Origin of the sequence: Rhodococcus sp. WMMA185 (assembly GCF_001767395.1) — a bacterium.
Classification (GTDB): domain Bacteria; phylum Actinomycetota; class Actinomycetes; order Mycobacteriales; family Mycobacteriaceae; genus Rhodococcus_F.
The window spans coordinates 2,165,515-3,088,260 of sequence record NZ_CP017014.1 but is presented as its reverse complement, the minus strand read 5'-3'; the positions used below and the strand labels follow the sequence as shown (position 1 = coordinate 3,088,260).

Below are 922,746 nucleotides of genomic sequence, written 5' to 3'. Positions count from 1 at the left end.
TCACCCGCCACTTGCGTGGACGGCGCGCGGATGCCCAGGTCTCACTCACTCAGTTGTCGGCCCTGGCCACCCTCTCGCGTGAGGGGGCAATGACTCCGGGCAGTCTCGCCGCCAAGGAAAAGGTCCAGCCACCCTCGATGACCCGTGTCATCGCCTCGCTGGTCGAGCTGGGTCTGGTCGAGCGTGCACCGCACCCTACAGACGGGCGACAGATAATCGTCACTCTCACGGACTCGGGACGCGCGCTGATCATCGACGAGACCCATGCCCGCGAAGTATGGATGAACGAGCAGTTGTCCGGGCTCGACGAGGCGGAGTTGAAGGTTCTTCGTGACGCGGTCGGCATCATCACATCCATCGTCGCCGATTCGGAGTAAACCCCGCGCATACGGCACGATGGACCGGTGGTTCACGTCATCGACACGCCGGATCCGGCCGACAGCAGGCTGGACGACTTTCGCGATCTCAACTCGTCGGATCGTCGCCCAGACCTTCCCTCGGGGAAGGGCTTGGTAATCGCGGAGGGCGTGCTGGTCGTACAGCGAATGCTGGCGTCTCGGTTCGACCCCATCGCTCTGCTGGGTGTCGATCGGCGGCTCGAGGAACTCGCGGTCGACCTCGAAGGTGTGGATGTGCCGTTCTACCGGGCTACAGCCGAGGTCATGGCCGAGGTCGTCGGGTTTCATCTCAACCGGGGTGTGCTTGCGGTGGCTCGTCGTCCCGAGCCCCTGGAGTTGGCCGATGTGCTCGGCAGTTCCAAGACGGTCGCGGTGCTCGAAGGAGTCAACGATCACGAGAACCTGGGTTCGATGTTTCGCAACGCCGCGGGCCTCGGTGTCGATGCGGTGGTGTTCGGCAAGGGGTGTGCCGATCCGCTGTACCGGCGAGCCGTACGGGTCTCGATGGGACACGTGCTGCGAATTCCGTTCGCCCATACGGTGAAGTGGCCGCACGACCTGGAGACGCTAAGGGAGCGAGGTTTCCAGTTGATCTCGTTGACCCCGAACCCCGCGGCGGTGACGTTGGCGGAGGCGATGGTGGGCGAGAAGGTGGCGTTGCTGCTGGGCGCGGAAGGCCCCGGCCTCACCGAGCACGCCATGCGGGCCACGGACATTCGCGCACGCATTCCGATGGCACCAGGAACGGATTCCCTCAATGTCGCGACCGCGGCGGCCATGGCGTTCTATGAGCGCGTCCGAACAGGTGGGTGAGGATGGGGCACCCGCACGCCCAGTATCAGGCGCATTCGACCGATCAGCCGGCGAGAACTCCGTGGTTCACCGGACTCGTGGTCGCGGGGTTCTCGGCAGCACTGGTGTTCGTGGCGGTCGTCGCCTTCGGTTCCCAACTCGCCCGCATCAACGTGGTGCTTGCTGTTGTTCTCGAAGTCGTTGCAGTGGTGGGGTTCGCGCCGTCGGCGTGGCGACTGCGACGAGTCCCGATCTGGCGCTGGCTTGTGTACGGCGCGGCAGCGGGGGTTCTCGGCGGGTGGTTCGTGATGCTCGTCGGCGCCGCATAGCGCGGGCGGACTCGATCAGAAGCCGAAGTACCGCCGCAGCGGCGCGCGTTTGCGGGTGTCATGCGCCGGTGAGGACCCATTGGTAGTAGCGCCCACGGTTTCGGTCTCGGGACTTACGCCCGGATGGTGAACCACGAACCCGAGCACTGTGATGCTATCCGGATCGACCAGGGTGTCTTCGGATGAGCCGGCGTATGTAAATCCCAGCCACGCCTGGTTGGCTCCCTCGGCGAAGTGCTGGGGGTGGAATGGCAGCGATTGCGGGTCCGGAAGAACCTCTGGGGGGTGCTGCATCGGAAAGTCGCCCGCCCAGAAGGGCTTCTCCCACACCAGAGGGACACCGAGATCTTCGTGGATGTGGACCGGTGTCGCGCTGAACGACCTCGTCAGGATTCCCTCATCCCACATTGCGAACGAGCCCCACGAGATATCGGGCTTGGAAGCCACGTAGTAGGTCTTCGCGGATCCGGTAGGGCGGATGTGCGTCTCGGGCAGGGTGGACGGCCTCGGAACCGCGAGATCGATTCCGCACACCACCGAGATGCCCGGAAAGCACCCGATGTGGACGGTTCCGGTCGCGCCGAGAGTAGCGGCCTCAGACAGTGGAACCGAGCCGGTCGGGGTGGATTCCATGGTGGGGAAGAGGCGGGCGGTGAGTTGCGCTGCAGCCTCTGGATCAGGCTGGGTACGGGTGCCCAGAACGGCGGCCGGCTCGGGAACGTCGGTGTACCAGATCGTCGATACCTTCGGCCACACGATCATCCCCCTCTTCCGGTATCTGCCTGAAAGAGTACGAACCTCCGCTAGCTCACTGTTGCTAGTTCACTTTCCTGGGCGATCAGCGTCCGCTGCTGCGCACACCAAGGAGGACATCGTCCCAGGAGGGAAGAGCGGGCTTGCCGCGCCTGTCCTTGTTGTTCGTCTGGTGCGGTGCGATCTTGGGGGCCTCGACTTCTTCCGAAGATTCGGAATCGTCCTCGGCTTCTTCGGCTTCCTCGGCCTCGATGATCTCTTCCCGCTCGATCGACGGCACCGGCACCTCGGCGGGGAACTCGGCGAGCTCGAGTTGTTCCGACTCATCTGAAGCCACGGGTGCCAAACCACGCAGGGGGCGACCGAAGTCAGGGTCGATCAGGTCGAACGCGGTGTCGTCGAGCGCGATGATGGTGCCGCCGTGTGCGTCCGGCTGATAGCGCCAGTGAGCGGCGTTGGTGGTGCGCCCGGCCTGCCACTGCAATTGGGCGACCCAGTGATTGTCCTCGTCACGCCACGCGTCCCACGTCGCTTCCTCGACGTTGTGGCCGCGTGCGCGAAATGCTTGCGTCACGATCTCGGAGAGAGTGGATACGGCGGGTCCGTTCTCACGCACCGGGTGGCCGCCCTGGGCCATCTCGGCTGCACGGGAACGTTCGAGCAGAACCGGATAGGCGAAGCGTTCCACCTTCGACAGGGGGACACCAGCCTCTTCGGCTACCTGTTCGACGGAGGCGCCGGCACGGATGCGGGCCTGAATTTCACGAGGTCTGAGCTGACTGTCCATTTGAATCTCAATCTGGCCGAGTCGAGCGATGTCCCCGCTGGATGCGGCGCGGAGTTTGTCATCGGCTGGAAGCCGGAATCTTTCGCCGGTACTGGCATCAGCGCACACGACGTGCGAACCATCGGGCTCGAGACCGATCACTCGAAGCTCTCGCACGTTGACCTCCTCATCGCGCCGGCTCGCGATTATTGTGCCGGCGCCAACTGTAATTCATTCGTGACCGCTTGTGCAGCAAGACACGCGCGACTATATCGCGACCCGAGGTCAGGCGGTCGCCGCGCTTCGTCGTTTCGCGACCGGACACGACGGATCACCCGAATGCCGTCAGTCCCCCACACCGGGAGTGCGGGGGACTGACGAGGACTTACTCTCGGCTCAGCCGAGGTGGATTCAATTTCGGCACAGCCGAGTTGGATTCACGTTCGGCTCAGCCGAGTTGCGAGACGACCCAGTCGATGCTCTTCGTCAGTTGTGAGACGTCCTCGGGATCGATGGCCGGGAACATACCCACGCGTAGTTGGTTGCGGCCGAGCTTGCGGTACGGCTCGGTGTCGACGATGCCGTTCGCGCGGAGGATCTTCGCAACCTGGGCCGCGTCGATCTTCTCGTCGAAGTCGATGGTGCCGACCACCTGGGACCGATGTGCCGGGTCCGCGACGAACGGTGTGGCGTACTCGCTCGCTTCGGCCCATTGGTAGAGCCGCGAAGACGAGTCCTCGGTGCGTGAGGTGGCCCAGTCGAGGCCGCCCTTGGCGTTCAGCCAGTCGATCTGGTTGGCGAGCAGCAGCAGAGTCGCGACCGCCGGTGTGTTGTACGTCTGATCCTTCGAGCTGTTGTCCACGGCGATGGGCAGCGACAGGAAGTCAGGAGTCCAGCGACCCGATCCCTTGATCTCCTCGACACGCTCTAGGGCCTTAGGGCTCATCAGAGCGATCCACAGGCCGCCGTCGGCAGCGAAGCACTTCTGAGGTGCGAAGTAGTACACGTCGGCGTCGGCGATGTTCACCGGCAGTCCACCGGCGCCTGAAGTGGCATCGATGGCGACAAGCGCGTTCTCCGAGCCGGCCGGACGCGAGACGGGAATCGCGACGCCGGTGGAGGTTTCGTTGTGCGCCCAGCCAATTAGATCCACAGAGGGGTCCGACACCGGCTCGGGTGCGCTGCCCGGGTCTGCGGATACGACGATCGGGTCCCCGATGAACGGGTTCTTCTTGGCAACCGAAGCGAACTTGGAGCTGAACTCACCGTTGGTGAGATGCAGCGACTTCTCACGGATCAGGCCGAAGGCGGCCGCATCCCAGAACGCGGTGGTGCCACCATTTCCGAGTACCACTTCGTAGCCGTCGGGGAGGGAGAACAGATCGGCGAGTCCGGACCGTACGCTGGCGACCACGTCCTTGACGGGCTTCTGGCGGTGGCTGGTGCCGAACACCGAGGAGCCGACCTCGACCAGGGACTGAAGCTGTTCGGGGCGAACCTTGGAGGGGCCGCAGCCGAATCGTCCGTCTGCGGGCAGGAGGTCTGCGGGGATGATCGGTGTGGGGGTCATAGCTTCTCTCTATTGCTCGAGATTCGAAGATGCGGTCAGCTGGGGTGGGTGATCTGGTCCCAGCCTTCGACGGACTCTGCAGAGCGAGGTCCGGGTCCGGTGTAGATGGCGGCGGGGCGGACCAGTTTCCCGAGACGCTTCTGTTCAAGGATGTGGGCGCACCAACCGGCAGTGCGGCCACAGGTGAACATCGCGGGCATCATGTGCGCGGGTACCTCGGCGAAGTCGAGGATGACCGCAGCCCAGAACTCGACATTCGTCTCGATTGCGCGGTCGGGACGACGCTCGCGCAGTTCGGCGAGGGCTGCCTGCTCGAGCGCGGCGGCCGCCTCGAAGCGGGGCGCGTTCAGGCGTTTGGCCGTGGCCCGCAGCACCCGGGCGCGGGGATCTTCGGCCCGGTACACGCGGTGACCGAAGCCCATCAGCTTCTCTTTGCGGTCGAGGATGCCTTTGACCACTGCGCGTGCATCGCCGGATTTTTCGGTTTCCTCGATCATGGGTAGCACGCGGGCGGGGGCGCCGCCGTGCAGTGGGCCCGACATCGCACCGATCGCACCCGACAGTGACGCGGCGACGTCGGCGCCGGTTGAGGCGATGACGCGGGCGGTGAAGGTGGAGGCATTCATTCCGTGCTCGGCGGCCGAGACCCAGTAGGCGTCGATGGCTTCGACGTGGGCGGGGTCGGGTTCGCCCTTCCAGCGGACCATGAACCGCTCGGTGACGGTTGCGGACTGATCGATTCGCGCCTGCGGGACAGCGGGCTGGTGGATGCCGCGCGCGGACTGGGCGACATAGGACAGAGCCATCACCGAGGCGCGGGCGAGGTTCTCGCGGGCGGTGACGTCGTCGATGTCGAGCAGCGGTTCGTAACCCCAGATGGGGGCCAGCATCGCGAGCGCGGCCTGGACGTCGACACGTACGTCGCCGGTGTGCACCGGCAAGGGGAACGGTTCGGCCGGCGGCAGGCCGGCACCGAAACGTCCGTCGACGAGCAGAGCCCAGACGTTGCCGAAGGTGACGCGCTTTGCGACGAGCTCTTCGATGTCGACCCCGCGGTAACGCAGCGCCCCGCCGTCCTTGTCAGGCTCGGCAATGTCGCTGGTGAACGCGATCACGCCCTCCAGTCCGCTGACGAAATCATCCGGTATTGCCGCGCTGGTTGCCATAGCTCGTGGACTCTCCTCGTTCGAGTGCCCCCGTCAGAGCGGCACTGTCTCGGTGTTCGACTCATTGCGCCGGGCGCACCTGCGGGTTCGGCAGGCACTTCTCCTCCGGACAATCGACCTTTCCACCCAGGCATCGCGCTGTCGCGGCTGCAATCCGAGGCAGGTCCGGTCACCAAAACTCTAGCCGGTGTCACCGAAGAGTTGATCAGTGCATTCCCGGGAGTAGCGTTCCTCTCTGTGTCTTCAGATGCTCAGCCGCCGAAACCGGTGGACAAGGACCTAGCCGCCATGCGCATTGCCTACGGGTATCAGGGCCTCGGTGGACGGTACGACGAGTCTGATCTCGACGTCGACGAGTTGAGTGACGGCTGGCTGCCGCTGATGCGCCACTGGATGGAGACGGCCGTCGAGGCCGGGATACCCGAACCCAACGCGATGACGCTCGGGACCGTCGACGCGCAGGGGCATCCGTGTACTCGCACGGTCCTCTGCAAGGGACTGAGCGCCGATGGTGTGCTGTTCTTCACCAACTACGCATCGGACAAGGCCCGTCAGCTAGCGGCCGTGCCCTACGCATCTGCGACGTTCCCGTGGGTACCGATCGCGCGGCAGATCACCGTCCGTGGTCCCGTCGAGCGAGTCAGCGCCGAGGTCACGGACGAATACTGGCACAGCAGGCCCCGCGGATCCCGCTTGGGCGCGTGGGCCTCCGAACAGTCGCAGCCGATCGGCTCGCGGGCCGAACTGGACAAGGCACTACGCGATGTGGCCGAGCGGTTCGGTGTCGATGTCGACATCCCCGTGCGGCCGAACTGGGGTGGCATCCTGATCAAACCTGAGGTCGTCGAGTTCTGGCAGGGTCGTGCCAACCGGATGCACAATCGCATCCGGACCTCGCGGGCCGATGATGACGGTTGGATCGTCGAGCGCCTGCAACCGTGAACCGGATACTGGCGGACACGACTCCTCTCCAAAACCGTGATTACCGTCGGTTGTGGCTGACCGGAATCGTCACCGTCATCGGTGGGCAACTCAGTATCGTCGCCGTGCCGCAGCAGGTGTACGAAATCACCCGCAGTTCGGCGTACGTGGGTCTGACGGGCGTGTTCGCGCTGGCGCCGCTGCTCGTGTTCGGGTTGTGGGGCGGCGCATTGGCCGATGTCATGGACCGCCGCACACTGCTGACGTTGACGACGGTCGGGCTCGGTCTCACCTCGGTGCTGTTCTGGATTCAGGCCGCGCTGGGTATGAACAATGTCTGGTTGGTCTTCGGATTGCTTGCGGTGCAACAAGCTTTCTTCGCCGTGAACCAGCCCACGCGCAGCGCCATCATCCCGCGACTGATCCCGGTGAAGCAGTTGGCCGCAGCCAACTCGCTGAACATGACGGTGGTGCAATTCGGTGCCATCGCCGGGCCGCTGCTGGCCGGGGTGATGATCCCGACGGTCGGGTTGCCGACGCTGTATCTGGTCGATTCCATTGCCCTGCTCGCCACACTGTGGGCGGTGCTGCGCCTTCCCCCGATTCCGCCGACGGGCCACTCGCGGCGAGCTGGGCTTCGCGAGGTGTTCGACGGCTTCGCCTACCTCGCGACGCAGAAGGTGCTGCTCGCTTCGTTCGTCGTCGACATCATCGCGATGGTGTTCGGTATGCCGCGAGCGTTGTTTCCACAGATCGCGAACGATACGTTCGGCGACCCGGCCACCGGTGGCTTCGCGCTCGGCCTACTGTTCGCAGCAATGTCCGCCGGTGCCGTGGTCGGTGGAGTGTTCTCCGGGTGGTTGCCCAGAGTCCATCGTCAAGGTCGTGCCGTGGTTGTGTGCATCGTCTTGTGGGGTCTGGCAATGGTCGGGTTCGGAGTGGTCGTGGGGGTCGCGGCCCCGGGAGACAGTCCGATCCTGTTGTGGGCGGCTCTGGCGTTTCTCGCGTTCGGAGGTGCTGTCGACATGATTTCTGCCGCGTTCCGGAGCGCGATGCTGCAAGCGGTCGCCACGGACGAGATGCGTGGACGGCTACAGGGTGTCTTCATCGTCGTGGTCGCGGGTGGGCCCCGAATCGGCGACGTGTTGCACGGCGCTGCGGCGGCAGCGGTCGGAACGAGTGTCGCCGCCGCGGGTGGTGGCGTGCTCGTCGTGATCGGGGTGGTGATTGCGGCGGCCGCATTCCCCGCACTGATGCGCTACCGGGTCAGCCGTTAGGTTCCTGTGCGCCATCACATATTTCGTGCACACTGAACTGCATGGGAATAGCGAAGTTGCCGAGGCCGGACAGTCCTGCCGCGGCGGCCTTCGAGATCCGGGGAGGCGGCTATCGGGCAGACATCGCAGTAAAGGGGGCCGGGCTCCGGCAACTCGAACTCGACTGCCCCGAGGGGCCGATGGCACTCAGCGAGACGTGGGAGATCGGGACGCGCCCACCGCTGTCGGCCGGGTTGATACTGGCGCCGTGGCCCAACCGGATCCGAAATGGCCGTTTCACTTTCGACGGGATCGAACATCAGCTAGAGATCACCGAACCTGGGTTCGACAATGCGATCCACGGATTTGTCCGGTTCACGGATTGGAGCGTCGTGAACCACGCCGACGACCGGATCGAATTGGCGATCGACGTCCGCCTCCACAAGGGGTGGCCGTACCCGGTCAGGCTGACCGTCGACTATGCCCTTGATTACGACGGACTTACTGTGACGCATACCGCGACCAACACCGGCGCCATCCCGGCTCCGTTCGGGATGGGGTTTCACTCATTCGTCCGGGTGGGCGACTTCCCCCTCGACGAATGCACTCTCCGGTTGTCCGCCGGCACCCGGGTGCCGCTCGATGAACGCATGCTCCCGAACGGAGGATCGCAACCCGTGGCAGGTACCTACTACGACTTCACGAGTCCGCGCAAGCTCAAGAGCGTGGCCCTCGATACCCCGTTCAGCGCGCTCGACGTCGATGTGGACGGCAGGTCTCGGCACGAATTGCGCGCACCCGACGGCTCCGGAACCGTTCTGTGGGCAGCCCGTGAATTCGGTTGGCTGCAGGCGTTCGTTGCCGACCCCGACGCGGGTAGGCCGTACCCCGGCCGAGGGCGAGCGCTGGCGCTCGAACCCATGACGTGTCCGCCCGATGCCTTCAATTCCGGTATCGATCTACTCGTGCTCGACCCGGGGCAGAAGTGGACCGGGCGCTGGGGCATGGCCGCAATGGGTCGTTGAGCGGTGGCGTTCGGGCTGTGGGTGCCCACCTGGTGGGACGAGAAGTGGCCGGTTGCGGCGGGGCCGACGGGTTCCTCGGGGCTCTTCTTCGGTGCTGGCGGGGTCGAGGAAATGTCGGCTCGTCAGGGCCCGCCACGTGGAGGCCCGATGTGCGTCCTGTGCCCGCCGGCCGGTATCGGTGCAGGTGACAAGCCCCGCGCAGTCTCTTGCAGCAGGCCGCGTTCGTGTGCGTTCTCGTGTCACGCGAGCAATTCGGACGCCGTTCGAACACCCGCTGGGCGCATTCTTCGTGGTCGTCGCGCGTCGGGCGAACGAGCCCGCTCGCACGCTCCGGGCAGACCCTCCCTCGGCGCGCGGGCCGTGGAGCGACTAGTTTCTACCTGAATGAAGTTGTTACTCATTGGTTTGAGCTTGAGAGGGATGCTTCGTGCCTGACAATGACACAAAGCCCACGCTTACCTACCCGGGTGGTGAGCACACGATGTCCATTGCCAGGGCAACCGAGGGCAATGACGGAATCGAACTGGGCAAACTGCTTGCTGGTACCGGGTACACCACCCTGGACCCGGGCTTCGTCAATACGGCCTCAACCAGCTCGGCGATCACCTATATCGACGGTGAGCACGGAATTCTCCGTTATCGCGGCTACCCCATCGAGCAGCTGGCCGAGAAGTCGACATTCATCGAGGTCAGCTACTTGCTGATCTACGGTGAGCTGCCGACCGCGACGGAACTCGAGACGTTCACCAACCGGATTCGGCGACACACGCTGCTGCACGAGGATCTCAAGAGATTCTTCGACGGGTTCCCACGGAACGCGCACCCGATGCCGGTTCTGTCCAGTGCGGTAAACGCTTTGTCCGCGTACTACCAGGATTCCCTCGACCCGTCCGACCCGGACCAGGTCGAGCTGTCGACGACCCGCCTTCTGGCCAAGCTGCCGACGATTGCGGCGTACGCGTACAAGAAGTCTGTCGGTCAGCCGTTCCTGTACCCGGACAACTCCCTGAATCTGGTGGAGAACTTCCTGCGGATGACCTTCGGGTTCCCCGCGGAGCCTTACGAGATCGATCCCGAGATCGCCAAGGCTTTGGACATGCTGCTGATTCTGCACGCCGACCACGAGCAGAACTGCTCGACGTCGACGGTGCGGCTGGTCGGCTCCTCCGACGCCAACCTCTTCACGTCCATTTCCGGCGGCATCAACGCACTCTGGGGCCCGCTGCACGGTGGCGCCAACCAGGCTGTTCTCGAGATGCTCGACGAGATCAAGGCCAGTGACAGCACCGCCGCCGACTTCGTCCGCAAGGTCAAGAACAAGGAAGACGGCGTGAAGCTCATGGGCTTCGGGCATCGCGTCTACCGCAACTACGACCCTCGCGCGGCGATCGTCAAGAAGACTGCACACACGATCCTCGACAAACTCGGTGGCGACGACGAACTCCTCGACATCGCAATGGCCCTCGAAGAGGCGGCGCTTACCGACGACTACTTCGTCGAGCGCAAGCTGTACCCGAATGTCGACTTCTACACCGGTCTGATCTACCGCGCGATGGGCTTCCCGACCCGCATGTTCACTGTTCTGTTCGCGATCGGCCGCCTGCCGGGATGGATTGCGCACTGGCGTGAAATGCATGAAGATCCAGCTACGAAGATTGGTCGCCCGCGCCAGATCTACACCGGCTACACCGAGCGCGAATACAAGGACGCTGCAAGTCGCTGATCGCGAGCCAACGTGCCGAACATCATCGCCCTGACCAAGGAGCACACATGAGCAAGCCCGAGATCGATTTTCAAGAGGGGCCCCCACCGACCGACCTGACCATCAAAGACCTGGTGGTTGGTGAAGGTGCGGAGGCTGTTCCGGGGGGCACTGTCGAAGTCCACTACGTCGGCGTCGATTTCGAGTCCGGTGAGGAGTTCGACTCTTCCTGGAACCGCGGAGAGTCGATCCAGTTCCCACTTCGCGGGCTCATCAAGGGATGGCAGGACGGAATTCCCGGTATGAAGGTGGGCGGACGTCGCCAGCTCACCATCCCGCCGGAACTGGCCTACGGTCCCGCCGGCGCCGGCCATCAACTGTCCGGCAAGACCCTGGTGTTCGTGATCGACCTTCTGGACGCGAGGGCATAGAACTTTCTGCAAGGAACTTTCTGCAAGAAGACCCTGCCTCACCTCTCTGGTGAGGCAGGGTCTTCTTCGTTTCGTATCGTCAGCGCCGGACCGGTGTGAAGTTCGACGACCAGTCGAGCGCCGCCGAGCGGGCTGGTCTCCAAGAAAGCACTGCCGTTGTGTAGGGCAGCCTGCTGGGCGACGAGCGCCAAGCCCAGCCCGGACCCGCTTGTGGTGGCGTTGGAGCCTCGGTGGAACCGTTCGAAGACAGCTACCCGTTCGGGTTCGGGTACACCCGAGCCGTTGTCGTCGACGATGAGTGTGGCCCCCCTGCTCGAGCCGCGCACCGTGATCTTCACCGTGCTGGCGCCGCCGTGCCGGACGGCGTTCTTGATGGCGTTGTCCAGAATCAGGCGAAGGCCGCCGGGCATTCCGCGCACCGTGATCGGGGGTGCGTCCACCGTCACCTGTAGCCCGGGGTGGTGTCGCATGGCGTCTTCGGCCGCGAGGTCGCCGATGTCGACCAGGTCGCAGTTCGCGAAGTCCTGGTCGGTGGACAGTTCGCCGCGGGCCAGCCGCTCGAGATCCGACAGTGTCGATTCCACCCGGTCTTGCGCGCGCGCCACGTCTCGGAGGATCTCGTCCCGCTGCGAGGGCGTCAACTCGTGAGTGGTGAGGACCTCGAGGTCGGTACGCATGGCGGTGAGCGGCGTTCGAAGCTCATGTGCGGACACGGCCGCGAAGTCGCGCGCAACCGACAAAGCGGCGGTAGTCGCTTGCTGCGCGTCGGCGACGTCCCTCAGCATCGATTCGGCGGCCGCGGCGAGCTCATCCGCCTCCCGGACACCGGACGAGGCAGGTGTCAGTTCGGGTTCGCGGCGCACGATGCGGCCCGTCAGGTCCTCGAGCGGACGCACCGCACGCCCGCCGAACAACCATCCGAGACTGCTCGCCGCGGCGATCGCCAGAACGCCGACGAGGGCGACTTGGCGTTGCTGTTCGGAGGTGATGTCTTGGGCCTCCGAGTACGGAACGGCCAACGAAATGCGGGTGTCGAGGATCGGCACGGTCGCGGTGAACGCCCGGTACTTCGTGCCGTTCACCTCGACCGTCTGCCATCCGGGGTCGAGTTCGGGTAGCTGTGTGGGAGTGCTGACGAGCACGGTGTCGCCGCTGCCTGAACGGATGGTGATGGCGAACGCGCCGTAGTCACCTATCGCGCCGAGGAATAGTCCGGCGGTGGCCGCATTGGGGACCAGTACATCCGACGCCGATTCCAGCCGCCGGTCGAGTTGCGAGAGGTTGTTGCGGTTGATCGCCAGCGACACCAGGACCCCCAGCGCCACCACGATGATCGTTGCTCCGAGTGCAGTGGCGGCCGCCACGCGGGTGCGTAGCGAGAAGGAGCGCTTCACGACGGTTCCCGCAGCACGAACCCTACGCCCCGGACCGTGTGGAGGATGCGCGGCTGATCGCCGACTTCGAACTTGCGTCGGAGGTAGCCGACGAAGACGTCCACCACGTTGGTGTCGGCAACGAAGTCGTAGCCCCATACCAGTTCCAGGAGGCGCTCACGGCTCAGGACGATGCCGACGTTGCGGGCGAGGACTTCGAGTAGCTCGAACTCCCTCTTGGTCAGTGTGATTTCCTCGCCTGCCATGAAGACCCTGCGTGCAGACAGGTGGATTTCGAGTGCGCCGATGCGGATCGGTGGAGGTGCAGGTGAGTCGCTGGGCGCCGCTGTGGTTCCGGGCCGGCGCAGCATCGCGCGGATTCTCGCGACCAACTCGGCGAGAACGAAAGGCTTGACCAGATAGTCGTCGGCCCCCGACTCGAGACCTGAGATGCGGTCGTCGACGGTGTCGCGTGCACTGAGCACGCAGATGGGGATGTCATTGTTCATCGCGCGCAACGCCGTCACGACGCCCGTACCGTCGATGACCGGCATGTTCATGTCCAGCACCATCGCGTGGGGTCGCTGTTCGTTGACTACTCGCAGGGCGTCCGCTCCGTCGACCGCCGTGAGAACGGTGAATCCGGACAAGCGAAGGCCGCGTTCGAGGGATGTCCGCACATCCTCGTCGTCGTCGACCACGAGGACGGTGGCTGAGTCGCTGATGGTCACCCTTGCATTGTGCCGTGGGAACGACCATCGGGTGCGCGGATGGCCACCCTACGAAGCGCAACCAACCTGGGATGTTCGGTCCCGTCCGTATACTTGCCCGGGATGTATTCTTCGCTGCAAGCCTTCGAACTGACCGAAACAAGCCGTGACTGGCTCATTCACAGGCCGATGCAGATCGCGATCTATGTGTTGTTGGCGTTCGTTCTCCGCTTCATACTGCATCGGTTCATCGACCGCATGACACGCAAGCGGGCTCCGTCGGACACCCCCGCCTTGCTGAAACCACTACGTGATCGCGCGCCACGCGGGGTCAAAGAAGGCATCGTCAACGAACGCCGTGCCCAGCGCGCGACGACGATCGGCTCGGTTCTCAAATCCACCGTCTCGATTGTGATGCTCGTCTGGGCGATATTGCAGATCCTCGAGATCCTCGGGGTCAACGTCACCCCGTTCATCGCCTCCGCGGGGGTTGTCGGCGTTGCACTGGGATTCGGTGCTCAGAATCTCGTTCGGGACTTCCTTTCCGGCATCTTCATGCTCCTCGAGGATCAATACGGCGTCGGGGACGTGGTCGATCTCGGTGAGGCGACCGGCACGGTGGAATCGGTCGGTCTACGCGTGACCACGATTCGCGATATCAACGGGACGTTGTGGTACTGCCGCAACGGCGAGATCTTGCGCGTGGGCAACATGAGCCAGGGGCACGCGGTTGCGGTGGTCGATCTGCCGATCTCGCACTCGGCGAACGTGCACCGTGCCTGCGAAGTGGCACTGGCCGCCGTCCTCGAGGCCGCCGAAGATGCCGCGATCGCGGACGACATTCTCGATCCGCCCGAACTGCTGGGCGTGAACTCCGTGACAGCTGCATCGGTCACATTGCGCATCACCGCACGGGTGAAGCCCGGCCGTCAGTGGGCGGTGCAGCGTGCACTCACCCGGGCAGCGCTCACGGCGTTCGAGAACGAGGGAATAGAGGCCCCGTTCCTGTCGATGCTGCCCTCGACACGACCGGACATCTGATACCGCCCGATTCCTGGTACTTCACTCGGTAACGTCAGGCGAGTGGACACGGCCCTCGTCTGGTTCCGGCGCGACTTGCGCCTCAGGGATCTGCCCGTGCTGAACGCAGTAGCGGAGGCGGGCGCCCGTGCGCTCGGCCTGTTCGTCCTCGATGAGAGGCTGCTGAGGCCCGCGGGTGAGGCGCGCATGCGTTGCCTGTTCCGCAGCCTCAGCGAACTGAACGAACGACTCGAGGGCAGATTGCTTTTGGTGGAGGGTGATCCCGTCGATGTCGTGCCCGCGGTCGCGCGGGAGGTGTCGGCATTCGAGACTCATGTGAGCGCCGATTTCGGCCCCTACGGACGTGAGCGTGATGCGGCCGTAGCGGAGCGTATCCCGCTGGTTGCCACTGGCTCCCCGTACGCAGTGGCACCGGGAACGGTCGGCAAGACGAACGGGCAACCGTATCGGGTGTTCACCCCGTACTTCAGGAAGTGGCTGGGGCACGGGTGGCAGATGCCGGCCCGGACCGGGCCCGAGACCGTCGAATGGCTGAACCCGGACGAGGTGCCGGTCCGGCGGGCGACGATCCCCGTACCCGGACCCGGCGGGTGCACCGCAGGCGAGGTGTCGGCACTGAAGCGGTGGGCGGAGTTCCGCGAAGACGGTCTCGCCGATTACGCGAAGATGCGGGATCGGCCCGACCTCGATGCGACGAGCAGGATGTCGGTCTTTCTCCGATTCGGCAACATTCATCCGCGGACGATGCTTCACGACCTGGCGAGCAGCCGGGATAGGGGCGCCGAAATGTACCGGCGACAGCTGGCGTGGCGAGATTTCTACGCCGACATCCTGTTCCAACGCCCGGACAGCGCCCGCGGCAACTACGACCGCCGCTTCGATCACATCCGCTACGACAGCGGGCCTGACGCAGAGCAGGCATTCAGCGCCTGGTGCGAGGGCCGCACGGGGTTCCCGATCGTCGATGCGGGAATGCGGCAACTGAATGCGGAAGGGTGGATGCACAACAGGGTGCGGATGATCGTTGCGTCGTTCTTCGTGAAAGATCTGCATTTGCCGTGGTGGCGCGGTGCAGGTTATTTCATGAAACACCTCGCTGATGCGGACCTGGCCAACAACCAGCACGGATGGCAGTGGACCGCGGGGTCGGGTACTGATGCGTCGCCGTACTTCAGGATCTTCAACCCGACGACTCAGGGGGAGAAGTTCGACCCGGACGGTGAGTACGTGCGTCGGTGGGTACCCGAGTTGCGTGGCGTTCACGGAAAGGCTGTCCACGCCTTGCCGGACGGTCGGCCTGAGGGCTATCCACCGCCGATCGTCGACCATGCCCACGAACGGCAGGAGGCTCTCGCTCGCTATGCCGAAATCAAGGGCCTGTGAGGCGAGTTCGATGGGACGATGCGGCGGCGGACCACACAGGTCAGCTGCGCAGTTGCTTCTCCAAGATCTCGAGCACCGTGGTGTCCTCGATGGTGGACGGCACCGTGTATACGTCCCGGTCGACGATCTGGCGCACAGTCTTGCGCAGTATCTTGCCCGACCGCGTCTTCGGTAACGCCGGCACGACAGTCACGTCACGGAACGCAGCGACGGCTCCGATCTGATCGCGCACCATCGCGACCAGTTCACTGCGCAGAGTGTCGGGATCAACGTCGGCGCCTGCCTTGAGCACCACATAGCCGCTGGGCCGCTGCCCCTTGAGCTCGTCCCGGATTCCGACCACCGCGGACTCGGCAACGGCTGGGTGCCCGGCCACGACGGCCTCGATGCTTCCCGCCGAGAGTCGGTGTCCGGCAACGTTGATGACGTCGTCGCTCCGGCCGAGCACGAAGACGTACCCGTCCTCGTCGATATACCCCGAATCGCCGGTGAGGTAGTAGCCGTCGAACGCCGCTAGGTAGGCCCGCGTGTATCGGTCCGGGTCGCGCCACAGCCCGGTGAGCGCTCCGGGTGGCAGGGGGAGCGCGATCACGATTTGTCCCTCGGTGCCAGCGGGTAGGGGATTGCCGTTGTCGCCCAGCACTTCGACCCGGTAGCCGGGTACCGGAACGGTGGGGGAGCCGGGCTTGATCGGCATCGGTTGCAGGCCGAGCAGGTTCGCACAGATCGCCCAGCCGGTTTCGGTCTGCCACCAATGATCGACCACGGGCCGGTCCAAAATCTTCGTCGTCCAGGCGTACGTGTCGGGGTCGAGGCGCTCACCGGCGACGAACAACGCCTTCAAAGAGGAGATGTCGTACTTTGCAACCTCTCGCGCGTCCGGATCTGCCTTGCGGACGGCCCTGATCGCCGTCGGCGCGGTGAACAACGCCGACACGCCGTGATCGGAGATGACCCGCCAGAACGCGCCAGCGTCCGGGGTTCCGACCGGTTTGCCTTCGTAGAGTACGGAGGTGGCGCCGGCCAGGAGAGGGCCGTAAACGATGTAGGAGTGGCCGACCACCCAACCCACGTCGGAGGCGGTCCACCACACGTCGCCGGGGCCGATGTCGTAGATGTTTTTCATCGACCACGTCAGCGCGACCGCATGCCCGCCGTTGTCGCGAATGACGCCTTTCGGCTTCCCCGTGGTGCCGGATGTGTAGAGGATGTACAGCGGATCCGTCGCGGCTACCGGAACAGGCTGCGCGGGTGAAGCGTCCGCGATCAACGTATCCCAGTCGAACCATGTGGCCGCACTACCCCGATAGTCGGCCGCCGAGCCGGGGATCTGCTCCCTAGCCTTGACGATGACCGTGTGTGGAGGGGTCGCTGACAACTCCAGCGCCTTCTCCACCATCGGTAGGTACTCGACGATGCGCCCCGGTTCGAGTCCGCCCGATGCGGTTACCAGCACTACCGGGCCTGCGTCGTCGATACGCGTCGCGAGTTCCTTTGCAGCGAACCCGCCGAACACGACCGAATGCACCGCACCGATACGCGCGCACGCGAGCATGGCGATGGCCGCCTCCGGGATCATCGGCATATAGATGATCACTCGATCGCCGGTGGCCACACCCCGCTCGGTGAGGACTCCCGCGAACCGGGACACTTCATCGAGCAACTGTGCGTACGAGTATGTGCGGGAGGCGTCCGGGGCCATTGCAGAGTCGTAGATCAGCGCCGCGCGGTCACCGTGTCCGTCTCGTACGTGCCGGTCGAGGGCATTGAAGCAGGTGTTCAGGGTCGCGCCGGGGAACCATCGGTACGTCGGGGCGGCGGAGGCGTCCAGGGCGCGCGTCGGTGGCTTCTCCCACTCCACGGCCTCGGCCGCACCGAGCCAGAACTTCTCGGGTTGCTCGATGCTCTCGCGGTAAACCTCCGCGTAGCTGCGGCCCGAGTGCCGGGTCGTGGAGTTCATCGATGTCCTCTCGCCGCACGGTTTGTGATGTGGGACACCCTATGTGATGACGGAGGTGATGTGCCGTGAGGAACTCGGTGTCGTGAGGAAATCGGAGATTGTCGGGTGGGAGCTCAGATGCCGCATTCTCGCGGCGGGGCTACCCTGTGGCCAGGTGGTTAGCAAAAGTAAAGAATGGTCAATGATCGTCAGGGGTGGGGCTCGAGCTTGCCGCCTCGGAAATGATCATGCGCTGAGGAGCGCCGGCGGCAGTTGGAGGAGTTTATGTGTGGAATCGCCGGATGGGTGTCGTTCGAACGCGACCTTCGCATCGAGCAGGCCACACTGGACGACATGACCGAGACGATGAGCTGCCGAGGGCCGGACGACCGCGGTACATGGGTCGTAGAGCATGCGGCGCTCGGCCATCGTAGGCTCGCCGTCATCGACCTGCCGGGCGGTCGCCAGCCGATGAGTGTGGAGACCCCGGATGGTGCGGTTGCGATGGTCTACTCCGGTGAGACCTACAACTTCGGTGAGCTGCGGGAGGAACTGTACGGGCGCGGGCACCGGTTCCTCACTGACTCCGACACCGAGGTCGTTCTCCACGGCTACCTCGAGTGGGGGGAGGCGGTCGCGGATCGCCTCAACGGCATGTACGCGTTTGCCATCTGGGATTCCCGCGTCGACACGCTGGTCATGATTCGCGACCGGATGGGTATCAAGCCGTTCTACTACTACGAGACTCCCGACGGGGTGTTGTTCGGTTCGGAACCGAAGGCGATCCTTGCTAACCCGATCGCTTTGCCGACGGTCACGATGGACGGTGTCCGGGAGATGTTCGCGTTCGTGAAGTCGCCCGGTCATGCGGTGTGGGACGGCATGAACGAGGTGGTTCCGGGCACCATGGTCACGGTCTCTCGGGCCGGGCTGCGCACCCGCCAATACTGGTCTTTGCAAACGCTTCCGCACACGGACGACCGGGAGACCTCGGTCGCGCACGTCCGCGAACTCCTCGACGACATCGTGCGCCGGCAATTGGTTGCCGATGTGCCACGCTGTACTTTGCTGTCCGGCGGCCTCGATTCCTCGTCGATGACCGCGATAGCGGCCGAGCAACTCGCGGAGGTGGGCGAGACCGTACGGTCGTTCTCCGTTGATTTCGTCGGTCAGACAGAGCATTTCATCCCTGACGCATTGCGGGATGCCCCCGACACTCCGTTCGTGCACGATGTTGCCAAGCGCTCCCGAACCGACCACCGGGACATCGTGCTCGACTCCGAGCTTGTGGCGGACCCCGCGGCACGAAGGCAGATGCTCATCGCACGCGACATTCCAGAGGGGGTAGGGGACATCGACACGTCGCTGTACCTGCTGTTCAAGGAGATCCGCAAGCATTCCACGGTGGCGCTGTCCGGTGAGTCGGCCGATGAGGTCTTCGGCGGATACAAATGGTTCTTCGATCCGAAGGTGCGGGAGGCGAACACCTTTCCATGGCTCGTGCGATACGACGATCATTTCGGCGACGATCGTGACATCCTCACCCCGGAGCTCATGGCGGAGCTGAACATGGATGAGTACGTGCAGGATTCGTACGATTCCGCCGTGGCCTGCATCGACAGGCTCGACGGCGAGTCCGACTTCGAATGGCGTATGCGCAAGATCTGCAATCTGCATCTGACGCGCTTCGTGCGAATCCTGCTCGATCGCAAGGACCGCGCGAGTATGGCCGTCGGCCTCGAGGTTCGGGTGCCGTACTGCGATCATCGACTCGTCGAGTACGTATACAACACTCCGTGGTCGCTGAAAACCTTCGACGGCAAGGAAAAGTCACTGCTGCGGGCAGCGGCCCACGATGTGCTGCCGCAGTCGGTGATCGATCGGGTGAAGTCGCCGTACCCCTCTACCCAGGACCCCAAGTATGCGGTCGTACTGCAGCAGCAGTGCAAGGAGCTGCTCAGCGACCGCTCACACCCGGTGTTCGGACTGATCAGCCCGGATTGGCTGTCCCGGGCCGTGTCCGTCGATACACCGCAGGTCACTCCGATGTCGCGGCGCGGGCTCGAGCGCACCCTCGACGTCGCGGCGTGGATGGGTATTTACAAGCCGACACTCAAGCTGTCTTGATCTCCTCCCGAGTGACAGCCGGCGGCCATTTCTCTGTGTGCAGAACTTGCCAGAAAGGGCTATCTTGGAGATAGGTGGTTAGCCAAAGTAAAGAATAATAAATGCCGACCATGCAGCGGTCTGGCGTTCGCCACCTCGCACATGACCACGCGCTGAGAAGAGCGCTGGCGGCAGTTGGAGGAACGTATGTGTGGAATCACCGGATGGGTCTCGTTCGAACGTGATCTGCGCGTCGAGCAGCCCACCGTGGAATCCATGACCGAGACGATGAGCTGCCGCGGACCGGACGACCGCGGTACGTGGGTGGTAGAGCATGCAGCTCTCGGTCATCGAAGACTCGCCATCATCGACCTGCCGGGCGGCCGCCAGCCGATGAGTGTGGACACTCCCGATGGTGCGGTCGCGATGGTCTACTCCGGTGAGACGTACAACTTCGGTGAGCTGCGCGAGGAACTGAGCGGGCGCGGGCACCGGTTCGTCACGCAATCCGACACCGAAGTCGTCCTCCACGGCTACCTCGAGTGGGGAGAAGCCGTCGCGGAACGCCTGAACGGCATGTACGCGTTCGCGATTTGGGATTCCCGGGTCGACAGGCTGGTCATGATCCGCGACCGGATGGGTATCAAGCCGTTCTACTACTACGAGACGCCCGACGGCGTGCTGTTCGGTTCGGAGCCGAAGGCGATCCTTGCCAACCCTCTCGTCGAGCCGACGGTCACGATGGACGGTATTCGCGAGATATTCGCGTTCATCAAGTCACCGGGCCATGCGGTGTGGGACGGCATGAACGAGGTACATCCGGGAACCGTGGTCACGGTCTCGCGGGCCGGGCTGCGCACCCACCGATACTGGTCTCTGCAGACAAGGCCGCACACCGACGACCAGGAGACGTCGGTCGCGCACGTCCGCGAACTTCTCGACGACATCGTGCGCCGGCAACTGGTCGCCGATGTGCCCCGCTGCACCCTGCTGTCCGGAGGCCTCGACTCCTCCGCGATGACCGCGATAGCGGCAGAGCAACTGGCCGAGGTGGGCGAGACGGTACGGTCGTTCGCCGTTGATTTCGTCGGTCAGACCGAGCATTTCATCCCTGATGAACTGCGGGGCACCCCGGACACTCCATACGTCCACGATGTTGCCGAGCGTTCACGGACCAATCATCGTGACATCGTGCTCGACTCCGAGCATCTGGCGGATCCCGCCGTACGACGGCACATGATCAGGGCACGCGACATCCCAGTGGGAATGGGGGATATGGACACCTCGTTGTATCTGTTGTTCAAGGAGATCCGCAAGCATTCCACGGTGGCGCTGTCCGGTGAGTCGGCGGACGAGGTCTTCGGTGGCTACAAGCACTTTTTCGATCCGATGGTGCAGCAGGCGAACACCTTTCCGTGGCTCGTGCGGTTCGCGGAGCACTTCGGCGACGACCGTGGCATCTTCACCCCGGAGGTCATGGCGGGGCTGAACCTGAATGAGTACGTGAAGGAGTCGTATGACTCCTCCGTGGCCTGCATCGACAGGCTCGATGGCGAGTCCGATTTCGAGTGGCGAATGCGCAAGGTGTGCTACTTCCACTTGACGCGCTTCGTGCGGCTACTGCTCGATCGTAAGGACCGCGCGAGCATGGCCGTCGGCCTCGAGGTTCGGGTGCCGTTCTGCGATCATCGACTCGTCGAATATGTGTACAACGCGCCGTGGTCGCTGAAGACCTTCGATGGCAGGGAGAAGTCGCTACTGCGGGGCGCGGCCAAGGATGTGCTGCCGCAGTCGGTGGTAGACCGGGTGAAGTCGCCGTACCCGTCCACCCAGGATCCGCAATACGCTGTCGTATTGGAACAGCAGTGCAAGGAGTTGCTCAGCGACCGCTCGCACCCGGTGTTCGGCTTGGTCAGCCCGGATTGGCTGTCTCAGGCCGTGTCTGTCGACACCCCGCAGATCACGCAGATGTCGCGGCGCGGGCTCGAGCGCACCCTCGATCTCGCGGCGTGGATGGACATCTACAAGCCCACCCTAAAGTTGTCTTGATTGTTTTCAGCCTGTCGAGAGCGCAACGTGTCAGGGCAACACCTCTGGTTCGGGGGTAGTCCCGGGCACGTTGCTGCGCTCGACGAATAGGGCCTTCTCTACGACTCGAACATCCCACGGCGTTGTCGCCGACCGAGGCGGTGTCGCCGGTGGCGTGTCCGCCGTCGGCGGTATTGCGCTTCCACGTGCACGCCGAGCCTTCCACGCCAGGGTTGAAGTAGATGCCGGGTTTGACCTCGCTGGGGCCATCGCCTACGTCGAAACTGCCATCGGCGGGAATAGTCGGCTTGCCTAAGCTCCCCAACGATCCCGATAGCGCCGTCGAGCCGGAAGACTCGGTGGAGGGCACACCGAGGAGAACGCTACAACCAAATTCGAGGAACACCAGAAGGACACGCGGCCTCCGTGGTCGCCTACCGAGTCGAGCCCAGATTCCGATAGCGGGCGTGTCGTGCCGCAGTTCGCTCCTTCTCGGGAGCCTTTGCCAGGGCACGGATTTCCCGGGAGATGGTCTCGCCGACCCGTTTGGAGAAGTCGACGGGTTCGTCTGCGGCATCGGGATACTCGGGAATGACCGCGTCGATGACGCCGTCGCGCAACAGGTCGAGCGAGCGGATGCCCTGGTAGGCAGCCATTTCCGGTGCGTGGGTGGTGTCGCGGTGAACAATGGCGCTGGCGCCCTCCGGTGGGAGAGGGGCCAACCAGCCGTTCTGGGCTGCGAGGACCCGGTCGGCGGGGAGGAAGGCGAGCGCTCCGCCACCTGTTCCCTGGCCGAGCAGCACCGAGACGGTCGGAGTCTTCAACGTCACCAGATCGGAGATGCAGCGCGCGATCTCGGGAGCCAGTCCACGCTCCTCCGCCTCCTGCGACAATGCCGCGCCGAGGGTGTCGATCACCAATACCAGTGGAATCTGCAGTTCCCCGGCCAATCGCATACCCCGTCTGGCCTGGCGCAGTGCGGCGGGGCCCATCGTGTTCCGCGCAGACTGTCCGGCGCGGTCCTGGCCCAGCAGCACACACGGTGTGCCGCGGAACCTGACCAGTGACAGCAGGACGGTTCCCTCGGTCTCGCCCTGCCCGGTACCGCTGAGCGGCACCTGATCGGTCGTGGCATGGCGGAGCAGGTGGCGGATTCCCGGACGGTCGGCGCGCCGTGACAGCAGCACCGATTGCCATGCAGGGATATCCGGGATGTCGGGTAGGGGTAGCGCCTCGCGAGTGCTCGACTCATCCGGGGGGTCGACCAGGACTCGTAGCGTCCGGTGAACGAACGACCGGAGCCGTTGTGCTGGTACCACCCCGTCGATGACGCCGTTGCGGTACAGGTTCTCAGATGTCTGCACGCCCTCCGGGAATTTCTCGTCGTACAGAGCCTCGTAGACACGGGGACCGAGGAACCCGATCAGGGCGCCGGGCTCGGCCACGGTGATGTGCCCGAGTGACCCCCATGATGCGAATACTCCACCGGTGGTCGGATTTCGCAGATATACGAGATACGGCAGATGCGCTGCCTTGTGCGTGGCGACCGCGGCTGCGATCTTCACCATCTGCACGAAGGCGATGGTGCCCTCCTGCATGCGGGTTCCGCCCGAGGTGGGTGAGGCGAGCAGGGGGAGACCTTCGCGAGTGGCGCGTTCGATGGCGGAGACGATGCGCTCGGCCGAGGCGACTCCAATAGATCCGCCCAGGAAGGCGAACTCGCATGCGATGACCGCGACCGGGCGGCCTCCGATTGCACCGGCTCCGGTGATCACCGATTCGTCGACGCCTGCCTTTTCGGCAGCCGTCGTCAGGTCGTCGCGGTACTTCTCGTTCGGCCGTGTGTGGACGGGGGCGGTGTCCCATGAGATGAAGCTGCCGGCATCGAGTACCAACTCGAGGAGGCCACGGGCGGGCATCTTGTCGGCCATGTCTTACGAGGATAGTGATGAGAGAAAGGGCAGGTCTTCGAGAATTGGACAGACCCCTCGCCTACGGTTGATCCGAAACTGTTCGGACGCCCGGGCTCACACGAGACCGGCATGGAAGAAACGGGTGCTCGATGTCTGCTTCGGAGATTCGCTTGGATCGGGTGATCGCTGCACCGGTCGGCTCGGTCTGGAAGGTTCTCACCGATCTCGACAACGCAGAGGCGGTGCTGAGCGGCGTGAAGAAGATCGAAAGGCTGGACGGGACGGGGTACGAGGTGGGCACCCGTTGGCGGGAGACCCGGGTGATGTTCGGCAAGTCCGCGACCGAAGACATGTGGGTTGCGGAGGTCGACCCGGAGAAGCGCACCGTCGTGAAGGCGACGTCCGACGAAGCGGACTACTCGACGGTCTTCACTCTCGAGCCTACTGGGGACGGCACGACATTGACGATGCGGTTCTCGGCGATCGCCGCGGACCCGGGCGCTCTTGCCAAGGTCATGATGAAGGTGCTGGGGCCTCTCGCAATGAGAGCCACCACCAAGGCGATCCGGCGCGATCTGGACGACATCGCTGCAGCAGCAGTGAAACTGGCCGGCTGACGCCCGTCGCCGATCACGTTGCCGACTCGGACAACATGATCGGCGACGCACGGAGTTCTATCGACCTAGCGCTTCCTTCCACGAGACGACCTTGCCGATCCTCAGGATCGAGCGTTGGTAGATCTTCGCGGCGAGAACGCTGAGTCCGGCAGTGACCACCAACATGAGCGCGATGGTCGCGACCACCTGCGTCGGCGACGCTACTCCCGATGCGATGCGGAGCGGCATCAGGATCGCGGAGAACGGCGGAATCCAACTGAGCACGTTGCTCAGCGTGCCGTCCGGGTTGCTGACAGACGAAAAGGCGCTGAAGAACATGATGACAATGAGAACCACCAATGGCGACGCGGTGGAGTTGACGTCCTCTTGTCGCGACACCATCGAACCTGCGGCGGCATAGAGGACTGCGAAGAAAGCGAAGCCGAGGACGAACCAGCCGAGAGTGCTGGCCAACACACCGAATGCCGTCCCGGTCAAGGTGAGGACACCCGTTGCCAGTCCGGCAGAGACGCCGGCCACTCCGTACGCTGCCAACTGGACCAGGCCCACGGCTCCGATGCCGATCACCTTGCCCCACAACAGTTGCAACGGGCGCAGCGTCGAGAGCAGTAGTTCGACGACGCGACTGGACTTCTCTTCGACTACACCCATCGCCACGTACATGCCGAACATCATGATCTGCATGTACAGCAGGACGACGACGGCGACCGACAAGGCAACGCGCTGACCCTGTTCGGGATCGGGCGGATCGAGCGCGTCGACGGTCACGCTCGCCTTGCCGGTTGCCTCGGCCAGTTGCGCGGGGTCCACACCCTGCGCGGAGAGAGCAGCGATCTCTGCCTGTTGCGCCACAGCCACGTCGATGACTGTGCGGAGACCTGAGTTGATATCGGATTCGGTTACAGCAGTGTAGGATCCGTCAGTTCCAGGAATCAGGGCGATATCGAGATTGCCAGCTTCTACCCGGTCACGCGCAGCGTGTTCGTCCGGGGTCTCTGTTACGTCGACCGGGGTACCGACGGCGTCACCCGTGGCAACAAGGGTTGAGGCGATTGACTGGTCGCCGACCAGTCCGATCGTGGCGGGTTGGTCGTCACTGCCCGAAAAGATGGAATGAACCAGGATGCCACCGACGATCGCGAGCAGGATGATCACGTTGCTGATCACGAAGCTCTTCTTCGACACCTGGGTGAGGAACTCGCGCCGGGCCACGAGGCCGATCGCGCGAGCAGGATGCAGTGGGGCGCTCATGCTGCGACCACCTCTCGGAACAGATCGGTCAGGGAAGGCCGGTGCAACGAGAACTCGTGTACCGGACCGGTTTTCAGTGCGGTATGGAGGATCAACTGGTCATCGACGCCGGGCGCGAGTGACAGTAGCGTTCTGCCGTCGAGATGACTGATCGTGTTCACACCCTCGATGTGGTGGGCCCATCCGACCGGTGCCTCTGGGGCGTGTACTTCGAGTCGTGCCGGCCCGCCCTCGCGCAGTTCGTCGACGGTGCCGATCGCCCGCATCCGGCCATGGCTGATGATGCCCACGCGGTGGCACAGGCGCTCGACAAGCTCGAGCTGATGACTCGAGAAGATCACCGGCACTCCGGTATTCGCCTTCTCCACCAGAACATCGCTCATGACATCGACTGCCACGGGGTCGAGTCCGGAGAACGGCTCGTCGAGAACCAGGACCGAAGGATCGTGTACGAGGGCGGCGGCCAGTTGGACGCGTTGCTGGTTGCCGAGGGATAACGCGTCGACGGTATCGTCCACTCGATCTGCAATGCCCAGCCGAGTTGTCCACCGCGTGACGGCTTCGCGGGCCGCGGAGCGGGGTATGCCATGTAGCTGCGCAAGATACGCAAGTTGACTGCCTACCTTCATCTTCGGGTAGAGCCCACGTTCCTCGGGCATGTAGCCGATGGTGCGTCGCACGTCCAGGTCCACAGCCTTGCCACCGAGGCGGACCTCGCCGGAATCTGCGGAGAGTACTCCGAGGGCGATCCGCATGGTGGTCGTCTTGCCGGCGCCGTTGCTGCCGACAAACCCGAAGATCTCGCCGGGCCGTACTTCGAAGGAGAGGTCGTCGAGTGCGACGGTCTCGCCGTAGCGTTTGGATATGCCGTCGATCGCGAGTGTGTGAGGCATTGAGTCCTTCCTGGTGCAAGCGGGCAAGAGATTTTATGAAGGTAGATCGTCGGGCTCGGGGTCTGGCTGCGTCCAGCCGAGAATCATTGCGGGCAGGCAACCTCCGATGATCACCGCAGTGAGCACGAGTAAGCCGGCGGCGTAGGCCACGTTGTACTGGTCGCCATCTTTGATCCCGAGGACCAGATACAACGCGGGAATCGATGTCAGAACCTGGGTGACCGTGAGTCCGATCGAGCGGGCACTGTTGCGCTGCTGTATTTCCCACTCGTCGAGAGCGTCGCGTGGTGCGTCACCTAGCCGCCCCGACACGATCTGAAGCGTCGTCCACAGTGGGATGAACAGGAGGCACCCTGCCAGCCACAACAGTCCTCCGCCCGTGATGTCGAAGTGGCACACCATGCCCGCCGCGGTCATGAGCAGAAGCGTCGCCACCAGAGCCGTGACCACGATTCGTCTTCGGGTTCGCGTCCGCCAACCTGGCAGCCAGGTGCGGTAGTGCCTCTCGTTCCTGAGGAACTGGCGCGTCCTGAAATCCTGGTACCGCTCGATCAGGTTGGTATCAGCCATGGGAACTCTCCCCCTCTTCGTCGTCGGCCGCGCGCCTCTTGTCGCGATATAACTCGGTGGACAGAGGCCCGAACTCCGTGCGGGAGAAGATCGCCTCGACCGGAAGCTCGAAAACCGCCGAGATGCGGAGCGCCAGGTCGAGGCTGGGGTAGTGGTCCCCGCGCTCGAGTGCACCGACGGTCTGTGGATTCACTTCGATGAGTGCAGCTAGCTGAGATCGGCTCATTCCTCGCTCGGCGCGCAGGACGCCGATGCGGTTGTAGATAGGGAGAGAATCCCCCCGCCGTACTGGACTCATGCAACAAAGTATTAGGAAAACACAACGAGTTGTCAAGGTTTTCTTTACCGGTGGGTTGATCTCATCGTGGAGGGAGCCTCCGGGTGCTGGTGTCGGCGATCCACGTGGCTGAAGCCGGAGAAGTCGGTCGCGGTAAATTTGGTGGCGAGTGCACTCGATTCGCGCCCGACGGCAGGAAAGGCCAGGATTAATCACGTGACGTACACCATCGCAGAGCCTTGCGTCGATGTCCTGGACAAGGCCTGCATCGAGGAATGTCCCGTCGACTGCATCTACGAGGGCGGCCGGATGCTCTATATTCACCCCGACGAATGCGTCGATTGCGGTGCCTGCGAGCCGGTCTGCCCCGTGGAGGCCATCTATTACGAGGACGATGTCCCGGATCAGTGGGTCGAGTACACGAAGGCGAACGCCGACTTCTTCGAAGAGCTCGGGTCGCCGGGGGGCGCGTCGAAGGTCGGTAAGACCGATTACGACGTCCCGCTCGTCCGGGCGCTTCCGCCCATGGCCGACAGCGACTAGCCGGCCCCGAGAGGTCGGCCGCCGGGTGCGCCGGAGGTCAGTTCTTGACGAGCCGGAACCATCGAGGGTCGACCTTCTCGATTGCCCGGGGTAGGCCGACGATGTCGGCGTCGACGTCGGTCACAAGTTTCCATTTCTCGAACGCCCGTTCCACATCGGAGCGGGAGACACCCCTCGGCAGCGGACCGCGGTAGCCGGGGCCGAATGCGAACATCAGCAGCGCGGCGTGGGGTTCGCTCACAGCTGTGACATTTTCGACGTATGCGACCCGGTCTTGGTCGCTCAGGCCGTGGTAGCACCCGACGTCGAGGATCAGGTGATAGCCACGTCCGACGGCATGCTCGAGGTCGGTGGCATCTGCATGTACGAATTGAACCTCGACACCCGCTTTCCGGGCCCTGGACCGCGCTTTGTCGAGGGCTAGTTTGACATTGTCGATCCCGGTCACCTGCCAGCCGCGCTTGGCCATCGCGATGGCCTGGTAGCCGGTGCCGCATCCGATATCCAGAACCTTCCCCGGTGGTACGTCGAGTGGATCGAGCAGTGCTTGGATCTGATTCTCGAAGATGGGTCCTGCCGTCACCCAAGGCGTGATCTTGAACCGATAGGCCAGTTTGTAGCCAAGGCCCATTTCGTCCCCCTTCCGCACGCGTGTCCTCACCCCTGCACCGATGCGGTCGGAGTACCCGGATTTATCGAAATGACACGCAAACGTCCACATTCTGAGACGGCGGAAAGTGTCTGCGACGCTCCTAGATCAACCGAAAGTCCTCGAAGTCGAAGCCCGGGACCACGACGCAACTGACAAGGGTCGGTTCGTCGCCTTCAGATCTTGCGCTTTGCCAATGTCGCGGCGGGACCAGGAGTTGGGGTTGCTCGCCGGCTGCCACGTCGGATCCGAGGATCTGGGCGGTGGGGGAGGCGGGTTTCGGTCCGTCGCCGCCGAGTTCGAGCACCAGCGGGCTGCCACGGTGGTACAGCCAGATCTCGGCACTGCGCACCGTGTGCCACACCGATCGCTGACCGGGCATCAGGAGGAACAGGATCGCGGTTCCGGCCGACCGCGGTCCCGGATAGTCGGGCAGGTTGGCTTCAGGGACGGTGATGTCGCTGCGCCACGTCTCTCGGTACCACCCGCCTTCCGGGTGCGGGGTGAGGTCGAGCGGTCGTGCCCAATCAGGTAGCTCCGCCATCCTTCACATTCTGCCGGGCGCTGGGGGCCCAGCGACCGAGAAATCGAGCGACCAGTCGGCAATTCTCGCGTGGCTACTGTGGAGAAATGCAGCGGTTGCGGCGCGTCCTTGTTTTCCTTGTCATGTTCACCGTGATGTGGGCGCCCACCGTCGGAGCAGATCCCACGCGGGTAGGCCTGAGCCCGGGTGCAGTGGTGGCGTCGTCGGAGCTGCCGGCGGATTTGTGGCTCCCCGGCACCGGTTCCGCGTACAGGATGACCTACCTTACGACCGATCGGGGTGGTATCACTCCGTCCACGGGGATGTTGTTCGTGCCGCCGGGGCTGCCACCGCCGGGTGGCTGGCCGGTGATCGCCTGGGCTCATGGAACGGTCGGGGACTCCGACGCCGACGCCCCTTCGGTGACGGGTGTCGACAAAGCGTCCAGCGACTACGTGAGCGGCTTGCTGCAGAGCGGATACGCGGTCGCGGCGACCGACTACGTCGGCATGGGTACGCCCGGTGTGCCGCCCTATCTCGACGGCAAGGTCGCCGGACGCAGCGTTATCGATTCGGTGCGGGCAGCCCGGGAGATCGACGCCGATTTGTCCCCGACGTGGATGGCGGTCGGTCTTTCGCAGGGCGGGCAGGCTGCGGTGTTCGCAGCGCACGCCGCCACGACGTACGCGCCGGAACTCGACTACCGCGGGGCGGTTGCGAACGGGGTGCCGTCGAACATCGAAGTGGTATCCGCCTGGGCCGGTCCGTCGTTTCCGCCGCAAGGACTCGAAGGTCTGACCTTGTTCATGTCGTACGTGATCGCCGGGCTCCGTGACGCTTACCCGGAGTTGGACGTCGACAGCTACCTCACACCGCTCGGGAAGCAGCTCGTCGACGCGGGCCCAGAAGTTCCTCTCGAGCAGTTTCATACCATGACGCAGAACGTGTCGGTGGCGCAGATGTTGTCACGGTCGATCGACACACCGGAGTTGCAGTCTGCGTTGCGCGAATATCTGGAAGTGCCGGTATCCGGGTACGACCGTCCGTTGATGATCGCCCAAGGGCTTACCGATACCGTCGTCCCGATACCGCTTACCGAACTATTGGTCTTCGAGATGCGCGTGGCCGGAACAGATCTCGACTACCGAGTGTATCCAGGTGGGCATGTGGACAGCATGTACCAGGGAGAATCGGACCAGGCCGCGTTCATTGCCCGGCTGATCCACGAGACCGCGCCGACTGGCTAGAGAGCACCGAGAGGCGCAACGAGGCCCAGATGGCGGGTGAGCTCGCGGGCCGCCGCCTGGCCTGCCCTGTTTGCACCGATCGTCGACGATGACGGGCCGTATCCCACAAGGTGGATGCGGGGATCCGACTCGACTCGAGTGGCAAGGCGCCCCGTCATGGTGATCCCTCCGCCTGGACCTCGTAGCCGGAGCGGGGCAAGGTGGTCGAGCGAACTGCGAAAGCCCGTGCACCACAAAATTACATCGGCTATCTGTTCGCGCCCGTCAGCCCAACGGACACCGTCTGCCGTTATCTCGCTGAACATCGGCTGTCGTTCGAGTGCGCCACGTGCGCGGGCGGCGCGGATCGCCGGTGTGACAGGCAGGCCAGTTACGGATACCACCGAGCCCGGCGGCAGACCGCGCCGAACGCGGTCCTCGACGAGTGCCACCGCGGCACGCCCCGTCTCGATGGTAAAAGGCTCGTCCCGGAACTCGGGTTCGCGGCGCGTGACCCAGGTGGTGGTGGTGATGCGGGATATCTCGTCCAACAGCTGGACCGCGGAGATTCCACCGCCGACGACCAGAACGTGCTGTCCCGCGAAATCCTGGGCCGAAGAGTAGTCCTTGGTGTGTAGTTGGCGGCCGGTGAACGACCCCGCGCCGGGATAGTGGGGAATGAATGGGCGCTCCCAGGTACCAGTTGCGTTGATGAGACCGCGCGTGGTGATGGTGCCCTTGTCTGTCTCGATCCGCAATCGTTGATCGCGTTCGCAGACCACCGAAGTGTGGACAGGGCGGTGTACCGGCAGTTCGAACTGCTCCTCGTACATCGCGAAGTACTCCGGAACGGCGCTCGATGCAGTCACCTCATCGACCGGACCGTTCGTATCGATGCCGACGGCCTCGGCGAAGCCGAGTCCCGGAAGATCGTGCAGTGCGTTGACCGTAGTGAGCGTCAGCGATGGCCAGCGGTACTGCCAGGCACCGCCCGGGCCGGCCGCATGGTCGACGACGACGAATCCGGACTCCGGTTCCACGCCGAATTTACGTAGGTAGTACGCCGCGGAAAGTCCTGCCTGCCCGGCACCGATTACGGCCACATCGACGTCAGTGTTCATGGTTCTCGTCATCTCCACTCTCACAACAATCGACGAGTCCTCAGTGTTCCGGCGCTCGCGTGGACTCGGCGTGTGGTTGGCTATCGATTGTCGAGCGTGGGCGTGGAGAATGTCCGGTAAGCAGTAATCGAGGCGGAAGTGAGTGGGCATGATCGGGACGAGTCGTGAGGGTGACGTGTTCACCATCGAATTGCAACGCCCCGAACGTCGTAATGCGTTGAACACCGAGATCTGTGAACTCGTTCGCGAGGAGACTGAGAAGTCCATCACCGACGGTGCGAGGGCAATTGTTATCACTGGCCAGGGCAGCTCCTTCTGCGCCGGCGCCGACCTGTCAGGCGATGCGTACGCGGACGGGTTCACCGACACCTTGTTCGAGATGCTGCACACCATCGATTCGGTGCCGGTTCCCGTCGTAGCGGCGATCAACGGCCCGGCAATCGGGGCGGGCACGGTGCTCGCCCTTGCTGCAGACCTGCGTGTGGTAGCCCCGGAAGCGCGTTTCGCCATCCCTGCCGCCAAGCTCGGGATTTCCGTCGACCGTTGGACTGTGCACCGTCTGGCCGCGCTGATCGGTGGGGGACCGGCCCGCACGATCCTGCTGGGTGCGGAGGAGATCGGCGCAGATGAGGCGCTACTGCGCGGCCTCGCCAACAAACTCGGGGACCTCGAGGTCGCACAGCAGTGGGCTCATTCGATCTCGCAACTCGCACCGCTATCGCTTCAACACCTCAAGATGGTGCTCAACGATGACGACACCCAGAGCCCGCCACCACCTGAGCAACTCGCCGCATTGCATGCGGCGTGGAAGAGCTATGACGCACAGGAGGCACGCAAGGCGCGCGCGGAAAATCGGCCACCGGTCTTCCGAGGCCGTTAGCGGCCGACAGGTCCACTCTCCACACGCCTGGTTACAGTGTCGGGGTGAACGTGAAGAGCGCTGTGACGACTGTTCTGGGCTCCGCCGCCTTCGGGTGGCTGGCGCGCGCTGCATGGGGGCTGCCCGCTCAGGTCGGTGCCTCGCGCGCGAAGGTGCGTCCGTACGCCGCGGTGTCACCGCGCTACCGGGACGGACAGTTCCACAACACCGAACCGGGTAGCGTATTCGTGCCCGAACCCGAGAGCGGAATCGTCAAGGCGCTGATCACTCGTGGCAAAGCCGGACGCCCGCGTAGGCCGATTCCGCTCGCCACACCTCTCGCACCGGTCGAGGCCGCTGAAGTGGCGGCCACCTGGTACGGCCATTCGAGCGTGCTCGTCGAGGTCGATGGGTACCGAATACTGACTGACCCGGTGTGGAGTCGGCGGGTGTCACCGTCCGCGATCCTCGGTCCGTCCCGCATGCATCCGGTTCCCGTGCCCCTGTCAAAGCTGCCGGTGTTGGACGCGATCGTCATCTCCCATGACCATTACGACCACCTCGACATGGCAACCGTTCAGCAACTCGCGGCCGCCCAGACGGCCCCGTTCGTGGTTCCTGTCGGCCTCGGCGCGCACCTGCGAACGTGGCGGGTGCCGGAGGAGCGGATCATCGAACTCGACTGGGACGAGTCCACTGCGGTCGGAGATTTGACGCTTACGTGCACGGAGGCACGCCATTTCTCCGGGCGGGGGCTTGTCCGCAATACCACCCAGTGGGCGTCTTGGGTGCTTGCCGGACCGAGTCGGAAGGTCTTCTTCGGTGGCGACAGCGGATACACGACGCGCTTCGCGGATATGGGTCGTCGGTACGGACCTTTCGACCTCACGCTCCTGCCGGTCGGCGCCTACGACCCCCGGTGGCCCGACATTCACATGAACCCGGAAGAGGCGGTGCAGACGCACGCCGATCTGGGTAACGGCGACGCCGAAGGGGGGCTGCTGATGCCCGTGCACTGGGCGACGTTCAACCTCGCGTTCCATGGGTGGTCGGAGCCGATCGTCCGACTGCTTGCGGCCGCGGAGGCGAAGGGCACGCCGGTCACGGTGCCGATGCCCGGCCAGCGGGTGGACGCGCTGAAACCGCCGGAGCCGACATCATGGTGGAACTCACTCGGGTGAGACGGCGTGCATCCGGCTTAGTGGTCGGTTCTTTGCGTAGCCTTTGACCATGGCCTTCGATGAAACCCGTGCCGACGTCGGCACGCTCTTCGAGCTCGACGGTTTGACGGCCGATCAGGTAGCCGAGAGGGTGGCGGCTGGGCAGACCAACGATGTGCCCGACCGGGCGACCCGGTCGGTGCGCGACATCGTGTATGCCAATGTGTTCACCCGGATCAACGCGATCCTGGGTGTTCTCCTCGTCATCGTGCTGGCGACCGGTTCGATCATCGACGGCATGTTCGGCCTGCTGATCATCGCCAACAGCGGTATCGGCATCATCCAGGAGGTGCGTGCCAAGCGGACCCTCGACAGGCTCGCGATCGTCAGTAGGGCCAGGCCGGCGGTGCGCCGGGAAGGTGTCACCTTGTCGATGGAGCCCCAGGAGGTGGTGCTCGACGACATCATCGAAGTCGGTGCTGGTGATCAGATCGTGGTGGACGGCGTAGTGGTCGAGGCGATGTCACTCGACATCGACGAATCTCTGCTGACCGGCGAAGCCGATCCTGTGCGCAAGAGCAGAGGCGACCAGGTCTTGTCGGGCAGTTTCGTCGCGTCCGGCAGCGGTTGGTACCAGGCCACCAAAGTCGGTCGAGATGCGTACGCCGCGAAACTCACGGACGAAGCCAGCAAGTTCACTCTCGTGCATTCGGAACTGCGCAGCGGCATCAACAAGATCCTGAAGTTCATCACCTATCTGATGGTCCCGGCGGGCCTGCTCATCATCTACAACCAGTTGTTCTCGAGCGGCCAGTCGTTGGCGCCGGCGTTGAACGGCATGGTGGCCGCGTTGGTGCCCATGGTCCCCGAAGGACTAGTGCTGATGACGTCGATCGCATTCGCCGTGGGGGTCGTCCGGCTCGGTCGACGGCAGTGCCTGGTGCAAGAGTTGCCCGCCATCGAGGGCCTCGCGCGGGTCGATGTCGTGTGCGCGGACAAGACCGGAACGCTCACCGAGACCGGCATGCGGCTATCCGAGTTGCGCTGTGCCGAGGTCGGGGATGCCGAATCGTCTCGCGCGGCCCTCGCCGCGATGGCTGGATCCGACCCCCGCCCGAATGCCAGTGTCCTGGCGATCAAGGAGGCGTTTCCGGACGACCCCGGATGGGGTGCGGCCACAGCGGAGGCGCCCTTCTCGTCGGCCAAGAAGTGGAGCGGACAGTCATACGGTGCTCGCGGCAACTGGGTTCTCGGCGCGCCCGACGTACTGCTCGACCCGGGTAGCGACATGGCGAGGCAGGCAGAGGATCTGGGCGCCTCTGGGCTAAGGGTCTTGCTGCTCGGAAGTTGCGACGTGTCTGTCGACGACCCCGGTGCTCCGGGAACGATCACTCCCCGTGCGCTGGTGATCCTCGAACAGCGGGTACGTCCGGAAGCTCACGACACGCTCGAGTACTTCTCGAGCCAGAACGTGAAGGTGAAGGTCATCTCGGGCGACAACGCTGTGTCGGTCGGCGCGGTGGCCGAGTCACTCGGGCTACCGGGCGGTGACCGTCCCGTCGACGCCCGCGGGCTACCCGACGACCGCGACGCACTCGCGCAGACTCTCGAGGGATCCACGACCTTCGGTCGGGTAAGTCCCGACCAGAAGCGGGAGATGGTGGGAGCTTTGCAGTCTCGAGGCCACACCGTCGCGATGACTGGGGACGGCGTCAACGATGTTCTGGCGCTCAAGGATGCCGATATCGGTGTGTCGATGGGCTCGGGCAGCCCCGCGACCCGTGCCGTGGCTCAGATCGTGTTGCTGGACAACAAGTTCTCTACCTTGCCTTACGTCGTGGGAGAGGGCCGCCGGGTGATCGGCAATATCGAGCGCGTCTCGAATCTCTTCCTCACCAAGACGGTGTACTCCGTGCTGCTCGCGTTCCTCATCGGAATCTCCGGTGTGATGTCGCAGATCATGCATATTGATGCGCTGCCGTACCCGTTCCTGCCCCGCCATGTCACGATGGCTGCCTGGTTCACCATCGGTATCCCCGCGTTCATTCTCTCGTTGGCCCCGAACCACGAACGTGCGAGAAGCGGTTTCGTGCCGCGTGTGATGAGACTGGCCATTCCGTCGGGCGTCATCATCGGCGTGACGACGTTCGTTTCGTATCTCCTCGCCTACGCGGGGCCGGGACAGACGGACACTCAGAAGGTCCAGGCGGGAACCTCCGCATTGATCACGCTCATCATGATTGCGCTGTGGGTTCTCGCCGTGGTAGCGCGGCCCTACACCTGGTGGAAACTGGTGCTCATCTTCGGCTCCGCCGGCGCGTATCTGACCCTCTTCGCGTTGCCCGGCACCCGCGAGTTCTTCGAACTCGATCCCACTAATGTTGGTGCCACGACGATGGCGATCGTGTGCGGACTCGTCGGGGTGGTGCTCGTCGAAATCGGATGGTGGGTGACGGGGAGGATACACGGCGAGCGCCGCAGGTTGTTCGCCTCCTCCGCAGATCTGCCTGGCGTGCACTGAGCCCCGTAAGGCGGTCCGAATTCTCGATAGTGCAGCACTCGGACTCGAGACGTGGCGGTATGGGGTTCGGCGAGTCGTGAGCCGAAATCGGGATCTCGGTTGTTAGCCTTTCCTGGGCTGGTGAGGGGTTCCGGTCGCCGGCCGTCGTCACTGCAAGGTTGATCCGCTTTGTTCCTCCGAGGCAGGAGAGAAATGTGAATCACCACAGTAGTTTCCGCGGTTTCTCGACGACTCGGAGGCGTATCCGGCGTCCGGTGTTCGGGCTGGCGGCCATCGCTCTGATGGTGTTCGGTGTCGCAGGCATGGGTACGGGGACCGCAGCGGCGGATACCGTCATCGCGACCGTTCCGGTCGAGAACGACCCCGTCGGGGTGGCGATCACTCCGGATGGATCGCATGCCTACGTCACCAATAGAAATGATGGTTCGGTGTCGGTGATCGAGACGGCTGGCAACACCGTCGTGGGATCACCCATCACCGTCGGGAACGGCCCGCGCGAGGTGGCGATCACCCCGGACGGGGATCATGCCTACGTCACCAACACATTTGATGACTCGGTGTCGGTGATCGAGACGGCGAGCAACACCGTCGTGGGCATACCCATCCCGGTCGGGGACGGCCCGTCCGGGGTGGCGATCACCCCGGATGGGGCTCATGTCTACGTCACCAACACGTTTGGCGATTCGGTGTCGGTGATCGAGACGGCGAGCAACACCGTCGTGGCCGGACCCATCCTGGTGGGGGACGACCCGTCGGGGGTGGCGATCACCCCGGACGGATCCCACGTGTACATCGCTAATTCTCAGGGTGATTCGGTGTCGGTGATGGAGACGGCCGGCAACACCGTCGTGGCCGGACCCATCCTGGTCGGGGACGAACCATCGGCGGTGGCGATCACCCCGGACGGGGCTCATGTCTACGTCACCAACACGTTTGGCGATTCGGTATCGGTGATCGAGACGGCCGGCAACACTGTGGTCCAGAACGTCACTGTCGGTATCTCGCCCCAAGGGGTCGCGGTGACCCCGGACGGTTCCCGCGCCTACGTCACCGACGGCGATAGCGGCGGTTCAGTGTCGGTGATCGAGACCGCTGGCAACACCGTTATCGAGACCGTCCCGGTCGGGGCAGGCCCATTCGGGGTGGCGATCACTCCGGATGGGAACCGCGCCTACGTCGTCAACGGTGACGACGACACGGTGTCGGTGATCGCCATCGAAAGGTGCCTCGGATCGCTGTGTATCGACTTCGGCTCGCTCACCGGTAGCGGCTCGGGGGCGGGGAGCTCGTTCAGCTGACACGTGAACCGTAGTGGCGGGCGGCGCCGTCACCTCGATCGCGGGGTGGCGGTGTCCCTCGCCTCGATTACGGGAACTGGTGATTGTTCGGTCGGTGACCTGGATTCGCAGGGCAGCCGCTCGAGGTCATGAGTATTCCGGCGAGCCTGGTTCGACATCGGGATTCGCGTTGTTAGCCTTTCCTGGGCTGGTATTGGGCTTCGGCCGCCGGCCATCGTTGCTGCAGGGTTGATCTGATTGTTCTTCCGGGGCAGGAGGAAAGTGCATCAACACGGTAGTTTCCGCGGGAATAGCCCGATTCGGGGGCGCCTGGCGCTCGGGTTGGCAGCCTTTTGTGTGATGGTGCTCGGTATGGCCGGAGCGGGACCTGCTGCTGCGGATACCGTCCTCGTTACCATTCCGGCTGGGGACGGCCCGGACGGTGTGGCGGTCACTCCGGACGGGTCTCACGTCTACGTCACCAACACCAATTCCTCTTCGGTGTCGGTAATCGACACCGGTAGTAACACCGTGGTTGGCACCGTTACGGTGGGAGATTTCCCGCGGGGGATTGCGGTCACCCCGAGTGGATCCCGGGTCTACGTCGCCAACGTTGATGACCATTCGGTGTCGGTGATCGAGACCGGTAGCAACACCGTGGTTGGCACCGTTGCGGTCGGGAATAGTCCGTCGGGGGTTGCGGTCGCCCCGGACGGGTCGCGCGCCTACGTCACAAACACGGGTGCTTCTTCGGTGTCGGTGGTCGACACCAGTAGCAATACTGTGGTTGGCACCGTTGCGGTGGGGGACTTCCCGATCGGGGTTGCGGTTGATCCGAGCGGATCCCGGGTCTATGTCACCAATACCGGTGACGCTTCGGTATCGGTTATCGAGACCGCCGCGAACAATGTGGTCGCAACAATTTCGGTTGGGGACAACCCGTTCGGGGTTGCGGTCGCCCCGGACGGGTCTCGGGTCTATGTCGCCAACAGCACTGGCGATACGGTGTCGGTGATCGAGACAGCCGACAATACGGTGGTCGACACCGTCGCGGCCGGGACCGGCCCGTCCGGGGTGGCGGTGGCGGTCACCCCGCTCGGGTCCCGTGTCTATGTCAGCAATGCCGGCGACGCTTCGCTATCGGTGATAGAGACCGCCGACAACACTGGCATCGAGACCGCTCCTGTTGGCGGCACCCCGATCGGAGTGGCGATCACCCCGGACGGGTCCCGCGTCTACGTCGCCAACCATGCAGGCGACACAGTGTCTGTGATCGCCGTGGGGAAGTGCTTCGGATCGTTGTGCATCGACGCCGGATGGTTGACCGGCAACGGTTCGGGCACCGGCAGGATGTTCAGCTGAGATGGACATGGACTCTGTTGTGTCGCTGCAGAGTTGGTTCGGTTCGTTCCCCTGGGACTGGAGAAGAATGTGAATCACGATTGTAGGTCTCACGGTTACCTCAGGAACTGGGGGCGCTTCCGGCGCCTGGCGCTCGGATGGGCAGCCACCGCCGTGATGGTACTCGGTGTGGTCGGGGTGGGAACGGATGTCGCCGCCGCGGACACCGTTATCGCTACCGTTCCGGTAGGGGACGCACCGCTCGGGATGGCGATGTCCCCGTTCGGGTCCCGTGTTTATACCGCCGATCGGTCCGGGGATTCGGTGTCGGTGATCGAGACAGTCGGAAACACCGTGGTCGATACCGTTACGGTAGGGAATGGACCATGGGGTGTGGCGGTCGCCCCAAACGGATTACTTCTATACGTCACCAGCACCGATGGCGCTATGGTGTCGGTGATCGAGACCGCCGGAAACACCGTGGTCGACACTATCGCGGTCGGGGACATACCTCGCGGGGTGGCGGTGTCGCCCGACGGATCCCGCGTTTACGTCGCGCATCTTTTCAGCGCCACGATGTCTGTGATCGATACCGCCACGAACGACGTGATCGACATCGTTTCGGTCGGCAACGGTGCTTCCGGGGTTGCATTGTCGCCCAACGGATCCCATGTGTATGTTACGAACGCTATAGCGGACACGGTATCGGTAGTCGAGACCGCCACGAACGCTGTCATCGCTACCGTGACGGTTGGCGAAAATCCGGATGGGGTGGCGGTGACTCCGGACGGTTCCCGCGTCTACGTCGCCAACATCGAGGGTGATTCGCTGTCGGTGATCGAGACGGTCGGCAACACTGTGGTCGAGACCATTGCGGCCGGGGAAGGGCCGTTCGGCGTCACGGTGACCCCGGACGGTTCCCGTGTCTACGTCACCAGCAGTGATAGTGACTCGGTGTCTGTGATCGAGACCACGGGGAACTCCGTGGTCGAGACCGTTGCGGTGGGGGACTTCCCGGCCGGGGTGACAGTGAGCCCGCTCGGGTTCCGCGTTTACGTCGCCAATGCCTTCGACGACACGGTGTCGGTGATCGCCGTCGATCAGTGCGCCGGGTCATTGTGCATCGATTTCGGTTCGTTGACTGGCAGCGGTTCGGGTGCAGGCAGCGCGTTCAGCTGACACGCGCCTCCTCTTATCTTGTGGCGGTGAGTACTTCGGCGAGTCCTGGGACGAAATCGGGATCTAGATTGTTACGCTTTGTCCGGCTGGTACAGGGATCCGGCCGTTTGTTGTGCCACTGCAAGGTTGATCCGTTTGTTCTTCTGACGCAGGAGAGAAATGTGAATCACCAGAGGAGTTTCGGCGGCTACTCGACGATTCGTGGGCGTGCCCGGCGTCTGGCGCTCGGCTCGGCAACCATTTTCGCAATCGTGCTCGGTACTTTCGGATTGGGGCCGGTGACAGCGACAGCGGATACCGTCATCGACACCATTCCGGTGGGGGAATTCCCGAACGGGGTGGCGGTGAGCCCGAACGGGTTGCGTGCCTATGTCGCCAACGGTGCCGATGACACGGTATCGGTGATCGCCACCGTCACGAACACTTTGGTCGACACCGTGACGGTGGGGGCCGCCCCCCGCGGGGTGGCCGTGTCCCCGGATGGGTCCCTCGCCTACGTCACCAACCGTGACGACGGCACGGTGTCTGTGATCGATACCGCTGGCAACACCGCCGTCTCCACCATCAATGTCGGGAACGGCCCCTTCGGGGTGGCGGTGGCCCCGGATGGGTCCCACGTCTACGTCGCCAACACCGGTGACAATTCTGTGTCGGTGATTCAGACCGTCGACAACACCGTGGTCACCACCGTCGGGGTCGGGATCTTCCCGATCGGGGTGGCGGTGGCCCCGGATGGGTCCCACGTCTATGTCACCAATCTCACTGGCGATTCTGTGTCGGTGATCCAGACCGTCGATAACACCGTGGTCACCACTGTTGGGGTAGGGAACGGCCCAATCGGGGTGGCAGTCACCCCGGACGGATCCCGGGTCTACGTCGGCAACAACAATGACGGAACGGTGGCGGTGATCGAAACTGTCGGGAACAACCTGGTCGGTACCGTCCCTGTTGGGGGCGACCCGGCCGGGGTGGTGGTCACCCCGAACGGGTCCCGCGTCTACGTTGCCAACAATGGCGCCGACACGGTGCAGGCTATCGAGAGCGCCGGGAACACCGTGGTCGACACCATTCCGGTCGGGAGCGGCCCGAGTTTTCTGGCGGTCACGCCGTTTGGGTCCCGCCTCTACGTCACCAACAGTGAGGATGACACGGTGTCGGTGATCGCGATCGACAGATGTCTCGGGTCGTTGTGTATCGACTTCGGGTCGTTGACCGGTAGCGGTTCGGGGGTGGGCAGCACCTTCAGCTGATAACCGCCTGCCGGGGACAAGTGGATGTCGTGACGTTGGTAGCCAAAGATGCAGCGAAAGTGTCTATCTCGTGTGGCCTGATGGGTTCCTTGGGTGGTCGATGGAATCAGCGTCGGGATCGGGAACGGTCTGTTAGCCTCCGGTGGGTTGATTGGTGTTCATACCCGACCGTCAACTCTCCCAGAGTGAATCTCGATCCGGGTTGTTCCTCGTAAGACTGGAGACGCATGTGAATGGACTCAGTAGTTTTCGTGGGTACCCCACGGTGAGTGGGCGCCCGGCGCGTTTGTTCTCCGGGTTGACAGTCACTGCCGCGCTGGCGCTTGGTATGACGGGTGTGGGGACGGCGACAGCGAATGCGGATTCCGTGATGGACTCCGTCCGTCTCGGAGCCGACCCTGTTGGGGTGGCGGTCAGCCCGGACGGAACCCGGGCGTACGTCGCCACCGTCGACAACGATTCGGTGTCGGTGATCGACACCGCCACGAATGATCTCATCGGCACCATCCCGGTCGGTGCCGGGCCGCTGGATGTGGCCGTGAGTGCGGACGGAAAATGGATGTACGTCACCACGCGCGACAATTCGATGTCGGTGATCGAGACCGCCACGAACGCCGTGGCCGATCCCGTGGCGGTCGGTGTGGGGGCGTACGGATTGGCGGTCGCCCCCGACGGAACCAAGGTGTACGTCGCCAACGTCGACGAAGACTCGGTGTCGGTGATCGACACCGCCACCCGCGAAGCAGTCGATATCGGCGGGGTCGGTGACGGGCCGATCGATGTGGCGGTCAGCCCGGACGGTTCCGAAGTCTATGTCGCCAACACGGTCGATGATTCGGTGTCTGTGATCGACACCGCCACGAACGCCGTGCTCACCACCGTCTCGGTCGGCGCCGAACCGCGGGGGATTGCGGTCACTCCGGACGGGTCCCACGTCTACGTCACCAACAGCAGTGGCGGTTCGGTGTCGGTGATCGACACCGCCACGAACGAAGCAGTCGCTATCGACGCGGTCGGGGACAACCTGATCGGGGTGGCTGTCACTCCGGACGGATCCCGGGTCTACGTCACCGCCTTCAATGATGATTCGGTCCGGGTGATCGATACAGCCACTAACACCGTCATCGAGACCTTGATGGTCGGGGACGGTCCGGAAGCTGTGGCGGTCTCTGAGGACGGATCCCGGGCCTACGTCACCAACAACAACGACGCTACGTTGTCGGTGGTCGCCATCGACAGCGGCAAGTGCACCGGATCGCTGTGCTTCGGCTCGTAAGCGGGTAGGAGCGCCGGAAGCGCAGGCAGCCGACACTTGCTCTGGTCCTAACCAGATGACGCCGCCACCCGATGGATCGGGTTGCGGCGTCGTTGATTTCGAAGACCCGTTTGGGTCCCGCGTCTACGTCACCAACAGCGACGCCCAGATGGCTCGTCTAGGGTCGTTGGCGGAACATGACCGAATATATTTGGAGCTCACCGTATGTCGTAACGTTGGTAGCCAAAGATGCGGCGACAGTGTCTGTCTCGTGTGGCCTGATGGGTTCCTTGGTTGGTCGATGGAATCGGCGTCGGTATTGGGAATGGCCTGTTAGCCTCCTGTGGGTTGATTGGTGTTCATATCCGACCGCCAACTCTCCCAGGTGAATCTCGATCCGGGTTGTTCCTCGTAAGACTGGAGACGCATGTGAATGGACACAGTAGTTTTGGTGGCCGTATCGAGACCGAGGGGAGCGCCCAGCGCCTGTTCCTCGGACTTGCAGCCACTGCCCTGCTGGTACTCGGTGTGACCGGAACGGGGGCGGCGACAGCGGCCGCGGATACCGTCACGAAAACGATTCCTCTCGGCGCTGACCCAGTCAGGGTGGCGGTGAGCGCGGACGGATCCGAGGTGTACGTCACCACCAGCGACGACAATGCGGTTTCTGTGATCGACGCCGCCACGTACTCAGTCTCCGGTACCGTTCCGGTCGCTGACGGGGCGGCTGGGGTAGCGGTGAGTGAGGACGGAACCCGGGCGTATGTGACTACCCGCAACGATTCGGTGGCGGTGATAGATACGGACACGAACGGTGTGACCGATACCGTCGAGGTCGGTACCCGGCCGTACGGGGTGGCGGTCACCCCTGATGGGGAACAGGTGTACGTCGCCAATATCGACGATGATTCCGTTTCGGTGATTCGCACTTCCGACAACACCGTCACCAATATCGACATTGTCGACGGCGGACCGATCGATGTGGCGGTCAACCCAGAGGGAACCCGGGTCTACGTCGTCAACGAACATGATGATTCCGTCTCGGTGATCGACACAGCCACCAACGCCGTCATGCATACCGTGCGGGTTGGGGACAGCCCCAAGGGAGTGGTGGTTACCCCGGACGGATCCCGGGCTTACGTCACCAACTTTGACGACGATACGGTGTCGGTGATCAACACGTCCGACAACACTGTGACCGAGATCGGCGAGGTCGGAGACGGCCCGCTCGAGGTGGCGATTACCCCGGACGGAACCCGGGTCTATGTCACCGCCTTCAACGACGATGCGGTGTCGGTGATCGACACAGTCACCAATACCGTCGCCGAATTCCTCGAGGAAGTCGGGGACGGTCCGGAGGGGGTGGCGATAGACCCGGACGGATCTCGGGCCTACGTCGCCAACAACAATGACGCTACCGTGTCGGTGATCGACATCGACCACGGCAAGTGCACCGGATCGCTGTGCTTCGGCTCTTGAGCAGCTAGGAGCATCGGAAGCGCACACAACTGAAAGCGGTTCTGCGCACCCGCGCGGCCACTGATTACGTGACGCCGTTACCCGATGGATCGGGTGGCGGCGTCGTTGATTTCGAATCGATTCGCGAAATGCGGGAGTGTCGGTGAGTCTCGAGTCGAGATCGAAATTCGGCTGCTAGCCTCCGATGAGCTGAGTTCGACTGCGGCCGCCAGTTCCTCCCACAGTTGGTTCGATCCGGTGCTTTCACCAAAGCAGGAGGCGAATATGAATCGGCACAGTAGTTTTCGCGAGTGCTCGACGAGAAGGCGGCGCGTTGTGCGTCTGTTCTTCGGGTTGGCGTCCACCGTCGCGGTGGTGATTGGTATGACCGAGATGGGTGCGGCGACTGCGGAAGCGGACACGGTTGTCGATAGCATGCGCGTCGGATTCGGCCCGAACGGGGTGGCCGTCACGCCGGACGGGGCCCGAATCTACGTCACCAATCTTCATGGCGACTCGGTGTCGGTGATCGAAACAGCGTCCAACAGTGTGTCCGCCACCGTCAGGGTGGGGAGCAGTCCGGAGAAGGTGGCGGTCACTCCAGACGGATCCCATGCCTACGTCGCCAACAGCGCCGATAATTCGGTGGCTGTGATCGAGACTGCCGGCAACACGGTGGCCGCTACCGTCCCGGTCGGGAGCATGCCGTTCGGGGTGGCGGTCACCCCGGACGGGTCTCATGTCTACGTCACCAATGCTATGGACGGGTCGGTGTCTGTGATCGAGACCGCCGGCAACACGGTGGCCGCTACCGTCCCGGTCGGGAGTCTGCCGTTCGGGGTTGCGGCCACCGCGGACGGGAGCCGTGTCTACGTCGCCAACCGGGCCGGTGATTCGGTGTCGGTGATCGAAACAGCCTCCAACAGTGTGTCCGCCACCCTCACGGTCGGGGACGGCCCGAACGGGGTGGCGGTGACCCCGGACGGATCCCGTGCCTACGTCGCCAACGCTAGTGACGATTCGGTGTCGGTGATCGACACAGCGACCAACACTGTGGTCGGTACCGTGACCGTGGGTGTCGGTCCGGAGGGGGTGGCGGTGACCCCGGACGGGGCCCATGTCTACGTCACCAACTTCAGCGACGGTTCGCTGTCTGTGATCGAGACCGCCAGCGACACCGTGGTCGATACCGTCACAGTCGGGGGTTTCCCAATCGGCGTGGCGATCGCTCCGGACGGGTCTCGGGCCGATGTTACGGACATCAATTCGGATTCGGTGTCCGTGATCGCCATCGACAGATGCTCCGGATCACTGTGCTTCGACTTCGGTTCATGAAGAGGGAAGCGAACACCTCGCCGGGATGACGCGCTAGTCGAGGCGGATCTTGCTCGGGTGACCTGATGCAGGCGGCGCGGCACAATCGGAACGGTGAACGGCGTTCTGTTGCTTCTGGTGATCATCGCGGCCATCGCGGTGACCAGTCTCGCCAAGCGTCGCGATCTGCAGGCACCACTCGTGCTCGTGACGATCGGGTCGGCCGCATCGTTCATTCCGGCGCTGCCGCGGCTCGAATTGAATCCCGACGTCATCCTGGGCGTGGTCTTACCGCCCCTGCTGTATTCCGCAGCACTGAAATTCTCGGTCCCGACGTTTCGGCGCCACCTCGCCCCCATCCTTCGCCTGGGTGTACTCACCGTCCTGGTGACCGCCGTGTCGGTGGCCTTCTTCTCGAACTGGCTGGTACCGGAGTTCACGCTCGGGGCGGCGCTCGTTCTCGGTGCCGTCGTCGCTCCGACAGATGCAGTCAGTGCCGTCGCCGTGGGACGAAGGCTCGGACTACCCAACCGTGTTCTCGCGATTCTCACGGGCGAGGGTCTGGTCAACGACGCCACCGCGCTGACCTTGTTCGCCGTGGCCGTGTCCGCCGTCGTCGGCACGACGATCCCGGTTGGATCCGTGGCCTTCTTCTTTTACGAGGTTGTCGGCGGAGTCTTGATCGGTCTGGTGCTTGCAACGATCGTCAGATGGGTGCGGCGTCGCATGTACGACTCCCCGCTGGAAACGGTGATGGGGCTGATGCTTCCCTTCGCGGCCTATCTTGCGGCGGAGGAAGTGCACGCGTCCGGTGTGCTGGCCGTGGTGACTGCCGGGTTCTTGATGGGACACAAGGCTACCGACGCGTCCGTGGCCACCAGGATCCAGGAGAGGTCCCTGTGGGAGAGCGTCGACCTGTTACTCGAGATGTTCGTGTTCGCATACATGGGGCTGCAACTGAGGTTCGTGATCGAGGACGTTCGTGACGTGGGATTGCCGGTTACCCACATCTTTCTCTATGGGTTCGCCGTGCTCGGGGTCGTAATGGGGGTTCGGCCGGTGTGGGTCCTGCTGCATTGGGTCCGAGGTCGACACGGTCTGTTGATCAGGAGATCGGGCAGGTCGCCGGAACTCGGGTGGCGCGAGAGCCTCGTCGTGTCGTGGGCTGGGATGCGCGGGGTGGTCACGCTGGCCGCCGCATCCGGTGTTCCCGTCGCGATCGCGAGCGGGGAGCCATTTCCCGGCCGGGAGGTGATCCAGGCTGTCGCGTTTGTGGTGGCGGTGGGTACGTTGCTGATCCAGGGCGCCACGATGCCTTTCCTCATTCGGGCCCTCGACCTGGCGGATCCTCTCGAACGACAACGCGAAGCGAATCAGGTGAGGCTGGCGCGACGGATCACGCGAGATGCCGGAGAAAGGGCGCTGGCGAAACTCGAGGAGCACCCGCCGGAGGGAATCGAACGCGATGATGCTGTCTACATCCTGGGCCGGGTGCGCAGGTCGATGTCTGCGCGACTTCAGGCAGAGAAGGCCGGGGACGCTGCCGAGCGTCGGCGAGTGGGTGCCATGTTCGACCACTACCGCCGCGCCGTCTTGCGCGCCCAGCGTGAGGCGTTGATCGCAGCGCGCGACGCCGGTGGGCTGGACGACGAAGTGATGCGTACCGTGTTGGAAGGTCTTGACCTGGAAGAGGCGGCAGCCGAGGAGCGGGTGCAGAGACATCGAGGGTGAGGTTTGAGATGAGGGTGCGTTCTGTGCGGACGGCCGTGGCTGCCCTCGCGGGGACCGTCGCTTTGGCGGCGTGCGGAACGAATGCGGCAACCATCAGTCCGTCGGTCGGGGAGCAGCCGGCTGCTACCTCGACCATTTCGGCTGCCCCCACCGGCGACCAGCGAGGCGCTGTCACCAGTGAGCACCCGGTGCAAGATATAGACGCCGCGATCACCGCACTCGGCGCGACGGCTACCCGCGTCGTCTACCGCTCCACCTCCGGTGTCGACGGAAGCGGGTCCGAAGTGGTCGGCACCGTATTCACTCCCTCCGGGGCCGCCCCGGAGGGAGGATGGCCGGTCGTCACAGTTGGGCACGGCACAACCGGTGTCACCGACGAGTGCGCACCCTCCTCGTCGCCAACGCTGCTGGGCACTACGAGCGTTGTGGTGCCGTTGCTTCAACGCGGCTACGTGGTGACGGTCAGCGACTACCAGGGCCTCGGCACCAGCGGACCACATCCCTATCTCGAGCCGAACACCGCGGCGTACGACTTGATCGACGCGGTCCGGGCAGCGCGCAACGTCGTTCCGGAGGCCTCGACGCGATGGGCTGCGCTGGGGATCTCACAGGGTGGTCAGGCCTCCTGGTCTGCGGCCGAACACGCGGACGAGTACGGAGACGGCCTCCAATTCGTGGGGTCGGCAAATCTCTCGCCCGCGGCGGATCTGTCGGAGATGGTGTCGAACGGCACCGCCGATCAGCTCTCGCTGTCTCAGAAAATGTTCCTGCCCTACCTGCTCGAGGGGCTCGGAGTCCTGCACCCCGACCTGAACCCGGACGACTACATGCGCGGCGCGCTGGCAGACAACCCTGACGTGACTCTGTCCTGCCTTTCGGCGAAGCTCGCTGAGAAGTGGTCGATCGCAACCCAACTCACCCCCGCTGACACGGGTCCGCGGACGGAGGCTGACGCGGAGCGGATGAAGGGGTGGCTTGAAGACATTGCGCTCCCGAAGCAGGGTGCGGCGGGTCCGATGCTCGTTGTGGTCGGTGGCCGTGACGATCTCGTTCGCCCGCAATGGACTTCTCAGGCCGTGAGCAAGGCGTGTGCGCTCGGCGATGTCATCGAATTCGAATCGAACCCGGACGAGGGGCACGCAGACAGGCGTGCTGTGCCCGGAGCAGTGCAGTGGATCGCCGACCGATTCGCCGGGGTACCGGCCCCGGACAACTGCGGGCAGGGGCCGACTCCGTGAGTGAAGACGATTCGACCGCCGACGGATGACCAGTTCCGTCGTTGCCATCGTCGTGGTGGCCGCCCTGATTCCCGTCGCCCTGCTCATGGCGGTGTGGCTACGCACCCGGCGTGAGTTGACTACGCCTACCGAGCGGGCCGTTCATGCGGCACTGCATACTGCGTCGTTGGCGGCCCGACCTTTGCGGCGTGGTCTCGACGAGACGTCTGCACAGGAGGCGGCGCCGCACCTGCGCTCATTGACCGGCGCGCAGGCTCTCGCGGTCTTCGATGCCGTCGGCAATCTGCTGGCGTGGAACGGCCCACACGAGGCGATGACGGAGCAACTGCGTGATGCGGCCACCCGTGCGGTCGACGGCCAGCGGCGCGTGCTCGTCGCCCGTGGTGGCCTCGTCCACGCAGCCGAAGATCACGCGGTGCGGGCACTGATCGCCCAACCGTTGATGACCGAGGCCACCGGTGTAGTCGGCGTGCTGGGTATGGTCACCACCGAGGACCCGGGGCCAGGCATGCTCGGCGCCATTACCGAAGTGGCCGGGTATGCGCGCAGCCAGATCGAACTGGCCGAACTCGACGACTCCCGCGCCCGACTCGACCGCGCGGAGGTCCGCGCATTACGGGCGCAGATCAGCCCGCACTTCATCTACAACGCGTTGAACACGGTCGCGTCGTTCGTGCGAACCGATCCGGCCCGCGCCCGGGAACTGATCCTCGAGTTCGCCGAGTTCACCCGCTATTCGTTTCGTTCGGCCGGCGAGTACACCGTGCTCGCCGATGAACTGCGCAACATCGACCGGTACCTGACCCTCGAACGGGCGAGGTTCGGCGAAACGCTCGGGGTGAAACTGCAGGTGGCGCCGGAGGTGCTCAACGTGGTGCTGCCGTTTCTGGCCTTGCAACCGCTGGTAGAGAATGCAGTCCGGCACGGCGTCTCCAGCAAGCCGGACGGGGGAACGGTGAGCATTGTCGCAGACGATGAGGGTGCCGACTGCGTCATCAGCGTCGAGGATGACGGCGTCGGGATGGACCCTGAACTGCTGCGATCGGGTTCACTGGAATCGATCGTGGAGCCGTCTGGTGTGAAGGAGGTGGCACATGTGGGTCTTGCCAACGTCGATGACCGATTGCGTGCCGCGTTCGGCAACGACTACGGACTCGTCGTGGAGACTGCGCCGGGTGCTGGGACCAAGGTCAGCATGCGGATCCCGAAGTTCAAGAGAGGGATTACTCCGTAAACAGGACTGGTTTGTGCGACCATTGCTCCGCTGTGAACCATCTAGACAACCCTCCCGCAAAACTGACCGGTACGAATGACTCGCTCACCGTGCTGGCGGTCGACGATGAGAAACCCGCTCTCGATGAGTTGGCATTCCTGTTGAACGCCCAGGACGCGGTCGGCGAGATCCGTCTCGCGAGCGAAGCGACTGCTGCACTGCGTGTTTTGCAGGACCGTGATATCGACGCGGTGTTCCTCGACATCAACATGCCAGGTCTCGACGGTCTCGAACTGGCCGGGATCCTGTCGAACTATTCGTCACCACCCCCGGTCGTGTTCGTCACTGCCCATGATGACCGTGCGGTTGATGCATTCGAGCTCGGTGCAATCGACTACGTGCTCAAACCCCTGCGCGAAGAGCGGATCGCCGAGTCGGTCCGTCGCATCGTCGAGAGTGTGAACCGCGAAGGTCGCGGCCGCAGTGGCGTCCAGGACGTTGGTGCGGTGTCGGACGAGGTCATCCCCGTCGAGCTCGGTGGTTCCACCACACTTGTGCACCGGTCGTCCGTCGAGTGGGTGGAGGCGGACGGTGATTACACACGACTACACACCGCAGACGGTTCACACCTCGTGCGCATCCCGATCTCTGCGTTGGAAAAGCGTTGGGCGGAAGCCGGATTCCTCCGTGTCCATCGTTCCCACCTGGTGTCGATGCCACTGGTCACCGGCACCCGGACGGTCGGCAATGGGCTCGTCGTGTGCCTGCGTGCGCGAGGTGACCGCCCGCCAGTGGAACTCCCCGTCAGTCGTCGACACACCCGGATGCTCAAAGACACACTGGTCCGAGCCTCCAAGCGGTCGTGGACGGCGCGATGAGTGCGCCCGCGCGCACACCGAGGCGGGAACGGGTCGTGCTGGCGCAGCGCCGCGGTGCCCGGATCCTCCGAACCAGGGTCGAGGTGGAGGAGCAGACCGAGGTCGGGGACGCGATGATCCGCGGCCTCGTGCGCACCCAACTGGGGTTGGCGATTCGGCTTGCGTTGCTTACGGTTTGCCTGTTGTGTTCCGTGCCGCTGGTGGTTTTCCTCTTTCCGGCGTTGTCGGACGTGTCGGTCTTGGGGGTCCGGCTGCCGTGGGTGGTGCTCGGGGTGCTCGTGTATCCGGTGCTGCTGACAACCGGATGGATCTATGTAAGGCAGGCCGAGCGCAACGAGCATCAGTTCGCCGATCTGGTGGACGACTGATAGTCCCGTGAGTGCGCATCAATCCGTGCCGTCGCTGACCCTGGCTGCTGTGGGCGCAGCTGCCGTGGCGACTGTTGCCATCGGCATCTACGGAGTGCGGTTGGCGCGTACAACGTCGGATTTTCTTGTCGCCTCACGCAGCGTCGGTCCTCGGTGGAACGCCGCCGCGATCTCCGGTGAATATCTCTCGGCTGCGTCTTTCCTCGGTGTGGCCGGCCTGATCGCCAAGTACGGCGCCGACGCCCTCTGGTATCCGATCGGATTCACCGCCGGTTACCTCGGGCTGCTGTTGTTCGTCGCGGCACCGCTGAGGCGGTCCGGCGCGTACACGGTCCCCGATTTCGCCGAATTCAGACTCGAATCCACCCGATTACGCACTCTCTCGATGCTCGTCGTCGCGACGGTGTGTGTGCTGTACCTCGTCCCGCAACTGCAGGGAGCGGGATTGACACTGAATATCCTCCTGGGTGTCCCGAGCTGGGTCGGGGCGGCACTCGTCGGACTCATCGTGATCGCGAACGTCGTGGGCGGAGGGATGCGGTCCATCACGTTTGTTCAGGCGTTCCAGTACTGGCTCAAGCTCACCGCAATCGCGATCCCCGCCCTGACGCTGTCGGTGTACTTCTTCGCCGATCGCCCCGACATGACCTCCGCTGCACCACCCATCGTGAGCGAGAAGACGACCGTCGATATCACCACCGACGTCGTGGTTCAGGTAACTGAGCCCGTGACCGTCGGTGGGTCGGGGACGATCGACGGAGCCGAGGTCGCCGGTGAGATCCGGCTAGAACCGGGTGAGCATCATCTCGGCAAGGGCACATCGATGATCCTGGAACAGGGTGCACCGGTTCCCGTGGTTGCGGGTGCTCCAGCCGACAACTCGGACTGGATTGCTCCAGGGTGGGGATTCGGGGGGCACCACCCCATGTATCAGGTGTACTCGCTGATTCTGGCCACCTTCTTCGGCACGCTCGGTTTACCGCACGTGCTCGTCCGGTTCTATACGAACCCCGATGGGCGGGCCGCGCGACTGACGTCGCTGGTCGTCATCGGCCTACTCGGAGTGTTCTATCTTTTTCCGACGCTCCTCGGGGCGCTGGCGCGGTTGTATGTTCCGCAGCTGCTCATCACCGGAACGTCCGACGCGGCTGTTCTGCTGCTGCCCGGTTCCGTTTTCTCCGGCTGGGGTGGACAACTTCTCGCAGCGCTCGTCGCGTCCGGGGCCATCGCGGCGTTCCTGTCAACGTCCTCTGGTCTGCTCGTGAGCATCGCCGGAGTTCTCAGCACGGACATTCTGCCCGGGCGGATTCGGGACTTCCGGATCGCCGCCGCCCTGGCTGGGTTGGTGCCGCTAGGGCTGTCGATGGCGGTGACGTCGCTGGACCTGTCGCGGACGGTCGGCCTGGTGTTCGCCATCGCAGCATCGACCCTCTGCCCGCTGCTGGTGCTCGGTATCTGGTGGCGCGGGCTGACCGCGGTCGGTGCGGCGACAGGCATGGTCGCGGGTGGCCTCGTTGCCGGGTCCGCGGCTGCCGTCTCGGTACTCGTCGGCTTCACCGATGACTTGTGGAACGGCTGGCTCGCGGCGATCGTCGCTTACCCAGCAGCGGTCAGCGTTCCCCTGGCCTTCCTCGTCATGGTGCTGGTCAGCAAAGTGACGAAGAATCAGGTCCCCGCCGATCTCGGTCGCATCTTCACCCGGATGCACGCTCCCGAGCGACTCGGTGTGGGTGCCGACAGGGAGCGTCGGCTCGGCGCCTCGTAGGTCGGGGGCGGGTCTCGGCACGCACGAACCGGGCACCGGAACGAGCGCCGTTCGTCGCTGTGGGGCGACCGCTCGGCGCACAGTCCGTCAGCTCACCGTGCGACGGGCGCAATCGTGGCACCTGTGTGATGCACCCCTCATTAGGGTCAGCGCGAAGTTCACCTCACATGCGATCAAGGAGCCAGTAGTGACTACAGCCGACCTCAGGGAGGGCCTGACGCAGCAGCGGATCGCCCCTGATGCGCAAGCGTTCGTAGACATGCAGTCGAGTCCGGAGTTCCAGCAGTTGCGACACCGTCTGCGCAGCTTTGTCTTTCCCATGACGGCGTTCTTCCTCGCGTGGTACGCGTGCTACGTCCTGCTGGCGACGTACGCGCATGACTTCATGGCCATCAAGGTAATCGGTAACGTCAACATCGGGATCGTCCTGGGCTTGGGCCAGTTCGTGACCACGTTCGCGATCACCGCCTTATACGTCAAGTTCGCCAACCGTGAACTCGACCCTCGCGCGCGTGCGATTCGTGAAGAACTGGAAGGACCCGTCAAGTGACGACCACACTCGCGGCCGGTACCGACGTCGGAAACCCGCTTCTCAATATTGCTATTTTTGCCGCGTTCGTGGTGGTCACGATGGCTATCGTGATCCGTGCGAGTCGGACTACCAAGAAGGCGTCCGACTTCTACACCGGCGGCGGCCAATTCTCCGGTCCGCAAAACGGTTTCGCCATCGCCGGCGACTACCTGTCGGCGGCGTCGTTCCTCGGTATCGCGGGTGCGATCGCGGTGTACGGCTACGACGGCTTCCTTTACTCCATCGGCTTCCTCGTCGCCTGGCTGGTGGCCCTGATGCTGGTTGCGGAACTGTTGCGCAACACAGGCCGGTTCACTATGGCGGACGTGCTCAGCTTCCGCCTGAAGCAGCGGCCCGTGCGAATGGCGGCCGCGCTGTCCACACTGGTCGTGTCGCTGTTCTACCTCCTGGCTCAGATGGCGGGCGCCGGCGGGCTCGTCGCCCTGCTGCTGGACGTCGACAGCAAGGTCGGCCAGTCCGTCGTCGTCGCCGTCGTCGGCGTGCTGATGATCGTCTATGTGCTCGTCGGCGGCATGAAGGGCACGACCTACGTCCAGATGGTCAAAGCGGTCCTGCTGGTGGCAGGCGCCGGCATCATGTTCTTCCTCGTCCTGCTCGCGGTGCGCGGCAACTTCTCCCAGTTGCTGGCCGACGCTCAGGCGACCGTTTCCGGCAGCGCGAACGAGGCCATCGCAGGCCGCGACGTGCTCGCTCCCGGCGCCAAGTACGGCATCAGTGCGATGAGCAAGCTCGACTTCATCTCGCTCGGCATCGCGCTCGTTCTCGGTACCGCAGGCCTTCCACACGTGCTGATGCGCTTCTACACCGTTCCCACCGCCAAGGAAGCCCGGCGCTCGGTCACCTGGGCGATCGGACTGATCGGCGCGTTCTATCTGTTCACCCTCGTCCTCGGGTTCGGCGCTGCCAAGATGGTCGGCCCCGACGCGATTCTCGGCGCACCGGGCGGCGAAAATTCGGCCGCGCCTCTGCTTGCGTTCGAGCTCGGCGGCACACTCTTCCTCGCGATCATCTCCGCGGTCGCGTTCGCCACCATCCTTGCGGTGGTCGCGGGTCTGGCGATCACCGCATCTGCGTCGTTCGCCCACGACATCTACGCGAGCGTGATCAAGCACGGAAAAGCTTCGGAAGAAGCACAAGTGAGAGTTTCCCGGATCACCGTGGTGGTGATCGGGCTTGCGTCGATCGTCCTCGGCATCCTTGCGATGGGGCAGAACGTCGCCTTCCTTGTCGCGCTCGCCTTCGCCGTTGCGGCGTCGGCGAACCTGCCGACACTGCTCTACTCGCTGTTCTGGAAGAGGTTCAACACCACCGGTGCGCTCTTCAGCATTTATGGCGGTCTGATCACCTGCCTCGTGCTGATCGTGTTCTCCCCAGCGGTATCCGGCAAGGCGTCGTCGATGTTCCCGAATGCGGACTTCGATTTCTTCCCGCTCGCGAACCCCGGAATCGTTTCGATACCTCTGGCATTCGTCCTCGGCATCGTGGGCACGTACATCGGCCGGCGCAAGACGGAAGATCCTGCCAAGCAGGCCGAGATGGAGGTTCGCTCGCTGACCGGCGTCGGTGTGGAGAAAGCTGTTTCGCACTGACACCCGAAGGGCGTGGTAAAGCAGGTTCGGGGGGGACCTGCTTTTCCACTGCTCTAGGCTGCCCGAATGGCGAAACTCACGGTCAAGACCGACGTCCCCCTCAGCCCGCAAGACACCTGGGACCGAGCGTCCAGTCTGCAGCAATTCGACAGGTGGTTGATGGTTCACGAAGCCTGGCGCGGCGAACTCCCCGATACCCTGACGGTGGGCACCGTCGTCAGTTCGGTCGTGACCGTCAAGGGCCTGCGCAACCGGGTGAAGTGGACGATCAAGGAGTACGACGCTCCCAGCCGCATCGTCCTGAAGGGCGATGGCAAGGGAGGCGTGAAGCTCGGACTCGCCGTTGAGGTCAAGGCGAAGAACAGCCTGTCCGAGATGGCGTTCACGATCGAGTTGGGCGGCGCACCCCTGTTCGGGCCCATCGGCTCGAGTGTCGCGAGGGCATTGAAAGGCGATATCGAGAAGTCGCTTCGGACGTTCGCCGAACTGTACGAGTAAGCGATCGACTCGGCAGGTGGCGATCCACCAAAACGAGCACGTCGCGGCGCACAATATGTCGCACAATATGTATGTATTGGCGGCGGGAGGTGTGCATGACGGCGGGGACCCGACAGATCACGATCGGCGGACATCGACTGTCGCTGACCAACCTCGGCAAGGTTCTCTACCCGGACTCGGGAACGACGAAGGGTGAGGTGGTCGACTATTACACCCGGATCGCACCCGCCATGCTCCCCCATATCGCCGACCGTGCCGCCACGCGCAAGCGGTGGCCCAACGGGGTGGACAGCGAGTCGTTCTTCGAGAAGAACCTGGCGTCCTCGGTGCCCGCGTGGCTCGAGCGGCGGTCCCTCGAGCACTCCGATCGCACTGTGCAGTACCCCCTGCTGAATTCGGTCGCTGCCCTTGCCTGGGCAGGGCAGCAGGCCGCCCTCGAACTGCACGTGCCGCAATGGCGCTTCGAGGGGCAGCGACGTGGGTCGGCCACCCGTATCGTGTTCGACCTGGATCCCGGTCCGGGAGCGGGGCTGCCCGAGTGCGCGGAGGTGGCTCGGGCGGTGCGGGATCTCGTCGCGAACCTTGGCTGGACCACATTTCCAGTTACCAGCGGTAGCAAGGGTATTCATCTATACGTACCGCTCGACCGCAAGCTCGAAGGTGCGGGTCCGTCGACTGTAGCGAAGCAGGTGGCGACGGGCCTCGAGGCACTGCGTCCCGAACTCGTCACCGCAAGCATGGCGAAGGCGGTGCGCGCCGGCAAGGTATTCGTCGACTGGAGCCAGAACAACCCGTCGAAGACCACGATCGCGCCCTATTCACTGCGGGGCCGCTCCCAGCCGTGGGTCGCGGCGCCGAGGACCTGGGATGAACTCGACGACCCCGATCTACGGCAGTTGCGGTTCGAGGAGGTCCTCGAACGATGGGAGTCGGACGGCGACCTGCTTGCCGGTCTCGACCCGCCGTGGGAGGGTGCGGCCACCCTCGCCGAGTATCGACGCAAGCGCGACCCTGGGCGCACACCCGAGCCGATGCCGTCCGTGGTGAGGCCCGGAGATAACAGCAGATTCGTCATCCAGGAACACCACGCTCGGCGTCTTCATTACGATCTCCGCCTCGAACGCGACGGTGTCCTCGTGTCCTGGGCGGTGCCCAAGAACGTGCCGACTACGCCGTCGGAGAACCGACTGGCCGTGCGCACCGAAGACCATCCGCTCGAGTACCTCACGTTCGCGGGAACCATCCCGAAGGGTGAGTACGGCGGCGGCGTGATGACCATCTGGGACTCGGGGACGTACGACGCAGAGAAATGGCGGGACGACGAGGTGATCGTCCGGTTGCGCGGTGAAAAGGCAAGGGGCCGTTTCGCGCTGATCCACACCAAGGGTGACCAGTGGCTGATGCACTTGATGAAGAACCAGGAAGCCTCCGGACCCGGATCGTCGGACCTGCCGCGTGGGCTCTCACCCATGCTCGCCACTCCCGGGACCCTCGACGGACTGGAATCCGACGCGTGGGCGTTCGAAGGAAAATGGGATGGGGTCAGAGTGATCGCCGAGGTCAGTGGTGGTCGTCTGCGGTTGATGAGCCGGACGGGCAACGACAAAACCGGTGACTACCCGCGATTGGGTTGGCTGGCAGAGGCTCTCGGTGATCACGAGGTGGTCCTCGATGGCGAGGTGGTCGCGTTCGACGATCGAGGGGTATCCGACTTCGGTCTGTTGCAGCAGGGAGGCGAGCCGCACTTTCTGGCATTCGACGTGCTGTACCTCGACGGGGTGTCGTTGCTGCGTAAGAAGTACACCGACCGGCGCCGGGTCCTCGAAGCGTTGGCGGCCAAGGTGGATGACCTGGTGGTTCCCCCGCAACTGCACGGTCCTGCGCAGGAGGCGCTGGATTTCAGTCGAGGCAAGGGGTGGGAAGGCGTCGTCGCCAAGCGCCGCGACTCGGTGTATCTGCCGGGCAAGCGCGGGTCGAGTTGGATCAAGGTGAAGAACTGGCGCACACAGGAAGTCGTGATCGGAGGGTGGCGCCGGGGTCGGGGCGCGCGGTCGGAGGGGATCGGGTCGTTGTTGCTCGGCATCCCCGACAGCGGTGGACTTCGCTACGTCGGTCGGGTGGGAACCGGATTCACCCAGCGCGACCTACGGGAACTCGCGTCGATGCTGCACCCGCTCGAAACTGCGACCAGTCCGTTCATCGACACCCTGCCCACCGCCGACCGCAGGGATGCGGTGTGGGTGACGCCCACACTGGTAGGGGAGGTGCGGTTCATGGAATGGACCGAATCCGGGCGGCTACGACACCCGAGTTGGCGCGGCCTCAGGGACGACAAGGCGCCCGAGGACGTGAAGGTAGAGGTGGATCGAGTCTGACCGGGCTAGTTGTACTGTTAGCGTCGGTCTTCGAGTGAGAGCACGGCCACCAGGAACTCGGAATCGTCGGTGAACGGGCGCAGATCCCACGTCGAGAGCAGCACATCCACAGCGAGGCCGCCGGCAGTGGCGTCGTCGAGAAACTGCGGGAACTCGTATTCCCTGCCGGCGCCGAATCCCACGACCACGCGGCCGGTGGGGGCGAGATGGCGGGCGAACCCGGACAGCACCGCTTCGCGGGTGGACGGGGCGAGGAAGGTCATAACGTTGCCTGCACACACGATGACGTCGAAGTCGGCTGCTACCCCACGGGCAGGCAGGTCCAACTCGGCCAGATCGCCCACGAGCCATGTCGGGCCGGGATAATCTTCCTCCGCTGCCGCGATCAGCACCGGATCGAGATCGACGCCGACCACGACATGACCGGCTTTGTGCAGGTAACCTCCCAGGCGTCCCGGCCCGCACCCTGCGTCGAGAACCCGTCCGCCGCGGCCGAGCATCGCGTCGATGAGACGCGCTTCGCCGACGATGTCCTTGCCTTCGGCCGCCATGGCGCGGAACCGTTCCACGTACCACGTGGAATGGGCTGGGTTGGCGGCAGTGATCTCCTCCCACTGGCTGAAGACGCGCTCACCGGGGGTACGTCCACTCATCGTCCGGTTCCTCCTCGATTCGGCCGACCTAACGAGCGTACGTACACGGTAGCCCGACGACCTCGGGGCGCCGACAGGACGGCCCGGCAAGCCCGAGGTCCGATCGTGATTGATGGCGATGGTCGGTGGAGCTACTGCCGTGTAATCGCTTGCGGTGGGCTGTGATACCTTGATTAGCCACTAACAATGGCCCTCAAATGGATTGGAACTCTTCATGATCCGTCGTCGTATCCCTCTGACCGCTGTAGCTCTCGCCGTCGGCGCCCTGGCGTTGTCCGGCTGCACAGTCGTCAGCAACGAGCCCGACCAGGCTGCGGTGGACTACAACGGCGGACCGTTCCAGGCCATCCAGTTCGACTCCTGCGTCCAGCCCTCCGAACGCGCTTTCAAGGCGATCACGGACAACTACTATCAGTACCCGGCAGGTCAGCGAACCTTCGTCTTCGACAATGCCACCAACGGAGACGGGAATCCCATCGGGGACAACCTCGCATACACCGCGCCGTCCAAGGATCAGATCCAGCTCACTGTCTCCGGGCAGATGCGGTTCCAACTCAACACCGAAGACTGCAGCGTCTTCCAGGAGTTCCACGAGAAGATCGGTCGCAAGTACGACAACGGTGAAGACTGGAGCACTCTCCTGAGCGTCTACCTTTCCCAGCCGCTCAATCGCGCGATCACCGACGCCACCCAGCAATTCGGATGGGCAGACCTGTACAGCAACATCGATGGGGCACAGGGCAAATGGGAGTCCAAACTGAAGGAGCTGCTCCCCACGTACATCGAGCAGGCCACCGGGAACGCTGCCTACTTCCCTGCTGACAAGATCGGCATCACGCTCCAAAAGCCCGCGGTCTCCCCGGAGATGCAGAAGTCGATCGAGGGCGTCGCCCAGGCGATCCAGGACAACCGCAGCCAACAGGAACGTAATACACAGGTCCTCAGCGAGGCACAGGGTCTCGAACCGCTCAAGGCGTTGTTCAACAATGACCAGAACGCATTGGTTGCCTACCTCGCTATCAAGGCGGGCAAGCTCAACGGTGTCCTCCCGATCCCCGCGGGCAGCCCGGTCATCGTCCAGCCGAACTGAGTTGCTTGTAGGCCTTTTGGGGCGTTCGCTAAAAGTCTCGAGCTTCCAATGCCGTTCTTTCCGAATAGCGTCCGAACTGAAACCCACGGTCTCGGATCGGCCGCTAGAGGGTTGAACGGGGTGCTAGCCTCACGCGGTGATGACCGGGAGTGAGCTGCTGGATCGGTTGGTCGACAGGTACACAACCCATTTGGATGAGGATGCTCGTCGGCGGCTGGAGTATCACATTGAGCAGGATGCTGTCGTCCAGCTGACCGCTTTCATCGGTACCGGCTTGAAGCGGGACGACCTCACGGATGAAGAGGTTGATTGTGCACTCGAGCTGGCCCGACAGAATCGGCTCCTGAAGGACAGCCCTTACTAGGCAGAAGAGCTGGCGAAGGTGAAGGCTCGCCGAGGGACTGCCTAGCCGCCCGCACCGGCTGACACGTCCGCAATAGTCTTGTCTCCCTGGGGGAGGGGCTCGAGATTCGTTGCAAGATTCGCAGTGCCGACGTCGCGAGAACGATGGCCAATGCCGCCGGGCGATCTTGGGCGAACGCCCGGTATGTATGTTCATTGGGTGTGGCTACCTCCCGTGGCCACTCCGTGCCCGGGGGGTGCGGATTTTTCCGAAGGGGCACAACACTATGACTACCATTGATCGACAGCGTTCACACATCGGATTGCCACGGGCGTCAACGGCACTCAGAGGCACCCTTCTCACCGTAGCCACACTGCTTACTACTGCTGTCGGCCCGGTGGACGCTGACGTCGTCACCGCCAACATCCCGGTTCACAATTGGCCGTACCAGGTGGTGATCACCCCAGACGGAGCCCGCGCCTACGTCTCGAGCCGCAACTCGGTACAGGTGATCGACACCGCTACCAACGTGGTAACCGAAACCTTCCTGGACGGCGAAAGTCCGGAAGGCATAGCGATCACTCCGGACGGTGGCCGCGCCTACATCGCCACCGATGAGGACCACGTGCGAGTGATCGATACCGGCACCAACACGGTCATCGAAACCATCGCAGTCGGCGACTGGCCGCTCGGGGTGGCGCTCACCCCGAGCGGAGACTTCGCCTATGTGACCAATTTCAATGACGACACGGTGTCGGTGATCGACACAGACACCAACACCGTGGTCGAAACTGTCGATGTCGGCGACCGTCCGAGAGTGGTGGCGGTGAACCCGAACGGGGATTCGGCCTACGTCGCCAACATGGGGGGGCAAGTGTCGGTGATCGACACCGCCACCAATGAAGTCACCACCAATGTCCCGGTTGGCGACGAGCCGCTCGGGGTGGCAGTCACCCCGAACGGGGACTACGCCTACGTCACTAATACGGGGCAAGTGTCGGTGATCGACACCGCCACCAATGAGGTCACCGCCACCATCGGCGACGTGCGCTATTCGCGCGAGGTGACGTTCACTCCGGACGGTGCTCGCGCCTACATCACCACCGATCAACACCGAGTGCGGGTGATCGATACCCGCACCAACACGGTCGCCGGCTCCATCCCTCTCGAGAACTCCCCTGGTCATGCGGCGATCACCCCGGATGGCACCCACGCCTACATCACCAACCAGAGCAGCAGAGGACCGGTGTCGGTCGTCGCAATCGAAGCCGAGGTGGAGACACCACCCGCCCTGACGGGTACACCGCCCGTCGGCTTCGCTAACGAGCCTTACCATTACGCGTTCACGGTGACTGGAAACCCGGCACCGATTGTGCATGTGACCGATGGTGTCCTGCCCTACGGCGTCACGTTGAGTGAGCAGGGTGTCTTGTCAGGCACGCCACCGATTCCCGCGACCTACAACTTCACTCTGACCGCATTCCAATTCGACGGCTCCGGAGACCCCGCGGTCCTCGAGGTTTCCGTCGAGATCAAAGACAAGCCCTCCGTCCCGTGGGGAAGCTTCACCGGCAGCTGACGAAATCCCGTTCACGATGGGGGCTGAGTCCAAGGCCAGGTGCCAAAATGCTGCGGTGCGCGGCTATGAGTCCTGTTCTGCAGCACAACAATGCCCCACCCGCCGCTGTGCGGGTTGACACGGTCGTCGCAACACTCTGAATCCAGCAGGTTGCGGCGACCGTGCCGATCTCGAGGGATTGTGTTCGGTTCGGATATCGGTTGCGACGAGCGCACCGACTCCCTTTTCGACACTCCCGCCGGTGGTGGCGCTGACCAGTGATGACTCGTCAATCAGTGCGACGATCACGGACCCGTTCCGTCTATGTGCTCGGAGTCAGCCGGAACTGTGCGCTGGACGGTGGAGACGATCGGCAGCGGTTTCCATCCGAGACTAATCGGATCGTCGTAGACGTGTTCTAGGGGAAAACCATTGGACTCAGGTCACCGGAGCCAGGGCGATAGCCGGACTGAAGCTATCTCCGAAGGGTCGAGGTAGGGTCGGTAAACCGTTGCTGTACCAGGTGGACTACTCGTGATCGCCTTCAGTCCCCGAAAAAGCGAGGAGAGTCTGCAGATTTCCATCCAACGACTCGACCAGCTCATTGATGGCAGCTGTGACCGCGCGCGTCTGGTCTCTGAGATCCCGCATATGCTCAGCCGAGACCTCGTCTCCAACGGCGTTTGCCAGTAATGCGCCGATCTCGTCATCGACACTCAACGCACGCCGTGCGGCCTCATAATGTTCCAGTTCCGAATCCAGCGCGATCAAGCTATCGAGGTATTCATTGAGGACGGCGACACGCTCGGTGAGTCGAGTCCAAACGAGATCCAGTTGCTTACGGGTGACAGCAAACGCACGCTGAGCAGTTCTGGCCGCAGCTGATTTTCCGGCAGGTTCGCTTCCCAATCGGTCGGTTGCAATTCGCAGTGCCAAACAGTGCTGGACAATCTGTTCGCGCTCTTCGACCAGATTCAACTGCACCCGATGGGTGTCGAGGTACTCGGTGCCCCATGCGCGTGTCTCCGGAATAGCATTGCTGATTCCTATTGCCACGGCGAGCAGTCGGTCGATTCGAGCTGTACCGAACGCCTGGGATGCGATTCGGGTGACCTCACTCGACGAGATGACATTGCCACGGCCCGAAGACTCGAACGAGGAAAGCTGTACTACGACCGTCGCTTTCGAGAGGTCCATCCTCTCCTTCCTCGACAGCTCACGGTTGCGACGAAACCCGAGGACGAGGATAGCGACCAGAGTAATTCCGGCAACAACGCTACCTACGGTGGGGTTGAAACGTAGTGCCACGAAAGCGAATGCGATCCCAGCAATAATCATCGCACCGGGGAGCAGGTAACCGGAATCGGGTTCCGATGAAAAGGGACCGAAATCGGGTTCCGATGTATGTTTAGGCGCAAGTGGGAGCACCCTTACCCCCCTGTCCCGCAGCTTCTCGATACGAGGCTTGATGTTGGAGGGCAGGCGATTGTTGTCGAGATACCGGAGACGATTGGTTCTGTCGATTTCCCACTCGATGCGATTCACGTACCAAGTATTAATCACCAATGACCTTGTCTTTGATCTTTTCGGGGGCACCCTGTCAGTTGAGGTCGAGCCCGCAGACGGCACGGGAACCCCGATGGCAGCACGTCGGGCAGCTTTGGAGGCCTGAACTTCTTTGGAGGCCTGAACTTCGGCTCCTGATCCAAAGAGACGACGAAAGCCCGCCCGCCGACGGGGCTTTCGGTCTGCGCAGGACGCAGATGGTTTGGAACTCAAACAGACACGCCGCCCATGAGCGCTGTGCTGCGGGATCGGAATCGCCGGTCCCGCCCCGACCGACACCCGCACCGCTCCGGAGGCTCACGAGGGCACGAAAAAGCGCCCCCGACCGAGGTGGTCGGAGGCGCTCTGGCCGGCCTGGGTGGTCGTGGTGACCAGGCGGGTGGGTGACCGCTGATTGGTAGGTCAGGAACGAACCAGCGTGAGAATGAAGACTCGCCGGATGTCGATCTCGGCCACTCTCAAACCCCGCCTGTCAATAGGCACCTGCGTAGTTGTACCCGCCGTAGCTGCTGTAGTTCTCGTCCCGGGCCTGAAGGTATTCCGCGTGCTCCCGCCCCCCGAGGCTGCCGAACAGTGGCGCTGTCGCCGGGTAGACACTGTAGATCGCGGCGTACACGTAGGCCGAACTCTCGTTGGTAATCCATGCGGAGACGTAGTGGCCGTACTCGTCGTAGCCGAGGTACACGTCCACGGTCCCGCAGTAGAGCGAATCGTCGACCTTGTTGGGGAGGACTGCGTTACGGATCTGCTTCGTGCCGTAGCTATCCTCGTACTCCAAATTGTTGCCGTACTGGTTCGCGCTGCAAAACACATACTTCACATTTGATGCGGAGATAGAGACCGCTTGGGCGGGTGGAGCCGAGAGCGTGGCAGCGCCGAGAGCGCCCGCGACCAGTGCCGCTGCTGCTGCGGCGGTGGTGGCAAGTTTCTTCCTGTAATCCCCCGGTTTATCGATGTGCCTGTTGGTGCCTGCAGGCATCTGTTGGTGGTGTTGATGCTGGTGTTGCGAGATGCGAATCTACAGCACGAGGTTTTTGATGGGTTAGATGTGGTGCAGCGACAGGCGCACGCCCAGACTCACCGGTGAGGGCAGTCGGGGCACGCCGGAGACGCACGCGGCGTAAATCCGACCGATCTGCTTGGGGTGTTTCGCTTTTCAGGTGTCGAGCAGCTTGGTAGTTCAGGTGCGTAGATACGCGAGTGCGATGATGAAGACGACGATCTCGATCACTCCCCAAATTATTGCGGCACTGGCAGGCCCTTCGCCGGACTCGTGGGGTCGCCGTTCGATCTCGCGGGCTCTCATGAGGCCGAAGACGACCGCCACTGGGGCGAGTCCGACCAACGCGGCGAACAGGCCGATCATCGCAGCGGTGTTTGTTCGCACCGGAAACTGCTGCTGTTTGCCGACTTGGCGATGGTCGTACCCTCGCTTCTCAGTGGCCCCGGATCCGCGGAGCGATCGGCTACGAATGGGTGTCGCTGCACACTCGAGGATGCGGTCGGAAAACGCATTTTGTGAATACGCGATGGATAGATCGTCGGATCGTCTCCGAGAGTGGAATTGCAGCTCGTTTGCCAGCTGTTATGTGCCCTCGGCAGGATTCGAACCTGCGACCTACCCTTTAGGAGAGGGTTGCTCTATCCCCTGAGCTACGAAGGCGCGATGCGCGCACCGAAGCGCACACCGAGGTGAGTGTAGCGGGAATGGTGGTTGCTCGCGATGGGCAGGGCACTTGTACGAGAAGTTCCGGCACTGGGAGTCACGACATGTCCGACATCGATCTGACCGAAGTTGCTGCACGGCACAACGGTTCGCGCACATTGCAAGGCTATCTCGTAAGACCGCCGGGGGAGGGGCCGTGGCCGGGGGTAGTGATGGTGCACGAGGCGTTCGGGCTGGAGGACGTGATGCGGAGGCAAGCCGACCGGCTCGCTTCCGCGGGCTTCCTGACACTGGCGCCGGACCTGTTCAGTGCGGGCGGTGCGAGGCGCTGCCTCGTCTCGACGATGCGGGCGATGCTGTCGGGGAAGGGCCGGGCCTATGGAGACATCGAGGCCGCGCGGCAGTGGCTGTCGGCGTCAGCGGAGTGCACAGGGAAGATCGGCGTCATCGGGTTCTGCATGGGTGGCGGCTTCGCTCTGATGGTGGCCGATTCGGGGTTCGACGCGGCGGCACCCAACTATGGGACTTTGCCCCGCGACCTCGATGCGGCGATGGGGGGCGCTTGCCCGGTGGTCGCCAGCTATGGCGGAAAGGACTTCAGCTTGAAGAAGGCGGCAGCCAAGTTGGATGTCGCTCTGACGAAGGCAGGCGTGGTGCATGACGTGCGCGAATACCCGACCGCTGGGCACGGGTTCTTGAATGACGAGGTAGCCGGACCAAAGGTGATTCGACCTTTGTTGAAGGTCGCGGGGATGGTGCCCGACCCGGATGCCGCCACCGACGCCTGGGCGAGGATCGACGCGTTCTTCCGGGAGCATCTGGGCTGATATTTCTGCGTGGCTTTTTGAGTCCTGTTGGGCGCTCCATGCGCTGTGCTGGTGATCAGAACCGACGAAACTCCCTGCTCGAAGTGTGGCCGCGAGCGTTATCGGCCCGACGAGAGTACCTTTGCGGACGCCAATTTCGGCGGCAGCACACTACGGCAGGTGGTTCATGGCTGATCAGGACTATTCGACGGGCTCGATCGGACTGAAATTGGGGGGTGACACCCGGACGGGTCCAGCGGGTCAGCCGCACCTGTCTCGGCAGCTGTCGAACCGGCACATCCAGTTGATCGCGATCGGTGGAGCAATCGGCACGGGTCTCTTCATGGGGTCCGGTAAGACGATCTCGTTGGCCGGCCCGTCGGTGATTTTCGTTTACATGATCATCGGTTTCGCCCTCTTCTTCGTAATGCGGGCTATGGGCGAATTACTGCTCTCCAACCTGCATTACAAGTCGTTCACCGATTTCGCGGCCGACCTGCTCGGCCCCTGGGCGGGCTTCTTCGTCGGCTGGACCTACTGGTTCTGCTGGATCGTCACGGGGGTCGCCGAAATCATCGCGATCTCCGGGTATACCCGGTTCTGGTGGCCCGATCTCCAGTTGTGGATCCCCGCGCTGGTGGCCATCGGTTTGTTGCTGCTACTGAATCTGCCGGCTGCGCGGGCATTCGGTGAAGCCGAGTTCTGGTTCGCTCTCATCAAGATCATCGCCATCGTGTGCCTGATCGTCGTCGGTCTGGTGATGGTGTTTACTCACTTCACCTCACCAAACGGAGCGCAGGCTGGATTCGATCACCTGTGGAGTGACGGCGGCATGTTCCCGATGGGGGCGATGGGTTTTGTCGCAGGATTCCAGATTGCGGTTTTCGCCTTCGTCGGTATCGAGCTGGTCGGTACCACGGCTGCCGAGGCGAAGGATCCGGAAAAGAACCTCCCCAGGGCGATCAACTCCATCCCGATTCGCATCCTGCTGTTCTATGTGGTTTCCCTGATCGTGATCATGTCGGTGATCCCGTGGCGTCAGGTGGTGCCGGACCAGAGTCCATTTACGGCGATGTTTGCGCTCGCAGGCCTGGCCAGTGCCGCCGGGGTGGTCCAATTCGTGGTACTGACGTCCGCGACGTCCTCGGCGAATGCAGGAGTCTATTCGACCTCACGCATGGGCTACGGCCTCGCGCAGGAGGGTGATGCACCGGCCCTGCTCGGCAAGCTGAGCTCTCGAAAGGTGCCCGCCAACGCACTGATCCTCACGTCCGTGTTCCTGCTTGCCTCCGTAGTGCTCCTGTTCTCGGGCGAATCGGTGATTGCGGCATTCACCACGGTGACGACGATCGCGTCGGTCCTGTTCATCTTCGTGTGGACGATGATCTTGGCCAGCTATCTGGTCTACCGGAAGCGTCGTCCAGAGTTGCACGAGGCATCGAAGTTCAAGATGCCGTGCGGTGTTGTGATGTGTTGGGCCGTCCTCGGCTTCTTCGTGTTCATCATCTGGGCATTGACCCGTGAGGCGGACACGCTGCATGCACTCTTGGTCACACCGATCTGGTTCGTTGTTCTCGGCGTCGCCTGGACTGTGATTCGCCGACGCACTTCACATCGTGCCCGCTATGCCGCATTCCGGGCCGAACTGGACGAGCGTCGAATGTAGTTCGTTGTACCGGTTGGTATTCGGGGCGCTTTGCCGGTACCAGTCCTGGCGAAATTCCCTGCTAGAGGGGCACCTACGAGCATTCTCGGTTCCAGGCGCGTATGTTCGCGGACGGCGCGGGGGTGATCGGACACGATAGAGGGTGCTCCATGGCTGATCAGAATTCTTCGACGCGCTCGGTAGAACTAGGATCGGGCGGTGCCCCGAAGCCAGGATCGGGGGAAGAACCACACCTGTCACGAGAATTGTCCAACAGGCACATTCAGCTGATAGCACTGGGCGGAGCATTCGGCCCGGGTCTGTTTCTCGGGGCGAGCAGAGCTATCTCGTTGGCAGGTCCGTCGGTGATCTTCGTCTACATGAGCATCGGCTTCATGCTCTTCTTCGTGATGCGGGCGATGGGCGAGCTTCTGTTGTCCAACTTGAAGTACAACTCGTTCACCGACTTCGCGGCCGACCTGCTCGGGCCCTGGGCCGGGTTCTTCACCGGTTGGACCTACTGGCTCTGCTGGACGGTCGCAGCTATCGCCAACATCGTCGCTATCGCCGGATTTGTCTTGTATTGGTGGCCCGACCTCGACTTGTGGATTCCCGCACTGGTGGCCGTCGTCGTACTGTTGCTGATGAACCTGCCCACCGCCAAGGCATTCGGTGAGGCGGAGTTCTGGTTCGTGCTCATCAAGGTCGTCGCAGTGGTCTGTCTGATCGTCGTGGGACTGATTCTGGTGATCACGCACTTCATTTCGCCGACCGGTGTGGAGGCGAGTTTCGGCAACTTGTGGAACGACGGCGGCATGTTCCCGAGGGGGGCGATGGGCTTCGTCCTGGGATTCCAGATTGCGGTGTTCGCGTTCGGAGGCGTCGAACTCGTTGGCACGACCGCAGCCGAGACGAAGGACCCGGAGAAGAACCTTCCCAAAGCGGTCAATTCCGTCCCGCCGATTCTTGTGCTGTTCTACGTGCTATCCCTGAGCGTGATCATGGCGGTAATCCCGTGGAGCCACGTCGAATCCGGCGAAACCCCATTCACGTCGGTGTTCGCGCTTGCAGGTCTGGGTATCGCGGCCGGGGTGATCCACTTCGTGGTGCTGACATCGGCTGCGTCTTCGGCGAACTCGGGGATTTACTCGACATCCCGAATGCTCTACGGCCTCGCGCAGGAGGGGGACGCACCGGGACGGCTCGGCAAGCTCAACTCGCGGAGGGTGCCGGCCAATGCGCTGGCGTTCTCGGCCTTCTTCCTGCTCACCTCTGTCGTGCTGCTGTTCTCTGCCGATTCGGTGATCGAGGTGTTCACCACCGTGACGTCGATTGTCGCCGTGCTGTTCATCTTCGTGTGGTCGATGATCCTGGCCAGCTATCTGGTCTACCGGAAGCGCCGTCCGGAACTCCATGAGGCCTCGAAGTTCAAGATGCCCGGTGGTGTGGTGATGTGCTGGGCCGTCTTCGCGTTCTTCGCGTTCATCGTGTGGGCACTCACGCAGGACGACGACACCCTCGTGGCGCTGCTGATCACCCCGTTCTGGTTTGCCGGTCTCGGTATCGCCTGGGTGGTGATTCGCCGACGTCCGGCGCACGTGGCGCGGTACACCGCGTTCAAGGAAGAGCTCCGTAAGTAGTGAATGTCACTTTTCGGTCACGGTAGGCATACCGATATCATTTTGTTATATTCGATCGCGACCGAGGAGTTCACCCAGATGGAGTGAGCTTGTAGCACCACCGACGAGGATTTACTGTGGGTTCCCATCACCGGACGGACGGGTCTTCCGTTCGCATAGAAATCGATCCGGATGCGGCCCGTGGTCGTCATCGCAATCAGCAAGCCGGAACAGGCGTAGGCGTCAAAGCCGCAACCGTTGCGGCCGCCACCGGGGCTATCGCGGTCGGGGGAGCCCAATTGGGTGCGGCAAGCGCCGCCGCTGCCCCGGTCGAATCACGCCAGACAGGTGGACTGAGCCTGCCGGGTCTGCCCTTCGAGATCCCTGCCAATCTACTTCCCCCCGGGTTCGAGCTACCCCCTGAGCTCGCGGATGTTGCCCAGAACTTGGGTGTCCAGCACTTCGGGGCCCCGGATCCCGTTGCTCCGGCCCCTGTTGCCCCAGCCCCTGTCGCCCCGGATCCCGTTGTCCCGAGCCTCGGCGCCCAGGCACAGCAGTGGTTCACCTCGATCAACCCGATCAAGCCTCGTACGGTTCAGCCGGTATCGGGCACGCTGACCTCCAAGTTCGGTCCACGCTGGGGGGCGCACCACGGAGGGATCGACATTGCCGCCCCAATCGGCGCACCAGTTCTCGCGGCGGCCGACGGTCAGGTGATCGACGCCGGCCCCATATCCGGCTTCGGACTATGGGTGCGACTGTTGCACGACGACGGAACCACGACGGTGTACGGCCACATCAATGACTATTCGGTGAACGTCGGCCAACGGGTCGTCGCCGGACAGCAGATCGCGACCGTCGGGAACCGCGGCCAGTCCACCGGGCCGCACCTGCACTTCGAGGTGCACGATGCGAACGGGGTCAAGATCGATCCGGGGCGCTGGTTGACTGATCGTGGTGTGTCGGTCACGTGGGACGGTGCGGCCAGGAGCGCGTAGCGCCTGTTCCCGCTCGAGATCCGCGTCAATCGTGGAAGACGAGCATGCCGGTGGTCGAGACCGGCGAAACCCGATCGTGAGGTGAGCTAGCGATCCCGGCTTGTGGGGACTACGTTGGCGACGGCAACGGGGGTCTCGAAACAACCGCAGGTCATCGATGTCTGAACACGTGAGCCCGATCGGATCGGAACCGGGCGGTGGCACCGAGACAGGGACGGCTGGCGAACCACACCTGTCTCGGCAACTGGCCAACCGGCACATCCAACTGATCGCGATAGGCGGAGCGATCGGGACCGGTCTCTTTCTAGGTTCGGGCCGAACCATTTCGCTGGCAGGGCCGTCGGTGATCTTCGTCTACATGATCATCGGGTTCATGCTCTTCTTCGTGATGCGGGCGATGGGCGAATTGCTGCTCTCCAACCTGCATTACAAGTCGTTCACCGACTTCGCGGCCGATCTGCTCGGACCATGGGCCGGATTCTTCACCGGATGGACCTACTGGCTCTGCTGGGTCGTGACGGGCACCGCCGACATCATCGCGATCGCCGCATACGTTCAGTACTGGTGGCCCGACCTTCAATCCTGGGTTCCCGCGCTGACTACCACCGTGGCACTGCTGCTGCTGAACCTGCCGACAGTGCGGGCATTCGGTGAGATCGAGTTCTGGTTTGCCCTCATCAAAATCGTCGCCATCGTGAGCCTGATCGTCGTCGGCATGGTGTTGGTGTTCAGTGGCTTCACGTCCCCGGACGGCGCACAGGCGGGCTTTTCCAACCTGTGGAACGACGGCGGACTGTTCCCGACCGGGCTGATGGGCTTCGTCGCCGGATTTCAGATTGCCGTGTTCGCCTTCGTCGGTATCGAACTCGTCGGCACTACGGCGGCCGAGGCGAAGGATCCGGAGAAGAATCTACCCAGGGCGATCAACTCCATCCCGATCCGCATTCTGCTGTTCTACGTGCTCTCCCTGATCGTGATCGTCTCGGTTACGCCGTGGCGGCAGATCGTGCCCGGCGAGAGCCCGTTCACGACAATGTTCGCCCTGGCGGGATTGGGTATCGCGGCCGGGATGATCCAGTTCGTGGTGTTGACGTCGGCCGCGTCCTCGGCGAACTCGGGGATCTATTCGACATCTCGCATGATTTACGGACTCGCGCAGGAGGGTGATGCGCCGGCCCGGCTCGGCAAGCTCAACTCCCGCATGGTGCCTGCCAACGCCTTGCTGTTCTCGTGTGCGTTCCTACTCATCTCCCTCGTATTACTGGCTTCGGGCGAATCGGTCATCGAGGCTTTCACGACGGTGACGACGATTTCGTCGGTGCTGTTCATGTTCGTGTGGGCGATTATCCTGGCCAGCTACCTGCGCTACCGGAAGCGTCTTCCCGAACTGCACGCGGTATCGAAGTTCAAGATGCCCGGTGGTGTGGTGATGTGCTGGGTCGTCCTCGGGTTCTTCGCGTTCATCATCTGGGCACTTACCAGGGAGTCCGACACTTTGGAGGCGCTGGCCGTAACCCCGGCCTGGTTCATCGGACTCGGTATCGCCTGGGCGGTGATCCGCCAACGTCCGACGCATATTGCCCGCTACGCCGCGTTCAAGGCAGAACTCTACGAGCGCGAAAAGTAGCCTATTCTGACTCGAGATCTACATCGTCGCGGAAGACGAGCGGACCACCGTCGAGAGCGATCGCCCAGCGGTGAAGTAGGCCCCAACCGCGACCGTACGCGGTGGTACTGATGTCATCGAATCCTTCGAACTCTTGGGCGATTGTGCCGGCCTCGAGCGGCCACTTACTTTGGGCGAGATCGGGATCGACCGAATGCCGCGTCTTGACGCGGTCTCCCACGGAGAACTTCGATTTCGTCATGGAGTCGGTGCGAAGTGCCATCGCGGTTCCTTCCGTCCCCCGTGTTTCCTCGAGGATATCTCGCCTTCCCCGTTTCGGCCGCGCGAGCGGATATGCTCGCGTTCGAGTACCGATTGTGCGCAGGGGGCGACATGGGTCGTGAAGTGAAGTCTCGGACCTTCACTCGGGCGGATCGTCGCCTGTTTCGGAGGAAGGTACTCATGTGTGCCGAAGCGCTCGAGAGAATGCTCCACGACAGCGCTTTTGCTGATGACGTCCACCCTCCGCAACCCATGCTCGGGATGGAGATCGAGTTCAACCTCGTCCGCGCGGACATGTTGCCCGCGATGGCGAATTACGAAGTTCTCCAGTCGATCGACGACGATGCCGTGTTCCAGACGGAACTGGGTCAGTTCAACGTCGAAATGAACGTCGAGCCGGGGCCGCTGCACGGGGACAACGTATTCGATCTCGAGCGCAAACTGCGCGCGTCACTTCGGGTGGCAGACGCGAGGATCCACCAGCATGATGCGGAATTGGTCATGATCGGCATGCTTCCAACGCTTCAACTGCAGCACCTCGGCCGTGAGTGGATCACGTCCAACCCGCGCTACGAACTGCTCAACGAGCAGATCTTCGCGGCGCGCGGCGAAGACATCGAACTCGATCTCGAAGGTGTCGCGCTCGAGGGCCGCCGAACCGAACAGCTGCGCGCCGACAGCAATTCCGTAGTGCCCGAGGCCGCGTGCACGTCACTTCAACTGCATCTGAGGGTCGCACCGGAGGAATTCGCCGCGCATTGGAACGCCGCTCAATGCATGGCTGGAGCCCAGGTGGCCTTGGCGGCGAACTCTCCGTTCCTCGCGGGCACGGCTCTCTGGCACGAATCGAGGATCCCGATCTTCGAGCAGGCCACCGATACGCGTCCTCCCGAGCTCAAGAATCAGGGTGTCAGGCCCAGAGTATGGTTCGGTGAGCGGTGGATCGACTCGGTCTCGGACCTGTTTGCGGAGAATTCACGTTACTTCCCGGCACTGTTGCCGGAGGTCACCGACGTCGACCCGTTCGAGGAGCTCGAAGCGGGCCGGGTTCCCGATCTCAGCGAACTGCAGATGCACAACGGCACGATTTACCGGTGGAATCGACCTGTGTACGACTGCGCGGACGGCAGGCCGCATCTTCGTATCGAGAACCGCGTGCTGCCTGCGGGTCCGACAATTCTCGATATCATGGCCAATGCGGCGTTCTACTACGGGACCCTGCGTGGACTCGTCGACGCAGACCAAAAAGTATGGTTGCGGATGCCGTTTAGCGCCGCTGAGGAGAACCTGCATGTCGGCGCCCGGCTCGGTATGGACGCCGAACTGTATTGGCCCGATGTCGGCTCGGTCGGTGCCGCCGACTTGGTTCTGCGCCGACTGCTGCCGATCGCGGATGAGGGGCTGACCTCTTTCGGGCTCTCCCCGAAGGCCAGGGCACACTACCTCGGCATTATCGAGGGCCGGTGTGTCACGCGACAGACCGGCGCCTCGTGGCAGCGCGCACAGGTGCTGCGCTACGAGGACGCCGGTCTGAGCAGACCAGAAGCTCTGGTCGCCATGCTCGAGCGGTACGTCGAGAACATGCGCGAGGGGAATCCGGTCCATACCTGGCCGGTGTGAAGCTCAGGCAGAGGTGGGAGCGAAGCTGTCAGGCCCGAACACTTCGTAGTGGATGTTCTCGGCGGGAACGTCCTTTTCGAGCAGGGCCTCGCGCATTCCGAGCATGAACGGCAGCGGACCGCACAGGTACGCCCTGGTTCCGTCGGCGATCGTGATCTTGCTGAGGTCGGCGCGCCCCTCTCGGAGGCTGCTGCCCGGCTGGATGGCACCGAGGTCCTCGTACCAGCGGTGCATCACCGCGAACGGCAGTCGTTCGACGAGTTCGGCCAGTTCCGCGCGATGTGCGTGGCTGCTGGCGGAACGGTCGGCGTGGAGCACCGAAATCTGGCGACTGTCCTCGGTTTCGGCGAGGTGACTGAGCATTCCCATCATGGGTGTGCATCCGATACCAGCCGAGACGAGGAGCAGCGGCGCGTCGTCCTCCTGGAGGATGAGATCGCCGAAAGGTGTCGTCACCTCGAGTATGTCTCCCTCGAACACGTTGTGGTACAGGAAGTTCGAGACTTCTCCAGCCTGCTTCACGGTGATCCGCCAGTCGTCGCTCGAAGGGGCCGAGGACAGGCTGTACTGGCGGATCTGGCGTGCTCCGTCGGGTAGGTGAACTCCGACGGAGAGGTACTGCCCAGGCGCGAACGAGGGAAGTGGTGTGCCGTCCAGCGAAGTGAACACGAACGAGACGGTGTCGGCGGACTCGTTTCGGCGTTCGCGAACCCGCACCCTTCGCCAGACGTCACCGGCCGCGACACCGGCGGCCTCGTAGAGGCCGGCTTCCATCGAGATCAGAGTCTCCGCCATCAGCCAGTACACCTCGTCCCAGGCCGCGGCGACCTCCGGAGTGACGGCGTCACCGAGGACTTCGACGATGGCCTCGAACAAGTGCTTGTGCACGATCGCGTACTGCTCTGGCTTGATTCCCAGTGAGGCATGCTTGTGCGCGATCCTGGACAGGATGAGATCGACCCGCGCCTGATCGGGCTCGAGCTGTAGAGAGGCGAATGCCGCGATGGCTCCGGCCAGCGCTTTCTGCTGTTCGCCCTGAGCCTGGTTGCCGCGGTTGAATAGGTCGCGCTCGAGTTCGGGGTGGGCGGCGAACATCTTGCGGTAGAACAGCGTCGTGATGTCCGTGATCGCGGCCCCGACCACGGGCAGGGTTGCGCGGATGACTTCCGTCGAGGCGGGCGAGAGCATGTCATTCTCCGATCGTTCGAGACATCTGTCGGTTCTTGTCTGCTACCCGCGGGAGCGCGAGTAGCACGGTTCTTGTAGGGGCGTGCGTGAGCTCTTCGATGGTGGTCGAGTCCAGAGATTCGAAGAAGGCGTCCTGAGCACGTCGGAGAGCCGAACGCAGCAGGCAACCCGAGCGCAGGGGACAAGGATGAGCGCCGTCGCAGTCCACGACCTCCGCCTCGCCCTCGAGTCGGCGCACGAGCCAGCCGACCGAGGCGGTGCGGCCGAGTTCGGTGATCGTCAAGCCGCCGCCACGACCCCGTCGGGCATCGACGATGCCGAGTTCACCGAGCCTGGTGATCACCTTGGCGGTGTGGGTATACGACACCCCCAATTCCTCGGCGATCGCCCGGCTCCCGGGTCGTTCGCCGTCCTCGGCTACTGCGAGCCGCATGACCAGTCGCAGTCCGAGGTCGGTGAACTGGGTGAGTTGCATGACCGAAAGGTACCTTAATTGTCATTTCAGGTACCAATTTTGTGACGGACGTCGCTTGGGTCCAGTTTCTTCGGAAAGTTGTTTGTAGCAGTGGTATTCGAAGTCTGCGTGCGATTGATGACTCATCTTCGTCACAAGCGAGCACGTCGGCTACGGGCCGAGGGCCCGAGCGGCTCGGGACTTTGGTCCTTCCTCGAGAGCCGAAGGGCGGCGGATGCCGACCGGAGATACTGTGGACACATGAGCGCAGAGGATCGCAACAGCGTCGTCGTCGGTGTCGACGGATCGGACAGCTCGAAGTCCGCAGTGCGGATGGCAGCCCGAATGGCGGGTGTACGTGGATTGAAACTGAAGATCATCCACGCGCTCGATTTCGCTCCCTACGGGTTCGGCAGTCCCTATGTGGATTCGGCCGGCTCGTATGAGTGGGTCGAGGCGACCGGTAAGGAGATCCTTGCCGAGGCGCACGAGCTCGCATTCGATGTCGATCCCCTCATCGACATCGACACCGAGTTCTCCGTCGGCAGCGGCAGTGAGTGGCTCGTCGACCTGTCCGCGGACGCCCGGGCGGTCGTCGTCGGAGCGTCGGGGTCGGGCGCTGCGTCGACCGCACTACTCGGTAACACGGCGATCAACGTCACCACCCACGCGCGGTGCCCCGTGCTCGTAGTACGAGGTGAAGCCCATCAGGACGGTCCCATCGTCGTCGGTGTGGACGGCAGTCCCACGAGCGAGCGTGCGATCTCGGTGGCTTTCGAGGAGGCATCGCTGCGGAACGCTCCATTGGTGGCGGTCCACGCCTGGAGCGACCTCGGATCGACCGTGTTCGAGGACCCCCGCGCTGTCGCGATGGTGCCGGAGGGGCTCGAGGAAGGCGAGCATGTGCTGCTCGCCGAGAGTCTCGCCGGGTGGCAGGAGCGTTACCCGGATGTGCAGGTCACCCGCAAGGTGTATATCGACAGTCCGCGGGAACGCCTGCTCGAGTGGTCCAAGTCGGCACAACTGGTCGTGGTCGGGAGCAGGGGCCGCGGCGGTTTCAAAGGGCTGCTACTCGGGTCCACGAGCAACAGCCTCGTCGGCGCTGCCCACTGCCCCGTCATGGTTGTCCGGCCTGCAGGCCACTGACCTACACGCCACCGACCTATGTGGCCGCAGTAGTGTCTGAGGTCACCAGCAACAGGTTGCAGGGCAACACGAGGATTGGGGAACGACGTGCGTATAGGCATGAGCTTGAACTACAGCGGCGGCTTCGCCGAGACGGTCGAAGAAGTCGCAGACCTGGAGAAAGCCGGGCTCGACATCGTGTTCGTGCCCGAGGCCTATTCGTTCGACGCAGTCAGTCAGCTGGGCTTCCTCGCTGCCAAGACTTCGAGGCTCGAGCTAGCGTCAGGCATCTTTCAGATCTACACCCGCACGCCGAGCCTGACGGCAATGACCGCGGCCGGCCTCGACTTCGTGTCGGACGGGCGCTTCGTTATGGGTCTGGGCGCATCCGGACCGCAGGTGATCGAGGGTTTCCACGGCGTCAAGTACGACGCGCCGCTCGCGCGCACGCGTGAGGTCGTCGACATCTGCCGTCAGGTGTGGCGCCGCGAGAAGGTCGAGCACCAGGGCAAGTACTACCAGGTTCCGCTTCCGGCGGAGAAGGGCACCGGGCTCGGTAAGCCGCTGAAGATCATCAATCACCCTGTGCGTTCGAGCATCCCGATCGTCATTGCCTCGCTCGGGCCGAAGAACGTGGAGCTCACAGCCGAGATCGCAGAGGGTTGGGAGCCCATCTTCTACCATCCAGAAAAGGCCGCGAGCGTGTGGGGCGAGCCCCTGGCGAAGGGGAAGGCGAAGCGCGATCCCAGCCTCGGCGACCTTCAGGTGTTTGCCTCGCCCGCCCTCGCCATCGGCGACGACGTCGATCACATGCTCGACTGGGTGCGGCCGACCCTTGCGTTGTACATCGGCGGCATGGGTGCCAGGGGTAAGAACTTCTACAACGATCTCGCGGTCCGGTACGGCTACGAAAAGGAAGCCGCAACCATCCAGGATCTGTACTTGTCGGGCAAGAAGAACGAGGCTGCTGCGGCGGTACCCGACGAGATGGTGCGGGCCGTGTCGCTGATCGGCCCGGAAAGCTATGTGGCCGAGCGTGTAGCCGCTTTCGCCGAGTCCGGGGTCACCACGCTCACCGTCGCGCCCCTTGCAGCAGACAGGGCGGGTCGTGTCGAACTGATCGAGAAACTCCGTACGATCTGCTCGTAGCACAGATTCGTTCACACAATGTGCAGCCGGAACCAGGGAAGGTGACCATGACCGGAATCAAGCCGATCGTAGTAGGTGCGGACGGATCCGAGTCGTCCTCCGCCGCTGTGGCGTGGGCCGCTCGGGCGGCGGCAGCGCTGTCCCTCCCGCTGCACATTGTCACCGTTGTGCATATGCCCGCGTTCTACTACAGCGAGCCTTATCTGGCCGAGAGTTTCAAGACGGAACTCGAGGACACGGCCAAGGCGCGGTTGGGAAGTGCGCGCTTACACGCCAAGCAGACGGTGGACGCGCCTCTCGACATCACCACTGAACGGCACGAGGGAAAGGTGAGCCAGACGCTCATCGACCTCTCGGCCTCTGCGCACATGGTGGTGCTCGGGTCCCGCGGCCACGGTGAACTGACCGGTCTGCTGGTCGGTTCCGTCACCTCCGCGGTCGCCGCGCACGCGCAGTGTCCGCTGGTGGTGGTCCGGGGCCGTACTCTGGACGGTCTGCCGCCGACCGAGGGGCCGATCGTGGTCGGCGTCGACGGATCGGAGCACAGCGAGCACGCTTTGGAGATGGCGTTCGAACAGTCCTCTGCTCGATCGGCGAGCCTCATCGCGGTCAATGTGTGGAGCGATGTGAGCGTTCAGCCCTCCCTCGGAGCGGTCCCCGACGATCCGTTGTGGAGCGGAATCCAGACCGGTGAGGAAGTCGTGCTCTCCGAGCGTCTCGCCGGATTCCAGGAGCGCTATCCCGACGTCAGGGTCGAACGTGTCGTTGCGCGCGACCGGCCGGTGCGGGTGCTCAGTGAGTTCGCGGAGAAGGCTCAGCTGATAGTCGTGGGCAGTCGAGGCAGGGGAGGTTTCAGGGGAATGCTGTTGGGTTCCACCAGTAATGCACTCCTCCACACCGCAGACTGCCCCGTGATGATTGTTCGGCCACAGTAGTCACTCGAGGGCGTTGGCGAAGGAGAGGGGCTGTCACCGTGTCCGGTGACAGCCCCTCTCCCTGACCGGTCAGCTCGGACAGTGCTCGGTTCACAGCGCCGATGCCCGTTCGCCGCGTTGTGCTTCGCGGGCGAGCGCGCGATCTCGAGACTCTTCGAATCGAGTGGCCTTGCCGTCCAATGTCTGCAGGAATTCGGCCAGTTGTTCGCGGTACCGTTCTCCATCTGATCTGAAATCGTTGCGCTCGAACACTTTCCACTTGCGGAGCACGGGCAGAACTACGTCATCGAGGTGCTGGCGAAGATCGTAGATGCCGCCCTTGGCAATCAGGACCGCGTTTCGGCGGAAGTTCTGCATTTCGGCGCCCGGCATCTGAAAGTCGGTGAGCACCTTGTGGATGGCCGCGATGGTCTGATCCGGAGCGATGTCCAGGGCCGCGCCGACGATATTCCGGTAGAACATCATGTGCAGATTCTCGTCGGCCGCTACCCGTGCGAGCATCCTGTCTGCGATCGGGTCGACGCAGGCCTTCCCGGTGTTTCGGTGGGAAACCCTGGTGGCCAGCTCCTGGAACGTCACATAGGACACGGAACTGAGCATCGATCCGCCGGGCGGACCGAAGCCCCGCGTCATGTGATCCATTCGGGCGTTCTCGAGAGCCACTGGATCAACTCCCCGCGTCACCACCAGGTAGTCCCGCATCACGATCGAATGCTTGTTCTCTTCGGCGGTCCAGCGACCCACCCATGTTCCCCACGCGCCGTCGAGGGAGAAATGCTGCGCGATCTCGCGGTGATACGACGGTAGGTTGTCCTCGGTCAGCAGATTCGTGATCATCGCCGCCTTGGCTGTCTCGCTGAGTTTGGACTGCTCCGGATCCCAGTCCACCCCGCCGAGCGCCGCGAAGTTACTGCCGTCGTCCCATGGCACATAGTCGTGAGGATGCCAATCCTTGGTCATCGTGAGGTGTCGGTTGACGTTCTCCTCGGCGGCGCCTTCGAGCTCGTGCAGAAGTTCGCGGTCGGTAAGTTCGCGATTTCCCATGACACTTCCGTTTCTGTTCTGTCAGTATCCGATTCGCAGGATCAATTGCGGATGGCTCGTCAGATTCAGTCGGTGAGCCAGCCTCTGCGCCGAATCGTCGATGCGCAGAGGGTGCGAGAGGACGGAGGCGCTGAGCCGGGCATCGACCGCGGTCAGCCACGCCCGCTCCATGGCGATACCGGTGACTAGCAGGTCGATAGGCTCTTGCGTCTCAGAGGTGAACACGAGGACGGTCTCGCTCTCGATGGCCGCGGCGAGTCTCACCGAGTCGGAGACCTCGCAGGTGAGTACCGAGTCGGAGACCTCGCGGGCGAGCACCGTGTGAAAGGCGTCGACCGATGCGCGACCGCCCCGAGGAAGCCAGTGCGTAGTCCACGGGACGATGTCACGTCGGTGCGGTTCGTGGCGAATGCGGTGTTCCGAGTAGAGCAGGACGTCGGCCAGTGCGGATGCCTGATCTGGGGCGAGTAGTGTCGCGGTCACCCCTCCGATACGCGCAGCAGCGACAACATCGCCGATTGTCGCTGCGGGGACTGGAATTTCAGCAAACGCCTCTCGATGACTCCGTCGACGTGCCAGCGCGGAGAACAGTCGCAGGTCGGTGCTCGATGCCGACGCGGAACCGACCGTGCGGATGGTCGCGACAAGGTCGGGATGACGGGGGTCGGGCAGCAGGGTCGTCTCGATCTTTCTGCCGAGAGCGTGCATCGCGAGTTCTACGTTCGCGATACTGGCACCGCATGCGATCAGGCGATCGGCCCGCGGTGCACTCGTGAGTCGCTGTGCATTCGTAGAAGGCGGGCGCTCGTGGATCTCGGCGCGGCTGCCGTCGAGTCGCAAGTCCCATGGCCAGGAGCCGCGGATGGAGGGCGCGGAGACGATGGCACGGGAGATCACCTCGATGTCACCGAGCGACCAGTTGTCCATCGCGACCTCCAACTCTGGCGTGCAGGTGGTTCTCCGCACCCACAGCCTTCCTCGATCGGTCGCGGTCGCGCTTGGGTCGAAGGTCCCGAATGAACCCGAGAGAGGTCCTTGCCGGGTGGGTACAGTGCGAAGAGGTGGTTCGGTTCGAGGACAAGATGATGGAGGATGCGGATGACCACGCGGGTGTTCCTGGTCGACGACCATGAGATCGTGCGACGGGGGCTGGTCGATCTGCTCGGTAGCGTCCCGGATCTCGAGGTGGTAGGGGAGGCCGCGTCCGTCGGTGAAGCGATGGTGCGGATACCTGGCAGCGGTGCCGACGTCGCTGTGCTCGACGTCCGGTTGCCCGATGGCAGCGGCGTCGAATTGTGCCGCAACCTCCTGGCCGATTTGCCGCAAATGCGGTGCCTGATGCTCACGTCGTACTCGGACGACGAGGCGTTGTTCGATGCCATCATGGCGGGCGCTTCCGGGTTCGTCCTCAAGCAGATCCTCGGGACCGACCTCGTCTCGGCCGTTCGGACGGTTGGGGAAGGTGGGTCTCTGCTCGACAGCCGAGCAACGTCCGCGCTGATGAATCGGCTCAGGTCCGAGCGCCGCGACGACCCGCTCGAGGAGCTGTCGGAGCAGGAACGCGCCGTCTTCGAGTTGATCGGTGAAGGAATGACCAATCGGGAGATCGCCGAGAGGCTCTTCCTCGCGGAGAAAACGGTCAAGAACTACGTGTCACGTTTGTTGTCCAAACTGGGGATGCAAAGGCGCACTCAGGCGGCAGTGCTGGCCACCGAACTCCGCAGCCAACGTTGAATTCGCGCCTGGCGGCTAGCCCACTTCTGGCTTCACGGCAAAGGTACGCGCCACGTAACGACCGTTCCGGACCCTCTAGTGTCGATGGTGCAGGTGCCGCCACAGTGTTCGGCACGCCGCTCGAGGTTGACCAGGCCGCTCCGCGAAGCGGTGTCGGCGATTCCGATACCGTCGTCGGCCACAGTGATCGTGAGGTCGTCCCCGGCGACGACCGATACGTCGATCGTGCTTGCGCGAGCGTGCCGCAGAACGTTGCTCAAGGCTTCCCGTAGGACCGCCTCCGCGTGTTGGTGAATGTGGGCGGGCACGAGAGTGTCTATCGCCCCGGAGAACTGCACGTTGGGGGCGAGTGGTGAGTGGGCGGTGAGATCACCGATTACGTCGAGGAGGCGGCGGCGCAAACTTGTTTCGGACGCGGCACCAGAGGCATGTAAGTCGAAGATGGTGGTGCGGATCTCGCGCACCGTGCGGTCGAGCTGTTCGACTGCGTTGGCGACGACGGACTGTACGCCATCGGGAACATCGCCGATAGCCTGTGTGGACCGCAGGCTCATGCCCGTGGCGAAGAGCCGCTGAATGACGTTGTCGTGCAAATCCCGAGCGATCCGATCGCGGTCGGCGAGCACCGAGAGTAGACGTTGCTTGCTCTGGTGGGCGGCGAATTCCACCGCGATGGCGGCCAGATCGGCGACGGACTCGAGTCTGGTGATTTCGTCGGGATCCCACGGGGCGTTGCCGCGGGCGGTGACGACCAGGACTCCGCCGACACCCGATGCTGTCGACAGTGGCAGTGCCGCCGCGCGGCCCGCCTTCGGAGAGAACGGTGCGAAACCCTCGAGACCCGTCAGCAGAGCGGGTGTGCGGGAGCGCTGCACGTCGGCGATCGGTTCTTCCTGTGTGGCCGTTCGGAAGGCGTCATCGAGCGGACGTGCGGCTGCGTCGCAGTCGTCGGCTGCGGAGACCACGGCTCCTTCGCCGAGAGTGACGACGATGAACACCTCTTCTCCACTCGACAGCTCGCGTACTTGGCCGGCGAGCGTGCGTAGCGTGTCGTCGAGCGATCCGCCCACCAGTAACCGCGACGTGATCGATGCTACGGCCGAAAGCCACCGCTCCCGCGTCCGGGATTCCTCGAAGAGCCTGGCATTCTCGATTGCCACTCCGGCAGACGTCGCGAGCGCACGAAGAATCACTTCGTCTTCGTCGGTGAATTCAGGTCCGCTCAGTTTCTCGGTGAGATAGATACTGCCGAAGACTTTCCCCCGCATCATGATCGGCACTCCCAGGAAGCTCTTCATCGGCGGATGATTGGGGGGGAATCCGATCGAAGCCGGATGTTCGGCAAGATCGGCGATCCGGACCGGACGAGGGTCGTCGATCAGGAGTCCGAGCAGTCCGCGGCCCTCAGGGAGATGACCCATCAGCGCGCGCTCTTTCGCCGTGATGCCCTCATACACGAATTCGGATAGGCCGCCGCCGCGGGCGCGGACACCGAGGGCACCGTATCGTGCATCCAACAGGGAGGTGGCCGACTTGACGATGCGCTGCAGGGTCGAGTCGAGTTCGAGCCCCGACCCAACTACCAGAACCGCCTCGAACAGCCGCTGAAGACTCCTACGGGTGGGAACTACGTCTGCGGGTTCTTCCCGGTGCGCGCCGGCGCTTGCCACGCGCTCACCGTCCGATCCCATGTCAAAAGCATAGGTCCGGTGGCCGACGTTGCTGTGGCGTGTGGGTCACATGGCGACGGTGAGCAGGAATGCGACGTCGTCGAGCGCCTCGACGCTGTGGCGCTGTGCGGGGATGACCAGGAGGTCTCCAGTCGAGCCTTTCCACTGGTTTTCGCCGGATACGAGGTTGAGCTTTCCGCTGAGAACGTAGAGCGTCGCTTCGCCCGGGCTCTCGTGTTCGGCCATCTTCTGACCCGCGGTCAGCGCGATGACGGTTTGTCGGAGACTGCGTTGGTGTCCGCCGTAGACGGTCTGCGAACTTCGGCCGCTGGAAGTCCCGCCCGCCAATTTCAGTTGCTGACGGGCAAGAGCAGTCAGTGACTTCTTATCCATGACGTGATTATGAACCACTGCGCGCACCGTCGCCCGTTGAACGGCTCCCGATGCACGGAAGGCGTCGGGATCTCCGGTACAGGGAATGCTTCGTCGCCGTACTAGTTCTGTCCGCTCGGGGGCCGTACCCGCGCGTAGAAGACTCGGCGGAACCTCGTGCCGTTCTTGGCTGAGGTGAGCCATTCGCCGGTATCTCGAGCCTGCCAAGTGTCGTCGATCGTCGGCGCCCACGAATCCCCATCGGTCGTGATACCGATTTCGGTGACCGCGAGGTCGGTAGCGAACGGCATCGCCGCCGAATAGATCTGAGCGCCACCGATGACACAGACGTTTTCGTCGGTGAGTGCGAGCGCGGATTCGATACCGTCGGCGACGTCCGCGCCTTCCGCTTCCCAGCCGGGCTGCCGAGTGATCACGATGTTGCGGCGTCCGGGTAGCGGCCGGAATCTGGGCGGCAGCGAGTCCCACGTCTTACGGCCCATGATCACCGGGTGGCCGTAGGTGACTTCCTTGAAGAACGCCATGTCCTCGGGGACGTGCCAGGGGATGCCGTTGTCACGACCGATGACGCCTCCCTTGGCTTGCGCCCAGATCAAGGTGACCCGACGGGCCGCCACTAGATCGCCACCGGTGCCTTGATGGCGGGATGATGCCGGTAGTCGACGACCTCCACGTCGTCGAAGGTGTAGTCGAAGATGGAATCGCGCTTGTTCAGTTTCAGCGTCGGGTACGGCAGCGGCTCACGGCTCAGTTGCTCGGTGACCTGATCCACGTGGTTGTCGTAGATGTGGCAGTCGCCGCCCGTCCAGATGAAATCCCCCGGTTCGAGTCCGGTCTGCTGCGCCACCATGTGGGTGAGGAGTGCGTAGCTTGCGATGTTGAACGGGACGCCGAGGAACATGTCGGCGCTGCGCTGGTACAGCTGGCAGGACAGTTTGCCGTCCGCTACGTAGAACTGGAAGAACGCGTGGCACGGCGCCAGCGCCATCTGTGGGATGTCGCCCACGTTCCAGGCCGAGACGATGAGTCTGCGCGAGTCGGGATCGGATTTCACAGTCTCGATGATCTGAGTGATCTGGTCGATGTGATCGCCTGACGGGGTAGGCCAGCTGCGCCACTGGACGCCGTATACGGGGCCGAGCTCACCGTCCGCGTCTGCCCACTCGTCCCAGATCGTGACGCCGTTGTCCTGGAGCCAGCGCACATTGGAGTCGCCGCGCAAGAACCACAGCAGTTCGTAAACGATCGACTTCAGGTGCACCTTCTTCGTGGTGATCAGCGGAAAACCCTCCGCGAGATCCCAGCGCATCTGATGGCCGAAGAGGCTCTTCGTGCCGGTGCCGGTGCGGTCGGCCTTAGGGGTGCCGGTGGTCATGACAAGTCGGAGGAGATCTTCATACGGGGTCGGCACAGTCACCGCGCCAGTTTAGGCGCCTTCGTCCGAACGTACGTCGTTGTGGTAGCGGAAGGGATCTAAATCGTCGCCAGCGATAGCCTTCGCCCATGCGAGAACTCTTCGTGATCGGAATCGGTGCCGGCGACCCCGACCAGGTGACTGTGCAGGCGATCAAGGCGATGAACAAGGTCGACGTGTTCTTCGTCGTCGGCAAGGGCGACGAGAAGCAGGATCTGGTGGATTTGCGCACCACCATCCTCACCGAGCACGTGAAGCGCCCGCACAGGGTGGTTGCAATCGCCGATCCCCCACGAGACCGGACCCCGTCCGACTACCAGGGTGTGGTGGACGACTGGCATGAGCGTCGGGCGATGCTGTTCGAGGCGGAATTCGCAGCCGAGCCCGGAGTCGGTGCGATTCTCGTGTGGGGCGATCCGTCTCTCTACGACAGCACCTTGCGGATCGTCGACCGGGTGCTAGAGCGCGGCAAGGTGGCTTTCGAGTACTCGGTGATCCCCGGTGTCACCAGCGTGCAGTCGCTCGCGGCTGCGCATCGGATCGTCCTGAACCGGATCGGTGAGCCCGTACACATCACCACTGGCAGACGACTGGCCGAGGGCCTGCCCGACGGTGTCGACAACGCGGTGGTCATGCTCGATGCCCATTGCACGTTCACCCGGGTTCCTGGCGACAACGTACAGATCTGGTGGGGGGCATATCTCGGTACGCCCGACGAGGTAATCGTCGCCGGAAATCTGCGCGATGTCGAAGACGAGATCCGGCGGGTCCGAGCCGAACTACGTGAACGCAAGGGCTGGATTATGGACACGTATCTGATCCGTCGGTAAGCGATGGGGTAAATACTCGCCGAAGCGCATCCTGTCACCGGGTCTGTCGTTAGCGTTGAGACATGCCCGAGTTGCCTGAGGTGGAGGCTTTGGCCGATTTCCTGCGTGAACATGCGGCGGGAGCGGTAGTCGGTCGCGTGGATGTGGCGGCACTGAGCGTGCTGAAGACGTTCGATCCGCCGATCACGGCGTTACAGGGTCGCGATGTGACCGCAGTCGCGCGGTTCGGCAAGCATCTTGCACTCGACTGCGGCGGGTTGTGGCTGGTCACCCATCTCTCGCGTGGTGGGTGGCTACGTTGGATCGACAGCCCTTCAGACGCGCACCCGAAACCGGGCAAGGGACCGCTGGCGTTGCGCGTGCATCTGTTCACCCCGGAAGGTGGGGCGCCGGCATTCGATCTCACCGAGGCGGGCACGAAGAAGCGGCTTGCCGTGTGGGTAGTGCGCGACCCGCATGATGTGGAGGGGATCGCCCGACTCGGCCCCGACGCCCTGGCCATCAGCGAGCCCGAATTCGCGGCCCTACTCGGGTCAACGTCGGCGCGAATAAAGAATGCGCTCGTCGACCAGAGCCTGCTTGCGGGCGTGGGCAACGCCTATTCCGACGAAATACTGCACACCGCAAAGGTTTCCCCCTTCGCTACGAGTCGATCGATCGCCGAGGAGCAGGTGCGCATCCTGTACGACGCGATGCGGACTGTGCTCACCGGTGCGGTCGAGCGATCGGTCGGCCAGGATGCGGCGCGACTGAAGGGGGAGAAACGATCCGGGATGCGGGTCCATGCCCGGACGGGTCTGCCGTGTCCGGTATGCGGCGATGTAGTCCGTGAAGTGGCGTTCGCGGAGAAGTCTTTTCAGTATTGCGCCACTTGCCAGACCGGTGGCAAGGTGCTTGCCGATCGCCGGATGTCGAGGTTGCTGAAGTAGGCCGTCCAACCGGCTGCCGCCGTCAACGTTGGACGTCTTCGCTCCGCAGTGGAAGTTCCAGGTCGGCACGTGTGGGCAGCCCTTCGCAGTCGCCGGGAACGGTGACTGCCAGGGCTCCGACATGGATGGCGGTGCGCACGCGCTGTTCGGGTGAAGCGCCTCTGAGATGCTCTGCGAGGTAGCCGGCGACGAAGGCGTCGCCGGCACCGACGGTGTCCAATGCCTCGACCGTCATGGCAGGCATCTGGTGAGCTTCGCCGTCGATCAGCGCGGTGCATCCACGGGATCCGGACTTGATGATCGCCTCTGTGGGGCCGAGTGCGGTAAGTGACTGTGCGAGATGAGCATCGGTGTCGGCGGAAGGGGCGTCGGCGCCGAGGACGAGGTGGGCCTCCTCCGGTCCGGCGAAGACGATGTCACCTCGTTCGACGAGGCGACGGAGCGCAGGCGCTGCCTCGTCGGGACTCCAGAGTTTGCTGCGGTAGTTGATATCGATGGAAACGAGAAGCCCTGCAGCATGAGCGATCTCGACTGCGGAGGTCACCGTGTCGGCGGCCGATTGACTCAGAGCCGGGGTGATCCCGGTGACGTGCAGGATCCGAGACTGCGCGATGGCGTGACGTGGGATGTCGTTGGGATGCAGAGCACTGGCGGCGCTGTGGTGGCGGTGATAGTCGACATGGGCTACATGGCCGAAGCGGTGATGCTTGATCATCAGCCCGGTTGGACGTGGATCTCGGGTGACTGTCGCGGTTATCTGTTCTGCCACGAGCCGACGTTCAATCATGTCGCCGGTTGCGTCGTGTCCTACACGACCGAACCAGGTCACGGATCCGCCGAGTCGTGCGACACCGATTGCGACATTGGATTCGGCGCCGCCGATGCCGTAGCGGAACTGTCTCGACAACTCGAGCGGTCCGATGTCCTGCGCGGTGAGAAGGCCCATTGTTTCCCCAAACGTGATCATTCTTTGGCCTGTAAGCATTTCGTGATCATTGTTCAGTGGAGTGGGAGTTGAGGGTTGTGTCATGTCGGCCGTCCTCGAGCTGATTTCACCGGTTCCACAGATATCGTAGGGAATTCGATCGGGCCGGGTCGAGACTCGGCGGCTGCGATAGCTCTGTGGGCGTTTCTGAGTCATGAATCTGGCATCAAATTGCCTGGTGAACCCATGTTGCCGAATTTTTGCTATTTCTAATTCAGCTGTGAGACAGCAGTATTCGCTTTGGTGCGTGGTGGAACGCATCGCCGATAGTAGCGGAGGACTGGCAAACCTGGAATCATTGAGACACGAGGACATTTCAGACATCTCCCTCGGAAGGGAGGAAAGACCCATGAAAAGGAGAGCGACTTTAATTCTGGGTCCCTGCACCGCCGTTGCGCTGAGTTTGAGCGGCTACGGAGTTGCGAACGCGTCCGAGTCCTCTGCGGTGAGTTACGAGCGCCCCGCAAGCACGAGTGTGATCGGACACCCGGTCAGCTCGATCGGGAGCGGAAGTCTGGGTGACCGCCTCGGGGGCCTCAATGACCGCCGCACAGACTTCAGTGACCGGCGCACAGACTTCAGCGACCGGCGCGCAGACTTGAGCGACCGACGCGGAAGTCTAGGTGACCGGCGCGGTGACTTCAGTGACCGGCGCGGAGATTTCGGTGACCGCCCCGGGGGCATTACTGGGCCCGGAAGCATCAGTGACAGGCGCGATCTGGAGCGAGCCGAAGAGGGAGCATTTGCCCTCGACACAACCGGCCCGAACTGGTACCAGCGGACATGTGAACGTGCTGTGTGGCCGTCGGCATGGCAGATCGGGTGGTGCGACGGATGGTGGACCTTCTAGCGACAGGGCTCAGTAGCGTCCTGTAACTATCGAGCTCCGGCGTCGGCTTCACAGCGATACCATCGTCGGGCGTTCCCGCCCATGACGGCTGTGAAGCCGGCGCCCACGGCGTCGGCGATGATGTCGATGTCGCTGTCCTGGAACACTCTTCGGGCACGGCTGCCCGGCAGGTCGGTGCCGAACATGAGGGCGTCGGGATTGACGGCGTGGATCTGGCGAAGTACGCCGCCGACGTTCTCGATGGTGGCTCGCCCGAATCCGGTGGCTTTCACGCGGGCGCCCCGGTCGACGAGATCGAGCAGGTACGGCAGGCCTCGGGTGGACATACCGAGGTGGTCGATACACACGGCGGGCAGCTTGGCGAATACCGGCTCGAGTGAAAGCAGCAGCGTGGCGTCCACGTAGAATTCCGCGTGCCAGCCGGCAAGGTCGTAGGCTCGCAGAGCCTGTTGGGTGAGAAGTTTCAGATCGGTCGCGGTACGGCGGAGGTTGAATCGGATAGCCCTGACTCCCGCGCGGTCCAGTTCGAGAATGGTCTCGTCACTGACATCGGGCTCGAGTTGTGCGACACCAACCCAGCCGGGGCCCAGTTCTTCCAGCGCGGCCAACAGATAGGCGTAGTCCGTCCCCTGGTAAGAGGCCGTGACCACGGCACCACCATCGACTCCGAGGCCTTCCATGCGCGCGCGGTAGTCGGCGATCGTGAAGTGCTCGGGCAGATACCCGTGATTCTCGAATACTGGGAACCTGGGATCGATGATGTGAACGTGGGCGTCAAACACGGCTCATATCCTGCCTTGTACTAAAGAGCTGGCGACGGCTGTCGGGCGACTACATGTGGGTCCCGGCACCGCGAAGCCGTGAGAGGACCCGTTCACAGTATCGTGCCCCGGCCCGCTCGCCCAGACCGAAATGGCGAAGGGAACCTCCCGCTTGCAGGAAGGTTCCCTTCGTACCGATTCAAACTTTCTCAGGCCTGGCCGGGTTGGCTCGCCCGGAGCATGTCTTCACGCTCGACGACCTTGATACGCTCGCGGCCTTCCGGCTCGCCCAGGCTGCGCTCGTGCGCGTCGAGGCGGTACCAGCCCTGCCAGGTGGTATACGGAACCTGCTTGCCTTCGAGGAACTCGATGATCGCGTCTTCCCTGGGGTCGGCGGGCTCAGCGAACTGTGGCCGGTCCTCGAGTAGGTTCGCAACGGTCTCGTTGGCGTCGCCCTTGGTGTGGCCGATCAAACCGACAGGCCCGCGCTTGATCCACCCGGTGACGTAGGTGGCGGGCATGAATCGGGCACTTCCGGTGGCAGTGTCGTCGATGATGACGCGTCCTGCCTCGTTGGGGACGGTGCCTGCCTGTTCGTCGAACGGAAGCTTGGCGATGTTCTGCGACAGGTAGCCCACCGCGCGGTAGACGGCTTGAACGTCCCAATCGTTGAATTTTCCGGTGCCCTTGACGTTGCCGGTGCCATCGAGTTGGGTGCGTTCGGTGCGCAGTCCAACGACTTTGCCGTCCTGGCCGAGCACCTCGGCGGGCGATTCGAAGAAGTGCAGGAACAGCTTGTGCGGGCGATTGCCGACGTCGCGGATGGCCCAGTCCTGCAGGGTGTTGGCGACCATGTCGACCTGCTTGGAATTGCGACGGGCCTGTTCCGAACCTTCGTCGTAGTCGATGTCCTCGGGGTCGACAATGACCTCGATGGTCGGGGAGTGGTCGAGTTCACGTAGTTCGAGAGGGGTGAACTTGGCCTGGGCCGGACCGCGGCGGCCGAAGACATGGACTTCCACGGCCTTGTTGGCCTTGAGGCCCTCGTAGACATTGGCGGGAATGTCCGTCGGGAGGAGTTCGTCACCGGTCTTGGCGAGAACTCGGGCGACATCGAGGGCAACGTTGCCGACACCGAGGACGGCGACCTTCTCGGCGTCGAGGGGCCAGTCGCGCGGGACGTCGGGGTGGCCGTCGTACCAGGAAACGAAGTCGGCGGCGCCGTAGCTTCCGTCGAGATCGATGCCCGGGATGTTGAGGGCGCGGTCGGCGTTGGCGCCGGTGGAGAAGATGACCGCGTCGTAGAACCTGTGCAGGTCGTCGAGGGTGATGTCGCTGCCGTAATCGATGTTGCCGAGAAGGCGCACGCTCGGCTTGTCGAGCACCTTGTGCAGTGCGGTGACGATGCCCTTGATGCGCGGATGGTCGGGGGCGACGCCATACCGGATCAAGCCGAAGGGTGCGGGCATCCGCTCGAAGAGGTCGATGCTGATCCCGCCGTCAGACGCGGTATCGGATTTCATGAGTGCGTCGGCTGCATAGATACCGGCGGGGCCGGCACCGACTATCGCTACGCGCAGCGGGCGGGCCTGGGTCGGCGCAGAATCCGGACGAGTCTGATCAGTCATCTGGAGCGAACTACCTTCTGATGGGCGGACAACGAAACCTCAGACTAAATTAAGCCCAGCCTAATCGGGTGGCCGAGGGTGTTGCAGACGAGGGGCGTACCGATTGTCGCGGCAGTCGCGTGCCGTGGGTAGCCGCCTCGATTTTGTGGGGTCACAAATTCGATTTGTAGTGGCTGCTCGCTACTCTCGAGTCACCTCAACATTCGAAGGGAAGTCATGTCTGATTCGGGCGAATCGCCGCGCAGCGAGGGGGACGGGGGCGACCCAGTGGACCCCCGCCGTGTGACGGCGACTCCTTTCATCGCCGCCGTCGCCATCACCGTCGCCATCCTGCTCATCATCGTGGTGTCCGGCTGGCTCTCGCCGGCCGAGGAGAACATCACGGAGGCAGATCGCATCAACCGGGTGGTTGCGGACTTCATCGCGGCGCACAACCAGAACGACACCGAAGTGCAGGAATCGCTCGTCTGTCCGTCCTGGTCCGACGACCGCTCGGCACTGAGGGGGCTGGAAGGCGAGATCACGCTGCAACAGGTGGAGTCGTCCGAGGTCAACGGCAATCGGGCACAGGCCGTGGTCCGGATCAGCGCCGCGGATTCCGGTGAGGAGTCGACCGCTACCTGGCGCTTGACGCGAGATGGGGACAACTGGCTGGTGTGCGATTGAGCCGATTCGAAAAAGGCAGGAGCAGCGAAGTTGTGTAAAGCTGGCTTGGTGAGTTACGCAGGCGACATCGCTCCGAGACAAGCATGGGAACTACTTCGAGACAATCCCCGGGCCGTGCTCGTCGATGTGCGGACGGACGCCGAGTGGAAGTACGTCGGAGTTCCCGACATCTCGTCCCTAGGCCGCCAGACGGTGCTGGTCGAATGGGTGACCTATCCATCGGGTGCGCGTAACGACAACTTCGTGGACCAGCTGAAAGAGGCGGGGATCTCGGGTGGCGACGACGCCCCCGTGATCTTTCTCTGTCGCTCGGGCCAGAGGTCCATCGGTGCGGCGGAAGCCGCGACAGCGGCGGGCATCAGTCCGTCGTACAACGTGCTCGACGGTTTCGAAGGCGCGCTCGATGCCGAAGGTCATCGTGGAGCGGTAGGTTGGCGGGCGCTGGGCCTGCCTTGGAGGCAATGGTGAGTTCAATTCCTTCGGGTGGCGCGTTTGAGAAGGCGCTGCCGAGTGACATCGGTCGGGGCACGATCAGCGTGCGTGGTGGAACCCTACGATCAGGTTTCGAAGAGACGTCCGAGGCGATCTTCCTCAACTCCGGCTTCGTTTTCGAGAGTGCGAGTGCGGCCGAGGCGTCGTTCACCGGTGACATCGATCATTTCGTCTACTCCCGGTACGGCAACCCCACCGTGAAGATGTTCGAGGAGAGGCTGCGCCTCGTCGAAGGCGCTGAGGCCTGCTTCGCCACGGCGAGCGGCATGTCGGCGGTGTTTACCGCGCTCGGTGCCCTACTGAAGGCCGGTGACCGTCTGGTCGCCGCGCGTAGTCTGTTCGGCTCATGCTTCGTGGTGTGCAACGAGATCCTTCCCCGCTGGGGCGTTGAGACGGTGTTCGTCGACGGTGAAGACATCGACCAGTGGGAGCAGGCGCTGTCGGTGCCGACCACTGCCGTGTTCTTCGAGACGCCGTCGAACCCGATGCAGACCCTCGTCGATGTTGCGCGGGTCGTCGAAATGGCACACGCCGCGGGTGCAAAGGTGGTGCTGGACAACGTCTTCGCGACGCCGATATTGCAGCACAGTCTGGAATTGGGTGCCGACGTCGTCGTCTATTCCGGTACCAAGCACATCGACGGTCAGGGCCGAGCCCTCGGTGGGGCGATCCTGGGATCGAAGGAATACATCGAGGGCCCGGTGCAGGAACTCATGCGCCACACCGGTCCGGCACTGAGCCCGTTCAATGCCTGGGTTCACCTCAAGGGCCTCGAGACGCTGCCGATCCGGGTCCGTCACGCCGCCGCCTCCGCGCTCGAGATCGCACGGTTCCTGGAAGGTCATTCCGCTGTCGAATGGGTCAAGTACCCATACCTCGAGTCGCACCCACAACACGAACTCGCGAAGAAGCAGATGAGTGCCGGCGGCACCGTGGTGACGTTCGCGTTGAACGCATCAGAAAACGAAGCGAAGAAGCGGGCGTTCGAACTCCTCGACGCGCTTCGGTTGGTCAACATCTCCAACAATCTCGGCGACGCGAAGTCGCTGATCACCCACCCGGCCACCACCACCCACCGGGCGATGGGGCCGGAAGGGCGTGCGGCCGTGGGTATCACAGACGGAGTAGTCCGGGTGTCCGTGGGCCTCGAGGACACCGCAGACCTGCTGTCAGATTTGGGGCAAGCGCTCGGCTAGAGATCGAGGCTCGTGGCCGGCGCGACGGAGTCGAGCCGCTTGGCGGTGGCCTGGTCCCGTGTGGCGTAGTGCTGCGCGCACTCACCGATCGTGTTGGACAGCTTCGAGATGTTGCGCTGCAGCAGCTCCCGGCGTTTGTCCAGGTATGCGGTGAACTCACCGAACGCGGCGGCGCAGGCATGCGTCCACGCTGCGCTGGAGTCGGAGACGGCCCTGTCCGTGGCGGCAAGCCATGTCGAAGCGTCATCGAACAGTGAGTCCAACTGCGCGGCGGCCGTCCGCAGCGCGACGGTGTCGACGTCGGTGAAGTGGTTCACTTGCGCCCCCTCGTGTTCGTACTGGGGCGCACGCGCCCTGTGTGCATCGTCGGTTACGCTACGCGGACGTCTAGGAATCCTGGGGGAGGATTGTGGATCTCGACGACATTGCGCAGTGGGACACCGTGGCCCTGGAACAATTGGAGCAGTCGCTCACGTCGCGGTTGCGGGCGATCGCGGATGTGCGCAGACGTCTGGACGACGTCGGACGTTTGCCGCAGTGGCGCGGCGAGGCAGCGGAGGCGGCACGCACGCAGTTCCAGGTGATAGCCGATGACCTGACCCACGAGTCCGCTGCGATCGGCGCGGTGAAGCAGGTGGCAGGAGAGACCCTCGATGCGGTCGTACACCTGAAGAAGGAACTCGGCCGAATCAGAGAATCGGCCGCAGCAAGCGGGATGGCCGTCGCGCGCAACGGGGATGTCGCCGACTTGCCCGGTCAGCCGGAGGACGCCGGGGCAGATGCCGGACGTGAGCGCCTTCGTGCCGAACTTCGAGCCGCTTCGAGAGCGTTGATCCGGCAGGCCGAAGATATCGATGCCGACGCCGCCGATGTCATGAAGAGGGCGGCGAGCGGCGACATCGGAGCACCCGATTCGGCCGACGGCAACGCTGCGGCCGCCTTCGGTGAGCGGCAAGGGCATCTGTCGGCGCCCGCGCCTCCACCCGGCGGCTCCCCACTCGACAACCGCGAGTACTGGGACGCGATGCCGCAGCAGCAGAGACGCGAGGTCATCGAGCAACATCCGGAGTGGGTCGGCAACCGTGACGGCATCCCGGCGGGGGTGCGGCACGAGGCCAACGTGGGCCGGTTCGATGACGAGCGAACGAGGTTGGAGACCGAGAGGGATCAGCTCCGCGCAGACCTGGACGACAACATGTTCGGCGGCCTGTTCACCGCAGACGATGCCGAGCTGTGGTACGTCGAGCAGAAGCTGGAGGATCTCGACGATCTCGAGAAGCTCGTCAGCGAGTACCCGGATGGAAAGTTGATGTTGTTCGATCTGCAATCCGGAGAACGTGGAATGGCCGCATTCGCTTTGGGTGATCCCGATACCGCCGACCACGTGTCTGTCACCACGCCGGGTGTCAACACCACGATCTCCTCCCTCGAGGGCATGACCGAAGAGGGAAAGGCGCTGAAGGCGGAAGCCGAGAGGCAGCTCGACAACGCCGGCCGGGGGAACGAGACCGTGGCGACGATCGCCTGGTTGGGATATCAGCCGCCGACTTCTTCCGGGCCGGGCAACTACGATGTGCCGTTCATCGATCAGGATCTGGGCCGCGGGTGGCTGATCGACTCCTGGCAATCGGACCGGGCCGTCGCAGGTGCGCCGAAGCTCGCCTCGTTCTACGAGGGGATCGACGTGGCTTCGCACAAAGCCGATCCGCACATCACCGCCCTCGGGCATTCCTACGGGTCGTACACACAGGCCTTGGCTCTGCAAGATCCGGGACCGGGACAGCCGGTGGACCATGCGGTGTTCTATGGATCGCCAGGAATAAATGCGAACGACGAACCCGATCTGGGGTTGGTGCAGGGGCACGGGTTCGTCATGCGTGCACACGACGACCCCATCTCGGTGGTCGACGGATTCGGCAGGCTGGGTCCGGACCCGGTCCAGACAGGCCTCGAGCAACTCTCGGTACGAGAAGCGACGACACCGGACGGTGTGCTTCGGGAGGATGCCAACGGGCACAGTGAGTATCCGCGGCCCAGTGGCAACGGTGAGCTCAGGACGTCCGGGTACAACATGGCTGTCATCGTCGCGGGTCTGCCGGAACTGGCGGTGCGGTGACGGTGCGGAATCGGCGGGTACGGAAGGTGGTCGGCGCGGTCTCCGCGGCGGTCCTGGTGAGCGGATGTGGTGGTGTGATGGAAAATCCGTACAACTTCAGTGACGAGGAGATCGCGGAGGCGGCGGAGAAAATTCAGGCGTGGCCGTCGCTCGAGGATACCGAGCGCTTGGTCACCGACGTCGTGGTGAAGATCGGCGAAGTCACCACGGAGATCGCCCCCGCCGTGCAATTTCGATGGCACCGCGAGCGAACCTCTGGGGGCGGTTGTCCGGGCCCCTTCGCGTACACGGACGGGTTGTCGATCACCACGCAGTCACTGCTCTCGGACGTACCGATCGGTGACGCAGACTGGCAGGCCGTCCTCGACGCGGCTCGAGAGATCGCGACTGAGGCGGGAATTGATCAGATCGAGGTGCTGGTCGATCAGCCCGGACGCCACGATGTGACGTTCTTCAGTGCCGACGGAAACCGAATCACCTTCGGCACCTTCAAGGCTGCGTCGATCAGGGCGATTACCGGCTGCCGGCGCCTGTGAGGCGCCTGTGGCGCCCGTAGCGGCCAGGGAGCGTCGCGAGTAGCGCCCCTCGCTCAGGCTCGAGGAGAGGGGCAATACTCGCTGCGCGAGAGGTTATTTCACGAGCTCGAGGAGCCTGACACGAAGGCGATACCGACGCTCGGCCCACCGCCGGGAAGCTGGATGGCTGGACTCTTGTTGAAGTTGTATGGCGTAGTGTCCAAAGACGCCATGGGAAGGGTGACATTGTCTTGACGAACCTCGTGCGGGTTTACCCCAATTCCGCGAGCGCCGGGGGCATCGACAACGTAGAAGGTATCGAGTAGGGACTCTCCCGTCGCTAGGAATTTCGCCGTGGGCGAACCCACCGCGTTGGAGTCGTATACGCGCCGGTACTCGATGAAATTCTTGAATCCGATCTTCCCTCCCTGGTAAAAGGTCTTGATTTGAGCCGCTTCGTAGATCGGGATTCCCGCCCTGTGGGCTGCGAGCAGCGTATGGCCGCTCATCCCCTGCGGGGCGGCGAGGTCGCCCACGGAGGCGCTGGCCGCGAACGCGGTGATGGGCGCCAATGGATCTGAACTCGGTGCGGCGGACACCGGAGATGCTGCTCCGACGATGACAGCAGACGACAGTGCGACCGCAGCAGCGAGCTGCCTGGACCTACTTACTTTCATTCCGTTCGTTCCCCTCTCTCGGTTGAACGATTGCACCTACATTCCTGGACACGCACATCAACTGCCGAAGAGATCTCCGATTCCGGGTGCCGGCGCATCTGCCGGAAGCATCAGAACACGCTCGTTCGGTCCATCGTTGACGTAGACCTTTCCCTCGCTCACAGCAATACCACCACCGAAATCGAAGTTGCGGAACGGTACTACCGTCGCGGGCGATGTGCCGTCGCCGATCTTGCGAACGCCCACGTCCGTCGGCGGTGGGGCGCTCAATGAGCCGAACCCGGAGGGGAGGCGGACGCTCTCGCTGATGTAGACGTCTCCGTTCTCGGCAGCGAGGTTCATGATCTTGTCGTCGGGCCGGAACGGCAGCACGGTGGGTTCCGACGCTCCCGCCGCCAACTCGAGCACTTCGAGAGAGTGGAAGTCGGTGATGTAGACGTCTCCGTTGTCGACCGCGATCGCGCGCGGGCATGTGGAATCGAACGACAGCAACTCGGTCTGTTCCGATTCGCCGGCCGCCAACTGGACCACTCGCATGTTGTAAGAGTCGGCGACGTAGACATTGCCGTTCTCGACGGCAACTCCCATAGGCTGCTTCAGGTCGTTGAAGGGCAGTGCCGTCGGGGCCGCTTCGCCCGCTGCGAGCTCGAGGATTTCGCTGGTACCGGTATCAGCGACGTAGACGTTGCCGTTCTCGACCGCGACCGCGCGCGGATCCACGAGCCCGGTGAACGGCAAGGTGATCGGGCGGTCCTCTCCGACGCCGAGTTTCAGCACGTTCTTGCTACCGCCGTCGATGACGTAGACGTCTCCCTGATCGACGGCGATGCCGCGCTGCCAGCGGACGCCAGGAAACGGAAGTGCCGTCTGACCAGCAAGAGGGACACCCAGGTCACGCAGCGTCTCGATCGCTGCAGCACTCAGGTCAGACATCGGGTCGGCGGAAGCGGGGGCAACCCCCGTGATCCCTACCCCTACCGCGATCGCCGTCGCCGCAGCCAGTCTCGCGGTGTACCTTCTGCCGTCGAACATTGTTCCCCCGCCCCTGATGTGAATGCCGAAGAGCCGCACTCGAGTGTCGAAGCTCGGCGGACTCGCCGCGCCGAGGACGCTCACGGTCATCATGTCGAGCGCGACATGGATTTCGTTACATCGACGGGTTCAGCTGCTCCCGCGGCCGAAGGGATCCGCGGTGCGTCCCACGAGATCGGCAACCGAATTCACTACCGCCGTGGGACGGTAGGGGAACAACTCCACCGATTCGGGCGTCGAGATCCCTGTCAACACGAGGATGGTCTGCAACCCGGCTTCGAGTCCGCAGACGATGTCGGTGTCCATTCGGTCGCCGATCATCAGTGTGTTCTCCGAGTGTGCGCCGATGGCGCGCAACGCCGAGCGCATCATCAGCGCGTTGGGCTTGCCGACGTAGTACGGGTCGCGGCCGGTGGCCCTACTAATCAGTGCCGCAACGGATCCGGTAGCGGGAAGCGAACCGTAACGGGACGGACCGGTGGGGTCCGGGTTGGTGGCGATGAAGCGGGCACCCCTCTCCACCAAGCGAATCGCAGTGGTGATGGCCTCGAACGAATAGGTGCGGGTTTCTCCGAGGACGACGTAGTCCGGGTCGTTCTCGGTGAGGACGTAGCCGATGTCGTGCAGCGCAGTGGTGAGTCCGGACTCGCCGACGACATACGCGCTGCCGCCCGGTCGCTGATTTGCCAGAAACGTTGCGGTGGCCAAGGCGGAGGTCCAGATCGATTCTTCGGGGATGTCGAGGCCGGTACGGAGCAGGCGGGCGCGCAGGTCGCGTGGGGTCCTGATCGAATTGTTCGTCAGGACGATGAAAGGGGTGCCGGATTCCTGGAGTTCTGCAAGCAACGCGTCGGCGCCGGGAATCAGGTGCTCTTCGTGGACGAGCACGCCGTCCATGTCCATCAGGTAGGTCCAGCGAGGGTTCTCTCCGTCTGTGCTCACTCGTCCAGTATGGAGGAGTATGCAGATCAGAAGCGACTACCCGAGAAGTCGCCAGAGGCCGACGAGGCCGACGACGACGATGGCTCCTCGAAGGGCCTTGGGTGACAGTCGTCGACCGTAGCGGGCGCCGAGCACACCACCGAATAGTGAGCCGGCCGCGATGAGGCCTGCCGCGGCCCAGTTGATCCGGTCGAAGGCCACCAGCGTGTAGGCGGCCGCGGCCACCATGTTGACGATCAGTGCGAGTAGGTTCTTCGCAGCGTTCATCCGCTGAAGGCTTTCGGGCAAGATCGCGCCCATGACACCGATGAGCAAGATTCCCTGTGCTGCCGTGAAATAGCCGCCGTAGACGCCCACCGCGAACGTGCCGACTGTCAGCAGGATCAGGCGCGGGGCGCTCAGACCGGCCTCGTGACTGCCGCGTTGCTTGGCCCATGCCTGGATCTTCGGCTGTAGCACCACCAGGATCAAGGCGAGGGTGAGTAACACCGGGACGACGAGCTCGAACACGGTTTCGGGTAGATGCAGTAGAAGCCACGAGCCGAGAATCGCGCCGCACAGCGACGCCAGAATCTGCCACCGCAGGCGCCTGCCCTGGCCCACCAGCTCTCGTCGGTACCCCCAGGTGCCCGATACCCCACCGGCCACCAAACCGATCGCGTTCGACATCGTTGCGGTCACGGGAGGGAGGCCGAACGCCACCAGGGTCGGGAAAGTGATGAGGGTGCCGCTGCCGACGACCGCATTGATCGCGCCCGCACCCACGCCGGCAACGAGGATTACAAGCGCTTCGAAGGGTGGCACCGAGGCGACGCTACCGGGGCGTGGAGGATCACCGGCAGCGCGGGTGTGAACCGACCATGATTGAAAATTCGCCCGATGGGGCATTCTGGCCGAATGGACACAGCAGAATCACCTGTGCCCGAGTCTTCTGATGGGCTGATCGAGCAGTTGCGGCAGTATCTGAGTTCGATCACCTCCACAGAACTCGGCCCCGACGACGATTACTTCACACTCGGATTGGTCAGCTCGTTGCGGGCCCTGGAGATCGTCACCTACATCGAGGGAACCCACGGCGTCGTGGTCGACGTGGAAGACCTCGATCTCGACAATTTCCGTACTGCGGCGCGGGTCGCCGGGTTCATCCGCAGAAAGCGGAGCGAGAAGTCTCCCGTGTCGGACGGGGAGGCGAAGTGACCGGTGTCGACTCACTGCTTGCCTCCGCGGAGAGGGACGCTGCCACCTGGGACGAAGCGGGGCTGCCGGTCGATGTCATCGCCGACGCGGCGGAGGCCGGGATCCTGGGCCTGGACCGGTCGAAAGACTACGGCGGCTTCGGCCTGACCGCCGCCGAAGTCGGTTCGATCGCGGAGAGGTGCGGAGCGCTCTGTACGTCCCTGCGATCGCTGCTCACAGTTCAAGGATTGGTAAACGCCGCCGTCGACCGGTGGGGCACGGCGGAGCAACGGGCCAGTTGGCTGCCCGCTCTCACGAGCGGTGAACTGATCGCCGGGTTTGCGGCCACCGAGACGGGTGCAGGGAGCGATCTCGCATCGGTGAGTACCAGATTCGAGGCGCACGGTTCGGATCATCGGATCTCTGGTCGGAAATTGTGGGTTACATTCGGTGAGGTGGCGGATGTGTTACTGGTGCTCGGACGGTCGTCGGCGGGGCCGACGACCGCTCTCGTCGAGACCAAGTCGCCCGGAGTCCGCGCCGAGCCGATCCACGGACAACTCGGTATGCGAGGCGCCCGGCTCGCGCATATCGAGCTGGACGAGGTCGTCGTCCCTCAGGATCACCTGATTGCCCCGCCGGGTTTCGGGTTGTCGCACGTCGTCGGCACCGCCCTGGACCACGGTCGGTACACCATCGCGTGGGGTTGCGTCGGGATGTCGCGAGCATGCCTTGCCGACGCCGTCGCGCACGCCTCCACCCGGGTGCAAGGCAACACCGTGCTGTCCGAGCACGATGGAGTACGAGCGATCCTCGGGCGCAGTTGGGTCGATGCGACCGGAGCTCGCGCCTTGTGTGATCGTGCCGCCGAACAGCGCGACGCTCGCGAGCCCACCGCCATCTTCGCGACCGTGGCCGCGAAGTTTGCCGCGTCCGAGGTCGCGGCCTCGGTAAGCCAGCGAGCAGTCCAGGTGCTCGGCGCTGCGGGATGCGCGTCGGACAGCCGCGTCGGCCGCTTCTTCCGTGATGCCAAAGTCATGCAGATCATCGAGGGTGCGACGGAAGTCGCGGAACTGCAGATCGGTGACTACGTCTTGGGCGGTGGAGCCCGATGAGTACTGCCGGACCGGTCACGATCGAATCCGCTGCGCTCTGGTTTCCCGACGACGAAGTGAAGGTGTCGGGCTTGCCGGAACTGGCCGATCTGCCGATCGCGCAGCGTGAGCACGCGCTGTCGCTGGGTATCGACACGGTGCGGACCGGCGAAGGTTACTCCGAGGTGGACCTGGCGCATGCCGCTGCCGTCGAGGCGCTCCGGAAGTCGAGTGTCGATGCAACTCAGGTCGACGCTCTGCTGCTCGTTCAGGGACGGGTTCCGCAGTACCTGCTTGCCTCCGAGGCGACCCGACTGCAACGGAAGCTCGGCGCGAGTCGCGCGTTCACGACCACGGTGGGTGATCTCGGGTGCGTCTCGATCTCGGCGGCTTTCGCTCTTGCCGCTGCGTTGCTCCGAGGTGACCCGCAATGCCACAACGTACTCGTCGTCGCTGCGGCGAAGAGCCCGACCCGATCGCGGTACCGGACACCGATGACGTTGCTGGGCGACGGTGCGGCTGCCGTAGTAGTGACGACGTCGGGAACCGGTTTGTACGAGATTCTCGACCAGATGGTACTCAGTGACGGGCGGTACTCGGATCTCTTCCGCATCGACTACCAGGATGTCCGTGCAGCGGATTGGGTAGAGGAGTGCGCCGACGAGCCCACATATTCGTTTCGTCTCGCTGTCGAGAGCCGCAAGCGGTTCACCGAAATCAACGCGGAAATTCTCACTCGGAACGGACTGGAACGAGATGCAGTCGGTGTCTTTTTGATGCAGAACCTGTCTGTCGGTGCGTTCGCCTTCTGGGGGGAGGCGCTCGACGTCACGATCGATCCCATCTGCCGAGAAAACCTGGCCAGGTTCGGTCACCTCGGATCCGTCGATATCGCGCTGAACCTCGAACGTGCGGCGAGCGCCCAGGCGCCGGGAGAGCACACCCTGATCATGAACAGCAGTCCGGTTGCGGCGTGGAGTACCGCACTTCTGCGCAGACTGACCGACGCGCATCTTGGTGGGAAGTGATTACGGTGCAGCAGCCGGTGAAGTGCATGGTCTGGGATCTCGACGACACCGTCTGGGACGGTGTGGTGCTCGAACAGGATGCGGCGGTGCCCACACCGGAGGCCCTCCTGGCTCTGGAGGTTCTCGACCAGCGCGGAATTCTGCATGCGGTGGCGAGTCGAGGGGAGTACGAGCCCGCCGCCGCCCATTTGCGAACTCATGGAATCGAGGAAATGTTCAGCGCTGTGGAGGTCGGTTGGGGGCCGAAATCGGTCTCCGTGCGCCGGATCGCAGAGCGACTGAATCTCGGCCTCGATGCTATCGCCTTCGTCGACAACGACCCCTTCGAGCGTGCCGAGGTGTCCCGGGCACTGCCCCAGGTGCGGTGCTATTCGGCCGAGAAAATTGCCACCTTCCCGGACCTTCCGGAGTTGACGCCGTCTCTGATCACCGAAGAGTCGAGGCAGCGGAGGGCCCTGTATCGCGCGGAACGGACCCGACAGGAGGGTGAACAGGAGTTCGTGGGCTCGAGTTCGGAATTCCTGGCGTCGCTGGAGCTGGTCATGACCGTCCGCAGAGCGAACGAGGACGACTTGGCGCGCGCCCACGAACTGACCGTGCGCTCGAATCAGCTCAACACGACGGGACGGACATTCGACATCGACGAGCTGCGAAGGCTGTGTGCCTCGGACGAGTACGAGGTGCTCGTTGCTTCGCTCGCCGACCGGTTCGGCGGCTACGGCACCATCGGACTGGCGGTGTCGGAGCTGACCGATCGGGACTCGGTGCTCCAACTGCTGTTGATGTCTTGCCGTGTGATGTCTCGCGGGGTCGGGACGGCCCTCATCCAGCACGTGGTCGACCGGGCGCATGCACAGGGGAGGCGGGCCCTCGCGGAGTTCGTGCCGACCGAGGTGAACCGAGTCATGCTGGTGACGTTGCGATTCTCAGGATTCGAGGTGATCGATTCGAACCCCGCTCGGATGGTGTTGATGCGCAGCGACGTTCGACGCGGGGCCCTGCCGAACGCAGGTCACGTCGAGGTTCGCTCGGAAGATGAGATGCCCTCGAAAGATGCACTGCCGTGACGGACGTGGTCATGTGTCGTGAAGTGATGCAGCAAATTCTTCTTCAGTGCAGTCGGATCCCCGACCGGATTGCGATCGCGGTGGGAGATCGGTCGTTGACGTACCGCGAACTCGATTCGGAGAGCGCGGCGCTCGCTCGACTGCTGAGCAGTGGGGGAGTCCGGCCTGGGCAGGTGGTATTGGTCCACCAACGACAGTCTGTCCGCACGCTGGTTGCGATGATCGCCGCGCTGAGGCTGGGCGCTGCGTGGTGCGTGATCGAACCGGGACATCCGGTGCGGCAACTGCGAACGTTGATCGGCGATGTCGATTGCGGTGCAATCATCTTCAGGTCGTCGGATGCAGCGACGTCGGCGGCGTCGGTCCGTGAACTGGCCGAGTGCGCGCGTGGGCTTCCGACGTTGCTCGATCTCGACTCCGATCACCCGGCGGCGGCAGAGGGGACCGAGACTCTCGACGAGGCGGTACATGCCGCGATGCCCGCCTACGTGATCACCACGTCCGGGTCGACGGGTGTCCCGAAGGCCATCGTGGCCAGCAGGGCAAATCTCTCTGCGATGGTTGCCGGCCGCAGTTACGGCTACGACGAGAGCCTCGTTGCGTTCTCCGCGTTCCGGTTCACCTGGGACGGGTCTCTGCTGATGACGCTGTGGACGCTCTGTGAGGGTGGCACGAGTGTGCTCCCGGACGCCGACGAGCTGATGAATGCAGCCGCCGTGGCCGAACTCGCACGAAAGTGGCGGACCACTCATCTGGTTGCTACCCCGTCGTTCTACCGGTTGCTGTTGCCGCATCTCGCATCACTGAGCGCGAATCTACAGCTGGTGACGCTCGCGGGCGAAGCTCTTCCGGGAACTCTGGTCGAGCAGCACCGCGCCGTGCTGCCCGGGATCGCGCTGCGCAACGAGTACGGCCCGACCGAGACCACCGTCAGCTGCCTCGCCTATTCGGTGCGCGAGGTGCCCGCATCGATCGCGCCTATCGGCCGACCACTCGGGTCGACTACGGCGTACATTCTGGGCGCGGACCTGGAACCGGTGCCGAAAGGGACGGTAGGTGATCTGTACGTCGGTGGTCCGCAGATTGCCGAAGGCTACGCATCCCGCGCGGCTGCCACAGCGCCCCGATTCGTCGCCGATCCGTTTACGAGACAATCGGGTACGCGGATGTACCACACAGGTGACCGCGCACGTGTGGACAGCCGCGGCGACATCGAGTTCTGCGGACGGATCGACGGCCAGGTCAAGGTGAGGGGGGCAAGGGTCGAGCGGCATGCGGTGGAGGCTGCCCTCGAAAGTCATCCGGCAATTCACCAGGCCGCGGTACTTGCCAGTCCCAACACGCATGGCGAGACCGTCCTGACCGCCTTCTGGGTGCCTGCTACGACGGCGACATTGCTGCCCACCACAGGAGATTTGATCGCTCATTGTTCCGAGCGACTCGTCGCCCAGGCCATGCCGGACCGCTTCGTCGCTCTGGGTGCCCTTCCTCTTGCACCGAGTAGCAAGGTCGACGAGGCCGCTCTGCGCGCACTGCTGGCGAGAGGAGGTGGTCAACGTTGACAGTGTTCAGGTTTGAAGGCAATCTCGGGTTCCGATTGAATGACGGGACCGACGAGCCTATGGTCTCGCCGCACAATGTTGCTGCTCCTGAAGATGAAGGGGGCTTTGTCGTGGATGCGGTTGCAATGGATCGATACGCCTCGCGGGGTTCTGCTGACGAACACGCTTGTGCCACGGGCCTTTCTGAGGCTTGGTTTCCGTTGTCTGCGGCGCAGTACGACATCTGGCTGGCTCAACAACTGTCTCCGGACGTGCCCCTGTGTGTCGCACACTATGTGGAGTTGCAGGGTGACCTGGATGTCGACCTTCTGCGTCGAGCCACGGTAGAGACGGCCGACGAATTCGGGTCGCCCTTTCTTCGGTTGATCGAGAGGGACGGGCACCCGTTTCAGATCGTTGACCCGTCCACTGACCGTTCGATGGGCTTGGTGGATTTCCGCGGCGAAGTCGATCCCGTCAATGCCGCTCAGCGGTGGATGCTTGCCGACTGCAAGACACAGCTGGACCTGACCCGCGACAGGCTGGTCGAGTCCTCGATTCTCCGAGTAGGCGACCAACACTACCTGTGGTACAGCAGGATTCATCATATCGCGCTCGACGGCTTCGGTGCGATGACAATGCTGAACCGTATCGCGGCCCGATACTCCGCAATCGCGTCCGACCGGGAACTTCCGCCGAACCAAGCCGCAGATCCTCAGCTTCTGTACGAAGCCGATCAGCAGTACCGAGAGTCGAGTCGGTTCGCTGCCGACCGGAAGTTCTGGGCCGACCGGGTCGCTGGACTCGGCCCCGGATCAAGCCTTGCCCGAAGGTTCGCGCCTGCGGTTGCCGCCAGTACCGATGCCGCCGCGCCGCTTTCGGATTCGGTAGCGCGAGCAGTCGCCGAAGATCACCACGTCGCTTCGGCGAAGATTGTTGCCGCCTTCGCTTGCTATCTGTCGAGGATGACTGGACGTCCGGATGTGCTCGTGCAGATCCCGGTATCGGGCCGCACGACTGCCGTCGCACGACGGTCGGGCGGCATGATGGCGGGCGCCGTGCCGCTTCCAGTGCGGCTCCGAACCGCAGACACGGTCGGTGAATTGGTCGAACGGGTGCGCCTGAGCCTGATGGGTGTGTTGCGGCACCAGCGCTTCGGCCTAGGCGACATCCGCAGGGACGCAGGTCCGGCCAAAGCTGATGGGCTGGCGGGACCGATGGTCAACGTGATGCTCTTCCGTCAGGAGCTCGCTCTCGGCCGGCTCACAGGCCAGTATCACATCATCACCTCCGGGCCGGTCGAGGATCTGCTTGTCGACGTGTACCAGAGCGGCACCCCGACCCAAACTTTCGTGCACTTTCTGGCCAACCCGAACCGCTACGAAGCCGACGAGGTTCGCGAACATCACCGCCTGTTCGTGGAGCTGCTCGACGAGTTTGTCACGGCCGACCCGGACGTCACGCTCTCGACCATCCACGAGCACACGGCCCGACTCGCCTTCTGGACCCGTGTTCTTGCTGATGCCCCCCCACTCTTGGAACTGCCGGCCGACCGCCCTCGGCCGGCTCGCTCATCCCACATCGGCGCCACGGTGGACGTCGAACTTGGTGCATACAGCCATTCCCGACTGGCCGCGATTGCCGAAGAACATCGGACGGATGTTCATACCGTGACACATGCGGTTGTGGCGTTGATGCTGTCCCGGTCGGCCCGCACCGACGATGTTGTCATCGGTGCCGCAGTACATCGTGATGCAGGTACCGCAGTAGATTTCGAGGCGAACACCACCGTGGATGCCGATGTGGTGGTGCTACGGACGCGAGTCGATACCGGCCGCCGGTTCAGCGAACTCGTCGACGGGGTGCGCGATGCGGACGCAGACGCTTTCGCCCACCGGGGCGTGAAGTTCGAGCGGATCGTCGATGCACTCGACCCCCCTCGGTCGGCTTCGCACGCACCGCTGTTCCAAGTACTCCTCGAGTTTCACTGGCAAGGTGAGGATTTCGGTTCTCTCGATACTCCACCTATCAATGACCTCGATCTACGAGTCACGGTATTCGAAGGAATCGAGAACGGTGCCCCGGCCGGACTGACGGCCCGGTTCACGTATGCCACGGACCTGTTCGATGCCGTGACGGTCGAGGGGTTGGCCCGCCGCTTCGTGCGGATTGCTGAGGCCGTCGCCGTGGACCCGTCGGTCGTGGTCGGAGACATCGACTTGCTCGAGCCGTCCGAGTGGTCTTTGCGACGTGCATCTTCCGGATCGACAGCCACCGTTGACACGACGTTGCCCGAACTGTTCTCTGCGCAGGTCGCGCAGCGCCCCGACGCCGTCGCCGTGGTGTTCGGTGACGAGCGCCTGACCTATCGAGAACTTGAGCGCTGTTCGGACCGGCTCGCCCGGCATCTCGTCTCGATGGGCGTGGGTGCCGAGTCGATGGTGGCGGTTGCCCTGCCCCGGTCGTCGGAGCTGATCGTCGTGCTCGTCTCCGTCACTGTCGCGGGGGCGGCCTATCTGCCGGTCGACGTGGATCACCTGGGTGACCGAGCTGCACTCATATTGGATGACGCGCAGCCGGCATGCGTCGTAGCCACACGGGAGACCGCAGCGATGCTGCCACCGTCTGACGTTCCGGTCGTGTTGGTCGATTCTGTGCTCGCCGATTCTGCGCCTGTCGAGTTGGAAGACCTCGATCTCGATCGCATCCCAATCGATCCGGACTCTCTCGCGTATGTCATCTACACCTCGGGCTCGACTGGACGGCCGAAGGGTGTTGCGGTCTCGCACCGGAATGTGGTCGCTTTGTTCGACAGCGTCGGGCAATTGTTCGACTTCGACGGTGACGATGTGTGGACCATGTTCCACTCACCGGCCTTCGACTTCTCGGTCTGGGAGCTGTGGGGCGCCCTGCTCCACGGTGGAAGTCTTGTTGTGGTCGATTTCGATACCAGCAGGTCACCGGCGGCGTTTCTCGAACTGTTGCACCGGGAACGGGTGACGGTGCTGAGTCAGACTCCGGCGGCGTTCTCCCAACTGACCGACGTGGCCGTCGCGGAAGATTCCTCCGAGCCGCTCCTGCTGAGGTACGTCGTGCTCGGCGGTGATGCGCTCGATCTCGCGCAGCTCGAGCGTTGGTATGCGCACTACGACGAGGATTCACCGGTACTGGTGAACATGTACGGCATCACCGAAACGACGGTGCATGTCAGCCATCTCCGACTCGACCGTTCCCTCGCCGCCCGTGCGTGGACGTCCGTGATAGGGCAGTCGATTCCTGGATTTACTGCGTCCGTACGGGATTCGCGACTGAACCCGGTTCCGGTGGGCGTTGCGGGTGAACTGTACATAGCAGGAACGCAATTGACACGTGGCTATCGCGGGACCCCTGGGCTGACCGCATCCCGTTTCGTCGCGGACGAGTCGGGGGCGCGGATGTATCGCACCGGCGACGTGGTGCGGTGGCGCCGCGACGGTCGTCTCGAATATCTCGGCCGGGACGACATGCAGGTCGAGATCCGCGGATTCCGTGTCGAATTGGGCGAAGTCGAGGCGGTACTGGGGCGGTGTGTCGGGGTCGAGCAGGCTGTCGTGACGATGCGCCCGGATCCGGTGACTGGCCCAACGCTCGCCGCCTATGTGGTGCCCGGGCCGGGCGCGTTCATCGACGCGGGGACGGTTCTCGATGTGGTGAGAGGTGCACTGCCTTCGTACATGGTTCCGGCATCGGTGACGGTTCTCGAGCGCCTGCCGCTCACAGTCAACGGAAAACTGGACCGGGCGACACTCCCAGCGCCGGTCAAGGAGTCCCGTGCGGATTTCGCAGCCCCGACTACGCCCACCGAGGAGGCGCTCGCGGAGATCTTCGCGTCGCTGCTCGATGTGTCGACGGTAGGCATTGACGACGACTTCTTTGCGCTCGGAGGGAACTCGCTGATCGCGGCGAAGATGGTGGCCCGAGTCCATGCGGTGCTCGGCGTGAGCATCGGTGTGCGCCAAGTCTTCGATACCAAGACGGTGCGCTCGCTGGCACTCCTCGTGGACCGTGCGGATTCGGAGAGCCGGCCGCCGTTGGTGGCCACCGATCGCTGCGGTCCGGTACCGGTCTCTGCGGCACAGGCGCGGATGTGGTTCCTCGATCAGTACGACGCGACGTCGCCCGCCTACAACATCGCGGCGGCTTACCGGTTGCGCGGCCGACTTGACGTCGCGGCGCTGCGAGCGGCACTGATTGACGTCGCGGACCGGCAAGAGGTGCTGCGGACGGTGTTCCCGCTGCAGGGAGACACACCGGTGCAGTCGGTTCTGGCAGCGGCGGACGCCGTCCCCGAACTCCGCGCGATGGTGGTACAGGGGGAGAGCGACCTTCGGGACGGACTCGAAGCGGCGCTGGCGACCGGCTTCGAGGTGACCAAGCAGGTTCCGCTGCGGGTACATCTGTTCGAGATCGGCCCGCTCGAGCACGTACTGGTCTTGGTGCTGCACCATATCGCGGCGGACGCGCTGTCGCTGGCTCCACTCGCGAGAGACGTAACGGATGCATATGGGGCCCGGGCCGATGGTCGCGCACCGGAATGGGATCGTCTGCCCCTGCAATACGCCGACTACACCGTCTGGCAGCGAGCGCTTCTCGGATCGGAGGATGATCCCGGCTCGCTGATCTCGCGGCAACTACAGTTCTGGCGTTCCACGCTCGCCGATGCGCCGCTCGAGACGGCCCTGCCCACCGATCGCGATCGTCCCCAGCATCGCGAACTCGTCGGTGCACGGTTCCGTTTCGATGTAGACGAAGGGCTGCACCGAAGACTGGCATCGATTGCACGAGCGCATGATGCGACGGTCTTCATGGCGGCGCACGCCGTGCTCGCGATCCTGATGTCTCGTATTACTGGCACCGACGACGTGGTGATCGGATCCCCCGTAGCCGGGCGGGCTGAGGCCGTGCTCGACGATGTAGTCGGGATGTTCGTCAACACCCTTACCCTACGCACGCCGGTCCGGGGTTCCGACTCGTTCGCGACCCTGCTCGCCGATGTCAGGGACAGAGATCTCGATGCGTTCGCGCACTCGGAGGTGCCGTTCGAGCGGGTGGTCGAGGCCCTGGATCTGCCACGCACCACCGCGCGCGCGCCCCTCTTTCAGGTGCTCTTCGAGTTCCAGGACGTGCGGCGGCCCGTTCCGGCCCTGTCGAAGTTACAGGTGGAGGAAATCGATCTCGGCATCACCGTCTCGACCTTCGATCTGCAACTGACGCTGGCCGAACAGTACTACGAGGACGGTTCCCCAGCCGGGATGAACGCGGGATTCACCTACGCCGTGGACATCTTCGATGCGTCGACCGTTCAGAGGCTCGCAGAGCGGTTCGTTCGGCTACTCGACGCCGTGCTGACCGACCCTGATGGGCCACTGGGGCGACTCGATCTACTTGCGCCCGATGAGCGAGAGGCGCTGGTTCCGGTGTGTGGTCCGCCACCCGAGGCGGCCGCGCTGCTGCCGGAGATACTCTCTGCTGCCGTCGCCCTCGACCCGTACGCTGTCGCACTGTCGTACGGCAATGCGGTGGTGTCGTATCGGGAACTCGACAACTGGTCGAATCGGGTGGCCTGGGTCTTGATCCGTCGCGGCGTCGGACCGGAAGACCAGGTGGCGATCGGACTCACCCGATCGGTGGAACTGGTTGCGTCGGTGTGGGCTGTAGCGAAGTCGGGTGCGTCCTTCGTGCCTGTGGATCCGAGCCTGCCGTCTGCGAGGATTGCCGACATCCTCGCGGATTCCGGGGCCGTTGTGGGGCTGACGATTTCCGAACAGCGGCAGCGGATGCCGGACGGGGTGGAGTGGCTGCTACTCGACGATCCTGGTCCGTCACGATATGGGGAGTCTCGGCCGATCACCGACGCTGACCGGGTGGTGCCGCTGCGTCCGAACCACCCCGCCTATCTCATGTACACCTCGGGGTCGACCGGCACGCCCAAGGGCGTGGTGATTCCCCAAGCCGGACTGCAGAATTTCACGACCGAGCAGTGCCTCCGGTACGGAACGACCAGTTCGTCGCGGGTGCTCAATCTCGCGTCTCCGGGATTCGACGCGACGATGCTGGAATATCTCATGGCGTTCGGCGCCGGTGCGCGCCTGGTGATCGCGCCGCCGGAGGTCTACGGTGGCGAAGCCCTGGCGGAACTGCTTGCAACGGAACGGGTCACGCACGTATTCACCACCCCGGCTGCCTTGGCGACGATCGATCCGCGCGGCCTGGATCTCCTTCGCAGCCTCGTGGTCGGTGGAGAACGCTGTCCTCAGGAGTTGCTGGATCGCTGGGCATCCGGACGCGCCCTTCTCGTTGGATACGGACCGGCAGAGACCACCGTGATGTCGAACATCGGCGATCCCGTGGCCGTCGGAGATCCGGTGCGGATCGGCCACCCGATCCGGGGTGTGCGTGAACTCGTGCTCGATGACTGGTTGCGCCCTGTTCCGGTCGGGGTGGTCGGTGAACTGTATGTGCTGGGGGAGGGACTCGCGCGCGGATACCACGGACGGGCGGGATTGACGGCAGCGGCATTCGTGGCGAACCCGTTCGGAACTCCGGGTTCGCGCATGTACCGGACGGGCGATCTGATGAAGTGGACACCGGACGGAAAGCTGGAGTATTCGGGCCGCAACGATTTCCAGGTGAAACTGCGGGGACAGCGGGTCGAGCCCGGAGAGATCGAGGCGGTACTTGGCCGTTGCCCGGGTATCGCGCAGTCGGTGGTCGTGGTGCGTCGCACGCCTGCCGCAGAGCCCATCCTCGTCGGATATGTGACCGCGGAGGAGGGTGTGGAACTGGACATCTCCGAAGCGATGCGGTCCGCCAAGTCCGTTCTCGCGCCGTTCATGGTGCCGGCGTCGGTGACGATTCTGGACCGATTACCGCTCGGAGCCAACGGAAAGGTCGACAGGCAGGCGCTGCCCGAACCCGAGTTCACACCCGAGATCTTCTGTGCGCCCAGCACGCCGTCGGAATCCGTGATTGCCGACGTGTTCGCCGAGGTTCTCGGCACCGACGTGGTGGGTATCGATGACGATTTCTTCGCATCCGGTGGTAATTCCCTGACAGCAACGCAAGTGGTGTCTCGGATCAACGCCGCACTCGGGACGGGGTTCGGTGTTCGGGAAGTGTTCGAGACCCCGACCGTCCGGGCGCTCGCTTCCCGGGCAACCGAGGCGACCGCTGACGGTGCGACGAGACCTGTGATGGTGGTGGCTCCACGTCCAGAGAGGGTGCCGCTCTCATGGGCGCAGCACCGGATGTGGCTGATCAATCAGATCGACCCCACCTCGCCCGCCTACAACGTCGCGACGATCATCCGACTGTCGGGTGAACTGGATCTCGCCGCAATGACCTCCGCCTTCGAAGACGTGCTGGAACGGCATGAAGCACTGCGCACCTGGTATCCGCACGGGCTTACGGGACCCACCCAGGTGATCGTCGACGCCGACCAGGTCGCCGGACTCGAGGCGACGACGGCCGAGAACACACACACCGAGGACGATCTGCGTGAGCAGATTTCGGACCTGGTGTCCACGGCGTTCGACGTCTCGGCCTCCGTCCCTCTTCGGGCTCGCTTGTTCGAACTCCGTTCAATCGAAGGCGGGGAGCGTGAGCATGTTCTGGCCGTGGTGTTGCACCACATCGCCGCCGATGGATTCTCGATGGCCCCGCTCGCTAGGGACATGATGTCCGCCTACACAGCCAGATCCGAGGGGCATGCGCCGACCTGGGAATCGCTGCCGGTCCAGTACGCCGATTACACATTGTGGCAGCGCGAAGTCCTCGGTTCGGAGGACAACCCGGAGTCGTTGCTCTCACGGCAGCTGAACTACTGGCGATCCGTCCTTGCGGACGCGCCGGCGGTGACAGGGTTGCCCAAGGATCGGGAGCGCCCGCCCCGACGATCGGCTGCCGCGGCCAGGGTGACCTTTTCGATCGACGCGGACCTGCACCGGAAGGTGGTGGCACTCGCTCGGACACACCGGTGCACGGTGTTCATGGTGGCGCACGCGGCGCTCGCAGTCCTGTTGTCTCGGTCGGGCGGATCCGATGACGTGGTGATCGGCTCACCGGTGGCGGGGCGCGGTGAGGCGGTGCTCGACGACGTGGTGGGGATGTTCGTCAACACTCTCGCGCTGCGCACCGAAGTGAAGGGGACCTTCACCGATCTGCTCGCGCGTGTCCGCGAGACCGATCTTGCTGCTTTCGCTCACTCGGACGTGCCGTTCGAAGCGGTGGTGGAGGCGCTGAACCCCACTCGATCCCAGGCATTTTCACCGCTGTTTCAGGTGCTGCTCGAATTCCGGAACACGGAGCGTCCAACCCTCGTTCTTCCGCGCCTGCAGGTCGAGGTACTCGAACCGAAAGTTGCAACGTCGCTCTTCGATCTGCATTTGGCGCTCGAGGAACATTACGACGGGTCCGCGACACCGGGTGGCACAACGGCGGGGGGCATGACGGCGGGATTCACCTACTCCACCGATCTCTTCGACGCCGAGACGGTCTCGGTTCTCGCCGATCGATTCGTCAAGATCCTCGGCGCGGTCACCACCGATCCGGAAGCGGCGGTCGCCGACATAGACCTTCTCGTCCCCACCGAGCGAACGCTGCTCGAGGAATGGGGTACAGGCGCAGGGGCCAGGGTCCTCGACTCCCGGCTACGTCCCGCCCCCATAGGTGTGGCCGGCACGGTGTACAGGGCCGACACCCGGCCAGCCGCTGCCGAGGAGGCTCGGGCTCAGGAGGCTGGGGCCGAAGAGACTGGGACGGCGAGGGATACAGCTATTACGTTCGTGGCGAATCCGTTCGGGGTGTCGGGGTCGCGGATGGTTCGTACGCAGGGACTCGCGCGGTGGATTCGTTCCGGACAACTGATCGACGTCGACACCGGCTCGGCTGAGGTGTCGACTTCCGGCTCGCAGGAGGTGTCGATCGCCGATGTCTTGGCGAGTCACCCGGCTGTTCGTGAGGCAGTAGTCCTCACGGCCGATACCGGAATAGTCGCGTTCTGGGTTCCGGTGGTCGCGGCTGCAGTGTTGCCGACAGCGGAGGACCTGCAAGAGTTCAGCGCCGAACGACTCGATTCCGAGTCGGTACCCGCGCGGTTCGTGGGAGTCGGCGCGATCCCGAGAACGGACGAGGGGAAGGTGGACGAGGCTGCTCTGCGGGCACTGATCCCGGATACCGGAGTGGCAGCCGAAGGGGCGAGGACGCAATGGACGCCGTTGCAGCGGGAGGTTGCCGGGCACTGGGCCGTGGTGCTCGGGCACGCTGACTTCGGCCGCTACGACGGCTTTTTCGACGTGGGCGGCAACTCGCATCGCGTCGTGGAGTTGCAGCGGCGTCTCGATGAGCAATGGCCCGGGATCTTGCGGGTGGGCCAGCTGTTCGACCTCGTCACCGTCGCGACACAGGCTGCAGCGATCTCGGACTCCACCCCGACAGACTCCACTTGGACAACGGAAAAGAGCACACCCGCCACCTACGAATTCTGACCCCCCTTGGAGGCATCTTGATTGGGAGGCAATCTTGACGACGCGACTTCGCGCACTGAACGACGACGACATCGCAGTGGTTGGTATGGCCGTGCGCTACCCCGAGGCCTCGAACCTGGAGGAGTTCCGCACCAACCTTTCCGCAGGCCGGGACTCGGTGCGGCCCCTCTCGCGAACCCGGGCGAAGGCGACCGGGCTCGGTCAGCCATCGGACTACCGGCCCATGGGGTTCGTCGAGGACATCGCCACATTCGACTACTCCTTCTTCACCCTGTCCAAAAGAGAAGCGTCGTTGATCGACCCGCAGCAGCGACTGGCATTGGTCCTCGCGCACCAGGCAGTCGAGGATGCCGGATACTCGACCGCGGATTTTGCCGACAGTTCGACAGCTGTGGTGTTCAGCGGTCCGGCCTCGACTTACCCCGCGATCTGGGCGGAACCGGGTGTGCTGAGCACACTGGGCAACGTCCCGTTCGCTGTGCCGGCGCGGATCGCGTATCACCTCGGGCTCACCGGGCCCTGCTACGCCGTCGACTCGGGCTGCAACGGGTCACTCATCGCCGTGCATCACGCCTGCCGGGAGTTGCGTTCCGGCGACGCCGACTTCGCCCTCGCGGGCGGTATCAGCTTGCGTGTGAACGGAGTCCGCGCGGATATGGGACCCGGCTCCGAGGAACTGATGTCACCTGGCGGGCGTTGTCGGGCGTTCGATGCGAACGCGGACGGTACTGCAGTGGGCGAGGGTGGAGCGGCTCTTCTCCTCACCACGATGGCACGCGCCCGGGCCGATCGAGTTCCCGTGCACGCCGTGATCCGCGGAACAGCAACGGTGTCGAGTGGCCACTCGACGGCCACGATCAGTTCACCGAGTGCCCGGGCGCAGGTGGCGGTCATTTCCCGGGCCTGGCGGAATGCGGGGCTCGAGCCAAGCAATGCCGGATATCTCGAAGCTCATGGGTCGGGCACGCCGCTGGGAGATGCTGTCGAACTCGAGGCGATCGCGACAGCGTTCGAGAGTAGGTCGGGCGTGCTCCCCATCGGTTCGGTGAAGACCAATATCGGTCATCTGGACCACGCTGCCGGGGTGACCGGTCTGGTCAAGGCCATCGTCGGAGTCGAGCACGGTGAGCTGTATCCGTCGTTGCACTTCGAGCAGGCCACCGGCGGGGTCGATCTCGCGGGCAGTGGTATCGAGGTGGTCACGCAGGCGCGGACGTGGTGCGACGAGAGCGGTCCACGACGAGCGGGAGTGAGCTCGTTCAGCCTCGGCGGCATCAACGCGCACTGTGTGGTCGAGCAACCGCCACGCCCCGACCCGGTGTCTCGAACCCAACACCTCGACGTGGCACGACTGGTCGGGGTGTCGGCAAAGAGCCCTGGCGCGCTGGCTACTCTGTGTGCCGACCTGTCGACGGCTGTACGCGGTCTGGACCTCGACGATGTCGTGTTCACCCTCAACCGTGGTCGCCCGCACTATGAACATCGGGTGGCGGTCCGGGCACGCAATAGCATCGAACTTTCGGATTCTCTCCGTACGCGAGCCAAAGAACTCGAAGGGCGCGAAGAGCTTTCGGATGCCGGAGTTCGGCACACCCCGTCTGTGGCGTTGCTGCTGTCGCCGGACCCGATGCCATCGCGGCTACGCGGTCGAGCGTTGCCACCCGAACTTCCAGCCTCCGGTGATGAGGTGGACCTCCTTGCAGGTCAGGTCGCGGCCCATCGGGAACTGCTCGCCGCGGGCGTCGGGGTGACTGCCGTCCTCAGCGCAGGGGTTTCCCGCTACGCCGCGCGCTATCTGCTGGGCACGCTCTCGGACGTGACCGCCGCCGATATAGCCAACGCGGCGGCGAACCCCACCATCGACGCAGACCGACTCGTGGCCGTCGCGCAGAACATGCTTGCCGAGGGTCCTGTCGTCTTCGTCGAACCGAGCCCAACCGGGCGTCTGGGCCGATTGCTCGCCGATGCTCTCGATGACCGAACGGATGCGGAGGTCGTTTACGCAGCAGATGGCACCGAGCCAGTTACTGCGATTCTTGCTCGGTTGTACGAGTGCGGAGTCGATCTGGACTGGGCATGCGTGGATCGGGGCGACGACTCCGCCCGGAGGGTGCGCCTGCCCGGGCACCCCATGCGTGACTCGAGGTGCTGGTTCGATCTCCCGGACGCTCCCGATTGGAATCACCCCCCGGAATCCCGTTCGCCAGTTCGTTCGCCGGAATCGAATCCGGTTCCCGTGTCCACTGCACCCGAGGACAGCCTCGATTGGTTACAGGCGACCCTGCGCGAGTTGCTACACAGCGAGACCGACATCGGCGGTGAGGACGACTACTTCGATCTTGGCGGAAACTCATTGATCGCCATGCAACTGGTCGACAAGGTGGCGGAGCGTTTCGGGTTCCGGCCCAAGCTCATCGACCTCTACGAGCGACCCAAGGTCGCCGACTTCGCCGAACTCCTCGGCGACGGCATGTCTCGATCCGGCGGACTGCCCCCGATCACACCGCGAAATCAACCGGTGATGTCCTACGGGCAGACACGCATGTGGTTCCACCACCAGCTCGACGCCACGACGACGATCTACAACCTGCCGATGGTGACCGACTTGCACGGGCCGATCGACGCGGCCGCCGTGCGCGGCACGTGGGAGGATCTCGCGGATCGGCACCGGGTGCTGCTGTCCAACTACGTTGAGGTCGACGGAGAACCGGAACTGCGGATCAGGGAGTCCCTCGGTGACTTCTTCCGGACTGCCGACGTGTCGGGTGAATCGGACCCCGTTGCCGCGGCGCGCGTGCTCGTGCACGAGGCCGCGATCGTGCCGTTCGATCTCGCCACCGACCCACTGATTCGGGCGCTGTTGATCAAGCTCGGCCCGGACGAACACGTACTACAGGTCACTTCACACCACTCTGTCAACGACGGTGGGTCGCCGCGGATCTTCGAAGGGGAGATTCCCGCCTTGTACGGGGCGCGGGTATCCGGTCGGCCGGCAGATCTGGCCCCGTTGCCTCTCCAGTACTGGGACTATGCGCTCTGGCAGCGGGAACTGCTCGCGGGTACGTCGCTCGATGCGGAACTCGAGTACTGGCGAACGGTCTTGCAGGACGTTCCGGTGTTGCGGTTGCCCACCGACTTCCCACGCCCGGAACGAAAGAACTTCACCGGTGCGTTCCACACCTTCAAGGTCTCCCAGGAGTTGACGGAGAGCTTGCGGGCGGTGGCGCGACGCGAGTCGGTGTCGCTGTTCGTGGTCCTGCTCTCGGCCTTCTACCTTCTCATGGCGAGCCGGAGTCGCCAGCGTGATCTAGTTGTCGGGACCCCGACGACGGGGCGGAATCGCCCCGAACTCGAGAGCTTGATCGGATACTTCAACAGCACTGTGGCGCTGCGTGCCGATCTGTCCGGCGATCCGACCATCACCGAACTGTTGGCTCGTGTGCGGAGTGTGGTGCTCGGCGCCCTCGAGCACCAGGAGATCCCCTTCGACCGTGTCGTCACGGCACTGACCGGCGACCGCGACATGAGCCGGACGCCGCTGTTCGACGTGTGCCATGTTCATCAGCAACTACCTGCTCGGCAGTCGCAACACGGACTCACCGAAACGCTGTTCGACCAGGAGAGTCCCGGAGCCATCGCATTCGGTGGCGTGCCATCCGGTACGGCCAAGTTCGATCTCACACTCATCACTACGGAGCGGGCAGGCGAGGAGGGCATGGCTTCCGGGCTCGAGTTCAGCACGGAACTGTTCACAGAGCAGACCGCAGCGGCGCTCTGCGCGCAGTATCTCGGGATCCTCGAGGCACTCGCGAGCGCTTCTCACGCACAGCCGATTTCTATGTTCCTCGAGGAGCCGTCCGAGGTATCGACACTCCGCCCGCTGTCGGTGTCACCGCCGTTGGTTCCGGCGGACCGCCCCCGAAAAACGTCGAATGGTTCGAAACCGCCCAGCTATGTGCCCGGGTGGGTGAGTCGGCCCTTCGATGGCGATCCGGAAGAGTCCGAACTGCTCGCCGCTTGGCTCACGCTGCTCGCCTGGTATACCGCCGAGGACGAGATCACCGTCGCCGCTGCAGCGGCCCCGGGCGCCCGGTCGCGGCTGGTGAGCGTCGACATGTCCGACGAACCCACCTTCCACGAGTTGGTGTCGGCCGTGCGTCGGCAATTGTCCTCGGACGAAACCGTGAGTGCGGCGGCGGAGCTCTTCCCGGTGCGCTGTGACGGAGAGCGCAGCGTCAGCGAACCGCCGGGCACCACCGTCGAACTCGGTCTCTCGCGGACCCGGGGGCAAGGATCGGCACCCGCACCGGGACCGACACTCGAACTCGAGTACGCCACAGACCTCTTCGACGAAGGCACGGTCGAAGCGATGCTCGACGATCTCTGTCGATTAGTGACGGAGCTGGCGGTTCACCCGGACCTCCCCGCCCAGGAAGTAGCGATGGAATACGTTCAGCAAGACGAGGCCGATCACTCCTCGAAGGCAGCTCAATTAACGCCTCACTCGTCGGAGACGGTGCAATGAACGTGGGTGTGGTCGGGGCAGGAACGATGGGCGCGGGGGTGACCGAATGTCTCGCGAGGGCCGGCCACGAGGTCGTCGTCGTAGAGCCTGATCCTCAGATGGTCGAACTGGCCCGGTCGCGGACGAGGGACTCGCTGCGCCTGGCGATACTTCTCGGCCGACGTGATGGCACCGAACCTCGAGATGTGGCGGCGCGGGTGAACTGGACGGGGCAGATGTCCGATCTGTCCGAGGCCGATGTAGTCATCGAGTGCGTTCCCGAGCGAATCGATCTCAAGGAGAGGGTGTTCGCCGAACTCGGTCGAGTATGTCCACCCGACACCCTCTTGGCCTCCTGCACGTCGGGCATTCCCGTGGACAAGCTCGCGGAGAACACCTCACGGCCTGAGAATGTCGTCGGCCTGCACTTCATGAACCCCGCACCGCTCAAGGACACGGTCGAGGTGGTTCGGGGCCCGCGCACGTCTGCGCAGTCGCTCGACCGTGCGCTCGCGCTCGTCGAATCGCTGAACAAGACCGGCATCGTCGTCGGTGACAGACCTGGCTTCGTGCTCAATCGCGTTCTCATGCTGTGTATCGGTGAGGCGGCGACCGCAGTGGACGCTGGTCTCGCCGACGCCGAAACCGTCGATGCCCTGTTCGAGGGTTGCCTCGGCCACCCAATGGGACCGCTGCGCACCGCAGATCTGATCGGCCTCGACAACGTCCGCGACACGATGACCGCGCTGCGCGAGTTGACCGGAGACGATCACTACCGCCCGCCTTCGGCGCTCGTCGCTCTGGTCGAGGCCGGTCATTGCGGGCGTAAGACCGGGCGAGGGTTCCATGACTACGGGTGAGTTCCTACCGCTCACCTACGACCAACGAACGGTGCTCGGCACTGGGCAGGGTGATACCTCCTTCGGGCAGTACCTCGAACTCGACGGTCCGCTCGATGAGGACGCCTTCTGCCGCGCACTGCGGCAGGCACTGACTGAGTACCCCGGCCTGCAAGACACTTTCGTGCTCGAGGGTTCGGATCCGGGCAGGATCACCGGCGTCGCACCTGTGACCGGCCCCGACATCGTCGACCTGACCGAATCGAGCGATCACGCGGCGGAACCGGGCATCACACTCGGTTGCCGGGTGGCGTCACTGATCGCGGACTTGGTAAGCCGGCCGTTCGACGCTTTCGCCGGACCGATGTATTCGCACGTCCTGTTCCGGCTTCCGAACGCCCGATACGGTTGGTTCCAGCGCTACCACCGACTCGTCGGTGACGAGCCCGGCATGAATGCAGTGGTGGGGCGAACCGCCGAGATCTACGGGGCCGAGCGGGCGAATCGAACTGCGGATCCAGTGGAACCCTCGCCGTTCGTCGCGCCCGGAGTCCAGCTCGCGGCTGATGCGCGCTACCGCGAGAGTGACGCGTGGAGCGCCGACCGTCACTACTGGGCACAGTTGCTCGAACAGGCGCCTCGAGCGGAGGCATCGCCGGCCTCGGGTCCCGACCGGGAAAGCGCACGCCGAGTAGAGATTCCGGTCCGAAGTGCGTTAGCCCGACTGGTCCGCCGCAGCGGTGGTGGGCCTGCCGCTGTGCTGTTGGCCGCGCTTGCGGTGTATTGGCACCGCCGCACCGGCGTCGATGACGTGGTGCTCGGACACCGGTCGCAAGGAGGAATCGAGCCCGTCAGGTTTGCCCTCGCACCGAGCCAGTCCTTCGAAGCATTGACGCGGCAGGTGGGCCTGCAACTGCGGCGATCCCGTCGGCATCGTTTCGTCGCTCCTGCGGATGCGCCTGCGTCAGAGCCGGTTCCGTGGTCGGTGGTGGGAGCAGTGCGGGAACCACTCGGTGTCGACCGGATCGGTGACTGCGGCATCACCGTGATGGATCGATGGAAATCACCGACGGACGTCGAGTTTTTCGCCGTCGAAGTCGGGGAGGGTTGCTGGGTTGTAGACGCAGACCGCCCAGGCGAATCAGAGCAGCTTGCCCGTGTTCTCGCCGCTGGGATCGAGGATCCGGGTGTGGTGTTGGGTGGGTTGGATGTTGGTGGTGGTGTGGGGTTGGTGTGTGGGGGTGTGGGTGTTGTGGGGCGCTCGTTGGGGGAGGTGTTGGTGGCTGGTGCTCGGGTGGATCCGTTGGCGGTGGCGGTGTCGTGTGCGGGTGTTCAGTTGTCGTATGGGGAGTTGGATGGGTGGTCGTCTCGGTGGGCGCGGGTGTTGATTGCTCGTGGGGTGGGGCCGGGTTCGGTGGTGGCGTTGGGGTTGCCGAGGTCGGTGGAGTTGGTGGTGGGGGTGTGGGCGGTGGCGAAGTCGGGGGCGGCGTTCGTGCCGGTGGATCCGGGGTTGCCGGCGGCGCGGGTTGAGTGGTTGGTGGCTGATTCGGGTGCGGTGGTGGGGTTGTCGTTGTCGGGTGGCCGGCTCGGGGGTGGGGTGGAGTGGTTGGAGGTTGATGGGCCGGGTTTCGGGGAGGGTGTGTCGGCTGGGCCGGTGTCGGATTCGGATCGGGTTGCGCCGGTGCGGGTCTGTGATGCGGCGTATGTGATGTATACGTCGGGGTCGACGGGGACGCCGAAGGGTGTGGTGGTCACGCATGAGGGTGTGGCGAGTTTGGCTGCGGAGGAGCGTGATCGGTTTTCGGTGTCGTCGTCGTCGCGGGTGTCGCATGTGTCGTCGCCGAGTTTTGATGCGTCGGTGTACGAGTGGTTGATGGCGTTTTCGGTGGGGGCGCGGTTGGTGGTGGTGCCCTCGTCGGTGGTGGGGGGTGCGCAGTTGTCGGCGGTGCTCGAGGGGGAGGGGGTGACGCATTGTTTTCTGACGCCGTCGGTGTTGGCGACGCTCGAGCCTGGGGGGTTGGGGTGTGTGCGGGTGTTGGTGGTGGCCGGTGAGGTGTGTGCGCCGGAGTTGGTGGCTGTGTGGGCGCCGGGTCGGGAGTTGTTCGATGCGTATGGGCCGACGGAGGTGACGGTGCAGGCGACGGTGTCCGATCCGTTGGTGGCGGGGGGTGCGGTGTCGGTGGGGGGTCCGGGTCGGGGTGTGTCGGTGGTGGTGTTGGACGGGTGGTTGCGTCCGGTGCCGGTGGGTGTGGTGGGGGAGTTGTATGTGGGGGGTGGGGGTTTGGCGCGGGGGTATCGGAATCGTCCGGGTTTGACGGCGGCGAGTTTTGTGGCGAATCCGTTTGCGGTGTCGGGTTCGCGGTTGTATCGGACGGGGGATTTGGTGCGGTGGTCGTCGGAGGGGGTGTTGGAGTTTTGGGGGCGTGGTGATTTTCAGGTGAAGGTGCGGGGGCAGCGGGTGGAGCTCGGGGAGGTGGAGTCGGTTCTGGCTCGGTGTGTGGGGGTGTCGCGGGCGGTGGTGGTGGCGTGGGGGTCGCGGTTGGTGGGGTATGTGGTGCCGGATCGGGGTGTGGTGGTGGATCCGGAGGTGGTGGTGGGGTTTGCGGGGTCGGTGTTGCCGGGGTATTTGGTGCCGTCGGTGGTGGTGGTGTTGGAGGAGTTGCCGGTGACGGTGAGTGGGAAGGTCGATCGTGGTGCCTTACCCCCACCCGAAACCACCACAGAGGCCTACGTGGAGCCGCGGACACTGGCAGAGGGAGCGCTGGCGTCGGTCTTTTCCGAAGTACTCGGTGTGGAGAAGGTCGGGTTGCACGACTCGTTCTTTGCGTTGGGCGGCGACAGCATCCTGTCGATCCGGGTGGTGTCGAGGGCCAAGGCGCGTGGCCTGTTGTTGACCCCGCAACAGGTGTTCGAACACAGGACGGTGGCCGCGTTGGCAGCGGCAGCGGAGACGGCGGACGGTGACGCCGAGGTTCGCCTGGGCGAATTCGAGGGTGGCGGAGTCGGGACGTTCCCGCTGACCCCCGTGGTTCGGTATCTGATCGAGCGGGGAGGACACTTCGAACGGTTCAGCCAGAGCATCCTCGTCGAACTGCCGAGTGGAATCGAATTCGACGCACTCGCTGCGACCGCCACCGCGGTGATCGCCCACCACGACATGCTGCGGTCGCGACTGCTTCGCGCCACCGACGGACGGTGGCAGATGGAGACCCGTCCGGCAACCGACCGCGATGCCGAGTCGATGATCCGCCGGGTGGTGTTCGATGCGGACGCCGATGCCGATGCGCTTTCGGCGCTCGTGACGGCCGAGCACCAGGCGGCCGTCGAGCGGTTGCGCCCGTTCGACGGCGTCGTTGTTCAGTTCGTTTGGCTCGACCCGGTACCGAGTGCACGGGACTCGGCACCGACGGGTCGCTTGATCGTGGTGGCTCATCATCTTGCAGTGGACGGCGTGTCCTGGCGGATTCTGCTGCCCGACTTCGCCGCCGCCTGGTCGCAGATCTCGGCAGGGCAGGCCGCGGACCTCCCGGAAACGGGGACGTCGATGCGTAGGTGGGCGTACGCCCTGGAAGAAGAAGCATGTCGTAGTGAGCGGACGGTCGAGCTGGCGCGCTGGCAGAGCATCATCTCGGCGCCCGACCCGCTGATCACCGACCGCCCTCTGGATCCCGGCGTGGACGTGGCGACCGTATTACAGGATGTGAGCGTCGAGACGACCTCCGGCGACACGTCGGTGCTGCTGACCACGGCCGCACAGATGTATCACGGGGGCGCCCTCGATGTGCTTCTGACTGCGCTGGCCGTGGCCTCGTCGGCTTGGCGCGCGGAGCGTGGAATTCGGGAGACGTCCATGCTGATCCGACTCGAAGGTCACGGACGTGAGCAGCAGATCGTGCCGGGCGCCGACCTGTCCCGCACGGTTGGCTGGTTCACGACGGTCTTCCCGGTCCGTGTCGATCTCGATGGCATCGATCTCGGCGACGCCCTTGCCGGCGGCTCTCACATGGGTAAGGCAATCAAACTGGTGAAAGAGCAACTCCGCGCGGTGCCCGGCATGGGCATCGGATACGGACTGCTCCGCTACCTCAATCCCGACGCCGCGAAGGTATTGCCCGGAACCGAACCGGGACAGATCAGTTTCAACTATCTCGGCCAGGTTCCGGACGGTAGCAATCACGATGCCCAAATCGGGTGGAACCCGGCAGAGGGGTTCGGCGACCTCTCGTACGAACCGGATCCGGACATGCCGGCATCCGCCGCCATCGAGGTCAACGCGATCGTGGTGGGAGGACGACTCCGGGTGAGTTTCGGATACCCGAGCACCCTGCTATGCAGACAGGAGGTCCAGCGTCTCGCCGATTGTTGGTGTGAAGCAGTGTCCTCCTTGGTGTTCCACGCCCGCAGTCCACATGCCGGTGGGCTCACTCCCTCAGACGTTCCTCTCGTTGCGGTGACCCAGAGCGACCTCGACGGGTGGGAGGAGCAGTTCGGGACGCTGACCGATGTGTGGCCACCCACTCCCCTGCAAGCGGGGTTGCTCTTTCACGCACTGATGGCGAAGCCGTCGATCGACGCATACACGGTGCAGGTGGAACTGCACCTGAAGGGCGCCGTCGATCCGGTCCGGATGCGCATGGCAGCACAAGCATTACTGGATCGGCACGCGAACCTCAGGGTGGCGTTCGTCCCAGCGGCCGACGGGACGTTCGTGCAGGCGGTACCTGCGGCAGTCGAGCTACCGTTCCGTGTGCTCGACCTGACAGGTGTGCCAGAGAACGAGCGCCCTGCCGAACTCGACCGGATTCGTCTCACCGACCGGGCCGAGGCATTCGACACATCGAGGGCGCCGTTGATGCGGTTTCTTCTCGTACTCACCGGCCCCGACGAAGCCCGTCTGGTGTGGACCAACCATCACACCTTGCTGGATGGATGGTCGATGCCGCTGGCAATCCGGGATCTACTCGCTCTCTATGTGATTGGGGAGGGGGATGCTCCTTCGCTGCCGAAGCCTCGGCCCTACCGGGACTTCCTTGCCTTGCTCGATCGCTCGGACCCGACACCCTCGCGTGCGGCCTGGTCGGCTGCGCTTGCCGGAGCCGACGGTCCGACACTGCTCCTGCCGCAGGCTCGGGGGCAACATCTCTCGTCCCTGCCCTTGCAGGTGGACTTCACGCTGCCCGAGACCCTGACCGCGGACCTCGCAACGCTTGCGCGAAACCGGAACGTCACCATGAACACCATGACCCAGGTCGCCTGGGGGATTGTGTTGAGTGCGGCGACCTCTCGAACGGACGTGACTTTCGGTGGCACGGTGTCCGGCCGTTCGCCGCAGTTGGCAGGCGTGGAGTCGATGATCGGGTTGTTCGTCAACACGGTTCCCGTGAGAGTCACGCTGAATCCACGGGAGACACTGGGGCAGTTGCTCGATCGGACACAAGCGGAGCAAGCCGCTCTGCTCGACCACCACCACCTCGGTCTGGCCGACATCCTGCGGGTGGCTGGACAGGACATCGAATTCGATACGGCGACGGTGTTCGAGTCGTACCCGATCGACCGGGAAGGACTCACGGAGGATACCGATTTCGCCGGTTTCCGCGTGGTCGACGTCAGTGGTGCCGACGCTACCCACTACCCGCTGAGCGTGGCGTTCTCGGTGGGTACCCGCCTGCGGATGACCTTCCATTACCTACCCGACCTCGTCGATCGGGCCACTGTGGAAACGATGGCAGGACGCATCACCAGCGTTTTCGAGGCGATGGCAGCCGATCCGGGTGTGGTGTTGGGTGGGTTGGATGTTGGTGGTGGTGTGGGGTTGGTGTGTGGGGGTGTGGGTGTTGTGGGGCGCTCGTTGGGGGAGGTGTTGGTGGCTGGTGCTCGGGTGGATCCGTTGGCGGTGGCGGTGTCGTGTGCGGGTGTTCGGTTGTCGTATGGGGAGTTGGATGGGTGGTCGTCTCGGTGGGCGCGGGTGTTGATTGCTCGTGGGGTGGGGCCGGGTTCGGTGGTGGCGTTGGGGTTGCCGAGGTCGGTGGAGTTGGTGGTGGGGGTGTGGGCGGTGGCGAAGTCGGGGGCGGCGTTCGTGCCGGTGGATCCGGGGTTGCCGGCGGCGCGGGTTGAGTGGTTGGTGGCTGATTCGGGTGCGGTGGTGGGGTTGTCGTTGTCGGGTGGCCGGCTCGGGGGTGGGGTGGAGTGGTTGGAGGTTGATGGGCCGGGTTTCGGGGAGGGTGTGTCGGCTGGGCCGGTGTCGGATTCGGATCGGGTTGCGCCGGTGCGGGTCTGTGATGCGGCGTATGTGATGTATACGTCGGGGTCGACGGGGACGCCGAAGGGTGTGGTGGTTACGCATGAGGGTGTGGCGAGTTTGGCTGCGCAGCAGCGTGATCGGTTTTCGGTGTCGTCGTCGTCGCGGGTGTCGCATGTGGCGTCGCCGAGTTTTGATGCGTCGGTGTACGAGTGGTTGATGGCGTTTTCGGTGGGGGCGCGGTTGGTGGTGGTGCCGTCGTCGGTGGTGGGGGGTGCGCAGTTGTCGGCGGTGCTCGAGGGGGAGGGGGTGACGCATTGTGTTGTGACGCCGTCGGTGTTGGCGACGCTCGAGCCTGGGGGGTTGGGGTGTGTGCGGGTGTTGGTGGTGGCCGGTGAGGTGTGTGCGCCGGAGTTGGTGGCCTCGTGGGCGCCGGGTCGGGAGTTGTTCGATGCGTATGGGCCGACGGAGGTGACGGTGCAGGCGACGGTGTCTGAGCCGTTGGTGGCGGGGGGTGTGGTGTCGGTGGGGGGTCCGGGTCGGGGTGTGTCGGTGGTGGTGTTGGACGGGTGGTTGCGTCCGGTGCCGGTGGGTGTGGTGGGGGAGTTGTATGTGGGGGGTGGGGGTTTGGCGCGGGGGTATCGGAATCGTCCGGGTTTGACGGCGGCGAGTTTTGTGGCGAATCCGTTTGCGGTGTCGGGTGCGCGGTTGTATCGGACGGGGGATTTGGTGCGGTGGTCGTCGGAGGGGGTGTTGGAGTTTTGGGGGCGTGGTGATTTTCAGGTGAAGGTGCGGGGGCAGCGGGTGGAGCTCGGGGAGGTGGAGTCGGTTCTGGCTCGGTGTGTGGGGGTGTCGCGGGCGGTGGTGGTGGTGTGGGGGTCGCGGTTGGTGGGGTATGTGGTGCCGGATTGGGGTGTGGTGGTGGATCCGGAGGTGGTGGTGGGGTTTGCGGGGTCGGTGTTGCCGGGGTATTTGGTGCCGTCGGTGGTGGTGGTGTTGGAGGAGTTGCCGGTGACGGTGAGTGGGAAGGTTGATCGTGGTGCCTTGCCCCCACCCGAAACCACCACGGCTCGGTTCCGGCCGCCGGCGAACCCGACCGAGGCGGTCGTGGCCGAGGTGTTCGGCGACGTTCTCGGCCTCGATCGTGTCGGTAGCGACGACGATTTCTTCCGACTGGGCGGAGACTCACTGTCCGCCACGCGGGTGGTTGCACGGGTCGATGCCGCCCTGGACGTCGAGGTCGGCGTGCATTCTTTGTTCGAGGCCTCGACCGTGGCGGCGTTCGCGGAACGCGCCGTCGACGCGGAGGCGCGTAAAGACCGCCCGGTATTGGAGGCAGCGGTACGTCCCGAGCGAATTCCTTTGTCTCTCGCACAGACTCGCATGTGGTTCCTCAACCAGTTCGATACCTCTTCGCCAGTCCACAACATCGTGATGGCGTTCCGGATTACCGGAGCCCTCGAGATCGGCGCGCTGAGGATGGCGGTGTCGGATGTAGTGGGGCGTCACGAGTCACTGCGGACCCGTTTCCCCATGGCCGGCGGCGAACCGATGCAGCTCATCCTGTCGGCTTCGGAGTCGTCGCCGGACATACCAGTCAGCAGGGTATCCGGGGAGACGGATCTGCAACGGATGCTCGCGGAGGCTGCGTCAATGGGATTCGACGTCACAGAGCAGGTTCCGTTGCGGGCAGCCGTGTTCGAGATATCCGACGACTCACGAGCACTACTGATAGTCGTACACCACATCCTCGCCGACGGTGTATCGATGATCCCGCTCGCGCGTGATGTGATGCTGGCGTACATCGCGCGGAAGTCGGGGGATGCGCCTCAGTGGCGACCGCTGACGGTCCAGTACGCCGATTTCGCGATCTGGCAACGACAAGTCCTCGGCTCCGAAGGTGATCCGCAGTCGCTGATGTCGCGACAGTTGGAGTACTGGCGCGACGCGTTGGCGGGACTGCCGGCGGCCCTGGATTTGCCATCCGATCGGCCGCGCACGATGAAACGGTCGCCCGACGGCAACCGCGTCGGCTTCGAAATCGACTCCAGCCTGCATCGCCGAGTCACGGAACTGGCCTCCGCACACCGCTGCACGGTGTTCATGGTTGCGCACGCCGCCCTCGCAGCGTTTCTGGCCAAGATTTCCGGCGTCGAGGATATCGCCATCGGAACTCCGGTCGCCGGGCGAGGTGAGGCTGCGCTGGACGACGTTGTCGGGATGTTCGTCAATACGGTGGTTCTGCGCACCCTAGTCTGCGATGCAAGCCCGTTCAGCGAACTTCTCGAGCAGGTGCGGGGCGTCGACCTGGGCGCCTACACACACTCGGAGGTCCCGTTCGAGAAGGTCGTCGAAGTGCTCGACCCGCCGCGGTCGACGGCGCATTCGCCGCTGTTCCAAGTGCTGCTCGAGTTCCAGAACACGCAGCGACCCGATCTCTCGTTGCCGGGAGTCGAGGTGCACGGCATCGACCTCGGTACGAGGATCGCGAGGTTCGACCTCCAGTTGACATTGTCCGAGGAGTTCGGCGATGACGGGGAACCGGAGCGCATCACGGGCGGCTTCACCTATCCCACAGACCTTTTCGACGAAGAGACCGTCGACGCGATGGCACAGCAGTTTGTCCGTCTGCTCGAAGCCGCGGTCACTGATCCGTCGACACGAGTGGGCGACCTCGAGATTCTCGGTAACAGGGAACGTGACGAACTCGTGCCGATGCGGGGCCGTCCCCCGGTGCCTGGGCGGCCGCTTCCGGATGTGCTTTCCGCGAGCGCATTCGCGGTGGAGGCGACTGCCCTGTCCGGGAACGGCGTCACCATGTCGTACCGGGAACTCGATGAAAGGTCGAACCGGGTGGCCAGGGCTCTGATTGACCGGGGCGCGGGCCCCGATACGTTCGTTGCGATCGGGGTGCCGAGGTCCACCGAATGGGTGCTGTCGGTGTGGGCGGTCGCCAAGTCGGGAGCGGCGTTCGTGCCGGTTGATCCCGAGCTGCCGCCCGCTCGCATCCGCGGAATGCTCGAGGATTCGGGCGCGGTGCTGGGGCTGACGGTCTCGGAGCAGCGAAACAAGCTGCCTCCCGTGGTGCAATGGCTACTCCTGGACGATCCCGACGTGGGCAAAGCGCATTCGAGCGGACGGGTGACCGACGCCGAACGCGTGCGCCCACTGCACGTCGAGCACGCCGCATTCCTGCTCTACACCTCTGGGTCGACGGGAACGCCGAAGGGTGTCGTGGTCACACACGCAGGCCTCGGGAACTTCGTCGCTGAGCAGCGGGAGCGCTTTGCGGTCGAGCCCGGCGACCGGGTGTCGCATCTGGCGTCGCCGAGTTTCGATGCTTCCGTGTTCGAACTGCTGCTGGCGTTCGGTGCCGGCGCGACGCTGGTGATCGTGCCGCCCGACATTCTCGGCGGGACCGACCTGGCTCAGTTCCTCAGGACTGAACAGGTCACACATGCCTTCTTCACCCCCACGATTCTCGATTCGATGGGGACCGAAGGCATCGCCTCCCTGCGGGTTCTGACAGTGGCCGGCGAACGGTTGCCACTCGAGGTGGCATCGCGATGGGCACCGGGGCATTCGGTCTTCAACGGCTATGGCCCCACCGAGGTGACGGTCCAGACGACGGTTGGCAGGATGTTCGTGCCGCAGGAGCCGGTGCATATCGGTGAGCCGAGCTGCGGCATCGAGGTGGTCGTGTTGAATACCTGGTTGAAGCCCGTCCCGGTCGGTGCGGTCGGTGAACTGTACGCGGCGGGGCCGGGGTTGGCGCGCGGCTACCACCGTCGCAGGTCCGCGACGGCGGCCGCATTCGTCGCAAATCCATTCGGCAACCCGGGTTCTCGGCTGTACCGAACCGGAGATCTCGTACGATGGACCGCCGTAGGTCGGCTGGAGTATGTGGGACGCAATGACTTCCAGGTGAAGATTCGGGGGCAGAGAGTCGAACTCGGTGAGATCGAGTCGGTGCTCGCGAGCTATGACGGTGTACGTGCCGCTGCTGCCGCAGTACACAGCGGAGCCGGGGATCGGCTGGTGGGATATGTCACGCTCGAAGCAGGCATGAGCATCGACCCCGCCGAGGTGATCCGCTACGCCGGATCTCACCTGACGCCCTATATGGTGCCTTCGCAGCTGGTGGTGCTTGACAATTTGCCGGTCGGACGCACCGGAAAGCTGGACCGGCGCGCGCTTCCCGTTCCGGAGGTTGTGCGACGAGAGTTCCGGCCCCCGACCAACGCCGTCGAGGAAGCGGTGGTGGACGTCTTCGCCGAGATACTCGGCGTCGCCCGCGTCGGTGTCGACGACGGCTTCTTCGAGCTGGGCGGGAACTCACTGGTGGCGGCCCGGGTGGCGGCCGAGCTGCGAAACCGACTCGGTACGGATGTCCTGCTGCAGTGGATATTCCGCCATCCCACCCCGGAGGGTCTGGCCCGCCGCATCGTCGATCTTTCGGCGACCGAGGGAGAGCCGGCCGACGACATGCTGGCCGTGGTGGTTCCGTTCCGAGCGGTCGGTGCGCGCCCCGCGCTGTTCTGCGTGCATCCAGCGGGCGGGCTCGCGCTGGGGTACGCCGGACTGGTCAAGTACCTTGCGCCCGACCGTCCGGCGTATGGGCTTCAGCTCCCGGTCCTCAGTGGTGGAACGAGATTCGACTCGATCGCGGAATTGGCCCGCCGATACGCAGCCGAGATACGGGCCGTGCAGCCTCGGGGACCGTATCACCTGCTGGGATGGTCCCTCGGAGGATGGATCGCGCAGGCCGTCGCTGTCGAACTGCGCGAGTCGGGTGCCGAAGTCGGCACGCTCGCCATGATGGACTGCTATCTTGCCGAGGAGGAGGACGAAATCGGTGACCTCGAGGTCGACGCCTTGAAGTGGCTTCGCGGGTTGGGTGTTGAGGGACTGGGCGCCGAGTCCGAAGATAGCGCCGATGCCGATTCGTCGTACCGAGAGCAGTTGGTCGAGACGCTCGGTCGATCGTTCGGCCGTGACTCGGCATTCGCCTCGATGCTCCTCGAGCGTGTCAACGCAGGGCTGGCGGACTCGAAGCAGATCTCCGTCGGATACGAGCCCCAGGTCTTCGACGGCGACTTGTTGTTCTTCAGGGCCGCCCGGTTCGCTGATGGTGAGGAGGGCCCGAAGCCGTCGCCGAGCGTATGGCAGCCGGTGATCGCCGGCACCGTCGTCGAGCACGAGGTGCCATGCGATCACCTGCACATGACCACACCGGAGGCGCTCGCGGTCATCGGGCCGATTCTGGAGAGATCGCTGGCCTCACGCCCCAATCGCGCGAGAGATGAGGGGCCAGGACTGCCGTAGCTCGGTCTCGAACAACCCCCACGAGTGTGTGCCGTAGGGGAGGAAGCTGAAGGTGGCGGGAATCCCCTGCGCCTCGAGTTCCTTCTGGAACGCGACCGCACAAGCATTGGTCACCATTTCGAGTACGCCGCCACCGATCGTCTGAGGCAGCGCCAGTGCGGGGTGGTGATCGTCGATTTCGCTGGGCACACCGTTACCGCTGGAAATGAACAACTCTGTGCCGCGTAGACGTTCGGCGTTGCGCATCGGGTCGTGTTGGACCCATCGAGGGTCTGACGAACCTCCCCACATATTGGCGGCATTGCCTCCGCCACGCAGCTCGACCATGGACCGAACCATCGCCTGCCCGAGCGTGCCGCTCGTGATAGGGCAACCGCTGTACGAGCCGACCGCACGGTAGAAGCCCGGAGTCTGCATGGCGAGATCGAGCACCGCGCTGCCCGCCATCGATACCCCGCCGATCGCGTTCACTCCGGTGGTGTCGAAGCGGCTGTCGATTGCTGCGGGAAGTTCACTGGTCAAATATGTTTGCCACTTGTTGCGGCCGAGAACAGGGTCGTCCGCGATCCAGTCCGTATACATGCTGTACTGCCCGCCGATAGGCATGACCACGTTGACATGCTTGTCGGCGAAGAACTCCCGAACGCCGGTGTTGTTGAACCAGGAGATGCCGTCTGCCCCGCCCCCGATGCCGCTGAGGAGGTAGAAAGTGGGGGCCGGACCACCCGAAGCGGGGGAAATGACATCGTTGGGAATCCACCGGCCCATCGACGGTGAATACACGTCTACCCGCGTGGTGATCGACTCCGCGGACGCGGATGGCGGACCGAGACCGGCCCATGCCGGCAGCATGAGGAGCGCAGCCGCCAAAACGCGCCGAAGATTTGCCGAGTGCAGAACTTTGAACGGTAGCATGTCGCCCCCTGTCTGTGGCCTGCCCTTCCAATTTAGAACGGTGCGGTACCCGCTTGGTGCAGATCGAAGGAACCGGTGCAAAGATGACTTGGTGACCGACAGAGACCGGCCCGACGAGCGATTCACTCTCGCAAGTGAGCGAACGTTCCTCGCTTGGATGCGGAGCTCGTTGGCCCTGCTCGCCGGGGGTATCGCGATCGAACAGCTGGTTCCCGATTTCAGTACCGCATTGGTGCGGACCACACTCGGACTGGTCTTGATAGGGCTCGCCGCGGCCGCGTCACTTGTGGGAATGCGGCGGTGGCTCCAGGTGGAGAAGGCGCTTCGAGAGAATGCGCCCATGCCGCCACCGCGCGAACTGTGGCTGTTCGCGGCGACACTGACAGGAGTAGCAATCGGAGCGGCGGTCGCCATCTTGGTATCCGCCTTCTAACCTGCATTAGGGGTTTGCGTCTCGCGAACCAAACGTGACGGATTAAGGAGTGCACTGTGGCCCACGAACTCAAACTCGGTTACAAGGCGTCTGCGGAGCAGTTCGGTCCACGTGAGTTGGTGGAGCTGGGTGTCCTCGCGGAATCACACGGGATGGATTCGGCAACGGTATCGGATCATTTCCAGCCCTGGCGGCACGAGGGTGGGCACGCGCCGTTCTCGATCGCGTGGATGACGGCCGTGGGGGAGCGCACCAGCCGTATGCAGTTGGGAACGTCGGTGATGACACCGACGTTCCGCTACAACCCGGCGGTGGTAGCGCAGGCGTTCGCGACGATGGGGTGCCTGTATCCGGGCCGGGTCATGCTCGGTGTCGGAACCGGCGAGGCGCTCAACGAGATCGCGACAGGCTTCTCAGGGCAGTGGCCGGAGTTCAAGGAACGGTTCGCCCGGTTGCGGGAATCGGTGCGGTTGATGCGTGAACTGTGGCTGGGAGACCGCGTCGACTTCGAAGGCGAGTACTTCTCGACCAAGGGAGCATCGATCTACGACGTGCCCGAGGGCGGGATCCCGGTATACATCGCGGCAGGCGGTCCGGTGGTAGCCCGGTACGCGGGAAGAAGCGGCGACGGGTTCATCTGCACATCCGGCAAGGGGATGGACCTGTACACGGAGAAGTTGATGCCTGCAGTAGCCGAGGGTGCGGCGAAGGTCGAGCGCGATGCAGCCGAGATCGACAAGATGATCGAGATCAAGATCTCGTACGACACCGATCCGGACCTGGCCTTGGAGAACACCCGGTTCTGGGCGCCGTTGTCGTTGACCGCCGAGCAGAAGCACTCGATCGATGATCCGATCGAGATGGAGAAGGCTGCCGATGCGTTGCCGATCGAGCAGGTGGCGAAGCGCTGGATCGTGGCATCGGATCCCGATGAAGCGGTTGCGCAGATCCAGCCGTACCTCGATGCCGGACTCAACCACCTTGTCTTCCACGCGCCGGGTCACGACCAGAAGCGGTTCTTGGAGTTGTTCGAGCGCGACCTCGCGCCCAGGCTGCGGGGGTAGGGCGGAACTCTTTGTGCCGAAGAGGATTTCGGTCAGCGCGCGGGCTTCCATTCGAGCCGGTCGTCGAACACGACCGGTATCCACTCGTCGAACTCGACTCCAGTCTCGAGGCTGCCGGCGAGGTCGGCGAGCATCGCGCTGATCGACACGCATCGGGGGCCGCGATCGTCGGCGTCGACCTTCTCGAACTCCGTGACACATCCGTGGAGAGGTCCGGGACGGGTGTCGACGACCATGGGTAACCGTCGGTACAGGCGAACGGGACGAACGCGGGGTTGGAGGCGGTACCCGCGGCAGCACGACCTGGGATGGCCAATCGTGTTCATGCACAGGCAATGCCGATCACTGGGCCGGGTATAGTACCGCCTGAAGTCGAATGTCGGGATTCGGCGGACTGTACGGGACGGGGCGAGAACGTGTCGAGTTCGTGCATGACGCCAGAGGGGGAGACCGTGATGTCAGAGCAGGACCCCTCGATGTCGGGTTTGCCGGTATCCGTCCCATGGAGACAGGCGCAGACGGAGCAGGCGGCGAGAATGAGCCGGATCGAGCAGGAGCTGGATCGGGGCTGGGGGAGCACGTTCCGTGATTCGTTCCAGGCGGATCACAATCGACGGAACCTGGTCAACGGTGTCCTGCACGCCATCTCCGTGTACCGGCCGCTCCGTCCGGTCCCGCACGCCTTGTCTTCCGCGCAATGGATGCGGAAGCACGCAGTCTGGATCATCCTGAGCTCCGTATTCACCGCCTGCGTGTTCTCGTCGGGGCCGGTAGCCGGATCCGGTTTGGCCCTACTCTTTGGATCGCTTTTCGGGGGAATGTTCTGGATATCACGCCAGACGTGGCGGCAGCGTTTGGAGGCGCTGCAGCATAACGAGAAGGCTCGGCCGACGCTGAATTTGGATGTGATACAGAGTCGATCTCCTTCGTCCGGCACCGCGCAGATCCGGTTCGCCGCCAACGAGCTGGATCTGATCTTGCACCAGCACGAGATCGTCATCCAGATCCAGGCCAGTAAGTCGTGGCACAGCGGGTACCTCGACGTTCACCGTGTGCGCTTGAACCTGACCCAAGAGACCTGTCAGGTCATCGCCGAGGTGCTGAAGCTGCATGTGCTGAAGCAGAAGGTCGGCCCGGAACCGGCCAGGTCGGCGCCGACGTGGAGTGCTTACCAGCAGCACCAGCAGGTTTTCGCCCTCTCGGAGACGGCGTTGAGGAAGCGGGTCGCCGCCCTGAAGCTGTACCTCGAGGACCTGCACCGGTTCGACGGTTACCTGGAGCAGCTCGACCAGATCAGCAGGTACCTCGAGCTTGACACCGAGATGTCCGCGTTGTTTGTTGGCGCGGAGTTCTCGTCGATGGCGGCGGACCATACGCTGAACCTGTCGGACGATCTCAGGGCGGCGCAGTCCGCAGTGGAGGAGATCGTGTCATCGTTGGCTCGGACCCACCACTTCCTGGTGGCAGCTGAGCCGGCCCCGAAACCTATCGCTCGGAATGTGTCACCCGGTTCGCACGTCAGGCAGCCGTGAGCGCAAAGACCCGCATCTAGCGATGGGTTCGATATACGGTGTTGCCGAGGAGCGGGCGGTACCCCATGGCATTTCGACACCTTCCGGATCGGCGTGCTCACGGAATCGTCGTACCTCCATGACCGCATGGGGAACCTGCTGCCCACGAGAGAACTTGAAGCGCACCTCGATACCGTGCTCGATGTCGGCCGGGTCATCCACCGCGAAGTAAGGCAAGTATTCGCCACCGACCCACAGATCACACACCTACGCGAGGAGGAATCGAAACACAGTTGAACCGATCTATGGAGATGTCGGTACCTGGCCTTACCGAACTCGAACACACACTGGTACGACGTTGGGCAACTGTGAACGGTGAACTTGAACAGCGAATCGATATAGACCCGGTGGAGCAGCCAGGCGAGTTCTCGTATCGAGATCGCTGGGCAGACCCGTACACGGAGCGGTACGGCGCGCAAGACGAGGGCGACCACACCGTCGAAGTGTTCACGTTGGGGGCACTGACACTGCGATGAGCACCTGGACGGTATACGACCGTGATATCGACTCGGAGCGCTGGCTCAATCACACCGACGGCGAGGGCTGGGTTGCCGACGATGAAACAACCTTCATCCTCAAAGATCCCGACTTCGGGTTTCCGATCACACCGACCGGCCCGTGGCAACAAGGGGTTCCCGACGAGCTCGCGCTGTACCGTGCTGCGCTCTATCTGATCCCCAGCCCGGAATTTGCCGGCGACCGACCGCAATCTCCCGCCGCACGCAGGTCCTCGACCCCGGGCGTCGTTTACTAAGCGTCACGCAGGCACAACGAAAGTCCGGTCTTGTCGGCGACATGGGAACATGCTTGCCCGCCTTCGACCCACTCCAATCGGGGTGGGCGGCTGAACACCACGGTTTACGGGCACTAGCGGACCGCGGGCCAAGCTTCCCCGAACTACGTTCCATACCTGGCATAGTTCACCAGCGCCACAACTTTCGGAAAATCAAAGCCCGCCAATCCAACTGCCCGGCGAGCTTTCTCACACCCTGCACCTACCTGTACCGGATGAGCCGGTGCGGGTTGTTGTCGTGCCCAAGGCCAGGAGTCAGGGCCAACCCAGGAGAAAACCCACCACCTCGAAAACATGGGCCGATACCACCTCGGCCGCCGCGTCCGCCCCACCCACCCCACCCACCACACCCCGGCGGGGGTGACCTCGAACACGCATGCTCCTGAACCCGAAGCGTCGGTGTGGGACACGGTCACACCAGCAGCGTCGCAAGGCGCGGACGGTAGCCGTGAAACAGGTATCTCTGCACCCCTGCCGTGTCGGTGGCGGAGAGTGTCAGAGATTCGTAGACGCTGTTACAGAACCAGATCGCAATTCTCAACCGGCAGTCGCGTCCCGCGGACTGCGGCGAGCCACTCACCGGGTGACGTCCGCGTATTCGCCTTGCGTTGCGGGATCGACGGCGATCTCGAAGGCGTCTACATCGGCACCCCAGCTCGGACGAGTTCGGCTATCGGGCAGCGGCACCTGCCCCCCGGGGGTACGGAGACCATCTCTGGCGAAGCGATTGACTCCATAGCTCGACGACTCTGCCAGCCCACTTGTCACTCTGCCGTGAGCGCGAAGACCCGAATCTCACGGTCTGTTCGATGTTCGTAGACGCCGTACACCCGCAGGTATCGCTCGAAGGCCTGGTAGATGCGGGTACGCTCGGGTTCTTCGAGGAGAGTTGCGGTGACCGGGATCATCGTGCCTCCGATGGCGACGATGGCGTGCGGATCGGCGAGGAGATTGCTGGTCCACGCGGGGTGCTGTTCCTGCCCGAAGTTGCTGCCTACCACGAAGATCTGCTCGCCTTCGCGGTGATACAACAGGGGCGTCGTCCGGGGCGCTCCGGACTTTCGCCCCGTGGTCGTGAGCAACACAACGGGAGCGGCGACGGGGCCGAGGATCGTGAAACGGCCGCCCGTGCGTTCGAGCAGGAATCGGTCCAGTGGGGTGAGTGTCTTGATCACCCACGAGCCGGGGCGGGTGGAGGCGAATGCAGTGAGGGGTTCGCGGAGGATGCTGCTCTCGCTGCCCCAGCGGACATCGGGGAATGGTGAGTCGGCCATGACTCATCACACCGCCGGTCCCGGATAGTGTCAATCATTCCCGCATGTGCCGCCGGATACGCTGTGCTTATGGCTGCGATATCGTCACCAGTGAATCCGCCCGCACGTGCTCAGCCCAGGAGTGTCTACATCGCCTCGCCCGAGGGGGATACCGGCAAGTCCACGATCGCTCTGGGCGTTCTGCACATGCTGTGCGCATCGGCGGCCAGGGTAGGGGTCTTCCGGCCCATCGCTCGATCGACGGAAGAGCCCGACTACATCCTCGAAGTGCTGCTCGAACACACGACGGCGGATATCGACTACGAACAGTCCCTCGGCGTCACCTACGAGCACGTCCATGCAGACCCCGCGGGTGCGCTCAGGGAGATTGTCGCCCGGTACCACGAGGTGGCGGAGCAGTGCGACGCAGTCGTCGTGATCGGGAGCGACTACACCGATGTAGCCAGCCCGAGCGAGCTCGGCTTCAACGCCAGAATTGCCGTCAACCTCGGCGCACCGGTGCTGCTGGCGGTACGGGGTGCGCGGCGCACCCCTGAGGAGGTGGCTCAGCTCGCGAAGCTCTGCATCGGCGAACTGGCCGCACACCACGCGCACCTGCTGGCCGTGGTCGCCAATCGCTGCGATCCCGACGAGCTCGACGCCGTCACCGCGGCGCTGTCCTCCACCGGCGTACCGGCGTGGAGCCTGCCCGAGATTCCACTGCTGGTCGCGCCGACGATGGCGGAACTCCTCGGCGCACTCGGCGGCACCCTGTTCAGCGGTGATCCCGAATTGCTTCACCGGGAGGCGCTCGGAACGATGGTTGGCGGCATGACTGCCGAACATATTCTCGAGCGGCTGACCGAGGGGGTGGTGGTCATAGCACCCGCCGACCGCTCCGACGTTCTCCTGGCAATGGTCAATGCGCATGAGGCCGAAGGGTTTCCGTCGCTTTCCGGCATCATCATGAATGGTGGTCTGACCCCCCACCCTGCCATCACCGATCTCTTGGCCGGTCTCGATCCGCGGTTGCCGATCCTCACCACTGAGTTGGACACCTTCGAGGCCGCCAGCATTGCGGCACAGACTCGCGGCCGGATGGCGATCGGCTCACAGCGCAAGGTCGACACCGCGCTCAGCGTCATGGAACGACAGGTGGACGCGCCGACGCTACTCGAGCGACTGAAACTTCCTATCCCGTCGGTCGTGACTCCGCAGATGTTCGAATACCAACTGATCGCCAGGGCGCGCGCGGAGCGCAAGCACATCGTCCTTCCGGAGGGCGATGACGACCGCATTCTCCGAGCAGCGGGCAGACTGCTGCAACGGCAGGTGGCGCGGTTGACGCTCCTCGGCGACGAGGTCTATGTGCGACGCCGCGCAGCGGAACTCGGCGTCGAACTCGGTGATACGCAGGTTGTCGACCCCCGGACATCGGAACACATCGGACCGTTCGCCGCGGAATACGCGCGGCTGCGTGCCCACAAGGGTATGACCGTCGAACGGGCCCGAGAGGTGATGGCCGACATCTCGTACTTCGGAACCATGATGGTGCACTTGGGAATTGCGGATGGCATGGTGTCGGGAGCGGCGCACACGACCGCACACACCATACGGCCGTCGTTCGAAATCATCAAGACTGTGCCCGGTGTATCCACCGTATCGAGCGTGTTCCTGATGTGCCTGTCCGACAGGGTTCTCGTCTACGGTGACTGCGCGGTCGTGCCCGACCCCACCGCCGAGCAACTGGCCGACATCGCGATCTCCTCGGCGCAGACATCGGCGCAGTTCGATATCGAACCCCGAATCGCGATGCTGTCGTATTCTACCGGCGATTCGGGTGCCGGCGCGGACGTCGACAAGGTGCGCTCGGCTACCGAGTTGGTCCGAAAGCGGCGCCCAGATCTTCTGGTGGAGGGCCCTATTCAGTATGACGCAGCCATCGAGCAGAGCGTCGCGGACAAGAAGATGCCGGGCTCGCAGGTGGCAGGGAAAGCGACAGTCTTCGTCTTCCCCGACCTCAATACCGGCAACAGCACCTATAAGGCGGTGCAGCGAAGCGCGGGCGCTGTCGCGGTGGGCCCGGTGTTGCAGGGACTCGGCAAACCGGTCAACGATCTATCACGTGGGGCACTGGTCGAAGATATCGTCAACACTGTGGCCATCACCGCGATCCAGGCGCAGGGAGCGGACAAGTGAACGAAGCCACCGCAGGTTCGGTACTGGTCCTCAATTCGGGATCGTCGTCCATCAAGTTCCAGTTGATCCATCCCGAGAGCGGTGAATCGTCGGCAACCGGTCTCATCGAGCGAATCGGCGAACCGCACGGCCGCATCGTGTACCACCATGGCGGTGGCGTAGAGGAACGGTATGTCGCTATTCCCGACCACCGCGCAGGTCTTACGATGGCTGCGAACATCATCGCCGAGACCGGACTTGATCTGCGTAAGGCGGGGATCATCGCGGTCGGGCACAGGCTCGTCCATGGCGGCGATGTCTTCTACAAACCCACGATCATCGACGATGCCGTGGTGCAGTCTATTTCAAACCTCTCGTCCCTCGCTCCACTCCACAACCCTGCCAATGTGATCGGTATCGAGGTGGCGAGGGCAGCGTTGCCGGACATTCCTCACGTGGGTGTATTCGACACGGCGTTCTTTCACACTCTCCCCGCTGAAGCAGCCACCTACGCCATTGATCGGAAGGTAGCGAAGGAAAACGGAATTCGGCGGTACGGCTTCCACGGCACTTCGCATCAATACGTGTCGGCACGGGCGGCCGAGTTCCTCGGCAAGGATCTGAACGACCTGAACCAGATCGTGCTCCATCTGGGCAACGGCGCGTCGGCATCAGCGATCCGCGGTGGCCGGGCGATCGATACCAGCATGGGGCTCACACCGCTCGAAGGGCTGGTCATGGGGACGAGGTGTGGCGATATCGATCCCGGAGTCGTTCTGCATCTACACCAGAGCGCGGGGCTGAGCATCGAACAGATCGACGACCTCCTGAACCGGAACTCCGGGGTGAAGGGTTTGGCTGGGGTCAACGACTTTCGGACACTCTTGACGCTCGTCGGCGAGGGAGACGAGTCTGCGAAGTTGGCGTATGACGTGTACATTCACCGCTTGCGCAAGTATGTCGGTGCGTACCTCGTCGAACTCGGCGGCGTCGATGTGATTACGTTCACCGCAGGGGTTGGCGAGAACAACCCGGACGTAAGACGCGACAGCCTCGCTGGGCTGGGGCGACTGGGGATTGTCGTGGATGACGAACGTAATAGTTCTACTTCGACTGTGGCAAGGCGTATTTCGTCAGACAGCTCCGCTGTGCAGGTGCTGGTCGTGCCTACGGACGAGGAACTGGCAATCGCCCGGGCCGCAGCTGAGTTGGTCGGGGGATACGCAACTGCGCAGGATTGACGGCAAGTCGACGGTCGGAGTGTTGGTCGATTCGCTCGTACCGGCAACGTATCTCGGGTGTTGCGTCTGATCACTTCTTGGGTTCGGTGGCTCGGGAAGAGCTGAACCAGCGGTAGATGTCATCCGGTGTCGGTTGCGGGGCATAGTTGAAAATGAAACGCGCCGAGGGTAGTTCGGCATGAATGAGGTTGATCAACGACTCGAACAGCAATGTGTTCCTCGCTACCATCCGTATACCCGCTCCGATCAGCACGGCATCGTAGCGAGTGGTGGTGACGGCGTCACGGATCACGTCGATGGCCGTCTCACCGAAGTCGATGAGGATGTTGTCGACCTCGAATCCAGCCGCCCGCAGAGCGGCGACATTGTCGTCGTTGGCCTTGCGCAGTGAGTCTCGGGTCACGCCTTCGAACCGCGCGAAATCCGTTGAGGTGAAATCGATCAGGTCTGGGTCGAGGCCGGTTTGCAGCACCTTGACGGTCATGGCGGACCTCCGGGGATCGCACAATGAGTCAACATCTGTTGACTATGCTCGCACAGCGCCGGGCGATATGTCAACGTCTGTTGACTATGCGGTCGGCGCCCGTAGAAACGGCTGCGAGGCGGCGGCGTGCTCGATGTTGGGGTCTGTTTCTCCCCGGTCGTCTTGCCCCTCGGGTTTGTTTTTGGACAAACACGGCCGAAGGTATACAAAAATCCTGGCTTATGGGGCCTGACCTGGCAGTTCACAACCGAAGACGGTTGTGATGATCCCGTAATCCGGTAGCTCTTTACCGCAAGTTGGGCGCGGTGCACAGTATGTACACGAAGTGATTTTGACCACATCAGCACCATGGGTCACAGGGGAAACACTCATTGCTTGCACAGGGCGCGCATGTCAGCCACACGTGCGGCCGCGGAAACAGGGGATGGAACGATGAACACTTCATTGACCTTCAAAGTGCCCACCACGAAGAACCAACTCGTGACGCAGGGGAACCAGATCGGGCGCGCCATCGAGAAGGGCCAGTGGTCGCGGGCGGCGATGGTCTACGCATGGTGTGCCCCTGGCCGCAATCAGCACGCGTCGACTCGCCTGTCCGATAACGGACATCCGCAGCGCCTCACCTTCTCGGAATTTGCAGCTCTGCGCATCTTCGGGCTTCGCAAGCGCCAAACCGTGTCGCAGTATTGGCATGCATGGGAGGCGGCGCGTGTGGACGGAGTGGTGAGCGGTGGAATCGTGGCCGGTGAGGAAGTATCGCTGCCCGACGAGGACGAGGCGGACTGGCAGAAGTACTACGACAGCGGCGTAAAGCCCACCAACAAGCCGAACTCGGATCATGCTGCAGAGGAGAGCAATACGAGTACGCGGCCGATGGAGAAGCCAGACGAAACCACGCGACGGGTATCTGCCAATCCGTTTCACGCTGCGCTCGGCGAGGTGTACCGGACCACGAAGGGCATCGAGAAACTCACCGGTGCGGTGACTGACGTCAGGTTGTACGAAATCGATGCTGCGCGGCTCGCGGGCCAGATTCAGAATCTGATCGATGCGCTCAGGCTGCTACGAACGGGTGTCGTGTCCGCTCGACAGGAATCGAGCACCTCGGAACGGACCGGCGAGGGTGCAATGTTGCGAAGGACTGCGCAAACCAGAGAAAAGAAACGCGAACCCGCGAGTCAGCAGGATCCATTCTTCAGCGGAAAGACGAGTTGATCGGATATATGCGCCAGTACGTTCGGTAGATACTGCAGCATTCGACGGCCCGCGTGTGTCAGGTGGCGCAGCGGGAAACATACCAGCCGGGTCTCCGTGTGAATCGGGGATCGCCGGCGCTCGAATAGGCGACCTCCTGGTGGCTATGGGCGCAGCGCGGCATCACAGTACCGGCTGACGATTGGGCTCAACTCGAGCCGGCCGCCCTGGAACTCGCTGACGCTCGCGGCTGCGCGCACACGGGAGCTATTCGGCCCGGGGCCGAGAACAGAGGGGGAGCCCAATGAGATCCAACTGTAGTCAGCGATCTTTCGACCATGTTCACAGGTGATGTCCTGGAGATCGGTCCTGCGGTTACGGGACCCGTGAGGTGTCGTACCGGATGTGCAGCTTGCCGATCTGGTCTTTCCGGGATTGGAAGAAAGTGTTTGCGAGCGCGGCGGAGTCGGTCACGCAAGGATCGATGGGAATTTGTCAGAACTCGAGGGAGGCGGAGCGATGATTGAAGTGGATCAGACCGGTATCTCACCGAATCACAGCAGCCGGCACGGTGCGCGGATCCGGTTGTTCGTCCTGCACACTCAGGAGGGCGGGGGCGACGCCTACAGCCTGGCAAGGTACCTGCAACGGCGGAGCAGTCGGGTGTCGTACCACTATTCGTGTGACAACTTCACGAACGTCGACGTCGTAGATACGGACCGAGCTTCGTGGTCGGTGCTCGACGCAAATCCGTACTCGGTGAATTTCTGTTTCGCGGGTTCATTCGCGAGAATGGGCCGCGACGAATGGCTCACGAAATTCGGCAACGCCATTCAGGAGGCGGCACGGATCTTCGTGCAGGACGGCCGCAAATACGGGTTCGACAACCTGTACACCATCGATTGGGATCAAATCTCCCGAGGTATGTCCGGCGCAACCGACCACTACGGGATCACTATGGGTTTGCGGATCGGAACCCATACCGACGTTGGTCCACACTTTCCGTGGGATGTGTTCTCTGCGTGGATAGCGCACTATCGAGACAATGCGGATCCTGTGAACGTGCCAGTTCCCAATGCCATCGCTGAGAAGAGGGCCGTTTCCGAATGGCTGGGCGACAAGATTACCGAGGCGATCGAGCTGTCCACACCAGATGGCCGTGGGCGCTACGTCGAGTATGAGCACGGCTACATTTATTGGACACCGGAATACGGTGCACACCCGATCCCGTTGGAACTGTTCGATACGTACGCCAAATTGGGATGGGAAACAGGCCCCCTCGGATACCCGGTGGGCGACCACACCGTGCTGGCCGAAGGACTGGTTCAGTCATTCGAGCGGGGAACGCTGTATCGGAAGGCCGGCAACCCAGGCTTCTACGTCACAGGTCTGATCGGCGAACGGTGGCGACGTACGGGATTCGAGGACGGGCCATTGGGCTGGCCCACGTCAAACGAAATCTCCGTCGATTCAGGTGCGTATCAGCAGTTCGAGAACGGGCGTATCTACTGGGCGCCGGAGGAAACGATTGCCGTTCTGTCGGTTGACGGTGACGATGTCCCCTCGAGTGAACGAGTGCAGAAGTACATTCCGTCAGCTCGAGAACGAAGACTGACACCCGTTGATGGAATGCGCGGCGGAATAAGCTATTTCGGTGGTCCCGACGATCGGAGCACCCGAGGTAGGAAGATGGGAATCTCCGGCGAGCCGGCCGATGACCCGACCGATCCGTGGTACTGCGCCATGCGGTTCAACTACTGCCAGGTTGAGCCCCATCCTGCGAACAAGCTGTGGGTGAAACCGGTTGCCGGTACCTCGGACCTCGCACTGAAAGCGTACTTGCCAGATCGACGTCTTCTGGTGGCCAATCCCGCCAATGGACGCGCCGTGGTCGTTCGCCCGGCGGACTGGGGCCCGGGCGCGTGGGCTGTGCCCACGGGCCCGAAGTACCGCGTGGTTGATGTGTCGCATCAAGCGATGAGATCTCTTGGTGCGGTGACGGATACCTACGTGGAAGTTGAGTGGGTCGATCCGGCAACACCGCTGGGTCCGAGAGAAGGGAACTAGGAAGATGAACATCCTCAAGAATTTCCTCGGGAACATCATTGCGAAGGAACCGGTGCGAGTTGCCGTGGTGGCGTTGCTGGGCATTCTGCTGGGCGGTCGGGTGGCCGCTGGAAAGCTCGATGCGGACATGTCCGAAGCGCTGCTCACGATCGCTACCATGCTGCTGGGTGTCGGAGCAGGTGAGCTGACGCGGGCGCGGGTCACGCCGGCCTCGTGAGCCAAGGCGGCTGGAGGGACCCAAATGAACTGGGAAGTGATTCTGTCAGCTGTGCTGCTGTTGGCCACAGGTAGTGCCGGGAGCGTCGCAGTGAAAGCGCTGGTGACCCGCAAGCGGACGCGGATCGATGGTGTCGCCGTGTTGTCAGAGACGGCGATAAGGCAGGTGGAACAGGTCTACAAGCGCGTGGACGAACTCGAGCAGGATGTGATCAGTGTACGAAAATCGCAACGTGCTCACGAGATTTGGGATAGGGGGGTGCTTTCGGAATTGGAACGCCAGGGAATCGAAGTGGAACCACCACCAGAATTGTTCTGGATCTGAGCGCACAGGCCCCTTTCTGCTCGGTCTACTGGCCGGGTTGCATGGGGCCTGTGTTCGGTTTCGGGTGGGAGATCAGAGCAAACTCTTCGGCCGAATAGCGTTGGCAGTGTCTACCAACGTGTATCGATGAGCGCGCTCGGTGGCGTTTCGAGCCAATGCTCTCAGGCCGGCCTCTGTGCCTGCACGCAATCCTCGCTCGGTGAACTTCACACCGAGGATCGGTTTGTCTTCCGCAGTAGAGGTATGGCCCGAACGGACCCAGTCGAGCGCGGTTCCCAGTACGAGGGTCCGCATCTGGAGTCCGCGGCTCACCTCGGGTGCAAGCGACTCGATTCGGGCGGCAGCCTCTCTGATCGAGGCCTCCTCGAGTTCGTCGATCGGCTTGCCGGACAGCAGCATGAGAGCACTCGTCATCAGGGACATGTTGAAACGCCGGGACATGGGGGGAACCTGGTCGAGGGCTGCAAGAGCACCCGCAGAATCTCCTCGCTCGGTGAGTTGCCGTGCCAACCCGAACGCGGCACTGACAATACTGTGGTCGGTGCGACATATGGCCTGGTAGTACTTCTGCGCGAGCGTCCGCCACCTTGATTGGGCGGAAATTTCTTCCTCTTGCAGGATCAGTTCGGCAGTGGCGGCGAGGGCGAGTTTAGGTGCAAATTCGCCAGGGAACGCCTGCAATACGGACTCGAAGTGGCCGAATGCTGCCTCGAACGCGCCATCAGCGAGGTGCGTGAGCCCGGCGTACCAGTCGACGCGCCAGTTGCTGCCGATATCTTCCTCCAAGGTGTGGAGAAGGTCGATTGCGACCGCGGTGTCGTCGAGGTCGAGGTTCGCCTTGATCTCGGCAAGAGTGAGCTCGCGGGAGAAGGCTTCGTTCATCTCGCCGCCGGCCCCTCTCTCCCGCGCGCTCTGAATGGAATCCAGCGTCAACTGCGGCTCGCTGTGCACGGTGGTGGCGAGAAGTTGAGCATTCGGATCCGTCGGGTCGATCAGTGGCACCGGCAGCGCGTGGGCCACGGACTTGCGGTCCATATTGCTGTCTCGTGCGATACCGTCCACATACACGTCGGTCTGTTCGACTGCCTCGTTGGTGCCGAAAGCTGTTCTCACTCTGCTGAACATACGGGAAATCCCAGGATGTTCCTCTCCGGTCTGCTGGGCAAGCGTCTCTCGTAACACACCCGTGAGCTGGTCTGCCATTTCGTCGGCCGACGCGAAACGCTGAGTCCAATCGGGGTTGGTGGCGCGCAACAGCAGGAGGTGGAAGGACTCGTACTCGGCGAGGAGCGGCGCTTGTTCGGGAGATGGGATCCCGTCGGCATACCGGCCCTTGTCGGAAGGCATATCGAGGGTCAGCACCGCGAGTGCACGCCCGACCGTGTAGATATCGGATGCAATCGTCGGACCGGTCTTCAGAATCTCCGGGGCTTGATACCCGGGAGTGCCGTAGATGTGGCCGTAGGCTTCGAGGCTGGAGACCGCACCGAGGTCGATCAACTTAATCGAATCCTCGGTAACCATAACGTTGTCCGGCTTGAGGTCGTTGAAGGCAAGGCCGATCGAATGCAGGTACTGCAGCGCGGGAAGGATCTCGAGCACGTACGCGATGGCCTGTTCGATCGGGATGCGGTCTGGGCGGGAATGTGTCGACAGGACGTCACGTAGTGAATGCCCACTGACGTACTCCATGACGATGTAGCCGATCGGTGTGCCGTCCAGTCCAGGATGCTCCACGAAGTTGAATATCTTCACGATGCTCGGATTGCCCACTTCGGCGAGGAACTGGCGTTCGGCCACTGCAACCGCCCGGGCCTCGGTGTCGCCAGAGTGCAGCAGACCCTTGAGGACCACCCACCTGTCGCTCACGTTGCGATCGATCGCGAGGTAGATCCACCCGAGACCGCCGTGTGCGATACAGCCCTGCACCTCGTATTGCCCACCCACCAGATCACCTGGGCGCAATAGTGGCCTGAAGTCGAAAGTAGTTCCACACGAGGCGCACTGGCCGAATTCTGATCCTTCAGAGATGTCGCTCTTGCGGCCGACGGGACGATTACATTTCCAGCAGAAGCGTTTAGTGTCGGGAACCTTGGGATCGGTCATCACTGCCGAGGCCGGATCGAGTGTCGTCACCACCGGGATTTCGACAAGACCCCCGCCGAGACGCAGACGCTGGCCCGAACGGGTACGCGCCGAGCGCACCGATCGGCCGGTTCCCGCTCTCCCGGACGGCAGGGTCGTCTCTGCGGCCTGCGTGGCGGGCGCTTCGTCGGAGTCCGCGACCGTGGCCTGGGTGGCAGGCCCCTCGTCGAATTCCGGGACCGCGGCTCGGGTGGCAGGCCCCTCTTCGGATTCCGGGTCTCCCGAATGCTGTGGCACTTCTCTCCCCTCAGTCTCGATACGTGGCGGGTGGAGGCGTGGTCGGCTCCAGCATCGGTAGCCACTGGGTGTGGATCTTGGCCCAGGTCCCGTCACGGCGAATGCGCTCGAGCGTGCCGTTGACGAAACGTACGAGGTCCTTGTTCTCTTGAGCAATGCCGATCCCGTACGGCTCCAGGCCCATGCTGTCGCCGACAATGTCGAGGTACGGGTCCTGAGCTGTGAGACCGGCCAGGATCGCGTCATCGGTACTGATCGCGTCGACCTGTCGCTGCTGCAGCACCACGAGGCAATCCGACCACATCGGGACCGACAGGATGTTCGCGCCGGGGACGAGCTGCTGCAATCGCTTCATCGAGGTCGTGCCGGGTACGACGCAGACACGTTTTCCGTCCAGGTCGCCGACGCTGTGGATCGGCGAACCCCTCACGGTGAGAATTCGCTGGTGGGCGTGCAGGTACTCGCTGGAGAACTCGATCTGCTCCCGTCGTTCGCACGTGATGGTCATCGTGTTCACCACGACGTCGACCATCGAGTTCTCGAGAGCCTGTTCGCGGTCTTCGGCCATGACGATGCGGAGTTCGATGCGGCCCGGATCGCCGAACAGATCTCGCGAGATCTCACGAGCGATGTCGACGTCGAAGCCCTCGATTTCGCCGGTGGTGGGATCGAGAAAACTCATGAGGTTGCGACCGGTATCGAGTCCGACGATCAGACGTCCCCTCGCACGGATCGCGTCGACGGTAGGTGTGTTGGCTGCAGTGGAGTCGGCAAAGGGCCGCAGGCTGGCGGTGGGGTCTCCACACTCCTTCTCGGGGGGCTGTGGTGGCGGCTCGGATCTTCCGGGGATCTCGGTGGCGCCGGCGGGGAGCGGTTTTTGGACGTAGGTGGGGTTCGATCCGTTGTAGTCCGGACTCACCTCCGCACACCCGGCGATGAGCAGGGTGAGCGCAGTCAGTGCGACCGCGATCCGCGGCCGTTTCACTGGTATTCCCTCAACCGGGGCCACAACCCGATGATAATTCCTCCGGAGCCGACCAGCGTCAGGACGAGCGAGACGGGACCGAGCGCGGTCAGTACGTCTGCCGCGGATGCGACGTTCGACCGCAGATGGTTGCGGGCTGTCTCGATTCCGTTGTCGAGAGCCTCGTTGATCTCGGTGAACGCGGCCGCGGAATCGTCTGGTCCGGGGCCGATCGCAACCATCGCCGCCGAGTCGAAATCGCCGATGCCGAGGATGGCGTTCATTCGCTCGTGCGCGGACAACCAGCGGGTCCACGCCTCCTGCGCATCCGCCACCTCATCTTGGCCGACCCGCATACTGCCGTCGCCCGGGTAGTTGGACAGTAGATCGCCGAACTGCCTCGACTTCTCGTCGAAGATCTCGTCGTAGTCGCCGCCGGAATCACGGCGGGCCAGCTTGAGCATCTCCTGTGTGCGTGCCTGTTGGGCCAAAATGCGCCCTGACGTCAACTCGTGCAGTGGCCGGGCGCCCTCGTTCAGGGCACGTCTGGTGTCGAGGGAGGAGGTCACCCCGGCCACGAGCATCCATACCAGGAGGATCGCCGTACACGCTGACGCAAGGATCAAACCGGGGTTGAACCTGCGCCTGCTCATTCTGGCGATCACGATATTGGCGAATACCAGCGCCACGAGGGCCAAAGTGACCAGGGTCAGTGCAAGCCAGGGTGGTCGCGAGTAGTTCCGCTGAATATCCGCGATGCGGGTTTCCTGTTGGGCGAGCAACTGTCTGGCCATCGGCAGAATTCGGTTCTGCATCACCGTCGAAGCTTCGCTGAGATATGAGGCCCCGACCGGGTTCCCGGCTCGATTGTTGGCCCGCGCGGTTGCAATGATGCCGGAATAGACGCTGAGATCGGTGGAGATCGAGGACAGTAGCATTCTGCTGTTGTCGTCGCGCAGGCCAGGCCCGCCGGTCGATGCGAACACGAGGTCGGAGGAGGCTGTAGCCATAGCCTCCTCGTACCTGTCCTGGAGTTCGGGAGGTTCGAGGCCTCCGGAGATGAACGCCGTCGTCGCCGCGGCGTCCGCCACCGATAGGGAGGTGTACAGGCTCCGCGTCGAGTAAGCGAGAGGTTCTGTCTCGGCCAACATGGTTTCGAGGGTGGCCTCGCTGGAGTTGACAACAGATGTGGCCACGAAACCCGCGGTCAGGGTGAGGGCCAAGAGGACGATGCCGAGAACGGTGAGCCTGCCGGGAGTGGAGGCGAGGAATGCGCGTAGTTCCTTGCGCGGCGTCACCACGGGTTTGACGTCATCCTCAGCGGCGCCGGACGATGCGTAGCTTCCTTGTGGTTCGATCGACGGAGCCCTGCGCAGAACCACGTCGATCACCTCCCGAGAGTGTTTCTCTGCTTGTGGCGAGCATATAAGGGAAACCTGTCGTCCGGCGCTATCCGGACCGGACCGGCCCGTCGTTCGATTGCCTGCGGGTTGTGCCGGGACGAACCGATAGTGTGAGGGAACCGAAGGTGCTCATCGGGTCGGACAGGGGTAGTCGATGCGTGGTGATGGTGACGGTTGGATAACCGGACCGGACGGCAGTCGTCATTGGGGCAAGTTCGGTGCTGCCGGTTTGTTGTTGCGTGCGCCCCTCGTAGACCAAACACCCGCCGTGTTGCTGCAACACCGCGCATTGTGGAGTCACCAGGGCGGAACGTGGGCGTTGCCGGGCGGAGCCAGGGACAGTCACGAGACCACCGCCCACGCCGCGGTGCGCGAGGCGCATGAGGAAGCAGGTATCGAGATCGCGGAGATCCGTGTCCGCGCCGAGATTCTTACGACCAAGGCGGCGAGCGGTTGGAGTTATACCACGGTGATTGCCGACACCGAGCGTCCGATCCCCACAGTCGCGAACCGGGAGAGCGTGGAGTTGCGGTGGGTTCGAGAGGCCGACGTCACGGGTCTGCCGCTGCATCCCGGCTTCGAAGCGGGTTGGCCGCGGCTTCGGACCACCGAAGTGCTGTTGTTGCTGGACCAGAAGGTTCTGCCGGCGGAGCACGCACATCTGACTCGATTGTCGACGACGTTGCCACGCACGGTTCACCTGCCCAACGACACGTGCGGGTGGCTGCGGAGCGTCGAGATACTCGATGCGCCGACGTTGACAGGCCGTTTCGCCAGCTCCACCGGACATGGCACCACTGTGGGCGTGGTGACCGCTGTCGTGACCACCGATCCCGCGGTGATAGATCGGTTACCGTCGACGGTCGTGACTCTTCCACCGTCCATGGTGCTGGACTGGCTGTAGCTACCCGTTCTGTCGCAATAGCCCTGAGAGCGTGCGCGCGGCCGCCTGCGGGTCGGCGGCATCGGTGATGGCCCGCACGACGACGATGCGAGTGGCGCCCGCCGCGAGGACCTGCGGAACCCGGGATTCGTCGATGCCCCCGATCGCGAACCAGGGACGATTCGGCTGCGAATCGGCCGTCGAGCGAACCAATTCGATGCCGGCAGCACTACGCCCGGGCTTGGTGGGCGTGGCCCACACCGGTCCCGTGCAGAAGTAGTCGACGCCTTCTTCGATGGCCGCGAGGCTCGCCTGCGCACGGTTGTGGGTGGAGCGGCCGATGAGGGTGTCGGAACCAACCACCGTCCGCGCTTGTGGGACAGGAAGATCAGTCTGGCCGAGGTGGAGTACGTCTGCCCCAGCGGTCAGCGCGATGTCGGCGCGGTCGTTGACGGCAAGCAGTGCGCCGTGGCGCCTCGCGGCAGCCGCCAGAACCGACAGCGCGTTCAGTTCGTCGCGGGCCTCCAAGGGACCGAACTTCTTCTCCCCGGCAGACCCTTTGTCGCGGAGTTGGATGATGTCGACGCCACCGGACAGCGCGGCATCGGCAAACTGCGCCAGGTCGCCCTTTTCGCGTCGAGCGTCGGTGCACAGGTACAAGCGCGCCGTTTCGAGGCGATGGCGGCGGGCTGCGTAGTTGGCGTGAGGCATGGTGGTCACGGCATGACGGTAGCCTCTACGCTGATAGTGCAGCACGGGAGTCCCGAGGAACGTGGGGCTGAGAGGGGGTCACGCCGAACCCGGCCGTCATACCTGACCCGGATCACGCCGGCGCAGGAAGTGGAGGTGGGATTTCGTGTCGAGATCGGTGTCCGTCGTCGGTGGCGGCGTGATTGGTCTGTCGATCGCATGGCGGGCAGCCAGGAGTGGCTGGTCCGTTCGTCTCTATGATCCGTCGATCGGATCTGGCGCATCCTGGGCGGCAGGCGGAATGATCTCCCCCCTGTCCGAAGGTTGGCCGGGGGAGGAGCGTGCTCTCGAAGTCGGGAGCGCTTCGCTCGATCGGTGGCCCGAATTCGGCAAGGAGCTCGAGGTCGGTGCCGGTGTCGAGCTGTTCACGTCGGATAGTTCGCTCACCGTCGCGCTGGACGGCGCCGATGCGCAGGACTTGCGGACGATCGCCGAGTGGGTGGTTGCACAAGGCCGGGATCTGCAGATCCTCAGCCGCACCGAGGTTCGTGAACTGGAGCCGATGCTTGCCCGTGGCGTTCGGCTGGGACTATTGGCCGTCCACGAGATGGCTGTCGACAACCGGCTTCTGCTGCATGCGTTGCGGCAATGTTCGGTGGCCGCGGGAGTGGAGTACATCCCGCGCGCCGTGCAGAGCCTCGAGGAGCTCGACGCCGACCAGATCGTCGTCGCTGCCGGCACCGCCTCACCGTCGCTGTGGCCCGGACTCCCGGTACGCCCGGTGAAAGGCGAGATTCTGCGGCTACGCTCGCGACCTGGAGTGACGCCGGCGCCCGGGCGCACCATTCGCGGTAGTGTGCACGGCCGTCCCGTGTATCTGGTGCCCCGCGCCGACGGCATCGTGGTGGGTGCCACCCAATACGAGTCGGGCAACGACACCCAGGTGACACTCGCAGGCGTGCGCGACCTGATCGCGGATGCCGAAGCGTTGATGCCGGCGGTTGGTGAGTACGAACTGCATGAGGTTTCTGCAGGTCTACGCCCGATGACCCCGGACAATTTGCCTCTGATCGGCCGGGTGTCCGATCGTGTCGTGGTGGCAACCGGGCACGGCCGAGGTGGAATTCTCCTGGCGCCAATCACCGCTGATGCGACGATGGCACTGCTGGAGGGTTCGGCAGTCGTGGAGGCCGAGGCCGCCGACGTAAGGCGTTTCGAGAAAGCGTCTATGCCGGACATTTCGAGGAAGTCGTGAGATAGAGGTAGGGATGGGTGAGCAAATAGTGGTGCCGATCGGGATCAGCGTCAACGGTGAAGACCGTGAGTTGATGGAACCGTTGACCATCGCCGAGTTGCTGGGAACGTTGAACATGCCAACCAAGGGCATCGCAGTGGCGGTCAACGGCGAAGTGTTTCCACGTGCCCGATGGGATGAGACGGTGATTCGGGGTTGGGAGATCGAGATCGTCACGGCGGTACAGGGTGGTTGACGCGGCACTCACTGCGCCGGGTGGGCTCGAGATCGCGGACCGCAAATTCGATTCACGATTGATCATGGGCACCGGTGGCGCCGCGAACCTGACAGTTCTCGAGGAGGCTCTCGTCGCGTCAGGCACCGAGTTGACCACGGTCGCGATTCGCCGCGTGGACGTATCCGGTGGCACCGGCGTGCTGGATCTTCTGCGCCGCCTCGGCATCGCACCGCTTCCCAACACCGCGGGCTGCCGGGGGGCGGCTGAGGCTGTGCTTACGGCGCAGCTCGCTCGGGAAGCTCTCGAGACCGACTGGGTGAAGCTCGAAGTCATCGCCGACGAGCGCACCCTGATGCCAGACTCCATCGAGTTGGTCAGTGCTGCAGAACAATTAGTTGACGACGGCTTCGTTGTCCTGCCCTACACCACCGATGATCCGGTGCTGGCCCGTAGGCTCGAGGAGGTTGGGTGTGCGGCCGTGATGCCGCTGGGTTCCCCGATCGGCACCGGGTTGGGTATCGCGAACCCGCACAACATCGAGATGATCGTCGAGCGCGCAGGTGTGCCGGTGATCCTCGATGCCGGCATCGGAACGGCCAGCGACGCCACTCTTGCCATGGAACTCGGCTGCGACGCCGTTCTGTTGGCTACGGCGGTGACCCGGGCGAAGGATCCGGTACTCATGGCATCGGCGATGCGTGGGGCGGTGGCTGCCGGATACCAGGCGCGTCACGCCGGGCGAATTCCCAAACGGTTCTGGGCACAAGCGTCGTCCTAGGGGCCGCGCCGGGGTCGGATCGGGGTGCGACCGGTACCTGGGGACGAATCAAATGTAGACCGGGGGGCGATTCGCGCCGCCCGGCGGTTCCGGCATGCTTTCACCATGATTGAAGTGAAGGGACTGACGAAGACCTTCGGTGAGACGAAGGCAGTAGACAATCTGTCGTTCACGGTGAAGCCGGGAATGGTCACCGGTTTCCTGGGCCCGAACGGTGCAGGAAAATCGACGACGATGCGCATGATCCTCGGCCTGGATCGGCCAACTGCGGGAACCGCCTTGATCGACGGCAAACCGTACGGCGAACTGGTCCAGCCGCTGAGGACGGTAGGGGCACTGCTCGACGCGAAATGGGTGCACCCCAACCGCTCTGCTCGCGCCCACCTACAGTGGATGGCCGCATCCAACTCTCTGCCCAAGAGCAGGGTCGACGAGGTGCTGCACCTCGTCGGCCTCAGCGAGGTGGCCCGGAAGAAGGCGGGCGGATTCTCCCTCGGCATGTCCCAGCGCCTCGGCTTGGCCGCCACACTGCTCGGCGACCCCAAGGTGCTGCTGTTCGACGAACCGGTCAATGGTCTCGACCCGGAGGGTATCCATTGGGTCCGCAACTTCATGCAGCGCCTCGCGGCTGAGGGGCGCACCGTTCTGGTCTCGAGTCACCTTCTCTCCGAAATGGCCTTGACCGCAGAACATCTGGTGGTGATCGGGCGAGGACGTCTGATCGCCGACACCACGGTGTCGGAGTTCGTCAGCAAGTCCTCGGAAGCAACCGTCCGGGTGCGAAGTCCGCAGCTGGATGCGTTGCGCAGCGCCCTGACCTCCAAGGGGCTTACCGTCCGCGAGGATGGATCAGGCGGAGAGCAGGCTCTCCTGGTCGTGAATTCGTCCACCGAGGTGGTCGGAGCTGTTGCCGGCGCGGAGGGCATTGTCCTGCACGAGTTGGCATCTCAGCGTGGATCGCTCGAGGAGGCATTCATGAAGCTGACCGGCGACGATGTGCAGTACCACGCCGAGAGCGTTGACGAATCCACGAAAGGTGCTCACTAATGGCTGTTCTCAATGCCGAACGAATCAAGATCACCTCGACGCGTTCGCCGTGGTGGTGCACGGCAATCATCGTCGTGCTGGGTCTTGGCCTCGCGGCACTCATGGGGTGGGTCTCGAGGTCCGGCTTCGATTCCGTCAACAACCAGATCGCTGCGGGTGAGGAACCGGTCTTCGAACCCGTCCTCCTGCAATTGCCCGATGCCGTCATCGGGGTTTCCGGGTTCGGTGTGTCCGTCCTCATGATTCTGGCAGCCCTAACGGTGACCAGCGAATACCGGTTCGGGGTCATCCGCACCACATTCCAGGCCATGCCGAACAGGGCATCTGTGCTCATCGCGAAGGCCGGTCTGATCGGAGTGTTCGGTGCCGTGCTGACTTTCGTTCTGACCTTTGGCGCCTACGCCACCGCCAAGGCGACCGCGGGGGCGGAGGCGGGAGCTGGCCTCTCACTGTCGGATGGTGCCGCGTTGCGGACGATCTACGGGGTGCCGATCTACGCGTTCCTGTGTGTCGTGCTTGCGGTCGGCGTCGGCGCGCTGCTGCGCCAGTCGGCCGGCGCAATAGCGCTGCTACTGCTGTGGCCGTTGCTGATCGAGAGCCTGTTCTTTCTGTTCGGCTCTTTCGGGGAGAAGGTCATGCCCTTCCTGCCGTTCTTCAACGCCAACAACTTCTTGGGATCATCGCAGGGTATCGACTTCCATTGGGGTCCCTGGGGCAGCCTCGCCTACTTCGCGGTCGTGGTGCTGGTGATCTTCGGCGCCAGTCTGGTGGTCGTGAACAAGCGCGACGCCTGAAACGCCTGATAGCCGGGGCGAAGCTTGCGCGCCCCGGCTATCGAGCGAATTCTCGGCTAGGCTTCCGACCATGCGGCAAACGGCAGTTTTGGCGGTTGGGGTGGCCGCTGCACTTGTCCTGGCAGGGTGTACTACGGAGACGCAATCCGGTGCACCTCCGCTCGACACGGAGACGCAATCCGGTGCGCCTCCGCTCGACGCAAGCGCTCTTGCCGCCTCGGTCACCCAGGACGGTGTGATGAGGCATTTAGAGGAACTGCAGAGGATCGCCGACGAAAACGACGGCAACCGAGCCTCGGGAACCTCCGGCTACGCCGCCAGCGTCGACTACGTGGCGGGAATTCTCGAAGACAGCGGCTTCGATGTACAGACCCCGGAGTTCGAGTTCCAGAAGTTCCACGTGAATGCCGCGGACTTGACGTCGGACGGCCTCGACTTCGAGGTGCATGCGCTGAACTATTCGCCGTCGACCGGACCAGAAGGGGTCGTCGGCCGCTTGGTTTCTGCGACGAAGGACGAGAGTCCCGGATGTGAGGCCACGGACTATGACGGCCTCGACCTCACCGGGGCAGTCGTTCTGGTGGACCGTGGTGTATGTACATTCGCGGACAAGCAGCAGGTTGCTGCCGATCGAGGCGCCGCTGCTGTAATTGTCGTCAACAATGAGGAAGGCCCCCTCGACGACGCAACTCTCGGTGATCCGGGGGCGGGAAGGATCCCGACCGGTGGAGTGAGCACGGCGGACGGCGCCGCGTTGGAGCAGGCTGGGGGTGACGTGACGCTGACACTGGACACCGCCACCGAGTCGGGCACGGAGCGTAACGTCATCGCCCAGACCAAGACCGGGGCGACCGACGACGTCGTGATGGTCGGCGCCCACCTCGACAGCGTCCCGGACAGTCCCGGCATGAACGACAACGGAAGCGGCGTGTCCGCGATCCTCGAGACGGCCGTCCAGTTGGGTGGCTCACCCGAAATCACGAATGCCGTGCGATTCGCGTTTTGGGGTGCCGAGGAGCAGGGTTTGATCGGCTCGAAGGCCTATGTGAACGGTCTCAGCGACGCTGAACGCAACGACATCGCGCTGTACATGAACTTCGACATGCTCGGTTCGGAGAACGCAGCATTCCTGGCCTACGACGGTGACGACTCCGACCGGCTCGGGGGTGGTCCCGGCCCCGAGGGCTCCGCGGGCATCGAGCGGACGTTCATCCAATTCCTCGAGGGCGGGGGCACCGCCGTCGAGGGCGCCGCATTCGACGGCAGATCCGACTACGCCCCCTTCTTCGACCGCGGGATTCCGACAGGTGGCGTGTTCAGCGGCGCCGAGCAGCTGAAAACCGACGCGCAGGTCCAGAAGTGGGGCGGGAGACCGCACGCGCCGTTCGACCCGAACTACCACGGCCCGAGCGACACGATCGACAACGTCGACCCGCTCGTTCTGGCAAAGAATGCTACCGCCGTCGCCTATGCGGTCGGGGTGTATGCAGATTCGCTCGCCGGACCGAACGGTGTGCCTACCGGAGAGGATCGGGTGAACGCGCGTGCCGGCCGGTGATGCCAGGCCTTTACGGGCTCGACGTGTGTAATTCCGGCGTATCAGGCACCATCGCGAATCGGTAGGGTTCCTAGTCGTGAAACTATTGCCCCTGAGCCCAAACGGCCAGACCCCAGTTCGTGTCCTCACCATCGCCGGAACCGATTCGGGTGGTGGTGCCGGGATACAAGCGGACTCGCGGACGATGGCGTTGTGCGGCGTCCACGCATGCGTCGCGGTCGCGGCGGTGACGGTGCAAAACTCGGTGGGCGTCAGTGGATTTCATGAGATTCCCCCGGAAACGGTGGCAGCACAGGTGCGTTGCGTGGTCGACGACATCGGGGTCGGCGCCGCGAAGACGGGTATGCTGGCTTCGACGGCGATCATCGAAGCCGTCGCGGGCGTATGTGCTGAGGTCGGAATCGGCCATGATCAACCGGTTCCGCTCGTGGTCGACCCCGTGTGCGCGTCGATGCACGGAGATCCGCTCTTGCACGCAGAGGCGCTCGATGCGGTGCGAAACACGCTCATTCCGATCGCTACGGTAGTGACACCGAACCTTGACGAGGTCCGCCTCATCACAGGCATAGACGTCGTAGACGACGCCACCGCACGCCAGGCGGCCGAGGCCCTCCATGGACTCGGAGCGCAGTGGTCGATCGTGAAGGGTGGTCATCTTCGTACCTCCTCGTCGAGCACCGACCTACTGTTCGACGGCGACAGCTTCGTCGAGTTCACAAGTCCGCGATTCGACACCGGCAACGATCACGGCGCCGGTGACAGCTTCGCCGCGGCGATCGCAAGCGCCCTGGCTCACGGGTGGTCGGTTCCCGACGCGGTGGCGTTCGGCAAGGAATGGGTCACCAAATGTCTGGAAGCGTCCTACGGTCTGGGCGCCGGGCATGGTCCCGTGTCCCCGCTGTGGCGGCTCAGCCACTCTTGACGCTGTGGCGGCTCGGCCACTCTTGACGCTGTGGCGGATCGGCCACTTTTGACGCTGTGGCGGATCGGCCACTTTTGACGCTGTGGCGGATCGGCCACTTTTGACGCTGCGGCGGCTATGGATCGCCAGCAGGTGTAGCCGTTCAACATAACCGTCCGCCATCTCTGTGACAGTTCATTCGAGAGAAAGTGAGACAGGGCCGAGGGGCATCGGTATAAAGGGTGGGTCGCGTCACAGATTGGTAACGGGCGCATACCCTAGGAGGACGAAATGCTGACGGATCAGCAGGTCATAGACATTGTCGACAATTCCGATCAAAATCGCTTCGAACTGCGTCTGAGTGGTGATCTGGTCGGGATCCTCGGATACTTCGACCTCTCGAAGGCGCCCGCCGGGACAGGCTTTGGGGTGCCACCAACGAGGCCGGCGATCGTGCGGAAGCATCGACCCGTCGTCTCGTTCATGCACACGGTGATCGTGGAGGACTTCGGTCACCGTGGACTCGCGGGCGTCATGGTGGGGGGCGCGCTCGATCTGGCCCGTCGGTACGGCTGGCAGGTGCAGCCCGTGTGCAAGTACGTGCAGAGGTTCGTCTCAACTCACCCCGAGTACCGGGATCTCATCGCGCCGGTCGCGCGCTGACGATCCGGCCGTATCCGGACACCTTTTGGAAATGAAAAATGAAACCCGAAATTGCACTAGCGAGAACGTCGTCTTACTGCTTTCATAGTGGCATGAATCACAGTTCGAACAGTTCCGAGTCGAGCGGGAGCGTGAGTATCAGCGATGCTCGCGTGCTCGACAACCCTGCACATGAACGATTCGATCTGTGGCTCGGGGACGAACTGGTGGGCATCCTCGGCTATCGAGACGAGGGTGAGATCCCCGGATTCAACACCGAATCCGGCGAGGTGATTGCTTTCATGCACACCGTCGTCAAAGAGGAATTCAGCGGTCGTGGGCTTGCTGCAGTTCTTGTGCGTGAGGCCTTGGACTCGGCCCTTGCTCGTGGCTGGAAAGTGCGTCCGATTTGCACGTATGTGCAGCGATACCTGGCACGGAACTCGGAGAGGCTGGACGTGCTCGTGCCCGACTAGTGTTCCATCGTCGAGCGTGCCGCTACCGCAAGCTGTCTATGCGATGAAGCGGCACGTCCTCAATCGCAGAGGTCCACGATGACCGGCGCGTGATCGCTGGCGCCCTTGCCCTTGCGTTCGTCCCGATCGATCTCGGCTTTGTCGACGCGGTTGGCCAGCGCCGGTGAGCCGAGGACGAAGTCGATCCGCATGCCCTGCTTCTTGGGGAATCGCAACTGCGTGTAGTCCCAGTAGGTGTAGACCCCAGGTCCGGGGGTGTGTGGCCGGACAACGTCCGCGAACCCGGATTCGACGAAAGCCCAGAACGCCTCACGTTCGGGTACGGATGTATGGGTCCTGTCTTCGAACAGAGCTGGATCCCACACATCCTCGTCGGTGGGGGCTACATTCCAGTCGCCCATCAGCGCGATCTGTGCATCCGGATTTTCCTGCAGCCACCCGACCGCATCGGTATGCAGCTTGGCCAGCCAGTCGAGCTTGTAGGTGTAGTGCGGGTCGGTAAGCTCGCGGCCGTTCGGCACGTAGAGGCTCCACACCCGGACGCCGTTGCAGGTTGCACCTATCGCTCGCGCCTCCTGGACTGGTGCTACCTCAGGATCCTTGTGGAACCCGGGCTGATCTTCGAAGCCGATCTGCACGTCCTCGAGCCCGACGCGCGACGCGATCGCAACACCATTCCACTGGCTCAGGCCGACGTGGCTTATTTCGTAGCCCGCTTCCCGGAAGCGCTCGTATGGAAACTGATCGTCCTTGCACTTGGTTTCCTGTATCGCCAGCACGTCGGTGTCGGTCCGCTGTAGCCAGTCCAGAATCCGGTCGGTACGAGCACGGACAGAGTTCACGTTCCAGGTTGCGATACGCACGGGAGCAAGACTAGCGCTAAGCTCCGACACCCCGCTTGCCGCCGGGATCGGTGGCGTAGCGGTAGTGATGGTGCGTGCGGAAGCCGATTCCTCGATACATCGCCTGGGCGGCCTCGTTCTCGGCGGCGACTTGCAGATACGCCTGGGTGGCGCCGTGCTCGTGCCCCCATTTGACCATGTCACCGCAGATCCGGGTGCCGATTCCCTGCCGACGGTGAGTCTCGGCCACCTCGACCGCGGTGAGGCCGACGCGGAGACGACCGTCGGGTACAGATGTCACGCAGCCGCGCGTAACCGCAAGCAGCGTCGAATCGTCTGCGCTGATCCGGCCGAAGCCGAGGGTGCCACCCTGGACCGAGTTCAGAACGTCGATCGCGGAATCGGGCAGTGCAGACCCGCGGTAGCGGTACAGGGCGAGCCAGTCGGGATCGGGTTGGTCGGTCACGACGGCCGATCGCGGACCCTCCGGTAGTGCCAGATCCTCGATATCGGCCGCCATCACGACCACTTCTCTGCTGACCTCCCAGTCGCGCGGGACGTCTCCCATACGATCCGGGATCAGTAGCCGCAGCGGGAGGCCGCGCTCGTCGTACCAGGCGCGAAGGCGTGCAAGTGTGCTTCGGGCCGAGGTGTCGTTCAAACTCCCGACAGTGCCGCGGTCGCCGAGAGGGCTCGCCGAGTTGGCGCGTCCGGTGAAGCCGTGGCCGTATCGGGCGAGCCACCCGTCGATCCACGCCTGCTCGACGCCCGGCCAACCGTCGACGGATGCGATTTCGAGGGAACGGATCTCGCTCGTCCGTATCGGACGCGGAGGAATCGTCCTGAGTGCAAGCACGCGCTCAGGTTCCACCTCGACAAGGGTGTCGTGCGCAGCGCGGACGATCACCAACGGCTCGACACTTTCCAAAGTGCCGATGACATCGGTCATCCGATGGCTGTGTCCGGGTGGCAACGCATATCGCATCACCACCCGGCTACCGAGCGGATGTTCAGCCCGCATGGCCGAACGGGTCTTCGACCGTTCCAGGGGTCCAACTGTGACCGGGTACGCCCCATCCTTCGCGCTTGATGGTCTTCTTCGCCGCACGCGCGTTGCGGCCGATCAACATGTCGAGATACAGGAGCCCATCGAGATGGCCCACCTCATGCTGAAGCATGCGGGCGAAGAGACCGTAACCCTCAATCTCGACGGGAGCTCCGTCGGCGTCCGTGCCCGTGACCTTCGCCCAGTCGGCTCGACCGGTGGGGAATTGCTCGCCCGGCACGGAGAGGCAGCCCTCGAGGTCGTCTTCCGGGTCCGGCATGGTCTCCGGGCGCTCCGAGGTTTCTAGAACGGGGTTGACGACGCAGCCCCGGCGCCCGCTGGTTCGGCCGTCCTCTCGCTCGTCAGGGCAGTCGTAGACGAATATTCGCAGCGGCAGGCCGACCTGATTGGCTGCGAGACCGACACCGTTTGCGGCGTCCATCGTGTCGTACATGTCGGTGATGATCTCGGCGAGTTCCGCAGGTGACAGGGATACCTCTTGGGTGGGTTCGTGCAGCACCGGGTCGCCCACGATCCGGATGGGGAGAATGGCCATGTTTGCCAAGGATAGCGCGGCGCGCCCGGGCCGTTGGCACTGCCTGTGGCCCTCGTCGTGGTTGAATAGTCACTGAAATACAGCGGTGTGATTCGTTTCTCGGTCGGCCACGGGATCGAGGAGTCGGGGGAGCGTGGTTTCGCTGAGGTCGGGCGAGAGCTAGTCGAGGAGTGAGATGGACGCTGCAACAGCGCGAAATCGGAATCAATCTGAGCGCACCGACGAGAACAACCTGACAAGGGCCGAGGACATCGGTGACGACGGTCTCACCCGTCGGGAACGCGACATCCTTTCCTTCGAGCGTCAATGGTGGAAGTACGCCGGCGCCAAGGAAGACGCGATCAAGGAACTTTTCGATATGTCCGCGACGCGCTACTACCAAGTCCTCAACGCACTGGTAGACCGCCCGGAGTCGCTCGCAGCAGATCCGATGCTCGTGAAGCGGCTACGCAGACTTCGAGCGAGCAGGCAAAAAGCCCGCGCCGCGCGCCGCCTCGGATTCGATGTCACGTAACTTCGATGCCACCTAGCACTCCATCGCTAAGGTCGACATCGTGAGCACTCCGAGACCCGAATCCTCCGGCCCGCCTCTGCGTGCCCTTGCAATGGTGCTGATAGCCCTTGCCATTCTGTTCGCAGGTATCGGGTTCGCGTCCCTGGCAGGCTCGAACTCCGAGGAAACCGCCGCGACACCGACTGAGGCCAGTACGACCGCGCCCGCGGGAGCAGTGGGCGCGGCGCAGGCTTCCGAGACGGCTCCCCCTGCCGCGACCACACCCGAGTCGGCGGATGTGAGGTCGGTCTCGGTTTCGGTATTCAACAACAGCAGTGTCAATGGTCTCGCCGGCGAGACTGCCGCAAGGTTGACGGACTTGGGTTGGACGGTTTCGGAAACGGGCAACTACAGCGACAGTGCCGTCTCCGAAACCACTGTCTATTACGGAACTTCCGCCGCGGAGCAGGAGGCAGCGACGGAGATCGCTTCTCAGCTCGATGTATCCGCCGAGCCGCGGTTCCCGGGTATCGACGATCTGCCCGAGGGCGTGATCGTCATCGTCACCGCTGCGTCGTAGACCGGACGCAGGTGCGCCGAGCGCTGCCGTTATGATCAGTCGCAGTTCTTTGCCACCTCAAAGGAGCGGTTTGATGGCCTCGAGTTCTTCCCGGCGGATGTCCTGGCGCAAAGTCACCCCAGTTGTGGCCATTGCTGCATTCGGGCTAGCCGCATGCAGCAATAGTGAGGAGCCGAGCGACATTCCTGGCACCACCCCTCCGGTCTGGACGGGTGCGGCGGACCCTGGTGCCGTGGGCGCTCCCGGCGATGCCCCCAGCGATTCGCACGGGTCCGGTGGGGCTGGTGTTGCCACCGCGACGCTGAGGGATGCCGACGGTGCCGAGGTGGGTTCTGTCACGTTCCGGCAGGACGGCGACCACGTAACGGTTACGACGTCGGTCGAGGATCAGACGCCCGGATTCCACGGCTTCCACGTCCATTCGATCGGAGCGTGCGAGCCGAACTCGGTCGCGCCCACCGGCGGCGAACCCGGCGACTTCCTGTCCGCAGGCGGACACTTCCAGGTGGACGGTCGCTCTGGTCACCCCGCAAGCGGCGACCTCACTTCGATACAGGTGCTGGCTGACGGTACGGCCGAATTGGTCACCACCACAGATTCCTTCACGGTCGAGGATCTCGAGAACGGCGACACCGGTACCGCAATCATGATCCACGCGGGTCCCGACAACTTCGGCAACATCCCCGCTCGTTACGCACCTGCTCCGGATCAGGTCACCCTGGACACCGGGGATGCGGGCGCTCGCGTAGCCTGCGGTGTCATCCACGTGAGCTGAGACCGTGTGATGTCCCGGTAGATTCCGGGGCGGATGTGTGCTGCCATGCGCCCTGGCCTGTGGTTGGATCGGTATCGTGGTAGTTCCCTTTCCCGGATCCCCTCGGCCGACACTCGGTGTCGAGTGGGAGATCGCGCTGGTCGACAGAGTTACGCGAGATCTCTCCAACACGGCGGCGGAAGTGTTCGCCGCCGTGGAGGATCTGGCGGGGCCGGGGAATCCGCGTATCACGAAGGAACTTCTGCGCAACACCGTCGAACTCGTCACCGGAATCCACTCCACCGTCGGTGAGGCGATGGACGACCTGGGTGAGTCGCTCGACCTGCTGCGTCGTGCGGCGAATCCTCTCGGGGTCGATCTCATTTGCGCGGGCACACACCCATTCGCCCGCTGGTCTTCCCAGTTGGTCACGCGCACACCGGATTACGACGAGCTGATCGAGCGTACCCAGTGGTGGGGCCGTCAGATGCTGATCTGGGGTGTGCACGTGCATGTCGGTGTATCTTCGCCGCTGAAGGTGTTCCCGATCCTCAATGCCCTGTTGCAGCAGTATCCGCACTTGCTGGCGTTGTCCGCGTCTTCACCGATGTGGGGAGGAGTCGACACCGGATATGCGAGCAACCGTGCGCTCATGTTCCAGCAACTACCGACGGCGGGGCTTCCGTACCAGTTCGCGAATTGGGCGCAGTACGAGGGTTTCATCAGCGACCAGATGAAGACTGGTGTGATCACCAAGATCGGTGGGATGCACTGGGACATAAGGCCTGCGCCGCAGTGGGGGACAATCGAGGTCCGTGTCTTCGACGGGATCCCTACGCGCGCGGAGCTCAGTTCCCTTGTCGCCCTCGTGCACTGTCTGATCGTCGATTTGGACCGGCGTTTCGAGGCGGGCGAGAGGCTGCCGAACCTGCAGCCGTGGCACGTCAAGGAAAACAAATGGCGAGCCGCACGGTACGGGCTCGATGCCGAGATCATTCTCGACGAGGACAGCAACGAGCGTCTCGTCACCGACGATCTGAACGACTTGCTCGAGAAGCTGGCACCGACCGCAGCGCGACTGGGCTGCGCAGACGAATTGGCTAGTGTCGCTGAGATTCCGCGCCGGGGAGCCTCCTATCAACGGCAACGGCGTGTCGCCGCAGAGACTGGAGGCGATTTGGTCGCTGTGGTCGACGCACTGGTGAAGGAGCTTGGGGGGTGATGCCCTTCGAACGGGTCGATTACACCCTCCCGCCGCTTCACGGGTTGTCGACACCCGGCGGGTGTGCCGTCCCCGCCTGCCCCTCTTGCTCTCGATATGCCACCCGGCCGACCCGGTGTGCGATCACCGGAGCCGTCAAAAGGATGAAGATGCAGGCCAGGATCAACATCCAGATGTCGACATTTCCCCGGAGTTCGATGACGGTTCCCACAAGGATCATGATGAGACCCACCACTTGAGGTTTGGTGGCGGCGTGCATGCGTCGCAAAGTGTCCGGGAATCGAACGATGGCGATCGCTGCTGTCAGTGAGAACAGGGAACCGCACAGCATCAGCGCGGCACCAATGACGTTCAATGCGGTGCTCACTTGTCACGCACCCGGAAGCGTGGCACCGAAATCGAACCGATGAAGCCCATCAGAGACAGTGCGACGATGGCAGGCACGATCGTGGAATCTCCCGTATAAGCAGCCCAGACGGCGAGCCCACCCATGAAGAGTGCGATCAACGTGTCGAGCGCGACGAGCCGATCCAGTGAGTTGGGGCCGTCCAGGAGACGATAGGTCGTCAGTAGTGCGGCGACGACCAGGATCGTCCCGGAAATGATCGCGACGACTGTCATGAATTGTTCTCCTGCGAGTGGTAGTCGTACTCCAGGTCAGTATTTCGCCAGGCGCTCGGCTTCCAGTCAGAGTCCCGCTCGAAGGCCGCGATGAACAACCGTTCCAGATGCGCGACTGTGCGATAGAACTGTCGGACTGCCTTCTCGGAGCCCATGTCGAGGACGTGAACGTAGACGACCCTCTTCTCCTGGTCGATCTCGAGGACCATGGTGCCTGGAATGTGGTTGAGGAGATCGATACACAGAGTCAGCACCAGATCCGACTTGATGCCCAGCTGGTAGCGCCGAACGCCGGTGGCAGGCAGCGGTCCGGGTCGAAGTGCCAACCAGGCGACCTGGAGGCTTGATTGGATCGCGTAGTACGCGAACATCACCATCAGTTGCAGCAGGGGAAGGATGTGCACCCTGCCCTCCACCGGCACTTGCGGCAGGGGCATGAGCACGGTGATGAGGACGCCCACTGCGAGTCCGCCGATGATGTTGGCGAAGCTCACGTTGCCCCACAGCAGGATCCACACCGCGGTGAGCCACAACAGTGAGACGAGGCGGAGAATTCTCTCGCGTTTCATCGGGGTGCCTCCTGCGCTTCGCCGACGTGACCGCCGAGGACTGCGTCGATGTAGATCGAGCGGTCCTGCAGATCGCTCGCCGCGCGATCGCTGATATGGATGATCTGCCCGGCGAAGACCGTCATCGCTACCCCCACCGCGACGAGCGCGATAGTGGGTATCAACATCATTGCAGGCATACGGCCGACGTCGGGGCGATCGTCGTAGGCGATGACTACGTCGGACTCGTCGAGCAATGCGGACGGCCCGACATCGGCGAGATCACCTTCCGGGGCATCTGCCCGGGCCCGCCAGAACGCCTTGGCCCACACGCGCGCGACGGCGTAGAGAGTCAGCAGGCTGGTTACGGTGCCGCCGGCAACGAGAATCCATGCCAGAGTGCTCCCGTCCTCGGCGCCAGCCTGCAGCAGCGCGACCTTGCCGATGAATCCCGAGAACGGCGGAATACCACCGAGGTTGAGCGCAGGCACAAGGAAGACGATGGCGAGGACCGGGCTGGCGGCAGCGAGTCCACCGAGGCGGCGCAGCGACGAAGATCCGCCTTGTCGTTCGATCAGACCAACCACGAGGAACAGTGTGGTCTGCACGAGGATGTGGTGGGCCACGTAGTAGATGGCGCCCGAGAGACCCTCCTGAGTGGACAGCGCAACGCCGAACACCATGTAGCCGATGTGACTGACCAGTGTGAAGGACAGCAGACGTTTGATGTCGGTCTGCGCTATGGCTCCGAGAATGCCGACGAGCATCGTCAGAAGGCCGCACACCATCAGCAGGTTGTCGAGATCGCCCTGGGGGAACAGTAGCGAATGAGTACGAATGATCGCGTAGACGCCGACCTTGGTCAGCAGGCCGGCGAACACGGCGGTGACAGGAGCAGGGGCAGTGGGATAGGAGTCGGGTAGCCACGCCGACAACGGAAAGACGGCGGCTTTGATGCCGAACGCCACGAGTAGCACGCCGAAGATCGCCGCGCGTGTCCCGGATGGGATGCCGTCGAGACGGGTAGCCATGTCGGCGAGGTTGAGTGTTCCGGTCGCCGCGTAGGCGAAGGCGATTCCCGCCAGGAAGATCAGCGACGACAGCATCGACACCATCACGTACGAGACACCCGCACGGACCCGGTCGGCGCTCGCCCCGAGTGTCAGCAGCACGAAACTTGCGGCGAGCAGCACCTCGAATCCGACGAAGAGGTTGAACAGGTCGCCGGCGAGGAACGCGTTGGAGATGCCTGCCGTCAGCGCCAGATAGGTGGGTTGGAAGATGGAGACAGGTTGGTCGTCGCTGCCGTCGCGGATGCCCTGACCGACTGCGTACGCCATGACGGCGAGCAGCACGATCGACGAGACGACCAGCATCAGCGCAGACAGCCGGTCGACTACCAACGTGATCCCGATCGGGGATTCCCAGCCGCCTACCTGGATTGCCGTGGTCCCGTCACGGTCGGCGAGATAAAGGAGCAGCCCGGACACGACGAGCACGGAGATCAGCGCGACGAGTGTGATGACCCGCTGGGCACGGGGGCGACGACCGAGAACCATCGTGGCAGCCGCGCCGAGCATCGGGATGAGGACAGGCAGTGGCGCGAGGGTTCCGATGATGTTCGGGGATATAGTCACGGCTTCTCCCCGATCTCGGCTGTGTCGGTATCTTTTCCGTCTTCCTCGCCTTCGAAGTCGCCCTCGTGAAGACCCTCATACGATTCGAGGTCCTCGAGGTTCTTCAGTTTGTCCAGCGGGATGGGATGTCCGTCCTGGTCGAATGCGTCGCCACCGAAGCTGGGCTCGCCGGTGATCGGGTCGTCAGAGCGGTCGCGGTCCGGAGCCTCGGCACGTGAACGCCGTCTCAGGACCCGGGTGTCTTCTTGGTCGTTTTCGAGAGCGTCCTGGGTGGTGATCGTGAACGAGCGGTAGGCGAGCGCGAGGACGAATCCGGCGATACCCATCGTGATGACGATCGCCGTCAGGATCACTGCCTGGGCGAGGGGATCGGCTATCGACTCGTGAATCGAATCGCGGCCGACGATCGGCGGGTTGCCGTCTGGACCGGCCGACGTCAGGATCAGCAGATTGATCCCGTTGCCGAACAGGAGCAGGCCCAGGAGCATCCGGGTGATACTGCGCTCGATGAGCAGATAGGTGCCGGCCGACAGCAGTGCGCCGACGATGATCAGGAATCCGATGTCGGCGCTCATCGCTGATTCACCTCGATCTTCGCGTCGAGGCGGGCCCCGAGGCTACGGAGGATGTCGAGCACGAGACCGACGACGATGAGATACACACCTAGGTCGAAGAACAGCGACGTGACCATCTTCACGTGACCGATCAATGGCAGCGTCACCTCGAAGACCGCGGAGGACAGCGCCGGGGCGCCGAAGAACAGCGACACTACCGCGGTGCCCGCGGCCAGGGTGAGGCCCAAGCCGAGGAGCTTCCCCGCATCGACCGGCACCGTCTCGCCGAGTTCGTATCGTCCACCTGCGAGGTAGCGCAGCACCAATGCAAGTCCGGCCGTCAGTCCGCCGGCGAAACCGCCACCAGGAGCGTTGTGGCCGGCAAAGAAGAAGTACAACGACATCACCATGATGGCCGGGAAGATCAGGCGGGTCGTCACCTCGACGACCAGTGATCGATGCTTCGGGTCGATCAGGTCCCCGGCGAGCAGCCACGTGGTCTCCGACTGCGAAGGCGGCGAAACTACTTCGGCGCCTGTCGCGTCGGACACCCGCGGCGCACTGCCGAAGCGGCGGTTGCGGAACACCAGGCTCGCGACTCCGGTGGCGGCGACGAGCAGCACCGATATTTCGCCGAGTGTGTCCCACGCGCGAATGTCGACAAGCAGGACGTTGACGACGTTCTTGCCTTCGCCGAGATAGTAGGCGGCATCGGGGAGCCTCTCGTAGATCGGCGTGGTGTTACGGGCGTTGACGGCGTACGCGCCGATGGTCGTGATGGTGGCACCCACCGCCACGGCAAGTAGCGCCCGCGGAAGCTTGAACCCGATCGATTTCCGCTCATCCACTTCGGCCGGCATCTTCCGGAAGACGAGCACGAAGATGACGAGAGTCACCGTCTCGACCAGGAACATGGTGAGTGCGAGGTCGGGTGCCCCATGAAGTGCGAAGAGGACACCGAGGCCGTAGCCGGTGAGCCCGACCAGGATCGCGCTGGCGAGACGGTTGCGCATGACTGTGGTGGCAATCGCGGCCGCTACCATCATCAGGCCGATCGCGAACTGGATCGACGAATCCCACAGCCGGACGTCGGCACCGGTTCTGGTGCCGATGATCAGCAGTACCAACGGCACCACTGCGAGGGTCACGAGAATGGTCGATTGCGTGAGGGGAAGCGAACCGCGCTGTGTGGCACCGGTCAACCGCATCGACAGGGAGTCCATGCCGCGCAAGGTTGCGTCGTAGATCCGATCGGCGTTGCCGACGGGCAGAAAATCGAAATGTAGTCGGCGGGCCCAGCCCTGTGCGGCGAACAGGGCGAAGCCGGCGACGATCACCAGCAGTGTGAGTAGCAAAACGGTGTTGAATCCGTGCCACAGTGCCAGGTGGTACTCGGTGGCGCCCGCTGCGGGCAGCGCGCTCGAGTAGGGCGTCAGCAGCGTCTCCAGTTGCGGGGCCATTAGTCCGGCGGCCAGACCCAGAACGGAGAGAATCGCGGGAGCAGCGAGGAAACCGGGGCTGACGGCACCCATACTCCGCACCGCGGCGCTCGGGTAGTGGTGCGCTTTGCGGCCGAATGCTCCCCACACGAAACGTGCGCTGTAGGCGACCGTGAGAATCGATCCGAGTACAACCACAGCGACCGTGGCAAGTCGTGCCGGGTCCGCGAGGACGGACGTGCCCAGCAGGGCGTCGTAGGCTGCTTCCTTGCCGACGAATCCGAGCAGTGGCGGCAGACCTGCCATGCTCGCCGCGGCCAGCGCGGCGAAGGCCGCCAGCGTCGGCGCTCGTCGACCGAGGTGCGCGAGCTTGCGGATGTCGCGGGTGCCTGCCGTGTGGTCGATGATCCCGACCACCATGAACAGGGACGCCTTGAACAGCGCGTGAGCCACGATCATCGTCATCCCGGCCAGCGCGGCGTTCCGCGTACCCAGGCCGACGAGAACCATCATGAAACCGAGTTGGCTGACGGTTCCGAAAGCCAGGAGCAGCTTCAGGTCGTACGATCTCGTCGCTCTCCACCCGCCGAGCACCATGGTCAGCACGCCGAGAGTGATGATCGTGGCCCGCCACGGTGCCGCATCCGCGAATCCGGGGGCCAACCTGGCCACCAGGTAGATGCCCGCCTTCACCATGGCCGCGGCATGTAGATAGCCACTGACCGGCGTCGGGGCGGCCATCGCCCCGGGGAGCCAGAAGTGCAGGGGAACGATCGCGGACTTCGATAGTGCGCCGACCAGGATCAGAACGATCGCTACCCCGGGCAGCCATCCACGCGGTGCGACCTCGATCACCTCTGACAGGTTGTAGGTGCCCGCAACCTGGCCGAGGATGATGATGCCGACGAGCATGGACAGCCCGCCTGCTGTGGTGACCAGGAGAGCCTGCCCCGCGGCGCGACGGCTCGATGCACGTTCGGCGTAATGACCGACCAGCAGGAACGACAGAACCGTCGTCAGTTCCCAGAAGGTGAACAGCAGCAGCATGTTGTTGCTGGCGACGAGGCCGAACATAGCCCCGGCGAATGCCACCATCTCGGCGGCGAAGATGCCCAACCTCGGCTCGTCATCGGTGAAGTAGCGGGCGCAGTAGATCAGGATGAGTGTGCCGACGCCCAGCACCAAGACGGACATGATCGCGGCGAGCGGATCGAACCAGAAGTCGATGTTCATCGACAAGCCGGGAACCCACTCGATGGAGAGTGTCTGCTCAGTCCCCCAGTGCGAGAACACCCACCCGAGCGAGACCAGTGGAACGAGGGAAAGAAGGTAGAAAGCGTTACGGCCGAACCTGCGCACTACGAGCGGAGACAGAACCGCGGCTATGGCATGGGCGAGCAGAACAGCGAGCAAAGGCACTCCGTCGGGGTCAGCGGGGTGTCGGCACGAACATTGTGTGTTGTGTAGGGCGGGCTGTAAGTGGGGCTTACTGACATCGTACTGGTTCGGTTAGCGGGGCCAATGATCGCTGGAACCGGCGCGGTGTGATGGAGAACCCCGCGCAGACTGCCCTATCGTGTGCGCGTGCCCGCAGAAATCCGAACAGCCGCGCTCGCCCACGTCCGCGACAGGAGGCTCCTCCAGACCAGGTCTGTCGGCAAGTCCGCGTTCTATATGGCGGGAGGCAAGATCGACCCTGGCGAGAACGCCGAACAGGCGCTGCATCGAGAGATCCGGGAGGAACTCGACGTCGCAATTGTGGATGGCACCCTCGAACCGCTGGGCGTCTTCGAAGCTCCGGCTTACGGTCATCCCGCGGGTACCGATCTGCACATGACGTGCTTCCTCGCTGAACTGACCGCGGAGCCTCGGCCGACGAGCGAGATTGCCGAACTGCGGTACTTCACCGTCGACGAGTACGCCGCAATGTCTGAGGTGGCACCGGGTTCGATGCTGGTGTTCCGGAGGCTGCAGTCTCTCGGACTGCTCGACTAATCCCGCTGCTGCGTCTCGCCCCATGCTCGGTGCTGCTCACGTACCCAGTAGATGCAGAAGCCGACCACGAGCAGCATCGCCACACCCGCGAGGTGATCGGACGCCGCCGCAGAGGCGGGCGATGACGGCAACCGTTCGTCGAAGCCCGTGGTTATCATCCTCTGTCCCAGCGAATCGTATTCACCCGAGTAGACGACTCTGCTGCGTGGAATGTTGGTCGCCGACACGAATACCAAAGACGCGAACGGCAGCACGAAGCCGAGTGCGGCCACGGGCGCTGATACCGGCAGGGCCGCGGCGAGCGCGAAGCCGATACCCACATTCAGCAGAACCAATTCGAGGAGGAGCGAAACGCTGTCCTCACCGAAGGCTGGCCAAATGGCCGATACCAAAGGGACAAGGGCGCTGAGGCTCAGTCCCCACTCAGGTTTGCGACGGTGCGGCGGGACCCGGACCGCGACACCGATTCCCGCCACGAGTGCGAGAACGCCGACCGCCAGCAGGGCGGGCGCAGAGGTTGTGACCGGTTGTACCCGGAGGTCGTCGAGGACGGGCACGGCGGCGGCGGTCGCGCCGGTCGCCGTCAGAAGGAAGCGGCCATCGACCTGGGTGAATCTGTGCGCGATCACAGCTGTGGATGCCAGAAGCACCGCGATGGACAACGCGACGATCATCCACACGGTCATGGGCTCGCCGAACTCCTGATCGTCGATCCACGCACCGAGCACTCGGTTGAGGACTGCAAGTACCAACGCGCCGACGAGGGCCGTCAACAAGACGGTGCCCTCGGGTGTTTGCACACGGAATCGCGGCTGAGCCAGGGCGGCCGCCATGAGCGTGAGGAGGAGAACTCCGAGCAGCAGCCAGAGTGGAGGTTCACCGATCGTGGAGGTGCTCTCGGTCGCCGGCTCGAGGTAGTCGGCCCCCGCACGCGGCAGTCTCTGCACACTTGCGAGGACGAAGGCGATCGCCACCCCGAGGGTCAGCGCCAGCTGCGGCCACCAGCGCCCCCACACCGCGGCGACCGCGCAGCCAATGAGGATCCCGGCCGCCGAGGTCTTGGCGAAGTGCAGGACGATCAGGGCATCGATGCCGCTCACTTGGGGCACCGCCCAGCGTGCACCGATCAGGACGAGCGCGCAGAGGGCCGCCACCAGCCATGATGCCCGCCGGGAGCCGGATCGCTGCAATCCGGCCACGGTGACGACGGCCAAGACCAGCGCCGCCACGACGCCCGTTGGCTGGCTGCTGAGCCATCGGTCGATCTCGCGATCCGACGCGTTGATGATCCACGCTCGGTTGCGGGGATTGGTGAGGACGAACCCGGCCAGGCCTCCGGACGCGACAGCCGCTGCAGCCGATACGGGTGCGCGGAAGTCCATTTTTCCACCGTACTCGAGCGAGTGGCCTTTTCCACCGTACTCAGCTGATCAGCGTGACTCCGCGTACTCCCTCAGGTGTGCCATCTGCTCGGGATCGAGCGAGGGCCGTACTTTCTTGCGGGCTTCCGCCACGTCGGCGGCGGTGACGTCGGGAGCTTCGATGTCGCGGCGCATCGCAGCGAGGGCCGCTTCGCGCAGGAGCGCCGAACAGTCGGCGGCCGAGTAGCGGTCGAGGTCGTCGGCGAGTGCGTCGAGATCGACATCGTCCGCAAGGGGAACGGACTTACCGGAGGTGCGCAGGATCGCGCGGCGGGCGTCGCTGTCCGGTGGAGGCACGAACACCAGCCGTTCGATTCTCCCGGGCCGCAACAGTGCCGGGTCGATGAGGTCGGGCCTATTGGTGGCGGCGAGGACCACCACGTCGCGAAGCGGTTCGACGCCATCGAGTTCGGTCAGTAGCGCGGCCACCACTCGATCGGACACGCCGGAGTCGGAACTCTGGCCACGCCGCGGGGCAAGGGCGTCCAGTTCGTCGAGGAAGATCAGTGACGGCGCCGAGTCGCGCGCACGCTGGAATAGTTCTCGGACGGCCTTCTCGGACGCACCCACCCACTTGTCCATGAGTTCGGCGCCCTTGACGGCATGCACACTCAGGTGTCCCGAACTTGCAAGTGCCCTGACGAGATACGTCTTTCCGCAGCCGGGCGGCCCGTAGAGCAGCACTCCCCGCGGGGGATCCACACCCAGTCGCGCGAACGAATCAGGGTGCTGCAGCGGCCACAAGACCGCCTCGGTCAGCGCCCGTTTCGTCTCTGCCATGTCTCCGACGTCTTCGAGTGTGACACTGCCGATCGCGAGTTCCTCGCTGCCCGTTCGCGATAGTGGGCGTATTACGTCGAGGGCGCCGAGAAGGTCCTCCTGTGCCAGTACCGGGTCGGCGGGACTCTTGACGGCACGCGATGCGGCGCGCAGGGCTGCTTCCCGGCACAGCGCAGCGAGGTCTGCGACGACGAACCCTGGTGTGCGGGCAGCGATCGCGTCGAGAGCGAGTTCGTCGGTTGGGACTTTTCGCAGAAGTAGTTCCAGCAGGGCCTTCCGGGTTGCGGCGCTGGGCAGAGTGAGAGCAAGCTCGCGATCGCACAGGTCTTGTCCGCGCAGTCTGGCGTCTATCGATTCGGGGTGCGCCGTTGTCGCAACGAACGCGACCCCCACGGTTTCGACCGCGCGGCGGAGTTGATCGACGATCAGTGCTGACGCGGGCTCGGGGGTGGCGGGCAGGAGGGCGTCGATGTCGGTGATCAACAGGACTCCGCCGGAACGGATCGACTCGGCGGCAGCCGTGACCCGCTGTAGCCGTGAATCAGCCTCGAGCGCGCCGACACTCGGTCCGTCGAGCTCCACGACGCGGTGCGAGGCGAGTGTCGCACGGGCGAGAGTCGCCTTGCCGACTCCCGCCGGTCCGGTCACCAGTACGCCCAAATGAGGTGAAGCACCGAGCTTCCGAAGTAGTTCGGGTTCGTCGAGCGCGAGCCCCAGCCACTCGGTGAGCTTCGCGGCTTGGGTTTGGGCGCCGATCAAATCATCGACCGGAACCGGCGGCACCTCGGCAGCCATGCGCGCCTGCACGGAGGTGGCGGGCTGTGCAGTAGCGGCAGATGTCATGGTGCGCAGACCCTCGCCCCAGCTGACCGCGGTGTTGGGTTGCACGCTCACCGGACCACCGGTCGGATCGACCCCGGTCACAGTGAGCAACTCCGACGTCCACGCGACACCGAACGTTCGCGAGAGTGCCTGCGTGGCAGGCAGGGTGCTGGTTCCAGGACCGAGGTCGCGTGGGAGCAGGGATACGGTGTCGCCCACGGTGAGGACCTTGCCGAGGAGTGCATGGCGCAGGGTGATGTCGGAAACGGAGTTCACAGCCAGATTCGAACCGCTGACCGTCACGGTCTTTCCGCCGTACACCGTCACCGGTGTCACTACGACGGTGGCGTTCTCCGACAGTCCTGCGTTGGACAGCGTCACGTCATCGAGGAGCGCGGTCCCGGTAGGGGTTCCGGCCGGTGCATGGCCGGCAACCGCGGCGGTCCGGCGGGCACCGACCAGCGAAATGGCATCCCACTCACGGATACCGAGGGCGGCCAAGGCTTCCGGGTGCAGCCGCACGACGCCGCGTCGCGCATCGGCGGCCGAAGTGTTCAGTCGGACAGTGAGCGCGAGTTCCGGTGAGGTCACCCGTAGAGCCTACGTGGCTATCTGGCGCGGGGCCGCCGCAACCCGAGACGTGCGGGCGACCGCCGCCCGCGCCCGGCGGGCTGACGGCGAATGGCGCGTCTCTCGGCCGGCTTGATGTCCCACGTCTCCGGTCGGGCGGCGACCCAACGCTTTGAACGAACTGCGAAGGGGATGTGCGCCAGGTACACCGCGATGAGGGCGATCAGCAGGATATAGGGGTACGTCACCAGGGCCGCCGCCGCGAGCGCGACGAGAACGAGTAGACCGGCGGCCATGCGTGGGGGCACGGATACGGTCTTCAAGGCCAATGTCGGGATCCTGCTGACGATCAGGGCCGCGGTGAGCACAGTCCATGCCACGACAACGGGGTACGACGACCACCAGCCCTCACCCCACTGGGCTGTCGCTGCCAACGGGGTCAGCGCGACCAGCGCACCGGCCGGAGCCGGGACACCGGTGAAGTACTCGTTCTCGTAGCCCGGGATGTCGTCTTCGTCGAGCAGCGTGTTGAACCGCGCAAGTCGCAGCACGATGCTGACCGCGTAGATCAGCGCCAGGATCCAGCCGAAGCTCTGACCGTCCAGCAGAGTTACGTAGAGGATGAGAGCGGGGGCGACACCGAATGAGATGGAATCGGCCAGCGAATCGAGTTCGGCACCCATCTTGCTCGTCGCGTCCAGGAGCCGCGCGATCCTCCCGTCGAGGGAGTCGAGAACCGCTGCTGCGCCGATCATCGCGAGCGCTCTGCCGAGGTCGCCATCGAGTGCGAACTTGACGCCGGACAGCCCGGCGCACAGGGCGAGGATCGTGACCACGCTCGGCAGCAGCCGAACTGCCTGCTGAGGCCGCCGTCGTCGTCGTTGTCTCGTGGTGGCGATCACGGCAGTTGAGCGATGACTGTCTCGGCCCCGATCGTCCGCTGTCCACGCTCGGCGAGCAGAGTGGTGCCTGCGGGGAAGTAGGTGTCGACGCGGGAGCCGAAACGGATCAGACCGTACGTGTCGCCGATCGGGAGTGTGTCGCCGATTTTGGCGTCGCACACGATCCTGCGAGCGAGCAATCCGGCGATCTGAACAACTGCGATGTCGTGGCCCTCGGGAGTATGCAGCAGCATGCTGTTGCGCTCATTGACTTCGCTGGCGTCGGCGAGGTCGGCCGAGAGGAACTGTCCGGGTCGGTGTACGACCTTCCGCACCACGCCGCCTACGGGGCTGCGCTGGACATGCACGTCCAGCACCGACAGGAAGATGCTGATCCGGGGGAGTGGTTCGGTACCCATGTCCAGCTCACTCGGCGGAACGGCCGAGTCGACGAGTGCGACCTCACCGTCGGCGGGTGCGACCACCACGCCGGTGCGGTTGGGCGGCACTCGATGTGGGTGCCGGAAGAAGGCGGCGCACGCCGCGGCAGAAGCGATCGCCCCGCGACGGACCCAGGTGCGCTTGCGGCCGAGAACGGCCACTCCCAGGGGGCCGAGAACGAAGGGCAGCCCAGCCGGATGGAGAGGTGGAATTGTTCCCCGGACGAGGTCGGCGATGTGCCGTACCCCCGTGGTTTGTGGGGTTCCAGGGTGTGTCGGCTTGCGTGCCACGGGCTCCTCTAACTATGTCGGACTTCACGTGCTACCTGCGCTTTGCCGGTAGCCCTCATAGATTACGTGAGCGCTACCGGCCGCAAGGCGTCCAGTAGAGAGTACGCACCCGGGTGAACTGATCTGCGAACGGACGGTCGCCGGAGGGGTTTGCTCGACCCTGCGACCGCAGCCGCGTTACTTCCTCTCAGCCTCCGCCTTGATGCGGGCGAGCGTCGTGTTCATGCCGTTGATGCGGTCGACGTCGGAGTCGTCATTGTCGTCACTGTCGCCGAAGAGGGTCTTGACGCCGCCGAAGAGGGTCTTGACCAACCGCGACAGCGTGGATGCCTCGGTCGGTATCTCGCGGCGCTCGACGACCGTGGTTCCTCCGGCGTTGGGTTCGAGTTCGTACGACCAGACGGCACCGTGCTCGAGGATGCGGAACGCAATCTCCTTGTACGGTTCGAACTTGACGACCTTGGACCTCGTCGGCCAGACGATGAAGCCCTTGCGGTTGATGTTGAAGGTTGTCGTGCCTTCTCGAACGATGCCACCGAGGACATGCATCTGGCGGCACTCTGGGCTCCACTCGCCCATCCTCTTCAGGTCGGACACCACTGCCCACACTTCTCGAGGGGTCGCGGCAATGTCGATTTTGGCTTCGAGGGGGTTGGCCATCAGTTGTCTCCACGCGGCTAATAGTGATACGGATGGTTACGCTTACTTCTGCACCATCGTAGGTGCCTGATGAAGCCCCGCGAAGGGCCCGCATTACGCGGGCCGCCGACGCCGCGTTACTTTCTCTCCGCTTCCGACTTGATGCGGGCGAGTGTGGTGTTCATGCCATTGACGAGGTCGACCTCGAAGTCCTCATTGCCGCCGAATACGGTCTTGACCAGGAACTGCGACACCCTTGACACATCGGTGGGTATCTCGCGACGCTCGATGACGGCCGTTCCGCCGGCATTGGGTTCGAGTTCGTAGGACCAGACGGTGCGATTTTCGAGGATGCGGAACGCGATCGCCTTGTTGGGCTCGAACTTGACGACCTTCGAGGTCGTCGGCCAGACGATAAAGCCCTTGCGGTTGATGTTGAGCGTTCTCGTCCCTTCTTGAACGATGCCGCCCAGGACGCGCATGCGCCGGCACTGTGGGCTCCACTCGCCCATCCTCTTCAGGTCGGACACCACTGCCCACACTTCTCGAGGGGTCGCGGCAATGTCGATTTTGGCTTCGAGGGGGTTGGCCATGAGCTGTCTCCAGTCAGATAAAGGTGGTACGGGCAGTAACGATTACTTCAGCGCAATCGTAGGTGCTGCGGACAGCTGCATGTGCGGTGGGTCACTCCATCGCGCTGGCGCGTCGAGCGATCCGAACTTCTTCCGCTCGTCTCGTCGGAATCGGATGTAACAGGCGGGAACTGTTGACGATGAACCTTTTGTGGACGAAAGTTTGCAATTGTAAGAGAATCGTTGCCCAGTTGGTTTGGGAAGTGATCTGAAGTGAAAGTACATCCGATACTGCGGCGGAATCGAAGGTCTGTCCCTCTACTCCAGTCGGCTCGCATGCGAGGACGACCGTCCTCATGGCCGAGTGAGAAACTCGAACGCCTCCTGACGCCCCGCGAGATCGAGGAAGTCCTCCGCCGCAAACTTTAGATCGGCTTGCTCAGGCCGTCCCGCAACCGGCGCGTTAGGGGGACGGCCTGAACAGGTCGTTACCGCAGCGGGTCGAAATGTCGCACGACGCTGGGCACCGGTCCTCCAGTCACGGATTGGGCGGTGATGCGCCCGGTGAGCGGGCCCAGCGCAACGCCCCACATTCCGTGACCGCCGGCCACGTGGACGCGGGGTGAGCGGGTTGCACCGATGAGTGGGAGTCCGTCGGTGGTGCAAGGCCGGGAACCGACCCACTCCTCCCTACGGGCTTCCCAGTCGATGCCGGTGAGCACCGACTTTCCGGTGTCGACCATGGCTTGAATGCGGCGAGGGTCGAGAGGTGCTTCGGGACTGCGGAACTCCATCATTCCGGCCACGCGGAAACGGTCGTGCAGTGGAGTGCACGCCAACCGCTGGATCGGGAAGTAGACGGGGTTCTTCGGCATCTGACGGGGCTGGACGCTGAAACTGTAGCCGCGGCCGGCCTGAACCAGCGCTCGAACTCCGAACGGTCGGGTGAGGGCGTTCAGCCTTGCACCGCTGGATACGACAACGGCATCGGCGGTCACGAAATCGGCGGTGCGCGACATCAGGCGGACACCCCCGTGTTCGCTGTCGTCGATCGCCGAGACGTCGAAGCCGGGCACTATCTCGCCGCCGCGGGACCGCACGGCGTCCGCGAGGGAGTGCACGAAACGCGGTGGATCGACGAAGCGCTGGTTGCGCAGTCGCAGACCCGACACGACATTGTCGCCGAGGCTTGGTTCGAAGGATCGGATTTCGTCTCCGTCGAGACGGTCGTACTCGACCTCCCCGCCTGCAGCTTCGAGGTGCGCGAACTCGTTGACCAATATTTCCCGGTCGCTGTGCGATGTGAACGCGGCCAGGAACGGGTCGGCCAAATGGGTCTGCTCCCACACGCCGCCGTCTGCGAGCTCGTCATAGGCGCCCAGTGACATTCGGTTCACCTCGGCGTACACCCTCATCGCGGACTCCCAGCGAGAGGTGGTGCAGTGCCTGGCGAAGCCGACCAGGAAACGGATGAGGTGGGCGTCGGCGGTGAGGGGGACGTACACGGGTGAGGACGGCTTCAGCATCGCCCGAAGCCCATACCTCAGGACCGCTGGTTCGGGAAGTGGCAGCGTCAGCGCGGGCGCCAGCCATCCCGCGTTTCCCCAGGAAGAGTCGCCTGCGACACCCTTTCGGTCGACGACCGTGACGCGAACGCCACGCTCTTGAAGGAACCACGCCGTCGACAACCCGACGATCCCCGCTCCGACGATCGCGACGTGGTTCGGGTGTCTGTCTGTGCTCATGTCTCCATGATCGGTCGAGGGAGACGCTGGGGGATTGGCCGTTCGGCCAGTGCCGAACAGGGGCCCCTGTGCAATCGGACAGGGGTTGCAACTGTTCCCAAGAATGTGGAACTCCCTGTTGTTCTGTGGAGAAATCTCCGTTGGCAGCGTTTCCCCACGAAGTGTCGGCGACTGCCCGCATAGTCGAAAACATGTTCGAATTGGGTGCGTCGGGTGGGGCCAAAATTCGGTGGCGGGCAGTGGGGGTTGTCGGGTGAGTACGTTGCTGCAGGCGTACCGGTTCGCCCTCGACCCCACACCCGACCAAGAGTCGGCGCTGCGGTCGCATTGTGGGGCGCAGAGGTTTGCCTACAACTGGGGGTTGGCCGTCGTGAAAGCCAACCTGGATCAGCGGGCCGCCGAACGCTCCTACGGGATCGGCGGCGATGATCTCACTCCGGCGGTGGACTGGTCCGCGTACTCCCTCCGCAAGCACTGGAACCAGGACAAGCACCTGGTGGCCCCGTGGTGGGCGGAGAACTCGAAGGAGACCTACTCCTCCGGGCTGGCGAACCTCGCTACCGCATTGTCGAACTGGTCGAAGTCCCGGTCCGGGAAGCGTAAGGGTCGCCGGGTCGGCTTCCCCCGGTTCAAGGGCAAGAGGTCGGCGTTATCGTGCCGGTTCAGCACCGGGGCGTTCGGGCTGACCGACTCCGACCGCAGACATGTGAGGCTGCCGCGGATCGGGATCGTCCGGACGCACGAGTCCACACGGAAACTGGCCCGCCGCATCGACGCCGGCACGGCCCGGATCCGGTCCGCGACCGTGTCATTCCGGCGGGGCCGGTGGTTCGTCTCGTTCTCCGTCGAGGTCCGGCGGGCCGAACCCGAAACGCGGACAGTAGCTTCACCGTCGGTGGTCGGGGTCGACCTTGGGGTGAAGACCTTGGCAGTCCTGTCGACCGGAGAAATGATCGAGAACCCGAAGCACCTCGAACACGCCCAGAAAAAACTGCGCCGCCTCAACCGGCAGGCCGCACGCCGGGTGGGTCGGGACAAGCGCACCAACCAACAACCGTCGAACCGGTGGCTTGCCACCCAGGCGCGGGTCGCCCGGTTGCACTCCTACGTGGCCGATGCCCGCCGGGACGGGTTGCACAAACTCTCCACCCGCCTGGTCCGCACCCACGATGTGGTCGTGCTGGAGGATTTGAATGTGGCCGGGATGTTGCGGAACCGGTCGCTGGCCCGGCATATCGCGGGGGGTCGGGATGGGTGAGGTGCGCCGCCAGAGCGTGTACAAGGCGGAGTGGCAGGGCACCGCCGTGCATATCGCGGACCGGTGGTATCCGAGTTCGAAGACGTGTTCTGCTTGCGGGGAAGTGAAAGCCAAGCTGTCCCTCAAGAAACGAGTATTCAAGTGTGAATGCGGTTTACGTCTGGACCGTGACCTGAACGCCGCCCGCAACCTCGCGGCCCTGGTTCAGGCGTCCTCCCCGAGTTGCGGGGCGACGGTAAACGAGCCCGATGGAACCCCGCGGAAGGCCCGTACCGTGCGGGCGGCGGGGATCGCCACGGGAAGACTCACACCCCGTGTGAGTCAAGGCCGGGACCGTGAGGTTTCGGATCAGGGAACAGATTTACCCTGAACGGTCAGTGCTCGCGTAGTTCGACCAGTTTCAGGTGCAACATCAGAATGAGCCTGGTGTCCGCATCGTTCAGGTCGACCCCGCACGAGTCGACGGCACGCCGTAGCCGGTTTCGCAAAGTGTTGGGGTGCACGTGCAGCGTGGCGGCCGCTGCGGCGACATCGCCGCCGTGGGACAGGAAGGCGCGGGCCGTGGCTACAAGGTCTGTACCGTGCTGCTCGTCGTGACCGGCGAGCGCGGCGAGCGGAGTGTGAGCGTCCAGCCCGTCGAATATGTTCGCTGCCCGCAACGCCAGCACAGAGGCGAGGTTCTCACCCATCGTGCCGACGACGCCACCTACCCGTGCGTGTTGCAGCGCGGCGAGTACCTTGTCCGCGTCCTCTTTCGACAGGTGCGCCGCACTGGCTGTGTTCACCTCGCGTCCGACTGCAACGACGAGTGAGGACCCGCTGCGAGCACGCCCGAGGAAGTCCTCGGCGAGGCGTCGGACATCCATCTCGGATGCTGCAATCACGAGATAGATGACGTCGTCGAACTGGGCGGCGACCGAATCGACCGCTAGCGCTCCGAGGTGCAGGGTGAGGGAGGGGAGGGTTCCGGTCGGCAACGATCGTCCTATAGAGACGGTGCTGGCGGCGGCGACCGTCAGCCGTCCCTCGAGGCCGAGGGCATCGGCAGCTCGGGAAGCGGGTTCCCCGCCGTTGATGAGCGCCCGGACCCGATCGACCTGCAATCGGCGCGTCACGTCGCCTCGATTGCGCTCCGCTGCGATGCGTTCGGCGACGAAAGGGACAGCGGACCGAAGGATTGATTCCTGCATGGCGGTGGGTGCGGAGTCCATCGCTGCCCAAATGGACCCGATCGGCCGGTCGCCGTCGCGCACGGCGATCGCCGCGCGTGGAAGAAGCTCGGGCAGGTGCAGGTCGACATAGAGGACACCGGTATCGCGGTACAACCGCTCGAACACCCCCGCCTCGGTGAGCAGCTGCCTCCACCGGCCCGGGACCTGGCGTTTGAGGATGGTGTCGATGCGGGCATCGTCCACCGAATGCTCGCCAGTCGAATAGGCGAGCACCGTCGAGTTCTCGTCTTCGATGGTGACCGGCGCGCCGATGAGTTCGGCCAGTGACTCCGCCACTGCGAACAGGTCCTCACCGCGCAGGTCCATAACGAGGAGCCTAACTCCCGAAAAGGGCGTGGAGCGGCCACTCTGGTTTGCCGAATTACCTTGGCGACCGCATCCGGTTCGGGGCATTGTTGTAGACATGGTGGCGGTGCGGAACAGATCCGCGGCGATGGCCGCGTGGCGCGTTGTGGATCCGGGCCCCGTCTCGGGTCACCCATTGGAATTTGTCAGTGAGTCGATTCCCGTGCCCGGGGAAGGCGAATTGCTGGTCAGAGTGTTGGCGTGCGGCGTGTGCCGAACCGACCTCCATGTCGCGGAGGGGGATCTCCCGGTGCATCGGCCGCGGGTGATACCAGGCCATGAGGTGGTTGGTGAGATTGTCGCACTGGGTGATTCGGTGTCCGGTGATTTCTCCGTTGGGGATCGAGTAGGTATCGCTTGGTTGCGATTCACCTGCGGACGCTGCGCGGCCTGCCGGCGCGGTGCCGAGAATCTGTGCAGGCAATCGCGGTACACAGGATGGGATGCCGACGGCGGATACGCGGAGTTCGCGACCGTACCCGCCGACTACGCGCTCCGTCTTCCGGACGGATATACCGATAGCGAACTTGCGCCACTGCTGTGCGCGGGGATCATCGGCTACCGCGCCCTCGAGCGAGCAGCGGTGCCAGACGGCGGCGCACTCGGGATCTACGGATTTGGCGGCAGCGCCCACCTCACTGCTCAGGTCGCACTGGCCAGAGGCGCACGCGTGCACGTGATGACGCGGGGCGTGCAGGCACGTGCGCTGGCAGAGAAACTGGGAGCGGCCTCCGTGCAGGCTGTGCGCGACGAGCCACCCGAAGCACTCGATGCGGCGATTCTGTTCGCGCCGGTCGGAGATCTGGTGCCCACCGCAATGGAGGCGCTCGCAGACGGTGGCACTCTGGCGATTGCGGGCATCCACCTCAGCGACATACCCCCGCTCGAATACCAGAAGCATCTGTTCAGAGAACGACAGATTCGGAGCGTCACCGCAAATACACGTGTGGATGCCGTCGAATTCTTGCGCTTCGCGGCGGAACATCGGCTGAGCATCGACGTCCACCCGTATCCACTCGACAGGGCCCATAGTGCTTTGCGTGATCTGTCCGATGGAAAGTTCAGCGGTGCAGCAGTTCTCGAGATGTAGAGGTAGGACTGGACGCCGCCGCCGTCCGACTGGACGTACCACTCCGTCTTGCCAACACCCGGTCGGTCGCCGATAGGCTCGACACATGGCTGGGGTCGCGGGTGTCCTGCTCGATATCGATGGAGTGCTGGTTACTTCTTGGCACCCGATCGACGGCGCTGCTGCGGCGGTGCGAGAGGTGCGTGAACGCGGACTTGCGTGCGCCTACCTCACCAATACGACTTCGCGGACGTGCGACGCGATTGCGGATTCGCTTCGGGCGGCAGGCATCGAGGCCGATGCCGGAGAGATCGTGACTGCTGCCCGGCTCACCGCGGAGTACGTACTGGCTACCTATCCGGGGCGCAGGGCCTGGCTTCTCAACAGCGGCGACGTCGCGGACGACTTGCCCGGTATCGAGTTGGACGAACAGGACCCAGAGGTGGTGATCCTCGGTGGGGCAGGTCCTGAATTCACCCACCGTGCGCTCAGTCGCGTGGTGGAGTTGATGCTCGACGGCATCCCGGTCGTCGCGATGCACCGCGGGACCACTTGGACCACCCGTGACGGGTTGCTTATCGATACCGGCATCTATCTCCCCGGGATGGAAGAGGTCGTGGGAACGAATGTCGTTTCGGTGGGCAAGCCGTCGCTCGCGGCGTTTCTCACCGCCACCGAATTGATGGGCACCGAACCTGATAAGACGATGATGGTCGGAGACGATCTCACGGGCGACGTGCTGGCGGCACAACGGGTAGGACTCACTGGTGCGCTGGTCCGGACGGGCAAGTTCCGACAGTCGATTCTGGATCTGTCCGCCCAGCAACCGGACCATGTGATCGACTCCGTTGCGCAACTCCCGAGTCTCCTCGACGAACTTCGCTGAGTATGGGGTGAGACGGGTCGCACTCGAACGGGTAATGTCGCGGGGATTCCACCAATTCGACATTCCCAGAAGGAGCTTTCATGCCCGTTGTCTCCACGCCCGTCGCCTCGGCAACTGGTGCACGCTTCTCCTCTTTGTTCGGCCGACGGCTTGCGCGTGCGGGAGCAGTGTTCGCGGCGGGCATGGGCATCGCGGCGGGTATGTCGGTGGCCGGAGGAGGCATCGCGTCGGCCGGCCCAGTCATGTGTGTCTCACCGCCATCGGACAATGACATCCAGGTGTCGGAGACGGCTAGCTGCGGAGCAAAGGCGACCGATGCCGGGTACGCCCGCGCCTCGGCGATCGAGAGTGGTACGGCAGTGAGCGTCGCCAATGGGGAGGGTTCTATGACCACCACCTACGCCAACGGCTTTGGAACCTCGCTCGGCACCTCGACGAGTTCGGGGCAGGCGTACGCGATCTCGCTCGGTGGCGGCATCGCTCGGGCCTCAGCGTCCGACGGTGCTACCACGGTTGCGATCGCAGGCTGGGGTTCTGGTGCGACAGTCGACTCCACTGGCGTCGACTGCGTGGGCGCGCTGTCGTTCGCGTTCAACCTCGATACCGGGCAGTTCTGCGCGATGCGCTGATCGCCTGCCCTGGCACTTCCGTCCCGACCTTGCACTCGTTTCGCGCGAGTGCTAAAAATGCAGTTGGCACTCGCGACACGTGAGTGCCAGGTCGGGATGGTGAGGCCGGGAACCACAGACACCCCTGGTCGTCCGTCGCGGGCACTGACCCCGGCCGCGCGCGTAAAAGAGGCGACCCGTCAGGCGGTCGTCTATGTGTGTCACCCCGAATCCGGAGGATCACTTCGCAATGGCCAAGATCATCGCGTTCGACGAAGAGGCTCGCCGCGGCCTCGAGCGAGGACTCAACTCCCTCGCCGACGCAGTCAAGGTGACGTTGGGACCCAAGGGTCGCAACGTCGTGCTCGAGAAGAAGTGGGGCGCCCCCACGATCACCAACGATGGTGTGTCCATCGCCAAGGAGATCGAGCTCGAGGACCCCTACGAGAAGATCGGTGCCGAGCTGGTCAAGGAGGTCGCCAAGAAGACTGACGACGTCGCCGGCGACGGAACCACCACCGCGACCGTTCTCGCCCAGGCTCTCGTTCGCGAGGGTCTGCGCAACGTTGCCGCAGGCGCCAACCCGCTCGGTCTCAAGCGCGGCATCGAGAGGGCTGTCGAGGCCGTCACCGCCACGCTGCTCGACACCGCCAAGGAGATCGACACCAAGGAGCAGATCGCTGCTACCGCCGGTATCTCCGCAGGCGACCCGTCCATCGGTGAGCTCATCGCCGAGGCCATGGACAAGGTCGGCAAGGAAGGCGTCATCACGGTCGAGGAGTCCAACACCTTCGGTCTGCAGCTCGAGCTCACCGAGGGTATGCGCTTCGACAAGGGCTACATCTCGGCGTACTTCGCCACCGACGCAGAGCGTCAGGAGGCCGTCCTCGAGGACGCGTACATCCTTCTCGTGAGCTCCAAGATCTCGACGGTCAAGGATCTGCTGCCGCTGCTCGAGAAGGTCATCCAGTCCGGCAAGCCGCTGCTGATCATCGCCGAGGACGTCGAGGGCGAGGCGCTCTCCACCCTCGTGGTCAACAAGATTCGCGGCACCTTCAAGTCGGTTGCCGTCAAGGCGCCCGGCTTCGGTGACCGCCGCAAGGCTCAGCTCGCCGACATCGCCATCCTCACCGGTGGCGAGGTCATCAGCGAAGAGGTCGGCCTCTCCCTCGAGACCGCTGGACTCGAGCTGCTCGGCCAGGCTCGCAAGGTCGTCGTCACCAAGGACGAGACCACCATCGTCGAGGGCGCGGGCGATTCCGACGCCATCGCCGGTCGCGTCAGCCAGATTCGTGCCGAGATCGAGAACAGCGACTCGGACTACGACCGCGAGAAGCTGCAGGAGCGGCTGGCCAAGCTGGCCGGTGGCGTTGCAGTCATCAAGGCAGGCGCTGCCACCGAGGTCGAGCTCAAGGAGCGCAAGCACCGCATCGAAGATGCCGTGCGTAACGCCAAGGCTGCCGTCGAAGAGGGCATCGTCGCCGGTGGTGGCGTGGCTCTGCTGCAGTCTGCTCCTGCTCTGGACGACCTGAAGCTCGAAGGTGACGAGGCCACGGGTGCGAACATCGTTCGCGTCGCCCTCGAAGCACCGCTGAAGCAGATCGCGGTCAACGCGGGCCTCGAGCCCGGTGTCGTGGCGGAGAAGGTTCGCAACCTGCCTGCGGCTCACGGTCTCAACGCCTCGACCAACGAGTACGGCGACCTGCTCGAAGCCGGCATCAACGACCCGGTCAAGGTCACCCGCTCCGCGCTGCAGAACGCCGCGTCCATCGCGGCTCTGTTCCTGACCACCGAGGCCGTCGTCGCCGACAAGCCGGAGAAGGCCGCGGCACCGGTCGCCGACCCGACCGGCGGTATGGGCGGTATGGACTTCTAAGAAAGGCGATTACGCCTCCTGTGAACAGCTAGAGAGCCCACAGACTCGACCGCCATACACAGGCACGAAGTTCACGAAGGACCCGGGACACTTCACAGTGTCCCGGGTCTTTCTTTGTGTGAGGACCTCGAGCTCTGGGGCAATCTGACCAGTCATTCACACAATTTCTTCGTTCTGGTCTTATGTCGTGAGAAACGACGATATAAAGGGTCGGCAACCTTCCCGATCAACCTCCTCGTTGGTTGCTGTGCAGGCACGACAGAACAGGGAAACGAATTGCGTTACGAGCAAGCGCGCCGTTTCGAGCGCAGGGCAGTGTTGGTGCCGGCCTCACCCGCCGAAGTAAACGGGTCAGTGAGTGGCGTGAACCGTAGACCAGGGTGAGCCGACGGAGCCAGCCGATCGGGTGAGCTACTGAAGACAGCGAGCCCTGTTACTCGCGTCGCCTGTCATATGGTTCGGCTACCGGGCCGCCACGAGGCACTGCGTTTCCCAATCCTTCCCTACTGCAATGGATCCGCGTGGCTATGCATTCTTGCAGGCTTGGTACGCCCCTTTGGGTAGTGGCAGTTCACCCGTGCAATATCCGACGGAAAATGTTGCAGCAAAATAGTTTCCAATTTTCCTACGAACATCGCTGATCGGTGATTGAATGTGATTGACGGTAACGGAGAAACTGAATTCCGTTGCTGCACATCGACTACGAGGAGGATTCATGGGAAGCACGACCCTCACGGAGCTCATTGAGTTCGTCTTCGATCAGCTCATTGCCTTGGTGGACCAATTCAGCTGATCGAACCAAACCCCCGGCGTTGTCGGGATGCTTGTCTGACCAACTGACGCATCAGCGTCCAGAAGATGGAGGAAACAATGGGAAGCTTGAGCGGCGGCATCACCGCTATTTCGGCCCTCCTGCAGGCGGTCTTCGGACTGGGCGGCCCACTTATCGCAGGGTCGATGGAGGATCCAGCAGGACAAGATTGAATCGGCCGGCCGGGTTGACAACACGTCCGCCTCGCTGGTGACCATCCTTCACGTGATGTAGGTCGGAAACCGCTGTGGAACGGTAATTTTCGACCGATATACGCACTCGCGGAAGATGTAGACGTACGCAATGGATACGTGAAATCCGTTGCTGAAGAACAATCAACAGGAGGACAAATGGGAAGCACATCCGACGACATCGAGTTCCTCTTCGGCAGCCTCGAAGAATTCACGATCTTCTTCAGCTGATCGAATTGCCTTCCGGCGCTGCCGGGATGCATGTATGACCAACTGACGCATCTGCGTCCAACACAGCGGAGGGAATTATGGGAAGCACGGATGATGACGGCACAGACTCGGGCAGCATGGACGCCAACATGATGAAAATCGTGCTCCAGCTGATGAAGGGAATCTTCACAAGTTCCCTGTGAGAATGGCGCACAGGTAGACAGTGAATCCGACTGTGGCCGTGGATGTTATCCACGGCCACAGTTGTCTTTGCAATCAAACGGTTTCGGTCGTTCAGAGATGCTTCACGTCTTGGTGCCGTCCGGCTGGCATCAGCATCCACGCTGCCAGGTAGACGAGTGCGGCCGTGCCGCCAGTGACCAGTACTGCGACGACGGTGAGCAACCGGACGAGGTTGGCGTCCAAACCGAAGTGCTCAGCGACGCCGCCGCAGACTCCCGCGAACATCTTCTGGTCTACAGAGCGAGTGAATTGGCGGGGGATGTTGCTGTCGAATGTCATGCATGCAGTCTGGTCTGCGTGACCGGTTCGCGCATCGGGAGATACCCCGATCTTGACCCTGGTCTTCGTCCGGGGATTTCGGTGTCTCGAGGCAACAACATGCTTTTGGAGCTTGTTGACTCGACCTTGTCATCGTTTGAATCTGGGGTCGGCATGCGGGACTATGGACCCCAGATCGACGCTTCGGAGAAGTGCTCCGGAGAGATTCGAGTTGCGCCCAGATGGAAGGTGAAGGATGGTCAACCGCACAGTAGCGGGTAGGTACGGGGTCCGCTTGGCAATCGCGGCCGCTGTGGTGGCAACGCTGCCCGGGTTCGGCGTCCCCGCGTTGGCGTCGGCAGCTCCGGCCGACAACGCCGCGGTCGCCAATGGTGGTACGTATCTGGTAAGCGAGAAGAACGTCAAGGGCCGTACCTCGACCATGACGGTGCATTCGGCATCGATGGACCGGGACATTCCCCTTCAGGTGATCAGGCCGGCGGATACCAGTGAGCCGAGGCCGACGCTGTACCTGCTCAACGGGGCGGGCGGTGGCGAGGATAACGCCTCCTGGCAGCGAAACACCGACCTTGTCGGCTTCTTCGCCGACAAGAACGTCAATGTCGTCTCGCCTTTGAAGGGTGCATTCAGCTACTACACGGACTGGGAGAAGCCGGATCCGGAGTTGGGTGTCAACAAATGGACGACCTTCTTGACTGAGGAACTTCCCCCGGTCATCGACGAGGCTCTCGGAACCAACGGGGTCAACGCGATTGCCGGCATCTCGATGGCGGGTTCGTCGGTGTTGAGCCTGGCCGAAGCCGCACCCCACCTCTACACCGGCGTCGGGGCGTACAGCGGCTGCGCGATGACCAGCAGTGACCCGGGCCGCACATACGTGAACATGGTGGTGGGCATCGGTGGCGGCGACCCCGAGAACATGTGGGGCCCGGAGGGCGGCCCGGGGTGGGTGGCCAACGACCCGTATGTGAATGCGGAGAAGCTGCGCGGACTCGACATCTACGTCAGCAACGGGACGGGTCTGCCCGGTCCCGGTGATCGCCTCGACGGACCGGGGATCAACGGCAATATCGGGACGTTGGCCAACCAGATCATCGTCGGCGGTGCCATCGAGGCCGCCACCAACCAGTGCACGCATGCACTGGCGAGGAAGCTGCACGATCTAGGGATCCCGGCGACGTTCGACTTCCGGCCCACCGGCACGCACTCGTGGTCGTACTGGGAGGAAGACCTCCACAAGTCGTGGCCGATGCTTGCCGCGTCGATGGGTATCTAGCCGCCCGAGCCTCTCGAGAGAATTGACCCCTGCGGATCGCTGATCCGCAGGGGTCGATTTGTCTGGTGCGGAAGGAGGTTGATTCCCCATCGTTGGGATGTTTCCGGGAGTGGCGACTTGAAGGCTGCCCGAAGCAACGACTCGAGTATGTTCTGTCACTCTTCGGCCACGAGGCCGGGAGGGGAAGTGCGCTGATCACATATCTACAGGTGGCAGGGTAATTGAATGGGCATTCCAGGGGCAGCGAGGCGATCAAGCACTCATTCGTTGTCAACAATTGCCAAAACGTCTTGGGCGATTCGCATTCGGTTCGGTGGAAGGTCGGGTACAAAGAGGATGGCGCCAAGGAGGGCGCTGATCAGAAACCCACGAGAGTCAGGAGTGCACAATGGAGGGATCTGCGGATATCGGTGGTGCCTTTATCGAACTCATCCTGATCCAGCTCACCACAGGATCGGGCGATATTGTTGACCCGAGATAGCCGGGTCATTTCCTGAAACTGGGGTCCCATTGCTCCGTGGCGGAGAAGTTGGGCGGGCTCGATAGCTACGTCAGCAATGGGACAGGTCTGCCCGGTCCTGGTGATGTGGCATCTAGCCGCCCGAGCCTGCAGAGAGTCGACCCCCGCGGAGCGTTGATCCGCAGGGGTCGACTCATTTAGTGGGGAATGGTATGACGCCGCACTGGTGCGCTGTTTCCGGGAGCGATGACATAAAGACGCTCGAATCAAGGACTCGAGTATGTTTTGTCACTCTTTGATTACGACTCTTGAGCGCCGAAGTGCCTGGATTGTATATCCGCAGGTAAGAGGCCTGTTAGCTAGGGCCGCCAGGGGTAACGGGGCAATCAAGCGCTCCGGTACTGTCATAACTTGCCGAAATTTTTCTGCGAAACGCGTTCCCTTCGGCGGAAGGTCGGGTACAAAGAGAACGGCGTCATCGAGGGCGCTGATCGGTAACCAGCGAAAGTCAGGAGCCAGATATGTCGGAAGAGTTTGGTGGGTCTGCAGAACTCGGTGCCATGGTCTTCGAGCTGATCCTGGTCTCTCTCAGTTTCGGGTCGGGTGACTTTGTCCAGGAGTAGGTCGACCAACCGTTGAAATACGTACACGGTAGGTACTTACTGAAACTGAGGTCCAAGAGCACTATTGCGGACCTCAGTTTCAGAATTGGAAGCGGGTAGTAGGCGGAGCCGATTCGGCGAGCGAAGGATCGCCAACCGAGCGTGGGTCGATTCGAGGTGAAGCCGGGTTTCGCGGCAAGTCAAAGAGCAGCCAGTCAATCGCGTGGCTCAGGCCTGGATAACAATTCGGAGTGTTTTCGATCCTCTTTGTCCTTCACGGCAAGTCGACCGCAGAGAATCGCGGCGGATCGGGTACAAAGAGTAAGGCGTCACAAATGGCGCTGGTCGAAATCCCCACGACAATCAGGAGTGACAATGGATAATTTGTCTTCCGGTTCCGGCGAATTTGCCGCCGGGGTCTGGGCCTTCTTGGTCGCCGCCTTCGGATCGTCAATAGAGATCGGTGGCAGCGACTAGCCTTCCCGAACTTCACCGAAACAGGGGTCCACGTGCAACACTGTGGACCCCAGTTCGGCGCTCTGGGCACGTGTTGCGCCAATACGAAGAAGGTGAAGGATGGTCAACCGCACAGTCGCGGGTAGGTACGGGGTCCGACTAGCGGTTGCGACCGCACTGGCAGCGGCACTGCCCGGTATCGGGGTTCAGGCATCCGCATTTGCGGATCCGACCCACGATGGTGGCTCCTACCTGGTAGGAACCGAGAGGATCGACGACCGGCAGTCGACCATGACCGTGCACTCGGCATCGATGGATCGCGACATACCGTTGCGGGTGATCACGCCGGCGGATACAAGTGAGCCGAGGCCGACGCTGTACCTGCTCAACGGTGTGGGCGGCGGCGAGGACGACGCTTCGTGGCAAGCCAACACCGATACCGTCGAGTTCTTCGCTGACAAGAACGTCAACGTCGTGACGCCCATGGAAGGCGCGTACAGCTACTACACAGATTGGGTGCAGCCCGATCCGGTGTTGGGGACGAACAAGTGGACAACGTTCCTGACTCAGGAACTTCCCCCGATCGTGGACTCCGCTCTGGGAGCGAACGGAGTCAATTCAATTGCCGGTATCTCGATGGCGGGTACGTCGGTGCTGAGTCTGGCGCAGTCGGCGCCTGACCTCTACGAGAGCGTCGGGGCCTACAGTGGCTGCGCGATGACCAGTACCCTTCCCGGCCAAGCATTCGTACGAACGGTGGTTGAGTCCCGTGGTGGCGGCAACGCCACGAACATGTGGGGCCCCTACGACGACCCGGGCTGGGCGGCCAACGACCCGTATGTGAATGCGGAGAAGTTGCGTGGGCTCGACATCTACGTCAGCAACGGAACAGGCTTACCCGGCGAAAGCGATCGTCTCGACGGACCTGGGATCGACGGCGACGTAGCCGCCCTTGCCGGCCAACTCGTTCTCGGTGGTGTCATCGAGGCCGCGACCAACTACTGCACTCAGGCGCTGGCAGGCAAGTTGTACGAACTGGGAATCCCTGCGACGTTCGACTTCCGTCCGACTGGCACGCACTCGTGGTCGTACTGGGAGGAAGACCTCCACAAGTCGTGGCCGATGCTGGCCGCGTCGATGGGTCTGTAGCCGCCCTGCATTCTCGAAAGTCGTTGGGACAGGTACGTAGAGATGCCTGTCTCAACGCATCAAACTCCCGAGTACGAGATGACTTTCCCCAAATGTTCGCGATTCTGGTTCTCGAGCGCGATCGGTCGGGTAGAAAAGGGCAAGCGTCAGGAAGTCGCTACACATCAACGGATGTCAGGAGTGTGGGAATGGGAAGTGACGAGTTCGATTTTGGGTCTTTGGCGGGCTGGTTCGAACTGACCTTGATCACTATTGATGCCGGATCTGGTCAGAAGCCGTTGGACTGAGGGCAGAGGCCGTTGGACTATTCCCGTATCACTGCGAAACTGGGGCCCACGTGTGACATCGTGGGCCCCAGTTTCGGCGTTCTGGGGTGTTTCGAGTTGCAATAGGGGGAGAGATGGTCAACCGCACAGTGGCGGGTAGGCACGGGGTCCGGCTTGTTCTTGCGGCAGCTCTGACGGTGGCGATTTCGGGTTTTGTTGGCCCGGAGATGGTTTCGGCAGCCCCGACCGGTGACACTGCGGTCACCGATGGTGGCTCGTATCTGGTGGACACAAGGAAAGTCAAGGGCCGTGAGTCGAGAATGCGTGTGTACTCGGCGTCGATGGATCGGACTATCCCGTTGCAGGTGATCACGCCGGTCGATACGAGTGTGCCGGCACCGACGCTGTATCTGCTCAATGGCGCGGGCGGCGGCGAGGATTCGGCGTCGTGGCAGGCCAACACGGATGTGGCCGGATTCTTCGCTGACAAGCACGTCAATGTGGTTTCACCGCTGAGGGGCAAGTTCAGCTACTACACGGACTGGGTGCAGCCCGATCCGGTGTTGGGGGCGAACAAGTGGACCACCTTCCTGACGGAGGAGCTTCCGCCGATCATCGACGAGGCTCTCGGAACCAACGGGGTCAACGCGATTGCGGGTATCTCGATGGCGGGCACATCGGTGTTGAGCCTGGCGCAGTCGGCGCCTGACCTCTACGAAGGCGTCGGGGCTTACAGTGGCTGCGCGATGACCAGTACCAATCCGGGCAAGACCTATGTGCGCGCGGTTGTCGAGGCCGCCGGGGGCGGTGACACCGAGAACATGTGGGGCCCGGTGGACGGCCCGCTGTGGGCGGCCAACGACCCGTACGTGAACGCGGAGAAGCTGCGCGGGCTCGACATCTACGTCAGCAGTGGGTCGGGTCTGCCTGGTCCTGGTGATCGTCTGGACACACCGGGGGTCGACGGCAACGCCTTGGGGTTGGCCGGCCAGATCATCGTCGGCGGTGTCATCGAGGCGGCGACGAACCAGTGCACCCATGCGCTGGCGAGGAGGTTGCACGAGCTGGGTATTCCGGCGACCTTCGATTTCCGTCCCACGGGCACGCATTCGTGGTGGTACTGGCAGGAGGATCTCAAGAAGTCATGGCCGACGCTTGCGAGGTCGATGGGCTTGTAACCACCGACTTTCAAGATTTTTATTCTCTTCTACGGACCAATCGTGTACAAAGAGATCGCTATCAAGCGCGTGGGCCGAATCCCACATGACTATCGGGAGATCAAATGTCGTCGGACTACATCGAACTCTTCTCAGCCGTGATCAAGTTGCTCCCCGGGTTGCTCAGCTGATTCCGGTCTTGTCTTGGTGGGACGAGTGACCTGAGCTTCGCGAATCTGGGGTCCACATGTGACACCGTGAGTCCCAGATTGTGGGTCCCAGATCCGTTCTGTGGGTCGTTGTGGTCGGCGTCGATGGGATGCTGGTCACTACTCTCTCGATTTTCTCCCCTCTCCTCGACTGCTCGTGTACAAAAGGAGCGCTATCAAGCGCGTGGGTCCGAACCCACATGACAATCGGGGAGATGGAAACAGTATGTCGTCGTCAGAATTCGGGCAGCTCATGGAACTCATCGCAGCCGTGATCGATCGGTTCACCGCGTCTTAGGACCAAGAGCCTTCGCTGAATCTGGGGTTAACATGCGACACTGTGCACCCCAGATTCGGCGTTTCGGGGTGGTGTACGAGTTGCATATGGAAGGTGAAGGATGGTCAACCGCACAGTAGCGGGTAAGTACGGAGTCCGACTGGCGGTTGCAGCCGCTCTGGCGGCATTGCTGCCCGGGTTCGGCGTACCAGCGTTGGCTTCGGCAGAAACGACCGGCGACGCTGCGATCGCCGAGGGTGACTCGTATCTGGTGAGCATGACGCCCGCAACGCCTAAGAAGGGTAAGACGAATCTCGAGGACCGCGAATGGAAGATGCGCGTGTACTCGGCGTCGATGGATCGGGTCATCCCGCTGCAGGTGATCACCCCGGCGGATACGAGCGAGCCGAGGCCGACGCTGTATCTGCTCAACGGGGCGGGCGGCGGCGAGGATAACGCTTCTTGGCAGGTCAACACCGATATGGTCGGCTTCTTCGCCGACAAGAACGTCAATGTCGTCTCGCCCATGCAGGGTGCGTTCAGCTATTACACGGACTGGGAGAAGCCCGATCCGGAGTTGGGTGTCAACAAGTGGACGACGTTCCTGACGAAGGAACTGCCCCCCGTCGTCGATAAGGAACTCGGAACCAACGGGGTCAACTCGATTGCCGGCATCTCGATGGCAGGTTCGTCGGTATTGAGTCTGGCGCAGTCGGCACCTGACCTTTACACCGGCGTCGGGGCTTACAGTGGCTGCGCGACGACCAGTAATGGACCGGGCCGCACCTACGTCAAGCTTGTGGTCGAGAGCCGTGGCGGCGGCGACACCGAGAACATGTGGGGCCCGGAGGGCGGCCCGGGGTGGCTGGCCAACGACCCTTACGTGAATGCGGAGAAGCTGCGCGGACTCGACATCTACGTCAGCAGCGGTACGGGTCTGCCCGGCCCCGGTGATCGTCTCGACGCTCCGGCAATCGACGGCGACACAGCCGTCCTGGCCAACCAGATCATCCTCGGCGGTGCCATCGAGGCCGCGACCAACCAGTGCACGCACGCGCTGGCAAGGAAGCTGCACGACCTGGGGATTCCTGCGACGTTCGACTTCCGTCCCACCGGCACGCACTCGTGGTCTTACTGGGACGAGGATCTCAAGAAGTCGTGGCCAATGCTCGCCGCGTCGATGGGCATCTAGCCACTTCGTCGGCGTGGGCATTCAGCGCTCGAGCCTCTGAAGAGGATCGACCCCCGTGGATCAGTGATCCACGGGGGTCGATCCGTCTAATCTGACGAGGTGGAGACAGTACCGATCCAGATGCCCGACGGAACCACCACCCCGGTTCGTCTGTTTCCCGGCACCGACGCGGCCCCGGTGGTTGTAGTCTTCCCAGGCCTGGGAGTTCCGGCCGGGTACTACGAGCCTTTCGCGGAGGAACTTGTGTCCCACGGGTTCAACGCGGCGATCGGAGAACTGCGTGGCCAGGGTGACAGTCGCCCGCGGCCGAATAGTGCGAGTACGTTCGGCTACCACGATCTGGTATCCATCGATTTCCCGGCGACCTTCGAAGTCGTGCGGGAACGATTTCCGGCCGCAACGCCCTTTCTACTCGGGCACAGCATGGGCGGTCAGCTGGGCGTGATGTACGCGGCACGGATCCGGGGACGTCTAGGCGGGCTCGTTCTCGTGGCATCGGGATCGCCCTACTATCGCGGGTTTCCCGGGTTGCATTCCCCAGGGGTCCTGATGGGCTGCGCAGCGATGTCGGTGACGGCCAGTGTTGCGGGGTTCTGGCCAGGCGACAAGCTCGACATCGGCAGTTTCGGTCGGCAGTCGAAGGTCTTGATCTCCGACTGGTCTCGGTTCGCACGCACCGGCAGGATCGAACCCTATGGCGCAGACATCGACTACGAGGAACGGATCGGGAAGCTGACAGTGCCCGTGCTCTCGGTAACGATCGAGGGCGACGATCTCGCGCCGAGGTCCTCGGTGAAGAACCTCGTCGCCAAACTCTCGAGTGCCGACGTCGCGCTTTGGCACGAGCCCGAACCGTTGGGGCACAACGGATGGATCCGGAACCCCACGGGCATCGTGGACCGCATCGTCGCCTGGCTACACGACTGCACCTAGAAGCGATCGGAATGTCTAGCGGGTGAGTTGTTTCCAGAGAAAGCCGAAGGTGACGGCTGCCTTGAATGCCGCCTGCGCGTTGTCCGCCGCGCCCCCGTGTCCGCCTTCGATGTTCTCGTAGTACCAAACCTCGTGACCCTGCTCCTCGAGCAGTGCGGTCATCTTGCGGGCGTGGCCGGGGTGGACGCGGTCGTCTCGGGTTGAGGTGGTGATGAGAATCGGTGGGTAGTCGGCTTCTTTGGTCGAGTTCTGATACGGCGAGTACTCGCTGATGAACTTCCAGTCCTCGGGGTCGTCCGGATCGCCGTATTCGGCCATCCACGACGCTCCGGCCAACAGCAAGTGGTACCGCTTCATGTCGAGAAGCGGCACTTGGCAGACGACCGCGCCGAACAGTTCGGGGTAGCGGGTGAGCATGACACCCATCAGCAGGCCTCCGTTGCTGCCTCCCTGGATTCCGAGTTGCTTCACGGTGGTGATTCCACGTGTGACGAGGTCGCGCGCGACCGCGGCGAAGTCCTCGAAAGCCTTGTGACGCCCCTCCCGTATGGCCTGGGTGTGCCACGATGGGCCGTACTCACCGCCGCCGCGAATGTTGGCAACGACGTATGCGCCACCGCGTTCGAGCCACGCAGATCCGACCACACCGCTGTACCCGGGCACCATGGAGTTTTCGAAGCCGCCGTACCCGTACAGAATCGTGGGATACGGCCCAGCGGCGTCGTCGCGGCGCACGACGAAGTACGGGATCTCGGTTCCGTCTTCCGACACCGCGAAAAACTGCGATACCAACATCCCGTCCGCGTCAAAGAACGACGGCGCTTGCTTCACCGGTTCGAGTGGCCCGCCTACTGTTCCGTAGAGCAGCGTCGCGGGAGTTGTGAAGCCGCTGGAGTTGATGAAGAAGTTGTCGCCGTTGCGATGGTCGGTACTGATGATCGAGCTTGCCGTCAGATCTGGTATCCCGTCGAGGGGCTTTTCCTCCCAACCGGTGTCGTTCGGGGTGAGTACCGACAACTTGGTCTGCACATCCGACAGTTGCACTAGGAGAAGATGATTCTGAGTCCATCTTCCTTCCTCGAGTGCGGTGTTCCCGTCCGGAGTGAACAGCGGGGTGATCTCCCGGGAACCGGCGAGGAAGCCTGGGTAGTTCGCGACCAGCAGCGAACCGGCGGGATGGATGGTGCCGTCCACCTCCCAGTCTGTGCGGGGGCGAATGGTCAGCCAGTTGCGGTAGACGGACGCCGCAGCGTCGGTGGGGGTCTCGATCCGTTGCAATGAGCCATCGGAGAGCAGCTGATACCGTTCCGAATTGTAGAAGTCCAGCGAACGAGATATGAAGTGCCGCGTGTACCCAGGGGTGTCGTCATAGGACGCGCTGACGGACACGTCGGTGGGCTCACCTTCGAATACGGTGATCGCTTCTGCGAGCGGCGTTCCGCGCCGCCAGCGCTTGGCGATTCTCGGATACCCGGAGTTGGTCATCGAGCCTTCACCGAAATCAGTTCCGACGTAGACGGTGTCCTCGTCGATCCAACTGATCGTCGTTTTAGCCTCCGGTAGGTTGAATGCGTAGTCGCCGGCCACGAATTCGCGGCTCTCCAAGTCGAACTCACGCACCACCGAGGCGTCTGCGCCGCCACGGGAGAACGAGAGCAGTGCGCGCGATCGTGCCGGGCGCAGCACAGTTGCACCGGCCCAAACCCAGTTTTCGCCCTCGCGCTCGGCGAGCTCGTCGACGTCGAGCAGCACATCCCATTCGGGACTCTCGGTGCGATACTGTTCGAGCAGCGTGCGCCGCCAGATTCCGCGTTTATGCCTGCCGTCCCGCCAGAAGTTATAAAGGTATTCGCCGCGGATTACGACGTAGGGAATGCGATCGTCGGTGTCGAGGATGTCTCGGATCCGGCTCTCGAGCGCGGAGAACTCTGCGTCCTCGGTGTACTCGTCAAGGGTCCGGGCGTTGTGCTCTCGCGCCCAGTTGAGCGACTGTTCCGCAGTGACGTCTTCGAGCCAGAGATATGGATCTGTCATGGAGCCATTCTTGCAGGGATGACAGAGCACGGCCCCTGACGTTTCAGCGTGGAGGCATGACCCCTTGCGAGGGCGGCTTCGCCGGGGCATCGGCAGTCGTATTGGCTACTCGCGGGTAACGCGACCGAGGTGAGACGGCGATTCGGAACGGGACTACCCTGAACTACCGTGACCTCACACTATGACGTCGTTGTCCTCGGAGCCGGTCCCGGTGGGTACGTCGCTGCTATCCGCGCGGCACAGCTGGGCTTGAGCACCGCCATCATCGAGGAGAAGTACTGGGGAGGTGTGTGCCTGAACGTCGGCTGCATTCCCTCCAAGGCACTCCTTCGAAATGCCGAACTAGCGCATCTGTTCGCCAAAGAAGCCAAGACGTTCGGCATCTCGGGGGAGGCGTCCTTCGATTTCGGCGCAGCCTACGATCGCAGCCGCAAGGTCGCGGATGGGCGCGTCAAAGGCGTTCACTTCTTGATGAAGAAGAACAAGATCACCGAGTACGACGGCAAGGGGTCGTTCACCGACGCCAACACCATCTCGGTCGAGCTGTCCAAGGGCGGGACCGAGACGGTCACGTTCAGCAACGCGATCATCGCTACCGGCTCGACCACGAAGCTCCTCCCGGGAACGTCCCTGAGCGAGAACGTGGTCACCTACGAGGAGCAGATTCTCACCCGTGAGTTGCCGGAGTCGATTCTCATCGTCGGTGCCGGCGCAATCGGCATGGAGTTCGGTTACGTCCTGAAGAACTACGGCGTGGACGTCACGATCGTCGAGTTCCTCGACCGTGCGCTTCCCAACGAGGACGCGGACGTCTCCAAGGAGATCGCGAAACAGTACAAGAAGCTCGGCGTGACCATCAAGACGGGTGCCGCCGTCCAGAGGATCGATGACGATGGCTCCAAGGTCACCGTTTCGATCAAGGACAACAAGTCCGGCGAACTCGAGACCGTTGTAGTCGACAAGGTGCTGCAGTCGGTCGGGTTCGCCCCCCGCGTCCAGGGATACGGTCTCGAGAAGACCGGCGTGGAGATCACGGACCAAGGCGCGATCGGCATCACGAACACGATGCAGACATCGGTGCCGCACATCTACGCGATCGGTGACGTGACGATGAAGCTGCAACTCGCTCATGTGGCCGAAGCGCAGGCAGTCGTGGCGGCGGAGACGATCGCCGGCGCCGAGACACTGCCCATCGACGACTACCGGATGATGCCGCGGGCTACGTTCTGTCAGCCGCAGGTCGCCAGTTTCGGTCTCACCGAGCAGCAGGCTCGGGACGAGGGTTACGACGTGAAGGTCGCGTCGTTCCCGTTCACCGCCAACGGCAAGGCGCACGGCCTCGGCGACCCGACCGGCTTCGTCAAGCTGATCGCCGACAAGAGGTACGGTGAGCTTCTCGGCGGGCACCTCATCGGTCCCGACGTCTCGGAGCTTCTGCCCGAACTGACGCTTGCTCAGAAGTGGGACCTCACGGTCAACGAACTAGCTCGCAACGTGCATACGCACCCGACACTCAGTGAAGCCCTGCAGGAGGCCATCCACGGTCTCGCCGGGCACATGATCAACTTCTAGGAGTGGGCAGTGCCTTGCCGGTCTCCCGGCAAGGCACTCCCCACATCCGACCGAAGAGATCAGCGCCCGTCGGTGAAATCGCGCTCGATGCGCAGTGTTCCGATGGTTGTGGCCAGAGCATCGTACTGCGTCACGAGGACGCAGAACTCGATCATCTGGCGGTCGTCGAAGTACGTGGTCAGCGTCGACCAGGTTGAATCGTCGAGGTTCTTGGCGGTAACGAGTTGGTCGACACCGGTGAGGATGGCGCGGGTGCGCGCATCCCACCCCACGGCCTCGGGGCCCTCGAGTACCTGTTCGAGGAGAGTTTCGGTGACGCCGGCGCGTCGCCCGATACGCACGTGATGATCCATCTCGTACTGGCATTCCCGCAGGTGGGCTACTCGAAGAATGATCATTTCAGTCTCGCGGCGTGGGATACGTCCGCCCGGCATCAGCTTGCTCGAGTAGCGCAACCAGGCGCGGAAGAGACCCCTGGTGCGGCCCATCGTGCTGAACAGGTGAGCGTCCGGGGCACGGACGCCGAGTGAAATGACTCGCCACAGCACCCAGTTGACCGGGCCGAGTTCCTTCAGCCGCCCCGGCGGAATTCGTGCGGTCATGCGGCGCCCTCGCTTTCTGTCCGCCCCCTCGCGTGAGCGGTGGCATGGGAACGTTGTCCGATCGTTCGGGTCATCCCTGTGGCCCGAAGTGCGAGCATACGGACCGAACCAGTGCCGGGCACCCGAGACGGTACGTTGACTCGATTCCTCCGTCCGGCGATGCCCCGCTCGAGCGCATCGACAGCGACCGTGATGGAGGAAGCTGTCCGCGACAGCGCGCTGCGGGGCGTCGAGCAGGCGGCGACGCCGTCGAACTCGATCAGCGTTCGGTCCATGTCGATCTCACCGAGCCGGGCGATGCCCACTTTGGCGCCCAGGGGTTTCAACTCCTCCCGCAGAATCTCGCCGAGTTCCTGCGTGCCGCCTCTCCTGGCGCTGTGCACGCCGCGCGACGGACTGAATGCGGTCGACGTCGCCACGACCAGCGCGTACCCGTTGCGGTGTCCGATGTGACTTCCCGCCGCCCGAAGCGTGTTGTACGTGCCCATCATGTTGATTTCGACTGCTTGCCGCATCACTTCGGGATCACCGTCGACGATGCTGAGCGGGGGCATGACCCCTGCATTCGCGACTACAGCATCTAGTCCCCCGAGTTGGTCGGCGAGATGGTTGAACGCCTCCTCGACAGCGTGCTGATCGCGGATGTCGCAGTATCGCCACGGCGCCCGACCGCAAGCAGTGGCTGTCTGCTCGAGGAGTTCAGGTTCGAGGCCGAGCAACCCGACGAGTGCCCCCCGTTCGTGTAGGCGTTTGGCAAGTCCGGCGCCGATGCCCCTGGCCGCGCCTGTGATCAGGACGCGGCGGCCGACCAGGCTTTCTTCGAGGGTTCGTGACATGAAACTAGTTCCCAACCTGTGCTACTGAGCGGTAGCAAGACGCTAGCACCTGCTCGACTCAGGGGAGGGGAGAATGGCTGAAGAACCCAGTGGTAGGTCGGGTTCCATGTCAGCGGATCGGGTATGGGGAGACCGAACTCTGGTGCTTGCTGATGGCGAGTTGCATGCCGAGCGTCGGAAAGTGCTCAGGAAGTACCTACGCTTTGCGTGTCCTCGAGGTAGGCCACCCAACCACCGAATTCGGTGATGTCGATGGCGTCGTCGACCGCGTCGTGGGTGCAGCTGAACCCGACTACAGTGCGGCCGTCGGACAGCTCGACGCCCGTGAGGGCCATCGGTGCGGGCAGCGAGTGCAGGAACGTCCCCAATCCGGCCGCCGACACCCGAAATACCTCACCCACGATCGGCGCGCCCGCACCCGAGCCTCGTCGCACCAGCCCCGGCTTCGGCGGGGTGGTTGCGAGTGCGGTGAGCCGGTACGCGTCGGTGGTTGTGACGGTGTCCAGGTAGCGCGCGCCGATGTCCTCTAGCTGAAAATGCAGCGGTTGTCCGCGCAGGTGTGCGCCGAACACGGCCAGGTCGACGCCATCGTCGACCAGCGCCGGTGTGGGTACCCCCGCCATGCGAGCGGCGAGATCGACCGCTACCTGGTCGGCGAACCCGGGCACCACGAACATCACGCCGAACGGTTCGCCTACTGCCGTAGGAATTCCCGGGACGGCGACGGCGGCGAGATCGAGCAGGTTACAGAAGTTGGTGTAGGTGCCCATTCTCCTGTTGATACCGATCGGATCCGACTGCACCGCAGCGATGGTCGGGTGTTCTGTGGTCGTCGGCAGCAGGAGGGCGTCGTATCCCTCGAACAGTGTTCTCGCGATTCCCTTCGTGTGGACGAGGGTGTCGAGGTCGGCCGCGAACTCGTGGGCGGCCGGTCCACGTGCGGCGCCCACAATCGCCGCCACCACCGGATCGGCGCCCGCAGGCGCGGTGTCGAGGAAGCGACCCACCGCGGCGTAACGCTCGGCGACGACGGCTCCGTCGTAGAGCAGACGCGCGGCGTGGAGCAGGGGCGAGATGTCGACGGCCGAGGTAGTGAACCCATTGTCCGCGAGTGAGGCAACCGTCTCTGCGAATGCGGCACGGTACGCCGGCGTCAGTGATGACAGGTCCTCCTCCCGCGGGATCGCTATCCGAGCCTTTGCGGGGGCGGCGTGCCGGATGTCGGCCGGCCAGGCGCGGCTGCGCGGATCCGAGGGCGTCGGTCCCGACATGATGCGAGCCGCCGTGACGGCGGATTCGAGGTCGGTCGCGAACACGGTGACGCAGTCGTAGTCGGCGCAGGCGGGGACCACACCGTCGGTGGGGATCACGCCCAGTGTCGCCTTGATTCCGACGAGGCCGTTGAACGCGGCGGGTACCCGGCCGGAACCGGCGGTGTCGGTACCTATCCCGATATCAGCGATGCCCAGGGCCACCGCCACGGCGGAGCCGGAACTCGAACCACCTGACACCTTTTCCGGATCCCACGAGCATCGCACGGCCCCATAGGGGCTGCGGGTTCCCACCAGACCTGTCGCGAACTGGTCGAGGTTGGTCTTACCGAGGACGACGGCGCCCTCGTCCAGCAGGCGCGCGATCGCGGTCGCCGTGGTCTCGGGCCGGCGCGTGAATTCGGGGCACGCCGCGGTGGTGGGAAGACCGGCGACGTCGATGTTGTCCTTGACAGCGACCAGTTTTCCCGCGAGTGGCAGGTTCTCTCCGGCCGCCAGTCGGGCCTCTACGTAGGCCGCGTCGGCATGCACATCGTCCTCGGCGCGCAGGGTGATCCAGATTTCTGGTCGGTCCATCTCGGAGATGAGGCGGAACGCCTCCTCGACGCGGGCTGTGGGAGGCAGGGCTGTGTGCTGTGCGGCGTCGCTCATCAGTCTTCTCCAATGACGAAAAGGGGTGTGCCCGGTTCGACGACTGATCCCGGTGTCACGAGTACCTTCAGTATCGTTCCGGACGCGGTCGCGGGTACCGGCAGCTCGAGTTTCATGGCTTCGAGCACGACGCCGTCGTCCCCGGCCTCGATCTCTTGCCCGGGCTGGACAGCGACGCGCCAGACAGTCCCGATCATCGAAGCCTCGACCACGACAGCACCGTCGGGCAGTTCCTCGAGCGCCTCCGGCTCAGGTGCGGCCGGCGTGTCCACCCGATCGAACTCACCGGACTGCCGCCACGCCGTCTTCTCGATTTCGAACGCCGCCGACTGCCGTTCATCGAACTCGGCGATAGAGTCGGCGTTGTCGCGCAGGAACTTCAGATGCTCAGCCAGTGCGAACGTGCCTTCGGAGATTTCGGCGTCGAACCGGCCGGCTCTGGCCTGGGCGCGGTACTCGTCGAGCTGTTCCGGAGTCACGGGCTCCCATGAGATGCGGTCGAAGAAACGGAACAGCCAGGGCTTGTCCTGCTCGAACGGTCGGTGCTGTCGGTACCCGGACCAGATCGGCACGGTCCGACCGATCAGCTGGTAGCCGCCCGGCGACTCCATCCCATACACGCACAGGTACTTGCCGCCGATACCAACCGCATCCGACGGCGTCCAGGTTCGGGCAGGGTTGTACTTGGTGGTGACCAGGCGGTGCCGGGGGTCGAGGGGAACGGCCAGCGGCGCACCGAGGTAGACGTCACCGAGCCCGAGGACGAGGTACTCGGCGTCGAATACCGTGTCCCGCACCTGGTCGACGTTGTCCAGTCCATTGATGCGCCGAATGAATTCGATGTTCGACGGCAGCCACGGCGCGTCCTGTCGCACCCCGCTACGGTAGCGGTCGATCGCCTCCACGATGGACGGGTCGTCGAAGGACATTGGCAGGCGTACGGTCCGGCTGGGCACCACCAGGTCGTGGGTGGCGGGCAGGAGTTCCTCGATCTCGCGAAGGATATCGACGAGCTTCCGTTGCGGCAGCAAGTCGGCGTCGAAGTGTATGTGCAGCGACCGCACACCCGGGGTGACGTCGATGATGCCGGGCACGGCGCGGGAGGTGAGTTCGGTGGACAGGGCGTGCACACGCATACGGAGGCCGAGATCGAGCTCCATAGCGCCGTACTCGACGAGTACGTTGTCGTCGCCGCCGCGAAGATACCGGACGGACGGGCGATCCAGGGACGCATCGCCGTCACCGAGGATCCCTCCGTCACGCACAGGCGCGAATGTGGAGACCGGCGGGACGTCCTGTGCCCGTATGGAGTCCGAGCCTCGCAGCAGGTCGGCGCCGGTATCGGACACTGCGACGAAGCGGACCTGGTCGCCGGGGCGGATCTGACCGAGCTTCCAACGGTGTGCTTTCACGACGGTGATCGGGCAGGCGAAACCACCGAGGCTGGGCCCGTCGGGCCCGAGGAGGATCGGGGTGTCGCCCGAGACGTTCAGCGCACCGACGCTGTACGGGTTGTCGTGCAGATTGGAAGGATGGAGTCCGGCTTCGCCGCCGTCCGTCCGCGACCACTCGGGCTTCGGTCCGGCGAGACGAAGGCCGGTGCGGTTCGCGTGAGTTTGCACTGTCCACGTCGTGTCGTAGAACTGCGCCATATCGGCATCTGTGAAGTATGCGGGCGCCGGTTGTGGTCCCTCCGCGACCGCGAGATGCCACACGTGGGTGAGTTCGGGCCGGCTGTCGACGGGGACAGGTTGCGGTGCCGGGGATTCGGCAAAATCGTCGTCGAACAGGTCGAGCACGTCACCGACGAGCACAGCCTTGCCGGTTATTCCCCCGAAACCGCCGAGCGTGAACGTCGCGGCGCTTCCACGGTAGAGCGGGGCGTCGATGCCGCCGCGGACCGCGACGTAGGTGCGCAGGCCGGTGTCGGCGGGGCGGTCGATGTCGAGGACGCCGCCGGCGGGCACCCTGATCGGTTCCCACAAGTGAACCGGTTCGCCATTCAAGGTGACGGGGGCGTCGGCGCCCGTCACGCAGACCACCGTCTCGTCGGAGAACGCGAGACGTGGCCCCTGCAAGGTACATTCGAGTCCAGGAGCCCCGGCCGGGTTCCCGACTGCAGTGTTGGCCAGCTGGAACGACAGGTCGTCCATCGGGCCGGACGGTGGAATCCCTACCTCCCACAATCCGATTCGACCCGGATAGTCCTGCACTGTCGTGAGGGTCCCGGCGCGCAAGACGTCGATTCGGGGCCCGGTGGCTCGTAGATTTGCGAGCGAGCCGGTCGTGTGGGCGGCGTCGAGAACCGTATCGGCGGTGCAGATCCGACGTAGCTGCGGCAAATTCGTCTGGATCCCGTAGAGGTGCGTGTCGGCGAGTGCGTCCGAGAGTGCCGCATACGCTTCCTTGCGCCGGTGGCCGCGCGTGATCACCTTCGCAATCATCGGGTCGTAGTGGGAGCTCACCTCGGTGCCCGTCTCGACCCAGGTCTCGACACGGGTGCGGGCCGGGAACTCGACACTGGTCAGGCGGCCCGCGCTGGGCCGATAATCATGGCCCGGATCCTCCGCGTAGATGCGTGCCTCCACTGCGGATCCGATGATCTCGGGGCCTGTGTCGGGCAGGGCGTCGAGCATCGCGGAGTCGCCGCGGGCCAGACGGAGCATCCACTCGACGAGGTCGACGCCGGTGACTTCCTCGGTCACCGGGTGTTCCACCTGCAGTCGGGTATTCATCTCGAGGAAGGACGCCGTATTGCGGTCGATGTCGTAGACGAACTCGACTGTTCCGGCGGAGCGGTAGTGAACCGACGACGCAAGCGCGCGGGACGAGGTGAGCAACTGGTCGATCAAGGCGTCCGGCAGCCCGGGCGCGGGGGCCTCCTCGACCACTTTCTGATTGCGCCGCTGTAGCGAACAGTCGCGGGTACCAAGACTCAGGGTACGACCGCACCCGTCGCCGAATACCTGGATCTCGATGTGCCGCGCGTTCTCGACGAAACGCTCGAGGAACACTCCCGACGAGGAGAAATTCGCCTCGGCAAGGCGCTGGACGCGATCGTAGGCATCGCGCAGCTCGCCTTCGTCGAAGCACGCCTGCAAGCCGATTCCGCCGCCGCCGCCGACAGCCTTGAGCATCACCGGATAGCCGATATCGGACGCGCACGACAGCGCGTCGCCGAGCGATTCGAGCAGGCCGCTGCCCGCAACCAGTGGCACCCCAACCGCGCGAGCGGCTTCGCGTGCGGAGTGCTTGTTCCCGAAGGTGCGCAACTGCTCTGGAGTGGGTCCGACGAAGGCGATCCCCGCGGCCTCCGCGGCGGCGGCGAAAGAGTCGTTCTCGGACAGGAAGCCGTATCCGGGATGGATCGCTCCGGCGCCGGTCGCGAGCGCCGCCTCGATGACGGCGTCGGCCCGCAGGTACGACTCGTGTGCGGGTGCGGGCCCGAGGCGTACTGCGGTGTCGGCCATTTCCACATGGGCGGTTGCGGAATCGGCGTCGGAGTACACAGCGACGGTCTTGAGTCCGAGAAGTCGGGCGGAACGAATTATGCGACAAGCAATTTCGCCTCGATTGGCGATGAGCAACGTGTCGAAGGAATACTCAGCCGGCGGATTCATCCTTGTGGACATGCTTGTATACGCTAGGGAAGAGGGTGTTTCGTTGAGGTTGCCTGCGGTAACGCGATTGTAAGTAAGATCTCTCATGGCAAGGTTCCACTCCTGAGTCCGACAATGATGAATTCCCCTGAAAATCTTTCTCGCTAAGTCTTTCTCGCAAAGGCCGATGACGCCGTATCTGCTCGAAACCGTGGCTTCGGGCGCGACGCTCAGTCGCGCACCGACCACGCCATCCGAGCCATGGACAGCGCCTTCTCGGCTCGCTCGATCACCACGTCGCGGGATTCGCTGATGTGGGCCAGCAGTGTGTCGTAGGCGGTGTCGAGTTCGCCGTCGAGCACGAGTTCCGCCACCGAGATGTGCTCGTCGATGGTGGCACTCATGCGGTCCGGGGTGAGATAGTCGAACATCCGGACTGGACGGACCTTTGCGTTGACGTTGACGAGCGCATCTACGAGTGCGTGATTGCCTGCTGAGTTCAGCAGGACCAGGTGGAACTGTTCGTCGAGGGCCACGAAACCCGCGTCCGGTTCGGGGCTCTGCTTCTCGAGCGCATACCATCGTTCGAGTTCCGGTCCGAGGACGTCCGGGTCGTGCCGGAGCGAGGCGTCGATCCGCATTCTCTCGATACCCCTTAGCTCGAGGGTGATCCGCAGTTCATACAGTCCGGCGAGCTCGTCGATCCGTGGCCGGTATGGGTGGATGCCCCCGGCGTCGCGCTGGACCAGTCCGTCGGCGAGTAGCCTCGCCAACGCCTCGCGGACCGGCGTGCGCGACACCCCATAGGTTTCGGCAAGACGCTCCTCGCCGAGTCGTTGCCCAGGCTGAATCCGACCGCTCATCAGGTCGGTTCGCAGCTCGAGGTAGACGCGGTCGCTGAGAGGACCGTCTCGGCGAGCCATCAGATTGCCATCGCCGCGCGTACGTCGGACACCGCAGTACGCACGTCGGAGCCGGCCGCGGCCCCGCCTGCACCGGTCGACGTAACCCGTCCGGATTCGAGAACGTAATAGCGCTCCGCTGATTCGAGAGCGAACCCGATGTGCTGTTCGACCAGCAGCACGCCGAGACCGCCTCGTCTGGTCAGTTCGGCAATGGTGCGTTCGATCTCCGCGACCACCGAGGGCTGGATGCCCTCGGTGGGCTCGTCGAGGATCAGCATTTTCGGCTCGGTGATCAGTGCCCGCGCGATGGCGAGTTGTTGCCGCTGGCCCCCCGAGAGGAGTCCGGCACGTCGATCGAGCAGGCCGCGCAGGGCGGGGAACAGATCGAGAGACTCATCGATCAACTCCTTGCCGCGCTTGCGCCCGTCTGCCACGACCTGCAGATTCTCGGCCGTGGTCAACTGTCCGAACGACTGCTGCCCTTGCGGGACGTACGCCAGGCCGCGGGAGACTCGGGCGCTCGGCCGCAAGGCGGTGACGTCTTCCCCGTCGAACATCACCCGTCCGGAAGTCACCTTGATCAGTCCGACCGCTGAACGCAGGAGAGTGGTCTTGCCGGCGCCGTTGTGCCCCATCACAGCGGCCACCCCGTCCGACGGAACACTCATCGACACCGAGTGGATCACCTCGGTGCGACCGTAACCGGCGCAGACGTTTTCAAACTCGAGCATTGCTGCCCTCCTCACCTCTCACCGGCTCCTCGATGCCGGTCTGCGGTTCTACATCGGCAACCGCCGCGGTTCCCAGGTACACCTCCTGCACGCGCGGGTCAGCCTGCACCTGCTCTACGCTGCCCTCACTGAGCACCTTTCCGGCGTGCAGCACCGTCACCGACGTGGCGAATGCTCGCATGAAGTCCATGTCGTGTTCGACCACGACGACCGTGCGTTCACCGCCGATGCGGCGCAATAGATCTCCCGTCTCCATCCGCTCTTCGTGGCTCATTCCTGCTACCGGTTCGTCGAGCAGGAGCACGGAGCATTTCTGCACCAGCAGCATCCCGATCTCGAGCCACTGCTTCTGCCCGTGAGCCAGGATGCCCGCCGGGCTGTCGCGGAGCTTGCCCAGCCCGGTGACCTCGAGCGCCTCCTCGATCGCGGGGAGCACGGTCTTGCGCCTGCGCAGCAGTGTGAGAGCCGAGCGTCCCGCGCCCGCGGCGATGTCGAGGTTCTGGAGAACGCTCAACTCCTCGAAGACACTGGCGGTCTGGAATGTTCTGCCCACCCCTAACCGGGCGATCTTGTGCACCTTCTTGCCGACGAGTTCGACGCCGGATTTGGTGACCGAACCGGTCGCGGGCACCAAACCGGTGATTGCATCGACGAGTGTGGTCTTACCTGCCCCGTTGGGGCCGATGAGGAATCGCAGGTCGCCCTGGAACAGGGTGAGGTCGACGCCGTCGACGGCCTTGAATCCGTCGAAGCTTACCTGCAGGTCACGGATCTCGAGGTATTCGCTCGACATCCCGGCGTTGCCACCGGCGGCGGGAGTCTTGGACGTGGTGGGTGTCGTCACCTGGTCATCTCCATTTCCGTCGCCACGGTCTCGACTTCGGGTGCGGCGGGTTTCGGTTTATCGGGCGAGACCTTCTTCTTTCGCCTCAGGAGCGTGAACACCCCGGCCGCGCCGGCGGGGAAGAACCCGACTACCACAATGAACAGCAGGCCCTGCGCGTAGGTCCAGCCGGACGGGAAAGACTCCGAGAACGCGCTCTGCGCCCATGCCACGCCGATGGCCCCGAGCACCGGTCCGAGCAGTGTGGCCCGACCACCGATGGCAACGCCGATGAGGAATGCGATCGAGGGGACGATCCCGACGTCGGCGGGCGAGATGATGCCGACGATCGGCACGAACAGCGCCCCGGCGATGCCGGCGAAGAACGCCGCCGTCACGTACGCGACGAGCTTGATGTCGGCCGGGTCGTACCCGAGGAACCGTACTCGCTCCTCCTGGTCGCGGACCGCGACGAGTAGCTCGCCGTAGCGGCTGTTCATCAGTTGCCGGGTGAGTGCGACGACCGCCAGCAACACGCCCGCGGCGATGAAGAACAGCATCTGCTTGTTGGCCGGGTCGTTCAGATTGAACCCGAAGAACGTGCGAAAGCGGTTGAGTCCGTTGCTACCCCCGGTGCTCTGTTGTCCCACGAGCAGGATTGCGAACGCGGCGGCCAGGGCCTGGCTGAGGATCGCGAAGTAGGCGCCCTTGACGCGACGCTTGAACACGCCGATACCGAGGACGAACGCCACCAGAGCCGGGATGAGTAGAACCCCGAGGATGGTCACGCCGGGTGACGCGAATGGAACCCAGTAGCTGGGTAGCTCGCGGATGCCTGCAATCTGCATGAAGTCGGGCACGGTGTCGCCGCGGAGCTCTGCGTCCGCAATCTTCAGGTGCATAGCCATGATGTAGGCGCCGACGCCGAAGAACACGCCTTGGCCCAGGGTGAGCATGCCGCCTCGCCCCCATGCCAGACCGATGCCTGCCGCAACGATCGCGAAGCACAGGAACTTTCCCAGCAGGCTCAGCCGAAAGTCGCTGAGGACTGCGGGCGCGACGCCGAACAAGAGCACCGCCGCTAATGCGAACCCGGCCCACGCCCGGTAGCGGCTACTTGTCAGGATGCTCATACAAGGCTCCTCGTCTTGACCGCGAACAGGCCCTGTGGTCGAACCTGCAGGAACACCACGATTGCCACGAATACGATGACCTTGGCTATCGACGCCGTGGTCGAGTACTCGACGAACGAGCTGAGGAGGCCGAGCGCGAACGCGGCGATCACCGCGCCCTTCATTTGCCCGAGTCCACCCACCACCACGACGAGGAACGCGTCAACCAGATAGCTCTGCCCGATCGTCGGACTCGTCGAACCGATCAGCGTCAGCGCGACGCCGGCCACCCCTGCGAGGCCGGACCCGATGAAGAAGGTCGTGACATCGGTGCGGCGACTGGATATTCCGCTGGTCTCGGCGAGATCGCGGTTCTGTACGACCGCCCGGATACGCCTGCCCATCGGCGACTTGCGGATCGCGAGTGACAGCGCGAGGACGCAGACGACGGCGAGGACGAGAATGAACAGGCGGGTCTTCGGGACGACGGCGCCGAGGATCTCCACCCCGCCCGCCAGCCACTCCGGCGCGACGACGTTGACCGCCGGCGCGCCGAAGATGTCCCGCGCCAGTTGCTGCAGGATCAGTCCCACCCCGAACGTCACCAGCAAGGTGTCGAGCGGGCGGTGGTACATGCGCTGCACCAGAGTGACCTCCAGCAGCGCTCCCATCGCCCCGCCGACGAGGAAACCGACGATCAAGGAGAGGAAGAGAGAACCCGTGGCTCCCGAAATCACCTGCTGCACAACGTACGCTGTGTAGGATCCGGCCATGATGAATTCGCCGTGGGCCATGTTCACGACCCCCATCTGACCGAAGGTCAGCGACAGCCCCAGCGCTGCGAGCAACAGGATCGATCCGATACTCACCCCGGTGAACAGCTGTCCGATCACTACATCCATCGATGCACGTCCTCTCTTCCCTCCTCCGCGTCGACTTCGAGTCAGTTACCGAGCGACTCGGCCCAGGAGTAGGACTCCAGGTACGGGTCCGGCTCGATCGGGCTTCCCGAATCCCACACCGTGTAGATCAGCCCGTCACCGCGGATCTCGCCGATACGTGCAGTCTTGGTGATGTGGTGGTTGGAGCCGTCGATGGTGACCGTGCCCTCCGGACCGTCGAAAGTGACCCCGTCGGCCGCGTTCTGGATGTCTTCGGTCGCGAAGGAGTTCGCCTTCTCGACCGTGTTCTTCCAGAGGTAGACCGATACGTAGGCCGCTTCCATAGGATCGGAGGTCGGCTTGTCCGCCCCGTACCGGGCCTTATACGCCTCGACGAACTTCTTGTTCGCGGGGGTGTCGATGGTCTGGTAGTAGTCCCAGGCGGTCAGTTGGCCCTCGATGTTCTGCACACCGATGCCTCCGACCTCTTCCTCGGCGATCGACACCGATACCACGGGCATGTCGGCGGGTTTCAGCCCGACGTTCGTGTATTCGCGGAAGAACGCGACGTTGGAATCACCGTTGAGCGTGTTGAACACGGCGTCTGCGTCCGCCGAGCGCACCTTGTTGACGATGGTGGAGAAGTCCGTGGAGCCGAGCGGGGTGTAGTCCTCGCCTTTGATCTCGATTCCGTTGGCCGCCGAGTACGCCCTGATGATGCGATTAGCGGTCTGCGGGAACACGTAGTCGCTGCCCACGAGATAGAGGGACTCGACGCCGTTTTCCTTCAGGTAGTCCAGGGCGGGCACGATCTGCTGGTTGGTGGTGGCACCGGTATAGAAGATGTTCTTCGAGTCTTCGAGTCCCTCGTACTGTACGGGGTAGTAGAGCAGCGAGTTGTTGTCCTCGAACACCGGCAGCATCGCCTTGCGACTCGAGGACGTCCATCCGCCGAACACCGCTGCGACGCAGTCACTGCTGATGAGCTTTTCGGCCTTCTCGGCGAAGACAGTGGGCTCAGAAGCGCCGTCTTCGGCCACGATCTCGATCTTCTTGCCGAGTACACCGCCCGAATTGTTGATTTCGTCGACCGCCATCGCGATCGAATCACGCACTGTCACCTCACTGATCGCCATCGTGCCGGACAGCGAGTTGAGCGAGCCGACCTTGATGGTGTCGCCCGAGGTGTCCACACAGGATGCTGCGGTGGAAGCACTGGCCGTGTCGGACGCCTTGCTGCCGCAGCCGGACAGTAGGAGACCTACGGCGGCGAGCGCAGTCGGTGCTGCGAGAGCGGTTTTGGAGAGGGTTCGCATGTACGGGCCTTTCCGTCGGAGAACAGGGGACCTCGCAACCTGGGAACGCGTATGCGTCCCGCGTATACAGAGGCGTATTCGTGGGGCGAACAGTATGCGGCTGATATTGCGTCGGAATGACTTTCGATGACGTGTTCGTGTCGTGAATTGCGGACTCGTGAACAAGTCCTCACATAGCTATTCGGCGCAGGTGCGGTGTTGTTGGTTCGGACGCGAAATACTCACCCGTGCAGGCGATTATGTGGAGTGTGCCGAACAGGTCTGCGGCTATCGAATAATGTAGGGCGACACCGAACTTTGGTGCTCGCTGATGGCGAGTTGCTTGCCGAGCGGGGGAAACGCGCGCTGAGGGCAGTTCAGACGTTCACAAACGCGGCAACCCGCACCGATGGGAGTTCCTGGGTTCGAATCGTCCAGGTCGAGACCATCGCCGTATACAAGGCGATGAGCGTGTCGGATCTCGCAGCCGAGTCCGATCGCGAATATCTTGGCAGGCTGACCGTAGCGCGCGGCACGCCGTTCGACGGTCCGGGCGACCCAGAGGTACCGCCGTCCGTCGGGCATCTGCGCAATCTGGGTCATGATCTTGCCCGGGTACGAGAACGTCTCGTACACGTTCCAGAGTGGGCAGGTTCCCCCACTGGTGGAGAAGTGGAAACCGGTCGCCGACTGCCGTTTCGACATGTTGCCGGCCCGGTCGACGCGGACGAACATGAACGGCACGCCGCGCAGCTTCGGGCGTTGCAGCGTGGAGAGGCGGTGGCAGATGGTCTCGTAGCTCACCGAGTAGAACGCTGACAACCGTTCGATGTCATATCGGAAATCCTCGGCGACATCGTGGAACTGACCATACGGAAGCACGGTTGCAGCGGCGAAGTAGTTTGCAAGGCCGAGTCGCGCTAGCGCGAGTGACTCGTCGCTGGTGAATCCTCCCTCCGCTACCAACTTGTCCAGCAAATCGCCGTATTCGAGGTACGCCAACTCGGTGGCGAACTTGAACATCTGCTGTCCACTCGACAGATGTGGGGAGATTTCCAGCACTCGAGCCTGTGGGTCGTATCGGTGCAAGACATTCTCACCGAGGTCGATGCGCTTGACGATCTGCACGTCGTGCATCGTCTGCAGCCTACGAGCGATCTCACCGCCGACGTCGCCTCGGTGGAAACGCATTCGCGTGGTCAATTCCTCTGCCGCGGTGTCGAGTTCGTGCAGGTAGTTCTGGTGCTGATAGAAATAGTCGCGAACCTCTTCGTGTGGCATCGTGATCGAACCGCTGCCGCTGCCGTCGCTGTAGCGATCTTCGGTGGCCTGCGCCAATTGCGCGGTGGTATTACGGAACCTGCGGTGCATGTTGACCATGGCCTTCGCCAGACCCGGATGCGATGCCACCATTTCGGCGATTTCCTGCGCGTCGGCGTCGATGCCCATTTCCTGATCGAGGGCGACCTCGCGCATCTCCGCGATCAGGCGGGTGTCGTCCTGCGACGAGAAGAACGTGGTGTCGACACCGAATACCTCGGTGATCCGCAGCAGTACCGGCACCGTCAGCGGCCGGACGTCATGCTCGATCTGGTTGAGATAACTCGCGGAGATCTCGAGCTTCTTCGCTAGCGCCGCCTGGCTCAGACCCCGCTCGGTGCGGAGTTGGCGCAATCGGACGCCGACGAAGGTCTTCGACATAGGGCAAGGGTACCGGCGCAGGTCAGGTCGTGTGAATGGAACGTTTGCAAGATTCGCCGATGGTTGTCTGGGGAGTGTTGCAGATGGGGATCATCAGTGGGGAGGAGAGCTGCTCTTCTCTGGGCCGGCGATCCAACTCACGTCGTAGCGGGGCAACTCGGGGCCGCCGCCAATGCCGCGAGCATCGGCGTCCAGCACCGCGAAATGACCCCGGACGCCGAGAGCGTCGCAGCCTGTTTCCCAGTTCGCGCACCAGATTCCCAGCGCCACAGGCGCATAGAACCGCGATGCGGTGGTGGTATAGAAGTCTAAGCGCACTACTTTCTCTTCGCCGCTTGTCAGTTCTGTCACCGCCGCGCATCGGGTGGTTTGTGCGTTGTAGGACGACGGCGACCACTGACACACCTCATAGCAACGACCGAACGACGAGAAGGGTGTGGTGTCGATTGCCAGCGGTACCTCACAGCGCGGATCAGAGAAGAACAGTGACTTCAGAGGAAGTCGGCGATGAGATATCCGTTCCATCACGCGGACGAACAAAGGCTTGAAGCGTGATCGGTATCCCACCGCGCAGACACAGACCACATGATCCTCTGCCGGATCGAATCGGTTGCCCAGGTGTTCGACGATGCTGCTCTGGTCGGCACCCGGGCCGATCCAGCAGGTGCTCACTCCCATGCGAGTGGCCTGCAAGACCACCTTCTGCAGACTGCGGCCGACATCGACAAGCACCAGGCGGTCGTAGCTGTATGGGGCGATCGCGACGAGGAACTCGTGCGCACCCACTCCTGGCCAGATGGTCAGTGGAGCTGCGACATATTCGAGTCGAATCGGACCGGTGCCGATGAGGCGGTCGCGCTGGACGAATTCGTCGACGGCTCGCATCAGCTCGGCTCGGTCAGCCGCAGTGAGATCACGGCTCTGAAAGGAGTGGCAGGAGCGTCTCGAGCGGATCAGATCGAAGGTGTCGAGGTCATCTGCACGCTGGGGCAGCGGCTCGGTGGGGCGTACTCCCCATTTCAGGGTGATGACATCGAAAATCGCGGCAGCGAGTAGTAGCAGGCCGATCATCAAAGGCACCCAGAACAACAGCGGCTGCCAGATTCCGATCAGCCATCCGATAGCCGCGGCGACGAGGAACACGATCGCGAAGGCCCCGGTGATGAGGTATTGAAGCCAGCCCGTGAACTGCAGCCGTATCTTCAACCGCCACAATCTCGAACGCCGCGATCTCGCGGTCGGGTAACTGTCGTGATCGCGAGGCAGCTGTTCCGGCTTGGTCATCGCCGACCTCCCGCCTGGAAATCGATGTAATGCAAGCATACACTTGCATTAGTTGGATGTCTGGTTCCCATCTGACCCGGGTGCGAGGTTCGGAGGCACATGCCCAGGTATATCGACGTTGATGGACTGTTCGACACGACAGTTGCGGTTTTTGCCGAACGGGGATATCGAGCAACTACAACGCAGGAGATCGCCAGCCGAGCCGGCGTCAACGAGGCGACGCTGTTTCGCCGCTACGGCGACAAGGCCACCCTGATCAGCACAGCTCTGACACACGCTCTGGCCAATGCGCCGTTCGCCCACCCGACCACGACCGGTGATGTCACCGAAGATCTTGTCGCACTGGTGAACGCCTATGTCGAGACCAACCGCATGTACGGAGGTGCCGTCGAGACGCTGCTGGTCGACATGCAACGCCACCCGGAGCTTCGTACCGTCATAGCCGCGTTCATGCCGCAACTACTCAACGCGGTGCACGTGATCGCAACACACCAGGATCGAGGACAACTCACACCCGGTGACCCGGTACAGAAGCTGGTGATCCTCCTTGCGCCGCTGATGGTGTTCGGCATGCTGGCACGCAGCGGAGCCGAAATGCCTGTCGCCGAGTTCGACCCGAACGCGCTTGTCGCGACTTTCCTCGACGGCCATCGCGCACGCTGACCCAGCGACAGTTGACCCGAAGGTACGGCCGAATTCCGTCGCGGGCCATCTACTGAAAGACATAGCCTTGGATTGGTATCGCCACCGAAAAGTGGGGTGAAGGATGTCCAACCGACCCGTCAAACCGGTTTTCGAAGAGCTCTATCGCGAGGAGCGGTCACTCGATGCACTGCCGCCGTCGACGCCCTGGGACATCGGAGGTCCACAGCCGGTGGTCCAGGAGTTGGTGGCCTACGGTGCTCTGCGCGGCGAGGTGCTCGACCCGGGGACCGGCCCAGGCCACCATGCGATCTACTACGCGTCGAGAGGCTACTCGACGACGGGGATCGACGCGTCGCCCGCAGCTATCGAACGGGCCAAGCGTAACGCTCAAACCGCTGGGGTCGCAGTGGACTTCCAGGTCGGCGACGTTACCAAGCTGGACGGGTATGAGAATCGATTCGACACCGTCGTCGACGCCGCGTGCTATCACACGTTCCTGGACGACGAGGACACCCAGAAACTGTATGCGCAGACCTTGCATCGAGCCACCAAGCCGGGGGCGCGGCTGTTCATGTTCGAATTCGGACGCCACAACGTCAACGGCGTGCAGTTGCTGGGTCTGCCTCCCGAAAATTTCGCGCGCGTGCTTTCGGCGTCGGGCTGGCGCATCGACTATGTCGGGAACACCACCTACCGAGCCCGTTTCGATCCCGAGGTTCTTGCCAAAATGTCCGAGGCCGGCGAGCCGAAAATTGCGGCGCTGCTTGCGCCCATGCAGGATCAGCTTCAGGTCATAGCGCCGCTGCTGGAAAATCACCTCGTGCACTTGCCGTTTTGGGCCGTGCACGCCACCCGCATCGACTAGTTTCCTCTTCCCGCGAAGCAGTTCGACAGGCCGGGTTGATGCGGTCCTGTCTACCCCGAAGCAATGCCGCGCGTTGGTAGGCACGATGCACCACCATCATTGGGGTTCTCCAGTGTGTCGAGAGTTACACGGGCCTCGTATTCGGCCGTGATTGCACTCACAACAAGTGTGGCAGCTGGAGTGGCCTCGAGCCGTTGTGGCGAATAGGACGCCTTCCGAAGAGGGTGGCTCGTTGTCCGGAGTGGGCAGCGTGGTTCGGGTCCATCACCTGCATTTTCTTGCCGGCTACAAGTACCCATCGGTCCTCGATCGAGTCGGCTTGCCCCGGATCCGGATTAACAAGATTTGCAATCTGGTGTGAAAAGCTAGCCAACGTTGGCATTAGCTACAGGTAGACGGCACTTTTCGGCTGTGTCATTCTCTTTAAGTACATACGAAGGGCCTGGCAAGGATGTGAAGCAGTACATCCGTACCGGACGAAATGATCGAAGAGATGGAGTCGTGATGTCGACCACCGGCACCCCGAAGACCGCAGCTGAAATCCAGCAGGATTGGGACACCAACCCGCGTTGGAAGGGAATTACCCGCAACTACACGGCCGACCAGGTCGTCAAGCTCCAGGGCTCTGTCGTCGAAGAGGCCACCCTCGCCCGCCGCGGCTCCGAGATCCTCTGGGATCTCGTCAACAACGAGGACTACATCAACTCCCTCGGTGCCCTCACCGGCAACCAGGCCGTTCAGCAGGTCCGCGCGGGCCTCAAGGCGATCTACCTGTCCGGTTGGCAGGTCGCCGGCGACGCGAACCTGTCCGGCCACACCTACCCGGACCAGAGCCTCTACCCGGCCAACTCGGTGCCGCAGGTGGTTCGCCGCATCAACAACGCGCTGCTGCGCGCGGACGAGATCGCCAAGGTCGAGGGTGACACCTCCGTCGACAACTGGCTCGCCCCGATCGTCGCCGACGGTGAGGCGGGCTTCGGTGGCGCGCTCAACGTCTACGAGCTGCAGAAGGCCATGATCGCCGCCGGTGTCGCCGGTTCGCACTGGGAGGACCAGCTCGCGTCGGAGAAGAAGTGCGGCCACCTCGGTGGCAAGGTGCTCATCCCCACGCAGCAGCACATCCGTACGCTGACCTCGGCCCGCCTGGCCGCTGACGTCGCGGACGTTCCGACGGTCGTCATCGCGCGTACCGACGCCGAGGCCGCGACCCTCATCACCTCCGACGTGGACGAGCGCGACCGCGAGTTCCTCGACGGCACCCGCACCGCCGAGGGCTTCTTCGGTGTCAAGAACGGCATCGAGCCCTGCATCGCTCGTGCCAAGGCCTACGCGCCGTACTCCGACCTCATCTGGATGGAGACCGGTGTGCCGGACCTCGAGGTCGCCAAGCAGTTCGCCGAGGCCGTCCGCAGCGAGTTCCCCGACCAGCTGCTGGCCTACAACTGCTCGCCGTCCTTCAACTGGAAGGCGCACCTGGACGACTCGACCATCGCGAAGTTCCAGAAGGAGCTCGGCGCGATGGGCTTCAAGTTCCAGTTCATCACCCTGGCCGGTTTCCACTCGCTCAACTACGGCATGTTCGACTTGGCCCACGGCTACGCCCGCGAGGGTATGACCGCCTTCGTCGACCTGCAGGAGCGCGAGTTCAAGGCTGCCGAGGAGCGTGGCTTCACCGCCATCAAGCACCAGCGTGAGGTCGGCGCCGGCTACTTCGACAGCATCGCCACTACCGTTGACCCGAACACCTCGACGGCAGCTCTCAAGGGCTCGACCGAAGAGGGCCAGTTCCACTGAGGTTTGTCCTCGAAGCACCGACCGATTCAGGTTCCACCTGATCAGTCCGATCCCGGGGAGGGACCCTTCGCAGGGTGCCTCCCCGGGTAACGACTCCACTTGATGAAAAGGAGCTGACGTGACCAGCGAAAAGATTCAGCGCGTTGGCGTTATCGGCGCCGGGATCATGGGTGCCGGAATCGCAGAGGTGTGTGCGAGAGCGCATGTCGACGTTCTGGTGTTCGAGCAGACTCGCGAACTTGCTGCGGCGGGGCGTTCGCGCATCCTGCGATCGCTCGATCGTGGTGTGAGCAGCGGCAAGATCACAGAGCGGGAGCGTGAACAGGCTGCATGGCGGCTGCGGTTCACGTCCGACCTCGGCGACTTCGCGGATCGGCAGTTCGTAGTGGAGGCCGTCATCGAGGACGAGAAGGTGAAGAGTGAGATCTTCACCGAGCTCGATCAGGTGGTAACGGATCCGAATGCCGTGTTGGCATCGAACACGTCATCGATCCCGATCATGAAGCTGGGCATCGCCACCAACTCCCCGGAGCGGGTCATCGGCATGCACTTCTTCAACCCCGTACCGGTGCTTCCGCTCGTCGAGTTGGTGACCACCCTCAAGACGAGTAAGTCGGTGTCGGAGCGAGCCGAAGCGTTCGCGAGCGATGTACTGGGCAAGCAGGTGGTTCGCTCGGCCGATCGCTCCGGGTTCGTCGTCAACGCTCTTCTTGTGCCGTACCTACTTTCAGCCATTCGCATGGTGGAGTCCGGTTTCGCCACGAAGGAAGATATCGACAAGGCCACGGTTCTCGGTCTAGCGCATCCGATGGGTCCGCTGGCACTGACCGATCTGGTGGGCCTCGATACCGTCAAGTCCATCGCCGACTCGATGTACGAGGAGTTCAAGGAGCCGCTGTACTCGGCGCCGCCGCTCCTGCTGCGCATGGTGGAGGCCGGTCTCGTCGGCAAGAAGGCCGGCGCAGGCTTCTACGAGTACGGCGAGAACGGCCGTTCCGGTAAGAAGGCAAGCTAGTAGGCGACTGCATCTGCTGTGCGCCTTTCACGACCATCGGCGGTTGTGTGAGGCGCACAGGTGCATGGAGCCCCAGCACTGTCCGCCACCAGGGCTGAGCCCAGAAAGGTCGACCGCATGTCCAGCACCGCAGCATACGGATCCAGCGTCCTGGGGTATCCCCGCATCGGGCCACGCCGTGAACTCAAGCGCGCCCTCGAGTCTTACTGGCACGGAACGAGTACCCAGGAAGAACTCGTCGCCGTGGGCAGGGAACTGCAGGAGGAGACGTGGAGCGAACTCGCGGCAACTGGTCTGACACAGGTTCCGGGTAACACGTTTTCCTACTACGACCACGTGCTCGACAACGCTCTTCTTTTCGGAGCCGTGCCCGCGCGGTTCGCCCCGCTCGAAACCGAACTCGATCCGCTGGACTTTTACTTCACGCTGGCGCGTGGCCGGCCGGACTTCCCACCGCTCGAGTTGGTGCGGTTCTTCGGCACCAACTATCACTACCGCCAGCCGGAACTCGATGAGAACACTGAGTTCTCGTTGCGCGCCGACACCCTGATGGACGAGTTCGAGCGGGCCAAGGCGCGCGGGATCGAGCTGCGCCCAGTCGTGTTGGGCCCCGTGTCCCTGCTCTTGCTGTCGAAGATCGGCCCCACGTCGAAAGCCGATGGTTTCTCCACGCTCGACCTGCTGGACAAGCTCCTACCGGAATACGAGCGGCTGTTCGAGCTACTCGCCAAGGCCGGTGCCACGTGTGTCCAGTTGGATGAGCCGTCGTTCACCGAGGATCGCCTCCCCGAGGAACTCGCTGCTCTGGCCCGCGCCTACGAGCGGCTCTCCCACGCGCCGCTGCGCCCGCGCATTCTGGTCACGGGCCCGTACGGACAACTCGGTGAGGCCCTGTCCATCCTCGCTGCGACCAAGGTCGAGGCGTTGGGTCTGGACCTCGTCAGCCACCGGATGAGTGCCGACGATCTCGCGAAGATCCCCGGAATCAAGCGCAAGCGCATCTATGCCGGAGTCGTAGACGGCCGCAACGTGTGGCGCGTCGACAGATTCAACACTCTGACGTACCTGAACACGTTGAAGGACATCGTGCCGGATCTCGTGGTCTCGACATCGACGTCGCTGCTGCACGTGCCGTACGACGTACTCTCCGAGTACGACATTCCAGGTGATGTCGCAGACCGGTTGGCATTCGCGAAGCAGAAGGTCGGCGAGGTGGTCTCGCTGGCCAAGGCGCTGACGGAGGGGCCGTCGGACAAGTGGCGTAAGCGGCCGACCTCTGTGCATTTCAAGCTCAAGCATGCCGTGCGCGCGCGGGCGAATGCGATCAAGCCCGCAGATCGTGTCCGGGTTCCCTACGAGGAGCGGCGAGTCATCCAGCAGGAGCGACTGAAGCTGCCGCTGGTTCCTGCCACCACGCTCGGCTCTTTCCCGCAGACGGACGCGATTCGGCAGGCCAGGTACGAGCTCGGCATGGGGCGTCTGGAATGGGAGGAGTACTACAAGAGGATTCAGGCCGAAATCGAAAGCACGATCCGGCTACAGGAGGACATCGGCCTCGATGTCCTCGTGCACGGTGAGCACGAACGCAACGACATGGTGCAGTACTTCGCAGAGCTACTCGAGGGGTATGCCTTCACTCACAACGGCTGGGTGCAGGCTTACGGCTCGCGGTGTACTCGCCCACCGATCCTCTACGGGGACGTGTCGCGGCCGAAGCCGATGACCGTGGAGTGGATTGCCTATGCGCAATCACTGACGGACAAGCCGGTGAAGGGCATGCTTACGGGTCCGGTGACGATGATCGCGCGTTCGTTTGTTCGCCAGGACCAGCCACTGTACGAGACGGCCGACCAGCTGGCACTGGTGATTCGCGACGAGATCGCTGACCTGGAGGCTGCGGGTATCGCGATTATTCAGGTCGACGAACCGGCGATTCGCGAGCTGCTGCCGCCTCGGCAACACGGCCGCGAGGCGTATCTCGAGTGGGCGGTCGATGCGTTCCGGCTGGCGACGGGTGGAGCCAAGCCCGAGACCCAGATTCACACGCATCTGACATACACGAGCCGCGCGTCGGTGGTCGACGCCATCGAACGTCTGGATGCGGACGTGACAGCGATCGTCGCGACCCGTTCGATCGGCTGGGTACTGGACGCGATCAAGGAACGAGTGCTCACCCACGGTGTGGGACCCGGTGTGTACGAGAGCCGCTCGGCGCGGATTCCCGATATCGACGAACTCGACGAGTTGCTTACCGAGGCCAGTAAGTCGGTGTCGCTCGAGCGGCTCTGGGCCAACCCCGACGGCGGTCTGAAGACGCGTCACTACTGGCAGCTCGAGCCTTCCTTGCGAAACCTGGTGGCGGCCGCGAGACGTCTGCGACGGCGTGCCGCAAAAGAAAGTGTGCAGCCCCAACCAGAAAGGACCTAGGGCCGCAAGGGCGGAAAACGTGTGCGCGGCCGGATAAACGGGTACGCATTGAGGCATGGTTTCCGTAGCCGCATACGCAGTCACGTCCAGCACGAGCCCGTTCGAGAAGACCACTATCGAACGTCGGGAACTCGGGCCCCTCGATGTTCTCATCGAGATCAAGTTCGTCGGCATCTGCCACTCGGACATTCACACCGCCCGCGACGAATGGATGGGCACTCACTATCCATTCGTTCCCGGACATGAGATCTCGGGCGTTGTCGTCGCGGTCGGCCCCGACGTGACTCGACATCGGGTGGGCGACCGTGTCGGTGTGGGGGTCTACGTCGATTCCTGCGGTGAATGCGACGCGTGCCGGGACGGTGAGGAGCCGTTCTGTTTCAACGGTGCAACCGGAACCTACAACTCGAAGGGCCGGGACGGCGAGTGGACGCTCGGCGGTTATTCCACGCATATCGTCGTGACCGAGAGGTTCGTCCTGTCCATACCGGACGGCCTGGAACTCGATGCCGCGGCGCCTTTGCTCTGTGCCGGGATCACGCTGTACTCGCCTCTTGCTCATTGGGGCGTCGGCCCGGGGAAGAAGGTGGCCGTCGCCGGAATGGGCGGTCTCGGTCACATCGGTGTGAAGATCGCGCACGCGATGGGGGCGGAGGTCACGGTGCTCAGCCGGTCGCTCGGCAAGAAGGTGGACGGGTTGAGGTTCGGCGCCGAGCACTACTACGCGACCTCCGACCCGGCGACGTTCGAGCAGTTGCGCGGAAGGTTCGACCTGATCGCCAACACCGTCTCGGCAAACCTCGACATCGACGCGTACATGTCGATGCTCGGCATTGACGGCACTCTGGTGGAACTGGGGCTGCCGGAGAAGCCGATCGAGGTGGCCGCGTTCAGTCTTGCACGGAACCGCCGAAGCCTTGCAGGTTCGTTGGTCGGCGGAATCGCGCAGACTCAGCAGATGCTGAACTTCTGCGCTGAGCACTCAATTGCTGCCGAGATCGAGGTAGTTTCGGCGAGCGGGATCGACGAAGCCTACCGTCGGGTTATTGCAGGTGACGTGAGGTACCGATTCGTGATCGACGCCTCGACGATGTGAGTCATTCGTCACCGAGTTGATCGCGCAGCGACGCGAGAGTCTTCGACAGCAATCGCGACACGTGCATCTGCGAGATACCCACTCGGTCGGCGATCTGTGTCTGGGTCATGTTCCCGAAGAACCGGAGCATGAGGACGGTGCGCTCCCGTTCGGGAAGTGATTGGAGCAGGGGCCTGAGGGTTTCGTGGTTCTCGACTTCATCCATCGCGGCGTCGTAGTCACCGAGCGTCTCTACCATTGCCAGCTCACCGGACCGATCGGCAGAGGTGTTGTCGACGGAGAGGGTCTGATACGCATTGCCCGCCAGGAGACCCTGCGCGACTTCTTCGTGTTCGAGATCCAGATGCTCGGCGAGTTCACTGACGGTGGGGGCGTGGCCGAGGGTCTGGGACAACTCGGCCACCGCCTGGCTGAGCGCAAGATGGAGTTCTTTCATGCGGCGCGGCACCCGGACGGCCCACCCGGTGTCGCGGAAATGTCGACGTACCTCACCCATGATGGTGGGGACGGCGAACGAGACGAAGTCGGATCCTCGCTCGACGTCGAATCGCTTTACCGAGTTGACCAGTCCGAGACGCGCAACCTGCACGAGATCGTCGTGCGCCTCGCCGCGGCCGTCGAAGCGGCGCGCGATATGTTCTGCCAGTGGAAGGCATCGCGTCACGATTGCATCGCGCAGCGCGATATACCCGGCATCGCTTTCGTTCAGGGCCGCCAGCTGCACGAACATCGCTGTGACGTCCTGATACTCGTCTGGCCAACGGCCCGGAATCTCCCCGCTGTGAGGGGAGGTCACAGAATCAAGCCGTTCTTCACCTTGGTGAATTCCATGGTGGTTGCGAAACCCGAACTAGCGGGGTCGGGATCCTGTTTCAGATCTATCGAATCGGTCAGGGCAGTGAGTACGTGCCACGCGAACGATCGCTCGCCGAGCGAATCGAGTGTGGTGGTCGTGCTCGAGACGGCGACTCGTAGAGTCCCGTCGAGATACTGCAAGCGGCACACCAAGACCGCATCCGGTGTTGCCCGGACGATCAACTGGGTACAGATCTCGTCCATCGCCAGTTTGATGTCAGCGATGGAGTCGAGATCGAAGTCTTCGTGGATGGCGACAGTTGTGGCCAGAGCGCGGAGAACGGAGAGTTGGTCGGGTGTTGCTCGCACGCGAAGTTCGACGACAGGATGTGTGTGGTCCTGGTCGGGTTGGATTGTTTTGGCGATAGCCATGAGACCTCCGGGTAGGGGCAAACCGGGTTGGTGCGGGTCGGCTCGCGGTGCGTCGGCCGCGGTCCTGAGAAGTTAGGGTAGCGATCCGGCGACACTGCAGGTGGAATACCGCAGAACATGCTTGATCAAACCACTCAGATCAGTACATTTGCACCGATCAATGCATCTTGCCCGAGTATTGTGGGGCCACAATCTGCGTTTCTCGCGCCGCCCGGCCCGCGTTCCTCGCGCCGCCCGGCCCGAGGCATGGCGTTCAGGGAGGCAAATGGGATGCCCGACCACCTTCATCCGCCAAAATCGAAGACCGGTGACACGTCGCCGGACCCTGACCCTGTCACGGTGTCTTTCGACATCTTGCTGGACTTGCTCGAAACCGAGGACGAGACGAAGGTTGCGCTCGAAGCATTATGTCGCCAGGTTCTTTCGGCGTTCCCGGTGGTAACGGCGGCGGGGATCACGGTCCTGTGGGAGACGGGCCCCGTGACGGTGGGTACATCTGACGAGGTCACGCGACACGAAGAGTTGCAGTATCGCCTCGGCGAAGGGCCGTCACTCCACGCGGTGCGTTCAGGCAGGGTCGTGCGGGCCGACCGCAGTGCTGTACGTGAGAGGTGGCCGGCGTGCGCGCCGAGCGCCGAGCAAGCAGATATGTATAGCTGTCTTTCGGTGCCCCTTCCGCCCGACGCCGAGCAATCAGGAACGATGGTTCTCTACGGTGCAGTTCCGCAAGCATTCGAATGCGTGGAGGAGTCCGTGCTGGACCCGTACCTGGATGCGGCGGCGGTCGAGGTGCGCAAGGCACGGCGTCACGGGGAGGCAAGAATGCTGGTCGCCCAGCTAGGGGTTGCCTTCCGCTCGCGTGCCGCTATAGATCAGGCCAAGGGGATCTTGATGGCGATGCGTGGGCTCGATGCGGCGACGGCGTTCGATGTCCTCGTTGCGTATTCTCAGCGCGAGAACGTCAAATTGCACGAAGTTGCAGAGCGCGTGGTGGCGGCGGCGCCAAAGTTCGTACCCGTTCGTAACGGTTTGTAATCGTTCACCTAGGTAAGTGATGTGCGATATCTGTTATTTCCTTGTGACAAATCACAGCCGGGAGTAGTGTCAAACCGAGGTTGAACACACAGCCGATGTCGGAAAGCGCTGCCGTAACAGACGGTGTCCAGGTATCCGAGTCCAATTTCGTCTGTGGGTGCTTTGCTTTCTCACTCAATGTGCGAGATGGGGTGGGCCATGTCTGTTGTTCCAGGACTCCCAAGAACCGAGCTGGCACGATCGGGTATGGAGTCGAGTACCGATTATTCGTCGACGATATCGTCATCGATGGTTGATTTCGCATCGACACGCCGGGCGAGTACGGAATTCAGCGTCGAGCGGGTCGGCTCCGGGGTGATGTCGGTGGGGATACGAGGCGAGATCGACTTGTTCAGTGCGCCGGACTTCCGTGACTACGTGTGCAGCCAGATTTCACCCGAGGGGCAGTTCATACTCGACATGTCGCGGGTGGACTTCATCGGAACCGCAGGCCTCGTGGTAATCGACGACCTTCACACAAGGAACATCCGGGACGGACGGACCTGGGCCATCATCTGCGGTCGTCCCGTTTACCGCCTGCTTCGTGCAGCTGGCCGGGAATCGGCCTACCCGTGTTTCGCGTCCGTAGACAGCGCTCTCGGGGCCTGGCACGACCGGTCGGCCTGATCGTACGAAGCGGAGAGCCCGGCGCGGTTCCCGTTCACTGGGCACTGGGTCGATTGGTGCGCGGAGGCGCGGACACGCAGCGACCGTAGGCGCGGAGAGTGTCTGTGGCGACGCGGTCCCACGAATACCGTGCGCGGGCCCGGTCGCAACCCGCCATGCCGTATCCGGTTCGGAGTGCGTCGTCGTCGAAAAGCTGTCGCAGGGCTTCGGCGAGCCTGGCCGGGTTGCGGGGCGAAATCAGCCGTCCCGTGATGCCGTCCACCACTGTATCCCGCATTCCGCCCACTGCAGACGCCACAACTGGTGTGCCGCAGGCCATTGCTTCGAGGGGCACCATGCCGAACGGCTCGTACCAGGGTGTGCAGACGACGGCATCTGCGGAACGCAATAGCGAGGGCATGTCTTCCCTCGGAATCCTTCCGACGATCCGTACTCTGTTTCGCACCTTTGCATTACGCGCTACCTTCAACAACCTGGCGGCCTCGGAATCGTCAGCGACATCGCTTGCGGCAGGTCCGCCCGCAATGACGAGCTCGGTGTCGGGGAAGTGGGCGAGCGCTTCGATCGCGGTGTCGAAGCCCTTGCTCGGCGCCAGTCGGCCGGCCATGACGAGACGGTGACGCTTGCCCTTTTCGTCGACGCGACCTTCGGGTGTGAACGCGGAGACATCAACACCGGACGGGACCACCGACGTGCGGGTGCGCGGAAGACCCAGGTGAGAGAGCTCCAGGACCTCCTCCGTGCAGGTGGCCACCACTCGCGTAGAACCGCGTGCAATCAACTGCTCCAGTCGGATTCGGTTCTTCGCGGCAGACAATTCTGTGTCCTCGAATCGTTGCTCGACCACGCCTAGCGCATGAAACGTCTGGACCGCCGGAATGCCGAGAGTGCGGGCCGCCAGTTGCGTCGCTATCCCCGACATCCAATAGTGAGCGTGAACAATGTCAGGCCGTTCGTTCTCCCACTCGGACTTCAGGAACCCGCCGAACGCGCCCATCGACGAAAGGGTTTCCTCGTCGGACGTCCGCCGCGGCGGTCCCGCGGGTACGTGAACGACGGTGTACCCGCCTGGCGCCGTTACGCGTGTGGGGAGATCCTCGCTGTCTTTCCGTGTGTAGACGGTGACGGCATGACCTGCCCGCGTCAGGGCCGCAGACAGCTCGGCGAGGTGAATGTTCTGACCCCTGATGTCACCGCCTTCCGACACATCGAGCGGACTGGCGTTGGCGGAGACCATCGAAATCCTCAGTTGGCGTGAGGTTCCGGTGCTGGCCGTTCTCATCGGCTGCTTGCCGCAGACGGCGGGTCTCGGTTCGCGATGAATAGCGGTCATGCCAAAGGGATTCCCGAACTTACAATTTATAAACCGACTGACTTGTTTTCTGACCCAAAGTAACTGGGTGAGCAGTATTTTTCTTGTGAGCGCTGAAGGTCGCGCGTAGCCTCGGGAACAAGTTCCTCGAAGGTGAGGTGAATGGCATGAAACTGAATCTCTTCGCAGCATGGGTCAGCTTTGCACTGGTGCTGATCTCGGTGGCTGCGCTCGGCGGATTCCTCGTTGCCGCGGGTTCAGGGAACGGTGGTTGGGCCGTTATCGCCGGATCCGTGTGCGTCGTCGGAGTGGTTTCGGCGATGGCATTGTATGGCGGCACCGTGCGCCACGACCACAGACTCCATCACGAGACACCGCATATTTTCTGACTGCATTTTCAGCGGGTCCGGCCGGTCCCCGGCCACCGCTGATCAGGACTTGGCGAGCCGTCGTTTCTCGGTTTCGATGTCGAAGTTGGCAACCGGCCAGTGGAGGTCGAGCTTTTCGAAGGCATCGATGAGTAGCTCTGTGACAGCAATCCGGCTGTACCACTTGCGATCGGAAGGAATGACGTACCACGGCGCGTAGTCGGTGGACGTCTTGTCGAGCATTGTTTGATACGCAGCCTGGTACGCGGGCCACAGTTTGCGTTCGGTCACGTCCGCGGGGTTGTATTTCCAGTGCTTGTCCGGACGGTTGAGCCGATCGAGGAGCCGCCGCCGTTGCTCGTCCAACGACACGAACATGGCAACCTTGATCAGTGTCATGCCGCCCCTGACGAGTTCCTTTTCGAACCGGTTGATCTCGTCGTAGCGTCCGCTCCACACGCTCTCGGGTACGAGGTCGTGGACCCGCACCACTAGCACGTCTTCGTAATGCGATCGATCGAACACTCCCAGCTGGCCGGCGCGGGGGAGTGCCTTGTTGATTCGCCACAGGTAGTGGTGGCGCTTCTCCTCCGGTGTCGGCACGCCGAACGACGCGTGGTCGACGCCTCCAGGATCGACTTGTCCGATGACGTGCCGGACCATTCCGCCTTTACCCGCGGTGTCCATGCCTTGAAGAATCAGAAGGATTGAGCGTCTGTCGCCGGACCTTCCGTTGGCGTACAGCTTCTCCTGCAGCACGGACAGGTCGGTTCCACGTTCCTCGAGGAGGCGTAAACCGTCGGACTTGTCGCCGATGAAGCCGGGGGTGCCGTTTCGGTCGAGCTCGGAGATCGTCTGCCCGGGACGCATCCGCAGGATTTCGACGGCCGGCGTCTTCCAGAAATCGCGATTTGTCTCTGCCATGTGCAAACAGTGCCACAAGAGAGCTATCTGGACGACCACTAGTCGAGATTGAATTCATCTGAGGCTCAGGTGATCACGGGCGAGAATCCGGCACGTCCGGCGTTTTCGCGGCGGTTTCGCAAGGAGGAGGGGTACCTCCCCCTTGCGAAGCTCCTTGCTACTCAGTCACTCTCGGGTGGAAGCAGAGGGTGAGGGATCGAATTGAAACGCGCGGGCGATCCGCTGACCTCTGCGATTCCTGTCAGGCCGCCCCAGATCATCATCGTGAGGTAATTGATCAGCGCCTCGACCGACATGGACCGGTTGGAGATCCACCAGTGTGTGGCGAGCTGAACGCCTCCGACGATCGCGTACGCCCACGGGACTACTCCGCCGGAGTCCATCTCCATTTCGCGTAGTCGCTCGCCCAGAACGGTGGCGAGGACGTCGGCGATCAAGCGCTCGGAATCGGCCACCGCGTTGCGCCCGGACCCCGAGTCGTTGGCCATGATGTACAGGTACACGTCGGGATCCGATGCCACCGTCTCCACGTACGCGGTGACGGTGGCGCGGGTCAGCTCGAAGTCGTCGAGGTCTTCACCGATGGCCTCGTAGATCCTCGGCGCGAGCGTGGTCTCTACGTAACGCGCCATGGTCGCATTCGTCAGGTCGCTCTTGTCCGCGAAGTACCGATAGAGCACGGTCTTGGAGATACCGATCTCCGACGCGATTTCATCCATGCCGATGTCTCGTCCGCGAAGGCGGATGGCCGCAATCGTTCCGTCTACGAGTTCTTCTCGTCGCGCGATCTTGTGCTCACGCCAGCGGCGCTTGCGCCCGTCGGGCTTTGTTGCTTTGTCCAGCTTCGTCATAGACTCGGTCACCTGTTCGGGATCTTTCGCATAGTCGTTCGTACATCCGGTGCCTCGTCGCATCCGTTTCGTTTCGTATGTTCTATCAGCCTAGTGGGCTGGAGTTCTCCCGTTGCAGAATGCGGGTCCTGCGCGGGTGTGTCCTGCCGTCGTGGTACCGCCCTTGGGCACAATGGCGTCTGTGGACCAACTGAGCCTTGGCGCCTTCGACGACGATGTGAAGCGACGCGACCTTCGCAAGATGAAGGCTGTGGCGACGGGCTTCCTCGTCTTCGCCACCGTCGTGTACCTGGTCTGCCGATGGCAGGAGTCGCGTGGGGCGGGGGAATGGGTCGGGTACGTGCGGGCTGCGTCGGAGGCCGGGATGGTCGGCGCGCTTGCTGACTGGTTCGCCGTTACAGCGCTTTTTCGGCATCCACTCGGATTGCCGATTCCGCACACCGCGATCATCAAGCGCAAGAAGGATCAGCTCGGTGCGAGCCTGAGCAGTTTCGTTGGTAAGAACTTTCTCGCACCCGAGGTGGTCTCCGACAAGGTGCAGGCCGCTGACATCCCACGGCGGCTGGGTACCTGGATGGCGGAGCCCAAACACGCCGAACGGATCGCGGCCGAGACGGCCACGATCCTGCGTGGAATTGTCGAGGTCCTGCGCGATGAGGACGTGCAGCAGATCATCGACAACACCCTCGTGCGCAGGCTCGCCGAGCCGCGGTGGGGGCCGCCGATCGGCCGCGTTCTCGCTGAACTTCTGCGTGAGAATCGGCAACTCCCAATCCTGGATCTACTTGCCGAGCGTGCACACCAGTGGGCGCTGGGCAGCCAGGAGACCATCGACCGGGTCATCAGCCGTGACTCGCCCGCGTGGTCGCCCAAGTTCGTGGATGCGATGCTCGGCGAGAAGATTCACAGGGAACTGGTCGAATTCACTTGGAAGGTGAGATCGAATCCCGAGCACGAAGTGCGACAGGCGGCCAACCGTTTCCTCGTCGATTTCGCCAACGACCTGCAAAATGACCTCGCAACCATCGAGAAGGCAGAGAAGATCAAGGCCGAGATCATGGGTCGCGAGGAGGTGACTGGACTCGCTGCCGCAACCTGGAAGGTGGCCAAACGCCTGGTCTTGGAGTCGGTCGATGACCCACGCAGCACGCTGCGCACCAAGGTCGCGGAGAACGTCGTCGGGTTCGGCGAGCGATTGCGTGACGAGCACGAACTCAGGGCCAAGATCGACGGTTGGGTGCTTTCCGGCACGAGGTACATCGTCGACCACTACACAGACGAGATCACCGGGATCATCACGGACACCGTGGAGCGCTGGGATGCCGAGGAAACGTCCGCCAAGATCGAACTCCAGGTGGGCAGGGACCTGCAGTTCATCCGCATCAACGGCGCTGTGGTCGGTGCGATTGCCGGCCTGGCCATTTACACCCTCTCGACACTGATGTTCGGCTGATCTCCGCTAGCGGGTCCGGGGGTGCTAGCAGAGTGCTTGCAATTGCTAGCACTCTGCTTTAGGCTTGATTCTGCCCAGCAATACGGAGGACTGATGGCAGGCGACGAGGATTGCGAAGCGGCCGGGGCAGGAGATTTGGCTGCTCGCGTAGTCAGCAACGCTGCTCACGATATCGGCGGCTTCATTCGTGCGCAGCGCGAGGCGGCTCACGTGTCGATGCGCCAGTTGGCGCAGCTAGCCGGCGTCAGTAATCCGTATCTGAGTCAGATCGAACGGGGGTTGCGCAAACCCTCGGCCGAAGTGCTCGGACAGATAGCCAAGGGCCTCCGGCTGTCATCGGAGGTCCTGTATGTCCAGGCGGGGTACCTCGAGCAACGGCCGCACGGTCCTGTCCGTGATGCCCTACTCGCTGATACGGCGATCACCGAGCGGCAAAAGCAGGTGCTGCTCGAAATCTATGAGTCGTTCCGTCGGGAGAACGACGCGGCGGAAGCGGGTGGCCCCCCGGAATCCAAGCTTGCGACCGAAGAGCGGACGTCCGAGCCTCGAACAGAAGAACCCCAGCGTTCTGATTCCCAGACGCCGGAACCAGAATCCCACCACATTGAACAGGAGAAAGCCGATGACTGACCTGAAGACCATCGACAGAGCCAAGACCTCGCTGTACGCAGCGGTAGGCGCCGGAGATGTCGTGGTGCAGGCCGTCGCAGACGTCGTGGCCCAGGCTCGCTCGCGCGCCGAGAGCACCCAGGGTGATGTCGAAGAGCGCGTCGGAGACGCCCGCGAGCGCTTCGCCGGGCTGCAGGAAGAGGTCACCGAGAGCGTCGAGAACCTCCGCGATCGTCTCGCGGGGCTGCCCTCCGAGCTGCCCGAGGAGCTCGCCGAGCTGCGGGAGAAGTTCACCCCGGAGGAACTGCGCAAGGTTGCCGAGGCCTACCTCAAGGTCGCATCCGACCTGTACACGTCCCTTGCGGAGCGTGGCGAAGACACTGTCGAGCGCATCCGCAAGCAGCCCGCGGTCGAGGAGAGCATCGTCAGGGCCGAGACCGCTTTCGGTGACGCCGTCGAGCTGACCGAGGAAGCTCTCGGCACCGTGGCACGCCAGACCCGCGCCGTGGGCGAGCAGGCTGCCAAGCTTGCAGGCCTCGCTTCGGGACGTATCTCCGACACCGCCGAGGGCCTCGGCGAGGTCATTGCCGACGCCGGCGACGATGCTGCGCTGAAGGTTCTCGACCTCGGCGATCAGGTCGAGGAGGCATCGAAGGACGCCGCCGATCGTGTGACTGCAGTCGCCGACGATGTCCAGGCTCGCACCGAGAAGGCTGCGCCGGCCAAGGCTCCCGCCGCGAAGAAGGCTGCGCCGGCCAAGGCTCCCGCCGCGAAGAAGGCTGCTCCGGCCAAGGCCGCAAGCGGTCCGGCCAAGAAGGCTCCAGCCAAGAAGGCTTGATCCCAGCGCCGAGAGCATCGGCGAGGTCGTTGATATCTTTCGGCCCCCGCGTGTTCAACGCGGGGGCCGAGAGCCTTCGACCTCGTAGTATGGGGGTGTGATTCAAGTTGACGGCATCATTTCGCTGATCTTTTTCGTACTTCAGATCATTGCGCTCGGTGGTGCGGGTTTCGCGGTGTTTCACGCGGCCCGCCAGCGCAAAGACGCGTTTACGGCCGTGGACAAGTTGACCAAGCCGATCTGGCTGGGCATCCTCGTCGCCGCGCTCCTCGTCCTGCTGATTTTCCCGCCGGTAAGTTTGCTGGGCATCATTGCGGTGATTGCCGTGTGTGTCTATCTGGTGGACGTGCGTCCACGCGTTGATGACATACAGCGCGGCCCGCGCAGGTAGGACCCACCTTCAGCGCTTCCGGCGCAGAGCACACAGTCAACCGACCCAACGGGTATGAATCAAGTCAGGGGTGGGCATGTTCGGCAGTTCGCGTATCACGGGCCGTGAGGTACTCGTCGGGGTTGCAGGGGCGGCCATCCTAGTCACCGCAGCTGCAGCGGTGGCCCGCTACAGGCGCACGACCCGAGAGATGACATCCACGTCGGCGACCTTGCGGAACGAATTGCTCCGCACCCCGAGCCTGCAACCCGACGTGATGGAGATCCTCACCGACGACGGAGCCACGCTCCACGTCCAAGCCTACGGACCTCAGGGCGGCGAACCCATTGTGCTGAGCCACGGTTGGGCCTGTTCCTGCGAGTACTGGTACCCGCAGGTGAACGCACTGGCTGGTGAGTATCGCGTGATCACCTATGACCAACGCGGACACGGCCGCAGCACGGCGGGCTCGCTCGCTTTCAGCCCGGGAGTTCTCGGGGACGACTTGTCAGCGGTCTTGAAAGCGACTGTGCCGAATGCGTCGGTCAACGGACACAAGAAGGCTGTGATCGTCGGTCACAGCATGGGCGGCATGAGCGTCATGGCCTGGGCGGGTCGGCACCCCGATCAGGTGAACAGGTACGCCTCGGCTGTACTGCTGGCCAGCACAGCGTGCGATCGGCTCATCGCAGACACCACCGTGCTCCCACTCCCGAACCGATTTCCTCGGGTCCCGGTACCGGTCGGCCGGGCATTGCTGAGTTCACCCGTGCCGCTTGTCTCTTCGCCTGCGACGACGCGCGCGCTCCAGTATGCGGCGATGTCACCGAACGCTTCGCGCGACGAAGTTCAGTTTTGCGAGAAGATCGTTCGCGATTGTGATCCACGTATTCGCGGCAACTGGGGTGCGGCACTCAGTGGCCTGGATATCCATGAGGCGTTGGAGAATCTGAGCGTCCCGACCACGGTGCTCGTCGGATCCGGGGACCGATTGACCCCGCCGGTCCACTCGCGCAGGCTTGCTCGAATGTTGGACGAGGCCGGAAACCTCGAGCGCCTCGTCGTTCTTCCCGGTGTCGGTCACATGAGTTCGGTGGAGAACATCGACGAGTTCGATCGGGAGATCGTGCATCTGCGAAACCTATAGCACCTCGAGCGCCAGTTGCCTACCGCATTGCCCCGATCCCGTACCAGTGCTAGCTGAACACCACCGTCTTTCGCCCGTGCACCAGGACGCGATCCTCGAGATGCCAGCGAAGGCCACGGGAGAGAACGAGTTTCTCGATGTCGCGGCCCTGCCGGACCATGTCGGCGACCTCGTCTGCGTGGTCGACACGGATCACGTCCTGTTCGATGATGGGGCCCGCGTCGAGTTCCGCAGTCACGTAGTGGCAGGTTGCGCCTATGAGTTTTACCCCGCGCGCGAACGCCTGGTGGTACGGGCGGGCGCCGACGAACGAGGGCAGGAAGCTGTGATGGATGTTGATGGCGCGGCCGGCCCAGTTCTCGCAGAGCGCTGGCGGCAGCACCTGCATGAAACGTGCCAGCACGATGGCGTGAGGGTCGTGTGCATCGACGAGTTCACGCACCCGTTCGAACGAAGGTCCCCGCTCTGCGGGATCCTTCGAGAAGGGGACGTGGTGGAAGTCGATGCCGTGCGCTCGTGAGACGCTTTCGAGATCGCGGTGGTTGCCGATCACGGCGCAGACCTCGGCGGGCAACTCACCACCTGCGGCACGCCCCAACAGGTCGTGGAGGCAGTGGGCCTCTTTGCTGACGAGCAGCACCACGCGCTTGCGTGCTCCTGTGTCGGACACCGTCCATTCCGTTTCGGGGCCGAGTTCTGCGGCGACGGGCGCGAAGCGCTCCCGAAGTTCATCTATGGACATCCCGACCGAGGAAGCCCGCACCGCCTGACGGGTGAAGAACCAACCCGTGTCGGCGTCGGCGTGGTAGGCCGCCTCGACGATCCAGCCCCCCACCTCGGCGAGAAACGTCGAAATGCGGGCGACGATGCCGGTGCGGTCAGGGCAACCGAGGGATAGAACGTACCGGTGGTCCTCGATCGAAGCAGCGTTCATGGCATCAGTCTCTCAGGTTGCGTTCGGCTCATTCGTGGTAGCGGTCCCGACCAGCGTCCCGGCGTCGATGTCGTGAATCGCACGGTCGGTGAGTAGCTCGAGGAAATCGCGGCGGATCGCCTCGATGGTGTGTGCGTCGAACGAGGACAGTGCCCCGCGAAGGGGTCCACCGAGGACAGCGTCCCAGGCGAACTCGGGGGTCGCGGGGATGATGTTGGACAGTTCCCGGACCTCGGTCGCGTGGGCACCGAGCCCGGCAAGCCACTGGTGGAGACGGTCGGGGGTGTCCATGCGCTCGAGAATGTCGAACGCGGCCCCGGCTGGGCCTATGCTGCGTTCGCCGTGCCGCGCGACCGCGTCGAGGAAGGTGTCTGCGAACTCGCACACCGCACCACGCCTCCACACGGTGATTCCGATCTTGCCGCCGGGTCGAACCAGGCCGGCCAGCCGAGTGAACGCCGCGTCCATGTGGGGCAGGAAGAACACTCCGTAGGAACACGCGAGACCGTCGTAGCCGAGTTGTGGGACGGTGCTCGGTGGCTCCCATTCGGTCGCGTCTGCGCAGACGAATTCGATGTTCTGCAGCCCACGTTCGGAGGCGTTCAGTCGTCCCTGTTCGAGTAGTTCATCAGCCAGGTCGACCGCGTGGACGAGCCCGGACTGACCCACCGCTGCGGCCGCCGGAATCGCCGAAGATCCTGCGCCGCAGCACACGTCGAGAACAGCGTCTCCCGGTCGCAGGCCGAGTTGGAAGACGAGAGACTGGCCCGCCGGCGCCCATACTGCCGTCGTGAGACGGGCGAATTCCTGCCGAGCCTCGTCGAAGGTCGATCCCAGATCACTCATACCCGCGATGCTAGGGGTGTATTCCGGCAATGTCAGGGGTGGTGCCGCGTGCTCGTCAAGCCGCTGTGCCAAGCTCACTGTATGCCCGACGCCCCATTGACCCGTTCGCAAGTGGCCGATCTCGTCGACCACACGCTTCTCGCACCCCAAGCAACCGTCGACGACGTCAACGCGCTGATCGACGAAGCCCGTTCTCTCGGCGTACTCGCCGTTTGCGTGTCGCCCTCGATGTTGCCGATACGGGCCCCTGGCTTGGTGACGGCTGCGGTGGTCGGATTCCCTTCGGGAAAACACCACTCGCTGGTCAAAGGCGCCGAGGCACGGCTGGCCGTGGATCAGGGCGCGCAGGAAATCGACATGGTGATCGACATCGGTGCAGCGGTGGCCGGCGACTTCAACGCCGTGCTCGCCGATGTCCTCACGGTGCGGGAGGCAGTCGGCGAGAACGCGGTGCTCAAGGTAATTCTCGAGACAGCGGCGCTCACCGACGAGATGATCGTCCGGGCGTGCCAAGCGGCCGAACAGGCGGGTGCGGACTTCGTGAAGACGTCCACCGGATTCCATCCCGCGGGTGGAGCAACGGTGGAGGCAGTGCGACTGATGGCTCAGACCGTCGGCGGGCGGATCGGGGTCAAGGCGAGCGGAGGAATCCGTACCGCCGAGGTCGCACTCGACATGATCGCGGCCGGAGCGACGCGGCTGGGATTGTCGAGAACCCGTGCCGTTCTGGACGGGTTGCCCGACTGACGCCGTTCGATCAGAGCAGAATTCCGCAGCTGCTCTGTTGCTGTTGCTGTTGCGCAGCGGTATCGGCGGGCGGCATCGTGTACGGTCCGCCGTCGAGTGTGATGTTGATGGCGTCGTCGGTGACCTGCAACGAGGTCGGTTGCATGCCGAGTGGGTAGGTCTGCAGGCTCGACGTGAGGGTTTGGACGATGCCGTCCACGAGATCAGTGGGAAGTCCGAACCCGAGGATCTCCGCGCCTACTGTCTCCACATCAACTGTTCCGTTTGAGACGGTGGGTTTGACTGTCAGACCGGCCAGCCCGGCAGGGCCGACGTCGAACTTCAATGTTCCCGCGTTGGAATCGGCGGTCACTCCGCTGATCAGCGAGCCGAATGTCTGCTGTTGCAGTGTTGTGAGAATGCCTTCGGTGGACCAGTTGACACTTGCCTCGGAGCTGCCGATCGTGCCGCTGCTGTCGGCGTTGTCCTCGATCCGGATGTCGTTGATTCGGGCGTGTACCTGCATTCCCTCTGCTGGGCCAAACCTCGTGTCGTCGCTGTCGATGGTGATGTAGGGGGTGTTCTTGTCGATCGACTGGAGAAGAACGGGCTTCCAACTCAGCCCGACATCGACCTGCGAGCCGAGTTGACTCTCGAACTGGTCCGCCATGCAGGTCTTCACGTTGTGGCGCACGTAGAGCTCGCCGGCCACGAGGACCGCCACGAGTGTGACGATCACGGTCAGAGAGATGATGAGCACCCGGTTGCTTCGGGGTGCGGCGGAGTTCGTTCGGGCTGCCATTGCAGGGATTCTTCCCGACAACTCTGAACGAATTCTGTGAATGCGGCGGTGATTGATCACTGAGATCTGAGGAAAATGTGATGTACACCATAGTCGGCCAGTAATCTAGGGAAATGCCCGGATGGTTGGCACCGCGTTCCGGTGACCCGGAGCGAGAAGGTGTGGTTGAAGAACTGACCCGCGCCGCGATGGCTCAGGCGGGGTACTTCACCACGACGCAAGTGCTTCGCCTCGGCTTTGCAGCCTCGGACATCGGCGAGCACCTCGCCGACGGGTCGTGGGTCAAGATCGAGCGAGACCTGTTCCGGTTGAGGGATTGTCCGCGCTCCGACCTCGAAGAGTTCGCGAAGTGGTGCACCTGGTTCGGTGCCGCGGCGGCGGTCTCGCACCAAAGTGCGGCCGAACTCCACGGTCTCGGGCACCTCTACCCGAGATTCATCCATCTCTCCACGGTGCTGTCGCCGCCGTCGCCGACGCAGCAATTGGCGTTGCATCGGCGGTCGCTGGGCCCCGAGGAGGTCGAGCAGGTCGGCCCGCTTCGCATCACGACGCCGAAGCGCACCGCACTCGATCTCGCGGCCAGCGGTATCTCGCAGGAGTTGCTCGACGAGGTAGTCGCCGACGGAGTCGCGATCGGTCGGCTGAGCGCGAGTGCGTTGCAGCGCGAATGCGGGTCGCTGCCGGGGCAGGTGGCGCAGAGGGTCGAACGCGCTCTGGCCGCCTGCACTTGACCCCGCCTGCACACCGGCACAACATGTTTCGCGAACAGAGCGCATCGCCTGATGTCGCGCGGGCTAATCGGCTGTGTGGGGAGCGACCACTGACCAGGGAACGGTGAGGATGTTGTCACGCCGTCGATGTCTCTGACTCTGCACCGGAAGTCCCTGCGCGCGAAGGAGTTCCAAAGAAGATCGCCACCGTATTCGAGGCCCGAACGCGGCGTGTGGCGCCGCCGTGGCCCAAGCGCGGTCGGCTGCCGTGAGTAGGTCGTGAACCGGCTCGCCAGGGACGTTGCGATGGATCAGGGCCTTCGGAAGGCGTTCGGCGATGTCGGAGGGTCTGTCGATGTCGAAGGGGTCCCACGCGAGCGTCAGAGACAGAGGTCGTTGGGCGTCGAGCAGTACCCAGGCGCAGCGTCGGCCGAGCTCGTCACAGGTTCCGTCGATGATCAGGCCGCCCGGCGCGAGCCCGGACTGCATACGTGCCCAAGCAGGCCCGACCGCATCCTCGGGGTATTGGCGCAGCACATTGAACGCTCGGACGAGCACGGGCCGGAGCCCGGAGAGTTCGAACCCGCCGCGGGCGAAACTCACCCCGTTCCTGTTCTCGACTACGCGCTCCGGGTCGATCTCGAGACCCACGACCCGGCGGTCCCTCCGTACCGCAGTGAGTCGATCCGCGAGCTCGAATGTTGTGTGCGGGCGGGCGCCGTACCCGAGATCGACCACGAGTGGGTCCGCGGCGTCGTTCAGTGCCCGCCGTACCAGAGGATCGTGAACCAGCCATCGGTCACTGCGACGCAGTCGGTTGATGCCGGTCGTGCCACGGGTGATGACGCCGTGAGGTCGCCGCAATGCTGCGGAAGTCATGAAAACTTGTCGAGAGTGCTCGTCAGCGCTGCGACAACCACTCTTCGGTGACCTCCGCCTCGGTACGGAAGAGGTCGACGAGATTGACGAGCATCAACTGTTCGAGCTTGCCGCCGATGAAGGGCAAATACACCTTGGCCTCCGACGTGGTGCGGAACGTGCACCCGTTGTCGGTGGCGAACAACTTCATGTTGCCGGTGAGACTGCCCGGCCCCGCCGGAATCGACGCCTCGTACGTGCCTGTCGTCGGTTCTCCGAAAGGCGTGTAGAACTCCTTGCGGGTGATGACCATGTCTTTCTTGATCACGCTCTGCGCGATATCCGGAAGACTCGTGCGCGGCAGGATGTGGTGCAGGACGACGGCGATACCGTCGTCTGTGACCTCGAACTGCTCGATATGATTCTCCGAGTACTTCCGCATCTCTTCGATGCGGGCATCCCAGTAGTCCCGGTCGGTGAATGCGCTGTACACCTGTTCGGGGGTGTGCTTGTACCGTGCTGAGTAGTCGATGCGGCGAGCCATGATGGCCTAGGTTACCGGGCTGGGGCCGACCGCGAGCGGTGTCTGCCACAGGTCAGGAACCGAGCCACCGATGAGTGAACTCCTGCTCCTTCTCGATCAGGCGCAGCACTTCGTCTGCGATTGCGCCTTCGATCTTGCCGCCGATCAGCGGGATCTTGACCTCCGCCCTGCCATCTAGCTGCACCTTCGACCCCGTGCCGATACTGGTCATCGTCTGGGTGCCGGAGATGGTGGCGGGAGCGCCCTCGACTTCGGCCGTGAACGTGCAGGCGGCGCGCTCGCCGACGAGCGCGTTCCATGTTTCGGTGCGTTTGATCAACAGATCGCCGGGCCGGATCTTCGTGACGATGCCGGGCAGGTGCTCGGCCGGGATGGTCTGCGACATCGACACCGAGATGGTGCCTGGGCCCGTTGTCACCTGCTCTAGAGCGGCCCCCGGCCCCCCGACCTGCTCGAGTCGGTCGCGCCAGTACTGCTCGTCGGTCAGGGCCGCATGTACCTCGGCGGCGGGAAACGAGTAGGACGAGGAATGCACTATGCGGCGGCTCACGACCCGCAGGCTACCGTTTGCCTTGTGTGGGATCTGAGCATTGTCGGCCAACTTGTCGATTCGGGCGCCTTCGTGTCCGAGAACCTCGAGCTGTCGGGACTGACCACGTTGCGCGTCGGAGGGCGGGCACGGGTGGTGGCGGAGTGCGCCACGACCGAGATCCTCGTGGACGTCGTCCGTCTCCTCGACTCCTCGAACATCCCGACTCTGATTCTGGCCGGGGGTTCCAATCTGGTGATCGGTGACGACGGGTTCGACGGTGTGGTGGTTCGGGTGTCCAACACCGCTGTCAGGATCGATGAGGATGCCGTCAGGGCCGATGCGGGTGTCGAGTGGGACCGGGTGGTTGCCCAGGTTGTCGACGCGGAGCTGGGGGGACTCGAGTGTCTGTCGGGAATTCCAGGGTCGACCGGGGCCACTCCGGTACAAAACGTCGGCGCATACGGAGTCGAGGTGGGCTCGATGCTCAGACGTGTGCATCTACTCGACCGGACTACCGGCGAGACCCGCTGGGTCGAGCCCGAGGCCCTCGGTCTCGGCTACCGCACCAGCATCCTCAAGCACTCGGACGCCGCCCTGGTGCTGGAGGTGGAATTAGCAGTGCATCCAGACGGCCTCAGCGAGCCGCTGCGCTATCGGGAGCTGGCCGCTGCGCTCGACGCACCGGAAGGCTGTCGGCTGCCGTCGGCGCAGGTCCGCGACGCCGTGCTGGACCTGCGCCGAGGCAAGGGCATGGTGCTCGACCCTGCCGATCACGACACGTGGAGCGCAGGGTCGTTCTTCACCAACCCGGTGGTGACCGACGCCGAGTTGACGCGTGTCCTCGGCGCCATCGAGGCCCGACTCGGCGACGTCGCTGTACCGCAGTACCCGGCAGACGGCGGAACGAAGCTGTCGGCGGGCTGGCTGATCGAGCGGGCCGGCTTCACGAAGGGGTATCCCGGCGAAGGCGCGGTGGCCAGGCTCTCGACGAAGCATGCACTCGCCCTGACCAACCGCGGCACCGCAACGAGTGCAGACTTACTGGCACTCGCCCGCGATGTTCGCAAGGGAGTCCTGGCCGCCTTCGGGGTGCGTCTGGACCCGGAACCGGTGACGGTGGGCTGTGATCTCTGAGATCGATTCTCCGAGATTGCCCCGAGCGCAGGTAGCCTCGTCGCTGTGTACGAACAGGATTCCCGGAGAAGTAGGCCGAGGGTCGCGTTCATCCTTACAGCGATGGTCGCGCTTTTCCTACTTGTGACCGGATGCACGACGGGTTCGACGTCGGGGACGGCCACCGCACCCCCCGGACCGGTGGTCGAGGTCACACAGAATCCGGCGTCGGGCACCGTCGACGTCAACCCGGTGGCGCCGATCTCGGCTACCGCATCCCACGGAACCTTCACCGACATATCGCTGGTGAACGCAAAGGGGTACGCCGTCGAGGGTGCGCTGTCACCTGACCGGACAACGTTCACCGTCGGCGAGGCGCTGGGCTACGGGGCCACGTATACGTGGCAGGGAACGGCAGTCGGCACGGACGGTAAATCGGTCCCGGTCAAGGGGAGTTTCACCACGCTCGAGCCCGATAGCACCGTCTCCGCGAGCCTGAACATCGGCGACGGGCAGGAGGTCGGGATCGCCGCGCCGATCATCGTGCAGTTCCACGGCACCGTCGAAGACAAGGCCGCTGCGGAGAAGGCCATGACGGTCACCACCAACCCGCCCACCACCGGTTCATGGGCATGGCTGCCCGACGACAACGGCTCGCGCGCCCACTGGCGGCCGCAGAACTACTGGGCGCCCGGAACCACCGTGGACCTCGACGCCAAGTTCTACGGCGTCGATTTCGGCGACGGCGCGTACGGTGCCGAAGACATGACTCTGGATTTCACGATCGGGCGCAGTCAGATCGTCATTGCGAATGCGCCCAGCCATCGCATGCAGGTTGTGCGCGACGGTGAAACCATCATGGACATCCCCGTCAGTTACGGCGAGGGCAATGAGTCGCGCAACGTCACGCGCAGCGGCATCCATGTGGTGACCGAAAAGCATGAGGACTTCCTCATGTCGAACCCTCCCTATTACGAGAATGTCCGCGAGCGCTGGGCCGTTCGCATCTCCAACAACGGTGAGTTCATCCACGCCAACCCGGCGACCATCGGTGTGCAGGGGTCGTCCAACGTCACCAACGGCTGCATCAACCTCTCGCTCGCCGACGCGGAGCAGTACTTCGGCACCGCAATGTACGGGGACCCGGTCGAGGTGACCGGAACGTCCATCGACCTCTCTGCCGCCGATGGCGACATCTACGACTGGGCGATCGACTGGCCCACGTGGCAGTCCATGTCCGCACTCGCCAAATGAGTGGCGAGAGCGCGGATGCTGTCTCCCACGACCGACCTGGTCGGCTACGTCCTGCGGTGGAAACGGCTGGAGTCCGCCTGATCCCGGGGCCTGACCACGATCTGGTCGAGATTCACATGGGACGGGCGGGAAGCGGCGAACCCGATGATCTCCGCGATGTCCGCAGCCACCAACGGGGTGATGCCCTCGTACACCTTGTCGGCACGCTCCTGGTCGCCGTGGAAGCGCACCAGCGAGAAGTCCGTCTCGACCGCGCCCGGCAGGATCTCTGTGAACCGGACAGGCTTGCCGAGCAGTTCACCCCGCAGGGTGCGATGCAGGGCGGCCTGTGCGTGCTTGGCCGAGGTGTACCCAGATCCGTTGTCATAGATCGATATGGCCGCCGTCGAGGTGACGGTAACGACCAACCCGTCACCTGACTCGATCAACTTCGGCAGCAGAGCCTTGGTAACTCGTAGTGTGCCCAGGACGTTCGTCTCCCACATCCACCGCCAGTCGTCGAGGTCGGTATCGACAATCGGTGCGAGGCCCTTGGCGCCGCCGGCGTTGTTCACCAGCACGTCCACGCGGGGCAAAACAGCGGCGAAGGCATCCACGGAGTCCTGATCTGTCACGTCGAGTTCGAGCGCCGTACCGTCGATGTCTTCGGCGATCTTCTCCAAGCGATCGCGTCGCCGGGCTCCGAGCACCACGTGGAAACCCTGCCCGGCCAGTGTGCGGGCGGTGGCTTCTCCGATGCCTGAACTGGCTCCGGTGACGACAGCGATACTTGCGTTCGGCGAAATGGTCATGGCTAACATGCTAAGAGTTGCCGACCGCAACGGAAGCGCGGGTGAAATCCTGTTTCATGCGGGCCACCATGCCCGACCGGTGATGTCGGCTCTCTTGTGATCGCGGCAACCGCCGACACCCTGTATGCGCTGTCGATGGAGGGACCGGACTCGGCGTCGGCGTTGACCACGGCCCTGGTCGGGCAGATCTTCGATGCCGCAGCAGCATTGGGTGCGCAAACACCGGCCCGCACCTACGAGCAGGAGACACCGCGGTGGGTGCCGAAAGCGCTGCGGCCGACGACGACGTCGAGCGGTGGCCGTTTGGATACTCCGTTGGTGGCCGTGCTCGACGAGGCCACGAACACTGTGCTTCTCAAGTCGCTTCCGGACCAGTACAGCCATTTCGGGGGCCGCGGGATCATCCCGATCGCGATTTTGCAGTCCCCGCAGCAGGGCATCCGGATGTGGGGGAGAGAGGAATTCGAGGGGATGCTCGCCGGCGCGGTCCACTACTACGGCGGCAACGCCAAAGAGCGGGGGTACCTGTCGGATCTGTCGGAGCAGATCGGCCGCCACGAGGTGCTGTCGACGACCCGCAGCAGCGGCCGCGGGGGCGGGGGCGGGGGCAGCTCGCAGAGCTGGCAGGAGAAGTCGATCCTGACCATCGACGATCTCGCGGCGCTGCCGAAAGACCGGGCGATCGTCTTGTTCCCGGCCAGCAGGCCGGTGCTGATCAAGAAGAACTGGTGGTGGGAGGCCGACTACGCCGAGATCGTCCGCGGCTCGATCCGCCCCCATAGCACGGACGCGGCCCTGACCAAGCGGCTCCTCGCCGGCGGCGAAGAAGACGACCTCGGAGACGACTACGTCGAGCCGGAGACGATCACCGACGCGCAGGCGTACCGGTAGACGGGAGAAAACATGTCGGACACAGATTTCGGCGACCTTGACCTTGACCTCGACCTCGATGGTGATGGCGAGGAATCGGGTCCCGGTCCGGCGTTCGAGTCGGTTCAGCAGTGGGTGACCTGCTACCTGGCGACCGTGATCAACCGCCGGGTCGACCCGCAACCGGGGCGGGGCCTGTCCTGGGATCCGCGCTGGTGGCAGCATTCGGAGGTGGTCGCCCGCCTCCGCCCTGTGGTGGGCGTTCGAGGGTGCCCGGCTGGCCAGCAGCCAGGACCGGTCGGCCATGTCCGGGTGGTGGGTCGATCACCTCGAACCGCACCTTCGGGTTCTCCTCGACGGGGACAGTGGGCCGATGAGCGGGCGCGAACGAGGACGGCACCTGGCCCGGTCACGGGCCGCTCGCCTACGAGCCACCACCAGACGGCTGGAACGCAGACGACCTGGCGGACCTACCGACCAAGCGGCCCGAACCGGTGGGCAAGGGCAGCGAGGACCTCCCGGCCCCAGCGTTCACCAGACTCGAAGACTTCGTGCAGCACTATCTGTGCGAGGTCGTCAACCGGAAGATCGGCCCGCAGCCGAGCCACGGGCTCGCCTGGGATGCCCGCTGGTGGCGGCATTCGGAGGTGGTGGCCCGGCTGACCGCCCTGTGGTGGGCGTTCGAGGACGTCCGCGCATCCGCCGACGATCCCTCAGCGATGTCGAACTGGTGGATCCGGCACTGCGACCCGCACCTGCGGGTGCTCCGCGACGGCGAGACCGGGCCGATGAGCCACGCCACCGACGACGGAACCTGGCTCGGACACGGGGAACTCGACGCCGGCCACCCACCGGAAGGATGGACCCGACCGTCCCGGTTGACACCCTGAAGCGCGCGACCCGCTGTGAAAACGCGATGCCCTCCGACCCGTCAACGGGTCGGAGGGCATCGCACTGTCGGGCGGTGCAGAACCGGAAAAGTGGTCGCCGCACCTGCGCCGATCCGAGAAATCCTTCCCGGATCAGGGCCTACAGGGAACATTCCTTGTCGACCGAGGCAGTGTGCGGCGACCTCTTGCTCGTCGCATGAGCAGTGTAGAACAGGCATCTGACATGGGATAGGGCCGCCATTTCACCTGACGACCGCCACGTCAAACCACCGGCCTGTCATGTTCGCTGTGGGACTGTCCGATGAAACGATGGAACCGCCTTGACATCGGTGAGTCTCACCCGGTGTGACCAAGCCGTTGCCCCACAAGCTGAGGCAACTGTCACTCCTTCTTCTTCGGTTGTTCGTCCTTCGGGGAGATCAATAGACGAACCACCACAAGCGCTGCAGCACAGAAAATTAGCCCCACGATGACGATCTCCGCCAACAGGGCCCAGGAACGCGACTGCACACTAGCGACGATCGAAACTACCGCCAGAATCACCAAACCGGCGGTCAGGCCGCGGACCTCGTTTTTCCTCAGACGCATTTGAATGAAGGGAGTGGGTTAGGGAAGTCTAAATAGTTGATCTCCAGCTCACCTGGGGTAGAAGCCGAACCTGTGGAGGGTTTTGTGCAGAAGCCGTTCGTTGCAATGTACGCGGCCGCGCCGGCTAACGCACCCACCGCACTCGCACAGCCGGCTTGGCCGATACCCGGAATGGCGCAGACGGCGATACCCAGCGCCGCTGCGCCACCGGTAGCCAGCACTGTCTGATCCGTGTGGTTCAGGTAGAGATAGATTCCGTTGCCGAACCCCGCGCGGAGCTTCGGTGCGATCTCGCCCGGAGCCAAAGGCGCTGGCTCGGTGGTCTCGATGACGACCCGCGGGCCCCCGGGTTGGGTTACGTCGTATTCCTTAGTCTGCACACCCTTGCTGGTGCTGACCTCTGGGATGATGCCCTGGGACTCCAAGGTCGTCTGCAGTTCGGCAACGGATTCCGCGGTTGGGTCCGGTACGACCTCGGCAGCGGCAACACCCTGGCCGAATGAAGCGATCGCGGCAACCGCGACGATCGAGATACCTGCTCTGGCTAGTATTTTCACAGATATCCTTTCGATAATCGAATGAACATACCGATTTGTATGTTTCTCACGAGAGGCTAGCCGCACCAACCTAGTTGTACGGACAAATTGGGCGAATCAGAGATCGCGGGCCTCGCGTGTGCGGCAACCGACAAGAACGTTGACCGCGCATCGTGCTCACCTCATGGCCTTGATGGTTCGGGGTTGTTTGAGGATGGTTTGGCCGGGGATTCGGATCCGGCTACATTGCTCGGCATGAACGCAGAACGGCAGATAGTCGACACCGGCGAAATACGTGCGGCGATTGCTGGCGAGATCCGGGCGTTGCGTGATCGGCAGGGCCTCAGCCTGGCAGAACTAGGCGAACGCGCCGGACTCAAAGAGTCGACACTGCAGAAAATCGAGAGCGGCAAACGAGACGTGCAACTCCCTGAACTGGCCGCAATCGCCGAAGTACTCAACATATCCTGGCTGAAGTTGCTTCAGACGGTTCAGGACTCGCTGGATCGCAAGTAGTTCCGAACCGGTAAGGGGCAGACCAGGAAACGCTGCGTCAGCGACGCTCGACGACCATCTGGCACCTCTGGGCTACAGGATGCAGATGCCGCGACGCGGTCACACGGACACGGAACTCAGCGGCCGTAGGGGCGATCCGGCAGCGGATTAATTCCGTCACTGTCCCACGTCACGCGTTGATCCTTCGATGCACCGACAACTTCGAGTGTGGCCTCTGCTGCCACCGCCCTACTTGCTTCCGTCGACGCACCGATATATGTCGACATCAGGTCGATATCTGTCGCCACGCACCAGGCCTGGTCTGCAGGCCACCACACATTGGGGCCGTGCCCCTGGAATGTGTTCACCGCTGCCCCTACCGGGCCGCGGAAGAGGAGCATCGACCGCTGGGGCAGGTGAAGACGAGGACCATGGGGATCCACACCGAGGTAGCTATTTCCCTCCCAGACTCCGAACCAGCAATCATCAGGGGTCCTGGTGAAGCGTTCCAGCACAGCAGCAAGCGCCGACCGCTGGGGCAGGGGGAGTTCCCCGGTGGATGGCTCTTCGTCCCAGAGTTGATCGCGAGTATCGCTGGCAGGAGTGGTCGCCCCCGCTTCGAGAATCGACCCCCACTCCACCGTCTGATGGATGACCGCATTGCTGACGTCGGCGACCTCTTGCCATGTCACCGGCGTCCGAACTGCGGGCGCACCCGTCTGCCCGATCCTTGCTGCGGGATGCAGGATCCGGGAATACACCGGGAAAACTAGGGGAAGCAGCGAACCCACTGTGCCGTCGAAGTTCCGTATGTTGTCGATGATCCACTGCCCCGCCGAGTCGTCCGAGCAAATGTCATCGAGGTGCCATGTGCCGTCCATACTCAGACCATGCCACAGCGGACACGACCGGTTGTGGTCACGGAATCGACGGCCGGGTCTGGCAGTCCCTAGCTTCTCGCAGCGTTTTCGTGGACTTACACAATCGGGTTAGGTGCAGAGGGAGGGCTGGATTCCAGCCCTCCCTCTGCTTTCACTCCGATCCCGGTCATGCTTTTCCCGGTTCCCAGGCCAAACCGAATTGGGAACGAACCAGAACTGCAGGACTCGCGCGGTGTCCGCTCAGGTATCGATTCCGGGGTCTCGCCTTGATTGGTTCAGTCCGGGCACGTCACATACGTCTTGGGAGTGCGGTGCGTCTCGCGCAGTTCCCCGCCGTCTGCGTTGATGATGATGAACTCGGTTTCGGCCCAGTACTCGCCATCCATGCAGGGCATCGCCGTTGCATGCCGGAGTTGTGGGAGCACTTTCGGGGTCTCGCCATCGCCGATACTGCCGGTGTTCCTTTCGATGTACTGCACACTCCCACATCCGAATATTCCGTCGCATTCGGGCGCGTACCACAGCTCGGTGTGGGCTTCGATGAAGAGTTTGGGATCGGAGCACTTCGCCGTAGCGAGAACGCTGGCATCCCAGCCTGAACTGTGTGTCGAAACGTGAGGATGCTGCAGATTCAGCACACAGTCGTAGAACTGCTGATTGACGTCGCTGAGGACGTTCACGCCGATCGTCCCATTCTGGAAGTCCTGTGCAGCGCGGTCTCGTACCGTGTAGCCGTCACCCACCGGATATCCGTAGGAACTTTGCTCGTACCCCTGGAGTGCCCACCAGAACAGCACATCGCCCACCACGGGGTGTGCGCCGGTGGTCGGTGACCAGTAGATGACGCCGTACTGGAACGAGTTCATCCGGCCGACACCGTCGGGAAGCAGTTTCTCATCACTGGTGGGGTAACCGAGGGGGCCGTTCTCCCAGCCGGTTTCGGCCCATTTGTCGCGGATGGCCCCACCGACCGGGTGAGCACCGGTGAGCGGGCTCCAGTAGATGGTTGCGCCCTCGAAGTCCTGCAGTCGTCCCCCGTTGAGGACGATCTCGTCAGTTTTGGGGTAGCCGAGGAAGCCGCCCTCCCAGCCGTGGCTGGCCCAGGAGTGATAGAAGTGGTTGACCACCGGGTGGGCACCAGTGGCGGGAGACCAGTAGATCGGCCCGTTCTGGAAGGTGTTTCGACGCCCGTATCCGTCGGGGTTGACCAACTCGTTCGAGGTGGGCAAGAGCAGGAAGCTCAGCGGGCCGCCCAACGAGTTGTACTTGTCGAGGATGGCCCCGCACACCTCGTACGGTGCCGGCCAGAACACCTGGCAGGCCAGAGTCTTCGTGCTGGTGGTCTTCAGTTGGGTGGTTTCCAGTTCGGCTTCCATGGTCTCGGCCAGGTCGGCTTCTTCCTTGGTGTAGCCCTCGGGGATTTCCTCCCGGTCCGAACGCATCTGCCCCGGGATGATCGTGGCATTCGGGTTCTTCGTCGGCGCCCACTTGTCGAGCGGTTTCTTCGGCTCGGCCGGTACCTCGTAGGCCCGGGCCTGATCCGGTAAGGATACGGGCGGTTTCGCGGCGGAAGACTTGGCCTCCGGTGCGGTGGTGCTGGTGTCGGCGCTCACCGACGGTTCGGGATCCACCGTGGCCTTCGTTGTGGTCGGGGGAGTGGTCGTTTCCGGTGCCACCACCTCTTCGGTGGTGGTCGGTGCGACCTCCTCAGCGGGTGCTTCCGCCTCTTCCGTGGTCGTTGTCGGTGCTGCTTCAGTCGTGGTGGTCGGGGTCTCCGGCTCCATTGTCGTTTCCACCGGTGCTGCTTCCGTGGTGGTGGGTTGCGCCACGGCGACACCGCCACCGACGAGGAGTAGGGCCACCATCGAGACCACAACGCCTGCCTTAGAGGCCGAAAGGCGTTTCGGACGTGTAGGACTCGGGATTGGTACCTGTCTTGTCATTGGAACCTGTCTGACGGAGGGGATGTCGGTCAGCGACCGATACCCGCTGGATCGGACCATTCACAAAGGTCACGGAATAGCCACAAGAATATATATTTTTGGTAAAGCTGCTGAATCGTGGGCGTACTTTAGCGGAGATGTTCATGAATTCCAAACCGCCGCCATCCGTAGTCGACCGCTCGTCGAAAACTGTCGCGGTTGACAGCCCTGGGTGAGCGACTCCCCCGAAAAACGATGCCCCCGATCCGCACGAGGCGGGTCAGGGGGCATCGCACTGTCGGGCGGTGCGAACCTACAGACCGCGGTCGGTGCCACTGCCGCGGGTGGGGGCGGGCTGTGGCCGGTGCTCGCGGTTGCGGGCGGGTGTGGTGGGGGTTTGGTTGGCGAGCATGGCCTTCAGTGGGTGCGGGTGACCGGTGTCCCGGGCGGTGTCGGCGTGGAGTGTGACCTCCTGCCCGGCGGCCGCGGCCGCTGGTTCCTTCTCGAAGCGTTTGAGGGCGGCTTCGGCTGCGTGGCGGGCGGTGTCGCGGCGGTCTTCGAAGTCGCTGGTCTTGTTGCCGTCGGCGCTCCAGGCCGTCCAGTGCCATGCCCGGTCGGTCCAGTGGATGCTGGCCCCGGCTTGTCCGCTGTCGCGGTCGCCGCCGTACTGGAAGTGGGAGCCGTCCGCGGAGCGGGGTTTCCAGGGGTCGTTGGTGCGGGCTTGGGCGCGGTCGTCGGCGCCGGCGTTCCACTGCTCGGCGTAGGCGGCCATTTTGTCGGGTACGGACGCGGCGAGTGCGGCCTCGGTGGTCTTCTCCTTTTCTGCGTGGGCGCGGGTGGGGTTCAAGTCCAGTGACCACTTGGGGTAGAGGCCCTCGGAGCGGCGGCGGTCGAGGTCCTCGCCGCGGGAGGCGAGGGCTTCGGGGGAGTTCTCGCGGGCGTTGACCTCGGCTTTGAGTTCGGCGAGCGTGTAGCGGGCTCGGGCGAGTTCTTCGGTGCGGGTGAACTCGGCGTCGGGGATGGCGGCGAGTTCGTCGCGGCGGGTGCGGGCTCGTTCGAGCTGCCGGTGAGCGTCGGTTGCGTCCTGCGGGAGGACTTTGACGAGGTTGCGGACCTGTTGGATGATGCCGCGAGCGGCGGTGGCGCTCGACATCGCTTCGACGGCTTTGGTGTGGTCGATGTGGCGGTGCCCTCCGGGGGTGGCCGACAGTTGCAGCACGTCACTGATCCGCGAGTAGCGGCCGGTGATGGTGATGCCGCCGATGGTGAACATGTCGATCGGTTTGTCGCTGTTGACCTGCCGGGCATCAATGTATTTGGTTCGCAGCATGTTTTGCAGGGCTGCAACCAGGTGTTCACTGTCGTTGTCGGCGATGGTGTGCCCGTCGATGGTGATCATGCGGCGGGAGCGGTCCTCGATTCCCAGCCACGCGGTGGCCTTGGCGGCGTGGTCGTTCAGTGCCGGCAAAGCGTGGTCGAGGCGGGCGGTGGTGCGGTCGAGGCGGTCGATCGCGGCGTGGCGGGAGGCGTTGGCGTTGGCGTTGGCGATCATCGTCTGCTCGGATTCGAGGCCGTCGACGAAGACCTGCTGTTCGATGGCCTGGACGTAGACGGGATCTCCGGTGGCCGCGGCCTTGGATCAACTGACCGGGGGTGCGGACGTCGCCCCTGCCTCTGCGCCGCGCCTGAGCAATTCCGCACGGGCTCGGCTGATTCCACCGTGCTCTAGCGCCGCCAGTGGGGATTCGTCCGCCCACACGAGCTTGCCGTGGCGGCGAACCGTGACACTCATGGAGCCGCCGAGATGTTCGAGAGCGCCGGGAATGTTGCGGCGCTCCGTCGGGAGCGGGACTGGCAGCACGTGGGCTGCTCCGAGTGGGGAACGCCCCTCGATCTCGATGCTCCATGTACGGCTGCGACCCTTCAGTGACCACCGTTCGTCTGTGACGTGAGCGCGGACAGGGGAGGTGATCGGATTGCAGAGGCGAACGAGAGCACCGTCGGGTAGTACGACGACGAGGGATGTGACCTCGGTGCGGAGTCGGCCCAGTACGACCTCTCCGCCGGCGAACGCTACACAGGCCCGCCGGTCGGCGAAACCCTGGGCCTGGCCCCACCACCACGACTCGGGGAAACCGCCCTTGCCCCAGTTCTTTTCGCCGTAGACCTGCGAGCCGTCGAGGTCGATCTCGGTGTCGCCCAGGACTGCACTACCTTCCACTCTTCCTCCGAGCAACCACGGATGCCAGTACTGGTTCAATGCGGGCAGGGAATGAAAGAAGCTGGATCCGCCGAGTCTGCGCCGCGGCCACCCGACCTGTCCGGTGATCCGGACATCGAGGCGTGCGTCCGGACCGAGATTCACTCGAAGGCGGTCGTCCGATCCGTGGAATGCGTCGCCCGCGAACGCACCGAGCCCGGAACGGTCTGCGGAGCCATCAGGATGTGCGGAGGTACGCACGAAGGGAGCGGGGTGACCCGCCAGGCCGAGCGTGGACCAGTGGCCGTCCGCGGCCCGGTTGATCCCGGCCAAGGCGATCACGACCTCGCCGGTGGCGGGCTGGGTGAACCGCCAGAAATACCCTTCCATCGCGACGTCGTGTGCGGGCAGCACGTTCCCGAACGGCAGGTCGGCGCCGGTTGCCCGATATGCCCGGAGAAGTCGCGACATACGTCAATCTTCCTGCATGGAATCAGCTCGGCGCATCACAAGGGGAGTGCCGACTCCGTCAGTCCGGCGGGTGCACCGCGTCGGCGGAACCATTCCCTACCGAACGCCTCACGCAGCTGGTCCTCGGGCATGTGCAGGAATGGCCCGAAATCGCCGATCTGGGTGGCATGCGCGTGCATGGCGGCACGTTTGGCATCCATCACGCCGCTGACGTCCACAATCGTGGTGAGCTCCGATTCCGGCAGGCCGAAGGTGTCGATGTCCGGGGGTTGGGTCTGGTCGGACCACTCGGGATTCAGGGCCATCAGACGTCGGAGGTGATCGCGGCTCGGGGCTGCCTCGTACACGTGAAGGACACCGGCCAGCTCGGCCGCGCGGACTCCCACATGATGAACCTGAACGTGGTCGGGATGGCCGTAGCCGCCGTTGGGGTCGTAGATCGTGATCACGTCGGCGGCTTCCTCGACGAGAACTGCGGCGAGTCGGGAGGCCGCCTCCTCGATGTCGGCATTACAGAAAGCCGCAGGGTTGTCGTTCTCGGGTGATCCGGCCATTCCGGAGTCCGCGTAATGCAGCAGCACCACACGACCGGCGCCCAGGAGGCTTGTCGAGTTCTCGAGTTCGCGGCGGCGCCGCTCAGCGAGCGACTCTCCCTCGGACAGAATGCCTTCGGGGGCCTCGCCGAGCGCTCCGTCGGTGGCAGTCACCACGACGACGCGATGGCCTGCATCCGCGGCCTGACGCATTACGCCGCCGGTAGTGAATACTTCGTCATCGGGATGGGCGTGGAAACACACCAGGACACTCATGAGCGCAATACTCGCACGTGTCCGAAGCCGACGGAAGTGAACGGTGACTCGAGCCCGTGCCAGAAGCGGCGGTTCGTTGTGGCGGAGACCGCTACACGGGATGCCTCTATCGTGGCTTCATGGCCATTCGTGAAGCTGTCGGCATCGACGGGACCTCCTTGGTCTACTCCGTGACCGGTGCCCCCGACGCGCGCCCCCTGGTTCTTCTGCACGGTTGGGCGCAGTCCTCCAAATGTTGGGGAGCGGCTGTGCTCGACGAATTCGCGAGTCGATATCGGGTTATCGCTGTGGACCTGCGCGGGCACGGATACTCAGGCGCACCCGACACCGGATACGACGACTCCACCGTCTGGGCGGGGGACGTTGATGCGGTGCTGGAGGCGGAAGGTGTCACGTCCGGGGCAGTGCTGCTCGGTTGGTCCTACGGCGGTCTCGTGATCTGCGACTACCTGGAAGCACACGGAACCGGCGCGGTTGACGCTGTCGTCTTCGTCTCGGCGATTACCAGCAAGGGTCGCGGTGAGAAGGGCGAACAGATCGGATCGACGATGCGCGCCGCGATTCCCGATGTGATGTCCGATGATCCGCGCGCCGCGATCCGTGCTCTCGGAGATTTCGGAACCTCCCTGACAGGTCCACCGGAGGGCAAGGGCTCGCAGTTGCAGGCGCTGTTGGGTGCCAGCCTCAGCACTCCGCCACGAGTCCGGGCGGCACTGTTCCGTCGTACGGCGAGTCACGATGACCTGCTGCGGTCGCTCGATATTCCGGCGTTCGTGGTGCACGGAACAAAGGACTCGGTCGTTGACGTCGCTACGGGCATACATGCGGCCGATCTCATTCCGAATGCGCAGGTGTCCTTCTGGGACGGATGTGAACATGGGCCTTTCGTCGAGGACCCAGAACGGTTCGTCAAGGAAGTCGGCCAATTCGTCGACGACCTCGAATAGAGGCGCTCTCAGACGAGGGGGCAGTATGGAGTAGTGACACCCATGCACAACGCGCCTCCCCGCAGGGTGGCAGTCCTCTCCGTCCACACCTCCCCACTGGCGCAACCGGGTACCGGCGATGCGGGTGGCATGAACGTCTACGTGCTGCAGTCCGCTATACAGATGGCGCGACGTGGCCTCGAAGTGGAGATCTTCACCCGGGCCACTTCTTCTGCCGATGCCCCTGTCCAGGAAGCGGCACCGGGAGTGCTCGTCCGCAATGTCGTGGCCGGTCCGTTCGAGGGGTTGAACAAAGAGGATCTGCCCACCCAGTTGTGTTCGTTCGCGGCCGGGGTGCTCCGCGAGGAGGCCCGGCACGAACCCGGCTACTACGACCTGGTGCATTCGCACTACTGGTTGTCGGGGCAGGTGGGATGGTTGGCCCGCGATCGCTGGGGTGTGCCGTTGGTGCACACCCCGCACACTCTCGCCGCGGTCAAGAATGCGTCGTTGGCCGCGGGGGATATCCCCGAACCGGCCGCGCGTCAGATCGGTGAGCAACAGGTGGTGGCGGAATCGGACCTAATCGTGGCCAATACCAGGGAGGAATCCGATCAACTGGTTCGGCACTACGGCGCCGACCCGAATCGCATCGACGTCGTGGCGCCCGGCGCCGACCTCACCCTGTATCGGCCGGGTGACCGAGTGAGCGCCAGGGCGAACCTCGGCCTCGACCCTCGCGAGACCGTCGTGACCTTTGTGGGGCGTATTCAACCGCTCAAGGCCCCTGACGTGCTGCTCCGCGCGGCTGCCGAACTGATCGCCCGCGATCCCGAATCCACCTTGAGAGTGCTCGTAGTCGGGGGGCCGTCCGGTTCAGGGCTTGCCCGACCCGACGGGTTGATCCAACTCGTGTCTTCGCTGGGCATCGCGGCGCGCGTCACATTCCTCCCCCCGCAGGCGCCCGACCGGCTCGCCGATGTGTACCGAGCATCGGATCTTGTTGCCGTACCAAGCTATTCGGAGTCCTTTGGGCTGGTGGCCATCGAGGCGCAGGCATGTGGGACACCGGTGATCGCGGCGAACGTCGGCGGTCTCGGGGTCGCGGTGCGAAACAGTGAGACAGGGCTACTGGTCGACGGGCATGGCACCGAGGACTGGGCTACCGCGTTGCAGTCGTTGATCTCCAACCCCCGACGTCTCGCCGCACTGGCTGCGGAGGCGCCGCGCCACGCAGAGAACTTCTCGTGGGACCACACCGCCGACGGACTCCTCGCGAGCTATCGGAGGGCAACTGCCAACTACAACTACAACTACGGCTACAACGTCGGCAACGGCCAGGGTGAGTTCTCGCCGCGCCGCGTACGCGGGTCGCGGAAGTTGCGCCGGGTCGGAGGGGTGCGCGCATGAAAGACCTTGGTGGAGTGATCGAATCCGCACTGACCGAACGTGAGCTGGACTTCACGAGGAAAGACTCGACGCATTTCGTGGTCGAATTGCCGGGTGAGCGCAAACTCAAGACGACGACGCTGCTGACCGTCGGTAAGCACGGTCTGCGCGTCGAGGCGTTCGTCTGCCGAAAGCCGGACGAGAACTTCGAGGGCGTGTACAGGTACCTGCTGCGTCGAAATCGAAGGCTGTACTCGGTCGCGTACACGATCGACAAGATCGGCGACATCTACCTCGTTGGGCTGATCGCCGAGCCTGCAGTGACCGCCGACGAATTGGACCGGGTGCTCGGGCAGGTACTCGAGGCTGCCGACGGCGATTTCAACACCATCCTCGAACTCGGATTCGCGGACTCCATCAAACGGGAGTGGGCGTGGCGAGTCTCGCGCGGAGAGTCGCTGGCGAACCTGAAACCGTTCGAGCACCTGATCGAAGAGTCGCAGGAATAGGTCTCGACCCTCTCGTGTGGTCGGCGAATCTACCACGGGTAGAGTGACGGCCGAACCTGTGACTGTAGTCACAGTTCCGGTGTGCGGATCGGCGCGCATTGAAACGTGCACCGACCAATTGTTGCTGCAACGCTTCGAGGGAGAGGCCCCAATGAGCTTCAAGAGCCCGTTTCCGGACGTCGAGATTCCGAGCCGCAGTGTTTTCGATTTCCTCTTCGGCCAGATAGACGAGGCCGATCTCGACAGGCCCGCGCTGATCGAAGGGGCGTCCGGCGCGGTGACCACCTACCGGTCCCTCGTCGCCCAGATCAACGGTGTGGCCGGCGCGCTCGCCGCCCGTGGCCTGGCGGTGGGTGACGTGGTGGGCCTGCATTCGCCGAATGTCCCCGCATTCGCTGCCGTGTTTCACGGCATACTCCGCGCAGGCGGCGTCGCTACCACGATCAACGCGCTGTACACGGCAGAAGACATCGCCAAGCAACTCACCGACTCGAAAGCCAAGTTCCTCTTCACCATTTCCCCGTTGTTGCCGCAGGCCAAGGAGGCCGCGGCGAAGGCGGGGATTCCGGACGCCAACCTGATCGTCCTCGACGGCGCCGAAGGGCACCCTTCGCTCGAGGACTTGCTTGCCCAGGCGGCGCCGCCACCGGCCGTGTCGTTCGATCCGGCCACTCAACTCGCAGTATTGCCGTACTCCTCCGGTACCACGGGTCGTCCGAAGGGTGTGATGCTCACACACCGCAACCTGGTGGCCAACGTGTGCCAGATCAACCCTCGGATGGGTATCGAGGCCGACGACAGGCTCCTTGCGGTCCTGCCGTTCTTCCATATCTACGGGATGACGGTGCTCCTCAACGCCGCTCTGTTCAACCGGGCCAGCCTGGTGACGATGCCGAAGTTCGACCTCGCGGAGTTCTTGCGGGTCGTCTCCGACGAGAAGTGCACCTACGTGTTCATCGCTCCGCCCGTCGCTGTGGCATTGGCCAAGCACCCGCTCGTCGACGAGTACGACCTGTCGTCGGTGCACTCGATCTTCTCGGGCGCAGCTCCTCTCGATCAGGAACTCGGCAAGGCGGTTGCGAACCGGCTCGGCTGCCGTGTTCGGCAGGGGTACGGAATGTCCGAGATGAGTCCTGTCAGCCACGCCATCCCGTTCGATCGCGACGACATCGCCCTCGACTCGGTCGGCCCCACGATCGCGAATATGGAGTGCAAGCTCATCGACCCGGCCACCGGGGAAGAGATCGCGCTTCCGGCCGAGGGCGTCAGCGAGCCCGGTGAACTGTGGTGCAAGGGCCCCAACATCATGCTCGGATACCTGGGCAACGAAGAAGCCACAGCGGAAACGCTCAGCGCCGACGGCTATCTGCATACCGGTGACATCGCCACCGTCGATTCCGAAGGAATCGTCACCATCGTCGACCGCATGAAGGAACTCATCAAGTACAAGGGCTACCAGGTTCCGCCGGCCGAACTCGAGGCCCTTCTGCTGACCCACCCGCAGATTGCAGACGCGGCAGTCATCGGTGTTCTCGACGACGAGGGTGAGGAGGTCCCGAAGGCGTTCGTCGTCAGACAGCACGATGCCGATCTCGACGAGGCAGCGATCATCGAGTTCGTCGCCGAGCGGGTATCTCCGCACAAGAAGGTCCGGAGGGTGAAGTTCATCGACGTCGTGCCGAAGTCTGCTGCGGGCAAGATTCTGCGCAAAGACCTCCGGGCGAGCGAAGCGACGGGAAATTGACCCGGGCGAGCGAAGCGACGGGAAATTGACCCGGGCGAGCGAAGTGAGTCGCTGACGGCGGGACTCAGGGCGCCAGGGTTTCGGGATTCGTGCCAGGATGAACGGCATGAGTACCGGAACCCTTGTGCTGCTCCGCCACGGTGAGAGCGAATGGAATGCACTCAACTTGTTCACCGGCTGGGTGGACGTTCACCTGACCGATAAGGGCATCGCAGAGGGCAAGCGAGCCGGCGAATTGCTGGTCGAGCACGATGTTCTCCCCGATGTGCTCTATACATCGCTGCTGCGCCGCGCCATCAGCACCGCGAACATCGCGCTCGACGTCGCGGATCGCCACTGGATTCCGGTGGTTCGCGATTGGCGCCTCAACGAGCGGCATTACGGCGCCCTGCAGGGACGGAACAAGGCGCAGGTCAAGGACAAGTACGGTGACGACCAGTTCATGCTGTGGCGGCGCAGTTACGATACGCCGCCGCCGCCGATCGAGGTCGGCAGTGAATACAGTCAGGATGCGGATCCCCGATACGAGCACCTCGATGAAGTTCCGCTCACGGAGTGCCTGCTCGATGTCGTCAAGCGTCTGATCCCGTATTGGGAGGACACGATCTCGGCCGACCTGTTGGCAGGTAAGACGGTGCTGATCACCGCGCACGGCAATTCTCTGCGTGCGCTGGTCAAGCATCTCGACCGAATCTCAGACGACGATATCGCGGGGCTGAACATCCCGACGGGCATTCCATTGAGATACGACTTGGACGAGAACCTGCAGCCCCTGAACCCGGGCGGGACCTACCTCGACCCGGCTGCAGCTGCGGCCGGTGCAGCCGCTGTGGCCAACCAGGGCGGCAGGTAACTCGCGGACATGGCCGGAGTTCGTACCGCGTCGACCTCCGGCCTGTAGCAGGTTCGAGCGCGGTCTGTGCTGGACGAAGAAACGGACCCTGCGTAGCCGCTCCGCGGCGGATACGTACGATTCAGACGTGAGTGTTACGCAGGCCGTCCTGCTAGCCATCATGGGCGGCTTCGTCGGATACGTGGCCGGTGGAGTGCTGGTGCCCATGCTGGGCGCCAGTAGGGCACGACGAGCCCAGAACGGCTCCGGACTCACCGTGTCGCAGGTGCTCGATCTGATCGTTCGGACATCGGCGAGCGGCATCGCTGTTGTCGACAAGTTTCATGATGTCGTTCTGTTCAACGCTCGTGCCGAAGAATTGGGCCTGGTGCGGGGTCGTCTCCTCGACGACCGTGCGTGGGTGGCTGTGCAGAGGGTTTACGAGACCGGTGAGCAGGTCGAGCTTGATTTGAGCGCGAAGAACCCGCAACGCGGGCGCGACCGAATCGCGGTGCGTTGCACTGCCCGAATCCTGAGCCAGGAAGACCGCCGCTTCGTTGTCCTGTTCGCCGACGACGACTCCGAGCAGGTTCGGATGGAGGCGACGCGGCGTGACTTCGTCGCCAACGTCAGTCACGAACTGAAGACCCCGGTGAGCGCGATGGGTTTGCTGGCCGAGGCGCTTCTGGAATCTGCCGACGACCCCGAATCGGTCCGGCACTTCGGAGAGCGTGTGCTCAGCGAATCAGTGCGCCTCGGAAAGATGGTCACAGAGCTGATCGCGCTGTCCCGGCTGCAAGGCGCAGAGAAGCTACCCGATCTCGAGGTCGTCTCGGTCGACGAGATCGTCGACGAGGCGCTGGTGCGCTGCAAGATTTCAGCGGAAGCGGCCGGTGTCGCCATCATCACGGACCAGGGTGGCGGTTCGGAAGTACTCGGCGACCGTGCGCTCCTGGTCACGGCGCTGTCTAATCTGGTTCAGAACGCCATCGCTTACTCGACGAATGGAGCGCCCGTGTCGGTCAGCCGGTCGATTCGGGGGGACAATGTGGCCATCTCGGTCACTGACCGCGGCGAGGGCATAGCAAAGGCAGATCAGGAGCGAGTGTTCGAACGGTTCTTCCGCGTCGACAAGGCACGGGCGCGGGCGACCGGCGGAACCGGGCTCGGCCTGTCGATCGTCAAGCACGTGGCAGCCAACCACAATGGCTCGATCGACCTGTGGAGCAGGCCTGGTACCGGTTCGACGTTCACACTCCAGATTCCTGTATACAACAAGACCGAGAGTACGAACGGCAAGGGTGCCGATGCCCTCGCCGATGCCATAGACGTCGGGACGAGAGAAACCGATTTGGAGGCCAAGCGATGACGCGTGTGTTGATCGTGGAAGACGAGGAGTCACTGGCCGATCCGTTGGCATTCCTGTTGGGCAAGGAAGGGTTTGAAACGGTGATCGTAGGAGACGGCCCCTCCGCCCTCGCCGAATTCGATCGCGCGGGCGCGGACATCGTCCTCCTCGACCTCATGCTGCCGGGTATGAGCGGCACGGATGTGTGTAAACAGCTCCGCAGCCGGTCTGGCGTCCCAGTCATCATGGTGACGGCGCGAGACAGTGAGATCGACAAGGTCGTCGGGCTCGAACTCGGTGCCGACGACTACGTGACCAAGCCCTACTCGGCGCGCGAGCTGATTGCCCGCATTCGTGCCGTGTTGCGGCGCGGCGCCGACAGCGAACTCGATGCCGGACACGACTCTGCGGTCCTCGAGGCCGGACCTGTTCGGATGGACGTCGAGCGGCACGTGGTCCGGGTGAACGGAGAGACCGTCACCATGCCACTCAAGGAGTTCGAACTTCTCGAGTATCTGTTGCGCAATTCCGGACGCGTCCTCACCCGTGGGCAGTTGATCGACCGTGTATGGGGTGCCGACTATGTCGGCGACACCAAGACGCTCGACGTACACGTCAAGCGCCTGCGTTCGAAAATCGAGGACGACTCCGCAAAGCCGGAACGGCTGATAACGGTTCGCGGACTCGGGTACAAACTGGAGGCGTGATCGTCACCGATCCCCGGCGTCGCCGGATCGGGTGACGATCCGGCGACGCTAGCGCGCGGCGCCGCCTCGATCTTGCGCGATGGTCGTGGCGGGATGGATGGCAATCAACCCGAGCCCTGCGCGCCGCTTGCACAGTTTCGCCAGTTCGCGGAACGCCGCTTTCCCGAGCATTTCGGTCAGCTCGGGGGCGTAGGACTGCCAGACGGCCTTAGCACCTACGTGGGCGTCGGGGGAGCCGGAGCAATACCAATCAAGGTCTTCGCCGCCCTCGCCCCACCCGCGTCGGTCGTATTCGGTGATGGTGGTCTTGAGAATCTGCTCTCCGTCAGGACGCTCGACCCACTCCTGGGTACGACGGATCGGAAGCTGCCAGCACACATCGGGCTTGACCTCGAGTGGTTCGATTCCGCGTCGCAGAGCCATCGAATGAAGTGCACAGCCGACGCCGCCCTCGAAGCCGCGGCGGTTCTGGAAGATACAGGCACCCTTGTAGCGACGGGTACGAAGAGCGGGTTCGTCCTCGAGGTCGTCCTCTTCCAGGTAGCCCTTCTTGCCGAGGCCCTTCTTCATGAACTGCCAATCGGCTTCTGTGAGTAGTTTCACTGATGCGTTCAACTTCGCGAGGTCCTCTTCATCGGAGAGAAACGCACCGTGCGAGCAGCACCCGTCATCGGGCCGGTCACCGAGGATCCCTTGACAGGCGGGGGTGCCAAATACGCAGGTCCAATGGGAGAGCAGCCAGGTCATGTCGGCAACGATGATGTGCTCGGCGTTGTCGGGGTCGGGGAACTCGACCCACTCGCGAGCAAAGTCGAGCGGCACTTCCGGCTGAGGCGTCATCTTGTGCGGGCGCCCTCCATTACCTGCTGTCACAAGGACCGACGGTAGACCCAGTACCGTGTCACTGTGCGACTAGGGGTGCTCGACGTAGGAAGCAATACCGTCCATCTGCTTGTTGTGGACGCCCACAGGGGCGGCCACCCGACACCCATGAGTTCGACCAAGTCGGCTCTGCGACTCGCCGAGAACACAGACAGCCGCGGCCGCATCACATCCCAGGGCGCAAATCGCTTGGTGTCGACAGTAGCGGAGTTCGCTGGCATCGCGAAGACATCGGGGTGCGGTGAGCTGATGGCTTTCGCCACCTCTGCCGTGCGTGACGCCAGCAACTCCGATGATGTCCTCGACAGGGTTCATGCGGAAACAGGGGTGACGCTCGAGGTCCTTTCGGGTACCGACGAGGCCAGACTGACGTTCCTCGCTGTACGCCGCTGGTTCGGGTGGAGCGCCGGTCGCATCCTGAATCTCGACATCGGGGGCGGCTCGCTCGAACTCTCGACCGGTGGCGACGAGGACCCGGACGTTGCGCTGTCGCTGCAATTGGGGGCTGGACGGCTCACCAGGGACTGGCTCGAGGCCGACCCGCCGGGCAAACGTCGGGTGGCAGTCCTCAGAGACTGGCTCGATGCCGAACTGGTCGCTCCGGCCAAGGAATTGCGTGCTGCGGGTGAGTGGGATCGTGCCGTCGGCACATCCAAGACTTTCCGCTCTCTAGCCCGGCTCACAGGCGCTGCACCCTCCGGTGCAGGCCCACGTGTGAGACGGATCCTCACCTCGAGCGGCCTCAGGCAACTAATAGCATTCATTTCACGGATGACGGCGTCTGACCGTGCAGAATTAGAAGGGGTGAGCTCTGACCGATCGCAGCAGATCGTGGCCGGAGCCCTCATCGCGGAGGCCAGCATGAGAGCGTTGGGCGTGGAGGAACTCGAAATCTGTCCGTGGGCTCTGCGTGAGGGGTTAATCCTCCGCAAGCTCGATACGGAAATGGGCGGTGAATTGATGGTGAATATTCAATGACCGAGGACAGTCAGCAGATTTCTGTGTCAGAACTGCTCAAACGCAACGGGCAACAGGTCGAGTCCAGCGGAGGACGCCGTCGCCGTGGAGCCAAGGGTGGAATCTCGGTTGCAGAACTGACCGGTGAGATCCCAACCGTCCGGAGCAGATCCGAGGCTCGGGCACGCAACTCCGAAGAGGCGTCCGACCGTGGTCCGGTATTCGCCCGAGAACAGGCCCCGGACCGTGAACCGGCGCAACCTGAACCGGCGCAGGAAGCCGAACTGGTCCCAGAACCCGCACCGGCACCGGTGTCCGAGGGCATCGCCGCTCTTTCAGGGCGGTTCGATGCCGATGTCGATCTGGCCGATGACGATGTGGCCGATGCCGATGCGCGCCGGACGGGTCGACCCTCCAGCCGCGTCAATGGAACGGTCTCCAGCAGTACCTCGCGCGACTACCAAGGATCCTGGGTCAGTCGAACTCTGCAGCAGGATCTCCTGAAGACCGGGATCGTAGTACCCGCCACGGAATCCGACTCGGCTGTTCCAGTGGCGGAAGAGCCTGAACATGCGTCGGGTGGTACCGATTTCTTGGCAGAGCCGAGCTTCGAGGCTCCCGATGTCGCAGAGCCGAGCTTCGAGGCTCCCGATGTCGCAGAGCCGAGCTTCGAGGCTCCCGATGTTGCAGAGCCGAGCTTCGAGGCTTCCGATGCTGCGACCCAGGGGTCCGAGGCTCCCGATGCCCCGAAGCCGAGGCCCGAATCTTCTGCGGCATCGATCCCAGAACCCCAACTGCTGTCTGGATCGACACTGGCAGGCGACCTGATGCGCCAGTTCCAGGATTCTGGGGAGAACGTCGGCGAGGAAACGGAAATCATCGAGGCTGCTGCCGGCGGCACACGGACAGAGCCGCGTGAGGGAGAGACCGAAGACTCGGAGGCTCCTAAGCGGTCCCGCAAAGAGGCGAAGGCCAAGGCGAAAGAAAAGAAATTCAGCTGGAAGGACGGTGTCGGCGAGGACTCCGCCCGTGAGTGGCTCGTCCTCCTCGGGCAAGGTGTCGTGGCCGTGATTGCCGGAGCCCTGCTCTTCAAGGGTTTCGAGAAGTTGTGGGATCTGCTTCCCTGGGTCGCGTTGATTCTTGCGCTGCTCGTCATCGTGGGACTCGTTGCGATGGTCCGGGTCGTACGTCGCACCGACGACATCACAAGTTTCGTGATCGCGGTCGTGGTCGGGATGATCGTCACCCTCGGGCCGCTCGCCCTCATGCTTGCGTCAGGCTGAGCCGGCCATGCTCGAAGACAGTGAGTACGGGCAGGCGGGGCGGCCACCGCGCGAGCGGAAGATCCTGGTCGGATTGTCGACCGCGTCTGTATATCCCGAGAACACCGAGGCAGCGTTCCGGTATGCCGCCGACCTGGGGTATGACGGCGTCGAACTGATGGTGTGGGCAGAGTCGATCAGCCAGGACATCGGCGCTGTGACCGCGCTCATGCGCAAGTACGCGGTCCCGGTTCAGGCGGTTCACGCGCCGTGCCTGTTGATCTCGCAGAGAGTGTGGGGCGCCGATCCGGCCGCGAAACTGGAGCGCTCCGTGCGCGCCGCAGAAGCCCTCGGTGCGGTGAGTGTCGTGGTTCATCCACCGTTTCGGTGGCAGCGCCGCTACGCGGACGGATTCGCCGATCAGGTTGCCGATCTGGAACGGCGCGGCGACGTGATCGTGGCGGTGGAGAACATGTTCCCCATGCGTGCCGACGGCTTCTTCGGCGGCAAGGAGCGCTCGGCGGAGAGGCTTCGCCGCCGAGGAGGGCCAGGTGCGGCAGTGTCTGCGTTCAGCCCCTCCTATGACCCGACCGATTCGGATCACGCCCATTACACCCTCGACCTCTCGCACACCGCGACCGCCGGAACGGACGCAATGAAGCTTGCCCGGCGAATGGGCGCGGGATTGGCACATCTGCACCTCGCGGACGGCAGGGGCGCATCGACGGACGAACACTTGATACCCGGTCACGGCACCCAACCGTGTGCGGAAGTGTGCCATCATCTCGTCGACACCGGATTCGCCGGGCAGGCTGTGATCGAGATCAACACCCAGAATGCGCGAACCCGCCGGGAACGCTCGTCCATGCTGGCCCAGTCGTTGGCTTTCGCCCGCGAACACCTCGAGCCGGGGCGGGCGACCTCGCGATCAGATGGCGGATATCCCGGCAGCGGCCACCGCGACTCCTGAGATCAACAGTCCAATTACCAGCGTGGCTGCGCCGATCCACAGCGACACAGCCATCCGGTTCGGCTGTTTCGGGTCTTTCCCCAGGACGGAAAGGAAGAAGCCGGCAGGGATGAAGATAGCGGCGGACAGGACACCGATCGTCCCCGCGAGAGCCCACGCTGAGTGAACACCCGCGGCATCGGTGAGCAGCGCGACGACGAGCCCGAGCGTCACCAGCACTCCCGCGTGAGCGTGGCCGGCACGGAAGTAAGTCTTCTGTAGCTCGTTTGCTCCCTGAACACCCGAAACCACGCGGAGCATGAAGGTGCCACCAAATGCGATTCCGATAACGGTGAGCAACGTCATGCCTGTGATAGCAGCGAGTACGGCGTTCATGTAGGGAGCCTCCTGGGGTATGCTCATCGAGCAGTTGGATAGTAGCGGTATCCAATATATTGGATATCGCTACTATCCAATGTCAAGTCGTGTCGAGAAGGGAATGGTGTGCGCGTATCGGAGCTGGTTGCACGATCGGGTATCCCTCTGCCCACGGTGAAGTACTACCTGAGGGAAGGGCTTCTCATGCCGGGGGAATCCACCAGTGCTACCCAGGCGAGGTACAGCGAGGAGCATGTGCGCAGACTCGGCCTCGTCAAGGCACTCGCCGGTGCAGGTCTGCCACTCCCTCGGATCCGCGAGGTGCTGCGTCTGATCGACAACCCAGGAGACTCGCTTTTCGAGGCTCTCGGACAGGCCATCGGCCAGCTGCCGCCGTACCTCGACTCTGCCGATCCGGCAATCGAGGGTGAGCCGTTCCCGCGGGCGCGGGCGGCCATCGAGAAGCTCGGGCAGGTGTACGACCCGCGACACGTGGCGGTGCGGCAGTTCGACCGGGCCCTCGAGGCGCTCGAGGAGGCGGGGGTTCCGATGACGGACGAACGCCTCGAGGCGTACGGAAAGCTGGTACGAGGGATCGCCGAGATCGAGATCGGCCAGATGCCGACGGACTCGAGCGCCGATGCGATCCGCTATGCCGTGCTCGGAACGGCCATCTACGAGCCGGTGATCGCAGCGATGCGCCGGCTCGCACACCAAGACATTGCACAGAAGCGTCTACAAAATTCAGAAGAACAGGATCAGCCGTGACTCCAACTCCTTTCCACGATCTCAACGTCCTCACCCCCGCGGGGCAAGGGGCCTACGGTGCATCGATCGATCCGGTATGGACGATCGGCAACAAGGTGCACGGCGGTTCGATGATGTCGCTGTGCGCAGCTGCGGCACGTAGGAGACTTGTCGACGAGGCCAGCCATGGCGACCTCTCCGGCATACAGCCGCTGGCGGTGGGAGCCAACTATCTTTCGGCCCCTGACCCTGGAGAGATCACACTGTCGACGGCTGTGCGCAAGCAGGGGAAACAGGTCTCGTTGGTTGATGTGGAACTGAAGCAGGGTGACCGTGTGGCTGTGCGTGCCTCGGTAACCCTCGGCGTCCCTGATGCGGGGGAACCGCTCTACAACGGGGACCACCCGCTCGCCAAGCTTCCGGTGGAACCACCCGCCGACGCGGTGTCGGTCACCCCCGATCATCCGATGGGGCAGGTCATGCATGTGGCGAAAGGGTGCGACCTGCGCGTTGACGGAACCTCCGCGCACTTTCTGACCGGCAACAAGGGCGAACCGGAGGTCCGCATGTGGGTCCGCCCTCGTGCCGGCGATGAGAGCGATCCCGACATCGCAGCTCTCTTCGCAATCATGGCCGGTGACATCAGCTCGCCGGTGACGATGAACAGGGGCTTGTTCGGCTGGGCGCCCACGGTTCAGCTGACAACCTATCTGCGTAGGCAGCCGGCACCTGGTTGGCTGCGGGTGATGGCCAACAGCACGGTGCTCGGTGGTTCGTGGTTCGAGGAGGACCACACCATCCTCGACTCGACCGGGGCGATTGTCGTGCAGAGCCGGCAGTTGGCGATGATCCCCCGCTAGTAATATGCGCATGTACGTCGTGGCAGGCTGTTGGTCATGACGAGAATTGCGGTAGTCGGAGGCGGCAAGATCGGTGAGGCCCTCGTTTCGGGCCTTCTGCAGGCGGGTCACGCCGTCAGGGATCTCGTGGTCGCCGAGACGCATTCGCCACGGGCCGAAGAGTTGGCAGACGCATACTCGGTACGGGTCACCACCACCGCCGATGCCGTCGAAGGCGCTGATGTCATCGTTATCGCCGTCAAACCGGATGACGTTGAAGAGGCGCTCGCCGAGGTGTCAACGGTGGATCTCGACGGGGAACGCGAGCAGTTGCTCGTATCGCTCGCTGCTGGCGTTCCCACCGCCTACTACGAGGTGAGGCTGCCTGCGGGGTTCCCCGTGGTACGGGTCATGCCCAACACTCCCATGTTGGTCGGCGAAGGTGTCAGCGCCCTGGCCGCAGGGCGGCATGTGAAGAAGGAGCACCTCGAGCTGGTCAACGGCGTGCTGTCGTCGGTGGGCAAGGTCGTAGTCGTCCCCGAATCGCAGATCGACACGGTCACTGCTGTCTCGGGGTCCGGTCCGGCCTACTTTTTCCTGGTCGCCGAGGCCATGATCGATGCGGGTGTCGCCTGCGGGCTCACCCGGGCGACCGCTTCAGAACTGGTAGTCCAAACGATGGTCGGTGCAGCGGCGATGCTCGACCAGTCGGGGGAGAGCGCCACAGAGCTCCGGGCTGCTGTGACGTCCCCGGGTGGCACTACCGCCGCTGCTATCCGCCAGTTCGAGAAAAATGGTCTTCGAACGGCCTTTTTCGACGCCATCGAATCCGCGAAGCTTCGTTCTGCCGACCTGGGTGCGAAATCCGAATGAATATTCGAATCCCCACACCCGTCGCACTAACACCATCCGTCCCGCTAAGCTCGAATGCAGCACGTGCGTGTCTGTTCCGCCGGGGGGAAGCCGGCGGCGCGACACGTGCCGGAGGTATTGGTTGATGATGACTGAAAAGAAGCCGTCCAAGGGCTCAGACCCTGACGGGCAACCGGCCCTGGCCGGAACGCAATTTCTCACCGTCGCCGAGGTAGCGGCATTGATGAGAGTGTCCAAGATGACTGTGTATCGGTTGGTGCACAGCGGCGAGTTGCCCGCCGTCCGTGTGGGTCGTTCGTTCAGAGTGCATGCGAAAGCTGTGCACGACTACCTCGAGACCTCGTATTTCGATGCCGGTTGACCGATCGGCGCGAAGAGGGTGACCTCGGTTTCTGCCAGGCGACCCGCACCGGTACGATTAGCGACTGTCGTACCAGCCAGCTGGTGTCGTAAGGCGCTGAGCTAGTTAAGTCGAGGCCCAGGCGCCAGAGAGGCGCAGGCGTACGTAACCGGCGTGCGCAGGAACGCTAGAGAAGAACGTGAGGGACACCCGCCATGGGTTCAGTGATCAAGAAGCGACGCAAGCGCATGTCGAAGAAGAAGCACCGCAAGCTGCTTCGGCGCACCCGAGTGCAACGCAGGAAACTCGGCAAGTAAGCCGTCGCATCCGAATGCCCGCCATCTGACAGATGGCGGGCATTCGTCGTCCCGGACGAATTGCTCGAACAGCTCGAAGCGCCCAATTCCCACCGAGATGAGCGCTATCTCCCCGTTCCCCGTATGGTTGAGCTCACTCACTACAAGATCGGGGGTTCTGGTGGTTGTGAGTGGCGAAGACTGCTCTGCGCAGGCGACGGTGCCTCGCGTCGTGCTGGTCACAGGGGCGAGCAGGTTTCTGGGAGGGTACCTGGTGACGAGGCTGGCCCAGAATCCGGATATCGAGCGCGTCATCGCGGTCGACACTGTATCGCCGAGCAAGGACATGCTGCGTCGCATGGGTCGTGCCGAATTCGTGCGTGCCGATATTCGGAACCCTTTGATCGGCAAGGTTATTCGCAACGCCGAGGTCGACACAGTCGTGCACGTCTCGACCCTGGCACGACCACCGAAATCGGGCAGTCGAGCTGCGATGAAAGACGAAAACGTTATCGGCGCAATGCAGCTGTTCGCGGTTTGCCAGAAGGCTCCGACAGTCAAGAAGGTCGTATTGCGTTCGGCCTCCGTGGTCTACGGTGGCAGCGCCAAAGACCCGGTCAAGTTCACGGAAGAGATGAGCGCCCGACAGCGTCCGGCGGGTGCCTACGCGCGAGACTGCATCGAGATCGAGGGCTATCTTCGCGGCATGGGACGCAGGCGACACGACATCGCCGTGTCGATTCTGCGCCTCGCCCCATTGGTCGGACCTCGCCTCAACGCAACCGTCGCGCAGTTTCTGACAGCGCCGGTGGTTCCAACGATCCTCGGCCGCGACGCTCGACTACAGGTGCTGCACGAGGAAGACGCCCTTGCCTCGTTGGAAAAGGCGACCGTGTCGGGTCCGGCGGGGACATTCAACATCGCCGGGGACGGTGTCGTCATGCTGTCGCAGGCCATACGCCGCGCTGGACGCGTCCAGGTACCGATGCCGTTCGCATTGTTCCGAAGTGTGGGGCGCGCAGTCATGGGGCCGGTGATGCGCTCGTTCACCGACGAACAACTGGACTACTTCCACTTCGGTTGCGGGCTCGACACCACTCGCATGAGAACCGAACTATCCTTCGAACCAAGGTGGACCTCGGTACAGGCCCTTGACGATTTCGCTCGTGCAACGGGGGTCGAGGCGATCATCAAGAAGGAATGGGTGGACGCGACCGAGGATGCACTACTCACTCTGACCGGTACGGCGAAAGGGGAGAGGTGAACGAAGTGGCGAAGGTCATTCCGATACGCGGAGTGGCAGGCGCACGCGGGGCTGGAGCCAGACGTACGGAGAGTGAGCAGGGCGAGAGTCGGCATCCTTCCGGGATGCCCAGATCCGCCTCGGTCACCTCTCCCGAGTTTGCCGCGGAATCCTCGTCGACGGCCGCCGTCCGGAATGCTATGGCCGAGCAGATCATCCATGCCGCTGAGTTCCTTCGGCGCCGTCTGTCGGGCGACTATCACGTCGACGACTTCGGGTACGACCCGCACTTCACCGAGAACGTGTGGCTCCCCTTGCTCAGGCCGCTGTTCGACAAATGGTTCCGCGTGGAGGTCAGCGGACTGGAGAACATTCCGATGACGGGGGGCGCACTGGTGGTCGCGAATCATGCCGGTGTCTTTCCCATCGACGGATTGATGACCTCCGTCGCCGTGCATGATCATCACCCGGCGCATCGACCGCTGCGAATGCTGGTGGCCGACATGGCGTTCGAGATGCCGGTGGTCGGAGATATCGTTCGCAAAGCGGGGCACACGCTCGCCTGCAACCCGGATGCGGTTCGACTTCTGAGCGAGGGCGAGGCTGTGGCTGTGTTTCCGGAAGGGTTCAAGGGAATCGGTAAACCGTTCAGCGAGCGGTACAAACTGCAGAGGTTCGGCCGCGGTGGCTTCGTGTCGGCAGCCATGCGGACCGGGGCACCGATCATTCCGTGCTCGATCGTCGGTTCCGAGGAGATATATCCAAAGATCGGCGAACTCGGGACGCTGGCCCGGCTCCTGAACCTGCCGTACTTCCCGGTGACCCCGCTGTTTCCGCACTTCGGACTACTCGGTCTCGTCCCGATGCCGTCGAAGTGGTACATCGAGTTCGGCGAGCCGATCGTCACCGACTCCTACGATGCGTCGGCCGCAGACGATCCGATGGAACTGTTCGAGGTCACCGACCACGTCCGAGAGACCATTCAGCAAACGCTGTATCGGCTTCTGGCCAAACGCCGGAACGCGTTCCTCGGCTGATCCACTTTCCGGGAATCGAGCGGCGTGCTCAGGCCACGTGCTCGCGGCGGCGCGCGACGACCGCCGCGAGTGCCCCGCCGGCAGCACCGAGGAGCAGTGCCGTCGGGACGCCGATCTTCGCGGCCTTGCGCCCCGTCCTGAAGTCGCGGATCTCCCAACCCCGATTCTTCGCAAGTTCACGGAGATCAGTGTCCGGGTTGATGGCGACGGCGGTGCCGACCAGCGAGAGCATGGGCACGTCGTTGTGGCTGTCGGAATACGCCGTGCAGCGTCTGAGATCCAGCCCTTCGCGCACGGCCAAAGCGCGCACGGCATGAGCCTTACCGAGGCCGTGGAGAATGTCGCCGACCAGGCGACCGGTGAATCGGCCGTTCTCGCTCTCGGCCACCGTGCCGAGTGCGCCCGTCAGACCGAGTCGCTGCGCGATGACCTGCGCCAGTTCCACGGGGGTCGCCGTGACGAGCCACACCTGCTGTCCGGCGTCGAGATGCATCTGGGCCAGTGCGCGGGTACCTGGCCAGATCTTGTCGGCGACCACTTCGTCGTATATCTCTTCACCGAGTCGGGCGAGTTCGGCGGTCGAGCGCCCTGCGACGAAGGAGAGGGCCTTTTCGCGGCCGGAGGCGACGTCTTCGCTGTTCTCCTTGCCGGTCACCCGGAACTTGACCTGTTTCCACGCGAAGTCCATCAGATCCGACGTCTTGAGGTAGTTGCGAGCCACGAGCCCGCGGGCGAAGTGGATGATCGAGGCGCCCTGCACCATCGTGTTGTCCACGTCGAAGAACGCTGCTGCGGTCAGGTCCAGCGGGATGTCAGGCTCTTCGACTTCGGTGTCGGTACCGGACGACACATGGGCGAGGGCCGCATCCGCGCTCGCCTCGCCTGCGACATTTGCGCGTACCTCGGCCTCGCTGGGGCCCAGCGGATTCCTGAACTGACGTCGGCCGGGGAGAATGATCCCAGCCAGACCCGAGCCGAATCCGGTGCCGTTCGGTAGTGATCGCGCAGGCACTCGTACCTCCCGTGTCGCAAGAAAGCTTGTGTGGAGAAGCCTATCCCGCGTAATGGACACTGGGCGGCCCGATGGAGGCCCGCGGCGTAAGTGTGTGACGTTCATCTCCGAGCCGACTGGCGTCGGGCTGCCCTCGAGCGGCACAGTGGCTCTACTCGAAGCACCGAAAGGAAGTGGAGCGAATGAACGACGTCGAACATAAGGTGACGCTTCTCACGCGGGCGGGATGCGGCGCGTGCGAGCCGGCCCGTGAGCGGCTGCTGGTTCTCTGCGAAGAGTTCGGGCTGGAACTGACGTGCATAGACGTGGATCAGGCGGCGGACGAGGATCCGGAATTGCGTGCCGAATTCGGCGACCGATTGCCCGTGATTCTGCTCGACGGACGTGAGCACAGTTACTGGGAGGTGGACGAAGAGCGTCTTCGGGCGGACTTGCGCAAGTAAGTCGACCCTAAGAGGGGCATCCTGTGATGCTGCGCAGGTAGAACCGCATGTGGCGCAGTCGTCAGCGACTTTGTGCAGGCGTTCACAAGCAGTTACCGTGGTGTCAACAATTTCCCGGAGCACCGTGAAGACGGCATCGAATGCCGGTCGGACGAGGAGCCAACGACGTGACCGAAACGCACCAGACGCATGGGGCTGCGACCCTTGATGCGACGGGCGTAGTCGAACCGTCTCCCGTGCCTTCCCTCTCCGACGAATCTACGCTCCCCGAATTACGGGATATCCCCCAGGCTACGGTGACTCGCCTCGCGACTTACCTGCGGGTCCTCGGAGTGTTCGCCGATCGTGGCATGACGACCGTGTCGAGTGAGGAACTCGCCGCGGCTTCGGGTGTGGGATCTGCCAAGCTCCGCAAGGACCTTTCCTTCTTGGGGCCGAACGGTGTCCGTGGCGTCGGCTATGACGTAACCCGTTTGCGTGCCCGCATCGAATGCACGCTCGGTCTGGACCGCGGGCACAACGTGGTCCTCGTCGGCGTCGGAAACCTCGGTCAGGCGCTCGCTCGCTATCCCGGGTTCGGCCGTCGCGGATTCTCCATGGTCGGCCTGTTCGACAGCGATCCTGCGAGGGTCGGTATGCCGGTCGGCGACCTAGAGGTGCGGCATGTCGACGAACTCGAACAGGCGTGCCTGGAACTCGAAGCCACTCTCGGTGTCATCTCGACGCCGGACGAGGCGGTCCAGGAAGTGGCCGACCGTCTTGTCGGTGCCGGATTGCGCTGCATTCTCAGCTTCTCCCCGACGTTGCTCGACGTTCCTGATCATGTAGAGACGCGTCACGTCGACCTCGCGGTCGAAATGCAGGTTCTCTCGTTCAACAGCGCACGCAATACCGAAACCGGGCCAACCCGGAACAGGGAATCGTCTACGGCGGCACCCAGTGTGCACATCGGGCATTCCGCTCTCTCTTCCACCTCATCAAGGAATGGATCAGTGATCGCGCCGTGAGTGTTCTGCTTGTTGGGGTCTCGCACAGGACGGCCCCTGTGCCGGTCCTCGAACGAGTCGCCGTAACCGACACCGATCGACCGAAGTTGATCGACAAACTTCTGGCGTCGGCTCACATCTCGGAGGCCATGGTTGTCTCCACCTGCAACCGGGTGGAGATCTACGCCGCCGTCGACGCGTTTCACGGTGCGCTGACCGACGTCGGCGAATTGCTTGCGGACCATTCCGGTCTGGACCTCACCGACCTGCATCAGCACGCCTATGTGCGGTACAGCGACGCCGCGGCGGAGCACCTGTTCGCGGTGGCCAGCGGACTCGATTCGATGGTGATCGGTGAGCAGCAGATCCTGGGCCAGATCAGGACTGCGTATGCAGCGTCCGACGCCCAGCAGGCTGCGGGTCGTACGCTCCACGAACTCGCTCAACAGGCTCTGCGCGTTGGAAAACGGGTGCATTCGGAGACTGGCATCGATGCCGCCGGTGCGTCCGTCGTGTCGGTGGCGCTCGACCGAGCGGCCGGAATCGTCGGAAGCGGGGGCTTGGCCGGGCGCAACGCCGTTGTGGTCGGGGCCGGGTCGATGGGCGGTCTCGCGGTTGCGCACCTCACGCGCGCCGGTATCGGTCGCATCACCGTCGTCAACCGCACCAGAGAGCGAGCGGAGCATTTGGCCGAGACCGCCAGGTCTCACGGCGTCGAGTCCGCCGCCCACATGCTCAGCGAACTCCCTGTGGTGATGGCGCAGGCAGACGTTCTGGTGACCTGCACCGGCGCGGTCGGGGCCGTCGTCACACTCGCGGACGCCCACCGTGCACTGGCGCAACCGGGTCGTGCCGCCGAAAGGCCTCTGGTCATCTGCGATCTCGGGCTGCCTCGCGACGTGGAGCACGCGGTGTCGGGCCTGCCCGGTGTCGCAGTACTCGATATGGAGTCCCTGCAGCGCGATCCTGGGGCGGGCGCCGCGGCATCCGACGCCGAGGCCGCCCGGAACATCGTTGCGAGCGAACTCGGCAACTACCTCGCCGGTCAGAGACTGGCTGAGGTCACGCCCACGGTCACGGCGCTGCGGCAGCGGGCCGCGGACGTGGTCGAAGCCGAACTCGGCAGACTGGACTCTCGCCTGCCTGGGCTCGACGATCCGCAGCGCGAAGAGGTGGCGCGAACCGTCCGGCGAGTGGTCGACAAGCTTCTGCACGCACCCACGGTCCGAATCAAGCAACTTGTTTCCGCGCCCGGTGGCGACTCCTATGCGGCAGCACTGCGGGAACTCTTCGAACTCAGCCCCGGGACCGTCGATGCCGTGGCGAAGCCGACCGATCTCGGCGCCACCGACCTGGCAGGTGGTGACGTTGCGGACCTGGCAGGTGGTGACGTTGCCGACCTGGCAATGCTCGAGAGCCTTGACGGTTTTGCCTCCGGCCGGGACCCGCGCCTGCGACACTTCGTCGCGGGAGACGACCAGGGGAAGGAATCGCAGGCATGAACGCCGTCGGCACCCGCACCCTGCGGATCGGAACCAGGGGGAGCGAGCTTGCCACGACCCAGGCTGGAACCGTCCGGGACGCGCTGATCTCGAGCGGGCACGACGCCGAACTCGTGATCATCGCGACCAAGGGCGATCAGTCGATGGACTCTGTGGAGAAAATCGGGGTCGGCGTCTTCACGGCAGAGCTGCGCGAAGCCCTCTTGGACGGCAGGGTCGATGTGGCAGTGCACTCCTTCAAGGACCTTCCGACCGCCCGCGACGAGCGATTCACCATTGCCGCCATTCCGCCGCGGGAGGACCCTCGCGACGCCCTCGTGGCACGTGACGGGTTGGTTCTCGGTGAACTCCCTGCTGGTTCCAAGATCGGCACCTCCGCCCCGCGGCGCATCTCCCAACTTCGTGCCCTCGGCCTCGGCCTCGATGTCCGTCCGCTGCGCGGCAACCTGCAGCGCCGGCTGGGGAAGGTCGAGTCCGGCGAGTTCGACGCCGTCGTGCTTGCGCGCGCCGGATTGGCGCGGATCGGACGTCTGGATCTGATCACCGAGTCCATCGAGCCCGTTCAGATGCTGCCCGCGCCCGCGCAGGGCGCGCTGGCAGTCGAGTGCCGTTCGGACAACCAGGCGCTCGCCGCGATTCTTGCGGAACTCGACGAGCCACGTAGCCGTGCGGCCGTTACCGCGGAGCGCGCACTACTCGCCGAGCTCGAGGCCGGCTGCACCGCGCCCGTCGGGGCCATCGCCGAGGTCGTCGAATCACTCGACGACGAGGGCAATGTCTTCGATGAACTGTCCGTTCGTGGTTGCGCGGCAGCCATCGACGGTTCCGATGTCATACGCACGGGGGCCGTCGGTTCCCCGGACAACGCTGAAGAACTCGGCCGGTCCGTCGCGAGGGAGCTTCTCGAACTCGGCGCGCGGGATCTGATGAATATCACCGAGGCCGGTGATGCCGATGTTTGATGTGCGAAGGCCGACTGGTCGGCCGATCCGCTTCCCGTCCTCATTTCGACATAAGATCGCACTGGAGAGTTACCGATGAGCCGAGTCCGTAAGAACACCCCCGGACGAATCCTGTTCGTGGGATCGGGACCGGGTGATCCGGCGCTGCTCACCGTTCGCGCGCGCGACGTCCTCGCCGCAGCGGCGCTGGCGTTCACTGACCCGGACGTCGACAAGGGCGTCACGGTTCTGGTGGGTGCCGACTTGGGCGTCGACCCAGAGACTGGTGAGCGAAATGCCGAGGTCCGACCCGCGTTGGGCGAGCCGGCAGAAGTCGCGAAGACCCTCGTCCACGAGGCCAAGAACGGCCATGACGTGGTGCGCTTGGTGTCCGGTGACCCGCTGACCACCGATTCCGTTATCGCCGAAGTCGCCGCCGTCGCCCGGACCCAGGTGCAGTTCGAGGTCCTGCCGGGTCTGCCGTCCGCTTCCTCTGTGCCCTCCTACGCAGGTATGGCGCTCGGCTCAGGACACACGGAGGCCGATGTTCGAGGTGAGGTCGACTGGCCCGCACTCGCGGCCGCACCCGGACCGCTCGTGCTGCACGCCACGTCTGGGCACCTCGCCGAGACTGCAAGCGCCCTCGTCGAACACGGCCTGGCGCCGCAAACTCCGGTTGCCATCACGGTCCGAGGTACTACCAGGCAGCAGCGCACTGTCGAGGCAACGCTCGCCACGTTGAACGAGGCCGGTTCCGAACTCGTCGGGCCGCTGATCGTCACGGTCGGCAAGGTCGTCTCCCAGCGCAACAAGATGTCGTGGTGGGAGTCGAGAGCCTTGTACGGCTGGAAGGTTCTGGTGCCCCGCACCAAGGACCAGGCCGGTGAAATGAGCGACCGTCTCGTCACGCACGGCGCCATCCCGATGGAGGTGCCGACCATCGCTGTCGAGCCACCACGCAGCCCGGCTCAGATGGAGCGCTCGGTCAAGGGTCTGGTCGACGGTCGCTACCAGTGGGTCGTCTTTACCTCCACCAATGCGGTGCGGGCGGTATGGGAGAAGTTCGGGGAGTTCGGACTCGATGCCCGTGCCTTCTCCGGTGTCAAGATCGCCTGCATCGGTGAGGCCACCGCCGCCAAGGTGCGTTCGTTCGGAATCAACCCCGAGCTCGTGCCGACTGGTGAACAGTCGAGCGAAGGTCTGCTAGCCGAGTTCGCGCCGTACGACGACGTGTTCGACCCGGTCAATCGGGTGCTGTTGCCGCGTGCAGACATCGCCACCGAGACCTTGGCCGAGGGCCTGCGTGAGCGTGGCTGGGAGATCGATGACGTCACCGCATACCGCACAGTCCGCGCCGCGCCGCCGCCGGCCGAGACCCGCGAGATGATCAAGACCGGTGGATTCGACGCAGTCTGCTTCACCTCGTCTTCGACGGTGCGGAACTTGGTGGGTATCGCCGGAAAGCCGCATGCGCGCACCCTCGTCGCCTGCATCGGCCCCAAGACAGCCGAGACTGCCATCGAGTTCGGGCTGCGTGTGGACGTCCGACCGGAGACCGCCCAGGTCGGCCCGTTGGTAGAGGCTCTTGCCGAACATGCGGCGCGGCTGCGGGCGGAGGGTGCCTTGCCCCCGCCTCGCAAGAAGTCTCGCGCTCGGCGATAGGCACTGCGCGAGACGTGAGGGGTTGACGAGCGCAGGCTCGTCAACCACCCACAGACCTGACGATGGAGGGCGAGTTCGTGTATCCGACCTACCGACCGAGACGGCTTCGCCGTACACAGGCGCTTCGCAGACTCGTGGCCGAGACTTCGCTCGAACCACGGCATCTAGTGCTGCCGATGTTCGTTGCGGACGGTATCGAAGCGCCACGGGAGATCTCGTCGATGCCCGGCGTCTTCCAGCACACGCCGGACTCGCTGCGGCGTGCGGCTACGCAGGCAGTCGAGGCAGGTGTCGGCGGAATCATGCTCTTCGGCGTGCCCAGGCCCGAAGACAAGGACGGCGACGGTTCGGGTGCTTCTGATCCGGGGGGCATCTTGAACCGTGGATTGCGTTGGCTTGCAGACGAAGTCGGAGACGCAACGGTGATCATGGCAGATACCTGTCTGGACGAGTTCACCGATCACGGTCACTGTGGGGTCCTTGGTGTCGACGGTGTGGTCGACAACGACCTCACGTTGCAACGGTATGTGGATATGGCAGTCGCCCAGGCTGATTCGGGTGCCGATCTACTCGGCCCCAGTGGAATGATGGACGGTCAGGTGGCCGCCATTCGGAGGGCCCTGGACGGCGCGGGCCACACAGACGTCGGGCAATTGGCCTACTCGGCGAAGTACGCTTCGGCGTTCTACGGCCCGTTCCGGGAGGCCGTCGGATCTTCCTTGCAGGGCGATCGCAGAACATACCAGCAGGATCCGGCCAATCGGCGCGAGTCGTTGCGCGAGGTGGACCTCGATCTCACAGAGGGCGCCGACATCGTGATGGTCAAACCGGCGATGTCGTATCTGGATATCGTGCGCGAGACAGCTGATCGTTCGCCGGTACCGGTAGCGGCGTACCAGATCTCGGGTGAGTACTCGATGATCACCGCTGCCGCCCAGAACGGCTGGATCGACAGGGACGCAGCGATCCTCGAATCGCTTACGAGTATCCGCCGCGCAGGCGCCGATATTGTGCTGACCTATTGGGCCACAGAGGCGGCGGGTTGGTTGTGATGCCCTCTGCCGACGCTTCAGTGGCGGCGCGCGCCGGATACGGTAGTTGTCATGACCGAGCAGTGGCCTCCAACTCCGCCTCACCAACAGGGCCCGTCTCCGAATAATCTCCCGTACCCGCCGCCGGTTCCTGAATCGAAGCCCGAGCGTCCGGTTCCGGTGGATGTGGGTACCGCCGCGCAATTGCTGTGGGCGGTTGCGGGCCTGGGTCTTATCCAGGCGCTGGTGGGGACAATCGTGATACTGGGAGAGAAGTCGACGTTCGTCGACCAGTTGCTGAGCGATCCCCGGGTCACGTCGAACGAGATCGACCTGAGCCGCACCGCCGCCGAGAATCTGTTCTACGTGGGGATCGGAGTGCTCGGGGTCTTCATCCTGTTGTTCACCACCCTGTTCTTGCTGTTCGTGCATTTCATGCGGAAAGGTCGAAACTGGGCCAGAATGCTGCTGACGCTCGGCTGCGCGACGATCGTCGCGTGGGCCATCATGGCGGTGTCCGCGACCGGATCGGGCGGCAGCGGCGCACTTGTCCTCGGCGGCGTGCAGATCCTCCAGGCAGTTGCGGCCGTCGGCGCCATCGTGCTGATGCACCGCAAGGACTCCACGGCATACTTCCTACGCTTGCCTCCCTCGGACGAGTAGTTCCGCACATGGCGCAAGTCGAGAGTGTTGAAGGATGGTTCGCTCGTGCCTGACGAAGTGTTGTTCAGTGAGCCAGGGGCCCGCTGGCGGATGGTGGCGTTCGGCCCGATTTTCTGCTTGATCGCGTTGGTCGTCGAACTGTTGACCGGACCCGTGGTGCACTGGTTTGCGCTGCCGTTGTTCGCGGCGCTGCTCAGCGGATTCATCTCAGTTCAGGTAGTGGCGGCACGCAGACACGCCAGTGTGGAATTGACGTCGTCGACGCTGCGGCAAGGTACCGAGGACTTGCCGATCACCGAGATCGTGAAGATCATGCCTCCTGCTGATCCCGAGGCACGCGACCATCAACCGTGGGAGACGGCCCGGTCGCTGGGCGAGCTGTCGGCGGTGCCCCGCCGACGTTCGGGGATCGGGTTGCGCCTGAATAATGGTGCTCTGGTCCAGGCATGGGCAAAGGACGACGAGGGCCTGCGCGAACAACTCGAATCACTGCTTGCAAAATCGACGGGAGGGTCGCGGGAATGAACCGACGGACAGTGACGGTCGCCCTCGAGTGGATCGGGGCTTTGGCCGGACTCGTCCTGGCGGTGTGGTGTTGGAACCTTGCCCAGGTCACCGCTGAGTTCAGCCCCGTGGCGCCCGGTCAGCCCTCCTACGAAGGAACCGAATATTCGGGTGCATGGATCGCGCTCGCCGCGGGGCTGGTCACCGTGTCTGGCCTGTTGGTGATCGATTCTGTGCGCAGGCTCCGATCCGGCCCGGTGGACGAACATGCCGGGCCGTCCTCCCCACCGGACGAGTCTTCCTCACCGGACGAGCCTTCCTCACCGGACGTTCTGGGTCTTGCGGACGGCGTCGGTCCCCGGACCGTCGATCATCGCGGAGCCGAGTAGGGCCTCGGGAACCCCCAACCCCGCGATCAAGGTCTCTGCGTGGGGCCGCAGCGACCGGCAGCGCTCGTTGATGCCCCGCTGCACTGCTTTCGAGCGTTCCACCGACAGGTGCCGATGTTCCATGAACCATGCCTTGTCTTCTTCGATCACGCTCAGTGCGTAGAGGTCGCAGACGTCGCTGAGCACGTCTCGAGCCGCGTCGTCTTCGCATCCGTCGATACCTGCGATGAACGCCTCGAGCACGACTCGGTCGATGTGGGCGTGCGCGGCGTGCAGGACGTGGTCCTGGACGAAGTTGAACGCGTCGAACGGGTTCTCCTCCCGCTTCTGTGCAGCCTGGAGACGCCTGGCCGCCGTCGACAGGAGGTACTGCTCGCGGTCCTCGAACATCGTCAACTGGGTGCCGCGGTTGAAGAGGCTGCCGTCTTCTTCGTTGTCCTGCCGGGTATCGAGGATTGTCTGGATGATCTGCTGGGCTGCGGTTCTGGTCTTTACGAGGTCGGAGACGGTGGTGGCGGCGAAGCGCATCCACTCGACGGGGCTCATTCCCTGTACCTCGTCCGCGTAGGACGTGAGCAATTCCTTGGCGACCAACTGGGTCAGGACGTGGTTGTCTCCCTCGAAGGTGGTGAACACGTCGGTGTCCGCCTTCAACGCCGTCAGCCGGTTCTCGGCCATGTACCCGGCGCTCCCGCAAGCTTCGCGCGCCTCTTGGATCGCGCGGGTGGCGTGCCAGGTGTTCGCGACCTTGAGGCCGGCGGCGCGGCTTTCGAGCTCCCGCTGTGCCTGCGGGTCGGTGTCGTCGTTGCCCTGCACTTCCTGCATCCTGGCGACGAGTTCGTTCTGCGCGAACTGCAACGCGTACGACCGCGCGATCAGCGGGAAGAGTCGGCGCTGGTGGACGAGGTAGTCCATCAGCAGCACCTCCTCCTCGCCCTGGGCTGCGTTGAACTGCCTGCGCTGCAGCGCATATCGAGTAGCGATCGACAACGCGACGCGAGCCGCCGCGCCCGCGGATCCGCCGACGGTGACGCGGCCGCGCACCAATGTGCCCACCATCGTGAAAAAGCGGCGGTTGGCGTTGTCGATCGGCGATGAGTACGTGCCGTCCTCGGCGACCTGCGCGTACCTGTCGAGCAGGTTTTCCCGCGGAATGCGAACGTGGTCGAACATGATTCGGCCGTTGTCTACCCCGGGGAGCCCGCCCTTGTGCCCACAGTCGGACGTGTGGACGCCGGGTAGATCGTTGCCGTCCGCGTCCCGGATCGGCACTACGAAGCAGTGCACGCCCTGTGTCTGGCCGCCGGCCCCTCCGGCGCCACCATCCGGCTCGGTGATCAGCTGTGCGAACACCGCCGCCACGGTCGCGTGCTCTGCGGCCCCGCCGATGTAGTCCTTGCGCGAAGACGGGGTGGGGGAGTGAATGACGAATTCGCCAGTTTCCGCGTCGTAGGTGGCGGTGGTCTCGAGGGCCTGCACGTCACTGCCGTGTCCCGTTTCAGCGGTAGCTAGCGAGGAACCCCGGTCCTTCAGGGCCGGGAGGAATCGCGTCACGTGGTGGGTAGTGCACGAGTAGCCCAACGACCCTGCGTACGTTCGGGTTCTCGGTTGGTGTCGGTGGTCGCTGTTACGGTCCGGGGTGTGAAGCAGGTGGTGCGGGTGAAGTTACTGGCCGACAGTCAGCAACTCGATGCTGTGGTGCGCACCCTGGCCGTCTGCAACGACACCGCCACCCTGGTGGCCCGGATCGCGCACGAGAGGCGGGTGTTCCGGAAACGTGATCTGCGGGCGATCACCTACGCGACCGCCCGTGAGCATGGTGGGTTGGGTGCGCAGGTGGCGCAGTCGGTGATCCGGAAGGTCGCTGACTCGTACACCAGCCTGCGCGCCAATTTGCGGAACGGCAGGTACGGGCCGACAGGCTCCCGGCGCCGGACGCGGGTGGAGAACACGCCGATCCGGTTCCGCCCGGACGCGGCGCAACCGTTCGATGACCGGTGCCTGTCCTGGGGGTACGACCCAAACGACACGGGCGGGGGCAGCGTGTCGATTTGGACGGTCGACGGGCGGGTGAAGAACCTGCGGTTCGTCGGCCACCCCGACCAGGTGGCGATGCTCCGGCAGTACCGGAAGGGGGAAACTGATCTCGTCGTACAGAGAGATCGCCGAGGAACACCGACCGCGTATTTGATCGCCACCTGCGATGTGCCCGACCCCCCGGTCGCCTCCGGGGACCATCTGAACACCCCGGACGGGTGGATCGGGGTGGATTTGGGGATCGTGAACATGGCCGTCGCCTCCGACCGGGAACTTGGTGATCACCTGATCGACACGTTCGGGGACGGCGCCCCGGATGGCCCTGCCGGGCGGGGCGCCGTCAAGGACCGCCGCACCCGCAACCGGGAACTGCGGCACACACTGCAGAGGAAGAACACCAAGTCCGCCAAACGATTGTTGCGGCGTCGGGCTCGGAAGGAAGCCCGGTTCGCCGCCGACGTCAACCACCAGATTTCCAAGAAGGTTGTGGCCGTGGCTGAACGCACCGGACGCGGGATCGCCCTGGAAGACCTTACGGGCATCCGCGAGCGGGTACGGTTTCGCAAGCCCCAACGGGCCACGCACTCGAGTTGGGCGTTCGCGCAACTCGGGGCCTTCATTTCCTACAAGGCCGCCCGGGTGGGGGTGCCGGTGATGTCGGTGGATCCGGCGAACACCAGCCGCCGCTGCATCAGGTGTGGTCATATCGACAAGAAGAACCGGCCCCACCAGGACCGGTTCTGCTGTCTCGACTGCGGTTTCGTTGAACACGCAGATATTGTCGGCTCGCACAACATCGCACACCGAGCCGCCGAGGACTACCGGGCCCAGTCAACGGTCCCTGGCGCGGCGTGACCCTCGACAGCCAGTCGGGTGTTGCAGCTGCAAGCTCAGTCCTTCAGGGCTGAGTAGTTGACATGCTCAGCGGTAGTCGGCATTGCACGACCCTATCGAGCGCCTGTCCGGGAAAGGGGAGTCGGGCTGTTCGACACAGCGGTGTAGACACACCCGCCAAGAGGGGTCGGCTCACGTCTGGGTAGCGACCGCATGCGACACGAGTTGGTAGTGGCGCAGCGGAATTTGGGTCTGCGTCGCGATGACGGTCGAGGATCGCAAGACGTTCTGGCCGTCGACAATTGCGTTGATGACCCGCTGCAGATCCGCATGGTTGCGCGCCACAACACGCACCAGGAGATCTCCGTCGCCGGTTGTCGTGTGTGCCTCGAGCACTTCGGGGATGGCGGCGAGATGCTCGACTACCGCAACGTGTCCCTTGCCCTGCGCGATCTCGAGCGTGGCGAACCCGACCACCGGGAAGCCGAGGGCCGATGGATCGAGCGTGGGTGCCGAACTGATGATCACGCCGGAGCGTTCGAGTCGGTCGAGGCGCGCCTGGACTGTGCCCCGAGCAACCCCCAGGCGCCTCGACGCCTCGAGGACTCCAACCTTCGGTTCGACATGCAGAAGGTCGAGCAGGCGCGCATCGAGTTGATCGATAGGCATGGCACACTCCTGGTCAATATGTGTAGCCGAACCTGTATTGGTTTCCACATTATGTACAGATTGAATAGCGTATTGAAGTACGGTTGCGTAGCTTGGTGATCTGAATCACAGTTATGGGCATGACTACCTCCGATATTCGCTTGACGCCCCGTGAATTGGCTGCGCACCTTGGGGCTGATCAGCTCCAGAAGTTGGTCGGGCTGGTTGAACACGACGATGCCTCGGACCCGTTTCCGGTGGTTGCCATGGATGCTGTGGTGTTCGTCTGCGGCAATGCGACGCAGAGCATGCAGTATTTCGTCTCCACCTGGGGCATGACCCTCGTCGCCTATGCCGGGCCCGAGACGGGTCAGCGCACCCACAAGTCCTATGTGCTCGAATCCGGTGCGGCGCGATTCGTTCTGCACGGCGCGGTCGATCCGAAGAGTCCGCTCGCAGATCATCACCGTGCTCACGGCGACGGCGTGGTGGATTTGGCAATGGAGGTTCTCGACGTCGACCGATGCATCGACCACGCACGATCTCAGGGTGCCACCATCCTGGAGGAACCGCACGACGTCTCGGACGAGTTCGGAACTGTCCGGGTCGCGGCGATCGCCACATATGGCAGTACCCGGCACACGATTGTCGATCGCAGCGGGTACGACGGTCCGTACCTGCCCGGGTTCGTCGCTCGTTCGAGCAGTTTTGCTGCGCGGCCGGGGAAGCCCACACGCTTGTTCCAGGCGATCGACCATGCGGTCGGAAATGTCGAGATGGGGCGGATGGATCACTGGGTCCGGTTCTACAACCGTGTCATGGGCTTCACGAACATGGCCGAATTCGTCGGCGACGACATCGCCACCGAGTACTCCGCGCTGATGTCGAAAGTGGTGGCGAACGGCAATCACCGCGTGAAGTTCCCGCTCAACGAACCCGCAGTGGGGAAGAAGAAGTCGCAGATCGACGAGTATCTGGAGTTCTACGGGGAACCGGGTTGCCAGCACTTGGCCCTGGCAACCGGCGACATCCTGGCGACCGTGGACGCACTACGGGCCGAAGGCGTCGAGTTTCTCGATACCCCGAACACGTACTACGAGGATCCAGAGTTGCGTGCCCGGATAGGGAAAGTGCGGGTGCCGGTCGAGGAATTGCAGAAGCGAGGCGTTCTCGTCGACAGGGACGAGGACGGATACTTGCTGCAGATCTTCACGAAACCGCTCGGCGATCGGCCGACCGTATTCTTCGAACTCATCGAACGGCACGGCTCGCTCGGCTTCGGGGTGGGCAACTTCCGGGCGCTGTTCGAGTCCATCGAACGCGAGCAGGCGGCGCGCGGCAATCTGTGAACTGTAGGTCTGCGCTCAGTGCATCATCTATGAATGGATGACGCAGAGGGAAGATCTTTCGCGGGCAAGGTTGCACTCGTTACGGGCGCGTCTTCGGGGCTCGGGCTGGCGGTGGCGCGAGTACTGACGAACAGGGGAGCGCACGTCTTCGGTGTCGCGCGTGGCGGGGATGCTTTGCGCGAGGCCATGATCGACGTCGCTGGTGCGGATGGGGAGAGGCGCTACGCGGAAACGAACGTCGCCTCGTCCGAGGAGTGCGCCGCAGCCGTGGCCTCCTGTGTGTCCGCGCTCGGTGGTCTTGATGTGCTCGTCAACGTAGCCGGCGCGCACACTCTCCGGCACACCGCTGACGTCACTGACGAGGACTGGGCCCGCGACCTGGCCGTGAATCTGAACGGGCCGTTCTATCTGTCACGTGCCGCGTTGCCTCATCTGCTCGAGAGGGGAGGCAACATCGTCAACGTCGCTTCCGTAGCCGGACTCGAGGGACAGGCGTACTCCGCTGGCTACTGTGCCGCCAAACATGGGCTGGTGGGTCTTACGCGAGCCATGGCACTCGAGTTCGCCGGCGCTCCGCTGCGGATCAACGCCATTTGTCCCGGCGGGATGATGACCCCGCAGGTCTCAAATTTCGTGTTCCCGGAGGGCGTCGACTTCGATCTCGTCATGAAATCGGCAGGACCTCGCGGCCTGATGGAGCCCGAGGACGTGGCGAAGATGGTGGCGTTCGTCGCGTCCGACGACGCCGCGGCCGTCCACGGTGCCGTGTACGCGGTGGACAATGGGAAAATGGCATGAGCGAAGATGGCATGAGCCTGGTCAGCGGTCCGATATTCCAGATCTGCTGGGTAGTCGAAGACATCGTCGCGGCGGAGGAGCACTTCACGGAGCACTTCGGCGTCGCGCGATGGCTGCGCCTGCCGGACGTGCATTTCGGCCCGGATCAGTGCACCTACCGGGGACGCCCCGCGGACTATGTGGTCCACGTGTCGCTCGGGTACGCAGGTGGGCAGCAACTCGAACTCATCCAGCCCGTGTCGGGGCAGAGTCTCTACACGGAACATCTCGAGAGAAGTGGTCCGGGGGTCCACCACATGGCATGGGTCCCCCACGACTTCGAGGCCACCCTCGCCGAGGCGGGCCGCCGCGGTCTGCCCGTCGTCGCACAGGGGCGCTTCGAGGGTGTGGGGATGGAGTTCGCCTATCTCGATGCCGGTCCCCTCGGCGGCTACGTGGAACTGATGAAGCTCTCGGACGAAATGCGGGCCCTGTTCGATTCGTTGGTTCCGGAATCGCCGAAGGGGTGAATCACGTCACCAACTACACCCTGTCGTTGGCAAATCCGACAGAACTGGGACACTAGAGATCGTGATTGATCGCCCCGGTGACCGCGACGTGCATGCCTCTCGCTCCGTTCAGCTCTTCGAGAAGGCGGATCTGGTCATTCCCGGCGGTGTCAATTCTCCGGTGCGGGCCTTCCATTCCGTGGGCGGTACCCCGCGATTCATCAAAGAGGCGGCCGGGTACACACTCACCGACGTCGATGGCAACGATTACGTCGACCTCATCTGTTCGTGGGGGCCGATGATCCTCGGGCACGCGCACCCGGCTGTTGTCGAGGCGGTGCGGGCTGCCGCCACCACCGGTCTATCGTTCGGCGCCCCCACGGCAGGGGAGATCGAACTGGCCGAGGAGATCGTCGCCCGGGTGGCACCGGTCGAGAAGGTGCGGCTGGTCAACTCGGGTACCGAGGCCACGATGAGCGCGGTCCGGTTGGCCCGCGGTTTCACAGGGCGAACCAAGGTCGTCAAGTTCTCCGGTTGCTACCACGGACACGTCGATGCACTGCTCGCGGATGCCGGTTCGGGTCTTGCGACCTTCGGCCTCCCGACATCGCCGGGGGTGACCGGTGCCCAGGCCGAGGACACCATTGTTCTTCCTTACAACGATCTCGACGCAGTAGCTCAGGCGTTTGCTGCGAACGAGGGCGCGATCGCGTGCGTGATCACCGAAGCCGCCGCCGGCAACATGGGGGCAATACCCCCCGAGCCGGGATTCAACGAGGGGCTTCGATCGCTCACCCGGGACAACGGCGCGCTGCTCATCATGGACGAAGTGATGACGGGATTCCGCGTCAGTGCCGCAGGTTGGTACGGACTCGACGGGGTCGCCGGTGACCTCTACACGTTCGGCAAGGTGATGAGCGGAGGTCTGCCCGCCGCCGCATTCGGTGGCCGCGCCGACGTCATGGCGCATCTCGCGCCTGCCGGGCCCGTCTACCAGGCGGGCACCCTGTCCGGGAACCCGGTCGCGGTTGCCGCCGGACTCGCCAGCCTGCGTGCGGCAGACCAGGGTGTGTACGACGCACTCGAGCGCAACAGTGCGACGCTGCGAGGTTTGCTCTCTGACGCGCTGACGGCCGAGGGTGTGCCGCACCGTGTGCAGACGGCCGGAACGATGCTCAGCGTCTTCTTCACCGAGGATCCGGTCACCAACTACGCCGAGGCGAAGGCCGCGCAGACGTGGCGCTTCCCGGCGTTTTTCCACGGCCTGCTCTCGCGCGGTGTGTACCCGCCGCCGAGCGCCTTCGAGGCGTGGTTCGTCTCCGCCGCCATGGACGACAACGCCTTCTCGATCATCGCCGATGCCCTGCCGCACGCAGCGAAGGCCGCCGCAGCGGCCACTCGGCCCTGATGTGTCCGCAGCAGGTGGCCACCGACGGCCCCATCGATCAACTGACGCCCGCACCTACCCGAGGAACTTCAAACGTGACAGATGCCGGTCATCCCGACCACACACAGACCCGCACCATCGTGCATGTGCTTCGGCACGGCGAGGTGCACAACCCGCGTGGAATCCTCTATGGCAGGCTTCCCGGGTTCAAGCTGTCGGTGACGGGGGAGGGCCAGGCCCGTGCGGTCGCGTCGGTCCTGGCCAAGCACGACATCACTCACGTAGCAGCATCGCCTCTGCAGAGGGCGCAGGAGACTGCGGCCCCGATTGCCGCCGCCCACGGAGTCGAGATCGTGACCGACGAGAACCTGATCGAGGCGGGCAACGAGTTCGAGGGCCTCAAGGTTTCGGTCGGCGACGGGGCACTGTCCCGCCCGCGGCACTGGTGGAAGCTCCGCAATCCGTTCACCCCCTCGTGGGGCGAGCCGTACCTGCAGATCGCGCACCGCATGCTGGCGGCGGTGAACAGCGCGCGCGTCTGCGCGGTTGGACACGAGGCCGTGGTCGTCAGTCACCAGCTGCCGGTCTGGACTCTGCGGCGTTTTCTGCAAGGTGACCGGCTGTGGCACGACCCGCGCCATCGTCAATGCGGCCTCGCGTCGTTGACGTCGCTCGTCTATGAGGGTGACACCCTCGTGGACATCGTGTATTCGGAGCCCGCGGGCGCGTCGGATCCGAGGGTGACCGGGGCATGAAACGGGGACGCTTGGCGGGGTTTGCCGCGATGGTGGGTGCGGCTGTCGTGCTGCTCTCGGCGTGCGCGTCCGGCGACGACGCGGTGGCACAGGGCGGCACCTTCGACTTTGTGTCTCCGGGCGGCAAGACCGAGATCTTCTACGATCCGCCGGCCGATCGCGGGGCCATCGGCGCTCTCTCCGGACCCGACCTGATGGAAGAGGGAAGGACCACCTCACTCGACGAATTCGACGGTCAGGTCGTGGTCATCAACGTGTGGGGTCAGTGGTGCGCTCCGTGTCGGAGCGAGGCCAGCCACCTCGAGGAGGTCTACGAGGAAACCAAGAACCAAGGGGTCGCGTTCCTCGGGATCAATGTGCGGGACAACCAGCAGGACAAGGCGCAGGACTTCGTGATCGACAACAAGATCTCGTATCCGTCGATCTACGACCCGGCAATGCGGACGTTGATCGCGCTCGGCCGTAACTACCCGACGAGCGTCGTCCCCACCACGATGGTGCTCGACCGGGACCACCGCGTCGCCGCGGTGTTCCTCAAGGAACTGCTGGCCGAGGATCTGAAACCGGTGGTCGAACGGGTGGCTCAGGAATCGTGAGTACCAGCACCACTATTCTTGCCGGCGGCATCGGCGAGGCCTTTGGGTCCACTGCCGTGTCCGGGCCGCTGGTGCTCGCGTTCGGTGCGTGCATCCTCGCCGGTCTCGTGTCGTTCGCGTCGCCCTGCGTTGTGCCCCTCGTACCCGGCTACCTGTCCTACCTCGCCGGTGTGGTCGGGGCGGACGCTCCAGCCGTCACTGCGGAGGAGGCGGCCGTTCGGACGAAAACACTCTCCGACGGCCGGCTTCGGGTTGCGGGTGCCGCGGGCTTGTTCGTGGCCGGTTTCACAGTCGTGTTCGTGCTGGCCACGGCATCCGTGTTCGGTGCCATCTCGGCACTCGCGATCAACCGTGACATCCTGATGCGGGTCGGCGGCGTCGTCACCATCGCAATGGGTCTGGTGTTCATCGGGTTGGTGCCTGCTCTTCAGAAAGACACCCGGCTCGAGCCGAGGCGCATTTCCAGCCTGGCCGGGGCGCCCCTGCTCGGCGGTGTGTTCGCGCTGGGCTGGACCCCGTGCCTCGGCCCCACACTGGCCGGCGTCATCTCCATCACCGCAGGCACCGAGGGAGCCACCGCGGCGCGCGGTGTCACCCTGATCGTCGCGTACTGCCTCGGCCTCGGGCTGCCGTTCGTGATCCTGGCGCTCGGATCGTCGCGTGCGTTGCGCGGCGTCGGATGGCTTCGCCGCAACTCACGAACCATTCAAGTCTTCGGCGGAATCATGCTGGTGGCAGTAGGTATTGCCTTGGTCACCGGCGCATGGGACCTGTTCGTCAGCTGGATCCGCGACGCCTTCATCACGGATGTGATTCTGCCGATATGAGCGAAACCGAGACTCGACCGAGAATCGAATCTGCCCCGGTTCCACGTCAATCCCTGCCTCGCCGAGCGATGGCTGAGGTCCGCAACACCTGGCGTGGGCTGACGTCCATGCGGACGGCACTCGTGCTGCTCTTCCTGTTGGCGCTCGCGGCAATTCCGGGCGCCTTGCTGCCACAGCGCAGTCTCAACGAGGGCAAGGTCAACGAGTACATCGCGAACCGGCCCACGCTCGGCCCCTGGATGGACAAGCTCGAACTGTTCGACGTATTCGGCAGTTTCTGGTTCACCGCCATCTACGTCCTGCTATTCATCTCCCTGGTCGGCTGCATCCTGCCCCGGTGCGTCGAGCACGCGAAGGCGTTGCGGACCCGTCCGGTGCCGGCACCCCGCAACCTTTCTCGGCTTCCCCATCACCGCGAGGACCGGGTCGACGAGACGCCCGAGGAACTCGCCAGGCGCGTTCGCGCCCAGCTGAAGGGGTGGCGAGTCGAGACCCGCGAGGGCGTCCGCCGTGAGTCCGGAGAGGGTGAGATCACCCTCTCCGCAGAGAAGGGATACCTGCGCGAATTCGGCAATCTCGTCTTTCACCTCTCCCTCGTAGGCCTGCTGGTCGCGGTCGCCGCGGGAAAGCTGTTGGGCTACGAGGGCAACGTCATTGTGGTCGCCAACAACGGGCCCGGATTCTGCACTACGTCTCCCGCGGTCTTCGACTCGTTCCGGGCCGGGAACACGCAGGATGGAACGGGTATGACGCCGATGTGCATCAGGGTGAAGGACTTCACCGCCGACTACCTCGACAACGGGCAGGCGGAGATGTTCACGTCCAACATCGAGTATCAGGCTGGAGCCGACCTCGACTCGAACACCTGGCGCGAGCGCCAACTGCAGGTCAACCACCCGCTCCGTGTCGCAGGAGACCGCGTCTATCTGCAGGGCCACGGGTATGCGCCGACGTTCACCGTCACCTTCCCGGACGGGCAGACGAGGACCGAGACGTTGCAGTGGCAACCGGACGATGCGGTCACATTCCTCAGTAGCGGGGCCATGCGTTTCGACCCGCCCGGTGGTTTGTACCCCGATGCGGACGAGCGACGGAAGAACCAGATCGCGATCGAAGGCCTGTTCGCCCCGACCGCTCTGTTCCATGGAGACCTACTGTCGTCGAGTTTCCCCGCGATGAACGACCCGGCCGTCGCGATCGACATCTACAAGGGTGACACCGGCCTCGACACCGGCAATCCGCAGTCGATCTTCACGCTGAATTCCGAACTGATCAACCAGGGTCGGCTGGTCAAGCAGGACCGGGTGAACCTGATGCCGGGGGAGAGCGCAACGCTCGACGACGGCACGCAGGTGCGTTTCGACGGCGCCGTCGATTTCGTCAACTTGCAGGTGTCGCACGATCCTGCGCAGCAATGGGTGCTGGTGTCGGCGCTGACGATGATGGCAGGACTGCTCGTCTCGCTGCTGGTCAAGCGTCGGCGTATCTGGGCCCGCATCTACCCCGCGGATGCTTCGGATCCAGGCCCACGACGTACCGTAGTAGAGCTTGGTGGGCTCGCCCGGACCGATCAGGCCGGGTGGGGCGACGAGTTCGACCGGCTCTGCACTCGTCTGCTCGAGGAAGACACGAAGCCTGATTCGCAGGAGAGGCAACGATGACGATCAATGAGACTCTGGCGCAGTACAGCGACTGGGCCTTCCAATCAGCCTTCGCTGTGCTGTTGCTGGCGCTCATTCTGCTCATCGTGCAGTACGCGTCCACGCGCGCGCAGGCCGTGCAAGAGAAGGAACTCGTATCGGTTGGAACCGCTGGAACGTCGGCAGATGCCGCCGACGTTCCCGGGCGTGTGGCACCCAAGCCAGGAAAGCCGATGTCCGAACGGTTCGGGGGCATGGGTTCCGCGGTACTCGTCGTCGGCACGGTCCTGATCATTGCCGCGATCGTGCTGCGTGGGTTGTCCGCAGGCCGGTTCCCGCTCGGCAACATGTACGAGTTCGTCACCATGTCCTGCGCGGCAGCACTCGTCGTCGGACTCGCTATGTTGTCCAAGCCCGCGGATCGGCCGATGTGGGTATTCCTGCTCGTCCCGGTGCTGATTCTGATGTTCCTCGCCGGTACGGTGCTGTACGCGGATTCCGCACCGGTGGTTCCCGCACTGCGGTCGTACTGGCTGCCTATCCACGTCACGATCGTGAGCGTGGGCTCAGGCGTGTTCCTGGTATCGGGCGTTGCGAGCCTGATGTTCCTGCTCCGAATGCGCTACCCGCGATCAGAAGAGGGAACCGGAGTCTTCGCCCAGATCGCGAAGCGGCTGCCCGACGCTGAGAAGCTGGACCGGTTGGCGTACAAGACCACCATCATCGGGTTCCCGCTCTTCGGGGCCGGTGTGATCCTCGGTGCCATCTGGGCCGAGGCCGCGTGGGGTCGTTTCTGGGGCTGGGACCCGAAGGAGACGGTCTCGTTCATCGCGTGGGTCATCTACGCCGCCTACCTCCATGCGCGTGCGACCTCCGGGTGGCGCGAGACGAAGGCGGCGTGGATCAACATCGCGGGCTTCGTAGCCATGCTGTTCAATCTGTTCATCATCAACATGGTGGTATCGGGGCTGCATTCGTACGCAGGCCTGAACTGACCGATTTCGATCGGCTGGTATCGTTCCGCCGCGGCGTCTCGACCCATGACCTGGTGGGGACGATGGAGACATGACGAGGGGATGTTCGGTGATGTCTGAGAACAATGCTGGTGGCGCGTGGGAGCCGGTGCGGTCTGCGTCGAACCCTCCAGTGAGCGACCGGGATGCGGCCACGGAAAACGACGGCAGCCAGAGCAGTCGTGCTGCTGCGCGGCAGGCCCCATACGTTCAGCCCCAGGGCCGAAACCCCTTTGCGCAGGCTCCGGCGTCCCCTTCCGCCAGGCCGCAGAAGCAGGCCCAAGCTCCCGCGGCCGCCTCCGCCTCCGCCTCGCAGGCCCCGGCCCCGCAGTCGCAGGCGCCGGCCCCCGGCCCACAACACCAGCAGGCCCCGGGCCAGCAGCAGGCGGCGTTCGCACCCCCGCCTCGAACGCCGCAGCAGTCCGCCGGGGCGGGAGCCTTCTCGCGCCCTCAACAAGTGCCAGGTCAGCAGTCGCAGGAACAGCATCCACCGCGGCAGCAGAACTCTTTCACGCCGCCCGCGCAGCAGCACGCGACCGGGCCCCAGGGGTTCGAACAACAGGGGTTCGAACAACAGGGGTTCGAGCCGCAGGGGTTCGAGCCGCAGTCGTTCGAACAACAGGGGTTCGGTCACGAACAGCAGTACGCCATGTCCGCTCGCGACCTGTCGACATCGCTACTCCTCAGGCAGGCCAAGCCCGCCCCGACCACGGGGTGGCGCAAGATGCTCTACAAGGTGTCCGGCGGCCGCATCAATGTCGGGAGCAGCGCCAAGGAGCAGCGTCGCCTCGATCTGACCGAGCAGGTCAACGAACCGCTTCACGGTTGCTACAAGATCGCGCTGCTGAGCTTGAAGGGCGGCGTGGGTAAGACCACCATGACCGCCACTCTCGGTTCCACGTTCGCATCGCTGCGAGGCGACCGGGTGATCGCCGTGGACGCCAACCCCGACCGCGGAACACTGAGTCAGAAGATCCCGCTCGAGACGCCTGCTACGGTACGCAATCTGCTGCGCGACGAGCAGAGCATCGAGAAGTACAGCGACGTCCGTAGCTATACGTCACAGAGCCGCCACCGACTCGAGGTGCTCGCATCGGACAGCGACCCGGCCGTGTCGGAGGCATTCAGCGGGGACGACTACGCCCGAACGGTCAAGATGCTCGAGAAGTTCTACAGCATCGTGCTGACCGACTGCGGTACCGGTCTGATGCACTCGGCAATGCAGACGATTCTCGAGGAGGCAGACTCCCTCGTGGTGGTCAGTTCGGGGTCAGTCGACGGAGTGCGCAGCGCGTCCGCGACCCTCGACTGGCTCGACGCTCACGGATACCGAGAGTTGGTGTCCAAGTCGGTGGCCGTTGTCAACGCAGTACGCCCACGCTCGGGCAAGGTTGATCTCCCCAAGGTGGTCGAACACTTCGAACAGCGGTGTCGTCGGGTGAGCCTCATCCCGTTCGATCCGCACCTCGAAGAAGGCGCTGAGATCGAATTGGAACGGCTGCATCCGAAGACGCGCAACGCCCTACTCGAACTGGCCGCTGCCGTCGCGTCGGACTTTCCTGCCGCGGACTTCGCGCTGCAGGATCGTCGCTGACGAAAGCGAGGACGGTGGTACCGAACCTGCGGGGCGGTACCACCTCATCGGATCAGCCGATCGAGTCGGACGAACCGGTACCGGGCTCTTCGGGCCTTGTCCGGCGGGCTTCCCGCTCTACCTTCCACAGGAACTCCGGATCATCGTCCGGACCCACAACCCGCTTGCTGAGCATCGGGTTCGCCGCCGGGCCGAATGCTTTCCACAGCAGGACCGCCACGGTCACGAGTCCGATGAATGCCAATAGGTAAAGCACCGCGCACCTCCTTACACCACTCGAGGATAGTCGGTATCTTCTGAGCGTAGCCGGGTCGGTGGTAGAGGGCATCCCTCAGGGGCCCGGCAGGTGTGCGTGTCGCGGCAGTTGGGCTTCGGTATCACGTACGGCCAGCTGCAGTCGGCACGGTGTGCCCCGGCTCCGTCGTCAGCGAACGGAGTAACTGCATTACCTCGGCTTCGCGGAAACGGCGGTGCCCGCCGGGTGTGCGTAGTGATCCGAGCCTGCCGGCGTGTGCCCAACGGGTGACTGTTTTTGGATCCACATGGAACAGGACAGCCACCTGGCCCGGAGTCATGAGGGCATCTGTGGTTGCCCTGAATCTGGATCCGTTGTCGGGGGGTGCGCTCATTGACGGCCTCCGCTGTTTCGACTGGTCGATGTAGGGCCGGTCACATCCAGCAACCGCCCAGACGCCATGGTGGCATCGCACCCCCCGGTTGTTCGAACCATCTAATTTTGGTAAAGGGGAGGCAATAGACATAGTGGACAAGTCAGGCGTCTCAATCGCTCGCACCGATGGGTACCCTTAGGTGCGTGAGTGATCCATCCGAGAAGCCAGAAGACCAGGTAGAGTCCTCCGCGTCGGCGAAGGCGGGCGCCGCGAAGAAGGGCGGCACGAGGACAGACGGCGGGCGGGTGACGAAGGGGCAGTTGGGCCGCGATGTCGCGATGTATTCGATCGCCAGGCTCCTCCTCGTTCTCGTGATCGGTGCAGTCATCTTCGGCGGCGCCGAACTCGCCGGTGTAGCGATCCCGTTGCTGGTGACAGCGGTATTCGCGGTCCTGATCGCACTCCCGTTGTCGCTGGTGATGTTCTCGACGCTTCGTCGCCGGGTCAATGAAGGCATCGCGGCGTTCGACGCCCAACGACGCGCTGATCAGGCAGACCTTCGTGCCAGACTCCGCGGCGAGGACACCTCTCGGTGACCAACCGCGACGAGGCGGTCATAGACCGTAGTCTTCCTCGTGGGTGGGTGGACAACGCTGTCCGTCTCATCGAGGCCGACGCGCAACGCAGCGCTGACACCCACCTTCTGCGCTACCCGCTACCGGCGGAATGGGGCGTGCAGCTCTACCTGAAGGATGAGTCGACCCATATCACCGGCAGCCTGAAGCATCGGCTGGCACGGTCGCTCTTCCTGTATGCGATCTGCAACGGGTGGATAACCGAGGGGACCACTGTCATCGAGGCGTCGTCGGGGTCGACCGCGGTCAGCGAGGCGTACTTCGCGAAAATGCTGGGTCTCGACTTTGTCGCGGTCATGCCGCGCAGCACCAGCGGCGCGAAGATCGCCCTCATCGAGGCTCAGGGCGGACGGTGTCACTTCATCGATCAGCCTTCGGAGATCTACGGTGAGGCGCGCCGGCTCGCGGCAGAGACGAACGGTCATTTCATGGATCAGTTCACGCATGCGGAACGGGCAACGGACTGGCGCGGCAACAACAACATCGCCGAATCGATCTACGAGCAGATGAGTCGTGAAGAGCATCCTGTGCCCGAGTGGATCGTGATGGGTGCCGGCACCGGTGGTACGAGTGCAACGCTCGGTCGGTACATCCGGTATCGCAGACACGCGACACGGCTGCTCGTGGTGGATCCGGAGAACTCGGCGTTCTTCGGAGGCTACGCGGCCAACTCGTGCGAGTACGCGACAGGCATGCCCTCGCGCATCGAGGGCATCGGGCGACCCCGGGTGGAGCCGTCGTTCGTCGGACAGGTCATCGACAGAATGATGCGGGTTCCCGACGCCGCATCCATCGCCACGGCGCGGCACGCCAGTTCCGCGCTCGGGCGCCGGGTAGGGGGTTCTACCGGCACGAATCTATGGGGCGCATTCACCATCGTTGCTCAGATGCGCGCTGCCGGCCGCACCGGCAGCGTCGCGACGATCCTGTGCGATGGCGGAGAACGCTACGCAGACACCTATTTCGACGATGATTGGGTGGCAGGCGAGGGCCTCGATCTCGAGCGCCCGACCGCGGTGCTCGACGCATTCGCGGCAACGGGGATGTGGGAAGGTCAGCCGGGCTGACGCGCCGGTTCGACCGCTCCCAGTGGACCGGTGACCGGTCGGGTCATCGTGACTCGTGGCCACGCCGTGAGGCCGTGCCGCGCCTCGGCCTCACGGATCCGGAAAAGGCCGGGAGTCAAGTCCCTTTCCTGGATTGGGCGAAATCCCAGCCGTTCGTAGTAGGGGGCGTTCCAAGGCACGTCCGCGAACGTCGTGAGCGTCAGAGCGCTGAGTCCGCGCTCGGCTGCCCATGCGGAGATCTCGTCGAGGAGGAGCGCACCGAGACGCCTGCGTGCGTGGCCGGGATGCACGGAGACTTGCTCGATGTGCGCGGCGCCGTCGACGAGGGCGACGAGGGCGTAGGCGACCGGGGTGTCGTGAGCATCGACTGCCACCCAGACGCATTCGGTGCGAAGGTATTCGGTCAGCTCTTCGAGGGTGAATGGGGGATCGTCGGCGACGGCGTCCATTCCGATGTCACGAAACACCGCGCCCGCAGCGATTTCGATGTCTTGAATAGTGGTCAAGTCTGTAGAAACAGCCGAGCGGATCACAGGTCTTTTGTACCTGAAGTCGCGCGGTTCGCACAGCTTGTTTGCACTTTCCGTTCGCTCAACGCCTTGAGGATACGCAACCGTAGGTTGGTAGTCTGGCGCCAGGACGACCGAGCGGGGACGAGGCAAATGGGCAGGCCCGAGGTTTCTCTCGAGAACTACGGCGACGTATACGAGTTCTACCGCGACCATCAGCAGAATCGTGTGCTGGCGAAGTTGGCCTACGCGGCTTTGTACGCGAAGTACAGGCCCCGGGTCCGGTATGCGGACGGGGCCGAGGCGCGGTTGGTTGAATTGCTGAATTTGGGCACAGTGTTGATCATCGCCGCCAATCACATATCCCACAGTGACCAGTACACGCTCGCGGCCACCGCCTGGAAGTCACCACTGCGCCGGGTGATCGGACGCACCCGAGTGCTTGCAAAGGACGAACTGTTCGTCGACCCGGATCTGCGCAAGAAGCTCGACATGATGGGCAGTATCCCGGTGTTCCGCAGCAAGAATCACGGTCTCCGAGCGGTGGCTGATGCGGGCCGACTGATGATGGACATCTCAGCCGATCGACTCAGTCGCGGCGACTGCCTGGCGATCTTTCCCGAGGGAACCTGCAACGAGGAGGATCAGACCACGCTGCAGTCGATCAACAGCGGCATCGGGCACATCGTGAAGCGCGCCGGCGAGCGCGGAGTCTCCCCCGTGCTGCTGTCGATCGGAATCAGTTACGGGCCCGACGCCCACGGTCCTGACACCGAGAACGTGAAATCGGCGAGCGTGTACGTCGGGCAGCCCGTTTCCGACCTGCCTACGAAGCCGATCGATATCGCTCACGCTGTGCAGGAGGATCTGCAGAACGTAGTCGACCGAGCGGTTGCCCTGTACTGATCGATCCGGTACCTGTCGATCCGGTTCCGGCGCCGTTCGGCCGGTATGCCAGCATGCACCCATGACCTTCTTGGTGCGTCTTGTCATCAACGCTTTCGCAATCTGGCTTGCCGCGGAACTGTTAGCCGGCATCGACATTGCCAGTTCGGGCAGGGGGACCGGGTGGGACTTCGCGGTCCTGCTCGGGATCGCACTGATCTTCACGGTTGTCAACATCTTCGTCAGACCACTGGTGAAGCTGTTGTCGTTGCCGTTGCTGATCCTGACGCTCGGACTGTTCACCCTGGTGATCAATGCGCTGATGCTGATGCTCACCGCCTGGCTGAGCTCGCAGACCGACTACGGGCTGACCGTCGACGGGTTCTGGACCGCCCTATGGGGAAGTCTGATCATCTCGGTCGTCAACTTCGTGCTCGGAGTCGCCGTTCCCGATCGCAGGTGATCGGTTCAGGCGACCGACAAGGCTGCGGCGGTTGCGGCACCCCAGATCAGCATCGCGAGCCCCGAATCTCGAAGCGCGGGGATCAGTGCGAGGCCGGTTTCACCCGAGCGCACTGGGGAGTTGGCCCGCACCGCGAGGGGCAGAGCGAGTAGTCCGGTCAGCGCCCACGGTGTGTGCAACGTGAGAATCAGCGTCGCGACGAAGGGAACCGCCAAGGCGGCGAGATGGAGTATGCGCGTGCGGGAGTCGCCGAGACGGACCGCGAGTGTGCGCTTGCCCGACTCGGTGTCGGTGGGAATGTCGCGCAGATTGTTGGCCACGAGTACAGCGCTGGAGAACGACCCGACCCCGATTGCGGAGACGAGGCCGACCCAGTCGACTGTCTCAGCCTGCACGTACTGGGTGCCAAGCACTGCGACGAGGCCGAAGAACACGAAAACGGCGACTTCGCCGAAGCCGCTGTATCCGTATGGCTTCGATCCGCCGGTGTAGTACCACGCGCCCGCGATGCACAGGGCGCCGATCAGAACCAGCCACCAGGCCGTCGTGATGGCGAGTACCAGACCTGCCACCGCGGCGACGGAGAAGCACCCCACAGCCGCGAGCTTCACGGTCGAAGGTTCGACCAGTCTCGACCCGACGAGGCGCAGTGGCCCGACTCGATCATCGTCGGTGCCGCGGATTCCATCCGAGTAGTCGTTGGCGAAGTTCACACCCACGATCAACGCGAGGGAAACCGTCAACGCCAGTACTGCTTTCCACCACACCGCGCCCCCCAGCGAGGCTGCCGCCCCGGTGCCCACGAGTACAGGGGCGATTGCGTTCGGGAGGGTGCGCGGACGTGCGCCTTCGATCCATTGAGCAGCCGTTGCCATGTATCGATCCTTGCACCAAGCGGGAAACGACGTTCACCCACGCCGCACTTCTGGTTCGTCTCAGCCGAACTTGGCCTCGAGAGCGCGCCGGTTCACCTTGCCCGGACCGCGGAGTGGAAAGGAATCGACAAGGTGGAGCTCGCGGGGTGCGGCGGTGGGATCGAGGGTGCGCTCGACGAAAGACCGGAGATCGTCCAGGGTTGGTGCGATGCCCGGCTCGGCGATGACGATCGCGGCGATACGCCGGCCCAATCGCTCGTCGGGCAGACCGATCACGGTGCATTCGCGAACCGCGGGGTGTGCGGCGAGAGCGGCCTCGACGACTTGCGGGACCACGGTGAGACCGCCGGTGGAGATGGCCTCGTCCAGTCTGCCGGTGATCGAGAGAATACCGTCGGTGAGCGTCCCGGCGTCGTCGGTGCGGAACCATCCTGGTTCCGCGAATGCGGAGTGGTCGGGGAGGCCGCGGTAGCCGGACGCGAGCTGAGGGCCGCCGAGGAGAACGCGGTCATCATCGATTCGGACGCGAACGCCGTCGAGGGGTACACCGTCGTACACGCACCCGCCGCACGTCTCGCTCATCCCATACGTGCGAACGACGGAGACGCCTGCATCCGCGGCACGCTGTAGCACCGTCACCGGAGCAGCGGCCCCACCGAGCAGGACCGCGTCCAGAGATGCCAGCGCGTCGACTGCTCGGGGATGGTCGAGAGCTTTGACCAGCTGGGTCGGAACCAGGGAGGTGTACCGGCGCGAACCAGGCATCGCAGCGACTGCCGCCGGGAGGAGTTCGGGGTCGAATCCGCCTGCGACATCCACGACGACGGGTTCGGTGCCGGCGAGCACACTGCGCAGCAGCACTTGCATTCCGGCGATGTGGTGGGCGGGTAGGGCCAGAAGCCAGGATCCGGGCCCGCCCAGCCGTGCGTGTGTGGCCTCACCGCTGGCGCGGAGTGCGGCCGCGGTGAGCATGGCCCCCTTCGGCACACCCGTCGTGCCGGAAGTCGACACGACGAGCGAGACGCCTTCGTCGATCGGATCACCGGGACGTAGCGCCTCGGTGAGCCGCCGGGTCTCACGTTCGTCGGCGGCGGGCACAGGTAGGGCAGCCGGTTCGGTGCCATCGAGAATCGCGGACAAATGCGGCAGGAGACCGACTGCGTCGGGCCCTGAGGGCACAGCGAGCGTGGTGAGCAAATTCGTCATCGTCAGAATATGATCCGGGTCGCCTTCGATCAGCCATCACTCTTGGGCCGGGAGTCGCGGCGAAGGGGGTGGTCTTCGGGAATCTCCACCAACACGATCGGGATTCCGTCCGGGTCCCTGATCCACATCTCGTACAGGCCCCACGGCTCCTGCCGTGCATCGCGATCGATCTTGACACCGGCCAGAACCAGTTCCGTCTGGGCGACTGTGAGATCGCGAACTTGCAGCCACAACGCGCCGTCGAACGACGACGACATACCGGTGCCGCCGTGCCCGGCAATTTCGATCAGACCCTGGCCCGCGAAGAAGACCGTCCCGCCGGGGTACTCGCGGGCAGTGGCGAGACCGAGGACGTCGCGGTAGAAACCCAACGTCGTCGCGTAGTCCCGGGGCCGCAGAATCGTCCTGCTGCTGAGGATCTCCACCCGTCACTCTCCCTCACTCGGGCGAGCCTCGTGTCCCGCCCGGCCGTGTGTGCGTCGCTCTTCCTTCATCTTCGCCTCGAACAGGTGCCGGCGTCCCCGCGCCAGTTCTTGGCGCACCGCACGCTCGTATTCGCGCAGAGGCGTCCAGTATTGGTCATCGAATTCTTCGACGACCTGAAAGGTCCACCTGCCAGGCAGGACATTGCGGCCTACCAGGTCGGCTCGAAGGCGGTCTGCTGCCTCTGTGTGACCAGCCTCCTGCAAAGCGTCTGCGGCCTCACCGAGTTGCCGGTCGGCGCGACCGATCAGCTGGTGGAACGAGTAGAGGTGTCCGCGCGCCCTCTCGACGGTTTCGAGGGCTTCCGACAACTTGCCGAGCGCAGCGACGGAATCGTCGCTCACTCCTGGCGGTCGACGATGCTGTGGGGCGGGGACCTCGCGGTCGGTGCTCATGTGGGTCAGTCTGCCCGAATCGGAAACCCTGTGCCGATCACTTGCCGAGATGACGAATGCACTCTCAAAGTACTACTGTATCAACTATCTAACACAGTAGTCCTTGGGGGAATTCATGATCTTGTCTCCGCTGTTCGCCCTGTTTCCGCTTGTTGCGGCGCTCGTGCTGATTCAGGCGGGTTTTTCCGACGCAGTCGCCGCACGGCGCTCGGACATGCCGACCTCGGCAAGAAGCGCGCGTCGGCGCAGTGCGTTGCTGCTCGTGGCGGGCATCATCCTTTCGATCCCGGTCGGGTATTACCTGCTGTCGTGGGACGACTTCGGGCGTGGGGTCGTGATGCTGGTGCCTGGTGTGATCACGTGTCTGGCCATCGGGCTTGCCCTCAGCGCCGTCAGTATCGATCAGATCGACCGAGACTCGCGCGAACGGGAGGCGAGCCTGGTATCTCGATCGCTGAGATCTGTTGTGCCACCACGCTTCGCCGTCGCGTCGCTGGTTGGACTCGTACTTGCGGTAGGAGGGCTGATCGCGACGACGCTCACGGCATCGGCAGACTCCATCAGCAACGAGATGCGCGTCTTCTCGATATCACACGGGGATACCGGCCGTACGTTCTCGCCCTACCCCGGTGCCTTCTACTCGATTCCTCTGATCCTTACGATCGCCTTGGTCTTGGCCCTCGCCCTGGCATGCATGAAGGGCGCCCAGCGATGGGGGGCGGTCGATACCGGGGTCTACGACATGGCGCTTCGAAGCCGCATCGCAACTCGCGGAGTTGCCTGTGCTGCAGCGACTTGCGCGATCGGAATCTTCGTTGCGGGGTTGTCTCTACACAAAGCAGCCGGTGCGGTTGCAAGTGTCGGTGACCCGAGCTGGGGTTGGAAGGCGGCCGGAATCCTCGCGGTGGGAATGGCAATCTATGGCGGTGTACTCGGACTGTGGGCGATTGTCCGCTTCGTTGCGCCACAGAAGCCCGTTTTGCTATGAGTGCCCCGCGAGTTGTCGTACGGTCTGACGATCTCCTTCCTCCGTACGAGCAGATACGTAGGCAGATTGCCGCTCTCATCATGTCCGGACAGCTCTCACCCGGGGACAAACTTCCGTCGTTGCGGCAACTTGCGAAAGACCTCGACGTTGCGGTGGGCACTGTCGCACGCGCGTATCGAGACCTCGAGCAGGAAGGGTGGGTGGAGTCGCGACGTGGCAAAGTGACCCGCGTCGCGAGTACGCGACCGCAGTCTGCTTCCAGACCTTCACCCGATCTGCTCGAGCGGCTGGCCAGGGACTACCTCACCGCAGTAGTGGCCGCCGGGTTCGACGCCGACGACGCGCTGTCGGCGCTTTCGGCTGTACAAGCGGAGAACGGTCGACCGTAGCTGAGGCACTCGCTTGGCCGCGAGAGATTGCTTGGCTGCGAAAGATTCAGGTCTGTGCCCGCACGGCGTCGAGGGTGGCGCGGACATCGCCGAGACCGCGAGCGAGAATGAACTGTCCACGGCCCGACAGTGGTGTCCACGACGACGAGGACGTGTCCCATCGCCGGAGCATGCGCGAGTCGGCCGACACTTCCACATCGGCAGCGGATCCGGCCGGGATGGTCACGCCCTGCCAGCCGACCAGACGCACCGGCTGGTCCGGTTCGACTGGGTCGAAGTACAACTGGACCACCTCTCGGCTCTCCCGGTCTCCTACGTTGGATACGTTCACGCGTACGCTCGATTGCCCGGTCAAGCGTGCATCCCGGTACTCCCATGACGAGTAGCCCAGGCCATGACCGAACCAGAAACTCGGCTCCGGGGCACGACCGGCATGATGCCCTCGATATCCGATGAAGGGACCCTCCGTGTAGTTCAGGTCGCCGTCGGTCGGCGTCACCGACCAGGCAGGGCTCTGTCCGTCCCCGACGGGGAACGTGGTGACCAGTCGACCCGACGGCTCGATGGAGCCGTACAGGGCGGCCGCGACTGCGTGACCGGCTTCCTGGCCCGGCAGCCCGGCCCACAGAATGGCGTCCACCTTGTCACGCCAGGGCATGATCACGGGTGTCGCGGCGTTGACCACCACCACGGTCCTCCTGGCCGCTGACGCGACGGCCTCGACCATCGCGTCCTGATCGCCCTCCATATACAGCGTCGACTTGTCGAAGGCTTCGGTTTCTTGTTCGTCGGTGTTGCCGACCACGACCACCGCGACATCGGCAGCAGCGGCGGCCTCCGTCGCTTCGGCAATGGCGTCGTCGCTGCTGCGCTGTGCGGGGGCCACTGTCACGGCAAATCTTCCCGGACTCATGGGTCGCCGGATGACACCGCTGATCTCGGTGCCGGAACTGACCACCGCGGTGTTGCGCCAGAACGGTGGCAGCTGCAATGCTCCGCCGAGAATCTCGTCCATCGACGGACCCGGGCGACTGGTCTCGGTATCCGCCACCGGCTCACCCGCGGTGCATTCGAATGCATGGTCAGCGACTCGGACGACCCAGTCGCCGACACCGATTCCGCCCACATCGACTGGTCCGTCCAGCGTGATCACGGCACGGAACTCGATCGCCGCGACTTCCTCCTCGAGATCGTCGTCCCAGCCGACGGTCGTGATTGCCGAGGCAGAACTCCGTTCCTCAATGACCGAACCGTCCGCGGAACGCAACACGAAATGGATTCCGGGTTCACGGGTGCGCGGCTCGAGTAGGACGCCCCGCCGCGTGGGAGCGGGCCGGGCACGGACGCCAACGCCGTCCACGACGGTGACCGATGTGCCAGCTAGCGCGGCCATGCCCTCGGCGATACTGACCTGGTGGGGCGGGTGGACCTCTGAGGACCCGCCTCCCATGCACACCGTATCGATGGCGTGCCTGCCAATCAGGGCCACCGACTGGGCTTTCCGCAGCGGGAGGGTGCCGTCGCGGTTGGTCAAGACGGTCATGCCGGTGGCGGCGAGTCGAGTCAGTTGCTCCTTTCGTACGTTTGAAGCCGGTGTGGGTAGATCCGTGGGGTATTGCCGGTGCACGCCGAGCGCACCGACTCGCGCGGACAGCACCAAGAGACGATTGAGGTGATCGTCGATCACCGACATCGGAACCTCGCCCGCCTCCACGGCGGCGACCAGAGCCTCGCCCCAAGGACCTTCGGGGCCGGGCATGACCAGATCCAGCCCCCCGTTGGCGGCGGGCGCCGCAGTCTTGGTGGCAAACCAGTCGGACATGATCAAACCGCTGTAGTTCCATTCCCCCTTTGTGATTTCGGTGTTGACGTGCACCTGCTCTGTGGCAGCAACCCCGTTGATGTTGTTGTAGGCAGCCATGATCGACCAAGGGTCGGATTCCGCGACCGCGATCTCGAACGGCAGAAGGTACAACTCGCGGAGGGTGGCCTCGTCGACGACACTGTTCATGGTGTGTCGTTGAGTCTCGGACTCGTTGGCGATCAGGTGCTTGAGGCAGGCGCCGACACCCGTGTCCTGCATTCCTCGCACATATGCGGTCGCGAGGTTGCCGGTCAACAGTGGGTCCTCGGAGTACGCCTCGAAGATACGACCTCCTAGAGGGGAGCGGTGGAGGTTGATCGTCGGGCCGAGGACCACGTGTATCTGTTGGGCCAGTGCCTCTTCCGCGAGAATTCGGCCGGTCTCGTAGAGCAAGCCGGTGTCCCAGCTCGAGGCCAGCACCGTTGCGTTGGGAAACAGCGCCACCTGACGCACTCCGCTGGAGTCGAGCCCTCGAACGCCCGTCGGGCCATCGGACAAGCGCACCTCGCCGAGTCCGATCGAGTCCTCCGCGGCGGTGGTGAATGTCGTTGCACCGGTGAGGAGTCGGACTTTCGATCGAAGGTCGAGCTTCGCGATCAGGTCTGTATGATTCGGTGTCTCCGAACGGGTATCGACAGGTTTGGGACTGTGGCTGTCCACTGATTGCTCCTTTTCGATCGGTAGCACTTGCTAGGTGATGCGGTGTTCACCGCACCGATTTGATGGGAACGATTGCCATCGCTCCCAAGGCCACCATTGCTGTCGCGACGAGAAGCAGCATGGTGTAGTTCTGCCCGCCGCTGCCGATGTCGAGCATCAGCGCGCCGATCAGCGGTGCGAGTGACTGCGGGACGGTGTTCGCGATGTTGAATACGCCGAGATCCTTTGCAGGGTTGTCCGGGTCGGGTAGCACGGCAAGCACGAGAGCGAAATCGGTGGAGTAGTAAATCCCGTAGGCGATGCCGAGTACTACCTCGACTATGTAGAAGCCCGTTACGGTGGTGACGCCGATCAAGGCGAGGGTGCCGACGGCGGAGATCATCGTCGAGATGAACACCGGCGCCTTGCGACGATTGAATTTGTCGGCGATCATGCCGGCGAACAGGGTCGTCCCCAGGAGGAAGGCGGTGTAGATGGTTACCCCGGTTGCGACGGCTCTGGTAGCTGCACTCAGGTCGAGGCCGACGCGGTCCTGCATCCAGAACAGCCGGAACGTGGTGAACATGAACAAGCCGATCAGGAATAGCAAGCGTGAGAGGAACACCCACGCGAAGTCCGGATGCTTGCGCGGATTCACCCAGAACATATGGATCAGTGCGCGAGCGCCCATCGGCGGTGGCTTGACCAAGAGCGGTTTGTCCGGGAGCAAGATTGCGTAGATGCCCATTCCGACCACACCGAGGATGGCCGGCACCATGAACAACGCCAGCATGTTCGTCTCCAGCAGGCTGGCGACGTACGTCGAGGCGAGGATTCCGAGGTTCTGCGCGATGTTCGTGTATCCGGAGATGGTGGCGTGCCTGCGGGACGGGATCTGATCGGCGATGGTTGCCAGGTAGGCCGAAAAGGATGCGTTCGCGAAAATCTGTGCCACGAACCAGCCGACAATGAGTACCCAGACGCTATTGGCGAGCGCGATGGCCAGCAGAGCCACTGCCAGCCCCACGATTCCTATGATCATCCATGGCCGTCGTCTTCCCCACGGCCCGGTCGTTCGGTCCGAGATATATCCGAACATGGGATTGGCGGCAATTGCGGCGATCGCTCCGACGCCCAGTACCAACCCTGTGGCCTGCGGCGCATCATCTTCGCCGACCAGGGAGATCAGCTTGATGCCCATACTCAGCATCACCGGTCCGAGCAGCGCTATGAACAGCGTGAGCTGTGCGAACCCGAAGGCTGCCAGCACTGGAACCGAAGGCATCTCCGTCGGGGGAGCGTACACCGAGCCGGTCGGTGGCGGATTAGGATTTTCTTTCGCGATTCCTCGCTCGGCGTCACCAGAATTTGTTGACATCAGAACTCCTCTTCGCGTTGCCGAGCCGGCAAGCCCCGAGGAGTCGGACTCTCGACCGAAGGTCGAGCGGTGCGATCAACTCTGCGTGCCGAGATGTCATCGAGTTCTGTGCTACTTGCTGAGAACTGCTCCTGTTCAAGGGTTTCCTCCTTCGTGGGCCTTGGCGGTTCGGCGGGTTGCTTACCGCACCGATTTGATAGGAATGATCGCCAGCGCTCCGAGGAACACGGCCACCCCAGCGACACCGAGCAGTAGCGTGTAGTTCTGCCCACCACTCCCGATTTCGAGTAGCGCGGCACCGATCAGCGGTGCGAGCGACTGCGGGACGGCGTTCGCCATGTTGAACACACCGAGATCCTTCGCGGGGTTGTTGGGATCCGGCAATACGGCAAGCACGAGGGCGAAGTTCGAGGAGAAGTAGATCCCGTAGGCGATGCCCAGGACGGCTTCGATGATGTAGAAGCCCCCGACCGTATCGGTGCCGATCAGGAAGAGCGTGGCGATGGCGAAGATCAGCGTCGATATGAACACCGGCGCCTTCCGGCGATTCAGTCGATCGGCGACATAGCCGGCGATCTGGGTGGTGGCCAACAAAGCGATCGTGTAGATGGTTACCGCAGTCGCCACGGCGTTGGTTGCGGCACTCAGTTCGAGTCCGACGCGATCTTGAACCCAGAAGAGACGGAACGACACGAATAGGTACATGCCAATAAAGAGCAGTAACCGCGAAAGCAAAACCCAGAGAAAGTCGGGGTGCTCTCGCGGGTTCACCCAGAACAACGTGATCCACTCGTGAGCGCGCATCCGCGGTGGTCTGACCATGAGGGGCTTGTCCGGGAGCACAATCGCAAACACGCTCATTCCGACCACGCCGATGACGGCCGGCACCATGAACAACGCCAGCATGTTCGATTGGAAAAAGCTGGCTATGTAGGTGGAGGCGAGAATTCCCAGGTTCTGCGTGATGTTTACATATCCGGAGATGCTTGCGTGCCGTTGCGGCGGAATCTGATCGGCGATGGTTGCCAGGTAGGCCGAAAAGGCAGCGTTCGCAAAAACCTGCGCCACGAACCACCCGATGACAAGGAGGAACACACTGTTGGCGACCGCGATGGCGAGTAGGGCCACCGCGAGCCCTACGATTCCCACTATCATCCACGGTCGACGGCGTCCCCAGGGCCCGGTGGTGCGGTCTGAGATGCGGCCGAAGACGGGGTTGGCGACCATCGCGGCAATCGCGCCGACACCCAGCACCAGTCCCGTGGCCTGCGGCGCGTCATCTTCGCCGACCACGGATATCAGCTTGATCCCCAGGCTCACCAATACGGGCCCGAGGAGCGCAACGAAGATCGCGAACTGCGCAAATCCGAAGGCGACCAGATATGGAATCCGGGGCATCTCAGTCGGGGGGGCGAGTACAGAACTGTCCGCTGGTGGGGGATTCCGAGTGTTTTTTGTGATTCCGCGTTCGACGTCACCAGAACCTGTTGGCGAACCTGTTGACATCAAAACTCCTCTCGGCGTTGCCAAGTCAGTGCGCCCCCGTGGTTTGGATAGGCTTTATCTCACCTTCTTCACAGGCAAGATGGCGACGGCTCCGAGCAGTGCTATTACGGCGCTGACGATGTAGAGCAGCGTGTAGTTCTGGCCCCCCGTTCCGACGGCGAGCAACAATGCGCCGAACAACGGCGCAAGCGACTGTGGAGCGGCGTTGGCGATGTTGAAGATCCCGAGGTCCTTCGCGATATTGTCGGGATCGGGGAGTACTTCGATGACCAGGGCGAGGTCGGCCCCGAAGTAGATTCCGTACCCTATCCCGAGCAGCGCCTCAACCCAGTAGAAGCCGGCTACCGTGTCGACGGTGGCAAGCAGCCCGAAGCCGACCGCGGACATCGCGACCGAGACGAAGACCAGGGGCTTGCGCCGTTTGATCCGATCGGAGACCATCCCGGCAATCTGCCCCATGATCATCAGGATCACGGTGTAGATGAGTACCCCGGTGGCCACGACCGCCGCGGCGGAATCGGTATCGAGGCCTATGCGGTCCTGCATCCAGAACAGCCGGAACGAGGTGAACAGGAACAGGCCGATGAAGAACAGGAAGCGTGAGAGGAACGCCCAAGCGAAGTCTGGGTGCTCGCGCGGGTTCACCCAGATGAGCGAGAGCCACTCGCGGGCGCCTCGGGACGGGGGCCTTACCAACAGTGGTTTGTCCGGCAGTACGAACGAGTACAGGGCCATGCCGATGACGCCGATGACGGCTGGAACCATGAAGATTGCAATCATGTTCCCAGATAGGAAACTGACGGCGTAGACGGCCACGAGGATCCCTGCCTGCTGGGTGACATTCACCAACGCGGACATGCTTGCGTGGCGGTGGGCAGGGATCTGATCAGCAATGGTGGCCAAGTAGGCCGACAACGCTGCGTTCGCGACGAGCTGTGCTACGAACCAGCTGACAATCAGGACTGGAACGCTGTCACTGATCGCCATCACGAGCAGGCACAGCGCGAGGCCGACGCTGCCGCCGACCATCCACGGCCGACGGCGTCCCCAAGGTCCGGTTGTGCGGTCGGATAGATAGCCGAAAATCGGACCGGCGATCAGTGCCGCAATCGCGCCGACTCCGAGAACCAACCCTGCAGCTTGTGGTGCGTTGTCGGACCCGACCACGGCAGTCAATTTGATTGCGATGCTGACTGTCGGCGGACCGAGAAGGGCGACGAAGAGCGCGAACTGTGCGAACCCGAACGCAACGATCACCCTCGGTTTGGGCATCTCGGTCGGTGCATCGAAGTCCGTGCGTTCGACCAACTTGATGTTCGGATCGTCGCCCTCGCCGGCGGTGTTGTTTGAGGTGGTAGCCATGGGCAGGTCCTCTTGCCAAGTTCGGCCAGACCGGTGATTCGGTATGAAGCATCGCCTGAACGTGACCGGCGCCACCATCGGCGCCTTTGATCAAGCTAGATCCGTTAGTGTGATGAAGCAAGAGGGCATTTTGATCCTGTCCGAATCACGACCGCGCGTTCGACAGTGCGCGTGGTCAAGCGCCTTCGGATTACTGCGACGCGGGCGGTTTCTCGCTCTTCGCTCATACTGATTTTGTGGGGCATCATGCAGCGTGTGCCCTGTCGATGTTTCTCGCGATGCCGTGGGTGCGGCCGTTGAAGTCGAACACGGCATGGTGGCACCCCGCGTTCCCCGATCAGGGCACTCGCCAGCAATGGCTTCCCGCGTTCGATCTCACCGACCACAACCGCCGAACGGGTCCGGGTGTCGACATGAGACTTCGCTTGGGCGAGATCTGCGGTGCACGTAAAACCAGACCCCAGGTCTGCCACAGCAGTCGGCGGCTATCGTGAGGGCGCATTCTCGCACGTTCGCTGATCAAGGAGCTCCGACATGGCCCTGCCGATTCCCTTCAGACGGCGCATCGGTGCCGTTCTGGCGCTTACCGGTGTGACGGTCTTCCTCGGGTCGGCTCCGGTCGGTGCAGAGCCCGCCACCCCGTCGATTCCGCGTGGCATGCTCCGAATCGTCGACGACGTGCTCGGTCCGCAGAACCCCGGCTTCTGGAACCCCGAAGTTCCGGGAACCCGCGTTTTGACTCCGGTCGAGCCCGGGGTGATCGTGGCGTGCGCAAGCGGCTTCGAGCCGACGATCTCGTGCTCGACAATCGACAGGCGCGAATCGTCGCCGCAGCGGCGCCTCATGTTCTTCGACGTTCCCATGATCGGAGAGCCACCACTGCGTGTGTGGATCGACGTCCTCCCTCGTTTGGGCGAGGGATCCCTGGATGCGTGAACTGATGGAACGCCTCCTCACTCTTTGACACCTGGTGTCTCGCTCCTCACAACTAATTGGAGGCGCTTACATAATTTGATTCGCTTCCATATAGTTGATGTATGAGCAATTCAACGATGTTTCTGGAACCCGCGGTAGACAGCTCACCGGCTCACCACCGCCCGATCGCCCGAAAGCAGAACTGGGCTCCTGTGGCACTGGCTGCGGTCGCGTGTGTGGCCGCGGTCTTGTTGATCGTCCTGGACATATTCGCGCTCGGGGGCCATGTCGGCGCGGCACCTGTGGTGACCACGCTGTTGGTACTCGGCGTGTCCCTGGCCGGGGCGGTCGGGGCGACCTTCGACCGACACTCCTAGCACGGAGTCCCGCCGCGATGTTGTGATGCCAGTTCGTAGGATGGCCTGATGCAATCGCGTTCGGGAGATCGTCGTCGGCAACGGTCGGAGGCAAGCCGGTCGGCGATCATAGGTGCTGCCCGGCAGATCCTGTCCGACGGTGGAATCGAAGCGGTTCAGGTTGAGGCTGTCGCAGACATGGTCGACATGTCCGTGCAGACTATCTACAACCGAGTCGGTCGGCGATCACAATTGTTGCTCGCCGTAGGAGAGCAGGCGATGGAGGAATGCAGTCAACTCCTCGGCGACGCCTTCGACACCCAGGGAACTCCCCGGGAACGGGCCGGGGCCATCGCGGCGGCATACATGACCTTCGCGTCCGAGCATCCGAGCGAGTTCCAACTCCTGGCCAACCCGGTGGACGACGACGCCCGCGAGCGGCTCGGTGAGTTGCAGCGCAAGGAGGTCGCGCGGCTCGCGCAACTGCTGCGGGACGCCTGGCAGTCGGGCGACATGGCGCTTCCCTCCGATCCGACGCAGGTTGCTGTCGCACTCTGGGCGATGATGGACGGCATCGTCGCCTTGCGATGGAAGGCGACTCAGCTGCACCTTGGCCAGGCGTCGTTCGAACAGGTCTCCGAGACCGCGGTGAGCATCATGTTCTCCGGTCTGGCGAGCAAGACGGCGGAGTGACACGGGCCTCAGGGGATGTCCGGGAGCCCGGGCCACACCGACACTGAATCCAGAGGCCACACCCACACCGAATCCAGTGTTTCTCGGTCTGCCAGTCCAATAGGCTGGCTGCCTGTGCAGCCTGTGACGAGCATTCCGGACATCCGCACAACCTCGCGACTGGCCGTCGAGGTGGCTGTGCTGGGCGACGTCGCCACCCGAAGGGGCGGTGTGCTGGTGCCGCTTCCCGGAACTCGGGCCCGGAGTCTGCTGGTCGCGCTCGCACTCCGGCCCGGACGCGGGCGTAGCGTAGCCGCTCTGGTCGAGGACGTGTGGGGCGAGGCACCGCCCAAATCACCGGCGAACGCCCTGCATACCCAGATCTCACGGCTGCGCGCGGTGCTGCCGGACGGCGCCGTCGAGTCCGGGCCGGCGGGTTACCGGCTCACCCTCGAGACCGAGCAGGTCGATCTCGCGAGGGCGCGACACCTCGCGCGGGCGGCGGGCGAGCAGCACGCCGACGGCGATCATCTCGGCGCCGTCGAGACTGTGCGGCACGCCGACTCGCTCTGGCGCGGGGAACCAGGTGCAGACCTACCCGACGGTGACCTTGCGCATGAGCTGGCGCGCGAGGCCGCGGCGCACCGCCACATGCTCGCTGCGACGGAACTTGCCGCCCTGATCGCCCTGGGCGAGTTCGCGCGAGCCATCCCGAAGGCCCGCGCCGCAGCGGATGCGGCGCCATTGGACGAGGGTGCGCATGCGGTGCTCATGGAGTGCCTACATGGTGGGGGCCGATCCAACGAGGCGCTGGAGGTGTTTGCGGGTCTTCGCCAGCGGCTGGCCAATCAGCTCGGAGTCGACCCGTCGGCGCGGCTCGTCGACCTCAATACGGTGATCCTTCGCGGCAGCCACGGTGACACGGAGCCTGCCGTCCGGGCTGTCCGGGACGAGGCGAACGCAACACGCGGATCTGAGCCCGCAACACTGCCGAGCGTGATCGGGCTGCGAGCCGCGCCGAACCAACTGCTGGGCCGGACGGCGGATCTGGACGCGCTCGAAAGGCTGCTCGAGCGCTCGCGTGTCGTCACGGTGCTGGGGACGGGTGGCACCGGCAAGACCCGGATAGCGCACGCGCTTGGTGCGCGGGCGGCCGGGCGGACGCCGGTCGTGCTCGTCGAACTGGCGTCGTCGCGCAGCGGCGAAGACCTGATTGCGGCCATCAACAGCACTCTCGGTCTCAGTGAGAACAACCTCACCCCAGGCACATTGACCCGCTCGCACATCAACTATGCGCCGCAGCGGCTGCGTGATGCGCTGTCGGCGGGGCCGACCCTGCTGATCCTCGACAACTGCGAGCATCTCATCGACGATGTCGCCGAAGTGGTGTCCGACCTGATCGGAGCGAGTGATCAACTGACGGTGCTCGCCACCAGTCGCTCCCCGATGTCGATCACCGCCGAGGCTGTGTATCCTCTGCCTCCGTTGGCAATTGGCGACGAGACGTCACCGGCGGCCGAGCTGTTCCGGACACGCGCGCTCGCAGTCCGGCCGTCGGCGAGGCTCGATCCGGCGGAGGTGACCCAGCTGTGTCGAACGCTCGACGGGCTGCCGCTCGCGATCGAGTTGGCCGCCGCGCGCATTCGTACGATGAGCGTCGAGGAGATCAACGCTCGTCTCGTGGACCGCTTCGCGCTGCTGCGGTCGGGTGACCGCACGGCTCCCGCACGCCACCGGACCCTGCGCGCCGTCATCGAGTGGAGTTGGAACCTGCTCGAGGAGTCGGAACGCGCGGCTCTACGGCGCCTGTGCCGGTTCCCCTCCGGATTCACCCTGGACGCCGCTACCTTGGTCGCGCAGTGGGGTGGGGTCGCGGACGTCGCGGACGCACTCGAAGGGCTGGCGAGCCAGTCGATGCTGTCGGTCGTCGAACCGACCGGTGGGGTCGACTCGTCGGGGCTGCGGTATCACATGCTCGAGACCGTTCGCGAGTTCGGTGAAGAACAATTGCTCATGGACTCGGATTTGCCTGAGGCCGAAGAGGTACGGCGACGGACCGCCCGGTGGGCCGAGCAGCTCTCCCAGGATGCTGTGCGCGATTTCTTCGTCGGCAAACAGATCTCGGTGGCCCGCATTGTCCGGGCCGAGCACGACAACATACGGATGGTCCTGCGACAGGCACTGGCCGAGAGGCAGGTCAGGACCGCCTTGACGGTGTTCCCGGTGCTCGGTGGCGCGTGGGCGGGTTGTGGCGCCCCCTCCGAGGTGTCCGTCTGGGCGCCGAGAGTGCTGGATCTGGACGGATCGGTTCTCTCACCCGACGAGGTTCCGGGCGACCACCTCGCGATCAGCTACGTGCTGGCCGCCATGAACGGGACGATGAACGGAAACGTCCGCACGATGGCGATCGCACGAATGCGGCTGCGGCGCTTGCTTGCCACGCGATGCGACATCTCCGAGCAGCTACGGGTCGCGGCGGCACTGATACTCACCCCGGCGAACGGCCGGGGATTGGGTCGGTTGCTCGCGACCGCCGTCCGTTCGGGCGATCCGGGCGCTCGTATTCTCGCGTTGGTGGCGCGGTCCAGCCTCCGGGAGAATGGCGGCGACCTGTGCGGCTCCGAGTCGGACGCGAAGCGCGCGCTCGGGCTGACGGTGGGACCCGACTCCTGGGATCATGCTGTGCTGAGCCAACATCTGGGCCGCCTCTGCGCTCAGTCGGGGCGCTACGTCGAGGCCATCACCTACTATGAGCGCTCAGCTGAGGGACTGTGGAATCTGCATCTCTTCGACGAGAGCCTGCAGGTGCGAGGATTCATAGTGGCTGCACTGGTCGGAGGCGGGCAGATCTCACAGGCACGAGCCGAACTCGCGCGGCTTCGTCCGGCGCACGGCGGGCTCGTGCATGCCGACGATCCGCACAACCAGGCGTCGCTCGCGATGAGCACGGCGGAGGTGGATCTCGCCGCCGGGTTCGTGGACCGTGGCCTTGCCGAATACCGGCGCGCCGCTGCACATGCCGGCGACCTCTCGGTAGCGATGGGGGTCTACCCGTACGAGGTCATCGTGACTGCGGCGGCAATCGATGCACACGTCCTCGCTGGACGGATCGAGCCGATCGCCGACCTGGCGGACCGTTTGCCGTCCGTCGCCTTGGTTCGGCTCGGGCCGGGAGGGTATCGCGATCTCCCGCAGACGGGCGCCGTGGCGTGCGCGGTCGGCGCGGTCGACATCGTCACCGGTCGAGACCCGGGCCGGGGGCTGCGGCTACTCGCGCTTGCCACGACAGTTGCCGCTCGGCAGGACTGTCCTTCCATGCGCGTGGACCGGCACCTGACGCAGGCACGGACGATCCTCGGTGACGGGCGCGTCGCGACGGCGCTGGCGTCCGTGGAGGGGACGTCCCGCGCCGCCGCGCACCGCGAGATCCTCGACATCCTCGCCGGGTCGAGCTCGTGACCCGTCAGGCCTTGCGCATGTAAATCCACACCGTCAGCGGCGCCATGATCGCGGCGATCACGGTCGCGCCGAGCAGGGCCCACACGGAGGAGATGCCGAAGTGTCCGTCGTTCGCGAGTTCGCGGACGGCGGTGACCAGATGCGACACGGGATTGACGTCGACGAAGGCCTGCATCCACCCCGGCATCGTGTCCGCCGGGACGAATGCGTTGGACAGGAACGTCAGCGGAAACAGGATCATCATCGAGCTGCCCTGCACGGCGGCGGCCTTGTTCATGACCACACCCATGAGGGCGAAGATCCAGCTGATCGCGAAGCCGCACACGATGATCAACAGTGCGGCGCACACCACGCTGACGATGCCGCCCTGGGGGCGGTAGCCCATGGCGAAACCGGTGGCGAAAGTGATGGTTGTCGCGATCAGGTACCGGACGACATCGGCGATCAGCGCCCCCGACAGCGGGGCGATCCGGGCGATCGGCAGTGATCTGAACCGGTCGAACACCCCCTTGTCCATGTCCTCGCGCAACTGCGTGCCGGTCACGGTCGACGTCGTGATCACCGTATGCACCAGGACGCCCGGGATGATGATCGGCAGATACGACTGCACGTCACCGGAGATCGCACCGCCGAAGATGTAGGCGAATACCGCTGTGAAGACGATCGGCTGGACTATCACATCGGCCAGTTGCTGGGGATTGTGCTTGATCTTGAGGAAGCCGCGGTAGGCCATCGTGAAGGTGTGGGCGACCGAGTCCCGGATGCTGACCCGGTCGACGGCCTCGACGGTCGGAGTTCCTGCGGAACCTGCGGGCCGGGAAAGTGTGGTGGTCATGCGGCGCTCCGTTCGGACTCTGAGGTGTCGTGCCCGGTGATGGTGAGGAAGACCTCGTCGAGGCTCGGCTTGGAGACAGTGATCTCGTCGACGTCGATTGACCGATCCCGTAGTTGCACAAGCAGATCTGCCGCGATCGACGGGTCGGACAGCGGCGCGGTGATGCGGCCCGATTCGGGGGTGACGGTCGCCTCGACGCCCAGCGCGGTGGAGATAACGATTCGGGCCTGCTCGATCAGGTCACGGTCCGCAAGGGTCAGATGCAGCGCCGATGCCCCCACGGAAGCCTTCAATTCGTCGGCGGTACCGTCCGCGATCACCCGACCGCGGTCGATGACCGCGATCCGGTCGGCCAGCTGATCAGCCTCATCGAGGTACTGCGTGGTAAGCAGCACGGTCGAGCCTTCCGCGACAAGTCTCCGGATGGTGTCCCACATCTGTGCGCGCGTGCGCGGATCCAGCCCGGTGGTCGGCTCGTCGAGGAACAGAAGCGGGGGCCGGGCGATGAGACTGGCCGCAAGGTCGAGACGCCGGCGCATGCCGCCGGAGAATTCCTTCAGGGGCTTGGAGGCCGCCTCGGTCAGAGCGAACTCCTCGAGCAGTTCGTCTGCTCTATGCCTGGCGTCCGGGCGGCTGCGCCCCAGCAGACGTGAGAAAATCACGAGATTCTCAGTGGCCGTGAGATCCTCGTCGACCGATGCGTACTGGCCGGTGACGCCGACGAGGGACCGGACAGCAGCCGCCTCGCGGACGACGTCGCGGCCGAAGACGCGGGCCTGGCCGCCGTCGGGACGCTGCAACGTTGCGAGCATGCGCACGGTGGTGGTCTTGCCGGCGCCGTTGGGGCCGAGCACGCCGTACACCGATCCGGTCGGCACGGTGAGGCTCACGCCATCCACCGCGCGCTGCCGACCGAATGCCTTGACGAGCCCGACCGCTTCGATCGCCGGGGGTGAGGTGTTGAAATTCATGACCTCACGGTGAGGCAGGCCGCTTGCATCGGACTCACATCGGCCTTGCATCGCGCTTGCACGGGCATACGCCGATGTGCATCGGCTCGATCGGGGCTGGTGACGGTGATGCGGGGGCTTGGGCCACTCCACCGCTCGCAGCGCAGAGTGACCGCTGGGCTCATCCGTCGTCGACGGCGCGGTCGGTGAGGGCGGCGATGACGGGGGAGAGTGCTTTCGCGTACTCGATCGTGAGGTGATTGTCGTCGCGGAACACCAGGTCGTTGCCGACTATTACCGGGCAACGGTCGGCTGTGCAGAACAGGTCGGTGAGATCGGCGTACCGTCCGCCCCCTGCTACCGTGGCCGCCGCTTCGGCCGCTATGCCGGGGGCGTTCACCGCTTCCGCGCGCTCCGGGGAACACGCCGTGGCGTCGTCGAGGTGCGCGGACAGACACGTCGGCACCGTCGAGTGCGGATCCGGAACCGGGCCGAGCACCAGCACGTCCGCCCCGGTTGCCCGTAGCTGCGTCACCATGCGGGTCAGTCCATCGAGCCACTCGGGTCCGTATGTGGTGAAGCCGAAATCTCCGCCATAGCGGCGGGACATGCTCAGCACGATCAGTTTGGGTCGCTCGGCCAGCAACCGGGCCACGATCTCGCCGCGCCACTGCACGCACTCACTGTATTCGCGACCGAGATAGGGGCTGGTCAGCGGAAGGTCCAGCAGCGGGCAGGTGACTTTGCCCAGGGTCTCCAGCCGCCAGCCCCGCTGCTCGGCGATCTGCTCGAACGCCGGGCTCCACATCGCGGCGTGCGAGTCGCCGACCAGGGCCACCGTGGTGGGCGAGGCGGTGTCGCCCGACGCGCACTCGCCTTGCCCGACCTCGAGCCATGAGCGCACACATCCGTTGACGAACACGTTCGGCGTGCTCGAGGACGCATTGGCCAGTGGAGGGGAGAGGTTCGATGGAACGGCACGCAATCCGGCCGATGCCGCGACCGCTGCCTGCACCTGCGCGGTCAGTTCGTCCACCGCGGCGTCGAGTGGATCAGCGGTGGGGGCGGCGGGTTGAGTCGGAGCGGTGACCGTCATCGCCGTGGCCGCCTGTCCTTGGCCGACCGGGACCGGTCGCACCGTGAGTAGAACCAGGCAGGCGCAGACGGCGAGCGCCGTGACGGCGCCGCCGAGAGCAAGGCTGCGGTCCGTGGAGTGGCGCAGCACCGGGGCGAACCGGACGGGGTTCTCGACCAGATGCAGTGTGAGGGCGGCGAGCCCGGCGGCCACCGCCACGGCGATCAGCTTGCCGGGCAGGTCGAGTTCATGGCCGACGAATGCAGGCGTCAGGATCAACAGCGGCCAGTGCCACAGGTACCAGGAGTACGACAGGCGCCCGACCGCACGCATCGTCGACAGCGACAGCCAGCGGCCCGCTCCGAGCTGCGGCGCCGCGCACCCGGCGCCGATCACCAACACGGTGCCCAGCACCGGTAGCAAACCCGCGGTGCCGGGATACGGCGTCGTCTCGCCGAGTCGCACGCAAGCGATGGCAATCAGGGTCAGCCCTGTCCAGCCGGCGATGACGGCGGGGAGTGCGGGCAGTCTCCGCCAGAGGGGAACGGTGAGTGCGACCAGCCCACCGGCGGCCAATTCCCATGCCCGGGACGGGAGCGTGAAGAACGCCCACGGCGGCTGTGTGTGGGTCCAATGCAGCGACACTGCGAACGATCCCATCGCGACCACCGCCAACACCAGCACGTACGGCATGACGGAGGGCGTGCGGACATCGTCGCGCGCACGTCGGCGATGAATCAGCCAGGCCGTGCCGACGATCAGAGCGGGCCACAGGATGTAGAACTGCTCTTCCACGCCGAGCGACCAGTAGTGCTGGAACGGTGACGGAGGTGCATCCGTGGCGAGGTAGTCGGTGCCTTGCAGTGCGAACCGGTAGTTTCCGACATACAGAGCGCTCGCTATGCCGTCGCCGATGGCCTGGCGCGCCTGCAACGGTGGCAGCAGCAGCGCCGAACCGATCGCGGTGGCTACCAGGACGAGGGTCCCGGCCGGCAGCAGTCGCCGTGCCCGTGCGCCGTAGAACCGGGCCACCCGGACGGTGCCAGTGGCCGCCACGTCCCGCCAGAGCAGCCCGGTGATGAGGAACCCGGAGACGACGAAGAAGACGTCGACACCGACGAACCCCCCGCCAATGCCGGGCACACCGGCGTGGAACAGAACGACGGCCAGCACCGCGACCGCTCGCAGCCCCTCGATGTCGGGGCGGAACCCCTGTTCGGCCGGGGCGCGGACGGAACCGGCCACCCGTTTGCCCAGAGAGCCCGCCGGCGTAGAGAGGATCGTCGGCGAGCCTTTCGGAGCAGCGTGGCGGCCGGAGCGGGGCACGCGCGCAATTATGCCCGCAGTGACCGGGGCCACACGAGCGCCGCGCCGCGGTCGACGGACCGTGGGGCGGCACGACAACTCATGGTGGGGCCGTGCAGGGACGTTTTTGTGTCGGTACTCGCCGATAAGTTGAACTGTTGTCCGCATCGCGGAAACGTCAGCGGGTTTGGTGCTGTGACCGGGAGGGCGAGGAATGACGACTGATGAGTACCTGCGAGGTGTGGTGGTGGGGTCGACGTTGGTACCGGCAATGATCAGTCCTGTGTCGGGTGGGCTGGTCCGTACGTGGACGCGGACCGAGAGCAAGCTGTGGGGTGTCGAGGACCCCGACTGGCTAGGTGGAGTGCTCGGCCGCGGACTGGTCGGTCGTACCCCGATGCCTGACAACCGCTTCCGCGAGGCATTGTTGCTGAACCCGGACACCGGCACACTGCTGGTGCAGGGTCGGTTCGTATCGGGGTCCGGGGAGGCACCGCAAGTGCAGGCGAACAGAGTGCAGCTCGGTAAGCCGACCCGACCCGAGACGAACCCGTGGAAAGACCTCAAACATTTCCTCACGGCGGCAGCGATCTCGGCTGCCGAGCGGGACGAGTTCTATGTGGCGGAGTTGGGAGGCTGGAATGCACCGAGTGACCCGTACTGCCTGTTCGCTGTGCTCGATCAGGGTTCTGGTCCGGTGTCCCTGCTCGAGGCAGCGCCCGCCCCACGTGGCACCGGGATCTGGCCCGAAGTACCGAGAGACCAGCCTGGGGCGACTGTGACGTCACCGCCTACCGAGTCATCACTGTCGGTGGCAGGTGCTTTCGTGGCGTCGGCGATCAATACGTGGGGTGTCACACCGTGGGACGTGGCGTTGACCTTCGGGACGGTGGGGTCGGGCGCGTGACTGCGACCAATCGGCGGCAACCTCATCGCCAAGAGGCTCTCGGTGTGGGAATCTCTGATTCGGGTGGGGCAGATGAGGAGTCAGAAGTACCAGGGGTAGGGCTTCCAGTCGGGTTCGCGCTTTTCGAGGAAGGAGTCGCGGCCTTCGACGGCTTCATCGGTCATGTACGCCATCCGGGTCGCCTCGCCGGCGAAGAGTTGCTGGCCGACGAGTCCGTCGTCCTGCAGGTTGAACGCATACTTGAGCATGCGCTGTGCCTGGGGTGACTTGCCGTTGATCTTGGTGGCCCAGTCGATCGCCACGTCCTCGAGCTCGGCATGGTCGACAACCTTGTTGACCGCGCCCATCTGGTGCATCTGTTCTGCGGTGTAGGTCTCGCCGAGGAAGAAGATCTCTCGGGCGAACTTCTGGCCCACCATCTTGGCGAGGTAGGCGCTGCCGTAGCCGCCGTCGAAGCTGCCTACATCGGCGTCGGTCTGCTTGAAGCGGGCGTGTTCACGGCTGGCGAGCGTCAGATCGCACACCACGTGCAGGCTGTGCCCACCGCCGGCAGCCCAACCGTTGACGAGGCAGATGACCACCTTCGGCATGAACCGGATCAGCCGCTGAACCTCGAGGATGTGAAGGCGGCCCGCGCGTGCCCTGTCGATCGTGTCCGAGGTCTCACCTGCGCGGCCGGTGGTCGCGTCGTGCTCGGTGTACTGATAGCCACTCCGGCCTCGGATGCGCTGATCACCGCCGGAGCAGAACGCCCAGCCCCCATCCTTGGGGCTCGGGCCGTTGCCGGTGAGAAGTACTGCGCCCACGTCGGACGTCATCCGGGCGTGATCGAGCGCGCGGTACAACTCGTCGACGGTGTGTGGGCGGAATGCGTTGCGTACCTCGGGGCGGTCGAATGCCACGCGGACGATGCCCTGAGTGACATGCCGGTGGTAGGTGATGTCGGTCAGGTTCTCGAATCCGGGAACCGGTCGCCAGTGCTGCGGGTTGAAGGTCACGGCGTCGAGGTTATCGGTGGTGTTCTCGGGTACCTGCGCGCAGGTGTTTCTTCCGCGATTACCGTGCAGGTATGAGTGAACAGACCGCCGACGCGGTAAACCGAGTGGAATCCTCACAGCGCGATGACGACTACGAGCATCACGGCGGGTTCCCCAAGTTCGAAGCCGCGACACCCACTCCCGACTGGTCACGGTTCGTCGAGGGCATGCGTACTTTGCAGGATCTCGCGGTCTCGATCGACGCACCCGATGACGTCCTGGCAAAGGCAGTCGGCCATGTCGAAGCTCTCGGTGAACTCCTCGGCCCGTACGTTGCCCCCGAAGGCAAGTCACCGGCAGGCCGGTCGATGCAACTTCCCGGACGCGGCAGCCTGCTCATGCTCCCCTGGATTGTCGACAAGTTCGGTCCGGACGGTGTGCGCAGCACCGGCGTGTTCCGGCGCTTCCACCTCGGCGGTAACGGTGCAGCTCACGGCGGCACGCTGCCCCTGCTGTTCGACGACCTGATGGGAATGATCGTCCACGCGTACGGCCGACCCATCAGCCGCACCGCCTACTTGCACGTGAACTACCGCGCCATCACGCCACTGAACAAGACGTTGACCGTGGAGGGCAGCGTCGACCGCGTCGAGGGACGCAAGACGTTCGTCACCGCACGCCTGACCGACGGGGACACCCTGCTCGCCGATTGCGAGGCGCTGATGCTCGAGTTGTTGCCCGGGCAGCCCTGACTCGTGATCTCCCTGCCTGCTGTCGAGGAAGTTCTGGCAGATGCCGCTGTGGTGAGTCTGCCTATGCGCGTGCGGTTTCGGGGCATTACGACGCGGGAGGCTCTACTACTGCGCGGTCCCGCTGGGTGGGGTGAGTTCGCACCCTTCCCTGAATACGCGGACGAGGAGGCGGCGCTCTGGCTGCAGTCCGCGATAGAACATGCGTGGCTCGGACCGCCGCCCGCAATACGGTCGGCGGTGCCGATCAATGCGACCGTTCCTGCAGTCGCGGCAGCGGCAGTGCCTGCCGTGCTCGAGCGGTATCCCGGTGCGCAAACGGCGAAAGTGAAAGTGGCCGAACATGGACAGACCTTAGGCGACGATCTCGCTCGGGTGAACGCGGTTCGCGCGCTCATCCCGAACGTGCGCATCGACTCCAACGGGGGATGGTCGGTGGATGAGGCCGAGGAAGCGCTGCGTGCTCTCTCCGCGGACGGCCCACTCGAGTATGCAGAGCAACCTTGCGCGAGCGTCTCGGAGCTGGTGGAGGTACGTCGACGGGTGCCTGAGGTACGGGTGGCGGCCGACGAGAGCATCCGCCGCGCAGAGGATCCGATGAAGGTGGTTCGGGCGGGCGGAGCCGACGTTGCTGTCGTCAAAGTCGCCCCTCTCGGGGGCATGCGGAGGCTGCTGTCGCTGGCGGACGAGTTGTCCGCGCATGGGGTGCCGGTGGTGGTGTCGAGCGCCCTCGACACAGCTGTGGGCATCGCAGCCGGTACGGCGGCGGCAGCAGCTCTTCCCGACTTACCCCTCGCCTGCGGACTGGGTACCGGCGGGTTGTTCGAGTCGGACGTGGCCCCGCCACACGTACCCGTCGGGGGGAAACTTGCCGTCCGTGCGGTGATACCTGACACAACCCGTATCGAAGCGCTGGCCGCGCCTGCAGAGCGTTCACGCTGGTGGACGGAACGGGCGCGCCGTTGCCATGGGTTGCTAGATAAACGTGACGGTCTGTTCTTCGTATAGTGTGCTGCCCGAACGTGATTGCACGGCAAAATACGGAGGCATTGAAAGTGGTTGCAGCTCTGAACGAAACCCTGCTCGGCGAGGCGCACTTCCCCGCGGTGATCGCGGACGTGGAGGCACTGATCGACGCAGAGGTTTCGGACAAGTCGGGAGCCTCGGGGCTGGCACTCAAGGGCGGCTACGCCACGGTCAAGAAGTTGGGGCCGTCCATCGTGCCGTCCGCGATCGAGGGTCTGCTGCCTGAATTCGTGACCAAGCTCGAGCCGTACTGGCAGGCATTCGCAGCCAGCGGCGAGAGTGGATTCTCCGAGTACCTGGTCGCGCGCGGCGACGAGGTCGCGGACTCGCTGCTCGGCGTCACCGACGAGCGTATCGAGGGTAGTGATCGCACGGCGATCAAGAAGGTGTACTCCTCGCTGCGTCCGTCGGCGAAGAAGAATGTGATCGAGGCACTTCCGCGTTTGGGAGTTCTCGTTCAGAAGTACGCCGGCTGACAGTTCCCGGCTGATAGTTCTCTGTGAGGTGGCGGGTTGTGCTCGGTACAGCCCGCCACCTCACGTGCGTGTCGGTCAGAACGACGCGTGCCCGTGGCGCCAGTATCCGGTGAACGCGATGTCGGACTTGGGAACGCCACGATCGATGACGAGATGGCGTCGCAGCGACGTGGCCAGCCCGCTCTCTCCCGCGACGAAGGCGTACGACGGCCCTGTCGGTAACTCGGCCTCCATGACGGAGCGCAGTGCCAGTGCTCCCGGGTGGGCAGTCGAGTCCCCGCGCACCAGCCAATGCACATTCACCCCGTCACCCACCGGAAGGTCCTGAGCGTCTTCGGCGTCGGCAATCTCGATGAATACCTCGGCGCGAAGGTCGCGAGGTGCCGATGTCATGATCCCCGCGATTGCGGGGAGCGCACTCTCGTCACCGACGAGCAATTGCCACTCGGCGCCTGGTGTGGGGTTGTAGACCCGCCCCTCGTCGAGTATCGCCAGTTCGTCCCCGGCTTCGGTCGTACTCGCCCACGCGGATGCAGGCCCGAGGTCGCCGTGCGCTGCGAAGTCGATGTCGATCTCGGTGGTGCCGCCGAACGTTCCCGATCCTGCCGCACGAAAGTCCCGGATCGTGTAGTTGCGTACGACAGGCCGGACATCTTTGGCCATCAGCCTGTAGTGGGTGTACCAGAGACCACCCCCGCTGCTTGGTAGCCGCAGCGTTTTCTGACCCGGCTGGGGAACGAACATTCGGAACCATTGATCGAAACCCATCGGGATCACGGAGCCGAGTTCGTCTCCTGCGATGGTGACCCGCACGAAGTTCGGGCTGATCTTCTTGCTGGCAACGACCCGCGCGGACGAGATCCGTCGGTTCTGAGGCTTTATGAACTTGCCGCGCTTGGCCATGGCGTTGGTGTATCCCCCATCGGGTGTTGTCCGTCAGGTAAGCCTAACCAATGGCCTCGATGTCGGGCTCAGGTCACCATACGAACTTTGCCGGATCCTGCGGATTTGTAGGGTCTGGCAAACTCGAGGTCGTGAACCCTTCCACTGCACAAGCCACCACAGTCGTCGATGAACTGGTCCGTGGCGGAGTGCGAGACGCCGTACTCTGCCCGGGTTCGCGGAATGCGCCGCTCGCATTCGCATTGCAAGCGGCCGATGCCGAGGGACGTCTGCGGTTGCACGTGCGCATCGACGAACGCACTGCGGGGTTCCTCGCTGTGGGATTGGCCGTCGCGAGCGGCAGACCCGTGCCGATCGTCATGACGTCCGGTACTGCGGTGGCCAATCTCGGTCCCGCGGTCTTCGAGGCCAACTACGCACGGGTGCCGCTTGTGGTGCTCAGCGCGAATCGGCCCTACGAGATGCTCGGAACGGGCGCGAACCAGACCATCGAGCAGCTCGGACTGTTCGGTGAACAGGTGCGTGCCGCAATCAGTCTGGGGCTGGCTGAGGATGACCGCGATCAGAACAGTCAGTGGCGGTCGGCGGTGTGCCGGGTTCTCGCTGCGGCGCGTGGGACGCGGTCGGGCAATGCCGGTCCGGTGCAGTTCGACATTCCACTGCGGGAACCTCTTGTCCCCGATGTTCATGCTCAGGGCCCGATCCCGCAGGGGCGACCGAAGGGTGCGGCGTGGACCACGACCGTGCACGCGACGCTCGACGTTCCACTCGAGCTCGATGTCACTGCCGACACGATCGTGATCTCCGGGCACGGCTCTGCCCTGCGGCCTGAACTCGCCGGACTGCCGACGGTCGCGGAACCGACGGCGCCGCTGCACGGCATTCCGGTTCACCCGATGGCGCTGTCGCAGCTCAACCCTCGCCAGGCCATCGTTACCGGACGCCCGACGCTGCACCGGTCGGTGTCCAAGGTGCTCGCCGATCCGAGGGTTGACGTGTATGCGCTTACCACGGGTCCGCGCTGGCCGGACGTGTCCGGCAACGTCCGAGCTACAGGCACCCGCGCAGTGGTGACCGGGGAGCCCGACGCCGCCTGGATCAACCGCTGCCGCACGCTGTCGGAACACACCGACAAGGCAGTACGCGAGCAACTCGCCGCCCACCCGAACGCGACGGGGCTGCACGTGGCAGCTGCGGTGATGGACGCCCTTTCCCATGGTGATCAGCTTCTGCTCGGGTCGTCCAACCCTGTGCGCGATGCTGCGCTGGTCAGCTACCCGTCTCCGCGGATCCGCGTTCTGTCGAATCGGGGCGTGGCCGGCATCGACGGCACCGTGTCGGCGGCCGTGGGCGCGGCTCTCGCGTACGACGGGGGACGCACGGTGGCCCTGCTCGGTGACCTCACATTCCTGCACGACGCCTCCGGATTACTCATCGGCCCGGAGGAACCACGACCGTCAGACCTGACCATAGTGGTGGCCAACGACGACGGCGGAGGCATCTTCGGGCTGCTCGAGCAGGGCGATCCGCAATACTCCGGCGCGTTCGAACGGGTTTTCGGTACGCCGCACCACATGGATCTCGCCGCGCTGTGTGCCTCCTACCGCGTAGAACACCACCTGGTCGATGTCGGTGAGCTATCCGATCGGCTGAGCGCTCCGTCGGGTCCTCCTGACCGCGGAATCCGGGTGCTCGAGGTGAAGACCGACCGCTCCGGGCTACGCGAGTTGCATGCCTCGGTGCGCGCGCAGTTGTGAACGCGCAGATAGCCGCCCGCCTCGGGCGTTCAGTGTTGGTAGTGGCGACCGGGATCTCGATCCTGGCCGTCCTCCTGGTGTTGGCCGCATGGAAAGACGACCACACCATCGACTCGGACAAGGGCGTCGCTACAGCCGAGGTGCTGTCGGCAGGATCGCTGCGTTCAGCGATCATCTTCGTCACACCCGACGGCGTGACGCACAATCCTCAACTCGGCGTGCTCTACCCGACCAACCTCACGGTGGGTCAACGGATCGACGTCGAATATGCGCGCAGCGATCCCGACCTGGTCCGGGTGTCGGGCCGCGACGCCAGGGTGGCGATCGTGCCGGCCGGGTCCGTGATCGTGGTGACATGGCTGATCGCGGGGCCTGTGTGGTGGTATCTCCGCCGACGCGAGCGTTTGGCCGTGGCCTCGGCGCCGAGTTCGTCGCGGACCTGACGAGGCTTGTTCGAGCCGGGCATCCCGAGCCGGGCATCCCTCGAGGGTGTCCAGCTCGGGTCTTCGAGCGCATCCATGAGGCAATTGGGTGTGCGGCGCCGCAAGCTGCATCGGGTGCGGTTGGTAGCGTTTGCCTGTGGCAACTACACACGGTTCGCGCGCGTCGCTCGAGAAGGATCCGCATGAGGTCGCATCGATGTTCGACGCCGTTGCGAAGCGCTATGACCTCACCAACACGATCCTGTCGTTCGGGCAGGATCGCAGTTGGCGCAAGGCGACACGCTCCGCGTTGGCGCTGAAGCCGGGGGAGCGGGTTCTCGATCTTGCCGCGGGAACCGGTGTGTCGACCGTTGAACTCGGAAGGTCGGGTGCGTGGTGTGTGGCCACCGATTTCTCCAAGGGAATGTTGCAGGCCGGAGTAGATCGCCGGGTTCCGATGGTCGCGGGTGACGCCATGCACCTGCCTTACGCCGACGCGGTGTTCGACGCGGCGACCATATCCTTCGGGCTTCGCAACGTGTCCGACTTCGACGCCGGTCTCCGAGAGATCGCGCGGGTCACCAAGCCCGGCGGGCGTCTGGTCGTCAGCGAATTCTCGACGCCGGTGTTCGGGCCGTTCCGCACCGTCTACATGGAGTATCTGATGAGGGCGCTGCCACGGGTCGCCCGTGCCGTGAGCAGCAACCCCGACGCGTACGTGTATCTCGCGGAGTCCATCCGCGCCTGGCCCGATCAATCGGAACTCGCCCAGCGAATCGAGGCTGCGGGGTGGCGGAACGTGCAGTGGCGCAACCTTACCGGTGGTGTCGTGGCACTGCACCGCGCCACGCGCTAGCTGCGGATCGCACAGAGCGTCAGCCGAACAGTGGTCGCGAGTCGACCTTCTCCGACAACCGGCCCGAGGCCCGCCAAGCGCGGGCGGTGAGGTCACTGTCCTCCTCGGTGACAAGGTTGCCCATGACGCGAACCGCAACCGTCATCAGTGCACGCGACCGCATCGCCATCGGTCCGGATGCAGGAAGCACTCGCGGAACGGTCAGGAGTCCGGCAAGTCGGCGGGCCACCGAGAACGCCCGTCCGTAGTGCTCCCTGAGGATCGAGGGCCACTGGTGCGTCAGGTCGTCGGCGCCCAGGATCTGCGCCACCAGACGACCGCCCTCGAGCCCGTAGTCGATGCCTTCGCCGTTCAGGGGATTTACGCAGGCGGCCGCGTCGCCGATGATCGCCCAGTTGCGGCCTGCGATGTGCGACACCGCACCGCCCATCGGCAGCAACGCGGACGCGACCGCCCGGAGCTCGCCGGTCCAGTTCCACTCGTCGCGGCGCTGGGCGGTGTAGAGGTCCAGTAGTGGTCGCAGCGCTCCCGCGGCCGGACGCTTGGCCGTGGCCAGGGTTCCGACACCGATGTTGACCTCGCCGGTTCCGAGCGGGAACACCCATCCGTATCCCGACTGCAGCGCCCCGGAGCGGTCACGCAACTCGAGGTGTGAAGTGATCCATGGGTCAGCACTACGGGCGGTCGCGATGTAGGCGCGGGCGGCGACCCCGTAGGCAGTGTTCCGGTGCCATTGACGGCCCAGTTGCTTTCCGAGCGTCGATCGGACACCGTCCGCAATGATCAGCGCTCGGCAGGCGATCGTGGATGTGCCGTCAGCGGTCTCGAGGGTGACGGCTGATACTCGATCGCCGGTGCGTTCGACCCCGACCGCTTTGGCGCCCTGCACCATTACGGCGCCGGCCTCGATTGCCTTCGACCGGATTTTGTCGTCCAGTTCGGTGCGCGCCACTGCGCTGCCGACCGAAGGGAAGGATTTGCCCGGCCACTCGAGTTCGAGCTCCTGGCCGAAGCCGTGCAGCCGTAGTCCGCGGTTGGTCGCCTTCGATCGCACCCAGTCGCCGAGGCCGAGGAGATCGAGTTCCGCGACGGCACGCGGTGTGAGGCCGTCGCCACATGTCTTGTCGCGAGGGAACACGGCGGCGTCGACGAGAACTACGTCGCGACCAGTTCGTGCTACCCACGACGCAGCCGAAGAACCCGCCGGACCAGCGCCGATGACCAGGACATCGGTGACGTTGGGGAGCGGGGAGCCCACGGGCGACTTCTTCTCGGCTATCACAGCTACATCCTCTCAGGCCTCGCCGTGCGGCCACACCGCGCCGTACATGGGTACCGCGCCGTGCCCGACGGTCAGCGCTACCGCTAGGTTCACTAGCGTGGTACCCGAGCCGTCGTCGACGGCTCGGGGACCGAGCCGTCACTGACGACAGGAATGGGTACTGGGAACGTGAGCACCGAGGGCGCAGCACATACTGCTGCCGACGCTGTAGTAGAGACTACGGTCGCCGGGATCGATCTCGGCGACCCGCAGCTCGCCGCTACCGTCCGCGAAGGACTGGACCAAGTTGAGAAATTGCTGGTCAGTGAGCTTTCGGACGGAGAGGATTTCCTGACGGAAGCCGCGCTGCATCTTGCGAAGGCGGGGGGCAAGCGCTTTCGCCCGCTGTTCACGGTGCTCACGGCACAGCTCGGACCGACGGGCTCCGACCCCTCGGTCGTCACGGCTGCCACAGTCGTGGAATTGGTACACCTCGCGACTCTGTACCACGACGACGTGATGGATGAAGCGTCGATGCGTCGTGGCGTGGTCAGCGCTAACTCACGTTGGGGTAACAGTGTCGCGATTCTCGCGGGCGATTATCTGTTCGCGCACGCATCACGTCTTGTTTCCACGCTCGGACCGTCCGCAGTTCAGATCATCGCGGAGACGTTTGCCGAGCTCGTGACGGGCCAGATGCGCGAGACGATCGGCCTTCGCGACGAACAGGACCCGGTCGAGCACTACCTCAAGGTCGTCTGGGAGAAGACGGGATCACTGATCGCGGCCTGTGGGCGTTTCGGCGGCACGTTCTCCGGTGCGGACGCGGAGCACGTCCAACGGCTCGAACGCCTAGGCGACGCTGTTGGCACGGCCTTCCAGATCTCCGACGACATCATCGACATCTCCTCGGTGTCGGCGCAGTCAGGCAAGACACCCGGAACCGATCTGAGGGAGGGCGTCCACACACTTCCCGTCTTGTACGCGCTGCGTGAAAAGGGCCCTGACGCCGATCGACTGCGCGAACTCCTCGACGGACCCGTCACCGATGACGACGACGTCGCGGAAGCGCTCGCGCTCCTTCAACGCTCGCCCGGGATGGCCGCCGCCAAAGCGAAGCTCGGGGAGTTCGGGGCCCTGGCACTTGCGCAACTCGCGGAACTACCGAAGGGTCCAGCCAACGACGCGCTGGTCAAGCTCGTCGATTACACGATCGAGCGGGTCGGCTGAGCCGAACCCTCGACGCCCGGGCGCGTAGCCGCTCGGCTCCTCGTCGTCCGGCCGGGAACCCTCCTGCCACCTTGTTTCGTTGAATCATCATGATCTCGAAATATGGAACGATCGTGATCGGGTGACGGCGATAGGAAGGTGAGACGTGCACTACGCAAACGGGATGAAGACTCTGGTTCTGCTGGTCGGCATGTCGGCGCTGATCGTGTTCATCGGCGCATTGTTCGACAACCCGACCATCTTGCTGCTGGCGATCGTGTTCGCGTTAGGGATGAACGCGTACGTGTACTTCAACAGCGACAAGCTTGCGCTCAAGGCGATGCGTGCTCAGCCGGTCACCGAGGTGCAGGCGCCGACGATGTACCGTATCGTCCGGGAGTTGGCGACCACGGCGCACCAGCCCATGCCGAGGCTCTACATCAGCCCAACGAGTGCGCCCAACGCGTTCGCGACAGGTCGCAATCCACGCCATGCCGCGGTCTGCTGTACCAGCGGCATCCTGCAGATCCTCAACGAGCGAGAGTTACGCGCAGTGCTCGGCCACGAGCTGTCCCATGTCTACAACCGCGACATCCTCATTTCCTCGGTGGCCGGTGCGATGGCTGCTGTCGTTTCCGGCCTCGCGAATTTCGCGATCTTCGCCAACATTTTCGGCGGACGAGGCGGGGGACAGGGCGCCAATCCGCTCGTTCTGCTATTGGTGTCTCTGCTCGGTCCGATAGCCGCGACGATCGTGAAACTGGCGGTGTCGCGGTCGCGTGAGTTTCAGGCCGACCAGTCGGGCGCGGAACTCACGGGCGACCCCCTGGCGCTCGCGTCCGCGCTCCGAAAGCTCGAGCAGGGCACCCAGGCTGCCCCCTTGCCCCCGGAGCCGCAGCTCGCGGCTCAGTCGCATCTGATGATCGCGAACCCGTTCCGCACCGGCGAGAGGATGAGCAAGATGTTCTCCACCCACCCCCCCATGGCTGAGCGAATTCAGCGTCTCGAGCGAATGGCGGGCATGTAGGCGGCGCAATTTCGTGGGGGTCGGTCCCTGGTCGAATCGGATTCGACCAGGGACTCACACCGGGGAATTACCGCTGCCGAAGATTCACGGGGTCACCGGCAATTCACAGGGTCACCGGTAATTCACGAACTGCAGCGCTATTCCGAAGTCTTCACCCTTCAGCAGTGAAATGACGGCCTGCAGGTCGTCACGTTTCTTGCTGCTGACCCGCAGCTCGTCTCCCTGGATCTGGGCTTTTACCCCCTTCGGCCCCTCGTCGCGGATCTTCTTGGCGATCTTCTTTGCATTCTCCGTGGTGATGCCCTGGACGAGGCTGCCGGACAGTTTGTAGACCTTGCCGGACTGCGCCGGGTCGCCGGCGTCGAAGGCCTTGAGTGAGATGTCGCGCCGAATCAACTTCTCCTTGAAGACCTCGAGGGCGGCGAGTAACCGCTCCTCGCTGTCGGCGGTCAGGGTGATGGTTTCCTCTCCTGACCATTCGATCGATGCTCCCGTATTCCGGAAGTCGAACCGGGTCGACAGCTCCTTGCCGGCCTGATGTAGCGCGTTGTCAACCTCCTGACGCTCCACCTTGCTCACTACATCGAAGGAAGAATCAGCCACTTCACACTCCAGATGCTCGTCTCGTGTTCCCCGCCGAGGACCCGGCGGGGGCTCCCCCGGAATCCATGCCTGCATTCCGGTCAGCTGCCTCGAAGGTATCGGGTTGCGGGCCGCCTGTATCCACCCGGTTTGCGTTAGTAGGGGAGGTTCGTTGTATTCTTCCATCCGCAGCCAGGAGCGGTTTTCGCTCCGAACTGTGAACCGGCAGGTTGCCCGAGCGGCCAATGGGAGCGGACTGTAAATCCGTCGGCTTACGCCTACGTAGGTTCGAATCCTACACCTGCCACCCACCGAACCCCGGCGAGCGAGAGCTCGCCGGGGTTCGGTCATCCGTGGGCGAGAAGCGGGCCCTCGGATCCGGTGCGGCGAAGCCGGCTTCGCGGAACCGGGACAAGTTGGACGAGATGATGGTGGAAGTCACTGGCCAGGCAATTTGGTTCTGGAAGCGACTTCTGTGTAATCTCTTCAAGGCTTCGGCGCGCAGCGATGTGCGAGCGAAGCACGCCCCCTTAGCTCAGTCGGCAGAGCGTTTCCATGGTAAGGAAAAGGTCAACGGTTCGATTCCGTTAGGGGGCTCGCTGGATTGAAGTGGGACGCGTTGTGCGCGACACTCGACACCGAGGCGGTGTAGCTCAGTTGGTAGAGCAAACGACTCATAATCGTTGCGTCGCCGGTTCAAGTCCGGTCACCGCTACATAATATGCATGATCCACCCTGATTGATGGTAATCAGATACACCCGAAAGAAGGCATCCCGTGGCCTCCTCGACTGACGTTCGGCCAAAGATCACCTTGGCCTGCGAGGTATGCAAGCATCGTAACTACATCACCAAGAAGAACCGGCGCAACGACCCCGATCGTCTGGAGATCAAGAAGTTCTGCCCGAACTGCGGGACTCACCAGTCGCACCGTGAGTCGAAGTAAAAAGATCCAGGCGGGGTAGCGTTCGTGAGGGAGTCCTAAAGGCTCCTGTGAACGGGCTGGCGTCCCAGGCTAGATCCAGGCTGGAAGGGATTGTTTCGCGTGACCGATATCGACGTGACCGCCGAACCGACGTGGACGGCTACGGCCCCTGACGATTCCTCGGATCCGGCCGCGCACGCGTCGGCGATGGTCGGCCATCATTACCGCGTAGAGGACTTCTACGAGGTAGGACGCGAGAAGGTCCGCGAATATGCGCGCGCCGTGCTGGATACGCACCCGGCGCACTATGACGAGGACGCGGCGAAGGGGCTCGGATACGACGGCCTCGTCGCCCCGCTCACCTTCGTCTCGATCGTGGGCGCCATTGCGCAGCGTCGCCTCTTCGAAGAGATCGTCACGGGGTACGACCTGAGTCAGATCATGCAGACGGATCAGCGGCTGGTATTCCACCGGCCGATCACGGCGGGTGACCGTCTCTTCTGCGACGTCTACCTGGACTCCTTTCGGCAGGTCGCGGGCAGCGACATCATTGTCACCAAGAACGTCATCACGGATCAGAACGACGATCTCGTCCTGACCACCTGGACCACGTTGGTCGGCCGAACCGGCGGTGAGGTCGACGAGAATATCGCCCACGCTGTCAAGGATGTGATGATGCATGTCGCTCCGTAAGTTCGCCGAGGTCACGGTTGGCGAAGAGCTTCCCGAGCGGGTTGTCACTCTCACACGTGGAAACCTGGTTCACTACGCCGGTGTATCCGGCGATCCGAATCCGATCCACTGGAGCGACGAGGTCGCGAAACTGGCCGGCCTACCCAACGTCGTCGCGCACGGAATGCTCACCATGGGTCTCGGAGGTGGATTCGTCTCGTCGTGGCTGGGGGATCCGGGCGCCGTGGCCGAGTACAACGTCCGGTTCACGAGTCCCGTGTTCGTGGAGGCTCACAAGGCCGCAGCAGTGGAGTTCACCGGTAAGGTGAAGTCGCTCGACGAGGAAAGCAAGACAGCAGTAGTCGCGATAGTGGCGCGCTCCGAGGGAAAGAAGATCTTCGGTCGCGCCACCGCAACGGTCCGTCTGGCCTGACGGTCGGGACGGATTGGGTTTGTTCCGGGGCTTTGAAGTACACTGAGATTTCTGGGGTTACTCCAGCGCTGCGCGCTGCCCTACGGTGCTGTTCGGCCGGCATGGGTAGCGCGTGTGTTGTGTAATCGCAGATTGGTCGGTACGGAGCTGGTTCGCCGTTAGACGGTGATCAGGTCACCCGACCGAAGGGGCGTAGCTCAACTGGCAGAGCAGCGGTCTCCAAAACCGCAGGTTGCAGGTTCAAGTCCTGTCGCCCCTGCCCCCGGATGGCCAGCGACTGAGAGGAACGACGTGAGCGAGGAGCGCGCCAAGCGCGGCGGCGACACATCAGGGTCGACGCGCCGAGGTGGTGTCGAAGATGCTGTGGACGACGCCATCACGCGATCCGACGCTCCGTCGGGCAAGCCCAGCGGGAAGCGCCAGGGCCGTCGTTCGTCTGCAGGTGCCGAGGTCGCCGAGGGTTCCGTGAAGTCTCCGGAGCGTTCGAAGCCAGACGCGGCCACCGAGGTCAAACCCTCGAAGAAGGACCGCGCCGACAAGCCGCGCAAGGAGAACATCTTCAAGCGCCTGCGCCGGTTCTTCCGCGAGGTCATTGCGGAACTGCGCAAGGTCATCTGGCCTAATCGCAAGCAGATGATTACCTACACCAGCGTCGTACTGGTATTCCTGGTTTTCATGGTGACGTTGATCGGAGTACTGGACCTGGCGGTCATCCAGGGCGTCACCTGGTTGTTCGGTTGACGGAATCCGCCTCGGTGGATCCGAAGTATGTGAGTGACGAGAGGAAGCGAGTGCCCCAGTGAGCACCCCCGAGAACGACACGAATGAGGCCTTGGCCGAAGAGCGTGTTGCTGCCGAGGCGGCAGCCGACGTGGATGTGGAGGCTGCCGAGGAGGGCATCGACGCCGCGGACACCGTAGGTGACGAGGTGGCCGAGGCTCCGCTCGACGAGGCTCCGCTCGACGAGGCAGGGGACGTTGAGCCTGCCTCGGCCGAGGAACCCGAGGATCCGGTCGCCGAATTGAAGGCCGCGCTGCGCAGGGCTCCTGGCGACTGGTACGTCATTCACTCCTATGCGGGCTACGAGAACAAGGTCAAGACCAACCTCGAGACTCGCGTCCAGAACCTTGACGTCGGTGACTACATCTTCCAGGTGGAAGTTCCCACCGAAGAGGTCACGGAAATCAAGGGTGGAACGCGCAAGCAGGTCAACCGCAAGGTTCTGCCCGGCTACATTCTCGTCCGCATGGAGCTGAACGACGAGTCTTGGGGAGCTGTACGCAACACGCCCGGAGTTACCGGGTTCGTCGGTGCTACTTCGCGTCCCTCCCCGTTGACGCTGAACGAGGTGATCAAGTTCCTGCTTCCGCAGCAGGAGCAGAAGAAGCAGCAGCAGGCCACAGCGGCAGCGGCGACTTCGGCTGGAGAGTCCGGCGCAGAGAGTGTCGCGAAGCCGATCATCGAGGTCGAATTCGAGGTCGGTGAGTCGGTTACCGTGATGGACGGCCCGTTCGCGACACTTCCGGCCAGTATCAGCGAGGTCAACGCAGAACAGCAGAAGCTCAAGGTTCTCGTATCGATCTTCGGTCGTGAAACCCCGGTCGAGCTGTCCTTTACGCAGGTCGCGAAGATCTAGCGCAACATACTTGCACTGCAGTAGCAAGAACACACCCAGTACGAATTAGGAAATCGAGATGCCCCCCAAGAAGAAGAAGCTCGCCGGGCTCATCAAGCTTCAGATCCAGGCCGGTCAGGCTAACCCTGCCCCGCCCGTGGGTCCCGCGCTTGGTCAGCACGGCGTGAACATCATGGAGTTCTGCAAGGCCTACAACGCTGCGACTGAGTCTCAGCGCGGCAACGTGGTGCCGGTCGAAATCTCGGTCTACGAAGACCGGACCTTCGATTTCAAGCTGAAGACCCCTCCGGCTGCCAAGCTGCTCCTCAAGGCTGCAGGCGTGCAGAAGGGCTCCGGCGAGCCGCACAAGACCAAGGTCGCATCCGTGACCATGGACCAGGTGCGTGAGATCGCGAAGACCAAGCAGGAAGACCTCAACGCCAACGACATCGAGCAGGCCGCGAAGATCATCGCCGGCACCGCGCGGTCGATGGGCATCACGGTCGACGGCTGAGTCCGCCGGACCGAGTTCGCCTGAAGGAAGCGTGGGAGGGCCGGCCAGGCCCGGACCACAACTGAACCATTTACCACCGCAGCACTTCGGTCGCTGAGGTGAAAAGTAAGGACAGAAGACAATGGCAAAGCGCAGCAAGGCGTATCTCGCCGCCGCTGAGAAAGTCGACGCCACCAAGCTCTACAGCCCGCTGCAGGCTGCGAAGCTGGCGAAGGAGACGTCGTCGAGCAAGATGGACGCAACCGTCGAGGTTGCCGTCCGCCTGGGCGTCGACCCGCGCAAGGCGGACCAGATGGTCCGCGGCACGGTCAACCTGCCGCACGGCACCGGTAAGACTGCCCGCGTCATCGTATTCGCCGTCGGGGAGAAGGCTGCCGAGGCGGAGGCCGCTGGTGCTGACGCAGTCGGTGCCGAGGACCTCATCGAGCGAATCCAGGGCGGGTGGCTCGAGTTCGACGCCGCGATCGCAACCCCTGATCAGATGGCCAAGGTCGGTCGCATCGCCCGCGTCCTCGGACCGCGTGGCCTGATGCCGAACCCCAAGACCGGCACGGTGACTGCCGACGTTACGAAGGCTGTCTCCGATATCAAGGGCGGCAAGATCAACTTCCGCGTCGACAAGCAGGCCAACCTGCACTTCGTCATCGGCAAGGCCTCGTTCGACGACGCCAAGCTGGTGGAGAACTACGGCGCCGCTCTCGACGAGATCCTGCGTGCGAAGCCGTCCTCCGCGAAGGGTCGCTACGTCAAGAAGATCACCGTGTCGACGACCACCGGACCGGGCATCCCGGTGGATCCGAACCGCACACGCAACCTCCTCGAGGACGTCGACGCGTAGAGTTTCGATTCGAATTCACACAGTTCGGCCGGTACGGAAACCCGTACCGGCCGAACTGTTCTCGGGACTTGCGTCGCGATCGAGAGAGCCCGACGGTGTGTGCGCCTCCACCGGGAGCCCGCCCGAATTCGGGTGCGTGACCAGGGTCGATTTGGCGACAGTGCCCGCAATGCCGTACTCTGCTGTACGGAGTCCAGTGCAGTTCGTGAACTCCACCCCAAAATCATGTTCTACCCAAGACCGTTGGTGATCGCTTCCCGCAAGGGTGCGATTGAAAGTCCGGGAATGCCCGGCGGCCCACGCAGGAGGACGAGGTTAGGGGGATGCTCCTCGGTTGTGGTTTCGCGCCGCCACCGTATCGCTTCCTCTTACGCCCCGAGTGCCTGCACCGGGGCGTTTTGCATGTCGTGGATCGTGTGCTCCGGGATATCCCGGCAGTGCATGGCGGTTCCGAAGTGGGACAACGACTGTCATGAGAGGAGGCGAAGTATGGCAAAGCCTGAGAAGGTTTCCGCGGTCGCGGAGATCGCTGAGCAGTTCAAGGGTTCGACTGCCGCTGTCATCACGGAATACCGTGGCCTGACGGTGGGCAATATCACGACACTGCGACGCGCTCTCGGAGAAGGTGCCACCTACTCCGTCGCCAAGAACACCCTTGTCAAGCGTGCCGCTGCAGAGGCGGGCGTCGAGGGCCTTGATGACCTTTTCGTCGGTCCGACCGCCATTGCATTCATCAAGGGCGAGCCCGTCGATGCCGCGAAGGCTCTGAAGAACTTCGCGAAGGACAACAAGGCGCTCATCATCAAGGGCGGCTACATGGACGGCGCTGCGCTGTCCGTGGACGAGGTCAACAAGATCGCGGACCTCGAGTCCCGCGAGGTCCTGTTGGCCAAGCTTGCCGGCGCGATGAAGGGCAACTTGGCGAAGGCCGCAGGCCTGTTCAATGCTCCTGCCTCGCAGGTGGCCCGTCTGGCCGCCGCGCTGCAGGAAAAGAAGGCAGCAGAAGGTGGAGCGGCAGAAGCTCCCGCCGAGGCTGCAGCCGAAAGCTGATCCGCACCCGCGCATCACTGCTATAACCCCACCCGGTCGCGGATCAGCGACATGGGACTTACAGGAAGGACGCCACAATGGCGAAGCTCAGCACCGACGAGTTGTTGGACCAGTTCAAGGAGCTCACCCTCCTCGAGCTCTCGGAGTTCGTGAAGGCATTCGAGGAGACCTTCGAGGTCACCGCGGCCGCTCCGGTTGCCGTTGCCGCCGCAGGCGCCCCGGCTGCTGCCGGCGCCGAAGCTGCTGACGAGCAGGACGAGTTCGACGTCGTCATCGAGTCGGCCGGCGACAAGAAGATCCAGGTCATCAAGGTCGTCCGTGAGGTCGTTTCCGGCCTCGGACTGAAGGAAGCCAAGGACCTCGTCGAGGGTGCTCCGAAGGCAATCCTGGAGAAGGTCGACAAGGAAGCGGCCGACGCCGCCAAGGAGAAGCTCGAGGCTGCCGGCGCGAAGATCACCGTCAAGTAAGACGGTCTCTGCCGCGCCGCTCTCAGAGCGGACACCAAGGGCCATTCCCCATCCGTGGGGATGGCCCTTGGTCATTTCAATCCTGTGTCGTCTGAACCGAGGCGTCGTCTGAACCGAGGCGCCGTCTGAACCGAGGCGCCGTCTGCACCGAGGCGCCGTCTGAACCGAGGCGCCGAGAGGCCTCGAACTGCTCCCGATGTAGTCGGGTCCGGATGCGCGACCGAGTATTCCACGTACCGATGTCCAAAAGGGCGCGTTGGTTCCCGGCGGAATTTCCGCGCTGCGTCGCGAGGAACCCCGGTCCTTCAGTGCGGGGAGGAATCGCGTCAACTGGTGGAGAGTGCAGGAGTAGCTGAACGGCCTCTGCGTGCGTTTTGGTTCGGGTTTCGGGTTGGTGTCGGTGGTCGCTGTTACGGTCCGGGGTGTGAAGCAGGTGGTGCGGGTGAAGGTGCTGGCCGATGCCCAGCAACTCGATGCTGTGGTGCGCACCCTGGCCGTGTGCAATGACACCGCCACCCTGGTGGCCCGCATCGCGCACGAGAGGCGGGTGTTCCGGAAACGTGATCTGCGGGCGATCACCTACGCCACCGCCCGCGAGCATGGTGGTTTGGGTGCTCAGGTGGCGCAGTCGGTGATCCGGAAGGTCGCCGACTCGTACACCACGTTGCGGGCCAATTTGCGGAATGGCAGGTACGGTCCGAAAGGGTCGAGACGCCGCCAGCGGGTGGAGACAACCCCGATCCGGTTCCGCCCGGATGCGGCGCAACCCTTCGATGACCGGTGCCTGTCCTGGCAGTACGACTCGGACAGCGACAATGCCGGCACGGTGTCGATCTGGACGGTCGACGGGCGGGTGAAGAACCTGCGGTTCGTCGGCCACCCCGACCAGGTCGCGATGCTCCGGCAGTATCGCAAGGGGGAAACCGATCTGGTGATCCACTGTGATCGGACAGGGAAGCCGACCGCGTATTTGATCGCCACCTGCGACCTGCCCGACCCCCCGGTCGCCTCCGGGGACCATCTGAACACCCCGGACGGGTGGATCGGGGTGGACCTAGGGGTGGTGAACATCGCGGTTGCCTCGGACCGGGTGCTCGGTGATCACCTCATCGACACCTACGGGGACGGCGCCCCAGATGGCCCTGCCGGTAGGGGAAGTACCAAGGACCGGCGCACCCGCAACCGGGAACTGCGGCAGGCGTTGCAAAGGAAGAACACCAAGTCCGCCAAGAGACTGTTGCGGCGCCGGGCTCGGAGGGAAGCCCGGTTCGCCGCCGACGTCAACCACCAGATTTCCAAGAAGGTTGTGGCTGTGGCTGAACGCACCGGACGCGGCATCGCCGTCGAGGACCTGACGGGCATCCGCGAGCGGGTACGGCTCCGCAAGCCCCAACGGGCCACGCACTCGAGTTGGGCGTTCGCGCAACTCGGGGCCTTCATTTCCTACAAGGCCGCCCGGGTGGGGGTGCCGGTGAGGTCGGTGGATCCGGCCAACACCAGCCGCCGCTGCATTCGGTGTGGTCATATCGACAAGAAGAACCGGCCCCACCAGGACCGGTTCTGTTGTCTGGGCTGCGGTTTCGTTGAACACGCGGATATTGTCGGCTCGCACAACATCGCGTATCGAGCCGCCGAGGACTACCGGGCCCAGTCAACGGTCCCCGGCGTGGCGTGACACCTGACAGCCAGTGGGGTGTGACAGCTGCAAGCTCAGTCCTTCAGGGCTGAGCAGTTGACCTTGGCATCCATACTTACTCATTAGTAGTATGCCCAGTTACAGATGGCACTCCCATGAGATAGGGTGACCCAGCCCATATGAGTGAGTGCATCGGACGGTCGCGGAGGTATTGGTGGGAGTCGAGGTAGCCGTTGAAGGACTGACCAAGTCCTTCGGCTCACAGAGGATCTGGCAAGACGTCACACTGACCCTCCCGGCGGGTGAGGTCAGCGCGTTGCTGGGTCCGTCCGGTACGGGCAAGTCGGTTTTCCTGAAGTCGCTGATCGGCCTGCTTCGGCCGGAGCAGGGATCGATCGTGATCGATGGCACCAACATCCTCGAATGCTCGAGCAAGGAACTCTACGAAATCCGCAAGCTCTTCGGTGTGCTGTTCCAAGACGGTGCGCTGTTCGGATCGATGAACCTGTTCGACAACGTGGCATTCCCGTTGCGAGAGCACACCAAGAAGTCCGAGTCGGATATTCGCAAGATCGTCATGGAGAAGATGGAACTCGTCGGTCTGCTCGGGGCGGAGGAGAAACTGCCCGGCGAGATCTCCGGTGGTATGCGCAAGCGTGCCGGGTTGGCCCGCGCGTTGGTCCTCGATCCGCAGATCATCCTCGTCGACGAGCCGGACTCTGGTCTGGACCCGGTGCGCACCACGTACATCAGCCAGACGCTGATCGACATCAATGCCGAGATCGATGCGACGATCCTGATCGTTTCGCACAACATCAACCTGGCGCGTACGGTTCCGGACAACATCGGCATGCTCTTCAGGCGGCAACTGGTGATGTTCGGGCCGCGAGAGGTGCTGCTCACCAGCGAGGAGCCGGTGGTCAAGCAGTTCCTCAACGGCACGATGATCGGACCGATCGGAATGTCGGAGGAGAAGGACGAGGCGCAGATGGCCCATGAGCAGGCGCTGGTCGACGCCGGGCATCACGCCGGTGGCGTGGACGATATCGAGGGAATCGTCCCCCAGATGAGGGCCACCCCGGGGATGCCGTTCCGTCAGGCCGTCGCCCGCAGGCAGGAAAGAGTGCGGCACATCATGCACACACTGCCCGAGAGTGCACAGCTCGCCATCCAGGAGAGTTTCGACCATAATCACGACGGCGATGCCGACTACGCGTACAGCCAGGAAGACACACAGGTTATCCCCGCGTATCAGGGTGATGGGTACGAGAACACCACTAGCGGGCAAGGGTAGGCACAACGCATGGCGGTTTCCCGCAACTCGGTTTTGCGGCCGGTCGAAGGCGCGCTGACGCAAGCCGGCAACATAGTCGAACTTTTTGTCGAGGTCGTACGCAACACGTTCAGGCGGCCGTTCCAGTTCCGTGAGTTCATCGAACAGGCCTGGTTCATAGCGAGTGTCACGATTCTTCCGACGGCGTTGGTCGCGGTTCCATTCGGTGCAGTGGTGTCGCTGCAGACCGGATCGTTGATCAAACAGCTCGGTGCCGAGTCGTTCACGGGAGCAGCCAGTGTGCTCGCTGTCATCCAGCAGGGCGCACCGATGGTGACGGCATTGTTGGTGGCTGGCGCGGCGGGTTCGGCGGTCACCGCAGATCTCGGTGCGCGGACGATCCGCGAAGAGATCGATGCCATGGAAGTTCTGGGCATCAACCCGGTCCAGCGACTCGTCGTCCCTCGGGTGCTGGCCATGGTTCTCGTCGCAGTTCTGCTCAATGGCCTTGTGTCCGTGGTCGGAATCGCCGGCGGCTACTTCTTCAACGTCGTCCTCCAAGGGGGAAACCCCGGCGCGTACCTGGCGTCCTTCTCGGCGTTCGCGCAACTTCCCGATCTCTGGGTCGGTGAGGTGAAGGCCGCTGTCTTCGGCCTCATTGCGGGTGTGATTGCCGCGTACAAGGGGCTCCACCCGAAGGGCGGGCCGAAAGGCGTCGGCGAAGCCGTCAACCAGTCGGTGGTCATCACATTCCTGCTGCTCTTCTTCGCGAATCTGATTCTGACCATGGTGTACCTCCAGATCGTTCCGGCGAAGGGATCGTGACCCGATGACAGTCGCAAAGGGCCGCGGTGACCAGACTCTGATGACCGCACGACGAGTCGGTCGGGCCCCGCTCAATGCGCTCGACAAGGCCGGCGAGCAGATGTCCTTCTATGCCAGGGCCATCGCATGGCTTCCCCACACACTGGTGCACTTCCGCAAGGAAGTGCTCCGACTGCTCGCCGAAGTAACCTTCGGCACGGGCGCTCTTGCCGTCATCGGTGGCACCATCGGAGTGATCGCCATGATGTCCGGCTTTACCGGCGTGGTTGTGGGCCTACAGGGCTTCGCGGCGCTCGAGCAGCTGGGCAGTTCGGTGCTCACCGGCTTCCTGTCCGCCTACGTCAACACCCGTGAGCTCGCCCCTGTCGTTGCGGCGCTGGCACTCTCGGCGACCGTCGGCTGTGGGTTCACCGCTCAACTGGGTGCTATGCGGATCTCGGAGGAGATCGACGCGCTCGAGGTCATGGCAGTGCCGAGCGTGCCTTTCCTCGTCACCACTCGCATGATCGCGGGGTTCGTTGCCGTCATCCCGCTCTACATCGTGGGCCTGTTGGCTGCCTATCTCGCATCCCGCACTATCGCCACCGTGTTCAACGGTCAGTCGACAGGGTCGTACGACCACTACTTCAACCTGTTCCTACCGCCGCAGGACGTTCTCTACTCGTTCGCGAAAGTGCTGATATTCGCCTTCGTGCTGATCCTGGTTCACTGCTACTACGGCTACCACGCGTCGGGCGGTCCGGCCGGAGTCGGTGTGGCCGTGGGTAGGGCAGTTCGTGCGGCGATCATCACCATCGCCGTTCTGGACTTCTTCGTCAGTCTCGCCTTGTGGGGCACAACTACAACAGTGAGGGTGGCTGGATGAGAAACACGGCGCCGGTTGTGCGCAGAAGATTGCTGGGAATGGTCTTCTTCCTGGTCGTTGCGCTGTTCCTGACCGTCACCATCGGTGTGTACAACAAGTCGTTCACCAGGGTCGTCGAGGTCAACCTCCTTACGGACACTGCGGGAAATGCGCTGCCGGCCAACGCGGACGTGAAGGTCCGTGGTCTCATCGTCGGTGAGGTCCGGTCGACGTCGACGAGGGACGGCGCGGTTAGCCTGGCCCTGGCGATCCAGCCGGACAAAGCCGGTTTGATCCCGGCCGATTCGACGGCGCGCCTACTGCCCAAGACATTGTTCGGTGAGCGCTACGTATCGCTCATCCTTCCGGAAGACGGCAGCGCTACGTCGATCCAATCCGGCGACACGCTGTATCAGGACAAGAGCGGGAACGCTATCGAGATCGGTGAAGTTCTCGATAATCTACTTCCGCTGCTCCAGGCGATTCCACCGGACGACCTCGCGAGCACGCTGGGCGCTTTGGCTCAGGGCCTCAGCGGGCGTGGTACGGAACTCGGATTGACCGTGGACCGTCTCGAAGAGATCTTCGGTGCACTCAATACCGAACTTCCTTCCATCCAGGCGGATCTGCGTGGTCTGGCTGACTTCACTCAGACGTATTCCGAGGCGGCGCCCGATCTGATCGACGCACTCGATAATCTGCGAACTACCGGAAATACCGTGGTGGAGAAGCAGGGTGAGATCTCCACACTGCTCGCTTCCCTGACCGGGACTTCGGTGAGTGCGGCGGATCTGTTGCAGACCAATGCCGATTCGATCGTCGGTATCGCCTCAGATTCACGCGAGACACTGCAACTTCTGGGTCGCTACTCACCGACCTTCGGTTGTGCCTTCGCAGGATTCGCGAGCACTGCACCCACCGCTCTCGATCTGCTTCGTCTCGACGATCCGTATCCGGGCGCGCGCGCCACGATTCAGTTCGTCAACCCGAAGGGCCGATACCTACCCAATCAGGATGAGCCAAGGCTGCTCGACGACCGCGGCCCCGCCTGCTACGACGACGTGACGGCCCCTGGCGGATTCTTCCCGCAGTACCCCGGTGGGTCTTCGTACAACGACGGCGCTTACCAGGTACCTTCTCGCAATCCTGGTCCGACGGACATAGAGTTCTTGCCGCCGCCTGCCGGTGTCCCGGACAAGGTCCCGGGGTACGGAGCTGAGGTCACGCCGGCGAGTTACGCGGGTTCCAAGATGGAGCAGGACACATTGGACGTTGTCTACGGCGAGGCAGTCGGCATCGCCCCCGAGGACGTTCCGAGCTGGACGACGCTCGTCGGTGCGCCGGCCATGAGGGGGACCGAGGTGAGCTTCGAATGAGGAGCCTGACAGCGCCACTGGTCAAGCTGATCATTTTCGCCGTGGTCACCATCTTGGCGACAGGTCTGCTTGCGGCCACCATCGCAAATCTAGGCGGAGGGGGCGGTACCAAGTTCAACGCGATCTTCTCGGATGTCACCTCACTGAACGAGGGCGACGAGGTCCGAATCGCCGGTGTGCGCGTGGGGCAAGTAGAGGACATCGAGATCCACAACGAGCGCGAAGCGAAGGTCGAGTTCTCGGTGGCGGAGCGGGACTGGCTTCCGGCCGGTACCACCGCAACCATCCGGTTCCGGAACCTCGTGGGGCAGCGATACATCGCACTCGAACAGGGGGATGGCCCACAGGGTATGAAGTTGAATGGCGGTGCCACGATTCCGCTCGAGCGGACGAAGCCGGCTGTCAACCTCACCACACTGTTCGACGGATTCCGCCCCTTGTTCCAGACTCTCAGCGCCGACGACGTGAACAAGCTCTCGTACCAGATCATCCAGGTGTTTCAAGGTGAATCGGGAACTATAGAGGACCTCGTCAGGAACACGGCAAGCCTGACCAACACGATTGCCGACAGGGACCAGGTGATCGGTGCGGTGATCAACAACCTCAACAACGTGCTCGATACTGTGAATCAACGTGACGATGAACTCGATTCGCTGATCGTCAATACTCAGCAACTCGTTTCTGGGTTGGCGGCCGAGCGAGGAACGGTCGGCTCCGCGGTGACCTCTCTCGCGGGACTTGCCGATGCGACCGCCGATCTGCTCGAACCCACCAGGCCGTCGATCACCGAATCCATCGCATCGCTGAACACGTTGGCCGGCACGCTGAATCGCAACTCCGAAACCCTCAACAGTGTTTTCGAGACACTTCCGGTGAAGCTCGAAAAACTGGGCCGGGCAGCCAGTTACGGATCCTGGTTCCAGTTCTACCTCTGCGGGGTCGACATTGTCGCAGGTCCAGGTACCGCGCCCCAGTTGAATTTGCCCACCGGCCTACCCACTGTCAATGAGCCGGTCTACACGAACTCGGCCAAACGGTGCACCCAAGAAGGGCTACAGGAGTTGCAATCACGATGAGCAGACGTCGCAGTCCGGCGGCGGCTGGAGCCCTGGGCATTCTCGTAGTGCTGCTGGTTACAGTCTCGGCCTTCTTCCTCGATTCGTTGCCGATCATCGGCGCCGGATCGACCTACCGTGCCCAATTCACCGAGGCGGCAGGTCTCAAGCCGAACAACGAAGTCCGGATCGCAGGCGTCAAGGTCGGAAAAGTGACTTCGGTCGAACTCGCTGGTGACCGTGTCGATGTCGAGTTCAAGGTGTCGGATGCTTGGGTCGGCAACGAAACGTCGGCCTCGATTCAGATCAAAACGGTGCTGGGTCAGAAATATCTGGCCCTCGAACCACGTGGTTCGAAGACGCTCAATCCCCGTGACGTGATCCCCCTCGAGCGGACCACTTCTCCGTACGACGTGATCGAAGCTTTCTCGGCGACTGCCGAGACGGTTGGCAACATCGATACCGATCAGCTCGCGGAGAGTTTGACGACGCTGTCTCAGGCTCTCGAGGGGACGCCCTCCGAGATCCGCGCATCGATCGACGGCGTGAGCAGATTGTCTCTGACCATCGCGAGCCGCGACCAGGAACTGCGGAAACTGTTCGCCGCGACCAGCCAGACCACGACGATCCTTGCGGACCGCAATGCCGAGTTCAACCGATTGATCGGTGATGCCGGAGTGTTGCTGGACGAGTTGAACAACCGCCAGCAGTCGATTTCGCTGTTGCTGAGTGGAACGCAAAGACTGTCACAGCAATTGACCGCACTCGTTCGCGAGAACGAGGAGGCCATCGGTCCGGCGCTCGAACAGCTTCATGGCGTTGTCGAGATCCTGAACGCGAACCAAGAGAACTTGGACAAGGCGACCAAACTGTACGAGCCCTTCATTCGCCTCTACACCAACGTGGTCGGCAACGGTCGCTGGTTCGATCAGGCCGTCGTGAATGTCTTGCCGCCGTCGATACCCGATTCTTCCGGCAACCGCGAACCCAGCCGACGGTTGGAAGGTAACTGATGATGGACATTCTGAACGGAGAAGCTCGCGGTGGACGCCGCCGCTTCATCGTGGTCGTCGCCGGCATCGTGGTCGCGGCACTGGTGATCGCGGGCGCCCTGTGGTGGCTGTTCGCGCGCGTGGGTACCACGAAGATCACCGCGTACTTCGACAAGTCAGTCGGCATCTATGAGGGCTCCGATGTGAGGGTCTTGGGAGTCAAGGTCGGGTCTGTCAACAGCGTTGAACCGCAGGGCGACCAGGTGAAGGTTGAGATGCGGGTCGATCGCGGAGTAGACATTCCCGCAGACGCGAAGGCTGCACAGATCACACCGTCGGTGGTGTCCGACCGCTACATTCAGCTCACGCCCGTCTACACGGGAGGGGCGAAGATGGCCAGCGGCACGACCATCGAGCGTCAGGACACGGCCACGCCTGTCGAGGTCGACGAGCTGTACGCGAGCATCGATGAGCTCTCGAACGCTCTGGGCCCGAATGGGGCGAACAAGGAAGGCGCGCTATCGCAGTTCATCGAGACGGGCGCGGCAAACCTCGACGGCAACGGAGAGGCGCTGGGGGAGAGCATCAGCAATCTTTCCGACGCGGCCCGTACGCTGAACGAGAGTCGCGGCGACCTGTTCGAGACCGTCAAGAACCTCGAGGTCTTCGTGGGCGCGCTGGCCGCCAACGACCAGCAAGTCCGCGACTTCAATTCGCAGCTTTCGGATCTGACTGGTTTCTTGGCAGGCGAGCGGGAGAACCTGGGGGCTGCTCTCAATCAGCTGGCGATTGCGCTCGGTGACGTCTCGAAGTTCGTTGCGGACAACAGGGAGATTCTTGCGAAGAATGTGGACGACCTGGTTCCGGTGACGCAGACACTCGCGGACAACCGGGAGTCCCTGGTGAACTCGCTGACAATGCTCCCGCTGGCAATCAGCAATCTGGCCAACTCCTACGATGCGGAGTCGGGAACGCTCGCCTCGCGTGTTGCGTTGCCGGACTTGGAGAATCCCGCCGCCCTTCTCTGCAAGCTGATCGATCTAGGTAACCTCAAGCCCGGAGATCCGGAGTTCGAGCAACTCGGAGAGCAAATGCAGCCGTTGATCGACAACTGCATGGCAATTGCCTCGGAGATCAAGCAGGCGACATCGTCTCCGTCGCTTGTGCTTCCGTTCGGGATCATGAGTGGGGAAAACATCCAGCGGATGGTCACACCTGGCACGGTGCCGGGCGTCGTGTCGCCGCGATTCGACGGCGTGCTGGGCGGTGAGGGCGAATGAAGCGGCCGATAATCTTCGGGGCCGGCGTATGTGCCGTTGCCGTCGCAGTGAGTTCCTGCTCGTCTGAGGGAATCTACGGAGTTCCTCTGCCGGGGGGACCGGACATCGGCAGCGATCCGATGCATCTGACGATTCAGTTCGAAGACGTCCTCGATCTCGTTCCGCAGTCCGCGGTGAAGGTCGACGGTGTTCCCGTGGGCCGCGTGGAAACGATCAAGGTGGGACCGGACGGGTGGACGGCGGACGTCGAGGTGGTCCTCGACTCGTCGGTCGATCTCGCAGCAAATGCTGTCGCTGCCATAGATCAGACCAGCCTGCTCGGTGAGAAGTTCGTGCAGCTGTCCGAACCACCGGGTGACAAGGATCCCGCGCGACTCGAAGACGGTGACACGATCGGGCTCGACCGAACCCGGCATGCCACCGAGATCGAGCAAGTATTCGGCGCACTGTCGCTGCTGCTCAACGGCGGTGGTGTGGGTCAACTGCAGCCGATCGTGCATGAGCTCAGCCTTGCCCTCGACGGGCGTGAGGACCGTGTGCGGGGATTGCTCGAACAGGCGAACACCCTCATCGACGGTCTCAACCAGCAACGCGACGACATCACCCGCGCCCTAGACGGTCTCGGGACGCTGACCGCACGTGTCGACGAACAGAACGAAAAGATCGGGCTCATCCTCGACGAGCTCCCGATTGCTGCTGAAGTACTCGAAGAACAGCGTCCGCAGCTCACCGAGTTGCTGGTGCAGCTGGACCAACTCGGTACCGTCGGAACTGAGGTAATCAATCAGTCGAAGGATGATCTGATCGCCGACCTGCTCGCCCTCCGTCCGACGTTGCAAGCACTCGCCGAGTCGGGCGACGACTTGCCCAATTCGCTCGCGTTCATACCGACACTTCCATTCCCGGACGGTATCGAGAAGATCGCGCTCGGCGGTTCGGTGAACCTGTTCCTGTCGGTCGATCTTCAGATCGGCAACGCGCTGAGTGCCCTCGGGGTCGGCCAGGGCGACCCGGTGTATGTTCCGCCGAAGTTCGGCGAACCGAAGCCGGTTGTCGATCCGTCGAATCCGTACTACAACGGCAACGGCCCGAAGGCAGGTTGGCCAACCGTATCGCTGCTTCCGATTCTGCCGACGCTTCCCGCCCCGAGGGGTGTGGCGGCACCGGTGGACGGCAGCGAGGATGGCGGCGCACCCAGTGAGCCGCGATCCCCGCAGAATCCGTTTGCGGGACTGCTCGAACAGTTCGGAATCGGAGGTGGACAGTGAGGTCGCGGGTGGTCAGGATCCAGCTCGTCGTATTCGTCCTCGTGGCGGTACTCGGGCTGGTCTACGTCGGAGGCAAGTATGTCCGACTGGACAACTTGCTGGGGTTCGGTGAATACGACGTGAACGCGCAGTTCAAAGACTCCGGCGGAATCTTCACCAATGCCGAGGTCACGTACCGCGGCGTTCCGGTCGGTCGGGTGGGCGATCTGTCGCTCACCCCGACGGGTGTCAACGTCCAATTGAAGATCTCCAACAGCTGGTCCGAGATTCCGGCATCGGCCAAGGCGGTCGTTGCCAACCGGTCAGCGATCGGTGAGCAGTACGTGGATCTCCAGCCCGACAACGATGAGGGCCCCTTCCTCCGCGATGGCTCGGAGATCGAAGAGGGCAACACCTTCACACCTGTTCCCGTGGAGCAGTTGCTGATGGCAACCGACACTCTGGTCAAGTCCGTGCCGATCGATCCGCTGCGCACAGTCGTCACCGAACTGGGAGCGGCTTTCGACGGCAAGGGTGACGATTTGCAGACGCTGGCGGATTCCCTCTCCGCATTGTCGCGGGACGGACTCGACGTGCTCCCGGAGACGTTGTCCCTCATCGGAGACAGTGAGACTGTGTTGGCTACGCAGACCGATCAGTCGTCGGCTATCGCTCAGTTCAGTTCCGACCTCGACGCCGTTGCGGCACAGCTCCGGAGCAGTGACCCCGACATCCGCTCGATCATCGATCAGGGGACTCCGGCGAGCGACGAGATCGGACGACTGGTGAGCGAGACCGGGCCGAGCCTCACCACTGATTTGACGAACCTTGCCGCAGTGGCCGAAGAGCTTGGTCCGCGCGCAGTCGCTCTCCGACCCCTGCTCATCTTCCTGCCGGCCATCGCCGGGGCGGCCGGGACTGTGGCGCCGGGAGACGGAACGGTGCATCAGGGAATCGTTTTGGAAACCAACAATCCGCCGTCGTGCACCATCGGCTACGAGAAGACATACGAGATTTTGGCCGAGATGAAGCGGCAGGATCCGAACTTCGACGACACCCAGCAAGACTTCCCCTTCAATACCGAGGCAAGTTGCGATGTGCCCCAGGGGAGTGTGACTGGAGTGCGCAGTGCAGACCGAATCGTGTTCGCAGATCCGGATACGATTCAGCCTTGGGATTTCAAGCCGAAGGTCATGCCGGACACCCTGAATTTGAACCCCATAGCAACGCAACTTGCGCCGCTCCTAGGGGTTACCCCCAAGTAGCGTCGATCTCCATCAGGCGTGAGTAGAAGAAGACGATAAGTAGGGTATTGGCGTGACGCGAATTGCCACCGACCCGGAGCCAGGACAACCTGCTCCGGGGAAGAACACAGCTCTTAATATTTCGTTCAGCGTGGTGACTGTGCTGGTGGTGATCGCGGTTGTCGCAGCAGGATGGTTCGGCGTCGGATGGTCACGCGCGCTCTTCGTGGACAAGCCGATCGCAGCCGCGCGGGATTCAGCCTTGACAGGTGCACAGCAGGCGGCAATCAATCTCAATACGGTTGATTCCGCTGATATCGAGGGCTCATTCGAGAACATGAGGTCTTCGATCACGGGCGAGAAGATGAACCAGGATCTTCAAGCGACGATCGACGGGCTTACCGATCAGATGCGCGAGTCAGGGGCGTCGAGCAGGGCCGAGTTGATTCATGGCACCTTGACAGAGCTGAACACGGACGACGGGACGGCGAAAGCGCTGGTCGTCGTTGCGGTCACGACAACGTGGCCGGACCGGTTCAACAGGGTCAAGGTGACGATGCGGCTGGATGTCGAGGACGTGGACGGGGTTTGGAGAGCATCATCGGTCGAACCGGTTGGTGGACGAATTCCGCTCGAGGAAGGTCGGATCCCGGTGGACCCGACCCCCAGCGATATGGCAACGGCGCCCGACGGCGATACGGGCGGTCAGTGAACCGGATGTGTTGCGGTGACCGCTGTGCGAGTCGCGTTAGTGAGAAAGCGGTGAATTATGCCTCCCAAGCCTCGTAAGAATCTGCCAGGCAGCGCTGCGAGGGGTCGGCGCCCCCGCGTAGCGGGAACCCGCAAGGCAACGCCGAACGTGGCGGGTGCGGCAACTTCTGCAAGACCGGCAGATCCCGCCAACGAGCAGGCTCCCACGAACGAGCCGGCTCCCGTAAGTGAGCCGAACCCGGCGAAGAAAGCCGCCGAAGCCGAAACGGTGTCGACCGAGAAGCCCGTGTCGACCGAGAAGCCGGTGTCGACCGAGAAGCCGGTGTCGACCGAGTCGGTGACGTCACCCGGCGTGACCGAGACTCCGAGCCTCGAATCAGACACTGGCACTCGAGAGAATCCACCCGCCGTCGAGGTCGAGGCACCGAGCGGGAACAGGAACAAGGCGATCACGTGGCAACGCGTAGCGATTCTCGCTGCGGTGGCGGTCGTGCTGGGTGCGTTCGCTGCAGTGGCGGCATTCAAACCGGGAGCGAATATCACCAACACCGCGTGGGTCGACCAGGGTACGACCGCGGAGGTGACCAGGGCAGGTACGGAGGCGCTCGAGGCGCTGTACACCTACAACTACGAGACAATCGACCAGGATTTCGACAATGCCCGGCAGTATCTCGACGAAGACAGACGCGAGGAGTTCGATTCGACAGCAGAGGTGACGAAACAGGCCGCTATCCAGACGAGGACAGCGACCGAGGCGGCGGTCACCGACATTGGTGTCACGATGCTCGACGGTGACCGAGCCGAGCTTCTCGCGCACATGAACGTCAGCGCGACCGACGATTCGGTGGCAATCGGCAGCGCCGCCAGCCCGCTCTCGATCAAGATGGAGAAGATCGACGGCAAGTGGGTGCTTTCCTATATATCCGACAGCGACGGCTGAGTTCGTCGAGGTCAGCAGCTGAGGATCGGTTCCGGGGACGCGCTGAGATTGTGGGGAAACCACACGACATGCGCTCTAGCGCTTGACGCCACGTTGATCACCCGTCACTCTAATGCGTGCACACGCGCATTGCCCGCGTGGCGGAGCGCCCCTATCTGGGTGCTGTTTGGGGTGCCCGACTCGACATCTACTGAGTTTGGGTGTACTTTTGGACGTTGCGCTGGCTGCCTCCTGTCCACCCCTCGTCCGTAACGCTGCGAATGCTTCACACTTCAGCAACTGTGGCGAGTTTCGTTCGGGTTGTAAGCGGCGAAATTCGAAGCAGATACAGCGGCGGTCGCAACAGCAAGGGCGGCCCGCGTGAGGTGCTGGAAGGACGCATCTTGGCAGTCTCTAGCCAGACCAAGGCAGTTTCCGGAATCCCCGGAGCCCCGAAGAGGGTTTCCTTCGCGAAGATTCGCGAACCCCTCGAAGTTCCAGGGCTCCTCGATGTACAAACCGATTCTTTCGAGTGGTTGATAGGCGCGCAGAACTGGCGCGAACGCGCTGAGGCCCGCGGCGACAGCGAAGTCTCCGGTGGCCTCGAAGACATCCTCGCAGAGCTCTCGCCGATCGAAGACTTCTCGGGCTCGATGTCTCTGTCCTTCTCGGACCCGCGCTTCGACGAGGTCAAGGCCTCGGTGGACGAGTGCAAAGACAAGGACATGACCTACGCGGCGCCGTTGTTCGTCACCGCAGAGTTCATCAACAACAACACCGGTGAGATCAAGAGCCAGACCGTCTTCATGGGTGACTTCCCGATGATGACCGACAAGGGCACGTTCATCATCAACGGCACCGAGCGTGTTGTGGTCTCCCAGCTGGTGCGTTCCCCGGGTGTCTACTTCGACCACACCGTCGACAAAGCTACCGAGAAGGACCTGCACAGCGTCAAGGTCATCCCGGGCCGTGGTGCCTGGCTCGAGTTCGACATCGACAAGCGCGACACGGTTGGCGTCCGCATCGACCGCAAGCGCCGTCAGCCGGTGACCGTGCTGCTGAAGGCTCTCGGCTGGACCACCGAGCAGATCACCGAGCGCTTCGGTTTCTCCGAGATCCTCATGGCCACGCTGGAGAAGGACAACGCAGCCGGCACCGACGAGGCGCTGCTCGACATCTACCGCAAGCTGCGTCCGGGCGAGCCGCCGACCAAGGAGAGCGCGCAGACACTCCTCGAGAACCTGTTCTTCAAGGACAAGCGCTACGACCTGGCTCGCGTGGGTCGCTACAAGATCAACAAGAAGCTGGGCCTCAACACCGGGCAGCCGATCGTTGCGTCGACCCTCACCGAGGAAGACATCGTCGCCACCATCGAATACTTGGTGCGCTTGCACGCCGGCGACACCGAGATGACCGCGCCTGGCGGGGTCACGGTGCCGGTCGAGGTCGACGATATCGACCACTTCGGAAACCGCCGTCTGCGTACGGTCGGTGAACTCATCCAGAACCAGATCCGCGTGGGCTTGTCCCGCATGGAGCGAGTGGTTCGTGAGCGCATGACCACGCAGGACGTCGAGGCCATCACGCCGCAGACGCTGATCAACATCCGGCCCGTCGTGGCCGCGATCAAGGAGTTCTTCGGAACTTCCCAGCTGTCGCAGTTCATGGACCAGAACAACCCGCTGTCGGGGCTGACGCACAAGCGTCGTCTCTCCGCCCTCGGCCCGGGTGGTCTGTCCCGTGAGCGCGCCGGCCTCGAAGTGCGAGACGTACACCCCTCGCACTACGGCCGCATGTGCCCGATCGAAACTCCAGAGGGCCCGAACATCGGCCTGATCGGTTCGCTTTCGGTGTACGCGCGGGTCAACCCGTTCGGTTTCATCGAGACGCCGTACCGCAAAGTCGTCGACGGCCGAGTCACCGATCAGGTTGACTACCTGACTGCGGACGAGGAGGACCGCCACGTCGTCGCGCAGGCCAACTCTGTTATCGACGCCGACGGTCACTTCACCGACGAGAAGATCCTCGTTCGCCGTAAGGGCGGCGAGGTCGAGTTCATGTCGTCCTCGGACATCGACTACATGGACGTCTCTCCTCGCCAGATGGTTTCCGTCGCGACCGCGATGATCCCGTTCCTCGAGCACGACGACGCCAACCGTGCCTTGATGGGCGCGAACATGCAGCGTCAGGCGGTGCCGCTCGTTCGCAGCGAGGCGCCTCTGGTCGGTACCGGCATGGAGTTGCGCGCTGCCGTCGATGCGGGCGACGTCATCGTCAACGACAAGACCGGTGTCGTGGAAGAGGTCTCCGCCGACTACGTCACGGTCATGGCCGACGACGGAAGCCGCACGACCTACCGGATGCGCAAGTTTGCGCGTTCCAACCAGGGCACCTGCGCAAACCAGCGTCCGATCGTGGACGAGGGACAGCGCGTCGAGTCCGGGCAGGTCCTGGCGGACGGTCCCTGCACCGAGAACGGTGAGATGGCGCTCGGCAAGAACCTGCTCGTTGCGATCATGCCGTGGGAAGGCCACAACTACGAGGACGCGATCATCCTGTCGCAGCGACTCGTGGAAGAGGACGTCCTGACCTCGATTCACATCGAGGAGCACGAGATCGATGCCCGCGACACCAAGCTTGGTGCCGAGGAGATCACCCGTGACATCCCGAACGTCTCCGATGAGGTCCTCGCCGACCTCGATGAGCGCGGAATCATCCGTATCGGTGCCGAGGTTCGTGACGGTGACGTCCTGGTCGGAAAGGTCACGCCGAAGGGCGAGACCGAGCTGACCCCGGAGGAGCGACTGTTGCGTGCGATCTTCGGCGAGAAGGCTCGCGAGGTTCGCGACACGTCGCTGAAGGTTCCCCACGGTGAGACCGGCAAGGTCATCGGCATTCGCGTGTTCTCGCGGGACGACGAAGACGATCTGCCCCCCGGTGTCAACGAGTTGGTCCGTGTCTATGTGGCGCAGAAGCGCAAGATTCAGGACGGCGACAAACTCGCCGGTCGTCACGGAAACAAGGGCGTCATCGGCAAGATCCTCCCGCAGGAGGACATGCCGTTCCTGCCCGACGGCACACCGGTCGACATCATCTTGAACACCCACGGTGTCCCGCGTCGTATGAACATCGGTCAGGTTCTCGAGACTCACCTCGGCTGGATCGGCAAGACCGGCTGGAACGTGCAGATCGCGGGGGACGGTTCGCGTCCGGACTGGGCGCAGAACCTGCCCGAGGAGATGCTGTCCGCGCCGGCCGAGTCCAACATCGCCACTCCGGTGTTCGACGGTGCGAAGGAAGACGAGCTCACCGGTCTCCTCGGATCGACGCTGCCGAACCGCGACGGCGAGGTCATGGTCGCGCCCGACGGAAAGGCGACGTTGTTCGACGGCCGTTCCGGCGAGCCGTTCCCGTACCCGGTGTCGGTCGGCTACATGTACATCATCAAGCTGCACCACTTGGTCGACGACAAGATCCACGCTCGCTCGACCGGTCCGTACTCGATGATCACCCAGCAGCCGCTCGGCGGTAAGGCACAGTTCGGTGGCCAGCGCTTCGGTGAGATGGAGTGCTGGGCGATGCAGGCCTACGGCGCCGCATACACGCTGCAGGAGCTGCTCACCATCAAGTCGGACGACGTGGTGGGTCGAGTCAAGGTGTACGAAGCCATCGTCAAGGGTGAGAACATCCCCGAGCCGGGCATCCCCGAGTCGTTCAAGGTGCTCCTCAAGGAGCTCCAGTCGCTCTGCCTCAACGTGGAGGTGCTGTCCTCGGACGGTGCGGCCATCGCGATGGCGGACGGTGACGACGAGGACCTGGAGCGGGCCGCAGCGAACCTGGGCATCAACCTGTCGAGGAACGAAGCGGCGACGGTCGACGACCTCGCGAATTAGGTAGTGGTCTCCGGGCCGTGGGAAATCACGGCCCGGGGGCGTAGTCCACATTTGGAATTGGCAGTCAGGAATCGGCGGCCACCGCTGATCCACAATCCCTCTGGGGAAAGGAAGTTACGTGCTCGACGTCAACTTCTTCGATGAGCTTCGCATTGGCCTCGCCAGCGCAGAGGACATCCGCAACTGGTCTTACGGTGAGGTCAAGAAGCCGGAGACCATCAACTACCGCACGCTCAAGCCTGAAAAGGACGGCCTTTTCTGCGAGAAGATCTTCGGCCCCACCCGGGACTGGGAATGCTACTGCGGAAAGTACAAGCGTGTCCGCTTCAAGGGCATCATCTGTGAACGCTGCGGCGTCGAGGTGACTCGCGCAAAGGTTCGGCGTGAGCGCATGGGCCACATCGAACTGGCTGCCCCGGTCACACACATCTGGTACTTCAAGGGTGTGCCCAGCCGTCTCGGCTACTTGCTGGACCTCGCGCCGAAGGATCTCGAGAAGATCATCTACTTCGCCGCGTATGTCATCGTCGGCGTCGACGAGGAACTGCGTCACAACGAGCTGTCCACGCTCGAGGCAGAGATGCAGGTCGAGAAGAAGACGATCGCCGATCAGCGCGACGGGGACCTCGAGGCTCGCGCTCAGAAGCTCGAGGCTGACATCGCCGAGCTGGAGGCGGAGGGTGCCAAGTCCGACGTCCGCCGCAAGGTCAAGGACGGCGGAGAACGCGAAATGCGTCAGATCCGCGACCGTGCTCAGCGTGAGCTGGATCGTCTCGAAGAGATCTGGAATACCTTCACCAAGCTGAGTGTCAAGCAGCTCATCGTCGACGAGCTTCTCTACCGCGAGTTGGTCGATCGCTACGGCGAGTACTTCACCGGTGCCATGGGCGCCGAGTCGATCCAGAAGCTCATGGAGAACTTCGACATCGACGCCGAGGCCGAGTCCCTGCGCGAGACCATCCGCAGCGGCAAGGGGCAGAAGAAGCTTCGTGCCCTCAAGCGTCTCAAGGTCGTCGCCGCGTTCCAGGCCAACCAGAACTCGCCGACGGGCATGGTCCTCAACGCTGTTCCGGTGATTCCGCCGGAGCTGCGTCCGATGGTTCAGCTCGACGGTGGTCGCTTCGCCACCTCGGACCTGAACGACCTGTATCGCCGCGTGATCAACCGTAACAACCGGCTCAAGCGACTGATCGATCTCGGTGCCCCCGAGATCATCGTCAACAACGAGAAGCGGATGCTGCAGGAGTCCGTCGACGCACTGTTCGACAACGGTCGGCGCGGCCGTCCCGTCACCGGGCCCGGTAACCGCCCGCTGAAGTCCCTGAGCGACCTGCTCAAGGGCAAGCAGGGCCGATTCCGTCAGAACCTGCTCGGTAAGCGTGTCGACTACTCGGGTCGTTCCGTCATCGTCGTCGGCCCGCAGCTGAAGCTGCACCAGTGTGGTCTGCCGAAGCTGATGGCACTCGAACTGTTCAAGCCTTTCGTGATGAAGCGCCTGGTGGACCTGAACCACGCGCAGAACATCAAGTCGGCCAAGCGCATGGTGGAACGCCAGCGGGCACAGGTGTGGGACGTCCTCGAAGAGGTCATCGGCGAGCACCCCGTCCTGCTGAACCGTGCGCCGACGCTGCACCGACTGGGCATCCAGGCGTTCGAGCCGCAGTTGGTCGAAGGCAAGGCCATTCAGCTTCACCCGCTGGTGTGTGAAGCCTTCAACGCCGACTTCGACGGTGACCAGATGGCCGTGCACCTCCCGTTGTCCGCCGAGGCGCAGGCAGAGGCTCGCATCCTCATGCTCTCGTCGAACAACATCCTGTCGCCCGCCTCGGGTCGGCCGCTCGCCATGCCCCGTCTGGACATGGTCACCGGGCTGTACCACCTGACCCGGATGGACGAAGGCGCCGTCGGGGAACTCGCAGCACCCAAGAAGGACGAGGCCGAGCAGGGTGTGTTCTCCTCGCCGGCAGAGGCTCAGATGGCTGTCGATCGTGGCGCCCTCGATGTACAGGCGAAGATCAAGGTGCGGCTCACGCAGCAGCGCCCGCCCCGTGACCTCGAGGCTGAGCTGTTCCCCGAGGGCTGGAACTACGGCGACGGCTGGACCGCGGAGACCACGCTGGGTCGTGTGCTCTTCAACGAGCTGCTTCCTTCGGACTACCCGTTCGTCAACGAGCAGATGCCGAAGAAGCGCCAGGCCACGATCATCAACGATCTCGCCGAGCGCTACCCCATGATCGTGGTCGCGCAGACCGTCGACAAGCTCAAGGACGCCGGGTTCTACTGGGCGACGCGTTCGGGCGTCACGGTCTCGATCTCCGACGTCCTCGTGCCGCCGGAGAAGGCCGAGATCATGGAGTCCTTCGAGCAGCAGGCCGATCAGATCGAGAAGAAGTACCAGCGTGGTGCTCTGAACAAGACCGAGCGCAACAGTGCACTGGTCAAGATCTGGTCCGAAGCCACCGACGAGGTCGGGCGGGTGATGGAGGCACACTTCCCTGACGAGAACCCGATCCCGATGATCGTGAAGTCCGGTGCCGCCGGCAACATGACTCAGGTTCGTTCGCTCGCCGGCATGAAGGGCTTGGTGACGAACCCGAAGGGTGAGTTCATCCCGCGTCCGATCAAGTCTTCCTTCAAGGAAGGCCTGACCGTTCTCGAGTACTTCATCAATACGCATGGTGCACGTAAGGGTCTGGCCGATACCGCGCTGCGCACCGCCGACTCGGGTTACCTGACCCGTCGTCTGGTGGACGTCTCACAGGACGTCATCGTCCGCGAGGTGGACTGTGGAACCGAGCGCGGCATCGTCACCACGATCGCCGAGAAGCAGGCCGATGGCTCGATGATCCGCGATCCCCACGTGGAGACGAGCACGTACGCCCGCACCCTTGCGGCCGATGCGGTCGACGCCGACGGCAACGTCATCGTCGAGCGCGGACACGACCTGGGTGACCCGGCTATCGACGCGCTGCTCGAAGCGGGCATCACACAGGTCAAGGTCCGCTCGGTGCTCACTTGCACCACCGGCACCGGCGTCTGTGCCACCTGCTACGGCCGTTCGATGGCCACCGGCAAGCTCGTCGACATCGGTGAGGCCGTCGGTATCGTGGCCGCGCAGTCCATCGGTGAGCCCGGTACCCAGCTGACCATGCGTACGTTCCACCAGGGTGGTGTCGCCGGAGACGACATCACCGGCGGTCTGCCGCGTGTCCAGGAGTTGTTCGAGGCCCGCGTCCCCAAGGGCAAGGCCCCGATCGCCGATGTGACCGGTCGTGTGCAGCTCGAGGACGGCGATCGCTTCTACAAGATCACCATCGTCCCGGACGACGGCGGCGAGGAGGTTGTCTACGACAAGCTCTCGAAGCGTCAGCGTCTGCGTGTCTTCAAGCACGAAGACGGCACCGAGCGCCTGCTGGCGGATGGCGACCACGTGGAGGTCGGTCAGCAGCTCATGGAAGGTGCTGCCGATCCGCACGAGGTGCTGCGTGTCATGGGCCCCCGTCAGGTGCAGATCCACCTCGTCAACGAGGTTCAGGAGGTGTACCGGAGCCAGGGTGTGTCGATCCACGACAAGCACATCGAGGTCATCGTGCGCCAGATGCTGCGTCGCGTGACGATCATCGACTCGGGTGCGACGGAGTTCCTGCCCGGTTCGCTGACCGAGCGTGCGGACTTCGAGGCGGCCAACCGTCGCGTCGTCGCCGAGGGCGGCGAGCCCGCGGCCGGACGTCCGGTGCTGATGGGTATCACCAAGGCATCGCTGGCAACGGACTCGTGGTTGTCGGCGGCGTCCTTCCAGGAGACCACTCGTGTGCTGACCGATGCGGCGATCAACTGCCGCTCGGACAAGCTGATCGGTCTCAAGGAGAACGTGATCATCGGAAAGCTGATCCCTGCGGGTACCGGAATCAACCGTTACCGCAACATCCAGGTTCAGCCGACCGAGGAGGCCCGCGCTGCCGCGTATGCGGTTCCGTCGTACGACGATCAGTACTACAGCCCGGACGGCTTCGGCCAGGGCACCGGTGCCGCGGTTCCGCTGGACGACTACGGGTTCAGTAACGATTACCGGTAGGCGCTCTGCGTGTGGTTGACGGGCCTCGAGGCTCGTCGACCACATATACGAAAGCGTGTTGGCCCCACCCCTTTCTCTTCGGGGGTGGGGCCAACATTTTTTCGCGACGACTACTCTCGATTACACCTGACCGATATGACTGAATCGTTGAACGGAGGCCAGGATGTCGGAGAGAAAGAGGATCGATCGCGTCAAGGCAGAGTCGGCACTCGAGGTGGTGAGAGAGAGTCCCGCGATCGCGCTCATCACGGTGGCGCCGGCGCTGGTCGTGTTCGGCGTGGTGTGGTGGCTGCTCGGATTCGGGTGGGCACTTGTGCTGGCGATTGTGCTCGGAGTCGTCGCGGTCGCCGGACGGAAGTTGTTCTGACGCCGCTACCTGGGGATGTGCAGTGTGGTCAGTAATGCCGCACGCGAGGTGAGCTCGTCCCATTCACATGGCACCGTGAGCACGGCGAGTGCCGATGTCGGGAACTTCTCGCGTATCAGGCGGGCAGCCCCGGTGTCGAGGTCGTCTGCCAGGTCCAATGCCGTCAGAGGCATCCCCGGAGCATGGCCGACTACCAGCAGAGTGCGCACCGCAGGCTCGATCTGAGCGATTTCCTCCAGAACCCGCCCCGGGTATGCGCCGTAGAGACCGTCGACCACTCGGGTGGGGGCGTCGATCCGCGTGGCCTCGAGTGTCTCGCGGGTGCGGCGCGCGCTCGAACACAGTACGGCGTCGATCGTAGGTTGATTCGACCTCAACCATTCGCCTGCCAGTCCGGCCTCCCTCCGCCCGCGCGTCGTGAGGGGGCGTTCGTGATCCGTGGCGCTCTCCGAATACCCCGCCTTGCCATGGCGCATCAAGATCAGGGTGCGGTCGGGTGCCGGGGAATTCGCGGACATGGGTCGACGCTAGATCAGGTTTCCCGCGATCGCGAGTGGGCGGGGGTTAGGATCTGCCGAAGATTCCTCCACGGAATACCCGAACACCCGAAGGCGGGCGAATGCACCGTTCGGCGCACTGGAAGCGTCGAAGCAAACGTGCGTTCGGGCTGTCTACTCTGACCGACACGATCTGGGGGCGATGAACATGTTGGCCATGAAGACCGAATGCCAGGCGTGCCGTGCGCCGCTGCGAAACGATTCCGATGCCGCGATCTGCAGTTACGAATGCACATTCTGCAGTGCCTGCACTTCCGAGATGAACAATCTGTGCCCGAATTGCGGAGGAGAGCTGTGTGCGAGGCCTCGCCGCACAACCGGAGCGGTGCAGATCAGCCGTCGCGCACCTGCACGAATCCTCCGCTCTCTCAGAGCCCGTCGGTGAACGGTTGATCTCGGTCCGAGAGCTCAGCTGATCGGCTTCGCCGAATCTGGTGACTCAGGTGATATCGGCGATGTCGTGTGCAGTAGTCCGACATGGGCAACCGCCCGCAGGGCATCGTCGACCAGAAACCAGACGGTCAGCGATGTGTCGTTCCGGCGGAACCGCAGGACGATCTTGTCGGTCGAGACGATCGGGGCAAGGTACTCGAGTACAGCGCGATGAGGATTGTCGACGAGTCGGCCACCGCCGGGATGTTCGTGGTCTGCGAGCAACTCCTCCACGGCTTGCCAGTAGACCGCATTGTTGACGTGGTCGAATGGGTCGATGTCGGTGCGACGCAACACGAATTCGTAGTCCTCGACATCTTCGCCGTCGGCGGCGGGAGCGTTCTCGACGAGCCAGCGCTTCCACTTGAGTCTGTGCTCGTCGGCGGATTCACCGAGGCTTTCGATGAATTCGTCGTCAATCCTGGTGGGCATTCCGGTGTCGGGGCTGATGTGGATCCAGAAGCCTTCGGTCTCGATCAGGGCGCCTGATTCGCCCTCGATCTGCACCCGCATGTTCGTCCATCGCGTCGATAGCGCAGAGCACCAGCGACGAAGATGCACCCGCTCTGGCCAGACGGCGGGTCGCACAATGTCGATGACGGTCCGCCGGACGATCCACAGAGGGTGACTGTCGGCCGCTTGTGCTGCTTCGAGGTTGTCCAGCCCGACATCTTGTAGGTATCGCGCGATCCCATCGAGGCGCAGTCGCTTTGCAGCGTCTATATCGCCTGTTCGGACAGGCCAGGAGGCCTCGAAGAATCTACCGCGTGAAGGTGGAACTGCGAGTGGTCGGTCGAGTGCCAAGATGCTGTTCCTTCTGTCGTGGGCGTCGTCCGCATTCTCCCATCATGCGACGGCGGCTGTTGGAGGGAACAGTTCTTCACGTCCTCGAGATTGGCGGATCGGTCAAAAATTACGTCCACCTCGCAAGCGTTTTGCATGCGCAATGGTTGCACTTGGACAATGGTTGCACTTGGCTAATAGTTGCATGAGCGCTAGCATTTCAGTGTGTCTGACGCCACTGCTGATCTTCTCTTCGAACTCTTCAACGATTTCTTCACTCAGGTGATGAACGAGGGGGAGTTGATGGACAGCCTCTTCGAGCTGGACCTCACCTTCACGCAGGTGCGGATCCTCTTCGCGTTGGCTCATCGCGGCGAACCGCTTCCGATCAACGAGGTTGCGGAACAGCTGGGGCTGTCGGTGGCTGCGGCAGGTCGAAACATCGATCAACTCGTGAAGCTCGGCCTGGTTGTCCGCCGGGAGGATGAGCGTGACCGGCGCGTCAAGCGGGTGTCGTTGTCCGCCGCAGGTCACACGGCAGCGACCCGGCACATCGAATACAGACGTGAACAGTTGCGTCGTTTCGCGTCGCTGATTCCGGAGGGCGACCGGTCTCGACTGATCGAGGCGCTGAGACCTGTCCTCGCCGCCAATGCTCTGAGAGAACTGAATCAGGAGAAAGGCTATGACATCGCCGAAGGAGGCGCCTGCGGCGCCTGACAAACTAGACGGAACGCTCCTCAAGATCGCGTCCGTCGTGGTACTCGGTGCCACCATGTCGATCCTTGACGTGACTGTGGTCAGCGTCGCGCTCACAACGTTCACGCGAGAATTCAACAGTACGTATGCCACCGTCGCGTGGACGATGACCGCCTACACGCTTGCGCTGGGGGCCGTCATTCCGGTGACCGGATGGGCGGCCGACCGCTTCGGAACCAAGCGCCTCTACATGACGGCTTTGGCGTTGTTCGTCGTCGGTTCCGTGGCATGCAGCATGGCGTGGGACATCACCTCGCTTATCGGCTTCCGCGTTCTTCAGGGGCTTGGCGGCGGCATGCTGATGCCCCTCGGAATGACGATCCTGACCAGGGCTGCGGGCCCAGACCGGGTGGGTCGGGTCATGGCGGTGCTCGGCATCCCGGTGCTGCTCGGTCCCATCGGTGGCCCCATCCTCGGTGGCTGGTTGATCGAGGTCGCGAGCTGGCACTGGATCTTCCTGATCAACCCGCCCATCGGCCTTGTCGCCATGGCGGCCGCATACTTCATTCTGCAGCCCGACGAGCCATCGCCTTCGGAATCGTTCGACTTCGTCGGAATGCTGCTGCTCTCACCAGGTTTGGCGACATTCCTGTTCGGTGTTTCGTCCATCCCGGATGTCGGAACGGTGGCCTCGGCCAGAGTGTTGGTGTCCGGTGCGATCGGACTCACGCTGATCGTCGCGTTCGTACTCCACGCGCTGAACAAGGACCATCCGCTGATCGACCTGCATCTGTTCAAGGACCGGCAGCTGACCGTTGCGGTGATCACCATGTTGATGTTCGTCGTCGCGTTCATGGGTGCCGGACTGTTGTTCCCGAGCTACTTCATCCAGGTGGGTGGGCACACCACACTTGGCGCCGGTCTGCTGATGGCGCCGCAGGGTATCGGCGCGATGCTGACCATGCCGATCGCCGGGTGGCTCGTGGACAAGATCGGTCCGGGCAAGATCGTGCTGACCGGGCTGCCGCTGACCCTCGTAGGGTTGGGTGTGTTCACTCAGGTGGCAGCCGATACTTCGACGTGGTTGCTGATGGGTGCGCTGTTCGTGATGGGTCTGGGAATGGGCTGCACGATGATGCCGCTGATGACCGCGGCGCTCGTGACACTTTCCAATGAGCAGGTGGCGCGCGGTTCGACGCTGGTGAACATCGTGCAGCAGACAGCGACCTCGATCGGGGCCGCGGTGATGTCGGTTGTGCTGACGAATCAGATCCTGAGCCACCAAACCGCTGGACTAGCAGCCGCGTCGCGTGGCGGTACGCCGGAGGCGGCGCAGATCGTCGCGCAGACGCCGCCGGAGGTGCTGGCCAACGCATTCTCAGAACTCGCCGACGCCTTCGGCAACACATTCGTTGTCGCGGCGGTCCTGATACTGCTGACATTTATCCCTGCGTTCCTGCTGCCGCGCAAGAAGTCGGAGAATCCGGACGTCGAGACCGAAGGCGCTCCGACGGTCATGATGCACTGAGCCTGCCCCCTCTTACCGCGCTGGGTGGTCTGGATCACTGACAATTCGGTTGCGCTGTAGTTGCACCTAGGCGATAGTTGCGTGAGCGCTAGTACTTGTGGGTGCCTGGCAAGACTGCGTGATCTGTTCTTCGAATTCCGCTCTCCGAGGTCGTGGAAACGATGCGACTCTCGGTGGCTGCGGCGCGCCATTTGGCACGTCGAACGCAAGCGAGATCAGCTGCACGGTTCGCGTTTGTTGATTCCTCGAGACCGACCGAACTCGACTGATCGAAGCACAACAACCGATCCTCACCGAGGATGCCCTGCGAGAACTCAACCAGGAGAACTGCGGATGACATTGCCGAAGGCCGCGCCCGCGGCGTCCGACAAACTCGATGGCACGGTCCTCAAGATCGCATCGGTTGTAGTGCTCGGCGCCATCATGTCGATCCTCGACGTGACTGTGGTCAGCGTCGCGCTCACTACGTTCGCCCAGGACTTCGACAGCACGTACGCCACTGTCGCATGGACCATGACCGGGTACACCCTCGCGCTGGCCACCGTCATTCCGGTGACTGGGTGGGCGGCCGACCGCTTCGGAACCAAGCGCCTGTACATGACGGCGTTGGTGCTGTTCGTTGTCGGTTCCGTGGCGTGCAGTATGGCGTGGGACATCACCTCGCTGATCGGCTTCCGAGTGCTGCAGGGGTTTGGCGGCGGAATGCTGATGCCCCTCGGTATGACGATCATGACGAGGGCTGCGGGCCCGGACCGGGTGGGTCGGGTCATGGCGGTGCTCGGCATTCCGATGCTGCTCGGTCCCATCGGTGGCCCCATCCTCGGCGGCTGGTTGATCGAAGCGGCCAGTTGGCACTGGATCTTCTTGATCAATCTGCCGATCGGTGTTGTCGCCCTTATTGCTGCGTTCGTGATTCTGCCGTCCGATCGGCCGTCGCCTTCGGAGTCGTTCGACGTCCTCGGGATGCTGTTGCTCTCACCCGGCCTGGCGCTTTTCCTGTTCGGTGTGTCGTCCATCCCCGAGGTCGGAACCGTCGCGTCCGCGCGGGTACTGGTACCTGGTGCGATCGGACTCGCGTTGATCGTCGCGTTCGTGTTCCACGCGCTGAACAAGGACCATCCGCTGATCGACCTGCATCTGTTCAAGAATCGGCAGCTGACCGTTGCGGTGATCACCACATCGATGTTCGTCGTCGCGTTCATGGGTGCCGGACTGTTGTTCCCGAGCTACTTCATTCAAGTCGGTGGTCACACCACTCTCGCCGCTGGTCTTGTGATGGCGCCGCAGGGTATCGGCGCGATGCTGACCATGCCGATCGCTGGGCGTCTCGTCGACAGGATCGGTGCGGGCAAGATCGTGCTGACCGGGTTGCCGTTGATCTTCATTGGACTAAGTGTCTTTACCCAGGTGGCTGCGGATTCCCCGACATGGTTGCTGATGGGTGCGCTGTTCGTGATGGGTATGGGCATGGGCTGCACGATGATGCCGCTGATGACCGCCGCGATCGTGACGCTTTCTCATGAACAGGTGGCGCGCGGCTCGTCGCTGATGAACATCGTGCAGCAGACCTCCGGCTCGATCGGAACCGCGGTGATGTCGGTTGTACTGACGAATCAGATCCTGAGTCACGGAGCGGCAGGGCTGGCGGCCGCGTCGCGTGGGGATTCACCGGAAGCTTCGCAAATCGCATCGCAGACCCCTCCTGACGTGTTGGCCAGGGGCTTTTCGGAACTCGCCGATTCGTTCGGCAACACGTTCGTCGTGGCGGCCGTGCTGATCCTGCTCACGCTCATCCCTGCGATGCTGTTGCCGCGCAAGAAGTCGGTGAACCCGAACCTCGGTGCCGAGGACGCGCCGGCGGCCATGATGCACTGATCATTCTCGGTGTTCCTCACACGTTGGGCGGCTCTTACAGCCGCCCAACGTGTTTCATCGCTGCTGAGGCCGCCGCAGCATATTGGTCACCGTCGCGCCATCGCGGTGCCCTGTGCGGCGGCACACAGCACCTCCTCGCCGTTCTCTTGTACGGCGTAGATGTCGCAGCGGCACAGCGCCTGCCGCCGTGTGGCGGTGTCGGCCCACGCATCGGCGCGCAGTACAACCCCATCCGCCGGTCGCAAGTAGGTGATCGTGAAGCCGGCCGTCATGATGTTGGAGCCGAGCATGGTCCCCGCCGCGAAGGTGAGTGCGTTGTCCGCGGCGTACGAGAGGACCCCGCCGTGCACGAACCCGTTCTGCTGCCTCAGTTCGTCCCGCACCGGAATTTCCAGGCTGGTGCGGCCGTCTCCGAAGTGCGTCATCCGCGCACCGAGGAGCATGCTGAACGGTTGCGCGGCGAGCACGGCCCGCGCAGTGTCGGAGGTCAAGACGGCGTCGACTGTCATGTGTTCACTCCTGGCTACGTAGCGAGTTCCAGGCCGCACGCGCCAGGTCTGGCGCGACGGAGGTGGGATCGGTGGCAATTGATCCGGCGAGCCAATGTCGTGAGTACTCCTGCGCCGGGCCGAGCCACAGCGCATTGAGCACGTCGAAGTCCAATCGGCGGACGGATCCGTAGTTCTGGTGCGTCCGCCACCACGCCATGACGGTGCGGAAGAAGATTCTGTTGCCTTCGGCTGCCCGCTCGTTGATGCCGGGAGGGCGGGGTGAGACGAGGATGGTGGCTCGGTCGGGGTTCGCGGCCACCCACTCCAGGTGTGAGGCGACTACGCCCTCTATGCCTCCTCGGGCTCCGGTGGACTCGGCGAGCACGGCCCGGAACATGTCTTGGTACTCGCCCAGGGCGCGCAACCATACCTCGGCATAGAGCTCTTTCTTGCTGGGGAAATGGTGGTAGATCCCGCCGACGCTGACACCGACTTCTTCGCGAATATCGGCCAGTCGAGTTCCGAGTACGCCGTGCTGCGCGAAGTGACCCTCCGCCGCGTCGAGTAACAGACTCTGAATCGGCATGAACCGAATATAGTTCTGTCTCGGCCGACGTTGCAAGGAGTTCTCGCAGATAGCCTGGAGTGACCTCAGTGATCCTGAGATGATGAGGTCGTGCATCGTCCGCTTTCGAGAACCTGGCCGACTCCACAGCCGGGTCGGCTGGTGTCGCCCTTGCCACGCTCGCTCCGGCGGCCGGGTCCGCAGCCCGACAGCCTTCAGGTCTTCGAGGCGGCAGGCTTGCTCGACGGGCTCAGCGGCCCGGACCGGACGGCGCGGGCCGGCGTTCTCGACACGCTGGTCGCCGAGGGCATGACGATCGATCAGTTGCGGGCGGCCACCGAAGACAATCGCCTCGCGCACCATCTCCTCGAACACGCGCTGTCGCCCAAGGGCAGCTACAGCCTCGAGGAGGTATCGCGGAAGACGGGGGTGAGCGCCGGGGACGCTCGTCGATGGTTCCGGGCGATTGGGCGCGGCGTCTCCAGAGATGACGACTACTACAGCGATAGTGACCTCGAACTCGTGCGCGGACTCGAACAGTATCGGAGTTTGGGTCTCGACGAGAGCGGGTTGTTCGCGGCCGCCCGGGCGCTCGGCCGCAACATCTGGTCGGTTGCCGATGCCGCGGATGCGCTTCTGCAGGATCGGCTCGAGTCGGCAAAAGACCATCCTGAAGTCGCGTTGCGGTTCGCGGTGGAGGTGCGCAGGTTCGCCGACTTCGAGTCGCACATCCTTGCGCGCATTCTTGCGACCAGCCTGCGGCAGCAATTGCGGTCGGATGCTGTCGGGATCGCACGCGACTCCGATCTTCATTTACACGGAGCTCAGGAGGTGGGTGTGTGCTTCGCCGACCTCGTGGGATTCACGGTGCTCGGCGAGCAGGTTGCACCTACCGATCTCGGGCGGGTTGCCGAGCGGCTCGACCGGCTTGCCACCGATGTCGTCAGTTCGCCTGTGCGGCTTGTGAAGACAATCGGGGATGCTGTGATGATGGTGTCGCCGGACGCGACAGCGCTCGCGCACGCGGCATTGGATCTGGTCGACGCCGCTCGTCAGGAAGGTCCGCCGCCGCTACGCGCGGGGATCGCATGGGGAACTGCGGTGCCGAGCGCCGGCGACTGGTTCGGCAGGCCTGTCAACATGGCCAGCAGGATCGTCGCGGCCGCACGGGCGCGTGAGGTCATCGTGACCGGAGATTTCTACGACGAAATCGACCTCGACGAGTTCTGGGGTGAGTCCATGGGAAGTCACCAGCTCAAGGGGATCGACGATCCGCAAGAGCTGTTCGAGATCGGACGGCGAGCCGTCGCGTGAGGCGTGTTTTCGGGCATTGCCGGGGGTGAAGGCCTTCGGTACCGTCGCTCGGTGTGAACAGGCTAGAGGCGTTGGCGGTATCCGCACTTTTCTTCGCGTTGTCAGTCGGTGCGGCCGGCCCTGCGGGAGCGGTTGCGCACGGTATCGACGCACCCCCCGGGACATTCGGATTCAATACCCAGCTCACAGCGACCGGAATCCCTACACCGGACGGCGGAACGCGGGACAGCGCATGCTCGGGTGCCCTCATAGCACCGCAATGGATCATTTCCGCAGGGCATTGCTTTCACGACGGGGCAGGCGTCCCGGTTGACGGGCCGCCACGATACGACGTAGTCGCCCATGTCGGGAAGACTCGGTTGCAGGACACGGGATCGTCCGCCTCGTTCGGCGGCGGCTACACAAGGGATGTCGTCGATGTCCGTCAGTCGTCCGTCAACGACCTCGCGTTGGCGAAGCTGTCGGAGCCGATCACCGACATCGAGCCGATCCAACTTCCAGCCGATCCACCTGAGGTCGGTGACCTGGTTGCCATCGACGGGTGGGGTGCACACTCGTCGGTCGATCCGATGCCCGCGCAACACGTGAGACTCGGAGGATTCAGGGTCAGAGAGGTGACGGATACGACCGTCAACGTGGCAGGCCTGCTCCCGCTGCGGACGACGAGCGCATGTCTGTTCGACTCGGGCGCACCCTATTTCATTCCGACGGGCCTGTCCGGGGGCGTCTTGGTCGGTGTGGAGAACGATGGCCCGCCCTGCCCGCACGACCAACTCGACACCGCTGCGCGCGTCGACAATCAGGTTGACTGGATTCAAGCTCAGATCCAGGACTGATCAGGGACGTTCGTCTGCTCAGCGGCCGGGGTCCCGCGGATGTGACGGGATCGTGGCGTTCGTCCGCGAACGAAGTTTTGCCGAACGAGCGGCGCGCCGCCGTAAACCTGTCGCCACCTCACGCTACGGTGTGTGTCATAGCTCACATAGGCGCAGCGAGTGAGGCACATCATGACTGGGGATTCGGGCGAAGACTGGCATTTCTACGCTGTGGTCGAAACCGCGGTGGACGGCGGCCACACGCTTGCCGAGTTCGGTCCGAGACCCACGGCGCTCGACGCCCTGCGGCTGGCGGTGTATTCAATCAACCGCACCGCGTATTCGGTGCTCGAACAGGGGATCGCCGGTGACCTGCGCGCCGATGCCCGCGCAGTGGAGCAGCTGCCGATCACATCGTTCACCATCCGGCGGCATCGCCCCGGCACCAGGGAACTCGATGCCGGGTGGATGCTGAACGGCCGCAGGAATCATAAGCAACACCCTCGGTCGTCGCAGGCCGATTCACGAGTTGCCTCTTAGCGCTCGGGAGCGCTGGGTCCGCACGGTTGTCCGTCGCTACCAACTACTCAGCACGGATCCGACTCCCGCCGCGACGACGAGTGCGATCGCGGCCAATGATTGCAGGCCGAGTACCTGTCCGAGCACGATCACGCCGGCCAGTGTCGCGGCCGCCGGTTCCAGGGCAATGAGAACCGAGAACACCTTCTTGCTCATCACCTTCAGCGCTCGCAACTCGAGCGAGTAGGGGATCACCGACGAAAGCATGGCCACTCCCGCCCCGACGGCGAGTATTCGGGGATCGAAGAGTTCGGAGCCGCCCGACACCACGCCCAGCGGAATCATCAGGACTGCCGCGACGATGCTCGCTCCTGCGAGGCCATCCGCGCTCGGAACCTTTGCGGCGAGATTCGAGCCGGTGATGATGTATCCAGCCCACGCGGCGCCGGCTGTCAGCGCAAATGCGACACCGACGAGGTCGAGGGATTCTGCGCTCGAACTCTCGCGTAGGCCGAGCAGAACTACTCCGGCAAGCGCCGCCAGCACCCACACCCCATCCCGCAGTCTCCGCGAGAGCACTGCGGCAAGGGTCAGTGGACCCATGAATTCGATGGTGACGGCGGTTCCCAGCGGCAGCCGCGCCAGAGCTTCGTAGAACGCCGAGTTCATCACGGCGAGGGCCACTCCGAGCGCGAGTATTCCCTGTCGATGCGATCGCCACCACCGCCACCACCGGGGCCGCAAGAGTAGGCCGAGGATGAGGGCGGCAATCGTGAGGCGCAAGAACACCGCGCCTATCGCGCCCACCTCGTCGAACAGAGTGCTCGCGAAGGCGGCGCCGAACTGTACTGACAGTACCGATCCGAGGACCGAGACGACCGGAAGAAGTTGACTGTGCTGTTCCGTGGTCCCCGGTGAGCGGATGCCCGTGGTCATGGGTCCGGGCGACCCGAACCGGCGACGATACGGTCGTCGCGGGCAAAGAGCGCGGCGTCGGGCATGGACGGCTCCCTCGCATGTGCGGTGCTAGGTCGAGACCGTCCCAGTCTGTCACTCCTCAGATGCCACTGCGCCGTACCAGGGCATCGGTGGCAAACGGTGCGAACATGCCGATTATCCGAAAGACCTCCGCGTAGGTGGGCAGGAGTTCGGTCGGTCGAGTCCGGATCGCAGTGACGAACCACTCCGCCGCCTGGTCGGGGGACAGCGCGGGCATGGCGTCGTAGTCCGTGGTGGGTGCGATCATCGGCGTCCGCACCAGAGGAAAGTCGAGCGTGGTGACGGCAATTCCGCGGTCGTGCAACTCGGAGCCGAGACTGCGGCCGAACGCGCCGACCGCCGCCTTCGAGGCGTGATACGCGGCGAATTTGGGCATGACACCGGCAGGTACGCCCCACGTGGCGACATTGATGATGTGTCCCTCGCCCCGTTCGATCATCGACGGGAGTATGGCGAGCGTCAGGCGCGTCGAGCCGAAGTAATTGATGGACATGGTTCGTTCGAAGTCGTGGAAGCGCTCGAGTGAGTCCTCGACCGGCCGCCGGATGGAGCGACCCGCGTTGTTGACCAGAACATCCACAGGACCGATTTCGTCGAGTACATGCGACACCAGAGCGTCGACCGACTCCGGATCGGTGAGATCGGCCGAGACGGCGTGCGCGTTGTAGCCGGCTTCGAGGATTTCGTCGCGGACGGCTTCGAGCGCTTCGGAACCGCGTGCGACGAGGACGACCTCCGCGCCCAGCGAGGCAAGACGGCGCGCGGCTGCCTCACCGACACCCGAGGATCCACCAGTCACGAGGATCCTTTTTCCGGCGATGGTGTGGCCGGATTCCGGTAGGAGGCGGGAGGCCAACGCCAGCGGCGAGGGGAGTGGGTTTAGCGCGGCCTGGGTCAACAACTGTCGGATCATGCGACCAGACTGTCAGGTCGGCGCCCGGCATGCATGCAAATAACAATCAATCGTGCTTGCTTTTTTATCCAAACGGTGTGATGCTAGTCTCATGGTCGAACTGCAGAGGTTCATTGATGACATGCGTGCTGAGAGTGAGTCGCTGGATGCGCTGGTAGCGGGTATCCCCGATTCCCGCTGGGCCGAGCCGACTCCAGCCGAAGGCTGGACCATCGCCCACCAGATCGGACATCTGTTGTGGACGGATGAGGCCGCCCTGCAGGCGATCACGAACCCCGACGGCTTTACTGAACAGTTGACGGTGGCTGCGTCGAACCCAGCCGGATTCGTCGACGCCGGCGCAGAAGAGCACGCACAGCGCCCACCCGCGGAACTGCTCGCGAACTGGCGTACGACGAGGGCGCGTCTTGCCGAGGCCCTGATGACAGTTCCCCCCGGACAGAAGATCCTTTGGTACGGCCCGCCGATGAAGGCGGCGTCGATGGCGACCGCCCGATTGATGGAGACGTGGGCACACGGTCAGGACGTCGCGGACGCGTTGTCCGTGTCACGTAAGCCGACCGAGCGACTCAGGAGCATCGCCCACCTCGGTGTGCGTACCCGCGACTTCGCCTTCGTGGTCAACGGGCTCACGCCTCCGGCTGAGGAGTTCCGAGTCGAACTCACCGCCCCCGACGGGGTCTCACTGTGGGTCTGGGGTCCAGAAGATGCAGTTCAGAGGGTGACCGGGCCGGCGGAGGACTTCTGTCTGCTCGTTACCCAGCGCGCTCACCGGCAGGATCTGGCCCTCGTCGCCACCGGCCCGGAGGCCGGTGCCTGGCTGGACATCGCGCAGGCGTTTGCCGGCCCGGCCGGCGGAGGCCGCGAAGCGGGATCGCGATGACCGTACGGATCGGCAACTGCTCGGGCTTCTATGGCGACCGCCTGTCGGCGATGCGCGAGATGCTCGAAGCGGGCGAACTCGACTATTTGACGGGCGATTACCTCGCCGAGTTGACCATGCTGATACTCGGCCGGGACCGGATGAAGGATCCAACCCTCGGCTACGCCAAGACGTTTCTCCGTCAGGCGGAGGACTGTCTGGGACTGGCGCTCGACAAGGGCGTGCGGATCGTCGCCAACGCCGGGGGCCTCAACCCCTCCGGGCTGGCAGATGCCCTGCACGCGGTGAATGACAAGCTCGGGCTGTCGGCGAAGATCGCTTATGTCGAGGGTGATGACCTGATCGCCCGTGCGGCCGAGCTCGAACTCGGAAATCCGTTGACGGCCAACGCATATCTCGGAGCGTGGGGCATCGTCGAGTGCTTGAATGCGGGTGCCGACGTCGTGGTGACCGGACGGGTCACCGACGCGTCGGTGATCGTCGGCCCGGCTGCTGCGCACTTCGGCTGGCAACGCGACGATTTCGACCAGCTCGCAGGGGCGGTGGTGGCCGGTCACGTCATCGAGTGCGGCACCCAGGCCACGGGTGGTAACTACGCGTTCTTCACCGAGATCGCCGACCTCGACCATCCCGGCTTCCCGATCGCCGAGATCGAGGCCGACGGCTCATCGGTGATCACCAAGCATGCGGGCACCGGCGGCGCGGTCTCCGTCGGCACCGTCACCGCGCAGCTGCTGTACGAAGTAGCCGGCGGCCGCTACGCCGGACCGGACGTCACCGCCCGCATCGACACCGCCGAACTCACGCAGGTCGGCCCGCATCGCGTGCGCATCAGCGGAGTAGTCGGTGAGGCGCCGCCTCCACGACTCAAGGTCTCGCTGAACAGCCTTGCAGGGTTCCGGAACGAGGCCGTGTTCGTTCTCACCGGCCTCGACATCGAGGACAAGGCGGCACTGGTGCAGCGTCAGATCGAAGGCGGGCTCGTCAGGCGCCCGGCCGAACTCGACTGGTCCCTCGCACGCACCGACCACGCCGACGCCGACACCGAGGAGGCAGCGAGCGCTCTATTGCGCTGCGTCGTACGGGACTCCGACCCGAAGGTGGTGGGGCGAGGGTTCTCCTCCGTCGCCGTGGAACTCGCTCTTGCGAGCTATCCCGGATTCACGCTGACCGCGCCACCGAGCCACGGCGAGCCCTACGGCGTCTTCACACCCGGCTATGTCGATGCCAAGCAGGTGCCGCACGTCGCGGTGTTGCCAAACGGCGCACGCGTGGACGTCGAGCCCACCGCCGAGGTCCGTGACCTCGAGAACGTCGCCGAACCCGACCTGCCGCTCCCGTTGAACGCGGGGCCGACGACCCGCGTCCCGCTGGGCGCGGTCGCCGGTGCACGCAGTGGTGACAAGGGCGGCAACGCGAACGTCGGTGTGTGGGTGCGCACCGACGAAGAGTGGCGCTGGCTCGCGCACGTGCTGACGGTCGACGAGGTGAAGCGACTTCTCCCGGAAGCCGCGGACCTCACCGTCACGCGGTACGTGCTGCCGAAGTTGCGCGCAGTCAACTTCGTCATCGAGGGAATCCTCGGCCAGGGTGTTGCGTCGCAGGCGCGGTTCGACCCGCAGGCCAAGGGACTCGGCGAGTGGCTGCGCTCGCGTCACATCGATGTTCCGAACGAACTCCTCGAAGGGAAAGCTCTGTGAGCGCGTGGGATTCCCCGGAACGGCAAGAGCTGCGCAAGACGGTGCGCGGCTTCGTCGAGCGACGGATACTCCCGCATCTCGGCGACTGGGAGCGTGACGGTGAGCTACCCCGAGCACTACACCGCGACGCGGCCGAACTCGGATTGCTCGGGGCAGGTTTTCCCGAGTCCGTCGGCGGTGAGGGTGGCGATCTGATCGATACGGCCGTGATCTGCGAAGAGTTCCACCAGGCCGGGGGGTCCGGTGGAGCGTTCGCGTCGCTGTTCACGGCGGGCATCGCACTGCCACACCTGGTGGCTGCGGGGGATCCGGACCAGATCGAGAAGTGGGTGCGCCCGACGCTACGCGGGGAACTCATCGGGTCACTGGCCATCACGGAGCCGGGCGGGGGGTCCGATGTCGGACACCTGCGGACCACCGCGTTGCGCGATGGCGATCACTTCGTCGTCAACGGTTCGAAGACGTTCATCACGTCCGCGGTTCGGGCGGATTTCGTGGTCACCGCGGTGCGCACCGGCGGCCCGGGCGCCCAGGGTGTCTCTCTGCTTGTAATCGAGAAGGGGACACCGGGATTCGAGGTGTCCCGCAAACTCGACAAGATGGGGTGGTGCGCCTCCGATACCGCGGAGCTGTCATTCGTCGACGCACGGGTTCCGGTGACAAATCTCGTCGGTGCCGAAAACAGCGGCTTCGCGCAGATTGCCCAGGCGTTTCTCACCGAGCGAATCGCGCTCGCCGTCCAGGCGTACTCGAGTGCGCAGCGGTGCCTCGATCTGACGTTGGCGTGGGTCCGGGACCGGGAGACGTTCGGGCGTCCCCTGATCAGCAGGCAGTCGGTGCAGAACACCGTCACGGAGATGGCACGCAAGATCGATGTCGCGCGGGTGTATACCCGTGCACTCGTGGAGCGGTCGCTGACAACGAACGAGGATTTCATCGCGGAGGTGTGTTTCGCGAAGAACACCGCTGTAGAGGCGGGAGAGTGGGTCGCCAACCAGGCGGTTCAGTTGTTCGGCGGACTGGGTTACATGCGCGAGAGCGAAGTGGAACGCCAGTACCGCGACATGCGGATCCTGGGTATCGGGGGCGGGACCACCGAGATTCTCACCGGGCTCGCAGCCAAGAGATTGGGGTATCAGTCATGACGACGCTGAAGTCGGCGCTCGACACGAATTCCGCGGAGTACACGGAGGCTGCCGAAGCCATGACCGGCAAGCTCGCCGAGATCGAGGCCGAGCATGCCAAGGTTCTCGCCGGTGGCGGGGAGAAGTACACGGCGCGGCACAAGAAGCGAGGAAAGCTCCTGGCGCGGGAACGGATCGAGTTGCTACTCGACCCCGACTCTCCGTTCCTCGAGCTGTGCCCGCTCGCGGCATGGGGGAGCGACTTCCCGGTCGGTGGCAGCACCGTCGTCGGAATCGGCGTGGTGGAAGGTGTCGAGTGCCTGATCGTCGCCAATGATCCGACCGTACGGGGTGGAACCAGTAACCCGTGGACTCTGCGGAAAGGGTTTCGAGCCAACGACATTGCCCGGCAGAACCGTCTTCCGGTCATCTCCCTCGTGGAGTCCGGGGGTGCCGACCTTCCCACGCAGAAGGAGGTGTTCATTCCGGGTGGCCGAATGTTCCGAGACCTTACGCAGCTGTCTGCGGAAGGCATCCCCACGATCGCGCTGGTATTCGGCAACTCCACGGCCGGCGGCGCCTACATCCCCGGGATGTCCGATCACGTCGTCATGATCAAGGAACGATCCAAGGTCTTCCTCGCCGGACCGCCCCTGGTGAAGATGGCCACCGGTGAAGAGTCCGACGACGAAACACTCGGCGGTGCGGAGATGCACGCGCGCAAGTCCGGTCTCGCCGATTATCTGGCCGTCGACGAGCAGGATGCGATCCGAATCGGCCGCAACATCGTCAAGCGGCTGGGCTGGAAGAAGCAGGGCCCTGCACCCCGCGCCGAGGTAATCGAACCGCTCAAGGACCCGGAGGAACTTCTCGGCATCGTCCCAGCCGATCTCAAGATCCCGTTCGACCCACGGGAAGTGATTGCGCGCATCGTCGACGGTTCCGACTTCGACGAGTTCAAGCAGATGTACGGCTCCTCACTGGTCACCGGGTGGGCCGAACTGCACGGGTATCCGGTCGGCATCCTCGCCAACGCCCGCGGCGTGCTGTTCAGCGAGGAATCGCAGAAGGCCACCCAGTTCATCCAGCTCGCAAACCGGTCGAACACACCACTTCTGTTCCTGCACAACACCACCGGATACATGGTGGGTAAGGAATATGAGGAACGCGGCATGATCAAGCACGGGTCGATGATGATCAATGCGGTGTCCAATTCGAAGGTGCCGCACATCTCGATCCTGCTCGGTGCGTCGTACGGCGCCGGACACTACGGCATGTGCGGGCGCGCATTCGACCCGCGGTTCCTGTTTGCCTGGCCGAGTTCCAAGTCCGCGGTGATGGGCGGTGCTCAACTCGCCGGTGTGATCTCGATCGTCAGCCGCGCCTCGGCGGAGGCACGTGGACAGGCCTTCGACGAGGAGGCCGACGCAGGCATGCGGGCGATGATCGAAAACCAGATCGAAGCCGAGTCGGTGCCGATGTTCTTGTCCGGCAGGCTCTATGACGACGGCGTGATCGATCCACGCGATACTCGAACGGTGGTGGGAATGTGTCTGTCGGCCATTGCCAACGCCCCGATCAAGGGCGCCGAGAACTTCGGCGTCTTCCGGATGTGAGGACTGTGTTGACTACCCCCACCGCTCCGCTCGTACCCGGCACGATCACGTCCGTGCTGGTCGCCAACCGCGGCGAGATCGCGCGGCGTATCTTCGCTACTTGTCGGCGCGCGGGCATTGGTACCGTCGCCGTGTACTCGGACCCTGACGCCCAGAGCCCTCACGCCGCGGAAGCGGATATCGCGGTCCGGCTGCCGGGAAGCAGTCCCGCAGATACGTATCTTCGCGGCGACCTCGTCATCGAGGCTGCACTGCGCGCCGGTGCGGACGCTATACATCCCGGCTACGGATTTCTCTCGGAAAACGCGGGGTTTGCGAGCGCCGTCATCGAGGCAGGACTGACCTGGATCGGTCCGCCGCCGCCGGCCATCGAGATGATGGGCTCCAAAGTGGAGTCCAAGAAGATGATGGCCACTGCCGGGGTGCCGGTGCTCGCCGAACTCGACCCCGATTCCGTCACCGAGGCCGATCTGCCGGTTCTCGTGAAGGCCTCCGCGGGAGGCGGGGGCCGCGGCATGCGTGTGGTGCGTGCACTCGAGGACTTGCCGGAGCAACTCGAAGCCGCACGCCGCGAAGCGCAGTCGGCCTTCGGCGACCCGACCGTCTTCTGTGAGCGATACCTCGAGACGGGCAGGCACATCGAGGTCCAGGTCATGGCGGACCGGCACGGAGCGGTATGGGCCGTCGGGGAGCGGGAGTGCTCGATCCAGCGTCGTCACCAGAAGGTGGTCGAAGAGGCGCCGTCACCGTTGGTCGACGCTCGTCCCGGTATGCGGGACAGGCTTTTCGAGGCAGCCAGGCTCGCCGCGAAGGCCATCGACTACGAGGGTGCCGGTACGGTCGAGTTCCTGGCGTCCGGTCGAGCGGAGCGAGGGGGAGATGATGCGGATGCAGGCGACTTCTACTTCCTCGAGATGAACACCCGGTTGCAGGTCGAGCATCCGGTCACCGAATGCACTACCGGACTCGACCTGGTGGAGCTGCAGCTGCAAGTGGCCACGGGGCACGCTCTCGGTGCCGAATCGACCACAGTGTCCGGTCATTCCATCGAGGTCCGGTTGTACGCCGAGGATCCGACGCAGAACTGGCAGCCGCAGAGCGGGCCGGTATACCGCATCGAAATGGCTGAGCCTGCCGTCGAATTCGACGTCCTTCGGTCACCGGGTATCCGACTCGATTCCGGTGTGGTCGACGGTTCGACGGTCGGCGTGCACTACGACCCGATGCTCGCAAAGGTCATCTCGTTTGCACCCACGCGCACGCAGGCGGCCACCCGGCTCGCCGCAGCGTTGAGCCGCGCAAAGATTCACGGATTGCGCACCAACCGAGACCTGCTGGTCAACGTGCTCCGTCATCCGGCCTTCCTCGCAGGCGACACCGACACCGCTTTCTTCGACACCCACTCGCTGGACGTGCTGTCGCGACCGCTGGCATCGACCGAGACCGAGAGGCTGTCTGCACTGGCTGCCGCGCTCGCCGACGCCGCACACAACCGCGACGTCGCCTCGGTGAACACGTCTGTGCCCAGTGGGTGGCGAAACCTGGCTTCCGCGCCGCAGAGTAAGACCTTTTCGGGGCGCGGCGGTGACATCGAGATCCGGTATCTCCTCACCCGATCGGGGCTTCGGGCCGACGAGTTCGAAAACGTCACGCTCGTGTCGGCGGCTTCGCGGCACGTCGCGCTCGAGGTCGACGGCTTGCGGCGGACATTCGACGTGGCGCGATACGGCGACGACGTGTTCGTGGACTCGGCACTCGGGCCGGTGAGCCTGCACGCGACGCCGCGCTTCACCGACCCGAGCGAAGTTGTGGCCGAGGGTTCGCTGCTCGCGCCGATGCCCGGTTCCGTGATCCGGCTGGGAGCGGCGGTCGGTGACACCGTCGTCGCAGGGCAGCCGATCGTCTGGCTCGAGGCGATGAAGATGGAGCACACGATCAAGGCGCCGAACGCCGGTGTCATCAGCGATCTGTCCGTCACCGCCGGCCAGCAAGTGGATGTGGGAACGGTATTGGCCGTAGTGGAAGCATCGACAGCAGAACACGAGGGAGAATCATGAGTTTCATCGAGACCGAAGAGCAGAAGGAACTCCGGGCCTCGGTGTCCCGGCTCGGGGAGCGCTTCAACTACATCGACTACGTGCTGCCGAAGGCGCGGCGTGGAGAGCCGTTGACCGAATTGTGGAACGAGGCAGGCAAGCTCGGCTTCCTCGGGGTCAACCTGCCCGAGGAATACGGTGGTGGCGGCGCGGGCATCTACGAGCTCGCCCTGGTCCAGGAGGAGCTTGCGGCCCACGGTGCAGGCTTGCTGTTGGTCGTGGTGTCGCCGGCCATCTGCGGCACGATCATCGGCAAGTACGGTACCGAGGATCAAAAGCAGAAGTGGCTGACCGGTCTCGCTGACGGTTCGAAGATCATGGCCTTCGGCATCACCGAGGCCGATGCCGGCTCCAACTCGCACCAGATCACGACCACGGCGCGACGCGATGGCGAAGACTGGCTGCTGACTGGAAACAAGATCTACATCTCGGGTGTCGATCAGGCCGATGCCGTACTGATCGTCGCCAGGACCGAAGATTCCAAGACCGGAAAGTTGAAGCCGGCGCTGTTCATCGTCCCCACCGACGCCGAGAATTTCGTGAAGACGCCGGTGGAGATGGACATCATCGAACCCGACCACCAGTTCATGCTCTTCCTCGACGACGTCCGGCTTCCCGCGGACGCACTGGTGGGAGAGGCGGACGCGGCGCTGATGCAGCTGTTCGCCGGGCTCAACCCCGAGCGCATCCTCGCCACGGCGATGGCAATCGGCGTCGGTCGCTATGCCCTCGACGCCGCGGTCGACTTCGCCAAGCAACGTACGGTCTGGAAGGACCCGATCGGTGCCCATCAGGGGATCTCGCATCCACTGGCGCAGGCCAAGATCGAACTCGAACTCGCCAAGCTCATGATGCAGAAGGCGGCTGTGCTCTACGACAGTGGAGACGACTTCGGCGCCGCCGAGGCGGCCAACATGGCCAAGTATGCGGCGGCGGAGGCCAGCATCAAGGCTCTCGACCAGGCGATCCAGACCCACGGCGGTGCCGGTCTCACCAAGGAGTACGGCCTCGCCGCCATGCTCGGAGCGGCGCGGATCGGGCGGGTCGCGCCGGTGAGCCGCGAGATGGTCTTGAACTTCGTGTCCCAGCATTCACTGGGCTTGCCGAAGTCGTACTGAGCAAGCCGCAACAAGACTCGGAGGAATCCATGACCGACACTGCGACGGGCACGAACGCCACCTCGGACCGCTACGTGCGGTACGAGGTGGGGGCCGGGTTCGCGACTCTGACGCTCGACTCCCCGCACAACCGGAACGCCATCTCGGGCCGACTGGTCAGCGAACTCCACGAGGGTCTGCGGACGGCGGCCGCGGACCCGGATGTGCGGGCTGTTGTTCTCACGCACACCGGTGGGACGTTCTGCGCCGGAGCGGACCTGAGCGAGACCAAGGGAGACGTCGGCACCCGGACCCGCGAGATGGCGGACTTGCTGCGGGCCATCGTCGAGTTGCCGAAGCCGGTGATCGGGAAGATCGATGGGCATGTGCGGGCCGGCGGTATGGGGCTCGTCGGAGCGTGTGATCTCGCGATCGCCGGGCCACGCAGCACCTTCGCCCTCACCGAGGTACGTCTCGGACTCGCGGCGTCGATCATCTCGCTCACCGTCTTGCCGCGAATCGATTCTCGTGCGGCCAGCCGGTACTTCCTCACTGGCGAGAAGTTCGGCGCCGATCAGGCGGAAGCGATTGGACTGATCACTGCGTTCGCTCAGGATCCGGACGGCGCGGTCGAGGAATTGCTCGATCAGTTCCGTCAGGCATCGCCGCAGGGTCTGGCGGAGTCGAAGACGCTGACCACCCGCGCCGTGCTCGCCGACTTCGACCAATACACCGATGCGTTGACCGCCCAGTCGGCGAGGCTCTTCGAGTCCGAGGAATCCCGTGAGGGAATGACGGCGTTTCTGCAGAAGCGGCCGCCGAGATGGGCTGTCGGCGCCGGTCGTGACTGAGGGGTTACCTCGACTCGACGACATACACGGGACTAGGGCCCGCGCACCGGGCCGTAGCGCCGAGAGCGGAAGGTACACGATGACCAGCGAACCGAAGCAGGACCGTAGCCGGGTCACGCGACGACACCTTCTCGAGGAAACCATCGATTGTCTCGCCGAACAGGGTTGGGCGGCCACGACGGTCAGCCTCGTGGCTCAGCGTGCCGGTGTGTCGCGCGGCGCGGCCCAGCACCACTTCCCCACGCGTGAAGACCTCTTCACGGCGGCACTCGAGGTCATGTTCGAGGCTCGGATGGAGCAGGCGCGCCGCGAGGCCACCGATCTCCCAACCGGGGCGGGTCGTACGGAGGCGGTGGTGTCGAGGCTCGTCGAGTACTACACGGGAACCCTGTTCAAGGCGGCGCTACAGGTGTGGACGGCGGCGGCCGCAGACCCCGAACTCCGGGCGCGGATTTTGCCGCTCGAGGAACGGTTCGGCCGGGTCGCGCACCGCACCGCCGTCGAACACCTAGGGTTCGATGACGGGGATCCGATCGCACACGGTCTGGTGCAGGCCACCCTCGACCTCGCCCGCGGACTCGGCCTCGCGGACGTACTCACGGACGATTCGAAGCGGCGTGCCGAGGTCGTACGCAATTGGGCGGCGCAGTTGGACGCTGCGCTACCGCGAGGTGAGTCGGCAGAGCCGCCGTGCGACCGGGCCACCCGCGACGTATCGGGCGCCGAGCGAGGAGGTCGGTAGAGTCAGCGAGCATGGGCCTAAAAAGGGGAGCGCTCGTCCTGGTTGCCGCCTCGGCGGTCCTGGCCGGCTGCGCGGAGGCCGTCGACGATTCGGGCACCGAAGCCGCGCCGCCACGTGTGGTGACCGATCCGGGGCCGTTCTTCGGCCAGTGCGGTTCCGTCACCGATGAAGAGGTGGCCGAGGAGTTCGGGATGCCACCGTTCACCGCGGTGACCCGCAATTCGGTCGGTTGTGAATGGGAGGTGGCGGGAGTCGGCGGACCCAGCGTGACGTTTTCGTGGTACCGCGGCAGTCCCATCGGCCGCGAGCGTGCCGGGTCCGAGATGATCGGCAGGCCTGCTTCTGCAATCGACGTTCAGGGGCATCCAGGATTCATCGCGTCGTCGGGCGGGATCTTGTGTGAGCTCGGTGTGGAGTTCGGTGGCGATTTCATCCACTGGTCGGTGATGTATGCGGATGCACGACCGGCGGCCGATCCCTGCACGGTGGCCCGCAATCTTGCTGAACTGAGCGTCTCGAGGGCGGTATGAGCGTGAACGTAGCCACTCGCCGGATTCGGCGCGCCGTGCGGGTAGTCGCCGCGACGGCCGCAGTCGGGTTGATTGCCGGATGCGGGTCGTCGATCCAGGGATCCCCCCGGGCCGAAGGAGAATCGTCGCCCGGTGACAACGAGCAATTCACCGCACTGCTCGAGGAATGCAGTGCGGTGACCGAGGGGCAGATTGCGCAGACGGTGGGCGCCGACGCGATTGAACGCGGCTTCTTCGGTGCGATCTGTCGCTGGGACACGATCGGGTCCAACGGACCCGCGAAGGTCACGTTCAACTGGTTCGAGACGGGATCCCTCGATACCGAGAAGGAGACCGGCGAGAAGTTGGGCTATGCCGTGGAGTCGTCAACTGTCCAGGGCAACAGGTCCCTGGTGATGCGCCCTCCGGATGATCCAGGTTCGTGCGGTGTGACAGTCGGATCGCCGTCCGGCGGGGTCGTCGGTTGGTGGGTTCAGTTCACAGCCGCGGCGGCGGATCCTTGCGATGCAGCATCGACTCTCGCTGAATTGACGGTCAACCGGAGCATTTAGGTCAACAGGAGCAGTCTGGTTCGTCTAGGTCGCCGGAAGGATCCCGCGATCTGCGAAGACGCTTTTGGCGACAAAGGTGGCGTTCATTGCTTTCGGCATTCCGCAGTAGATGGCCGAGTGCAGGAATGCTTCGACGATCTCTTCCGGTTTCAGGCCGACGTTGAGTGCAGCGTTGATATGGACGGTCAGTTGTGGTTCGCAGCCGCCGAGGGCGGCGAGCATCCCGAGGGTCAACAGTTGTCGATCCCGGAGTGAGAGTTCGGGCCGGCTGTAGATGTCGCCGAACGCCCAGGCTCCGATCTGATGAACGAGTTCAGGGGAGACTTCGGCGAGTGAGTCGAGGACGTTTCGGCCACCCTCGCCGTGCAGGGAAGCCAGGATTTCCGAGCCGCGGGCGAACCGTTCGTCGCGGGTCTCTGCAGGGTTGATGTGCGTCGAAGTCATTTCGGGCCTTCCTTGTGCTCGGCTGTTGTATCCGGTGCTGGATGTCCTCCCGGCGCTCTTCTTTGGTGGGCATCGTCACAATCCTAGAACTCGGGGCGCCGTCGGAGTCCAGCCCGAATTGCAGTGGGCCACGGGGCGAACGGCGGCTGCCCGCGTCCGATATCTGGGTGCGAACCGGCACCGTGTACTGAGCGATCTGGAGTCGCGTTTCCGCTGATCCTCCCGGCAAACCACCGTTGCAGCAGTTCGCTCCCAGCATCAACCGGGTCACTTTGACCTTCCGGCGCGCCGACGGGTATCGTTGTGGGTCGTGTCCGGCCAGACCGGGCCGATTTGTGTGCCTAGCATGGTATTGCCGAGCGCCTGTTCGTGCGGACTCTCTGCATGGAACTCGCATCCGGCTGCCTGTGTGGGGGTATGCGACACGCCCGACCTCGGGTACGCGAGAGGTACGGGTGAGGGGCAGCAGCTCTCTTGCCCCAACTGCTAGATCCCTAATTTCAGAACAGCCAAGGTTGCTTGTCCAGAGCAGTCTGTTCGATACGAGAAAGCCGGTAAATGCCAACCATCAATCAGTTGGTCCGAAAGGGCCGCCGCGACAAGGCCGCCAAGGTCAAGACGGCAGCCCTGAAGGGCAGTCCGCAGCGCCGTGGCGTGTGCACCCGCGTGTACACCACCACCCCGAAGAAGCCGAACTCCGCGCTTCGTAAGGTCGCGCGTGTGCGCCTGACCAGCTCTGTCGAGGTCACCGCCTACATCCCCGGTGAGGGTCACAACCTGCAGGAGCACTCGATGGTGCTCGTTCGCGGTGGTCGTGTGAAGGACCTCCCTGGTGTTCGGTACAAGATCATCCGCGGCTCCCTCGACACCCAGGGTGTCAAGGGTCGCAAGCAGGCACGCAGCCGCTACGGCGCCAAGAAGGAGAAGAGCTGATGCCACGTAAGGGCCCCGCTCCGAAGCGTCCCCTCATCAACGACCCGGTCTACGGGTCGCCGCTGGTAACCCAGCTGGTCAACAAGATTCTGCTGGACGGCAAGAAGTCCACCGCCGAGCGCATCGTGTACCAAGCTCTCGAGCAGGCACGCGAGAAGACGGGTACCGACCCGGTCGTGACGCTCAAGCGCGCGCTGGACAACGTCAAGCCGGCACTCGAGGTGCGCAGCCGCCGTGTCGGTGGCGCCACCTACCAGGTGCCGGTCGAGGTTCGGCCCGGTCGTTCGACCACGCTGGCACTGCGCTGGCTGGTCACCTTCTCTCGCGCACGCCGTGAGAAGACCATGGTCGAGCGTCTCGCCAATGAACTCCTCGACGCCAGCAACGGCCTCGGTGCCGCTGTGAAGCGCCGCGAGGACACTCACAAGATGGCCGAAGCCAACAAGGCATTCGCCCACTACCGCTGGTGACGTCACGTCGGAGCGGCCGTCGTCGATGGCTGCTCCGGCGCTGTCGCTGCGTCGGGCCCCTACAGGGGAACCGGCTGATCTACAACTCGAGACAATGGCCCCGCTGGTAAATGCCGGGGAGGCCGACACCCGATACACGAGCTACGAGCGGGGAAGAATCCTGTGGCACAGGAAGTGCTGACCGACCTGAACAAGGTCCGCAACATCGGCATCATGGCGCACATCGACGCCGGCAAGACGACGACCACTGAGCGGATCCTGTACTACACCGGTGTCAACTACAAGATCGGTGAGACGCACGACGGCGCGTCGACGACGGACTGGATGGAACAGGAGAAGGAACGCGGCATCACGATCACCTCTGCCGCGGTGACCTGCTTCTGGAACAACAACCAGATCAACATCATCGACACCCCCGGGCACGTCGATTTCACCGTCGAGGTGGAGCGTTCGCTCCGCGTTCTCGACGGTGCCGTTGCCGTGTTCGACGGCAAAGAGGGTGTCGAGCCCCAGTCGGAGCAGGTGTGGCGTCAGGCCGCCAAGTACGACGTTCCGCGCATCTGTTTCGTCAACAAGATGGACAAGATGGGCGCGGACTTCTACTTCACGGTCCAGACCATCATCGACCGTCTGGGCGCGAAGCCGCTCGTCCTGCAGTTGCCGATCGGCGCCGAGGACGACTTCGACGGCGTCGTCGACCTGGTCGAGATGAAGGCCATCACTTGGCGCGGCACAGTCGCCATCGGTGCAGAGCCCACCATCGAGGAGATCCCGGCCGATCTGGCTGACAAGGCTGCCGAGTACCGCGAGAAGCTGCTCGAGACGGTCGCCGAGTCCGACGAGAAGCTCATGGAGAAGTACTTCGCCGGTGAGGAACTCAGCATCGAGGAGATCAAGGGCGCCATCCGCAAGATGACGGTCGCCTCTGAGCTGTACCCGGTTCTGTGTGGTTCCGCGTTCAAGAACAAGGGCGTTCAGCCCATGCTCGACGCGGTCATCGACTACCTGCCGAACCCGCTGGACATCGGCAACGTCGAGGGTCACGCACTGAACAAAGAGGACGAAATCCTCACGCGCACGCCGAGCAAGGACGAGCCGTTCTCGGCTCTGGCCTTCAAGATCGCCGCACACCCGTTCTTCGGCAAGCTGACCTTCGTCCGTGTGTACTCGGGGCGGATCGAGCCCGGCGCCCAGGTCATGAACGCGACCAAGGGCAAGAAGGAGCGCATCGGAAAGCTCTTCCAGATGCACGCCAACAAGGAGAACCCGGTCGACGAGGCCGTGGCCGGCCACATCTACGCGATGATCGGCTTGAAGGACACCACCACCGGTGACACCCTCTGCGATCAGAGCAACCCGATCGTGCTCGAGTCGATGAGCTTCCCGGACCCGGTCATCCAGGTTTCGATCGAGCCCAAGACCAAGTCCGACCAGGAGAAGCTGGGCACCGCGATCCAGAAGCTCGCCGAAGAGGATCCGACGTTCTCCGTCGAACTCGACGACGAGACCGGTCAGACCGTCATCGGTGGCATGGGTGAACTCCACCTCGACATCCTCGTCGACCGCATGCGTCGCGAATTCAAGGTCGAGGCCAACGTCGGCAAGCCGCAGGTCGCGTACCGCGAGACCATCACCAAGACCGTCGACAAGCACGAATTCACCCACAAGAAGCAGACCGGTGGTTCGGGCCAGTTCGCCAAGGTGATCATCGCGCTCGAGCCCTTCGTGGGTGAGGACGGCGCTACCTACGAGTTCGAGAACAAGGTCACCGGTGGCCGCGTTCCGCGTGAGTACATCCCCTCCGTGGACGCGGGTGCGCAGGACGCCATGCAGTACGGCGTTCTCGCCGGCTACCCGCTGGTGAACATGAAGCTGACGTTGCTCGACGGCGCATACCACGACGTCGACTCGTCGGAAATGGCCTTCAAGGTGGCTGGTTCGCAGGCGCTGAAGGAAGCCGCCCGCAAGGCCGGCCCGGTCATTCTCGAGCCGCTCATGGCTGTCGAGGTCACCACACCCGAGGAGTACATGGGTGATGTGATCGGCGACTTGAACTCCCGCCGTGGCCAGATCCAGGCCATGGAGGAACGCAGTGGTGCCCGTGTCGTGAAGGCGCTGGTTCCGCTCTCGGAGATGTTCGGTTACATCGGTGATCTGCGGTCGAAGACGCAGGGCCGGGCGAACTTCTCCATGGTGTTCGATTCCTACGCAGAGGTTCCCTCGAACGTCTCGAAGGAGATCATCGCCAAGGCGACCGGCGAGTAACCTCGGTTCCAGCCGGCCGAAGCACGATCGAAGTAATAACAACCGCACTGCTGCATACCGCAAGCATCAATCAGTCCAGGAGGACAATAAAGTGGCGAAGGCGAAGTTCGAGCGGACGAAGCCGCACGTGAACATCGGCACCATCGGTCACGTCGACCACGGCAAGACCACGCTGACCGCGGCCATCACCAAGGTTCTGCACGAGGCATACCCGGATCTCAACGAGGCCTCGGCCTTCGACGAGATCGACAAGGCTCCTGAGGAGAAGGCTCGCGGTATCACGATCAACATCTCGCATGTTGAGTACCAGACCGAGAAGCGCCACTACGCTCACGTCGACGCTCCCGGTCACGCCGACTACATCAAGAACATGATCACCGGTGCGGCGCAGATGGACGGTGCCATCCTCGTGGTCGCGGCCACCGACGGCCCGATGCCGCAGACGCGCGAGCACGTGCTGCTCGCCCGCCAGGTCGGTGTTCCGTACATCCTGGTCGCGCTGAACAAGGCTGACATGGTCGACGACGAGGAAATCCTCGAACTCGTCGAGATGGAGGTCCGTGAGCTCCTCGCAGGCCAGGAGTTCGACGAGGAAGCCCCGATCGTTCGCGTCTCGGGCCTGAAGGCACTCGAGGGCGACCCGGAGTGGAGCAAGAGCATCCTCGAGCTCATGGCCGCCGTCGACGAGTCCATCCCGGACCCCGTCCGCGAGACCGAGAAGCCGTTCCTCATGCCCGTCGAGGACGTCTTCACGATCACCGGTCGTGGCACGGTCGTCACCGGTCGTATCGAGCGCGGTGTCATCAACGTGAACGAGGAGGTGGAGATCGTCGGTATCCGCGAGGACAAGACGAAGACCACCGTCACGGGTATCGAGATGTTCCGCAAGCTCCTCGACTCGGGCCAGGCCGGTGACAACGTCGGTCTGCTCGTTCGTGGTATCAAGCGCGAGGACGTCGAGCGTGGCCAGGTTGTCGTCAAGCCCGGCACCACCACCCCGCACACCGAGTTCGAGGGCCAGGCATACATCCTGTCCAAGGACGAGGGTGGCCGCCACACGCCGTTCTTCAACAACTACCGTCCGCAGTTCTACTTCCGCACCACGGACGTGACGGGTGTTGTGACGCTGCCCGAGGGCACCGAGATGGTCATGCCCGGTGACAACACCGAGATGTCCGTCAAGCTGATCCAGCCGGTCGCCATGGACGAGGGTCTGCGCTTCGCGATCCGTGAAGGTGGCCGCACCGTCGGCGCCGGCAAGGTCACGAAGATCATCAAGTAGGCACCGCCTACGGGATCGAGCCAGTAGTACGAAACGCCGATGGCGCTCACCCTGCGGGGTGGGCGCCATCGGCGTTTTTCGCTGCATGGTCGGCAGGGTCGAGATGAAGCAGAACCTGGGTGGCGACCTGCTCGCCACCGATCGTCGATTCGACCCAGGATGCGATGTCCTCGGATGTGCGGGTGAAGTCGGCGATGTCGATTGTCGGATCAGCGGTTACGACGATCGACAACGTGGGGAGCCCGCGTTCGATCACCGCTCTTGCTCGGGTCTGCCGGACTCCTGGATACCTGGTTAGTTCGCTCGACACTCCGTTGGCAATGGATCCGAGGTCAACGGTCACATAGGTGCACGACTCCAGGTCCGGCACGGCCACCGGAGAGGTGCGTCGCCGAGTCAGGTCCAACGCGAGCAGGACGATCCCGAAGATCAGTCCCAGCACCATGGTTGCGGCGAGCGCCCACACCCACCAATCCTGTTCGGGCAGCGCTGTCACCAGTTCGCGGTCGTATCGCGACACCCATTCGCGCACGATCGGCACTCTCATGTCCCACGCGAGGGCATAAATACCGAACCCGAGGAGTCCGAGTCCGACGACCAAAACGATCAGTCGATTGACGGCGGCGGTCCGATGCGTCACGGCTTCACCTGCACTCGCAGCTCGGGGGAGGTGTCAAGCAAGGACAACGTCGGTTCGACCACCTCGCGGACGGCGGCGGAGACTTCTGCGGCGGATGCTGCCTCGTTGCGCACTACACGCACCGTGACATGCTTGCGGTCCACCGTTGTGTGCGCCGACAGCACGCCCGGTACGGCGCTGGCGTGGCCGCTACAGTTGCGGGCCAGGTCGGTGGGTCGTAGCCACACCGTCGGGATGTCACCGATCTTCAGCGGCAGGTGCGTGCGCGGTCGGGGCTTGAGGGCTGCGACGATGAATACGATCCCCACGATGAGCGAGCAAATCGCTACGGGGAGTATCCACTGGGACCAATGCAGGCGCCCCAGCCACTCGGCGGTGTTGCGGATCCAGGGCGCATTGCCGAGCGTGCCCCGGGTGATGAGAAGTTCACGGCCGGCAACGACCGCGAGGCCCAGGGCTGCCACAGCTACGATGACGGCCGCTGGAACGGCGGCAGGTGTGGCTCGCGGCGTGCGTGGCCGAAGCGGTACCGCCCGAGTGATCGACGAATCCGAATCGACTTGCTCGGGATATATGGTATCGGGCGAAAGTTCCTCGGCGGCAGAAGATTCTGTTCCAGCGACAACAATATTGAGTTCGTGCACCGGCATCCCGGTCATCTGTTCGACCCGACGGCAAACTTCCTCGCGCAGTCGGCGATTGAGGACGTCGAGTCGGCACGGCCACCTCACAGCGATGTAGAGATTGATGGCAACAGCGGCGGCGCCCGTGGAGACGTCTGCGCGGGGAAGGTCTCGCCCAGTGAACCGGGACAGTCCACCTGACTGTTTCACGACGCCGGGAACTTCGAGCGCTGCCGCGACGGCAATTTTGACGACGGCACGCTCCTTGATCACCACAGTTCCGCGCGAATCGGTTTCGTCGAACGCCGCGTCGGTGTCGGGTTCGGCGGGAGGATTCGCGGCGGAGAACTCAGCCACGACCACGGCTTCGCAGGATGGCACCGAGGTCGAGGTGACCGTCCCGATGCGCGCCCACGGCCATACCGAGAGCGCCGAGAAGAACGGCGAATACGAAGCCACTGAATCCGCCGAGGATGCCTGCGATCGCCAGGAGTAGTCCCACGATCAGGCCGGTGACTGTGCTGGTCATTGCCCTTGTCCTGTCTCTGTCAGGAGATCTTCGATGATCACGTTCACGGGGACGTCCACGAGCGGTTCCACTGCGGCCCGAACTCTTTCGGCGGTATCGATGACGTTTGCCGGGTAGAGCGCGGAGAGGTGGACGGCGCACGACGTCGGACCGATGGTCACGCCGGTTACCCGCCGACCCGGCAGATAGGTGGCCACTTCGCCGAACGCGCCACCATGCATGGCGGCAACGCCGGGGGTCGCGAGCACAGCGGCTGCGATGCGTTCGGAAAGGTCTTCGCCCTCGATGCCCGGCAACGATACGCTCGTCACTGCACCCTCGGCCTGGAGTCGGGATCGGATTCGGAATCGGACTCCGTGAACAGGATGACGTCGAAGACGGTGATGTTCACCTCGGTCACCTCCAGTCCCGTCATACGCTCGACGGCGGTAATTACGTTGCGGCGGATACCGACCGCCAGTTCGTGCAACGCGACGCCGTACTCGGCGACGATGCCGATGTCGATGGCGGCCTGCTTCTCGCCGACCTCGACGGCCACGCCCTGGGCGTGGTTGACGCGGGCGCCCGGGATCCGATCACGCAGTGCGCCGACAGCACGAGCAGTGCCACCCCCCACGTCGTAGACACCATTGATCTCGCGGGTGGCGATTCCTGCGATCTTGGCGACCACAGCATCAGCGATGATGGTCCTGCCTTCGGAACTGATGAGTTCCGACTTCGCTCCGGCGCCGAATTGCACACGACTCGGTGCGCCTGCATCGCTGGTCATCGTCGATCCCCTTCGTGTCGCCTGCCGTGGGTTCCACACTAATGATCGCGGACGCTCCGCGTAGGTCTCCCCGCGATGCCGTGGTGTATCGACACTGGGCGGGGTACGGTCTGGATCAGAACATGAATCTGGACTCGAGTGCGAAGGAATTTCGATGAATCTGGCCTTGACCGACGAGGAGCTGGCGTTCCGCGACGAGATGCGAACGTTCTTCACCACGCAGATTCCGGCAGAGATCCGCGAGCGCTACGCGCGCGGCGAACAGCTCGGGAAAGAAGGCTTCACCGAGGTTCAGCGAATCCTCAATGCGAACGGGTTGGCGACGCCGCACTGGCCTGTGGAATGGGGTGGCAGGGACTGGACGCCGGTGCAGCACCACATCTGGCTCGACGAGTTGCAGCTCGCGTCGGTCCCAGAGCCGCTCGCCTTCAATGTAGGTATGGTCGGACCCGTCATCGCGGCATTCGGTTCGCAGGAGCAGAAGGAGAAGTTTCTTCCCCCGACGGCCAACCTCGACATCTGGTGGTGTCAAGGATTTTCCGAACCGGAGGCCGGTTCAGATCTGGCATCGCTGAAGACGCGTGCCGTCCGAGATGGTGACGACTACGTGATCAACGGCCAGAAGACGTGGACCACTTTGGCGCAGCACGCGGACTGGATCTTCTGTCTCGTCCGCACGAACCCGGATGCACCCAAGCGGCAAGCGGGCATCTCGTTCATTCTCGTGGACCTCGCCACGCCGGGGGTCACTGTGCGCCCGATCAAATTGATCGACGGTGGATACGAGGTCAACGAGGTCTTCTTCGAGGACGTGCGCGTGCCTGCCGAGAACCTTGTCGGCGAGGAGAATCAGGGCTGGAGCTACGCCAAGTTCCTACTCGGAAACGAACGTACCGGTGTCACGCGCCTCGGGTTCTCCAAAGTCCGGCTCGCGCAGGCGAAGGAGCGCGCCGCCGAGATCTCGGTAGGAGCGGGGACGCTTCTCGAAGATCCGTTGTTCGCCGCGCGGATCGCGGAACTCGAGAACGAGATCATTGCGCTCGAACTCACCCAGTTGCGCGTCGTCGCCAGTTCTGCGGACGGCAAGCCGAACCCGGCGTCGTCCCTGTTGAAGCTGCGTGGGTCGGAATTGCAGCAGGCCACACTCGAACTGCTCGCAGACATCGCGGGGCCGGATTCCCTCCCTGTCGAGGCCGGTGATGGCATCTCTTCACCGCTCTGGGCGCAGCGAACCGCCCCCACATACCTGAACTACCGCAAGGTTTCCATCTACAGCGGATCGAGCGAAGTGCAGCGCAGCATCATCGCCTCCTCGATCCTCGGATTGTGAGGCGTGACATGGACTTCGAACTGACTGACGAACAGAAGCTGTTGCGCGACACCACTCGCGAGCTGCTCGCGCGTAGCTACGACGCCGAAAAGCGCAATGCGGTAACGGACACCGAGCAGGGCTGGAGCCCGCAAGTGTGGAAGCAACTCGCTGAGGTGGGTTTGCTGGGACTGAGCTTTGCCGAGGAGGACGGCGGACTGGGCGCCGGACCTGTCGAGATCTCAGCGGTCATGACCGAGATCGGTCGCCATCTCGCTCCGGAACCCTTCCTCGATGCGGTGCTTGTGCCGGGCGGTTTGGTCGCGACGGCAGGCAGTAAGGAGCAGCGTCGGCGGATTCTCCCCGACGTGTCCGCCGGCAACTTCCTGCTCGCATTCGCCGACCGGGAGCCTGGTGTGCGCTGGCCGTCCACCCGAGTGTCCACGTCGGCGGTGCCAGAGGGTGATTCCTGGACCCTGACGGGAATCAAGAACCCCGTCTTGCAGGGTGGCGGCGCGAACGCACTCGTCGTCACGGCGGCCCTACCCGCCGGTGGAGTCGGTCTGTTCCTCGTCGATGCCGGCGCACCCGGTCTGACCCGCACCGCGTACGCGACCCACGACGGCCTACGCGCCGCGCAGGTCGAGCTTTCGAATACTCCTGCTGAGCCCCTCGGCGAGGGCGGCGATGCTTCGGCAGCGATCGAGGCTGCCGCCGTCCGAGCACAAGCTGCACTGTGCGCGGAGGCGGTTGGTGCCATGGAGGAAGCGCTGCGACTGACGACCGAGTATCTGAAGACGCGCAAGCAGTTCGGAGTCCCGATCGCGAAGTTCCAGGCCCTCACCCATCGCGCCGCCGACATGTACGTGCTGCTCGAGCTGGCCCGCAGCATGAGCCTCTACGCGACCATGTCGCTGGCCGACGGAATCGTGGACCCGGTGGTGGCATCCCGGGCAAAGCTGCAGATCGGCCGCTCCGCGCGGAAGATCGGGCAGGAGGCGATCCAGATGCACGGTGGGATAGGTATGACCGCCGAGTACCCCGTCGGGCACTATCTCAGCAGGTTGACCGCGATAGAGCACACACTCGGTAGCTCCGACGACCATCTGCGACTGCTCGGGTCATCAGTTTCGCTGGGGACCGTCGGCATCAACTAGAAATCCAGCCAAATCCAGTCATGCAAGCCGCCTGTGGGTACTTCTCGACCACGATCAGGCCGAGAAGTGCCCACAACGTGGCGGTCTCGGATCGGTATCGGATAGGTGGTTCCGACGTGTCGCGTGTCGGCCGCTGATGTGACCCGGCTAACGTACAGCGCGCAAACTGTCTTCGAACTCACGAGACATTTCAGTGGAGGAGCGCTGCTATGGGGTCCGGTCCAGTCAAAGCGATCGTGTGGAGCCTGCTCGTTGTGGGGCTCGTCGGTGCAGGCATCGGAATCTCGGAACTGCACGTCCACGTGACCGTCGCGTCGCTGATCGTCGCGTCGGTATCCGGCCTTGTCCTGCTGAAGATCCGCGCCGACGCACACCCGGAACTGCACAGTGACCGCCCGATGACCGTCGGGGAGCCGCGACGCGTGACCGTCGGCTGAGGCGCGGCGCGGGATCAGCTCCGACTACTCGAGTTCCCTCAGCGCTGTACTGCGATGGTCGATATTGGCCGCAGCGGTGAAGAATGCCTGCCGCCAGCCGGGGTCGCGAGTGTGGTCGGCGGCGGCGTAGAGCAGCGGCGCCGCAGAGAATGGAAAATGTGTCTCGGCGCTGCGGAGAATCGAATAGTGGCTGTGGCGCGAGAGCGGCCCGAGATCTGTCCCGGTTTCGGCGTGCCTGTCGGCAACGTCCCGTAGACGGCCGATCATCCGTTTTGCGAGTTCGAGCGGCCACGGGTGGGGGAGGCCGTCGACAAGAGTGATCCCGTCGACTCCGAGCAGGTAGGGATCAGCGCGCCCGGAGAGAATGTAGTCCAGCCGTTCGTGGGCGGGGACGATGGAAATCACGCGCCGCTCCGTCTTCCTGCCCTTGCGGAGCAGCAGTTCGGAGGCCCATTGCTGATTGCGCTGCAGCACAGTGGCGGTGGTCCATGCCTCCACCATCACCTCTCGCCACTGATCCTCGATCCGAATGTCGAACGCCGCGGCAGCAGAGCCGATCATGTTCTCCCACAACGATAGTGGAGCTGCCGTCACGACCACCCGCAACCACCAACTGCGGATCCCCTTGTTCTTGTAGTGGAAGTCCTCGATGCCGTCCCGGCGCGCGGAAGCATCGAGGGAACCGGGCATGTTCACGGCGAGGCGAGTACGCAACGGCTTCGTCTGGACGCGTACCCACATCCGGGCGCGGGCCGCCATTCGTGCGGCATACGCGGAGTTGGGTAACTGCCGGAGCAAGTGGACGGCGTGCCGGCGCACCTTGTGCGACCGATCATCGAGTGCGCGTTCGAGCAGCGCTTCATCCGAGTCGCCGAGCCCCGTTGCGAGTGCCGCGATGAAGGCTGCTCGGTGCTCGCCGCGTTCGGAGTCCCATGTGCGGTGCAGTTCGGCGGCCGCGGACGCTGGGTTGCTCGCACGCATCGAGCTGAACCACTCGAGGCGGTCGCGGTGTAGGCCGTGCCTCCACACGTCGTAGCGATCGGCCCCACGGGCCGGCGGCGCCCAATGCGGGTAGCGGGCGGCGAGCCACTGGGCGCGCGGACCGACGAGCCGCACGATGTCCTCGCGGTGCGTCTCGTTTGCGTCGGCGATTGCCATCAACTCGGCGACGAGAACATCCGGTGCACGGTATCCGCGCTCGGCAGCGGCTGCGAACCACTCCGGGAGCGTCCACGACCTGACGGCGAGCAATTCCATCAGATGGGCTGCGGAGGCCGGGGGCAGCTGCGGCCGAGGGTCGGAGAGATCCGGAGTCCGGCGCGCAACGAGTGCACGCGCATCGAGGGAAACGGATGCGATCTGTCTCTGCGGCCACGGCGACACCACGCCGTCACCGTAGGCGTTCGACCGGGCTCAGTGGGGGAGGGTGGACGAATGTCTGCCAAGTTGCGGATATACAGCCTTGTCTCGTGGAACGCTGTCGTTAGGTGCTACAGCGAGGAGGGCCGGTGATCCGCGGAAGGTACTTCGAGTTCAAGGGTCGTCCCGCCGTGCGGTTTCGGTGTTCGTATCCGTGCTCCGAGCAGAAGTTGTGGAAGGCTGTGTCCGAGCCGGACGAACTCGAGCACTGGTTCCCCTCGCGCGTCCGCATCGATCCCTACGCTGGTGGCGACATCGAGTTCTTCCCGGACCGACACGGGGATCCCGAATCGGGGATCGTTCTCGTCTACTGCGCCCCGCGCACCCTCGCGTTCACTTGGGCGCGCGACGAAATCCACTTCGAGGTCGAACCAGCGGCGCAGGGTTGCGTACTGACCCTGGTGAACGTCCTGGAGGTTCGCAACACCGCGGCACGCAACGCCGCAGGATGGAGTGTGTCTCTCACTAGCCTGAACCGGCATCTCGGCGGATCGAACGTGTCCGTCCACCGCGACGAAACGTCTTCGCAGTGGCGACCGTTCTATCAGACCTATCTTGCCGAGGGAATGCCGTCCGGCGCGTCGATCCCCGGAGATGCGGACTGACCGGTGGCGCGGAGGTCGGAGCCGAGGCGTTCGAACATACCCTCCACGTTCGACACCGGCTCGGTAGGTGCGTCGACAGCGACGTTCCGTCCGGTCCTCAGCCAGCCGGCTCGCAGCGAGGATGTCAGCCAGTTATCCAGTGCAGCTTGGGTTTCGAACTTCAACACAATCACGCAGATGTCGGATGTGCTGCTTTCCTTGAGCCATCCTCCGCCGAGGAATCCAGGGAACAATCGTGCCAGCCCGAGTCCGGTCTGGATCCAATCGGCGAATTCTGTGCCGCAACCAGCGAGGATTCGGCGCACGATGGTCGTGGTGACGTCACCCACAAGTTCGCTCGTTCGGGCGCTATCTGCCGTGTTCGCCATCGTCGTTTCCTCGGTCCTCACTTGCAAAAACTTGTGTCACCTTAATTTACCAGCGGTTTCGTGGCCTTGACCCGAAATTGGAACGGCACACCGGAAGGCGATGCACGATCCATTCACGCTGGTAGCCCTTGCAAAGCGAAACTGTTCTCCAATTGTGACCGTGTGGTTTTCGCAGGCTAGGGGTGTTGCGTCGCAGAGGGTAGCAGTATGAGCGTGACTTGGTATTCGTCGACGGAGATGTGACCACGGGTGATATCGGCCACGACAGTATCGGAGGCGAGGGCCGTGCGTGAGTATTTCAGTGCGCCGACATTCGCTGTCGCAACCCATGAGAACGCGGTATTGACGGTGTTCGCGCACGCCGAGAGTGACCCCGATCGCGTGATGTACTGCCGTGAGGAGTTTGCAGGCTGGGTGGACGTGACAGCCGCAGACTTTGCGGCGCTGGTCACCGGAGTTGCGAAGGGCCTTATCGCCATTGGCGTTCGACCGGGCGACCGAGTGGCCTTGCTGTCATCGACGCGATTCGAGTGGTCACTGCTCGACTACGCGATCTGGGCCGCGGGTGCGGTGTCCGTTCCGATTTACGAGTCGTCCTCACCTGATCAGATCCGTTGGATCATCGAGGATTCAGGCGCTGTGGCGGCTCTGGTCGAGACGTCCGCCAACGCGTCGAGCTTCGATGACGTCATCCCGTACACGCTCAGTCGCGTCCTCACGATCGACGACGATGCGGTGGGCACGCTCATCAAGGACGGGCGGTCGATCGACGACTTCGAGGTGTTCAACCGCGTGCTGGCCCTGACCGCGGACGATCCGGCGTCGCTGGTGTACACATCGGGGACCACGGGACGGCCCAAGGGTTGCATCCTCACACACCGGAACTTCCTCTCGGAGGTGCAGGCGCTGCTCGCTGCCCCGTTCGGTGACGTCGCCCGGCCGGGCAACCACGTGCTGATGTTCCTTCCGCTGGCACACATCCTGGCGCGTGCAGTGTCGCTAGCGATGTTCGAGGCAGGCGCGACGCAGGTACATCTTCCGGACATCGACGCGGTCACTGGCGAGTTCGAGCGTTTCCGACCCAAGATGATCCTCGGTATTCCCCCCGTATTCGAGAAGATTCGAGACGGTGCCGCACGGAAGGCGGCCTCGGCCGGGCCTCTGCGGAAGAGGATCTTCGAGTTTGCCGAAAAGACGGCGATCGCATGCAGCGAAGCCTCCGGCAAGGACAGCCTGCCTGTGCGTCTCCGGCTCGAACGAGTAGTCGCGAACATGCTCGTCTACTCCAAGCTCCGCGCATCTCTGGGCGGCGACTGCTGGTGGGCGATCTCCGGTGGCGGAGCACTCGCGCCCAGCGTCGGTCACTTCTTTCGCGGGATGGGACTTCCGGTTTTCGAGGGGTACGGACTCACCGAATCCACCGCCGCGGTTTGCGCGAACACCCCAGGCGCGCAGAAGATCGGGACCGCCGGTAGGCCACTCGACGGCTGCAGCGTACGCATCGCTGGGGACGGCGAGATCGAACTACGCGGCGCTGTCGTCTTCGACGGGTATTGGCGCAACGAGAGGGCCACCGAGGAAGCGTTCGACGACGGCTGGTTCCGGACTGGTGATCTCGGCATCTTGGACGAGGAAGGCTATCTCACCGTCACCGGGTGCAAGAAGGATCTCATGGTCACTTCGAGTGGTGAGAACGTGTCGCCAGGTCCGCTCGAAGACAGGCTGCGCGCGCACCCACTGATCTCGCAGGCGGTGGTGGTCGGGGACGGCCGGCCGTTCGTCGGCGCCCTGCTGGCCGTCGATCCGTTCGAATTCGAGCAGTGGAAGTTTACGCACGGCGAGCCGGCGGACGTCTCTGCGATCGACCTGTGGGACAACGAGGAGTTGCGCGCGGATCTTCAGGATGCCGTCAACGATGCGAACACCACCGTCCCCCTCTCCACTTCGATCAAGCGATTCGTCATCCTCGATCGGGCACTCACCGAGGCAGAGGGAGACCTGACTGCCACGTCGAAGATCAAGCGCCGGGTGGTGCTCGAACGTCTTGCCGACGACATCGCGAGCCTGTATCGGATGGGTTGACGGGCTACCGTGGCGGCATGACCACAGCTTTCGTTCTGTCGGGGGGAGCGAGCCTCGGTGCCATCGAGGTCGGGATGTTGCAGACCCTGATCGACCGGGGCATTCGGCCCGACCTCATCGTCGGTTCCTCGGTCGGCGCGCTCAACGGCGCGTGGCTCGCGGGGGGATCCTCCGAGCAGGATCTTCGTGAACTGGCGGACCTGTGGCGTGGGCTCGAGCGCAGCGCGGTGTTCCCTGCCACGTGGCTCACAGGTTTCACCGGATTCATCGGTGTCCGGAACCATCTGGTGTCCAACCACGCCATAAGGCGTCTGTTGGCGAAACACCTCCGCTTCGAGCGGATGGAGTCCGCGTCCATCCCACTGCACGTCGTCGCCACCGATGTGCTCACCGGCAAGGATGTTCGCCTCTCGACGGGCCCAGCCATCGACGCCGTCACAGCCAGTGCGTCACTGCCGGGAATACTCCCACCCGTAGTGATCGACGGTCGGTCGCTGATGGACGGCGGAGTCGTCAACAACACGCCCATCTCCCATGCAATCGAACTGGGCGCCACCACGGTGTGGGTTCTGCCGACCGGATACGCCTGCACGTTGTCGAAGGTCCCGCGAAGCGCCCTCGGTATGGGATTGCTCGGGGTGACTCTCGCGGTCAATCAGCGGCTTGCGCTGGATATCGAGCGGTACGAGAACGTCGCCGATATTCGGGTCGTGCCGCCGCTGTGCCCGTTGGACACGAGTCCGGCTGACTTCGGCAACGCCGACGAACTGATCACGCGGGCCCGAGAGGAGACTGCCATGTGGCTCGACGAGGATCACATCGTCGACAGGCAGGCCATTCTGTTGATGCCGCACACGCATCGGTAGCCCTGCCATCCTCCGAACACAGGAAGAGATCAGCGGCATCCTGGGGCCACGGGAACTCCCGCGAGCCGTTCGTCGATCCAGTGCATCAACTCCGGCAATGCGAACCATGCTGCGGTGACGTGCTCGCCGATCTGCGGGGAGTAGGTGATGTTGCCTCCTGCGCGACACCATTCCTGCTGCAGGGAGATCGCCTCTTCTTCGGGTATGAACTCATCACCCAGAAACACCCGAGACGACCCGTGATAGAGGAGTACCGGCGTCGTCGGGGCGGATGCGCCCAGCTTGTTCTCTGCGACGATCATTCTGCCCGTCGGGGTGTCGAACGGGTCGGGCACCGTCGCGAGCGTTTCGACGGGGAGCATGGACACACCGCCCAGTTCGAGTGTCGTCACGCACTGGTCTTTGAGTGGTGACGCCGCGAGGAGAACACCCAACGGGTTTGCCAACTCCAGCATTTCGGGATACTCGCGGGTGAGCCCGAGCACGGCAGAGAGATACAGACCCGAACCGAGCTGACCGTCCATCGTTTTTCTCAGCGGCCCGAAATCGGCGGGAGTCCCGCCGGCGGCAGCCCCGGCCAGTTCGACGTCGGGAGCGTATGACGGTTGCAATTGCGCTGCCCATCCGGTGGCGATCGCACCTCCGCTGTAGCCGGCGATGACGACGGGACTCTTCGACAGGCCGAGTCCGGTCAGGTGCTTCATACCGCGAATGCTGTCGAGTACGGCGTGCCCGGCCATGCGACCCGCGCTGTATGCCATCCTCGGCCCCTCGTGGTCGGGGACGAGTACCGCGTAGTTCTTCGCCAGGAGCAACGCCGGCACGGGCGGATCGAGGTCGGGGGCATTCGAGCCGTGCACCATTTTGTACGAGGGGGTGCATTTCGCGCCCAGGGAATCGATGGGCATGTTGTAGACGACGACCGGGCGAGGGCCGGGGCCCGTCCACGCTTCGGCCGGGACCAGTAGCGTCGCGGTCACCGGGACCGGCCGGTCCTTCGAATCGTTGGAACGCACCATGACCTGGTATGCCTGGTGTGCTGTTGATGTGGCAGGGAACCCGAGGGTTGTGACTTCGCGCGAGCGAATGATCTCGCCGGCCTCGTACTGTCCGACATTCGGTGGCCACGAAAAGAAGTCGTCGTTCTGGATGGGGGACGGCAAGATGGAATCGGGTCCGAGTGGCTGGGCGCCGGAAGGAGGCGGGGGTGCGGACACGAGTGCGGCGAATGTAGAGATCAGTAGCAGGCCTACTGCATGAAGCAGCTTCATCGAGCACCACCGATTCAACGTACCGAGGCAATCGCCTCCCTCCGCAAACTTCGTTCTCGGTTGTACTCCACTCCGCAGACACAAGCACGGACGGCGTTCTCGTCGACGGACGGCTGCTGCGACTGCGCTGCGGTGTCAGTGACAGCCCGGAGCCACGGCAACGCCCGCTAGTCGTTCGTCCATCCAATGCACGACCTCGGGTAGCGCGAGCACCGCTGCGGTGATGTGTTCGCCGAACTGCGGGGAATAGGTGACGTCGGCCCCACCGCGACACCACTCTTGCTGCAGGGCGATCACTCCTTCTTCCGGAATCCACTCGTCACCGAGGAACACCCTCGAGGACCCGTGGTAGAGCAGCACCGGAGCACTCGGGACGAGCGCGCCCATCCTGTTCTCGGCGACCACCGCTCGGGCCGTCGGAGAGTTGAACGGGTCGGGCGTGGCCGCTATGACTTCGGCAGGTAGCGAAGCGATGCCGGCCGGTGCAATGGTGAGGCTGCACTGGTCCTTGAGCATCGACGTCGCCAGGAGAACGCCCAGCGGATTCGTCAGCACCAGCATTTCGGGATACTCACGGGCAAGTCCGAGAACTGCGGCCAGATACAGGCCCGAACCGATCTGACCGTTCAATGTCTTGCGCAGCAGCCCGAAATCGGCGGGAGTCCCGCCGGCGGCGACCCCGACCAGTTCGGCGTCGGGGGCATACGACGGTTGTAGTTGCGCCGCCCATCCGGTGGCGATCGCACCTCCGCTGTAGCCGGTGGCGACGACGGGGCTATCTGACAAACCGAGTTCGGTCAGCCTTTTCATGCCGCGAATGCTGTCGAGCACGGCGTGCCCGGCCATGCGTCCGGCGCTGTATGCCATTCTCGGCCCTTGGTGGTCGGTAACGAGAACCGCGTAGTTCTTCGAGAGGAACAAGGACAGAACGGGCGGGATGTCGATATCGAGGTTCTGCCAGTCGTGCAGCATTCGGTACGAGGGTGTGCAGTGCGCGCCCAGAGAATCGATGGGCATGTTGTAGGCGATCACGGGTCGGGGCCCGGGCGCAGTCCACGAAGCGGTGGGGACCAGTAGCGTCGCGGTCACCGGGACCGGCCGGTCCTTCGAATCGTTCGAACGCACCATGATCTGGAAGGCCCGGTTATCTACCAGCGTGTTCGGGAACGAGCGGAGGGCAACCTCCCTCGAGCGGATGATTTCGCCCGGCTCGTACTCCTCCACGTTCGGTGGCCACAAGAAAAAGTCATCGTCCTGGATGGGGGTCGGCGATATGGACCCTGGTCCAAGTGGCCTGGCGAAACTGTGCAGGGGATACACGGACACGAGCGCGGCGGCACAGGTGGAGACCGTCAGCAGGACTACCGAACGAAACAGCCTCATCGCTACCACCACGAAACGTGTCGAGGAGACCACCCAGTCTGTAAATTGTAAGGCCGGTCATACCACTTGTGTTGGCGGAACGACGGTTGGCGTTCGTTTTGGTGGATGGATGGTTACTTTGGCTAATGTGGCTGCATGGCGGTCACGGTGGAACGCGCGGTGCTGGATCAGGCCGAAGACATCGTTCAGATGCACTGGGATGCAGAAGATTGGATCCGAGAAAAAGAGCTTGATCTACCGGCCCGCGGCGACGTTTCTCTCGCAGACGTGCGTGAGCAGATCGAACTCGGACAATGGCAGGTCGCGTTGTTCGCCGGAATCGTCGTCGGTGCGCTGCGGGTGCTGCGATCCGATCCGGAGGTCTGGATCGACGACGGCATCCCGGCCACTTACGTCGCCCGCGTAATGACCGATCGGAAGCACGCCAGTGCCGGACTCGGTGCGCTGTTGCTTCGGGTAGTTGACGATCAGGCCCGTGCGGAGAACGTGTCCGTCGTCCGGCTCGAGTGCGTGGAGACGAATGTGCGACTGCGCGACTACTACGAGCAGCAAGGGTTCTTCAGAGTGGGCCGCCGCGACTTCGAGGTGGACTGGCCGAGCGTCTTGTTGATGGAAAAGTACCTCCCCTGACGAGGAGAGGGGAGCCGTCGGGCGCAGGCGGCCGTCAAAGCGGGTCGAGAATGCGGTGCAGGAACTGCCGCAGGCGGGGTTCGGTCGGATTTGTCAGGACGTCTTTCGGTACGCCTCGTTCGAGCACGACACCGTGGTCCATGAACAGCACCTGATCGGCCACCTGCTGTGCGAACCGAATTTCGTGGGTGACGATCACCATCGTCCAGCCCTCGTTCGCGAGATCTCTGATTACGCGTAGCACCTCACCGACCAGTTCAGGATCGAGTGCGGACGTGGGCTCGTCGAACAACATCAGTTTCGGTCTCAGTGCGAGGGCTCGCGCGATCCCGACTCTTTGTTGCTGACCGCCGGACAGTTGGTACGGATACTGGTCCGCCTTCGGCGCGAGGCCGACGTGGGTCAGCAATTCCATCGCGTCCGTGCGAGCCTCGTCCTTGGGCCGCTTCTGGACCACGACCGGCCCTTCCATGACGTTCTGGATCGCCGTCTTGTGCGGAAACAGGTTGTGAGACTGGAAGACCATGCCGCTCTGCGCGCGGAATCGTGCGAGCGCCGCCCTGCCGACATCGGCACCGAAGTCAACCGATTCGTCGCCGATCGAGATCACGCCGCTGTCCGCCCTGTCGAGCGCATTCAATGTCCGAAGCAGCGTGGTCTTGCCGGACCCGGAAGGCCCGATGATGGCGAGGACTGTTCCCTGCGCGACGTCGAAGCTGATGCCCTGCAGGACGCGATGGTCGCCGAAAGACTTTTCGACGCTGGAGACCTGGAGCAGGGGAGGAGTGTCGGTCATCTTGCCACATACCTGTCGAGTCGGGCCTCGAGCCGACCTTGGACAGCCGACAAGAAGATGCAGATCACCCAGTAATACAGCGCGGCGACGCCGTATAGGGCGAAGAAGTCGAACGTCGGTGCTGCGGCGAGTTGGGCGACGCGAAGCAACTCGGTGACCAGGATCGTCGACGCCAGCGAGGTGTCCTTCAACAGCGAGATCAATGTGTTGGACAGCGGGGGTACGGCAACCCGCGCCGCCTGCGGCAACACGATCCGCTGCAGTGTGGTGGCATAGCCCATGCCGATGGTCTGTGCCGCCTCCCACTGGCCCTTGGGAATCGAAAGAATCGCCGACCGGATCACTTCGGCCGCGTAGCCGCCTACGTTGAGGCTGAAGGCGACCACCGCCGCGGGGAAGGGATCGATAATCACACCGAACTGCGGTAGCGCGTAGAACACGATGAACAGCTGCACCAGCAGAGGGGTGCCCCGGATGATCGAGATGTAGAAGCGCGCAAGGATCGACAACGGTCGGATCGACGAAATGCGCGCCAGCGCGACCAGTAACGCGATGACGAGTCCGAGCACGAAGCTGATGATCGTCAGCGGGATCGTCATCGTGACGGTGGCCTTCAGCATCGGCCACAGGTTGTCCAGGATCAACTGGACAGTTGCGTCGTTCACGCGCGAACCGGCTCAGCTACCTGAACTCGGCGACGAGACGTCGGTACCGAAGTACTTCTCCGAAATCTGGGCGAGTGTTCCGTCGGCCCGCAGTTCTTCGAGCGCCCGGTCGACGTCGGGAATCAACCCGCTGTCCTTGCGGGCGGCGAAGGCCTGCTCGCTGGTGTCGCCGGTGTCGGCGACGACCCTCACACCTGAGTCTCCGGTCTGCTTCTCGTACTCGCCCACGGCCAGGTTGTCGTTGACGGTGGCGTCCACGCGGCCATCCTTCAGCAGCGTGATGGCCTGCACGAAACCCTCCACGGATTCGACGTTGGCGCCCGCGTCTCGGGCGACTTGCGCCCAGTTACTCGTCGCCGACTGCGCTGTGGTCTTGCCGGCGAGATCGGAAAGGGACGTGATCGAGGTGTCGTCGGCTCGGGTGACGATGACCCCCTCGGAAACTGTGTACGGCGTCGACATGTCGTATCTCTCGGCACGTTCGTCGTTGACAGTCACCTGGTTGGCCACGAGGTCGTACCGGCCGGCTTCGAGTCCGGCGAAGAGGGAGTCCCAGGGGCTCTGGGTGAACTCGACGGAGACGCCGAGCTTGTCGCCGACTGCACGGGCGACGTCCACGTCGTATCCGGTCAGTTGACCATCGGCGCCCTGGTAGCTGAACGGCGTGTACGTACCTTCGGTCCCGACCTTCAGGACGCCCGAGGCGCGTACCTGGTCGATGACCGGACCCGAGTCGGAGCTGCCACACGCTGCCAGCGACAACGCGGTCAAGACAGCGATCGTTGCAGCCGGTAGTGTGCGTCGCACGGTGTTTCCTCCTCGTTTAGCCAGACGAGCCCACCGTACTCGACCAATGTAGTGGTCGGAGACAGAGAGGCCGCGCCGCAAATCGATCTCTCGATGCGGCTCGCACTCGTGTACCGACTCAGTTGGTCGGCGACGAGACGTCGGTGCCGAAGTATTTCTCCGAAATCTGGGCGAGTGTTCCGTCGGCCCGCAGCTCTTCGAGCGCCCGGTCGGCGTCGGGAATCAACCCGCTGTCCTTGCGGGCGGCGAAGGCCTGCTCGCTGGTGTCACCGGTGTAAGCAGCCATTCTCAGGCCTGTGTCTCCGGTCCGATTCTCGTATTCGTCGATCACGAGGTTGTCGTTGACGTGGGCGTCTACGCGGCCGTCTTTGAGCAGCATGATGGCCTGCACGAAACCTGAGACGATTTCGACGTTGGCACCCGCATCTCTCGCGACCTGCGCCCAATTGCACGTCGCCGCCTGTGCCGCGGTCTTGCCGTCGAGACCTGCAACCGACGTGATCGAGGTGTCGTCCGCGCGGGTGATGATGACTCCCTCGGAGAATGTGTACGGTATCGACAGGTCATACCGCTGGGCGCGTTCGGCGCTGACTGCCACCTGGTTGGCCACGAGGTCGTATCGTCCGGCTTCGAGTCCGGCGAAGAGCGAGTCCCAGGGGCTCTGGGTGAACTCGACGGAGACGCCGAGTTTGTCGCCGATTGCACGGGCGACGTCCACGTCGTACCCGGTCAGTTGACCATCGGCGCCCTGGTAGCTGAACGGCGTGTACGTACCCTCGGTGCCGACTCGCAGCACTCCCGACGCGCGTACCTGGTCGATGCCAGGACCCGAATCGGGGTTGCTGCAGGCGGCCAGCGCGACGAGGACGGCGATCGCTGCCGCTGGAAGCGTGCGTTGCACGAGTCCGCTCCTCACGAGGCAGATCAGCTCACTTTCGTGTTTGCAATGGGCGGAGCTTCCGATCGAGTTGTCATCTGCCCATGGCGTCGTGCAGGTAGGCGAGGTCTTCGGCGAGCCCCTCTTCCGGGGTTTCGAGGACCACGGGAGCGTCGGCGGTCCGCGCGACTTCCACGAGCAGTTCGGGGTCGATGGTCCCGCTCGCGAGATTTGCGTGCCGGTCGCGTGCGGAGCCGAAGTCGTCGCGGGAGTTGTTCAGGTGCACCAGGTCGATGCGCCCGGTGATCGCTTTGACGCGTTCGGCCACACCGACCAGATCTTCTCCGCCCGCCCAGGCATGGCAGGTGTCGAGGCAGAATCCAGCACCGAAGTCGCCGACCTGCTGCCACAACCGGTCTAGGGCGTCGAAGTGTCGCGCCATCGCGAAGTCGCCGCCGGCAGTGTTCTCGATGAGGATCGGGACGGGGAATCCTCCTTGGTCCGCCTGGCGTTCGAAGAGTTTGCGCCAGTTCATGATCCCCTCGTTCGTATCCTCGCCTTCGCGGACGTGCCCGCCGTGGACGACCAGTCCCAACGCGCCGATGTCGGCGGCGGCCTCGGCCTGCTGGGCCACGGCTTTGCGCGAGGGAATCCGGAGCCGGTTGTTGAGGCTCGCGACGTTGATCACGTATGACGAGTGCACGACGGCGTCGATGGGGCTGTTGCGGATCTCCTCGGTGCGAGGATGTGGTTCTGGCTTGTTCCACTTCTGCGGATCGGTGAGAAACATCTGCACGACGTCGGCGCCGAGTTGCTCGCCGTATCCGATCGGATCCCCGTCCTGCCGGGCGTGTACTCCTATGCGCATGTCATCCAGGGTAGGTGGGGGTGATCGAGGCCACGCTGCTTCCAGGACGGTCGGGCAAGGCTGGGTGAGCCGGCCCGCGTGCCACCGGAGGAGCCGGTGGCGTGGCTGCGGGGAAGAAGGATTTTTGAGACAGTAGTGATCAGCGAGCTGCCAGGAGGTTCGATGTCGGAGAGCGCCCAGCACGAGGAGCGCCGCGCCCGCATCTCGGTCGAGGTCCGCCGTTGGTGCGAGCATGCCGCGATCGACGGTTCCCACGATCTACTGTCGGACGCGGCTGCCGTACTCATCGCCGCGGGATACCTCGATGCCCCCACCCGGCAGATTCTCACCAACCGACGTCGGGCAGGCCGGACCATCCCTTCGATCGGGGGATTCGGAGCATTGCGCCTGCTCGTTGACGAATACCACCAGGCTGTTCGTCGAAGCGACACTGTGCGGTCCCGGCCGGGGCAGCTGTACTACAAGCACCGCGCGACCGAGTTGGGCAGGAAACTGGAGTCGTATCGGTCCGCGGTGGTGACTTCGACGGCGCACTACGGGAACGGTGTCTGGGCGATGCGCAGGGACCGGCGGTTGGGTGTCCACCTCGACTTGGGTCAACGCGAGGCCTTGTTCGAGGCCTTGCAACGAACGCCGGCACCCACTACCGGGGCGCCTCTCGGGCGCGTCGGAGACTTCGCACGGGGTACTGTCGCGAGACGGTTGAGCCAAGCAGCTGAGAAGACCCCGATGGCGGCAATGGGGCGCCGGGCGGCAGACGCCATCGGCCGCGGCGCCGTCCACGACCCAGACAAGGTTGCCGAGGACAAGTTCACCGACCGCTACGACACGCTGTTGTACCTGGCGGGGACGCTCTTCGATCAGATCGACAGTTCCCCCTTGTGGCACTCGGGCCACTTCGAGGTCCAGCGGAGCCAACTCGATCTTGCCGAAGAACTGACTCAGATCGCCCTCGACACAGTCGACCTGCGCGGAATCATGGGTGAACTCGACGAGGCGTTACGCGCCACCAGCTCCGAGAGCGGGCTCAAGCAGATCAGGGGGCGGCAGAGCGCGCTGCACTCTGTGTGGGATCAGTTGGTAGAACGAGTTGCAGCTCTGGCCCGGATCGGTGACTTGCTCTCGCGTGCGGAGGTGCAACTGCGATCTGTGCTGGCAGTCAACAAAGCCGCGAGCCTAGACGATCGCATCGACGATCTCATCGCGCGGTCCGGCGACCGTGAGCTGTCCGCTGAGAACACACACTATGTGGGGGACCAGTTCGACGGTGTGGAAGAGATGATGATCGCCTATCAGTCCGCGCTGTACGGGGACATTGCCGAACTCACATCGTGGTCGTCTGGCCAATCCTGATAGGCGGCTCAGATGCGGCCGCGGCCAACTCGACCGTCGAACTGCAGACCGGCGCACCGAAGGGCTCGGACTGGTTCTAGGCGAGTTGGCCGCGGACAGTGACTGCGTCAGATGCCGAATCAGGCCGGCGGGCAGGCGGGGGAGGTCAGCTGCGCAATCGCAACGATGGCGCACGCCGTCTCCGTCGACAGCTTCCACGTCCCGTCGTCTCCGGGCACGAAGTTGGCGGGCAGAGTGTTCGGCTGCACGTCTCCGTTGATCGTCAACTGCAGCTGTGCGGTGGCACCGCCGTCACCGTTGTCGATCACCGGGTCCAGAACCTCGACCTGAGCCCCGGCCTGCTGCGCAGCAGCGGCGACCTGGTCGAAGAGGTTGGGGTCCTGCTCCGACCCCTGCACCATGGCGATCTTCTCGTCGAGCGGAGTCGCCGGGTCGAGGCCCTTCATCAGCAGAGCGTTGAGCTCGGCAGCGGTGGGCAGCGGGGGTGCGGCCACGGTCTCGGTCGTGGTGGTCGCGGCCGCGGTGGTCGTGGTCGGGCTCGCGTCGTTCGAATCGTCGGAACCACATGCGGCCAGCGTCAGAGCAGCAGCGATCGCCACGGCGGCCACAGTCGTCTTGCGGGTAGTCAACTCAATTACCTCTTTTTCTCGGGATTCTCCGACTTCGTCGATCCGCGGACGCAGTGCATAGATCGCACCCGCATGGGTGGACGCGATCTGTGCACTACTGGTGCGGATCGATGGGACCATGTTCGCCCATCGTTCCCCTACTGTAGTGACATGGCTACCGTCTGGACGATTCCGATCGACATCACATCTCGCTGGCTCGACAATGCCGAGGTCCAGAACTTTCTTGCGTCCAACGACCTGGACAACGCCTCACCCGACCCGCTGGTGCGAATCGCGCAGTTCGCGGATGTGACGAAGTCGCTCCAGAGACACATCGGGCATACGTTCTCGTCGGTCCAGGGTGCGGCTACAGCGCTGTTCGACGGTATCGACGGTGGCGTCCCGGTGGCCCTGAAGCTTGCGGCCCTGAGGCTGATTCTCAAGGAGGTGTATCAGACCCGCCACGCACCTCAGCCGTTCTCGAAACGGGTCGCTGAGGAGCTCGGCACCTATGTGTATGCGCTCGTCGATCCGCGCAGCAGGTCCGTCTTCTATGTAGGTACCGGGCGCGGCAACCGGGTGTACGGATACGTGTGGGAGGCGTTGGCGGAGAACGAGCACCGCCAGACGCTCGAGGATTCCGAGCCCGACGGCGCCGAGGTGAGGGCGGCCACAATCGCCCGCATCCGACAGATATACGACTCCGGCCTCGAGGTCGAGCACTATGTCGTTGCACACCGGGTCCCCGACTCCGGTCGCATCGCGGACGCGGTGCAAGACGGACTGATCGGAGCTTTGGGGCTGATGGAGGGGTCCGTAGTCGCCAACGTCGCAAGCGGGGCACGAAAGCATCGGGCGATACCCATCGACGACCTGGTATTGCAATACGAGGCCGAGCCCGTGCCGAAACTGCCGACGCCCTGCGTGGTGCTCGAGGTGCCCGAGACGTCGCGGCGTGGAGTGACATCGGAGGAGGTCTACGAACTCTCCCGCGGCCCATGGGAGGCAGGCAGCGCCGTCCGCAACACCGAAGACATCCCGGTAATCGTGTTCGCAGACAACATCGTCCGCGCCGCCTATCGGGCCAATTCATGGTCTTCGGTCGCCCGACCCGGCGACACCGCACTCTGGCGTTTCACCGGAGAGTCCGATCCCGAGTTGGAAACCCAGTTCGTGAACAAGCGGATTGCCTCAGCGCAGGTAGGGCTGAGCAAGTGGCCGACACACGGCTGGGTCCCTCATCTCACTCACGCCCGCCCCGGCCGCTGACCCGAGGGTACGCACTGAGTATTGGTGCGCGAATCAATGGGCCGTACGAGTCGGTGGCTTGTGGTACACCTGAGCCGGTCGGATTCGGGGATCAAGGGGAGGTCTGGTGCTCGTACTGCATCGCGCGGAGAGTTCTACCACTCTCGCCTCGGAACTCGGCCGTGTGCTCGCAACACCGCTGTCCGATGCATTTGCCCGTGAGGTCGTCGCGGTCCCCGCGAAAGGTGTGGAGCGCTGGCTGACGCAGCGGCTCTCGGCCTCGCTCGGGGCCAGACCAGACGAGGGTGACGGCATCGCCGCGAACATCGACTTTCCATCACCGGCCCGATTGGTCGACGAGGCACTTGCGGCGGCAACGGGCCTGTCGGCGGACGACGACCCCTGGAATCCGTCCCGTGCGCGCTGGACACTGCTCGAGGTCATCGATGCCAGCCTTGGTGAACAGTGGTGCGCCGTACTCGCGAAACATCTCGGCCACGGCCTCTCGGAGCACGAGCGGGACCATCATCGCGTGGGCCGTCGCTACGCTACTGCAGCTCACTTGACCGAGCTGTTCCGGAGCTACGGCACCGAGCGGCCGGCAATGCTGGTCGACTGGGCACACGGGCGCGATACCGACGGGACGGGCGGACCCCTCGACGACGACCTTCTCTGGCAAGCCGAACTGTGGCGGCGACTCGGTGAGCGGATCGGCAGCTCCAGCCCCGCCGAACGCCTCGTATCGGCATGTGACGTGCTTCGCGCGGAACCGCACCGTGTCGATCTCCCCGACAGACTCTCGGTGTTCGGTCCGACGCGGCTCACAACCGCACAGATCGCGGTCCTGTCTGCGCTCGCGGCGAATCGTGATGTGCACCTGTGGCTTCCGCACCCGAGTCCCGCGATGTGGAGGGCTCTGAGGGAGGAACCTACGACCACATCCACACGCACCGACGACCGGACCTCGCTTGTTGTCGACCACCCGTTGCTGTCGAGCCTCGGTCGTGACGTCCGCGAACTCGAAGCGAGGCTGACCCGCCTCGACGCCGACGACGTGCATCACGCCGTGTCGCTCGAGCCGACCACCCTTCTGCGCCGGCTGCAGTCGGACATCATCGCCGATAGGGCGCCGGCACCGGTCGATTGCACCGACGACTCGATCCGCGTGCACGCCTGCCACGGTCAGGCCCGCCAAGTGGAAGTCATGCGCGAATGCCTACTGCACCTGTTTCAGGACCATCCCGACCTCCAGCCGCGCGACGTTCTCGTCATGTGCCCGGATGTCGAGTCCTACGCGCCGCTCATTGCGGCAGCGTTCGGTCAGAGCTTGCTCGAAGACTCCGGGCACCCCGGGCACGGAATGCGGGTTCGGCTTGCGGATCGTGCTCTGCACCAAACTAATCCGGTACTTGCGGTGGTCTCGTCTCTCCTCGATCTGGCGGATGGGCGGGTCACGGCAAGTCAGGTTCTCGATCTGACGGCGACCACGCCCATACGCCGACAGTTCCGCTTCACGGACGATGATCTCGAACGCATCCGGGAATGGGCGAGCGCGGCGGGTGCGCGCTGGGGGATCGGATTGCGCCAACGTGCTGCGTTCGGACTCGGGGATTTCCCGCAGAATACGTTCACCACTGCCCTCGACCGACTCCTTCTCGGTGCCGCCGCCGACGAGTCGGAGGGCACATGGCTCTCTCTGGCATTGCCGTTCGACGACGTCGACAGCAACGACATCGAACTCGCGGGAAGATTCGCCGAGTTCATCGATCGACTCGACGTCGCGCTGTGGGGGCTGCGCGGCTCACAATCTGTCGCGGATTGGTCGAATGCCCTGGCCCGGGCGCTGGATCTTCTGGTGGCGGTCAGCGATCGTGATTCCTGGCAGCTCACGCAGGCGCGGCGCGAGCTCGGGGCTGCGATGGAACACGGCGGCGAGGCCGTCCTGCGCCTGGCTGACGTACGGGTCATGCTGGCCGAGCTTTTTGCGGGCCGACCCACCCGAGCCAATTTTCGTACCGGGGAGCTGACTGTGTGCACGATGGTGCCGATGCGGTCGGTGCCGCATCGTGTCGTGATTCTCCTCGGACTCGACGACGAAGTGTTTCCGCGAGGCGTGAGCGTGGATGGCGACGACGTACTCGCCCGCAATCCACTACTCGGCGAGCGTGATCCGCGGAGCGAAGACCGGCAACTCTTGCTCGACGCGATCATGTCGGCAGGCGAGAAGTTGCTCGTGTTCTATACGGGGGCCGATCCGGTGACGGGTATGCCCCGGCCGCCGGCGATTCCGCTGTCCGAATTACTCGACACGGTGGCGATGACCGCCGGAGACGACGCCGTTCGCGACATCGTGATCCGGCATCCGTTGCAGCCGTTCGACGAACGTAACTTCCGCCGCGGCGACCCGTTCAGTTTCGATCGGTCCGCGCTTGCAGGCGCTCGGGCGGCGCAGCACCCGCCCGTTCCGGAATCGGCATTCCTGTCGACACCCTTGCGGCCGCCTCCCGGCGAGGAGGTTCCCCTTGCCGATCTCATTGCCTTTCTGGTGCACCCCACGCAGGCCTTTCTTCGCCAGGGGCTCAGACTGCGGATTCCCGAGTTGGACGAGGACATCGCTGACGGGCTCGACGTCGCGCTCGACACGTTGACGCGTTGGGATATCGGCCAGAGGATGCTTGCCGCGCGGCTGGCGGGTACCAGTCCCGCTGATTTCTGTGCTGCGGAATGGCGCCGTGGCACGTTGCCGCCATTCGAACTGGGGAAATCGGTCCTCGAAGACATCGAGCACGCGGTGGAGCCGCTCGTCGCGGTGAGTGCACCGGTTCATCGCGGTAGGGCCGAGACGATCGATGTGGACATCGACCTCGGCTCCGGTCGCCGCCTTACCGGAACCGTCGGGGGCGTGCACGGATCAGTGATCGCGAACACCATGTTCTCCAGATTGGGGCCGAAGCATCGCCTCACCGCGTGGGTGCAGTTGCTGGCGGTCGCGGCTTCCGGCTCGGGGGCACCGGGGGAACGAGGTGCGTGGGAAGGTAGACGCTGGACGGCCGTGACCACGGGGCGGGGTGCCTACCGACGTCCGGCGTGGCGATCGACGTTGACTGCGCCCGAGAACGCGTTGGAGGAATTGGTGCGACTGGTTGAACTGCGCGATTCGGGACTGTGTGCGCCACTACCTATCGCCACTGGCGCTTCCGCTGTGTACGCCGAGCGGCGGTACGGCGGGAGCAGCGTGGAAGATGCAATCGAGGCCGCACGAATGGAATGGAGACGGGATTTCGGCGATTCACACGACCGGCACATCACGTACGTGTACGGGTCGTCGCCGAGTATCGGCGTTCTCGGCGATTCGGCGACGATCGAAGACTACGCCAGGAAGCTGTGGGAATCGCTGCTCGCCGCCGAGAGATTGGCGCAGCCGTGAGCGGCACGCGAGGCTTCGACCTCCTCGGTCCGCTACCGGATGGAACGACGGTACTCGAGGCCAGTGCCGGGACCGGCAAGACGTTCGCAATCGTCGGCTTGGCCCTTCGCTTCGTTGCCGAGGCCGGCATCGACCTGTCGCAACTTCTGCTGATCACTTTCAGCCGGGCTGCAACACACGAGTTGCGTGAGCGGACCCGTGATCGATTCGTTTCTGCCGCAGTGGCATTGGGTGATCCGGCAAAGGCGAGAGTGTGTTCCGACGAGCTGATCCGGCATCTCGCGGACGCCGATGCGGAGGAGGTTTCCCGTCGTCGGCACCGCCTGCTACAGGCACAGTCGGACTTCGATGCCGCCACGATCGTCACCACCCACAGCTTCTGCCAGCGCGTGCTCGACGGACTCGGTACGGCGGGTGAGCGCGATCCTGATGCCGTACTCGTCGAGGCCGCCGATGATCTCGTCATGGAGGTAATCGACGACCTCTATCTCCGGGCCTACAGCCGCGTCGACGTCGCACCCTTCACCCTGGCAGAGGCTACCGAGGCGGCACGGGCAGCCATCTTCGACCCACAGGCCGTACTCGCTCCCGAGGATGCACACGGCACCTCGGCGGGGGCTCGTGTGGCATTCGCCGAAGCGGTCCGAGCCGAGGTCGAGCGTCGCAAACGGGCCGTGGGCCTGCGTGACTTCGATGATCTGCCGATGCTCCTGCATCGTGTGCTCGCCGACCCCGAGCACGGCGAAGAGGCGTGCCGGCGTGTGCGTGAGCGCTACAGGGCGGTGCTCGTCGACGAGTTCCAGGACACCGACCCCCTGCAGTGGGACATCTTGCGACTCACTTTTCACGGGCAGAGAACACTGGTGCTCGTCGGTGACCCGAAGCAGGCGATATACGCGTTCCGCGGCGCCGAGGTGCTCAGCTACCTGGAGGCTGTCAAGTCTGCCGACCATCACCACGAGTTGGGCACCAACTGGCGCAGCGATCAGGAGTTACTCGGCGGCCTCGACTACCTGTACGGCGGTGCCGCGCTAGGGCATCCCGGGATAGTGGTGCACGAGGTCGATGCGCCCGATGATCGACAGAAATCCCGACTCGCGGGTAGTGCGCCCTTGCGGGTGCGCTATCTGCCGCGAACCGGGGCCGGTCCGCTCAACAAGTCGGGATACCCTGCGGTGGGCCCTCTCCGGGAGCGAGTGGCCGCCGACCTTGCCGCCGACATCGTCAGGCTGCTCGGTGCAGGCGCGACGATCGATATCTCGGGTGAAACCCGCCTCGTGGAGCCCGGTGATATCGCGGTCCTGGTGCGCACCAACGCACAGACCGCCCTTGTATACGACGCCCTCACTCGTCTGGGCGTACCGTCGGTGCTCGCGGGAGGGGCCAGTGTCTTCACGACACCGGCTGCGCAGCACTGGCTCTGGATCTTGCAGGCCATCGAGCAGCCACACCGTTCCGACCGGGTGCGACTGGCCGCGCTGACCCCATTGCTGGGACGCAGGCCCGAGGAACTCGCTGATAGTGGAAGCGGCGACATCGTCGCCGAAATCGGTGCGAGTCTGCGCGAACTCGGTTCGGTATTCGTGCGGTCAGGTTTTGCGGCACTGTTCGAGCGTCTACCTGGGGCCGGCACGCTGGAAGAGAGACTGCTTGGTACTGCGGCGGGTGAGCGGGTATTGACCGATCTCCGGCACGTTGCCGAACTGCTCAACGCTGCCGCAGTCGAGGAGTCGCTCGGCCTGACTGCCCTTTCCCGTTGGCTCACCGAACGCATCAAGGATCCGTCCTCGGGAGGCGTGGACCGCAGCCGACGCCTCGACAGTGACGCCGCGGCGGTGCAGATCGGGACCGTCCATGCCAGCAAAGGGCTGGAGTTCCCGCTCGTCTATCTGCCCTATGCCTGGGACGCCGCCAAGGCTTCGAAGCCAAGCAAGCTCCTACTCCACGATGACCGCGGTAGGCGAATTCTCGACGTGGGTGGAGCCGATGGCGCCGGCTACTCCGAACGCAGGAGGCGTCACGACGAGGAGGAGGCGGGGGAGGAGCTGAGGCTGCTGTATGTTGCGCTCACCCGCGCAATGTGCGGACTGGTGGTGTGGTGGGCGCCGGCGATCACCACGTCGGGAGCGCCGCTGCACCGGATGATCTTCGGTCGACAGCCCGGCAGCCGAGATGTCCCGCAGAGGGTGGGTGTTCCGGAGGATCCCGTGGTCGCGGAGCGACTGGCGGCCTGGGGACGGACTGGGCCCGAGGCGGTGAGAGTCGAGGCTGTCGGCTCCGAACCGATCGACGGGACGCAGTGGGCACCGGAACGCGGGCCCAGTGAAGAACTGAAGGCCGCCAGTTTCGAGCGCAAGCTCGACCTGCGCTGGCGTCGCACCTCGTATTCGGCGTTGACCGCCTCCGCTCACGAGGCTTCCTCGGTAGGCAGCGAAGCCGAGGTCGAAGAAAAGGCAGATGAGCCGGCTGAGCCACCGCTGTCGGTGCCTACGGACGACGTCGCCGGTGTGCCGTCGACGATGAACGGGTTTGCGGGTGGTGCGGCGTTCGGCACGCTCGTCCACGCGGTTTTGGAGGTCATCGACACCTCAGCGAGTGATCTGGAAGCGGAGGTCGTCGAGCGCTGCCGGACCGTCACCGCGTCCGTGCTGTCGGAGGCCGATCCCGAACACCTCGCAGAGGCCCTGCTGCCGGTTCTGCGAACTCCTCTCGGCCCTGGGACCGATCGGACATTGGCCGACATCGCAACTACAGACCGGCTGGCGGAGCTCGAATTCGAGCTTCCGCTGGTAGGCGGTGACACCCCTTCACCCACGGTGACGCTCGGCGAGATCGGAATTCTGTTGGGCAGGCATCTGCCATCCGAAGATCCACTGCAGCCGTATGCCCAGGCCGTGCAGGATCTCGAATCGACCGAGCTGCGCGGCTACCTCACGGGCAGTATCGACGCCGTGCTGCGGCTTCCCGGACCGCGATACGTCGTGGTCGATTACAAGACGAACAAACTCGCGGAGGGCGACGAACTCACCACGGCGCACTACACACGCGAGGCAATGGCCGCGGAAATGCTCAGAGCACACTACCCGCTTCAAGCGCTGCTGTATTCCGTTGCGCTGCATCGCTATCTTCGTTGGCGGCAACCGGGCTACGATCCCGCGGAGCACCTTGGAGGGGTGCAGTATCTGTTCGTGCGTGGAATGGTCGGAGCCGAGACCCCAACCGGCTGCGGTGTTTTCGACTGGTCTCCTCCGGCCGCGCTGATCACCGAACTGTCCGATCTGCTGTCCGGTGCGGTCTCTCACCAGAAGGGGGCGCCGTGATCGACGTGAAAGTGGCTCAACGGGGTAAAGGCGTGCTGCGGGAGTTCAATGAGGCAGGTGTGCTCGTCGCCGCGGACGTGCACGTTGCCCTGCGGTTGTGCGCACTCGGTGGTGAGAGCTCGGAGGACGTGGCGCTGGCAACTGCGCTCGTAGTTCGCGCGGTGCGGGCCGGATCGGTATGTCTCGACCTGACACGGATTCGCGATGTGAAGGTGGACGAGCAGTCCGGCACGGATGTGGAGAAGCTGCCGTGGCCGGCCGACGAGGCAGTGGTCGCCGCGCTTCGGCGCAGCCCTCTGGTGACGGGTGGGCAGGCGGGGCCGCTGCGTCCATTGCGTCTCGTCGACACCGATAAGGGTGGGCTGCTCTATCTAGACCGCTATTTCCGGCAGGAGTCCACCATCCGGCGCATTCTGGATCAGCGAGCCCTCGGACATCCCGACGTCGACGAAGAGTCGCTACGCGAGGGGCTGGCCGAGTTGTTCCGCGATCAGGGTGACGCCACGTTGCCGTCACCTGCACCGGATCGGCAACGAATCGCGGCTGCCGTCGCCGCCACACACTGGACGTCAGTGGTGGTGGGTGGGCCCGGAACAGGCAAGACTCACACGGTTGCTCGGGTGCTGGCCCTATTGAGGCGGCAACCGGGGCAGAAACGGATCGCGCTCGCCGCACCCACCGGCAAGGCCGCCGCCCGGTTGCAGGAATCGGTGCGCGAACAGTCCAGCACAGTCGGGTTGCCGGATGACCTGACGGCAATGACGCTGCATCGGCTGCTGGGCTGGCAGCGCGGGGCGGCCACCCGGTTCCGCTACAACGCGACCAACCATTTGCCGTACGACGTGATCGTGGTCGACGAAACGTCGATGGTGTCACTGACGATGATGTGCCGCCTTCTCGAGGCCCTGCGACCGGATACGCAGTTGGTACTCGTGGGTGATCAGCATCAATTGGCGTCCGTCGACGCCGGCGCTGTGCTCGCTGACTTGGTGGAGCGGCCCGTGCCCGCAGCGCGGAATCCGGTGCTTGGCAGGGTCGTCGGCAAGGATCTCGAAGCATCGGATGGTCCTCGCGAAGTCGCCTTGAATGACGACGAGCGAGACCAACTCAGTCGGGGAGTCATACGGCTGAGCCGAGGGCGTCGATTCGACGAGACAATTGCAGAACTGGCTGCTGCGGTGAATAACTCGGATGAAGACCGAGTGATGCAGATTCTGCGCAGTGGGGATTCGGCGGTGTCATTCCATCAGCCTGAAGATCTGGATGCGCTGAAATCGGATGTGACAGAACTGGCCAAGGCGGTCACGGACGCGGCTGAGAGTGGTCGTGCCAAAGTGGCGTTGGAGGAGTCGGCGAAGCACCGACTGTTGTGCGCGCATCGGGAGGGGGAGTACGGCGTGCAGCGGTGGTCGCGCAGGGCGATCGAGTGGTGCGGAGAAACATTGGGGCACAGGCTCAATCCGGATCTCTGGTATCCGGGTCAGCCGCTTCTGGTGACGGCCAACGATCACGAGACCCGGATCTACAACGGCGACACCGGGGTGATTGTGCGGCGCGGTGATGGAAAGCTTGTTGCCGTCTTCGAGCGCGGTGACCAACCGTTCGAGCTACACCCGACACAGTTACCCGCGGTGCAGACGGCATATGCCATGACCGTTCACCGCAGCCAGGGTAGCCAGTACGACACGGTATCGGTGGTGCTGCCGGAGGCGAAGTCGTTGCTGCTGACCCGCGAGTTGTTCTACACGGCGATCACACGCGCGCAAGCGCACGTACGAATCATCGGGACCGAGGAATCGGTGCGTGCGGCGGTGCGCACACGGGCGCTGCGGGCGAGCGGACTGGCGAGGGCGATCTTGCCGGTCGGCGAGAAACCGACACCGCATGAGGGCGACCGAGGCCGACGCTGAGAGACGAGCCCTTCCCGCGCCGACGGAGGGTCGACGCGACACGAGATGTGGTGGGTTTGCGGAGTATCAGCGTCCGAGATGCGGCGCAGGGGCGTGTTGCCTGCCAGGGAGAGTTTGGTGTGGTCGGAGTGCAGGTCCCGGGTGCGATTCCTGTGGCCGGATTTCGGGACCGGGGTGGAATCCCTGCGGTCCAGGAACATCCCAGGGGAAGAACTCCTGATAATTCTGCGGTGGAGGCGGGACGGCGGGATCCGAGACCATGGTCGAAATCGAGCTGTCGACTCCGAGAGGAGCGTTGACGTTGGTGGAAGCCTGCGCCGCCGGAATCGTGGCCACCGACATCGCGGTACATCCGAGGGTGCTGACAACTAGCCGTCGAATATTCATCTGTTACCTCATTCTGGACTTCCGCAGAGCAGCGAAACGTCCATCCGCGGTGTAGCCCCGCGGCACTGGTTGTCGGCGAGATCATTGCGCCGACTGTGAAGCAGGACCCACGAGCCGTGATATGGCCTGGTCGCGATGCGGCCGATGGCTGTGTTACTCGTTTCTCGATCGAGGGGCGCACGCTCACGCTTCGATCGCCACATGATTATTGACGAGTTCAGCAAGCGTGAAGTGTTACGAGTGCATCGGTGTCACTGCTAGCGAATGGAAGAGACTTGTCCATGGGGGCGCCCGCCGAACAACGAGCATGCCTTGACCGGCTGCCGATCGCCGAGACATCAACTGCGGTCGGCGAGCGCCCATGGACAACTGAGCAGGCCTGGTGTCAGGCCTGGGACGCAGACACGTACTGCTGGCTCAGAAGATTCCGAAGGGGCCGAGGCCGAATCCACCGAAGCCGGGACCGAATCCGAAGCCTTCGCCGAAGCCGCCAAAGATGCCGGGCTCGAGGAACGGTCCTCCGAACATCCCGCCGAACGGCCCGATTTCAGGTGCCAGGAACGGAGCTCCGTGGTCAGGTCCAGCCTCCGGTGGGACGTGGCTCTCGGGGTTTCCGTGGTATGGCTGGTAGTCCTGAGGCCCTACCGGCCCGATAGGGTTGTCCTGAACCTGGTGCTCCAAGGGGGCAACGTCAGGTGCCGCCGGGGGCGTCATATTCAGGGCATCCGTCCACTCGGCCGGAATGCTGTTGGAAATTTCCGGTGGAAGGAAATCAAAATGCGTGTCCGCCTGCGCCACCGGCGCTGCGACCATCGAAATCGCGGCACCTCCGATGACGCTGAGAACCAACCGTCGGGTCTTCATTTGCTACCTCGCTTTGGGGGGTGGGGCAGAAAGTGCATACCTCTCGCGGTATCGCTTCATGACTTCAATCCTGCCTGTAACGATGGTAGCAGCGTTGTGTGACTTAGGTCTCTGAGCGCAGCGTCTGGGCTGATGACGAGGCTGAATGACTGCCATTGCTAACGGATTCTGGCGTTTTTTGAGAGTCGGAGACTCGGCCGAAAATCGCGTCGATAGCGTCGGCGATATTCCCCCAAATTTCACTTTCCGGATCGATGACGGAAAAGTGATTTCCGGGTCCTTCAATCAATTGGACGTTATCGGTAGTTTCGGCAGCGGCAGCGACGAATTCCCTGCTGATTTCGAGCAGGTCCGGCTCATCCTGCGTGCCACAGGCCACGAGTTGGGGTATTTGGAGCGGTAGTCGGTCGATTGGTGACGACTGCTCGTACGTTGCGCGGTCGTCGGGCCAGCGGCCACCGACCGCATTCGACACGGCGCCTCCACCGAGCCCGCGTTCGTCCGCCAGGCGTAGGTCCAGTACTCCGGCCAGGCTCACGGCGAGGGCGGGTCGAACTGTTGCGGTTGCGGTTTCGGTGTCGGCAACTGCGTCGGCCGCGGCGCGTAGGGCAAGTTGCCCGCCCGCGGAATGTCCGAGGACGACGACACGCTCGAGGTCGGCCTCCGGAATGGTTGAGACGGCCTGCAGCGCGTCGGCGACGTCGGACGTCATTGCCGCCCATCCGTTCTCCTTGGACCTCCGGTACTCGACGTTCCATGTGAGGTAACCGCGATTCGTCAGGTCGACTGCCAGCGCATCCATGAGATCAAGTTCCCAAGGCGCTCGCCAATACCCACCGTGAATCAGCACTGCCACAGGAAAGAGGCTCTTCCCGTTGGGAATCCGTAGTTCACATCGCTGATCCCGGTGGCTGCCGTATCGGACGATCGTCCCGGGGTGAAAGCGGTGGTGGTACCAGCCGTCGACCGCATAGCGGAGACCTTCGAGTCCCCGGCCGCGAATGTGCATCCGGGTGTGATCGCTGCGATCTTCCGGACAATCCCCGAAATCGAGGCGAATGACACCGCACTCGGGAGCGGAGAACGTGTTCCCGGCTCCCGGACTGACGATGAACTCACCGCGGTCCGCTGCTGCCGAAGCGGCGGCGTAGAACTCGGTAGTGTCCGCAGCGAACGTCATCCGCGCGGTCAACCCGCGCTTGTCTGCTGCCCTACTCGCGAGTTCTGTCGCGGTTCCGGGGTGTGCCACGGACCCTGGAGCGAAGATGATGTCGAGGTGGCGGGACGAGTCGTTCATGTCTGCACGGTACGGCACTTCGCTCGTTGGGTAACGTATTGCTAGCGGACGCCAGAATTATGTAATATTCGAGAACCGTCCAGCGAACGTCAGTTGCGAGGATCGTCATGAGCGTGCATGCAAACACCAGGGCCATGGAGAAGGGCATAGTCACCGACTTCGGATCCCGGATGAGCTACGGTTCGTATCTCGACCTGGACACGCTGTTGAGCGCGCAGAAACCGGTCAGTCGGCCGGAACATCACGACGAGTTGCTGTTCATCATTGCGCATCAGACCACCGAACTCTGGCTCAAGCTCGTCCTGCACGAGACGCTTGCTGCCAGAACTGCTTTCGATGAGGACGATATCGGCAGAGCGCTCAAGTGCGTGGCGAGAGTGAAGCACATCCAGAAGACACTGACCGAGCAATGGTCGGTGCTCGCGACGCTGACACCGACCGAGTACTCGGAGTTTCGTCATTTCCTCGGCAACTCGTCCGGCTTTCAGTCCTATCAGTACCGCGCGGTGGAGTTCGTGCTCGGCAACAAGAACGCGGACATGCTGCAGGTCTTCGAATCCGACAGCGCTGCACACGATCTGCTGGCCAAACTCCTCGAAGAGCCGAGTCTCTACGATGCGTTCTGGCGCTGTCTCGCTCGGCGCGGCTACGACGTACCCGCATCAACTCTCCATCGCGACGTCAGCGTGGCATACACAATGAACGAGGAATTGATGCCACTCGTCATCCACATTTACGAGAACAATGACGAGCACTGGGAGGTCTACGAGTCTTTCGAAGAGTTCGTCGACCTCGAGGAGAACTTCCAGCTCTGGCGCTTCCGCCACATGCGCACGGTGCTCCGGACCATTGGCATGAAGTCCGGAACGGGAGGATCGAGCGGAGTGGGATTCCTACAGAAGGCACTCGAGCTGACTTTCTTCCCCGAGTTACTGGCCGTTCGCACTGAGATCGGACGCTGATGACACTCTCGAATAGTTCACTGCTGGACCGGGCCGAAACCCTCGATGCTTCCGATCCGCTCCGTGCCTACCGGGATCTGTTCATCGGTGTGGACGATCCGTCGGTATCGGCTTACCTCGACGGGAACTCGCTCGGTCGCCCCACCAAGGCGAGCGCCGAACGGATCAACTCGTTCGTCACCAACTCATGGGGCGGCCGGCTCATTCGCGGATGGGATGAGCAGTGGTACGAGCTTCCGATCACGATCGGTGACACCCTCGCCGCCGTGACTCTCGGAGCGGCCGCGGGGCAGACCACCATCGGCGATTCGACGACCGTCCTGCTGTACAAGCTGGCGCGGGGGGCACTTGCATTGCGGCCGGGTCGATCCGAGATCGTCGTGGACCGCGACAACTTTCCGACGGACCGGTATGTAATGGAGTCCATCGCCGAAGAATTGGGTCTGACGTTGCGGTGGATCGACTCGGATCGACGTGGCGGCGTCAGCGTAGACCAGCTGTCGGCTTCCGTCTCCGACCAGACGGCGCTCGTCGTTCTCAGTCATGTCTCGTACCGCTCAGGATATCTGCTCGACGCCGCTGCAATCGCTCGCGTGACGCACGAGGTAGGTGCGCTTCTGCTGCTCGATCTGTGCCACTCGGTGGGCTCGGTTCCACTCGAACTCGACAAATGGGGCGTAGATCTGGCGGTCGGGTGTACCTACAAATATCTGAACGGCGGTCCGGGATCGCCTGCGTTCGCCTATGTTCGTGCCGAGTACCAGCGGGACTTCGTGCAGCCGATCTGGGGTTGGATGGGCCGCGACGATTCGTTCGCGATGGCACAGGGCTACGAGCCGGCGCCGGGCATACGTCGGGTGATCAGCGGGACGCCGCCGATCCTGGGCATGATCGCCCTGCAGGACACCCTGAACCTCATCGAAGAGGTGGGGATGGGGGCGGTTCGGGCCAAGTCCGTCGCGCTGACCGAGTACGCGCTCGAACTGGTGCGCGAGTTGCTGGTTCCACTTGATGTGGAGATCGGATCACCAGAGGATGCTGCCGAGCGAGGTGGGCACATCATCATCGATCACCCTCGGTTCGAGTCCGTGATCGCGCGGCTTTGGCACAAGGGCGTCATTCCGGACTTTCGAGCACCCCGGGGACTGCGCCTTGGTCTCAGTCCGTTGAGTACGAGCTTCCGCGAGGTGTGTGTCGGGGTTGGAGCGATCCGTGACGAACTCGCCGACTGAGCCTGCGAGCGCGATCCTCGACGATTTCGATTCGCGTCCCGGCAGCGCAACATCGCTGATTCGAACCGTCCTCGGCGCCTACGTGCGTGACTTCGGCGGATCGGTGGTCATCGCCGATTTCGTAGAACTGATGCGCGCCGTCGGCGTCCCTCCCGAATCGACACGCATAGCGGTGACACGCCTGAAGAAGAAGGGCGTGCTCGTGCCACGCGTACGTGACGGACGAGGCGTGTACGAGGTGACAGAGCAGGCCGAGGGGATGTTCGCTCGCGGAGATCGAAGAATCTTCACCTTTCGCCAGATGAGGGAAGGCGATCCGTGGCGGTTGATCTCCTTTACCATCCCAGAATCCCAACGGGCGGCGCGGTACCAGCTACGCAGAAGGCTCGGCTGGATCGGATGTGGAACCGTGTCTCCCGGGCTGTGGATCGCCCCTGAGTATCTCGCGCGTGAGATAGCGGGTGTCGTCGACGCATTGGGTCTTTCCGAATTCGTGACGACGTTCCTGACCACCTCGTTGTTCGTGCCCGGCTCGATGGGAGACGCAGCGGCACGGTGGTGGGATCTCGAAGCCCTCGCTGCTCGCCACCGAGAGTTTCTCGAGCACCACCAATGGAGACTTGATGCCGGAGAAGACGTTTCGCCGCGCGAAGCGTTCGTCCGTTTCGTTCCACTGCTCGACGAGTGGCGCATCATTCCGTATGTCGATCCTGGCCTGCCGACCGCGATGCTGCCCGACAACTGGCCCGGATCCGACAGCGTTCGTTTGTTCGCTTCAGCCCGGGACCGCTACCTCGCGCCCAGCCGGGGCTGGGCGCGAAGCATTCAGGGTGGAGTGCTGACCTAGGTGGCGGCCGCATCAGGACGTGATCCCGCCTCTCGATCGGGCGGAAACGTCATCCCGTCACTGGGCGTACCGACAGCTGGTCGACACCGATCCCTGTCTGCGAGCACCCGGTGGAGGGGTAGGGGACGAACACAGATCCGGTGTCGCCGGGTGGATAGACCCGGAATCCGGCCACCGGTGCGGGTCCGCACGTCTCGGCTGGATAATTCTGCACGACCGTGGCGCGCACGGCGGCGGTCACACTCGCACCCGGGGTTACTGTCACCGGACTTCCCGACCCGTCGTCCCGGGTAGCGGCGGATCCCACCTGCGCACCGCCCGGTGCTGCTACGTATGACACCCCGGGGTATCCCTGCAGAATGCAGGTGCGGCTGCCTGTGTTGGTGAAATCGAGCGAGATCTCCTGGGACCCGGCGGCCCCTTCGACGTGGCCGACCGTCACCCTCAGTTCATCGACGAGACAGCGGTCGGAGCGCGGAGTCGCCCCGCCCGTTGCCGGAGGCGTGCTCTCCGATGACGGTAAGGCAGTGCCGGCGGTCGGGGAGGCTGTGCCGGTAGCTTTCGAGGTCGCCTCGGTCGAACTGTCCGGGGAAATTTGGCCAGTTCCGGACTCGTCCGCCCCACACCCTGAGGCGGTGAGTACGGCGAAGAGTCCGAGTGCCGCGACAAGGGCAGATAAAGGTGATTGCTCGACCATTGCTGGCTCCTGCGTTTCGGTTTCGGGTATAAGCTCGCGTCGGATGGGGATACTCGATGCTGTCATGGAGGCTGAGCGATGAGTGGAGTTCAGGACCGGACCAAGATTTATGTCGGCGGGTCGTGGATCGATTCGCAGGGCTCAGGCCGTATCGAGGTGTTGAATCCGGCCACCGAGGAGGTAATCGCGCGGGTCGCAGAGGGCACTCCCGAAGATGTCGATCGAGCTGCGGCGGCTGCTCGCGCAGCCTTTCCGGCATGGTCGGCGCTCAGTGGCAAGGAACGCGGCGAGTACCTCGCCAAGGCGGCCGCCATCATCAAAGAGCGAATCGAGGAGTTTTCCGCGCTGGTTTCGCGGGATATGGGTATGCCTCTCGCGCTTGCCAAGCCGGTTCAGATCGGCATGCCGCTCGCCAATCTCGCTGCCTTTGCCGAACTCGCCACCACCTACGACTTCGACGCGCATGAAGTGGGAAATTCACAGGTCGTGCGTGAGCCGATCGGAGTCGTCGGGGCGATCACTCCGTGGAATTTTCCGCTCCACCAGGTAATTCTCAAAGTGGGAGGAGCCCTGGCCGCAGGCTGCACGGTAGTGCTCAAACCCACCGAGGTGGCGCCGCTGGCCAGCTATGCGCTCGCGGAGGTCTTCGACGAAGTCGGCCTGCCGGCAGGCGTGTTCAACCTCGTCAGTGGTTACGGGCCCGTCGTGGGCGAGGCCATCGCGGGGCATCCAGAGGTCGACATGGTTTCCTTCACCGGTTCCACCCGGGCAGGCAGGCGAGTTGCGGTGGTCGCGGCCGAGACGGTCAAGAAGGTTGCGCTCGAACTGGGCGGCAAATCCGCGAACGTCATTCTCGACGACGCAGATCTAACGAAGGCCGTCACCGATGGTGTGGCCAAGTGCTTCATGAACTCCGGTCAGACGTGTTCGGCGCTCACCAGGATGCTCGTTCCGTCGGACAAGGCGGAGGAAGCCGCTGCCATCGCGGTCCAGGCGGCGCAGAACTATTCTGTCGGCGATCCGACATCCGCCACGTCATCGCTCGGGCCGTTGGTGAACTCGAATCAATTGAAGAGGGTCCGCAACTACATCGAGCAGGGTATTGCCGAGGGTGCACAGGCTGTACTCGACGGCCGAGAGACTGGTCAGGACTCGGGCTACTTCGTCGGGCCTACCGTATTCAGCGGTGTCACTGAGGACATGACGATTGCCAAGGAGGAAATATTCGGTCCCGTCCTCTCGATCATCGGGTATCGGGACGAGGACGATGCCATCCGGATCGCCAACGGAACCGTGTACGGTCTCGCAGCCGGCGTCTGGTCCGGTGACCAGGAGCGTGCGGACCGCGTGGCGCGTCAGTTGCGCGCTGGACAGGTTGAGGTGAACGGGGGGGCCTTCAACACCAACGCTCCGTTCGGGGGATACAAACAGTCGGGAGTCGGCCGTGAGGCGGGGGTGCTCGGGTTCGAGGAGTTCCTCGAGATCAAGTCAATCCAGCGATAGACAGTTTCGACTGCTTCGTCGTTGACCGCTTGTTGCGCCGGTCAGCTACCGAATCGGCGTGAAGTATCCCTCTGATGGAATCAGCGAAGGTGGCGGAGTCGTGTATCAGCCATCCGTGCCCACCCTTCACCATCAGTACCTGTGGGTTACGGAGCGCTTTTCTGATCGAATGAAAGCTGGCGGCCGGGATCACACGGTCTCCTCGTCCCCACAGCAGGGTGACGGGTAGTCCGCGATCTGCGAGGACGGCGAGTTCGCGGCGTAGGTCCGCGCGCCTTGCGAGATGCGCCGTACGCCATGTGGCGCCGGGGTCGCGCAGCACATTCGGTATGAAGCCGGCGACCAGCGACGTCGCCGTCTGCGCCATGGTCTTGAACGGCAGCGCCTCGCCGAGCGCCGAAGCGCCCCAATCCCAGATAGGTCTTTCGTCGATGGGATGGACCCCCGAGCCATCGGGAGACCACTGTCCTCCGCCGACGGAGTTGACGAGAACGAGTCGAGCGACTCGGCCCGGAAGGTCGTGGGCGGCCTGAATGGAGATGCCCCCGCCGAAGGAGTGGCCGACCAGGACCACTGGCTCGCTGATACCGGCATCGTCGAGGTATCGGCCCAGCCAGGCCGCGTACCCAGCGATCGAGCGTTCCTCCGGCGGGAGGTCCGGAGTCCCGCCGAAGCCGGGGAGCGTCGGGGTGATCAGCCGATGCCCCCGCTCGGCAAGCCTGGTGAGGCAACGCTTGTACACGCGAGGGGTAGCACCCCATCCGTGTACGAAGACGACGGGTGGACCCTGCCCTGCGATTCGGAGGGCCGGTGCCTCGTCGACGCCGGGAGCTTCGAAGACGTCGGGTTCGATGATTTGGGTCACAGACATGTAACAAAGCGTGGGCTAAGTGCCTGGGTGTTGGGACCGGTCGAATTACCCATAGGCGTACCTATTTTTACTCGTTGTTGGGTAAGACCGTGGGTTTTGCTCTCCAGAACGGGCATCCGCATATCATATGGATAGGCATGCTTGTGGGCAAGGTGACCGTTGCGTGTTCCAGTTGTGACCGGAATGTTATAAGAGTCTCGTCCGAGTGTATGGAATCTCACTTTGACACCATCTGAAATCCGAAGGACCTAGCTCAATGGCCAAGCACAGATTGCGTCGAAGCAATCATCTGCGGAAATCAACAGGCGGATTCCTGGTCGCCGCTGGCATGGGAATGGGGGTGTCCTTGCTTCCCGTTGCCTCGGCCGCGGCAGCGCCCGTGACCATCCCTGGAATCGGAACGTTCGACATACCGGGTCTGCCGCCAATGCCCTCACAGCTGAACCTGGAGCCACCGCCGCCGCCCCCTCCGCCGCCGCCCCCTCCGCCGCCGCCCCCTCCGCCGCCACTCCCACCATTCTTGGCGCCGAAGCCACTCCCGCCGCTCCCGGTACAGAAGCCACTCCCGGCGCCGGAGCCACCGCCGGCGCCAGTGGTCACTCACGGTGCACGAGCTCTTGCCGCGGCCAAGTCGAAGATCGGGTCACCCTACGTGTGGGGCGCGACAGGTCCCAATGCGTTCGACTGTTCCGGGCTGGTTCAGTGGGCCTATCGGCAGGCGGGTGTATCGGTTCCGCGAACCACCTATGACCAGGTGAACGCCGGGATACCTGTGGACCGGAACAGCTTGCGCCCGGGTGATGTCGTTCTGTTCAACGGCGCAGAGCACGTTGCGCTGTTCGAAGGAAACGGCATGGTCGTACACGCATCCACCAGCGGGCAGCCCGTGAAAGAGGCGCCACTCGATTCGATGCCGTTCTACGCTGCACGACGTTTCTAGCAGCGCCCTACGAGTTGCGGATCAGGTCTGACGCCCGTTCACCGATGAGCACTGATGGAGCGTGGGTGTGCCCGCGCACAAGGGTCGGCATGATCGACGCGTCGGCGACACGCAATTTGTCGACGCCGCGCACTCGAAGTTGCGGGGTGACGACGCTGGCGGAATCGCTACCCATTCGGCACGTTCCGACCGGGTGGTAGAGCGTTTGGGCGTTCTCCTCGAGCGCTCGGGAAAGCGTCTCCTCGGGCGGCGTTCCCGGCGACACCGTAGGACGAATCATGTTACCCAGCTTCGCCTTCAGTGCAGGAGCCGATGCCAACTCCTCGCACTGTCGCAGTCCTTCGAGCATTGCTTTCCGGTCCGCGCCGCCTCTGTCACTGAGATAGCGGGGGTCGATGATCGGTTTGGCGAACGGATCGGCCGACCTGAGCGAGATTTCTCCGCGACTCTCGGGCCTGAGCAGGATGGCTCCGATCACCACACCGTGACAGGTCGGGGGAACGAGCGCCTCGTCGAAGAACGGTCCCGGCGCGAAGATCAGTTCCAGATCGGGCAGAGTCAGATCGTCACGACTACGCGTGAAGCCGTATGCCTCACCGACATTCGAAGTGAGCATGCCCCGACGGCGGGTCAGGTAGTTGAGTAACTCCGGGATCTTCTCCGCCGTGAACAGGGTGTCCGATTCGGCACCGTATCCGAGAAACGACACGAGATGATCGAGCAGATTCTTCCCGACCCCTGGAGCGTGGTGCTGCACCGAGATTCCGTGCTCACGCAGTTGGGCTTCGTCACCGATACCCGAGAGCATGAGGAGTTGGGGTGTGTTGATGGCACCGGCGGCAAGTACCACCTCCTTTGCGGCGCGCACCGTGCGCCGAGTGCCGTCCTTCTCGTATTCGACGCCGACGGCAGCCGACCCGTCGAAGAGAACCCGGGTAGCCTGCGCGTCGGTGACGACGGTCAGGTTCTTCCGGGTAAGGGCCGGTCTGAGGTAGGCGTCGGCGGTGCTCCATCGTGTGCCCCGCTTCTGAGTGACCATGGTCTGGGAAAAACCTTCGGGCCGGTCTTTGTTCGCCCGCTCGATCGGGTATCCGACTTCCTTGACGGCTTCGAGGAAGTCCCCGGTGAGGGCGCGCGGGCTGCGCTGGTGCGAGACCGCGATCGGTCCGATGTTCCCTTGGTTGGCCTGGGTAGCGTCCTGCACGCTCTCGATGCGACGGTAGTACTTGGCGACTTCTGCGAACGACCACGACTCGTCTGTGAGTTCGGCCCACTCGTCGTAATCGGATGCGAATCCACGTACCCACATCATGGCGTTCATCGACGACGAGCCGCCGAGCATCTTGCCGCGAGGCCAATAGATTCGGCGCCCTCCCAAGCCAGGCTGCGGTTCGGTGAGATAGTCCCAATCCAGTTCGCTGCGAAACAGTTTCGAGAAAGCGGCGGGAATGTGGGCGAACTTGTCCTTGTCCACGGGACCGGCTTCGAGGACCACGACCGAGTTGGCCGAGTACGAGCTGAGGCGATCGGCCAGCACGGCTCCCGCCGAACCCGACCCTACGATCACGTAATCGGCCACCGACAGTTCCTGGTTCATCGTTCGCCTCCACTTAGAACGGGGATGGGGGACGGGGATGGGGGACGGAAAGTGCGGACCCCGTCATCCGCGAAGGGCAGACGCAAAGATCGCCGGAAGTCGAGTCCATGAACGGGAACCGGCAAATCCTGTCAGCAGACGGGCGGTCGTGGCAGCAGTACGGTTGTTCACGAACCATGGCGGCTTAGGGGAGATGGACATCTCGCCGCCCAAGACCGACCGGGGGGACGGCCGGAAGGGGCCGCGCACGATTGTGCGTTCGGGGCGGTCGATGAGGAGCGCGTTGTGCACCACTCCGATCCCGCTCTGGACGTCGTCGATGGTGTGCCCCGGGAACGCCCCCCAGGTCGCGCTGGGGGTGAGGTATCCGACCGCCGTCCACGCATTGATGGCGATGGTCCCGTACCGCAGGCGTTCGAGAAGTGACTCGAACTGCGAACCCATCGAACGGATGGTCTTGGGTGCGGCAATGATATTGATTCCGAGGGTACCGGCGAAATCGTCGTTCGCCAGGTCAGCTGCCCGCGTGGCGAACTCGGCGCCCCCATAAGGAAGATCGATCACACCCAGCACCGGGGCAAAATACTCCGTCTGAAGAAGTGGTGTGTACTGGTCGAGGTCCAGATCCGTGACCAGAACCCGCCCGCCGTTCTTCCCCAGGTGCGTCGCCGACGGAAACTTCTCGGTGGCACCGGCTACGCGGGAATCACTTCCGGGATAGTAGGGGGAGCGGTCAGGGGCCCGATCGAGAGCGTCACGCAGGGCGGACACGAACTGGTCCCGCTGTTTCCATTCGGACGAAACGATCACGGCCTGCGACGCGACGCAGTTGTAGCCGCCGTTGTGCAATCGTTGCGTGGCCACGTGCTCGGCCTGGAACTTGATGTCGGCACTGCTCCATTCGCCGGGCAACACGATGGTCGGTGAGACACCGCCGAGCTCGCTGGAGATGGGCTTGTCGAGAATGGGTTCGTTCGCTGCCTTGCGGCGAGCACCCTCTTCGCCGGTGCCGAACACGATGGCATCGTGGGTGAGCGCGCTGCCGGTCATGTGGACGTGGTCCACGAGGGCATGGTGCACCAGATACGTCCCGACGTCCGCACCGCCGGTCAATATTCGGACCGCCCCGATCGAAATCAGCGGTTCCAGAACGCGTTCCAGGACGGGAAGCAGCGGATCTGTGATGGGGTTGAGTTTGAGTGCGACCACACGGTTGTGCGCGATCAGCTCGTACAGGGTGTCGAGTGGTGCGATCGACGTGATGTTCCCTGCGCCGAGAACGACACCGACCCCCTGTGTCCGTGAGGGGTTGCGCTGGGCCAGTCCGGCATCGTGCTGCGCGGTCGCACGATCGATTCCCTCCTGCAGCCAGACTTCAGCGCTGAAGCCGCTGAGGAGCAGCGTGTCGAAGATGTCGAGCGGCAGGACCTTGACGGTGACGCGGCCGCCGGGCCCTGTGCCGAATGTGGCGTCGTCGAGCGGACTGGTTCCGGCGTCCAGTTTCGCCAAGCTTGCAGACAATGCCGCGGCACTGATGGCAAGCGGGTACGGCCCCGACATCCATTCCTCACCGACCAGCGCAGACTTGGGGTCCAGACCCTTGATCTCCACTGCGGCGTCCACCCAGGCTTCGGCGTTCCGCACTGCGAGGTCGCGCACTTTGTCGAGCAATCGCCCGTGATCCGCCAGCGAAAGGGCGCCCCATGTCTTCTCTCCTTCCGCGAGGTCGACGAGTGCGGCATCGACGTCGGGGTGGGCCGAGACGGCATCGGGTGTCGAAGAGGTGGCCCCGTGGTCTGATGTACTCGGTTCTGACGTGCTCACTGTGGACAACTCCGCTCGCGTCGAGTGGACAGATGAGGACACCACCGAGAGCGGAACGCTTCTGTGGTGTTCAACATCGATTGTCGTCTTCCGAAGGTTGCGGCGCCACGGAATCTGGCGCCAATGTCGGCGCTGCAATGATGGTGCGGGGTCGACGAGAATCGTCGCGGGATCGGCTTCTGAGCCTATGCTCGCATTAGCCCTGGTCAGTCGGGTACGTCGAACGAGTGAGGTAGTGCAATGGGAAGCCACCCCGAGAGCTTTGTCCGCGACGAGTCCGTGATCGGGGGCGATGATGGCGGCTTCGGCCCCACCGACCGCATCGTCGGCTCGGTCGTCGACCTGGCCGGGGTGGCTCGGGCGAAGGTGTTCCCGATGTCGAGACTGGACTCTTTCATCGAATCCGGTGCGGGCGCTTCACCGTCTTGGAGTGTTTACTGCGTCGACAACCACACCGCGTTGATTCCGGCGTTGACCGTCGTGGGCGATCTGCGCCTGCGGATTCACCGAGAGGACGTGAGGAATCTGGGTGGTGGGACGTTCTGGGCGCCGGCATGCCTGACCGAGCAGGACGGGACACCCTCGAGTACGTGCACCCGGACCGCGTTGCAACGCGCGACGGATCGATTGTCGGCGGTCGGTGTGAGCGCCCGAATCGGGCACGAGATCGAGTTCAATCTCTTCGACGCGACTTCCCCGGAAGAATGGATGTCCTATGGATTGAATGCCGTTCTTGCGCAAGAAGAGTTCATCGAAACTCTACTCGCCTCGGCATCCGTGGCTGGGCTGTCGATCGACCAGATCCATGCTGAGGGAGGGCTCAACCAGTTCGAGGTGTCGCTTGCACCCGCAGATCCCATCAGTGCGGCGGACAACCTGGTTCTCACTCGTGTACTGATCAGCCGGGCTGCACGCGAGAGAGGGCTGCGAGCATCATTCGCACCGATGGCGATCGCGGGCGACTTTGGCAACGGCGCCCATCAGCATTTGTCGTTCGTCCGAGAAGGCCTGCCGATCCTGTCGGGCGGTTCCGGCCTGCACGGGTTGACGCCTTACGGCGAAGCTGCCATCGCCGGGCTCGTGCGCGCCCTGCCTCAGTTCGTTGCGGTCCTGGCGGGATCTGCACTGTCGCACTTGCGATTGGGGCCGGGAATGTGGGCGGGTGCGTTTCGCTGCTGGGGTCTGGAGAACCGCGAAGCAGCCGTGCGGATGTGCGCCGATACCACCGGGAACCCACACGGCGCCAACCTCGAAGTCAAGCCGATCGATTCGTCCGCGAACCCGTACCTGAGCAGCGCCGCGATCCTCGGCGCCGTGCATGCGGGAATCGTTGATCAACTTCCTCTCCCGAACGAAGTGTCGGTCAACCCGGCCGATCCCGACGAAGAGGTCTCGGTCGAACTGCTACCGACCGCGCCGTCGGAGATGCTCGCAGAGCTCCGGTCGTCAGCCCTCGCGCAGGATCTGTTCGGTTCGCTGCTCATGGAGGCCCTCCTCACGGTCAAGGGCTACGAGTACTCCGAGTACCGCGACAAGCCGGTCGAGGAAGTGACACGACAACTCCGGTACGCGTGGACCTGCTGACGTCGATTTTCTGTGGAGATCGCCTCTCCGAGGATTGATTGCCTGCGTTTTGGGTACCGCTTCGTCAGGGCAATGACGTCATTGGAGGCAGTCATGGGAACGGGCAGGAGATTGGCCGCGATAGCGGCGAGTATCACCGTGCTCGGATCGGGGGCAACAGGTGTCGCCTGGGGCGGTACCCTCGACTCCGCCGTGCCGGTGAGTGCGCAGGGCTACCTTGTGCAGGAGCCCTACGATTCGCAAGACGTCGACCCGGAGGAATGCAACGACCTCTGGGGGGACTACGTGCCCGGATTCGGTGTCAATCCATTCAGTCAGTTGCAGGATTGCGACAATCCCAACACTGAAGTCCCACCGCCGGTAAATGGGGGTGACTCACCGCAGAGTGAAGACGACAGAGGGGTGGTCAATCCCTACTAGCGGGTGGATTCCTTGATTGGGCCCATGCACTCAGCGGATTTCGCATACTGAGAACATGAGCGCTCCGACTACTCGTCGGTGGGTCCTTCATGTCGATCTCGACCAGTTCATTGCCGCTGTCGAGGTTCTACGCAACCCTGACCTGTTGGGACGTCCTGTTGTGGTGGGTGGTCGCGGAGACCCCACCGAGCGCGGCGTGGTTTCGACGGCGTCGTACGAAGCGCGCGAGTTCGGTGTGGTTTCCGGAACGCCGTTGCGAACCGCTGCACGCAGGATCCCCGACGCGGTATTTCTCCCCGTCGATGCCGAGGCCTACAGCGCGGTGTCGGCGGTCGTGATGGACACTTTGCGGACGCTGGGTGTCGTCGTTGAAGTGATGGGCTGGGACGAGGCGTTTCTCGACGTCGAGACCAGTGACCCGGAATCGTTCGCCGAAACGGTCCACGACACCGTCTTGGACGCGACCGGTCTTCACTGCTCGGTGGGTATCGGTGACAACAAGTTGCGCGCCAAGATTGCGACCGATCTCGGTAAGCCTCGGGGTATTTTTCGGCTCACTGAGGAGAATTGGTTTGCCGTCATGGGGGCGCGTAGCCCCGAGGCGCTGTGGGGAATCGGTAGAAAGACCTCGAAAAAGCTTGCTGCTCTAGGTATTTTTACGGTCCAGCAGTTGGCGGAAGCCCCCGATCGTGAATTGGCAGCGGTCCTCGGTCCGAACATGGGCCCCTGGTACGCCAGGATCGCGCGAGGAATAGATCATTCAGCGGTTTCGGCCGAGCCCTGGGTCGCGAAGTCGCACAGTCGTGAGACCACGTTTCAACAGAACCTCGTGGACCTTCCGTCGATCACCGAGCACGTCCGCCGTTTGGCAGATCGCGTCAGGGAGGACATCATCGCCGAGAACCGTCCGGCAGTGCGTGTGACGGTGAAGGTGCGCTACGCCCCTTTCGATACCCACACGGCGAGTATGCCGATAACAGATCCGACATTCGACGCGGACGTGATCGCCGATAGTGCAGCGGCCCTGGTCGATCGATTCGATCACGGGCGAGAGGTTCGGCTCCTCGGAGTGCGGCTGGAAATGGCGCCGCCTACGTGAGCCCGGGAGTGGTCTCGCACCCGTTGGCAGACTCCAGTTCTCAGCGCCGAGCGAAGGTTGCCGGCTCGGAGTTTGGCACCTGCGCTACGAGATCGCGGGCCACGAGGTGCCGAAGGTGCGCTGCTGCCTCGGACAGCGCCAAGCCCTTACCGACCGGGGAGATGTCCGCCCAAGGCTTGTACCACTTCATGCGCTCGGCAACCTGCCACACGGTGATCTGATCATCGCCGAAGACCCTGTACAGGTGTTCGAGTCGCTCTTCGTGGTGTTCGATCAACTCGCCTGCCCGGCTCGCGACATCGTCGATCGGAATGCCGTGGGCGCCGAGCCCGAGGGTGATGTTCATGGCCCGAACACGACGCAGCGAGTCGACGAATTCGGCTAGCGCGTCTCGCTCCTCGAGTGGGTAGACGAAGTTCCCGACGTGGGGCGTGGTCTTCTGCAGGATGTGGTCGCCGGTGAACATCACGTCGGCGTGCTCTAGGTAGAAGCAAACGTGGCCGGGGGTGTGTCCGGGCGTATAGACAGCTCGCAGGTCACGGCCGGTGAGGGAAATGAGCTCGTTGTCGACCAAGACACGATCGGGTGCGGAGGCGGGACCGACGGGAGGATTCGTGGCCGCGATGTCCTCGAATGCTCCGAGGTCCGATGGTCCCGCGCCGGCGCGCATCATGTTGGCCTTGTGGGAGGTCATCCACTCGGCGCCGAAGCTGGTCGATATCTGTGCGAACAACTCGTGGTCGGATTCGTGCATCGCGATCCATGCGCCCGACGCCTCCCGTACTCGCCCGCACAGACCCGTGTGGTCGGGGTGAAAGTGGGTCAGTACCACGCCTTCCACATCCTTGACCGAGTGCCCGATGGATTCGAGTCCGGAGGTGAGGCCGTTCCAGGCGTTCTCGTCATCCCAGCCGGCGTCGACGAGGATCAAACCGCCGGGCGATTCCATCGCGTACACGAATGTATGACCGAGAGGGTTGTTCGTGATCGGGACCGGAATCTGAAAGATCCCGTTGCCGATGGGTGCCGCCTGGTCCATACGCATCCCCTCTTCGCCTGGATGAACTTATCGATTCCGGTCAACTTCATCGATTTCCGGTGCCCATTGCTGCCAAGGTACCGGCACCGTGCCGGGCACCCCCCGAGAATGCGAGTCCGAAGAAAAAATGTGGCGGCTATTGCCCCTGCAGAGCGGATGCTGTGATCAAGGGGGCTGTGCTCACCGCCTTGCCAGTCGACGGCGGCGGGCGATCACCCGGGTGCCGACGAGCCCGTGCCGTGGGCTGAAGAGGTAGACCATCGCGAAGGCGATGCCCTGGGCCAGAACAACCATGCCGCCGGACGCGGTGTCGAGGTGGTAACTCGCGTACAAACCCACCACCGAGCACGCCGCCGCCAAGACCGGCGCTATGACGAGCATGCGTTCGAATCGGTCTGTGAGCAGGTAGGCGGTGGCGCCGGGGATGATCAGCATCGCGACGATCAGTACGACGCCGACCGCCTGCAGTGCGACGACCGCGGTCAGCGCGAGCAGACCGAGCAGCGCCGCCCCGAGGAGGCGCGGATTCAGGCCGATCGCGTGGGCGTGGGTCGGATCGAATGCGTACAACGTGAAGTCTCGGCGCTTGAGTGTCAGGGCCGCGAAGACGATTGCGGCCAGGATCGCCACTTGGAGCAGGTCCGAGCGTGAAACGCCGAGCAGGTTTCCGAAGATGATGTGGTTCAGGTCGGTCTGGCTCGGGGTCACCGAGATCATGACGAGGCCGAGCGCAAACAAGGTCGTGAACACGATGCCGATCGCCGCGTCCTCCTTCACCCGGCTGGTGCTGCGGACGGCGCCGATCAGTGCGACGGCTAGGAACCCGAAGATCACTGCTCCGAGCGCGAACGGTGCTCCGACGATGTAGGCGAGCACCACCCCGGGCAGCACGGCGTGCGAGACGGCATCACCCATGAGGGACCAGCCGATGAGCACCAGCCAGCACGAGAGCATCGCGCACACAACCGAGGCGATTACGGTGGTGGCAAGCGCGCGGACCATGAACTCGTAGCGAAGGGGATCGAGGAAAAAGTCGACGACGCTCATCGGTGGTTCCGTCCTTGCTCCATGACATCCAGCCCGAAAGCGCGAGCGAGATTCTCCGGCAGCAGCACCTCGTCGCAGCTGCCATGCATCAGCACGGTTCGCATCAGCAGGACAGCCTCGTCGGCGAGTTGTGGTAGCGCGTGCAGGTCGTGCGTCGATACCAGCACCGTGGCGCCGTCGGCGGCCATCTCGCGCAGCAGCCGGGTGATCGTTGCCTCGCTGCGTTTGTCGACGCCGGCGAACGGTTCGTCCAGCAACAGAATGGTGGCACCCTGGGCGATGCCACGTGCGACGAAGGCGCGTTTCTTCTGCCCGCCCGAGAGTTGACCGATCTGGCGGTCCGCCAAGTCGGTCAACTCCACGCGGTCGAGAGCGTATTCGACGGCGTCGCGATCGGCCCGGCGAGGCCGGCGCGTGAATCCCATCCGGCCGTACCGGCCTGTCATCACCACATCCCGCACCGTCAGTGGGAAGGACCAGTCCACGTCCTCGCTCTGGGGGACGTAGCCGATCACCCCGGATCCGCGTGCCTGTGAGGGGGATCGACCGTCGATCGTCACTGTTCCGGTGTCGGGCACGACCAGTCCCATGATCGTCTTGAACAGGGTCGACTTGCCGGAGCCGTTCATCCCGATCACGCCACACACGCCGCCGCGTGCAACCGTCAGGGAGACATCTTGCAAGGCGAGGACCTCGCCGTAGTGAACGGTGACATCCCGCACGCGGATCGCATCCGTCACTGCTGTTCCCCTCCGTTGAGCCCTCGAATGATGGTGTCGGCGTCGTGGCGGATCAGATCCAGGTACGTCGGAACGGGTCCGCCCGGTTCCGAGAGCGAGTCGACGTAGAGAGTGCCGCCGAACTCCGCTTCGGTGGCCGAAACGACCTGTTGCATCGGCGCGTCCGACACTGTCGACTCACAAAAGACAGCCGGAATTTGCTGTGCCCGAACGAACTCGATGGCTGACGCGATCTGCTTCGGTGTGGCCTGCTGCTCGGCGTTGACCGCCCAGATGTACTTCTCGGTCAGCCCGGCGTCGCGCGCCAGGTACGAGAAGGCACCCTCGCAGGTCACCAGTGCTCGCTCGTTCGGCGGCAACGTAGCGAGTTCGGTGACGAGGTCGTCCTGCACCTGCTGTAGCTGCGCCTTGTACGCGGCGCCGTTCGCCTCGTAGGCGGCCGAATTCGCCGGATCGAGGTCGCTGAATGCTGTCACCATGTTGTCGACATAGGTCTGCACGTTGAGCGGGGACATCCACGCGTGCGGATTCGGTAGCCCTGCGTAGGCGTCCTCGGTGATGCCGACCGGCTCGATGCCCTCGCTGACGACGACGTGGGGTACATCGAGGCCGTCGACGAACTGCGCGAACCACGCCTCGAGATTCAGGCCGTTGTCGAGGATCAGGTCGGCTCCGGACGCCTTCTTGATGTCCCCGGGTGTCGGCTCGTAGCCATGAATCTCCGCCCCCACCTTCGTAATCGACTCGACCTGGAGATGGTCTCCGGCGACGTTGCCGGCGATGTCGGCCAGGACTGTGAACGTGGTCAGCACGACCGGCTTGTCTGCCTCGCCTCCGGCACTGCCCGTCGAGCACGCGGAAAGCGACAGTCCCACGGCAGTGACCAGCGCGGCGATCGAGATCCGACGCCGGCCTCGCCTAGTAAAGTTGGGCATCCCGAAATTCTATGATTGGGCATGCAAACAATCAAATGGCGGCGCTTCGCCGCGTCGTGCCGACCGTGTCGGGACGACGTGAGCGCTCTGCTGGTGAAATCCCGATGGAGCCACGAGTCATCCCAGCTGTGGGCGTGGAAGCTCGCACAACATTGCGTATCGAGCCGCTGAGAACTACCGGGCCCAGTCAACGGTCCCTGGCGCGGCGTGACACCCGACAGCTCGGGTGTCACAGCTGCAAGCTCAGTCCTTCAGGGCTGAGTAGTTGACACGCCTCCGCTCCGGCTGCCGCCGACTACCACAGCTCTTTCGGCGAGTACGGCCACGGCTGTGTTAGTGACTTGTCTCATACGAGAGGACATTACGTCCTCGGCCTGACCCATGAGGAAATCCCCGGCTCGATGTCCCGGCTCAATGTCGGAGAGCGGCGAGGACGTAGCCGCTGCCTTCCATCGGCGGGCAAGTTATTGTTCCTTCCACAACACGCAACGAACGCGGAAATATCCTGACACGACAGTGCGCAACCACGAACTGGAGGAAGAGCATGGGAGTCACCCTGGCCAAGGGAGGAAATGTCTCTCTGACCAAAGCAGCCCCGGGTCTGAAGGCGGTGCTGGTCGGCCTCGGTTGGGATGCGCGCACCACGAGTGGGTCGGACTTCGATCTGGATGCAAGCGCGTTGCTGCTGAATGAATCGGGGAAGGTTCTGTCCGATCAGCACTTCGTCTTCTACGGCAATCTCGTGAGCCCGGACGGCACAGTCGAGCACACAGGGGACAACCTCACTGGTGAAGGTGAAGGCGACGACGAGTCGATCAAGGTCGATCTGATGTCCGTGCCGGGCGATGTCGCCAGAATTGTCATTGCCGTTTCGATCTATGAGGCCCGCGAACGCAGCCAGTCGTTCGGGCAGGTCAGTAACGCCTACATCCGCGTGGTGAACCAAGCTGGCAATGCCGAAATCGCGCGGTTCGACCTCACGGAGGACGCATCGACCGAGACGGCGATGTTGTTCGGCGAGCTCTACCGCCACGGGGGCGACTGGAAATTCCGGGCCGTCGGTCAGGGGTACGAGACCGGGCTGGCGGGAGTTGCCCGTGACTTCGGCGTCAACGTTGCTTGAGTAGCACCTTCTTGACCCGGGAGCCGTTCGCGGGCAGGCGGGTGGGGATTCCGCCTCCTTGCCAGCGCAGAATTGGTCGCACGCGGCGGCGTCCGGTATCGATAGCGCACGTACTCCAAACAACACTGAGGGCTCGAAACAATACTGAGGAGAATTGATCGCGTGAGCGTGAGCTTGAGCAAGGGCCAGCAAGTTTCTCTGACCAAACCGAGCGGTTCATCCTTGACCCAGGTGCGTATGGGTCTCGGTTGGGACGCTGCGAAGAAGCGGGGCTTCTTCGGAGGTTTGAAGAACCAGTCGATCGACTTGGATGCCTCGGCGTTGCTGTTCGATGCCGCCGACAACTTGGTGGATCAGGTGTGGTTCCGGCAGCTTCAGAGCAAGGACAAATCAGTCCTGCATACCGGCGACAACCTCACCGGCGCCGGCGATGGAGACGACGAATCGATCAAGGTTGACTTGCAGCGCATGCATCCTTCGATCACGACGATCGTCTTCACTGTCAATTCCTTTACGGGCCAGAACTTCTCGCAGGTCGAAAATGCCTTCTGCAGATTGATCGACGAGACGACGGAGACGGAGATCGCGCGGTACACGCTGACCGGATCAGGTCCCCATACCGCCCAGATCATGGCGAAGGTTTCCCGGGACGGCCAGAGTTGGTCGATGACCGCGATCGGTGCTCCCGCTACCGGACGTACCTTCAAAGAACTGCTACCGGCAATCGTGGCTCTCTTGTAGTCTCCGTGGGCGGTTCTGCGTGATCGACTGCCCTGCTCGCCGACTGCCCCTTCCGCGCCCCAGATCGCAGAAACACCGATCACAGAAACTCACCTGCAAGGAGTCAATCAATGTCCGACCTCGACCTCGGTTCCACTTCGGCGCCCGCAGCTCCGGCTGCGTCGGCCGGCAACGCGCTCGTGTTGACCCCTCCTGCCCCCGTTGTGGTCGTCAAGCAGGAGGAGGCCGCAGGCGCGATTGCGCTCGACGACGGCAAGCAGGGTGAGTTGCGGACCAAGGCAACCGCATTCGCCAATGAGCTCGTCGCCATGGACATGCGATCTCCGGACTTCGCCAACAAGATCGACTCGATCACCACGATGGGCAACAACGAGATGCGCGCCTCCGCAGGTGTGGCGAATCGCATTCTCGAACGCCCCGCCGCGGGCGTGCGGGCAGCGAAGGGGCGTCAAGGTGACGATGCCCAGACCCGAGTCAGCAACACTCTGCTCGATCTGCGTAACACCGTCACCGAGCTCGATCCGGGGCGCGCAGAGCTCAGTGGCGCAAAGAAGCTTCTCAAGTTCCTTCCCGGCGGCAACAAGATAGATCGGTACTTCGCCCGCTATCAGTCCTCGCAGGCGCACCTGAACTCGATTATCAAGGCCCTGGACTCCGGTCAGGACGAGCTACGCAAAGACAATGCCAGCATCGAGACAGAGAAGGCCAACATGTGGAACATGATGGCCAAACTGACCGAGTACAACAAGCTCGCCGAGGCCCTCGAGAGCGCGGTCGAACAGAAGGTTGCCGAGCTCGAGGCATCCGGAAGCACCGAGAATGCGAACACGTTGCGTTCCGACGCATTGTTCGCGATCCGCCAGCGTCGTCAAGACCTCATGACGCAGATGACGGTCAACGTGCAGGGCTACATGGCCTTGGACCTCGTGCGGCGCAACAACCTCGAGCTGATCAAGGGTGTGGATCGTGCACAGACGACCACGATCACCGCGCTTCGTACTGCGATCATCGTCGCCCAGGCGTTGTCTCGGCAGAAGCTGGTGCTCGATCAGATCAGCGCACTCAATACCACGACGTCCAATCTGATCGAGTCGACCTCGAACCAGCTGCGGATGCAGGGCGCAGAGATCAACCAGCAGGCAGCCAGCAGCATGGTCGACGTCCAGAAGCTTCAGGCAGCGTTCGACAACGTCTTCCAGACGATGGATGCGGTCGATACGTTCCGTGCCCAGGCTGTCGATTCCATGGCCGAGACAGTGACTGCGCTCGAAGGTCAGATCGAGCGCGCGAAGCCTTACCTCGAGCGGATGCAGCGTGGAACGGCGGACACGGCAGGACAGATCGGCAACTGACGATGTTGTCGTGGTTTCGGAGGAGTCAGGGTGAGCCGGGTGGTGCACCGCCACCCGGTGCACTCGTGGAAGATGAGGACAGTCCCGAAGCATTGTTTCGGGACCTGCACGAACTCGTCTCGTTCATCAACCTGAATGCTGGACGGCTCCCGAACGAGGCGGTTGTCGCGGCACGTTGTGTCACCGACACACTTCGGGAGATCATCGCTACCTCCGAAGCCCGTCCTTTGGATATTCACGCCACCATTTCGGTCAGAGCAATGACGACGGATTACCTGCCTACGACGCTGCGCAGTTACCTGGCGCTCGACGATCAGACGGTGGACACCGTCGGGCGGTCCGGGCGCACCCCTCGGCAACTCCTGCTCGAGCAGGTCGAGTCCCTGTGGGGAGCAGCCACCGACATCCTTGCCGCAACCAGATCTCACGACGTCGATGCTCTGACGACGCAGGGAAACTTCCTCCGTACAAAGTTCACCAGATCGGACCTTGATTTATGACCAGCGTCATGCGTAGGGGAGCGAATGTTGAACTCACCAGAGAGATCCCAGATCTGACAGGTTTGGTTCTGGGCGTCAGCTGGGATGCGGGAGGGGAGTCGCCCCTTCACGACAATCTCGTGATGGCCACGATTCTGTGCGGCGCGGACGGAAAGGCGCTGTCCGGAGATCACTTCGTCTTCTTCAATCAACTCAGCTCCCCGGAGCTGTCTGCTGTGCAACTCGAGCAAGCCCTCGGGGGCGATCAGGAGCAGGTAGAAATCGACCTGTCAGCAGTACCTGATGCCGTGGCACGACTCGTCGTCGTGCTCTACCTCAACGAGGGCTCGGCCCGGCGTCGCGCGCTCGGTCAACTCCGCAAGTGTGAGTTGCGAGTTCTCAACCTCGCAGGAAACGCCGAACTCGTGCGCTCGGAAGACTTCGCTCCACTGCTCTCCAACGAAACGGCAATGGCGCTGGGCGAGGTATATCGATACAAGAACGGTTGGAAGTTCAAGGTCATCGGCCAGGGCTACGACAACGGAATCCTAGGTATCGCGCAAGACTACGGAATCCCGCTGTGAGGGGCAGCGTATGAGCTTCGCCGACCCGACCAGCGCGCCCGGTCGTCCCGATCTGGTATTTCTCAGGCGACGTACCCGGCCGAAGGTTGAACCATCCGTAGTCCTTCCACAGTCCGTCGACGACAGTTCGCCAACCGGCACCCATCCGATGGCCCCGCCGTCCGATGTCCAATCGACGGCCGGTGTCCAATCGACGGCCCCGCCGTCCGCAGACTCGGGCAATCTGCTCGACCTTTCGACCCCCGGGGATACAGCACTTGACCTATCCACCGACAGTGTCGCCACCTCTGCCGTTGTCGACGACGCTCCGTCCTCGATCCGCCCCACCCGGCGGGCCAACTCTGCAGACCGAACCATCCTGACCCCGGATGCTCCGACCGTCACCCTGACCCGGTTGCAAAGCGGTGTGGGCATGCTCACAGTCGAGGCGGCATGCACAGATGCCGTGGGTGATTTGCGGTTCGGATGCGCCTACACGCTCAGGGGCGGTGTTTCGTCGACTCTTGCGCCTACCTCGGGCAGGATTGCCGCACCACCGAACTCCAACGCTCCCGCGATATCCGGAATCAACGACGGTCGTGGGAAGTTCACCATCGATCTGAGGCAGTGCCGAGATGTGGACCGGCTCGTCATCTACGGGTATTCGGATGCCGGCAACGAGGTTCCGTGGAGTGGCACACTGGTCGTGACGACCTTTGCGAACGCGCGGATCGAGATTCCACTGGATCGGATGCCTGCGGGGAATATCGGTGTTGTGATGTCGCTGTACAACGTTCATGGCGAGTTCGTACTGCGTGCCGAAATGTGCCCGATCGACGGTTCAGTTCAGCAGGCATGCCGAGCGTACGGGTTCGATCGCATCACCTGGGTGGACGACCGCACTCCTCTGCACTGAAGACGTGGTGCACCGATATCGACTCGGTGCGTGTGCCTGGAGTAGATGTGGTCACCGGAATCCGGTGAACCGTACCAATAGCAGAATTTCTTGACGGTCGGCGGGGATTGTGAGGTATCGCTAGTCGCGGTACCGGGACTGGGGGAGATCGGTCTGGATACAGATATGCTCTCCTGCCGTGACGGACATCAGAACGTCGGCGCAGCAGCCGATGCCAACGCCTGATAGTGATCGAGCCGGGGGCGAATCCCACCGAATAGGGACTCATGTCGCTCGGGCACGTCTGGGCGCGGTCGTCAGCGCGGTGGTGGGAATTCTTGCAGCCATAGCGCTCCCGTTCCTGCCGGTGCAGCAGACCGAGGCCAGGGTCTCATGGCCTCAGAACGGTTCGACTACGGATGTCACGGCGCCGTTGGTGTCGTACACGCCGACCGATCTCGACATCGCAATTCCGTGCACGGCCGTCCGGGAGATGGCAGAAGCGGGAGGCGGGGTGCTGGTGTCGACGGTGCCGATAGGCGCCGCGGAGCCTGATCGGTGGGCGCTGTCTGCCCGGGTGATCGCGGGGGACGGCGTCGAGGAGCGGCTCGAGGTGGTTGCCCGGAACACGATTCTGCTGTCCACACCCGTCGGATCCCTGTCCGGTACGGACTGTGCGCTGTCGATCTCGTCGACTCCGACCCAAACTGTTGCCGCAGTCACAGGCAGCGGTGGCGGCGACATGGAGCAGGTCTTCGATGGCGATTTGCGCCCGCAGGTGGTCGGGGTGTTCTCGGACCTCGACGGCCGTGCACCGGATGGCCTGCAGGTCGACGCGACACTCGATACAAGGTTCACGACGTCGCCAACGGCAGTGAAGCTGGCAGCCATGGTGCTGGCCGTGCTCGCCACCACCCTCGCGTTGTGGTCGTTGCACCGGCTCGATGCCACTGATGGTCGGCGTTCGCGAAGGTTGCTGCCCTCCTCGTGGTGGTCGTTCACACGTGTTGACGCCGTTGTCGTCGGCGTTCTCGGGTTGTGGCACATAATCGGCGCGAACACAGCCGACGACGGTTATCAGCTCGGGATGGCTCGGGCTGCCGGCCAGTCCGGCTACATGGCGAACTACTTCCGCTGGTTCGGGGTCCCCGAGGCGCCCTTCGGAACTCCGTTCTACGACGTCCTTGCGTGGATGACTCAACTGTCGACGGCGAGCGTGTGGGTGCGCGTACCGGCACTTCTCGCCGCAATACTCTCCTGGTGGCTGCTCAGTCGTGAGGTCGCACCGAGGCTCGGTGTGGCAGCCCGGCGAACGTCACTGCCGCTGTGGACGGGTGCTCTGGTGTTTCTGGCGTTCTGGCTGCCGTTCAACAACGGTTTGCGTCCGGAACCGGTCGTCGCGACGGGCGTGCTGCTCACGTGGTGCTCACTGGAACGCGCCATCGCGACACGCCGACTGTTGCCGGCTGCTGTGGCGATCGTGATCGCGGCCTTCACGGTCACAGCCGGGCCGTCGGGCATCATCTGCTTCGCTGCGTTGATTTCTGGAGCCCGTCCGATCGCGCGGATCATCGCCGACCGTGCCCGATCGGTCGGACGCGTAGCGTTGCTGCTGCCGTTGCTGTCGGCCGGTCTGGTCGTACTGGTGGCGGTGTTCGCGGATCAGACGTTCGCGGCGGTGCGGGAGATGCAGCGCGTGCACGCGATCGGGCCCAACGTCGCTTGGTTCGACGAGTACATGCGCTATCAGTGGCTGTTCCAGGACAGCACCGACGGCTCCCTCGCACGCAGGTTCGCGGTGTTCACGATGGTGCTGTGTCTCCTGACGGTGATCGTGGCATTGCTTCGGCGGGGTCGGATTCCCGGTGCGTCGCTGGGGCCGACCCGCAGGATCGTTGGAGTCACCATCGGCGCGATGGTGTTGATGATGTTCGCGCCCACCAAGTGGACCCATCACTTCGGAATCTACGCCGGTCTGGCCGCAGCAGTCGCGATCGCCGCCTCGGTTGCGGTGGCCCCGGCGGTGTTGCGGTCTCGGCGCAACCGTGCGTTGTTCGCGGCAGCTGTGATGTCCGTGCTCGCGATCTCCTTCGCCGGTCGCAACGGCTGGTGGTACGTCTCGAGCTACGGCGTGCCGTGGTTCGACAAGCCGCCCTCGATTGCCGGCCACGGCTTCGCCGTCGCGCTCCTCGCGGTGGCGGTGCTACTCCTGGGCCTGGCCGCCTGGTTCCACATTCACCCGCACGCCTCCACGCGCACCGATAAGCCCTCACGATTGTGGTCTGTTCCACCGTTGACGATCGCTGCCGCGGTAATGGTCGCCTTCGAGGTGCTTTCGCTCGCGAAGGGCGCCGTCTCCCAGTACCCGGCGTACTCGGTGGCCAGGTCCAACATCGATGCACTCACGGGTGCGCCGTGCGGGTTGGCCCATGATGTACTTCTCGAGACCGACCCCAACGCCTCGATGCTGCAGCCGCTCTCCGGAGATATCGGTGCGGCTCTGTCCGCGGGTGGAGTCGTCGGATTCACACCGAACGGTGTCGCTCAGGACCTCACGCCGGACACCGAGGAAGTCGCCTCCGGAACCGCGAACACCGTCGATCGCACCAATGCCGATCAGGACACCTCCGGCGGCACCGCCGGAACCGGCGGAGGATTCGGCGGCGAGGGAATCAACGGCAGCACTGTTGCCCTGCCGTTCGGGCTCGATCCCGGAACCACTCCGGTACTTGGCAGTTTCGGCGAGGGTGAGATTGCGACGGTGACCACGGACTGGTACCAGCTTCCCGAGCCCGATTCGGCCGGTTCCCGAGGAGACATCGTGTCGATCTCGGCGGCAGGGCGGATTCGTTCCGTGAACCCCGACGGCATCGAAATATACGGGCAGAGTCTGCTTCTCGAATACGGAGCCTCGAACACTGACGGCACGGTGACCGCGCTGGGTTCGGCGGTGCCGATCGACATCGGACCGACCCCTTCGTGGCGGAACATGCGTGTTCCGCTCGACCAGTTGCCGCCCGAGGCCGATGTGGTTCGCATCGTTGCCACGGACAATGATGGCCGCCCCGAGCAGTGGTTGGCGTTCACGGCTCCACGCGTTCCGCAAACCCAAACGCTTCAGGAGGTATTGGGTCACGACACCCCGGTGCTGCTCGACTGGGCAGTGGGACTGAACTTCCCTTGCCAGCACCAGATGCTCCATGCCAACGGTGTATCGGAGGTTCCCGAGTACCGGATCTCTCCGGACCGCCCGCTCGCGGTCGTGACTGGCCTGTGGCAGGACCACTACGGCGGAGGCCCGCTCGGATGGACCCAGTTGCTGCTCGGGGCCAGGACCATCCCCTCGTACCTGGCCAATGACTGGGACCGAGACTGGGGGTCGATCGAACAGTTCGTCCCGATCAACCGCGAGGCAGAACCGGCACAGATCAATACCAGTACGGTCACCCGGTCCGGGCTGTGGACACCCGGACCGATCAACATGGCTTCCTGATCCAGCGCAACGAACGAACACGACTGCCCTGGTCATCATGTAGCGGCATCCCGGGTTTGATGTCTCCATCGAACCCGGGATGCTCGATCGACCAACAGATCGGGTGAATCCCCGCTACACCGCTCCGAGTCCAGTGGCATCTAGGGCGTGTCACCCGCAGAACTCACCGCACGCGATGACCTCGTACACCACACGTTTGGACTTGACCCCGGTGGGCACCGAGTCAGCTACCGGCGAGACAGTCTGAACCGACCCGCAGCCGCTATCCGAGGTGGTCGTGTTGCATCAACTGCCGAAAGGATTTCCGGACCCGGGTGCGACGGCATCGACGGGGGGTACCAGGACAAGTTGGCGTGTCATGTCATTGGCGTAGACCTTTCCGTCGTCGACGGCGCGTTCGTAGATTTCCGCATATCGCTGCGGAGGCGAGAACGGCCCCCACCCGGTATAGACGGGCAGGGGCCGTTTCGGCGACGGAGCCTCGCCAACGGTCTACAACGGTGTAATGGCCGTGGTTCTAGCTCCTCCGCCCTCGTTCCAGCGAAGCATGTGCTCCTGTGGCGGGCCCAGGGTGCTCCCCAGGAAGTTGAAGTTGTAGGGCGGAATCATTTCGTAGATCGCGGCATAGAGGTATGGCGAGTCGTAGTTCGTGATCGACGCCCAGCGGTTATCGCCGGGGTTCACGCTCGCCTTGATGGACCCGCAGTAGCGTTCGCCCCCAATGTTGTCGGTCAGGCTGATTGGGCGATCCACGAGGTTGCCGTCGCTGTCGAAGTAGGTCACTGTGTTGCCGTCCGGGTTGTCACTGCAGAACACGTATCGCACCTCTGTCCCGGACACGATGGCTGCCTGAGCCTCGGACGTAGAGACAGTGGTGACACCCACAGCACCTGCGAGCAGTGCAGCAGCGGCAGCAATGGTCGCGACCTTCCCCATATGACCCCCAGATGTTCGATTGTTGACGCCAGTCATTCTGCCCTCGGTGCGGTAGCCGGCCCCTACTTTCGCGCACAGTGTGCAGCAGCCGGACGTGCAACTGACAGCAGCACTACAGTCCGATGCCCTGCAATACCGTGAGAAACCGAGAGGGCAGACTACAGCTCACGCTGAGATGCCTCCGCCGGCAACCCGACCTCTCTCGCGCGTTTCAAGCGGGCCATACTCGCACAAACAGCAGGCGCGTCGACAACCCTGTCCTAGATGCATACCTCCACGTCCACGCACATCAGGGTCATCGTGACTCACGATAACAACGGGTTGTGAAGATTCGAGAACCCAACAACTGCTGAGATTGAGTGGCCGTTTCGCAGAGCGATAATCCCTGTGCTCCATAGGATCTCACCTTCCTGTGATGAGCCCTTCCACTAGACAGGCGGCCGACGCCCCCGTTGATTGGGGCACCGGCCGCCTGTCTAGTGTCCTGTCGGTCCGACCGCCAGCGGCGTCAGCCTCGGTCGGCCTTGATCAGATCCGCGCACCGCTCGCCGACCATCATTACCGTGATGTTCGGGTTGACGGTGGTGTGCTCCGGGAACACCGAAGCATCGGCGACGCGCAAACCCTGCACACCCTTGACTCGCAGCTGCGGGTCGAGCGGCGACATGTTGTCACCGGCCGGGCCCATCCGAACGGTGCCGATCGGGTGGTAGACGGTGTTGTGGGTGCGGCGGATGTAGTCGGCCAGTTCCTCGTCGGACTGCACATCTTTTCCGGGGAACAGTTCGTCGCCGGTCCATGCACTCATCGCCGGCTGAGCGGCGATCTCCCGTGCGCGCCGGATTCCAGCGATCATGATCCGCATGTCGTAGCCCTCGGGGTCGGTGAAGTAACGAGGATCGACTCGCGGCTTGTCCCGGAAGTCCCGCGACCGCAGGCGCACCGTGCCACGCGAACGTGCGTGTGTGATGTTGGGGGTGAGGCAGAAGACGTTCTGAGCGGTCGGGTAGCCCTGCCGCATGGTGTGCATATCGAAGGGCACCGACCCGTAGTGCATCATCAGGTCGGGCCGGTCGAGGCCTTCGTCGACGGTCGTGAACACACCGATCTCCCACCACTGAGTGGAGGATTCGACCATGGGCTGCAACGCCTCCCATGAGATGACGCCCTCGGGATGATCCTGCAGATTGGAGCCCACGCCTGGGGAGTCCACCAGGACGTCGATGCCGTGCTCACGCAGGTGCACCGTGGGTCCGATACCGGAGAGCATCAGCAGCTTCGGCGAATCGATAGCACCGGCCGACAGGACCACTTCGCCGGTCGCCCGGATGATCCGCGGGCGCCCGAACTGGTTGTCCACCACCTCGACCCCGATGCACCGGGTGCCCTCGAACACCAGACGCGTGGCGCGCAGGCCCGTCAGCAGCGTGAAGTTCTCACGCTCGATGATCGGGTGGATGTACGACACCGAGGACGAGGCGCGGGTGCCGTCGGCGCGCCGGTTGATCTGTAGGAAGTTGGCCCCGTTGACAACGGTCTCGCCGGTGTTGAACCGAGTGGTGGGAATGCCATCCTGCTCGCACGCCTCGAGAAGCGCCACCCCGCAGGGGTCGGCGGGCGGGACGTTCATCAAATGAACGGGGCCGCTGTCACCATGATGCGGCGCGTCCGGACCGGCGTCTTCGTTGGTCTCGAGTCGCTTGAGCACCGGCCAGAGGGTGTCCTTGTTCCAGCCGGTGGCACCGTGCTCCGACTCCCACTCGTCCAAGTCTTCGGCAGGAGGCCAGAAGGCGATGCACGAATTGTGCGAGGAGCATCCGCCCATCACTTTGGCCCGGGCGTGGCGAAGGAAGGAGTTGCCGTTCTCTTGCGGTTCGACGGGGTAGTCCCAGTCGTAACCGGATTCGAGCAGTTCCATCCACCGATCGAGTTGCAGCACCTCGGGGATGCCCCGGTCATCGGGGCCGGCTTCGATCAGCGCCACGGTGACGGAGGGATCCTCCGACAGCCGCGCCGCAACGGCCGCACCTCCAGATCCCCCGCCGATTACGACGTAGTCAAAGGCACGGCCGTCGGCCGATTCGTTCATCGGTTCTCCTGCTGAGATACGTTCTCGAACCAGCCGGTGACGGCGGGTGCGATGTTCTGATAAATATGCTTGGCCTCACGGTACTCGTCGAGCCCGGTGGGGCCGAGTTCGCGACCCACGCCGGACTGGCCGAATCCGCCCCACTCGGCCTGCGGGAGATACGGGTGGAAGTCGTTGATCCAGATGGTGCCGTGACGCAACCGGTTCGCCACTCGCTGAGCTCGTCCGGCGTCCTGGGTCCATACTGCTCCGGCGAGGCCGTAGTGAGTGTCGTTGCCGATTCGGACGGCGTCGTCCTCGTCGGTGAACGTCTCGATAGTGACGACGGGCCCGAAGGCCTCGTCGACCACGACGGACATCCCGCTGCGTACCTGGTCGAGCACGGTGGGCAGGTAGTAGTAGCCCGCGTCGAGATCGGTGTTCCCGGACGTGCCGGTGGCGAATGCGCCGCCGCAGCGCACCCGCGCACCCTCCGCGACACCGGCCTTTACGTACCCGTCCACCTTGTCGCGGTGCGCCGCAGAGATGAGCGGACCGGTTTCGGCGCGATCGTCGAACGGGCCACCTATCCGGATCTGTTGTGCGCGGGCGACCAGTGCATCGGTGAACTTCTCGGCGATCGACTCCTGCACGACGATCCGGGCACCCGCGGAGCACACCTGCCCCGAGTGGACGAACGCGCCGTTGAGTGCGTTGTCGACAGCTGCATCGAAATCGGCGTCGGCAAAGATCACATTCGGGTTCTTGCCACCGAGCTCGAGCGCCACCTTCTTGACGGTCGCGGCGGCGGCCGCTGCCACGATCCGGCCGGTTACCAGCCCGCCGGTGAACGAGACCAGGTCTACGTCCGGGTGCTCACTCAGGGGAGCGCCGGCCTCGGGGCCGGTACCGGTGACGAGGTTGGCGACACCCGCGGGCAGACCGAGTTCGTCGAGCACCTCCATCATGAGGATGGAAGTGTGCGGGGTGAGCTCGGCCGGCTTGAGCACGAATGTGCAGCCCGCTGCCAGGGCGGGCCCGATCTTCCACGCGGCCTGAAGTAGCGGGTAGTTCCAGGGAGTGATCATCCCGCAGACGCCGACCGGTTCGTACTGGATGCGGCTGACGACTGTGGCGCTGCCTGCGTCGACGAGTCGCCCCGCATCCTGAGCGGCCGCGCGGCCGAAGTACTCGAAGCACGCCGTGATGTCGTCCATGTCGATCTCGGACTCGACGAGTCGTTTCCCTGTGTCGAGGGATTCGGCTCGCGCGAACTCCGCCTTGCGTTCGCGCAACCGCTGCGCCACCCGAAGCAGGAAGGCGCCGCGCTCAGTTGCGGGGACACCGGACCAGCGGCCGTCGTCGAAGGCGGTGCGCGCCGCGGCTATCGCCTTCTCGGTGTCGGTGCGGGTGGCCTCGCTGACCGTTCCGACGTGCTCACGGGTGGCGGGGCACTCGATGTCGCGGACACCCCCGTCCGCGGCGGCCTGCCACTTTCCGTCGATGAACAGGGTGCTGGCGCTCATTTGGGCTCCAATTCGAAGCGGGCCTCGTCCTTTGCAGGCTCGGCTCCCGGCTCGACCCTGGGCTGGTCGACGATATCGAGGGTCTCGAAATCGTGTGACCAGTCGATGACCGGATCGCCGTCGACAGCCGTCGAATCGAGGCCGGTGCTGCGATGCAGGAACTCGAGTTGCCGCTCGTAGTGGTCGAGAACGTTGCTGATGAGTTGTTCCTTGGTGAACCCGAACACATCGAACCCGTTGCTGCCGTCGGCCGAGAACACCTCGAGACGGAAGTACTTGTCCAGTTTCTGTGCGCCCTGGCCGTAGCTGGGTGTCTGGTGTTCGGTGGGATAGACCTGGTAGTGGAACGGACGCTCACCCTCGAACGGAACGTTGAGGTGGTAGGTGTGGATTCCGCAGGATTCGACTACCTGTTCGCCGACTGTCGCGTCAGCCCCCTGGCTTCGGAGTTCGGCCGCAACCTCGGCAAGGGCCGGTCCGACAACCGTCGTCGCGTAGCGTTCGGTGGCTTCGGCACCGGGGAAGCGCATAGACCGCTCGACGCGCTGGCGCCAGTGCAGCGTGGTGCCGCCGGCACTGCGGCTGGACAGCGCGTTGGGCAGCGATTTCCGCAGAGACTCGGCCCAGTTCTTTTCCACCTGCAGCGCCTTGAACAGGCCGAGCATGATGAACATGATGACGACTGCGAACGGCAGGCCCATGATGATCGTGGCGTTCTGCAGCGTGGCGATACCCCCGATCATGAGTGCGACCAGGGTCAGTACGCCGGTGGCGACAGCCCAGAAGATTCGCACCCAGGCGGGGCCGTCGGATTCGTTGTCATGCATCCGGGAGCTGAAGTGAGACATCACCAGTGCGCCGGAGTCGGCGCTGGTGACGTAGAACAGCAGACCGGTGAATGTAGCGATCGCCGCGAGGATCGGGGCTCCCGGGTATTGCTCGAGCAGCGAGTAGAACGCCCGCTCGGGGGATGCCATGGCGGTCGCGCCGAACTCGGCGTCGCCTCCGCGAACGATGTCGATGGCACTGTTTCCGAAGATCGAGATGTAGACCAGGATGAACAGGAACGGGATGGTCAGCGTGCCGACCACGAACTGACGGATGGTCCGGCCACGGGAGATACGGGCGAGGAACAGGCCGACGAACGGTGCCCAGGCAATCCACCACGCCCAGAAGAACAGCGTCCACGCCGAGAGCCAGGCCTCTTGCGAGTCGTAGGCGAACGTATCGAGCGTCATGCCAGGGAAGCGGCTGGCGAAGTCGCCCATGTTCTGCACCATACCGTTGAACAGGAACGATGTGGATCCGGCCACGAGGACGTACAACAGCAGGCCGATGGCCACGACAACGCTGATCTCCGAGAGCCGTCGCACACCGCGATTGACGCCGGACACCGCCGACAGAGTTGCAATGATCACCGCAACCGCGACCAGTCCCGCCTGGGCGAATGTGTTCTCAGGCAGCCCGATCAGACCGTTCAGCCCGACGTTGAGCTGAGCGACGCCGATCCCGAGGCTCGTGGCAAGTCCGAAGATGGCACCGAGCAGCGCGGCGATGTCCACGAAGTTACCCAGCGCGCCGTTGATCCGCTTACCGAAGATCGGGTAGAGGGCGGAACGGATGCTCAGTGGGAGGTTGTGGCGGTAGGCGAAGTAGCCCAGAGCCAGGCCCATCAGGGCGTACAGACCCCACCCGATGATTCCGTAGTGGAACAGCGTCCACACCAGTGCCTGTCGGGCCGCCTCGTTGGTCTCGCCTGCTCCGGTGGGCGGCTCGAGGTACTGCGTGACCGGTTCGGCAACCGAGAAGAACATCAGGTCGATGCCGATTCCGGCGGCAAAGAGCATCGCCGTCCAGGAGAAGAGGCCGAAAACAGGCTTGGAGTGGTCGGGTCCGAGCTTGACTTTGCCGACGCTGGACATAGCCGCCCAGACGACGAATCCGAGCACCACGGTCACCAACAGGATGTAGAACCAGCCAAGGTTGCCGGCAACCCAGGACACGGCCGAGCCGATGACGGATTCCGCGTTGTCCTGATTGATCCACGCCCACAAAATGATGCCGACGATGCCGACGCTGGAGCCGATGAAGACCGGCCAGTTCACCGAAACCGGCGGGGCAGATTTTCCTGACGAGTCGTTGGGTGTTGGTGGTCCGCCATTGGCTAGATCAGTGGCACTCGATCCGGCCTCGCGAATATTGTTTACATTGTCAATCGGTTTCATAAGAATCCTCATGTGATCGGCCCTACGCGACCGGTAAGTCGGCTCTGCGGCTCTCGCGAACGTTTGGGGCAGACAGACGGTATCACCTGGATGCGGCCAAAAATGAATCCGATTCGGTTGATATGGTCACAGTTTTTGCCGACGTGGGCGGCATGAGCGCATACGTCTAGTGAACGATCGTTCGCATCGTTCCCGTGTCGGCATGCGCGTCGAACTCCGAATCAGGCGCCGTGACAGTGACCATTTCAAGCTCGGACACACCGCTCAGATCTTGATTGCGGGTCGACGTACAACGACGGATCGATCGGCGAAATTGCTGGTGGCGAGACCCGACGTACTCGCTTACCGTTGAGTTGAGGGTCCGGCCCCGAACGGAAGAAACGGAAGCGGTTCGAGGCGGCTCGGGTCCTGCGGAACGTGATCGTAGGTGATGCAAGATGATCGAGTTGGGCGCGGCGGCGCTGGTGTTGGGCGTGCTCTTGATCGTCGTCGAAGCTCACGTACCGACTGCGGGGGTGCTCGCCGGGATCGGGGCTCTGTTCGTCGCCGCCGGTGTCTGGCTGCTCATCACGTCCAGTGACACGGCACAGATGATTGCGATCCCGGCGGCCGTCGGGGTTGCGCTGGTCGGGGTGGGCCTTGCGGCAGTCAGCGGAAGGAAGGCGCTGACCGCCCGGCACGCGCCCGTGCGCACCGGACTGCAATCTCTGGTCGGATCGCACGCCACCGTCCGCAACTGGGCGGGAAGACAAGGCCAGGTGGAGGCGGCCGGAAGCCTGTGGAAGGCCCAGACGCAATTCGGGGATGACGAGACACCGGCCGTCGGTGATGCCGTCGTCGTCGAGCAGATCCGCGGACTCACCCTCACAGTGCGCCGCCGCGAGCCCTGGGAGATACCGCAATGACCACCGTCCTCGTCATTTCGATTGTCGTCATCACGCTCCTCGCTATGTTGGCGGGTAGTGCGATTCGGGTTCTGCGTGAGTACGAGCGAGCCGTCGTGTTTCGGTTGGGGCGGCTGGTCGAATTGAAGGGTCCGGGGCTGGTTTTGCTGATCCCCGCAATCGACCGGATGGAACGCGTCAGCCTTCGGACGGTCACCTTGCGAATCCCCGTACAGGAAGTGATCACCCACGACAACGTGCCGGCCAAGGTCACCGCGGTCGCTTACTTCCGGGTTGTCGATGCAGATCGGGCGATCGTCGAGGTCCAAGACTTCCTTGCGGCGACTTCGCAGATCGCCCAGACCACATTGAGGTCGATCCTCGGAAAGGCCGATCTCGATGCTCTCCTGTCCGAGCGGGAACGACTCAACGAAGACCTTCAGAAGGTGATCGATCAGCAGACCGAGCCGTGGGGCGTCAAGGTCACCACGGTCGAGATCAAGGACGTCGAGATTCCTGGCAACATGCAACGGGCGATTGCTCGCCAGGCGGAGGCCGAACGTGAGCGGCGCGCCCAGATCATCAACGCCGAAGCCGAGTACCAGGCATCGGCCAAACTTGCTGAGGCTGCCGAGGTCATCAGTCGCAACCCCACCACACTTCAACTGCGCTACCTGCAGACCCTCAGTGCGATGGGCGGCGAGAACAACTCCACGGTCGTCTTCCCGCTGCCGCTGGACTTGGTTCGCCCGTTCCTCGCGGCCGGACGGGAACCAAGCGATGAGGAAGAGAGCGACGAGCGTGCACAGTTCGAGGGCCAGGCCAACTTAGCGGCAATGATCCCGCCGGCAGGCCCGGAGAAGCGTGCGCCGTATCGCACGCGAAACTGAGTTGCCGTTCAAGAATTTTCGAGCCTGGTTCATTGACCGGTGGTGTGCTGAGCCTGAGATCGAGGGCGTGCCGGCCGGTCGCGGTAGTCCATCACGTCCGAGAGTCGGAAGCGGCGGTGTGTCCCGCGCATCTCGATGGGTAGTGTCTTCGAGTCGGCGAGCCGGCGCACGTAGGTGTCCGAAACGCCGAGGATCTCTGCGGCCTGCGAGGTGGTAAGCAGAGCGGCGACAGGGCCGAACGCGACGCTCTGCCCCTCACCGAAGAGCGCGAGCAGTTCGAGAACGGCCTCCTGCACAGGAAGGGGAAGCTCCGAACCGTCGAGCGTGACGGTCGGAGACTGAGCGAGGGCGGTCCGAAGTTCGGCCGCGACCTCCGGGTCGAGTGCGGGAACGATGTGGTCGATACTCATTCACCCACGATCTCACGATCTCGACCGGGCCCGATGTGGAGTCACCCGAAGCAACGGCCAGTAGCCGTCGAGTGGTGAAATGCCGTTCAGTCCAGGACGGTGAAGAACGAATCGCCGTCCTCTACGGGCCCGTCGATCTGACCTCGGTCCGTTCGCGAGTCTTCGACGATGACGCCCTCTATCACGTGAGCGTGCTTCGTGCCGAAGACCGGAATCTCGACTTCGTCGCCGTCGATGACCCGATCGACATCTGTTGAGAGTTCATCGTCGGACAGATTCGCTATCGGGACCTCGAGTTGTTCCTCGAACTCGACGTCGGGCTCTTCCCCGTACAGCTTGTCGTCGAGCGACTCTCCTTCGCGCACTTCCCTTGCGGTGGTGCCGAACTTGTCGGCTTCACTCCACCCGTCCGGCGGGTCGACCACGTCGTCGCCGTCATTGTTGCGCACGTCATCGGAGTCCAAGCTTTCGCTGGGATTCAGCGTGTCTCCGGGGCCGTCTTCGCTGCTCATAGTCACCAAGTGTCCAGTTCAGGGCGCCTGAAGCTCCGATGGGAGTTCGGCTCGCGGCGCTCCCGAGTCAATTCTCCAACACCTTGCCGTCGACGACAATCCGTACCCGATCGGGGTAGAACGACAGGTGATCATCGATGCCCGATGCCTCGGCGGTCGTGAAGGGGTAGTACCACGCAGCGTCCTTCACGGGGTTCGAGTCGCCTCGCCCCGTGAAGGACAGGTGCGACGCGTTTCCCTTGTACGGGCAGGAAGTTCTGGTGTCGGACTCGGTGAACAACTCGGATCGGACGTCTATTCGCGGGATGTAGTACCGCACGGGCAACGAGGTCTCGAACAGCAACCGAGGACGGACCGTGTCGGCCACGAGAGTGTCCCCGACATAGACCTCCACGTGTCGCGAGGACGGTAGGACGTCGATGCGGACGTACGGGTCGCGGGCATGGACGAACACCTGCTGATCTTCCTCGAACCAGGCGTCCATCTTGTGCCAGTAGAACGCGACATAGGGGCTGAGGTCGAGCGAGTCCGCGAGAGGTTCGTCGTATCCCCAAGCCGAACGGTGCGCACGACGGTCGCCGACCACGACGTCCCAGTACCGTGCCTTCCCTTTCCATGGGCAGGTGGTGGTGGCCTCGACGGGTTCGAGGAAGTCGAAGTTCACGTCATCGCGAGGGATGTAGTAGACGGGTATTTGTCCCTTCTCGAACAGGTACACCGCACGGGTCGTGTCGGCGACTGCATGACCTCCGAAGAACACTCTGATGCGCTTGTGACTGGGTTCGATCGAGATGTGCCCGTTCTTCGCGGACAGTTGGGTCTCGGCTGCATGGGTAAGTGCTGTGGACATCGACTGCTCCAAAGATTGTCGGTCGCGGTGCGATGGTGTGCCTCCATGATCGCATCTTCTTCCTGGTGCTTGACCTGTTCGGCGGATGTTGACAGCCTCCACGAGCGGTTCGACGATGGAGGCATGGACGCGCCCGCCCGCAAGCCCGAAGCAGATGTCGACGGATGCGGAAGGGCTACTGGGTGGCCGAGGTGACAAGGCCGGGCGCGGCGACGGGGCTCAGTTCCGAACTGGCCGAGCGGGGCATCGATCTCGACACCGGATCACGGCGGCGTGCGGAGTACTCCTTCGATGCATCCAACTATCGTGTGCCGCCGCGGGCTGTGGCGTTTCCACGCACACCCGGTGAAGTGGTCGAGATCATCCGCGCCTGCAGTGATCGGGGTATTCCCGTCACCGGCCGTGGTGGCGGTACGTCTCTCGCCGGCAATGCCATCGGCAGGGGAGTAGTGCTCGACTTCTCCCGCCACATGAACCGGGTGCGCTCCGTCGACGTGTCCACTCGCACAGCCGTCGTCGAACCGGGCATCGTACTCACAGACCTGCAGAAGAGCGTGCAGTCTGCGACGGGCGGTGCTTTCACGTTTGCGCCCGACCCGTCGAGCAAGTCCCGTGCGACCGTAGGCGGCGCTATCGGCAACGACGCCTGCGGCAACCACTCCGTGCGCTACGGCCGTACCTCAGATCACGTCGTTGCCCTCGATCTCGTGACGGCACGTGGGCACCGTCTGACCGCGACCCGGGGCAGTCTGCGCAGCACCGATCCGGGCGATAGCGCCGCGGCTGCGGAGGCCGAGCGGATCGTCGCCGCACTCGAGGAACTGACCAGGGAACATCTCGCGGACTTCCGCCTCGAACTGGGCCGTATTCCCCGGCAGGTGTCGGGGTACAACCTCGGTAGTCTCTTGCCCGAGAACGGTTTCGATGTGGCACGGGCTCTGGTGGGAAGTGAGGGAACGTGCGCGGTGGTGGTGGCCGCCACCGTTGCGCTCGTACCGGTTCCGCCCGCGGCGATGCTTCTGTGCCTCGGATACCGTGATCTGGTTGATGCTGCGCGGGACAATACGACGATCCTCGAGTACTCGCCTGCCGCGATCGAGGGGATCGATTCGGCGATCGTCGACACGATGAGGCACCGGCGCGGCGTCGACTCGGTGATGGGGCTACCGGACGGCCAAGCCTGGTTGTACGTGGAACTCGATGGGGAGGATCCTGCCGAGGTTGAACGTCGTGGGGCCGAACTGGTGTCGAAACTGCGTGGGGCGGGCAGGATCGTCGACTCGCGCGTGATCGGGGACCCGGCCGAGCGTGCGTCGTTGTGGCGAGTGCGCGAGGACGGTGCGGGGCTGTCTGCGCGACTGGTCGACGGCGGCGAATCCTGGACGGGCTGGGAGGATTCCGCGGTCGCACCCGACAAGTTGGCCGGCTACCTCGTGGAAATCAAGGCGCTGCTGGCCGAATTCGATCTTACCGGTGTGATGTACGGCCACTTCGGAGCCGGGTGCATGCATATTCGCATCGACTTCGATCAGCGCACCGATCAGGGCCGCGACGTCATGTCGCGATTCATTCATCGGGCCGCCGAACTGTGTGTGCGGTTCGGGGGATCGATGTCCGGCGAGCACGGTGACGGTCGTGCGCGGTCGTCGCTGTTGCCGATCATGTACAGCCCCGCGATGATGGCGGCGTTCGCCCGGTTCAAGCGGATCTGGGATCCGGGGGGTGTCCTGAACCCCGGCAGCATCGTCGATCCGGAACCGTTGCTCGGCGGTCTCGCGCTCGAGGGTGTCGATTCGCGGGCCTGGCAGACCAGTTTCGATCTCACCCTGCCCGGTGACGTCCCGGTGGCTCCGTTCGTGCATGCCGTGCAGGGTTGTATCGGGGTGGGCCGGTGTCGAGCGTCGACGGGCGGGGTGATGTGCCCCAGTTTCCGGGCAACCGGCGACGAGAAGGATTCCACCCGTGGCCGGGCCCGGGCACTGCAGGAAATGGTCCGCAACTCACCGACCGTTGCCGACGGGTGGCGGTCGGACGACGTGCGGGAATCGCTGGACCTGTGTCTGTCCTGCAAAGCCTGCTCCACCGACTGCCCCGTCGGAGTGGACATGGCCACCTACAAGTCCGAGTTTCTCGACCATCACTACCGTGGCCGGTTGCGGCCGATGTCGCACTACTCCCTCGGTTGGTTGCCGGTGTGGTTGCGGGTCGCCCAGCGGTGCGCCCCGGTGGTCAATCGCCTGGTGTCCGGACGCCCGGCGAAGGTCGGGGCCAAGTTGGCGGGCCTGACCCCGCGCAGGTCGATGCCGGAGTTCGCATCACGGAAGCAGATCCGGCAGGCCCTCGGGGATTCTTCGGCGAACGGTAGCTCGGACGTGGTGCTGCTCGCGGACACGTTCACGAGGGGGTTCCGGCCGAGGGTGATCGGCGCGGCGACGCGGGTTCTCGCCGAGGCGGGTCTGCGTTCTCAGTGCCGCAGCGACGTTTGTTGCGGGCTCACCTGGATCTCGACGGGCCAGCTGAAGCAAGCCGCGAGGACCCTCGCCAAGGCAGTCGAACGCCTCGACGACGGCAGCGCTCGGCCGATCGTCGTACTCGAGCCGAGTTGCGCTGCCGCATTTCGGAAGGATCTGCCCGAACTCGTCCACACCGAAGCCGCCCGTCGCGTCGCCGCACGCGTGCAGAGCTTCGCGGGGGTGGTCCTGGAACGAGCGGAGGCAGGCTGGTCGCCACGCGTACGAGTGCCGGAGGATGTCACCGTGCAAACCCACTGCCACGAGTACGCGGTGTTCGGTGCGACCACTCAACGGAGGGCTCTGCAGGCGATCGGAGTGAACCGCGTGCGGGAGGCAACCGGATGCTGCGGTGTCGCAGGTAATTTCGGATTCGAGTCCGACCACTTCGATCTCAGCATGCGTATCGCGGAACAGGCGCTGGTCCCGGCGTTGCGCGAGAGCCCGAAGGAGGCCGTCGTGCTGACGGATGGGTTCAGTTGCCACATGCAGGTGCGGCAGCTCGAACTCTCCGAGCCGTCGGTGCACCTCGCCGAGATGCTCGACCCTGCCCAGATACTCGATCCCTGACCATCGGCGGACGCCGGAGGGCGGAACGGAGGCCAGCATGCTGCGGAGAATGATGACCAGCGGTGAACGGCACAAGTTCCTGGCCGCGTTGCACGTGGGTGTGATCGCCGTCGTCCGTGACGGACGGGCGCCGCTCGCCGTGCCCGTCTGGTACGGCTACGCACCGGGCGGCGACGTGTATGTCTGGACCAGGCGTGGGTCGATGAAGGACCGACTGATCCGGATCGCCGGTCGCTACAGCCTCGTCGTTCAGGACGAGCAGCCGCCGTATCGGTATGTCAGCGTCGAGGGCCCTGCGGAGTTCGACGAGACACCCTCCATCAGCGACTTTCGGCGCCTCGTCCGCCGCTATCTGCCCGTGGACAAGGTCGATCAGTTCGTGGAGCGAGAGTTCGACGGTCGCGGGATCATCATCCGGATGAGGCCGGAGCATTGGCACGCAGTGAACTACTCAGAATCTCCGGGTACCTTCGAGTGAAGTACTTGTTTCGACTTCACGGGGAGTGAGGCATGGCACGCATTCGTACGTCGGCTGAAGCGGAATTCAACGCCGCCAATCAGATGCAGCGGCTCGGATATCGTGACGCGACAGTGCTTCTCGCTGGGGCGGACGAGGGCATCGACGTACACTCGTCTCGGGCCTCCGCTCAGGTGAAATGGCGTGGGGGTTGTGCCGGCCGGTCGAACCTCCAGAGTCTGTATCGAGCCCGCGGAACCAGCCGCTCCAGAAAGTTGCTGTACTTCTCGGGTTCGGGATACACCGACGAAGCCGTCGAGTACGCCGACGAGGTCGGTATCGCCCTGTTTCGCTGCGAGCCAGACGGCCAGACTCCTCCGATCGGTGCTCATGCACCCAAATTGGTTGCTGCGGTGAGCAATTCGACTTCCACTTCGGCCCCGCCTTCACCTCCACTCCTGCCGTCGAAGCCGGAGTCGCCGGTTCGTGCCCTCGCCCGTGGTATCGGGGCTGCGCTCGCACGCCGTCTTGTTGCGCACTGGCGCCTGCTCGGTGCCGTCGTCTGCACGCTTGTCTTAATGATCGCCCCCTTTGGCGAGGGGTTCGTCGCGTTGCGGGTCCTGTCGACAATCCTTGCGGTCGTCGGTGCGCCGGTATTCTGGCTTCTCTTCGTCGTGCACCGACGAGACGCAGGCGCGTAGCGCCGACGGTCATCGACGCTCCGGCACGATGTCACACCCGTTGTGGGGCATCTGCACCGTTGCGCGCGCTGGGAATGGGCAGGGCTGTGGATCTGCCCCAACCGGAGTCGTCGGTGAGTTGCTCGAGCAGGGGCTGAATCCGATACGACAGTGGGCTGGTGAGCGCGATTGTCGTGGTCGAATGGGAGATTCCGGGTAAGTTCGCGATCTTCTCGAGTAGCTTCTGCAGTTCCGCGTGCGTGGACGTGGCCACTCGCACCAGTAGATCCTCGCGGCCGGTGGTCGCGTGGATCTCGATGACCTCGGGCAGGTCGACGAGGCGGTTGCTGACGGCGGTCAGCTTGCCCTGTTCGAGTTCGAGTCCGACGAACGCCTGGATGGGGATGCCGACCTTGGCGAGGTCCAGATTCGGGCGGAAGCCGGTGAGCAAGCCGTTGCTCTCCATTCGTTTCATCCGTGACTGGACCGTGTTGCGTGCGACGCCTAGCGAATTCGCGAGTTCGGCGACGCTCATCCGGGAGTCGTTGCCGAGCAGTCCGAGTAGCTGTACGTCGAGCTTGTCGATGCTGAGCACTTTGGGCACCTCCGGGAAGTGACGGCCGTCACGTACTGCGCGATCTGATCAGTTGTTCAGGATCGCGTTGACAAATTTTGAACAAGATACATGATCAAGCTCACTATTTGATTACTCGCGACGGATCGGGGATCGCAATGACACAGTTGGACGAGGCTCGCCCCAGCGCAGCATCCTCAGATCTCGCCGACCGCTACCGGGTCGATTCGGGTCCGGTGCTGATGACCGGTGTCCAAGCAATAGCCCGCCAACTGGTCGAACAGCATGAGCGCGACCGGCGGGCGGGACTACGCGTCGGGACCTTCGTCTCCGGCTACCAGGGCAGCCCCCTCGGCGGCCTCGACCGCACCATCGCGGCCATCCCGGCCCTGCGCACCGACCACGAAGTGAAGTTCGTGCCCGGTATGAACGAGGAACTGGCCGCGACCTCCGTCTGGGGCAGCCAGGTCGACCTTCCGGCCGGCGAGCGCACCCACGACGGCGTTGTCGGCGTCTGGTACGGGAAGGGCCCCGGCTTCGACCGCGCCAGCGACTCCCTCCGGCATGCCGCCATGTACGGCGCCAACCCACGCGGCGGTGTTCTCGTCTTCGTCGGTGACGATCCCAATGCCAAGTCCTCCACGATTCCTTGTGCCAGCGAGCGGTCCATGGCCGCAATGGGCATGCCGGTCTTCTTCCCGCGCAACGCCGAGGAGGTCATCACCTACGGCCTTTACGGTGTTGCGCTGTCACGGATCTCGGGGTGCTGGGTGGGGATGAAGATTGTCGCCGACGTGGCCGACGGACTCTGGACGCTCAGCCGCAACTTCGCCGATCTCCACATCGCCGAGCCTGAGATCGAGTGGAACGGCAAACCCTGGTCGTACCGGCAGCGCGTGCTCGCGTCCCCGCCCGACAGCATCTATGCGGAGGCCGACCTGTACGGTCCGCGCTGGAAGATGGTGGAGGCGTTCGGCGCCGCCAACGACGTCGATCGACTCGAACTGAACCCGCCCACGGCCTGGCTGGGCATCGCCGCCGTCGGCACTGCCTACGACTCGCTTCGGCAGGCCCTGCTCGACCTCGGTCTCGGCGACTCGGAACTCGAGGACGCAGGCATCCGCATCCTCCGGGTCGGCATGCCCTATCCGCTCGGGGCGGGCAAGGTCGACGAGCTTGCCGCGGGTGTCGAGCAGGTCCTTGTCGTCGAGGAGAAGATGCCGTTCGTCGAATCGCAACTCAAGGACATCCTCTACGGTCGTGCGAACGCTCCCGCCGTGTCGGGAAAGAAGGATCTCGAGGGCAAGACCCTGATTCCTGTCGATGGCGAACTGACCGCCGCCCGACTGACCGGACCGTTGCGCCGCGTACTCCGGGGCAAGGTTGCGCTGACTCCTCCGCCGCCGCCACGTCTCGAGCTGACCGTCCTCGGGGCGTCGCGTACTCCCTACTTCTGCTCCGGTTGCCCGCACAACCGGTCTACTGCGGTGCCCGAGGGATCGATCGCCGGCGGCGGAATCGGCTGCCACACGCTGGTCACGATGTCGGGCAGAACCGACAGCGCCGTCACGATGCTCACTCAAATGGGCGGCGAGGGGGCACAGTGGATCGGGCAGGCTCCGTTCACCGACGTCAAGCATCTCTTCCAAAATGTCGGCGACGGAACGTACTTCCACTCCGGCCAGCTCGCCGTCCAGGCTTGTGTTGCGGCGGGGGTCAATATCACCTACAAGGTGCTCTACAACTCTGCGGTCGCGATGACCGGTGCTCAAGATGCGGAGGCCGGGCTGACCGTCCCCCAACTGACCCACAAGCTCGCATCCGAGGGTGTCAAGAAGATCATCGTCTGCGCCGAGGAACCGGAGCGGCACAAGGGAGCCCACTTCGCCGAGGGCACGGTGCTGTGGGACCGCAGCCGCCTCGACGAGGCCCAGCGCGTCCTCCGCGACATCGAGGGCGTCACCGTGCTGATCTTCGATCAACAGTGCGCCGCCGAGGCCCGCCGCAAGCGCAAGCGCGGAAAGCTACCCGTTCGACGGACCCGAGTACTCATCAACGAGGCCGTCTGCGAAGGCTGTGGTGATTGCGGGGTGAAGTCGAACTGCCTGTCGGTGCAGCCTGTCGACACCGAGTTCGGACGCAAGACCAAGATCGATCAGACCACGTGCAACACCGACTACTCCTGCCTAGACGGCGACTGCCCGTCGTTCGTGACGGTCGAGTTGCCGGAGGAAGGCGCGCCGCAGACGCGGAGGGAGGTGCCCACTCCGCCGGAGGTCGGTGACCCGGTGTTGCCGGTGTGGACCGGAACGCACAACCTGTTCATGGCCGGTGTCGGCGGAACCGGCATCGTCACCGTCAACCAGGTAATGGGTATGGCGGCACTGCGAGCCGGACTGCATGTCGAGGGACTCGACCAAACCGGTCTGAGTCAGAAGGCCGGACCGGTCACGTCACACCTTCGGCTCAGTGACAAGGGGGCACGATCGGTCAGTGCTGCGCCGTCCAACAGGATCAGCCCGGCCACCGCCGATTGTGTCCTCGCGTTCGACCTGCTGACCGCGGCCGACGCCAAGTACGCCGGGTTCGGAAGTTCCGACCGGACGATTACCGTCGCGTCAACGAGTCGGACACCTACCGGTGACATGGTGTATGACCCATCCGTTCACCACCCCGACGAGACAAGCCTGCTCGAGCGTCTCGATGTGTCGGCCCGCGAGCTGACTGTGATCGACGGATTCGCTGCCGCTACTGCACTGTTCGGCAGCACCGCGGCCGCGAACTTCTTGTTGGTCGGTGCGGCATACCAGGCCGGTGGGATTCCCGTTCCCGCCCGGTTCATCGAGGAAGCCCTCGAGATCAACGGGGTGGCGGTGGAATCCAACAAGGCGGCCTTCAGGTGGGGTCGTGTCGCTGTCGGCGACCGCGCGGCGTTCCTCGCGGCCACCGGATCGACTGCCGCGCCGCAGCGCAGCGACACCGTTGTCCCGACCCATCTGTTCGCCCGGTCAACCCTAGGCGGCGCCACTGCCGAACTGGCGCGGCGCCGTGCCGCCAACCTGGTCGCGTTCGGGGGCGACCGTGTCGCGGCCCGCTACCTCGCACTCGTGCAGCAAGCCTGGGATGCTGAGCGCAGTGTCGGCGCCCGCACCGAATTCAGCGAGGCCGTCGCGCAGGGCCTGCACAAGCTCACCGCCTACAAGGACGAATACGAGGTCGCCCGGATGCTGACCGACCCCGCCTTCCTCGAGGCGGCCACCGCACAGGTGCCGGGTGCGGGCAAGCTCACCTACAAACTGCACCCTCCGGTGCTGAAGGCCCTGGGGCGCAACAGCAAGATCGGATTCGGTCCCCGCTCCCATGTCGTACTCCGGGCCCTCGCCAAGGCGAAATTCCTGCGCGGCACAGCATTCGATCCGTTCGGCTACGCCAAAGTTCGTCGGCTCGAGCGGCAGTTGCTCGCACACTACGAGAGCACGGTGGTGGGGCTGATCGATAACCTCTCCGCCGGCACCTACGAGACCGCCACGCTGATCGCGGCGACACCCGAACTGGTGCGGGGATTCGAGGACGTGAAGTTGCGCAACGTGTCCGTCTACCTTCGGCGTCTCACCGAACTCGGCGTGGACGTCTCCACCATCGCATACATCGCAGATCCCGAAAGGTCCTGAAAACAGATGACTCTCACCCTGGAACGGCGCGCCACCACAGCACATCGGAACGTCGGGGTGTTCGGACGCGCCGATTTCCCGGCCGGCTCCGCGCACGAGCAGGTGACCTTCTTCCAGGACCGGGCTACCGGCCTCGAAGCGATCGTCGCTATTCACGACACGACGCTCGGACCGGCCCTCGGCGGCACCCGCTTCTACCCATACGCCGACGAGGCCGCCGCACTGAAAGACGTACTACGGCTGTCGCGCGGTATGACCTACAAATCGGCGATCGCCGGAGTCGACCTCGGCGGTGGAAAGGCCGTCATCATCGGCGACCCGGCCACCGGAAAATCGGAGGCGCTGCTCGAGTCGTACGCGCGTTTCGTGCAGACCCTCGGAGGCCGGTACATCACCGCCGGTGACGTGGGCACCAACTCCGACGACCTCGACATCATGGGCCGCGCGACCGACTACGTCGTCGGACGCAACACTGCGGCAGGCGGTTCCGGTGACAGTGCGCCGATGACTGCTCTCGGTGTGTTCCAGGGCATGAAGGCTGCCGCCCAGGCCAAGTGGGGAAGCCCGAGCCTGGCCGGACGGTCGGTCGGTGTCGAGGGCACAGGCAAGGTCGGCTACCAGCTGATCAAGCTTCTGCTCGCAGACGGCGCGTCGGTGATCGCGACCGACGTCAACTCCGACGCCCTCGACCGGGTGGCCCGTGACTTCCCTGAGGTCACGATCGCGCCGAGCGTCATCGACCGTGTGCTCGACGTTTACGCCCCCTGCGCGCTGGGTGCCACTCTCACCGGCGAATCTGTTTCAGTGATCGCCGCCGACGTGATCTGCGGAGCAGCCAACAACCAGCTCGCGGACACCGCGGTCGAACGCGCTATCGGGGACAGGGGGATCGTGTGGGTTCCGGACTATGTCGCCAACGGTGGCGGGCTCATTCAGGTCGCCGGCGAGAGGCTCGGAACGTCCGCCGAAGAGGTTCGTGCACAGGTGGAGAAGATCTTCGCCACTGTCGTGCGGATCCTCGATGTCGCACAGCGTGAGGGCGTCCTCGCCGGGGCCGCAGCAGACGTCCTCGCCGAGGCCCGCCTCGCCGCCGCGAGGTAGACGAACCGAACTGCCGGTAGGCGTAGGCCTTCGGTCACGAGCACCGAGTTCGTCCCAGGACACCGGGTTCTGAGATCCCGTCCGGTGTGTCGCGAATCTCCCCTCTGCTGGCATGGCATGACCTACACGGGGACACTGAGGGCATGGCCCAGCGGGATACGTCCGGCACGGTCAGAGATGTGGAGCGGTGGCCGTTGGGTGTGTCGCTGTCTTACTCTCTGCTGGTCGTCGCTGCGCTCGGGTGGTGGTGGACAGTCGTCGGTGCGGGGCACATGGAATCCTCCGCCATGGCGACGATGTCGTTCGCAGCTTTCCTCGTCGCGTGGATAGCCATGATGGCGGCGATGATGTTGCCGGCGATCCTGCCAGTGGTTCGGCTGTATGCGCTGGCTGCCGCTCGTGGCGCCGCAGCACCGGTGGCAGTGTTCGTTGGCGGCTACCTGGTGGTGTGGAGTGCGGTAGGGGTACCGGCATACCTCCTCTGGCGGCGCCTGAGCGGGCCTTTGGCGCAGGCAAGTCCGGGGGCGGCACGGTTCGCCGGTGCCGTGGCCATCGGGGCTGCGGTTTATCAGTTGACGCCGCTGAAGTCGTTGTGCTTGAAACGTTGTCGTTCGCCGCTGTCCTTCTTCCTCCACCATGGCCGGCACCTCGACCGGCCTGCCGGGGCAGCGCTGGCCGGCGGCCGGCACGGGGTCTATTGCCTTGGTTGCTGCTGGATGCTGATGGTCCTGCTCGTTGCCTTGGGCACCATGTCGTTGGGGTGGATGATTGCACTGGCAGTTCTGATTCTGCTCGAAAAGACGGCCCCGTTCGGAGAGGTGCTGACCAGGGTGGCTGCGGCTGGGCTGTTGATCCTCGGTGCTGCTTTGCTACTCCAGCCGGCTCTTATCGGGAACATTGTGTGAAAGAGAGGCTCGATCATGACGGCAACCGAACAACGCACCAGGTGGGTCCTGAAGGGTCACGCTTATGAGTTCTGCAACTGCGCGCCAGGTTGTACATGCTATTTCTCGGGGTTCCCAAGCTCAGCAGATGGCAGCTGCCAGAACTTGCTCTGCTTGGACATACGGCAGGGTTCGTGCGGAGCCGTCGACCTCACCGGGGTGAAGAGCGTCGTCGTTCTCGATTACCCGCGCGCTATCCATGAAGGGGGTGGCAAGACGGTGTTGATTGTCGACCCCGACGCCACCGAGGAGCAGGTCGATACCCTGCATCAGATCATCACCGGCGCACTCGGCGGTGACCCGTGGAGCTTTCTTGCCGGGACTTATGAGGTCATCGGCCGGGCAAGGGCACCGATCAGTTTCGAGGGCGTCGGCGTGAAGGCAACGATGACAGCCGAAGGATTTGGTCGAGCGACTGGCGATTCCTTGAAGGATCCGGTGACAGGGGAGGACCACCAGGTGCAGATCGTGTTGCCCGAAGGGCCCATATTGACGAAGGGAGAGTGTGGGGTCGGATCGTTCGAGGTCGAGGTCGAGGTCGAGGGACTCCACTACGGATACGCCGACACCAACTGCATCGCCTTCGAGTTCGAGTGGTCCAACTAGGAAGGATCGTCGAACCGGGTTCTGTCCTCCGGATTGCCGAACGTTCCCAACTGCTCGTGCCGCGGCTTGGGTTCGGGGGCGGAGGTTGTCGGTGGCAACACGACGGCACGCAGGGCGTCTCGCAGGACTTGCACGATTCGGTTCCAGTGCTCCGTAGTCGAGTCATCGGTGTCGCCGAGGTGAGCAATCCAGTCGGTGCAGATGTTGAGGAGCGAAAGGATCCGATCACGATCGTGACCGCAGACGTCGGCAACGGTAGCCGGATCGATGTCGACTATCGATCCAGGTTCCAAGTGAAACAGCGTGAGAAGTTCCTCGGGCAGCTCTGCAGGTGCACCGCGGGTGTCGGCGGCGGTTTCCTCGTCAGAGGAGTTGTCGCGATAGAAAGACAGCTTCCCGCCGAATCGCTTCGAGAACTCGTCGTCGACGCTTTCGAGGAAATCGGAGAACAGACTGCAGTTGTCAGTCAGATGCTGCGGAACGAACGGGTTGCCCGACACTTCCAGAAACGCCGACAATCGGTCGTCGACCAAGACGAACTTGATCCGTGACCAGGTCCGGTTGAGGTCGGCGGTGACCTCGGCGGCCCGTGTGCGGTCGCTGATGCTGTGTACCAGCGGCGCGAACAGTTGGACGTCGACGGAGTCGGCGATCGGCCCGACGAACAGGATGGTGTTGTGCATCCGGATCGGAATGTCTCCGTCAGGGTCGCGTTCGGGAAGAATGCCGAGTAGCGGTACGAGGGCGTGGGTGATCAGCTCCTGAAGATGTTCGACGTCACGCGGAACGAAGGCCGAGGCAAGGTCGACGTCCTCCGCGAGCGGCTCTCGTACCGCGACCGGATCGAACGAGGGAGCAGGATCGGTGACGGAGGTGTCGGTACGCAGAAACGATGGGTGCGCCACCCCCCAAACGTCACGGAACGCAGCGACCGCCATCGCCGCGAGTTGATCCGACCATGACAGCTTCTTGTCGACGTAGAACGCAGGAGAGCCATCGTCGAATTCTTCGATGGGGCCGGAAGTGGGTCGGTTCCAGCCGAGTTCCGTGAGGTAGGTCTGCTCGGCCTCGGATAGCCGGCGGGTGGGGTGGAGGTGGTGGTTCGCCGGCACCTCACAGCGCACGGTGTCACCGTCCCACACGAGAAACTGGACGCACGGCTTGAGTCCCTCCGACTCGTCGAGCTCTTCCAATCCCGATTCGAGCACCAGAAGGTCCTCGTTCTGCATTGTCGCCAGATAGTCCGCGAGGCGCCGCTGGAAGTCGGCCCAATCGCGGTTCACGCTCGAATCCAGGTCGAAGTTCTGCATGTCTGCCCCGTCCAGGTCGGCCACGACTCACCTTCTGTCGCTCTACACGGTAACGGCGATCACCGGCTGCGCGGCTCAGGCCGACGCGTGTTCGACGGGGTGTCCGGCCGCGATCGGTCCGGTCAAACGGTTGACCGCGTGCAGCAGATCCCACGACGTGCCCGGTTCCACTGCCACCGAGGTATCGCCCCACACGAGGTAGCGGCCGTCGCCCTCGATGTCACGCCACGCAAGACCGCCCACTGGAAGTGGACGCTGGCGTGTCCCGCGAATCACCCGGACAACGCCCTGGCTCGTCGACGGTCTGCGCAGGATCCGGGTGGCCAGCCGGGCGTGTCCTGTGGTGGGACTCTCGTGGCGAGCAAACACTATTCCTGATGCAGAGCCGCGGTCCGGGTCGGGGAGCTGAGCGATCAGTTGTCTGCCGAGGTCATACGGTTCGCAACTCCGGATCACCACTTCGGCATCCGGATGCTGCACAGCCGCGATCGCGTGCCCACCGGCGGCGGCCCCGATCATGCGGATGGGGGTCTGAACGCCTGCGCCCAGCGAACCCGAGATTTCGATGCGGAGGTCGGGTTCGGCGAGTACCAGCAGGGCTGCCTCCAGAAGATCGTGTTCGGGCCCGGAGAACTCTGCGCGTATGCGGCGCTGCTCGGCCTCGTACTCGTCAGCGGTACGAAGTGCACTGGTCACCCGGAACGGGTACGGAAGGCGGTCTTGGCCGGTCCGGGCCCAGAGTGCGACGAACTGCGGCCCGCTCAATCCCCAGTGACCCATAGCTATTCGCCGATCACCGCAGGCGAGACCGGCGCGAGTCTTCCCACGAGTTCGCTACCTTCGTCGATGCTCTCGAGGTACGTCGGGGGCTGTACTTCGGTGTCGTGCTCGTCCGCCGGGTTGTTCAGGGTGCTCGGCTCCGGCTCTGCAGCGGCAGATCGATGGGCTGCGAGGACTCGCTGCGCGTAGTGCGCTACACCGCCGCCGACGGCGCCGGCGAGTGCCGCGCTCGAAATCGAGCTCGGCGCGGGAGAGGCACCCGCATGCGGGCTCTCGTGTTGGAGCCGCTCGTGAGCGGCTTCGTGTTCGTTGGATGTGTTGGAGGGCTCCCTGTAGGCGGCCACCTGCTGATCACTGGGAATGCCGTGGATACCGTTCGGGCCGACATCGAGACCGATCGGCTGGGGGGCCGCGGCGACCTCGGTCGCGGCGGGATCGAGGCCGCGGTCGGCATCATTGGGGAATGAGGAGTGCAACACTGGTAGGTGCTCGGCCGCCCCTCGGTACGCCGATGTGTACAGAGTTTCCATGGCGGCTTTCGCATTCTGCTCTTCGGCGTGAGCATCGGCCTCGCCTGCCCACTTCCAGGGCAGCACCCGGGACCAGTCCGTGGCGTGGTCGATCGGTGGACCGACTGCACCGCGTACCGCCTCGGCGCCGGATATCGCGTGACGCAGAGCAGCCCCTACATCGGAGAACTGATCGCCGACTTGCCAGGCTCCGGTGGTGTACTCCTCGATCGCCGAGCCCACCGCTGCAGCGGTCGTTCCGCGCCACCCGCTGTCGATCGCGGAACGAATCTCGGTATGAAAGCTGACGATCGATTCCTGGAAACGGCGTCCGAGGTCGTCCCAGGTCGCCGCTACGGCGCCGGAGTCCGCTGGCGCCAAGGAGTCGACTGCGCTCTTGATCGCCTGATGGTCCCAATCGCTCGATTGGAAGTTCTCCCGCTCCATCGTCAACCCCCATACTCGAACGCTCGTGGTCCCGAACCGAATCCCCAAACCCGGCGGGGTCACACGTTAACAGCCCGGTCCGTTCGCGGATCGGCGTCGCAGGTAAGGCACCCCGGAGAGTGTGCGGCGCTGCTTGCCCTTACCAGTTGTCCCGCTCCACGGCTCGTGACGAGTTGTCTATCTCCCATGAGCTGCTGTCTTCGGAAGGCTTGCTATCGTGCCCTCTTTCTCAGCCTCAGCGACCAGGGCCCAAGGTGGGTCCGCCCGCCGATCGCCGGCACCTGCCATCGCTGCCACGGCGTTCGCGTTTCTCACCACGATGATGGGAACGACGCTTCCAACCCCGCTCTATTCGATCTACGCGCACGAGATGTCTCTCAGCGCGCTGACGGTGACGATCTTGTTCGCCGTGTACGCGCTCGGAGTCGTTGCTGCACTCGCACTCTTCGGTGGACTGTCCGATGTTGTAGGCCGCCGGCCCGTACTGATGGTCGCGGTCGCGCTGGCAGTGTTCAGCGCAGCACTGTTCCTGCTGACGCCGGTGCTACCGATCTTCATCGCAGCGCGCGTGATCTCCGGTCTGTCAGCGGGTCTGGTGATCGGCGCCGGTACAGCCGCGATAATCGACTTGTTCCCACCCGGGCGGAAGGCGATGGGCGGAATGCTGGCGGTTGGGGTCAACGCCGGCGGCCTCGGTCTGGGAACGTTGATCGCCGGTGTGCTCGCGGATGTGACCGCGAGTCCGCTGACGACTCCCTACTTGTTGAACCTGGTGCTCGCACTCCTCGCTCTCGTGGGGTTGTGGGTCTTGGTACCCGCCTCTCGAGCCTCTTTGTCGTGGCGGATCCGTCCGATTCGCTTGCAGGTTCCACCGCCGATTCGCCGCGCCTTCGTCCTGGGGGTCCTCGCGGCCGGAGCTGCGTTCTCGGTGTCCGGAGTGCTCACCGCCGTATCCGCTCTGTTCGTGGCGCAGTATCTGGGATGGACCAGCCACACGTTGCCCGGACTGGTGGTAGCCCTGGCGTTCCTGTTCATGGCCATCGGTCAGCTGGTAGCGCGCCGGATACCCACCCCGAGCGCGTTGCTGATCGGGTGTATCGGGCTGGCAATCTCAGCGGCTCTTCTCGCCCTGGCGCTCGTGGAAACGGCATTGGCGCCGATGCTTGCGTCTGCGATAGTGCTGGGTCTCGCCGGCGGGTTGTGCTTCAACGCAGCCATTGCGACAACCGTCGAGCGGGTCGAACCGGGTTTGCGTGGGAACGTCTCGTCGGCGCTGTTCGCCGGTATCTACGTGATGCTGGCGGTCCCCGCTATTGGGGTCGGCGTTCTCACTCAGTTCACCGACCTTCGCGCGGCGGGCCTCGTCTTCAGTGGGCTAGTCGAGTTACTCATCCTCGCAGTGGTGATTGCACAGTTGGTCGGACGCAGGTCTGCCTGAGCCGATTCAGCCGCTGGGCCGAGTGGTCACCGGCGGAATCGTGATCACCGGCCTCGTCGTCGTGATCGTGGGGGTGCTGGTTGCGGCGGTGGTAGCGGGGAGAACTGTGCTGGTCGGAGGTCTCGAGGTCCGCGTTGGCGACACGGTGGTGGAAGGGACGGGGTTCCTGGTGCGAGGAATTGCCCTCTCGGTGGTGAGGTCGGCCATCCGCCAGGTGGGGGTCGGTGGAATGACCACCTCGGAGGTAGCGGTTTCCGTGGCGTAGGGGGTGGCGGATTGCAGGCCTTCCGAGGTGATCGGAGGTGGCAGGACCGGGGGTCCTGGATTGCCGAATGCACCCCCCGCGATGCCGACCGTCAGCCCGAAAACCGTCGAAATGGTGGCAACCGCGAGCGCCCCGATCAATACAGTTCTGTCGTTCATATGAAACCCGTCGTCGCCCTCCAAGTGCTCCAACCTTAAGGGTCGCGGGTTCGGATGTCGTACAGGTCTTCCGGATGAGTTGGAATCGGGGGCTGCTGACGGCCGCCGAGCGAGGATTCTCTCGACCCCTTTCGGCCGGAGCCGAACTTCGCTACCGCCCGCTCTCGCGGGACAGACGTCGCAGGATCTCGTCGCGGTGCGTTAACGGGGAAAAATGACCGCCGGGAATGTAATGCGCCTCGCAGTTCGGCAGTCGGACGGCCAATCGTCGCGCCAACTCGACTGGCACCTTCGGGTCGTCGATCCCGTGCCAAAGCATCACCGGCCCCGAAACCTCTTCCGGGGCGAATTCCCAAGGGCTCAGATACTGGCGAAGGTCGCCAGCTGTTGCAGCTCCACCCTGCCGGGAACTCTCCCGTACGTCCGAAACGAATGCTGCGCGGCTGGTTTCGTTGTCGAGGAGCGACCGGAAGACCTGGCGATCGGATTCGGAAAGTGCGCGCTCCATCCTTGCGATCAGCGCATCGGCATCGCCTTCTGCGGCCCTGGCCAACATGGAGGAGGAGAGTGCGCACAACCTCCGCAGAATCCAAGGGGCACCTCGCGCCAGCTTCCAGTAGAGGGCGTCAGCCCTGCTGGCCGGGGTCCACCGTTCGCGTGCATTTACTGGTGGCATGCCACTCAGGATCGTCGTGCTCGAGACCAGGTCCGGGCGTCGTGCACTCAGCGCGAGCGCCGGTCCTGCGCCCATCGACACGCCGACAACGGATACTCGGCGAAGGCCGAGATGCTCTGCCAGCGCGGAGGCGTCCGCGGCCCAGTGTACGAATCCAGCTCGCGGGTATTGAGGTGTCGACAGCCCGTAGTTGGGCCGGTCGACGGCGATCATCCTTACGGAGTGGCGTTCGAGCAGCTCGTTGGACATGGTCCAGCTCGCCATCCACCTGGAGGAGCCATAGCCATGCACGAAGAAGCAGGGCACACCGGTGGGGTCACCGAACTCGGCAAATCCGATCCGTCGGCCCTCTTCCAGTGCCAGGCTCATCGAAGAATTACTCATGCGGAAGTCTGCTCCTCCCCGGTCGGCCAGGCCTGGACCGTCTCGATCGCCCATTCGGCCCAGGAGATCATTGCCTCCAGACGCCGGATTCCTGCTTCCAGACCGAGCAGCGCTGCTCGGTCCGCAGGCCTGCCGAGATCGAGATTCTTCGTGAGCACACGCATTCCGCGTAGCCGCATTCGGTGATACTCGAGCTCGTTGGACAAGAATGCGTTGGCCTCCTCCGGTTCGACGAGCCACAACGCGAAGGAACGTAGGACTGTTTCGTTCCTCAATGAGTGATCCGGGGGCGTCGCCGTCAACCATTGGCGAAGCTCGGTCTGCCCGTCCTCGGTGATCTCATAGGGCCGACGGCCGCGTGGCCCTTCTTCTTGCTTGCGAATCAATCCCTCGGCGGCAAGGCGTTTCAACTCGGGATACACCTGAGTGGGCTTGGCATGCCACACGAACTTCAACACGCCGTCGAATTCCTGGCCGATGTCGTACCCGCTCCGGGGTTCGCCTGCAATCAGAGTGAGCAGGGCCATTCGTAGGGACATCATTTATATATAACACTAAAAAATTGTAGTGTCACGCCAGGCGATGCTCTATTGGCGAATCCAAGGAATCGCCGGTCCTACGCCTCCGGCTTGGTGGGCACGGAGTTCATGCGCCCGAATGTGATCCGCCAGGAGGTCGGATTGGTGTCCGCGATCAACGTATCCCAGCCGCCTATGTCGTCGTATGCGAATCCGTACGCCTTACCGTCGGTGGCGAACTGGTGCAGCGCAGCCGCATAGTGATTGCTGACGAGTTCGCGGTAGAACTGGGAGGAATCTGGAACAGGTTCAAGCGAATTGCTGAGCAATGTGGACCGGTTGAAGGCCGCACACAGTGTTGCCCCGACTGGGCCGGTTATCCCGTCATTCGGAGACTCCAAGGCGCCGTGGCAGAAGAATACGTCGCGGGTGGTTGGTTTGCTGAATGGTGCAACGTCCTGGTCGAAGACGAACTCCCCGTCTTCGGCCCCGTCCTCGACGTGGCCGGTGTAGGTGTTCCCGCTCACCTCGTCGACGACCGTCAAGTTGGTCGAGGAGTATTTGGTCCACACATCGTCGATGTAATCCTTGTAGTAGCTGGAGGAGAACAAATTGGAGTCGATCCCGTGGCTGGGCGCAATGACCCTGAAGTCGCCGCGGACGAGTTGGTCGAATCCGGGCGTGTTGGCGACCGAGGAAAATATCCTCTCGCGACCATCGGGGACCAGTGTGCCCGTGATCTGGGATCTGGTTCCCTCGAGCTGGATTGCCAAGGGAAGGCAGAAGTCGTCGACACAGGTGGTATTGCAGAACATTCCGGTGTCGTCGAGGGTGAATTCCACTTGGTCGTACAGCATGAAGTAATCGGGCTGACCCACCACCCAACCGGCCGGATAGTGCATGCTCCGGTCGCCGTTCGGGGTGACTGCCACTCGGAAATTCAGTTCGTCTTCCTCGTCAATTTTGGCTAGGACGTAGACGCGGCCCGACATCTGTGGCAATTCGATTGTCGTGATTCCGTTGCCGGCCATCGGAATCTCCACGTCGAGGGGGTCGCCTTCCTGGCCGTCGGGGGGGACCGGTACGAACTGGCCGTCGGCGTTGACGAAACCTTCCTGGCCGGACCGGTGCCCGGTTACATAAATAGATACGGCCTCGTTGTCGAACACGCCGGAGTCGTTGACCACGGTCGCGGTGAGGGTGGTGGCCGCTGAGGCACGAGCGGTCAGGCCCGGAACGAGTGACGACACGACCGGCGCTCCGAGTGCTGTCGTGCCAAGTGTCGCCTTGAGAAAGCTCCGTCTGTTCAGCATCGTGTACTCCGCTCGGGATCCCCCGCAGACGATGGCAAATATACGCCCTGGAACCGAGTGGATATACCTGCTTAGCAACTAATCCGGCGCTCTGAGATCGCTACTTTCTAGCGTGAGAGCGTGCCCGGTGAGCCGGCGTCGGCATTTCGGGTACGGTCGGTGGCCGCACGGATGAACTCGCCGATCTCGCGTACGGCGCGGATGCCTTCGGGGAGCAGTCCCGCAGCGGCCTGGAAGACGTGCACCTGCCGTTCCCATACCTGTAGTTCGCACGGAACGCCGGCCAGGGAGAGCCGTTCGGACATCAGTTCGGCGTCGACGTAGACCATTTCCTGCGAGCCGGTCTGGATCAGGGCCGGCGGCATCGGAGCAAGGATGCCGTCCACCGGCGAGGGTGAGGGGCCGTGCCCGCCTTTCGCATCAACCCGCTCGATGAGCGTAGACAGTGCCCCGACGGCGCGCCTGGGAAAGACCGCACATCGATCGGCGTTGGGGTGGGCCAGTTTGTGGGCGGGGTCGAGATCGGTCAGCGGAGACAACGCGACATCTGCGGCGGGGCACGGCAGCCCGCGCCGCAGCGCTTCGAGTGTCACCATGAACGTGAGGAATCCGCCTGCAGAGTCGCCTGCGATGACGATGCGATCGGCGGTGTACCCGTGTGCGAGCAGCCAGCGGTATCCGTCGATGCCGTCCTCGACCGCCGCGCGGATGGAATGCTGCGGGATCATGCGATATGCGACGTTCAACGTCAGGGCCTGAGCCTCCGCCGCGATCCGGGACACCATCCGCCGATGGGAGTTGATCCCACCGCACAGGAACGCGCCGCCGTGGAGGTAGAGGATCGCCCGGTCGGCCAGGTCTCCCGCAGGCCGGATCAACTCGGCCCGGCAGTGGGGCAGCTGGACCGGCCTGCGTTGCGTGCCGCGGACTGGGCCGAGAGAGTACCCGAACAGGTCGACGACTCCAGTCGGCCATGGCAACTCGGGGTAGCGTGCCCACCTGTCGAGGAACGGCCGGACCGTGCGACGAAGGGTGTGCGCAAGGGCCACCGACTGTGGGGTCGTCCCTGCGAATTCCCTGCGGGTTACTGGAACCGGTGCTGGGCAGAAGTCGTGAGTTGCAGTGCTCATTTTCCCGCCCTCCTTCCGACCTCGCCGCCCCATGACCTCCAGGGCGCGGCAGATTGTCTCTCAGCGTCTTAGGTATATATCGCAGTTGAGGCGCACAAACGTTACGCCCGATGTAGCATCCCGACGCAAGGATTGGTGGGCTGTCAAGAAGGTGGGGTGAACGTCCAGGTGGGACTGATGCCGGTTACCGATTCGATTTTCCTTCTCGGCGAATCGCGAGAGCATTCCATGCACGTCGGATCGCTCCAGTTGTTCACTCCGCCCGAGGACGCCGGCCCCAACTATGTCAAGACGATGTACGACACGATGCTGTCGTACACCGACGTCGACCCGATGTTCCGAAAGATGCCGGCGAATCCGGTTGGGAGTCTCGGGAACTTCTGGTGGGCGGACGAATCCGATGTGGACCTCGAGTACCACGTGCGGCATTCTGCACTCCCGTCCCCGTACCGGGTTCGGGAGTTGCTGACCCTCGCGTCGCGACTGCACGGCACACTGCTCGACCGGCACCGCCCGTTGTGGGAGATGCATCTCATCGAGGGACTCGAGGACGGCCGGTTCGCTATCTTCACCAAGTTCCATCACTCGCTGATGGACGGCGTGTCCGGATTGCGGTTGTTGATTCGAACGCTCTCGACCGATCCGAGTGTGCGTAATGCTCCGCCGCCGTGGAACCTACCCGCTTCGTCGCATGGCCGTGCCGTTCCCGCATCCCCGTCGGTGTGGGACGAGATCCGCCACACGGTTGGTGACGTGGCCGGCCTCGCTCCTGCCGCGGTGCGCATCGCCCGCACGGCGATGCGTCGGCACGATATGAGGTTTCCCTACGAGGCGCCGCGGACCATCCTCAACGTCCCGATCGGCGGAGCACGCCGGTTCGCGGCACAATCTTGGCCACTCGCACGTATCGACGCGGTACGGAAGGCTGCCGGCGCCAGCATCAATGATGTGGTGATGGCCATGTGCGCGGGCGCGCTCCGGGGCTACCTCGACGAGCAGAATGCTCTGCCGGATGCACCTCTGATCGGGATGGTTCCGGTGTCTTTGCACGAGGAGCACGATTCCGATGCCGGCGGCAATGCAATCGGTGCGACGTTGTGCAACTTGGCGACCGACGTCGACGATCCGGCCGAACGTCTTGCGGCGATCTGCGCATCGATGGCCCAGGGAAAGGAACTGTTCGGCAGCCTTACTCCGCTGCAGGCGATGGCCTGGTCGGCGGTCAATGTATCGGCGATAGCCCTGTCTCCGGTGCCAGGTTTCGTCCAGTTCACCCCACCACCGTTCAACGTGATCATCTCCAACGTCCCGGGGCCGAGAAAGACGATGTACTGGAACGGTTCCAGGCTGGACGGCATCTATCCGGCCTCGGTGGTACTCGATGGGCAGGCGCTGAACATCACACTCACCAGCAACGGCGACAACCTCCACTTCGGTATCGTCGGGTGCCGCAGTTCGGTGCCGAGGCTGCAGCGAATCCTGCATCATCTCGAGGAAGCGTTGGCCGAACTCGAGAAGGCTCTACTCGTACCCGTCGGGGCCTAGAGCTCAGGGTCGGCTCGACTCCTGCTCTGCCAGCGCCCGCCGGGATTCCTCGTGGAGGACCTCGAGGAGGAGGTGCTCGATCTCCACGAACTCGGGCGACGTCATCATCGACAGTTCGCGTGGCCGTTGCAGATCCACTGTCACCTCGGTGCGGACCGTAGCCGGTCGCGCCGAGAGTACGACCACGCGATCCGACAGGTAGACGGCCTCACGGATGTCGTGGGTGATCATCAAGACGGTCCACCTATAGCGTTGCCACACCTGCTGCAGCCACGCTTGCATCTCGGTGCGGGTCAGCGAGTCCAGGGCGCCGAACGGTTCATCGAGAAGCAGCACCGGACATTCCTGGACGACGGTCCGCAGCATCGCGGCGCGCTGTCGCATCCCGCCGGACAACTGACTGGGCCGGGCGTCCTCGAACCCACCGAGACCGAACACGGGGAACAGTTCCCGGGCCTTGTCCCGCGCCTGGGCGCGGGATACGCCCTGCACTTCGAGGCCGAGAGTCGTGTTGTCGAGGACGCTGCGCCAGGGGAACAGCAGGTCTTTCTGCGGCATATATGCGCATCGGGCGGTATCACTGCCAGCCGATCGCACAGGTTCACCGCCGATGGTGACGGCGCCGGAATCTGGTTGCTCTAGACCTGCGAGCATCGAGAAGGCCGTGCTCTTCCCGCATCCGCTGGGGCCGATCACCGACACGAACTCTCCGCGTTCAACGGTCAGTGAGATGTCGTCGAGGACGGGTCTGGTTCCGCCGCGGACGGGAAAGGCCTTGCTGATCCCGGTCATCACGACGCGTGCTTCTTCGGTCATCGCGATCCTCTCCGTCTGGTGATCCGTCATTCGTGACGGCTCCGTTCTTCACTGATCCAGGGTGCGACGGCACGTTCGACGGCGAAGGTGAGTAGGTAGAGGCAGACACTGATGGCGGCGGTCACCAGCACGGCGGCGAGCACGAGGTCGGTTCGGAACGAGTTCTTCTGCGTCGCCATGTAGATGCCGAGGCCGGACGTGGCACCGACGTACTCGGAGAACACCGCGCCCACGACCGCATAGGTGATCCCGATCCGCAGGGCGGTGAAGAATCGGGGAATCGCCGATGGTAGCCGGACGTAGCGGAATTCCTGCCAGCGGGATGCTCCCATGCTCCGCAGGAGGGCGCTGGCTTCTCTGTCCGCGGCGGCGAAACCTTCGATCAGACCGATCGTCATCGGGAAGAACGTCGCGAGGGCGATCACGAGGATCTTCGGCAGCAGACCGAATCCGAACCAGATGATCATCAGTGGCGCGATTGCGATGATCGGCAGCGTCTGGGACACAACGAAGAGGGGGACGAATGCGCGTCGTAGCCATGGCGAGAAGTCGACGAGCACTGCGAGAGCCCAGGCGCAGAGCAGGGACACCGCGAAGCCGATCAGTGTCACCTGCAGCGTCGACGAGGCGTGCCCTGCAATAGCATCGCGTGCCCGCCAGCCTTGCTCTATCACGCGCAGCGGTGACGGCAGAACCTGCGGCCGAATACCGCTGACCATTACGTACAGTTGCCACGCGACGACGAGCAGGGCCACGACCACCAGCGAGGGAAGCCCCCTGCGCGCAAGCGTGGGGGCGCCGGGGACCGTCGTGCGGTGACCCTTCTTGTGGGGACGCGTGCGAGAACCCTCGAGAGAATTCTTCGGATGGCCCCTGTCAGGGCTCAGCGAGGTACTCATTGGTGAAGTACGTAGACCAGTCGGGTTCCGTGGTCAATGGCATTCCATCGGGACCGGCGAGCAGCCCGTTCTCAAACAAGAAACCGGAGTATCCCGACCACTTCTCGGCGGTCTGTGTTCCGACTCTTCCAGAGTCGTCCAACATGTATTCGGAGGACAGCATGTCCTGGCTCTCGAGCACGAGTCGATCGTCCGTGAAGGCGCCGGGGTTGGCGTCGACAAGCATCTGTGCGGCAAGAGCCGGGTTTTCGGCGGCGAACTGGTATCCGCGCTGCAAGGCCTGAACGAACTTGCGGGCCTCATCGGGATGATCGGCCATCCACTGCTCGTTGCCCCCGATGACGAGGGCGTAGGCATCGGGGAAACCGTAGTCCGTGTAGTGGAAATACCGCATCGGGGTTCCCTGGTGCTCGGCTTCGATGCCCTCCCAGGCAAAGAACGACACGGTGAAGTCTGCGGTGCCGGAATAGACGGCCTCGTACGCAGACGTGCCGAGCGTGACGGTCGTGAATTCTCCCTCGCCGCCGTCGTTGCGGATGATCTGCTTCAATGTTTCTTCGCCGTCGGGATCCGCGAAGCCGGCGTAGATCTTGCCGTCGAGATCACGCGGGCGGGTGATGTCGTCGCGGTCCGCTCTCACCGCGATGCCGGTTGCCCAGTGCTGCAACGGTGCGAGCACGGATTTTATCTGTGCACCTGCGGCTCGCGAAAATGTGAACGAGCTCTGGAAGCTCACCCCGAACTCGGCGTTGCCGGCGTCGACGAGGGTGTCGGGCGAGGTGTCGTTGTACGGAAGTACTTGGACGTCGAGTCCGGCGTCTTGGAAGTAGCCCTGTTCGAGGGCAACGAACAGACCGGTGTGGTTGGTATTCGGTGTCCAGTCGAGTGCGAATCGGATCGTATCGCCCGACTGTGTATTGGCCGCGCAACCGGTGAGGACCGCGAGAGCGGACACGAGGGTGACCGCGACCGTCGCAGTGCGCCTGCGCGACGAGGAAGCCTTGCGGGAGAAGAACGTCATGCCGGAAAACAGTGTCTTGCCAGAAAACAGTGTCACGATGCGGGCCATTCCTGCTTGTTCACGACGGTATCCCAGAACATGAGTTCGTACCGGCTCGCGATTACGAATACCTCGACCATCGCCTCGCGCTGAGCGTCGGTCGCGGCCTCCGCGGCGGCGTCCACCAACTCGCGGGCGGTGGCGGTGGCGGTCTGGAATTCCTCGGCGTCATAAGTGGTCACCCACTGCGCATAGGGGTGAGAAGGATCGGCGGACAGCACCTCTCGGGCACTGTTTGCGAGGCGTTGTCCCACGTCGGCATAGATCCAGAAGCACGGCAGCATTGCGGCGGCAGCTACGGGGTACGGTTCGGTCGCGGCGACGGCCGTCAGGTACGAGACGTACCCCAGGCAAGCCTGTGAATGCTGGGGTTTCGCATCGGATTGGGGCAGCTTGCCGCTCGTCAGTAGGTTTTGGTGCAGCGTCGCTTCCACCGTCGCCGCCGTTGCGGCGGAACCGGCCCAGAAGCCGGCCGTGTCCGGGTCCGGGGCGTGAGCCGAAACCAGCGAGAGAGCCTTGGCGTATCCCGTGAGATACAGGTAGTCCTGTTCGATGTACGTGCGGAACAAGTCCAACGGCAGGGTTCCGTCACCGAGACGACGCAGAAACTCGAGTTCGTCGATCGCGTCGCGCAGGACCTTGGTTCGGTCCCACAGATGGTCCGTGAATCGGGTGTGCCGATCCGTGTCGGCGGCACCATAGGCAGAGTTGGTCACGACTTTGACATCCCTTCGTCAGCATTACCTGAGCAGGTTTTCCGGGTGTGTTCTCAGCCCCGCCCGTGCGGAGCACCCCGTGTCAGAACAAGGCAGACCCTACACTGAACGCGATTCGCGCCGGACACGACCCTCAGGGCGCGGACGTGCGGCAACGATGTCGTCGGCCTCCCATCTCGGTCCCGCTCACCGGATCAGACGAGCTCTGCATAGCCCGAATGCTCGGAGATGTATTTTGCGACGTACGAGCACGAGGGAATCACTGAGAGTCCGCGAGCTTTCGTGTCGTCGAGGGCAGCCTTCACTACTTCGGCGGCCAGACCCTGCCCACGGAACTGCGGGTACGTGACGGTGTGGTGGAAGTCGCGGACACCGCTGCGCTCAGCATAGTCGGCGTAGCCGGCCAGCTGACCGTCGACGAAGACCTCGAACCGGGACTCGGCCACGCAGTGCTCCACCGTTGTCGTCACAGACTGCTCCTTGACTCGTTGCCTTCACGCGGTATGGTCCCGCACGCTGTCATCCGCAGATTACCCCTCAGTTTCGAGGGCAGGTTCCGGTTGCCGTTCCGACCGGCGCGGTTATAGAACCGCTCCGGGGTTGAGGATGCCGAGTGGGTCGAGCGCGTTCTTGATCCGTTGCGTCAATTCCATGACTTCCGGACCCACCTGGTCGGACAGCCAGGGCTTCTTCAACCGTCCCACCCCGTGCTCGCCGGTGATCGTGCCGCCGAGCGAGATCGCGAGATCCATGATCTCGCCGAATACGAGATGGGCGCGCTCGGTCATCTCCGCATCGTCGGGATCGAAGACGATGAGGGGGTGGGTGTTCCCGTCGCCGGCGTGTGCAATTACCGCAACCATCACGTCGCGCTCGCGGGAGATGGCAGCGACTCCCTCGACCAATGCGGGCAGTTTCGGCAGTGGGACGCCGACGTCCTCGAGGAGTAGGCTGCCCAGCTTCTCGACTGCGGGGATCGCGTATCGCCTTGCTGCAGCGAAGGCTTCGCCCTCGTCGGGATCATCTGTCGTGAATACCTCGGAGGCTCCGTTCGCCTTACACGCATCCGCCATGACGGAGATCTCTTCGGCTGCAATCGCTCCGGGTGCGTCCGACCGCGCGATGAGCATCGCTTCGGCGGTACGGTCGAGGCCCATCCGCAGGGAATCCTCGACCGCGCCGATCGAAGCGCGATCCATGAACTCGAGCATCGAGGGTCGCAATGTCCGTGTAATTGCCAGGACCGTGTCTGCGGCGGATTGGACGGAGGCAAAAGACGCAACGAGGGTACTCGAGGGCGGCTGGGCGGGAATCAGTCTCAACGTCGCCTCGGTGACGATACCGAGGGTTCCCTCGCTTCCGATGAAGAGTTTGGTCAGCGAGAGCCCGGCCACGTCTTTCAACCGCGCACCGCCGAGTCTGACGGCGGTTCCGTCTGCGAGTACCACACGCAGTGCGAGCACGTAGTCGGTTGTGACACCGTACTTGACGCAGCACAGACCACCTGCATTCGTTGCGACGTTGCCGCCGATCGAGCACATCTCGAACGAAGACGGATCTGGGGGATACCAGAGTCCGTGCTCAGCTGCCGCGGCCTTGACCTCCGCGTTCAGCAGACCCGGTTCCACGACGGCGATACGTGTGGCCGGGTCCACCTCTATCCGGCGCATTCGCTCGGTGCTGACCACGATGCTGCCCGAGACGGCCGTCGCACCGCCGCTGAGCCCGGACCCTGCCCCTCGCGGAATGACCGGAACCTGATGTTCGGTGGCCCAACGCATCACCGCCTGGACGTCTTCGGTGGTAGTGGGGCGCGCGACCGCACGAGGGATCGTCGCGGCAGGGTCTCGTGCCCAGTCCTGACTGTACGACGCGAGGAGGTCCGGATCGGTCACCAGGCATCCTTCGGGAAGGACGGCGGCGAGCGAGGTGAGCGTGTCGTCGGTGACGGTCATCGTGACTCCTGGTATGCGGGTGTCTTGCACCCCGAAGGTAGTCCACTTGCACACAAGCCTTCGAACTGGTCGAACTTCTAACAGAACCGGTTCCTGCCCGGCCCGGCTCTCGGGAAATCACCGATATACAGCAGTCTCACGATGTGGGACCGAGGTGTGGGATTCATCCACCCGCCGGAGGTGGGGGTGGCGCTCGTGTGGTGAGACGAAAATGCAGGTAGAAGCCTCCTCTCGAGGGGTCGACCCGCACCTACCAGCTGTAACACACGTCACACTCGTAACTCTGTTACCGGATCGTATCGGCGAGGCAACACTAGAACGTGCCTCCGCACGATAGCGTCTTGGATCGTCGAACCCGGCGAAGAATGTCGGCCCTAACGGTAGAACCCACCAGGTATGAGCCAGCTCCTGGGTGGACTCGGAATTCGTCGCACCACCCCTGGAAGGAACTGCACCGATGAACACCCCCGAACGAGATCCCAGCAGCTATGTCTCCGCGATGTTCTCGTACGAGTTCTTCGAAGGTGGTGTCGACTACGAATCCGTCGAACGTATCTACCGTGGGGAGTTCGACGAGTGGATCTCGGCGCTCGCAGGGTCGGGGTTGTTCACCAACAATGAAGTTCAGTCCATGCACGAGGCATGGCGCCTGAGGCCGAGGACTCTCCTGGATGCGCTGCTCGCCGACGCGGACGAGGTGACCGCGAGGCGATGCGAGGTCATTTGGGCTGCACTCGAACAGGTCTCCTCGTCTGAGGCCGACACATTCCTCGGGTGATAGATATACCTTCCACGCCCGAACCCGTCGTCGCTAGACGAGTTCGGTGCGATCTCCGTTCACGACGATCGCCTGGTCATCGGTGAGGGTCCGGTAATCGATCCCGGCGAGCCTGAGCGCATCGACTGTTCGCCGAACTCCTGCGGCTTCCTCGAGCAGCATGGACTCTCCGGACTCTGGAGATTCAGCGGGCGGATGATGGGGGACGATTGCGAAGCTCACCATGCCCAAGCCGTCCCAGAGCGGATCCATGCCGCAGGTCGCGTTCACTTCCGCCGGGTCATCGCAGGAGTCGAGACCGTAGAGCGTTGGAGTCATGACACACGCGCCCGCGCTGTACCCGGCATACACCAACGCGTCGTTCCGCAATAGTTCAGGGATCACCCGGTCAGCCCCGCTTCTGGCCATCTGTGCGCGCAACACGAATGTGTTCCCGCCCCGGACCCAGAGCATGTCGAGCCCGGCCAGCCGCTCCTGCAGCGCGTCGACTCTCGCGTTCCCGTCGCTGCGGATGTAATCGCGCAGGTCCACCTCTTCCGGAGTGAAGCCCAGGCGCGCCAACGGCATCACATCGCTGACAACTGCAGACGCTCGTGCCGCAGGCGGCCAGGCATCCGCCGCGGCGGCAACCACGCCGACGCGTCCAGCGCTGCCGACCAGCGATAGCAATGGTGCGGGGTCGGCACCGAACCGATATGACGAGAGGAACAGGCGCACCGCGATCAGATCGTGAACGCGAGGTTGTCGACGATCCTCTTGCCGACTTCGGCGTCTCCGTGCAGCGTGATTTCGTCACGGTGCTCGGCTGCCGTGGTTCTGCCACCCGCCAGCCGCGTGAACAGTCGTGAGTCGAGGGTGATGGTGGTGGTCGCCTCGGCGGGCAAATCCTCGACCACCTTCGCCCTGCCGTCGACCACGATGTGGATGGTTCGTGCGAGCGGTCCCGTCAGTTCCAGCGTGATCCTGGCCCCGTCCGGGGCCTTGCCGCGCTTGCCGACGAGGAATGCGACGGCACCGGTGATCTCCGTGAACGCGATGTTCGCCCGGCGGTCGCCCTCTTCGCCTGGTAATCCCAGCGCGTCGCGGATGTCGAGTTCGTGCATCCAGCAGTCGAAGAGGCGGATAAGCATGAAACGGAGATAGGGTGCCGGTCCAACCGGTGTGGTGGTTTCGGCCGCGAGCATCTCGTCCGTCATCTCGGTCAGCTCAGCCCGCCTGCGGGTGGTGATTGCGCGGAACTTCTCGAGCATCTCCGAGCCCGCGCAACCCCGCAATCCCTCCACCCACTCTTCGTTGAAGGCGCCCATTTCGTTGCGGACATGGGCGAGGCCCCGGACGTCGATGCTGGTGTGCGGGGCTGGAACTCCCGCGAGGAGAGATTCGGTGCCGATGATGTGGGCGACGACGTCGTGGACCGTCCAGCCCGGCAGGGACGTCGGTGTGAACCACGCGTCGCCCTGCAGCGGCGACAGCACCTGATCGAGCGCGTCCCATTCCTCGAACAGCGCGTCGAGGATCGATTCCCTTTGCAAGGTGTTCACAGTGTTGCACTCCTAATTTTTTCTCAACTCTAGAACCTCGCATCCCTGTGGTGGCGAGTTTTTCGCCACGGGCGGACGGGAGGTCCCAGTGTCGGGCGTGGTGGCTGTCCGAGGTCGATTCGGTGTGGTAAACCGATGGTGAGAATGTCTCTGACTTGTTCCCCGGTTGGCAAGAGGAGCGCGAATGTTCCCTGGAAACTTCGTTGCAACCACGCCCGACAAGCCCGCGGTTATCCGCCCCTCGACAGGGGAGCAGATTACCTACCGGGAATTGGACGGGCGCTCCGCCCGTCTCGCACGGTACCTCCGCTCCCTCGGGCTGAAAGTAGGCGACCACCTAGCTCTCGTGTCGAGCAACGACATCCGGGTGTTCGAAGTGTATTGGGCAGCGCTGCGATCGGGGCTGTACGTCACACTGGTCAATTGGCACCTGAACCCGGAGGAATGCGGATACGTAATCGACGACTGCGGAGCCGAAGTCCTGATCGTCGCGGCGGACGTCGCCAGCGCCGTCCCGTACGAACCGGACCAACTTCCCCGGGTTCGGCATCGCCTCGTGTACGGAGGCGAGCTCCGTGGGTTCGACAGCTACGAGGAAGCTCTCGCCGGGCAGTCGGACAAACCGCTCGACTCGCAACCCCGCGGTCGAGACATGTTGTACTCCTCGGGCACAACGGGACGGCCCAAGGGTGTCAAACCCGCTCTGCCCGATGGTGAAGTGGACGCCGACATGGATCCGTACGCCGCGGCATTCGTTGCGATCTACGGATTCGACTCGGACTCGATCTACCTTTGCCCCGCGCCCCTGTATCACGCAGCCCCGCTGCGGTTCTGCGCCGCGATCAACTCCGTCGGCGGAACCATCATCTTGATGGACCGATTCGATGCCGAGGAATCGCTGCGATTGATCGAGCGATATCGCGTGACCCACAGCCAGTGGGTGCCGACGATGTTCGTGCGGATGCTCAAGCTGCCGAAGGCTGTTCGCGCAAAGTTCGATCTGTCGAGCCAGAAGGTGGCAATTCATGCGGCGGCACCGTGCCCACCCGATGTGAAACGATCGATGATCGAGTGGTGGGGTCCGATAATTCACGAATACTATGCCTCCACCGAAGGGGCGGGTGCCACGTTCATCGACAGCGCGGAGTCGCTTGCCAAGCCAGGATCGGTGGGTCGCGACGGAGTAATGGGTGTCGTCCACATTTGCGACGAGAGTGGCAACGATCTGCCCGCAGGCGAGATCGGCACCGTTTACTGGGAGCAGGAGGAGCGATCGTTCGAATATCACAACGATCCAGTGAAGACACAGGCCGCGACGCATCCCCTCCATCCGGCGTGGACAACGTGTGGCGACATCGGCTACCTCGACTCCGATCGATATCTGTATCTGACCGACCGCGCGGCGTTCATGATCATCTCGGGTGGAGTGAACATCTACCCGCAGGAGTCGGAGAACGTGCTCATCATGCATCCCAAGGTGTTCGATGTCGCCGTGATCGGTGTGCCCGATGAGGAGATGGGTGAACAGGTAAAGGCGGTGGTGCAACTCGTCGACGGTGTCGAACCGTCCGACGCCGTGGCCAGCGAATTGCTCGACTATGTTCGCGATCGGGTCAGCCACTACAAGGCGCCGCGCACCATCGACTTTTCCGACGACCTGCCGCGCACCGCCACCGGAAAGCTGGTCAAGCACCGGTTGAGGGCGAAGTATTTGAAAGCCGGCTGAGCGCCGATATCAGGTCGATCGGCCGATTCGAAGCACTGAGCTTCGCTCACAATCGATTCTGCAGCTTCGCTCACGATCGATTCTGCAGCTTCGCTCAGGATTGATTCCGCAGGTATTCGCCGAGGACTTCGGCGTGACTGTGTCGAAGGTCCTTGGTCGCGGTCAAGAGGACGATCGGCCGCCCATGGGCGAGTTCGCGTACTCGGGAGACGGCTTTCCGGCCGGTAGCCGACTCCAACTCGTGGACGTACCGCTCTCGGAACTCGCTGAAAGCGGCGATGTCGTGCGAGTACCAATGACGTAGCTCCGTCGACGGTGCGAGATCCTTGGCCCAGTCGTCGAAATGGAAGGCATCCCTGCGCAGTCCACGCGGCCAGAGGCGGTCGACGAACAGTCGCAATCCGTCGCCTTCGGTCGGGTGGTCGTAGACCCGCTCGACCACGACAGACGGCTTCTCGGCGACGCTCGGCATGCTCTGTTCTTTCGGCGTTCTCACGATCGAACCTCCGCTCCCGATGCGGGTGCCTACCGCCAGACTACGACGAATCGTATGGTGATCGTTCTCACAAATGGGGCAATTCACTCGTCGGAACCAAAATTCGGATGCGATTGAGACGCGTGCCGCATGCTCATGTACACCACTTCACCCTCCCTCTGGCTATCATCAGCTGGATTCAGTCGTGGTGCGGGACACATGCCTCTCGCCATCGGTTGGTTGCCGCTGCAGACCACTTACGGCAGGAAGTCGAGAGATGGATACATCGCAGAGCACGGCACGGCCACGTCCGACGGTCGGCGTCCCTCGCGAATCGAACGAGGGTGAGCGTCGGGTGGCGTTGGTGCCGAAGATCGTGGCCGCCTTGATCGGCAAGGGGGTGGAGGTAGTGGTCGAGCCGGGAGCTGGTCTCGGCGCTCTGATTCCCGACGATCTGTATGTCGCAGCGGGCGCGAAGATCGCCGATCCGTGGTCGGCGGACGTGCTCGTCAAGGTAGCGCCGCCGTCGGATGCCGAGGTGGCCCGGTTGCATGCGGGGCAGACGCTGATCGGGTTCCTGGCCCCTCGCAGCCAGGACAATCAACTGGCGGCGTTGAAGTCGGCGGGGGTGCAGGCATTCGCGGTGGAGGCGATCCCGCGCATTTCCCGGGCGCAGGTAATGGACGCGCTGTCTTCGCAGGCGAATGTTTCGGGATACAAGGCGGTGCTGCTGGCGGCGTCAGTGTCGACCCGGTTCTTCCCGATGCTCACCACCGCCGCCGGTACCGTCAAGCCCGCGACCGTGCTGGTACTCGGAGTCGGCGTGGCCGGGTTGCAGGCGTTGGCGACGGCCAAGAGGCTCGGCGGCAGGGCCACGGGATACGACGTGCGCCCGGAGGTGGCCGATCAAGTCCGGTCGGTGGGTGCGCAGTGGCTGGATCTGGGGATCGATGCGGTCGGTGAGGGCGGGTACGCGCGGGAGCTCTCCGAAGACGAAAGGGCGCAGCAGCAACAGGCGCTCGAGGATGCGATCAAGACCTTCGATGTGGTCATCACGACCGCGCTGGTTCCAGGTCGTCCGGCACCCCGGCTGGTGACGGCCGCGGCCGTAGCGGGCATGAAACCGGGATCGGTTGTGGTGGATCTGGCGGGAGAGACCGGCGGCAATTGCGAGCTGACCGAACCAGGGCAAACCGTGGTCAAGCACGGGGTCACGATCTGCTCGCCGTTGAATTTACCCTCCACGATGCCCGAACACTCGTCGGAGCTATATGCGAAAAACCTCTCAGCCCTTCTGGAGCTGATGCTGGTCGAAGGCCAGTTGGCCCCTGACTTCTCGGATGAGGTGCTCGCCGCCTCCTGCGTCACCCGTGAGGAGGCGGTGTCCTGATGTACACCGAACTGTTGGCGAACATCGCGATCCTGGTGTTGTCCGGGTTCGTGGGTTTCGCGGTGATCTCGAAGGTCCCGAACACCTTGCACACCCCGTTGATGTCGGGCACGAACGCCATCCACGGCATCGTTGTGCTCGGTGCGCTGGTGGTGTTGGGCAAGGTCGACAACCCGCCGTGGGGTCTGCAGGTGATCCTGTTCGTGGCGCTGGTGTTCGGAACGATCAACGTGGTCGGTGGCTTTGTGGTCACCGACCGGATGCTGGGGATGTTCAAGTCCAGACCCGTGGCGCGCGCTGATGCCCCGTCCGCCGATTCAGTCGACAAGACGGGGGAGAAGTAGTGGAATACCTGGTCGACATCCTCTACATCATCGCTTTCGCGATGTTCATCTACGGTCTGATGGGTCTGACGGGCCCCAAGACCGCGGTACGGGGCAATCAGATCGCGGCGGCAGGCATGCTCGTCGCCGTCGTCGCCACCCTGATCTCGATCCGCGATACCTCCAACTGGGCTCTGGTCGTAACCGGCCTGGTGATCGGTGTGTTGTTGGGGGTGCCACCCGCGTTGCGGACGAAGATGACGGCGATGCCGCAGCTGGTCGCTCTCTTCAACGGGGTCGGGGGCGGCACCGTCGCCCTGATCGCCTATGCAGAGTTCCTGGATTCGGACGGTTTCACCGCGTTTTCGCACGGGGAGATGCCGACTGTGCACATCGTGATCGCCTCCCTGTTCGCAGCGATCGTCGGGTCGGTCTCGTTCTGGGGATCGGTCATCGCCTTCTTGAAGTTGCAGGAAACCCTGCCGGGCAGGCCGATCGGCATAGGGAAGTTCCAGCAACCGCTCAATGCCGTGCTGCTGATTGGAGCGGTGCTGCTGGCAGTGGTCATCGGGGTCAAGGCCATCGACCCCACCGAAGCAACGAGTCAGTGGTGGATCGTTGGCGTCCTGGTCCTCGCGGCGACCCTCGGATTGATGGTGGTTCTGCCGATCGGTGGTGCCGACATGCCAGTCGTCATTTCGCTGCTCAACGCCCTCACCGGTTTGTCCGCAGCAGCAGCCGGTCTGGCCTTGAACAATCAGGCGATGATCGTGGCCGGAATGATCGTCGGCGCGTCAGGCTCGATCCTCACGAACCTGATGGCGAAAGCCATGAATCGGTCGATTCCGGCGATCGTGGCCGGCGGATTCGGTGGCGGCGCCGCGACTGCGGCAGTCGGGGACGGGACGGTGAAGACAGCGAAGTCCACCTCGGCGGCGGACGCCGCGATCCAGATGGCGTACGCGAACCAGGTGATCGTGGTCCCGGGATACGGTCTGGCCGTGGCTCAAGCCCAGCACGCGGTGAAGGACATGGCGAAGCTACTCGAATCCAAGGGTGTGGAGGTCAAGTACGCCATCCACCCGGTCGCAGGCCGGATGCCCGGCCACATGAACGTTCTCCTTGCAGAGGCTGATGTCGAGTACGACGCGATGAAGGAAATGGACGAGATCAACGACGAGTTCGCTCGCACCGACGTCACCCTGGTGATCGGAGCGAACGACGTCACCAACCCCGCCGCACGCAACGATCCTTCCAGCCCGATTCACGGTATGCCGATTCTGAACGTGGATCAGTCGAGGTCGGTGATCGTGCTCAAGAGGTCGATGAACTCGGGGTTCGCAGGGATCGACAACCCACTGTTCTTCGCAGACGACACCGCGATGCTCTTCGGGGATGCGAAGAAGATGGTCAGCGAGGTAACCGAGGAACTGAAGGCGCTGTAGTCGGCTACCGAGAAGTGCGCTAGTGCTCCATCCTTCAGGGTGGAGGTGACGGCGCACGCGGGAGGGCCCTCGGGCCCGAGCGTGCCCTAGACGGGACGGTTCTGTTGTTCTATGTATGGCGGAGCAGGGAGATCGGTGCGCCACCGACCGAGCCGGCGAAGTAGGAGCGGGACCAGAGGCGTTGCGCCCGCTAGTAGTGCTGGACCAGTTCGGGGAACTCCTGCCGCGTCCGGCGAGACGAGACGCCCTCGAGGCTGTTGACCAGTGTGGACAGGGCAACCTTGGGTGGGAAGTTCACCAGCAGGTGCACATGGTTCGATTCCCCGTTGAACTCGACCAGTTCGCACTCGAAGTCCCGCACCCGTCCGGCATGATCTCCTCCGCCCGCCGGAGGTGAGCGTGCGAGAACACCCGGCGGGCGGTACGTGGTCACGAAGACCACATGTGCGTGCGGTGGGGAGGCGTATGTTCTGTTTCACCTCTGGTTGTCGCGTGTTGTCGTAGGCCGATGTTCTACTCTTCTGGTGCAGCTTCGATACAACTACCGGATCTCCCCGACCCCGGGGCAGCGGCAAGCGTTGTCCCGGGCGTTCGGGTGTGCGCGGGTGGTGTTCAACGACGCCCTCGCAGCCCGGTTGTCGGCGTTCGAACAGAAGTTGCCGTACCCGAAGGACGGCGAGCTGTCCCACAAGCTCATCACCGACGCCAAGAAAACCGAGGAACGTGCCTGGCTGAGTGAGGTATCCGCAGTCGTCCTGCAACAAGCCCTCGCGGACCTGAACACCGCCTACCGCAACTTTTTCTCCTCCATCACCGGCACACGGAAGGGTCCGAAGGTCGCCCAACCGCGATTCCGGTCCCGTAAACACAACCGGCAAGCAATCCGGTTCACCAGAAACGCCCGGTTCCAGGTCACCGGCGCGGGCAGACTGCGACTGCCGAAGATCGGGGACGTCAAGGTCAGTTGGTCGCGGGAACTACCCGCGGAACCCTCCTCGGTCACGATCATCAAGGATGCGTCCGGCCGGTACTTCGCCTCGTTCGTGGTGCAGACCGGAGACCACGAAACGCTGCCTTCGACCGACACCGAGGTGGGCATCGACCTCGGGCTCACCTCGTTCGCCGTGACCAGCGACGGCAAGGTGATCGAGTCCCCGAAGTTCTTCCGGCAAGCCGAACGCCGGTTGAAGAAGGCGCAACAAGCCCTGTCCAGTAAACAGAAGGGCTCGAAGAACTGGGAAAAGGCGCGAGTGGAAGTGGCCCGGGCGCACACCAGGGTCGCCGACCGGCGCAAGGACTTCCACCACAAGCTCTCGACGCAGATCATCCGCGAAAACCAAGCGGTGTGCGTCGAGAACCTGTCGGTGAAGGGCCTGAGCCGCACCCGACTAGCCAAGTCGGTACACGATGCCGGGTGGTCGAGCTTCGTCAACATGCTCGAGTACGTCAACATGCTCGAGTACAAGGCGCAGCGGCACGGGCGGACGTTCACCCGGGTCGACCGCTGGTTCCCGTCCACCCGCATGTGTTCGGAGTGTGGGGCGGTCGGGGAGAAGAAGCCGTTGCGCGTCCGCGTCTGGACGTGCCCGTGCGGAGCAGTCCACGACCGGGACATCAATGCGGCGAAAAACCTTCTCGCGGCAGGGCGTGCCGAGAGACTAAACGCCTGTGGAGCAGACGGAAGACTTCGGCCCGCCGAAGCGGTCAGCAGTGAAGCAGGAACCCATCGAGGTGCCGCATGAGCGGCACGGCAGGGAATCCCCGGCCTTCACGGCCGGGGAGGACGTCAAAGGCGGTAGCTGCCCCGGTGTCGGTTGAGGGCTATCACGGCGGTGTCGGGCCTTGCTGCCTCTCGCTCGGCGGCGACCGGGGAGTACAACATGACAGTGGAGGCGAGCGCCCACCAGATTGCGCCTACGAGCAGGCTTGCGACGATACCGAAGACGCTGATCGGATTCACGAGGGCTACGGCGCCGGCAATCGCGATGACCACAGCGAATCCGAGACCCGCGAGCACCGGTCGGAGTCGGGGCGCGGCCACGATAAACGCTGCGCCCCAGAGAGCGATGACTGCGACCAAGTGTCCGCTCGGCAACCATGTCGCAGAGGCATCCGATGCCCACTCCCTGATGCCGACGCTCGTGAGATTCGAGCCGATACACAGCAGCAGGATCGCGGTCATTCCGTAGGGCAGTTTGCGCATCGCCGCAATGATCGACAGCACTGTGGTCGCAGCCAGCACCGAGGTTAGGTTGATGGCAGCGACCGCCGGTTCGGCGACAGGTCTCAGCACTGTCGGGAGAGTGAGCGCCGGCACTTCCGGGCTGATGGCGTACAGCAAGGACAGCGCCACAACGCCCGCCGCGGCGACGGCGAGGCGATAGGCGCTGCGGCGCAGCGAATCGGTCGAATCGATCACGGGGCCCAGTGTGCCAACCGGTCCTGAACGAATCAGGAGAGTCTGCTGTGATTTTGGTGAACGGGGGCCGGTGTGGCGCGCACGGCATCCCCACACGCAGCGACGACGATGACGCACAGCAGCGGAATCGTCATGGCGGTGGTGAGGGGAATCACCTGGCTGATCCAGCCCATTACGGCCGGTCCTGAAAGAAATCCCAGGTATCCGAGCGTGACGACCTTGGACATGTTGGCACCCGGGGGGCCGGACCCCAGGTTGCCCGCGGCGGTGAAGATCTGCGGGAGGCTACCCGACAGTCCCAAGCCGAACAGGGCCCAGCCGACGAGTGTGAGCGTGAGTACTCCCGAGATCAAGATCAGCAGTAGTCCTGTGGCCGCGATGAGCATTCCGTAACGAATCACGGCGACGGGTCCGAAAGCGCCGCTCACACGGTCTGCGGTCAACCGGCCCACCGTCATCGCTACCGAAAACGCGCCGAACGCGAGGGCGGCGACAGCATCCGATGCCCCGAGATCCTCCTTGACCTGCAGCGCGCTCCAGTCGTTTGCGACGCCCTCGGAGAGCATGAGGGCGAACGCGATAGCCCCGAGTAGGAGCACCCGGGTGGACAGTCGCCCCGGCGCCTTCTCGTCGGTAGCGGACTCGGCAGGACGGCGTGCAGGAACTCGCACCACCCAGCGCGAGACCGCGGTGACCGCCACGATGCCGATCCCGCCGGCGGCGGTAAGCGCCGTCACCGGTGCCCATCCCGCGGCCAGTGTCAACGCTCCGAGCAGCGCTCCTGCGGCGCCACCCACGGAGAACAGGGCGTGGAACGCCGCCATGATGGGCCGCTGATAGCGCCGTTCGACCTCGACTGCGTGCGCGTTCATCGACACGTCCAGCGCGCCGACGGTGAACCCGAACACCACGAGGGCGAGCCCTAGATGCCAGGCCCCCGTGGCAAGCCCCGGTCCGATCGTTGTGATCGACAGAACCAGGCCGGCGATGATTGCGGTGCGCCCGCTGCCGACTCGGTCGGCGAGCGGAACAGACAGTTGCATGCCGCCGATCGCGCCGACGCCCAGCACCAACAACAGGGTGCCCAGGGTGCCGTGGTCGATCCCGGTCTGGGCTTCGATAGCCGGGATGTGTACCACCCACATGCCGAACAGGAATCCGCAGGTCCAGAAGATCGTGAATGTCGCTACCCTGGCGCGTCGCAGCGATGCGCTCACCCCTGTCGGCTGGTTGACCGTTTCGGCCGGGGAATCGCTCACCAGATCAAACGTACCGACGGTCAGAGAACTGTGAGCAGCACGGAGCGATCGCGCGGCATCGAGGGCACGGTGCGAAGAACACCCGACCTGCCTGAACGAATCAGGAGAGCGCGCTGTGATTTTGCTGAGCGGGGGCCGGTGTGCTCTGGACGGCACCTGCACACGCAGCGACGACGAGGACGCACAGCAGCGGAATCGCCATCGCGGCGGTGAGGGGGATCACCTGGCTGATCCAGCCCATGATGGCCGGTCCCGAAAGAAATCCCACGTGCCCGAAGGTGACCACCCGAGACAAGTTGACATTCGCGGAGTCGGAGCCCAGATTGCCCGCGGCGGTGTAGATCTGTGGCACGGCGCCCGACAATCCCAAGCCGAACAGGGCCCAGCCGACGATTGTGAGCGTGAGTTGCCCCGAGGCCAAGATCAGCAGTAGTCCTGTGGCCGCGATGAGCATTCCGTAGCGGATCACGGCGACGGGTCCAAAGGCGCCGCTCACTCGGTCGGCGGTGAACCGGCCCACCGTCATCATCACCGAGAATGCGCCGAACGCGAGGGCTGCGACAGCATCCGATGCCCCGAGATTCTCCTTGACCTGCAGCGCGCTCCAGTCGTTCGCGACGCCCTCGGAGAGCATGAGGGCGAACGCGATACCCCCGAGTAGCAGCACCCGGGTGGACAACCGTCCCCGCGACCGTCGTCCGGGTTCCGGCGGTTTCGCTGGACCTTCGGACTCTTCAGGTCTGCCTGCCGGGTCACTCACCACCCAGCGCGAGACTGTGGTGACCGCTACGACGCTGATTCCGCCGGCGGCGGCAAGCGCCGTCACCGGTGCCCATCCCGCGGCCAGCGTCAACGCTCCGAGTAGCGCTCCTGCGGCGCCACCCACGGAGTACAGGGCATGGAACGCCGACATGATGGGCCGCCGATAACGCCGTTCGACCTCGACCGCGAGCGCGTTGACCGAGACGTTCAGCGCGCCGACGCTCAACCCGAACACCACGAGGGCGAGCCCTAGTTGCCAGGCCCGTGTGGCAAGCCCCGGTCCGACCGCTGTGATCGACAGAACCAGTCCCGAGATGATCGCGGTACGCCCGCTGCCGATTCGGTTGGCGAGCGGAACAGACAGTTGCATGCCGCCGATCGCGCCGACGCCCAACATCAGCAGCAGGGTGCCCAGGGTGGCGTGGTCGATCCTGGTCTGGTCCGTAATCGCCGGGATGTGTACCACCCACATGCCGACCAGGAGTCCGCAGATCCCGAAGAGCGTGAATGTCGCTGCGCGGGCTCGTCGCAGCGATGTGCTCACCTCTGCCGGTTGGGTGACCGTTTCGGCTGGGGAATCGCTCACCAGATCAAACGTACCGACGGTCAGAGGTGTAACGGCAGCGTGGCTTGATCGCGCACGAATCAGAAGCGCGCTGCGACTTCGGTTGCCGGTGGGGTTTCAGTTGCCGGTGGCCGCTGTGGCCGCGCGACACCCGCGCAAGCAGCGACGACGAGGGCGCACATGAGTGGGACCGCCATCGCGGTGGTGAGGGGAATCACCTGGCTGATCCAGCCCATGATGGCCGGTCCCGACAGGAATCCCAGGTATCCGAACAAGACCACGCGAGACAAGTTGGCGTTGGTGGAGCCGGAGCCCTGGTTGCCTGCGGCGGTGAAGATCTGTGGGACGGCGCCGGACAATCCCAAGCCGTACAGGGCCCAGCCGAGGATCGTCAGCGGGAGTAGTCCCGAGACCAGAACGAGCAGGATTCCCGTGGCCGCGACGAGCATTCCGTAGCGGATTACGGCGACGGGTCCAAAAGCGCCGCTCACGCGGTCCGCGGTGAAGCGGCCCACCGTCATCGTCACCGAGAAGGCGCCGAACGCGAGGGCGGCGACAGCATCGGATGTCCCGAGATGCTCCTTGACCTGCAGCGCGCTCCAGTCGTTCGCGACACCCTCGGACAGCATCAGGGCAAACGCAAGGCCCCCGAGTACGAGAACGCGTGTGGGCATTCGTCCCCGCGACAGTCGTCGTTGTGACTTCTCGGGAGTAGCGGACTCGTCAGATGGGCGTGCAGGGTCGTGCACCACCCATCGTGAGATTGCGGTGACTGCCACGATGCCGATTACGCCGGCGGCGAGAAACGCCGTCACGGGTGCCCATCCCGCGGCCAGTGTCAAAGCTCCGAGCAGCGCTCCCGCGACGCCGCCCACGGAGAACAGGGCATGGAACGCCGCCATGATGGGCCGCCCATAACGCCGTTCGACCTCGACCGCGTGCGAGTTCATCGACACGTTCAGCGCGCCGTTGGTGAAACCGAAGACCATGAGGGCGAGCCCGAGTTGCCAGGCTCCGGTCGCAAGTCCCGGTCCGACCGTTGTGATCGACAGAACCAGTCCCGCGATGATCGCGGTGCGCCCGCTGCCGACTCGGTCGGCGAGCGGCACAGACAGTTTCATGCCGCAGATCGCGCCCAGGCCCAACATCAGCAGCAGGGTGCCGAGGGTGGCGTGGTCGATCCCGGTCCGGGTTTCGATCGCTGGGATGTGTACCACCCACATGCCGAACAGGAATCCACAGGTCCAGAAGAGCGTGAATGTCGCTGCGCGGGCTCGTCGCAGCGATTCGCTGACCTCTGTCCGCTCGGTGACCATTTTGGCTGGGAAATTGCTCACCAGATCAAACGTACCGACGGTCAGAGGTGTATAAGCAGCCCGTCGGGATCGTGCAGCATCGAGGCCACGGCCGCCAGGAACCTCGACGCCTGCTCACCATCGACCACACGATGGTCGAACGACACGCCCAAGGTGGTCACCCATCGCACCGCCAGTTCGTCCTTGTGAACCCACGGTCGTCTTGTGATGCTGCCCAGGCACAGAATCGCCGATTCGCCGGGGTTGAGGATCGGGGTGCCGGTATCGATGCCGAACACTCCGACGTTTGTGATCGACACCGTTCCTCCGGTGAGTTGCGCGGGCTCGGTCTTGCCCCCTCGCGCAGTTGCGATGAGTTCGGTTATCGCACGGCACAGTTCGACCAGACTCAGCGATTGCGCATCCTTGACATGAGGTACCACCAGGCCTCTCGGGGTTGCCGTGGCGATCCCGAGATTGACGTAGTGCCTGGTGACGATTTCCTGGTTCTCCTCGTCCCAGGAAGCGTTGAGGCTAGGATTCTCCCGTAGAGCCGCGATCATCGCCTTCGAAACGAGACTGAGCGCCGTCAGCGACAGCCCTTCGAACTCGGGGAGTTTCCGCAAGCGTCTGAGCAGTTTCACTGATCGCGTCACGTCGACGGTCACGAATTCGGTGACGTGTGGGGCGGTGAACGCGCTACGGACCACCGCTGCTGCAGTGTGTTTCCGCACGCCGCGGATCGGGGTGCGGGTTTCGCGTTCCGACGACTGCACTGGTGCGCGTTCGCGTGATCGGGCGTAAGTATGCACATCGGCTTTGGTCACGGCCCCGGAAGGTCCGGTTCCGGTGACCGCGGAAAGATCGATCCCGAGTTCACGCGCTGCGATGCGGGCTGCCGGGGATGCGTCCGGCCGCGATTTCGCAGACGCACTGGACGTACTATTCGATGACGTCGTGCGCGATTCGGGCGCCCGGACTTCTCTGCGCCGGGCACGCTTGCTCTCGGCTGGCGCGACAGGCCCGTACCCCACCAGCACGGGGTTGTCCGACGAAGTCTCACCGGCGGCTGTATCCGTGGCGATCCGGATGATCGGCGTCCCCACCGGCACCGTGCTACCTGCGGAAACGAGTAGTTCCTCCACAACCCCCGCGTATGGGGACGGTAACTCGACCAGCGCTTTTGCCGTCTCGACTTCCCCGATCACCTGGTTGAGTTCGACCGTTTGTCCGACTTCGACTGTCCAGGAAACCAGTTCGGCCTCCGTCAGTCCTTCGCCTAGATCCGGAAGACGGAATTCCTCTGCCACGGAAGCTTCCTCTCGTCGGACGATGGAGGTCAGGCCGCCAAACTACGATCGACGGCGTCGAGCAGGCGATCGGCGTCGGGCAGGTGGTGCAGCTCCAGCCTGGCAGGGGGATAGGGGACGTCGAACCCGCCCACCCGCAGGATCGGTGCGTCGAGTTGGTAGAAGCACCGTTCCGAGATGGTAGCCGCGATCTCCGCGCCGAGACCCAGGAACTTGGGTGCCTCGTGTGTGACAACGAGCCTTCCCGTCTTGCGGACCGAGTCTTCGATGGTGTCGAAGTCGATAGGGGCGAGCGAGCGCAGGTCTATCACCTCGAGTGAATGGCCCTCGTCCGCGGCAATCTCCGCGGCGGACAGGGCGGTGGCTACGACGGAGCCGTACGCGACGATCGTGGCGTCGACTCCCTCGTGGACCACGCGCGCACGGTGCAGGGGGAGGTCCGGTTCGGCGTCCGGGTCGAACTCGCCTGTGTCCCAATAGCGCCGCTTGGGTTCGAAGAACACCACAGGGTCATTTGCCGCCACGGACTGCTGAATCATGTGGAATGCGTCAGCAGGGTTGCTAGGGCTCACGACGCGTAGGCCGGCAGTGTGCGCGAAGTACGCCTCCGGCGATTCGGAGTGATGCTCGACCGCCCCGATGCCGCCGCCGTAGGGAATCCGGATCGTGATAGGCACGGTGACCCGGCCCCGGGTGCGGTAGTGGATCTTGGCAACCTGCGCCACGATCTGGTCGAACGCGGGGTAGACGAAGCCGTCGAATTGAATTTCGCAGACAGGCCGATACCCGCGCAGGGCCATGCCGAATGCCGTGCCGATGATCCCGGACTCGGCGAGCGGTGTGTCGATTACGCGATTGTCGCCGAAGTCCTTCTGCAGCGTGTCGGTGACACGAAAGACCCCACCGAGGCGTCCGACGTCCTCACCCATGATCACGACCTTCCGGTCGCGATCGAGTGCGCGTCGCAGTCCGGCGCCCAGCGCTGCGCCCAGCGACATCTTGGTGGTGGTCATGACAGTGCCTCCTCGGTGGCCTCCTCGTTGCGGCCGAAGGCCTCGGCCTCCTCTGCGTCTTTGAAGCCTGCGAGATACGCGGCGTACTGCTCGCGCTCCTCGTCGATGAGTGGGTGGTCCGCGGAATAGACATTGTCGAACAGATCGAGCGGCGCAGGATCGGGTGCGTCGATCGTCCCCGACCGAAGCCTCGCCGCGACGCGGTCGGAGGCATCCTGGATGTGGGCGAGGAAGGTTTCGTCGAGCTGTCCCTCCCGGTCGAGGAGGCGCCTGACCCGGTCGATCGGGTCGCGGGCTTTCCACGCCTCGGTTTCGGCCGCGGACCGGTATCGGGTTGGATCGTCCGAGGTGGTGTGAGGGCCCATACGGTAGGTGATGGCCTCGATGAAAATGGGGCCTCCCCCCTCTCGTACGCGCTGTGTGGCCTGGCGCGTCACCGCGAGGACGGCGAGGACGTCGTTACCGTCCACCCGGACTGCGGGCATGCCGTATCCGGCGGCGCGCTGCGCAATCGGTGCGGGACTTTGAAGGTGTACCGGTTCGCTGATCGCCCAGTGATTGTTCTGGCAGAAGAACACCACCGGTGCGTTGAAGCTCATCGAGAATCCAAGGGCCTCGGCAATGTCACCTTGGCTTATGGCACCGTCGCCGAAGTAGGCGATTGTCGCGATCTCGGCACCGTCGAGGTGGGCACCGATCGCGTATCCGGTGGCGTGCAGCCCCTGGGAGCCGACGACGATCGCGGGGTTGGTGACATTGACCTCGTGCGGATCCCAGGCCGAGTGGGCGCATCCTCGCCACATGTGGGCCATCACGGCCGGATCGACGCCACGGCAGTAGGCGACGGCATGCTCTCGATAGGTGATGAAGGCGTAGTCGTCCGGGCGGAGCGCGCGCGCCGAGCCGACCTGTGCGGCTTCCTGGCCGAGCATGGGCGCCCACAATCCCATCTCGCCCTGCCTCTGCAGGGCGGTCGCCTCGACATCCATCCGGCGGGTGACCACGAGATCCTCGTACAGGCTTCGCAATTGCTGCGTTCCGATGTCACGGACAAGGCTTGTGTAGTCGGGCCGCAGGACCCGTCGGCCGTCGGGCTGGATGAGCTGGACCGGATAGGCAATGTTGTCGACCATCGGATTCACCTCGCGTTGTCGGGTCCTGGAAACCTTGTGGGTTTCGCAGAACACCCTGTGCCGCGGTCGGGGCGGATATGTGTCCTACTTCACAGCATCCACGAGAACGCGAATTGCGCAAGTGTTACCCCCCGAGTTGAGCATAATGCCCAGAGGCGAGTCCCAAAAGTCTGTCATACTGCGTGATATGACCAGTTTGGACGCCACCGATGCCAGGTTGTTATTGCAGCTGTCCGACCATCCGCGGGCGACCGGTGTGGAGTTGGCCGGCCGCCTCGGACTCTCCCGCAACACGGTCCAGGCAAGGTTGTCGCGATGGGAAGCGGCAGGTGTCCTGGGCTCGTTCGACCGGCTGATCGATCGGAGGGCGCTCGGGTACCCGCTCGCCGCCTATGTCGCCACCCGTGTGGACCAGCACCGACTCGACGACGTGGTGGATGCGCTCGCCGGGATTCCCGAGGTTGTGGAGGTGTCGGGCATGACCGGGGAGGTTGATCTGTCGGTGCGTGTCGTGGCCCGCGACGCCGACGACCTGTATCGGCTCACGGGTCAGATCCTCGAGATCCCCGGCGTCGAGCGCACCAACATGGCGTTGGTGATGCGGGAGTTGGTGGGGCCGCGCATGGCGCCTTTGCTCGAAAGGCTCGCTGGGGAGTAGATCAACCGCCTCGTCCGGCAGCAGACCGCTAGCATCTAGGCCGTGACTGCTGTGGGGCTGGATGAAGATGCCGTTTCCGCGTGGATAACCGGGCTCGGTGTGGGGGCGATCGCGCCGCTGAGTTTCGAGAGGATCGGCAACGGTCAATCGAATCTCACGTACGCGGTCAGTGATTCGGGCGGTGGACGGTGGGTGCTGCGCCGACCGCCGCTCGGCCACCTGCTCGCATCAGCGCACGACGTCGTCCGGGAACATCGGATACTGTCCTCCCTGCAGGGCTCTGGTGTCCCGGTGCCGAAGATTTTGGCCCTCACCGAGGATCCGGACGTAACCGATGCGCCGCTCGTGCTGATGAGCTATGTGGCGGGGACGGTCCTCGACAGTGTCGGGGTGGCGGAGAAACTGACACCCGAGCAGCGGCGAGCGTTGGGGCTCGCGATGCCGAAGACCCTCGCGAAGATTCATGCGGTCGATCTTGCAGACGCCGGTCTGGTCGACCTGGCCAGCCACAAGCCGTATGCGGCAAGGCAGTTGAAACGATGGGCGGACCAGTGGGAGAAGTCGCGTACGCGCGAGGTACCGGCTGTCGAGGAACTGGCCGACGTTCTCCGGCGCAACATGCCTGAGCAGACCGAATTGTCATTGGTGCACGGCGACTTCCATCTGAGCAACGTGATCACCCTTCCTGAGGAAGGTGAGATCGTCGCAGTGGTCGACTGGGAGTTGTGCACCTTGGGAGACCCCCTCGCAGACGTCGGTGCTTTGCTGGCCTACTGGCCCGAAGCGGGCGACGAGTTCGTCGGGCCGTTCCCTACGTCCACGCTCGAAGGGTTCCCCACCCGTTCGGAACTGGTCGAGGCATATGTCCACCACACCAAGCGCGACGTGACCCATGTGGGGTACTGGCACGTTCTGGCTTTGTGGAAGCTGGCGATCATCGCCGAGGGCGTGTTGCGCCGTGTCATCGACGACCCCCGCAACAAGGCCGGCAGCGGTGCACCCACGGCCAAGTTGGTCGACGGGATCATCGCCCGTGCCGTGGCCACCGCGGAGGCAGAGGGCCTGCGCTGACGTCCGAACGGTCCGCGATGCTTACTCGAAGTCCGCTACCACGAGCAAATTTGCAGCGCTTCGTATTTCGTGGGGGACGGGCACTGGCTTCCGGGTCTTCGCGTCCACGTATACGTGGACGAAGCGGCCCTGGGCTGCGAGTTCGAGAGCATCGTTGTTCTCTCGGAAGATCGCGAGCGCGTAGACGATACTCCGAGTACCGAGTTTTTCGACGGACAGCCCTACCTGCAACTGCTGCGGGAACGTCAGCTCGCTGATGTATGTGCAGGAGGTCTCGGCGACCACCCCGATGGCGGGGAGCTCGCGCACATCGGTGCCCGTCGTAGCGATCAGCCAGGCGTTGACGGCCGTATCGAAGTATGAGTAGTAGGTGACGTTGTTGACGTGCCCGTAGTGGTCGTTGTCTTCCCAGCGGGTCTGTACCGGCCAGAGGACGGGGAAGTCCGCGGCGGTCGTCAGGGTTGGGGTGTCCTCATCTCTCACCGCCCCGACCCTAGTCCCACAGAGCTCACCTCACGATCGTGAATACTCCGAGGCCCGTCGAATCTCTTCGGGGGTCGGACGCACACCGGTGTAGAGGACGAACTGCTCTGCTGCCTGCAAGGCGATCACTTCGGCGCCTGTGATGACGGTTTTGCGGCGCTCGGCTGCGGCGCGGATCAGTGGTGTAGCAGCGGGCGCCGCAACTACGTCCATCACGACCTTCGCCTCGTCGATCGCATCGAGTGTGAAGGCAAGCTCTTCGGCCTCGGGGCCGCCCGCCATGCCGACCGGTGTTGCATTGATCAGCAGGTCCGGCCCTGCCGTGCCGAGCTCGCGTCGCCAGTCGAATCCGTACTGATTCGCCAGGGCGTTGCCCGTATCCTCATTGCGGGCGAGGACGGTGACGTCGGTGAAGCCATAGTCCCGAACGGCCGCGACCACAGCTTTGGCCATGCCGCCGCTACCGGCCACCGCCACGGAGTGCGAGTGCGGCAACCCGTTGTCGCGCAGCAGATTCACGACCGCCTGATAGTCGGTGTTGTAGGCGTGTAGCGTGCCGTTCTCGTTCACCACGGTATTGACGGAGTCGATCGCCGCCGCAGAGTCGTGTAGCACGTCCACATGCTCGATGATCCGTTCCTTGAACGGCATCGAAATCCCTGCGCCGCGAATCCCGAGGGCGCGAATACCACCGACCGCACCCGGAAGATCGCTCGTGGTGAACGCCTTGTAGACGAAGTTGAGGCCCAGCTCGGCGTACAAGTAGTTGTGAAATCGGGTGCCGATGTTGCTGGGTCGACCGGACAGCGAGATGCAGAGCGTAGTGTCTTTGTCGAGCTGGTTCATCCGGCAAATGCTAGTAGCGGACAGTAGTCCACCCCTGCCCTCGGCTCCGAATTACATGGTGACGACGGGAAGGAGCAAGGCGGATGGGTAGCACGATCGGTGACCGGCAACATGCCGCCACGGCGCCCCGCGGAAGAAGCCACCTATTCCTGCGCGCACTTGCCGGAGTGATTTCCGCCGGAGTTGTGCTCGGGGTGGGCGAACTGATCTCCGTGCTGATCGATCCGAACTCCTCGCCCTTCTATGCGGTGGGGTCGACCACGGTGGACCGCAGCCCCGCCTTGATGCGCGAATTTGCGATCGACACCTTCGGCACCAACGACAAGTCCGCGCTGTTTGCAGGAATGGCGATCCTGATCGTGCTGATTGCGGCGGCCGCGGGTATCGCGGAGCGGCCGCGGGCCCCCTTCGGAAGTGCGATCATCGCTGTCCTCGGCGCGGTAGGGGTATTCGCAGCGGTAAGTCGGCCGGGAGCTACCTGGAGTTTCGCGATACCGACAGTGGTCGGTGTCGTCGCAGGGATCCTAGTCCTGCGTGTTCTCACAGCTGCCGGTCAAATACCGGAAGAGACGGATGCGGAGGATTCGTGGATGCCGCGGCGGAGCTTCCTGCTGTTCGCCGGCGCGGCAGCAGCACTGGCGGCAGCGGCCGGCGCCACTGGACGACACCTGGGGCAGCAGATCGCCGGAGCGGTGGAGAACCGCCGCGATTTCACCGTCCCCGTTGTGACGGACACGGCGGCCCCGATCCCGCCCGGTACCGACATCGGCGTGCCGGGTGGCACACCGTTCATCACATCGAACGCGGACTTCTACCGCATCGACACCGCATTGCAGGTTCCGCGCTTGACGACAGACGAGTGGCAGTTGCGCATACACGGCATGGTGGACAACGAACTCACTCTGACGTGGGAGGATCTGATCTCTCGGACTCCCGTCGAGCGGGTGATCACCCTGACCTGCGTCTCGAACCCGGTTGGTGGCGATCTCGCCGGCAATGCGACATGGGTCGGGTACCCGATTGCCGACCTTCTCGACGAGGCGGGCGTGCACCCCGACGCCGACATGTTGCTCTCGAAGAGTAGCGACGGTTTTACGGCGGGCACTCCGGTCGAGGTTCTGCAGGACGGGCGGGACGCGATTTTGGCGGTCGCGATGAATGGGCGGCCATTGCCCTTCGAGCACGGTTATCCGGTGCGTCAGGTGGTACCGGGGTTGTACGGATACGTCTCGGCCACGAAATGGGTGGTGGATTGGGAACTGACGCGATTCGACAGGGCCGAGGCTTACTGGATCCAGCGGGGCTGGTCGGCGGAAGGGCCGATAAAGACCGCCTCTCGGATCGACGTCCCAGCCGCGTCCGCGTCGATCGAACCCGGTCGAGTCCTCGTCGCGGGCACCGCATGGGCGCAGCACCGCGGGATCGAGAGGGTAGAGGTGCGTGTCGACAACGGCCCGTGGCAGACTGCGACTTTGGCAACGCAGTACAGCATCGACACATGGCGGCAGTGGACCTGGGAGTGGGACGCGACATCCGGTCGGCATACCCTGCAGGTGCGGGCGACTGACCTCGACGGCAATGTTCAAGTGCAGGAGCGGACCCAACCGGTCCCGAGTGGCGCCACCGGATGGGACACCCGGTCGGTGAGGGTGCCCTGAGCCGTTCAACGGCAGTGTGTCCTGAGCCGTTCAACGGCAGTGCCGCGCCACGTCGGTGAGAACCTCGTGATCGGCCCGCGTCACCGGAAGCTTGTACTCGACCGCGACGGAGAGATACTTGCCCGCGTAGAAACAGTGATATGCCGGATTCGGCGGCAGCCAGTCTGCTGGGGTCTGGTCTCCCTTGTCCTGGTTGTCGGCACCGTTGACGGCCAGCAGATTGAACATGATGTCGTTGGCGAATCGGACTCGCAGGTCGTGAGGCCACGTTGATGCGCCCATGTCCCAGGCCGCAGCGAGGGGGTAGACGTGGTCGATCTGGACTTCGTTCGCTTCGCCGCGGTCGAATGAGACGACGTCGCCGGAGTATGGGTCGGCCAGGACCCCACTGAGCACGACGCAGTCGTGGGTGCCTTTGCGGAAAGTGACCGAATGTAGGTCGGTAGCGAGAACGTTGTTGCGGGTGTCGCAGCCGTCGTGCCCGCCGGCAGCGTCCTGATCGTCCGTCCAGGCCGGCCCGAACACACACAATTCCTTGCCGGAACATCCGCGCTGGTATCCGCCCGGATGAGGTCGGAACGCCACGGTCTCGACGCGGTCGAGCAACTCCTCGACCTGCGCGCGGGTCGGGCTGTTCGGTGCCGGACCGGGTCCGCTCAGCTCGAGAATCGACACCCCACAACCGCCGACCGACAGGGCTATTCCAGCGGCCATCACCGCGGCCATCCCCACTAGGGCCGCCCGCAGCACTTTCATTCGTCCCCCCGATCGACGAGTGCGCACTCTCCGCCGGGAGTATGCATCAAGCCGCCGACACGCAATGCGAAACGGTTCCAGCCCCCTCGAAGGTGTGTAGTAGTTCGAGCCTCACTCCGGTGACTCGACGTCCCGGCGGTGAGAACCCCGCTCAGGGAACGGCTGTGCGCGTTCAGCGAACGGTAGACGCACCGCCGCGATCGAGGACAGATGCGCACCGTCGTGCCCGATCACCCAGGAACCACCGTTCTGCCGGCATTCTGCGAGGAGGTCGAGGGTGCGCAGCAGGAAGAAAATCGCTTCGCTCGGCACTGGGCTTACCGCCAGGCGATGCGACTCACCGTGCTTCATGCCGTCGAGCCACACACCGGACTGTCCGTCCAGGCGGATTGTCACGATGTGGGTTGCGTCGACAAACGCATACTTCCGCTGCTCCCACGGAGTGGTGAGCGAGTAGCCCTGTTCGAGAACCTGGATCAGGATGCTCATGGCCGACTCCCGAGTTTCGCCGCCCTAGGAATTGAACCTAGCTCCGTCATTTTCCAGCATCTATCACTGCAGGGCGGAAAGCTAGACCTGCTAACCGAACTCGTCAGTGGCCGTGGGCCTCCACGGCGGCAGTTCAGGAATTGAGCGAACCGGTCTGCCAGTTCCCGAACAACGATTCGAGCGCCAGGACGAACTCGAGAAAAATGGGCGAGATCTCTCCGATGTCTATCATCTGCTCCCCTCCGATGGCCGAAATCGTTTGTGGCAGTCGGCCCGATGACTTCCGGCCCCGATAACTTCCGGACCAGTGCTGCCACCTCCTCGTTCCTCAGAGGAGCGTAGTAGAGGTTGGAACGCTCGGTTGGGGTTTCCCACAACTATCGGGATCTTGGAGCGGACAAACGAAAGCCTCCTGCCGGTGAATGGGTGTCTGAGCACCTCTGTTCACGCGGGCAGGAGACTTGTCGTTGTCTGGCGACCAGTTGCAGCCCGTCACCGTTACGCGACCAGGCTGCCTGGTGGTTGCTTCTACCCGAAGCTACCGCCGATCAAGAATCCCAGGATCGCCCCCAGCACCGAGCCCATATTCACAGAGCCGCCGCCACCCTCGCCAAAGTCGCCAAAGCCTTCCATGTGTACTCCGATCTTTGAATTCACTGTGTCAGTGCGCCGACCAAGTGTCGGCGTGGACACTGCCACGCTTTCCATCCGCAGATCGCAGTCAGAACTCAAGCTGCGGATCATAGACGACGGTACACGAAATTTTGGCGGTTTCCAGGAATGTGTTTTTGCTTTGTGATTACTTTGGTGGAGGTTGCGGCATTATGTGAATGTTCCGATGTCCACCGCATCGGGCCCGAAACACTCGAATGGCCAGCTCTCGTGCCAGTTCCGGCAGAGGCCAGTGAACTCCTGCTCGCGGCGCCTGCCCACGACCGCGATTTGTCGGAAATCTGCCTTCGGTACCGATTTCGTTGCACCGCAACGAGTCGGATCTGGGGTGGATCGGGTCCGGAAGTTGGCGGGGCGGTTTCCACCTATCAACGACGCCTTCGCGATGTTCCCAGCGAGCCAGACAATTTCCACCTTCTGCTTGTGCGGACAGCTGCTTGTGCGGACAGCGAAAAGCCTCCTGCCGGTGAATGGGTGCCTGAGCACCTCTTCGCACGCAGCAGGAGGCTTTCGTTGTCTGGGTGACCAGCGGCAGTGGTCGCCATCCCGCGACCAAGCTGCCTGATGGTTGCTTCTATCCGAAGCTACCGCCGATCAGGTTCTATCCGAAGCTTCCACCGATAAAGAACCCCAGGAGCGCTCCCAAGAGCCCGTCAAAGTCCATGGAGCCGTTGCCGCCGTGGTTGAAGCCTTCCATCTGTACTCCGATCTTTGAATCCGTTGTGTCAGTGCGCCAGCCGAGTGTCGGCGTGGGCACTGACACGCTTTCCATCCGCAGATCGCAGTCAAAGCTCAAGCTGCGGATCCTAGACGACGGTACACGAAATTTTGGCGGTTTCCAGGAATTCGTTTTCGCCTGATTGGATGGGCTCATGCTGCACGGACTCTGGACACCCGGGGCTGGGCTCATGCTCTGGACCGAGGACAGCGATCCGGGCGCTGAGTCCGCGGACCCTGTTGGACGAGTACTTCGGCGGAGGTTTCGGCATCATGTGAATGTCCCGGTGCCCACCGCATCCGGACCCGAGATACTCGAACGGCCAGCTCTCGCGCTGGCTCCGGAAGAGGCCAGTGAATTCCTGCTCGCGGTGTCTGTCCGCGACCACCGGCTCGCCGGGGATCTGAGATACCTCGCTCATCTCGTGCGCGGAATCGAGAGGTGGGTTCGTGCTGGGCGAGTGGTCCCCGAGGTGCGCCGAGCGGAAGGTAGTTGGTGGCCGCGCTGGCGTCTGCTCGGTGGCGAACGCCAGCGCGCGTGGCTGGCGGAACTCGCCGTCGCGATGCCACCCGTCCAGCGCTGCGACACAAGTCCGCGCACGGTGCTCGATGACGTCATCGCTGAACTGACCGACCCGGTCACGCGCCATGTCCTCGCCGAGTGGTCGGTAGGAGACGGCAGCCCCGGCATGCATCCGTTGATCGACGCCCTGATGCAGGGGACCGAGTACGACGACGGCACGGCGGCGCTGTCCGGGTCGCTCGACAGATGGCGGGACAGCCTGACCGTGGATGAACCCGAGTTGGTGCTGCGACTTCTCGAGCCGGACGACGTGCCTGCGGAGCAAGATCGCGATCCCGACACGGTGTTGTGGCGCCTTCAGGTATGCCTTCGTCCCGAAGGTGAAGCACCGGTACCGATTCCGTTGCACCGCAGTGATTCGGATCTGGTGCGTATCGGGGTCCGGAAGCTGGCGGAGGCCGTTGCCGCCTATCCACGCCTGCGTGATGTTCCCAGCGATTCCGAAAATTTCGACCTTCTGCTCCCCGTAGCGGTGGTGATCGATCTGGTCGGGCACGGCGCGATGGCATTGAAAGAGAAAGGGTTCAGCCTGTTACTGCCGCGGGCATGGAGCGAAGCGTCGCCGTCGATGCGACTGCGGGTCAGGTCGCCGGGTACTCCGGCGACCGCGGAGAACCGGTCGGTAGGACAAGACCAATTAGTCAGGTACGACTGGGAGTTGGCTCTCGGCGATACGGTCTTGACAGCGGCGGAGATGAATCGGTTGGGGCAGGCGCAGAGCGATCTCGTGAAACTGCGCGGCGAGTGGGTGCGGGCCGATCATCGAGTTCTTTCCCGCGCAGCCCGCTACGTGGCGGAGTGGAGCGGTAGCGGCGACCGCGCGATTGTTGACGTCTTGAAAGATCTCATCGCAGGTGACATCGCCGATCTCCCAATCGAGGAAGTGACCGCGACCGGATGGGCGGCTGCACTGCTCGACGGCGACACCAGGCCACAGGACGTGCCGATTCCGGAGGGCCTGGACGCGACGCTGCGGCCGTATCAGAAACGTGGTCTCGACTGGCTTGCGTTCATGAGTAGTCGAGGCCTCGGCGCTGTCCTCGCCGACGACATGGGCCTCGGGAAGACGCTGCAACTACTCGCGCTGCTCGCGCACGAGAACGCCGACACGCCGACGTTGCTGGTGTGCCCGATGTCCGTGGTCGGCAACTGGCAGCGAGAGGCCGCCCGATTCGTTCCCGCACTGAGGGTGCTCGTCCACCACGGCCCGCAGCGGCGCAGCGGCGACGCTTTGCGCGAATCGGTCGCGCAAAGCGACTTGGTGATCACTACGTACACACTGCTGGCCCGTGACGTCGCGGAGTTGAAGGAGAATGCCTGGCGGCGGGTCGTGCTGGACGAGGCCCAGCACATCAAGAACCCGAAGACGTCGCAGGCGCGCGCCGCCCGGGGTATCCCCGCCGCACACCGCATCGCACTGACCGGGACGCCGGTCGAGAACCGCCTCGACGAACTGCGCTCCATTCTCGATTTCGCGAATTCGGGGATCCTGGGTTCGGAGACGATGTTCCGCAAGCGCTTCGTGGTGCCCATCGAGCGCGAGCAGGACGAGCGGGCGCTCGCCCGGCTCCGCGCGGTTACCTCGCCTTTCGTACTGCGCCGCGTCAAGACCGATCCCGCGGTCATTGCCGATCTGCCCGACAAATTGGAGATGACCGTCCGCGCCAACCTCACCGCGGAACAGGCTGCGCTCTATCGCGCGGTGGTCGACGACATGTTGACGCAGATCCGAGACCGGAAGGGGATGAAACGCAAGGGGGCCGTTCTCTCTGCGCTGACGAAACTCAAACAGGTGTGCAATCACCCGTCGCATTTCCTTCGAGACGGTTCGGCAGTGATGCGCCGTGGGCAGCACCGTTCCGGCAAACTGGGGCTCGTCGAGGACATCATGGAGTCAGTGCTCGCGGACGGAGAGAAAGCACTGCTGTTCACCCAGTTCCGCGAATTCGGCGATCTCGTGACCCCGTATCTGTCCGAACGCTTCGGTACATCCGTGCCGTTTCTGCACGGCGGCGTGTCCAAGACGAAGCGCGATGACATGGTGGCCGCGTTCCAAGACGACGGCGGGCCGCCGATCATGATGCTCTCCCTGAAGGCGGGCGGAACCGGTCTCAATCTCACTGCGGCCAACCACGTCGTGCATCTTGACCGGTGGTGGAATCCGGCGGTGGAGAATCAGGCCACGGACCGGGCGTTCCGCATCGGTCAGCGGCGCGATGTGCAGGTGCGGAAACTGGTGTGCGTCGGCACGCTCGAGGAGCGGATCGACGAGATGATCGCTACCAAGCAGGATCTGGCCGATCTCGCGGTCGGAACGGGTGAGAACTGGGTGACGGAAATGAGTACCGAGCAGTTGGGTGAACTGTTTCGTCTCGGTGACGAGGCGGTAGGGGAGTGACCAGCCGCGGACCCGGACCGAACTTCGGTCGATACGGGCGAAAGCGACCTGTCCTGGGCGGGCTCGAGACTCGATCGCAACGGGGGCCGTTCGGTCGCACGTGGTGGGGACGTGCCCTCGTCGACATCATCGAGTTCAACGCCGATAAAGGAAGGATGAGTCGCGGACGGACCTATGCGCGCGGCGGCCAGGTGATCTCGCTGGAGATTTCCAGCGGGATGGTGACCGGGGAAGTGCAGGGCAGCCAGCTTCAGCCGTTCGTCGCGACCGTGTCGGTCGATCGCCTCGACCCTGCGGAAATCGAGGAACTCGCCCATCTGGTTCGACGACAGCCGGGCAGCCTTGCAATGTTGGCAGGTGGGGAAGTGCCGGAAGTTCTGGGGCCGCTCTTGGTGCCCTCCGGGGCGTCAGCGCTGAACTATGGCTGTACTTGCCCGGACGACGGCTGGCCGTGCAAGCATGCGGCGGCGCTCGCATACCTCACCGCCGAGCGTATCGACGAGAACCCGCTCGAGATCCTGACCCTGCGAGGTGTCGACCTCGACCTGCTGATCGACGGCGTATGGAGGAACTCCTCCGACTCCGATACTGACGACTGGTTCGGCGACGGGACACAATTGCCCGCACTGCCTGACGTGGAACTCCGGGCGGCGATCGACGACCTCGATCCCATGCTGCTTCGGAAGGCTCTCCGCGCGGTGAGCGAGGACGAGCGCGAGGTCGACGCGGCGATCAGAGAGTTGAGAGTGCTGTATCAGCGACTGCTGTGAACGTTCAAGACTGCTGCCGGCGAAGAGCTTCGAGATCGACGACCTCGCCGCGATTGATGCTGACCCAATCACGCCCATCCAGATACGGGCGAAGGCGTGTGCCGATGATCTCGAGATCGGCGCCCGACTTCGGTCTTTGCAACTCGTACACATGAGGCAAATCGGCCATACCGGTCACGACGTCCCACAGGATCAGCGCATCCTTGCCCGTGGGCGGGTCGACCAGAACCGGTCCGAACAGGCACTGGTCGCCGAAGAACAGCGTTGGGACGCCGTAACCCCCGGCTGCCGTAACCCGATGGTGGTCGGCTTTGATCTCGTCGTGCGTGCTCGGATCGGCGAGCGCACGGTCGAGTACGTCGGCATCGACTCCGATCTCCTGGAGAATCCGCCGCGCGACTTCCGGGTCGTGCGGTTTCCCGCCGGCTACGTGTAGTTCGTGGCCGATTGCGGCGTACCAACGGTCGAGCAGTGTCATGTCGGCGCGACGCAACAGCACTCCGATCCGCATCAACGACCATCCGTAGGACCAGTCACGTTCCCACGGGTGTTTCTTGCCCTCGACCCGATTGACTTCCTCGAGACTGAAGAATCGCCAGTTGACAGTCACGTCGAGCTGCTCGCGGACCTCACGGATCCACAGCGATGTGTTGTACGAGAACGGGCACATCGGGTCGAAGTGGAAATCCACAGTGGAGTGCTTCATGAAACCTGGTTCTTGTTCGCTGGGCAGGGCTGTCACCTGAAACTACCGCCTGCGTCGAGATATCCGTCGATGGCTTGTTGCAGGCGGTCGAGCGCGGCGCCGTAGGAGGTGAACCCTCCGGTGCTTTGGGCCTCGCGCAGGTTGGCCAGAGCATCGTTGAGTTCGAGCACAGCGGCGGTCAGCTCCTCGGGAACGGGCTCTGTCGGTTGCGCGGGGACCAATTCTCCCGGCTCCGGTAGCGTCTCGGGTTCCGGTGGAGGTGAGGTGGCCGCATCGCCGCCCGGTGCGGTCGCGGCAACACCGGTTCCGATCCCGAACACCTGATCGAGCGCTTCTGCGAGTGTGGGCGCGTACCCGACGAGGACACCGCCGGTGCCCGGATCTCGATAGCTGACGAGGACGCGGGAGAGCTGCGGAAATGTCGATCCGGCAGCGGAACTGGTCAGACGCTCGGTGAATAGGGGTTCGACGTAAAGGATTCCGCCATCGGCGATCGGCAAGGTCAACAGATTGCCGTAGTGGATGCGGTTCGACCGTTCGAGAAGGGTTCGCTCGGACGCCACCCGGGTATCGGAGATCATCGAGTTCTGAGTTTGTTGGGGCCCTTGGGTCTGGGTATCGGTCGGCAGTTGAAGGATCTCGATTTCCCCGTAGCCCTCCGGGTCCGAGCGCGCGGAGATATAGGCGGAGAGGAACTCTCGGTTGAACCCGACCATCGCGCTCGTGAGGCGGAAGGACGGTTCCGCGGTCTCCTGATCTCCCACGAGGATGTAGTACGGCGGTTGTTGACCATTGGTGTCGGCGGTGGGGTTGCTGGGCACCGACCAGAAGGCGTTGTTGGTGAAGAACTCTCGCGGATCGTCGACGTGGTACTTCGCGAGGCGTTCACGCTGGATCCGGAAAATGTCTTGTGGGTAGCGGAAGTGCGCTCGAAGGTCCTCGGAGATCGACTCCGGAGGTTGCACCGTGCCCGGGAAGATCTTCATCCATGCGGCCAGAACCGGATCGTCCTGGTCGATCTGGTACAGGGTGATGGTGCCGTCGTACGCGTCAACGGTCGCCTTGACCGAATTACGGACGTAGGAGACTTCCTCACGCTGAGGGGGGACGCCCGGGGTCGTGACGACGGGTTCGGTAAGGGTTCCGGGCTGAGAGTAGGGGTAGTGCTCGAGGGTTGTGTAGGCATCGACGATCCAGACGATCCGCCCGTCGACGACCGCAGGGTAGGGGTCGGCATCGGTGGTCAGCCAGGGTGCGACGAGTTCGACACGGGTTCGCGGGTCACGGTTGAAGATGATCTTGGAATCGGGCCCGATGGCGCCGGAAAACAGAATATTGCGCTCCGCGTACTTGGCGGCGAACGCCAGCCGGTTGAACAGGTTTCCGACGGGAGCCCCACCGGCACCGGTGTAGGTGTACGTGGTTGTGTCAGTGTCATATTCGCGCGGTGCCTCCCCCTCTCGTGCACCGACGATGGCGTAGTCCGGGCTCGCCTGTGAAATCACCTCACCGAAGTAGATGCGGGGCTGGTCGACCGGGATCAATTGTCGGTCGGTGTCCTGGGAGGCGATGTCGCTGACGGTGTAGATGGGGTATCCGCTGTCGCTGCTGGCACTTTCGCCGACTTCGTCACGGACGGCGGCATTGACACGGTTGGCGGGTGCGGCGACGAAACCGTTGCCGTGCGTATAGACGGTGTGCCTGTTGACCCACTGAGTCTGGTTGCCGCTGAGACTGTTCGGTGACAGCTCGCGAGCCGAGACGATGTAATCGCCGACTTCTCCGTCGATGGTGTAGCGGTCGACGTCCAGAGTCTCGGTGAAACCGTAGAAATTCTTCAGCTGCTGCTGCTGGGTAAAGGTGGGCGAGAGCACATTCGGGTCGAGCAACCGGGCGTTGGCGATGGTGGTGACATCAGCAGGCAGATTTCTGGGGGACTGGGTGCCAATTCCCGGATAGGCCTGATACTCGACCTTATCGGGCCCGAGCCCGTAGGCCTGGCGGGTCGCCGCGATATTGCGTTCGATGTAGGGGCTTTCGCGGTCGGCGGCATTCGGACGCACAGAGAACTGCTCGATCAGTGCAGGGAAGATTCCTCCGACGAGAATCGAGGACAACACCAGCAGGGCGGCGGCCATGGCGGGGATCCGGAGATCTCGGACGACGGTAGCGGCGAAGAAAGCTATCGCACAGATCACGGCGATCGAGAACAGGATCAGCTTGGCCGGGAGCACGGCATTGATGTCGGTGTACCCGGCGCCGGTGAAGGTGGGTTCTTTCCGGCTACCCCAAAGCAACGCGTACCGATCCAACCAGTAGGCGACAGCCTTCAGCGCGATGAACGTGCCCGCGAGGACCGCGAGCTGGATGCGTGCCGAGCGGGTCACCTCGATCCCGCTGCTCTTGGGCTTTTGCGACAGCCTGATTGCGCCGAAGAGATAGTGGGTGCCCAGGCTTATCAAAAAGGCGAGGAAGACAGCGACGAACAGCCAGGTCAGGATTAATCGGTAGAGCGGCAGGTCGAAGACGTAGAAGCCGATGTCGTGCCCGAACTCCGCGTCCACGGTTCCGAAGCTGCCTCCGCGTAGGAAGAGTTGCACCGTGTCCCAGTTCGCTTGTGCACTGAGTCCGAAGGGCAGGGCGAGCAGTAGGGGCAGGCCGATGCCGAACAATCGCGTTCGCCTCATGACCACGGTCCGATACTGCTCGATCGGGTCCCTCGTGGCCGCGGCCGCCGCGAACAGTGGGCGGGAACGATAGGCCGCCGCCAGCGCGGCGAAGATCACGGCACCTATCAGAAGGGTTACTACGGCGAACAGGATCAACCGGGTGACCAGCACGGTGCCCCACACGCTGCGGTAGCCGACTTCGCCGAACCACAGCCAGTCGGTGTAGACGCCGACGAGGCGAGGGCCTATCAGCAATAGAACGACGAAGACCAAGATGGCGGTGATCAGGGCAATCATCCGCCGGGACAGTGGCCGCAGCCGCTGAGACGGTTGCATGCTCACCTCCCGCGTTCCACCACGTTCGAAGGAGCGGGCGCGCCGGGTGCTGACATTTCCACGAAAGACAACGCGCCCCTTTTGCCCCGATTCTACGGGTAGGAGACTGATCCGGGGGAATATCGCCAGGCCGGAAGACTCCTAGGCGAATAGAGCCCGCCGGGGAACGAGAACGATCGGTGGACGTCGGTGTCGGAGGCCAGGCAGACTTCTATGTGTGAGAAGCAACCGACGCCTCCATTCGCTCGGCCTGTTGCTCTCGGATGGTGAACCCTCACCGCGAGTGTCCGGGGCGGCGTTGACCGGGCTGAGAGTCTTGGCCGGGCTGATGTGGTTGTACAACGTCGTGTGGAAGAACCCGCCGGACTTCGGCCGAAACAGCGACACCGGGTTGTATTACTTCACCCGCGCTGCCGTCGATCATCCGGTGTTTCCTCCGTTCAGTTGGGTGGTCGAGCACCTGGTCTTACCGAATTTTCTGATATTCGGGTGGTTGACACTTGTAGTGGAAACAGTGCTGGCGGTGCTGTTGCTCACCGGAACATTCGTCCGGGTCGCCGCGTTGCTGGGGATCGCGCAGTCACTCGCCATCGGTCTCTCGGTTGCCGAGGCTCCTGGTGAGTGGCCGTGGAGCTACTTCATGATGATCGGCATTCACGTAGTTCTGTTGTGTACGTGGTCGACTCGGTACTTTGCGGTGGATGCCCTGCGGGCACAGGCCCGCAAGGGGAACGGTCCCCCCGCTGCTGCGTCACTGCTCCGTACGTGGGGCATTGTGCTCGCCCTCCTCGGTATCGCCGCCTTGATCGCGTCTTTCCAGACCGACCGGTGGGCATCGGTCGGTGGGCTGGTCGGAACCGAAGACCTGGAAATCGGACTCGGCACCTACAACCTCGCCGGTGTGATCGCTCTGCTGGTGATTGCTGCCTGCACGCTCGCCGCGGCAATCAGGGGCAGCGGCGTCCTCGCGTACGCCGCAGCCGCTCTGTCCGTACTGGCCGCTGTGAGTATCTATCTCCAGTCAAGCCGCACAGACGTCTGGCTGGGCGGCACCAATACCACCGCCGCGGTATTCCTGTGTGCCGCGGTCGTGAGTATGGCGGCGGCACGGTGGCTCGGTCGATCCCACGATCTCGCCGCGTCCGCCTCGAACGTTACGCACCAGGGCAGTTCCTGACGCGCCACGCGCCGTGCCCGGTGATCGCCAATCCGAACTCATACACAGAATCGAGGACTGGATGATTCCACACGAAGCCCTTGGCCAGATCACCGAGATCGCTCGCCGAAATGCCGAGCGGGTCGATACAGAGGGGGTATTTCCCGCAGAAGCTGTGGATGCGCTTCGTAGTAGTGATCTGTTGGGGTTGGTTTTGCCGGAGGACGTCGGCGGCTTGGGGTGCGGACCGATGGAGTTCACCGAGGTCCTCGGCGAACTGGCATCGGCCTGCGGGTCCACTGCGATGATCTATCTGATGCATACCGTCGCCGCAGTCACGTTCGCCGATGCGCCGCCACCGGGGATGCCGGATCTGCTCACCGGGATGGCTGAGGGGGCTCTGCTGGGAACGGTGGCGTTCAGCGAGAAGGGCTCGCGCTCGCACTTCTGGGCGCCGGTCTCGTCCGCTTCCGCGAATGGCAGCACCGTTTCTGTGCAGGCTGACAAGAGTTGGGTCACCTCCGCCGGCTATGCCGATGTCTATTTGGTTTCGACGGGTTCGACCTCCGGATCAGCGGGCGAGGTCGACCTGTTCGCAATGTCGAAAGGTGAGGCGGGGATGACGGTCGCCGGCCCCTGGAAGGGGCTGGGGTTACGGGGCAACGCGTCGTCACCGATGAGGATCGACTCGTCGATCCCTGTTGCCCACCGATTGGGTGATGAAGGCGCGGGCTTCGGGTTGATGATGGATACCGGGCTTCCTTGGTTCAACCTGGGCAATGCTGCCGTGTCGCTCGGCCTTTCGTCGGCCGCGAACACTGCCGCGATCTCTCATGTCAGTAGCGCAAGGCTCGAGCACCAAAACGAGGCGCTGTCGGCGTTGCCGACCATCCGGGCTCAGATCGCGCGTATGGGTATCAGCCTTACGGCTCAGCAAGCCTTCCTGGCGCACGCGGCGCGCAGCGTGGGTGACCCGGATGAGGCGACGATGCTGAACGTGCTCGCAGTGAAGGCATCGGCCAACGATGCCGCCCTGGAGATCACCGACACGGCCATGAGGGTGTGTGGAGGTGCTGCATTCTCCAAACATCTGCCAATTGAGCGAGCGTTTCGCGATGCCCGAGCAGGGTCGGTAATGGCCCCCACCGCGGATGTTCTGTACGACTTCTACGGCAAGGCCGTATCAGGCCTGCCACTGTTCTGAGGGGTGCGCAATGACCAGACCACTGATCGTCGGCGCCGTGGCATACAGCCCCAACATGGTGCCTATCTGGGAGGGAATCCGCGACTACTTCCGCGGAACCGACGCCGAGATGGATTTCGTTCTCTTCTCCAACTACGGCCGCCAAGTCGAAGAACTCATCGCAGGGCATATCGATATCGCCTGGAACACCAACCTCGCCTACGTGCGCACGGTCATGCAAACTGGCGGCCACTGCATTCCGCTCGCGCAACGAGACACCGACACCACCTTCTGCACTGTGTTCGTTGCTCCCCCGGGCAGTGGAATTGCCGGACCGGACGATTTCGCGGGAAGACGCCTCGCCCTGGGGTCGGCGGATTCGGCCCACGCCGCTATCCTGCCTCTGCACTACCTCGCCGAGTCGGGAGTCCCGCGCACCGAGCTGTCCGTCAAGCGATTCGACAGCGACATCGGCAAGCACGGCGACACCGGCCGCAGTGAACTCGACGCGATCGGTGCGGTCCTCGCCGGTGATGCGGACGTCGCCGCGATCGGAATCAGCACCTGGAACGCCATGGGAAAAGAAGAACTGATGCCGGACGCGGTCGAGGCGGTGTGGCGTACACCCGAGTACTGCCACTGCATGTTCACGGCCATGGACACCCTGCCCGCCGCGCGATATACGCCCTGGGTGGACTTGCTACTCGACATGGATTGGGACATCCCAGAGCATCGCAAGATCCTCGAACTAGAGGGGCTACGACAATGGGTGCGCCCGCACCTTGACGGCTACAAGAGCCTGTTCGAGGCAGTCGAGAAACAGGGTGTGGATTCACGATGGTGATCCTGGACCTGATGCGACTGATGACGGGACTGTCCGATGGTGGGACCGGTGAGGTTGCAATCAGGTCTGGTGAGGATCTCATAATGGCCCGAAGATGGTGCGCTCACAGCGGAAACACCATAGTTCGGGAGGACGTCGATGCCAGTGATGTCGGGACGCTTGTCGTACGGCGCGGCCATGCTCCCGACCCGCGTGACGTGCTGGGTCCGGATCGGATGCCGGGCGCACGGCTCTGGCTCTACACGAACTTCCACTGCAACCTCGCATGTGACTACTGCTGCGTCTCTTCGTCTCCACGGGCTCCGCGTCGCGAGCTCGGCGTCGATAGGATCGCCCGGCTGGTCGCCGAAGCGGCCGATTGGGGGGTCGGGGAGATCTACCTGACCGGGGGCGAGCCCTTCCTCCTTCCCGACATCGGGGAGATCGTCCGCATCTGCACCGAGGCATTGCCGACCACGGTCCTGACCAACGCGATGGTGTTCAAAGGGCGAGGGCTGCGGTCGCTCGAGTCGTTGCCCCGGCAGGGTCTCGCCTTGCTGATCAGCCTCGATTCCGCCACCCCCGGCCTTCACGATTCGCATCGCGGGTCCGGTAGCTGGGCCAAAGCGGTGGCCGGTATCCGGTTGGCCCTGGAAATGGGGTTCCACGTGCGCATCGCCGCCACCATCGCCTCGCCCCAGCCGGGCACGATCGCCGAATTGCATGAGTTCTGCGATCAACTCGGCATAGGCCGCGACGACCAACTGATCAGACCCATGGCGCGCCAGGGCGCTGCGGTAAAAGGACTGGTCATCTCTACCGAATCACTCGTACCTGAGGTCACCGTCACCGCAGATGGCGTCTATTGGCACCCCATTGCTGCTATCAACGACGAGGCGCTCGTCACGCGCCAGATCGAGCCCCTGCGGCCCGCGCTCGACGAGATTTACGAGAGGTTCACCCAGCAATGGGAGGTCGCAGCCACCGCTGCCGCACTGTTCCCCTGCGCCTGAAACTTCGCTATGTGAAACATTAATCGCGGGGTATCGAACCTGCTCTGAAGGGAGGTGCGAACTATCAACAAGCCGTCTGATGAGAATGGACTCAGCTACCCGCACGTTGGTGCGACCCGTGAGATGCCTTTTCCCGCAGGGTATCACCATCTCGTCGAGCGGAAGGTAATCGGCTCGGATGCGGCGGCATTCGACGCCGCGGTCTCGCACCTCTTCGGCTGGGGAATGCACCGTGGCGCCGGGCTGAATGTGCGGGCCAGTGCGCCGACGGCTACGGCCGGAACCGAGGTCGAGCTAGGTTGGGGGATTGGTTCCGCCCGGTTGCGGTTTCGGTGCCGCGTGATCTACGTCGTCGATGAACCGCACTGCAGTGGATTCGCCTACGGTACGCTCGCCGGACATCCCCAGAGAGGCGAGGAACGATTCGTCGTCGAACAGCGTTCGGACGGAACGGTGCTCGCCACTGTTTCCGCATTCTCGAGGCCGGGGCGGTGGTTCACCAGGCTCGGTGGCCCTGCGGGCCGCGCCGTACAGAAGGCGATGGTGCGTAGGTATCTCGAGGCGCTGGCCGTAGGTGTGAGAACCGGTCATTAGTCCGTGTTGTGCGGATCGTGACCTCCGCCGGCCCGATATGTAGCGCTATACGCAAGTTTTCGCGATTCGGAGTGGGTAGGCCGGACTGCCGCAGGTCGAGTATCCTCAGCATTGGATCGGACCGGATCGGACCTATGAGGCGCCCGATCTGGGTGGAATCCCCGAGAGATCTGGAGTCGCCTGAATGATCGCCGAACATTTGCAAGACAGTGTGATTCCCAAGCACGAGCAGCTCCGTGCGATTCTGTTGCACAAGTGCACCAAGGAGTTGGAACACGGCGACCTCATGACCAGTGAGCGACAACTGATGCAGGACTACGGCGTCAGTCGGATCACCGTTCGTGAGGCCATCGGCCAACTCGTCAACGAGGGGTATCTGGTCCGGGTGCGCGGCAAGGGCACATTCGTGGCGCCCCGTCCCGTGCAATCGAAGCTTCACCTGGCCTCGTTCACCGAGGAGATGCGAGCGCAGGGGCACGCACCGACGACTGTTGTGCTCCTGCGGGAAGAGGACACGGTGCCGGCGGCCACCGCAAAGGCGCTACACCTCGCGCTCGATACACGTGCCTACCATGTCAAGAGACTGCGACTCGCCGACGGCGAGCCGATGAGCGTCGACGACGGGTGGTTCAACGCCACATTGCTTCCCGGGCTGATCGACCTCGACCTCACCGGATCGATCTATCGCGCCACCTCGGACCGGTACGACATGCCCATCGAACGAGCGGAGCAGTCCGTAAGCGCCGACGGTGCCAGCTCGGAGATCGCGACGTTGCTCGGTATCAAGAGGGGAGCTCCGGTAATGCACTTCGACCGGGTCTCCTTCAGCGGCCAGGTCCCCATAGAGCACACCCGCAGCTGGTACCGGTCCGACCGCTATCAACTGCAGATGGAAGTCCAAGGGAACGAGCGCGCCCGCCGTAGTGTGTGAACCGGTCGGCTTATGGCGCCGTCCACTCGAAGAGGTCGTCCCCAGTAGCTACCTGAGCGTCAATCATGTTGGTGATCACAGAATTCGGTTTGGAGTCCATAACAACCACAGGGCAGACGGCCGGGTGTCCCGTCCTGTCGATCTCGTTCGGGTCGAATCGCACGACGGGGTCGCCCGCGTCGACCGTGTCACCTTCCTCCGCCAGCAGCGTGAACCCTTCGCCCTTCAGCTTCACCGTGTCGATTCCCACATGAACCAGCACTCCGCCTCCCGCGGTGCCCAAGATTATGAATGCGTGTGGGTGCAGTTTGAGGATCTTGCCCGAGATCGGGGCCTGCACGTCGAGCGCGCCACGGTCGCGTGCCGGCTCGATCGCGACGCCGGCGCCCACCAGTTGGCCCGCGAACACCTTGTCGGGCACGTCGGCAAGGGCAAGCACCCGCCCGGGGAGTGGGGCGTGAACGGACAGACTCACAGCTCGTCCTCGATGTCGTCGGCCAGCGTTTCCGCTTCGGGGCCGACGACTACCTGAACGACACTGCCGGATTTGAGGACGCCGTGAGCCCCGGCGGCCTTGAGAGCGGCCTCGTCGACCTGGGTGCCGTCCTTGACTTCGGTACGCAGTCGGGTGATGCACGCCTCGATCTCGACGATGTTGTCGGCGCCGCCTAGGCCGTTGATGATTGCGCTCGCTTTGGACATCGGTCCTCCCTTGTCATTTCTTTTCGTACCGTGGATGGAGTGGCCAAGCAGGTAAGCCGGGTCACAGTTTTCTGTTGACATCCAGCGCTCACCTGGTCAGACTGGCAACTGGTTATGACCGGACAGTACCCGTTGCGGGGCTGGTTCACAATAGCTTCCCGAGCGATGGCTTTCGCTGCCGAACACGGGAATTGTCAGGCGCCGATTCGGCGACACGGAGCGCATGGAGAAGGTCGATATGACGGTTGTAGACACGCCGCAGGAGGAGAAGGCTCCGAAGAAGGAATCGAAAGCGTTCGCCGGGCTGCAACGCCTCGGACGCAGCCTGATGCTGCCCATTGCCGTGCTTCCCGCGGCAGGCATCCTGCTTCGACTCGGTCAGGACGACCTGCTCGGGCGTTTCGATTCGCTGCACAGCGCCGCGACCGTCATCTCCGCGGCTGGGCAGTCGGTGTTCACCTGGCTGCCCCTGATTTTCGCGGTCGGCATTGCCATCGGGTGGGCGAAGAAAGCGGACGGTTCGACGGCCCTCGCCGCGGTCGTCGGGTACATGGTCGTGCACGGTGTGTTCGAGGCGATGTCGCCGGTGGTCCTTGCCGGCAAGACCGACCCGAACGGTGGTCAGGCGTTGATCGATTACGGCGTTCTCGCCGGCATCGTGATGGGGGTGCTGTCCGCGATTCTGTGGCAGCGCTTCTACCGCACCAAACTGCCGGACTATCTTGGGTTCTTCAACGGGCGCAGGCTGGTTCCCATTCTCACCGCGGTCGCGGGCCTCGTTGTCGGTGTCCTGATGGCGTTCTTGTATCCGGCGTTCAACTCGGGCCTGACATGGGTGGGCGAGACCGCCGCGGAAAACACCGTAGTTGGCAGCGGCATCTACGGCATGGTCAACCGACTGCTGCTCTCGACGGGGCTGCACCACATCCTCAATTCCACAGTCTGGTTCCTCGTCGGCGACTATCACAACGCGAACGGCGACCTGGTTCGCGGCGACCTCAACCGGTTCTTCGCCGGTGACCCGACCGCCGGCGTCTTCATGACCGGGTTCTTCCCGATCATGATGTTCGCCCTTCCCGCTGCCGCCTTTGCGATCTGGCGGACCGCCAAGCCATCGCAGAAGAAGCTGGTGGGAGGCATCATGCTCTCCACCGCGTTGACCGCGTTCCTCACCGGCATCACCGAGCCTCTCGAATTCGCCTTCATGTTCGTGGCCTGGCCGCTCTATCTGATTCACGCATTCCTCACCGGGACGTCGCATGCGCTGGTCAATGCACTGGGAATCCATGACGGTTTCACGTTCTCGGCCGGTTTCATCGACTACATGCTGAACTTCGGTAAGGCCACCAATGCCTGGATGTTGATTCCGATCGGGCTCGGGTACGCGGTGATCTACTTCGTACTGTTCAGCTTCGTCATCAAGAAGTGGAACCTGCGCACTCCCGGACGCGAGGATGACTCCGAAACCGATTCTTCCGCTTCGGATTTCGACATCCAGAAGGCCGAGAAGTGAACACGGTTGTCGTCTCAGCAGAGGAGCCGCGATGATCCTGCGGGGCAAGGCTGTAGTCGGGGACCGAACAATCGACGACGCCGTAGTGGTTACCGAGCGTGATCGAATTTCCTGGGTCGGCGCCGCCGACGAGTACCGTGGGCCCAGTCCGTTGCCGCAGCCGACTTCCTCGATTTTGCTTCCAGGGTTGATCGACTTGCACTGCCACGGCGGTGGCGGTACCGAATTTTCCAGTTCCGACGCTGCTGGAGCCCGGCACGCTATCAACCACCATCGTGGGCAGGGGACTACCAGCCAGCTTGGCAGCCTCGTCTCGGCGAGGGAGCCGGTACTGCTCCGCCAAGCCGAGATTCTCGCCGGACTGGTCGAAAGTGGCGAGCTTCTGGGAATCCACTTGGAAGGGCCGTTTCTCTCTCGCGCCCGATGCGGTGCGCAGGATCCCGACGCGATCGTGCCCGGCGATCCCGGCTTGTTCGAAAGGGTCTGTGATGCGGCGCGAGGTACGGTCCGGTCGATGACGCTTGCGCCGGAGACCGCGCACTTCGGGAAACTGCTTACCGTGATGCGACGCCGTGGCGTAATACCGAGCCTCGGACACACTGACGCCGACGCCGCCACCACGTCGGCGAGGATCGCCGATGCAGCCGGCCAACCGGTTGTGGCCACGCATTTGTTCAACGCGATGCCGCCGCTGCACCACCGAGCTCCGGGTGCGGCAGGTGCGTGCCTGGCGGCAGCCGGGCGTGGTGACATGATCGTCGAATTGATCGCCGACGGAACACATCTCGCACCCGAAACGGTATCGATGGTGTTCGACACGGTCGATCCGGACCAGATAGTCCTGGTCAGTGATGCCATGGTGGCCGCGGGGATGGCAGACGGCGACTACCACCTCGGTCCATTGGACGTGCGGGTCACGCAGGGAGTCGCGAGGCTCGCGACCAGCGACGGTTCGGAGGGGGCCATCGCGGCCAGCACTGCGCGACTGTTGGACGTCGTCCGCTCGACGGTCGTTGACAGTGGTGTCGACCTCGGTATCGCTGTCGCATCCGCCTCCAGGGTCCCGGCCAGGCTTCTCGGCCTGGAGTTCGAGCGTGGCACCCTGGCGCCGAACCACCGTGCGGATATTGTCGTGACTGATCACCAACTTCGGCTTCGTGGCGTAGTCGTCGGCGGTATGCCTGTGGGGGAGGAAGGAGTCGCATGGAATTCGTGATCCGTCCGACGCTGGCGGAGGTCAGCTCGACCGTCGCGGACATCGTCGAGGGTTACGTGCGTCGAGGCCCGACAACGCTTGGTCTTGCGACCGGATCTTCCCCGCTCGGTAGCTATCAGGAACTCGCGCGCAGGCACCGAGAGTCCGGGCTGGACTTTTCGCAGGCGCAGGCGTTCCTGCTCGACGAGTACGTCGGACTTCCGAGAAGTCATGATCAGTCGTACTTTTCGGTGATTCGATCGGAGTTCGTCGACTACGTGAACCTCGATACCGAACGGGTGCACAGTCCTGACGGGGAATCTTCAGACGTCGCAGCCGAAGGAGAGCGGTACGACGCGGCAATAGCGGAGGCAGGCGGTGTCGATGTGCAGCTTCTCGGCATCGGAACCGATGGCCACATCGGATTCAACGAGCCGGGATCGTCACTGACATCACGCACACGCGTCAAGACGCTTACCGAGCAGACCATCCTCGACAATGCGCGATTCTTCGGCAGCGTCGACGACGTGCCCCATCACGTACTGACTCAAGGGCTGGGAACCATCGGGGAAGCCCGGCACCTGGTGATGATCGCGTTCGGCGAGGGCAAGGCAGAGGCGATCGCCGCGGCTGCGGAGGGACCACTGACCGCATTCTGCCCGGCTTCGGTGATTCAGTTGCACCGGCACGTCACGGTTGTGATCGACGAGGCGGCCGCTAGCAAGTTGCAGCTTCTCGACTACTACCGCTACGCCTTGGATCACAAGCCGCCCTGGCAGGCGTTCTGATCCATGACCCTACTCGAGTTGGCGGTGCAGGACGTCGAAGCTGCCCGGGTTGCCCGACGCGTCGGCGCGGCGCGTGTCGAGTTGTGCTCAGCCCTGGGCGTGACCGGAGGGTTGACGCCCAGCATCGGCATGATCGAAGCGGTAGCTCAGCAAGGGATCGCCGTGCACCCGCTGGTCCGTTGCCGGCCTGGTGGGTACGTGTACGACGCCGACGAGATCGCGGTGATGGCCAGGGACGTGCGAGCGGCTGTTGCTGCGGGCGCGTCCGGTGTTGTGCTCGGTGCGCTCACGCCCGGCGGGTCCGTCGACCGTCAGGCTTTGGCCCGCATGGTCGACGGAATCGACCGATCCGTAGTCGAGGTGACGTTCCACCGCGCGATGGACATCGTGGACGACTGGGAGAAGGCCCTCGATGTGCTCGTCGAGTCGGGTGTCACCCGCGTCCTCACCTCAGGAGGAGCGCCGCGGTGCATTGACGGACTCGAAGCCCTCTCCGGCATCGTGGCTCGCGCGCGTGGGCGAATCCAGGTGATGGCGGGAGGCGGTATCCGCGTCGAGGATGTAGCCCGCGTCGCGGGCACCGGTGTGGATGCCGTTCACCTTTCCGCCCGCCGGACCGTCGCCGACAGTGGTGGGCCTGGCGGTGGTTCCGGAGGATATGAGACGGTCGACGAATCCTTCGCGCGGGCGGTAGCGGCTCTGGTCGCCTGAGGCGTTGCGGTGCTCCAGGTCTAGACATGCATGGACATCCAACTATAGGATGGGCGACATATTCGACAGCTCCGAAGATTCATCGAGCAAGAAACGGGTCCGCACAATGGTTCAAGAGCTATCCCACTTCGTCGGCGGCAAGCGTGTCCCCGGTACCTCGACCAAGTTCGGCGACGTCTACGACCCCAACACCGGTGAGGTGCAGGCGCGCGTGCCTCTCGCGAACAAGGCCGAGGCGGAGGCGGTCATCGCGAACGCGGTGGATGCTCAGCGGGAGTGGGCCGCGTTCAACCCGCAGAAACGCGCCCGCGTGCTGATGAAGTTCCTCCAGCTCGCGCAGGGGGAAATGGAGTCGCTGGCGCGGCTCCTGTCCTCCGAGCACGGCAAGACCATCCCCGACGCCAAGGGCGACGTTCAGCGCGGTCTCGAGGTCATCGAGTTCGCGCTCGGTGCCCCACACCTGCTGAAGGGCGAATACACCGAATCCGCCGGAGACGGCATCGACGTGTACTCGATGCGTCAGCCACTCGGCGTCGTCGCGGGTATCACGCCGTTCAATTTTCCGGCCATGATTCCGTTGTGGAAGGCTGGCCCCGCGCTGGCGGCCGGCAATGCGTTCATCCTCAAGCCATCCGAGCGCGACCCATCGGTACCGCTGCGTCTGGCCGAGTTGTTCGTCGAGGCAGGCCTGCCGGCAGGGGTGTTCAACGTGGTCAACGGCGACAAGGAGGTCGTCGACGTTCTGCTCACCGATGACCGGATCAAGGCCGTCGGCTTCGTCGGTTCGACGCCGATCGCGCAGTACATCTACGAGACCGCGGCCGCCCACGGCAAGCGTGCTCAGTGCTTCGGCGGTGCCAAGAACCACGCGATCGTCATGCCCGACGCCGACCTCGACGAGGTTGCGGATGCACTCGTCGGCGCCGGATACGGCTCCGCAGGCGAGCGCTGCATGGCGATCTCCGTTGCCGTTCCGGTTGGCGAGGAGACCGCTGATGCTCTCGTCGCCAAGCTCAGTGAGCGGGTGGCCAAGCTGAGGATCGGACGCAGTGACGAAGAGGGAGTCGACTTCGGTCCCCTGGTCGGCAAGGACGCTGTCGAGCGGGTGAACAACTACATCCAGATCGGCCTCGACGAGGGCGCCGAGGCGGTTGTCGACGGTCGCGGCTTCACGCTCGAAGGCCACGAGAACGGCTTCTTCGCAGGCGCGACGCTGTTCGACAAGGTCACTACCGATATGCGCGTCTACAAGGAAGAGATCTTCGGGCCGGTGCTGTTGGTCGCACGGGCCGAGGACTACGAGGAGGCGCTGCGTCTGCCTACCGAGCACGAGTACGGAAATGGTGTCGCGATCTTCACCAGCGACGGCGACACCGCACGCGATTTCACCAACCGTGTGAACGTCGGCATGGTCGGCGTCAACGTTCCGATCCCGGTGCCGATTGCGTACCACACCTTCGGCGGCTGGAAGCGCTCCGGATTCGGCGACCTGAATCAGCACGGTCCCGACTCGTTCCGCTTCTACACCAAGACCAAGACAGTGACACAGCGGTGGCCTGCGGGCAAGAAAGAACAGGCCAACCATTTCGTCATCCCCACGATGAACTGATCGGGTCCGCATGTTCACTTTGACCGACGACGAGCGGGCGATTCGTGACACCGCCCGCGACTTCGCGGCCGAGCAGCTCGCGCCCCACGCGGTGGAATGGGATCAGGCCAAGCACTTCCCGGTGGACGTCCTTCGCAAGGCGGCGTCCCTAGGAATGGGAGGCATCTACATCCGGGGGGACGTGGGCGGGTCGGAACTGACCCGGGTCGACGCCGCCCGGATCTTCGAGCAACTCGCCACGGGATGCCCGTCCATCGCCGCGTACATCTCCATTCACAACATGGTCACCTGGATGATCGACAGGTTCGGCACCGACGAACAGCGACGCATCTGGGTGCCGGGACTGTGCGCGATGGACCAGCTCGGCAGCTACTGCCTGACCGAACCCGGTGCCGGCTCGGACGCAGCGGCACTGAGTACCCGGGCGGTACGCGACGGCGACGACTTCGTGCTCAATGGAGTCAAGCAGTTCATTTCCGGCGCGGGAACCTCAGACGTATACGTGGTGATGGCCCGCACCGGTGACAGCGGCCCGAAGGGTATCTCGGCGTTCATCGTCCCCAAGGATTCGCCGGGCCTGTCTTTCGGGGCCAACGAGGTGAAGATGGGCTGGAACGCACAGCCCACTCGACAGGTCGTCTTCGACGACGTCCGAGTTCCGGTCGCAAACCTTCTGGGCCCCGAAGGTGGCGGGTTCCGGATTGCGATGTCTGGTCTGAATGGCGGCCGGCTGAACATCGCGGCGTGCTCGATCGGCGGCGCGCAGGCTGCGCTCGACAAGGCCGTTGCCTACCTCGCCGAGCGCAAGGCGTTCGGCTCGGCGCTGATCGACTCGCAGGCACTGCAATTCCAGATCGCCGACATGCGCACAGAACTCGAGGCGGCGCGGACCCTGCTGTGGCGGGCTGCGGCTGCGCTGGACGAGGGCGCCGCCGATGTCGTCGAGCTGTGTGCGATGGCCAAGCGATTCGCCACGGACACAGGGTTCGACGTCGCCAACAAGGCTCTGCAGCTGCACGGCGGATACGGCTATCTTGCGGAGTACGGAATCGAGAAGATCGTCCGCGACCTCCGTGTCCACCAGATTCTCGAGGGTAGCAACGAGATCATGAGGGTGATAATCGCCCGGAGCATCGTCGGGGGAGCAGGACAGGGAAAGCAAGGAGCACCATGACAGGCACCGATACCGAGCCCGAAGTTCTGGTCGAGAAGAGCCACGGGTTGGGCCGCATCATTCTCAATCGGCCCAAGGCGATCAACGCGCTGAACCACTCGATGGTGCGAGAGATCGCCGCCGCCCTCATCGAATGGTCCGATGACGACGAGGTACGCGCGGTGGTGCTCACCGGTGCCGGCGAGCGAGGCCTGTGCGCCGGCGGCGACATCGTGTCCGTCTACCACGACGCCAAGAAAGAGGGTGGGGGCACGGCCTCGCGTGAGTTCTGGCGCGACGAGTACATCCTCAACGCGGCCATCGCGAACTACACCAAGCCGTATGTTGCGATCATGGACGGCATCGTCATGGGCGGGGGCGTCGGTGTCTCGGCGCACGGCAGCGTCCGCATCGTTACCGAGCGCTCGATGATCGGCATGCCCGAGACCGGGATCGGATTCGTCCCCGACATCGGCGGCACCTATCTTCTCGCCCGCACGCCGGGAGAATTGGGTACACACATCGCGCTCACCACCGCGCGGCTCAGTGCGGGTGACGCGATCGCGTGTGGGTTCGCCGACCACTTCATCCCTTCGAGCAAGATCGCCCTGTTCGTCGAGGGGTTGTCGACGATGTCGGTGGACGAGGCGCTCGACGAATTCGCCGAACCGGCCCCGGCCTCGGATCTACTTGCGCAACAGAGCTGGATCGACGCCGCATATTCGGCTGACGAGCTCTCCGAAATCGTCGCCCGCCTTCGTAGTAGCGGCGTCCCGGAAGCGGCGAAGGCGGCCGCACAGGTGCTGTCGAAGTCGCCGACCGCATGCGCGGTCACGTTGGCTTCGCTGCGCCGTGCACGGGCCGCGAACAGCCTCGAGGAAGTGCTGAACGAAGAGTTCCGCGTCTCCGTAGCGTGCCTGGGATCTCATGACCTGGTCGAGGGAATTCGAGCGCAGGTTGTCGAAAAGGATCGCAATCCGCAGTGGTCTCCGGCCACGATCGAAGAGGTCGACGACGATCGGGTCGACTCGTTCTTCGCTCCGCTCGGCGACCTCGAACTCGGGCTCACGCCGCAGCAGACACCGCACTGATCAGCAGCCACCAGCGTCCAGGAGGGACTCTATGAGCACTACTGTCGGATTTCTGGGACTCGGACACATGGGCGGCCCGATGGCGGCCAACCTCGTGAAGGCCGGCCACACCGTGATCGGGTTCGACCCCGTACCTTCCGCACTCGAGCAGGCCGCGAAAGATGGTGCCACCGCAGCCAATTCTGCGGTCGACGCGGTGCGTGATGCGGACGTCGTCATCACGATGCTGCCGAGCGGCAAGCACGTCCTCGATCTCTACGGCGAGATCCTGTCGGCCGCGAAGCCGGGCACGCTCTTCATCGACTCGTCCACCATCGACGTCGCCGATGCGCGTGCCGCCCACGATGCGGCCGGCAAAGCCGGACACCGGGCGGTCGACGCCCCGGTGTCCGGTGGTGTGGTGGGCGCGACGGCGGGCACGCTGGCCTTCATGGTCGGCGGGTCGGTGGATGCCTTCGACGCCGCAAAGCCGCTGCTCGACGTGATGGGCAAGAAGGTCGTTCACTGCGGCGACCCGGGCAACGGTCAGGCCGCCAAGATCTGCAACAACATGATCTTGGGTGTATCGATGATCGCGATCAGCGAGGCGTTCGTCCTCGGCGAGAAGCTGGGCTTGAGCAATCAGGCGCTGTTCGACGTGGCCTCGAACGCGTCGGGCCAGTGCTGGGCTCTCACCAACAACTGTCCCGTTCCAGGGCCGGTTCCAGCCAGCCCCGCCAATCGGGACTACCAACCCGGGTTCGCTGCCGCACTGATGGACAAGGATCTCGGGCTTGCGGCAAACGCGGTGCGTGCCAACGGTGTGGAGGCGGAACTCGGACTGCACGCGGCCGACATCTACAGTAGGTTTCACGCTTCCGGGAGCGGTGGACGGGACTTCTCGGCCATCGTCAACGACATTCGCCAACGTTCCAGCGAGGTAGGCCAGTGACCGATTTCGAGACCATTCTGCTCGACCGAAAGGGACGCGTAGGGATCATTACCCTCAACCGTCCGAAGGCGCTCAACGCCCTGAATTCGACACTGATGCGCGAGGTCGTCGGGGCAGTGGAGGAGTTGGAGGGCGATTCCGAGATCGGGTCCATCCTGATCACCGGTTCCGATCGTGCGTTCGCGGCCGGTGCAGACATCAAGGAGATGCAGCCGAAGTCCTATATGGACGTCTACCTCGACGACTTCTTCGCGGCGTGGGATCGTCTCGCGGCGACGCGCAAGCCGACGATTGCGGCAGTCGCCGGCTACGCGCTCGGTGGGGGATGCGAACTCGCCATGCTGTGCGACATCCTGATCGCCGCGGACACCGCGAAGTTCGGTCAGCCCGAGATCAAGCTCGGCGTCATCCCCGGCATCGGTGGATCGCAGCGCCTGACGCGTGCGGTGGGTAAGGCCAAGGCCATGGACCTGTGCCTGACCGGCCGGAACATGGACGCCGAAGAGGCCGAGCGTGCGGGGTTGGTGTCGCGCATCGTGCCCGCCGCTGATCTTTTAGACGAGGCCCTGAAGACGGCAACCACCATCGCCGATATGTCTCTTCCCGTCGCGATGATGGCGAAGGAAGCGGTCAACCGGTCATTCGAGACCACCCTCACCGAGGGTGTGCGTTTCGAACGTCGCGTGTTCCATTCGACGTTCGCGACGGAGGATCAGAAGGAAGGCATGGCGGCCTTCGTCGAGAAGCGTTCACCAGTTTTCAAACACCGCTAGACTCTGCTGGCTGGACCCGTGCTGACGAACATCGGCCCGCACCGACGCCTTCGGTGTGCGCCGATTGTGTTGTCACCACCTGCCGGGCGTGTCTCCGGTGTCGAAATCTCCTGCTTCTCGGCGTAGTTCGGCAAGGATCGCGACGAGTTGCTCGAGCTTGTCACCGGACACTCCAGGCTGCGAGAACACCTGTGAGTTGAGCCGTTCGGTCGACTCGACAGCGAGTTTCCTTCCCTCATCGGTAATTTCGATGAGAGTAGCCCGGCGGTCACTCGGGTGTGGCACGCGTCGAACGAGTTTCGCGGCTTCGAGGCGGTCGACCGCATTCGTGACGCTGGTGGGGTGGACCTGGAGGCGTGCGCTCGCCTTTGCCATCGGCAGGGCGCCCGTGCGGGTGAATGTGAGCAGGGTCAGAAGCTCGTACCGGGCAAACGTGAGCCCCGACGGCTTGAGTACCTCTTCGACCCGGGCCATCATGATCTGCTGCGCGCGCATTACCGAGGTCACCGCGGCCATGCCGTCCGCGACGTCGCCCCAGCCGTGCTTTGTCCACTGCCGATGGGCCTCTTCGATGGGATCGAGATGAAGTGGTGACGGTGGTGGCATGTCTCGATCATCCCACGTGGGGCATTTGAGCGCTGTCATGCTGCCGCCGACGGCACGTGTGTTGATCGGATCGGCCGTCTCATCCCCGTCGTGCCATAGGTCCGTGCCATCATTGCCTGATGGCACCGAAGGCCCGGATCACTACGTTCACGCGGGACTCGATGGTCTTCGATGTTCGCGACGAGGGACCGATCGGTGGGGTTCCGGTGGTTCTTCTGCACGGATTCCCGCAAGATTCGCGGTCACGGAACGCGCTGGCGCCCTTGCTGCATCAGCGGGGCTTTCGCACTCTCGCCCCAGATCAGCGGGGTTATTCGCCAGGGGCGCGGCCACGGCCGAGATGGGCGTACCGTCTCTCGGAGTTGCAGCAGGACGTCGTGACCCTCATCGATCAGGCAGGACTGGGCCCGGTGCATCTCGTCGGACACGACTGGGGCGCGGTGGTGGCGTGGGATGTGGCGGCCGCGCGGCCCGACCTTGTACGCACCCTGACGGCGCTCTCGGTGCCGCACCCGGCAGCTTTCGTGCGGGCGCTACTCACCAGCAACCAGATCGTGAAGTCCTGGTACATGTTTGCTTTTCAGTTCCCTTGGATACCGGAGCGGTTGATGTCCGAGAACGGGCTCGTATACCGGAAACTGCGCGCGAGCGGTCAATCGGCCTCCGCTGCGCATCGTGACCTCGAGCCGATGCAGGACCGGGCGCGAGCACGAGGTGCACTGAACTGGTACCGCGCCCTACCCTTCGCCGCCTTCCGATTGTCTTCCGGAAAGGTGCGGGTGCCCACTCTGTTCGTGTGGAGCGACGGCGATATCGCGATCGGACCGGTGGGACCGGAGCTGTCGTCGCGATTCGTCGATGCCCCGTACACCTACGAGGTGCTCCGCGAGGTCAGCCACTGGATTCCGGACGAGGCGGCCGATCGACTCGACGAACTGGTCGCAAACCACGTGCGCCATCGGTCGTGACGGTGTGCCTGCCACGACCGACGACAGTGGACATCACTTGGACGCGGTGAACTGATAGCCGGCGAATCTCTCGTCCACCTGTTGGGCCGTCAGCCCGAACTCCTCGAGGGTGTATTGGTGTGAGGGTCGCCGGTCGCCGCTGCGACTCTCCGCGTGCATCGCCTCCATGGCGGTTTGGGCAGCCGCGCCGAGTTGAAGGCCGAAGTGCGTGTACACCCCTTCGACAGTGTCGAGCGGATCTGCCACGAAATCCGTGTAGTCGACGTCGAGGAACTGCGCGGGATCGTATTTGGCCCGGGCGCGCGTGAACTCCTCGAGCCCTCTGGCCCACAGTTCGAGCTGGCTCTCGCCGATGACGCTGCCCCGGAACTTCTCCGACCAGCCGCTCGTGGCCTGTTCCGCAAGGCTGCACACCGACGGGACGATGGTGCGCGGCGGACGGTGAGTCTGGATGATCAGCGCGTCCGGATAGACCGCCAGCAGTTCGTCGAGCGCGAACAGGTGGCTGGGGTTCTTCAGCACCCACCGGCGATCCTGATCGTGGAGGCCGATGAGCTGGAGGTTCTTCCTGTGTCGCTGGTAGGCGTTGGTCCAGTCCTGCTGCTCGAGCCACTGGGAGTAGGTGGGCAGGTGCGCCAGGCATTCGTAGGAGATGGACTTGAATGTCTGCCGCAGCAGTTGCCAGCACTCCTCGACCTCGCCGGCAGACATGTAGTGCACTCCCATGAACTCGGGTCGTTCGATGTGATGCCGGCTGAAGGACTCCTCGATCTTCGCGAACACGGGATTCGACGCCCAGGTCTCGCGCGGTGGTCGCGGTTGGGGCATCTCGGTCAACCACATCTCGAGGCCCTGATGCGACGGGTCCGCGGTGAGCAAGCGGTGCAGCGCCGTGGTTCCGGTGCGTGGGAGTCCGGTGACGAAGATGGGTCGTTCGATCTGGACCTCCGCGTGCTCGGGGTTCGCTTTCCACGCCGCTTCGCTGAGCAGGCGTGCCACAAGAGCGCCGCGGAGGAAGACGCGAGAAACCTTGCTGCCGAGAGGGGTCAACTGCTCGTCGGAGTGGTAGGAGTCCAACAGAACACCGAGGGCCTCGGTGTAGTCGTCGGTGCCGAAGTCGGTCATTCCGGTCCGGCGCGTGGCCGACGCGTGGAGATCGGCGACGGTGCCGACGGTGGTGCGTTCACTCATGGTTGTCCGCGCTTTCGATCGCTAGTGGTGGAATTCGCCGCAGTTGACATCGAGGCACTGGCCGGTGATCGCTGCTGCCATCGGCGAGGCGAGGAAGATCACGGCGTCCGCGATCTCGTCGCCCTCGGGTAGGCGTTTCAGGTCGGTGTTCGCCGCGGTGTGTTCGTAGATCTGATCCACAGTGATTCCGTACTTCTCGGCCTGGTGGGCGAAGTACTGTTTCAGTGTGTCGCCCCAGATATATCCGGGAGCAACGGAATTGACCCGGATCCCCTGCGGGCCCAGCTCTGTTGAGAGGGACTGGGACATGGCCAGGAGGGCAGCCTTCGCCATCTTGTAACTGCCGTACCGCTCCTGGGAGTGCCTCAGCACCATCGAGTTGATGTTCACCACGGCGCCGTGTGCCTCGGCGAGAGCGGGAGTGAACAACTGCGTGAGACGCAACGCCCCCAGCACCGTCAGTTCGAAGCTGCCACGGATGTGGTCGAAATCGGTGCGGGCCAGTGGTTTCATCGACGGTACCGAGAACGCGTTGTTGATCAACACATCCACCTTGCCGTACGCGTCCACCGCTGTGGACACCAGATTTTCCGCCGAGACCTGATCGGTGATGTCGGTCGGAACCGTCACTGCCCGTTGACCCAGGGCGACGACCTCCTTGGCCACTTCTTCGAGCCGCGTAGCGGTGCGGGCGGCCAGCACCACGTCGGCTCCGGCACCAGCGCAGCGGACGGCGAGTGTGGTTCCCAGGGCCGGTCCGACACCGGATATGACGACTACCTTGCCCTGCAACAGTTTCGATTCGGTCACCGTGATCACCCCAGCATCCGGTCGGCCACGGCGGCTTGCCGTGCGGCGATGCGCGCAGCGAAGTCCTGAGCGGAAATCTTGTTCGCGTCGAAGTAGGGCAGCTTGCGGTGAATTTCGTCGAAATGTACGACCTCGATGTGTGGACCGTCGTCGGCGGACAGTTCACGGGACACGCGTTGCCAGCGGAACTGCAGGTAGCCGCGGAGGTGCCCGACGGTTTCGATCCAGTTGGTGATGCCCGGATTTCGCTCGCTGACGACAAGGCGGATCTTGCCGTCTGGATCCACCTGGGACTGTGACGCGTTCAGAGAAGTCTGGTGGTTGATGTAGTCGAGGGAGATGTACCACATGCTGCCGAGCTGAAATCCCTGGTACGGCACGTCGGCCTTCGGCACGGTGATGACGATGGCCTCGTCCTCGGCAAGCTCGTAGTGCCCGACGGACGAGTACTGAGTGGCCAACCCTCCCGGGGTGAGCCGTGGCTCGGTCATCGTATTCACCGGAAGGTTCAGGTAGAACCACTCGGGGAACTTCAGCCAGGTCTTCACCCTCGAGACGAGGGCGCGACCCGCGCGCGTGTAACGCTTCTCGACCGCCTCGCGGGTCAACGGGGCGGGTGCGGTACCCGCTGTGTCGGCACGCGCGATTCGGAGGGTGCCACGCCGCTGGCTCCAGTCGCTGTATACCTCGCGAACTACCAACTGCGAAGAACCCGGCGCGAGTGTGAAGTAGCCCCGACGGCCGGTATTCTCGCTCGGACCGAATCGAACCTCGAAGGAACCGTCGGGCGCGATGTCGATTTCTCGGTCGTCGAATGCCGACACGCTCCCGGGAACTTCTGCGGCGGTGTAGTTTCCGCTGAGTACCTGAAAGCTCAGATCCGCGGTCGTGCCTCGTGTCCCGGTCACGACGTACTCGACGTCGTCGCTGATCCTCGCGCCGAAGTACAGGGTGTCGGGATTGTCGAGCCCCATTTTCATGTACGGTCCGGTGCCCGAGATGAACGTCGGGTGTGATCTCTCGGTGGCCCAGGCCGCGTGCGTCGTGGCGAGAATGCCGCCGGCGAGGTACTGGTAACCCTCGAGCAGATCTTGTTCGGTGCGGATGTGGGGGGCGCCTTCGATCAGTTTCTCTGCCTCGGCCATGGCGTCGGCGAATGCGTCGGTCAGCACACCGTGCTCCTCACGATGGAGTGGTACAAATATGTACCTGAGTGGTAGAACAATGATGAACCGAGAATAGAACGCGTTCTAAGGAGTGGTCAATGGGGCACGAGGACGAGACGGTGGACAAGGTGAGGGGGCGCCGGTCGCCGCCTACCGAACGCGTCGTGCAGGTGCTCGACTTTCTGGTGGCGCGCAAGGATCAGCGATTCGGACTGTCGGACCTGGCCCGGCAACTCGGTATCAGCAAACCGACATGCCTGGGTATTCTCACCGAACTCGCCCGCGGCGGATACCTGGTCCGCGATCCGGTGTCGAAGACATACGGCCTCGGGCCGGCGCTCATCGCGGCGGGCCGTGCTGCTCAGCGGGGGTTCGCCGCCGGACCGGTCGCGCGTACACATCTTGCCGCCCTCACCGACGAGTTCCTGACCACGTGCACGGCCTCGGCGGTGGTCGGTGATCGCATAGCGGTGCTGGAACTGACCAGCCCGCCCGGGGTGCGTGCCGCGGTCAAGGTCGGTGAGATGTATCCGTTCGCGCCGCCGGTCGGGCTGATGTACGTGCTGTGGGACGGCGACGAGGCACTGGAGTCGTGGCTGCGCCGGGAACCTACCCTGCCGGTTCGGCTCGACCGGGACCGGTTGCGCGAGGTCGTCGACGAATGCTCCCGCACCGGGTATCTCGTGGAGACCCTCACACCCGTCGGGCAACGTTTGCACACGCTCATGGCTGGGGTGGCCGCGCACGATCTGCCGCCGGAGCTGCGGGCAGTTCTCGGCGAGATGGTCTCGAGCCTGGGGGAGCGGGTGTACCTGGAAGCTGAACATGCCGATCCCGAAGCGCCGCACCCGGTCAGTCTCATTGCTGCGCCGACCTACGACGCCGAGGGGCATCAGGCGATGGTTCTGACCCTCTATGTGGGTGCTGAGCTCGGTGCGTCCGAAATCGCGCGCAGGGGCAAGGCACTCGCCGCGGCGGCGGATGCGATCACGACGGAGGTAGGCGGACGCAGGCCCCGCTGAAGCGACCTCGTCGAAGCGAGGCATTGACCAATATTTGAAACACGTTCTATTCTCGGATGCGAGATCATTTTCGAACCGATTTGGTCCAAATATGGACCAATGGCACGGTATGACACTCGCACCGAGGAGCCGCCCATGACCGCTTCGACCACACCGCCCCTGTACGAGCTATCTCACCTCGGCGCGCTCGAAGCCGAAGCCGTTCACATCTTCCGAGAGGTGGCGGCCACATTCGAGCGCCCGGTGCTGCTGTTCTCCGGCGGCAAGGACTCGGTGGTTATGCTCCACGTCGCCGCAAAGGCGTTCTGGCCGGCGCCGCTTCCGTTCGCGGTAATGCACGTCGACACCGGTCACAACTTCGACGAGGTCATCGAGTTCCGCGACCGGACTGTCGATCGACTGGGTCTAGGGATGGTCGTGTCGAGTGTTCAGGACGATATCGAAGCCGGACGGGTCAGCGAAGAGACGGGCCCGCACGCGAGTCGCAACCGCCTCCAGACCACCACACTGCTGCGTGGCATCAGGGACAACAACTTCGATGCAGTCTTCGGTGGCGCCCGCCGCGACGAGGAGAAGGCCCGAGCCAAAGAGAGAGTCTTCAGTTTCCGAGATGCGTTCGGGCAGTGGGATCCGCGGGCGCAGCGCCCCGAGCTCTGGAGTCTGTACAACGGTCGGCACCGCAAGGGCGAGCACATTCGGGTGTTCCCATTGTCGAACTGGACCGAACTCGATATCTGGCAGTACATCAGCGAGCAGCGGATCGAACTGCCTTCGCTGTATTACGCGCATCGCCGTCAGGTTGTGCCTCGCGATGGAATGCTGTTGGCCCACACACGGTTTCTCACACTCCTTCCCGGGGATGAGCCGTACGACGCGCTCGTGCGTTTCCGGACGGTCGGAGACGCCACCTGTACGGGATGTGTCGAGTCATCGGCAACGAGCGCCGAGGCTGTCGTCACCGAGGTGGCGGCGAGCAGATTGACCGAGCGCGGCGCCACCCGCGCGGACGACCGGATCTCCGAAGCCGGTATGGAAGACCGCAAGAAGGAAGGGTACTTCTGATGCCGCAGCTACTCCGCGTCGCGACGGCAGGCAGCGTCGACGACGGCAAGTCCACCCTCATCGGCCGCCTGCTCTACGACTCGAAGGCGATCTTCGAGGATCAACTCGCGGCGGTCGAACGTACCAGTCGTGAGCGCGGTGACGATCACGCGAACCTGGCTCTGCTCACCGACGGTCTGCGTGCCGAACGCGAACAGGGCATCACCATCGACGTCGCCCATCGCTACTTCGCCACTCCGCATCGCAAGTTCATCATCGCGGACACACCGGGTCACGAGCAGTACACGCGGAACATGGTGACCGGCGCCTCGACCGCCGACCTGGCTCTGATTCTCGTCGACGCCCGCAAGGGAATTCTCGAGCAGACTCGCCGCCATGCCTTCATTGCCAGCCTCCTCGGAATTCCCCACCTCGTGCTGTGTGTCAACAAGATGGACCTCGTCGGATGGTCCGAAGAGCGGTTCGAGGAGATCAAGGAGGAGTTCCGGCGATTCGCGATCAAGCTCGAGGTCCACGACCTCACCTTCATCCCGGTCTCGGCGCTGCGCGGCGACAACATCGCGCAGCGAACGGTCAACATGCCTTGGTACGAGGGTGCGTCACTGCTGCACCACCTCGAACAGGTGCACGTGGCGTCCGACCGCAATCTCATCGACGCCCGGATTCCTGTGCAGTACGTGGTCCGGCCGGGGCGCCAGACCGATCCTGCCCTGCACGACTTCCGCGGGTATGCGGGCACGGTTGCCAGTGGTGTGTTCAAGCCGGGCGACGAGGTGGTGGTGTTGCCGTCGGGGTTCACCTCGAAGATCAGCGCGATCTGGGGGCCGGGGGGAGCGGGTCTGAGCGAGGCTTTCGCCGCGTCTGCAGTCTGCGTGCAACTGGCCGATCAGCTGGATGTGAGCCGCGGAGATATGTTGTGTCGCCCCAACAATCGACCTCTGGTCGGGCAGGAACTCGATGCGATGGTCTGCTGGTTCAGTGAGCAATCCTCGATGAAACCGGACGCTCGTTACACGCTGCTGCACACCACGAGGGCGACCAAGGCGTCCGTGGTTCGGCTGGACTACCGGCTCGACGTCAACACTCTGCATCGCGACGAGGCTGCGCAGTCTCTCTCGCTCAACGAGATCGGTCGCATCCAGTTGAAGACGTCGCAGCCGTTGATGTTCGACCCGTACCGCCGCAACCATGTGACCGGCAGTTTCATCCTCGTCGACGAGTCGACGCACAACACTGTCGCCGCGGGCATGATCACGGGGCCGACGCTGTCGAAGTCCAAGGTGGTCTGGCACGCCGCTGCGGTACAACGAGAGGAACGGGCAACTCGCGGGCTCACGGTCTGGCTCACCGGGCTCTCGGCTTCTGGGAAATCGACGGTCGCGGTGGAGTTGGAGCGGCGTCTGGTCGCTTCCGGTGTGCCTGCCTACCGTCTCGACGGGGACAACCTGCGGCACAGCCTCAACGAGGACCTGGGATTCAGTGCGGAGGATCGCGACGAGAACGTGCGACGCGTCGGCGCGGTTGCGCAATTGATGGCAGACTCCGGCGTCGTCGCGATCGCATCGCTGATCAGCCCGTATCGCGCGCAGCGAGAACGCGTACGGGAAGAGCATCGCGCCGCGGGCCTGGAATTCATCGAGGTATACGTCGATACCCCGATAGAGCAGTGTGAGGCGCGAGATCCCAAGGGCATGTATGCGAAGGCGCGGGCGGGGGAGATCAGGGGGTTCACCGGAGTGGACGACCCGTACGAGGCACCCACGAACGCCGAACTGGTGCTCCGTCCCGAGGACGGTACTCCTGCCGAACAAGCCGCGAAGATTATGGAATTGTTGAAGGCGTGACCACTGACGCACGACTCGCCGCCGACATCGCATCCGGTGCCGGAGCCCTTCTGCTGGACATTCGCGCCGCCGGGCTGGGATCGGATGCGCGCGAGCTCGGCAGGAGGGGTGACGTCGCCGCTGACGCCTATATTCTCGGCAAACTCTTCGCCGAGAGGCCGGATGACGCGATCCTCTCGGAGGAGTCTGCAGACGATCCGGTGCGACTCGAGAGTTCGCGGGTGTGGATCATCGACCCACTCGACGGTTCCAAGGAATACGGGATCCCAGGACGTTCGGACTGGGCTGTGCACATTGCGCTGTGGGAACGCGATCGCGGAATCACCGCGGCGGCGGTGGCGCAACCGGCGCTCGGCGCCGTCTATGTCAGTGACGACGATTCGCACGCCGTGCATGCCGAACGGATTCCGGCGCGCCCACGCATTGTCGTGAGTGCGAGCCGACCTCCCGACTTCGTCGATGCCGTCGCGACGGCGATCGGCGCGGAGGTCTCGACCATGGGGTCCGCGGGCGCGAAGGCGATGGCTGTGCTCCGCGGCGAGGTGGACGCCTATATCCATTCCGGCGGACAGTGGGAATGGGACTCGGCGGCACCGGTGGGTGTCGCCATGGCCGCGGGCCTGCACTGTTCCCGGATCGACGGAACTCCCATGACCTACAACGAGTCCCATCCCTACCTTCCCGACCTTCTGATCTGCCGGCCGGAGTTGGCGCAGCCTCTACTTGCCGCGATTGCCGAGCACGCCGGCGATACGGCCGACACCGGGCGGGTGGCGATGGCCCGGGCCTATATCGATGCACTCGTCAGCCACGACGCCACCAAGGTGCGCCTCGCCGCTGATGCATGGCGGGTGGAGAACGGCCAGCGCACCGGCGAGTCGGGTGAATTCATCCGGGACGAGCTGGAGAACGGCTTCCAGTACCAGGCCATCCAGGCCGTGCGGGATCTGTCGTTCCACGAGTGGGGTGACAATGTAGTGGCCCGATTCGAGCTCGACCTGGGAGCGACGCCGAGCGATGTCACATCGGTTCGGATAACGGAGCATTTCGCGATCCCGGCTGGGGAGATTCAATCTGTCATGGCCATCATCGAACCGTCAGCGATCAATAGGGAGAGTCAATGACCCCGGATCAACTGATCACCCAATTCTGCGCAGAATGGCTCGAACCGGATCCGGCCAGAATCGCAGAGTACTTCTCGGAAGATGCTGTATACCATAATATTCCGATGGAACCCGTCACCGGACGTGAGGCGATTCGCGAGTTCATCGCCGGGTTCGTCGGGGCTTTCGGCGCCATCGACTTCCAAGTGAAGCGGCAGATTGCTGACGGGGGGCACGGACCCGACCCACAGCAGTCGAGCGGGGTGGTGATGAACGAGAGAATCGACGTGTTGAACCTGGGTGGAACGGCCGTCGAACTGCCCGTCGTCGGAGTCTTCGAGATCATCGACGGCAAGATCGCCAGTTGGCGCGACTATTTCGACATGGCCCCTATCCGGGCCGCTACCGGCGCGAAATAGGCGGTCGTAGGAATCCGGAAGACACTCCGAACTAAATGTTGACGTCAAATTCAAGTTAGCCCTACCCTTACCCCAGGAGTATGACGACAGTCACACCCGGAGAGGGCGAGCCTTCATGACCCAGATCAACACCGTCCGCGGTCCCGTCGACAGCGCTGAACTCGGACGCACGTACATGCATGAACACGTGTTCGTACTGACGCCGGACGTGCAGCAGAACTACCCGGACGAGTGGGGGAGCGAGGAGGAACGGGTCGCAGACGCGGTGGCGAAGTTGCGGGCGCTCTCCGAGCAAGGTGTCCGCACCATCGTCGATCCGACCGTTGTCGGTCTCGGTCGCTACATTCCGCGAATCCAGCGGGTCGCCGAGCAGCTACCTGAGCTGAATATCGTTGCGGCAACCGGGCTGTACACCTACGACGACGTGCCGTTCTTCTTTCACTACCGAGGTCCGGCGCTAGATGCTGTGGTCGGTGCGAGTGTTCCCGACCCCATGGTCGACATGTTCGTCAAAGACATCGAAGAGGGAATCGCCGACACGGGGGTTCGTGCCGGGTTGCTCAAGTGCGCGATCGATGAGCAGGGGGCGACGCCGGGAGTGGAACGAGTTATGCGGGCAATCGCGAAGGCGCACCGGCGCACCGGGGTTCCGATCACGGTGCACACCCATCCGGGCCACGAGACCGGTCTGCATGTCAAACGTGTGATGTGCGACGAGGAGGGGGTGCGACCGGACCGGATCGTACTCGGACACAGCGGCGACAGTACAGACGTCGAGCATCTGACCGAACTGGCCGAGGCTGGGTTCATCCTCGGAATGGACAGGTTCGGGATCAATCTCGAGACCACGTTCGAAGCGCGAGCCGAAACGCTCATCGAGATGTGCCGTAGAGGGTTCGCCAGCCAGATGGTGCTGTCTCAGGATGCCTCCTGCTACATCGACTGGATCGACCCCAACGTGATCGCGGCCCTGCCACAGTGGCACTACCTCCACATCGAGAACGATGTGCTGCCCTATGTCCGAGAGCGAGGTGTCACAGAGAAGATGATTACGGAAATGCTGGTGGAGGTCCCGAGGCGATACTTCGAGAACGTCGAACCGTACTGACATGTCGAGTCCGCGAACCGCGCACGCGGTGCCGGTTACCGCACGGGGCGTTCGCACTCGGGACCGTCTGGTCGCGGCGGCCCGCGTGGTCTTCGAGCGTGCGGGCTATCTAGACGCCCGCCTTGTCGACATCAGTAAGGAGGCAGGGCTTTCCACCGGGTCGTTCTATACCTACTTCGCCAACAAGGAGGAGGTATTTGCGGCCGTGGTCGAGGTGACTCAGAACGATCTTCTGCACCCGGGTATGGGGCGTGTCGAGGACGAGGCTGATGTTCACGCAGTTGTGGAAGCGAGTATCGGTGCCTATCTTCACGCGTGGCGCCGGAATGCGCGACTGCTGGCTCTGCTCGAGCAGGTTGCACACGTCGACCCCAACTTCCGTGATCTGGCACGGCAACGGGACGACGTGTTCTTCGAGCGCAACGCGCGGTCGATTGCCGACCTCCAGGTTCGTGGTGTCGCAGACTCCTCCCTGGACCCGATGCTCACGTCGAAGGCGTTGTCCGAGATGGTCGGAAGGGTGGCCTACAGCTACTTCACCGGACCACCCAGTGAACAGGAATCGATCACGGTCGATCAATTGACCGCCGGCCTGGCGCGGATGTGGACCAACGCGTTGCGGATTCCGGACCGCGCCCGGGGTCGATGAACGTCTGGGTGGCGACCACGTTCGCTACTCGTCAGTAGATCGAGTTCCGTTGTTGCGGGTGAGATTTCGGGTGTATGTCCCGACCGTCCGAATTTCTGAATTGTTATTGACATCACATCCCCGTTCGAACACACTGGTCGAACATTCACTGAGTTGAAGTTGGCGTCAGGTTCTAAAACGTCGTGCAAGTCCGTACGTAGACCTACTCGAGGAGTGATCGGATGACTACATCTGCGGTGCAGCCGGGTACCGACGCGGAAGCGCAACGCAAGCGCAGGCATCGAAAACTCCTGGCAGCGGGACTCTTCGGTAGCTCGATCGAGTGGTATGACTTCTTCCTCTACGGCACCGCCGCTGCCCTCGTCTTTCCTCAGGTCTTCTTTCCCGAGCAATCGCCGCTCATAGCAACACTGCTCTCGTTCAGTACCTTCTGGGCAGGCTTCGTCGCCCGGCCGATCGGCGGAATCGTGGCGGGGCACTACGGTGACAAGTACGGTCGCAAGCCGGCCGTGGTCGTCAGCCTACTGGCCATGGGTCTCGCGACGTTCCTGATCGGTTTGCTGCCGGGCGCAGCGTCAATCGGCGTTGCTGCACCGATAATCCTGGTCTTCCTCCGTTTCGTTCAAGGTCTCGCCTGCGGCGGCCAGTGGGGCGGAATCGTCCTGCTGCTCACCGAGTCGTCAGGCCCGAAGCGCCGTGGGTTCTCAGGGACATTCGGGCAAATGGGTGTCCCGTTCGGCGTCGTGCTCGGGAATGCGGTGCTACTCGGTGCCACCGGGGCACTGTCGAACGAGGCCTTCCTCAGCTGGGGCTGGCGAGTCCCCTTCTTGGCGAGCGCGCTCCTGTTCCCGATCGTGCTCTACATCCACAACAAGGTCGAGGACACCCCTGAGTTCCGTGAACTCCAGGAAGAGGCGAAGAAGAAGCGGGAGGCCGTTGTCAACGCGCCTCTGGCACAAGCGATCAGGAACCACTGGCGCACGATTCTGCTTGCATGCGGGTTGCTGGCGGCCACCAACGCACTGTTCTACATCTCCATCGCAGGTGTGCTCGCCTACGGCACAGAGGAACTGGGCATGAGTCGCAACGACATGCTCGCAGTCTCCCTGCTCAGCGCCGGGCTCACCATCGGGGTGGTGCTGTGGTCCGGGCACATCTCCGACAAGATCGGGCGTCGGCCCATGATCCTGATCGGCGCGGCCGCCATCGTGTTGTGGGCGTTCCCGTACTTCATGTTGGTCAATACCACCAATATCGTGCTGTTCTTTGTCGCCGTGACTGTCGGTAGCATTTTCCAGTCCATGACATACGGGCCGGTTGCCGCGTATATCGGCGAGCTGTTCGCACCGAACGTCCGGTATTCGGGGGCGTCGATGTCGTATCAGCTCGCCGCAGTTACGGTGAGCGGTGGTACACCATTCATCATGACCGCGCTGATCGCCGAGACAGGAAGCACCGTCCCCGTTTCGATCTTCATCGCACTGATGGGGCTCGTCACGCTCCTGAGCGCATGGAAGCTTCGTGAGACCAACCCCGCCGAGGTCCGGGGCGACCCGACGGCGATTCCTGGCGCGCACCTTCACTAGAAGTCCGTGGGGTGGTTGACGACCGGCCACCCCACCGGCTTGCACCCGCTTCGAGGTAGAAGCAGATGTAGCATGCGACGGGAGGGGTTGAGGCCACCGTCCGGCGGAGGCCGCAGGGGTACTCGAAAGGCACGCCAGCGCCCATGGAACTGATGATATTCGCTGTCCCCGGACCGGGATCGGTAAGTTACGAACAGCATCTGCGGTTGGCGCAGTCCGCCGAGGAGTTGGGCTACGCGGGCTTCTTCCAAGGCGACCACTATTTGGGTGATGATCCACCGGGGCCGACCGATGCGTGGGTGACGTTGGCCGGGGTCGCCCGCGAGACTTCCACCATCCGGCTCGGGACGCTGTTGACCTCGGCGACCTTCCGCTACCCCGGTCCATTGGCCATCCAGGTCGCCCAGATCGATCAGATGAGCGGCGGACGGGTCGATTTCGGGGTCGGTGCAGGCTGGGTCGAGGTCGAGCATCGCGCGTATGGCATCCCCTATCCCCCGATGAAGGAGCGCTTCGATCGGCTCGAGGAATATCTGGCAGTGATCACCGGTCTATGGCGCACCCCGCTCGGTGAACGATTCAGCTACCACGGCAACTATTTTCGTCTCGAGGGCTCTCCGGCGCTGCCCAAGCCCTATCAGGGGGGCGGTATACCCATCATCACGGGCGGGTGGGGTACCAAGCGCACTCCAGCGATCAGTGCCCGCTATGCCGATGAATTCAATCAACAGCCAGTGCGGACCGAGTCCGGTGACGTGTCCACGGCGCCGACGGCCGGCATCGACACTGCTGCGCAGCAGTTCGAGCGGGTTCGGGAGGCGTGCCGGGCTATAGGCCGTGACCCCTCCGAACTCACGTTCTCCAACACCTTGACCCTGTGCTGTGGGCGATCCGAGCCAGAGATCGCCTCACGCGCCGAACGCATCGGCCGCAGCGTCGATGATTTGCGCGCCCTCGACGGCAGTGGCTCACCCGCCGAACTGGTCGACATGATCGGCCGATGCGCAGAGATCGGGTCCAGCCGCATCTATTTCAGGATCCACGATTTCGACGACCTCGATCACCTCGAGTTGGTGGCCTCGGAAGTGATGCCACAACTGGACAGCTGATCGCAGCCGGTTCGAGGGCGGCGTCAGTCGTCGCTGATCTTCAGCACCAACTTTCCGGTGTTCGCGCCGTCGAACAGCATCGTCAGCGTGCGGCCGAATGCCTCGACCCCTCCGGACTCCACCTGTTCGCGGGTCACGATCTGGCCGGCACGAATCCACTCGGACATTGCCGCCATTCCCTCTGGGAACCGGTCGAGGTAATCGAACACTATGAAGCCCGTCATCGAGGCCCGGTTGATCAGGAGCGAGAGATAGCGCGACGGGCCGGGCTGTGGTTCGGTGGCGTTGTAGCCAGAGATCGCACCACAGAGCGCGATCCGCGCGTTCTTGCGAAGGTGCGCAAGTGCGGCATCGAGAATTTCGCCACCGACGTTGTCGAAGTAGAGGTCTATGCCGTTCGGCGCGGCGGCGTGCAGGGCTTTGCCGACGGATTCGGACTTGTAGTCGATCGCGGCGTCGAATCCCAGCTCGCCGGTGAGCCAGGCACACTTCTGCGCTCCACCGGCGATGCCGATGACCGTAGCGCCTTTCAGCTTGGCGATCTGCCCGGCGATACTCCCGACGGCTCCCGCGGCACCGGAGATGAGTACGGTATCGCCCTTCTCGAGCTTGCCGACATCGGTAAGCCCGAAATACGCTGTCATGCCGGGGAATCCGAGCGCGCCGAGCCACGTCGGTGCCGGTGCGAGCGACTCGTCCGCCGTGACGACATCACGGCCGTTGCTGAGGGCGAACTCCTGGACCCCGAAAGGTCCGGTGACGAGTTGACCGACAGGGAATGCTGGGTTCTGTGACGCGATCACTCGGCCGACCGCATGCGTGCGCATCACCTCGCCGATCTGGACCGGTGGCACGTAGGATTTCACGTCGTTCAGCCATCCCCGCATGGCCGGGTCGAGTGACACGTAGTCCACCTGCACGGTGAACTCGCCGGACGAGGGTTCGGGGATCGGCTCGGAAGTGATCTCCCAGGTGGAGTCGTCGGGCCTGCCGATTGGACGCTTCGCCAGGCGGACCTGTCTATTGGTTGTTGCCACCGTGTTCACCTTTCATGTACTTCGGCAGGCCGTGTGCTATCGCGCAGCGCTGTCCGGTCGATCGAGCGCTTGAGGATTTTGCCGGTCGACCCTTTCGGCAGGGTGTCGACGACCGAAACGATTCGAGGAATCTTGTATGCGGACAGTCTTTCCCGCGCCCACTCCGTGAGTTGTGCGGTGTCGAGTTCTACGCCCGGGGCGGTGGAGACCACGGCGGCGACCTCTTCTCCGTAGTAGTCGTCCGGTACGCCGACGACCGCGGCTTCGACGATGTCGGGGTATGAGTAGAGGACCTCTTCGACTTCGCTGGGGTAGACGTTGTAGCCGCCACGGATGATCAGATCTTTCGCTCGGTCGACGATGCGAAGGTCTCCGTCCGCGTCGGTCTCCCCGAGATCTCCCGTGCGCAGCCAACCCTCAGTGGACAGAGCTTCAGCAGTATCGGAGGGCCGATTCCAGTAGCCCTTCATCACTGTCGCACCCCGGACGAACACCTCGCCGACGGTGCCGGGTGGGCAGGGGACACCGTCGTGGTCCATCACGACGACCTCCGTTCTCGGCACCGCGCGCCCGGTGTAGCCGATCTTCCCGCCGCGGTCGATGTCGTTGAAAGTGCCGAAGGCTGTGGTCTCGGTGAGACCGTATCCCTCGAGGATCGTGCAACCGAATCTCGATTCGAATTCGCGCGCCACCTTGCCCGGCAGAGACGCGCCCCCGGAGATGGCGATGCGAAGGTTCGCGAAGTCCTGCGGGTTCGCACCGTCGGCGGCATGCAGCATCGCATTCCACATCGTCGGCACGCCGGCCATGATCGTGAGCCGGTCGCGGCGCAGCATGTCGAGCATCGCTATCGGATCGAACCGGGCCAGCAGCGACAAAGACCCGCCGCCCGTGAACGTAGCCATCATGACCGAGGCTTGGCCGAACACGTGGAACAGGGGAAGGGCCGTTCCGGTACGGTCCCGGGTCGAGCCGCGACTGCACTCGATCCCGATCTCGCCGCCCGACAGGAAATTTCCCACAGTAAGTTCTGCGCCCTTCGGGCGTCCGGTAGTGCCGGAGGTATAGAGGATGGCTGCGGTTTCGTCGAGTTCCCGGTCGGCGACGGACCCCGGCGCGACCTCCGCAGTCGGGGCGTCGGGTGTCAGGGTCCAGACCGGGACGTCCAGTGATGCAGCGGCATCGCCGACCGCGGGTCCGAGCTCGTGCCAGACGATGGCGAGTGAGACGCCCGCGTCGGTGAGCACGTATTCGATCTCGGGCCGGGTTGACATCGTGTTCACCGGGACGACGACGCAACCGGCAGCCTGGACTCCCATGTACGCGATCACGAACTCGGGGACCGACGGCGCCGCGAGAAGGACTCGGTCGCCGGGGGAAAGGCCTGCGGAAACGAGGGCACCCGAGTAACGGACGGCCGCGGTCAGCAACTGCCGGTAGGTGAGGGTGCTGTCCGCACCACGAAGTGCGATGTTGTCGGGCGTGGTGTCCGAGTGGCGGCGCACCGGGTCGATCACGTTTGCCATGCTGTCAACCTCCGAGTCGAACGCTGATCTGGTTGCTGGGCGGCTCTGGCTACTGGGCGGCCTCCACCACGCGAGAGAGGGACTCGGCCACGACCACGGGTTTGTCGGACCCCTCGCGCTCGACGATCTGGTTCATCGTCACCTGGATTCCGCCGCCGACCTGCTCGGCGGACACAACGGTCGCGCGCATGCGGATGCGTGAGCCGACCGGAACAGGGGATGGGAACCGCACCTTGTTGTAGCCGTAGTTCAGGCCGTGCGCGAATCCGTCGAAACGCAATAGTTGCGAAGACAGAGCCGGGCCGAGAGACAGCGTGTAGAGCCCGTGTGCGATGGTGCCGCCGAGCGGACTCGCGGCGGCGCGCTCGAGATCGACGTGGATCCATTGGTGGTCGTCGGTGGCGTCGGCAAAATCGTTCACCCGTTTCTGGGTGACGTCGTACCAGTCGGTCGGGCCGAGTTCCTTGCCGATCAATGCGGTCAGTTCCTCGAAGCTGGAAGGACGGACGGGCAAAGTGGTGGCGTCGATCATCTGTCTCCCTAGTTTCCGGTGGAGCATGGCAGGGGTTGTGTTGCGCTGAATTGCGCTACCGCTGGTAGGGCTTTCGCACTTGAACTTGACGACGGATTCAACTATACAAAAGGGAGATGCTAATCACAATGCTCGAAGGATGAGAGGAAATCTCGTGAAGGTTGCAGGGAGGGTCGCCATCGTCACTGGCGGAGGTGGCGGTATCGGCGGAGCGATCGCGGAACGTCTCGCCGAAAACGGCGCGAAGGTGATGGTCGCCGATCTCGACCCGAATGCTGCCGCGTCAGTTGCCGACGGAATCAACGCCCGGTACCCGGGATCTGCTCTCGCCGAAGGCGCCGATGTCGCGAATGTCGATCATATTCGGCGCATCATCGAGCACGCGGAGGCCGAATTCGGCTGTGTCGATTTGTACTTTGCCAATGCAGGTGTCGGCGGTGCGCTCGGACTGGAGGCGAGCGATGCCGACTGGGATCACGTCCTCGACGTCAATGTTCGCGCCCATATCCGGGCGGCGCAGCAGTTGGTCCCGAAGTGGCTCGAGCGTGGCGAGGGCTATTTCGTCACGACGGCGTCCGCCGCGGGTCTGCTCACTCAGATCGGTTCGGCGACGTACTCGGTGACCAAGCACGCGGCCGTCGGGTTCGCCGAGTGGCTGTCGGTCACCTACGGCGACCAGGGGATCGGCGTGAGTTGCCTGTGTCCTATGGGAGTGGACACCGCGATGCTCTACGCGGGCCGGGATTCAGGCGACCCGCGGGGCGTGGCAGCAACGCAGGCGGTCACGTCGGCGGGGGAGGTGCTCCAACCCGCCCAGGTGGCCGACGTCGTGCTCGATGCAGTCGAACGGGAAGCCTTCCTGATTCTTCCGCACGAGCAGGTCCTCGCGATGTTTCAGCAAAAGGGTGCCGACTATGACCGGTGGATTCGGGGAATGCGCCGCTACCAGGGTGCCCTGCTGGGACAGGGGTGACGTGCGAGACGACGCACACGCCACGAACACCGAGTCATTGTCCCGAGCGGAAGGCCTGATGTCGCGGGTTTTCCGCGCACCCGATTTCGTCGAGGGTAGTTGCGGCAACCTCGACGAGCGCACGTCAAATTCTGTCTCACCAACAGTCAGGAGTTCCCATGTCCCTGTTTGACATCTCGGACCGCGCTCGGCAGTACCAGACGGATCTGCTCGAGTTCATGGACACGCACGTGTACCCGGCCGAGGCGGTGTACGACGAGCAGATGCGTGAGTCGGGTGATCCGCATTTCCAGCCGCCGATCCTCGAGGAACTCAAGGCGGAGGCGCGTCGTCGGGGGTTGTGGAACCTGTTTCACCCACATCCCGACTCCGGTCCGGGGCTGACGAATCTCGAGTATGCGCCGTTGGCGGAGATCATGGGCCGCAGCTTCATTGCGTCGGAGGCCTGTAATTGCAACGCCCCGGACACCGGCAATATGGAGGTGCTCGAGTTGTTCGGCACCGAGGAGCACAAGGAGAAGTACCTGAAGCCGCTGCTCGAAGGGACGATGGCGTCGGCGTTCGCGATGACCGAGCCCGCGGTAGCGAGTTCCGACGCCACGAACGTGGAATTGTCGATGGTTCGCGACGGCGACGAATACGTGCTGAACGGCCGGAAGTGGTTCGCGTCGAATGCATTGCACAAGAACTGCAAGGTCATGATCGTCATGGGCAAGACCGATCCCTCTGCGCCCGTGCATCGGCAGCAGTCGATGATGGTCGTTCCGATCGATGCTCCGGGCGTGACGGTGATGCGCGGTCTTCCGGTGTTCGGCTACCAGGACCGAGAGGGACACGCCGAGATCGACTTCGCCGACGTGCGCGTGCCTGTGAAGGACGTGTTGAAGGGGGAGGGCGAGGGATTCGCGATCTCCCAGGCACGGTTGGGTCCCGGTCGTATCCACCACTGCATGCGGGCGATCGGGATGGCCGAGCGGACATTGGAATTGATGTGCCGGCGCGCGTCTTCGCGGGTGACATTCGGGAAGCCGGTCAGTGAGAACGCCAATATCCAGGACTGGATCGCGGAGGCCCGCATTGAGATCGAGATGATCCGGTTGCTGACGCTGAAAGCAGCGCACCTGATGGATACGGTGGGCAACAAGGAGGCGCGGATGGAAATCGCGGCGATCAAGGTGGCGGCGCCGAACATCGCGCTCAAGATCATCGACCGTGCCATTCAGGTGCACGGCGGGGCGGGAGTGACCGACGACTTCCCGCTGGCCATGGCCTATGCGCACATGCGAACGCTGCGGTTGGCGGACGGTCCCGACGAGGTTCACAAGCGAGCCATTGCCAAGCAGGAACTACGCAAGTACCGCGACGTCGCTGCCGCTGCGTCGACCGACGGGCACAAGGTTGCGGTGAGCTGATATGGCCGGACTCGACCTGGCCGGGCGCACCGCGATTGTCACCGGTGCGTCTCGGGGCATCGGTCTTGCCGTGGCGAAAGCCATCGCGGCCGCCGGTGGCAACGTGGTGCTCACCTCTCGGTCCCAGGAATCTGCCGACGCCGCCGCAGCCCAGGTCGAGGGGAATGCGATCGGGGTCGGCGCCCATGCGGTCGACGAAGACGCCGCGCGGCGCTGCGTCGACCTCACCCTCGAGCGCTTCGGGAGTCTGGACATCTTGGTCAACAACGCGGGCACCAACCCCGCGTTCGGTCCGGTGATCGATCAGGACCACGCGCGATTCGCCAAGACCTTCGACGTGAATCTGTGGGCCCCGGTGCTGTGGACGGGGCTGGCAACGCGGGCCTGGATGGGTGAGCATGGTGGAGCAGTGGTCAATACAGCATCCATCGGCGGCATGGCTCACGAGGCACATATCGGCCTGTACAACGCGTCCAAGGCCGCGCTCATCCATGTGACAAGGCAACTGGCGATGGAACTCTCGCCCAAGGTTCGTGTGAATGCCGTGGCACCGGGCGTCGTGCGGACGAGGCTCGCCGAAGCCCTGTGGCGCGACCACGAGCAGGCCGTGGCGGCGTCGACGGCCTTGGGGCGAATCGGGGAACCCGAGGACGTCGCTGCGGCGGTCGCTTTCCTGGTGTCCGACGCCGCGAGTTGGGTAACCGGCGAAACGATGACGATCGACGGTGGTCAACTACTCGGCAACGTGCACCCGTTCAGACAGGGAGCAGATCTCGGTGTCTAGCGCCGACGTGGTCGGGCTCGACACCGATGCGGTGAGCCGCTGGTTCGGCACCCTCGGCGTCGACCGCGTGGGCACGCTGACATTCGACCGGATCGGCCTCGGCCAATCCAACCTCACCTATCTGGTACAGGATCAGGGCGGTCGGCGGTGGGTGCTCAGGCGCCCACCGTTCGGGCACCTACTCGCGTCGGCACACGACGTCGCCCGGGAGGCCCGTATCCTGTCCGCGCTCGAAGGCACTGGTGTTCCAACCCCCCGCGTCTTCGGGCTCACCGACGACCCCGAGGTGACCGACGTTCCGCTCCTGCTGATGGAGTTCGTCGACGGCCAGGTGGTGGATCGGATGTCCGTCGCCGAGTCGCTGACACCGGATCGGCGCAGGGCGATCGGCCTTTCCTTACCGGACACCCTCGTGAAGATCCATGCCGTCGATCTCGAGCAGACGGGGCTGATCGATCTGGCCAGCCACAAACCGTATGCCCGGCGTCAGCTCAAGAGGTGGTCGGGCCAGTGGGAGATGTCGAAGACCCGTGAACTGCCCGCTCTCGACGACCTGACGCGCCGACTCGGTGATTCGGTGCCCGAGCAGCGGGAACTCACGCTGGTGCACGGGGACTTTCATCTCAGGAATGTGATCACCTCGGCCGACACGGGCGAGGTTGTCGCGGCACTGGATTGGGAACTGTGCACTCTGGGCGATCCGCTCGCCGACCTCGGGAGCCTGCTTGCATACTGGCCCGAGCCAGGCGAGAAGACCGGCGGCGATTTCCCCGCATCGACCCTCGAGGGCTTCCCGAGCCGGGAGGAGATCGCCGAGGTCTATCTCGACGCCACCGGACGTGACCCGAAGGTACTAGGGTTCTGGCATGTCCTTGGACTGTGGAAGCTCGCGGTCATTGCAGAAGGCGTGATGCGCAGGGCACAGGACGAACCACAGAACCGGGCGGCGGCAGGTACACCGACCGCTGATCGTATCGACGAAATCGTGGCCAAGGCGTGCGACATCGCCGCCCAGGCCGGAATCTGAACACCACATACTGCCCAGGGAGGGCCACATGACCAGAACGGCAATTGTCACCGGAGCGGCTCGCGGAATCGGCGCTGCGGTAGCCAAACAGTTGGCTGCGGACGGGTACGCGGTAGCCGTGCTCGACCTCGACGAGTCTTCCTGCGGTGCAACGGTCGATGCGATCACCTCTGCTGGTGGTCGGGCGCTGGCAGTCGGCGCGAATGTTGCCGACGAGGCATCCGTCACGGCGGCAGTCGAGCGGGTGGCGAAGGAACTCGGTGCCCCGACGATCCTGATCAACAATGCCGGAATCACCCGCGACAATCTGTTGTTCAAGATGACCGTCGAAGACTGGGACGCCGTCATGAACGTGCACTTGCGCGGCGCCTTCCTGATGTCGCGGGCCGTGCAGCAACACATGGTGGAGGCCAAATACGGCCGCATCGTCAACCTGTCGAGCACGTCCGCTCTCGGCAATCGTGGCCAGGTCAACTATTCCGCCGCGAAGGCCGGTATGCAGGGCTTCACCAAGACGCTGGCGTTGGAGCTGGGCAAGTTCGGTGTGACCGCCAACGCGATTGCGCCCGGCTTCATCGAGACCGAGATGACCGTCGCTACCGCCGAACGTATCGGAGTGGGCTTCGAGGATTTCAAGAAGGCGGCCGCCGCACAGATTCCGGTCAACCGTGTCGGACAGCCCGAGGACATTGCTGCGACAGCGTCGTTCCTGGCAAGTGAGGGCGCGGGATTCGTGTCCGGTCAAGTGATCTACGTGGCCGGTGGACCGAAGGACTGACAACGATCATGACCACGGACGAACAGACAATCGCGCGAGATCTGAGCGCGCGCGTCGCTGCTCTTGTCGAGCAGAACGACCTCTCCGATGCCACACAGTTCCTCGGCGCCCGATTCGATGCCGGTCTGGCGTGGGTCCACTTCCAGCCGGGTCTTGGAGGTCTCGGTCTTCCGCGAAGCTTCCAGGCGCGCGTCGACGCCGAACTGGAGGCGGCGGGCGCGCCGGGACCTGCCAAGGACCGCAACGGAATCGGGCTCGGCATGGCCGCACCTACCATTGCCGCCTTCGGGACCGCGGAGCAGCGGGAGAAGTACCTGCGCCCGCTTTATACAGGCGAGCACATCTACTGCCAACTGTTCAGCGAGCCGGGGGCGGGCTCCGATCTCGCCGCCGTCGCGACACGTGCCGTTCGAGACGGTGACACCTGGATCGTCAACGGGCAGAAGGTGTGGACGTCGGGGGCGCAGAACGCGCAGATGGCCATCCTGGTGGCGCGGACGGATCCGTCTGTGCCCAAGCACGCAGGGCTCACGTACTTTCTGTGCGACATGAGCGATGCCGGCATCGATGTTCGGCCACTGCGCCAGATCACCGGTGAGGCCGAGTTCAACGAAGTGTTCCTGGCTGATGTGCGCATCCCCGACTCGAATCGGCTCGGCGACGAGGGGCAGGGGTGGCAAGTGGCTACCGCAACCCTCAACAGCGAGCGGGTGGCAATCGGTGGTGTCGCTGCTGCTCGTGAGAGCGGCATGATCGGATTGGTCGCTCGAACGTGGCGGGAGCGCCCCGAGCTACGTGATGATGCGATGCACGACGACCTGCTCCACCTGTGGGTCGAGGCAGAAGTCGCCCGATTGACCGGCGAACGCCTGCGGCAACAACTAGAGGCCGGCCATCCGGGCCCGGAGGGATCTGCCATGAAGCTGGCTTTCGCCCGGCTGGCGCAGACCGTCTCGGGCTTCGAAATCGAACTCAACGGAGAGGCGGGACTGCGGTACGACGACTGGACCATGCGCCGACCGGACAAGGTCGACTTCACCGGACGCGAACCGGGATACCGGTATCTGCGTGCCAAGGGCAACTCGATCGAGGGCGGAACGTCCGAGATCCTGCGCAATGTGATCGCAGAACGCGTTCTCGGCCTTCCCCCGGAGCACCGCGTCGACAAGAACATCGCCTGGAAGGACCTGCCTCGATGAGCACCGCAGACCTGCTCTACTCCGACACGGAGGATGCCCTGCGCGACAGCGTCCGCCGGCTGCTCGCCGATCGCTGCCCACCGGAGTCGGTCGCGGCGATGTACGACCAGGCTCCCGCCGACTTCACAGCGGTGTGGAAGGCCCTTGCCGTCGATCTCGGACTTGCCGGCTTGCTCGTGCCCGAGACGCTCGGCGGCGCGGGTGCCAGTGCGCGCGAGGCGGCGGTGGTCATGGAGGAGATCGGACGAGCTGCGGCGCCCGTCCCGTACCTGTCCAGCGCGGTACTCGCCACCGTGGCACTGCTGAAGGCAGGGGACGAGCAGACGGTCGGAGCGCTCGCAGACGGAACGACCACCGGTGCGCTGGCGGTCGGACTCGCGACCGCACCGGGCCGGTTCGCGCCGAGCGTGCGCCTCGATGCAGGCACACTCGTGGGAACCGTGACCAGCGTCGCGGGCGCCTCGGCAGCCGACGTCCTGATCGTGCCGGTCGAGGGATCCGAAGGGCTCGAACTCCACGTCGTCAGCGCGGGTGCCGCCGGCGTCACCGTGGCTCCGGTGCTCTCGCTCGACATGACCCGACCGCTTTCGGATGTCACCTTCGACGGAGTGGCGTCTACCCGCGTCGACGAGGGCACGGCAGCCGAGGCGGTGCGCTCCGCTCTCGGCACAGGCGCCGCACTTCTCGCGTCCGAACAGCTCGGAATCGCGAAATGGTGCTTCGAGACGACGCTCGCTTATGTCAAGGAACGCAAGCAGTTCGGGCGTGCGGTCGGTTCTTTCCAGGCGATCAAGCACCGTATCGCCGATCTCTGGCTCGAGGTCACATCTGCCACGGCGGCGGCCAGATACGCCGCGGACACTTCGGCCCGGGGTGACTCGGACGCAGAGATCGCAGCCGCCCTCGCGCAGGCATACTGCAGCGATGTCGCCGTCCACGCCGCCGAGGAGTGCATCCAACTGCACGCCGGGATCGGCATGACGTGGGAGTACCCGGCGCACCTGTACCTCAAGAGGGCGAAGAGCGACCAGCTTGCGTTTGGAACCCCCTACCGCCACCGGGCACATCTGGCCACCCTGATCGACCTGCCTGCATGACCCATCCCGGCACCGACTTCCCGAAACGAACTTCAAGGAGACAACGATGAAGGCCTGGCGCATCAACGAACTCGGCCAACCGCGCACGGCGCTCGAGCTCGAGGACGTCGAGGATCCGACTGCCGGTCCAGGCGAGATCCTGGTGAAGGTCCTGGCGACGCCCGCGAACTTCCCGGACGTCCTGCTGTGCCGGGGCGAGTACCAGATCAAGCCTCCGCTGCCGTTCACGCCCGGAGTCGAGTTGTGCGGTCGGGTTCTGGCAGTCGGGGACGGCGTGACCCGCGTCGCGGTCGGCGACCGGGTGATCGGCAGTCCCAATCTCCCCGCCGGTGGGTTCGCGGAGATGGCCGTGATGAGCGAGTCCAACGCGTTCGCCGCCCCGGCCGCGCTCGACGACGCCGAGGCGTCCGCACTCACCATCGGCTATCAGACGAGTTGGTTCGCTCTGCACCGACGAACCCAATTGAAGCCGGGCGAGACACTGCTCGTGCATGCTGCCGCTGGAGGAGTCGGTAGTGCCGCAGTACAACTGGGTAAGGCTGCCGGGGCGAAGGTGATCGGCGTCGTCGGAGGTGCCGAGAAGGTCGATTACTGTCGCCGGCTCGGAGCCGACCTGGTGATCGACCGGCACACAGACGATTTCGTGCCGTTGGTCAAGGAGTTCACCGGTGGTCGTGGGGCGGACGTAGTCTACGACCCGGTCGGCGGCGACGCCTACACGAAGTCCACCAAGTGCATCGCTTTCGAGGGCCGCATCCTGATCATCGGCTTCGCGGGCGGCACCATTCCGACACCGGGGCTCAACCACGCGTTGATCAAGAACTATTCGATTATCGGGCTTCACTGGGGCCTGTACAACGCGTACAACCCGCAGGCGATCGCTGACTGTCACGAAGAACTGACCCGGCTTGCAGAATCCGGTGCGATCAAACCGCTCATCAGCGAGCGACTCTCGCTCGCCGATGTGGCCGACGGCATAGGCCGCCTCGGCGACGGCAGCACCGTCGGTCGCGTGGTATTCCAACCCTGAAGGGAGTGCATATGAGCGCGGGTTCGCTATTCGATGTCACCGGTAAGACGGTGGTGGTTACGGGCGGTTCGCGCGGGATCGGCCGGATGATCGCGGAGGGATTCGTGCAGGCTGGCGCTACGGTGATCATCTCGTCGCGCAAGGCGGACGCCTGCGCGGACACGGCTACGGAGTTGTCTGCAAGGGGACCGGGGGCGTGCCTCGCCCATCCTGCAGACCTGTCCACTGCGGAGGGGGTCGACAGCCTCGCTGCCCGAGTGGCGGAGGTGGCCCCGATACTGAACGTGCTTGTGAACAACGCGGGCGCGACGTGGGGCGCGCCGATCGACGAATTCCCCGACTCCGCGTTCGACAAGATCTTCGACATCAACGTCAAGGGCGTGTTCAGCCTGACGCAGAAGCTGCTGCCGAGGCTGCGGGCGGCGGGGACCGATGTTGATCCGGCTCGGGTGATCAACATCGGTTCGATCGACGGAATCGTGTTGTCACGCACAGACAACTTCTCGTACGGAGCCAGCAAGGCGGCAGTCCACATGCTCACCCGCAAGATGGCCGCGACACTGGCTCCGCAGCGTGTCACCGTCAACGCTATTGCGCCCGGACCCTTTCCGAGCAAGATGATGGCCTACTTCCTCGACGATCCGGAGCGACGGAAAGCGGTCGAGAGTGCGGTTCCGCTCGGGCGGGTGGGTACACCCGAAGACGTGGCGGGCACCGCGATCTTCCTGTCCTCGCGTGCCGGCGCCTACCTCACCGGCACCGTCATCCCCGTGGACGGCGGGAGCGCGGGGACACGCTGAGCAACTACGTTCAGCTGCTCGGAACGGAAGTGGAGCGGCGTCTTCCGAAGACAGCCGCACCGAATATTCGTATACGGCCAGTAAGGCGTCTCTGGAGATGCTGACCCGAAAGTTGGCGAAGCAATTGGCTACGGACCGCATAACTGTGAATATGATTGCTCCTGGGCCATTTCCGACGGAGATGCAATCGTTCATCATGAACGACGTGCAGATACGGAAGAACGCGCTCGAGAGAATTCCGCTGAGTCGATTCGGTACGGAGGAGGACGCCGTAGGAGCGGCCGTGTACCTGTCATCTCGAGCAGGGGCTTGCCTGACTGGTGCCGTGATTCCATTGGACGGCGGCATCACGGGTACGCGGTGAGAGCCGCGCGAGTTTCAGAAGGGGGTCTAATTGCTCTTATCCGCTCGTCTGGTGTTCGTTTCGCAGGGCCGCAGTGAATCCGTCTGCTACCCAGCGAATCTGGGTTCGGGCAGACCGCGCACGCCCAGTCCGTGAATCGCGAACACACTGCCGGGTTGCGGGTGCTGCTTCAATTCCTCATCAGTCGCGAAGGACTGCTGCGAGGTGACGAACAGTGTTTCGAAGTCGTCGCTGCCGAACGCCACGCAGGTGGGCGTGCGGACCGGCATCTCGATTTCCCGGTCCAGGCGCCCGTCCGGGGCCACTCGGAGGATCTTGCCGCCGAGGTTGAGAGCGAACCAATAGTAGCCCTCGACGTCGACCGTGGCGCCGTCCACGATCGCCGGCGCGGGTGCGTAGTCTGCGACAGAGAAGAAGGGCCGTCGATTCTGGATGCGGCCTTCGTCGATGTCGAAGTCGAACACGTAGATCATGCCGCCCTTCGTGTCGCCGAAGTACATCCGCGTGTCTTGGGGATCGAAGGCGATACCGTTGCTGCAGATGAATGTGAAGTCCTCAGCCACTCTTCGGTAGGAGTGATCGGCGTCGAAGCGATAGAGGTAGGACGACTTGTCGCTGAGCTTGCCGTCCATACTTCCGCACCAGTACCGTCCGCGGCGATCGATCTTGCCATCGTTGAGACGGTTGAACGGCTTGTCTGGTTCGGGGTCGACAATGCGCTCGAAGGTCCCACGCGCCAGGTCGATCTCGCAGAATCCCGAGTTCGAGCCCCCGATCAAGCCGCCCTGCTCACGGAATCCGAATGAACCGACCTGTTCCGGCATCGGCCACACGGTGCGTTCGCCGGTGGCCAGGTTCAGTCGGCGAATAGACGGCTGTCGTGGACCGACCACGTCGACCAACGGGCCGACGTGGTCGGCCCAATAGAGCGACGACTCCTCGGCGACCCATATCGGCGTTTCGCCAAGTCCGTCGTTGCACTCCCACAAGCACTCGATCTCGACCATCGCAGGCTCCTTTGCCTAGTCTGATCAGGCTCTTTGCTGATAGAGATTAGTCCAACACGCCCTCGGGCAGTCTGATATTCGCCGAGTGGCGTCGTCAACGCGACAAGGGTGCCGATGGCTTGTCCGCGCCCAGTGTCCCCAGGTCGGGGGACACGGAGGTAATCCGTTTTTCTAGCAGATCGGGGGACAAGAAGCTACTGATCGACGGGGCAGGGTAAAGGTTGTTTACAACCCGTAGCCGTTGCAAAGTCCGTGCGGCGCGAGTGTGCCGTGGCCGACATCTCTTGATGTTTGCAAGAGGACAGCCCCTGGGCCGACTGCACGAACGAGAACAGAAGAGAGGTGTTTGGTCATGTCAGCAGAGCGAACGCGGGAAGAAATGTTCGACCTGATTTTTCGGCAGGTGGCGTAGCCAGATTCTCTATGCAGGGGTCAAGCTGAACGTCGTCGAAGCGCTCGCCGGCGGTCCACTGGATGCGAAGTCGATTGCCTCCGCTCTGTCTCTAGACGGTCCGAATTGTTATCGCCTCCTTCGAGGGCTTGCCAATCTCGGCATTTTGGAAGAAAGCCAACACCAGAATTTCAGCTTGACCGGGTCGGGAGAAACCTTCCTCAAAAACCACCCGTACAGTTTGCGTGGCGTGCTTCTTCTCGAAGAGGGGCCCGAACACTATCAGGCTTGGTCACATCTATGCGATCTCATCAGGGAGGGGGTGACGACGGTTTCAAGAGGCAATTCGGGAGTACGCCGTGGAAGTACTCCGAGCAAGACAGAGCATTTCTGGAAACGATGAACGAAGCGACCAGTAACTTCTCCGCCGAGAGTGCTTCGCGGGAAGTCCTGGAAGCATTCGGAGACTATAAGCTCGGAAACGCACTGATTTTCGATGTCGGTGGAGGCCAAGGGCATTTGTTGCGCTCCATCATAAAAGAAAATCCAGATGCGTACGGAATGGTGTACGAACGGCCTGAAGTCCTCGATCTACCAGAATTGTTCTGGGCCGAAAAAATGGCGGTCGAGGAGCGTGTAGAGCATCTTTCGGGAGACATGTTCGAGTCTATACCCGAAGCAGATGTGTATATCATGAAGCACATTTTGCACGACTGGAGCGATGAACAGTGCATCACGATACTGGAAAATATCGGTGCAGCGGCACAGGCCGGTAACCGGCTGTTTGTCGCAGATTTTGTCGTACCTGGACCGAGTGAACGTCACTTTTCGAAGACATTCGATTTGCATATGATGTGTGTCACGTCTGGACGTGAACGGACTGAAGAAGAGTACGGAAATATGTTCGAGAAGTCTGGCTGGCGATATGTCACCACCAGGTATCCGCGGTCGAAGCGCATAGGACTTATGGAGGCCGTCAAACGATAGCGTCGGTGTCGTCATGATCGACTAGAAGCCGGGTCGAGGATCGGTTTCTATCCAGCGAACCTGGGTTGGGGTAGGACACCTGCACTCGGGCCCTGAACCGCGAACAGACTGCCCGGTTGCGGGTGCTGCTTAGGTGGGTGCCCCCGGCAGGATTCGAACCTGCGGCCTTTCGCTCCGGAGGCGAACGCTCTATCCCCTGAGCTACGGGGGCGCGCCGGAATACCGGCGTACCAATTGGGCTGGCCAATCGTAACGCATGGGTAGTGGGGTGGACCAAATCGGTCCCTCAACCACGGTGTCTCGATCCCCGTGCGGGTGCAAACTCGCATAGTGTCGTGGTGACGTGGACACCTGCGAAATCCCGGGAGGGTCGAGAATGGCCGATGGGTTGAATGACGGCGTGCGGAGCTCGGACGCGCAGTATTCCGATCATGACCTCGAACAGGATCTGCGGTGGTGGGCGGCCGCCAATTACCTCACTGTCGCGCAGATCTACTTGCAGGACAACACGCTGCTGCGTGAGCCGTTGCGGCCGGCGCATATCAAACCCCGGCTTCTCGGACATTGGGGGACCAGTCCTGGGTTGTCCATGGTCTACACCCTTCTGAATCGTCTGATCTGCCGGACAGACGCGGATTGCCTGTTCGTGACCGGGCCCGGTCACGGCGGGCCCGCCCTGGTCGCCGCCACGTATCTGGAGGGGACCTACTCGGAGGTGTATCCCGGGGTGTCCCGTGACGCCGCCGGAATCCACCGGCTGTGTCGGCAGTTCTCGACTCCGGGTGGGGTTCCGAGTCACGTCGGTGTGCAGACACCGGGAAGTATCCACGAGGGCGGGGAGCTGGGCTATTCCCTGGCTCACGCGGCCGGCGCAGCATTCGATCATCCGAATCTGCTGGTAGCGTGCGTGATTGGCGACGGCGAGGCTGAGACGGGGCCATTGTCGGGCTCGTGGAAGCTCCCCGCGTTCCTCAATCCGGAGCGCGACGGTGCCGTATTGCCGATCCTGCACGTCAACGGAGCGAAGATCGCGGGACCCACGGTCTATGGCCGCAGTAGCGATGACGACGTCGAGGCATTCCTGAGCGGTCAGGGATGGGCACCGACCGTCGTCGCCGGTGACGACCCGCCCACAGTGTTCCGCGCGCTCGATCGTGCTCTCGGCGATGCGTACAGGGTGATAACCGACATGCAGCGGGAGGCGCGGGCGGGGCGAGTTCAGCGTGACGCGCGCGCGGCGTGGCCCACGGGTGCGAAATGGCCGGCGATCGTGCTGAAGACCCCGAAGGGCTGGACGGGCCCACATACCGTCGATGGCGTTCTTGTCGAGGGAACACATCGTGCTCACCAGGTTCCCTTGTCCGGGGTTCGGACCAACCAGGCCCACCTCCACCAACTCGAACAATGGATGCGGTCGTACTCGCCGGAAGATTTGTTCGATGCGAACGGCTCGCTCGTCTCCGATCTCGCACAGTTGGCGCCGGAGGGTGACAAGCGGATGGGTTCGTCCCCGTACGCCAACGGCGGGCGCCTGAGGGTGGACCTGCCGATACCGCCGTTGGAAAAGTATGCGCTCGCCATCGAGAAACCGGGTGCCACCATGCACGAGACGACTCGCGTACTCGGCGAGTTGCTCCGCGACCTCTATACGGCGACCACCACTCCCGACGGTGGGGGAACCTTTCGCCTGTTCTGTCCCGACGAGACGTCCAGCAACCGACTGGGCGCGGTATTCGAGGCGACCGATCGCTGTTGGCAGCTACCCATCACCGACTACGACGACGGACTGTCACCGGGTGGACGGGTGATGGAAATTCTCAGCGAGCACCTGTGCGAGGGGTGGCTCGAGGGATACCTGCTGTCCGGGCGGCACGGGATTTTCGCCAGCTACGAGGCGTTCGCGATGGTGAGCGTGTCCATGCTCATTCAACATGCGAAGTGGATCCAGCACGCGGTGGATCTGCCGTGGCGGTCACCGGTTTCGTCGCTCAATGTTCTGCTGACCAGCACGTGTTGGCGCAACGACCACAACGGCTTCAGCCATCAGGGTCCGGGCATGATCGATTCCGTCATTCCCCTCGCGCCGGACGTCGTTCGGGTCTGGCTTCCGCCTGATTCGAACACGTTGCTCTCGATTTCCGACCACTGCCTGCGCAGCATCGACCACGTCAATCTCATCGTCGTCGACAAGCAGCCGCATCTGCAGTACCTGACCCTCGAGCAGGCACACGCCCACTGTGCGGCTGGGGCGTCGGTGTGGGAGTGGGCGGGCACTGAGGCCCAGGCAGGTACCGGGCCGGATGTCGTGCTTGCCGCCGCGGGTGACGTTCCGACTCAGGAGATCCTCGCAGCCGCCCAGTTGCTTCGCGAGCACACGCCGGATCTCGTCACAAGGGTGGTCAACCTCGTCGACCTGATGGGGCTGCTCACGCCTACGGAGCATCCGCACGGATTCGACGCTCAGAAGTTCCTCGACTTGTTCACCGCCGATACCGATGTAGTGTTCGCGTTCCACGGATATTCGCGCGCCGTCCACGAACTGATCCACGGGCGTCCCGATCCGGAACGTTTCCACGTCCGCGGTTTCAGCGAACAGGGCGCTACGACCACGCCGTTCGACATGGTCGTGCTGAACCGAATGAGCCGCTACCACTTGGCATTGGAAGCACTCAGACGCGCACGCACGGAACCCGCAGGCGCCGATGCACTCGCCGACTTCTGTCTCAGCCAACTCGAACGGCACGGCGAATACGTAGTCGCGCACCTCGAGGACATGCCCGAGGTGCGCGACTGGACGTGGTCGTGACAGCGATCAGTTGACGGCCGGTCAGTTCATCGGCAGGGGACTCGAGCCCCTTTCAGCGAGCATGTTCGTGATCAACGTCGACTCGCTTTCCTGGGTATCGACCATCTTCTGAGCAAGGTCGCGCGTCACACGTTCGGCGGCGTGCTCGGCCGCATACTCCATCATCGGTAGCCCGCCCTCGTGGTGGCGAAGCATGAGCTGGAGAAACAGGACGTCGGCGGCGGGACCTGTGGCCTGGCGCAAGGCAGTCATATCCTCCGAGGTCGCCATGCCCGGCATCTTCGCCATCGGACCCATGTGCATGGCTTCGTCGGAGTCCTGGCCGTGACCGTCGGATTGCTGTGGCTGCATCCATCCCATGTACCCACCGGACGGCAGCAAGGGCTGACCCCACAGGTCGAGCCAAGCCTGCATCTGTCCGAGTTGGTTCTGTTGCGTGGTGAGGATGTCGTACGCGAGGCTCCGGACCGCGGGGTCGTTGACATCCGCCAGCGCGATCGCCGACATCTCCACGGCCTGGCTGTGATGCTCGCTCATATCTTGGGCGAACCCGACATCAACGGAACCGGCTTCGGGAACGGCCGTATCGTCCTCCGCCGACGGGCGTACCAGGAACCCGACGGCGAAGCCGATGACGAGGGCGCCGATCAACCCGATGACAGTGAGTGCTGTGCGCTGGCTGCGTCGAGGAGGTGTGCTGTCGTCCGCGGGTGCGGTCTCGGGTCCGAGTTCGGAGTCGGTGGAGTCAGCCATTGCTGCCTTCGATCGGCGCCTGCTGGGGCTCAGGCGGAAGCTGCTGGTCGGGCTCCTGCGGGAGCTCAGATGGAACTTGCATGTCGGGCGGGAGCTGCATTCCGCCCACTTCGGACTCGTCCGGGGTGATTCCGCCGCCGTCCATGGGCACTGCGTCCGGGCCGGGTGGGCTCGGATCGAACGGGGGCGGGTTGTCGGGGTCGAAACCGGAGCCCGGAATCGACGAGCAGGTCGCGCCCACCTCGGGATAGGTGTTCGGATTGATCCGCAGCGCGGTGATGAACTGGTCGATTCGAGGGTCGTCGACGCTGTCCAACTTCAGTTGGTGGCCCCACGACTGCAGCGAAACGGGGCTGTCGAGGCCGGGGTACGGCGACAACATCGTGAATGTCTTACCGTCGACCTTGTCCTCGAGGGTCCGCACCTGGTCGCCAGTCACCTCGTCCGGGTTGTAGGTGATCCATACCGCGCCGTGCTCGAGCGAGTGCACGGCATTCTCGCTGCGGATCGCGTTCGGGTACACCGTTCCCGTGCATGTTGCCCAGATTCCATCGTGTGGGCCACCGAACGGAGGCGAATGGTCGTAAGCGACTCGCTGCGACGGTTGGACGTGGATGCCGGCCGGGTAGTCGACCCTGACGACACCGTCGATGTTGACCGAGGGGTCGGGGTCCTCGGCGCTCGGCGCAAAGCGAGAGGCCTCGACGTTGGCCTGGTACTTGGGCACCAGGTTGATCGCAAGAACCGCCACCAAGGCGACTACAGCTCCTCCGGCGCCGATCGTGAGCCAGGGAATCTGTCTCGGAGCGCCGCCGCCCTTGACCTTCCCCGCGCCGCCCGAGGCCTTGTCGCGGCTACTCTTTTTCTGGGCGGCCTTGATGGCCTTGGCCGACTTCGCTCCCGACTTCTTGTCGGGACCACGATTTTCCGAACCGCTTGGCATAAATTGTGATCTTTCGGTGGTGGGTTGCGGGCGCTCTTTTCCCGGTAGCCGGAAGCCGAGGACCGAGTCTCGGGGCGATGCCACTATACTGTTTCCATTCTGTGCCCAACCAGCGAGAGTGACCGCGGACACGCCTGAAGACGCCTCGCGGGGCCTGGGGGTCAGCCGTGGGAAGGCGGATCACCGCTCGAGACGCGATGGCCATAGGATAGATACCTGTGACTCCAGCCGATCTTGCCGAACTGCTCCGTGGAACCGCCGCGGCCGTGCTCGCCGACCGCGGACTCGACGTGTCCGTGTTGCCCGAGACCCTGACGGTCGAGCGTCCGCGGAACCCCGAGCACGGCGACTACGCGACCAATGTCGCGATGCAGGTGGCCAAGAAGGTCGGTACCAATCCTCGTGAACTGGCCACCTGGCTTGCCGAGGCTCTGACTGAGACAGAGGGCATCGACAGCGCCGACATCGCAGGCCCGGGCTTTCTCAACATCCGTCTCGCGGCAGATGCGCAGGGAGCGATCGTCGCCAAGATCCTGGCGGAGGGTGCAGGGTTCGGTTGGGGCGCCGCGCTCGCGGGCAAGAACATCAACCTCGAATTCGTCTCCGCCAACCCGACCGGCCCCATACACCTCGGTGGAACCCGTTGGGCGGCTGTGGGCGACGCACTCGGCCGCATCCTGGCCACACAGGGTGCGGCGGTCACACGTGAGTACTACTTCAACGACCACGGCGCGCAGATCGACCGGTTCTCCCGCTCGCTGATCGCGGCGGCCAAGGGAGAACCCACCCCCGAAGACGGATATGCCGGTGCGTACATCGCCGATATCGCCTCCCAAGTTCTGCGTCGGCGCCCCGACGCGCTCGAGCTTCCCACTGCCGAACAAGAGGAAGTGTTCCGGTCCATCGGCGTGGAACTGATGTTCGCGCACATCAAGCGCACCTTGCACGAGTTCGGTGTCGACTTCGATGTGTACTTCCATGAGAATTCGCTGTTCGAGTCGGGCGCGGTGGAGAAGGCAGTCGAGACGCTGAAGCTCTCCGGGAACCTCTTTCAAGAAGATGGCGCTTGGTGGCTCAAGAGCACCGATTTCGGCGACGACAAGGACCGCGTCGTCATCAAGAGCGACGGCAACGCTGCGTATATCGCCGGTGATATCGCCTACTTCCAGGACAAGCGCTCCCGGGGTTTCGACCTGTGTATATACATGCTCGGTGCGGATCATCACGGCTACATCGGCCGGCTCAAGGCCGCTGCCGCGGCGTTCGGTGACGACCCGGACACCGTGGAGGTATTGATCGGGCAGATGGTGAACCTGGTCCGCGACGGCGTGACCGTGAAGATGAGCAAGCGTGCCGGCACCGTCATCACTCTCGACGATCTCGTCGAGGCCATCGGTGTGGACGCGTCGCGCTACGCGCTGATCCGGTCGTCGGTGGACTCGAGCATTGACATCGACCTCGAGCTGTGGACGAGCACCGGCAACGAAAATCCCGTCTACTACGTGCAATACGCGCATGCCCGCCTCGCGTCGATCGCCCGTAATGCGGCCGATCTCGGGGTTTCCGCTGAGAACCCGGACCTGTCGCTGCTGGTCGCGGATCAGGAGGGCGACCTCATCCGGACACTCGGGGAATACCCACGTGTCGTGTCGAGCGCGGCGAATCTCCGTGAGCCGCATCGCGTTGCGAGGTACCTCGAGGAGCTTGCCGGTGCGTACCACCGCTTCTACGGAGCGGGCCGCCGGATTCTTCCGCAGGGCGATGAGGACCCGGCGCCGATCCACACCGCGCGACTGGCGCTGTGTATGGCGTCTCGCCAGGTGCTGGCCAACGGTCTTGCACTGCTCGGCGTGAGCGCACCGGAGCAGATGTGAACGCGCACCCCGCAGGCCCCAAGCACGCCGAACACCTGCACGCGCCCGGACTGCCCGAGCGCCCCACCGATTCGGCCGAGTTCGCATCGCTCTCCCCGCAGGTATGGCCACGGAACGCGCGCCGAGGCGCTGACGGGGTCGTGAGCCTGGCTGGGGTCCCGGTGACGGACCTGGTGGAGAAATACGGCACACCACTGTTCGTAGTGGACGAAGACGATTTCAGGTCTCGGTGCCGCGACATGGCCGGCGCGTTCGGGCCGAGCGCCAGGGTGCACTACGCGTCCAAGGCCTTCTTGTGCGGCGAGATCGCTCGCTGGGTTGCAGAAGAGGGTCTGTCTCTGGATGTCGCCTCCGGCGGAGAACTGACGGTTGCCCTGCACGCTGGATTCCCGGCTGAACGAATTGCCATGCACGGCAACAATAAGTCGCTTGCGGAGCTGAGTGCAGCGGTGGCGGCAGGTGTCGGGCACATTGTGCTCGACTCTGCGATGGAGATCGATCGCCTCGAAAGGGTAGCCGGTGAAGCCGGCGTCGTCCAGGACGTGTTGATCCGCGTGACGGTTGGTGTGGAGGCGCACACCCACGAGTTCATCTCCACTGCCCACGAGGATCAGAAGTTCGGGTTCTCGCTCGCGGATGGAAAGGCGATCGACGCGGTTCGGCAGGTTTTTGCCGCCGACCACCTGAGGCTCGTGGGCCTTCACAGCCACATCGGCTCGCAGATATTCGACGTCGACGGCTTCGAACTCGCCGCTCACCGCGTCATCGGGCTCCTTCGAGACGTCGTCGCGGCGTTCGGTGTGGAAAAGACGTCTCAGATCTCGATCATCGACCTGGGCGGCGGCATGGGAATCTCCTACGTCCCCACCGACGATCCGCCCCCGGTAGATCAACTTGCCGCAAAGCTCGCTGACATCGTCCGCAACGAGTCGACGCTGGCGGGTCTGCCCGAACCGACGCTGGCAGTCGAACCGGGACGTTCGATTGCCGGACCCGGGACGGTGACGCTGTACGAGGTCGGCACAATCAAGGACGTCACTGTCGGTAGTTCCCTGACCCGCCGGTATGTCAGCGTCGACGGTGGCATGAGCGACAATATCCGTACGGCGCTGTATCAGGCGGAGTACGAAGTGAAGCTGGTCTCGAGGGCGAGCGATGCCGAACCTGTCGTGTCCAGAGTCGTGGGTAAGCATTGTGAGTCGGGCGACGTCGTGATCCGTGACACCTGGATGCCCGAGGACATCGATGCCGGAGATGTTCTTGCCGTCGCCGCCACCGGTGCATACTGCTATTCGATGTCGAGCAGATACAACATGCTGACTCGGCCTGCCGTGGTGGCGGTGCGTGATGGGCGCTCGCGTGTGATCCTCCGGAGGGAAACCGTGGAAGACTTGCTGAGCTTGGAGGTACAGCAGTGACGAGTGAATCGGCGCATCGCGCTATCGGTGTGGCCGTCCTCGGCCTCGGCAACGTCGGGAGCGAGGTGGTGCGCATCCTGCAAGAACACAGCCAAGACCTCGAGGCTCGCGTCGGCGCCCCGTTGATTCTGCGCGGTGTGGCTGTTCGCCGCCCCGGTGCAGATCGCGGAATCCCAGTCGAACTGCAGACCACCGACGCAGCGACCCTCGTGGCTCGCGACGACGTCGACATCGTCGTCGAGGTGATCGGTGGCACGGATCTGCCACGCGAGTTGATTCTCTCGGCGCTGAACTCCGGGAAGTCCGTTGTCACCGCGAACAAGGCTCTGCTCTCCGAACGCACCGGAGAACTGGCCGAGGCTGCGGAGATGCACAGTGTCGATCTGTATTTCGAGGCCGCCGTGGCGGGCGCGATCCCGGTGATCCGGCCACTCTTCCAGTCGCTCGCCGGCGATCGAGTCAACAAGGTCGCCGGAATTGTCAACGGCACCACCAATTTCATTCTGTCGGCAATGGACGAGACCGGGGCGGACTACGCCGCGACGCTCGCCGAGGCCGGACGACTCGGCTACGCGGAGGCAGATCCGACGGCCGACGTGGAAGGCTACGACGCCGCGGCCAAGGCGGCGATCCTCGCGTCGATCGCCTTCCACACCCGGGTGACGGCGGCAGATGTGTACCGCGAAGGGATCACCAATATCACCGCGGAAGATCTGACGTCGGCACGTGCACTCGGTTGCACGATCAAGCTGTTGTCCATCTGCGAGCGGGTTACCACCCACGACGGCGAAGAGCGGATCTCCGCCCGGGTCTACCCAGCTCTTGTGCCGTTGAGTCATCCGCTGGCGTCGGTGAACGGCGCATTCAACGCCGTGGTTGTCGAGGCCGACAACGCGGGGCGCTTGATGTTCTACGGCCAGGGTGCGGGTGGCGCCCCCACCGCGTCCGCCGTGATGGGTGATCTGGTGATGGCCGCGCGCAATAAGGTGAACGGTGGACGCGGACCTCGCGAATCGAAGTACGCCAAGCTGAAGATCTCGCCGATCGGCGAGATTCCGACCCGCTACTACGTCAGCATGAAGGTGGCGGACAAGGCGGGTGTGCTGTCAGCCGTGGCTGCAGAATTCTCCGAGCACGGCGTGAGCATCTCCACCGTGCGGCAGGAAGGCGCAGGCGACTGCGCTCGCCTCGTCGTCGTGACCCACCTCGCGGGGGATTCCGCTTTGTCGGAAACCGTTGCGGCACTGAGTAAGAAAGAATTCGTCACCGCTGTGACCAGCGTTCTGCGACTGGAAGGCACCGAACAATGACCGGCACCTGCAACCCCGTGCACGCCCCGTGGCCGGGGCTGATCGAGGCCTACCGAGACCGACTCTCCATCGGGCCGAACTGGAAGACGGTCACCCTGCGCGAGGGCGGCACTCCGCTGTTGCCCGCCGAGCATCTCTCGGAGATCACCGGGTGCGAGGTCTACCTCAAGGTGGAGGGGCTCAACCCGACCGGCTCGTTCAAAGACCGCGGCATGACGATGGCCGTCACCGACGCGCTGGCTCGCGGGCAGCAGGCCGTCCTGTGCGCATCCACGGGCAACACCTCTGCGTCCGCCGCAGCGTACGCCGCCAAGGCGAAGATGACCTGTGCGGTGCTGGTGCCGCAGGGCAAGATCGCGATGGGCAAGCTTGCGCAAGCCGTCATGCACGGTGCGCGGATCATTCAAGTGCAGGGCAACTTCGACGACTGTCTCGAGCTGGCCAGGAAGACCACAGCGGAGTTCCCCACGATCGGACTGGTGAACTCGGTCAACCCGGTCCGCATCGAGGGTCAGAAGACCGCGGCTTTCGAGATCTGCGACGCACTGGGCAAGGCGCCCGACGTTCATGCGCTGCCGGTCGGGAACGCCGGCAACATCACCGCGTATTGGCGCGGGTACTCCGAGTACTACGCGGATGGAATCACCAGTGTGAAGCCCCGAATGCTCGGCGTCCAAGCCGCGGGTGCCGCGCCGCTGATCCATGGTGCCCCTGTGAAAGATCCGGAGACGATTGCGACCGCGATCCGGATCGGTTCGCCTGCCTCCTGGAACGGCGCTATCGCCGCGAAGGAGGAGTCGCACGGAGCCTTCCGTGCCGCGACCGACGAGGAGATTCTGGAGGCATACCACTTGATCGCAAGAACCGAAGGCGTTTTCGTCGAACCCGCTTCGGCTGCGAGCGTTGCGGGTCTGCTGGCCGCCCGCAAGGAGGGTTGGCTGGACTCAGGCTCGAGCGTCGTCTGCACCGTCACCGGTAATGGACTCAAGGACCCCGACACGGCGTTGGCGGGAATGCCGGAGGTCCAACCGATTCCGGTTGACCCCGTCGCTGTCGCCTCCGCCCTGGAGCTGGCGTAGTGGAGGCGGCCACGCCCACCGCGCCGCAGAATCAGACGGCTTCCATGACACGAACTCTCCCCGAAGGGCTCACCGTTACCGCGCGCGTGCCCGCGTCGAGCGCCAATCTCGGACCGGGCTTCGATACGCTCGGTATCGCTCTGGGGCTGTACGACGAGATCAAGGTCACCACTACCGGTTCGGGGCTGAACATCCGGGTCGAGGGTGAGGGGGCGGACGACGTCCCATGTGGCCCATCTCACCTCGTGGTCCGTGCGATCGAGCGAGGCCTGGAATCGGCGGGTGTCTGGGCTGACGGGTTGGATGTGGTGTGTCACAACGTGATACCTCATTCTCGGGGTCTTGGTTCCTCGGCTTCTGCTGTTGTCGGGGGACTGGCAGCGGCCAACGGCCTCGCGGCGAAGCTCGATCCGGATCTGGAGCTGTCCCGCGATCAGCTCGTGCAGTTGTCGTCCGAGTTCGAAGGTCACCCCGACAACGCCTCGGCGAGTGTGCTCGGCGGAGCCGTTGTGTCATGGGCAAGTGAGGGGGCATCGGCCGACCGTGGTTCGAAAGATGGCGGTTCGAGAGCAGCCCACCCCGTGTACGCGGCGGTGCCACTGAAGGTGCATCCCGCCATTCGTGGGGTCGCTCTCGTGCCCGGAGTGCGCTCGTCGACCGCGCACACTCGGGGTTTGTTGCCGGAGACCGTTCCCCACCGTGACGCGGCATTCAATGTCAGCCGCGGAGCCCTGGCTGTGGTGGCTCTCACAGAACGTCCGGACCTCTTGATGGCGGCCACCGAAGACCGGCTGCATCAGGCGCAGCGCGCTCAGGCGCTTCCACAGACGACGCGATGGATCTCGATTCTGCGGGAGGCCGGTATCGCCGCAGCTGTATCGGGCGCCGGGCCGACCGTTCTCGCGTTGACAACCGAACCGTTCCCCCGCGATTTTCGAGAGATGGCGGAGGCCGACGGGTTGCAGGTGCTAGAGCTCGACATCGCGGGCGGCGTCCAAGTCAGCTGACACGCCGCAGGCCCCCTTCTTGCTCCCGCGGTCCCAGGCAGCTATTCTGGGCATTGTCCGTACATCGTGCGCATCAGACGCCGGTGCTCTACCAGGGCAAATACTCCAGGTCAATCGGGGTTGACGACTCCTGGCATGATCTTCCGCACTATCAGTTGTGTAGGGATTTCGAGCACACGCCTGTTTCAAGGTGGTGTGATGGCGGGCAAGCCGGCAGTTTCTTCGCACGCAACTACGTACGGCACATCCGAATTCGGTACATGACCCGAATTGCGGGACGAACCCTCAACTCTGCGCAGCGCGAGTGAGGGAAGGAAAGGACCTCCGTGACCGATACGGACCTCATCGCCGCTCCTGTGCACGCATCATCGGTGGATACCGTTGGCGCGCAGGCAGGCGACACTTCACAGGCACCATCGACTCCGCCCGGAACAGATGCAGTCGCGGCCTCCAAGATGCGTGCCGAGACACGCCGGGGCGCGGGACTGTCCGGGATGGTATTGACCGAACTCCGCGCCCTCGCGAGCGAGCTGGGCATCAAGGGGATCTCGGGGATGCGCAAGGGTGACCTCATCGCCGCGATCAAGGAGCGCCAGAGCGGCACAGCCGCCCCGGCTGCTGCTGCGCCCGAGCCGACCACCCGTGCGCGGACGACACGCGCAAAGCGTGAACGGTCCACCCAGACCGAGCTCTCGGTGACACCGGATGCGGTGACACCGGATGCAGGGACACGGGATACTGGAACCCCGGATACTGGAACTCCGGGTGCTGGGTCGGCGGGCGCTGTGACTCTGGATGAGCGGCTTCCCGAGAAGGTCGCGGCGCAGAAGGGGGCTGAATCCGCAGTGACCGACACCGAAGTCACCAATACAGCAGTTACCGAACCCGCAGAGAGCGGCCGCCGCGGGCGCCAGCGCCGTGGGGCTACGCGCCGTGCGGGCGCACCCGAGCACGCCGAGCAGGGCGGCACCCCACCGGTCACGGTCCCGCAGAACGCTTCCGAAGCCCCGCCCACCGAGCGCAAGCAGGCCGACGATCGTCAGGATTCGGCCGAGAAGCCCGGCAAGCAGGACGGCACGGGCAGGCAAGATGGCGCCGGAAAGCAGGATGGTTCCGGAAAGCAGGATGGTTCCGGCGACCAACGCGGCGACCGCAATCGACGTGAGCGCGGTGACCGGGGGCAGGGGAACGCCGGCCCGCGAAGCAACGACGGTCGCTCGGGCGACGACGAGGAAGGCGGTCGCGGACGCCGCGGGCGCCGTTTCCGTGAGCGTCGTCGTGGACGCGACCGCGGAGAGGGCGACGCACGCGAGACAGAGATCCGTGAGGACGACGTCCTGCAGCCCGTCGCCGGCATCCTCGATGTCCTCGACAACTATGCGTTCGTGCGCACCTCCGGCTACTTGGCCGGGCCCAACGACGTCTACGTGTCGATGAACCTGATCCGCAAGAACGGTCTTCGCCGCGGCGACGCCATCACCGGTGTCGCTCGGATCGGCCGCGAGGGGGAGCAGGGCAATCAGCGGCAGAAGTTCAATCCTCTCGTCCGGATCGACACCGTCAACGGCGGCGAGGTGGAAGCGGCCAAGAAGCGTCCCGAGTTCGGCAAGCTCACCCCGCTCTACCCGAACGAGCGGCTGCGCCTCGAGACCACTCCGAACGTCCTGACGACTCGTGTCATCGACTTGGTGATGCCGATCGGCAAGGGGCAGCGTGCGCTGATCGTGAGCCCGCCGAAGGCCGGTAAGACCAGCGTGCTGCAGGCTATCGCCAATGCCATCTCGACCAACAACCCCGAGTGCTACCTCATGGTTGTGCTGGTCGACGAGCGCCCGGAAGAGGTCACCGACATGCAGCGTTCGGTGAAGGGCGAGGTCATTTCCTCGACCTTCGACCGTCCGCCGGGAGATCACACCTCGGTCGCCGAGTTGGCGATTGAGCGTGCGAAGCGACTGGTGGAGACGGGCCGGGACGTCGTCGTTCTTCTCGACTCGATCACCCGCCTCGGCCGCGCATACAACAACTCCTCGCCGGCCTCGGGTCGAATCCTCTCCGGTGGTGTCGACTCGACCGCGCTCTATCCGCCGAAGAGATTCCTCGGCGCCGCGCGCAACATCGAGAACGGCGGTTCGCTCACAATCATCGCGACGGCGATGGTAGAGACCGGATCAACCGGCGATACCGTGATCTTCGAGGAGTTCAAGGGCACCGGAAACGCCGAGCTCAAGCTCGACCGCAAGATCGCGGAGCGTCGCGTGTTCCCGGCAGTGGACGTGAACCCTTCGGGTACGCGCAAGGACGACTTGCTTCTCGGCCCGGACGAGGCCGCCGTGATGCACAAGCTCCGGCGTGTGCTCTCGGGCCTGGATTCGCACCAGGCCATCGATCTGTTGATCGACCGCCTCAAGAAGAGCAAGAGCAACATCGAATTCCTCATGCAGGTATCGAAGACTGCTCCGGGCGCGATCGAGGACTGATCGTCAACCGAGCGGGGCCCGGCGACATTGTCGCCGGGCCCCGCCCCTATTCTCAGGAAGAATGACTGGGAACAATGTGCGAGGCCCAGGAAGAATGGCTGGGAACAAAGCGCTTGCCGACCACGTTGATCACTTTGCAAGCGCGCATGCCAGTTGGGCCCACGAGCCTGCAATCTGGCATACTGAGCGGCCGAGTCCGGTTCCGGTTCACGTCTTCGAACGGCGAAGGCGACCCGGCGACCATTGAAAGGGACACCCATGAAGGCAGGTATTCACCCCAACTACGTGGCCACCACCGTGGTCTGCGGTTGCGGAAACACATTCGAGACTTACAGCACCAAGGAGACCGGACGCATCAACGTCGAGGTCTGCTCACAGTGCCACCCCTTCTACACCGGAAAGCAGAAGATTCTGGACACCGGTGGACGCGTCGCTCGCTTCGAGGCTCGCTACGGCAAGCGCGCCGGTAAGGGTGCAGCCAAGGGATCCGAGAAGTCATAGCTGTTCCGCCGACGCCCGTCCTGCGATAATTGCAGGCCGGGCGTCGGCTTTTTTGTGCCCAGTCCCCACATAACGCAGAGCGGAGCGAACAATGGCAGGGACCACCCAGCCTTCGGCCATCGACGACATTCTGGCTGAGTACGCCGGACTGGAGCAGCAGTTGGCCGATCCAGCTCTGCACGATGACGCCGCCGCCGCCCGCAGAGTAGGCAAGCGATTCGCCGAGTTGGCGCCGATCATGGCGACGATTGCCAAGTTGGAATCGGCGCGGGGTGATCTCGACGCCGCGCGTGAGCTGGCTGCTGACGATTCCAGCTTCGCCGGCGAGGTACCTGCACTCGAGGCGGTGGTCGAGGAATTGGACAAGACCTTGACCGACCTCCTCGCTCCGCGGGACCCACACGACGGTGACGATGTCGTGCTCGAGGTGAAGTCGGGTGAGGGCGGTGAGGAATCGGCGCTGTTCGCTTCGGACCTGGCCCGCATGTACGTGCGCTACGCCGAGCGCCACGGGTGGCGCGTCGAGATCCTCGATGCGACCCTCTCCGATCTCGGCGGATACAAGGAAGCGACGCTCTCGATCAAGTCGAAGGGCGACGTCAGGGACGGAGTCTGGTCCCGTCTGAAGTTCGAAGGCGGCGTCCATCGCGTGCAGCGCGTACCCGTGACCGAGTCGCAGGGGCGAGTTCATACGTCGGCCGCGGGCGTCCTTATCTATCCGGAGCCGGAAGAGGTCGCCGAGGTACAGATCGACGAAGCTGATCTGCGCATCGACGTCTACCGGTCCTCGGGCAAGGGTGGTCAGGGGGTCAACACCACCGATTCCGCTGTCCGGATCACGCATCTGCCCACCGGTATCGTGGTGACCTGCCAGAACGAACGCTCGCAGCTGCAGAACAAGGCGCGGGCCATGCAGGTACTTGCCGCCCGACTGCAAGCTGCTGCCGAAGAGGCCGCGGAGGCTGAAGCCTCGGCGGGGCGGCAGAGCCAGGTGCGCACCGTCGACCGTTCCGAGCGCATCCGGACCTACAACTTCCCCGAAAACCGCATCACCGACCACCGCATCGGGTTCAAGTCGCACAATCTCGACGCGATACTGGACGGTGAGTTGGATGCACTGCTCGACGCGCTCGGTAAATCCGACCGCGAGGCGAGGCTCGCTGCCGAGTAAGAGGTTCGCCGCAGATCTCGAGATCGAGCGAGGGTGACTCTCGGTCGTTCGATGCTGTCTGCGCCCCGGGACAAGAGGGACGGGCACATCCGGTAGTAGCGTGCATGGCAGGCTGTACCTGTGAGTCGCCTTCCACTTCGCCTGGCCCTGATGGACGCAACCCGGCACCTCGACGAGGCCGGTGTGCGCAGTGCCCGTGCGGATGCCGAGCTGCTCGCGGCGCACCTGTTGGGTGTTGCGCGCACGCGACTCGGGTTGGTACCCCTCGTCGACGAATCTGTGGTCGAGGCCTACAAGGCCATGGTGGACCAGCGCGCCAAGAGGATCCCGTTGCAGTACATTCTCGGTACGGCGGCCATGGGCGACATCGATGTCCAGGTCGGTCCCGGTGTCTTTGTGCCGCGACCCGAAACCGAGCTGCTGTTGGGGTGGGCCCTCGCATCACTTGGGCATTGCGACCAACGCCCGCCCGTCGTCCTCGACCTGTGTACCGGGTCCGGCGCACTTGCGCTTGCGATAGCCAACGCGCGCCCCGATGCGGTGGTGCATGCCGTCGAACTCGAACCGAATGCTCTGGCGTGGGCGCGGCGCAACGCCGGTGCCCGGGAACAGGCAGGCGACACGCCCATCCGGTTGTATCAAGGTGATGTAACCGATCGCACACTGCTGGCGGGACTCGAGGGCGGCGTGGATCTGATCGTTGCGAACCCGCCGTACATTCCCGAGGGTGCCGAGCTCGAGCCCGAGGTCGCCGAGCACGATCCACACAGCGCATTGTTCGCCGGCCCTGACGGTCTCTCGGTAATAAAGCCGATGATCTCGAACGTCGCACGCTGGTTGCGGATCGGGGGAGCGGTGGGAATCGAGCACGACGACACCAACGGGTCCGCGGTGGCGGCACTGTTCGAGTCCCGCCGTGTGTTCGGTGAGGTCGCCGAGCATCCGGACCTGGCAGGCAAGCCCCGCTTCGTTGTTGCGCGCCGTATCGCCACCGATATCGAGGCGCGGCGTTCGGGGACCGGATTCGAGGGTGAAAGAATGAGCGGGTGAGTACCGTTTACGACTGTGGCCGACCCGACACCCGCTCCGCTGGAATGAATGCGGCCAAGAGTGCGCTGAAGGCCGGACGCCTTGTCGTGCTTCCTACGGACACGCTGTATGGAATCGGCGCCGACGCCTTCGACGGTGCCGCCGTGGCATCGTTGCTACAGGCCAAGGGGCGGGGGCGTGACATGCCGGTGCCGGTGCTCGTCGGCTCGTGGAAGACGGTCGACGGACTCGTCTACAGCGTGCGCTCCCAGACCCGTGATCTCATCCGGGCGTTCTGGCCGGGTGGCCTGAGTCTGGTTGTGGAGCAAGCACCTTCGCTCGCTTGGGACCTCGGTGACACGCGTGGCACCGTGATGCTGCGCATGCCGCTGCACCCGGTTGCACTGGAACTGCTACGGGAAGTCGGACCACTGGCGGTGTCGAGCGCCAATGTCTCCGGCCAACCGCCCGCCACCACCGTCAACGAGGCTCGCGGGCAACTAGGCGGATCGGTAAGCGTGTATCTGGACGGCGGACGTGCGCAGAAGGCGCAGGCATCGACGATCGTCGACCTCACTGGCGAGAACCCCAGGATCCTGCGTGAAGGCGCGGTGTCCACCGGCGACGTCGCCGACGTGCTCGGAGTGACGGCGGAGAGCCTGTCAACCCAGTGAGCGCGGCCGAATCGGCCGGCGTGGTGCTGGCTCAAGCAGGCGGGGGGGCTGGAGTCCCGCTGCGTGAACTCCTTCTCGTCCTGTTCACTGCCGCAGTGGTTACATATCTGGCCACCGGTGCTGTGCGATTGCTCGCCCTGAGATCCGGGGCGGTCGCTGTTCCGCGTGAACGAGACGTCCACGTCACGCCCACACCTCGCCTCGGAGGCGTCGGAATCTATCTGGGCCTCCTCGTCGCCCTGCTGTTCGCGCACCAACTACCAGCTCTCACCAGGGGCTTCGAGTTCACCTCCGACGTTCCTGCGGCACTGGTCTCAGGCTTGGTGATCGTGCTGGTAGGAGTGATCGATGATCGGTGGGGGCTCGACGCGCTCACCAAGTTCGTCGGTCAAGTCACCGCCGCGGGAATCCTCGTGGTGATGGGGGTGAGCTGGTTCATCATCTACCTGCCGTTCGGCGATGGCAGCACCGTGATCCTCGACCAACTTCAAGCCGGGCTGGTCACTGTGGCGATCGCGGTCGTGATGGTCAACGCCATGAACTTCGTCGACGGACTCGACGGACTTGCCGCGGGTCTCGGCTTGATTTCCTCGCTCGCGATCTGCGTGTTCTCGGTCGGGCTCCTTCACGACCAGGGCGGCAACGTCAACGCGTATCCGCCGGCGATGATTGCGGCGGCGCTCGCCGGCGCATGCCTCGGATTCCTACCGCACAACTTTCGGCCCGCCCGGATATTCATGGGCGACTCGGGCTCGATGCTGATCGGACTGATGCTCGCGGCGATCGCGACGAGTGCGTCGGGGCGCATCTCGCTCACCGCTTACGGCACGCGCGACCTTCTCGGTCTGCTCTCACCGCTGCTGCTGGTCGGTGCCGTCATGTTCATCCCGATCCTCGATCTGTTGCTCGCGATCGTTCGTCGCACCCGAGCCGGGGTGAGTCCGTTCAGTCCGGACAAGATGCACCTGCATCACCGACTCCTGCAGATCGGGCACTCGCACCGTCGTGTCGTACTGCTGATCTACTTGTGGGTCGGCGTTCTGGCCTTCGGTGCGGTCGGATCAGCACTGTTCGACCGACGTGTCGTCGTGCTCCTGCTAGCAGGTGGCTTGGTTTTCGCTCTCGTCGTAACTGCCGTCCCGTCGATCCGCGGACAGCAGCACGATCGTCAAAGCTGACCGGAGGTTTGTGGCGGACAGGTAGCGATCCACTACCCTTGGTGACCGTGACATTCACTCCAGCATCCACCCCCGATCAGACCGCGGCCTTGAGGGCTGCCGTCCGATACGGGATTCTCGGACTGTTCGCGCTGGCAGCGGCCGGTTCAGTCGTCGCAGCTCTCCTCGCGGGTAAGCCTGGCCTCTATGGTGCGCTGCTCGGTGCGGCCGTCGGGGGCGGGTTCATTCTGTGCACGGCACTCGGCGTGTTGTTCACTGCGAAGCTGCCGGCCATGACCGCGGGAGCCGTGCTACTCGGTACCTGGTTGCTGAAGATGATCCTCGCGATCACCGTCTTGGCGATCCTCAAACCGCTCGACTTCTACAACGACACAGCATTGGTGCTGGTCATCGTGTTTTCCTTGGTTATCGTACTGGGCGCGGAAACCTACGGGGTGTTGAGAAGCAAGGTTCCGTACGTCGAACCGAGCACACCGGAAGTTGCCGATTTGCCGGGAGGTGACAGTAAGTAGTACTACGAAAAGTAGTAGCTTCGAACCGACCCATACCCCCGTCTACGCGATGTCGTAGAAGACTTGATAAGGTCTGGGCCAAGCGAGGATAATCAGGCCGCGAGTAAGTTACTCGTGGGTATTGCACCTTGTAGGTGGTCGGCGTTGTACGACCACCGAGTCGACGAGAGTCGCCGACACCGACAGACGCTGGACTGGCTCAGTCTGCAGCAGCTGACGAATAAGCGAGTCGAGCTTGTCGACTTGTATTGATCGTCAATGTCCGATCGAACCGCAGTCGAATGGCTGCGGACCGACTACGGGAGAGAACGCTGAGCGTCACCTTCATGGCCGCGGGTGAATATCAACCGCCGTCCCTCGCTGATTTCTACCCGCCCGCCGTGCTGTTCGAGGGAACGGCCTTCGAGCTCGACCGCTTGGTGCTGATCCGTCTCCTGATGTCGGGCCTGGTCGCGCTGTTCTTCGTCATCGCGATGCGGAGCCCGAAACTCGTTCCGACCGGCGTCCAGAATGTTGCCGAGTTCGCGCTCGATTTCGTTCGGATTCACATCGCCGAAGAGATCCTCGGTAAGGAACAGGGTAAGCGCTTCCTGCCGATCATTACGACGATCTTCTTCATCGTGTTGGCAAGTAATTTTGCCGGCATCATACCTTTCCTGAACATCTCGCCGAACGGGCGAATCGGTATGCCGCTCGTGCTCGCGGCGCTCGCATACATCGTGTTCAACTACGTGGGTATCAAGAAGTACGGATTCTTCAAGTACGTCAAGAGCAGCATTGTTGTTCCCGGCGTCCCGTTGCCCTTGCACTTCTTGCTGATACCGATCGAGTTCATCTCGACCTTCATCCTCCGGCCGTTCACCCTCATGGTCCGTCTCATGGCCAACTTGCTCGCCGGACACATCTTGCTGGTGCTGTTCTTCAGTGCCACGCAGTTCTTCTTCTTCACCTCGGGCGGCTTCCAAGCAGTCTTCGGTGTGGCTTCTCTTGCTGCCAGCATCGGGTTCACCTTCTTCGAGCTGCTGGTGATCTTCCTACAGGCCTACGTTTTCGCGCTGCTCACGTCGGTGTACATCGACCTCGCGTTGCACGCGGATTCGCACTAGAACCACGAAAACTTTCACGACCAGCTACACCAAGAACTGAGCCTCCGGTCGAATCCGGCGGAGGTCAACAGAAAGGGAACGGAACACAATGAGCCTCGCGTACCTGGCACAGGAAACGGTCGAGACCACAGCAAGCGGTTACGGAGCCATCGGCTACGGCCTCGCCGCGATCGGACCCGGCATCGGCGTGGGTATCGTCGTGGGCAAGGCGATCGAGGGCATGGTCCGCCAGCCCGAGATGGCCGGACAGGTTCGTACCACGATGTTCCTCGGTATCGCCTTCACCGAAGCGCTCGCGCTGATCGGCCTCGTTGCCGGCTTCATTTTCTAAGAAGTCACCATGCCAACCACCATCGCATTGCTCGCCGCAGCCGGGGAGGACCAGAATCCCCTCCTGCCCGCGACGTATGACATCACCTGGTCGATCGTCGCCCTGGTCGTCGTCGGCTTGGTCTTCTGGAAGTACGTCCTTCCGATGTTCCAGAAGGTTCTCGCCGAGCGCACCGAGCAGATCGACGGCGGCATCAAGAGGGCCGAAGAGGCGCAGGCCGAAGCCAAGGCAGCGCTCGAGCAGTACCGCGCTCAACTCGCCGAAGCTCGTACCGAAGCCGCGCAGATCCGTGAGGACGCACGTGCCCAGGGGCAGCAGATCATCGATGAGATGAAGGCGCAGGCTCAGGAAGAAAGCGACCGCATCGTGGCTTCCGGCCACAGCCAACTGGTCGCACAGCGTCAGCAGATCGTCACTGAACTGCGTGGCGAGCTCGGTCGCACCGCAGTCGACCTCGCGGAAAAGGTCATCGGGGAGTCTCTCGCCGATGATGTGAAGCGAGCTGGCACGGTCGACCGATTCCTGAACGAGCTCGAGACCATCGGCGCAAACTCCGCAGCAGGGAAGTGAGCACCATGTACGCAGCGAGCCGTGAGGCCTTGACGCAGACCCGTGCTGCGTTGTCGGCGGCCCTGGGGTCCGTCTCCGCCGGAGCGGGCACAGCGGCTGCGGCTCAGACCGGAGCGGAGCTGTTCTCGGTCGTCGAGACCCTGGATGATCAGCGCACTCTTCGCAGCGCGCTGTCAGACAACTCGACGGCCCGAACCGCTCGCGAAGGTCTGGCCGAGCAGGTGTTCAACGGCAAGGTATCGCCGGCGACCCTTGCCGCTCTGAAGGCGGCTGCGGGTCAGGACTGGTCGTCCACCTCCGACCTGCTCAACTCGCTGGTACTCCTGGGGAGGGAGTCGCTCCTGAAGGCGGCTGCCGACCAGAACCAGCTCGACGCGGTCGAAGACGAGCTGTTTCGTCTCGGCCGCATCGTTGCCGGAAACGCGAACCTCGAGCAGGCTCTGTCCGATCGTTCCGTACCGGCGAAGGGCAAGCGTGACCTGCTCTCCAAGTTGCTGTACGGCAAGGTCACCGCTGTCACTGAGGCGCTGGCGAACCAGGCCGTGGGACGATTGAAGTCCGCGCCTGCGGATGCCTTCGACCAATTGGCAAATCTTGCCGCGGCGCAACGGGAAACCGTTGTCGCCAAGGTTCGGAGCGCTTCCGCTCTGACCAGTGAGCAGTCGGATCGGTTGGCCGCCACCTTGACCCGTACCTACGGGAAGCCGGTGACGGTTCACGTGGAGGTCGATCCCGAACTCCTCAGCGGCTTGGTCGTCCGGGTGGGCGACGAGGTGATCGACGGCAGTGCGGCGGGACGTCTCGCCGCGTTGCGGAAGTCCCTCACGTAGTCCTCAGACCGCACACAAACCCCAGATCTTTTCGAAGACCAGACACCGAGAGCAGGAAAAACATGGCGGAGCTGACGATCTCCTCCGACGAGATCCGTAGCGCGATCGACAACTACACCGCGAGCTACTCCCCGGAGGCCTCCCGCGAAGAGGTCGGCGTTGTGACCGACACCAGCGACGGCATCGCACACGTCAGTGGCCTGCCTTCGGCGATGGCCAACGAACTGCTCGAGTTCCCCGGCGGAGTCTTGGGCGTCGCACTGAACCTCGATGCCACCGACATCGGTGCCGTCATCCTGGGTGACTTCGAGAACATCGAAGAGGGCCAGGAAGTCAAGCGCACCGGCGACGTCCTGTCGGTGCCCGTGGGTGACGGCTTCCTCGGCCGTGTCGTGAACCCACTCGGCCAGCCGATCGACGGCCTCGGCGAAATCGAGAGCTCCGAGACCCGAGCCCTCGAACTGCAGGCTGCTTCGGTGCTCGAGCGCCAGCCCGTCGAGGAGCCGCTCCAGACCGGCATCAAGGCCATCGACGCGATGACCCCGATCGGCCGTGGCCAGCGCCAGCTCGTCATCGGCGACCGCAAGACCGGCAAGACCGCCGTCTGCATCGACGCGATCTTGAACCAGAAGGCGAACTGGGAGACCGGCGACCCCAAGCAGCAGGTGCGCTGCATCTACGTCGCGATCGGCCAGAAGGGTTCGACCATCGCGGGCGTCAAGGCAGCGCTCGAGGAGCAGGGCGCGATGGAGTACACGACCATCGTCGCGGCCCCTGCCTCCGACTCGGCTGGTTTCAAGTGGCTCGCGCCCTACACCGGTTCGGCGATCGGTCAGCACTGGATGTACCAGGGCAATCACGTCCTCGTCGTCTTCGACGACCTGACGAAGCAGGCCGAGGCTTACCGCGCGATCTCGCTGCTGCTTCGTCGTCCGCCGGGACGTGAGGCATACCCCGGTGACGTCTTCTACCTGCACTCCCGGTTGCTCGAGCGTTCGGCCAAGCTGTCCGACGCGCTCGGCGGCGGCTCGCTGACCGCGCTGCCGATCATCGAGACCAAGGCCAACGACGTCTCGGCGTACATCCCGACCAACGTCATCTCCATCACCGATGGTCAGGTGTTCCTCGAATCCGACCTGTTCAACAAGGGCGTCCGGCCGGCGATCAACGTCGGTATCTCGGTGTCCCGTGTCGGTGGTGCCGCGCAGACCAAGGGCATGAAGAAGGTGTCCGGTTCGCTGCGTCTCGAGCTGGCGCAGTTCCGTGAGCTCGAGGCATTCTCGGCCTTCGCTTCGGACCTCGATGCCGCATCGAAGGCCCAGCTCGAGCGCGGTGCTCGCCTTGTCGAGTTGCTCAAGCAGGACCAGTACAGCCCGATCCCCGTCGAGGACCAGATCGTGTCGATCTACCTCGCCGGTGAAGGTGCCTTCGACAGCGTCCCGGTCGCTGACGTCCGTCGCTTCGAAGCGGAACTTCTCGACGATCTGCGCCGTAACGCGTCGTCGGTCTACGACAGCATCAAGGGCGGCAAGGCTCTCGACGAGGAGAACGCCACCACGCTGAAGAAGGCTGCCGACAAGTTCAAGGAGGGCTTCATCGCCTCCGACGGCAGTCGGGTAGTGAACGAGGCCGAGGCCGAGGCTCTGGACGCGTCCGAGGTGGGCCAGGAGCAGGTCACCGTCAAGCGCACCACCGTCAGCAAGTGAGTGGAGTGCCGATGACGCTGCGAAACATGAAGGGAGAGTGATCGATCGATGGCCAGCATTCTCGAGCTCCGCTCGCGCATCAAGTCGGTCAACTCGACCAAGAAGATCACCAAGGCGCAAGAGCTGATCGCGACGTCCAGGATCACCAAGGCGCAAGCCAGGGTTGCCGCGTCGAAGCCGTACGCGGAGGAGATCACCAAGGTTCTCAGCGAACTGGCGAGCGCGTCGGCTTCGCTGGACCACCCGCTACTCAACGAGCGTCCCAATCCCAAGCGTGCCGCGGTCCTGGTCGTCACCAGTGACCGCGGGATGTGTGGCGGATACAACTCCAACGTCCTCAAGGAGGCCGAGGAGCTGTTCCAGCTGCTGCGCAGCGATGGCAAAGAGCCGGTCGTCTACGTTCTCGGGTCCAAGGGCCTGGGGTACTACACGTTCCGCGGTCGCGACCTCGGTGGCGCGTGGACCGGCTTCTCCCAGGATCCGGGCTATGCGGACGCCGCCAAGGCCAGCCGGCACCTCGTCGATCTGTTCATGGCCGGATCAGGCTCGGATGTTCCCGCGCCGAACGGAGAAGGAACGATCGAAGGCGTCGACGAACTGCACATCGTCTACACGCGCTTCGTATCGATGCTGACCCAGTCTCCCGAGGTCCGCCGGATGGCGCCGCTCGAGGTGATGGTTGCCGAGGAGCACGTCGAACTCGGTGACGACATGTTGACCAACGGTCACGGAGATGGCGGATCGGAACCGGTCGCCGGATACAACTTCGAGCCGGAACCTGACAAGTTGCTCGGTACCCTGCTGCCGAAGTACATCAGTACCCGCATCTACTCCTCGCTGCTCGATGCTGCGGCGTCGGAGTCTGCTGCCCGTCGCACCGCCATGAAGGCCGCGACGGACAACGCAAACGAGCTGGTGAATACGTTGAGCCGTCAGGCAAACCAGGCTCGCCAGGCCCAGATCACCCAGGAAATCAGCGAGATCGTCGGCGGCGCGAATGCGCTTGCCTCGAGCGCAGGAAGTGACTAAGCAATGACCGCAGCAGTAACCGAAAACAACGGGGTAGGCCCGGATTCGTCCGTCGCCGGCCGCGTCGTGCGGGTCATCGGTCCCGTCGTGGACGTTGAATTCCCGCGTGGTGCGATTCCTGAACTCTTCAACGCCTTGCACGCCGAGGTCACGCTTCCCTCGGTCGCGAAGAAGCTGACCCTCGAGGTCGCACAGCACCTCGGCGACAACCTGGTGCGCACCATCTCGATGCAGCCGACCGACGGTCTCGTCCGCGGCACCTCTGTGTCCGACACGGGCAAGCCGATCTCCGTTCCTGTCGGTGACGTCGTCAAGGGCCACGTGTTCAACGCCCTGGGCGATTGCCTCGACGCCCCCGGCACCGGTCGTGACGGCGAGCAGTGGGGCATCCACCGCAAGCCGCCGGCCTTCGACCAGCTCGAGGGCAAGACCGAGATCCTCGAGACCGGTATCAAGGTCATCGACCTCCTCACCCCGTACGTCAAGGGTGGAAAGATCGGTCTGTTCGGTGGCGCCGGCGTCGGCAAGACCGTTCTGATCCAGGAGATGATCACCCGTATCGCCCGGGAATTCTCGGGAACGTCGGTGTTCGCCGGCGTCGGTGAGCGCACCCGTGAAGGCACCGACCTCCACCTCGAGATGGAAGAGATGGGCGTCCTCCAGGACACCGCCCTTGTCTTCGGTCAGATGGACGAGCCGCCGGGAACGCGTATGCGCGTCGCCCTGTCCGCGCTGACCATGGCGGAGTACTTCCGCGATGTCCAGGGCCAGGACGTGCTGTTGTTCATCGACAACATCTTCCGTTTCACCCAGGCCGGTTCCGAGGTGTCGACCCTGCTCGGTCGTATGCCCTCGGCCGTGGGCTACCAGCCGACCCTGGCTGACGAGATGGGCGAGCTGCAGGAGCGCATCACCTCGACGCGAGGACGTTCCATCACCTCGCTGCAGGCGATCTACGTGCCCGCGGACGACTACACCGACCCCGCGCCTGCTACGACATTCGCGCACCTCGATGCGACAACGGAGCTCTCGCGTCCGATCTCGCAGATGGGTATCTACCCTGCTGTGGACCCGCTGACCTCCACCTCGCGAATCCTCGAGCCGGGCATCGTCGGCGCCGAGCACTTCCGGGTCGCTAACGAGGTCAAGCGGATTCTGCAGAAGTACAAGGAGCTGCAGGACATCATCGCCATCCTCGGTATGGACGAGCTGCAGGAAGAGGACAAGGTACTCGTCGGCCGCGCGCGTCGCCTGCAGAAGTTCCTCGGCCAGAACTTCATCGTCGCCGAGAAGTTCACCGGTGAGGCCGGCTCCGTGGTGCCGCTGCGCGATACCATCGAGGCGTTCGACCGCGTCTGCAAGGGCGAGTTCGACCACCTGCCCGAGCAGGCGTTCAACAGCTGTGGTGGTCTCGACGACGTCGAGGCTGCAGCCAAGAAGATCGCCGGGAAGTAGTCGACGATGGCTGAGATGACTGTGGAACTCGTCGCCGTGGAGCGACGGTTGTGGTCTGGTTCGGCGACTCTCGTCAGTGCGCAGACGACCGAGGGAGAGATCGGTGTCATGCCTGGGCATGAACCAGTTCTCGGACAGCTGGTCGAGGGCGGCGTGGTGTCGATCACGACGGCCGACGGCGAGCGTGTCGTTGCTGCTGTGCACGGGGGATTCCTGTCCGTGACCGCGAGGACAGTCACGATCCTCGCCGAGTCCGCCGACTTGGCCGAGGACATCGATGTGGTTGCGGCAAGGGCGGCGCTCGAAGAGAGTGGAGACGACCTCGAGGCGGCTGCCGCCGCAAAGGGGCGGATCCGCGCTGTAGAGCGCGCCTAGGCAGCACGCGAGAAACCGCGACGGAGCTGGCGACCAGTGGCAATCGGAATGACGGTGTTGATCATTCTGGTTGTGCTGGTCACCGCTCTCGTCGCGGTTTTCTTGTATCGATTTCTTGTGTTGCGCCGCGGTGGTACCGCGGCCATTCTCCGCGTTATGCCTGCAGAGGCGGGCATCGGATGGCGCCATGGCGTCATCCGATACGGCGAGGATTCCCTCGTCTTCTTCAAACTATCGAGTCTGCGCCCCGGCCCCGATTCGCGCATCGAGCGCCAAGGGGTCGAAGTCGAAAGTCGTCGTAGCCCCGAAGGCTCCGAGTTCGACATCATGTCCGACGAGATTGTCATTCTCTCGGTGACGGACGGGGGGAAGGCCTATGAGATCGCCTTGGACGTCGGTGCGTTGACCGCGTTCCTGTCGTGGGTCGAATCACGTCCGTCCGGCAGGTGGGTTCGCGGCCGGCGCGTCTAGGTCAGGACTGTCCCGAGCCGGGTTTCCACAGCACGTCACCTTCGGGATTGGCAAGCCTGCTCATGATGAACAGAAGGTCGGACAACCGGTTGAGATACTTCGCCGGAAGCGTGCCGGTGTCTTGCGGGTTCGCTTCAACGGCTGCCCACGCGGACCGTTCGGCGCGCCGGGTTATGGTTCGCGCGACGTGCAACAGGGCTCCTAGGGGCGTCCCTCCGGGAAGAATGAACGAATGCAGGGGCTCGAGCCGCTCGTTCAGTTCATCGCACCAGGCCTCGAGGCGGTCGACGTATTCCTCGGTGATTCGTAGTGGTGGATGCTTCGGATCGTCGACCACCGGGGTGGAAAGGTCGGCACCAGCGTCGAATAGGTCGTTCTGAATCTGCTGAAGGATCGACCGAATCTCTTCTGGGGGGTCACCCAGGGAGATTGCGACACCGATCGATGCGTTGGCCTCGTCGCAGTCGGCGTACGCGATCAGACGCGGATCGTTCTTCGAGACGCGAGAGAAGTCGCTGAGCCCAGTGGTTCCGTCGTCGCCGGTCCGGGTGTAGATCTTGGTGAGATGTACGGCCATAACGTTACGGTACCGGCCACCCGGGTCGGGCTCCGTGGCTCTAGGCTGTGTTTCGTGAGCGAACGCTTCCTTGTTACTGGCGGTAGCCGCCTCGTAGGTGAAGTGTCTGTCGGGGGCGCGAAGAACAGCGTTCTCAAGCTGATGGCCGCTGCGCTGTTGGCAGAAGGCACCACAACCGTCACCAACTGTCCGGACATCCTGGACGTCCCCTTGATGGCCGACGTTCTGCGTGGACTCGGGTGTGAGGTGGAACTCGGTGATTCGAGCGTCCGAATCACCACCCCTGCCGAGCCCAAATATCACGCCGACTTTGCAGCGGTTCGTCAGTTCCGCGCATCCGTGTGCGTGCTCGGGCCCCTCGTTGCGCGTTGCCGGCGTGCCGTTGTCGCGCTACCCGGTGGCGATGCGATCGGTTCGAGGCCGCTCGATATGCACCAGTCGGGTCTCCGCTTGCTCGGTGCCCACAGCACGATCGAACACGGTTGTGTGGTGGCCCAAGCCGATGATCTGCACGGCGCGAACATTCGGCTGGCCTTCCCCTCGGTTGGCGCGACTGAGAACATCCTCATGGCGGCCGTCCTGGCCAGTGGTGAGACGGTGATCGACAATGCTGCTCGCGAGCCCGAGATCGTCGATTTGTGCAACATGCTCATCGAGATGGGCGCCAAGATCCAGGGGGCCGGGTCGTCGACACTGACGATTCAGGGGGTCGCAAAGCTCGAGCCGACCACACACCGCGTCATCGGCGACCGTATCGTCGCGGCGACGTGGGGAATTGCGGCATCGATGACGCGTGGCGACATCACTGTCCGTGGAATCAGTCCGAAGCATCTCGGATTGGTTCTCGACAAGCTTCGTGTGGCAGGAGCGACGGTTACCGCCGAGTCCGACGGCTTCCGCGTGGTTCAGGAAGACCGGCCGACCGCCGTGAACTTCGCGACGCTGCCGTATCCCGGGTTTCCGACCGACCTTCAGCCGATGGCAATCGGACTCGCCGCAGTGGCGGAGGGGACGTCGATGATCACAGAGAACGTCTTCGAGGCCCGGTTCCGTTTCGTAGAGGAGATGATCCGGCTGGGCGCGGATGCCCGGACGGACGGCCACCATGCGGTCATTCGCGGAGTCGCGCAGTTGTCGAGTGCACCAGTGTGGTCGTCGGATATCCGAGCCGGTGCGGGCCTCGTGCTGGCCGGACTGGTCGCCGAGGGTGTGACGGAAGTACACGACGTCTTCCACATCGACCGAGGGTACCCATACTTCGTCGAGATCCTTCAGAACCTCGGAGCCCAGATCGAGAGGGTGGGCACTGCTCCGCCGGGAATCGATGGTCACTGAGCTCGAGTGAGTTCGCCGTCACGTTGTGCGATACGACGATGAGGGCTCGGATCGCTTTTGGCTCACCGGATCTGGCTGGCGTGACCTTGTCGGGCGGGGCTGCGACCAGGCGATTTGGTTTTTGTGGTGGGGTGGGCGTAGCTTTGTTCGGGTCAGAGCGACACGGACGCCGACGTTCACCGGTTGGGTGGATGCTACGAGGTTGTACGGGGGCGCCTGATTTCCTGGATGTCGATCGTGTGGTTGGTGTTCGGGGTCCTTCGCGGGTTCTGGTTTGCGCCGGGATGTGTTGGGGGATAGGATGAAACGGTTGCCCCGGATCCGCTGATGTGTGTTGGTGGTGATGGTGTGTGCGTGTTCTTTGAGAACTCAACAGTGTGTCGATGAATGTCAGTGCCAAATTGTTTTTTGGTTTCTCGCATCATTGGTCTGGCCGGCCCCGTGTGGGTTGGTTGGGGTGGTGGTGTGGGGTGTGGGTGCATTCCATTCTTCCGTCTGGGGTGTGCCGACAAATGTTTTTGCTAGTTTGAGTTTTTTTGCTAGTGATTTGACTCGATGTCTTTGACTGATAAGGGTTTTCGGACCTTGTATCGTGAGTCTTCAACGGAGAGTTTGATCCTGGCTCAGGACGAACGCTGGCGGCGTGCTTAACACATGCAAGTCGAGCGGTAAGGCCCTTCGGGGTACACGAGCGGCGAACGGGTGAGTAACACGTGGGTGATCTGCCCTGCACTTCGGGATAAGCCTGGGAAACTGGGTCTAATACCGGATAGGACCTCCGGCCGCATGGTGGGGGGTGGAAAGGTTTACTGGTGCAGGATGGGCCCGCGGCCTATCAGCTTGTTGGTGGGGTAATGGCCTACCAAGGCGACGACGGGTAGCCGACCTGAGAGGGTGACCGGCCACACTGGGACTGAGACACGGCCCAGACTCCTACGGGAGGCAGCAGTGGGGAATATTGCACAATGGGCGAAAGCCTGATGCAGCGACGCCGCGTGAGGGATGACGGCCTTCGGGTTGTAAACCTCTTTCAGCGCCGACGAAGCGTAAGTGACGGTAGGCGCAGAAGAAGCACCGGCCAACTACGTGCCAGCAGCCGCGGTAATACGTAGGGTGCAAGCGTTGTCCGGAATTACTGGGCGTAAAGAGCTCGTAGGCGGTTTGTCGCGTCGTCTGTGAAAACTCGTAGCTCAACTACGGGCGTGCAGGCGATACGGGCAGACTCGAGTACTGCAGGGGAGACTGGAATTCCTGGTGTAGCGGTGAAATGCGCAGATATCAGGAGGAACACCGGTGGCGAAGGCGGGTCTCTGGGCAGTAACTGACGCTGAGGAGCGAAAGCGTGGGTAGCGAACAGGATTAGATACCCTGGTAGTCCACGCCGTAAACGGTGGGCGCTAGGTGTGGGTTTCCTTCCACGGGATCCGTGCCGTAGCTAACGCATTAAGCGCCCCGCCTGGGGAGTACGGCCGCAAGGCTAAAACTCAAAGGAATTGACGGGGGCCCGCACAAGCGGCGGAGCATGTGGATTAATTCGATGCAACGCGAAGAACCTTACCTGGGTTTGACATATACCGGAAAGCTGCAGAGATGTGGCCCCCCTTGTGGTCGGTATACAGGTGGTGCATGGCTGTCGTCAGCTCGTGTCGTGAGATGTTGGGTTAAGTCCCGCAACGAGCGCAACCCTTGTCTTATGTTGCCAGCACGTAATGGTGGGGACTCGTAAGAGACTGCCGGGGTCAACTCGGAGGAAGGTGGGGACGACGTCAAGTCATCATGCCCCTTATGTCCAGGGCTTCACACATGCTACAATGGCCGGTACAGAGGGCTGCGATGCCGTGAGGTGGAGCGAATCCCTTAAAGCCGGTCTCAGTTCGGATCGGGGTCTGCAACTCGACCCCGTGAAGTCGGAGTCGCTAGTAATCGCAGATCAGCAACGCTGCGGTGAATACGTTCCCGGGCCTTGTACACACCGCCCGTCACGTCATGAAAGTCGGTAACACCCGAAGCCGGTGGCCTAACCCCTTGTGGGAGGGAGCCGTCGAAGGTGGGATCGGCGATTGGGACGAAGTCGTAACAAGGTAGCCGTACCGGAAGGTGCGGCTGGATCACCTCCTTTCTAAGGAGCATTCTCCGATGTTGTTGTCACACAGGTGCACAACAACATCGGCAGAGGCCGTTGAGTCCCCACATGTGGGACTGCGGTTGCTCATGGGTGGAACACTGGCAATCCCATCCGCAATTGTGCTCGGACCGTGTTCCGGGTGGTGGGTGGTATATCGGCGCACTGTTGGGTCCTGAGAGAACACGTGATGTGTTTCCTCTCGAGGAAAGAAACGACAGACGATCGTGGTGGTCATACCGGCCGGGTTTTCCGGTGTTCGGTGGTCACGTACATGGTTGGTTTGTGTGTTGTTTGAGAACTGCACAGTGGACGCGAGCATCTTTGTTGTAAGTGTTTAAGAGCGTACGGTGGATGCCTTGGCACCAGGAGCCGATGAAGGACGTGGGAGGCTGCGATAAGCCTCGGGGAGCTGTCAACCGAGCTGAGATCCGAGGGTGTCCGAATGGGGAAACCCAGCACGAGTGATGTCGTGTTACCTGCACCTGAATGTATAGGGTGTGTGGAGGGAACGTGGGGAAGTGAAACATCTCAGTACCCACAGGAAGAGAAAACAAGAGTGATTCCGTTAGTAGTGGCGAGCGAACGCGGATGAGGCTAAACCATGGATGTGTGATAGCCGGCAGGTGTTGCATTCGTGGGGTTGTGGGGTTCGCCTGTGTCGATACTGCCGTGTCGGCCGACAGTAAGAAATTGCCGTGTTAGTGGAAGTGGTCTGGAACGGCCTGCCGTAGTGGGTGAGAGTCCCGTACACGAAAACATGGTGACTGTTGTGGCGGATACCCGAGTAGCACCGGGCCCGTGAAATCTGGTGTGAATCTGTCGGGACCACCCGATAAGCCTGAATACTCCCTGGTGACCGATAGCGGACTAGTACCGTGAGGGAAAGGTGAAAAGTACCCCGGGAGGGGAGTGAAATAGTACCTGAAACCGTGCGCTTACAATCCGTCAGAGCCTGCGAGTCCTTGTGGCTGTGGGTGATGGCGTGCCTTTTGAAGAATGAGCCTGCGAGTTAGTGGCATGTCGCGAGGTTAACCCGTGTGGGGTAGCCGTAGTGAAAGCGAGTCCGAATAGGGCGAGTCAGTGGCATGTTCTAGACCCGAAGCGGAGTGATCTACCCATGGCCAGGTTGAAGCGACGGTAAGACGTCGTGGAGGACCGAACCCACTTAGGTTGAAAACTGAGGGGATGAGTTGTGGGTAGGGGTGAAAGGCCAATCAAACTCCGTGATAGCTGGTTCTCCCCGAAATGCATTTAGGTGCAGCGTCGCGTGTTTCTCACCGGAGGTAGAGCTACTGGATGGTCTAGGGGGCCTACAAGCTTACCGAAATCAGCCAAACTCCGAATGCCGGTGAGTGAGAGCGCGGCAGTGAGACTGCGGGGGATAAGCTTCGTAGTCGAGAGGGAAACAGCCCAGATCGCCGGCTAAGGTCCCTAAGCGTGTACTAAGTGGAAAAGGATGTGGGGTCGCGAAGACAACCAGGAGGTTGGCTTAGAAGCAGCCACCCTTGAAAGAGTGCGTAATAGCTCACTGGTCAAGTGATCCTGCGCCGACAATGTAGCGGGGCTCAAGTACACCACCGAAGCCGCGGCACTCACACATTGCATTCCCTTCACTCTGCGGAGTGTTGGGCAGTGGTGTGGGTGGGTAGGGGAGCGTCGTGTGGCCAGGGAAGCAGCAGTGTGAACTAGTTGTGGAGGCCACGCGAGTGAGAATGCAGGCATGAGTAGCGAAAGACGAGTGAGAAACTCGTCCGCCGAATGACCAAGGGTTCCTGGGCCAGGTTAATCCGCCCAGGGTGAGTCGGGACCTAAGACGAGGCCGACAGGCGTAGCCGATGGACAACGGGTTGATATTCCCGTACCCGTGTGAACGCGCCCCTGGTGAATCAGTGATGCTAAGCGCCCTGAAACCTGTCATGTGCCTTCGGGTGTGTGGTGGGTGGATGCGCGTGAACCGAGCTGGTAGTAGCCAAGCGATGGGGTGACGCAGGAAGGTAGCTGAGCCAGTCAGTGGTAATACTGGTGTAAGCCGGTAGGGCGAACGGTAGGCAAATCCGCCGTTCATATGCCTGAGAGGTGACGCATAGCCGAATGAGGCGAATTCAGTGATCCTATGCTGCCGAGAAAAGCCTCTAGCGAGCTTTCACACGGCCCGTACCCCAAACCGACACAGGTGGTCAGGTAGAGAATACTAAGGCGATCGAGAGAACTATGGTTAAGGAACTCGGCAAAATGCCCCCGTAACTTCGGGAGAAGGGGGGCCCTGTCCGGTGACGGAATTCACTTCCCGAGCTGGGTGGGGCCGCAGAGACCAGTGAGAAGCGACTGTTTACTAAAAACACAGGTCCGTGCGAAGTCGTAAGACGATGTATACGGACTGACGCCTGCCCGGTGCTGGAAGGTTAAGAGGACCGGTTAGCTCTTCGGAGCGAAGCTGAGAATTTAAGCCCCAGTAAACGGCGGTGGTAACTATAACCATCCTAAGGTAGCGAAATTCCTTGTCGGGTAAGTTCCGACCTGCACGAATGGCGTAACGACTTCTCAGCTGTCTCAACCATAGACTCGGCGAAATTGCATTACGAGTAAAGATGCTCGTTACGCGCGGCAGGACGAAAAGACCCCGGGACCTTCACTACAGCTTGGTATTGGTGTTCGGTTCGGTTTGTGTAGGATAGGTGGGAGACTGTGAAGCGGCCACGCCAGTGGTGGTGGAGTCGTTGTTGAAATACCACTCTGATCGAATTGGACCTCTAACCTCGGACCATGATCTGGTTCAGGGACAGTGCCTGGTGGGTAGTTTAACTGGGGCGGTTGCCTCCCAAAATGTAACGGAGGCGCCCAAAGGTTCCCTCAGCCTGGTTGGCAATCAGGTGTCGAGTGCAAGTGCACAAGGGAGCTTGACTGTGAGACTGACGGGTCGAGCAGGGACGAAAGTCGGGACTAGTGATCCGGCACCGGCAAGTGGAAGCGGTGTCGCTCAACGGATAAAAGGTACCCCGGGGATAACAGGCTGATCTTCCCCAAGAGTCCATATCGACGGGATGGTTTGGCACCTCGATGTCGGCTCGTCGCATCCTGGGGCTGGAGTAGGTCCCAAGGGTTGGGCTGTTCGCCCATTAAAGCGGCACGCGAGCTGGGTTTAGAACGTCGTGAGACAGTTCGGTCTCTATCCGCCGCGCGCGTTAGAAACTTGAGGAAGGCTGTCCCTAGTACGAGAGGACCGGGACGGACGAACCTCTGGTGTGCCAGTTGTTCCGCCAGGAGCACTGCTGGTTAGCTACGTTCGGAAGGGATAACCGCTGAAAGCATCTAAGCGGGAAGCCTGTTCCAAGATGAGGTTTCTCACCCCCCAGAGGGGGTAAGGCCCCCGGCAGACCACCGGGTTGATAGGCCAGAACTGGAAGTCCGGTAACGGATGGAGGTGACTGGTACTAATAGGCCGAGGACTTACCACGAAGAAGCTACGCGTCCACTGTGCGGTATCTGAAACAACACACAAATACCCCCGAACCACCCGGCCTCACCGGCTGGTTCCCGGTTCCGGGGGAGTGTGACAGTTTCATAGAGTTACGGCGGTCATAGCGGAGGGGAAACGCCCGGTCCCATTCCGAACCCGGAAGCTAAGCCCTCCAGCGCCGATGGTACTGCACCCGGCAGGGTGTGGGAGAGTAGGACACCGCCGAACACCCGTTAACCGTAAGCCCCCCAACACCGTTGGGGGGCTTACGGCATTCTGGGCACCGGTGAAGGTGGCGTCAGCTCTCGCGATCGCCGGCGGCCAGGGAACTATCGTCTCGGAGTCGCCGTGGTAGGTCACCTGATCTCGATCTCGAAGGAAAGCTGATCAGGTTGATCCCGGCACCCTGAGTTGGTCGACGGCATTCTTCATCTCCGCCGCCGAGGGAACCCCGCGCAGCACGTGCCCGTCGATGACGACGCTGGGCACTGAGTCGATCCCAACGGTGTTCGCCGCAAAGTCATGATCCGCCCGCTGCCGTGCTCGGCGCTCGTCGCTGTGCAGTGCCAGTTCGGCCTCGGTGCGGTCGAGCCCGACGGAGGTGGCGATATCGAGGATGATCTCGTTCTCGCCGATGTTCCTGTCCTCTTGAAAGAAGGCCCTATACATCGCCACGGTGTAGACCTCGGCCCTGTGCTGTTCCTGGGCGAGTTGCAACACCATGAAGGCCTTCTCCGTGCGGGGCTGCGGCGAGATCGAGGGAAGTGCCATCGGCAGGCCGACACGCTCTGCCATCGGGTACACCGCGTCCTTCCACACCCGGGGCAGGTACTCGTCCTCGGGGCGCAACGTGGGCACCGGGTACGGGCGCAGCTCGAACGGACGAATCGTCACGTCGACATCACGGTCGCGCTTCAGTCCCTCGATGGCCGGTTCGACGAGGAAGCAGAACGGGCAGACGTAGTCAATGAACACATCGACCGGGGTGGTCATCGAGGGGATCCTTTCTCAAAAGAGCCGTGTAAACACGCAGACACGTCCTATGAAGAGCGCCAGAGTCTTGCCTGCGGTGTCAGGGCGCGACCAGGGTGCTGGTTCCATTCCGAACCCGGAAGCCAAGCCGTCCAGCGCCGATGGTAGTGCGTCCGACAAGGTGTGCGCGAGCAAGAGAGATCGTCAGAACCCCGCAGATCGCAAGCTCCAAACGTGGCTCTGAGCATTGTCCGAACCGGGCCCGGCTGTCGGTGTGAACTCGGAGTGTCGACAACCTGACCTCGCGCAGGCCAGGGGTTCACCAGCGACCGGAAGGAGGCAATCCAGCCGGCGTCGCACATCGAGCCGGCTTCGGCGTCCGTCGGGGTGTGGGGGAACATCGCGGACCCCTCACGGATCACGGCCGGGCTGGCCCCGGTGAGTCGGCCTATCGAGCGTCTGAGGGAGACGACCGCACTCTCAGACGTCTCCGTACCCTCTCCGCTTTGTCCGGTTTGCCGCAATATTCGGCAAGTCCACTGGCGCAGAGGAACTTTCAAGCGATAGACCATTTACAGCACCTCGACTAAGTGTTAACCTCGGTTCTCCGAGAGAGGGGCCTGAATCGAGATGAAAGACCGTGAGGCTGGGATGATTTCCTCTGCCTGTAGCTGTACACGGACCTCCGTCCTGTCTCCCTGGACAGCGATAGCACGATGCATGAGCTGAACGAAGAATGATAACCATGCCGCTTCCTGCAGCGTTCAAACATTGATCGATAGGATTGCCGATCGATAGATCTTCAACGTAGTTGTGACACAGGAACATACGTCAGTCTTGGTTGAGGCTTGGCGAAGAACCCGAAGAACTGCGGGTAAGGCATTTCAGACCGTGCGATGGGCACGGGCGTGAATCGCTGGATGATTCGAACAGCAGAGCAGTCACTTAGCTGTACCTATGATGACAGTCTCGACAGGTCACGAAGTGCATTGCGCACCAATGGAAGCCCTCTTCAAGCTGCGGTTCGGATCCGAACTGCTGATTATCCCGACAAAGAGTTGTAAGCCCCTGTGCATGGGGTGGGAAGAACATGACAGACACCGAGAGATGAGTCGATGAATCCCTTTAGACGATGGCCGACGATCGCGGCAACTATCACCCTCAGCGCCGGAACGCTCCTTCTACCCGGCCTTGCGAACGCAGAGCCATTGGCGCCGTGGACGACAACGTCCAAGACCGCCGACGTGAATTTCAAGGTCAGTTGCTGGTCATCAAACGGCCAGTATGACCCTTTCCGTCCGAAGGGTTCTCGTTACGACGATGCCAAAACAAGCAATTGGGGCCTGAAAATCACGGCACCCGAATCCGTCCCGGCAGGACAAGATTTCACCTATACCATTACTCCCGATCCGGTCGACATGAATCGGCAGAATCCAAAGGAGCAGCTGGGTCCGAACTGGATTCGCATGAAATATGATATGGCCATCCCTGCGGGAACGACCTTTCAGAGAGCGGAGGTAAACACCGATTCTGTCTCGAAGCTGCGGGGGGACATTGACGTGACCCGAGTTGGCTACGACGGGGTGCCGAACGATGATGGGCCCATCCTGAGGATGTCAGTCGGCAACATCACCGAAGGCACAACGAAGGATCCGACTGGGAACGGCCCCAACGCTCTGTCAGCAGACTTCAACCATGACAAGAGAATTGGGCTCAACGCCAATTCTGGATCATTCGTAGTCTTTCCGTCCATCAGCGTTACAGTCAGGGCTGGTGAGGCTGGGTCCGTGGTACAGCCGAGTCTTCGCTCCAGCGTGGCAGACCCCGCGGATTCGTTGTCCGACACCTACGGTCGCCCCGAGAACTTCTTCACATACCAGACGGACTTCGGTAAGAATGACGGAAAGTCATTCATGTTCATGAAGGCCACCAACAATAGTGTGCGTTGCGCGCCGCGGGACACCTCGAAGTCCGGCACAGTCAACGCCGGCGGCATGGCGCTGGCGACGATCCCAGTGGTTGAAGCAGTTCGCGGTAGCTACCGGACAACGGGGCCAGTTGGAGGCAACACATGCGACTGGACTCGAACTGACATCAACGGAACCATTGTCGAGCGAGGAACAAGCCCCAACGCAACCACGGTGACGGTCGAACCGACCGACGGAGGGTTTTCGTCGAGTAATTGCGGAGTGTGGAATCCCGTCGATTTGGGAAGTGCCGATTCGAGTGCTCCGAAGATCCCGGGATACAACTTCGTGGGCGCGGTAGGAGTCGATCTCCAACCTGGGTCGTACGTGAGCAATGGCTCGACCGATGGAACCAAATCTTGCCTTTGGTCTCGCCAGGACAGTTCCGGAATGACCTTCAATTCGGGAACGACGGTCAAAGATCCGGTCACGGTGACTATCGAACCTACAGATGGAAGGTTCCAGTCTTTGGGCTGCGGTGACTGGACCCCCCTCAGCCAGTAATCAGGCTCCGTAAGCGTTGCCCCGGGGAATCGGCGTGTGTCTGATTTCCCGGGGCAACGGTCGTGGAGGGTCGAGGACAACCTCCAGGTTCGAGCTCAGGGTGGTGCCAGTTTTCTCAGGGCCAACGCAAGAATGCGCGGCAAATCACCGGCTTCATAGCCTGTTCCGGAATCGCACGTGTGCTCGGCGACCAGGTGGTTGGACATGGCCAGTCCGTGCAGCAGGACCCAGAGCAGTGGACCTACGTCTCGGGGATCGTCGGTTATGAGGGTGTTGCTCTGCTGCGCGTCGACAACGAGTTCATGGAAGTACCTGTTGAAGTCGGTGGCGGCCTCCTGCAGCACCCGGCTCGGCTTGAACGCGTAGTCGCCTCCGAATTCGAGCCGGTAGTGGTGCGGGTAGTCCCATGCGATGCGGACGTAGACAAGGCAGGCGCGCAACAGCGGGGTGGAGGTCTTCGCGGGGCTCGCTGCTGCACGCTGCATCTCTTCCCTGAGAAAAGCCAGGTTCTCGGCGGCCACCGTGCTGAGGAGGTCGTCTTTGTCTCGAAAGTGGCGGTACGACGCGGTTCGCGACACGTTGGCGGCGGCGCCGACTGCTCGCAGCGTGACGTGCATCGGTCCGCCCTGCGCCAGGAGGTCGCTGGCTGCGGAGATCAGAGCACGACGGGTATCCCCGGTCTGTTCCTTCATCTCCGCAGAATAGGAGGAAGTTGACGCTGTCAACAAGTCACTGCTAGGTTGACGCTGTCAACTTGACATTCGGTAGTCCAACCGGCTTGGTGGCAGCCACCAGTGTTCGCTCTACTCGGGGGTTCGATGACATCGCCAACACACGCACAGCCTCTCGACCTGCTCCGCTCTGATCTTGCCGCTTGGAATTCCCTTCATTCGGTGGGTGACTCGAAGAATGTCAGCCTCGTCGACGTCGGTCTGGCAGGGGCGAACTTGGCGGGCGCGAACTTGGCGGACGTCGACCTGACCGGTGCCGACCTGTCGGGAGCGGACCTCACCGATGCCAGCCTCGCGGGTGCCAATCTGGCCTCGGCCGATCTCGTCGGCGCCGACCTGACAAGAGCCGATCTCACCGGCGTGATCGCTCATGACGCCAATTTCACCGGCGCGTATCTCACGCGGGCCGGTCTACGGGATGCTGACCTGACGATGGCGTATCTGACGTCGACCTTCCTCGGGCACGCGGATCTCACGGGAGCGGACCTCTCTGGCGCGTACATGACCGGCGCATATCTCGGTGACGCCGACTTGAGCGGCGCCATCCTGATCAGCGCCTACCTGGGGAAAGCGAACCTGACCGGGGCGAACATCGTGACCGCTGTTCTAGACGGTGCCGATCTGACCGAGGCCACCATGCCGGACGGCACCTCGGCCCACTGACGATCGATGTCGAAGTCCGCCTTGATGTCTTGCAACCGATCGGCCGCATCCTCGTCCCGGACGTCCGGGCCGAATGTTCCCTGTCGGCGTTCTGGCGAGACAGTGACGGTATCATGGTTCTCCCGCGGCCTGCCCGTTGTCATTCGAGACGTGTCAGTGTGATCCCTTAGGGTGACCAGGTGCGCCTAGTGATTGCTCGATGCCGAGTCGACTACGTAGGTCGTTTGACGGCCCACTTGCCATTTGCTCGTCGACTACTACTGATCAAGGCAGACGGGTCCGTCAGCATTCATGCCGACGACCGCGCCTACAAGCCGCTGAACTGGATGAGCCCGCCCTGCTGGCTGGTCGAAGATTCGACGGAAGATGGCAGCGCTCTGTGGCTCGTCACCAACAAGGCCGGCGAGGAACTGCGGATCACTATCGACGAGATCGAGCATGACTCGAGCCACGAACTCGGCGTAGATCCGGGCCTTGTCAAAGATGGTGTCGAGGCCCACCTGCAAGAGTTGCTTGCCGAGCATGTCGAAACCCTCGGCGCCGGTTACACGCTTGTACGCCGGGAGTACATGACTGCGATCGGACCCGTGGATCTGCTGTGCCGAAATGCCGACGGGGAATCTGTGGCCGTCGAGATCAAGCGGCGAGGCGACATCGACGGCGTGGAGCAGCTCACGCGCTATCTTGAACTGCTCAACCGGGATCCGCTGCTGGCGCCGGTCACCGGCGTCTTCGCGGCCCAGCAGATCAAGCCGCAGGCTCGGACTCTTGCTACCGACCGGGGGATTCGGTGCCTGGTGCTCGACTACGAGTCGCTGCGCGGTACCGACAGTGCCGAGTTCCGGCTCTTCTGAGTAATAGGCTGGATTCGTGCCCCGTCGTAAACCGCAGCGGAAGAACTCGCGCCGCAGTGAGCCCCCGAAGAACTCCGAGGGCTCACTGTTCGGCGGTGCGTTGATGCGGCAGGAACCCGGTCCGGCGGGTGCCCGAGACCAGAGCTACATGGTGCGCAGCATTCCTGGGGCGCGAGCGACCAAGTCGTACCGGTGCCCCGGGTGTGACCACGAGATCCGGCCGGGTGTGGCCCACCTCGTCGCCTGGCCCGCGGAATACGGCAATGGCGAAGACCGCAGGCACTGGCACACTGGGTGCTGGTCAGGACGCGGCACCCGGGGGCTGACGCGCAGGTGGTCCTAGTGTCCTGTGGGGACGCTCTGCTGCTCTCCTGAGCTCTTCTCGTCCGGGGATGGGCTCGCGGCGTCCGCGGCGGAGTCGTTCTCAGAGTTCTGGCCCTGAGTGCTATCCGAATCGGGCCCCGCTGCCGGCTTGGAGCCGTTGCCCGATTGCTCGCTCGTCGAGGAGTGCGGCACGTCCTCGTTCGGTGCATCGAGGAGTTCGCTTTCCCGGTTCACGGAGGCCAACATGGCGGGAACGGACTCGAGTTGACCTCGAATGCCAAGGAGCTGAGCCAGGATCCGACCACGAAGTACGCGAAGCTCCTCCGTGAGTTCCTTCGCATGGGTGATCTTGCGCTCCGACTGGTCGGTGGCTACCTGCAGCCTGCGCTCCGCTTCGCGCGTCGCTTCAGTGACGCGTCGATGCGCGTCGGCCTTGCTGGTTCTCTCGAGTTCGTTGGCTTCGGCGACCGCCTTCTGCCGTCGGTCGGCCATCGTGCGATCGAAGTCGTCCTGTACTTGCGACCGGCGCAGTTCGGCCTCGGCGTTCAGGCGATCACGTTCGGATTGAGCAGCGGCGACGATTCTCGCAGCCTCCGTGCGAGCTTTCGTCATCGTCTGCTCATGCTGAACCTCGAGAGCGCGTCGGCGATCCTCTAGCTCCGCGATAAGTGACTCGTAGTGGCCGCGGAGTTGTGCGGCTTCCTGCTCTGCGACAGAGACCGTCTCGGCAGCCTCGGCTTCAGCCTTCGCGCGCACCTCGGAAGCTTCGTCCGACGCAAGGCGGAGCATCCGCGAAATGCGGTCACTCATTCCCTCGGCGGTGGTCGGGGGGACGGACAGGCGATCGACGTCCTTGCGGAGTTCGTCGATCTCGTCGCGCGAATCCTCGAGCTGTTTGGCGAGATCTCGCGCCTGAGCCGATGCCGCATCGCGATCGGCCGCAGTGACGCGGAGTTCTGCGTCGAATCGCTCGAAGTAGTTGCGCACCTCGTCCCGGTCGAACCCCTTACGCACTATGGAGAAGGGAAGAGAGATCGCATCACGGTCCAGCTCGTTTGACATGGATGCAAATCTACCTGGCAAAAGTGGAGCGTGTCTCCGTGCCTACGTTGAGGCCTACAGCGAGCTGACCACGCAGCCTGTCAATGGGCGGTCGGCTCGACAAGTTCGATGAGAACGCCGCCGGCGTCCTTCGGGTGGATGAAGTTGATCTTCGAGTTGGCGGTCCCGCGGCGGGGAGCGTCATACAGCAGCCGGACGCCGCGATCGCGAAGCTGAGCGGAGAGGGCGTCGATGTCCGTGACGCGGTACGCGAATTGCTGCAGTCCGGGACCACGACGGTCGATGAACTTGGCGATGGTCGAGTTCTCATCGAGCGGTGCGAGCAGTTGCACCAACGTGCTGTCATCGGACGAGCCGGCAACCCTGAGCATCGCCTCGCGCACGCCCTGGTCCTCGTTCACCTCCTCGTGTACGGGCACCATGCCGAGGTGCTCGGTGTACCACGAGATGGCGACATCGAGGTCGGGGACCGCGATGCCCACGTGGTCGATGGCGACCACCAGGTCCGAAGACAGGGGTGACGGGATGTGAGCCGGGGAGGACTGGGTCATGTTTCCGACGCTATCGTTGTCGTCTCAGTAGTTCTCATCGGGATGTGACTTCGGCGCAGCGGACCGTACTGCACGCGGACGAGTCCACAGCCGATCGGATCGTGTGGTATCTAGCACTCTACTGCGGACTGTGTTCGATGGTCGGGCACAATAACTGCCATGGCGAACCCTCTCGATCTCGGTACCACGGCCAAGCGCTTCCGATTTGTCGCGATTGCGGAGGCAATCACCTGGCTGGGCCTTCTCGTCGGCATGGCCTTCAAATACCTCCCTGCCGAGAGCAACGAGATCGGTGTGAAGATCTTCGGACCCATCCATGGTGGTGTGTTCATTGTGTACGTGCTGATCGCGTTGTGGACCGCCCGCAAACTGAGCTGGACCCCGCTCACCAGCTTCTGGGCACTCTTCGCGAGTATCCCGCCCTTCGGCACGGTCGTCTTCGAGGTCTGGGCCGTACGCAACGGCCAGATGGCGGAGCTCTCCGCGCCGAGTGCCTCGGAGGCCGAAGCCGCACTCGCCTGAGCCCGGTACCGAGGCCGACCCGCACGTTTCGCCCCGATTGCCCGGCCCGCATTCCGGTGCGTGCGCGAATCGTGACAAACTGGTGAACGTGACTCGACCAGGTTCTCGTCCCTCAACGCGATCCTCTGCAATGGCCGCAGCCATGTCCGGGGCCGTCGACCTCTCCGCACTCAAGGAGCGCGCGGCAGCCCCGCCGCCGTCGACGCCACCGACCGGTGATGGCGGCGCACCGGCGGCCGCTAATGGCACGGGGCTGCAGCCAGTCGTCGATGTCACCGAAGCCACATTCGAGGCAGAGGTCCTCGTTCGCTCTCAGCAGGTCCCCGTCATCGTCGATCTCTGGGCCACCTGGTGCGAGCCGTGCAAGCAACTCTCGCCACTGCTCGAGAAGTTGGCACTCGAGGCGGGCGGCACATGGGTGCTCGCGAAGGTGGACGTCGATGCCAACCCTCGAATTGCACAGGCATTCGGCGTTCAGTCCGTTCCGACGGTGGTCGCGATCGCCGCCGGACAACCTCTCGCCGACTTCCAGGGCGTGCAGCCAGAGCCGCAGTTGCGTCAGTGGCTTGCCGCGATCGCGCAGGCTGTCGCTGGAAAGCTGTCCGGTCCGCCTGCCGGTGCGGGCGAGACGGACGAACCGGAGCCCGAAGACCCACGCTTCGTCGCCGCGGAGGCCGCGCTTGACGGAGGTGACCTGGCCGCCGCGGAAGCCGAGTTCCAGAAGATCCTCGACGAGGAACCCGCCAATGCGCAGGCGTTGGGTGCGATCCGCCAGGTGCGCTTCCTGGCCCGGGTGCAGTCAGTCGATCCCGATGCCGTGTCCGCCGCAGACGCCGCCCCGGACGATCTCGAGGCGCAACTTCGTGCAGCCGACGTCGAGGTCTACTCACAGGCTCCCGATGCGGCATTCGCCCGTCTCATAGCATTCGTCGCCCGCAGCGCAGGGGACGACAAGACCCGAGCGCGGACTCATCTGCTGGAACTGTTCGAACTGTTCGACCCTGCCGAACCCGTTGTCATGACAGCACGCCGGAAGCTGGCTGCGGCGCTGTACTGAGGCCACACCGGATCAGCCCTGCACGCGCTCCACTCGTCCGACGAGGAAGATGTACGCGGCGATCCCGAGCGCGGTCACCACGGTCATGTAGACGAATCCGGGCGCGAAGCTCTTGTCGCTGACCAGCAGGCCGATGACGATGGGCGTGGCGATCGACGACAGGTTGCCGATGAAGTTGAACATTCCACCGGTGAGCCCGAGCAATCGCTCCGGCGCGAGTGCGGACACCAGCGACCACGTGATCGAGGCGAGCCCGTTGCCGAAGAACGCGATGGACAGGAACACGATCACCAGAGCGGTCGAGTCGGTGAAGTTGGCGCCGAGCATTGTGACGGTGAGCAAGAGCCCCACGATGATCGGTCCCTTGCGAGCGGCACCCAGAGATACCCCGTTCCGGAGCAGGAAATCGGAGAATGCTCCGGAGAACAGCACGCCGATCAGTGCCGCGACGAACGGTAGAGAGACCAGGAATCCGGATTCGATGTAGTCCATTCCCCGGTAGTCGACGAGGTACGTCGGGAACCAGGTAAGGAAGAACCACAGGGTCGACGTGAGGCAGAACTGTCCCAGGTAGATCCCCCACAGCTTGCGGCGGCCGAGAACGGTGGCGACGTCGCTGCGGGTCACGGCGGGACGTTGGGGTTGCTGCTTGTGCTCGAGATCCACGAGCCCGCCGCCGTCGCGGATCAGTTCGATTTCGGCCTCGTTCGCCCGCGAGTCGGTCGGTTCACGGTAGACGACGTACCAGATGACGCCCCAAACGATGCCGATCGCGCCGGTCACGATGAACACCCAGTGCCATGACAGCACGGACTGCAGCCAGGCCAGGAACGGAGTCAGTAGGGCCAGACCGATGAACTGCCCTGAAGTGTAGAAGCCGATCACCGTCGCACGTTCACGCTCGGGATACCAGGTAGTCGCAACGCGGTTGTTGATGGGGTAGGCGGGGGCCTCGAACACGCCGACCAGGAGTCGCAGCGCGATGAGCGCCACGAAACCGCCCAGGATCCCCATGAAGGCGGTCGCGACCGACCACAGGATGAGGCACGCGGGGTAGAGCACTCGCGGGGGTATGCGGTCGACGAGCCATCCCCCAGGAATCTGCAGCGCTGCATACGTCCAGCCGAAAGCGGACAGCAGCAGCCCCTGCTGGGCCGTGGAGAGAGCCATTTCGTCGCTGATCGCGGGCAATGCGATAGAAAGATTGGCCCGGTCCATGTAGTTGATGACGACGGTAACGAACAACATCACCGCGATCAGGGCACGCGCCTTCGATGCCTGCGCGGCAACCGGGCTGGAGCGATAGCTCGTCTGGGTCTGCGTCATCGCCCTCACCACTCCGCGAAGGATCCGTCGCTGTGCCGCCAGACCGGGTTGCGCCAGCGGTGTCCCTCGGCCGCCCGCTCGACCACGTACTCTTCGTTGACCTCGATGCCGAGTCCGGGTCCGGTCGGGATTCGGACCTGGCCGTCCGCGTAGGTGAATACGGAGGGGTCGACGAGGTAGTCGAGCAGATCGTTCGAGGTGTTGTAGTGAATGCCCAGGCTCTGTTCCTGGATTGTGGCGTTGTAGCAGCCGGCGTCGATCTGTAGGCAACTCGCCAGGGCGATCGGCCCGAGGGGGCAGTGCAGCGCGAGGGCCACGTCATAGGCCTCGGCCATGCTCGCGATCTTCCGGGATTCGGTGATGCCGCCACAATGAGACGGGTCGGGCTGTATGACGTCGACTGCTCCGGATGCAAGGACCGTTTTGAAATCCCAACGCGAATACAATCTTTCGCCGAGTGCAATCGGGATCGGCGACTGTCGCAGCAGGTCGATGAAACCGTCGACGTGCTCGGAGAGCACCGGCTCCTCCACGAACATCAGCCGGAACGGCTCGAGTTCACGCAGTAGCACCTTGGCCATCGGCTTGTGCACTCGGCCGTGGAAGTCGACGCCGATGCCGATGTTCGGGCCGACCGCATCGCGTACCGCTGCGACGTTGGCCAGGCACCGGTCGACCTTCTCCCAGGAGTCGAGGTACTGCAGTTCTTCGGTGCCGTTCATCTTGACTGCGGTGAAGCCGCGGTCGACCACCTCGCGCGCGGCTTTCGCGGTCTCGGAGGGACGGTCGCCGCCGATCCAGGAATACACCTTGATCCGGTCCCGGACGCGTCCTCCGAGAAGCTCGTATGCCGGTAGGCCGAGGGCCTTGCCTTTGATGTCCCACAACGCCTGGTCTATCCCGGCCAGGGCGCTCATATGGATGCCCCCGCCACGATAGAAACCGGAGCGGTACATGATCGTCCACAGGTCTTCGATCTGGGTCGGGTCCTGGCCGATCAGATAGTCGGACAGTTCCTCGACAGCGGCGGCGACCGAAGCTGCTCGGCCTTCGAGGACCGGCTCACCCCAGCCGACCACACCGTCGTCCGTCTCGATCCGTAGGAACAGCCATCTCGGTGGCACGGCGAAAGTGGTCAGTGACTTGATCTTCATCGGTCCTCCGGTAGCGGGGCGAGGCCGGTGGCCCCGGTGGTGGTGTGCGGGGTCGTTTCAGGCGGATTCGGCCGAAGCCGACCAGATAGTGATGAGGTCGACGGCGCGAGCGTGGACTGTGTCGGCACTGTCCCCGGGTCGGTACAAGCACGATCCGAGGCCTGCGCCTCTCGCGCCTGCGGCGGCCCAGGCGGCCAGATTGGTTCGGTCGACGCCGCCGACGGGAAGGAGTTCGACGTCGACGGGCAGGACGGCCTGCCACGCGTTCATCCCCGCCGTCCCGATGGACCCGGCAGGGAAGAGCTTGATGCTGCGCGCACCCGCAGCGACGGCGCGAAACGCTTCGGTAGGTGTGGCCGCACCCGGATAGGGGTGAAGGTTCCGAGCGACGGCAGCGCCGATGACATCGCTATCGGTGTTGGGAGACACGATGATCTTCGAGCCGGCTTCTTCGGCCCGGGCCACGTCGTCGACACTGAGTACGGTCCCTGCGCCGACGACGCATACGTCACCCAGGGACTTTGCCAGCCGTTCGATCGATTCGAACGGTTCGGGAGAGTTCAGCGGGACTTCTATTGCGGTGAATCCCGCATCGACGAGAGCGGAACCGACCGCGACAATCTCCTCGGGGGTGATCCCGCGCAAGATCGCGATCAACCCGGTTGGTGTTGCAGTCGAGCGGGCGCTCATGGCGTCCCCTTCCCGGGGATCGCGCCTGGTGTCGGCCGGACCAGTCCCGCGGTGACGGCAACATGCCACAACCCGGCTGCCGCAGCTTCCTCGGCGACGGTCTCGGTGACCACACCGTGAGGGCGCAGGCCCTGGGCATAGCGTCTGCAGAGATCGGTGTTTCCGCACAACAGGATTCGGTTGTCGGGGGCATATTCCGGCAACAGATGCCGGATTTCGTCGCCGATGATCACTCCAGAGACGTAGTCGGGGACCGAGGCTGGATCGAGTAGCCCGTCGAGCACGAGAACCCGTGCCCCGAACAGTTCTGCGAGCAATCCATGAGACGGGAGCGATCCTCCCGCAGCGAGTCCTCGTTCGAACGCGGCGTCGTCGCGGATTCCAGCGGCCGCCGTGCGACCGAGGATGCTGTGTTTCATCATCAGGCCGTAGACCTCTCCCGTCATCGACGTGACGAACGAGGCGATCTTGTGGTCTTCGACTCGTGTCCACTTGCTGTGGGTTCCCGGCAGGACGATGGTCACGGGGTGCTCGGTCGGGGGCAGCAGGCCCAGTACCCCGATGATCTGCGTCTCTTCACCACGCATGACGTCGCCTGCCACCGCACGGCCGGTGGCGGAAGCAACCCGAAGACCGGGTACGAGGTGTACTACTCCGCGCGAGTGGGGCACTACGGTCAGGTCCGCCGCGCCGATGTCGAGATCGGTGGGGATTGTGAGATAGCAGGCTTCGCGCCAGCCTTGAGCGCTGCCGACCATGCCGCAGGCGATGGCAGGGAGATCAGGATTGGCATCGAGCCAATTCCCGCACGCCAGGTCGAATGCGATCTCGTAGTCGCGGGCCGGTGATCCGGGGTCGTCGCCGGTGACGCCGAGTACCCCGAATTCCCGTCGGCGGACGGCCAGTATGCGGCCGTCGTCGCCGAGGAGCCACGCGCGCAGCGACGACGTCCCCCAGTCGAGGGCGATCAGACGCGGCGGCGATGTGCCGGGCATTTGCTGAGCCACCCAATCCACTATCGGCAAGAAATTCCAGCTTGACGAATAGATTCTCACTATGCGGGATTCAGCACGTGTACGGCACCATATGCCTGATGGTCGAGGATGGTGACTGAGGGTTAGCGGTAGCGGCTCTCGCAGCTCTGCTCGTTACCGAGAACTCCAGTTCGGAATGCATCGATGCGGGAGAACCCGCTTGGTACGGTCCTGCCGTCGACGTCGCTGGCTGCCAAGCCGTCGGTAAGTAGTCCCGAGACGGCTTCGTCGAGGTCGCCAGGGGAAAGCCACACCCCGCCGCCGTCCGGTGTGGCGGGGTTGTCCGGGCTGAGCGCGGCGGTAATGACGCCGGACAGGCAGGCGGCCCGCAGAGCGGTCTGTGGTGAGCGAAGGTCGTCGCCGCGATCTCTTTGCAACGCGAGGGTGTACCGGGAAGCGAGCAGGAGGTATGCGTTGTAGTCGCCGGTGCGGGTGGCCTGGAAGAGTTCAGTTCTACTCGGGTAGGGTTGCGCGCCGCGCTGAGCGAGTTGGTCGACACTGACCCCGATCGTGTTGGTGGCAGGGCAGTACGACACCGGTTCGGTAACGACCGCATCCTCGCAGCCGAGGTCGGCGCCGCCTAGGTCGAGTTCGGGCTGCTCGCTCAGATCGAAGATCCGTTGGAACGAGGTGAAGAAGGCCTCGATCGACTCCTCGGTGACGGCAAGTTCGCCGTCGTCGTATGCGTCGGTGAATCGCTGCGGTAGATCCGCGCGGCGTGCGTCGATCTCGCTCTCGTCGATACGAATGCACGACGGCGGCCCGTCTGTGAACCCGATCTGCGTGGCGGTGACGCGTTCGAACGGCGAGCCGTGTACGTTTTCCGGATCGTTGGGATCGGTGTCTCCGATAGCCACCGCCGCCGCCAGCACTTTGTTCAGGCCATCCGAGGTGTTGAGCGTGAAATGCGGCGACTTGCCTTCCGCAATGTGCCGCATGAAGGCGCCCGCGAAACAGTCGGCCTGCTGTTCCCGCACGATGCCGCCGGTGGTGTCAGCGTCGGCGATACCGGCTTTCGTCTGTACAGCGTGCCCGTACTCGTGTGCCAACACCGAGACGGCTGCCACGGTGCCGAACTTCTCGGCGACCTCCGGCACAAGTAGCGCCCGGTCCCAGCCGATCGTGTGGTCGAGGCTGCAATAGCCGGCATTGACGACGTCCTCGGTGCTGTCCCCGCAGAAGCGTGGGCCGTCGGAGTCGCGGGGATCCCATGAGATAAGTTCCGTGATCGGTTCGAAGTCGCGCCCGAACAGCGCGGGAAACTCGGTACGCCAATAGTCTTCGATGTCGCTGACCGCATTCGCGACTATGCGGTCGATCTCGCCGCCGTCGGTGCCGGTAACGGGAAGGTCGGCGTCGGGCACCCCCTTCCGGGCGCCACTGGGCCCCGAAGTGACATCCAACCCCGCTACCTTGTACGGGTCGTCATAGGTGGACCTAGCCTCGCCGTCGATCGACAGGGTGCACCCCGAAACGGCGACCGCGGCCGAAGCGAGAACGCCCACACCCGCAGTTCGCAGCCGGCATCTGGTCATAACCCCCGCCCCCTCATCAGCGCTCCAGACTCATCCAGATCGCGCCGTTGGCGGGCAGCGCCACTTCTGCCGAAGCGGGGCGACCGTGCCACGACTGCGACGTTGCCGTCACCGCACCGAGATTTCCCCAACCAGACCCGGCATAGATCTCCGCGTCGGTATTGAGGATCTCACGCCATCTGCCGGGTTCCGGCAGGCCCACACGGTAATTCGAGTGCGGGGAACCCGAGAAATTGAACAGGCACGCCACGATAGACCCGTCCGTGCCGTAGCGCAGGAAACTCAATACGTTGTTCGCGGTGTCGTTGGCGTCGATCCAGGAATACCCGCCCGGCGACGTGTCGAGGGTCCACAGGGCCGGGTGCTCGAGGTAGGTGGCGTTGAGGTCACCGACCAGTCGGAGCAGCCCACGATGGAGGGCCCCGCTATGGGGGTCGTCCAGTTGATTCCAATCGAGTCCGCGCTCCTCGGACCACTCTCTGATCTGTCCGAATTCCTGACCCATGAACAGAAGTTGCTTGCCGGGGTGCGACCACATGTACGCCAACAGGGAGCGGACTCCTGCCGCCTTCGTGTAGTCGTTTCCGGGCATCCGCGTCCACAGCGTGCCCTTGCCGTGAACCACCTCGTCATGGCTGATGGGCAACAGGTAGTTCTCGCTCCACGCGTACATCAGCGAGAACGTGATCTCGTGATGGTGGTAGCTGCGGTGGACAGGGTCGTGGGCGAGGTAGCCGAGAGTGTCGTGCATCCACCCCATGTTCCACTTCATGCTGAACCCGAGACCGCCGACGATGGTGTCGCGGGTGACCCCTGGCCAGGCCGTCGACTCCTCGGCGATGGTGACCACCCCGCGGTGCTGTTTGTGCACGGTGGCATTCATCTCCTGGAGGAACGCCACCGCCTCGAGATTCTCCCGCCCGCCGTGGATGTTGGGGGTCCAACCGCCATCCGGTCGGGAGTAGTCGAGATACAGCATCGAGGCGACCGCATCGACGCGCAGACCGTCGACGTGGAACTCGTCGATCCAGAACAGGGCGTTGGCCACAAGGAAGTTGCGTACTTCCCGGCGGCCGAAATCGAATATGTAGGTTCCCCAGTCGAGTTGCTCGCCCCGCTGCGGGTCGCTGTGCTCGTACAGCGGGGTGCCGTCGAAACGGGCGAGTGCCCAGTCGTCTTTGGGGAAATGGGCGGGCACCCAGTCGACGATCACTCCGATCCCGGCCGCGTGCAGATGGTCGACGAACCACCGGAAATCGTCGGGGGAACCGAATCGCGAGGTTGGCGCGTAGTACGAGGTGACCTGGTACCCCCACGATCCACCGAACGGATGCTCGGCGACGGGAAGCAGCTCGACATGGGTGAATCCCGACCCGGAGACGTGAGCGGCGAGTTGTTCGGCCAGTTCTCGGTAGTTCAGGCCGGGGCGCCACGATCCGAGATGGACCTCGTAGACGCTCATGGGGGATTGCGAAGGCTCGGTGGCCGCGCGCTGCTCGAGCCACGAGTCGTCCTGCCACTGGTAGGTACTGGCCGACACCCGCGATGCGGTGGCGGGCGGCACCTCGGTTGCGAACGCCATCGGATCGGCCTTGTCGCACACGCTGCCGTCCGGGCCGTGGACCTGGAACTTGTACACCGCTCCCACCCCGATGCCGGGGATGAACAATTCCCAGACACCGCTCGAGCCGAGTGCACGCATCGGGAACCGCTGTCCGCCCCACGCATCGAAGTCGCCGATCACACTCACGCCGCGCGCTGCGGGAGCCCAGACGGCGAAGGAGGTTCCGGAGACAGTTCCATCGGGAGTCTCATAGTTCCGGAGGTGTGCGCCGAGGATCTCCCACAGTCGTTCGTGCCTGCCTTCACCGAACAGATGCAGGTCGAGCTCGCCGAGGGTCGGCAGGAATCGGTATCCGTCCGCCGAAACTTCGTTGTGACCGTCCGGCCAAGTCGTTGACAGTCGATAGTCCGCCGGATTCTCCTCGGGCACGACAGTTCCCCACACGCCGTGTGCAATGTGCTCCATCGAGAAGGTGGTTCCCCGAATAACGACTTCGACGGACTCGGCGTGAGGGCGCAGGGCGCGGATCACCGTGCCGCCCGGACCTGGGTGTGCACCCAGGATCGAATGCGGATCGTAGTGAACTCCCGCGGCCAGCAGATTGAGGTCGGCGGCGTCGGGAGCGAGTGCGGCGGGCGGGTCGACGGTCACTTATCTACCTCCGCGGTAAGCCAGCTGCACTCTGGCGGGATAGGGAACAGGCGGAAGTGCGAGGATGTGGGCCACCGCTCGCCAGGGTTCGAGGCGCACGAAATTTGTCTGCCCCCAATGATATTGCTCGCCAGAGACCTCATCGAGAACGGTGAGGTGGTCTTGCCAGTCCCGTCCCAGTGCCGGCATGTCCAGCCACAGGTTTCCCTGCTCGGGGCCGAACGGATTGAGGTTGATCACCGTCAATACCGCATCGCCGGTGGTGGCGTCGAACTTGGAGTAGGCGATCAACGCGTCGTTGTCCAGATGATGGAAGTGGATGTTGCGCAACTGCTGCAGGGACGGGTGTTGACGTCGGATGCGGTTGAGCGCGGTGATCCACGGTTCGAGCGATTCTCCGCGGGCGGCGGCACCCTCGAAATCTCGGGGACGCAACTGGTATTTCTCGGAGTCGAGGTACTCCTCACTGCCTGGCCGGACTGGAAGGTGTTCGTAGAGTTCGTATCCCGAATACACGCCCCAGGTAGGCGACAGTGTCGCGGCCAATGCGGCTCGCAGCGCGAACATTCCTGGGCCTCCCGTCTGAAGGCTTTCGTGCAAAATGTCCGGGGTGTTGACGAAGAGGTTGGGGCGCGCCTCGTCGGCCTTGGCTGCGATCTCGTTGCCGAACTCGGTGAGCTCCCACTTGGCGACTCGCCAGGTGAAGTACGTGTAGGACTGGGTGAACCCCCGCCGGGCGAGCCCGTACAACCGTGCGGGACGGGTGAAGGCTTCCGACAGGAACAACACGTCCGGATCCGACGCCTTGACCTCGGCGATGAGCCACTCCCAGAAATCCGGCGGCTTGGTGTGCGGGTTGTCGACCCGGAAGATCTTCACCCCCGCCGCCACCCAGTGCCGCACGACACGCAGAACCTCGGCGTAGATTCCGTCCCGGTCTTCGTCGAAGTTGACCGGATAGATGTCCTGGTACTTTTTCGGCGGGTTCTCCGCATATGCGATGGTGCCGTCCGGAAGGACGGTGAACCACTCGGGGTGCTCGCGCGCCCAGGGGTGGTCCGGGGCGCACTGGAGCGCCAGATCGATGGCCACCTCCAGGTTCAGCTTCCGGGCGGCGTCGACGAAAGCGGTGAAATCCTGCATGGTTCCCAGGTCGGGATGGATTGCGTCGTGTCCTCCCTCGTCCGAGCCGATGCCCCAAGGCGAACCGACGTCGTCGGGCCCGGGCGTCAGAGTGTTGTTGGGGCCCTTGCGGTTGATCTTTCCGATCGGATGGATCGGCGGCAAATACACGACGTCGAAACCCATCGACGCTATCCGCGGGAGTGCGGCGGCGGCGGTGGCGAGAGTGCCGTGTCTCGGATTGCCATTCTCGTCCCAGCCACCGGTTGACCGCGGGAAGAACTCGTACCAGGAACCGAACAGCGCGCGGGCGCGGTCGACCAGCACGCTGTGGGGTTCACTCTTCGTGACGAGGTCACGCAACGGGTGCGCCCGCAACAGTTCGGTGACGTCCGAGCCGAAGGCCGGGGCGACCCGTTCGGTCAGATGGCGATCGGATCGTAGCGACGCCGCCACGCCGACGAGCAGCGACCGGTTCGCCTGGGGGACGCCCGTCGCGGCCCTTTCGAACAGGCGCGCCCCGATCTCGAGGTCGTTGGACAGTTCGGCCGCGCTCTGGCCGACACCTAGCTTGGCCTCTACGGCATGCCTCCAGGTGGTGACCGGGTCGCTCCAGGCCTCGATGCGGAATGTCCAGAGGCCTTCGGTGGTCGGGGTGAAGGAGCCGTCGACGGTGTCGGGAAGCGGTCCTTCCACCATGGGAACGCGGAACGTGGCCGAAGCACCGGATCGAGCATCGCGCGGGGCGCTGACTGCAAGAGTGGCGGCCACGGCGTCGTGACCTTCACGCCATACCGTGGCCCGAACCGGAAAAACTTCGCCGACAACCGCCTTTGCGGGAAATCGTCCATTTCCGATGTGGGGTTCCACGTCGTCGATGCCGAGTCGACCTGTCACGCTGGGCTCCGTTCCATCGCCGGAAGTTGCCGGCAGCTCCTGCACGGGCCGCCGGTTCAACCGTAATCGAGTGCCTGGCTTCCTGTCGGTATCGCCAGATCGCGCGGCGACCGGTGGACCAATCGCAGCGACGCGCATTCTGCGTTATCGTTCGCGAGGTGAAAGCCTTGCGTCGATTCACCGTGCGAGCCCATCTTCCGGAACGGCTGGCGGCACTGGGTCCGCTGTCCACCAATCTGCGATGGTCGTGGCATGCGCCCACTCGGGAGTTGTTCTCACTGCTCGATGAGGACCTGTGGGGGCAGGTGGAGTTCGATCCGGTCAGAATGCTGGGAGAGGTCGAGCCGTCCAGGCTGGACGAGCTGGCCGGCGACAAGCGCTTCCTCGCCCATCTCGACGCCGCGGCCGCTGATCTCGACGACTACCTCACCCGGCCGCGCTGGTACCAGAACCAGCAACGCAGGGGAGTCTCGTTGGGCGGTGGGATCGCCTATTTCTCAATGGAATTCGGGGTCAGTGAGGTTTTGCCCAACTACTCCGGCGGTCTGGGAATTCTCGCCGGAGACCATCTGAAGGCAGCCTCGGATCTGGGGCTGCCTCTGATCGGTGTCGGTCTGCTCTACCGCTCGGGCTACTTTCGGCAGTCGCTGTCGGCGGACGGCTGGCAGGTCGAACATTATCCCCCGTACGATCCGCAGGGGCTGCCGCTGCGCCTACTCACCGAATCCGGGCCGGACTCGACCGGCGGTGCGCCTGTTCTGATCCATGTCGCACTACCGGGTAACCGGGTGCTGCGCGCCCAGGTGTGGATCGCCCACGTGGGGCGCATCCCGCTTCTGCTGCTCGACTCCGACATCGCCGAGAACGACGCCGAGCTGAGGGGCGTCACCGATCGCCTCTACGGCGGCGACCAGGATCACAGGATCAAGCAGGAGATCCTCGCAGGTATCGGTGGTGTCCGCGCCGTACGGGCCTACACACACACCCACGGGCTGCCCGATCCCGCTGTGTTCCACACGAACGAGGGACACGCCGGTTTCCTCGGCATCGAGCGGATCCGGGAACTGGTGACTGCGGAGGGACTCGAGTTCGACGAAGCTCTGGCCGTGGTCCGCGCCGGTACGGTCTTCACCACGCACACCCCCGTTCCCGCCGGAATAGACCGTTTTCCGATCGATCTCGTGCGACACCATTTCGGCGGTGACAACGGGCAGAACGACTCTTCGCTTCTTCCGGGGCTGACGACGGACCGGATCCTCGCCCTCGGCCGCGAGTCGGATCCGTCAGTGTTCAACATGGCAAGCATGGGCCTGCGGCTCGGTCAGCGCGCAAACGGCGTGTCCAAGCTGCACGGGAGTGTCAGCCGGGCCATGTTTCAGCCGCTGTGGGCGGGATTCGATGCCGATGAGGTTCCGATCGGATCGGTGACCAACGGTGTGCATGCGCCCACGTGGGCTGCACCGGAATGGATCGACCTCGCCACCCGAGTCGTCGGCCCACAACTGATCGAGGAAGCCCGCGGATGGGAGCGCCTGCAGGACCTCTCCGCGCAAGAACTGTGGTCTACCCGCAACGCGCTGCGCGCCAAGTTGGTGGCAGAGGTGCGCCGGCGTGTGCGGGCGTCGTGGATCGAGCGCGGCGCGACCGCCGCAGAGCTGAGCTGGACGGACGAGGTGTTCGACCCTCGGATCCTGACCGTCGGATTCGCACGCCGGGTTCCCACGTACAAGCGCCTCACGCTGATGCTGCGCGACCCGGAGCGGCTGCGGGCACTGCTGCTCGACGAGGATCGTCCGATGCAACTTGTGGTGGCCGGTAAGAGTCACCCCGCCGACGACGGCGGCAAGGCACTGATCCAGCAGATCGTTCGTTTTGCCGACGACGCGGATGTCCGGCACCGGATCGTCTTCCTCCCGGATTACGACATGTCGATGGCCCGGTACCTGTACTGGGGCTGCGATGTGTGGCTCAACAATCCGCTGCGCCCGCTAGAGGCGTGCGGCACGTCGGGCATGAAGTCCGCTCTCAACGGCGGTCTCAACCTGTCGATTCGCGACGGGTGGTGGGACGAGATGTTCGATGGTGAGAACGGCTGGGCCATCCCGACCGCCGACGGTGTGGCCGACGAGACTCGCCGCGACGACCTCGAGGCGAGCGCCCTGTATGAACTGCTCGAACGGTCCGTTCTGCCCCGGTTCTACGACTTCAACGACGACGGCCTGCCCGTTCGCTGGGTCGAGATGGTGCGACGCACGCTGCAGAACCTCGGCCCGAAAGTACTCGCGTCGCGGATGGTGCGGGACTACGCCGTTCAGTACTACGCGCCCGCCGCCGAATCGTCTCGCGCGGTGGTGGCCGACGATTTCGCAGGTGCCCGCGAGCTGGCGGAGTTCCGTCGGCGCGTCGAAGCCGGGTGGCCGTCAATCTCCGTGCTGCAGGTCGACGGTGCGGGTTTGCCCGATACTCCAGTGATCGGGGCGACCTTGGTGCTTCGTGCCCGAATCGGGCTCGGCGATCTGACACTTTCCGATGTCACCGTGCAGGCCGTGCTCGGCCGGGTCGACGAGAACGACGAACTCACCGACGTCGTCACCGTGGACATGGCGCACGCCGGATCGGACGAATCGGGAGAACTGTTCGTCGCCGATACGGCTCTCCCACTGTCCGGTTCGGTCGGGTACACCGTGCGGGTGCTTCCACGGCACCCGCTTCTCGTCGACCCTTCGGAACTGGGTCTGGTCGTGGCGCCGACGTTCTGATCGCGCGCAGTCGTGGCGAACGGCGTTGCGGGCTCTCAGGGTCGTGAGTCGCGGATCCGCCCGAGTGCCTTGCGCACCACCTGTGGATCGGACGTCTCCCAGAACGGGGGCAGAGAGGCGCGCAGATAGCCCGCGTAGCGGGCTGTCGCGAGTCGTGGATCGAGGACGGCGACCACACCCTTGTCGTCGGCGCTGCGCAGTAGACGCCCCACCCCCTGCGCGAGCAATAGCGCGGCGTGATTGGCTGCGACGGAAAGGAACCCGTTGCCGCCGCGCGAGTCGACCGCCTTCTGCCTGGCAGCAAGCAGTGGGTCGTCGGGGCGGGGGAACGGAATTCGATCGAGGATCACCAGGCTCAGGGACGCGCCCGGCACATCGACACCCTGCCACAGTGAGAGTGTTCCGAACAGGGACGTCGACTCGTCGGCGGCGAAGGTCCGCACCAGGGTGCCGGTCGAATCGTCGCCCTGGCACAGGATCGGGGTGTCGAGGCGATCTCGCATCGCCTCGGACGCCGCCTTGGCGGCCCGCATCGACGAGAACAACCCGAGGGTGCGCCCGCCTGCCGCCTCGACGAGTTCGGCGATCTCGTCGAGGTAAGCGGGGGCCAGACCGTCGCGACCCGGTGGGGGAAGGTGCTTCGCGATGTAGATGATTCCGGCGCGGGCGTGGTCGAAGGGGGACCCGACGTCCAGCGCGTTCCATTTGACGGTGCCGGCGTCCGACGGAGCTTCGTACCCGGTGGCCATCACGGCGCGGGCCTCGGCGGGGGCTTCGGGTGGATCGATAGCAGAGGACTCGGCGGGAAGCCCCCAGTTGACCGCCAAGCCGTCGAAGGCACCGCCGACCGTCAGCGTTGCGGAGGTCAGAACCACGGTCGATTCCGCGAACAGTCGCGACCGCAGCAATCCGCCCACCGACAGGGGCGCCATCCGAACGACCCGACGGACCGATCCACGGTTCTCGTCGGCCGACAGCCACACGACATCGTGACGCTTGGCCGGATCCGGCTCGTCGAAAGCACTGAGAACGCGCACGGCACTGTCGTGGACTTCCTCGACCGCGGCGAGTGCGGTGTTGCGTGCCGCTGCAGCCTCAGGATCGCTCAGTGCCATGCCGGGTCGGGACGGACCGATGGCCATACGCAGCGACCATGCAGCATCGCGCACAGCAGCGAGCGCGGGGGCGGCTCCGTGCGGCAATACCTCCCATCGCTGCGGCGGCAACGCCTCGAGTAGGCTGGCCCAGCCTTCCGCGGCTGCCTCGAGGCGGTCCACATCCTGTTCCTCCACGAGTTTCGCGCAGCGCCGTGCGGCGGCGCTGATCGTCGATGCGGCCAATTCCGCGGTCGCGACGTTGGTGACTCGGTCGACCAGCTCGTGCGCCTCATCGATGACGACGACGTCGTGTTGGGGAAGGATCGTCGCCCCCGTGATGGCGTCGATGGCGAGCAGTGCGTGGTTGGTAACCACGACATCGACCTGCGAAGCCTCCGTCCGGGCGCGCTCGGCGAAGCAGTCCTCGCCGACCGGGCAGCGGGACTTGCCCAGGCACTCCCGGGCAGTGACGCTGACCTGACGCCACGCCCTGTCGCTGACTCCGGGCACGAGGTCGTCGCGGTCCCCGGATTCCGTGTCCGAGGACCACTCGGTGAGGCGCTGTACCTCGCGGCCGAGCCGGGAGACCGCGAACGCATCGAACAGTTCGTCTGCGGGCGGCTCTTCTGCCAAACCGGCGTGAACCTTGTTCATGCAGAGATAGTTGTTGCGACCCTTCAAGATCGCGAAGTGCGGCCTCCTACCCAGTGAGTCCTCGAGCGCCTCCGCGAGCCGCGGCATATCGCGGTCGATCAACTGACGCTGCAATGCGATGGTGGCCGTCGAGACGATGACCGTCTTCCCCGACTCGACGGCGTGCCGCAGGCTCGGCACCAGGTAGGCGAGGGACTTTCCGGTGCCAGTGCCGGCCTGCACCGCTAGATGTTCGCCGGTGTCGATCGAATGCGCGACAGCCGACGCCATCGTGAGTTGCTGCGGTCGTTCGGCACCGCCCAGCGACCGCACCGCCGTGCGCAACAGTTCGGGGACGTTGGGGAGGTTTTCCGGCACCCGAGCAGGTTACTCGGGGCCTACGTCAGAAATCGTCACGCGGTCCGAAGGGGTGTCGGTGTCGCGTCCTTGAAGCGCAACGCCCGCTGCTCGCATCCTGGTGAACGCGTCCTCCACCGTCTTGGGGGACACTCCGACGGTGAGTGGGAGAAGGACCCGCGTCCCGAACCCCGCGCCCGCCGCGTCCAGGGCCGTCGCGGCCACACAGTGGTCGGTGGCGATCCCGACCACGTCGATGTCGCTGATCTTCGCCATACGGAGCCATTCCTCCAGGCTCTGGCCGTCGGAGTTCTTGCCCTCGAAGCCGGAGTACGCCGCGGAGAACTCGCCCTTGGAGAAGACCGATTCGATGCGGTTCGTGTCGAGGCCGGGGTGGAACGCGGCGCCCGGTGTTCCCGACCTGCAGTGCTCCGGCCAACTGTCGACATAGTTCGGCTCGTCGGAGAAGTGATCGCCGGGGTCGATATGGTGATCCATCGTGGCTGCGACGGCGTCGTACTCGTTCGACGCAAGGAATCGACTGATCGCGGCGGCGACTGCGGAACCGCCCTCGACGGCGAGGGATCCGCCTTCACAGAAATCGTTCTGGACGTCGACCACCACCAATGCACGAGAGTGACTCCCGGACTCCACGCTCTCGAAATCCGTCATCGAACCCTCCATGAGTCGGGATCGGTGAACCGTACAGGAATCGCCGGTTCTCCGTGAGACAGCTTCAATCCCTCCCAAGGCAGGCTTACGAGGCCCTCAGCCAGGAGGGACCGGCTGTCTTCCAGGGTAGTCGTGTGCGGCGTCGCCACCCCGTCTCGAACCAGCGGAACGAGTAACTCCCGCGACTGGAAACCTTCCGGGTCCGGGGGGTCGGCGTGGGCCGAGTACACGACCTCTTCCACGAGGGTTCCGGTGCCGCGGGAGAACCGTACGGCCCGCTTGGCACCGCCTCGCGAAGCCTTGTTGCTGCTTCGCTTCTCGACGGGGATGCCATCGACCTCGACGAGTTTGTAGACCATTCCGGCGGTGGGGGCGCCGGACCCGACTACAACCGATGTCCCGACGCCGTAGACGTCGACCGGTTCGGAGCGCAACCCGGCAATCGAGTACTCGTCGAGGTCGCCGGAGACGACGATCTTCGTTCCCGTCGCACCGAGGTCGTCGAGCTGGCGTCGAACCTGCCGGGCGTGGACACCGAGATCGCCCGAGTCGATCCGGACCGCACCGAGCTCGGGCCCCGCCACCTCCACGGCGCTGTTCACGCCGTCGGTGATGTCGTAGGTGTCGACGAGGAGCGTCGTTCCCACGCCGAGCGCCGCAACCTGGCCCCGGAACGCCGCCGCCTCGTTTCGTCGGTCCTCGGTCGTGTGCAGCAAGGTGAACGCATGGGCCGCGGTGCCCGCCCCCGGAATTCCGTGCCTGCGGACCGCTTCGAGGTTGGACGTTGCCGCGAAACCGGCGATGAATGCGGCTCGGGACGCCGCTACCGCAGACTCTTCGTGGGTGCGCCGAGAGCCCATCTCTATTATCGGGCGTCCGTCGGCGGCGCTGACCATCCGCGCGGCTGCCGACGCGATTGCACTGTCATGGTTGAGGATCGACAGGCTCAGTGTCTCGAGCAGGATGCACTCGGCGAACGTTCCCCGAACGGAGAGGATGGGGGAACCGGGGAAGTAGAAGTCACCCTCGCGGTAGCCGTCGATGTCACCCGTGAACCGAAATTCGCGCAGCCAAGCGACCGTCGCGTCGTCGAGGAAGCGTGAGACGACTTCGATCTCTGGATCGCCGAAGCAGAAGTTCGACAGCGCGGACACCAATCGCGACGCGCCGGCAACCACTCCGTACCGGCGGCCGTCGGGCAAACGTCGCGCGAATACTTCGAAGCTGCAGCGCCGATGCGCCGAGCCGTCAGCCAGGGCCGCCGACAGCATCGTCAACTCGTACTGGTCGGTGAACAGTGCGGTGCTGTCTGTGGACACTCGGTTACTCTAAGCCCCGGTGTCGTTCAGACGCTGCACGTCGTACCCTGGGGTCATGGCTTATTGCTCGACGACAGCACCGCCGGTGGGCGCAATGCCAGCCTCTCCGCAGGTCACGCCTGCGGAGTCGGAGGTTGAAAAAGTCGGCGTAGTCGATGACAGGCCCTGGGTCACCGTGGTGTGGGACGACCCAGTGAATCTGATGCACTATGTGACCTACATATTCCAGAAGCTCTTCGGATACAGCAAGGCCAGGGCGACGGAACTGATGATGCAGGTGCATTCCGAGGGGAAGGCCGTGGTGTCGAGTGGTTCTCGCGACAAAGTCGAAAACGATGTACGCAAACTGCACGCCGCGGGCCTGTGGGCCACGATGCAGCGTGACGGCGACTAACCTTCCGTTCGGACAGTAAGGAACGACAGTAAGGAACTCGGTACCTGACGTGCGAATGTGGACCCGCAAGAACTCGCTCGGTGGCGTGAAGTTGCGTTCGGAGGTGGACCCGCACGAGGCCACGGTGCTGCGTTCGCTGGTCGCCTCCGTCGTGGGTCTCCTCGAGGAGCGGGCGGCATCCGCGCCGGAGGACGAACTCGCGGCTCTGACCGGAATGCGCACCGGGAATACGACGGCCCCGGAGGACGAGGTTCTCGCCCGACTCCTGCCCGACTTCCATCGGACCGATGTCGGGGAGTCGGGGGATGCGGGCGAATCGGGGGACGGCACCCAGGCAGAGTCGCGGGCCGACATCAACGGGGCTCTGCGCGGATTGCACGAACCGGAGATCATCGACGCGAAACTGGCGGCGGGAGCCGTCATCTTGCACACCATCCCCGAGAACGGGGGCAAGGTTCTCCTGACGCCGGAGCAGGCGGACGCCTGGCTCAGCGGAATCAACGACGTGCGGTTGGCGCTCGGTACCAACCTGGGAATAGACGCCGACACCCCTGACCAGCTGGACCCCTCGGATCCCCGGGCGGCCCAATTGGACATCTACCACTGGCTGACCTGGATACAGGATTCACTCGTTCAGGTGCTCGCGCCGTGACGGCCACGGTGCCGGGCCGCACCGACTCCCTTGTCGACGTTGCAGGCCTGCGCGTCGGGCACCATCACGAACTTGACGAAGACGCCACCCTCGGAAGCGGGGCCGCGACCGGGTGCACGGTCGTCTTGGCGCCGCACGGGGTCACCGGTGCAGTCGACGTTCGTGGGGGAGGACCGGGTACTCGCGAGACCGACCTGCTCGATCCCAGCCACAGTGTTCGGAAGGTCCATGCCATCCTGCTGACCGGAGGCAGCGCCTATGGCCTCGGTGCTGCGGACGGCGTGATGCGGTGGCTCGAGGAGCGTGGTCACGGAATCCCGATGGGAGCGCCGGATCAGGTGGTTCCGATCGTTCCCGGTGCGGTGATATACGACCTTCCGGTCGGGGACTGGGGCCGGCGTCCTACCGCCGAATTCGGTTACCGCGCTGCCGACTCCGCGTCGTCGCAGTTGCGTTCGGGTTCGGTGGGAGCGGGGGTCGGTGCGCGTGCGGGGGCCTTGAAGGGGGGCATCGGCACGGCGAGTGTCGTAATCGAAGACGGCCCCGCACGCGGGGTGACCGTCGCGGCGCTGATGGTGGCGAACCCGACGGGATCTGTCTTCGATCCGTCAACGGGACTGCCGTGGGGGGTCGGCGATGCGAAGGCGTCGTCATTCGGATTGCGCCGACCGGAACGGGGAGAATTGGCGGCAGCCAACGAGTTGGCGGCGAAATCGACTGTGCTCAATACGACGATCGGCGTGATCGCCACGGATGCTCCGCTGAACAAGTCCTCGTGTCGTCGGGTCGCGGTCGCCGGACATGACGGCCTGGCCCACGCGATTCGTCCTGCGCACACACCTCTCGACGGGGATACGATTTTCGCTCTCGCCACGGGGACTCGCGATATCGAGGCCCCGGCAGGCGTTCCAGATGCGTTCGCGCCAGACCTGCCGGTCCTGACGGCGGTAACCACCGCTGCGTCCTCCGTCGTTGAGAGGGCGATCGTCGATGCCATCCTCTCGGCGACCTCGGTGGCGGGAATCCCCAGCTACCGTGACCTCTTCCCGTCCGCATTCGAGCCGGATCGTTCCTGACCGATACACTGCTTTCCGCTCGCCGACCAGAGAGGTCGCGGCACACATAGGGGGGCAGGGATGAGCATTTTTCAGAGGACCGTTTCCGGCGACGAACATGTCGTGGACGAAGATCGGGTCCGGCGCTATATCGCATACACCCGTTGGGTGTGGTTCATCGCCTCGGCTATCGCCCTCGTCAGCGCGGCGGTCACGGCGGCGACGAGTACCGGAACCCTCGCGCTGGTGATAGTCGTGGGGATGGTGGTGCAATCCGCTCTCGCGATTCCCGCGGCATGGGTTCTGCCACAGCGCGTTCGGTGGGCCCGACTGATGTTGATGGTGCTCGGCGCTCTCAGTTACGGCGCAATATATTCGGCCTTCACGACGCAGGCATGGGCAACGCTGATCCTGAATCTGTTTCTGGCGTCCACTTTCGGGGTGCTCTCGAACCGTGACGTGAAGGTTGCTTTCGCGACCGCAGCGCGCGAGCGCAAACTTGGAAGGTCACCCGATCCCGCCGCGATTGCTCACTGAGGAGCCCTGCGCAAACATAGCTGAGTACGCAACGAACCCGCACCCATTTGTGGATGTGGGTTCGTTGCTCTCGGGACGCAATCGTGGCTAGCTGACCAGGTCAGCTCATGCTCAACGAGCCGAAGAGGTTGTGGCCGGAAGGATTCCAGGCGGCGCAGTTTGTCGTCTGAAAGAAGGTGTCAGTTGATTCGATCGTCGCCGTCTGCCGGTCGTTCGTTTGGTCGGTCTGGCCGCCCTCTCGAACGGTGCCGTCGGGGCCGACGACAGACCAGAAGCAGAATGTGCCTGCAGTGGCTGCGCCGGCGCTGGTGTACGTGCCCGGCTGGATTTCATCTCCTGCGGACAAGGTCACATCCGCATTGGATGGGATCGTGTGGGCGGCAGTGAATCCCAGCGGCGATGCCGCATAGGCGGTGGGGCCGAGCACTGTGGCTGTTGCGATGGCTGAAGTTGCGATGATGGCGGTGTTGAGGATTCGCACCGCATCGAAGTTACCAGAGATTTCAGATCGCGAAAGGTCTTACATACCAACCGGAATCGTCGTTTGTGATGATGGAGTGGATTGTCCGGGTCGGGTGCGCACGTAGCCAGAGAATGGCTCACGGGACTCTTCTCGATCGGTTTGGGCGACGCATCGAAATGGTTCAGTCAGGGTTGGTCCAGGGCTACGGAAGTCCAGCCTACTGAAATTGTGAGGCCAGACGGGGGCCATCATCGATGGGGAATGGGGTATGCGGTGGCCGACCGGATCGCGTACACCTAGGATGGCGTTCACGGAGGTGGAGAAGGTGTTGGTGATCCGATCGGATCTTGTCGAGGCGATGGTCGCGCACGCGCGCGCCGACCACCCTGACGAGGCGTGCGGAATCATCGCTGGTCCTGATGGCTCCGACCGACCTGAACGACATATCCCGATGCTGAACGCGGAGCGGTCGCCGACGTTCTTCCGATTCGACTCTGGTGAGCAGCTGAGGGTGTGGCGTGCGATGGATGACGCCGATGAAGTCCCGGTTGTGATCTACCACTCACACACCGCCACCGAGGCGTATCCCAGTCGCACCGACATCTCTCTCGCATCCGAGCCGGACTCCCACTACGTGCTGATCTCCACCCGCGATCCCGGCGCCCACGAATTGCGTAGCTACCGAATCGTCGAGGGCGTGGTCACCGAGGAACCCGTCGACGTGGTTCAGAGCTACAAGTTCGCGCATACCTCCGTGGCGGACGTCCCTGACAAGTGACGTTTCCCGTCCCACGCGACGGGTCTCGTGCCGGATAGACACCCCACACCCACGAGGAGCCGACCATGGCTGTCACTGTTTCCATCCCGACCATCTTGCGCAACCACACAGGTGGCGAAAAGCGAGTGGAGGCAAAGGGTCTCACGCTCTCTGCCGTCATCGACGACCTCGACATCCGTTGCGCAGGCATCAAGGACCGTCTCATCCAAGACGGGCGGCTGCACCGGTTCGTCAACGTGTACGTCAACGACGAGGACGTCCGTTTCTCGGGTGGACTCGACACAGAGGTGGCCGACGGGGATTCGGTGACCATCCTGCCCGCCGTCGCGGGAGGCTGATCGCTGCCGTGGCGCGGTTCGATTCGCTTCTCGACACCCTTGGGGACACCCCCCTCGTGGGCTTGCCGAGATTGTCACCGCGGTGGGACGGTCCGCATCCGGTGCGATTGTGGGCGAAACTCGAGGATCGCAACCCCACCGGATCGGTGAAAGATCGCCCTGCGCTGCGCATGATCGAACAGGCTGAGGCTGACGGTGTCCTGACGCAAGGAGCGACCATTCTCGAGCCGACCAGTGGCAACACCGGAATCTCGCTTGCGATGGCGGCGAAACTGAAGGGATACCGGCTGATCTGTGTGATGCCCGAGAACACGTCGGTGGAACGTCGCCAGCTGCTCACGATGTTCGGAGCGCAGATCATCGACTCACCGGCTCGCGGTGGCTCGAACGAGGCCGTTGCCGTGGCCAAGGAGTTGTCTGCGAACAACCCCGACTGGGTGATGCTCTACCAGTACGGAAACCCTGCGAACTCCCTCGCGCATTACGAGAGCACGGGCCCGGAGATACTGCGGGACCTTCCGGAGATTACTCACTTCGTCGCCGGACTGGGCACGACGGGCACGTTGATGGGTGTCGGACGGTATCTGCGCGAGCACGTGGACGGGATCGAGATCGTGGCGGCGGAACCGAGGTACGGGGAACTGGTCTACGGTCTCCGCAACATCGAAGAGGGCTTCGTTCCCGAGTTGTACGACGAGTCGATCCTCACCTCCCGCTGGTCCGTCGGCCCCGCGGACGCGATTCGCCGCACCCGCGAACTGGTCGAGCACGAGGGGATCTTTGCGGGCATTTCCACCGGCGCCATCCTCCATGCCGCACTCGGTGTCGCACGCAAGGCAGTCAAGGCGCAGCGAACGGCGGATATCGCGTTCGTTGTGGCAGACGGGGGATGGAAATATCTGTCGACCGGCGCCTACGAGGGTACGGTCGAGGATGCTGAAGAAGCATTGGAGGGGCAACTGTGGGCATGACCAGAGCGGGGCGTGGATCGTGAGCAACCTGTTCGATTCCTCGCAATCCAATTCGCCGGTACCCCGGGGCGGTTCGCTGCCCGATCCTGCGCGGAAACCTCGGCCCGTATGGGTTACATCCGCAGTCCTCGTCGGCTGTTTCACGATTCTGCTGTACGTGATCGAATTCGTGGACGTCGTCGCAACGAACGACCGTCTTCAGAACAACGGCATCGAACCGAGGACACTCGACGGGCTCTGGGGGATTCTGTTCGCCCCTGTTCTGCACGCCGACTGGGCTCACCTCTTCGCGAACACCGTCCCACTGCTGTTGCTCGGATTCCTCGTGCTGCTGTCGGGCATCGCACGGGGAATCGCGGCGACCGGAATCGTCTGGGTGGTCGGCGGCCTGGGCACCTGGTTGACCGGCGGGTCGTATACCAACCACATCGGTGCATCGGTGCTGGTCTTCGGTCTGCTGGCCTATTTGCTGGTCCGCGGGATCTTCACTCGCAATGTCGGTCAGATCCTGATCGGCATCGTGGTGTTCGTCTTCTATGGCAGCTTGCTGTGGGGTGTCTTCCCGTCGTCGCCCTTGGTGTCCTGGCAGGGACACCTGTTCGGAGCCGTGGGTGGCGTCATCGCCGCTTGGGTGCTCTCCGCAGATGCCCGGAAGCAGCGGAATCGGAAGGCGATCGGCCCGCAAACGTTCGTGTGAGACCGCCACATGTTGCCGACGCGCCGAAACTGGTGGGAGCTTTTTCCGGATCGGGTCGTCGTGGCAGCATGACGGGTATGCGCATTACCGTCCTGGGGTGTTCAGGGAGCGTCTCCGGACCAGACTCACCTGCATCGGGCTATCTGCTGACCGCGCCGGAAACGCCGCCGCTGGTCCTCGACTTCGGCCCGGGCGTGCTCGGTGCGCTCCAACGATTCGCCGACCCCGGCAAGGTCTCGGTCTTCCTCAGCCATCTGCACGCCGACCACTGTCTGGATCTGCCCAGCCTGCTGGTGTGGCGGCGCTACCACCCCCAACCGCCGAGCGGACGTGCCCTCGTCTACGGGCCCTCCGACACCGCCCACCGAATAGGTGGGGCGTCCGCCGAGTGCGGAGCCGAGGTCGATGACATCTCCGACGCGGTCGACGTGCACTGTTGGACGGACGGCGAGCCCGTCACGTTCGGGGACCTCACCATCATCGCGCGCAGGGTGAACCATCCACCGGAGGCATACGGTCTGCGCGTTACCGACGGCGCCGGGCGCACACTCGTCTACACCGGAGACACGGGCATGTGCGACGAGGTCATCGAACTGTCTCGCGGCGCCGATGTGTTGCTTGCGGAAGCGTCGTGGACGCACAGCAAGGATCGTCCCAAGGGAATTCACCTCTCGGGAACCGAGGCTGGTCAGGTCGCGCACCGCGCGGGTGTCGGCGAACTGCTGCTCACCCACATTCCACCGTGGACGTCACGCGAAGATGTCATCGCCGAGGCGAAAGCCGAATTCTCCGGCCCCGTCCATGCAGTGTCCGCGGGCGCCGTCTACACCATCTGACGGCCTGTGGGCCGAGTTCGCGAGGGGCGACTAGGCTCTCGGGAGTGACCACACGAGCAGACGGTAGGGCGGACGACGAACTCCGCGAGGTCAAGATCACCCGAGGATTCACCACGCACCCCGCAGGATCGGTGTTGGTGGAGTTCGGAAATACCAGGGTGATGTGCACGGCCAGCGTCGAAGACAGCGTTCCGCGGTGGCGCCAAGGATCCGGGCTCGGCTGGCTGACAGCCGAATACGCCATGTTGCCCGCCGCGACCCATACCCGCAGTGGACGCGAATCGGTCAGGGGCAAGGTGGGCGGACGCACTCAGGAGATCAGCCGACTGGTCGGCCGTTCGCTTCGTGCCTGCATCGACCTCGCCGCGATCGGAGAAAACACGATTGCGCTCGACTGCGACGTCCTACAGGCCGATGGTGGAACCCGTACCGCCGCCATCACCGGTGCGTATGTCGCTCTCGTGGACGCGGTGTCGTATCTTCGCGCTGCCGGCCGCCTCACGGACCCCCAACCGATCTCTTGCGCCATCGCTGCGGTGAGTGTCGGTGTGGTCGATGGTCGGGTGCGTCTCGACTTGCCGTACGAGGAGGATTCGCGAGCGGAGGTCGACATGAATGTGGTGGCCACCGATACGGGCACTCTCGTGGAGATCCAGGGCACCGGCGAGGGAGCAACGTTCCCGCGCAGCACGCTCGACAAGCTCCTGGATTCGGCGTTGGCCGGCTGCGAGAAGCTCTTCGAGGTTCAGAAGGCCGCCCTCGAGCTTCCCTACCCCGGCGGCCTACCCGAACTGGAGGTTCCGGAGACGTCGAAGAAGAAGTTCGGAGGGTAGATCGGTGTCGACAGCCGTGCGAGTGCTGGTGGCCAGTCGCAATGCGAAGAAACTCCGTGAATTGCATCGAGTCCTGGAGTCGGCCGGTGTAGACGGTATCGAACTGGTCGGACTCGATTCGGTGCCGGAGTACCCGGAGGCGCCGGAGACTGGCGCCACATTCGAGGAGAACGCTCTTGCCAAGGCGCGTGACGGTGCACAAGCGACCGGATTGCCCTGTGTCGCAGATGACTCGGGACTCGAGGTGGACGCCTTGAACGGAATGCCCGGCGTCCTGTCTGCGCGGTGGTCGGGTGTGCACGGCGACGACAACGCCAATACCTCGTTGCTCTTGGCGCAGGTCCAGGACGTACCCGACGGCAGGCGGGGAGCCAACTTCGTCTCGGCGTGTGCCCTGGTGGTGCCGGGTGGCGACGAGTCGGTGGTCCGGGGTGAATGGCGTGGCACGATCGCCCGTGAACCGGTAGGCGACGGCGGGTTCGGCTACGATCCGGTCTTCTTGCCGGATGCCGACACCAGATCGGCGGCGCAGCTCTCGCCGGAAGAAAAGGACGCGTCCTCGCATCGAGGACGCGCCCTGGTCCAACTCGTTTCCGCGCTGGCGGCGCTCACCGAACGCTGATCGGTGGCGTAGGGGTCTCGGTCAGAGGCCGAAGGCGGTTCGAACCTGCTTGGTCCGCTGGTGCTCGACGTAGAAGGAAAGAAACGGGATGGTGCCTGCGAGGAGGGTTCCGACCGTCCGGCCCGCGGGCCAACGGACCTTCACGGCCAAGTCCATGGTGACCAGCAGGTACACGAAGTACACCCAGCCGTGGACTACTGCGATCCAGCTGGGCAGATTTTCGACCTGGAAGATGTACTTGGCGACCATTTCGGCCGTGAGAACCAGCAGCCATATACCGGTGGCGTAGGCGAGGACACGGTAACGCAGGAGCGCGGGGGCTACCTTCTGCTGCTTTGAAGTGTCCGCGACCGAACTCGCGGTCTTCTCGTCTTGGCCCGTGCTCACGTGGAACTCCTATCGTTCTCGCGAGCGGACAGCTCGGCGAGATACTGGTTGTACTGCGAAATCTGTTGGTTCTCGGGGTCGTCGGGATCTGAGTATTCGACAACCGTGGGGCGAGAGGGTAGGAGGTCCGCCGGGATCTCGTGCAAAGTTGCAGGTGTAGTCGGGGCATCGGCTCGGTTCGCCGGGTTTGTGTCCTCCGGTTGAGCGTCCTCGAGCTGAGCGTTGTCGAGTTCGGTGTCCCGCAGTCGTGCGTCTTCCAGTTGGACGAACCGCCGATACGAGTACACGAGGAACCCCGCAAACAACGGCCACTGGAAGGCATAACCGAGGTTCTGACCGGTTCCCCCCACCGCCTCGAAGCGAGTCCACTGCCACCAGCCGAGTGCGAGACACCCCACAGCCCCGACGAGCACCAACAGAATCAGCGCAGGACGACGTTGCTTGTGGGTTCCGGACACGTAGTGACGGTACCTGAATCGCCGAATGCGCTGCTAGGAGCGGGTCGACGGTATGGCGATGGTCACATGGTAGCCCGGGTGTCCTTGGCGGATGCCAGGTCGACGGTTCGCGATCACGTGTGGTGCGCGAGGGGGGACTCGAACCCCCACGTCCTCTCGGACACCAGGACCTAAACCTGGCGCGGCTGCCAATTACGCCACTCGCGCGCGAAGGCTAAGAGTACGTCATCGGTGGAGGACGCCCGCACGCACGGGTCGACGGGAGCGTTCATACCTACGTCAGTTTCAGGTGCACGGTCTGGGTCAGCCTCAGGTGCACGGTCTGGCTTCGAGGCGCTTCCGGCTCCCCGGAGTTCGTCGCAGATCGTGGGCGAACCGGCTGCACGCATAAGCCCGATATCTCGTCAAGATGATAACGAATTGATAACGATAAATATGAGACATTCCTCAGGTTCTTGGACGTCCATGCACCACCCGGGTCCAGCGTGGATGCGAGCTACTCGGCAGTCACTTTTGACGGAACCTGTGAGTGACATCACCGGATGTACCCACGTTACGCGACCCCGGGGGCCGTAAGGGGGTATGAACGTGAGGAAATCCTCATAATTGTGTGTCAACCTTGAACGGCCCTCGAGCGCTGATCAGAACCGGTACAGCCGATGCTCCGCGCCGAGGGCGGCAGACCCGGCCATTCCCACCTCTGACCAGGGGGACCAGGAGAGGACACATGCGTGACGATTGACGGTACGACACCCGCGGGAAACGGGAGAAATGTGAAGGGTTCGCGGCACGTCGGCGTAGGAAGAGGCGACGACGTTCGGTCGTCGTATCGGGGAACCCTCGTCGATCGTCTGCGCGCGGGTGAGCCCTACGCGTTGGCTTTCGGGGGTCAGGGGGCGCCCTGGCTGAGCTCGCTCGAGGAACTGAGCCGTGACAACGGGCTCGAGCCCGTTCTGACCAAGATCGTCAACGATGCCGCCGCCTGTCTGGCTCCCGTGGCACAGGAGTTGCTCGTCGTGCGGCCGGCCGGATTCGATCCCATCGCGTGGATCCTCGAGCAGGAACTCGCAGACAAAGAGGACGGCGGCCCCTCCGATGCGGCGCTCAGCTCGGCGGCGGTGTCGCTCCCGGGCGTCTTCCTCACCCAGATCGCGGCATTGCGTGCACTGGTGGCCCAGGGTCTCGATCCCGTGGTTACGCCTCCCGTGTCGGTAATCGGTCACTCGCAGGGGCTCATCGCCGCCGAAGCGGTGACTTCCTCGGGTGAGAAGGACGGTGAACTCCTTGCGCTCACGCAGCTGATCGGTGCGGCAGCCGGGCTGGTCGGGCGCCGTCGAGGTGTGATCTCCGCAGCGGACTCGACCCCCATGCTTGCCGTCTCCAACGTCGATCCGGAGCGTCTTCGGCAGATCGTCGGGGAACTTGCGGAGGGTCTCGATCCCGAGCGCGCCGCCGCCCTCAGCATCCGCAACGCCCGGCGACGTGTCGTGTTGTCCGGTCCGCCCGCCCAGCTGGCGCGCGTGCAGCAACGATGCGAGCAGATCGCGGCCGACGAGGCACGCGAGCGCGATGCCAAGAAGCGTGGCGGCTCGGTCTTCTCGCCGATCTTCGAGGCCCTCGGCGTGGAGATCGGCTTCCACCACCCCGCTCTTGCCGAGACGATCGACATCGTCGGTCAGTGGGCTGCGCGCTGTGGTCTGGACGAGGAGAAGGCGCGCGCCCTCACGAGCGGTACGTTGGTCGACCCCGTCGACTGGGTCGATGCCGTGGAGGGTGCCGTCGACGCCGGTGCCGCGTGGATCCTCGATCTGGGTCCGGAGGACATCCTCACCCGAATGACCTCGGCAAGCGTTCGCGGTCGGGGGGTCGGGATCGTCCCGGCCGCCACTCGGGGTGGTCAGCGGAATCTTCTCACCCCCGGTGCGACCCCCGAGGTTCCGGCGGCGTGGACCGAGTTCCTTCCGAAGCCGGTGACACTTCCCGGCGGCCGCATCGGAGTCGAGACCGCGTTCACGAAGCTGACCGGTCGTTCGCCGATCCTGCTGGCAGGCATGACCCCGACGACCGTCGACGCCAAGATTGTCGCCGCCGCCGCCAACGCAGGCCACTGGGCCGAGCTCGCCGGCGGTGGACAGGTCACCGAGCAAATCTTCGAAGACCGTGTCGCGGAACTGAAGACGCTACTCGAGCCCGGTCGTGCGGTGCAGTTCAACTCGTTGTTCCTCGATCCCTACCTGTGGAAACTGCAGATCGGAGGCAAGCGTCTCGTTCAGCGGGCGCGCGCTGCGGGCGCCCCGTTCGACGGCGTCGTCGTCAGCGCCGGCATCCCGGAACTCGAGGAGGCGGTCGCGCTCATCGAGGAGCTCACCGAGGTCGGCATCACCCACATCGTCTTCAAGCCGGGCACAATCGCGCAGATCCGTTCAGTGATTCGCATCGCCAACGAGGTTCCGTCGTTCCCCGTCATCGTTCACATCGAGGGCGGCAGGGCCGGCGGCCACCACTCGTGGGAGGACCTCGACGACCTGCTGCTGGATACCTACTCGGAGTTGCGTGCGAGGCCCAACCTGGTGATCTGTGTCGGTGGCGGCATCGGCACTCCCGAGCGGGCGGCCGAATACCTGACCGGCCGATGGTCTGCCGAAGCCGGGTTCCCGGCAATGCCCGTCGACGGCATCCTCGTCGGCACAGCCGCAATGGCCACCCTGGAGTCCACCACCTCTGCGGAGGTAAAGAAACTGCTCGTCGAAACTCCCGGAACCCCGGACTGGGTAGCGGCGGGCACCGCCGAGGGGGGCATGGCCTCGGGCCGTAGTCAGCTCGGTGCCGACATCCACGAGATCGACAACGCCGCGTCGCGCACCGGTCGACTACTCGACGAGGTCGCCGGCGATTCCGACGCCGTGGCCGAGCGCCGCGACGAGATCATTGCGGCACTGAACATCACGGCGAAGCCGTACTTCGGTGACGTCGAGGCGATGACCTACGAGCAATGGCTCCGCCGCTACCTCGAGCTGGCGGTCGGGATCGATGCCGCGAAGGAATTCGACTGCGGCACAGACCTTCAGGACGCCATCGGCGAAGCCACCGTCAGCCCGTGGCTCGATGTCACGTGGCGCGACCGCTTCTCAGAGATGCTTCAGCGCACCGAGTCGCGTCTGCACCCCGTCGACCGGGGGCCGATCCCCACCCTGTTCGCCGACCCCGCGATCCTCGAGCGCCCCGAAGCCGCCATCTGCGCGCTGGCGGCCCAGTACCCCGATTTCGCTACCACCGCACTACATCCTGCGGACGTATCGTTCTTCGTGTCGCTGTGCAAGACGCCAGGCAAGCCGGTCAACTTCGTGCCTGTCGTGGACGGTGACGTCCGTCGCTGGTGGCGCTCCGACTCCCTGTGGCAGGCACACGACCCCCGCTACACCGCGGACCAGGTCTGCGTCATCCCGGGCACCGTTTCCGTCGCGGGCATCACGCGAGTCGACGAACCTGTCGGTGAATTGCTCGACCGTTTCGAGAAGGCCACTTACGACGAATTGCTCGCAGAAGGCGCAGCGCCGATCGCCCGGATCGGGCGTCGTCATCAGGACGTCGCGCCCGGCCTCATCGACGTGGTTCTCTCCGCGCCTGACATCACCTGGGCTACACGCCTGACCCAGAGCCCGGTTCGCCGCCTCGGTGACCTCGACAAGTGGTCGGTCGAGTCCGATACCAAGGCGTTCCACGAGACCACAGGTGCCGAACTCTCCGTCATCGACGACGAGCATGTGCTTCTCACCGTTCCACTGGTGGCAGGAAAGTCCGTGAACATCCGGATCACGGTGGCTGAATCTGTCGCCGACGGTGGCGCCCCGGTTGTTACCGAGGTCGACGCGGAGCAGTCCATGACGGCGCTCCTGGCGGTTGCGGCAGGTCAGGAGTTACCCACTGTCAAGGGTGGTGTCGCGCGACTCAACGTCGCCTGGATGCCCGATCTGGTCGCCGACCATGCCGGTGTCACCGGTTCGGGTCTGCCCACAACGCTGAGCGTCAGTGGTAGGGCCGTCCCGGACGTGATCGTCGGTGCTTGCTGGCCCGCCGTCTTCGCCGTGCTCGGTGGCGCGAAGACCGAAGATTCGTTGTCGGTCATCGAGGGAATGCTCGACCTCGTTCACTTGGACCACACCGTCGAATTCGTCGGGGAGCTGCCGTCGGAGACCAGCATTCTGGTGGTCAAGGCTGCGGTCGTCTCCGTTCTCGACACCGACCTGGGTCGCGTCGTCGAGGTCAAGGTCGACGTCGGCGCCATGCTGGGCGAGGGCCTCGAGGCGCCTGCCGTGGCCACTCTCTCGGAACGCTTCGCGATCCGTGGGCGTACCGGCAAGGGTGCACTTGCCGACCCGGCACGCGCGGGTGGCTCGCTCAGCGACGAGGCCACTGACACGCCGCGACGCCGTCGCCGCGAGACCACGATCGTCGCTCCCCGCAACATGGGCTCGTTCGCCCAGGTGTCGGGTGACCACAACCCGATCCACACTGCTGACAACGCGGCGTTGCTCGCAGGCCTCGGCAGCCCGATCGTGCACGGCATGTGGCTGTCCGCCGCTGCCCAGCAGGTTGTGACCGCCGTCGACCGCACCGAGACCAGGATGCCGCCGCGTCGTCTCACCGCCTGGACCGCTCGCTTCTTGGGCATGGTTCGGCCGGGTGCCGAGATCGACGTTCGCGTCGACCGAGTCGCAGTCGAACGCGGCGCCGAGATCGTCGAGGTCGGCTGCCGAATCGACGGCGACCTGGTGATGGTGGCGACGGGTCGCACTGCCGCCCCGAGGACCGCCTACGCGTTCCCCGGGCAGGGAATCCAGCAAGCCGGAATGGGCCTCGATGCCCGTGCCCGGTCGAAGGCCGCACGCGAGATCTGGGACCGCGCCGACAAGCACACCCGCAGTGCTCTCGGTTTCTCGATCCTCGCGGTCGTCCGCGACAACCCGACAGTTGTCAGGGCCCGCGGTGTCGAATACAAGCACCCGGACGGCGTCCTGCATCTGACCCAGTTCACCCAGGTGGCGATGGCGACCCTCGGTGTGGCCCAGGTGGCCGAGTTGCGCGAGTCGGGCGCGTTCGTCGAGGGCGCGTTGCTGGCCGGCCACTCGGTCGGCGAGTACAACGCCCTCGCTGCCGTCGCCGGCGTGCTGCCCCTCGAGGCTGTGCTCGAGGTCGTCTTCCAACGCGGATCGGCGATGCACGCACTCGTCCCCCGCGACGAGGCCGGGCGTTCCGACTACAGGATGGCCGCGATCCGTCCGTCGCAGATCGGACTGCGCGACGACGACGTCGTGACGTTCGTGACCGGCATCGCCGAGCAGACCGGTGAGTTCCTGCAGGTGGTGAATCTCAACCTTCGCGGTTCGCAGTATGTCGTCGCGGGCACGGTCGCCGGGCTGGATGCGCTCGAGCGCGAAATCGACCTCCGCCGTGAGGCTTTCGGGGGTAAGCGCGCGTACATCATGATCCCGGGTATCGATGTCCCCTTCCACTCGATGGTGCTGCGCAGGGGTGTCGACGATTTCCGTGGTCGCCTCGAGGAACTGCTTCCACAGGACATCGACCCTGCCATTTTGATCGGGCGATACATCCCGAACCTTGTTCCCAAGCCGTTCTCCCTGAAGAAGGAGTTCGTGCAGGAGATCGTCGACCTGGTTCCCTCGAAGCCCCTCGAGAAGGTGCTGGGGGACTTCGACTCCTGGGCGAACAAGCCGGTGGAGCTCACCCGTGTGCTGCTGACTGAGCTGCTGGCGTGGCAGTTCGCCAGCCCGGTGCGCTGGATCGAGACGCAAGATCTGCTTTTCACCGGCGAATCCGACGGCGGGCTGGGGGTCGAGCGGTTCGTCGAGATCGGTCTGGGTGCGGTCCCGACGGTCGCGAACTTGGCGTCGCAGACGCTGAAGCTGCCCGATCGCTTCGGCCACCCGGTCGAGGTACTCAACATCGAGCGTGAAGCGTCCATCGTCTACTCCACCGACGTCGACCCGGCGCCGACCGAGGAGGACGAGGTCAGCGAAGAGCCGGACACCGGCGCGGCGCCGGAAGCACCCGCCGCCACGGCGCCCGCCCCGAGCGCACCGGCCGCGGCCCCGTCCGCTGGGCCACGGCCGGACGACATCGCGTTCACGGCTGCCGATGCCACCGCTGTGCTGATCAGCCTGTGGACCAAGCTTCGCCCCGACCAGATCGGTCCGGCCGACACGATCGAGGCGCTGTGCGATGGCGTGTCCTCGCGCCGTAACCAGCTACTCGTCGACCTTGGCTCCGAACTCTCGCTCGGTGCCATCGACGGTGCCGCCGATGCCGATATGCGTTCGCTGGCCGGCACTGTCGATTCCTTGGCTCGCACGTACAAGGCCTTCGGCCCGGTGCTGTCCGATTCGATCACCGACCACCTCCGCAAGGTCTTCGGTCCTTCAGGTCGTCGCCCGGCAGCGATCGCGGATCGTGTGAAGAAGGTCTGGGAACTCGGCGACGGCTGGGCGCATCATGTCACCGCCGAGGTGGCGCTCGGAACCCGCGATGGTTCCAGTATCCGCGGCGGTGAGCTCGGCGGTCTGGCCTCCGGCGGTCTGGCAGACGGCGCGGCAGTGGACGCCGCGATCGATGGCGCTGTGGGCGCAGTGGCCGCGCGGCGCGGGATCAGCGTTTCGCTGCCATCCTCGGGTGGTGGCGCAGCGGGCACCGTGGACGCTGCTGCGCTCGGTGAGTTCACCGAACACATCACCGGCCGCGATGGAGTGTTGGCTTCGGCGGCCCGGCTGGTGCTCGAGCAACTCGGTCTCGCCGACGACACGGCAACGCAGTTGCAACCCACCGACACCGAGTTGATCGACCTCGTGTCCGCGGAACTCGGTTCCGACTGGCCGCGTCTGGTTGCTCCCGCGTTCGACGGTGCCAGGGCTGTCCTCCTCGACGACCGTTGGGCCAGCACGCGTGAAGATCTGGCTCGCATGTGGATTCGGTCGAGTGAAGGGGACGCCGCTGCGGCAGGCTCTGCGCCCGTCAGCGCTGAGAGCTTTGCCGGTGCAGGAAAATCTGTTGCCACGCATGCCAAGTGGTGGCAGTCCCGGGCGGCCGAAGAGGGCCGCGCAGCACTCGCCGAGGAGTACGGGCGCATCGCGGAAGTGGCGGTTGCCGATGTCGGCGAGACGAGCGAATGGGCAGACGAGATCGCCGTCATCACCGGAGCCAGCAAGGGTTCCATCGCGGCCGCGGTCGCGGGCAAGCTTCTAGCGGGAGGCGCCACCGTCTTCGTGACCACGTCACGTCTCGACGACGAGCGTTTGCGTTTCTACCGCGATCTCTACCGCACCAACGCTCGTGGCGGCGCCGCCCTCTGGGTGGTCCCGGCAAACATGGCCTCCTACACCGATATCGATTCGCTCATCGAGTGGATCGGCGAGGCCCAGTACGAGACCGCTGGTGGATCGAAGAAGCTCGTCAAGGAAGTCGTCACCCCGACGCTCCTGTTCCCGTTCGCCGCACCCCGCGTGGCGGGCGATCTGGCCGACGCGGGTGCCCGCGCCGAAATGGAGATGCGTGTACTCCTGTGGTCGGTGGAACGCCTGATCGGTGGACTGGGCAAGATCGGTTACGACAGGGACGTCGACACCCACCTGCACGTGGTGTTGCCCGGTTCCCCCAATCGCGGTCTGTTCGGTGGCGACGGTGCATACGGCGAGGCCAAGGCAGCGCTCGATGCGATCGTCGCGCGCTGGAAGGCGGAGCGGAACTGGGCCGATCGCGTCACGCTGGTGCACGCGCTTATCGGTTGGGTTCGCGGCACCGGCCTGATGGGCGGCAACGACCCACTGGTCGAGGCAGTCGAAAGTGCCGGGGTGCGTACGTGGTCCACCAAGGAAATGGCCACCGAACTGCTGCGGTGGTGCAAGCCCGAGACACGTCGCCTCGCCGCCACCGAGCCGGTGGGGGCCGACCTGACCGGCGGACTCGCCGAGGTGAAACTGGACTTGCCTGCCCTGGCGAAGCAAGCACAGGAATCGGCGGAGGCAGCCGATGCCGCCACCGGTGATGCCGCCGAGCGCGACACGATCGCGGCCCTGCCGGCGCCGCCGCGGATCACCGAGCCGGTAACCACGCAGTGGCCGAGCGTCACCGCGGCCCCCGAGGACCTCGTCGTCATCGTCGGTGCCGGTGAACTCGGGCCGTTCGGTTCCGCACGCACTCGCTTCGAGATGGAGGTCGACGAAGAGTTGTCGGCCGCGGGCGTTCTCGAACTCGCCTGGAACACCGGACTGGTCGTGTGGGAGACCACACCGTCTCCGGGTTGGTACGACGCCGAGAGTGGTGAACTGGTTCCGGAGGCGGAGATTGCGGATCGCTACCACGACACGGTCGTCGAGCGCTGCGGTATCCGCCGATACGAAGACGACGGTGCGATGGTCGAGAACACCGCGCCCTTGTTGACGTCGGTGTTCCTCGACAAGGATCTGACCTTCGTTGTCGGCAGCGAGGCCGAGGCCATGAGCTTCACCTCGGCAGACCCGGAGAACACGGTCGCGACCCAGGTGCCCGACAGCGGTGACTGGCAGGTCACCCGTCGTGCGGGCACCGAGATCCGCGTGCCGCGCCGGATGAAACTCACCCGGAGCGTGGGCGGTCAGGTTCCGACCGGATTCGACGTCACCAAGTGGGGTATCCCGGCCGACATGGCCGACTCCGTCGACCGGGTGGGCCTGTGGAACATCGTCGCCACGGTGGACGCGTTCCTCACCGGAGGGTTCACGCCCAGCGAACTGCTGCGGTGGGTGCACCCCTCACTGGTCGCCAACACCCAGGGCACCGGTATGGGCGGCATGACCTCGATGCGCTCGCTGTATATCGACACGCTGCTCGGTGAGAGCCGGCCGAACGACATCCTGCAGGAAGCGCTACCGAATGTGATTGCGGCGCATGTTGTTCAGTCGTATGTCGGCGGTTACGGTGCCATGGTCCACCCGGTTGCGGCATGTGCCACGGCCGCGGTCTCCGTGGAAGAGGGCGTCGACAAGATCAAGCTCGGAAAGGCGCAGTTCGCGGTCGCAGGTGGATTCGACGATCTCGACATCGAGGGCATTGTCGGATTCGGTGACATGTCCGCGACGGCCAAGACCGATGACATGCGGGCCAAGGGCATCGACGACCGTCGATTCTCGCGGGCCAACGACCGCCGGCGTGGCGGGTTCGTCGAGTCCCAGGGCGGCGGCACGATCCTGCTGGCGCGTGGTGACCTTGCGCTCGAGATGGGCCTGCCCGTTCTCGGCGTGGTCGCCTACGCCGGCTCGTTCGCGGACGGAGTTCACACGTCGATCCCGGCCCCCGGCATCGGTGCGCTCGGTGCGGGCCGTGGGGGAGTGGACTCCAGGCTCGCCCAGTCGCTCGGCTCACTGGGTGTGAGCGCGGACGACATCTCGGTGATCTCCAAGCACGACACCTCCACGGCGGCCAACGATCCCAACGAGGCGGAGCTACACGAACGTCTCGCCGGGGCACTCGGCCGCAGCGATGGTGCGCCGCTGTTCGTCGTCTCGCAGAAGAGCCTCACCGGGCACGCCAAGGGTGGTGCCGCCGCGTTCCAGCTGATCGGTCTCTGCCAGGTGCTCTCCCAGGGCATCGTCCCGCCGAACCGCAGCCTCGACTGTGTGGACGAGAAGATGTCCGAGTTCGACCACCTTGTATGGGCTCAGGAGCCGCTGCGCTTCGGCGAGCAGTTCCCGCTGCGGGCCGGTCTGTTGACCAGCCTTGGGTTCGGGCATGTATCCGGCATGATCGCGGTGGTACACGCGCAGGCTTTCGTCGAGTCGATCCCGGCTGACAGGCGAGAGGCGTACCTCGATCAGGCTCGCAGGCGAACCGTCGAGGGTCAGCGTCGTCTGGCCCGCGCGATGTGCGGGGGCGCCGGCCTTTACGAGCGTCCCGCCGATCGCCGCTTCGGTGGCGACGGCGTCCCGGCTGCGGCAGCACGCCAGCTCGAGGCGGACGTGCTGCTCACCGAGGCGGCTCGGCTGGGAGCGGACGGCGTGTACGGCTCGGGTCTGCCCGGCTGCAAGTAGGAACGTCGAGCGTAGGAATCATGATGGGAGTTCTGGGGATCGGGTTCGACCTCGTGACGGTGTCGGAGTTCGCCGAGCAGATGGACCGGCCGGGGACGGCCATGCTCGACAACTTCACACCGGGCGAGCGTCGCGACGCCGCGACCCGGAGTTCTGATCCGGCAAGGCATTTCGCCGCCCGGTGGGCTGCGAAGGAGGCAGTGATCAAGGCTTGGTCCACTTCCCACTTCGCCAGCCCACCGGTGCTGCCGGAAATGGTTCACCACTTGATCGAGGTGGTGACCGACGCATGGGGGCGACCCGGTATCCGCCTACGCGGAGATGTCGCCGAGTATCTGATGGACGCGAGGATCCACATATCCCTTACTCACGACGGAGACATGGCCGGCGCGTTCGCCGTCATCGAGTCACCCTGAGGAGACCTCCGACTTCGGTGCCGATGATCGCGATTCCTTCTCGGCGACCAATAGGTAGGCCACCATCAGCCGTTTGAGTTCGGCAACGGCGTCCGCGTGGCTCTGATTGTCCTGTACCGAGAAATTGAGCATCGAGTACACGACGTGGACCAGGACTTCCGCCATCATCTTGCGGCGCTCGCGCGGCGTATGAGGGGTGAGTGGTGCAAGCATCCGGGAGATCTGCTCCGCGAATTCCTTTTCGTGGAGTGCCCCCGTGGCTCGGGTCGAGGGCGTCGACTGCATCGCCAGCCACACTTCTCGCCTCGAAGGGTCGGAGGTCCACAGGCCCGCGAGATGGTCGACGAAGGAATTGAGGAACCGCAGCCAATCCAGAGACGGGACCTCTCCGTCGAACTGTGCTATCTCGTGCTGGACGCCGACGAGGTCCTGCCTGTTGAGTTCACATACGATCACGTACTTGTTCGCGAAGAACTGGTAGAGCGTGCCGATCGGAACTTCGGCGCGGGCCGCGACCTCTTCACAGGTGAACGATTCGAATCCGACGTCTACCAGCAACTCCCGCGACGCGGCGAGTAATGCGTCGAACTTGCGGCGACTCCGTTCCTGGATCGGACGTTTGCGGGGCATCAACTCCTGCGGGTCTGATTGCAACTCCAACGCAGGGTCCACACGGCGAGGCGTTTGCTTGCTGGTTGAAGGCTCCACCGCCCCAGGCTATCTGTCTTTCGTCGTAGATTCCGAAGTTCCCCTCGGCGCCGCGGGTCGTACATCGATCGATTCACCGACGGTCGGGGTCGCACTTCGATTCGATATCTGTCAATATAGACGAATGTCGAATCAGGATAGCCCGGAGGTTGGCGCTTGCTGCTCACCTTTGGTGAAGGAGCCGCTGACCGGGGGCTCCGCCGGTGATCTCGCGCACATGTTCAAGGCGCTCGGAGACCCGGTGCGACTGCGGTTGTTGAGCCTCGTCGCGAGCCATGCCGGAGGCGAAGCCTGCGTGTGTGACATTTCCGAGTCGTTCGACCTGTCACAGCCGACGATTTCGCACCACTTGAAGGTGCTTCGGGAGGCCGGATTGCTGGACTGCGAACGCCGGGGAACGTGGGTGTACTACTGGGTGATCCCCTCGGCTCTGCAGCGACTCTGCGCGGTGCTTCGTACCGAGAGTGGCCCGGTTGTGCCGTCCGAGGTGTGTGCCGAGGGGTCGGCATGAGCGAGGTCATCACCACCGAACACGCCCCCGTTCTCGGTAAACTCACCACCCTCGACCGGTTCCTGCCGGTCTGGATCGGCGCTGCAATGGTCGCCGGCCTGCTCCTGGGCGGGATGATCCCGGAACTCGACGATGCCCTCAGTGCCGTGGAAGTCGATGGCATCTCGCTGCCGATCGCCCTCGGCCTGCTGATCATGATGTACCCGGTGCTGGCGAAGGTGCGCTACGACCGCCTGGGCACCGTCACAGGCGACCGCAAACTACTGATCGGGTCGTTGCTGCTCAATTGGGTTCTCGGTCCGGCGCTGATGTTCGCCCTGGCCTGGCTGCTGCTGCCGGATCTACCCGAGTACCGCACAGGCCTGATCATCGTCGGCCTCGCCCGGTGTATCGCGATGGTGATCATCTGGAATGACCTGGCCTGCGGAGATCGCGAGGCAGCCGCTGTTCTCGTTGCCTTGAACTCGATCTTCCAGGTGATCATGTTCGCGGGTCTCGGTTGGTTCTACCTGTCGATCCTGCCGGGGTGGCTCGGCCTCGAGCAGACCACCATCGAGGCCTCGCCGTGGCAAATCGCGAAGTCGGTGGTCGTCTTCCTTGGCATCCCACTGCTCGCCGGTTACCTGACCCGCCGCTACGGCGAAAAAGCCAAGGGCAGAATCTGGTACGAGTCGAAGTTCGTTCCCAGAATCGGGCCCTGGGCGCTGTACGGGCTGCTCTTCACAATCGTTGTTCTCTTTGCGCTGCAGGGTGAGCAGATTGCGTCCCGACCCTGGGACGTCGTCCGGATCGCCATCCCGCTACTTGTGTACTTCGCGGTCATGTGGGGCGGCGGGTACCTCCTCGGTGTCGCGATGGGGCTCGGATACGCGCGAACTACCACGTTGGCGTTCACCGCCGCGGGCAACAACTTCGAACTCGCCATTGCGGTCGCGATCGCCACCTACGGCGCCACCTCCGGGCAGGCGCTCGCTGGGGTGGTCGGCCCACTGATCGAGGTTCCAGTTCTGGTCGGCCTGGTCTACGTGTCTTTGGCGCTACGCAAACGCTTCGCCCGTGACTGAAGAAGGGCTGACCTCCCTACTCACCGATCCAGATAGGAAAGACCGATGACGAAACCTTCCGTGCTGTTCGTGTGTGTCAAGAATGGCGGAAAGTCGCAGATGGCGGCTGGACTGATGCGCAAGGCTGCCGGTGACACCGTCGACGTCTACTCGGCCGGCACCCAGCCTGGGGCCGCGGTCAATGCACTGTCGGCGCAGGTGCTGCAGGAGTTCGGCATCGACATCTCCGGTGAAATCCCGACACTGATCGATTCGGGGATGATCCGCGATATCGATCGGGTGGTCACGCTCGGCCGTGAGGCGCACGTCGAACCCGTGCCCGGCACTCGGTTCGAGTGCTGGGACACGGACGAGCCGTCCGAACGCGGCATCGAAGGCATCGAACGGATGCGCTTGGTCCGCGACGACATAGCAGCCCGAGTAGACCAGCTCGTGGTCGAACTTCACGAGGCTGCCGAGTCCTGATCATCCTCGTGCAGGGGCGTGCCGGCGTCGCTGATCAGACGGACAGATCCCGACGCAATTTCGCGACATGGCCGGTGGCGCGGACGTTGTACTGGGCGACCTCGATCTTCCCTTTCTCGTCGACGAGGAAGGTGGAGCGGATGACGCCCTGAACGGTCTTGCCGTACATCTTCTTCTCGCCGAACGCGCCCCAGGCTGAGAGGGTGGCCTTCTCGGGATCGGAGAGCAGCGGAAAGGTCAGTTCCTCGGTGTCGCGAAACTTCGCCAGCTTTGCGGGCTTGTCCGGGGAGATTCCGATCACGTCCAGGCCTGCGCCGTTCAACTCGGCGAGGTTGTCGCGGAAGTCGCACGCCTGCTTGGTGCAACCCGGCGTACCGGCTGCGGGGTAGAAGTACACGACGACCTTGCGTCCGCGGTAGTCGGTGAGTGAGACGTCGTTGCCATCGGCGTCGGGCAATGTGAAGTCGGGGGCCAGGTCTCCGGGGGCGAGTCTGCTGTTGTCGGTCACGAGAAGTCAGGTTACCGGGAAGGGGTGGACGCGGCCGGAGCGCGATTGGGGGAGACGTTGCCGCAGGTCCTCCGGTCTCGTCTACGGTTGACCCAAGTGTGGGACCGTCGCGGTAGCGTCGCTCTCGCTGATCGAAAAGTCGAACAAGTTGGAGGACACGTGCCCAGGGACACCGAGAGCATCGAGCGTGAGATCGAACAAGCACGTAATGAGCTCGCAAGCACTCTCGACGAGTTGGCGGTCCGCACCAATCCGAAGGTTCTCGTGGAGAACACGAAGCGGACTCTGATCTCGAAGCTGAACGAGCCGGCAGTCAAGTACGGACTGATTGCCGCTGGTGCCGTGGTGGGACTGGTGCTGCTTCGCAAAGTGCTGCGCTGAACGGTCTTCACCCCGCCGTCGGGGTGCGAAGTTCGCGGAAATTTCACACCTCGACGGGCTGTTTGCGCCCGCGTGACCATTCACCGGTGGCGCGATGGTGCGAAAGAGAGAAAGACCCCCATCTTCGCGAGAAGATGGGGGTCTTGTTGCAAGTGCGCCCACAGGGACTCGAACCCCGGACCCAGTGATTAAGAGTCACTTGCTCTACCAGCTGAGCTATAGGCGCTCGCTCTTGCGAGACAGAACACTAGCGGTTCGCTTCTCGGGAATGCAAATCGCCTGGTCGTAAGTTCGTCTTGCGGATGGATCCATCCCATCCGGGTACACCAGTACTGCTGGTCACGATTGATATTCGAACGTTACTGGGCTGTGCATCGCTTACTTGGAATCGGCTTCCGGCGGCCTGGCATCATAAGGAACCACGCGGTCTCGACGAACCGGCTCCATCGGCAATGGCAAAGGAATCGACGACGTAAGCGTGATCTCGGAGTAAGGACGTGAACGGGGTGTTCTATGGGCGTTGGACAATGGCACGCGCAGGCGGTGAATTCGGTCTCGAAGCCGGCAACGATTGTGGCGACATCGCTCGTACTCGCACTGTCGATCGCAGGATGCACCGTATCGAGTACGGGCAGCGTCACGTCGGAAGGCGAGGCGCCGATCGACTCCAATCCGGTCACCGAACTCATCAAGCCGAAGATAACGCTGTCGGCTACTGACGGGGTCGTGGGCGTCTCGCCTGCGGAGCCCGTCAGCGTGACAGTGTCCGATGGCACGCTGGCACAGGTCACCATGATCAACCCCGACGGCGAACCGGTCGACGGTGCGATAGCTCCTGGCGGGTTGTCCTGGTCGAACACGGAGCCGCTGGGCTATGACAGGAAGTACCGGCTGGAGGTGGCCGCGAAAGGCCTGGGTGGCGCCACGACATCAACATCCGAGTTCACCACCAGCGCACCGGGCAACGTCACCAAACCGTATGTGCTGCCGTGGGAGGGTGAGGTGGTTGGCATCGGCCAGCCCGTCGCCGTGCAGTTCGACGAGGACATTCCCGACCGGGAGGCTGCTGAGGCTGCCATCACGGTGACGACGAATCCACCGGTCGAGGGCGCGTTCTACTGGGTGAACAAACGTGAGGTGCGCTGGCGGCCCGAGCACTTCTGGACCCCCGGAACCACCGTGGAGGTCGAGGTCGCAGCGTTCGGTCAGGATTTCGGTGACGGCCTGTTCGGTCAAGAGGACGGTCACACGGCATTCACGATCGGTGACGCCGTAGTCGCCACGGCGGACGACAACACCAAGCAGGTGACTTTCGAGCGCAACGGCGAAGTGATCATGACGATGCCCACGTCGATGGGGAAGGACGCCGCACCGACAGACAACGGCGTCTACATCATCGCAGAGCGCTATTCGCATCTCGTCATGGATTCTTCGACCTACGGTGTGCCGGTCAACTCCGCCGATGGGTACAGGACTCCGGTCGACTGGGCCACTCGAATGTCCTACAGCGGCATCTTCTTCCACTCGGCACCGTGGTCGTTGGCGCAGCAGGGCTACACGAACGTGAGCCACGGCTGCCTGAACCTCAGCCCTGCCAACGCCAAGTGGGTGTACGACAATACGAAGCGCGGCGACATCGTGATCGTCAAGAACACGGTGGGCGGCACGTTGTCGGGGACTGACGGCCTCGGTGACTGGAACGTTCCGTGGGAGGTCTGGAAGGCCGGTAACGCCGACGTGTGAGGGCGCAATCAACGACGGCGTTTCATCGTTCGTTGCATGAGCACCTCTTGATTGCGCGCTTGTGTTGAAGACCCGCTGAGTTCTCGCACCTGCACGACCGGTTTGCGGTTGAGCCATCTAACGAAGCGGCGGCGGATATGTGAGGCGAACGCGTCGCGCCCCACTATGAAGTTGAGGTGGCGAATGCCCCAGGCGAGAAAGTAGCACACCCAAATGACGGTGATGGCGACTGCGGTGTAGGTGGCCCACACGGCTTCCGGGGTGACGAAGATTGCTATTGCAAGGGCCAGGATCGCAATTGCCAATCCACCGAAGTAGACAGTGAAGATGCGCCAACGAAACCAATGCAATGGGAGCAGAAACATTACGAGGAACACCAGCAATGTGACGTAGATGACTGTGGACACTTGGAGCCATTCAACCGTGACATGTCGGCGGTCGGCGGGTTGGATCGGTGTCATGGGATCACCACTCCACCAAACGGTGATAGCGGCCAGGGACGACGTGCAGTAGCTGAATGTTGCGGCTGCTTCGGAGTAGTGCCCGAATCGCTTGACCTTGAACAGGTCCGACAGCGCAATCAATTTCGAAACGGACACTAGTGCAATCTGTAGGACGGTCAGCGCGGCAAGGATTGGGACGAGTTCGCCCCACTCGATGGGATGAGCGTTCATGCTCGGAAGCTACCGATGGCGTCTGACATCGCCACCACGATGCGATCTACGTTGAGTGTTGCTGCTGTAGATCAGGCTGGGTGGTGGCCTCGACCCGCTATCTGGCTACCTGAAGAGGTCTGGCCACGGGCGGCTATAGCTACCGACCAGTCCGAATGGCCCTTGCAGCGGCCAATGGGCTGGTGCGGAAGGTCTGATCAGCTGGCCGCATAGGGCTCTCCGCTCCGACCCTGTCAGGGTGGAAGGCCGGTAACGCCGACGCGTGAGCGGGGCGGTGACAACCGACTACGTGGGCCTCGGACCCGGTTGCAATAGTGGCGGGACTCGAACCTCGGTCATCGCAAGGGATTTCGACACTCCGGAGGCCGGGAGTACGCGGTTAGACGTTAACGTCGAAGCCAAGGTTGACATCGCAGGCAGCCTGCCCTCCGCGAATGCTCCAGTTCTCCATTGGAATCTCGCGGAGAAGGACCGTTATGTGATCGCGGGGAATCCCCAGATCGGATAGCCGGGCCACAACAGCTGCATAGAGTGCGCGCTTGGCATCTTTCGAGCGCCCAGTGAAGCAATCTATCGACACGAGGGTGAAGCACTCTGGTTGCGAGAGACCCGGTCGATGGCTGAACCGGTGCGGTGCGTACGAGATCAGGCGTACGTGCTTGTCTTCCTCTGGAATCTTGAATGCCTCGACCAACGCCCCGTGTACAGCGTCGATGAGCTGCGCCTCTTCCGCTTCGGAGTAGCTACGTCGGACTTCGATCAGAGAGCTCGGCATGCGGCCAATCCTCGCACATCAAGCCTCGTGCTACCCCGCAGTGCCCTACCGGGGAGATCTTGCTCGTTTCGGGGTATGGAAACCACACCGCCCCACCTGCATTCTCGCAGGTGGGGCGGTGCTTCTTCGTTGGGGTGAGTGACGGGACTCGAACCCGCGACAGCCAGGATCACAACCTGGTGCTCTACCAACTGAACTACACTCACCATGCGCTTGCGACACCGCCCGGGGGCAGTACCTTCGGCGAGGAAGATACTAGCGTGTCCGGTGCCCGAGAAGCCAATCGATATCTCAGGCGGGCCCGAGTTCCTCCACGACAGCAGCAATATCACTGGTAGACGGGCCTGGATCGGTTACGAAAGCGGTCTTCCGATAGTACTTCAACTCGCGGATCGACTCTTGGATATCGGCCAAAGCGCGATGGGCAAGACCCTTCTCGGGCTGACCGAAGTAGATTCGCGGGTACCAGCGGCGGCACAGTTCCTTGATGGAGCTGACATCGATCATGCGGTAGTGCAGATAGGTGTCGAGGTCGGGCATGTCACGCGTGATGAACCCGCGGTCGGTCGCGATCGAGTTTCCGGCCAGGGGAGCGGTGCCCGCCACCGGAACGTGCTTGCGGATATAGGCGAGCACCTGCTGCTCGGCCTCGGCGAGGGTGACGGTGGACTTCCGAACCTCTTCGGTCAGTCCAGAATTCTCGTGCATCTTGGCCACGACGTCGGGCATGGAGGCGAGAGCTTCGTCGTCGGCATGGATGACGATGTCGACACCATCACCGAGCACATTCAGTTCGCTGTCCGTGACCAGAGCCGCGATCTCGATCAGCTTGTCGGAACCGAGCCGAAGGCCGGTCATTTCACAGTCGATCCACACAAGTTTGTCCTGCACCAGGAACACAGTAGTCACGCGAGGGTGGGAGGCAGTCGGGCGGTGGACAATTTCCCTTTTCGCGTTTGTGTCACTGCAATGCTGCTCGATGGAGTCGTCTCTTTGTGGTCTCGAAAGGTATTGCCGCGCAGTGTCGCGAACGCGAACCACTGCGCGGCAACACCAAGGAGGTGTCCGCTGTGTTCGGCAACCTGCACCTCACCCGCACTCAGAGGCGGCCGTGCGCCCTTCGGCGACCTCGGGTGATCGCGTCGAAGGACACCGCCGTGACCAGAACAGCGCCGGTGACCATGAACTTCACCGAGGAATCCAGCGCGAGCAGGTCCATGCCGTTGGAGATCGAGCCGATGACCACTGCGCCGAGGAGCGCCGCCCACACCGACCCGCGCCCGCCGAACAGGCTCACCCCTCCGATGACCGCGCTCGCAATCGTCAGAAGGAGGAGGTCGCTTGCGCCGGAGTTCTGGTTGACAGCCATGAGCCGGGAGGCGAGAAGAATGCCGCCCGCTGCCGCCATGGTGGAGGCAAGCATGAACACCAGGATGCGGACTCGGTTCACTCGGATGCCCGCACGGAGAGCGGCTTCGGCGTTGCCGCCCACCGCGTACACGTGGCGCCCGAAGGTCGACCACCGCAGCAACCCGTTGATGAGAACGACCAGTCCGATCAGGATCAGCAGAGACAGCGGAACGCCACGCTCCGAGCTCAGGACGGCGGTCCCGGCGACGATGGCCGCTGCGATAGCGCCGACGCGAAGCACCAGCACGGCAAACCGATCGACTTCGAGGCTCTCGGCGCGGCGGCGCCGGCGTTGCAGCAGTTCACCGCCGATGATGACGGCAATCGACAGCGTGGCCAAACCCCATCCGATCGCCGGGCTCAGGAACGTGCCGGCCAGCGCGATGATGGTCGGGTCTGTGATATTGACGGTTCCGTTGGCGCCCAGCACGGCCAGCAGGGCGCCCTGCCAGGCGAGCAGACCGGCAAGAGTGATGACGAACGATGGAATCTGCAGGCGGGTGGCGATCGTGCCCTGGATGAGACCGATTACTGCCCCTGCTGCGAGTGCCGCGAGGATTGCCAGCCAGGCGGGCCATCCGCGTAGCACCGACGTCGTGGCCATGATGCCCCCGGCGAGACCGCTGACTGCTCCGACGGACAGGTCGATTTCACCGAGAAGCAGCACGAGAACCACACCGACCGCGATCGTGCCCATTCCGGCAATTTGCAGCGCCAGGTTGGTCAGGTTGGTCGGGGACAGAAAGCGGTCGTTGGCGATGGAGAAGACGATCCAGATGAACGCGAGCACGAGGAGGACGCGGACCGACCCGAGTTCCCCCTCGGCGATCTTGCGGGCGATGGCCCGCAGGTCGAGTCTCGCTCTCGGTTGTGGTGCCGGAGTTTCCGGCTCAGCTGTGAGTCGTTGGGCTGGAATGATACTCACGAGTGGGGCTCCTCGTTTCCTACCGACGATTGCGCACCGGTGATGGCGCCGACGACGGTCTCCCGGCTGACCGAGTCGGTGCGGAAGGATCCAGCGTTGCGGCCTAGACGCAGGACGGTGATGCGGTCGGCGACCTGGAAGATGTCGGCGAGGTTGTGTGAGATGAGGACCACACCGAGGCCACGCTCACGCAATCGGGTGATCAGAGCGAGGACCTGTTCGGTTTGTGCGACCCCGAGTGCGGCGGTGGGTTCGTCGAGCAATACCACCTTCGGGTTTCCGAGCATCGCGCGTGCGATGGCGACGGTTTGGCGCTGGCCACCCGATAGGCCGCCAACCTCCGAGCGCACCGACCGCAGGGTGCGCACAGCCAGGATGTCGAGTAGTTCCCGAGAGCGACGTTCCATCGTGATCTCGTCGAGCGGGAACCCCACCTTGCCCGCCTTCTCCCGTCCGAGGAACAGGTTCGCGACGACATCGAGGTTGTCGCACAGTGCGAGATCCTGGTAGACGACGGCGATATCGAGTTCGGCCGAGTCGTGTGGGCTCACGATGCGAACAGGCTTGCCGTCGAAGGAGATATCCCCGGAGTCGGGCGGACCGACGCCCGACATCACCTTGATCAAGGTCGACTTGCCGGCCCCGTTGTCACCGACCAGAGCGACCACTTCACCGGGGTGGACCTCGAAGTCGACATCCGACAGGGCACGCACCTGACCGAACGACTTCGAGATTCCCTTCAGCGACAGCAGTGGGTGGCCGGACCGGGTATCTGCGGTGTTGGGGCCGTCAGCAGTGACGGTCATGACTCGGACTCCTGTACGGGTGGCGGAACGGCGTGTGGATGCATCTGATTTGTTCCTCTCCAGTGGTCGGTCAGCCGATTCCAGCGCTCAGGCATGCCTCTGCGTAGAAGTCGGTGCAGATGTCCGACGCGCTCCACCAGTCGTCCCCGACGATTTCCGTGGCTATGGCATCCTTGGTCACCGAAACCATCGGGGTGTAGATGGTGGGGATCGATCCCGCACCGTTGTCGACGGATCCGTTCACCAGTCCGCTCGGGGGCTCCTGGCCCAGGGCGAGGGCGGCGGCGAGTTCAGCAGTGGCCTCGGCTTGAGGTGTGATCTTCTTGTAGACAGTCATGAACTGTTCACCTGCGACGATGCGCTGGATTCCAGAGAGTTCGGCGTCCTGGCCGGTGACGAACTTGGTGGCCGGGTCGATGCCGGCGGCCTTCAGCGCGGCGATCGCACCGCCCGCGGTGCCGTCGTTGGCAGCGTAGACCGCGTCGAACCCGTCCTTGCCCACCTTCGTGATCGCCTGTTCCATCTGTGTCTGGGCCTTGTCCGGGCTCCAGTCCGGGGTGTCGTATTCGGCGACGATCTCGACGTCGTTGGCGTCGAACACATTGTGCGCGCCCGTCTTGAAGTCTCCGGCGTTCGAGTCCTGGGGAGAGCCGTTGATCATGACGATGCGGGGGCGGGGGTTGGGGCTCAGTGCGTCGAGTAGCGCCTGTGCCTGCATCTCGCCGACCTTCTCGTTGTCGGTGGAGACGTAGTAGTCGATCGGCGCGTCGTTGATCATGCGGTCGTACGAGATGACTGTGACCCCAGCCTGTTTGGCGCGGTTGGCCAACGCGGCAGCCGACTTCCCGTCGACCGGGTCGAGGACCAGCGTGGACGCGCCCTGGGTGATGGCGGCCTCGACCTGCTGCTGCTGCTTGGACGGGTCTTGGTCTGCGTTGTAGTAGAGCAACTCGCAGTCGCTGCACAGCTCATGGAACTTCTCGGTGAAGGCTGGTCGATCCTTGGCCTCGTACCGAGCCGTCTTCGACTCGGGCAGCAAGAGTGCAACCGTTTTCTGGTCGTCGGCTCCAGTCCCCTGGCTGCACGCTGCGAGCAGGGGGATGGTCGCGGCTGTCACGGCAAGCAACGACAACTTCTTCTGGAAACGCATGATCCGCTCTCCTTCATAGGACGCATATCGAATCGGTAAGACCCAGCCGACATCGAGCTAGCTAGTCAGCTAGCTGTATAGACGGAAGGAGTGTTGACTGTCACACGCGGTCTTGTCAAGAAGTAGGGACAATCGCCAGGAGAATTGGAATCGGTCCAGTTCGACTGTCCTAGAAGGCCCGCGGAGGCCCTCGGCGGCAATTGGATCGCACGGAGGGGAAACTGTCGACAGCTGTCTAGCTGACTATGATGTAAGTCACAGGAAAGAGGTGGGTGAATGGTCCCGGCGCGATCACCTCGCTATCTGGAAATAGCTGCCGAGCTGCGCCGCCGGTTGGACTCGGCGGGCGCGGGTGATCCATTGCCGAGTGAGGCCGAGCTTTCGGAAATGCACGGCGTGAGCCGGATGACGGCCCGCCAAGCCGTCAAGTCACTCGAGGCGGAAGGATTGGTCTATCGGGTGCCGGGGAGCGGCACGTACGCTTCTGGTGCTGGGGCTGATCAAACCGTGGGGGTCTGGCGTTCGTTCACCGAGGAAATGGACGAGCGCGGCGTCGAGGTCACATCCAAGGTGCTCTTTTCCGGCTGGGTCGAACCGACACCGGACATCGCAGCGGAATTGGGTATCGCTCCCGGCAGTCGCGCGGTCCGCGTTGCACGCATCCGTCTGGGCGATGGACTGCCGGTCGCGCTCGACACGGTGACGTTGCCGCCGCGCTGCGCCTTCGTCCTCGGGTGCGACCTCGCCACGAACTCGGTGCGGCGAATTCTCGAGGATCGCGACATCGTTTTCACCGAGGCCCGCGGAACGATCGTGGCGACGACCGCCGACGCCAATGATGCCGAAAAGCTGGGCATCCCAATGGAATCACCGTTGTTGGTCGAACGCCTGCGCGTCGAGGACCAATATGGGGAGCGCGTCATGACCCGCGAGACGAGGTATGTCGGCAGCAAGTACGTATGCGACGTGCACTTGTGTCGTGAGGGCGGACGCTCCTGAGGGTGAATGTACCTCTCGCACATCGGACGCGCCGAGAGGTACATTCACCGGCGGCTAGCCGCCCAGCTTCTTGTAGAACGTTCCCACGATGGGGGCGATGACCGCACGCGGACTGTACTGTCCGGCAGCGGACATCGCCTTGCTGATGACGCCGGGCACGATGCGCATCTTGTTGTCGGCCAGGGCGTCGAGCGATACCTTGGCGGTGTGCTCACTCGAGATCCACAGGAAGTCGGGCACCAGTTTGTCCACGATCGATGCGTCCGCGGGATCGGGTTCCTCGGTGCGCACCGGTCCGGGTGCAAGCAGGGTGACACTCACGCCAGATCCCTTGAGTTCGCCGCGAAGTGACTCGGAGAAGGTGTTGACGAAGGCCTTTGTGGCCGCGTATGTGGCGTTGTAGGGAATGGGCATGTTCCCGGCCGCAGAGCCGACCATCAGGATGGCGCCGGACCCCCGTTCGAGCATCCCGGGCAGCACGGCGAGGGTGAGGTCGTGTACGGCAACCGAATTCAATTCCACTTGGGCCCGCTCGTAGGCAGGGTCGAGTTCGGCGACCGCGCCGAACGTAGCGATTCCGGCGTTGTTGCACAGGACGCTGATCTCACGTTCGGCGAGTTCGACGACCAGCTTGGCGCGCGCGTCCCGGTCCGAGAGGTCACACGCTCTCACCTCGACCTCCACGCCGTGTTCGGCGCGGAGGGTCTCGGCCAGCGACTCCATGACCTCGCCGCGACGCGCGACGAGGATCAGGGAGTGGCCGCGCGAGGCAAGATCGGCGGCCAGCGCCTCGCCGATTCCAGACGAGGCGCCGGTGACGACGGCGCGGGCAGTGGGGTTGGGGTTAGGCAGGCTCACGGTCAGCCAGCCTAGTGCGTCAGATCTGTGCCGCGAGACGGGTGCCTTGCTCGATCGCGCGCTTGGCGTCGAGTTCGGCGGCAACGTCCGCTCCACCGATGACGTGGGTGGTGACGCCGGCGACGGTCAACTCGTCGATGAGGTCGCGAACTGATTCCTGACCTGCGCAGATAACGACATTGTCGACGGGAAGGGTGCGTGCCTTCTCGCGCTTTTCGCCGAACGTGATGTGCAGGCCGTCGTCGTCGATGCGTTCATAGTTGACGCCGGACAGTTGCTGCACGCCTTTGTTCTTCAGCGCGGCGCGGTGAACCCAACCGCTGGTCTTCGCTAGACCCGCCCCGATGCGGCCCTTCTTGCGCTGCAACAGGTAAACCTCGCGCGGGGACGGCGCGGGGTCCGGTGTGGTGAGCGCTCCCGGAGCCGACTCAGGGTCGGTGACGCCCCACTCCTGCTTCCATTCCTTCAGGTCGAGGGTGGGGGAGTGCTCGTGTGTGAGGAACTCGCTGACGTCGACGCCGATACCGCCGGCGCCGATTACCGCCACCGACTTCCCGACGGGCTTGCCATCCCGCACGACCTCGGGATATGTCAAGACCTTCGGATGGTCGATCCCCTCGATGGTCGGGACGCGCGGCGTCACGCCGGTCGCGACGATCACTTCGTCGTACTTGCCTACGAGCTCGGTCGCACCGACGCGAGTGTCGAGACGGACGTCCACTCCAGCGAGTGCGAGTTGACGGTTGTAGTAGCGAATCGTTTCCGCGAACTCCTCCTTGCCGGGAATCTTGCGGGCGATTCCGAACTGTCCACCGATCTGCGAATCCGCCTCGAAGAGCGTCACCGAGTGGCCCCGCTGAGCCAGACCGAGGGCAGCCGACAACCCGGCGGGTCCTGCTCCGACGACGGCGACATTCTTGGTCGTTCTGGTGGGCGAGAGGACGAGTTCTGTTTCGCGGCCCGCGCGGGGATTGAGTAGGCAGGACACCTGCTTTCGCATGAAGACGTGGTCGAGGCAGGCCTGGTTGCAAGCGATGCACGTGTTGATCTCATCCGAGTTCCCGGCCTCGGCCTTGCGAACCCAGTCGGGGTCGGCGAGCATCGGCCGGGCCATCGAGATCAGTTGGGCGTCACCGCGGGTGAGGATCTCTTCCGCGACCTCGGGCATGTTGATCCGGTTCGACGCCGCCACCGGGATGCTCACATGCTTCTCGAGCTTGCCGGTGACGTCGGCGAACGCGGCCCGAGGGACAGACGTCACGATCGTGGGAACACGGGCCTCGTGCCAGCCGATGTCGGTATTGATGATGGTCGCGCCAGCAGCCTCGATTTCCTTTGCCAGCGTGACGATCTCGTCCCATGTTTGGCCGCCTTCGACGAGGTCGGCCATTGACAGCCTGAAGATGATGATGAAGTTCGGCCCCACCGCGGAGCGGGTTTGACGGACGATCTCGACGGCCATTCGCCGACGGTTCTCTGAGGTCCCACCCCATCTGTCCGTGCGCTTGTTCGTGCGTTCGCACAGGAACTGGTTGATGAAATAGCCTTCGCCGCCCATGATCTCGACGCCGTCGTAGTTCGCCTTCTGTGCCAAACGTGCGCATCGTACGTAGTTGCGAATTTGCCAGCGTACGCCCCGATCGGTGAGTTTCCGGGGGCGGATAGGGTTGATCGGTGCCTTGATCGACGAGGCGGAGACGCTGAACGGCTGATAGCTGTAGCGCCCGGCGTGCAGGATTTGCAGAGCGATCTTGCCGCCCTCGTCGTGCACTGCCTTGGTGATCGCGAGGTGACGTCGGGCCTCGAACCGGTTGCTCAACTTGGCGCCGAATGGGGTGAGCCAACCCGTTCGGTTCGGTGCGTATCCACCGGAGACGATCAACCCGACACCGCCGCGGGCACGTTCGGCGAAGTACTCGGCCAGCCGCGGAACGTCCTTGGCGCGGTCTTCGAGACCGGTGTGCATCGAGCCCATGATCACCCGGTTCTTCAACGTCGTGAAGCCGAGGTCGAGCGGGGAGAGGAGCTGGGGGAACTGTGTCATAGCGGCGTGTCCTTACTGTGAGAGCGCGTCGAGTACTTCTTGACACCAGTCGGCGAACCCCTCTTCTACGCGAATTCCGCCGCGCAGGACGAGGTACTGGTGGAGGGCTGGTCCGGAAAGCTGATCCGGGGTGGGGAAGTCACGTTGTTCGATCATGCGGTAGACCTCTAGCCGTGCGGCGTGACCGTCACGGTGGCGGGCAACCTCGGCGATGAGCGCGGCGAGGTCACCGTGCTGTGCGGCACGGATCTTCACCGCCAGTTCGTTGCGCATAGGGATGGGTGCGCTCGGTTCGGCGATCCAGCGTCCGAGCTCCGATCTCCCGGCGTCACTGACGCGGTAGACCTTCTTATCGGGCCTGCCGTCCTGGGCGACCACCTCGGCGTTCACCCATCCGGACTCGTCCATGCGCTTGAGAACGCGGTAGATCTGCTGATGAGTGGCGCTCTGGAAGAAGCCGATGGATTTGTCGAACCGGCGAGCCAATTCGTAGCCCGACCCTGAACGTTCGGTCAGGGAGACGAGCAGCGCATGTTCGAGTGCCACGAGCAGAGTATGTATGCAACGAGGTGAGTATGCAACCAATTGCACAATATCTTTTTGTAATCGACTCGACTCGGGAAGATCAGACCCGCCCGAACATCCTGTTCGCCGCCTAGGCTCGCGGACATGAGCACCGACGTTCGTCCGCCGGCCGGGATCGGGGAAGCCGCGACGCGCCGACAGGTTGTGGCCTGGGGCTTGTGGGATTGGGGCTCAGCCGCGTTCAACGCGGTGATTGTGACGTTCGTCTTCTCCGTGTACCTCACCGACGCGGTCGGCGACGACCTCCCCGGCCCGGTGTCGGCAAGCGCCTGGCTCGGGTGGTCACTCGGAATCGCGGGATTCTTCATCGCCGTGCTCGCACCCATCTCAGGACAGCGATTCGACGCCGCTGGACGGCGCAAGTGGGCCCTCGGTGCCCTCACCCTCGCAACCGTCGCCTGCATGGCTGCGATGTTCTTCGTCCGCGACTCCTATGAATACCTGTGGCTCGGCCTGGTGCTGCTTGCCGTGGGTTCGGTGATCTTCGAACTGGCCAATGTTCCCTACAACGCGATGCTCCGGCAGGTGTCGACACCGGCGAATATCGGCCGGGTGTCCGGCTTCGGTTGGTCGATGGGCTACCTCGGTGGGATCGTGCTCCTGCTGTTGTCCTATTTCGGGTTCATCGTCGGTGACGGCGACCAACGGGGTTTTCTGGGGTTGACCACCGAGGACGGGATGAATATCCGGATGGTGGCGGTGCTGGCGGCCGTCTGGCTCGCAGTCTTCGCGATTCCGGTCCTGCTGACCGTTCCCGAGTTGCCGCGTCTCGAGGTCGACCCGGGTGCAGACAAGGCGGGCTTCTTCGAGTCGTATCGGGTGCTGGCCCGAGACCTACGCGACCTCTGGTCTGCCGACCGCCGCACCGTCTATTTTCTGGGGGCCAGTGCGCTGTTCCGGGACGGTCTCGCGGGCGTCTTCACGTTCGGAGCCGTTCTGGCCGTCAACGTCTACGGCATCAGCGTCGCCGACGTGCTGCTGTTCGGCGTCGCAGCCAACGTGGTCGCCGCTGTCGGGGCCCTGACTGCGGGGCGGTTCGACGACAAAGTCGGACCCAAGACGGTGATCGTGACCTCGCTGGTTGCGATGATCGTTGTCGGCATCGTCTTGCTGATGGTGTCGGGCCCGGCGATGTTCTGGCTGTTCGGGTTGCTGTTGTGTGTGTTCGTCGGTCCGGCGCAGTCGTCGTCGCGCACGTTCCTGGCCAGAATCACACCGCCGGGCAGGGAGGGGCAGATGTTCGGTCTCTATGCGACGACGGGCCGCGCCGTCTCGTTCCTGTCGCCGAGCCTGTTCGGGCTGTTCGCTTTTTGGTTCGCTGCGGATCGTGGCGGCATAGTCGGACTGCTGGTCGTGCTTGCGATCGGACTCGGCGCTCTATTGGTGGTGCGGGCACCCGAACGCGACTAGCGCTTCGCGCGATCGTCGCCGATACGCAGTTTGTCCGGGAAGAGTCGCCGTTGGGTAAGCCAGCCCGCGGCCGCCACTGCGATCCAGATCAGTGTGGCGAACACCTGCTGTGCGCCCGCGTTCGGATTGTCCAGGAAATCCAGGGGGCCTATGGCCAGGCCGAGTCCGGACGCCACCATGCTCGCTCCGCCGAGCGCGGTCAGCCACAACAGCGCTCGTGCGCGGTACCGGTCGGCGATGAAGCCGCAGGCAACCGCCAGTGCGACGATCACGACTGCGCTCAGCAGCCAGTTGGTGTCTTCCGGCTGCAGGACGCGGCTGAGCTTCGCGCCGATCACGGCGCCGGCGATGATTCCGAGGAAGAACGCGGCGAACTTGAATATCAGCGTGGTGGCCACCCACGCCACCACCGCACCGATCAGGGCGACCAAGAACGTCGTCCCGATCGATAGCGACAGCAGGTCGGCCAGGAGCCAACCGAGCCCGAATCCGGAGGCGAGAACCGCGACGTGAAGTGAACCGATGCCGGCGAAGCACAGAACCGCCCCGACCAACAGGATTGCGATACCACTCATGGTGCCCTCCCCGGGTGCGCGAGATGCGTACTGCCATCAAACCAGAAGAATGGCCCCGCAGACGGGAACGGCGGACTTCAAGCGGGGTTGGTTCCGGTGCGCTCGAGGATCGCTTTCGCGAGTTCGGTCGGTCGCTGCTCGGGAATCCAGTGCGTGGCACCTTCCAACACGATGAATTCGTAGGGTGCATCGACGAACTCACCGCACATCTCGGCCCCGGCGCGCCCCATCGCGATGTCTTCGGTGCTCCACAGATAGGTGGTGGGCACGGTGACGGCGGGCGTCTGGTCCAGATCGCTCGTCATGGCGCGGTAGTAGTTCAGCGCACCGGTCAGGGCCCCCGGTTCGGTGAGTAGAGCGACATGTTTGTCGACCAATTCCGGTGCGACGGCATCGCCGAACATTGCGCGCAGGCGCCGTGCGTTGTCTTCGAGGAGGACCTGCTCGGCCTTGCCTTCCATCCTCAGCAGACCGATGTAACTCGAGCGCTGCTGCTGGTCTTTGTCTTCGCGCAGTGCCCGGCCGAATGCGGCGAGGTGGGGTACGGAAACGGCGGTGAGAGATGTGATGCGGTCGGGGTGACGGGCAGCGACCACCCAGGAGACCGTGGCACCCCAGTCGTGGCCGACGAGATGGACGGTGTCGAGGTCGAGAGCGTCGAGGAGGCCGATGACATCCGCGGCGAGACGATCGACCCCGTACGAGTCGACTCCGTCGGGTCTCGCGCCGGGCGAGTACCCGCGCTGGTTCGGCGTATAGGTCCGCAGACCCGACGCGTTCAGCAATTCGCTGACGGGTCCCCACGCCGCGGCGCTTTCCGGAAACCCGTGTAGGAGAAGGACTGCCTCCCCGTCGGCTGGTCCACTGATGGCGACGTCGAAAGTCAGGTCGCCGACGGTGATGTGCGCATTTTCTGATGTTGACAGCATTCCGACACCCTACGACGCGCGCGCTGGTTCGCTCCCTGCTTCCGGCCAACCGTGCCGAGGCGGGGGATCTCCGAGCTGAATTTTCAATCTGTCGTCAATCAGGTGGTTCAGCTACCTGCCCAGCTGCCTGCTCCGTCGCGGGCTTTGCTGCCGGTGCTGTCTTGGGTATGGGCCATAGGGCCATGCGGTCGAGAATGCGGTCGCGGATCACCAAGGTATGAAACAAGATCGCGCACATGTGGGCTGTGAAGGTGGCGAACAGCAGGTACGCCAGCGTCAGGTGGGTGTACCACAGCACCGCGTACACAGTCGTGTTGTGCGGTGCGATCGCCGGAAGGTGTAGTTGCCGAAAGAGAACGATCGGGACTCCCGCACTCGACAGCATGGCCCAACCGGCCAACGGTTGCGCGACCAGCAGTACGTAGAGCAGTTGTTCCGACCGGGTCGCCACACGACGTTCCCATGGCCGCATCGTGGACAGGAACGGTGGTGGCTTGTGCAGCAGCCGGTTTCCGATTCGGATCACGACGAAGATGAGGATCGCGATCCCCAGCGGCCGGTGGATGGCTAGAAGAATGTTGTAGTTGGCCAGCGAGGCCACCATGGTGACGCCGATGAAGAGCTGGGTGATGACCATAACCGCCATAACCCAATGCAGCAGTCGGGAAGGGAGGGCGAACTGTGGGGTACGGCCGATCTGCTTATCGCTCATCGAGCACCCTCTCGACGTTGACTGCACTGGGCGTTTTGGGCTCGCTGGACCTACGTTGGAAGGATTTGGCGTACACCGCCGACCGTGCGCTGAGCAGTGGATCGTCGGACCGCGCGATGCCGTAGGGAAGAATGAGCGGGTCGAAGTTGATGTCCCGGGCGTTGCCCTGCTCTTCGGTCTGTACCGAGTCGATCGTCAATCTGCCGGCATCGATGGCGTGTCGGTGTGGCGGCCACGGCACGGTGGCGTCGTTGGTTGGGTCACCTGGTTGGCCGATCGTGAGAATCAGGCGCCAATACAGGGGTGTGTCCGCGACCTTGCGGATCAGGGCGTCGAAGAGGTAATCCCTGCCGGGTGGCTGTACAGGGTCCGCCGGTTCGAACGGTTGCTCGGGGACGACCATCCAGCGCACCGGGCGGACGGCCCCGAGGCTGTCGGTGACGCGGAACGCGTTGAGTCCGTAAAAGGTGCTGTTGTCGAATCCGGAGCTGGGCGGGTTCTGCCCGATGATCTCCATCGCCGCAGCGGTCTCAGGGTGCCTGGCCAGGAACGCGGCCATCTTGTCCGGATCGGGATTGCCGGTGGCGGGATCCGGCTTGGATGCGAGGATTCGCTCGAAGAAGCCTTCCGGGGTGTTGTCGAAGAAAACCGGGATGTTGACCATCGCGGTCCGCCACTGTTCTCCGTTCGGCAGGGTGAACAGCAATCCCAGGCCTCGTACGGTGGCATTCGCGTCCGCAACATCGGGGACGCCGCCGGACAGCGAGAACCGGCCCTCCACCGCGAACTCGCCGGGTTGGAAGACCACGGCTCTGGATATCTCGGCCCCCGCCCCGTTGCTGATGAAATGCCCAGAGGCGCTCAGTCCCTTGGCATGATTGCGCCGGAATCCATCGTGCTTGCCGAATACCTGCTGGAACCGATCGGTGAATCGCGATGGAGTCAACCTGCCGGGCGTCAACCAACCTCCCGCGTACAGGAAACCGCCGACATCCACTGCGGCGATTCCACCGAGGGCAGCGAGTCCGAGCAGGACGCCGCGGCGACTCAGCGTCGGGGACGCATCTGGTTTCTCTTCATCGCTCATGGGTTCTGCCCACCAGTCCCGTGGCCGCGACGGCCACTGCGAACCCTGCACGCCGGATCTTGTCGAGATGTCTGCTCACGTCAGTTCTCCACTCCGTCGATCGACCGATGTAGGCAATGCCGCCTTGTCGGTCAGAGCTGGTGGTGGGCGCCAGTTGCCCGGGCAGATCCAGCGTACGTGTCGGTACCCGTTCTCCGCTCGGATCGTCGAGTGTCCGGCCCCGGTGCCATTGCAGCTCCCAAGACACGAAATCCTCTTCAGATGCGAGTCGTCCGGATCCAGTGCTGTGTCCGGCTGGACGCGGTTCGTCGTGGTTCGGGCCCCTCGTAGCTCTGAGACGCGCCGATCCGTTGCGCCATTTTGGGAACAAACCGGGCGGCGTGTTTCCATACGACCGTGAACGATCAACCTAACGCGCAACCGCCCCAGGGGCCTCCGCCCCAGGGGCCTCCGCCCCAGGGGCCAACGGACCAGGGGGCTCCGTACGAAGGCGGTCCGTACCAGGGGGCTCCGTACCAGGGCGGTCCGTACCAGGGCGGTCCGTACCAGGGCGCTCGGTACCAGGGCGCTCCGTACCAAGGCGGTCCGTACCAGGGGGCTCCGTACCAGGGGGCTCCGGCGTTCCCGCACGGACCCGTTCCGCCCACGGCCTCCATGCAGCCCGCGTATCCGCCCGCAGCGCCGGAGCCGACATCGCCGGATCTGGCAGCGAAGCTGAAGTCGCTGAAGCCAGAGAAGGTGCTGCCGTGGCTCGTCGGTGGCCTCTTTGTCTTCATAGTGGCTGCTGCCCTCGTCGCCGAGGCGGTGAACTCACCGTCCGATACCTTCACCATGGAGGGCTCACTCACGCTGTACGACTCGACGACCCGGTCCTACGGCTACGGAGAAGAGTTCGATTGCGAGGGCGACGGCGGGTACTCCGACATATACCCGGGCCGCGACATCCTGGTCTATGGCGTGGATGAGAGTCTCATCGCCAAGGGCGAGTTCGTCTCGAGCGACAAGACCGGCAGCACCTGCTCGATGCACTTCGCGGTCGAGGATGTACCGCGGGGCGAGCAGTTCTACCAACTCGAGATCAGTGACCGTGGCCGGATGACCTATAGCGAGGACGAGGCCCAGGAGAGCATCGGCCTCTCGCTGGGTGACTAGTGAATACCGATGCGGATTGACGACATCGAAGGGAATTCGATGATGGATCTAGGGGAGGATTCGTCCAAGAAGTGGAACGAATATTCGACCATGCGAATTATGGGTTCGCTTTGTGGACTCGGAAGCCCCGCGAACTGGGAGTTTGGTGCCCCCGGCAGGATTCGAACCTGCGACCAAGAGATTAGAAGGCTCTTGCTCTATCCCCTGAGCTACGGAGGCGCGGAGCACATATTACCCGGCGGCCGTTGAGAACGGCCGACCCAGTCCTTCTGCGATCTATATCTTCCGGCGCGGCTTCCACGTCCAGGTTAGCTGGAACACTCGCGTCTCCGACGGGTTGTCGTAGGTCCTACCCTTGTTGGCATGGCTACACCCCTGCTCACGAAGTCCGACAAGGAACCACAACCCCCGAACCGGGCCGATTCGTCTGCTCTGTTCGTCGTCGGCGGGCTCATTGCCGGTCTGGTCGCAGCCATCGTGGTTGGTCTCTCCGCCGCGCAGGCGCTCGTATTGCTGGGGATTCCGGATCCGGGCCCGATCACCACCTATGGGCTACCGGCAATGCGAGCGGTGTCCGAGGTTGCCGCGGTCATCACGATCGGGTCGCTGCTGCTTGCGGCGTTCTTCGTACCACCTCAGAAGTCGGGGGTCCTGGACGTGGACGGCTACCGTGCGGTCCGGACGGCCTCACACGCCGCGATCGTGTGGGCGGCGACCGCCCTGGTCCTGGTCCCGCTTTCGCTGTCGGATACTTCGGGGCAACCGTTCACCGAGGCTGCCAAGCCGAGCAACGTGTTCAGATCGATCGATCAGGTCGAACTCGCGAGCGTGTGGCGGTGGACCGCGATCATCGCCATCGTCGTGGCAATCGTGGCGCGGTTGGTGCTGCGCTGGTGGTGGACACCGATCCTCCTGGCAGTCGCGATTCTCGGACTGATGCCGCTGGCCTTGACCGGGCACTCGTCTTCGGGCGGTTCGCACGACTTGGCGACCAACAGCTTGATCCTTCACCTCGTCGCGGCCTCGCTGTGGGCGGGCGGGCTGTTCGCGCTGCTGGCCCATGCGCGACGGGCGGGCGCGTACACCGACGTGGCGGCACGAAGGTTCTCCGCGGTCGCGGGTGTCTGCTTCGCAGTCATGGCCGTCAGCGGAGTGGTGAACGCGCTCGTCCGCGTCCCGATCGACGACTTCATGACCACCACGTACGGTCGCCTCGTGGTGGCCAAGGCCGTGGCACTGATCATCCTGGGTATCTTCGGCTGGGCACATCGCCGCCGGGCGCTGCCCGCGCTGCAGAAGGATCCGACGAGCCGCGGAAACCTGATCCGGTTCGCGGGAGCCGAGGCCTTGGTTTTCGGCGCTACGATCGGGCTCGCCGTCGGGCTCGGCCGTACGCCGCCGCCACCACCGAGCAGCGTGCCCACCCTCACCGAGGTCGAACTCGGCTACAACCTGTCGGGTCCGCCGACGTTCGAGCGTCTGATGCTGGACTGGCGATTCGACCTGCTCTTCGGTACTGCGGCGATTGTTTTCGCGCTCGTCTACATGCTCGGATTGCGAAAGCTCCGCCGCCGGGGCGACAAATGGCCGGTGGGACGGACCGTGGCCTGGATGTGCGGATGCGCGGTGCTGCTCTTTGCGACGTCTTCGGGCGTGGGGCGCTATGCACCGGCGGTGTTCAGCGTTCACATGGGTGCACATATGGCGCTGTCGATGCTGGCGCCGGTTCTGTTGGTCCTCGGAGCGCCCATCACACTCGCGTTGCGCTCGCTCGATCCTGCCGGCAAAGACGGTGTACCGGGTCTGCGCGAATGGATTCTCAAGGCCCTGCACAGTCCCTACTCCCGGTTCATCACCCATCCCCTGGTCGCGGCGACGCTGTTCGTGGGCGGCTTCTACGCGTTGTACCTCGGGGGGATCTTCGGAGCCGTCGTCGATTCGCACACCGCGCACATCCTGATGAACCTTCACTTCCTTCTGAGCGGCTACCTGTTCTATTGGGTCGCGATCGGGGTAGACCCCTCACCGCGGAAGCTTTCGCCGGTGATGAAACTCGCGATGGTGTTCGGATCGCTGCCCTTCCACGCCTTCTTCGGCGTCGCGCTGATGAGTATGAACACGGTCATGGGCGAGGCGTTCTACCGCTCACTCGGTCTCGGCTGGAACTCCGACCTGTTGAGTGATCAGCAACTCGGGGGCAGCATCGCGTGGGCGACCGGCGAGATTCCGCTGATGCTGGTGATGATGGCACTGCTGATCCAGTGGTCCCGCAGCGACGGCCGCACCGCCCGCCGCGTCGACCGAGCAGCGGATCGCGATGACGACGCCGCTCTTGCTGCACACAACGCGATGTTCGCTGAGCTGGCGCGGCGCGATCGCGAGGCGGGTTTGTGACCGCGTCCCTCACGACATCCGAGCCGCTACCGCTCGCGGGAGGTGCGGGTCCGCGCAACCGACCCTCCGCGGTGCGGGATCGTCGCGCCACACCACTAGGCTGACCCCATGGCTGAGTTCATTTACACGATGAAGAAGGTGCGCAAGGCGCACGGTGACAAGGTCATCCTCGATGACGTCACGATGAGCTTCTACCCCGGCGCCAAGATCGGTGTGGTCGGACCGAACGGCGCGGGTAAGTCCAGCATCCTCAAGATCATGGCGGGACTGGATCAGCCGGGCAACGGTGAGGCATTCCTCGCTCCGGGGGCGTCCGTCGGGATCCTCATGCAGGAGCCGCAACTGGACGAGACCAAGACCGTTCGCGAGAACGTCGAAGAGGGCATGGGCGACACGATGGTCCAGCTCAAGCGATACAACGAGATCGCCGAGCTGATGGCCACCGAATACTCTGACGAACTGATGGAGGAGATGGGCGAGCTCCAGGAGAAGCTCGACCACGCCGACGCCTGGGAGATCGACTCCCAGCTCGAACAGGCGATGGACGCACTGCGCTGTCCGCCGCCGGAAGAGATGGTCACTCACCTCTCCGGGGGTGAGAAGCGCCGTGTCGCACTCTGCAAGCTGCTTTTGAGCAAACCGGATCTGCTCCTGCTCGACGAGCCCACCAACCACCTCGACGCGGAGAGCGTGCTGTGGCTCGAGCAGCACTTGGCGGCGTACCCCGGCGCGATCCTGGCCGTCACTCACGATCGCTACTTCCTCGATCACGTCGCGCAATGGATTTGCGAGGTCGATCGCGGGCGGCTGTACCCGTACGAGGGCAACTACTCCACTTACCTGGAGCAGAAGGCCGCCCGCCTCGAGGTGCAGGGCAAGAAGGATCAGAAGCTGCAGAAGCGGCTCAAGGAAGAACTCGCATGGGTTCGGTCGGGCGCGAAGGCCCGCCAGGCCAAGAACAAGGCCCGCCTGGACCGCTACGAGGAAATGGCTATCGAGGCCGAGAAGTCTCGCAAGCTCGACTTCGAGGAAATTCAGATCCCGGCACCGCCCCGTCTGGGTGACGTAGTCGTCGAGGTGTCGAATCTCGACAAGGGATTCGACGGGCGGGTTCTGATCAAGGATCTGTCTTTCACCTTGCCGCGCAACGGAATCGTCGGTGTCATCGGCCCCAACGGTGTGGGAAAGACCACGTTGTTCAAGACGATCGTCGGACTCGAGAAGCCCGACGCCGGCGAGGTCAAGATCGGCCAGACCGTGAAGCTGAGCTACGTCGATCAGAACCGTGCGGGTATCGACCCGAACAAGTCGGTGTGGGAGGTCGTGTCGGACGGTCTCGATCACATCGTCGTCGGCCAGACGGAGATGCCCTCGCGTGCGTACATCAGCTCGTTCGGGTTCAAGGGCGCAGACCAGCAGAAGCCGTCCGGTGTGCTGTCCGGTGGTGAGCGCAACCGCCTGAACCTCGCGATGACGCTCAAGCAGGGCGGAAACCTGATCCTGCTCGACGAGCCGACCAACGACTTGGACGTCGAGACACTCGGCTCGCTCGAAAACGCTCTCGAACAGTTCCCCGGGTGCGCGGTCGTGATCTCCCACGATCGTTGGTTCCTCGACCGCACGTGCACCCATATCCTCGCGTGGGAGGGTGGTTTCGGTGACAACGAGGCCGCCTGGTACTGGTACGAGGGCAACTTCGAGGGCTACGAGGCCAACAAGATCGAGCGTCTCGGACCGGACGCGGCGCGCCCGCATCGCGTCACCCACCGGAAACTGACGAGAGACTGACGCGGTGGCCTCCGACCCTGTGGAAGCAGGTGCTCCGGACGCACAGACCCTGGACGCAGGGGCTCCGGACGCACAGACCCCGGACGCAGGGGCTCCGGAACCAGATGCTTCGGACGCCCCTGCCTTCACGTACGAGATCCAGGTCCGTTGGGGTGACTCCGACCGGCTCGGGCATGTCAACAACACCCGGTTCGTGGAGTACATGCAGGAAGCGCGCGCACACTTCCTGCTGACGGAGCTCAGGACTGTCGGCTCGCGAGCCGGGGCGATGGTGGTGCGCAGGATGGAAGTGGACTTCCTGCGCCCACTCACCGACGATTCCGGACCGGTCAAGGTGGACGTCACGGTGCTGGCCGTCGGTACGTCGTCATACACGATTCGCCATGTCGTCACCGATCGGCACGGCGTCGTCTGTGGGATGGGCGATGCCGTTCTCGTCGCGTTCGACGTGAAGAAGGAACGCTCGCGCCCCCTGTCGAATGCGGAGCGAGCCGGGCTCGAACGCTACCTCGTGCCGGTCGGAGTCGGCTGACGACAGGCGGCACGGACTTCCGATGTGCACGGTTCGTTCCGTTTGCGGGGGCTACTCTCGAGAGGAGTTGCCCTCGGGAAGCGGAACGAAGGGGAAGTGAGCTCGATGACGGACACGGGAGCACTGAGAGATGCGCAATGGGCTCGGGATCTGCCTGACGAGCTGAGGTCTGAGCTGCCGTCGCTCGCTGCCGTGTACTTCCGTCATGTCGACCGCGGCGACAGCGACAGCGCGCTCAACCACAATTCGAGTGCGGTACTTGCCGCGCACGTCGCGCTTGCCCTGGACCGTCCGCCGGGGCAAGCAGTGACACGTGTCTACCGCCCGGGTGACGGGCGGGGGCTCGGCGCGTCCTTGCAGATCGTCACCGACGACATGCCCCTGCTCGTGGAATCGATTACCACGCTGCTCAATCGGCTCGGCATCGGCATCAGCGAATTCGTCCACCCCATCATCTCGGTCCGTCGTGAACCGAACGGCTCGCTCTGTGGAATTCTGGCGGGCGACGAGCAAGGCCCCGGCGAGGGGAATGAAGACAAAACCGCCACCAACGAGTCGTGGATCCATGTGCAGCTCGATCCCCGAACGGAACCCGCCGCCCTCGACACTCTCGACGAGAAAGTGGGCGAGGTTCTCGCCGACGTGCGTCAGGTGGTCGTCGACACCGACGCCATGCGCAAACTCGAACGCGATCTTGCCGACGAACTAGAGCGTTCGGCCCCGCGTCCAGGAACGACGAAAGAGGACTTCGAGGACAGCGCCGACCTGCTCCGGTGGATGTCGCACGGCAATTACGCCGCGCTGGGATACCGAAGATTCGAACTTGGTGAGCCGGACAGTTCCGGGGAACGGCGCCTTCATGTCGTTCCGGGCAGCGGACTCGGACTGCTGCGTTCGGACTCGGTCACCGAAGGGCCGATGAGCCTTCCCCCCGCAGCCCAGATCCCCGACCGTCCGCTTCTGGTGCTGACCCAGGGTTCGTTTCCGGCCACCGTGGATCGTGCGGTCTACCCGTTCTTCGTCGGTGTGAGCATCCTCGACGAGGAGGGTGGCATTATCGGTGAGCACCGCTTCCTCGGTGTCTTCACCGTGACAGCCTTCCACGAGAACGTTCTCGACATTCCGGTGATTGCGCGTCGTGTGCGCACGGTGATCGAACGTGCCGGATTTCAGTTGAACTCGTTCTCGGGCCAGGCCATGCTCGAGGTGATCCAGTCGTTCCCCCGCACCGAACTCTTCTCTAGCAGTGCAGACACGCTCTACGACACGGTCACCGCCGTACACAGTATTGGGTTGCGGCGGCAGGTCCGGCTGTTCCTGAGAGAGGACTTCCTCGGCCGCTTCGTCTCCTGCCTGATCTACCTGCCGCGTGACCGATACACGACACAGGTCAGATTGGCGATGCAGGATATCCTCTTGCGGGAGTTCGGCCCCGGGACACTGGAATACACTGCGCGCGTTACCGAGTCGGATCTGGCACTTCTGCACGTCACCATCCGCAAGAGTGTGGGCGAGGAGGGGGAGAAGCTCGATCTCTCGGATGCCGACCGCGAGCGGGTTCAGGGACTGCTCGAGGAGGCGAGCCGGAGCTGGGACGAGCATCTGGGGGATCTTCTGAAGGTCACGCCCGATGCAAATCCAGTTCTGGCGCAACGTTATGCCGAAGTGTTTCCCGAAAGCTACAAGGAGGATTTCGAGGCCTCGCGTGCACTGACCGATCTTGCCCGCTTGGAGGCACTCACCGACGGGGCGATCGATCTGCTCGTCTACCGTCACCCGAATGCTCGACTCGGGCACTGGCGTCTGACCCTGTACGTAGGTGGCGAAGGAATCTCGCTCAGCCAGGTTCTTCCGGTGCTGCAGAGCCTGGGGCTCGAGGTCCTCGACGAACGCCCCTACTCGATTCCCCGACCGGACGGCATGACTTGCTGGATCTACGATTTCGGACTTTCGGTGCCGACCGAACTGCTCCGGTCGTCGGTGGAGGAAGATCTCGATGCCGAGTTGGCAGTGGAGGGCGAGTCGGCAACGCCGCGCCTGCAGCAGAGAGTGACAGAGGCATTCGCGGCTGTGTGGTTCGGGCGGGCGGAAGCAGACCGCTTCAACGAACTCATACTGCGTGCCGGAATGGACTGGCGTCAGGCAGCGATCCTCCGCGCGTACGCAAAGTATCTGCGCCAAGCGGGTTTTCCTTACAGCCAGTTCCACATCGAGGGCGTTGCACTGGCCGACCCCCACTCGGCGCTCGCCCTCGTCGAGTTGTTCGAGGCGATGTTCGACCCCGAGACGCCGTCGCCCGAGCGGGTAGCCGAACTCGACGATCGGCTGAAGAAGTACATCGACTCGGTCGTCAGTTTGGACGCCGACCGGATTCTGCGCGGGTTGTTCGGGTTGATCAAATCCACACTGCGGACCAACTATTTCGTCACGGACGCAGCGGGTGACCGGCGTCCGTACCTGTCATTCAAGCTCGATCCGACAGCGATTCCGGAGTTGCCGAAACCCCGGCCGAAGTACGAGATCTTCGTTTACTCACCCCAAGTCGAGGGTGTGCACCTGCGATTCGGGTCCGTCGCGCGGGGCGGCCTTCGTTGGTCCGATCGGCGAGAAGACTTCCGCACCGAAATTCTGGGTCTGGCCAAAGCGCAGGCGGTGAAGAACGCGGTCATCGTCCCGGTGGGGGCGAAGGGGGGCTTCGTCGTCAAGCATACGAAGCCGGAGTCGGGAGATCCGGCCGCAGACCGAGTGGCAGCACTTCAGACGGGTCAGGACTGCTACCGGATGTTCATCTCCGGACTGCTCGATCTGACCGACAACGTCGACCATGCCACCGGAGCGGTTGTGCCACCCGATCGGGTCGTGCGCCGCGACGGCGACGACCGCTACCTCGTCGTGGCTGCGGACAAGGGCACCGCAACGTTCTCGGATCTTGCCAATTCCGTTGCCGAGCGGTACGACTTCTGGTTGGGCGACGCCTTCGCGTCCGGCGGATCGGCCGGCTACGACCACAAGAAGATGGGGATCACTGCTCGAGGTGCCTGGGAGAGCGTCAAACGGCACTTCCGCGAGATGGGTGTGGACACGCAGACCACGGAATTCACCGTGGTCGGTGTCGGCGACATGAGTGGCGACGTCTTCGGCAACGGCATGTTGCTGAGCAGGCATATCCGACTGGTCGCCGCATTCGACCACCGGCACATCTTCCTCGACCCCGATCCCGACGCCGAGCGGTCCTTCGCGGAACGCACTCGGATGTTCGATCTGCCGCGCTCTTCCTGGGCGGACTACGACAAGAGCGTCATCAGCGAGGGCGGGGGAGTGTGGGATCGGACTCGCAAGGCGGTCCCGATCAGCGCTGCCGCGAGAGCGGCACTCGGGCTCGACACCACCATCACCGAACTCTCACCCCCGGAACTGATTCGTGCAATCCTGCAAGCTCCGGTGGATCTTCTGTGGAACGGCGGGATCGGTACCTACATCAAGGCGTCGACCGAAACCAATGCGGTGGTGGGCGACAAGAGCAACGACGCCGTGCGCGTCGACGGTGTCGACGTGCGGGCCAAGGTTGTGGGTGAAGGCGGCAACCTGGGAGTTACCCCCCTCGGGCGGATCGAGTACAGCCAGAACGGTGGACGGATCAACACCGACGCGATCGACAACTCGGCCGGCGTCGATTGCTCCGACCACGAGGTGAACATCAAGATCTTGCTGGACTCGGTGGTCGGCAGCGGCGAATTGAGCGAGGAAGAACGCAATCCTCTGCTGGCATCGATGACCGACGAGGTTGCCGACTTGGTGCTTGCCAACAACTTCGCTCAGAACAATCTCCTCGGTGTCGCTCGTGCCAACGCGGTGACCAGGCTCAATGTCAATCGACGCCAGATCGAGCACTTGGAGTCGGAGCGAGGACTCGACCGGAAACTCGAGGGTTTGCCCACCGACGATGACATGAATCGCAGAAGGCAAGCAGGCCAGGCACTGACCTCCCCGGAACTGGCCACCCTCATCGCGCATGTAAAACTCGCGCTCAAGGACGATCTCCTGGCGACTGACCTCCCCGACAGCGAGACGTTCGCGCCCCGGCTTCCCCGGTACTTTCCGACCGTGCTTCGTGAGCGTTTCCCGACGGCTATCAAGGCGCATCCGCTGCGCAGGCAGATCGTCGCCACCATGCTCGCGAACGAGACCATCGACAACGCTGGAATCACCTACGCGTACCGCCTGGCCGACGAGGCCGGGGCGAGCAGCACCGATGCCATCCGTGCCTACGCTGCGGTCACCGAGATCTTCGCGCTTCCCGCCGTGTGGGGGAGGATCCGGGCTGCGAACATGCCGGCCGACCTCGAGGACGAGTTGCTGATGGAGGCGAGCCGGGTTCTCGACCGCGCATCGCGGTGGTTCCTGAACAACCGCCCGCAGCCCTTGGCCGTCGGTGCGGAAATCGCCCGGTACTCGGCAGACGTCCGGGCGCTCTCACCGAATGTGCCTGCGCTTGTGAAAGGGCATCAGATCACGGACCTGGAGGCGCGTTCTCGGCCTCTCATCGCGCGCGGAGCGCCCGAGAGCATCGCGTTCGAGGTGTTCCGGCTGTTGGACCTCTTCAGCTTGCTCGATATCGTCGATATCGCAGATATCGCCGAACGCGACATCGACGAAGTGGCTGAGCTGTATTACGAACTCGACGACCATCTCGGGGTCGATTGGCTGCTCAGCGCGGTGTCCAACCTCGCGCGGGGTGACCGTTGGCACTCGCTGGCCCGTCTGGCACTGCGCGACGACCTCTACGGTTCGCTGCGCCAGCTCACGATGGAAGTGCTCAGGGGCGGCGAGACCCATGAGACCCCGCGGGAGAAGATCGACGACTGGGAGTCGACGAACGCGTCGCGGCTGGGCAGGGCGAGGTCCGCCCTCGCCGAGATTTTCGAGTCTGGAACCCTAGACCTGGCGACGCTCTCGGTGGCGGCGCGCCAGATACGGAGCATGGTGCGAGGTGTGGGCACCCGATCGGAGGTATGAGGTTGAGCGAGGGCTATCACGCTGAGGTTGAAGTTCGTTGGTCGGATATGGACGTATTCCAGCACATCAACCACGCCCGAATGGTGACGCTTCTGGAAGAGGCGCGGATTCCATGGTTGTTCGAAGACGATCGCCCGACGGTCAGTTTGCGTGACGGCGCGGTCGTCGCGGATCTGCACGTGCGGTACCGTGGTCAACTTCGCCACGGCGATTCTCCGCTCGATGTGCTGATGTGGGTGGAAAAGGTGCGCGCCGTCGACTTCACGATCTGCTACGAGGTCCGCCCCAAGGGCGTCGACGTCTCGGTTCCCGCCTCGGTCATCGCCTCCACGCAGATCGCGGCGTTCGACGTCGACACCCAGCGGTTGCGCAGGCTCACCGAAAGCGAGAGCGAGTACCTGAAGAGCTGGCAGCGTGTATGAGCGCGTTCTGTCGATCCCGGATCCCACGGAGCGCGGCGATCTCGCCACCTTCCTGAGACGGGTCGTCAGATTGGATGAATCGGCAGTAGTACGGCTCCGGCAGCGTGGCCACGGTCGGCTGACAGTGTGGGCGGAAACCGGCTTCGACGTACTCGCGGTGAGGACCTTCGGCGGGACGATCACCCCGGACGACACGTCCGCGGCGGGCGATCAACTGCTCGCGGCCCTCGAGTCCGGTACGAGTCCGGACATCGATCCGGGGTTCTCGATGGATTCTGCCTGGCGCGGCGCTCTTCCCCCGGCGGAAGGGTTCGTCCACCTCGACGACATCCCGGCCCAAATTCTGGTGGATCTCGCCCAGCGTGGGGCGGCGCTGGCCCAAGAGCACGGCAGTACTCACGGACCTCCGGCTTCGCTACTCGACCAAGAAGTGCTGCATGTAGAGGGTGCGAACCAAAAGGCAGGCGTTCCGATGCGGGTGGTGTTCGCCATCGCCGCGATGGGGTTCATCGTCCGCTCGGGTTCGGGCGAATCGATCGAAGATCCCGCCGGGCCCGGGCGGGTCGATCCCGCCGAACCGGTTCGGGTGCGAGCTACACCCTCGTGGCTGCGGGTGGATGCCCGGTTCGGGTCGGTGTATCGCCGCCGCGGCGGCTCTATCCCGCTGTCGGTGATGCGATAGGTGGCGACGGCAGCCGGGGGCGGCGCGGTGTGCTCAGATCAGCCACGCCGCCGCATTCGGCGGGAGTTGACCGTCGACCAGGGGCGTGCTGGTCAGCAGCACCCCACCGGGAGGCAGAGAGATGGGCACGTCGCCCGCGTTGAGGGCGCAGATCAGCCCGCCGTCCCGGCGAAACGCGAAACAATCCGGTGGGCTTCCGTACCAGTCGACTCCGGGGCCGGCGAACTCGGGACGCAGCGATCGCAACTCCAGTGCGGCTCGGTAGAGGGAGAGCACCGAGTCGACGTCCTCGAGTTGCACCTCGGCCGTGAGTGACGCCCACTCGGGGGGGATGGGAAGCCAGGTCTGATCGCCCGCGCTGAACCCGAACGGGGGCTCGGTGCCTTCCCAGGGGATCGGCACGCGGCAGCCGTCGCGACCGCGTTCGGTGTGGCCGGATCTCTCCCACACCGGATCCTGCAGGGCGGAGTCGGGCAGTTCTACGTTCGGCAGACCGAGTTCGGCTCCGTTGTATAGGAACACGGCACCGGGCAACGCAAGCTCGACCAGTGCCATGGCCCGAGCCCGGTCCGTACCGATGTCCCCACCGTCGTATCGGGTGACCTCTCGTTCGACGTCGTGATTCGACAGGGTCCAAGTCGGGGTACCGCCCACCTGTTCGACGGCGTCGAGTGAGTTCTCGATGGCCTCCCGGATAGCGTCCGCGGAGAACTCGGCTTCGGCGAGTCGGAAGTTGAACCCGAGATGCAGTTCGTCGGGGCGGATGTAGTCGCCGAAGCGCTTGTTGTCGCGAACCCAGATCTCACCCACGGCCATGGTCCCGGGGTATTCGTCGAGAACCTTGCGGATGCCGCGGTGGATGTCGTGGACGGCGGGATTGTCGAATCGGGGGTCGTCGTCCGTGTTCTGCAGCAGCTTGTTGGACGACCAGTCGTGGTCCGGCAGCCCGTCGGGCTTGGCCATCCCGTGGGCGACATCGATGCGGAATCCGTCGATTCCCCGGTCCAGCCAGAATCGAAGGGTCTTCGTGAGATCGTCGGCGACTTCCGGGTTGTCCCAGTTCAGGTCTGGCTGCTCCTTCGCGAAGATATGGAGATACCACTGGCCGGGTTTTCCGTCCGGTTCGGTGATCCGTGTCCACGCTGGGCCGCCGAAGACGCTCGGCCAGTTGTTGGGCGGCTCCGCGCCTGTATCGCCGCGGCCGTCGCGGAAGATGTATCGATTGCGTTCGGGGCTGTCCGGAGATGCTCGCAACGCGGCTTGGAACCACTCGTGCTCGACGCTCGTGTGGTTGGGTACCAAATCCATCGTCACCTTGATCTGACGGTCGTGGGCGGCCTCGATCAGTTCATCCATGGCAGCGAGGTCGCCGAACAGTGGATCGATGTCGCGGGGATCGGATACGTCGTAGCCGTGGTCGGCCATCGGTGAACGCATGACCGGGCTCAGCCAGAGTGCGTCGACACCGAGTAGTTCGAGGTATCCGAGTTTGTCTCGCACTCCTTGCAGGTCACCGATACCGTCACCGTTCGCGTCGGCGAACGAGCGCGGATAGACCTGGTAGAAGACAGCTTCAGACCACCAGGGCGCCGACTGTGTGTCGTCGGCGGGCAATTCGGCAGGAGTGCTCACAACCGTCCATCGTGCCAAAGGTTTGGTCGCGCCACGACTCGAGCGAGTGCGATTGCGCGAGCGGCGGAACCGTCAGAACGGCGAGTTCACCATGGACGCTGCTGCCATGTCCATGTATTCGATGAGTTCGCGGCGGTGTGCGTCGTCGAGGGTCTCGGAGTCGATCGATGCGATGGCCGTGTGCATGCAGCGTAGCCACGCGTCACGCTCGAGTGGGCCGATCTTGAACGGCTGGTGGCGCATCCGGAGGCGCGGGTGGCCACGCTCGTCGGAGTACGTGTGCGGTCCACCCCAGTACTGCTCGAGGAACATCCGCATACGGCGTTCGGCCGGACCCAGATCCTCCTCCGGGTACAGCGGACGCACGATCTCGTCCTTGGCGACTTCTTCGTAGAATCGCGCGGTGAGTCTGCGGAAGGTTTCGGCTCCGCCGACTGCCTCGTAGAAGGTCTGTTGCACATTAGTCATGTCGCCATCCATTGTGCACTGGACCGTGAACGATATGTGAACGCCGCCCCGCGAACGGTCTCTCGTCACCGTCCGTTCACCTGGAGTCCTCCATTCATGTCTGAAATGGACGTGCACGAGCAGGATTTTCGTGGTGCACTAGGTGGCAATCTCCTGGAGGTGGCATGAAGAATCGACACAGCGCTCGCGCACACCGACAACTTGTGCCCACTGATACCCGCAATGCCGGGTCTTCAGGGGCGTTTGCATTACAAGTGATCACCGAAGGCTCCGCGCAGTGCGCAGGGCCTTCTTTCCAGGGCGGGGGCTCGGTTCAACTCTGGATCAAGCGCCGGGTGCTTCTGTTGAACGTCACCTATGAACCGCTTACCGCCCTTCCTGCTAGACGCGCCGTGGTCCTGATGACCTGCGGAAAGGCCGACACCGTCCACGAGGACCCCCAGGCCCCCGTCGTTCACTCGGAGCAGTGGTCGGTTCAGGTACCGTCCGTGATCCGCCTGAGGAATTACGTCCGCGTTCCATATCGTGCGCGCATCCCGATGACTCGCGCGGCCCTCATGCACCGCGACCGGTTCCGGTGCGGCTACTGCGGCGGCAAAGCCGAGACGGTCGACCATGTCGTACCGCGCAGTCGCGGTGGCGAGCATTCGTGGGAAAACTGCGTGGCGTGCTGTGCGCCCTGCAATCATCGCAAAGCCGACAAGTTGCTCAGCGAGCTCGGGTGGACCCTCCGGGCCGCCCTGGTGCCGCCGTCGGGTCCACATTGGCGACTGCTCGCGACCAACAGGGAACTCCACCCGTCCTGGATGCCATATCTAGGTGAAGGCGCCGCCTGAGCGTTCCGTTCACGGCCATCCTCGACGATCCGGCCGGTTCCGTCCTGAAACTTCGGCCCTGACGCTTTCCTTCGCGCGGTTCTGGGCTACCGTTTGCTTCGTGAGCATTCTCGAGACAGTGCTGATATTCGTAGGACTTCCGGCGTTGATCTCCGTCTTCTTCGCGGCGACGGCGTTCGTCGGAAAAAGGACGTCGGGTGCCGTGCCGCCCCCCTTCCGCCTCGGCGAGGAATGGACGCACGCACCGGTGCTGTGGAGCGCCGTCGACGAGGTGACCACCCACGGTCATCACGACGGACACCACGAGGCTCCGGCTGACTCGGCAGATCTGATTGGAGGCTCGGCAAGTGGCAAGTGGTGACGTTATTTCCGCACCCGCAGTATCCGAAAAAAACCTGCCTGTCGGCAGCGCGGTAACCGCGAGTGGTCGCATCTCGGCTGTACACCGAGTCGGCGAACCGTTCGTCGACGATCTACCGTTCGAGACGGACGATCTCGTCCGCCTCGACGTTGCACTCACTGACTGCACTCGCAGGACCAAGGTGCGGTTCAACATCTACATCGGCGATCTCGGTGACGACACCGCGGCCGGCGCGGACGCAATCTTCCCGACGACGCCCGAGGCGGTGAGATCTGTCCTCATCGCGGTCTCCCCGAACCAGCGCACGATCGAGATCCGCAGTGGTCGGGCCGTGGCCGACCGCGTCACCGATGGTGTGGCGCAACTCGGCACTGCGGCAGCCGTCTCTTCCTTCGGGGAGGGCGAACTTGTCGACGGGCTGGTCAGCGCCGTCAATGTGATCGCAAACGCGATCGTCTCGCCCTAGCACGAAAGCTCGCGATCGAATCGCAGGGGAACAAGCGAACCGCATGTTCCCCTGCGATTTTTCTGTCTCCGGATCAGCTGGCGTCGAAATTTCGCGCAGCGAGCGATCGCACGATCCCCGCGCGTCCTTCGAGGACGAGCCGGCGTAGGGCCGGCGGGTGATCACCGGTCAGGAACTTGTCTGCCGCTCCGACGGACTCGTCGCTGATCGACCACGACGGGTACAGGCCGACCACAACGGTCTGAGCGACCTCGCTCGACCGCCTCTTCCACACCGCCGGGATGTCGGCAAAGTAGCGGGCCACGTAGGGCTCGAGAATTTCGGACTGCCCATGACCGGCAAATCCGCCGACGATCGAGCGTGCGGTGATGTTCGGTAGGGAATCGTCGCCGACCACACGATCCCATGCCTGTTCCTTCACCGCGGCCTGTGGCCGGATCGCGGCTGCCGCGGCGGCCAGGCGAGCGCCGGCAGCGGTCGGGTCACGTTGGGCTTCGGCGTCGATGAATGGAGTCTCGACACCGTCGGCGTCGATTTCACCGGCTCCGGCGAGTGCGGCCACGATGCGCCAGCGCAGATCGGTGTCCACGACCAGTCCCGCCAGCCCGACCTTCTCGGGCGAAGCGTCGAGCAGTTCCTGCAGTACCTCGGTGTGCCACGCGGATAACTGCGCGCCGGTCAGCGCGTTCACGTACGCCAACTGATGGTCCGATCCGGCCTCGGCTTCCCTGGCGAGTTCGAGAAGTCGGTTCGCGTGGTCGGGCCAGCCCTGCTCGGTGGCCCAGTCGGGATCCGCGTAGCTGGCGAGTGCCGTCTGTGCTTGCATCAGCAGGCGGGTGACCACACCCACCTCGGTTTCCGCGTTGATACCCCGCTGCACGAGTGCCACGAAGTCGCGTGCCCTGAATTCGGCCTGCCGCGTCATCTCCCAGGCTGCCGACCACACCATCGTGCGGGGAAGTGATTCGGCGATGTCGCCGATCCTCTCGACGGCAGTGGTAAGAGATTCAGGATCGAGTCGTACCGAGCAGTAGGTCAGGTCGTCATCGTTTACGAGGATCAGCTGACCACGATCGACTCCGACGAGCTCGGTTACGTCGGTGCTCTCCGCGGCGTCGAGGTCGAGTTCGACCCGCTTCGTGCGAACGAGTTTGCCATCGCGGTCGGTGTACACGCCGACCGCGACACGGTGAACCCGCCGTTCTCCGGAACCCGGCGCGGCACCGTCCTGCAGTACCGCGAACCGGGTGAACTTTCCGTCCTCGTCTACATCGAAATCGGGGCGCAGGATGTTGAGGCCTGTGGTCTTGAGCCACTGGGCACCCCAGTCCGACAGGTCGCGTCCGGAGGATTTTTCGAGTGCGCCGAGCAGATCGTCGAATGTCGCGTTGCCGAAAGCATGCGCGCGGAAATAGTCGCGAAGCCCGGAGAGGAAGGGCTCGAGCCCGACGTACGCCACGAGTTGCTTGAGGACGGACGCACCCTTGGCGTAGGTGATGCCATCGAAGTTCACCTCGACCGCCTCGAGGTCGGGGATGTCGGCGGCGACGGGGTGCGTCGAGGGCAACTGATCCTGACGGTAGGCCCACGACTTCTCGACATTGGCGAACGTGGTCCACGCGCCGGTGTATTCAGTGGCCTCGCTCTGGCACAGGACTGAGGCGAACGTCGCGAAGGACTCGTTGAGCCAGAGGTCGTCCCACCAGCGCATGGTGACGAGATCGCCGAACCACATGTGCGCCATCTCGTGCAGGACGGTCTCGGCGCGGCGTTCGTATGCCGCCCTCGTCACCTTGGACCGGAAGACGTAGTCCTCGAGGAACGTCACTGCTCCGGCGTTCTCCATTGCGCCCGCATTGAATTCCGGGACGAACAGTTGGTCGTACTTCCCGAACGCGTAGGGCGCGCCGAAGTTGCGGTGATAGAACTCGAAGCCCTGCTTGGTCTCGGTGAACAGGCGCTCGGCATCCATGTGTTCGCCGAGGGATGCACGGCAATAGATTCCGAGGGGGATGGTGCCGTGCTCGTCGGAGTAGGTGTCGGTCCATTCCGCGTATGGGCCCGCGACGAGGGCGACGAGGTAGGTGCTCATCCTCGGGGTGGTGCGGAAGATGTGCCTGCCGGGTTCGGTCGCGGCCGTGTCGACCGCTGCCGAGTTCGAGATCACTTTCCAATCGCCCGGAGAGGTGACCCGTACGTCGAACGTCGCCTTCAGGTCGGGCTGGTCGAAGCAGGCGAACATCCGCTTGGCGTCAGCGGTTTCGAACTGCGAGTACAGATAGACCGCTCCGTCGGTGGGGTCTACGAAGCGGTGTAGCCCCTCACCCGTGTGTGAGTATTCGCAGTCCGCCTCGACCACGAGTTCATTGCGTTCCGCGAGTTCGGCGAGTGTGATGCCGGTGGACTCGTCATAGTCGGAAACGTCGACCGGGGAGCCGTTCAGCGTTGCCGAACGCAGCCGGGCCGCGACGATGTCGACGAAACTGGACGCACCGGGTTCGGCGGCGAATGTGATGGTGGTCCGCGAAGAGAATGTCTCGGTTCCGGGCCGACCGGCCCCGTCGGTCAGGTCGAGTTCGATGAGATAGTTTTCGACGGTCAGCAGTCCGGCTCGCTCGACTGCCTGTTCGCGCGTCAGGTTCGGTGGGGCCACAGAGATCTCCTCGTATTCGGCGGCGGTCATCGCCAAGCTGTACCACTCACTCCGGCTGAGCCGGTCACTCCGGCTGAGCCGGTCATCGTTTTTCTTTCGATTCGGTGCTGCCATCCCACCACGGGTGGGGGGTGGGTGTTAATCGAGCAGGTCGGTCAAGGTCACCTCGGGATCGGCCAGTCGGTCGGGATCGACAGTGGCAGGGGAAGACACCAACTGCTTGATCTCGTCGGTGGCGTCCCAGATGTTGACGTTCATGCCTGCGAGGACGTGGCCCCCTTCGTCGAGCCAGAACGCGAGGAATTCGCGCCCGGGAAGGTCGCCGCGGACGATCACCCGCTCGTACGACTTCAGTGGCACATAGCCCGTGTATTCCATCCCGAGATCGAATTGGTCGGTGAAGAAGTACGGAAGTTGCGCGTACTCGGCACTTCTGCCCAGCATGGTTGCTGCGGCCACCGCCGGTTGGTTGAGTGCGTTCGCCCAATGTTCGACGCGGATCCGCGTACCGAGTCGCGGATGTAATTGAGCCGCGATATCGCCGACCGCGACGACATCTGGGTGGCTCGTCTGCAGACCCGCGTCGACGAGGACTCCGCCGTCGACATCGAGTCCTGCGCGCTCCGCGATCTCGACGTTGGGGGCGGCGCCCACCGCCACGAGGACTGCGTCGGCGGGGAGGACGGTTCCGTCGCCCAGTCGCACGCCGGTTGCTCGCCCTGCTTCGACCGTGATCTCTTCTACCTTCGCGCCGAGGTGCAGACGAACACCGTTCTCACGGTGTAGATCCGCGAATACTCGGCCGATCTCGGGTCCGAGGGAGTTGGTGAGGGGAAGTTCACTTGCTTCTATCACCGCCACGTCGGCGCCCTTCTGGCGCGCGGAGGCTGCCACCTCGAGGCCGATCCAGCCGGCACCGATAATCACCAGGCGCGCGCCGTCGGCGACCGCTTCGATCAGTGCGTCCGATTCGTCGACGCTGCGGAGGTAGTGGACGCCCTCGGCGTCGGACCCGTTGATCGGTGGTCGGCGCGACCGCGAGCCTGTCGCGAGTGCGAGCTTGTCGTACTTCAGCGTGGAACCGTCGGGCAGGGTGACGGTGTGGGCGGCGAGGTCCAGGTCGGTTGCCGTGGTACCGAGCCGCAGGTCCACGTGCTGGTCGCGATACCAATCTCCGTGGTGGACGGTGAATTCATCGAGAGACTTCTTGCCCGCAAAATGCTCCTTGGTCAGGGGCGGCCGGTCGTAGGGGAGATGCTCCTCCTCCGACAGCAGGACGATCGAACCTTCGAAATCTTTGTCACGCAACGCTTCTGCCGTCTTCGCTCCGGCGAGGCCGCCGCCGACGATGACGAATGTGCGAGTGGAGGTCATGAGTGAACGCTCCCTTCTGGTCGACCACTTCGACACTACTGCCGCAAGAGGGGGCCCGCGGGAATTGTTCCCGGGAGGGAGGTGTTGACTTGTGAGACACCGTTAACATCACCGAAGAGGAGCAATTGCGTGAGCAGTGGTGAGGCTAGGACTTCCGAGTCTGGAACCGTCAAGGACACTGCGGACTTCTGGTTCGACCCCCTGTGCCCCTGGGCCTGGATATCGTCGCGATGGATTCTCGAAGTCGCCGAGGTGCGCGACATCGAGGTTCGTTTCCACGTAATGAGTCTGGCGGTGCTCAACGAGGGTAAGGACTTGCCGGAGCACTACCGGGAGTTGGTCACGAGGGCATGGGGGCCTGTCCGCGTGCTCATTGCCGCAGCGCAGAAGCACGGTAACGAGGTACTGCTTCCTCTGTACACGGCGATGGGCACCCGCATCCACAACGAGGGAATCAAAGATCTCTCCGAGGTCGTCGTGAAGTCGCTTGCCGAGGTGGGACTTCCCGCCGAACTCGCCACCGCCGCCCAGTCGGAGGACTATGACGCGGCACTGCGGGAGAGCCACGCAGAGGGCATGGACGCAGTTGGTTCGGACGTGGGAACTCCCACCATCCACGTCAACGGCGTCGCGTTCTTCGGACCGGTATTGTCGCGGATTCCGCGTGGCGAAGTGGCCGGCAAGCTGTGGGACGCGTCCGTGGCGCTGGCCGACTACCCGCACTTCTTCGAACTCAAGCGCACCCGAACCGAGGGTCCAGAGTTCGACTGATGCTCAACCCGGCTGCCCTGCCCCGCGGCGGCGCCTGACTAAAATCACCAGTCATGCGCGTATACCTCGGTGCCGACCATGCCGGATTCGAACGTAAGAACGAGATCATCCAACACCTCACCGCTGCCGGTCACGAAGCCATCGACTGCGGCGCTCACGTCTACGACGCGGTCGACGACTACCCCGCGTTCTGTATCGAGGCGGCTCGCCGTGTCGTCGCAGACGAGGGCAGCCTCGGCATCGTGCTGGGCGGCAGCGGCAACGGCGAGCAGATCGCGGCCAACAAGGTGCCCGGAGCCAGGTGTGCGCTGGCATGGAGCGTCGAGACCGCGAAACTCGCGCGCGAACACAACAACGCTCAGCTGATCGGGCTCGGTGGACGCATGCACACGCTCGAGGAGTCCCTGGCAATCGTGGACGCCTTCCTCGCCGCCGAATGGTCGGGTGAGGAGCGTCATCAGCGCAGGATCGACATTCTGTCGGCGTACGAGAAGACCGGCGTCGCGCCAGCGGTGCCGGAGGCCTGATCGAGCGTGCCTGAGGGGCACACGCTGCATCGGCTGGCACGCCTGCATCAGCGCAGATTCGCCGGTGCGCCCGTGCGGGTGCTCAGTCCGCAGGGCAGATTCGCAGGCGATGCGGCACTCGTCGACGGGCAAGTTCTCGTGAAGTCGGAGGCGTGGGGCAAGCACCTGTGGCACCGATACGAGTCGGGGCTCGTGGTGCATGTCCATCTCGGTCTGTACGGGGTGTTCACGGAGTCGCCGATCCCGATGGAGTCACCGGTCGGGCAGGTCAGGATGAGGATGGTGGGCGCCGAATTCGGTACCGACCTGCGCGGTCCGACGGCCTGTGAGGTCCTTCATCCGCCGCAGGTCGCCGCCATCGAGGCGCGGCTCGGGCCGGATCCGCTGCGCAAGGACGCAGACCCCGAACGGGCCTGGAAGCGCATTTCGGCATCCAAGTCCCCGATCGGGGTGCTACTGATGGATCAGGCCGTCATCGCGGGAATCGGCAACGTCTATCGGGCGGAGTTGCTGTTCCGGCACTCGATCAACCCCGAGCGGCCCGGACGTGCGCTTTCGCGCGCCGAGTGGGAAGAACTGTGGGCCGATCTCGTCGCCCTGATGCAGGTTGGGGTGCGCCGCGGCAAGATGCACGTCGTGCGACCGGAGGACGACCACGGCGATCCCGCGTACGCCAAGGACCGTCCAAGGACCTACGTCTACAGGCGCGCCGGATCACCCTGCAGGATCTGCGGCACAGCAGTCGCGCATTCCGTCCTGAAGGGGCGCAATCTCTTCTGGTGCCCGAGCTGCCAGGCGTCGTGACCGGGCCTGCTCCTTTAGAAGTCGAGACCGTCGAAGAAGCCGCCGCCGTCCATGCCGTCCATTCCCCCGTCCATGCCGCTTCCGTCGCCGAAGCCGCCGTCACCCATGTCGCCGTCACCCATGTCGCCGTCACCCATGTCTCCGGCGCCCATATCGCCGTCACCCATGTCGCCGGCGCCCATGTCGCTGCCGTCGCCGGCTCCGCTCTCGAACGCCTGAGCGTCGTACCCCACTCCGGACATACCGGAGAACATGGCGGAGAACAGGAACATCGACCCCATTCCCCAAGCACCGGCCACCAGGGCGGGCTTCCACCACGGCTCCGAGTACCAACCGGCCGGGACCGGGCGTCCCGCGACACGACCGCCCGGATAGTAGTTGGGGGTCTTCGACGACGGGTTGGGTGACGCAGCGACCTTTCGTCCCTCGAAATCGACCTCGCGGTCCTCGGTGACCTGGCCCGCGGATTTCTGGCCGTCGATCGAGGGAATCTCCGGGCCGGGATCCATTCCCATCGCCGTTCGGGCGGCACGGATGTAGTACAGGCCCTCGAGTGCGGTCTGTTTGGCGAGGCGGGCCTGTACGGGGGTGCGTGCCTGATCTATCTGTGAACCGGCGGCCGTGTAGCGCTCGGATGCGTCGGCCAAGGCCTGCTGTGAGGCGGCGTCGGACCCGACGAGCTGGTACACCTGCCCGCCGAGGCGTTCGATGGACTGACGGGCGTCTGCCTTCGCGTCTTCGAGCTGATTGGCCGCGTGTTCGGCCCGCGTGTTGCGGCCCTTGACGATCAGGAACGCGACCGCTGCCACGATCACGACGATCAGAATGAGTTCCACGCAGCGCCTCCAGAGCTTCGTTTGCCGTCAGTCCGTGACGAATCGGACATTCGCCAGAGTACCGACCTCGGGACGAGTTGCGCGGAACGAATGAGTTGTGCGGAACGCCAAAAGAGCGCCCCCGGGAAGTGGAGGCGCTCTACGTCGAGAGGGGATGACGGGAATCGAACCCGCGTAATCAGTTTGGAAGACTGAGGCTCTACCATTGAGCTACATCCCCGTGCATACGACCACTGGATTACAAGCATGTCGTCTGCGATGAAAGACTGTACCGAACCTCGCTTTGGATTTCATAATCGGGGGGCCGTAGGATTCTTCCTCGGGTCCTCGCGAGGTCGGCGAGAACTCATTTCGACCGGGGTGTAGCGCAGCTTGGTAGCGCATCCGCTTTGGGAGCGGAGGGTCGCAGGTTCAAATCCTGTCACCCCGACCAGAACCACCAGGCAGGAAACTGCCGCACAGAAGAAGCTAGAACCACACGAAGGAGCCAGTCCGTGAAGAGCACCGTCGAGCAGCTCAGCCCGACGCGAGTCCGTATCAACGTTGAGGTGCCCTTCGAGGAGCTCAAGCCTGATTTCGACAAGGCCTACAAGGCCCTCGCGCAGCAGATCCGTCTCCCCGGCTTCCGCCCCGGTAAGGCACCGGCCAAGCTGCTCGAAGCCCGTGTCGGCCGCGGTGCCGTCTTGGAGCAGGTCGTCAACGACGCACTCCCGTCCCGCTACTCCGAGGCGGTTACCGGCGCTGAGGTGAAGGCGATCGGACAGCCCGAGATCGAGGTCACGAAGATCGAGGACGGCGAACTCCTCGAGTTCACCGCAGAGGTCGACGTGCGTCCCGAGATCACGCTGCCGGACTACAGCGCGCTGAGCGTCACCGTCGATCCGATCGAGATCACCGAAGAGGCCGTCGAAGAGCAGCTGCTGTCGCTGCGTCAGCGTTTCGGCACGCTCACCGGCGTTGATCGCCCCGTCGAGAACGGGGACTTCATCTCCATCGATCTGTCCGCCACCGTCGACGGTGAGGAAATTGCCGAGGCCACCGCCAGCGGGCTGTCGCACGAGGTCGGCTCGGGTCAGCTCATCGAGGGCCTCGACGAGGCAGTTATCGGGCTCGAGGCGGGCGGCTCCAAGGAGTTCACCTCCAATCTGGTCGCTGGTGACCATGCCGGTAAGGAGGCGGTGGTCACCGTTACCGTCGGCACCGTCAAGGAACGTGAATTGCCTGCCGAGGACGACGAGTTCGCCCAGTTGGCAAGTGAGTTCGACACGCTGGACGAGCTGAAGGCCGACCTGCGTGAACGTGTCGGACGCGTCCGCAAGGTCGAGCAGGCCGGTGAGATCCGTGACAAGGTCCTCAACAGCCTGCTCGAAGCCGTCGAGGTTCCGCTGCCCGAGGCCATTGTCAAGGCCGAGGTCGACGCCGCGCTGCACGACGCCGTTCACGAACTCGATCACGACGAGGAAGCGCTGAACAAGCTCCTCGAGGATCGGGGCACGAGTCGCGAAGAGTTCGACAAGGATACGAAGGAAAACGCCGAGCGTTCGGTGAAGACCCAGCTGCTGCTCGACGCCATCGCCGACGCCACCGACGTCACCGTAGGCCAGGACGAACTCACCGAGCGCATCATGTTCCAGGCGCAGCGCTACGGCATGCCGCCCGAGCAGTTCATCCAGCAGATCCAGCAGGCCGGTCAGCTCGGCGCCATTTTCGCCGACGTGCGCCGTGGCAAGGCGCTCGCCGGAGTCGTCGAACAGGCAACCGTCACCGACACTTCGGGTGCCGCGGTCGACACTACCGAGTTGTTCGGCAACGGTGAGGCAGAGGCGACCTCGGATTCAGCCGAGGGCGAAGACTAGGAACAGTGCTGGTCGCGGGTGACTTCCCGCGGAATCGACTGCGGATGGTTTTCCGCTTTCAGCGAAGTAGGGCGGCACCGGGACTCCGGTGCCGCCCTACTTCGTTAGTGTCTGTGTCAGCAATCAACGATTTACGGAGAAGGCAGGTACCGTGACTTCCAATCACCTGGAGACTTTGCAGAGTCCCGCCATGACTTCAGCCACCGCTGGGTTGAACCTCAGCGACTCGGTGTACGAGCGCCTGTTGCGCGAGCGCATCATCTTTCTCGGTACCCAGGTCGACGACGACCTCGCGAACAAGCTGTGCGCCCAGATCCTGTTGCTGTCGGCAGAAGACCCCGACCGCGACATCTCTCTCTACATCAACTCGCCGGGCGGATCGGTCAGCGCCGGCATGGCGATCTACGACACGATGCAGTTCGCCGAGTGCGACGTAGCCACCTTCGGTATGGGTCTGGCCGCCTCGATGGGTCAGTTCCTGCTCTCGGCCGGTGCGAAGGGCAAGCGCTACGCACTCCCGCATGCCCGGATCATGATGCACCAGCCCTCCGCCGGAATCGGTGGTACCGCCAGCGACATCGCGATCATGGCAGAGCAGTTCGCGCACACCAAGCGCGAGATGGCCGAATTGATCGCTGAGCACACCGGTCAGACGGTCGAGCAGATCACCGCTGATTCCGATCGTGACCGCTGGTTCACGGCAAGTCAGGCTCTCGAGTACGGCTTCGTCGACCACGTCGTCTCTCGTGCGGCACAGGCGGGCGGAACCGGGCAGTAGCCCGTACTGCCGACTTCCGCTCCCACAATTGTTTGGAGAACTGATGACCAACCTGTTCGATCCCCGCAGCCTGGGCGGCCAAGCTCCCGCCACCCCACAATCGCGATACATCCTGCCGTCGTTCATCGAGCACTCTAGCTACGGCGTCAAGGAATCCAACCCGTACAACAAACTGTTCGAGGAGCGCATCATCTTCCTCGGCGTGCAGGTGGACGATGCTTCGGCGAATGACGTGATGGCTCAGCTACTCGTTCTCGAGTCGCTCGATCCCGATCGCGACATCACCATGTACATCAACTCACCGGGCGGTTCGTTCACCTCGCTGATGGCGATCTACGACACGATGCAGTATGTGCGCGCCGACATCACGACGGTGTGCCTGGGACAGGCGGCCTCGGCTGCCGCCGTTCTGCTCTCGGCCGGCACCCCCGGCAAGCGTCTGGCCTTGCCCAACGCGCGCGTGCTCATCCACCAACCAGCGACCGGCGGTATCCAGGGGCAGGTCTCCGACCTCGAGATCCAAGCCGCCGAGATCGAGCGGATGCGCCGCCTGATGGAGACCACCCTGTCGAAGCACACCGGTAAGGACGCCGACGTGATCCGCAAGGACACCGATCGTGACAAGATCCTCACCGCCGCCGAGGCCAAGGAATACGGAATCATCGACGACGTGCTCGAGTACCGCAAACTCAGCGCTCAGAAGTGATTTTTGGCCCCCGGCTCGGGCGACACGCCGCAGCGCGTGGCTGCCGAGAGCCGGGGCTGACCCGGCCGCGGCGGGGATTCGACGGAAGATCGATGAGAGAATCGCCGACAACCAGTCGACCTTGCTCGCGATGTGCGGGTACGGTCACATGAACGGCCTTCGTTTCGATTGGTGCGTTTGTCGCGTCGGATCGGTTCGATGGTTGCGCAAAGGAAGGTCGACGGTCGCGCGAAGACGAAGGTCGATGTTTGCGCGGAAACGATGGAAGTAGGGACCTGAAGAGATGGCACGCATAGGTGACGGCGGGGATCTGCTCAAGTGCTCTTTCTGCGGCAAGAGTCAGAAGCAGGTCAAAAAGCTCATTGCTGGGCCTGGAGTTTACATCTGCGACGAGTGCATCGACCTGTGCAATGAGATCATCGAGGAAGAGCTGGCCGAGTCCAGCGAGGTGAAGCTCGACGAGTTGCCCAAGCCCGCCGAGATCCGTGACTTCCTCGAGAACTACGTGATAGGCCAGGATTCGGCGAAGCGGACGCTCGCCGTCGCTGTCTACAACCACTACAAGCGCATCCAGGCGGGCGACAAGGCTCGCGACGCTCATGGTGAGACAGTCGAACTGGCCAAGTCGAATATCCTCATGCTCGGACCCACGGGCTGCGGCAAGACCTATTTGGCGCAGACATTGGCGAAGATGCTCAACGTCCCCTTCGCGATCGCCGACGCGACGGCACTGACCGAAGCCGGTTATGTGGGCGAAGACGTCGAGAACATCCTTCTCAAGCTGATCCAGGCCGCGGACTACGACGTCAAGCGCGCCGAGACGGGCATCATCTACATCGACGAGGTCGACAAGATCGCTCGCAAGAGTGAGAATCCGTCGATCACCCGGGACGTGTCCGGTGAGGGTGTGCAGCAGGCGCTGCTGAAGATCCTCGAAGGGACGCAGGCCAGTGTCCCGCCGCAGGGTGGACGCAAGCACCCCCACCAAGAGTTCATCCAAATCGACACCACGAACGTGCTGTTCATCGTGGCGGGCGCGTTCGCCGGACTCGAAAAGATCGTCTCCGATCGTGTCGGTAGGCGCGGACTCGGCTTCGGTGCCGAGGTGCGATCCAAGGCCGAAATCGACACCCAAGATCACTTCGCCGAGGTCATGCCCGAAGACCTGATCAAGTTCGGGTTGATTCCCGAATTCATCGGTCGCCTGCCTGTCGTCGCCTCGGTGACCAACCTCGACAAGGAATCGCTCGTCGAGATCTTGTCGGAGCCCAAGAACGCCCTGGTCAAGCAGTACACACGCCTGTTCGACATGGACGGCGTGGAGTTGGAGTTCACCGCCGATGCGCTCGAAGCCGTCGCCGATCAGGCGATCCTGCGCGGTACCGGTGCTCGCGGACTACGCGCGATCATGGAAGAGGTTCTGCTTCCGGTCATGTACGACATCCCCAGTCGGGACGACGTAGAAAAAGTTGTGGTCAGTGCCGAGACCGTCAACGACAATGTGCTTCCGACCATCGTTCCTCGCAAGCCGGAGAGCGGCGAGCGTCGAGAAAAGTCAGCCTGACGGTATACGTGTCATATCCTTCAGCGCGGACTAACTCAGTAGTTCGTACACATGGAGGTTGAGCGTGCGATGACCGCCCCCGGACCGATTTTCGTTCTCAACGGCCCCAATTTGAATCTGCTGGGTCAAAGGCAGCCCGAGGTATACGGGCATGACACGCTCGCGGACGTCGTCGAATTGTGCGAGACAACCGCCGCGGCGCGGGACGGCCGCGAGATCATCGCGCGACAGTCCAATCACGAGGGAGTTCTGATCGACTGGGTGCACGAGGCGCGAACGACGGCATCTGGGGTGGTGATCAACCCCGGTGGGTTCACTCATACATCGGTGGCGCTACGTGATGCGCTCGTCACCCTCGAGGTGCCACTCGTCGAGGTGCACATCAGCAACGTGCACGCGCGCGAGGAGTTTCGCCGGCACTCGTACGTTTCCGGCGTCGCGACAGGGGTGATCGCCGGATTGGGCATCCTTGGCTACGGTCTGGCCGTCGAGTTCATCTGCAACAAGCGTTGACGCGGCTACCTCGAGCCCCTTCAGATAGCGGGCATCAGACCCGTTCGAACACCGCGGCAAGACCCTGGCCGCCGCCGATGCACATGGTCTCGAGCCCATAGCGGGATTCTCGACGGTCCATCTCACGTAGGAGGGTGGCTAGGATACGGGCGCCGGTGGCCCCAACGGGATGGCCGAGGGATATGCCGGAGCCGTTGGGGTTGAGTCGTTCGTCGGCAGGGTCGAGATCCCACTTGCGCAGCACCGCAAGAGTTTGCGCAGCGAAAGCTTCGTTCAATTCGATGACTCCCATATCGGACAGCGACAGCCCCAGTCGACCGAGCGCCCTCCCGGTTGCGGGTACTGGGCCGATGCCCATGGTGCGGGGTTCGACACCGGCGACGGCCCAGGAAACCATTCGAGCGAGGGGTCGCAGCCCCGATTCCCGCGCTTTCTCTGCCGTTGTGACGATGCAGACGGCGGCGCCGTCGTTCTGGCCGCTGGCGTTCCCGGCCGTCACGGTCGAAGCCGGGTCGATCTTGGAGCGGATGGCGCGAAGCTTCGACAGTGATTCCATTGTCGTGTCGGCGCGTGGGTGCTCATCCCTATCGATGGACATCGGGTCAGATTTCCGCCGCGGTACGACGACCTCGACGATCTCGTCAGCGAATCGTCCCGCCTCCTGGGCGGCGACGGCGCGCTGGTGTGATTGCACGGCAAGCGCATCCTGGTCCTCGCGGCTTATGCCGAACTGGGCGCGCAGATTCTCGGCAGTTTCGATCATGCCTCCGGGAACGGGGTAGTTCTCCCCGCCGGCGGTGACGCGAGCACGGGCGAGGCGGTCTGCAAGTTGCACCCCGTCTCCGGTGACCCCCCAGCGGATGTTCGGGTTCGTATAGAACTCTGCTTGGCTCATGGATTCGGTGCCGCCGGCAAGTACGAGGTCGTTGCTGCCGGACGCCACTTGCAGCACGGCGGTGATGACGGCCTGCAGCCCCGATCCGCAACGGCGATCCACCTGCATGCCCGGGACGTCGATGCCGAGCCCGGAGTCGAGCGCGGCGATTCTGCCGATGGCCGGGGCTTCTCCGCCGGGCGACGCCTGGCCGAGGATGACGTCGTCGACGTCGCCGCCCTCGATACCGGTGCGCGAGGCGAGCGCCCTGATCACGGTGGCGGCAAGGCTCTGGCCGGTGATGTCCCGCAACACCCCGCCGAAGCGCCCGACCGGCGTTCGAAGTGGTTCGCAGATGACTACATCACGCATGGAGTGGCCTTTCATGAGTCTTCGTTGGCCTCGCCGTCAGCGATTGACGATGGCCCGTCAGTGATTGACGATGGCAAGGTCCTGCTCGATATCGGCTGCCGTGGCTCGCAGCGCGGGAATGAGATCGGAATGCAGCTCCGCGAGGCTGTATCGGGCTGCCGGAGTGGAAATATTCACTGCCGCGACCGTGAGCCCGGAGGGGTTGCGGATGGGGACCGCCATCGATCGAAGGCCGGCCTCGAGTTCCTGGTCGAGCATGCAGATCCCGTCCGCGCGCGCCTTCAAGATCGCGGCGCGCAAATCGTCATGCGTCGCGATGGTGTGCTCGGTGAGTCGTTGGATGTCGACTGTTTCCAGGTACGAGTCGAGTTCGTCGTCGGGCAGGCCTGCCAACAGCACCCTGCCCATGGAAGTGGCGTAGGCGGGAAGGCGTGTCCCGATGGTGATGCCCACCGTCATGAGTCGGCTGACGGCGACACGGGCGACATACACGATTTCCGAGCCGTCGAGGATCGACACCGAAGACGATTCGTGGACCTGGTGGCTCAGCTTCTCGAGATGCGATTGAGCGATTTCCGGAAGTGACAGACTCGACAGGTAGCTGTATCCGAGTTCGAGAACGCGTGGGGTGAGCCAGAAAGTGGAACCATCCGTGGCCACGTACCCGACCTCTGCGAGCGTGAGCAGGAACCGCCGTGCGGTGGCGCGCGAGAGATCGGTGGCGCGGGCGACGTCACTGAGGGTGCGCCGCTGATTCTGCTGGTTGAAGCAGCGGATCACGGCGAGACCGCGTGCGAGGGACTGTACGTACTCGGCGGATGGGGGGATCTTCTCGGTTGGTTCGGTTGTGGTCATGTCGAGGGATTCTCCTCCACCGTGTCGGGGACGCGTGCATGAACCGTGTCGGAGACGTGTGCATGTCCACGGTCGGGCGCGGGGCCGAACAGGTCGGCGAGAGCCTTACTTGCCAGGGCGAACCCGAGATTGGTGTTGGGCACCCCGGCGTATACGGCGGTGTGTAGGAGTACCTCGCCGATTGCGTCGGCCCCGACACCTGCGCGCAGCGCGGCCCGGATGTGCATGTCGAGTTCGTGTTCGTTTCCGACTGCGGTGAGAACGGCGATCGTCAGCAGTCGCCGAGTCTCATGGTCGAGTCCGGGGCGTGACCAGATGTCGCCCCACGCGGTGCGCGTGATGAAGTCCTGGAATGGTGCGGTGAATTCCGTGGTCGCTTCGACGGTGCGGTCGACATGGCCGTTGCCGAGGACCGAGCGGCGTACCTTCATCCCGGCGGCGTGTGCGGCCCGACGCCCCGTTGCGTACGGCCCGCCGATGATGTGTTCGCGCAGCAACTTCGTGATGGCGCCGGCCTGCTCGAGATTCGCAAGATGTGCGGCGCCCGGCAGCACTTCGAACCTGGCGCCGGTGATGCCACCCGCGAGCATCTCCATGATCGACGGAGTGGTGGACGGATCCTGTTCCCCCGCGATGACCAGTGTCGGCGCCGTGATACGAGAAAGGTCCGCGCTGAAGTCCCATTCGGCGAGGGCGTCGCAGCAGGCGGCGTAACCCTCGGCCGGGGTCGAGGCGATCATGTTGCGATACCGGGCGACGAAATCCGGGTCGCGTTCGGCGAGTTCCTTCGTGAACCACCGGGCCACAACGGAATCAGAGAGCGATGCGGGTCCGTTCGCACGAGAGATGGCGGCCCGCTCCACCCACGTCTGCCGCTCACCGAACTTCGCGGCCGTGCACAGCAGTGACAGCGACAGCACTCGGCGCGGCGCGTAGACGGCCAGCCATTGGCCGATGGCACCTCCCAAAGACAGCCCCACGACGTGCGCGGCCTCGATTCCAAGGGAATCGAGGAGCGCGAGGACATCCCCGGACAGATCCCGCACGGAGTACGGGCCGTCCGGCATCGGCGACTCTCCGTGGCCGCGGTGATCCACGGCGACGACCCGGCACAAGTCCGACAGTGCGGAGACTTGTGGGTCCCACATGGATCGGTTGGAACCCAACGATCCGAGTAGCACCACCACAGGGGCGTCCGCCGAGCCGCTGCGCGGCCCGGAGACTTCATATGCGAGTGGGACTGTCATCGCGTTCCTTCCGGATCGTGAGCTACGGTGCCCAAGGCGCGCTCGACGATGTCGTGAGCATGACCGAGATAGCCGGTCGGGTCGAGGAGGGCGCGAATCTCTTCTGCCTGAAGGTATTCGAGCAGTCCCGGATCCTCATCGAGCCGATGTCCGCTCCGGCACGCGGCGGCGACGAGATCGTGAGCGGAGTCGGTGCGGGACGACAGGAGTCCGGTGACACGTTCCGCCAGCATCGCGCCACCGGTGATGTCGAGATTGCGTGCCATCACCTCGGGGTGGATATCGAGCCCGCCGAGTGAGTCGGCGATGCGTCTGGCCGCACCACCCGTGAGGCGCAGTAGATCCGTGAGCGTTTCCCATTCGGCGTGCCAGGCACCCGAGGCGCGCTGTTGCTCGTGATCCATTGAGCTGTGGATCGCGGCGACGAGTCCGGGGACGCGGCGTGCCGCCGCCCGCGCGGTGATCGCGGCCACTGGATTTCGCTTGTGCGGCATGGCGGAGGATCCGCCGGGCGATCCTTCGCTGATCTCACCGACCTCGGTCGACGAGAGAAACACAATGTCGGTGGCTATCTTGGACACGGCCCCGGCCACCGTCCCCAGCGACGAAGCGAGCAGTGCGAGGCGGGTGCGATCGGTGTGCCACGGCACGTCCTGACGGGGCAGTCCGAGCTCGTCGGCGAGCGCGTCGGCCACGTCGAATCCGTGAGGGTGGAGCGCGGCGGACGTTCCTGCTGCACCGCCGAGTTGTACGCACAGGGCGGCGAGCGCGCCGGACAGCGCCCGAGAAGCCCTGTGCAGTGCGGTCATCCATCCGGAAGCGAGAACTCCGAAGGTGGTTGGTAGTGCCTGCTGGCCGAGTGTGCGCGCTGCCATCGGGGTGCTGCGCTCGACCCGCGCGAGAGCTTCGGCGCTCGCGATGGCTTCGTCCAGGGAAGCGAGGACGTGTGCACCTGATCGTCGGCACAGCAGCACCAGCGCTGTATCGAGGATGTCCTGACTCGTCGCGCCCCTGTGCAGGTGACTGCTGGGCACGTTGGGGTCGGCCTCGGCTACTGCGCCGCGCAGTAACTTCACGAGCGGGATCACGGGGTTGCCACCCGCAGCGGCGTCTACCCCGAGGGGACCGACATCCAGGGAGTCGTCGTCGGCGATCCGTGTGAGTACCGAGGAAATGGTGGTGGCCGATGTTGCGGGGATGACACCGCACTTCGCCTCCGCGCGGGCCAGAGCCGCCTCGACCTCGACCATCGCCGCTACCCATGCCCGATCGGAGAGCAGGCGTGACAACTCGCCGGCGCCGAAAGTCGGATCGAACAGGGCGCCGCGGGAGGATTCCGGAGGGTTCATACGCGTCGCCTTCCTCGGGGTGTAACCGGCTACAGGGCGAAGAACGGAGTCTCCCGACCGTCGTCGCTCTGCACGTGGATCGTCAGGTGGTACCCACGATCAGTTCTCTCCGCGATGAGCTTCGGGCGGTCGGGTTCAGGGACAGCGGCGAGCACCGGGTCCGACGCGTGTGCTTCGGTGTCGTCCGGGAAGTACAGCCGCGTGAACAGGCGCTCGAGCATGCCGCGGGCGAACACGCCGACGTTGATGTGTGGCGCTTCGTTGCCGCCGTTCTCGGTGGGCAGCGCACCAGGCTTGACGGTATGGATCACGGCCGCACCGGTCTCGTCGGCGAATACGCGCGCCAGGCTCCGGAATCCGGCGGGGGTTGCCTGGGCGGCGCCTCGCGGATCTCCCGGACTTTCGAATCGACCTGCGGCGTCGGCCTGCCAGGTCTCGATCATCGCGTCGGAGACCGGTTCCCCTGCGCCGTCGATGACGGTGAAGGACACCTCGATTCGCCCTGGTGTGCCCTCAGGTACGGCGACGCCGCCGTTCTCCCACGCGGGGTACAGGCCGATGTGGACGTACGGGCCAACGGTCTGGGACGGGGTGATGCCGAACGGCACCTCGTCCTGGCTCCTCCCGAAGACGGGGTACCGGGGGGCGTCGGGGTTCTGTGTGTCGATCATCAGCGGCCTTCCGGATCTTCGAACGGTGTTGCGTCCCGGCCTCGCAGGACTATGTCGAACTTGAATCCGACGGCCCAATTCTCACGGGTCTGGTCGTAGTCGAACGTGGCGATCATCCGCTCGCGGGCCGCCTCGGGTGCCGAGTTGTAGATCGGGTCCTGGAAGAAGAACGGATCGCCTGGAAAGTACATCTGCGTGACGAGGCGCTGGGTGAACGCCTGACCGAACAGGGAGAAGTGGATGTGGGCCGGCCGCCACGCATTGTGGTGGTTGCCCCACGGGTACGCACCCGGTTTGACAGTGGTGAAGTGGTAGTGACCCTGTCGGTCCGTCATGCAGCGGGCGACTCCGTTGAAGTGCGGGTCGAGTGGTGCGGGCCAGGAATCGTTCTTGTGGCGGTAGCGGCCGCCGGCGTTGGCTTGCCAGACCTCGATGAGAGTGTCGGGAACGGGCCTGCGAGCGCTGTCGAGCACCTGGCCGTGAACGAGGATGCGCTGGCCCTGCGCTTCGCCTCCGTTGGCCTTGGTCATGTCGTTTTCGCCCTCGGTGACGTCGGTTTCGCCGAAGACCGGACCGGTGATCTCGCCGAGGCGCTGGGGGATCATGATCAGGTCGTTCTTGGGGCTGCGCAGGCGAGTCGTCTTGTACTCAGGGAATAGCAGGGGAGCGTTGGTTTCGTGCGCGGCTAGGTAGTGGGCTGGCAGTTGCAGCATGAAACAGATCCTCAGGTTCTCGATGTGAACAATCGGCCGCTATACGCACATGTTAGCGGTGATCGTGTGATCAAGCCAACATGGAACAGAATCAGTGTTCGCATAGTGGATTGATGTTCACCAGTCGAACATTCTGGGGTAGCCTGGCACGTATGGTCAACAAGGTCTTCGCGACGGCAGCCGACGCTGTTGCCGACATCCCGGATGGGGCATCCCTCGCGGTGGGCGGATTCGGCCTCGTAGGTATCCCCTCCGCGCTCATCGAAGCCCTCCTCGAACAAGGGGCGACCGGCCTCGAGACGGTCAGCAACAATTGCGGTACCGACGGCTTCGGACTGGGTCTGTTGCTCGAGCGGCACCGGATCCGCCGCACCGTCAGCTCGTACGTAGGTTCCAATCAGGAGTTCGCGCGCCAGTACCTCGCGGGCGAACTCGAAGTGGAGCTCACTCCGCAGGGGACACTGGCCGAACGCATGCGTGCGGGTGGCGCCGGAATTCCCGCCTTCTACACCCCGGCAGGGGTCGGAACGCAGTTCGCCGACGGTGGCCTGCCGATCCGTTACGACGGCCGCGGCGGTGTGGCTCTCGCGAGCAGTCCTAAGGAGACCCGCGAGTTCGACGGTGCGGTCTACGTCCTCGAGCGAGCAATCCGCACCGACTACGCCCTCGTGCATGCGTGGAAGGGTGACCGATTCGGCAATCTCGTCTACCGGGAGACCGCCCAGAACTTCAATCCGGACGCCGCGGGCGCCGGCCGCGTCACCATCGCTCAGGTCGAATACCTCGTGGAGCCCGGCGAGATCGACCCCGCGCAGGTGCACACCCCTGGCATCTTCGTTCAGAGAGTGGTCGAGATCGGCAAGCAGGAAACGGGGATCGAGAAGAGGACGGTGCGGGCGTGAGTTGGACGCGTGACGAGATGGCGGCCCGGGTCGCCGCGGAATTCGAAGACGGCCAGTACATCAACCTCGGCATCGGAATGCCGACCCTGATCCCGGGCCACATTCCTGACGGCATAGAGGTCATCCTGCATTCGGAGAACGGCGTTCTCGGCGTCGGGCCGTACCCTTCGGACGACGACGTGGACCCCGAACTGATCAACGCCGGAAAAGAAACCATCACCGTGGTTCCGGGCGGTGCCTTCTTCTCCTCCTCCGATTCGTTCGGCATGATCCGCGGCGGGAGCGTCGATGTTGCGGTCCTCGGTGCCATGCAGGTCAGCAGTCACGGTGACCTGTCCAATTGGATGGTTCCGGGCGGCATGGTCAAAGGCATGGGTGGCGCGATGGATCTCGTTCACGGTGCGGGCAAAGTCATCGTGATGATGGATCACGTCACCAGGAAGGGTGAGCACAAGATCCTGGAAGAGTGCACGTTGCCGTACACCGGCAGGCGCTGCGTCCAGACGATTGTCACCGACCTCGCCGTCATCGATGTCACTCCGGAAGGCTTGCGACTCGTCGAGACCGCTCCCGGTCTCAGCAGCCTGGACGTCCAGGCTGCAACGAGCGCGACCTTGCTGATCGACGCCAACGCCCGGCCGGAGCCCGTTCGATCACTCTCTTAGGATAGGCTCGCCATGCTTTGCCTATTGGAACGTGCTCCTGGTGGACGAGAGGTCGACGTATGAATGTTGGTGAACAGAGGACCGGTCTGAGTCGGCGCGGATTCCTCGTCGGTACCGGGGGAGCGCTGCTGGCGTTTGCCGCGGCCTGCAGCAGTTCGACCGGTGGCGAGACGCCTGCCGCGGCAGGCGGCGAGACGGGTGGGTCCGTGATCGCGAACAAGTACGGCGAAGCCCGAGTGCCGAGCGATCCGCAACGAATCGTGAGCGTCGGGTACAACGACCAAGACGCGATCCTTGCCCTCGGCGGCACCCTGGTGGGTACGTTCGACTGGTACGGCGACTACCCCTACGGCGTGTGGCCGTGGGCTCAGGACCTCCTCGGTGACTCGGAACCGGAGATCGTGGGCTCGGCGTCCACCGGAATCAACTTCGAGAAGGTTGCGGCGACTAGCCCCGATCTGGTGGTCGGAACGTACTCTGGTCTCACGCAGTCGCAGTACGACACGCTGACCGCGATAGCGCCGACGGTGGCGCAGCCCAAGGGCTTTGCCGACTACGGGGTCCCGTGGCAAGACCAGACGACAATTCTCGGCGAGGCGCTCGGCAAGCAGGACAGGGCCGCCGAGTTGGTGTCCGCCGTCGAGAAGCAGTTCGCAGACGTCGGGGCCGCCAACCCCGCGTTCGCCGGCAAGACCGTCCTCGTCGGGGCCCTCAAAGGCCCGGGCCAGTTCGGCGTCTACGGGCCCGAGGACCCGAAGGTTCGCTTCTTCACCGAACTCGGATTCGTCAACCCGCCTGTGACGGAACAGATCACCGGGAACTTTGCGGAGATCAGTACCGAACAGTTGTCCCTTGCGGACGTCGACCTCCTCGTGTGGTACGCGGGCGGCGGATTCGGTGACAGACTCCGGGAGGAACTGGACAAGACGCCGATCTATCAGGAACTGGACGTGGTCAAGGACGGCCGCGCGATCGTCCTCGAAGACGACGCCGCCGAGGCGATGGCATGGAGCACGGTGCTGAGTCTTCCCTTCGCGTTGAACGAGATCCCGCAGAGGGTGGCGCCGCTGCTCGCCTGAGACCGGCGCCACTTCGGGTCGGTGCTCCCGCAAGTCTCGAATCTCTCGCGGGATCGCTCGGGGTGTCGTAGCGTCGGGACATGAAAATTGCCGTGCGGCCTGGACATAGATCTGACATTCGAGGGTTGTCGGCTGTGCTGAGTGAGGCTTTCGACGACGACCCGGTGGTTACCTGGCTGTATCCGGATGACAAGAAACGCCAGGTCCGCCTCCCGCGATTCTTCGCCGCGCAGACCCGATATCACCATCTCGCCGGTGGTGGTGTCGAGGTGGCGGAGGGCAACCACGGCACCATCGGCGGGGCGAGCCTGTGGGACCCGCCCGGTCGGTGGAAACAGTCGCGCCGCTCGACCTGGAGCATGGCGCCCGCAATGATCCGCGCCATGCCCGAGCACCCGCAAGCCGGCAAAGACCTCGTCGCCGCACTTTATGCGGCTCATCCGGCCGAACCTCATTGGTATCTGGCGACAATCGGCACGACGAGCGCTGTCCGTGGGCAGGGGTACGGGCAGGCGCTGCTGGCCTCGCGGCTCGAACGCCTCGATCGCGAACACAGTCCGGCCTATCTCGAATCCAGCAAGGCGAGCAACATCCCCTACTACGAGCGGTTCGGCTTCGAAGTCACCGGTGAGATCGCGGTCCGAGGCGGCGGCCCCACCCTGTACGCGATGTGGCGCGACCCTCGATAGTCTCCGGCACGACGAAGCACAAGCGAGCAGCGCAGAGTCCGAGAGAGTGTTGGTCCAGCCTCCAACAGCGAATAGCCTCGAAGTCATGGGTATCTCCGTACGGGCCGGACGCAAATCCGACATTGGTGCATTGGCAACCGTGCTGAGCGATGCTTTCGACGGCGACCCGGTGCTTACTTGGATGTTTCCAGACGAGGAGCAATGCAGAGTCGGCATGCCGCGATTCTTCGCCGCGTTGATTCGATATCACCACCTCGCCGGTGGCGGTGTCGAGGTTGCGGAGGGCAACCACGGCACCATCGGCGGGGCGAGCCTGTGGGATCCGCCCGGTCGGTGGAAGCACTCGCGGCGCTCGACCTGGATGATGGCGCCGGCGATGATCCGCGCTTTCCGCGGGCGCCGGCAAGCCAGCGAAGAGATCTACGCCTTGCTCCACGCGGTTCATCCGGCCGAACCGCATTGGTATCTGGGCACGATAGGCACAGGGTCCGAGGTCCGCGGGCAGGGATACGGGCAGGCCTTGCTGATCTCACGGCTCGAACGCCTCGATCGTGAACACGTTCCGGCCTATCTCGAATCCAGCAAGGCGAGCAATATCCCCTACTACGAGCGCTTCGGCTTCGAAGTCACCGGTGAGGTCGTTGTTCCTGGCGGCGGTCCCACCATGTACCCGATGTGGCGCGACCCTCGATGATCTCCGGCAGGGTGCGCCGGATCGTGATACGAACGAATCGTGACCGCGATTCCTGAACTTCACGCCGGAACCCCCTTCGACGACCTCGACGACTATCTCGCGCTCGGCCGAGTCAGCGGCCTGGCAATGTCCCCGGACGGGCGACGACTCGTCGTCGCACAATCGACGCTCGACGACAAGTCGACCAAGTACGTCACCGCCCTCTGGGAGATCGACCCTGGTGGGCAGGTCCCGGCACGGCGGTTGACACGTGGCCACACCGGGGAGTCCAACCCGACGTTCACCAATGACGGCGATCTCCTCTTCACCGCTTCCCGTCCGGAGCAGGGGAAGGAAGACACACCCGACGCCCTGTGGCGACTGCCCGCCGACGGTGGTGAGGCGGTGATGGTCGCCCGTCGCGGCGGAGGAATTACCGGTGTTCGCGCCGCGACCCGCGCCCCACGGTTCGTGGTCACCACGGGCGTGCTCGGGCGATCCGGCGAGGTTGCCGATGACGAACGAGTGCGCGCCGAGCGCAAAGACAAGAAGGTGTCGGCGATCCTGCACTCAGGATTCCCGGTTCGCTACTGGGACCGCGACCTCGGCCCGGACGTGCCGCATCTACTGTCCGCGTCCCTGGATGTCTTGGACAAGACAGCGGAGGAGCCTGAACTGACCGACCTGAGCCCGATGCAGGGACCGACCCTGCGCGAGGCGACCTATGCGTTGAGCGCGGACGGCGCCTTCGTCGTCACCTCGTGGTCAGTTCCAGGTCCGGCAGCGTCGATTCGCAGCACCCTGGTGCGCATCGACATAGAAACGGGCACGCGCAGCGTCCTCGTCGACATCGAGGCAGCAGACGTGACGGACCCGGTGATCTCACCCGACGGACGGCACGTCGTGTTCACGAGGGAATCCCATGCGAGTGCGGACTCCGCGCCTCGATTCACCCTGCACCGGTACAGCTTCGACACAGGAACCGTCGCCGATGTCGCGCCCGGGTGGGATCGGTGGGCTACCTCGGTGGTCTGGCTGCCGGACGGGTCCGGGCTCTTGGTCACGGCGGACGACCACGGTCGCGGGCCGATATTCCTGATTCGCGAGGGTAGGGATCCCGCCCGGGTGACGACCGACGACTTCAGCTACACCGACCTCCAGGTGTCTCCCGACGGTGCCACCGTGTTCGCGCTCCGGGCGTCCTACACTGCGCCACCACACCCGGTTCGTGTCGATATCGACACCGGGGCAATGTCGCTGCTCGAAGCGCCGGAGGAGCTTCCCGAGTTGCCAGGCACGTTGACCGAAGTCGAGACCGTCGCGGCCGACGGAGCCAAGGTCCGGGCGTGGCTCGCGATGCCGAACGGTGCCTCGGCGCATGCACCGGTTCCTCTGGTGCTGTGGGTGCACGGCGGACCGCTGGGGTCGTGGAACACGTGGGCGTGGCGATGGAACCCCTGGTTGCTGGTGGCGCGCGGATACGCGATTCTGCTGCCGGATCCGGCGCTGTCGACCGGCTATGGGCAAGAGTTCGTCGAGCGCGGCTGGGGAAAGTGGGGGAAAGCCCCGTTCACCGATCTCATGGCGATCACCGATGCTGCGGAAGCGTTGCCGGAGATCGACGAGAAGCGCTCCGCCGCGATGGGCGGGTCGTTCGGCGGGTACATGGCCAACTGGATCGCCGGTCATACCGATCGGTTCAAGGCGATCGTGACACACGCGAGCCTGTGGGCGCTGGACCAGTTCAATCCCACCACCGACGCCGCGTGGTATTGGCAACGAGAGATGACCCCCGAGATGGCGGTGGAGAACTCGCCCCACCTGTACGTCGCGGATATCGTCACTCCGATGCTGGTCATACACGGCGACAAGGACTTTCGGGTACCGATCGGTGAAGGACTGCGGCTGTGGTTCGAGTTGTTGTCGGAGTCGGGGTTGCCCGCCGACGACGAGGGCCGCACCGACCACCGCTTCCTCTACTTCCCGGACGAAAACCATTGGATTCTCAGCCCGCAGAACGTCAAGGTCTGGTACGAGGTGGTCCTCGCGTTCCTGTCGGAACATGTGCTCGAGGAGGACGCGGACATGCCCGAGGTCCTCGGGTAGCACCCCGGCAAGATGCACTCGGCGGATTGCGCTCGGCGAAGGCGAATTCGTGACGAGGATGCGCGACACGTTCGAAGGATGCGGTGAAGTTGCGGTTCTCTCGCTACGGTGTTCGATACGTACCCCGAATGAAGGAGAAATCGTGGCACTTCCTCAGCTCACTGACGAACAGCGGGCCGCTGCTCTCGAGAAGGCCGCAGCCGCTCGACGTGCGCGCGCGGAACTCAAGGACAAGCTCAAGTCCGGTGACATCACTCTCAAGCAGGTTCTTTCCAAGGCGGATGTCGATGACATCATCGGAAAGACCAAGGTCAGCGCCATTCTCGAAGCCCTGCCGAAGATCGGCAAGGTGAAGGCGCAGGAGATCATGGCGAACCTCGAGATCGCCCCCACCCGCCGGCTCCGTGGCCTCGGGGACCGTCAGCGCGACGCTCTGTTGGCTCACTTCAGCTGACGCCCCTCTACCGGGTGCCCGCATTCGCCGCAGTTGGGCGTGCGGGCACCCGATATGTTCCCCTGCACTCGGCAGGAGCGGGGGAATCTGACGTCAGCGCGGTTCGACTGTCCGACCTACCGGGAGGAAGCCTTGAACGAACAAGACCCGCAGCTCTTCTCCGAGCTGCACACCAGTGCGGGATCGTCCGCTGCCGGCGAGAGCGAACCGCGAGGTCCAGTAGAACTCGAATACCGCACGGCCGCCGAGGTGCATCGCACATTGTTCAGCGACCTGTGACGTTCTCCCGCAGGCGCGGTAGCGGCGTCATCGGCCTTCTTCGCGTTCATTAGACTCGACGGGTGACCAGTGCAGCGCCCGAAAATCCCCAGAACCACGCCGACGCTCTCCCGAAGAGCTGGGACCCCAGCTCCGTGGAGGCCGATCTGTATCAGGGCTGGGTAGACGCCGGTTACTTCCGCGCGGATCCTCACAGCAGCAAGCCCGGATACTCCATCGTTCTGCCGCCGCCCAACGTGACCGGCAGCCTGCACATGGGTCACGCGCTCGACCACGCACTGATGGACACCCTGAGCCGCCGCAAGCGGATGCAGGGCTACGAAGTCTTGTGGCTGCCCGGAATGGACCACGCAGGAATCGCGACGCAGTCGGTGGTGGAGAAGCAGCTGGCCGCCGAGGGCAAGACGAAAGAAGACCTCGGTCGCGAACTGTTCGTTGACAAGGTGTGGGACTGGAAGCGCGAGTCGGGCGGCACCATCGGCGAGCAGATGCGACGCATCGGTGACGGCGTCGACTGGAGTCGTGACCGATTCACCATGGACGAGGGGCTCTCGCGCGCCGTGCACACCGTCTTCAAGCGGATGTACGACGACGGACTGATCTACCGCGCGGAGCGCCTGGTCAACTGGTCTCCGGTGTTGCAGACTGCCATCTCGGACATCGAGGTGAAGTTCGAGGATGTCGAAGGCGAACTGGTCTCGCTGAGGTATGGCTCGCTCAGCGACGACGAACCGCACGTGGTGGTCGCGACTACCCGTGTCGAGACGATGCTCGGCGACACCGCCGTGGCCGTGCACCCCGACGACGAGCGGTACAAGCACCTGATCGGGACGACCCTCGAGCACCCGATCACCGGCCGGGATATTCCGATCATCGCGGACGAGTACGTCGATCCGGAATTCGGTAGCGGCGCTGTCAAGATCACCCCGGCACACGACCCCAACGACTTCGAGATGGGTCTGCGCCACAACCTTCCGATGCCGACCATCATGGACGAGACGGGCAAGATCGCCGACACCGGAACGCAATTCGACGGACTCGACCGCTTCGAGGCGCGGGTCAAGGTGCGCGAAGAGCTGACAGCGCAGGGACGCGTCGTCGCGGAGAAGCGCCCCTATATGCACAGTGTCGGACACTCCGAGAGAAGCGGCGAATCCATCGAGCCGCGACTGTCGTTGCAGTGGTGGGTGAAGGTCGAGGCCCTGGCGAAAGCTGCCGGTGATGCGGTGCGAAACGGTGACACCGTAATCCATCCGGCCAGCCAGGAACCGCGCTGGTTCGCGTGGGTCGACGATATGCATGACTGGTGCATATCGCGTCAGTTGTGGTGGGGCCATCGAATTCCCGTGTGGTACGGGCCCGACGGTGAGGTGGCCTGCTTCGGCCCGGACGAGACTGCGCCCGAGGGCTGGGTTCAAGATCCCGACGTTCTCGATACGTGGTTCTCCTCGGGACTGTGGCCCTTCTCCACGATGGGCTGGCCGGACAAGACTCCCGAGCTCGAGAAGTTCTATCCCACAAGTGTTCTCGTCACCGGATACGACATCCTCTTCTTCTGGGTCGCACGGATGATGATGTTCGGTACCTATGTGGCGGCGGACGAGGCGATCACATCGCAAGGCGCCGGCGAGAAGTCCGGTTTCCAGGTGCCCTTCAGGGACGTCTTCCTCCATGGACTCGTTCGCGACCAGTTCGGCAAGAAGATGTCGAAGTCGCGCGGCAACGGTATCGACCCACTCGACTGGGTCGAGCGCTTCGGTGCGGACGCGCTGCGCTTCACGCTGGCCCGTGGCGCCAACCCGGGAAGCGACCTGTCGGTCGGCGAGGACCACGCGCAGTCGTCGCGCAACTTCGCCACCAAGCTGTTCAACGCCACGAAATTCGCGCTGATGAACGGCGCCGCACCGGCTCCGCTGCCGGATCGAGGGGAACTCACCGACGCGGATCGGTGGATTCTCGACCGCCTCGAGCAGGTCCGCGGTGACGTCGACTCCGCGTTCGACCGCTACGAGTTCAGCAAGGCATGTGAGGCGCTGTTCCACTTCGCCTGGGACGAGGTCTGTGACTGGTACCTCGAACTGGCCAAGGTGCAGTTCGCCGAGAACGATGCGGTCGCGGCGAACACGAGAGCAGTGCTCGGCAACGTCCTCGACGCTGTGCTGCGCCTGCTCCACCCGGTGATCCCCTTCGTCACGGAGACGCTGTGGAAGCCGCTTACCGGTGGTGAATCGTTGGTTGTGGCACAGTGGCCCGAGGCCAGCGGTGCCGCGCAGGATTCCGTCGCAGCTCAGCGAGTGGAAGACGTGCAACGGCTGGTGACCGAAGTGCGCCGCTTCCGCAGCGACCAGGGGCTCAAGCCGTCGCAGCGGGTGCCTGCGCGGATCAGCGGCATTGCCGCAGCGGATCTGGACACCCAACTCTCCGCCATCACATCGTTGGCGCGTCTCACCGATGCGGGGGAGGACTTCAAGGTGTCGGCTTCGGTGGAGGTGCGCCTGAGCAAGGCGACTGTCACCGTCGATCTCGATACGTCCGGGAACATCGACCTCGGTGCCGAGCGGGCGCGGCTCGACAAGGACCTCGCCGCCGCGCAGAAAGAGCTTGCCGGTACCACTGCCAAGCTGGCCAACGAGGCGTTCTTGGCCAAGGCGCCCGATGCCGTCAAGGAGAAGATCCGTACTCGCGCACAGGTCGCCGCGGAAGAGATCGACCGCATCACCAAGCGGGTGAAGGAGCTGGAAGGCGCGTGAGCACCTCCGATTCTTCACCCGAAGAGGTCAGCCCCATCGACCTCGCTGAGCTGACGCTGGTCGAGGCGGAACTCGACAAGCGGTGGCCGGAGACCAAGATCGACCCATCTCTCGCGAGAATCTCCGCGTTGATGGACATCCTCGGTTCGCCGCAGCACGGCTATCCGGCGATCCACATCACCGGCACCAACGGCAAGACGTCGGTGTCGCGAATGGTCGACGCCCTGCTCACTGGCCTGCACCGGCGCACAGGCCGTATCACCAGCCCGCACCTGCAGATCGCGACCGAGCGGATCAGCATCGACGGGCGGCCTGTGTCCCCGCGCCGGTACGTCGACACCTACCGCGAGATCGAGCCGTACATCCAGATGATCGATCAGCAGTCCGAGGCGGCCGGCGGACCCCCGATGAGCAAGTTCGAGGTACTTACCGCCATGGCATACTCGGCTTTCGCCGAGGCTCCCGTCGATGTCGCGGTCGTCGAGGTAGGTCTCGGCGGACGTTGGGACGCAACCAATGTCATCAACGGGGAGGTCGCGGTGATCACCCCGGTCAGTCTCGATCATGCGGACTATCTCGGCGACGATCTGGCTGGCATCGCAAAAGAGAAGTCCGGCATCATCAAGAAGGGGCGCGAGGATGCGCTGCTTCCGCGCGACACGGTTGCGATCATCGCCGAGCAGACGCCGGAGGTGATGGATGTTCTACTCCGCCGTGCTGTCGAAGTAGATGCGGCGGTGGCGCGTGAAGGTGCCGAGTTCGCCGTGCTGGCGCGCCGGGTCGCGGTCGGAGGGCAACAACTCGAACTCCAGGGTCTGGGCGGGGTGTACACCGACGTCTTCCTTCCCCTTCACGGAGAGCATCAGGCGCGCAACGCTTCCCTGGCGCTGGCTGCGGTGGAGGCGTTCTTCGGCGCGGGGCCGGACCGGCAACTCGATCAGGATGCGGTTCGCCAGGGGTTCGCGTCGGTGGTAACCCCGGGACGTCTGGAACGGGTTCGTAGTGCGCCAACGGTGTTCCTCGACGCCGCCCACAACCCAGATGGCGCGAAGGCGCTGGCCACCGCCCTGGCAGCGGAGTTCGACTTCCGCAAGCTCGTCGGGGTCGTGAGCGTGATGGGGGACAAGGACGTGGACGGCATCCTGGCGGCACTCGAGCCTGTGTTCGACGAGATCGTCGTCACGCACAACGGGTCTGTCCGGGCAATGGATGTCGAGAGCCTCGCGAACATCGCAGTGGCGAAATTCGGGGACGAACGCGTCGTCGTCTCGCCCACTCTCACGGACGCACTCGAGACCGCGATCGGGTTGGCGGAGGAAGTCGGAGAACCCGGTGAGGCTGTATCGGGGGCCGGTGTCGTGGTCACCGGATCCGTGGTGACCGCAGGTGCCGCACGTACTCTATTCGGAAAGGACCCAGCGTGAGTGAGTCGAACTCGACAGCTTCGGAGCCAGAGTTCGGTCCGCCGACCAAGGACCCGTGGAAGGGTTTCCGGGGCGTGGTTGCCGGAGCACTGATCCTGGAGGCGATCGTGGTGCTTCTCGCCCTCCCTGTGGTCGCGACAGTCGGGGGCGGGCTCACCTGGCTGTCCGGAACCTACATTGTGGGGTTGGCGGCACTGATGATCCTCGGGGCGGGGCTGCAGGGCCGTCCATGGGCGATGACGTACAACCTGTTGTTGCAGGTGGTGTTGATTCTCGGGTTCTTCGTGCACGTGTCGATCGGTGTGGTCGGGCTCGTCTTCGCGATCCTGTGGGGCTACATTCTCTACTTCCGTAGGAACGTCCGACAGCGAATGGAGCAGGGCCTCCTTCCGGGGCAGCGAGACTGACCATTTAGGCTGTCCGCCGTGACTGAGCGCACCCTTGTACTGATCAAGCCCGATGCCGTTGCCCGCGGATACGTAGGAGAGATCCTCGGCCGTATCGAGCGGAAGGGGCTGACCATATCCGCGCTCGACCTGCGCACCGCACCCGCCGACGTGGCGGCCACCCACTATGCCGAGCACGAAGGCCGGCCGTTCTACCCGAGCCTGCTCGAATTCATCACGAGCGGCCCGTTGGTGGCCGCGGTAGTCGAGGGTCCCCGCGCGATCGCGGCATTCCGGCAACTCGCCGGCGGCACCGATCCGGTGGAGAAGGCGTTGCCGGGGACGATCCGCGGTGACTTCGCTCTCGAAGCTCAGCAGAACATGGTTCACGGGTCGGACTCGGTGGAGTCGGCCGAACGCGAGATCGCTCTCTGGTTCCCTCACCTCGCCGGGAACTGACTCACTACCTGGAGGTACCGACCGGCGCACCCAATGCCTCATTCTGTATCGGCGGGTGCGCCGCTGGCACGTTCTGTTGCTGACGTATGGGATACTGGGACCGTCGGACCGCAATAGTGCTTCACGTGGCTTCGACCGGATGACACCACGGCTCGATGCCCCGTCATCGCTGCCCTTGCGTCAACAGGAAATACCTGGGCGCTCCGGCACGCTGGATGACCAGGCTCTTGCGCCGCGGATGATCGCCATCCGAAGGCGCCACACAGGTACGCAGTGAAAACGCCCACTGCATGCGATGTGTGGAGCGAGACCAAACAATCTCGCGCTCACATCGGGGTGCGAGTACACACACAGCGTCCCCGAGTGGCCGCGTGACATTCCCAAGCATGGGATGGACGCGCCCGGGGGCTGAGGAGATTACGTGGCCGATCAAGCGCCGCCCACAAATTCAGAGCCGAACGACACGGCTACCGCGCAAAGTGCGGTTCCGGCCCTTCCTGAGAAGATTCGTGTCCACGCTCTCGCGAAACTGCTGGGCGTCACGAGTAAACAGGTCCTAGCTGAGGCTGCAGCCCTCGGAACCGAATTGCGCAGCGCTCAGTCGAGCCTGCAACGCGACATCGCCGAGCGTGTTCAGGCAGCCTTCGCGCCCGCAGAAGTTGCTCCCGTCGAAGTGCCCACTGCCGGTGAACCGGCTCCAGCCGAACAGGCTGCGCCGACTGAGGCGGCGGAGCCGGCGGTGGACGTCGCTTGGGACTCGGTTTCCGAACAAGCCGCAGTCGCTGAGCCGGAACCTGGACTCTCCGAGTCCCAGCCGGAGCTTGGACCCTCGGAGTCCCAGCGCGAACCCAGTATTTTCACGCCCGCTACCTTTGGAGTCGACGCCCCTTCCACTCAACAGATGCCGGAACCTGCTGCTGAGCAGGCTGCGCCGTCTGCCGTCCCGCTCTTTCTCCAACCAGATCCCGCCGCGGTCGAGACGTCGTCGCGTCGTCGGCGTGGACGCCGAGAAGCCGGGACATCCGACGCCAACACCGATGAACCGGGTGTTGCGCAGAAGCGCGAAGACGAGACTCGAGAACCCCGAGAGAACGAACCCAGAGACTCCGAATCGGATGAGGCCGAGGTCGACAGCGATCAGCCTCGGCGTCGTCGTCGTGGACGTCGTGGACGCGGACGGGGACGCGGCGAACAGCAGATCGAGCAAGGCGCCGAGTCGGGAACTCAGCGCGGATCCACCGCCGAGGCCCAGGACCTTGCTCGCGACGAAACGGGCGAACCTGCGCCGAGCAAGGCAGACACGGCCGACTTGAGTCGCGAGGACGAGGAGAAGACCGAATCGGAGTCCGAGAAAGAGTCTTCCGAGGAGAAGGCCCCCGAGGAGAAATCCCCCGAGGAGAAATCTCCGGATGATCAGAGGTCGGAATCCGACCAGACCGGGGGCGAGGAGTCGAGCGACTCCGACACCGAGGGTTCGAGCCGTCGCCGTCGCCGTCGGCGCCGTCGCAAGTCTTCCGGCGAGGCGAGCGGTGACACCAGCTCCGAGGATGATCCGCCGAACACGGTGGTGCACGAACGGGAGCCTCGGAACAAGAGCCGATCCAAGGACGAAGTTCAGGGCATCACCGGTTCTACGCGGCTCGAGGCGAAGCGCCAGCGTCGCCGTGACGGACGTGACGCAGGCCGCCGTCGCCCGCCCATCCTGAGCGAATCGGAGTTCCTCGCCCGCCGCGAGGCCGTCGATCGTGTCATGATCGTCCGAGACCGAGTCCCCACAGGGCGGCCGCATGCGACCACTCAGGTTGCGGTACTCGAGGATGGCGTCCTCGTCGAACACTTCGTGACGACGTCGTCGTCGGCGTCCATGGTCGGCAACGTCTATCTCGGCCGCGTTCAGAACGTACTGCCGAGCATGGAAGCGGCGTTCATCGACATCGGCCGGGGGCGCAATGGCGTTCTGTATGCCGGCGAGGTCAACTGGGAGGCCGCCGGGCTCGGCGGCAACTCACGCAAGATCGAGCAGGCTCTCAAGCCCGGCGATCAGGTGCTGGTCCAGGTCAGCAAGGATCCGATCGGGCACAAGGGTGCCCGGCTGACCACCCAGATCAGCCTCGCCGGCCGATTCCTCGTGTACGTACCCGGTGGCACGTCCACCGGTATCAGTCGCAAACTCCCCGACACCGAGCGCAGACGGCTCAAGGACATCCTGCGCGACATCGTCCCCGCGGACGCCGGAGTCATCATCCGGACCGCTTCGGAGGGCGTGAGCGAGGAGGAACTCTCGCGCGATGTCACGCGCCTGCAGGAACAGTGGGCCGCGATCGAGGAACAGGTCGAGAAGGCGAAGTCAGGCAAGTCCGGGAACCCTCAGGCCCTGTACGAGGAGCCCGACCTTCTCGTCAAGGTCATCCGCGACCTGTTCAACGAGGACTTCTCGAAGCTGGTCATCGAGGGCGAGAAGGCATGGACGACGGTCGAGTCATACATTTCGTCCGTCGCCCCCGATCTGCTTCCGCGGCTCGAACAGCACACTTCGGACAACGGCGGTATCGATGTCTTCGATGTGCACCGCATCAACGAGCAACTTGCCAAGGCGCTCGACCGCAAGGTGTGGTTGCCGTCCGGAGGCACGCTGGTCATCGACCGGACCGAGGCGATGACGGTGGTGGACGTCAACACCGGAAAGTTCACCGGAGCGGGCGGAAACCTCGAGGAAACCGTCACGAGGAACAACCTCGAGGCTGCAGAGGAGATCGTCCGCCAGATGCGCTTGCGTGACATCGGCGGCATGATCGTCGTCGACTTCATCGACATGGTGCTCGAGTCGAACCGCGACCTCGTGCTTCGGCGCCTTACCGAGGCCCTGGGCCGCGACCGTACCCGCCACCAGGTCTCCGAGGTCACCTCACTCGGACTGGTTCAGATGACCCGCAAGAAGTTGGGTACCGGACTGGTCGAGGCGTTCTCGACCAACTGCGAGCATTGCCATGGCCGGGGAATCATCGTGCATGCGGACCCGATCGAGATGAAGTCCTCCGAGGACGACGGTTCGCGTGGTTCCTCTCGGGGCGAATCCGGTGGATCCCGGAAGAAGCGTGGACGCGACAAGTCGTCTGGCCGTGAGTCTTCTACTCCGGCGCCGGAGGAAGCCCAGGCGGCCGATGCGACCGCCAAGCGTGCGCACCCGGTCGCCCTCGCGATGGCACATCACCATCATGAGGAGGAGACCGCGAGTGCGGACGCGAAGCGTGACGAACCGGCACAGCCGAGCGATGCCCTTTCGGGCGATGCGACCGCTGTGGAGGCTCCTGAGCGGCCCACCGCCGCTGCTGAGCCGGCGCAGTCGGCTTCGTTGACGCCTACTGCAGAGGCATCCACTGCGGAGGCACCCACTGCAAGCGTGGCCGAATCGGAGCGGGCACCGGTCGAGGCACCGGAACCGGTCGGCGACTCCGAGCCGGAAGCGGCCGCACCGAGACGCCGGCGGAGTCGCCGAGTGACTCGAGCGGCGTCTGTCCTGGCGGCCGAAACCCATAGTGGCGGAACGGTCTTCGTGATTCCGACGCCGGATCCCGAGGTGGGAAGTGATTCGAAACCGGAATCGGCCATGTCCGCAACCTCGGTGAGCGACCAGGATTCGTCGGCGCATGATGGTGTGGCGACGCAGGTCGCGCCGCGAAGGGTACGCCGTCGCGCGGCGGCACGTCCCGCGGGACCTCCGGTGGACGCCGATCATTGATCAAAGGCCCTGGGACGGTGATCGCTGCCGGTTTGTACGGAGCGGTTGCCGTCCTGTAGCCTTGATCAGTCGCTACTCGGCGATAATGGTCAGCTGTGCCCTTATTCGAGGGCTGCGCGATCCCGACCGAGCAGCTCATAACACCAGACCAGTCGTGCACTCCGTGGCGCGAACAAGTTCGAAGAAGCAAGGGGTAGCCCTCCGATGGCAACGTACGCGATCGTCAAGACCGGCGGAAAGCAGTACAAGGTCTCCGTTGGGGACCTCGTCAAGGTCGAGAAGATCGAGGGTGAGCCCGGCACTGCTGTTTCGCTTGCTCCCGTCCTCGTCGTCGACGGATCCGATCTGACGACCGACGCTGACAAGCTGGCCAAGGTTTCGGTCACGGGCGAGGTCGTCGAGCACACCAAGGGCCCGAAGATCCGGATCCACAAGTTCAAGAACAAGACCGGATACCACAAGCGCCAGGGCCACAGGCAGAAGCTGACGGTTCTCAAGGTCACCGGCATCAAGTAGCCCCGGTTTCAAGCAACTAGAAGCTTCAGAGCTGATCTCACCCGAGGAGGGTCAAGAACATGGCACATAAGAAGGGTGCATCCAGCTCCCGTAACGGTCGCGATTCGAATGCTCAGCGACTCGGCGTGAAGCGCTTCGGCGGCCAGTCCGTCCGCGCCGGCGAGATCCTGGTCCGTCAGCGCGGAACCCACTTCCACCCCGGTGTCAACGTCGGACGCGGTGGTGACGACACACTGTTCGCGCTCGCAGCCGGTGCTGTCGAGTTCGGCACCAAGCGCGGACGCAAGACCGTGAACATCGTTCCGGCGGCGGCAGAGGCCTAGTCCTGCCGACAGCATGCAGCGTCCCGTAAACGGGACTTGCCAAGCTCCCGATAGGGGCGGACCTGGGTCGAGACACCCGGTCCGCCCTTATTGTTTTTGGTGAGGCTTGCTCTTGAAGAACGTGTCCGCAAGTGAGATCAACGCAATTGGCTGAGGAAGGATCCGGCAGTCATGTCCCGATTCATTGACCGCGTCGTGCTGCACGTCAGCGCTGGAAAAGGCGGCAATGGCTGCGCCTCCGTGCACCGGGAGAAGTTCAAGCCCCTCGGCGGCCCGGACGGCGGTAACGGCGGGCGTGGCGGTGACGTCGTTCTCGAAGTGGACGGCAACGTCCACACCCTCCTGGACTTCCACTTCCATCCTCACGCGAAGGCGACCAACGGCAAGCAGGGCATGGGTAGCAACCGTGACGGCGCGCAGGGTGAGGATCTGATCCTCAAGGTTCCGGACGGCACCGTCGTTCTCGACAAGGACGGCCGGATTCTTGCCGACCTCGTCGGGGTGGGCACCCGATTCGAGGCAGCCAAGGGTGGTCGTGGCGGCCTCGGAAACGCAGCCCTGTCTTCGAAGGCGCGCAAGGCGCCGGGCTTCGCGCTCCTCGGTGAGGACGGGGTCGAACGCGAGCTGGTGCTCGAACTGAAATCCGTGGCGGATGTCGGACTCGTCGGATTTCCTTCCGCGGGTAAGTCGTCGCTGGTGTCGGTGCTCTCGGCGGCGAAGCCCAAAATTGCCGACTACCCGTTCACGACTCTCGTCCCGAATCTCGGGGTGGTGTCGAGCGGTGATACCACGTTCACGGTGGCCGATGTGCCAGGGCTGATCCCCGGCGCGAGCGACGGACGCGGACTCGGGCTCGACTTTCTGCGCCACCTCGAGCGGTGCGCCGTGCTTGCCCACGTCGTCGACTGCGCGACGCTGGACCCCGGCCGCGACCCGATCTCTGACATCGATGCGCTCGAGGCCGAACTCGCGGCGTACAGCGGCGCACTGTCCGGCGACACCGGCCTCGGTGACCTAGCAGACCGTCCCCGCGTCGTGATCCTCAATAAGGCGGACGTGCCGGAGGCGGCCGAACTCGCGGAAATGGTTACCCCCGATCTCGAAGCCCGCGGGTGGCCTGTGTTCACGATCTCGGCGGTCAGCAGAGAAGGGTTGCGCCCGTTGACATTCGCTTTGGCGAAACTAGTAAAGGAGTATCGCGAGGCGCACCCGAAGGCTGCTCCGAAACGCCAGGTCATTCGGCCTGTCGCGTCCAACGAGAGCAGTTTCAGTGTCATCGCCGATCCCGAGGTACCCGGCGGGTTCATCGTCCGTGGCGCCAGGCCGGAGCGCTGGGTGCAGCAGACACAATTTTCCAACGACGAGGCCGTCGGCTACCTCGCCGACCGCCTCGCGCGGCTCGGTGTCGAGGACGCGCTGGTCGAGCAGGGCGCCGAGCCGGGCGCTTGTGTCACCATCGGTGATGTGAGTTTCGATTGGGAGCCCCAGACGCCGGCCGGGGTCGATCTGACCAGGACCGGGCGCGGTACGGATCCACGACTCGACCAGGTGGAGCGCATCGGCGCGGCAGAGCGCAAGCACGCGTCCAGGATTCGTCGTGGCCTGGACAGCCCCGACTCCGAAGAGCAGTGAGCGCCACCCGGCAGACGATCGCGTCTGCAGGCAGCATCGTCGTCAAAATAGGCTCCTCGGCGTTGACCAGTCTGGTCGGCGGACTGGACACGGGCCGACTCGACGCACTCACCGATGCGATCGAAGCGCGCATGCGCGCCGGTTCGGACGTGGTGGTCGTATCGTCCGGGGCTGTGGGCGCCGGATTGGCGCCGCTGGGTCTGACCAAACGGCCACGCGATCTGGCGACCAAGCAGGCTGCGGCGAGCGTCGGGCAACTGGCGCTCGCTCATGCCTGGGGCACGTCGTTCGCCCGCCACGGCCGCACCGTTGGCCAGGTGCTGCTCACCGCTGATGACATCGCGCGCCGAACGCAGCACCGGAACGCTCAGCGCACGCTCGACAGGCTGCGTGCTTTGCACGCGGTCGCGGTCGTCAACGAGAACGACACCGTCGCTACCGCGGAACTGAGATTCGGTGACAACGACAGGCTCGCGGCACTAGTTGCCCATCTGGTCGGCGCCGAAGCGCTCGTGCTTCTCTCGGACGTCGACGGGCTCTACGATGGGGACCCTCGTAAGGGTGGCGCCACCCTGATACGCGAGGTAAACAGTCCCGAGGATCTCGACGGCGTAGTTGCCGGTTCCGGCGGAGCTCTCGGCACCGGCGGGATGGCGTCCAAACTGTCGGCGGCACGCCTCGCAGCCGATGCTGGGGTGCCCGTGTTGCTCGCCGCCGCTTCCGAAGCGGAGGCTGCGCTGAAGGATGCGACTGTCGGGACGGCCTTCGCCGGGCGCCGGGGGCGGTTGTCGGCACGCAAGTTCTGGGTGCGCCACGCTGCTGATGAGCAGGGGATTCTGCACGTTGACGAGGGCGCTGTCCAGGCGATCGTGAGCAAGCGGCGCTCGTTGTTGCCCGCAGGAATCACCGCGGTGTCGGGACGGTTCTACGGCGGTGACGTCGTCGCGCTTCTCGGCCCGCAGGGGCACCCGGTAGCCAGAGGAGTGGTGGCCTTCGACTCCTCGGAGATCACGGGCATTCTCGGCAAGTCGACCTTGGAACTGCCAGCTGACCTGCAGCGTCCCGTGATCCATGCGGACGACCTGGTGCCTCTGTAGCGTTTAGGCGGGCGCTACGGGACTAGCGGCCAGTAGCGCGCTCAGTGCCTCCGAACATCCGGCGTGCAGGGTCAGGGTTGCCAACTCGTCCCCGCGCGTCGGGCCTCGGTTGACGATGACAATCGGGATCTCACGTTTGGCGGCATGCCGGACGAACCTCAGCCCCGACATGACAGTGAGCGAAGAACCTGCCACCAGGAGCGCTTGCGCCTCGTCCACCAGGGAGAAGGCGGACGCTACCCGGGGCTTGGGGACCGACTCGCCAAAATAGACGAAATCGGGTTTGAGGATGCCACCGCAAATCTCACAGTCGACCATTCGGAATTCTCCCGTGATCGTCAGCACGGCATCCGCATCCGGCGCGGTCTGGACACCCCGCGAGGCGACCGCTGTGTCGGAGAAACCAGGGTTCGCATGTTCGAGCCGGTCGTCGAGTGCCGCTCGGGAGATCAGCGCCCCGCAGGTCAGGCACCGGACGCGGGCGTAGGTTCCGTGAAGATCGATCACTCGGCGACTGCCGGCCTTCGTGTGCAGAAGATCGATGTTTTGGGTGATGACCGCATCTACTATCCCTGCGCGCTCGAGCCCGGCGAGTGCGCGATGCCCGGCATTGGGACGCGCTGCGTCCATGTGCCGCCAGCCCAGGTGGTTCCGCGCCCAGTAACGGCGACGAAGCTCAGGATCCCCGATGAACTGCTGATAGGTGATCGGACGTCGTGTCGGGGCGTTCGGACCTCGGTAGTCGGGGATACCGGAGTCCGTGGAGATACCGGCGCCGGTGATCACGCATAGACGCCAGCCGTCGAGTGCACCGAGTAGTCGGTCGAACACGGCTCCAGCGTAGCGCCGGCTCAGTACCCGACGACAGGATCGATCAGTGCAGTGAGTTTCTCGCCCGCGACGAATCGAGCCACGTTCAACGCCACGTGCTCCGCGAAGGCAGGGGGGCGGACCGACGGCGGGTTGGAATCGTGCGGCGTGATGATCACGTTGGGCAGATCCCACAGCGGGTGGCCGTCAGGAAGGGGCTCGGGATCTGTCACGTCCAGACCAGCACCCCCGATAGTCTTGTCTCGCAGAGCTTTCACCAACGCAGTCGTGTGGACGAGAGAGCCGCGGGCGACGTTGATCACCCACGAGGTCGGCTTCATCTGGGCGAGTTCGGCCGCTCCGACCAGGTGATGGGTGGCGTCGGTGGCAGGTGCCCCGATCACGAAGTGATCCGCGCGTGACCACACCTCACCGAGGCGGGTAGCGGGCAGTGTCTCGATCGCGCCCGGGACCGGGCTGCCGGAGCGATTCACCGCGACGACGTCGGCCCCGACCCCGGCGAGCATCGGAATCAGCGCTCGGCCGATCCCGCCCGCGCCCACGATCGCTACGGTGGCGCCCCGCAGCGTGCCGACCTTCGAGAGAAACTCCTGCTGGCGCCAGGTTTTCGCCTCCAGGTGCTCGGGGAGCGCACGAACCCCGGCCAGGAGCAGCGTCAGGGCATGCTCGGCCACGGTGGCCGCGAAGGCGCCGGCCGCCGATGTCCACACTATCGAGGTATCGGAGGGGATCAACCCCGCGGAGAACCACTCCTCGACTCCAGCGGATCCCAACTGCACCCAACGAATGTTCTCTGGCAGCGGGTCCGGGAACCCGACCGGGTTCTCGGACCACACGAGGGCGTCGGCGGACTCGATCGGTGCCAATCGAGCGCCGCCCCGGCGCACCGCATCGTCGAGAAGCGGGTCCGGGGCGGGTCCTATGGCGATAGCTGGAGTGGCGGCGACCATAGGTCGAACTTACGCCGGCACCTCGATCAACGGGTAGACACCGTTCTCGTCGTGCACCTCACGTCCGGTAACAGGAGGGTTGAACACACACAGCATCCGCATTTCGGTCTCGGGTTCGACGCGGTGGCGGTCGTGACCGTTGAGCAGATACATCGACCCGGGGCCGAGTTCGTAGACCTTGTCGTTGTCGAGGTCGACGAGTTTCCCGGTTCCCTCGATCAGCCAGACCGCCTCGATGTGGTTGGCGTAGTGGAACTCGTTGATCGACCCCGCTTTGATAGTGGTCTCGTGGAACGAGAAGCCCACCTTGTCGCCGCCGAGGACGATGCGCTTGCTGCGCCAATTACCGTCCTCGCTGGTGACGTCGCGGTCGGTGCCGGTTATCTCGGCGGTGGTGCGAACGATCATGTCTGGTTCAGTCCTCTCTAGCTGCAAGCCTTGGCGGTCGCGTCGGCGAGAATGGCGAGCCCGTGATCGAGCTCTTCGTCGGTGATCGTGAGCGCAGGCAGAAGCTTGACCACCTCATCGGACGGTCCCGAGGTCTCCGCGAGCAGTCCTTCGTCGAACGCGAGTTTGCAGACTTTCCCGGCGAGCTCCGCCTCGTCGAACACGAGACCCTGAACGAGCCCGCGACCGCGGGTGGAGACGGAGCCGTCGAACTGCTTCGTCAGTTCGGCGAACGCCTGGTGAATCTTCTCGCCTTTGGCCAACGTCGACTTGTGGAGCTTGTCGTCGGACCAGAAATTGTCCAGCGCCACCTTCGAGGTGATGAACGCAGGGTTGTTTCCTCGGAATGTGCCGTTGTGCTCGCCCGGCCCCCAGACGTCGAGGTCGCGCTTGAACAGTGTCAGAGCCATCGGGAGTCCGTAGCCACTGATCGACTTCGACAGGCAGACGATGTCCGGTTCGATGCCGGCCACCTCGAACGAGAAGAACGGGCCGGTACGTCCGCAACCCATCTGGACGTCGTCGACGATCAACAGGATGTCACGCTCGGCGCACAGGTCCGCGAGGGCGCGCAGCCATTCGGGGCGAGCGACGTTGACTCCGCCCTCTCCCTGCACGGTCTCCACGATCACGGCGGCCGGGCGGTTCAGTCCGCTACCCGAGTCGTCGAGCACCCGCGAGAACCAGTGAAAATCCTCGGTGACGCCGTCGAAGTAGTTGTCGAACGGCATCGGAGTGGCGTGTACCAGCGGGATTCCAGCTCCGGCACGCTTCATGGAATTGCCTGTCACCGACAGGGCGCCCAACGTCATGCCGTGGAAAGCGTTGGTAAAGTTGATGATCGACGAACGCCCAGTTACTTTGCGCGCCAGCTTCAATGCGGCCTCGACGGTATTGGTGCCGGTGGGACCGGGGAACTGAACCTTGTAGTCGAGCCCGCGCGGCTTCAGGATCGTGTCCTGGAACGTCTGGAGCAAGTCGCGTTTCGCCACGGTCGACATGTCGAGAGCATGGGTGATGCCGTCGCCGACGATGTAGTCGACCAGCGCCGACTTCAGGATCGGGTTGTTGTGTCCGTAGTTCAGTGAACCGGCACCGGCGAAGAAGTCGAGGTAGTCGCGGCCGTTCTCGTCGCGGATCCATGATCCGGACGCGGATTCGAACACGGTCGGCCAACCGCGGCTGTAACTGCGAACCTCGGACTCGAGGGTTTCGAAGATTGTCATATCGGAGTTCGTCATGTTTGTTCCATTCCTCCGTGGAGTGCTGTCAGCCGATCGTGTAGAGATCTTCGGCTTCGTGTCCATCGGGAAAATCATTGGGGGAGAACAGTTCATCCTTGGCAATTGCCATGCCTCGGTGCCGCGCCAATGCAGTGAACAACGCGATCGACGCCTCGTTGTCGGGGCTGATCGTCGTTTCGAGGCGCTCGATTCCGTCGGGTGCAAGCCGATCGAGTAGAGAACTCAGCATCCGGCCTGCAATGCCTTTGCCGCGCTGGTCTGCGTCTACGGCAACCTGCCAGACGAACAGAGTCTCAGGGGATTCGGGGCGAATGAAACCCGTAACGAATCCGACTATACGCTCGTCGACGACCGCGACGATAGATGAGCGGCTGAAGTCTCTACACCACAACAGATATGCGTAACTCGAATTGAGATCGAGCACTTCCGTGTTCGCGGCGATCTCCCAGAGCCGGACTCCGTCAGCGATCTGTGGACTTCTGAACAACACCGCGTCCGGCGCGGTGGTCGGGATGGCACTCTCTTGGACAGGCCTCATTGGATATCTGAACCTAACAACCAAACTCGCCGATTTCACGTATGTTGCGCAATTGGACCCTCCAGTTGGCGGGGCTTCGCAGGTGAAGCATGTAAAGTGATGCTCGTCACATTCAATGCTTCATTGACGAACTGAAGTCGCCGATTTCGATTACTTCACGCCCGCAAGCGCGAACGGAAGAACCGACGCGACCCCGGCGGCGCGTAGCGTTCGAGCAGCCATGGTCAGCGTCCATCCGGTGTCGGTGACGGTATCGACCAGAAGCACGGGGCCGGTTTCATCGGCGACGTGGGGAGCCTCCCACGCGTCCACGAGGCCTGCCACCCGATGCGCGGAGTTGGCGGCGGACACCGGCGGGTGACCGGGGCGAAGTCTCAAAACGCCCAGGTGATGCAGGCGGCCGACATCTGCGAGCTGATCGGCGAGTGAAGCGGCGAGCATGGGATGAGTTGCCGATTCGACGGCGATCACCGAGGTGGGCCGCTCGGCCCAGTCCCAGGATGCGAGAACCTCGATACACGCCTTCACGACCCACTCGCCGGCGGGGCCGTCCGGTTCGTCGAGGAGTGCCCGAAGGCGCTGGCCCCAGCCGAGATCGGACAATCGCCCCAGGATGCGCCCGGGTTCGGGGCCGTCGCTGATTTTCCCGGACAGCTGCACGCCGAGCTTCGCGAGCCCGTTGGGCCACTGCTTGCGTGGAGCCAGGTCGACGCCGGGACGTTCCAGACGCGATCTGGTTCGGCGGACGGTCTCGGCGTCGACGCCGGTGTCATGGCGGACACCGGTGCAGTTGTCGCAACGGCCGCAATCGGAGGTGCCAAGCGCCAAGTCCGGATCGTCGAGTTGTTCGCGTAGGAATGCCATCCTGCAGGTTGTGATCCGCTGGTAGTCGACCATCGCCTCCTGCTCGGCTTCCCGGGCACGCTCCAGACGTTCGTAGCGGTCGGCGTCATATGTCCACGGCTGCCCGGTACCCACCCAACCGCCGCGTACCCGTTTCACGGCGCCATCCACGTCGAGGACTTTCAGGACCATCTCGAGTCGGGCACGGCCCAGATCCACCAGCGGTTCGAGTGCCGGCGTGGACTGTGGGCGCTCGGGGTCGAGAACCTCGATCACCCTGCGCACCACATGCTCTCGGGGAAACGCTACAGAGGCGAAGTAGCTCCAGATTTGCCTGTCCTCCGAGCCGGGGAGCAAGATTACCTCGGCACGATCGGTGGAGCGCCCCGCACGCCCGACCTGTTGGTAGTAGGAGATGGGCGAAGACGGCGCACCCATGTGCACGACGAATCCCAGGTCCGGTTTGTCGAATCCCATGCCGAGAGCAGACGTTGCCACGAGAGCCTTGACGCGGTTGGCGAGAAGGTCCTGCTCGAGCGCTTCCCGTTCCGCGGCATCGGTTTGCCCCGTGTATGCGGAAACCGCGTGACCCCGCTCGGACAGCAGGCTCGCCAAGTCCTGTGCCGCCGACACGGTCAGCGTGTAGATGATTCCTGACCCCGGAAGACTGTCCAGTCTCTCGGTGAGCCAGGCGGCGCGGGCGGTGGCCTCGGGGATTCGGACCACCGACAGGTGCAGGGAATCGCGCTCGAGGCCACCACGCAGGACGAGGGCCTCCGCTCCGCCCACCCCGAGCTGAATGGAAACATCGGAGACCACCCGATCGTTGGCCGTGGCGGTTGTGGCCAGCACTGGTATCCCTTCACCGAGTTCGGCGATCAGCGTGCGGATCCGCCGGTAGTCGGGACGGAAGTCGTGGCCCCAGTCGGAGACGCAGTGCGCCTCGTCGACGACGACCAACCCCGCATCCGCGGCCAGCGAGGGAAGAACCTGATCGCGGAAGTCGGGGTTGTTGAGACGTTCGGGGCTGACCAAGAGCACGTCCAGTTCATTCCCGGCGACTCGGGCGTGGATGTCCTCCCATTCGGTGACGTTGCCCGAGTTGATTGTGGCGGCCCGGACACCCGCACGTTCCGCCGACGCCACCTGGTTGCGCATCAGGGCGAGGAGCGGCGAGACGATGACAGTGGGACCGTGCCCATGCGCCCGCAACAATTTCGCGGCTATGAAGTAGACCGCGGACTTGCCCCAGCCCGTCCGTTGGACGACAAGCGTCCGCCTGCGGTGGACCACTAGCGCCTCGATGGCAGTCCACTGATCGTCACGCAGGGAGGCGCGCTCACCTGCAAGGTCGCGAAGCAGCCGTTCGGCCTCATCGCGCAGTGCTGGCCCGGTCGCGGTCGTCATGCTCCCCATCGTGCACGACAGCGGCCGAACTGAGTGCGTCCCGATCGTCGAACGCGCGGCATGGAGTTTCGCCAGCTGCGAGCGTGCCCGTGGCGGTTGCCGCTCAGCACTTGTGGCGACGCGGCCGGTATCCGTCCTGACCTGCGTGGGGGAGGGGATCGTCCTCGGGACCGGGTAGATAGGCTGTCTTCATGACAGCAGTGACATCCAGCTCGTCGTCCGACGCCGCGGTCGATACCCGCGACGCTGTTCATGCGGCGGCCCGTCGAGCCCGCACCGCGTCGCGGGCCCTCGCGCTCCTGACCACGGCGCAGAAGGATGCGGCGCTCCACGCGGCGGCCGATGCCGTGCTCGCCGCTGCCGACGCGATCTTCACCGCCAACACGGCCGACATCGAATCGGCTCAGGCGTCGGGCATCGAGGATTCGCTGCTCGACCGTTTGCGGCTGACCCCGGACCGGCTCGAAGGAATTGCGTCCGGACTCCGTCAGGTGGCCGGCCTCCCTGATCCGATCGGTGAAGTGGTACGAGGGTCCACGCTCCCCAACGCTCTCGAACTCCGCCAACTGCGGGTTCCTCTGGGCGTGGTGGGCATGGTGTACGAGGCCCGGCCGAACGTCACCGTCGACGCGTTCGGTCTGGCATTCAAATCCGGCAATGCCGCGCTGCTGCGGGGGTCGTCGTCGGCAGCCAGGTCGAATGCCGCCCTGGTTACGGCCGTGCGGGCGTCGCTGGCAGCGCAACAGCTGCCCGAGGATGCGGTGCAGCTACTGCCGAGCGAGGACCGCTCGAGCGTCACGCACCTGATTCAGGCCCGTGGTCTGGTGGACGTCGTTATTCCACGCGGTGGCGCGGGGCTGATCAGCGCCGTCGTGCGTGATGCCACGGTTCCGACTGTCGAGACGGGCGTCGGCAACTGCCATGTCTATGTCCATGCCGCTGCGGACCTCGAGATGGCCGAGAGGATCCTGGTCAACTCCAAGACCCGACGCCCGAGCGTGTGCAACACCGCGGAGACGGTCCTGATCGACGCGGCGATTGCCGAAACGGCGGTTCCGAGGCTGCGCAAGGCCCTCGAGACGCACGGCGTCACGGTTCACGGAGATCTCCCGGGTCTGGTGCCTGCGACCGAAACGGACTGGTCCGATGAGTACCTCACACTCGATATCGCGCTCGGCGTCGTCGATGATCTCGGTGCGGCGGTCGAGCACATCGACAGGTACGGAACCGGTCACACCGAGGCGATCGTGACGTCAGACCTCAGCGCCGCACGCGAGTTCACCGCCCGGGTCGACGCCGCCGCCGTGATGGTGAACGCCTCTACCGCGTTCACAGACGGTGAGCAGTTCGGGTTTGGTGCCGAGATCGGAATATCCACGCAGAAGTTGCACGCGCGCGGTCCCATGGGGCTTCCGGAGCTGACGTCCACAAAATGGATCGTATGGGGAGATGGGCACACCCGCCCGGTCTAGATCCTCTGTGTCGAACCCCTCTGCGTCGAACCCCTCTGCGTCGAACCCCTCTACACAGCACTTCCGAAAGGATTGAGCGTGGACCGCACCCTCGAGACCACGACACCGTTCTTCGCCAATGTCGACGACGTTGTCGACCGTCTCGCCGATACCGGTTACCTGGCCGACAAGGCCTCCGCGACGGCGGTCTTCCTAGCGGACAGGCTCGGAAAGCCCCTGCTCATCGAGGGTCCTGCCGGTGTAGGCAAGACTGAGCTTGCGCGTGCCGTAGCCGAGGCCACGGGCTCGGAGCTGGTGCGCTTGCAGTGCTACGAAGGAGTCGACGAGGCCAGGGCGCTCTACGAGTGGAACCACGCGAAGCAGATCCTGCGTATCCAGGCGGGCGCGAATGAGGCGTCGGGAGGATGGGATGCCACCAAGGCGGACGTCTTCTCCGAGGAGTTCTTGCTGTCGCGACCACTGCTGACCGCCATCCGGCGCGAGGACCCCACGGTGCTGCTCGTCGACGAAACCGACAAGGCAGACGTAGAGATCGAGGGTTTACTCCTCGAGGTGCTCAGCGACTTCGCGGTCACTGTCCCCGAGTTGGGCACTATCACGGCCACGAGGAAGCCGTTCGTTGTCCTGACCTCGAATGCCACTCGGGAGTTGTCAGAGGCACTCAAGCGCCGCTGCCTCTTTCTGCATCTCGATTTCCCCGATGCTGACCTCGAGCGGCGGATCCTCGCCAGCCGGGTGCCGGAGCTTCCACAGGCCATCGCAGCGCAATTGGTCGAGACGGTCCGTGTGTTGCGAGGTATGCAGCTCAAGAAGCTGCCGTCGGTCGCCGAGACCATCGACTGGGGGCGCACGCTTCTCGCGCTCGGACTCGACACACTCGACGACGACGCCGTGCGCGCCACGATGGGTGTAGTTCTCAAACACCAATCCGACCAACTGCGCGCTGCTGCCGAGCTGCGACTGAACTAGAGGGACTTTCCGATGGCTGCTGCTGGGCCTTCCTTCCGGTCGAATCCGGTCGGATCTGCCGCGGAGCACGGACTGCCGGGGCATCTCGTGGACTTCGTCGAGGCGCTGCGTCGACGCGGGATAGTGGTCGGCACCTCCGAGACCGTCGACGCGGGGCGGGTCATGTCGGTCCTCGACCTACTCGATCGGGAGTCGCTCCGGGAAGGTCTTGCGTGCGCGCTGCTGCGTCGACCGACCCACCGGCCCACGTTCGATGCTCTGTTCGATCTCTGGTTTCCGGCCGCGGTCGGAAATCGCCTCGATAGCGGGAGCGAAACGAGTCTGCCGCGCAATGTGAAGGGCGAGATCGACTATGACGCGCTGCGCGAGTTGATCGTCGAACTACTCACGGACGGGTCGCGTGAGGCCGTCGAACTCACCGAACTTCTGACCGCGCAAATGGTAGAGGAACTCGGGCAGTACCAGTCTGCGAACGGGCCGTCGTTCTCCGCGTACCAGGTATTGCGCGACGTGGCACCAGAAACTCTGCTCAGCAAGATCCTCGACGGGCTCTTGGGCAATCAGGCAGGGGGCCACCCCGCGGCGACGCATAGCTACCAATCTGAAGTGGCCAAGCGGGCAGCGGCGCAGCGGATTGCCGATTTCCGGAAGATGGTGGAACGGGAGACACGGCGGCGGGTGGCCGAGAACATGGGCAAGGAACGGGTGGCGTCGTATGGCGTACCCCGGCTGGCCGAAGAAGTCGACTTTCTGCGTGCGTCCGATTCCGAACTGACTGTGCTGAAACGCAACGTCTCTGCGCTGGCAAGGGTGCTTGCGAGCCGACTCGCGGTCCGGCGCAAGCGCAGCCGGGCCGGTTCCATCGATCTGCGGAGGACACTGCGTAAGTCGATGTCCACCGGGGGCGTGCCCATCGATCTCGTCGAGAGAAAGCCCCGCCGCGCTCGCCCCGAGCTCGTGGTGATGTGCGATGTATCCGGTTCGGTCGCCGGATTCAGCCATTTCACACTTCTGCTCGTTCATGCTCTGCGGGAACAGTTTTCCCGGGTGCGGGTGTTCGCGTTCGTCGACACCGCGGACGAGGTCACGCACTTCTTCGATTCCGGAGCCGACCTCGGCAGTGCCATGTCGAGAATGATCCGGGAAGCCGATCTCGTCTCCTACGACGGACATTCCGATTACGGCAACGCATTCGGCGTGTTCGCCGAGAGGTTCGCCGGAAGTATCACCTCGCGCACGTCCCTGTTGGTGCTCGGAGACGGCCGAAACAACTATCGCGATCCGAACCTCGAGGCGCTGGCAGGACTGGTGTCTGTCGCGAGGCACGCGTACTGGCTCAACCCCGAACCACGGGCGCAGTGGGGGGCGGGAGACTCCGCGGCCGAGGTCTACAACGAGGTCATCAGCATGTACGAGTGCCGGTCTGCCCAGCAGCTCACGTCGGTGGTCGCCGGGTTACTTCCGGTCTGAGCAAGTAAGCTCGACACTCGTGGAACAGGGAACGCAGGGCACACCCCGACGCCGCCTGGGGGTCATGGGCGGCACCTTCGACCCCATTCACCACGGTCACCTGGTGGCGGCTAGTGAAGTTGCCGACCGATTCAGGCTCGACGAGGTGATTTTTGCGCCGACCGGCAGGCCGTGGCAGAAGGAGGGCAGGGAGGTCAGCCGCGCCGAGGACCGGTACCTCATGACAGTCATCGCCACCGCGTCGAATCCACGGTTCTCGGTCAGCAGGGTTGACATCGACCGTGACAAGGTCACCTACACGGTCGACACACTGCGTGACATGCGGAACACCCACCCCGACGCCGAGTTGTACTTCATTACCGGTGCGGATGCCTTGGCGAGTATTCTGTCCTGGCAGGACTGGGAGGAACTGTTCTCGCTGGCGAAGTTTGTCGGGGTGTCGCGTCCGGGATTCGATCTCAACACCGAACATCTGTCCGGTCATCTTGACGCGCTGCCGGAGGATGCGGTCACCTTGATCGAGGTCCCGGCCCTGGCGATCTCCTCGACCGAGTGTCGGCGGCGCGCCAGTCGACACCGGCCTGTGTGGTATCTCGTTCCTGACGGCGTGGTCCAGTACATCTCCAAGCGGAACCTGTACCGGCCATTGGACTCCGAGCGCCCAGACGGTGCCACAACCGTGTCCGAGCCGGCCCCAGGCAAGACCAATGACGACAAGACCAATGACGGCAAGACCAATGACGGCAAGACCAATGACTAGGCACTATCAGAACACTTCGAGAACGAACTGGGAGAACATCGCGTGAGCGCAACGACCGAAGCCATCGAGATGGCACGCATCGCGGCACTGGCTGCCGACGAGAAGCTGGCCTCCGATGTGGTGGTGCTCGATGTTTCCGAGCAGTTGGTCATCACAGACTGTTTCGTCATCGCCTCCGCGCCGAACGAGCGGCAGGTGAACGCCGTCGTCGAGAATATCGAGGAACGTCTGCGCGATGCAGGTCACAAGCCTGTGCGACGCGAAGGCACGCGTGAAGGCCGTTGGGCGCTGCTCGATTTCGTGGACGTCGTAATCCACGTTCAGCACAATGAGGAGCGAAACTTCTACGCCCTCGACCGACTGTGGAAGGACTGTCCAGTCGTCCCGGTCGAAGGAATCGGACAGGGGAGTTCGGCCGATGACGGGGCCGACGCCGACATCGAGGAATCCGAACTGTGACAGACGTTCCCGGCGCCACCCGACGGCTGATATTGCTTCGCCATGGGCAGACGAAATACAACGCCGACAACCGTATGCAGGGCCAGCTCGATACCGAGTTGTCGGATCTGGGTAGGGCTCAGGCCCGCAACGCCGCATCGGCGCTGGTCGGTCGCGCGCCGATCTCCATCGTGTCGTCGGATCTGCGTAGGGCCTACGACACCGCTGTCGAGATCGGCGACAACGTCGGTCTGCCGGTACAGATCGACACTCGCCTACGTGAGACGCATCTCGGGAACTGGCAAGGCCTCACTCACCTCGAGGTCGACACGCGGTCGCCTGGTGCCCGGGCCAAGTGGCGAGGTGACGCGACGTGGGCGCCGCCTGGCGGGGAGAGTCGTATCGATGTGGCGCGGCGGAGCAAACCAATGGTTGCCGAGTTGATCGAGAAGTACGAAGGCTGGGCGGAGCAGCCGGTGGTGCTGGTAGCTCACGGAGGTTTGATCGCGGCGCTTACAGCGACACTGCTTGACCTTCCGGTAGACCGGTGGCCGGCGCTCGGCGGGTTGGGCAACGCCAGCTGGGCGCAACTGAGTGCCCATGGAAGTCTGGAATCGCTCGAGTGGCGACTCGACGTGTGGAACGCTTCTGCGAGTGTGGCCAGTGACAACCTCTGATGCAGGGTCAGGTCCCGGGGGGCGCCCGGTCCTGCTCGTGCTTGCCGATTCGCTGTCGTACTACGGCCCCAAGGGAGGGCTGCCGTCCGATCATCCCGACATCTGGCCCAATCGTGTTGCGCGAGAATTGGACTGGGATGTCGAATTGGTGGCGCGGATCGGCTGGACCAGTCGCGACGCTTGGTGGGCACTGACCCAGGATCCGCGCGTGTGGGCTGCCATTCCCAGAGCCGGTGCAGTGGTGTTCGCGGTGGGTGGGATGGACTCCCTTCCATCGCCGCTTCCCACCGCGCTGAGGGAGCAGTTGCGCTACATTCGTCCGCCGGCGCTGCGTCGCATGGTGCGATCCGGCTACCAGTGGCTTCAGCCACGGCTGTCTCGGCTGGGTTGGCCCGTGGCGTTACCCCCGCGAGTGAGCGTCGAATACCTGGAGAGCTCACGTTCGGCACTGGCGTATGTGCGACCCTCGCTGCCCGTCATTGGAACGTTGCCGTCGGTGCACCGCAGCGAGGCCTACGGCAAAGCCCACTCGGGTCGCCCAGCCGCGGTCACTGCTATCACCGCTTGGGCGGAGGCGCAGAAAGTTCCTCTGGTCGACCTCGCCGAAGCGGTTCGAACGAATATCTTCAGCGGTCAGGGCAACCCCGATGGCATTCATTGGGGCTGGGACGCGCACGTCGCAGTCGCCGAGGCGATGCTGACCGCGATTCGCTCCGCCGGAGTCGCGCGTCAGGACTTCCCAGACCAGATTCCCGCGGAAACGGTGCCGAACGGAGCAGAGTAGGCCGATGCCTGTAGTCGTTGTCACCGATTCGTCTGCATCACTCGAGCCTGAACTCGTCGAGCGGTACGGGATTCGCGTGGTGCCGTTGCACGTCCTGGCCGGTGACGAAGACCTCAGAGAAGGCATCGACCCAGTTCCCGCGGATCTCACCGGAGTCACCACGTCTGGCGCGTCGCAGAACGAACTGTCCGAGGCATACGCCGAAGCGCTCGATTCGAGTGGTGGCGCGGGAGTCCTCGCGGTCCATATCTCGCGGCAGTTGTCCGCCACGTGGGAGGCGGGCCGTCAAGCGGCACAGAAATTCGGTGGAAACGTACGGATTATCGACTCCCAGTCCACGGGAATGGGATTGGGATACCCGGTCCTCGAGGCTGCGCGGGCAGCCAAGGGAGGCGCGGCGCTCGAGACCGTCTACCGGCGCGCAGTGGACGTCGCAAGCCGCGGTCACTGTCTGATCGTCGTGGACAAGCTCGACCAACTGCGGCGAGGTGGCCGGATCGGAACGGCGGCAGCCCTGCTCGGTACCGCACTGGCGATGAAACCGGTCCTTCATCTCGTGGACGGGCGACTTGTTCTCAAGGAAAAGACGCGGACCGGGACCAAGGCCGTCGCCAAGATGGTTGACGCGGCCGTTGAATACGCAGGCCAGGGACGGACGGCCATCGCTGTGCATCATATGGACGCCCGGCGCCGCGCCGATGCGGTAGCAGCACAGTTGAAGGATCGGATTCCGCAGATCAGCGATATTGTCGTCACCGACTTCAGTGCGGTGATCGGAGCGCACGTAGGGGTCGGAGCCGTCGGTATCGTGCTGTGCCCGGAACCATCGGTGCAAGACGAAGAGGGCGATTCATCCACAACCCCTGATTGATTCACACCCCGTTCTTCCGGCCGTGTGAGAACACATGTCGCGCAGGCGGGACGCTCTAGCCTCGCCTCCATGGGCATCAGGGAAGAACGTTCGAGAGTGCGTACCCGTCTCGCGTTCCTCACATCGAGGGAGCAGGACGCGCTGACGCGCGGCACACCTGCGGCTCCGGAATGGTTGTCCGACAGTCGTGTCGCCGAAACCGGAGCCACCAACGCTGGACTCACATTCGGCGACGACAACTCCGGTTTCGACGGAATCGGCGATGACAGTTCATGGTCGGCGCGACGTCGCTGGGGTGTTTTGGCACTTCCCGACCGTTGGCGTAACGCGAGGATCGATCCCGGGCGCGCAGGCGCGATCGCGTTGATCGTGGTGGGGATCGTCGTCGTGATGGTCGCTGTGGTCAGTGTTCGCAGCGGCCAGGCGGAGACGCAGGCGGTTCCCTCTCTGCCTGACGCGTACTCGCAGCCACCGCTGTCTTCGGCCGAGCCCAGTGTCCATGATGTGGTGCCGCCTGTGCCTACCGAGCCGACGCCCGCCGAAGAGATTGTGGTGAGTGTAGTCGGACTGGTGGCGTCCTCCGGTTTGATCCGACTACCTGCGGGTTCACGTGTGGCCGATGCGCTCGATGCGGCGGGGGGAGTTCGCGATGGCGGCGACACACTCGGACTGAATCTGGCGCAAAGACTCTCGGACGGAGACCAGGTGTTGGTGGGTGCGGCGGCCAGTGCCCCGCCACCGAGCGCTGTCGGTGGTGGGGCCGGCGGAACAGGTTCGGAGATTCGGGGAGCGGCGACTTCCGGGGCAATCGAGGGTCCGGTCAATGTGAACACGGCAACGGAGAGCGAACTCGACGCACTGTCCGGGGTCGGCCCAGTCACCGCGGCGGCTATCGTCGCGTGGCGAACCGTGAACGGGAAGTTCACCGACATAAGCCAATTGGGTGAGGTCGACGGAATCGGCCCGGTGCGTCTGGCGAAGCTACGTCCGCAAGTCACTCTCTGATGGTCGCGGGTGAACCGTTCCCGCTCGATCTGCGATTGGTTCCTTTCGCTGGAACATGTTGGGCGGTAACGCTCGTCGGAATCTTGTGGGGGTCGGGCTCCGCCTGGGTGCTGGCGGGTTCGCTGTCCGCCCTCTCCGTTGCTCTCGCTGCTTCGTGCGCGCTGCGTGGGAGGGAGGGGTGGACGTGGGCGATACTGGCACTTCTGGTGTTCGGTTCGTGCTGCGCCGCGGCTGCGGCGTGGCGGGTACAGGCCGTCGAGCAGCACCCTTTGAACGCGCTGGCCCACAGTGAGGCGTGGGTGACGCTCGTGGTGAAACCGGTCAGCGACCCGCACGCGATCCCAGGCTTCGAGCGTCGGGTCGTCCTCGACGCGGAGCTGATCGAGATCCACAAGTCCACCGAGATCATTGTCTCGGGTGGTGCGGTTGTCGTCCTTGCTCCGTCCGAGGGATGGAACCAGATCCTGCCGGGACAGCGGGTGGTCCTGCGTGGGCAGCTCGGCGTGCCCCGGCACAGGGACCTGGGCCTCGCGACGGTCCGGGCAGAGGGCCCGCCGTTGGAGGTGGGGCCCGCACCCCCACACCAGCGGTGGGCGGGGGTTCTCCGCGCGAGGCTGGCTACCGCTGCCGCCGTGTTGCCGGCCGAAGAGGCAGGCCTTTTGCCAGGTCTGGTCGTGGGCGACACATCGGCATTGCCGCGTCAGGTGAAGGAAGACTTCACTGTGACCGGGTTGACGCACCTCACTGCTGTATCAGGGGCGAACGTCAGCATCCTGCTGGGGGCCGTGCTTCTCGCGGTGCGCGGTGTGGGCCTCGGACCTGTTACGGGGGCCGTGCTCGCTGCTCTCGCGTTGATCGCATTCGTGGTGGTCGCGCGACCCTCGCCAAGTGTGTTGCGCGCCGCCGCGATGGGGTCGATCGCGCTCTTGGCCCTTGTCTCGGGACGACGAAAGCAGGCACTGCCCGCGCTGGCCGCAAGTGTCATCGTCCTGCTGGTCTGGTCGCCGGAGTTGTCCGTGGACTTCGGCTTCGCCCTGTCGGTCGCGGCCACCGCAGGGTTGATCGTGGTTGCGCCGATCTGGATCGACGTGCTGGTAGGGCGAGGGTGGCCGCGTGTGGTTGCCGAGGCGCTGGCCGTGTCCGTCGCCGCTTTCGCAGTGACCGCCCCGATCGTCGCAGGAATGGCCGGAACCGTCAGTGTGGTGTCGGTGGTCGCGAACGTCTTGGTTGCCCCCGTGGTCGGGTTGATTACGGTTGTAGGGGCCACCGCGGCACTGACAGCGGCGGTGAACATACAAGCGGCGGAGATCGTGGTGAGTCTGACCCACTGGCCGCTGTGGTGGCTTGTGACCGTCGCCGACCAGGGCGCCCGTATACCTGGCGCGTCGATTGCGGTGCCGAGCGGCCTCGCCGGTGCGGTCGTCGTCTTCAGTGTCGGATTGGGCCTCGCCTTGGCATGGCGTCGTCGATGGTCCCGACTGGTGATTGTCGGGGTATCAATCGGCGTGGTGGTGCTGTGGGCGCCCATCTGGCCCACGTCTCTGGTCGATTGGGTGTGAGAACGATCGCGTCGGGGAACGCCGGAAGGACGGGGCAAAACGAAAGGGAAGAAACGTGCAGGTCGGTTTCAAGTTGATCGCCGAGAACTTCAGTCCGAGAGAGATCGTTCGGCAAGCGGTGGAGGCGGAGCGTGCCGGGTTCGACTTCGTGCAAGTGAGTGACCACTATCATCCGTGGCTCTATAGCCATGAGCATTCGGGGTTCGTGTGGTCGATGCTGGCCGCTGCAGCCGCTGATACCGACATGATCGGTCTGGCCACGGGCGTGACGTGCCCGTTCGCAAGACTTCACCCCGCGATCATCGCGCAGGCCTCGGCGACCACGGCCGTCCTCAGTGAGGGCCGTTTCATGCTCGGACTCGGGTCGGGTGAGTGGCTCAACGAGCACGTGGTGGGAGGCGAGTGGCCGTCGGTACGCGTCCGACACCAGATGTTGCGTGAGTCGATCGACATCATTCGTATGCTGTGGTCCGGCGGCTATCACTCCTACCAGGGCGAATACCTCACGCTCGATGATGCGCGTATCTACGACCTTCCAGACGCTCTCCCGAAGATCTTGGTGGCAGCCGGGGGCCCGTCCTCCGCCGCGCTCGCTGGGGAACTAGGTGACGCTCTGTTGTCGACCGCAGCCGATATCGGACTGCTGGAGAAGTACGCGCAAGCCGGTGGGTTGGGGCCGACGTACGCAGAGGTACCGGTCGCGTGGGCGCGCGAAGTGGACACTGCTGCCGAATCGGCGCACCGAATTCTCCGGTTCGCGTTCACGGGATGGAAGGCCATGACGGAACTGAAGAGCCGGGTCGATTTCGAGGAGGCGTCGTCCTCGATCCGCACAGCGGATGTTCGGGAGGTGGTTGCTTGTGGACCGGATGTCCAGCGACATCTCGACGTGGCAATCCCATACGTGGATGCCGGATTCGATCATCTGGTACTGGTCAATTCGGGGCCGGATGTCGATGGGTTCTTCGAGTTCTTTTCTAACGAATTGAGTGAGCCGTTGCGATCTCTGTCCGGCGCCTGAATTTGTGTCGTACTTGCGAAAAGTGCTTCTGTTTAAGGAGAGTCGGAAAACTCGTACGTGCGGCGACGGATGGGCCCGCGTTGTCGGCGAAGGTAACGAATGGGGCTCTTGGCGTATCGTTTCGGCTTCGATTTCCGATGTGCGCATGTGGAACCGAACGACCGACTACGATCCGGTGGCAGATGTTGAGGTGAACGGTCTTGGAACGCACCTGCATTGGATGGGGGAGGGGCTATGTCGGAATCGGAACAGACAGATCTCGGCGCGGAAGATGAACTCGATGCCGGGCAGGTGCGGAAAGCGCAACGGGTGGTAGCTGCGCAATCGTTGGACACCGACGACTGCCGCATGCTCCTGTCGATGCTGGGTATCGCCGAAAACCCGGATCCGGTGGAACTGCGCTGACGGCGTGCGGGCACCGCCTGGGGTGGGGCCGCCGTTGTGAATGTGTCCCCGGCGCGTGGCACGATCGTCGAGTGAGCACTTCAACTCAGCCTGAACAGCTCCATCTGATCCTCGGCGACGAGGAGTTCCTCGTCGATCGCGCGGTGGCCCGGGTCATCAACCAGGTACGGGCGGCGGCGGAGGTGGCGGACGGCGCAGAGCTTCCCGTCAATCGGTTGAGGGCAGGAGACGCGGGGGCTGCAGAACTCGCCGAACTGCTCAGTCCGTCCCTCTTCGCCGAAGACCGAGTGGTGGTGCTGGAGGCGGCCGCCGAGGCGGGCAAGGATGCTGTGGCAGCCGTCCAGGCCGCAGCGGGTGATCCGCCTCCCGGCGTCTTCCTCCTCGTTGTGCATTCGGGTGGTGGGAGGGCGAAGGCGATGGTGGGGGCTCTCGAGAAGTCCGGCGCGGTGGTACACCCCTGCGCCAAACCGAAGGCGGGCGACATCATCGGGTTTATCCGTGAAGAGTTCCGTTCTCTCGGTGTCCGTGTGTCGCCGGACGCGGTGCGCAGTGTATTCGAGGGCGTCGGCTCGAACCTCCGCGAGCTGGCGGCAGCGTGCTCACAGCTCGCGGCCGACACCGGCGGGAAGATCGACGTCGCGGCCGTCCAGCGGTACTACTCGGGTAAGGCCGAGGTCAGCGGGTTCGACGTCGCTGACTTGGCTGTCGCCGGCGACAGCGCCGGAGCCGGCGAGGCTTTGCGGTGGGCGATGCTGAAGGGCGTCCCGCACGTGCTGCTGGCGGACGCTCTCGCCGATGCGGTGCACGCGATCGCTCGGGTTGCCCCGATGGGGCGGGTTGATCCCTTCCGGATGGCTTCGGAGCTGGGTATGCCGCCATGGAAGATCAAGAAGGCGCAGGCGGCGGCACGCGGATGGACACCCGCATCACTCGGTGAGGCGCTGCGGATCGTCGCCACGTTGAATGCCGATGTCAAGGGAGGCGCCGCCGACCCCGATTACGCCGTTGAGAAGGCGGTGGGGCGCGTCGCACAGCTACGCCGGGTGTGATCGAGACACAACAGAAGCCGCCCGATCCCCTGATCGGGCGGCTTCTGTAGAGCCTATGACGGAAGGTCCGTCAGATCTTGTTGGCCGCCTTCGCGAGAGCGGACTTCTTGTTGGCAGCCTGGTTGGCGTGGATAACGCCCTTGCTGGCTGCCTTGTCGAGCTTGCGGCTGGTGGAGATGAGGAGCTCGTTGGCCTTGTCCTTGTCGCCGGCTGCCGCGGCCTCGCGGAACGAGCGGATTGCCGTACGCAGCGAGGACTTCACCGACTGGTTGCGGAGTCGGGCCGCCTCGTTGGTACGGATCCGCTTCACCTGGGACTTGATGTTGGCCACGCCTAAAATCCTGTCGTCTCGATCTGCTTGTAGAGAAGATTATGGGCGCACACGTATGCACCGACAGATGAGATTACCAGTGATGGGTGGCTGATCCCAAACCTGTGCCGATTGCGTGGGCTTCTGATGTGCCCTTCGTGCGGTCACGTCGCCACAATCACGATTCCGGACAGATCACAGGACCGTGGATAACCGGTGGGAGATCGAGCGCAGTGGATAGGGTGGTGACGCGAAGGGGGAGGGTGATACCGGTGAGCAAGTGGGACCGCACCGAGCCAGAGCGGGCGCCTGTCGCCGTGATCGGCGCTACCGGGCAACAGGGGTCGGCCACAGTCGATGCGCTCCTCGAACGGCGGATCCCCGTCCGTGCGCTTACCCGGAACGTCGAGAGCCCTGCTGCTCGAGCGCTTGCCCACCGCGGGGTGCATGTCGTGGCCGCCGACCTCGACGACCAGCCCTCTGTGAGGCGGGCGTTCGAAGGGGCTGCAGCGGCATTTGCCATGACGACCATCGACGGCCCCGCCGGGCCCAACGGCGAAACCGTACACGGAAAGACCATCGGTGATGCCGCACGCGCTGTGCAGCTACCTTTTCTGGTCTACAGCTCGGTTGGTGGCGCCGAACGCCACACGGGCATACCGCATTTCGAGAGCAAGGCGCGGGTGGAGGAGTACCTGGCCGGACTGGTGCCGCTCAACATCGTCCGCCCGACGTTCTTCATGGAGAATCTGACCTACATGATCGTCCGCAATGGCGACCGGGCAACGGTCGGTATCCCCATACCAGCAGATGTCCCCCTCCAGATGGTGTCCGTGCGCGATATCGGTCGGGTTGCTGCCGCTCTGCTGGCCGCTTCCGACCCCGACACCGCCCCGATCGAAATCGCTGGTGATGAGCTGACCGCGGAGCAGATCGCGAACCTGGTTGGGCAACGGCTCGGTGTTGCCGTCGAGGCCGTCCCGGCCCCGCCGCAGATGTTCGGCGACGACGAGGACATGAAGATCATGTTCCGCTGGCTCAGCAAGCTCCCGGCCCACCGCGCCGACTTCGGCCGTACCCGGGAATTGGATCCCGATGTCGAAGACCTTGCCGGCTGGTTGCAACGCAACGAGAGCCTCGGCTGATCGGTCAACTTGCAACCTGTCGGGAATCGCGCGCTGCGTTGATCACCGATGTCGCGGCGCACTGGAGTGCCCGCTCGAGCTGCCGGTGCGCTTGCTCGACGAATTAGGGGTCGAGAGCTGGACGGGATCGGTCCTTCCCGATGCGAAGAATGAACGGACCCTTCTTATAACGATTTGCACCTGAGGATGTCGATGCCTGCATGGAATGTGTTGTGGGGATCTCACGGCGTGCGTAAAGTCACTGAAAGGACTGTTTCGAGCAAGACTGACAATCCATTTCGATGAAGGTGGGTTCAATGTCTCCAACCTCGAAGGAATACGCAGAAGTCGAACCCGTCTCGGATCTCGAGATTTTCGGCGCCGAGGCGATCGGCACGTTCATCCTGGTTTTCTCTGCTGTGGGTACCGCCGTATTCGCGGGGGACAAGGTCGGGAACCTCGGTGTGGCAATGGCATTCGGACTGACGCTTGCTTTCCTCGTCTACTCGATCGGTTCGATATCGGGCTGTCATGTCAACCCTGCCGTCACCGTCGGGCAGTTCGTTCTCGGTCGGTTGTCCGTGGCAAAGGCGAGCGTGTACATTGCTGCGCAAGTCCTCGGTGGCCTTGTCGCAGGTGCCGTGATTTACCTTATCGCACAAAGCCTTCCGTCTTATGACCGAGCCGAGGACGGTCTGGCAGCCAATGGCTGGGGTGAGCACAGCCCGTCCGCCACCGAAGGGCCGCTCGGCGGGACTATTACACACGGATACGGCATCGGTGCGGCGATGACCGTCGAGATCGTGTTCACCGCGATATTGGTGTTCGTGATCCTCGCATCGACCGACCGGATCTCGAGTGTGGCCCTCGCCGGCGTCTCGATCGGATTCGCGCTCGCTGTGATCAACCTCGCGTCCATCCCGATCGACAACACGTCCGTGAACCCGGTTCGCAGTCTCGCTGTCGCGCCTTACCAGAATGGTGCGCTGCCCCAGTTGTGGCTGTTCATCGTGTTTCCGCTGATCGGCGGCGTGGTGGGTGCACTGGTATACCGATCACTGTTCGCTCGCGACGACCGACTGCAGAGTTGACCGATCCTGGTAGTACCATTCCGGCCCGTTACGTCCAAAACCGAGCGGGCAGGGGACACGGGTGTCGACGAGAAGGGGCCTTCGGGCCGGGATTTTGGCATGTGCGGTTCTCGCACTCACGGCGCTACCCGTGACCGCCTCGGCAGAGGAGGACGCGTCGCAGGACAGTCTGAACTACGTGGCATTGGGTGACTCGAGGGCTTCCGGGCCTCTCATTGACCCCTCTACTCACCAGGATCTTTGCCTCCGCTCGCCGGAGGTGAACTACCCGGCCAAACTGGCGGCCCGGATCGGCGTCACCAGCTTCACGGACGTCACCTGTTCGGCGGCGAAGCCGAGCCATGTGATCGACACCCCGCAATTCGTCGGGACACGCATAGCTCCGCCGCAGATCGAGTTCCTCAGCACGGACACCGACCTCGTGACGCTGAGCATCGGTGGGGGCGGTTCCAACCACCTGCCGGTATCGCTGCTCTGTGGGGCGATCAACCCCGGCGCCGATGCCCGCTGTCGGGACAATCCGCTGGCGGAGCAACTTGCGGTCGAGGGTATCGAGCGGATGGCTCCTCAGGTCGATGCCGTGGTGGCTGCCATTGTCGAGAAAGCCCCGCAGGCGGAGGTCTACGTCATCGGCCACGGCGGTTCCGTCGGATTGAGCGGATGCTGGCCCAACATCCCGGTGTCGGATGCGGACGCGGTCTGGTTGAACGGGTATTTCGAACGTTTCAATCAGATCTACGTCGATGCGGCGGAACAGTATGGGGTTCACTACATCGACATCGCGACGTCGGCTGTGGCAGGCGGACACGACGCCTGCGCGCCCCTCGGAGAGCGTTGGTTCGAGGGACTACTCCCACAGTCCCCGGCAGAGCCGGCCCATCCCAATGAGCTCGCGATGACCGCGATCGCCGACATGATCGCCGAAGATCTGGGCTCCCGCTGAGAATGCCGGCCCGTAAGGGACTTCGGATATCGGGGCTCATCGCCAACTGAAGTCCGCCCGAAGGCGTTTTGCGACAGCCTCGAACTTGTCCCTATCCAAGATCGCTCCCTCGCGGCGAATCCCTTCCTCGGGCACGTCGAGCACGCGGTCGAGGCGGATCCAGCTCGGACGGCCTTGTGAGTCCCACGAGCCCGAGCCGATTGCGATCCAGTCCCGATCGCCGTCGCGTCGGCTTTGCGAGGACAGCATCAGCCCGAGCAGTATGTCGCCGTCGCGCCCGACGACGAGGACGGGGCGGTCTTTGCCCTGACTCGGGTCTTCCTCGTATGTGGTCCAGGTCCAGACGATCTCACCGGGATCGGCGCGACCGTCGAGATCGGGGGCATATTCGACCTTCCGGGCCCTCTGGGCGGTCGGCGAGGCGTTCGAGCTGACCGGACGGCCGGGGGTGGACTGCGGCGCGGCGGCCCTCGAGCCGGTGAGGACACCGGCCACACGGTCGAGTGCATCGGACTTCTGTAGCCGCTGGAGCAACTCGGGGCCCCGGTCCCGTACGATTCGGCCGATTGTTCGTGAGAAGCCGCTCCACGTGCTTGCCATATGGCGAGTTTAGTAGGCGCGAAATGGAATCTGATGTGCCGCTACGTGGCGCAATCGCCGAAGGGGGCGGAAGTTCGTTGAAGAGATCGGGTACGGGGATGACGAGTTCATGGTGGGCGCGGGGAGCGGTGGTCGTCTGCACTGTGGTGGCGTCGACGGTGGCGATGACCGGCGGTGCCGGCGCGGACAACCGGAGCGACGGGCTCGACTATGTAGCCCTTGGTGATTCACGAGCGGCCGGACCGTTCATCAATACGCCCTCGCATACCGACTTCTGCATGCGCTCGGACCAGAACTATGGTTCCAAGCTGGCCCGGATCATCGACGCCGAAACTTTCACCGATGTCTCGTGCATCGCCGCGCAGGTCGAGAACGTCATCGACACTCCGCAGCGGGTGGGTCCCACGGTTGCGCCTCCACAGTTGGAGGCCTTGCGGCCGGAGACCGACCTCGTCACGATCAGCATCGGTGGGGTGGAATCGAATCACGTCGTGATCACCCGAGAGAGTTGTGCATCCTTGACCCCGGATGGCGATCGCAACTGCCGGAACAACCCTGACGTCGAACAGAAGGCGGTCGACGGCATCGCGAAGGTGGCGCCCGAGGTGGATCGGGTGATCGGGGCGATTGCGGAGAAGGCGCCGAACGCCGAGATCGTGATCGTCGGGCACGGCGGGGCCGTGGGCAATCGCGGTTGCTGGCCGTCGATTCCGTACTCCGATGCCGACGCACAGTGGCTTGTCACCTACTTCGAGCGATTCAATCAGGTGTATGTCGATGCGGCGCAGAAGTACGGCGCGCACTACATCGATATCGGGAAGGCCACCGTCGACGGCGAACACGATCCGTGCGCCGCACCCGAGGACAAGTGGTTCGAGGGCCTGATCCCGACCTCGGAGGCCCAGCCGGCCCACTTCAACGAGCGGGGTATGCAGGCCATCGCAGAAATGATCGCGGACGAATTGGGGTACTGAACGCCGAATCATCCCTACTCGGCACAGGTGTCCAGTGGTCGTCGCAGCACCCGGCATTCCGGGAGTGGCGACGCCCCTGGCCTCCTCGAGTGTGAAATCGCTCTATTCGGGGAACGCTTCCGGGAGCGTGTCGAGAGGAGTGAACCATGCATGTCGGATTCAAGTTGGTGACCGAAGCCTTCGATCCGAGTGAGATCGTTCGACAGGCGGTTGAGGCGGAGCGAGCCGGCTTCGATTTCGTGGAGCTGAGCGACCACTATCATCCTTGGCTGTACAGCCAAGGACATTCGGGGTTCGTGTGGGCGATGCTGGGCGCTGCGGCCGCGAAAACGAACACGATCGGTCTGGTCACAGGCGTCACCTGTCCCTCGTTCCGTATTCACCCCGCGATCATCGCGCAGGCTGCGGCGACCACGGCGATCCTCAGTGAGGGCCGCTTCACTCTGGGGGTCGGGTCCGGGGAACGGCTCAACGAGCACGTGGTCGGTGGTGACTGGCCGCCGGTGCGCGTCCGGCATCAGATGTTGCGCGAATCCATCGAGATCATCCGCCTGTTGTGGTCTGGTGGATATCAGTCCTATGAGGGCAAGCACCTCACCCTCGACGAGGCGCGCGTCTACGACCTTCCCGATGTGCTTCCCACGATCGCGGTGGCGGTCGGCGGTCCGGCATCCGTCGCACTCGCCGCGGAACTCGGCGACGGTCTCTTCATGGCCGGGCCGAACCCCGAACTACTGGAGGGCTACGCGAAGGCCGGTGGATCCGGGCCGAAGTATGCATCGTTGCCGTTGTCGTGGGCGCGGGACGAGCACACCGCGGTCGAAATAGCGCACCGAATGCTGAGGTTCGGCCTACTGGGATGGAATGTCCTGGCGGAAAGGAAGAACACGGCTGACTTCGAGGAAGTACTGTCCTCCGTCAGCCTCGACGATGTCCGTGAGGCGATAACATGCGGGCCGGATGCCGAGCAGCACCTCGAGGCTGCGCGCGCTCACGTCGATGCCGGCATCGATCATCTGACACTGATGAACGCCGGTTTGGACGTGGATGCGTTCTTCGAGTTCTTCTCCAACGAACTCAGCGAACCCTTGCGAGCGCTGCCGCGCCGCTGATGGCATGTGGTCTATGCCATCGCGACCAAAGGATTGCGGGCAGGCGGGGGTACTGGGCGGGGTCGGGTCCGCGAATTGGATATCCTGAGCGGTGACAGCGGCCCGGCCCGGGCCGGTGCCGGTCCAGGTTAGGGGTTCCCCATCAGCAGCTTCGCCGACAAGACGTTCACGGATCCGGCAAGGATCCGGAATTTCTGCATCATCGCGCACATCGATCACGGCAAGTCGACGCTGGCCGACCGCATGCTTCAACTCACCGGTGTGGTCGAGGAGCGGCAGATGCGCGCCCAGTACCTCGACCGCATGGATATCGAGCGCGAGCGCGGGATCACGATCAAGGCGCAGAACGTCCGGCTCCCATGGAAGGTGGACGACGAGGAATTCGTGATCCACCTCATCGACACCCCGGGGCACGTCGACTTCACGTACGAGGTCTCCCGAGCGCTCGAGGCATGTGAAGGGGCGGTGCTGCTGGTCGATGCCGCGCAAGGTATCGAGGCGCAGACGCTCGCGAACCTGTACCTGGCGATGGAGAAGGACCTCACCATCATCCCGGTGCTCAACAAGATCGACCTTCCCGCCGCGGATCCCGATCGGTACGCCGAGGAGATCGCGCACATCACCGGCTGCGAACCCGGTGACGTGCTGCGTGTGTCCGGCAAGACCGGCGTGGGCGTGAAGGAGCTACTCGACGAGGTCGTACGGCAAGTCCCTTCGCCGGTCGGCGATCCCGACGCCCCGGCAAGGGCCATGATCTTCGACTCGGTGTACGACGCCTACCGCGGTGTGGTCACCTATGTGCGAGTGGTGGACGGCCGGATCTCTCCTCGCGAGAAGATCACCATGATGTCGTCGGGAGCCACCCACGATCTCATCGAGGTCGGCATCATCTCGCCCGAGCCGAAGCCCAGCATCGGTCTCGGCGTCGGCGAGGTGGGGTACCTCATCACCGGGGTGAAGGACGTGCGGCAGTCGCGAGTCGGTGACACCGTCACCTCGGCGCGCGGCGGAGCCGAGGAGCCTCTCGTGGGCTACCGCGACCCCAAGCCGATGGTCTATTCGGGCCTTTACCCGCTCGACGGGTCCGACTACCCGGTGCTGCGTGACGCGCTCGACAAGCTGCGGCTCAACGACGCCGCACTCGCCTACGAACCGGAGACGTCCGTGGCGCTCGGGTTCGGGTTCCGCTGCGGGTTCCTCGGCCTGCTGCACATGGAGATCACCCGCGACCGGCTCCAACGCGAGTTCGGGCTCGAACTGATCTCGACCTCACCGAACGTGGTGTACCGGGTGGTGATGGAGGATGGCAGCGAGCACGTGGTCACCAACCCGTCGTACTGGCCCGAGGGCAAGTCGCGCGAGGTCTACGAACCGATGGTCAAGTGCACCGTCATCGCGCCGAGCGAGTTCGTCGGCGCGATCATGGAACTGTGCCAGAACCGCCGTGGCGAGCTCGGGGGTATGGACTACCTGTCCGAGACCCGCGTCGAATTGCGGTACGAGATGCCTATGGGCGAAATCATGTTCGACTTCTTCGACGCCCTGAAGTCTCGGACGAAGGGCTACGCGAGCCTTGACTACGAGGAGTCGGGTGAGCAGCTCGCGGACCTGGTGAAGGTTGACATCTTGTTGCAGGGTGAGGCCGTCGACGCATTCTCGTCGATCGTGCATCGCTCCGCGGCAGCCACCTACGGTGGCCGGATGACGTCGAAGTTGCGTGAGCTCATTCCCCGGCAGCAATTCGAGGTGCCGATCCAGGCGGCAATCGGGTCGAAGATCATCTCACGCGAGAACATCCGCGCCATTCGCAAAGACGTACTCGCCAAGTGCTACGGCGGCGATATCAGCCGTAAGCGCAAGCTGCTCGAGAAGCAGAAGGAGGGGAAGAAGCGCATGAAGACCATCGGTCGCGTGGAGGTTCCTCAGGAAGCCTTCGTAGCCGCGCTCTCCTCCGAAGCTGTCGGGGACAAACCCAAGAAATAGCGCCACTGGTGGCGGTCCCCGAAATCCCGCTTCTCTCCGATCGCTCTGACTGAAAGTAGGTGCGGCAGGTGGCTTTGGAGACATGGCTCACGCGGACACTCGGACTCACGGTGCCGATCCTCGGGGCACCGATGGGCGGGCGCGCGGGCGGCACCCTCGTCGGAGAGGTGACGAAGGCGGGCGGACTGGGATTACTCGGTGCCGCACGATACGCGAGCCCGGAGTGGATCACCGACGAGACGGCGACAGCCCGGAGAATCGGCGGAAGCGATCTCGGCATCGGGCTCATGACGTGGTCGCTCACCGACAACGACGCTCTTCTCGACGCGGCGCTGGCGCAGATCCCGCGGGTCGTGTTGCTCTCGTTCGGTGATCCCGCACCGTTCGTCGACCGGGTCCGTGACACCGGCGCCCTCGTCGGGTCGCAGGTGAACACGGTCGAGGATTTGCGCGTGGTCGAAGCGGCGGGGGTCGACTTCGTTATTGCCCAGGGCGGCGAAGCCGGTGGACACACCGGAAAGATCGCAACGTTGCCACTGCTTCAGGAGGTTCTCGAAGCCACCGAGCTTCCGGTGGTGGCGGCCGGTGGCATTGCGACGGGACGAGGTCTCGCAGCCGTTCTCGCCGCAGGCGCCGAGGGTGCGATGATCGGGACTGCTCTCCTGGCCAGTCCCGAGACGATCGGACCCGAGTATGCCCGGAGCAGGGTCGTGGCCGCTCAAAGCACCGACACCGTATACACCTCGGTGTTCGATCAGGCGCGAAGACAACCGTGGCCACAGCGATGGGGTGGACGGGCACTGAGCAACGAGTTCACCTCGCGCTGGCACGGCAGCGACGCACCCGAGGAGGAACTCGTCGCCGCGTACGACCCCGGCAATCCTGACCTCGGTGTCGTGTACGCCGGAGAGGCTGCGGGCCTCGTCGCGTCGGAGCGGCCGGCCGGTGTGGTGGTTCGGCAGATCGCGGCCGACGCGGAACGGTTGTTGCGCCGCTTCGTCGACTAGTCCGCGCGAACCACCACGGCAACAGTTGACCCAGCGTTGATCAGATGGCGCTGTGCGCAGGCTGAAACGTGCCTGCTTCGGCTTCCTCGGCGCGGATGACGTGCAATACGGCGTTGATCAGCGCGAGGTGGGTGAACGCCTGAGGGAAATTGCCGAGGTGCCGACCGGAGTCGGAGTCGATCTCTTCGGCGTACAGCTCGAGGGGGCTCGCGAATCCTAGGAGCCGATCACACAGCTGCTTGGCTCGGTCGAGTTCACCGATCTCGACGAGAGCCGATACCAGCCAGAACGAGCAGATCGTGAAGGTGCCCTCCTTTCCGGACAGGCCGTCGTCGGTGGTCTCTACCCGGTAGCGCAGCACGAGTCCGTTCTCGGTCAACTCGTCCGCGATGGCGAGCACGGTGGTGCGGATGCGAGGGTCGTCGGCGGGTAGGAACCGGAGCAGGGGGGCGAGGAGCAGGGACGCGTCGAGATCGTCGCTGCCGTACCGCTGGGTGAGTACCCCGCGGGCGTCGACGCCGTGCTCGAGGATATCTTCTTTGATCTCGTCGGCCAGTTCGGACCACTGTTGCGCGTAACTCGTCTCACCCTGGAGTTCGGCAAGTTTCGCCCCTCGGTCGAGAGCCACCCAGCACATGATCTTCGACGATGTGAAGTGCTGTGGCTCGCCACGTACTTCCCAGATCCCACGGTCCGGGTGCCGCCAATTCTTGGCCGCCTCCTCGACTTGACGCTTGAGCATCGGCCACAGCGTCTCCGGGACGCGTTCCCGAGTTCTCACGTGCAGGTAGACCGAATCGAGGATCGTTCCCCAGATGTCGTGCTGGACCTGGTTGTACGCACCATTGCCGATCCGAACCGGTCGGGCTCCGTCGTACCCGGAGAGGTGGGCCAGTTCCGACTCCTCGAGGGTGTGTTCGCCGCCCGCGCCATACATCACCTGAAGCGGATGGTGGTGGCCGTCATCGGCGGTCGACACGTCGTAGAGGAAGGAGAAGAAGTTGTTGGCCTCTCGGTCGAGCCCGAGGCTGTAGAGCCCCCACAGCGCGAACGTCGAATCGCGAACCCAAGCGTAGCGGTAGTCCCAGTTCCTTTCGCCGCCAGGCGCTTCCGGTAGGGACGTCGTCGGTGCCGCGAGGAGTGCGCCCGTTGGAGTGTAGGTCAACCCCTTGAGCGTCAGGGCACTGCGCTGCAGGTGGCCGCGCCATTTGTGGTCCGGGAATCGGCCGATGGTGATCCATTCGCGCCAGCACTTCGCCGTCTGCCACATCTTGTCGGCGGCTTCGTCGAAGGTCTGCGGCGCCGGCATGTGGGACCACGACAGCGCCACGAACACGTCGTCACCTTCGACCATCCGAGTTCGGGCGCGCGCCTCCCGCCCTTCCAAGCCGATCCGCATGTTCGTGGTCAGCTTCAGGGTCGGGTGGTTGTCCGGACTGCTGGACCTGCAGATGGCCGTGGCCTCCTCGTAGACCTTGCCGGTGTACTCCCATTTCGCAGTTCCCCGGTGATAGTCGAAAGCAGGTTCGCAGCTCATTTCGAGTTCGACGGTTCCGTTGACGCACTTCACCGTGCGCAGCAGGACATGCTCGGCGTCCCAGTCGGTGGGGGTGCGGCGGTGGGAATGGGAGCGCTCTTCGACGTTGTGCCACGGACCGAGTACCAGGGCGTCGCGCACGATGAGCCACCCCGTCTCGGTCTGCCATGTGGTTTCGACGATCAGTCCTCCGGGAAGATAACGCCGGGCCGAGGGCACGTTCTGCCCGTAGGGTCCGATCCGGAAATGGCCTGCGCTGCGGTCGAGGACGGCGCCGAAGATGCTGGGGGAGTCCGGTCGCGGAATGCACATCCATTCGACCGATCCGTTGCGGGCAATCAGGCAGGTGGTTTCGCAATCCGACAGGAAGGCGTAGTCGTCGATCGGAGGAAAGGAACGGTGGCGATGGCCGGTCCGGTGGGCCCTGTCAGAGGAGTGTGCAGCAATGGACACCATCTGCTCATCATCTGCCGCTTCCGCCTCGACGTCTACCTGTTCGGCCAAGGCGTGTCGGGTGAGGATAAGGTGGGCCGGTGGACCGCATAGCGAGTTGGTGGGACGGCTTCGAGCTGTGGATCACCGGGCTTCCGTTCGTTCCACAGGTTGCCCTCGTGCTGCTGGTGATGGTGCCGGTGTGCCGGGTAGCGGCGTGGCTGCTCGATCGCGGCCTGGCCGCAGTCTTCGTCCTGCTCAGGAGGGACGTTTCGAAGGTGGAGGAACCCTGATGCCACGCTCACGCGTCACTCTCGCGCTGCTCGCGCTCATCGTCCTTGTGATCGTGGCCTGGCTGCTCACCTAGGTAGTTCTGTTCGATTCGAGTGGTTGATCCGGCCTCTGATAAAGTTCTCGGCGTGTCTGAAGCCGCTGTACACCAGATCCGCCACGAATTGGCGTTGATCGCGGTCGGCATGCTTGCAGTCGCCGATATCGACTGTTGCTGATCTCCCTTCGCACGTCTCTTGCAGCTCCGAGCGGTGCTGCGCACACTTGTGTTCGCGCCCGTTCCACGAGCGGACACGTGCGCCCCAGGACCCCCAGCCGCACGAGATGCATCTGCGGAAACTCCTCGCTGTTCTTCGTACACACCCAATTTTCAGGAAGGTATCTCCCATGCGGCGCTGTTCTCGTCGTTACTTCGCGGCCCTCATGACGGTCGGAGCAGTGACGCTGGCCGCGTGCGCCGGCGGCACGAGCGATACCGTCGGTGGCGAAGCGGCAGGAGGGGACGGCAGCGCGGGCACGATCAACCTGTACGCGTACGCAGTGCCGAAGCCGGGCTTCGACAAGATATTCCCCGCGTTCGACGCAACCGAGGAGGGCGAGGGCGTGAAAGTCCAGCCGTCGTACGGCGCCTCCGGTGACCAATCGCGCAAGGTGACCGACGGTGCCGAAGCCGACGTCGTCAACTTTTCCGTCGAACCCGACATCACTCGACTCGTCGACTTCGGGCTGGTCGACAAGAGCTGGGACCAGGATGCATACAACGGGGTTCCGTTCGGTTCGGTCGTCACCCTGGTCGTACGGGAAGACAACCCCAAGAACATCCGTGACTGGGACGACCTGCTGCGCCCCGGTGTGGAGGTCGTGGCCCCCAACCCGTTCAGTTCCGGGTCCGCGAAGTGGGATCTGCTCGCCCCCTACGCCGCGAAGAGCAACGGCGGAGAGGATCCGGACGCGGGCCTTGCGTACATCACCTCGCTCGTGAACGATCACATGAGGATTCAGCCGGCTTCGGGGCGTGCCGCGTCCGAGGCGTTTCTGCAGGGCACGGGTGATGTACTCATCAGCTACGAGAACGAGGCCCTGTTCCTCGAGGAGCACGGCGAACCCATCGAGTATGTGACTCCTCCGACCACCTTCAAGATCGAGAATCCGGTCGCGGTGCTGGCGAACAGCAAGAATCTCGAGAAGGCCGTGGCGTTCAAAGACTTCCTGTACACGCCAGAGGCGCAGAGGCTGTGGGCAGAGGCAGGGTTCCGCCCGGTCGATCCCGCAGTGAAGTCAGAGTTCGCCGAAAAGTTCCCGGAGCCGACCAAGCTGTGGACTATCGCCGATTTCGGCGGTTGGTCAGCGGTCGACTCCGAGTTGTTCGCCGAGGATTCCGGGTCGATCGCCATGATCTACGACAATGCAACCAGGTAAGACCGAAGTGAGCGAGATACAGACGATGACCGGCGACCGCGACATCGCGCCGTCGGCCCCTCCCGTCCCACCCGCCCGGAGAAAGGTCGCCCGGGTCACCGGAGCGGTCGGACCATTGGGGATCGGCATCGCGACGCTGTGGCTGAGCGTCATGGTGGTCCTGCCTCTCGCCGCGCTCACCGTCGCGTCGTTCGGCGACGGCATCAGCGGCTTTGTGGACGCGATCACCAGCCCGGCGGCGCTCGCTTCGCTGCGTGTGACAGTGTTCGTTTCGGTGGTGGTGGCCGTGGTGAACGCAATTATGGGCACGCTGATCGCCTGGGTCCTGGTGCGAGACGAGTTCCCTGGAAAACGAATCGTCAACGCGCTGATCGATTTGCCGTTCGCGCTGCCCACGATCGTGGCCAGCATCGTGCTGCTGTCCCTCTACGGCCCGCAAAGCCCGATCGGGATTCAGCTGAACGCGACGCAGCCCGGGCTGATCGTGGCGCTCGCTTTCGTGACGTTGCCGTTCGTCGTCCGCTCGGTACAGCCCGTGCTGATCGAGGTGGACAGGGAAGTGGAAGAGGCCGCGGCCTCGCTCGGAGCCGACAACGTCACGATCTTCCGCAAGGTGGTTCTGCCGACACTGATTCCGGCGATCATCAGCGGTGCGGGGCTCGCGTTCGCCCGCGCGATCGGCGAATACGGATCCGTCGTTCTGATCGGCGGAAACATCCCACGGGAGACCCAGGTCGCGTCTCAGTACATTCAGCAGCAGATCGAAATCGGCAGGCCCGCGTCTGCTGCGGCTGTGTCGGTGGTCCTGTTGGCCATCGCGTTCATGACGTTGTTCGTCCTCCGGCTCCTGTCGAGCCGGGCCCAGCGTCGCGAGGAGCGGGCCGTATGAAGCTGTCGGCGCCCACCCGGATCGCTCTGCGCACGATCGCCCTGGTCTATCTGTTCGGACTGCTGGTGTTGCCGATCGGCGTCATCTTGTTCCGCACCTTCGAAAACGGCATCGTCGCGTTCTACGAATCGATCAGTACGCCGGCCGCGATTTCGGCGCTCAATCTGTCGCTGCTGATCGTGGCGATCGTGGTCCCGGTCAACGTGGTCTTCGGGGTCGTGACGGCCTTGGCCTTGGTTCGCGGTCGCTTCCCCGGTCGCGGGCTGGTCCAGGCCGTCGTCGATCTTCCGTTTGCCGTCTCGCCGATCGTGGTAGGCGTCTCGCTGATCCTGCTCTGGGGTGTCAACGGGTGGTTCGGTGGCCTGGATTCGCTGGGGTTCAAGGTGATCTTCAGTCTTCCCGGCATGGTCATCGCCACCTTGTTCGTTACCCTGCCGTTCGTGGTACGAGAGGTCGAACCAGTCCTGCGCGAGATCGGAGAGGATCAGGAACAGGCCGCCGCGACGCTCGGTGCCAACCGGTGGCAGACCTTTCGGATGATCACGCTGCCCGCCATCCGGTGGGGCCTGACCTATGGAGTGATCCTCACCGTCGCGCGAGCGTTGGGGGAGTTCGGAGCGGTGATCATGGTGTCCTCGGGACTTCCGGGCGTGTCACAGACTCTGACGCTGCTGGTGCATTCTCGCTACACCGACGACTACAACACCTTCGGTGCATATGCCGCGGCAACGTTGCTGATGGGCATTGCGCTGATCACCCTGCTTCTGATGACCTTGCTCGACCGTAAGAGGAGTACCACGTGATCACCGTGACCGGAGCCCGTAAGAATTACGGCACCTTCGCTGCTCTCGACGACGTCACCATCGACATTCCCTCGGGTTCGCTGACTGCGCTGTTGGGGCCGAGTGGTTCCGGTAAATCAACCCTGCTCCGATCCATTGCCGGGCTCGAAACGCTGGACTCCGGCACGGTCGTCATCGGCGGAAAAGATGTCACGAACGTCTCCCCGCAAAAGCGGGACATCGGGTTCGTGTTCCAACACTATGCGGCCTTCAAGCACATGACGGTGCGTGACAACGTCGCGTTCGGCCTGAAAATCCGCAAGCGGCCGAAGTCGGAGATCGGCAAGAGGGTCAACGAACTGCTCGAGATCGTCGGTCTCGACGGATTCCAGCACCGCTATCCCGCGCAACTGTCCGGCGGTCAGCGTCAACGCATGGCGCTCGCGCGCGCACTCGCCGTGGACCCGCAGGTGTTGCTGCTCGACGAGCCGTTCGGTGCCCTCGACGCGAAGGTGCGTACGGACCTTCGCACATGGTTGCGGCGACTGCACGACGAGGTGCATGTGACCACCGTGCTCGTCACGCATGACCAGGAGGAGGCGCTCGATGTCGCCGACCGGATCGCGGTCCTCAACAACGGCAGGATCGAGCAGGTCGGCGAACCGGGGGATCTCTACGACCGTCCCGCGAACGATTTTGTGATGTCGTTCCTCGGCTCGGTGGCCAAACTCAACGGCCAACTGGTTCGCCCGCACGACATCCGCCTCGGGCGGGACCCGGGCATGGCGCTCGCCCAGAAGGCCGGAACTGCCGAATCGCTAGGCGTTACGCGGGCCACCGTCGAGCGCGTGGTGCATCTGGGCTTCGAGGTCAGGGTCGACCTGCGTAACGAGGCGACCGGCGAATCGTTCTCCGCTCAGGTGACGCGGGGTGACAGCGCGGCACTGGGGTTGGAAGAAGGACAAACCGTGTACGCGCGGGCGACGCGCGTGCCCGACCTCCCGGGGACCGAGGCCCCCGCCCCCTCGTAACTCTTCCCGTACCTACGTCCACGGGGTCCGGGTTGCAAATCCGTGTTCATGCCTTCCGGCAGATGAGCACCGGGCACCGAGCGTGGTGGATGAGGCTCTGACTTGTAGAACCGATGATGGAGGCCGTGAACGGGGTACGCCCGTGGCTGCCGACCACCATCAGTTGTGCGTCGACTGAGTGTTCGAGGAGCACTCTCGTCGGTTTGCCCCGCTCGACACAGCGGGTCACTTCGACGTCGGGGTACTTCTCGCTCCATCCGGCCAGGCTCTCGGCCAGCAGGGCAGTTTCCTGTTGTGCGTGCGGTTGCCAGTCGGTGAATCGCCTTTCCTCCGAATACCACGCACCGAGGGTCGAGTGTTCGGACCAGGTGTGCACTGCGATGAGCGGCGCGCCGAAGAATGCGGCGAACTCGAAGGCGTGAGCAACGGCCATGTGGCTCAGTTCGCTACCGTCCACGCCCACGACGACGGGTCGTCCGGCGCGGACTTGGTTGCCCTGGATGCCGCGCCACACGGCAACCGGGCACTCAGCGTTGTTCGATACCCGGACGACGTCGGAACCGACATACACCGATCTCATCTCACTGGTAGCGGCCGGACCGAGCACAACCATGCGCGCCGACTTGGACAATCCCACCAACGTGCGGGCGGGCGGGCCGGATTCGATGTTTCGCTCGATGGTGAGATTCCGGTATCCATCGAGCGCCGCCTGCTCCGCGGCATCGAGTAACTTCTCGACGCCGGGGTGAAAATCAGCGTCGACCTCGTCGATCGCGTCGTCGGTTTTCGGATGTTTCGGGAGAACGTGGACTAGCCGTAAAGGTTCGTCGAAGCACCGCGCGGCGGAGGCGGCCCATGCCGCGGCCTCTAGCGCTCCCTCCGATCCGTCGATGCCTGCTACGATCCCGCGCCTGATCTGTGCTGTGGTCATAATCACATTCACCGCCTCCATTCCAGTTTGGTCCAGGAGGGCTGTGTGCGCCAGGGGCAAATCTTGGACGCTCCACCAGCGGCTCGCAGCAATCTCGTGGCTACAGCTCGAAGCACCTTGTGGCAGTGGTGAACCGGCAGGGCGTTTGCACCGTGTGGCGATATGTGCTCGGCGCAGGTTTGGTTGTTCTCAGTCGCCCTGATTCGTGGTCACCGGCCGCGCTCGTCCTCAGCTAATGCGGGGGCTCAGCCACTGCAGGCAAGTGCCGATCCACCAGATTGGCGGCCGACCCGTAGTACGTGAGAGGAGGCTCGAGGCTCGCTGCATCTCTCGCGTGCATTATGGATTGCGGGCCTCCTGATTTGCTCTGAAAAAGAGATGGGTGACCCGAAGACGATCGACGACGTCGAGTTCGGACGCGTATCGATCCGTGACATGGGAGTTTGCCAATGAACACCCCGTATGACGAGCCGAGGACTGCCGACCGCCGTAGGAGCATGCGCGTCGTGGATTACATCGTCGCGGCACTGGCTCGAGAGGGGGTCGGTCATGTCTTCGGTGTGGGCGGGGCGAACATCGAGGACCTGTACGACGCGATTCACCTTTCGGGAGCCGTGAGGGGTGTCGTCGCCAAGCATGAATTCTCCGCCACGACGATGGCCGACGGCTATGCCAGGACGTCGAACCGCCTGGGTGTGGTCTCGGCGACGTCCGGTGGGGGAGCGCTCAACCTCGTTGCCGGACTCGGTGAGGCGTTTGCCTCCCGCATTCCGATTCTCGCGTTGGTCGGCCAGCCACCGATGACGCTGGAAGGAGCAGGCGCATTCCAGGATACGAGTGGGCAGGCGGGGACGATCGACGCGTCGCGGTTGTTCGGCGAGGTGTCGTTGTATTGCGCGCGCGTCGAGTCGTCACTCGACGTGGAGCGCCAACTCGCAGAAGCGCTCTCGGCGGCACACCGTGGTGGGCCGGCAGTCCTGCTGTTGCCCAAAGATGTTCAACGCGATGTGGGGCTGTTTCCCGAACGTCTCGAACAGATCCGAACGTGGCCACTGCGCACTGCACCCGATGTGACACACCTGGCCGACAGGCTTCGCGACGAATACGGACGAATCGTCATCCTGGCTGGTGACGAGGTCGCAAGGGCGGACGCACGGACCGAACTCGGCGAACTTGCGCGCGTACTCGGTGCGCAGACAGCCGTCACCCCCGACGCCAAGGACGCCGTCGATCCGCTTGCGCCGGGTCGGCTGGGTGTCACTGGAGCGATGGGAAATCAGGACGTCGTCGATGCACTGCAAGATTCCGGCGTCTGCCTGATCGTCGGCAGCAGGCTGCCTGTGATGGCGGGCGGCGGCCTCGAGGCTGCAATGGAGAAGACCCTGGTCTACAGCGTCGGCTCCGCGTCCCCGTTCACGCGGGCGCAGCACACGTACACGCGAGACCTGCGTGCGACGCTGCGTCGGCTCGTCGACGAAATCGGACCTGTTGCGTCGCCTGTGCTTCTCGCACAGCGCGATCCGACCCCGCTCGATGTACCCGCCGCCGAAACGTCGGGCCTGCACTACCGGGACGCGGTGAATGCGATCGCCACGGTACTGCCCGCTGGTGTCGACGTGTTCGCGGACGCGGGAAACGCCTGTGCCGCAGTGGTGCATCACCTTCCGGTGGCGGTCGATGGCCGGTTCGTCGTCGCGCTGGGCATGGGAGGAATGGGTTATGCCTTCGGTGCGGCGATCGGTTCCGCTTTCTCGCGCGAGCGGCGAACCATCGCGATCGCCGGAGACGGTGCGTTTTTCGCGCACGGCCTCGAAATCCACACCGCCGTCGAGTACGACGTGCCGGTGACGTTCGTCGTATTCAACAACAACGCACACGCGATGTGCGTGACCCGAGAGCAGGTGTACTTCGAGGGCGCATACAGCTACAGCCGGTTCCGTCCCGCACACATCGCGGCGGGTGTAGGCAAGCTGCTGCCTGGGCTTCCCTCGTACACCGTCGAGTCGAGTTCCGCGCTGATGGACGCGTTGCAGGCCACGATGGGTTCGCCGGGTCCTGCGGTCATCGAAGTCTCTTGTGACGCGGACGAGTTGCCACCGTTCCGGGCTTTCCTGCCCACCGAGCACCCGACCGGGACGTCCCTGTCTCGACATGGAGTACGCCGATGACGAACCAGACCTCCAATCAAGCGGGCACGGCGCTATCCGACCTCCCCGCCGACCTGCCCGGACTCGTCCGTATCGAAACCCACGACCGGGAGGCGATCATGCCGATGATCGTCGATGGGATGCGATCGGTGTACCCGCACGAACAGATTTTCGGGAAGTACTGCACTGTCAACGATTACGTCAACTGCCCACCGGACGAGGTGTTCCTATATCTCTCCCACACCCTCAGCCTCGAGGAGTGGACGTACAGTCTGCGCGGATTTGATCGGACGGACGAACCCGGACTGTGGCTTGCGACCGACCGCCTGGGCGGTGCCACTTACTTGCGAACGGTGGCGCACGCCGATGCCAGGACCGTCGACTACCACTGTGCCTGGGATCAGGGAAAACACCTGTGGATGGTGTATCTGATGCGGGTACTCGACGCGCGCACGGTGCTCGACGTCGACGGATCGGTCGTGCTGTGGACGAATTGTCATCACCCGTTCTATGACGAGAATCCATATCCCGAGACGGCGCCGGAGGGGCGCACCGAGTGGGTGGGCGACCTCTGGGACACGTTCGCACCCGGACACCAACTCGAGATGAGCAATCTCAAGGCGATATGTGAGTACAGATGGGCCAACAACCTGCCGGTGACCCCGACCTGGATGAGTGAGTGAAGAGATGGACACGGTAAGCCTGATCGACATCGCGAGCTATCTGCCCGAGAACCGTGTGAGCGCAGACTATTTCGCCCGATATGCTGCCTCCGACCGCTTGGCGCACAACGTCATGTTCCGGTCGCCGAAATACCGCCACCACGTCGCAACCGATGAGAAGGCCGTCGACATGGCTGAGCGCGCTGTCGCTCCGCTGATCGAACGGCAAGGTTCGGAGACCGTATCGAACGTCGACATCCTCATCACCCACACTCAACTGCCCGATGTTCCCGTCCTGGGCTCCGGTGGAGACCTCGCGCGCCGGCTGGGGATCACTCCCGACTGGGTGGTCGACTTGCACAACGGCGGCTGCGCTGCGTTCGTGTACATGATCAAGTTGGCCCGTCAGATCATGCAGACTTCCGATGCGTCGAGCGCGTTGATCGTGTCGGTGCAGAACGGCGCCGGTCAGTTCTGCACACAGTCGGACGTGCGCACACGGCCGGAATCGGCAATTCCGGGTGATGGCGCCGGCGCGTGTCTGTTGGCGAAGTCGGAGGACGCACCGGTACTCGGACTGGAGTGCCGCACCTACCCGGAGTTTGCCGGGGACATGACCGGCGTGGTCGATCCACCCCGCAAGTACTGGGAGCCGGGCACGGGCCAATTCCGTATCGCCTTCACTGAATCGAAGATCGCGAAGATCTTTGCCAGGGGGAATCGCCTCGTCCCGGAGGTCGCGATGGCGGTGTGCAAGCAGATCGGCATCGCACCGTCCGCGATCGACACCCTGGTGACCAACCAGCCCAATCGACTGTTCCTCCGGAATTGGCGCGAGGCCCTCGAACTCCCGGTGGAACGCCATCCGGACACGTTCGACGAATGTGGGAACCTGTTCGGCGCCGCGATACCCGTGACCCTCGACACCGAGAACAGGGCCGGCCGGATAGCTAACGGGTCACTCGTGATGATGTCGGCATTCGCCCATGCGGGGGATTTTGCGGGCGCCGGAGCGATCCGCTGGGGCGCAGCTCCGGTGGGGGCGTGACTCGACGATCCCGACCTCAGGCCGACAGTGCGTGATAGTCCCGTAGAGCAGCGAGAGTGTAGGTGTAGCGGTCAAGCATGACGTCGATCAATCCGGGGTGTGGTCCGATGGTCGCGGCGTAGGTGATGTCGGGTCCGTAGGATTCGGCAGCGCGGCCGAGGCGGTCCGTGAGCAGTCCCGGTGCGAGAAACCAGGGCGCAACCACGATTCGATCGGCACCCGCCCGTCGTACAGCCGAGATCGCCTGCTGCACGCTTGGTTCGGCTGCGGTAGCAAAACAAGTGACACTGTGCGACCAAGGGGTTCCCGCTACGACGGACTCGGCTATTGCTCGAGTTCGAGCGTTCGCAGCCGGGTTCGAGGAGCCGACGGCAGCGAGAATCACACCGAGCCCGGAGTCCCCTGCCCCGGCAACGGCTTCGACGATACGGTCGCGGACGGCTTCGATCAGCCGTGGGTCCGGGCCGAGCACCTCCGCCTGTTCGACATGCAGGTGGGGATGGCGCAGCCGGACGCCGTCGAGCAGCGTGGGAAGGTCGACGCGGGCGTGAAAGGCGCTGCCGAGCAGCATCGGGACCACCACCGCCGACGTGTGTCCCTCGGCGGCGACCGCGTCGAGGACTTGGTCTACGGAGGGTGCGTTGAGGTCGAGGAAACACAGCCGGACATCGAGGTCCGGGCGCCGCTCGCGAAGCGCCGACACGACAGCCGTCACCACCTGCGCACTGCGTGGGTCACGACTGCCGTGGGCGACAGCGATCAGCGGGGTCATCACATCAGACGCGGTTGCCGAGTTCCACCGCGGAGATGGCGTCCCCGACCAGGCCTGCGGCGAGAGTGTTGCCGCCTGCCGGGTCGATCAAGAGGAAGCTGCCGGTGTGCCGATTGACGGTGTAGTCGTCGGCGACGATCGGCTCGGCAACCCGAACGGAGATCTTTCCGATCTCGTTGAGTTCCAATGACTCCGGGCTGGGATCGGAGGTGAGTTCCTGCTCGTCGAGGCGCTCGGCCAGCGAGCCGACGATGGCCTGCGTCGTTTTCGTGCCGTGCTTGAGCAGCAGCCGGGCACCGGGCCGCAGGGGCTTCTCGGCCAGCCAGCACACAGTGGCGTCGAACTCGCCGAGCGGCTCCGGTGCATCGGCAGCCGACACGATGACGTCGCCCCTGGAGACGTCCACGTCGTCGGCGAGTACGACGGTCACGCTGCGGCCCGCATGCGCGACATCCAATTCTCCGTCGGCCGTGTCGATCCGCTCGACCGTGGTTCGCACACCTGACGGAAGGATGACGATCTCGTCGCCCGGACGCACTTCGCCGGCAGCGATCTGCCCGGCATAACCGCGGTAGTCGGGGAACTCGGTTGTGCGCGGCCGGATCACGTATTGCACGGGGAATCGAAGGCCTACCCGATGCGGTTCGGCGTCCACCGGCACAGACTCGAGGTGCTCGATGAGCGTCGGACCGTCGTAGTACGGCGTGTTCACCGAGCGCTCGGCTACGTTGTCGCCGTTGAGTGCGGACACCGGGATCTCGAGGACGTCTTCCGGCGACCAGCCCAGCGACCGCGTAAGGGAGTTGAACTCGGCTGAAATGTCCGCGAACACAACTGCCGGGTCCTCGACGAGGTCGATCTTGTTGACCGCGAGCACCAGCTTGGGAACGCCGAGCAGTGCCAGCACGGCTGCGTGCTTGCGGGTCTGCGCGACGACGCCCTTACGGGCGTCGACCAGCAGGATCACCAGCTGCGCTGTGGACGCACCGGAGACTGTGTTGCGGGTGTACTGCACGTGCCCCGGGGTGTCGGCGAGCACGAACGAGCGGCGCGGGGTCGCGAAGTACCGGTACGCCACGTCGATGGTGATTCCCTGCTCGCGCTCGGCGCGCAGGCCGTCGACGAGGAGCGAGAGATCGGGCGTGGACAGTCCCTTGTCCACTGACGCGCGGGTGACGGCGTCGATCTGATCGGCGAGAACCGATTTCGTGTCGAACAACAGCCGGCCTACCAGGGTGGACTTGCCGTCGTCGACGCTGCCCGCCGTCGCGAGACGCAGCAGTTGCGTCTCGCTTCGCAGGCTCCGCTCGGGCTGATTCTCGCTTCGCAGGCTCCGCTCGTGAAGATCGCTCATGGTCAGAAGTAGCCCTCTCGCTTGCGGTCTTCCATGGCCGCTTCGGAAACTCGGTCGTCGCCGCGGGTGGCGCCGCGCTCGGTGAGGCGCGATGCCGCGACCTCGGCGAGGATCGCCTCGTTGTCGGCGGCCTCGGACAGCACAGCGCCGGTGGTGGAGCCGTCGCCGACGGTGCGGTAGCGCACCAACCGGTTTTCGAGCACCTCGCCCTCGTTGGGTCCGCCCCACACACCCGGGGTCATCCACATGCCGTCGCGCGAGAACACCGGGCGCTCGTGCGCGTAGTAGATGCTCGCGAGCTCCACGTCGTCACGGGCGATGTAGCGCCAGATGTCGAGCTCGGTGAAATTGCTCAGCGGGAACACCCGAACCTGCTCACCGGGGGAGTGCTTGCCGTTGTACAGGTTCCACAGCTCCGGGCGCTGCTTCTTGGGATCCCATTGGCCGAATGCGTTGCGCAACGAGAAGATCCGCTCTTTGGCGCGGGAACGTTCCTCATCGCGGCGTCCGCCGCCGAAGACGGCGTCGAAGCGGTTCTCGGCGATGGCGTCGAGCAGCGGGACGGTCTGCAGGGGGTTGCGGATTCCGTCCGGTCGTTCGGTGAGGCGACCGTCGGCTAGATAGTCCTCGACCTTCGCCACGTGCAGGCGGAGGTTGTACTTCGACACGACGTGGTCGCGGAAAGCGAGGACCTCGGGCAGGTTGTGGCCGGTGTCGACGTGCAGCAACGCGAACGGCAACGGTGCCGGCCAGAACGCTTTTATCGCCAGATGCAGCAGCACCGTCGAGTCCTTGCCGCCCGAGAACAGGATCACGGGCCGCTCGAATTCGCCCGCCACCTCGCGGAAGATGTGGATCGCTTCCGATTCGAGGGCGTCGAGGGTGTCGAACTGGGATCCGTCGAGCCGTGGCCGCGCCAAGGTCGGGGAGGGGGAGATGTCGATTGTCATGAGGAGTGCAACCCGCATTCTGTCTTGGCCCTACCGGCCCAGCGACCGCTGCGTGGATCACTGCCGGGGGCAGGCTTGCTGGTGCACGGAGCGCACCCGATGGACGGATAGCCTTCGTCGACGAGTGGATTCACCAGAATCGAGTGCTCGTCGATGTAGGCCTGCATCTCGTCGTCCGACCACGCGGCGATCGGGTTGATCTTCACCAGCCCGAAAGCCTCGTCGAACGAGATCAAGGGAGCGTTCGCGCGGGTCGGGGCCTCCACCCGCCGGACGCCGGTGACCCACGCCTGGTAGCCGGCGAGAGTCTTCTTCAACGGCGCAACCTTGCGCAATGCGCAGCACCGGTTGGGGTCGCGGGCGAAGAGGTCCTTACCCTCCGCGGCGTCCTGTTCGGCCACAGACGCCTCAGGCTTCGCGTTGATGACGTTCACGCCGTACACCTGCTCCACCGCGTCGCGGGTCCCGATGGTCTCGGCGAAGTGATAGCCGGTGTCGAGGAACAGAACGTCCACCCCGGGGTGTACCTGGGCGGCAAGGTGCACGAGTACGGCGTCCTGCATGTTCGACGCCACGATGTAGCCGTTTCGATCCCCCGTCGCTGCGCTCGCGCTGTAATTATCCCCCGTCGCTGCGCTCGCCCCGACCGAGAAGGTGTCCTCGGTCCACTGCAGTAGTTCCTGCGCTGTGGCGCCTTCGAGGCTCGCCGCGCCCTCTGCAGCGATCCGCCGAAGGTCCTCCTGGCTAGCTGTTGTCAAGTTTGTCGCGGTCATCGCAGGTCTCCTTCGTCAGCGCGCACGATCCATTCAGCAAAGCGTTCGCCCTCGCCCCGCTGCTTCACGAACTGCCGGACGACTCGGTCGATGTAGTCGCCGAGTTCTCCGGCGGTCACCTTGTGCTGGCGTAGTTTCCGGCCGAAGCCGCTGTCGAGGCCGAGGCTGCCGCCGAGGTGGACCTGGAAGCCCTCCACGTGGTTGCCTTCGCCGTCGTCGACGAGCTGTCCCTTGAATCCGATGTCGGCGATCTGTGAACGCGCGCACGAGTTGGGGCAGCCGTTGATATTGATGGTTATGGGCACATCGAGCTGAGCATTGATGTCTTCCAGGCGCCGCTCGAGTTCCGGAACGAGGACTTGCGAGCGCTTGCGGGTCTCGGCGAAGGACAGCTTGCAGAACTCGATGCCCGAGCAGGCCATCAGGTTCCTGCGCCAGTGCGACGGACGGGCGGGAAGACCGATCTCGTCGAGATCGGTGATCAGCTGTTCGAGCTTGTCGTCGGCGACGTCGAGGATGATCAGTTTCTGGTACGGCGTGAAGCGGATCTTGTCGCTGCCCGCGCGCTCGGCGGCGTCGGCGACCTTCGCCAGTGTCGTCCCGGACACACGGCCGGCGATGGGGGCGACCCCGACCGCGTTGAGGCCGTTCCGAGTCTTCTGCACGCCGACGTGGTCGATCGGGCGTGCGGGCTTCTCGGGGGCGGGGCCGTCGATCAGCTTGCGCCCGAGGTACTCCGTCTCGAGCACCTCGCGGAACTTCTCGATTCCCCAGTCCTTGACGAGGAACTTGAGCCGAGCCTTCGATCGCAGCCGCCGGTACCCGTAGTCGCGGAAGATCGAGACGACTGCTTCCCAGACGTCGGGCACCTCTTCGAGCGGAACCCAGACGCCGACGCGCTTCGCGAGCATCGGGTTGGTGGACAGGCCGCCACCGACCCACAGGTCGAGGCCGGGACCGTGCTCGGGGTGGTTGACGCCGATGAACGCGACGTCGTTGATCTCGTGCACGACGTCCTGCTGACCCGAGATCGCGGTCTTGAACTTGCGCGGCAGGTTCGAGTACTCGGGCTTGCCGATGTAGCGGCGGACGATCTCCTCGATCGCGGGAGTCGGGTCGAGCACTTCGTCGAAGGACTGGCCTGCCAGTGGCGAGCCGAGCACGACGCGCGGGCAGTCTCCGCACGCCTCGGTGGTCTTCAGGCCGATGCCCTCGAGACGCTTCCATATCTCCGGGACGTTCTCGACCTCTATCCAGTGGTACTGGACGTTCTCGCGGTCGGACAGGTCTGCGGTGTCACGGGCGAACTCTGTGGAGATACCGGCGAGGGTGCGCAACTGCTCGACGTTCAGAGCGCCGGCGTCGCAGCGCACGCGCATCATGAAGTACTCAGCCTCGAGGAGGTCGATGTTCTCGTCACCGGTGTAGGTGCCGTCGTAGCCCTGCTCGCGCTGGGTGTAGAGGCCCCACCAGCGGAAGCGGCCCCGCAGATCACTCTTGTCGATGCTGTCGAACCCCTGGTGCGCGTATATGTTCTCGATTCGGGCCCGAACGTTGAGCGGGTTGTCGTCTTTCTTGTTCTGCTCGTTGGGGTTGAGCGGCTCGCGGTACCCGAGCGCCCACTGACCCTCGGCGCGTCGCTTGACCGGCTTGGGCGTGCGTGTCCGCGTGGGCGCGGCAGCTGTCTCGGCGGTAGCGGGGGATGCGTCGGCGGTCGACGTCATTAAGCACTCCTGAATCTCACTGTGCACCGGCCGGAACGGCAGGGGGATTGATCCTCGCTCAGCGCATTCGAATTTGGCCGGAACTCGAGAAGAAATGAACGGGCTGACAGGCTGATTTATTGCCCGAAGGGCATACAGCTGCAGCTGCAGACACGCTTGAGGTCGACGTGGCGCCGCGCCACAAGTCGCACTCCCTGTCCGATCATGCGCTCCAGTGTGCCACGTTGGAGCGCTGATACAGAGTCGGGCACCGAATGTTCGCCGATAGTGTGGGATATATCGCGTTGAAGGGCATTGCGGCACTTGGGCGAACAAACCGCTCCCGACACCTGGAAGACTAGCGGGGTGAGTGGCGTGAGCACTATAGATGACAGTCGGCAGGAGTCTGCAGGGTTCGTGCTGCCGGAGCAGGCGCTGACGGAGATCGGAAACCGACCGTTCGGGATCTATGTGCACGTGCCCTTCTGTGCCACGCGTTGCGGGTACTGCGACTTCAACACATACACAGCCGGCGAACTGGGCACGTCGGCATCGCCGCAGTCGTGGATGGAGGGGCTGCGCCGCGAACTCGACTTCGCCGCGAAAATGACGGGGGCTCCGGTCGTCGACACGGTATTCGTCGGAGGCGGTACCCCGTCTCTTCTCGGAGGCGACGGACTGGTGGACGTCCTCGGTGCGATCCGCTCGAGTTTCTCGTTGGCGGCCGGCGCCGAGGTGACCACGGAATCGAATCCGGAATCGACGTCGCCAGAGTTCTTCGACTGCCTGCGAAGCGGCGGATTCACGCGGATCTCGCTCGGCATGCAATCGGCGGCGCCGCACGTGCTCAAAGTCCTGGACCGCACCCACACGCCGGGGCGCGCGACGGCGGCGGCGCAGGAGGCGCGGGCGGCGGGGTTCGAGCACGTCAACCTCGACCTCATTTACGGGACACCGGGAGAACGAGACGAGGATCTCGATGCGTCGCTGGATGCGGTGCTCTCGGCGGGGGTGGACCACGTGTCCGCCTATGCGCTGATCGTCGAAGACGGCACGGCGCTGGCCAGGAAGGTCCGCCGTGGCGAACTGCCCGCACCCGACGACGATGTCCTTGCCTCGCGATACGAGCGCATCGATGCGCGCCTCACGGATGCGGGACTGACCTGGTACGAAGTGTCGAACTGGGCGCGGGAGGGCGGTGCAGCTCGCTTGGCGAGCGGAGCGGCGGGGGAATCTCGCTTGGCGAGCGGAGCGAGGGGGGAAGCTCGCTGCAGGCACAACCTGGGGTACTGGGACGGCGGGAACTGGTGGGGCGCCGGTCCGGGCGCGCACAGTCACGTCTCGGGGGTGCGCTGGTGGAACGTCAAGCATCCGGCGCGCTATGCGGAACAGTTGGCGGCGGGCAGATTGCCGGTCGGGGGAAGCGAGCAGTTGACTGCCGACGATCTTCATGTCGAGCGGGTGATGCTGACGACCCGGCTGCGGACGGGACTGCCGATGGCGGAACTCGATGCCGGGGAGCGGCGGGCCGCCGAGGAAGTTGTGGCCGACGGGCTGCTGGCGCGCGAAGGCGACCACTTCGTGCTGACCGACAAGGGACGACTTCTGGCCGATGCAGTGGTCCGGACCGTTCTGCAGTAGGCGTCAGCCGGTGACCATGCCGGGTAGCTCGTCGAAGTCGAAGACGCGCGCGTGCAGTACGACGCGATTGCGCAGGGCCGAACGCACCGCCCGGTGTAGCCCGTCCTCGAGGTAGATGACCCCGTGCCAGCGCACGGCGTGCGGGAACAGGTCGCCGTAGAATGTCGAATCCTCGGACAGCAGTCGGTCGAGTTCGAGAACCTTGGTGGTGGTGACGATCTCGTCGAGGCGCAACTGCCGAGGAGGGATCTTGGACCAGTCGCGTTGGGACAGCCGGTGGTCCGGGTACGGCTTACCGTCCATGACGCCTTTGAAAATCATCGCCAAGTCATCCCGCTGGATCGCCCGCATCGCTTGCACGTTTTCGGTCCCCACAGTAAGGGTAGGGCGGGAAACGGCGGTGCGCCGATTAGACTGGACCGAGACGAGAAGCACGTGCGTATGCACGAAAGCTCAGGGGAATGCGACGGCCGATTCGAATGGGAGTTCGGTGAGGCGGCCGCGCGTAGCTATTGAGATCTGGAGGTGAATGGCGATGCCGAGTACGGACGACAGGCGGTTCGAGGTTCTCCGCGCGATCGTCGCCGACTACGTCTCCACGCAGGAGCCGGTGGGCTCGAAGGCGCTGGTGGAGCGGCACAACTTGGGTGTTTCCAGTGCCACTGTGCGCAACGATATGGCGGCACTCGAGAGCGAGGGCTACATAACCCAGCCGCACACGAGTTCCGGTCGTGTCCCGACCGACAAGGGCTACCGCGAGTTCGTCGACCGCATTGCCGACGTGAAGCCGTTGTCGAACGCCGAACGCCGCGCGATTCTCGATTTTCTCGAGTCCGGTGTCGATCTGGACGACGTTCTCAGGCGTGGTGTGCGCCTCCTCGCGCAACTCACCCGGCAGGTCGCGGTTGTGCAATATCCCACACTGTCGGCCTCGTCCGTGCGGCACCTCGAGGTGGTGGCGCTGACCCCCGCCCGCCTGCTGCTGGTGCTCATCACCGATTCGGGCCGGGTGGATCAGCGCATCGTCGAACTCGGTGAACCGCTCGATGACGAGGACCTGTCTCGGCTGCGCAGTCTGCTCGGTGGCGCGTTGGACGGCAAACGGTTGGCGGCGGCGTCGATCGCCGCCTCGGAGCTGGCCAACGAGGCCCCGGATGGTCTGCGTGACGCCGTGATCCGGTCAGCCACGGTGCTGGTGGAGACCCTCGTGGAACACCCCGAGGAGAGACTGGTTCTGGGCGGCACCGCAAACCTGACCCGCAATGCCGCAGACTTCGCGGGAATCGGCGGATTCCCGGGTTCGCTGCGAGCGGTGCTCGAGGCGCTCGAGGAGCAGGTGGTAGTCCTCAAACTACTGGCGGCCACCCAGGACGCGGGCACCGTCACGGTGCGGATCGGGGAGGAAACTCAGGTCGAGCAGATGCGCGGTACATCGGTCATCTCCACCGGTTACGGTGCGGCAGGCACGGTGCTCGGCGGGATGGGTGTGCTCGGACCCACTCGCATGGACTATCCGGGAACAATCGCGTCGGTCGCAGCCGTTGCGAGATACATCGGCCAGGTGCTCGCCGAGCGCTGACGGTCGGCCGCACCCGGCGGCGGGCGACCAGTGGTGAGATGACGAAGTAGAGAAGGACGAGAGACTCAAGGTGGCACGGGACTACTACGCAACGCTCGGCGTCGACAAGAAGGCGACCGATCAGGAGCTCAAGCGGGCGTACCGCAAACTCGCGAGGGAACTGCATCCCGACGTGAACCCGGACGAAGCGGCGCAGGCCCGGTTCCGGGAGATCTCGACGGCCTACGAGGTGTTGTCGGACCCTGAGAAGCGGCGCATCGTCGATCTCGGCGGCGATCCGCTGTCTGCCGGCGGCGGGGGTGCCGGCGGTTTCGGCGGTGGTTTCGGGGGCGGCGGCCTCGGCGACGTGTTCGAGGCGTTCTTCGGCGGCGGGGGCGGCGCCGGTCGCGGTCCGCGTGGCCGGGTGCAACCGGGCGCCGACGCTCTCCTGCGCACCAAGCTGACATTGGCCGAGTGCGCGACCGGCGTGAGCAAGCAGGTCACTGTCGAGACCGCGATCCTGTGCGACGTCTGCACGGGTTCGGGAACCAAGGGCGACTCGAAGCCGGTGCGGTGTGAGACATGTGGCGGTGCGGGTGAGGTTCAGTCGGTGCAGAGGTCGTTCCTCGGCCAGGTCATGACTTCCAGGCCCTGTCCTACTTGCCGCGGTGTCGGCGAGACCATCCCGGACCCGTGCACCAAGTGCAGCGGTGATGGACGGGTGCGTGCCCGCCGCGACATCACGGTGAAGGTGCCCGCCGGTGTTGCCGGTGGGATGCGAATCCGGCTTGCTGCACAGGGTGAGGTCGGTCCCGGCGGCGGTCCCGCCGGAGACCTGTACGTCGAGGTGATCGAGCAACCGCACGAGGTGTTCGTCCGTGACGGCGAAGACCTGCACTGCACGATCCGGGTTCCGATGATCGATGCCGCTCTCGGCACTGCCGTCACGATCGACACGATCATGGACGGACCCAAGGAGATCACCATCGAGCCCGGGACCCAGCCCGGGGCGGTCACCATTCTGCGCGGGCACGGCATGCCGAAGCTGCGGTCGGGAATACGCGGCGACGTGCACGCACATCTCGAGGTCGTGATTCCCTCGAGGCTCGACCACAAGGAGACGAAGCTCCTGCAGGAACTGAAGGGCCTGCGCGAACGCGACACTGCGGAGGTCGTGTCGACCCAGTCCCAGCACAGCGGTGGGCTGTTCTCACGCCTGCGTGAAGCATTCAGCGGTCGCTGACCGTGGCGGCGACGGTCTTCTTTCTCGACCCGCTACCTGATGTCGGGCACACCGCCGTGTTGGACGGTTCCGAAGGAAGGCATGCGGCGACCGTGCGCCGGATCGGTGTGGGGGAGCGGATCATGCTGGCCGACGGTCGCGGAGGTCTCGCCGATACCGAGGTGACGGCCGCGGCGAAGGATCGGTTGGAGTTGGCCGTTCACGCACGACGTCAGATCTCCCCGCCTGTGCCGACCGTCACTGTGGTGCAAGCACTTCCGAAAGCGGACCGATCCGAACTGGCGGTCGAGCTGGCCACCGAGGCGGGTGTCGACGCGATCGTGCCGTGGCAGTCGTCGCGCTGTGTGGCGCGATGGGAGGGGCCCAAGGTCGCCAAGGGTGTCGCGCGCTGGCGCAGCGCCGCTCAGGCCGCAGCGAAGCAGTCGAGGCGGGCGATCGTACCCGAGGTGTCGGAACCGTTCCGGACGCCGGGGGTGCTGTCCATGGTGCGTGAGGTGATCGGCCGAGGTGGAGTCGTCGCGGTGCTGCACGAGTCGGCGGCGCAGAGCCTGGCCGAACTCTCGCTGCGTTCGGTGGCCGAGATCGTGCTGGTCGTCGGCCCCGAGGGGGGTATTTCCGACGAGGAGATCACCGCGCTGACGGAGGCGGGTGCGGTGCCGGTACTACTCGGGCCGCACGTCTTGCGCACATCTACCGCGGCGGCGGTGGCGTTGGGCGCGCTGGGCGTACTCACCGACCGATGGGGCGCGGCGCCGCTAGCCTGACCACCGCCGCGATGAGCCGATCCACACCGCTAGCCTGGTCCTCCGTGGACCGCATTCAGATCGCATACGGACCCGAGCCGCAGCAGTTCGGGCACTTCTACCTGCCGGAAGGCCAGGTGGCCGAGCCGGTGCCGGTGGTGATGATCGTGCACGGCGGGTTCTGGAGCGGCGATTACCACCTCAACCTCGGCACGGGCTTCGCGGTCGAGTTGGCGCGTCACGGACTCGCGGTGTGGAATGTCGAGTATCGGCGACTCGGAGCGGGCGGGGGGTGGCCGGAGATGTCGGCGGACGTCATCGCCGCGCTGGAGGCGATCGCGGGACCGGTGGCGCAGCGGTCCCCGATTCCGTTCGACCTCAACAGGATTCGGGTGGTAGGTCACTCCGCTGGCGGGCAGCTCGCGGTGTGGCTCGCCGGTGAGTCGGATCTGCGTCTGCAGCCGGAGTTGGTGGTGTCGCAGGCCGGTGCGCTCGATCTCGCGTCGGCGGCGGAACGGGGTCGTCGGATCGGATACATCGAGGACCTTCTCGGGGTGCCCTATGAGGAGAGTCCCGACGTGTACAGGTCTGCGTCCCCGCACCACAGGATCCCGGTGGGAATTCCAGTGGTGTGCATACATGGTGCCGAGGACACCCAGGTTCCAGCGAAGGTCAGCGTCCGGTACGGCAAGGCCGCGGCCGCGGCAGGCGACCCGGTGGCTGTGCACATCGTCGAGGGTGAGGATCACTTCGCCTTCCTCAATCCCGGCACACAGTGCTGGGACATCTCACGGACGGCGCTCATGTCCGGTGCTAACCACTTCTGATCAGCCATCAATTGGGTGGGCTGACCCGTGTCGCAGCGCTAGACTTTGTCTCATCACGACACCCGTCGCGATGCCCCGAGAACCGGAAAGTAGGCCATATTCCACACGTGAGCGAACAAAACCAGATCGATGAGGCGTTCGGCGCAACACGCCCTTCAGAACGCACTGTGCGTTCGAGTATCGAACTTCCCTCCGATGCCGTCCCGCCTCTGCTGGGTTCCTCCGATGAGAATCTGCGCGCCTTGGAGCGGGTCTTGGATGCTGACATCCACGTTCGAGGCAACACGGTCACACTCACGGGTAAGGCAGGCGACGTGGCGCTCGCCGAACGTGTCATCGCCGAACTCGGTGCCATCGTCAGGCGCGGCCAGCCACTGGGTTCCGACGCTGTTCGTCGCACGGTCGGGATGCTCACGCAGGGCGTCAGCGAGTCGCCCGCCGAGGTGCTGACCCTGGACATTTTGTCGAGACGTGGCAAGACGATCCGGCCGAAGACACTCAACCAGAAGAGGTACGTCGACGCGATCGACGCGCACACCATCGTGTTCGGCGTGGGGCCCGCGGGCACGGGGAAGACCTACCTGGCCATGGCTAAGGCCGTGCAGGCGCTACAAACCAAGCAGGTGTCGCGGATCATCCTCACCCGTCCGGCCGTCGAGGCGGGCGAACGCCTCGGATTCCTGCCCGGCACCCTGCACGAGAAGATCGATCCGTATCTGCGGCCGTTGCACGACGCGCTCCACGACATGATGGACGCGGAGGCCATTCCCAAGCTGATGCAATCAGGAGTGATCGAGGTCGCGCCGCTGGCGTACATGCGCGGTCGCACACTCAACGACGCGTTCATCATCCTCGACGAGGCGCAGAACACCACCGCCGAGCAGATGAAGATGTTCCTCACTCGCCTGGGATTCGGGTCGAAGGTCGTGGTCACCGGAGACGCCACCCAGGTGGACCTTCCCGGAGGCTCGCGGTCGGGCCTGCGCGCCGCCACCGAGATCCTCGGAGGCATCGACGACATCTTCTTTGCCGAACTCAACAGCAGCGATGTGATCCGGCACCGTCTGGTGTCCGACATCGTCGATGCGTACGAGCGTTTCGAGGCGAACCGGGACGAGAAGGTCGAGTTCGGAAATCGGGCACAACGTAGAGCTGCGCATGCGCGTTCTCCACGGCGGTAGGGTGAGTGCCGCCGGAACGAGGAGGAAACGACACACATGAGCATCGAAGTCTCGAATGAATCGGGCATGGACGTCTCAGAAGAGGAACTGATCAGCGTTGCCCGTTTCGTGATCGCGAGGATGGATGTGCACCCCGCGGCCGAGCTGTCGATGGTCCTGGTGGACTCGGCGACGATGGCAGACCTCCACATGCGGTGGATGGATCTTCCCGGTCCCACCGACGTGATGTCGTTCCCGATGGACGAACTCGAGCCCGGCGGCCGGCCCGACTCCCCGGAGCCCGGACCGTCGATGCTCGGCGACATCGTGCTGTGTCCTTCCTTCGCGTCGGAGCAGGCCGACCGTGCCGGTCACCCGTTGGGGCGTGAACTCGCGCTACTCACCGTGCACGGCGTGCTTCATCTCCTCGGCTACGATCATGCCGAACCTGAGGAAGAGAAGGAGATGTTCGGCCTGCAGAATCAGCTGCTCGAAGGCTGGTACGAAGATCTACGCAGGGCCGAGATCGACGCCGCACTTGCTGCCCGGGATCAGAAGTTGCTCGGCAAGGCCGGGTTCTTCGATTCGCCGGATCAGTAACTCCACGTGAGGGGTTTTCTGTGAGTAGCGCCATCGCGCTGATCGCCCTCGCGATCGTCCTGGTCCCCCTCGGCGGCATCTTCGCGGCCGTCGATTCCGCTCTCAACACCATCTCGTCCGCACGCATCGTGGAGATGGCGAAGGATGACCGCCCCGGTGCCAAGCGGGTGCTTCGGATCCTGTCGGATCGCCCCCGCTACGTGAATCTCATGGTGTTGCTGCGCATCCTGTGTGAGATCACGGCGACGGTGGTGCTCGTCGGCGGGCTGATCGACCTCCTGGAACCAGCGTGGGCGCTTGCGATCACCGCGATCATCATGGTGCTCGTCGACTACGTGGTGATCGGGGTCGGCCCCCGCACGCTCGGCCGGCAGCACGCCTACTCGATCTCACTGATCGCGTCGCTTCCCTTGCAGTTCATCGGAACCGTGCTCGGTCCGGTCAGTCGCCTCCTGATCCTGATCGGAAACGCGATCACACCCGGTAAGGGCTTCCGCCAGGGACCGTTCGCATCCGAGATCGAACTACGCGAACTCGTCGATATGGCGCAGGAGAGCGGCGTGGTGGCTGCAGAGGAACGCCGAATGATCCAGTCGGTGTTCGAACTCGGCGATACGCCGGCCCGCGAGGTGATGGTGCCGCGCACCGAGATGGTGTGGATCGAGAGCGACAAGAGTGCAGGGCAGGCGACATCGCTGGCCGTCCGCAGCGGGCACTCGCGGATTCCGGTGATCGGCGACAACGTCGATGATGTTCTCGGGGTCGTCTATCTGAAGGACCTCGTGCAGCAGACCTACCATTCACGTGACGGCGGACGCGGTGTCCCCGTCCGCGACGTGATGCGCCCGGCCGTCTTCGTGCCGGACTCCAAGCCCCTCGACAGCCTCCTCGCCGAGATGCAACGCGACCGCAATCACATGGCGGTTCTGGTGGACGAGTACGGCGGCATCGCCGGACTCGTCACGATCGAGGACGTCATCGAAGAAATCGTCGGCGAGATTGCGGACGAGTACGACCAGGACGAGACACCACCGGTCGAGGATCTCGGAGACGGTATGTTCCGGGTGTCCGCCCGACTGCCCATCGAGGATCTCGGAGAGTTGTTCGGCATCGAACTCGTCAACGACGAGGTAGAAACCGTCGGCGGGCTGATCGGATATCAACTCGGCAGGGTTCCGCTCCCGGGATCGGAGGTCGAGTCCCAGGGGTTGATCCTGCGCGGTGAGGGTTCCCCGGATGTGCGCGGGAGAGTTCGGGTCAACACGGTCTTCGTGCAGCGTATCCCCGTAGACGAGAGCGAAGACGATGCCACACAGGAGAGCAACGATGGCTGAATTGAGCGCCGAGGATGCGAAGCTCGTAGTACTTGCACGAGGAGCGTTCGGCCGCACCGGAAGTGGTCAAGGGGCTGCCGTTCGAGACCTCGACGGGCGCACTTACTCCGCGGGGGCGGTGGCGCTGAAGTCGCTGACGCTGACTGCACTGCAGGCCGCTGTTTCGGCGGCGATATCGAGTGGTGCCGAGGGGTTCGAGGGCGCCGTCGTGATCGGTGCGAGCGCGGATGACCAGGGGATCGCCGCGCTACACGAAGTAAGTGCGCAGGCGAGCGTCGTCTTCGCGAGACCCGATGGATCCGTGATCGAGGAGTAGCATGACCAGAACCGAATTCCGTTCCGGATTCGTTTGTTTCGTTGGACGGCCCAATACGGGTAAGTCGACTCTGACCAACGCGCTGGTGGGCAGCAAGATCGCGATCACGTCTTCGCGCCCGCAGACCACGCGTCACACCATCCGCGGCATCGTGCACCGCGACCACGCCCAGCTGATCCTCGTCGACACCCCTGGCCTGCACCGGCCTCGAACTCTCCTCGGGCAGAGGCTCAATGATCTCGTGCAGGACACCTACTCCGAGGTCGACGTGATCTGTCTGTGCATTCCGGCGGACGAGAAGATCGGTCCCGGCGACAGGTGGATATTGCGTCAGGTGCGACAGGTCGCGCCCAAGACCACGATCGTCGGCATCGTGACGAAGATCGACAAGGTCGGCAAAGATGCCGTGGGACAGCAACTACTGGCCGTGTCCCAACTCCTGGGGCCCGAGGCAGACGTCGTGCCGGTGTCTGCCGCGGCGGGTGAGCAGGTGGAGGTCCTCGTCGATGTTCTCGCGTCGAAGATGGAGGAGGGCCCGGCGTTCTACCCCGACGGCGAACTCACCGACGAGCCCGAGGAAACGTTGATGGCCGAGCTCATTCGTGAGGCCGCGCTCGAAGGCCTCGGCGATGAGTTGCCGCACTCGCTGGCTGTGGTCATCGAGGAGGTCATCCCTCGCGAAGGCCGCACGGAAAAGCAGGGTGAACTGCTCGACGTGCACGCCCTGCTCTATGTCGAACGCCCGTCCCAGAAGGGCATTGTGATCGGCAAGGGCGGTGCACGCCTGCGTGAGGTCGGGACGAAGGCCCGGTTGCAGATCGAGAAGTTGCTCGGCACCAAGATCTTTCTCGAACTGCACGTCAAGGTCGCCAAGGACTGGCAGCGAGATCCGAAACAGCTAGGCCGCCTGGGCTTTTAGCGTGACTATGCGCGAGTGGAGGCGCTGAGCACCAGCAGCACAGACGCCGAGATGTCGTGATCGCCGCCACTGCCGGTGGCCAGTCTTCGCAGCTGCAGGCCGGTGATGGTCGCGACGATCGTCGGGGCGATCGCCGCGGCGTCGGGTACGCCGAGGGCGGCCAGGATCGTCACCGCCAGTTCTTCGTACGCGGCGAAACACTCGGCGGCGGCCTGCTGCAACTCGTGGTCGCGGCCGGCCTGGATATACAGCTCGAACGGAGCGATCCGCTCGGCGGAGAAGGTCAGATCCTTCGCGACCTTCTCCGTCAGAGCGGCGGCATCTACCAGGCTCAGACCCTTGTTGCGGTACTCCTCCGCCAGATCCGCGAGTCGCTGTGTCTCCTCGGCCACGAACCCCGACAGCGCGGCCCGCAGGAGGTCGGTCTGGGTGGGGAAGTGGTAGGTGATCGATCCGAGCGAGACCCCGGCCGTCGCAGCGATCCGTCGATTCGTGACGGCGGGGATGCCCTCCGTGCCGACGATGTGAAGAGCCGCTGCGAGGACGCGGTCGCGAACGTCTGTCGAGGCCATATCACCACCACTGCTCGGGGCGGACCCGATCCCACCGGAGCACCGACTCGAGTTGTGCGGCAACCGACACCAGCAGCGGTTCGGCGCCCTCATGGCCCATCAGCTGCGCGCCGACCGGAAGGTTGTCGGATGTGAATCCCGCTGGCACATTCACGCTCGGCCAGCCCAGGACGTTCCATGGCCAGGCGTACGGGCACGCCGCGGTGATGACCTTGTCCGTCTCCCACGCACCGATGCCGTCCATTGCGTCGACGCGAGGCGGGGGAGTCGCGGTGGTCGGGGCGAGGACCACGTCGTACTTGTCGAAGATCGCGCCCACGCGCTTCTGCGCCCGACGCTCGGCCGCTCGTGCCGCCCGTAGGGGCAGCCCCTGCAGCTTCCGGCCGGTGCGGGCGTTGGACTTCGTGCGAGGGTCGACGAGAGAAGGATCCGGAAGTTTCTGCATCCAGTCGTCGACGCCCGCCAGCGACCTCGGCAAGAAGCCCAGCCCGAAAGCGATTCCGTAGTTCGGGTCGTCAACCACCACGCGGTGCCCGAGCTGCCGCAGAGTGTCGGCGATCCGGTAGATGCCCCGGCGGACCTCCGGGTGAAGGCTCGTGGGAGTCGGGGTGAACGGAATGCGCAGGGACAGCGCGATACGGAGCGAACCGGTTTCGCGGCCCACCCCATCGCTGACTGTGAGGGGAGCGGGTGTGTGCAGGTCGCCCTCGTGTGGTCCCGACGCGATATCGAGTAGCAGGGCCGCGTCCGCGACCGTCCGGGCAAGCGGTCCGTTGACGGTCAGGCCGTGGAAGGCTTCGGGGGCTGGCCAGGTGGAAATGCGTCCCCGCTGGGGTTTGATCCCGACCAGGTTGGTCCACGCGGCGGGAATCCGGACGGAGCCGGCGCCGTCCGACCCGATCGCAGCGGACACCATACCGGCGGAGACGGCCGCTGCTGCGCCACCGGACGATCCCCCGGGTGTGTGGTCGCCGTTCCAAGGGTTGCGAGTCCAGCCGAAGGCGGCTCCGCTGGTGAACGGCCACTGTCCCAGCTCAGGACTGTTGGTCTTGCCGACGATCACGGCACCGGCGGCGCGCAGCCGACGCACGACCTCGGCGTCTCGCGCTGCGGGCGGGAAGTCCCCGGCGCATCCGAACGCGGTCGGTTCGCCCGCCACGTCGACATCGTCCTTCACGGCGATCGGCACGCCGAGCAGCGGCAGGCGTTCACCGGCCGCGAGGCGCCGGTCTGCCTCGGCGGCCTCGGCCAATGCCTTGCTCCGGCGGACAACCTTGAACGCGTTGAGCGTCGGCTGGCTCGCCTCGATGCGATCGAGGGCGGCGCGGGTGGCCTCGACGGACGTGGTGGCGCCGGATGCAAGCGCCTTCACCTGCTCGGCGAGTCCCGGCGCCCAATCCTCGCTTTCGCCGCGCTGCTGCTCACTACCCAGTTGTTCCGTGCTCATCTTGCCCTCCCGCGTCTCTGTTCGTTCGAACGAACAGTATCAGCTAGAAATTCCGGCGGACTGTGTTTCCGATCACTTCGGCGACGGCGTGAGCCTGGGATTCGGACAGCCGCGCGTATCCGCAGACCAGACCGCGCGGCCCGTTCGAGGTTGTGCGGTAGTTGGCGAGGCTGGGCACGCGCACGCCGTGTGCCAGCAGTTCGAGCGAGAGGGCGGCATCGTCGACCGAATCGGGCAGAGTCAGGACGGCGTGAAGACCAGCCTCGATACCTGAGAGCCCGACTCCGTCCGTGCCGATCGTGGGCAGGTGATGCCGCAGTGCGGTGACTAATGCGGCCCTACGTGCCGAATAGGTGCGGGAGGCGCGCGCGATATGCCGTGAGAGCGCGCCGGAGTCGATGAAACGCGACAGCGCGAGGGTGGTGATCGAGCAGCAGGCTTCACCTGTCGCGCGCAGGGTCTGGACGAGGTGGGGGTGGAGCGCCGGAGGCGCGATCACCCACGCCACTCTGATCGAAGGGGTGAGAATCTTCGACGCGGTTCCGACGTAGGCCACGCACTCGGACCCGCGGTCGATGCTGCGCAGTGCCGGCAACGACGACACGTCGTAGCGGAACTCACCGTCGTAGTCGTCCTCGATGAGCAGTGTTCCGGAAGCGATTGCGCGGGTGACGAGTTGGGCTCTGCGACTCACCGCCATCCGTGCGCCCATCGGATACTGATGGGCCGGTGTGCAGTAGACAGCGGCGTCGGTTGCGTGCAGGCGTCCTGCATCGAGGCCGTCGCCGTCCACGGCGACCCCTCGCGGCCGAGAGCCCGAGCTCTCGAGGACGGTGCGCGCCCGACTGTAGCCAGGTTCTTCGAACGCCACGTCCTGCCCAGCTAGCCCCGCTGCGGCGACGAGGGCGCGGAGCACCGAGTTGACTCCGGGGGCGATGATCAGGTCGTCGGGATGCGCCGTTACCCCTCTCGTGCGACGCAGATGCTCCGCGAGGGAACGTCGCAACTCGGGGTGAGCGTCGGGGCCCGGCAGATCGGAGGATGGGGCGGCGTTGGCGGCGAGCCGCCACGCCCTGCGCCAGTCGGCGGTCGAGATCAAGCCTGGATCGGGGTGGCCCGGGCTGAGATTCCACAACGCGTCCGGCTTCTCGTCAGCGATGGGTGACACTCGCTCCGGCGCCCCGGTGATCGCGTGAGATGCGACGTGGGCGTGCGCCGCAGCGTCGGCACCCGGTGCGATCCGGGTACCAGAGCCGGCGCGGGCGTCGGCGTATCCGGACGAGCACAGCTCGTCGTAGGCGTCGACCACGGACGCTCGGGCGACGTTCAAGTGTTCGGCCAGCACCCGGGTGGAGGGAAGGCGATCGCCGGACCGGAGACGCCCTCCGCGGATTTCGTCGACGATTGACTCGGCGATGCGGTGCCGAAGCGGTGCGTCGGTATCGGGTAGCAGTAATGCCAGGTGTAGTTCAGGGGTGATCCGGGGCATGAACGCGACAATACTGGTCTGTAAAAACGCGTAATTGTGGATCTAGTGTCAGATCCACAATTAGGCGAGAGTGGTCTCGTGGACAAGATCATGAGATATCCGGACCGTGCCCGAACCGAACGAGCGGAGCTCGACGCCGTCCTCGATGCCGCACCGATGGGAACACTCGCCACCGTCGTCGACGGTATGCCGTGGGCTGTGCCGATGCTCTACGCCCGCGACGGCGACAGGATTCTGCTGCACGGGTCCACCGGGGCCGGTGCGCTCCGGCACGTGGCCGCAGGTGCGCCGGCGGTGCTGTGCGTCGCGATGCTCGATGGAATCGTCGTCGCGGAAACCCTGTTCGATTCGTCCGCCAACTACCGTTCCGCCGTCGTGCGAGGCAACCTCGTCACGCTGGACGAAGACGACTCGGCCGGCGCGCTGAGCTTGTTCTCGGATGCGTTGATCCCCGGTCGCAGCAGGGAGGTCCGAGAATTCAGGCGTAAGGAACTCGCCGCGACGCTGGCTCTGGCCCTTCCTATCTCTTCGGGGCAGTGGACGGTCAAGGTGCGCGACGCGCCACCGAGTGAACCCGCCGAATCCAGCAGCGCGTGGGCCGGAGTGGTTCCCCTGCGATCGGTCGCCGGCGCGCCCGTACCGGCACCGTGGGTGACGACCGGCACACCGGTACCGGCGTCAGTGGCACGACTCGTCGAGTAGGCGGAAACGTAGAACGCTTCTCGCGGGCGCTTGCGCCATCCCGTCACCCCGACGTGAAAGACTGAACGGGTGAGGTTGTATCGAGACAACGCGGTTGTGCTGCGCCAGCACAAGCTGGGTGAGGCCGACCGTATAGTCACGCTCCTCACTCGTCAGCAAGGTCTGGTGCGGGCAGTGGCCAAGGGGGTACGTCGCACCCGCTCCAAGTTCGGGGCCCGGCTCGAGCCGTTCGCGCACGTCGACGTGCAGCTGTATCCGGGCCGCAATCTCGACGTCGTCACGCAGGTCGAGACGGTCGACGCGTTCGCGACCGACATTGTCGACGATTACTCCCGCTACACCACGGCGTGCGCGATCCTCGAGACCGCCGAGCGGCTTGCCGGTGAGGAACGGGCGCCGGCACTGCAGCTGCACCGGCTCACGGTCGGGGCGCTGCGTGCCGTTGCGGAGCATTACCGTCCGTGTGAGTTGATCCTCGACGCCTTCTTGCTGCGGGCCATGGGTTTTGCCGGATGGGCCCCAGCATTGGAGGAGTGCGCGCGCTGCAGCGCACCCGGCCCGCACCGGGCGTTCCACGTTGCCGCCGGGGGAGCGGTGTGTACTCATTGCCGGCCGCCGGGTGCCGCCACCCCGTCGCCGGGTGTGCTCGACCTGATGCATGCCCTGTTCCGTGGTGACTGGGCGGCCACCGAGAGTGCGCCCGAGTCTCTGCGACGTCAGGCCAGCGGTCTCGTCGCGGCGCATCTGCAATGGCACCTGGAACGACAGTTGCGCACCCTTCCGCTGATCGAACGTGCACGACCGCATGCGGCGGTAGGTGCGGATGATTCGTTGACGTCCTCCCGGCCGTGAACGGCCGGGATTCCTGCTGCGTCGCGTTGCGCCGCTTCGGTGGGTTCCTGTTTCATCGAGTCGCGCTCCCCTCTAGGTGGGAAGACTTACCGTCTCTTGGCAGGCGTTTCGCCTCTCCGCCCGTCCGGCGGCGAGGATGTTGCGCGCAGCGTTCAGATCCCGGTCGTGGACTGCGCCGCACGGGCACCTCCAGGACCGGACGGACAGCGGTTTCGGCCCGTCCACCCGCCCACATACCGAGCAGGTCTGCGACGACGGGAAGAACCGGTCCACCTTCACCAGGGTGCGCCCGCATCGGGTGGCTTTCTCCTCCAACATTCGGGTGAACATCGACCACCCGGCATCGTGCACCGACTTCGCCAGCCGGGTCCGCGCCAGCCCCCGCACACATAGTTCCTCGACGTACACCGCTTGGTTCTCGCGGATGATCGCCGTGGAGTGTTTGTGCGCGAAGTCGAGTCTGGCGTCGCGGACCCGAGTATGGGCGCGAGCGACCCTGACCCGGGCTTTGGCTCTGTTCTTCGAGCCCTTCTGTTTTCTGGACAGGGCTTGCTGCGCCTTCTTCAACCGGCGTTCGGCTTGCCGGAAGAACTTCGGGGATGCGATGACCGTGCCGTTCGACAGGACCGCGAACGTCGCTAGTCCCAGGTCGATACCCACCTCGGCATAGGCCTCCGGTAGTGGCTGGTCGTCGACTTCGACGACGAAGGACGCGAAATAGCGTCCGGCCGCATCCTCGATGATCGTGACCGAGGATGGCTGCGATGGCAGGCCCCGCGACCAGGCCACCTTCACCTCGCCGACCTTCGCCACATACAGCTTCCCATTCGGGCGGATCGAGAACCCGTTGCGGGTGAGCCGGATCGACTGCCGGTTGTCCTTGCGGGACCGGAACCGTGGAGCACCAATCCTGCGGCCCTTGCGTGCGCCGGACATCGAGTCGAACCAGTTCCGGTAGGCGCGACGCGCATCCTGAAGGCCTGCACCAACACCACCGATGCCACGTCGGCAAGCCACACCCGCTGCGGGGTGCGTTTCGCCTCGGTGACCACCCGCGCACACCCGAACGCCCGGGCCAACCGGTGTCGTTGACCGGGCGTCGGATAGACGCGGTACCGATATCGAAGCTGCACGAACCGAGTAGAACATCCACCTACGACAACACCCGACGACCAGAGGCGACACACGACATGCGTTTTCGGATTGCATGCGTAGGTGGTCTTCGTGACCAAACATCGGCGCGCAGTCTTCACCGGCGAGCACCTGACCGCAATGGAACCGATCCTGCCGGAGGTGTGCACCGACTTCGGCGCATCCTTGACCGAGTTCAACGGCGAGGACGACCACGGGCATCTGCTTGTCGAGTACCCGCCGACTGTGTAGCTGTCGAAACTGGTGAACTCCCTCAAAGGGGGTCTGGTCCCGCAGGCTGCGCCAGCAGTACCGGTTTTGCACTCACCGCAACCACCCGATTAAGGGATCAGCTATCGAAGGCCCTGAAGGACCGGGCTGGCGCCGATAGATGTTCGGTCAGGCAGGATGGGGACCGTGATTCGACGACGCGAACCGCAAGCTCCGCATAGCTCCGCGGGCGAGCATCAGGTCCGGCCACCCGACCCGCACCCGTCGGGGGCCAAACCCCCCGGCCTGCAGACCGAACTCGTGCCCCGGCACATTGCGCTCGTGATGGACGGCAACGGTCGTTGGGCGCAGGAGCGAGGGTTGCCGCGCACCGCAGGCCACGAGCGCGGCGAGGCCGTGTTGATGGATGTCGTCTGCGGCTGCATCGAGATGGGTGTCGAGTGGTTGTCGGCGTATGCGTTCTCCACCGAGAACTGGAAGCGGAGCCCGGACGAGGTGCGATTCCTGATGGGATTCAACCGGGACGTGATTCGCCGTCGACGCGACGAGATGAACGAGATGGGCGTGCGTGTGCGCTGGGCCGGGCGCCGTCCGAGGTTGTGGCGCAGCGTGATCAAGGAACTCGAGATTGCCGAGGAGTTGACCAAGCACAATACGGTGATGAACCTGACCATGTGCGTCAACTACGGTGGCCGCGCGGAGATCGCGGACGCCACCAAGGAGATCGCCCGCCGAGTGGCGGCAGGGCAGCTCGACCCGGAGAAGATCACCGAGGCGACCATCGCGAGGCATCTCGACGAGCCAGACATGCCGGACGTCGATCTGTTTCTTCGCCCATCCGGTGAGCAGCGCACGTCCAACTTCATGCTCTGGCAGTCGGCCTACGCCGAGATGGTGTATCAGGAGAAGCTCTTTCCCGACTTCGACCGGCGCGATCTGTGGGCGGCGTGCGTCGAATATGCTTCCCGCGACCGGAGATTCGGCGGGGTCAAGTGATGGTCCACGGGAGCGCAGCCACATGACCGTCGACGGAGCGCCCGCATTGCTCGACCGCGCGGCGAACGCCCTCGGGCATTTCACGACCGTCGATCGGGGCGACGGGGACTCACTGAGCTTCGAGTATGCCGGCGCATTGTGCTCGATCAGCGCGATGACACTGAGCGATGGGCTCGACGTGCTGTCGATGACGTGCGTGCTCGCCTGGGATCGTCCGGTGAGCCCGTCGCTGCACAAGAAGGCCGCGGAGCGCAACAGTGCGCTGCAGTTCGGTTCGATCGCGGTATTCGGACACGGCCGGCTCGCCGATGTCATTCTGCGCTACACGTTTCCAGTCGGCGGACTGAGCGACGAAGCGTTGACGACGATGCTGCTCCTGGTGCTCAGCGGTGCCGATACGTCCCGGCAGGGTCTGGTGCCGTGAACTTCGAATGACTCTCAGGCATCAGTTGCTGCTCGGCGATCAGTATGTCGCGATGGAAAACCATCCGGGAGATACCGAGTCGGCGCCATGTACGACACCGGATCTCCCGGACGTTCTCACATGCGGAGGTGTCTTACGCGCGTAGATCGATGACCGATACCGACGAGCCACTGTAGTTGGTGACGTAGGCTTTGGCGCCGTCTACGCTGATCGCCACCACAACTGGGTAACCTTCGACGTCCACTGTCGAGACCACTGTGTTGCTGGCGGTGTCGATCGTCGACAATGTATTGGTGCTCTGGTTGGTGACGTAGACGTGGGTGCCGTCGCGGTCGAACGCCATCTGCCGGGGGAAGTCTCCGACATCGATGGTTTCGATCGCATCGGTGGACGTGTCGATCACCGACGCCGTATGGCTCAAGTAGTTGGCGCTGGTGACGCGCGTTCCGTCTTGGTTGACCGCCACCCCCATCGGGCCACTCCCGACGTTCCAGGTGTTGACCACCGTGTTGGTGGCGGTGTCGATCGCAAACACCGCACTCTGGTTCATGTCGGCCACGTAGAGGAGGGATCCGTCGGGGGAGACCGCAACCCCCTGGAGGTTGTTCCCCACGTCGGAGATGGTCCTGACCACGGTGTTGGTGGAGGTGTCGATCACCGACACCGTATCCCTACTGGCTACGTAGAGGAGGGATCCGTCGGGGGAGACAGCCATATATTCCGGTCTCGATGAGAGGTCTTCAATGGTGCCGACCACGGTGCCTTTGAAGGTGTCGATCACGGACACCGAATCGTCCTCTTCGTTGGAGACGAAGAGGACGTGCCCTTCCGGGGTGATCGCCGCCTGATAGGGACTGTTCCCGACGTGGATGGTCTCGACCACGGTGTTGGTGGAGGTGTCGATCTTCGACACCGTATTCGAATCGGGATTGGTGACGTAAAATCCGGCACCCTCCGGGATCATCACCAATCCATGAGGTTGGTGGTTGAGGCGGATGGTCTCGTCCAAGGTCGCGGCGGTCGCCGCACCGGCGAGCCCGGTCCACATGGCGACGATGGTGGCCAGCCCGAGAATCAGACCTCGGAACTTCCCTCTGGCCCTGCGGTAGCCACGAGAACGCTTGTCCTGGTTCACATTCAACCCTTCTGCAGCAAGACATCCCGGATCGAGTCCGGCGGTCAAACCAGTATTACCGGCAGCGATTACTGTGTCTGTCCTGCGAACAGCGGACCGGTTGTCCCCTGACTAGCGGACGAGTGCATCCCCCGGGGAGACCTGGAAGATGATGGCCGGCCACTCGATCGACCCCGGTCACCGGTGCTACACCGACCAGTGATGGCAGCCGAATGATGAATTTTGACAACGAGACTGGGGTGTGGGCCGGGATCCCGCTTCTAACCTGAACGGCAATCGCGGCAGATGCCGAAGATTTCGATAGTGTGGCTGACGTCGGAGAACCCGTTGGCCTCGGCAACGGATTGCGACCACTGCTCGACGGTCGGCCCTTCGACCTCGACGGTGTAACCGCAAGTGCGGCAGACGAGGTGATGGTGGTGCCCGGTCGAGCACCGGCGGTAGACGGATTCGCCGGAGTCGATCCGCAGGACGTCGACCGTTCCGGCATCGGCGAGGGTCTGAAGGGTGCGGTAGACAGTGGTCAGCCCAATGCCCTCGCCCCGCTTGCGGAGTTCGTCGTGCAGTTCCTGCGCGGACCGGAACTCGTCGAGGTCGTCGAGAAGCGCAGAGATCGCGCTGCGCTGCTTGGTCGCGCGCACACCGACGACGGGCTTGGCTGGGCCGGTTCCCTGGCTCAAAGAGTTGATCCTTCCTCAGCGTGCGCGACGGCATCGACGACGATGTGGGCGAGGTGGTCATCGACCAGCCGGTAGAGAACCTCTCGGCCGCTGCGCTCGCCGCGGACGACACCCGCCGCCTTCAGCACTCGAAGATGCTGACTGATCAGTGGTTGCGTGACACCGAGGGCGCCCACCAATTCGTGTACGCACCGCTCCGATTCGCGGAGCTCGAGGACAATCGCGATTCGGACGGGTGCGGCGAGTGCGCGCAGGATGTCACCCGCCGCGCTCAGTGTCTCGCTTGACGGCGAATCCTTCGGCTGCGTCCCTCGATGCGGCGCAGGGGTCTGCGGCGAAGGCGTCGGGGCGGCAGTGTCGAATGGTTCCCCGGTACCGGCGATACTCACGGGATCTCCTTCGGCGCGGCGGACAATGGTCGAGTGCGAATTCGAGGCGTTCGGCCTCGGTCGATCACATATCTTATTGCAAAGCGATTCCATTTTGATATGCACAAATGCGCATGTCAACCGGGTGGGTAGGCCTCGGGAATCGGGACGATAGGCTGGGCGTCGAAAAATGCACGTTATTCCATGCATCTATTACCCAGATGGAGAGCACCCGAGTGGCACCGAAGTCCAAAGTCGAAACCGTCGTCAATCTCGCCAAGCGTCGTGGCCTGGTCTACCCGTGCGGTGAGATCTACGGAGGCACGAAATCGGCCTGGGACTACGGCCCCCTGGGTGTCGAACTCAAGGAGAACATCAAGAAGCAGTGGTGGCGGAACATGGTCACCAGCCGTGACGATGTCGTTGGCCTCGACTCGTCGGTGATCCTGCCCCGTGAGGTGTGGGTCGCGTCCGGCCACGTCGGCGTGTTCAACGACCCGCTGGTCGAGTGCCTGAACTGTCACAAGCGTCACCGCCAGGATCACATGCAGGAGGCGTACGCGGACAAGAAGGGCCTGGACAACCCTGACGAGGTCGCCATGGACGTCGTGCCCTGCCCCGACTGCGGCACCGTCGGTCGGTGGACCGAGCCCCGCGACTTCAACATGATGCTCAAGACGTATCTCGGCCCGGTCGAGAGCGAAGAGGGCCTGCACTACCTGCGGCCGGAGACAGCGCAGGGCATCTTCGTGAATTTCGCGAACGTGCTCACCACGTCGCGGAAGAAGCCCCCGTTCGGCATCGGCCAGATCGGCAAGAGCTTCCGCAACGAGATCACGCCCGGCAACTTCATCTTCCGCACCCGCGAATTCGAGCAGATGGAGATGGAGTTCTTCGTCAAGCCCGGCGACGACGAGGAATGGCACCAGTACTGGATCGACTACCGCATGGACTGGTACACGGGTCTGGGCATCAACAAGGACAACCTGCGCCTGTACGAGCACGCCAAAGACAAGCTGTCGCACTACTCCAAGCGCACAGTGGACATCGAGTACCGCTTCCACTTCCAGGGCGGGGAGTGGGGCGAGCTCGAGGGCGTGGCCAACCGCACCGACTTCGACCTGGCGACGCACTCGAAGCACTCGGGTACTGAACTGAACTATTACGACCAGGCCACCGGCGAGCGGTACACGCCGTTTGTCATCGAGCCGGCAGCCGGACTCACCCGCTCGCTGATGGCGTTCCTCGTCGATGCCTACACCGAGGACGAAGCGCCCAACGCGAAGGGTGGCGTCGACAAGCGCACCGTACTGCGTCTCGACCGTCGTCTCGCCCCGGTCAAGGCTGCCGTGCTGCCTTTGTCACGCAACGCCGACCTCACGCCTAAGGCCAAGGACCTTGCCGCGACGCTCCGCCAGCACTGGAACGTCGAGTTCGACGACGCCGGTGCGATCGGCCGTCGTTACCGTCGTCAGGACGAGATCGGCACACCGTTCTGCATCACCGTGGACTTCGACACCCTTGACGATCATGCGGTGACGGTGCGTGAGCGCGACTCGATGGCCCAGGATCGAGTAGCCCTCGACCAGGTCGAGAGCTACCTCGCTCAGCGCCTGATCGGTTCCTGATCGGTAGTCGAGGTACCTTTTCCGGGCGGTTCCGGCCGGACGTCAGAAGCGGCCACCACCGCTGATCCGGCCGGAGCTGCTCGGTCCACCGAACGACCGCGGGACGCCGCCGAAGCCGCCACCGCCCGAGCCTCGGCTTCCCCAGTTGCCGCCCCCGCTGAACCCACCGCGCAAGATGCTGTCGATCACGATGCCGCCGAGGATCATCCCGGCGGCATTGTTGCCTCCGCTTCCAGGTCCGGGGCGCTGGCGAGATTCCCACTGGCTGACGTCGTTGTGAGCAAGTCGCAAGGCGTCGGCGGCCAGGGCCGACGCGGCCTGCGCCTCCTGCAATGCGCGAGAGGGGTCGGTGTCGCGTAACTGCTGTGCGCTCGCGAGGTGACGCCGGGCCTCCGTCAGACGGGTGCGAGCCTCTGCGCCTACCACACCTCGGCGCGTGCCTATGAAGTCCGAAGCCGCCGTGACCTGCGATTGTGCCGCAACAAGGTCCCGTTCGAGGTGCTGCCGAGCCCGCTCGGCTTGCTGATGGGACTCCTGAGCCTCGGCAAGAACGGCATCGAGGTGTGCGTCTGCCTTGACGATCTGAGTGAAGCTCCCGAGCGGGTCGGTGTCCTGGGCGCCCCGGGCCGATGCCAGCGCCGCTTCTGCGGCGGCACGGGCCTCGGCGAGTGTGGCACCGCCCTGCTCGGTGAACTGAGCGGCTGCCGTGATTCCGGCCTCCACATCGGCCATTGCCGCCGGCAGGGTTGCGATCGCGTGACGAATGTCCTCCGCAGCGTGGTCGACTGCGTCTAGCAGACTTCTCGCCTGCTCGAGCGCTCCTTCGGCGGCACGGATCGCCGAGACCGCAGGCCCCTGCTGGCCGGGCGGGAGAGTGATCGCCTCTCGTCCCTCCGCCACGGCCTGCTCCACGAAGTCGAGTCGCTCCTGCGCCATTGTCACGTTGTGGGCGATGGGAGCGATTGCTGTGGAAGGGAATTCGGTCTGCAAGGTGGCGAGAGTCTGCGTGGAGTCGGGTATCCGCACGCTCAATGCGACCATTTGCTGGGTCAGTGCGTCGAGTCGCTCGGGGGCGCCTATCAGCAGATCCCGGAGCCCGTCGAACTCCTCGACTCGTTCGTTGAGTTCGCGGTCCGCGCGACCGCACGAGGAGATGATCTCGACGAGCATCTCTCGTTGCTGCTGCGGCGTCTCGGGAATCGCGTCGTCGAGGCGCTGACGGATGGTGAACGCCGAGGCGAGCGCAGACTGAGCGTTCTCGAATGCCGTCGTGAACGTGGCTATCGACTGCTCGCCGAATTCGCCACGGGCCAGGTCTAGTTCCTCCTGGCTCGAGCGCAACGCGTTGTCGGTCTCGACCAGGACTTCCTTGGCGCGTTCGTCCAGGGTGGGTAGCGGCAGCGCGAAGAGGGCGGCCGTGTCCTCGGGGTCGATGCCTCGTGCGGCCTCGATTCCGGCGAGGGATTGGTCGCGCTTCTTCTTTCGCGAGTACAGGACGACTCCGCCTACACCTACGACCACCACGCCGCCGCCGATCAACAGTGTTTGCACCGACATTCCGCCGCCGGGGACCATGGCGTCGCCGATCCCTTCTGCGGCGGCCATCGCACCTCCCGCCCAGTCCTGCACGCGCAGAGCGGGTTCCACCGCATTCACCCGAATGGACTCGGCCTCCGAGGTGCTGATTTCCGTCAATCCGTCCGGCAGCACGAGCGCGTACGCACGGTCGACCGTCGCGACGGCGAGTAGGGCGTCGCGGTCGCCGAATGCGGATAGTTGCGCAGTCTGGTCGGCCCAGGGCAGGGCCGCGAGTCCACTGAAGTCGGAGACGTACACGACCCACAACCGCACCCGATGCTCGTCGTAGAGTCGGTCGATCGCCGACTGGACATCGGCCTGCTCGGTAGCGTCGAGGGCGCCGACCTCATCCGTGATCTGGCCGGGCAGTCTGAGCGGCGCCTCTGCCCCTGACACCGCGGGCCCGAAGACGATCGTGACGAGAGCCAGAAGGGTGGTGACGGCACCGAGTGTGGCCAAGCGCAAGGCGCCGGCAAACTGCCGTCGCGGGCGGGACGACGGGACCTGCTCGGGAATCGGTGCGGGTGGCATGTAGCAAATCTATCGGGTGTGTCTTCACCAGGGCGCAGTGGCGCCTGCTGGCAGAATCGGGGAGTGAATTCTGCACCGAGCCGTGAACATCACGACCTCCCGGACCGTTCTGGGTTTACGGGGGCCGAGTACTCACGGTCTGGGGCTGCCGGGTCTCGTCGAGGCGGGTTCGTGACCGGACTTGCACGGTGGACCCGTCGGGCAATCGCGGGTGCGGTTCTGATCGCGGTAGTGCTCGTACTGGGTACTGCGTTTCGGGTGTGGCAGGTGGCAAGGATCGACGACCGATCTGCCGCCGATGCGATAGTGGTGCTCGGTGCCGCGCAATACTCGGGAACGCCGTCATCGGTGTTCGAGGCTCGACTCGAACAAGCGTACAAACTATACGAAGAAGGTGTGGCCCCGGAGATCATCACCGTCGGTGGCAAACAGGAGGGCGACGAATACACCGAGGCCGCGTCCGCGAAGAACTATCTGGTCTCACGTGGAGTGCCCGCAGGCAGCATCACCGCCGTCGAGGAGGGGTCCGACACCCTGCTCAGTATCGACGCGGTGGCTGATGCCATGAATGATCAGGGCATTAATTCGGCTGTTCTCGTCAGCGATCCCTGGCACTCGCTGCGGGCTCGGACGATGGCCCGCGACGCCGGCCTCGAGGCATGGACGTCGCCAACTCGGCAAGGACCCGCAGTCTTCACACGCGAATCTCAGTTCCACGGAATCGCACGGGAAACGGGGGCTTTGATCTGGTATCAGCTCACCCACTTCTCGGCCGACTTCCCTTACACGGCGGAGCAGTAGTTACTCGATGAAGGCACACACGACACGTACCGGCGGTGTGTACACCGCACACGACATCGCCCGCAGGGCCCACGAGGCACCGAAGCAGGCCGGGGTGCCCGGCGGCGAGATTGCGCCCGCCCAGCACAGATCGGACTTCTCACGGGATCGTGCGCGCGTTCAACATTCGGCCGCGCTCCGAAGGCTTGCCGACAAGACACAGGTGGTGGGACCCCGCGATGGCGACACCCCCCGTACCCGGTTGACGCATTCCATCGAAGTCGCGCAGATCGGCCGGGGAATCGCGGGCGGCCTCGGCTGCGACCCCGATCTGGTCGACCTCGCGGGGCTCGCCCACGACATCGGTCACCCGCCGTACGGTCACAACGGCGAGAAGGCTCTCGACGAAGTCGCTGAGAACTGCGGTGGCTTCGAAGGCAACGCACAGAACTTGCGGATCCTGTCGAGCCTCGAGCCGAAGGTGCTGCACGCGGACGGAAGCAGTGCCGGGCTCAACCTCACGCGCGCGTCGCTGGACGCCGCGATCAAGTACCCGTGGACCAGACCGCGGCCTGGTGCCAAGTTCGGTGCCTACGCCGACGACGCCGACGTGCTGGACTGGATTCGGGAAGGTGCACCGGAGGGTCGTCAGTGCCTCGAGGCGCAGGTGATGGATTGGGCAGATGACGTCGCCTACTCCGTCCACGACGTCGAGGACGGGGTGATAGACGGGCGGATCGATCTGCGTTCGCTTGCCGACCCGTCAGATCGACGGGCACTCGCCGAGTTCGGTGCGGCGGAGTTCTGGGGGCTCGACGTCGAGGAGCTTGTCGAAGCGGGGCAGCGGTTGAGCCTTCTGCCCGTCGTTGCGCGCGTCGACGGAAGCTACGACGGTGCGCTCGCAAGTTCGGTGGCGCTGAAGAACCTGACCAGCGAATTGGTCGGACGCTTCGCAACCGCGGCGATCGTCGGGACCCGATCTGTCCACGGCGAGAGGCCGCTTACCCGTTATGCCGGAGACCTGGTGATCCCACCGGTCGTCGCAGCGGAGGTAGCGCTACTCAAGACATTCGCACTGAACTACGTGATGTCCGATGCGGGACACCGGGCCAGGCAGGAGCGACAGCGCGACCGCGTGCACCGGGTCGCCGAGTGGCTGCTGGCAACCGCACCCGCCAGTCTCGACCCGCTGCTTGTTCCCGCCTGGCAAACGGCAGTCGACGACGCCGCCCGCGTCCGAGTGGTGGTCGACCAGATCGCCTCCTACACCGAGAGTCGGCTCGAGCGGGTCGACAAGGCCAGCCTCGGCGCCCAGGCCAGTTGGGGGTAGCGAGCGGGCGAACCTGGATCCGACTCGATCACGAGGCGGGCGGACGACTGTTCGCGAGTCGGAAGATTGGGCACGCCCTCAGCGCCTACACTGTCTGCCGTGGCTGGCCGAATTCCTGATCGTGACATTGCAGCCATTCGTGAGCGCACCCGGATCGAGGACATCGTGGGGGAATACGTTTCCCTCAAGCGTGCCGGCGGCGACTCCATGAAGGGGCTGTGCCCCTTTCACGACGAGAAGTCGCCGTCATTCCACGTCCGGCCCAACCACGGGCACTATCACTGCTTCGGCTGTGGTGAGGGTGGAGACGTCTACTCATTCCTCCAGAAGATCGATCACATCAGCTTTGTCGAGGCGGTCGAGCAACTCGCCGATCGGTTGAACTACACCATCTCGTACGAGGGCGGCGGTACCTCGGTGCAGCGAGATCGCGGCACGAGGGCGCGTCTCGTGGCAGCCAACGCGGCTGCTCAGGCCTTCTATGCGGCCCGATTGCAGGAACCTGACGCGCAGGCGGCCCGCGATTACCTGGCCGAGCGCGACTTCGACGCACAGATCGCGCAGCAGTTCGGCTGTGGATACGCGCCCGACGGCTGGGATGTGCTCACCAAGCATCTGCTGGGTATGGGGTTCGATGTCAAGGAACTCGAGGCTGCAGGGCTGTCGAAGCAAGGGCGTCGCGGTCACATAGACCGCTTTCGTCGGCGATTGCTGTGGCCCATACGCAACTTGTCCGGCGACGTCATCGGCTTCGGTGCGCGCAAGTTGTTCGATGACGACACCATGCCGGGCAAGTACGTCAATACACCGGAAACCATGCTGTACAAGAAATCCCAGGTGCTGTTCGGTCTCGATCTCGCGAAGCGGGAGATCGCGAAGGGTCATCAAGCGGTGGTCGTCGAGGGCTACACCGACGTCATGGCGATGCACCAGGCGGGAGTCAAGACCGCTGTCGCCGCATGCGGCACCGCGTTCGGCGACGACCACCTCGTATTGCTCCGGCGCTTGCTGATGGACGACAGCTACTTTCGTGGTGAGATCATCTACACGTTCGACGGTGATGCCGCCGGTCAGGCCGCGGCGATGAAGGCGTTCGAGGGTGACCAGAAGATGGCCGGGCAGACCTTCGTGGCGATTGCGCCGGAGGGCATGGACCCATGTGAACTGCGGCAGAAGTCAGGCGACGCCGCCGTCCGTGATTTGGTGGCACGCCGGACCCCGATGTTCGAGTTCGTGGTCAAGTCGCTGCTCACCGAGCACGACCTCGAGACCGCCGAGGGTCGGGTAGAAGCTCTGCGGCGCACAGTGCCCGTCGTCGCCCAGATCAAAGAGCCGACGCTGCGCGACAGCTATGCCGTCCAGTTGTCCGGTTGGGTCGGATGGGACGACATTCCCGCGGTCCGGCAGCGGGTGCGCGACGAGGCACGCAAGCGCGCATCCACCCGCGGATCCATGCCGGCGCCACCGCGAAAGAAGACGGCCCGAGACGGCGAGGCGGACACCCCGCAGTTGCCGGTCGGGATCTCGCGGCCTCGGCCGAACGATCCGACGCTGTGGGCGCAGCGGGAGGCGCTCAAGGCCGCGTTGCAGTACCCGTCGATCGCGGGAACCGTGTTCGACTCGCTCCCGGTGGAGACCTTCACCCATCCCGCTTACGTCGCAATCCGTCAGTCGATGATCGCCGCCGGAGGTACGAGCGCGGGCCTCGGGGGCGCCGAATGGGTCGACGCAGTCAGCCGGGGCGTCGAGGACGTCACCGCCTCGTCGCTTGTGTCGGAGCTCGCGGTCGAGCCGTTGCCTGCCGAAGAGGACACCGTCCCCCGGTACATCTCCGGTGTCATCGCACGCCTTCAGGAGGTGTGGGTCGGCGAGCAGGTAGCAGAGCTCAAGTCCAAACTGCAGCGGATCTCGCCCGCGGCGGAGTCGGACGAGTTCCACTCCCTACTCGGCGACCTCGTTGCCCTCGAGCAGTATCGGCGTAGCCTGCTCGACCAGGCGATCGGCGACGTCACCCCGTAGTGGGGGCATGTCGGCTCGAGCCCGGCTACTTCTTCTTCAGCTGATCCTGGGGTACGAGGATGGTCGTCTTCTCGTCCAGCGGCTTCATCGGCTCGAGACGGGGCTGCGTATTCAGGGAGTCGGACAGCTTCTGGCGTGAGATCTGCACCACTTTCTTCGTTGCCGGACTGTTGGCCACCGCCTTGGATGCGCGGCTGATCTGTTCGTAGCGCCCGCGCCCCGCTCGCGCGCCCAGCACGTATCCAGCAGCGACACCGATCAACAACCGCATCATTTCCGGCTTCCTCCCGACGCACGACAACCTTCTCCCATCCTGCCTGATGCGTCCACAGGCAGCCGATTTGGTACTGGGGTAGGGCTATGCGCTACAGTTTCACTCGCATCGCCGGGGACGGCGATGCGCAGCAGAATAATCCCCTGTAGCTCAATTGGCAGAGCTTCCGACTGTTAATCGGACGGTTGCTGGTTCGAGTCCAGCCGGGGGAGCAGAATGTTGTAAAAGGTGAACGACCCTTCCGGATGCTGATTCGGAAGGGTCGTTTTCTTTTGGCCTGTCCCTATTGCCCCGGAGTTCGGTAAGCAGCAGGCGCGCGGGTCGAGGATCGGGATTCTCTTCTCGCCGTAATTATGGGTTTACGAAGTCCCAGTCTTGGCAGCCCTCACTGAAGAACACTGTCGCGGTCGGGTCGACTGTGACGTTTCCGTTGTCGAGATCGTCGAAGGCGGTGACGGTGATCGAGACCGCCAGCAATACCGTGGCCGAGAGAATCACCGCTCGGGGCGAGCGGCGCGTTTGCGGTGGCCCCGGACGGGAAGTTCGCCTACGTCACCGACACCGTGAATACGGTGTGGGTGATCGAGGCACGCGGGAAGATACCAGCTGCGGGTCGGGCCCTCGTAGGTGCTGCAAACGGCCGAGGGCGCAGTGCAGATCCCTTGCTGTGCAACGTTTCTGTACCGGCCACGTCGGATCTCGTACGCTCACCCGGCAGCTCGAACAGCGACATAACGAAATCTGATGCGGGTGCACTGTCTGTTCAGTGCATCCACATCAATCAACTAGCAAGCTGGGAGAACGGCTCACTGCGATTCGGTGCGGCCTTGAATTCAGGAATTCGGCGATATGAACCGGAAAGTGGCGGGCCCCGGACGCCTGCAGCCCTGGAGGAGCCCCGGCGACGAACCATGAACGTACACAACGGTGATGACGTATGGAACGCGCTCCACCAGTGAGGGTTCCAGCTAGATCGAGGAGTTGATTGCGACCGAACCAGTCCGCGCATTAGATGTGGTAGCTGAGGTGAATCGGCGCGATTCCCCGTCGAACGGGGTGTACCCCTCCCGCCCGACTACGCGTCAGTGTGGGCGGCGCGGTAACATCGGCACGCCGCAAGAGCGAGTATGTGTGGTGATGGGGCGGTAGCTCAGTCGGTTAGAGCCGTGGACTCATAATCCATTGGTCGCGGGTTCGAGCCCCGCCCGCCCCACGTCAGAGCCCATTTCCGATCATCGGGAGTGGGCCATTCATCGTTTGTGGCGACGGTTCTGTCGAGCAGATCAGCCACGATGGCGTTTGCCGGCCGCGTGTCATGTACTTGTTCGGGCATCCAGACGCAGGAGTTTGCTACCGATCTGCTCACCACTCCGCGGGGCCGCGATCCCGTCCTACGATGATCGCCATGGCAATAACTCCCGATACCAAGAACTGGACCTGGATCCTCGAGCGTGCTTGTCCCGAATGCGGATTCGACTCTGCGGCAACCCGGTACGAAGACATCCCGGCGCTGGCCCGCGCGAACGCCGAAGCGTGGTCGACTGTTCTCACCCGACCGAATATCACCGTCAGACCGGACGAGCAGACCTGGTCGGCCCTCGAGTACGCGGCCCACGTTCGGGACGTGTTCCGCATCTTCGCTGTCCGCCTGCGCCTGATGCTGGACGAGTCGGATCCGGAATTTCCCAACTGGGATCAAGACGAAACTGCAGTGACTGAGCGCTATAGCGAGCAGGATCCGCGCGCGGTGGGTGCCGGACTGCTGGTGGCCGCCGGAGCTGTGGCCGACGCTTTCGAAGCTGTGCCCCCGGATATGCGCGACCGGACCGGGCGTCGAAGTGATGGTGCGTCGTTCACGGTGGAGTCGTTGGCCAAGTATTTCATCCACGATCCGATCCATCATCTCGCCGACGTATCGCGGTAACGGTTGCGGTTTCCACCACGCGATTCGCTAGAACGTGTTCCAATCTAGGCGTTTTGTGTCTATCGTCACTGCATTAGAGGCGCAGGGACAATCGAAGGGTTGGGAGCCACATGAAGACCAAGGGTGCGATCCTGTGGGGCGTGAACGAGCCGTGGTCGGTCGAGGAAATCGAGATCGGCGAACCGGTTGCGGGTGAGGTTCAGATCCGCATGGAAGTCGCCGGAATGTGTCACTCCGACCACCACATCGTCACGGGGGCGACGCCCATGGGGTCTTTCCCGGTGATGGGTGGCCACGAGGGGTCCGGTGTGATCACGAAGGTGGGACCCGAGGTGAAAGACCTCGAGGTCGGCGATCACGTGGTGCTTTCGTTCGTGCCTTCCTGCGGGCGGTGTCCGGCGTGCTCGGCGGGACACCAGAATCTGTGTGACCTCGGTATGGGGTTGCTGAGTGGTTTGGCGATCAGTGACGGCACGTACCGGATTCAGGCGCGCGGTGAGAATGTGGTCCCGATGTGCCTGCTCGGGACGTTCTCGCCGTACATGGTCGTGCACGAGACGTCGGTCGTGAAGATCGACAAGGACATTCCCTTCGAAGTTGCCGCTCTCGTCGGTTGTGGCGTACCCACCGGGTGGGGTTCGGCAACGCGAATGGCCGAGGTGAAACCGGGTGAATCCGTCGTCATCATGGGTATCGGCGGCGTGGGAATGAGTGCACTGCAGGGTGCGGTGGCGTCCGGGGCTCGTCAGATCTTCGCCATCGACCCGGTGCCGTGGAAGCGGGAGCAGGCGCTGAAGTTCGGGGCCACGCACGCCTTCGAGAGTGCCGCGGCAGCAATCGAGCCGATCATGTCCCTCACGAACGGCCTGATGGCCCAGAAATCGATCATCACCGTGGGGGAGATGAAGGGCGAATACGTAGAGGAGGCCTTGCTGCTCACGAGCAAGTTCGGCACCTGCGTCGTCACCGCGATGGGCGCGATGACGGACATGGACGTCAAAATGAACCTGTTCCTCTTCTCTATGCTGCAGAAGGATCTGAAGGGCACGATCTTCGGTGGCGGAAATGCTCGCCTCGACATCCCGAACCTGCTCGCCATGTACAAGTCGGGGCAGTTGAACTTGGACGACATGATCACCCGGACCTACACACTCGAGGGAATCAACGACGGCTACCAGGACATGCTCGACGGCAAGAACCTTCGCGGCGTCATCCGATACAGCGAAGCGGACTGGTGAGGGCTCACCGGAACCAATCGCAGGGTGCCTCTCGTAGTCTGACTTGGTGCAGAGTCTCGATCGGATTGCCCAGTGGCCGGTGGACAACGCTGCGGCGGTGGTCCTGTCTCGTGAGGACGGAGTGGTCGGCGAGTACGGCGACCAGCAACGGATATTTCCGCTGGCGTCGGTGACGAAATTGCTCTGCGCTTACGCCGTCCTGGTGGCAGTAGAAGAGGGCGCCGTCGAACTCGGCCAACCTGCAGGCCCCGAAGGCTCGACTGTGCGTCATCTGCTGGCACATGCCTCCGGGCTGGCATTCGACGCACACCGCGTGCAGACGCCGCCGGAGCGCAAGCGGATCTACTCGAGCGCGGGCTACGAGGTCCTCGCCAGCTTCCTTGCTCGCGAAACGTCGATCGACTTTGCCGACTATCTCGCCGAAGCGGTTTTCGCGCCGCTGTCGATGGACGCGTCGGCGCTCGTCGGTCCGGCCGGCCACGGGGCTCAGGCGTCGGCAACCGATCTGGGAAGATTCGCCGTTGAACTCTTCCGTCCGGCGCTCATATCGCCTGAGACGTTGGCGGAGGCCACGTCTGTGCAATTCCCCGGTCTGGACGGAATCTTGCCTGGATACGGGCCTCAGCGTCCGAACGACTGGGGCCTGGGCTTTGAGATCCGTTCGGGTAAGAGTCCGCACTGGACGGGCCAGGCCAATTCGCCGCGTACGTTCGGCCACTTCGGCCAGTCGGGCACGTTCCTGTGGGTCGATCCGGTTGCCGGCTTGGCGTGCGTCGTGTTGACGGACCGGGCCTTCGGGAACTGGGCAAAGCCCCTGTGGACCGAGTTGAGCGACGGTATCCTCGCGGAACGCCGACGATGATTGCACACTAATTTCGCGAATCACTAGCGCAACACAGGTAACACAAGGCACACTGATCAACCGAGCCCGCTGAACACATCGACTGAGGCCGTTGGGGAAGACGTCCCTCGTCGAAGCAGGAGGCTCGAGTGCACGCTGTGAATCAGTTCGCGGATGCGACGACTGGTGTTGCCTACATCCACTCGTCGCCCGCCGCGTTGTGCCCCCACATCGAGTGGGCGCTGACGTCGACCCTGAACTGCCGAGCCAACCTCAAGTGGACCTCGCAGCCCGCCTCCAACGGCGTCATGCGCGCGACCACCGATTGGGTTGGTCCCGTGGGCACCGCCGCAAGGCTGGTCAACGCCCTCCGTCCCTGGCCGATGTTGCGCTTCGAGGTGACCGAGGACGCCAGTGATGGTGTGGATGGTGAGCGGTACAGCTACGTACCCGGATTGGGCCTCTGGCGCGGATCGACGAGCGCCAATGGCGATGTCGTAGTGGGGGAGATGCGCCTGAAGGCGATGATGCAGGCAGAGGGCGACCTCGCCGTCGATCTCGCGTACGCACTTGGAACTGCCTGGGACGAGGCTCTCGAGCCCTTCCGCAGTGGCGGCGAAGGCGCCGAGGTCACGTGGTTGAGTCGAGACGTGGGCTGATGGTGGGCTCTCGAGTCCCTCACCCTCGCGGGTGGTCATGACCGGAAAACCCGGCCTGGCATTGAACTTCGGGTGAATCGGCACTCTGGTCGACGAGCATTGGTTCCCCCAGTTTGACCCAAGTTGCCGTCCGAAGATACCAAGCAGACGCCTGCACGCGGTTCCCAGCGCATTGCACGAGGAAGGCCCCCGCTGCGGCGGGGGCCTTGTCTACAAACGGTTTTCACATCAGAGCGGGATATTCTTGTGAGCACCGCGGCGAGCGGGTGCTGCTGCGAGAGCGGCAGCGACGACACTGCGAGTCTTTGCCGGGTCGATCTCCTCATCGACCACACCGATGGCGACGGCACGGTCGACGCCACCTGCAATGCTCTCGTGCTCGATGGCCAAACGCTCGTGCAGCGCCTCACGTTCTTCCTCCGGAGCGGCTGCAAGGGCACGCTTGTGCAAGATACCGACGGCAGCCTTGGCGCCCATCACGGCGACCTCGGCGTCGGGCCATGCGTAGACCGCGGTGGCGCCGAGAGCACGAGAGTTCATGGCGATGTAGGCGCCGCCGTAGATCTTTCGCGTCACGACCGTCACGCGGGGAACGGTGGCTTCGGCGAACGCGTGGAGCAGTTTGGCGCCACGGCGTACGACGCCTTCCCATTCCATGCTCACGCCGGGCAGGTATCCGGGGACGTCCACGATTACCACGAGCGGAATCCCGAACGCGTCGCACAGGCGGACGAAGCGAGCCGACTTCTCGGCGCTCTCGGAGTTGAGACAACCCCCGAGCCGGAGCGGATTGTTGGCGATGACGCCGACGGTGCGACCACCGAGTCGTCCGAGACCGGTGACGATACTTCGGGCGTAATTGCCTTGCAGTTCCTCGAAACTCGAGTCGCCTTCGATGTTGTCGAGGAGTTCGTGGACGATCGGACGCACATCGTAGGCGCGCTTGGCTGATTCCGGCATGAGGGCGCGGAGGTCGGTGTCGCCGTGCGCGGCGGCCGACTGGTCGAATTCGCCTTGTTCGCAGAACATCGACACCAGCCGACGTGCGCGGTGCAGCGCGTCGTCCTCGTCATGGGCGGCGATGTGCGCGACGCCCGACTTCTTGCTGTGGGTGTCGGGACCGCCGAGGGACAGCATGTCGACCTGTTCGCCGGTGACGCTGCGGACCACGTCGGGTCCGGTCACGAAGACGCGGGCTTCGGGAGCCATGATGACGATGTCGGTCAGGGCAGGCCCGTAGGCCGCGCCTCCGGCTGCGAAGCCGAGAACGACGGAAATCTGTGGGATGCGGCCGGACGCGCGGACCATGGCCTCGAAGACCATTCCGACGGCGTGCAGGGCCTCGACTCCCTCGGCGAGACGGGCGCCGCCCGAGTGCCACAACCCGACGATGGGGGCGGACTCCTCGAGCGCGGTGTCGATCGCCGTCACGATGTGCTTGCAGCCCTCGACGCCCATCGCGCCGCCCATGACGGTGGCATCGGAACAGTAGGCGATGGTGCGGACTCCGTCGATATTGCCGGCCGCGGCCACCACGCCGGACTTGTCACGCGGGTGGAGAGGGGCGACGGTTCCTGCGTCGAACAGCTTTGCCAAGCGTGCCAGCGGGTCGCGCGGATCGATCGACGAATCGGACTTTGTCGAAGGTGCCAAGATGGTCATCGCGTCCTCCATGTAGCGGGCTGTCGATGGGGTGGAGACCCTGGTGGAAGGGTCTCCACCCACGATCTAGCGCGACCGGGCGTCAGGCCCGGCCGAAGGCGAGCGCGACGTTGTGCCCACCGAAACCAAACGAGTTGTTGATCGCGAAATCGATCTCGCCATAGCGGGCTTGGCCCTTGACGACGTCCAGATCGATTTCTGGATCCTGATTGTCCAGATTCAACGTGGGCGGAATGACTCCGTCACGCAGGCTCAGGACCGTGATTACCGCCTCGAGCGCCCCTACGGCTCCGATCGAATGCCCCAACGCGGACTTCGGTGCATACACCGCTGGGTGGTTGCCGACGGACGCGTTGATGGCGTTGGCCTCCGCTGTGTCGCCGATCGGAGTGGCGGTGGCGTGCGCGTTGATGTGCCCGATGTCCTTCTTCGTCAATCCGGCACTCTCGATGGCCCTCGTCATGGCCCGTGCAGCGCCCGCACCCGACGGGTCGGGCGCGACGATGTGGAAGCCGTCCGAGGTGATACCCGCGCCCAATAGTCGACCGTGAATGGTGGCACCGCGAGCCTTGGCGTGCTCCTCGGTCTCGAGAACCATCATCGCCCCGGCCTCACCGAACACGAAGCCGTCACGATCCCGGTCGAACGGCCGTGACGCGCCTTTCGGATCGTCGTTGCGCGTGCTCAGCGCACGCATCATTGCGAAGCTCGCGATCGGCACGGAGTCGAGGAATCCCTCAACGCCGCCGGCGACGATGATGTCCGCATCACCCATGACGAGCATTCGGTACGCATGGGCGATGGCTTCGGAACCCGAGGAGCAGGCCGAGACCGGGGTGATGACTCCGGCACGAGCTCCGAGGTCGAGACCGACCGTTGCCGAAGGACCGTTGGGCATCACCATCTGGACGGCGAACGGTGAGACCTTCCGGTATCCGCCGGTTTTCATCTTGTCGACGGCATCGATCAGGGCTTCCCCGCCGCCGAGTCCGGTGCCGATCGCGACCGCGAGGCGGTCTTGGTCGACCTCCGGGGTACCGGCGTTCTTCCAAACCTGGCGTCCCAGAACGAGTGCCAGCCGTTCGACGAAACTCATTCGGCGGATCTCGACTCGGGACAGCGACTCGTCGGGGGACACCTTCAGGTGTCCCCCGATCGTCACCGGCAACTCGTTCTTCTCGACGAATGGATCGTGAAGGGTGTCGATGCCACTCTCGCCAGCCAACAAACCCTTCCACGTGCCATCCACGTCACCAGCAATCGACGTCATGGCCGCGAGGCTGGTGACGACGATGTTGGGGAATTGTTTCCCGTTGGGCGAGGCGGAGGTCAAGGTCGGGTCACTCCTCTTCGTTCTTGGCTGCTTCGAACTTGGCTTTGACGGCCTCGGCTTCTTCTCCGCCCTCGGCTTCGAGCTTCTGGATGTAGGACACCGCGTCACCGACGGTGCGCAGTCCGGCCAGATCCTCGTCGGGGATCTTCACTCCGTACTTGTCCTCGGTCTGGACGGCGATCTCGACCATCGAGAGTGAGTCGATGTCGAGGTCATCGACGAAGGACTTTTCGATGGTCACCTCGGACGGCTCAATGCCGGTGACCTCCTCGATGATCTCGGCGAGTCCGGCGATGATGTCTTCCTGGCTGGCGGCCACTGAGTGGCTCCCTTCTTATTCGGTGTAGGTGTATCTGGTGCGGATATAACTGGAGTTGTTGCAGGCACTACCTGGTAGAGGCGCGCCGCAAGCTAGCCGAGCTGTGCCAGTTCGGCCAGTGCGGAGATATCTTCCGGGGTCTGGAGTGCCAGAGTGGGAGTACCGCGCATTTCACGCTTTGCGATACCGACCAGGGTTCCGGCGGGTGGAAGCTCCGCTACTGCGGAGACGCGGGCGTTCCGCAGGCTTGCGGTGCACAAATCCCACCGCACAGGTTGGGTTACCTGCGCGGCCAGCTTAGTCAGTGTCTCGGCGCCGGACGTGACCGACGCGCCGTCCGAGTTCGAGAGCAGGGTGCGAATTGGTTCGTCAGGCGTGATCTTGGAGGCAGCCTTGCTGACGGCGTCCTGGGCGGGAGCCATGAATCGGGTGTGGAACGCGCCCGCGACGGGGAGTGCGCGGACCCGAGCCCGTTCCGGTGGATTGGCTGCCAGTTCCTCGAGTGCCGACAGGCGGCCTGCGGCGACAATCTGCCCGACCGCGTTGCGGTTGGCCGCTTCGAGATCGAGTTCTTCGAGGCGGGCGAGTACGGCGGCTTCGTCGCCTCCGAGAACCGCGGACATGCCGGTTGGTTCCAGCGCACAGGCCTTGGCCATCTCGGCTCCGCGCACGGCAGCGAGGCCGACGGCATCGTCGGTTGACAAGACTCCGGCGACAGCGGCGGCCGCGATTTCACCGACCGAGTGCCCGGCGGCTATGGTGTCTGCCGGGATCAGCCCGCGAGCTTCGAGTTCCTCGAAGGCGAGCAGCGCTGTGGCAACGACCAGAGGCTGAGTCACCGAAGTATCGGTGATCTCCTCGGCGGTCGCGGTAGTGCCAAGCCGGACGAGGTCGAGGCCGGCGGCCTTCGACCACAGTGCGAGACGGTCTTGAGTGCCCGGCAGCTCCAACCACGGGATGAGCATGCCGGGAGTCTGAGAGCCCTGACCCGGGGCAAGCAACGAAATCACTCTTCCAGAGAACACCGTCGAGGGTGTGTCGCAAGATGCTGTTGCGGATGAACCTTTGTGAGCGGATTTGTTGGATTCCCACAAAATCGCACGTCGGCTAGTCGCATCGAATCGGGCCACGTATTCGTTACAGTCCTGCCTCACCAAATGGGAATGGTGATACTGATGTTAAGTTTGTTGCGGGTTCGTGATGCGAATGTGTTAGTCGGCCCACAGTTGCGGCCACTCTGAGGACGTATGCGTCCCTCGGATTCGTCGGATCACGCCCGGTGACTTCGGCGATTCGCTTGAGCCGATATCTCACCGTATTTGGATGAACAAACAGCTGACGAGCACAAGTCTCAACCGCACCTCCACAGTCGAGATATGCGTCGAGGGTGTCGGCGAGAACGCTCCCCGCGGCAGCGAGCGGGCCGACGAGGCGATCATTCAGCGCGGTCACGGCAGCGTTGTCGCCGAGCAGCGCACGCTCGGGAAGCAGCTCGGCGGCGTGCACGGGTCGAGGTGCGCCCCGCCATCCTGCGACCGCTTGCATCGCGGCAAGTGCTTCGACGGCACTGATGTGGGCGGCGCCCAGCGTCGGCGTGGTGGGTCCGATGATCACGGGCTCTTCCGCGAACTTGCTGAGGAGGTCGGTCATGAACCTCGAGTCTTCGGACCCGTCGTCGAGCTCGCCACTGACAACCATCACGAGCCGAGAACCCTGGACGACGGCGAGAGCGGCGCGGCCGTGCTTCTGCGCGATCGTGTGGACGTTGCCTACTACGGAGACCCGTTCGTCTTCTGGAGGTGTACCGACGATAACGGTGGCGGGTGCGGTCGCGTCCCAATTCAGGGTTGCCGCGCGCGAGAGCATGTCGGAACCTGTGTCACCGCGGACGACGGCGTCGACGACAAGAGCTTCGAGCCGGGTGTCCCAGGCGCCGCGCGACTCTGCTGCGCTCGCGTAGACGGAGGCTGCAGCGAACCCGAGTTCACGACCGTAGCGCAGCACTGCATGGGTGAGTGCTGTCAGTTGTTGTTCGTTGCGCGCAAGTGCGGGCAGCCACTGCTCGAAGAACTCCATCGCCACCCGGACCATGTCCACTGTCTGACGCAGCGTGAGTGTCCGAGCGAGGTCGTCTGGAATCAGCTGGAATGTGTCGAGGCTGAAGCGGATATCGCTGTCGTCCGGATCCTTGAGCCACTCGAGAAAGTTGACGACGGCGGTCTGAACCACCAATTGCACGTTGGACCGTTGAGAGGCGTCGAGGTCGTCGAAGAACGGGAGCTGCTCCTGCATCGTGCTGACCGCTTCGGTCGAGAGGCGTCCCGAGAACTGTTTGACCCGACGCAGCAATGCATCAGGCAATGGGTCCCGGGGTTCTCGACTCCGGGAGACCATCGAACTCTGCTCGACCATGTTCAAGAACCTACGCCCACAGCTCAGGAAACGTGCAAGAACGTTCCCTGAGCCGGAACCCCACGGTCCTGAGGGCGGTTCGAGGTGGGCGAGTTATGCGCTCCCGGTGTCGGCGTAGGACACGGCAGCGGCACCGACGTCGTCGATGCGGTATCTCGTGGCGGCTTCGACGGCCTTCGCCCGGTCGAGCGTGCCTTCCCTGGCGAGGGCCGCGAGGACGGCGACGACAATGGACTCGGCGTCCACGTTGAAGAACCGCCGCGCGGCCGGGCGGGTGTCGGAGAAGCCGAATCCGTCGGTGCCGAGCGTGGTGTATGAACCGGGCACCCACTGTCGGATCTGGTCCGGCACCGACCGCATCCAGTCCGACGCGGCAACGAATGGGCCGGCAGCATCGGAAAGAGCCCTGGTGACGTAGGGCAACGGTTCGTCGGTGCCCGGGTCGCGCAGGGCCCGCTTTTCGCATTCGACACCGTCACGGCGCAGTTCACCCCAGGAGGTTACGGACCACACGTCCGCCGCAACGCCCCACTCGTCGGCGAGCATCTTCTGCGCCCGCAGACCCTCGGGCATTGCGACGCCGGACACGAGGATCTGCGCCGCGAGCGCGGATCCTGCCGAGGCTTCGGACTTCTTGAACAGATAGATGCCCTTCAGCAGACCTTCGACGTCGAGGTTGTCCGGTTCCGCGGGTTGGGAGTAGGGCTCGTTGTAGAGAGTGATGTAGTAGAAGATGTTCTCTCCGCCGAACCCCGGCTCCAACGTGCCGTCAGCCGCCACGGTGCCGCCAAACATTCGCCGCAGCCCGTCCTTGACGATGTGCGCGATCTCGTAGGAAAACGCCGGGTCGTATGTGACGGCAGCCGGGTTCGTCGACGCGAGCAGTAGCGAATGTCCGTCCGCGTGTTGCAGGCCCTCTCCGGTGAGTGTGGTCCTACCCGCGGTGGCGCCGAGGACGAAGCCGCGGGCCATCTGATCGGCGGCCGCCCACAACCCGTCGCCGGTGCGCTGAAACCCGAACATCGAGTAGAAGATGTAGAGCGGGATCATCGGCTCACCATGAGTGGCATAGGACGTGCCGACCGCGGTGAACGAGGCGGTCGAGCCGGCCTCGTTGATGCCCTCGTGCAGGATCTGTCCGGTCTCGGACTCCTTGTAGGCGAGCATCAGGTCGGCGTCCACCGCCGTGTACAGCTGGCCGTTGCGGTTGTATATCTTGAGCGACGGGAACCAGGAGTCCATTCCGAAGGTACGGGCCTCGTCGGGAATGATCGGGACGATCCTTTTTCCGATCTCTTTGTCCCGCAGCAACTCCTTCATGATCCGTACCAATGCCATCGTGGTGGCGACCTGCTGCTTCCCGGATCCCTTTCGCATTACGTCGTAGGTCTTGTCCGGCGGCATCGGTAGCGGAGCTGCGCTGGTACGCCGTTCCGGCAGGAAGCCACCCAGCGCGCGGCGCCGCTCGAGCATGTACTGAATCTCCGGGGAGTCCTCGCCGGGGTGGTAGTACGGCGGCAGCTTCGGGTCCTTCTCGAGTTCCGCGTCGGATATCGGGATCCGCTGCAGATCCCGGAAGTTCTTCAGATCATCGAGGGTGAGCTTCTTCATCTGATGTGTGGCGTTGCGGCCCTCGAAGTGCTTACCCAGCGTGTAGCCCTTGATTGTGTGCGCCAGGATCACCGTCGGCTGACCCTTGTGTGCCTTTGCCGCCGCATACGCCGCATAGATCTTGCGGTAGTCGTGCCCGCCGCGTTTGAGATTCCAGATGTCGCGATCCGACAGGTTCGCCACGAGCTCCTTCGTCCGCGGGTCGCGTCCGAAGAAGTGCTCGCGGACGAACGCGCCGTCGTTGGCCTTGTAGGTCTGGTAGTCGCCGTCGGGAGTGACGTTCATCAAGTTGACCAGGGCGCCATCCCGGTCGGCGTGCAGCAACGCGTCCCACTCGCGGCCCCACACGACCTTGATCACGTTCCAGCCGGCGCCGCGGAAGAAGGACTCGAGTTCCTGGATGATCTTGCCGTTGCCGCGAACGGGGCCGTCGAGGCGCTGCAGGTTGCAGTTCACCACGAACGTCAGATTGTCGAGGCTCTCGGTGGCGGCGACGTGGGCCAGCCCCCGAGACTCGGGCTCATCCATCTCCCCGTCGCCCAAGAACGCCCAAACATGCTGATCGGAGGTGTCTTTGATTCCGCGGTCGTGCAGGTAGTGATTGAACCTTGCCTGGTAGATCGCGTTCATCGGGCCCAGGCCCATCGACACCGTCGGGAATTCCCAAAAATCGGGTAGCAGGCGGGGGTGCGGATACGACGGTAGCCCGCCACCCAGGTTGGCATGTGAGGCTTCTTGTCGGAATCCGTCCATCTGCTCTGCCGGAATCCGTCCCTCGAGGAATGCGCGGGCATAGATGCCGGGGGAGGCGTGGCCCTGGATGAAGATCTGATCCCCTCCGCCGGGGTGGTCCTTGCCGCGGAAGAAATGGTTGAAGCCCACCTCGTACAACGCCGCAGACGAGGCGTATGTGGAGATGTGGCCTCCGACGCTGACACCTGGACGCTGCGCACGGGTCACCATGATTGCCGCGTTCCACCGAATGAAGGCCCGATACCGGCGCTCGACCTCTTCGTCGCCGGGGAACCACGGTTCGTTCTCGGTCGGGATGGTGTTCACGTAGTCGGTGGATGTCAGTGCCGGCAACGCGACGTGCTTCTCCCCGGCGCGCTCGAGCATTCGCAACATCAGATACCGGGCACGAGTCGGCCCGGACCGATCGAGCAGTGCGTCGAACGACTCCAACCATTCGTTGGTCTCATCTGGATCGATATCCGGCAGGTAGGACGCAACGCCCTCACGAATCACGCGAACGCGACCTTCGGCATTGTGGTTGGCAGGTTGGGCCGCTCCGACGTTCGGGCCTGCATTTCCCGGCAACCCGGATCCCTGGATCAGGTCTGACAACGTTGCTCCTCATTGTGGTGGGACGCTCGGTGAGGCGTCCATTCCATGCGGTCGAGGCCTGGTGGGCCCGACCCTCTCCTCGATGAATATCGCGCACCCTCATCTTTCCCCATTGCCGCGGCTTCGGCACACCATGTGGGGTTACTCTTCGGTAGCGTTTGCGCAGTTACAGGCAAGATTGCTCGAGTCGGTCGATGCCGGAATGCGACGGTAGACGCGAGGATGATCGGCAGCCCGGGCGTCGCGGCCCGCGGTACCGAGTTCGGTTCCACGGCGCACAGTTCACCGGGTGTGCATAGCTGTCCCGATTTTGTGAGATGGCGTGGACAGTGTTCAGGGCATCGACGATCTGAACATTTTCGCGAGCGAGCGGCCAGCTCAGTGACGCGATCGAGACTGCGTGGCTGACATCGTGAGTCCGGCACCGCTAGGCTCGGTCGATGGCACCGATCGACCGCATTCTGAAGAAAATCCGCGTGCCCAGCTTGCGCGAACGCGCTCGAGCATGTTCGCTTTCCTTTAATTGAACTCAATCCGGCAGGTGTTCGGGTAGCCCGAGCACCGTCAACCAAAGGAGGACCTCACCGTGGTCGCCGCGGCGGACGCCCAAAACTACGCTCAGAAACTCGGAATCACTGCCGACATGGTTGTACAGGAACTGGGCTGGGACGAGGATACCGACGACAACCTGCGCGCGGCAGTCGAGGAGACCATCGGTGGAGAACTTCTCGACGAGGATTCCGACGAGGTGATCGACGTCGTGCTGCTGTGGTGGCGCGACGAAGACGGAGACCTGGTCGACGCTCTCATGGATGCCATCGGTCCTCTGGCCGACGAGGGATTCGTGTGGGTCCTCACGCCCAAGACGGGTCAGTCCGGGCATGTGGAGCCCAGCGAGATCGCCGAGTCCGCACCCACGGCAGGCCTCACTCAGACTTCGGCCGCGAACCTCGGAGACTGGTCGGGCAGCCGACTGGTGCAGCCGAAGACGCATCCCGCGAACAAGCGCTGAAGCCCTAAGTTCACCCTCCGTCACCTAAGGACCACGCCATGCCGCTCGAGGTGGGGGCCATTGCTCCCGATTTCACCCTCAAAGACCAGAACAATCAGGAAGTGACACTTTCCGACTACCGCGGAAAGAAGAACGTCTTGCTCGTGTTCTACCCACTCGCGTTCACCGGAACGTGCCAGGGCGAACTCTGCAAGGTTCGCGACGAACTGCCGAAGTTCGAGAACGACGACACCGCCATTCTCGCTCTCTCGGTGGGTGCTTCACCGACTCACAAGATCTGGTCGGCGGAGCAGGGATACACCTTCCCGCTGCTTGCTGACTTCTGGCCGCACGGTGCCGTCGCGCAGGCCTACGGCGTCTTCAACGAGAAGTTGGGCTTCGCGAACCGCGGCACCTTCGTGATCGACAAGGCGGGAGTCATCCGGTTCGCGGAGATGAACGGTCCCGGAGAGGCCCGTGACCAGGGAGCTTGGGAGAAAGCGCTCGCCACGCTAGAGTCCTGATGCGCACTCGGTGACATTTCACCGAGTGTTCGGGCGTGTAGCTCAGTGGTAGAGCTCTGGTTTTACACACCAGCGGTCGGGGGTTCGAAACCCTCCGCGCCCACTCGACGAATGGGCCCCGATCTGCGAACCAGTGCAGATCGGGGCCGTTCTCTTACGCCCACACTTGCTCGACATCGAGCATTGTGGGCGTTCGTGGAGACAGCCACACGAATACGGGGTGGGTGACCGGAAAGGTCACGCACCCCGTATTTTTCGTCGAATCGATCAGCCCAGTAGTTTCAGCTTCAGCTTCGTGAGGGTCTCAGATGACAGCCCGAGACCTTCGCGCAGGTAGTTGTCCACCGTTCCGTATTGCGCCTCGAGCTCGTCGAGGCCGGCCTCTAGGTAACTTGCCTCGACACCGAGCATGGGTTCGTAGATCTCGAAGGCAGCATCGCCTAGGTTGGCCCTGATGAGCTCGAGCATCTCCTGCTTCGAGGCGGCCGCGTACTCATTGGTGAGCAGGTAGTCGGTCATGATGTCGTCATCCGACACCCCGACGAGGCTCTGCAGTAGCATCGCTGTCCAGCCGGTACGGTCCTTGCCGGCGGTGCAGTGGAAGACCTGCGGGCCGGACGTGTACGCCAGATCTGTGAGCAGCGTCGCGAAGGACTCCCGCGCGGCCGGATCAGTGACGAACCCGCGGTTCATGTCCCGCATGAAGTTGCGTGCATCCTCGGGGGACTCCAAGTTACCTGCGCTAGACGTGTCGCCGACCTCGATCGGGTTCAAGATGTAGTTGGCTCCGTCCCAGAGCCGGTCGGGCTTCATGTCCCTTTCTGCTGCGGTGCGCAAGTCGTACACCGCCGACAGGTTCAGCCCTTCGAGAGTGGCGAGGTCCGCGTCGTCGGGTGCAATGGAGTTGGAGCGGTAGAACACTCCCGTGCGCATCTGGCCGAGGGGGGTCTTGTATCCGGGGCCGGCAACGTCCCGGAAGTTGTCGACGGTTGTGAGCCGCGGCGCCTCGGATGGCGCCTCAGCCAAGAATCCGAACGACCTGAAGAACGGCAGCTCGGCAGGGCTGGAGGCGTTGGCCGCGGCGGTGCCTGTGAGCAGGAACGAGCCGGACACGGTGATCGCCACGGCGGTTCGAGCGGCGCGGCGCCGAGTCGCGGAGTGGTTGGTCATGCTGGGCCTTTCGAATGGGAGTGCTGAACCAGATCAAGATGTGGTTGCTTTCGCAAACTATAAAGATCAACAAAATGGTGTGAAATGAAGGTCGGATATAGGCGGGACTGGGCGCACCGCATTCCGGCTGAGTAGACCTCGGCTCTGGGGTTGCGACAAGCCCGCCCGGGTAGCTGTCAGCTGGGATGAGAGTGGCCGAAATACGTTGTACGTGAAGGGCAGTCGTTCCGGCCCTTGTGTCGTCGCTGTGACTTCCTGGCTGACGCGGCCTTGACCTACACGAGCGGACTCATTCGACTCGTACAGTGGGCGACCGACGGCTCGATCAGTGGTGCTCGTGAAGGGCACCCCACTCCGGGAACGGGTCGGCATAGTCAGTCCAGGCTTTCGCGCCTTCGGCCCACTCGGCATCGGTCAGCAGCGTGCTCTCCAGCTGTGCCCGCAGCCGATCCCGGTCCAGCTTCACCCCGATGAATACCACTTCCTGGCCGGGCGGCATATCGAGCGAGGACCACCAGCCCGCCGGTTCGAAAGTCAGGTTCGGGCCGGCCTGCGACCAGATCGCCGCAAGTTCGGGCCGGCTGGCGATCCAGCAGAATCCCTTGCTGCGCAACACCCTCCGCAATCCGCTCAGTACATCCGCGAGGCGCTGGGGATGGAACGGCCGATCAGCGATGAAGGTGAGACTGCTGATCCCGTACTCCTCGGTTTCCGGAGTATGTGTACCGGTCAGCTCGTCCTGCCAGCCCTCGGCAGTCGCCGCAGTCACCGGATCGTATCGACCGGTATCCAGAACCGTGTCCAGTTCGACGATTCCGTTCCGGGTGCGGATGACCTCGGCCCGGGGGTTCATCCGGCGCACCATGGCTTCCACCGCACCGGCCAGCGGATCACTCACCAGATCGGTCTTGTTGATCAGCAGAACATCGGCGAACTCCACCTGATCGGACAGTAGGTCGGCGATACCACGTTCGTCACCGTCGGCGGCCTGCAGATCTCGAGCAGCCAGCGATTCCCCCTTGGCGATTTCTGTCAGGAAGGTCGAGGCATCCACCACGGTCACCATGGTGTCCAGCCGGGCCAACTCACCGAGCGAAAACCCGTCCTCAAATTCCCATTCGAAGGATGCCGCCACCGGCATCGGCTCGGAGATACCGGTGGACTCGATCACCAACTGATCGAAACGACCCTCCCGGGCCAAGCGCCCGACAGCTTCGATCAGGTCTTCGCGCAACGTGCAGCAGATGCAGCCATTGGTCAGTTCGACCAGCTTCTCCTGCGTGCGGTCCAAGTGCCCCTGCCCCGAAACGAGCGCGGCATCGATATTGACCTCGCTCATATCGTTCACAATCACCGCGACTCGCCGCCCCTCCCGATTGGCGAGAATGTGATTGAGCAGGGTCGTCTTCCCTGCTCCGAGAAATCCGGAGAGCACGGTCACGGGCAAGCGATTCGACATAGACGTAGTCATTCGATAATGGTAACCATTTTCAATTTGTGACACGATCGCACTGCGTGCGGTCCGGGGGCTTCCCCGTATATTTGTGATCATGCCCACGTACAAGGTGACGCTGCGCAACGGGACGTCGCTCGACAGGACCTTCGAATCGGACTTCCAGGCGGTCAATGAGACGCACAGACCTCACTCTGACTCCGGAGCGGGCATCGTGAAGATAGATCGCTATGAGGAAGACGGAAGTCGGTCCGACGTGTGGTCCGCGTGATCGCGGGTTCGACAGCACGTATCCACTGCCGATCGCGGGATGTCAGGAGGAAGAGCGCCGGCGGTCGAGTTCGGTCTCGAGTTCTTTGATCCGGCGGGTTACGTCGCTGATCGTGTCGCAGCCGTAATCGTTTGCGATCGATTCCCCGAGCAGAGCGCGCTGCTCGTTCAGCGCGACGATCAATTCTTCGTCGGTGAGACCCGCGATGTCGAGGTGCACCCCTCGATCGTCTCAGTTGATCCGCGTGAAACCAATGCCGGGAGGTCCCCTGAAACGTAGGAACCCGCCCAGCCGCGGAGGTGAGTTTGAGTCAGCACCAGAGACGAGGGCGGGGCGGGATCCTGTGCCGCCTACATGGGGGGAAACGAGGCGACAATCTCATACTAAGTGCGAATGAACGAGGTCGCCGAAATTCTTGGCTTTCTATCAGGTTCCAGATCCCGACCGGCATCCGGTGGGCCGCGCTTCTCGACCGCGGGGTGTACCGAACCTTCAGGTGCTGCCCGCGATGCCGGTTGATACAAATTAGCGTGTGCATCGACTTGTCTTTCCCGGCGGTGCCCGCGCGGCCGGACTAGTTCTCGGCTACGTTGCCGACCGGGTACTGGCCGACCCGGCCCGCTGGCACCCGGTATCTGGATTCGGCCGCACGGCAATCGCTCTGGAACGGGTGATGTACCGAGACTCCCGCTGGTCCGGGGTTCTGCACGCGGGAATGCTGGTCGGTGGAGCCGCAGGTCTGGGGGTTGCGGCGGATCGTGGCGTTCAGCGGGCCGGATGGGCCGGAGAGGTAGCGGGGACAGCGGTCGCGACCTGGGTCGTTCTCGGTGGAACATCCCTGGGCCGGACGGGAGCTACGATGGCGCGGCACCTCGAATCGGATGATCTCACCGCGGCCCGTGCTCTGTTGCCGTCGCTGTGCGGTCGTGATCCCAGCGCGCTCGGTGCGGACGGTCTCGCGCGCGCGGCACTGGAGTCGGTGGCCGAGAACACCGCCGACGCTGCGGTCGGGGCGCTCGTATGGGGGGCGCTTGCAGGAATCCCCGGACTGTTCGCCTACCGGGCGACCAATACTCTCGATGCGATGGTCGGCTATCGCTCGCCCAAGTACCGCAACTTCGGCTGGTCTGCGGCACGCTGGGACGACGTCGTCAATCTGCTTCCCGCCCGCGTGACGGGAGCATTGACAGTCGTTGCCGCACCCACGGTCGGTGGATCGGCGGTGGGGGCGTGGCAGTCATGGCGGTGCGACGCATCCGGGCATCCCAGTCCCAATGCGGGGGTCGCGGAGGCGAGCGCCGCGGGAGCCCTGGGGGTATCGCTCGGGGGACGCACCGAATATGCGCACGGGGTCGAGATGCGGCCGCGCCTGGGATCCGGGCACTCACCGGAACCAGCGGACCTCGACCGTGGGGTGCGGCTCTCCGCCGTCATACAGGGCGGTGCGGCGCTGGTGTCAGCGGTTCTTGCCGTAGCGGTCGGCCAGCTTGACTTCCGTCGCCGTTCTCGGCGCTGATTCCGTCGGCTTGGCTTTCCTGAACGGAGTCTTCCGTGTAGCGGGTGCGGGATCGGAGTCGTCCGAAGCCATGGAGGGCTTCCCCTTGTTCTCCTTGCGGCGTTCGAGCAATTCCGCTCGAATGAAGTACGCCAAGCCCAACGGGGCCATGATTCCAAATGCCAGCCACTGAAGTCCGTACGACAGGTACGGTCCCGCATCGAGCTGTGGGAGCCCAATGGTGCCCAGGCCGCCCGGTTGATCCGGCTCGAGTTGGACGTATCCGTCGATCAGATCGGTGCCGATGAAGTCACCGATCTGCTTTGCATCGATGTAGTAGACCTGACGCTGCCCGCTCTCGATGATCGGTTCCTTGCCGGAGACGGTGCCCTCCGACATGCGGACGCGGCCGTCGAGCGTCACAAGCCCTGTCGGCGGCGCATCGACCGGAGGAGCTTCGGTTCCCTGGACCGGCCGAACGTAGCCGCGGTTGATCAGGATGGTGCTGCCGCCGGATAGTTGTAGTGGGGTCAGGACTTCGTACGACGGCTGCCCGTCGATCGATCGCAGCCGAACCAGGATGTCGCTGTTTTGGGCGTACTCTCCTGTGACCGTGATCCGCCGCCATTCGTCGTCCGGATCCAGCCCGCTGCCGGACAGCAGGCTCTCGAGCGGGACAGGATCGGCGTCGACCGAATCGGCGATCAGCTGGTTGCGCTGTTCCGTCGAGGTGTTCTTGCCGAGTTGCCAGGGTGCGAGCACGTAGAAACACATGAAGGCGAATCCGGCGACCACCAAGGCCAAGACCAACCAGCCGGGTCGCAGCAGAAATCTGAGCCTTTGCACGCCTACACGGTAGCCGCTCCCAGGCGGTGAGCAGGATCACGGCTACCAATCGCGCACCCAATCGAGTAGCCCGGGCACCGCGGCCTCGATCTGGCGGCGAACCCGTTCGAAGTCCTCGAGGTCGCCGTAGAAGGGGTCTGCGACGGATGTGGTGTCCGCGTTCGGGTCGAAGCTGCGCAGCAGTCGTCGGCGCTCGTCGGGAACACCCATCTGGGCCAGCTGACGGTCGTGGTTCGCCGCGAGAGCCACCACCAGTTCGGCTCCGAGGTGGTACGGCCCGACGGCCGTGGCGACGTGATCGGTTGGATAGCCGTGCAGATCCAGAATCTTGACGGCTCGGACGTCGGCCTCACTGCCGACATGAAAGCTGTGAGTTCCGGCGCTGCTGACCGTGACGCGGTCGCCGAGAGCGACGCGGCGCAGGTGCTCGGCGAAGATCTTCTCGGCCATCGGGGAGCGGCAGATGTTCCCGGTGCAGACGAAGGTCACGTGCAGCGCGTGGTCGGAAGCTTCACGCGCAGACGGTGCCGGGTCAAAAGGCGACATCGAGCATCCTTCCCAGGTCTGCAACGGTCCGTGCGGATGCATGCGCGCGATCGGCCTCGGCGGGGAAGCCGTAGCCCCATTCGACGAAGACCGTGGGAATACCCCATCGCGCGGCCCCCAGCACGTCGTGGTCGCGGTCGCCGATCATGAGCACATTGGCGGTGGAGCCCGGGGCGACGGTGACTCCGAGGTTGTGCAGCGAGTGTTCGATCACGTCCGACTTGGCCCGGCGAAGGCCGTCATCGCTGGAACCGCCGATGAACTCGAAGTAGTGAGCGAGCCCGAAGTGCTCGAGGATGCGTACTGCGAATCGTTCGGACTTCGATGTGGCCACCGCCAGCCGCCGACCGCTCCTTTGGGCGCGTGCAAGCACCTCCTCGATGCCGTCGAAGGGGGAGTTCTGGGCCCATCCGACCGCGTCGTAGCGTTCGACATATGCGGCGATCGCCTGCTGCACGAGATCCTCCTCGAGCCCTAGCGACCGGAACGTGTCGATCATCGGCGGGCCGATGACGCTGTCGATCATTTCGTCGGTCGGTTCTGGTTGGCCGATTACCGCGAGAGCGTGCCGGAACCCGCCGTGAATGCCGGGTGCTGAGTCGGTGAGGGTGCCGTCGAGATCGAACAGCACGATCGGGGCCGCGAGAGGCGAACGGGCGCAGGCCGCGGGGGTCGAAAGAGGCGTCACCGAACCATTGTCCCCTAGGGTCGACGACTGTGGACATGCGTGCCGGTAGTCGGGAGAGCCTGCGTCATCACGGCGATGCGGACGTAGTGCCAGGCCTCCTCGACTTCGCGGTGAACGTGCAGGGTGACGGGCCGCCGGAATGGTTGCGTCGGCGACTAGCCGATGCGTTGCCGCACCTCGGTTCCTATCCGACGGCTGCCGCCGATCTCACGGCTCGGAACGCGGTGGCCGCACGCCACGGTCGGCAACCCGAGGAAGTTCTGCTCCTCGCAGGCGGGGCCGAGGGCTTCGCGATGCTGCCACGTCTCCGACCGCGTGCGGCCGCGGTGATCCACCCGTCTTTCACCGAACCCGAGTGGGCGTTGCGGGAAGCGGGTGTGCCGGTTAGGCAGGTGTTCCTCGAAGATCCGTATCGCCTCGACTCCGCAACCGTCCCGGAATCCGCCGACCTGGTAGTGATCGGGAATCCGACCAATCCGACGTCGACGCTGCACCCGGCCGAGGAGATTCTGGCGTTGCGACGCCCGGGTCGGATCGTGGTGGTCGACGAGGCGTTCGCCGACGCGGTCCCGGGTGAGTGCGAGTCGCTGTCCGGCCGTTCGCTCCCCGATGTCCTGGTGCTGCGCAGCCTCACCAAGACGTGGGCGCTCGCGGGCCTGCGCTGTGGATATGCGCTCGGCGCCCCCGAGATACTCGACCGGCTGCAGGTCGGTCGCGCACACTGGCCCCTTGGCAGCCTCCAGGTGGAAGCAATCGCCGCATGCAGTGCTCCGGACGCTGTTGCCGCCGCCGAGGATCATGCGGTCGTTCTGGGGAAATGGCGTGAGGAGATGGTCCGACGGCTGCGCGGCATCGGCGTGGCGGTGCATCTACCGGCTGCCGCGCCGTTTCTCCTGCTACGTTTTGCGGACGGAGAACTGATGCGGAGGCATCTACGTGACCGGGGAATCGTGGTGCGGCGCTGCGACACCTTTCCGGGACTCGGACCCGACTTCCTCCGGGTCGCCGTGCGGCCGCGTCAGCAGACCGATGCCTTGATCGATGCGATGAAGGAGATCTGAGTGAGTCCGGTTCTTCTGGCCGATGTGATCGCGGCGCTCGATGCCGCCTACCCGCCCGGCCTGGCCGAATCTTGGGACTCGGTCGGCCTTGTGTGCGGTGATCCCAACGATGCGGTCGCCACGGTGATGGTCGCGGTGGACGCGACGCCCGCAGTGGTCGACGAGGCCATCGACGCCGGTGTCGACCTGCTTCTCGTCCACCACCCGTTGTTGCTACGCGGAGTCGACACGGTGGGAGCCCACACGCCGAAGGGGGCGTTGGTGCACAGGCTGATCAAGGCTGGATGCGCCCTGTTCACCGCACACACCAACGCAGATTCCGCGGACCCGGGGGTGTCCGACGCGCTGGCGGCCGCTCTCGGACTGATCGTCAGCGGCCCTATCGAGTCGCAACCGGGCCAGGAACTCGACAAGTGGGCGGTCCTGGTGCCCGTCGACGATGTGGACAGAGTGCGCTCGGCGATGTTCGCTGCAGGGGCCGGGTACGTCGGAAACTATCGTGACTGCAGTTGGTCCGTCACGGGTCAGGGACAGTTTCTGCCGACCGGAAGCGCGAATCCGAGGCTCGGCGCAGTCGAGGCGCTCGAGAAACTCGACGAGTGCCGACTGGAGGTTATCGCGCCTCGAGGCATCCGACAGAAGGTTCTTGCCGCAGTGCGCGCCGCCCACCCGTTCGAGGAGGTGGCGTTCGATGTGATGGAGATGGCGACGTTCCCAAGTCCACGAGGACTGGGACGGGTGGGGGAACTACCCGAGCCGTTGTCCCTGCGGGACTTCACAGACCGGGTGGCGAACGCTCTTCCCGCTACGGCCTGGGGTGTGCGGGCCGCGGGTGACCCCGACGCCACTGTCCGCACGGTCGCTGTCTGCGGCGGCTCGGGTGATGGGTTACTCGGCGTGGTTTCCAGACTCGGTGTGGACGCGTACGTGACCGCCGACCTGCGTCACCACCCCGCGGACGAGCACTTGCGGGCCGGGGGGCCGGCCCTGATCGATGTCGCGCACTGGGCGAGCGAGTGGCCGTGGTGCGACCAGGCCAAGGGTGTGTTGGACTCGGCATTCGCGCAAACGCCCCGTTGGCAGGTGCGGTTGTCGTCCGTAAGGACCGATCCGTGGTCACTTCGCGCGTCGTCATAGCTGCTGCGGCTGTGAGAGCGGACGTGCGGGGTACGGTTGATCACTGCGCCAACTGCAAGAAAATCCCGAACACATGACAGCAGGAGTTACCACGCGTGAACGTCGAACCCCAGGTGCAATCCAAGCTTCTCGACCTCGCCGGCGTCGATGCTGAGCTGTCGAGAATCGCGCATCGCCGTACCGCGCTCCCCGAGCGTCAGGAGGTGGAGCGGCTCGAGGCTGAGCGTGTCAAACGTAAGGACGCCGCGGTAGCCGTGGAGATCACCATTGACGATCTCGACCGTGACATTCGCAAGCTCGAGGGCGAGGTCGATGCTGTCCGCCAACGCGAGGACCGCGACCGCAAGCTTCTCGAGAGTGGGTCGGTGGGGGCAAAACAGCTCACCGAACTCGAGCACGAACTCGGGAGCCTCACCCGCCGTCAGGGACTGCTCGAAGACGAATTGCTCGAGGTGATGGAGCAGCGTGAGGCATCGCAGTCGGACTACGAACACGCGGGTGCCCAGTTGTCACAGATAGAGCAAGATCTCGGTGATGCGTCGCGGCGGTGCGATGACGCGATTGCGGACCTCGACGCCGCGGAACAACGGTGTACGAGGGACCGTTGCGCACTCGCCGAGCAGTTTCCGGCAGATCTGATCACCGTCTACGAGAAGCAGCGCAGCCGGAATGGCGTCGGAGCCGCACTGCTTCAGGCGCGGCGCTGTGGCGCGTGCCGCATCGAACTCGACCGCGGCGAAATCTCCCGTATCGCATCCGCCGCTCCCGATGAGGTTGTGCGCTGTCCTGAATGTGGCGGAATTCTGGTGCGTACCAAGGAATCCGGTCTGTGAGCATCGGGCGGGTGGTCGTCGAGGCCGACGGTGGTTCCCGTGGCAACCCTGGCCCCGCGGGCTATGGGGCTGTGGTATTCGATGCCCCGCACGACACCGTTCTCGCGGAGCGCTGGGAAAGCCTCGGTGTGGCAACCAACAATGTCGCCGAGTACCGGGGGCTGATCGCGGGACTCGAGGCGGCGGCCGAACTCGGCGCGTCGATGGTAGACGTGCGGATGGATTCCAAACTGGTGATCGAACAGATGTCCGGGCGATGGAAGGTGAAGCACCCGGACATGATTCCGTTGCAGCGCAGTGCATCCGAGATCGCGCAACGGTTCGAACAGGTCAACTACACGTGGATCCCACGCGCAGAGAACTCGCACGCCGACCGGCTCGCGAACCAGGCGATGGACGCCGCAGATTTGGGACCCGAGGTCGAGCCGGCATCGAGTCTTCTGCCGGCCGCACCTGCGAGTGCGCTGCAGGCCCCTCCCGCCGCACCGGGATGGATGGATGTTCAGGGCGCGCCGACCCGAATGCTGTTGTTGCGGCACGGGCAGACCCCGTTGTCCGTCGAACGCCGATACTCGGGTCGGGGAAATCCGTCCCTCACCGACGTCGGGCGGGCACAGGCGGACGGTGCGGCGAAACGCTTTGCCGGGCACGGAGAAATTACCGCTGTAGTGTCTTCGCCACTCGCGCGTGCACAGCAGAGCGCGGCCGGGGCCGCAGCCGCACTCGGACTTCCCGTCACCGTCGTCGAGGGCCTCACCGAGACCGACTTCGGAGATTGGGAGGGCCTCACGTTCAGGGAGGCCGCGGAACGTGACCCCGAACTGCACCGCCGCTGGTTGTCGGACACCTCGGTTCGGCCGCCGTCGGGGGAGAGTTTCGACGAAGTGCGCGAGCGCATCGTCGGAGTCCGAAATGACCTCACTTCGACCTACGGTGGTGCGACCATCGTCGTGGTCACCCACGTGACCCCCATCAAGATGCTGCTGCAACTCGCGCTCGACGCGGGACCATCGCTGCTGTACCGATTGCACCTCGATCTTGCGTCGCTGAGCATCGCCGACTTCTACCCTGACGGCGGCTCATCGGTCAGACTGGTCAACGACACCTCCCACCTGTGAGGGGTGATCAGACTACGAGCCACAGCGCCGTCACCGCGGCGAGCAGCGTCAGCGGCGTCGTGACCAGTGCAAGAAGAGTGAAGGTTCGTAGATCTGCGGGTGAGCCTGCCCGAGCTGCGACGCGTCGCCACAGCATGATCGCCAGCGATCCAATGTAGGTGAGGTTGGGCCCGAGATTGACGCCGAGCAGCAGGGCGAGGACAAGTCCTGTCGGGGCCCCTGTTCCCAGTGCGGCCAGCAGCAGCAGTGTCGCGGGAAGATTGTTGACCAGGTTTGCCGCGATCGCTGCGACGACAGCCATCAGAAGCAACCCCAGGAAGGTTGTGTCGGTGGGCAGCCTCGCGCCGATCCAGTCGCCGATCGGACCGTTCGCGACTCCTGCGACGACGACACCGAGGATCAGGACGAAAGCGCAGAACCACCCGTCGGCCGAATATGCGATGCGCCCCAAGTTGGTCCGCCCCTGTCGAAGCGCGACGGTACCCAGCACGGTCGCTCCCACCGCCGCCACCCAGGCTGGTGCAACACCCACGAATCCGGATGCCGCAAAGCCGACGAGTGTTGCTGCGATGATCGAAAGGGCGACCGTCGGCGCCTCCGTTTCGCGGTGAGGTGTGGGCTCGGCGTCAGGCGGAACGAGGTGCCGCCGGAAGAACAGTCGAAACAGAATCAGCTCGACGACAATCGAGACGATCCACGGCAACGCCATGATGGTGGCGAAGTGCAGGAAACTGAGTCCCGTGGCGGAGAAGGCGATCAGATTGGTGAGGTTGGATACGGGGAGCAGGGTCGAAGCCGTATTCGACAAGTGGGCACTGGCGTACGAGTGCGGTCTCGGGTCCATGTGCAGCGATCGAGCGGTAGCGATCACCACCGGGGTCAGGAGGACAACTGTGGCATCGAGGCTGAGGACTGCGGTGGTGAGTGCGGCGGATCCGAAGACGAGTGTCAGTAACCTTTTCGGTTCGCCCTGTGCCTGTTGGCGGAGCAGACCGGCGATCCAGGTGAACACGCCCATCGCGTCCGCAAGATGCGCGAGAACGAGGATCGCGACGAGGAAGCCGACGGTAGGGGCCATCTCGGTAATCTCGTGCCACGCCTGGGATGGTGTCACCAGCCCCACAGCCAGAACGACCGCAGCCGCCGGCGCGGCCGCGACGATCTCGGGAAGCCTGCGTGGCCGGACGACCGCGAAGACGAGGACCGCCGCAACGAGCGCTACCGCCAGAATGGTCACCGCAGGGTCAATTCAGCAGTTTGACTAGGGTGCGTAGATTCCGGGTGGTGGTGGAGGCCCCGAGTCGGGGCGAGTTGGTGCTCTTCCCGAACCTGCTCTTCAGGGTCATTCCCCGTTCGACCTCCCAGTACAAGACGCCTTCGCCGGCCTGTATGCGCTCGACCTCGGGATCGAGATCGTCCCGAATGCTCGCCAATTCGCCGAGTACCTCCGGTTCGGGCGTCACGAGGACGTACGGGTGCCAGCCTTCACGTTCGGGATCGAACGGGTAGTTGTCGACGATCATCCGGACAGTGTCGACATCGAGCACGAATACCCTGGCTTCGTAATGGAATTCGGCGCGCAAGGCCGATTCGATCTCACTCTTCAGCGCAGGGACGTCGGTGCGATCGGAATCGAACAGCACGTTTCCGGAGGCCAGGACTGTCTTCACATTGTCGAATCCCAGACCACTGAAGGTGCCGCGCAGGTCGGCCATCTTGATATTGATGCCGCCCACGTTGATACCGCGCAAGAGGGCTACGTACCGAGTCATGCTCTCGACCCTAATGCGGTGTCCTGACAGTGCGGTGTCGCCACAGGTCGGGAGAAAGGTAGTCTTATCGGGCGGACGAGTTGGCCGGGCGGCCGCGGCAGAGGGAACCAGCACCGCGTTCGCGTGCGTGCACAGGCCCTGCGTCGAGGAAAGTCCGGACTCCACAGAGCAGGGCGGTTGCTAACGGCAACCCGAGGTGACTCGCGGGACAGTGCCACAGAAAACAGACCGCCGGCGGCGCACCCTTCGGGGTGAGGTGCCGGTCAGGGTGAAACGGTGCGGTAAGAGCGCACCAGCACCCCGGGTGACCGGGGTGGCTAGGTAAACCCCGCCCGGAGCAAGGTTGAAGGCCGCACCGGATCCTTCGGGATCCCGGTGCGGTTGCGCAGGTGTTCGAGGGCTGCTCGCCCGAGCCTGCGGGTGAACCGCTCGAGGTACCCGGCGACGGTGTGCCCAGATGGATGGTCGCCACCCGACGCTTCGGCGCCGGGGACAGGATCCGGCTTACACGCCAACTCGTCCGCCCTTCCCCAACCTCCATGTGGGACTGCTCCGCACGACGTCGGCGGTAGCTGTTCGATCCACATCCGCCCGGAAGGCCCATCCCGTCGATGTCCTCCCCGAAACGACCATCTCGGCTAGGCTGCTCACGCCGGACAGTCCGACTAGCTCGAATTGTGCGGAAAGTGTTGTGCCGGAACTCCGGTGCACGTCATTCGATTCTGCGCACACCGATGCGCCGACGCGTCGCTTGACTCGACGGTTCGGGTTTCTCCTGTGATGACCTGGCTGTGGTCCCCGGCGTGGTTCATGTCCACACCGCGATACGTTCAGCGCAGGATCAACTCGTTGTCCGAAATCGACAGCAGCAGGCGGGCGCAGATCGCCGCAACCACTGTGGCCGCCTAGTAGGCGGGCTGGTCAGGTAGCAACTGGTGCACTGTGCTCAGGCGATCGAGATCCATACCTGTGAATGCCCGAGCACGGTGTGCCCGTCGAACGTGGCGGTCAGGTCGATTCGGGCGGTACCCGCGTCCCGGTCGACCTGGCCTACCTCGGCGAGCACTTCGACTATTGCGCCTTCCTCCGGGTCGACGACCACGGGTTTGGTGAAGCGCGCGCGATAGCCGGTGACCCTGGCCGGGTCGCCAAGCCATTCGACGACGCACTGCGTCGACAGCCCCATGGTCAGCATGCCGTGAGCCAGTACGCCCGGCAGGCCGATCGACTTCGCCGCGTCGTCGTGGTAGTGGATGGGATTGAAGTCGCCCGACGCACCGGCGTAGCGAACCAGCGATTCGCGGGTCAGGTGATAGCGCGACTTGGCGACGGTGTCGCCTACCAGGATTGGCTCATGAGGCGTCATCGGTCGCCCCTGACGAAGAGGTTCGAGGTGACCGTGCTTACGTGATCGCCAGTGGCATCGACGATCTCGACGTCTGTCACGAGCAGTGTGTGTACGCCCCGCGGTGTCACGTCGGTGACGGTCAGCACAGCGGAAAGCTCGTCGCCCGCGACGACGGGGCGTAGGGAGCGGGCATGTTCCGCGCTGTGGACCATGTTTTTTGCTTTGATACCCGTTGTCGGATCGGCGACCAGTTGCGCCAGTGCGCGTCCCTGGATGATGACGGGAAAAGTGGGTGGAGCAACGAGATCGGCATGGCCCGCCGCACGAGCGCTGACGACGTCGAACGAGGTCGGGTTGGTTGCGAAGACGGCCCGCGCGAACTCGCGGATCTTCTCCCGACCAACCAGGTAGGGCCTGGTCGGCGGGTAGACACGACCCTCGATCTCTGGATTCACTGCCATTTCTCAAGCCTAGAGAGGTCCGAACCCCGAGGGGGAGCGAAGTGATCCGAGATTTACACGGAAAATCTGGTTCGACGAAGCTCCTGCCGCGCGGAGTTGCGCCACCACTGTGTGATGTGCGTCGAACGCTGCATATCGACCTCAGCAAGCGAGAAGATTTGGACGAATGTCCGGTACAGTGCGATGCGCATCCAGGCCGCGGGGTCGGATTGCGGCGTGGTTGCAGAGGTCGGCCTGAGGGCGTGAACCCCGGGTCGAGACCCAATCGGTCGAGTCGGTGGCTGTGGTGGTCGCCGCAAGGAAGGAAGTTCATGGGTAGGACGATTTCGCGCCGGATGGTAGGCGGGATGAGTGCTTTCGCGATGGCTGCGGGTTTCGCGGCGACCGTGGGTGCCGGATCGGCGGCTGCGGAGAGCGAGACGGAGACCTGGTCGGACGGTGAGCTCACCCTCACCCGGACGGTGAGCGACACGACGCCGAAGGTGGGCGATGTCATCACGGTGAGCACGACGTTCGAGCGCTCCGAGGGCGGTGGGTGGATCGAGAAGGTGACGGACTACCACCCGGCATGCTGGGAGCTCGACGACCCTGGTCAACAGCCATCGTTGGTCACGGCCACCTCCGTCGAGTTCGAGGGGCAGTGGGCTGTCTCGGAGGACAGCGACCCTAAGACCTTCTCGATCGACTACAAGGTGACGGAGTTTTGCGAGCTCGATACACCGTTGGCGACCGGGATGAGCTTCCAGCGACAGGGTCAGGCCGAAACGGCATACGAGGACAAGGGTCCGACGGTCACGGCGGTGACGGATGCCGCCGCCACCACCACGTCGTTGGCCGACGTGGAGGGCCCGGTAGCCGTGGGTGATCCGGTGACATTGACCGCGACGGTGACCGGCGGCGCGGAGGGCGACACTGTCGACTTCTACGTCGGTGACGTCATGCTCGATGACGTACAACTGGATGCGTCCGGCGTGGCGACGTATGAATGGACACCGACGGCAGTCGGTGTCCATTCTGTGCAAGCGAAGTTCCTGGCCACCGATACGGCGCAGTCGTCGCAGTCGGCTGTGCAGGAAGTGGAAGTCACGAACACCGGCACCGGAAGCCTGGACGGCATAGCCGGCGACCTGTTGACCGGTAGCCTGGCTGTCGGTGGTCTCGCCGCGGGCAGCCTGGCCTTGGTCTTCCTCGTTGGCCTCGCTAATTGATCCAGCCTTGCGAGGCGCGACACCAATGGGAAAAGCCCCTGCCGTCTTTCACGGCAGGGGCTTTCGGGTTTCGAAGGCCGTCAGACGGGATCGACCATTAACAGTTGGGCCCAGTATGTGGCGCCTTCGGCACCGAGGTAGGGATAGAGCTGATCGAAGATGATGTTTGACATCTCGCCCCTTCTTTGCACACGAACTTGTTCGTCGACAGACAGAGTGTTGGCACCGCATTTGCCGACGCCGGTGAACGGATCACCGAGCAGGGCTAAGACAATACAGCTCGATCGCGATTCGCGAACCCTGTATCCCGGCTGGTGTCACACTGAATGCATGAAGGACGAAGATCATCTTTGGTACTACGACGTAGAGAACGGCACCGTCACGCAAGGGAAGGCGGCGTCGTCCATGTCGCGGATGGGGCCGTATCCCGACCGGGACTCCGCTGAGAAGGCGCTGCAGATCGCTGCAGAACGGAACAAAGAGGCGGATCGGGCCGATGAGGAATGGAACAACTAGCGGGAGATGAGTTCGACTGCCCTACACGGGGAGTCGGTTCTTGAACCGGTCCGTCGCCTCGACGAGGTGATGGATGATGCCTGGCTCCATGGCCGAATGTCCGGCATCGTCGACGATTTCGAGCCGGGAGCCCGGCCAGACCTGGTGAAGTGCCCACGCACTCGCGGCGGGGCAGACTACGTCGTAGCGGCCCTGCACTATCACGCCCGGAATACCGTTCAGGGCGTTGGCGCAATGCAGGAGCTGGCCCTCTTCGAGGAACCCGCGGTTGTGGAAGTAGTGGTTCTCGATGCGGGCGAATGCGAGCGCGAACCTCGGCTCGGAAGTCTCTGCGACTCGCTCCGGCTTCGGCAGTAGCGAACTGGTCGCGCCCTCCCAGGCTGACCACGCGATCGCAGCTCGCGTGGCGGCGTCTGCGTCGTCGGAGTGCAAGAGGCGGTGATAGGCCTCGACAAGATCGCCGCCCCGCTCCGACTCCGGCACCGGGGCCAAGAACTCTTCCCAGAGCTCCGGGAAGAGATGGCCGGCGCCGCCGTTGTAGTACCAGTCGATCTCGCTGCGGCGCAGCAGGAAGATCCCGCGTAGCACGAGTTCGGTGACCCGATGCGGATGCTTCTGCGCGTAGGCGAGTGCCAGTGTGGACCCCCAGGAGCCACCGAAGACCTGCCAGCGGTCGATGTCGAGGTGGCCTCGCAGCATCTCGATGTCGTCGATCAGATGGTCGGTGGTGTTGACGGAAAGATCGGCTCCGTCCGCGACGTGGGGAGTGGACCGCCCGCACCCGCGTTGGTCGAGCAGCACGATCCGATACGCCTGGGGATCGAAGAACTGCCGCGCCGTCGGGTCGGTGCCGCCGCCAGGTCCGCCGTGGAGGAAGACCACCGGCTTTCCGTCGGGGTTGCCGCTCGATTCCCAGTACATCTGCTGGCCGTCACCGACATCGAGGTGACCGGACTGGTACGGCTCTAGGGGCGGGTACAGCGTGCGAGGCGGCATCACGAAAGAAGCCTCAGAACCCGATCAGGCCGGACGCTAGATCGGGAATCTCGAGTGCGGTAACTGCTCCCTGCCGGATGTCGGGGCAGGCGGCCGTGGTGATCACGTCGACCCGTCCACGATCTTGGAGGAAGTCGAGTGCGTTGAGATTGTTCTTCGCGATCCACGTTCCGACCACCCCGTTCAGACCGGTCTTGCCGATGGTCGGGGTATAGGTTCGCCAACTTTGCAATTGGCTCTCGAGGTCCGTGCACAGTTGAACGGCTTGTGCCTCGGTGACCTCACCCGGAACCATGGCGGTGCCGGGATCTGCCGGTGCAGTGGGGCTGGCGGGTGCGGGGGAGTTGGGTTCGGGGGCGGTGCCCTGACCGGCGCATCCAGCGACGATCGCTGCAAGTGCCATCGCCCCGGCTGCGAGCACAACCGGGCGACGGCTACGACCGGCGCGGAGCGACCCTCGCTGTTGCATGAAACATCCCCTCGCTCTAGTGCTGTACCGGCCGACGCAGATCAAGCTAGAAGCTGTGCTCTTCGGCTGGGAACTGCCCGGTTCGCACCTCGGCGAGGTACGCCGCGGCCGCGTTGCGCAGCTCGTCGCCGACGTTACCGAAGCGTTTGACGAACTTCGGCGCCTTGCCGCTGGAGTAGCCGGCCATGTCTTGCCAGACGAGGACTTGGGCATCGCATTCGGCGCCCGCCCCTATACCGACCGTAGGGATGCTGAGCTTCCGGGTGACCTGTCCGGCGATGTCGGCTGGCACCATCTCCATGACGACGGAGAAGGCACCGGCTTCTTGCACCGCGATCGCATCGGCGACCAACTGCTCCGAAGCGTCGCCACGGCCCTGCACGCGGAATCCGCCGAGGGAGTTGACGCTCTGCGGGGTGAATCCGACATGGGCCATGACTGGAATGCCTGCGGCCGTGATCGCCGCGATCTGGGGAGCGACGCGCTCACCGCCTTCCAGCTTGACGGCTTGGGCGTTTCCCTCCTTCATGAACCGAGTCGCCGACTCCAAGGCCTTCTCGGGGGAACTCTCGTAGCTGCCGAACGGTAGATCCGCCACCACGAGCGAACTGGGCGCGCCGCGGACTACCCCACGGACGAGGGGCAGGAGTTCGTCGATCGTGACGGGGACGGTGGTGTCGTAGCCGTAGACCACGTTGGCGGCCGAATCACCGACGAGGAGAACCGGAATTCCGGCTTCCTCGAAGATGCGTGCGCTCGAGTAGTCATAGGCGGTGAGTATCGCCCACCTCTCGCCCGTGGCCTTCATGGCCTGGAGGTGGTGGATACGGGTCTTGCGCTTGGGGGCATCTTGCGCTGGAGCGGATCCGTAGAGCCGATCTCCCGGTGTGCCCGCTGACGAATCGCTGTCGGACATCGTTGTCCCTTTCTGGCCTCGAGGCCCTTGACGGGTCCCCGGGTGCGGGTGATGACGGGTCTTAAGTCTGCCACCGGCCCGTGGGTCAGCGAAGCATTCGTACGGGTGCAATAAGTCACATCCGTCGCCGTTCCGTTGACCCGCCGAAGAACCTACCGGCTCCGGACCTGGCACGATCGTCTTATGACGATCAGTGCCCGGGTACCGGCTGCGTTCGCGGGGTGCCTTGCCCTTGTCCTTGTCGTCGCGGGTTGCACGTCGGGCGTGCGTGGCACCGCCGAGCAGTCCACGGCCCCGGCGGCCCCCGCCGGACCCGTCCCCGCGGGGCTCGAGCAGTTCTACACGCAGCAGGTGGATTGGGGCTCGTGCGACGGGTATTCCACGGACGGTTCTCCGCTCGGCGACGATCTCGAATGTGCCACGGTGACCGTGCCGAACGACTACGCCAATCCTGAGGGCGCGACGGCGCAGATTGCCGTGTCGCGATCGAAGGCGACGGGCGACAAGGTTGGTTCGCTCCTGGTGAATCCGGGTGGTCCCGGGGCGTCGGGACTCGGGCTGGCGTCCGTGGCCGAGGGCACCGATCTCGCGGAGCGGTTCGATGTCGTCGGCTTCGATCCGCGCGGCATCGGCGCGTCCACACCTCAGGTGGCCTGCCTGACTGCTGCGGAAGCGGACGCCAAACGCAAGGAGAACAACGTCGACATGAGTCCGGCAGGGATCGCGCGGACAGAGGCGGAGAACCGCGACTACGCGAACAAGTGTGCCGAGCGGACTGGGGCCGACGTACTCGAGCACGTCGGAACGTACGACGTCGTACGTGACATGGACGTCATCCGCGCGGTTCTCGGTGACGAGAAGCTGAACTACCTCGGCTACTCCTACGGCACTCGCCTCGGCTCTACCTACGCGGAGACCTTTCCCGGCAACGTGAGAACGATGGTTCTCGACGGCGCACTCGATCCGGAGCAGGATCCGACCCAGGAAGTGATCCTTCAGGCTGCCGGATTCCAGGCCGCGTTCGACGCCTTTGCGGCGCAGTGCATGCAGCAGGAGGACTGCCCACTCGGCAGCGATCCGGCTCGGGCGAACGAGGGGTTTCGTGCACTCGTCGACCCGCTGATCGACACTCCTGCCGCGACGACCGACCCGCGCGGCCTGAGCTACCACGACGCGATCACCGGCGTCCAGCAGGCCCTGTACACGCCAAGCCTGTGGGGAGTGCTTCAAGGGGGTCTGAACAGCCTGAAGTCGGGCACCGGTGATTCGCTGCTGACCCTGGCCGACCTGTACGAGGGCCGGTCCAGCGACGGCACCTACTCAAACCTGAACGACGCCTTCACCGCAGTTCGCTGTGTGGACGATCCGCCCGTCACCGATCGCGCGGAGGTTGGCGAGGCTGACATGCGGTTCCGCCAGGTGGCACCGTTCCTCGACGACGGCCACGGCACCGGCAGCGCACCGTTGGACATCTGCGCATTCTGGCCGGTCCCGAATACGGGGACGCCGCACACCGTCGATGCTCCCGGAATCCCCCCGGTCGTGGTGGTCTCGACCACCGAAGACCCGGCGACGCCCTATCAGGCCGGCGTGGATCTGGCGAAGCAGATGAACGGCGCGCTCGTCACCAATCGCGGCACTCAGCACACCGTTGTTCTCAACGGAAAAAGCTGCATCGACGATGCCGTCACCGACTACTTGGTGAATCTCACGGTGCCACCGGCCGACCTGAGCTGCTGACGCGCTGGCGTGTCCGCGTTCGGAAGGATCAACCGACACGCTCGCATGCTGGCACGATGTGAAGTCCGCGGCGCGTCGAACTGGCGAAGTTACACAGATTTAATGAACTGTGCTTACGCTCGCGGACATGGATCGCCAAAAAGAATTCGTGCTTCGGACCCTTGAAGAGCGCGACATTCGGTTTGTCCGATTGTGGTTCACGGACGTACTCGGATACCTGAAATCGGTGGCGATCGCACCAGCGGAATTGGAAGGCGCCTTCGAGGAAGGTATCGGCTTCGACGGATCCGCGATCGAGGGCTTCGCCCGCGTCTCCGAGGCAGACACGGTTGCGAAGCCAGACGCCTCCACCTTCCAGGTACTGCCGTGGAGTTCGAGTAAGGGGCATCAGCATTCGGCCCGAATGTTCTGCGACATCGCAATGCCGGACGGCTCCCCGTCCTGGGCCGATTCGAGGCATGTACTGCGTCGTCAGCTGAACAAGGCCAGCGACCTCGGTTTCAGTTGCTACGTGCACCCCGAGATCGAGTTCTTCCTGATCGAGAACGGGCCGATCGACGGTAGGCCGCCCAAGCCCGCCGACTCCGGTGGCTACTTCGACCAGGCGGTTCACGACTCCGCCCCCAACTTCCGCCGACACGCCATCGACGCGCTCGAGTCGATGGGCATCTCCGTCGAGTTCAGCCACCACGAGGCAGCACCCGGCCAGCAGGAAATCGACCTGCGCTACGCGGACGCGCTGTCGATGGCGGACAACGTGATGACCTTCCGGTACTTGGTCAAGGAGGTCGCGATAGCCGAAGGTGTTCGTGCCACCTTCATGCCGAAGCCGTTCAGCGATCAGGCGGGCTCTGCGATGCATACGCACATGAGCCTGTTCGAGGGCGAGACCAACGCCTTCCACGACCCGGATGATCCAATGCAGCTGTCGGGCACCGGAAAGGCCTTCATCGCCGGCATCCTCGAGCACGCCAACGAGATCAGCGCCGTCACCAACCAGTGGGTGAACTCCTACAAGCGTTTGATCCACGGCAGCGAAGCCCCGACCGCGGCATCCTGGGGGCCGTCCAACCGGTCTGCACTGGTGCGAGTGCCGATGTATACGCGGAACAAGGCGTCGTCGCGTCGTGTCGAGATTCGGAGCCCAGATTCTGCGTGCAACCCCTATCTCACGTTTGCGGTACTTCTCGCCGCCGGTCTGCGCGGTATCGAGAAGGGCTACGAACTTCCGCCCGAGGCCGAGGACGACGTGTGGGCGTTGACGTCGGCAGAGCGCCGCGCCATGGGCTACCGGGAGCTGCCCAGCAATCTCGATGGAGCCCTTCGGGTGATGGAGAAATCCGAACTGGTCGCCGAGGCACTCGGCGAGCATGTGTTCGACTTCTTCCTGCGCAACAAGCGCAGTGAGTGGGCGCAGTACCGGAGCCACGTGACACCGTTCGAACTCGAGACCTATCTTGGGTTGTGAGCAAGAAAATGGTGAAGCCTCCGCACGCCCGTTCCGTCGTACCGGGTCCCGGTCGACTGGGTTTGGTTGAACCGACCGCGCCATCCGAACTCGAGGAATTGGGCTGGGTCGGTGTCGACAGCATCGAACTGCTGTGGTCGCTCTCGCGCGCCGCGAATGCCGATCTCGCCCTCCGAACACTGGTGCGACTGAAAGACGGACTCGGTGAGGGCTGGGCCGAACTCGACGCGGCGCTCCGCGTGGACACGGGTCTGCGTGGTCGTCTGCTCGGTCTCGTAGGTGCTTCCAGCGCCTTTGGCGACCACCTGGTCGCGGACCCACTCTCGTGGAAGATCCTCTCCGGAGACGTCAAGCTTGCATCGAAGGAAGTGGCAACCGCCACGCTGATGGCCGCGGTCGGCGCGGAACCGGAGGTGGGTGCTCACCCGGACGCCAACCTCTACCGCGCGACGGTTACCGGCGCAGAAGCCGTTGCGGCCCTGCGCAAGGCGTACCGGGACGAGTTGATGCTGCTCGCGGCCGCAGATCTCGCGGCGACAGTCGAGAACGAACCGGTACTGCCGTACCAGACGGTCGGCCGCCAACTGTCCGACCTCGCGGACGCCGCCCTCGATGCCGCGCTCGCGGTGGCGGTGGCGACCGTGTGCCCGGATGCCCCGTGTCCGGTACGCCTCGCAGTGATTGCAATGGGCAAGTGTGGTGCGCGCGAACTCAATTACGTCAGTGACGTTGACGTGGTCTTCGTCGCCGAGCCGGCCGATTCGATCGCCAGCCGGATCGCCGGCGAGATGATGCGCGTCGGGTCATCGGCGTTCTTCGACGTAGATGCCGCGCTACGGCCTGAGGGCAAGCGCGGGGAGCTCGTTCGTACGCTCGATTCCCACATCGCGTACTACACGCGCTGGGCCAAGACCTGGGAGTTCCAGGCGCTGCTCAAGGCTCGCCCGATGGTTGGAGACACCGACCTCGGTCAGCGGTATGTCGACGCCTTGAACCCGATGGTGTGGACTGCTTGCGAGCGTGAAGATTTCGTTCCCGAGGTGCAGGAGATGCGCCGTCGAGTGGAGCGGATGGTGCCGTCCGAACTCCGAGAACGTGAACTGAAGCTGGGCAGGGGTGGCTTGCGCGATGTCGAGTTCGCCGTTCAACTTCTTCAGCTCGTTCACGGTCGCGCCGATGATTCCCTACACGTCCAGAGCACGATCGACGCGCTGACGGCGCTCGCCGCGGGTGGTTACGTCGGCCGTGACGATGCCGCGAATCTTGCCGCATCCTATGAGTTCCTGCGGTTGCTCGAGCATCGGTTGCAGTTGCAGAAGTTGCGGCGCACACACACCTTGCCGCCGGCGGACGATGACGAAGCGCTACGGTGGTTGGCGCGGGCGGCGCATATGCGTCCCGATGGGAGCAAGGACTCGCTCGGAGTCCTCAACGCGGAGATCAAGCGCAACTCGCACCGGGTACGGCGGTTGCACGCGAAGCTGTTCTACCGCCCTCTGCTCGAATCCGTGGCCCGCATGGACACCGATGCCCTCCGGCTGAGTCCGGATGCGGCCATCCGACAGTTGGCCGCGCTGGGCTACACCGCCCCGGAGAATGCGCTCGGGCACCTCACAGCTCTCACCAGCGGAGGATCTCGTAAGGGTCGGATTCAGGCGCTGCTGCTGCCGACGTTGCTCGAATATCTCAGTGACACATCAGATCCCGATGCGGGTCTGCTCGCGTACCGGCGACTGTCGGAAGCGATGACCGATCGCATATGGTTCCTCCGGCTGCTCCGGGACGAGGCTTCGGTCGCCGAGCGTCTGATGACGGTGCTGGGTTCTTCGGCCTACATTCCGGATCTGCTGATCAAGGCGCCGGACGTGGTTCGATTGTTCGCGGATTCGCCTGGCGGGCCGCGTCTGCTCGAATCGAAGCCCGAGGACGTCGCCCGTGGCATCCTCACCGCCTCGGCGCGGCACGCCGACCCCGCCCGCGCGGTCGGTGCGGCCCGTTCTCTGCGTCGATACGAGTTGGCCCGCATCGCTTCCGCCGACGTACTCGGCATGCTTGATGTGCCCGGCGTGTGCCGGGCGTTGTCGTCTGTGTGGGCCGCCGTGCTGGGTGCGGCTCTCTCTTCGGTGATCAAGGCGAGTGAGAAGGAACTCGGTGCGCCCGCTCCAGCGACCTTCGCGGTGATCGGGATGGGTCGGCTCGGTGGTGGTGAACTCGGCTACGGATCGGACGCCGATGTCCTGTTCGTGTGCGAACCCCGCGAAGGCATCGACGAGACTGTCGCCGTCAAATGGGCGAACAGCATCGCCGACAGGGTACGCAAACTGCTCGGCGCGCCCAGTACCGACCCACCTCTCGAGGTCGACACGGGCCTGCGTCCGGAGGGTCGCAGTGGACCGATGGTGCGCACGCTCGCCTCGTACGAGGCGTATTACACGAACTGGGCTCAGTCCTGGGAGATTCAGGCGTTGCTTCGCGCTCATCACATCGCGGGTGACGGGGATCTCGGGCTTCGTTTCCTTCACATGATCGACAAGACGCGATACCCCGAGGGGGGAGTGTCGGAGCAAGCGGTCCGTGAGATCCGGAGGATCAAGGCACGGGTCGACTCCGAGCGATTGCCTCGAGGAGCCGACCCGGCGACTCACACCAAGCTCGGACGTGGTGGTCTCGCCGACATCGAATGGACCGTGCAACTGATGCAGCTTCGGCATGCCCACGAACTCGAGTCGCTCCACAACACGTCCACGCTCGAGACCCTCGACGCCATCGGCGCGGCCAAATTGCTCAGCGAGTCGGACGTCGAATTACTGCGGGACGCGTGGATCACCGCGACGAAGGCACGCAACTGCCTGGTCCTCGTTCGTGGCAAACCGTCCGATCAGCTTCCCGGCTCCGGGCGGGTGCTGTCCGCCGTTGCGCAGATCGCCGGCTGGGGCGCTGATGATGCAGGCGAGTTCCTGGATCACTACCTGCGGGTGACCCGACGGGCCAAGGCTGTGGTGGAGAGAGTCTTCGGGGAGTGACCGCCACGTCGGGAGCACCGGTCTCTTGGGAGTTGCGTTTACTTGTCGCCGTCGGCTGGTTGGCGGTGGCGGTCGGGGTATTCGGCGTCGCTCTGAGATTGCTCGATGTGCAGAGCCAGCGACTGATCATGCTGGTGTCGGCCGCGCCCTACCTGATGGTGGGTGGCGCAGTCGGGGTAGTGCTCCTGGCACTGGCGCGGCACTGGGTCGGATTCGCGGTTGCGCTGGCCGTGGCTGTAGCTGCCATCCTGTCGCAGGGGCCGCTGTATGTGGCGAACGAGTCGGTGACCGCATCCGGGCCGGAACTGACGGTGATGCAGGCCAACATCTGGCTCGGTAACGCCGACGCCACGTCACTGGTCCGGCAGATCCGTGACCGCGATGTCGATGTGCTCACCGTCAACGAACTGACACCTGAGGCGCTCGACCGACTCAGGAACGCGGGAATCGAATCGACACTGCCGTTCTCGTTTCTGAGGCCGGGACACGGAGCGGAGGGGACCGGAATCTGGAGTCGGTACCCACTGTCCGACGAAGTCCACCATCCGGAGTTCGTTTTGTCTGCGCTGTCGGCTCGCGTGAACCTTGCAGATGATGTGAGTACTGCGCTGTATGCGTTTCACCCGGTCCCGCCGTGGCCCACGGATCCGGCGGTCTGGGCAGGGGAGATGGACCGTATCAGGGCCATTCTCGAGGCGATTCCGGCAGAGTCCGGGCCGGTCATCGTCAGCGGCGACTTCAACGCGACCCGCGATCACGTGAAGTATCGGAACCTCGTGACCGGACGGTACCGGGACGCCGCCGATCAAGCAGGAGCCGGTATCCAGAACACTTACCCAGCCGACCGGCAGCCGTTCCCGCCGATGATCGCGATCGACCATATCGTCGTGGGTGGGGCACACGCGCGGTCCGTACAGCCGGTGGTGCTGGCGGGCTCGGACCATCGTGGTTTGATCGCGAACATCGTTCTCGGCAGCTGAGCCGGGCCCGCAACACGGCCCTCGGTCAGGGGAGGGTGACGAATCCCTTGTCCACCAGCCAGTCACGTGCCACGTTCGCGGGTTCCTGTCCCTCGACGTCCACCCGACGGTTGAGCTCGGTGATTTCCGGGGTGGTCAGCGCGGCGGAGACGGGAGCCATCACCTCGGCAATCTGGGGGTGTGCGTCGGCGAAGTCCTTGGGCATCACGATGGCAGGGTTGTAGTTCGGGAAGAAGCCGAGGTCGTCGTCCAGTAGTACGAGGTCGAGCGCGATGATGCGCCCGTCCGTTGTATACACTTCGCCGAACTTGCACTCCTTTCCTTCGGCGGTCGCCTGGTAGATGATGCCGGTCTGCAGGATCTTGCGATCCGCTCGAGCAGGGTCGAAACCGTACCTGGCGGCCATGCCGGGATATCCGTCCGGCCTGACGTTGAACTCGGTTTCGACGCAGGTCGTTGCCGCCTTCGGGTCGGCTTTGACCAGTTCCTCGTACAGAGACAGCGTGGTGACACCGGTCTGTTCGGCGGTCTTCCTGCTCGTGGCGATCGCATACGTGTTGTCCATGGGCGCAGGGTCGACCCACACCATGCCGTTGCGTGCGAGGTCCTCGTCCCGGACCGCCTCGAACTGCGCAGTGGCGCCCGGGATCGGTGTCTCGTTGCCGAGATAGTTGATCCAGCCCGTCCCGGTGTACTCGTAGGTGATGTCGATCTGGCCGCTCAGTTGTGCGTCGCGCACGCTGTTGGATCCCGTGATGTTTGTGAGGTCGCGCACGTTGGCGCCGGCGGCGCTGAGTGCGAACTCGATGATGTAGCCCAGGATGACCTGTTCGGTGAAGTCCTTCGAGCCGACGGTGATCTTCACATTCTCGAGCTCCGGAACGGTCTCGATGCTGCCCGGCTCCACTGCCAACGGCAGTGCTCCCCCGGATTCGAGCCCGCAGGACGCCAGGGCGAATGTTGTGAGCGTGGCAGCTGTAGCGGCTATGGCGCGTCGGAATCTCCGCATCAGCGCAGTCCTTTCGGACCGAGGAACTCTTCGGCCAGAGCACCCAACCAGTCGACCAGCAGCGCAAGCGCCACCGCCAACACGGCGCCGACGACCAGGGTGACGTTGTCGCGCAACCTGTATCCGGTGTCGATCAGGATTCCGAGCCCCCCAGCGCCGACGAGGAAGCTCAGTGTTGCTGTTCCGACGGCGAGGACGAGCGATGTCCGCAGGCCCGCGAGGATGTAGGGGATGGCGAGCGGTAACTCCAAGGTGCGCAGCACCCTCCGAGCGGTCATACCCTGTCCTCGTCCGGCGTCGATGACAGCCGGATCAACCTCCTGCAGGCCCAGCATGGTATTTCGCAGAACCGGCAGGAGCGAGTAGAACGCGATGGGGAGCACTCCGATCCAGAACCCGGTCGTATTAGTTGCGAGAAAGAGAAGAACGAGCAGTCCGATGGCCGGTGCGGCCTGCCCGATGTTGGCGATCCCGATGAAGATCGGTGCGAGCCGGGTGAACCCGGGGCGAGTCAGCAGGATGCCCAGCGGAACGGCGATGGCGACGACGATCGTGACGACGACGAAGGTGATGAGCACATGCTGCCATGTCAGGTTCGCGATGTTGGCCGCGTTCATGCTCGCCTTCTGTGTGAGGGTGAGATCGCGGGTGAACGCCCATCCGAGAACTCCGACGACCAGGATCATGACGAGGATCGGCTGGACGAACAGGCGTGCCCGTTCCGACCGCTCGGCAGTGGGAGTCGGGTCCGGGGCCAGGACGGTGACGGTCACAACGAAGCCTCACCTTCACGCTCACCCACCGCGTCGTGGCCCTTGTCGAGTTCGCTGCCGAGTTCGTTACCGAGTTCGTCGCCGCGACCGGGGTTCTTCCTCATGGCGGAAAGATGGCTGACCAGGGTGTCAATCGTGATGAGGCCTTGGTATTCGCCTCGCCGCCCGGTGACCACTGTGGAGGCGCTACTCTCCGCCAAGAGGGCCTCGAGGGCGTCCTGCAACGTGGACTGGGTGGAGACGACTTCCCCGATCGGAGATCCGATATCGCGTAGCGAGGTGGCGGTGGCGAGGTGGTCGCGCGCCACCCAACGCGTCGGCCGATCGCGATCGTCGAGGATCAGTGCCCATTTGACCTTGCGCCGCTCGACTTCCGCGCGCAGTTCCTCGACCGCGCCGTCGGCGTAAGCGGTGGGGCAGTCCAGCAGATCGACGTCCCGGACACGTGTCAGCGTGAGCTGCTTGAGGGAAGCGTCGGCGCCGACGAACCCGGCGACCATGTCATTGGCGGGATTGGCGAGGATCATTTCAGGTGAGTCGAATTGCATGATGTGTGACTGATTGCCCAGCACCGCAATTCGGTCGCCCAGCTTGACTGCCTCGTTGAAGTCGTGAGTGACGAAGACGATCGTCTTGCCGAGCTCGGATTGCAGCCGCATCAACTCGTCCTGCAGTGAAGCGCGCGTGATCGGGTCGACCGCGCCGAACGGCTCGTCCATCAGCAGAACCGGGGGATCGGCGGCCAGCGCGCGCGCCACACCCACCCGTTGCTGCTGGCCCCCCGACAACTGTCGGGGGTAGCGGTCCCTGTACAAGCTGGGCTCGAGACCGACGAGGTCGAGCATCTCGTCGGTACGTTCATCGATCTTCTTCTTTTTCCAGCCGATCAGGCCGGGCACTGTGGCGACATTCTTCGCAATAGTCAGATGGGGAAACAGTCCCGCCTGCTGGATCGAATAGCCGATGCCGCGACGCAACTCGTCGGGATTGATGGACAGGGCATCTTTGCCGCCGATTGTGATCTTCCCCGAAGTCGGCTCGATGAGCCGGTTGATCATGCGCATCGTGGTGGTCTTTCCGCAGCCGGAAGGTCCGACCAGTACAACGATCTCCCCGGCGGGGATGTGCATCGAGACGTGGTCTACGGCGGCCTCGCGCTGCCCCGGGTAGTGCTTGACGACGTCTTCGAGGACAATGTCCACTCCCGAGACGGTGCGGTTCGTGGTGCGAGGTGCGTCGAGATCAGTCACGAATACCCCTGGATGTGGTGAGGCGGCCGACGAGGACATAGAAACCGTCGAGTACGAGTGCCAGGATCACGATGAGAACAGTGCCTGTCAGCGCCTGCGGTATGGCCGTCGGGCTGCCGACCCGGGAGAGTCCCGAGAAGATGAGGTTGCCGAGCCCCGGGCCCTTTGCGTATGCAGCGATTGCGAGGATGCCCATGAGCATCTGCGTGCTCAACCGCATGCCGGTGAGGATCGATGGCCAGGCGAGTGGCAGTTCGATTCGAGCCAAGATCCTGGTGCGGCTCATTCCCACTCCACGGGCGGCATCGGTTACCGCGGGGTTGACAGAGGCGAGTCCGAGGATGGTGTTCCGGATGATCGGCAGCAGCGCGTACAACACGAGGGCCGTCACGGTGGGAGCCACGCCAAGTCCGAGGATTGGGATGAGTAGGCCCAGCAGCGCGAACGAAGGGACTGTCAGGATCGTGCTCGCAAGCGCGGTCGCGACGGCGGAGCCGGCCGGACTGCGGTAGACGAGGATTCCGATCACCACCGCGGCGACAGTGGCGATGACCACTGACTGAACAACGGCACTGACGTGCAGGTAAGAGTCGGTGAGCAGTTGCTGCCTCCGAGTGGAGACGAAATCCCACAATTGCTGGATGTCCAACTACCGCCCCCTTCCCGGTGCGCGTTCGCAGATACCGTGTCTCGGTTCCCACGTTGCTATGGATCACCCGTGAGTGCAGCCAGTTGCGAGAAAATCTCGGACCGCCGATCGCCAACTGGGCTCGCCAGGGCGACGACGGGCATCGTGGTTAACAACGACTGGCATTGAGATCAAGACTGCCACGATGGCGCCGACTTCGCTCGCCAACCGAAAGCTGTCGTATGTGCGAGCATCCACGAACTTGCCACGTCGGTGGTTTCGATGTCGTCTGCTCCGGCGCCGCTCTCCCCGGGGTGCCTGTCGTCACGCCGGACGGATTCCGTGCCGATGTCGAGACCTCCCAGTGGCGAAGGTGCCGCCACCTGTCTCTGCAGATTCTTGGGGGATTCTCAGGGAAGAGGTTGAGGCTTCCGGGGGCCTGTATGGCCGCGGCTAACTTTGTTGCGGTTCTATCGCCTCTCCTTACTGGTCGAGCGCTTGCGGTGTATGGGGGTTGCTGCAAACTTCATGTAGTCGGCGGCGCGATTGCGCGAAAGATGTTCCGCCGCAAGCTGCTAGCGGTTCCCGGGGGAAGCCGTCTACGGTGTATCCGGAACGGAGTTGGAGCCGCTCGGTAGGTAGAGGTTGCGACCATCCGCGATCATCGCGTGAGCGGAAATATCAGGCAACCACGATGCACCGTCGTGGCGGCTGAGTTTGCTGTCACGGGTGTGGTGTTCGGGCAATCTGTCGTTCCGTTCGTGGGACCCGAGTCGATGGGACCACGGTGTCAGTCTTGTGCACTACCGGAGTGCAATGACAGTCCGGGGTGCGGGATGCATGGTCGATATGACGACAAGATCAGGAGAAAGTGTGAAGTTGTGCAACGGTGTTCGCGGTCGTACCGCTGTGGGAGGAGGTATCCGGCGTTCGGCGCTCGGGGTGGCGACCGTTCTCGGGATGGCGTTGGGTATGGCCGGGACCGGGGTGGCGACTGCGGCTGAGGATGCCGAGGAGTCGGTCAACGAGACGATCCGGGTGGGGGAACATCCCAGGGGGGTGGCCTTCACCCCGGACGGATCCCACGCCTACGTCACCAACCGTAACGACAGCACGGTGTCGGTGATCGAGACCGCCGGCAACAGTGTGATCACAACCGTTCCCAATGTGAGTACCCCACACGGCGTGGCGGTGATGCCGGACGGGTCCCACGCCTATGTCACCAACGAGAACGACAGCACGGTGTCGGTGATCGAGACCGCCGGCAACAGTGTGATCACAACCGTCGCCGTCGGGGAGTCCCCTAAGGGTGTGGCGGTGGCTTCGGACGGGGCTCACGCCTACGTAGCCACGCGTGCCGGGTTGTCGGTGATCGAGACCGCCGGCAACACCGTGACCGATACCGTCCCCGTCCCGGGAGCCTTCGGGGTAGCGATCGCCCCGGACGACTCCCACGCCTATGTCACCACCGGTGGCGGAGTCTCGGTGGTCGAGACTGCTCGCAACACGGTGACCGATACCGTCCCTGACGTTGGGCCGGTGAACGGCGTGGCGGTGTCTCCGGACGGGTCCCGCCTCTATACCACCAACGCCTTCGACTCAACGATGTCGGTGATCGAGACCGCGGGCAACACCGTGATAGATGCGGTCCACACCGCAGGGGGACCGAACGAAGTGGCGGTGTCTCGGGACGGATCCGTCGCATATGTGGCCAACAGTACAGCCGGTTCCGTGTCGCTCATCCGGACCGCCGGCAACCAGTTGATCGGTGAAGTTCCAGCCGGTTCAACGCCCAGAGGTTTGGCGATCAGCCCGGACGGGAGCTTCGCCTACGTCACCAGCGGCGGCCACAGTGAGAATGGCACAGTATCGGTGATCGATATCGACAGGTGAATCTGACCATACGTGACGCCGCCATCCCCGCTGAGCGGGGATGGCGGCGTCACTTCTTGGCTGGTCCGACGCACGAGGCGCTGAGTAGAGTGGCGGCGAATGCGCGAGTTACACGGCTCAACAGTTTGTTTGGGTGACATGCACTGGAGCACGGCCGGTGGGTGAAGCATGAATCGAATCGGGATCGACGTCGGTGGCACATTCACCGATGTCGTGGTCTTCGACGAGGAGACCGGATCAGCACGTTGTTTCAAGGCAGCTACCGACGATCGTCGACCGGCTGAGGGCATCATGGCCGCGTTCGACGCTGCCGGTGTCGATGGCGCAGATGTCAGCCACGTGAAGCTGGGAACCACGCTGGCGGCCAACGCCATTCTGACCCGGTGTGGGCCGGCCACCGGCGTGTTGACGACGGCGGGGTTCCGGGACGTCCTGGAGATCCGTCGTACTCACCGTGAGCGCCTCTTCGACCTCTACGAATCCATCCCGGCGCCGCTGGTACCTCGCCATCTGCGCAAGGAAGTCGACGAGCGGGTCGACAGCTCGGGCGAGATCGTCACGGAACTTGATGAAGACGGAGTTCGTGCCGCGTGGCGCGAACTCCGCGCGTTGGGGGTGACCACGGTAGCGATCTCCTTTCTGTTCTCCTTCCGAAACCCCACCAACGAGCTACGCGCACAGGAGATCATTGTCGAGGACGGCGGCGCCGACGCAGTGTTGTGCTCGAGTGAAGTGCTACCGGTGCTGCGAGAGTACGAACGGACATCGACGACCGTAGCGGCGGCCTTCGTTGCTCCGGTAGTGCGGAGTTTCGTCAGCCGACTCAGCGGGGAACTCGAACGCCGCGGCGTTTCCTCGCGGCGGCTGTCGGTCATGACCAACTCCGGTGGAGTGATTGGGGCCGATGCCGCCGGAGAGTCACCCATCCCGATTCTCTTGTCCGGGCCGGCAGGAGGAGTGTCGGCGGCACATTGGCTGGCAGCCCAGGCCGGCGAACCCGACATTGTGACTCTCGATATGGGCGGCACCAGCTGCGACGTGTCGGCAGTGCAGAGCGGTGTCCCTGACGAGCGCCTGGATATGAACGTGGGCGGGTTGGACATTGCTTACCCGACCCTCGACCTGCACACCATCGGCGCGGGGGGCGGTTCCCTTGCGTGGTTCGACGCCGGTGGGGCGCTGCGGGTGGGTCCGGCCTCGGCGGGCAGCGTACCCGGGCCGGCCTGTTACGGACAGGGCGGAACCCAGCCCACCGTCACCGACGCGAACCTGGTGCTTGGACGCTACGACGAAGGGACACTGCTGGGTGGTCACCTGAATCTCGATCTGGCTGCAGCGCGTGAAGCCATCGCGCACGAAATCGCCCGGCCGATGGGCATCAGCATCGAGAAGGCTGCAGCGGGAATCGTGCGGCTGGTGAATGCGGCGATGGTCAATGCGGTACGAACGATCTCGGTGCAACGCGGACGCGATCCGCGCCAATATGCGTTGGCTCCGTTCGGGGGCGCTGGGCCCGTCCATGCTCTCGATATCGCCGATGGTCTCGGCATCACCACAGTGGTCGTTCCGCCCTTTCCCGGTTGTACGTCGGCATTCGGCGCGATTCTGGCCCCGCCGCGCTGCGACGCACTGCGGTCGATCAACAGACCCTTGGCTGGTCTCGATGTTGCGATGGTGAGTGCGACGGTGAACGGCCTCGCCGACGAAGTGTGTGGATTCCTCGCAGGGGAGGGCTACGACCGCTCAGTGTTCGACCTGAAGTTGTGGGCCAGCTTGCGCTACGCCGGACAGTCACACGAGTTGGTGGTGCGCCATGACGGTCTGGGGGTCACCGCCGAGTCCCTCGGTGCACTTGCCGTTGCGTTCAGCGCGGCCCACGAACGCCGGTACGGCCACCACTTCGATGATGTCGCGGTCGAATTGGTCACCCTGCGGGTCACCGGCATCGCGCACCAGCCCGACCCCGACGTGACCTGGACATGGGCCGAGGTGAAGTGCAGCAACAACTTCCAGACCCGTCAGGTGTATTTCGAGTCGATGGATCGTTTCATCGAGACGCGGGTGCTCGCCCGTGGGGCACTGGCGGTGGGGGAGCGGCTTTCCGGTCCGGCGGTGCTGCACCAGGAGGACGCGACGACACTCGTCCCTCCTGGCTGGTCGGCGCAACGAGACGCCGGCGGATGCCTACTGATCTACAAGGAAGAACCATGATCCCCACGGCGACAGACCCATTCACCCTGCAGGTCATCGGTCATGCGCTGATCGCGATCTCCCGCGAGATGGGGATCACGCTGTCGAGGACATCGTGCTCGCCGATCTTCAACGAAGGCAACGACTACTCCTGTGCGATCTTCGACACGCACGGCCAGATGGTGACTCACGGTGAGTTCCTGCCCATCCACCTCGGATCCATGGTGTTCGCCACCCAGGTGGTGACCGATGCCTTCGGCACCGACGGGCTCGAGTCCGGTGACATGGTGGTCTTCAACGACCCCTACCTGGGTGGAACTCATCTCCCCGATGTCACTTTCGTGGCGCCCATCTTCCACGACGGCGCGATGCTCGGCTACGCCGTCAACCGAGCACATCAGCTGGACATCGGTGGTACCAGCGCGGGCAGCTTCTATTCCGAGGCGCGTGAGAACTACCAGGAAGGGCTTCGGATCGCGCCCGTCAAGCTGGTGCGCGGCGGGGTGCTCGACGAGCACTTGTTGGGGCTCATCATCGGCAACACCCGTCTGCCCGAACAGCTTCGAGTGGACTTCGAGGCCCAGATGTCGGCCAACCGCACCGCAATCCGCCGGCTGATCGAGCTTGCAGAACGATACGGTGCGACCCAGGTTCAGGCCGCGATGGCACTGATCCTCGACCAATCCGAGCGCCGCACCCGGCAAGCGATCAGGCGGTTGCCCGACGGCCAATATCACGCGCGGGACTTCATCGACAACGACGGCATCATCGACGTCCCCCGCGTCATCGATGTCACGGTGCGCATCAGCGGCGACGAGGCCGAGGTCGACTTCACCGGATCGTCCGAGCAAGTCGAGGGACCGCTCAACAGCGTGCTGGGTTGCACTTGCGCGGGGGTGTACATGGTGTTCCAGGCGGCCACCGACCCCGATATCGAACCCAACGCCGGCTGCTACCGTCCGATCAAGATCTTCGCGCCCGAGGGCACCATCGTGAACCCGCGATTCCCTGCACCCTGCACCGGCGGCACCGAGACCACCATCGCCGTCCACAATGCCATGTTCCGGGCGCTGGCAAGCATCCCGCGAACGGAGGACGGGCCGCGAGTAGTGGCCTGTGATCAGGGGTCGGGGAACAACAAGATCATCAGCGGCACAGATCCGCGCTCCGGCCGCAGGTATGTGCTGTACGAATACCCGGAGGGCGGGTGGGGTGCGGGTCGTGATCGCGATGGACACAACGCCGTCTGGTCGATTGTCGGCAACATCTCGAACGTGCCGGTGGAGGTAGTCGAGGACCAGTATCCGGTTCGGGTAGAGCGCTACGAGTTGCGTACCGACAGTGGGGGTCCGGGTATCCACCGTGGCGGCCTCGGCATCCGGCGGGATCTCCGCGTTCTCGGCCACGACGCGACGGTTTCGATCCTCGGCGGCCGGGCGCGGGTACCGCCGTGGGGCTTCGAAGGCGGCCTGGCCGGCGCTCCCGCGGCTTACACCGTAGATCCGGGAGAAGCGCAGCAGCGTCCTGCCGCACCCGAATTCGGGAGCAAGGCACACAATCTGGCGCTCAGAGCCGGTGAGGTCATTTCGCAGTGCACCGCCGGCGGTGGTGGCTGGGGTGACCCGGCCGAGCGTCCGCCCGAGGCAGTAGCCGCCGACGTCCTCGCCGGATACGTCTCTGCGCGGCAGGCCAGGGAGGTCTATCTGGTGGTCCTGTCCGAGGACGGCGAGGTCGACCCGGACATGACGCTGGCGCTGCGCGCTGAGCGGAGCGAAGCGGTCGGAGTGGACGGCAGCGTCAGGTAACCACACGCAGAAGGGCCCGCCCCCGCTGCAATCGCAGCGGGGGCGGGCCCAGGGAGTTACTGCGCTCTACCCTTCGGCGTACCGCGGGTCAGAGTGCTCTACGACTCACACGTCGTAGTACAGCTGGAACTCGTACGGGTGCGGACGCAGGTTGACCGGAGCGATTTCCTGCTCACGCTTGAGCGAGATCCAGGTCTCGATCAGGTCGGTCGTGAACACGCCACCCTCGGTGAGGTAGTCGTGGTCCGCTTCGAGGCGGTCGATGACGGCCGCGAGGCTCGTGGGAGCCTGCGGGATGTTGCGGGCCTCCTCCGGCGGGAGTTCGTAGAGGTCCTTGTCGACCGGAGCCTGCGGCTCGATCTTGTTCTTGATGCCGTCCAAGCCCGCCATCATCTGCGCCGCGAAGTTCAGGTAGGGGTTACCCGAGGAGTCGGGGGCGCGGAATTCGAGGCGCTTGGCCTTCGGGTTGTTGCCCGTGATCGGGATACGCACGGCGGCCGAGCGGTTGCGCTGGCTGTACACCAAGTTGATCGGAGCTTCGAAGCCCGGGACGAGGCGGTGGTACGAGTTGATCGTCGGGTTGGTGAAGGCCAGCAACGACGGAGCGTGGTGCAGGATGCCGCCGATGTACCAGCGAGCGGTGTCGGACAGGCCCGCATAGCCGGCCTCGTCGTGGAACAGCGGCTTTCCGTCCTTCCACAGCGACTGGTGCACGTGCATGCCCGAGCCGTTGTCACCGAAGAGCGGCTTCGGCATGAAGGTAGCGGACTTGCCGTGCTTCCATGCGGTGTTCTTGACGATGTACTTGAACAGCTGCAGGTCGTCTGCGGCGGCAAGCAGCGTGTTGAACTTGTAGTTGATCTCCGCCTGGCCTGCGGTGCCCACCTCGTGGTGGCCGCGCTCGAGGTCGAACCCGGCGTTCTGCAGGTTCGTGGCGATCTCGTCGCGGAGATCGACGTAGTGGTCGTACGGAGCGACGGGGAAGTAGCCGCCCTTGGGGCGGACCTTGTACCCGAGGTTCGGGGTGCCATCCGCGTTCAGCTCCGAGCCCGTGTTCCAGGAAGCCGACACGGAGTCGATCTCGTAGAACGAGCCGTTCATCTTCGAGTCGTAGCGGATCGAGTCGAAGATGTAGAACTCCGCCTCAGCGCCGAAGAACGCGGTGTCGGCGATACCGGTCGACTTCAGGTATTCCTCGGCCTTGCGGGCGACGTTGCGCGGGTCCCGGCTGTACGACTCACGCGTGAACGGGTCGTGGACGAAGAAGTTGATGTTCAGCGTCTTGGCGGCACGGAACGGGTCGATCTGCGCGGTGGAGACGTCGGGCAGGAGCATCATGTCCGACTCGTGGATTGATTGGAAGCCGCGGACGGACGAACCGTCGAACGCGAGGCCGTCCTCGAAGACGTCCGTGGTGAACGCGGAGGCCGGGATCGAGAAGTGCTGCAATACGCCGGGAAGATCGCTGAACCGGATGTCGACGTACTCGACGTTCTCTTCCTTGATGAACTTAATGACCTCTTCGGCCGTGGTGAAGGCCACGCTTGTGCTCCTTAAGTCGCGTCAGCTAAGTGATTACTGGCGAATTTCGTCGAGCCAAACCGTATGTACTCGGTGTTGCCCGCTGGTCAACCTTTTGTTTCGCCTATGTTACGTCGAATCTACCCTCCGCCTTCGGGCGGGATGTGATTGAATGCACAGCCCACAACTCCGGTGCGAAATCCGCGAAGACTAAACGCCTATCCTTGACAGCATGGCACGAATCACCGGTTCCTGGCTTTCCGGACCCTCGTCTGCACTTCCGGACGCCGCCGACGCGATGAAGCAGTCCTATCGAGGTGAGCGCCTCGGACTGCCGGAGGACGGGCCGGGTGCACTCGCGAGCACTGGTCGCCGTCTCGCGGCGCTGATGATCGACTGGGTGTCGTCGGCAGGTATCGCCGCGCTGATCCTCGGCGACCGATTCTTCGAAGGTCCGTTCTCGACCCTCACACTCGCAGTGTGGTTCGTCATCGGGATCGCGACCGTGACGCTGTTTTCCTTCACGCCGGGGCAGATCTGCCTCGGTATGCACGTTGCGCGCGTTGACGGGCCCGTCCGCGTCGGTTTCGTCCGTGCGTTGGTGCGGCAGGTACTGCTGGTCTTCGTGGTTCCTGGAACCATTACCGATGCCGATGGCCGTGGCATGCAGGATCGGGCCACGGGTACCGCTCTGGTTCGCGCACGCTGACCCGGTCCGGGGCCCGAACGAATGTCGGTCCCCGGGGCGAGCGGAGCGAGTCGCAATCAGCGAAGGGGCGAAGTGGGTAATTAGCGGCGACGGATGGTGCGCTGCACGCCGCGCATCTTCGCGCCGCCCGGCATCGGACCCTTGGGCAGCGCTGCGCCGCCCCCGCTGCCGCGGCTGCTGAGCGCCGCGAGCCGTGACTCGATGGCGTCCATCCGCTTGCTGTCGATGTTCTTCGGAAGCTTGTTCAGGCGTCTCTGCAACTGAGACAGCGGAACCTGGCCCTCGTCGTTGCCGATGACGAAGTCGTAGATCGGGGTGTCGCCCACCAACCGGGCGGCCTTCTTCTTCTCTTGAGCCAGGAGCGCTTTGACTCGCCCGGGCGATCCCTCGGCGACCAGAATGACGCCGGGACGTCCGATCACGCGGTGAACCGCGTCGAGCTGAGTGGTGCCGGCGACGGCGTTGGTGACGCGCCAGGAGCCCTGCATGTTGTCGAGTGCCCATGCGGCCGCGCCGGCCTGGCCTTCGGCCCTGCTGTAGACCGTCTTCTGCACGCGTCGGCCGAAGATGATGAACGCGCCGAGCGCGCCGAGCATGAGACCGATCGGTAAGAGGAACCACTGAATGCCCCAGATCAGACCGATGAGGAAGAAGACGACCGTCAGTCCGATGAGAGTGCCCAGCATGATCGGCAGAAGCAGCTTGTCTTCCTTGCGCTGCATCTGGAACGCCTGCCAGAGCTGAGTCCTGCGCTCCTTCGACGCCTGCCTGCGGGCTGCCTTGGCGGCTGCCTTTGCTTCTTTACTGGGCTTGCCCGCTTTGCCGGATTTGCTGCCTTTCGCCATGCTGTTCAGGATACTTCCCTGGCCGCACCCCGTAGCGACCCGTCCTGTGTACGCGCACGTCGTGCGCTCAGTGGGTGAGGCGAGTCAGGACGGAACTTGCTTCCTGTAGCGCGCTGCCCGCGTCGGCGAGGTGTTCCTGGCCCGCCGGCAACTTGCGGCCGTGACGGGCCATCGCCTGCGCGTACAGGCGGCCGGCGCGGTAGGACGAGCGAACCAGTGGCCCGGCCATCACACCGGCGAACCCGATCTGCTCGGCGGTCTGCGAGTGTTCGACGAACTCCTCGGGCTTGACCCATCGTTCGACCGGGTGATGTCGCGAGGAGGGGCGAAGGTATTGGGTGATGGTGATGATGTCGCAGCCCGCGTCATGGAGGTCGTGGAGAGCCTGGGTGACCTCGTCGGGTGTCTCGCCCATACCGAGGATGAGGTTGGACTTGGTCACAAGGTTGGCCTCGCGTGCAGCAGTGATCACGTCCAGGCTGCGTTGGTAGCGGAATGCCGGTCGGATCCGCTTGAAGATGCGGGGCACAGTTTCGACGTTGTGCGCCAAGACCTCTGGCCGGGTTGCGAACACCTCGGCCAATTGTTCGGGCTTCGCGTTGAAATCGGGGATCAGCAGTTCGACGCCGGTCCCGGGGTTGAGCTGGTGGATCAGGCGAACCGTTTCGGCATAGAGCCAGGCACCGCCGTCGGGTAGATCGTCCCGGGCGACGCCGGTGACAGTCGAGTACCGCAACCCCATCGCCTGAACGGATTCGGCGACTCGCCGGGGTTCGTCGCGATCGAGGTCGTCGGGCTTGCCGGTGTCGATCTGGCAGAAGTCGCAGCGACGGGTGCACTGCTGACCGCCGATCAGGAATGTCGCCTCGCGGTCTTCCCAGCACTCGTAGATGTTGGGGCAGCCGGCTTCCTCGCACACGGTGTGTAGGCCCTCGCGCTTTACGAGGCCTCTGAGCTCGGAGTATTCGGGCCCCATCTTGACCCGGGTCTTGATCCAGTTCGGCTTGCGCTCGATCGGGGTCTCCGCGTTTCGGATCTCGAGGCGGAGCAGTTTGCGTCCTTCTGGGGCCACAGTCACGGCACCGATCGTACTCCCGGTCAGGGTTTTGCGAAGGTCAGGGGCAGGCCGTCGTCAGCCGTACCGAACAGTGGTGAAGGTGGGTGTCGGGGAGATGTTCGCCACGACTTCCGCGTCAGATGTCGCCCGCTCGATGTCGTGATCGGTGATCGGAAGAACACCGTCGAGTGCGGCGGTGACCGCTGCCGTGACGGCGGGCTTGACCTCGCTGACGGTGACGTCGCGGCCTAACTCACGAGAGAGCGACGTGACGCCCGCATCCCGGATGCCGCACGGGACGATCGCGTCGAAGCCGGTGAGAACGGAGTTGCAGTTGAGAGCGAAACCGTGCAGCGCGACCCCGCGTTGTACGCGAACGCCGATGGCCGCGACCTTGCGCTCGGGCAATCTGCGCCCGTTTTCCGACGAGGCGGGCAACCACACGCCTGAGCGTCCGCCGACCCGCCCGCATTCGATACCGAGATCGGTGCATACGGAAATCAGTGCCTGCTCGAGCCTGCGTACGTAGCGCACGACGTCCACCGGTTCGGCCAGTTTCACGATGGGGTAGCCGACCAGTTGCCCCGGGCCGTGCCAGGTGATCTTTCCGCCGCGGTCTACATCGATGACCGGGGTGCCGTCAGTGGGCCGATCGGCGGGCTCGGTTCGTCGTCCGGCGGTGTAGACCGCAGGGTGTTCGAGCAGCAGCAGCGTGTCATCGCCCAGGCCCCCAGCCCGCTGCGCCGCGAGTTCGCGTTGACGATCCCATGCGGGGAGGTAGCCGATCGTGCCGAGATCTTCGACAACCATCGGCGACTGGCTGACGCGGGCGGATTGTGGCGCGCTCATGCGCTAGAGATTACGCCCGCGGACCGGGCGGGTCACCTCGAGTCGGTCACCGGACGAGGGCTGCGGCCGTCACCCGAGGAGGGCTGCGCTCAGGGCTTCACCAACGGTGTTGTGCCGGAAACTGTAACCGGCCTCCTCGAGCACGGCGGGAATCGCGCGCTGCCCTGACAGGACGCCTTCTCGAGCAAACTCTCCCACCAGTGCGCTCAGCGCGAACCCCGGAACTACCCAGGGTGCGGGGCGGTGCAACACCCTTGCCAGTGCATCGCTGAACTGTGCGTTGGTCACCGGCGCCGGACCGCTGAGATTCACTGGGCCCGAGATGTCTTCACGGGTCAGCACGAATTTGATCGCCTCGACCTCATCTTCCAAGGAGATCCAGGACAAGTACTGGCGACCGTTGCCGAGTCGTCCACCGAGTCCGATCGAATAGAGCGACTTCAGTTGTCCGAGAATTCCGCCGTGTGGTGAGAGGACAATGCCGCTGCGCAGCAGAATCGTTCGGACTTTCGCGGCGTCCGTAGACGTTGCCGCCGCTTCCCAATCGCGGCAGGTATCGGCGAGGAAACCGCTTCCAGGCGGGGACTTCTCGTCGACGATGCGGTCGCCGGTATCGCCGTAGTATCCCACCGCGCTCGCGTTCACGAATACGGGAACGCCTGCTGTGGTGACAGCCTCGGCGAGAACGTCAGTCGCTGCGATCCGACTGTCACGGATCAACTGCTTGTAGGCACCGTTCCAGCGCTTGCCACCGACTGCGACCCCGCACAGATTCACCACCGCGTCGGTCTCGGCGAGGACTTCCGTGTCGAGTCGGTCTCTTTGCGGATCCCAACGCGACTCGTCCGGTCCTGTCGGCGATCGGCGTACGAGACGTACGACGTCGTGGCCGTCGCTACGGAGGGACGAGACGAGAGCGGTCCCGATCAGCCCCGAGGAACCGGCGACGACTACTCGCATGTGCAACAGCCTCCTTTACAGAGCAGGGGCACCATTCCCGCGAGAAATGGTGCCCCTGCGCGAATTCGAACGTACCAACGCGGCTGTCCGAAAGAGCTACAGGCCGAGATCCGCCTCGAAGGACGCCTCCTCCAGACGCTCCTTGACCGTGGTCAGGAAGCGACCGGCGTCCGCGCCGTCGACTAGACGATGATCGTAGGTCAGCGGCAAGTAGCACATCGACCGAACTCCGATGGACTCGCTGCCGGACTCGTCGGTCACGACCACGGGCCGCTTGACTATCGCACCGGTTCCGAGCATCGCAGCCTGCGGGGGCACGAGGATCGGTGTATCGAACAGAGCGCCCTGGCTGCCGATGTTCGTGATCGTGAACGTGCCACCGGACAGTTCATCCGGCTTGAGACCTCCGGAGCGGGCGCGCTTGGCAATATCCGCGATCGCGCGAGCCAGGCCGGCCAGCGAGAGGTCGCCGGCGTTGTGGATGACCGGCGAGAGCAGACCCTGCTCGGTATCGACCGCGATTCCGAGGTGCTCGGCATCGTAGTAAGTGATCTGCTTGTTCGCTTCGTCGTAGCTGGCGTTGACGTTCGGGTGCGACTTCAGTGCTTCGACGACGGCCTTCGCGAAGAACGGGAGGAACGTGAGCTTGACACCCTCGCGTTCGAGGAATGCGCCCTTGGCCCGATCGCGCAGCGCCGCGATCCGGGTGACGTCGACCTCGAAGGTCTGGGTGAGCTGCGCCGTGCTCTGCAGCGATTCACGTGTCTTGGTAGCCGTGATCTGACGAATCCGGTTGGCCTTCTGGGTGGTCCCGCGCAAGTGGGCCAGCTCGGGGCGAACCCCGGCGGAGGCTGCAGCCGGTGTCGCTGCCGCTGGGGTAGATGCGGCCGGTGCAGCGGTCGCCGCGGCTTTCTTGGCCTCGGCCGCGGCGAGGACGTCCTGCTTGCGGATCCGGCCACCGACACCGGTGCCGGTGATCGAGGACAGATCGACGCCGTTCTCGGCGGCGAGTTTGCGCACCAGTGGAGTCACGTAGGGGGTGCTGTCACCGGATGTTGCCGTAGGAGCGGACGGGGCGACCGTGGGGGCGGGGGCACTCCTGGCGGGCTCGGCCTTCGCGGGCTGGGGAGCTGGCTCGGCCTTCGCGGGCTGCGGGGTGGGCTCGGCCTTCGCCGGGGCCGGCGTCGGTGCGGGCGCGGCGGCGGGCTTGGTTGCGGGGGAGCCGGAGCCGATGACAGCGAGTTGGCCACCGACGGCCACGGTGTCATCTTCCGCAGCGTTGATCTCGAGGAGCGTACCGGCGACAGGAGAAGGGATCTCGGTATCGACCTTGTCGGTGGAGATCTCGACGAGCGCCTCGTCCAGGGCGACCTCTTCGCCGACGGCCTTGAGCCAACGGGTGATGATGCCCTCGGTAACAGACTCGCCGAGTTCCGGCATCGTGACGACGGTGCCCTCTGACGATGCGGTGTCGGCGGAACTTGTCGTCTGGGCGGCTGCGGGCGCGGCGGGAGCCGCGGGCGCCGGGGGCGCAGCCGATTCCGCGGGTGCTGGTGTGGAAGCCGGGGCGGAGTCGGCGGTGGGGGCCTCGCCGGCGTCGCCGATGACGGCGAGTTCACCGCCGATTTCGACGGTGTCATCTTCCTGAGCAACGATCTTGCTGAGAACGCCGGCCACTGGAGAGGGGATCTCGGTGTCGACCTTGTCCGTGGAGACTTCGAGTAGGGGTTCGTCGACTTCGACCGTGTCTCCTTCCTGCTTGAGCCACCGCGTGACAGTTCCCTCGGTGACACTCTCACCAAGCGCTGGCATCTGGACGGAGAAGGCCATGTCTTTTGACTCCTCGACAGTCGTGTTCGGGTTGTTGAATTTTGTCGACTTGTGGTCGTGACCCATTGTTGCTCGAGATAAACGTCTCTTGCGGGCTACTAGCAGGTAATTCCTCTTCGTCGTCACCCACCCGCCGTGTCGGCGATTCATATCTTTCCATTGATTCCGCGAGCATGTCCGGCGAGGGCCATCGGTGAGGGACCCGGGAGTAGAGGGACATTCGGCCTACCGGTCAGTAGCTCGGTGTGCCGCCGTGGTGCGGCGTTGCCTGGCAAACTAGGAGGACAATTTCGACAGTTCCCTGCATCATGCAGAACATCACGTACACGAGGAGGTTGACGTGGGGTTGTTCGACCGTTTCTCACGGCCCCGGGCCGGCCGTGCCTCGGCTTCCACTGGGGATGCGGCCTACCTCGCGAACTGGGCGCGCACGCACCTCGGGGTCGAGGCGTACGTGGAACCCCAGACGACAGTGACTGAAGTCACCGTCGTCCTCGTCGCGGCCGACGGCGAATGGACCCGACGCAAGGTGGGCGGCGAACGTGGCGCCCGCAAACTCGGCGAAGATCTGCGCATCCCCGTGTACGACGTACGTAAGACCGGCTACCCGCAGCGGATGCGTGACTTCGACGCGCGTCGGCGCATAGAGCGCCGACGCGAGCGTGAGCGCGACCTGTAGGCGTTCGGAATCCCACCGTCGGGTGAATGTGCCGTTCGACGCTTCGGTTGCGAAGAAAAGCACATTCCCCTTGGCGCTGACGCGCTAGTTGTTGGTCGCGATGTCCTCGATCACCGAGATCATTGTGCGCACCGGTACGCCGGTGCCGCCTTTGCCTGTGTATCCCCACGGTCCCGACGAGTTGTAAGCCGGACCGGCAACGTCGATGTGCGCCCACTGCACGCCGTCCGCGACGAACTCCTTCAGGAACAGAGCCGCTGAGAGCATTCCGCCCCACCGGTGATTGGTGACATTGGCGAGATCGGCGACCTTCGAGTCGAGGTCCGAGCGCAGTTCGACAGGCATCGGCATGGCCCATGCGTTCTCGCCGACCTCCTGGGAGATCGCCGCGACGCGGTCGCGGAACTCGTCGGTGCCCATGACGCCGGGGGTGCGTGTGCCCAGGGCCACCATCTGAGCACCGGTGAGAGTCGCGGTATCGATGAGGTAGTCGGGGTTGTCCTCACACGCGCGGACGATCGCGTCGGCCAGGATGAGTCGTCCCTCAGCGTCGGTGTTGATGACCTCGACCGTCGTTCCACCGTATTGCGTCAGGACGTCACCGGGACGCTGTGCGGTGCCCGACGGCATGTTCTCGGCCATCGGAACGGTCGCGGTGACATCGACGGGTAGCCCGAGTTTCGCGGCGAGGACGACCGTGGCCACCACCGCTGCCGCACCGCCCATGTCGGAGGTCATGTTCTCCATGCCGGCGGCGGGCTTGATGGAGATACCGCCGGTGTCGAAAGTGACGCCCTTGCCGACGAGCGCTACCTTCGGTGCCTTCCGCTTCTTTGCCGAGTAGCTGAGCCGGACCAGTCGCGGCAGGCGAGACGACCCCTTGCCTACGCCCAGAATTCCTCCGTAGCCACCCTTTTCGAGTGCCTTCTCGTCGAGTATCTCGACCTTCAATCCGGCGTCGGTTCCGAGAACCTTTGCGCGATTGGCGAACTCGGCGGGAAAGAGATGGCTCGGGGGAGTGTTGACGAACTCGCGCGCAGTGGCGACGGCCTCGGCGATTGCCGCGGAGCGGGCGAGGGTGTTCTTGGCTTCCTTGGTCCGTGGCGCAGGTACCAGGAGTTCCACCCGCGACACGGGCTGCGCCTCGGGGCCGGGCGCGGACTTGGCTGACTTGAATTCCGTGAATCGGTACGCGCCCAAGGCGAAACCTTCCGCAGCGGCACCGAGATCGAGCACGGACAGTGTGGTAGAGGCGGTGCCGGCTCCGCCGAGTGTGCGGGACGCCGCCCCCGCCGATCGCCGGACCTGCTCGGCGTCGAGCTTCTCGGCGCTGCCGAGCCCGACCGCGAGAATGCTCTTGACCGGAAGAGTGGCCGGTGAAGGGATCCGGGTTGTCTCCTCGGCTTTGCCGGTTGCTCCGACCGCGATGAGAGTATCGAGCAGATCGGTCAGCACGGACTCGTCGATGAGGTCACCGCCGAGCGCAATTTCGGGGCCGTCCGAACTCGACGTCAATCCGATCACCAACACGTCAACCTTCTTGCCGACGGAACCGGCCAGAACGAGTTGTGGTCCGAGGGGTCGAGCTGTGCGAGTGCTCACGGTGTCTCCTGAGGCAGTTCTGAATTGGCGCGGGCCAGGTCGGGGTTGCTGTGCCGGACCCGACCCGATGCTAGTGCCCCTTCGGCGGGGATTCGACGGGTTGTGCGCACGGCCGAGCGGCAGTTGCCGTCGTTTGCCGAGTTCGACACCGGCGGCTGCTCGTCATGGAAGTCCTATCGGACGCTGAGCGGCGGTAGTTGTTCGATAGGATCACCGCCATGACAGGTGCCACCGAGTTCGTACGCGTCCCGCATCCCTCTCCTGCCTCTGAAGAAACACGGCGGGAGATTCTTGCGGCGCCCGGATTCGGCAAGCACTTCACCGACCATATGGTGTCGATCAGCTACTCCACCGCCCGCGGGTGGCACGACGCCAAGGTCGAGCCGTACGCACCGATCCAGCTCGACCCTTCTGCAATGGTCCTGCACTACGGTCAGGCGATATTCGAGGGCCTGAAGGCGTACAGGCAGCCCGATGGTCATATCTCGACCTTCCGTGCCGATGCGAATGCGAAACGGTTCCGGGATTCGGCGCGCCGACTCGCTATGCCGGAACTGCCGGAGGAGCTGTTCGTCGGGTCGATCGCCGAAGTGCTCGAACTCGATCACGCGTGGGTTCCTGCCGCGGGCAGTGAGGAATCGCTGTATCTGCGCCCATTCATGTACGCGACCGAGCCGGGGTTGGGTATTCGGCCCGCTGATGAGTACCGCTACCTGCTGATTGCGTGCCCCGCGGGCGCCTATTTCCCGCGCGGGGTCAAGCCAGTGACCGTGTGGCTGTCACGCGATTACATACGTGCAGCACCCGGTGGTACCGGAGCCGCCAAGTTCGCAGGTAACTACGCTGGGACGATGTTCGTGCAGAGGGAGGCCGCTGCCAAGGGTTGCGACAACGTTGTCTGGCTCGACGCGATCGAGCACAGGTATGTCGAGGAAATGGGCGCGATGAACTTGTTCTTCGTCTTCGGCTCCGGTTCCGACGCTCGCCTCGTGACGCCGTCACTGTCGGACTCATTTCTGCCAGGGGTCACCCGCGAGTCCCTGCTGACCCTGGCGACCGATGCCGGCTATGCCGTCGAGGAGCGAAGGATCAGCACCGACGAGTGGCGTGAGAAGGCGGTCGCGGGCGAGATCACCGAAGTGTTCGCGTGCGGTACGGCTGCCGTGATCACCCCTGTCTCTCACGTGAAGTCGGAGGAGGGCGAGTTCATGGTCGGCGATGGTGAGCCGGGCGAGGTCAGCATGGCCCTGCGCGATACCCTCACCGGGATCCAGCGGGGTACGTTCGCCGATACTCATGGCTGGATGAGGAGGATGTGGTGAGTCCGCATTCGGCTGAGGAATTTTAGAAAGCGAGACCGATCGCCGAGACGGTGACCGTGATCTCGAGTGCGGCCCCGAGCACATCACCGTTGATTCCGGCGAACCGCCGAACGCAGTGCGCCACCACGAGCATGCTGAGGGCGAGCGCCGCCGCCACGACGATGGGCCCTTGCCACCACGGCGACGTGCACCATGCGGCCGCTGCCAGTAGCGGAACGGTCCAGGCGATTCCGACCCAAGGGGACTGAGTTCCGGCCACCAAGGCGCCGAATCCTTCCTGGGACGACGCGGAGACACCGCGTCGGCAGGCGAACACCACCGCCACGCGACCTGCGGCGAAGGCCACGGCCACACAGCCGAATTGCCCTGCGGCGGCGAGCGCTCCGAAGGAAAGCCCCTGCGCGCCGAGGATGATCACCAGGGCGCACACTCCGAACGGCCCGGCTCCACCGCTGTGCATCACGGCCCGGGCACGTTCGGGAGGTCCGTAGCAGCCGAGCCCGTCGAACGTGTCGGACAGCCCGTCGATGTGCATGCCACGGGTAGCGAGTGCGTGTGCCCCGACCGTCAACAGTCCTGCAAGGGCAGGGTTCTGCCCGGCAGACACCAGAATCCACAACAGGCCAGTAGCCAGGACGCCGAGTGCGATTCCGGTGAGTGGTGCCGCTGTGATCGCGCGTCGCCCTGCGGTGCGATCCACCGAGTCCGGTCCGCGCAAGGGGAGAACCGTCAGCCAGGAGAAGGCCAATCGAACACCCGAGACCATCAGCCTGTTGGACCGGAGCCGGCCTGGTCGCCAGTGCCGTCAGCTTCCCCGCCGCTAGCTTCCTTGCTCTGAGTTTCTTCCTCGCCTTCGCGCTCACCTGTGCTGATGCCCGCCTCAGCGAAGGTCGCCATCTCCGCCAGGGCTGAAACGGCACCTTGCACGACGGGTAGCGCAGTTACGGCGCCGGACCCTTCGCCGAGCCGCATGTCCAACTCGAGGAGTGGCTCGAGCTGGAGGTGTTTCAGCGCAATGGTGTGCGCCGGTTCGGTGGAACGGTGCCCGGCAAGCCACCAGGAGCGGGCGCCGTGGGCCAGTTCCTCCGCGATCATTGCGGCTGCGGTGACGGTGACGCCGTCGAGGATCACCGGGGTCCTGCGCGTGGATGCCTGGGCGAGGAATCCCGCGATCGCCGCGAGATCCGCCCCCGCAGCTGTGCGCAACAGCGCCACGGTGTCGCGGGCTACGGGTCGTGCCCGGCGCATGGCATCTCGGATCGCCGCCGTCTTGCGAATCCAGCCGGCGTCGTCGATCCCCGTGCCACGGCCTACAGCGGCTACCGGTTCGGTGTCGGTCAATGTTGCGATCAGGACGGTGGCCGGCGTGGTGTTGCCGATTCCCATTTCGCCGGGGATCAACAAATCTGCGCCGGAATCGATTTCGGCGTCGGCGATCGCCCGTCCGGCGTCGATGGCCCTCAGCGTCTCCTCATGTGTGAGGGCATCCTCTCGGTCTATGGCCCCGGAGGACCGCCGGATCTTGAAGGCGGACAACGACGGATCGGTGTCGCCGTCCACGGAGATGTCGACGACGCGCACGCTGGCCCCTGCTCGGTTCGCGAGAACGTTGACCGCTGCCCCGCCGCTCGCGAAGTTGGCGACCATCTGGGCGGTCACCTCGGGAGGATAGGCCGAGACTCCGTTTCGTGCGATCCCGTGGTCTCCTGCGAATACGACCACCCGCGCGCGGACGAAAGGCGCTGGTGGGCAAACACCTTGGCAGGCCGCGACCCAACACGCGATCGCCTCGAGACGCCCTAGCGACCCGATCGGTTTGGTGAGCTGCAACTGACGGGCCTCGGCCTGTTCTCGTATCGCCTCGTCCGGTGGGATGACGGGTTCGAAACGGCTGGGGTCGCTGTCTGGGGTATCGCTGTGTGGGGTTTCGCCGTCTACGGACTCGCCGTTCACGGATTCGCTGCTCACGCTAGGCCTCTCGTTCGAGTTGACACTTCGGTTCCGCGCACTTGATCGGTGGGAGCATCTTTCAGGGTCATGGGCAGTCCGGCGACGACGAGAACTACCCTGTCGCAGATTTGGGCAAGGCGTGCGTTGAGGGCGCCGATCTCGTCGCGGAAGAGACGCCCGGACCGTGTCTCCGGGATGACACCGAGGCCCACCTCGGGGGTCACGAGGATGAGGGCGCCGTCGTAGCCGCGGACACTCGACACCAGAGCATCGGTTCGTGGAGTGATCGTGCCGCGCGGCAGGTCCCAAGCGCTGGCGCCGTCGAGCTCGAGGGTGAGCCAGGTACCGAGATCGTCGACGAGAGTGGCGCCGGCATCGGCAGGTGAGCGCAACTGCTCGGCGAGATCGAGGTGGTGGGCGGTTTCCACCGTGGTCCAGGTGTCCGGGCGCCGGTCGCGGTGCGCAGTGACGCGCTGTTCCCAGTCTTGGTCGCCGGTACCGCGGCGGCTGGTGGCAACGTAGCGCACCGGTCCCGATCCGGCGAGGGCCTGGGCCAGTTCCTCCGCGTAGGCAGACTTTCCGGACCGCGCACCGCCGAGCACCAGCGTTCGCGAGGGCTGGTTCGGATGAGTCGGTCGGTCCGACGTATCGGAGGTGGGCACGGGTGGAACGCTACCAATCGTCGCCGGTGGCAGAATTCCTCCCGGATCGGCCCGCGGGTCAGACGGGGTCGCCGGGGCTGACTCTCGGCTTGGGGGCGCGAAGCTTGCGGATCTGAGACGCGCGGACGAATGCGTACCAGCCGAGCTTGAAGCCCCCATCCGGGGTGTCGGGGAAGCGCACGCGGACCTGATTGTTGATCTTGCGCCCGAGCCACACGCCTTCTACCACCATGAACACCATCATGACGAGCATGGCGAGGGTGACGAGGGACTGCAGGGCCGGGCTCACGAACATCGCCATGATCAGGACCAAGGCCATCGGCATGAACAGGCCGACCAGGTTGCGCCGAGCGTCCACGATGTCGCGGACATAGGCGCGGACGGGGCCCTTGTCGCGCGGGAGGAGGTACTTGTCCTCACCCGCGAGCATTCGGGCACGGCGATCGGCGGCGGCAGCGCGCCGGTCCGCTGCGGCGATCTTGCGCTCTTCCTTCGTCCCCTTGGTGGCCTTCTTGCGGGCCCGGGCTTCCTTCGCCGTCAGCGGGGCGGGAGCGATGGGACCACGGCGCCTCGACTCGGCGTCACGTCGTTTGGGCGTGGGCCTACCCTTGCCTACCTGTTCTGTCGAGCCTTCCTGCTCGAGGGGCTCCGGGGCCGTGGCCGCCTCGGAGTCCGTGGACGGCTCCGCGGCCTCGACATTCCGCTTGCCTGAATTATCCGAATCACCGCGGCGTAGCAATTTCACCCTTCCAGCCTATTGGACGGGAAAGCGTAGAGGAAAATTGCCCTCACGTCGAAATGCGCCGGTCACGTCTACCGCTGGGACACAGATCACGTCGGCCGCAATAGACTCTTGCCGGTGCGAGTGATGATTGCGCCGGACTCCTTCGGCGGAACGCTGACCGCCCCGGAGGCGGCCGCCGCCATTGCTGCCGGATGGTCCGCGGTGCGTCCAGAAGATCAGTTGATCGAGGCGCCGCAATCCGACGGCGGTCCCGGTTTCGTCGAGGTGGTTGCCGCTGCGGGCGGCACCGTCCGGACCGCTGTCGTCGAAGGGCCCCTCGGTGCCGATGTCACAGCCAGATGGCTCCTCGATGGCGCCGACGCCTACGTCGAGTCGGCCCAGGCATGCGGGCTCGGGCTCCTGTGCGGACCACCGACGCCCGCCACCGCACGGGACGCGCACAGTCGAGGTGTCGGGCAGTTGATGGTGGCAGCGCTCGATTCGGGAGCGCGGCGCATCGTCGTGGGTCTCGGTGGCAGTAGCTGCACCGACGGTGGGCGTGGGTTGGTCGAGGTCTTGACGGAGACGTTCGGCAGTGCAGACGAGGCCCTCGCCCGGCTGCGGGGTGTGGAACTGGTCGCCGCGACCGACGTCGTGCACCCACTGCTGGGGATGCACGGTGCCGCGCGAGTCTTCGGTCCGCAGAAGGGCGCTGACCCCGACACCGTCGCGTTCCTCGAAGAACGGAACCGCGAGTGGGCGGGGCAGCTGCAATCGCTGACGTCGCGCGAGGTTGCCGAGGAACCGGGAGCCGGCGCCGCGGGCGGAATCGGTGCCGCGCTGTTCGCGCTGGGCGCGACGCGGGAATCCGGCGCGCAGCTGGTGGCGAGGCGGACGCGACAGGAACAGCAATTGGCATCGGCTCGATTGGTGATCACCGGTGAAGGGCGGCTCGACCGGCAATCGTTGCGCGGGAAACTCGTGGTCGAACTCTGTGCCGCCGCACGTCGACGGTCGATCCCGACGCTCGTCCTCGCCGGGCAGGTGCTGCTGGACCCGGTCGAACTCGACGGCGCGGGAATCGATCGCGCGCTGTCGCTCGTAGGTCGCGCCGGGTCGGTAGAACTGGCGATGGGCGACGCCTTCGCGCAGCTCAGGGATCTCGCTTCGGTTGCGGCGCGTGACTCGGAGATCGCTGAGACCGGGTAGTAACCCAAAGCCGAGGCGTCGGATACCATGGGCGTGGGTCGACCTGCGGATGTTGCCGCAGGGGATGGAACCCGGGAATAAGTCGGGCGCGGAGTACCGTTGAAGCGTTCACGGGTTTGTTTACGAACTACAGGGAGAGCCCATGACTGTGCAGAACGAGACCGGCGTCCACGGCGTCAAGATGACCGAAGCCGCGTCCGCCAAGGCGAAGGCGCTGCTCGATCAGGAAGGTCGTGACGACCTTGCGCTGCGGATCGCTGTGCAACCCGGCGGCTGCGCAGGACTGCGCTACCAGCTTTTCTTCGACGACCGTAACCTCGATGGCGACTTGGTCGTGGACTTCGGTGGTGTGTCCCTCGCTGTCGACCGAATGAGCGCGCCGTACGTCGAGGGTGCTTCGATCGACTTCGTCGATACCATCGAGAAGCAGGGCTTCACGATCGACAACCCCAATGCGACCGGTTCGTGCGCTTGCGGCGACTCCTTCAACTGAGTCCCGCACTCGCCGCAACTGAATCGACGAGTCTGACGCAAAGCCCACTGGCTTCTGCGTCAGACTTTTTTCGTGCCCGACCTCGCCGCGACGTGCTGCACCAGATCCGAGCGGTGGTCCGGGTACGGTAAAAATTCCGACCGACCTCATCGAAAGGCATCTGCCCGTGACAATTGCGGTAACCGGCTCCATCGCCACTGACCATCTCATGCGGTTCCCCGGCCGGTTCGCCGAGCAATTGCTCGCCGATCAGCTCAGCCACATCTCGCTGAGTTTCCTGGTCGACGATCTCGTGGTCCGACGAGGGGGAGTGGGCGGCAATATCGCCTACGCCATGGGCGTCCTCGGTGGCAATCCCCTATTGGTCGGGGCCGCCGGGGCAGACTTCGCCGACTACCGCGAGTGGCTCGAGAGCAACGGCGTCGACTGCACCGCTGTCCGGATTTCGACGCTCGCGCACACCGCGCGCTTCGTATGCACCACCGACGAGGACATGGCGCAGATCGCGTCGTTCTATCCCGGCGCGATGAGTGAAGCGCGTGAGATCGAACTCGCCGTGATCGCCGAGCACCGTGCACCGCTCGACCTTGTGCTGGTCGGGGCCAACGATCCCGAGGCGATGATCCGGCACACCGATGAATGCCGCGAGCAGAATATTCCGTTCGCCGCCGACCCGTCGCAGCAGCTGGCCCGGCTGGGTGGCAAGGAGGCGTCCGCACTGATCAACGGTGCCAAGTACCTGTTCACCAATGAGTACGAGTGGGGCCTGTTGCAGCAGAAAACGGGCTTGTCCGGGGAGGAGATCGGGGCGCAGGTCGGAGTCCGGATCACCACGCTCGGTTCCAAGGGCGTCGAAATCGTCGATTCCGATGGAAATTGGACGCGGGTCGGGGTCGTGCCGGAGAAGGGCAAGGTCGATCCGACGGGTGTCGGCGACGGATTCCGGGCAGGATTCCTCCTCGCACACACCGCAGGGCTGAGTTACGAGCGTTCGGCGCAACTGGGATCGCTCGTGGCTGTGCTGATTCTCGAAACGGTGGGTACGCAGGAGTGGACGTTCGATCGGGTCGAGGCGGTCAAGCGACTCGCGGACGCCTACGGTTCCACCGCCGCTGACGAGATTGCCGCCGTCCTGCCGTAGACATCCCGCACCGCGTGCACTGCCAAAACCAGCGTGCCGTGTGGTAGCGAGGCGCTACCACACGGCACGATTGGCTGAGGAAGCTTGTCCGAGGAATCTTGTCCGGGACGCTAGAGCGACACCGGGTACGCGGGTTCCGCGATTTCCGGAACGATGCGGTCCTCGACGAAGATGCCGTGCCACACCATGAAGATCAGCACGGTCCACAGGCGGCGACTGTGGTCGGACGCGCCGTCCCGGTGATCGCTGAGCATCTTGGCGACCGCAGCCTTGTCGAGAAGGTGATCGGTCCCCGATGCCGCGATCTGCTCGTGCGCCCAGTCGAACAGTTCGGTCCCGCGCAGCCAGTGCCGCAAGGGGACGGGAAAACCCAGTTTCGCCCGGTGCAGCACATGCCCGGGCACTATGCCCTCCAGCGCTTGTCGCAGCGCGTACTTGGTGGTGTTGTTGGCGATCTTCTGGTTCAGGGGCACCTGGGAGGAGACTTTGAAGACCTCGGGATCGAGGAACGGTACTCGCAACTCGAGCGAGTTGGCCATGGTCATCTTGTCTGCCTTGACGAGGATGTCACCGCGCAGCCAGGTGAACAGGTCGAGGTGCTGCATCCGAGCCACCGGATCCCAGCCTCGTGAGAGGTCGTAGATCGGATCGGTGACGTCGCGGTGCGTCCATTCGGGCCGGAAGTCGCGCAGAACCGCTCGCAACTGGGCGTCGTTGAAGCTGCGCGCATTGCCGTAGTAGCGCTCTTCGAGGGTCAGCGAGCCACGGTTGAGCAGGCTCTTGCCGCGGGTGCCCTCGGGAATGCGCTCGGAGAGCTTTCCAGCGGCCCTGCGCAGACCCCGTGGCAGGTACTCGAACGGCTTGAGTGACAGGGGTTCGCGGTAGATGGTGTATCCGCCGAACAACTCGTCGGCGCCTTCGCCCGACAGCACGACCTTGACGTGCTTGCGTGCCTCCTTCGCAACGAACCACAGTGGAACGAGCGCGGGATCGGCGACGGGGTCGTCGAGGTACCACACGATCTCGGGGATGGCGGCGGCGAACTCGGACGGGCTCACCACCTTGACGACGTGGCGTGCGCCGATTGCTGCGGCCGATTCGGCCGCGACATCAACCTCGGAGTAGCCCTCACGCTCGAAGCCCGTGGTGAACGTGATCAGGTTCGGGTTGTGCCGCATCGCGAGCGCTGCGATGGCTGTCGAGTCGATACCGCCCGACAGGAACGAACCGACCGTGACGTCGGCGCGCATGTGTTTGGCGACCGAATCCTCTAGCGCTTCCGCGATCTCCCTGTACCTCGCCTGCTCCGTGCCGGCCGCGAACGGACGAACCGGGAACGTGGGGGAGAAGTAGCGGGTGATGACGGGTGCCTCGCCGGGCCGCACCCGGGCGAAACAGCCGGATTCGAGCCGCCGGATGTGCCTGTGCAGTGTTTCGGGCTCAGGGACGTACTGCAGCACTGTGTAATGCTCGACGGCCCGCGGATCGAGTTCGGTTCCGATGCCGATCAGGCTTGCCAACTCGAGCAGGCTCTTCTTCTCGCTACCGAAAGCGGTGCCACCGATACCTGTCGCGAGGAACAGGGGCTTGATACCGAACGGGTCGCGGGCGATGAACAGCTCCCGGGTCGCCGTGTCCCAGATCGCGAACGCGAACATCCCTCGCAGCCGGCGGACGGCATCTTCGCCCCAGTAGTGGAAAGCGGCGACGATGGCTTCGCTGTCGCCCTCCGTGGTGAATCGCGCACCGAACTGGTCGGCAAGCTCGGCGCGGATCTCGAGGTAGTTGTAGATCTCGCCGTTGAAGGTCAGCGCGTAGCGTTCCGGATCCTCCTCCGGCCCCCAGCGCAAGGGCTGGTGCGAGTGTTCGATATCGATGATCGACAACCGGTTGAACCCGAACACCAGGTGGCCGTCGTGCCAGGTGCCGTGCTCGTCCGGCCCACGGTGGCGCAGACAGTGCATCGCCTGGTCGACTCGTGAAACGGTGTCGTCGCTGGTTTCTCCGGAGGTCAGTAGCCCGAGCAGTCCGCACACAGCGTCCGGTACCTCAATTCAGGATTTGGGAAGGCCCCACGATGTGGAGGGGCCGGGGAACTCTGTCGGAAAGTATGCCGCAGAATGCCGGGCTGTCCGATCAGGGCCGCCAACTTCGTTACTTGGACAATACGGACTCCCGGGGCGTCGGCACGTCTGACCCGAAATCAGCGAGCCCCCACCTTTGGTCTACGCTGCGTAGTAATTGGGCCTTACCCATCGGGTTGCCCTAGTGGACTATTGCGGCGATCAGGAAGGCGTGCACGTGGTGCAAGGTCGGATCCTTCGGCGGGCAGGGCTGGCAGTTTCTTTGGGCATTGCTGCCTTGCTGCTGTCGGGTTGCTCAATCGACAACGAGGTGCTTCGTTTCGGGTGGCCTTCGGGCGTTACCCCGCAGGCCACCCGAATGCGTGAACTGTGGACCTGGTCGGTCATCGCCGCCCTCGCCATGGGTGTGCTGGTGTGGGGACTCACATTCTGGGCGGTGATCTTCCACCGTAAGAAGAAGGACTCACCGGAGTTTCCGCGTCAGACGGCGTACAACGTTCCGCTGGAACTGGCCTACACGGCGGTCCCGTTCGTCATCATCTCCGTCCTGTTCTACTTCACGGTGGTCGTGCAGAACCACGTTCTCGATAAAGAGGACAATCCCGATGTAGTGGTGGATGTCACCGCCTTCCAGTGGAACTGGAAGTTCGGTTACCGCTCCATCGACTTCGGTGATGGCGCCGGCAGATACGACGGCGTCGATCTCGAGGCCCAGGCTGCTGCCGAGACGGCCCCGGGCGAAGAGGGCGAGGCACCCGGACCCGTTCACGGCAAGTCTCCTCAGGACCTGTCCTACCTGCGCTACGACAAGATCGAGACCGTCGGCACGAGCGAAGAGATCCCGATCCTCGTTCTCCCCACCGGCAAGCGGATCCAGTTCGATCTGGCATCGTCCGATGTCGTCCATGCGTTCTGGGTACCGGAGTTCCTCTTCAAGCGCGATGTGCTCCCGAACCCGGCGGAGAACCACTCCGACAATGTCTTCCAGATCAGTGAGATCGAGCGTGAAGGCGCCTTCGTCGGACGCTGTGCGGAGATGTGCGGCACGTTCCACGCGATGATGAACTTCGAGGTCCGTGCCGTCACTCCCGACAAGTTCCAGCAGTACATCGAGTTGCGTATGCCCGCAGAGGATGGCGGCCAAGGTCTGACCACGGCGCAAGCGCTGCAGGCTATCGGTGAATCCCCTGTTGCCACGTCGACGTCTCCCTTCACTACCGATCGCGGCTACAGGCAGGCGAGCGGTGTCGAAGGTAGCTGAACCTGCTGCCGATACCTCACTGACCAAGGACAAGTACTGATATGAAGATCGAAGCGAAGCTCTTCGAGATCCTGACGGTGTTCTTCATTCTCGTCGCGATCGTGTACGGCGGCTTCACCGCCGTGTCGCGCACGGGCATCGAATGGGCGGGATTGACTGCCATCTGCCTTTCGGCGGGGCTGACGCTGATCGTCGGAACGTACTTCCGTTTCGTCGCCCGGCGTCTCGATACCCGCCCCGAGGATTACGAAGATGCTGAGATCGCAGACGGTGCAGGCGATCTGGGTTTCTTCAGCCCCGGTAGCTATTGGCCGATCCTGCTTGCTGCGGCAGCAGGACTGGCCGCTGTCTCGCTGGCGTTCTTCCAGATCTGGCTGGTGGTAGTCGCGGTGGTTGCCATACTCGCCGCGGCCGCAGGACTCGTCTTCGAGTACTACGTCGGACCCGAGAAGCACTAGGTCCGCACCACAGAACGAGCGTAAGGCGCCGAGCCCCATGGGGTTCGGCGCCTTACGTCGTTGTGGGGGAGTGGCGACGGTCTGTGCGGCACCGCATGATGGATGCAGACGGAAGAGGAGCCACTCATGCAAAAGCGCCACTCATGACGTCGAGGGTCCAATTGTCGACGATCCCGCTGGAGGCCCTGCGGAGCGAATTGCGCGTACCGCACGATGGGCTGTCCTCACAGGACGCGGCCACGCGGCTTGCGGTCGACGGCCCGAACGAGATTGCCGAACGGCGACGCAATCCGCTGCTGACTTTCGCAGGTTACTTCTGGGCACCGATTCCGTGGATGATCGAGGCCGCCCTATTGCTGTCGCTGCTAGCTCGCCACTGGACCGACGCGGTGATAATCGGAGTGCTGTTGGGCATGAACGGCCTGGTGGCGTTCACGGAGGAGCAGCAGGCCGCGAATGCGATCGCCGCTCTGAAACAACGTCTGGCCACGAGCGCGCGGGTCTTGCGGGGTGGTGCGTGGGTCACGGCCCCGGTCCGGGAGTTGGTCCGAGGCGACATCATCCGGATTCGCCTCGGGGACGTGATTCCCGCGGATGCCCGACTGTTGGACGACTGTCGGTTGCAGGTCGACCAGTCCGCGCTGACCGGTGAGTCGCTGCCGGTGACCTGTGAGCGCGGAGGCGTCTTGTACTCCGGGGCGGTGATCACCCGCGGTGAGGCGGACGCGATGGTCTTCGCCACCGGCGCTGACTCCTTTTTCGGCCGCACCACCGCCCTGGTCGAGTCCGCCGGTACGGTCAGCCATTTCCAGAGGGCGGTGCTGCGCATCGGCAACTACCTCATCGTGATCGCGGTGGCACTGGTCGCTCTTACCGCTGCGGTATCGCTGCTGAGGGGCAACCCGACGCTACAAACGCTCGAGTTTGCGCTGGTGGTCACGATCGCCTCCGTGCCAGTCGCTCTGCCGGCCGTACTGTCGGTGACGATGGCCGTCGGCGCCCGCCGACTAGCTCAGCGCAAGGCGGTCGTCAGCCACCTGCCCGCAGTCGAAGAATTGGGCGGCATCGACGTGTTGTGCTCGGACAAGACCGGCACCCTTACACAGAACAGGCTTGCGGTCGCCGAGCCGTGGTGCGCACCAGGGGTAGCACGATCGGATCTTCTGGCCGCAGCTGCGCTTGCATCACGCGCCGAGGATCAGGATCCGATCGATCTGGCGGTGCTTGCCGCGTCCGCGGATGTCATGCCGGTGCCGGGTGTAGTGGTCGAGGCGTTCGTGCCGTTCGATCCGGTTACGAAACGGACCGAGGCGACGGTCCGAGGCGATGACGGAACCGTGTACCACGTCAGCAAGGGCGCGCCGCAGGTCATCGCCGGACTGTGTGAAGGCGATCCGGTTTGCACGGCCGCCGCGGAGCATGTCGAGGAGTATGCCCGCCGCGGTGATCGGTCGCTGTCGGTTGCACGCACGACATCCGACGACCGGTGGCGGCTGCTCGGGGTGCTCCCGCTGGCGGATCCGCCGCGGGCCGACTCGGCAAACACGATCGACGCGGCCCAGAGCCTCGGTGTGCAGGTGAAAATGGTCACCGGTGATCAGGTCGCCATCGGCGCCGAGATCGCCCGCCAGGTCCGCCTCGGTGACCACATCCTGCCCGCAGACGCCCTGCAGACCAGCGGTTGCACCGATGAGCAGACAGCCGACCTCGTGGAAGACGCCGACGGGTTCGGTCAGGTCTTCCCTGAACACAAGTATCGGATCGTGCAACTGCTCCAGCAGCGGGGTCACATCGTCGGGATGACCGGTGATGGTGTCAACGATGCCCCTGCGTTAAAGCAAGCCGATGCGGGCATTGCCGTAGCCGGGGCCACCGAGGCTGCTCGGGCTGCAGCGGATGTGGTGCTGCTCGCGCCGGGACTGTCGGTCATCGTGGACGCGATCCGCATGGCCCGGGAGATCTTCGTCCGCATGACCAACTACGCCATGTATCGGATAGCCGAGACGATCCGGGTGTTGCTACTGGTCACCCTTGCCGTCGTCATCATGAACTTCTTCCCGGTCACGGCGATCATGATCGTGCTGCTCGCGATCCTCAACGACGGTGCGATCCTGGCAATCGCCTTCGACCGTGTGCGGGGCTCACCCAGGCCGGCGGCGTGGGACATGCGCACCGTGCTCACCATCGCGACCGTCCTCGGCATTCTCGGCGTGATCGAGACGTTCCTGCTCTTCACCCTTGCCGATACCGCCTTCGGACTCGACCACGATGTGATCCGCACCCTCATATACCTCAAGCTCTCTATCTCCGGGCACCTCACGGTGTTCGTCACCCGTACCCGTGGCCCGTTCTGGTCGCAGCCCGCGCCGGCCCGCGTACTGGTGGCGGCCGTCGTCGGCACCCAAGTAGTCGCCACCCTGATCGCCGGATTCGGGTTGCTGATGACACCCCTGGGCTGGGGTTGGGTCGCCGCCGTCTGGGTCTACGCCCTGGTGTGGTTCCTCGTCGAGGATCGGGTCAAACTCGCTGCCTACTCGGTCCTAGAGCGGCGTACGCGATCTGAGCGGAGAAACGCGCAGGGCCCCGAACCAGATCTGGTTCGGGGCCCCGACGGGAATTGAAACGGCGACGCTAGTGGGCTTCTCCGTTTCCGGATGACCCGTTGCCGTGCACCTGGTCCTGGTACTCCCGCAGCATCGTCAGCTGCCGGTGTTCGCCCTCGTGCAAGGCTTCCTCAAGTGCCCGGCTCTCTTCGACCGGGTCCGCGGTGACAAGGCTGCCGGAGCCGGGCTTGCCGGCAGATCCGAGCTTGTTCATCTTCTTCGGGATGGCCGCACCCTGGTACTCGAGCGGGAGCGGGTGACCGTGGTCGTCGACCGGGCCGAGCGGCTGGTGGATCTCGATGTACTGACCGTTCGGCATCCGCTTGATGATGCCGGTCTCGATTCCGTGCTCGAGGACCGCACGGTCGCTGCGCTGCAGACCCAGGCAGAACCGGTAGGCGATGAAGAAGGCCAGCGGAGGCAGCAGCACCATTCCGATGCGGCCCATCCACGTCGTCGCGTTCAACGAGATGTTGAGGTGGTACGCGATGATGTCGTTGATGCACGAGAGCGTCAGGATGACGTAGAACGTGATCACCATTGCACCGATCGCGGTACGGACCGGAACGTCGCGCGGACGCTGGAGCAGGTTGTGGTGAGCGTCGTCGCCGGTCAGGCGCTTCTCGATCCACGGGTACGCGATCAGGAGGGTGAACACCAAGCCCATGATCACTGCCACGGCGAACACCGACGGAATCGTGTAGCGGTTGAACAGGTAGATGTCCCAGGCCGGCCACAAGCGGGCCATGCCGTCCGTCCACATCATGTAAATGTCGGGCTGCACGCCTGCCGACACCTGCGAGGGGTTGTACGGGCCGATGGTCCAGACCGCGTTGATCTGCAGCAATCCACCCATCAGGGCGAGCACGCCGAACGTGATCGCGAAGAACGCACCGGACTTGACCGCGAAGACAGGCAGGATCCGGACACCCACGACGTTCTGCTCGGTGCGACCAGGGCCGGGGAACTGGGTGTGCTTCTGGTACCAGACCAGCGCAAGGTGTCCTGCGATCAGGGCCAGGATGATGCCGGGGAGCAGCAGGACGTGGCCGACGTACAGGCGAGGAATGATCAGATCGCCGGGGAAGTCGCCACCGAAGATCAGCCAGTGCAGCCAGGTACCTGCGATCGGGACGCTCATCGTGATGCCGGACAGGGCGGCGCGGACGCCGGTGCCGGACAGCAGGTCGTCCGGGAGGGAGTATCCGAAGAAGCCCTCGAACATCGCCAGGATCAGCAGAAGGCTACCGATGACCCAGTTGGCCTCACGCGGACGCCGGAAGGCGCCGGTGAAGAAGACCCGCAGCAGGTGTACGACGATCGACGCCGCGAACATCAGAGCCGCCCAGTGGTGGATCTGACGGACGAACAGGCCGCCGCGCACCTCGAACGAAATGTTCAGGGTGGTCTCGTAGGCGCGGGACATCGTGACGCCACGAAGCGGCTCGTACGCGCCGTTGTAGACGACGTGTGCCATCGACGGGTCGAAGAACAACGTCAGGTAGACGCCCGAGATCAGAAGGATGATGAAGCTGTACAGCGCGATCTCGCCGAGCAGGAAGGACCAATGCGTGGGGAAGACCTTGTTGATCTGCCTGCGCATTCCGGCCGCGAGATGATACCTCGAGTCCATCGCTTCGGCTTGGCCGGCGGCCATCGAGTTCAGTTTGGATGGTTTGTCGGTCACGGTCGACGCTCCCAAAATGCCGGGCCGAGAGCTTCGACGTAGTCACCGTTGGCGACGAGGAAGCCCTCTTCATTCACTGTAATGGGCAACTGCGGAAGTGCACGGGCAGCTGGACCGAAGATCGGCTTTCCGTAGGTCAGCGCGTCGAACTGCGACTGATGGCACGGGCAGAGGATCCGGTTGGTCTGCTGTTCGTATAGCGACGTGGGGCAGCCGAGGTGGGTGCAGATCTTCGAGTACGCGAAGTAGTCCCCGTAGTTGAAGCTCTCCTGGCCCTTGCGCTTGATGACCCGCTCGGTGTCCTCCGTGCGGAGACGGATGAGCATGGTCGCGTTGCGGACGCCACGCAGTCCGTCGAGGAGGGCTTCGTGATCGCCCCGGTCGGACTCACGGAAGGGGAACACGGTCTCCATGGAGCCGGCATCCAGGTCTTCCGGGCGGACAAGTACCACGTCGTCGGGGCGGCCGGTGTCGCGGCGCAGGTAGATGGTTTCGCCCTCGTAGCGGGGGGTCCACCCGGACACCCACAGGGGTGACTCGTCGCCCTGAGCCCACGGGTTCTTGACCAAACCGCCGAGCGGCATGACCGACATGATGCCGAGGGCGCCACCGCCGAAGATCAGGCTGCGCTTGATGAGCTTGCGGCGCCCGATGGTCGATGTCTCGAGTGAGTCACCGAGTTCGGCCACGATCGTCTTGCGATCGGTCTCGGACGATTTGCCGTCGTGGCGGTCCTGAATGGACACCTCTTCGGGGATGAACTTCTTCGTGAACTGCACCGCTCCGAAGCCGAGCCCGAGAATCGCCAGACCCATGGTGAGGCCGATCAGTGGCGTGTACAGGCTGTAGGCGCCGTAGTTCTCCTCACCGGCTCCGGCGTACTGCCAGGGCCAGAACAGGAAGATCAAGATGAAGGCGATCGCCGAGATGCCGGAGAGAGCGAACCAGAAGGCGACCGACCGTTCGGCGCGCTTCTCCGCCTTCGTTCCCTCGACCGCCCAGCGGTCGCGGCGGAAAGCGACATCGACACCGTCGAGATTGGTGCCGTGTTCGACCAGTTCGTCGCGGCTCAGGTTCTCGAGTTCTTCATCTGTGTACTTCTTTGGGGTGGCGCCGTCCGATTGGCCAGCGTCGCTCATGACCTTGCTCCGATCCACAATGCTGCACCGACGACAGCAACAATTCCGACGACCCACATGGCTATGCCCTCTGAGGCAGTGTTGAGTCCGCCGAGCCCGTAGCCACCGGGCTGCTTGACCTCGCTCGCTTGCTTGACGTAGGCGATGATGTCCTTCTTTTCCTCGACGGTCAGCTGACGGTCCGAGAACTTGGGCATGTTCTGCGGGCCGGTGACCATCGCGGTGTAAATCTGCTGCTCGTTCGCCGGGTCGAGGACCGGGGCGTACTTGCCGGACGAGAGTGCACCGCCACGACCGGTGAAGTTGTGGCAGGAAGCGCAGTTGAGGCGGAACAGTTCGCTACCGCGTGCGACGTCGCCGCCGCGCAGCGAAGACTGGGCGATCTCGCCGTTCTCGTCACGGATGACGGTGGGTCCGCCGCCGTTGGCCTGGATGTAGGCGCCGATGGCGTCCGTCTGCGCTGCGTCGAACTTGACGGGCTTGCGCGAGACCTGCGCCTCGTTGCGGACCGCGGGCATACGTCCCGACGACACCTGGAAGTACACGGCGGCCTCGCCGACGCCGATCAGGCTGGGGCCGCGGTCCTGGACACCCTGCAGGTTCGCACCGTGACATGTGATGCACGAGGTGTCGTAGAGCTGCTTGCCCTCGCGGATCAGGGCTGCCTGATCATCGCTCGCGGTGGCGACCTGCGGGGTGGGCGTCAACGCAGACGCAAGGAAACCGGCGCTGACCAGTCCCATCATCAGGACCAGTGCGCCCGTGACGCGCCTGCGTAGCTTCCGCCGGCGTCGTGCCTGCGCGGCGGACACCGCGGTGTCGGATGTGGGAGGTGGGGATGAACTCATCTGTATCCCTTTGGTATGTCGGGACGGACTGGACGTCAGGGGCTGCCTGGGGGCGTTCAGCTGATCAACGGATGAAGTAGATCGTCGCGAACAGGGCGATCCACACGATGTCGACGAAGTGCCAGTAGTACGAGACGACGATGGCTGCAGTGGCCTGGGCAGGCGTGAACTTGCTGACCTTCGTGCGGGCGATCAGGAAGACGAACGCGATGAGGCCGCCGATCACGTGCAGGCCGTGGAAACCGGTGGTCATGAAAAAGACCGAGCCGTACACGCTGCTCGAGATGGTCGTGCCCTCGTGGAACAGGGCGAAGTACTCGTAGCCCTGGCCGAGGACGAAGAATGTGCCCATCGCCAGGGTCAGCAGGTACCACCGGCGCAGGCCGAAGACGTCACCGCGCTCGGCTGCGAACACACCCATCTGGCAGGTGAACGACGACGCGATCAGCACCAACGTCACCGGCACGGCAAGGTACAGATTCAGATGGGTCGGCTCCGGCGGCCAGACTCCGTTCGCCTGTGCTCGTGCCACGAAATACATGGCAAAGAGCCCTGCGAAGAACATGAGCTCACTTGACAACCACACGATGGTGCCAACGCTGACCATGTTTGGTCGGTTCAGCGAGTGCACGCGTTGGGTGATTGCTGATCCTGAAGTCCCTACTGCGCTCGTCACAGACAGAAGTATGACGCCTTGTCGTAAGAGGTGGTCACTCGGGTCCGCCCTCGGTGGGCCGACGAGCCCGGAGTGCCCGATTGTCCCTGCTGGCAGCAGGCGGGTTGCGGACCGTGAAAAGGTGAAGGGATGGGAACTGGACTCAACCGTAAGGGTTGGCTGCGGAGACTCCTCGGGGGAGGGCAAAAGGCACCGCTGGACCCGGACCGGAGTGACCTTGTCGTCGTCGTGTCGTGCTTCGACGACGTGGAGGGGTGTGGAGCCACGCTCGACCGGGCAGCTGAGGAGGATCCGCGGTGGGTCAGCGATGAGGAGGCGGTGCTCCGGCACCATCTGACCCTTCCGGCCTCGGCGGTGCAAGAGGCCGTGTCGATCGCCGCGCAGGAGGGATATCGGCCGTCAGACGAGGTGGCAGGGGAGTCCGGGCCCGATGACTCGGGTGAAGACGTGAGATTGGTGTTGCAACGAGTTCAGCTCCTCGACGCCCTGCACTGTTCGCAGGAACGGTCGAGGATGGTTGGGCTGGCCCAGCGGCTCGGAGGTTCCGTGTCCGGATGGGATGCGATGCAGCCGCCCGATTTGCCCGGCGGCTGAGCCACCCGATTTGCCCGGTGGCTGAGCCGCCCGATATGCCCGGTGGCTGAGCCGCCCGATATGCCCGGTGGCTAGGCTGCCAGGGATCGAATGGACCGCCCCTAGTACAAGAGGACAAGACGAATGCAGAGCCCGACCGCTCAGGAGAATAACGACGCACTGCTGTCGGCGCGCACGTGGCCTTCGGTGCTCGGCGCCCTCACCGACGGCCACGACCTCTCCGCGGGTGATGCGACATGGGCGATGGACGAGATCATGTCCGACAACGCCACCTCCGCGCAGATCGCGGCATTCGGTGTGGCGCTGAAGATGAAGGGCGAGACTGCGGAGGAGGTCCGCGGCCTGGCCGATTCGATGCTCGGGCACGCGCGCAAGGTTCCGATCGATGCCGACGTCGTCGATGTCGTCGGTACCGGTGGCGATCGGTCCAATACCGTCAACATCTCCACGATGGCGTCCATTGTGGTCGCGGCTTCCGGCATTCGCGTCGTCAAGCACGGCAATCGGGCCGCATCCTCGAAGAGCGGCGGTGCGGACGTGCTCGAGGCGCTCGGTGTGAAGATCGATCTCGGTCCTGACGAGGTGGCCCGATGCGTCCGTGAGGCCGGGATCGGCTTCTGCTTCGCCCCCGTGTTCCACCCCGCGCTGCGTTTCGCGGGATCACCACGCAAGGAGATCGGAATCCCGACCGTCTTCAACGTGCTCGGACCGCTCACGAATCCTGCGCGCCCACGTGCCGGCCTCGTCGGGTGCGCGTTTGCCGGGCTGACCTCGGTGGTGGCCGGCGTACTCGCTCAGCGCGGCAACTCCGCCCTCGTGGTGCGCGGCGATGACGGCCTCGACGAGTTGACCACCTCGACCACGTCGACCGTGCACATCGTTTCGGAAGGGTCGGTGACGACCCGTCGCTTCGACCCGCGCGACATCGGGGTCGCGAGGGTTCCCCTCGACGAGTTGCGCGGCGGCGATGCCGAGGTGAACGCTGCGGTGGTGCGGCGGCTCCTGGCGGGCGAGACGGGGCCGGTGCGCGATGCGGTTCTGCTCAACGCCGCGGGAGCGATCGCGGCGTTTCGGGGATTGGGAGGCCGCACTCTGGAGGATGCGTTGACGGACGGGTTCGCCACGGCGGCTCAGTCGATCGACAGCGGTGCGGCAGCAACGCTGCTCGGTAAGTGGGCCGAGGTGACGTCAGGTCTCGCAGCCACCAACTAGGTTTGGTTCAATACCAACCCGGTGCCGGGCGACTCACTCGCCGATGGAGAATCCCGCCTCCACGTCTGCGCTCGAATAGGACTGGAAGGCGATGTGCGTGGCCGTCTTCGACACACCCTCGACCTTGTTGATCCCCTCGGTGACGACTTCGGCGATAAGTGCGTGGTCTCGCACACGCACGATCGCGATCAGGTCGACGTCACCGGCACAGGAATAGACTTTGTCCACGCCGGCGATGTCGGCCACCGCCTGAGCGGTCTCCGGGATGCGGTGGGCTTCGGCGTGGATCAGGACGATGGCGTTGATCATGATCGCCAGCCTATGTCGTGGTCGGCGTGATCCGGTACGGGTGGTCGGTTGCCGCGTCCTGTGTCGCCGGCGCCCTGCGTCGAGGTGCTCGCTGCCTGCGCGAGTGTGCACCAACCGGCCCAGGAACCGGCACCCCGTGCGGGTTCGGACCAGCCAGAGGAGGCACTGACGATTCGGGTGCCCTCCCGGTCGAGCCAGCGTGCGATGAGGCCCGCTTCCTCGGGGGACGCGCCCCTGAGAGGAGAGGCGTCGGCTACGACGGTCTCGGCGGTGAGAACGAGCGTATCGACCACCGGCATGGGGTGAATTCCCTGCCGTGCGCATCCCGCGGATGCGAGTCGGCCCGCACGGATCACCGCGAACTCCCAGCCGCCCGCTGCGTCGGGGTGCGCGGCGACGATCTGATCGAGCGCGGCGAGAGACGACAGACGCTGCATTCTTCGCAGTACGGCAATCGTTTCCGCGGTCCGGTCGCGCAGGCGTGCGGCGTTCTCGAAGAGTTCGCCCGCAGCCAGTTCCTCCACCCGGCCGCGCATGCGGCGCAGCGGGGCGTCGTCGACGCCGCGCACGAGCTGCCGGAAACGCTCCGGGCTGCGCCGGTATGCGTCCTCGGTATCGAGGCCGTGAACGGCGGCGGGGCAACGCCCGATTTCGCGCGGGGGGCAGGAAGGGCCGTGCTCTCTTCCTTTCGGTATCCGGTTCGTGCACGTGCGGAGAGCGCAGAACTCGGCGAGGGTGTCGGCAACGCCGACCGCCGTCGAGCGTGACCGGAACGGTCCGAGCGAGTCGGCCGTGGGCGTGCGGACCACTGATAGTCGGGGAAACGCCTCCGCGGTGAGCGTGATCCACCACCCACGTTTCGGATATTTTGATCGCCGGTTGTACGGGGGAGTGTGCGCGGCGAGGAGCCGGAGTTCGCGCACCCCGGCCTCGAGCGAGTGCGCGCACTCCACGTGGTCGACTCGGGTGCACAGCGCGACCATTTCTTTCATCCGGCCGCGGGTCTCCGAGCCGGTGAAGTAGTTCCGGACGCGGCGGCGCAGATCCGTTGCCGTACCGACGTAGAGAACCTCGTCGGACGGGCCTCGGAACAGATACACGCCTGGAGAGCGGGGGAGGTGGCTTGCGAGGGAGCGTTTGGCCCGCTGCTGTGGTGAAACGTCGGGAATGTAATCGGTGAGCTCCGTCAGGCTGTGCACACCCTGGTTGCCGACCCGCTCGATCAGGGCGTGCAGGACGTCGACCGTGGCTCGGGCATCGTCGAGGGCCCGGTGCGTCGGTGTGGTCTGGGCCGTGAAGAGCTGGGCCAGCGCCGACAGCTTCATCGAGGGTGCTTCGTCTCGAGTGAGGATTCTCCGGGCCAGTTTGACGGTGCAGAGCACGGTGAATCTCGGCCACGGGGTGCTGGTGGCGGTTGCGGCCGCCCTGAGGAAGCCGGTGTCGAAAGGGGCGTTGTGCGCGACGAGCACTGCTCCCCGCGCGAACTCGAGGAATGCGGGCAGCACCGCCTCGATCCGAGGAGCGTCGATCAACATCGCCGAGGTGATGCCCGTGATCTCGACGATGTAGGGCGGAATCGACCGTCCTGGGTCGACGAGGGTCGCCATTTCCCCGAGCACCTCGCCGCCGCGGATCTTCACTGCGCCGATCTCGGTGATTGCATCCTCTCCCGGCCGGGCCCCGGTGGTCTCGAGATCGACCACCACGAAGGTGGTCTCTCGCAGCGGGGTGTCGAGCTCGTCGAAGCTCAACTGCTCGGGTACGCCGGAAGCACTCACAGCCCGAGAGCGTATGGACGAGCACCGACAAAACGGACTCGAGAGAGAGAAGCGACGAGCATCACACCACACTTTTTCGGGCGCCGACATCGGGGCCGGGGCGGCGCCACGGAGCCGACGTTTCGGCAGCGATCCCATGTTTGCTGGGCGTGTTGGTTCGTCGAGTCGGTAGGCATCGCGAGGTCGCACCGACGGACGCCCTTTGATCAGGAACAACGACTCGATCGCGGGTCGCCGTACACCCACGCCGAGGAGCCTGGTTTCGATGCTCAGATTTGGCGCTGTGTCTCCAAAACAGACGTTTTGTTACTGGACCGTTATCGAAGTTTCTGGTGTCGCCGCAATCGGGCTGGAAGGGGCGCTAGCGCTTGCGCGTGGTCGACATGGACGTATTCCATTTCGTAACCTTTTCGAGACCTAGCGGAGACTCGCAGCCCAGTACCGGGGCAGCATCGCTGGGCACCGCTGATCGGCCTCTTTCTGGCGGCTAGGGGTGATCCCCCCGGCCCAACCGGCCAGTGAGCTCGGTCGGCGGATGAGTGGAAGAAACGGAGTACCTTTTCGTGGCGTCACAAACTTCTCAGCGAAATGTGCGACGGGCAGTTGTCGCGGGCGCGCTGGCAGTCGGAGCGCTCACAGCAACCGCCGCCCCAGCGGCGGCGGACCCCATCACGATCCCGGGAATTGGAACCTTCGAGATTCCGGGCCTCGTCCTTCCGCAGGTGCCCGCAGCGCCCGGTGCGCCGGTCGCCCCACCCATGAACACTGCAGGGGAGAGGGCCGTTGAGGCCGCTCACACCAAGCTCGGTGCCCCGTACTCCTACGGCGCCTCCGGACCCGACTCCTTCGACTGCTCCGGGCTCGTGCAGTGGGCGTACAGGCAGGCCGGCTTGAACTTGCCGCGTACCAGCTACCAGCAGGCCGCCGCCGGCACGCTGGTGCCGCTGTCCGATCTTCGCATCGGCGACGTGATCTCCTTCTACGGCGGCTCGCATTCCGGCCTCTACGCAGGAAACGGCAACGTGATCCATGCATCCACCTCAGGTCAGCCCGTCAAGCTGGCCCCCCTCGCGTCCATGCCGGTCGACGAGGCGCGGCGCTTCTAGTTCTTGCGGGTCGAGACTGATCCTGAGGACCGAGACGAGGGTGGACGCATGCGTTGCCGTTCCGTAACCTGATCGAGACCTTGCGAAGTGTGTCGTGCAATCGGGCGGCAACTCGGGGACGTTTCCGAACTGCTCGAGGCAGCCGACTCGGCTGGCGGAGAAGACGATTGGAGAACCGCATTCCGTGGACTCACAAGTTACTTCCGTAGCCTCACGAATCAGTTCCACGGCTCCGCGCACGATGATGCGCCCCCTGCGTAGCGTGCTGACGGCGGTGGCGCTGTCGCTGGTTCTCGTAGCGCTGCCTTCGATCCAGGCGGGTGCCGACCCCGCCTTCACCAACCCGAGCGACTCGATGGCGAGACTCGGTGAACTGTCGCGGCAATCCGAGCAGACGACGGAGGCGCTCCACAACGCGCAGATCGATCTCGAGGCCAAACAGTCGGCGCAACGTGAGGCCGAGGCTGCGGCGGCAAACGATCAGGGTGCGCTCGACGCGGCGAGGGAGCGGATCGAGGTCTTCCGGCCGGCGGTGAATCAACTGGCCACGTCGACCTACCAAGGCGCGCGAACCAATCGTCTGTTCGCAGTCATGACAAGCGACTCGCCGCAACAACTCCTCGACCAGATGTCTCTGCTCGACATCATCGCCAAAGACACCAGCAACCAAGTCGATCAGTTCTGGTCTGCTACCTCGGATGCTACGAGGGCCGCCGAGGCATCCAAGAGTTCCGCCGACGCTGCGAGGGAGGCTGCGGAGCAGGCCAAGGCCGTGAGTGACGATCTGCAACGCAAGCAGAGTGATCTTCAGGCCCAGATAGACCAAGTACTCGAGGCGTTCGGCAACCTCAGCGCTTCGGAACGCGAGGAGCTGGCGGGCACACCGTTCCCGCCCGGGATCGACCCGGCCACAATTCTCGCTCACCTGACGCCAGGAGCGGGCACAAACGCACTGCGGGCCGCCTTGACGCGCGTCGGTTCCCCCTACTCGTGGGGCGCTACCGGGCCGAACGAGTTCGATTGCTCGGGGCTCGTCGTGTGGGCGTACCAGCAGATCGGCAAGACGCTGCCGAGGTCGAGTCAGGCGCAGGCCAGCGGTGGGATGCCGGTGTCGCGCGAGGATCTACAACCCGGCGACCTTGTCCTCTTCTACGACGATGCGTCTCACGTCGGTCTCTACGCAGGAAACGGCAACATTGTCCACGCCTCGACGTTCGGAGTCCCGGTGAAAGTCGAATCGATGGCACGATTCCCCTACTACGGAGCGCGCCGTTACTGACTTTGTCCTTCCCGCGCACGGGACATGCTTCTAGACTCTCCGGCGTGCCCGAATCACACCCGCACTCTGCGGGGTTGCAGCTGCTCCCAAAAAATTTCGAATTCCGTGTTGTTCTGCGGGCAAATCTCCGTTGGCGCGTTATCCCCACGAAGTGTCGGCGACTGCCACTATAGTCGAAAATATGTTCGAATCAGGTGGGGCCACGGTTCGGTGGCGGGCTGTGGGAGTTGCCGGGTGAACACGGTGGTGCAGGCGTACCGGTTCGCGCTCGATCCCACCCCGACCCAGGAGGGGGCGTTGCGGTCGCATTGTGGGGCGCAGCGGTTCGCCTACAACTGGGGGTTGGCCGTCGTGAAAGCCAATCTGGATCAGCGGGCCGCGGAACGGTCTTACGGGATCGGCGGTGACGATCTGACTCCGGTCGTGGACTGGTCCGCGTACTCTTTTCGCAAGCACTGGAACCAGATCAAGGAGGAGACGGCCCCGTGGTGGGCGGAGAACTCGAAGGAGGCGTATTCGTCCGGTGTGGCGAATCTGGCGGCGGCGTTGTCGAACTGGTCGACGTCCCGGTCGGGGAAGCGGAAGGGCCGCCGGGTCGGTTTCCCCCGGTTCAAGGGCAAGAGGTCGGCGTTGTCGTGCCGGTTCAGCACCGGGGCGTTCGGGCTCGCGGACGCGGATCGTCGGCATGTGAGGCTGCCGCGGATCGGGATCGTCCGGACGCACGAGTCCACACGGAAACTGGCCCGCCGCGTCGACGCCGGCACGGCGCGGATCCGGTCGGCGACCGTGTCATTGCGGCGGGGCCGGTGGTTCGTCTCGTTTTCCGTTCAGGTCCGGCGGGCCGAACCCGACACGCGGACGGTGGATTCTCCGTCGGTGGTGGGGTGGATCTCGGGGTGAAGACGTTGGCGGTCCTGTCGACCGGAGAAATGATCGAGAACCCGAAGCATCTCGAGCACGCCCAGAAAAAACTGCGCCGCCTCAACCGGCAGGCCGCACGTCGGGTCGGGTGGGACAAGCGCACCGGCCAACAACCGTCGAACCGGTGGCTTGCCACCCAGGCACAGGTCGCCCGGTTGCACGCCTATGTGGCCGATGCCCGCCGGGACGGGTTGCACAAGCTCTCCACCCGCCTGGTGCGTTCCCATGATGTCGTGGTGATCGAGGATTTGAATGTGGCCGGGATGCTGCGGAACCGGTCACTGGCCCGGCATATCGCGGGGGTCGGGATGGGTGAGGTGCGCCGCCAGACCGTGTACAAGGCGGAGTGGCAGGGCACCGCCCTGCATATCGCGGACCGGTGGTATCCGAGCTCGAAGACGTGTTCTGCTTGCGGGGAAGTGAAAGCCAAGCTGTCCCTCAAGAAACGAGTATTCAAGTGTGAATGCCGTTTACGTCTGGACCGTGACCTGAACGCCGCCCGCAACCTCGCGGCCCTGGTTCAGGCGTCCTCCCCGAGTTGCGGGGCGACGGTAAACGAGCCCGACGGAACCCTGCGGAAGGCCCGCGCTTCGCGGGCGGCGGGGATCGCCACGGGAAGGCTCACACCTCGTGTGAGTCAAGGCCGGGACCGTGAGGTTTCGGATCAGGGAACAGATTTCCATGTTTCCTGAACGGTCCGTACCGAATCCGACTTCACGCCGTCCGGTGCGCCCGTGGGAGTGGGCGGCGCTGACAGGACTCGCTGTCGCCATCGTCGCTGTCCTCGGGCTGACGGGCCTCGTGCACGGCGACCACGACGCAGAAGCGTCCGCTGGACTGTCCAATGCGCAGCAACACGCCCGCGTGGTGGCAGTCCAGGCCCTTCTCGACAACTGGGCGGCGGCTGTGCGAGACGACGACGCCGAGGCGTGTCTGACCTGATGGACAAGTCGGCATCGCCGGGCTTCCTCGCCGCAGAGGCGCGACGGGCAGCCAACGTTTCCGGCGTGGATTTCTCGGACTGGGGTTACGAGATAGTCGCAGGCCCCGAGACGGCGGTTCCGCAGAGTCTGGTCGATACGGTGGACGCGGACGAGGTGTGGGCTCCTGCCGTACGACTCCGCTACGCGATCGCGGGAGTGGACGAGCTGCCCACCCGCAAGCCGGTCTCCCTCGTCGTGGCGCGCCGCGGCGACTGCTGGGCCTTGGTCACCGACAGCGCCACTATCGACGCACGCGCGCAGACCTGGCGAGGCCCTTGGGATTTCGGTCCGCTCGTCTCGCGCAGTGTGGATACCGGAGACGGGCGGACTTCGGTAGTGCTCGGGCACCCCGAGGATTCCGAGATGGTCGACCATCTCGCCGAAGAGCTCCCCGCCGCAGTCGACAACGTCACCCAACTGTGGGGTTCGGACTGGGCCGAACGTGCGCTCGTCTGGGTTGCGGGATCGCAGGAGGAGTTCACCGCGCTGGTCGGCCCGGATCATGACGGTCGTAACATTGCCGCCGTTGCGATCTCGGACGCGGTCGACCCGGACTCCGACGTGGTTACGGGACAGCGAATCGTATTCAGCCCAGCATCGCCCGAACGGCTCACCAACGTCACCCGGCGCGCAATTCTGCAACATGAGATGACCCACGTGGCCACGCGAGCGGCGACGGTGGATGGATCACCGATGTGGATGCTCGAGGGCTATGCCGAGTACGCGGCCCACCGGGGCACGCACACGGCCGAACGCCGGATCGCTCCCACTCTGACCGCATGGGTGAGTGCCGAAGGCGCTCCCGGTAGCTTCCCCGATGATCGCGACTTCGCGGGATCCGGTGCGCGTGGCTCCCTGGCGTACGAGTCCGCGTGGTCGATCAACGCCTTCGTCGCCGACGAGTTCGGCGAAGCTCGGCTCACCAGGTTGTATCGGGCACTTGCCGTCGGGAAGGCAGATCCGCAGACGGTAGACCAGCGCGTGGCCGACGTCCTCGGCATCGATGGCGATCAGTTCCGCGGTGGGTGGACCAACTGGGTGCGCGCTCACCTCGGGTGACCCTGCGTCGGCGATCGTCCGGGGAACCGCTTACGGTGATCACATGCGCCGGACCCTGTTGGTTACGAATGATTTTCCGCCACGTCCGGGTGGGATTCAGTCGTATCTGCACGCCTTTGCCAAGCATCTGCCCGCAGAGGAATTCGTTGTCTATGCGCCGCGCTGGCGGGGCGACTCACACATCAAGTTCGATGCGCGGCAACCGTTTCAGGTGGTACGTCATCCGACGACACTGATGGTGCCCACCCCGTTCGTCGCGCGTCGCGCGGCCAAGTTGCTCGCGGAACACGACTGCACGGGTGTGTGGTTCGGAGCTGCCGCGCCTCTCGCTCTGCTTGCTCCGGCGATGCGTCGCGCCGGAGCGCAGCGGGTGATCGCGAGCACGCATGGGCACGAGGTCGGTTGGTCGATGCTGCCCGGTGCCAGGCAATCCCTGGGCCGAATCGGTGCGCAGACCGATGTCGTCACGTACGTGAGCCGCTACACCCGACGCCGGTTCGCGTCCGCGTTCGGCGCTAGCGCGGCGCTCGAGCACCTCCCGCCGGGCGTGGACACCGAACGCTTCGCCCCGGACAGCGGCGCCCGGGCCGAGCTGCGGTCCCGTTACCGACTGGGGGAGCGGCCGACGATTCTGTGCCTCTCGCGTCTGGTGCCGCGCAAGGGCCAGGATGTCTTGATCCGGGCGTTGCCCGGCATCCGTGAACACATCGACGGGGCCGTGCTCGTGATCGTCGGCGGCGGACCCTACGAGGGCAGGCTGCGGTCGCTGGCGCGGTCCATGGGGGTGGAGGAACACGTGGTGTTCACGGGCACGGTGCCGTCAGCCGAGCTGGCTGCCCACCACACGATTGCCGACGTGTTCGCTATGCCGTGCCGGACGAGAGGAGCGGGTCTCGACGTAGAGGGCCTCGGGATCGTGTTCCTCGAGGCGTCGGCCGCCGGGGTCCCGGTCATCGCGGGGAGGTCGGGCGGTGCCCCGGAAACGGTGCGGGAGAACGAAACCGGACTGGTGGTGGACGGTACGTCGGTGGGCGAAGTGGCGCGTTCGGTCATCGCTGTGCTCTCGGATCGCGACCGCGCCGCCGCGATGGGCGCAGCGGGTCGCGAGTGGGTCAGGGAGCAGTGGCGTTGGGACGTTCTCGCGGGAAAGCTGGCGTCGCTGCTGGACTAGCTTGCCTGCCCGAGACCAACCTGCTCGAGACCTATGAGTTGTCAGGCTCGATTGGCCTCCGCCCTCTTGTACGGAGAAGAATACCGGTACGGGTGTCAGCCATATGCGTTGGCATTGTCTACTTTTGACAATTCTTCGTGCACTCTTGACGAATCTGCCCCCACGGGCGGCGACCGGGGCAGCATGAAACCGATTGGTCCTGTTCCTGATCGAATGGAGGTCTTTTCGTGTCTCAAACCCCAATTCGTCGCGCTGCTGTCGTGGCCGCTTCTGCTGCACTGGTAGCGACCGGCCTGACCACCAGCGTCGGCGCAGGCGTGGCCGGCGCCGAGACGTGCCCTCAGTCGGCCAACGCCACAAAGAGTGCCGCACTGAACAAGATCTACAGCTATGACAGGAGGGTCACCGCGAAGCAGGTCGCCGCCGGCACCGAGGTCACCTACGAGACCATCGTGAGCACCAACCGCGGCGTCCCTTATCTTCACAGCGTCACTGAATACCCGCCGGAGGGTTTCGGTCCGCCGGTCGAGGCGACAGTGACAAGGAGGGTGGGTGTCAGTGGACTGGAAACCGACCCCTTCCAGGCGCAACCACAGAACCCCGGGTACAAGGTGGCGGGCAGCTGGTCCATCAACGACGCCCACCCCGTCACGGTGAGAATGACGTACTTGGTCCCCGAAGACATCCCGGTCGGCACCGAGGTCACCAGCGGTGGCATCAAGACGAGCGGCACTCTCAACATCGGGAACGATCTGACCGACGCGTTGAACGTCTGCTTCACAGTCCGAGGCGCGAACCCGGGCGAGGTCGTCACCGGCAGCCTGGAAGATGGCGGCCTCGGCTCTTCTGACGGGCAGCTCAGCTCCACAGATTCCGTGTCCGACATCCTCGGCGACACCCTCACCCGGTTCTTCGAGAACCTCAGCTGAACGCGATGGCACGCTAGCGTCACGTGACAAAGTAGAAGCGGCCCCTCGGGATTGCAGGTTCCCCGGGGGGCCGCTTCCGTGATGCTGTGGAGTGGATATTAGGCCTTGCGACAGCCGAATGAGGAAATATTTCTATCTTTTGACAATCCTTGGATCACTCTCGAGAATCTTGCGATTGACGGCCGCGGCAGGTCGACATGCGCGCGGTTGACCCTGCAACCGATCGAATGGAGATTCCTCGTGTCCCCCAATCCGACTCGCCGCGCTGCGGCTGCGGCTACCTCCGTCACACTCATCGCGACCGGTCTGACCGTCGGTCTCGGCGCGGGAGTGGCAGGCGCTGCTGAGTGCCTACCGTCGAGCCATTACGAGAAGAAGAATATTTCCACGGCGTGGGCCACCTACAGCTACGACAAGTCGGTCTCCGCCACGCAGGTCGCCGGCGGCACGGAGGTCACCTACGAGACCGTAGTCAGCACCCAGGCGCTCATCAGCAACCCGTACCTCAACACCGTCGTTGATTATCCGCCTGCCGGATTCGGGGCACCGATCAAGACGACTGTACCGGCTGGTATATGGACCCCTCGAATCCCGTCACAGTGCGGATGACCTACTTGGTCCCCGACGACCTCCCCGTAGGCAGCACCGTCACCAGTGGCGGCATCGAAACGAAAGGAACAGTCGGCATCGGGGAGAATCTGCCCGACCTGACTGCGTGCTTTACCGTGCGCGACCGGAACCCGGGCGAAGTAGTCACCGGCAGCCTGGAAGACAGTGGTCTCGGCTCGTCGGAGGGGCAGCTCAGCTCCACTGGCTCGATCAGCGACATCCTCGGCGACACTCTGACTCGGTTGTTGAAGAACTTCAGCTGAGCGATGGCGCGCTAGCGTCACGTGACAAAGTAGAAGCGGCCCCCGGAATTGCAGGTTTCCCGGGGGCCGTTTCCGTGATACCTGAGTGCTGCGACTTGTCAGTGCAGTGACGTGTCGAGAGACAGTAGACCAGCTCGCAGAACTTACGGCAAGCCCCTTGCCGCCACAAGGCAAGTCGCACAGTGAGTTACGCCACTGGACGCCCTGAAGGCTTCCGTCTTCGGCTGGCCGGTCGCCGACTCGCCGGTCGGCCGAGAAAAATATTTGGACAACCGACCAGGTGTTTTGCAGAAAAGTAATGGAATCGCCAAGCAAATGTCCGTTAACCATGGTAGAACTTCTTCGCATCGTTACTGGCCACCCGGATTCCTTGCTTCTCCGGGTCGCCGGCAGTGATGGGTAACACAACGAAGACGGATGCCACGAAACTCTGACCCTTCCTCTGGGCGAATGAAACTCCGATTCGAGACCGAATAATCCAAACCCCCGCGACGGGGTTCGACGAAAGCTGGGCAACTGATGAACAAGCAGACCAAGGGTGCCATCGCCGCCGGTGCCGCCGCACTCCTTCTCGCCGGTGGAGCGGGCACCATGGCCGCGTGGAACGACTCGGAGACCATCGGCGGGGGCGCCGTCCAGTCCGGTACCCTCTCGCTTTCGGCGGGTGACGCGGCAGGTTGGAAGGACAGCGATGGCGACACCATCGAGAACATCTCCCAGTTCTTGGCGGTGCCCGGCGATGTCCTCACCTACAGCCAGAGCTTCACCATCGGCGCCCAGGGTGACAACCTGTCCGCGACGCTGACGGCCGACGCGAGCTCGATCGAGGGTGACGGTGCCCTCAAGGATGCATTGGTGCTGGAGACCAGCGCAAAGATCGGTGACGTGGATCTCGCGGGCGGTACCATCACCAGCGCCAACAACGGCGAGATCGTGGACGTCGAGGTGAAGATCACGTTCAACGATGTGACCGGCAACGTCGCTCAGGGCGAGTCCGTCGACTTGACTGACTTCAGCGTCACGCTGCAGCAGGACGCCTAGTAGTTTCCGCCCAACCATTTTCCGGTTGGGCACCCCCGGCGCGTCGGTCGCCGGCCCAATGAGGGCCGGCGACCGACGCGCCACAAGTCTCGACCCCGGCTGCCGCGCTCGAGGCCTGGCCGCACACGTGTATTAACCCCGGCGCACTGGCGCCGTTGCTGGATGTATCAGGAAAGGCATAGCAATGTCTCGTCAAGAGGTTTCGAGTTCAGCGTCGGGGTTCGGTGCCCGCGCGCGGTCGTTGATGTCGAGTAGCAAGCCGCGGGCAGTTGCGTCGTTGGGGATCGTGTTGGGCCTCGGTGCGATTGGGACGTTGGCGGCGTGGAGTGACACGGCGACGGCGACGTCGGGTGTGTTCTCGACCGGTTCGATCGATCTGGAGATCGCCGGTGAGCAGGGCAATCCGGACGCGTACGCGTTTACCGAGTTTTCGACGGCGGGGATGTACCCGGGTGATCGGGTGTCCGCGGCGTTGCCGGTGACGAACACCGGTTCGGTGCCCATCACGTACATGATATCGGCGGCGGCGTCCAATTCGGACATGGCTCCACACCTGAATACTCTGCTCGAGGACGGTGAGCCGAATAGTGACTCGGGAAATAGGTGCAGCGGCAACAGTCTCGGGCCGCAAGCGCGTCTGGTGAAGAACGGTTCGGTGGATTTGTTCGACGGGCCGAGGACGTTGGCGCCTGGCGAGAGTGAGAACGTGTGCTTCCAGATCAGGTTGGTGACGGACACGCCGACCAGCGTTGAGGGCAAGTCGGTAGACGTTTCGTTCAACTTCCACGCGACGACGGCCTGAGAATCATGAGTGCGCAAGCAAATCCGACTGGGTCGGGTCGTAAGTTTCCTGTTCGTGATATCGCCTTGAATGTGGGGGCGATCGCGGGCTTGATTTGTGTGTTGGCTGCGTCGGCGTCGTTCTTCTTCGGGATCAAGCCGTTGGTGTTCCGGTCGGGGTCGATGTCTCCGGATATCCCCACGGGTTCGTTGGCGTTGTCGCGGGCGGTGCCGGCGTCGGATCTTGCTGTTGGTGATGTGGTGAGTGTGCTCAATGAGCAGGGCACGCGGATCACGCACCGGGTTGAGGAGATCGTGTCGTCGAACGCGAACTCGTCGGTGTTGATCCTCAAGGGTGATGCGAACAAGGATGCGGATCTGTCTCCGTACACCGTGTCCGAGGCGGATCGGGTGTTCTTCAGTGTTCCGTCGCTGGGGTATGTGGTGGCGTGGTTGTCGTCGCCGGTGGCGATCTTCCTCGGTGGCGCCTTTGTGGGCAGTTTGATGGTGGTCGCGTTCCGTCCGGTCGCGCGTAAGGATGACGACGACCCGAGTGGTGAGGGTTCCGGGGGGGCGAAGTCCGCCGAGGCCGAGTCGACGTCGGAGTCTGAGTCGGTGGGGCACGGTGATGTTGATGATGCGCCGACGCAGCAGTTGGATATGCCAGTTGCACCGGTGACCAAGACCCGGACCCTGGCGACGCGTCTGGTACCGTCCCGTTCTTTGCCGGCGCGGCCTTTGATGGCGTTGGGTGCGGTGGGGTTGTCGGCTTTGGTGGCGACGACGTCGGGTACGGCTGCGGCGTTCACTGATACCGCGTCTGCGGCGAGTTCGTTCGGTGCGATCTCGAACTTCTACCCCACCCCTGTGGTCGAGGATACGAGCTGCAGGGACGTCGGTAACTTCTTCGACTGGGATGCCATAGTCTCCTGGGATAGCCTCGGGAAGACCCCCCTCGGAGACGACTACGAGTACGAGGTCCTTGTGCGGCGTTCCAGCAACAAGAACCACGTCTACTTGAGAAAGAACGTCGGCACCGACACGGAGATCAGGCTCGACATCAACGACACCGCCAGGCTGACGTATGTCGAGATACACACCGTGAACGGCCCGAACAAGTCGACGGGCTACCGTGGCCAGAAGGTCTATGCAGAGACGGTAACCCGCACTTACTGTGACGGCGGCGAGGTCTACAGCGCCAACCCCGACAGCGAGAACGTGCAGGGCCTGGCCGCCCCTCAGGGCCTGGCCACGAAGAGTCTGAGCATGGCTTCGGTTGATGAGGCGTCGGACAGGTTGGAGGACGAATCGACCACCGAGGCATCAACTACGACGACCGAGGCTCCCGAGACCACGACGGATGCTGCGGAGACCACGACCGAGGCTCCCGAGACGACGACGGATGCTGCGGAGACCACGACCGAGGCTCCCGAGACAACGACGGATGCTGCGGAGACCACGACCGAGGCTCCCGAGACAACGACGGATGCTGCGGAGACCACGACCGAGGCTCCCGAGACAACGACGGATGCTGCGGAGACCACGACCGAGACACCCGAGACAACGACCGAGACGCCGGAAACAACCGAGGTTGAGCCGGTGGAGGATTCGCCGACCAGTGGTGGTTCGGCGATTACGAATCTATCGGCATCGGGCGATTTTGCAGCAGAGGTGTCGTCGTCTGAGGTGGTGATCACCGATGCGGATGGCGTTGAGCTGTCGAGCATTTCGGTCGGGAAGAAGGCCATGGTGCAGTGGGAGAAGGATTCGGATGAGTTGTGGATCATCGATTCCGATGAGGTGCTCCTAGTCGGGAAGTCGGGCGGCTGGAAGGAGTCCGAGGTCGATCCGGAGTCAGATGAGATTCCGGACTACGTCGCGGAACTGTTCCGCTAGTCCTGTGGTGTCGGTGATGGGTCCGAAGTCTTCTGCCCCTGTTGGGGTCCGACGAAAGTTGACCAGGTGATGAACAATAAGTTGAAGGGCGCGGTTGCTGCGGGTGCGGCGACGGTGTTGTTGGCCGGGGGTGCGGGCACGATGGCCGCGTGGAACGCGGCCACGGAGGTCGGTGGTGGTGCGATCGGGGCGGGTGCTCTGGCTTTGTCGCAGCTCGATACGCCGGCGTGGGCGGATCAGAATGGTCCGATCGAGGTGACCGACTTCCGAGCGGTGCCCGGGGATGTGTTGACGTATCGGGCGAGTTTCCAGGTGACTGCGCAGGGCACGAATCTGCGGGCGAGTCTGGCGGTTGACGAGGCCACCATCGTGGGGGATGAGGCGTTCTCCGGGGTGGTCGAGCACAAGATCACCGCGACGTCGGGGGGTGCTCCGGTGCCGGTGGATGCGAGCGGGGTGGTGATCACTCCGTCGTTCGATGGTGCGGTGGTGGATGTGAAGGTGATCATCACGTTCGATCCGGCGACCGATGGTGAGGCGGCGCAGGCGGTGCAGGTCGACTTGTCCGAGTTCAATGTCACGTTGAGGCAGGTGTAGGGCTGATGTCGAACAAGACTCGGTGGGTGGCTGTTGGTGGTGCGGCGGTGGCTGGGGTGGCGTTGATGTCGTCGCAGCAGACTGGTGCGTTGTGGAGTCAGACCGAGACGCTCAGTCCCGGTTCGATTTCGTCGGGCACGTTGGATTTGGCGGTCGGTGGTGCGGGGGTGACCGATTACCCGTTCGAGGCGTTGGCGAAGGAGGGCCTGGGTGGGGGTCAGTATGCGCAGGCGCCGATTCCGATCATCAATTCTGGTGATGTGGTGATGAAGTACCGGTTGCAGGATGCGATGCAGTCGAATGCTGCGGTGCCGTTGGATTTGACGGTGTTCGTGGTGGATTCGCCTGAGGCGTGTCCTGCGGAGGGTGATCCGGTGGCGGCCACGGTGGTCTATGACGGGCCGTTGATTGGTGCGCAGGCGCCGGCGGCACCTCAGTGGCGGATGGTGGAGCCGGGGGCTAGTGAGGTGTTGTGTATGCGGGGCACGGTCGGTGAGGATGCGCAGCCGAATGAGAGCACTACGGCGTCGTTCGTGTTCGGGGCCGAATCCTGATGAACCACACGGTAGAAGGCGTCAAGCAAGACGTCGACGAACAGGACACCAGCGTGTGGGGCTGGATCAAGAGCATAGCCTCCTGGCTGTTGCTCTTGGTACTCATAGCCATTCTTGCGCTGACGATCGTTATTCCCCGAATCGCGGGGGCGACGCCCTATACCGTGCTCACCGGTTCAATGGTGCCCACTTACCCGCCGGGGGCTCTGATCGTGGTCAAGCCGGACGATCCGGCCGCGCTGAAGGCCGGCGATGCGATCACGTTCCAGAAGGAGTCGGGCAACCCTGAGGTAGTTACTCACCGAATCATCATGGTGCGCAAGAACTCGCAGGGCGAAACCACCTACGTAACCCAGGGCGACGCCAATCCTTCGCCTGATGCCAACCCTGTCGTTCCCGAGCAGGTCAGAGGAAAGGTGTGGTACAGCGTCCCGTATATGGGATACGTGAACAGTCTGATCACCGGTCAGCAGCGAACGCTGATGGTTACGGTCGTGGTCGTCGGGCTCCTGGGCTATGCGGGCTTCATGTTCGTCGGCGCCGGGCGGGACCGTTCACGATCTAAGGGTCGAGAGTCCGCCGACACCGGCACCTGAGGTGTAGGGCGTCGAGTCTTTTCGTCGGCTCGGCATCCGTCTTGAAAGAAAAGTGGACAAGCGACCAGTTTGTTGGTCGATGAGCGTGTGAACCTGGAACGTTCTTCCGTTCATCGTGATAGAAATTCATGACATCGCCACGGGCACGCCCGTTTTCGTGTACATCCGGGTTGCCGGCACCCCTGCAAAATGAATCAGGAAAGGCATAGCAACAATGTCTCGTCAAGAGGTTTCGAGTTCAGCGTCGGGGATCGGTGCCCGCGCGCGGTCGTTGATGTCGGGTAGCAAGCCGCGAGCGGTTGCGTCGCTGGGGATCGTGTTTGGTCTCGGCGCGATCGGGACGTTGGCGGCCTGGAGTGATACGGCGACGGCGACGTCGGGTGTGTTCTCGACCGGTTCGATCGATCTTCAGCTCGACGGTGAGCAGGGCAATCCGGACGCGTACGCGTTTGCCACACTGACGAAGGAAAACATGTCGCCGGGCGAGCGGGTGGCCGCCGAGTTGCCGGTGGAGAACACCGGAACGACGCCGTTCAACTACACGATGCTGGCCGCAGCGTCCTCGTCGGACTTGGCTCCGCACATGGTGTTCAAGGTGACGAATGGTACGTCGGATGGCGAGTTGTGCAGCGGCGATCGTCTCGGGCCGGATACGTGGCTGGTGGAGGGCGACTCGGTGGATCCGTTCGACGGGCCGAGGACGCTGGCACCGGGACAGAGCGAGAACTTGTGCATCCAGATGAGGTTGCATCCGGACGCACCGAACTCTGCCCAGAACAAGTCGGTGCAGGTTTCATTCAACTTTAACGCGACGACGGCTTGAACATCATGAGTGCGCAAGGAAATCCGACTGGGTCGGGTCGTAAGCTTCCTGTTCGTGATATCGCCTTGAATGTGGGGGCGATCGCGGGCTTGATTTGTGTGTTGGCTGCGTCGGCGTCGTTCTTCTTCGGGATCAAGCCGTTGGTGTTCCGGTCGGGGTCGATGTCTCCGGATATCCCCACGGGTTCGTTGGCGTTGTCGCGGGCGGTGCCGGCGTCGGATCTGGCGGTCGGTGATGTGGTGAGTGTGCTCAATGAGCAGGGCACTCGGATCACGCACCGGGTTGAGGAGATCGTGTCGTCGAACGCGAGTTCTTCGGTGTTGATCCTCAAGGGTGATGCGAACAAGGATGCGGATCTGTCTCCGTACACGGTGTCCGAGGCGGATCGGGTGTTCTTCAGTGTTCCCTCGCTGGGGTATGTGGTGGCGTGGTTGTCGTCGCCGGTGGCGATCTTCCTCGGTGGCGCCTTTGTGGGCAGTTTGATGGTGGTCGCGTTCCGTCCTGCCGCGCGTAAGGATGACGACGGTCCGAGTGGTGACGGATCCGGGGGCGAGAAGCCTGGCGAGCCAAAGGCAGATGCAGAGACAGAGGCAGAGGAGGAGTCGGTGGTACGCGGTGATGTGGACGAGGCGCCGACGCAGCAGTTCGAGATGCCGGTGGCACCGGTGACCAAGACCCGGACTCTGGCGATGCGCCTCCGCCCTGCGCGGATTCGTCGGTCCCGTGTGTTGCCGGCGAGGCCTCTGATGGCGTTGGGTGCGGTTGGTGTGGCGGCTTTGGTTGGGGCGACGTCGGGTACGGCTGCGGCGTTTACCGATACCGGGTCTGCGGCGAGCACGTTCACGGCGATCTCGAACTTCTACCCCACCCCGGTGGTCTCGGGTATGAAGTGCCAAACAGACGGTTGGACGGGCTTCAGGAGCGTGAAGCTGTCGTGGGACCGCCTCGGGGAGACACCGTTGGGGGAGGAGTACACCTACAAGGTGATCGCGCGCCGTGACAGTGGCGGCAGGACTCAGACCATCAAGTCCAACACGTCGAATACGAATACCGGGTGGTTCGACATTGAGGACACTGCCCGGCGGTACACCGTCGAGGTGCATACCATCAATGGCCCGAACACGTCGACCGGTTACCGCGGCTGGGGTGTTCAGGCCCATACGATTGCGGATGCCTCCTGTAAGGGCGGCGAGAAGTACAAGGCCAACCCGAGCAGTGAGAATGTTCAGTCGGCTACCCAGGGCTTGTCGTCGAAGAGTATGAGTGTGGCGTCGGCAGACTTGGCCGCGGATGAGCCGACGACGGAGGCCCCGGATACGACGGAGGCTCCGGATGATTCGGTGGACACCGGCAGTGGTGGGGGTTCGTCGTCTGCTGGTGGTGGTTCGGCGATTGTGAATATGTCGGCGTCGGGGAACTTTGTGGCGGCGGTGACGTCGTCGCAGTTGGTGATCACGGGCGAGTCGGGTTCGGTGGTGGCGGACTTCGCGGTCGGTGAGGACGCTGCGGTGCAGTGGGCGGCCGATTCGGATGAGTTGTGGGTCGTCGATTCCGGTGAGTTGTTCCTGGTCGGGGCGTCGAGCGGTTGGGATAAGTCTGCGGTGGATCCGGAGTCCGTTGAGCTGCCGGTGTTCATCGCGGACCTGGTCCAGAAGTGACCGGCTTTGCTGTGGTGCCGGTGATGGGACCGAATTCTTCTGCCCCTGTTGGGGTCCGACGAAAGTTGACCAGGTGATGAACAACAAGTTGAAGGGCGCGGTTGCTGCGGGTGCGGCGACGGTGTTGTTGGCCGGGGGTGCGGGCACGATGGCCGCGTGGAACGCGGCCACGGGTGTCGGTGGTGGTGCGATCGGGGCGGGTGCTCTGGCTTTGTCGCAGCTCGATACGCCGGCGTGGGCGGATCAGAATGGTCCGATCGAGGTGACCGACTTCCGAGCGGTGCCCGGGGATGTGTTGACGTATCGGGCGAGTTTCCAGGTGACTGCGCAGGGCACGAATCTGCGGGCGAGTCTGGCGGTTGACGAGGCCACCATCGTGGGGGATGAGGCGTTCTCCGGGGTGGTCGAGCACAAGATCACCGCGACGTCGGGGGGTGCTCCGGTGCCGGTGGATGCGAGCGGGGTGGTGATCACTCCGTCGTTCGATGGTGCGGTGGTGGATGTGAAGGTGATCATCACGTTCGATCCGGCGACCGATGGTGAGGCGGCGCAGGCGGTGCAGGTCGACTTGTCCGAGTTCAATGTCACGTTGAGGCAGGTGTAGGGCTGATGTCGAACAAGACTCGGTGGGTGGCTGTTGGTGGTGCGGCGGTGGCTGGGGTGGCGTTGATGTCGTCGCAGCAGACTGGTGCGTTGTGGAGTCAGACCGAGACGCTCAGTCCCGGTTCGATTTCGTCGGGCACGTTGGATTTGGCGGTCGGTGGTGCGGGGGTGACCGATTACCCGTTCGAGGCGTTGGCGAAGGAGGGCCTGGGTGGGGGTCAGTATGCGCAGGCGCCGATTCCGATCATCAATTCTGGTGATGTGGTGATGAAGTACCGGTTGCAGGATGCGATGCAGTCGAATGCTGCGGTGCCGTTGGATTTGACGGTGTTCGTGGTGGATTCGCCTGAGGCGTGTCCTGCGGAGGGTGATCCGGTGGCGGCCACGGTGGTCTATGACGGGCCGTTGATTGGTGCGCAGGCGCCGGCGGCACCTCAGTGGCGGATGGTGGAGCCGGGGGCTAGTGAGGTGTTGTGTATGCGGGGCACGGTCGGTGAGGATGCGCAGCCGAATGAGAGCACTACGGCGTCGTTCGTGTTCGGGGCCGAATCCTGATGAACCACACGGTCTGACACGACACCACTGTGTAGACGCTGATGCCTGACATGTAGGCACAGCAGACCACGCGGGCATTTAGAGGCGCCGCCGGGACACCCACCCCGGCGGCGCCTTCTATGTCCGGTACTCAGGGTCGTTGTCAATCAGACGACCCCGATAGTGAAAAATGGACAAACGACCAGTTTTTTCGAGGATGAGCGCCTGAACGCCTGTCGTTTCTGCGTTCAGCGTGATAGAACTTGTTCACATTGTCACTGCCGCACCCATTTTCGTAGATTCGTGGGTTGCCGGTGCCCCTGCAAGATGGATCAGGAAAGGCATAGCAACAAATGTCTCGTGAAGAGATTTCGAGTTCAGCGCCGGGGTTCGGTGCCCGTGCGCGGTCGTTGATGTCGAGTGGCAAGCCGCGAGCGTTTGCTTCACTGGGGATCGTGTTGGGTCTCGGTGCGATCGGGACGTTGGCGGCCTGGAGTGATTCGGCGACGGCGACGTCGGGTGTGTTCTCGACTGGTTCGATCGATCTGGAGGTCGCTGGTGAGCAGGGCAATCCGGATGCGTACGCGTTTGCCGCATTTTCCACGGCGGGGATGTACCCGGGTGATCGGGTGTCCGCGGCGTTGCCGGTGACGAACACGGGTTCGGTGCCGTTCACCTTCACGATAGAGGCGGTGTCCTCCAATTCGGACATGGCTCCATACATGAATACTCTGCTCGAGGACGGTGAGCCGAACAGTGACTCGGGCAACAGGTGCAGTGGCAATCGTATTGGGTCGGAAACGCGTCTGGTGAAAAACGGTTCGGTGGAGTTACTCGACGAGCCAATAACGGTGGCGCCGGGGGAGACTCAGAACGTGTGCTTCCAGACCAGGTTGGTCACGGACACGCCGCCCAGCGTTGAGGGTGAGTCGCTGGATGTTTCGTTCAACTTCCACGCGACGACGGCTTGAACATCATGAGTGCGCAAGGAAATCCGACTGGGTCGGATCAAAATCTACCAACCGGCGAGCCGTTGCCGACTTCGATGGGGGAGAACGACTTCGATGAGAAACCGACGCAGCAATTCAAATTGGGGGTCATGACTGTGACCAAGACCCGAACTCTCGCGTCGCGCCTTCTGCCGGCGCGGCCTTTGATGGCGTTGGGTGCGGTGGGGTTGTCGGCTTTGGTGGCGACGACGTCGGGTACGGCTGCGGCGTTCACTGATACCGCGTCTGCGGCGAGTTCGTTCGGTGCGATTTCGAACTTCTACCCGACTCCGGTCGTCAAGGATACGAGCTGCAAGACCGTGGGCGGTTGGCTGGCTGACGATGCGAAGGTCTCTTGGGACAGCCTGGGGAAGACACCGATGGGGGACGACTACACCTATGAGGTCGTTGTACGCCGGGACAGCAACGGAAACGTCAAGACAAGAAAGAATGTTGGCACAAAGACGTCGTACACCGCCGACATCAATGACACCGGCAGGGACTACACGGTGGAGATACACACCGTCAACGGCCCGAACAAGTCGACGGGATGGCGTGGGCAGAGGGTCCAAGCCAAGACCGTCACTATCACGAAGTGCGATGGCGGCGAGAGGTATGTCGCGAACCCGCCAGGGGAGAATGTTCAGACGGTTACTCAGGACTTTTCTTCGAAGAGTATGAGTATGGCGTCTGCCGGTCTGGCGGCGGATGAGCCGGTTGACGAGCAGATCGATGAGCCGACGACGGAGGCCCCGGATACGACTGAGGCTACTGATGATTCGGTGGACACCGGCAGTGGTGGGGGTTCGTCGTCTGCTGGTGGTGGTTCGGCGATTGTGAATATGTCGGCGTCGGGGAACTTTGTGGCGGCGGTGACGTCGTCGCAGTTGGTGATCACGGGCGAGTCGGGTTCGGTGGTGGCGGACTTCGCGGTCGGTGAGGACGCTGCGGTGCAGTGGGCGGCCGATTCGGATGAGTTGTGGGTCGTCGATTCCGGTGAGTTGTTCCTGGTCGGGGCGTCGAGCGGTTGGGATAAGTCTGCGGTGGATCCGGAGTCCGTTGAGCTGCCGGTGTTCATCGCGGACCTGGTCCAGAAGTGACCGGCTTTGCTGTGGTGCCGGTGATGGGACCGAATTCTTCTGCCCCTGTTGGGGTCCGACGAAAGTTGACCAGGTGATGAACAACAAGTTGAAGGGCGCGGTTGCTGCGGGTGCGGCGACGGTGTTGTTGGCCGGGGGTGCGGGCACGATGGCCGCGTGGAACGCGGCCACGGGTGTCGGTGGTGGTGCGATCGGGGCGGGTGCTCTGGCTTTGTCGCAGCTCGATACGCCGGCGTGGGCGGATCAGAATGGTCCGATCGAGGTGACCGACTTCCGAGCGGTGCCCGGGGATGTGTTGACGTATCGGGCGAGTTTCCAGGTGACTGCGCAGGGCACGAATCTGCGGGCGAGTCTGGCGGTTGACGAGGCCACCATCGTGGGGGATGAGGCGTTCTCCGGGGTGGTCGAGCACAAGATCACCGCGACGTCGGGGGGTGCTCCGGTGCCGGTGGATGCGAGCGGGGTGGTGATCACTCCGTCGTTCGATGGTGCGGTGGTGGATGTGAAGGTGATCATCACGTTCGATCCGGCGACCGATGGTGAGGCGGCGCAGGCGGTGCAGGTCGACTTGTCCGAGTTCAATGTCACGTTGAGGCAGGTGTAGGGCTGATGTCGAACAAGACTCGGTGGGTGGCTGTTGGTGGTGCGGCGGTGGCTGGGGTGGCGTTGATGTCGTCGCAGCAGACTGGTGCGTTGTGGAGTCAGACCGAGACGCTCAGTCCCGGTTCGATTTCGTCGGGCACGTTGGATTTGGCGGTCGGTGGTGCGGGGGTGACCGATTACCCGTTCGAGGCGTTGGCGAAGGAGGGCCTGGGTGGGGGTCAGTATGCGCAGGCGCCGATTCCGATCATCAATTCTGGTGATGTGGTGATGAAGTACCGGTTGCAGGATGCGATGCAGTCGAATGCTGCGGTGCCGTTGGATTTGACGGTGTTCGTGGTGGATTCGCCTGAGGCGTGTCCTGCGGAGGGTGATCCGGTGGCGGCCACGGTGGTCTATGACGGGCCGTTGATTGGTGCGCAGGCGCCGGCGGCACCTCAGTGGCGGATGGTGGAGCCGGGGGCTAGTGAGGTGTTGTGTATGCGGGGCACGGTCGGTGAGGATGCGCAGCCGAATGAGAGCACTACGGCGTCGTTCGTGTTCGGGGCCGAATCCTGATGAACCACACGGTCTGACACGACACCACTGTGTAGACGCTGATGCCTGACATGTAGGCACAGCAGACCACGCGGGCATTTAGAGGCGCCGCCGGGACACCCACCCCGGCGGCGCCTTCTATGTCCGGTACTCAGGGTCGTTGTCAATCAGACGACCCCGATAGTGAAAAATGGACAAACGACCAGTTTTTTCGAGGATGAGCGCCTGAACGCCTGTCGTTTCTGCGTTCAGCGTGATAGAACTTGTTCACATTGTCACTGCCGCACCCATTTTCGTAGATTCGTGGGTTGCCGGTGCCCCTGCAAGATGGATCAGGAAAGGCATAGCAACAAATGTCTCGTGAAGAGATTTCGAGTTCAGCGCCGGGGTTCGGTGCCCGTGCGCGGTCGTTGATGTCGAGTGGCAAGCCGCGAGCGTTTGCTTCACTGGGGATCGTGTTGGGTCTCGGTGCGATCGGGACGTTGGCGGCCTGGAGTGATTCGGCGACGGCGACGTCGGGTGTGTTCTCGACTGGTTCGATCGATCTGGAGGTCGCTGGTGAGCAGGGCAATCCGGATGCGTACGCGTTTGCCGCATTTTCCACGGCGGGGATGTACCCGGGTGATCGGGTGTCCGCGGCGTTGCCGGTGACGAACACGGGTTCGGTGCCGTTCACCTTCACGATAGAGGCGGTGTCCTCCAATTCGGACATGGCTCCATACATGAATACTCTGCTCGAGGACGGTGAGCCGAACAGTGACTCGGGCAACAGGTGCAGTGGCAATCGTATTGGGTCGGAAACGCGTCTGGTGAAAAACGGTTCGGTGGAGTTACTCGACGAGCCAATAACGGTGGCGCCGGGGGAGACTCAGAACGTGTGCTTCCAGACCAGGTTGGTCACGGACACGCCGCCCAGCGTTGAGGGTGAGTCGCTGGATGTTTCGTTCAACTTCCACGCGACGACGGCTTGAACATCATGAGTGCGCAAGGAAATCCGACTGGGTCGGATCAAAATCTACCAACCGGCGAGCCGTTGCCGACTTCGATGGGGGAGAACGACTTCGATGAGAAACCGACGCAGCAATTCAAATTGGGGGTCATGACTGTGACCAAGACCCGAACTCTCGCGTCGCGCCTTCTGCCGGCGCGGCCTTTGATGGCGTTGGGTGCGGTGGGGTTGTCGGCTTTGGTGGCGACGACGTCGGGTACGGCTGCGGCGTTCACTGATACCGCGTCTGCGGCGAGTTCGTTCGGTGCGATTTCGAACTTCTACCCGACTCCGGTCGTCAAGGATACGAGCTGCAAGACCGTGGGCGGTTGGCTGGCTGACGATGCGAAGGTCTCTTGGGACAGCCTGGGGAAGACACCGATGGGGGACGACTACACCTATGAGGTCGTTGTACGCCGGGACAGCAACGGAAACGTCAAGACAAGAAAGAATGTTGGCACAAAGACGTCGTACACCGCCGACATCAATGACACCGGCAGGGACTACACGGTGGAGATACACACCGTCAACGGCCCGAACAAGTCGACGGGATGGCGTGGGCAGAGGGTCCAAGCCAAGACCGTCACTATCACGAAGTGCGATGGCGGCGAGAGGTATGTCGCGAACCCGCCAGGGGAGAATGTTCAGACGGTTACTCAGGACTTTTCTTCGAAGAGTATGAGTATGGCGTCTGCCGGTCTGGCGGCGGATGAGCCGGTTGACGAGCAGATCGATGAGCCGACGACGGAGGCCCCGGATACGACTGAGGCTACTGATGATTCGGTGGACACCGGCAGTGGTGGGGGTTCGTCGTCTGCTGGTGGTGGTTCGGCGATTGTGAATATGTCGGCGTCGGGGAACTTTGTGGCGGCGGTGACGTCGTCGCAGTTGGTGATCACGGGCGAGTCGGGTTCGGTGGTGGCGGACTTCGCGGTCGGTGAGGACGCTGCGGTGCAGTGGGCGGCCGATTCGGATGAGTTGTGGGTCGTCGATTCCGGTGAGTTGTTCCTGGTCGGGGCGTCGAGCGGTTGGGATAAGTCTGCGGTGGATCCGGAGTCCGTTGAGCTGCCGGTGTTCATCGCGGACCTGGTCCAGAAGTGACCGGCTTTGCTGTGGTGCCGGTGATGGGACCGAATTCTTCTGCCCCTGTTGGGGTCCGACGAAAGTTGACCAGGTGATGAACAACAAGTTGAAGGGCGCGGTTGCTGCGGGTGCGGCGACGGTGTTGTTGGCCGGGGGTGCGGGCACGATGGCCGCGTGGAACGCGGCCACGGGTGTCGGTGGTGGTGCGATCGGGGCGGGTGCTCTGGCTTTGTCGCAGCTCGATACGCCGGCGTGGGCGGATCAGAATGGTCCGATCGAGGTGACCGACTTCCGAGCGGTGCCCGGGGATGTGTTGACGTATCGGGCGAGTTTCCAGGTGACTGCGCAGGGCACGAATCTGCGGGCGAGTCTGGCGGTTGACGAGGCCACCATCGTGGGGGATGAGGCGTTCTCCGGGGTGGTCGAGCACAAGATCACCGCGACGTCGGGGGGTGCTCCGGTGCCGGTGGATGCGAGCGGGGTGGTGATCACTCCGTCGTTCGATGGTGCGGTGGTGGATGTGAAGGTGATCATCACGTTCGATCCGGCGACCGATGGTGAGGCGGCGCAGGCGGTGCAGGTCGACTTGTCCGAGTTCAATGTCACGTTGAGGCAGGTGTAGGGCTGATGTCGAACAAGACTCGGTGGGTGGCTGTTGGTGGTGCGGCGGTGGCTGGGGTGGCGTTGATGTCGTCGCAGCAGACTGGTGCGTTGTGGAGTCAGACCGAGACGCTCAGTCCCGGTTCGATTTCGTCGGGCACGTTGGATTTGGCGGTCGGTGGTGCGGGGGTGACCGATTACCCGTTCGAGGCGTTGGCGAAGGAGGGCCTGGGTGGGGGTCAGTATGCGCAGGCGCCGATTCCGATCATCAATTCTGGTGATGTGGTGATGAAGTACCGGTTGCAGGATGCGATGCAGTCGAATGCTGCGGTGCCGTTGGATTTGACGGTGTTCGTGGTGGATTCGCCTGAGGCGTGTCCTGCGGAGGGTGATCCGGTGGCGGCCACGGTGGTCTATGACGGGCCGTTGATTGGTGCGCAGGCGCCGGCGGCACCTCAGTGGCGGATGGTGGAGCCGGGGGCTAGTGAGGTGTTGTGTATGCGGGGCACGGTCGGTGAGGATGCGCAGCCGAATGAGAGCACTACGGCGTCGTTCGTGTTCGGGGCCGAATCCTGATGAACCACACGGTCTGACACGACACCACTGTGTAGACGCTGATGCCTGACATGTAGGCACAGCAGACCACGCGGGCATTTAGAGGCGCCGCCGGGACACCCACCCCGGCGGCGCCTCTTGCTATCTCGTCCAGGCCCCTTGCTATCTCGTCCAGGGAGCTCGAGGAACCAGAGGCCGACAAGAGCGGATAAGGCACCTCGTAATCGGCTGTGTGCCAGCGATTGTCGGCATGGGGTACCCCAGGGTAGGGATTGCACGAAAAAGCCCCTCACCGTAGCGGTGAGGGGCTTTTTCGGTGGGTGTCAGGTGATCAGTTGGCTACGAAGAACCGAAGTTGCTCGAGCCGCCGCCGTCGCCGCCGCCGTTTCCGTCGCCGTCGGTGACGGAAACTTCCTGCGCCTCGCTCACGGAACCGTTGAAGCCGTCTGTCCCGCTGTAGATCGCGGTGATCTCATAGTCGCCGGCGTCGGTGAAGGTGTACTGCAGGGTTGCTTCGCCGTTGACCAGTGCGACTGCATCGCCGATGTCGTTGCCGTCCGCCTGGAACTGGACCGTGCCACCGACTGCGTCGCCCTGCGGTCCCTTCACAACGGCCGAGAGGTTGACGGCCTCATCGATCTTTGCAGCGCCCGGGACTGTCACAGTAGTGGTCGTCTCGAGGGCGCCGTCAACCTCGAAGTCGAGGGAGAAGTTCGGCTCGACGGACCCATTCTGGGAACCGTTGTCTGCCTCGCTGGGCATGCCGACAACCAGGCTCACCTTGGCGGTCTGGCCGGGGTCGACCCGGATCGCGTTGAGCTCGGTGCCCGGCACGGCTTCTTCCAGGGTGGTGAGGTCCACGCGGGGACCGGACGCGTCGTTGATCTCCACCCGGACGTAGGCCTGCATCCCGCGGGAAATCGTCCAGTTACCGAGGTAGACCTGGAGAATCCCACCCCGCTCGGTGTTGTTCCTCGCATAGAAGGTGGAGCTGAGCTCCTCGCCGGGGACGAGTTGGCCCTCGATGGCTGGAATCTGCTCCAGGCCACCCCAGGTCGTGTTGTCTGCGGAGTATTCGAGGTCGTTCACTTCGGCGTGGGCTGCTGCGGGCGCCACCAGCGCTCCGAACATTGCCAGGAACAGGGCAAGAATCGCGCCGCCGAAGGCAGTGGTCAGCCGTTTGAGGCTGCCTGATGCGCTGATGGTTGTCGTCATGACGACGCAGCATATCCAGAACTGGACCAAGCGTCCAGTTTTTGAGGAATTTGGGCTCATTCGAGGGCATTCGGCCCTGAATTGATTTGTCTGTCAGACAAACCCGGGTCCGGCGGCGCTACGAACCGAAGATATTGCCCAGGCTTCCGAGAGATCCGAAGGAACCTGTACCGAAGATACTCGGGGCGGTGACGGTGACCGTACGGTCCTGGCCGGTGGAGCGTTCGAAGCCGGCCGCACCGCTGTATACCGCAGTGATCTCGTGCTCGCCCTCGGTGGTGAAGGTGTGAGGTAGCGTCGCACGACCCTCCACCAGTTGGACCGGATCGCCGATATCGGCGCCGTTGTCCTTGAATTGGACTGTGCCGCCGACGGCGTCGCTCTCCGCACTCGTCACTTCGGCCGAGAGGCTCACGGACTGATCGGTAGTCGCGTGAGTCGGGCCGCCGAGTGTGGTGGTCGTCGGGGTGGCATCGGTGTCGGGCACCAAGTCGATACGGAAGTCCGGGTCGACGGACTGGTCTGGCAACAACATGTCGGCGTCGATGGGCATGCCGACCACGAGGACCATCTTGACGCTTTGGCCGGCTCCTAGGAAGGCAGACGCCAACTCGGTCCCCGGCGCGGTTGCATTGTCGACGAGGTCTACGTTGTCGCCGAAATCGTCTCCGATCTGGGCCCGTACATATGCCTTTACGTCCGGCGAAGTCTTGTTCCAGTCGCCCAGATATACGTTGGCAAAGCCTCCCTGGTCGGACTGGTTCTCGAGCTTCCAGGTCTGCGTGATCTCCTGGCCGGGGGCGAGGTCGCCCTCGAAGGCGGGAACAGATGACGTGTCGCCGGGAGGCGCGTCTTCCGCGGTTATGAGCAGGTCGTTGGAGTCGGCGTGGGCGGCCTGTGCGCCGAACACTGCCAGGGACATGGCAAGAACAGCGGCACCCATGGCAGCGGTAAGTCGCTCGCGGCTGATCGGTGAGCCGACTCTAGACATCATGGCGGTGCAGCGTAGTCAGAACTGGCACGAGTGTCCAGTTCTTCTTGGAGCTTGCAAGGTGTCTGCGATCGCGGACGTTGCAGTGTGGCCCGTGCGATGGTTTCGCACGGGCCACACTGTGTCAGTGGTTCCTTAGAACCGTCAGCTATTTAGAACCGTCAGCTATTTCAGGAACCGAAGATGTTCCCAATGCTGCCGCTGCTGCCATTTCCGCCGTCACCAGGGTCGGCGCCTCCGACATTCACGATTTCCTGGTCCGTGGACGCGTTCACGTTGCCTGCGCCGGAGTACTCGGCGGTGATGCTGTGCTCCCCATTGCGCTCGGGAGTCCACTGGATGGTTGCGATACCGTTCGGGCCGACTGGCCTGTCGCCGAGAACGGAGTCACCCACCTTGAAAGTGACGGTGCCACCGGCATCACTGGGGTTTACCTGCGCCGTGATGGTCTGCTCGACACCGACTGTGGGGGCGCCGTCAATGGTGAGGGCCGTTGTCGAGTCGACGTTGCCGGCAGGCGCCTCAGCCACATTGACGATGGCGGAGGTGGTCGACCCGGTGACACCCGCGCGTCCGGAGAACGTTGCGGTGACGGAGTGGTCGCCTGAGGTGGAAGGCACCCACGTGTACGTGGCAGCACCGTTGTCATCGACGGGTACGTTGCCCAGCGTCGTGCCGCCGTCCTTGAACTCGACCGTGCCGCCGGGGCCGGTCGGCGAGACCGTTGCTCGCAGGACGGTGGATTGGCCTACCTGCGCACCGACTACGGGAGCAAGGCCGGTCGTCGACACGATATCGGTCTGCGAGACGCTGACGTTCTTCACGGGCGATTGTGAGCCCTCAGCCTTCGAGGTTGCCAAGAATCTCGCGGACAAGCTGTGGTTGCCGGTGGTGGAGGCCGTCCAGTTGATTGTCGCCACGAGATCACTGCCCAGCTGAGCGGCCCCGATCTTGGCGTTGCCGTCGTAGAATTCCACGCTGTCGCCCTGGGCACCGCCGGTCACGGTCGCTGCCAGCAGCGTCGACTCTCCAAGCTGCATATCGGTCGGCGCGGCGAGATCGGTACTGGTGGAGTTCATTCGGACGTTGATGTGCGGGCCCTTGTCCTTGAATATCTGATCGCGGTGGATCAGCGAGCCCTCGTACTTGACCCCCGTCGTGAGGAGCGTATTGCGGTCACAGTCCGCGCCGACCCGGTACGAGAATTCGAACGTGCGAGACTTCGTACCGATGAGCGGCTGCACAACCCAGCTACCCTCGACCTTTGCCCAATCATCACCCCAGCTTTCGAGTTTCTGAGACTTTCCGTCCACCTTCGCCGACTCGACAGTCAGGCATGGCGGGTGGTAGTCCCAGACCCGATAGATGTACTCGAGCGCAGCGCTCCGCTCGAGCTTCGTCTTCGAGGTGATGATGTCGCCTTCGCTGGGGTTTACATCGCTGATCGTTCGGGTGAACTTGGTGTTGGAATTGGTCCAGGTGATCGTTTCGGAAGCCGCGCTCGCGGTTCCGGCACCGACCGTCACCGCGAGTCCCGCAGTCACCGCCACCGCACTGATGCCGCCGATCACACGGCGAATGTTCTTGTCAAACACACAGATTCCTCTCGAGTGCGAAGTTAGACAAGCGTCCAATTGGCTTGTTTCGCTTAGAGATTAGCGCACTTGTGGTATAGAGAGGTGAAAATTGGCCATGCGACTTTCGCGTCGGCCAGTAATGCGACACGCGGATGCTTGTCGCATTACTGGTAAGACCGCGTCGGTCGTGTTGCGGCCATAGCAGTGTGGCCCGTGCGATGGTTTCGCACGGGCCACACTGTGTCAGCGGTTTCTAAGAACCGTCAGCTATCTCAGGAACCGAAGGTGTTTCCCGAGCTGCCTCCGCCGTCGTTTCCGCCGTCACCGTCGCCGCCGCCGTCGCCATCGCCGTCGCCGCCACCGGGGACGCCTCCGACGATCACGGACTGCTGGTCGACGGACGCGTTCACGTTGCCCGCACCGGAGTACTCGGCAGTGATGCTGCGCTGGCCGTCACGAGAGGGTGTCCACGTGGCGGTGGCCACACCGTTGGCATCGACCGACGAGGTTCCGATGACGATGTCGCCTTCCTTGAAGGTGACGGTGCCGCCGGCGTCCCCGGGGGTCACTCGGGCGATGATGGTCTGCGCCACACCGACTGTCGGGTCATCGTCGATGGTGAGGACCGTTGTCGAGTCGACGTTGTCGACCGGTGCCGCCGCCACGTTCACGTTGGCGGAGGTGGTCGATCCCAGCACGCCCGCGCGCCCGGAGAACGACGCGGTGATGTTGTGGTCGCCCGCGATGGAGGGCACCCACGTGTAGGTGGCGACGCCATTGTCGTCGACCGGGACGTTGGCCAACGTCGCGCCGCCGTCCTTGAACTCGACCGTGCCGCCGGCACCGCCGGGCGTGACCGTTGCCCTCAGGGTGGTGGGCTGACCGACCTGTGCGCCGGTGACCGGTGCGAGGATGGTCGACGACTCGGTGTCGGTCTGCGTGACGCTCACGTTCGTCGCCTGCGAATGCGAGCCCTCGGCCTTCGAGGTGGCGAGGAACTGCGCGGACAAGCTGTGGTTGCCGGTGGTGGAGGGCGTCCAGTTGAAGGTCGCCACGCCGTCGCTGTTGAGCGGGACGGTCGCGATCTTGGCACCGCCGTCGTAGAACTCGACATCGTTGCCCTGGGCGCCACCGGTCACGGTTGCGTTCAGCAACACCGACTGTCCGACCTGGGCACTCGTCGGCGCGTCCAGAGTGGTGGTGGTCTGGTTCATCCGGACGTTGATGCTGGGGCCCTTGGTCTTGTACGAGCCACCGCCGAGGGAGCTGTCGTAGCTCAGGCCCGTCTGCAGCCCGACATTGCGGTCACAGTCCGCGCCGACCCGGTACGTGAACTCGAACTTCTGCGACCGTGGGTTGAGGATCGGCTGGATCGGCCACTTGGTGAGGTTGCCGTCGACCCTGGCCCAATCATCACCCTTGCCGGCAATGCTGTAGCTCTTGCCGTTGACCTTGGCCGACTCGACCGTCAGGCACGACGGGTGCCAGTCCTTGACCTCGTAGATGTACTCCGCCACACCACCGAATTCCTTGTAGAACTTGGTCTCCACGGTGATGGTCTCGCCCTCGCGGGGATCGACATTGCTGATCGTCCGGGTGAACTTGGTGTTGCCGTCGTTCCAGATCTTCGAGCCGGAAGCCGCAGTCGCGGTGCCGGCACCGACCGTCACCGCGAACCCCGCGGCCACCGCAACGGCACTGAGGCCGCCGACCACGCGGCGAATGTTCCTGTCAAGCATGCAGATTCCTCTCGAGTGCGAATTCATACAGCTGTCCAACTTGCTGGATCGGCGTAGACAATAGCGCATTTCGGACAAATCAGTTGAATTTTGGCCCGTCAACTATCCGCGTCGGGCTGAAACCCCCTGCAAAGATGCCTGTCGCGTTCCTGGTAAGACCGCGCGAGTCGTGTTGCGGCCATAGCAGTGTGGCCCGTGCGATGGTTTCGCACGGGCCACACTGTGTCATCGGTTTCTCAGAACCGTCAGCTACCTCAGGAACCGAACATGTTTCCCGTGCTGCCAGCGGGGCCGCCGCCACTCGGGACGGGAGCGACGACCACGTCCTGCCGGCCGACGGACGCGTTCACGTTGCCCGCGCCGGAGTATTCGGCCGTGATCTCGCGCTGGCCATCATTCTCGGGCACCCAGGTGACGGTGCCCACACCGTTGGCGTCGACCGACGAGGTTCCGATGACGTCGTTACCGTCCTTGAAAGTGACGGTGCCACCAGCGTTCCCGGGGGTCACCTGAGCGGTGATGGTCTGCGCCACATCGACTGTCGGGTTGGCACCGATGGTGAGGACCGTTGTCGAGTTGATGTTGCCGACCGGTGCCTCCGCCACGGTCACGCTGGCCGAGGTCGTCGATCCGGCGACACCCGGACGTCCGGAGAACGACGCGGTGATGTTGTGGTTGCCCGACGCGGAGGGCACCCATGTGTAGGTGGCTACACCGCCGGCTTCGACCGGGACGTTGGCCAGCGTCGTACCGCCGTCCCTGAACTCGACTGTGCCGCCGGCACCGGCGGGCGCGACCGTCGCCCTCAGGGTGCTGGGCTGACCGACCTGCGCGCCGGTGACCGGGGCGAGGATGGTCGACGACCCGACGTCAGTCGCCGTGACGTTCACGTTCGTCGCCCGCGACTGGGAGCCCTCCGCCTTCGAGGTGGCCAGGTACTTCGCGGACATGCTGTGGTTGCCGGTCGTGGAGGGTGTCCAGTTGTAGGTCGCCACACGCTCACTGTTGAGCGGGGCCTCCCCGATCTTGGCATTGCCGTCGTAGAACTCGACGTTGTCGCCCTGGGCGCCACCATCCACGGTGGCGTTCAGCAACACCGACTGCCCGACCTGCGTGTTCGACGGTGCGTCGAGCGTGGTCGTGGTCCGGTTCAGCCGGACCTCGATGTTGGGGCCCCTGGTCTTGTACGAGCCGCCGCCGAGGGAGCTGTCGTAGCTCAAGCCCGTCTCGAGCACTTCATCGCGGTCACAGTCCGCGCCGACCCGGTACGTGAACTCGAACTTCTGCGACCGTGGGTCGAGGATCGGCTGGATCGGCCACTTGGTGAGGTTGCCCTCGACCTTGGCCCAGTTGTCACCCCAGCTGTCGATGCTGTAGCTGCTCCCGTTCACCTTCGCGGACTCGACCGTCAGGCACGCCGGGTGCCAGTCGGTGACCTCGTAGATGTACTCCGCAATACCACCGAATTCCTTGTAGAACTTGGTCTCTACGGTGATGGTGTCGCCCTCGCGGGGGTCGACGTCGCTGATCGTGCGGGTGAACTTGGTGTTGCCGTCGTTCCAGGTGATCGAGTCGGAAGCCGCGCTCGCGGTGCCGGCACCGGCCGTTACCGCGAACCCCGCGGCCACGGCTACGGCACCGACGCCGCCGACCACACGGCGAATGTTCCTGTCAAGCATGCAGATTCCTCTCGGATACAAATTAGGACAGCTGTCCAACTTGCTTGGATTGGCGTAGACAATAGCGCACTTCTGTGGGCAGAAGTACAAGTTGACCGGGTGACCACGCATCAGATCGGCCGCCCGTTCAACGCGGGCGGCCGGTCCGGTGCTACTTCACGTCGGGATCCGATTCACCTCAGGACCCGAAGACGTTGTCGGCCGATCCCGAGTCGGGACCGGGACCGGTGCCGTCGTCGGTGACAGTGACGGTGACGGGCTGGGCGGTCGAGCCGCGGAAGCCCTCCGTTCCGCCGTAGACCGCGGAGACGTTGCGATCGCCGGCCACTGCGAAGGCGTGCGACAGTGTCGCCCTTCCGTCAACCACGTCTACCGGGGCTCCGATCGGGGTTGCGCCGTCGAAGAACTGGACGGTGCCGCCAGCAGGGCTCGGGGAAACCGTCGCGATCAGATCGACCGCAGCGCCCTTCTCTGCGGACTCAGGTGCAGTCAGCTCCGTCGTGGTCGCGACGTCCTCCGGGTCCGGTGCAGACACCGTGACCGTGTGGATGACGGAGGTCGATCCGACAAAGCCGGGGGCACCGGAGTAGACGGCCGCGATCTGGTGCGGGCCGACGGTGTCGAAGGTGTGGGGGAGGGTTGCGGTGCCATCCGGATTCACGGCGACTGCGGGGCCGAGATCAATTCCGCCGTCCTTGAATTGGACGGTGCCGCCGGCCGGGTTCGGTGTGATCTGGGCGATGAAGGCGACTTCGTCGCCGGTCAGCGCAGTGGTCGGACCGGTCAGCGCCGTCGTGGTGAATTCGGAGATTGCGACGGTGTGGTTAGCCGAGGTCGATCCGATGAAGGCAGGGGTGCCGGTGAAGACGGCCGTGATCTCGCGCGTGCCAGCGGTGTCGAAGGTGTGGGCGAGGGTCGCGATGCCATCCGGGTCGACCGAGATGGCGGGGCCGAGATCGATTCCGCCGTCCTTGAATTGGACGGTGCCGTCGGCCGGGTTCGGTGTGACCTGGGCGGTGAAGACCAGTTCGTCACCGGCCTTCGCTGTGGTCGGACCGGTCAGTGTGGTGGTGGTGACCTCTGGTACCGACACCTCAACGGTGTGAGCGGCCGAGGTCGATTCGGTGAAGGTGGGGGTGCCGGAGTAGACGGCGACGATCTCGTGGGGGCCAGCGGTGTCGAAGGTGTGGGCGAGGGTCGCGACGCCATCCGGGTTGACCGAGATGGCGGGGCCGAGATCGATTCCGCCGTCCTTGAATTGGACGGTGCCGTCGGCCGGGTTCGGTGTGACCTGGGCGGTGAAGACCAGTTCGTTGCCGGTCAGCGCGGTGGTCGGACCGGTCAGAGTAGTGGCTGTGCCCTCGGAAACTGCGACGGTGTGGTTGGCGGAGGTCGATCCGAGGACACCGGGGATGCCGGAGTAGACGGCGACGATCTCGTGGGGGCCAGCGGTGTCGAAGGTGTGGGCGAGGGTCGCGGTTCCGTCCGGGTTGACGGAGATGGCGGGGCCGAGATCGATTCCGCCGTCCCTGAATTGGACGGTGCCGTCGGCCGGGCTCGGCGTGACCTGGGCGGTGAAGACCACCTCGTTGCCGGTCAGCGCGGTCGTCGGACCGGTCAGCGTCGTGGCCGTGACCTCGGGGCCGGCGACCGTTACGGTCTGCGTAGCCGACTGCGAGCCTTTAGCTCTCGAGGTTTCCGAGAATTGTGCAGACAGGGTGTGCGCACCATCGGTCTCCGGAGTCCACTCGATTGTCGCCGCACCGTCGTCATTCAAACGACCGTCGCCGATCTTGGTGTCTCCGTCGTAGAAGCCGACCTTGTCGCCCTCGTGGCCACCGGTCACGTTGGCGCTCAGGGTAACCGGCGCGCCGACCACAGCGCCAGGCACCGGCCCGAGCGTCGTGGACGTGTTGTTCATCTTGACTGTGATGTTGGGGCCCTTGGTCTTGTACGAGCCGCCGCCGAGGGAACTGTCGTAGCTCAGGCCCGTCTTCAGCCCGACATTGCGGTCGCAGTCCGCGCCGACCTTGTACTTGAATTCGTAGGTCTGGGACCGTGGGTTGAGGATCGGCTGGATCGGCCACTTGGTGAGGTTGCCGTCGACCCTGGCCCAATCATCACCCTTGCCGGCAATGCTGTAGCTCTTGCCGTTGACCTTGGCCGACTGGACCGTCAGGCACGACGGGTGCCAGTCCTTGACCTCGTAGATGTATTCCGCCACACCACCGAATTCTTTGTAGAACTTCGTCTTCACGGTGATGGTGTCGCCCTCGCGGGGATCGACGTTGCTGATCGTTCGGGTGAACTTGGTGTTACCGTCGTTCCAGGTCTTTTTGCCCTCCGCCGCACTCGCGGCGCCGGCACCGACCGTCACCGCCAATCCAGCGGCCATCGCGACCGCACTCACTCCGCCGACCACGCGGCGGATGTTCCTTGCAAACATGCAGACCCCTCCACGGCGGCCGGAAGGCATCAGCAAGATGCCCGGCCGTCGAGATTTTCTCGTATCCAGTGCTGACAATTCGGTGCAGTAGACCACATGACGTGGAAATGCACGGCAATTTCGAAGAATGGTGTCGGCCTTGTCCTACCCCGGAACGGGTTTCGGCAGGACAATTTTCGGACGGCTCACCCCACCCCGGGCGAAGCGTATCGCAGGCAGAACCTACTTTGAGTAGAGGGCGGCGATATCGTCGGCGAATCTCTCCTGCACCACGTTGCGCTTGAGCTTCATCGTGGGCGTGAGTTCACCTGTCTCTTCGGTGAAGTCGACGGGCAGGACCCGGAACTTCTTGATCGCCTCGGCGTGCGACACCAGCTTGTTGGCCTCGGAAACGGCAGCATCGATCTCGGCGACCAAGTCGGCGTCGGTGGCGAGATCAGCGACGTTTGTGTCGGCGGGCTTGTCGTGGCGCTCGTTCCACGCAGGCACGGAGTCGGCGTCGATGGTGATCAAGGCGCCGATGAAGGGCTGCTGATCGCCCACCACGATGGCCTGGCTGATGAGGGGGTGGGCACGAAGCTGGTCTTCGAGCGGGGCGGGAGAGACGTTCTTGCCACCCGCTGTGACAATAATCTCCTTCTTGCGTCCCGTGATGGTGATGTAGCCGTCGGCGTCGACCGAGCCGAGATCGCCGGTGTGGAACCAGCCGTTCTCGAGCGACTCGGCGGTGGCGCTCTCATTGCGCCAGTACCCGTTGAAGACGACCGGGCCGGACAGCAGGATCTCGCCGTCTTCGGCGATTCGAACCGAGTTGCCCGACAACGGCTTACCGACTGTGCCGATCTTCTGCGCACCGATTGTGTTGACGGCGAACGCGGCCGACGTCTCTGTGAGGCCGTAGCCCTCGTAGATAGTGATGCCGATCCCGCGGAAGAAGTGACCCAGACGGGCGCCGAGGGGTGCCCCACCGGAGATCGCCAGTTGGCACTGGCCGCCGAGGGCGCTGCGTAGCTTCGAGAACACGAGCTTGTCGAACAGTGCGTGCTTGGCCTTGAGGACGAGCCCGGGGCCGCCCTTGTCCTGAGCCTCGCTCCAGGCGATCGCCGTTTCCGCGGCGGCGTCGAAGATCTTGCCCCTACCCTCGCCGTGCGCCTTGCTGCGCGCGCTGTTGTACACCTTCTCGAACACGCGCGGGACGGACAGGATGAAGCCGGGCCGGAACTCTCCGAACGTGGGGACGAGATTCGGGATGTCGCTGGTGTGGCCGAGCGTGGCGCCGGCGTCGAATGCCGCGATGCTCACCGCACGGGCGAGGACGTGCGCCATCGGCAAGAACATGAGGGTGTTCATTCCGGGGGTCTTCAGGACTGTGCCGAGGCTGGAGTCGAGGATGCCTTTGGACTCCGCAACGAGGTTCGCGTGGGTGAGTTGGCACCCCTTGGGCCTGCCGGTGGTGCCGGAGGTGTAGATGAGGGTGGCAGGATCGGCGGCCTTCAACGCCGCGACGCGGCCTTGTACCTCGGAGTCCGGCACATCGGCGCCCAGAGCAATGAATTCCGCAACTGCGCCGCGTCCTCCGTCGGCAGGTTCGATCTGGTGAACACCCCGCAAGGCCGGCGCCTCCTCGGCGACGGTCTCTACTGTGGCTGCGTGCGCGGCATTCTCGACGACGAGATGGATAGCGGCGGAATCCTCGAGGATCCAGCGGACCTGCTCGGCGGAAGATGTCTCGTAGATCGGAACAGTCACGCCGCCGGCCGCCCAGATGGCGAAATCGATCAGGGGCCACTCGTACCGAGTCGCCGACATCAGCGCGACACGGTCGCCCTGCTGCACACCGAGAGCGATCAGCCCCTTGGCCACCGCGGTGACCTCGAGCGCGAACTCGGCGGATGTGACATCGGACCAGCTTGCACCGATCTTGCGCTTGTACACGACCAGGTTCGGGTCGGCCGCTGCGTGGGCAAACACCGAGTCGACGGCGGAGGAGTCCTCCGCGACGGTGTACGACTGAGGTGCGCTGAACTCGGACACGAAAACCTCCGACACAGAAAATACTGACTAGTAGAATTGTTCGGTTCAACTCTAGACGGTTCTTCTCATGGTCCGTGTCCAGCCCGTCGGCTGGTGCGCAAGAGCGAGTCACCAGGGGTTTCGCGGAACCGGCGTGTGGGCGCCGAACGGTGATGTGTGAAGCTAGTTGCTGTGAGCAGCATTCAAGTTGCAGATCAGACGTTCATAGCGGCTCCGCCGCAGCGGGTCGCGGCGGCGATTGCCCCGCGCAGTCGCTGGCGCCGGTGGTGGCCCGATCTCACGCTTGCCGTCCGGGAGGATCGAGCCGAGAAGGGCATCCGCTGGACGGTCGAGGGTCCGCTCACCGGCACGATGGAGGTATGGCTCGAGCCCGTGATGGACGGGGTGGTCGTTCACTACTTCCTTCACGCCGAACCGGCGCCAACCGGCGGATCCCCGGATCTGGCCGTGTTGAACCGCCGTCGCCGTGTCGAGGGCAAGGTGATGTCTTTCGAGGTCAAGAAAGAACTCGAGGCGGGGCGCTTGGCCGGTGAACCACCTTCCTGATCCGGGTTGGTCACGCGGGAGCGGGAGCCCGGCATTGTGTCGGAGCCTGAAGATCGTGTGTGATAGTCGGGCGAGACACAGACAGATCAAGACAGAACCAACTCGAGACAGAATCAAATCAAGACACAGACAAATAAGGAACGGCAACCGCACAGCCCGGCGATCGTCGGGGTGGCCCGTCTGGTGAAAGGAAGCGTTCACTCCATGCCCGAGAGGACCAAGAGGTCGATCAGAATCGAGGCGCCACCCTCCCGGGTGATGGACGTGATCGCGGATTTCGATGCCTACCCGGCGTGGGTCAGCGCCGCAAAGTCGGTCGAAGTTGTCGAGTCCCGAGACGATGGCCGGGCGGCACGAGTCCGGTTCATGCTCGACGCCGGAATGGTGAAGGACACCTACGTCCTGCAGTACGACTGGGCGCCCGACGGGAAGTCAGTGAGCTGGGAACTCGTCTCGGGTGAGATCCAGAAATCGCAGTTCGGCACGTACGCGCTCGAGGAAACTGCCGACGGCGGCACCATCGTCACGTACGAACTCACTGTCGACCTCACTATCCCGATGATCGGATTGTTCAAACGCAAGGCCGAAAAGGTGATCACCGACACCGCGCTCAAAGAACTCAAGAAACGGGTAGAAAGCTGAACAGTGAGAACCGCCCCGGATCTGCCAGGGTCCAATTCTTTGTAGGGAAGGGGGGTGTGGGGAAGACGACCCTGGCCGCCGCGACAGCGCAGGCGGCTGCGGACCGTGGCACCAGGACGCTCCTCGTTTCGCTCGACCAGGCCCATTCCGTCGCCGATGTTCTCGGGATGAGCGGCGCCAGGGGAGTCGTGCCGGTGAGCGAGACTCTCGACGTCATCGAACTGGACACGCTCTCGTTGCTGGAAGCGCGATTCCGCAGTCTGGCAGCAGTTCTCGCCGCCGTCGGCGCTCACGACCACGGCGGGCAGTTGTCGGTGCCGCAGCCCGAGGAGCTGACCGGTTTGCCTGGTGTGCAGGACGTGCTCGGACTCCGTGAGATCGTTCGGTTCGCGACCGAGGGCGACTACGACGCCGTTGTGGTCGACTGTCCTGCTACTGCGGACTGTTTGCGGACACTCGCCGCGCCGACGATGGCGCTCGACTACATCGAGCGGGTATGGCCTCAGCATCGCCGCCTGACCACGGCAGTGGGGTCCGACCCTCGACTGGTCATGCTGGTGACCCTGATCGAACAGGTAGTGTCTGCTGTCGGCGAGGTTCGCGAACTGCTTGCCGACCGCTCTAGAACCACCGTGCGACTGGTGACGACACCGGAGCGTATGGTGCTGACCGAAACCCGGCGGACAGTTGCGGTCGCGGCTCTGTCCGGGCTGCGCATCGACGCGATTCTCGTGAACAAACTTCTACCGCAATTTGATTCACCGCCAGATCATGCCGATCCCGGTGTGGCGTGGTTGATCAGGCGGCGGGCGCTCGAGCAGAGGGTGCTCTCGGAACTGGAGGCCTGCGCCGGCGGCATCACGATCCTCTCGGTGACCCAGTCGGTCACCGAGCCGGTAGGGTTGGCCGATCTTGGCAGTATCGCCCGGGAGTTGTACGGCGACACCGTGGACGCGGTTGCGGTGTTGGGAAAGAACCCACCCGCAGTACGGGTGGGGTTGGAATCAGGAGCGGGTGTGGATTCGGTGTACACGATGCGGATGCATCTACCTCTCGTGAATCCGTCGACGTTGACGTTGGGGCGAGTGGAGGACGACTTGATAGTGGGGGCCGAAGGGGTGCGCCGTCGTCTCCGCCTCGCATCGGTCCTGCGCCGGTGCGTAGTGGCCGATGCGGAACTCGACGGTGCAGACCTCGTCGTGCGTTTCACGCCCGATCCGCAGGTGTGGCCGGTATGACTGACGACCACGCACAGGTGATGGAGGAACTTCGGCTCCTCGTCGAGGCCGCACTGGACCGTATCGAGCCGATCGTGCAGCGCATCGTGACCACGCATACACCGGAGGGGGCCGAAGCAACGTCTTCGGAGGCCGGCCAATGGTCTGGATGCTCCTGGTGCCCGGTGTGCGCTCTCGCGGCGATGATCCGCGGTGAGCAGCACGACCTTGTGACATTGCTTGCAAGCCAGGCATCAATTTTGATCGCGATGTTGCGGCAGATTCTCGACGAGCACAGTGCCAGTGGCGCGACCGGGCCCGATGCGATGCGCCCCGGCACGACAGGATCTGAGGCCTCGGGGTGGGGCGGTGCCGGAGACTCGAGGTCCGGTGCGGAGGAGGGCGCTTCCGACGCCGAACGGGCCGGCGGTTCGGCTTTCGTCCCGATCTCGGTCACCATCAAGACCTGAGATCAGGTCATTGCCGCTCTGGTGCACGCCTGCGATCGAGCTTCGGCACAATCGTCTCCATGGGTACAGCCGCAAGTAGCGCGACGGACGGCAGTTCGGCACTGACTATCGGCGTCGATGTGGGTGGAACGAGCATCAGGGCTTCGGTGGTCGATTCGTCGGGTGAGGTGCTGGATTCGCTCCAGTCGCCGACGCCGACATCAGCGTCCGCTCTCGAGAATGGTCTCGACCGTGCGGTGCGCGAGTTGGCTGGACGGCACGATGTTGCCGCGGTTGGCTTGGCGGTCGCCGGGTTCGTCACACCGGACCGCACCACGGTACGGTTTGCGCCGCACCTGCCCTGGGTGGGTGCACCGGTGGGCCGCGACCTCGGAGAGCGATTGGGCCTTCCGGTAATTCTCGAACACGACGTCAACGCTGCCGCGTGGGCCGAGCACCGATTCGGTGCGGCGGCTGGTGGTCGGAACGTGTTGATGCTCGCCATCGGCACCGGGATCGGAGCGGCCTTGCTCGCGGACGGGCACTTGTACCGCGGCACTCACGGTGTCGCGCCCGAACTCGGCCACATTCAGGTCGTTCCCGACGGTCGTCCCTGCGCCTGTGGCAAACGTGGCTGCTGGGAGAGGTATTGCAGCGGGACCGCGCTCGTCGACACTGCGATCGAGCTATTGGCGGCCGACCCGACAACCTCGACGCTCCTCGCCCGGGAGGTTGCGGTCGATCCGGGCGGGCTGACCGGGCGGCGGATAGGCGGCGCCGCGCACGACGGAGATCCGCTGGCGCTCGAGACCATGCGGGAATTCGCCCGATGGCTGGGTGTCGGACTGGCTCTGATCGGCGATGTGTACGACCCGGATCTCGTAGTGATCGCTGGTGGTGTCGCGAGTTCGTCGCCGCTGTTCATCGACGAAGCCCGCGAGCACTATGCCGCGCTGGCGACCGGGGCCGGGCATCGGCCACTGGCACGCATCCGACAGACCCAGTTGGGGGAGGCGGCGGGGATGATCGGAGCGGCCGAACTCGCCCGCGCGGTTATACCTGATCGAGTAAGTTGATGCCGGCTATCGAACCCCACAGGGCGCTGTCGCAGCGGGGGAGCATTGGCGTGTGTAGCGGCCCTCATTCACCCGAAGTAGAGTCGAGCCGAGCGAGGCTTGGGTTGTGAACGGGAGGGACGGAATGTTCTATTGGCTTTTCAAGTACGTGCTACTGGGGCCGCTGCTGTGGGTACTGGGCCGCCCGAAGGTGGAGGGCACCGAGAACATTCCATCCGAAGGCGGAGCCATCCTGGCGAGTAACCATCAGGCGGTTCTGGATTCGTTCTTTCTGCCGTTGCGGGTATCGCGGAGGATCACGTTCCTCGCCAAGCAGGAGTATTTCACCGGTACCGGAATCAAGGGTGCATTCCAGCGCTGGTTCTTCTCGGTGGTCGGCCAGGTGCCGATCGACCGCACGGGCGCCGACGCGGCCCAGGACGCGTTGAACGCGGGCCTTCGAGTCTTGGAGGATGGCAAACTACTCGGAATCTATCCAGAGGGCACTCGCTCACCCGACGGTCGCCTGTACAAGGGCAAGACCGGTCTCGCGCGCATGGCACTCGAGTCCGGTGCGAAGGTCATTCCCGTCGCAATGATCGGAACTGAGAAGGTCAACCCGATCGGCTCGAGGGTGTGGCGTCCGGCGAAGGTCACCATCCGTATCGGAAAGCCGATCGACTTCTCCCGTTTCGAGGGTATGAGCGGCAACCGTTTCGTCGAGCGTGCGGTTACCGACGAGGTCATGTACGCGCTGATGAAATTGTCCGGCCAGGAATACGTCGACATCTATGCGGCGACGGCCAAGAAGATGGTGCCCGTGGCAGGGGGTGCGTCGGCCACAGTATCCGATGCGGCCCCGGTGTCCGATGCTGCCGACGTCACCCGCTTGCCGGACACACGGGCGAGCTGAGACAGCGGTCCGTCAGTCGAGTCGTCTCTCAGCCGACACGTACGGTCCGATCGGCGAAGCTCTCCGGTCGGTTGTCGTCGCTGGGCTGCGGCGGTCGGGTACGGAACACGAAGATCGTGACGAGTAGGGCGGCCAGCGCCCACCACACGTACGACGACACCAGGAACTGGTCCCACAGATTCCAATGGGTGCCATCCGCCCGGCCCACTCCGAGTTTCCATTGGGCGGCCAATGTGAAGACGACGAGACCGGCCAGCGTGGTGGCGGACAGGGCGATGCTTCGACGCCGGTACGCGAGGGTCCCGAGAACGAGGACGATCGGCGACACCCACACCCAATGGTGCGACCAGGACACCGGTGACACCAGCAGACCCAGGATCGCGTTGAGTCCTAGGGCCAGTGCCGTTTGACCCGACTCGAGTGCGCGGATCATCGCGATCAGTGTGAGCGCGAGAACCGCGGCGCACAGTAGCAGCCAGATCGGCAAGCGATCAGAGTCACTCAGCCCGAGCCGAGCCAGTACACCGGTGATGCTCTGATTCGCGGGGTAGGCCGGGGTGCCGATCCGGTGTGAGTCGAAGAGGGTCTGCGTCCAGTACGTGACAGAGTCTCTCCACGTCACCATCGCGCCCAGCGCGCCGAACAAGACGAAACTGATCGCGGTCACTACCGCCGCCCGAAAGTCTTTGCGCACCAACAGGTATAGAACGAATATGGCAGGGGTCAGCTTGATCGCGGCGGCCAGGCCGATCAGCATGCCCCTCGGCCACGGCGTCCGCTCCAGGAGGCAGTCCGCGACCACCAGAACCATCAGGGCGATGTTGATCTGTCCGTAGTCCAGAGTCGAGTACACCGGCTCGAGCGTCATGGAGACCACGAGCGCCCCGAGGGCCCCCCATACCAGGGTCTTGCGGGGGGCGATGCCGAGTGAGTCGAGGGTGATGGAAAGCACGCCGAGTAGAGCGATCAACGACAATGTGGTCACGACCGTCCCGGCAGTCGCCAGCGACATCATCGACAATGGGCTGAAGATCATCGCGGCCAACGGGGGGTAGGTGAACGGCAGGAAGCTCCCCATCTGGATAGGGGGCATCGACCCGTAGAGAGTCGAACCCTGCAGGAATACGGAACCTCCGAGGCGGTAGACGTCCAGATCGATGCGGTAGTAGTGGCCGAACTCCCGGAAACCAGGCAGGCCCAGCAGATTGTAGGCGAGGCCGACGACAAGACCGCCGAGGACGACGACCCGGAATGCGAACCACCCGATACGGCGGCGGGGCGCCTGCGGTACATCTACGGGGATGTCGGGCAGTCGACCATCCGAGGTCAGACGCACCAATGCCTCCTTGGCGGGTAGGGGGTTCCTGTTGACGCGGCCCGGTTGGGCATAGTCTACGGACGTGCGTTACTTCTATGACTGCGAATTCATCGAGAACGGTCGAATCATCGACCTGGTATCGATTGGGGTGGTCGCTGAGGATGGTCGTGAGTTCTATGCTGTGTCAACCGAGTTCGACCCCGAGCGGGCGGGCAAATGGGTCCGCAGAAACGTGCTGTCGAAGCTTCCGCAGCCGTCGTCGCCACTCTGGAAGAGTCGCGCCCGCATCCGTGACGACCTCTACGCTTTCCTGATTCCCCGACCCGGCGTCGTCCCGGAACTATGGGCTTGGGTGGCGGCCTACGACCACGTCGCCCTGTGCCAGCTCTGGGGTGACATGACCGAACTGCCGCAGACGCTGCCCCGGTACACGCACGAACTCCGGCAGTACTGGGAGGAAAACGGCAGCCCCGCTCTTCCGCCTGTCCCGGATGACGCGCACGACGCCCTGGCGGACGCCCGGCACAACCTTGCCAAGTTCGAGGCGGTACAGGCGGCGCGGTCGCTCCGGTGACCTGGCTCGACCGGGCCGGTCGCACTTTTGCCGGTTGAGCGAATACCCTGTAGGGGTGAATTGGACCGTCGACGTGCCGATCGATCGCTTGCCCCAACTCCCGCCGCTGCCCAGCGCGATGCGAGAGCAACTCGACGCTGCGCTGGCCAAACCCGCCGAGCAGCAGCCGCAATGGCCCGAAGGCCACGCTGCCGCCATGCGGACGGTCCTCGAGAGCGTCCCACCGATTACGGTGGCCAGCGAGGTCGTGGCCCTGCAATCCAAGCTGGCTCAGGTGGCGCGCGGAGAAGCGTTCCTGCTTCAGGGTGGTGATTGCGCCGAGACATTCGCAGACAACACCGAGCCGCATATCAAGGGCAATATCCGCACTCTGCTGCAGATGGCCGTCGTACTGACCTACGGAGCGAGCTTGCCCGTCGTCAAGGTCGCGCGCATCGCGGGCCAGTACGCCAAGCCGCGGTCATCGAATGTGGACGCGCTTGGCTTGCCGTCGTACCGCGGCGACATGATCAACTCGCTTGTTGCCGACGAGGCGGTCCGCACCCACGACCCCTCTCGGCTCGTCAGGGCGTACGCGAACGCGAGCGCTGCGATGAACCTGGTCCGTGCGCTTACCGGTGCCGGGATGGCCGATCTGCACAGGGTGCACGACTGGAACCGTGAATTCGTCTCGTCCTCGCCGGCGGGCGCCCGCTACGAGGCAATCGCGGCGGAGATCGACCGGGGTTTGCAGTTCATGAATGCGTGCGGTGTCTCCGATCCCAGCCTGAAGCACGCACAGATCTTCGCCAGCCACGAGGCACTCGTCCTCGACTACGAACGCGCGATGCTGCGACTGGACCAAGACGGCGACCATCCGAAGCTGTATGACCTGTCGGCTCATTTCCTGTGGATCGGGGACCGTACGCGCCAGCTGGACGGTGCGCATATAGCCTTCGCCGAGCTCCTGTCGAATCCGATCGGTTTGAAGATCGGTCCGACTACGACACCGGAGATGGCGGTCGAATACGTCGAGCGCCTCGACCCGACCAACTTGCCTGGCCGGTTGACCTTGATCTCTCGCATGGGCAACAGCAAGGTCCGTGACGTGCTGCCGCCCATCATCGAGAAGGTTCAGGCCACTGGGCACCAGGTGATCTGGCAGTGCGACCCGATGCACGGCAACACGCACGAGGCGTCAACCGGCTACAAGACCCGGCACTTCGACCGGATCGTCGACGAGGTCCAGGGATTCTTCGAGGTTCACAACCGGCTCGGCACCTACCCCGGCGGGATCCACGTCGAACTCACCGGCGAGGACGTCACCGAATGCCTCGGTGGTGCACAGGACATTTCCGACGTTGATCTGTCCGGACGCTACGAAACCGCGTGCGACCCCAGGCTGAACACGCAGCAGTCGCTGGAACTCGCTTTTCTCGTTGCGGAGATGCTGCGCGGCTGATGCCGAACTACGAGAACTCCTCAGTGCCCTGCTCCCGCGGGGTCAGGGCACTGAGACCAGCGTGACCGTGCTTCCCGGCTTCACCAGGTCGCCGCTGCCTGGATTCTGACTGATGACCAGTGAACGATCGGTGTCTGCCACCTGACGCACCCTCACCTCGAGTCCGAGCCGAGACAGTTCCTCACGTGCAGACCCGGTGTTCTGTCCGATCAGCATCGGGATCCGCACGGCATCGGACAAGGCCAACGTGACACTGGTACCTGCGTTGACCCGACTACCGGCCGCCGGATCGGTAGTGATCGCGTTCCCGCCTTCGATCCTCGGGTCGAACTCGGTTGTGGTGTCTCGGACGATGATGCCGACCGCCTCGAGCGCGGTGCGCGCTTCCGCTTCCGACATGCCCTTGACGTCGGGGATGTCAACTGGTGGAGCACCTTTGCTGACGATTACTTTGACCTGTGAACCGGTCGTAAGTTCAGTTCCGGGCGGCGGGTCCAATGCGGCCACCGCACCGACCGGAGCATTCGTGCTGAATGCCTGACCACCATCTACCGGGGTGAAAGTACGGTCGCGGAGTTCCTGCTCGATCGAGCCAAGCGCAGCATCGGCAGGTAGCGTCGGCACCGTTGGCCTACCGAGGGAGACGAGTAGATCCACCGTCCCGTCGCGGGAAATTCGTGAACCTGATGCCGGATCGGTCCCCAGAACCGTGTCGGCGGCCGCGTCGTCCGAGTACTGACCCCGGATTTGTGTTGTGAGTCCAGCGGACTCGATGGCGGCAACGGCGGCCTCGCGGTCCAAGCCGTCGATGGATGGGACGGCGGTGTACCGGCCCGAGCCCATCCACCAGCCCCCGATCCCCACCGCCACGGTGAGTATCAAGATGATGAACAGCCACACGATCGTCGTGCGCCGGGACCGTTGGCGTTGGGCGGCGAAGTCTGCGTAGGGGTGCCTGTCGTCGGATTCCCCGGAGGGCGCGAACTCGTCATGACCGTCGACTGGGGGGCGTGGCGTTGCGGTGGTGACGAGCTTCGTGTGCTGAACGCCAGGCTGTTCGGGCACCTCGTTGGGGGGTGGTGTCGGCTGGCGTGCTGGTGGGGGGTGCGGCGAGGGTGCGGGCGGGAGGTGAACCGTGGCGGATGAGGCCGGGTTGGGTGATGCGGCCGGGGCAGCCGCTGCCGCTGCGAGGTGCTGTGCGGAGCGCCGCGGGGCCGGAACCCGGTATGCGGGTAGGTCCAGTGCGGTTGCGATGCTCCGCAGCGCCGTCCCCATCTGCTCAGCGTTGGCGAAACGGTGGGACGGTTCGCGGTGGGTGGCCTCGGCGACCAATTCGTCGAATTCGGGCGGGACGCCGGCAATGAACGAACCGGGCAGGGGGACGTCCTGGTTGATCCGCTGGTAGGCGATGGACAGGGATGTGTCACCGGTGAACGGGGTGCGTCCAGTGAGGAGTTCGAACAGCAGAACCCCGGTGGAGTAGACGTCGCTGCGGGTGTCCGCGACCCCGGAGGTCACCTGCTCGGGAGACAGGTACGCGGCGGTGCCGAGGATCACACTGCTCGATGTCGTGTTCGATGCGGCCGCGGCGCGCACCAGGCCGAAGTCAGCGATCTTCACCTCGCCGCCGTCGGAGATCAGGATGTTCTCGGGTTTGACGTCCCGATGCACCAGCCCGGCCCGGTGTGCGACGGCAAGAGCGTCGAGAACAGGACCCGCGACCGCGGCAACGGCGTGCGGGGGCATCGGCCCGCGTTCACGCAGGAGTTCGCGAAGCGTTCCACCGTCGACCAGTTCCATCACAAGGAACACGTGGCCACGGTCGTGGCCCTGGTCGTAGACGGCGACCAGGGACGGGTGCCCTAGTCGTGCCACCGAGCGGGCCTCGAACTCGAACCGAGTCAGAAACGCTGGATCGACGGCGAACTGCGGATCCATGACTTTGATGGCCACCGGACGGTCGAGGCGCGTGTCGAGCCCCCTGTAGACGGTGGACATACCACCACGCGCAATCACGGCATCCACCCGATAACGTCTGTCGAGTAGTTCGCCGATCAAGCCTTGACCTCCATGGTGCACGTGTCCAAACCCCCGTGTGTGTGCTGGACCCGGTTCGCGGGCCTCTCAATCGTAGCCAGGTACACCGACCGGTAGCGCCATCCGGGAAGGAACCGGATAGAGTCAGGGGAGTGAGTGCGATCCCTTACTGTGACGATGTCCTCGACTCTTCCGTCTCGCTGCTTCAGTTGGCCGACGTCGCGAAGAATCTCGGTGTGGCTGTCACCCGCGTGCAGCAGTTGCTGCGCGACCACCAGTTGCTTGCCGTTCGACGCGATGGCGTGCTGGGCGTTCCCGAGGTCTTCTTCGACGACGACGGTCAGATCGTCAAGTCGTTGCCAGGTCTGATCGCAGTGATGCACGACGGCGGATTCAGCGACGAGGAAATGCTGCGCTGGATGTTTCGTAGCGACGACAGCCTACCGGGCACGCCCGCGCAGGCCCTGCATGGTCACCTCGCCCGCGAGGTGGTCCGGCGTGCTCAGGCCATGGCCTTCTGACGAATCTGGTTTCTGATCAAATGCGTCGTTCGTCACGGCCCCATCTGCGGCTGGGCAACGCGAGCCGGGCGAACTGGGGAAGGGCAGTTGCCCACCGACCTCTTCGGGGAACTACCGCGCGGCGCTCGAGGACTCGGTAGTCTCCGCGCTCGATCTCGTCGAGAATGCGCGAGTAAAGCACGAAGGCAGTCCGGATGCCGGGTTGCACTCGCCGGTCCAGCATGGCTATGCCTGGCTCCGCGCTCCGATATACCGATCGCGTAACAGAGATGAGGTGGGCGAGCGCGCGCGCGATCCGCCGATCGGTCGTTCCGGTGCGGCGACTGAACTTCAAGAGGTCGGTATCGACGCCGAACGCGCTCAACTCGCGAGCCGGGAGGTAAACCCGGCCTCGGTCCAGATCCTCGCCGACGTCCCGGAGAAAATTGGTGAGCTGGAACGCTTCGCCGAGAGCCGCGGCGTGTGGTCTCGCCTCGTCCACCCGCCCCGTGGTCCCGAGGATGGGCAACATCTGCAGCCCGATGACGGCGGCCGAACCGTACATGTAGGTCCGCAGCTCGGACATGGTTTCGTACTCGGCTCTGTGCGAGGGGGTTCCGGGCACGTCCATCCGCATGGAGTCCAGGAACGCGAAGAAGTAGTCGTGCGGAATGTCGAAATCGGCCACCGTGTCGACGAAAGCGGGCAGTACCCGCTGCAATTCACTGGGACACACACGCGATCCGATGGCGCTTTGTTCGTAGAAGCACAGACGCAACATCGCTTCGATCCGATCGAGTTCCGCGGCGGTGTCCGCTGCATCCCCCTCGGAGTCGACATCGACGATGTCGTCAACCGTGCGTGCGAACCCGTACAGCGAATATGTCGCAGCCCGCCGACGTGCGGGAAGCAGTCTGGTAGCGAGGTGGTAGGTGCGTCCGTGCTCTGCGGTCACCGCGCCGCAGTACCGATAACTGTCCGCGAGATCGCTCATGCGCGCGCTACTCGACGGCGGGAGTCGACGCAGCGGGTGGCGAGTCGGTCTTCGTCCCACTCTCGACCGGCCGCGGGCGTGGGGTGCGCAGACGCAGTGGGTCGACCGAGTGCAGCGACATGGCGGCGACCACCGCTGCGAATGTCGCGAGCGCTACGTGCGGGAAGGTGTAGAGGCCGATGGACCCGTCGGGCTGGAAGACCAGCATCAGCCACGTGGACAACCCGACGAGGATCATCAACGTTCTCGTCGGAAGCGCGAAACCTGCGGCGATCGCGATCGGCCACGAGTAGTACCAGGGCAGAGCAGCAGGCGACAGGATCACGATGGCAACAAGGACGATGAGGATTCCGAGGATCGCGTCGCGCTCGGTCTTGCGGTATCGCCACCAGACCGCCAGCACGATCGCGATGAGCGCTGCAGCGCCGATCGGGCGGGTGATCGCCAATACCTGACTGAGTCGCAGATCGGCGAACCACGAAGTCCCGACAGTTATGACGTGGGCAACAATGGTCGGCAACGACAACCAATTGATGATCTTGTTCGATCCGGACAGCGCACTCATCCAGCCGAGCCCGACATTTGCGAGAGCGGACGATCCGGCGAAGATGACTACGAAGGTTGCGAATCCCGCGCCGGCTGTTCGTGCGAACGACAAGAGGGGGGACGTCGGTGTGCGGCCTTCCGCCTCGGCCTTCTCCTTCTCGTGCAGCATCCAGATCCACACGATGAAGGGGAGTGCGGCGCCTGCGGTGGCCTTGACCGCCACCGCCACCGACACGAGCGCGATTCCCGCGAGATGGTGACGCTCGAGCGCGAGCGCGATTCCCGCCATCATCAGGCCGACCATCAGCAGTTCGTTGTGGACACCGCCGATGAGGTGGATGAGGACCAGAGGATTGAGCACCGCGAGCCACAGTGCAATTGCAGGATTGCCGCCGAGGTGTCGAGCGAGGTGCGGGACCGCCCAGACCATGAGGGCCAGCCCCGGCAGCATCGTGATCCGAAGGAGCATGGTCCCGGCGATCACGTTGTCGCCGGTCAATGTCGTGATTCCCTCACCGAGGAGCAGAAACACCGGCCCGTACGGAGCTGTGGTGGTCGTCCATACGTTGCTCACGTTGTCGAGGAGGATCCCCGGGTTGACCACTGGCCCGACGGCGTAAGGGTCGAACCCGTCGCGCAGCAGCGCGCCCTGCGCCAGATAGGAGTACGCGTCCCGGCTGAACATCGGTACGGACAGCAGCAGGGGCGCCGTCCACACCGGGACGATCCACCGCAACTGCCCCAGGCTGACGTTCCCGCGGAGTGTCCCGCGGCCCAATCGCACCCAGGCCGCGATCATCGAGACGACACCGATCCAGACGATGACTGTCGAGAGAATCTGGCCGTGGCCGAACCGCAACCAGGACAAGTGCATCGACTCGAGGAGAGGGTCCACACGACGGACGCTGCCCGCCCCGAAACCACCGAATGTGATCATCACCGCGCCGAAGAAACCCAGGATCGCGGCGTGCCCCTCCGGGCTCCGGAGGAAGTCGGCCGTGGTGTGTAGCCGCGGCCGCCGTGACGCGGCCGTAGCAGGCGCGACGCTCGCCTGCCGGGCAGAGGACGTCATGAGTACAGCTTCCTCCCCGACGTGAGTTCGGTTGCGCTCGTCATCGCGCGCATCGCATGGTCGAAGAGATAGTTTAATTGCTGTCGAGACCGGTTTTTACCACGGCCGGGCCATTGTTACCGCGTACTCCGCGCTTTCGCGGGTCCCGTGATTCGCTGCGCGGCGAGTTTGCCCGACAACAAGACAGTGGGAACCCCGACGCCCGGAACGGTCCCAGAGCCGGCGAGGACGACATTGCGCAGGCCTCTGACCAGGTTCGGACGCCGGAAGGGCCCGGTCTGCCGGAACACGTGGGCGGCTGCGAAGGGACTGCCCGCGGCCATCCCCTTGTCGAGCCATGTCAGCGGGGTGTCGACATGGTCGATTGCGAAGTGCGTCACGATTCCGGTATACCCGCGTGTCTCGAGTTCACGTAGGAGTTCCTTTTCGTACGGCTCGGTCAATGAGGCCCAGTCCAGAGGCGCGCTGTGCAGGTTCGGACAGGGGGCGAGCACCGACAGTGGTTCGGCGGGGACTCCGTCGCGGTCGAGCACCAAATCGGGATCGGACACGGCGGGCCGGGTGAGTAGCAGCGAAGGATCGGTCATCAGACGCCCACGACCTGGCCGTCCCGTGATCTCCGCGAACGTCTTCTTCCACGCCTGGCCGAAGTCGATCGTGTGGTGACGCGCAGGCCATTGTGCACTGACCGAGGTGGGCACTGTTCCGTGTAGGACCACAGCGGACGGCGACACTCGCACCCGGCGAGGACTCCGCCGCGTCACCGGTCGCAGGAGATCATCGACGACCGCGGTGTCCGGCGTCAACACAATGGCGTCGCAGTCGATTCGGTCACCCTCCGCGGTCCAAACGGCTCCGACGCGGCCGCCGGCAGCATCGATGCGGGTGACCTCGGTATCGAACCGGATCTCGCCGCCTGCGGTGGAGAGCGCATCGGCGAGGGCGAGCGCTATCGTGCGCATGCCGCCGCGGGGGAAATAGACGCCCAGAGATGTATCCATGTGCGCGATCGCCCCGTAGACCGCGAGGGCGCTTGCGGGAGCGACCCCCGCGTACAAGGCCTGGAACGTGAAGATCCGGCGAAGCCTCGGATCGGTGATCGTGCGATCGATTCGTGCGCCGAGTCGGCCGAAGCCGCCCAGTGCGGTGAGTTTCGCTAGATCTCGCGCCGCCGCCCGCGATGAGAACAGATCGAGCGGCGAGTCGAAGTTCGCGTCCATGAAGCGGTGGTACTCGGCGTCGAATATCCGCCCCAGCCAGCGTCGTAACGCCAGGTATCTGACCGATTCCTCCGGCCCACACACCCGGGTGATCTCGGCGACCATCGCATCCGGGTCCGAGTGGACGTCCAGCGACGAACCGTCCGCAAACCGCGCGTGATAGGCCGGTGTCAGCTGCTCGAGGGTCAGCGGGTGATTGGTGGAATCGAGGTCGGCGCCCACGGCGCCGAGCGCGTCTCGAACCAGTTCGGGCATCGTGAGCACCGTAGCGCCGTTGTCCATGTCGTAGCCGGGCCCGTGATATGTGCCCACCCGTCCGCCGGGCGACGACTCCCGTTCCAGGACGGTGACACGTACGCCCGATCCTGTGAGGTGCAGGGCGGCAGACAGGCCTGCGAGTCCTGCGCCGACCACTACGACATGGTCGATGCGGCCGGTCACGGTGCGGAGTGCGCGAGCCATCGCGGCCTTCAGTACGTGCGCCGCGTCGCGGCGGCGGCCATTTCGGAAAGCTGCTGTTTGGCCTCGGCGGTGGCCGTGCTGGCTGCCAGAACGGACAGCGCGTCCTCGACGTGCTCCTCGATTTGTTTCTCCACATCGGCGACCGCACCGAGCGAGGTGATCGTGTCTCGCAGGGTATCGACCTCCGCGTCCGATATATCCGTGCCCACGCTGCAGCGCAGCCGTTCGGCGGCCTCCGGATCTTCGGCGTCGGCGCGCTGCAGCGCCAGGGCGAACAGGACGGTGCGTTTGCCGGCGCGGAGGTCGTCGCCCGACGGTTTCCCCGTCACGGCTGGATCGCCGAACACCCCCAGGAGGTCGTCTCGTAGCTGGAATGCGATTCCGATGTCGGTGCCGAACCGGCGGTAGGCCGAGACCAGCGCGTCGTCGGCGCCGGCGAGGGCGGCGCCGAGATGAAGTGGCCGCTCGATCGTGTACGCCGCGGTCTTGTATCGGTTCACCTTCATGGCCGCATCGATCGACTCGTCGGCCCTTGCCTCATTGCTGATGTCCAGGTATTGCCCGCCGAGTACTTCGGTCCGCATTGCCGACCAGACGGGGGAGATCCGTGCCGACGCGTCGGGATCTATTCCGGATTCGCGGATCATGTCGTCCGCCCAGGCCAGCGCGAGATCGCCGAGGAGGATCGCGACCGCCCGTCCGAAGTGGGCGGAATCACCGTTCCAGGCGCCGTCGCGGTGATGCCTCTCGAACTCGACGTGGACGGTGGGAAAGCCACGGCGTGTAGTGGAGGCGTCGATGATGTCGTCGTGCAGGAGTGCGCAAGCCTGAACGAGCTCGAGCGCGGAGCAGGCACGGAGTACCGGGGCGGCGTGCGGGCCCCGCGGATTCCCTCCCGCGCCCAGCCAACCGGTCCACGCGAAAGCCGGGCGAACCCGCTTGCCTCCGCGGAGGACGAAGTTCTCGAGAGCGCTCACGGCTTCGCGATAGCCACCGCCGATCCCGTCGACCTGCGCCCGCCGACTGGCGAAGAAGTTGCTGAGTACGGTTTCGATCTCGGCTGCGAGTGCGCTGGGGCGCGTTCGGGCGGACAGCGTTGCCTCCAGTGTCGAGTTTCGTCGCCTGCGCGACGACAGTGTCGAGCCTTGCTTGCCTTCGCGACGACAGTATCGATTTTCGTCGCCTCCACACCGTGTGTGGCGTCAGGGGTCGACATAACAATAACGGCGACGTGCGTTCGCGGGCGGATGCGGGGAGTGGGGTGTTCGCGAGACGCAATGGGATGGGGAACCCAGGCAGTATCTATGCTGAGAGGGTGACATTCGATTCCGTCAGGGGGCGGGCCAGCGAAGGTTGGGTGACTCACACCCCGTGCATTGTCGACCGGATTCGGTCGTGCAAAGACGGTCGGGTGCCGTTTTCCGTCGAGTTCTCGCCGCCCCGGGACGAGGCCGCCGAGGCTCGCTTGTGGCGCGCAGTCCGGGAATTCGAGCGTCTGGGTCCGGCTTTCGTGTCCATGACGTACGGCGCGGGTGGGTCGACACGCGACCGTACTGTCCGTATCACGGGTCAGCTCGCCGAAGAGACAACCCTTCTTCCGGTAGCGCATCTCACGGCCGTATCGCACAGCGTCGCCGAGTTGCGCTCGATGGTCGGTGCCTACGCCGACCGCGGAATCAGCAACATCCTGGTCCTGCGCGGTGACCCACCCGGCAACCCCCTGGGCGAGTGGCAGAAGCACCCTGAGGGCGTCGAGTACGCGGAAGAACTGGTCCGGCTCGTCTTGGACCTCGGCGATTTCCACGTCGGCGTGGCCTCGTTCCCTGAGGGGCACTATCGGGCACCCGATCTCGCGCACGACACTCGATACCTGGTGTCGAAGTTGCGTGCCGGTGCCGAATATTCGATCACCCAGATGTTCTTCGACGTCGACGATTACCTGCGTCTGCGTGACCGGGTTTCGGCCTACGACCCGGAACAGGGTGAGAAGCCGATCATTCCCGAGATCATGCCGATCACGTCGCTGCGGTCGGTTCGGCGCATGCTCGAGCTGTCGGGGTCGAGGCTTCCGGCGGAACTCGAGAAGCGGCTCGATCGGGCTGCCGGCGACGGACCTGAGGAGAACCGCGCGGCGGTGCGCGAGATCGGGATCGACCTCGCCACCGAGATGAGCGAACGCCTGATCGCGGAGGGCGCCCCGGGACTGCATTTCATCACCCTGAATTTCGCCCGCGCGACCAGCGAGGTGCTGGCGCGGCTCGGCGACAAAGTAGGTTCGGGAGTCGCATCGCACCCGGTCAGCTGAGGGGTCGACCCTTCCACCGTGTAACTCCGCGGCGGTGATTGTGGTGTGACGACGCCGTCAGTGCCCCCGCGCCGACAACGGACAGAGGGTGCGCGAACGCGCTTGCCACGTCGGCGACCGTGGGCGGGCCACCCCGTTCGAGTACCCGGGCGCACAGCCTGGACGCCGTCGCCGAGAGGTACCCCACCGCACCCCACCTGCGCATGCGGCCACGTCCGGCCGCGAGCGCCAGTGGCGGCGCAATGAAGGCTACGGCCGCTGTACCGAGCACGGCGACCGTGCCGACCCGCGAGCCGAAGGCCGTCCATAGCCAGCGGTCGTAGCCGCGGCGTAACGCGGTTGCGCCGGAGTACATGCGGCAGGACACGGACCCGCCCGCAAGGGCGATCTCCGTCCGTCGCCCCCGGCGCCGGAGCAGGCGGGCGAGATCGAGGTCTTCGGTGAGGCTGCCGGCAACGGCTCGGTGTCCTCCTGCCCGGCGATATTCCTCGGAATCGAAGACCAGGAACTGTCCGCAAGCCACCGCGGTGGATGGTCGTTGCGAACGACGTGCTGCCGGGATCGGTAGTGTCGCCGCCCACGTCCATGCGAGCAGTGGTTGCACGAGGATCTCGGTGGGCGACCGTGCCTCCTGGAGCGGCCACGGACAGACGAGCGCCGCGCCTGATTCGCGCAACGTGGAACAGGCTGCGTTCAGGGCGTGCGGACCCAGTCTTACGTCCGCGTCGAGGAATACGAGAATTCCGTGGTGTCCGCGGCCGGATTCGGTGGCGTGTTGGACTGCTCGGTGACAGGCGGCGGGCTTGCCCACCCACTGGTCCGGGGGCTCCTCGGTGCCCCGAACCACTGTGAATCGTGGATCCCCGGCGCACACCGAGTCCGCCGCCGCGGCCGTACCATCCGTGGAGGCATCGTCGTAGACGAGTACCGTCAGATCTTCGACACCGCGTTGGCGGCGGAGGTCGGACAGAAGACCCGGAAGCCTGTCGCGTTCGTCCCGGGCCGGAACGCATACCGTGACGGGTTCAGTGGTCGGGCGGGTATCAGCAGGTAGGCGTGGGGCCCAGCGCAGGTTGGCAGCTGTAGTTGCAAGTCCGGCAATCGAGATCAACGAGCCGACTCGAACGGTCTTCTCGATCCAAGACCCGCTCACATCGCGTCCGACCGAAGATGGGCTCACGTGTTGGAGCGATGCTTGTTGCTGCGGCGACCGTCGAATACGGGTTCCTTGTTGCGGGCCATCCAGGCCAGCGCGGCTACGACCACGGCCACCCCCAAGGTCACACCGCCCATGATGCCGGCCCAGCCTGCGAAACTCCGCGTGCTGGGATCCTGGTAGCGCACCTCGGCCCGGAGAGTCGAGGTGGTTCCTGCGGGCAACGTCCAGGATACGGTGGAATCGCTTTGGAGGGTTCCGTTGGTCGTGATGATCTTGGCCGGAAATGCGACAGTGACCTGCACATCGGTGCCCTGGGCGGGAACGGAGCCGAGATCGGCTCTCCCGTCGAGAGTTACGAGGTCTCCCGCGCGCCTCAGCGAGACTTGAAAGCTGCCGTTCCCCTGGTCGGACATCGAGCCGAGTTGCTGTACGTCACCGAAGGTGAGGTCGCTGAAGAACGCTTGGCTGCCTACGTACCCGTCCTGTCTGTACTCCTGGACGCGTATCTTGTCCGACAGCGCGGCAGGTGGTGTCAGTTGTGGGCCCTGGTCCTGATCGTCCTCGGGCACCGTGGCGGCCACGATCTGACCTGACACCCTGTCGTCGGCAGACACACCCATCGACACTTGAACTCGCAGGCAGCCTGCGAGCACGGGAACAAGCAGGAGCGCTAGAGCCGCGAGGGAGAAGCCACGCCACCGCGAGCGGGTAGTGGATGCCGGCCGCGGGTGGGCTGCGGTGAGAACTGAGGGCGGTTGCACAGTCGTATCGTGCCAGGGTCGCGCGGCGGTGTCAGGAGCGAGGGTGCGCGGCGTGCAGCGGGCGCCGGTATGTTCGTTGCCGCAGGAGCGAAACGAGCAGGGGAACTCCCAGGATTCCCATAGCGATCAATCCGTAGATCGCCGAGTACCTCAGTTCGGGGGCGTCCAGAAAAACGGAGTGGGCCAGCGCAGAACCCAGCCACGTCCAGAGAAACAACGCGATCGGGACGCTGTCACCGTACCGGTTCGGGGTGTCGGACTGGAGTTCGAGTCGGTCGACGACAACGGCCATGAGCACCGCGATCAACAGCCATCCGGCGTAGTTGGTCAGCGGAATGTGTTCTAGGCCGGGCAGACCGGAATCGGTGACGCACCAGGTCCACTGGCCGTCCGCGACCATCTGAGGGTCGAGGTACAAATCCCACCCGACG

At 64.0% G+C, this 922,746-nt stretch carries 835 protein-coding genes, 15 tRNA genes, 3 rRNA genes, 1 other RNA gene, 7 pseudogenes and 1 riboswitch (2 of these 862 cut by a window edge); of the genes and pseudogenes, 526 read left to right on the top strand and 335 right to left on the bottom strand.

What is annotated here, in order from left to right; genetic code table 11:
- The 3 genes in view from BFN03_RS13860 to BFN03_RS13850 are tightly spaced (at most 27 nt apart) and all read left to right on the top strand, a layout consistent with a single transcriptional unit that may run on beyond the window.
- On the top strand, positions 1-377 hold the 3' portion of the coding sequence (locus BFN03_RS13860) for a MarR family winged helix-turn-helix transcriptional regulator (RefSeq protein ID WP_070379489.1). 55 nt of this gene lie to the left of the window's left edge; the window shows 377 of its 432 coding nt (coding positions 56-432); its start codon lies beyond the left edge, outside the window; the stop codon is at positions 375-377.
- A gap of 27 nt (positions 378-404) precedes the next feature.
- On the top strand, positions 405-1,211 hold the full coding sequence (locus BFN03_RS13855) for a TrmH family RNA methyltransferase (protein ID WP_070379488.1): 807 nt from the start codon (positions 405-407) through the stop codon (positions 1,209-1,211).
- 2 nt (positions 1,212-1,213) lie between these two features.
- The gene (locus tag BFN03_RS13850) at positions 1,214-1,519 is read left to right on the top strand and encodes a DUF2537 domain-containing protein (protein WP_070379487.1); all 306 of its coding nucleotides are present in this window, start codon (positions 1,214-1,216) and stop codon (positions 1,517-1,519) included.
- 15 nt (positions 1,520-1,534) lie between these two features.
- On the opposite strand, the gene BFN03_RS13845 is transcribed toward BFN03_RS13850, so the two are convergent.
- The 4 genes from BFN03_RS13845 to BFN03_RS13830 form a co-directional block, all read right to left on the bottom strand.
- Positions 1,535-2,281, bottom strand: coding sequence for a DUF6928 family protein (locus BFN03_RS13845; RefSeq protein ID WP_070379486.1), 747 nt, complete (start codon positions 2,279-2,281; stop codon positions 1,535-1,537).
- Between the two features lie 76 nt (positions 2,282-2,357).
- Positions 2,358-3,215: a septation protein SepH gene (sepH, locus tag BFN03_RS13840; protein ID WP_070379485.1), complete on the bottom strand. Its 858-nt coding sequence runs from the start codon at positions 3,213-3,215 to the stop codon at positions 2,358-2,360.
- A 271-nt stretch (positions 3,216-3,486) separates the two neighbouring features.
- Positions 3,487-4,608, bottom strand: coding sequence for a phosphoserine transaminase (gene serC, locus BFN03_RS13835; RefSeq protein WP_070379484.1), 1,122 nt, complete (start codon positions 4,606-4,608; stop codon positions 3,487-3,489).
- Between the two features lie 35 nt (positions 4,609-4,643).
- Positions 4,644-5,774 carry a citrate synthase 2 gene (locus BFN03_RS13830; protein WP_070379483.1) on the bottom strand — a complete coding sequence of 377 codons (1,131 nt, stop codon included), beginning with the start codon at positions 5,772-5,774 and terminating at the stop codon, positions 4,644-4,646.
- A 267-nt stretch (positions 5,775-6,041) separates the two neighbouring features.
- Between BFN03_RS13830 and pdxH the strand changes: the two genes are divergently transcribed.
- The 5 genes from pdxH to BFN03_RS13805 all read left to right on the top strand — a co-directional run bounded on the left by pdxH (position 6,042) and on the right by BFN03_RS13805 (position 11,109).
- The gene (gene pdxH, locus BFN03_RS13825; RefSeq protein ID WP_442971888.1) at positions 6,042-6,716 is read left to right on the top strand and encodes a pyridoxamine 5'-phosphate oxidase; all 675 of its coding nucleotides are present in this window, start codon (positions 6,042-6,044) and stop codon (positions 6,714-6,716) included.
- Positions 6,713-7,972 (top strand): MFS transporter, encoded by a 1,260-nt coding sequence (locus BFN03_RS13820; protein ID WP_070379482.1) that lies wholly within the window; start codon positions 6,713-6,715, stop codon positions 7,970-7,972. The genes pdxH and BFN03_RS13820 overlap by 4 nt, the downstream gene beginning before the upstream one ends.
- A 41-nt stretch (positions 7,973-8,013) precedes the next feature.
- A complete protein-coding gene (locus BFN03_RS13815; protein ID WP_070379481.1) occupies positions 8,014-8,976 on the top strand; it encodes an aldose 1-epimerase family protein in 963 nt (320 codons plus the stop codon).
- A gap of 427 nt (positions 8,977-9,403) precedes the next feature.
- A complete protein-coding gene (locus BFN03_RS13810; RefSeq protein ID WP_084385624.1) occupies positions 9,404-10,699 on the top strand; it encodes a citrate synthase in 1,296 nt (431 codons plus the stop codon).
- Positions 10,700-10,746: 47 nt separating this feature from the next.
- The gene (locus tag BFN03_RS13805) at positions 10,747-11,109 is read left to right on the top strand and encodes an FKBP-type peptidyl-prolyl cis-trans isomerase (RefSeq protein WP_070379480.1); all 363 of its coding nucleotides are present in this window, start codon (positions 10,747-10,749) and stop codon (positions 11,107-11,109) included.
- Between the two features lie 38 nt (positions 11,110-11,147).
- Here BFN03_RS13805 and BFN03_RS13800 read toward each other — a convergent pair whose 3' ends face one another.
- Positions 11,148-12,503, bottom strand: coding sequence for a sensor histidine kinase (locus BFN03_RS13800; RefSeq protein ID WP_070379479.1), 1,356 nt, complete (start codon positions 12,501-12,503; stop codon positions 11,148-11,150).
- On the bottom strand, positions 12,500-13,213 hold the full coding sequence (locus BFN03_RS13795) for a response regulator transcription factor (RefSeq protein ID WP_070379478.1): 714 nt from the start codon (positions 13,211-13,213) through the stop codon (positions 12,500-12,502). The genes BFN03_RS13800 and BFN03_RS13795 overlap by 4 nt, the downstream gene beginning before the upstream one ends.
- A 102-nt stretch (positions 13,214-13,315) precedes the next feature.
- On the opposite strand from BFN03_RS13795, the gene BFN03_RS13790 reads away from it, so the two are divergent.
- Positions 13,316-14,233, top strand: a complete 918-nt coding sequence (locus BFN03_RS13790) for a mechanosensitive ion channel family protein (protein WP_070379477.1) — start codon at positions 13,316-13,318, stop codon at positions 14,231-14,233.
- Between the two features lie 42 nt (positions 14,234-14,275).
- Positions 14,276-15,616, top strand: a complete 1,341-nt coding sequence (locus tag BFN03_RS13785) for a cryptochrome/photolyase family protein (RefSeq protein WP_070379476.1) — start codon at positions 14,276-14,278, stop codon at positions 15,614-15,616.
- Positions 15,617-15,656: 40 nt separating this feature from the next.
- Here BFN03_RS13785 and BFN03_RS13780 read toward each other — a convergent pair whose 3' ends face one another.
- On the bottom strand, positions 15,657-17,576 hold the full coding sequence (locus tag BFN03_RS13780) for a propionyl-CoA synthetase (protein ID WP_070379475.1): 1,920 nt from the start codon (positions 17,574-17,576) through the stop codon (positions 15,657-15,659).
- Between the two features lie 264 nt (positions 17,577-17,840).
- On the opposite strand from BFN03_RS13780, the gene asnB (BFN03_RS13775) reads away from it, so the two are divergent.
- The gene (gene asnB / locus BFN03_RS13775; protein WP_070379474.1) at positions 17,841-19,682 is read left to right on the top strand and encodes an asparagine synthase (glutamine-hydrolyzing); all 1,842 of its coding nucleotides are present in this window, start codon (positions 17,841-17,843) and stop codon (positions 19,680-19,682) included.
- A gap of 186 nt (positions 19,683-19,868) precedes the next feature.
- Positions 19,869-21,710, top strand: a complete 1,842-nt coding sequence (asnB, locus tag BFN03_RS13770; protein WP_070379473.1) for an asparagine synthase (glutamine-hydrolyzing) — start codon at positions 19,869-19,871, stop codon at positions 21,708-21,710.
- A 413-nt stretch (positions 21,711-22,123) separates the two neighbouring features.
- Here the strand turns inward: asnB (BFN03_RS13770) and BFN03_RS13765 are convergent, their stop codons facing one another.
- On the bottom strand, positions 22,124-23,620 hold the full coding sequence (locus BFN03_RS13765) for a carboxyl transferase domain-containing protein (protein ID WP_070379472.1): 1,497 nt from the start codon (positions 23,618-23,620) through the stop codon (positions 22,124-22,126).
- Between the two features lie 131 nt (positions 23,621-23,751).
- Here BFN03_RS13765 and BFN03_RS13760 point away from each other — a divergent pair, with 131 nt between their 5' ends.
- A complete protein-coding gene (locus BFN03_RS13760; protein ID WP_070379471.1) occupies positions 23,752-24,219 on the top strand; it encodes an SRPBCC family protein in 468 nt (155 codons plus the stop codon).
- A 57-nt stretch (positions 24,220-24,276) separates the two neighbouring features.
- Here the strand turns inward: BFN03_RS13760 and BFN03_RS13755 are convergent, their stop codons facing one another.
- Genes BFN03_RS13755 through BFN03_RS13740 form a run of 4 tightly spaced genes read right to left on the bottom strand, consistent with a single transcriptional unit; the run spans position 24,277 to position 27,231 of the window.
- Positions 24,277-25,470, bottom strand: coding sequence for an ABC transporter permease (locus BFN03_RS13755; RefSeq protein ID WP_070379470.1), 1,194 nt, complete (start codon positions 25,468-25,470; stop codon positions 24,277-24,279).
- Positions 25,467-26,363, bottom strand: coding sequence for an ABC transporter ATP-binding protein (locus BFN03_RS13750; RefSeq protein WP_070379469.1), 897 nt, complete (start codon positions 26,361-26,363; stop codon positions 25,467-25,469). Before BFN03_RS13750 ends, BFN03_RS13755 begins: the two co-directional genes overlap by 4 nt.
- Before the next feature lie 33 nt (positions 26,364-26,396).
- On the bottom strand, positions 26,397-26,933 hold the full coding sequence (locus BFN03_RS13745) for a hypothetical protein (RefSeq protein WP_070379468.1): 537 nt from the start codon (positions 26,931-26,933) through the stop codon (positions 26,397-26,399).
- Complete coding sequence (locus tag BFN03_RS13740) at positions 26,926-27,231, bottom strand: helix-turn-helix transcriptional regulator (protein WP_084385623.1); 306 nt, start codon at positions 27,229-27,231, stop codon at positions 26,926-26,928. The genes BFN03_RS13745 and BFN03_RS13740 overlap by 8 nt, the downstream gene beginning before the upstream one ends.
- Positions 27,232-27,426: 195 nt before the next feature.
- Here BFN03_RS13740 and fdxA point away from each other — a divergent pair, with 195 nt between their 5' ends.
- The gene (gene fdxA, locus BFN03_RS13735; protein WP_070380922.1) at positions 27,427-27,753 is read left to right on the top strand and encodes a ferredoxin; all 327 of its coding nucleotides are present in this window, start codon (positions 27,427-27,429) and stop codon (positions 27,751-27,753) included.
- Positions 27,754-27,790: 37 nt separating this feature from the next.
- Here fdxA and BFN03_RS13730 read toward each other — a convergent pair whose 3' ends face one another.
- Positions 27,791-28,402 carry a class I SAM-dependent methyltransferase gene (locus BFN03_RS13730; protein ID WP_232320273.1) on the bottom strand — a complete coding sequence of 204 codons (612 nt, stop codon included), beginning with the start codon at positions 28,400-28,402 and terminating at the stop codon, positions 27,791-27,793.
- A 103-nt stretch (positions 28,403-28,505) separates the two neighbouring features.
- Complete coding sequence (locus BFN03_RS13725) at positions 28,506-28,946, bottom strand: cupin domain-containing protein (protein WP_070379466.1); 441 nt, start codon at positions 28,944-28,946, stop codon at positions 28,506-28,508.
- 86 nt (positions 28,947-29,032) lie between these two features.
- Between BFN03_RS13725 and BFN03_RS13720 the strand changes: the two genes are divergently transcribed.
- Positions 29,033-30,172 carry a lipase family protein gene (locus BFN03_RS13720; protein WP_070379465.1) on the top strand — a complete coding sequence of 380 codons (1,140 nt, stop codon included), beginning with the start codon at positions 29,033-29,035 and terminating at the stop codon, positions 30,170-30,172.
- Here BFN03_RS13720 and BFN03_RS13715 read toward each other — a convergent pair.
- Positions 30,169-31,272: an NAD(P)-binding domain-containing protein gene (locus BFN03_RS13715; protein ID WP_070379464.1), complete on the bottom strand. Its 1,104-nt coding sequence runs from the start codon at positions 31,270-31,272 to the stop codon at positions 30,169-30,171. The two genes, BFN03_RS13720 and BFN03_RS13715, sit on opposite strands and share 4 nt — an antisense overlap.
- Before the next feature lie 148 nt (positions 31,273-31,420).
- Between BFN03_RS13715 and BFN03_RS13710 the strand changes: the two genes are divergently transcribed.
- From BFN03_RS13710 to BFN03_RS13615, 20 genes are all read left to right on the top strand, one after another.
- Positions 31,421-32,152 carry an enoyl-CoA hydratase gene (locus BFN03_RS13710; RefSeq protein WP_070379463.1) on the top strand — a complete coding sequence of 244 codons (732 nt, stop codon included), beginning with the start codon at positions 31,421-31,423 and terminating at the stop codon, positions 32,150-32,152.
- A 44-nt stretch (positions 32,153-32,196) separates the two neighbouring features.
- The gene (locus BFN03_RS13705) at positions 32,197-33,312 is read left to right on the top strand and encodes an MBL fold metallo-hydrolase (protein WP_070379462.1); all 1,116 of its coding nucleotides are present in this window, start codon (positions 32,197-32,199) and stop codon (positions 33,310-33,312) included.
- Positions 33,313-33,361: 49 nt separating this feature from the next.
- The gene (locus BFN03_RS13700) at positions 33,362-35,812 is read left to right on the top strand and encodes an HAD-IC family P-type ATPase (RefSeq protein ID WP_070379461.1); all 2,451 of its coding nucleotides are present in this window, start codon (positions 33,362-33,364) and stop codon (positions 35,810-35,812) included.
- Between the two features lie 194 nt (positions 35,813-36,006).
- Positions 36,007-37,110, top strand: a complete 1,104-nt coding sequence (locus tag BFN03_RS13695) for a beta-propeller fold lactonase family protein (protein WP_232320271.1) — start codon at positions 36,007-36,009, stop codon at positions 37,108-37,110.
- 351 nt (positions 37,111-37,461) lie between these two features.
- Positions 37,462-38,451, top strand: a complete 990-nt coding sequence (locus BFN03_RS13690) for a beta-propeller fold lactonase family protein (RefSeq protein ID WP_084385783.1) — start codon at positions 37,462-37,464, stop codon at positions 38,449-38,451.
- A 69-nt stretch (positions 38,452-38,520) separates the two neighbouring features.
- Positions 38,521-39,609 (top strand): beta-propeller fold lactonase family protein, encoded by a 1,089-nt coding sequence (locus BFN03_RS13685; protein ID WP_157109615.1) that lies wholly within the window; start codon positions 38,521-38,523, stop codon positions 39,607-39,609.
- A 161-nt stretch (positions 39,610-39,770) separates the two neighbouring features.
- Positions 39,771-40,859: a beta-propeller fold lactonase family protein gene (locus BFN03_RS13680; protein WP_070379457.1), complete on the top strand. Its 1,089-nt coding sequence runs from the start codon at positions 39,771-39,773 to the stop codon at positions 40,857-40,859.
- A 229-nt stretch (positions 40,860-41,088) separates the two neighbouring features.
- The gene (locus BFN03_RS13675; RefSeq protein WP_232320269.1) at positions 41,089-42,135 is read left to right on the top strand and encodes a beta-propeller fold lactonase family protein; all 1,047 of its coding nucleotides are present in this window, start codon (positions 41,089-41,091) and stop codon (positions 42,133-42,135) included.
- Between the two features lie 408 nt (positions 42,136-42,543).
- Positions 42,544-43,593, top strand: coding sequence for a beta-propeller fold lactonase family protein (locus BFN03_RS13670; RefSeq protein ID WP_198163272.1), 1,050 nt, complete (start codon positions 42,544-42,546; stop codon positions 43,591-43,593).
- Between the two features lie 264 nt (positions 43,594-43,857).
- Positions 43,858-44,907, top strand: coding sequence for a beta-propeller fold lactonase family protein (locus BFN03_RS13665; protein ID WP_084385781.1), 1,050 nt, complete (start codon positions 43,858-43,860; stop codon positions 44,905-44,907).
- A gap of 93 nt (positions 44,908-45,000) precedes the next feature.
- Positions 45,001-46,617 carry a Na+/H+ antiporter gene (locus BFN03_RS13660; protein WP_070379455.1) on the top strand — a complete coding sequence of 539 codons (1,617 nt, stop codon included), beginning with the start codon at positions 45,001-45,003 and terminating at the stop codon, positions 46,615-46,617.
- 8 nt (positions 46,618-46,625) lie between these two features.
- Positions 46,626-47,855 carry a lipase family protein gene (locus BFN03_RS13655; RefSeq protein WP_070379454.1) on the top strand — a complete coding sequence of 410 codons (1,230 nt, stop codon included), beginning with the start codon at positions 46,626-46,628 and terminating at the stop codon, positions 47,853-47,855.
- A 25-nt stretch (positions 47,856-47,880) separates the two neighbouring features.
- Positions 47,881-49,089, top strand: a complete 1,209-nt coding sequence (locus BFN03_RS13650) for a sensor histidine kinase (protein ID WP_070379453.1) — start codon at positions 47,881-47,883, stop codon at positions 49,087-49,089.
- Between the two features lie 32 nt (positions 49,090-49,121).
- Positions 49,122-49,946, top strand: coding sequence for a LytR/AlgR family response regulator transcription factor (locus BFN03_RS13645; protein WP_442971847.1), 825 nt, complete (start codon positions 49,122-49,124; stop codon positions 49,944-49,946).
- Positions 49,943-50,314 (top strand): hypothetical protein, encoded by a 372-nt coding sequence (locus BFN03_RS13640; protein ID WP_070380917.1) that lies wholly within the window; start codon positions 49,943-49,945, stop codon positions 50,312-50,314. The genes BFN03_RS13645 and BFN03_RS13640 overlap by 4 nt, the downstream gene beginning before the upstream one ends.
- 7 nt (positions 50,315-50,321) lie before the next feature.
- The gene (locus tag BFN03_RS13635) at positions 50,322-52,079 is read left to right on the top strand and encodes a sodium/solute symporter (protein ID WP_070379452.1); all 1,758 of its coding nucleotides are present in this window, start codon (positions 50,322-50,324) and stop codon (positions 52,077-52,079) included.
- 187 nt (positions 52,080-52,266) lie between these two features.
- Positions 52,267-52,629, top strand: coding sequence for a DUF485 domain-containing protein (locus BFN03_RS13630; RefSeq protein ID WP_070380916.1), 363 nt, complete (start codon positions 52,267-52,269; stop codon positions 52,627-52,629).
- Positions 52,626-54,260, top strand: a complete 1,635-nt coding sequence (locus BFN03_RS13625) for a solute symporter family protein (protein ID WP_070379451.1) — start codon at positions 52,626-52,628, stop codon at positions 54,258-54,260. Before BFN03_RS13630 ends, BFN03_RS13625 begins: the two co-directional genes overlap by 4 nt.
- A 66-nt stretch (positions 54,261-54,326) precedes the next feature.
- The gene (locus tag BFN03_RS13620) at positions 54,327-54,758 is read left to right on the top strand and encodes a type II toxin-antitoxin system Rv0910 family toxin (RefSeq protein ID WP_070379450.1); all 432 of its coding nucleotides are present in this window, start codon (positions 54,327-54,329) and stop codon (positions 54,756-54,758) included.
- A 95-nt stretch (positions 54,759-54,853) separates the two neighbouring features.
- Complete coding sequence (locus BFN03_RS13615; protein WP_442971846.1) at positions 54,854-57,133, top strand: ATP-dependent DNA ligase; 2,280 nt, start codon at positions 54,854-54,856, stop codon at positions 57,131-57,133.
- 17 nt (positions 57,134-57,150) lie between these two features.
- On the opposite strand, the gene BFN03_RS13610 is transcribed toward BFN03_RS13615, so the two are convergent.
- Positions 57,151-57,786, bottom strand: a complete 636-nt coding sequence (locus BFN03_RS13610) for a class I SAM-dependent methyltransferase (RefSeq protein WP_070379448.1) — start codon at positions 57,784-57,786, stop codon at positions 57,151-57,153.
- A 214-nt stretch (positions 57,787-58,000) separates the two neighbouring features.
- Between BFN03_RS13610 and BFN03_RS13605 the strand changes: the two genes are divergently transcribed.
- The 3 genes from BFN03_RS13605 (at position 58,001) to BFN03_RS13595 (ending at position 60,798) form a co-directional block, all read left to right on the top strand.
- Positions 58,001-58,876, top strand: a complete 876-nt coding sequence (locus BFN03_RS13605; RefSeq protein ID WP_157109612.1) for an SPFH domain-containing protein — start codon at positions 58,001-58,003, stop codon at positions 58,874-58,876.
- Positions 58,877-59,012: 136 nt separating this feature from the next.
- Entirely contained in the window at positions 59,013-59,240 is a 228-nt protein-coding gene (locus BFN03_RS13600) for a hypothetical protein (RefSeq protein WP_070379446.1), read from the top strand.
- A gap of 265 nt (positions 59,241-59,505) precedes the next feature.
- Positions 59,506-60,798 carry a YncE family protein gene (locus tag BFN03_RS13595; protein WP_198163271.1) on the top strand — a complete coding sequence of 431 codons (1,293 nt, stop codon included), beginning with the start codon at positions 59,506-59,508 and terminating at the stop codon, positions 60,796-60,798.
- A gap of 507 nt (positions 60,799-61,305) precedes the next feature.
- Here the strand turns inward: BFN03_RS13595 and BFN03_RS13590 are convergent.
- The 4 genes from BFN03_RS13590 to BFN03_RS13575 all read right to left on the bottom strand — a co-directional run bounded on the left by BFN03_RS13590 (position 61,306) and on the right by BFN03_RS13575 (position 64,006).
- Positions 61,306-62,322 carry a hypothetical protein gene (locus tag BFN03_RS13590; protein WP_070379444.1) on the bottom strand — a complete coding sequence of 339 codons (1,017 nt, stop codon included), beginning with the start codon at positions 62,320-62,322 and terminating at the stop codon, positions 61,306-61,308.
- 493 nt (positions 62,323-62,815) lie between these two features.
- Positions 62,816-63,322 carry a hypothetical protein gene (locus BFN03_RS13585; protein ID WP_084385620.1) on the bottom strand — a complete coding sequence of 169 codons (507 nt, stop codon included), beginning with the start codon at positions 63,320-63,322 and terminating at the stop codon, positions 62,816-62,818.
- A gap of 201 nt (positions 63,323-63,523) precedes the next feature.
- Complete coding sequence (locus BFN03_RS13580) at positions 63,524-63,730, bottom strand: DUF4190 domain-containing protein (RefSeq protein WP_070379443.1); 207 nt, start codon at positions 63,728-63,730, stop codon at positions 63,524-63,526.
- Positions 63,731-63,933: 203 nt separating this feature from the next.
- Positions 63,934-64,006: transfer RNA gene (locus BFN03_RS13575), tRNA-Arg, on the bottom strand.
- 107 nt (positions 64,007-64,113) lie between these two features.
- Here BFN03_RS13575 and BFN03_RS13570 point away from each other — a divergent pair.
- The 5 genes from BFN03_RS13570 to cycA (BFN03_RS13550) all read left to right on the top strand — a co-directional run bounded on the left by BFN03_RS13570 (position 64,114) and on the right by cycA (BFN03_RS13550) (position 70,704).
- Complete coding sequence (locus BFN03_RS13570) at positions 64,114-64,836, top strand: dienelactone hydrolase family protein (RefSeq protein ID WP_157109611.1); 723 nt, start codon at positions 64,114-64,116, stop codon at positions 64,834-64,836.
- Positions 64,837-65,002: 166 nt separating this feature from the next.
- Positions 65,003-66,481 carry a D-serine/D-alanine/glycine transporter gene (cycA, locus tag BFN03_RS13565; protein ID WP_070379441.1) on the top strand — a complete coding sequence of 493 codons (1,479 nt, stop codon included), beginning with the start codon at positions 65,003-65,005 and terminating at the stop codon, positions 66,479-66,481.
- Positions 66,482-66,630: 149 nt separating this feature from the next.
- Positions 66,631-68,100, top strand: coding sequence for an amino acid permease (locus BFN03_RS13560; RefSeq protein ID WP_070379440.1), 1,470 nt, complete (start codon positions 66,631-66,633; stop codon positions 68,098-68,100).
- Between the two features lie 116 nt (positions 68,101-68,216).
- A complete protein-coding gene (locus BFN03_RS13555) occupies positions 68,217-69,077 on the top strand; it encodes a M23 family metallopeptidase (protein ID WP_070379439.1) in 861 nt (286 codons plus the stop codon).
- 157 nt (positions 69,078-69,234) lie between these two features.
- Positions 69,235-70,704 (top strand): D-serine/D-alanine/glycine transporter, encoded by a 1,470-nt coding sequence (gene cycA, locus BFN03_RS13550; protein WP_070379438.1) that lies wholly within the window; start codon positions 69,235-69,237, stop codon positions 70,702-70,704.
- Position 70,705: 1 nt separating this feature from the next.
- On the opposite strand, the gene BFN03_RS13545 is transcribed toward cycA (BFN03_RS13550), so the two are convergent.
- Positions 70,706-70,966 carry a hypothetical protein gene (locus BFN03_RS13545; RefSeq protein ID WP_070379437.1) on the bottom strand — a complete coding sequence of 87 codons (261 nt, stop codon included), beginning with the start codon at positions 70,964-70,966 and terminating at the stop codon, positions 70,706-70,708.
- Positions 70,967-71,076: 110 nt separating this feature from the next.
- Between BFN03_RS13545 and BFN03_RS13540 the strand changes: the two genes are divergently transcribed.
- Entirely contained in the window at positions 71,077-72,585 is a 1,509-nt protein-coding gene (locus BFN03_RS13540) for a glutamate-cysteine ligase family protein (protein ID WP_070380914.1), read from the top strand.
- A gap of 3 nt (positions 72,586-72,588) precedes the next feature.
- Here BFN03_RS13540 and BFN03_RS13535 read toward each other — a convergent pair whose 3' ends face one another.
- Positions 72,589-73,773, bottom strand: a complete 1,185-nt coding sequence (locus tag BFN03_RS13535) for a globin domain-containing protein (protein ID WP_070379436.1) — start codon at positions 73,771-73,773, stop codon at positions 72,589-72,591.
- Between the two features lies 1 nt (position 73,774).
- On the bottom strand, positions 73,775-74,248 hold the full coding sequence (locus BFN03_RS13530; RefSeq protein ID WP_070379435.1) for an RrF2 family transcriptional regulator: 474 nt from the start codon (positions 74,246-74,248) through the stop codon (positions 73,775-73,777).
- 240 nt (positions 74,249-74,488) lie between these two features.
- Between BFN03_RS13530 and BFN03_RS13525 the strand changes: the two genes are divergently transcribed.
- The 3 genes from BFN03_RS13525 (at position 74,489) to BFN03_RS13515 (ending at position 77,436) form a co-directional block, all read left to right on the top strand.
- Entirely contained in the window at positions 74,489-75,373 is an 885-nt protein-coding gene (locus tag BFN03_RS13525) for a universal stress protein (protein ID WP_070379434.1), read from the top strand.
- Positions 75,374-75,460: 87 nt separating this feature from the next.
- Positions 75,461-76,501: an LLM class F420-dependent oxidoreductase gene (locus BFN03_RS13520; RefSeq protein WP_070379433.1), complete on the top strand. Its 1,041-nt coding sequence runs from the start codon at positions 75,461-75,463 to the stop codon at positions 76,499-76,501.
- Between the two features lie 47 nt (positions 76,502-76,548).
- Positions 76,549-77,436 carry a universal stress protein gene (locus BFN03_RS13515; RefSeq protein WP_070380913.1) on the top strand — a complete coding sequence of 296 codons (888 nt, stop codon included), beginning with the start codon at positions 76,549-76,551 and terminating at the stop codon, positions 77,434-77,436.
- Between the two features lie 90 nt (positions 77,437-77,526).
- Here BFN03_RS13515 and BFN03_RS13510 read toward each other — a convergent pair whose 3' ends face one another.
- Positions 77,527-78,480, bottom strand: a complete 954-nt coding sequence (locus tag BFN03_RS13510) for an acyl-ACP desaturase (RefSeq protein WP_070379432.1) — start codon at positions 78,478-78,480, stop codon at positions 77,527-77,529.
- Between the two features lie 21 nt (positions 78,481-78,501).
- Positions 78,502-79,446, bottom strand: coding sequence for a nitroreductase family protein (locus BFN03_RS13505; RefSeq protein WP_232320267.1), 945 nt, complete (start codon positions 79,444-79,446; stop codon positions 78,502-78,504).
- Between the two features lie 132 nt (positions 79,447-79,578).
- Here BFN03_RS13505 and BFN03_RS13500 point away from each other — a divergent pair, with 132 nt between their 5' ends.
- Positions 79,579-80,214 (top strand): response regulator transcription factor, encoded by a 636-nt coding sequence (locus BFN03_RS13500; protein WP_070380911.1) that lies wholly within the window; start codon positions 79,579-79,581, stop codon positions 80,212-80,214.
- Between the two features lie 32 nt (positions 80,215-80,246).
- On the opposite strand, the gene BFN03_RS13495 is transcribed toward BFN03_RS13500, so the two are convergent.
- The 4 genes from BFN03_RS13495 to BFN03_RS13480 form a co-directional block, all read right to left on the bottom strand.
- A complete protein-coding gene (locus BFN03_RS13495) occupies positions 80,247-81,905 on the bottom strand; it encodes a sensor histidine kinase (RefSeq protein WP_070379431.1) in 1,659 nt (552 codons plus the stop codon).
- Between the two features lie 45 nt (positions 81,906-81,950).
- Positions 81,951-82,277: a cupin domain-containing protein gene (locus tag BFN03_RS13490; RefSeq protein WP_070379430.1), complete on the bottom strand. Its 327-nt coding sequence runs from the start codon at positions 82,275-82,277 to the stop codon at positions 81,951-81,953.
- A 101-nt stretch (positions 82,278-82,378) separates the two neighbouring features.
- On the bottom strand, positions 82,379-82,894 hold the full coding sequence (locus BFN03_RS13485) for a dihydrofolate reductase (RefSeq protein ID WP_070379429.1): 516 nt from the start codon (positions 82,892-82,894) through the stop codon (positions 82,379-82,381).
- Complete coding sequence (locus tag BFN03_RS13480) at positions 82,894-83,694, bottom strand: thymidylate synthase (RefSeq protein WP_070379428.1); 801 nt, start codon at positions 83,692-83,694, stop codon at positions 82,894-82,896. The genes BFN03_RS13485 and BFN03_RS13480 overlap by 1 nt, the downstream gene beginning before the upstream one ends.
- 86 nt (positions 83,695-83,780) lie before the next feature.
- On the opposite strand from BFN03_RS13480, the gene cobF reads away from it, so the two are divergent.
- On the top strand, positions 83,781-84,521 hold the full coding sequence (cobF, locus tag BFN03_RS13475) for a precorrin-6A synthase (deacetylating) (RefSeq protein WP_070379427.1): 741 nt from the start codon (positions 83,781-83,783) through the stop codon (positions 84,519-84,521).
- 62 nt (positions 84,522-84,583) lie between these two features.
- On the top strand, positions 84,584-85,450 hold the full coding sequence (locus tag BFN03_RS13470) for an Fpg/Nei family DNA glycosylase (RefSeq protein ID WP_070379426.1): 867 nt from the start codon (positions 84,584-84,586) through the stop codon (positions 85,448-85,450).
- Positions 85,451-85,472: 22 nt separating this feature from the next.
- Here the strand turns inward: BFN03_RS13470 and BFN03_RS13465 are convergent, their stop codons facing one another.
- From BFN03_RS13465 to BFN03_RS13450, 3 genes are all read right to left on the bottom strand, one after another.
- Entirely contained in the window at positions 85,473-86,417 is a 945-nt protein-coding gene (locus BFN03_RS13465; protein ID WP_332309175.1) for a sugar kinase, read from the bottom strand.
- Positions 86,418-87,311: 894 nt separating this feature from the next.
- The gene (locus BFN03_RS13455) at positions 87,312-88,067 is read right to left on the bottom strand and encodes an amidohydrolase family protein (protein ID WP_070379423.1); all 756 of its coding nucleotides are present in this window, start codon (positions 88,065-88,067) and stop codon (positions 87,312-87,314) included.
- A gap of 188 nt (positions 88,068-88,255) precedes the next feature.
- The gene (locus BFN03_RS13450; protein WP_070379422.1) at positions 88,256-89,674 is read right to left on the bottom strand and encodes an FAD-dependent oxidoreductase; all 1,419 of its coding nucleotides are present in this window, start codon (positions 89,672-89,674) and stop codon (positions 88,256-88,258) included.
- Between the two features lie 216 nt (positions 89,675-89,890).
- On the opposite strand from BFN03_RS13450, the gene BFN03_RS13445 reads away from it, so the two are divergent.
- From BFN03_RS13445 to BFN03_RS13435, 3 genes are read left to right on the top strand one after another with little or no spacing between them, the layout of a single operon-like run.
- Entirely contained in the window at positions 89,891-90,340 is a 450-nt protein-coding gene (locus tag BFN03_RS13445; protein WP_070379421.1) for an Rv0361 family membrane protein, read from the top strand.
- 48 nt (positions 90,341-90,388) lie between these two features.
- A complete protein-coding gene (locus tag BFN03_RS13440; RefSeq protein ID WP_070380910.1) occupies positions 90,389-90,808 on the top strand; it encodes a rhodanese-like domain-containing protein in 420 nt (139 codons plus the stop codon).
- On the top strand, positions 90,805-92,028 hold the full coding sequence (locus tag BFN03_RS13435) for an O-succinylhomoserine sulfhydrylase (RefSeq protein ID WP_084385780.1): 1,224 nt from the start codon (positions 90,805-90,807) through the stop codon (positions 92,026-92,028). Before BFN03_RS13440 ends, BFN03_RS13435 begins: the two co-directional genes overlap by 4 nt.
- On the opposite strand, the gene BFN03_RS13430 is transcribed toward BFN03_RS13435, so the two are convergent.
- A complete protein-coding gene (locus BFN03_RS13430; protein ID WP_070379419.1) occupies positions 92,025-92,345 on the bottom strand; it encodes a type VII secretion target in 321 nt (106 codons plus the stop codon). The two genes, BFN03_RS13435 and BFN03_RS13430, sit on opposite strands and share 4 nt — an antisense overlap.
- Before the next feature lie 92 nt (positions 92,346-92,437).
- On the opposite strand from BFN03_RS13430, the gene BFN03_RS13425 reads away from it, so the two are divergent.
- Positions 92,438-94,144: an alpha/beta hydrolase gene (locus BFN03_RS13425; RefSeq protein WP_070379418.1), complete on the top strand. Its 1,707-nt coding sequence runs from the start codon at positions 92,438-92,440 to the stop codon at positions 94,142-94,144.
- Positions 94,141-94,680: an LppA family lipoprotein gene (locus BFN03_RS13420; protein ID WP_070379417.1), complete on the top strand. Its 540-nt coding sequence runs from the start codon at positions 94,141-94,143 to the stop codon at positions 94,678-94,680. Before BFN03_RS13425 ends, BFN03_RS13420 begins: the two co-directional genes overlap by 4 nt.
- A gap of 98 nt (positions 94,681-94,778) precedes the next feature.
- Here the strand turns inward: BFN03_RS13420 and BFN03_RS13415 are convergent, their stop codons facing one another.
- The 4 genes from BFN03_RS13415 to BFN03_RS13400 form a co-directional block, all read right to left on the bottom strand.
- Positions 94,779-95,336 carry a hypothetical protein gene (locus BFN03_RS13415; protein ID WP_070379416.1) on the bottom strand — a complete coding sequence of 186 codons (558 nt, stop codon included), beginning with the start codon at positions 95,334-95,336 and terminating at the stop codon, positions 94,779-94,781.
- Positions 95,337-95,393: 57 nt separating this feature from the next.
- Positions 95,394-96,461 (bottom strand): hypothetical protein, encoded by a 1,068-nt coding sequence (locus BFN03_RS13410; protein ID WP_070379415.1) that lies wholly within the window; start codon positions 96,459-96,461, stop codon positions 95,394-95,396.
- 36 nt (positions 96,462-96,497) lie between these two features.
- Positions 96,498-97,271: an HAD-IIA family hydrolase gene (locus BFN03_RS13405; RefSeq protein ID WP_070380909.1), complete on the bottom strand. Its 774-nt coding sequence runs from the start codon at positions 97,269-97,271 to the stop codon at positions 96,498-96,500.
- A 75-nt stretch (positions 97,272-97,346) separates the two neighbouring features.
- On the bottom strand, positions 97,347-98,114 hold the full coding sequence (locus BFN03_RS13400) for a sulfite exporter TauE/SafE family protein (RefSeq protein ID WP_070379414.1): 768 nt from the start codon (positions 98,112-98,114) through the stop codon (positions 97,347-97,349).
- A gap of 93 nt (positions 98,115-98,207) precedes the next feature.
- Between BFN03_RS13400 and BFN03_RS13395 the strand changes: the two genes are divergently transcribed.
- The 9 genes from BFN03_RS13395 to BFN03_RS13355 all read left to right on the top strand — a co-directional run bounded on the left by BFN03_RS13395 (position 98,208) and on the right by BFN03_RS13355 (position 129,646).
- Positions 98,208-98,507 (top strand): acyl carrier protein, encoded by a 300-nt coding sequence (locus tag BFN03_RS13395; RefSeq protein WP_070379413.1) that lies wholly within the window; start codon positions 98,208-98,210, stop codon positions 98,505-98,507.
- A complete protein-coding gene (locus BFN03_RS13390) occupies positions 98,504-99,601 on the top strand; it encodes an acyl-CoA dehydrogenase family protein (RefSeq protein ID WP_070379412.1) in 1,098 nt (365 codons plus the stop codon). The genes BFN03_RS13395 and BFN03_RS13390 overlap by 4 nt, the downstream gene beginning before the upstream one ends.
- Positions 99,598-100,608 carry a 3-oxoacyl-ACP synthase gene (locus tag BFN03_RS13385; RefSeq protein ID WP_070379411.1) on the top strand — a complete coding sequence of 337 codons (1,011 nt, stop codon included), beginning with the start codon at positions 99,598-99,600 and terminating at the stop codon, positions 100,606-100,608. Before BFN03_RS13390 ends, BFN03_RS13385 begins: the two co-directional genes overlap by 4 nt.
- 26 nt (positions 100,609-100,634) lie before the next feature.
- The gene (locus tag BFN03_RS13380; protein WP_442971887.1) at positions 100,635-101,675 is read left to right on the top strand and encodes an HAD-IIIC family phosphatase; all 1,041 of its coding nucleotides are present in this window, start codon (positions 100,635-100,637) and stop codon (positions 101,673-101,675) included.
- Entirely contained in the window at positions 101,672-103,237 is a 1,566-nt protein-coding gene (locus tag BFN03_RS13375) for an amino acid adenylation domain-containing protein (RefSeq protein WP_070379409.1), read from the top strand. Before BFN03_RS13380 ends, BFN03_RS13375 begins: the two co-directional genes overlap by 4 nt.
- Positions 103,238-103,362: 125 nt before the next feature.
- Positions 103,363-112,740 (top strand): non-ribosomal peptide synthetase, encoded by a 9,378-nt coding sequence (locus BFN03_RS13370; RefSeq protein ID WP_070380908.1) that lies wholly within the window; start codon positions 103,363-103,365, stop codon positions 112,738-112,740.
- 34 nt (positions 112,741-112,774) lie between these two features.
- Positions 112,775-117,265, top strand: a complete 4,491-nt coding sequence (locus BFN03_RS13365) for a condensation domain-containing protein (protein ID WP_232320260.1) — start codon at positions 112,775-112,777, stop codon at positions 117,263-117,265.
- Complete coding sequence (locus BFN03_RS13360) at positions 117,262-118,104, top strand: 3-hydroxyacyl-CoA dehydrogenase family protein (RefSeq protein WP_070379408.1); 843 nt, start codon at positions 117,262-117,264, stop codon at positions 118,102-118,104. The genes BFN03_RS13365 and BFN03_RS13360 overlap by 4 nt, the downstream gene beginning before the upstream one ends.
- Positions 118,091-129,646 (top strand): amino acid adenylation domain-containing protein, encoded by an 11,556-nt coding sequence (locus tag BFN03_RS13355; protein WP_070379407.1) that lies wholly within the window; start codon positions 118,091-118,093, stop codon positions 129,644-129,646. The genes BFN03_RS13360 and BFN03_RS13355 overlap by 14 nt, the downstream gene beginning before the upstream one ends.
- Here the strand turns inward: BFN03_RS13355 and BFN03_RS13350 are convergent.
- A complete protein-coding gene (locus BFN03_RS13350; RefSeq protein ID WP_070379406.1) occupies positions 129,602-130,561 on the bottom strand; it encodes an alpha/beta hydrolase in 960 nt (319 codons plus the stop codon). The two genes, BFN03_RS13355 and BFN03_RS13350, sit on opposite strands and share 45 nt — an antisense overlap.
- Positions 130,562-130,652: 91 nt before the next feature.
- Here BFN03_RS13350 and BFN03_RS13345 point away from each other — a divergent pair, with 91 nt between their 5' ends.
- Both BFN03_RS13345 and fgd read left to right on the top strand, forming a co-directional pair.
- Positions 130,653-130,994, top strand: coding sequence for a YidH family protein (locus BFN03_RS13345; protein ID WP_070379405.1), 342 nt, complete (start codon positions 130,653-130,655; stop codon positions 130,992-130,994).
- A gap of 56 nt (positions 130,995-131,050) precedes the next feature.
- Entirely contained in the window at positions 131,051-132,058 is a 1,008-nt protein-coding gene (gene fgd, locus BFN03_RS13340; RefSeq protein ID WP_070379404.1) for a glucose-6-phosphate dehydrogenase (coenzyme-F420), read from the top strand.
- Positions 132,059-132,090: 32 nt separating this feature from the next.
- Here the strand turns inward: fgd and BFN03_RS13335 are convergent, their stop codons facing one another.
- Positions 132,091-132,294, bottom strand: coding sequence for a hypothetical protein (locus BFN03_RS13335; RefSeq protein WP_070379403.1), 204 nt, complete (start codon positions 132,292-132,294; stop codon positions 132,091-132,093).
- A gap of 219 nt (positions 132,295-132,513) precedes the next feature.
- Between BFN03_RS13335 and BFN03_RS13330 the strand changes: the two genes are divergently transcribed.
- From BFN03_RS13330 to BFN03_RS13315, 3 genes are all read left to right on the top strand, one after another.
- On the top strand, positions 132,514-133,590 hold the full coding sequence (locus BFN03_RS13330) for a hypothetical protein (protein WP_157109609.1): 1,077 nt from the start codon (positions 132,514-132,516) through the stop codon (positions 133,588-133,590).
- Positions 133,591-133,937: 347 nt separating this feature from the next.
- Positions 133,938-134,105: a hypothetical protein gene (locus BFN03_RS13320; protein ID WP_157109608.1), complete on the top strand. Its 168-nt coding sequence runs from the start codon at positions 133,938-133,940 to the stop codon at positions 134,103-134,105.
- Positions 134,102-134,383, top strand: coding sequence for a hypothetical protein (locus tag BFN03_RS13315; protein WP_070379399.1), 282 nt, complete (start codon positions 134,102-134,104; stop codon positions 134,381-134,383). The genes BFN03_RS13320 and BFN03_RS13315 overlap by 4 nt, the downstream gene beginning before the upstream one ends.
- Positions 134,384-135,186: 803 nt before the next feature.
- Here BFN03_RS13315 and BFN03_RS13310 read toward each other — a convergent pair.
- A complete protein-coding gene (locus tag BFN03_RS13310; RefSeq protein WP_070379398.1) occupies positions 135,187-135,696 on the bottom strand; it encodes a nitroreductase/quinone reductase family protein in 510 nt (169 codons plus the stop codon).
- Positions 135,697-135,765: 69 nt separating this feature from the next.
- On the opposite strand from BFN03_RS13310, the gene pta reads away from it, so the two are divergent.
- Together pta and BFN03_RS13300 are read left to right on the top strand one after the other, a co-directional pair.
- Positions 135,766-137,874: a phosphate acetyltransferase gene (pta, locus tag BFN03_RS13305; protein ID WP_070379397.1), complete on the top strand. Its 2,109-nt coding sequence runs from the start codon at positions 135,766-135,768 to the stop codon at positions 137,872-137,874.
- Positions 137,871-139,094, top strand: coding sequence for an acetate kinase (locus tag BFN03_RS13300; protein ID WP_070379396.1), 1,224 nt, complete (start codon positions 137,871-137,873; stop codon positions 139,092-139,094). Before pta ends, BFN03_RS13300 begins: the two co-directional genes overlap by 4 nt.
- Before the next feature lie 70 nt (positions 139,095-139,164).
- On the opposite strand, the gene BFN03_RS13295 is transcribed toward BFN03_RS13300, so the two are convergent.
- Complete coding sequence (locus BFN03_RS13295) at positions 139,165-139,578, bottom strand: hypothetical protein (protein ID WP_070379395.1); 414 nt, start codon at positions 139,576-139,578, stop codon at positions 139,165-139,167.
- A gap of 432 nt (positions 139,579-140,010) precedes the next feature.
- Between BFN03_RS13295 and BFN03_RS13290 the strand changes: the two genes are divergently transcribed.
- The 4 genes from BFN03_RS13290 to BFN03_RS13275 all read left to right on the top strand — a co-directional run bounded on the left by BFN03_RS13290 (position 140,011) and on the right by BFN03_RS13275 (position 143,380).
- A complete protein-coding gene (locus BFN03_RS13290; RefSeq protein WP_157109607.1) occupies positions 140,011-140,793 on the top strand; it encodes a hypothetical protein in 783 nt (260 codons plus the stop codon).
- A 498-nt stretch (positions 140,794-141,291) separates the two neighbouring features.
- Positions 141,292-142,839 (top strand): N-acetylmuramoyl-L-alanine amidase, encoded by a 1,548-nt coding sequence (locus BFN03_RS13285; protein ID WP_070379393.1) that lies wholly within the window; start codon positions 141,292-141,294, stop codon positions 142,837-142,839.
- Positions 142,840-142,843: 4 nt separating this feature from the next.
- A complete protein-coding gene (locus tag BFN03_RS13280; RefSeq protein ID WP_070379392.1) occupies positions 142,844-143,056 on the top strand; it encodes a hypothetical protein in 213 nt (70 codons plus the stop codon).
- Positions 143,057-143,146: 90 nt separating this feature from the next.
- Complete coding sequence (locus tag BFN03_RS13275; RefSeq protein WP_198163270.1) at positions 143,147-143,380, top strand: hypothetical protein; 234 nt, start codon at positions 143,147-143,149, stop codon at positions 143,378-143,380.
- A 72-nt stretch (positions 143,381-143,452) separates the two neighbouring features.
- Here BFN03_RS13275 and BFN03_RS13270 read toward each other — a convergent pair whose 3' ends face one another.
- From BFN03_RS13270 to BFN03_RS13260, 3 genes are read right to left on the bottom strand one after another with little or no spacing between them, the layout of a single operon-like run.
- Positions 143,453-145,762 carry a serine/threonine-protein kinase gene (locus tag BFN03_RS13270; RefSeq protein WP_070379390.1) on the bottom strand — a complete coding sequence of 770 codons (2,310 nt, stop codon included), beginning with the start codon at positions 145,760-145,762 and terminating at the stop codon, positions 143,453-143,455.
- Between the two features lie 10 nt (positions 145,763-145,772).
- Positions 145,773-146,747 (bottom strand): glutamate ABC transporter substrate-binding protein, encoded by a 975-nt coding sequence (locus BFN03_RS13265; protein ID WP_084385619.1) that lies wholly within the window; start codon positions 146,745-146,747, stop codon positions 145,773-145,775.
- The gene (locus BFN03_RS13260; protein ID WP_232320258.1) at positions 146,744-148,117 is read right to left on the bottom strand and encodes a hypothetical protein; all 1,374 of its coding nucleotides are present in this window, start codon (positions 148,115-148,117) and stop codon (positions 146,744-146,746) included. The genes BFN03_RS13265 and BFN03_RS13260 overlap by 4 nt, the downstream gene beginning before the upstream one ends.
- A 166-nt stretch (positions 148,118-148,283) precedes the next feature.
- Here BFN03_RS13260 and BFN03_RS13255 point away from each other — a divergent pair, with 166 nt between their 5' ends.
- Positions 148,284-149,033 carry an NUDIX hydrolase gene (locus BFN03_RS13255; RefSeq protein ID WP_070379389.1) on the top strand — a complete coding sequence of 250 codons (750 nt, stop codon included), beginning with the start codon at positions 148,284-148,286 and terminating at the stop codon, positions 149,031-149,033.
- Here BFN03_RS13255 and thiE read toward each other — a convergent pair whose 3' ends face one another.
- Positions 149,034-149,723 (bottom strand): thiamine phosphate synthase, encoded by a 690-nt coding sequence (thiE, locus tag BFN03_RS13250; protein ID WP_070380904.1) that lies wholly within the window; start codon positions 149,721-149,723, stop codon positions 149,034-149,036.
- Positions 149,724-149,868: 145 nt separating this feature from the next.
- Between thiE and thiO the strand changes: the two genes are divergently transcribed.
- The 9 genes from thiO (at position 149,869) to BFN03_RS13205 (ending at position 157,370) form a co-directional block, all read left to right on the top strand.
- Positions 149,869-150,957 (top strand): glycine oxidase ThiO, encoded by a 1,089-nt coding sequence (thiO, locus tag BFN03_RS13245; protein WP_070380903.1) that lies wholly within the window; start codon positions 149,869-149,871, stop codon positions 150,955-150,957.
- A gap of 13 nt (positions 150,958-150,970) precedes the next feature.
- Positions 150,971-151,192, top strand: a complete 222-nt coding sequence (gene thiS / locus BFN03_RS13240; protein WP_070379388.1) for a sulfur carrier protein ThiS — start codon at positions 150,971-150,973, stop codon at positions 151,190-151,192.
- A complete protein-coding gene (locus tag BFN03_RS13235) occupies positions 151,185-151,952 on the top strand; it encodes a thiazole synthase (protein WP_070379387.1) in 768 nt (255 codons plus the stop codon). Before thiS ends, BFN03_RS13235 begins: the two co-directional genes overlap by 8 nt.
- 105 nt (positions 151,953-152,057) lie before the next feature.
- On the top strand, positions 152,058-152,999 hold the full coding sequence (locus BFN03_RS13230) for an ABC transporter ATP-binding protein (RefSeq protein ID WP_070379386.1): 942 nt from the start codon (positions 152,058-152,060) through the stop codon (positions 152,997-152,999).
- Positions 152,999-153,793 carry an ABC transporter permease gene (locus BFN03_RS13225; RefSeq protein WP_070379385.1) on the top strand — a complete coding sequence of 265 codons (795 nt, stop codon included), beginning with the start codon at positions 152,999-153,001 and terminating at the stop codon, positions 153,791-153,793. Before BFN03_RS13230 ends, BFN03_RS13225 begins: the two co-directional genes overlap by 1 nt.
- Before the next feature lie 70 nt (positions 153,794-153,863).
- Entirely contained in the window at positions 153,864-155,351 is a 1,488-nt protein-coding gene (locus tag BFN03_RS13220; RefSeq protein WP_157109605.1) for a M28 family peptidase, read from the top strand.
- Between the two features lie 76 nt (positions 155,352-155,427).
- Positions 155,428-156,273, top strand: coding sequence for a bifunctional hydroxymethylpyrimidine kinase/phosphomethylpyrimidine kinase (gene thiD, locus BFN03_RS13215; RefSeq protein ID WP_070379383.1), 846 nt, complete (start codon positions 155,428-155,430; stop codon positions 156,271-156,273).
- A gap of 270 nt (positions 156,274-156,543) precedes the next feature.
- Entirely contained in the window at positions 156,544-156,915 is a 372-nt protein-coding gene (locus BFN03_RS13210; RefSeq protein WP_070379382.1) for a GNAT family N-acetyltransferase, read from the top strand.
- Between the two features lie 92 nt (positions 156,916-157,007).
- Positions 157,008-157,370 (top strand): GNAT family N-acetyltransferase, encoded by a 363-nt coding sequence (locus BFN03_RS13205; protein ID WP_070379381.1) that lies wholly within the window; start codon positions 157,008-157,010, stop codon positions 157,368-157,370.
- A gap of 59 nt (positions 157,371-157,429) precedes the next feature.
- Here the strand turns inward: BFN03_RS13205 and BFN03_RS13200 are convergent, their stop codons facing one another.
- Genes BFN03_RS13200 through BFN03_RS13190 form a run of 3 tightly spaced genes read right to left on the bottom strand, consistent with a single transcriptional unit; the run spans position 157,430 to position 159,813 of the window.
- On the bottom strand, positions 157,430-158,233 hold the full coding sequence (locus tag BFN03_RS13200; protein WP_070379380.1) for an exodeoxyribonuclease III: 804 nt from the start codon (positions 158,231-158,233) through the stop codon (positions 157,430-157,432).
- 16 nt (positions 158,234-158,249) lie between these two features.
- The gene (locus BFN03_RS13195; RefSeq protein ID WP_070379379.1) at positions 158,250-159,233 is read right to left on the bottom strand and encodes an N-acetylglutamate synthase, CG3035 family; all 984 of its coding nucleotides are present in this window, start codon (positions 159,231-159,233) and stop codon (positions 158,250-158,252) included.
- Positions 159,223-159,813 carry a peptide deformylase gene (locus BFN03_RS13190; RefSeq protein ID WP_070379378.1) on the bottom strand — a complete coding sequence of 197 codons (591 nt, stop codon included), beginning with the start codon at positions 159,811-159,813 and terminating at the stop codon, positions 159,223-159,225. The genes BFN03_RS13195 and BFN03_RS13190 overlap by 11 nt, the downstream gene beginning before the upstream one ends.
- Before the next feature lie 175 nt (positions 159,814-159,988).
- Here BFN03_RS13190 and BFN03_RS13185 point away from each other — a divergent pair, with 175 nt between their 5' ends.
- The 4 genes from BFN03_RS13185 to BFN03_RS13170 all read left to right on the top strand — a co-directional run bounded on the left by BFN03_RS13185 (position 159,989) and on the right by BFN03_RS13170 (position 162,862).
- Complete coding sequence (locus BFN03_RS13185) at positions 159,989-160,327, top strand: DUF3263 domain-containing protein (RefSeq protein WP_070379377.1); 339 nt, start codon at positions 159,989-159,991, stop codon at positions 160,325-160,327.
- 40 nt (positions 160,328-160,367) lie between these two features.
- On the top strand, positions 160,368-160,886 hold the full coding sequence (locus BFN03_RS13180; protein ID WP_070379376.1) for a LytR C-terminal domain-containing protein: 519 nt from the start codon (positions 160,368-160,370) through the stop codon (positions 160,884-160,886).
- Positions 160,887-160,959: 73 nt separating this feature from the next.
- Positions 160,960-161,661, top strand: a complete 702-nt coding sequence (gene sodC / locus BFN03_RS13175; protein WP_070379375.1) for a superoxide dismutase[Cu-Zn] — start codon at positions 160,960-160,962, stop codon at positions 161,659-161,661.
- Between the two features lie 76 nt (positions 161,662-161,737).
- Entirely contained in the window at positions 161,738-162,862 is a 1,125-nt protein-coding gene (locus tag BFN03_RS13170; protein ID WP_070379374.1) for a glutamate--cysteine ligase, read from the top strand.
- 37 nt (positions 162,863-162,899) lie between these two features.
- On the opposite strand, the gene mnhG is transcribed toward BFN03_RS13170, so the two are convergent.
- Genes mnhG through BFN03_RS13140 form a run of 6 tightly spaced genes read right to left on the bottom strand, consistent with a single transcriptional unit; the run spans position 162,900 to position 169,074 of the window.
- Entirely contained in the window at positions 162,900-163,229 is a 330-nt protein-coding gene (gene mnhG, locus BFN03_RS13165) for a monovalent cation/H(+) antiporter subunit G (protein ID WP_070379373.1), read from the bottom strand.
- Positions 163,226-163,483 carry a monovalent cation/H+ antiporter complex subunit F gene (locus BFN03_RS13160; protein ID WP_070379372.1) on the bottom strand — a complete coding sequence of 86 codons (258 nt, stop codon included), beginning with the start codon at positions 163,481-163,483 and terminating at the stop codon, positions 163,226-163,228. Before BFN03_RS13160 ends, mnhG begins: the two co-directional genes overlap by 4 nt.
- Entirely contained in the window at positions 163,480-164,052 is a 573-nt protein-coding gene (locus BFN03_RS13155) for a Na+/H+ antiporter subunit E (protein ID WP_070379371.1), read from the bottom strand. Before BFN03_RS13155 ends, BFN03_RS13160 begins: the two co-directional genes overlap by 4 nt.
- Positions 164,049-165,668, bottom strand: coding sequence for a Na+/H+ antiporter subunit D (locus BFN03_RS13150; protein ID WP_070379370.1), 1,620 nt, complete (start codon positions 165,666-165,668; stop codon positions 164,049-164,051). The genes BFN03_RS13155 and BFN03_RS13150 overlap by 4 nt, the downstream gene beginning before the upstream one ends.
- Positions 165,665-166,243: a Na(+)/H(+) antiporter subunit C gene (locus BFN03_RS13145; RefSeq protein ID WP_070379369.1), complete on the bottom strand. Its 579-nt coding sequence runs from the start codon at positions 166,241-166,243 to the stop codon at positions 165,665-165,667. The genes BFN03_RS13150 and BFN03_RS13145 overlap by 4 nt, the downstream gene beginning before the upstream one ends.
- On the bottom strand, positions 166,240-169,074 hold the full coding sequence (locus BFN03_RS13140) for a Na+/H+ antiporter subunit A (RefSeq protein ID WP_070380902.1): 2,835 nt from the start codon (positions 169,072-169,074) through the stop codon (positions 166,240-166,242). Before BFN03_RS13140 ends, BFN03_RS13145 begins: the two co-directional genes overlap by 4 nt.
- Before the next feature lie 165 nt (positions 169,075-169,239).
- On the opposite strand from BFN03_RS13140, the gene BFN03_RS13135 reads away from it, so the two are divergent.
- On the top strand, positions 169,240-169,656 hold the full coding sequence (locus BFN03_RS13135; RefSeq protein ID WP_070379368.1) for an NUDIX hydrolase: 417 nt from the start codon (positions 169,240-169,242) through the stop codon (positions 169,654-169,656).
- Here the strand turns inward: BFN03_RS13135 and BFN03_RS13130 are convergent.
- From BFN03_RS13130 to BFN03_RS13100, 7 genes are all read right to left on the bottom strand, one after another.
- Positions 169,653-171,038 carry a hypothetical protein gene (locus tag BFN03_RS13130; RefSeq protein ID WP_070379367.1) on the bottom strand — a complete coding sequence of 462 codons (1,386 nt, stop codon included), beginning with the start codon at positions 171,036-171,038 and terminating at the stop codon, positions 169,653-169,655. The two genes, BFN03_RS13135 and BFN03_RS13130, sit on opposite strands and share 4 nt — an antisense overlap.
- Before the next feature lie 48 nt (positions 171,039-171,086).
- Complete coding sequence (locus BFN03_RS13125; protein ID WP_070379366.1) at positions 171,087-173,270, bottom strand: AAA family ATPase; 2,184 nt, start codon at positions 173,268-173,270, stop codon at positions 171,087-171,089.
- A 17-nt stretch (positions 173,271-173,287) separates the two neighbouring features.
- Positions 173,288-174,151, bottom strand: a complete 864-nt coding sequence (pssA, locus tag BFN03_RS13120; RefSeq protein WP_070379365.1) for a CDP-diacylglycerol--serine O-phosphatidyltransferase — start codon at positions 174,149-174,151, stop codon at positions 173,288-173,290.
- Positions 174,148-174,861 carry a phosphatidylserine decarboxylase gene (locus BFN03_RS13115; RefSeq protein ID WP_070379364.1) on the bottom strand — a complete coding sequence of 238 codons (714 nt, stop codon included), beginning with the start codon at positions 174,859-174,861 and terminating at the stop codon, positions 174,148-174,150. Before BFN03_RS13115 ends, pssA begins: the two co-directional genes overlap by 4 nt.
- Before the next feature lie 177 nt (positions 174,862-175,038).
- On the bottom strand, positions 175,039-175,521 hold the full coding sequence (locus BFN03_RS13110) for an SRPBCC family protein (protein WP_070379363.1): 483 nt from the start codon (positions 175,519-175,521) through the stop codon (positions 175,039-175,041).
- A gap of 116 nt (positions 175,522-175,637) precedes the next feature.
- Positions 175,638-176,093 (bottom strand): SRPBCC family protein, encoded by a 456-nt coding sequence (locus BFN03_RS13105; RefSeq protein WP_070379362.1) that lies wholly within the window; start codon positions 176,091-176,093, stop codon positions 175,638-175,640.
- A gap of 467 nt (positions 176,094-176,560) precedes the next feature.
- A complete protein-coding gene (locus tag BFN03_RS13100) occupies positions 176,561-177,817 on the bottom strand; it encodes an NAD(P)/FAD-dependent oxidoreductase (protein ID WP_070379361.1) in 1,257 nt (418 codons plus the stop codon).
- A gap of 253 nt (positions 177,818-178,070) precedes the next feature.
- On the opposite strand from BFN03_RS13100, the gene tnpB reads away from it, so the two are divergent.
- Positions 178,071-179,075, top strand: a complete 1,005-nt coding sequence (gene tnpB / locus BFN03_RS13095) for an IS607 family element RNA-guided endonuclease TnpB (RefSeq protein WP_198163269.1) — start codon at positions 178,071-178,073, stop codon at positions 179,073-179,075.
- Complete coding sequence (locus tag BFN03_RS20650) at positions 179,068-179,445, top strand: zinc ribbon domain-containing protein (RefSeq protein ID WP_198163268.1); 378 nt, start codon at positions 179,068-179,070, stop codon at positions 179,443-179,445. The genes tnpB and BFN03_RS20650 overlap by 8 nt, the downstream gene beginning before the upstream one ends.
- Positions 179,446-179,449: 4 nt before the next feature.
- Here the strand turns inward: BFN03_RS20650 and BFN03_RS13090 are convergent, their stop codons facing one another.
- Positions 179,450-180,613, bottom strand: a complete 1,164-nt coding sequence (locus tag BFN03_RS13090) for a PucR family transcriptional regulator (RefSeq protein WP_070379360.1) — start codon at positions 180,611-180,613, stop codon at positions 179,450-179,452.
- Positions 180,614-180,740: 127 nt separating this feature from the next.
- Here BFN03_RS13090 and BFN03_RS13085 point away from each other — a divergent pair, with 127 nt between their 5' ends.
- The 4 genes from BFN03_RS13085 (at position 180,741) to groL (ending at position 185,091) form a co-directional block, all read left to right on the top strand.
- Positions 180,741-181,742 carry a zinc-binding alcohol dehydrogenase family protein gene (locus BFN03_RS13085; RefSeq protein ID WP_070380901.1) on the top strand — a complete coding sequence of 334 codons (1,002 nt, stop codon included), beginning with the start codon at positions 180,741-180,743 and terminating at the stop codon, positions 181,740-181,742.
- 85 nt (positions 181,743-181,827) lie between these two features.
- Positions 181,828-182,607: an HAD-IIA family hydrolase gene (locus tag BFN03_RS13080; RefSeq protein ID WP_070379359.1), complete on the top strand. Its 780-nt coding sequence runs from the start codon at positions 181,828-181,830 to the stop codon at positions 182,605-182,607.
- A gap of 80 nt (positions 182,608-182,687) precedes the next feature.
- Entirely contained in the window at positions 182,688-183,236 is a 549-nt protein-coding gene (locus BFN03_RS13075) for a DUF6764 family protein (protein WP_070379358.1), read from the top strand.
- A 229-nt stretch (positions 183,237-183,465) separates the two neighbouring features.
- Positions 183,466-185,091, top strand: a complete 1,626-nt coding sequence (gene groL, locus BFN03_RS13070; protein ID WP_070380900.1) for a chaperonin GroEL — start codon at positions 183,466-183,468, stop codon at positions 185,089-185,091.
- A gap of 1,506 nt (positions 185,092-186,597) precedes the next feature.
- Here groL and BFN03_RS13065 read toward each other — a convergent pair.
- Entirely contained in the window at positions 186,598-186,825 is a 228-nt protein-coding gene (locus tag BFN03_RS13065; RefSeq protein ID WP_070379357.1) for a PspC domain-containing protein, read from the bottom strand.
- Positions 186,826-187,060: 235 nt separating this feature from the next.
- Between BFN03_RS13065 and BFN03_RS13060 the strand changes: the two genes are divergently transcribed.
- The 5 genes from BFN03_RS13060 (at position 187,061) to BFN03_RS13040 (ending at position 194,802) form a co-directional block, all read left to right on the top strand.
- The gene (locus tag BFN03_RS13060) at positions 187,061-188,101 is read left to right on the top strand and encodes an alpha/beta hydrolase (protein WP_070379356.1); all 1,041 of its coding nucleotides are present in this window, start codon (positions 187,061-187,063) and stop codon (positions 188,099-188,101) included.
- Between the two features lie 1,638 nt (positions 188,102-189,739).
- Positions 189,740-190,768 (top strand): alpha/beta hydrolase, encoded by a 1,029-nt coding sequence (locus tag BFN03_RS13055; protein ID WP_070379355.1) that lies wholly within the window; start codon positions 189,740-189,742, stop codon positions 190,766-190,768.
- A gap of 400 nt (positions 190,769-191,168) precedes the next feature.
- Positions 191,169-192,212 carry an alpha/beta hydrolase gene (locus BFN03_RS13050; RefSeq protein WP_070379354.1) on the top strand — a complete coding sequence of 348 codons (1,044 nt, stop codon included), beginning with the start codon at positions 191,169-191,171 and terminating at the stop codon, positions 192,210-192,212.
- 586 nt (positions 192,213-192,798) lie between these two features.
- Positions 192,799-193,869, top strand: a complete 1,071-nt coding sequence (locus BFN03_RS13045) for an alpha/beta hydrolase (RefSeq protein WP_070379353.1) — start codon at positions 192,799-192,801, stop codon at positions 193,867-193,869.
- Positions 193,870-193,968: 99 nt separating this feature from the next.
- The gene (locus BFN03_RS13040; RefSeq protein ID WP_198163267.1) at positions 193,969-194,802 is read left to right on the top strand and encodes an alpha/beta hydrolase family protein; all 834 of its coding nucleotides are present in this window, start codon (positions 193,969-193,971) and stop codon (positions 194,800-194,802) included.
- Between the two features lie 15 nt (positions 194,803-194,817).
- Here the strand turns inward: BFN03_RS13040 and BFN03_RS13035 are convergent, their stop codons facing one another.
- Positions 194,818-196,836: a prolyl oligopeptidase family serine peptidase gene (locus BFN03_RS13035; protein ID WP_070379352.1), complete on the bottom strand. Its 2,019-nt coding sequence runs from the start codon at positions 196,834-196,836 to the stop codon at positions 194,818-194,820.
- A 168-nt stretch (positions 196,837-197,004) separates the two neighbouring features.
- Between BFN03_RS13035 and lpdA the strand changes: the two genes are divergently transcribed.
- Positions 197,005-198,408, top strand: a complete 1,404-nt coding sequence (gene lpdA / locus BFN03_RS13030; protein WP_070379351.1) for a dihydrolipoyl dehydrogenase — start codon at positions 197,005-197,007, stop codon at positions 198,406-198,408.
- Positions 198,409-198,467: 59 nt separating this feature from the next.
- Here lpdA and BFN03_RS13025 read toward each other — a convergent pair whose 3' ends face one another.
- From BFN03_RS13025 to BFN03_RS12970, 12 genes are all read right to left on the bottom strand, one after another.
- Entirely contained in the window at positions 198,468-199,010 is a 543-nt protein-coding gene (locus BFN03_RS13025) for a carboxymuconolactone decarboxylase family protein (RefSeq protein ID WP_070379350.1), read from the bottom strand.
- Positions 199,007-199,846, bottom strand: coding sequence for an SDR family NAD(P)-dependent oxidoreductase (locus BFN03_RS13020; protein WP_070379349.1), 840 nt, complete (start codon positions 199,844-199,846; stop codon positions 199,007-199,009). The genes BFN03_RS13025 and BFN03_RS13020 overlap by 4 nt, the downstream gene beginning before the upstream one ends.
- Before the next feature lie 185 nt (positions 199,847-200,031).
- Positions 200,032-201,768 carry an allophanate hydrolase gene (gene atzF, locus BFN03_RS13015; RefSeq protein WP_070379348.1) on the bottom strand — a complete coding sequence of 579 codons (1,737 nt, stop codon included), beginning with the start codon at positions 201,766-201,768 and terminating at the stop codon, positions 200,032-200,034.
- A complete protein-coding gene (uca, locus tag BFN03_RS13010; protein ID WP_198163266.1) occupies positions 201,768-205,400 on the bottom strand; it encodes an urea carboxylase in 3,633 nt (1,210 codons plus the stop codon). Before uca ends, atzF begins: the two co-directional genes overlap by 1 nt.
- Before the next feature lie 197 nt (positions 205,401-205,597).
- The gene (locus BFN03_RS13005; RefSeq protein WP_070379347.1) at positions 205,598-206,290 is read right to left on the bottom strand and encodes a GntR family transcriptional regulator; all 693 of its coding nucleotides are present in this window, start codon (positions 206,288-206,290) and stop codon (positions 205,598-205,600) included.
- Positions 206,290-207,003 carry an urea ABC transporter ATP-binding subunit UrtE gene (gene urtE, locus BFN03_RS13000; protein WP_070379346.1) on the bottom strand — a complete coding sequence of 238 codons (714 nt, stop codon included), beginning with the start codon at positions 207,001-207,003 and terminating at the stop codon, positions 206,290-206,292. The genes BFN03_RS13005 and urtE overlap by 1 nt, the downstream gene beginning before the upstream one ends.
- Positions 206,990-207,847 (bottom strand): urea ABC transporter ATP-binding protein UrtD, encoded by an 858-nt coding sequence (urtD, locus tag BFN03_RS12995; protein WP_070379345.1) that lies wholly within the window; start codon positions 207,845-207,847, stop codon positions 206,990-206,992. Before urtD ends, urtE begins: the two co-directional genes overlap by 14 nt.
- A complete protein-coding gene (urtC, locus tag BFN03_RS12990) occupies positions 207,844-208,959 on the bottom strand; it encodes an urea ABC transporter permease subunit UrtC (protein WP_070379344.1) in 1,116 nt (371 codons plus the stop codon). The genes urtD and urtC overlap by 4 nt, the downstream gene beginning before the upstream one ends.
- On the bottom strand, positions 208,956-209,840 hold the full coding sequence (gene urtB, locus BFN03_RS12985; protein WP_070379343.1) for an urea ABC transporter permease subunit UrtB: 885 nt from the start codon (positions 209,838-209,840) through the stop codon (positions 208,956-208,958). The genes urtC and urtB overlap by 4 nt, the downstream gene beginning before the upstream one ends.
- A 41-nt stretch (positions 209,841-209,881) precedes the next feature.
- The gene (gene urtA, locus BFN03_RS12980) at positions 209,882-211,135 is read right to left on the bottom strand and encodes an urea ABC transporter substrate-binding protein (protein ID WP_070379342.1); all 1,254 of its coding nucleotides are present in this window, start codon (positions 211,133-211,135) and stop codon (positions 209,882-209,884) included.
- 267 nt (positions 211,136-211,402) lie between these two features.
- Positions 211,403-212,815, bottom strand: a complete 1,413-nt coding sequence (gene ramB / locus BFN03_RS12975; RefSeq protein WP_070379341.1) for an acetate metabolism transcriptional regulator RamB — start codon at positions 212,813-212,815, stop codon at positions 211,403-211,405.
- Between the two features lie 93 nt (positions 212,816-212,908).
- Positions 212,909-214,099 (bottom strand): nitroreductase family protein, encoded by a 1,191-nt coding sequence (locus tag BFN03_RS12970; RefSeq protein WP_070379340.1) that lies wholly within the window; start codon positions 214,097-214,099, stop codon positions 212,909-212,911.
- Positions 214,100-214,198: 99 nt separating this feature from the next.
- Between BFN03_RS12970 and BFN03_RS12965 the strand changes: the two genes are divergently transcribed.
- From BFN03_RS12965 to BFN03_RS12940, 6 genes are all read left to right on the top strand, one after another.
- Positions 214,199-214,762 carry a TetR/AcrR family transcriptional regulator gene (locus BFN03_RS12965; RefSeq protein ID WP_070379339.1) on the top strand — a complete coding sequence of 188 codons (564 nt, stop codon included), beginning with the start codon at positions 214,199-214,201 and terminating at the stop codon, positions 214,760-214,762.
- A gap of 103 nt (positions 214,763-214,865) precedes the next feature.
- Positions 214,866-215,609, top strand: a complete 744-nt coding sequence (locus BFN03_RS12960; protein ID WP_070379338.1) for a class I SAM-dependent methyltransferase — start codon at positions 214,866-214,868, stop codon at positions 215,607-215,609.
- Positions 215,610-216,113: 504 nt separating this feature from the next.
- Positions 216,114-217,403 (top strand): isocitrate lyase, encoded by a 1,290-nt coding sequence (gene aceA / locus BFN03_RS12955; RefSeq protein WP_070379337.1) that lies wholly within the window; start codon positions 216,114-216,116, stop codon positions 217,401-217,403.
- Positions 217,404-217,521: 118 nt separating this feature from the next.
- Positions 217,522-218,418 carry a 3-hydroxybutyryl-CoA dehydrogenase gene (locus BFN03_RS12950; protein ID WP_070379336.1) on the top strand — a complete coding sequence of 299 codons (897 nt, stop codon included), beginning with the start codon at positions 217,522-217,524 and terminating at the stop codon, positions 218,416-218,418.
- A gap of 117 nt (positions 218,419-218,535) precedes the next feature.
- Positions 218,536-220,845 (top strand): 5-methyltetrahydropteroyltriglutamate--homocysteine S-methyltransferase, encoded by a 2,310-nt coding sequence (gene metE / locus BFN03_RS12945; RefSeq protein ID WP_070379335.1) that lies wholly within the window; start codon positions 218,536-218,538, stop codon positions 220,843-220,845.
- Between the two features lie 55 nt (positions 220,846-220,900).
- Complete coding sequence (locus BFN03_RS12940; RefSeq protein WP_070379334.1) at positions 220,901-221,941, top strand: NAD(P)-dependent alcohol dehydrogenase; 1,041 nt, start codon at positions 220,901-220,903, stop codon at positions 221,939-221,941.
- 1 nt (position 221,942) lies between these two features.
- Here BFN03_RS12940 and BFN03_RS12935 read toward each other — a convergent pair whose 3' ends face one another.
- Together BFN03_RS12935 and BFN03_RS12930 are read right to left on the bottom strand one after the other, a co-directional pair.
- A complete protein-coding gene (locus BFN03_RS12935; protein ID WP_084385618.1) occupies positions 221,943-222,737 on the bottom strand; it encodes an RNA polymerase sigma factor SigF in 795 nt (264 codons plus the stop codon).
- A complete protein-coding gene (locus BFN03_RS12930) occupies positions 222,734-223,168 on the bottom strand; it encodes an ATP-binding protein (RefSeq protein WP_070379333.1) in 435 nt (144 codons plus the stop codon). Before BFN03_RS12930 ends, BFN03_RS12935 begins: the two co-directional genes overlap by 4 nt.
- 339 nt (positions 223,169-223,507) lie before the next feature.
- Between BFN03_RS12930 and BFN03_RS12925 the strand changes: the two genes are divergently transcribed.
- Together BFN03_RS12925 and BFN03_RS12920 are read left to right on the top strand one after the other, a co-directional pair.
- Positions 223,508-224,203, top strand: coding sequence for a GAF and ANTAR domain-containing protein (locus BFN03_RS12925; protein WP_232320255.1), 696 nt, complete (start codon positions 223,508-223,510; stop codon positions 224,201-224,203).
- A gap of 288 nt (positions 224,204-224,491) precedes the next feature.
- Entirely contained in the window at positions 224,492-224,869 is a 378-nt protein-coding gene (locus BFN03_RS12920; RefSeq protein ID WP_232320253.1) for an STAS domain-containing protein, read from the top strand.
- A 34-nt stretch (positions 224,870-224,903) separates the two neighbouring features.
- On the opposite strand, the gene BFN03_RS12915 is transcribed toward BFN03_RS12920, so the two are convergent.
- Entirely contained in the window at positions 224,904-226,118 is a 1,215-nt protein-coding gene (locus BFN03_RS12915; RefSeq protein WP_070380895.1) for a glycosyltransferase, read from the bottom strand.
- Positions 226,119-226,348: 230 nt separating this feature from the next.
- Between BFN03_RS12915 and BFN03_RS12910 the strand changes: the two genes are divergently transcribed.
- The gene (locus BFN03_RS12910) at positions 226,349-226,570 is read left to right on the top strand and encodes a hypothetical protein (RefSeq protein WP_070379331.1); all 222 of its coding nucleotides are present in this window, start codon (positions 226,349-226,351) and stop codon (positions 226,568-226,570) included.
- A 42-nt stretch (positions 226,571-226,612) separates the two neighbouring features.
- Here BFN03_RS12910 and BFN03_RS12905 read toward each other — a convergent pair whose 3' ends face one another.
- Both BFN03_RS12905 and BFN03_RS12900 read right to left on the bottom strand, forming a co-directional pair.
- The gene (locus tag BFN03_RS12905; protein WP_070379330.1) at positions 226,613-227,473 is read right to left on the bottom strand and encodes a PPK2 family polyphosphate kinase; all 861 of its coding nucleotides are present in this window, start codon (positions 227,471-227,473) and stop codon (positions 226,613-226,615) included.
- 161 nt (positions 227,474-227,634) lie between these two features.
- Positions 227,635-228,324 carry a TetR/AcrR family transcriptional regulator gene (locus BFN03_RS12900; RefSeq protein WP_070380894.1) on the bottom strand — a complete coding sequence of 230 codons (690 nt, stop codon included), beginning with the start codon at positions 228,322-228,324 and terminating at the stop codon, positions 227,635-227,637.
- A 181-nt stretch (positions 228,325-228,505) separates the two neighbouring features.
- Between BFN03_RS12900 and BFN03_RS12895 the strand changes: the two genes are divergently transcribed.
- From BFN03_RS12895 to BFN03_RS12875, 5 genes are all read left to right on the top strand, one after another.
- Positions 228,506-229,777, top strand: coding sequence for a DUF445 domain-containing protein (locus tag BFN03_RS12895; protein WP_084385777.1), 1,272 nt, complete (start codon positions 228,506-228,508; stop codon positions 229,775-229,777).
- 93 nt (positions 229,778-229,870) lie between these two features.
- Positions 229,871-230,407: a helix-turn-helix domain-containing protein gene (locus BFN03_RS12890; RefSeq protein ID WP_070379328.1), complete on the top strand. Its 537-nt coding sequence runs from the start codon at positions 229,871-229,873 to the stop codon at positions 230,405-230,407.
- Positions 230,400-231,224: a major lipid droplet protein TadA gene (gene tadA / locus BFN03_RS12885; RefSeq protein ID WP_070379327.1), complete on the top strand. Its 825-nt coding sequence runs from the start codon at positions 230,400-230,402 to the stop codon at positions 231,222-231,224. The genes BFN03_RS12890 and tadA overlap by 8 nt, the downstream gene beginning before the upstream one ends.
- 97 nt (positions 231,225-231,321) lie before the next feature.
- Complete coding sequence (locus BFN03_RS12880; protein WP_070379326.1) at positions 231,322-231,615, top strand: DUF2516 family protein; 294 nt, start codon at positions 231,322-231,324, stop codon at positions 231,613-231,615.
- A 76-nt stretch (positions 231,616-231,691) separates the two neighbouring features.
- The gene (locus BFN03_RS12875) at positions 231,692-232,741 is read left to right on the top strand and encodes an alpha/beta fold hydrolase (protein ID WP_070379325.1); all 1,050 of its coding nucleotides are present in this window, start codon (positions 231,692-231,694) and stop codon (positions 232,739-232,741) included.
- A gap of 49 nt (positions 232,742-232,790) precedes the next feature.
- Here the strand turns inward: BFN03_RS12875 and purU are convergent, their stop codons facing one another.
- Complete coding sequence (gene purU / locus BFN03_RS12870) at positions 232,791-233,675, bottom strand: formyltetrahydrofolate deformylase (RefSeq protein WP_070379324.1); 885 nt, start codon at positions 233,673-233,675, stop codon at positions 232,791-232,793.
- A gap of 12 nt (positions 233,676-233,687) precedes the next feature.
- Positions 233,688-234,521 carry a class I SAM-dependent methyltransferase gene (locus BFN03_RS12865; RefSeq protein WP_070379323.1) on the bottom strand — a complete coding sequence of 278 codons (834 nt, stop codon included), beginning with the start codon at positions 234,519-234,521 and terminating at the stop codon, positions 233,688-233,690.
- A gap of 81 nt (positions 234,522-234,602) precedes the next feature.
- Here BFN03_RS12865 and deoC point away from each other — a divergent pair, with 81 nt between their 5' ends.
- On the top strand, positions 234,603-235,268 hold the full coding sequence (gene deoC, locus BFN03_RS12860) for a deoxyribose-phosphate aldolase (RefSeq protein ID WP_070379322.1): 666 nt from the start codon (positions 234,603-234,605) through the stop codon (positions 235,266-235,268).
- Positions 235,269-235,278: 10 nt separating this feature from the next.
- On the opposite strand, the gene BFN03_RS12855 is transcribed toward deoC, so the two are convergent.
- Positions 235,279-236,049 (bottom strand): LmeA family phospholipid-binding protein, encoded by a 771-nt coding sequence (locus BFN03_RS12855; protein WP_070379321.1) that lies wholly within the window; start codon positions 236,047-236,049, stop codon positions 235,279-235,281.
- 113 nt (positions 236,050-236,162) lie between these two features.
- Here BFN03_RS12855 and BFN03_RS12850 point away from each other — a divergent pair, with 113 nt between their 5' ends.
- A complete protein-coding gene (locus BFN03_RS12850; protein WP_070379320.1) occupies positions 236,163-236,780 on the top strand; it encodes a type IV toxin-antitoxin system AbiEi family antitoxin domain-containing protein in 618 nt (205 codons plus the stop codon).
- A gap of 63 nt (positions 236,781-236,843) precedes the next feature.
- Here the strand turns inward: BFN03_RS12850 and BFN03_RS12845 are convergent, their stop codons facing one another.
- Genes BFN03_RS12845 through BFN03_RS12835 form a run of 3 tightly spaced genes read right to left on the bottom strand, consistent with a single transcriptional unit; the run spans position 236,844 to position 238,711 of the window.
- On the bottom strand, positions 236,844-237,638 hold the full coding sequence (locus BFN03_RS12845; RefSeq protein ID WP_070379319.1) for a methylase: 795 nt from the start codon (positions 237,636-237,638) through the stop codon (positions 236,844-236,846).
- A gap of 22 nt (positions 237,639-237,660) precedes the next feature.
- The gene (locus tag BFN03_RS12840; protein WP_070379318.1) at positions 237,661-238,161 is read right to left on the bottom strand and encodes a DUF2505 domain-containing protein; all 501 of its coding nucleotides are present in this window, start codon (positions 238,159-238,161) and stop codon (positions 237,661-237,663) included.
- A gap of 52 nt (positions 238,162-238,213) precedes the next feature.
- On the bottom strand, positions 238,214-238,711 hold the full coding sequence (locus BFN03_RS12835; protein WP_070379317.1) for a DUF2505 domain-containing protein: 498 nt from the start codon (positions 238,709-238,711) through the stop codon (positions 238,214-238,216).
- A 24-nt stretch (positions 238,712-238,735) separates the two neighbouring features.
- Between BFN03_RS12835 and BFN03_RS12830 the strand changes: the two genes are divergently transcribed.
- Both BFN03_RS12830 and BFN03_RS12825 read left to right on the top strand, forming a co-directional pair.
- Positions 238,736-239,827, top strand: coding sequence for a UDP-N-acetylmuramate dehydrogenase (locus tag BFN03_RS12830; RefSeq protein ID WP_070380893.1), 1,092 nt, complete (start codon positions 238,736-238,738; stop codon positions 239,825-239,827).
- Positions 239,828-239,872: 45 nt separating this feature from the next.
- Positions 239,873-241,060, top strand: a complete 1,188-nt coding sequence (locus BFN03_RS12825) for a L,D-transpeptidase (RefSeq protein WP_070379316.1) — start codon at positions 239,873-239,875, stop codon at positions 241,058-241,060.
- A gap of 44 nt (positions 241,061-241,104) precedes the next feature.
- Here BFN03_RS12825 and BFN03_RS12820 read toward each other — a convergent pair whose 3' ends face one another.
- Complete coding sequence (locus BFN03_RS12820; protein WP_070379315.1) at positions 241,105-241,851, bottom strand: SDR family NAD(P)-dependent oxidoreductase; 747 nt, start codon at positions 241,849-241,851, stop codon at positions 241,105-241,107.
- A 96-nt stretch (positions 241,852-241,947) separates the two neighbouring features.
- On the opposite strand from BFN03_RS12820, the gene BFN03_RS12815 reads away from it, so the two are divergent.
- From BFN03_RS12815 to BFN03_RS12810, 3 genes and pseudogenes are all read left to right on the top strand, one after another.
- Complete coding sequence (locus tag BFN03_RS12815) at positions 241,948-242,742, top strand: TraM recognition domain-containing protein (protein ID WP_070379314.1); 795 nt, start codon at positions 241,948-241,950, stop codon at positions 242,740-242,742.
- Positions 242,743-242,754: 12 nt separating this feature from the next.
- Positions 242,755-243,118, top strand: a pseudogene (locus tag BFN03_RS21030) (DUF4913 domain-containing protein); the annotation flags it as partial.
- A 97-nt stretch (positions 243,119-243,215) separates the two neighbouring features.
- Positions 243,216-243,611 (top strand): DUF4913 domain-containing protein, encoded by a 396-nt coding sequence (locus tag BFN03_RS12810; protein WP_070379313.1) that lies wholly within the window; start codon positions 243,216-243,218, stop codon positions 243,609-243,611.
- A gap of 381 nt (positions 243,612-243,992) precedes the next feature.
- Here BFN03_RS12810 and BFN03_RS12805 read toward each other — a convergent pair whose 3' ends face one another.
- Together BFN03_RS12805 and BFN03_RS12800 are read right to left on the bottom strand one after the other, a co-directional pair.
- Complete coding sequence (locus BFN03_RS12805) at positions 243,993-244,199, bottom strand: hypothetical protein (RefSeq protein WP_070379312.1); 207 nt, start codon at positions 244,197-244,199, stop codon at positions 243,993-243,995.
- Positions 244,190-244,756, bottom strand: coding sequence for a hypothetical protein (locus BFN03_RS12800; RefSeq protein ID WP_157109603.1), 567 nt, complete (start codon positions 244,754-244,756; stop codon positions 244,190-244,192). Before BFN03_RS12800 ends, BFN03_RS12805 begins: the two co-directional genes overlap by 10 nt.
- A gap of 234 nt (positions 244,757-244,990) precedes the next feature.
- Between BFN03_RS12800 and BFN03_RS12795 the strand changes: the two genes are divergently transcribed.
- Positions 244,991-245,251: a helix-turn-helix domain-containing protein gene (locus BFN03_RS12795; RefSeq protein ID WP_070379311.1), complete on the top strand. Its 261-nt coding sequence runs from the start codon at positions 244,991-244,993 to the stop codon at positions 245,249-245,251.
- Between the two features lie 116 nt (positions 245,252-245,367).
- Here the strand turns inward: BFN03_RS12795 and BFN03_RS12790 are convergent, their stop codons facing one another.
- From BFN03_RS12790 to BFN03_RS12770, 5 genes are all read right to left on the bottom strand, one after another.
- The gene (locus BFN03_RS12790; protein ID WP_070379310.1) at positions 245,368-246,111 is read right to left on the bottom strand and encodes a hypothetical protein; all 744 of its coding nucleotides are present in this window, start codon (positions 246,109-246,111) and stop codon (positions 245,368-245,370) included.
- 275 nt (positions 246,112-246,386) lie between these two features.
- Positions 246,387-247,976, bottom strand: a complete 1,590-nt coding sequence (locus BFN03_RS12785; RefSeq protein ID WP_232320533.1) for an LGFP repeat-containing protein — start codon at positions 247,974-247,976, stop codon at positions 246,387-246,389.
- A 370-nt stretch (positions 247,977-248,346) separates the two neighbouring features.
- Entirely contained in the window at positions 248,347-249,585 is a 1,239-nt protein-coding gene (locus BFN03_RS12780; RefSeq protein WP_070379308.1) for a hypothetical protein, read from the bottom strand.
- A gap of 87 nt (positions 249,586-249,672) precedes the next feature.
- Positions 249,673-250,704 carry a tocopherol cyclase family protein gene (locus tag BFN03_RS12775; protein WP_070379307.1) on the bottom strand — a complete coding sequence of 344 codons (1,032 nt, stop codon included), beginning with the start codon at positions 250,702-250,704 and terminating at the stop codon, positions 249,673-249,675.
- A gap of 35 nt (positions 250,705-250,739) precedes the next feature.
- Entirely contained in the window at positions 250,740-251,513 is a 774-nt protein-coding gene (locus BFN03_RS12770; RefSeq protein ID WP_070379306.1) for a PIG-L family deacetylase, read from the bottom strand.
- 119 nt (positions 251,514-251,632) lie between these two features.
- Between BFN03_RS12770 and BFN03_RS12765 the strand changes: the two genes are divergently transcribed.
- The 7 genes from BFN03_RS12765 to BFN03_RS12735 all read left to right on the top strand — a co-directional run bounded on the left by BFN03_RS12765 (position 251,633) and on the right by BFN03_RS12735 (position 258,968).
- The gene (locus tag BFN03_RS12765) at positions 251,633-252,460 is read left to right on the top strand and encodes an alpha/beta fold hydrolase (protein ID WP_070379305.1); all 828 of its coding nucleotides are present in this window, start codon (positions 251,633-251,635) and stop codon (positions 252,458-252,460) included.
- 42 nt (positions 252,461-252,502) lie between these two features.
- Positions 252,503-253,849 (top strand): D-inositol-3-phosphate glycosyltransferase, encoded by a 1,347-nt coding sequence (mshA, locus tag BFN03_RS12760; RefSeq protein WP_070379304.1) that lies wholly within the window; start codon positions 252,503-252,505, stop codon positions 253,847-253,849.
- Positions 253,846-254,337: a YbjN domain-containing protein gene (locus tag BFN03_RS12755; protein WP_070379303.1), complete on the top strand. Its 492-nt coding sequence runs from the start codon at positions 253,846-253,848 to the stop codon at positions 254,335-254,337. The genes mshA and BFN03_RS12755 overlap by 4 nt, the downstream gene beginning before the upstream one ends.
- A 151-nt stretch (positions 254,338-254,488) precedes the next feature.
- Entirely contained in the window at positions 254,489-256,081 is a 1,593-nt protein-coding gene (locus BFN03_RS12750; RefSeq protein WP_070380891.1) for an AMP-binding protein, read from the top strand.
- Positions 256,082-256,178: 97 nt separating this feature from the next.
- The gene (locus BFN03_RS12745; RefSeq protein WP_198163265.1) at positions 256,179-256,934 is read left to right on the top strand and encodes a phosphoglyceromutase; all 756 of its coding nucleotides are present in this window, start codon (positions 256,179-256,181) and stop codon (positions 256,932-256,934) included.
- Between the two features lie 127 nt (positions 256,935-257,061).
- On the top strand, positions 257,062-258,282 hold the full coding sequence (locus BFN03_RS12740; protein ID WP_070379302.1) for a sensor histidine kinase: 1,221 nt from the start codon (positions 257,062-257,064) through the stop codon (positions 258,280-258,282).
- Complete coding sequence (locus BFN03_RS12735; RefSeq protein ID WP_070379301.1) at positions 258,279-258,968, top strand: response regulator transcription factor; 690 nt, start codon at positions 258,279-258,281, stop codon at positions 258,966-258,968. The genes BFN03_RS12740 and BFN03_RS12735 overlap by 4 nt, the downstream gene beginning before the upstream one ends.
- Positions 258,969-259,016: 48 nt before the next feature.
- Here the strand turns inward: BFN03_RS12735 and BFN03_RS12730 are convergent, their stop codons facing one another.
- Entirely contained in the window at positions 259,017-259,808 is a 792-nt protein-coding gene (locus BFN03_RS12730; RefSeq protein ID WP_070379300.1) for a hypothetical protein, read from the bottom strand.
- A 66-nt stretch (positions 259,809-259,874) separates the two neighbouring features.
- Here BFN03_RS12730 and BFN03_RS12725 point away from each other — a divergent pair, with 66 nt between their 5' ends.
- Genes BFN03_RS12725 through BFN03_RS12715 form a run of 3 tightly spaced genes read left to right on the top strand, consistent with a single transcriptional unit; the run spans position 259,875 to position 263,039 of the window.
- Complete coding sequence (locus tag BFN03_RS12725) at positions 259,875-260,828, top strand: Ppx/GppA phosphatase family protein (RefSeq protein ID WP_070379299.1); 954 nt, start codon at positions 259,875-259,877, stop codon at positions 260,826-260,828.
- Positions 260,825-262,090 carry a hypothetical protein gene (locus BFN03_RS12720; RefSeq protein ID WP_070379298.1) on the top strand — a complete coding sequence of 422 codons (1,266 nt, stop codon included), beginning with the start codon at positions 260,825-260,827 and terminating at the stop codon, positions 262,088-262,090. The genes BFN03_RS12725 and BFN03_RS12720 overlap by 4 nt, the downstream gene beginning before the upstream one ends.
- Positions 262,091-262,097: 7 nt before the next feature.
- Entirely contained in the window at positions 262,098-263,039 is a 942-nt protein-coding gene (locus BFN03_RS12715; RefSeq protein WP_070379297.1) for a sugar phosphate isomerase/epimerase family protein, read from the top strand.
- On the opposite strand, the gene BFN03_RS12710 is transcribed toward BFN03_RS12715, so the two are convergent.
- The gene (locus BFN03_RS12710) at positions 262,998-263,414 is read right to left on the bottom strand and encodes a hypothetical protein (RefSeq protein WP_070379296.1); all 417 of its coding nucleotides are present in this window, start codon (positions 263,412-263,414) and stop codon (positions 262,998-263,000) included. The genes BFN03_RS12715 and BFN03_RS12710 overlap by 42 nt on opposite strands.
- A 108-nt stretch (positions 263,415-263,522) precedes the next feature.
- Here BFN03_RS12710 and BFN03_RS12705 point away from each other — a divergent pair, with 108 nt between their 5' ends.
- The 7 genes from BFN03_RS12705 (at position 263,523) to BFN03_RS12675 (ending at position 268,771) form a co-directional block, all read left to right on the top strand.
- Positions 263,523-264,164: a MerR family transcriptional regulator gene (locus BFN03_RS12705; protein ID WP_070379295.1), complete on the top strand. Its 642-nt coding sequence runs from the start codon at positions 263,523-263,525 to the stop codon at positions 264,162-264,164.
- Complete coding sequence (locus BFN03_RS12700) at positions 264,161-265,003, top strand: thioesterase family protein (RefSeq protein ID WP_070379294.1); 843 nt, start codon at positions 264,161-264,163, stop codon at positions 265,001-265,003. Before BFN03_RS12705 ends, BFN03_RS12700 begins: the two co-directional genes overlap by 4 nt.
- 36 nt (positions 265,004-265,039) lie before the next feature.
- Positions 265,040-265,855, top strand: a complete 816-nt coding sequence (proC, locus tag BFN03_RS12695; protein WP_070379293.1) for a pyrroline-5-carboxylate reductase — start codon at positions 265,040-265,042, stop codon at positions 265,853-265,855.
- A gap of 124 nt (positions 265,856-265,979) precedes the next feature.
- Positions 265,980-266,216, top strand: coding sequence for a helix-turn-helix domain-containing protein (locus tag BFN03_RS12690; protein WP_070379292.1), 237 nt, complete (start codon positions 265,980-265,982; stop codon positions 266,214-266,216).
- Between the two features lie 194 nt (positions 266,217-266,410).
- On the top strand, positions 266,411-266,512 hold the full coding sequence (locus BFN03_RS20225) for a 30S ribosomal protein bS22 (RefSeq protein WP_003402602.1): 102 nt from the start codon (positions 266,411-266,413) through the stop codon (positions 266,510-266,512).
- 199 nt (positions 266,513-266,711) lie between these two features.
- Complete coding sequence (locus BFN03_RS12680) at positions 266,712-267,755, top strand: NAD-dependent epimerase/dehydratase family protein (RefSeq protein ID WP_084385776.1); 1,044 nt, start codon at positions 266,712-266,714, stop codon at positions 267,753-267,755.
- Positions 267,752-268,771: a lysophospholipid acyltransferase family protein gene (locus BFN03_RS12675; protein WP_070379290.1), complete on the top strand. Its 1,020-nt coding sequence runs from the start codon at positions 267,752-267,754 to the stop codon at positions 268,769-268,771. Before BFN03_RS12680 ends, BFN03_RS12675 begins: the two co-directional genes overlap by 4 nt.
- Before the next feature lie 28 nt (positions 268,772-268,799).
- Here the strand turns inward: BFN03_RS12675 and BFN03_RS12670 are convergent, their stop codons facing one another.
- Positions 268,800-269,783 carry an HAD family hydrolase gene (locus BFN03_RS12670; RefSeq protein WP_070379289.1) on the bottom strand — a complete coding sequence of 328 codons (984 nt, stop codon included), beginning with the start codon at positions 269,781-269,783 and terminating at the stop codon, positions 268,800-268,802.
- A gap of 182 nt (positions 269,784-269,965) precedes the next feature.
- On the opposite strand from BFN03_RS12670, the gene BFN03_RS12665 reads away from it, so the two are divergent.
- From BFN03_RS12665 to BFN03_RS12625, 9 genes are all read left to right on the top strand, one after another.
- Positions 269,966-270,226, top strand: coding sequence for a glutaredoxin family protein (locus BFN03_RS12665; RefSeq protein WP_070379288.1), 261 nt, complete (start codon positions 269,966-269,968; stop codon positions 270,224-270,226).
- 140 nt (positions 270,227-270,366) lie between these two features.
- Complete coding sequence (locus BFN03_RS12660) at positions 270,367-271,233, top strand: redox-sensing transcriptional repressor Rex (RefSeq protein WP_070379287.1); 867 nt, start codon at positions 270,367-270,369, stop codon at positions 271,231-271,233.
- Positions 271,230-272,714: a glutamyl-tRNA reductase gene (locus tag BFN03_RS12655; protein ID WP_070379286.1), complete on the top strand. Its 1,485-nt coding sequence runs from the start codon at positions 271,230-271,232 to the stop codon at positions 272,712-272,714. The genes BFN03_RS12660 and BFN03_RS12655 overlap by 4 nt, the downstream gene beginning before the upstream one ends.
- On the top strand, positions 272,711-273,676 hold the full coding sequence (gene hemC / locus BFN03_RS12650; RefSeq protein ID WP_070379285.1) for a hydroxymethylbilane synthase: 966 nt from the start codon (positions 272,711-272,713) through the stop codon (positions 273,674-273,676). The genes BFN03_RS12655 and hemC overlap by 4 nt, the downstream gene beginning before the upstream one ends.
- A 75-nt stretch (positions 273,677-273,751) precedes the next feature.
- Positions 273,752-275,317 (top strand): uroporphyrinogen-III synthase, encoded by a 1,566-nt coding sequence (locus tag BFN03_RS12645; protein ID WP_070379284.1) that lies wholly within the window; start codon positions 273,752-273,754, stop codon positions 275,315-275,317.
- 77 nt (positions 275,318-275,394) lie between these two features.
- On the top strand, positions 275,395-276,369 hold the full coding sequence (gene hemB, locus BFN03_RS12640; RefSeq protein WP_070380888.1) for a porphobilinogen synthase: 975 nt from the start codon (positions 275,395-275,397) through the stop codon (positions 276,367-276,369).
- 51 nt (positions 276,370-276,420) lie between these two features.
- Positions 276,421-277,011, top strand: coding sequence for a hypothetical protein (locus BFN03_RS12635; RefSeq protein WP_070379283.1), 591 nt, complete (start codon positions 276,421-276,423; stop codon positions 277,009-277,011).
- A 90-nt stretch (positions 277,012-277,101) separates the two neighbouring features.
- Entirely contained in the window at positions 277,102-277,536 is a 435-nt protein-coding gene (locus BFN03_RS12630) for a hypothetical protein (protein ID WP_070380887.1), read from the top strand.
- Positions 277,533-277,904: a hypothetical protein gene (locus BFN03_RS12625; RefSeq protein ID WP_070379282.1), complete on the top strand. Its 372-nt coding sequence runs from the start codon at positions 277,533-277,535 to the stop codon at positions 277,902-277,904. The genes BFN03_RS12630 and BFN03_RS12625 overlap by 4 nt, the downstream gene beginning before the upstream one ends.
- On the opposite strand, the pseudogene BFN03_RS12620 reads toward BFN03_RS12625, so the two are convergent.
- Positions 277,836-279,413: pseudogene (locus tag BFN03_RS12620) on the bottom strand (acyl-CoA dehydrogenase family protein); the annotation flags it as partial. The gene BFN03_RS12625 and the pseudogene BFN03_RS12620 overlap by 69 nt on opposite strands.
- Before the next feature lie 132 nt (positions 279,414-279,545).
- On the opposite strand from BFN03_RS12620, the gene BFN03_RS12615 reads away from it, so the two are divergent.
- Positions 279,546-280,796, top strand: a complete 1,251-nt coding sequence (locus BFN03_RS12615; protein ID WP_070380886.1) for an RNA-guided endonuclease InsQ/TnpB family protein — start codon at positions 279,546-279,548, stop codon at positions 280,794-280,796.
- A gap of 171 nt (positions 280,797-280,967) precedes the next feature.
- Here BFN03_RS12615 and BFN03_RS12610 read toward each other — a convergent pair whose 3' ends face one another.
- Entirely contained in the window at positions 280,968-281,444 is a 477-nt protein-coding gene (locus BFN03_RS12610; RefSeq protein WP_070379281.1) for an Lrp/AsnC family transcriptional regulator, read from the bottom strand.
- Positions 281,445-281,563: 119 nt separating this feature from the next.
- Between BFN03_RS12610 and hppD the strand changes: the two genes are divergently transcribed.
- From hppD to BFN03_RS12560, 10 genes are all read left to right on the top strand, one after another.
- Positions 281,564-282,772: a 4-hydroxyphenylpyruvate dioxygenase gene (gene hppD, locus BFN03_RS12605; protein ID WP_070380885.1), complete on the top strand. Its 1,209-nt coding sequence runs from the start codon at positions 281,564-281,566 to the stop codon at positions 282,770-282,772.
- A 33-nt stretch (positions 282,773-282,805) separates the two neighbouring features.
- Entirely contained in the window at positions 282,806-283,570 is a 765-nt protein-coding gene (locus BFN03_RS12600; protein WP_070379280.1) for an SDR family NAD(P)-dependent oxidoreductase, read from the top strand.
- An 11-nt stretch (positions 283,571-283,581) separates the two neighbouring features.
- Positions 283,582-284,079 carry a VOC family protein gene (locus BFN03_RS12595; RefSeq protein WP_070380884.1) on the top strand — a complete coding sequence of 166 codons (498 nt, stop codon included), beginning with the start codon at positions 283,582-283,584 and terminating at the stop codon, positions 284,077-284,079.
- A gap of 61 nt (positions 284,080-284,140) precedes the next feature.
- Positions 284,141-285,466, top strand: coding sequence for a glutamate-1-semialdehyde 2,1-aminomutase (gene hemL / locus BFN03_RS12590; RefSeq protein WP_070379279.1), 1,326 nt, complete (start codon positions 284,141-284,143; stop codon positions 285,464-285,466).
- 74 nt (positions 285,467-285,540) lie between these two features.
- Positions 285,541-286,200, top strand: coding sequence for a histidine phosphatase family protein (locus tag BFN03_RS12585; protein WP_070380883.1), 660 nt, complete (start codon positions 285,541-285,543; stop codon positions 286,198-286,200).
- Positions 286,197-286,796 carry a TlpA disulfide reductase family protein gene (locus tag BFN03_RS12580; protein ID WP_070379278.1) on the top strand — a complete coding sequence of 200 codons (600 nt, stop codon included), beginning with the start codon at positions 286,197-286,199 and terminating at the stop codon, positions 286,794-286,796. Before BFN03_RS12585 ends, BFN03_RS12580 begins: the two co-directional genes overlap by 4 nt.
- Positions 286,793-287,623 (top strand): cytochrome c biogenesis CcdA family protein, encoded by an 831-nt coding sequence (locus tag BFN03_RS12575; protein WP_070379277.1) that lies wholly within the window; start codon positions 286,793-286,795, stop codon positions 287,621-287,623. The genes BFN03_RS12580 and BFN03_RS12575 overlap by 4 nt, the downstream gene beginning before the upstream one ends.
- The gene (resB, locus tag BFN03_RS12570; RefSeq protein ID WP_070379276.1) at positions 287,620-289,284 is read left to right on the top strand and encodes a cytochrome c biogenesis protein ResB; all 1,665 of its coding nucleotides are present in this window, start codon (positions 287,620-287,622) and stop codon (positions 289,282-289,284) included. Before BFN03_RS12575 ends, resB begins: the two co-directional genes overlap by 4 nt.
- Positions 289,281-290,258 carry a c-type cytochrome biogenesis protein CcsB gene (gene ccsB / locus BFN03_RS12565; protein ID WP_070379275.1) on the top strand — a complete coding sequence of 326 codons (978 nt, stop codon included), beginning with the start codon at positions 289,281-289,283 and terminating at the stop codon, positions 290,256-290,258. The genes resB and ccsB overlap by 4 nt, the downstream gene beginning before the upstream one ends.
- A 91-nt stretch (positions 290,259-290,349) precedes the next feature.
- The gene (locus BFN03_RS12560) at positions 290,350-291,870 is read left to right on the top strand and encodes a MinD/ParA family ATP-binding protein (RefSeq protein ID WP_084385614.1); all 1,521 of its coding nucleotides are present in this window, start codon (positions 290,350-290,352) and stop codon (positions 291,868-291,870) included.
- Positions 291,871-291,922: 52 nt separating this feature from the next.
- Here BFN03_RS12560 and BFN03_RS12555 read toward each other — a convergent pair whose 3' ends face one another.
- Both BFN03_RS12555 and BFN03_RS20220 read right to left on the bottom strand, forming a co-directional pair.
- Positions 291,923-292,126: a hypothetical protein gene (locus BFN03_RS12555; protein WP_070379274.1), complete on the bottom strand. Its 204-nt coding sequence runs from the start codon at positions 292,124-292,126 to the stop codon at positions 291,923-291,925.
- Positions 292,127-292,247: 121 nt separating this feature from the next.
- Positions 292,248-292,499, bottom strand: coding sequence for a BldC family transcriptional regulator (locus BFN03_RS20220; protein WP_084385613.1), 252 nt, complete (start codon positions 292,497-292,499; stop codon positions 292,248-292,250).
- Positions 292,500-292,684: 185 nt separating this feature from the next.
- On the opposite strand from BFN03_RS20220, the gene BFN03_RS12550 reads away from it, so the two are divergent.
- Together BFN03_RS12550 and BFN03_RS12545 are read left to right on the top strand one after the other, a co-directional pair.
- The gene (locus BFN03_RS12550; protein WP_070379273.1) at positions 292,685-293,077 is read left to right on the top strand and encodes a DUF4229 domain-containing protein; all 393 of its coding nucleotides are present in this window, start codon (positions 292,685-292,687) and stop codon (positions 293,075-293,077) included.
- Positions 293,074-294,183: a PLP-dependent cysteine synthase family protein gene (locus BFN03_RS12545; protein WP_070379272.1), complete on the top strand. Its 1,110-nt coding sequence runs from the start codon at positions 293,074-293,076 to the stop codon at positions 294,181-294,183. The genes BFN03_RS12550 and BFN03_RS12545 overlap by 4 nt, the downstream gene beginning before the upstream one ends.
- On the opposite strand, the gene BFN03_RS12540 is transcribed toward BFN03_RS12545, so the two are convergent.
- Positions 294,171-294,716 (bottom strand): GNAT family N-acetyltransferase, encoded by a 546-nt coding sequence (locus BFN03_RS12540; RefSeq protein WP_070379271.1) that lies wholly within the window; start codon positions 294,714-294,716, stop codon positions 294,171-294,173. The two genes, BFN03_RS12545 and BFN03_RS12540, sit on opposite strands and share 13 nt — an antisense overlap.
- Positions 294,717-294,845: 129 nt before the next feature.
- On the opposite strand from BFN03_RS12540, the gene BFN03_RS12535 reads away from it, so the two are divergent.
- Positions 294,846-295,598: a lysophospholipid acyltransferase family protein gene (locus BFN03_RS12535; protein ID WP_070379270.1), complete on the top strand. Its 753-nt coding sequence runs from the start codon at positions 294,846-294,848 to the stop codon at positions 295,596-295,598.
- A gap of 61 nt (positions 295,599-295,659) precedes the next feature.
- Positions 295,660-296,040: a phage holin family protein gene (locus BFN03_RS12530; protein ID WP_070379269.1), complete on the top strand. Its 381-nt coding sequence runs from the start codon at positions 295,660-295,662 to the stop codon at positions 296,038-296,040.
- A 5-nt stretch (positions 296,041-296,045) separates the two neighbouring features.
- Here the strand turns inward: BFN03_RS12530 and BFN03_RS12525 are convergent, their stop codons facing one another.
- Genes BFN03_RS12525 through BFN03_RS12510 form a run of 4 tightly spaced genes read right to left on the bottom strand, consistent with a single transcriptional unit; the run spans position 296,046 to position 298,999 of the window.
- Positions 296,046-296,915, bottom strand: coding sequence for a 1,4-dihydroxy-2-naphthoate polyprenyltransferase (locus BFN03_RS12525; RefSeq protein WP_070379268.1), 870 nt, complete (start codon positions 296,913-296,915; stop codon positions 296,046-296,048).
- 60 nt (positions 296,916-296,975) lie between these two features.
- The gene (gene menE / locus BFN03_RS12520) at positions 296,976-298,121 is read right to left on the bottom strand and encodes an o-succinylbenzoate--CoA ligase (protein WP_070379267.1); all 1,146 of its coding nucleotides are present in this window, start codon (positions 298,119-298,121) and stop codon (positions 296,976-296,978) included.
- A gap of 29 nt (positions 298,122-298,150) precedes the next feature.
- On the bottom strand, positions 298,151-298,546 hold the full coding sequence (locus BFN03_RS12515) for a VOC family protein (protein WP_070379266.1): 396 nt from the start codon (positions 298,544-298,546) through the stop codon (positions 298,151-298,153).
- Positions 298,547-298,549: 3 nt separating this feature from the next.
- Positions 298,550-298,999 carry a hypothetical protein gene (locus BFN03_RS12510; protein WP_070379265.1) on the bottom strand — a complete coding sequence of 150 codons (450 nt, stop codon included), beginning with the start codon at positions 298,997-298,999 and terminating at the stop codon, positions 298,550-298,552.
- Between the two features lie 115 nt (positions 299,000-299,114).
- On the opposite strand from BFN03_RS12510, the gene BFN03_RS12505 reads away from it, so the two are divergent.
- Together BFN03_RS12505 and BFN03_RS12500 are read left to right on the top strand one after the other, a co-directional pair.
- The gene (locus BFN03_RS12505) at positions 299,115-299,987 is read left to right on the top strand and encodes a hypothetical protein (protein WP_070379264.1); all 873 of its coding nucleotides are present in this window, start codon (positions 299,115-299,117) and stop codon (positions 299,985-299,987) included.
- Positions 299,984-300,376 (top strand): GntR family transcriptional regulator, encoded by a 393-nt coding sequence (locus BFN03_RS12500; RefSeq protein ID WP_070379263.1) that lies wholly within the window; start codon positions 299,984-299,986, stop codon positions 300,374-300,376. Before BFN03_RS12505 ends, BFN03_RS12500 begins: the two co-directional genes overlap by 4 nt.
- A 46-nt stretch (positions 300,377-300,422) precedes the next feature.
- Here BFN03_RS12500 and BFN03_RS12495 read toward each other — a convergent pair whose 3' ends face one another.
- From BFN03_RS12495 to BFN03_RS12480, 4 genes are all read right to left on the bottom strand, one after another.
- The gene (locus BFN03_RS12495; RefSeq protein ID WP_198163264.1) at positions 300,423-302,900 is read right to left on the bottom strand and encodes a glycoside hydrolase family 3 protein; all 2,478 of its coding nucleotides are present in this window, start codon (positions 302,898-302,900) and stop codon (positions 300,423-300,425) included.
- Positions 302,901-302,946: 46 nt separating this feature from the next.
- Positions 302,947-304,257, bottom strand: coding sequence for an MFS transporter (locus BFN03_RS12490; RefSeq protein WP_084385612.1), 1,311 nt, complete (start codon positions 304,255-304,257; stop codon positions 302,947-302,949).
- A 180-nt stretch (positions 304,258-304,437) separates the two neighbouring features.
- Complete coding sequence (locus BFN03_RS12485; protein WP_198163263.1) at positions 304,438-305,655, bottom strand: MFS transporter; 1,218 nt, start codon at positions 305,653-305,655, stop codon at positions 304,438-304,440.
- Between the two features lie 162 nt (positions 305,656-305,817).
- On the bottom strand, positions 305,818-307,125 hold the full coding sequence (locus tag BFN03_RS12480; RefSeq protein WP_070379262.1) for an MFS transporter: 1,308 nt from the start codon (positions 307,123-307,125) through the stop codon (positions 305,818-305,820).
- 534 nt (positions 307,126-307,659) lie between these two features.
- On the opposite strand from BFN03_RS12480, the gene BFN03_RS12470 reads away from it, so the two are divergent.
- The 4 genes from BFN03_RS12470 to BFN03_RS12455 all read left to right on the top strand — a co-directional run bounded on the left by BFN03_RS12470 (position 307,660) and on the right by BFN03_RS12455 (position 312,527).
- Positions 307,660-308,061, top strand: coding sequence for a hypothetical protein (locus BFN03_RS12470; protein WP_070379260.1), 402 nt, complete (start codon positions 307,660-307,662; stop codon positions 308,059-308,061).
- Between the two features lie 101 nt (positions 308,062-308,162).
- Positions 308,163-308,417, top strand: a complete 255-nt coding sequence (locus BFN03_RS12465; RefSeq protein ID WP_070379259.1) for a hypothetical protein — start codon at positions 308,163-308,165, stop codon at positions 308,415-308,417.
- Between the two features lie 48 nt (positions 308,418-308,465).
- Positions 308,466-309,089 carry a TetR/AcrR family transcriptional regulator gene (locus tag BFN03_RS12460; RefSeq protein ID WP_070379258.1) on the top strand — a complete coding sequence of 208 codons (624 nt, stop codon included), beginning with the start codon at positions 308,466-308,468 and terminating at the stop codon, positions 309,087-309,089.
- A gap of 114 nt (positions 309,090-309,203) precedes the next feature.
- The gene (locus BFN03_RS12455) at positions 309,204-312,527 is read left to right on the top strand and encodes a BTAD domain-containing putative transcriptional regulator (protein ID WP_070379257.1); all 3,324 of its coding nucleotides are present in this window, start codon (positions 309,204-309,206) and stop codon (positions 312,525-312,527) included.
- A 4-nt stretch (positions 312,528-312,531) separates the two neighbouring features.
- Here BFN03_RS12455 and BFN03_RS12450 read toward each other — a convergent pair whose 3' ends face one another.
- From BFN03_RS12450 to BFN03_RS12440, 3 genes are all read right to left on the bottom strand, one after another.
- Positions 312,532-313,362: an ABC transporter permease gene (locus BFN03_RS12450; protein ID WP_070379256.1), complete on the bottom strand. Its 831-nt coding sequence runs from the start codon at positions 313,360-313,362 to the stop codon at positions 312,532-312,534.
- On the bottom strand, positions 313,359-314,333 hold the full coding sequence (locus BFN03_RS12445) for an ATP-binding cassette domain-containing protein (protein ID WP_070379255.1): 975 nt from the start codon (positions 314,331-314,333) through the stop codon (positions 313,359-313,361). The genes BFN03_RS12450 and BFN03_RS12445 overlap by 4 nt, the downstream gene beginning before the upstream one ends.
- Before the next feature lie 160 nt (positions 314,334-314,493).
- Positions 314,494-316,644, bottom strand: coding sequence for an acyltransferase family protein (locus tag BFN03_RS12440; RefSeq protein ID WP_442971886.1), 2,151 nt, complete (start codon positions 316,642-316,644; stop codon positions 314,494-314,496).
- A 262-nt stretch (positions 316,645-316,906) separates the two neighbouring features.
- Here BFN03_RS12440 and BFN03_RS12435 point away from each other — a divergent pair, with 262 nt between their 5' ends.
- Complete coding sequence (locus BFN03_RS12435) at positions 316,907-317,599, top strand: hypothetical protein (protein WP_070379254.1); 693 nt, start codon at positions 316,907-316,909, stop codon at positions 317,597-317,599.
- 80 nt (positions 317,600-317,679) lie between these two features.
- Here BFN03_RS12435 and BFN03_RS12430 read toward each other — a convergent pair whose 3' ends face one another.
- On the bottom strand, positions 317,680-318,597 hold the full coding sequence (locus BFN03_RS12430; RefSeq protein WP_070379253.1) for a 1,4-dihydroxy-2-naphthoyl-CoA synthase: 918 nt from the start codon (positions 318,595-318,597) through the stop codon (positions 317,680-317,682).
- Positions 318,598-318,668: 71 nt separating this feature from the next.
- Between BFN03_RS12430 and BFN03_RS12425 the strand changes: the two genes are divergently transcribed.
- From BFN03_RS12425 to BFN03_RS12415, 3 genes are read left to right on the top strand one after another with little or no spacing between them, the layout of a single operon-like run.
- On the top strand, positions 318,669-319,328 hold the full coding sequence (locus BFN03_RS12425) for a PaaI family thioesterase (RefSeq protein WP_070379252.1): 660 nt from the start codon (positions 318,669-318,671) through the stop codon (positions 319,326-319,328).
- A gap of 3 nt (positions 319,329-319,331) precedes the next feature.
- A complete protein-coding gene (locus BFN03_RS12420; protein WP_070379251.1) occupies positions 319,332-320,333 on the top strand; it encodes an o-succinylbenzoate synthase in 1,002 nt (333 codons plus the stop codon).
- 47 nt (positions 320,334-320,380) lie between these two features.
- Positions 320,381-320,827, top strand: coding sequence for a DUF6918 family protein (locus BFN03_RS12415; RefSeq protein WP_070379250.1), 447 nt, complete (start codon positions 320,381-320,383; stop codon positions 320,825-320,827).
- Between the two features lie 75 nt (positions 320,828-320,902).
- Here the strand turns inward: BFN03_RS12415 and BFN03_RS12410 are convergent, their stop codons facing one another.
- Positions 320,903-321,730, bottom strand: a complete 828-nt coding sequence (locus BFN03_RS12410; RefSeq protein WP_070379249.1) for a siderophore-interacting protein — start codon at positions 321,728-321,730, stop codon at positions 320,903-320,905.
- Between the two features lie 131 nt (positions 321,731-321,861).
- Here BFN03_RS12410 and menD point away from each other — a divergent pair, with 131 nt between their 5' ends.
- The 3 genes from menD to BFN03_RS12395 all read left to right on the top strand — a co-directional run bounded on the left by menD (position 321,862) and on the right by BFN03_RS12395 (position 324,765).
- A complete protein-coding gene (menD, locus tag BFN03_RS12405) occupies positions 321,862-323,487 on the top strand; it encodes a 2-succinyl-5-enolpyruvyl-6-hydroxy-3-cyclohexene-1-carboxylic-acid synthase (protein ID WP_070379248.1) in 1,626 nt (541 codons plus the stop codon).
- Positions 323,484-323,930, top strand: a complete 447-nt coding sequence (locus tag BFN03_RS12400) for a DUF3592 domain-containing protein (protein ID WP_070379247.1) — start codon at positions 323,484-323,486, stop codon at positions 323,928-323,930. The genes menD and BFN03_RS12400 overlap by 4 nt, the downstream gene beginning before the upstream one ends.
- A gap of 136 nt (positions 323,931-324,066) precedes the next feature.
- Positions 324,067-324,765: a demethylmenaquinone methyltransferase gene (locus BFN03_RS12395; RefSeq protein ID WP_070379246.1), complete on the top strand. Its 699-nt coding sequence runs from the start codon at positions 324,067-324,069 to the stop codon at positions 324,763-324,765.
- Positions 324,766-324,784: 19 nt separating this feature from the next.
- Here BFN03_RS12395 and BFN03_RS12390 read toward each other — a convergent pair whose 3' ends face one another.
- Positions 324,785-326,047 carry a geranylgeranyl reductase family protein gene (locus BFN03_RS12390; protein WP_070379245.1) on the bottom strand — a complete coding sequence of 421 codons (1,263 nt, stop codon included), beginning with the start codon at positions 326,045-326,047 and terminating at the stop codon, positions 324,785-324,787.
- 153 nt (positions 326,048-326,200) lie between these two features.
- Between BFN03_RS12390 and BFN03_RS12385 the strand changes: the two genes are divergently transcribed.
- Positions 326,201-327,256, top strand: a complete 1,056-nt coding sequence (locus BFN03_RS12385; RefSeq protein ID WP_070379244.1) for a polyprenyl synthetase family protein — start codon at positions 326,201-326,203, stop codon at positions 327,254-327,256.
- A gap of 145 nt (positions 327,257-327,401) precedes the next feature.
- Positions 327,402-328,262: a zinc metalloprotease HtpX gene (htpX, locus tag BFN03_RS12380; protein WP_070379243.1), complete on the top strand. Its 861-nt coding sequence runs from the start codon at positions 327,402-327,404 to the stop codon at positions 328,260-328,262.
- Between the two features lie 111 nt (positions 328,263-328,373).
- On the opposite strand, the gene BFN03_RS12375 is transcribed toward htpX, so the two are convergent.
- The gene (locus BFN03_RS12375) at positions 328,374-328,865 is read right to left on the bottom strand and encodes a YajQ family cyclic di-GMP-binding protein (RefSeq protein ID WP_070379242.1); all 492 of its coding nucleotides are present in this window, start codon (positions 328,863-328,865) and stop codon (positions 328,374-328,376) included.
- Between the two features lie 203 nt (positions 328,866-329,068).
- On the opposite strand from BFN03_RS12375, the gene BFN03_RS12370 reads away from it, so the two are divergent.
- From BFN03_RS12370 to BFN03_RS12230, 28 genes are all read left to right on the top strand, one after another.
- Positions 329,069-329,151: transfer RNA gene (locus tag BFN03_RS12370), tRNA-Tyr, on the top strand.
- A gap of 217 nt (positions 329,152-329,368) precedes the next feature.
- A tRNA-Thr gene (locus BFN03_RS12365) sits at positions 329,369-329,441 on the top strand.
- A 45-nt stretch (positions 329,442-329,486) separates the two neighbouring features.
- Positions 329,487-329,559: transfer RNA gene (locus BFN03_RS12360), tRNA-Met, on the top strand.
- A gap of 61 nt (positions 329,560-329,620) precedes the next feature.
- Positions 329,621-329,788 (top strand): 50S ribosomal protein L33, encoded by a 168-nt coding sequence (gene rpmG, locus BFN03_RS12355; RefSeq protein WP_005252089.1) that lies wholly within the window; start codon positions 329,621-329,623, stop codon positions 329,786-329,788.
- Between the two features lie 186 nt (positions 329,789-329,974).
- Positions 329,975-330,460 carry a (3R)-hydroxyacyl-ACP dehydratase subunit HadA gene (gene hadA / locus BFN03_RS12350; RefSeq protein ID WP_084385775.1) on the top strand — a complete coding sequence of 162 codons (486 nt, stop codon included), beginning with the start codon at positions 329,975-329,977 and terminating at the stop codon, positions 330,458-330,460.
- A complete protein-coding gene (gene hadB, locus BFN03_RS12345) occupies positions 330,447-330,872 on the top strand; it encodes a (3R)-hydroxyacyl-ACP dehydratase subunit HadB (RefSeq protein ID WP_070379241.1) in 426 nt (141 codons plus the stop codon). The genes hadA and hadB overlap by 14 nt, the downstream gene beginning before the upstream one ends.
- A gap of 186 nt (positions 330,873-331,058) precedes the next feature.
- Positions 331,059-331,131: transfer RNA gene (locus tag BFN03_RS12340), tRNA-Trp, on the top strand.
- A gap of 32 nt (positions 331,132-331,163) precedes the next feature.
- Complete coding sequence (gene secE, locus BFN03_RS12335; protein WP_070379240.1) at positions 331,164-331,613, top strand: preprotein translocase subunit SecE; 450 nt, start codon at positions 331,164-331,166, stop codon at positions 331,611-331,613.
- 58 nt (positions 331,614-331,671) lie between these two features.
- On the top strand, positions 331,672-332,508 hold the full coding sequence (gene nusG, locus BFN03_RS12330) for a transcription termination/antitermination protein NusG (protein WP_070379239.1): 837 nt from the start codon (positions 331,672-331,674) through the stop codon (positions 332,506-332,508).
- Positions 332,509-332,566: 58 nt separating this feature from the next.
- A complete protein-coding gene (gene rplK / locus BFN03_RS12325) occupies positions 332,567-333,001 on the top strand; it encodes a 50S ribosomal protein L11 (RefSeq protein ID WP_005252095.1) in 435 nt (144 codons plus the stop codon).
- A gap of 121 nt (positions 333,002-333,122) precedes the next feature.
- Entirely contained in the window at positions 333,123-333,839 is a 717-nt protein-coding gene (gene rplA / locus BFN03_RS12320; protein WP_070379238.1) for a 50S ribosomal protein L1, read from the top strand.
- A gap of 489 nt (positions 333,840-334,328) precedes the next feature.
- The gene (gene rplJ / locus BFN03_RS12310; RefSeq protein WP_070379236.1) at positions 334,329-334,889 is read left to right on the top strand and encodes a 50S ribosomal protein L10; all 561 of its coding nucleotides are present in this window, start codon (positions 334,329-334,331) and stop codon (positions 334,887-334,889) included.
- 77 nt (positions 334,890-334,966) lie between these two features.
- Positions 334,967-335,356, top strand: coding sequence for a 50S ribosomal protein L7/L12 (gene rplL / locus BFN03_RS12305; protein ID WP_070379235.1), 390 nt, complete (start codon positions 334,967-334,969; stop codon positions 335,354-335,356).
- A gap of 424 nt (positions 335,357-335,780) precedes the next feature.
- On the top strand, positions 335,781-337,031 hold the full coding sequence (locus tag BFN03_RS12300) for an RNA-guided endonuclease InsQ/TnpB family protein (protein ID WP_070380876.1): 1,251 nt from the start codon (positions 335,781-335,783) through the stop codon (positions 337,029-337,031).
- A gap of 172 nt (positions 337,032-337,203) precedes the next feature.
- Positions 337,204-338,286 carry an ABC transporter ATP-binding protein gene (locus tag BFN03_RS12295; RefSeq protein ID WP_269748465.1) on the top strand — a complete coding sequence of 361 codons (1,083 nt, stop codon included), beginning with the start codon at positions 337,204-337,206 and terminating at the stop codon, positions 338,284-338,286.
- Positions 338,287-338,295: 9 nt separating this feature from the next.
- Positions 338,296-339,090 carry an MlaE family ABC transporter permease gene (locus tag BFN03_RS12290; protein ID WP_070379233.1) on the top strand — a complete coding sequence of 265 codons (795 nt, stop codon included), beginning with the start codon at positions 338,296-338,298 and terminating at the stop codon, positions 339,088-339,090.
- Between the two features lie 4 nt (positions 339,091-339,094).
- Positions 339,095-339,955, top strand: a complete 861-nt coding sequence (locus BFN03_RS12285) for an MlaE family ABC transporter permease (RefSeq protein ID WP_070379232.1) — start codon at positions 339,095-339,097, stop codon at positions 339,953-339,955.
- The gene (locus BFN03_RS12280; RefSeq protein ID WP_070380875.1) at positions 339,952-341,310 is read left to right on the top strand and encodes an MCE family protein; all 1,359 of its coding nucleotides are present in this window, start codon (positions 339,952-339,954) and stop codon (positions 341,308-341,310) included. The genes BFN03_RS12285 and BFN03_RS12280 overlap by 4 nt, the downstream gene beginning before the upstream one ends.
- The gene (locus BFN03_RS12275; protein ID WP_070379231.1) at positions 341,307-342,386 is read left to right on the top strand and encodes an MCE family protein; all 1,080 of its coding nucleotides are present in this window, start codon (positions 341,307-341,309) and stop codon (positions 342,384-342,386) included. The genes BFN03_RS12280 and BFN03_RS12275 overlap by 4 nt, the downstream gene beginning before the upstream one ends.
- Positions 342,383-343,378: an MCE family protein gene (locus BFN03_RS12270; RefSeq protein WP_070379230.1), complete on the top strand. Its 996-nt coding sequence runs from the start codon at positions 342,383-342,385 to the stop codon at positions 343,376-343,378. Before BFN03_RS12275 ends, BFN03_RS12270 begins: the two co-directional genes overlap by 4 nt.
- Entirely contained in the window at positions 343,378-344,637 is a 1,260-nt protein-coding gene (locus tag BFN03_RS12265) for an MCE family protein (protein ID WP_070379229.1), read from the top strand. The genes BFN03_RS12270 and BFN03_RS12265 overlap by 1 nt, the downstream gene beginning before the upstream one ends.
- Positions 344,634-345,905, top strand: a complete 1,272-nt coding sequence (locus tag BFN03_RS12260) for an MCE family protein (RefSeq protein ID WP_070379228.1) — start codon at positions 344,634-344,636, stop codon at positions 345,903-345,905. The genes BFN03_RS12265 and BFN03_RS12260 overlap by 4 nt, the downstream gene beginning before the upstream one ends.
- Entirely contained in the window at positions 345,902-347,149 is a 1,248-nt protein-coding gene (locus BFN03_RS12255) for an MCE family protein (protein WP_070379227.1), read from the top strand. Before BFN03_RS12260 ends, BFN03_RS12255 begins: the two co-directional genes overlap by 4 nt.
- A 133-nt stretch (positions 347,150-347,282) precedes the next feature.
- Positions 347,283-347,840, top strand: a complete 558-nt coding sequence (locus BFN03_RS12250; RefSeq protein WP_070380874.1) for a hypothetical protein — start codon at positions 347,283-347,285, stop codon at positions 347,838-347,840.
- 57 nt (positions 347,841-347,897) lie between these two features.
- Positions 347,898-348,779: a hypothetical protein gene (locus BFN03_RS12245; protein WP_070379226.1), complete on the top strand. Its 882-nt coding sequence runs from the start codon at positions 347,898-347,900 to the stop codon at positions 348,777-348,779.
- Positions 348,780-349,144: 365 nt separating this feature from the next.
- A complete protein-coding gene (gene rpoB / locus BFN03_RS12240) occupies positions 349,145-352,651 on the top strand; it encodes a DNA-directed RNA polymerase subunit beta (RefSeq protein ID WP_070380873.1) in 3,507 nt (1,168 codons plus the stop codon).
- A 118-nt stretch (positions 352,652-352,769) separates the two neighbouring features.
- Positions 352,770-356,726, top strand: a complete 3,957-nt coding sequence (locus tag BFN03_RS12235) for a DNA-directed RNA polymerase subunit beta' (protein ID WP_070379225.1) — start codon at positions 352,770-352,772, stop codon at positions 356,724-356,726.
- A 163-nt stretch (positions 356,727-356,889) separates the two neighbouring features.
- The gene (locus tag BFN03_RS12230) at positions 356,890-357,093 is read left to right on the top strand and encodes a hypothetical protein (protein ID WP_070379224.1); all 204 of its coding nucleotides are present in this window, start codon (positions 356,890-356,892) and stop codon (positions 357,091-357,093) included.
- Between the two features lie 5 nt (positions 357,094-357,098).
- On the opposite strand, the gene BFN03_RS12225 is transcribed toward BFN03_RS12230, so the two are convergent.
- Positions 357,099-357,611, bottom strand: a complete 513-nt coding sequence (locus BFN03_RS12225) for a SixA phosphatase family protein (RefSeq protein ID WP_070379223.1) — start codon at positions 357,609-357,611, stop codon at positions 357,099-357,101.
- Between the two features lie 181 nt (positions 357,612-357,792).
- Here BFN03_RS12225 and BFN03_RS20215 point away from each other — a divergent pair, with 181 nt between their 5' ends.
- Positions 357,793-358,035: a DUF1272 domain-containing protein gene (locus BFN03_RS20215; protein WP_332309174.1), complete on the top strand. Its 243-nt coding sequence runs from the start codon at positions 357,793-357,795 to the stop codon at positions 358,033-358,035.
- Positions 358,036-358,058: 23 nt separating this feature from the next.
- Here BFN03_RS20215 and BFN03_RS12220 read toward each other — a convergent pair whose 3' ends face one another.
- Positions 358,059-358,886 carry an acyl-[acyl-carrier-protein] thioesterase gene (locus BFN03_RS12220; protein ID WP_070379222.1) on the bottom strand — a complete coding sequence of 276 codons (828 nt, stop codon included), beginning with the start codon at positions 358,884-358,886 and terminating at the stop codon, positions 358,059-358,061.
- Positions 358,887-359,150: 264 nt separating this feature from the next.
- Between BFN03_RS12220 and BFN03_RS12215 the strand changes: the two genes are divergently transcribed.
- From BFN03_RS12215 to BFN03_RS12205, 3 genes are all read left to right on the top strand, one after another.
- The gene (locus tag BFN03_RS12215) at positions 359,151-359,585 is read left to right on the top strand and encodes a MarR family winged helix-turn-helix transcriptional regulator (protein WP_442971885.1); all 435 of its coding nucleotides are present in this window, start codon (positions 359,151-359,153) and stop codon (positions 359,583-359,585) included.
- Positions 359,551-361,092 carry a DHA2 family efflux MFS transporter permease subunit gene (locus BFN03_RS12210; RefSeq protein ID WP_070379220.1) on the top strand — a complete coding sequence of 514 codons (1,542 nt, stop codon included), beginning with the start codon at positions 359,551-359,553 and terminating at the stop codon, positions 361,090-361,092. The genes BFN03_RS12215 and BFN03_RS12210 overlap by 35 nt, the downstream gene beginning before the upstream one ends.
- A 333-nt stretch (positions 361,093-361,425) precedes the next feature.
- Positions 361,426-362,967 carry a DHA2 family efflux MFS transporter permease subunit gene (locus BFN03_RS12205; RefSeq protein ID WP_070379219.1) on the top strand — a complete coding sequence of 514 codons (1,542 nt, stop codon included), beginning with the start codon at positions 361,426-361,428 and terminating at the stop codon, positions 362,965-362,967.
- Positions 362,968-363,053: 86 nt separating this feature from the next.
- Here BFN03_RS12205 and BFN03_RS12200 read toward each other — a convergent pair whose 3' ends face one another.
- A complete protein-coding gene (locus tag BFN03_RS12200) occupies positions 363,054-363,476 on the bottom strand; it encodes a PaaI family thioesterase (protein WP_070379218.1) in 423 nt (140 codons plus the stop codon).
- A 4-nt stretch (positions 363,477-363,480) separates the two neighbouring features.
- A complete protein-coding gene (locus BFN03_RS12195; protein ID WP_070380872.1) occupies positions 363,481-364,044 on the bottom strand; it encodes a TetR/AcrR family transcriptional regulator in 564 nt (187 codons plus the stop codon).
- 141 nt (positions 364,045-364,185) lie between these two features.
- Between BFN03_RS12195 and BFN03_RS12190 the strand changes: the two genes are divergently transcribed.
- The 3 genes from BFN03_RS12190 to BFN03_RS12180 all read left to right on the top strand — a co-directional run bounded on the left by BFN03_RS12190 (position 364,186) and on the right by BFN03_RS12180 (position 366,692).
- Positions 364,186-365,337: an adenylate/guanylate cyclase domain-containing protein gene (locus BFN03_RS12190; protein WP_070379217.1), complete on the top strand. Its 1,152-nt coding sequence runs from the start codon at positions 364,186-364,188 to the stop codon at positions 365,335-365,337.
- A gap of 53 nt (positions 365,338-365,390) precedes the next feature.
- Positions 365,391-366,173 carry a trypsin-like serine protease gene (locus tag BFN03_RS12185; RefSeq protein WP_070379216.1) on the top strand — a complete coding sequence of 261 codons (783 nt, stop codon included), beginning with the start codon at positions 365,391-365,393 and terminating at the stop codon, positions 366,171-366,173.
- A 171-nt stretch (positions 366,174-366,344) separates the two neighbouring features.
- Entirely contained in the window at positions 366,345-366,692 is a 348-nt protein-coding gene (locus BFN03_RS12180) for a hypothetical protein (RefSeq protein ID WP_070379215.1), read from the top strand.
- 36 nt (positions 366,693-366,728) lie between these two features.
- Here BFN03_RS12180 and BFN03_RS12175 read toward each other — a convergent pair whose 3' ends face one another.
- Both BFN03_RS12175 and BFN03_RS12170 read right to left on the bottom strand, forming a co-directional pair.
- On the bottom strand, positions 366,729-367,607 hold the full coding sequence (locus tag BFN03_RS12175) for an EamA family transporter (RefSeq protein ID WP_070379214.1): 879 nt from the start codon (positions 367,605-367,607) through the stop codon (positions 366,729-366,731).
- Between the two features lie 121 nt (positions 367,608-367,728).
- Positions 367,729-368,583, bottom strand: a complete 855-nt coding sequence (locus BFN03_RS12170; RefSeq protein WP_269748437.1) for an SDR family oxidoreductase — start codon at positions 368,581-368,583, stop codon at positions 367,729-367,731.
- Between the two features lie 91 nt (positions 368,584-368,674).
- On the opposite strand from BFN03_RS12170, the gene BFN03_RS12165 reads away from it, so the two are divergent.
- From BFN03_RS12165 to BFN03_RS12120, 10 genes are all read left to right on the top strand, one after another.
- Positions 368,675-369,466, top strand: a complete 792-nt coding sequence (locus BFN03_RS12165; RefSeq protein ID WP_070379213.1) for a TIGR03084 family metal-binding protein — start codon at positions 368,675-368,677, stop codon at positions 369,464-369,466.
- On the top strand, positions 369,463-371,166 hold the full coding sequence (locus BFN03_RS12160; protein WP_070379212.1) for an acyclic terpene utilization AtuA family protein: 1,704 nt from the start codon (positions 369,463-369,465) through the stop codon (positions 371,164-371,166). The genes BFN03_RS12165 and BFN03_RS12160 overlap by 4 nt, the downstream gene beginning before the upstream one ends.
- Positions 371,163-372,311, top strand: coding sequence for an acyl-CoA dehydrogenase family protein (locus tag BFN03_RS12155; RefSeq protein ID WP_070379211.1), 1,149 nt, complete (start codon positions 371,163-371,165; stop codon positions 372,309-372,311). The genes BFN03_RS12160 and BFN03_RS12155 overlap by 4 nt, the downstream gene beginning before the upstream one ends.
- A complete protein-coding gene (locus BFN03_RS12150) occupies positions 372,308-373,906 on the top strand; it encodes an acyl-CoA carboxylase subunit beta (RefSeq protein ID WP_070379210.1) in 1,599 nt (532 codons plus the stop codon). The genes BFN03_RS12155 and BFN03_RS12150 overlap by 4 nt, the downstream gene beginning before the upstream one ends.
- 8 nt (positions 373,907-373,914) lie before the next feature.
- Positions 373,915-375,963: an acetyl/propionyl/methylcrotonyl-CoA carboxylase subunit alpha gene (locus BFN03_RS12145; protein WP_070380870.1), complete on the top strand. Its 2,049-nt coding sequence runs from the start codon at positions 373,915-373,917 to the stop codon at positions 375,961-375,963.
- Positions 375,960-377,120 (top strand): acyl-CoA dehydrogenase family protein, encoded by a 1,161-nt coding sequence (locus BFN03_RS12140; RefSeq protein ID WP_070379209.1) that lies wholly within the window; start codon positions 375,960-375,962, stop codon positions 377,118-377,120. The genes BFN03_RS12145 and BFN03_RS12140 overlap by 4 nt, the downstream gene beginning before the upstream one ends.
- A 29-nt stretch (positions 377,121-377,149) precedes the next feature.
- Positions 377,150-377,950 (top strand): enoyl-CoA hydratase family protein, encoded by an 801-nt coding sequence (locus tag BFN03_RS12135; protein WP_070379208.1) that lies wholly within the window; start codon positions 377,150-377,152, stop codon positions 377,948-377,950.
- Positions 377,951-378,029: 79 nt separating this feature from the next.
- Complete coding sequence (locus tag BFN03_RS12130) at positions 378,030-378,692, top strand: TetR/AcrR family transcriptional regulator (protein WP_070379207.1); 663 nt, start codon at positions 378,030-378,032, stop codon at positions 378,690-378,692.
- 11 nt (positions 378,693-378,703) lie between these two features.
- Complete coding sequence (locus BFN03_RS12125; protein WP_070379206.1) at positions 378,704-379,222, top strand: DUF3558 domain-containing protein; 519 nt, start codon at positions 378,704-378,706, stop codon at positions 379,220-379,222.
- Positions 379,219-379,773 (top strand): DUF3558 domain-containing protein, encoded by a 555-nt coding sequence (locus BFN03_RS12120; RefSeq protein ID WP_070379205.1) that lies wholly within the window; start codon positions 379,219-379,221, stop codon positions 379,771-379,773. Before BFN03_RS12125 ends, BFN03_RS12120 begins: the two co-directional genes overlap by 4 nt.
- A gap of 24 nt (positions 379,774-379,797) precedes the next feature.
- Here the strand turns inward: BFN03_RS12120 and BFN03_RS12115 are convergent, their stop codons facing one another.
- On the bottom strand, positions 379,798-380,217 hold the full coding sequence (locus BFN03_RS12115) for a carboxymuconolactone decarboxylase family protein (protein WP_070379204.1): 420 nt from the start codon (positions 380,215-380,217) through the stop codon (positions 379,798-379,800).
- 558 nt (positions 380,218-380,775) lie between these two features.
- On the opposite strand from BFN03_RS12115, the gene rpsL reads away from it, so the two are divergent.
- The 4 genes from rpsL to tuf all read left to right on the top strand — a co-directional run bounded on the left by rpsL (position 380,776) and on the right by tuf (position 385,167).
- The gene (rpsL, locus tag BFN03_RS12110; protein ID WP_070379203.1) at positions 380,776-381,150 is read left to right on the top strand and encodes a 30S ribosomal protein S12; all 375 of its coding nucleotides are present in this window, start codon (positions 380,776-380,778) and stop codon (positions 381,148-381,150) included.
- Positions 381,150-381,620 (top strand): 30S ribosomal protein S7, encoded by a 471-nt coding sequence (gene rpsG, locus BFN03_RS12105; RefSeq protein ID WP_003941856.1) that lies wholly within the window; start codon positions 381,150-381,152, stop codon positions 381,618-381,620. Before rpsL ends, rpsG begins: the two co-directional genes overlap by 1 nt.
- A gap of 162 nt (positions 381,621-381,782) precedes the next feature.
- Complete coding sequence (gene fusA, locus BFN03_RS12100; protein WP_070379202.1) at positions 381,783-383,885, top strand: elongation factor G; 2,103 nt, start codon at positions 381,783-381,785, stop codon at positions 383,883-383,885.
- 91 nt (positions 383,886-383,976) lie between these two features.
- Positions 383,977-385,167 (top strand): elongation factor Tu, encoded by a 1,191-nt coding sequence (tuf, locus tag BFN03_RS12095; RefSeq protein ID WP_070379201.1) that lies wholly within the window; start codon positions 383,977-383,979, stop codon positions 385,165-385,167.
- A 46-nt stretch (positions 385,168-385,213) separates the two neighbouring features.
- On the opposite strand, the gene BFN03_RS12090 is transcribed toward tuf, so the two are convergent.
- The 5 genes from BFN03_RS12090 to BFN03_RS12070 are packed head-to-tail and all read right to left on the bottom strand — an operon-like array spanning position 385,214 to position 387,728.
- On the bottom strand, positions 385,214-385,807 hold the full coding sequence (locus BFN03_RS12090; protein WP_070379200.1) for a hypothetical protein: 594 nt from the start codon (positions 385,805-385,807) through the stop codon (positions 385,214-385,216).
- Positions 385,804-386,787, bottom strand: a complete 984-nt coding sequence (locus tag BFN03_RS12085) for a DUF6286 domain-containing Asp23/Gls24 family envelope stress response protein (protein ID WP_070380869.1) — start codon at positions 386,785-386,787, stop codon at positions 385,804-385,806. Before BFN03_RS12085 ends, BFN03_RS12090 begins: the two co-directional genes overlap by 4 nt.
- Positions 386,780-386,959 carry a DUF2273 domain-containing protein gene (locus BFN03_RS12080; RefSeq protein WP_070379199.1) on the bottom strand — a complete coding sequence of 60 codons (180 nt, stop codon included), beginning with the start codon at positions 386,957-386,959 and terminating at the stop codon, positions 386,780-386,782. Before BFN03_RS12080 ends, BFN03_RS12085 begins: the two co-directional genes overlap by 8 nt.
- Positions 386,956-387,270, bottom strand: a complete 315-nt coding sequence (locus BFN03_RS12075) for a hypothetical protein (RefSeq protein ID WP_084385607.1) — start codon at positions 387,268-387,270, stop codon at positions 386,956-386,958. Before BFN03_RS12075 ends, BFN03_RS12080 begins: the two co-directional genes overlap by 4 nt.
- Positions 387,267-387,728: an Asp23/Gls24 family envelope stress response protein gene (locus BFN03_RS12070; RefSeq protein ID WP_070379198.1), complete on the bottom strand. Its 462-nt coding sequence runs from the start codon at positions 387,726-387,728 to the stop codon at positions 387,267-387,269. The genes BFN03_RS12075 and BFN03_RS12070 overlap by 4 nt, the downstream gene beginning before the upstream one ends.
- A 154-nt stretch (positions 387,729-387,882) precedes the next feature.
- On the opposite strand from BFN03_RS12070, the gene BFN03_RS12065 reads away from it, so the two are divergent.
- The 3 genes from BFN03_RS12065 (at position 387,883) to BFN03_RS12055 (ending at position 390,631) form a co-directional block, all read left to right on the top strand.
- A complete protein-coding gene (locus BFN03_RS12065; protein ID WP_070379197.1) occupies positions 387,883-389,058 on the top strand; it encodes an acyl-CoA dehydrogenase family protein in 1,176 nt (391 codons plus the stop codon).
- Between the two features lie 8 nt (positions 389,059-389,066).
- A complete protein-coding gene (locus BFN03_RS12060) occupies positions 389,067-390,194 on the top strand; it encodes an acyl-CoA dehydrogenase family protein (RefSeq protein WP_070379196.1) in 1,128 nt (375 codons plus the stop codon).
- A 209-nt stretch (positions 390,195-390,403) separates the two neighbouring features.
- A complete protein-coding gene (locus BFN03_RS12055) occupies positions 390,404-390,631 on the top strand; it encodes a hypothetical protein (protein ID WP_070379195.1) in 228 nt (75 codons plus the stop codon).
- Between the two features lie 24 nt (positions 390,632-390,655).
- On the opposite strand, the gene BFN03_RS12050 is transcribed toward BFN03_RS12055, so the two are convergent.
- Positions 390,656-392,017 carry a DUF5691 domain-containing protein gene (locus BFN03_RS12050; protein ID WP_232320243.1) on the bottom strand — a complete coding sequence of 454 codons (1,362 nt, stop codon included), beginning with the start codon at positions 392,015-392,017 and terminating at the stop codon, positions 390,656-390,658.
- 122 nt (positions 392,018-392,139) lie between these two features.
- On the opposite strand from BFN03_RS12050, the gene BFN03_RS12045 reads away from it, so the two are divergent.
- Positions 392,140-392,655, top strand: coding sequence for an SRPBCC family protein (locus BFN03_RS12045; RefSeq protein WP_070379194.1), 516 nt, complete (start codon positions 392,140-392,142; stop codon positions 392,653-392,655).
- On the opposite strand, the gene BFN03_RS12040 is transcribed toward BFN03_RS12045, so the two are convergent.
- The gene (locus BFN03_RS12040) at positions 392,601-393,023 is read right to left on the bottom strand and encodes a hypothetical protein (RefSeq protein ID WP_070379193.1); all 423 of its coding nucleotides are present in this window, start codon (positions 393,021-393,023) and stop codon (positions 392,601-392,603) included. The two genes, BFN03_RS12045 and BFN03_RS12040, sit on opposite strands and share 55 nt — an antisense overlap.
- Positions 393,024-393,308: 285 nt before the next feature.
- Between BFN03_RS12040 and BFN03_RS12035 the strand changes: the two genes are divergently transcribed.
- The gene (locus tag BFN03_RS12035; RefSeq protein ID WP_070379192.1) at positions 393,309-395,105 is read left to right on the top strand and encodes an AMP-dependent synthetase/ligase; all 1,797 of its coding nucleotides are present in this window, start codon (positions 393,309-393,311) and stop codon (positions 395,103-395,105) included.
- A 17-nt stretch (positions 395,106-395,122) separates the two neighbouring features.
- Positions 395,123-395,971: a patatin-like phospholipase family protein gene (locus BFN03_RS12030; protein ID WP_070379191.1), complete on the top strand. Its 849-nt coding sequence runs from the start codon at positions 395,123-395,125 to the stop codon at positions 395,969-395,971.
- A 29-nt stretch (positions 395,972-396,000) separates the two neighbouring features.
- On the opposite strand, the gene BFN03_RS12025 is transcribed toward BFN03_RS12030, so the two are convergent.
- On the bottom strand, positions 396,001-397,242 hold the full coding sequence (locus BFN03_RS12025; protein ID WP_070379190.1) for a lipase family protein: 1,242 nt from the start codon (positions 397,240-397,242) through the stop codon (positions 396,001-396,003).
- Between the two features lie 135 nt (positions 397,243-397,377).
- On the bottom strand, positions 397,378-398,625 hold the full coding sequence (locus BFN03_RS12020; RefSeq protein ID WP_070379189.1) for a lipase family protein: 1,248 nt from the start codon (positions 398,623-398,625) through the stop codon (positions 397,378-397,380).
- A 135-nt stretch (positions 398,626-398,760) separates the two neighbouring features.
- Here BFN03_RS12020 and BFN03_RS12015 point away from each other — a divergent pair, with 135 nt between their 5' ends.
- The gene (locus BFN03_RS12015; RefSeq protein WP_070379188.1) at positions 398,761-399,255 is read left to right on the top strand and encodes a GNAT family N-acetyltransferase; all 495 of its coding nucleotides are present in this window, start codon (positions 398,761-398,763) and stop codon (positions 399,253-399,255) included.
- A gap of 34 nt (positions 399,256-399,289) precedes the next feature.
- On the opposite strand, the gene BFN03_RS12010 is transcribed toward BFN03_RS12015, so the two are convergent.
- From BFN03_RS12010 to BFN03_RS11990, 5 genes are all read right to left on the bottom strand, one after another.
- Positions 399,290-400,051, bottom strand: coding sequence for an amino acid ABC transporter ATP-binding protein (locus tag BFN03_RS12010; protein WP_070379187.1), 762 nt, complete (start codon positions 400,049-400,051; stop codon positions 399,290-399,292).
- A complete protein-coding gene (locus tag BFN03_RS12005; protein WP_070379186.1) occupies positions 400,048-400,716 on the bottom strand; it encodes an amino acid ABC transporter permease in 669 nt (222 codons plus the stop codon). The genes BFN03_RS12010 and BFN03_RS12005 overlap by 4 nt, the downstream gene beginning before the upstream one ends.
- Before the next feature lie 12 nt (positions 400,717-400,728).
- Positions 400,729-401,523 carry an amino acid ABC transporter substrate-binding protein gene (locus BFN03_RS12000; RefSeq protein ID WP_070379185.1) on the bottom strand — a complete coding sequence of 265 codons (795 nt, stop codon included), beginning with the start codon at positions 401,521-401,523 and terminating at the stop codon, positions 400,729-400,731.
- A 118-nt stretch (positions 401,524-401,641) separates the two neighbouring features.
- Entirely contained in the window at positions 401,642-402,424 is a 783-nt protein-coding gene (locus BFN03_RS11995; RefSeq protein WP_070380866.1) for an amino acid ABC transporter substrate-binding protein, read from the bottom strand.
- A gap of 70 nt (positions 402,425-402,494) precedes the next feature.
- Positions 402,495-403,268, bottom strand: a complete 774-nt coding sequence (locus tag BFN03_RS11990; RefSeq protein ID WP_070379184.1) for a deoxyribonuclease IV — start codon at positions 403,266-403,268, stop codon at positions 402,495-402,497.
- Between the two features lie 162 nt (positions 403,269-403,430).
- Here BFN03_RS11990 and BFN03_RS11985 point away from each other — a divergent pair, with 162 nt between their 5' ends.
- The gene (locus BFN03_RS11985; protein ID WP_070380865.1) at positions 403,431-404,621 is read left to right on the top strand and encodes a hypothetical protein; all 1,191 of its coding nucleotides are present in this window, start codon (positions 403,431-403,433) and stop codon (positions 404,619-404,621) included.
- 119 nt (positions 404,622-404,740) lie between these two features.
- Here the strand turns inward: BFN03_RS11985 and BFN03_RS11980 are convergent, their stop codons facing one another.
- On the bottom strand, positions 404,741-405,250 hold the full coding sequence (locus BFN03_RS11980; RefSeq protein ID WP_084385772.1) for a hypothetical protein: 510 nt from the start codon (positions 405,248-405,250) through the stop codon (positions 404,741-404,743).
- 150 nt (positions 405,251-405,400) lie between these two features.
- Between BFN03_RS11980 and BFN03_RS11975 the strand changes: the two genes are divergently transcribed.
- The 4 genes from BFN03_RS11975 (at position 405,401) to recD (ending at position 415,134) form a co-directional block, all read left to right on the top strand.
- The gene (locus BFN03_RS11975; RefSeq protein ID WP_070379183.1) at positions 405,401-406,498 is read left to right on the top strand and encodes a GIY-YIG nuclease family protein; all 1,098 of its coding nucleotides are present in this window, start codon (positions 405,401-405,403) and stop codon (positions 406,496-406,498) included.
- 106 nt (positions 406,499-406,604) lie between these two features.
- The gene (gene recC / locus BFN03_RS11970; RefSeq protein ID WP_070379182.1) at positions 406,605-409,904 is read left to right on the top strand and encodes an exodeoxyribonuclease V subunit gamma; all 3,300 of its coding nucleotides are present in this window, start codon (positions 406,605-406,607) and stop codon (positions 409,902-409,904) included.
- Positions 409,901-413,224 carry a UvrD-helicase domain-containing protein gene (locus tag BFN03_RS11965; RefSeq protein ID WP_232320242.1) on the top strand — a complete coding sequence of 1,108 codons (3,324 nt, stop codon included), beginning with the start codon at positions 409,901-409,903 and terminating at the stop codon, positions 413,222-413,224. Before recC ends, BFN03_RS11965 begins: the two co-directional genes overlap by 4 nt.
- Complete coding sequence (gene recD, locus BFN03_RS11960) at positions 413,221-415,134, top strand: exodeoxyribonuclease V subunit alpha (RefSeq protein WP_070379180.1); 1,914 nt, start codon at positions 413,221-413,223, stop codon at positions 415,132-415,134. The genes BFN03_RS11965 and recD overlap by 4 nt, the downstream gene beginning before the upstream one ends.
- A gap of 804 nt (positions 415,135-415,938) precedes the next feature.
- On the opposite strand, the gene BFN03_RS20450 is transcribed toward recD, so the two are convergent.
- A complete protein-coding gene (locus BFN03_RS20450) occupies positions 415,939-416,385 on the bottom strand; it encodes a hypothetical protein (protein ID WP_070379178.1) in 447 nt (148 codons plus the stop codon).
- Between the two features lie 103 nt (positions 416,386-416,488).
- A complete protein-coding gene (locus BFN03_RS11945) occupies positions 416,489-417,682 on the bottom strand; it encodes an alpha/beta hydrolase family protein (protein ID WP_084385605.1) in 1,194 nt (397 codons plus the stop codon).
- A gap of 107 nt (positions 417,683-417,789) precedes the next feature.
- Between BFN03_RS11945 and BFN03_RS11940 the strand changes: the two genes are divergently transcribed.
- The 3 genes from BFN03_RS11940 to BFN03_RS11930 are packed head-to-tail and all read left to right on the top strand — an operon-like array spanning position 417,790 to position 420,723.
- Positions 417,790-418,644 (top strand): tryptophan 2,3-dioxygenase, encoded by an 855-nt coding sequence (locus tag BFN03_RS11940; RefSeq protein ID WP_070379177.1) that lies wholly within the window; start codon positions 417,790-417,792, stop codon positions 418,642-418,644.
- The gene (kynU, locus tag BFN03_RS11935; protein WP_070379176.1) at positions 418,644-419,876 is read left to right on the top strand and encodes a kynureninase; all 1,233 of its coding nucleotides are present in this window, start codon (positions 418,644-418,646) and stop codon (positions 419,874-419,876) included. The genes BFN03_RS11940 and kynU overlap by 1 nt, the downstream gene beginning before the upstream one ends.
- Entirely contained in the window at positions 419,857-420,723 is an 867-nt protein-coding gene (locus tag BFN03_RS11930) for a PaaX family transcriptional regulator (protein WP_070379175.1), read from the top strand. The genes kynU and BFN03_RS11930 overlap by 20 nt, the downstream gene beginning before the upstream one ends.
- A 49-nt stretch (positions 420,724-420,772) precedes the next feature.
- On the opposite strand, the gene BFN03_RS11925 is transcribed toward BFN03_RS11930, so the two are convergent.
- A complete protein-coding gene (locus BFN03_RS11925; protein ID WP_070379174.1) occupies positions 420,773-421,420 on the bottom strand; it encodes a DUF4232 domain-containing protein in 648 nt (215 codons plus the stop codon).
- A gap of 78 nt (positions 421,421-421,498) precedes the next feature.
- On the opposite strand from BFN03_RS11925, the gene BFN03_RS11920 reads away from it, so the two are divergent.
- On the top strand, positions 421,499-422,923 hold the full coding sequence (locus BFN03_RS11920) for an aldehyde dehydrogenase family protein (protein ID WP_070379173.1): 1,425 nt from the start codon (positions 421,499-421,501) through the stop codon (positions 422,921-422,923).
- Here BFN03_RS11920 and BFN03_RS11915 read toward each other — a convergent pair.
- Positions 422,904-423,794, bottom strand: coding sequence for an alpha/beta fold hydrolase (locus BFN03_RS11915; RefSeq protein ID WP_084385604.1), 891 nt, complete (start codon positions 423,792-423,794; stop codon positions 422,904-422,906). The genes BFN03_RS11920 and BFN03_RS11915 overlap by 20 nt on opposite strands.
- A 256-nt stretch (positions 423,795-424,050) precedes the next feature.
- Here BFN03_RS11915 and BFN03_RS11910 point away from each other — a divergent pair, with 256 nt between their 5' ends.
- Complete coding sequence (locus BFN03_RS11910) at positions 424,051-424,734, top strand: C40 family peptidase (RefSeq protein ID WP_070379172.1); 684 nt, start codon at positions 424,051-424,053, stop codon at positions 424,732-424,734.
- Between the two features lie 7 nt (positions 424,735-424,741).
- Here BFN03_RS11910 and BFN03_RS11905 read toward each other — a convergent pair whose 3' ends face one another.
- Both BFN03_RS11905 and BFN03_RS11900 read right to left on the bottom strand, forming a co-directional pair.
- On the bottom strand, positions 424,742-426,331 hold the full coding sequence (locus tag BFN03_RS11905) for a GMC family oxidoreductase (RefSeq protein ID WP_070379171.1): 1,590 nt from the start codon (positions 426,329-426,331) through the stop codon (positions 424,742-424,744).
- 63 nt (positions 426,332-426,394) lie between these two features.
- Complete coding sequence (locus BFN03_RS11900; protein ID WP_070380863.1) at positions 426,395-428,155, bottom strand: aldehyde dehydrogenase family protein; 1,761 nt, start codon at positions 428,153-428,155, stop codon at positions 426,395-426,397.
- Positions 428,156-428,395: 240 nt separating this feature from the next.
- Between BFN03_RS11900 and BFN03_RS11895 the strand changes: the two genes are divergently transcribed.
- The 3 genes from BFN03_RS11895 to BFN03_RS11885 all read left to right on the top strand — a co-directional run bounded on the left by BFN03_RS11895 (position 428,396) and on the right by BFN03_RS11885 (position 431,258).
- On the top strand, positions 428,396-429,739 hold the full coding sequence (locus tag BFN03_RS11895; protein WP_084385603.1) for a glutamine synthetase family protein: 1,344 nt from the start codon (positions 428,396-428,398) through the stop codon (positions 429,737-429,739).
- A 93-nt stretch (positions 429,740-429,832) separates the two neighbouring features.
- Positions 429,833-430,159 (top strand): hypothetical protein, encoded by a 327-nt coding sequence (locus tag BFN03_RS11890; RefSeq protein WP_070380861.1) that lies wholly within the window; start codon positions 429,833-429,835, stop codon positions 430,157-430,159.
- A gap of 55 nt (positions 430,160-430,214) precedes the next feature.
- On the top strand, positions 430,215-431,258 hold the full coding sequence (locus BFN03_RS11885; RefSeq protein ID WP_070379170.1) for a DNA polymerase IV: 1,044 nt from the start codon (positions 430,215-430,217) through the stop codon (positions 431,256-431,258).
- A gap of 40 nt (positions 431,259-431,298) precedes the next feature.
- On the opposite strand, the gene BFN03_RS11880 is transcribed toward BFN03_RS11885, so the two are convergent.
- From BFN03_RS11880 to BFN03_RS11865, 4 genes are all read right to left on the bottom strand, one after another.
- Positions 431,299-432,297 carry an MBL fold metallo-hydrolase gene (locus BFN03_RS11880; RefSeq protein WP_070379169.1) on the bottom strand — a complete coding sequence of 333 codons (999 nt, stop codon included), beginning with the start codon at positions 432,295-432,297 and terminating at the stop codon, positions 431,299-431,301.
- 180 nt (positions 432,298-432,477) lie between these two features.
- Positions 432,478-433,344: a metal ABC transporter permease gene (locus tag BFN03_RS11875; protein ID WP_070379168.1), complete on the bottom strand. Its 867-nt coding sequence runs from the start codon at positions 433,342-433,344 to the stop codon at positions 432,478-432,480.
- Positions 433,341-434,084: a metal ABC transporter ATP-binding protein gene (locus tag BFN03_RS11870; protein ID WP_070379167.1), complete on the bottom strand. Its 744-nt coding sequence runs from the start codon at positions 434,082-434,084 to the stop codon at positions 433,341-433,343. The genes BFN03_RS11875 and BFN03_RS11870 overlap by 4 nt, the downstream gene beginning before the upstream one ends.
- Positions 434,081-435,019 carry a metal ABC transporter substrate-binding protein gene (locus tag BFN03_RS11865; protein WP_070379166.1) on the bottom strand — a complete coding sequence of 313 codons (939 nt, stop codon included), beginning with the start codon at positions 435,017-435,019 and terminating at the stop codon, positions 434,081-434,083. Before BFN03_RS11865 ends, BFN03_RS11870 begins: the two co-directional genes overlap by 4 nt.
- A gap of 544 nt (positions 435,020-435,563) precedes the next feature.
- Between BFN03_RS11865 and BFN03_RS11860 the strand changes: the two genes are divergently transcribed.
- From BFN03_RS11860 to BFN03_RS11830, 7 genes are all read left to right on the top strand, one after another.
- Complete coding sequence (locus tag BFN03_RS11860; RefSeq protein ID WP_070379165.1) at positions 435,564-436,142, top strand: TerD family protein; 579 nt, start codon at positions 435,564-435,566, stop codon at positions 436,140-436,142.
- A gap of 162 nt (positions 436,143-436,304) precedes the next feature.
- Entirely contained in the window at positions 436,305-436,883 is a 579-nt protein-coding gene (locus BFN03_RS11855; RefSeq protein WP_070379164.1) for a TerD family protein, read from the top strand.
- A gap of 110 nt (positions 436,884-436,993) precedes the next feature.
- Positions 436,994-438,235 (top strand): toxic anion resistance protein, encoded by a 1,242-nt coding sequence (locus BFN03_RS11850; protein WP_070379163.1) that lies wholly within the window; start codon positions 436,994-436,996, stop codon positions 438,233-438,235.
- A gap of 65 nt (positions 438,236-438,300) precedes the next feature.
- Positions 438,301-438,735 (top strand): hypothetical protein, encoded by a 435-nt coding sequence (locus BFN03_RS11845; RefSeq protein ID WP_157109601.1) that lies wholly within the window; start codon positions 438,301-438,303, stop codon positions 438,733-438,735.
- A complete protein-coding gene (locus BFN03_RS11840) occupies positions 438,732-439,298 on the top strand; it encodes a TerD family protein (RefSeq protein WP_070379161.1) in 567 nt (188 codons plus the stop codon). The genes BFN03_RS11845 and BFN03_RS11840 overlap by 4 nt, the downstream gene beginning before the upstream one ends.
- A 10-nt stretch (positions 439,299-439,308) precedes the next feature.
- The gene (locus BFN03_RS11835; RefSeq protein WP_070379160.1) at positions 439,309-440,193 is read left to right on the top strand and encodes a hypothetical protein; all 885 of its coding nucleotides are present in this window, start codon (positions 439,309-439,311) and stop codon (positions 440,191-440,193) included.
- 211 nt (positions 440,194-440,404) lie between these two features.
- Positions 440,405-443,665, top strand: a complete 3,261-nt coding sequence (locus BFN03_RS11830) for an arabinosyltransferase domain-containing protein (protein ID WP_070380860.1) — start codon at positions 440,405-440,407, stop codon at positions 443,663-443,665.
- Between the two features lie 492 nt (positions 443,666-444,157).
- On the opposite strand, the gene BFN03_RS11825 is transcribed toward BFN03_RS11830, so the two are convergent.
- The 4 genes from BFN03_RS11825 to betT form a co-directional block, all read right to left on the bottom strand.
- Positions 444,158-444,601 (bottom strand): hypothetical protein, encoded by a 444-nt coding sequence (locus tag BFN03_RS11825; protein ID WP_070379159.1) that lies wholly within the window; start codon positions 444,599-444,601, stop codon positions 444,158-444,160.
- Positions 444,602-445,109: 508 nt separating this feature from the next.
- Positions 445,110-446,690, bottom strand: a complete 1,581-nt coding sequence (locus BFN03_RS11820) for a GMC family oxidoreductase (RefSeq protein ID WP_070379158.1) — start codon at positions 446,688-446,690, stop codon at positions 445,110-445,112.
- Positions 446,687-448,195, bottom strand: a complete 1,509-nt coding sequence (locus BFN03_RS11815; RefSeq protein ID WP_070379157.1) for an aldehyde dehydrogenase family protein — start codon at positions 448,193-448,195, stop codon at positions 446,687-446,689. Before BFN03_RS11815 ends, BFN03_RS11820 begins: the two co-directional genes overlap by 4 nt.
- Entirely contained in the window at positions 448,192-450,420 is a 2,229-nt protein-coding gene (gene betT, locus BFN03_RS11810; RefSeq protein WP_084385601.1) for a choline BCCT transporter BetT, read from the bottom strand. Before betT ends, BFN03_RS11815 begins: the two co-directional genes overlap by 4 nt.
- A 437-nt stretch (positions 450,421-450,857) precedes the next feature.
- Here betT and BFN03_RS11805 point away from each other — a divergent pair, with 437 nt between their 5' ends.
- Together BFN03_RS11805 and BFN03_RS11800 are read left to right on the top strand one after the other, a co-directional pair.
- On the top strand, positions 450,858-451,325 hold the full coding sequence (locus tag BFN03_RS11805) for an NfeD family protein (protein WP_070379156.1): 468 nt from the start codon (positions 450,858-450,860) through the stop codon (positions 451,323-451,325).
- Entirely contained in the window at positions 451,322-452,194 is an 873-nt protein-coding gene (locus tag BFN03_RS11800; protein ID WP_070379155.1) for a slipin family protein, read from the top strand. The genes BFN03_RS11805 and BFN03_RS11800 overlap by 4 nt, the downstream gene beginning before the upstream one ends.
- Before the next feature lie 29 nt (positions 452,195-452,223).
- Here BFN03_RS11800 and BFN03_RS11795 read toward each other — a convergent pair whose 3' ends face one another.
- From BFN03_RS11795 to BFN03_RS11785, 3 genes are all read right to left on the bottom strand, one after another.
- Positions 452,224-452,604 (bottom strand): helix-turn-helix domain-containing protein, encoded by a 381-nt coding sequence (locus BFN03_RS11795; protein WP_070379154.1) that lies wholly within the window; start codon positions 452,602-452,604, stop codon positions 452,224-452,226.
- 86 nt (positions 452,605-452,690) lie between these two features.
- Positions 452,691-453,116: a hypothetical protein gene (locus BFN03_RS11790; RefSeq protein ID WP_070379153.1), complete on the bottom strand. Its 426-nt coding sequence runs from the start codon at positions 453,114-453,116 to the stop codon at positions 452,691-452,693.
- 67 nt (positions 453,117-453,183) lie between these two features.
- The gene (locus tag BFN03_RS11785) at positions 453,184-453,966 is read right to left on the bottom strand and encodes a DUF427 domain-containing protein (protein ID WP_070379152.1); all 783 of its coding nucleotides are present in this window, start codon (positions 453,964-453,966) and stop codon (positions 453,184-453,186) included.
- Positions 453,967-454,148: 182 nt separating this feature from the next.
- Between BFN03_RS11785 and BFN03_RS11780 the strand changes: the two genes are divergently transcribed.
- The 3 genes from BFN03_RS11780 to BFN03_RS11770 are packed head-to-tail and all read left to right on the top strand — an operon-like array spanning position 454,149 to position 458,204.
- Complete coding sequence (locus BFN03_RS11780) at positions 454,149-457,046, top strand: FAD-binding and (Fe-S)-binding domain-containing protein (protein ID WP_070380859.1); 2,898 nt, start codon at positions 454,149-454,151, stop codon at positions 457,044-457,046.
- Between the two features lie 37 nt (positions 457,047-457,083).
- Entirely contained in the window at positions 457,084-457,524 is a 441-nt protein-coding gene (locus BFN03_RS11775) for a pyridoxamine 5'-phosphate oxidase family protein (protein WP_070379151.1), read from the top strand.
- A 32-nt stretch (positions 457,525-457,556) separates the two neighbouring features.
- A complete protein-coding gene (locus tag BFN03_RS11770) occupies positions 457,557-458,204 on the top strand; it encodes a restriction endonuclease (RefSeq protein ID WP_070379150.1) in 648 nt (215 codons plus the stop codon).
- A 31-nt stretch (positions 458,205-458,235) separates the two neighbouring features.
- Here the strand turns inward: BFN03_RS11770 and BFN03_RS11765 are convergent, their stop codons facing one another.
- Positions 458,236-458,778: an Lrp/AsnC family transcriptional regulator gene (locus BFN03_RS11765; RefSeq protein ID WP_070380858.1), complete on the bottom strand. Its 543-nt coding sequence runs from the start codon at positions 458,776-458,778 to the stop codon at positions 458,236-458,238.
- A gap of 137 nt (positions 458,779-458,915) precedes the next feature.
- Between BFN03_RS11765 and BFN03_RS11760 the strand changes: the two genes are divergently transcribed.
- The 4 genes from BFN03_RS11760 to BFN03_RS11745 all read left to right on the top strand — a co-directional run bounded on the left by BFN03_RS11760 (position 458,916) and on the right by BFN03_RS11745 (position 465,079).
- The gene (locus BFN03_RS11760; protein ID WP_070379149.1) at positions 458,916-462,428 is read left to right on the top strand and encodes an indolepyruvate ferredoxin oxidoreductase family protein; all 3,513 of its coding nucleotides are present in this window, start codon (positions 458,916-458,918) and stop codon (positions 462,426-462,428) included.
- Between the two features lie 6 nt (positions 462,429-462,434).
- Positions 462,435-463,529 carry a Glu/Leu/Phe/Val family dehydrogenase gene (locus tag BFN03_RS11755; protein WP_070379148.1) on the top strand — a complete coding sequence of 365 codons (1,095 nt, stop codon included), beginning with the start codon at positions 462,435-462,437 and terminating at the stop codon, positions 463,527-463,529.
- A 143-nt stretch (positions 463,530-463,672) separates the two neighbouring features.
- Positions 463,673-464,434: a DUF2182 domain-containing protein gene (locus BFN03_RS11750; protein WP_070380857.1), complete on the top strand. Its 762-nt coding sequence runs from the start codon at positions 463,673-463,675 to the stop codon at positions 464,432-464,434.
- Between the two features lie 15 nt (positions 464,435-464,449).
- A complete protein-coding gene (locus BFN03_RS11745; protein WP_084385600.1) occupies positions 464,450-465,079 on the top strand; it encodes a DUF1326 domain-containing protein in 630 nt (209 codons plus the stop codon).
- Here BFN03_RS11745 and BFN03_RS11740 read toward each other — a convergent pair.
- The 3 genes from BFN03_RS11740 to BFN03_RS11730 are packed head-to-tail and all read right to left on the bottom strand — an operon-like array spanning position 465,076 to position 468,125.
- A complete protein-coding gene (locus BFN03_RS11740; RefSeq protein WP_070379146.1) occupies positions 465,076-466,413 on the bottom strand; it encodes a T3SS (YopN, CesT) and YbjN peptide-binding chaperone 1 in 1,338 nt (445 codons plus the stop codon). The two genes, BFN03_RS11745 and BFN03_RS11740, sit on opposite strands and share 4 nt — an antisense overlap.
- Before the next feature lie 51 nt (positions 466,414-466,464).
- The gene (locus BFN03_RS11735; RefSeq protein ID WP_070379145.1) at positions 466,465-467,169 is read right to left on the bottom strand and encodes an ESX secretion-associated protein EspG; all 705 of its coding nucleotides are present in this window, start codon (positions 467,167-467,169) and stop codon (positions 466,465-466,467) included.
- A gap of 2 nt (positions 467,170-467,171) precedes the next feature.
- Positions 467,172-468,125 (bottom strand): PPE domain-containing protein, encoded by a 954-nt coding sequence (locus BFN03_RS11730; protein ID WP_070379144.1) that lies wholly within the window; start codon positions 468,123-468,125, stop codon positions 467,172-467,174.
- Positions 468,126-468,342: 217 nt separating this feature from the next.
- On the opposite strand from BFN03_RS11730, the gene BFN03_RS11725 reads away from it, so the two are divergent.
- The gene (locus tag BFN03_RS11725) at positions 468,343-469,563 is read left to right on the top strand and encodes an MFS transporter (RefSeq protein ID WP_070379143.1); all 1,221 of its coding nucleotides are present in this window, start codon (positions 468,343-468,345) and stop codon (positions 469,561-469,563) included.
- Between the two features lie 6 nt (positions 469,564-469,569).
- Here BFN03_RS11725 and BFN03_RS20205 read toward each other — a convergent pair whose 3' ends face one another.
- The 5 genes from BFN03_RS20205 to BFN03_RS11700 all read right to left on the bottom strand — a co-directional run bounded on the left by BFN03_RS20205 (position 469,570) and on the right by BFN03_RS11700 (position 474,007).
- Positions 469,570-469,986 carry a hypothetical protein gene (locus tag BFN03_RS20205; RefSeq protein ID WP_084385771.1) on the bottom strand — a complete coding sequence of 139 codons (417 nt, stop codon included), beginning with the start codon at positions 469,984-469,986 and terminating at the stop codon, positions 469,570-469,572.
- Between the two features lie 151 nt (positions 469,987-470,137).
- Complete coding sequence (locus BFN03_RS11715; protein ID WP_070379141.1) at positions 470,138-471,046, bottom strand: alpha/beta fold hydrolase; 909 nt, start codon at positions 471,044-471,046, stop codon at positions 470,138-470,140.
- Positions 471,043-471,588 (bottom strand): PadR family transcriptional regulator, encoded by a 546-nt coding sequence (locus tag BFN03_RS11710; RefSeq protein ID WP_084385598.1) that lies wholly within the window; start codon positions 471,586-471,588, stop codon positions 471,043-471,045. The genes BFN03_RS11715 and BFN03_RS11710 overlap by 4 nt, the downstream gene beginning before the upstream one ends.
- 74 nt (positions 471,589-471,662) lie before the next feature.
- Positions 471,663-472,877: a beta-1,3-glucanase family protein gene (locus BFN03_RS11705; RefSeq protein ID WP_070379140.1), complete on the bottom strand. Its 1,215-nt coding sequence runs from the start codon at positions 472,875-472,877 to the stop codon at positions 471,663-471,665.
- A 107-nt stretch (positions 472,878-472,984) separates the two neighbouring features.
- Positions 472,985-474,007 (bottom strand): alpha/beta hydrolase, encoded by a 1,023-nt coding sequence (locus BFN03_RS11700; protein WP_070379139.1) that lies wholly within the window; start codon positions 474,005-474,007, stop codon positions 472,985-472,987.
- A gap of 177 nt (positions 474,008-474,184) precedes the next feature.
- On the opposite strand from BFN03_RS11700, the gene BFN03_RS11695 reads away from it, so the two are divergent.
- Positions 474,185-475,552: a WS/DGAT/MGAT family O-acyltransferase gene (locus tag BFN03_RS11695; RefSeq protein ID WP_070380855.1), complete on the top strand. Its 1,368-nt coding sequence runs from the start codon at positions 474,185-474,187 to the stop codon at positions 475,550-475,552.
- A gap of 3 nt (positions 475,553-475,555) precedes the next feature.
- Here the strand turns inward: BFN03_RS11695 and BFN03_RS11690 are convergent, their stop codons facing one another.
- The 6 genes from BFN03_RS11690 to BFN03_RS11665 all read right to left on the bottom strand — a co-directional run bounded on the left by BFN03_RS11690 (position 475,556) and on the right by BFN03_RS11665 (position 480,998).
- Positions 475,556-476,368: an ABC transporter ATP-binding protein gene (locus BFN03_RS11690; RefSeq protein ID WP_070380854.1), complete on the bottom strand. Its 813-nt coding sequence runs from the start codon at positions 476,366-476,368 to the stop codon at positions 475,556-475,558.
- Positions 476,369-476,394: 26 nt separating this feature from the next.
- The gene (locus BFN03_RS11685) at positions 476,395-477,267 is read right to left on the bottom strand and encodes an ABC transporter permease (protein ID WP_070379138.1); all 873 of its coding nucleotides are present in this window, start codon (positions 477,265-477,267) and stop codon (positions 476,395-476,397) included.
- Positions 477,245-478,288: an ABC transporter substrate-binding protein gene (locus BFN03_RS11680; RefSeq protein WP_070380853.1), complete on the bottom strand. Its 1,044-nt coding sequence runs from the start codon at positions 478,286-478,288 to the stop codon at positions 477,245-477,247. The genes BFN03_RS11685 and BFN03_RS11680 overlap by 23 nt, the downstream gene beginning before the upstream one ends.
- A gap of 32 nt (positions 478,289-478,320) precedes the next feature.
- Positions 478,321-479,043 carry a TenA family protein gene (locus BFN03_RS11675; RefSeq protein WP_070380852.1) on the bottom strand — a complete coding sequence of 241 codons (723 nt, stop codon included), beginning with the start codon at positions 479,041-479,043 and terminating at the stop codon, positions 478,321-478,323.
- A riboswitch (TPP riboswitch) is annotated at positions 479,037-479,133 on the bottom strand. Its footprint overlaps the gene before it by 7 nt.
- A 104-nt stretch (positions 479,134-479,237) precedes the next feature.
- On the bottom strand, positions 479,238-479,513 hold the full coding sequence (locus BFN03_RS11670) for a GNAT family N-acetyltransferase (RefSeq protein WP_070379137.1): 276 nt from the start codon (positions 479,511-479,513) through the stop codon (positions 479,238-479,240).
- Positions 479,514-479,624: 111 nt separating this feature from the next.
- Positions 479,625-480,998, bottom strand: a complete 1,374-nt coding sequence (locus tag BFN03_RS11665) for an FAD-binding oxidoreductase (RefSeq protein WP_070380851.1) — start codon at positions 480,996-480,998, stop codon at positions 479,625-479,627.
- Positions 480,999-481,455: 457 nt separating this feature from the next.
- On the opposite strand from BFN03_RS11665, the gene BFN03_RS11660 reads away from it, so the two are divergent.
- On the top strand, positions 481,456-481,776 hold the full coding sequence (locus BFN03_RS11660) for a hypothetical protein (protein ID WP_070380850.1): 321 nt from the start codon (positions 481,456-481,458) through the stop codon (positions 481,774-481,776).
- Positions 481,777-481,809: 33 nt separating this feature from the next.
- Here BFN03_RS11660 and BFN03_RS11655 read toward each other — a convergent pair whose 3' ends face one another.
- Together BFN03_RS11655 and BFN03_RS11650 are read right to left on the bottom strand one after the other, a co-directional pair.
- Positions 481,810-482,493: a Type 1 glutamine amidotransferase-like domain-containing protein gene (locus BFN03_RS11655; RefSeq protein WP_070379136.1), complete on the bottom strand. Its 684-nt coding sequence runs from the start codon at positions 482,491-482,493 to the stop codon at positions 481,810-481,812.
- Positions 482,494-482,498: 5 nt separating this feature from the next.
- A complete protein-coding gene (locus tag BFN03_RS11650; RefSeq protein WP_070379135.1) occupies positions 482,499-483,317 on the bottom strand; it encodes a maleylpyruvate isomerase family mycothiol-dependent enzyme in 819 nt (272 codons plus the stop codon).
- A gap of 184 nt (positions 483,318-483,501) precedes the next feature.
- Between BFN03_RS11650 and BFN03_RS11645 the strand changes: the two genes are divergently transcribed.
- Positions 483,502-485,043 carry an AMP-binding protein gene (locus tag BFN03_RS11645; RefSeq protein ID WP_070379134.1) on the top strand — a complete coding sequence of 514 codons (1,542 nt, stop codon included), beginning with the start codon at positions 483,502-483,504 and terminating at the stop codon, positions 485,041-485,043.
- A 94-nt stretch (positions 485,044-485,137) separates the two neighbouring features.
- Here BFN03_RS11645 and BFN03_RS11640 read toward each other — a convergent pair whose 3' ends face one another.
- Positions 485,138-485,539 carry a DUF488 family protein, N3 subclade gene (locus BFN03_RS11640; protein ID WP_084385596.1) on the bottom strand — a complete coding sequence of 134 codons (402 nt, stop codon included), beginning with the start codon at positions 485,537-485,539 and terminating at the stop codon, positions 485,138-485,140.
- A 256-nt stretch (positions 485,540-485,795) separates the two neighbouring features.
- Here BFN03_RS11640 and BFN03_RS11635 point away from each other — a divergent pair, with 256 nt between their 5' ends.
- The 3 genes from BFN03_RS11635 to BFN03_RS11625 are packed head-to-tail and all read left to right on the top strand — an operon-like array spanning position 485,796 to position 488,676.
- On the top strand, positions 485,796-486,908 hold the full coding sequence (locus BFN03_RS11635; RefSeq protein ID WP_070379132.1) for a Re/Si-specific NAD(P)(+) transhydrogenase subunit alpha: 1,113 nt from the start codon (positions 485,796-485,798) through the stop codon (positions 486,906-486,908).
- Positions 486,908-487,252, top strand: a complete 345-nt coding sequence (locus BFN03_RS11630; RefSeq protein ID WP_070379131.1) for an NAD(P) transhydrogenase subunit alpha — start codon at positions 486,908-486,910, stop codon at positions 487,250-487,252. The genes BFN03_RS11635 and BFN03_RS11630 overlap by 1 nt, the downstream gene beginning before the upstream one ends.
- Positions 487,252-488,676 carry an NAD(P)(+) transhydrogenase (Re/Si-specific) subunit beta gene (locus tag BFN03_RS11625; protein WP_070379130.1) on the top strand — a complete coding sequence of 475 codons (1,425 nt, stop codon included), beginning with the start codon at positions 487,252-487,254 and terminating at the stop codon, positions 488,674-488,676. The genes BFN03_RS11630 and BFN03_RS11625 overlap by 1 nt, the downstream gene beginning before the upstream one ends.
- Before the next feature lie 109 nt (positions 488,677-488,785).
- Here BFN03_RS11625 and tnpA read toward each other — a convergent pair.
- Positions 488,786-489,118 (bottom strand): annotated as a pseudogene (gene tnpA / locus BFN03_RS11620) (IS200/IS605 family transposase).
- Between the two features lie 82 nt (positions 489,119-489,200).
- Here tnpA and BFN03_RS11615 point away from each other — a divergent pair.
- Positions 489,201-490,418, top strand: coding sequence for an RNA-guided endonuclease InsQ/TnpB family protein (locus tag BFN03_RS11615; protein WP_070379129.1), 1,218 nt, complete (start codon positions 489,201-489,203; stop codon positions 490,416-490,418).
- A 44-nt stretch (positions 490,419-490,462) separates the two neighbouring features.
- Here the strand turns inward: BFN03_RS11615 and BFN03_RS11610 are convergent, their stop codons facing one another.
- The 7 genes from BFN03_RS11610 to pdhA form a co-directional block, all read right to left on the bottom strand.
- On the bottom strand, positions 490,463-491,095 hold the full coding sequence (locus tag BFN03_RS11610; protein ID WP_070379128.1) for a hypothetical protein: 633 nt from the start codon (positions 491,093-491,095) through the stop codon (positions 490,463-490,465).
- Between the two features lie 32 nt (positions 491,096-491,127).
- Positions 491,128-492,354, bottom strand: a complete 1,227-nt coding sequence (locus BFN03_RS11605; protein ID WP_070379127.1) for an MFS transporter — start codon at positions 492,352-492,354, stop codon at positions 491,128-491,130.
- Between the two features lie 100 nt (positions 492,355-492,454).
- Complete coding sequence (locus BFN03_RS11600) at positions 492,455-493,702, bottom strand: MFS transporter (protein WP_084385595.1); 1,248 nt, start codon at positions 493,700-493,702, stop codon at positions 492,455-492,457.
- 59 nt (positions 493,703-493,761) lie between these two features.
- Complete coding sequence (locus BFN03_RS11595) at positions 493,762-494,997, bottom strand: MFS transporter (protein WP_070379126.1); 1,236 nt, start codon at positions 494,995-494,997, stop codon at positions 493,762-493,764.
- Between the two features lie 41 nt (positions 494,998-495,038).
- Positions 495,039-496,286 (bottom strand): dihydrolipoamide acetyltransferase family protein, encoded by a 1,248-nt coding sequence (locus tag BFN03_RS11590; RefSeq protein WP_070379125.1) that lies wholly within the window; start codon positions 496,284-496,286, stop codon positions 495,039-495,041.
- A 29-nt stretch (positions 496,287-496,315) separates the two neighbouring features.
- Positions 496,316-497,299, bottom strand: coding sequence for an alpha-ketoacid dehydrogenase subunit beta (locus tag BFN03_RS11585; protein WP_070379124.1), 984 nt, complete (start codon positions 497,297-497,299; stop codon positions 496,316-496,318).
- Positions 497,296-498,432, bottom strand: a complete 1,137-nt coding sequence (gene pdhA / locus BFN03_RS11580; RefSeq protein ID WP_070380848.1) for a pyruvate dehydrogenase (acetyl-transferring) E1 component subunit alpha — start codon at positions 498,430-498,432, stop codon at positions 497,296-497,298. The genes BFN03_RS11585 and pdhA overlap by 4 nt, the downstream gene beginning before the upstream one ends.
- 187 nt (positions 498,433-498,619) lie before the next feature.
- On the opposite strand from pdhA, the gene BFN03_RS11575 reads away from it, so the two are divergent.
- Both BFN03_RS11575 and BFN03_RS11570 read left to right on the top strand, forming a co-directional pair.
- On the top strand, positions 498,620-499,090 hold the full coding sequence (locus BFN03_RS11575; RefSeq protein ID WP_070379123.1) for an Lrp/AsnC family transcriptional regulator: 471 nt from the start codon (positions 498,620-498,622) through the stop codon (positions 499,088-499,090).
- A gap of 42 nt (positions 499,091-499,132) precedes the next feature.
- Entirely contained in the window at positions 499,133-500,161 is a 1,029-nt protein-coding gene (locus BFN03_RS11570; RefSeq protein WP_070379122.1) for a phosphotransferase family protein, read from the top strand.
- Positions 500,162-500,182: 21 nt separating this feature from the next.
- Here BFN03_RS11570 and BFN03_RS11565 read toward each other — a convergent pair whose 3' ends face one another.
- Complete coding sequence (locus BFN03_RS11565; protein WP_070379121.1) at positions 500,183-500,644, bottom strand: acyl-CoA thioesterase; 462 nt, start codon at positions 500,642-500,644, stop codon at positions 500,183-500,185.
- Between the two features lie 30 nt (positions 500,645-500,674).
- Positions 500,675-501,490 carry a shikimate 5-dehydrogenase gene (locus tag BFN03_RS11560; RefSeq protein ID WP_070379120.1) on the bottom strand — a complete coding sequence of 272 codons (816 nt, stop codon included), beginning with the start codon at positions 501,488-501,490 and terminating at the stop codon, positions 500,675-500,677.
- Positions 501,491-501,573: 83 nt separating this feature from the next.
- Here BFN03_RS11560 and BFN03_RS11555 point away from each other — a divergent pair, with 83 nt between their 5' ends.
- Entirely contained in the window at positions 501,574-503,148 is a 1,575-nt protein-coding gene (locus BFN03_RS11555; protein WP_070379119.1) for a molybdopterin-dependent oxidoreductase, read from the top strand.
- A 30-nt stretch (positions 503,149-503,178) separates the two neighbouring features.
- Here the strand turns inward: BFN03_RS11555 and BFN03_RS11550 are convergent, their stop codons facing one another.
- Both BFN03_RS11550 and BFN03_RS11545 read right to left on the bottom strand, forming a co-directional pair.
- Positions 503,179-503,904: an HNH endonuclease family protein gene (locus BFN03_RS11550; RefSeq protein ID WP_232320236.1), complete on the bottom strand. Its 726-nt coding sequence runs from the start codon at positions 503,902-503,904 to the stop codon at positions 503,179-503,181.
- Positions 503,905-504,015: 111 nt separating this feature from the next.
- A complete protein-coding gene (locus BFN03_RS11545; protein ID WP_232320234.1) occupies positions 504,016-504,393 on the bottom strand; it encodes a hypothetical protein in 378 nt (125 codons plus the stop codon).
- Between the two features lie 1,544 nt (positions 504,394-505,937).
- Between BFN03_RS11545 and BFN03_RS11535 the strand changes: the two genes are divergently transcribed.
- Together BFN03_RS11535 and BFN03_RS11530 are read left to right on the top strand one after the other, a co-directional pair.
- The gene (locus tag BFN03_RS11535) at positions 505,938-508,763 is read left to right on the top strand and encodes a DEAD/DEAH box helicase (RefSeq protein WP_070379117.1); all 2,826 of its coding nucleotides are present in this window, start codon (positions 505,938-505,940) and stop codon (positions 508,761-508,763) included.
- Positions 508,760-509,533: an SWIM zinc finger family protein gene (locus BFN03_RS11530; protein WP_070379116.1), complete on the top strand. Its 774-nt coding sequence runs from the start codon at positions 508,760-508,762 to the stop codon at positions 509,531-509,533. The genes BFN03_RS11535 and BFN03_RS11530 overlap by 4 nt, the downstream gene beginning before the upstream one ends.
- 4 nt (positions 509,534-509,537) lie before the next feature.
- Here the strand turns inward: BFN03_RS11530 and BFN03_RS11525 are convergent, their stop codons facing one another.
- Both BFN03_RS11525 and BFN03_RS11520 read right to left on the bottom strand, forming a co-directional pair.
- Complete coding sequence (locus BFN03_RS11525; RefSeq protein WP_070380846.1) at positions 509,538-510,239, bottom strand: mycothiol-dependent nitroreductase Rv2466c family protein; 702 nt, start codon at positions 510,237-510,239, stop codon at positions 509,538-509,540.
- Positions 510,240-510,271: 32 nt separating this feature from the next.
- Positions 510,272-513,244: a UPF0182 family protein gene (locus tag BFN03_RS11520; RefSeq protein ID WP_198163260.1), complete on the bottom strand. Its 2,973-nt coding sequence runs from the start codon at positions 513,242-513,244 to the stop codon at positions 510,272-510,274.
- A 217-nt stretch (positions 513,245-513,461) separates the two neighbouring features.
- Between BFN03_RS11520 and BFN03_RS11515 the strand changes: the two genes are divergently transcribed.
- The 6 genes from BFN03_RS11515 to BFN03_RS11490 all read left to right on the top strand — a co-directional run bounded on the left by BFN03_RS11515 (position 513,462) and on the right by BFN03_RS11490 (position 518,944).
- Positions 513,462-514,421 carry an Rv1678 family membrane protein gene (locus BFN03_RS11515; protein WP_442971845.1) on the top strand — a complete coding sequence of 320 codons (960 nt, stop codon included), beginning with the start codon at positions 513,462-513,464 and terminating at the stop codon, positions 514,419-514,421.
- A 61-nt stretch (positions 514,422-514,482) separates the two neighbouring features.
- On the top strand, positions 514,483-515,604 hold the full coding sequence (gene fadE16, locus BFN03_RS11510) for an Rv1679 family acyl-CoA dehydrogenase (protein WP_070380844.1): 1,122 nt from the start codon (positions 514,483-514,485) through the stop codon (positions 515,602-515,604).
- 10 nt (positions 515,605-515,614) lie between these two features.
- Complete coding sequence (locus BFN03_RS11505) at positions 515,615-516,427, top strand: Rv1680 family SBP-like protein (RefSeq protein ID WP_070379114.1); 813 nt, start codon at positions 515,615-515,617, stop codon at positions 516,425-516,427.
- Positions 516,421-517,419, top strand: coding sequence for an Rv1681 family radical SAM protein (locus BFN03_RS11500; protein WP_070379113.1), 999 nt, complete (start codon positions 516,421-516,423; stop codon positions 517,417-517,419). The genes BFN03_RS11505 and BFN03_RS11500 overlap by 7 nt, the downstream gene beginning before the upstream one ends.
- Before the next feature lie 54 nt (positions 517,420-517,473).
- On the top strand, positions 517,474-518,013 hold the full coding sequence (locus tag BFN03_RS11495) for a DUF1990 family protein (protein WP_269748436.1): 540 nt from the start codon (positions 517,474-517,476) through the stop codon (positions 518,011-518,013).
- 184 nt (positions 518,014-518,197) lie between these two features.
- Entirely contained in the window at positions 518,198-518,944 is a 747-nt protein-coding gene (locus tag BFN03_RS11490; RefSeq protein WP_070379112.1) for a GntR family transcriptional regulator, read from the top strand.
- 10 nt (positions 518,945-518,954) lie between these two features.
- On the opposite strand, the gene BFN03_RS11485 is transcribed toward BFN03_RS11490, so the two are convergent.
- Together BFN03_RS11485 and BFN03_RS11480 are read right to left on the bottom strand one after the other, a co-directional pair.
- Positions 518,955-519,419: a PTS sugar transporter subunit IIA gene (locus tag BFN03_RS11485; RefSeq protein ID WP_070379111.1), complete on the bottom strand. Its 465-nt coding sequence runs from the start codon at positions 519,417-519,419 to the stop codon at positions 518,955-518,957.
- Positions 519,416-519,646, bottom strand: a complete 231-nt coding sequence (locus BFN03_RS11480) for a glucose PTS transporter subunit EIIB (protein ID WP_070379110.1) — start codon at positions 519,644-519,646, stop codon at positions 519,416-519,418. Before BFN03_RS11480 ends, BFN03_RS11485 begins: the two co-directional genes overlap by 4 nt.
- Positions 519,647-519,884: 238 nt before the next feature.
- Between BFN03_RS11480 and BFN03_RS11475 the strand changes: the two genes are divergently transcribed.
- The 9 genes from BFN03_RS11475 (at position 519,885) to BFN03_RS11435 (ending at position 529,410) form a co-directional block, all read left to right on the top strand.
- The gene (locus BFN03_RS11475; RefSeq protein ID WP_070380842.1) at positions 519,885-521,159 is read left to right on the top strand and encodes a PTS transporter subunit EIIC; all 1,275 of its coding nucleotides are present in this window, start codon (positions 519,885-519,887) and stop codon (positions 521,157-521,159) included.
- Positions 521,160-521,190: 31 nt separating this feature from the next.
- Positions 521,191-522,375, top strand: a complete 1,185-nt coding sequence (locus BFN03_RS11470) for an N-acetylglucosamine-6-phosphate deacetylase (protein ID WP_070379109.1) — start codon at positions 521,191-521,193, stop codon at positions 522,373-522,375.
- The gene (gene nagB / locus BFN03_RS11465; RefSeq protein ID WP_070379108.1) at positions 522,363-523,142 is read left to right on the top strand and encodes a glucosamine-6-phosphate deaminase; all 780 of its coding nucleotides are present in this window, start codon (positions 522,363-522,365) and stop codon (positions 523,140-523,142) included. The genes BFN03_RS11470 and nagB overlap by 13 nt, the downstream gene beginning before the upstream one ends.
- Positions 523,143-523,145: 3 nt before the next feature.
- Positions 523,146-523,853 carry a copper homeostasis protein CutC gene (locus BFN03_RS11460; RefSeq protein WP_070379107.1) on the top strand — a complete coding sequence of 236 codons (708 nt, stop codon included), beginning with the start codon at positions 523,146-523,148 and terminating at the stop codon, positions 523,851-523,853.
- 106 nt (positions 523,854-523,959) lie between these two features.
- Positions 523,960-525,462: a CoA-acylating methylmalonate-semialdehyde dehydrogenase gene (locus BFN03_RS11455; protein ID WP_070379106.1), complete on the top strand. Its 1,503-nt coding sequence runs from the start codon at positions 523,960-523,962 to the stop codon at positions 525,460-525,462.
- Positions 525,463-525,472: 10 nt separating this feature from the next.
- Entirely contained in the window at positions 525,473-526,636 is a 1,164-nt protein-coding gene (locus BFN03_RS11450) for an isobutyryl-CoA dehydrogenase (protein WP_070379105.1), read from the top strand.
- Entirely contained in the window at positions 526,633-527,706 is a 1,074-nt protein-coding gene (locus BFN03_RS11445; protein ID WP_070379104.1) for an enoyl-CoA hydratase/isomerase family protein, read from the top strand. Before BFN03_RS11450 ends, BFN03_RS11445 begins: the two co-directional genes overlap by 4 nt.
- Positions 527,591-528,637: a 3-hydroxyisobutyrate dehydrogenase gene (gene mmsB, locus BFN03_RS11440; RefSeq protein WP_269748464.1), complete on the top strand. Its 1,047-nt coding sequence runs from the start codon at positions 527,591-527,593 to the stop codon at positions 528,635-528,637. Before BFN03_RS11445 ends, mmsB begins: the two co-directional genes overlap by 116 nt.
- Positions 528,634-529,410, top strand: coding sequence for an enoyl-CoA hydratase (locus tag BFN03_RS11435; protein WP_070379102.1), 777 nt, complete (start codon positions 528,634-528,636; stop codon positions 529,408-529,410). Before mmsB ends, BFN03_RS11435 begins: the two co-directional genes overlap by 4 nt.
- A 72-nt stretch (positions 529,411-529,482) precedes the next feature.
- Here the strand turns inward: BFN03_RS11435 and BFN03_RS11430 are convergent, their stop codons facing one another.
- Positions 529,483-530,016 (bottom strand): MarR family winged helix-turn-helix transcriptional regulator, encoded by a 534-nt coding sequence (locus BFN03_RS11430; protein ID WP_070379101.1) that lies wholly within the window; start codon positions 530,014-530,016, stop codon positions 529,483-529,485.
- Between the two features lie 119 nt (positions 530,017-530,135).
- On the opposite strand from BFN03_RS11430, the gene BFN03_RS11425 reads away from it, so the two are divergent.
- Entirely contained in the window at positions 530,136-530,984 is an 849-nt protein-coding gene (locus BFN03_RS11425; RefSeq protein WP_070379100.1) for an alpha/beta fold hydrolase, read from the top strand.
- A 33-nt stretch (positions 530,985-531,017) separates the two neighbouring features.
- Here the strand turns inward: BFN03_RS11425 and BFN03_RS11420 are convergent, their stop codons facing one another.
- The 3 genes from BFN03_RS11420 to BFN03_RS11410 are packed head-to-tail and all read right to left on the bottom strand — an operon-like array spanning position 531,018 to position 534,157.
- Positions 531,018-532,175 carry a sulfotransferase family protein gene (locus BFN03_RS11420; protein ID WP_070379099.1) on the bottom strand — a complete coding sequence of 386 codons (1,158 nt, stop codon included), beginning with the start codon at positions 532,173-532,175 and terminating at the stop codon, positions 531,018-531,020.
- A 21-nt stretch (positions 532,176-532,196) separates the two neighbouring features.
- Positions 532,197-532,985 (bottom strand): SDR family oxidoreductase, encoded by a 789-nt coding sequence (locus BFN03_RS11415; RefSeq protein ID WP_070380841.1) that lies wholly within the window; start codon positions 532,983-532,985, stop codon positions 532,197-532,199.
- 5 nt (positions 532,986-532,990) lie between these two features.
- A complete protein-coding gene (locus tag BFN03_RS11410) occupies positions 532,991-534,157 on the bottom strand; it encodes a hypothetical protein (RefSeq protein ID WP_070379098.1) in 1,167 nt (388 codons plus the stop codon).
- 92 nt (positions 534,158-534,249) lie between these two features.
- On the opposite strand from BFN03_RS11410, the gene BFN03_RS11405 reads away from it, so the two are divergent.
- The 9 genes from BFN03_RS11405 (at position 534,250) to BFN03_RS11365 (ending at position 544,053) form a co-directional block, all read left to right on the top strand.
- Positions 534,250-535,173, top strand: a complete 924-nt coding sequence (locus BFN03_RS11405; protein WP_070379097.1) for a helix-turn-helix domain-containing protein — start codon at positions 534,250-534,252, stop codon at positions 535,171-535,173.
- Between the two features lie 135 nt (positions 535,174-535,308).
- Positions 535,309-536,235 (top strand): sulfate adenylyltransferase subunit CysD, encoded by a 927-nt coding sequence (gene cysD / locus BFN03_RS11400; protein WP_070380840.1) that lies wholly within the window; start codon positions 535,309-535,311, stop codon positions 536,233-536,235.
- Positions 536,235-538,079, top strand: a complete 1,845-nt coding sequence (gene cysC, locus BFN03_RS11395; protein ID WP_070379096.1) for an adenylyl-sulfate kinase — start codon at positions 536,235-536,237, stop codon at positions 538,077-538,079. The genes cysD (BFN03_RS11400) and cysC overlap by 1 nt, the downstream gene beginning before the upstream one ends.
- Positions 538,076-539,203 carry a 3'(2'),5'-bisphosphate nucleotidase CysQ gene (locus BFN03_RS11390; protein WP_070379095.1) on the top strand — a complete coding sequence of 376 codons (1,128 nt, stop codon included), beginning with the start codon at positions 538,076-538,078 and terminating at the stop codon, positions 539,201-539,203. Before cysC ends, BFN03_RS11390 begins: the two co-directional genes overlap by 4 nt.
- Positions 539,200-539,601 carry a nuclear transport factor 2 family protein gene (locus tag BFN03_RS11385; RefSeq protein WP_070379094.1) on the top strand — a complete coding sequence of 134 codons (402 nt, stop codon included), beginning with the start codon at positions 539,200-539,202 and terminating at the stop codon, positions 539,599-539,601. The genes BFN03_RS11390 and BFN03_RS11385 overlap by 4 nt, the downstream gene beginning before the upstream one ends.
- Before the next feature lie 115 nt (positions 539,602-539,716).
- Positions 539,717-540,709: a phosphotriesterase family protein gene (locus tag BFN03_RS11380; RefSeq protein ID WP_070379093.1), complete on the top strand. Its 993-nt coding sequence runs from the start codon at positions 539,717-539,719 to the stop codon at positions 540,707-540,709.
- 1 nt (position 540,710) lies between these two features.
- Positions 540,711-541,358, top strand: coding sequence for a TetR/AcrR family transcriptional regulator (locus tag BFN03_RS11375; protein WP_070379092.1), 648 nt, complete (start codon positions 540,711-540,713; stop codon positions 541,356-541,358).
- 221 nt (positions 541,359-541,579) lie between these two features.
- Positions 541,580-542,944, top strand: coding sequence for an MFS transporter (locus BFN03_RS11370; protein WP_070379091.1), 1,365 nt, complete (start codon positions 541,580-541,582; stop codon positions 542,942-542,944).
- Between the two features lie 143 nt (positions 542,945-543,087).
- The gene (locus tag BFN03_RS11365) at positions 543,088-544,053 is read left to right on the top strand and encodes a TIGR03560 family F420-dependent LLM class oxidoreductase (RefSeq protein WP_070379090.1); all 966 of its coding nucleotides are present in this window, start codon (positions 543,088-543,090) and stop codon (positions 544,051-544,053) included.
- Positions 544,054-544,076: 23 nt separating this feature from the next.
- On the opposite strand, the gene BFN03_RS11360 is transcribed toward BFN03_RS11365, so the two are convergent.
- From BFN03_RS11360 to BFN03_RS11350, 3 genes are read right to left on the bottom strand one after another with little or no spacing between them, the layout of a single operon-like run.
- On the bottom strand, positions 544,077-545,090 hold the full coding sequence (locus BFN03_RS11360) for an NADP-dependent oxidoreductase (RefSeq protein WP_070380839.1): 1,014 nt from the start codon (positions 545,088-545,090) through the stop codon (positions 544,077-544,079).
- A gap of 5 nt (positions 545,091-545,095) precedes the next feature.
- Positions 545,096-546,616 carry an AMP-binding protein gene (locus BFN03_RS11355; protein WP_070379089.1) on the bottom strand — a complete coding sequence of 507 codons (1,521 nt, stop codon included), beginning with the start codon at positions 546,614-546,616 and terminating at the stop codon, positions 545,096-545,098.
- Between the two features lie 49 nt (positions 546,617-546,665).
- Entirely contained in the window at positions 546,666-547,148 is a 483-nt protein-coding gene (locus tag BFN03_RS11350; RefSeq protein ID WP_070379088.1) for a MaoC family dehydratase, read from the bottom strand.
- Positions 547,149-547,302: 154 nt separating this feature from the next.
- Between BFN03_RS11350 and BFN03_RS11345 the strand changes: the two genes are divergently transcribed.
- The 10 genes from BFN03_RS11345 to BFN03_RS20920 all read left to right on the top strand — a co-directional run bounded on the left by BFN03_RS11345 (position 547,303) and on the right by BFN03_RS20920 (position 556,612).
- Positions 547,303-548,121: an SDR family oxidoreductase gene (locus BFN03_RS11345; protein WP_070380838.1), complete on the top strand. Its 819-nt coding sequence runs from the start codon at positions 547,303-547,305 to the stop codon at positions 548,119-548,121.
- Between the two features lie 158 nt (positions 548,122-548,279).
- Positions 548,280-549,533: an acyl-CoA dehydrogenase family protein gene (locus tag BFN03_RS11340; RefSeq protein ID WP_070379087.1), complete on the top strand. Its 1,254-nt coding sequence runs from the start codon at positions 548,280-548,282 to the stop codon at positions 549,531-549,533.
- A 1-nt stretch (position 549,534) separates the two neighbouring features.
- Positions 549,535-550,317 (top strand): SDR family oxidoreductase, encoded by a 783-nt coding sequence (locus BFN03_RS11335; protein WP_070379086.1) that lies wholly within the window; start codon positions 549,535-549,537, stop codon positions 550,315-550,317.
- Positions 550,310-551,344, top strand: coding sequence for a phosphotransferase family protein (locus BFN03_RS11330; RefSeq protein ID WP_070379085.1), 1,035 nt, complete (start codon positions 550,310-550,312; stop codon positions 551,342-551,344). The genes BFN03_RS11335 and BFN03_RS11330 overlap by 8 nt, the downstream gene beginning before the upstream one ends.
- 28 nt (positions 551,345-551,372) lie before the next feature.
- Positions 551,373-552,122: a 3-oxoacyl-ACP reductase FabG gene (gene fabG, locus BFN03_RS11325; RefSeq protein WP_070379084.1), complete on the top strand. Its 750-nt coding sequence runs from the start codon at positions 551,373-551,375 to the stop codon at positions 552,120-552,122.
- A gap of 8 nt (positions 552,123-552,130) precedes the next feature.
- Positions 552,131-553,321 carry an acyl-CoA dehydrogenase family protein gene (locus BFN03_RS11320; protein ID WP_070379083.1) on the top strand — a complete coding sequence of 397 codons (1,191 nt, stop codon included), beginning with the start codon at positions 552,131-552,133 and terminating at the stop codon, positions 553,319-553,321.
- Entirely contained in the window at positions 553,318-554,418 is a 1,101-nt protein-coding gene (locus BFN03_RS11315) for an acyl-CoA dehydrogenase family protein (protein WP_070379082.1), read from the top strand. The genes BFN03_RS11320 and BFN03_RS11315 overlap by 4 nt, the downstream gene beginning before the upstream one ends.
- Before the next feature lie 46 nt (positions 554,419-554,464).
- Complete coding sequence (locus tag BFN03_RS11310; protein WP_070379081.1) at positions 554,465-555,448, top strand: NADPH:quinone oxidoreductase family protein; 984 nt, start codon at positions 554,465-554,467, stop codon at positions 555,446-555,448.
- Between the two features lie 11 nt (positions 555,449-555,459).
- Positions 555,460-556,248, top strand: a complete 789-nt coding sequence (locus BFN03_RS11305) for an SDR family oxidoreductase (protein ID WP_070379080.1) — start codon at positions 555,460-555,462, stop codon at positions 556,246-556,248.
- Entirely contained in the window at positions 556,184-556,612 is a 429-nt protein-coding gene (locus BFN03_RS20920; protein WP_084385594.1) for an SDR family oxidoreductase, read from the top strand. Before BFN03_RS11305 ends, BFN03_RS20920 begins: the two co-directional genes overlap by 65 nt.
- Positions 556,613-556,698: 86 nt before the next feature.
- Here BFN03_RS20920 and BFN03_RS11295 read toward each other — a convergent pair whose 3' ends face one another.
- Positions 556,699-557,619 carry an SMP-30/gluconolactonase/LRE family protein gene (locus tag BFN03_RS11295; protein WP_070379078.1) on the bottom strand — a complete coding sequence of 307 codons (921 nt, stop codon included), beginning with the start codon at positions 557,617-557,619 and terminating at the stop codon, positions 556,699-556,701.
- Positions 557,620-558,026: 407 nt separating this feature from the next.
- Here BFN03_RS11295 and BFN03_RS21025 point away from each other — a divergent pair.
- A pseudogene (locus BFN03_RS21025) lies at positions 558,027-558,413 on the top strand (methyltransferase family protein); the annotation flags it as partial.
- Positions 558,311-558,997 (top strand): methyltransferase, encoded by a 687-nt coding sequence (locus BFN03_RS11290; RefSeq protein ID WP_084385592.1) that lies wholly within the window; start codon positions 558,311-558,313, stop codon positions 558,995-558,997. The pseudogene BFN03_RS21025 and the gene BFN03_RS11290, both read left to right, overlap by 103 nt.
- A gap of 138 nt (positions 558,998-559,135) precedes the next feature.
- Here BFN03_RS11290 and BFN03_RS11285 read toward each other — a convergent pair.
- Positions 559,136-559,208 (bottom strand) — tRNA-Arg (locus tag BFN03_RS11285).
- A 189-nt stretch (positions 559,209-559,397) separates the two neighbouring features.
- On the opposite strand from BFN03_RS11285, the gene BFN03_RS11280 reads away from it, so the two are divergent.
- Positions 559,398-561,803 carry a phosphoketolase family protein gene (locus BFN03_RS11280; RefSeq protein WP_232320232.1) on the top strand — a complete coding sequence of 802 codons (2,406 nt, stop codon included), beginning with the start codon at positions 559,398-559,400 and terminating at the stop codon, positions 561,801-561,803.
- Positions 561,804-561,824: 21 nt separating this feature from the next.
- Here BFN03_RS11280 and BFN03_RS11275 read toward each other — a convergent pair whose 3' ends face one another.
- Entirely contained in the window at positions 561,825-562,556 is a 732-nt protein-coding gene (locus tag BFN03_RS11275) for a DUF305 domain-containing protein (protein ID WP_070379076.1), read from the bottom strand.
- Positions 562,549-563,499, bottom strand: a complete 951-nt coding sequence (locus tag BFN03_RS11270; RefSeq protein ID WP_070379075.1) for a DUF3105 domain-containing protein — start codon at positions 563,497-563,499, stop codon at positions 562,549-562,551. Before BFN03_RS11270 ends, BFN03_RS11275 begins: the two co-directional genes overlap by 8 nt.
- Before the next feature lie 218 nt (positions 563,500-563,717).
- Here BFN03_RS11270 and argS point away from each other — a divergent pair, with 218 nt between their 5' ends.
- The 21 genes from argS to BFN03_RS11165 all read left to right on the top strand — a co-directional run bounded on the left by argS (position 563,718) and on the right by BFN03_RS11165 (position 585,602).
- Complete coding sequence (argS, locus tag BFN03_RS11265; protein WP_070379074.1) at positions 563,718-565,373, top strand: arginine--tRNA ligase; 1,656 nt, start codon at positions 563,718-563,720, stop codon at positions 565,371-565,373.
- Positions 565,370-566,791 carry a diaminopimelate decarboxylase gene (gene lysA, locus BFN03_RS11260; protein WP_070379073.1) on the top strand — a complete coding sequence of 474 codons (1,422 nt, stop codon included), beginning with the start codon at positions 565,370-565,372 and terminating at the stop codon, positions 566,789-566,791. Before argS ends, lysA begins: the two co-directional genes overlap by 4 nt.
- The gene (locus BFN03_RS11255) at positions 566,788-568,101 is read left to right on the top strand and encodes a homoserine dehydrogenase (RefSeq protein ID WP_070379072.1); all 1,314 of its coding nucleotides are present in this window, start codon (positions 566,788-566,790) and stop codon (positions 568,099-568,101) included. The genes lysA and BFN03_RS11255 overlap by 4 nt, the downstream gene beginning before the upstream one ends.
- Positions 568,098-569,180 carry a threonine synthase gene (gene thrC / locus BFN03_RS11250; RefSeq protein WP_070379071.1) on the top strand — a complete coding sequence of 361 codons (1,083 nt, stop codon included), beginning with the start codon at positions 568,098-568,100 and terminating at the stop codon, positions 569,178-569,180. The genes BFN03_RS11255 and thrC overlap by 4 nt, the downstream gene beginning before the upstream one ends.
- Positions 569,181-569,224: 44 nt before the next feature.
- Complete coding sequence (gene thrB / locus BFN03_RS11245) at positions 569,225-570,187, top strand: homoserine kinase (protein WP_070380837.1); 963 nt, start codon at positions 569,225-569,227, stop codon at positions 570,185-570,187.
- A gap of 326 nt (positions 570,188-570,513) precedes the next feature.
- Positions 570,514-572,664, top strand: a complete 2,151-nt coding sequence (gene rho, locus BFN03_RS11240) for a transcription termination factor Rho (RefSeq protein WP_070379070.1) — start codon at positions 570,514-570,516, stop codon at positions 572,662-572,664.
- 258 nt (positions 572,665-572,922) lie between these two features.
- Entirely contained in the window at positions 572,923-573,165 is a 243-nt protein-coding gene (rpmE, locus tag BFN03_RS11235) for a 50S ribosomal protein L31 (protein WP_070379069.1), read from the top strand.
- A gap of 91 nt (positions 573,166-573,256) precedes the next feature.
- Positions 573,257-574,336 (top strand): peptide chain release factor 1, encoded by a 1,080-nt coding sequence (gene prfA, locus BFN03_RS11230; RefSeq protein ID WP_070379068.1) that lies wholly within the window; start codon positions 573,257-573,259, stop codon positions 574,334-574,336.
- A gap of 120 nt (positions 574,337-574,456) precedes the next feature.
- Positions 574,457-575,386: a peptide chain release factor N(5)-glutamine methyltransferase gene (prmC, locus tag BFN03_RS11225; RefSeq protein ID WP_070379067.1), complete on the top strand. Its 930-nt coding sequence runs from the start codon at positions 574,457-574,459 to the stop codon at positions 575,384-575,386.
- On the top strand, positions 575,383-576,039 hold the full coding sequence (locus tag BFN03_RS11220; protein WP_070379066.1) for an L-threonylcarbamoyladenylate synthase: 657 nt from the start codon (positions 575,383-575,385) through the stop codon (positions 576,037-576,039). Before prmC ends, BFN03_RS11220 begins: the two co-directional genes overlap by 4 nt.
- Positions 576,036-577,217 (top strand): glycosyltransferase family 4 protein, encoded by a 1,182-nt coding sequence (locus tag BFN03_RS11215; protein ID WP_070379065.1) that lies wholly within the window; start codon positions 576,036-576,038, stop codon positions 577,215-577,217. The genes BFN03_RS11220 and BFN03_RS11215 overlap by 4 nt, the downstream gene beginning before the upstream one ends.
- A 38-nt stretch (positions 577,218-577,255) precedes the next feature.
- A complete protein-coding gene (locus BFN03_RS11210) occupies positions 577,256-577,729 on the top strand; it encodes a hypothetical protein (protein WP_070379064.1) in 474 nt (157 codons plus the stop codon).
- Between the two features lie 281 nt (positions 577,730-578,010).
- The gene (atpB, locus tag BFN03_RS11205; protein ID WP_232320230.1) at positions 578,011-578,835 is read left to right on the top strand and encodes a F0F1 ATP synthase subunit A; all 825 of its coding nucleotides are present in this window, start codon (positions 578,011-578,013) and stop codon (positions 578,833-578,835) included.
- Between the two features lie 88 nt (positions 578,836-578,923).
- Positions 578,924-579,166 (top strand): ATP synthase F0 subunit C, encoded by a 243-nt coding sequence (locus BFN03_RS11200; RefSeq protein ID WP_070379063.1) that lies wholly within the window; start codon positions 578,924-578,926, stop codon positions 579,164-579,166.
- A 9-nt stretch (positions 579,167-579,175) separates the two neighbouring features.
- A complete protein-coding gene (locus BFN03_RS11195; RefSeq protein WP_070379062.1) occupies positions 579,176-579,736 on the top strand; it encodes a F0F1 ATP synthase subunit B in 561 nt (186 codons plus the stop codon).
- A 5-nt stretch (positions 579,737-579,741) separates the two neighbouring features.
- Positions 579,742-580,566 (top strand): F0F1 ATP synthase subunit delta, encoded by an 825-nt coding sequence (locus BFN03_RS11190; RefSeq protein WP_070380835.1) that lies wholly within the window; start codon positions 579,742-579,744, stop codon positions 580,564-580,566.
- Positions 580,567-580,628: 62 nt separating this feature from the next.
- Positions 580,629-582,272, top strand: coding sequence for a F0F1 ATP synthase subunit alpha (atpA, locus tag BFN03_RS11185; RefSeq protein WP_070379061.1), 1,644 nt, complete (start codon positions 580,629-580,631; stop codon positions 582,270-582,272).
- 48 nt (positions 582,273-582,320) lie between these two features.
- Entirely contained in the window at positions 582,321-583,301 is a 981-nt protein-coding gene (locus BFN03_RS11180) for a F0F1 ATP synthase subunit gamma (protein ID WP_070379060.1), read from the top strand.
- A gap of 3 nt (positions 583,302-583,304) precedes the next feature.
- Complete coding sequence (atpD, locus tag BFN03_RS11175; protein ID WP_070379059.1) at positions 583,305-584,756, top strand: F0F1 ATP synthase subunit beta; 1,452 nt, start codon at positions 583,305-583,307, stop codon at positions 584,754-584,756.
- 6 nt (positions 584,757-584,762) lie between these two features.
- Positions 584,763-585,131 (top strand): F0F1 ATP synthase subunit epsilon, encoded by a 369-nt coding sequence (locus tag BFN03_RS11170; RefSeq protein WP_070379058.1) that lies wholly within the window; start codon positions 584,763-584,765, stop codon positions 585,129-585,131.
- 48 nt (positions 585,132-585,179) lie between these two features.
- Positions 585,180-585,602: a DUF2550 domain-containing protein gene (locus BFN03_RS11165; RefSeq protein ID WP_070379057.1), complete on the top strand. Its 423-nt coding sequence runs from the start codon at positions 585,180-585,182 to the stop codon at positions 585,600-585,602.
- A gap of 1 nt (position 585,603) precedes the next feature.
- On the opposite strand, the gene BFN03_RS11160 is transcribed toward BFN03_RS11165, so the two are convergent.
- Positions 585,604-586,179, bottom strand: coding sequence for a cob(I)yrinic acid a,c-diamide adenosyltransferase (locus BFN03_RS11160; RefSeq protein WP_070379056.1), 576 nt, complete (start codon positions 586,177-586,179; stop codon positions 585,604-585,606).
- Positions 586,180-586,233: 54 nt separating this feature from the next.
- On the opposite strand from BFN03_RS11160, the gene murA reads away from it, so the two are divergent.
- From murA to rrf, 4 genes are all read left to right on the top strand, one after another.
- Entirely contained in the window at positions 586,234-587,514 is a 1,281-nt protein-coding gene (murA, locus tag BFN03_RS11155; protein ID WP_070379055.1) for a UDP-N-acetylglucosamine 1-carboxyvinyltransferase, read from the top strand.
- A 600-nt stretch (positions 587,515-588,114) separates the two neighbouring features.
- A 16S ribosomal RNA gene (locus tag BFN03_RS11150) occupies positions 588,115-589,633 on the top strand.
- Between the two features lie 330 nt (positions 589,634-589,963).
- Positions 589,964-593,094 (top strand): 23S ribosomal RNA (locus BFN03_RS11145).
- 113 nt (positions 593,095-593,207) lie between these two features.
- Positions 593,208-593,324: ribosomal RNA gene (rrf, locus tag BFN03_RS11140) — 5S ribosomal RNA — on the top strand.
- Together the 16S, 23S and 5S rRNA genes form the textbook arrangement of a ribosomal RNA operon.
- Positions 593,325-593,483: 159 nt before the next feature.
- Here rrf and BFN03_RS11135 read toward each other — a convergent pair.
- Positions 593,484-594,089, bottom strand: a complete 606-nt coding sequence (locus BFN03_RS11135; protein WP_070379054.1) for a DsbA family oxidoreductase — start codon at positions 594,087-594,089, stop codon at positions 593,484-593,486.
- 1,223 nt (positions 594,090-595,312) lie between these two features.
- Here BFN03_RS11135 and BFN03_RS11130 point away from each other — a divergent pair.
- Positions 595,313-596,539 (top strand): hypothetical protein, encoded by a 1,227-nt coding sequence (locus BFN03_RS11130; RefSeq protein ID WP_157109599.1) that lies wholly within the window; start codon positions 595,313-595,315, stop codon positions 596,537-596,539.
- A gap of 95 nt (positions 596,540-596,634) precedes the next feature.
- Here the strand turns inward: BFN03_RS11130 and BFN03_RS20645 are convergent, their stop codons facing one another.
- Positions 596,635-597,231: a TetR/AcrR family transcriptional regulator gene (locus BFN03_RS20645; protein ID WP_070379052.1), complete on the bottom strand. Its 597-nt coding sequence runs from the start codon at positions 597,229-597,231 to the stop codon at positions 596,635-596,637.
- Positions 597,232-597,432: 201 nt separating this feature from the next.
- Between BFN03_RS20645 and BFN03_RS11120 the strand changes: the two genes are divergently transcribed.
- The 3 genes from BFN03_RS11120 to BFN03_RS20185 all read left to right on the top strand — a co-directional run bounded on the left by BFN03_RS11120 (position 597,433) and on the right by BFN03_RS20185 (position 599,130).
- Entirely contained in the window at positions 597,433-597,933 is a 501-nt protein-coding gene (locus BFN03_RS11120) for a pentapeptide repeat-containing protein (protein ID WP_232320228.1), read from the top strand.
- A 179-nt stretch (positions 597,934-598,112) separates the two neighbouring features.
- The gene (nucS, locus tag BFN03_RS11115) at positions 598,113-598,787 is read left to right on the top strand and encodes an endonuclease NucS (RefSeq protein ID WP_070379051.1); all 675 of its coding nucleotides are present in this window, start codon (positions 598,113-598,115) and stop codon (positions 598,785-598,787) included.
- A gap of 16 nt (positions 598,788-598,803) precedes the next feature.
- A complete protein-coding gene (locus BFN03_RS20185) occupies positions 598,804-599,130 on the top strand; it encodes an ATP/GTP-binding protein (protein WP_084385591.1) in 327 nt (108 codons plus the stop codon).
- Here BFN03_RS20185 and BFN03_RS11110 read toward each other — a convergent pair.
- Positions 599,127-600,173 (bottom strand): hypothetical protein, encoded by a 1,047-nt coding sequence (locus BFN03_RS11110; protein WP_070379050.1) that lies wholly within the window; start codon positions 600,171-600,173, stop codon positions 599,127-599,129. The two genes, BFN03_RS20185 and BFN03_RS11110, sit on opposite strands and share 4 nt — an antisense overlap.
- An 80-nt stretch (positions 600,174-600,253) precedes the next feature.
- Positions 600,254-600,724: a methylmalonyl-CoA epimerase gene (mce, locus tag BFN03_RS11105; RefSeq protein ID WP_070379049.1), complete on the bottom strand. Its 471-nt coding sequence runs from the start codon at positions 600,722-600,724 to the stop codon at positions 600,254-600,256.
- A 150-nt stretch (positions 600,725-600,874) separates the two neighbouring features.
- Between mce and BFN03_RS11100 the strand changes: the two genes are divergently transcribed.
- Both BFN03_RS11100 and BFN03_RS11095 read left to right on the top strand, forming a co-directional pair.
- A complete protein-coding gene (locus BFN03_RS11100) occupies positions 600,875-601,246 on the top strand; it encodes a DUF3817 domain-containing protein (RefSeq protein WP_198163491.1) in 372 nt (123 codons plus the stop codon).
- 142 nt (positions 601,247-601,388) lie between these two features.
- Positions 601,389-602,303: a tetratricopeptide repeat protein gene (locus BFN03_RS11095; RefSeq protein ID WP_070380833.1), complete on the top strand. Its 915-nt coding sequence runs from the start codon at positions 601,389-601,391 to the stop codon at positions 602,301-602,303.
- Between the two features lie 12 nt (positions 602,304-602,315).
- Here the strand turns inward: BFN03_RS11095 and BFN03_RS11090 are convergent, their stop codons facing one another.
- From BFN03_RS11090 to BFN03_RS11060, 7 genes are all read right to left on the bottom strand, one after another.
- The gene (locus BFN03_RS11090; RefSeq protein ID WP_070379047.1) at positions 602,316-603,629 is read right to left on the bottom strand and encodes an MFS transporter; all 1,314 of its coding nucleotides are present in this window, start codon (positions 603,627-603,629) and stop codon (positions 602,316-602,318) included.
- Positions 603,630-603,634: 5 nt separating this feature from the next.
- Positions 603,635-604,783: a galactonate dehydratase gene (gene dgoD, locus BFN03_RS11085; protein WP_070379046.1), complete on the bottom strand. Its 1,149-nt coding sequence runs from the start codon at positions 604,781-604,783 to the stop codon at positions 603,635-603,637.
- Between the two features lie 57 nt (positions 604,784-604,840).
- Positions 604,841-605,473 (bottom strand): 2-dehydro-3-deoxy-6-phosphogalactonate aldolase, encoded by a 633-nt coding sequence (locus BFN03_RS11080; protein WP_070379045.1) that lies wholly within the window; start codon positions 605,471-605,473, stop codon positions 604,841-604,843.
- Complete coding sequence (locus BFN03_RS11075) at positions 605,470-606,468, bottom strand: 2-dehydro-3-deoxygalactonokinase (protein ID WP_070379044.1); 999 nt, start codon at positions 606,466-606,468, stop codon at positions 605,470-605,472. Before BFN03_RS11075 ends, BFN03_RS11080 begins: the two co-directional genes overlap by 4 nt.
- A 122-nt stretch (positions 606,469-606,590) precedes the next feature.
- The gene (locus BFN03_RS11070; protein WP_070379043.1) at positions 606,591-608,042 is read right to left on the bottom strand and encodes a neutral zinc metallopeptidase; all 1,452 of its coding nucleotides are present in this window, start codon (positions 608,040-608,042) and stop codon (positions 606,591-606,593) included.
- A gap of 16 nt (positions 608,043-608,058) precedes the next feature.
- A complete protein-coding gene (glgB, locus tag BFN03_RS11065; RefSeq protein ID WP_070379042.1) occupies positions 608,059-610,257 on the bottom strand; it encodes a 1,4-alpha-glucan branching protein GlgB in 2,199 nt (732 codons plus the stop codon).
- Positions 610,258-612,276: a maltotransferase domain-containing protein gene (locus BFN03_RS11060; protein ID WP_070380832.1), complete on the bottom strand. Its 2,019-nt coding sequence runs from the start codon at positions 612,274-612,276 to the stop codon at positions 610,258-610,260. It abuts the gene before it with no gap.
- Positions 612,277-612,434: 158 nt separating this feature from the next.
- Here BFN03_RS11060 and glgP point away from each other — a divergent pair, with 158 nt between their 5' ends.
- Positions 612,435-615,035 (top strand): alpha-glucan family phosphorylase, encoded by a 2,601-nt coding sequence (gene glgP, locus BFN03_RS11055; RefSeq protein WP_070380831.1) that lies wholly within the window; start codon positions 612,435-612,437, stop codon positions 615,033-615,035.
- A 35-nt stretch (positions 615,036-615,070) separates the two neighbouring features.
- Here the strand turns inward: glgP and BFN03_RS11050 are convergent, their stop codons facing one another.
- The 3 genes from BFN03_RS11050 to BFN03_RS11040 are packed head-to-tail and all read right to left on the bottom strand — an operon-like array spanning position 615,071 to position 619,113.
- Positions 615,071-617,143 carry an ATP-dependent DNA helicase gene (locus BFN03_RS11050; protein WP_070379041.1) on the bottom strand — a complete coding sequence of 691 codons (2,073 nt, stop codon included), beginning with the start codon at positions 617,141-617,143 and terminating at the stop codon, positions 615,071-615,073.
- Positions 617,144-617,152: 9 nt separating this feature from the next.
- Entirely contained in the window at positions 617,153-617,794 is a 642-nt protein-coding gene (locus tag BFN03_RS11045) for an isochorismatase family protein (protein WP_070380830.1), read from the bottom strand.
- Complete coding sequence (locus BFN03_RS11040; RefSeq protein ID WP_070379040.1) at positions 617,791-619,113, bottom strand: nicotinate phosphoribosyltransferase; 1,323 nt, start codon at positions 619,111-619,113, stop codon at positions 617,791-617,793. Before BFN03_RS11040 ends, BFN03_RS11045 begins: the two co-directional genes overlap by 4 nt.
- A gap of 55 nt (positions 619,114-619,168) precedes the next feature.
- Here BFN03_RS11040 and clpS point away from each other — a divergent pair, with 55 nt between their 5' ends.
- From clpS to BFN03_RS11020, 4 genes are read left to right on the top strand one after another with little or no spacing between them, the layout of a single operon-like run.
- The gene (gene clpS / locus BFN03_RS11035; protein ID WP_070379039.1) at positions 619,169-619,507 is read left to right on the top strand and encodes an ATP-dependent Clp protease adapter ClpS; all 339 of its coding nucleotides are present in this window, start codon (positions 619,169-619,171) and stop codon (positions 619,505-619,507) included.
- 49 nt (positions 619,508-619,556) lie between these two features.
- Complete coding sequence (gene aosR, locus BFN03_RS11030) at positions 619,557-620,159, top strand: oxidative stress transcriptional regulator AosR (protein ID WP_070379038.1); 603 nt, start codon at positions 619,557-619,559, stop codon at positions 620,157-620,159.
- On the top strand, positions 620,156-621,235 hold the full coding sequence (locus BFN03_RS11025) for a P1 family peptidase (RefSeq protein ID WP_070379037.1): 1,080 nt from the start codon (positions 620,156-620,158) through the stop codon (positions 621,233-621,235). Before aosR ends, BFN03_RS11025 begins: the two co-directional genes overlap by 4 nt.
- 60 nt (positions 621,236-621,295) lie before the next feature.
- Positions 621,296-621,751, top strand: coding sequence for a hypothetical protein (locus BFN03_RS11020; protein ID WP_070379036.1), 456 nt, complete (start codon positions 621,296-621,298; stop codon positions 621,749-621,751).
- A 100-nt stretch (positions 621,752-621,851) separates the two neighbouring features.
- On the opposite strand, the gene BFN03_RS11015 is transcribed toward BFN03_RS11020, so the two are convergent.
- Positions 621,852-622,232 (bottom strand): hypothetical protein, encoded by a 381-nt coding sequence (locus BFN03_RS11015; protein WP_070379035.1) that lies wholly within the window; start codon positions 622,230-622,232, stop codon positions 621,852-621,854.
- Positions 622,233-622,515: 283 nt separating this feature from the next.
- Here BFN03_RS11015 and BFN03_RS11010 point away from each other — a divergent pair, with 283 nt between their 5' ends.
- The 7 genes from BFN03_RS11010 to rdgB all read left to right on the top strand — a co-directional run bounded on the left by BFN03_RS11010 (position 622,516) and on the right by rdgB (position 627,289).
- Positions 622,516-622,992 carry a Mov34/MPN/PAD-1 family protein gene (locus tag BFN03_RS11010; RefSeq protein WP_157109598.1) on the top strand — a complete coding sequence of 159 codons (477 nt, stop codon included), beginning with the start codon at positions 622,516-622,518 and terminating at the stop codon, positions 622,990-622,992.
- Positions 622,993-623,057: 65 nt separating this feature from the next.
- Positions 623,058-623,330, top strand: coding sequence for a MoaD/ThiS family protein (locus tag BFN03_RS11005; RefSeq protein ID WP_070379034.1), 273 nt, complete (start codon positions 623,058-623,060; stop codon positions 623,328-623,330).
- A gap of 8 nt (positions 623,331-623,338) precedes the next feature.
- Positions 623,339-624,301, top strand: coding sequence for a PLP-dependent cysteine synthase family protein (locus BFN03_RS11000; protein WP_070379033.1), 963 nt, complete (start codon positions 623,339-623,341; stop codon positions 624,299-624,301).
- Entirely contained in the window at positions 624,264-624,998 is a 735-nt protein-coding gene (locus tag BFN03_RS10995; protein ID WP_084385590.1) for a rhomboid family intramembrane serine protease, read from the top strand. The genes BFN03_RS11000 and BFN03_RS10995 overlap by 38 nt, the downstream gene beginning before the upstream one ends.
- Positions 624,999-625,075: 77 nt before the next feature.
- A complete protein-coding gene (locus tag BFN03_RS10990) occupies positions 625,076-625,834 on the top strand; it encodes a cyclic nucleotide-degrading phosphodiesterase (protein ID WP_198163259.1) in 759 nt (252 codons plus the stop codon).
- A 44-nt stretch (positions 625,835-625,878) separates the two neighbouring features.
- Positions 625,879-626,667 (top strand): ribonuclease PH, encoded by a 789-nt coding sequence (gene rph, locus BFN03_RS10985; protein WP_070379031.1) that lies wholly within the window; start codon positions 625,879-625,881, stop codon positions 626,665-626,667.
- A 22-nt stretch (positions 626,668-626,689) separates the two neighbouring features.
- Complete coding sequence (rdgB, locus tag BFN03_RS10980; RefSeq protein ID WP_084385769.1) at positions 626,690-627,289, top strand: RdgB/HAM1 family non-canonical purine NTP pyrophosphatase; 600 nt, start codon at positions 626,690-626,692, stop codon at positions 627,287-627,289.
- A 21-nt stretch (positions 627,290-627,310) separates the two neighbouring features.
- On the opposite strand, the gene BFN03_RS10975 is transcribed toward rdgB, so the two are convergent.
- From BFN03_RS10975 to BFN03_RS10965, 3 genes are all read right to left on the bottom strand, one after another.
- Positions 627,311-627,676: a DUF3817 domain-containing protein gene (locus BFN03_RS10975; protein ID WP_070379029.1), complete on the bottom strand. Its 366-nt coding sequence runs from the start codon at positions 627,674-627,676 to the stop codon at positions 627,311-627,313.
- Entirely contained in the window at positions 627,673-628,134 is a 462-nt protein-coding gene (locus BFN03_RS10970; protein ID WP_070379028.1) for a transcriptional regulator, read from the bottom strand. The genes BFN03_RS10975 and BFN03_RS10970 overlap by 4 nt, the downstream gene beginning before the upstream one ends.
- A gap of 120 nt (positions 628,135-628,254) precedes the next feature.
- Positions 628,255-628,341, bottom strand: a tRNA-Leu gene (locus BFN03_RS10965).
- Between the two features lie 524 nt (positions 628,342-628,865).
- Here BFN03_RS10965 and BFN03_RS10960 point away from each other — a divergent pair.
- Positions 628,866-638,210 carry a type I polyketide synthase gene (locus BFN03_RS10960; RefSeq protein WP_070379027.1) on the top strand — a complete coding sequence of 3,115 codons (9,345 nt, stop codon included), beginning with the start codon at positions 628,866-628,868 and terminating at the stop codon, positions 638,208-638,210.
- Positions 638,211-638,233: 23 nt separating this feature from the next.
- On the top strand, positions 638,234-638,626 hold the full coding sequence (gene acpS / locus BFN03_RS10955) for a holo-ACP synthase AcpS (RefSeq protein ID WP_070379026.1): 393 nt from the start codon (positions 638,234-638,236) through the stop codon (positions 638,624-638,626).
- On the opposite strand, the gene BFN03_RS10950 is transcribed toward acpS, so the two are convergent.
- On the bottom strand, positions 638,618-639,298 hold the full coding sequence (locus tag BFN03_RS10950; RefSeq protein WP_442971884.1) for a TetR/AcrR family transcriptional regulator: 681 nt from the start codon (positions 639,296-639,298) through the stop codon (positions 638,618-638,620). The genes acpS and BFN03_RS10950 overlap by 9 nt on opposite strands.
- A gap of 160 nt (positions 639,299-639,458) precedes the next feature.
- Between BFN03_RS10950 and BFN03_RS10945 the strand changes: the two genes are divergently transcribed.
- From BFN03_RS10945 to BFN03_RS10935, 3 genes are read left to right on the top strand one after another with little or no spacing between them, the layout of a single operon-like run.
- A complete protein-coding gene (locus BFN03_RS10945; protein ID WP_070379024.1) occupies positions 639,459-639,845 on the top strand; it encodes an ArsR/SmtB family transcription factor in 387 nt (128 codons plus the stop codon).
- Positions 639,842-640,909: an ACR3 family arsenite efflux transporter gene (arsB, locus tag BFN03_RS10940; RefSeq protein ID WP_070379023.1), complete on the top strand. Its 1,068-nt coding sequence runs from the start codon at positions 639,842-639,844 to the stop codon at positions 640,907-640,909. The genes BFN03_RS10945 and arsB overlap by 4 nt, the downstream gene beginning before the upstream one ends.
- A gap of 45 nt (positions 640,910-640,954) precedes the next feature.
- Positions 640,955-641,374 (top strand): arsenate-mycothiol transferase ArsC, encoded by a 420-nt coding sequence (locus tag BFN03_RS10935; protein ID WP_070379022.1) that lies wholly within the window; start codon positions 640,955-640,957, stop codon positions 641,372-641,374.
- 34 nt (positions 641,375-641,408) lie between these two features.
- Here the strand turns inward: BFN03_RS10935 and bcp are convergent, their stop codons facing one another.
- Positions 641,409-641,882, bottom strand: a complete 474-nt coding sequence (gene bcp, locus BFN03_RS10930; RefSeq protein WP_070379021.1) for a thioredoxin-dependent thiol peroxidase — start codon at positions 641,880-641,882, stop codon at positions 641,409-641,411.
- Between the two features lie 159 nt (positions 641,883-642,041).
- On the opposite strand from bcp, the gene BFN03_RS10925 reads away from it, so the two are divergent.
- Positions 642,042-642,263 carry a DUF3618 domain-containing protein gene (locus tag BFN03_RS10925; protein ID WP_070379020.1) on the top strand — a complete coding sequence of 74 codons (222 nt, stop codon included), beginning with the start codon at positions 642,042-642,044 and terminating at the stop codon, positions 642,261-642,263.
- Positions 642,264-642,416: 153 nt separating this feature from the next.
- Here the strand turns inward: BFN03_RS10925 and BFN03_RS10920 are convergent.
- Positions 642,417-642,489, bottom strand: a tRNA-Lys gene (locus BFN03_RS10920).
- Between the two features lie 287 nt (positions 642,490-642,776).
- Here BFN03_RS10920 and BFN03_RS10915 point away from each other — a divergent pair.
- Positions 642,777-644,006, top strand: a complete 1,230-nt coding sequence (locus tag BFN03_RS10915) for a L,D-transpeptidase (protein ID WP_070379019.1) — start codon at positions 642,777-642,779, stop codon at positions 644,004-644,006.
- Between the two features lie 8 nt (positions 644,007-644,014).
- Here BFN03_RS10915 and BFN03_RS10910 read toward each other — a convergent pair whose 3' ends face one another.
- The 7 genes from BFN03_RS10910 to BFN03_RS10880 all read right to left on the bottom strand — a co-directional run bounded on the left by BFN03_RS10910 (position 644,015) and on the right by BFN03_RS10880 (position 649,746).
- Entirely contained in the window at positions 644,015-644,680 is a 666-nt protein-coding gene (locus BFN03_RS10910; RefSeq protein ID WP_070379018.1) for a hypothetical protein, read from the bottom strand.
- Positions 644,681-645,059: 379 nt separating this feature from the next.
- Positions 645,060-645,455: a tautomerase family protein gene (locus BFN03_RS10905; protein ID WP_070379017.1), complete on the bottom strand. Its 396-nt coding sequence runs from the start codon at positions 645,453-645,455 to the stop codon at positions 645,060-645,062.
- Between the two features lie 130 nt (positions 645,456-645,585).
- A tRNA-His gene (locus BFN03_RS10900) sits at positions 645,586-645,661 on the bottom strand.
- An 85-nt stretch (positions 645,662-645,746) separates the two neighbouring features.
- Complete coding sequence (orn, locus tag BFN03_RS10895; RefSeq protein ID WP_070380827.1) at positions 645,747-646,346, bottom strand: oligoribonuclease; 600 nt, start codon at positions 646,344-646,346, stop codon at positions 645,747-645,749.
- A 208-nt stretch (positions 646,347-646,554) separates the two neighbouring features.
- On the bottom strand, positions 646,555-647,790 hold the full coding sequence (locus tag BFN03_RS10890; protein ID WP_232320226.1) for a sugar ABC transporter permease: 1,236 nt from the start codon (positions 647,788-647,790) through the stop codon (positions 646,555-646,557).
- On the bottom strand, positions 647,787-648,596 hold the full coding sequence (locus BFN03_RS10885; RefSeq protein ID WP_070379016.1) for an ATP-binding cassette domain-containing protein: 810 nt from the start codon (positions 648,594-648,596) through the stop codon (positions 647,787-647,789). The genes BFN03_RS10890 and BFN03_RS10885 overlap by 4 nt, the downstream gene beginning before the upstream one ends.
- A gap of 70 nt (positions 648,597-648,666) precedes the next feature.
- Positions 648,667-649,746: an ABC transporter substrate-binding protein gene (locus tag BFN03_RS10880; RefSeq protein ID WP_070379015.1), complete on the bottom strand. Its 1,080-nt coding sequence runs from the start codon at positions 649,744-649,746 to the stop codon at positions 648,667-648,669.
- 276 nt (positions 649,747-650,022) lie between these two features.
- Here BFN03_RS10880 and BFN03_RS10875 point away from each other — a divergent pair, with 276 nt between their 5' ends.
- On the top strand, positions 650,023-650,745 hold the full coding sequence (locus BFN03_RS10875) for a GntR family transcriptional regulator (protein ID WP_070379014.1): 723 nt from the start codon (positions 650,023-650,025) through the stop codon (positions 650,743-650,745).
- Positions 650,746-650,799: 54 nt separating this feature from the next.
- Here BFN03_RS10875 and cmrA read toward each other — a convergent pair whose 3' ends face one another.
- The 3 genes from cmrA to BFN03_RS10860 are packed head-to-tail and all read right to left on the bottom strand — an operon-like array spanning position 650,800 to position 654,193.
- Entirely contained in the window at positions 650,800-651,603 is an 804-nt protein-coding gene (gene cmrA, locus BFN03_RS10870; protein WP_070379013.1) for a mycolate reductase, read from the bottom strand.
- A 19-nt stretch (positions 651,604-651,622) separates the two neighbouring features.
- A complete protein-coding gene (locus tag BFN03_RS10865; RefSeq protein ID WP_070379012.1) occupies positions 651,623-653,647 on the bottom strand; it encodes an NADPH-dependent 2,4-dienoyl-CoA reductase in 2,025 nt (674 codons plus the stop codon).
- 12 nt (positions 653,648-653,659) lie between these two features.
- Positions 653,660-654,193: a PadR family transcriptional regulator gene (locus BFN03_RS10860; protein WP_070379011.1), complete on the bottom strand. Its 534-nt coding sequence runs from the start codon at positions 654,191-654,193 to the stop codon at positions 653,660-653,662.
- Positions 654,194-654,316: 123 nt separating this feature from the next.
- Between BFN03_RS10860 and BFN03_RS10855 the strand changes: the two genes are divergently transcribed.
- On the top strand, positions 654,317-655,642 hold the full coding sequence (locus BFN03_RS10855) for an MFS transporter (protein ID WP_070379010.1): 1,326 nt from the start codon (positions 654,317-654,319) through the stop codon (positions 655,640-655,642).
- Here BFN03_RS10855 and BFN03_RS10850 read toward each other — a convergent pair.
- From BFN03_RS10850 to BFN03_RS10835, 4 genes are all read right to left on the bottom strand, one after another.
- Complete coding sequence (locus tag BFN03_RS10850) at positions 655,639-656,217, bottom strand: DUF4203 domain-containing protein (RefSeq protein WP_070379009.1); 579 nt, start codon at positions 656,215-656,217, stop codon at positions 655,639-655,641. The two genes, BFN03_RS10855 and BFN03_RS10850, sit on opposite strands and share 4 nt — an antisense overlap.
- A gap of 77 nt (positions 656,218-656,294) precedes the next feature.
- Complete coding sequence (locus tag BFN03_RS10845; protein ID WP_070379008.1) at positions 656,295-657,146, bottom strand: alpha/beta fold hydrolase; 852 nt, start codon at positions 657,144-657,146, stop codon at positions 656,295-656,297.
- Positions 657,147-657,240: 94 nt separating this feature from the next.
- The gene (locus BFN03_RS10840; protein WP_070379007.1) at positions 657,241-657,858 is read right to left on the bottom strand and encodes a cytochrome b; all 618 of its coding nucleotides are present in this window, start codon (positions 657,856-657,858) and stop codon (positions 657,241-657,243) included.
- Entirely contained in the window at positions 657,848-658,945 is a 1,098-nt protein-coding gene (locus BFN03_RS10835) for a catalase family peroxidase (RefSeq protein WP_070380825.1), read from the bottom strand. Before BFN03_RS10835 ends, BFN03_RS10840 begins: the two co-directional genes overlap by 11 nt.
- Positions 658,946-659,341: 396 nt before the next feature.
- Here BFN03_RS10835 and BFN03_RS10830 point away from each other — a divergent pair, with 396 nt between their 5' ends.
- Positions 659,342-660,097, top strand: a complete 756-nt coding sequence (locus BFN03_RS10830) for a hypothetical protein (RefSeq protein ID WP_157109597.1) — start codon at positions 659,342-659,344, stop codon at positions 660,095-660,097.
- Positions 660,098-660,240: 143 nt separating this feature from the next.
- Here the strand turns inward: BFN03_RS10830 and BFN03_RS10825 are convergent.
- Positions 660,241-660,316, bottom strand: a tRNA-Arg gene (locus tag BFN03_RS10825).
- A 144-nt stretch (positions 660,317-660,460) separates the two neighbouring features.
- Between BFN03_RS10825 and BFN03_RS10820 the strand changes: the two genes are divergently transcribed.
- The 6 genes from BFN03_RS10820 to BFN03_RS10795 all read left to right on the top strand — a co-directional run bounded on the left by BFN03_RS10820 (position 660,461) and on the right by BFN03_RS10795 (position 670,931).
- A complete protein-coding gene (locus BFN03_RS10820; RefSeq protein WP_070379005.1) occupies positions 660,461-662,491 on the top strand; it encodes a cytochrome c oxidase assembly protein in 2,031 nt (676 codons plus the stop codon).
- Positions 662,492-662,599: 108 nt separating this feature from the next.
- Complete coding sequence (ettA, locus tag BFN03_RS10815) at positions 662,600-664,279, top strand: energy-dependent translational throttle protein EttA (RefSeq protein WP_070379004.1); 1,680 nt, start codon at positions 662,600-662,602, stop codon at positions 664,277-664,279.
- A gap of 136 nt (positions 664,280-664,415) precedes the next feature.
- Positions 664,416-664,811, top strand: a complete 396-nt coding sequence (locus BFN03_RS10810) for an acyl-CoA thioesterase (protein WP_070380824.1) — start codon at positions 664,416-664,418, stop codon at positions 664,809-664,811.
- Between the two features lie 105 nt (positions 664,812-664,916).
- On the top strand, positions 664,917-669,827 hold the full coding sequence (locus BFN03_RS10805; RefSeq protein WP_070379003.1) for an NAD-glutamate dehydrogenase: 4,911 nt from the start codon (positions 664,917-664,919) through the stop codon (positions 669,825-669,827).
- The gene (locus BFN03_RS10800) at positions 669,824-670,249 is read left to right on the top strand and encodes an acyl-CoA thioesterase (RefSeq protein ID WP_070379002.1); all 426 of its coding nucleotides are present in this window, start codon (positions 669,824-669,826) and stop codon (positions 670,247-670,249) included. Before BFN03_RS10805 ends, BFN03_RS10800 begins: the two co-directional genes overlap by 4 nt.
- The gene (locus tag BFN03_RS10795) at positions 670,242-670,931 is read left to right on the top strand and encodes a hypothetical protein (protein WP_070379001.1); all 690 of its coding nucleotides are present in this window, start codon (positions 670,242-670,244) and stop codon (positions 670,929-670,931) included. The genes BFN03_RS10800 and BFN03_RS10795 overlap by 8 nt, the downstream gene beginning before the upstream one ends.
- Positions 670,932-670,964: 33 nt before the next feature.
- Here BFN03_RS10795 and BFN03_RS10790 read toward each other — a convergent pair whose 3' ends face one another.
- Together BFN03_RS10790 and BFN03_RS10785 are read right to left on the bottom strand one after the other, a co-directional pair.
- The gene (locus BFN03_RS10790; RefSeq protein WP_070379000.1) at positions 670,965-672,563 is read right to left on the bottom strand and encodes a glycoside hydrolase family 13 protein; all 1,599 of its coding nucleotides are present in this window, start codon (positions 672,561-672,563) and stop codon (positions 670,965-670,967) included.
- A gap of 72 nt (positions 672,564-672,635) precedes the next feature.
- Positions 672,636-673,031, bottom strand: a complete 396-nt coding sequence (locus tag BFN03_RS10785; RefSeq protein WP_084385766.1) for a globin — start codon at positions 673,029-673,031, stop codon at positions 672,636-672,638.
- 254 nt (positions 673,032-673,285) lie between these two features.
- Here BFN03_RS10785 and BFN03_RS10780 point away from each other — a divergent pair, with 254 nt between their 5' ends.
- The 3 genes from BFN03_RS10780 to BFN03_RS10770 all read left to right on the top strand — a co-directional run bounded on the left by BFN03_RS10780 (position 673,286) and on the right by BFN03_RS10770 (position 674,694).
- Complete coding sequence (locus BFN03_RS10780) at positions 673,286-673,867, top strand: HNH endonuclease (RefSeq protein WP_084385588.1); 582 nt, start codon at positions 673,286-673,288, stop codon at positions 673,865-673,867.
- A 100-nt stretch (positions 673,868-673,967) separates the two neighbouring features.
- Positions 673,968-674,228: an aa3-type cytochrome oxidase subunit CtaJ gene (gene ctaJ, locus BFN03_RS10775; RefSeq protein ID WP_070378998.1), complete on the top strand. Its 261-nt coding sequence runs from the start codon at positions 673,968-673,970 to the stop codon at positions 674,226-674,228.
- Complete coding sequence (locus BFN03_RS10770; RefSeq protein WP_070378997.1) at positions 674,215-674,694, top strand: DUF5130 family protein; 480 nt, start codon at positions 674,215-674,217, stop codon at positions 674,692-674,694. Before ctaJ ends, BFN03_RS10770 begins: the two co-directional genes overlap by 14 nt.
- Positions 674,695-674,767: 73 nt before the next feature.
- On the opposite strand, the gene pepN is transcribed toward BFN03_RS10770, so the two are convergent.
- Positions 674,768-677,347: an aminopeptidase N gene (gene pepN, locus BFN03_RS10765; protein WP_070380822.1), complete on the bottom strand. Its 2,580-nt coding sequence runs from the start codon at positions 677,345-677,347 to the stop codon at positions 674,768-674,770.
- 138 nt (positions 677,348-677,485) lie between these two features.
- On the bottom strand, positions 677,486-678,721 hold the full coding sequence (locus BFN03_RS10760; RefSeq protein WP_070378996.1) for an NAD(P)/FAD-dependent oxidoreductase: 1,236 nt from the start codon (positions 678,719-678,721) through the stop codon (positions 677,486-677,488).
- 129 nt (positions 678,722-678,850) lie between these two features.
- On the opposite strand from BFN03_RS10760, the gene BFN03_RS10755 reads away from it, so the two are divergent.
- From BFN03_RS10755 to BFN03_RS10745, 3 genes are read left to right on the top strand one after another with little or no spacing between them, the layout of a single operon-like run.
- Positions 678,851-679,492, top strand: coding sequence for a mycothiol-dependent nitroreductase Rv2466c family protein (locus BFN03_RS10755; RefSeq protein ID WP_070378995.1), 642 nt, complete (start codon positions 678,851-678,853; stop codon positions 679,490-679,492).
- 53 nt (positions 679,493-679,545) lie between these two features.
- Entirely contained in the window at positions 679,546-680,019 is a 474-nt protein-coding gene (locus tag BFN03_RS10750; protein WP_070378994.1) for a ribose-5-phosphate isomerase, read from the top strand.
- Positions 680,020-680,025: 6 nt separating this feature from the next.
- Entirely contained in the window at positions 680,026-680,823 is a 798-nt protein-coding gene (locus tag BFN03_RS10745) for an Fpg/Nei family DNA glycosylase (RefSeq protein ID WP_070378993.1), read from the top strand.
- Positions 680,824-680,837: 14 nt separating this feature from the next.
- Here the strand turns inward: BFN03_RS10745 and BFN03_RS10740 are convergent, their stop codons facing one another.
- Both BFN03_RS10740 and BFN03_RS10735 read right to left on the bottom strand, forming a co-directional pair.
- Positions 680,838-681,659, bottom strand: a complete 822-nt coding sequence (locus BFN03_RS10740; protein ID WP_070378992.1) for a hypothetical protein — start codon at positions 681,657-681,659, stop codon at positions 680,838-680,840.
- Between the two features lie 149 nt (positions 681,660-681,808).
- Positions 681,809-681,879 (bottom strand) — tRNA-Gly (locus tag BFN03_RS10735).
- 136 nt (positions 681,880-682,015) lie between these two features.
- Here BFN03_RS10735 and BFN03_RS10730 point away from each other — a divergent pair.
- From BFN03_RS10730 to aroQ, 6 genes are all read left to right on the top strand, one after another.
- Positions 682,016-682,092: transfer RNA gene (locus tag BFN03_RS10730), tRNA-Pro, on the top strand.
- A gap of 61 nt (positions 682,093-682,153) precedes the next feature.
- Positions 682,154-683,515 carry a trigger factor gene (tig, locus tag BFN03_RS10725; RefSeq protein WP_070378991.1) on the top strand — a complete coding sequence of 454 codons (1,362 nt, stop codon included), beginning with the start codon at positions 682,154-682,156 and terminating at the stop codon, positions 683,513-683,515.
- A gap of 190 nt (positions 683,516-683,705) precedes the next feature.
- Positions 683,706-684,293, top strand: a complete 588-nt coding sequence (locus tag BFN03_RS10720; protein ID WP_070380821.1) for an ATP-dependent Clp protease proteolytic subunit — start codon at positions 683,706-683,708, stop codon at positions 684,291-684,293.
- A gap of 43 nt (positions 684,294-684,336) precedes the next feature.
- On the top strand, positions 684,337-684,999 hold the full coding sequence (locus tag BFN03_RS10715; protein ID WP_070378990.1) for an ATP-dependent Clp protease proteolytic subunit: 663 nt from the start codon (positions 684,337-684,339) through the stop codon (positions 684,997-684,999).
- A gap of 283 nt (positions 685,000-685,282) precedes the next feature.
- Complete coding sequence (clpX, locus tag BFN03_RS10710; RefSeq protein ID WP_070378989.1) at positions 685,283-686,563, top strand: ATP-dependent Clp protease ATP-binding subunit ClpX; 1,281 nt, start codon at positions 685,283-685,285, stop codon at positions 686,561-686,563.
- Positions 686,564-686,632: 69 nt separating this feature from the next.
- The gene (gene aroQ / locus BFN03_RS10705; protein ID WP_070380820.1) at positions 686,633-687,076 is read left to right on the top strand and encodes a type II 3-dehydroquinate dehydratase; all 444 of its coding nucleotides are present in this window, start codon (positions 686,633-686,635) and stop codon (positions 687,074-687,076) included.
- Between the two features lie 34 nt (positions 687,077-687,110).
- On the opposite strand, the gene BFN03_RS10700 is transcribed toward aroQ, so the two are convergent.
- The 6 genes from BFN03_RS10700 to pcaH are packed head-to-tail and all read right to left on the bottom strand — an operon-like array spanning position 687,111 to position 693,157.
- On the bottom strand, positions 687,111-688,322 hold the full coding sequence (locus tag BFN03_RS10700) for an acetyl-CoA C-acetyltransferase (RefSeq protein ID WP_070380819.1): 1,212 nt from the start codon (positions 688,320-688,322) through the stop codon (positions 687,111-687,113).
- Positions 688,323-688,379: 57 nt separating this feature from the next.
- The gene (locus BFN03_RS10695; protein WP_070378988.1) at positions 688,380-689,177 is read right to left on the bottom strand and encodes an IclR family transcriptional regulator; all 798 of its coding nucleotides are present in this window, start codon (positions 689,175-689,177) and stop codon (positions 688,380-688,382) included.
- Positions 689,174-690,424, bottom strand: coding sequence for a bifunctional 3-oxoadipate enol-lactonase/4-carboxymuconolactone decarboxylase PcaDC (gene pcaDC, locus BFN03_RS10690; protein WP_084385586.1), 1,251 nt, complete (start codon positions 690,422-690,424; stop codon positions 689,174-689,176). Before pcaDC ends, BFN03_RS10695 begins: the two co-directional genes overlap by 4 nt.
- Complete coding sequence (gene pcaB, locus BFN03_RS10685) at positions 690,421-691,773, bottom strand: 3-carboxy-cis,cis-muconate cycloisomerase (RefSeq protein ID WP_070378987.1); 1,353 nt, start codon at positions 691,771-691,773, stop codon at positions 690,421-690,423. Before pcaB ends, pcaDC begins: the two co-directional genes overlap by 4 nt.
- Before the next feature lie 29 nt (positions 691,774-691,802).
- Positions 691,803-692,444 (bottom strand): protocatechuate 3,4-dioxygenase subunit alpha, encoded by a 642-nt coding sequence (pcaG, locus tag BFN03_RS10680; protein ID WP_070378986.1) that lies wholly within the window; start codon positions 692,442-692,444, stop codon positions 691,803-691,805.
- Positions 692,444-693,157: a protocatechuate 3,4-dioxygenase subunit beta gene (gene pcaH, locus BFN03_RS10675; protein ID WP_070378985.1), complete on the bottom strand. Its 714-nt coding sequence runs from the start codon at positions 693,155-693,157 to the stop codon at positions 692,444-692,446. Before pcaH ends, pcaG begins: the two co-directional genes overlap by 1 nt.
- A gap of 152 nt (positions 693,158-693,309) precedes the next feature.
- Here pcaH and BFN03_RS10670 point away from each other — a divergent pair, with 152 nt between their 5' ends.
- From BFN03_RS10670 to proB, 17 genes are all read left to right on the top strand, one after another.
- Positions 693,310-694,059 carry a CoA transferase subunit A gene (locus BFN03_RS10670; RefSeq protein ID WP_070378984.1) on the top strand — a complete coding sequence of 250 codons (750 nt, stop codon included), beginning with the start codon at positions 693,310-693,312 and terminating at the stop codon, positions 694,057-694,059.
- On the top strand, positions 694,056-694,724 hold the full coding sequence (locus BFN03_RS10665; protein ID WP_198163257.1) for a 3-oxoacid CoA-transferase subunit B: 669 nt from the start codon (positions 694,056-694,058) through the stop codon (positions 694,722-694,724). The genes BFN03_RS10670 and BFN03_RS10665 overlap by 4 nt, the downstream gene beginning before the upstream one ends.
- Before the next feature lie 59 nt (positions 694,725-694,783).
- Positions 694,784-695,803, top strand: coding sequence for an iron-siderophore ABC transporter substrate-binding protein (locus BFN03_RS10660; protein ID WP_070378983.1), 1,020 nt, complete (start codon positions 694,784-694,786; stop codon positions 695,801-695,803).
- Between the two features lie 80 nt (positions 695,804-695,883).
- Positions 695,884-696,492, top strand: coding sequence for a GNAT family N-acetyltransferase (locus tag BFN03_RS10655; protein WP_070378982.1), 609 nt, complete (start codon positions 695,884-695,886; stop codon positions 696,490-696,492).
- 85 nt (positions 696,493-696,577) lie between these two features.
- Positions 696,578-697,186 carry a GNAT family N-acetyltransferase gene (locus tag BFN03_RS10650; RefSeq protein WP_070378981.1) on the top strand — a complete coding sequence of 203 codons (609 nt, stop codon included), beginning with the start codon at positions 696,578-696,580 and terminating at the stop codon, positions 697,184-697,186.
- Between the two features lie 39 nt (positions 697,187-697,225).
- Entirely contained in the window at positions 697,226-699,271 is a 2,046-nt protein-coding gene (locus BFN03_RS10645; protein WP_070378980.1) for a S9 family peptidase, read from the top strand.
- 142 nt (positions 699,272-699,413) lie between these two features.
- The gene (gene mihF / locus BFN03_RS10640; RefSeq protein WP_070380817.1) at positions 699,414-699,725 is read left to right on the top strand and encodes an integration host factor, actinobacterial type; all 312 of its coding nucleotides are present in this window, start codon (positions 699,414-699,416) and stop codon (positions 699,723-699,725) included.
- A 132-nt stretch (positions 699,726-699,857) separates the two neighbouring features.
- A complete protein-coding gene (locus BFN03_RS10635; protein WP_157109596.1) occupies positions 699,858-700,004 on the top strand; it encodes a hypothetical protein in 147 nt (48 codons plus the stop codon).
- 62 nt (positions 700,005-700,066) lie between these two features.
- A complete protein-coding gene (locus BFN03_RS10630; protein ID WP_070378978.1) occupies positions 700,067-702,754 on the top strand; it encodes a valine--tRNA ligase in 2,688 nt (895 codons plus the stop codon).
- Positions 702,751-704,178, top strand: coding sequence for a bifunctional tetrahydrofolate synthase/dihydrofolate synthase (gene folC / locus BFN03_RS10625; protein WP_070378977.1), 1,428 nt, complete (start codon positions 702,751-702,753; stop codon positions 704,176-704,178). The genes BFN03_RS10630 and folC overlap by 4 nt, the downstream gene beginning before the upstream one ends.
- On the top strand, positions 704,175-704,585 hold the full coding sequence (locus BFN03_RS10620) for a DUF4233 domain-containing protein (RefSeq protein ID WP_070378976.1): 411 nt from the start codon (positions 704,175-704,177) through the stop codon (positions 704,583-704,585). Before folC ends, BFN03_RS10620 begins: the two co-directional genes overlap by 4 nt.
- A gap of 18 nt (positions 704,586-704,603) precedes the next feature.
- Entirely contained in the window at positions 704,604-705,023 is a 420-nt protein-coding gene (ndk, locus tag BFN03_RS10615; protein ID WP_070378975.1) for a nucleoside-diphosphate kinase, read from the top strand.
- 421 nt (positions 705,024-705,444) lie between these two features.
- Positions 705,445-708,762, top strand: a complete 3,318-nt coding sequence (locus BFN03_RS10610; protein WP_070378974.1) for a translation initiation factor IF-2 N-terminal domain-containing protein — start codon at positions 705,445-705,447, stop codon at positions 708,760-708,762.
- Between the two features lie 204 nt (positions 708,763-708,966).
- On the top strand, positions 708,967-709,278 hold the full coding sequence (gene rplU, locus BFN03_RS10605; protein ID WP_070378973.1) for a 50S ribosomal protein L21: 312 nt from the start codon (positions 708,967-708,969) through the stop codon (positions 709,276-709,278).
- 59 nt (positions 709,279-709,337) lie between these two features.
- On the top strand, positions 709,338-709,601 hold the full coding sequence (gene rpmA, locus BFN03_RS10600) for a 50S ribosomal protein L27 (protein WP_070378972.1): 264 nt from the start codon (positions 709,338-709,340) through the stop codon (positions 709,599-709,601).
- A gap of 171 nt (positions 709,602-709,772) precedes the next feature.
- On the top strand, positions 709,773-711,233 hold the full coding sequence (gene obgE, locus BFN03_RS10595; protein ID WP_070378971.1) for a GTPase ObgE: 1,461 nt from the start codon (positions 709,773-709,775) through the stop codon (positions 711,231-711,233).
- Positions 711,230-712,330, top strand: coding sequence for a glutamate 5-kinase (proB, locus tag BFN03_RS10590; RefSeq protein WP_070378970.1), 1,101 nt, complete (start codon positions 711,230-711,232; stop codon positions 712,328-712,330). Before obgE ends, proB begins: the two co-directional genes overlap by 4 nt.
- Before the next feature lie 3 nt (positions 712,331-712,333).
- Here proB and BFN03_RS10585 read toward each other — a convergent pair whose 3' ends face one another.
- The 6 genes from BFN03_RS10585 to BFN03_RS10560 all read right to left on the bottom strand — a co-directional run bounded on the left by BFN03_RS10585 (position 712,334) and on the right by BFN03_RS10560 (position 718,590).
- Positions 712,334-713,161, bottom strand: coding sequence for an NAD-dependent protein deacetylase (locus BFN03_RS10585; RefSeq protein WP_070378969.1), 828 nt, complete (start codon positions 713,159-713,161; stop codon positions 712,334-712,336).
- 20 nt (positions 713,162-713,181) lie between these two features.
- A complete protein-coding gene (locus tag BFN03_RS10580) occupies positions 713,182-714,111 on the bottom strand; it encodes a D-isomer specific 2-hydroxyacid dehydrogenase family protein (protein WP_070378968.1) in 930 nt (309 codons plus the stop codon).
- 9 nt (positions 714,112-714,120) lie between these two features.
- The gene (locus BFN03_RS10575; protein ID WP_070378967.1) at positions 714,121-714,519 is read right to left on the bottom strand and encodes an ectoine synthase; all 399 of its coding nucleotides are present in this window, start codon (positions 714,517-714,519) and stop codon (positions 714,121-714,123) included.
- Between the two features lie 17 nt (positions 714,520-714,536).
- Positions 714,537-715,799, bottom strand: a complete 1,263-nt coding sequence (ectB, locus tag BFN03_RS10570; protein WP_070378966.1) for a diaminobutyrate--2-oxoglutarate transaminase — start codon at positions 715,797-715,799, stop codon at positions 714,537-714,539.
- Between the two features lie 28 nt (positions 715,800-715,827).
- Complete coding sequence (ectA, locus tag BFN03_RS10565; RefSeq protein WP_070378965.1) at positions 715,828-716,340, bottom strand: diaminobutyrate acetyltransferase; 513 nt, start codon at positions 716,338-716,340, stop codon at positions 715,828-715,830.
- Positions 716,341-716,490: 150 nt separating this feature from the next.
- Positions 716,491-718,590 carry a RecQ family ATP-dependent DNA helicase gene (locus tag BFN03_RS10560; RefSeq protein WP_070378964.1) on the bottom strand — a complete coding sequence of 700 codons (2,100 nt, stop codon included), beginning with the start codon at positions 718,588-718,590 and terminating at the stop codon, positions 716,491-716,493.
- Positions 718,591-718,781: 191 nt separating this feature from the next.
- Here BFN03_RS10560 and BFN03_RS10555 point away from each other — a divergent pair, with 191 nt between their 5' ends.
- From BFN03_RS10555 to holA, 13 genes are all read left to right on the top strand, one after another.
- A complete protein-coding gene (locus BFN03_RS10555; protein ID WP_070378963.1) occupies positions 718,782-720,062 on the top strand; it encodes a glutamate-5-semialdehyde dehydrogenase in 1,281 nt (426 codons plus the stop codon).
- A 78-nt stretch (positions 720,063-720,140) separates the two neighbouring features.
- Positions 720,141-721,031 carry an AAA family ATPase gene (locus BFN03_RS10550; protein ID WP_070378962.1) on the top strand — a complete coding sequence of 297 codons (891 nt, stop codon included), beginning with the start codon at positions 720,141-720,143 and terminating at the stop codon, positions 721,029-721,031.
- 12 nt (positions 721,032-721,043) lie between these two features.
- Complete coding sequence (locus BFN03_RS10545; protein ID WP_070378961.1) at positions 721,044-722,501, top strand: vWA domain-containing protein; 1,458 nt, start codon at positions 721,044-721,046, stop codon at positions 722,499-722,501.
- A 19-nt stretch (positions 722,502-722,520) separates the two neighbouring features.
- Positions 722,521-723,261, top strand: coding sequence for a nicotinate-nucleotide adenylyltransferase (nadD, locus tag BFN03_RS10540; RefSeq protein ID WP_084385585.1), 741 nt, complete (start codon positions 722,521-722,523; stop codon positions 723,259-723,261).
- Positions 723,262-723,303: 42 nt separating this feature from the next.
- Positions 723,304-723,720: a ribosome silencing factor gene (gene rsfS / locus BFN03_RS10535; protein ID WP_070378959.1), complete on the top strand. Its 417-nt coding sequence runs from the start codon at positions 723,304-723,306 to the stop codon at positions 723,718-723,720.
- Positions 723,717-724,376: a histidine phosphatase family protein gene (locus BFN03_RS10530; protein WP_070378958.1), complete on the top strand. Its 660-nt coding sequence runs from the start codon at positions 723,717-723,719 to the stop codon at positions 724,374-724,376. The genes rsfS and BFN03_RS10530 overlap by 4 nt, the downstream gene beginning before the upstream one ends.
- Complete coding sequence (octT, locus tag BFN03_RS10525; protein WP_070378957.1) at positions 724,363-725,160, top strand: diglucosylglycerate octanoyltransferase; 798 nt, start codon at positions 724,363-724,365, stop codon at positions 725,158-725,160. Before BFN03_RS10530 ends, octT begins: the two co-directional genes overlap by 14 nt.
- A 4-nt stretch (positions 725,161-725,164) precedes the next feature.
- On the top strand, positions 725,165-726,031 hold the full coding sequence (locus BFN03_RS10520; protein ID WP_070378956.1) for a DegV family protein: 867 nt from the start codon (positions 725,165-725,167) through the stop codon (positions 726,029-726,031).
- A gap of 69 nt (positions 726,032-726,100) precedes the next feature.
- Positions 726,101-727,036: a ComEA family DNA-binding protein gene (locus tag BFN03_RS10515; RefSeq protein WP_070378955.1), complete on the top strand. Its 936-nt coding sequence runs from the start codon at positions 726,101-726,103 to the stop codon at positions 727,034-727,036.
- Positions 727,036-728,595 (top strand): ComEC/Rec2 family competence protein, encoded by a 1,560-nt coding sequence (locus BFN03_RS10510; RefSeq protein ID WP_070378954.1) that lies wholly within the window; start codon positions 727,036-727,038, stop codon positions 728,593-728,595. Before BFN03_RS10515 ends, BFN03_RS10510 begins: the two co-directional genes overlap by 1 nt.
- 55 nt (positions 728,596-728,650) lie before the next feature.
- Positions 728,651-729,616 (top strand): TIGR03557 family F420-dependent LLM class oxidoreductase, encoded by a 966-nt coding sequence (locus BFN03_RS10505; protein ID WP_070378953.1) that lies wholly within the window; start codon positions 728,651-728,653, stop codon positions 729,614-729,616.
- 234 nt (positions 729,617-729,850) lie between these two features.
- Positions 729,851-730,021 carry a hypothetical protein gene (locus BFN03_RS20640; protein ID WP_198163256.1) on the top strand — a complete coding sequence of 57 codons (171 nt, stop codon included), beginning with the start codon at positions 729,851-729,853 and terminating at the stop codon, positions 730,019-730,021.
- A gap of 71 nt (positions 730,022-730,092) precedes the next feature.
- On the top strand, positions 730,093-731,070 hold the full coding sequence (gene holA, locus BFN03_RS10500; RefSeq protein WP_070378952.1) for a DNA polymerase III subunit delta: 978 nt from the start codon (positions 730,093-730,095) through the stop codon (positions 731,068-731,070).
- A gap of 70 nt (positions 731,071-731,140) precedes the next feature.
- Here the strand turns inward: holA and rpsT are convergent, their stop codons facing one another.
- Complete coding sequence (rpsT, locus tag BFN03_RS10495) at positions 731,141-731,401, bottom strand: 30S ribosomal protein S20 (RefSeq protein WP_070378951.1); 261 nt, start codon at positions 731,399-731,401, stop codon at positions 731,141-731,143.
- A 251-nt stretch (positions 731,402-731,652) separates the two neighbouring features.
- Here rpsT and BFN03_RS10490 point away from each other — a divergent pair, with 251 nt between their 5' ends.
- The 3 genes from BFN03_RS10490 (at position 731,653) to BFN03_RS10480 (ending at position 734,538) form a co-directional block, all read left to right on the top strand.
- Positions 731,653-732,525, top strand: a complete 873-nt coding sequence (locus BFN03_RS10490; protein ID WP_070380816.1) for an NmrA/HSCARG family protein — start codon at positions 731,653-731,655, stop codon at positions 732,523-732,525.
- 296 nt (positions 732,526-732,821) lie between these two features.
- Complete coding sequence (locus BFN03_RS10485; protein ID WP_070380815.1) at positions 732,822-733,595, top strand: aquaporin; 774 nt, start codon at positions 732,822-732,824, stop codon at positions 733,593-733,595.
- A gap of 178 nt (positions 733,596-733,773) precedes the next feature.
- Entirely contained in the window at positions 733,774-734,538 is a 765-nt protein-coding gene (locus BFN03_RS10480) for an SGNH/GDSL hydrolase family protein (protein WP_070380814.1), read from the top strand.
- 36 nt (positions 734,539-734,574) lie between these two features.
- Here the strand turns inward: BFN03_RS10480 and BFN03_RS10475 are convergent, their stop codons facing one another.
- A complete protein-coding gene (locus BFN03_RS10475; protein WP_070378950.1) occupies positions 734,575-735,138 on the bottom strand; it encodes a type II toxin-antitoxin system PemK/MazF family toxin in 564 nt (187 codons plus the stop codon).
- A gap of 23 nt (positions 735,139-735,161) precedes the next feature.
- Here BFN03_RS10475 and BFN03_RS10470 point away from each other — a divergent pair, with 23 nt between their 5' ends.
- The 4 genes from BFN03_RS10470 to BFN03_RS10455 all read left to right on the top strand — a co-directional run bounded on the left by BFN03_RS10470 (position 735,162) and on the right by BFN03_RS10455 (position 740,214).
- Positions 735,162-736,112 carry an SGNH/GDSL hydrolase family protein gene (locus BFN03_RS10470; RefSeq protein ID WP_232320221.1) on the top strand — a complete coding sequence of 317 codons (951 nt, stop codon included), beginning with the start codon at positions 735,162-735,164 and terminating at the stop codon, positions 736,110-736,112.
- A gap of 146 nt (positions 736,113-736,258) precedes the next feature.
- Complete coding sequence (locus BFN03_RS10465; protein ID WP_070378949.1) at positions 736,259-737,224, top strand: TIGR03557 family F420-dependent LLM class oxidoreductase; 966 nt, start codon at positions 736,259-736,261, stop codon at positions 737,222-737,224.
- A gap of 141 nt (positions 737,225-737,365) precedes the next feature.
- Positions 737,366-739,207 (top strand): translation elongation factor 4, encoded by a 1,842-nt coding sequence (gene lepA, locus BFN03_RS10460; RefSeq protein WP_084385583.1) that lies wholly within the window; start codon positions 737,366-737,368, stop codon positions 739,205-739,207.
- Positions 739,208-739,275: 68 nt separating this feature from the next.
- Complete coding sequence (locus BFN03_RS10455) at positions 739,276-740,214, top strand: NAD(P)H-dependent flavin oxidoreductase (RefSeq protein WP_084385765.1); 939 nt, start codon at positions 739,276-739,278, stop codon at positions 740,212-740,214.
- A 40-nt stretch (positions 740,215-740,254) separates the two neighbouring features.
- Here BFN03_RS10455 and BFN03_RS10450 read toward each other — a convergent pair whose 3' ends face one another.
- Positions 740,255-742,207, bottom strand: coding sequence for a glycoside hydrolase family 15 protein (locus BFN03_RS10450; RefSeq protein WP_070380811.1), 1,953 nt, complete (start codon positions 742,205-742,207; stop codon positions 740,255-740,257).
- A gap of 77 nt (positions 742,208-742,284) precedes the next feature.
- Between BFN03_RS10450 and BFN03_RS10445 the strand changes: the two genes are divergently transcribed.
- The 6 genes from BFN03_RS10445 (at position 742,285) to BFN03_RS10425 (ending at position 746,595) form a co-directional block, all read left to right on the top strand.
- Positions 742,285-742,476 (top strand): hypothetical protein, encoded by a 192-nt coding sequence (locus BFN03_RS10445; protein WP_070378947.1) that lies wholly within the window; start codon positions 742,285-742,287, stop codon positions 742,474-742,476.
- Between the two features lie 126 nt (positions 742,477-742,602).
- Positions 742,603-742,692 (top strand): Ms4533A family Cys-rich leader peptide, encoded by a 90-nt coding sequence (locus tag BFN03_RS20950; RefSeq protein WP_332309173.1) that lies wholly within the window; start codon positions 742,603-742,605, stop codon positions 742,690-742,692.
- 169 nt (positions 742,693-742,861) lie between these two features.
- Positions 742,862-743,893 (top strand): sulfate ABC transporter substrate-binding protein, encoded by a 1,032-nt coding sequence (locus tag BFN03_RS10440; protein WP_070378946.1) that lies wholly within the window; start codon positions 742,862-742,864, stop codon positions 743,891-743,893.
- Between the two features lie 25 nt (positions 743,894-743,918).
- A complete protein-coding gene (gene cysT, locus BFN03_RS10435; RefSeq protein WP_157109692.1) occupies positions 743,919-744,782 on the top strand; it encodes a sulfate ABC transporter permease subunit CysT in 864 nt (287 codons plus the stop codon).
- Positions 744,779-745,585 (top strand): sulfate ABC transporter permease subunit CysW, encoded by an 807-nt coding sequence (gene cysW, locus BFN03_RS10430; RefSeq protein ID WP_070378945.1) that lies wholly within the window; start codon positions 744,779-744,781, stop codon positions 745,583-745,585. Before cysT ends, cysW begins: the two co-directional genes overlap by 4 nt.
- Complete coding sequence (locus tag BFN03_RS10425) at positions 745,582-746,595, top strand: sulfate/molybdate ABC transporter ATP-binding protein (protein WP_070378944.1); 1,014 nt, start codon at positions 745,582-745,584, stop codon at positions 746,593-746,595. The genes cysW and BFN03_RS10425 overlap by 4 nt, the downstream gene beginning before the upstream one ends.
- A 46-nt stretch (positions 746,596-746,641) precedes the next feature.
- On the opposite strand, the gene BFN03_RS10420 is transcribed toward BFN03_RS10425, so the two are convergent.
- Positions 746,642-747,526 carry a universal stress protein gene (locus BFN03_RS10420; RefSeq protein ID WP_070380809.1) on the bottom strand — a complete coding sequence of 295 codons (885 nt, stop codon included), beginning with the start codon at positions 747,524-747,526 and terminating at the stop codon, positions 746,642-746,644.
- Between the two features lie 449 nt (positions 747,527-747,975).
- Here BFN03_RS10420 and BFN03_RS10415 point away from each other — a divergent pair, with 449 nt between their 5' ends.
- Genes BFN03_RS10415 through BFN03_RS10405 form a run of 3 tightly spaced genes read left to right on the top strand, consistent with a single transcriptional unit; the run spans position 747,976 to position 751,383 of the window.
- Positions 747,976-749,694 carry a thiamine pyrophosphate-binding protein gene (locus BFN03_RS10415; protein WP_070378943.1) on the top strand — a complete coding sequence of 573 codons (1,719 nt, stop codon included), beginning with the start codon at positions 747,976-747,978 and terminating at the stop codon, positions 749,692-749,694.
- The gene (locus BFN03_RS10410; RefSeq protein ID WP_070378942.1) at positions 749,691-750,356 is read left to right on the top strand and encodes a hypothetical protein; all 666 of its coding nucleotides are present in this window, start codon (positions 749,691-749,693) and stop codon (positions 750,354-750,356) included. The genes BFN03_RS10415 and BFN03_RS10410 overlap by 4 nt, the downstream gene beginning before the upstream one ends.
- A gap of 4 nt (positions 750,357-750,360) precedes the next feature.
- Positions 750,361-751,383, top strand: coding sequence for a 3-oxoacyl-ACP synthase III family protein (locus tag BFN03_RS10405; protein WP_070380808.1), 1,023 nt, complete (start codon positions 750,361-750,363; stop codon positions 751,381-751,383).
- 16 nt (positions 751,384-751,399) lie between these two features.
- Here the strand turns inward: BFN03_RS10405 and BFN03_RS10400 are convergent, their stop codons facing one another.
- The 5 genes from BFN03_RS10400 to BFN03_RS10380 are packed head-to-tail and all read right to left on the bottom strand — an operon-like array spanning position 751,400 to position 756,956.
- Complete coding sequence (locus tag BFN03_RS10400; protein ID WP_070380807.1) at positions 751,400-752,155, bottom strand: sirohydrochlorin chelatase; 756 nt, start codon at positions 752,153-752,155, stop codon at positions 751,400-751,402.
- A gap of 4 nt (positions 752,156-752,159) precedes the next feature.
- The gene (locus tag BFN03_RS10395; RefSeq protein ID WP_084385582.1) at positions 752,160-753,509 is read right to left on the bottom strand and encodes a sulfate adenylyltransferase subunit 1; all 1,350 of its coding nucleotides are present in this window, start codon (positions 753,507-753,509) and stop codon (positions 752,160-752,162) included.
- A 2-nt stretch (positions 753,510-753,511) separates the two neighbouring features.
- The gene (gene cysD / locus BFN03_RS10390; RefSeq protein ID WP_070380805.1) at positions 753,512-754,459 is read right to left on the bottom strand and encodes a sulfate adenylyltransferase subunit CysD; all 948 of its coding nucleotides are present in this window, start codon (positions 754,457-754,459) and stop codon (positions 753,512-753,514) included.
- Complete coding sequence (locus BFN03_RS10385; protein WP_070378941.1) at positions 754,456-755,232, bottom strand: phosphoadenylyl-sulfate reductase; 777 nt, start codon at positions 755,230-755,232, stop codon at positions 754,456-754,458. The genes cysD (BFN03_RS10390) and BFN03_RS10385 overlap by 4 nt, the downstream gene beginning before the upstream one ends.
- A complete protein-coding gene (locus BFN03_RS10380) occupies positions 755,229-756,956 on the bottom strand; it encodes a nitrite/sulfite reductase (RefSeq protein ID WP_070378940.1) in 1,728 nt (575 codons plus the stop codon). Before BFN03_RS10380 ends, BFN03_RS10385 begins: the two co-directional genes overlap by 4 nt.
- Positions 756,957-757,310: 354 nt before the next feature.
- On the opposite strand from BFN03_RS10380, the gene BFN03_RS10375 reads away from it, so the two are divergent.
- On the top strand, positions 757,311-758,576 hold the full coding sequence (locus BFN03_RS10375; RefSeq protein WP_442971844.1) for a coproporphyrinogen-III oxidase family protein: 1,266 nt from the start codon (positions 757,311-757,313) through the stop codon (positions 758,574-758,576).
- Between the two features lie 3 nt (positions 758,577-758,579).
- On the opposite strand, the gene BFN03_RS10370 is transcribed toward BFN03_RS10375, so the two are convergent.
- Positions 758,580-758,897 carry a type II toxin-antitoxin system VapB family antitoxin gene (locus tag BFN03_RS10370; RefSeq protein WP_070380804.1) on the bottom strand — a complete coding sequence of 106 codons (318 nt, stop codon included), beginning with the start codon at positions 758,895-758,897 and terminating at the stop codon, positions 758,580-758,582.
- Positions 758,898-759,111: 214 nt separating this feature from the next.
- Here BFN03_RS10370 and hrcA point away from each other — a divergent pair, with 214 nt between their 5' ends.
- From hrcA to era, 9 genes are all read left to right on the top strand, one after another.
- Positions 759,112-760,155: a heat-inducible transcriptional repressor HrcA gene (gene hrcA / locus BFN03_RS10365; protein ID WP_070380803.1), complete on the top strand. Its 1,044-nt coding sequence runs from the start codon at positions 759,112-759,114 to the stop codon at positions 760,153-760,155.
- A 70-nt stretch (positions 760,156-760,225) separates the two neighbouring features.
- A complete protein-coding gene (gene dnaJ, locus BFN03_RS10360; RefSeq protein ID WP_070378938.1) occupies positions 760,226-761,377 on the top strand; it encodes a molecular chaperone DnaJ in 1,152 nt (383 codons plus the stop codon).
- A gap of 2 nt (positions 761,378-761,379) precedes the next feature.
- On the top strand, positions 761,380-762,141 hold the full coding sequence (locus BFN03_RS10355) for a 16S rRNA (uracil(1498)-N(3))-methyltransferase (protein WP_070378937.1): 762 nt from the start codon (positions 761,380-761,382) through the stop codon (positions 762,139-762,141).
- A 44-nt stretch (positions 762,142-762,185) separates the two neighbouring features.
- Positions 762,186-762,947, top strand: a complete 762-nt coding sequence (locus tag BFN03_RS10350; protein ID WP_070380802.1) for an alpha/beta hydrolase family protein — start codon at positions 762,186-762,188, stop codon at positions 762,945-762,947.
- 107 nt (positions 762,948-763,054) lie between these two features.
- On the top strand, positions 763,055-764,128 hold the full coding sequence (locus BFN03_RS10345) for a PhoH family protein (RefSeq protein WP_070378936.1): 1,074 nt from the start codon (positions 763,055-763,057) through the stop codon (positions 764,126-764,128).
- Positions 764,129-764,164: 36 nt separating this feature from the next.
- Positions 764,165-764,707, top strand: a complete 543-nt coding sequence (gene ybeY, locus BFN03_RS10340) for an rRNA maturation RNase YbeY (protein WP_070378935.1) — start codon at positions 764,165-764,167, stop codon at positions 764,705-764,707.
- Between the two features lie 20 nt (positions 764,708-764,727).
- On the top strand, positions 764,728-766,041 hold the full coding sequence (locus BFN03_RS10335) for a hemolysin family protein (protein ID WP_070378934.1): 1,314 nt from the start codon (positions 764,728-764,730) through the stop codon (positions 766,039-766,041).
- Positions 766,034-766,357, top strand: coding sequence for a cytidine deaminase (locus BFN03_RS10330; RefSeq protein ID WP_070378933.1), 324 nt, complete (start codon positions 766,034-766,036; stop codon positions 766,355-766,357). The genes BFN03_RS10335 and BFN03_RS10330 overlap by 8 nt, the downstream gene beginning before the upstream one ends.
- 1 nt (position 766,358) lies before the next feature.
- The gene (gene era / locus BFN03_RS10325) at positions 766,359-767,276 is read left to right on the top strand and encodes a GTPase Era (protein WP_070378932.1); all 918 of its coding nucleotides are present in this window, start codon (positions 766,359-766,361) and stop codon (positions 767,274-767,276) included.
- 5 nt (positions 767,277-767,281) lie between these two features.
- Here the strand turns inward: era and BFN03_RS10320 are convergent, their stop codons facing one another.
- The 3 genes from BFN03_RS10320 to pdxR are packed head-to-tail and all read right to left on the bottom strand — an operon-like array spanning position 767,282 to position 770,784.
- The gene (locus BFN03_RS10320; protein WP_070378931.1) at positions 767,282-767,848 is read right to left on the bottom strand and encodes a TetR/AcrR family transcriptional regulator; all 567 of its coding nucleotides are present in this window, start codon (positions 767,846-767,848) and stop codon (positions 767,282-767,284) included.
- A 1-nt stretch (position 767,849) separates the two neighbouring features.
- A complete protein-coding gene (locus tag BFN03_RS10315; RefSeq protein WP_070378930.1) occupies positions 767,850-769,295 on the bottom strand; it encodes an amidase in 1,446 nt (481 codons plus the stop codon).
- 43 nt (positions 769,296-769,338) lie between these two features.
- Positions 769,339-770,784 carry a MocR-like pyridoxine biosynthesis transcription factor PdxR gene (gene pdxR, locus BFN03_RS10310; RefSeq protein ID WP_070378929.1) on the bottom strand — a complete coding sequence of 482 codons (1,446 nt, stop codon included), beginning with the start codon at positions 770,782-770,784 and terminating at the stop codon, positions 769,339-769,341.
- A gap of 78 nt (positions 770,785-770,862) precedes the next feature.
- Between pdxR and BFN03_RS10305 the strand changes: the two genes are divergently transcribed.
- Positions 770,863-771,486 (top strand): pyridoxamine 5'-phosphate oxidase family protein, encoded by a 624-nt coding sequence (locus BFN03_RS10305; protein WP_070378928.1) that lies wholly within the window; start codon positions 770,863-770,865, stop codon positions 771,484-771,486.
- A gap of 69 nt (positions 771,487-771,555) precedes the next feature.
- Positions 771,556-772,338 carry a DNA repair protein RecO gene (recO, locus tag BFN03_RS10300; RefSeq protein ID WP_070378927.1) on the top strand — a complete coding sequence of 261 codons (783 nt, stop codon included), beginning with the start codon at positions 771,556-771,558 and terminating at the stop codon, positions 772,336-772,338.
- A gap of 72 nt (positions 772,339-772,410) precedes the next feature.
- Here the strand turns inward: recO and BFN03_RS10295 are convergent, their stop codons facing one another.
- Both BFN03_RS10295 and BFN03_RS20835 read right to left on the bottom strand, forming a co-directional pair.
- Positions 772,411-773,274, bottom strand: coding sequence for an RNA-guided endonuclease InsQ/TnpB family protein (locus BFN03_RS10295; RefSeq protein ID WP_232320219.1), 864 nt, complete (start codon positions 773,272-773,274; stop codon positions 772,411-772,413).
- 149 nt (positions 773,275-773,423) lie between these two features.
- A pseudogene (locus BFN03_RS20835) lies at positions 773,424-773,471 on the bottom strand (helix-turn-helix domain-containing protein); the annotation flags it as partial.
- 91 nt (positions 773,472-773,562) lie between these two features.
- Here BFN03_RS20835 and BFN03_RS20175 point away from each other — a divergent pair.
- The 3 genes from BFN03_RS20175 (at position 773,563) to BFN03_RS10285 (ending at position 775,120) form a co-directional block, all read left to right on the top strand.
- Positions 773,563-773,721 carry an IS200/IS605 family transposase gene (locus BFN03_RS20175; RefSeq protein ID WP_442971843.1) on the top strand — a complete coding sequence of 53 codons (159 nt, stop codon included), beginning with the start codon at positions 773,563-773,565 and terminating at the stop codon, positions 773,719-773,721.
- Between the two features lie 165 nt (positions 773,722-773,886).
- Positions 773,887-774,696: an isoprenyl transferase gene (locus tag BFN03_RS10290; protein WP_084385764.1), complete on the top strand. Its 810-nt coding sequence runs from the start codon at positions 773,887-773,889 to the stop codon at positions 774,694-774,696.
- A 22-nt stretch (positions 774,697-774,718) separates the two neighbouring features.
- Positions 774,719-775,120 carry a hypothetical protein gene (locus BFN03_RS10285; protein ID WP_070378925.1) on the top strand — a complete coding sequence of 134 codons (402 nt, stop codon included), beginning with the start codon at positions 774,719-774,721 and terminating at the stop codon, positions 775,118-775,120.
- A 133-nt stretch (positions 775,121-775,253) separates the two neighbouring features.
- Here BFN03_RS10285 and BFN03_RS10280 read toward each other — a convergent pair whose 3' ends face one another.
- The 3 genes from BFN03_RS10280 to BFN03_RS20170 form a co-directional block, all read right to left on the bottom strand.
- Positions 775,254-776,255 carry a YncE family protein gene (locus BFN03_RS10280; protein ID WP_070378924.1) on the bottom strand — a complete coding sequence of 334 codons (1,002 nt, stop codon included), beginning with the start codon at positions 776,253-776,255 and terminating at the stop codon, positions 775,254-775,256.
- A gap of 260 nt (positions 776,256-776,515) precedes the next feature.
- Positions 776,516-776,935 carry a Fur family transcriptional regulator gene (locus BFN03_RS10275; protein WP_070378923.1) on the bottom strand — a complete coding sequence of 140 codons (420 nt, stop codon included), beginning with the start codon at positions 776,933-776,935 and terminating at the stop codon, positions 776,516-776,518.
- Complete coding sequence (locus BFN03_RS20170; RefSeq protein ID WP_084385580.1) at positions 776,932-777,324, bottom strand: ArsR/SmtB family transcription factor; 393 nt, start codon at positions 777,322-777,324, stop codon at positions 776,932-776,934. The genes BFN03_RS10275 and BFN03_RS20170 overlap by 4 nt, the downstream gene beginning before the upstream one ends.
- 215 nt (positions 777,325-777,539) lie before the next feature.
- Here BFN03_RS20170 and BFN03_RS10265 point away from each other — a divergent pair, with 215 nt between their 5' ends.
- Positions 777,540-778,931 carry a glycine--tRNA ligase gene (locus tag BFN03_RS10265; RefSeq protein ID WP_070380801.1) on the top strand — a complete coding sequence of 464 codons (1,392 nt, stop codon included), beginning with the start codon at positions 777,540-777,542 and terminating at the stop codon, positions 778,929-778,931.
- 42 nt (positions 778,932-778,973) lie between these two features.
- Here the strand turns inward: BFN03_RS10265 and BFN03_RS10260 are convergent, their stop codons facing one another.
- Complete coding sequence (locus BFN03_RS10260; RefSeq protein ID WP_070378921.1) at positions 778,974-781,040, bottom strand: TPM domain-containing protein; 2,067 nt, start codon at positions 781,038-781,040, stop codon at positions 778,974-778,976.
- A 63-nt stretch (positions 781,041-781,103) separates the two neighbouring features.
- On the opposite strand from BFN03_RS10260, the gene BFN03_RS10255 reads away from it, so the two are divergent.
- The 3 genes from BFN03_RS10255 to dnaG all read left to right on the top strand — a co-directional run bounded on the left by BFN03_RS10255 (position 781,104) and on the right by dnaG (position 785,169).
- A complete protein-coding gene (locus tag BFN03_RS10255) occupies positions 781,104-781,841 on the top strand; it encodes a YdcF family protein (RefSeq protein ID WP_084385579.1) in 738 nt (245 codons plus the stop codon).
- Positions 781,842-781,848: 7 nt separating this feature from the next.
- Positions 781,849-783,150, top strand: a complete 1,302-nt coding sequence (locus BFN03_RS10250) for a deoxyguanosinetriphosphate triphosphohydrolase (protein WP_070378919.1) — start codon at positions 781,849-781,851, stop codon at positions 783,148-783,150.
- A 99-nt stretch (positions 783,151-783,249) separates the two neighbouring features.
- Positions 783,250-785,169: a DNA primase gene (dnaG, locus tag BFN03_RS10245; protein ID WP_070378918.1), complete on the top strand. Its 1,920-nt coding sequence runs from the start codon at positions 783,250-783,252 to the stop codon at positions 785,167-785,169.
- 25 nt (positions 785,170-785,194) lie between these two features.
- Here the strand turns inward: dnaG and BFN03_RS10240 are convergent, their stop codons facing one another.
- Positions 785,195-785,443, bottom strand: a complete 249-nt coding sequence (locus tag BFN03_RS10240; protein WP_070378917.1) for a hypothetical protein — start codon at positions 785,441-785,443, stop codon at positions 785,195-785,197.
- Between the two features lie 139 nt (positions 785,444-785,582).
- On the opposite strand from BFN03_RS10240, the gene BFN03_RS10235 reads away from it, so the two are divergent.
- A tRNA-Asn gene (locus BFN03_RS10235) sits at positions 785,583-785,655 on the top strand.
- 139 nt (positions 785,656-785,794) lie between these two features.
- On the opposite strand, the gene BFN03_RS20445 is transcribed toward BFN03_RS10235, so the two are convergent.
- Positions 785,795-785,941 carry a hypothetical protein gene (locus BFN03_RS20445; RefSeq protein WP_157109595.1) on the bottom strand — a complete coding sequence of 49 codons (147 nt, stop codon included), beginning with the start codon at positions 785,939-785,941 and terminating at the stop codon, positions 785,795-785,797.
- A 641-nt stretch (positions 785,942-786,582) separates the two neighbouring features.
- Between BFN03_RS20445 and BFN03_RS10225 the strand changes: the two genes are divergently transcribed.
- The 5 genes from BFN03_RS10225 (at position 786,583) to BFN03_RS10205 (ending at position 790,105) form a co-directional block, all read left to right on the top strand.
- A tRNA-Ile gene (locus tag BFN03_RS10225) sits at positions 786,583-786,656 on the top strand.
- 192 nt (positions 786,657-786,848) lie between these two features.
- Complete coding sequence (locus BFN03_RS10220) at positions 786,849-787,367, top strand: DinB family protein (protein WP_070380800.1); 519 nt, start codon at positions 786,849-786,851, stop codon at positions 787,365-787,367.
- Between the two features lie 110 nt (positions 787,368-787,477).
- The gene (locus BFN03_RS10215; RefSeq protein WP_070378915.1) at positions 787,478-788,605 is read left to right on the top strand and encodes an NDMA-dependent alcohol dehydrogenase; all 1,128 of its coding nucleotides are present in this window, start codon (positions 787,478-787,480) and stop codon (positions 788,603-788,605) included.
- A 46-nt stretch (positions 788,606-788,651) separates the two neighbouring features.
- The gene (locus tag BFN03_RS10210; protein ID WP_070378914.1) at positions 788,652-789,467 is read left to right on the top strand and encodes a serine hydrolase domain-containing protein; all 816 of its coding nucleotides are present in this window, start codon (positions 788,652-788,654) and stop codon (positions 789,465-789,467) included.
- 128 nt (positions 789,468-789,595) lie between these two features.
- Complete coding sequence (locus BFN03_RS10205) at positions 789,596-790,105, top strand: DUF3145 domain-containing protein (RefSeq protein ID WP_070378913.1); 510 nt, start codon at positions 789,596-789,598, stop codon at positions 790,103-790,105.
- Positions 790,106-790,333: 228 nt separating this feature from the next.
- Here the strand turns inward: BFN03_RS10205 and BFN03_RS10200 are convergent, their stop codons facing one another.
- The 6 genes from BFN03_RS10200 to aceE form a co-directional block, all read right to left on the bottom strand.
- The gene (locus BFN03_RS10200; RefSeq protein ID WP_070380799.1) at positions 790,334-791,767 is read right to left on the bottom strand and encodes an acyl-CoA carboxylase subunit beta; all 1,434 of its coding nucleotides are present in this window, start codon (positions 791,765-791,767) and stop codon (positions 790,334-790,336) included.
- Between the two features lie 82 nt (positions 791,768-791,849).
- A complete protein-coding gene (locus BFN03_RS10195) occupies positions 791,850-793,100 on the bottom strand; it encodes a KasA/KasB family beta-ketoacyl-ACP synthase (protein WP_070378912.1) in 1,251 nt (416 codons plus the stop codon).
- A 7-nt stretch (positions 793,101-793,107) separates the two neighbouring features.
- Positions 793,108-793,419, bottom strand: a complete 312-nt coding sequence (acpM, locus tag BFN03_RS10190) for a meromycolate extension acyl carrier protein AcpM (protein ID WP_070378911.1) — start codon at positions 793,417-793,419, stop codon at positions 793,108-793,110.
- 92 nt (positions 793,420-793,511) lie between these two features.
- Complete coding sequence (locus BFN03_RS10185; protein ID WP_070378910.1) at positions 793,512-794,429, bottom strand: ACP S-malonyltransferase; 918 nt, start codon at positions 794,427-794,429, stop codon at positions 793,512-793,514.
- A gap of 127 nt (positions 794,430-794,556) precedes the next feature.
- On the bottom strand, positions 794,557-795,831 hold the full coding sequence (locus BFN03_RS10180) for a PucR family transcriptional regulator (protein ID WP_070378909.1): 1,275 nt from the start codon (positions 795,829-795,831) through the stop codon (positions 794,557-794,559).
- A 93-nt stretch (positions 795,832-795,924) separates the two neighbouring features.
- Positions 795,925-798,762 carry a pyruvate dehydrogenase (acetyl-transferring), homodimeric type gene (aceE, locus tag BFN03_RS10175; protein ID WP_442971883.1) on the bottom strand — a complete coding sequence of 946 codons (2,838 nt, stop codon included), beginning with the start codon at positions 798,760-798,762 and terminating at the stop codon, positions 795,925-795,927.
- 613 nt (positions 798,763-799,375) lie between these two features.
- On the opposite strand from aceE, the gene BFN03_RS10170 reads away from it, so the two are divergent.
- The 3 genes from BFN03_RS10170 (at position 799,376) to BFN03_RS10160 (ending at position 800,407) form a co-directional block, all read left to right on the top strand.
- Positions 799,376-799,801: a DUF3052 domain-containing protein gene (locus tag BFN03_RS10170; RefSeq protein WP_070378907.1), complete on the top strand. Its 426-nt coding sequence runs from the start codon at positions 799,376-799,378 to the stop codon at positions 799,799-799,801.
- A gap of 38 nt (positions 799,802-799,839) precedes the next feature.
- Positions 799,840-800,304 (top strand): peroxiredoxin, encoded by a 465-nt coding sequence (locus tag BFN03_RS10165; protein WP_070378906.1) that lies wholly within the window; start codon positions 799,840-799,842, stop codon positions 800,302-800,304.
- A gap of 31 nt (positions 800,305-800,335) precedes the next feature.
- Positions 800,336-800,407: transfer RNA gene (locus BFN03_RS10160), tRNA-Val, on the top strand.
- 164 nt (positions 800,408-800,571) lie between these two features.
- On the opposite strand, the gene BFN03_RS10155 is transcribed toward BFN03_RS10160, so the two are convergent.
- Positions 800,572-801,474: a tyrosine-protein phosphatase gene (locus tag BFN03_RS10155; RefSeq protein ID WP_070378905.1), complete on the bottom strand. Its 903-nt coding sequence runs from the start codon at positions 801,472-801,474 to the stop codon at positions 800,572-800,574.
- Between the two features lie 325 nt (positions 801,475-801,799).
- Positions 801,800-802,933 (bottom strand): GTP-binding protein, encoded by a 1,134-nt coding sequence (locus BFN03_RS10150; RefSeq protein WP_070378904.1) that lies wholly within the window; start codon positions 802,931-802,933, stop codon positions 801,800-801,802.
- Between the two features lie 91 nt (positions 802,934-803,024).
- On the opposite strand from BFN03_RS10150, the gene BFN03_RS20635 reads away from it, so the two are divergent.
- On the top strand, positions 803,025-803,198 hold the full coding sequence (locus BFN03_RS20635) for a hypothetical protein (RefSeq protein WP_198163255.1): 174 nt from the start codon (positions 803,025-803,027) through the stop codon (positions 803,196-803,198).
- Positions 803,199-803,240: 42 nt separating this feature from the next.
- Here the strand turns inward: BFN03_RS20635 and BFN03_RS20630 are convergent, their stop codons facing one another.
- On the bottom strand, positions 803,241-803,417 hold the full coding sequence (locus BFN03_RS20630) for a hypothetical protein (RefSeq protein WP_198163254.1): 177 nt from the start codon (positions 803,415-803,417) through the stop codon (positions 803,241-803,243).
- A gap of 313 nt (positions 803,418-803,730) precedes the next feature.
- On the opposite strand from BFN03_RS20630, the gene BFN03_RS10140 reads away from it, so the two are divergent.
- Positions 803,731-804,714, top strand: coding sequence for a cobalamin biosynthesis protein (locus BFN03_RS10140; RefSeq protein WP_070378902.1), 984 nt, complete (start codon positions 803,731-803,733; stop codon positions 804,712-804,714).
- Here BFN03_RS10140 and BFN03_RS10135 read toward each other — a convergent pair.
- The 3 genes from BFN03_RS10135 to BFN03_RS10125 are packed head-to-tail and all read right to left on the bottom strand — an operon-like array spanning position 804,655 to position 806,773.
- A complete protein-coding gene (locus BFN03_RS10135) occupies positions 804,655-805,539 on the bottom strand; it encodes an SURF1 family cytochrome oxidase biogenesis protein (RefSeq protein WP_198163253.1) in 885 nt (294 codons plus the stop codon). The two genes, BFN03_RS10140 and BFN03_RS10135, sit on opposite strands and share 60 nt — an antisense overlap.
- Before the next feature lie 42 nt (positions 805,540-805,581).
- A complete protein-coding gene (locus BFN03_RS10130) occupies positions 805,582-806,085 on the bottom strand; it encodes a low molecular weight protein-tyrosine-phosphatase (RefSeq protein ID WP_070378901.1) in 504 nt (167 codons plus the stop codon).
- Positions 806,072-806,773, bottom strand: coding sequence for an HAD-IA family hydrolase (locus tag BFN03_RS10125; RefSeq protein ID WP_070378900.1), 702 nt, complete (start codon positions 806,771-806,773; stop codon positions 806,072-806,074). Before BFN03_RS10125 ends, BFN03_RS10130 begins: the two co-directional genes overlap by 14 nt.
- Positions 806,774-806,802: 29 nt before the next feature.
- Here BFN03_RS10125 and cobC point away from each other — a divergent pair, with 29 nt between their 5' ends.
- From cobC to BFN03_RS10105, 4 genes are all read left to right on the top strand, one after another.
- Positions 806,803-807,834, top strand: a complete 1,032-nt coding sequence (cobC, locus tag BFN03_RS20440) for an Rv2231c family pyridoxal phosphate-dependent protein CobC (RefSeq protein WP_157109594.1) — start codon at positions 806,803-806,805, stop codon at positions 807,832-807,834.
- A complete protein-coding gene (locus BFN03_RS20435) occupies positions 807,835-808,971 on the top strand; it encodes a Nif3-like dinuclear metal center hexameric protein (RefSeq protein ID WP_070378899.1) in 1,137 nt (378 codons plus the stop codon).
- A gap of 95 nt (positions 808,972-809,066) precedes the next feature.
- Positions 809,067-809,804 (top strand): zinc ribbon domain-containing protein, encoded by a 738-nt coding sequence (locus BFN03_RS10110; protein ID WP_070378898.1) that lies wholly within the window; start codon positions 809,067-809,069, stop codon positions 809,802-809,804.
- Entirely contained in the window at positions 809,801-810,922 is a 1,122-nt protein-coding gene (locus BFN03_RS10105; RefSeq protein WP_070378897.1) for a bifunctional RNase H/acid phosphatase, read from the top strand. Before BFN03_RS10110 ends, BFN03_RS10105 begins: the two co-directional genes overlap by 4 nt.
- A gap of 7 nt (positions 810,923-810,929) precedes the next feature.
- On the opposite strand, the gene BFN03_RS10100 is transcribed toward BFN03_RS10105, so the two are convergent.
- Together BFN03_RS10100 and BFN03_RS10095 are read right to left on the bottom strand one after the other, a co-directional pair.
- Positions 810,930-812,159, bottom strand: coding sequence for an SLC13 family permease (locus BFN03_RS10100; RefSeq protein WP_070378896.1), 1,230 nt, complete (start codon positions 812,157-812,159; stop codon positions 810,930-810,932).
- Between the two features lie 7 nt (positions 812,160-812,166).
- Positions 812,167-812,694: a DUF1697 domain-containing protein gene (locus tag BFN03_RS10095; RefSeq protein ID WP_070378895.1), complete on the bottom strand. Its 528-nt coding sequence runs from the start codon at positions 812,692-812,694 to the stop codon at positions 812,167-812,169.
- A 76-nt stretch (positions 812,695-812,770) separates the two neighbouring features.
- Between BFN03_RS10095 and rnpB the strand changes: the two genes are divergently transcribed.
- Positions 812,771-813,217: RNase P RNA component class A (rnpB, locus tag BFN03_RS10090), an RNA gene on the top strand.
- 423 nt (positions 813,218-813,640) lie between these two features.
- Here rnpB and BFN03_RS10080 read toward each other — a convergent pair.
- Positions 813,641-814,060 (bottom strand): MaoC/PaaZ C-terminal domain-containing protein, encoded by a 420-nt coding sequence (locus tag BFN03_RS10080; RefSeq protein ID WP_070378893.1) that lies wholly within the window; start codon positions 814,058-814,060, stop codon positions 813,641-813,643.
- Positions 814,057-814,503 (bottom strand): FAS1-like dehydratase domain-containing protein, encoded by a 447-nt coding sequence (locus tag BFN03_RS10075; RefSeq protein ID WP_070378892.1) that lies wholly within the window; start codon positions 814,501-814,503, stop codon positions 814,057-814,059. Before BFN03_RS10075 ends, BFN03_RS10080 begins: the two co-directional genes overlap by 4 nt.
- A 347-nt stretch (positions 814,504-814,850) precedes the next feature.
- On the opposite strand from BFN03_RS10075, the gene BFN03_RS10070 reads away from it, so the two are divergent.
- Both BFN03_RS10070 and BFN03_RS10060 read left to right on the top strand, forming a co-directional pair.
- Entirely contained in the window at positions 814,851-815,711 is an 861-nt protein-coding gene (locus tag BFN03_RS10070; protein ID WP_070378891.1) for an Ig-like domain-containing protein, read from the top strand.
- A gap of 330 nt (positions 815,712-816,041) precedes the next feature.
- A complete protein-coding gene (locus BFN03_RS10060; RefSeq protein WP_070378889.1) occupies positions 816,042-816,227 on the top strand; it encodes a hypothetical protein in 186 nt (61 codons plus the stop codon).
- Positions 816,228-816,248: 21 nt separating this feature from the next.
- Here BFN03_RS10060 and pip read toward each other — a convergent pair whose 3' ends face one another.
- From pip to panB, 3 genes are read right to left on the bottom strand one after another with little or no spacing between them, the layout of a single operon-like run.
- Positions 816,249-817,223: a prolyl aminopeptidase gene (pip, locus tag BFN03_RS10055; protein WP_070378888.1), complete on the bottom strand. Its 975-nt coding sequence runs from the start codon at positions 817,221-817,223 to the stop codon at positions 816,249-816,251.
- A gap of 13 nt (positions 817,224-817,236) precedes the next feature.
- Positions 817,237-817,692, bottom strand: a complete 456-nt coding sequence (locus tag BFN03_RS10050; RefSeq protein ID WP_070378887.1) for a hypothetical protein — start codon at positions 817,690-817,692, stop codon at positions 817,237-817,239.
- A 46-nt stretch (positions 817,693-817,738) separates the two neighbouring features.
- Positions 817,739-818,608 carry a 3-methyl-2-oxobutanoate hydroxymethyltransferase gene (panB, locus tag BFN03_RS10045; RefSeq protein WP_070378886.1) on the bottom strand — a complete coding sequence of 290 codons (870 nt, stop codon included), beginning with the start codon at positions 818,606-818,608 and terminating at the stop codon, positions 817,739-817,741.
- Positions 818,609-818,791: 183 nt separating this feature from the next.
- Here panB and BFN03_RS10040 point away from each other — a divergent pair, with 183 nt between their 5' ends.
- The 4 genes from BFN03_RS10040 to BFN03_RS10025 all read left to right on the top strand — a co-directional run bounded on the left by BFN03_RS10040 (position 818,792) and on the right by BFN03_RS10025 (position 825,819).
- The gene (locus BFN03_RS10040) at positions 818,792-820,348 is read left to right on the top strand and encodes an alpha/beta hydrolase (RefSeq protein WP_070378885.1); all 1,557 of its coding nucleotides are present in this window, start codon (positions 818,792-818,794) and stop codon (positions 820,346-820,348) included.
- Positions 820,349-820,475: 127 nt separating this feature from the next.
- Positions 820,476-821,816 (top strand): glutamine synthetase family protein, encoded by a 1,341-nt coding sequence (locus BFN03_RS10035; protein ID WP_070380795.1) that lies wholly within the window; start codon positions 820,476-820,478, stop codon positions 821,814-821,816.
- A gap of 8 nt (positions 821,817-821,824) precedes the next feature.
- Positions 821,825-824,839 (top strand): bifunctional [glutamine synthetase] adenylyltransferase/[glutamine synthetase]-adenylyl-L-tyrosine phosphorylase, encoded by a 3,015-nt coding sequence (locus tag BFN03_RS10030; RefSeq protein ID WP_070380796.1) that lies wholly within the window; start codon positions 821,825-821,827, stop codon positions 824,837-824,839.
- On the top strand, positions 824,836-825,819 hold the full coding sequence (locus BFN03_RS10025; RefSeq protein ID WP_070378884.1) for an endonuclease/exonuclease/phosphatase family protein: 984 nt from the start codon (positions 824,836-824,838) through the stop codon (positions 825,817-825,819). The genes BFN03_RS10030 and BFN03_RS10025 overlap by 4 nt, the downstream gene beginning before the upstream one ends.
- A gap of 25 nt (positions 825,820-825,844) precedes the next feature.
- On the opposite strand, the gene BFN03_RS10020 is transcribed toward BFN03_RS10025, so the two are convergent.
- Genes BFN03_RS10020 through BFN03_RS10005 form a run of 4 tightly spaced genes read right to left on the bottom strand, consistent with a single transcriptional unit; the run spans position 825,845 to position 829,494 of the window.
- Entirely contained in the window at positions 825,845-826,828 is a 984-nt protein-coding gene (locus BFN03_RS10020) for a glycine betaine ABC transporter substrate-binding protein (RefSeq protein ID WP_070378883.1), read from the bottom strand.
- Entirely contained in the window at positions 826,828-827,601 is a 774-nt protein-coding gene (locus BFN03_RS10015; RefSeq protein WP_232320216.1) for an ABC transporter permease, read from the bottom strand. Before BFN03_RS10015 ends, BFN03_RS10020 begins: the two co-directional genes overlap by 1 nt.
- The gene (locus BFN03_RS10010) at positions 827,598-828,851 is read right to left on the bottom strand and encodes an ABC transporter ATP-binding protein (protein ID WP_084385576.1); all 1,254 of its coding nucleotides are present in this window, start codon (positions 828,849-828,851) and stop codon (positions 827,598-827,600) included. The genes BFN03_RS10015 and BFN03_RS10010 overlap by 4 nt, the downstream gene beginning before the upstream one ends.
- Positions 828,844-829,494 carry an ABC transporter permease gene (locus BFN03_RS10005; protein WP_198163489.1) on the bottom strand — a complete coding sequence of 217 codons (651 nt, stop codon included), beginning with the start codon at positions 829,492-829,494 and terminating at the stop codon, positions 828,844-828,846. Before BFN03_RS10005 ends, BFN03_RS10010 begins: the two co-directional genes overlap by 8 nt.
- 858 nt (positions 829,495-830,352) lie before the next feature.
- On the opposite strand from BFN03_RS10005, the gene BFN03_RS09995 reads away from it, so the two are divergent.
- The 3 genes from BFN03_RS09995 (at position 830,353) to BFN03_RS09985 (ending at position 835,367) form a co-directional block, all read left to right on the top strand.
- Positions 830,353-831,372 carry a beta-propeller fold lactonase family protein gene (locus BFN03_RS09995; RefSeq protein ID WP_070378880.1) on the top strand — a complete coding sequence of 340 codons (1,020 nt, stop codon included), beginning with the start codon at positions 830,353-830,355 and terminating at the stop codon, positions 831,370-831,372.
- A gap of 168 nt (positions 831,373-831,540) precedes the next feature.
- On the top strand, positions 831,541-833,583 hold the full coding sequence (locus BFN03_RS09990) for a hydantoinase/oxoprolinase family protein (RefSeq protein ID WP_070378879.1): 2,043 nt from the start codon (positions 831,541-831,543) through the stop codon (positions 833,581-833,583).
- Positions 833,580-835,367, top strand: a complete 1,788-nt coding sequence (locus BFN03_RS09985; protein ID WP_070378878.1) for a hydantoinase B/oxoprolinase family protein — start codon at positions 833,580-833,582, stop codon at positions 835,365-835,367. The genes BFN03_RS09990 and BFN03_RS09985 overlap by 4 nt, the downstream gene beginning before the upstream one ends.
- Before the next feature lie 105 nt (positions 835,368-835,472).
- On the opposite strand, the gene glnA is transcribed toward BFN03_RS09985, so the two are convergent.
- On the bottom strand, positions 835,473-836,909 hold the full coding sequence (glnA, locus tag BFN03_RS09980; protein WP_070378877.1) for a type I glutamate--ammonia ligase: 1,437 nt from the start codon (positions 836,907-836,909) through the stop codon (positions 835,473-835,475).
- 211 nt (positions 836,910-837,120) lie between these two features.
- On the opposite strand from glnA, the gene BFN03_RS09975 reads away from it, so the two are divergent.
- Positions 837,121-837,597, top strand: coding sequence for an RDD family protein (locus tag BFN03_RS09975; RefSeq protein WP_070378876.1), 477 nt, complete (start codon positions 837,121-837,123; stop codon positions 837,595-837,597).
- An 80-nt stretch (positions 837,598-837,677) separates the two neighbouring features.
- Here BFN03_RS09975 and BFN03_RS09970 read toward each other — a convergent pair whose 3' ends face one another.
- The 5 genes from BFN03_RS09970 to sucB all read right to left on the bottom strand — a co-directional run bounded on the left by BFN03_RS09970 (position 837,678) and on the right by sucB (position 843,138).
- Positions 837,678-838,442 carry a DUF4191 domain-containing protein gene (locus tag BFN03_RS09970; RefSeq protein WP_070378875.1) on the bottom strand — a complete coding sequence of 255 codons (765 nt, stop codon included), beginning with the start codon at positions 838,440-838,442 and terminating at the stop codon, positions 837,678-837,680.
- A 67-nt stretch (positions 838,443-838,509) separates the two neighbouring features.
- Complete coding sequence (gene lipA / locus BFN03_RS09965; protein ID WP_198163252.1) at positions 838,510-839,520, bottom strand: lipoyl synthase; 1,011 nt, start codon at positions 839,518-839,520, stop codon at positions 838,510-838,512.
- A 54-nt stretch (positions 839,521-839,574) separates the two neighbouring features.
- On the bottom strand, positions 839,575-840,348 hold the full coding sequence (lipB, locus tag BFN03_RS09960; protein ID WP_070378874.1) for a lipoyl(octanoyl) transferase LipB: 774 nt from the start codon (positions 840,346-840,348) through the stop codon (positions 839,575-839,577).
- Between the two features lie 69 nt (positions 840,349-840,417).
- Positions 840,418-841,308: a TIGR01777 family oxidoreductase gene (locus tag BFN03_RS09955; RefSeq protein ID WP_070378873.1), complete on the bottom strand. Its 891-nt coding sequence runs from the start codon at positions 841,306-841,308 to the stop codon at positions 840,418-840,420.
- A gap of 96 nt (positions 841,309-841,404) precedes the next feature.
- Positions 841,405-843,138 (bottom strand): 2-oxoglutarate dehydrogenase, E2 component, dihydrolipoamide succinyltransferase, encoded by a 1,734-nt coding sequence (sucB, locus tag BFN03_RS09950; RefSeq protein WP_070380792.1) that lies wholly within the window; start codon positions 843,136-843,138, stop codon positions 841,405-841,407.
- Between the two features lie 340 nt (positions 843,139-843,478).
- Between sucB and BFN03_RS09945 the strand changes: the two genes are divergently transcribed.
- Positions 843,479-843,817, top strand: a complete 339-nt coding sequence (locus BFN03_RS09945) for an oxidoreductase (protein WP_070378872.1) — start codon at positions 843,479-843,481, stop codon at positions 843,815-843,817.
- 84 nt (positions 843,818-843,901) lie between these two features.
- On the opposite strand, the gene BFN03_RS09940 is transcribed toward BFN03_RS09945, so the two are convergent.
- Positions 843,902-845,419, bottom strand: a complete 1,518-nt coding sequence (locus BFN03_RS09940) for a leucyl aminopeptidase (RefSeq protein WP_070378871.1) — start codon at positions 845,417-845,419, stop codon at positions 843,902-843,904.
- Positions 845,420-845,637: 218 nt separating this feature from the next.
- Between BFN03_RS09940 and BFN03_RS09935 the strand changes: the two genes are divergently transcribed.
- Complete coding sequence (locus BFN03_RS09935) at positions 845,638-846,741, top strand: branched-chain amino acid aminotransferase (RefSeq protein WP_070378870.1); 1,104 nt, start codon at positions 845,638-845,640, stop codon at positions 846,739-846,741.
- Between the two features lie 22 nt (positions 846,742-846,763).
- Here BFN03_RS09935 and BFN03_RS09930 read toward each other — a convergent pair whose 3' ends face one another.
- The 4 genes from BFN03_RS09930 to BFN03_RS09915 form a co-directional block, all read right to left on the bottom strand.
- Entirely contained in the window at positions 846,764-847,507 is a 744-nt protein-coding gene (locus BFN03_RS09930) for an adenosylcobinamide-GDP ribazoletransferase (RefSeq protein ID WP_070378869.1), read from the bottom strand.
- Positions 847,507-848,616, bottom strand: coding sequence for a nicotinate-nucleotide--dimethylbenzimidazole phosphoribosyltransferase (gene cobT, locus BFN03_RS09925; protein WP_232320521.1), 1,110 nt, complete (start codon positions 848,614-848,616; stop codon positions 847,507-847,509). Before cobT ends, BFN03_RS09930 begins: the two co-directional genes overlap by 1 nt.
- A gap of 89 nt (positions 848,617-848,705) precedes the next feature.
- Positions 848,706-849,353 (bottom strand): bifunctional adenosylcobinamide kinase/adenosylcobinamide-phosphate guanylyltransferase, encoded by a 648-nt coding sequence (gene cobU / locus BFN03_RS09920; protein WP_070378868.1) that lies wholly within the window; start codon positions 849,351-849,353, stop codon positions 848,706-848,708.
- A gap of 58 nt (positions 849,354-849,411) precedes the next feature.
- Entirely contained in the window at positions 849,412-850,098 is a 687-nt protein-coding gene (locus BFN03_RS09915; RefSeq protein WP_070378867.1) for a DUF3043 domain-containing protein, read from the bottom strand.
- A 114-nt stretch (positions 850,099-850,212) separates the two neighbouring features.
- Between BFN03_RS09915 and BFN03_RS09910 the strand changes: the two genes are divergently transcribed.
- From BFN03_RS09910 to BFN03_RS09900, 3 genes are all read left to right on the top strand, one after another.
- Complete coding sequence (locus BFN03_RS09910; RefSeq protein WP_070378866.1) at positions 850,213-851,286, top strand: glycerate kinase family protein; 1,074 nt, start codon at positions 850,213-850,215, stop codon at positions 851,284-851,286.
- Between the two features lie 142 nt (positions 851,287-851,428).
- Positions 851,429-851,779: a HesB/IscA family protein gene (locus BFN03_RS09905; RefSeq protein WP_070378865.1), complete on the top strand. Its 351-nt coding sequence runs from the start codon at positions 851,429-851,431 to the stop codon at positions 851,777-851,779.
- A 166-nt stretch (positions 851,780-851,945) separates the two neighbouring features.
- On the top strand, positions 851,946-852,920 hold the full coding sequence (locus BFN03_RS09900) for a carbohydrate kinase family protein (protein ID WP_070378864.1): 975 nt from the start codon (positions 851,946-851,948) through the stop codon (positions 852,918-852,920).
- Between the two features lie 110 nt (positions 852,921-853,030).
- On the opposite strand, the gene asnB (BFN03_RS09895) is transcribed toward BFN03_RS09900, so the two are convergent.
- A complete protein-coding gene (gene asnB / locus BFN03_RS09895; RefSeq protein WP_070378863.1) occupies positions 853,031-854,956 on the bottom strand; it encodes an asparagine synthase (glutamine-hydrolyzing) in 1,926 nt (641 codons plus the stop codon).
- Positions 854,957-855,215: 259 nt separating this feature from the next.
- Between asnB (BFN03_RS09895) and ctaC the strand changes: the two genes are divergently transcribed.
- The 3 genes from ctaC to BFN03_RS09880 all read left to right on the top strand — a co-directional run bounded on the left by ctaC (position 855,216) and on the right by BFN03_RS09880 (position 859,344).
- Positions 855,216-856,265 (top strand): aa3-type cytochrome oxidase subunit II, encoded by a 1,050-nt coding sequence (ctaC, locus tag BFN03_RS09890; RefSeq protein ID WP_070380790.1) that lies wholly within the window; start codon positions 855,216-855,218, stop codon positions 856,263-856,265.
- Between the two features lie 41 nt (positions 856,266-856,306).
- Complete coding sequence (locus BFN03_RS09885) at positions 856,307-856,723, top strand: cytochrome c oxidase subunit 4 (RefSeq protein ID WP_070378862.1); 417 nt, start codon at positions 856,307-856,309, stop codon at positions 856,721-856,723.
- Between the two features lie 143 nt (positions 856,724-856,866).
- A complete protein-coding gene (locus BFN03_RS09880; protein WP_070378861.1) occupies positions 856,867-859,344 on the top strand; it encodes a plasma-membrane proton-efflux P-type ATPase in 2,478 nt (825 codons plus the stop codon).
- 10 nt (positions 859,345-859,354) lie between these two features.
- Here BFN03_RS09880 and qcrB read toward each other — a convergent pair whose 3' ends face one another.
- The 4 genes from qcrB to ctaE all read right to left on the bottom strand — a co-directional run bounded on the left by qcrB (position 859,355) and on the right by ctaE (position 863,676).
- Positions 859,355-860,983, bottom strand: coding sequence for a cytochrome bc1 complex cytochrome b subunit (gene qcrB / locus BFN03_RS09875; protein ID WP_070380789.1), 1,629 nt, complete (start codon positions 860,981-860,983; stop codon positions 859,355-859,357).
- Positions 860,984-861,009: 26 nt separating this feature from the next.
- The gene (qcrA, locus tag BFN03_RS09870; RefSeq protein WP_070380788.1) at positions 861,010-862,152 is read right to left on the bottom strand and encodes a cytochrome bc1 complex Rieske iron-sulfur subunit; all 1,143 of its coding nucleotides are present in this window, start codon (positions 862,150-862,152) and stop codon (positions 861,010-861,012) included.
- The gene (qcrC, locus tag BFN03_RS09865) at positions 862,149-863,000 is read right to left on the bottom strand and encodes a cytochrome bc1 complex diheme cytochrome c subunit (protein ID WP_084385573.1); all 852 of its coding nucleotides are present in this window, start codon (positions 862,998-863,000) and stop codon (positions 862,149-862,151) included. Before qcrC ends, qcrA begins: the two co-directional genes overlap by 4 nt.
- A 64-nt stretch (positions 863,001-863,064) precedes the next feature.
- Positions 863,065-863,676: an aa3-type cytochrome oxidase subunit III gene (gene ctaE / locus BFN03_RS09860; protein WP_084385572.1), complete on the bottom strand. Its 612-nt coding sequence runs from the start codon at positions 863,674-863,676 to the stop codon at positions 863,065-863,067.
- Between the two features lie 129 nt (positions 863,677-863,805).
- On the opposite strand from ctaE, the gene BFN03_RS09855 reads away from it, so the two are divergent.
- Both BFN03_RS09855 and trpD read left to right on the top strand, forming a co-directional pair.
- The gene (locus BFN03_RS09855) at positions 863,806-864,270 is read left to right on the top strand and encodes a hypothetical protein (protein WP_070378859.1); all 465 of its coding nucleotides are present in this window, start codon (positions 863,806-863,808) and stop codon (positions 864,268-864,270) included.
- A 123-nt stretch (positions 864,271-864,393) separates the two neighbouring features.
- On the top strand, positions 864,394-865,482 hold the full coding sequence (gene trpD, locus BFN03_RS09850; protein ID WP_070378858.1) for an anthranilate phosphoribosyltransferase: 1,089 nt from the start codon (positions 864,394-864,396) through the stop codon (positions 865,480-865,482).
- 33 nt (positions 865,483-865,515) lie between these two features.
- Here the strand turns inward: trpD and BFN03_RS09845 are convergent, their stop codons facing one another.
- Positions 865,516-865,791, bottom strand: coding sequence for an Lrp/AsnC family transcriptional regulator (locus BFN03_RS09845; RefSeq protein ID WP_070378857.1), 276 nt, complete (start codon positions 865,789-865,791; stop codon positions 865,516-865,518).
- Positions 865,788-867,569 (bottom strand): DEDD exonuclease domain-containing protein, encoded by a 1,782-nt coding sequence (locus BFN03_RS09840; RefSeq protein WP_232320488.1) that lies wholly within the window; start codon positions 867,567-867,569, stop codon positions 865,788-865,790. The genes BFN03_RS09845 and BFN03_RS09840 overlap by 4 nt, the downstream gene beginning before the upstream one ends.
- Positions 867,570-868,132: 563 nt before the next feature.
- Here BFN03_RS09840 and BFN03_RS09835 point away from each other — a divergent pair.
- From BFN03_RS09835 to BFN03_RS09705, 28 genes and pseudogenes are all read left to right on the top strand, one after another.
- Complete coding sequence (locus BFN03_RS09835; RefSeq protein ID WP_070380786.1) at positions 868,133-868,675, top strand: C40 family peptidase; 543 nt, start codon at positions 868,133-868,135, stop codon at positions 868,673-868,675.
- 241 nt (positions 868,676-868,916) lie between these two features.
- Positions 868,917-869,954: an NlpC/P60 family protein gene (locus BFN03_RS09830; protein ID WP_070378856.1), complete on the top strand. Its 1,038-nt coding sequence runs from the start codon at positions 868,917-868,919 to the stop codon at positions 869,952-869,954.
- 234 nt (positions 869,955-870,188) lie between these two features.
- On the top strand, positions 870,189-870,854 hold the full coding sequence (locus BFN03_RS20625) for a helix-turn-helix domain-containing protein (RefSeq protein ID WP_070378855.1): 666 nt from the start codon (positions 870,189-870,191) through the stop codon (positions 870,852-870,854).
- Positions 870,851-871,567, top strand: coding sequence for an RNA-guided endonuclease InsQ/TnpB family protein (locus BFN03_RS20620; protein ID WP_198163450.1), 717 nt, complete (start codon positions 870,851-870,853; stop codon positions 871,565-871,567). The genes BFN03_RS20625 and BFN03_RS20620 overlap by 4 nt, the downstream gene beginning before the upstream one ends.
- A pseudogene (locus BFN03_RS09815) lies at positions 871,557-872,917 on the top strand (hypothetical protein). Before BFN03_RS20620 ends, BFN03_RS09815 begins: the two are co-directional and overlap by 11 nt.
- A 43-nt stretch (positions 872,918-872,960) precedes the next feature.
- Positions 872,961-874,088, top strand: coding sequence for a glycosyltransferase family 4 protein (locus BFN03_RS09810; protein ID WP_070380785.1), 1,128 nt, complete (start codon positions 872,961-872,963; stop codon positions 874,086-874,088).
- Positions 874,089-874,315: 227 nt separating this feature from the next.
- Positions 874,316-875,017, top strand: a complete 702-nt coding sequence (locus BFN03_RS09805) for a hypothetical protein (protein WP_157109592.1) — start codon at positions 874,316-874,318, stop codon at positions 875,015-875,017.
- Between the two features lie 240 nt (positions 875,018-875,257).
- Positions 875,258-875,626, top strand: a complete 369-nt coding sequence (locus BFN03_RS20825) for a hypothetical protein (RefSeq protein ID WP_232320483.1) — start codon at positions 875,258-875,260, stop codon at positions 875,624-875,626.
- A complete protein-coding gene (locus tag BFN03_RS20820) occupies positions 875,623-875,889 on the top strand; it encodes a hypothetical protein (protein ID WP_070378852.1) in 267 nt (88 codons plus the stop codon). The genes BFN03_RS20825 and BFN03_RS20820 overlap by 4 nt, the downstream gene beginning before the upstream one ends.
- A gap of 519 nt (positions 875,890-876,408) precedes the next feature.
- Complete coding sequence (locus BFN03_RS09790; RefSeq protein WP_070378851.1) at positions 876,409-876,930, top strand: alternate-type signal peptide domain-containing protein; 522 nt, start codon at positions 876,409-876,411, stop codon at positions 876,928-876,930.
- 184 nt (positions 876,931-877,114) lie between these two features.
- Positions 877,115-877,255 (top strand): annotated as a pseudogene (locus BFN03_RS20945) (SipW-dependent-type signal peptide-containing protein); the annotation flags it as partial.
- 216 nt (positions 877,256-877,471) lie between these two features.
- Positions 877,472-877,732, top strand: coding sequence for a hypothetical protein (locus tag BFN03_RS20810; RefSeq protein WP_232320579.1), 261 nt, complete (start codon positions 877,472-877,474; stop codon positions 877,730-877,732).
- A 5-nt stretch (positions 877,733-877,737) separates the two neighbouring features.
- Positions 877,738-879,606: a signal peptidase I gene (locus tag BFN03_RS20615; protein ID WP_198163448.1), complete on the top strand. Its 1,869-nt coding sequence runs from the start codon at positions 877,738-877,740 to the stop codon at positions 879,604-879,606.
- Positions 879,607-879,675: 69 nt separating this feature from the next.
- Positions 879,676-880,203 (top strand): alternate-type signal peptide domain-containing protein, encoded by a 528-nt coding sequence (locus tag BFN03_RS09775; RefSeq protein WP_070378848.1) that lies wholly within the window; start codon positions 879,676-879,678, stop codon positions 880,201-880,203.
- 5 nt (positions 880,204-880,208) lie between these two features.
- Entirely contained in the window at positions 880,209-880,757 is a 549-nt protein-coding gene (locus BFN03_RS09770; RefSeq protein ID WP_070378841.1) for a hypothetical protein, read from the top strand.
- A complete protein-coding gene (locus BFN03_RS09765) occupies positions 880,757-881,353 on the top strand; it encodes a signal peptidase I (protein ID WP_070378847.1) in 597 nt (198 codons plus the stop codon). The genes BFN03_RS09770 and BFN03_RS09765 overlap by 1 nt, the downstream gene beginning before the upstream one ends.
- A 214-nt stretch (positions 881,354-881,567) precedes the next feature.
- Entirely contained in the window at positions 881,568-882,176 is a 609-nt protein-coding gene (locus BFN03_RS09760) for a SipW-dependent-type signal peptide-containing protein (RefSeq protein WP_084385570.1), read from the top strand.
- A gap of 5 nt (positions 882,177-882,181) precedes the next feature.
- The gene (locus tag BFN03_RS20425) at positions 882,182-883,834 is read left to right on the top strand and encodes a signal peptidase I (protein ID WP_157109590.1); all 1,653 of its coding nucleotides are present in this window, start codon (positions 882,182-882,184) and stop codon (positions 883,832-883,834) included.
- Positions 883,835-883,910: 76 nt separating this feature from the next.
- Positions 883,911-884,438 (top strand): alternate-type signal peptide domain-containing protein, encoded by a 528-nt coding sequence (locus BFN03_RS09750; protein WP_070378842.1) that lies wholly within the window; start codon positions 883,911-883,913, stop codon positions 884,436-884,438.
- Positions 884,439-884,443: 5 nt separating this feature from the next.
- A complete protein-coding gene (locus tag BFN03_RS09745; protein ID WP_070378841.1) occupies positions 884,444-884,992 on the top strand; it encodes a hypothetical protein in 549 nt (182 codons plus the stop codon).
- Positions 884,993-885,324: 332 nt separating this feature from the next.
- The gene (locus BFN03_RS09740) at positions 885,325-885,942 is read left to right on the top strand and encodes a SipW-dependent-type signal peptide-containing protein (protein ID WP_070378844.1); all 618 of its coding nucleotides are present in this window, start codon (positions 885,325-885,327) and stop codon (positions 885,940-885,942) included.
- A 128-nt stretch (positions 885,943-886,070) separates the two neighbouring features.
- A complete protein-coding gene (locus BFN03_RS20610; protein WP_198163446.1) occupies positions 886,071-887,060 on the top strand; it encodes a hypothetical protein in 990 nt (329 codons plus the stop codon).
- Positions 887,061-887,136: 76 nt separating this feature from the next.
- Positions 887,137-887,664 carry an alternate-type signal peptide domain-containing protein gene (locus BFN03_RS09730; RefSeq protein ID WP_070378842.1) on the top strand — a complete coding sequence of 176 codons (528 nt, stop codon included), beginning with the start codon at positions 887,137-887,139 and terminating at the stop codon, positions 887,662-887,664.
- Between the two features lie 5 nt (positions 887,665-887,669).
- Positions 887,670-888,218: a hypothetical protein gene (locus tag BFN03_RS09725; RefSeq protein ID WP_070378841.1), complete on the top strand. Its 549-nt coding sequence runs from the start codon at positions 887,670-887,672 to the stop codon at positions 888,216-888,218.
- Between the two features lie 332 nt (positions 888,219-888,550).
- Positions 888,551-889,168 (top strand): SipW-dependent-type signal peptide-containing protein, encoded by a 618-nt coding sequence (locus tag BFN03_RS09720; protein WP_070378844.1) that lies wholly within the window; start codon positions 888,551-888,553, stop codon positions 889,166-889,168.
- A gap of 128 nt (positions 889,169-889,296) precedes the next feature.
- Entirely contained in the window at positions 889,297-890,286 is a 990-nt protein-coding gene (locus BFN03_RS20605) for a hypothetical protein (protein WP_198163446.1), read from the top strand.
- A gap of 76 nt (positions 890,287-890,362) precedes the next feature.
- Positions 890,363-890,890 carry an alternate-type signal peptide domain-containing protein gene (locus tag BFN03_RS09710; RefSeq protein ID WP_070378842.1) on the top strand — a complete coding sequence of 176 codons (528 nt, stop codon included), beginning with the start codon at positions 890,363-890,365 and terminating at the stop codon, positions 890,888-890,890.
- Between the two features lie 5 nt (positions 890,891-890,895).
- Positions 890,896-891,444, top strand: a complete 549-nt coding sequence (locus tag BFN03_RS09705; RefSeq protein ID WP_070378841.1) for a hypothetical protein — start codon at positions 890,896-890,898, stop codon at positions 891,442-891,444.
- A gap of 318 nt (positions 891,445-891,762) precedes the next feature.
- Here BFN03_RS09705 and BFN03_RS09700 read toward each other — a convergent pair whose 3' ends face one another.
- The 7 genes from BFN03_RS09700 to BFN03_RS09670 form a co-directional block, all read right to left on the bottom strand.
- Positions 891,763-892,638, bottom strand: a complete 876-nt coding sequence (locus tag BFN03_RS09700; protein ID WP_070378840.1) for an Ig-like domain-containing protein — start codon at positions 892,636-892,638, stop codon at positions 891,763-891,765.
- Positions 892,639-892,756: 118 nt separating this feature from the next.
- A complete protein-coding gene (locus BFN03_RS09695) occupies positions 892,757-893,632 on the bottom strand; it encodes an Ig-like domain-containing protein (protein WP_084385567.1) in 876 nt (291 codons plus the stop codon).
- Positions 893,633-893,799: 167 nt separating this feature from the next.
- Positions 893,800-895,224 (bottom strand): Ig-like domain-containing protein, encoded by a 1,425-nt coding sequence (locus BFN03_RS09690; RefSeq protein ID WP_070378838.1) that lies wholly within the window; start codon positions 895,222-895,224, stop codon positions 893,800-893,802.
- A 254-nt stretch (positions 895,225-895,478) separates the two neighbouring features.
- The gene (locus BFN03_RS09685; RefSeq protein ID WP_070378837.1) at positions 895,479-896,945 is read right to left on the bottom strand and encodes an Ig-like domain-containing protein; all 1,467 of its coding nucleotides are present in this window, start codon (positions 896,943-896,945) and stop codon (positions 895,479-895,481) included.
- Between the two features lie 254 nt (positions 896,946-897,199).
- Positions 897,200-898,624: an Ig-like domain-containing protein gene (locus tag BFN03_RS09680; protein WP_070378836.1), complete on the bottom strand. Its 1,425-nt coding sequence runs from the start codon at positions 898,622-898,624 to the stop codon at positions 897,200-897,202.
- Positions 898,625-898,802: 178 nt separating this feature from the next.
- Positions 898,803-901,070 (bottom strand): Ig-like domain-containing protein, encoded by a 2,268-nt coding sequence (locus BFN03_RS09675; RefSeq protein WP_198163442.1) that lies wholly within the window; start codon positions 901,068-901,070, stop codon positions 898,803-898,805.
- Positions 901,071-901,292: 222 nt separating this feature from the next.
- Positions 901,293-903,104: an AMP-dependent synthetase/ligase gene (locus BFN03_RS09670; RefSeq protein WP_070380783.1), complete on the bottom strand. Its 1,812-nt coding sequence runs from the start codon at positions 903,102-903,104 to the stop codon at positions 901,293-901,295.
- A 171-nt stretch (positions 903,105-903,275) separates the two neighbouring features.
- On the opposite strand from BFN03_RS09670, the gene BFN03_RS09665 reads away from it, so the two are divergent.
- The 6 genes from BFN03_RS09665 (at position 903,276) to BFN03_RS09640 (ending at position 907,926) form a co-directional block, all read left to right on the top strand.
- Positions 903,276-903,650, top strand: coding sequence for a polyketide cyclase / dehydrase and lipid transport (locus BFN03_RS09665; RefSeq protein ID WP_070378834.1), 375 nt, complete (start codon positions 903,276-903,278; stop codon positions 903,648-903,650).
- 204 nt (positions 903,651-903,854) lie between these two features.
- Positions 903,855-904,292 carry an SRPBCC family protein gene (locus tag BFN03_RS09660; protein ID WP_070378833.1) on the top strand — a complete coding sequence of 146 codons (438 nt, stop codon included), beginning with the start codon at positions 903,855-903,857 and terminating at the stop codon, positions 904,290-904,292.
- Positions 904,289-905,530 (top strand): ArsA family ATPase, encoded by a 1,242-nt coding sequence (locus BFN03_RS09655; protein WP_084385566.1) that lies wholly within the window; start codon positions 904,289-904,291, stop codon positions 905,528-905,530. Before BFN03_RS09660 ends, BFN03_RS09655 begins: the two co-directional genes overlap by 4 nt.
- Entirely contained in the window at positions 905,527-905,979 is a 453-nt protein-coding gene (locus tag BFN03_RS09650) for a hypothetical protein (protein WP_070378832.1), read from the top strand. The genes BFN03_RS09655 and BFN03_RS09650 overlap by 4 nt, the downstream gene beginning before the upstream one ends.
- Positions 905,980-906,038: 59 nt before the next feature.
- Positions 906,039-907,034: an ROK family protein gene (locus BFN03_RS09645; RefSeq protein WP_070378831.1), complete on the top strand. Its 996-nt coding sequence runs from the start codon at positions 906,039-906,041 to the stop codon at positions 907,032-907,034.
- A 124-nt stretch (positions 907,035-907,158) separates the two neighbouring features.
- Entirely contained in the window at positions 907,159-907,926 is a 768-nt protein-coding gene (locus BFN03_RS09640) for a lysophospholipid acyltransferase family protein (RefSeq protein WP_070380781.1), read from the top strand.
- Between the two features lie 28 nt (positions 907,927-907,954).
- Here BFN03_RS09640 and BFN03_RS09635 read toward each other — a convergent pair whose 3' ends face one another.
- Entirely contained in the window at positions 907,955-909,262 is a 1,308-nt protein-coding gene (locus tag BFN03_RS09635; RefSeq protein ID WP_070378830.1) for a glycosyltransferase 87 family protein, read from the bottom strand.
- A gap of 64 nt (positions 909,263-909,326) precedes the next feature.
- Between BFN03_RS09635 and BFN03_RS09630 the strand changes: the two genes are divergently transcribed.
- Complete coding sequence (locus BFN03_RS09630) at positions 909,327-909,818, top strand: polyadenylate-specific 3'-exoribonuclease AS (RefSeq protein WP_070378829.1); 492 nt, start codon at positions 909,327-909,329, stop codon at positions 909,816-909,818.
- Between the two features lie 55 nt (positions 909,819-909,873).
- Positions 909,874-911,259: a class II 3-deoxy-7-phosphoheptulonate synthase gene (locus BFN03_RS09625; RefSeq protein ID WP_070378828.1), complete on the top strand. Its 1,386-nt coding sequence runs from the start codon at positions 909,874-909,876 to the stop codon at positions 911,257-911,259.
- Positions 911,260-911,301: 42 nt separating this feature from the next.
- On the opposite strand, the gene pknB is transcribed toward BFN03_RS09625, so the two are convergent.
- Positions 911,302-913,338 carry a Stk1 family PASTA domain-containing Ser/Thr kinase gene (gene pknB / locus BFN03_RS09620; RefSeq protein WP_232320479.1) on the bottom strand — a complete coding sequence of 679 codons (2,037 nt, stop codon included), beginning with the start codon at positions 913,336-913,338 and terminating at the stop codon, positions 911,302-911,304.
- A gap of 110 nt (positions 913,339-913,448) precedes the next feature.
- Between pknB and BFN03_RS09615 the strand changes: the two genes are divergently transcribed.
- Complete coding sequence (locus BFN03_RS09615) at positions 913,449-913,817, top strand: Rv2175c family DNA-binding protein (RefSeq protein ID WP_070378826.1); 369 nt, start codon at positions 913,449-913,451, stop codon at positions 913,815-913,817.
- A gap of 16 nt (positions 913,818-913,833) precedes the next feature.
- Here BFN03_RS09615 and BFN03_RS09610 read toward each other — a convergent pair whose 3' ends face one another.
- The 4 genes from BFN03_RS09610 to BFN03_RS09595 all read right to left on the bottom strand — a co-directional run bounded on the left by BFN03_RS09610 (position 913,834) and on the right by BFN03_RS09595 (position 919,196).
- Positions 913,834-914,790 carry a phytoene/squalene synthase family protein gene (locus BFN03_RS09610; RefSeq protein WP_070378825.1) on the bottom strand — a complete coding sequence of 319 codons (957 nt, stop codon included), beginning with the start codon at positions 914,788-914,790 and terminating at the stop codon, positions 913,834-913,836.
- 7 nt (positions 914,791-914,797) lie between these two features.
- On the bottom strand, positions 914,798-916,408 hold the full coding sequence (locus BFN03_RS09605; RefSeq protein ID WP_070378824.1) for an alpha-(1->6)-mannopyranosyltransferase A: 1,611 nt from the start codon (positions 916,406-916,408) through the stop codon (positions 914,798-914,800).
- A 116-nt stretch (positions 916,409-916,524) separates the two neighbouring features.
- Positions 916,525-918,090 carry a phytoene desaturase family protein gene (crtI, locus tag BFN03_RS09600; RefSeq protein WP_070378823.1) on the bottom strand — a complete coding sequence of 522 codons (1,566 nt, stop codon included), beginning with the start codon at positions 918,088-918,090 and terminating at the stop codon, positions 916,525-916,527.
- Between the two features lie 8 nt (positions 918,091-918,098).
- Positions 918,099-919,196 (bottom strand): polyprenyl synthetase family protein, encoded by a 1,098-nt coding sequence (locus BFN03_RS09595; RefSeq protein ID WP_442971882.1) that lies wholly within the window; start codon positions 919,194-919,196, stop codon positions 918,099-918,101.
- A 209-nt stretch (positions 919,197-919,405) separates the two neighbouring features.
- Between BFN03_RS09595 and metF the strand changes: the two genes are divergently transcribed.
- Entirely contained in the window at positions 919,406-920,395 is a 990-nt protein-coding gene (gene metF / locus BFN03_RS09590; RefSeq protein WP_070380779.1) for a methylenetetrahydrofolate reductase [NAD(P)H], read from the top strand.
- Here metF and BFN03_RS09585 read toward each other — a convergent pair.
- The 3 genes in view from BFN03_RS09585 to BFN03_RS09575 are tightly spaced (at most 31 nt apart) and all read right to left on the bottom strand, a layout consistent with a single transcriptional unit that may run on beyond the window.
- Positions 920,388-921,575, bottom strand: coding sequence for a glycosyltransferase family 2 protein (locus BFN03_RS09585; RefSeq protein ID WP_232320477.1), 1,188 nt, complete (start codon positions 921,573-921,575; stop codon positions 920,388-920,390). The two genes, metF and BFN03_RS09585, sit on opposite strands and share 8 nt — an antisense overlap.
- The gene (locus BFN03_RS09580; protein WP_070378821.1) at positions 921,572-922,315 is read right to left on the bottom strand and encodes an LppM family (lipo)protein; all 744 of its coding nucleotides are present in this window, start codon (positions 922,313-922,315) and stop codon (positions 921,572-921,574) included. The genes BFN03_RS09585 and BFN03_RS09580 overlap by 4 nt, the downstream gene beginning before the upstream one ends.
- Before the next feature lie 31 nt (positions 922,316-922,346).
- Positions 922,347-922,746, bottom strand: partial view of a carotenoid biosynthesis protein gene (locus tag BFN03_RS09575; protein ID WP_070380778.1) — the final stretch only. It continues 413 nt past the right edge of the window; 400 of the gene's 813 nt are visible here — the last part of the coding sequence; its start codon lies beyond the right edge, outside the window — the gene reads right to left on this strand; the stop codon is at positions 922,347-922,349.

Bases quoted from the DNA above. Each gene is read 5' to 3' on its own strand.
- BFN03_RS13640 (WP_070380917.1), top strand. From the start codon at position 49,943: ATGAGTGCGCCCGCGCGCACACCGAGGCGGGAACGGGTCGTGCTGGCG.
- BFN03_RS09975 (WP_070378876.1), top strand. From the start codon at position 837,121: ATGGCACGAATCACCGGTTCCTGGCTTTCCGGACCCTCGTCTGCACTT.
- BFN03_RS10030 (WP_070380796.1), top strand. From the start codon at position 821,825: ATGGTGAAGCCTCCGCACGCCCGTTCCGTCGTACCGGGTCCCGGTCGA.
- BFN03_RS10075 (WP_070378892.1), bottom strand. From the start codon at position 814,503: ATGGCAGTGAATCCAGAGATCGAGGGTCGTGTCTACCCGCCGACCAGG.
- BFN03_RS10450 (WP_070380811.1), bottom strand. From the start codon at position 742,207: ATGGTGTCCATTGCTGCACACTCCTCTGACAGGGCCCACCGGACCGGC.
- qcrB (WP_070380789.1), bottom strand. From the start codon at position 860,983: ATGGCCGCCGGCCAAGCCGAAGCGATGGACTCGAGGTATCATCTCGCG.
- BFN03_RS10215 (WP_070378915.1), top strand. From the start codon at position 787,478: ATGAAGACCAAGGGTGCGATCCTGTGGGGCGTGAACGAGCCGTGGTCG.
- BFN03_RS11170 (WP_070379058.1), top strand. From the start codon at position 584,763: ATGGCTGAGATGACTGTGGAACTCGTCGCCGTGGAGCGACGGTTGTGG.
- ccsB (WP_070379275.1), top strand. From the start codon at position 289,281: ATGACGATCAATGAGACTCTGGCGCAGTACAGCGACTGGGCCTTCCAA.
- BFN03_RS11990 (WP_070379184.1), bottom strand. From the start codon at position 403,268: ATGCGCATAGGAGTACACGCCCGGCAGGACGGGGATCCGATCGGATAC.
- BFN03_RS10405 (WP_070380808.1), top strand. From the start codon at position 750,361: ATGGACACGGTAAGCCTGATCGACATCGCGAGCTATCTGCCCGAGAAC.
- BFN03_RS10520 (WP_070378956.1), top strand. From the start codon at position 725,165: ATGCCTGTAGTCGTTGTCACCGATTCGTCTGCATCACTCGAGCCTGAA.
- proC (WP_070379293.1), top strand. From the start codon at position 265,040: ATGACGAGAATTGCGGTAGTCGGAGGCGGCAAGATCGGTGAGGCCCTC.
- BFN03_RS13090 (WP_070379360.1), bottom strand. From the start codon at position 180,613: ATGGACCTGCGCGGTGAGGACCTGTTCGCAGTGGCGGAGTCACTGGCC.
- BFN03_RS12785 (WP_232320533.1), bottom strand. From the start codon at position 247,976: ATGGTGGCCCTACTCCTCGTCGGTGGCGGTGTCGCCGTGGCGCAACCC.
- BFN03_RS12750 (WP_070380891.1), top strand. From the start codon at position 254,489: ATGAGCTTCAAGAGCCCGTTTCCGGACGTCGAGATTCCGAGCCGCAGT.
- BFN03_RS10295 (WP_232320219.1), bottom strand. From the start codon at position 773,274: ATGTCCGGCGCACGCAAGGGCCGCAGGATTGGTGCTCCACGGTTCCGG.
- pip (WP_070378888.1), bottom strand. From the start codon at position 817,223: ATGCCGCCTCGCACGCTGTACCCGCCCCTAGAGCCGTACCAGTCCGGT.
- ettA (WP_070379004.1), top strand. From the start codon at position 662,600: ATGGCTGAGTTCATTTACACGATGAAGAAGGTGCGCAAGGCGCACGGT.
- metE (WP_070379335.1), top strand. From the start codon at position 218,536: ATGTCCAGCACCGCAGCATACGGATCCAGCGTCCTGGGGTATCCCCGC.
- BFN03_RS11825 (WP_070379159.1), bottom strand. From the start codon at position 444,601: ATGGGGAAGGTCGCGACCATTGCTGCCGCTGCTGCACTGCTCGCAGGT.
- BFN03_RS13195 (WP_070379379.1), bottom strand. From the start codon at position 159,233: ATGCGGGCTGAACATCCGCTCGGTAGCCGGGTGGTGATGCGATATGCG.
- BFN03_RS11945 (WP_084385605.1), bottom strand. From the start codon at position 417,682: ATGAACGACTCGTCCCGCCACCTCGACATCATCTTCGCTCCAGGGTCC.
- BFN03_RS10080 (WP_070378893.1), bottom strand. From the start codon at position 814,060: ATGACGCCTCATGAGCCAATCCTGGTAGGCGACACCGTCGCCAAGTCG.
- BFN03_RS11880 (WP_070379169.1), bottom strand. From the start codon at position 432,297: ATGGACCAGGCGGCACCCATCGGCAACGGGATCTTTCAGATTCCGGTC.
- BFN03_RS12410 (WP_070379249.1), bottom strand. From the start codon at position 321,730: ATGGCCAAGCGCGGCAAGTTCATAAAGCCTCAGAACCGACGGATCTCG.
- BFN03_RS12180 (WP_070379215.1), top strand. From the start codon at position 366,345: ATGACTGGGGATTCGGGCGAAGACTGGCATTTCTACGCTGTGGTCGAA.
- rplJ (WP_070379236.1), top strand. From the start codon at position 334,329: ATGGCAAAGCCTGAGAAGGTTTCCGCGGTCGCGGAGATCGCTGAGCAG.
- BFN03_RS11375 (WP_070379092.1), top strand. From the start codon at position 540,711: ATGTCGAGTCCGCGAACCGCGCACGCGGTGCCGGTTACCGCACGGGGC.
- menE (WP_070379267.1), bottom strand. From the start codon at position 298,121: ATGACGAATTTGCTCACCACGCTCGCTGTGCCCTCAGGGCCCGACGCA.
- cycA (WP_070379438.1), top strand. From the start codon at position 69,235: ATGTCTGAACACGTGAGCCCGATCGGATCGGAACCGGGCGGTGGCACC.
- BFN03_RS10995 (WP_084385590.1), top strand. From the start codon at position 624,264: ATGCTGAAGAAGCATTGGAGGGGCAACTGTGGGCATGACCAGAGCGGG.
- BFN03_RS10475 (WP_070378950.1), bottom strand. From the start codon at position 735,138: ATGGCAAGCACGTGGAGCGGCTTCTCACGAACAATCGGCCGAATCGTA.
- BFN03_RS11165 (WP_070379057.1), top strand. From the start codon at position 585,180: ATGACGGTGTTGATCATTCTGGTTGTGCTGGTCACCGCTCTCGTCGCG.
- BFN03_RS10875 (WP_070379014.1), top strand. From the start codon at position 650,023: ATGGTCCCGGCGCGATCACCTCGCTATCTGGAAATAGCTGCCGAGCTG.
- BFN03_RS13085 (WP_070380901.1), top strand. From the start codon at position 180,741: ATGGCCGCGTGGCGCGTTGTGGATCCGGGCCCCGTCTCGGGTCACCCA.
- BFN03_RS12765 (WP_070379305.1), top strand. From the start codon at position 251,633: ATGGCCATTCGTGAAGCTGTCGGCATCGACGGGACCTCCTTGGTCTAC.
- hadA (WP_084385775.1), top strand. From the start codon at position 329,975: ATGGTCGGCCATCATTACCGCGTAGAGGACTTCTACGAGGTAGGACGC.
- BFN03_RS11370 (WP_070379091.1), top strand. From the start codon at position 541,580: ATGACTACATCTGCGGTGCAGCCGGGTACCGACGCGGAAGCGCAACGC.
- BFN03_RS10840 (WP_070379007.1), bottom strand. From the start codon at position 657,858: ATGAGCGATAAGCAGATCGGCCGTACCCCACAGTTCGCCCTCCCTTCC.
- BFN03_RS12030 (WP_070379191.1), top strand. From the start codon at position 395,123: ATGACCACAGCTTTCGTTCTGTCGGGGGGAGCGAGCCTCGGTGCCATC.
- BFN03_RS11365 (WP_070379090.1), top strand. From the start codon at position 543,088: ATGGAACTGATGATATTCGCTGTCCCCGGACCGGGATCGGTAAGTTAC.
- BFN03_RS12630 (WP_070380887.1), top strand. From the start codon at position 277,102: ATGGTGGCGTTCGGCCCGATTTTCTGCTTGATCGCGTTGGTCGTCGAA.
- BFN03_RS11820 (WP_070379158.1), bottom strand. From the start codon at position 446,690: ATGAACGAATCGGCCGACGGCCGTGCCTTTGACTACGTCGTAATCGGC.
- BFN03_RS13540 (WP_070380914.1), top strand. From the start codon at position 71,077: ATGGGTCGTGAAGTGAAGTCTCGGACCTTCACTCGGGCGGATCGTCGC.
- BFN03_RS13355 (WP_070379407.1), top strand. From the start codon at position 118,091: ATGACTACGGGTGAGTTCCTACCGCTCACCTACGACCAACGAACGGTG.
- BFN03_RS10555 (WP_070378963.1), top strand. From the start codon at position 718,782: ATGACAGCAGTGACATCCAGCTCGTCGTCCGACGCCGCGGTCGATACC.
- BFN03_RS13700 (WP_070379461.1), top strand. From the start codon at position 33,362: ATGGCCTTCGATGAAACCCGTGCCGACGTCGGCACGCTCTTCGAGCTC.
- BFN03_RS13105 (WP_070379362.1), bottom strand. From the start codon at position 176,093: ATGGCCAACCCCCTCGAAGCCAAAATCGACATTGCCGCGACCCCTCGA.
- BFN03_RS13755 (WP_070379470.1), bottom strand. From the start codon at position 25,470: ATGAGCGCCCCACTGCATCCTGCTCGCGCGATCGGCCTCGTGGCCCGG.
- BFN03_RS13315 (WP_070379399.1), top strand. From the start codon at position 134,102: ATGAGCACCTGGACGGTATACGACCGTGATATCGACTCGGAGCGCTGG.
- BFN03_RS12645 (WP_070379284.1), top strand. From the start codon at position 273,752: ATGAGCCGAGTCCGTAAGAACACCCCCGGACGAATCCTGTTCGTGGGA.
- BFN03_RS12065 (WP_070379197.1), top strand. From the start codon at position 387,883: ATGAATCTGGCCTTGACCGACGAGGAGCTGGCGTTCCGCGACGAGATG.
- BFN03_RS13005 (WP_070379347.1), bottom strand. From the start codon at position 206,290: ATGGCTCGCCGAGACGGTCCTCTCAGCGACCGCGTCTACCTCGAGCTG.
- BFN03_RS09970 (WP_070378875.1), bottom strand. From the start codon at position 838,442: ATGGCGAAAGGCAGCAAATCCGGCAAAGCGGGCAAGCCCAGTAAAGAA.
- BFN03_RS13790 (WP_070379477.1), top strand. From the start codon at position 13,316: ATGTATTCTTCGCTGCAAGCCTTCGAACTGACCGAAACAAGCCGTGAC.
- BFN03_RS11275 (WP_070379076.1), bottom strand. From the start codon at position 562,556: ATGGCTGACTCCACCGACTCCGAACTCGGACCCGAGACCGCACCCGCG.
- BFN03_RS11180 (WP_070379060.1), top strand. From the start codon at position 582,321: ATGGCCAGCATTCTCGAGCTCCGCTCGCGCATCAAGTCGGTCAACTCG.
- BFN03_RS12690 (WP_070379292.1), top strand. From the start codon at position 265,980: ATGATGACTGAAAAGAAGCCGTCCAAGGGCTCAGACCCTGACGGGCAA.
- BFN03_RS10415 (WP_070378943.1), top strand. From the start codon at position 747,976: ATGAACACCCCGTATGACGAGCCGAGGACTGCCGACCGCCGTAGGAGC.
- BFN03_RS13225 (WP_070379385.1), top strand. From the start codon at position 152,999: ATGGCTGTTCTCAATGCCGAACGAATCAAGATCACCTCGACGCGTTCG.
- BFN03_RS10180 (WP_070378909.1), bottom strand. From the start codon at position 795,831: ATGGTCGAGCAGAGTTCGATGGTCTCCCGGAGTCGAGAACCCCGGGAC.
- BFN03_RS11460 (WP_070379107.1), top strand. From the start codon at position 523,146: ATGACCCTACTCGAGTTGGCGGTGCAGGACGTCGAAGCTGCCCGGGTT.
- rplL (WP_070379235.1), top strand. From the start codon at position 334,967: ATGGCGAAGCTCAGCACCGACGAGTTGTTGGACCAGTTCAAGGAGCTC.
- BFN03_RS13690 (WP_084385783.1), top strand. From the start codon at position 37,462: ATGGCCGGAGCGGGACCTGCTGCTGCGGATACCGTCCTCGTTACCATT.
- BFN03_RS11885 (WP_070379170.1), top strand. From the start codon at position 430,215: ATGAGCGCTCCGACTACTCGTCGGTGGGTCCTTCATGTCGATCTCGAC.
- BFN03_RS11010 (WP_157109598.1), top strand. From the start codon at position 622,516: ATGGCGTTCACGGAGGTGGAGAAGGTGTTGGTGATCCGATCGGATCTT.
- BFN03_RS09645 (WP_070378831.1), top strand. From the start codon at position 906,039: ATGGGTACAGCCGCAAGTAGCGCGACGGACGGCAGTTCGGCACTGACT.
- BFN03_RS12130 (WP_070379207.1), top strand. From the start codon at position 378,030: ATGACCAGCGAACCGAAGCAGGACCGTAGCCGGGTCACGCGACGACAC.
- betT (WP_084385601.1), bottom strand. From the start codon at position 450,420: ATGAAACCGATTGACAATGTAAACAATATTCGCGAGGCCGGATCGAGT.
- BFN03_RS13055 (WP_070379355.1), top strand. From the start codon at position 189,740: ATGGTCAACCGCACAGTCGCGGGTAGGTACGGGGTCCGACTAGCGGTT.
- BFN03_RS13560 (WP_070379440.1), top strand. From the start codon at position 66,631: ATGGCTGATCAGAATTCTTCGACGCGCTCGGTAGAACTAGGATCGGGC.
- BFN03_RS13380 (WP_442971887.1), top strand. From the start codon at position 100,635: ATGGTCTGGGATCTCGACGACACCGTCTGGGACGGTGTGGTGCTCGAA.
- BFN03_RS12195 (WP_070380872.1), bottom strand. From the start codon at position 364,044: ATGCCGATTCAGAGTCTGTTACTCGACGCGGCGGAGGGTCACTTCGCG.
- BFN03_RS11535 (WP_070379117.1), top strand. From the start codon at position 505,938: ATGCTGCACGGACTCTGGACACCCGGGGCTGGGCTCATGCTCTGGACC.
- BFN03_RS13610 (WP_070379448.1), bottom strand. From the start codon at position 57,786: ATGAGTGGACGTACCCCCGGTGAGCGCGTCTTCAGCCAGTGGGAGGAG.
- BFN03_RS10385 (WP_070378941.1), bottom strand. From the start codon at position 755,232: ATGACCGCGACAAACTTGACAACAGCTAGCCAGGAGGACCTTCGGCGG.
- BFN03_RS13715 (WP_070379464.1), bottom strand. From the start codon at position 31,272: ATGAACACTGACGTCGATGTGGCCGTAATCGGTGCCGGGCAGGCAGGA.
- BFN03_RS12020 (WP_070379189.1), bottom strand. From the start codon at position 398,625: ATGAGGCTGTTTCGTTCGGTAGTCCTGCTGACGGTCTCCACCTGTGCC.
- BFN03_RS10470 (WP_232320221.1), top strand. From the start codon at position 735,162: ATGGAATCTGATGTGCCGCTACGTGGCGCAATCGCCGAAGGGGGCGGA.
- BFN03_RS09845 (WP_070378857.1), bottom strand. From the start codon at position 865,791: ATGATCAACGCCATCGTCCTGATCCACGCCGAAGCCCACCGCATCCCG.
- BFN03_RS11305 (WP_070379080.1), top strand. From the start codon at position 555,460: ATGAGCGCGGGTTCGCTATTCGATGTCACCGGTAAGACGGTGGTGGTT.
- rplA (WP_070379238.1), top strand. From the start codon at position 333,123: ATGGCAAAGCGCAGCAAGGCGTATCTCGCCGCCGCTGAGAAAGTCGAC.
- BFN03_RS10155 (WP_070378905.1), bottom strand. From the start codon at position 801,474: ATGACCAACCACTCCGCGACTCGGCGCCGCGCCGCTCGAACCGCCGTG.
- BFN03_RS11840 (WP_070379161.1), top strand. From the start codon at position 438,732: ATGACCAGCGTCATGCGTAGGGGAGCGAATGTTGAACTCACCAGAGAG.
- BFN03_RS11555 (WP_070379119.1), top strand. From the start codon at position 501,574: ATGGGTAGCACGATCGGTGACCGGCAACATGCCGCCACGGCGCCCCGC.
- BFN03_RS12505 (WP_070379264.1), top strand. From the start codon at position 299,115: ATGATCTTGTCTCCGCTGTTCGCCCTGTTTCCGCTTGTTGCGGCGCTC.
- BFN03_RS10050 (WP_070378887.1), bottom strand. From the start codon at position 817,692: ATGCAACAGCGAGGGTCGCTCCGCGCCGGTCGTAGCCGTCGCCCGGTT.
- BFN03_RS13720 (WP_070379465.1), top strand. From the start codon at position 29,033: ATGCAGCGGTTGCGGCGCGTCCTTGTTTTCCTTGTCATGTTCACCGTG.
- BFN03_RS13595 (WP_198163271.1), top strand. From the start codon at position 59,506: ATGACTACCATTGATCGACAGCGTTCACACATCGGATTGCCACGGGCG.
- BFN03_RS10750 (WP_070378994.1), top strand. From the start codon at position 679,546: ATGCGCGTATACCTCGGTGCCGACCATGCCGGATTCGAACGTAAGAAC.
- BFN03_RS10410 (WP_070378942.1), top strand. From the start codon at position 749,691: ATGACGAACCAGACCTCCAATCAAGCGGGCACGGCGCTATCCGACCTC.
- BFN03_RS13035 (WP_070379352.1), bottom strand. From the start codon at position 196,836: ATGACAGATCCATATCTCTGGCTCGAAGACGTCACTGCGGAACAGTCG.
- urtC (WP_070379344.1), bottom strand. From the start codon at position 208,959: ATGAGCATCCTGACAAGTAGCCGCTACCGGGCGTGGGCCGGGTTCGCA.
- BFN03_RS11595 (WP_070379126.1), bottom strand. From the start codon at position 494,997: ATGGTCACCGAGCGGACAGAGGTCAGCGAATCGCTGCGACGAGCCCGC.
- pcaDC (WP_084385586.1), bottom strand. From the start codon at position 690,424: ATGACAGTCCCACTCGCATATGAAGTCTCCGGGCCGCGCAGCGGCTCG.
- serC (WP_070379484.1), bottom strand. From the start codon at position 4,608: ATGACCCCCACACCGATCATCCCCGCAGACCTCCTGCCCGCAGACGGA.
- BFN03_RS11450 (WP_070379105.1), top strand. From the start codon at position 525,473: ATGTTCACTTTGACCGACGACGAGCGGGCGATTCGTGACACCGCCCGC.
- rplK (WP_005252095.1), top strand. From the start codon at position 332,567: ATGCCCCCCAAGAAGAAGAAGCTCGCCGGGCTCATCAAGCTTCAGATC.
- BFN03_RS09660 (WP_070378833.1), top strand. From the start codon at position 903,855: ATGCCCGAGAGGACCAAGAGGTCGATCAGAATCGAGGCGCCACCCTCC.
- BFN03_RS10655 (WP_070378982.1), top strand. From the start codon at position 695,884: ATGAAAATTGCCGTGCGGCCTGGACATAGATCTGACATTCGAGGGTTG.
- BFN03_RS11505 (WP_070379114.1), top strand. From the start codon at position 515,615: ATGACCAGACCACTGATCGTCGGCGCCGTGGCATACAGCCCCAACATG.
- BFN03_RS13750 (WP_070379469.1), bottom strand. From the start codon at position 26,363: ATGCCTCACACACTCGCGATCGACGGCATATCCAAACGCTACGGCGAG.
- BFN03_RS10700 (WP_070380819.1), bottom strand. From the start codon at position 688,322: ATGCGTGATGTAGTCATCTGCGAACCACTTCGAACGCCGGTCGGGCGC.
- ectA (WP_070378965.1), bottom strand. From the start codon at position 716,340: ATGAGGCCTGTCCAAGAGAGTGCCATCCCGACCACCGCGCCGGACGCG.
- BFN03_RS12625 (WP_070379282.1), top strand. From the start codon at position 277,533: ATGAACCGACGGACAGTGACGGTCGCCCTCGAGTGGATCGGGGCTTTG.
- BFN03_RS11920 (WP_070379173.1), top strand. From the start codon at position 421,499: ATGAGTGGAGTTCAGGACCGGACCAAGATTTATGTCGGCGGGTCGTGG.
- BFN03_RS12385 (WP_070379244.1), top strand. From the start codon at position 326,201: ATGGGTACTGGGAACGTGAGCACCGAGGGCGCAGCACATACTGCTGCC.
- BFN03_RS12225 (WP_070379223.1), bottom strand. From the start codon at position 357,611: ATGTCCGCGAATTCCCCGGCACCCGACCGCACCCTGATCTTGATGCGC.
- BFN03_RS13185 (WP_070379377.1), top strand. From the start codon at position 159,989: ATGGACGCTGCAACAGCGCGAAATCGGAATCAATCTGAGCGCACCGAC.
- BFN03_RS10545 (WP_070378961.1), top strand. From the start codon at position 721,044: ATGGCTGCTGCTGGGCCTTCCTTCCGGTCGAATCCGGTCGGATCTGCC.
- BFN03_RS20220 (WP_084385613.1), bottom strand. From the start codon at position 292,499: ATGAGCGCACCCCCCGACAACGGATCCAGATTCAGGGCAACCACAGAT.
- BFN03_RS12165 (WP_070379213.1), top strand. From the start codon at position 368,675: ATGGTCGAACTGCAGAGGTTCATTGATGACATGCGTGCTGAGAGTGAG.
- atpA (WP_070379061.1), top strand. From the start codon at position 580,629: ATGGCGGAGCTGACGATCTCCTCCGACGAGATCCGTAGCGCGATCGAC.
- BFN03_RS13065 (WP_070379357.1), bottom strand. From the start codon at position 186,825: ATGACATTCGACAGCAACATCCCCCGCCAATTCACTCGCTCTGTAGAC.
- BFN03_RS09700 (WP_070378840.1), bottom strand. From the start codon at position 892,638: ATGACGACAACCATCAGCGCATCAGGCAGCCTCAAACGGCTGACCACT.
- BFN03_RS11520 (WP_198163260.1), bottom strand. From the start codon at position 513,244: ATGCAACCGTCTCAGCGGCTGCGGCCACTGTCCCGGCGGATGATTGCC.
- BFN03_RS09790 (WP_070378851.1), top strand. From the start codon at position 876,409: ATGAACAAGCAGACCAAGGGTGCCATCGCCGCCGGTGCCGCCGCACTC.
- BFN03_RS10650 (WP_070378981.1), top strand. From the start codon at position 696,578: ATGGGTATCTCCGTACGGGCCGGACGCAAATCCGACATTGGTGCATTG.
- ectB (WP_070378966.1), bottom strand. From the start codon at position 715,799: ATGACGAACTCCGATATGACAATCTTCGAAACCCTCGAGTCCGAGGTT.
- BFN03_RS13405 (WP_070380909.1), bottom strand. From the start codon at position 97,271: ATGGACATGGACGGCGTGCTCGTCCACGAAGAGCACCTGATTCCCGGC.
- BFN03_RS12470 (WP_070379260.1), top strand. From the start codon at position 307,660: ATGGCCCTGCCGATTCCCTTCAGACGGCGCATCGGTGCCGTTCTGGCG.
- BFN03_RS12265 (WP_070379229.1), top strand. From the start codon at position 343,378: ATGATGGACATTCTGAACGGAGAAGCTCGCGGTGGACGCCGCCGCTTC.
- BFN03_RS09680 (WP_070378836.1), bottom strand. From the start codon at position 898,624: ATGCTTGACAGGAACATTCGCCGTGTGGTCGGCGGCGTCGGTGCCGTA.
- BFN03_RS13370 (WP_070380908.1), top strand. From the start codon at position 103,363: ATGGATCGATACGCCTCGCGGGGTTCTGCTGACGAACACGCTTGTGCC.
- hrcA (WP_070380803.1), top strand. From the start codon at position 759,112: ATGCCGAGTACGGACGACAGGCGGTTCGAGGTTCTCCGCGCGATCGTC.
- BFN03_RS10905 (WP_070379017.1), bottom strand. From the start codon at position 645,455: ATGCCGAGCTCTCTGATCGAAGTCCGACGTAGCTACTCCGAAGCGGAA.
- rpmE (WP_070379069.1), top strand. From the start codon at position 572,923: ATGAAGGCAGGTATTCACCCCAACTACGTGGCCACCACCGTGGTCTGC.
- cysW (WP_070378945.1), top strand. From the start codon at position 744,779: ATGAAGCTGTCGGCGCCCACCCGGATCGCTCTGCGCACGATCGCCCTG.
- BFN03_RS10250 (WP_070378919.1), top strand. From the start codon at position 781,849: ATGAAGGCACACACGACACGTACCGGCGGTGTGTACACCGCACACGAC.
- BFN03_RS12465 (WP_070379259.1), top strand. From the start codon at position 308,163: ATGAGCAATTCAACGATGTTTCTGGAACCCGCGGTAGACAGCTCACCG.
- BFN03_RS11700 (WP_070379139.1), bottom strand. From the start codon at position 474,007: ATGAGCACTGCAACTCACGACTTCTGCCCAGCACCGGTTCCAGTAACC.
- BFN03_RS11665 (WP_070380851.1), bottom strand. From the start codon at position 480,998: ATGACCGTCACCGACGACACGCTCACCTCGCTCGCCGCCGTCCTTCCC.
- BFN03_RS11295 (WP_070379078.1), bottom strand. From the start codon at position 557,619: ATGGTCGAGATCGAGTGCTTGTGGGAGTGCAACGACGGACTTGGCGAA.
- BFN03_RS09720 (WP_070378844.1), top strand. From the start codon at position 888,551: ATGTCTCGTGAAGAGATTTCGAGTTCAGCGCCGGGGTTCGGTGCCCGT.
- BFN03_RS12135 (WP_070379208.1), top strand. From the start codon at position 377,150: ATGACCGACACTGCGACGGGCACGAACGCCACCTCGGACCGCTACGTG.
- BFN03_RS11905 (WP_070379171.1), bottom strand. From the start codon at position 426,331: ATGAACCAGGAACTGTCGGTGGCCGATTACGTGATCGTAGGGTCGGGT.
- BFN03_RS11095 (WP_070380833.1), top strand. From the start codon at position 601,389: ATGTCCGGGGCCGTCGACCTCTCCGCACTCAAGGAGCGCGCGGCAGCC.
- BFN03_RS13020 (WP_070379349.1), bottom strand. From the start codon at position 199,846: ATGTCACGAACCCTCGAAGAAAGCCTGGTCGGCCGCCGCGTCCTGATC.
- BFN03_RS11310 (WP_070379081.1), top strand. From the start codon at position 554,465: ATGAAGGCCTGGCGCATCAACGAACTCGGCCAACCGCGCACGGCGCTC.
- BFN03_RS11430 (WP_070379101.1), bottom strand. From the start codon at position 530,016: ATGCCACCACCGTCACCACTTCATCTCGATCCCATCGAAGAGGCCCAT.
- BFN03_RS13450 (WP_070379422.1), bottom strand. From the start codon at position 89,674: ATGACTGATCAGACTCGTCCGGATTCTGCGCCGACCCAGGCCCGCCCG.
- BFN03_RS11710 (WP_084385598.1), bottom strand. From the start codon at position 471,588: ATGATGTCCCTACGAATGGCCCTGCTCACTCTGATTGCAGGCGAACCC.
- panB (WP_070378886.1), bottom strand. From the start codon at position 818,608: ATGTCCGACAGCGATTCGTCAGCGGGCACACCGGGAGATCGGCTCTAC.
- BFN03_RS12205 (WP_070379219.1), top strand. From the start codon at position 361,426: ATGACATTGCCGAAGGCCGCGCCCGCGGCGTCCGACAAACTCGATGGC.
- BFN03_RS10130 (WP_070378901.1), bottom strand. From the start codon at position 806,085: ATGTCGCCTTTTGACCCGGCACCGTCTGCGCGTGAAGCTTCCGACCAC.
- BFN03_RS13510 (WP_070379432.1), bottom strand. From the start codon at position 78,480: ATGGGAAATCGCGAACTTACCGACCGCGAACTTCTGCACGAGCTCGAA.
- aceA (WP_070379337.1), top strand. From the start codon at position 216,114: ATGTCGACCACCGGCACCCCGAAGACCGCAGCTGAAATCCAGCAGGAT.
- BFN03_RS20615 (WP_198163448.1), top strand. From the start codon at position 877,738: ATGAGTGCGCAAGCAAATCCGACTGGGTCGGGTCGTAAGTTTCCTGTT.
- rpmA (WP_070378972.1), top strand. From the start codon at position 709,338: ATGGCACATAAGAAGGGTGCATCCAGCTCCCGTAACGGTCGCGATTCG.
- BFN03_RS09765 (WP_070378847.1), top strand. From the start codon at position 880,757: ATGAACCACACGGTAGAAGGCGTCAAGCAAGACGTCGACGAACAGGAC.
- BFN03_RS11690 (WP_070380854.1), bottom strand. From the start codon at position 476,368: ATGACCGAAGAAGCACGCGTCGTGATGACCGGGATCAGCAAGGCCTTT.
- BFN03_RS11775 (WP_070379151.1), top strand. From the start codon at position 457,084: ATGCTGCGGAGAATGATGACCAGCGGTGAACGGCACAAGTTCCTGGCC.
- BFN03_RS13205 (WP_070379381.1), top strand. From the start codon at position 157,008: ATGAATCACAGTTCGAACAGTTCCGAGTCGAGCGGGAGCGTGAGTATC.
- BFN03_RS11200 (WP_070379063.1), top strand. From the start codon at position 578,924: ATGAGCCTCGCGTACCTGGCACAGGAAACGGTCGAGACCACAGCAAGC.
- BFN03_RS12535 (WP_070379270.1), top strand. From the start codon at position 294,846: ATGGGCAGGCCCGAGGTTTCTCTCGAGAACTACGGCGACGTATACGAG.
- pta (WP_070379397.1), top strand. From the start codon at position 135,766: ATGGCTGCGATATCGTCACCAGTGAATCCGCCCGCACGTGCTCAGCCC.
- BFN03_RS12710 (WP_070379296.1), bottom strand. From the start codon at position 263,414: ATGAACGCCGTACTCGCTGCTATCACAGGCATGACGTTGCTCACCGTT.
- BFN03_RS20215 (WP_332309174.1), top strand. From the start codon at position 357,793: ATGAACATGTTGGCCATGAAGACCGAATGCCAGGCGTGCCGTGCGCCG.
- BFN03_RS10865 (WP_070379012.1), bottom strand. From the start codon at position 653,647: ATGACACAGTTCCCCCAGCTCCTCTCCCCGCTCGACCTCGGCTTCACG.
- trpD (WP_070378858.1), top strand. From the start codon at position 864,394: ATGCAGAGCCCGACCGCTCAGGAGAATAACGACGCACTGCTGTCGGCG.
- qcrA (WP_070380788.1), bottom strand. From the start codon at position 862,152: ATGAGCGACGCTGGCCAATCGGACGGCGCCACCCCAAAGAAGTACACA.
- pdxR (WP_070378929.1), bottom strand. From the start codon at position 770,784: ATGCCCCGGATCACCCCTGAACTACACCTGGCATTACTGCTACCCGAT.
- BFN03_RS13725 (WP_070379466.1), bottom strand. From the start codon at position 28,946: ATGGCGGAGCTACCTGATTGGGCACGACCGCTCGACCTCACCCCGCAC.
- BFN03_RS13445 (WP_070379421.1), top strand. From the start codon at position 89,891: ATGTCTGATTCGGGCGAATCGCCGCGCAGCGAGGGGGACGGGGGCGAC.
- BFN03_RS11790 (WP_070379153.1), bottom strand. From the start codon at position 453,116: ATGAGCAGCGAAGACGGCCCCGGAGACACGCTGAATCCCAGCGAAAGC.
- BFN03_RS13145 (WP_070379369.1), bottom strand. From the start codon at position 166,243: ATGAGCGCCGACATCGGATTCCTGATCATCGTCGGCGCACTGCTGTCG.
- BFN03_RS12070 (WP_070379198.1), bottom strand. From the start codon at position 387,728: ATGACCAGCGATGCAGGCGCACCGAGTCGTGTGCAATTCGGCGCCGGA.
- cysC (WP_070379096.1), top strand. From the start codon at position 536,235: ATGCCGCAGCTACTCCGCGTCGCGACGGCAGGCAGCGTCGACGACGGC.
- mshA (WP_070379304.1), top strand. From the start codon at position 252,503: ATGCACAACGCGCCTCCCCGCAGGGTGGCAGTCCTCTCCGTCCACACC.
- BFN03_RS11270 (WP_070379075.1), bottom strand. From the start codon at position 563,499: ATGCCAAGCGGTTCGGAAAATCGTGGTCCCGACAAGAAGTCGGGAGCG.
- BFN03_RS13350 (WP_070379406.1), bottom strand. From the start codon at position 130,561: ATGCTACCGTTCAAAGTTCTGCACTCGGCAAATCTTCGGCGCGTTTTG.
- BFN03_RS13495 (WP_070379431.1), bottom strand. From the start codon at position 81,905: ATGGGATCGGACGGTGAGCGCGTGGCAAGCGCCGGCGCGCACCGGGAA.
- BFN03_RS11425 (WP_070379100.1), top strand. From the start codon at position 530,136: ATGGCACCGAAGGCCCGGATCACTACGTTCACGCGGGACTCGATGGTC.
- BFN03_RS13500 (WP_070380911.1), top strand. From the start codon at position 79,579: ATGACCACGCGGGTGTTCCTGGTCGACGACCATGAGATCGTGCGACGG.
- BFN03_RS13850 (WP_070379487.1), top strand. From the start codon at position 1,214: ATGGGGCACCCGCACGCCCAGTATCAGGCGCATTCGACCGATCAGCCG.
- BFN03_RS10485 (WP_070380815.1), top strand. From the start codon at position 732,822: ATGTCTCCAACCTCGAAGGAATACGCAGAAGTCGAACCCGTCTCGGAT.
- BFN03_RS13515 (WP_070380913.1), top strand. From the start codon at position 76,549: ATGACCGGAATCAAGCCGATCGTAGTAGGTGCGGACGGATCCGAGTCG.
- BFN03_RS09695 (WP_084385567.1), bottom strand. From the start codon at position 893,632: ATGATGTCTAGAGTCGGCTCACCGATCAGCCGCGAGCGACTTACCGCT.
- BFN03_RS12940 (WP_070379334.1), top strand. From the start codon at position 220,901: ATGGTTTCCGTAGCCGCATACGCAGTCACGTCCAGCACGAGCCCGTTC.
- pcaG (WP_070378986.1), bottom strand. From the start codon at position 692,444: ATGATCGACACACAGAACCCCGACGCCCCCCGGTACCCCGTCTTCGGG.
- BFN03_RS11385 (WP_070379094.1), top strand. From the start codon at position 539,200: ATGACCCCGGATCAACTGATCACCCAATTCTGCGCAGAATGGCTCGAA.
- BFN03_RS12735 (WP_070379301.1), top strand. From the start codon at position 258,279: ATGACGCGTGTGTTGATCGTGGAAGACGAGGAGTCACTGGCCGATCCG.
- BFN03_RS12485 (WP_198163263.1), bottom strand. From the start codon at position 305,655: ATGCCCCGGATTCCATATCTGGTCGCCTTCGGATTTGCGCAGTTCGCG.
- BFN03_RS10220 (WP_070380800.1), top strand. From the start codon at position 786,849: ATGGCAATAACTCCCGATACCAAGAACTGGACCTGGATCCTCGAGCGT.
- mce (WP_070379049.1), bottom strand. From the start codon at position 600,724: ATGACCCAGTCCTCCCCGGCTCACATCCCGTCACCCCTGTCTTCGGAC.
- BFN03_RS12290 (WP_070379233.1), top strand. From the start codon at position 338,296: ATGGCGGTTTCCCGCAACTCGGTTTTGCGGCCGGTCGAAGGCGCGCTG.
- BFN03_RS11160 (WP_070379056.1), bottom strand. From the start codon at position 586,179: ATGGCCGTACATCTCACCAAGATCTACACCCGGACCGGCGACGACGGA.
- BFN03_RS12445 (WP_070379255.1), bottom strand. From the start codon at position 314,333: ATGAATTTCAACACCTCACCCCCGGCGATCGAAGCGGTCGGGCTCGTC.
- BFN03_RS12115 (WP_070379204.1), bottom strand. From the start codon at position 380,217: ATGACTTCGACGCACATCAACCCTGCAGAGACCCGCGACGAACGGTTC.
- BFN03_RS11190 (WP_070380835.1), top strand. From the start codon at position 579,742: ATGTACGCAGCGAGCCGTGAGGCCTTGACGCAGACCCGTGCTGCGTTG.
- BFN03_RS13665 (WP_084385781.1), top strand. From the start codon at position 43,858: ATGAATCGGCACAGTAGTTTTCGCGAGTGCTCGACGAGAAGGCGGCGC.
- groL (WP_070380900.1), top strand. From the start codon at position 183,466: ATGGCCAAGATCATCGCGTTCGACGAAGAGGCTCGCCGCGGCCTCGAG.
- BFN03_RS11985 (WP_070380865.1), top strand. From the start codon at position 403,431: ATGTCGGAGAGCGCCCAGCACGAGGAGCGCCGCGCCCGCATCTCGGTC.
- BFN03_RS10060 (WP_070378889.1), top strand. From the start codon at position 816,042: ATGAAGGACGAAGATCATCTTTGGTACTACGACGTAGAGAACGGCACC.
- BFN03_RS12160 (WP_070379212.1), top strand. From the start codon at position 369,463: ATGACCGTACGGATCGGCAACTGCTCGGGCTTCTATGGCGACCGCCTG.
- BFN03_RS10760 (WP_070378996.1), bottom strand. From the start codon at position 678,721: ATGACCTCCACTCGCACATTCGTCATCGTCGGCGGCGGCCTCGCCGGA.
- BFN03_RS11350 (WP_070379088.1), bottom strand. From the start codon at position 547,148: ATGATCGACGCCACCACTTTGCCCGTCCGTCCTTCCAGCTTCGAGGAA.
- BFN03_RS13830 (WP_070379483.1), bottom strand. From the start codon at position 5,774: ATGGCAACCAGCGCGGCAATACCGGATGATTTCGTCAGCGGACTGGAG.
- BFN03_RS11685 (WP_070379138.1), bottom strand. From the start codon at position 477,267: ATGAGTACCTCGCTGAGCCCTGACAGGGGCCATCCGAAGAATTCTCTC.
- BFN03_RS10515 (WP_070378955.1), top strand. From the start codon at position 726,101: ATGGGCATCAGGGAAGAACGTTCGAGAGTGCGTACCCGTCTCGCGTTC.
- obgE (WP_070378971.1), top strand. From the start codon at position 709,773: ATGTCCCGATTCATTGACCGCGTCGTGCTGCACGTCAGCGCTGGAAAA.
- BFN03_RS13530 (WP_070379435.1), bottom strand. From the start codon at position 74,248: ATGCAACTCACCCAGTTCACCGACCTCGGACTGCGACTGGTCATGCGG.
- BFN03_RS13615 (WP_442971846.1), top strand. From the start codon at position 54,854: ATGACGGCGGGGACCCGACAGATCACGATCGGCGGACATCGACTGTCG.
- BFN03_RS13160 (WP_070379372.1), bottom strand. From the start codon at position 163,483: ATGACAGTCGTCGCGATCATTTCCGGGACGATCCTGGTCGTCGCCGCA.
- BFN03_RS13330 (WP_157109609.1), top strand. From the start codon at position 132,514: ATGTCAGAGCAGGACCCCTCGATGTCGGGTTTGCCGGTATCCGTCCCA.
- BFN03_RS12820 (WP_070379315.1), bottom strand. From the start codon at position 241,851: ATGACCATTTCGCCGAACGCAAGTATCGCTGTCGTCACCGGAGCCAGT.
- BFN03_RS11785 (WP_070379152.1), bottom strand. From the start codon at position 453,966: ATGTCCACAGCACTTACCCATGCAGCCGAGACCCAACTGTCCGCGAAG.
- BFN03_RS12230 (WP_070379224.1), top strand. From the start codon at position 356,890: ATGTCGGAGAGAAAGAGGATCGATCGCGTCAAGGCAGAGTCGGCACTC.
- pcaH (WP_070378985.1), bottom strand. From the start codon at position 693,157: ATGCTGCAACTGCCAGCCCACTACCTAGCCGCGCACGAAACCAACGCT.
- sucB (WP_070380792.1), bottom strand. From the start codon at position 843,138: ATGGCCTTCTCCGTCCAGATGCCAGCGCTTGGTGAGAGTGTCACCGAG.
- BFN03_RS10315 (WP_070378930.1), bottom strand. From the start codon at position 769,295: ATGAGCACGGAACAACTGGGTAGTGAGCAGCAGCGCGGCGAAAGCGAG.
- BFN03_RS12010 (WP_070379187.1), bottom strand. From the start codon at position 400,051: ATGACCGACACTCCTCCCCTGCTCCAGGTCTCCAGCGTCGAAAAGTCT.
- BFN03_RS10420 (WP_070380809.1), bottom strand. From the start codon at position 747,526: ATGACCACAGCACAGATCAGGCGCGGGATCGTAGCAGGCATCGACGGA.
- BFN03_RS13295 (WP_070379395.1), bottom strand. From the start codon at position 139,578: ATGACCGTCAAGGTGCTGCAAACCGGCCTCGACCCAGACCTGATCGAT.
- BFN03_RS12845 (WP_070379319.1), bottom strand. From the start codon at position 237,638: ATGACTTCCGCAGCATTGCGGCGACCTCACGGCGTCATCACCCGTGGC.
- BFN03_RS12715 (WP_070379297.1), top strand. From the start codon at position 262,098: ATGCTCGAAGACAGTGAGTACGGGCAGGCGGGGCGGCCACCGCGCGAG.
- BFN03_RS09880 (WP_070378861.1), top strand. From the start codon at position 856,867: ATGACGTCGAGGGTCCAATTGTCGACGATCCCGCTGGAGGCCCTGCGG.
- BFN03_RS11755 (WP_070379148.1), top strand. From the start codon at position 462,435: ATGACTCTCACCCTGGAACGGCGCGCCACCACAGCACATCGGAACGTC.
- BFN03_RS13080 (WP_070379359.1), top strand. From the start codon at position 181,828: ATGGCTGGGGTCGCGGGTGTCCTGCTCGATATCGATGGAGTGCTGGTT.
- BFN03_RS10800 (WP_070379002.1), top strand. From the start codon at position 669,824: ATGAGGTTGAGCGAGGGCTATCACGCTGAGGTTGAAGTTCGTTGGTCG.
- BFN03_RS12425 (WP_070379252.1), top strand. From the start codon at position 318,669: ATGAGTGAACAGACCGCCGACGCGGTAAACCGAGTGGAATCCTCACAG.
- BFN03_RS13650 (WP_070379453.1), top strand. From the start codon at position 47,881: ATGACCAGTTCCGTCGTTGCCATCGTCGTGGTGGCCGCCCTGATTCCC.
- BFN03_RS10575 (WP_070378967.1), bottom strand. From the start codon at position 714,519: ATGATCGTTCGCACCACCGCCGAGATAACCGGCACCGACCGCGACGTC.
- BFN03_RS12855 (WP_070379321.1), bottom strand. From the start codon at position 236,049: ATGGCAGCCCGAACGAACTCCGCCGCACCCCGAAGCAACCGGGTGCTC.
- BFN03_RS10695 (WP_070378988.1), bottom strand. From the start codon at position 689,177: ATGACCACAACCGAACCAACCGAGAAGATCCCCCCATCCGCCGAGTAC.
- aroQ (WP_070380820.1), top strand. From the start codon at position 686,633: ATGACCGCCCCCGGACCGATTTTCGTTCTCAACGGCCCCAATTTGAAT.
- prfA (WP_070379068.1), top strand. From the start codon at position 573,257: ATGGCAGGGACCACCCAGCCTTCGGCCATCGACGACATTCTGGCTGAG.
- BFN03_RS11915 (WP_084385604.1), bottom strand. From the start codon at position 423,794: ATGTCTGTGACCCAAATCATCGAACCCGACGTCTTCGAAGCTCCCGGC.
- BFN03_RS11075 (WP_070379044.1), bottom strand. From the start codon at position 606,468: ATGCCCGGCACATCGCCGCCGCGTCTGATCGCCCTCGACTGGGGGACG.
- BFN03_RS09905 (WP_070378865.1), top strand. From the start codon at position 851,429: ATGACTGTGCAGAACGAGACCGGCGTCCACGGCGTCAAGATGACCGAA.
- BFN03_RS10165 (WP_070378906.1), top strand. From the start codon at position 799,840: ATGCCGCTCGAGGTGGGGGCCATTGCTCCCGATTTCACCCTCAAAGAC.
- BFN03_RS10560 (WP_070378964.1), bottom strand. From the start codon at position 718,590: ATGACGACCGCGACCGGGCCAGCACTGCGCGATGAGGCCGAACGGCTG.
- BFN03_RS20450 (WP_070379178.1), bottom strand. From the start codon at position 416,385: ATGAAGACCCGACGGTTGGTTCTCAGCGTCATCGGAGGTGCCGCGATT.
- BFN03_RS12905 (WP_070379330.1), bottom strand. From the start codon at position 227,473: ATGGCAGAGACAAATCGCGATTTCTGGAAGACGCCGGCCGTCGAAATC.
- BFN03_RS11715 (WP_070379141.1), bottom strand. From the start codon at position 471,046: ATGAGTAATTCTTCGATGAGCCTGGCACTGGAAGAGGGCCGACGGATC.
- BFN03_RS12900 (WP_070380894.1), bottom strand. From the start codon at position 228,324: ATGACGAAGCTGGACAAAGCAACAAAGCCCGACGGGCGCAAGCGCCGC.
- BFN03_RS12770 (WP_070379306.1), bottom strand. From the start codon at position 251,513: ATGAGTGTCCTGGTGTGTTTCCACGCCCATCCCGATGACGAAGTATTC.
- BFN03_RS13025 (WP_070379350.1), bottom strand. From the start codon at position 199,010: ATGACCGCACGAATTCCGCCGGGGCGGCTGAAGGAACTCGGCCCGGTC.
- BFN03_RS09990 (WP_070378879.1), top strand. From the start codon at position 831,541: ATGAATCGAATCGGGATCGACGTCGGTGGCACATTCACCGATGTCGTG.
- BFN03_RS12510 (WP_070379265.1), bottom strand. From the start codon at position 298,999: ATGAGCACCGACCGCGAGGTCCCCGCCCCACAGCATCGTCGACCGCCA.
- BFN03_RS11940 (WP_070379177.1), top strand. From the start codon at position 417,790: ATGAGCGTGCATGCAAACACCAGGGCCATGGAGAAGGGCATAGTCACC.
- BFN03_RS09705 (WP_070378841.1), top strand. From the start codon at position 890,896: ATGTCGAACAAGACTCGGTGGGTGGCTGTTGGTGGTGCGGCGGTGGCT.
- BFN03_RS11070 (WP_070379043.1), bottom strand. From the start codon at position 608,042: ATGACCAGATGCCGGCTGCGAACTGCGGGTGTGGGCGTTCTCGCTTCG.
- BFN03_RS10510 (WP_070378954.1), top strand. From the start codon at position 727,036: ATGGTCGCGGGTGAACCGTTCCCGCTCGATCTGCGATTGGTTCCTTTC.
- BFN03_RS11730 (WP_070379144.1), bottom strand. From the start codon at position 468,125: ATGGAGCGGGAGAACTTCCAATCGAGCGATTGGGACCATCAGGCGATC.
- BFN03_RS13285 (WP_070379393.1), top strand. From the start codon at position 141,292: ATGATTGAAGTGGATCAGACCGGTATCTCACCGAATCACAGCAGCCGG.
- clpX (WP_070378989.1), top strand. From the start codon at position 685,283: ATGGCACGCATAGGTGACGGCGGGGATCTGCTCAAGTGCTCTTTCTGC.
- BFN03_RS11770 (WP_070379150.1), top strand. From the start codon at position 457,557: ATGGCACGCATTCGTACGTCGGCTGAAGCGGAATTCAACGCCGCCAAT.
- BFN03_RS10240 (WP_070378917.1), bottom strand. From the start codon at position 785,443: ATGATGCGGTTGTTGATCGGTGTCGCTGCTGGATACGTGCTGGGCGCG.
- BFN03_RS13130 (WP_070379367.1), bottom strand. From the start codon at position 171,038: ATGGACTTCCGCGCACCCGTATCGGCTGCAGCGGCTGTCGCGTCCGGA.
- BFN03_RS11895 (WP_084385603.1), top strand. From the start codon at position 428,396: ATGGGAAGCCACCCCGAGAGCTTTGTCCGCGACGAGTCCGTGATCGGG.
- BFN03_RS11705 (WP_070379140.1), bottom strand. From the start codon at position 472,877: ATGCTGAACAGACGGAGCTTTCTCAAGGCGACACTTGGCACGACAGCA.
- BFN03_RS11975 (WP_070379183.1), top strand. From the start codon at position 405,401: ATGGCTACCGTCTGGACGATTCCGATCGACATCACATCTCGCTGGCTC.
- resB (WP_070379276.1), top strand. From the start codon at position 287,620: ATGAGCGAAACCGAGACTCGACCGAGAATCGAATCTGCCCCGGTTCCA.
- BFN03_RS09650 (WP_070378832.1), top strand. From the start codon at position 905,527: ATGACTGACGACCACGCACAGGTGATGGAGGAACTTCGGCTCCTCGTC.
- pdhA (WP_070380848.1), bottom strand. From the start codon at position 498,432: ATGGTCGACAACATTGCCTATCCGGTCCAGCTCATCCAGCCCGACGGC.
- BFN03_RS11800 (WP_070379155.1), top strand. From the start codon at position 451,322: ATGACCACCGTCCTCGTCATTTCGATTGTCGTCATCACGCTCCTCGCT.
- BFN03_RS13525 (WP_070379434.1), top strand. From the start codon at position 74,489: ATGAGCGCAGAGGATCGCAACAGCGTCGTCGTCGGTGTCGACGGATCG.
- BFN03_RS11500 (WP_070379113.1), top strand. From the start codon at position 516,421: ATGGTGATCCTGGACCTGATGCGACTGATGACGGGACTGTCCGATGGT.
- BFN03_RS09810 (WP_070380785.1), top strand. From the start codon at position 872,961: ATGCGCCGGACCCTGTTGGTTACGAATGATTTTCCGCCACGTCCGGGT.
- BFN03_RS11490 (WP_070379112.1), top strand. From the start codon at position 518,198: ATGATCGCCGAACATTTGCAAGACAGTGTGATTCCCAAGCACGAGCAG.
- purU (WP_070379324.1), bottom strand. From the start codon at position 233,675: ATGAACGCTGCTTCGATCGAGGACCACCGGTACGTTCTATCCCTCGGT.
- BFN03_RS11355 (WP_070379089.1), bottom strand. From the start codon at position 546,616: ATGGCAAACGTGATCGACCCGGTGCGCCGCCACTCGGACACCACGCCC.
- cobF (WP_070379427.1), top strand. From the start codon at position 83,781: ATGCGAGAACTCTTCGTGATCGGAATCGGTGCCGGCGACCCCGACCAG.
- BFN03_RS13045 (WP_070379353.1), top strand. From the start codon at position 192,799: ATGGTCAACCGCACAGTAGCGGGTAAGTACGGAGTCCGACTGGCGGTT.
- BFN03_RS11110 (WP_070379050.1), bottom strand. From the start codon at position 600,173: ATGTCAAACGAGCTGGACCGTGATGCGATCTCTCTTCCCTTCTCCATA.
- BFN03_RS11830 (WP_070380860.1), top strand. From the start codon at position 440,405: ATGCCAACGCCTGATAGTGATCGAGCCGGGGGCGAATCCCACCGAATA.
- BFN03_RS10260 (WP_070378921.1), bottom strand. From the start codon at position 781,040: ATGCCACCCGCACCGATTCCCGAGCAGGTCCCGTCGTCCCGCCCGCGA.
- BFN03_RS12780 (WP_070379308.1), bottom strand. From the start codon at position 249,585: ATGATCGCCAACGCCAACGCCAACGCCTCCCGCCACGCCGCGATCGAC.
- BFN03_RS09640 (WP_070380781.1), top strand. From the start codon at position 907,159: ATGTTCTATTGGCTTTTCAAGTACGTGCTACTGGGGCCGCTGCTGTGG.
- BFN03_RS12665 (WP_070379288.1), top strand. From the start codon at position 269,966: ATGAACGACGTCGAACATAAGGTGACGCTTCTCACGCGGGCGGGATGC.
- BFN03_RS12285 (WP_070379232.1), top strand. From the start codon at position 339,095: ATGACAGTCGCAAAGGGCCGCGGTGACCAGACTCTGATGACCGCACGA.
- BFN03_RS10330 (WP_070378933.1), top strand. From the start codon at position 766,034: ATGGCTGAATTGAGCGCCGAGGATGCGAAGCTCGTAGTACTTGCACGA.
- BFN03_RS12525 (WP_070379268.1), bottom strand. From the start codon at position 296,915: ATGGCAACGGCTGCTCAATGGATCGAAGGCGCACGTCCGCGCACCCTC.
- BFN03_RS20650 (WP_198163268.1), top strand. From the start codon at position 179,068: ATGGGTGAGGTGCGCCGCCAGAGCGTGTACAAGGCGGAGTGGCAGGGC.
- BFN03_RS10380 (WP_070378940.1), bottom strand. From the start codon at position 756,956: ATGACGTCGACCGCCGACGCATCCCCCGCTACCGCCGAGACAGCTGCC.
- nagB (WP_070379108.1), top strand. From the start codon at position 522,363: ATGGAATTCGTGATCCGTCCGACGCTGGCGGAGGTCAGCTCGACCGTC.
- BFN03_RS13395 (WP_070379413.1), top strand. From the start codon at position 98,208: ATGGACACAGCAGAATCACCTGTGCCCGAGTCTTCTGATGGGCTGATC.
- kynU (WP_070379176.1), top strand. From the start codon at position 418,644: ATGACACTCTCGAATAGTTCACTGCTGGACCGGGCCGAAACCCTCGAT.
- BFN03_RS20635 (WP_198163255.1), top strand. From the start codon at position 803,025: ATGCCCACGTACAAGGTGACGCTGCGCAACGGGACGTCGCTCGACAGG.
- BFN03_RS11135 (WP_070379054.1), bottom strand. From the start codon at position 594,089: ATGACCACCCCGGTCGATGTGTTCATTGACTACGTCTGCCCGTTCTGC.
- BFN03_RS13410 (WP_070379415.1), bottom strand. From the start codon at position 96,461: ATGATGACCGTGAGCGTCCTCGGCGCGGCGAGTCCGCCGAGCTTCGAC.
- BFN03_RS11045 (WP_070380830.1), bottom strand. From the start codon at position 617,794: ATGACGGATTTCGAGAGCGTGGAGTCCGGGAGTCACTCTCGTGCATTG.
- BFN03_RS11850 (WP_070379163.1), top strand. From the start codon at position 436,994: ATGTCCGACCTCGACCTCGGTTCCACTTCGGCGCCCGCAGCTCCGGCT.
- rplU (WP_070378973.1), top strand. From the start codon at position 708,967: ATGGCAACGTACGCGATCGTCAAGACCGGCGGAAAGCAGTACAAGGTC.
- BFN03_RS20640 (WP_198163256.1), top strand. From the start codon at position 729,851: ATGTCGGAATCGGAACAGACAGATCTCGGCGCGGAAGATGAACTCGAT.
- urtB (WP_070379343.1), bottom strand. From the start codon at position 209,840: ATGGATGTAGTGATCGGACAGCTGTTCACCGGGGTGAGTATCGGATCG.
- BFN03_RS12275 (WP_070379231.1), top strand. From the start codon at position 341,307: ATGAGGAGCCTGACAGCGCCACTGGTCAAGCTGATCATTTTCGCCGTG.
- arsB (WP_070379023.1), top strand. From the start codon at position 639,842: ATGAGCGAGGTCATCACCACCGAACACGCCCCCGTTCTCGGTAAACTC.
- BFN03_RS09760 (WP_084385570.1), top strand. From the start codon at position 881,568: ATGTCTCGTCAAGAGGTTTCGAGTTCAGCGTCGGGGATCGGTGCCCGC.
- BFN03_RS11635 (WP_070379132.1), top strand. From the start codon at position 485,796: ATGGATACATCGCAGAGCACGGCACGGCCACGTCCGACGGTCGGCGTC.
- BFN03_RS11575 (WP_070379123.1), top strand. From the start codon at position 498,620: ATGACCAGTTTGGACGCCACCGATGCCAGGTTGTTATTGCAGCTGTCC.
- BFN03_RS12560 (WP_084385614.1), top strand. From the start codon at position 290,350: ATGTCTGAGAACAATGCTGGTGGCGCGTGGGAGCCGGTGCGGTCTGCG.
- BFN03_RS11470 (WP_070379109.1), top strand. From the start codon at position 521,191: ATGATCCTGCGGGGCAAGGCTGTAGTCGGGGACCGAACAATCGACGAC.
- BFN03_RS13745 (WP_070379468.1), bottom strand. From the start codon at position 26,933: ATGGCTGATACCAACCTGATCGAGCGGTACCAGGATTTCAGGACGCGC.
- BFN03_RS12960 (WP_070379338.1), top strand. From the start codon at position 214,866: ATGTCCAACCGACCCGTCAAACCGGTTTTCGAAGAGCTCTATCGCGAG.
- BFN03_RS13415 (WP_070379416.1), bottom strand. From the start codon at position 95,336: ATGAAAGTAAGTAGGTCCAGGCAGCTCGCTGCTGCGGTCGCACTGTCG.
- BFN03_RS12865 (WP_070379323.1), bottom strand. From the start codon at position 234,521: ATGAGTGATCTGGGATCGACCTTCGACGAGGCTCGGCAGGAATTCGCC.
- BFN03_RS10720 (WP_070380821.1), top strand. From the start codon at position 683,706: ATGACTTCAGCCACCGCTGGGTTGAACCTCAGCGACTCGGTGTACGAG.
- BFN03_RS12840 (WP_070379318.1), bottom strand. From the start codon at position 238,161: ATGGCTCGCCGCATCGACTACTCAGCACGGTACAAGCACACCCCCGAA.
- BFN03_RS12595 (WP_070380884.1), top strand. From the start codon at position 283,582: ATGAGCCTGGTCAGCGGTCCGATATTCCAGATCTGCTGGGTAGTCGAA.
- BFN03_RS11480 (WP_070379110.1), bottom strand. From the start codon at position 519,646: ATGTCCAAAGCGAGCGCAATCATCAACGGCCTAGGCGGCGCCGACAAC.
- BFN03_RS13255 (WP_070379389.1), top strand. From the start codon at position 148,284: ATGCGTGGTGATGGTGACGGTTGGATAACCGGACCGGACGGCAGTCGT.
- fadE16 (WP_070380844.1), top strand. From the start codon at position 514,483: ATGATTCCACACGAAGCCCTTGGCCAGATCACCGAGATCGCTCGCCGA.
- BFN03_RS10910 (WP_070379018.1), bottom strand. From the start codon at position 644,680: ATGAACGCTCATCCCATCGAGTGGGGCGAACTCGTCCCAATCCTTGCC.
- BFN03_RS09885 (WP_070378862.1), top strand. From the start codon at position 856,307: ATGAAGATCGAAGCGAAGCTCTTCGAGATCCTGACGGTGTTCTTCATT.
- hppD (WP_070380885.1), top strand. From the start codon at position 281,564: ATGACTACCTCCGATATTCGCTTGACGCCCCGTGAATTGGCTGCGCAC.
- BFN03_RS12660 (WP_070379287.1), top strand. From the start codon at position 270,367: ATGCCGGTCGGACGAGGAGCCAACGACGTGACCGAAACGCACCAGACG.
- BFN03_RS12245 (WP_070379226.1), top strand. From the start codon at position 347,898: ATGCCTCCCAAGCCTCGTAAGAATCTGCCAGGCAGCGCTGCGAGGGGT.
- ybeY (WP_070378935.1), top strand. From the start codon at position 764,165: ATGAGCATCGAAGTCTCGAATGAATCGGGCATGGACGTCTCAGAAGAG.
- cysD (WP_070380805.1), bottom strand. From the start codon at position 754,459: ATGACAATCGACATCTCCCCCTCCCCGACCTTGGCGCGGCCACGGCTC.
- BFN03_RS10465 (WP_070378949.1), top strand. From the start codon at position 736,259: ATGCATGTCGGATTCAAGTTGGTGACCGAAGCCTTCGATCCGAGTGAG.
- BFN03_RS12480 (WP_070379262.1), bottom strand. From the start codon at position 307,125: ATGGCTACCACCTCAAACAACACCGCCGGCGAGGGCGACGATCCGAAC.
- BFN03_RS13815 (WP_070379481.1), top strand. From the start codon at position 8,014: ATGGGAATAGCGAAGTTGCCGAGGCCGGACAGTCCTGCCGCGGCGGCC.
- BFN03_RS12850 (WP_070379320.1), top strand. From the start codon at position 236,163: ATGCCCGGATGGTTGGCACCGCGTTCCGGTGACCCGGAGCGAGAAGGT.
- BFN03_RS11005 (WP_070379034.1), top strand. From the start codon at position 623,058: ATGGCTGTCACTGTTTCCATCCCGACCATCTTGCGCAACCACACAGGT.
- thiS (WP_070379388.1), top strand. From the start codon at position 150,971: ATGGGTGAGCAAATAGTGGTGCCGATCGGGATCAGCGTCAACGGTGAA.
- BFN03_RS10200 (WP_070380799.1), bottom strand. From the start codon at position 791,767: ATGACCATCTTGGCACCTTCGACAAAGTCCGATTCGTCGATCGATCCG.
- BFN03_RS13155 (WP_070379371.1), bottom strand. From the start codon at position 164,052: ATGAAACGCGAGAGAATTCTCCGCCTCGTCTCACTGTTGTGGCTCACC.
- BFN03_RS13220 (WP_157109605.1), top strand. From the start codon at position 153,864: ATGCGGCAAACGGCAGTTTTGGCGGTTGGGGTGGCCGCTGCACTTGTC.
- BFN03_RS11315 (WP_070379082.1), top strand. From the start codon at position 553,318: ATGAGCACCGCAGACCTGCTCTACTCCGACACGGAGGATGCCCTGCGC.
- BFN03_RS11405 (WP_070379097.1), top strand. From the start codon at position 534,250: ATGGGGCACGAGGACGAGACGGTGGACAAGGTGAGGGGGCGCCGGTCG.
- BFN03_RS10805 (WP_070379003.1), top strand. From the start codon at position 664,917: ATGACGGACACGGGAGCACTGAGAGATGCGCAATGGGCTCGGGATCTG.
- BFN03_RS13465 (WP_332309175.1), bottom strand. From the start codon at position 86,417: ATGATCACGTTTGGGGAAACAATGGGCCTTCTCACCGCGCAGGACATC.
- BFN03_RS11020 (WP_070379036.1), top strand. From the start codon at position 621,296: ATGAGCATTTTTCAGAGGACCGTTTCCGGCGACGAACATGTCGTGGAC.
- BFN03_RS12140 (WP_070379209.1), top strand. From the start codon at position 375,960: ATGAGTTTCATCGAGACCGAAGAGCAGAAGGAACTCCGGGCCTCGGTG.
- BFN03_RS10070 (WP_070378891.1), top strand. From the start codon at position 814,851: ATGAGTGCTTTCGCGATGGCTGCGGGTTTCGCGGCGACCGTGGGTGCC.
- rpsG (WP_003941856.1), top strand. From the start codon at position 381,150: ATGCCACGTAAGGGCCCCGCTCCGAAGCGTCCCCTCATCAACGACCCG.
- BFN03_RS13280 (WP_070379392.1), top strand. From the start codon at position 142,844: ATGAACATCCTCAAGAATTTCCTCGGGAACATCATTGCGAAGGAACCG.
- BFN03_RS11860 (WP_070379165.1), top strand. From the start codon at position 435,564: ATGGGAGTCACCCTGGCCAAGGGAGGAAATGTCTCTCTGACCAAAGCA.
- BFN03_RS10035 (WP_070380795.1), top strand. From the start codon at position 820,476: ATGGATCGCCAAAAAGAATTCGTGCTTCGGACCCTTGAAGAGCGCGAC.
- BFN03_RS12260 (WP_070379228.1), top strand. From the start codon at position 344,634: ATGAAGCGGCCGATAATCTTCGGGGCCGGCGTATGTGCCGTTGCCGTC.
- BFN03_RS12530 (WP_070379269.1), top strand. From the start codon at position 295,660: ATGACCTTCTTGGTGCGTCTTGTCATCAACGCTTTCGCAATCTGGCTT.
- BFN03_RS10580 (WP_070378968.1), bottom strand. From the start codon at position 714,111: ATGGTCGCCGCCACTCCAGCTATCGCCATAGGACCCGCCCCGGACCCG.
- BFN03_RS12120 (WP_070379205.1), top strand. From the start codon at position 379,219: ATGAGCGTGAACGTAGCCACTCGCCGGATTCGGCGCGCCGTGCGGGTA.
- asnB (WP_070379473.1), top strand. From the start codon at position 19,869: ATGTGTGGAATCACCGGATGGGTCTCGTTCGAACGTGATCTGCGCGTC.
- tadA (WP_070379327.1), top strand. From the start codon at position 230,400: ATGACTGACCTGAAGACCATCGACAGAGCCAAGACCTCGCTGTACGCA.
- cycA (WP_070379441.1), top strand. From the start codon at position 65,003: ATGGCTGATCAGGACTATTCGACGGGCTCGATCGGACTGAAATTGGGG.
- urtE (WP_070379346.1), bottom strand. From the start codon at position 207,003: ATGCTCGAGTTTGAAAACGTCTGCGCCGGTTACGGTCGCACCGAGGTG.
- ramB (WP_070379341.1), bottom strand. From the start codon at position 212,815: ATGTCGAAGACCTTCGTCGGCGTCCGATTGCGCCAACTCCGCACCGAG.
- BFN03_RS10150 (WP_070378904.1), bottom strand. From the start codon at position 802,933: ATGTCGAATCGCTTGCCCGTGACCGTGCTCTCCGGATTTCTCGGAGCA.
- BFN03_RS12790 (WP_070379310.1), bottom strand. From the start codon at position 246,111: ATGGACGGCACATGGCACCTCGATGACATTTGCTCGGACGACTCGGCG.
- cysD (WP_070380840.1), top strand. From the start codon at position 535,309: ATGACCGCTTCGACCACACCGCCCCTGTACGAGCTATCTCACCTCGGC.
- thrB (WP_070380837.1), top strand. From the start codon at position 569,225: ATGACACGAACTCTCCCCGAAGGGCTCACCGTTACCGCGCGCGTGCCC.
- BFN03_RS13360 (WP_070379408.1), top strand. From the start codon at position 117,262: ATGAACGTGGGTGTGGTCGGGGCAGGAACGATGGGCGCGGGGGTGACC.
- BFN03_RS13335 (WP_070379403.1), bottom strand. From the start codon at position 132,294: ATGGTCGTCGACACCCGTCCCGGACCTCTCCACGGATGTGTCACGGAG.
- BFN03_RS11445 (WP_070379104.1), top strand. From the start codon at position 526,633: ATGACAGGCACCGATACCGAGCCCGAAGTTCTGGTCGAGAAGAGCCAC.
- BFN03_RS12745 (WP_198163265.1), top strand. From the start codon at position 256,179: ATGAACGGCATGAGTACCGGAACCCTTGTGCTGCTCCGCCACGGTGAG.
- BFN03_RS09675 (WP_198163442.1), bottom strand. From the start codon at position 901,070: ATGTTTGCAAGGAACATCCGCCGCGTGGTCGGCGGAGTGAGTGCGGTC.
- BFN03_RS10855 (WP_070379010.1), top strand. From the start codon at position 654,317: ATGAGCACCGACGTTCGTCCGCCGGCCGGGATCGGGGAAGCCGCGACG.
- BFN03_RS12435 (WP_070379254.1), top strand. From the start codon at position 316,907: ATGACGACTGATGAGTACCTGCGAGGTGTGGTGGTGGGGTCGACGTTG.
- BFN03_RS09685 (WP_070378837.1), bottom strand. From the start codon at position 896,945: ATGCTTGACAGGAACATTCGCCGCGTGGTCGGCGGCCTCAGTGCCGTT.
- BFN03_RS11545 (WP_232320234.1), bottom strand. From the start codon at position 504,393: ATGAGCATCCTGATCCAGGTTCTCGAACAGGGCTACTCGCTCACCACT.
- BFN03_RS10285 (WP_070378925.1), top strand. From the start codon at position 774,719: ATGACCGTCGACGGAGCGCCCGCATTGCTCGACCGCGCGGCGAACGCC.
- BFN03_RS12910 (WP_070379331.1), top strand. From the start codon at position 226,349: ATGAAACTGAATCTCTTCGCAGCATGGGTCAGCTTTGCACTGGTGCTG.
- BFN03_RS13605 (WP_157109612.1), top strand. From the start codon at position 58,001: ATGATCCGTCGTCGTATCCCTCTGACCGCTGTAGCTCTCGCCGTCGGC.
- BFN03_RS11560 (WP_070379120.1), bottom strand. From the start codon at position 501,490: ATGAACCAGCTCGACAAAGACACTACGCTCTGCATCTCGCTGTCCGGT.
- BFN03_RS09775 (WP_070378848.1), top strand. From the start codon at position 879,676: ATGAACAATAAGTTGAAGGGCGCGGTTGCTGCGGGTGCGGCGACGGTG.
- BFN03_RS13310 (WP_070379398.1), bottom strand. From the start codon at position 135,696: ATGGCCGACTCACCATTCCCCGATGTCCGCTGGGGCAGCGAGAGCAGC.
- BFN03_RS11455 (WP_070379106.1), top strand. From the start codon at position 523,960: ATGGTTCAAGAGCTATCCCACTTCGTCGGCGGCAAGCGTGTCCCCGGT.
- BFN03_RS12040 (WP_070379193.1), bottom strand. From the start codon at position 393,023: ATGGCGAACACGGCAGATAGCGCCCGAACGAGCGAACTTGTGGGTGAC.
- BFN03_RS10885 (WP_070379016.1), bottom strand. From the start codon at position 648,596: ATGACCGTCACTGCTGACGGCCCCAACACCGCAGATACCCGGTCCGGC.
- BFN03_RS12270 (WP_070379230.1), top strand. From the start codon at position 342,383: ATGAGCAGACGTCGCAGTCCGGCGGCGGCTGGAGCCCTGGGCATTCTC.
- lipB (WP_070378874.1), bottom strand. From the start codon at position 840,348: ATGAGCGCGCCACAATCCGCCCGCGTCAGCCAGTCGCCGATGGTTGTC.
- BFN03_RS10440 (WP_070378946.1), top strand. From the start codon at position 742,862: ATGCGGCGCTGTTCTCGTCGTTACTTCGCGGCCCTCATGACGGTCGGA.
- BFN03_RS13100 (WP_070379361.1), bottom strand. From the start codon at position 177,817: ATGAGCACAGACAGACACCCGAACCACGTCGCGATCGTCGGAGCGGGG.
- BFN03_RS12150 (WP_070379210.1), top strand. From the start codon at position 372,308: ATGACGACGCTGAAGTCGGCGCTCGACACGAATTCCGCGGAGTACACG.
- BFN03_RS09745 (WP_070378841.1), top strand. From the start codon at position 884,444: ATGTCGAACAAGACTCGGTGGGTGGCTGTTGGTGGTGCGGCGGTGGCT.
- BFN03_RS11525 (WP_070380846.1), bottom strand. From the start codon at position 510,239: ATGAAGCACTCCACTGTGGATTTCCACTTCGACCCGATGTGCCCGTTC.
- BFN03_RS11645 (WP_070379134.1), top strand. From the start codon at position 483,502: ATGTTCCCTGGAAACTTCGTTGCAACCACGCCCGACAAGCCCGCGGTT.
- BFN03_RS12875 (WP_070379325.1), top strand. From the start codon at position 231,692: ATGTTCGGCAGTTCGCGTATCACGGGCCGTGAGGTACTCGTCGGGGTT.
- BFN03_RS09985 (WP_070378878.1), top strand. From the start codon at position 833,580: ATGATCCCCACGGCGACAGACCCATTCACCCTGCAGGTCATCGGTCAT.
- BFN03_RS12215 (WP_442971885.1), top strand. From the start codon at position 359,151: ATGAACGAGGGGGAGTTGATGGACAGCCTCTTCGAGCTGGACCTCACC.
- BFN03_RS13545 (WP_070379437.1), bottom strand. From the start codon at position 70,966: ATGGCACTTCGCACCGACTCCATGACGAAATCGAAGTTCTCCGTGGGA.
- BFN03_RS12775 (WP_070379307.1), bottom strand. From the start codon at position 250,704: ATGTCGCGACTTCTCCGGGCATATCGGGCAACCGGCGCCGACCTGCCG.
- BFN03_RS12175 (WP_070379214.1), bottom strand. From the start codon at position 367,607: ATGACCACGGGCATCCGCTCACCGGGGACCACGGAACAGCACAGTCAA.
- BFN03_RS12450 (WP_070379256.1), bottom strand. From the start codon at position 313,362: ATGACCACCACACTTTCCCGGCCCGCAGGTTCCGCAGGAACTCCGACC.
- BFN03_RS12930 (WP_070379333.1), bottom strand. From the start codon at position 223,168: ATGGCTATCGCCAAAACAATCCAACCCGACCAGGACCACACACATCCT.
- BFN03_RS12635 (WP_070379283.1), top strand. From the start codon at position 276,421: ATGACCGAGCAGTGGCCTCCAACTCCGCCTCACCAACAGGGCCCGTCT.
- BFN03_RS11910 (WP_070379172.1), top strand. From the start codon at position 424,051: ATGGCCAAGCACAGATTGCGTCGAAGCAATCATCTGCGGAAATCAACA.
- BFN03_RS10320 (WP_070378931.1), bottom strand. From the start codon at position 767,848: ATGGCCTCGACAGACGTTCGCGACCGCGTCCTCGCAGCGGCTCTTCAC.
- BFN03_RS13760 (WP_070379471.1), top strand. From the start codon at position 23,752: ATGTCTGCTTCGGAGATTCGCTTGGATCGGGTGATCGCTGCACCGGTC.
- BFN03_RS12200 (WP_070379218.1), bottom strand. From the start codon at position 363,476: ATGACAGTCGACGCCGTCTTGACCTCCGACACTGCGCGGGCCGTGCTC.
- BFN03_RS11805 (WP_070379156.1), top strand. From the start codon at position 450,858: ATGATCGAGTTGGGCGCGGCGGCGCTGGTGTTGGGCGTGCTCTTGATC.
- urtA (WP_070379342.1), bottom strand. From the start codon at position 211,135: ATGCGAACCCTCTCCAAAACCGCTCTCGCAGCACCGACTGCGCTCGCC.
- BFN03_RS10990 (WP_198163259.1), top strand. From the start codon at position 625,076: ATGCGCATTACCGTCCTGGGGTGTTCAGGGAGCGTCTCCGGACCAGAC.
- BFN03_RS13585 (WP_084385620.1), bottom strand. From the start codon at position 63,322: ATGCCTGCAGGCACCAACAGGCACATCGATAAACCGGGGGATTACAGG.
- BFN03_RS12060 (WP_070379196.1), top strand. From the start codon at position 389,067: ATGGACTTCGAACTGACTGACGAACAGAAGCTGTTGCGCGACACCACT.
- BFN03_RS13765 (WP_070379472.1), bottom strand. From the start codon at position 23,620: ATGGCCGACAAGATGCCCGCCCGTGGCCTCCTCGAGTTGGTACTCGAT.
- BFN03_RS11735 (WP_070379145.1), bottom strand. From the start codon at position 467,169: ATGGGTCACTGGGGATTGAGCGGGCCGCAGTTCGTCGCACTCTGGGCC.
- crtI (WP_070378823.1), bottom strand. From the start codon at position 918,090: ATGGCTCGCGCACTCCGCACCGTGACCGGCCGCATCGACCATGTCGTA.
- BFN03_RS13805 (WP_070379480.1), top strand. From the start codon at position 10,747: ATGAGCAAGCCCGAGATCGATTTTCAAGAGGGGCCCCCACCGACCGAC.
- BFN03_RS13490 (WP_070379430.1), bottom strand. From the start codon at position 82,277: ATGGATAAGAAGTCACTGACTGCTCTTGCCCGTCAGCAACTGAAATTG.
- BFN03_RS20605 (WP_198163446.1), top strand. From the start codon at position 889,297: ATGACTGTGACCAAGACCCGAACTCTCGCGTCGCGCCTTCTGCCGGCG.
- BFN03_RS09935 (WP_070378870.1), top strand. From the start codon at position 845,638: ATGACAGGTGCCACCGAGTTCGTACGCGTCCCGCATCCCTCTCCTGCC.
- BFN03_RS11875 (WP_070379168.1), bottom strand. From the start codon at position 433,344: ATGAGCGTCGTCGACTTTTTCCTCGATCCCCTTCGCTACGAGTTCATG.
- qcrC (WP_084385573.1), bottom strand. From the start codon at position 863,000: ATGAGTTCATCCCCACCTCCCACATCCGACACCGCGGTGTCCGCCGCG.
- BFN03_RS11890 (WP_070380861.1), top strand. From the start codon at position 429,833: ATGGGAACGGGCAGGAGATTGGCCGCGATAGCGGCGAGTATCACCGTG.
- BFN03_RS13230 (WP_070379386.1), top strand. From the start codon at position 152,058: ATGATTGAAGTGAAGGGACTGACGAAGACCTTCGGTGAGACGAAGGCA.
- asnB (WP_070379474.1), top strand. From the start codon at position 17,841: ATGTGTGGAATCGCCGGATGGGTGTCGTTCGAACGCGACCTTCGCATC.
- BFN03_RS10850 (WP_070379009.1), bottom strand. From the start codon at position 656,217: ATGAGTGGTATCGCAATCCTGTTGGTCGGGGCGGTTCTGTGCTTCGCC.
- BFN03_RS11760 (WP_070379149.1), top strand. From the start codon at position 458,916: ATGACACAGTTGGACGAGGCTCGCCCCAGCGCAGCATCCTCAGATCTC.
- BFN03_RS10095 (WP_070378895.1), bottom strand. From the start codon at position 812,694: ATGACTCGGTACGTAGCCCTCTTGCGCGGTATCAACGTGGGCGGCATC.
- dgoD (WP_070379046.1), bottom strand. From the start codon at position 604,783: ATGAAGATCAAGTCACTGACCACTTTCGCCGTGCCACCGAGATGGCTG.
- BFN03_RS13740 (WP_084385623.1), bottom strand. From the start codon at position 27,231: ATGAGTCCAGTACGGCGGGGGGATTCTCTCCCTATCTACAACCGCATC.
- BFN03_RS20820 (WP_070378852.1), top strand. From the start codon at position 875,623: ATGACCTACTTGGTCCCCGACGACCTCCCCGTAGGCAGCACCGTCACC.
- clpS (WP_070379039.1), top strand. From the start codon at position 619,169: ATGGCTTATTGCTCGACGACAGCACCGCCGGTGGGCGCAATGCCAGCC.
- acpS (WP_070379026.1), top strand. From the start codon at position 638,234: ATGGGAGTTCTGGGGATCGGGTTCGACCTCGTGACGGTGTCGGAGTTC.
- BFN03_RS20610 (WP_198163446.1), top strand. From the start codon at position 886,071: ATGACTGTGACCAAGACCCGAACTCTCGCGTCGCGCCTTCTGCCGGCG.
- BFN03_RS13385 (WP_070379411.1), top strand. From the start codon at position 99,598: ATGAGTACTGCCGGACCGGTCACGATCGAATCCGCTGCGCTCTGGTTT.
- BFN03_RS11380 (WP_070379093.1), top strand. From the start codon at position 539,717: ATGACCCAGATCAACACCGTCCGCGGTCCCGTCGACAGCGCTGAACTC.
- BFN03_RS13470 (WP_070379426.1), top strand. From the start codon at position 84,584: ATGCCCGAGTTGCCTGAGGTGGAGGCTTTGGCCGATTTCCTGCGTGAA.
- BFN03_RS10660 (WP_070378983.1), top strand. From the start codon at position 694,784: ATGAATGTTGGTGAACAGAGGACCGGTCTGAGTCGGCGCGGATTCCTC.
- BFN03_RS09750 (WP_070378842.1), top strand. From the start codon at position 883,911: ATGAACAACAAGTTGAAGGGCGCGGTTGCTGCGGGTGCGGCGACGGTG.
- BFN03_RS13050 (WP_070379354.1), top strand. From the start codon at position 191,169: ATGGTCAACCGCACAGTGGCGGGTAGGCACGGGGTCCGGCTTGTTCTT.
- BFN03_RS12720 (WP_070379298.1), top strand. From the start codon at position 260,825: ATGACCGAGGACAGTCAGCAGATTTCTGTGTCAGAACTGCTCAAACGC.
- BFN03_RS12055 (WP_070379195.1), top strand. From the start codon at position 390,404: ATGGGGTCCGGTCCAGTCAAAGCGATCGTGTGGAGCCTGCTCGTTGTG.
- BFN03_RS10785 (WP_084385766.1), bottom strand. From the start codon at position 673,031: ATGACTAATGTGCAACAGACCTTCTACGAGGCAGTCGGCGGAGCCGAA.
- rpsL (WP_070379203.1), top strand. From the start codon at position 380,776: ATGCCAACCATCAATCAGTTGGTCCGAAAGGGCCGCCGCGACAAGGCC.
- BFN03_RS12210 (WP_070379220.1), top strand. From the start codon at position 359,551: ATGACATCGCCGAAGGAGGCGCCTGCGGCGCCTGACAAACTAGACGGA.
- BFN03_RS11815 (WP_070379157.1), bottom strand. From the start codon at position 448,195: ATGAGCGCCAGCACCCTGTTCATCGACGGAAAGTGGCAGGCCGCCGCG.
- BFN03_RS12280 (WP_070380875.1), top strand. From the start codon at position 339,952: ATGAGAAACACGGCGCCGGTTGTGCGCAGAAGATTGCTGGGAATGGTC.
- BFN03_RS20645 (WP_070379052.1), bottom strand. From the start codon at position 597,231: ATGAAGGAACAGACCGGGGATACCCGTCGTGCTCTGATCTCCGCAGCC.
- BFN03_RS11090 (WP_070379047.1), bottom strand. From the start codon at position 603,629: ATGACGCAGACCCAGACGAGCTATCGCTCCAGCCCGGTTGCCGCGCAG.
- BFN03_RS12755 (WP_070379303.1), top strand. From the start codon at position 253,846: ATGAAAGACCTTGGTGGAGTGATCGAATCCGCACTGACCGAACGTGAG.
- thiE (WP_070380904.1), bottom strand. From the start codon at position 149,723: ATGCCTCACGCCAACTACGCAGCCCGCCGCCATCGCCTCGAAACGGCG.
- BFN03_RS12460 (WP_070379258.1), top strand. From the start codon at position 308,466: ATGCAATCGCGTTCGGGAGATCGTCGTCGGCAACGGTCGGAGGCAAGC.
- BFN03_RS12490 (WP_084385612.1), bottom strand. From the start codon at position 304,257: ATGTCAACAAATTCTGGTGACGCCGAGCGAGGAATCGCGAAAGAAAAT.
- BFN03_RS09610 (WP_070378825.1), bottom strand. From the start codon at position 914,790: ATGAGCGATCTCGCGGACAGTTATCGGTACTGCGGCGCGGTGACCGCA.
- atpB (WP_232320230.1), top strand. From the start codon at position 578,011: ATGGCTGCGGACCGACTACGGGAGAGAACGCTGAGCGTCACCTTCATG.
- BFN03_RS20225 (WP_003402602.1), top strand. From the start codon at position 266,411: ATGGGTTCAGTGATCAAGAAGCGACGCAAGCGCATGTCGAAGAAGAAG.
- BFN03_RS20425 (WP_157109590.1), top strand. From the start codon at position 882,182: ATGAGTGCGCAAGGAAATCCGACTGGGTCGGGTCGTAAGCTTCCTGTT.
- hadB (WP_070379241.1), top strand. From the start codon at position 330,447: ATGTCGCTCCGTAAGTTCGCCGAGGTCACGGTTGGCGAAGAGCTTCCC.
- BFN03_RS13845 (WP_070379486.1), bottom strand. From the start codon at position 2,281: ATGATCGTGTGGCCGAAGGTATCGACGATCTGGTACACCGACGTTCCC.
- BFN03_RS13710 (WP_070379463.1), top strand. From the start codon at position 31,421: ATGATCGGGACGAGTCGTGAGGGTGACGTGTTCACCATCGAATTGCAA.
- BFN03_RS12610 (WP_070379281.1), bottom strand. From the start codon at position 281,444: ATGCCTATCGATCAACTCGATGCGCGCCTGCTCGACCTTCTGCATGTC.
- BFN03_RS09740 (WP_070378844.1), top strand. From the start codon at position 885,325: ATGTCTCGTGAAGAGATTTCGAGTTCAGCGCCGGGGTTCGGTGCCCGT.
- BFN03_RS09855 (WP_070378859.1), top strand. From the start codon at position 863,806: ATGGGAACTGGACTCAACCGTAAGGGTTGGCTGCGGAGACTCCTCGGG.
- BFN03_RS12125 (WP_070379206.1), top strand. From the start codon at position 378,704: ATGGGCCTAAAAAGGGGAGCGCTCGTCCTGGTTGCCGCCTCGGCGGTC.
- BFN03_RS13075 (WP_070379358.1), top strand. From the start codon at position 182,688: ATGCCCGTTGTCTCCACGCCCGTCGCCTCGGCAACTGGTGCACGCTTC.
- BFN03_RS20810 (WP_232320579.1), top strand. From the start codon at position 877,472: ATGGCTCCACACCTGAATACTCTGCTCGAGGACGGTGAGCCGAATAGT.
- BFN03_RS10915 (WP_070379019.1), top strand. From the start codon at position 642,777: ATGGGCGTTGGACAATGGCACGCGCAGGCGGTGAATTCGGTCTCGAAG.
- BFN03_RS11335 (WP_070379086.1), top strand. From the start codon at position 549,535: ATGGCCGGACTCGACCTGGCCGGGCGCACCGCGATTGTCACCGGTGCG.
- atpD (WP_070379059.1), top strand. From the start codon at position 583,305: ATGACCGCAGCAGTAACCGAAAACAACGGGGTAGGCCCGGATTCGTCC.
- BFN03_RS13290 (WP_157109607.1), top strand. From the start codon at position 140,011: ATGAACACTTCATTGACCTTCAAAGTGCCCACCACGAAGAACCAACTC.
- BFN03_RS11195 (WP_070379062.1), top strand. From the start codon at position 579,176: ATGCCAACCACCATCGCATTGCTCGCCGCAGCCGGGGAGGACCAGAAT.
- BFN03_RS09710 (WP_070378842.1), top strand. From the start codon at position 890,363: ATGAACAACAAGTTGAAGGGCGCGGTTGCTGCGGGTGCGGCGACGGTG.
- BFN03_RS10670 (WP_070378984.1), top strand. From the start codon at position 693,310: ATGGTCAACAAGGTCTTCGCGACGGCAGCCGACGCTGTTGCCGACATC.
- BFN03_RS11475 (WP_070380842.1), top strand. From the start codon at position 519,885: ATGACGGTTGTAGACACGCCGCAGGAGGAGAAGGCTCCGAAGAAGGAA.
- BFN03_RS10945 (WP_070379024.1), top strand. From the start codon at position 639,459: ATGTCGAATCAGGATAGCCCGGAGGTTGGCGCTTGCTGCTCACCTTTG.
- BFN03_RS11550 (WP_232320236.1), bottom strand. From the start codon at position 503,904: ATGAAAGTGCTGCGGGCGGCCCTAGTGGGGATGGCCGCGGTGATGGCC.
- BFN03_RS13210 (WP_070379382.1), top strand. From the start codon at position 156,544: ATGCTGACGGATCAGCAGGTCATAGACATTGTCGACAATTCCGATCAA.
- era (WP_070378932.1), top strand. From the start codon at position 766,359: ATGACCAGAACCGAATTCCGTTCCGGATTCGTTTGTTTCGTTGGACGG.
- BFN03_RS12580 (WP_070379278.1), top strand. From the start codon at position 286,197: ATGAAACGGGGACGCTTGGCGGGGTTTGCCGCGATGGTGGGTGCGGCT.
- BFN03_RS11630 (WP_070379131.1), top strand. From the start codon at position 486,908: ATGTACACCGAACTGTTGGCGAACATCGCGATCCTGGTGTTGTCCGGG.
- BFN03_RS11680 (WP_070380853.1), bottom strand. From the start codon at position 478,288: ATGACGTTCTTCTCCCGCAAGGCTTCCTCGTCGCGCAGGCGCACTGCG.
- BFN03_RS11320 (WP_070379083.1), top strand. From the start codon at position 552,131: ATGACCACGGACGAACAGACAATCGCGCGAGATCTGAGCGCGCGCGTC.
- fabG (WP_070379084.1), top strand. From the start codon at position 551,373: ATGACCAGAACGGCAATTGTCACCGGAGCGGCTCGCGGAATCGGCGCT.
- BFN03_RS10400 (WP_070380807.1), bottom strand. From the start codon at position 752,155: ATGACCCCGCTGATCGCTGTCGCCCACGGCAGTCGTGACCCACGCAGT.
- BFN03_RS09605 (WP_070378824.1), bottom strand. From the start codon at position 916,408: ATGACGTCCTCTGCCCGGCAGGCGAGCGTCGCGCCTGCTACGGCCGCG.
- BFN03_RS11080 (WP_070379045.1), bottom strand. From the start codon at position 605,473: ATGAGCGCCCGCTCGACTGCAACACCAACCGGGTTGATCGCGATCTTG.
- BFN03_RS13060 (WP_070379356.1), top strand. From the start codon at position 187,061: ATGGTCAACCGCACAGTAGCGGGTAGGTACGGGGTCCGCTTGGCAATC.
- BFN03_RS09770 (WP_070378841.1), top strand. From the start codon at position 880,209: ATGTCGAACAAGACTCGGTGGGTGGCTGTTGGTGGTGCGGCGGTGGCT.
- BFN03_RS10020 (WP_070378883.1), bottom strand. From the start codon at position 826,828: ATGCGGAGATTCCGACGCGCCATAGCCGCTACAGCTGCCACGCTCACA.
- BFN03_RS10820 (WP_070379005.1), top strand. From the start codon at position 660,461: ATGGCTACACCCCTGCTCACGAAGTCCGACAAGGAACCACAACCCCCG.
- deoC (WP_070379322.1), top strand. From the start codon at position 234,603: ATGCCCGACGCCCCATTGACCCGTTCGCAAGTGGCCGATCTCGTCGAC.
- BFN03_RS11750 (WP_070380857.1), top strand. From the start codon at position 463,673: ATGGCCCAGCGGGATACGTCCGGCACGGTCAGAGATGTGGAGCGGTGG.
- BFN03_RS11340 (WP_070379087.1), top strand. From the start codon at position 548,280: ATGTCCCTGTTTGACATCTCGGACCGCGCTCGGCAGTACCAGACGGAT.
- BFN03_RS12170 (WP_269748437.1), bottom strand. From the start codon at position 368,583: ATGATCCGACAGTTGTTGACCCAGGCCGCGCTAAACCCACTCCCCTCG.
- BFN03_RS13570 (WP_157109611.1), top strand. From the start codon at position 64,114: ATGTCCGACATCGATCTGACCGAAGTTGCTGCACGGCACAACGGTTCG.
- atzF (WP_070379348.1), bottom strand. From the start codon at position 201,768: ATGAGCGACGCCGCACAGCACACAGCCCTGCCTCCCACAGCCCGCGTC.
- BFN03_RS12970 (WP_070379340.1), bottom strand. From the start codon at position 214,099: ATGACCAAGCCGGAACAGCTGCCTCGCGATCACGACAGTTACCCGACC.
- BFN03_RS13110 (WP_070379363.1), bottom strand. From the start codon at position 175,521: ATGGCCAACCCCCTCGAAGCCAAAATCGACATTGCCGCGACCCCTCGA.
- BFN03_RS11925 (WP_070379174.1), bottom strand. From the start codon at position 421,420: ATGGTCGAGCAATCACCTTTATCTGCCCTTGTCGCGGCACTCGGACTC.
- BFN03_RS09955 (WP_070378873.1), bottom strand. From the start codon at position 841,308: ATGCGAGTAGTCGTCGCCGGTTCCTCGGGGCTGATCGGGACCGCTCTC.
- BFN03_RS13780 (WP_070379475.1), bottom strand. From the start codon at position 17,576: ATGAACTCCACGACCCGGCACTCGGGCCGCAGCTACGCGGAGGTTTAC.
- BFN03_RS10835 (WP_070380825.1), bottom strand. From the start codon at position 658,945: ATGAGCGATGAAGAGAAACCAGATGCGTCCCCGACGCTGAGTCGCCGC.
- BFN03_RS12500 (WP_070379263.1), top strand. From the start codon at position 299,984: ATGAGTGCCCCGCGAGTTGTCGTACGGTCTGACGATCTCCTTCCTCCG.
- BFN03_RS12965 (WP_070379339.1), top strand. From the start codon at position 214,199: ATGCCCAGGTATATCGACGTTGATGGACTGTTCGACACGACAGTTGCG.
- cysT (WP_157109692.1), top strand. From the start codon at position 743,919: ATGACCGGCGACCGCGACATCGCGCCGTCGGCCCCTCCCGTCCCACCC.
- sodC (WP_070379375.1), top strand. From the start codon at position 160,960: ATGGCCTCGAGTTCTTCCCGGCGGATGTCCTGGCGCAAAGTCACCCCA.
- BFN03_RS10935 (WP_070379022.1), top strand. From the start codon at position 640,955: ATGACGAAACCTTCCGTGCTGTTCGTGTGTGTCAAGAATGGCGGAAAG.
- BFN03_RS13535 (WP_070379436.1), bottom strand. From the start codon at position 73,773: ATGCTCTCGCCCGCCTCGACGGAAGTCATCCGCGCAACCCTGCCCGTG.
- BFN03_RS11835 (WP_070379160.1), top strand. From the start codon at position 439,309: ATGAGCTTCGCCGACCCGACCAGCGCGCCCGGTCGTCCCGATCTGGTA.
- BFN03_RS12805 (WP_070379312.1), bottom strand. From the start codon at position 244,199: ATGCGTCTGAGGAAAAACGAGGTCCGCGGCCTGACCGCCGGTTTGGTG.
- BFN03_RS12795 (WP_070379311.1), top strand. From the start codon at position 244,991: ATGAACGCAGAACGGCAGATAGTCGACACCGGCGAAATACGTGCGGCG.
- BFN03_RS11865 (WP_070379166.1), bottom strand. From the start codon at position 435,019: ATGCCCAACTTTACTAGGCGAGGCCGGCGTCGGATCTCGATCGCCGCG.
- BFN03_RS13190 (WP_070379378.1), bottom strand. From the start codon at position 159,813: ATGGCCATTCTCCCCATCCGGATCGTGGGCGACCCGGTGCTGCACGAA.
- pcaB (WP_070378987.1), bottom strand. From the start codon at position 691,773: ATGAACCCTCCGGAATCCTCCCGCGGCGCCCTGTTCGATCCGACTTTC.
- BFN03_RS09730 (WP_070378842.1), top strand. From the start codon at position 887,137: ATGAACAACAAGTTGAAGGGCGCGGTTGCTGCGGGTGCGGCGACGGTG.
- BFN03_RS12890 (WP_070379328.1), top strand. From the start codon at position 229,871: ATGGCAGGCGACGAGGATTGCGAAGCGGCCGGGGCAGGAGATTTGGCT.
- thrC (WP_070379071.1), top strand. From the start codon at position 568,098: ATGACCGGCACCTGCAACCCCGTGCACGCCCCGTGGCCGGGGCTGATC.
- BFN03_RS09830 (WP_070378856.1), top strand. From the start codon at position 868,917: ATGATGCGCCCCCTGCGTAGCGTGCTGACGGCGGTGGCGCTGTCGCTG.
- BFN03_RS12015 (WP_070379188.1), top strand. From the start codon at position 398,761: ATGGCGGTCACGGTGGAACGCGCGGTGCTGGATCAGGCCGAAGACATC.
- BFN03_RS12920 (WP_232320253.1), top strand. From the start codon at position 224,492: ATGGTTGATTTCGCATCGACACGCCGGGCGAGTACGGAATTCAGCGTC.
- BFN03_RS11420 (WP_070379099.1), bottom strand. From the start codon at position 532,175: ATGAGTGAACGCACCACCGTCGGCACCGTCGCCGATCTCCACGCGTCG.
- BFN03_RS12025 (WP_070379190.1), bottom strand. From the start codon at position 397,242: ATGAAGCTGCTTCATGCAGTAGGCCTGCTACTGATCTCTACATTCGCC.
- BFN03_RS10880 (WP_070379015.1), bottom strand. From the start codon at position 649,746: ATGCGTTTCCAGAAGAAGTTGTCGTTGCTTGCCGTGACAGCCGCGACC.
- BFN03_RS11745 (WP_084385600.1), top strand. From the start codon at position 464,450: ATGACGGCAACCGAACAACGCACCAGGTGGGTCCTGAAGGGTCACGCT.
- BFN03_RS13620 (WP_070379450.1), top strand. From the start codon at position 54,327: ATGGCGAAACTCACGGTCAAGACCGACGTCCCCCTCAGCCCGCAAGAC.
- BFN03_RS09930 (WP_070378869.1), bottom strand. From the start codon at position 847,507: ATGGTCTCGGGTGTTCGATTGGCCTTCTCCTGGCTGACGGTTCTCCCC.
- BFN03_RS10845 (WP_070379008.1), bottom strand. From the start codon at position 657,146: ATGCTGTCAACATCAGAAAATGCGCACATCACCGTCGGCGACCTGACT.
- BFN03_RS10395 (WP_084385582.1), bottom strand. From the start codon at position 753,509: ATGAGCGATCTTCACGAGCGGAGCCTGCGAAGCGAGAATCAGCCCGAG.
- BFN03_RS10715 (WP_070378990.1), top strand. From the start codon at position 684,337: ATGACCAACCTGTTCGATCCCCGCAGCCTGGGCGGCCAAGCTCCCGCC.
- BFN03_RS11585 (WP_070379124.1), bottom strand. From the start codon at position 497,299: ATGACCACCACCAAGATGTCGCTGGGCGCAGCGCTGGGCGCCGGACTG.
- BFN03_RS11795 (WP_070379154.1), bottom strand. From the start codon at position 452,604: ATGAGTATCGACCACATCGTTCCCGCACTCGACCCGGAGGTCGCGGCC.
- BFN03_RS12600 (WP_070379280.1), top strand. From the start codon at position 282,806: ATGGATGACGCAGAGGGAAGATCTTTCGCGGGCAAGGTTGCACTCGTT.
- uca (WP_198163266.1), bottom strand. From the start codon at position 205,400: ATGTCCACAAGGATGAATCCGCCGGCTGAGTATTCCTTCGACACGTTG.
- BFN03_RS10040 (WP_070378885.1), top strand. From the start codon at position 818,792: ATGACGATCAGTGCCCGGGTACCGGCTGCGTTCGCGGGGTGCCTTGCC.
- BFN03_RS09725 (WP_070378841.1), top strand. From the start codon at position 887,670: ATGTCGAACAAGACTCGGTGGGTGGCTGTTGGTGGTGCGGCGGTGGCT.
- BFN03_RS13655 (WP_070379454.1), top strand. From the start codon at position 46,626: ATGAGGGTGCGTTCTGTGCGGACGGCCGTGGCTGCCCTCGCGGGGACC.
- hemC (WP_070379285.1), top strand. From the start codon at position 272,711: ATGAACGCCGTCGGCACCCGCACCCTGCGGATCGGAACCAGGGGGAGC.
- BFN03_RS11660 (WP_070380850.1), top strand. From the start codon at position 481,456: ATGAACACCCCCGAACGAGATCCCAGCAGCTATGTCTCCGCGATGTTC.
- BFN03_RS11290 (WP_084385592.1), top strand. From the start codon at position 558,311: ATGCGATCTCATCAGGGAGGGGGTGACGACGGTTTCAAGAGGCAATTC.
- BFN03_RS12730 (WP_070379300.1), bottom strand. From the start codon at position 259,808: ATGACGCCTCAGCCGGAAGTGCCGCTCGACTTTGCTCGCGAGTGGGTC.
- BFN03_RS10370 (WP_070380804.1), bottom strand. From the start codon at position 758,897: ATGATTTTCAAAGGCGTCATGGACGGTAAGCCGTACCCGGACCACCGG.
- BFN03_RS11695 (WP_070380855.1), top strand. From the start codon at position 474,185: ATGCCGGTTACCGATTCGATTTTCCTTCTCGGCGAATCGCGAGAGCAT.
- BFN03_RS12080 (WP_070379199.1), bottom strand. From the start codon at position 386,959: ATGACCAGCACAGTCACCGGCCTGATCGTGGGACTACTCCTGGCGATC.
- BFN03_RS20205 (WP_084385771.1), bottom strand. From the start codon at position 469,986: ATGAACGACAGAACTGTATTGATCGGGGCGCTCGCGGTTGCCACCATT.